Genomic DNA, 922,746 nt, shown 5'->3' with positions numbered 1-922,746 from the left:
GCCGCCGATGGATCGCTGTCGCAGATTCCTCAAAATCATTTCTACGCGCTTGAAGTCCTGCGCGTCGGAGCTTCGGCTAACCAGCGACGCTTCTTCTTTGAGCGCGTACTGGCGGGCGAACGTTTCGGCAACGCACTGGCGGAAATCGGTCAGCGCGATTTCAAGCGGCGAACGCGGCTTTTTCGCGAGGCGGGAAAATGGCTTGTTCACGGACGGAAATTTTACTGCACTGGGGCCATTTACGCACACTGGATTCCAACCTTCGTCGTTGCGAAGGAGGACGCAAAGGACGTCACTTATCTCGCCTTCATCCCGCGAAATGCACCCGGCGTGACGGTCATCGACGATTGGGACGGTTTTGGTCAGCGTGTTACTGGGAGTGGCTCGGTCGAATTCGATCGGGTTGAGATCGACCCGGAATGGATCGTCCCGTTTCAATCGTCTTTTGAGCGCCCGACGACGATCGGCCCGGTCGCGCAAATCATGCATGCGGCCATAGATCTCGGAATAGGGCAGGGTGCGTATCGAGAAATGTTGCAGTTTATTCGCGAACGGGCCCGACCCTGGCTGGATTCCAAGGTCGAGCGGGCCTCTGAAGATCCGCTGACGCTGCAAAGCGTCGGGAATGTCTGGTTGCGCCTGCGTGCTGCGGAAGGTTTGCTGAAGCGAGCCGCAGAGGCAACAGATGCGGCCCGCGCTGATATGACCGAGGATAGCGTTGCGCGCGCGTCGATTGCCGTCGCGGAAGCGAAGATACTAGCCACCAAGGCGAGCCTGCTTGCTGCCAACAAGTTGTTCGAGTTGTCGGGCACGTCGTCTACGCTTTCAAACGACAATTTCGATCGCTATTGGCGCAACGCCCGCACACATACGCTGCATGATCCGGTGCGCTGGAAATATCAGGCCATCGGCAATTATTATCTCAATGGCAAACGACCACCGCGCCACGGCGCGATCTGAACGGAATAGCGAACAAGATGGCGACCAGGAAAAAGCAGATATTGCTCAACGCGTTCAACATGAACTGTGTCGGGCACATCAATCACGGGCTATGGGCGCATCCTAGAGACCAATCCCATGGCTACAAGACGCTCGATTATTGGACATCGCTTGCAGCCACGCTCGAACGCGGGCTGTTCGATGGCATCTTTCTTGCCGACATCTTGGGCGTCTACGACGTCTACCAGGGCTCCGTCGATCTGACCCTGCGTGAATCCATTCAGTTGCCGGTCAACGATCCTTTATTGCTCGTCTCCGCGATGGCCGCCGTGACGCGGCACCTTGGATTTGGTGTCACCGTCAATGCCAGCGCCGACGCGCCGTATATTTTCGCCAGGCGAATGTCGACGCTGGATCATCTGACGGGTGGTCGCATCGGCTGGAACATTGTGACGGGCTATCTCGACAGTGCAGCGCGCGGATTGGGCCTTGAAAGCCAGATCGAGCATGACAGCCGATATGATCGCGCCGACGACTATCTTGACGTGCTCTACAAGCTCTGGGAGGGAAGCTGGGAAGACGATGCCGTATTGCTTGACAAGGAAAGGCGCATCTATGCGGATCCGTCAAAGGTGCATGCGATCGACCATCAAGGGCCGTTTTACCGCTCACAGGCCTATCACCTAGCCGAACCGTCGCCCCACCGCACGCCGGTTCTGTATCAGGCCGGAACGTCTGGCCGTGGCAGGCAGTTTGCAGCGCGCCATGCGGAATGCATCTTCATCGCCGCCCCCGACAAGAATGCGGCCCGTGCGGCCTCTCGTTCGTTGCGCGAAGCAGTTGTTGCGGCGGGCCGAAAGCCAGACGACATAAAAATCTTCCTCGGTATCACCGTCATAACCGATCGTTCCGCCACGGCGGCACGAGAAAAGCATACAGAGTATCTGCGCTATGCCAATCCGGAGGCAGGGCTTGCTCATTTTTCGGCCAGTACGGGTATCGACTTTTCGCGGTACGATCTCGATGAATCAATTGTCTATGGCAGGTCCAATGCGAGCCAGTCCGCGACCCAGATTGCTCAACAGCGCGGTTGGACAAAGCGGCAGTTGTTGCAGGAATTTGCCATGGGTGGCCGCTATCCGGTGGTCGTCGGTGATGCGGCATCAGTTGCCGACGAGCTTTCGTCTTGGATGGACGAAGGTGAAATTGATGGCTTCAATCTTACCCGTACGGTCGTGCCCGAAAGCTTCGTGGATTTTATCGATATTGTCGTGCCGGCGCTTCAGGAGCGCGGAATCTATAAAACTGGTTATGAACAGGGTTCGCTTCGGCGAAAGCTTTTCGGCAAAGGCGACAGATTGCCGGATCGTCACATAGGCGCATCCTTTCGCCACTGATGGTCGACCCGCTTCGCCAGCATCTCTCTTGCTGGACGTAGGTTTAACGGAAATGGAAATGCAACCAAATGGCACGAGCGGTCATCGACGGGACGATGATGCTTGTCGCTGAGAAATGCAGGATTGTGCCCTGTGGTATCCACCCGGCCATAGGCGGGGCTTCTAGTTCGACGCACGGATTAGATCCAATAGTCTACAAATTACATAGAATAAATATTTTCCCGACTTAAGGCATTTCGCAAGAGCATTTCCTTTTTGCCGTCGTCTCCGCAAACTCATATGGCGCGGCCTGTTGTGTGCCTTTCTTATATTGACCTCCACGTTTTCTTTCCAGGCATTCCCCACTATGGCCAATTCACACTCGTCCGAAGCTCTTCCCTCTCAGCCTGCGCTCTCCGCCATCGCTCGTATTGAATGGCAAACAATCGCTCTTGCAGTCGTGATCTATGGTGGTTTTCTAATGGTGACCTGGTGCTGGCAATCGCTGCCCGTCATCGCCGTGATTGTTTGTGGCGGCTGGCTCATTGCCTGGCAAGGTTCCCTCCAGCATGAGGTAATTCACGGTCATCCGAGCCGCCATCGCGGGATCAACGATGCCATGGGTTGGCCGCCATTGTCCCTTTGGCTACCCTATGCGATCTATAGGGAAGGGCACTTAACCCATCATCGCGACGAGTACCTCACGGATCCGATCGAAGACCCAGAATCCTCTTACTTCACGAGGGCGGCTTGGGAGCGCATGGGCCGCGTTGGAAAAACAATTGCTACCTGGAATTTGACACTACTCGGGCGTTTGACGCTCGGCCCTCTAGTCATGATCGTCAGCTTTCTCGGTCAGGAATTTTCGCTCGTGCTTAGGGGTGACCGACAACGCATGATGCTTTGGGTTCGCCACGCCGCCGGTGTGGCGGCGGTTCTGTTTTGGGTCTTATGGATCTGCGCAATGCCGCTATGGCTCTATCTTATCGGTTTTATCTATTTTGGCGCGGCGCTCACCAGACTGCGCTCATACACTGAGCATCGATATGCCGATCATCACTACGAGCGCACAGCCATCGTGGAGAACAGCCCGCTTTTCGGCTTGCTTTTCCTCTACAACAACCTGCATGTGCTGCACCACCAGTGGCCAGGCATACCTTGGTATCGCATCCCCTCCCTCTATCGCCGCTACAGGAACCAGTTGATTAGCCTCAACGGAGGTCTCGTCTATGATGGCTACCGGGACATCGCACGGCGATTTTTGTTGAAACAGCATGATAGTCCCTCTCATCCGCTACATCGGCTCGGATTCGAGCCGATTGCGGCGGTGACTGAGAGCCCTTCCGGGGGCCATAGGACAAACGCCGCAGTCATCGCAGATGGTGAGCAGATCTCTGCCTGACGGAGCAGTTTGCGCCCAAAACGATGCAATTGATTGCGTTGCCGCGTTTGTTATCGGAAGCCTGGCCGTCGGGAGGCGATTTTTAGCCTTACGGCCCTTGCGCGACACGCATCGCCTTCGTGCAATGCAATAATTCGACGCCAATCAAAATCCAAATGAGTACATCCGCTGCTGTAGGAAATGTGGCAATTTCACAACAAAAATACGCCATTCTATAATCTATAAAATTTATAGAATTACATGGCTAATAAAACGCTGTTCGATAAGCGATTTATATCTCCGGAAGCAGGCGTGGGGCCCTTCCAATAGGGAACAACGGGGTAGGGGTTCGCCACCGGCTGAACTAGCACTCTGACTTATTTGAACTGGAGTAATTATGAATATCAAGAGCCTCTTATTCGGCTCCGCTGCTGCCGTAGTGACAATTTCGGGTGCCCAAGCCGCTGACGCAATTGTAGCTGCCCAACCTGAACCGCTGGAATACGTTCGTATCTGCGATGCTTACGGAGCCGGGTATTTCTTCATTCCCGGGACGGAAACCTGCCTGAAAGTTGGCGGCTTGGTGCGCACTGAAGGCAAGTGGTACAACGCATACAATCCCGGCTCAGGCGGAAACTACGGCACCCTTTGGCATACACGCGCGCAGCTTTCGATCGATACCGCGACGGACACCGAGTATGGACCGCTCAAGACCAATACAGTCTATCGATGGGATTGGCAGGAAGGTGGTGCCACAACGACAAAGCTTCTTTGGGCCAACATTAGTCTCGATGGTTTCCTGATCGGTAAGCAGGATTCGCAATATAACCTCTTCACCGGTTATGCCGGCAACGTCATAAACGATGATGTGGTTTACGATGGGCCTTATGAGCTCAACCAGATCACCTATAATTATGATGCTGGAAATGGCTTTACAGCCGTCATCTCCCTAGAGGACAGCAATTCAGGCACGAATGCCGCATCTTATGGCGGCGCGTGGGTAACCGCGAAGGCCGACCATTATGCTCCAAATGTTGTCGCGGGCGCTGGCTACAAGGCGGGGGCTTGGCAGTTCCGGATCGTAGGCGGCTATGATTCTATCGTGGAAGAAGGCGCAATCAAAGCACGTGTCGACGCCGACTTCGGTGTATTCAAAGCATTCTTGTTGGGTGGTTGGAACACGGACGGTGACAAGCTCAACCAATATGCGGGTTCCAACTTGAACGTCTCTGCCTGCACGACCGCAGGTGTTGTTCACGGCGCAAAATGTGGTTGGGGCGATTGGGCCCTGTGGACCGGCATCACCGTTCCGATCAATGACAAACTTCAGGCCAATGCACAATTCGCCTATACGGATTCAAAAATCCTGGAAGTCACAGCCAATGTCCGCTGGAACCCTGTCAAGAACTTACTCATTCAGCCGGAAGTCACCTACACAAATTTCGACACGATCAACGACGATCAATGGGCCGGAATTTTGCGTTTCCAGCGCAGCTTCTAACGAAGTCGCTCTTGGCTGAAATTTACCAAACCTGGCCAAGGCCAGGTTTGGTTGGTTGTTTCCCAAGCCGCCTTCCTCGCACGATTATCGTGGAACAGGTCTTTCCCCGAATGTGGCCCTTTGATGAGGTGGAGTGTGTTGAAATCTGAGCTTATTTCGAGTGTTGCGATCAGCCACCCACATCTCGAATTCCATGAGGTGGAACGTATCGTGGTGACGGTTCTGGACGAAATCGTCGAGACATTGACGCATGGAGGAGGGGCGATCTTCGAGGGACCGGTGTCTTTTCTTCATTGCGGGACCGGGTCAATAAAACGCTCCCGGCATGTAGCGAAGATCGCTGACTGCTGAAGCGTCGTTGTCGAGGGCCGTTCCATTTCCAAATTCTGTCACAAATCGGAAGCTAACATGTCCAATTCATTTATCGATGCCATTAGACGGCGTCGGAGCCAATATGCTCTAGGCAAGACATTGCCGGTCTCAGCCGATACCGTCACAAATCTCGTCAAGGAAGCCGTTCGGCTATCTCCTTCCACGTTTAACTCGCAGAGTTCGCGCGTGGTCATCCTTTTCGGAGAGCAAAGCGATCAGCTCTGGGCGCTTACCAAAGAGGCGCTACGCAAAATCGTTCCAGCCGATTCGTTCGGCTCGACGGAAGCTAAAATCGATCGATTTTCGGCTGGAGCGGGGACCGTTCTATTCTTTGAAGATCAGGATACTGTCACACTGCTTCAGGAAAAATATCCGCTTTATGCTGATAATTTCCCGACCTTCTCCGAACATTCCTCAGGCATCACACAATTTGCCGTCTGGTCTGCACTGGCGGACGCCGGAATTGGCGCGAGCCTGCAACATTACAATCCGTTGATCGATGAGCAGGTGTCTGCGGCTTGGCAGTTGCCGATTTCCTGGCGGCTTCGCGCCCAGCTTCCTTTTGGCTCAAATGAAGCTCAGCCTGCAGACAAGCCCTTCATTGATGATGCCTTGCGTTTCAGAGTGTTTGGGTAAAATGTCGCCTTTGAGCACGCTCTCGGCTGTCCCTTATGCAGGAGACAGCCGGGAGAAGCTCCCGTAAACTCCCGCGACAGCGGGAGACGCACATCTCACTTCAGATAATGTATTCAGGTTCCGACAACGTCTGATCCATAGTGATGCCCGGGAGCGCGGAATGGCGTTTCCCAACCGGACGAGCTGGAACGCCGGCGACTGACGTGTAAGGTATCACCGAATTCACAACGACGCTGCCGGCCCCCACCTTGGCACCTACACCAATCTCGATGTTCCCCAGAATCTTGGCTCCCGCTCCAATGAGGGCTCCGCGGCGTACCTTCGGGTGACGATCGCCGCTTTCCTTGCCCGTGCCGCCCAAAGTTACATTCTGCAGGATAGACACGTCGTCTTCAACGACCGCAGTCTCACCAATCACCAGTCCGCTTCCGTGATCAAGCATAATACTTCTACCCATTCTCGCTCCCGGATGGATATCAACGCCAAATACCTCTGAAATTCGGCTCTGGATGTGGCGCGCCAAGTGTACCCTGTTATGGTGCCAGAGCCAGTGGGCGACGCGTTGGCCCTGAAGGGCGACGAAGCCTTTGAAATAGAGGAAGGGGATAAGAATTTCGCTGTTTGAGGGATCGCGATCCTTAACCGCAATAAGATCTGCGGCAGCGTCGGAGACAATATTGTCGTTGCTGACAAAGGCCTGTGCGATCACGGAAATAAGTTCATCGTGGTCTAGTACTACAGTTGTAAATGACCTCGTTTTCTATAGTGGGCGAGCATGGCCTGCGCCTGATGGTTTCGTCGCCAGAGAGACCAGGCGAGAATGAATCCCCGCTTTGCGGGCTTTCGCATGATCAGCCGAGCGATGAGCGTGCGGATTTCGGCGACGGTGGGGATGAGCCTGATCTTGCGCGTCAGGCAGCGATTTTCGGATTTGGACTCGTTTCGTTCGGTTTGCCGCAGGCCGAACGGCGTAGATCGGCGCCGAGCTTGGCGAGGAAGGCCGCGGCCGCCATGACGAGCGTCATGTGGCGATGCCAGCCATGCCAGGAGCGCGCCTCGCAATGGTCAAGGCCGAGATCGTCCTTGGCGCGCTGGAAGCATTCCTCGATCGTCCAGCGCAATCCTGCCGCGCCGGCCAGTTCCGCAAGCGTAGCCTCGGCGGGTGCAAAAACCAGATAGTAGCTGAGGGCGCGCGGATCCGTTCGGCTTTTGCGGATGAGGACATAGCGGGCATAGCCTTCCTCGACGACATAAGGCAGCGCAATCCGGGCCCAGTCGTAGAGACGCAATCCTTTGGCGCCTTCGCCGGCAGGACAAGCAGTCCAGGCCGCAACGGGCAGTTCCTCGGCCATCTCTTTCGGGTCCGTCTGCAGCAGCCCCTGATCGGTCAGCATTCGCAAGGTATGGTTGGAGCGCACCGCAAGCACATAAGGCTGTCGGCGCTCCTCGAGCATGCGGCGCGTCTGGTAATCGCCGCCATAGGCCGCATCGGCCAGAACCCAGGCGCACGGCACGCCGCGATCAAGCGCCTGTGCCAGCATGGCGCGCGCCATTGCTGGCTTGGTCAAGAATTCCGTCTCCTGTGGAATCCCGGCCGCCTTGCGCCGCGCCTGGTCTTTCGCCCACGCCTCCGGCAGATAGAGCCGTCGGTCGATCAGCGTCTGGCCAAAGCGGCTGGCATAGGCGACAAACACGCCGATCTGGCAGCTCTCGATCCGGCCGGCGGTGCCCGAATATTGCCGCGCCACCCCGACCGAATGGGTGCCTTTCTTCAAAAAACCGGTTTCGTCCACCACCAGCACGCCCGATCGATCGCCGAGCGCCTCCATGGCGTAATCGCAAACGATGTCACGCAACCGGTCCGCATCCCATTGCGAGCGCCCCAGCAGGGCCTGGATTCGCCACGGGCGCCCAAGGCCGGCCTGCTCGGAAAGAAGCCAGCCCGTCTTGCGCTCAATCCCCGATAAAAGCCCGTCGATAAATGCCCCGCAGCCCTCCCGCGCCTCAGAACGTCGGAACACCACGCCAAGACGCGCCTTCAGCACCGACAGTTCCCCTTCCCAGGAAATCCCCGAACCCGACCATTCCGAAACAGACATGCCGCAGCCCCTTCAAAAAACTCCTTGAAGAGAATCATGATTTGCTCCCATTTACAACTGTAGTACTAGGTCGTGATTGGCAAGTTTGAGCGCGATACGCTGCGCCAGCGCTTGGGCAAAGCTCGCATGATAAAGGACAGAGGAGTTCAGAGCGCGACTTAGCGTGGGGTCACTGTCAGAAGCTGCAACGGCTTCGCGGCACAGCGCTTTCCAAATGGTCGCTACTTGTAATGACTGGGACGGCTCGATTGAGAGTGTGCTCAAGCCGAAAAGGAGACCAGCCATTTAAATCTCGCTTCTGTAGAGCCGTGAGCTTTCAATAAAATGACCTATGTGCGTAGGACGGGCTCGATATTACCCACTGCGGCGCGAAAAAGATCTCATAGATCGTCTATTGTTGCAGAGTATTGAGAATTTATTTTCCCGATTTCTTGCTGCAGGCGGATTGCCAGATGCAGAGCCAAACACCGCTCACGAGAACTCCGCTCGTCCTTATCTTCGTCCACCTTCAGAAGCTCAACCGTATTCCTGAAACAGCGACTTGCAGATAGCGATTAATTTCTATAATTTTTGTAGATATTGCTCCAGGCAATTTGAAAAGGGAGCCTAGCCATGACGCTTCTGTCGCCACGTATCGTGAATTCGGGTAGCGAAGATGTCGATCGAATCGCGAAGATCGCGATCATTGGCAGAGGGTTTTCAGGGATCATGGCGGCGATTGCCCTGTTGAAGCGCGTCGAGGGGCCCTTTCACTTGGTGCTATTTGATCCCCGACCGAAGATCGATATTGGTGAAGCGCTAAATCAATCCTCGGCGAGTGTTTTGACAAGCCGCGTTCGCGATCTCTCTATCGATCATGACGACGCGGGTGATTTTCGCCAATGGCTGGAGGCGGAGGAGGGGTGGCTTGATCGAGTTACCTCCGATGCGGAAGATCTTGATGATTCATTCGTTCCGGGCGAAGCCTTTCGAACCTATGTCTATGATCGCTTTTCCAAAGCCTTGAAAATACGAACGGATGCCGTTGTCCAATTCCTGCCAGATAAGGTGATCTCTATTGAACAGGGTTCCGCTGGAGGATTGTCCGTGCTTACCGAGGCAGGTGAAAGTACTCGCTTCGACGCTGTTTTCCTATGCACCGGATATGGACTTCGTGAAGGGTTGGATAGCACGCTGCCCACAATTGAAGCTGATCGTGCCATCGTAATTGGTGAAGGCATACAAGCCGTTGATAAGGCCTTGGCACTTTTGGATGAAGGCAGGGCTTCACGGGTTGTCTTGATTTCGGAGTCGGGCTTTCTGCCTCAGTCGCATGCCGTTAAGGCTCAGGGATCGCTCCTGGCGGATCAAGCCATCCCACGGAGCCTTCGGGGGGCATTTCGTTTTCTACGGCGGGAGGCAATCAACGCCGGTAACCAAGGGCTCGGCTGGCAAGGTATCATGAATGGCTTTCGCCTGCAGGCTCGGGAGCTTTGGGAAGGACTAACGCCAGACGAGCGAAGACGCTTCAAACGGCACGTTCAAGCCGTTTACGAAAGTCACCGCAATCGGCTTCCACCGGAGCGCTATCAAAGATTGCACCGTGCGATTGATGAGGGGACGATCACCGTCCGCAGAGGAAAGATAGATCGGATCGCAAATAATGGTGTCCTCCTCGTGGCGCCCGTCGGCTTTGAGGTTCTTCCCGCAGACATCGTCGTAGACAGTCGCGCCCACTCGTCCGGTACCGATACTGCTCTGGTTCGCGCGATCGTTAAGACTGGCTTGGCCAAGAGTGATGAACTCGGTATCGGCGTCGTCGTCGATGAATGCGGGCAGACAACAGACGCTCCCAATACTTCTCGAGGTTTATTCGCGATGGGACCACTTGGGTTGGGCAGTGTTCCGGACGTCGACTTGGTACCTCAGATTGTCGAGCAGAGCCACCGGGCGGCAGCTTCGGTCGATGCCTGGCTCGGCGAGCGAACGCAAAAGGCCCCAGACGGGCGAGTGACGAGATGATTTAGCGATGTTCTTAGATGCCGACGGTTACGTCAGGAAACGTCACGCGGTAGGCAAAGAGCCCGTGCGATCGCCAATGCCAAGTCCTGAGGCTTTTCCCAGGCCATGGAATGTCCGGCATCAGGGATGATTTCAATATGTATCCCGTTTGAAGAGAGAACCTCAACATCCGGATCCGGCAGGGAACAGCCTCCGAAGATGATAGTTCTCACCGCGGGCAAGGCATAGAGTTGGTCACGCCAGCTCGGGTCGGTTCCAGACACGAGAGACGTTGCTTCGCGATGGACGGCATGAGGCGACGAGAGCGACAGCGAGGCGGCCCATAAGTCGTTTCCGTCCGATAGGGACTTGGAAATGAGGTCGGCGTGACCGTGGCGGACGTAATCAGCCTCGCTCATCTGCGCGATCATGCGACTGAAAGCGCCACCGCCCGGATCAAGATTGGGCTCGCCAAGAACCAGATATCGAACGGAATCGGCGAGCGTATATGCAACCGAGCTCGCAATCGCCCCGCCCATACTGTGGCCAAAGACGTCGAACGATCCGATGTCCAACGCCCGGATCAGATCTATGATCGTGCCAGTATGGTCTTCAATCGTATAGCCGAAGTCACGTGGATGGTCGCTGAAGCCTGATCCCAGCAAGTCGATCAGGATCAGCCGGCGCCCGGTCAGGGCGGGATCGGCGGCCACGCTCAGATAGTCACCCGATGAACTACAGCCAAGCCCGTGGAGGAAGATGAGCGGTGGGCCGCTTCCAGCTCTATCGTGATATCTTATGCTTCCTCGGTGAGGATCAAGCTTCAGAGACTTCATGACGATATCAATTTCGTCCCACTCCTGGCGCCGTGCGACACGCATTCTCGAAAATCCATGAGGAGAAAAGTTCCGGCAAATCCACGTCGCTGTATCCTCATTCGTCGCGGTCCCAGCCTTTACTTTCGGCGACTTTTGCGACGAGGGAGGCATAGTCGCCGCTTATCGATTCTAACTTTTTCACCAATTCAGATGTAGGCCCGCCAAGCAGGCTTATGTAGTCTTCGCCGACCTTCGCCTTCTCCCAATCATTGCCGACAAATCGCGCGACTGCCTTGCCGGACATAGAGACTTCCGGTGCCGGAGCGCCAAACGATGCAGCAGTTTGCTTTAGCCCGTCAACGAAGGTGGCATCGTCCAGGCCGCTATAGGGTTTTCCTTCGGAATTGGTGACGTTGAGAAAGATTTGCTCGTCACCGAACACCGTATAGCCCCCACCTAAGCCCTTTTTTGTCGCATCGGCCGCCTCAAAGAACTTTTGTGCGACGGAAGCGCTGAGTGTGTCCTTGGGAAACCGAACAACAGCAAAGCCAGTTTTGCCTGTTGTGTCGTCGAGGCGGGAGACGAGGACGCTATATTGGCGGAAAATGTAGCCAAGGGAGCCGGCCAAGCGATCGGCCGTGGCGTCATCAAGCTCTCCCTCGGTCTGAAGCGACGCGTTAGTTTTCAGGAGATATCCGCCGGGCGTCACTTCCGTTTCCAGCGTTGCAGGGTCGATGCCGTTGGCTGATATGATTTTGGGGACGATATCCTTCAGCACCTCGGCTGAAAACGCCACTCGATCATCATAGCTGGCATGGGCAAGCCGCGGGAGATGGAACCCCACAGACGGTGTCGCCTCATAGGACAGGAGCACCTTTTGGCCAGCTAGAGCGGTGTTCTGGAATGCGAGCGGGATGATGGCTGCTAAAACAACTGCCCTCAATGCGGTCCGCAATGAGGGGGCTCTTTTGGCGAAAAAAATGTTCTGCATACATTATCTTCCTGGTTGGCCCTACAGATGCCGGGAGCGGCGCGAAGAGATTTCATTAGAAAGCTCGGCGCATTTCGCGCGAAGTTCACTATCGGTTCCGTCGTCGTCGAAATGGTCGTCCAAGAGCAGGAGGCGGTATTCCCGAACAAGCAGCCTCGTTTCAAGATCGTCGCGTAGCGCAGAGAGGCGGAAGAAGTGGCGTAACCTTCCCATGACATCCCCTCAGATTAAGCGGCGCGACGAACGTTGCCGCCGGACGCCGACATCAATTTATGGATTGCTCGCAGCACGTCCGATGGGGAGGTAAAGTACTGACCATCAAGGTCATGCACATGAAATTTGACGGCAATGAACTTCAGCGAGCTGTTGTCTGGAATGACGATGCCGACGGGGATACCGGCATATTCGATCACCTGTCTGGTCATTGGAGTATCCGATGCAATCTAATCTGCTCTTATCGCCAGACGGCGAAGCCGTTAGGTGGCAGGCTCTATAGTCTATTAATTTAATAGACTATAGAGCGCAGAGATTTGGATGACCATTGCCATCAATGCCAAATAATCTGCAGATATCAGAAAAGAATTCTAAGATGTGCGCTGAACGGCCGGGGCCAAGAAACCTCGTATACGCGACTTGCTTAAGCCTCAACTGCCGTTGTCGGTCGCCTGTGTCGACTGGTCATTTAGAAGGAATTGAGCGCATGTAAGATAGTAATTTCGGGCCGTGGCGTTCATCTGACGCTCTCCCAGCTCCGTCAGAGCCTTGGCCTTGAGACGTTTGGCCCCGGCATTGTCGATTTCGACCGCCAGCACATGGTCGATCAGTTCAGCAGCCCATTGAAACTCGCAGGCTTCGATCGCTTCATTCACCCGGACCAGCATTTCCTCCGCGCCGCCGACGAGATCAAGCATTCTCCTCGCACGATCCACTGGCGGCAGCGGGAAGATGTTGGTGGCATTGCCGTCGAACCAACCTACATAATCTGCGTAGATACCGCGCACCGTCCAGGCGACGCCGCCATAATATTCCTGCAGGTAGGGGCTTTGAGCCAACTCCGACGATAGTCTCACCTCTTGTACCAGTTCGTCCGGCCTCTTTCCTTGTTTGATGCCCGCTAACGTCTGGTCGAGAACGGTCTTGATGCCCTCCCGATATACCGCGAGGGCCTGACGGACGTTATCCTCGCCGAGGATTGGACGCATGTGCCCTTGCACGAGGTACTTGGCATTCAGAGGGATCATTTTTTCGATGCTGGCAATCCACTTCTCAGGCGGACGCAACCGCAGCCCCCTAAGGGGCGAGAGGTTCGGATAGGACTTATAAAAATCGTCACCGGGTAAAAGGACGCCTTTGCTGGGAATCCAGACCGAGATATTCTCGGGGGACTCTCCAGGCGTGTGAATGAGTTGCATTCGGACGCCCGAGACTTCGATCGTCGCTTCTTCTCCACTGAACGTTCGGTTCGGAGAAAGGAACCCCTCGCGCGTGTGCGGCGTCGTCCGACCATATTCGAGTTGAGTGCCGGCATTGATGTACAGCTCATCAGGCAGCGTCGTACCAAAGGTATCGCCGCCGTCGCGTAGGCCCCTTCCGAATTCCGGAGTGGAATCGGCCAATATCTGATGCCCATAAATTTCAGGGGCGTCGTTCCCGGCAAAAACCCTGGCACCGCCAGAGTGGTCAGGATGATTGTGTGTGTAGACAATCGCGCAAACCGGCCGCGCCATCCGATCGCCGAATGCCTTAACGATCGCCTCCGCATCGACCAGATTGGCTGATGTGTCGACAATAATCGATCCGTTCTCGCCCTGGATCAATGTCACATTGCTAGCTGAGTAGCCTACCGGCACAAACACCCCATCGGTGACTTCGATCACATCCTTGCGGAACTCCGACGAGTTGGCGCGAAGTTGCTCACGGCCCGCAAATTCGTCGTACGCGGCTCCGGGCGCCGAAACTCCTGAAGACGAAATGAATGCCATGCCCTGACCCCCGCATCACGCCTCGATGATCGCTGCATGTTATGTCCGACTGCGGAGAGCCGCACACTTTGCCGATAGCGTCCGGCTCTGAAGTTCAGCAACATACGCTGTTCGGTTTTGCTGCAAGTCATTTTCTGGCCCGAAGTCTTCTTTCCAGCCAGATGCTGTAACGCGAGGCACCGAAGCTGATCGCGAAATAAATACAGCCGGCAAAGACGAAGCTCTCTGTATAGAAGCCCAGCCAGTTCGGATCCGTTGCGGCCATCTTTGCGGCGTTCAACAGATCGGAGATGCCGATGACGGCAAGCAGCGACGTGTTCAACAGAATGCCTATGGACAGATTGACGATTGCCGGGATGACGGTCCGCAATGCCTGGGGCAGAAGGACAAGTTGCAGCGTTTGCCAGTAGGCAAGTCCGAGCGAATAGGCGGCCTCTGTCTGGCCGGCCGGGATCGATTGGAGGCCTGCTCGAATAACCTCGGCCAGATAGGCGGAGACAAACAGCGTAATCCCGACCTGCGCTCGCAGCAGCTTGTCCGTGAGCGCATCCGCCGGCAGCGCCATCGGAACGACGAGCATCGCGACGTATAGGACGGCAATTAGCGGAACCCCGCGCAGGCACTCGATGAAGACCACCGCGAGTACACGGAAGATCCTCATCTCGGATCGACGGGCGAGCGCCAGCAGAAGGGCGATGGGAAAGGCTGTCGCCAGTCCGATCAGCGAGACCAGCAGGGTGATTGGAAGTCCGCCCCACTGGTTGGTTGGAACCTTCGGCGGCAACAGCGTGCCAGCCATCAAAAGCCAGCAGAGGGGTATCGCCAAAAACCAGAGCAGCAGAAGCCATCTGCTCCAGGACTGCGGTCTGGAGGATACGAATAGCAGAATCGCAATCCCCAGGATGACGAGCGAGGGCCGCCATTGCAGGGCGGGCGGATAAAAACCAAAAATGATGAAACGAAATTTCGCGCGGATGAAGGCCCAGCAGGCACCGGCGCCATCGACGCCGCAGTCTGGCCCCAAGCCCGTCCACACCGCGTCATTGACAGCCCAGCGCCACAGCGGCATGAACATCCATACTGCGATCGCAAGGCATGCAAGTGTCAGGAAACCATTCAGTTTGCTATCGAAAAGTCCGGTGGTGAAGCTTCGTCGACGAAGACTCGGAAGGACGATCTGCAGTTCGCTCATCGCCGCCGTTCCTCCCTTAGCATGATACGGCGGTTGTAGACGTTCATCAGCGCAGAGACCGCAAGATTGAGAGTGAGATAGGCGACGGCGATGATGGTGATCGCCTCCAGCGTCTGACCCGTAGTGTTGGCGGTGGTATTAGCGACGCTCACGAGATCGGGAAAGCCGATGGCGACGGCAAGGCTCGAATTCTTGGTGAGATCGAGATAACTCGATGTCATGAGCGGCGTGATCACCCGAAGAGCCTGCGGCAGCACGATAAGCCGCATGATGTGGCCAGGACGAAGGCCTAAAGCACGGGCGGCCTCCCACTGACCGTTGCCGACCGACTGGATGCCGCTTCTCACAATTTCGGCAATGGTGGCCGCCGAATTGAAGACGAGGCCTGTCAACAACCCTGCAAACTCCGGCGTCAGCGAGAGGCCACCGCTGACATTAAAGCCGCCCCGTGCTGGCAGCTCGGCGGATATGGAAACGCCTGTCGCCCAGCACGCAGCGCCGAAAGCCGCTACGGAAAACGCGAGGATGCGGGTCGCATAAAAACGCCGGCCGAAGAACAGTCGGCGCGTGGCGATGACCGTAACCCCGGCCGCCATAACGGCCAACGGCAACCAGATGAACGCGGAAGGTCCGTCCAAAACCAGCCGCGGAATAAAAACGCCGCGATTGGTGAGGAAAAAACTGCCGGAAAATTCGATTGCCCGACGCGGCGCCGGCAGATTGTGGAAGATCGCACTCCACAGAAAGAGCTGAAGAAGCAATGGCGTGTTACGGAATATTTCGACGTAGCCGCGCACGACGGAGGCCAGCACGAGATTGCCAGATAGACGCGCAATGCCAAGCATCACGCCGCAAACGGTCGCGATCACGCACCCGAAGAAGGCGACATTGATGGTGTTGAGCAGACCCGCCAACAGCGCGCGACCATAGGCATCTGAGGAAGAATAAGCGATAAGGCTTTCGCCGATCTCGAAATTCGCCCGTTGAGACAAGAACGCGAAGCCGAGTTTCAGGCCGAGCCTCTGCGCGGTCTCGACAACGTTATTACTGAGATGCAAGACAACGGCGAGGACGACGAAGAGGAACGCCGCTTGAGTAAGTGGCGAGGGACCAAGCCATTGACGGGCGAAGGCCCAAAAACCGGGCTTCGCAAAGCCCGGTTCGTATCTCTTCCGTGATGCGATACGCGACAGCACGAGAGGCTCAACGGAACGGCGGCGAGTAGATCAGACCGCCCTTGGTCCAGAGCTGGTTCAAGCCGCGGTCGAAATTGAGCGGCGTGCCTTTGCCGACGTTTCGCTCAAAGATCTCACCGTAATTGCCGACCGCCTTGATGATGTTGTAGGCGAATTTTGGATCCAGGCCGATTGCCTGCCCAAGCGATGGATCGACACCGAGGAAACGCTTGATGGCCGGATCTTCGCTCGTCAGGAACGTATCGACATTCTCCTTGGTGATGCCGAATTCCTCCGCTTGGATCGTGGCGTAGACGGTCCAGTTGACGATTTCGAGCCACTGATCGTCGCCTGCGCGAACGGCTGGCGCCAGCGGTTCCTTGGACAGTCGTTCTGGCAGGAGAATATAGTCGTCCGGCTTCTTGAGCTGTGTGCGCCTTGCGGCGAGATCGGTCGAGTCCTGCGTTAATGCATCGACGCGGCCGGTATCGAGGGCCTTGGTAAACTCGCTCGTCTCCTCGATCGTGATCGGCGTAAACTTCTTACCCGTCTTGCGGAAGAAATCGGCGATGTTGAGCTCGCCGGTCGTCCCGCTCTGGACGCCGATCGTCGCCCCATCGAGGTCCTCACCCTTGTTGACGCCGAGATCCTTGCGAACGAGCAGACCCTGTCCATCATAGAAGACGACCGGACCGAAGTGGAAGCCGAGCTTGAAGGCGCGGGTGATAGTTTCGGTCACGCCGGAAAGCAGGATATCGAATTCGCCCGCCTGCAGCGCCGGCAAGCGCTGCTGCGGCGAGGAATTGGTGAACTCGACCTTCTCGGGGTCATCGAAAACGGTGACGGCCAGCGCCCTGCCAAAATCAACGAAAAAGCCCTGCCAGCGGCCATTACTGTCTGGTGTAAAGAAACCCGGCGTCGTTCCGACGCCGACCTTGATCACCCCACGTTCCTTGATCTTGTCCAGTGTCTGCCCGGCTTGCGCCGCAACCGGCAGCAAGGCAGCGGCGGCAATCATCGCGGCGCCGACGGCGCCTTTCAGATGCCGCTGAATGGCGGAAATTGCTTGCATGAAATTCTCCTGAAAAATGGTGTCCCCCGCAGGCGAGCCGAGCTTGGGAGGATCAGAACTCGCCTGCGTCATCGAACGTAAACACATATAATCTATAAAATAGATAGATTATTATAAAGAAGCGCCTGTTTGGAAAACACTTTTCTCACCCGGTGTTGGCAATCGACGTTACGCCAGTAGCAGCGTTACGCAGTTCGGCTAAAAAGAGGGCATCTCGCAATGGAGACGGCGGGATGGATCCCGCCTTGGGAACTCACGCCGATTCCAGCGCTTGCGCGATGTCGGCGATGATATCGTCGGCATGTTCAATACCGATCGACAGCCTGACGTAACCAGGCGTCACGCCGGTTGCCAATTGATCTTCCGCCGAGAGCTGCGAATGCGTCGTTGTCGACGGATGGATCGCCAGCGAGCGCGCGTCGCCGATATTGGCGACATGATAGAGCAGTTGCAGGGAATCGATGAAACGACGCCCGGCCTCGCGGCCGCCCTTCACCTCGAAGCCGACCAGCGCGCCGAAGTAGCCATCGCGCAGATATTTCCGCGCTCGTTCGGCGGCGATGCCCTCTTGGAATTTCGGGAAGATGACCTTCGATACCTTGGGATGAGCCTTCAGGAATTCCGCCACCTTGATGGCGTTTTCATTGTGCTGGCGCAAGCGAAGCGGCAAGGTCTCAAGCCCCTGGATGAACTGAAACGCGTTTTGGGGGCTGATGGGAGCGCCGACGTCGCGCAGCAGCACTGCGCGGATGCGCAGGATGTATGGATGGAAATCGATCAGTGCCGCCTTGTCGATCCAACTCTTACCCTGATAACTCGGATCGGGCTCGTGCAGGGCTGGTTGCCGATCGCTCAACTCTTTCCATGGAAAATTGCCGCCATCGACGATCGCTCCGCCGATCGCGGTGCCGTGTCCGCCGATATATTTGGTGGTGGAGTAGACCACGACGGCGGCGCCATGTTCAAGCGGTCGGATGATGAGAGGTGCTGCGGTATTATCGACGATCAACGGTATGCCGAAGCGACGGCCGACCTCTGCCACCTCGGCGATGGGGAAAACTTCAAGTTTCGGGTTGGGCAAGGATTCGGCGTAGTAGGCACGTGTCTTCTCGTCGGTTGCGCGTGCAAAAGCTTCGGGATCATTGGCGTCCACGAAACGGACCTCGACCCCGAAACCTTTCAGCGTGGCCGCAAATAAAGCCCAGGTCCCGCCGTAAAGGCCGACCGCGCTGACGATATTGTCGCCGGCGCGGGCAAGATTGAGGACGGCAAAGGCAGATGCTGCCTGACCGGAGGCGAGCGCCAGGGCGGCCGCGCCTCCCTCGAGTTCGGCCAGCCGCTGCTCGAAGGCATCCTGTGTCGGGTTTGAAACGCGCGTATAGAGATGGCCGGCTGCTTCCAGCGCAAACAATTTGTCGGCACCCTCGGTGCCCGGCAACTGGAATGAAGTTGTCTGGTAGATCGGAACCGCGATCGCCCCAGTCGTTGGATCGAAGCGGAAGCTGCCACCATGAAGCGCGATGGTTTCAGGATGACGGCGCAGGCTGCGCGGACCGGAGGCGCCAGCAGCAATCGGAGCAGCTTCGGCAGTGGGAGTCGGCGGATTGTGAATCGTCATGCAGTTCGCCTTTCTGTGCTTGGTCAGATTGTTGTTCGTCTGTCCGCCTGAAGGGTCAGGCGGACTCCGCCTGCGGCTGCTGTTCCTGCAGCAGATCGGCATGATGGGCTTGTGCAACGTCGGGGTGGGATCGCAAGCGTGACTTCAGTACGTTGCGTCCGACCTCGCGGAACAGAGGATTGAGTGGGTCCTGCGTAACACCGCGCACTTCTGCGGCAAGCGCCGGCGGCAGATCGAGAACCGGGATGGTCGCGGCGAGATTGGCGCCGAGGAAGAAGGGGATGGACAGACGATCGCCACCGGCCGGCGGCGTGACGACCCGATGGATGTTGGCCTTCAGATAGCCGTTCGATGCCAGCTCCAACAGCTCGCCGATATTGACGACGAAGGTGCCGCGGATTGGCGGCGCTTCGATCCAGCCGCCACTGCCATCATCGACCTGCAGGCCGCCTACAACGTCCTGCAATAGGATGGTTACGAAACCGCCGTCCTTATGCGCCCCGACGCCCTGATCGCTTTCGGTCTGGTCTCGACCGGGATAGCGGACAATCTTGAGCAACTGGTTTGGCCCATTGCTGTAGATCGGCGAAAAGACGTCCGGTTTCTGGCCAAGGGCTTCGGAGAACGCCTGCAAGACCTTGAGTCCGACGCCCGTGACGTCATCGATCCATTTCAGCACGGCAGGACGCAATTCGGGCAGAGCGGAGGGGAACTGGTTTGGTCCGATCAGCCGTTTCCAGGGCTGATCGCCAGCCTTAAGAGCCGGCTTCTCGCGCTCGGGACCGAAATCGACTTGTTCGCGCCAATCCTGGCTTCCCCGCGTATATTCGAAGCCGGCGCGGTTGTAGCCGCGGAAATGCGGCGACCTGCGCATTTCGATTTCCAGCTTCTTGTCTTCCGGTAAAGAGAAGAAGCGACGAGCCAGTGCCGTAAGGGAGTCGATTTCCTCCTGCGGGATGCCGTGACCGGTAAGATAGAAAAAACCGATGGTGCGGGAGATTTGACGCAACTCGTCCAGCGCCTCGAGCCGTTCGGAGTGATCCGGAGCGAAGCGACGGAGGTCGATGACGGGCAAGGTCCTTATGGTTTCAGGCATAACAGGTTTCTTTGCTTGTGTTTCTGGGGGCGTCGCGCTCCGGCGCCACCTCTGGGACGAGAAGATCAGATCGAGGGATGGAATTTGACGCTAACGCTCTGGCGGCATCGCTGGCGGTTAGCTCGCCAGCGATGCGTCATGCGATGCGGGCTAGTAGTCGAAGCCGCCGCCTGGAGCTGCCGGGACCGGCGGCTTTTCCTTGGGCAGTTCGGCAATCAGAGCTTCGGTCGTCACCAGGAGACCGGCGACGGAGGCCGCATCCTGGAGAGCGGTGCGCACCACCTTGGCGGGATCGACGATGCCTTCCTCGAGGAGATCGACGTATTTTTCCGATTGTGCGTTGAAGCCAAAGGTCTGCGAAGTGCTTTCAAGCACCTTGCCGACGACGATCGAGCCTTCGACGCCGGCATTCTCGGCAATTTGGCGGATCGGTGCTTCAAGCGCCTTCAGAAGAATATGGATTCCGGCCTGAATGTCGGGATTTTCGTTCTTCAAAGCTTCGACAGCAGTCTTTGCCCTGAGAAGCGCAACGCCGCCGCCGGGTACAATACCTTCTTCGATCGCGGCGCGCGTCGCGTTCAGCGCATCATCGACGCGATCCTTCTTTTCCTTGACCTCAATCTCGGTGGAACCGCCGACGCGAATGACCGCGACACCGCCAGCGAGCTTGGCAACACGTTCCTGCAGCTTTTCGCGGTCATAATCGGAGGATGTTTCCTCGATCTGCGTCTTGATCTGCTGAACACGGGCGTCAATTTCAGCCTTTGCACCGGCGCCGTCGACGACCGTCGTGTTCTCCTTGTCAATACGGACCTTTTTCGCTCGGCCGAGCTGCTCGAGTGTCACGTTCTCGAGCTTGATGCCGATATCTTCGGAGATCACTTCGCCGCCGGTGACGATCGCGATGTCCTCCAACAGAGCCTTGCGGCGGTCGCCGAAGCCAGGCGCCTTGACGGCGGCGATCTTCAGGCCGCCGCGCAGCTTATTGACAACGAGCGTTGCCAGCGCCTCGCCTTCGACATCCTCGGCGATGATCAGGAGTGGTCTGCCGGTCTGAACCACTGCCTCCAGCAGCGGCAGCAACGGCTGAAGCGATCCGAGCTTCTTCTCGTGGATCAGGATATAGGCATCCTCGTATTCGACGATCAGTTTTTCCGCATTCGTGACGAAGTAAGGTGACAGATAACCCCGATCGAATTGCAGCCCTTCGACCACATTCAGTTCTGTTTCGAAACTTTTTGCCTCTTCGACAGTAATGACGCCTTCATTGCCGACTTTCTGGACAGCTTCGGCGATAAGCCTGCCGATTTCGCCTTCACCATTGGCTGAGATCGTTCCGACCTGTGCAACCTCATCGGAAGAGGCGACCTTGCGCGAACGTTCCTTGATGCTGCGAATGGCTTCGGCGGTGGCAAGGTCAATGCCACGCTTCAGATCTTGAGGATTCAAGCCAGCGGCGACGGCCTTTGCGCCCTCGCGAACAATGGCCTGTGCCAGCACGGTTGCCGTCGTGGTGCCGTCACCGGCAAGATCATTGGTCTTGGAGGCGACTTCGCGCAACAGCTGCGCCCCGAGATTTTCGAACTTGTCCTCAAGCTCGATTTCTTTGGCGACGGACACGCCGTCCTTGGTGATGCGGGGAGCACCGAATGATTTTTCGATAACGACATTGCGCCCCTTCGGACCCAGCGTCACCTTCACCGCGTCGGCGAGAATATCGACGCCGCGCAATAGCCGCTGGCGGGCATCGGTGGAAAATTTGACTTCTTTGGCAGCCATAAATGAGTTCCTTCCTAGAATGCTGAGTTAGGCCACAACGCCGAGGATGTCGGCTTCCTTGACGATCAGCAGATCTTCGCCGTCGATCTTGATCTCGGTGCCGGACCATTTGCCGAACAGCACACGGTCACCGGCCTTGACGTCGAGAGGCGCCAGCTTGCCGCTCTCGTCTCGCACGCCCGGACCGACGGCGACGACGGCACCCTCTTGCGGCTTTTCCTTGGCCGTGTCCGGGATGATGATCCCGCCTCTTGTCTTCTCCTCGCTCTCGACGCGTCGAATTACGACGCGATCATGCAGTGGGCGAAATGCCATTTGCGTTTCCTTCCTGAATTCCAATTCAAACTCGGTCTGGCAGCACTCTGACGACGGTGCCACTGATGATATTGTCTTGAGGAGGGGAGCGATTGGCAAAGCGTATCGCTGCGATTCGGCTACGGAGCGGAGAAGGGAATTTCAATTTTCTACTAAATTTGTAGATTAATATGTCGCGCCCCGCCCTGATGTTTTTGTTCTTCAATCAAGCAGTTGAAGTCAGGGGAGTGCTTCTGAAATCCTGTATGATCAGGAAACAAGAGTTTCATCAGGCCCCCTGTCTGACAGGAACTGCGTCGGATCGAACGCTGAGATAAGCCCTTCCAAAAAGGTAGCGTTGCCCAATTCGGGCCCGTCTATGAGGGGCTAATGGTTCGAATCTTTACAAGAGCCCGATGTTAATGATTATCGGCGCGTCACGCCTCTTCCACCTGAAGCGGTGAAGAGACGGCGCCATTGAGATCAACTCGATTCGTCTTGTCAGGAAGGCTGCAGCGATCGATTGAGCGACAAAAACAATTGCCGTTTGGCGACTTCGAAGGAGGCGGATGCCCGGTCTCGCCCCCTTGGCAGGTCGATCCTGATTTCGTCAAGGATGCGGCCCGGCCAAGGCCGCATGACGACGATCCGGTCCGCCAGCACGAGCGCGTCCTCGATGTAGTGGTGAAAAAGCTGGAAACGATAAGCGCGGACTAGCAGCTCTTGTCGCCAAGACCGCTGAAAGCAACGGCCGGAACCGCGACGAACGACGATGCTGACTTTATCCCCCGCTGGAAGATAGGGCGCGGGCCTCGATCTCATAATAGACGATGCCTACTCCGCAGCGATCGCGGTGGCGCCCAAGCGAGGCTTCACAAGAACCGAAGCCTCAGCCAGAGCTTGATTCACGCGGGCCTGGATGGCCACTGACGGCTTGCCATCGGTAAAATCGCGGCCCGACGTGTAGATTGCCGTCGGCAGGATAAAGGCCTCGAAAAATGCGAATAGGGGCCGGAGCTGGTGTTCGACGACCAGAGAGTGCCGGTCGCCGCCGCCAGTCGCGGTCAAAAGGACAGGCTTCCCGCGCAAGTCTGAGGGATCGAGGAGGTCGAAGACGTGCTTGAACAGGCCCGTATAGCTTCCCTTGTAGGTCGGCGACCCGACAACGAGGGCCTCGGCCTCGACAATCGTTCGGATCACCTTGCGTGCGGCGGGATCGAGATCGGCTACCGATCTTGCCGCCGCCAGAGATGAGCCGAGGTCCTCGACGTCGAAAACCACATGCTGCAGGCCGGCTTGCCTTCCCAGCGCTTCCGTCACGCTTTCCACGAAACGCCTGGTGCTCGAGGGCCGCGAGATATTGCCCGAGAAGCCGACGATCAGATTGTTGCTCATTCAAGTTCCTTTCAAAGATGTATTCGCGGGCGTCAGGGAGGCGGAAACGTCCGATCGCTCCCTTCAGGCCGTCTTCAGAACGGGCGCGCTCGTCGAGGTTTCCGATTGGGCGGCTTCGGCACGGTGCCATCGGTCGAAGGCAGAGCGGCCCAGGATGGAGATGGACGTATCTTCCTGCGGAGCATGCACGAGCACGGACTGGATATCCCGAAAATGACGCTCAAGGCCCACATCGGCGTTGAGCCCTGGATTGCCGATGCCGCGGACCGCGATCTGCACGGCGTCGCGGATTTGCCGACCGGCGAGCAGCCTCGCCCTGATCAGCCTTTCCGCATCGCCGGGGCTATTTTCGAGCGCGCCAAAGATGATCTGGCGGGCGCCGGAGACGAGCAAGTCGATTTCACCCGAGAGCGCCACGAAGCGCTCCGTACGAGCGATGGGATGACCGAGATTGGCCGGCACGCGTTCATGGGCAAAACGGATAAAAGCCGCCTGTGCGGCCTCGGCGGCGCCGAGATAGATTGCAGTCAAGGCCAAGGTCATCGCCGCATGCGCTCGGTTGTCCTGCTGGGCCACCGACGGATCAACGAGTTCCAGCGCGCTCTCCACCGGGATCTCGACGTCGGTAAATTCGACATCATGCGACCCTGACGCGCGCATGCCGAGACTTTTCCAGTTCTCGATCACCTTGATGCCGGGCAATCCGTTCGGCACCACGAAGGTTCCGACTCGCGCCGGCACTTCGTCCGTATGCGCCCAGACGAGGAAATGCGTAAGGCCGTAGGCGCCTGTTACAAAGCGTTTGCGGCCGGTGATCGACCAGCCGTTCGCCGTGCGGCGGGCGAGCGTCGCGGGCAGGCCGCCACGCGCCGGCGAACCCAGCTCCGGCTCGACGCGGGCGGCATTCAGCAACAGCGGCCCTTGCTTCGCTTCGCCCAGCAGCCGCCGGTAGAGATCGTCCGGCCAATGATTTTTTGCCGCCTGGCCGAGATGAGTAAAGATCGTCATGGCGCTGATCAGCGCCACCGAAGGATCCCCCCGTCCCAAGGCGGCCAGGATGTGGGCGGCATCGCTCAACCCGGTGCCCTGGCCGCCATAACGGGTGGCAACGGTGCTTTCAAGCAGCCCGCTCTCGTGCACGGCTCGAATGCCGGCCCAGGGAAACTGACCGGTCTGATCCGCATCCGGGGCGGCCTCTGCGAGAACGCGCACGGTAGCGTCTGGCACCATTGGATCATCGAACATGTCGCTCGGACTTTCTGTCTATCGGGGGCGTCACCCTCAGGAGATAGCGAATGGCTCTGGCTAAGCTTGGGAGCGGCGGTTGCGCAGTCTAGCGATGGAACCAGACTGCGCATGTCACGCAGCTGTTTTCTTCTTCGCATCTTCCCGTTCGCGAATGCCTTCCCGCACGAGCGGAAGGATGTAGCGCCCGTAATCGACCGCATCGTTATAGTTGTCATAACCGCGGATCGAGATCAGATCGGCGCCAAGATCGATGTAGTCGAGGATGGAATCTGCGATCGTGTGCGGTGAACCCACGAGTGCGGTGGTTGCGCCGCTCGCGTTGGTGGCAGTGACCGTCGGGTACCATAATGCGCGGTCGTGAACGTCGCCGCGTGCGGCAATGTCCAGAAGCCTTTGCGAACCGACATTGGCCGGCCGTGCAGCATTGACGGGTGCACGTGCCAAGCCCTGCTGCCGGTTCTCGTTCAATCGAACCAGCACCCTATGGGCTTTTGCCCATGCCAACTCATCGGTTTCGGCGACGATCGGCCGGAAGGTGACCCAGATGCGCGGGCGATCCGCGCGGCCGGCCTTTGCCGCTTCCGCGTAAATCCGTTCGATCTGCTGTTTTGTTTCAGCAAGCGGTTCGCCCCAGAGCCCAAAGATGTCGCAGAGCGAACCGCCAATGCGATAGGCGGCATCCGATGAGCCGCCGAGCGAAATCGGAATAAGCCCATTGGTCGGCCGCACCGCGCTGCGAAATTGTTTGAACTGGTAATGTTTGCCGTTGAAGTCGAAAGGTTCTGTCGAGGTCCAGACAAGACGCAGGATGCGGATGTACTCTTCCTGCCGTTCGTAGCGTTCCTCCTTGTTGAGGAAGTCGCCCTCACGCGCCTGCTCTTCGTCGCTGCCGCCGGCTATGAAGTGAACAACGACGCGGCCGCCGCTCAGCTGATCGAGGGTGGCGAGCGCTTTGGCCGCAACCGTCGGATAAACGGTGTTCGGCCTGAGCGCGACGATGATCTTGATATTCTTTGTATGCGCCAGCACCGTGGCGCCGAGCGTGAAGGGATCAAAGGAAGACGAGGAGTAGGGGATCAGCGTATAGTTGAAACCGTAGTCGTCGAGGGCGCGTGCGTATCGCTCCAGATAACGGGGATCCACCGGGGCGTCGGGAATGGGGTTCAGGTCATTCGACTCGTTGGGAAAACTGACGCTGATGAATTCCGCGGTCATGTGAGCTCCTTGAGGTTTCCAGACAGTAGGAGAAGGTTAGGTCGCCATGATCGACAGAGGAAGACAGGTCTTTCTTTTTCTACTGAATATATAGAAAATATTCCCTGCTGTCGCCGGTGGGCAGGGCCGCGCGACCCCAAGCCTGCTGCAACCTCATGGCGCCGCGGCAGGCGACCATCCGAGGATCGGAGCAACCGTCTGGGCCAGATCGGTCAATAGCCGCGCGTTTTCGGCAAGCCCGAAGGCCGGCGGCAGAAAGAGCACGAGCTCGTCTGCGGCGGCGAGCCCTGGATCATTGAATACCGCCTCGATCACCTGGTCGGGCGTGCCCTGGAAGACAGGCGAAATCAGGATGCCGGCCGGCTGGTTGGCCGGCTCGAGCGCACCTTTGGGCCGCGATGCTGCAATCCCTTTCGTGCGACGCTCGAGGTCATAGGCGGCGTATTTTTCCCGAAGCTCGGCAGTGGTGCCGACAAGGATGGAGGCTGCGACGGCCACAGGCGGCGGCTCCGTCGCCCATGTCTTGCGCCAGGTGGCACGAAAGATCTCGATGATCCGGGCCTGATACTGCCCGAACGTCTCGCCTTCGGTCTGGTCGTGCAGCACGGTTCCCGAGATGAGCCCGATACCGAGTTCGGCTGCCTGCACGGCCGAGCTCAGGCTGGCCGAACCTTGGCGAATGCGGGCACGGAGCGTCGGACTATGCGGCGTCACGCGCAGCTTGGCGCACTGCGGCGCGCCCTGGCCCGGCTCGACGACGGTGTGCAGGACGTCGCCTGCGATCGCGGAGAGGAAGCGCGTCTGGCGGCGTTTGGCCTCCGTGCGCGCGTCGGTGTCGACGGCGCCGAACACGGCATCGAATGCTCCGTTGGCGCCGGTCGAGATGGCGAGCTCCAGCCGGCCGTCGATCAGAAGGTCTGTCGTGCCTGCTGCCTCGGCGAGCAGGATGGGATCCTGGTAGCGCATCGGGATGACCGCCGATCCGAGTGTGATACGCCTCGTGTGCTGGCCGGCAGCGGCGAAAAACGGAAGCGGTGAAGACAGGTAATGGTCGAAGTGACGTTGATAGGCCCAGCCGGACTGGTAGCCCAGCTGTTCGGCGTGCTTGAACAGCGCGATCCCGTCACGTAAGCCCTGAGCCGGGCCGGCCTCGTCGTTGAACGACACTCTGGTGTTGAAACCCAGCCGCTGCTTCGGGCGGAACGATGCGGGGAGGGCGCCGGCGGGCACAGCGATGGTCATGCGATACGCTCCCCACGGAGAATGTGTCGGGGTTTTAGCTGTGGTACGTGGGGGGGACCGGCGATGCCGGACGGGATCGATTCCAGCAGCGATGCCGTATAGGGATGTTGCGGATTGTCGAAGATATCGATGACGGTTCCATGCTCAACGATGCTGCCCCGCTGCATCACCGAGACCGTGTGCGCCAGCTGACGGACAAGCGCCAGGTCATGAGATACGAACACATAGGTCAGACCCAGCCTGGCCTGGAGAGAGAGCAGCACTTCGACGATGTCGGCCTGCACGCTGACATCGAGAGCGGAGGTGGGTTCGTCCAGCACGATCACGTCGGGCTTGAGGACCAGCGACCGGGCGATTGCCACGCGCTGCCGCTGGCCGCCGGACAAGGCCCCTGGCTTGCGGTTAAGCAGGTGTTCGCCGAGTCCGACATTGGCGAGCGCCTCGCGGACTAGTGCGGCCCGCTCCTTGGGTGTTCCGATCTTGAACCGGTCGAGAGGCTCGCGCACCAGCTGCTCGACTTTCCAGGTCGGGTCGAGCGAGGTGAACGGGTTCTGGTAAACGAGCTGAAGATGCCGCCACACCGCACGCAGCGACTGGTGCGAGCGACCGGTGAGCTCTTCGCCGGCGACCGAGATGGTTCCCGTGTCGGGTTCGTCGAGCCCGAGCAGCAGCCGGATCGTCGTCGTCTTGCCCGAACCCGATTCACCGACCAGCGCATGCGTCGTGCCGGCCTGCACGGAGAAGGACACGGCGTTGACGGCAGTCAGTATCTTGCCGTCGACCGCGAAGCTCTTCGTGACGGCGCTGACCTCGATCTTCGGCGTCTTACCGGCCTCGCTCCTCAGCAAACGGAAGCCCGGATTGCGCAATCCGGCATAACGGTCGGGGTTAAGGGCTGGAACGTCGGCATGCAGCTTCTTCGCGTAGGCCGAGCTCGGCGAGGAGAAAACGGTCGCGGTGCGACCGGCCTCCTGCACGGTACCATCCTTGAGCACCACCAGCGTGTCTGCTCGCTCGGCTGCAATCGCCAAATCGTGGGTGATGAGGAGCAGGCTGATAGCCAGCTCGTGCTGCAATCGTGAGAGCAGGTCGAGAATTCGCTTCTGGATCGTGACGTCGAGCGCGGAAGTGGGCTCGTCCGCCACAAGCAGCAACGGCCGTGGGAGGACCGCAAGGCCGATCAGCACGCGCTGCAGCATGCCGCCGGACGATTGATGCGGATAGGAGTCGTAGACGCGTTGGGGATTGTCGAGCCCCACCTGGGCGAAGGTTTCCAGGATGAGCGCTTTGCGGATCGCCTTGTTGGGCTCGTCGATGAGCGCGGCCGCCTCCATCGCCTGGACACCGATCGTCCGCACGGGGTTGAGCGAGTTGCCGGGGTCCTGCGGGACGAAGCCGATTGCTCGTCCCCTGAGCGGCCGGAAACGAGACCCGGAGAGCCCCAGCACCTCCTGACCATCGAACTCGACGCGGCCTGTGGCGCCGCCGCCGTCGGGGAGCAACCGCAGTACCGCGCGGGCGATGGTCGATTTACCCGAGCCTGACTCTCCGATGAGAGCAAGGCTCTTGCCGCGGCCGAGCTTGAATCCGACGCCGGCAACGACCTGGTGCGGCCCGTAGGATACAGAGAGGTCGTCGACCCGCAGGAGGGGGACTGACCCGTGCGGTGGCGCGCTGGTCTCGGCGTGGGTGAAAGTGGCGGTCAGTCTGTCTTGCGGAGCCATCGGCTGATCCTGTTCACAGAGAGGACGGTCGCGATCGTGACGAAGGCGGGTGCGTAGACCAGCCATGGCCATTTGAGATAGTCCTTGCCGATCGAGATTAGCAGGCCCCAGTCGGAGGCCGGCGGCGGGTCGCCGTACCCGAGAAAGGCAAGGCTGGCGATCACCAGGATCGAGTCGCCGAACTGCAGCACGGCAAGCGGCAATACCGAGCGCGATGCGTTCGGCAGGACGTGGCGCCATAGGATGTGCCAGCGTGACCCGCCCAACAGAAAGGAAGATTCGACGAAGGTCGCCTGCCGCGTTTTGATGACCTCGGCGCGCATCACTCGGGCGAAAAGGGCCACAGCCGATACGCCCGTCGCGATGGCGGCGTTCGTGGTGTCGAAACCGATCGCGGTGACGACGATCACGGCAAGCAAGAATTTGGGGATTGCAAGCAACACGTCGACCAGACGGGCGAGAGTGGTGTCTACCCAGCCGCCGAAGAAGCCGGCCAGAAGACCGATGAGGCCACCTGCGACAATGCCTATGATCACAGCAATCAGTGCGCTCGCCACCGAGGAGGCCGTGCCATAGACAACGCGTGCGTAAAGATCGCGACCCAAGTGATCGGTGCCGAACCAGTGCGCCGCACTGGGGCCGAGCAGCTTCTGGGCAGGAACGCCGTTGACCGGGCTATAGCTCGTAAACAGGCTGGGGGCGAGTGACCAGGCAATCGCGAGCGTGACGACGGCGAAAGAGAGGACGACGACCGGTGGTACGCGTAGCGCAGTCAGCCGGCCGATCGCGGTGACGCGCGAGGGAGAGGAGAGGGAGGCGAGGGTCATGACGTCACCGCCTTGGAGATGTCGACGGAACCTTCGTCGGCTGTGGTTGGACGACGCCCGGGCGCGCCAAGGAGTTTTACGCGAGGGTCCAGCAGTGGGTAGGCAAGATCGGCGAGCAGGTTGACGACGACGAAGACCACGGCCGCCAGCGAGACGACCGCCTGAAGGACGGGCAGGTCCTGAGTACTCACCGACCGCTGCACCAAACTGCCGAGACCGGTGCGCCCAAAGACTGTCTCGGTGATCAGCGAGCCCCCGAGCAGCTCGCCGATCGTCAACGCGACGACGGTAACGACCGGGAGCGAAGACGGCTTCAGCAGATGCTTGACGAACAGGGGCAGCTGCCCGAGGCCGCGACCCCGCGCGACGGCGGCATATTCCTGCCTCGACTCATGATCGAGGTTGGCGATTAGCACTTCGGCGATTTGCGCGGAGATCGGGATGCCGAGAGCGATGGCTGCAAAAAGGGTCGCCCAGAAACTGTCGGGCTCGATCACGCGAAAGACCCCGAGCTGGAAGCCGAAAAGGTGAATAAGCACCAGGCCGATCACGAAGTTCGGCACCGACAGGAACAGCGACGGGAAGCCTCGCAGCAGGCCCTGGCCATACCGTTTCGGCAGAAACTGTGTGCCATAGGCGATCACCGCCGCCAGCAGTAGTGCGACGATGAGGCCTGCAGAAGCAAGAACCAGCGTCGATGGGAGCACTTCGGCGATCAGGGTTGTCACGGGGCGGTTGGTCCGCATCGACAGGCCGAGATCGCCGGTCACGAAGCCGGAAAAGGATGTCCAAAGCTGGACCGGGATCGGCTTATCCAGGCCCTGGGCGGCGATGATCTCCTTGATCTCCTCCTGCGTGAACCCGTTCTGGGGGTTGTTCAGCACGTTGGTGATCGGATCGCCGGGCAGGATGCTGACGACGACGAAGGTGAAGACATAAGCCAGCAGGATCACGACGATCGCCTGCACGAGGCGTTTTGCGGCGTAGTTCAGGTAGGCTTTGCTCATGCCTGTCACCTTCTCGCGTTGTTCGGTCGAATTGCGGATTATTTGCTCTTCGTCGCCGTGTAGTAGCTGGCATAGGCGACACCGTTGTAGACCACGCCCGTCAGCTTGGGAGACTGCGCATAGATCCGCTGAACGATCTGCGTACGCGGAATGAAGTAGCCCTGGTCGAGGACGTATTTCTGCAGTTCGTCAAGGAGCGGTTTGCGGCTTTCGATGGAGCCGGCGCTGGCGATCTTGTCGCGGAGATCGTTGAGGGTCTTGTCGCTTTCGTCGAGGGCGAACCAGTTCTCGCCATTGTTGGCGTTCGTCAGGATGCTGGCAACGGTGCCGGCGTCGATGAAGCTGCGTGTCACCTCGTAGGCCGGCACCGCCGCACCGCCGTACTTCACCTTCTGGCCGTATGTCACGACGTCATAGGCTCGGATATCGACTTTCCAGCCGATCTTGGCGAGTTGCTGGGCGATCAGTTCGTCGATCGATTTCGAGGTTGCGAGGTAGGGGTTGGAATTAAGCGTCAGCGACAGTTGCTTGCCGTCCTTCGCGCGAATTCCGTCTGCGCCCTTGATCCAGCCCGCCTCGTCGAGAAGCTTCTCGGCCTTGTCGGGACTGTAGGCCAATAGGGCGCTTTGGTCTGTGGCTCCCGGCACGTTGCTCTGGATGAAGGATGTCGCGAGCTTCCAGTCCGGTGTGTAGACGGTGTCGATGATTTCCTGGCGATTGATGCCGGCCTGAAGGGCCTGGCGCACCTTCACGTCATCGTATGGTGCGAGTTTGGTATTAATCGCCCAGCCGTTGACGAAACCGAGATAGCGGGGCGTCGCGATGGTGAAGCCGTCTGCCTTGAGAGACTCCAGCTCCTGCGGCGAGGCGTTGTAGGCGACGTCGGCCTGTCCGGATTGGACGGCGGCAACGCGCAGCGACGGCTCTGACACCAGCTTGTAAGTGATGGTATCCAGATAGGCCGGACCGGTATGACCAACCGCCGCAGGCCCCCAGTTGTAATCCTTGCGCTTGGTGAGTTTGACGAAATCGCCCTCCTTCCAGGAATCGACCACGTAAGGGCCGCTGCCGGAAGTCTTGCTCAGGTCGGCCTGCTGTGAAGCAGGCTGCGCAATGGTTTTCGGGGAAATCAGGATCGAGCCGTGATAGCCGAGCGTCGGGATAAAGCCAAGCGTCGGTTTCTTGAAGAAGACTTTGACCGTGGTCGGGTCGACCGCCTCGGCGTGGTCGTAGGTTTTGGGGAAGAGACCGATCGGGTTGATGCCTTCGCTCTTGCGCCCCGCGTACCAGATATCGAGATTGGCGACGACCGCCACCGCATCGAGCGGCGAACCATCGGAGAACGTCACACCGCTTTTCAGATGAAGCGTGAACTCGGTGGCTTCATTATTCTGCTCCCAGCGCTCGGCCAGCCAGGGGCTGACTTTGCCCTCGGCATCGACGTAGAGGAGCTTGTCGGTCACATGGCCCCAGATGTGGCCCTGGAAGCTGGAGATCGCGCTGTTGTTCGGAATCCATGTGTCGCCGAGCGAGTCGATCAGGAAGGTGATGTCCCCGCCCTCGCGCGGGCTATCGGCAGCCTGGGCCGGAGTGAGACCCTTCGTTGCGAGCAGAACGGCGGCCGCCGCCGCGGATGTCGTGATCAGCAGACTGCGCCTGGAAAGGGAGAGCAAGGTAGAGCGTTCGGCCATGAAAGGTCCCTGGGTTTAAGAGAAGATCATGGCGATAGCCTAACAGGGCGGCTTCAGGGAGAAAGACCAGTTGTTCTTTTTCTACTAAAATTATGGATTATTTTCCCGTGGTTCTCGACGGTGTTAGGATCAGCTTTTCGAGGGAATTTCGATGGCCGGATTTGTCGGGGATTTTCCGAACTTCATCGCCTCGAAAATCTGCACCGGCGGCAGTTCTCTTTCGAGGCGTTCAACCTCCACCCTGGTGATCTGTCCGGTGGAGCCCTGGGCCAATCGGGATGTCCCGACATCGCGCGTGAGAACATTCGGGTTCCCGTGCACGCACATGGCTTTCTCTGCCGTCGGGTCGTCCGGTTCGAACCATGCGCCCGTTGCGAGCTGCATCACGCCCTTTCGCACGTCCTCGCTCAACCGAGCCGCGGCAAGGCAGCTGCCTCGCGCGTTGAAAAGTCGCACGATATCGCCGTCCGTAATGCCGCGCGCGGCCGCGTCAACCGGGTTGATGCGAACCGGCTCCCGGCCCTTGATTTTGGTCGAGCGGCTGAAATCGCCGTAGTCCAGCTGGCTGTGCAGGCGCTGATGCGGCTGGTTGCAAACCAGGTGCAGCGGATAGTCGTTTTCGCCTGTTTCCATTTCTCGCCCGGGTGGATACCACAGCGGATGGCCGCCGCAGTCGTCGTAGCCAAAGTCTTCGATCGTCTGCGAGAAGATTTCGATCTTTCCCGATGGCGTATGCAGCGGAGACGCCATCGGGTCCCTGCGGAAGGCGCGCGCCGGTCCGCCATCGTCGGGCTTGAGCGGGAGGCGAAGTTCGCCTCGTTCCCAAAACGTTTCGAAAGCGGGTGCATCATGGCCGCCGGCCGCGAGCGCCTTCCGTGTGGTCTCGAACAGGAAGGCAAGCCATTCCCGGCCGGATCGGTTCTCGGTAAATTCCGCGTGTTTCCCAAGACGGCGGGCTATCGCGGCAAAAATCTCGTAATCGTCCCGGGCCTCACCGACCGGCTCGATCAGCTTCTTCATTGCGATCATGAGCTCGTCGCGGTCTGCCGCGCCGATATCGTCACGTTCGAGTGTCGTCGTTGCAGGCAGAACGATGTCCGCATGACGGGCGGTCGAGGTCCAGGCTGTCTCGTGAACGATGATCGTTTCGGGCCGTCTGAAGGCCGCCCGCAGCCTATTGATATCCTGATGATGGTGAAAGGGATTGCCACCTGCCCAATAGACGAGCCGGATGTCGGGATAACGCAACGCTTGGCCGTTGTAATGGAACTCCTCGCCCGGATTGAGGAGCATGTCGGCGATACGGGCGACGGGGATGAAGTCTGTCACGGGGTTCTTGAATTGCCCGAGCGTCGGCAGCGGCGCCGCCAATTGCTGCTTGCCGATATTGCCGAGCGCGCCGAGGGAATAGGAGAAGCCGCCGCCATCCAATCCGATCTGCCCGAGCATTGCGGCGAGCACGATCCCCATCCAGACCGGCTGCTCGCCATGATCGGCGCGCTGGAGCGAATGACTAACGGTGATCAATGTCCTCGTGGCGGCCATGGCGCGTGCCAGAGCTTTAATGACATCTGGGCCGATGCCGCAGATACCTGCAGCCCATTCGGCGCTCTTCGGCAATCCGTCGGCACGGCCGAGCAGATAATCCTCGAACCGCGCGTAGCCCACCGTATAGCGATCGAGGAATGGGCGGTCATGCAGCCCTTCACCGGCAAGCACATGCGCGAGCCCAAGCATCAGCGCCACGTCGGTTCCGGGCACGATCGGCAGCCATTCAGCGTTCAACTCAACGGGAAAATCGTCTTTTAGCGGGCTGACGAGCACGAAGCGGGCGCCGCGCGCGCTGGCGCCAGTGAGCTTCTGCCGGACGATATGCGTACTGATGCCTCCGCCGTGCACGTCCGCATTCTTGATCGCCATCCCGCCGAAGGCGACGACCAATCCACTGTTTCGCTCGATGGCATCCCAAGTGACGCTCTTGCGGTCGAACTGGTCATATGGTCCAAGGACATGTGGGATGATGACCATGGCGGCGCCGGAACTGTATGTGTTGACGGATCGCACATATCCGCCCAGCACATTCAAGAAGCGGTGAATTTGACTTTGCGCATGATGGAATCGTCCGGCACTCGACCAGCCGTAGGAACCACCGAACACGGCACGAGGCCCGAAATCGCCGTAAACGCGCTGAAGCTCTTTCGCGACGAACTCCTCCGCCTCGGGCCAGCCGACCTCCAGATAGTCGTCCGCTCCGCGTCTCTGCGCGTGACCAGGCTCGCCCTCCAGCCAGCCGCGCCGGATCGCCGGGCGCCTGATACGAGCCGGGCTATCGGCAGTCGCCGGAAGGTTGCCCAGCAATGGCGAGGGATGCGGATCGCCCGGATGCGGCCGGATTTCGAGCTTGCCTTTTTCGTATCGGCCGGAAAACGCGCCCCAATGGGAGCTGTGGGTCTTGAACGGGTTCATCTCGGGGCGTCCTCGGCGATCGATGCGTTTTCATAGGAGGCTGACCAGACCTAACTCGGCAGGGTCTTTCCCGGGTTCATGATGCCGGCGGGGTCGATCGCATTCTTGATGAGGATCATGAGATCCACGGCATCGCCGTGCTCCTGGCGCAGATAGCCGATCTTGCCCGTGCCGACGCCATGTTCGCCAGTCGATGTGCCCCCGACCGAAATTGCATACCCGACCATCGTCTTGTTGATCGCCGCAACCTCGTCCAGTTCCGCCTGGTTCGCCGGATCGACGGCGAAGACGACATGGTAGTTGCCGTCGCCGACATGGCCGAGAATGGCGGCGGGCACGCTGCAGCCGCGCAGCAGTTCCCGTGTCCTGAGAATGCAGTTGCTCAACTGGGAGACCGGAACGCACACGTCGGACGACCAGCCCTTGGCGTTCGGCCGCTGTGACACGACGGCGTAGAACGCATTGTGGCGCGCCTTCCATAGCCGGTTGCGCTCCTCGGCTGCATTTGCCCACTCGAAGTCCTTGCCGCCCTTATGCTCCACGATGGCGGCGACCATCTCGACCTGTTCCTGAACGCTTGCCGGCGAGCCATGAAACTCGAAGGCAAGCGTATCCTCGATCTTCAGGGAAAGGTTGGAATAGGCATTGACGGCCGAGATCAGGCCACGGTCCATCAACTCCATGCGGGCGACGGGAATGCCGAGCTGCACGACGGCGATCGCCGCGGCAACTGCCTGTTCGACGCTTTCGAACGAGCAGAGCGCAGCTGAAATCGTTTCGGGGATTCCGTAGAGCCTGAGCGTCACTTCGGTGATGATCCCGAGCGTGCCTTCCGAGCCGACGAAGAGCCGCGTCAGGTCATATCCGGCCGACGATTTTCGTGCTCTGCCTCCCGTCTGGATGATCTGGCCGCTCGGAAGGACGACGGTGAGCCCAAGCACGTTCTCCCGCATCGTGCCGTAGCGAACGGCATTGGTGCCCGATGCCCGGGTGGAGGCCATCCCGCCGATCGAGGCATTGGCGCCCGGATCGATCGGAAAGAACAGGCCTGTGTCGCGCAGATGGGTATTCAACTCCTCGCGCGTGACGCCCGCCTGGACTGTGCAATCGAGATCCTCGGTGCCGACGCGGATGATTTTCGACATGCGTGAGAGGTCGATCGACACACCGCCGCGCACCGCCGTCAGATGGCCTTCCAGCGAAGTCCCGGCGCCAAACGCGATGACCGGAACGCCTTCGGCTGCGCAAAGGCGGACAATTTCGGCCACCTCTTCGGTGGTCTCCGCAAAGACGACGGCATCTGGAACTGCCGGCGCATGATGGGATTCGCCGCGGCCATGCTGTTCACGCAGGATTTGCGATGTCGAAAACCGATCCCCGAAACGGCTGCTCAGCATCGCCAGCCATTCGGTCGAGACGAAGTAACGGGGCAGGGAAAGCGACATAGCAAACTCCGGAAGAATCGTCTGGAAGCCTTTGAAGGCCACCTGCCGCGCAGGTGTCGGGACGGAATCAGGCGACCAGCTTCGCACCCTTAAGATGCCGTTCGAGGAAAGGCAGGCTGTCCTGTCCCCAATAAAGCTCGTTTTCATAGCGGAAGGTCGGAAGCCCGAAGACGCCCGATGTTTTGGCCGTCTCGTAATTGGCCTTCCAGATTGCCTGCACTGCGTCGCTCTGGCCCTGCTCGTCGAGTGCCGCGCCGTCAAAGCCGGCGGCATCTGCGAGCGCCCGGCGAACCTCGGCGTTGCCGATGTCTTCGCCGCGTCCCCAGAAAGCCTGCTGAAGGGCCTGTGTCAGTCGCAGCCAGTGAGCGCCGTTTTCGATAGCAGCAATGATCATGAAGCCGGCCGGCGTCGGGTCCGAAAGGGCGGCGCGGTTTTCGAAGCTGAGCACCTTGCCGCGCACGGCGGCCCATCGCTTCAGGTCCTTCATCCAGTAAGCGCGGCGGGCCTCCGGTCGATTGCGGGAATAGATCGCACCGTTATCCTCGATGAGCGGAATGAGATAGGGGCGGATATTTGCGCCGTGTTCACGAGCCAGTTCGGCAAACGGCTCAAGACCGATGAAGGCCCATGGCGAGCCGATGCCGAAGAAGTAATCGATGGTCTTTGTCATGTTCTGCTCTTTTTTGAAGGCTTGGTTGAGTGGATCGCCGCGTCGAACACGGAAAGTGCGCAGTCGCGGGCAACGAGTACCGACTGCGGATCGCGGCCGACCGCCACGGTAGCAAGTGCCCCTTCATAGAGAAGGGAGAGATGAGCTGCTGCGTGATCCGGACGACCGCCTGTTCTCGACATGATGGCGGCGAATATGTCTTTCACCATGGCCTTGTGCGTTCGCGCCACGGACACGACGCGTTCGGAATCGCCGTGTTCGGCGACCGCAAGAGCAAAGGCGCAGCCGCGGAACTCTGGGCTGTCGGCTTTTTCGTGCAGCCGTTCGAAAATCACCTTGATCTGATCGCGTGGATCGCTCGTCGCTTCAAGGACGTCCTGCAGCGAGCGAATGACACGATCGTGGCGATCCTGGAGATAAGCGGCGACGAGGTGATCTTTGGATGGGAAGTGCCGATATAATGTCGCCTTGGCGACCTTCGTTTCTTCGATGATACGATCGATCCCGACGGCTCGGATGCCCTCTTTATAAAAAAGCGCGCCGGCCGCGACAAGGATATGATCTGATATGGCTTCTCTCATGGGGTGCTTCAGGTTGAGGGGTTTCATTGTTGCGGGATTAGCAGGCAGTTGATCACGCGGTCTCGACGAGGCCGGCGTCAATGTCTTGGCGAGATCTGTCGACAAGCGAGCGGATTGCGTCAAGCGGCATTGGGTTTGAAAAGCCGCCTTGATGCGCCAATCGGCCGGCAAGTGTTTGAACCGCCTCATTATAAGGTGTCGGAATATTATGGAGGCGACCAAGCAGAACGATTTCGCCGTTCAGAAAATCGACCTCGCTCGAGGTGCCGCGCGTAAAGCTTTGCCACGTCGATTGCTGGCCGGCCGCTATGCCGCTGTTCTGTGCTACCCGCCAACCTGAAATATCGATGGTTCGCTCAGACGGGGAAGCCAGATGGTACCCGGCAGCTTCGAGAGCCTGGCGAGCCTCATTCACCAATGCCTCGCCGATCAAACCCCGCAAATCCGCAGGTCCGTTGAACAGTTCCAGCACGTTTCGGACGTTGTGAAGGAGTTTGGCCGATTTCCAACGGCGGATATCGGCACTGGTTTCCGCAAGATATCCTGCGCGGTTCAGGTCTGCGGCAATGCGTTCGCTCGTTTCGTCATGCCCTTGCGGGAAACGCCCGACTGTGATCACACCGACCTCAGGATCGCCGCCCGCAACGACCTTGCCAATCTCCGTAAACCGTGCCGGCGTCAGGATGCTCGCCCCATAAACCCGCGCAAAGGTTCTGAGCGCAAACGCTTCCGTGGCCAAACCATTCTGGAAGGTGACGAGGGGGAGACGTGCCGCCGTTGCGTTCGCCACTTCCGATACAGGCCGCCATGACCAGAAGGCTAAGGCGCTGGACGCGTCCTGCGACTTCACCGTCAGCAAAAGGACATCGTTTGCTGTCAACTCGGGTGGATCGGCCACATCGAAGGCGTTCAGCCTGACCTGCCGCGTACCGGATGGGCGCCGGTAGCTCAAGCCGTGCTTCTTCACATGGTCGATCTGCGCGCCCCGTCCAACCAATGCATAGCCGATATCGGCAAGCTCGAACTGCGCAGCCAAGCTTGCACCGACCGCTCCCGCTCCAATGATGATATACCGGCTCATGTCCGCTTTGCCTCAGGACCTAGATTGCTTCGACCGCAACAGTCCGCATGCGCTGTCCTGCTGGATGGTGCAGGAAATCTAGATTACGGCCATGTTCCGAGAAAGACAGGTCATTCTTTTTCTACGAAATTAGTAGAAAATAGTTCGCCTATCGGGCCATTTGTGACGGAGCCGTGCTCAGCGGAGGCTCCGTCACCATAATAATCCAAAGCTCTTCATATGGTAGGAAATTGGAGCGTAATAGTCATCTCGAGTCAGCAGACTATCGTCAGACACATGCGGCAATCATATACCCCTTCCCAACACGAGCGGCGTTAGGCGGGGCAGGGTGTCGGTGCTTCCGTGTTCATAAAGCAGTTCGAGGCAATGGCGCTTCAGCCGCGAGAATTCGTGCGACGCGACGATATCGGTCGAACGCGGCCGTGGGAATGCGCTCACCTCACCCCTTTTATTACGAACGAGCCAGGCCTGATTACCGAGAAGCTTGATGCCGCTCTCCCGATCCTGCGCATAGAAGACGCGGATAACCGATCGCCTGTTGGTGAGATGGATCGAACGCATCATTTCGCCGACGCCTGTACCTCCCCCTGGATCGACCACAAGCTCGTCGATCGCAACGAGCAGAACGACTCTCTTGTGGTTGAAGACCGGGCAACCTCCAGACTCTCTGGCAGGACGGGTGCTTGACATGCATCAAGTGTGATAGCGAGTAAAGCTTGTAAACAGGCTGCGTTTCAACCTCCTAGTCGCTTCTATGGTCACCCTATCGTTTGTTCTGACGTCCAACATCATTTTGCTCTCGCCGGGTCCCACCAACACGGTTCTCGCTGCGTGCGGCGCCTCCTTCGGATTGCGACGAGCGGCCATCATGCCCCTCGCAGAAGCGATGGGGTATATCGTCGCGGTGTCAGTGTTTGTGACACTCGCGGATTCGGTTCGTGGTAATGCTGTGGCTTTTGCCACGATAAAGCTGACGGCAGCGGGCTGGCTGCTTTATTCGGCTGTCAAACTCTGGAGGATGTCGTTCTGCACGGATGCTCGGTCGGTGCGGGAAGTGTTTATTCGAGTCTTCCTGACCACGCTGGTCAATCCAAAGGCGATGCTGGTCGGTACCGTTCTCATTCCTGTAGGTGCGGTTCATCTGGAGATTTGGGTATTGACCTATGTGCTTCTTTCGACGCTTGCCGGTTTGGGATGGGTCGCATTCGGGGCAAACCTGCCGTTCGGTGTACGTCGCCACACGTACAAACTCGCATCGCTGGTATTGGGCGGATTTTCGCTGGCGGCGGTTGCGAGTGCGTTGTCGATCTGAACTTCGCGCGGCCTGAAGGCGGGGCTATTGGGGTCGAATTGCCCGAGCGAGCGAGAAAGCAGCCTCTCCATCGACGACCGGCGTTGGTGGCGCGTATGATATGAGACCGTGCAATATGTCATGCCAGCCACGTGCGCACCACGTTCTGCGCCTGTGGTCGCCGACGGTCGAAAGCTGAAATACTCAGGTTCGTCCGATCTTCGGATTCATGGAATTGTTGCGGGGTAACCGTTTTTTGGAGCCGGTAGTAGATCCGGCCGAGGAGAATGTGATGCTTGCGCTTCTCTCATTGGATGCCTATTCCAGGGGAGACCTACCGCAACTTACCTACGAAATCCAGATCAGGTCGGGACTGCTATGGTCCTGGCTAACTCCAAAGGCATGGCAGGCTTTCATTTCATGCCGCAAACGCGCACGCCACCGATTTTTCGGGCTTCTGGTTTCAAATGGACGCCATATAAATTTCAAATCGCCGTATGTTGACTTTCAATCAGTCGATGCCATAGTTTCAAATGGTCACAAGGAGCAAAACTATGGCGATATATCCAAGGCTCGCCGAGCAGCGGATTAATGACGCCATGTCGGATACGCGCGTCGTATTGATCGTCGGCCCCCGACAATCCGGCAAAACGACACTGGCCAGGAAGATGGCCAGTCCAGAGATGGAATATTATACACTCGACAATGCGACGACTCTGGAAGCAGCTCAGCAGGACCCGGTTGGTTTCGTCAGAGGAATGAACCGGGCCATTATCGACGAGATTCAGCGCGCTCCCGAGCTGCTGCTGGCAATCAAAGAAAGCGTGGATACCGACCAACGTCCGGGACGTTTCCTCCTGACGGGCTCAGCCAATCTGATGACACTACCACGCGTGGCGGACTCACTCGCAGGACGCATGGAGGTCGTTCGATTATTGCCGCTCGCTCAAAGCGAAATCAGGTCGGCGGGCGGCAGATTTTTGCTCGACGCCTTTCGCAACGATGCCAAAGCCGGTGATTCCGTCATCGGCGACGACTTGATGGCTGCAGTTCTGGCAGGTGGATATCCCGAGGCATTGGGCCGCAAAACCTCGGCCCGCAGACAAGACTGGTATGCGGATTATATCCAGGCGATCGTTCAACGCGATGTTCGCGACGTGGCACAAATCGAGCAGATCACTCAAATGCCGCGGTTGCTACGCATTCTTGCGGAGCATTCAGGTCAACTCGTGAACCATTCCGGCATTGGTGCCGCTATCGGGATGAATCACATCACAACACAAAAATACGTCGGCATATTCGAGAGTTTATTCCTCGCTCGAACCTTGCAACCTTGGTTTTCCAATAAGCTGAAACGCCTCATCAAGACACCCAAAATACATTTTCTTGATTCTGGTCTTCTCGCCTCCCTCCGGGACCTCTCTCTTGACCGGCTGCGGGCAGAGAGGGGGCAGTTTGGACCGTTGCTGGAGACTTTCGTCTTCGCCGAAATTCTTAAACTCGCGAGTGGCGGGGAAGAACGCTTTGAGTTCTCACACTTTCGCGACAAGCAGCAGAACGAAGTCGATATCGTTATCGAAGACAGAAGAGGACGTATTGTCGGCATTGAGGTAAAGGCGGCAGCTACCGTCTCGAGCGCCGATTTTTCTGGATTGCGAATTCTGGCCGAGGCCTCCGGAGAAAGATTTGTTTCCGGCTTTGTCTTGTACGACCATCAAAAGGTAGTCCCTTTCGGAGAACGTCTATACGCCGTGCCTATTTCCGCATTGTGGCGTTAGCGCTGGGACCTTGGTCCAATTACCAGACCCGTACATTCTTGAAAATTTGGCGGTTTCCAATAACGGGACTCTAGTTCGAATCCGTTCAAGGCGCTAGGTCTCTGTGCCATCGCTTAGGCGGCGAACAATGCCGATCGGATCATAGAAATCGCTATATTTTCCCAGCAGCCATTTCCTTTGCCAGTTCACCTATCACCGAACGCAACCACCTGTGGGCGGGGTCGTGGCGGTAGCGAACGTGCCAAGCCATCTCGACCGGAAAAGTTCCGAGATCGACGGGCGTCGGAAGTACCTTCAGGCGCGAATCCCCGTCGAGGCTCCGGCAGATCAGCCTCGGCAGCGTCGCGCAATAGTCCGTGACGGCGAGCATTGCAGGCACGGCAAGGAAGTGGGTGACCGAAACGGCGACCTCGCGCTTGAGGTTTTGTTGCCCCAACGCCTGGAAAAGGCCGACGCGCAGCCGGCCCGGCGGGAGCACGTTCACATGTTTGAGGCTCTCATACTGCTCTCGGGAAATGCTGTCATCAATGTCGGGATGATCCCTGCGCACCACGCAGGCGAGCCCATCGTCCATGAGATGTTGCACGACGAGATTATTGGGCGGATCGACGATCCGGCCAAGTACCATGGCGGTGGAACCGGAAACGACGCCGGTCTCGGCGAGGTCGTTGCCGAATGCCGTCATGCGCAGCTTGATACCCGGCGCGAGCTCCCGCATTTTCGCCACGAGCGCGGGCATCAGCACAAGCTCCACATAGCTATTGGGCGCAAGCGTGAACAGTCGTTCGGCCTCTGCGGGCCGAAACTCCTGCTGGTTCAAAATTAGATCGTCGAGTTGCGCCAGCGCCGCTTCAATTGTCGGAGCGATCTCCTCGGCCAGTTGCGTCGGCTTGATACCATACCGTTCTCGAATGAACAGCGGGTCGCGCAAGGTCTCGCGCAGGCGATTGAGGGAATTGGACAGCGCCGGCTGCGTAATGCCCAGTCGCGCGGCGGCACGGGTCACGCTTCGCTCCTCCATCAGAGCCAGGAAAACCGGGAGCAGGTTCAGATCGTATCTCATTAAGCTATAATTCCATCTGAATATCTAAAATCAAAGAAGTAAATTTCTAAAATATCTGGAGAGATGTCATTGTCAGATCATCGAAAGGCCGATGCGGCTGATCGAATTCCAGATCAACCGGCGACGCAGCCATCTGATGAAAGGATCCGACAATGAAAGTCCTCATGGTGCTCACCTCCCACGATACCCTTGGCAACACCGGCAGGAAGACCGGCTTTTGGCTCGAAGAGCTGGCGGCACCCTATTACGTCTTCAAGGACGCTGGCGCCGAGATCACCCTTGCCTCGCCGAAGGGCGGCCAGCCGCCGCTCGACCCGAAGAGCGACGAGCCGATGTTCCAAACCGATCTCACGCGACGCTTCAACGCCGACGACTCTGCCCGGGCGCAGCTCGCAGACACCGTGCGCCTCGACAGTGTCGACCAGAAGGATTTCGATACGGTCTTCTATCCCGGCGGCCACGGCCCCTTGTGGGATCTGGCTGAAGATCCACATTCGATCAGGCTCATCGAATCCTTTGTCGGGGCCGGCAAGCCGATCGCCCTCGTCTGTCATGCGCCGGGTGTCCTGCGCCACGTGACCAATGCCGATGGCACAGCGTTCGTTCAAGGGCGCTACGTCACGGGCTTCACCAATACCGAGGAAGCGGCTGTGGGTCTGACCGATGTGGTGCCGTTTCTGGTCGAGAACGAACTCGTCGGTCTCGGTGCGGTCTTCTCCAAGGTGAAGGACTGGGGCGTGTACACAGTGGTCGATGGTCAGCTCATCACCGGTCAGAATCCGGCTTCGTCAAGCGAGGCGGCCGAGGCACTTGTGGTTGCCCTGAGCCAGACGAAGACCGAGGCCGCCTGAGTCGGCTTGAAGATCGTGATCTGCCACGACTTGCGTCGGCGGCAGATCACCTTCGGAAAGCGGAGTTTGCCATGTCCTTCCCTGTCACGACGATATTGCTGACGGACGCTCAACAGATGATCACGAGCGCCATCGCCGCCGCCCGCGCATTAAATGTTCCCTGCTCAATTGCCATCGTCGACGCGTCGGGGCAGCTGTTGTCCTTTGCACGCCAGGACGGCGCCATGGCAGGGTCCGTGCAGCTTGCCATCGACAAGGCGTTTACTGCTCGCATCTTCAACAGCCGGACGGATGTACTCAATGCGCTGGCGCAGCCCGGTGCTGAACTTTACGGCATCCAGCATTCCCATGGTGGAAGGGTCGTAGTTTTTGGCGGAGGCATTCCCATTCGTGAGGATGGGCGGACGGTCGGTGCAATTGGCGTCAGTGGCGGGACCGTCGCTGAAGACATCGCCATTGCCGAGGCGGGTTTGACGGCCTTCCAATAATTCTCGGGAACTACGGTTGCCCTGCCGGGGAGTGACGCGCTCCCTCCCATCAACCAGATGTTCGCCTTGCTTCGGGGATTGGACACCCAGGCAACGGCGTCGTGCGTCCTGCAGATAGCCATCAAAACAGGAGAAAGCAAATGAATGCGCTGTGCGCCCTGCCCCTCGATAGCGTCAGGCCTCATCCAGGCGCCGATGCGCAAGCCGCGTCAGAGAACGAAATGGTAATATCGGCTTCACTGAAGGAGGATGACCGCAGGTCTGCTGGTTTGACCGCAGCCGTCGCCCTCACATGCGTGGTTCTGGTGGCTATCGACCTGCGGCCGGCCATCGTGTCGATCGGTCCTCTTCTTCCTTCAATTCGCGACGAGTTTGCGATTTCGAATGCGCAGGCATCGCTGCTGACAGCGATCCCCGCCGTGTTGATGGGGCTGCTCGCTTTTCCGACACCATGGCTTGCCCGCCGCTTCGGGCGCGACAAAGTAATGCTGGTGGCATTGGCAATCCTTACTATCGCCACGTTCGCGCGCGCGTTTGCCGGCAGCGTTATCTCCCTTTTCGCCACCACAGCCGCGGTGGGAGCGGGTATTGCCGTTGCGGGCGCCTTGGTCGCCGGTTTTATTAAAGGCAACTATTCACGCCACGTGGCGCTCTTCATGGGCATTTATGCCTCGGCTATCGGACTGGGCAGTACCATATCCGCGGCTGTGACCGGCCCTTTGGCAGAGATTGCCGGCGGGTGGAGGATTTGTGCGGGGGTCTTTGCCATACCTGGCTTGATCGCGATCAGCGCGTGGATGGTCATCGCGCGAGCAGAACGGCAGAAGAAGAAGGTTTTGTCTGATGCGGCTGCTCTTCGGAAAGGGAGTGCTCTCCCATTCACCAGTCCCACGGCTTGGATGGCTGCGCTCTATTTCTCGCTCAATAACTTCCTGTTCTTTGGTTTGATCGCCTGGACTGCGCCTATGTATATCGAGCACGGCATGAGTAGGGCGGATGCTTCGTTGCTCCTCGCCAGCTTCGCTGCTGCATTTATGACGGCAAACCCGCTGGCTGGTTTCATCAGCCGGAAGAACGATCGGCGCCGCGTGATTGCTCTATTCGCGTCCACGTCTCTGCTGGGCATCCTGGCGATCGCTCTCTTGCCGGCGATGCCGTATTTCTTCATTCCCATGATTGCTTTTGGCGTTGGGGGTTCCTTCACGCTGGGCATGGTCCTGCCGCTCGACCACGCGTGTGATGCAAACGAGGCGAATGCCTGGACAGCCTTCGTTCTAGGCATTGGTTATTTCGCCGGCGCCTTGGGTCCCTTCGTGCTTGGCTTGGCGCGAGATGTCACTGGCGGGTTCGTCATTCCGGTCTGGATGCTGGTCGTCGTCGCTTTCCTTAAGCTGTCACTGGCCACACTCCTTCGTCCTCGCCGCGGGTAGGCGGGAAACGACGGTGACCCAGTGTACGCTTCGGGGTTGGACCTTACTCGAGCGCATCTCAACAGCGACGGTCGACGGAGGCATCTTTGCGGCGCGTGATGACCGCACGCGGCGCAAACCTGCCGTCAATAAATCGAAGAAATAAAGGGCGACGATTCTGCTTCCATCAACTGCGCCAGATGTCGAATGCGGGGGGCTCAAGACTTTAAAGTTCAACGACGGCTTTGCACCTCCATGTCGGCGGTAGAGAGCGGCTTCGCAGCTTCCTGAAAGCAGACCTTGCTGGCGATCACTCTGGAGGTCGTGGTTGCGCAGGCAGTCGCGATTGCTCATCCTCTGTGCAAATGGCGGCAACAGGTTCAAGATCGGACATTAATCACCCGTCAGTGTACGATGCCGGCCTTGCGTAGCCCCTCCATGACGAGCTCGAAATCGGCGGGGTTCTTGAAGGGCAAGACTTTGCGACGGTATTCCAAGGAGTAGCTGGGGTTGACGTGTAGCACCTCTTGCCACATCGCGCGAGCTTCTTCGAAACGGCCGAGATGCCCGTAACAGGCGGCCAGAAGGGCGCGCGAGACATCGGTGACGGGGTTGCGGCTCACCCGCTGCAGCAACAGTTCGACGGCCTCTTTGTACCTTCCCAGTTGAAAAAAGGCCCAGGCCTGAAAGTGGAGAACGACATCCGGAAAGTACGGGTTCAGGACCCTCGCCCGATCGAAATAGGCGAGTGCCTCCTCGGATCTGCCTGAATAGAGAAGTGCCTCGCCGAGGCTGACCTGCCCTTCGGCAAAGTTCGGATTGAGGACTAACGCACGCTTGGCCTCGCTGATGGCTCCATCGTGCTGTCTCGAGTAAAGCTTGACCAGACTCAGCGCCCAGTGCGCCACGGGATCGCTGTCATCCCGCGCTACCGCCAGCGTCGCAGCCTCTTCGGCTTGCTCGATCGAGCGCTGCGGCGACGCGCTCCACCGGTTCAGGTAGTCGAGCCCGTGGGTAAGGGCGAGGAAGGCGTGTGCCGATGCGAAATTCGGGTCCAGTTCGACGGCACGTTGCAAAAGGTCGCGGGCGTCGCTGTTCGTTTGCTTCGTCAGCCGGTGCCACAGCTCCCGGCCACGCAAGAAGCAGTCATACGCCTCGGGGTGCCGGGTCTTCCCCGGCGCCAGTCTTTGCCGATCGCCATCTGTGAGGTTGACCGCCAGCGCGTCGACAATCTGCTGCGTGACATCGTCCTGAACCGCGAATATGTCGGTCAGGTCGCGATCGAACCGCTCCGCCCATAGATGCCCGCCGGTGGTCGCGTCGATGAGCTGCGCGGTGATGCGTACCCTGTTCCCCGATTTGCGTACGCTGCCCTCAAGTACATGCCGCACGCCGAGCTTCGTGCCCACCTCCTGCACATGGACGTTCTTGCCCTTGAAAGTGAACGACGAATTGCGGGCGATGACGAAGAGCTGCGACAGCTTCGATAGCGCCGTGATGATGTCTTCCGAGATGCCGTCGGCGAAGTAGTCCTGTTCGGCGTCACCGCTCATGTTGGTGAAGGGCAGGACGGCGATCGACAGCTTCGGCGACACTGCCGTCGCCGGTTGGCTCGTCGCGGTTTCCGAGGTCGCGGCTGCCTTGGTCCCGGCGCTGCCGACTTGCAGCGAATAGACCCGGATCGGCTCGGCGATGTTCTTGAGCTGCGTGCTCCCGAGATCGCTAACCGAGAGGTCGAGCCTCGCCTTGACTTGGCGATAGGCATCCTCGGACAGGCAGATCGCGCCCGCCGCAGCGACGCCCTCCAATCGCGAGGCGATGTTGACGCCGTCGCCCATCAGATCGCCATCGCTTTCCTCGACGACGTCGCCCAGATGGATACCGATCCGGAACTCGATGCGACGGTCCTGCGGCACGCCGTCATTGCGCTCCACCATGCCGTTCTGCACCTCAATGGCGCAGCGTACGGCGTCCACCACGCTGCGGAACTCGACCAGCGCACCATCGCCGGTGCGCTTCACCACCCGGCCATGGTGCACGGCGATCGTCGGATCGATGAGATCGCTACGCAGTGCCCGCAACCTCGCTAGGGTGCGGTCCTCGTCGGCGCCGGCAAGCCGGCTGTACCCAACCACATCAGCGGCCAGGATTGCAGCCAGCTTTCGGTTCTCGCTCATGGCGCCGTCTCCTCACTTCCACGATAGCAGGGAGACAGAGGGCAAGAAAGAACTTTTGGCCGCTGCTCAGAGCGATCTTGGTTGAGATCGAGTTGGCCATGGCTCATGTGGACGCGCCGACGTTGTAGCCCTGCGCAATGACTGCTCTGTCAGCCTCCCGGCCGTTCGGACGCGGTCTTTCGAAAGCCCACTCAGGGTCAGGTCACGACGATGCCCGCACCCACTCGAATGTCCGCTCATTGAAGATCCGCAGCCGGAACTTGCCAGTCCGCTTACAGCCCAAGTCTGTCATTCCATGCAGGCGAAGCCGGTGTCAGCTGCTGAGGAATTTCAGGCGGATGGCTTTTGTAACAACAGGGTGGGGCGGTTCGAGTTAGTTCAAGAGCAACCTCTGCTCCAAAGCAAGCATCATCAAAAGTTCAGCCGGGCCATCATTGGGCAATGATCCGAAATCGCCAGGAGCTAGTCTTTTCCATTCGGGTTTCTCGATGCTCCGGACCTCTGGCTGGTGGCCTCGATCGAGATTGCGATTTTGAAAGTGAATACTGCCAGACCCGGTAAGATCTTCACCGAGCGAGAGATCTCGTCGCCGCCGTCACCCGACATCACCAGCGAGGCCGATGCACTGCCAGTCGTTCTAAACGAACGATATACGAAGTCATCGCGATTTCAGGCGTGAAAGCAAACCAACCAGCCGGTGAAAACGGCGGCCGCCTGCATGATGAAATAGGTATCTTTCCCTGGGACCAGCCGCCTGCCAAGCAGGCAGGCAGGCGCTCTCGAACGGCAGCCTATTCGTCAAGATAGCGTTCGGTCAACCGCGCCCACATGGCGGCACCCGCCGTCAGACTTTCGTCGGCGAAGTCATATCTCGCGCTGTGCAGGATCGCCGAGTTGACACCGTTGCCGAGACGCAGGAAGGCGCCGGGCTTGTGCTCGAGGAAATGTGAGAAGTCTTCACTGCCCGGGATGAGGGCGCAGGTTGTCACCTTGTCGGTGCCGACCAGTTCCTCGGCAACCGTCCGGGCAAACTCGGTCTCGGCCTCAGAATTCACGACGACGGGATGGCCGTGGACGTAATCGATCTCCGCCTTGGCGCCGAAACCTTCGGCAATGGCTTCGGTCAGCTTGCGGATGCGTGCTTCCAGATGCTCGCGCACTTTGGGATCGAAGGAGCGGACGGTCATCAAGAGCTTGGCATTCTCGGGAATGACATTCGACGCCTCGCCGCTATGGATCGCGCCGACGGTCACTACGGCAGTCTGTGTCGGGTCGACGCTGCGCGACACCACGGTCTGCAAGGTGACCACAAGTTGGCAAGCAACGACGATGGGATCGATCGTCAGATGCGGGCGTGAGGCATGGCCGCCCTTGCCCGTTATCGTGATCTCGGCCGTATCGGCGGCCGCCATCAGCGGGCCGGTGCGCATCAGGAAGGTTCCCTCAGGGGCGCCGGGATGATTGTGCAGGCCGTAGATCACGTCGAAAGGGAAGCGCTCGAAGAGGCCGTCGGCGATCATGGCCGGGGCGCCGCTGACCGCGCCTGCCTCTTCGGCCGGCTGGAAGATCAGCGTCACAGTGCCGTTGAAGCGGCGGGTTCGGGCTAGATATTCGGCGGCACCGAGAAGAATGGTGGTGTGGCCGTCATGGCCGCAGGCATGCATCTTGCCCGGCACCTTGCTGGCATGGTCGAGACCGGTCTGCTCCGTTATCGGCAGGGCGTCCATGTCGGCGCGGATTGCGATACTCTTCTTGCCGCTGCCTATAGTCATGCGGGCAACGACGCCATGGCCGCCGACATTACGTGTCACCTCGTAACCCCAGGCCTCCAGCTTTTCGGCGACGAAACGCGCCGTTTCGGCCTCTTCGAAGGAAAGCTCGGGATTGGCGTGCAAATGGCGGCGGATTGCCGTCAGCTCGGCCTTGGCAGGCTCGAAATCCGAAAGGCTGGCATAGTCGTTCGTCAGGGGCATGGCGGTTCCGATCTTGCATGGGCCCGCCGCAGCGGCTGCGGCAGGCGGCTGAAGGGGAGGAGGAAGATGCCGCACTAGATGAAGCGCGACAGAAAGCTTCGGGTGCGCGGGTGTTGTGGATTGCCGAGCACATCCTTGGGCTTACCCTGCTCGACGACCTTGCCGCCGTCCATGAACACGACGCGGTCGGCCGCTTCGCGGGCAAAGCCGATCTCGTGGGTGACGACGATCATCGTCAGGCCTTGATTGGCAAGATCGCGCATGGTGGCCAGCACTTCGCCGACGAGTTCCGGGTCGAGCGCCGAGGTGGGCTCATCGAAGAGCATCAGCTTCGGCTTGATCGCCAGCGCACGGGCGATTGCCACACGCTGCTGCTGGCCGCCGGAAAGCTGGCGGGGATAGTTGTCCGCCTTGGCCGAGAGACCGACGCGTTCGAGCAGACGTTTGGCATTTTCCGTCGCTTCCTTGCGGCTTTCGCCGTGGATACCCACCGGTGCCTCGATGATGTTCTGCAGCGCCGTCATATGCGGATAGAGATTGAACTGCTGGAATACCATGCCGATCTTCCGGCGCTGAAGCGCGACGGCGTGATTGGAGAGCTGCACCAGCTTGCCCTTGCGAAAGTTGTAGCCAATCTGCTCGCCATCCACTTCGATCGATCCCTGCTTGATCGTTTCGAGGCGGTTGATACAGCGCAGGAAGGTCGACTTGCCCGAACCCGACGGCCCCAAGATGACGACAACTTCGCCTGGGGCGACGTCGAGGTCGATGCCTTTCAGAACCTCAAGCTGGTCGAAGGATTTGTGTACGTTGCGGGCGCGCACGAGCGGTTCGATGGTCGTGATCGCGTTCATTAGCTCGCCTCCTGTGCGGCAGCAAGTGCTGGTGCTGGCATGCCGGCCTCCTTTTCGGCATTGGCGGTGCCGGTGTACCGGTCACCGCGGCTGTAATAGCGCTCGACATAGCTCTGGCCTATATTCAGCACCGAGGTGATCAGCAGGTACCAGGTGACTGCGACGAGCAGCATTGGGATGACTTCGAAGGTGCGGTTGTAGATCGACTGGACCGAGTAGAGCAGGTCGGCCATGGCAATGACGCTGACGAGCGAGGTCGCCTTGATCATGCTGATCAGCTGGTTGCCGGTCGGTGGAACGATCGAGCGCATCGCCTGCGGGATGATGATGCGGCGAAGCGCCCTTGCGCGCGTCATGCCGAAGGCTTCGGCGGTCTCGAACTGGCCCTTGTCGACCGATAGCAGGCCGCCGCGGATGATCTCTGCCATATAGGCAGACTCGTTGAGTGCAAGGCCGGCAATGGCGGCGGTCATCGGGCTGATGACGGAATTGGTGTCCCAGCTGACGAAGGTCGGTCCGAAGAAGGGGATTCCGATCGACAGTGTCGGGAAGAGGGTGGAAAGATTGTACCAGAAGATCAGCTGCACCAGCAGCGGCGTGCCGCGGAAGAACCAAATGAATAGCGAGGCAAGCGAGCTTGCCAGATGGTCCTTCGACATGCGGGCGACGGCGAGCAGCAGACCGAGGACGACGCCGATGATCATTGCCACAACGGTCAGGCCAAGCGAGACGTAGAGGCCGCCGATGACGACAGGATCGAAGAAATACCGGGCGACGACGGGCCAGCCGAAATTCTCGTTTCCGGCAACCGACCAGGCGAAGTAGGCCGCGATTATCAGGACTACAACCCAGGCCCCGACACGACCGGCGGGGAAGGGCTTGTGGGCATGTGCCACATCCCGTGCCGCATCGCCGGGTGGCGATGCTGTGTTCTTGATATCAGTGCTCATTTCGGCAATGTCCCGCCGAGGTTGATGCCCGGCTCCTTGATGATATTGTTCTCGAGGCCCCACTTCTTCATGATGGCGGCATAGGTGCCATTATCCATCAGAAGCTTGACCGCGTCACGCAGCACCGGGCCGAGCGGGGAGCCCTTCGGAACGACGGCGCCCTGGTAGAGCGCTTCGAAGCCGTTCTTCTGACCGACGCCGGTGAGCTCCAACTGACCATTGGCCTGCGACACGAAATAGGTGAGCGGCGCCTGGGAGGAGAAGAAGGCATCCGAACGCTTCGAGCGGACAGCGAGAATCGAGCTCGGCTGATCGGTGAAGGACTGGACTTCAATCGGACCCTTGCCATCGGTCTTGCACTTCTCGGCCTGGACCTGGATGACCTTTTCCGCCGAGCCGCCAGCCATCACGGCGATGCGGTTGCCGCAGGCGGTGTCGAGCGAGGTGATCGTCTTCGGATTGCCCTTCTGGACCGCGAAAACCACGAACTCCTGGACCCAATCGACGAAGTCATTGGCCTCTTCGCGGCTCTTGAAATCGCCGACGGGGCCGAAGGCGAACTGGTAGCGCCCGGAATTGATGCCGGCGAGGAGGGCGGGCAGGCCACCGACCGTCTGATGCTCGATCTTGACGCCGAGCACCCGTCCGAGCGCGTCGGTCAGGTCGGCGCTGGCGCCGGTCATCTCGGTGCCGGTGACGATCTCATAGGGAGGGAAGGAACCGTTGTTGACGGAAATCATCTTGCCGGCGGTGCGGATCGCCTCCGGCAACTTGGCCTTCAGCTCCTCGTTGACCGAGAGTTTCGGCAGGCTTGCGTCTTCGGCGAAGGCGGCTCCGGAGAGCATGACGCCGGCGAGCGCAAGAGTGGCCATTTTCCTCAATTGCATGGTCATTCCCCTTTTTGATTTACGTTTTCGCGTGTTAGGCGGCGGCAGGTATCGGCTTGCCGTCGATATCGAGCGGAAACAGTTCTTCCGGCGTCATCAGCCGCGGCAGGATGCCCTGCGCGTGCAGTTCACCGGCGAAGTCGGCGATCATCTTTCGGTTGGGCGCAAAACCGCTCGCGTCCCAGCCCTGCGGCAGTTCGGCGGCGCATTTCAGCAGTTCGTCGAGCATGAAAGGCGTCGTCTCGGCGTACTTCCGCCGCTTGGAAAGCCACATGCGCTGCGATTCATCGATCAGCCGGCTGAGCTCCTCGATCACCCAAGGATGTTCGGCGGCGATGCTCGACTTGATGCCGATCAGGTGCATGCCGGGCACATACCCCACGTCGTCGAAATAGCGACGTTCGGCACCGCGGAAGTCGGATAGCAGCTGTCGGAAAGGCGATCCGCTGGCGAAATAGCCTTCAGGCATGAAGGGTGTGAAGATCGCGTCGAGCACCCCTTCCTTTAGAAGTTCGACCATCGGCCGTTCGCCGGGGACCGCTTCTATGCGGCCGGGGCGGCCGAAACCGTCGAGGCGGTCGACGATCGGATGAGCCTCGGTCAGGCGGCCGGCGTACCACATCGCATCCTCGACCTCGACGCCCTCGCGGCGGATCGCGGCGCGCGTCCAGGTGTTGCCGGAGTCGCGCCAGCCGGTGACGCCGATGCGCTTCCCGGCGAGATCGCCGAGTTCGCGAAGCTTGCTGTGCGTGGTCGTGACGATGCAGCGATGGCGGAAGCCGCGCATGATGAAGTTCGGAATGCCGGTGACGCTTTCGTCGCCGTCGATGCGAAGCTGCGTGTAGCGGCTGAAGGACATTTCCGCGGCATCATATTCCTCGCTCCTGCCGACATGCGAGATCAGCGTGCCGACACGATCGACCTTGATGTCGAGCCTCGGCGACGAGACGTCACCGAGAACCAGCGGCGTCATGTAGTCCCAGTCACGAAGGGCGAGGCGGAGCGTCAAGGGCATCGGAATTTCCCTTCAAAAAGCTTGTTTTCGAAATGGGTAAATGTTCAAATCAGATTGATCAAATGTTATTACGTTATTGAACATTAAAAAATGGCGCGAAAATGAGTGAAACTGGGGACGCAAACTGGTTTGCAGAAAAATTGAAAGATCGTACGATTCGCGGAATCGCGATCGAAACCAGTGCATTGATCCGGGCCGGAGCACTGCCTGTGGGCACGAAATTGCCGGCGATCCGTAACCTCGCCTTTGCGCTCGGAATCAGCCCGGCAACCATCTCGGAAGCTTGGAGCGAGCTGCGGCGGCAGAAAATCATCAGCGGCCGCGGCCGAAACGGCACCTGGGTGAGCGGCGACCGCTTCATCGCCAAGCCGGAGCGTCTGGCGAGCGTCGGTGACTACGGCGAGGGCGTTCTGGACCTGACGGCAGCAGTGCCGGATGTCCGGCTGCTGCCGAAACTTGCCGAGGCGATGGCCTATGGCGCGAATGCGGAGAATGTAAACAGCTACCAGCGCAGCCGCATTCTCCCCGAGCTGGAAGAAGCCGTCAGACGCTCATGGCCCTATCAGCCGGAAGCATTGCTCGCGACAAATGGCGGCTACAATGCCGTCTATACGCTGATCCATGCCCTGGTAACGCCGGGCGCTTCAGTCGCAATTGAAATGCCGACAGGCATGCGGCTTCTCGATATTCTCGAAGATCGCGGAGTCCGTATACTGCCGGTCCAGTGCGATGACGAGGGACCTGTGCCGGCGTCGCTGGAGAATGCGATGAAGTACCGGCCGGCCGCTTTCATCTTCCAGCCGCGCGTTCACTCCGTTACCGGCCAAAGCGTCAGTGCCGCGCGCATGGAAAAACTGGGCGCGATCCTCAAGGATAGCGATACGCTGGTCGTCGAGGATGACGGGGTGGCCGACATCTCGTCGGCGCCGCGCCACTCGCTCGGCACACTCTATCCCGACCGTGTCATTCATGTCCTGTCCTTCTCGAAGACGCACGGACCGGACCTCCGGCTCGCCGTATTGTCCGGTTCGCGGGCAATGATCGAACAGATCCAGTCCTACCGTGCCTTCAGCGCCGGATGGACGAGCCGCATCCTGCAATCGGCGGCGGCCTGGCTATTGCGCGATCCGGCGACGGACGAGACGCTCTTCCGGGCCCGCGACCTCTACGCCAAACGCCGGGCGGCACTGATCGATGCGCTCGCCGAGCGCGGCGTCGAGGCTGCCCATGGAGGTGGTCTTTGCGCTTGGATCCCTGTGTCCTCGGAACCGTTTGCGCTGGTCACGCTGGCGGCGAGGGGCATTGCCGTTCATCCCGGAGCGAAATTCTCGGTACTGCCGAGCAGCCATCTGCGTGTCGCGACCGCCACTCTGACCGATCGCTGCCAGGAAGTCGCCGACGGCATTGCGCTCGCCGCCGTGCAGTGATGGGGCGTTACTCGCCGGTGGAGCGGTTGCTGGCGCGTTCCATTTTGCGAGAAAGCATCGTGAGCCAGATACGATGATCTCGATCGTCGCTCCAAATGCGACGATGACGTACATCGGAAATGTCATTTGCGATGCCGCGAATAACATCCATGTCTTTTCTCAAGAGGGGAAAAAGCCAGGCCCGAGGCGACTACATAAGCAGCGCCTTTCGGGTTTAGGTCAATTTCGTTTGAGACACAGCCGTATACGGCGCCGCTGACTACAATCTGGTAACGGTCTGGCCCCGGCAAGTGACAGCTAATTGCAACTAGCGGTGCCCCAATTTCATTGTGTAGGGCAAGCCACCTCAGCCACGAAGCCGGACGTACGCTTACAGTTGCGGGCTGGCCATCCACAGTTATCGGCGCCTCCACCGTCACCAAATAGCTCGCATTGTTACAATTTGGAACGTGGCTCAAGGACCCATCCCATGCGTCTTAAAACCGTCGATGGCGGACCGGCCGACGGCGTTCTCGTCGAACCCTTTCCAGAGCGAGAGGAAGATAAGGAAGGCGAGAAGGAAAATCAGCGTCACCGGCCATTGGAACGACAGAATTCCCAAGGACAAGCCTACGGCCCAAAAATTCAAGCCGGTCATCAGCGCGTCGCGGGCAGCGAGAAGCCAAAAGAACGACGCGACAACCCACCAGAAACTCAACCAGCAGCGAGCGAAATGACGGCAACATTGCTGTCCCGTAGATCAGAACACCCAGCATCCGACCATACATACCAAAGACGAGTCCGACAGCCCCACATGTATCGGCCGCGCAGTGGGTCATGCGTACAAGGGTCATAAGTAGAAATGGAAAGTTGGCGATGAATACGATCATCACCACTGTGAATATGCTGCTGGATATCGCAAACTGCCTGCGCGTCATGAGCGGTCTCCTCGACTTGCCTGCAGCCTATGGTGAGCCGATTCAATCATCGAGAAGACAACATCTCCATATTTAGAAGGCTGGTTGCAATATCGTTCACTGAGCCGCACTGAAACGCTGCACTTCCCGCCACCCTATGTCTGCGACAGACTATGAGAGCATTGACGCGCGGGTTTGAGATAATGCATCGCATCGTTGCTCCTGCGGCCTCATCGGAATCCCGCACTTTCGGTGAGGAAGCTAGGCAGGAAAGCCGCAGACAGACCAGTCACTACTGTATATCGACAATCAAACAGCTCTCCCCAAGCGGGGCCAGACGGGGTAGGATGCCGGTGCACCTATCTTCGTGGTGTAGTTCAAAAAACCACCCGTTAAGGATCGTTTACACACCATTGCATTCAGCCGGGAAAACGCAATAAATTCAGTTGCTGCTGATGGTGATTTCAGGCAGTGATGCGCAATCAAAATATATGATTTGCAATTGCGCAACGGTGTTGAATGGCCGAAAAGCGAAATTGGATTGGGTTGGTACGCGACCTTCCGAAAAACCAATCGAAAAGTGCGGTTAGCTTAGTCTGCCCCAAGGCGGCAGATGCCGGTAGTGCCGCCGGCCAAGTTAACGTTGGCGATATGTATGTTTGTGGCAAAGGAACACCCCTTGACTACAGCCAGGCAATGCTGTGGTACCGCAAGGCGGCGGATAAAGGAAACGCGGTTGCGCAGGATCATATTGGGAATATGTATGCGCGCGGGTGGGGTGTGGCTCAGGACAAGGCCGAAGCCCTAGCCTGGTTTCGCAAAGCAGCCGATCAAGGTCTCGTAGAAGCAACGATGGTGATTGTGCGTTGTCGGGACCAGACAATAAGTTACCGAGAATTGGCGAGTGTCTTCCCTAGTGTGGCAGGCGATAGCGCTGTCCCGTTCCGAGGGAGCAGGTGACGGATGCAGTGATAGTGGCGCGGCTACGTTCCGTGCTTACGCTCTTGTGTTCGCCGGTCGGTCATCTGATCCTTAATGCAGCGTCGCAGGGCTGCCCAATTCAGGCAGCCGCGGATAGGAACGATCCGTTGCGGGGTCGCTCCTCCCTAAGAACTGTACGTGCGAGTTTCCCCGCATAGGGCTCAAGCCTCCGCTAAACCCTGTTTGACCAGAGCCGCCGGTTCCTGTGTGTCGGGAGAGTATGCGGACTCACCGCGTGGATCTGTAATTTTCGATGGCAGACCCTCCTCGCAGTGAAGTAGCTGTCCCACTTCGGATCAAACGGATTTGCGTCTGCCCGGATTTTGCAGTGGCGACGAATAGGAACGTCGGATGCAACAGAAGGGCGGCCGCGAAAGGCCGCTCTCGGTTGTTAGAACCCTTCGAGGACGACCTTGCCGATGGTCGAGCCGCTCTCGAGCTGAGCATGCGCCTTCTTCAGGTTGTCGGCATTGATCGTGCCGAGGCGCACCGTCGCCGTGGAGCGGATGCGACCGGCATCGGCGGCGGCGCCGACCTCGTCGAGAATCCGTCCCTGTTCGATCATGTCGGGCGTCTGATAGATCGAGCGGGTGAACATCAGCTCGTGATGAATCGACACTGCCTTGCGCTTGAACAGCATGATGTCGAAGCTCTTCGGGTCGTCGATTAGGCCGAAGCGGCCCTGCGGCGATATCAACTCTGCGATCTCCACCACATGCTTCTCCGTCTGGGTGGTGGAGAACACAAAGGCAGGCGCGCCGATGCCCAGATCCGCGATCTGCTGTGCCAGGGGCTTCGAATGGTCGACGACGTGATGGGCGCCCATCTTCGTCACGAACTCACGCGTCTGCGGACGCGACGCGGTGGCGATGACGGTCAGGTCGGTGAACTGCCGGGCAATCTGGATGGCGATCGAGCCGACGCCGCCGGCACCGCCAATGATCAGAATGGCGTTCGCAGCACCCGACACCGGCTTTTTCACATTCATCCGGTCGAAGAGAGCTTCCCAGGCTGTCAGCGTGGTCAGCGGCAGAGCGGCGGCGTCGGACCAGTCCAGCTTGGACGGCTTGTGGCCGACGATGCGCTCGTCGACGAGATGGAACTCCGCGTTGGTGCCCGGCCGAAGGATCGAACCCGCATACCAGACCTCGTCGCCTGGAGCGAACCTGGTGACCTCGGGGCCGACGGCGGCGACGATGCCTGCAGCGTCCCATCCGATAACCTTCCAGTCCATGCCCTCCGCCGGGGGCGTGCTGCGACGGATCTTGTAATCGACGGGGTTCACCGAAACCGCCTTCATCTCGACCAGGATATCGTGGCCTTCCGGGACCGGCTTGGCGATCTCGATGTCTACGAGGGAATCTGCCCCGTCGATGGCCGAGGGGGTCTTGTATCCGACTGCTTTCATTTTCTGTGCTCCTTGAACTGCTTTCACTTGGCGAAGTTGCGAAGCGCTTCTTCGCCAGCTTCCTGGTCCTGCGCCCAACTTCCGCCGGAGATGCCGAGGCCGCCGACGATCATGCCGTCGTCCATGATCGGGAAACCGCCGGCCGCCGCCATCACACGCGGGACGTAGCGAAGGTTCGACGCACCTCGGTCTTCAAGGAGGTCGACCCACTGCGCGGTCGAGAGGCCGAAGGAGGCTGCCGTGTAGGCCTTGTCGATGGCGATGTTGACGGCGAGGTACGAGCTGCGGTCGCTGCGCTCGAAAGCCTTGAGGTTTCCTGCAGCGTCGACGATGGCGACGACTGGTTCGAAGCCGACGCGCTCCGATGCGGCGATGGTTTCTGCGACGAGCCTTGCGGCGGCTTCCCGTGTGATCGAACGGGAGGTGAAGCTATTTTCTGACATTGGAAATTCCTTGAGGTTGCTTTCCTGGGTGGCTTCAGCGGTCCTCCAGTTGGTGGGATCGTCGAACCAGTCACCTCCATATAGCCGTACGGGCGTTCTGTTTGGATACGCACAACGCTTGCCAATAGTATCCTTCTGGATACCGTGAAGCTGATTGCAGGAAGCGGCAACTTCTCGTCTTTACGACGTAAATTCAATAGATTGCTTGCGCTAGGTGATCGTCTTTCCGATGTCGCCGCAGGCCGCGGAATACGAATCTCGCATCTTGCAGCGACGAGAAACCTGCAATAACTACAACAGTACGAACTACATGCGAAGACGCATCTAAGGATCAAAAGGATATCGTCATGGCCAAGGCTCGTCATTCCCGCTTCGACTGCAATCCCGGCTGCTCGGTCGAGGCGGCGATCAGCCTGATCGATGGCAAGTGGAAATGCGTCGTCCTCTTCCATCTTCTAGGAGGAACCATGCGGTTCAACGAGATCCGCAGGCAGGTGGCGGGTGTCACGCAGCGCACGTTGACAAACCAGTTGCGCGAGCTCGAGGACGACGGTCTGATCGAGCGCAAGGTCTACGCGCAGGTTCCGCCGAAGGTCGAATACACGATCTCGCCGCTGGGACGCAGTCTCGAGCCGATCCTTGTCGCATTGAAGGCATGGGGCGACGGGAACATCGGCAGGTTCGGGAAGCCTGTCGCGGCGAACGCTGCCTAGCTCTTCGCCAGTCCTTCAAGGCAAGGAAACCGCGTCGCGCACCAGTCTCCTTCCAGCCCGGTCATGTGCTCGCACCCCAGCGCGGCCCGACGACGAAGCCGCTTGAACGAGAGAGCTGCGAAACTAATGGGTGTTCGCGAGAGTGTCATCGGCATCGGCGCCTAGGTGCTGCGCAGCTGTCTGCGACACCGGAAACCGATGAGCCTGCCTTAGGATCGCTCGTCACGAAACTCCTCTAAGTCCTACCGAAACCGGCGGAAAATATTCTTATTATGTTTGTTTTATTTATTTTGTCTCTGTTCGTCAGCCCTTGGATAAGTTTCATCTTGCATGAGATGGGCCATGTGCTGGCCGGCCTCAGCGTGAAAATGGAGATACAGGAAATTCGTCTCGGCCGAGGGCCGATCATCTTTCGCGGCCGCTGGTCTGGGACGGAAATTATTGTCGGGCTCATCCCGCTTGGGGGCAGGGTAACCGGCGTTCCGAAGTTGCGTTACGCTAAAGCGGCGCGGCTGCTTTTCATTGCTGGCGGGCCAGTGATGGATCTGGCCTGGTTCGCCATCCTGATCGTTGCCTTACGGTTTTCGAGTGATGCAGTTGCCCTGAGGGTGGTGCTCTTTCCCGCCCTCGCATTTCAGGTCCCTATGATCTACTCCAATCTCATGCCACATTACTCCACGTTATATGGCAAGCGCATGGCGAATGACATGCTGGCCTTGTGGCAAACCGTGTGGCCGAAGGTCGATTACCTTGCAATGCACCGGCAGCTTTACCTGAATGCATTGCGACCCTATGCAGGTATTGAAGAGCCTGCGCTCAGTCGCCAGTCGGATCGGATTGCCTATCTTCTTCTCGAACTCAACAGCTTGATCCATCGTCAGCCTGAGCAGCAAATCGTTGCTCTAGAGCACGAGCTGTCCATTGCACCCTCGCGTAGTGAGCAACTCCTAATCATGGAGAGCATCTCCATGCATGTCCTCGCAAATGAAGGCCTGCGCGATAACGCGTATCTCGACCGGTTGACACAGAAAGCGCTCCTGCTTGCGCCCGAGCTTGCCACGTTGAAGGGTACTCGCGGCGCTGCGCTGGCCCGTTTCGGACGTCATGAGGAGGCCCTGGCCCTACTCGCTGAAGCCGACGACAGCAATGACACGAACCGTTGTTTGAACGCTGCTTTCCGAGGGCTTGCGCATTTCCATGCCGGTCGGAAAGATCAGGCGACTGTCGAGCTCGAGATTTCTACCGCAATCGTGCAATCGCAGAATTGGACAAACGTATTCGCCGCCCGAATTGTAGATAGCGTCATCGCCGAAATCAGCCATGTGTTGCTTGAGCCAAGGAAAAATTCGGATCGGCCAACAACGGTCCCAAACGCCTCAAACGTCACCTAAACGCCAATATTTGTTACAGCTTTGCTGCAATGGACGTCGAGAGGCGACAAAGCGAAGACCATATTGAGCCAACCGATAGCGCCAAAGACTGTTCCCTTTTCAGACGGGTCACCGCAGATGTTGAACGGCATCCCTTCAAGAGCACGGCTGCGGCCGCCCCGTAGTTGTTGGCGGCCCGGAAATTTCGCTAGCGTGTCGGCCGGAGTTGTTGCTTCGGCCGACAAGACTAAGGTCGAGGACCGCGTTCGCTATCCGGTGGCTCGATGTATCGATCCCCGAAGTCTCTCATGGACGAATGCGGATGATCGTCTTCCCGGTGCGTCGCTCGGTCGAGCTGAGAGCGGCGACGGCGCTATCGAGCGTAGAGACATTGCCGATGTTCGTCCGTAGGCGTCCGTCCCGTATCCGCTGGACGATTTCGCCCAGCTGGGCACGATCGGATTCGACGACGAAGTCGATCGCCAGACCGTCGGCGGGCCGCGTCTCGACTGGCCCAACAATGGACACCAGCGTTCCTCCTGCGCGTATCAGGCCTGCGGAACGCTTTCCAATATCGCCGCCAATGACATCGTACACCAGATCGACGCCACCCACGTCTTCGAGGACATCGTTTTCAAGATCCACAAACTCCTGCGCGCCGAACTCGAGAGCCTTGTGACGGTCGGCGGAGCGCCCGGTGCCAATGACGTAGGCACCAAAGTCGCGCGCTAACTGTGCCACAAGCGAGCCAACTGCGCCGGCGGCACCATGAACAAGGATACTCTGGCCGGGCTGGAGACGGCCGTGCTGAAACAATCCCTGCCACGCGGTCAGGCCTGAGATTGGCAAGCTCGCGCCCACCGTGAAATCGACTTCACCCGGCAGCGGCGCAAGGTTGCGCGCCTCGACAGCCACGTATTGCGCCAGGGTCCCGTCGCGATACCAGTCCGTGAGGCCGAACACCCGTTGACCTACCGACAGTCCCGTCGTGCCATAACCTAGAGCGGTGACCACCCCGGCCAGCTCATGCCCGGGGATCGACGGTGTTCGCTCGTTGCCAACGCGGTCGACCCAGGTCGAGGGCCAGGTCAGTTCGGTCGGGACGAACCCCGACGCATGAACCTCAACGATGACGTCGTTTATGGCCGCCTGCGGCTCGGGCCGCTCCACCAGCTTCATGCCGGCCGTTCCCGCGGCTTGATTAGTTGCTATGATCGCTTTCATGGGAATTATCTCCTCAGACATTTGTTGGTTCAGACTAGATTGCTTGCGGAAAGCCTTTCGATCTTGGCTGTCTCTCGCTCCGGCGATGACCTTGATTTTGAATTGGTGTGCGATGTCGATGAGACCGCCGCTCGAGTTCCGCGGAGCCGCCGCACTACAAATCGGTGATTTCTGTGACGTTCAACCGCGCGATGGTGGCGGGCGCTTCATCGTTAAAAGCGCAGTTACATCGTGCAGATCGTCTGTCGATGCGATGCCAAGGGTCAGCCATTTACCGTCGATGTATGTTTTGGCTTCATCGTAGAGCTTGACCAGTTGCGGACGCCAGACATAACGCCGCTCCTCAAACTTCTCTCGTTCTGCTCCGCCCATGACCACGACAGCCGAAAACCGCCGATATTCCGGAACCAAGGTGGTGAATGCCTTGGTTTTCTTGTAGCGCAAGGACCAACCGCGGTTCTTGCCACCGTAGAGCCAGTCCGGCTCGAAAACGGCAGGATAGAACTCGTCGATCCAATTCCGCAGTTCCGCCCAATGTCCGAATGCCTGCGGTCCGATCCATTCTCGAACTGCGCTGTCATCGGGCGGTGCTGAATTGTCGATGATCCTGTCGCCGATCTGGGGGCGCGGGTTGGTTGGTAAAGTCATCTGAAGGCCTCGTTTTCGTAGTCCGGTGGGCCGGAGGGGTTAGGATACGGCTGTGCCAAGCTTGCGGCGCAGAATGTGTCTGGCGACACCCTCCAAAGCAGGCAGCATCGCGTTAGGGTCAGCCGGCGCTCGACAGGACGGCAGGACCGCTGTGCATGACTTCAAGCTCCCTCACCACAGTAAGGTCGAGAGCGGCGAGGGCTTTCTCTCTCGCCAAGGGTGCTTGGTCCCAGTCGAGAAACGCGGTGCCCTGCAGGAGGAGAAACTGCTGGGTTTTCAGCCCGATGGAGCTGAGTGCCAGCGACAGATAGGGCGTGAGAAAGTCCGGCTGGTTGGCTCGGCCACCGCTAAAAATGCCGCCGGAGGCGACGCCGATAAACACCGGACGGTCCAGAAGCATTCCTACCTTCCCCGCCGGCGTCGACTTCATCGTGCGACCGACGCGCAGGATTTGATCGATCCAAGCTTTGAGGGCCGAGGGGATCGTGAAGTTGTGCATCGGCGTTCCGATGACAACCACATCGGCCGCTTCCACCTCCTGGACAAGCGCTTCGGAAAGATCCAGAGAACCCTTCGGTGGGGCGGCCAATGTGGCCGGCGTCGATAGCGCGACCGCATAATCAGCCACGGCGTGAGGCAAGGGTTCGGTCCCCAAATCACGCCGGCTGATGCTTGCGCCGGGCGCAACCTCGAGAAGCTTTTCGACGATTGCCGCCGACAGCTGACGGCTATGCGATTGTCGACGCGAACTGCTATCAAGATGGAGGATGTTCATGTGATCGATCCCAATGGTTTCAAGAGGTTGCGACGGGATAGGGTCAGATCGACCCGGCCGGCGGTACCGCGGGAAAATCCTTCTCGGGATCGAATACGTTGTTGAAGAAGTTCGTCAGGGAGTACATCGCCACCAGTGTGACGATCTCGATGATGTTCGCGTCGGTGTAGCCGGCATCGCGGACGGCGCTCAGATCGGCGTCGCTGACCTGCCCTCGAGTCTCTATGACTTTTTGCGCAAACTGGACGGCGGCATCTCGTTTCGGATCGTTGGCATGACCCTTCCGGGCGAGAATGATGTCATCGGCCGGCAGCTTGGCCATGTGTTCGGCGGTGAAGCTGTGAACCGTCAGGCAATAATTGCAACCGTTCACTTCGGAGACGGCGAGGCCGATGCTGTCTCGTGTCTTCACGTCAAGCGCCTTGCTCAGGGAGCCGAGCAGAATGACCCACGCGTTGAACGCGATCGGGCTCTGCGCGAAGGCCGCCATCATGTTGGGGGTGAACCCGATGCTCTTGGTGAAAGCATCGAGAGTCTGTTTCGATTCGGCCGGGACCTGTTCAGGCTTCAGGGCAATAGTTCTAGGCATCATAATCTCCGTAAGTTTCTGATTGGGTTGCGAATTATGCAAAGTCCAGGACATCGGCCACCGGCAGGCGCGGCTTCTGCGGCCAGTTGCCGGCCCGCTCCGGCCCTACGCTCAGGAGCATGACTGGGATTTCGTCTTCGGCCAGGCCGAACTCGCTGTGCACGGCTTCTGCGTCGAACCCAATCATCGGCGTCGAACCCAGACCAAGGGAGCGCGCTGCATAGATGATCGCCGCGGCGCCAAAAGTAGCAGTGCGTACCGCCTCGTCGCGCTGTCGCTGGGGTTGATCGTCATAGAGCCCGCGAGCGGGCGCTTCCCATTCCGGCACCAGATGCGCCGGCATGATGCCGGCTTCCACCACCGGCGCCAGACGGGCGGGCACGGTGCTGGCATCGGCCAACCGGCCGACGATAATGAAGGTAACGGCGGCGTCGCTGATCGCCGGCTGATTCCAGGCGATCGGACGTAACCGAGCCTTTGCCGCTGGCGTACGGACAGCGATAAACCGCCAGTTCTGCAGGTGGAACGATGTCGGCGCGGAAGTGCCGATCCGCACCAGATCGCGGATCTGATCGTCGCTCAGCGCGGCGGTGGTGTCGTAGTATTTGGCAGCGCTACGACTCAGAATGGTTTCGATGACGGCATTCGTCGGCGTCGGTTCGTTGGCTGCGTTGCTGATGTAGTTCATTGAGTGGCTCCCTCATCAAATGATTACGGAGCCCAATTTACTGACCTATTTGAGAATAACGAGACTTTATTACCTCAATATGATGCGCGAAAGGATCAAATCCCGCGTGTCTAACCTAACCCGCGCCCGTCTCGCCGCCATACGCCTGTCTGCGCCATTCCCCGGGCGTCATCCCCATTCTCTCGGCAAAGACACGTCGGAATGCCGAAACAGATTGATAGCCAACCGTTTCGGCCACAGCCTCCGTGCTGATCGCAGGCTTTTTCAACTCGTTGGCTGCCAGGCTCATGCGCAGATCAGTCAAGAGATCGAGGGCTGAACAACCCAGCCTGTCTTGAAAGTGCCGCATGAACGTAGCACGTGACATGCCGCACAAGGCCGCGAGATCAGGCAGTTTCCAAGGCTGGGCTGGGTCGGCAAGCATGGCCGCGATGGCTGGAGCCAGCCGCGGATGGGCGGCCAGCGCCAATAGACCTTCGGGGGCTCTCTCGGACTCGCTCGCGGCGCGAAGCACGAGTGTGAAAAGGGCCGAAGAAAGTGCATTGAGAACCGCGCGCCCTCCGGCTCGGTCGCCGGTCGATTCCATTCGCATCAGCCCCACCAGACTGGCTAGCTGGTTGGAAGCGGAACCGATACCGTCTTCTCCCTGGCCATCCATGGCCCGCGCCACGAGGTTTGTGGGCAGGTAGTTGCGGATCAGTCGATCATGCGGCGGTGCAATAAAAAATCGACCACACAACAGATCGAGCTGCTCACCCTGGCTGGCGTTTTCGCTCAGCATCCAACCGGCAGACCCTCGACGCTGCTGAGTGGGGATGGGTGTTTGCCCGCTACCGTCGTGCAGCACATGCGCCGCACCGTGAGGTAACAGCACGATATCTCCGCTCACCAGTTCCCTCGCTGTTCTCGTCTCCGGATTCTCGAAAACGGCTCGACCCTTGACGATGACGTGGTAGGGGATTTCGTTCGCCGCCGCGCGGCCCCAGGCCACCCGCCATGGCGCACCGTAGGCACAGCGGACCTCGAGCTGACCAGTGACCGTGATGATTTCCAGGAGATGGCTCAGCCAGTCGACTTCAGACATAGGACCTCGGGACTTAGAACGCTCAAGCGTCCTATCCTATTCGCACGATGGCTGTATCAATAGTGAATTAATGGATCGTCGCGGTAGCATATGACAGACAATCGGCATCGCCCTGCAGTATTTATGACGTAACAGAAAAATCAATATCTTGGCCCAATTTTCAGGGGCGTGACGGTTCTGATTCCTTCAAGGCGCCGCCGTTCGGCAGGGAATCGCAGAGCTGCGCCCGTTTGGCGTTCGATCCTTGACAAGCAGAGAATGTTTGTGAAGGTTGGATGGCATGAGTGAGGTGGCTGATTGGTTATCTTATACAAGTCCGATCAGTCGGAAAAATGCTGCTGAGGCAGTATTTGAGGATATTCGTTCGGCAATCACATCGGGACGGTTGGTGGTCGGGACGCGACTGCCCGCTGAGGCGCAGCTTGCCTCGCGTTATGGTGTCAGTCGCCCGATTATCCGCGAAGCGCTCCGCTCCCTTCAGACACTCGGCTTAACCCAGACTCGCACCGGCAGCGGCACCTATGTCATAACGTCGACACCCGGACCGGAGCTGCGTTACGGCGGTTATTCTGCACGTGATTTGATTGAGGCCCGCCCATTTATTGAGGTTCCCGCCGCAGGCTGGGCGGCTCTGCGGCGGACAGAGCAGCAGCTCGCACGCCTGCTTGAGCTTTGCGATGTGATGGACCACGAAGAGGATCCCTTGAAGTGGGTGAATTTGGACTCTGAATTTCACTCGATGATCGCGGAATCCTCGGGAAATGCCGTCTTCGCCAAGATCGTGACGGATGCCCGCGATGCGTTAATGCAGCAATCTGAGCTGGTCAACATGATGGCGCAGCGCCGCGTGGCCTCGAATGTCGAGCACCGCCACATCGTTGAAGCGATTGCGGCGGGATCGGAAGAAGGGGCCATCGCGGCGATGGAAGCGCATCTCGGTCAGGTGAAGCGTGCTGTGACCACGATCATTGGCGAGGATCAACCGCAGCATTGAGAGCGGCGGGCAGGTTGGCCAGCCGCTCCGGCCGTAGTGCCTCGACCAGTTGTTCGGCGGTCAGATATTCATGCTGGAGCACGATTTCTGGTATGGTGCGTCCCGTTGCCAGCGCCTCGCGGGCAACCTTGGTGGCAGCCTGATAGCCGATCAACGGATTGAGCGCCGTGGCAAGGCCGATCGATTCTTGAAGGCGCTGCGCCATGAGAGCCGGATTGGCCGTGATGCCGTCGACGCAGCGCTCGGCAAGGATATGGCAGGCTGCGGTCAGATGCATGATGCTTTCCGATAGCGAGCGCACGATGATCGGTTCGAAGGCATTGAGCTGCAACTGGCCTGCTTCCGCAGCCATGGTGACAGTGATGTCGTTGCCGATGACGGAAAAGGCCACCTGGTTGACCATTTCCGGAATGACCGGATTAACCTTGCCGGGCATGATGCTCGAACCTGCTTGCATGGCTGGCAGTGTGATCTCGCCGATGCCGGCCCGTGGTCCGGAAGACAGGAGGCGCAGGTCGTTGCAGGTCTTCGACAGCTTGACCGCGACGCGCTTCAGCACGCCGGAGAGATGGACGAAGGCGCCGGGATCCTGCGTTGCTTCGATGAGGTCGCTTGCGGTAACCAGAGGCCGGCCGGTGAGCCGGGCCAGATGGGCGCAGGCAAGCGCCGCATAGCCGAGAGGCGCATTGAGGCCTGTGCCGATGGCGGTGGCACCGAGATTGACCTCGTGCAGGAGGGCCGCCGATTCGATCAGCCGCGATCTGTCTTCGCCGAGCATGATGGCGAAGGTTCTAAATTCCTGGCCGAGCGTCATCGGTACCGCGTCCTGCAGTTGCGTGCGGCCGACTTTCAGGATGCTGTCGAATTCCTTGGCTTTCCGCTCGAAGGCTGTCTGCAATGTCTCCATTGCTGCAGCCAGGCTGTCGATGGCTTCGATCACAGCGACGTTGACGGCTGTCGGATAGGCATCATTGGTCGACTGGCTGAGATTGACGTGATCGTTCGGATGAAGGTGGGCATAATCGCCCTTGGGATGGCCGAGCAGCTCAAGCGCGCGATTAGCGATGACCTCATTGGCATTCATGTTGGTCGAGGTGCCGGCACCTCCCTGAATGACATCAACGACGAATTGTTCATGGAGCTCGCCGGCACGAATTTCGCGGCAGGCGCGCACGATGGGATCGAGCCTTTCTTTGCTGAGCAGACCCAGTTCGTGATTAGCAAGGGCAGCCGCTTCTTTGACGAAGGCCAGGCCGCGGATGAGATGCGTGTAACGCCCGATCGGCGTGCCCGTTACCTGGAAGTTTTCAACCGCTCGTGCGGTGTGCACCCCCCAATAGACATCGGCCGGAATATCCTTTTCGCCCAGTAGATCATATTCGCTTCGTGTCTTGATCACATTACCCTCCTGCAGTCGAAATCAAGCCATATCTGTCAAGCTGTAAGACAGATTGCAAAACTGTTATCGATTGCGCCCAACCGCGTCAATAAGTTTAGAGCCGGGTTGACCTGCACCAAATTCAGCGTGTAAGAGGAAAAATCTGTCATACAGCATTACAGCATGACCGGAGATCGTAAGCCGCGATCGACGGCTTGATCAAAGCGAACGGCATCCTATCGGGTGCAAAGAGCACCCCGGACCCGTCCACGGACAAACGGCTCAAGGGAGGAGCAATGTCAGTCAAAACCATCCAGAATGTGCCGGCAGATCGCCGGCCGCCGGCCAATGAGGAGCTTGGCTATCACAAGGCGCTGAAGCCGAGGCAGATCCAGATGATCGCCATTGGAGGCGCGATCGGCACCGGCCTTTTCCTCGGGGCAGGCGGGCGGCTTGCCGCAGCCGGTCCCGCTTTGATCTTCGTCTATGCGCTGTGCGGCTTCTTTGCCTTCTTGGTGCTGCGCGCGCTCGGCGAATTGATCATGCATCGCCCGAGCTCCGGCTCCTTCGTCTCCTATGCCCGCGAATTCTACGGCGAGAAGATGGCCTTTGCGGTTGGCTGGATGTATTGGCTGAACTGGGCCATGACCTCCGTTGCCGACGTGACCGCCGTCGCGCTCTACATGAACTTTTTTAAGCAATACGTTCCATGGCTCGCAGGCGTCGATCAGTGGGTCTTTGCGCTGATCGCGCTGATGGTCGTGCTTTCCATGAACCTACTGTCGGTCAAGGTTTTCGGCGAACTCGAATTCTGGTTCAGCCTCGTGAAGGTTCTCGCGCTTGCCAGCTTCCTCGTCATCGGCATCTATTTCGTCGTCTCCGGAACGCCGATTGCCGGTCATTCGGCAGGGTTCAGCATCATCGGGGATAGCGGCGGCTTCTTCCCGAACGGCATCTTGCCGGCCTTCGTCATCATACAGGGCGTGGTCTTTGCCTATGCGTCGATCGAGCTGATCGGTACGACGGCAGGCGAGACCGAGGATCCCCGTAAGGTCATGCCAGGTGCGATCCGCACTGTCGTTGCACGCCTGCTGATCTTCTATGTCGGCTCGGTTCTGCTTCTGTCGCTGCTTCTGCCCTATACGGCCTATAAGGCCGGCGAGAGCCCCTTCGTTACCTTTTTCGGGACGATCGGCATCGAAGGCGCCGACATCGTCATGAACCTCGTCGTGCTGACGGCCGTTCTGTCCTCGCTCAACGCAGGTCTCTATTCCACCGGCCGTATCCTGCATTCAATGGCGGTTTCCGGCTCGGCGCCGGCAGCGCTTGCGAAGATGAACAAGGCCGGCGTGCCTTATGGCGGCATTGCGGTAACGGCTGCCGTGACCGTCATCGGCGTGGCGCTGAACGCCGTTGTCCCGTCAGCGGCATTCGAGATTGCGCTCAATCTCTCGGCGCTCGGCATCATCTCGGCCTGGGCCGTTATCGTGTTGTGCCAATTGAAGCTTTGGAAGCTATCCAAGCGCGGTGAGATGGCACGCCCGGATTTCCGCATGTTCGGCGCACCCTATACCGGCATTTTGACCCTTGTCTTCCTCTTCGCGGTGCTAGTGCTGATGGCGCTCGACTATCCCGTCGGCACCTGGACGATCGCGTCGCTCGTCCTGATCGCGCCGGCCCTTGTCATAGGCTGGTACCTGTTGCGCGACCGCATCCAGCAACTGGCGATCGAGCGGGGCTACTCGTGACGGCAACAGGCATAAATCCGCTGGTGGCAGTCATTGCCACCGGCGGCACCATCGCAAGCGAGCGGGCCGAGAATGGCGCAAGCGCGCCGTCATTGTCGGGGGGGAGCCTACTCGCGCTTCTGCCCGATATGCCTGTCGATCTCAGGCCCATCGAGTTGATGGCGAAGGACTCGGCAAGTCTCACGCTCGCCGACATGCAGGAGATCAGCAAGAAGGTGGGTGAATTGCTAGCGGATGCAGCCGTGAGCGGCATCGTCATCCTGCATGGTACGGACGCGATGGAAGAGACGGCTTTGCTCGTCCATCTGCAGCACGGATTGAACAAGCCCGTCGTCTTCACGGGTGCGCAATTCACCGCAGATCATCCCAAAGCTGATGGGCCTGCCAATCTTGGCGCGGCCGTGGCCGCCGCGATCGATCCGGTCAATGCGGGTCGCGGCGTACTCATCTCTTTCGGCGGTCGCCTGCTGCCTGCCTGGGGGCTCTACAAACATTCCTCGGATGTTGCCGACGCTTTTCGGCAATCAAGGCCGCTCGAAAATCCGCCAAGTCCGCGTCTTGAAGCAACATTGGACAACGTGCGTGTCGACGTCGTGGCGATCTATCCGGGTTGTGACTCTGTGCATATGGATGCGAGCCTGAGGGCCGATGCTAATGGCATCATTCTTGCCGCTCTCGGTTCGGGCAATGCCAATCCGCGGCTGGTGGAAGCCGTTAGGCGCTGCGCGGGTATCGGCGTCCCCGTCGTGGTCTCCAGCCGGGTTTCGGATGGGCTGCTGCTTTCAAGCTATGGCGGCGGCGGTGGCGGTCACGATCTTGCCGGCGCCGGCGCCAGTCATTCCTCGACCCTACGGCCGGGGCAGGCGAGGATCCTGTTGGCAACTCTCGTCGCCTCCGGCGCGACGGCCGAGTTGATCGAACAAGCGTTTGCAGATTTCGCCGGCGACGCGAAGCCCTGAACGCCAGCCATGCGAGCTGGCCGGTCATTGAATAATGGGTGACCGCGCCGGTCCGTCGGATGATCTCGCTGTAGGACAGATCCGCGTCGCACCCCGCCAGACGGCGCCACAAGGAGCAGCAATCGCCGGCCGCCGCCCGAAAACCCTAGATATCCGCAAAGACGTCTGAGATGACGGCAAATTTCACGGCCTGCCACCGTCTATAGCCGAGCACTAGGTTCGCCGAAACCCAGCAGTCGCCGCTCTTCTTGGCCGTCTCCCATCCTAATAGCCCCTTGGACTGGGCGGTTGCGAGTATCCTGCCGGTATGAGTGCGGGAAATGAGATAGTCAGCGGCGGCAAGTCGTGCCGAAACAGCACCTATCCATGAGCGCTCAGCCACCTCCACGGTTGCTGGCACACGCGACATAAGGTCGTGCAATATGTTGCTGCCGGATTCCGACTTGACGAAAAGCGTGATGCTTTCGGGAGGGCTGTACCAGCCTGGGTGATGGAAGAGCCGACGCGCGATCTGCGGCTGGGCGCGAAATAATATCGTCGGATCGGCTTGGGACCGTTGATATCGATCGCCTGCATCTATGCTATCGAGCGAGCGCAGGTGTCCGTCGAGCCATTGCCGGATCAGCTGTTCCGTATGGGCGGCAGCCTGCATGGCGTTGGTGCGCCGGTCCGCATTTTCTACCGGCTCGAATAGCTTATAGTGCGCCATCTCCTTCAGATGCGCGATCGCCGTGTTGTGGCTGGCAACATGGTTCTCGGCCAAGAATTTTCTCAGGTTGGAGACCGTGACTGGCGGGCAGCTCGGATTGAGCTTGCGCTCGAAATGCATTGCCAAAGTCGCCTGACTGAGCAGCCACTTCTGCAAGTCGGCGACATAGCGCACCACTCTCGGCGCCGTGCGATGGATTGCCAGCAACTCCAATGCGGCATCGCGGAGAGCGGCTGCAAAGGAGGAATCTGCCAGCAGATCGTCGATGCTGAAAGCGCGGCACCTGTCTCGCAATTTGGCTGAATCAGCATGCATTGGCATTTTAGTGAGCGCGTATCTTTATAAAAATGCGAGGGGTATAAGAGAGGAAATTTAGAAACTATCCGGATGGATAGGCGCTGTCGGCATGTTTGGCAACTCTCTCATCCAATGGCTGAAGAAAGATACCGCCAAGCGAACTGTGGAGGCGAGCTATGCATCGTCATGATGAATGTTGGTCCGCTGGGATCCGTTAAGGCGTCGGCGGGAACCGACCGATGTCTTGCGGGTTACCTCGTCAACGAAAGGAGCCGACCATGCCGTTTCCATCACCACGATCCCAGGATTTGCAGCAGCGCTTCGAGGAATTGAAGGCGGCGGCCAGAGAAACCCTAGAAGAAGTTATCGCCTCAGCGAACGAAGTGGGGTGGGGCACTCGAGAGGTACTTGGCGCGCTGGTCGCGGCGGCTCACTCTATCGAGGACGCCAACAGTGCGGACCCGGATCCGGTGGATGATCCGTCAATTGGCGATGCGGTTCGTGAACAGATCGGGCATGGTGAACAATTCGACTGAGGAGCGACGCCGACGCCCTCGTTCTTTTAAGTAGACGCTGCCGAGCTCTTTCATGACGGGATCAGGCTACTCTGCCTCGCGGGTCAGGGCTGACCGTTTCGGCTTCAAGATCAACGCGGATGATCTCTGCCGTCTTCTCATAATGTTGCTGCAATAGCCGCTCAGCTTCAGCGGTATCTCGATCAAGCACGGCTTTCAGGATACGAGCATGCTCGTCGCTGACCTTGCGGACCCGAAAGGCCTTGCGAATTGAAAGGGCTCGATAGCGGTAAAGCCGGTCAGCAAGCTGTTCGCAAAAGCCGATCAGAGGCTTCGATCCGCAGCCGCCAATGAGAAGCGCATGAAAGGCGCGATGGAACCTTTCCCATTCCGGATTGTCTTCAAAATGTTCCGGATTGAGCGAGCGCGGAGTGCGCTCCAGCCGGTGATGCGCCACCAGAAGCGCCTCCTCCCACTCGGGCGTTGCGTTCGCCATGGATTCGCGCAGCGCCAGCCCCTCCACCCAGCAACGCGTTTTCGTCAGTTCGTGTAATTCATCCAGACTGATCGGTTTCACGAAGAAGCCGCGCTGTTCCTTTCCAATGACGAGATCCTCCGTCGTCAGGCGGTTCAGTGCCTCGCGCAATGGCGTCTGGCCGGCATCGTAATGCTCGATCAGAAAGCGCAATTGCAGCTTCCGGCCGGGCTCCAGTCGCGTTGAGAGAATATCGGCCTTTAGCCGCTCATAGATGCTGGTTGCCAATGTCGCGGGGCTTTCGGCCCCTTTCTTCAGCAGGTTGACGTTCATGGTGCTCTCTGGCTTGCAAATCGCTTTTTATATACACGATGAAGCGTCCGCGCGAAATTTATAAATTTTTGCTTTACGCAGAAAAGTTTGTACATTATGAGGGGTGCTGATGAGGGAGGATCCAATGAGCGGAGCGGAAAAGGGAGCGCCGGGCGCCTTTTCGAGTGGCTGCACCTGCCGTGGCATCGATATCCATTGCCATGTGGTGCCTGCACGTTTTCCAGCTCTGGCCAACGGTGTGACAGTTCGCGGTTGGCCATCGATGGTGGCCGCGGACGCGTGTCATGCGACTGTCGTCATCGATGACAAGCCATACCGCACGGTCAGCGATGCCTGCTGGGTTGCTGAAAGACGGCTGGAGGAGATGGACAGGACCGGCATTCGGATTCAGGCACTTTCGCCCATGCCGGAACTCTTCGGCTACTGGATCGAAACAAGCGCTGCCTGCGACCTGGTCCGACACGTCAATGATTCGATCGCCGCGATTGTTACCGAAGGAGAGGGGCGCTTTGTCGGACTTGGGGGTGTTCCCCTTCAGGATATCGATCTTGCCATCCTCGAATTGCATCGCATCGTCGGCGAACTCGGCTTTCGCGGTGTTGAGATCGGCAGCAACGTCAATGGTGTCACGATCGGCGATCCGCGTTTTCATTCATTCTTTGCGGAAGCCGAGAAGCTTGGCGCCGCCGTGTTCGTACATGCGGTGCGTCCGACCGGTATGGACAGGCTGTTTGGGCCGGCTCCGCTTCAGCAGGTGCTCGGCTACCCGACGGATCTCGGATTGGCAGCCGCATCCGTGATTACCGGCGGGCTGCTTCAGAAATTCCCGAAACTGCGGATCGCCTTTAGTCACGGCGGCGGCACGTTCGCTTTGCTGCTGCCGCGGCTGGAGCAAGGTTATTCGGCTTTCCCGGCCCTCAATGAGACCATGCCGGATAGGCCTGCGGTGCAGGCACGGCGGCTCTACGTGGACTCGCTGGTCTTCGATGCGGACATGCTGCGCCGCTTGGTTTCTATTTTCGGCGAGGAGCGCGTGCTGCTCGGCACCGACTATCCCTTTAATTTCCGAGAGAACGAGCCTGTTACTCGCATCGAGGAAGCGTTCGCGGATGCAGGTTTGCGCGAGCGCCTGACATTTGGGAATGCGCAAGCCTTCCTGGCTCTGGAGATCCTATGACCGAATTTCCTGTTACCGCTCTGCGCAGCGTGGAACTGGGTACGCCCGATCTTGCGGCGTCGGTCGATTTCTACACCCGCGTGTGGGGGCTGGATGTCGTTGCCGGGGTGGGGAACAAGGTTTTCCTAGCGGCAACGGGCGATGATTTTCATGTGCTGGAATTGAAGCAAAGCGACCGCTCGGAATTGCGCAAGATCAGCTTTCGCGTGAGTACGCCCGAAGAATTGAGATCGCTCTTCGCAAAAACAGTTACTGCAGGCTGCGCAGTCCTGCGCGAAATCGGGCCCGCCGATGCGCCCTCTGGCGGCGAGCGTTTCGTCATCCGCGAGCCACAAGGTTCGGTTCTGGAATTTGTGTACGGCGACCACCGCAAGCAAGGGCATGTGGTCCCCAATCGGCCCGGGCGGCTTGCCCATGTGAATATCAACAGCGCTCAGATCGAGGCGCTTTCGGAATTCTACCGCGATGTTCTTGGTTTCCGCTTGACCGACCGATCGAAGCTTATGGCCTTCCTGCGTTGCAACGACGACCATCATGCGGTCGTGCTGGCTGAAGCACCGGCAAATGGGCTGAATCATGTCGCCTTCCTGATGCCCGATCTCGAATCCGTCATGCGAGGCTCGGGCCGCGTCGTCGATCACGGCTATCCGATCGGCTGGGGCGTCGGCCGGCATGGGCCGGGCGACAACGTCTTCGCCTATTTTGTCGATCCGCAGGGCGTGGTGATCGAATACACCGCGGAAGTCCTGCAGGTGGATGACAGCTACCGAGCCCGAGGTCCGGAGGAATGGGTCTGGCCGCCCGGTCGGACCGACCACTGGGGCATTGCGCCTCCAAAGAGCGACGCCTGCAAGAAGGCGCAGATTTCCATCGGATTTTCCGGCGCCTAGTGCGCCCAGTAGACACTTGCAGAGGCATGCCTGTGAAGAACGACAACGATATTTCAAATCATTATGACGTGCTGGTGGTCGGGTTCGGCCCGGCTGGAGCTGTGGCTGCCGGCATGCTTGGCGCACGGGGCCATTCCACGCTCGTCGTCGATCGGCTGACCGGTATTTACGACAAGCCGCGCGCCATCGCGCTCGATCATGAAATTTTGCGCCATTTCGACAATATGGGCATTGCCGACGAAGTGCTTCCCCATATCGCACCATTCACGGCATCCCAGCACTTTGGCGCTGAAGGGCAGCTCATTCGCCGTATCGATATGGTGCCCGAGCCCTATCCGCTCGGCTATACCCCCAGCATGGTGTTTACCCAGCCTCCGGTCGAGGCCGTCTTGAGACGTCATGCAGAGAGCTTCAACTGCGTGACGATCGAGCTTGGTACGGAAATGGTCGCTCTTGAGCCGCGGTCTGATGAGGTCGTCGCAACGCTTAAGAATGCCTCCGGCGAATATCAGACGATCGCCGCAAAATACGTGATCGGCTGCGATGGTGCCTGGAGCCGCGTGCGAGAATTGTCCGGAATGAGGCTCGAAGATCTCGTTTTCGACGAGCCGTGGCTCGTCGTCGATGTGCAGGTGCATGAGGCTGCACTTGGTAACCTGCCGCAGACTTCGGCCCAGTTCTGCAATCCGGCGCGTCCGACCAGCTACATCATGGGGCCGAAGAACCACCGCCGGTGGGAAATCATGCTTCTGCCAGGCGAAGACCCACGCGAGATGGAAAAGCCGGAGAATGTCTGGCGGCTGTTGTCGCCCTGGTTGACGCCGGACGAGGGTGAGCTTTGGCGGGCCGCCGCCTATCGCTTTCATGCGCTGGTCGCCGACGAATGGCGACGGGGCAGGGTAATGATTGCCGGTGATGCCGCGCACCAGCAGCCGCCCTTCATCGGCCAAGGCATGTGCCAGGGCCTGCGCGACGTCTCCAATCTCGTCTGGCGGCTTGATCGCATCCTGAAGGGGCAATCTTCCGAAAAGCTGCTGGACACTTACACGGTCGAGCGCAAGCGGCATGTGCGGGCGCTAACCGGCAAGATCAAGGCGATCGGCCAGACGATCTGTGAACGCGACCCGGCGGCTGCCGCGGCGCGGGACGCACGCATTCTCGCAGAGGGCGGCGGTCGGCCACTGACCATTACCCGCCAGGAAATCGTACCGCCGATCGAGGATGGCCTGATCGCCATGGAAGGCACGCCGGCACGGGGATTGCTATTCCCGCAGCCGGTAATCGTCGAAGGCGCTTCTGCGCGCCTGTTGGATACCTTTACCGGACCGGAATGGCGGCTTGTTCTCGACGGCCGTCGGATCAGGGCGGGAGAGGGAGAAGCCCTGGCCGAAGCGATCGACGGGATCGTTGTGAAAGCCGTTGCGCGTCAAAACGATGATGCAGCCGATCCGTCGGCGCTTCGTGAAAAGGACGGTGTGCTTTCGGCCTGGTTCGACCGCCATGGCGCGGTCGCCGCGCTGGTGCGCCCTGATCATTATGTTTTTGGCGCCGCCAGCAACGTCGAGACGCTTCGCCAGCAGATCGCCGATCTGCGTACTCGTCTCGCCTGACAGATGCGCCCGTCAGGAATTGCAGTTTTTTGTGGGGTTCTGGGAGGAACATATGACCAAGTCAACCGCTGATACCGCCAGCAATTGGCGACCTTTTGCCGTCCTTATCCTTCTCTTTCTGTTCCAAACGCTGAACTTCTTCGACAAGCTCGTCTTCGGCCTTTCCGCCGTGTCGATCATGAAAGACCTCGGTATTTCGCCGCAGCAGTTCGGCCTGATCGGCAGCAGCTTCTTTCTCTTGTTCTCGATATCCGGCGTCCTCGTCGGCCTCTTCGTGATCGGCCGCGTCCCCGTCAAATGGATCCTCGTCATTCTTGCGGCAATCTGGTCGATCGCGCAGATCCCGATCTACTTCACCAGTTCGGTGACGGTTCTGGTCGCCTGCCGCATCCTGCTCGGCCTTGGAGAAGGACCTGGGCTGCCGACGGCATTGCATGCCTGCCACAACTGGTTCAGCCCGCAAAAGCGCAGCGTGCCGAGTGCCGTCGTGCTGCAGGGCATCAGCGTCGGCCTGCTCGCCGGCGGTCCGATCCTGACCTATGTAATCGTCAATTACGGCTGGCGTTCGGGCTTCCTCTTTTGCGGCCTGATCGGCGTCGCCTGGATCATTGCCTGGCTGCTCATCGGCGGTGAGGGACCACATGCGGTCGCCGAGAATGAAAAAGCTCGCGTTGTTGGCGAAGAGTCCCCGATTCCGGCTCGCAAGCTCTGGCTCGACCCGACCGTGATCGGCGTCATCATCATGTCGACCATGTCTTACTGGATCGTCGGCATGTCGGCCACATGGCTGCCGCCCTTCCTGCAGCAGGGTCTCGGCTATTCGCAGACTGAGACCGGTTCGATCATCTCGGCTGTCTATATCTTTCAGTCGCCGCTGTTGCTCATCGGATCATGGATCGCGCAGCGGATGCTTCAGAAGGGTGTCAGCAAGCGTACCGCCCTCGGCAGCGCCTCGGGCTATGCATTGCTCGTCAGCGGCCTGGCGCTGATCGCCTCGGTTCATGTCAGCGGCCCGCTGCAACTGGCGCTGATCGCGATTGCTTTTGCCGCTCCGAGTCTGACGACCATCTATGGCCCAATCACACTCGGTAGCGTCGCTCCCGCCGTTCAGCGCGGCCGGCTGATCGTTGTGATCTATTCGGCAAACGCTGTCTCCGCGCTCGCATCCAACGCCGTCACCGGCATGATCGTGCAGGCCGCCGGACCCGATCATGTCGCCGCCGGCTATGCAAATGCCATGCTGTTCACCGCCGCAATCCTCATCATCGGCGCAATTTCCGCCTTCGCGCTGATCTTTCCGGATCGCACCATTGAGCGCTTCGGCAAGATGACGCGCTTCACCGATCAAATGCAGCGGGTGTGAAAGCGCCCGCCGCCAAGTCTGATCCCACTACAGGAGCAAGAACCATGAGACTGTCCACCGTCAAGATCGCCGGCCGCACGACCTGGGGCGTCGTGGAGGGCGATCGCTTCCTCGATACCGGCGTGGCTCTCGCATCGCGCTATGCCGATCTCAAATCGGCTGTGGCCGCCGGTCTTGCCGGCGTTGCCGAGGCAGCCGCTTCCGCCCCTGCCACGCCGCTTAGCCAAATCGAATGGCTGCCGGTCATTCCCAATCCCGATAAGATCCTCTGCGTCGGCTTGAACTATGAAATGCATCGTCAGGAGACCGGTCGTGCGGAGGTAGAAAACCCCACTATCTTCGCTCGTTATGCCAATAGCCAGATAGGCCATCTCGCTCCGATCGTGCGCCCAAAGGTCTCGACGGAACTCGATTTCGAAGGCGAGCTGGCAGTCATTATCGGCAAGTCCGGCCGTTACATTACGCGGGATGAGGCCATGGGCTATGTCGCCGGCTATGCCTGCTACAACGATGGCAGCGTGCGCGACTTCCAGCGTCATACGCACCAGTTCACCCCGGGCAAGAACTTTCCCGACACCGGCGCCTTCGGGCCGTGGATGATGACGCCGGACGAGCTTGGCCCGCTGCCTGATCTCCGCATTCAGACCCGTCTGAACAGCGAGGTGGTTCAGGACGCGACATTTGGTCAGATGATTTTCGATATCGCCCGGCAGATTGAATATTGCTCCAGTTTCACTCGGTTGGAGCCAGGCGACGTCATTGTCAGCGGCACGCCGGGCGGCGTTGGCGCCAAGCGCCAGCCGCCGTTGTGGATGAAGCCCGGAGATGTCGTCGAGGTGGAAGTCGACAGACTTGGCATTCTGCGCAATCCGATTGTCGATGAGTTACGTTAGTTTTCGCTTACGGGTATGTGATTGCGCAATGAGGCGGCGCAGTCTGCGCCCCTTCAACTTAGTGGGATCGATTAGGATGCTTTTGGGAAGGATGCCATGAAATATTTCATTGCCATGTGCGCGCTCGGATCACTGTTCGCTTCGACGGCTTTGTCGCAGGAGCAGCCGGCGCTCTCCGCCCGCATCGCCAAAACGCTGAACGTGGACGGGCTGTCGTTCAAGGATCTCGATAGCAACGGCAAACTCGACCCTTACGAGGATTGGCGGCTGCCGGCCGCTGAGCGCGCTGCCGATCTCGTCAGGCGTATGACTCTCGAGGAGAAGGCGGGCTTGATGATGCACGGCACGGCGCCTTCCGTCGGTCCCGGAGCCGGCATGGGTGTCGGTTCCCAATATGATCTCGACCGCGCTAGCGAGATGATCGACAAGCGCAAGGTCGTCACCTTCATCACCCGATTGTCTGGCGATCCTGCTGTTCTCGCCGGAGAGAACAACAAGCTGCAGGAGATCGCCGAAGCCGGCCGTCTCGGCATTCCGGCGACGATCAGTACCGATCCTCGCAATCATTTTCAGTTCGTGCTCGGTGCGAGCGTTTCTGCCGGCGCCTTCTCGAAATGGCCCGAGACTCTTGGTTTCGCGGCCATCGGCGATGCGGCGCTTGTGCGGCGGTTCGGCGATATCGCCCGCCAGGAATATCGCGCCGTTGGTATCCAGGAGGCGCTCTCTCCCCAGATCGACCTCGCAAGCGAACCCCGCTGGCCGCGCGTCAACGGCACCTTCGGCGAGGATGCGCAGCTCGCCAAAACCATGGCGGAAGCCTATGTCGCCGGTTTTCAGAACGGCGAGACCGGCATCAACCGCGATAGCGTCGTCGCCGTTGCTAAGCACTGGGTCGGTTATGGTGCTGCAAAGGACGGTTACGACAGTCACAACGCCTATGGCCGCCGTTCCGTTTTTCCCGGCAATAATTTCGCCGAGCATCTGATCCCCTTCGAAGGAGCGTTCAAAGCCAAGGTTGCAGGCGTGATGCCCACCTATTCGATCCTCGAGGGCGTCAACCTTGACGGCAAGCCGCTGGAACCGGTCGGAGCCGGATACAGCAAGCAGCTTCTGACCGACCTGCTGCGCGGGAAATACGGTTTCGACGGCGTCATCCTCAGCGATTGGCTTATCACCAACGATTGCAAGGGCACCTGCCTGGAAGGTGAGAAGCCGGGGGTAAAGCCAACTCTGAACGAGGAAACCTTCGGCATGCCCTGGGGTGTGGAGGACTTGAGCCGTGTCGACCGGTTCGCAAAAGCCGTCAATGCCGGCGTCGATCAGTTCGGCGGCGTGACTTCCTCGGACCTTCTCGTGGAAGCGGTGAAGGATAAGAAGATCAACGAAGAGCGCATCGATCAATCCGCGACCCGGATCCTGATCCAGAAATTCGAGCAGGGCCTGTTCGAGAATCCCTATGTCGATCCGGAGACGGCACGCTCGATTGTCGGCAATCCGACATTCGCAGCGGAAGCGACTGCCGCGCAGGCCAAGGCCATGGTGTTGCTCGACAACAAGGCCAAGCTTCTGCCGGTCCTGAGCGGCAAGAAGGTGTTCCTTTATGGGGTCGATCCGAAAGTGGCAGCGGCCCGCGGCTTTACGGTCGTTGCTACGGCCCGCGAAGCTGATTTTGCGCTGGTGCGGCTGAATGCACCCTATCAACAGCCGCATATGAACTATTTCTTCGGCTCCCGTCACCAAGAGGGCGATCTTGATTTCAAGGACGGCAATGCCGATTTCGAGGCCTTCAAAAGCGCCGCCAAGGAGGTTCCGACCATTGTCACGATCTATCTGGCGCGGCCGGCGATCCTCACCGGCCTCCGTGATCGGGCCGGTGCTATCCTTGCCAATTTCGGTGCCAGCGACGAAGCCCTGTTCGATGTGATCGAGGGTAAGCAGAAGGCGCAAGGCAAGCTGCCGTTCGAACTTCCCTCATCCATGGCCGAGGTGTTGGCGCAGAAATCCGACGTTCCGCACGACACGGCCAATCCGCTGTATCCGATCGGTTTCAGCATGCAGTACTGACATAGGGCCGTCCACTTGTCTGAATGAAATCGGTCGCAAGGGTCGCCTGCATCCGTTTCCACCGTCACTACGAGAGAGGTATCTGTGCCGCGGTCGCTTCGAGGAATCGAGGCAGAGGTCTTGATTTCAGCGGGCAGCCAGCCAGGCCCTAACACCTGCAAGACTGTGGAAGTCATCCACTGCGCGCACCATGACTGAAGGCAGGGCAACCGCTGCCATTTCCGCCAGAGCACGGCCAGGCCCCAGTTCGAGGATCGCGGTCACGCCACGTTCGGCCACGGCTTCAACCATGCCTGCCCAATCGATCCTCTCGGCCAGTTGCCGTGCCAGACCTTTTCGAGCACGATGCGGATCGGTAACAAGGGTGGCACCACTGGCGGTCATGAGGCGGAGGATCGGGCGGTTCATGACCGCCGAGGCAAGAGCGCTGTCAAACTGTGCGACCGCACCGGCGAGCCGTGGTGTATGAGAGGCGACATGTACCATCATCGGGGCGGCACGCGCGGCACCTTCCTGCAGCGCCGCTGCGCAGAGCGCATCGATTGATCGTCTGTCACCGCCAACGATGAACAGGAGATCCGGGTTTACAATGGCGATTGCGCAGCCGAACCGGTTGGCTAGATGTTCCACGGCCGCCTCTGGCAAACCGCGCACATAGCCGAGCCCGTCATTTGGCCCGCCCGCTGCATCCATTGCCCGTGCCCGCTGATCGACAAGCCTGAGAGTATCCATGGGCGACCAGATGCCGGCCACTCCCCATGCCGCCATTTCGCCGACGCTGTAGCCGGCCACCACCGTTTCGCTGGGCGCGCCGGTCGGGAAAAGGGCGCGAACAATCGCAAGCGCACGCGTCACGCACAGGATCTGGCCCTCGCGGTTTGCATGTAAGGCGGCTTCGGGGGCAGTTCGGCAGAAGTCCATTGGGTCGGTCCCGAGCACGGCGGTTGCGGCCTCGAGTATGGGCTGCGCATCGGGTTCCGCTGCAAGCAGTCGGAACATCTCCCGGTTCTGATGGCCTTGGCCCGAACAGAACAGCGCGAGGGTCACAATTCCAACACCTCGGTAAACAGCGCCATGGCAAGCAGATCGGCACACCCACCCGGGCTGAGATTGCGCGCGACGAATGCCTCATGAATGGCTTTGGCATGCCATCGCCAGTTCGCTCGTCCGACCCCGCCATCCGCCAGGAAGGCGCGGGCCTTGTCGCGGGCGAAATTCAGCCCTTCAGGGCCGGCACGATAAAGCAAATTGCTGTCGTCGACCACCGCGATCAGGGCCATGCACGCATGGACCCTTGCCGCTTCCTCGTCACCCATGGCCAGACGCCGTCCTTCGGCAAGCGCCGGGCGGGCAATATCGTAGACGGACGGCATGCCGGCGGCAGCCTCGGCCCGGGCGCCGCCGACATGGTAGCGTCGTGCCACGACGCTACCATGACTGTCATGCTCCGGCGCCTTGCCGATGATATCCTGTCCCCAACGCAGCTTGATCAGGGCACCGAGCGGTGCCTGCCAATCGCACGTTGCCGCCAAGCCGGCTGCAGCCGCCAGCAGGCCAAGACCGAAGATGGCGCCGCGATGGGTATTGACCCCTCCGGTCGCACTCCGCATTGCGCTTTCCGCCTCTATACCGATTTGGCGCAGACGATCCATGCTCGCATCCATGGCGCCCGCCTCAGCAAGCGCGATGAAGAATGGTTCCAGCGTCCGAGCGCTCAGGCGCAGGAGATCAGCGTCCATGTCGGCGTGAGCGCCGTTGTCGATGTGGCTGACCAAGCCGGGCTTGGGCCAAGTTTCCACCTCCAGAACCAGCGCTCGTGCGGCATACTGTCCGATCAGCTCGGGATCGCAATGCTCGATGGCGACAGAGCGTCGTTCAGCCAACAATGGAAACGTCATGCAAAGAGCGCCTCCCGCGCAATCAGGGCCGATCCGGTATGGGATTTAACCAGTAGCTCCGGGTTTCCCGACAGCCATTCCCGCCATTGAACGGCCGTGCCGCAAGGCGTGATCAATTCCGCGTCGATACGCATCGGCGCGCGTTCGGCAACATAGTTCAGCAAAGCCGTCGCTCGCATTGCATCTGTGCTCGAGCGACACTCGACCAAAAGATCGAGATCGGAAGTATCGATCAGATAGGAAAGGCCGGTCAGGTATTGCCAAGCCAAACTCCCGAAACAGCGACACGAGGCATTTGCCTCCAACAGCGCGCCAATGGTCGGGCGCCATCGTGCCGGTGCCGCGGGCAGCACATCCCTCAGCAGAGGAGGAGGCGCTGTCCGTATCACGGCAGTCGGTGGGCAGGCGAGCGCAAGCCGTTTGCGCCCCATGCCCGGTGGAAGTGGCAGCCCCAAGGGTATGATATCTGTTGGATCGCTGCAGATTCGACGACGGAAAATTGTCGGTCGCCCCAATGTTGCCCATGCCAGCAGATCGGGCTCCATTTCCGCCTCGACTCGGCCTTGCAGCAGGCCGGGCCATGCCTCGGAGCGCACATAGGCGAGATCGTGACGGCGGAGGGCAGCGACATCAATCATGGAGCAAAGCCAGCCGTTCCACTTCGGCCGCAATCATGGCGGCCTTCGGCCGGCCGCCTCGATCGGCGCCCAATCTTGCGCGCAGATCACTTGAAGCAGGCTTGGCAAGAAGTGCTACGAGTTGAGCGTTCAAAGAAGCCGCTGGATCCCAAACCTCTGCTATGGCGCCGGTTGCAAGAAGATTATCGAGGCCGGGCGCGAAGACGGGGGTTGTCTCGGCCTTTTCCTTCAACGTAGCGAGCGGCAGCTTTGTCACTCGGGCCATGGATGGCAGGTCCATGACTTCGGGCCAGGCGGTGGGCAGGGCTACCAGCGATCCGCAGGCCAGCGCGGTGGCAATGAAGGCGCCGGCAGCGCTGCCACCGTAGAGCAGGCCGACCGTGCGATGTCCGGCACGCTCTGCCTGCCATAATGCCTTCGCCAAGTGCGCCAACGCCTCGCTGAGACCAAGGAGTTCATCACGCCGGCTCATCCGTTGGCTGCCGGAGTCAACCAGGAAGAGCAGGGGCGACCTGTCCGGCCGCCGGGCGACGGAAAGGACATGCGCGGCCACGGCTAGCGCCTCATCGACGCCGGGATAGGTCTTGTCGGCAACGCCGATCAGATCGATCCAGTTTTGTTGATCCAATCGGCCCCAGCCGGTAACAAGCCCATCCGCCTGCGTTATCTCGTAGCCGGCCGGAAAGAGTGAAGAAAGAATATCAGCGAGCTGCATCGGCACTCTCCCGATGGATATTGGCTGTGGTGAGGAAAGTCTCGATATCCCGGTCCGGTATTTCGGCGGAATGCTCAATATGCAGCCGGGCCCATATCTCGGTGGCATCACGGGCATCACCAAAACGGCGCAATCGATATTCGAGCCGCGTCTGTTCCGCTTCGAGCACCGCTTGGTCCAAGATGGCTGGCCGTTGTAGCGCGGCAATTGCACCAACCCGGAAAGCGGGGATATCGTCTTCGACGAAGACATCAACCCCGCCAATCAGGTAGCGATGCTTGCCGCCCATGGTTCGCCAGACCAAGGCTCGATCGCGGGAGTCGAATTCTTCCACGCCTTTGTTCGTCTCGATAACCTCCGGCCCGGAAACGGATAAACGCCCCTGCTCGGAGATGACGAGCGCCGAGCAGCAGCCGGCAATTAGGCTGCCGCCGCCATAGCAGCCCGCCCTGCCGCCAAGAAGACCGATGACACGCACGCCCCCGGATCGCGCCTCCAGCACGGCGCGCATGATCTCGGAGATCGCCAGCTCGCCGGCATTGGCCTCCTGGAGGCGCACGCCACCGGTGTCGAAGAGAATGACGATATCCCGCCGCATCTTGGCCGCGGCTTGCAGCAGGCCTGTCAGCTTGGCGCCGTGAACTTCGCCAATGGCGCCGCCCATGAAGCGCCCTTCCTGGGCGGCCACCAGCACGGGGTGACTGTCGATGCGGCCGGCACCGACGATGATGCCGTCGTCGAACTGCCGAGGCAAATCGAAGAGCGCAAGGTGCGGGCTTGTCTCCCGCCGCTCCGGACCCAGAAATTCGGTGAAACTGTCGGCATCGAGCAGATGCCTCAACCGGCCACGGGCAGATTCTTCGTACCAGCTTCGGCGTAGCGTGCGAGGATCCTTCATTCTGGCTTCTCCATCAGCCGCACGCCCTGGGCCAGTCGCAGCGCCACCATGTCAGGCCGTGCGCCGCCATCATTGATCGTGATGCGCAGACCGCCGGCGGCCGAGCGCGCCGCGAAATCTTCGGTGACCGCCGCCCACAACTCGGCGAAACCATGAGCCGGCGTCGCGATCTCGATGACGCATCGGTCGGGCGCTTCCCGCCGTTCAAGCAATACTTCGAGGTTACCCGAAGCGACGACGCCCACCAGAGCGACGGCGCGGGTTCCGCCGGTCTGTGTCGATTTCAATTCATAGAGCAGATTTTCCATGGTATCGGCCTCACCAATTGCGGAACCGGGTGGGCGGCCTGTAGAGGCCGCCGGAGGCAAGCATCAGATCTTTGATGGAATGGGCAGCCAGCAGACTGCGATCGGCATCCAATGGATCTATTCCAAGGTCTTCGGGACGCTGGATGACTTTGCGCTGACGCAGGTGCTCCACCATCTTGCGGTCCCGGGCGCGACCGACTTCGGTGTAGCCGGCCACGCCGCGGATCGCCTGCTCCCGTTCGTCCTTGTCACGGCACAACAGCAGATTGGCGATCCCCTCTTCCGTTACAATGTGAGTGACGTCGTCGCCGTAAACCATTACAGGAGCCAGATCGAGTTGCAGCTTGTCGGCCAAATCCAACGCGGCCAAACGCTCGACGAACATCGGCACCATGCCGTCGCCAAAGGTCTCGCCAATCTGAACAACCAGTTTACGTCCTCGACGCAGGGCAGGGGTGGCTGCGGCGGGGTCGGCTTCCCTGCCGGCACGCAACCAGGCTTCGCTCGGATGACGCCGACCTCGGGCGTCCGATCCCATATTGGGGGCGCCGCCGAAACCTGCGACCCTGCTGCCAGTCACGGTCGAACTGTTGCCGGAAAGGTCGATCTGCAAGGTCGAGCCGATGAACATGTCGCAGGCATAAAGTCCGGCGGTCTGGCAGAAGGCACGGTTGGAGCGCAAGGAGCCGTCGGGTCCCGTGAAAAAAATGTCAGGGCGAGCCTGCATATAGTTTTCCATGCCCACTTCGGACCCGAAGCAATGAATCTGCTCCACCCATCCTGCTTCGATGGCAGGGATCAGAGTTGGGTGAGGGTTCAGCGCCCAGTGCGTGCAGACCTTGCCCTTCAATCCCAGCCGTTCGCCGTATGTCGGCAGCAGCAGTTCGATGGCCGCGGTATTAAAGCCGATGCCATGATTGAGGCGACGCACGCCATAGGGCGCATATAGTCCCTTGATGGCGAGCATTGCCGTCAGGATTTGTGTTTCGGTAATGGCCGCGGGATCGCGTGTGAACAGTGGCTCCACATAGAACGGGCGCTTGGCGTCCACCACGAAATGGACCTGGTCGGCAGGAATGTCGACGCGCGGCACACGATCGACGATCTCGCCCACCTGGGCGACGACCAGTCCCTTGCCGAAGCTCGTCGCCTCGACGACCGTTGGCGTGTCTTCCGTATTCGGCCCGGTGTAGAGATTTCCGGCCTTGTCCGCGCTGACCGCGGCGATGAGGGCCACCTGTGGCGTCAGATCAATGAAGTAGCGGGCGAAGAGTTCCAGATAGGTGTGAACGGCACCCAGTTCGATCTGGCCGCCGAACATCATGCGCGCGATGCGGGCCGACTGCGGGCCGGAATAGGAAAAATCAAGCCGCCGGGCGACGCCACTTTCGAAAATGTCGAGATGCTCCGGTAAGACCACGCCCGACTGCACCATATGCAGGTCGTGTACGTTGTCGACATCGACCTTAGACAGCGCCTTGGCCAACAGGTCGGCCTGCTTCTGATTGTCGCCCTCAAGGCAAACTCGATCCCCGGGTCTCAGGATCGCTTCCAGGAAAGCTACGAGGTGCTGCGGGTCGACAAGCTTGCCGGCAGAGAAGCGCTGGCCGGCTTCTAGACGTGCCAGCCTTTCACGGCCCTTTGTGTTCCAATCTCGCATTTTCGATTGCCCTTTGTATGCGCAAGAGAGCGTTTTCGTGCGTTCACTATATATACAATTGCCAGGAACGCAATAATGTGTATTTTAATTTCGATATACGGCATCTTTGTATTCATGGGAGGAGAACAAATGTCGATCTTGTATTTCTTCGGGCACGCATATGGGGAGGATCATCCATGGTGATCTCCGGTGTCGCAATGCTTGCCCTTTGTACCCTCTTGGGGAGTATCCTCGGTGACCTCCTGGGGATGGTGCTTGGCGTAAAGGCGAATGTCGGCGGCGTCGGCATAGCCATGATCCTGCTCATCGCCACGCGGTTATGGCTGAGCAGGCGGGGTCTGTTGACGCTGCCGCTCAAACTCGGCGTCGAGTTCTGGGGCGCTCTCTATATTCCGATCGTCGTTGCCATGGCGGCTCAACAGAACGTGTTGGTGGCTGCGCGTAGCGGTCCGCTGGTGCTGATTGCCGGGATCGTGACGGTTTTCGTTTGCTTCGCGACCGTCGCGCTGATGAGCCGTCTCGGCGAGAGAGGCGAAACGATGGATGAAATCGAAGCGAGGGCCAGGGGTGAGCTTGCCACCTCCGGCAACGCGGCCTGAGGGAGGCTTTCATGGAGATCTTGAAACACGGCTTGACCGCCAACAGTCTGCTCACCGCGTTTGCGATCGTTGGATTGGTCATGTGGCTGTCGAACGCCATTTCTAAACATATCCTGTTTGGCCGCGTCCACGGCTCAGCCATTGCAATCGTTCTGGGGCTCGCGGCAGCCTTTGCCGCTGGTCTGTGGACCGGAGGCGAAAAAGGGGTTGTGGATATTCCCATCCTCAGCGGCATCGGCCTGATGGGCGGAGCCATGCTGCGCGATTTCGCCATCGTCGCCACAGCCTTTGAAGTGGACGTTGCGCAGGCGCGTAAGGCTGGTGCCGTCGGTGCACTGGCCCTTGGCCTCGGCACGCTGCTCCCGTTCATCATCGGGTCGTTGCTCGCCGTCGCTTTCGGTTACACGGATGCCGTATCCATAACGACGATCGGTGCCGGTGCCGTTACTTACATTGTGGGACCTGTGACGGGTGCCGCTCTGGGCGCAAGCTCAGCGGTGATCGCGCTGTCCATCGCGACCGGTGTTTTCAAGGCGGTCCTTGTCATGGTCGGAACCCCGATTGTCGCCAGGGCGATCGGTCTCGACAATCCCCGTAGCGCCATGGTGTTCGGTGGCCTGATGGGAACCGTCAGCGGCGTGTCGGGCGGTTTGGCGGCGACCGATCGTCGTCTCGTTCCCTATGGCGCATTGACTGCGACGTTCCATACGGGGCTGGGCTGCCTCGTCGCACCTTCGATCCTTTATCTTGCCGTACGGGCGATTGTGGGAGGCTGAAGTGGCGTGAACATGCCGGCCGGCATGCGGCTCAATGAAAGGGATTTGAGGGAGATCGAGGCGACATGGGTGCGTTTGGTGACCTAAACCATGACTTTGGGACGCAATCGCTCGATGAAGCCGCACCATGAACCTCATCCACGACTTGGGCGACAAAGATGCTGAGAGGGTGCCTATGTCGAATATTTTAGAGGCTTGATAAGGCCGCTGCGGGATCCCCCAGCGAGCCCACGGGAGGAGGAAATGATGTCGGAAAAGATTCATCCGGTGACGAAGCCGGTTCAAGCGCGCGCTTTGATCGACGCGGCGAAATATCAGAAATGGTACAAGCAAAGCGTCGAGGATCCCGACAGGTTCTGGGGCAAGCACGGCGAACGCATCGACTGGTTCAAGCCCTACACCAAGGTCAAGAACACGTCTTTCACGGGCAAGGTCTCAATCAAATGGTTCGAAGACGGACTGACCAACGTCTCCTACAATTGCATCGACCGCCACCTGAAGAAGCACGGCGATGACGTGGCCTTCATCTGGGAGGGCGACAATCCCTATATCGACAAGAAGATCACCTATAACGAGCTCTACGAGCATGTCTGCCGACTGGCGAATGTCCTGAAGAAGCAGGGCGTCAAGAAGGGCGATCGCGTCACCATCTACATGCCGATGATCCCCGAGGCCGCCTATGCGATGCTTGCCTGCGCCCGCATCGGCGCCGTGCACTCCGTCGTCTTCGGTGGTTTCTCCCCGGAGGCGCTGGCCGGCCGCATCATCGATTGCCAGTCGACCTTCGTCATTACCTGCGACGAGGGCCTGCGCGGTGGCAAGCCGGTGCCGCTCAAGGACAATACCGATACGGCGATCCACATTGCCGGCCGGCATTATGTCACCGTGGAAAAGGTGCTGGTCGTGCGCCGCACCGGCGGCAAGACCGGCTGGGCGCCGGGTCGCGACCTCTGGTATCACGAAGAGGTCGCCAAGGTGAAACCGGACTGCCCGCCGGCGAAGATGAAGGCGGAAGATCCGCTGTTCATCCTCTATACGTCGGGCTCGACCGGCAAGCCGAAGGGCGTGCTGCACACGACGGGCGGCTATCTCGTCTATGCGGCGATGACGCATGAATATGTCTTCGATTATCATCCCGGCGACATCTACTGGTGCACGGCCGATGTCGGCTGGGTGACCGGCCATTCCTATATCGTCTACGGACCGCTGGCGAATGGCGCGACCTCGCTGATGTTCGAAGGCGTGCCGAACTTCCCGGATCAGGGCCGCTTCTGGGAGGTCATCGACAAGCACAAGGTCAATATCTTCTATACCGCTCCGACGGCGATCCGCTCGCTGATGGGTGCCGGCGATCACTTCGTCAAGCGCTCGTCGCGCTCCAGCCTGCGCCTGCTCGGCACGGTCGGCGAGCCGATCAATCCGGAAGTCTGGGAATGGTACTATAACGTCGTCGGCGATGGCCGCTGCCCGATCGTCGATACCTGGTGGCAGACGGAGACCGGCGGCCACATGATCACGCCATTGCCGGGTGCGACCGACCTGAAGCCGGGTTCGGCGACGACCCCGTTCTTCGGCGTCCAGCCGCAATTGGTGGACAATGAGGGCAATCTGCTGGAAGGGGCGGCCGACGGCAATCTCGTCATCGCCGATAGCTGGCCCGGCCAGATGCGCACGGTCTACGGCGACCACGAACGCTTCATCCAGACCTATTTCTCCACCTACAAGGGCAAATATTTTACCGGCGACGGCTGCCGGCGTGACGAGGACGGCTATTATTGGATCACAGGCCGCGTCGACGACGTGCTGAACGTCTCCGGCCACCGGCTCGGCACGGCCGAAGTCGAATCGGCCCTCGTCTCGCACCAGCATGTCTCGGAAGCCGCCGTTGTCGGCTATCCACATGCGATCAAGGGGCAGGGCATCTATTGCTACGTGACGCTGATGGCGGGTCAGGAGGGTTCGGATACGTTGCGCCAGGAGCTCGTCAAACATGTTCGCGCCCAAATCGGCCCGATCGCCTCGCCCGACAAGATCCAGTTCGCCCCGGGCCTGCCGAAAACCCGCTCCGGCAAGATCATGCGCCGCATCCTGCGCAAGATCGCCGAGGACGATTTCGGCGCGCTTGGCGATGCCTCAACGCTGGCCGATCCCGCTGTTGTCGACGATCTGATTGCCAACCGGCAGAACAGGGCGGATGCGGCTTGATGCTTTATATTGATTGCTATCTGTCGGATTGGATGGTGTAAAACCGACGGGTTGACCGCCAATTCGGAAGCAAGGTTTGAAATGACAGAATTTGACGAAGCCGGGTCGATCAGCCAGCGCATCAAACTAGTGCTGATGGATGAGATATCCTCCGGTGCCATAAGACCAGGCACGGGTTTGGACGAGGCAACACTGAGTAGCCGCTTTGGCGCCTCGCGCACGCCGGTGAGGGAGGCTCTGCGTCAGTTAGAGGCGATCGGCTTGGTTGAGATTCGCCCACGACGCGGTGCAACGGTCCTGCCGCTGACTTTGCCGCGGCTCATGGAGATGTTCGAAGTGACTGCAGAGATGGAATGCATGTGCGTCCGTCTGGCAACTCATCGGATAACAGGCATGGAACGCGCGGCGCTTCGTGAAATTCACGAGGCTTCCGAGCTTGCAGCGAAGGCCGACGACTTTGAACAATATGACAAACTCAATTTATCTTTCCACGAAACGTTGTATCGCGGCGCGCATAATGAGTTTCTGTTTGATGAGTTGATACGGCTTCGTGCAAGGCTCCTGCCATTCCGCAGAACCCAGTTGCGTCAACCGAAGCGATTGGAAGCGTCATTCCTTGAACATGAAGCGATCCTGCGTGCAATGATGCGCGGTGATGCGACCGAAGCGGCGTTGATCATGCGCGAGCACATGCTGAATGCCGCCCTGGCATTGGCACGCTATATGGAAATCGGCGAGGAAGCCGAATAAAGACAATAACTAGTAAGATCGTAGGGGCCAGCTTGTCGCGAATATCGGCGAGCAGCCGCTTCCTCGCCTCCAGCAAATCTTCCAATATCACAGCATCGACTGTCATCCCTTCAAATTCCTGCCGAAAGGTGGCTTCTATGTCCGTGATGCTTGGCGCCAGCGGTTCGTGCGACGGCCGGTGTAAAGAGGTTCTCGAAGGAAAGAACTTGCATTTCGGCGAAGCCAACTCGTCTTCGACCTTTTTTCGCCGATGGTCCGGATCTCGACTGGATACACGGTTTCTCTTGCCACCGGAGAGGGGCTCGACTTTGATGACGGTTGCACCTAGCTGACTTCAAGTCTAGTTTCGTTGCCGCCGCCGGGCGCCTTCTAAAGTACCGCCCAGTTTCGATCTTGGTAATCTCGCAATATGTCTTGAACCTCCCGCGCGGAACGTCGGAGCGGCGGCAGAATTCTTTCTTCCAACTCCCCAGGTGCCATCCGGTCTCGGTGAGACGCAACGCTCATCGCAGCTACGACGCGACCGCCCCTCTCGCGAAGTGGAACGGCTATCGAGATGGTGCCGTTCTCCATCTCATCGACTGCAGTTGCGAAATCGGCCTGCCGAGCCTCGCCCAGTTTCAATTTCAGGATATCGACATCCGTAATGGAGGCAGGCCCCTGTTTACGCAGAGTGACACCGTCGAGCCTTTGGTCCAATTCGTTGAAAGGTAATGAAGCAAGCAGCATCTTGCCACTGGCCGAACAGTGGGCGGGAAGGCGATCGCCGACACCCAGCCGAGACGTATAGATCCGGCGCGTGGCGTCGCGGTTGACGAACAGGATGTCGAGCCCTTCCAGCACCGAAATAGAACAAGGTTCGTTCAACTCATCGGCAAGACGCATGATGATCGAGGACGCCGCCGTCCAGACATTCGTCCGATGAAGCACGCCCCGTCCAAGCGATAGGACCTTTGGTGTGGAAGCGTATAGACCGCGCTCCTCCTTCACGTATCCCAGGCTCTCCAATGTAAGCAATATCCTTCGGGCCGCGGCGCGGCTGACATCCATCGCGCGAGCGACCTCGGTGCATGTTGCCGGAGCATCCGTTTCGGCCAGCTTTTCCAAGCAGTTCAGGCCTCTCGCGAGGGTCTGCGCGAAGTCGCGCTTTTGAATGTCATTGTCCATGAGCATCTAATCTCACGTCCTTGATATCATGTCAATGTGCGATAATCGCACAATTGCGCGATATGTTGACAGCGTGTTTTGGATGTGAAATATGTATCGCCATCGCTTCCGAAGACGTTCGTCGATGGACGCGAAGACAGATGAGGAGGTGATCAGTCGCAGCAGTGAATAGCGGCCAGCGGTCGCTAACGTCACGCGATCTGATTAGAGGCGCCTGAAGGAGGAAATTCATGAGTACCGTTCGGTTGACGCTCGCGCAGGCGATTGTTCGTTTTCTAATCGCGCAGAGGATCGAAGATGAGGGCGATGTCCTCCCGCTCTTCGCCGGCGTCCATGCGATCTTCGGGCATGGGAATGTGACCTGCCTCGGTTCCGCTCTCGAGGAGGTGCAGAACGAACTTCCGACCTATCGCGGCCAGAACGAGCAGTCGATGGCGCTCGCGGCAGTGGCCTATGCCCGCGCCCGTCGCCGCAAGCAGATCCATGTATGCTCGGCGTCGGTTGGTCCTGGCTCCTCGAACATGGTGACGGCCGCTGGCGTCGCGATGTCCGATCGCCTTCCGGTCCTCTTTCTGTGCGGTGACAACTTCGCCTCGCGCCTTCCGGATCCGGTTCTCCAGCAGGTCGAGCATTTCCACGATATGTCGCTGACGACCAACGACGCCTTCAAGGCGGTCTCGTCATTCTTCGATCGCATCACTCGCCCGGAGCAGATCCTCAATTCCCTGCCGCAGGCAGTTGCTCTGATGCTCGATCCGGCCGCTTGTGGTCCCGCCACCATCTCGCTTGCCCAGGATGTGCAAGGAGAGGCCTTCGACTATCCGGAATCCTTTTTCGCCGAGCGTGTGCACAAGATCCCACGTTATCCGGCCGCTGATCATCAAATCGACGCTGCTGTCCGCCTGATCAAGGAAGCAAAACGGCCGTTGATCATTGCTGGAGGTGGCGTTCATTATTCTGGCGCCACTGACGAGCTCGCAGATTTCAGCGATCGCTTCGGCATCCCGGTCGCAGAGACGATCATGGGCAGATCCGCACTTCTTCATAACCATCGGCTCAACATCGCGTCGATTGGTGTCATGGGCGGAAACGCTGGAAACAATATCGGCCAGAAGGCTGATCTGGTAATCGCGATCGGCACGAGGCTGGCGGACATGATCACCGGTTCCTGGAGCGTGTTCCGAGATCCGGATGTCAAGTTCCTGTCGCTGAATGCAAACCGCTTCGATGCCAACAAGCACATGGCGCAACCCGTCGTCGGAGATGCGAAGTTGTCGCTGGAAGCCATCACAGCGAAACTCGGTGACTGGCTTGCTCCGGCCGCTTGGGCCGACGAGGCCGTCCGGGAAAAGGAAGCCTGGGACGCCATTGTTGAACAGCGCACGGGCCGGACGAACCAGGATGTCCCGAATTATCCGCAGGTCATCGGCGCGGTTCAGCGGAATGCGAAGCCGGATGATGTGATCGTATCCGCGGCCGGCGGTCTTCCAGGCGAGCTTTATTGCACTTGGAAGTCCATCGGGGTTGGGACGTTCGAATCCGAATACGGGTTTTCCTGCATGGGTTACGAGATCGCCGGAGCCTATGGCCAGAAGATCGCAAACCCTGAGCGGGAGATCATCGCCATGCTGGGTGACGGCTCCTACATGATGTTGAACTCCGACATCTATTCATCGGTTCTCACGGGCAACAAGATTATTTGCATCGTCTGCGATAACGGCGGATTCGCCGTCATCAATCGCCTGCAGACTGGAAAAGGCGGGGCGGAATTCAACAATCTTCTCGCTTCGTCGAAACATGCCGGCGAGGTCCCGCGTATCGACTTCGCCATGCACGCCCGTTCGATGGGCGCGGAATCCGAAAACGTCACGACGATCGAAGAGCTCGAGGCGGCGATCGGTCGCGCGCGCCAGAGCGATCGTACTTACGTCATCGCGCTTCGCACGCATCCGTACGAGTGGATGGACGGCGGCTCCTGGTGGGATGTCGGGATGCCGGAGGTGACAAACCGTCACTCGATCGCCACGGCGCGTGACGCACAGGAAGCTCAACGCAAGCACCAGCGCAAGGGAGTCTGACGGATGTCAGCGCCGACCACGACCCGCGTTCTCATGACGGGATCGACGGGAAACCTCGGGCACAAGGCGACGATGGCGCTCCAATCGGTGGAGGGTGTGTCGTTGACGCGCATCGGCCGAAACGGTGGTGCTGATCCCGAGGTCATCACAGCAAACCTCGAGGTCTACGACGAAGCCTGGGTTGAACACTTCAAGGGCGTCGACACAGTTCTGCATCTAGCCGCCGACCCGCGCGCCGCCGGGGATTGGGACACCGTGTCGCCTCTCAACATCGATCTTGCGCTCAATGTCTTGCGCGCAGCGCGACATGCGGCTGTCAAGCGGTTTGTCTTTGCCAGTTCCAACTGGGTACTCGGTGGATATCGCTTCGGGAAGGATCGGCTGAATTCGGCGCTGCCGCCGCGGCCCGTCAATCCATACGGCGCTTCGAAGCTCTTCGTTGAACGCTATGGCCGCATGGTCAGTGACGAGACGGGCATGGCGTTTCTGTCGCTTCGGATCGGCTATTGCCAGCCGGGCGAGAACAAGCCCGGCCCACAGATGGCATTCGGCACATGGGGCCAGCAGATGTGGCTCGGAAATCAGGACTGGGCGCAGGCTGTCGAGAAGTCGGTTACCTCCCGGTACGAAGGTTTCCACGCGATCAACATCGTCTCTCGCAACGACGGAATGCGCTGGGACCTGGAGGAGGCTGGTCGTGTCATCGGATACGCGCCGCTTGAGCGGCATCGGCCGGAATTGAGTTTCTCAGGTTGGCTGAAGGATCGGACTGCGTGTCTTCGCGAGAAGCTCGCTCCGTCCGGTTCCTCGGTGCCGCCCTTGGGAAGGCGTTGGTGAGGGAGGACTGAATTGAAGAAGATACTTGTTGTGCAGCCGCTTCGGCCAGAAGCTCTGCGCCTGTTCGACCAGCGAACCGACGTCTCGTATGAAGTCGTTGCCGATTTTTCCAGGGACAATCTCCTGAAGCACGTCGGCGATGCCGACGCCATCACTGTCCGCGATGCCCCGCTACCGGCGGATGTCCTTGCTGCGGCACCGAACCTGAAAATCGTATCGAGGCATGGCGTCGGCTACGACAACATCCCGATCGACTACTGCACCTCGCGCGGAATTCCGGTCACCGTCGTCGGCGACGTAAACGCCATCTCCGTAGCCGAACAGACTATGTTTCTCATGCTGGCCGCGGCCAAGTCCGGCGTCCAGCTCGATGCAGCCGTCCGCCGGGGGGATTTTGCCGCACGGTCGAGACTGATCGGGATAGAGTTGCGTGGACGTACGCTCCTCGTTGTGGGCTTTGGACGCATCGGACGCGAAGTGGCGAAACGTTCCGCGAGCTTCGGCATGGATATCGTCGTCTACGATCCTTATGCCAAGCGTTCCGAAGTCGAGGGTGCCACCTTCGTGGATAGCCTCGAAGATGGCTTGGCCGCAGCAGACGTCGTCACTCTTCATATTCCTCTGTCGGATACGACGCGCAATCTCATCGACGCCGACGCCCTCAGACAGTTGAAGCGCGGCGCCATCATCATCAATACCGCTCGCGGCGGGATCATCGATGAAGACGCGCTCGGCGATGCGCTGGCGGACGGACAAGTGCGGGCGGCGGGCCTGGACACCTTCGCGACGGAGCCGCTCCCCACGACCGATCGCCTGGTCTCGGAAGAGCGGGTCGTCCTCAGCCCGCACTCGGCCGCGCTCACCGAGGAATCGCTGATCGCAATGGGCGTGATGACTGCGCGCAATGCGCTTGCAGGCATCGACGGAAACCTCGATCCGCAACTGGTGGTCAATCGATCCGTTCTGAAGGTTTCCGTCGATGCGAAATAACAACATCCGCGATGTCTGGGAACGTGGCGAAGCGGTCGTGTCCGCTTGGCTCTCGATCGGAAATGCCTACACCGCAGAAATCGCAGGATGGTCGGGATACGATTGTGTCCTCGTCGACCTTCAGCACGGCATGACAGACGTTCGGACCATGATCTCGATGCTGCAGGCGATTTCGGCAACCCCGGCAACGCCGATGGTGCGTGTTCCGTCGTGCGATCCACCAGTCATCATGAAGGCATTGGACGCGGGCGTGTTTGGGATCATCTGCCCGATGATCAACAGCGCTAGGGAAGCGGAGGCCTTTGTTGCGGCGACGCGATATCCGCCTCTTGGGAACCGCAGTTTCGGTCCAGCTCGCGGGCTTCTCTACGGCGGCGCCGACTATTTCCAGCATGCTGACAGATCGATCGTTCGCTTGGGCATGATCGAAACGCTGGAGGGCTTGAATGCACTCGACGAGATCTGTGCGGTTGATGGGCTCGATGGGATTTTCGTCGGCCCGAACGACCTGGGGCTCGCCTTGGGAAAAGGCACGCTCGGCGATCCGACGGACGAAACCGTGCGGGAAGCAATCCTGCGCTGCCTTTCGGTTGCAAGAAAACACGGCAAGCATGCTGGGATCTTTTGCCCGTCGAGCGCCGTCGCAGCGCGCCGCAGCAGCGAGGGCTTCGACTTCGTCGTTCCAAACAGCGACGCAAACCTTCTGAAATCGGCTCTCAACGCGGAGGCGAGCGGAGCGAGAGTGAATGTCCGCAAATAGTGCGGGTAACTGATGGTGCACGGGATGCACCATCTCCATCGTGGGAGGAGAATGGCATGAAAAACTTTATGAAGATCGCGGTTCTTGCTGGCGCGGCACTGATTGGAGCTGCGACCAGCAGCTTCGCCGAGGAACGCATCATCATGATCAGCCACGGCCTTGCGAACGATCCGTACTGGAACATCGTCAAGAACGGTGGCGACATGGCCGCCAAGCAGATGGGCGTGAAGTTTGACTACGTGGCTCCGGAGACGTTCGACATGGTCCGCATGTCCGAGCTGATAACCTCGGCGGTCAACCAGAAGCCCGATGGGATCATCGTGACCATCCCGGATGCCGATGCACTGAAGGACGCCATCAAAACCGCCGTTGCGTCGGGCATTCCGGTGGTCTCGGTCAACTCGGGTGCAACTGTCGCAAAAAGCTTCGGCACTTTGATCCACATTGGTCAGGACGAATATCCGGCCGGCAAGCGTGTCGGCGAGAAGCTCAAGGAGCTTGGCCAGAAGAAGGCGATCTGCATCAACCACGAAGTCGGCAACACGGCCCTCGACGACCGTTGCCGCGGTGTGGCCGACGGTTTCGGAGGACCGGTCACTGTGTTGCCGACAACCAATGACTTCCAGGAAGTAAAGTCGAAGGTCACGGCAGCGCTGGCCAGCGATCCGCAGATTGATACCATCGTCGCGCTTAGCGCCGGCCAGGCCGGCGAACCCGCAGTTGATGCGGTTCAGACAACGGGCAACACCAAGGTAAAGGTCGTTTCTTTTGACCTTTCACCGGGCTTCCTGCAGGCCATCATCGATGGCAAGGCGTCGTTCGCGGTCGAACACCAGCCGTTCTTCCACGGCTACCTCAGCACGGTCCTTCTGACGAACTACATCCGCTACGGGCTGATGCCGACGAACGATCTGATCGAAAGCGGACCGAAGTTCATCACTGCCAAGGAAGCGCCACAGGTGCTCGAACTCGCCAAGAAATCAATCCGATAGCATGAGAGAAGGCATGGATGGTGTTGGAGCCGTCCATGCCTGATCGGGAGACGAAAAATGGTTGACATAACCAAGGCACCTCATGGTGCGAAAGACGAACGATTGATCCGCATTTCATTGATGGCATCGCTTATCCGGCGGCCTGAACTTGGGGCGCTCGCGGGCCTGATCTTTGTCTTCGTGTTTTTCCTCACGACCGCAAGCCCTCAGATGTTCACCCTGGCGGGCGTGATGAATTTCATGGCGCCTGCCTCACAGCTCGGTATTCTGGCCGTTGCTGCCGCTCTTCTCATGATCGGCGGCGAGTTCGACCTGTCGATCGGCTCGATGATCGCATTCAGCGGTATGATTTTCGGGACCGCGGTTGTCGCATGGGGGCTGCCGCTCAGCCTTGCAATCCTCATGACTCTTGCCGTGGCCGCCCTTCTGGGGATCACCAACGCCCAGATCGTCATGCGAACCGGACTGCCATCCTTCATCGTGACACTCGCCTTTCTGTTTGTACTGCGCGGCCTTTCCCTGGTGGGTCTGAAGTGGGCGACGGGCGGCGCAACTCAAATGCGCGGGATCAAGGACGCCGTCGCCGGCAGTCCCTTGGCGCCGATCTTCTCCGGAGACGCCTTTAAGGGGTTCTTCCAGTACCTCGCGGACAAGGACGTCATTTCCAAGTTTCCCAATGGCTCTCCGACGGTCCCCGGTGTTCCAGTTGAGCTCATCTGGTTCCTGGTCATCGCGCTGGCGGCCACCTATCTGCTCATCCGCACGGGATTCGGCAACTGGATCTTCGCTGCCGGCGGCGACGCCAATGCGGCTCGCAATTCCGGCGTTCCGGTGGCTCGCGTCAAGACCATCCTGTTCATCATGACCGCCTGCGCGGCGGCTTTGGTTGCCATTTTGACGGTTCTCGATGCTGGATCAACAGACGCGCGTCGCGGTTTCCAGAAGGAATTCGAAGCGATCATCGCCGCTGTCATCGGTGGCTGCCTTCTGACGGGCGGTTATGGCTCAGCGATCGGGGCGTTCTTCGGCTCCATCATCTTCGGTATGGTCCTCATCGGCCTCACCTACACGCAGATTGACCAGGACTGGTATCAGGTCTTCCTCGGCGGCATGCTTCTGCTTGCCGTTCTCTTCAACAACATCATCCGCAAGCGCGTAACTGGCGAGCGTTGAGGAGAAAATCTATGTTACATCGTCAAAACTCAGACACAACGACGCCCTTCATCGAGATCAGAGATTTGGTCAAACACTTTGGAGCGGTGATCGCGCTGAATGGCGTTTCATTAAGCGTACGGGCTGGAGAGGTGCTCTGCCTTTTGGGCGACAACGGCGCAGGCAAATCTACGCTGATCAAGACGTTGTCGGGTGTTCACAAACCCACCTCCGGCGAGTTCTTGGTGGACGGCGAGCCGGTTGAATTCGGCAGTCCGCGCGATGCGCTCGATGCCGGAATCGCCACGGTCTACCAGGACCTCGCAATGATCCCGCTGATGTCGGTGAGCCGGAACTTCTTCATGGGACGCGAGCCACTGAAGCGACTGGGGCCGATTTCTTGGTTCGACCGCAAGTTCGCGGATACGGTCACCCACGACGAGATGATGAAGATCGGGATCGATGTCCGCGACCCGAACCAGGCGGTCGGTACCCTGTCGGGTGGCGAACGTCAGTGCGTCGCCATCGCCCGCGCCGTGTACTTCGGTGCGAAGGTTCTCATCCTCGATGAACCCACGTCCGCACTCGGCGTTGCGCAGACGTCGATGGTCTTGAAATACATCGATGCCGTCCGGTCGAAGGGGCTGGGAGTGATCTTCATCACCCACAACGTCCGTCATGCCTACGCGGTCGGGAACCGCTTCACTGTTCTCAACCGCGGCAAGACCGTCGGCGTTTTCAAGAAGGACGAGATCGCCATCGACGAGCTGCAGAATCTGATGGCGGGCGGCAAGGAATTACAGAGCCTCTCGGACGAGCTCGGCGGAACAATCTAGTACTACTACGGAGAAGCAAAGTGACCGTTATCAAAATAGGTCTCATCGGCGCAGGCTGGATGGGACGTGCCCATGCGGCTGCCTTTGAGAATGCGACCCGGATATTCGGGACGGAGCCTGCCACCCTGAAGATCGTGGCTGTGGCGGATGTCAACGAACCTGCCGCGAAGGGATTTGCCGAGCGGTTTGGCGTCGAGCGATATACAAGCGACTGGACAAGCATCGTCAACGATCCCGAGATCGATGTCATCGACATCACGACGCCGAACGATGCTCATCCTGAGATCGCTCTCGCGGCAATCGCGGCTGGCAAGCACATGTACTGCGAAAAGCCGATGGCGAATACGGCGGCCGAGGCGCGTGCCATGCACAAAGCCGCCAAGAAGGCTGGCGTCGTCACGCTTGTCGGGTTCAACTATCTTTGCAGCCCGATCCAGGCCTACGCCCGGCAGCTTATCGAAAACGGGGATCTGGGCGAGATCTTCCATTTCCGAGGCACATTCGACAACGACTACATGGTCGATGAGAGTTTCCCGTTTACCTGGCGGACGGACGCGACTGCCGCAGGCAAGGCGGGCGCTCTCGGCGATATGGCAAGCCATGTCCTGAGCCTCGCGCATTATCTTGTCGGTGAGGTGACGGAAGTAAGTGGCGCGCGCCAGATCCTTCATGCCAAGCGCCGCGACGCAAAAGGCGCAGAGCGCACCGTCGAAAACGACGATCTTGCGCACTTCATCTGCCGCTTCAAGAATGGCGCTTCCGGCTATCTGGAAGCGAGCCGCATCGGGACGGGTCGCAAGCTTTACCTCTCATACGAAATCCAGGGCACCAAAGGCGCGCTGTTCTTCGACCAGGAGCGCATGAATGAGCTGAACTTCTACCGTCAGACCGACGATCCGGCAGAGCGAGGCTACAAGCGCGTTCTCGTGGCTCCGCAGCACCCGGACTATGCGGCCTTCTTCGGACTTCAGGGAAATCCACTCGGTTACAATGATCTGAAGATCATCGAAGCGCGTCGGCTGATCGAGTCCGTCATCTCCGGCCAGAGCTGGATCGCGGATTTCGAGTTTGGATACACCGTCGACCGCGTGGTCGAAGCGGTTCTTGTTTCGGCCGACGAAGGCCGATGGGTGAAGACTGAGGAGATTGCCTGATGACCGCCGCATACCAGCTCGCCAATGCCCCATGCTCATGGGGCATCGATTTCGCTGACCGTCCGGAGAATCCGGCATGGACGAAAGTGCTCGACGAAGCGGCGTCGGCAGGTTTCTCCGCCATCGATCTCGGGCCAGTCGGATTTTTCCCGACAGATCCCTCCCAGCTTAAGAACGAGCTTTCGAAGAGAAATCTTCGGCTCTCGGCGGGCGGTCTCTTCGATCCGCTCACGGATGCCCGCGCGTTCGATGGCATTGTCGACAAGACGAGACGCACATGCTCGATCCTCAAGGATCTCGACGCCCCCCGGCTCGTCATCATCGACTGCGTGTCCGACGAGCGCGGCAAATACGCTGGCCGCCCCAGCGACGCTCCGCGTCTTTCGTCAGAGGATTGGAAGGCCATGATCGGCCGTATCGTCGAGCTCGCGAAGATCGCGAAGAACGAGTACGGAGTTAAATCCTACCTCCATGCCCACGCGGGCTGCTACATCGAATATGAAGATGAACTCGACCGCGCCATGTCGGACCTTCCGGAGGACTTGGTTGGCCTTTGCGTCGACACCGGGCATTCCGCCTATGCCGGGATCGACCCGATCGCCCTGATCCGGCGGTATGGCAGCCGTATCGGCCACATGCACCTCAAGAACATCGACAGGGACGTTCACGCGGCGTGCGTCGCCGACAAGACCGGATTCTTCGATGCGATCGCCCGCGGCATCTTCTGCCCATTGGGCAAGGGCGTCGTCGACTTCGTCGAAGTTCGCGATGCGCTCGATGCTATCGGCTACCGTGGGATGGCCGTTGTCGAGCAAGACGTCGATCCCACCGGCGATGCGTCGCCGCTCAGCAATGCCAGGGAAAGCCACGACTACCTCGCTTCGATCGGGATGTCGTCGTCGGACAGGGGCTGAAGATGGAAGCGTCCTGCGTCGTCGATTGCAAGAACACGCTTGGCGAGGGTTGCGTTTGGGACCCTCGCGACCGAAGTGTCTACTGGACGGATATCGCCGAGAGTAGAATCTACAAGCTCGGCGCTGATGGCGCAGTGACGGTTTTTCCGCTTCCGGAGCGGGCAGGATTCATTCTGCCTCGGAAGCATTCGGGCTTTGTTCTCGGGCTCGCAACCCGTGTAGTGATCGGCGATGCGGGATTCAGGAACTTCGAGACAGTCTCCGTCATCGAGGAGGGGCTTCCGCAGACCCGCGTCAATGACGCGGCTGTCGATCCTTTCGGCGGCGTCGTGTTCGGAACGTTCGACGAGCGGGACCGCAAGCCAGCCGCTGCTCTTTATCGCTGCGCTCCGACAGGCGAGATCACGAAACTGCTCGAAGGGATCACGATCAGCAACGGGATCGCGTTCTCGCCCTCGGGGGACGTCATGTATTTCGCCGACACGGCCGAGGGAACCATTCGCCGCTTCGAGATCAGAAGTTCGGGTTGGACGAACTTGAGGGAGCTTGCTCCCCTGGCCAATCTCGACGTCGCGGATGGCCGGCCGGATGGAGCTGTGGTCGATTCCGAAGGGTCGTATTGGAGTGCCCGGGTGTGGGGCGGCTGCCTTGCGCGGATCGGTCAGGACGGTCAGGTCCAGGAGACGGTGAAACTGCCGACCAAGGGGCCGACCTGCGTGACGCTTGGTGGCAAGGACGGACGAACCCTCTACGCGACAACATTACGCGTTATGCACACCGACGATGAACTGGAGGCAGCACCCCTCGCCGGCGGGCTTTTCGCGGTCCAGGTCAAGGTCCCAGGCGTTCCCCAACGCCTTGCCGCTCTATGAATTGGTCTTTTTAAACGAAGGAATGAGACGATGAAGTTCTGTGTTTTCGGTGCCGGCCGCATGGGCGCGCAGCACATCGCGAATGTCGCGGCCAACGAGAATGCCGTGCTCGAGTATGTGGTTGATGTCGACTTGAGTCGCGCCCAAGCGCTTGCGGCTCGTTACGGTGCGAAGGCCACCGATAATCCCCGCGTGGCTTTGAACGATCCGGCCGTCGACGCGGTCATCATCGCATCCGCGACCAACACTCACGTAGACCTGATAGTCGACGCTGCAAAAGCCGGCAAAGCTGTCCTCTGCGAAAAGCCGATTGATCTCGATATCGCCCGGGTCGATTACTGCGCGCAGCAGATCAGCGGCCTCAACGTCCCGATCATGATCGGATTCCAACGGCGCTTCGACGCTACGCACATGGCCGTGAGGAAGGCCGTTGCCGGAGGAGAGGTCGGCCAGGTCGAGGTCATCACGATCGTCAGCCGCGATCCATCTCCGCCACCCGCATCCTACATCAAGGTTTCCGGCGGCCAGTTCCACGATCAGATGATCCATGACTTCGACATGGCCCTGTGGCTCGCTGAGCCGAAGGGTTCACTCGAGATATGCGCCATGGGGAGCAATCTGGTCGATCCGGCAATCGGGGAGGCGGGTGATACCGACACTGCGCAGGTTCTGATCCGGTTTGCCAACGGCGCTTTTTGCCGCATCGATTGCAGTCGTCGGGCAACCTATGGCTACGACCAGCGCGTCGAGGTCTTCGGATCAAAGGGCATGGTGACCTCTGCCAATCTGCTCAAGACGGGGATCGAGCGGTTCGGCGCCGCCGCCACGAATGCACGCGATACGCTGTTACCGGGATTCATGGAACGCTATCTGCCGACCTACGCGACGGAACTCGATTACTTCATCGACGCGGTGTCAAACGAGCGGAAGATCGAGTCCGACTTCCAGAGCGGCCGCAAGGCGGTGCTGCTCGCCGACGCTGCGCGGAAATCGCTGAAGGAAGGAACTGTCGTCCGCCTCGACTTGGACGCCTGACATTTCGATCCGGACCAGATCCGGATCTCACATGGAATTCCGTAGCAAGGAGCTTGGATTCCCATCTGCAACAGTTCGAGCGCGGTCGCGCCAGCCAACCAATTTTCTAGGAGGTTCACCCATGACCATTCGCCACCTGAAGACAGGCAAGCCTGCCGCCGATCGCGCCGAGGACGATGCGAAGGTTCGGGCAGTTGTCGAAGCTACCCTGAAGGATATCGAGGCGCGGGGCGATGCCGCTGTGCGCGAGCTTTCCGAAAAGTTCGACAAGTATTCGCCGCCTTCCTTCCTTCTTTCGACGTCTGAAATAGAGGCGGCCATCAACAAGGTCTCCACACGGGACATGGCCGATATCGAGTTCGCCCAGGCTCAGATCCGCAAGTTCGCGCAGGTTCAGCGGGATTCGATGAAGGACGTTGAGGTGGAAACGTACCCCGGCGTCATCCTCGGCCACCGCAACATCCCCGTCCAATCGGTCGGCTGCTATGTCCCGGGCGGCAAGTTCCCGATGGTCGCTTCGGCTCATATGTCCGTGCTAACTGCCTCGGTTGCCGGTGTGCCTCGTATCGTTGCTGCTGCGCCAGCCCAGAAAGGTGAACCTCATCCAGCCATCATCGCAGCGATGCATAAGGGCGGTGCGCACGAGATCTATGTTCTCGGCGGCATGCAGGCAATCGGGGCGATGGCGCTCGGAACACAGACGATCAAGCCCGTCGACATGCTGGTTGGGCCTGGGAATGCGTTCGTCGCCGAGGCGAAACGGCAGTTGTACGGTCGGGTCGGCATCGACCTTTTCGCCGGGCCGACGGAGACAATGGTGATTGCCGACGAGACTGTCGATGCCGAGATCTGCGCCACCGATCTTCTCGGGCAGGCAGAGCACGGCTACAATTCGCCTGCGGTTCTGGTCACCAACTCGGAGAAGCTCGCGCGGGGAACTCTGTCGGAGATCGATCGTATCCTGAAAATCCTGCCGACCACCGAGACCGCCTCGGCATCCTGGCGCGATTATGGCGAAATCATCGTTTGCGATACATACGAGGAGATGCTGGATGTCGCCAACGACATAGCCTCCGAGCACGTGCAAGTCATGACGGATCGCGACGACTGGTTCCTTCAGAACATGCACTCCTACGGCGCGTTGTTCCTTGGTCCGAGGACAAATGTCGCGAACGGGGACAAGGTCATTGGCACGAACCATACTCTGCCGACCAAGAAAGCTGGGCGCTATACCGGCGGTCTTTGGGTTGGGAAGTTCCTCAAGACGCACTCGTATCAGAAGGTGGTTACTGACCAGGCCGCCGCTGACATTGGCGCCTATTGCTCGCGGCTGTGCATGCTCGAGGGTTTCGTCGGCCATGCGGAGCAGGCGAATGTTCGTGTTCGACGCTATGGTGGCCGCAACGTCCCTTACGGAGCTGCAGCGGAGTAAACACTTGAACTCGAGATGGTGACCTTATGAGCATGATGCTTCCCCGAACCCCCTCGTTCCGCCTTGATGGCAAACGGGCTCTGGTTGTCGGAGCCTCGTCCGGTATCGGATTTGCGGCAGCGGTTGCGCTTGCCGAAGCTGGCGCGGCCGTTTCCCTGGCGGCCCGCCAGTCGCCGAAGCTCCAGGAAGCCGCAGATTCGATCAGCGCGGCGGGATTTGCTGCGGACGCAGTTCCGCTCGACATTACGGATGTTGGAACCCTATTGGAGACTGTCTCCGCCAGGGGGCCGTTCGATGTTCTCGTCAATAGCGCGGGTTTGGCTATTCATGGGCCTGCATTGGAAACAACGGCGCGAGATTTCGATACCGTGTTCTCGATCAACGTCAGAGGGGCTTACTTCCTCGCGCAGGCCGTCGCCAAAGGTCTCATCACGTGCGGCAAGCCCGGATCCTTGATCACGATTTCTTCCCAGATGGCGCATGTGGGCGGTGTTGACCGGGCGGTCTATAGCGCAACGAAGCACGCGGTTGAGGGTTTTACCAAATCGATGGCGATCGAATGGGCTCAGCACGGCATACGCGTCAATACAGTGTGCCCAACGTTCATTCGAACGCCGCTCACCGAGGAGACGTTCGCAAACCCGGAGCGGATCAAGTGGATCAACGAGAAGATCAAGCTCGGGAGAATTGGCAAGGTCGAGGACGTTATGGCCGCTGTTCTTTATCTGGCGTCCGATGCGTCTTCAATGGTAACCGGGACTGCGCTAATGGTCGACGGAGGCTGGACCGCAGAGTGAGAGTCGCGGTCGGAATGACGTCGTCCTCACTTCGATTCCCATCAAGAGGATAGGACCTCCTCTTTCGGCCGGCCCTAAGCGAACTTGAGTGCTGAAGTTTTGCGCCGTCCGGCGAATGACCAGCTCTCCCGCCAGGGCAACATTAGAACTCTCATCTCGCCGGTGATAATCGCCAATAGGACCCCTACCATCTACTCGTAGGGCTGCGTTTGCCGCACGCCAGCAATCGGCCCGGAAGGCAATGCAACGGCCTTGATATTCCAGGAAACGACGCACGAGATTGACTCGGCATATTGGTGTGATCGGATTTCGCGATCTACACAGCCCTCCCGCGGAATAACCGGGCTGGAGAGGGTTTGATATAGATGGAGACATCGACAGGGAGAATGTCTGATGCTCACGAAATCGCCATTCCGGTATGATGTTTTCACCGCCAATAAGCAGCCTCGATACCAGGGCGGTCCGGCGAACCTGATATGCAAAGCAGTGATCACCGAAACCCATGATGCAAAAACCTTCGTCTTCGAAGACGCTTTGAACCGCGCCTTCGACTTCAAACCCGGCCAGTATGCTTTGTGCAGGTTCGAGATCGAGGGGAAAGCCCATTACCGAGCTTACTCCGTCTCCTCTGCCCCGACGCGGCCACACAATGTCTCGATCACGGTGAAGAGAGTGCCGGGCGGCCTGGTCTCGAATTGGCTGAACGATCACGCCCGTCCCGGAATGAGGTTGGATATCATGGATATCGCGGGTGATTTCAACATCATTGACCGCCCGTTTGAAAGGCCACTCTTTCTGTCGGGCGGCTCCGGGATCACTCCAGTCATGTCCATGCTTCAGTTCCTCAACGACACGGCCGATCCGGTGGACATCGCGTTTGTCCACTTTGCGCGAACTCCGCACGACGTCATCTTCCGGGACCATCTCGATTTCGTCGCCCGACGGTTCAAGAACGTCAGCATGCACCTCGTCGTCGGCGACGATCTGAACGATGACTCCTTTTCCGGCTCAACAGGAGAAATTAGCGCCGCGCTCCTCCGCTCACTCGTTCCCGACCTCCGCGGGCGGGAAGTCTTCATGTGCGGTCCTGAAGGCTTCATGCGGGCGGCGCGCTCCATCTTTTCCGAGCTTGATGTCGTAGCCATCAACCAGGAAAGCTTCGGTGAAAGGATCGCGATTCCCGAAAACGACAAGCAGGGCGGGCAGGTCAATTTTACCCTAACAGGTGCCACCCTCGACTGCGCGGCGGGTGAAACACTGCTGGAGACGGCGATGAACGCGGGGGTCTGGATTAATAGCTCTTGTCGGCAGGGCGTCTGCGGTAGCTGCCGCGTCCGCGTGACGGAAGGTAAAGTGAGGATGGACGACCTCGGGGGCATTACGGAACAGGAGAAGGCCGAGGGGTACGCCCTGGCCTGTTGCAGTCGGCCAATCGGCGCGGTTTCGATCGAAGCGTGATCGCGGGAACCCTCCGCATTTAGAGCGTTTACTTCGTTGCAGCGAGTTGGCCGTCGCCGGCCGGGGAGCCTGCCGCGAGGATCTTCAATGCCTTCAGCAACTTGAGGTGAGTGTGCGAATGACAATTCCGCACGTGGACAGCAGAATAGATGGGATGGGAGATTATGGGCGCGTCCGATACGAGTTCAACGACGCCCTCTTTCTGCAGTTTCGAGGCCACTGAAGCGGTCACGAACGCAGTGCCGCCGCGACTTCTCAGCAGCGTTGTGAGGGCGCTGCCGTGGCCTATGGAAACGCGACTTGAGTCGAGTTCAGGCAGCATCTGCCGATGTGCTTGGTCGAACACCGGAGAATAGTTCGCTCTAATGTAGTCGGAAGTTTTGACGTCGGCGAGAGAGACTCGGCGCGTACTCACCATGAGGAAGCGTTCCTCCGCCACTTGCTCATAATGCATGTCTGGAAAATGCTGAGGAGAGTAAAGCACCGCCAGGTCCAGGCTTCCCGTCGTAAGGTCCAGGATCATTTGGTTGGAATAATCGATCTCGATATATATGGCTAACTTCGGCATCGCAGTCTGCGCCCAGTCCAGCCATTTGGTTAGGAGATCCTCGAAAATCTCGGCGTGAATACCGATGCGGATCAGGCGATCGAACTTACCCACCGCCTGGATTTCCCGTCGAGCGTCAAGCCAACGCAGCTTGACGGCCTTGGCGTGCGCTTCGAAGCGGATACCAGCCGCGGTCGGTTCGGTGCCGCTTTTGTTTCGGATGAACAGCTGCTTCTCGAGCAGTCCCTCGAGGGCTCGTATCCGGCTCGACACCGTCGACTGGGTAATGCCGAGCCTATCGGCAGTCTTGTTGAAGCTGCGCGTTTCAATCAAATCCAGAAACGTGTCGAGCAGTTCGATCTGCATGTCATCCTCAAGTGTTCGTCAGCCTTGCCACTTTGTGCCGGACATCGGCGGATAGGCAATCCGTCATCGACTTTTTCGATTAAAGTCGCCCCCCAAGGCGCGTAGCCGCGGCTGAGGGAACCATGCATCCTCAATGGGTTGCTGAAGCGATCCTCTGGAGGTGCACTGGATGTTCATAGTAGACACAGACGTTCACAATTATTGGTCCACGGCCGAAGTGCTTTTGCCGTATCTCGAACCGTATTGGCAAGATTTCCTGGTCCGCGGTGAGAAGCCGGGGCCGACGGGAAGCTTCCCGCACGGACATCGGCCATGGCTGCACCCCGAGGGCTTCTCGCGGCATGACATCAAGCCGGAGTCCGAAGAAGACAACTACTTGGTCATGAAGGAAAAACACCTCGACCATTACGGGATTGATGTCGCCATCCTGACATCCGACGAGCCGCTAGAGGCGTCGACCCTCGCCAACGCCCACTACGCGAACGCCCTTGTGAAAGCCTACAACGATTACATGATCGACTGGTGGCTTCCTAAGGACTCCAGGTTCAAGGGGTCGATCGTCATCTCGCCGACCGATCCGCACGGTGCAGCCACGGAAATCCGCCGTGTGGGCCATCACCCCGATATCGTGCAGGTGCTTGCGAGCCATGGGTCGCAACGTCCGTACGGCGATCCGTTCTACCACCCAATCTTCGAGGCCTGCGTCGAGATGGGCCTGCCCTTCGCCATTCACCTCGGAGGACAGGGCGGCGTCAACCACAACGCCATCGCGAGCGGCCCGACCTCCTTTTACTGGGAGACCCACGCACTGCTCAGCCAGCCGGCGATGACTCACGTCGCGAGCATGATCTCCAATGGCGTCTTCGAGAAATATCCCGATCTATACTTCATCGTCATCGAATGCGGCGTCTGTTGGGTGCCCTCGCTGATGTGGAGGCTCGATGCCAATTTCAAGGCGCTCAGGAAGGAGACGCCATGGCTTAAGATGCTCCCGTCGGAATACTGCCGCCGGAACATCCGATTCAGCACGCAGCCGCTCGAGCAGCCCGCCAATGTGAAGCAGCTATGGGACACGCTGGAGCAGATGGACGGCCAGAACACGCTACTCTTCGCATCCGATTACCCGCATTGGGATTTCGACGCGCCGACCAACCTGCACATTCCTCCCGCCTGGCGCGAGAAGATACTCGGCCTGAACGCGCTCGAAGTCTACAAGCGCATCAAAGCTCCGGACTCCCTCGGGAGGGCCGCATGATGTCCGGCGCGACCAACAGAGCATTCGCCTGCAGGATCGAGGATGTCGGCCCGTCAAGTCCCAAGATCGTCAAGGTTGGACAATTGAGCATCGGAATCTTCGAAATCGAAGACGGCTACGCCGCGATGCTGAACGTCTGTCCGCACCGCGCGGGTCAGCTGTGCGAGGGTCCGGTTTGCGGGACGGCCAAGTCGACCGACCGGATGGAGTTCGTCTACGACCGAGCCGGCCAGATCATCCGCTGCGCGTGGCACGGATGGGAGTTCGACATCAAGTCAGGCACGTGTCTAGTCGACGAGAAACTGCGTGCCCGGGCGTTCCCCGTCCACGTCGAGGAAGATGAGATTTACATAGAGCTGGCCCGCTGACGCGGTATCCAGCCAAGGAGATTGCAAATGGAAACAGTCAAGTTCACCCAAATGAAGGACGGCGACGCCGAAGATTACGCCTTTCTCACCGAACACGAAGTCGAGTACGCAGCCGGGACCGCCGATCGGCTGCTCTCCGCAATGACCGATCTCGACAAGTCTTTGTCGGGGTACAAGATCACCCGCTTGGGCCATTCGCTGCAGGCGGCAACCCGAGCGTGGAAGGATGGGGCCGACATCGATTGGGTCGTGTCCGCATTGCTACATGATATCGGCGACATTTTCGCGCCGTACAATCATGACGAATATGCCGCGGCGATCCTCAGGCCCTTCGTGAGGGAGCAGTGCGCTTGGGTCGTCGAGAAGCACGGGGACTTCCAGCTCCTGTACTATGGGGAGCATGTAGGGGCCAACCCGAACAAGCGAGACTCTTACCGTGACAATCAATATTTCGGCGATTGCGCGGACTTTTGCGAAAAATGGGACCAGTCGAGTTTCGATCCTGATTTCGAGACGCTGCCTCTGGAGTTCTTTGCGTCGTTGGTCCACGAGGTTTTCGCGAGAAGGAGCTACGATCCCGCCGTCCTGCGTGTCGGCGTCCGTGAACCTCTTTGCGACCCTCGCACCGCGCAGGCGAGGAAACACGCTAGCCAGGCCGCTTGACCGCGTTCCGTCCGCCCCCAGTGGCGGACGGAACGATCTCCTGTTGTTCGGATTAGCCGTCTTCTGCCCGGCAAGGTCTGCCCGTGTTCATGACCAGTGCCGGTTGAGACCGCCATGGTGCCATTCATCACGGCCACCTGCTCTTCATTGCCCTCTACGTCTACGCATAGACAACCGTGACACGGCGTTCTGGCTTCAAAATCCGAACCTGAGCCCGCAGCCTTGCCGACGCGGGCGCAAGGAGGTTGGGTCGTCTTTGAGTTTTTTGTTACTAGGATGATCCCGTTCTGCTCAACACTTTATCGACCGCCTCGGCAACGATCAGGCGTTGGTGTTCCGGCGTCCAGTATTTCTCATCCAGCAGTGCATAAACGAGAATGCCGTCGCACTGTACCAGCAAAGCGTCGGCGATCCTGCGGGCGTCTTTGAGCGAGTGGCCAAGTAGCCGTATCCACTTCACATGCTTGTCTCTCATGAAGGTATGGATGTTGCGGTGAATGGTCTGAAGTTCCGGCGAAGTTTGTGTGAGCGCCCAGAAAGCCAACCAGACAGACAACTGCCGACGCCGCGAGGGGTCGAGGGGAAGGAAGGCTTCGAGCGAAGCCGTGATCTCGTTGCGATCCAATGTCGTCGGCCAGCGAATTTCCTTCTTGGCCATATCCCAGGCATGCTCGACGGCCGCCTGTACCATCGCTGCGCGATTGGGGAAGTGATGGGTGATCAAACCGATCGTCGCGCCGGCTTTGTCCGCGACCTTGCGCATGCTCACATTCGCGACGCCTTCGTCGGCGATGACTTCACATACGGCATCGACGATCCGCTTTATCGGATCGCCGTCCTGCGGCTTTGCGTTCGTCTTTTTCTGAAGCATGGCTTGCTCGAATGTTTCTGTTGCTGATCCTTGCATAACTTCCCGGCCGTCCGCAGGCAAAGCGATAATCATTCAGTTTGCCAGTTGACCATATGCATAACGACTGTTATGCATATAAATAACAATTGTTATCTTTCAACATAACGATTGTTATCATGGCTGACAACGAAATGGTTTCGCGGAGTGATGACATGTCGAACGCTTCGAAACATCCGCTGCGGCAGTCCTACGACTATATCGTTGTGGGCGCCGGTTCCGCAGGTTGCGTGATCGCCAATCGCCTGTCGGACGATGCAAACGTTAAAGTCTTGGTGCTTGAAGCGGGCGTTCGAGACCGTAACCTTTTCATCCACATGCCTGCCGGAGTCTACAAGGTCTGGAACGACCCCAAGCTCAACTGGAACTACGCGAGCGCGCCAGAAGCCGAGATGGACGGCCGGGAAATCCCGGTTCCGCGCGGCAAGGTCCTCGGTGGCAGTTCGTCAATCAACTCAATGGTCTATCTGAGGGGGCATCCGTCCGACTATGATCGCTGGGCGAGCGAGTTCGGTTTGCCAGAATGGGATTATGCCCACTGTCTCCCCTATTTCAAGAAGGCCGAACGCAACGAACGCGGAGAGAATCCATGGCACGGGGGCTCCGGTCCACTCGGCGTCAGCAAGGGCTCCTCGGCCAGCATATTGTACGATGCATTCGTTGCTGCTGGGGACGAGGCCGGTATCGGGACCTCCGATGACCTCAATGGCTACAAGCCGGAAGGGCTGGGCCACTACGACAGCACGAAATGGAACGGCCGCCGCTGCTCCGCTGCGGTCGCCTACCTCCATCCCGCAGCCACGCGGCCGAACCTGACGATCGTCACCGAAGCGCTGGTCGAGAAAGTCGTCATCGAAGCCGGGCGCGCGAGATCGATCGTCGTCCGCCACGGCGGTGGGCAGTACGTTGTCCGCGCGGACCGTGAGATCGTCCTGAGCGGGGGAGCGATCAACTCTCCGCAATTGCTCATGCTGTCTGGCGTTGGTCCAGCTGATTCCCTTCGACGCACAGGCATCGAAGTTCATGCCGACGTCCCCGGCGTCGGCCAGAATCTCCAGGACCACATCGATTTGGTGATGCAATGGAGCTGCCCCAAGGCTGTCACTCTGAAGCACCTCGCCAATCCGCTCATCAAGGCGTTCGTCGGTGCGCGTTGGCTTCTCAACAGAAGCGGCCCGGTTGCTTCAAACATCTGGGAGGCTGGTGGGCTCGTGCGTACGGAGGGCGGCCTGCCTGCTCCGAACATACAATACCATTTCGCGCCCGTGGCCATGCGATATGTCGACAATGCAATCCGGCTCGAGCAGGGTTTCCAGATGCATGTGAGCCAGCTCAGGCAGGACGCGCGCGGTCATATCGAACTTGCAGGCACCGATCCGTCAAGGCCCCCACACATCGTCTTCAATTTCCTGCAGACTGAAAAGGATAAGCGAGAGCTCGTCGACGGCGTATTGATGGCACGCCATATCGTCAACCAATCCGTGTTCCGTGAATTTCTTGGCAAAGAGCTGCGTCCCGGCCCATCCGCGAATACCCGGCAGGACATTTTGCGTTTCGTCCAAAGCGTGAGTGAGACGGAATTCCATCCTAGCTGCTCGTGCCGGATGGGAACCGACGATCTCGCTGTGGTCGACACCGATCTCAAGGTCAGGGGTGTGGACGGACTTCGGGTCGTGGACGCGTCGGCGATGCCGAACGTGATCAGCTCGAATCTTAACGCCACAGTGATCATGATGGCCGAAAAGGCCGCCGACAGCATCCGCGGGAATCCGGCCCTCAAGCCCGAACGTCCGCTCTTCTTCTTCGACGAGAAGCACGTCGCCTGAAGCCACGAGGTCTCGGACGCGGCTACCCGTCGCTGGGCATGCCTAAGCTCAACAAAGAGGGAACTGAAATGCTGAAATATCTAATAGCCGCGGGCGTCAGCCTGCTTTCCATCGTGCCTTCCATATCCCAGGCCGCCGAGCCGGAGAGCTGCAAACAGGTGCGCTTTTCCGACGTCGGCTGGACGGACATTACCTCGACGACATCGATCTCGTCGATCATCCTGGAGGCCCTCGGCTATCAGCCGAAAAGCCTCATGCTTTCAATTCCGGTGACCTACGCCAGCCTGAAGAACAAGGAGATCGACGTTTATCTCGGTGACTGGGAGCCCGCGATGGTGCAGGATCGCAAGCCCTACATCGAGGACAAGTCCATCTTCGTTGTTGGCCCTAACCTCGAGGGCGCGAAATATACGCTCGCGGTTCCGAAGGCTGCATTTAACGCCGGAGTGAAGGACTTTGCCGACCTCCAAAACTTCTCAGACAAGTTCGATCGCAAGATTTATGGCATTGAGGCGGGAAGCACCGGCAATAACATGATCCAGTCTATGATCGAAAAGAACGAGTTCGGCCTCAAGGGGTGGGAACTGATCGAATCCTCGGAGCAAGGCATGCTCGCCCAAGTCGATCGCCAGACTAAACAGGGCGGATGGATCGTCTTCCTCGGATGGGAGCCGCATCCGATGAACACGAAATACGACATGGCCTACCTTACAGGTGGTGATGCGACCTTCGGCCCGAACTATGGTGGCGCGACAGTTTACACCAACATTCGTTCGGGTTTCATGGCGGAATGCCCCAATGCAAGCCGCTTTCTGCAGAATCTAAAGTTCTCTCTTACGATGGAGAACGAGATCATGGGCGCCATCCTCAACCAAGGTGCGGACCCCAAGGAAGCCGCCGGCGCCTGGCTAAAGGCGCACCCGGAAGTCGTGAAGCCGTGGCTCGAGGGCGTGACGACATTCGAAGGCAAGCCCGCGCTGGATGCCGTTGAGAGAGCTGTGAAGAGCTGAAGGCGATTTATGCTCGCCGGGCTCGGCACGTCATGTGCCCCGGCGAGCTGCGGCGCTCATGCGCTCTCGCCGCTAGAGCTGGCCGGGCAGGTGGCCGGTGCATTCCACTTCGTCTCGTTGGAGTGCGGATAGGGCTGCGTCGAAAGCGAGGGCGCTCGTTGATAAAAGTTTGCGCTAGGTTGAGGGTGCGGCTGACAAATCCACTGTCCGGGCTGCAGGCGGACGCTACCGCTGGAACTCGGCACACTACAAATAAGCGAGATGAACGTCAGAAAGGCTCTGCAGTTGAAGACTATTCTCGCAGTGAAAGCCTTTACGACCCGGCTGTATGAGACATGAGGACTATTGATGATCGACTATCACAAATTTTACATCGATGGCGCCTGGATTGACCCAGAAATTCCAAGTCCATCAGACGTGATCAACCCAGCGACGGAAACCGCATGGTCGCAAATATCCCTTGGCAGCAAGGCCGATGTATATCGCGCCGTGGCGGCCGCAAAAGCCGCATTTCCATCATTTTCGCTGACCACACGAGACGATCGTATTGATCTTCTTAAGAGGGTTCTAGCCGCCTACGATGAACGGTACGAAGATATCGCGCAAGCTGTTACCAACGAGTTGGGAGCGCCGATCACGTGGTCGCGAAGCGCTCAGACATGGGCGGGGCAACAACACCTGATCGCAACAATCAAAGCGCTTGAGCAGTTTCATTTTGAGGAGAGGCGCGGCTCGAGCATGGTTCTAAGGGAGCCGATCGGCGTATGTGCGTTGATCACGCCTTGGAACTGGCCGCTTAACCAGATCGTCTGTAAAGTCGCTCCGGCGCTGGCTGCGGGGTGTACTGTCGTGCTCAAGCCCAGCGAGATCGCTCCAATCAGCGGATTGATTTTCGCCGAGGTCATGCATGCCGCCGGCGTCCCGAAAGGCGTGTTCAACCTCGTGAATGGCAATGGCCCTGATGTTGGCCAAGTTATGTCAGGCCATCCTGATGTTGATATGGTGTCCTTCACCGGTTCCACCCGCGCAGGCATTATTGTGGCAAAAACGGCCGCCGAGACTGTAAAGAGGGTGGCGCAGGAATTGGGTGGCAAGTCCGCCAACATTGTCTTGCCCGACGCCGACTTGGCTGTAGCGGTGGCTGAGGGCACTAGATCCTGCTTTAGCAATACTGGTCAGTCGTGTGATGCGCCCACTCGCATGCTGGTGCCGGCAGACCGCCATGATGAAGCATTGGCGATTGCTGCGCATATTGCGAATTCGATAATCGTCGGAGATCCTAAAGATCCAGGTGTAGAAATGGGGCCGCTTGTCAGTAAATTGCAGTTCGAAAAGGTCAAGGGGCTGATCCGGATTGGCATAGATGAGGGCGCAACTCTGGCTGCCGGAGGAACGGAGAGTCCGAAGGGACTTAGTCGCGGATATTTTGTCAAGCCGACTGTCTTCGGCAACGTCCGTCCCGGGATGGCGATTGAACGAGAGGAGATCTTCGGGCCGGTCTTGTGCATAATTCCGTATCGCGATGTGGATGACGCGGTCCGAATCGCAAACGACACCGTCTATGGTCTCGCAGCATACGTGCAGGGCAGTCCGGGGTGCGCAAGGTCTGTCGCGCGCAGGCTTCGGGTAGGGCAGGTGCAGATCAACTACCCGTCGTGGGACTTGCAGGTGCCATTCGGCGGCTACAAGCAGTCGGGGAACGGCAGAGAGTATGCAGACTGGGCTATCCACGACTTTTGCGAACTAAAGGGAATTGTGGGCTACGGTGCCTAGCTAGTTTCCGTCCACAAACGACAACTTATTGATATTATTACGTGAATCTGAATTTTGCGCGGGTAAGGCCCGGCGGTTTCAGGTATACTTTGGGCTCATGCCACTGATTCCGAAGCACAATCTGCAACCGCCGGAGCCGACAATGCGCCAAGAACGCACCGTCCAAGCCAGTATATTCGATGTTTTCGCTACGCACGAGATCGGCCACGAACTGAAGGCGATGTCGCAGTGGCTGGACGAGCATCACGATCTGTTTGGCTTGGTGGGTCGGGATCTGGGTCGGCACGGTGTCAAGCCCACCGGACGGCAAGGGCTGCCGGCCGAGGCAGTGCTGCGTTGCGCATTGCTCAAGCAATACCGGCAGCTGAGCTACCAGGAACTGGCGTTCCATCTCGAGGACTCCGCATCGTTTCGGGCCTTTGCGCGTCTGCCGTGGTCATGGAGCCCGCAAAGTCAGTGCTGCAAAAGACGATCAGCGCGATCCGACCCGAGACCTGGGAAGCGATCAATCGGGCGCTGCTGTCGAGCGCTCGGCAGGCGAAGCTGGAGGACGGCACGGTCGTGCGGCTGGACAGTACAGTGACCTCAGCACTCATACACGAACCGAGCGACAGCAGCCTGCTGTGGGATGCCGTGCGGGTCATGGTGCGCCTGCTGAAGAAGGCAGATACCTTGGTCGGCGCCGGCCTGGCATGGCGCGATCATTGCCGCGCGGCCAAGAAGCGTGCCCGCAAAATCCAGTTCACACGCGGTCAGCCCAATCGGGCCCGGCTCTACCGTGAGCTGATCGCGATCGCCCGCGCGACCTTGGCATATCTGAAGCAGGCAACCGAGCGACTGGGCGTGGCGAGCAATCCGCTCGTCCAACTCTGGCAGGCCCAGGTTTGCCGCTATCGACCGCTGATCGAACGCATCATCAAACAGAGCGAGCGGCGAGTACTGGCGGGAGAGAAGCTGCCGGCGGGCGAGAAGCTGGTAAGCCTGTTCGAACCCCATGCCGATATCATCGTCAAAGGTAGCCGCGAGACCGAATACGGCCACAAGCTCAACCTGACCACCGGCAGAAGCGGCATGATCCTCGATCTCGTGATCGAGGCGGGTAATCCGCCCGACAGCGAGCGGCTGCTGCCAATGCTGGAGCGCCACATCGCCGTCTATGGACACGCGCCGCGGCAGGCGGCGGCCGACGGCGGCTTTGCCAGTCGCGGCAACCTGGCCACAGCCAAGACCTGGGGCGTTCGCGACATGGCATTCCACAAAAAAGCTGGCCTCAAGGTCGAGGACATGGTCAGAAGCAATTGGGTCTATCGCAAGCTGCGCAACTTCCGCGCCGGTATCGAAGCCGGAATATCATGCCTCAAGCGTGCCTACGGCTTGGCACGCTGCACCTGGCGGGGCCTTGACCACTTCAAGACCTACGTCTGGTCCTCCGTTGTGGCTTACAACCTCGTCCTCTTCACCCGCCTCAAACCGACCTGAACTCCGACTAGCTTTTGGAATTACGCCGTCGCTACCAATGCCGGCCTTCATGGCGTACGCCTCAGCGCCGCCAACTGTATACTGTCCAACAACAAGCGCCCATGATCCTGTCGGTCGCCCTAAACTACTCTCTCCTCCAAGCACAAGCCCTTGTAAACGCGCCGAAATACGTATGTTTGTGGACGGAAACTAGCTAGGAGCCCGTCCGGCGGGCGTTCGTCAGAAACATTTCCTCGCGCATCTGCACGAACATCGTGACCGCAGTAGATGCCGCGCCGAGACGGACGCGGTCTCCTGTGGCATCCGCCCTGCGAATACGACGATCTGCGAGGACGGCCTGCTGGCCATCATCGTCGTCGAGCCGACCGGATCCATCGGGAGCGCCTGCGCGCCCGGCGGAGTGCCAAAGGCATCAGATCGATGAGGCGTCGCGGCCCGTCAAGCGCCGAGATTATCGACGAGGTACTGGCGAAGGCGGGCGATGGCAGGCTCGTTCCAGCGGCTCTTGGAGGCATAGAAATAATAGGAATCCAGGTAGGTTTCCGTTGCTACCGCTTCCACCAGCCGGCCTTGCGCGATTTCGGGCGCGACCAGGATTTCGTTGGCAAGCGCCACGCCCTGGCCGATCGCCGCGGCTTCGATGACGATATGCGCGTAGCCCAGTTTCTGGCCGCTGAGTGTGGCAGGAGCCTTGACGCCGTTGGCGTGGAGCCATCTCACCCATGCGTCAGTGGTCTGCTCGTGAAGCAGAGGAGCCGAGAGCAGATCACGCGGTTCATTCACTGGATAGCGTTCCAAGAAGTCACGGCTTGCGACGGCGATATGCCTTGGCCGGCATAATTCGAGGGAGTTGCTGTAGGCAATGTACTCCCGCCCGTAATGGACGGCGACGTCCGCTTCGAAGCGCCGGAAATCCGGAAGATGATCGGTTGCCCGCAAGAGCACGACATTGACCCGGGCGGCTCTGTTGATCTCCTCAATTCGCGGCATTAGCCACGACTTGTTGAGGCCCGGCCCGCACCACAGCTTCAGTTGCTGGTGACCCAACGGGCGAAGCATGAACGTCGCGTTGTCGATGTGATCGAAAGCCACTGCGATACGCTCGTGATACTCTTTTCCGGCGTCGGTCAAACGCGTCTCCGCAAAGTTGCTGTCGAGCAGTTTGACTCCAAGCCAATTCTCGAGTTTGCGGACATGCCGTCCGACCACAGTGTGGTGGATCGACAGATCTTCTGCGGCCGAGCGGAGACTGCCGAGTCGGGCGACGGCGTCGAAGGCCCTCAAGGCGGTGAGCGGCGGCAAATTACGAGGCATCGAACCCACGGTTTTGTAAGGAGGCGGTGACGAAAAATATCATATGCATTTTTCGCAGTGTGGTGCATTTCATGCATTTTGGTTAGCATTTTTTGCACCTCCTCGGGACTCACGTTCGGCGCGATGGTCTTTCACATGGAAACAGCTGCAGCGTTTTCGCTTTCCACCAAGACATCAAACCAGAGGATCAACTCCCGTGAGAATCGGTTTTTACACGAACTATTCCAAGGAAACTGCCGAGTTCGCCCATGAGGTCGGCTTCACCAGTCTGCAGCTCTCCGCCTGGCCGGGTTCGGCCCTTGACGCCAACACAACAACCGACGCCCAGCTCGCGGAAATCCGCAAGGATCTCGACAGCAAGAACATCCAGATCTCGGCTCTCGGATATTATCCCAACTACCAGCATCCCGACGATCATGAACGCGAGGCGGCGCAAGCCTATCTGCCCAAGGTCATGGACCTCGCCTCTCGTCTCGACGTCGAGGTGGTGGCGACCTTTGCCGGCCAGGACCCGCGGCTCAATGTCGAGGAGAACATCCCCGCTTTTAAGGAGCTTTTCTCCCGCTATTGCGATCTCGCCGAAAAATCGAACGTGAAGATCGCCCTCGAAAATTGCCCGATGATCAACGTCGTGACGATGAGGGGCAACAACATCGCCTACAGCCCGGAAATCTGGGACGTGATCTTCGACGTCGTTCCCTCCGATCGCCTCGGCCTCGAATTCGACCCGTCGCATCTCGTCTGGCAGGGCATCGATTACTGCCAGGCGATCAAGGACTATGCGAGCAAGGTATTCCATGTTCACGCCAAGGACATGGAGATCGACCGGAAGATTCTTGCCCGGAGCGGGATCCTCGGGCGCTCGTTCGCACCGAAAAAGGGCCTCGATCGCCGGTGGTGGCGGGCGCGCGCGCCGGGCTGGGGCGAAGTCGACTGGCCGAAATTCATCAGCGCCGTCATCATCTCGGGCTACCAGGGCAATCTCGATATCGAGCACGAGGATGACGTCTTCGCGAGCATGCAGACGATCCACTCGATCAGATCGGAGGCCGACGTGGTCAGCAATTACAGCCAGGAGCGTGCTGGCCTGCGGCTCGGCTACAACACCCTCTCCAAGCTGATCGTGACGTGAGGCGGGAGGATCAGATGAGCAATTCAGCCGATCATGCTTTTCAATGGCGAGGATCTTTATGCGGCAAACTTGCAAGTCCAAGGCTGCCGGCGCTGACGCTGAAGACCGGCCCAGCGAAACGACGCACCGGACCGCTAACGTGATGGCTAGCAGCGACATCAGCGCCAGCGCGGTCAGATGCATTATAGGCACTAAGTACTTTATTCAATCCAACAGCTGAAATTTCAAATGTGACGATGGAAGTATTGGCCGTGCTATCCCGAATTAATTCCCGTTGAAATTACTTGTATATCAGGTGTAAAATTGCGGGAGAAGAAGTCGTGGCGCGGCTTCGTGGTAGTAGAAGGAGGAGATTGTCATGGCAATCGCTCTGATGAAAGGAAAACGGACGCAGGATTGGGCAAATTTAGTCCTGGCGGTATGTCTGTTCGTTTCTCCGTGGGTCTTTGGCTTCACAAGTGAGGCAATGCCAAGCTGGAACGCTTGGATTGTTGCCGTCATGCTTGGCGTGCTGGCGACCGCAGCACTTTCGGTATTCGCCGAATGGGAGGAATGGGCAAATATGGCGCTGGGTCTGTGGTCTATCGCATCGCCCTGGTTGCTGGGTTTTGCCACGAACGTGAGTGCAATGTGGACAGATGTCGTTCTTGGCGTGCTTATCTTCGCTGTATCGCTGTGGGCGGTCTGGGACGTTCATCATCCACACGCCCATGCTTAGATTACGACCGCCTTGCGTCAAATGACCGCCGCAGCGGCGTGTTGTGCAGGATCAAGGCAACCAAGATTTCGAACTGCTCCTCGGCAGCCCAACGACCGAGAGTGAACTGCTCGAATCGGCGGGCCGCAAGGTCCGATTCTCGGGCTTGTCGTGCATTTTTTTGGCTCCGGCTGCCAGACCTACCCCGATCACAATTGGCCGTCGATCAGTTTGGAGACCTCGGATGCCGGCAGAGGCCGAGAAAAGATATAGCCCTGAACCTCATGGAATCCTTCCGCATTGACGATGGCCAGTTGATCTTCTGTCTCAATGCCCTCGATGGTTGTCGTTATGCCCAAACTCTCACCGAGGCCTGCGACGGCTCTGACGATCGCAAGCGATTCCTTTCCATGCGGTAGGTCGCGAACGAAGGCTTGATCCACCTTGATCTTGTCGAAGGGAAAGCTTCTAAGATAGCCGAGCGACGAATAGCCTGTTCCGAAATCGTCCATAGCGATTTTCACTCCAAGGCTACGCAGCTCCTGGAGCAGATGGAGATTGTGTTCGCTCTCGTCCAACAGGACCGATTCCGTTATCTCCACTTGCAAACGAGCGGGAGCGAGGCCGGAAGCGGATAGGGCACCGGCCACTGCCTTGACGAGGTTCCGATGCTTGAATTGGACCGGCGATAGGTTGACGGCTATGCTGACATGCTCGGGCCATTGAGCGGCCTGCCGGCAGGCTTGAGCGAGAATCCACTCGCCCATCGGCACGATCAGCCCGGTTTCTTCGGCAATGGGAATGAACTCCGACGGCGCAATCATGCCTCTTTCCGGACTGCGCCACCGCAAAAGCGCTTCGCAGCCTGTTACGCGGCGCGATCGTAAGCTAACAAGCGGCTGGTAATGCAGTTCGAATTCGTTCCTCTCCAGCGCACCTCGGAGCGCAATCTTAATCTGCTGGTGCGCTTGCAGTTGAGCATGCATCGCCACATTGAAGCGTCTGTAAGTGCCACGACCGCTCGACTTCGCGCTATAGAGGGCGATATCCGCCGCTTTCATTAATTCATTCGCGGTCGCCCCGTCGTCGGGTGCAAAAGCAATTCCGACGCTCGCTCCAACAGTCGCGCTGACCCCTTCTACAGTAAAGGGCTCGTATAGCAATTCGATTATTCGTTGAGCGAGATGGCAAGCCCCATCTTCATCCGTTGCAGCAGGGAGTATGATGGCGAATTCGTCACCCCCCAGTCGCGCAACGATGTCTGTGGCCCTCACGCTCTGAACCAACCGGGCGGATACCTGCCGCAGTAATGAATCGCCGGCCGGATGTCCAAGCGTGTCATTGATTGCCTTGAAGCCATCGAGATCCACGCACAGTACTGCCACACATTGATTTGCGCGTCTTTCATTCAAGACGCGATCGAAGCTTTCGCGGAAGAACACCCGGTTCGCAAGCCCGGTCAGCATGTCGTGCTTTGCCATGTGAGCCATCTGTTTCTGGGCGAGGAGCTTGTCCTCCTCCGCCCGACGGCGCTCGGTTGTGTCTCGGCAGAAAATGGAAATACCGTCTTGAGTAGGAGAAGCACTTGCCTCGATCCACCGATCGAGTGACGTTAAGTAGTCCTCGAAGAAGGAGCGCGAGCGTCGGCTCATCACCTCCTGACAATGCTTAGCAAAAGTTCCTTTCCTTTCTTTCGGGAACAGTGTCCAAAAGACTTTTCCAAGCGACTCGTCCCCAATTCGCAAAAGTCTTTTGGCATTTTCATTCAAATACCGGATACGCCATTCGGGATCGAGGAGCATGACGCTGTCCATAGTGCTCTCGAGAACCGAGGAAAGCTGTTGGGCCGCAGCTTCTGCCCGTTTTTGCGCGCGGCTGATTTCCTCGCTGGCGCGCTTCGCTTCGGTGACGTCGCGCCAGATCGAAAGCATTCGCACCGGTTTTCCTTCGCGCCCCATAACCGGTGCTGCGATCACATCCATGCATCTTTCCCTGTCATCGGCATCTCGAATGGCGATCTCGAAACGGGCCGTTTCCCCCGATCTGACTTTGTCCCAACCGGTCTTCACCTTTTCTGTGTCTGAGGCTTTGCCGATGACATCCCATGTAGTTTTCGACAGCGGTGCCTCTTCAGTAAGACCGAATATCTTCCGACCAGCCATGTTCATAAGCAGCGGTCGCCCCTCGAGGTCGAGCACGCGCACGCAATCGGCGCTGCTGTCAAATATGCTCCGGATGAAGGCTTCCGATTCTTCTTGGGCGATCTCCGCGGCTCGGCGCTCCGTAATGTCGAGAACTGATCCGACATACCCCAAAAAAGTTCCATCGGCAGAAAAGCGGGGATGGCCGACATCAATCACCCATGCCCAGCTCCCATCAGCTCGCCGCAAACGGTATTCGCAGCGTACCGATGCTCTGCCCGCCTTTGCGCTGAAAAAAGCCTTCTGCACTTTCTCCAGATCTTCGGGATGGATAACATCCACCCAACCAAAGCCAAGCGCCTCGGACTCAGTTTGGCCGGTGGTCTCTAGCCAGAGGCAATTGAAGAAACTTGTGTCGCCCGATGGATCCGCCATCCAAATCATCACCGGCGCATTATCAGCGATTGTCCGAAACTGCACCTCGCTTTCGCGCAAAGCCTCAATGGCGCGCCGTCTGTCGTCGACATCCTCGAGGACACCATACCAGCGCACGATCTTGCCAAGGCCACTGCGCTTGGCGGCGGCTCGAACTCGAAACCACCGATAAGAGCCTGTCCGAGACAATAGCCTGTATTCATAATCCAGCGGGTCGCCGCTCGAAAGAGAATGGTGCCAATGCTCTACAAGCGGGCCAGCGTCCTGCGGATGCACGGCTTTTCCCCAACCACTGCCGACCGTCTCTTCTACGCTCAATCCCGTAAATTCGGTCCAGCGAGGACCCACCTCTAAAACGTTTCCCGCCGGGTCTGCAATCCAGGGAACTTGCGGATGAAGGTCGACAAGGGAGCGATAGTGATCTTCCCTGGATCGAAGGGTGTCCTCCGCCTGACGCAATTCCGTGACGTCCACTATGATGGCGACCAGAAATTTCTCCTCGGTTCCCCCCGCTGGTGGTACACGCACGCAACGTATTTTGGTCAGCAGCGTTCGTCTGGCGCCATCTGGCGTCGTCACCAACTCCTCCAGATGATGTTCCTCGCCGGTCGAAAGTACGACCTGCTCCAGGGATACAATTCTGTCGGCTTCCTCCTTGGGCAAAAAGTCATAATCGGTATGCCCCAGAAGCTCGTCGCAGTCTCTACCCAGAAGTGCGCATCCTGAGCTGTTGGCAAAAACAAACCGCGAGCGATCATCCTTTACGATCACCGGTTCGGCAATGCCGTCCATCAGATATTGGAAAAAGTCATAAGATTTCTTGGATGAGTTTTGCGGAAGCGGAGCGTTCATAACTCGATTTTTCCACCGAGCGGCAGTCAACCGACCCTGCCCGGTAGAATTCCTCCCTGGTTGTGCAACCTCGGCAAACTCTTTTCAGTCGCAATTGGTTCCAGTCACTGTCTACGATTTTTGCGACTTCAGGTCGTGAGGACTTAGGTTGGAACGCGGCCGCGCAGATGGTCTGCGGTCTCTAAACAATCGAGCCCTTTATCGGCAACAATCGGGAAAGTGTCAGAGGCAGTCGTGAGCCGTAAAGCAAATGAACACCGTCCGACGCGAAAGGCAGGCACGGATTACGGAGCGAAAGCACAAGCGCTGGACTTGATAATGCCAGTGGGAGACGCCGGGCGCGTGCAACGCGATAGAGCGCGGATCGATCGAGCGCAGCCTACCACCACACGTTGGACTGTCCAGAGCTCGACATCGTGAAACTGTATTGCCGCTCTGGCAATAAAAGCAGGCCGGCGGATCGAGGCTCAGCGAATAAGCCTCCCGATCTCTGCCATGAGGAAGGCGGTCAGCTCGGGATCTTCGGTCGGGGCGAGATCGACGGGGTGGCGACGGTTCTTGCGCCTCATGCGTGGCAGCGTCAGATCGAAATCAGGTTCGGGAACACTTGTGCGGGGTATCGGCTATCGTTTCTCGGTACGAAGGGTCGCGAACGCTTGGGGCGATTAAACTGCTTTGCGGGATAGCTCAAGTTTTTTGCGGATCTACCTTGAATTTCAAGGCATCATCTGGCGTTGTCCAGTGAATTTGGCCGAAAGCCTTTGCTCAGCAATTCATAAAGAGAGTGATCTGCCTGTGTCCTACGCTGTATCAAACCTCCTTCTCGATCTCGATGGAACGTTGGTCGATTCCCAACCGGGCATTCTCTCAAGCTGCCGGGCAGCCCTGCGGGCACTAGACCATGAAACGGACCCGGAGATGGATATTCGCTCGATCATCGGGCCGCCGATCGAGGACGTAATGCGCTACCTTCTCAGCTCATTCGGCGATGATCGCACCGCGGAAGCTGTCGAGGCCTACCGGTCTGACTACGGAACTCGTGGCCTCTTGCTATGCGAGCTCTACCCAGGGATCAGGGAAACGCTGGTCGAGCTGCATTCTCGAGGCGTCCGTCTCTTCCTGGCGACCTCAAAACGGGAAACGTTCGCTCGGCGCATTCTCGACAATCACGGACTGTCGGATCTCTTCCAAGGCATATACGGCTCGATGCCCGGAACAGGTCTGGAGCATAAGCCTGAACTGTTGGCGCATATTCTGCGGGATACGGGGCTGGACGCCCAGGACTGCCTGATGGTCGGCGATAGAAAATTCGACATCGTCGGAGCGCACGCGAACCGAATGCGCGCTGTAGGGGTTCTTTGGGGCTATGGTAGTCGGGAGGAACTTGAACTTGCCGGTACGGACGTCATCGTGGGCGCACCGGCGGAGTTGATGTCACTAGCCAGAAAGGCGGTCTCCATCTTGTGATGCATCGCGGAACAATGGGTGTCAGAATGTCTTTTGTGTTATTGGCCATGACAAGGGCTCTGCAACATGTGGGCTATCTTACTCGGAGCGATACTAGTGATCGTGGGGCTTCTTTACCTGTTTCGGGAGGCCCTTGGCGGGCGATTGAGCGAACCGTACAGGTCACTGCAAGGGAATGAAACGTTAGAGCCACAAGGCCAGGGAATCCGATTTCTCGGAGTATCGAGAAACTGGCCGGGATTATTGATCATCGCCGTCGGCGTACTTCTGCTAGTGTTCGGTGGATATCTCTAACTAAGCCACGACGCTTCGCTTGAATGCTCCACTTTCCGCGAGAGACGGCTCAGCCCGGTCGCTACTTCGGAGCCACCTTAACAACCATTTCCGTCCTCGCGCGTTGGCATCGAAAAGGACGGGCTAAGCTATGAAGTCAGAACAGTTTCTCGAACGTTGGAAATCCGAACATATCGACAGCGGCACGCAGCAGGCTGACGCGTTGAAGCTAGTCGAGGAACTTGTCGCCGATGCTGAGAATGAGGCCATTCGCCAGGAAATGCTCGCACAGGCGGCGGGCTCGTCAACTATGTCGTCGGCGCAATCCGGGAAGCGGTCGAGGAGGGGCTTCGGTAGCTGCACCGCGCTCGATGTCTCAACGCCCCGAGATGGGGCCGACGGTCGCTATTTCCGTAGACACGCTTGCCGCGAAAGGCTTCCATCTTGCTCTTGATGTCAAGATCGTTCGGAGAACACACTGGAGGGATGACGAAGTGGTTGACTATCTGCCATATATTGCGGGCGCCGCCCTGGGACTGCTGATTTCATTTATACTGTCGAACCTTCTTGCGCTTTCGGGGACTCCGCAATTGATCCTCTTTGGATTGTTGCCCGCGTTTTGCGGTGCATTGCATGAAAACATCGTTCTGCGGCATTCACGGAAGCGCTAAATAGGCTCAGCACGCGTCTCAGCCCTGCTGGTGCGGTTTGTCCTTCAGCTATGCAGTGTCGGTTCGATCGCAGGTCATTCGACGCTCATTGGGTTCGAAATCCCAGCGTCTGTCGCGTGGTCATAACGAGCAACATCGACGCAAGTGCGTCGGCAGGTACCCTATCTATGTTTCGATGCCACGGTTAGTCTTCGCGCGATTGCTTGATTTCGACGGGCGTCCGCATGATGATTTCCCGATGCGGGAACGGGATGGATACGCCAGCTTCCTTGAACGCGTCCCACAGCGCCATCAGCACCTGGCCCCTGACATTTGTCAGACCGTTTGCGGGGTCGGAGATCCAGAAGCGCAGCCGGAAATCCAGCGACGAAGCCCCAAAGCATGTAAGCCAGCATACCTGCGCCTTGTACTCGTTTGCAACGCGATCTACCGAAGAGGCAGTCGCGATCGCAATTCTAGCAACTTCATGGGGATCGCTGTCATAAGCCGTACCAAAGTCGACATCGATCCTGACGTAGTCACTGGAGAACGACCAGTTGACGACCTGTTGGGAGATAAAGTCCTCGTTGGGGATGAGGTATTCCTTACCATCACGCGTGATGACCGAGACGAACCGCGAGCGCAAATCGCGGATTGAACCGAAGGTGTCGCCGAGCGTGATCGTGTCACCTGGCTTGATAGATTTGTCGAGGAGAATGATGATGCCGGAGATGAAGTTCGATACGACCTTCTGAAGGCCGAAGCCTATTCCTACGCCAACTGCACCGGAAAAAACGGTCAACGCCGTGAGGTCGATGCCGGTCGCTGATAAGGCAATTGCGCCGGCGATCATGATCAAACCGATTTTTATGAACTTGCTGATCAGCACCTTGATCGATGGGGAAAGGTCGCCCGACCTCTGTACCCAATGGGAAAGAACGTTACCGATGAGGACCGCGATCCAAACAAGCGCGACGGCCAAGACGGCGGCTTTTAGCACAAGAAGAAGTGAAAGGCGGACAGCGCCCAGATTGACAGCCAGTCCATCGAGCGCGGAGAACACGGGATCGTCAAGCCGCAGCGCGTATAACGCGACGTAGCCCCAACTAAAGATTGCGACGATACGCGACAAAGCGGGATTACGGATAATCTTGGTCAGAACTGAGATGATGAACCACGCCGCCGTCAGCGTCAGGGCAGTCGAAACTAGCCACCGTTGCGATGGCCAGGTGTTTTGAGTCAGAATGACGTTTACAAGCCATAACCAGACCGCAAGAAAAAGCCACTTCAAGCGTCGCATAAAAGCGATGATGACGCGCAACAGGTCTGGATTACCCTTGATGCGCCTGGCTTTCGATTCCAATGCAGGTTCAGTGCGTGATGCTAAGAATGACGCTGCAACGTAACCGACGGCAATGAAGCCGAATTGGTAGAACGTCCATTCGCTCATTACGAACGTTCTGAACCACTGTTCGAATGCGTCGATTGTCTGCCTGACGTACATGGCTCCGGCCTTTAAACAGCTTCAGGCAGATAAAGGCGTCGACACGAGTTTTTGTTCAATCCACCCAACGATTTCCGGCGATCGGGCGACGGCCACCGATGACATCGAGCTTCGTTCTCGCGCTCCGTCATGCCAGATGCCATCGCCGACATCATGTAGACGCTGGAAGACGCCTTCAGACAGTCACCGATTTGTAACACCCCACGACTTTGCGCCATGCTTTTTTTGGCGTTGCCTGAGCGGCAAAGAGGAGAACGGTACTGAGCTTTCCTTGCGATGCCGCTTCCCAGAGCCAATTCATTAAGGCCGGCAAGGCCGTTCCCAAAAAGGCCCTGCGGCAAGATATATCTGACGCCAATATCGCGCGACGCGCGACCGACTATTGGCGGCGACGTGGTCCAATTGCCGGGCTGCCCGGAAAGTCCTGGGCTCAACTTGGCCGCAGCGTTTTGCCCGATATCGCTGCAATCTCGCTGTAGGTAAGCCCCTGCTGGCGCAAAGCCTGAAGTATCTCGAATATTTCCCGACGGGATTGTCTGTGGGCCAAGTGGGCACGGCGATGTTGTGCCGTAGCGCTGGCGATAGCATCTTCGGAGAGAATGGGTCTAACATGGGCGTGACCATAAACGCTCGTCTGTTCCTTGATCGCCGCCCTGAGATTTTCGACAAGATGAAAACGGTCAACCACCTGGCGGCCTGCGGAGCACCCTCTCTGGCGGCCTGTGCATGCACGCCGCAGCGATCTCGGCTAACGACCTGAATGGTGTGGTGTTCTTGCAATCATGCTTTTGCGCTCTCAACGCTGCGGTCATCCAGGACATCGCTCGGCCGGACCATTGCCGGTCTTGTCAAGGAGAGCGGAGGCGACATTCGCTTTCAGGGCCGGTCACGCGACGAAGACTGGCGCGATTACCGCCTGAATTGTCAGATGGTCTTCCAGGACCCTTATTCTTCGCTCGATCCGCGCATGACGATCCAGGCGCTTGTCGAGGAGGCGCTCAGGCTCGTGCCGGACCTCGAGGGCGATGCCAAGCGCAAGCGGGCCTTGGAAACGCTGGAGGAGGTTGGTCTTAGCAGTGACTACGCCAACCGCTACCCGCATGAACTGTCGGGCGGCCAGCGGCAACGCGTGGCGATCGCGCGGGCCATTGAGCGACGCCCTCGCTTTCTCATTGCCGACGAGCCGGTTTCAGCGCTCGACGTTACGGTCAGGGCCCAGGTGCTGGAGTTCTTCTCCAATCTGCAGAAGCGCTACGGCTTCTCCTGCCTTTTCATCAGCCACGATCTCGGTGTCGTCGAACAGGTCGCCGACCGCGTCGTCGTCATGCAAGACGGGCGCATCATCGAGGAAGGCGACCGCGACAGGATTTTCGATCACCCGAAGGAGGCCTATACGCGCCGGCTCCTCTCGGCCATTCCCGCCCTGGACCAAAACGAAAAGGGTGGTGTGATACTCAAATGGCGCCTGGAGAATTGATGTGGTCAGTCTTTCCAATTCTGCTTCGGTTGCCGAGCGGCTCGCAGAGATCTGCGACACGCAACCCTCCGTAACCCGCTTCCTGATGCGCAACCTTTTGACCGGCGAGATGATCGAACGCGGCGCCGACGAAGAAAGCCCTTCGGCAAGCACCCGAAAGACCTCGATCATGATGGCCGCGCTGAAGACGGCACAGGAGGGTCGGCTGGATCTTGACGAGCCGGTTACTTATGAAGCGCGCTTTGCCGAGGAAGTGGCAAGCGGCATGTTCCGCTATATGACCCCCGGCATCGTCATGTCCCTGCGTGACGCCCTCACCGGCATGATGGTTCTGAGCGACAATGTCTGCACCAAGATGGTGTTCGAGCGCCTGACGCTGGAGGAGGTCGACACTTATTGCAAGTCGATCGGCCTTGTCGGCACGCACCACCGGTTTCTGATCCCGCCGCTCGCCCTGTCGCCGGATCATGCGCTGAAGTCGGTGACGACCACCACGGCGCGCGACCAGGCCGTACTTCTTCAGATGATCCTCGATGCGCAGACTTCGGCGGCAGCTCAGGAAAAGCTCGGCGTCTCGGCCGCACTCTGTGCCTATGCGCTGCAGACGCTGAAGAACCAGATCCTGCGTTATGCGATCCCGTCCCGAATGCCTTTCGGCACGGTCGTCGCCCACTGGGATGGATTGCGTCATAACAATCAACGACAGATAAGAGGGTAGAACAGTGAAAAAGCTTCTTCTTGCGGGCGCGGCCCTGCTCGCATTGGCAAATGTCGCGGCAGCGCGCGATATCACCGTTGCGCAGAGTTCGGACCTACGTCCGAACTCCTTGCAAAAGCGCTCGAAGATAACGGCTTTTCGCTCCGGCGTGGCGTGGCAGGCATGGAGACGGCCTTTATCGGCGACTTCGGTGCCGGCAAGCCGGTGATTGCTTTTCTGGGTGAGTTCGATGCCCTGGCCGGCATGAGCCAGGTTGCCAATGTGGCTGAGCGCCAAGCCGTGGTCGATGGCGCGACGGGACATGGCTGCGGGCATAACCTGCTCGGCGTCGGCTCGCTGATGGCGGCGGTTGCGCTTTCCCGGCACATGAAGGCAAATAATCTCCCCGGCACCTTCCGCTATTACGGGTGCCCGGGCGAGGAGGGCGGCTCAGGCAAGACCTTCATGGTGCGGGCCGGGCTGTTCGATGATGTCGATACTGCTCTGACCTGGCATCCGGCGCCGTTCAATGGGGTGCGCTCGACCAACAATCTCGCGGTCATCGAATATTATTATCGATTCAAGGGTGTCGCTGCGCATGCGTCGAACGCGGCCCATCTCGGCCGATCGGCGCTCGATGCGGTAGAGCTGATGAATGTCGGTGTCAATTTTCTGCGCGAGCACATGCCGCAGGATTGCCGCGTGCATTATGCGATCACCGATACGGGCGGCAGGGCCGCGAATGTCGTTCTGGCAGAGGCCGAGGTACTCTATCTGATCCCTTCTCCGGAAATGCCGCAGGCTCTGGATCTTGCCAAGCGCGTCGAGAAAGTAGCGCGCGGCGCCGCCATGATGACGGAAATGGAGGTGCAGATCGTCTTCGACACGGCTTCGACCAATCTCTTGCCGAACATCACGCTCGAAACCGCCATGCACGAGAATATGATGGCGCTCGGCCCGATCGCCTTCGACGAGGCGGATCTTGCTTTTGCCAAATCCATTCAGCAAACCTTTACCGACGAGGCGATCAGGAGCGGTATCCGGCTCTATCAGATCAATGGAGGTGTCTTTTCCAATGCGAAGATCGACGCCGCTGCATCTCGGCTTGCGCGAGTTCGAGGGCCAGTCGCATTTTCGAGCTGGATCGACCGATGTCGGTGATGTCAGCTGGGTGACGCCGACGGCGCAATGCTGGACGCCGGCCTGGGCGATCGGCACCAATCCTCATACCTGGCAGGTGGTCGCCCAGGGAAAGAGCGCAGCCGCCCACAAGGCCATGGCGCATGCTGCAAAGGCGCTTGCGACGACTGGGCTCTCGCTGATGACGACGCCCGAACTTCTGACCGCGGCCAGGGCCGAATGGGCTGACAAGACCGAAGGGCAGGCGTATATCTGCCCGATACCCGACCATGTGACGCCCGGATCGGTTCACAGCGGTAACTCACGTCATTCTGTTAGCGGTGACTAACCCATACCTGTTTGCAACCCGCTTGCGACATCACATGGAAACGCACTAAGGGTAGGGAAATCGAATGCGCGGGATTGAGAAATTCCCTGCTATCGAACTCCAACGGCGTCCGAAGAGGCGAAGATGACAAGCTCCGAATGGCGGGTGGGAGTGCTGTTTTCCAGAAGCGGAATCAGCGAAATCACGGAAACCGAGCACTTTCTTGGCACCGCGCTTGCGATCGAAGAGGTCAACGCGGCCGGAGGCGTGCTTGGCAAGCCCATCGTTCCGATCGCCTATGATCCGGGCGGCGATCAAACTGCCTATCGCAATCTGGCGCGGCGCCTCCTGGCCGACGACGACGTCAATATCATCTTCGGCGCGTCGATGTCGGCCAGCCGTAAAGCCGTGCTGCCGATTGTCGAGCGGCATAACGGGCTGTTGTTTTATCCCTCGATGTACGAAGGATTCGAGTATTCGGAGAATGTGATCTACACCGGCGCCACGCTCAATCAGAACACCTTCGCGCTCGCGGAATACCTGCTCCGCAACCATGGACGCCGGATCCTCTTCGTCGGAGCGGACTATATTTATCCGCGCGAATCCAATCGGGTCATGCGGGATGTGGTGGAGGCAAAGGGCGGTGAAGTCGTCAGCGAGCGATATCTTCCTCTCCATGCCGACGAGCAAATGCTGCGTTCCGTTATTTCCGATATCGTTCGTCTCGAGCCCGATGCCATCTTCTCGACGCTCATCGGGCGGCCGGCGCAGCGTTTTTACCGCATGTATGCCGAGGCGGGAATCGATCGAAGGCGGGTTCCGATTGCCAGTCTGACCATGGCCGAGAGCGAGATTCGCGAGATTGGAGCCGACGCTTGCACCGGCCATATTCTTTCGGCGACTTATTTCCAGACGGTCGAAAACGAGGCGAACGAGCGTTTCGTAGCGGCGTTCAAAGCCCGTTTCGGCCAGGACTTCACCACGAGCGTGTGGTCGCAACCGGCCTATGCGCAGGTTCACCTGTTCGCCCGAGCGCTTGCCCGGGCCGGCTCGCTCGATACCCATCGCATTTCCGAGGAAATTCTCCTGGAAGATTTTCTTGCTCCGGAAGGTCGCATCAATTTCGACGCCGATACCCGTCATCTATGGCTGCACCCCCGCATCGGCGTGGCGCGGGCCGACGGGCTTTTCGACATTGCCTGGCAAGCGCCTGGACCGATCCGGCCGGACCCGTATCTGACGGCTTCCCGGTTCGAAGACGTTTGGCTGGAGGCCTGAGATGGCGGGACCGAGCCGGATTATTCAGGATTTGCGGCGCGCACGCGTTCTGGTTGTCCATCCGCGCGACGAGGACGGCAACTTGCTGATCGCCCATCTCAAGCGCCTTGGCTGCGAGGTTCGGGCGACCTGGCCGCTTCCGCCCGCCTTGCCTCCCGACATAGACACCGTCTTCCTGCATGTCGAGGATGTCCATGTCGAGCACGCGCTTGAGATCATCGACCTCCAGCAGACGGCGGTCATCGCCATCCTGACATATGAGAGCCCGACAGCACTCCAGGCGATCATCGACCTCAACGCCCACGGCGTTATCAGCAAACCGCTGCGGCCGCTCGGCATTCTGACGCAATTTGCGCTTGCACGCTATCGGCAAAGTTACGAAAAGCGACTCGCCGGTAAGGTGCAGAAACTCGAGGAAACGTTGAAAAGTCGCCGGCTGGTCGAAAAAGCCGTTTCGGCGCTGCGGGTCATGAATGGTCTCGACGAGGACGCGGCCTATAAGCTCTTGCGCGATCAGGCGACGTCAAAGCGTGTTCCGATGGCGACGATCGCCGAATCCATCATCGCCGCGCAGGACACCATGAAAAGCCTTGGACTGTCCATCGGCGGAAAACCTCAAATTTAAACCCTTAGCTGTATCTACGCACCTTTTGAAAAAGCCCGATAAAGCGGCTTGACGGTCCCATTCTTTCGTGCAAGCCTAAAGATAACGAGCAGGTTTGCTCAGCGGCAGGGTTGCCGCATTCACATCATGGCTATGTAGCCTCTGGTTCACGGATTGAATTCCGTGCCAGAGGTTTTTTGCGTTTGGAGACGAGATTGAGCATCAAGACCTCGACCGCGCGGACGGTAACCGTCGCAACCGTCCAGTTCGAACCGATCGTCGGTGATCGCGCCCATAACCTCGCAGCCATCGAGCGGCTGGCAAGGGCAGCGAAGGCCAAGGGCGCAGAAATCATCGTTCTGCCGGAACTGGCCGACAGCGGCTATAACTTCCGTGACGGCGACGAGGTTGCCGCATTGGCCGGCCCGGTACCCGGCGGCCCGAGCGCCGAGACGCTCTGCCGCCTTGCCGCGGAGCTTGCCCTTTATATCGTCAGCGGCGTTGCCGAGCAGGATGGCGGCCGGTTTTACAACAGCGCTCTTCTCTGCGGTCCCGAGGGATATATCGGCAAATACCGCAAGCTCCATCTGTGGAACAACGAAAACCGTCTTTTCGGAAAAGGTGATATCGGGCTGCCGGTATTTGACCTGCCCTTCGGCCGCATCGGCATCGCCATCTGCTATGACGGGTGGTTTCCGGAAACGTTTCGCGAATTGGCGCTGGCCGGCGCGGAACTGGTCTGCGTGCCCACCAACTGGGTACCGATGGCCGGGGCGGAAAGCGCTGCGGAGCCGATGGCCAATATCCTGCACAAGGCGGCCGCCCACACCAATGGCCTTTATATCGCTTGCGCCGACCGGATCGGAGTTGAGCGCGGCCAGACCTTCATCGGCCGCAGCCTTATCGTCGGCCCGCTAGGCTGGCCCGTGTCCGGTCCGGCCAGTGCCGATCGCGAGGAAATCCTCCTTGCACAAATCGATCTGTCGAGCGTCACGGAAACCCGCACGCTTAACAGCTTCAATCATCTGCTCGGCGACCGCCGAGCAGATGTCTACGGATAATATCAACCCAACTCAAGAAAGGGGAACAAAATGCAAATGAAAACCATCATCCTGACACTGGCATCCGCGGCATTCGCCACCGCAGCTTTCGCCGAGGATCCAATCAAGATCGGCGTGCCGGTGGGGCTGTCAGGCGCCAACAGCGTCGTCGCACCGTCCGTCGTCCAAGCCGCCGAACTCGCCGTCGAAGAAATCAATGCCAAAGGCGGCGTGCTCGGGCGGCCGTTGGCGCTCGAGATCGCCGACGACGCATCAGGGGCGGCCGGCGCACAAAAGGCCTTCGATTCCCTGGTCTTCCAGAAAGAGGTGAACGTCGTCATCTCCATGGAAACGAGCGCTGCACGCAATGCCGGACTGCCGATCATTTCCAAGGGTGACGTGCCGTATATCTACACGTCTTTCTACGAAGGCAAATCCTGCAACGCCAAGCTTTTCGTCGATGCCTGGGTTCCAGAACAGCAGGTGCCGCCTGTCGTCGATAATTTCATCAGCAAACAGGGCGCAAAGAAGTTCTTCCTGATCGGTTCGGATTATGCTTTCGGACGCGGCATGCTGACCTTCGCCAAAGGCTATATCGAAAAAGCCGGCGCTCAGGTCGTCGGCGAGGAATATCTGCCGATGGACGGCAGCGACTGGACTGCCATCATCTCCAAGGTCCGCTCCTCCGGTGCCGACGCCATCATTACCTCGACGGCCGGCGGCGCACCGAACGTGACCTTGACCAAGCAGTTGCGCTCCTCCGGCGTCACCCTGCCTTACGGCAATCTCGCGGTCGACGAAGGCACCGCCAAGAGCATGGGCGCGGATGCCAAGGACATCTTCCTCTCCGCCTCCTACGTCACCGGCATCGACAGCCCTGAAAACAAGGCGTTCCTCTCGGCCATGGAAAAGAAATTCGGCAAGGAACTGCGAACGCCGAACGATCTTTCCGTGCCGCAATATGAGGCGATCTACCTTTACAAAGCAGCCGTCGAGAAGGCCGGCAGCACGGATACGGCGGATGTGCTCAAGGCTCTTCCCGACGTATCCTTCACCGGTCCGCGCGGCAAGATCTCCATGAACAAGCAGCACCATGCGCCGCTGACGATGTATCTTGGCCAGGTAAAGAACGACGGCAGCGTTGCAGTCGTCGATAGCTTCAAAGACGTCGATCCTGGCGATCAGTGCCCGAACCTCTGAAATCAGCGGGGCGGGGCAGGGGCCCCGCCTCCAGCATCGGAGTTCCAGAAATGACCCTCTTTCTCGATATCGTCAGTACCGCGGCCATTCTCTTCATCGTTGCCGCCGGGCTGCTTGCGATCTTCGGCGTGCTGAAGATCATCAATTTCGCGCATGGCGCATGGCTGACCATCGGGGCTTACTGCGCCGTCGTCGTCAGCGGATTCGGCCTCAATCCATGGCTTGCCATTCCTTTCGCATTTCTGGTCGGAGCGATCCTCGGCGGCGTTGCCGAACGGTTCATCGTGCGGCCTCTTTATCGACGACCGCTCGACGCCATTCTTGCAACCTGGGGGCTAGGCATCGTCATCGGCCAACTGATCACGCTTTGGTTTGGTCGCGATGTGCAGTTCACACCGGCTCTGCTGCCCGGCACCTTCGATCTCTTCGGCATCGGCTACTCGGCCTACCGCCTTTTCGCCATTGCGGCGGCTATCGGTCTGGGTCTCGGTTTCACCTTGCTGCTCGATGGGACAAGGCTTGGTCTTTCCGCGCGGGCAGTCATCATGAACGAAACGCTGGCGCGCGGGCTCGGTATCGACACCGAAAAGGTGCGGCTCGCAACCTTCATGATCGGCACCGGCCTTGCCGCCCTTGCAGGCGTGCTGCTCGCGCCGCTGACCAGCGTCGATCCCAATATGGGCGTCGCCTGGCTGACCGGCGCCTTCATGCTGGTGATGGTCGCGGGCTCTTCTTTCGGCGCGCTTGCCGCCGCCTGTCTCATCTTCGGCGCCGCTCAGGTGCTCGTCAGCACCTATTTCAGTCCGATCCTCGGCGGCATCACCGTCGCCGTCCTCTGCGCAGTCACATTGCGCATACGTCCGAAAGGATTTGCCCGTGCCTGACAAACAGAAACTCCGGCTTGTTCTTTTGCTGGCGCTGGCGTCTGCAGCACTTCTGCTGATCGCTTTCGGACCGATGTTCCTCGGCCGCTTCAGCCTCAACGTCCTCACGCGTTCGATGATTTACGCCATGCTGGCGATCACCGTCGATTTGCTGTGGGGCTATACGGGCGTTCTCACCTTCGGGCAGGCGGCATTCTTTGGCGTCGGCGCCTATGCCACCGCCATGGTTCTCACCCATATTGGCGCAAGCCCGGCGCTTTTCGTCGTCGCCCTTGTCGCCGCCGTGCTCGTTCCGCTCCTGCTTGGTCTCGCGGTCGGCTGGCTGTCGTTCTATCACGGATCGACACCGCTCTATGCCACCGTGATCTCGCTCGTTGTGCCGATCGTCGTTACACAGCTCGTCTTTTCGGGCGGTACCTGGACCGGCTCCTCGAGCGGCCTCGTCGGTTACGAAACTCTCCCGCTCGGGCTTTCCGGCTATTTTCGCCTGTCGGGCACCTGCTTGCTGGCTTTGGCTGTTCTTGGGATCGTCTTTGTCCGGTCGGACGCCGGCCGTCTGCTCGCTGCAATCCGCGACAATGAAGCCCGCGTCGCCTATCTGGGCATGAACCCCGCCCGGACGAAAATCGTCCTGGTCGGCGTTCTTGCCGGCGTATGTGGCCTTGCGGGTTTCCTCTATGCCAATGCGTCCGGTGTCGTCGCGCCCGAGAACACCGGGTTCGTATTCGGAACCGAACTCGTCGTCTGGACGGCGCTTGGTGGTCGGGGAACAATCATCGGGCCCTTGTTCGGCGCAATCGGCATCGATTATCTGAGCGCCAGCCTGTCGGGCGATCTACCCTTCCTGTGGCAACTGATCGTCGGTGCGCTCTTCGTCGTCATGATCATCCTTTTGCCGGGCGGCCTCGCCTCCTTGGTGACGCGTTTCCTGCAGTCCGCAAACTCCAACAGCACTTTGAAGCCCTTGCCGACGCGCATCGTCGCCAAGAATGGTGGGTTGGCAGGCGGAAGCCTTCTGTCGATCCGCGGTCTCGGCAAGTCCTATGGCAGCTTATCCGTGCTGAAGGGCATCGACCTTGAAATCGGCGCCGGAGAACTCGTCAGCCTGGTCGGCCCGAACGGCGCCGGCAAGACCACTCTGATGCGTTGTCTGTCGGACGGTACCCAAGAGATCGAAGGTCAAGTGGATATCATCGGTACGAATATCGCTGGTCGTTCACCCGAACGGATCGTCGCCCTCGGTGTCGGCCGGAAATTTCAGGTCGCCAGCATCTTCGACAGCATGACCATCGGCGAATGCCTGAAGATGGCGCGTCTCAGCCGTGAGACGCCCAACCCGATGCGCTCGTCCGCCGAGATCGTGCTGCCGGCTGCTGCGGCCGAGATCCTGATGCTCACCGGCATGGCTGACATGCTGGACAAACCGGTCTCGCTACTGTCGCACGGTCAAAGGCAGGCTCTCGAGCTGGCGATGGTCGTAGCTCTGGAGCCACGCATCATTCTGCTCGACGAGCCGACTGCGGGCCTAACCAAGACCGAGCGCATGACCATCGGCGCCATCCTCAAGAAACTCACGGACGAGATGGGTTTCGCCGCCATCCTGGTGGAACACGATCTCGATTTCGTGCGTGACATATCGAGCCGCATCGTGGTTCTCCACCAAGGCAAGCTTGTTCTCGACGGCACGGTGAATGACGTGGTCAATTCCGAAACGGTTCGCACCATCTACGCAGGAGGCGCCCATGGCTGACGCGTTCAAACTCAAGCTCAGCGGCGTATCGAGCGGATATGGCGCGGTCGATGTCGTCAATGGCGTGTCGCTCGCCATCCGGCCCGGCGAGATCTTTGCCCTCATGGGCAAGAACGGCATGGGCAAAACGACGCTGCTGAAGACGATCCTCGGCTTCCTGCGTGCCGGCAAAGGTACAATCGAGGTCGATGGTGCCGTTATCATCGACAGGAAGCCTGCGGAACTAATCGCTTCCGGAATCGGCTATGCACCTCAAGAATTGCCGTTGTTTCAGGATCTCTCCATCCGTGACAATCTGCGCCTCGCGCTCAAAGGCGATCGGGATCTGGCATCCGCGCTGGAGAGGGTCTACGGCTATTTCCCGTTTCTGAAGGACCGGCTGCCCCAGAAGGCCGGCACGCTTTCGGGGGGTGAGCAGAAAATGCTGATCCTGGCGCGGGCGCTGATGCTGCGGCCAAAGCTGCTGCTGATCGACGAAATCTCCGAAGGCCTGCAGCCCTCTGTCGTACAGAACATTGCCAAAGCGCTGAGGCACGACCGTGAGCAGCGCGGCACGACCATCCTGCTGGTCGAACAGAACCTGGACTTCGCCCTTTCCGTGGCGGACCGCTGGGCCATTCTCAAACTTGGAGCGATCGAAGACGAAAGCCCCAATGGTCCAGACAGCCGCAACCGTGTCTTGCAGCATCTGAAGATCTAGGGAGCGGTTAAGTGCAGGACCGGTGGAATGCATTCATGCCCTATCCGCAGGTAGATGTTGGCCACGCATCTGCCGGCCCGCTTTCCGGCCTTCGCCTCGCAGTGAAGGACCTTTTTGACGTCGCCGGCTATCCTACGGCGGCCGGCAATGCCGCGGTGCTCGCTGCCTCCGGCATCAAGACATCGACAGCACCCCTAGTGCAAACGGTTTTGGATGCGGGAGCCCGGTTTATAGGCAAGACCAATACCGATGAACTTGCCTATTCCCTCATCGGCGGTAACATCCATTTCGGCATGCCGACCAATCCTTCCGATCCCGATATCATTCCTGGCGGCTCGTCATCGGGTTCAGCCGTCGCGGTCGCTGCAGGCCTTGCGGATATCGGCCTCGGGACGGATACCTCCGGCTCCATCCGACTGCCTGCCGCCGTCAACGGGCTCGTTGGCTGGCGGCCAACACATGGAAGCCTCGACACCGGAGCGCTGCGCCCCCTGGCACCGAGCTTCGATGTGCCCGGTTTCATGACGAGAAGCCTGGAGCCAATGGCCGCAATCATGAGTGCAGTCGGGATACCCGCAGTAGACGACAGGCCGTCGTCTGTTCTGATAGCCGCGAATATCTTTGACAGCGTCGACCAAGACGTGGCGGACCAATTGATCGCCTTTCTTCGATCGGCTGCCATCCCCGTTCGTGAAGTAGGCTCGATCAGCTCGCTCAGCTTGGACGAGCTTGCTTTGGCATTCGTCACCATTCTCCAAAAGGAAGCCTGGGAAAGCAACAAATTATTTTTCGAGCGAAGTCCGCAGTCTATCGCACCCGACATCGCCGCGCGTCTTCTGGCAGGATCTTGCCTGAGCGAGGAAGAGGTGCGGGAGGCACGCCGGGTTCGAGAGAACCTTTCGAGGGAGATCGACCGATTGCTCGGCGACGGCGTCGTTATCGCTCTTCCGACATTGGCCACGAGCCCACCAAGGCGTGATGCTACGGTGGAAAGCTTTGCTGCGTTTCGCTCCACCTGCATCAAGTTTCTCTGTCTCTCAGGCCTCAGCGGTTGCCCGCAACTGACGGTTCCAATCGTCGGTTCGGCCCAGAGCGCTTCGGTTTCTTTGGTTGGCGCAAGAACCGCCGACAGGATGCTCGTCAATGTGGCGATGCGAGTGGGTGATTGAAGAGCGGCGCTATCGAAAAGCAGTTCCCGTAGTGTTGACGGGGTTGCAAAGATTGCTCTTCATTTGCATCAGGCGCGTTCGCGGCCTTGTTAACAAAACTGGCAAAGCGATCGTGCCGAACGGAATTTCCGAGCGGCCGCACCCACAGTTCCTCAGGTGGCATCGCGAGAACTGCTTCAAGCACTGAAGGCGACGACTGCGGCAAGTTGATTGGATCATCCGGATCAGTCCGGCGAGGCTATCTTCTGGTGGAGCATCCTTGCAAATTTCGTCAGCCCATTTTGCTGAAGCGCGTCGATGAAACCTTCAACCGTTGGCGTTGTCTTGCGCAGATTAAGCCGCGCACATTTGACGCTGGAGATCAGCGCGTCGGGAAACGCAGCATGGAGTTTCGGTCAGGAAATCATCAGGCGTCTTGCTCGTCACGCCCGTGAGGGCGGAGGTCTTGTGCTGGGAAATCCTTCAGGTATCTGACCGAAGCTGCTCAGAATTTCACCTCCAAATCAAATATCCAAGCCATTGGACGCGGTACCAGCCTTATAGTCGCCCGTATAGGCAATAGATGGCGCCTCATCAGCAGAGACAACGCTCGTCGCCGCAGAAGTGGCCAAAGTGGCGGAACCCGCTGCGATTTTTAGAAAGTCCCGACGCGTGTTGCTGTTCATTGTCCCGATCTTTCGCTGTTCGATAGTGAGTTTTTGGTCGCCGCTTCGGCGATTGCCAGTTTGATACCGCTTCGCTGGGCAATCGGTAGCCTTAAGATTTGCAGAACTGTGCCGTGGAACCTGGAACGGCTCATACGACCGTTGTGGAACAGCGAGTTCTGATTCCCTATTGATTGAAGCGCTGAAGAGCGGTTCGTCTTCAATCTGGGACCTTCCAAGATCATTTCTGGGATCCGAAAAGCAATGGGAAGGGGCATTTTCTATTAGTCAATCGAAACATGCATAGTCTGACGCAAAGCCCACGGTCACGCTCAAGAACGGATCTGACTGACCGTTCTCTTGTCATCGGCTTACCAATTATCCGAGTTGGACGAACTCCTTGGCGGCAACGCCGCCACCGAATTGCTGGGCACGGCCGCCTTCAGCGATGCCGCCCAGATCGACAGCGGCGAAGCCGAGGCGCTCGATGAGCTCGGCAACAGCAGTCCGGGCCGACACGTCATCGCCCGAAACAAACAAAACGCGACGGCCGCCGGATATCGCTGGATCAGCCCCGAGCCGGGCCGCCAAGAGCGTGTTGAAGGCCTTCACGACTCTGGCACCTGAAACAGCATCGGCAACGATCTGCGTGGATAGTCGGCCCTTAAGGTCGCGCGGCGTGAAGGCGGGGAAGTCGATCGCGTTCGTCGCGTCCACCACGATGCGGCCGTCCCATTCGACACCTTTTACCGCATTGGGTACGGCGTCGAATGGGATCGCTAAAATGACAACATTAGCCTGAAGGGCTTCCGCAGCCGTCACCGGCTTCACCCGATCACCGAACTCCGTGACCAAGCCGGCCAGGCTCTCCGGACCCTTGGTGTTGGCGAGCGATACATTGATTTCTTTGGCGGCAAACCGCCGGGCGAGCGCGCTGCCGATAGCTCCCGATCCGAGAATGGCATACTTCATTAAAAGAGTCCTTTCGCAGTTCTCTATTTCCGCCTGTGGAGCTTGGCTCCGTACCGCCGGATCTTCTTTCAGAACATATCATTTGGATTGGCGCGGGGGATATTCGGGGCGACCCATGGAGCCGAATTATCCGAGCTGCCGACGAATTGCAGAACATCCCAATGTTCCACCGCTTTTCCATCGGCATCCATTCGGTAGATATCGACACCGGCGACACCGGGGTCATCAGTATCGTCATTGAAAAGATTCACGAAATTCACGTGGGTCCAGACATAGTCACCAGTCGCGATGAGACGGTGGATAACGACACGCGCGTTCGCGCGCTCATGCGTAACCTGGCCAAAATATTTCCCCAAAGCATCCGAGCCGTCGGCGATCAGCGGGTTGTGCTGGACGTAATCAGGACTGACGAACTTGGCTGTCGCTTCCGCCGATTTCTTCTGATTGATCATCAAATCATAGAGGGCCAGCACATTATCTTTGTTACGAACGGCGCGGGCATCATTGGGGTCTACGAGTACGAGCATGGATTCCTCTTTCGTTGGAAGCGAATGGCTATCGGACAAATTCAACTTAGACCGACGATTTGAAGGCGCAGGGCATCCAGCTCCGCATCGGATTTCTCACGAGCCGCGCGAAGCATCTGGTCGGCGTCGGGGCCGACCGGGGCGCGGCTCGGTGCGGGGACCTGCTCCGCCAGTTCGATCACGCGCTTGGCGGCCGAAACTGAGTCAAGGCCGCTACTCTGCATGGTGTTGAGTGTGGTGGCGAATGTGTCGAACGCCTGGCCGTACAATGCGCGCTCTTCAAGCGTCATACCGTCGGCGACGCGAGCGAGGGCGGAAGCTGTCTTCGCCGGGCCGCCGGTTCTCATATTGCCAGCAGGCGCTACTACGACATCGATGCCAAAAGACTTCAGTTCAGCGCGGTAGACTGCTGCGAACACCTCCATGGCCGCCTTCGATGCGCCAGACGGCCCGTTGAAGGGGAGCGGCACGGTAGCCGTCCAGGTGCTGACTTGAACAATGCGCCCAGGCGCCTTGCGCAACGCCGGCAGGAAGGCGTTGATGACCGACAAAGCCCCAAACACATTGACGTCGAACTCGTGCCGGATGGCGTCGAGTGACAAAAGCTCGATCGGGCCTGGAGTCAGGATCCCCGCATTGTTGATCAGGATGTCGAGCCCGGCGGCGCCGAGCGCGTCGGACACGCCGCCTGCCCAGGCTTTTACGGCCTGCTCCTTGGTCATATCACAAACTGTCAGGCTGACACGCCCATCGGAGGCGTCTTTCAGGTCATGAACCTCCGCCGGGGACATCGCCGTGCCGAAAACGATGTAGCCCTTGGCGGCAAGCCCAAGGGCAATATCGCGGCCGAGACCCCCTCCTGCTCCGGTTATCGCAACGGAACGACCGGAATGTTGCGAGGTCGATGACATCATGCGTCTCCTTTCAGAAGTCGAGGGTTCCTGACGGCTTTGCCTGCGCTGTCCGGACGATGGGTGCCACGTCGTTTCCAAGCAGCTCGATCGAGCGCTTCATCGCGGTCGTATCGAGAGATGCCGTGCTCATTTGGAAGGTGATGCGAGACACGCCGCCGAGTGCGGCGCTCGCTTTGAGCATTTTGCCGGCAACAGTTGCTGAGTCGCCGATCAAGAATGCACCTTCCGGTCCGCACATTGCCTCGAACTGCTGGCGCGTAGGGGAAGACCAGCCACGTTCACGACCGATCTTTGCCGTTAGGTGCGCCCAGCCGGGAAAGAAGGCGTCCTTGGCCTTCCCAGTGGTTTCTCCGACAAAGCCCATCGCATGGACGCCGACGGTGAGCTGTTCAGGGGGGTGGCCGGCACGCTGCCCAGCCTCGCGATAGAGATCGACCAGCGGACGGAACCTCTCAAAGCTGCCGCCAATAATCGCGACCATCAACGGAAGCCCCAGCGCGCCAGCGCGAGCAAAGGACTGCGGCGTGCCGCCGACGCCTACCCATACCGGCAACCGCTGTTGATGGGGACGCGGGAAGACACCTTGCCCATCGAGCTTGGGGCGAAAGTGCCCTTCCCACTTCAGATTGATCGTTTCGCGAAGCTTCAGCAAAAGATCGAGCTTCTCAGCGAAGAGTGCGTCATAGTTCCGAGTGTCCAGACCGAACAGGGGATAGGCCTCGCCGAACGACCCTCGGCCGACCGTGATTTCGACGCGACCTTTCGAGATCAAGTCAAGAGTCGCAAATTCTTGAAACACACGCACGGGATCAGCGGCGCTCAGCACCGTGACCGCGCTTGTGAGACGGATCTGGCCCGTGCGGGCAGCCGCAGCCGCCAAAATGATCGGCGGTGCAGAATCCAAGAATTCGGCACGGTGGTGCTCGCCGATGCCGAACACGTCGAGCCCGACGCGGTCGGCAACCTCGACCTCCTCGAGGAGATCGGCCATGCGGTCAGTTGCCGAAGGCAGCCTTCCTGTTGCCGGATCGGGCAGGATTGCCGCGAAACTGTCTATGCCAATTTCCATAAAATGTCCTTGCAAAGTCATCGGTCGGCGCGAGCGACACGCACCGGATCGGGTGGCAACGGAATGAATTCGGTCTCGCCGGCGATCTCGGGGAAGCGCCCATGGCGCCAGTCGTCCTTGGCCTGCTCGATGCGTTCCTTCGAGCTTGAGACGAAGTTCCAGTAGATGTGGCGTGGTTCGGGAAAAGGCTCGCCGCCGAGCAACATCAGATGGGCGCTGCCGCGGGCTCGCAGCACAATCTCAGCCCCCGGCTTGAAGACCACCAACTGTGCTTCGCCGAAGGCGTCCGTCTGGCCAGCAACCTCTATCTCACCAGGGAGCAAATCCGCCGCGCGACTTGATAACGATGACGCCAGGATATGCTTACAAAAGACTTTGGAGATGGACACCTCGCCAAGAACGCTACCATTGAGGGCGGGAATACTTGCCATAACCGCTCTCCTTGGTGTGAACAGCGCTCAAAATGGCCTTCAGGCGAGCAAGGCGGTAGCCTTACAAAGCAACCAACTGTGTCGCGAAAACTGGAACGGTCAGGGCGGATGGAAATCTGAAATTGGATTGAAGCAGCGCGTCTTCATCGCAGCAGCGTATCGAAGATTGAACGCTTTATACCCGAGCCCCACCCACGGGGGCACCGGTCCAAGGTCTTTCATACACGAGAGCAAGAGGACGGCCGCCGCATCCTTCGTAGGACAGGAACATCACCGACACTTTGGGATCTTGGTGAATTTCCAGGTCAGCGGGAATCAGCGCTGCCGCGTCTAGATGCTTGTGCCGCGATAAATGTCCGGAGGATCAGAGGCCCGCTACTCCCCAAACCTTACCTATCGTTCCTAAAGATGGCGTGCTAGTCTCACTACGCGCATACCATGTCTCGAAAACTGGAACGCCTGTGTTGGATTTTGAAGATCTGCAGACATTTGTCGAAGTGGCCAACGCTGGCGGCGTTTCGCCGGCTGCTCGGCGGCTAGGTGTTTCAAAGTCCATCGTCAGTAGGCGGTTGTTTCGATTGGAAGCAGAGCTGGGCGTCCAGCTTCTAGCGCGAACGACACGGGGCGCGTCCCTGACCGAAGCCGGAGTCACATTCCGAGACCATGCGGCCCGAGTTTGCGCCGAGATGGATGTTGCTCGGGAAACCATCTTGCCTGATGGCGAGTTGCGCGGGCTCCTACGGATTACAGCCCCTTTGTCATTCGGGACGACGCATTTGGCACCGGTGCTCGCCGAATTCGCTAGGCGTCACCCACTACTCTGCGTGCACACGGCTTACACTGATCGCTTCGTTGATATCATTGCCGAAGGCTTTGATTGTGCAGTGCGCGTCGGGTACCTTCCCGACTCGAACCTTGTCGCTCGGCGGATTGGCCCGATCCATGGCATGCTGGTCGCGAGCCCAGCCTACATCAAAGAACATGGAGCCCCCGAGACATCCGAAGAACTCCTGACCCACCAATTTCTTATGCAGGGAACGGAAGCTCGGCAGCTGATCGATGGAGATAAGACGATCACTATTCACCCGCAAGGCCGGTTCAAGGCAGACAATGGAATCGCGCTGGCGGCCGCGGCAGTGGCGGGACTTGGAATTGCTGCGCTTCCGGATTTCCTTGTGGAAACCTATTTGGCGTCCGGTGCCCTAACGCAAGTGATGACCCGTTATCGTTGCCCGGAGGCTGGCATATATGTGGTCCGGCCGCCTGGACAACACCCTGCGCGCAAAATCCGGGCGCTTACAGAACTGATGATCCAACATTTTGGATAATATCCAAGCTGTTGCTTGGCAGTTCGCTGTTAAGTTCGCAGCATGGCTGGGCGCCGAGCGCTTGCTTGAGAACACGCCGTTTGCGCTGCGCCGCACTTTTGTCTCAAGCAGATGAATTGGTAATAGCGTGGTGTGACTTCCTTTTACCTTCGCCACTGCAGCTCTTCATGCTCGAAGGGCGTTCCACCCTGGAAGTCATCGCTGTTTTCAAAATGGTGTCGGGCAAACGCTTTGATCGCGTCGGCAACCATGCCAGAGATCATCAGGTCGAAATGGGCCTGCACGCCGGAGCAGGCGACGATGCCATGCCGCTTAACACCACATGCGATTACCAATCGGCAACGCGGTCACCACCGATAAACTGGGCACTTCTATCCGTGTATTCGAACAGCTCAATTCGGACGTCGTTGGGATCGCGCAACCAAGCTTGATACGTGTCATCGCACGCAAGCCTCTTGTTGGTAATCTCGACCCCTTTGGATCGGATATGTTCGATGGCATCGTCCATGTCTTCCACCTCAAGGCAGAAGTGGTTGATCTGGTTATGTTCGCTGTAGCTGGTCTCGCTCTTTTCGAAAACTTCGATTGCGGTCCGTCCATTGCAGTTGACGTAGAAACCGAAGATTTTGCCGTCGCGGAGAAAACTGAACTGAGTGTCCGCGCCAAGTACGTCCCGATAAAACGCCCGGGTCTTATCGAGATCCCGGGTGAAAATGCAAACATGGGCGAGTTGTCTGAGCTTAATCATGGTGCCTCCTCGCGTCGTTACCGAAGGTGTAATTCGCCATGACTTCCCTTCGGCATTCGATATTTCATTAAATAAAAGAAGTCGATCTTTCAAGTGCTTTCGCGCCACCGTTCCAGAATGTAGGCGAATGTGTCGCCGGCAACGGCATAGACCGAAATGCGATTTAGCCTATTCCGACAGCAACTTGGCTTCGAAGCCAGCCGCACTTTCAAAATCGAAGAACTTCTGGATAGCAAGCGCGGATGCACCACGCGACCACACGTTATTCTCCCAATCCACCTCGACTGGGGGAGGTGTTTCGAAACAATATTCGTTAACCGCAGCTATCAGCGGCTCGACCAAACCGCATCCAAAGCGAATTGCTTCCCCACCGACAATGACGACGTCAGGGTCAACAAGATCGATCATCGTCACCAACCTCACGCCGATCTCATGACCCGTTTGGCCAAGATAGGCAATCGCGCGAAGATCGCCGCTGGAGGCCGCCTGCTGCAGCTCAAGCGGCGGGTGGTGGGGCTGCGTGGCTTGAATTTCCGACCACGCCTTGGTCATGGCCGGCTCGGAGAAGCGGCTTCCCCAGCTCAGCCTGTGTTCACGCGGAGCTCCCAGTGCCGTCGAATCTACAGCAAAGCCGACTTCACCGGCAGCATATCGAGCACCTCGATGGATCTGCCCATTAAAGATCAGGGCAGCGCCGACACCGGTGCCAATGATTAGCACAAGTGCCGAATTGCGACGGCGAGCATGGCCGAATAACTGCTGGGCGATTGCAAACGCGTTTACATCGTTATCCACCCAGACCGGGACGTTCAGCCGTTCTGCAAGGAGGGCAGCTATCGGAACATCCTTCCAACCGAAGCGATGCGAAATCAGGCATACCCCTCGTTCGATATCGATGAGGCCTGGCATCGCCAATCCTACGCCGATCAGTTTCTCGCGAGGTTGTCGTGCCTTGGTCAGCAAATGTTCCACCGCCTGTTGAGCGGCCTCGGTCACTCGATCGGGAACCAGGCGGGGCAGCGCGACGACATGGTTTGCGATCTGCTCAGTTGCTAGATCGGTGAGAACAGCCTCAAGCCGGTCCTCCATCAATTTCAATCCAATTGAAAGGCGCGCAGAGTAATCGATATCGAGCGGCGTAGGTTTTCTGCCACCACTGCTTTGTCCGCTTTCGCCTTCCTTGACAAAGCCCTCGTTCATCAACTCTGTCACAACGCCGGTAATAGCGGCATTGCTGAGCCCCGTGCGGCTGGCAATCTCTCCACGGCTCAGCCCGCCTTCTCGTCGCAGCAGATTGAGGACAAGGCGCCTGTTTAATGCTCGTGTCGTGCTTTGGTCGCCTTTGAGCGCCATGCGTTGCTCCATCGATACTTCTTTAACACAATGAAAAAAGTCTTGCGCTGATCCGCATCCTGCATTAGAAAGACGCTCAGGATCAATTGCCGCTTTGCTTATCACAGCGGATTGCCGTCCGGGAGGAGCTCCGGACATCGTTGTTCTGCGCGGCCTGTGCCGCAAACTTTGAAACATATTCAACCATTTGCGCCAGCAGCAAGGTGCGCGGACTCGCGCGCCGTGAAGAGCTGCGCATGGAAAGGACCATGAATGACCATCGAATGGATCTCCTCCTCACCGGAACAAGCGTGGAAATCCAATGATGTTAGCTCGGATGCAACCGGCTCATCATTGTCATTGTGGTACGACGATGTTGTCCTGGACGAGTTTCGGGGATTTGGCGGTTGCTTCAACGAACTCGGCTGGAAAGCGCTGCAACTGCTCGGGCAATCAGAGCGCCGCGAGGTGCTTGAAGCGCTTTTTTCCGAGAATGGCTGCGCCTTCAACTATTGCCGCCTCCCAATAGGAGCGAGCGACTATGCTGAAAGTTGGTACAGCCACAATGAGAGTGACGGCGATTTTGCGATGGAGACATTCTCCATTGCGCGCGATCACAAGAACCTGATCCCCTATATCGAAGCGGCACGCGCGGTACGGGGAAAGGACTTTAGCCTTTTTGCCTCGCCGTGGAGCCCGCCGACCTGGATGAAGTTTCCGAAGGCTTATAACTACGGGACGCTCATCTGGGAACCGCGATATCGCAAGGCTTATGCCGAGTATCTGGCCCGCTTCATCCAAGCTTATGAGCAGGCAGGTATCGCGATACAGGCCATTCACGTGCAGAACGAGCCCAACTCGGATCAAAAGTTCCCATCGTGCGTCTGGACGGGTGCAAAGATGCGCGACTTCATTCGCGATGATCTTGGCCCCACCTTCAAAGCCGCTGGCCTGAAGACGGATATCTGGGCGGGCACAATCGAACGCGGTGATTTCAACGGCTGGGCAGGCACGATCTTTTCCGATCCGGCAGCTGCCGCCTTTATAAGCGGCATTGGTTTTCAGTGGGCCGGCAAATGGGCGGTGCAGCGTACACGCCAGGCATTTCCAGATCTGCCGATCATCCAGACGGAAAATGAATGCGGTGACGGCTCGAACAGCTGGGAATATGCCCATTATGTGTTCGATCTCATCCAACATTACCTTTCGAACGGAGCCGAAGCCTACGTCTACTGGAACATGGTGCTGGAACCCCGCGGTACCAGCACGTGGGGCTGGCAGCAGAACTCGATGATCACGGTTGATCCCGAAACAGGCTCGGCGATCTACAATCCTGAATTTTACGTGATGAAGCATTTTAGCCGTTTTGTGAAACCGGGCGCAGCCGTTTTGAAAACTGCCGGACCACTCGCTGGCAATGCGCTGGCCTTCCAAAATATCGACGGTCGCGAGGTCTACGTCATTCAGAATGCGTCCGAAGCACCAAGGTCGATCACGGTGAGGGGCGGCCGTGAAACCGTATCTTTGAACCTTGCTCCGCTTTCCATCAACACACTGGCACTTTGAATCACAACGCGGGCACTGCTCGCTGGTCTTGAGGAGGAACCGAAATGAAACCAATTCCCACCCTGCGTATGATGGCGGCTGCGTCCGCTTTTGCCGCTCTCTTTGCGTCCACAGCCCTTGCTGACGTAACCGTCCATATCCTGCGGTCGGAAGTCCCCAACGCGGAAAAAGCATACCATCAGCAGATGGCAACAAATTTCGAAAAGTCGCACCCTGGCGTTCAAATATCTTTCGAATATATCGCCAACGAAGCCTACAAGCAGAAGCTGACAACACTTCTCCAGTCGGAGCAGAAGCCGGACCTCATTTTCAGCTTCGCGGGGGGCGTCTTGAAGCAGCAGGCGGAATCAGGCGTGCTGCAGGATATCTCCGGCTCGATCTCCGACGATGTGAAAGCCAGGATTCCAAGTGCTGGCTTTGATGCATTTACCGTCGATGGCAAGCTGTACGGCTTGCCGGTCAATGTCGCCGAGGTCGTATTCTGGTGCAATCGCGATCTTGCGCAAAAGGCAGGCGTCGATCTCAATGCCATCAAAACCTGGGATGATTTTCTCGGAGCCCTGAAGAAGGCTAAGGCGGCCGGCATCACCCCGATCGTAGTCGGAGGAAAAGACAAGTGGCCGCTGATGTTTTACTACGGCTACTTGTGGGTGCGCGAGGCCGGAAAGGCTGGTATGGCCGCGGCGATGGCCGGCAAAGGTGATGGCTTTGCCGCAGCCCCGTTCGTCAAGGCCGGCGAAGATTTCAAGAAGCTCATTGACCTGCAACCCTTCGAGCCGGGTTTTATGGACACCACGTTTGAGCAGGCGACCGGTCAATTCGGTGACGGCAAGGCTCTGTTTCATCTGATGGGTGATTGGGATTATGGGACCCAGAAGCAGAATTCGGTAAGCGGCAAGGGGATTCTGGATGAAAAGCTTGCCGCCATTCGCTTTCCAGCCGTTGTTGGCGGTGCGGGGGATCCGAGCGACACGTTCGGGGGCATCAACGGTTACGCCGTTGTCGCCGGCGCTCAACCAGAGGCCATTGAATTCGTGAAATACATGACCGAGGTCGAAAATCAGAAGGTTGCCGGTGCTCAAGGTCATTATATCCCCGTCGCCAAGGGATCCGAGGAAGGCATAACCAATCCCTACTTCCGCATGATGTCGGAAGACGTTTCGAAGTCGAAGTTCCACCAGCTCTTTCTAGACCAGGCATTTGGCTCCGATGTCGGAGCCACGGCACTCGATATCTCTGCCGATCTCGCGCAAGGCGTGACCACACCCCAGGATGCAGCAAAAGCCATGCAGGACGCCTGGTCGATGCGCTAACGCCGTTATTGCCGGGCGCCAATGGGCGCCCGGTTCGGCGACGAAAAAGGGAGGATAAAATGACTGGGCTAGCACTCAACGGAATGGGAGTGGATAGAAAAGTCGGAAGGCATATCAGCAGTCAGACGCGTGCGGTCCTTCTGATGTTGCCACCGGCGTTGATTCTGTTCACACTCTTCGTGGCATTGCCGCTTGCCGATGCTGCTTATTACAGCCTGTTCAAATGGAATGGGTTTGGCAACCCGACGGAATTCGTAGGATTTGAGAATTTCCGGCAGGCGCTCGGCCATGACGTGTTCTGGCAAGCTGTGCGCAATTCGCTGTCGGTATTGGGCGTATCCGTCGTCATCCAGCTCCCGATCGCGCTCGGACTGGCATTGCTGATCTATGAGAAAACGACATCCAATACCCTCTTCCGCCTCATTTTCTTCTTGCCATTCATTCTGGCAGAGATTGCATCCGGGTTAATTTGGAGCTTTGTTTTCGACGGCAATACCGGCGTCGCTGCATTCATTTTTAACGCATTGGGATGGCCGCCGTTTTTCATCCTCGCCGATCGTCATTGGGCTTTTGCCGCCACTCTCCTAGTGATCGTTTGGAAGTACTTCGGCTTCCATATGATGATCTATATCGCAGCTCTCCAGGCCGTACCTAAGGAGCTGCTTGAAGCGGCGCGTCTCGAAGGCGCGGGACGCTGGGCTGTCGTTCGGCACGTGCAGATTCCCATGATTGCGTCAGCAATCGGCGTATCGGTCTTCTTTTCGATTGTTGGTTCGCTACAGCTGTTCGACGTCGTCATCCCACTCACCAACGGCGGTCCATCCAACACGACCCACACCATCGTCACCTATCTCTATACCTTCGGCCTCACCCGCACCCGGATCGGTTTCGGCAGCGCCGTTGGTGTGATGCTCTTCGTCGCCGCAGTTGCAGTCTCGGCAATCTATCAACGTCTCATCAGCAAAGGCGGCCGGATATGAATCTCTTCCGCTTACTTCCTGCCTTGGGCAAAATCGTCGTCCTGCTGTTGTTCACCGGCTTTGTTCTCAGCCCTCTTACGGTCGCCGTATTTGGCGGGTTCAAGACGAACGGAGAGCTCCGCTCAAATCCCTTCGGCCTGCCGCAGCGATGGAACCTCGAGTATTATTCTGCCATGGTTGGCGATCCCTCATTCTGGCGGTATCTCGGGAATTCGCTGTTCATTTCATTGGCCACGGTTTTCCTGACGATCATCGTGGCGGCGGCAGCAGCCTATGTCTTTGCTCAAATCCGCTTTCTCGGCGCGCGAATGATGCAGTCCTATCTCCTGGCCGGGCTCGTCTTTCCGTTTGCGACCGCCATCCTGCCGCTGTTCATCAAGGTTCGGGATCTCGGACTTCTGGACAGCTATTGGGCGGTGATCCTGCCTCAAACCGCATTCGGCCTTTCGCTTTCAATCATGCTGTTCAAAACGTTCTTCGAGCAACTGCCGAAAGAACTGTTCGAGGCGGCCTATGTCGAAGGATGTGGCTACGTTCGCTTCTTCTGGCAATTCACGCTTCCGCTCTCGACGCCCATTCTGGCAACGGTCGGCGTTTTCGTTTTCGTGAGTAGCTGGAACAACTTTCTGTTGCCGCTCGTCGTCGTAAACTCTCGTGATCTCTTCACATGGCCGCTCGGCATGATGCAATTCCGGGGCGAATATCTTGCGGAATGGAACCGTACGCTCGCCTTTATCTCACTCACCATTCTGCCGGCGATCGTGTTTTTCGTCGCTGCTCAGAAATTGGAGTTGCCCCCAAAAGACCGGACATGCTCAGGTTTGAGATTGCGAGCTGATGAACTCGCGCGGCGATTGATATCCTAAAGCACTGTGCGGGTGAAGATTGTTGTAATGCTCGAACCAGAACGGCAGTTGAGCGATGACGGTTTCAGCGTCGGGGGTTGGATTCACCGAGACGTAGTCGCGCTTGAAGGTTTTGACGAACGCCTCGGCCATGCCGTTCGATTGCGGGCTTCGCACCGGTGTCGTGCAAGGTTCCATGCCGATGTCGCGGAGCAAGGATGCCGTGTCCCTGGCGATGAAGCAGGAGCCGTTGTCGGTGAGCCATTCGATGGGCTCGGATAGCATGTTGATGCGGCCGAAGCGGTTCTCGACAGCGGTGATCACGAGGTCCTGCACGTCTTCGCTCTTGATGCCCTCGGTGGTGGCGACATGGGCGATTGCCTCGCGGTCGCAGCAGTCGAGGGCGAAGGCGACGCGCACCTTCTCCTTGTTGTCGCAGCCGATCTCGAAGCCGTCGGAGCACCATCTGATGTTTGAACGCTCGACGGCGACCCGGCCGTCGTGAAGGCGATCATTGACCGCTCCGGTATGACGCACCAGCAGCAGATTGTGCAGCTTCATCACCCGGTAGACACGCTTGGCATTGGGCCACGAACGCCCCAGTTTCCGGGCATTCCGACGCAGGATGGCATGGACACGCCGATAGCCGTAGGTAGGCGTATCGGCGATGACGGCCTTGATGTCCTCCAGCAGCTCACGATCAGGTAGTGGCGGGCGTCCTCTGGCTTTGGAAGGGGAGCCTGCGGCGCGCGCGGCGATATTCGAGCGGGCGACACCCAAAGTTTCGCAGACGGTCTTCATTCCAAAATCCCCCTCGGAAGAGAGAGCGAGCGCAACAGATGTTTTTTTGGGCCACCGGCGATTTCGAGGGCTTCCTTCAGGATTTCGCTCTCCATCGTCTTCTTGCCCAACAGGCGTTGCAACTCCTTCACCTGGGCCTGAAGCGCCCGGTATTCGGAAGCCGGAACGACCTCCTCCTCGGCGGCCGTCGCCGTCAGTGCCCCTTGGGACGCCAGCTTGCGCCACGCAAACAACTGGTTCGGCTGGATACCGTGTCGACGCGCGACGATGCTCACCGTCGCGTCCGCCTCATAGGTTTCGTGGATGATCGCGAGCTTCTCTGCCGTGCTCCAACGCCGCCGACGTTCCGGCCCGGAGAGGACTTCCATCTTAAAATTGCTGCTAGTCATATTACCAACATTACTCCTACCCACTTAGCTAAGTGGTGGAGCATGTCCGGGCCTTTCGGGGGCTAATTCAGTCGCTGCTCAGAAATACATTGTCGCTGGCCTCACAGGTGGTGCGGTCAAAGGTTGAGCGGGTGCTCAAAATCTCAGGGAGGATTCAATGGCCAATGTAGAACTTGCGCACATCAACAAAACCTTTGGAGCTGTCGAGACCATTCCGGACCTCACACTCGCGATTCCCGATGGGTCGTTCACTGTCCTTGTCGGCCCGTCCGGTTGCGGCAAATCCACGTTGTTGCGAATGATCGCCGGTCTGGAGGAGCCGACAAAGGGCTCAATCACCATTGGCGGAAGGGACGTAACGCGTGAGGAGCCATCCAAACGCGGAATCTCGATGGTCTTTCAATCCTATGCGCTTTTTCCGCATATGACAGTCGAACAGAACATCGATTTTGGCCTGCGGCTCGCGAAGATGCCGGCAAAGGAGCGTGAGTCGAGGGTGGCCGCTGCTGCGGACGTGTTGCATCTCAAGCCGCTATTGAAACGCAGACCTGCGGCTCTCTCCGGCGGCCAGCGGCAACGAGTGGCGATCGGGCGATCGATCGTGCGCAATCCTGAGGTGTTCTTATTCGACGAACCTCTCTCGAATCTGGACGCTGCTTTGCGCACGCAAATGCGTGTTGAACTGGCGGACCTCCATCAGCGGCTGAAGGCAACCATGGTTTATGTGACGCATGATCAAGTCGAGGCTATGACATTGGCTGATCAAATCGTTGTCATGAATGCGGGCCGCATTGAGCAGATCGGCTCTCCGCTCGAGCTTTATAACAAGCCCCAAACCTTGTTCGTTGCCACATTTATCGGGTCCCCCAAGATGAATCTGGTCTCCGGTGATGCAGCTCGCAAAGAAGGCGCCACCACGCTCGGCATACGGCCCGAGCATCTCGCGTTAGACAATGACGGTCGGTGGACAGGAACCGTGCGTATCGCCGAACATCTCGGCAACGAGACGATCGCTTACATCCAGTCAGAGGTTGGCGAACTTATAGCCCGCTTCGCCGGTCATCGCGACTTTAAGGCAGGTGAAATCCTGCGGATGAGCCCTGACCTGCAACATCTCCATCGCTTCGATGAAGATGGCCGCCGTATGTCAGAGCAATGAGCTTCAACGACGAAAGGGTGTTCACCGCTGCGGTTCAACAGCCTTCGTGTTTCGAAGATCGATCTTTGCAATTCCGCGCCATTGGCGGGGAGGAAGGAAACCATGCCTGAAGTGTCTGTGATGCGCGTTGGAACCGTGGGTGTCGGGGATATCTCAGGACGTGCCCCGTTCATCCTCGCAAATTGGGCTGCCGGCAGCGAGACATTGCCGGACCGCGCCCGAACGGCATCACAGAAAAAAGACTTGGTTCAATACCGTCACCAGCCAAAATGAAAGTGCCGAAATCACCGCCGCCGCCGGCAGCGTGATGACCCATGCGACCACGATGTTGCCTGCGAGGCCCCACCGGACCGCTGAGACACGCTTTGCGGCGCCCACGCCGATGATCGCGCCGGTTATGGTGTGGGTGGTCGAAACCGGTATGCCGAGCCACGTGGCGCCGAAGAGGGTCAAAGCGCCGCCCGTTTCGGCACAGAAACCCTGCATCGGGTTCAGCTTGGTGATCTTCGAGCCCATCGTGTGAACGATGCGCCAGCCGCCAAACAGCGTGCCGAGAGCCATTGCCGCTTGGCATGAAAGCACGACCCAGAGCGGCACATGAAAGCTGCCGCCGAGGTATCCCTGCGAATAGAGAAGCACGGCGATGATACCCATGGTCTTCTGCGCGTCGTTGCCGCCGTGGCCGAGCGAATACAAGGACGCCGACGCGAATTGCAGGAAGCGAAACGATCGATCGACCGCGAACGGCGTCTGGCGGATGAATATCCATGTCACCGTCAGGATGAGAAGTAGCGCCAAAAGGAAGCCGATCATCGGTGACATGACGATCGCCGACGCGGTCTTTAGCAGGCCGTTCCAGACAATCGAACTTAGTCCGGTTTTGGCGAGACCCGCTCCGACCAAGCCGCCGACCAGAGCATGCGAGGAACTGGAGGGGATGCCAAATATCCAAGTGACGACGTTCCAAACGATGGCGCCAATCAAAGCTGCGAAAATCACCTGCGGTGTAACGATCGTCGGGTCGATGATGCCGGTGCCGAGCGTTTCGGCCACGTGGAGGCCAAAAAACAGGAAGGCAATGAAATTGAAGAAGGCTGCCCAGAAGACTGCGTATTGCGGCCTCAGAACCCGCGTCGATACTATTGTCGCAATCGAATTGGCCGCATCATGCAGGCCGTTGAGAAAATCGAACAGCAAGGCGACTGCGATCAGGCCGACTAGAAGCGGAAAGGCGAGGGTGGCGTCCATCAGACATTCTCGATCAAGATGCCGCTGATCTCGTTGGCGACATCCTCGAAACGGTCGACCACCTTTTCCAGCTCGCCGTAGATCTGACTGCCGATCATATACGCCATCGGATTATTAGCGCCGTGCCGTCGAAACAGATCTTTGAGCCCCCGATCGTGAAGCTCGTCGGATCGGCCCTCAACACGGGTCACCTGCTCGACGATCGCCGAAAGTCGCGGTGCGTTGGCGTTCATGCGATCAAGCAATGGGATTGCCTCACCAATAAGATTGGCGGCTTCGACGACCGTCTTGCCCATCTCCTGCATGCCGGGATCAAAGCTACTCTGCTCAAAGAGACGGATAGTCTTCACCGTCTTGTGCATCATGTCGATCGCATCATCCATGGATTGGATGAGGTCCTTGATGTCTCCGCGATCGAAAGGGGTGATGAAGCTTCGCCGCACGGCCTGCATGACCTCGCGCGTGATATTGTCCGCTTCAACCTCCAATCGAATGATCGTTTCGCATTGATGCTCGATCTCTTTTCCTGAGAGCAACCTGTCCAGGGCTTGGGCGGCTCCGACGATCGTCTTGGAATGTTGTTCGAAGAGGTCGAAAAACCGGTCTTCGCGTGGCATCAACCTTCGAAACCAACCCAGCATAAGCACCTCGCGATTTTTGGTCTGCGTAAAAGACGATGTCAGACGGCCGTCATCCGTGACAGTCGTGTGTCGTAAACATTATCTGCTTGAGGAGATAGGGCCAAATTCCGGTTTATGACAGATTTATGACGGGCGCCGGAGGGCCTCGGGTTCATTCGATCGGCACCGGTGCAGGATCGGTTTCCATTCTCTCGCACGCCATTCTGGTTGGATCAAAATACAACGGTGGGTCATGGGGACCGTCCTCGCCGGACTAGCGGTCCGTCGGGCCGCTTCGCGCCGTATACTGGCCGCGAGCAAATCTCTTTTGATAACCGGGTTCAGAGCTCGGTTCCATTTCGGGCACGACTGTTAAAGGGGGGTCGCTATTCTGTAATCGAAAAGCGTGGTGTCCGGAACCAGAAGCGTACAATTCGAACAAGGTGGAATCCGTCTGCGCCCCTGCTTTGACCCGCATTCCGTGAGACAGATCTAGCGGCGGTCGCGTGCGTGTCGCCATGGTGAATGTCGGGAATTATGCCGGACGCACAAACTGGTTGAGGTGCATCATCGCCGATATTACTTTGCCGGTGCTTGTGTGCCTTCGCACGGGCTTGTTGCCGATTGGCAAAATTCTCTGTGAAATGATGCTGGAATGGTCTTGTGTTGCCTGATTGCCGCCAACGACGACAAGGTGCTGCTCGTCTTCGAAACGTCTGAAGAAAGCTACATGGCCTAGTCCGATATCTTTCCCTGTAAATGAGCTAACGCAGGTGAAGACTGCCAGGTCGCCTTCCTGAGGTGACTCGACAGCGTCGAACGCCGGTGGCAGGAACGACTGCGACCATGCGCTTGAACTGCCTACCCCGCCATTACGGCGGATGCAGAAATTGATGAAGGCAGCGCACCATGGAACCGGATCGTTCAGCGGATGCCGCGCTGTAACCGCGAGAAATTCGGCAATGAGAGGGTTCAGTGCTGCCGGCGGCGGTCGTTGCGAGATGACTGAAGGTTTGCGCTCGTAGTAGCGGTCGATAAAACTCTGCGCGATGTCGATCGGACGCGGTCCGGTCGGCGTTAAGGCAAGGGCGTCACGAGTTTGTTCAATCTCCATGGGTGTCGGAGCGGAGCGTCGCATCCGCCGCTCTGGGATGGTGACCAGGGGCGGTGGGTATTGCAGTTGGACGATGGTCTCGCGACCAGTTTTGCCTCCAAAGGCAAGCTCGGATTTTAGGACCGGAACGGTCGCAACCATCGCCAAAAGCACTCGCCGCGTAATCATACGAGACCTCCATGGTAACGTTGGAAACGCCTTAGCTGCCAGTTGCTGTAACACGCAAAGAGGAGAACGGTTTCAATGAACCAAGCGGTGGCAACGCTCAGAGCTCATCGATCGTTCCACGCCGACGAGAGAACGATGCTAACCTTTGCGGGAAAGGTACGTCGCCAATCGCGCCTACGCGCTTGTTGTCAGAGTAGAGATCTGATCGGTATCGTAGCGGCTCCACAAGTCGGCAAGCCCGTTTGAATCGGGAAAGCCATGTACAGCGAGCTTCGCAGGCTCCTCAAAAGAATGCTCGTGTTCGGGTGGAGAGACGGTCATCAGCACGCGCCCCACTTCTTCGCGCAGTGGCTGATTGAACCAAGTGATAATCTGAAAACTCAGCTTCTCTTCAACCCCTTTAATTTTACTGTTTTCCGTTCAATTCGAACTTCTTAAAAAAGAGAAAAATAAAGAATTGAGTCGCACAGTCCTCCATCGGATTTTCCGTATAATTTGAGGGGAGGGACAATGCTTCGACTTCCTGTTGGCTCGCGCCACCGGAAGACAATCGTGGACTTCATTCACGATTCGTCCGGTGCTTACCTGATCGTCTTTGCTGTGTCGCTCCCGGTTCTGATCGGTTTGATAGGGCTCGGCACGGACTATGGGCTGTGGACCTACAAGCAACAGAAGATGCAGTCGGCAACCGACGCCGCCGCTGTAAGCGGTGCGGCTGCCTATACCACCAGCGGCGAGGGGCCGGTTGAGTCCCAGGTCAATGCGATAGCGGCGAGCTATGGGCTGGTTAATGGCCAGAATAACGTGGTGATATCGATCCATCGCCCTCCGACGCAGGGATCTTATGTTGGAAATAATTCGGCGATCGAAGTCGTCGCGCAGCAACCAATGGACGTGCTGTTCTCCGCGCTTTGGCAGCAGGCGTTTGTCGTTACAACTAGATCCGTGGCCATTGCGAATGCGGCCAGCGCCTGCGTGCTGGCGCTCGATCAGACCGCAAGTGCTGCCGCATCGGCTCAGGGTTCAACCACGGTGACACTGAATAATTGCAGCTTGGTTTCGAATTCGACAAGTCCCACGTCGGTTAGTGTCGGCGGTTCCGCGCTGATACAAGCGTTATCGGTCGGAGCTGCCGGTGGCATTAACGGCCTTAGCGGCATTAAAGCGAGCGAGGGAACGGCGACCGGAATTTGGCCTCTCACGGATCCCTATGCCGACGTTCAAATGCCGACCTACTCGGGTTGCACGACCAATGCCAAGGAAAATATCAAGGGGAAGACCACACTCGATCCCGGTGTCTATTGTGGCGATATTACCGTAAACGCTGGCGCCGTTCTCACCCTTGACCCGGGGATCTACATCCTCGATCGGGCCAATCTGAAGGTCAATGGCGGCGCGACTTTGATCGGCCACGGTGTCACGATCGTCTTCACCTCCAGCACGGGAAGCAACTACGGCACTGCGTCGATCAATGGTGGGGCGATCCTTGATCTCACGCCACCGCTGACGGGAGACACGGCCGGTATTGTCATTTTCGGCGACCGTAATATGCCCGTGGGCACGGTCTTCAGCTTTAACGGCGGTGCTACCCAGAGTTTGGCCGGATCGATCTATCTGCCAAGGGCGGCCGTTAGCTACTCAGGGGGTAACTCCGCAACAAATGCCTGCATCAAGATTATCGCAGATACGGTCACCTTCACCGGTAATTCCAACCTATCCATCGATTGCAGTGCTTATCCGACCCGCGCCATCGGCGGCGCTGCGGGCAAATTGGTCGAGTGATGCGTCATGGCTGCAAAAACAGCAATACCAACTGAAGTATCGCGCTCCGGTATGCTCATCGCCGAACGGGGGCTGGGTTCGCTCACCCGGGCAATACCGGCGTGGGTTCTAAAAAGGCTCTGTCGGGATCTGCTCAATGAGCAGCACGGCACGGTCGCCGTCGACTTGGCGATCATACTACCGGTTTTGATCGTGATGACATTCGGACTTGTCGACTATTCGTGCGCACTGCTTCAGCAGACGCAGGTGGAGATGCTGCTCAGCGAGGCCTGCAGTATGCTTTGGCTCGCGGCTTCGATAGTTCCGCCATGTCGAATGTCATTACAAGAAATACCGGCTCGGCCGTTATCTCGGCGGCGCCCGTACCCTCGAAATTTTGCGGTTGCCCCAGCAGTCAAGGCATCTCCATCACGGTGTGCTCCGATGTCTGTTCGGACGGATCGCGAGCGGGCACCTATGTGTCCGCCTCGGCCGCTGCCACCTACGTGCCGTATGTTGCGCTTCCCTTCATCCCCGCATCATTTGCACTGCAGTCAACGGCAACAGCGAGGCTTCAATGATTCGCCGTCTTGCGAGAGAGGCCGAGGGAACGAGCGCAGTCGAGTTTGCCCTGACTGCTCCCGTCTTTATCATTCTTGTATTTTCTATAGGACAATTCGGGCTTTTTCTGTGGACCCAATTGGGATTGCAACATGCCGTCGATCTCAGCGCCCGGTGCGCGAGTCTGATGCACACCACCTGTCCGGATGAAGGCTCAACCCAGGCTTACGCCGCCGGCCAGGCATATGGTCTTAATATAGATCCCAGCGTGTTTTCAGTGACTCAAGATACATGTGGGCAGAATGTTACGGCATCCTACATCTATACGATCGCGATTCCTTTGCTGCCGTCGATGCAAGTGCCGATTGCCGCAGCGTCGTGCTTCCCGACTTATTGATGAAGAATCCCATTTGGACGGCAATACCGCCGACATCTTCGCCCATCATTTCACATTCGCCTGTATGAAGCCCGGCGCGGATTTCGATTCCGAGCGGTGAAATTTCCTCGGCAATGGCGCTGTTTAACGAGACCGATACCGACACTCGTCCCTCGAGGCCTGATCAGCCTCGGCGGATCCAGAAGGCCAACCGAAATCCCGGCTGGCTCTGACGCCGCATCAAAGACAGGTCTCGCCGTTTGGGCCCATGCCGCCGCCGCCGCGGCGGTGGGGTCGCCAGCGTCATGCTGCCGGCAGCACGCTGATCGGGATGTCGTCGCTCTCGTCGCCGCGCTCGAAGGCCATTTGGTCGGCGAGCTGGCGGAGTTGGTTGAAGTCGGCTGGGCCGTCGAAGGAGATGCCGCCGAGGCGGATGGCGACGGAAAGCGGCGCGTCGTCGGCGCTGAAGGTGGCCGCGGAGACGCGCGTGCGGATGCGGGTGCCGATGTCGCGGGCGTCCTCGATCGTGGCGCCAGGCAGGAAGATGCCGAGTTCGTTGGTCGCAAGCCGCGCCACGAGATCGCCACGACGAACCGAGGACTGGATGATCGAGGCAAGCGATTGCATCACGGTGTCGGCCCATTGCGGCCCCCAGCGGCGGCCGATGTCGTCGAGCGTATCGATGATGACGGCGATGACGATGCCGCCTGCATCGGTGCCGGCATGCTTGCGCCGGTCGACAAAGTGCTCGACGGCCGCGGCAAAAGCGGTGCCGTTCAGCGTCTTCGTCACGCTATCGTAGCGCGCCGCCTGGGTGACGTTTTCCCGCATCTTGCGGATGACGCCGTTGTTGAGCTGCAAGGCAAAAAGCAGCGGAAAGGCCACAAATGCGGAAATCAATGCTGCACCGACAAATCCGACCAAAAATGGTCGATCCGGCATCAATAGGTTTAATAAAAGTAAAAGACCAACGGAACCGATGACGGCGCATAGTGCGCCGAGCGTGGCCCTCCACAGGGCTTTGGAAATGGTGGCGGAGGGATGTCGCTGTTGTCGAATCATATCGGAATTATACCCGTTCTCTAATGCTGCATCAGCTAAACAGGAGCCCGAAAAAACCGGCTTAAGAAATCCTGTAAAATTTGTTGCTTTGCACAGTTGTTTTCACAAATTAACAGTCTTCGAACGAAGATCCGGAACCGTTGTTTGCGCTTGGTGCCCGGTTTGCGACAGAACCCCAGTGCTTCATCTCGATCCATGGCCCTGGGCGTGTTTCATCTTCAACGTGTGAATCGGCATGGGGTCACGATGCCGGTAGGCACAACAAGCAACTGTTTTCGCTGCAGCGTCTGGGGTCATTACTTGATGCTTATTTACACTCGCAGGCGGTGCAGAAGGTTCTAATCCCATCAACTGCGCCAGATGGCGAATGCGGGGAGCTCAAGACTTTAAAGTTCAACGACAGCTTTGCACCTCGATGTCGGGCGTAGCGATCAGCTTCGCCGCATCCCGAAAGCAGACTATCTTTGCTGCCCACGCGGGGCGGTCTCGGCTGTGCCTGTTGCGGAAATTGGAAGGGCCCCCGGGCGACGGTCCGTTGCGTATGGCTTTATACACCTTGACGTTGGTCGCCCAGCCGTTCGTGCTTACGGCAATTGGCTGTATACTGTAACGTACTTCCGCACGATCCTTAGAATGACCGCGCCTTGGTCGGTTGTAGGCGGTTTTTGGGAATGTCCGAGTTGAAGGCGATGCGTCGGAGCGTTGGCGCAACGCAAACGGAGATGGCGAACGAGATGCGGGTCTAGTTGCGCGAGTACCGAGACATCGGGCAAAGCGTCGGCCTGCTAAGCGACAGTTATTTGCGTTTGGCCTCGTAAGCGGCCTAACCGCTTGCTCAACCGCTCGCCGGCGGCGCTTACGCGCCGTCCGCTCAACACCGACTAGCTTGGTTCGTTACGCGGCACCTTAGGACAGGCCACAAAGTTCACAGGAAGGCGGCCATGAGCAGAAGAGCCCTCGCATTACTCGTCTTGATTTGCGGAGCGGTCTCAGCCGCCGCGCAGGGTCTCTCACCGGAGGCGCTCGCCCGCCGCACCATCGAGCGACGCACGGTAGAGGCGGTGATCTGGGGGATGCCCGCCGTGAGCATGGCGGCGATCCGCGCGTCGTTGAAGCGCGATCTGGACGCGGATTTTGGGGACGTCATCTATTTCTCCAACGTCATGGAACCACGGCATGAGTTCCTGACGGCCAACAATCAGACACCCTACGTCTTGACGTTCTTCGATCTGCGGCGGGGACCCATGGTGCTGGACGTTCCGCCGGCGACTGGCAAGGTCGCGTTCTTCGGCAGCGGCATCGATTCGTGGGAGGTGCCGCTCGTGGATATCGGCCCGACCGGCGACGATGCGGGGAAAGGCGGCAAGTACCTCTTCTTGCCGCCCGGCTTCAAAGGGAAGCAACCGAGCGGCTACTTCGTCGTACGCTCGCCAACGGTATTCGTCCATTTTGCGTGACGACCCATCGCGACAAACAACGGGACTCTCCAGGACGCGGTGGCCTACAGCCAGCGGCTGAAGACCTACCCGCTGGCCGAGGCTGCGAAGCCGCACGCGAACCGCTACATCGACGCTTACCCGAAGGCGTGGAAAACGCTGCCGGCCTACGACCTGACCTATCTCCGGCTGCTCGCGGAAACGATTGATGCGGATCCGCCGCAGGACAAGGATGCCGTCATGCTGGCAATGCTCGCGACTATCGGCATCGAAAAGGGCAAGCCGTTCAACCCGCAGGGGGAACAGGCGCAGCTTCTCAAGCAAGCCGTGCGCGAGGGCGCCGCGCAGATGAACGACTATTTCCTGAACCGTGCACTCGTTCCGTTCTCGCCGGGTTGGCTCGGCCTCAGACTCGAAGGCACCTTCGGCTACACGTACTACGGGAACGGCAAGCTCGATTACGATGCGCGGGCCGGCAACTTCTACTGGGCGACATGGGCGCCGAAGCGGACCGGCGATCCGGAAAAGCTGCCCGCCTCCGCCTATCTGTTCAGCTTTCGCGACAAGTCCGAGCAGCTCTACCGCGGCGATCGGCTGTATCGCGTCCGCATGCCGGCGGATACGCCCGCGCGCGACTTCTGGTCGATCATCGCGTACGAGGTCGGCACCAACGCCTTCATTCATAACCCGCAAAACCGCGTCGGCGTGTCGTCCTACGACAAGGCAAAGCTGGCGGTGAACAAGGATGGCTCTGTCGACGTGTACATCGGGGCGAAGCCGCCTGCGGGCTTCGAGAACAACTGGGTTCCGACCGCCGGCAAGGACTTCTGGCTCGCCGCCCGATTCTACGGCCCGCTGAAACCGCTCTTCGACAAGACGTGGGTGATGGCCGACGTCGAGGAGGTCAAATGAAATCGATTCTTGTACTAATTCTGACAGCAAGTACCGCAACGGCGCAGACCGGCGGCTCGCCCAGGATGGCCACCGAGATTCCTCCGGCCATTACCATCCCCGACAGCCACGAGACGCGTCTGGGAACGCTCAAGTTCACCGACGGCTTCCCCGACGACACGACCGTCCAGAAGGTATACGACAATCTCGATTTCCAGCGCGGCGTGCAGGCCGTCCTCAACACGATGCCCGCCGCCTCGCTGGCAGCCCAGCACAGAGCGCTGCTCACATTTGGGCCTGCCAATCAGACCGTTTTGTTGTGGGAGTCGTTGGCGGACTCCAGGTTGCTCATCCTGACGGGGAACACCGAGACCGTGTACGGAGTAGCCTGGCTCGATCTAAAAAACGGTCCGGTCGTCGTCGAAAGTCCCCCCAACACCCTCGGCCTCGTGGACGACTTCTGGTTTCACTATGTCGCCGACCTGGGCAACGCCGGGCCGGACAAAGGCAAGGGCGGCAAGTTCCTGTTCCTGCCGCCGGACTACAAGGGTACGCCGCCCAAGGGCTATTACGTCTTCAAGTCGCACACCTTTGGCAATTTGCTGGCGACTCGCGCCTTTCTGGTGAACGGTGATCCGAAGCCGGCAGCCGAGAACCTTCGGAAGGTGCGCATCTATCCGCTGTCGCAGGCAACACGCCCACCGGAAACCAAACTCATCAACGTTTCGGGCAAGGCGTTCAATATGATCCACTCGATGGACTTTTCCTTCTTCGAGGAAGTCAACGACGTCGTGCAGAAAGAACCGAACGAGGCGATGGATCCGGAGACGCTAGGCCTGCTGGCCTCCATCGGCATCGAGAAGGGAAAGCCGTTCGCGCCCGATGCGCGCATGAAGAAGATCCTTACGGAAGCGGCCGCTGTCGGCCATGCCACCGCTCGCGCACTTGCCTACCGGACGCGTTTGAAAGAGTCCTATCTCTATCCAAACAGCGCTTGGTGCACACCCTTCGTGGGCGGCAGTTATCTCTTCGAACGCGATGGCGTACGACTGCTCGATGCCCGCACGTTCTTCTTCTTCTTCTTCTTCTACGCTACCGGGATCACGCCGGCGATGGCGGCCAAGATCGTCGGCGTCGGCTCCCAGTATCTCGTCGCCTTCATTGATTCGAAGGGGCAGCCATTCGACGGCGGGAAGAGTTACCGGCTGCACCTGCCGCCGAACATCCCGGTGAAGGACTTCTGGTCGCTCGTGCTGTATGACAATCAGACCCGTTCGATGCTTCAAACCGACCAGCAGTTCCCGAGCATCAGCAGCCAGAAAGGCGTCGCGGCCAACCCGGACGGCCGGTAGACGTGTACTTCGCCCCCAAGCCGCCGGCCGGCAAAGAGAGCAATTGGGTGCAGACGTGGCAGGGCAAAGGGTGGAACATCATCCTGCGGCTCTACGGGCCGTTGGAGCCCTACTTCGACAAGACGTGGCGGCCAGGCGAGATCGAGGAAATCAAATGAACAGCGTCGTCAAGCAGGTGCCGCGAGCCCGAGCGGTACTCGGTGTCCCGGCATGCTTTGCGAACGTGGCAGCCGGTTTTAGGGCTTGAGCGTCCATGATGATGCTCCGACTATTGGATAACTCGGATAACGTCGCTTCGAGGACCGTTTCACGCGGGAACTCCTAATTCGGGTCCGGAGCAGGATCGGAGTTCCGCTTTTGGCGCACAGAGCAGTCCACGCTTTTCTAGACTCGAAGGTCGGCTTGCAGCCCGACAACCCGAAAGCGGACCTTCCGCTTCCAGCCCAAGTCGGTCATTCCATGCAGGCGAAGCCGGTGTCCGTTACTGAGGGATTTCAGGCGGATGGCTTTTGTAACAACAGGGTCGGGCAGTTCGAATCCCATCGAGAGCGGCGTATCCCTTCTTGCCTTCCTGCTCGAAGTCGGAGCGGGATTTGTCGCGACCAGCGTATTTGACGATGCGAACTGTCTTTCCCGCAGCTCGCCCGTCAGATCATAAATCGAGCTGGCTTCAAGCGGCGCGGAATTGTCGTCTGCAGCGACATTCGATGACGCGACTGCGGTTTCGAAACGCCGGCGCCCCGTCGCGATTCAGAGTGCTGTTCGCAGAGCAGGCGCGGAGCTCCTCCGAGCATGCATGTTGCCTCAACAATACTCATCACCACACAAATTGAGGAACCCCCCTTAAATGCCAAGCGACATGAGCTGAAGCGATCATTTTTCGCATAGTCGACGCCCACCGGCATAGGGCTGGTAGGTACAGTCGGACGGTCGGAAGGAGCGGTAGCTGCGTGAGCAGGCGGTGACGTTGCAGGACTGCGGTGCGCCTTGGCCATCGATCACTGCTTCTGGCGACCGAGCTCCATTCGGCGCGGGTTCGGCCATCGCCTCCCGCATAAAGTCCCGCCAAATATGCGCTGGCAAGGCACCGCCTGTGACGCCATTCATTGGCGTATCGTCATCATTGCCAACCCATACGCCGGCGACGAGCGGTTCCGTGAAGCCGACGAACCAGGCATCGCGATTGTTCTGGCTGGTGCCGGTCTTGCCGGCTGCAAACGTGCCGGGATCCGCTCCACGTCCGGTGCCGCGCTCGACCACCAACTGCAGAAGCCCGAGGAGATCGGACTGGTAGGTCGAAAGATCGACGTTCGGCCTTGTTTGCGAGCCAACTCGAAACGCATTCGCCTGCCCCGCCGCCTGAAAATTGATGATGCCCCAGGGCTCAACCGGTGCCTTGCCGAGTTGGACGGCCGCGTAAGCGCTGGTGAGCTCAAGCAAGTTGACTTCGGATGTACCAAGCGCCAGAGACGGCGTATTGGCAAGCGGCGCTTTGATGCCGAGCTCTCGGGCGGCGGCAATCACTTTGTCGATCCCGACCTCTTGAGCAAGCGCCGCGCTGGCCGCATTCAGCGATCGGGCGAAGGCTTCGGCAAGTGTGACCCAGCCGCGATAGTTGCCGCCGTAATTTTCCGGCGACCAGCCGTTGATGTCGATTGGCGCATCGAGAATGCGGTCGGATAAGGTAAGCCCCGCCTTCAGGGCTGCGTAATAGACGAACAGCTTGAAGGTGGAGCCCGGCTGCCGCATCGCAGTGACGGCACGGTTGAACTGGCTTGCCTTGTAGTCACGCCCGCCGACCATGGCGATGACCGCGCCGTCCGGCGTCATCGCTACCAATGCGGCCTGCGATGCTCCGACCGCCTTTCCTTCACCATCGAGTGCTCTTTTGACCACCCTTTCGGCGATCTGCTGGAGCTGTGGTACCAAGGTGGTGCGCACCGTCGTCGAGCCCGGCGAGGAGCCGGCGATTTCGCTTGCCTGCGGCGAAATCCAGTCTGCAAACCAGCTTCCGGAGCGCGGTGTCGGCGTTGTCGGGTGCAGCTTGGCGAAGCTTGCTTTGGCTTCTTCAGCCTCCGGCGCGGTGATCTTGCCATTGGCCACCATCGCGTCGAGAACAACGGAAGTGCGTTGGCGGGCGCCGTCGAAATTGTCGATCGGATTCCATTGGCTCGGCGCCCGCAGTAAGCCCGCCAGCATCGCCGATTCCGGCAGATTGAGTGCACCGATATCCTTGTCGAAGTAGATCCGCGCAGCGGCAGGCATGCCGGTGGCGCCAGCACCGAGATAGACGCTGTTGAGATAGCGTGTCAGGATTTCCTGCTTGCCGAGTTTCCACTCCAGCCACAGGGCGATGACGACCTCCTGTATCTTTCGTTTTATTGTTCGATCGCTCTCGAGATACTGCAGCTTGATGAGCTGCTGGGTGATCGTGCTGCCGCCCTCTACCACCGACCCGGCTTGGACGTTCCGCAGGAGCGCCCTTCCGATCCCTTTGAGGTCGATGCCGAAATGATCCATGAACCGCCGATCCTCAATCGAAAGGACGGCATCGATCAGCCTCGGCGGAAATTGGTCGTATCGAGCATATGGTCCTTGATAAGGTCCCTGTCTTACCAACGGCGCGCCGTCAGCGGTTTCCAGCACGACGACGGGCTTCAACGTCCCGTCCCGGATCTCGCCCCAGGGCACATCTTTGAGTGCCCACACCAATACGCTTCCTGCAAGGATGAGGCAGGCAAGCAAGGCTAGTCCTATGGTGATTTTCCAACGGCCGGGGCGAGGCGAAGCGTTTCGGCGATAGTGCAGCGTCTTTGCAAGCAGACTGCGAATAACGCCTCCTGCTCTGACGAAAGCTGTTGCGGACCATTTGCCAAAGCTGTGTGTAGTTGATGTGGTTTCGGGTCGGATTGATGCCTTGAGTTTCGTCTTCAAATAGCGGGCGGCCGTCTTGGCCTTGGCCCCCGCCGAAATGGAGCTCGTCCGCAAATCGTGACCGAGTGCACGCAACAGATTTCGGGTTGCCTCTCTGCTTCGGCCAAAAGATCCGGCAGGCGGTCGCGCGCGCTCAGCTTCGATGGACGAGCTGGAACCTTCTGATGGCTCCGAGGGGGATGTCTCTGCCTCAGCCTTATTGGCGGCGACCTCCGAGTTTGCGGGGTGGTTAGCACCTGCGCTTGAGTCGCCGGCGTTTTCGGCTGAGGAACTGGGAGGACTCTGCATTGGTTACCGCTAGTAGGCTCTTCTTCCCGAACGTACCAAGTTTATAACGTGGATTGCTCGATGATCCATCGTAAAGCGGTTCGCGTGCATTCATTTTTTTCGCATGCCGAAATCACCCCGGTCGCGATGCGGGTGCTTGGATGGCAGCCGATAACGGGGACGTGGCCCATCTGCAGGACGCGCGGAAGACGAACTGGACGCGCTGGCGAGGCGGCTGTATCAGGAATCGCAAGGCGATGCACTTTGGATATTCGCCTACGGCTTGCTAATCTGGAAGCCTGATTTCGACGCCGCGCAGTAGCGGAAGCAGTTGATTGCCCTGGCGCTTGATCTCGGACAGGTACGGCGTGTCGGAGAGCACGAAATGCGTGATGCCGAGATCCTGATACTTGCGTAGCGAACGGGCAACGTCCGCGGCCGATCCGACCAGCCAGGTGGTGCCGGCGCCGCCGCCACCGAACTTGCCCGGCGCGGTATAGAGGTTGTCGTCAAGGACATTGCCGCGCGCGTGCAGATCGAGCAGCCGCTTCTGGCCAACCGCCACGGCCTGCCGGTGATCGTTCCAGCCGGCGCCCTTGTTCTTTACCATCTCGGAGACCTTCGCCTCGGCATCGGCCCAGGCCTGTTCCGTGGTGTCGCGAACCAGCGTGGTGATCCGCAACCCGAACTCCAGCGGCGGCAGGTCGCGACCCAGTTCATTGCTCAGCGCCCTCAGCCGCTCGATCCGCTCCCGGACGCCGTCGAGGGGTTCGCCCCAGAAAAGCTGGACATCGGCCTCGGTGGCGGACACTCGCTCGGCCGCCTCGGAGGCGCCGCCGAAATAGAGCTTGGGATGCCGCCGGTCGCCGCGGACCTCGATGCGCGGCATCGCCGTCGATCCGGTGACCTGGAAGTGCTGGCCGGCATAGGTAACATTCTCTTCCGTCCACAGTCTGCGAACCAGCCGCATGAACTCCTTGGTGCGGCCATAACGATGCGCCTGGTCGCCTTCGCTGTCGCCATAGGCGGCAAGGTCGTCCTGGCCCGACACGATGTTGACGCGCACGCGCCCGCCGGACAGATGGTCGAGTGTGGCGGCAGCGGTCGCGAAGTTTGCCGGCCGCCAATAGCCGGGGCGGATCGCGATGAGTGGCTCGAAGGTGGTGGTGCGCGCGGCAAGCGAGGCTGCGACCGTGAAGGTGTCGGGTCTGCCCCAGCCGGTGCCGATGAGCGCGCCCTTCCAGCCGTGCTCCTCCAGCGCCTTTGCGTGGGCGGTCAGTGTCTCCAGGCTGTTATGGTTCTCGACGCTGGAATCGCCGCGATGGCCGGCTTTGACGTCGTTCGGGATATACCAAAGAAATTCGGACGGTTTGCTCATGCTGTCTGCCTGCTGATCTCTATGAGATTTGGACGCCAGTTCTCAGCCGGTAGTGCTGGATTTTTGGCTCGTGAAGCTTAGGGCCAAGACGGCGAAGATCACTGTGCCTGTTCCCACCTGCTGCCAGTAGAAGTTAAGATCAGTCAGCAGCAGCCCGTTGGCGATGATGCTAAGCAGCAATACGCCGAGAACAGTTCCAGCTACGTTCGGCCGCCCCAGCGGGCTGAGCGTCGTGCCGATGAAGGTGGCACCGATCGCATTCAGGAGAAACGCATTGCCCGAGGAAGGGATGTAGACAGTGACCGTCGCCGTCAAGATCAATCCGGCAACGGCGGCTATCAGTCCGACCAGAATGAAGGTCACTGCGACATGGGTACGCGAGGCGACGCCGGAATATCGGACCACACTCGGCTGAACGCCGATCGACAGGACCACGCGGCCGAAGCGCGTACGGGCAAAAACGATCGCCGCTGTGGCAATGATTACGATGGAAACCGCCAGCGGCACTGGGAAGCCGCCAATGGTGCCATGGCCAAGGTAGCGGAACGATTCCGGCACACCCGTTGGCGGCAGATAGACCGGATTGCCGCCATTGGTCAGAAGCTGCTGGATGCTGCGGCCAATGAACAGCGTGCCGAGCGTCGCGAGGAAAGGCGATACGCCGATGCCCGAGATCAGAAGCGCGTTGAAGGCGCCGACCAGCGCGCCCGCACCCAATCCGGCGGCCGCAGCGAATACTACCGATTGGCCCGCAAGCACGAGGGACACGAAGGCGAAGCTCGCGAAATCGGCCGCCGTTCCGACCGAGAGATCAATCCCGCCCAATGAGACGGCAAAGGTCATGGCGATGGAAACGATGGCGAGAAGCGTGAAGTTATTGACCAACACACTCTGCAGGTTCGCAAGCGTCAGGAAAGTGGGCGTTGCGATGGAGAATGCTGTGAAGACGGCGACCAGCGCCAGGATCAGCCCGTAGCGTACCAGGCTGCCGGCGATAGCGCGGGGCAAGCTGGCGGCAGCGGGAGTGGAGGTCTGGAACGACATGGTCAGCTCTCCTGTTTGCGCAGTAGCGTGGTGGCGGAGACGACGATGAGAATGAGGACGCCCTGGACGCCGCTCACCAGCGTGCTCGAAATATTCAGAAGCTGGAAGCCGTTGACCAGAAATCCGACCAGCAGAGCGGAGAGCAACGTGCCCGTGACAGTCGGCACCAGCCGGCGCGAAAAGACCGAGCCAAGCAGAGCCGTTACGACCACCGGCAGCAGCATCTCGCCGGAGCCGGTCGTGCTGCCGCTGAGATAGGAAACGGAGAGGATGCCCGCTATGCCGCCGGAAATGCCGCTTGCGATGAACGCTCCCGCCAGCAATCTGCGAAGCGGCAGGCCCGCGGCGCGCGCCGCGTCCGGAAATTCACCGACGGCATAAAGACGCAAGCCAAGCGGCGTGTACTGCACGACGGCAGCCGTAATCACCGTAAAACCGAGCAGGTAATAGGCGAGAACGGGGATGCCGAGGGGATCCGACGCGGCAAGCATCGCGAGGAACGGTGTCGAGGCAGGAAGAACGGTATTCTGCGTCAGCACCAATTCGAGGCCGGCGACCACGTTCATCACGGCGAGTGTGGCGAGCAAGGGCACAATGCCGGCGACGACGACCGCAAGCGCGTTGATTGTGCCAATCAGCGCGCCAGTGAGAAGCGACGCCGCCACCGCCACCGCATCACCGTAGCCAAGTTGGGTCAGGCTGGCATAGACGGCGGCGCTCAAACCCATATTGGCCGCAAGGGAAAGGTCTATCCCGCCTTTGACGACATTGGAGCCGCCTGCAATCAGCACGATGGTCAGCCCGATAGCAAGCACGCCTGAGATCGTCGATTGCCCAAGCACGTTGCCGATATTGCCGATGCTGAGGAAATAAGGGGCCGTCAGCGAGAAGACCACCAGGATGGCCGCAAAGGCGATCAGGGATCCGTATCGCAATGCCGCGGCAGCCACGCTGCCGGCCTGACGTCGATGCGGTCCCGCAGGTTCGAAACTCATGGGCGGCGCAAGCTCTACATCAGCCGACATGGCGCAATCCCTCCGAGGATCCGGTGGATTCGGCCAGGACTTCATCCGCCGTGGTGTCAGATGATTTAAATTCTCGCACTATGCGGCCGCGGAAGAGAACCAGTATTCGATCGGTGATGCCGACGAGCTCAGGCAAATCGGAAGAAAGCACGATAATGCCGGCGCCTCGGGCGGCGAGTTCGCCGATTATGCTGTAGATTTCGACCTTCGAGCCGATATCGACGCCCACAGTTGGTTCATCGAGAAGATAGACCTCCGATTGCCGGCTCAGCCACTTGGCGATCGCGACCTTTTGCTGATTGCCGCCCGACAGCGTCCGCAACAAGGCATCCCGACTACTAGTCTTGACCTCAAGCCGTTTGATCAAGCTATCGGCTTCATCCTGTTCGCTTTTTCGATCGAGGAAACCGAAGCGGGTGAAACGCTCCAGGCTGGAAAGGCTGATGTTTTCCTTCACGCTGAGGTCGAGCGCTATCCCATGGCGGCGTCGATCTTCCGGCACAAGCGCAAAATTGTGGTCTGCGGCATGGGTCGGATTGGAGAAACGCGCCGCCCTGCCATTGACCTCGATGCTGCCGGACGCCGGGTTCTCCAGGCCGAAGAGCGTTCGGACGAGTTCTTTTGCGCCGGAACCCAGCAGGCCGGTGATACCGAGCACTTCGCCGCGCCGAAGTGTAAAGGTGATATCGCTGTATTTGCCCGGCGCGCTGAGCTGCTCGACCCTGACGATTTCATCGCCGAACGCGACCTGCCTTTTGGGAAACATCTCCTTGATGTCCCGTTCCACCATCAGCCGGGCAATCGCTGCGGCGGACGTGCTTTTGATCGGCAGGGAAGCCACATCGAGCCCGTTGCGCAGCACGGTGACATGATCGCAGAGATCCTCGATCTCGTTCAGGTAATGGGAAATGTAGAGGATGGTGACGCCTTCATCCCGAAGACGGCGGATTAACCGGAACAGGATGTCCGCCTCACGGCGAACAAGCGCCGCTGTCGGCTCATCGAAAACAAGCACTTTCGGCCGGTTCAGAAGCGCGCGAGTGATTTGCACGATCTGCTTTTCGGCAGTCGAAAGCTCACTGATCAAGGCGCCATTCGGAAGCCGAATCCCGAAATAATCGTCGAGGATTTCGGATGCACGGCGCTGCATCAGCCTGCGATCGAGGAACGGGGTTCCAGCAATCCGTGGCTCGCGACCAAGGAACAGGGTCTCCCCGACCGTGAATGTCGGCACCAGCAGGCGGTCCTGATGGATGAAGTGGATGCCGAGTTCTTCGGCAAGATGGGGTGTCAACCTGTCGACATATTCGCCCTCGATCTCGATCGTGCCCCCGTCGGGATGATGGAGACCGGCGAGCAATTTGATCAGCGTCGACTTGCCCGCGCCATTCTGGCCGACGAGACCGTGGATCGTTCCGCGCTTGACGATCAGTGACGCCCCCGCGAGTGCCTGCGCCCCGCCGAAGTGCTTGAAGATCCCCTCGAAGCGGATGATGTCATCTCGCGCCTTGACCGGCTGCGTGACCGAAATGGCCGTCATATCAATTTCTCCCGACACCGCGCCAATGGTGAGCGATCCGGGAATTGCCCGGATCGCGATTGCGTGGCGTCAGCCGATGCCGAGTTTCTTGACGACGTCTGAAACATTGTCCTTGTTGGCCAGTAAGGCCGGGACATAGGTCTCGCGCGGCAAGCTTTCTCCAGCCAGCAGTCTTGCGACGTTGCGGATCGCCGTGCGGCCGATTTCCGCCGGCTGCTGCGCTACGTCGGCGCCGGCCGGAGAGCTTTTGTCGGCGATAAGCTGCAGAACTTCCGGGCTGCCGTCGACGCCGTATGTGCGGATCTCGGTTCTGCCGGCAGCCGTCAATGCCTGGGTCGCCCCTAGCTGCGGAATGTCCCAGGCCGACCAGATTGCCTTTATCGATCCTTTTTCCGGATACTTGTTCAGGATTGCGGTGATCTGCGCAAAGGCGTCCTGAACGGTGTTGGGAATGACGTCGCGCAATTCCGGCTGAAGGATCTTTACCTTCGGGAAATATTTGACCACGTTCACCAATTGGTCATAGCGGATCGCGCAAGGCGTCACGCCATAAAAGCCATTGAAGACGACAACATTGCCTTCGCCGCCGATGTCCGAGACAAGCTGCAGGGCAAGATCCTTGCCGATGCCCCAATTGTCGGACGTGGTGTTGTTAAGCGAATTGGTAGAGCCGACATCGACTGTCAGCACGGGAATGCCGGCATCGCGCGCCTTTTTCAGCCAGGGATCGATGACGCTCAATGTGCCGAGAATCTGGACGATTGCATCCGGTTTCTGGGCGATCAGCGTCTGTAGCTGCGAGACGAGCTTGCCGTCGTTACGCCCGGCATCCACCGCGATCGGCTCGCCGCCGAGGCGCTTTACCTCGGCAATCTGTGCATTATAGGCCTGAAGATCGAAGAAGTGATCGGTGCCCGTTGCGCTGATGGCGATGCGCTTTCCCTTGAGAGAAAGTTCGCCCTCCGCAGAGGCCGGCTTTTGCCCCACAAGGGCAGCGCCGGCAATGGCGGCCCCCATCGCAGCAGACAGTTTCAACAAGTCCCGTCTTCCGAGGCCGCTTTCAGATTTTTCGATGCCCATAGGTAACCCCTAAAATAATAATGTCTATAGATTATGTGCATTAAAAGGGATGGGGAGATACGAATTTCCAAAATAAGCGGATACCGAGGAAAAGAACCTGCATCAGCACGGCGAACATGCTGCTTGAGACGCGTGAGATCAGAAATCCGAATCTCTTCGGCACCCGAACTTCACGCGGTCGAGTGGGCTCGGAGCCGCCTCGCCTGAGAACATAGTGCGGATCGGTTTTCGCTGACGATGCCTTGAAGGTCCATCGATCTTGTGAGCCGAGCAACCGAGCAGCGAGCCACATCAAAGCCTTGACGCTTGAAGCCAACCAACGAACCAATCAACGCCAATTACGCGCTGAAGGAAAAGACGTCCTCCTACGATCTGGCAGCCTTGGCAGACGTAGTCGCGATCCTGGGATCAAACGTCATGGTCGGACGCCCAGTTTCGGGGAGCACGAGGGAAATTCGCAGCAGATTGTCCCTTTCGCGGGCAATTTATCTCCGCAAAATGGGCGGTTTTCCCAAACCGAATCCAGCACCTTCGACGGTCCCTGGAACACGGCCATCACCCAAACTAGGGGCTCATCCCAATCGGCAATGAGATATTGACCAAGGCTCGTTTTCAGTTCATACCATTGAATGGTAAGGGGATTCTAATATAATGTTCGGCGACTAACTGCGACGGGGGTTCGTGTGGCAGTTATCTCAGTTCAGTGCCTGATTTGCGTTCCTCTGGTTCTATCCGTGGTGTTATTGGCAGTGGCAGAGGATAAGTTTGCGGATCACGCAAAGAAGGTGTCCAATCCGATAGCATTGCTGATCAGCATGCCTTCCAAAATGACAATTTTGGGGGGACATCGTCTATGGCTGGATCGCCTTTTGGCGTCGCGATGTGGGTCGAACGAATGCATGAGGGGTGGAAGCACGATTTGAATCGCCGGCAAAGAGCCGGCTGATCTGGGGGGACAAGACTATGAAATACCATGTCGGCTATGTTGCCGTTCTTTTGGGCGCAATGACAGCTTGCGGCCCGCTGGAGGCGGCGGATCTGACGCCACTTCTGAACCCGCAGGCACCATCGATCGAGACCCAGAGTGGATGGACTTTTACGTTTGCCCCTTATTTTTGGGGGGCGAGCATGTCCGGAGACGTGGCGCAGTTCGGCCTTCCTGAGGTTCACGTCGACGCAAGCTTCGGCGATCTCTTCGAGAACCTTGATTTTGCCATGATGGCCATTGGCGAAGCGCGCTACGACCGCTTCAGCATCTTCGGCGACATCATGTACACCAAGCTCTCCAATGACGCCCACACGCCGAGGGGCATCATCGTGAACAATGTCGAGGTTACCTCCAAGACTTTTGCGGGGCTGCTCGGCGTAGGCTACTCGGTCCTTGACGGCCCTGACGGTCATCTCGACGTCGTAGGAGGCGCCAGGCTCTGGTCCGTTGACACCAACATATCTTTCAACGGTGGGTTTCTCGACGGGATCTCCCAAGACGACAGCGCCACCTGGGTGGACGCCCTGGCCGGCGTCAAGGGCAGCTATTTCTTTACACCGAAAGTCTACCTGACGGGCTGGGGCCTTGTCGGCGGCGGCGGCGCAGATATCGATTGGGATGTCATGGCAGGGCTCGGCTACAAGTTCAACGACACCATCTCCGCCGTCGCCGGTTATCGCGCTCTCGGCGTCAATTATCGCAATGACGGCTTTATATTCGACGTGGTTCAGCAAGGACCTATTTTGGGGCTTGCGATCCGATTCTGAAATATCAATCCTCGCGGTCCGCTCCAGTCCCAGATCCATGCTTGCAGTTGATCGTCTGGTCTCGAGACGAGCATACAGTTGCGATATCGACACAAGCTTCGAATGACGGAGTTGCGCAGAACTCCGTCAGCCTTCAAGGTTCGTAACGGTGGAACCTTGCCGTTCCCCTTAAGGCTCCAAAACGGCTTCGGTGTGTTAGAAATGAACGCCGGTAACAAAAAATCCAAGCCGGTACTCACACGCCAGGAACGCTGCATATCCGCCAAGGAGGTACGAATGCGGCCCCCTTGGCGTTACAGCATGCGCACTGCGATACGTTTCACTTTCTCACTACCGGTTATTGCGCAGCAAGTGGAGATGCTGCGATTGCTTCACTGACCGGCGGCGGGTTCCACTTGCCCGTCAGCGCGTCGGGCTTGGGTGCGTAGAGCCGCATTGTCAGGTTGTACGCCCCTTTGGGTGCTGGCAACCAGTTCCATTCCTTGTCCTTGCCCGGGCTCTCGTTCTGGAAATAGAGATCGAGCGAACCGTCGGCGTTATACTTGAACGGCATCCAGCTACTGACTGCGAAGCGGTTAAGGGGATTGGCGACCTGAAATCCGTTGTCGTCATACAATGTCACAGACCAGAAGGCTTGGACTGGCGGAATTTGATCCTTGTCAAAGTGGATCGTATAGTTGTTTCTGCCGTCAAGCGGGTGGCCATTTTCGTCGGCAAGATTGAGCGGATAGATGGCGTCTTCGGGCAGGTTGGCGCCGAGGCCTTGTTGCGCAACGATAGCGCGCTTCAGGTAGTAATTGCCATAAACACCCATCGTGTCGGTATTCATCGACCAGCCATTGGCGATGCGTGCCAGCGTCTTCACCTTCCAGGTCATCAGCGCCTGAGCGTCCTGTGGCACCGTCTCGAGCGCCTTTTGGACGACCGCGTCTGCTTTGGAAAGATCGAAGCTCTTACCCGGCTCAATGCCGATCTTCTTCATTCGGGCAATTATGGGCTGATCGGTGACATGCGGCGGATGGAGCTTCAGGAGCTCGGCAGCGTAGGCGAAATAAGCTCCTGCCGAGGCGGTATCGACCTGGGTCTTGGGTGGTGTCTTCATATCCACCGACGGGTCGATTTTCACCTCCACCGGTTTTGCATCCTTTCCCCACTGCGAAAGCAATGTGACAGTGTAACCATCTTGGATCTTATGAACGGCGTCATAGTCTGGCGGTCCGTCGGTCTTTGTCCGTCCGATGACCCAGACATAGGGTGTCGGCGCATCGATCCGCTGGGTTCCTGCCGGCAGCTTGAACTCATTGAACCCTTCACGGAGATCGGGCCGCCAGCCGGGACGGGCAATCAGGAAATGGCCGACCGCAGTTCCGGTGGTCCGCCAGCCCGGTGCCGCAAACACGTCCGTCCACATGTCGAGCATGGGCAGCAAGTAGAAGCGTCCGCCGGTGTCGGGGACCGAAACCACGACCGGTTCTTTCGTCAGATCAAGCCAGGCGCTCGAATATAGAGTGTCAAAATTCGGCCGGACCACCACCTTCATGTCCGCGGGAGGGAACTCGAGGATGTTGTTGAACTGATTGGACGGGCCGCCGATCGCACCTTTTTTGGCATCGGCGTTGGTCAGTTGCTTCCGGGTGATGTCCATTGATAGCAGTGGATAGAAATACACGTACGCGTCCACGCCTATCGCATGGGCTTCCTCTTCGGTGATGGTGTTCGCATCTGCCGCGCCGATCGAAAAGGCCGTAAGGCCAATAGCGAGAAAAGCGACCGGTCTCAGTTTGCAGAACAGGTTTCTGTCGTCATTCGCCAATGCACGCATTGCGTCCTCCTGTTGTTAAGATCAGGTGAAATGCGAACGGACCTGTTGATGTATCCCCTGTGCACATAGCTCCCCAGCTACGTGACGAGTCGAATTATAAAGAGAAAACTAAACTTAGGATAGTTACTCTAATACCGGAGGCAGATAACTCATATGGGTGCAACCGACGACGGAAATCGCTGAAGGCAACCCCGGACGAAGGTCGTCAGCAGGGGCGCCAGCACCGGAATTTGCATCCAGCAAAAGACATCCAACGAAGGGTGTTAAGAAGTGCTTGATCCAACACGGGCGAAATCTCGGGCACGTCCAGGGATATCGCTGCTCGTGGGCGTCATCCTAAAAGACGACTTGAATCGGTGCGTCGGTTCGCTCGCGTTCTTCGCCGCCATTCGCAATGCAATCGACCTCCCGTGGAGCAATGGCCAAGCACAAACTCATATCAACCGTTTGAAAACGATCAAACGTGCAATGCACGGTAGAGCTGGCCCAGAGCTTCTCAGGGCACGGATGATGCCGATCAAAAATGCCGAACACCACACAAATTGAGAAAGATCACTAACGGCTAGAGATAGCGTTGACGACGACCGATGGTTTGCGCTAACGTTAGCAAAAGTGGAGATCGAAATGAGAATTTTGCGATACGAGGCGGCCGATGGGATTCACTATGGTGTCGACAGCGGCGGCGGCAGTATCGTGCGGATCGCTGGAGAGCCATTCAGCGAGATAAAAGGAACTGGAAAGGTGGACGATCTGTCCATGGTTCGCTTGCTATGCCCAGTCAACCGTCCCCGCATTTTTGGAGTGGCATACAATTATCGAGAGCATACCAACGAGTCAGGGAAAGAGCAGCCTTCACTTCCGGTTTTGTTCATGAAGCCTAGCACCGCAGCGAGCGGCAACGGAGATGGGATCGAATTCCCGCGAGACGGTGAAATCGTACATTACGAGGCTGAGCTAGTCGCGATCATTGGCAAGGGTGGTCGGCACATCAGCAAGGGCGAGGCACTAAGCCACGTCCTTGGATATACATGCGGCAACGATATCAGCGATCGCATCATACAGCGTCAGGAAAGCAAGTTCGGCTGCCTTTTGGCCGGGAAAGGATACGACACCTTTGCGCCAATGGGGCCGGCGATCGTAACCGACCTTGATCCGACAAATCTCGATGTCATTCTTCGTCAAAATGGTGCGGTGAAGCAGTCCGGAAACACCAGGGATCTAGTTTACTCAGTGGCTGACATCGTTGCTTATTTGAGCCGGTTCATGACGCTTTTGCCAGGCGATGCTATCATGACGGGCACTCCTGCCGGGGTAGGCCCCATCAGTCCGGGTGATGATCTCGAAGTAGAGATCCCCGGCATCGGCATTTTGAAGAATCCAGTTGTACTTGCCGCGCATTGAGCCATGCTTGAGAGCTTCCAAGGTGTGCATGGCAACCCGCGCACATTTCACGCGCGGCCAGCTCGCTTCAGCCGCGGTGAGGACTTCCAGAAAGCAAATTAGAACGAGACCTTTCGGGATTTGTTTAGGAAAAGAAGCGATTGATCCCGGGTGACTCGATGTTAGTAATGCAAACGTTAGCGTATAGTGGGTCAATTTTCGCGGTGGCCTTCGTTGTGGCACTTGACCAATAGTGATCTTCGATGACAACCCAAGGGTGGAGTAATGGCACGAGTTAGATATGTTCCGAATTCAGAACTGGCAGACACGCACGCGGCGCTCAATGAGCGCCTGCGGAAGGAAAGGAAGGTGCCGACAGGGAACATTTTCCTTGCACTCGCAAACGCACCAGCAATTTTGAATGACTTCCTGACCTACGCCAATGCTGTTCGTGCTTCTGACCTCAGTCCGAAGCTGAGAGAGATGGCGATCCTTACGGTAGGTTACTGCACCAACTCGGAATATGAGATCGTTCATCACCATTCGCACGGTCTGAAGGCAGGGCTCACCGAAGAGCAGTACCAAGCTATCCCTGAATTCGAGACCTCGGACTTATTCACGGAAGAGGAAAGGGCGGTGATGGCTTTCGCGAAGGACTCGACCCTGCATGTCGACGTTTCCGAGGAGGTTTGGAACGGTATCGCGAAATTCCTTTCCGAGAAGCAATTGGTCGAATTGGCAATTAATGTCGCGTGGTACAATTCCGGCGTACGGTTGATGGGCGCGTTGAAAGTAGATCTTGAGGACTCCTACAAGAAGTAGGGACCTGAGATCACCATCGAGGCCTTTACTTTGCTCTGGTCCTTAAAGCGGCCTCTCCTCAAGATCGCAGTGGCGGATGAGGGGCCGTCCGGAGAAAGAGGTGTGGTCGTATGGCGGACGGCCCCTTTTTCCCCATGGCCTTGAAACGTGGGGAAATGACGCCGTCATTGCTTCGATGGGGTCGCCGTACTGCCACGAACAATCAATTGAGGCGGAGAGATGAAGCTGTACGGCTTGCTAAGGTCAGACTTATTCTGAAGGTGATGCAAAAACCAAAGTCCGCAAGCCGTTGCCAACTCCGAAACAGGTAGCTGTACGGTGGTCAATCCTGGACCCCACCACCGGTACCCGAGCTCATCTCCGAATCCGATGACGGAAATGTCTTGGGGGATGCTTAAAGCTTGGTCCTGGAGTTCATCAATAACTCCTGAGGTGTTTTGTACCGCACCGATCACGAGCGCCGTGGGTCGATCCTTTAAGGAAAGTAGGCGACGCACGGCCTCCCGTCCGAATTCGGGCGAGGAGGGCGCGCCAAGCTCCTCACGAACGGTGATCGCTTGACCGGAGCTTTTTACGGCCTCCCGGAAACCCTGCACGCGAGCCGCGCCAGTGGGCAGTTCTTCCGTGCCGCCGATGTAAGCGATCCGTTTGTGACCTTCATTGATGATATGTTCAGTACTCTCGTAAAGTGCCCGTCGGTCATCAATCCCAAACCATTGGTCACCGAGCAGTGGTGCCTTTCGCAGCAATTGGATGTGAGGCGTCATCTTCAGGATTCGCGCAGAATCGGGATGAGGTTTTGCGCTCGGGACCAGAATGATCCCCGCAACGTTGGCGCTAGTAAGTTCCTTGATGTGACGAAGCTCATGCATTCTGTCGTCATCGGTTTCACACAAAGTCAGTTGGTAATTCGCCGAAAGAAGGCACCGCGAGAGAGCGTGTGCAATAGTCGAATAAAAGCTGTTCCTGATATCTGGAACGATCAGCCCAACGAGATTACTCTGAACCCCGCGCATCATCCGTGCAGCACGATTGGCAACGTACCCCGCTTGAGCTGCAGCTTCATTCACCTTTCGCTTCATCTCGGCGCTGATACGTCGATCGTCGGCAAGAGCGCGACCGACGGTTGAGGGTGAAACTTGCAGTATGGCGGCGATGTCTTTAATTGTTACCATTGTGTTTGGCTCGAATGATCACTTTCGCCAACGATAGCATTGGCGTCGCAGTTGTCAAACTCCGAGATCGCAGACGTTTCCGCTCAATTGAACTAATCTAATTTTCGCCCCGGATACTTAAACTCGGTATCGAGTTGCGATTCTAAACTAGTAGATTTCTCATAGATTTGATCTCACTTTATGGGATTTTTTTCGTCCCGCTTCGATGCGCCCGCAGCGAAGAGGCAGCGAATTAGCCTCTTGAACGCCGTTGACACGGAGGCTTCGCTGTGGGATGAATATCCATGCTAACGTTAGCGCAATCGGGAGGAGGCATAACGTATGGATGTTCTGGTGTTCCCGGAGTCGACCATCGTGTCCACAGAAGGACGTGGATCCCGATGACTCTTGCTCTTTTCTTGCAATCCGCTGTCGGTGGCGTCTTGCTGGGTGGGATCTATGGCCTGCTGGCGATGGGCCTCAGCCTGAGCTGGGGGCTGTTGAAGCTTGTGAACCTCAGCCATTTCGCGCTGGCGTTCCTTGGCGCTTACCTGACCTACCAGCTCGGGACCGTCTATGGCATCCCGGCATATTTGAGCGCTCTTCTGATCGCGCCGCTTTTCTTCGCGCTCGGAGTTGCGTTGCACAGCTTGTTCGTGCGTTTCAAGGTGAAGGAATTCGCCTCTCTCTTGGTGACGTTCGGCGTCACGATCCTGATCGAGTCGCTGATCCAATGGATCTGGTCGGCTGACTTCCTTCGCTATGAAACACCCTATGCCCAGAGCACCATCCGGCTCGGACCGATCTTCGTGCCCGTATTGGATCTTTCAGCGTTTGTCTGTGCAGGGGTGCTTGCCACAATGGCCTGGTACGCGTTGAACAAGACCATGCTCGGCAAGGCCCTGCGTGCCGCTGCCCATGACGCCCCCGTAGCGTCGGCTTTTGGAATCAATTCCACCCGCGTGTCATACATTCTAGCCGGCTTTTGCTCAGCTACGGCCGGCATCGCGGGTGTCTTCATTGCCCTGATTGGAACTTTGGCTCCATCTCAAATCGAGGCCTGGATTGGGGTCGTATTTGCCGTCGCCATCATTGGAGGATTGGGCAGCCCCATCGGCGCGCTGGGTGCCGGTATGCTGATTGGCGTGGCCGAGAGCCTTACCATGTCCGTCGTCAATCCCGCTTGGGCGCCGCTCGTCGCATTCAGCGTGCTCATCGTCATCCTCTTGCGCAAACCGGTGATTTGACCATGAAAAAGCTTCTAATCACAGCGCTGGGCGCGGCGATTTTGGCCTCGCTGCCTTACTTGGGAATGGCGGATTACTACCTGTCCTACCTGTACATTATCTTCTTCTGGGTCGTGCTGGCAACGAGCTGGGGCATCCTGAGCGGTTACACGGGCTACTGGAGTTTTGGCCACGCCGCATTTTTCGGGATTGGCGTCTACACAACGGCCACGCTGGCGACGCAGTTGTCATGGTCCTTCGTCGCGACGATACCTGCTGCGGCACTGCTTGCGGCCGCAATTGCCGTGCTGATTGGCTTGGTTGTCTTTCGCTCCGGAGCTTTGCGCGGCGAGTTCTTCGCGCTGCTGACGCTGTCGGTAACGTTTGTCATCGCGGCCATTGTGTCGAACACCGCGCTGGACTCGGGCACGGGCGTATTCCTCTCAGGGATCGAAATCCCGATGATCGGCGTGACGGCGTCTGGCTCCCTCTACATGTTCGGGCTTATCGCGGCTCTTGCTGCGCTGGCGACGTCCTACTTCATCTTTCACAGCAAATTCGGTCAGGGCTTGCTTGCAATCCACGACGATGAAGACGTCGCAGAGGTGAAAGGCGTTCCGACGTTTCGCTATAAGCTGATGTCGTTTGCCGTCTCGTCGGCACTTGCCGGCGGAATGGGTGCGATCCACGCCGTATATGTAGGCTACGTCACGGTTGGCGAGACGTTTGCGGTGACCGTTCCTCTCTATGTCGTGCTCATGAGCATTCTCGGCGGCGCTCGCCATTGGGCTGGACCTGCGATCGGCGCGGTCATCATCACCGTGCTGCAGAGCGCTATCGTCAGCGGCGCCCATGCGGAATTCGGCCGTGCGGGCGTGGCTCTTGCGCTGATAGCTGTAATCCTGGTGCTGCCGTCTGGCATCGTCCCCAGCCTTATTCGCAGGTTCGCCGCCAATCGCAGCGAAACTGGAGCATCGGAGGCAGCCGCTCAGGCTGCTATTGAGCTCCCGCCTTCAACCGCGTCAGATTCCGGTTCGGTGCTTCTGAAGTGCGAAGATGTCACGAAATCCTTTGGCGGTATCCGTGCCTTGACCGGCGTCACCCTGGACGTCCAGCGGGGTGAAATCCTGGCCCTGGTTGGGCCAAATGGTTCCGGCAAGTCCACACTGATCAACATGATCAGCGGCCACTACACCATGACCTCCGGTAAGATCACACTGGAAGGCGAGGAGATTTCCGGTCGATCACCGCATCTGATCGCGCAACAGGGCGTGGCGCGAACTTACCAGATCCCGCGCCTGTTCGATAATCTGACCGTCCTCGAAAACATTCGGCTCTGCGCGAAATTTGGCAGCGCGGATCGCATGGGCGTGGCTGCGGTCGACGCAGTCACCAGGGAAGCGCTCGCCTTCACTGGCCTGGCTGACAAGGCCAACGTGCTTCCCGAGGCCTTGAACCTGCATGATAGAAAGTTTGTCGAATTCGCCAGAGCGCTGGCCGCAAAACCACGCCTGCTCCTGCTTGATGAGGTGCTTTGTGGCTTGAACCCAGCCGAGGTCGACCACGCCGTCGAAATGATCAAGCGCATCAAGGCTGGCGGTACGACGATCATCTTCGTTGAACACCTCATGCGTGCGGTTGTCGCGCTGGCGGACCGTGTCGCGGTGCTGGATCAAGGCAAAGTTCTGGCGCTTGGGCATCCAAGCGAAACGATGAGAGATCCAGCAGTGGTCAGCGCATATCTGGGAGGCAGTTATGCTGCTTGAGGTCGATAAGATCGAGGTTGGCTACGGAGATGCGATCGCTCTGTGGGACCTGTCTATCAGTGTAAGGCCAGGCGAGATCGTTTCCGTCGTCGGCCCGAACGGAGCAGGGAAGAGCACGCTGGTAAATGCCATCGCCGGAATTCTTCGGCCGCACAAGGGAAAGATCGTTATCGAGGGTAACGACGTTTCCAAAGTGCCCAGCCATCGGGTCTGCGACTACGGCATAGCAGTCGTCCCGGAAGGGCGCCGTCTCTTCACCGCGATGACGGTCCTCGACAACCTGTTGCTCGGTGCGTACCGCTCGATCGCTCGGGCTGTTCGCGATGCTACGCTCGCTGAGGTGTTTCAGCTTTTCCCTGTTCTGAAAGAGCGCCAGGATTCATTGGCGGGCTCCTTGTCGGGTGGGCAGCAGCAAATGGTTGCGATCGGCCGTGGCCTGATGGCCAAGCCGCGCGTGCTGCTCATGGACGAGCCGTCGCTCGGGCTGTCGCCTTTGATCGTCGGGGAAATGTTCAAAATCATCCAGATGATCAATGAGCGAGGCGTAGCCGTGCTGCTTGTCGAGCAGAACGTGAACAAGGCGCTTGAAATTGCCCATCAGGCCTACGTGATCGAGCAAGGTCGCGTGACGGCATCCGGAGCGCCTGAGGTTCTCATCAATGATTCAAGCATCAGGGAGGCGTATCTTGGTATCTGAAAATTCGAGCGGGGGAGTTCCCGTGCATGTTCGACGCGTCGTGACGGAGCATTGCAGTCAGGGTGTTGCCAGGTTCGCCCAAGACGACGCCGTTCCGCGTACGGACATATTCAGAACGATCCCTGGATTGGTGTCGCGGATGATCTGGTCGACATCGACTTCCACGGCCGTCCCATTTAACGGACACGATCCAACTCCGCTGGTGGCAAGCTTCGTTCCTGAGCCCGGCGAAACGCGTTTTTTAGTGCTAACGTTCCCGCCAGATGCCGTTTTTATGTCTCGGATTTCGATGGCCCGGCGGCCAGGGCGGGAATCTGGCGGTCAGCCCAGGTTTGGCCGAACGATTCCAGCCGGATGGCAAACATCAAACTCCCACCGTCGATTATGGCATCGTTCTCGACGGAGAAATCTGGATGGAACTCGACGATGGCAATGAGACCCGCTTGGGTCAGTTCGACACCTTCGTGCAGAACGGAACGCGTCACGCCTGGCGAAATAAAAGCGACAAACCGGCAAGCATCGCCGTGGTGCTGGTTGGCGCAAGAACCCCCGAAACAACGGATTACGATGACGGCCTGTGAGCCTCAATGATCCAAAATCTCAATCTGACTTTGTGGACAACTGAACATGACCAACACCGAAATCAGAAAAGTGCAGGGCCGTCGCGTCTGGGATTCCCGTGGCAGGCCCACCGTTGAGGTAGAGATCGAGCTGGCGTCCGGCGCGATCGGCAGGGCCATCGCACCTGCCGGCGCATCGACCGGCACCGGCGAAGCTCTAGACCTTCGTGACGGCGGCAGCGCCCTTGCTGGCTTGGGCATCAATAAGGCCTTGGCAGCCGTCAACGGTGAAATCGCCAGGTTGCTGGTTGGCCGAGATGCCAAAGATCAAGCCGAACTGGACCGTGCAATCATCGAGCTGGATGGCACCCCAAACCGGAGCAGATTGGGTGGAAATGCGTCGGTAGCAACGTCGATGGCGCTGCTTCACGCGGCAGCGGCAGCGGCCGATCAACCGATCTGGCGGTATCTCGCGGGCTCCGACACGGGAATTACCATGCCACTCCCGGAAATCCAGATTTTCGGAGGCGGAGCGCATGCAGCGCGCCGGGTAGACGTCCAGGATTTCATGATCATGTGCCCTGCTGCCTCGACTTTCTCGGAGGCTTTGGAGTGGACTGCTGAAGTCTACCGCGCGGCAGGCGACATCATGAAACGTACCGGCAAGCTCCAGGGCGTGGCGGACGAGGGAGGCTACTGGCCTGCCTTTACCAGCAATGAAGAGGCTCTTGATGCCTTGGTGCGTTCGATCGAGGCTGCCGGTCTGAAGCCAGGCGGCCAAGTTGCGATATCACTGGACATAGCGGCCTCCGAATTCGGTCGCGGCGGCAAGTATTCGCTGGCACTGGAAGATCGGCAGCTCGATACGGCCGAGATGATCGATATGCTTGGTGGCTGGTTGAAGGCCTATCCAATCGTCTCCATCGAGGATCCGCTCGCCGAGGACGATCCGGATGGGTTCAAGGAATTTACCGCGCGCTACGGCTCCAGATGCCAGATCATCGGCGACGACCTCTTCGTGACGAACGCTGCGCGGGTAACCGAAGCGATCAAGGATAAAAGCGCCAATGCGGTTCTGATCAAGCCGAACCAGGCGGGCACGATCACAGAGACGTTCGATGCGCTCTCCGTTGCCAAGAAGGCGGGTTTTCGGACGATCGTTTCGGCCAGATCCGGTGAGACGGAAGATGTGACGATCGCCCATCTGTCGGTCGGCTGGGATGCCAAGCAGCTCAAGGTCGGATCGTTCTCCCGTTCCGAACGGATGGCCAAGTGGAACGAGGTTCTCCGGATCGAGGAGGCCCTCGGAAAAGAGGCTTCGTTCGCCGGATGGTCGGCGCTGGACTTGGCTGAAAAGCCAGCCGCGGCTGCCGCTGTAGGTTAGAATTTCGATGGGCCGGCTGCGGGTCTCGCTCAAAAACAGGCGTTGACAAAAGATCCGGCCCTTTTATGCTAACGTTAGCAAAATGAATGAGGATGAGATGCTTCCGGCTGTTAATTTGAAACCTCCCTTCAACATCACGCGCTTCAGCCATGTCGTGCTTGAGGTCAATGATGTGGAGCGCAGCCGAGATTTCTATGTCAATGTCGGCGGCCTGGTCGAAACAGAATTCGCGGACGGTGTTTCCTACCTTCGCGGATTGTCCGAGGCCTGCCATCACAGTCTTGTCCTGGCACCTACCGGCGGGAAGCCGGCGTGCAGGCGGATCGGTTACCGGGTGTTCCTGGAGGAGGATCTCGACAAGGCCAAGGTCTTTTTTGAAGAGAAGGGGCTTCCGACGGAATGGGTCGAAGTTCGAAATCAAGGACGGACCCTGCTTGTCAGCGATCCGTCGGGCGCCCGCATCGAGCTTTGCTCCAGCATGAGCGTCCATCCCCGCAAATTTCTCGAGGTGCATGAGCATCGTGGCGCGCGAGCCCAGGGCCTCGACCATTGCCAGGTCATGGTTGCCGATCCGCTGGGTCTAAGTGCATTCTACGGCGAACTCGGCTTCCGGACTTCGGAATATATTGCGGCAGGCGACACTCTCATTGCGAACTTCCTGTATCGCAAAGGTGTCTGCCTCGACCTGGCGTTGGTGCCTGGCATCGGCCCGCAACTGCATCATTTTGCTTATACGGTTCCGGAAAGCAGCGACATCTTCGCCGTGTGCGACTTTGCCAGCCGTTATGGATATGGAGACAGCGTTGAGCGCGGGCCCGGGCGCCATGGTCCTTCGGGAGTCCTGTTCGTCTATCTGCGCGATCCCGATGGACATCGGGTGGAGTTCTTCAACAATCACTACACCACGATAGACGCGGAATTGGAGCCCATTCGTTGGGACGCGGCGTCCCTTAGCACCAATGTGCATTGGGGGATGCCGGCCGTCTCGAAGTGGTTCTTCGAGGCCAGCGAATTTACGGGAGTACCGTTAGAGCACCCCGAGAAAATGCCGAACCCCATGACGCTGGAACGCTACGCAGGAGAGCTGGCGAAGAGGTGAACCTGCCACCAGCGGCAGGAAACTGACGCGCTGACGAAAGTCATGAGCGCGATGACATGCTGGAGGCACTTGGGAGGAAAAGATGAGTGCGAATTCCACTATACTGAACAGACGAGCATTTCTCGGGTCTGCCGCCGCCGTGGCTGCCTTCAGCGCGATGCCGAGGGCTTTTGCCCAAGAGGGGCCGATCCGCGTTGGCGGAACGCTGCCGTTGACGGGTCCGCTTGCGGGCGTAGGCGCAATCCATAAACTCGCGGCAGAGGTTTTCGTTGAACAGACCAACGCCAAAGGCGGTATTCTGGGACGAAAGGTGGAGTTTGTCCTTCTCGACGACCAATCGGTTCCCGCCAATGCTCGAACGCTCTATGAGCGCCTTGTGACGGCCGACAAGGTCGACCTCCTGATGGGCCCCTATGGCACGTCCTCGATTATCGCAGCAATGGGCGTTGCCGCTCGATTCAAGAAGATGCTTGTTCAGAGCAGCCTTGGCGACCCGAGTCTCGCACCGTATCCGCTGCAGTTCCCGTCTCTTCCGATCGGGGCCGAACCGCAACTGACGGACACCGAGGTCGTTCTCGATGCCTATGCGAGCCTGCCGACCCCTCCCAAGACGATCGCGTTTGTCACCAGCAAATTTCCGTCGGCTCTGACGATTGCCAAGGGCGGCCAGCAAGTCGCTGAGAAGCGTGGCATCAAGAACGTGCTGGATCTTGAATACGAGTTCGGCACGAAGGACTTCGGCGCAATCGCCAACCGCATCAAGGCGGCTGATCCGGACCTGCTGTGGTCCGGTGCGATCGGAATGGAGGCCGTGCAGCTTCTCGATGCAATGAGCCGGATCGATTACCAGCCAAAGAACCAGTTCTACCTGTTCCCGGCACCCGGCCCGACAGCAGCTCACCCTAAAGCGAATGGCTTGACCTCGCTGACCTGGTTTGAAGAGCACGAGCCGTTCCTCAAGTATGACGGCGCTCAGGATTTCGTAAGCGCATATGACAGCAAGGCGAAGGCGGCGGGTTTCCCGTATCCGCGCACCGAGTATCAGGCCGCCGTGGAATATGCTGCGTGGCAAATCCTTGCAGCGGCAGCAGAAGGTGCAGGGAAGTTGGACGACGCCGCGATGGCTGCGTGGTTGCGCTCGAATACCGTCAAGACGGTCGTCGGGCCAAGGACTTTCGACGGCAAGTTCAATGCCGGAAAGCCATCGACGAAGCTCAAGCAAATTCAAGGAAAGGATTGGGTGACTGTCTGGCCTGCGGACTTCCGACCGGCTGGGAAGGAGTTCCTGACCCCCTGACGAATGCCGCCCGGCACTCCCGCCCACCTGTCTGAAACTGAAAAAATGCATTCGGTCGGGCATGGTCCGACCGATGTCCCTATGGAGGAGTTAATGGTTAAAACTATGATCGCCGCTCGGCTGCATGCTCTGCATCAGCCGATGTCGCTGGATGAGATTCCGGTTCCCACGCCCCGGCCCAACGACGTCCTGGTGCAGGTCAGGGCTTGCGGTATCGTGCCCAACATGGCCAACGTCATCAATAATTGGCCAACCTGGTTTCCCCACCAGCCACTACCGAAGTTTCCGGCAGTGTTTGGCCTGGATCCAGCCGGGGTCGTCGCCGAAGTCGGCGAGGCGGTCACCAATGTCAAAATTGGCGATCGTGTCTATGTCAGCCCCCTCAGATCCTGCGGTTCTTGCAAGGCGTGCCGGTCAGGCAATCGCAGCCAATGCCGCTACTACACCTTGAATGGGTACTTCAGCACCAGCCGCGATGGCCAAAGAATTTTTGATCTTTATCCGTACGGCGGCTTCAGCCAGTACATGACTGCCCCGGAATATTCCCTCGTATGCCTGCCGGATAATCTCAGCTTCGAACAGGCCGGTCGCTTCGGCTACCTCGGTACATCATATGGCGCCCTGAAGAACGCACAGGCCGGACCCGGCCAGGTTTGCCTCATCGATGGGATTACCGGTACACTCGGCGTCGCGGCCACCAAGCTCGGTCTTGCAATGGGCCTCTCCAAAATTCTGGGCACCGGCAGAAACAAAGAATTGATGGACCGCATAAAGGCCATCGCTCCCGACCGCATCGACACAATCATGCTCGGCGAAGGCTCGACTGGAGAATGGGCAAAGGCTCAAACTGGCGGCGAGGGAGTGGACTTCGTTATCAGTGCGCTGGGTGCGAGAGCCCCCGCCGCGACCGTGGTCGACTCCATGCGCGGGGTTCGCCGAGGCGGCCGTGTGGTTGTCGTTGGCGGCGTCGCGGAAGATGTTCCCGTCGACGTGAAGTGGCTGATGGACGAGCAGGTTCAGCTCATCGGCTCCAACTGGTTCAGCGCTGCCCAGGGGCAGGAAATGGCCGACATGGTCCGCACCGGTGCGCTCGACCTCTCGTATCTCGAGCACAAGATCTATCCGCTCGAGCGGGTGAACGAAGCCATCTCCGGCATCGGCGAACGCGATGGCGGCTTCAGCAACTACGTGGTCGTTCCTCCGGTCCCCGCCGCTTATCAATAACAATCACCGGCGCCGGCTATCACCGACGCCTCCCTCACGCGAAAAGAGAGAACATGTCCAAGAAAGATATCGCGGTCTTGGTTGGAAGCCTTCGTCAGGCTTCGATCAACCTGAAGTTCGCCCGTGCAATGCAGAAAGTGGCGCCCGGCGGGCTGAACCTGGAGATCGTACCGATCGGCGATCTTCCGCTCTACAATCAAGACTTGGAGACGGAGACGCCGCCGGTGGAGTGGACGTCCTTCCGCGAACGCATCAAGGCTTGCGATGGCGCAATCTTCGTAACGCCCGAGTACAATCGATCCGTACCAGCGGCATTGAAGAATGCGATCGAAGTCGGTTCTCGGCCGTTCGGGAAGAGTGTGTGGGATCACAAGCCCGGTGCCGTGACCGGGGCTTCCCCAGGTCTCATAGGAGGTGCGGCAGCGGCGCTTCAACTCCGCGTAATTCTCACCAACATCAACGTTCCTACGCTGCCGCAGCCGGAAGTTTATCTTAGCACCGCAGACAAGCTGGTGGGGGATAGCGGCGAATTCTTAAACGAAGGAACTCAGAAGTTCATCGAAAGTTTTCTCGATGCGTTCGAGGTATGGGTCGCTCGGTTCATGTAAGCAGAGGCGCCCGCACATCAAGCAAATATTCGTTCCCCGCCTGCCATCGCTCCCAAAAAGGGGCGATGGCTTTTCTTTAACAGCCAGTTACAGAACTGACCGCTTCCGCCGCGATGCAGGTCCGAAATCCAACAAATCTTGGAAGAAAATTTCGCTGTCACGATGGCAGGCGTTCGTCGCGTTGACGCAAGCTGCGCCAGCCAGATAGTGCATTATCTGGCGTTAGGAAAACCAAGCTTGCGCGATTTCAGCCAGTTTCCTGCGCGGCGAAGCGATCAACGGGACGGCGACTTTGCGCACGAGCATTCGTTGGCTTTCCTCTGTCACGTATTCGACCGGCGATTTACCATCGACACGAGCGAGAAAGAGGGCAGGTAAAAGGCTCGATGTCCGGGCTTCGACAGCTTCCCGATCTTCCCAATCTACCTCATTGAGGTACGCAGAAGTCAGCGCCTCGAAGGACGCCGCAAGCTCAGGTGCTGCATTCTCTACAATGAGCTTCTTCAACAGTAAGTGATTCAGGCAGAAAGCCAAATCGAAGGCCGGATCGCCGAACCACGCGCATTCTGCATCCAGGAAGACGGGGCCGATCTTGCCCAAGAGAATGTTTTTGGGGCTTACATCCCCATGAACGAGTGCGTGCCTTGTATTAGCGGTACGGTCGACCAATTCTGATAGACGATCGGAGATGAATGGGTGTTTGGCCGCGGTAGCGACCAGATAAGGCTCAAGCCGCAGGGCGTAAAAGTTGCGAGTTGAATCGAACTGTTCGGGTAGCCCGGGCATACGCGCACTCACCGAATGAATCTGCCCGATCCGTCGACCGATAATTTCCGCGGCCTTCAGATCAACGCGCCCCTGAAGAAGCTCTGCTTTCCATAGTGGATATTCGTCGCCAGGGAGAAATTCCATCGCAAACACGCCCGACGATGGGTCATGGGCGAGCGGCTTGGGAACAGCGGATGGGAAATGTTTGGCTACGAAGGAGATCCAGTTCCATTCGTACTCATTTCTCGATACCGGGGCTTGCCAGTCGGTAGCGACTTTTAGCTTGGGAAGGGCCCGTTTTACGCAGAGGGCCCGCCCGGGCAGCTCAACTCGATAGATATCAGAAGAGACGCCGCCCGTCAGAGGCTTGTATATTGCTTCCTCTGAAGGTTCTTTTAGCCCGCTCTTCTGTAAAAACACATCGAAAATGGTCATCTCAGATACAGACATGAATTGAGTGTCCTGTGCGATCTAGCGGCGGGGCGTGTTGCGGGGCTGTTCAGGCATTTCTCCAGAGAGAACCCTGTCGACTTCCTCCGCGGCGCGGCGGCGTAACTCGATGAGCGATGCGTCGGAAGAAAAAGCGACGTGCGGGGTGATCATCGCCCCAGGGTGATTGATCAATTCTTGCGGAACGCGCGGTTCATCTTCCAAAACGTCAAGGCCGACGCCGCTCAGGATGCCGGATTCCAGTCCATGGATCACGGCCGCAGTGTCGACAACCCCGCCTCGGCTGACGTTGATCAACAAGCTGCCTCGACGCATTTTCGAAACTGCGTCCCGATCGATCAGGTGGTGGGTCGATGCGGAAAGCGGCGCATGAACCACGACGATGTCGCTGTTGCCAAGAAGGGCTTCAAAATCGACCAGCTCGACATTATCAGGGAGGTTGGATGCAAAGGGATCGTGCGCCAATACTTTGCAGCCTAGCGCTTGCATCTTCGCTGCGGTTGCTCGGCCAATCCGGCCAAATCCCACGATGCCGCAGGTTAGTTCTGACAGTCGACGAAGGTTGGCGGAGGCGGGGTCCCAATGACCGCTACGAACCTCACGATCGAAATGGATCAGGCCACGGGCCCAAGCGATGGCAAAGCCGACCGCGTGATCCGAAACCTCCGCGACACAATAGTCCGGAACGTTCGTCACCCAAATGCCGCGCTCCGAGGCCGCGTCGACAGCGATGTTATCCAGTCCAACGCCCAGACGAGCAACAATCTTGAGATTTGGAGATGCCGCGATCGCGGTCTCGCTGACCTGGGCCCAGCAGGTCAAAATGGCATCCGGCAGATGCTGGACCGCCAACGCATCAATTTCGGCGGCCGAGGATGGTTTTGCGGGTCCGCTCACGAGGGTAAATCCGGCTCGCTCAATGACCTCCCGTTCCACATTGTCATCCGGCCATGCGTAGTCGGTCAGCAACACGGTGCGCGTCATGAAAGATCCTCCTGTTTGTGCGAACGTTAGCGCAAACCTTTTATCTGAGTCAAGGAAAATTGGTGATCAATCGGGGCCTGAAACCCACTGTTTCGGGGCGCGGCAGTATTTGCGGTGATGCGGCGCTTCTGCCTGCACTCCGACGCGATGGCCTGATGCGCCCAGCGTCGCCGCATCGGTAGCTCGACGCTGCGATTATTAGTTTTATGCTAACGTTAGCATAAATTGCGGAACGCACGATCCTTTATGTGTTATGCAAACTTTAAGGGTCAATTGACAGGATCGACCTGATCTGTCCGAACAATCTATTTACCACGATAGTCATAAAATCCCCGACCTGCCTTACGTCCAAGCCAGCCGGCTTCAACATATCTCACGAGGAGAGGACAAGGCCGGTACTTCGGGTCTGCCAAACCTTCGTGCAGCACTCGCATGATCGCAAGGCACGTATCGAGACCTATGAAATCGGCCAATTGCAACGGTCCCATGGGGTGGTTAGCGCCAAGTCTTACCCCTGTATCAATGGCTTCAATGCTTCCGACACCCTCGTAAAGCGCAAAAATGGCCTCGTTGATCATCGGCAAGATTATTCGATTCACAATAAACGCGGGGGAATCTTCTGAGGTCGTCACCTGTTTGCCGAGCTGAGCGGCGAAGCTTTTGGCCGCCTCGTATGTTTGTTGCGACGTGGCCATTCCTCTTACCAGCTCAACGAGCTTCATCACCGGAACCGGGTTCATAAAGTGAATGCCCATGAAACGGTCTGGCCGGTCCGTCGATTTTGCAAGACGAGTGATCGAAAGAGATGAGGTATTGGTGGTGAGGATCGCCTCGGGCTTCAGGATCGGACATAGCCCTTCAAAAATATTTTTCTTAATATTCTCGTTTTCTGTCGCTGCCTCTACCACGAGATCACAGTTGCCCAAGTCACCGATGGAGTCCGAACCGCTGAACGTTCCCTCCAGACGCCGATCTTCACCAACCTTTCGACTCAGCGAATGGCGAACTTTCTCTATACCCTCGCAGACGCGCTCGTTCGAGACATCGTAAAGCCGTACGCTAAGCCCAGCTTGGAGGGAGACTTGGGCAATGCCGAGCCCCATCTGTCCGGCGCCGATGATGCCGACCGACCGGATTGGAATTGGACCTTGATCGTTCATGATATTGCTTGCTCAAACTGTGGTAGGATTTCGAAGAGATCGGCGACGAGGCCGTAGTCGGCGATCTGGAAGATCGGGGCCTCTTCGTCCTTGTTGATGGCGACGATGACCTTCGAGTCCTTCATGCCGGCGAGATGCTGGATGGCCCCGGAAATGCCGCAGGCGATATAAAGCTGCGGTGCCACCACCTTGCCGGTCTGGCCGACCTGCCAGTCGTTCGGGGCATAGCCGGCATCGACGGCAGCGCGGGATGCGCCGACGGCCGCACCGAGCTTGTCGGCAACCGGAAGAATGACTTCCTTAAACTTTTCCGCCGAACCGAGGGCGCGGCCACCGGAGATGATGATCTTCGCGGAGGTGAGTTCCGGACGATCCGAGGTCGACAGCGCATCGGCAACGAAGCTGGAAAGATTGGGATCGGCCGTAACCGAGTCGCTTTTCACAATAACGGCCGATCCCTCTTCGCCTGAGGCGGCGAAAGAAGAGGTACGAATGGTGATCACCCTCTTGGCATCAGTCGACTGCACCGTCTGGATGGCATTGCCGGCATAGATCGGTCGCTTGAACATATAGGGCGAAAGAACCTCGATGATCTCAGAGACCTGGGCGACATCGAGCAGGGCGGCAACCCGCGGCATGACGTTCTTGCCGACGGAAGTGGCCGCCGCAACGATGGTGTGATAACTCGCCGCCAGCGACACGATCAGATCGGCAAGCGGTTCGGCGAGATTGTTGGCAAGCGCGTCACTTTCGGCCAGCAGCACCTTGGAGACGCCGGCAAGCTTGGCTGCCTGCTCGGCAGCCGGCCTCGCGTCCTTGCCGGCGACAAGCACATGGACTTCGCCGCCGATCTGTGTCGCCGCCGTGAGCGCCTTGGCGGTCTGGTCGGAAAGGTGGTTGCTGTCATGATCAGCCAGAAGAAGAATGGCCATGGGTCTTATCCTTTACATTTGCTGAGTCCATGCTCTTGACCGAAAACCGGTACCCACTTTTCGGGAGCATGAACGGCCTCAGAGCACGCCGGCTTCGGTCTTGAGTTTTTCGACCAGCTCGGCCACCGACTTGACCTTGACGCCCGCCTTGCGGCCCGACGGTTCCTCGGTCTTCAGCACCTTCAGACGCGGCTCGGTGGAGACGCCGAAGTCGGCAGGTGCCTTCTTGTCGAGTGGCTTCTTCTTTGCCTTCATGATGTTCGGCAGCGAGGCATAACGCGGCTCGTTGAGGCGCAGGTCCGTGGTGACCACCGCCGGCAGCTTGACCTCGATCGTCTGCAGGCCGCCATCGACTTCGCGGGTGACAGTCGCCTTGCCGTCCCCGATCTCGATCTTCGAGGCAAACGTCGCCTGCGCCGAGCCCAAGAGGGCCGCCAGCATCTGGCCGGTCTGGTTCGAGTCATCATCGATCGCCTGCTTGCCGACGATGATCAGGCCTGGCTGTTCGGCATCGGCGACCCCTTTCAGGATCTTCGCCACTGCCAGCGGCTCGACTTGATCGTCGGTCTCGACCAGGATGGCACGATCCGCCCCCATGGCGAGCGCCGTCCGCAGCGTCTCCTCGGCCTTGGCCGGGCCGATCGATACCACCACCACCTCTTCGGCCTTGCCGGCTTCCTTCAGGCGCAGCGCTTCCTCGACCGAGATCTCGTCGAACGGGTTCATCGACATCTTCACATTCGCAAGCTCGACACCCGTGCCATCCGCCTTCACACGGATCTTCACGTTGTAATCAACCACCCGCTTCACCGGGACGAGAATCTTCATGGAAACCTTCCTTCAACATGATCGCCAAGACCGATTTCGGCCAGGATCTCTGCAGTGTGCTCACCCAACCGGGGCGAGCGGCGGGACGGGTTGAACGAGGCCCCCGAAAATCTGATCGGCGTCCGCAAGCCCGGCACACCATCGAGTTCGACGAGCATTTGGCGATGATGGAACTGCTCGTCGGCAAACAAGTCGCCAACCGTATTGATCGGCCCCGCCGGCACGGTGGCTTTTTCGAGTGCTTCTAAAAGACTGTCTCGGGTCCACAAAGCCGTCTTCGCGGCCAACGTTTGTTCAAGAACAAGCCGGTTCTGGACACGTTGAGCGTTTGTCGCGAACGCCTCGCTGACAGGCAGCTCAGGCATGGCCAACACCTGACACAAACGGGAAAATTGGCCGTCGTTTCCGCAGGCGACGATGATATAGCCATCAGCAACGGGAAAGGTCTGATACGGCGCAATATTCGGATGGGCATTGCCCATGCGCTTCGGCGTAACTCCCGAAGCCAGGAAATTCATGCTTTGGTTGGCCAACACCGCAGCCATGCAGTCGAAAAGCGCCATGTCGATGTGCTGGCCGCAACCGCTGTTTTCGCGTGCTCTCAGAGCGGCTTGAATAGCAATGACGCCGTAAAGGCCTGTGAAGATATCGGCGAACGCGACACCCACTTTTTGCGGCGACCCATCGGGCTCTCCCGTCAAATCCATGATGCCGCTCATGCCTTGGATCATGAAGTCATAGCCTGGCCGGTGCGCATATGGGCCAGTTTGGCCGAAGCCGGTCACGGAGCAATAGATCAAGCGCGGATGTGTCGGTTGGAGGCTCTGGTAGTCGAGGGCGAACTTCTTCACCCCCCCGACCTTGAAGTTCTCAATGACTATATCAGCGGAGGCGATCAGCGCCCGGACGGCTCTCATGTCATCGCTTGAGTTGAAATCTGCGATCATCGATCTTTTGCCGCGATTGCACGCGTGAAAATAGGCGGCCGAGCGCTTGCCTTCGCCTTCGTCGATGTACGGCGGACCCCAATGACGGGTGTCGTCACCGTCCGGACTTTCGATTTTGATGACATCGGCCCCCAGTTCTGCCAGCGTTTGGCCGATCCACGGACCTGCCAGGATGCGAGCAAGTTCCACAACCTTCAGTCCGGCGAGGGGTGCTTGCGACATTATATGTCCTCGATGATGGGGATCAGAAGAAGGCTTGAATGCCGGTCTGAGCGCGGCCGAGGATGAGAGCATGGACATCATGTGTCCCCTCGTACGTATTGACGGTCTCAAGGTTCTGCGCATGACGCATGACATGATACTCGATCTGAATGCCGTTGCCGCCGTGCATGTCGCGGGCTTGCCGAGCGATATCGAGGGCCTTGCCGCAATTGTTACGCTTGACGATGGAAATCATTTCCGGCGCCATCTTATGATCGTCGAGGAGCCGTCCGACACGCAGCGATGCCTGAAGCCCGAGTGCGATCTCCGTTTGCATATCGGCGAGCTTCTTCTGATAGAGCTGCATACCTGCAAGCGGCTTGCCAAACTGCTTGCGATCAAGGCCGTATTGCACGGTGCGAATCCAGCAGTCCTCCGCCGCACCCATGACGCCCCATGAGATGCCATATCGCGCTCGATTAAGGCACCCGAAGGGGCCTTTGAGGCCTGAGACATTCGGAAGCAGTGCGTCCTCGGTGACCTCGACGCCGTCCATGACGATCTCGCCGGTGATCGAGGCACGCAGGCTCAGTTTGCCGCCGATCTTCGGAGCCGAAAGGCCCTTCATGCCTTTTTCGAGCACGAAGCCGCGGATCTCATTGTTATGGGCTTCGGATTTCGCCCACACGACGAAAACATCGGCGATTGGCGAATTGGAAATCCACATTTTCGCACCGCGAAGACGATAGCCGCCTTCGATCTTTTCCGCACGAGTCTTCATGCTGCCCGGGTCCGATCCCGCATCCGGCTCCGTCAGGCCGAAGCAGCCAATCAAGTCGCCGGAAACAAGGCCCGGAAGGTATTTCTTTTTCTGATCGCTCGAGCCGTAGGCAAAGATTGGATATATGACCAGTGAGGACTGCACGCTCATCATAGAGCGGTATCCGGAATCGATGCGTTCGACCTCACGGGCAACGAGGCCGTATGCCACATAACTCGCATTCGCGGCGCCGTATTCCTCTGGCAATGTTATTCCAAGAAGCCCGGCTCGACCCATGAGGCGAAACAGCTCTGGATCCGTAACTTCATCAAGATAGGCCTCCTGAATGCGAGGCAGCAATTCTATTTTGGCGAAAGCCGCTGCTGTGTCGCGGATCATCCGCTCGTCTTCCGCAAGCTGTTCATCAAGAAGAAAAGGGTCGTTCCAGGCGAACGTCATCGTCGTATCTCACATTTGGACTTCCTCTAGAATGTCAGCAAATTTGCGCAGTGAGAAACGATGTTTACTCATCGAGGTATGAGGTATAGTTATAGCTGATGGATCCGCTACAACGTCGTCTGCTGCCCTCGACAACCGCTCTGGCGGCATTCGATTCCGTCGTCCGCCTCGGAAGCTTTTCCGCCGCCGCCGTTGAGCTGACGTTGACTCAGGCGGCGATAAGCCGCCAGATTCTGACACTCGAGGAGCGGCTTAACACGACGCTCTTCATACGCGGCGGGCGCGGCGTGGCGTTGACGCCTCAAGGCGTCGTCTACCACAAATCGATTCAAGAGGCTCTTGCGTTGATCCGAACCGCCTCGTTGCACGCTATAACGGGCTCGCCATCGGCAACGCTGAACCTTGCCATTCTACCGACGTTCGGAACGCGGTGGCTTCTACCTCGCATTCCAAATTTCGTTTCTGAGCATCCCGAAGTGACACTCAATTTTGCAACGCGTATCGGAGTCTTTGATTTCGCAAGCGAAGGCATTGACGCGGCGATCCACATCGGCGGCGATGACTGGCCGAACGGCGAGTGTACGTTTCTTATGGAAGAGATCGTCGCACCGGTTTGCAGCCCTGCGTTTTTGAAAGACAGTGCAATTGCCTCGGAGCAGGATCTTCTACGCTTACCGCTTCTCCAAATGCGCTCGAGACCCCTTGCTTGGGAAGACTGGTTTTCGAGCCTGGGAATTGAAGGCAAGCCGCTAGCAAATATGGGTTTCGAGCAATTTCTCGGTGTTGCTCAAGCTTGCATCGCGGGTCTCGGCGTAGCCTTGATGCCTCTTTTTCTCATCAAACCTGAATTGGACAGCGGGCAACTCATTGTTGCCTCACATCATCGGGTGCGAAGCAGAAGCAATTACTATCTTGTGTCACCGGAAGGGCTGGAGCCTCCCAAGCCTGTCAAAGCATTTCGAGAATGGCTTCTGCGAGAGACAGCGGAATTCCGTGAATTGGAATCGGCTTCATTGCCTAGCCAATAGTGACATTGCCCGAACCAAATGGACTCCGTCGACCGGAGGGGGAGCACTCGGCCTACACAAGTGGATGGACCGCACGGCGGTAGCTTGCCGTCGTTCTGTCCTTGCCGCGCCAGGGGAGCGTCCGAAGCAAACGACCAAGGTTATAGATTTGCACTTTTTAAGCCTGTCTATCCATGTAGGAAATTCCGGCGAGTCTCGAAGACTTTTGCGATGGCATCGACGACGACGCCCTTCAGAGCGCTGCGAGGCGAACGTCATGGCTTATGCAAACACCGAGTCCTGTAACCCTCGGCGCAAATATCGTCACCGCTCGAACGGCTCGCCGAGTGAGGCGACGCCGTTGAGCTTCAGTAGGCGGCGATCTGCCGAGATGATGCCGAGGACGATGATCGTCACGAGATAGGGCAGGCATGCCAGCAGTTGTGAGGGAACGGCAAGCCCGCTTGCCTGGGCGGCAAGACCCATCAGCGATACCGCGCCAAACAGGCAGGCGCCTAAGAAAATCCTTGATGTCAGCCAGGTGCCAAAGACAACAAGAGCAATGGCAATCCAGCCACGACCGGCGATCATGCCGTCCGCCCAGAGCGGTGTGTAGATCGTCGCGGCGTAGGCACCGGCAAAGCCTGCCATCATGCCGCCGAACGCAACTGCGGCGAAACGGATCGCGACGATGGGATAGCCGATAGCATGGGCGGCTTTCGGATTTTCACCGACAGCGCGCAGGACCAGGCCAATCTTGCCGTAGGCAAACAGCGCCCAGATGCCTAAGGTCAAGACAAGGGAGATCCACACGACGATATCCTGATTGAAGAGCCCGCCGACGACGGGGATCTCCGAAAGCCCGGGGATCGCGATCTTCGGCAGCGTGGTGACGGTCAGGCTTTCATAGCTTTTGCCAAACAGTGCCGAGAGGCCCTGACCGAGAATCCCGAGCGCAAGACCGGCCGCGACCTGGTTTGCGTTAAACCCCAGAATGATACCGGCAAAAATCATCGAGAGGAGAGCGCTTCCGAGACCGGCCGCGAGGAAAGCCAGAAAATGACCGCCCCCGTGATAAACGACAATGAACGCGATGACGGCACCGAGCGCCATCAAACCCTCGACGCCGAGATTGAGGACGCCGGCGCGCTCGACGACAAGCTCACCTAAAGCCGCCAGCAGAAACGGGGTTGCGGCCGCCAGCATGCCCGCGAGAATGAACTCGACAGCGCTCATGATGCGCTCCGGGCGGACACGGGGCGCCATACGATGCGATAGCGCACGAAAGCCACGGCGACGAGATAGATGAGGAGCAGGCTGCCCTGGAAGACGCGGACGGCTGCGATGGGTAGATTGGCGGAAACCATGGCATTGTCGCCGCCAATGTAGAGCGCGGCCATGACGATCGAGGAAATAACGATGCCGATCGGATTGAGGCCGCCAAGATAGGCAACGATGATGGCCGCGTAGCCATACCCCGTCGAGATGGAGCGCTGCAACTGACCAAGGGGGCCGGCAACTTCGGCAGCGCCCGCAAGACCGGCCGCCGCACCGCCGATGATCAGCGAGAGCCAAATTGCCCAACTTTCCTTGAAGCCGGCATAACTCGCCGCCCGGGGAGCCAGTCCGCCAACCTGCAATTTGTATCCGGCGAAGCTTTTCTGCATGAAGATCCATGCCGCGATCGATAGGCCGACCGCGAGGAGAAGCGAGACATTGACGCGCGTCCCCTCGAACAGGATCGGAACCATGGCATCGTACTGGAACATGACCGACTGAGGAAAATTGAAACCGTTCGGATCTTTCCATGGCCCGAGAAGCAGGTAATTGAGCAATTGTGCGGCGACGAAGCTTAGCATCAGAGAGACGAGAATTTCGTTGGCATTGAGCCTGACGCGCCAGAAGGCGGTGAGGGAGGCCCATACCGCACCCCCGATGGTGCCGAGCAGCAGCATTGCCGGCCAGATCCATTGGCCCGTTGCCTGCGGCATCCAGATGGGTACGGCGGAGGCGAAGATTGCGCCGAGAATGAATTGACCCTCGGCACCAATGTTGAAGACCTTCGCCCGAAAGCCGATCGCCAGACCCTGTGCGATGAGAAGCAGTGGGCCGGTTTTCAGCAACACTTCGGAGAATGATGCCCAGGAGAAAAATGGCTCGATCAACATGGCATAGATCACCGCTGCCGGCTCGCGACCCATGGCGACATAGAGGCCCAAATTAAGAGCGATAGTGACGATGAGGGCGATCGGCGGCGCAAGCAACTTCGCGGTGAACGAGGCCCGTTCCCGGCGAACGAAGGAGGGCAGGGCGGCAGAGAAGGAACTGCTCATGCGGATAGCTTTTCCCGTTGGGGCTGTGGGCCGATCATGTATCGACCGATCTCTTCCGGTTTTGTATCGCGTGTGACGAGCGGCGGGCTCAGCGTGCCATGATACAGGACCTGGATGAAGTCGCTGAGCTCGAACAATTCCTCGAGCTCTTCGGATATGACGAGAATAGCCATGCCTTGATTGCGCAGCTCGATCAGCCGCTTACGAATGGCAGAGGCCGCGCCGACGTCGACGCCCCAGGTTGGCTGTGCAAGAAAGAGCAGTTTCGGCGCCAGCATGATTTCGCGTCCGACGATGAACTTCTGCAGGTTTCCGCCGGAAAGTGAGCCGGCTTCCGCATCCGGGCCTGGCGTGCGCACGTCATAACCCCGGATGCACTCGTTTGTGAAGGCGGTGGCCCTGGCGCTGTTGAGGAGACCATGTCTCACGAGCCTCAAGGGATGAGCTGTCAGCAGGCTGTTGAGCATTAGCGACATCTCGGGAACTGCGCCGTGACCGAGCCGGTCTTCCGGGACGAAGGCAAAGCCCAGTTTTCGACGGCTGGCGGCGTCGAGGCTACCCACATCCCGTCCCATCATGAAGATCTGGTCGCGCTTGTCCCGCGGCAGGGTCGTTTCCCCCGAAATCAGCGCGGCAAGTTCCTTTTGTCCATTGCCGGAAATACCGGCAATGCCGAGAATCTCGCCGCTGCGCACGCTCAGGCTGACAGCGGAGAGCGGCACTGCGAAAGGATCGCCTGGCCGGTAGTCGAGGCCAATGATTTCCAGGCGCTTTTCGCCCTCGGCCATCGGCAATGCGGCCATCGGCTCCGGCATATCGCGGCCGATCATCATGCGGGCGAGATCATGGGCGTCGTGCTCGCGCGGATCCACATGTCCGGTCACGCGCCCGCCGCGCAGGATAGTGGCACGGTCGCACAGGGACTGGATCTCCTCCAGCTTGTGCGAGATGAAGAGGACCGACACGCCGCCGTCGCGAAGTCGGCGCAGCGTGTCGAACAGCTTCTCGACGGCTTGCGGCGGTAGGACAGACGTCGGCTCGTCGAGGATCAGCAGTTTCGGATCGGTCAACAAGCATCGGATGATTTCCACCCGTTGCCGCTCGCCGACCGACAACTCATGCACGTGGGCCAGCGGATCGACTTCAAGTCCGAATTCATCCCCCAATGTGCGGATGCGCTTCGCAAGTTCGACCGTTCGGCCTGACACGATCAGGCGGATGTTTTCGACAACCGTGAGATTCTCGAAGAGCGAGAAATGCTGAAAGACCATCCCGATGCCGGTGCGCCTCGCCTCCGCGGGGGAGGCAAGGCTGAGGGGCTGTCCATGCCAGGCAACAGTCCCGTCGTCCGGTTGTTCGACGCCGTAGATCAACTTCATCAGGGTCGATTTGCCGGCGCCGTTCTCTCCAAGGATGGCATGGATCGAGCCGGGGACTACGTCCAGATCGATATGCTGGTTGGCATGGGTCTGGCCGTAGCTTTTGGAGATGCCGCGCAGCGACAGCAGCGGGATGGTCATGGTTGACTTACTTCGGCAAAGGCGTCTTCACACCTTTGACATGCCAGTCCATCGCGACGATCTGGGCATCCGTCAAGGTTGTGCCCGAGGCCGCTCCTTCGCTGCCGTCTGCCTTGGCGATCGGACCGGCGAACGGCGAAAAGCCGCCGCTGGCGATCTTCGCTTCAATCTCCCTGATCTTCGCCATGGTGTCGGCCGGGATCGCCGGGCTCCAGTCGACGACTTCGACGACCTTGTCGGCGACGCCGAGGAACGCGTTGGCACCTTTGAAGGTACCGGCGAGATGGGCATCGACCGATGCCTTGAAGAAGGGTGACCAGTCCGTGGAGATGCAGCCGAGATAGGTTTTCGGCGCATATTTCTTCATCGAGGAGTTCAGATTGAAGGCGTAGACACCCGCTTGCTCGCAGGCGGAAATGACCGAGGGCGTATCCTGGGCATTCGAGAATATCACGTCGCAGCCCTGCGAGATCAATGCCTTGGCTGCTTCCTGCTCCTTGGCCGGATCGAACCAGGAATTGACCCAAACGACCGATACCTCGATGTCCGGCTTCACGGCCTGCGCTCCGAGCGTGAAAGCGTTGATGGAGGTGATCAATTCGGGAATGGCAAAGGCGGAAACAGAACCAAGCTTGCCCGTCTTGGAGACAGCGGCCGCCGCCATTCCAAGCAAATAGGTCCCCTGAAAATACTTAGCGGCGAAGGGCGAGAAATTCGGTGCGACCTGGAAGCCGGAGGCATGCAGGACGGTAACCTTGGGGTTGCGGCGGGCAATCTGAAGCGCGCCGTTCTGATAGCCGAACGAGCCGGCGATCAGGAAGTGATTTCCGTCGGCGACCGTCTTGTTCATGATGCGGTCGGCATCCGGGCCTTCCGCGATGTTCTCAATCACGGTCACCTTGACCTTGTCGCCATAGGCGGCCTTGATCGGATCAAGGCCGGCAGCCAGCGCATGCCCCCAGCCGACATCGCCGATCGGCGAGGGCACGACGAGCGTGATGCCGAGCGGTTCGTCGGCGGCAAAGGCGGAGCGACCGGTGAAGGCCGTTGCGAGGCCTGCGATAGCCGCGCTCTTCATCAATGTTCTGCGGGTCAGATTCTTCTGCATCCCAGTTCCCCTTTTTGGTTTTTCAGAATTCTACTGTTGCAAGTGTTGCCTCGGCGGCCGCAAACAGGGCGGCCTCATCCAGTCCGGTGAATTCACCGCCCTGCCAGACAATGCGTCCGTTGATCATGGTCATATCCGTCGGCATGCCGATCCCGACCTTGGCAATGAGGCTCAGCGGGTCATGCCGCGTCCCGACATAGTCCATCCGTCGCGTATCGATTGCGAAAAGGTCGGCCGCCATGCCCGGGGCAAGACGCCCGATATCCGTGCGCCCCAGCAGGCTCGCGCCTCCGCCTGTCGCATACTGGAGAAAATCAAGCGGGGCGGGGACGGCATGCTGACGCGTCGAGGCCGTCAAGCACTGCAGCATGTAGGCGGAATGAACGCAATGCATCAGGTTCGAGTTGTCGTTCGATGCCGCTCCGTCGCAACCAAGACCGATACGTAGTCCGAAGGCCTGCATCGCCGGGATGTCGGTCACTTCGGCGCCGACCAGGTAGACCGGCTCGGGGCAATGGGAGACGCCCGTGCCGCTCGCTGCCATTTTGCGTAATTCGTCGTGCGTCAGTTCCCAGCAATGAGCATAGAATGTGTCGGGGCCGGCAAAACCCAATTCGGCGCAGTAGTCGACCGTGCGCATTCCATGCCGCGCTTTGATGACGGGGCTTTCGCCCTCGCCGACATGCGTGTGCAACTGCACGCCGCGATCTCGCGCCAGCGCGACCGACTCGACGAAGGTTTCGCGATAGCAATTGACTGGCTGGCAGGGGGCGACCACCACCTGGCGCATGCTGAAGGGGCTGGCATCGTGATAGCTATCGATCAGCCGCGCGCAATCGGAGATGAATTCATCGGTGGTTTCGAGCATGGCATCCGGGATCGTCGACCCCTCGGATTTCGGCAGGGTATTGCCGCCGCGGCCTGCGTGAAAGCGCATGCCCAGAAGTTCGGCCGCCTCGAACTGACGATCGATCAGGCGCTTTCCCGCATGGCGGGGAAAGCAATATTGATGGTCGAATGCGGTGGTGCACCCATGCTTGATCATCTCGGCCATTGCAGTGACCGAAGCGTGATAGAAGCAGTCCTCCGTCAGTCGAGAGAAGATCGGATAGATCCGGTCGAGCCATTCGATGACGGAAAGCTTCGTCCAGTCGAGGTCGGCCCGATTGCGCACGAAGCACTGAAAGAAGTGGTGATGGGTGTTGACGAGCCCCGGATAGACGAACCAGCCGGACGCGTCCTGGACGATGGTGCCCTCGGGCAAGGCGTTCAGCGACAGGTTCTCCCCGATCGCCTGGATCGCTGGACCCCTGGTGAGCAGGTCGACATTCCGGCGCACGCTCGGCCCGTTGCCCTCGTCAATGATAACAGCCGCACAATTCTTCAGAAGATAGCCGGTCATTCCATCACTTCTCCCCAGCCGGATGCGGATCGAGTTTCAGCTCGTGCAGGCGGTGAATGCCGGGCATTTCGATGAAACCGGGCAGGCTGCGGATGGCGCGCAACCAGAGCCGGATCAAGGGATAGGGATCGAGCGAGACGCCGCCGTCGGGTGCAAGCGCCACATAGGGAAAGCAGGCGATGTCTGCGATCGTCGGCTGGCTTGCCGCAAGGAACCGCATGCCGCGCTCGCCCTGTTCGAAGAGGCCAGCCTCCAGCTCGCGCAGGGCCGCAATCCCCTGAGCCTGCAATGCCTTGATATCTCCCGGTCGCAGAAGGATTTCGTGGAGCCGCGCGCCTCCAAGGTTTGCGGTCAGGCGATGCGAAAAGGAGAGCCATTGCTGCACGTGCGCCGTCTCCTGCGGCGAACTATGGCCCAGCCATTCCGGCGCACCACTGGCAGCGAGATAGGCGAGCATTGCTGTGGACTCGGTGAGCACAAGATCGCCATCCTCGAGGATTGGGATGGACCCCGCCGGATTGAGCGCCAGAAGCTCCGGTCCGCGATGCTCCGCACCGGGATGGAAATCGACTGGCCGGATTTCGAGCTTGGTGCCCAAGAGTGCGGCCATCAGCCGTACCTTGTAACAGCTTGGCGATAAAATATAGTCGTAGAGCTTCATTGTGCGACCAACTGTGCGCCGTAGGTATAGTTATGGCGCTTGAGCCATCGCCTATAGGCGACCGAGGTGAGGTCGGCCCTTGTCGGAATTTCCATGCCCGGATCAAGCGGAAGAAGCGTGGGTATCTGGTTTTCGAGGATCGAGCGATCCTGCAGGAAGATCGTCTGCTGAAAGTGGATGAGATCGGTCATCGGTGTATCGTCGTCGAAGAGAGCCATCCATGGCCATACGTCGCAAAGGTCTTCCGCAAGAGGCTGCACGAACAAGGTAATGACGTCCCATTCGCTCGGTCGCGGAGGACACGTCTTGTAGAGCACCGAACAGGTCGGTGCCGGTACGCGATACATATATTCGGTCGTAATGCCGCCGGACGCCGATTTTGCCGCCTGCGGCTGGTAGAACTTCACCTGCGTTGCCCAGACTTCATCCTCACTCTCGCGGATCTCGACCTTGTAATTTTCGACCTCCGTATGCGGTTCCGCACCGAGAATGTCGGTGTGGACGAAGGGAAAATGCGCGATGTCGAGAAAGTTCTCGACGGCACGAAGCGGTGAACAGCGCACGCGGACCACACCGACATCGACGAAGCGGCGGCCTGGCTGATCGGCTTCCGGAATGGCGAATAGCTCCTTGTCCGGCTTTCCGAGGGAGGACCAGACATGGCCATACCGGACGCGGACGGGAAGGGAGCGTCCATTGTCGGTCACCACCCGCGCATTCCCGTCGCGATCGCGCGCGACTTCGATCGCCTCGCCCATCAGACAGGTCTTGCTTCCCTTTTCGCTGAGCTGGCTGAAAAGGCCGACCGGATACCATTCGTCGATCATCGCGCCGCCTGTCATTCCGCACCCTCCCTTTGGCGTTCTTCCGCCCGGCGGCGGAGAGATTCGGCAATACGGGAAGCCGTCAGACGGTTTGTCGGGCTGCGGTCCTGTTCGATCATGAGATGAAGGAGCGTATGCTTACCCTGGGGCGCGAGCAGCAGCACGATCCAGGGGAAATCAGGCAGGTGGATCAGCCCGTTTGCGTCGGTCTTTGCTCCTGCTACGATCTCGATTGCCGCAACATCCGCTTCCATTGTTAGCGAGCGCAACGGTATGAGCTTGTCGAAGCGTGGGGGCTGTGTCGCCGGTTGTCCGGCGGCTATCCATAAAATACCGCCCGATTCTTCGACCCGCTGGACAGCGACACGGATGGTTTCCGGAGGGACCAGATCGGGATGAGCCGGAATGCGAATGCATCCGCCAGACGGGGAATAGCTCCATCCATGATAAATGCAGGACAGCGCCTCACCACGGACAAAACCATGCGACAATCGCATTCCGCGATGTGGACAGCGATCCGCGGATGCGGTTACGCGGCCCGACTGGCTGCGCCATAGGGCAATTGGGCCGGCCGCTGTCCAGGCCGGTATGACCGTTCCTGGTGGCAGATCAGAGGAAAGGGCAACTGGCGCCCAAGATCCGGCCCCATCAAATGGCATAGCCTTAACTCTCTCAATTTTACCAATGACTTAGCGCCACCGGTCATAGGCAGGCGCCGATCCCTGCATCCCCTCAGCCCTCGGAAGCTTGCATAAATAATTCGCATTGGCAACATTGATTAAATAAAAGGCAGAAAATCAGGGATTGCTAAGACGCGATATTTCGGGGCGCTCAATGACTCTGCGCTGGATCTCCTCGACCCAGACGTCGAAAGGACCGAGTGAACAGCCCATTTCCAGCATATCGATCAATTCCACGGGGCCGGCAACCTCAAGCTCGATCCTATCTGCGCCAAAATGGAAGAATGTCTGCGAAAGTCCAAGCTTATTGGCGTGGCGTTGGATCCACGGGACGAATGAGGTCAAGTTGACGTCGCCAAGGATGGTCATGTGTTCTCGAAACTCACCCTGTCGTGGCATCTGCAAATGGCCCTTGCTTGATATCAGGCTGGTAGAATAGCTGCTTGAAGAGTTTGCGAAAAGAGGAACGTCTGGCGCGTTCGAGGCATGACCTCGTCAACCGTCGGGCTGCGCGCCAGCTCGTATCCTTTCAAGGTGGACTGCAGCAAATATGGCGACAGACGGTCAAGGATCTCCCGTGTGAGCCTCTCGCAAGCGAGCACCATGTCTGGCTGCGCAGCGGCCGCCAATCGCCCAGGTCCTGGCGATCAGGCCTCTGAGAACGAGCTGCGCTGCCATTGACAGAAGTTTTCGAATTCCGCCCCTCCTTGCTCACACTGTCGGGCCGGAGGCGCGGATATAATTGCGCCAGCCGCCGAACTCGGTAATCTCACGACCGCCGGTGACGGCATGAGCCTCGCAGAGAAAACCGGTGACGGAACTGCCGTCATTGAGCGTGACTTTGCCGACGCCAAGTGGCGCCGGAATGTTCTGGACGAAACGGGCGAATGCCGCAGGTGGCAAGGCCCAGACTTCGACCTCCACGCCGTTACCCGTAAAGCCGGGATCGCGCAGCAGCCCCGGCTTGGGCGGGATCGTGCCGGGGAGGGCAAAGAGCCGGTAGCTGCCGTCCGTCCGTCCGCTCCTCAATTTATATCCGCCCGGTCGCGTCAGCTCGTGGTTCAGAGGCATATCCGTCAGATGCGCGCCGACCACCACGATCGGCACGAAGTCGTCGGCCGAAGGCGCTACGCGGCTTGCCTCCGGCAGCGCGGCTTTGCGGTCCTTGCCCATTCCGGTATCCAGCGCTCGATGCATGGCATCGGCGAAGGGGGCCAGCGCATCGTCGGTGAAGGCGGGTCCCACCAGCATCACACCTGCGGGCAGATGGCCGTCGGCGTCAAATCCGGCGGGAACGGCAATCGCCGCGCAATCGAGCAGGTTGGCGAAGTTGGTATAGCGGCCAAAGTGGCTGTTCCTGACGATCGGGTCCGCTTGCATCTCTTCGACCGTGTAAGTGGTGGGGGACGTCGGCAGCATCAGGAAATCCACCTTCTCCCATTCGGCCTTGGTTTTCTGCCGCAATGCTTCCAGCTTGTACCGGCCTTCGAAGGCGTCGACTGCGTCGTAGGCTTTTGCCCCTTCGATGATGGCGCGCACCGTCGGATCGAAGTCGTCGCCATTCGTCGCCAGGAACTCCTTGACCGCCGCCAGCCGCTCGGCGACCCAGGGGCCGTTATAGAGCAGTTCGGCCGCTTGCCGGAAAGGAGCGTAGTCGAAGGGCACGATCACAGCGCCCAGCGATCGCGCCCGTTCGATGGCGGCGTCATAAAGCGCCTCCACATCCTTGTTGCCGTAGAACTCCCGTTCCGCAGCGTCGAGAACGCCGATACGCGGGCGTGTCGACGGCAAGCTTGCTGGGGCGGCTTGCCGCGAGAACGGATCGCGGGCGTCGTAGCCTTCCATGATCTTGCGGATGGCAATGCCGTCGCCCACAGTCGCGGCAAAGATAGTGACGACGTCGACGCTGCGGCAGGCGGGCACCACGCCGACATTGGGCACTAGCCCCGGCGTTGGTTTGATGCCGACAAGATTGTTGAACGCCGCCGGCACGCGCCCCGAACCGGCGGTGTCGGTGCCGAGCGAAAAGCTTGCGAGACCTGCCGCGACGGCAACGGCCGAGCCTGAGCTGGAGCCGCCGGAGACGTAGTTGCGATCAAACACCGAGCGCGGTGCGCCATGCGGCGAGCGCGTGCCGTTCAGTCCGGTCGCGAACTGATCGAGATTGGTCTTGCCGATCACGATGGCGCCGGCAGCCCTCAATCGCGCGACTGTCGTCGCATCCGCCTGCGGGTGATAGGCGAAGGCCGGGCAGGCGGCCGTTGTCGGCAAGCCCGCTACGTCGATATTGTCCTTGACCGCGAAGGGAATGCCCCAGAGCGGCAGGCTGTTGGATTCTGGCGCACGCGCCACCAGTTCACGGGCCGCAGCTCGCAAGTCGTCCTCGGGCGTCATCGTGATGAAGATGGCCGGATCGTCCGATGCCCTGCATCTTGCGATGATCTCTTCCATTAGCTGGAGCGGCGACAGGCCGGCCGCATAAGCGTGCCTCAGCGAAGCAAGATCGAGAATGGTGGGAAGCATCAGATTTCCTCCAGAATGACCAGCACATCGCCGGCTTTGACATTGCGCCCAGGGCCGGCGCGCAGATCGCGGACGCGTCCGGCGGCATGTGCGGTTACGTTGATTTCCATCTTCATCGATTCGATGATTGCCAATGTGTCGCCGGCAGCCACTGGCTGGCCTTCTTCGACCAGTATCTTCCAGACGTTGCCGGGCACGGCGCTTTCTATCCCGAAGCAACCCTCCGGTATGTCGCCGTCGAGGCCGGCGCCTGCGCCTTCCTCGACGGTGAAGCTGTCGAGACCGAGTTCCTTCCACCGTTGCCGTTCCGCTTCGAAAGCCGCCTGCTGCCCTGATTTGAAGGCGCCTATCGCGGCGACTTCGCGGGCAAGCCCGGCTTCATAGGCGGCATAGGAGAATTCGGTCTCCTCTATCCTGACCGGATAACCCCCGTGTGGGAAGGCGGCGCGGGCTTCTGTCAGCTCTTTGTGACTGACGGGGAAGAAGCGGATCTGATCGAAGAAGTCGAGCAGCCATGGCTTGTCCTTGGCGAAGACCGCAGTCTGCCGCCAACTGTTCCAGACCTGGATGGTGCGGCCGAAAAGCTGGTAGCCACCAGGCCCCTCCATGCCGTAGATGCACATATAGGCGCCGCCGATGCCGACGGCGTTTTCCGGTGTCCAGGTACGAGCTGGATTGTATTTCGTCGTCACCAGCCGATGGCGCGGGTCGACCGGGGTTGCGACCGGCGCGCCGAGATAGACATCGCCGAGGCCGAGCACCAGATAGCTGGCATTGAAGACGACGTCGCGCACCGCCTGTTCATCCGGCAGGCCGTTGATACGACGGATGAACTCGATATTGGAAGGGCACCAGGGCGCGTTCGGGCGCACCAGTTCCTGATATTTGCGCATGGCAAGCTCGGCATCCGGATCGTTCCAGGACAGCGGCAGGTGCACGATGCGGCTGGGGACCTTGATATCCTGCGCGGCCGGCAAGCCCGCCTCGATCTCGGTGAGCAGGCCGAGCAGGCGTTTGCGGGTCAAGGTCGTGCCATCGTAATGGATCTGCAGCGAGCGGATGCCGGGCGTCAGATCGATGATGCCCGGCAGGCGAGCCTGGACGATCGCCTGCATCAAAAGCTGCACACGCAGACGCAGCGCGATATCAAGCGTCATCGCCCCATATTCGACCAGCAGATTGTCGTCGCCCTGGCGGCGATAGACGACGGGCACGGGTCTTTCTTGGCTCTGGCCGACGATCCCCGACCCTGCTGCATTGCCGAGGCGCTGCAGCCTCGGACCGGCGATGGGGTCTTCGGCACGTTCAGCAGGACGAAATCGGATTTTATCACCGGGCTTGAACTGGCCCATCTTCCATTGCTCGTCGCGAGCGATGACGGCGGGGCAGACGAACCCACCGAGGCTCGGACCATCGGGGCCGAGAATGATCGGCATGTCGCCGGTAAAGTCGATCGCGCCGATCGCATAGGCATTGTCATGCAGGTTGGAGGGATGAAGGCCGGCTTCACCACCGTCGCTGCGTGCCCATTTTGGCGCAGGACCGATCAGGCGCACGCCGGTGCGGGCGCTGTTGAAGTGCACCTCGTATTCGGTCGAGAACAACGTCTCGATATCGCTTTCGAGAAAGAAGTCGGGCGCACCGTGCGGGCCGTAGAGGACACCGACCTCCCAGGCTCGGGTCAAAGGGGCGGGCCGGCCTGCCGCCGTCGTTTGCTGCTGTGGCGTGCGTGCCAGCCTCAGAACATGGCCGGTCTGGAGCGTGCCGGTGGCATGGCCCCCGAACCGTCCGAGACCGAAGGTCGCCCTGGAACCGAGCATGACCGGCGCGGAAAAGCCGCCGGCAACGGCGAGGTAAGACCGCTGGCCCGGCCCCTCTATCGCACCAACGGCCAGTGTCTGCCCCGCCCTCGCACTGACGGCTTCGCCATGTGGCAGCAGTACGCCGTCGAGGGTCATCGGCATGTAGGCGCCTGCGAGCGCGATCGTAATGTCGGAAAAGATTTTAAGCACCGGCCCGGAAACAGTAAGTTCCAGCGCCGCGGTTTCGTCAGCATTGCCGACGAGCCTGTTTGCATGACGAAACGAGCGCTCGTCCATCGGGCCGCTCGGCGGCACGCCGACATGCCAGAGGCCGAGCCGGCCGGGCAGTTCCTGAATGCTCGACTGCGCACCCGGCGCCAGCACCTCGATCACATCGGGCACGAAAGGAAAGTCCCTGAGCGCCGTCGTCGCCACGTCGCCGCTCGCCAGCAGCTTGGATCCTGCTATGGCCTGGAGATATTGCAGATTGGTCTCGATGCCGGAGATGGAGCTTTCCGCCAGCGCGCGCTTCAGCTTCTCGATCGCGGCCGGCCGGTCCTCGGCTGCCACGATCACCTTGGCAAGCATCGGATCGTAGAAAGGGGTGACTTCGGTGCCCGTCTCAATCCAGCCGTCGACGCGCGTGCCCGCCGGAAAGACGACCTCCGTCAGCAGGCCGGCGCTCGGCCGGAAGCCGGCATGCGGCATCTCGGCGTAGAGGCGCGCTTCGATCGCCACGCCTTTAGGGACGAGGATTTCGCTGCCGGAAATGACATCCTCGCCGGCGGCTTGACGGATCATCCATTCGACAAGATCGATGCCGTAGACGGCTTCCGTAACCGGGTGCTCGACCTGCAGGCGGGTATTGACCTCGAGGAAATAGAATTCCTCGCGGGCAGGATCATAGATGAACTCCACGGTTCCGGCGGACTGGTAGCGCGCGGAAGAGCCCAGCGCCATGGCCGCGGCATGCAGGCGCTCGCGTATCTCAGGCGAAAGACCGGGAGCGGGCGTCTCCTCAATCACCTTCTGATTCCGGCGCTGCAACGAGCAATCGCGTTCGCCGAGCGCGATCACGCGGCCCTTGCCGTCGCCGAAGATCTGGACTTCGACGTGCCGTGCCTTCGATACGAAGCGTTCGAGATAGACGCGCGCATCGCCGAAACTGGCCTTGGCCGTGCGCTGCACGCTTTCGAAGGCGGCCTTAAGACTATCGGCATCCTCACAAAGCTGCATGCCGATGCCGCCGCCGCCGGCCGTCGATTTCAGCATGACCGGATATCCGATCTCAACCGCCGCAGCGAGCGCTGCGTCGCCCGTCTCGACGAGACCGCTGCCCGGTAGCAGCGGTACGCCGCTTGCGCGCGCCAATTCGCGGGCCGTGTGCTTGAGCCCGAAGGCGGCGATATTATCCGGCGTCGGGCCGATGAAGGCGATGCCCTCCTGCGCCAGCCGCTTGGCAAAGCCGATGTTTTCCGAAAGGAAACCGTAGCCGGGATGCACGGCTTCTGCGCCGGTAGCCTTGCAAGCCGCAATGACGGCGTCGACATCGAGATAGCTTTCGGCGGCCGGCGCCGGACCGAGCCTGACGGCCTCGTCGGCCATCAGCGATGCCTTGGCGAAGCGATCGGCGTCCGAATAGACGACGACGGAGGCGATGCCCATGCGCCTCAGCGTCCGGATGATCCGGACAGCGATTTCGCCGCGATTGGCGATCAATATCTTCCTGAACATCTCAAGCCTCACCGTCCCAGACGAGGACGCGGATCGGCGTCGGATCGAAGCCGTTGCAGGGATTGTTGATTTGCGGGCAATTGGAAATGACGATCAGCACGTCCATCTCGGCCTTGAGCTCAACATAATCGCCCGGTGCGGAGATGCCGTCGACGATGGTCATCTCGCCGGTCGGCTCGATCGGCACATTCATGAAGAAGTTGATGTTGGGCACGACGTCGCGCTTGCCCATGCCATGTTTTGCGACCTCCAGAACGAAATTGTCCCGGCAGGCATGGAGATATCTGGTGCCGTGGCCGAAGCGCACCGTGTTGCTCTCGCAGGAGCATGCGCCGGCTGAAGTGTCGTGACGTCCGCAACTGTCGGCCGTCATCCTCAACATGACGCGACCCTCGTTGGACATAATCTCGGTGCCCGTTGTGATATAGGCCGCACCCTGCTCGCGCATGGTGTCCTGGCTGGAATAGCGTTCGGAATGATCTTCTGCGTTGTAGAACATCGTGTCGATCGCCTGCTGGCCATAGCTATCCTCGATGCGCAATGTCTGGCCTTTCCGAACCACCGTCGAGAACGGCGCTTCTGCGGCAATGAAGTGATCCTGCACGGCGTTCTTGAGCGTGCGGAACGGAGCGGTCTGGATAAAGTCGGTCATGATAGTCTCTCCACTGCTCACAGGTCGGCGGATGCGTTGTTCTCGAAGCCGCGTACTGCCTCTGCGGTGGCTGTGAGGCACAGGTCGTCGGAGCTGGTGGGCCGGACAGCCAGCCGCGTCACGGTCACCGGCTTCGGTGCGTATGTCGGGCTTGGATCGAGCGGATGCGGGCAATTGGAAAAGCCGACAATCATGTCCATCTCGGCGCGCAGCTCAACATAGTCACCGTCATGCGGCAGCTCCGACTGCCATGCGAACTTGCCGTCCACATCAACGCGAACGGGAGCAAAGAGCGCGAGCACGGCGGGAATGTCGCGCTTGTCCAATCCGGCCTTGGTCGCAAGCTTGATGAAATTGTCGCGGCTGTTGCGGGTGCCTTCGCCGTATTTCGCCAGGTTTGAGGCGGCAGTCGAGCTGCCCATCAGGCAATCATGTGCGCCGGAAGAATCCTCGGTGACGGAGAACATCACGCGTCCCATGTCGGAGAAGATCACCCGGCCTTTCGAAAGGGCGGTGGTCCATTGCATCTTCACCGTATCGGGCAGATTCAGCCGCTCGCTCGTATCGGCCGCATTCCAGGCGGCGAGCGAGATGGTCGAGAAGCCCTGTTCCTGGGCAATGTGTAGCGTCTCGCCGTGCTTGACGCGTGTCGACCAGTACCAGCCGCTGGGTATGACTTCCTGATGGACGATCAAAGCCGCATCGATCGGCGGGGCGGGTAGGGGGCTCGGTGTCGGCAAGGCCTTGGGTGCGAATTCCAGACCCTTTCTCTGATGTTCTTCATAACGGGCGCGGTTGGCGGCGATTTCTTCCGGCGAACGTCTGACGTGCTGCATGGCTAGATGTCTCCCGACGGTGCCAGGTCGTCCCGGCGGTGCCCCTTTGAAGCGATCGGGCCGTCCCGGTCGGAGCTGAAGATCGAGGCTGCGCCGGCAGTACGCGGCGGCCAGATGGAAATGTCCTTGGTAATCGTCGCGCCGTAGCGCTCCTTCTCTTCCGGCCGGTCGCGGCGGCGCTCGAAGGCGACTACCCTTGTGGCAAGCGTGAAGGCTTCGCGCATGTCATGCGTGACCATAACGACGGTCATCTGTGTTTCGTGCCAAAGCCGTTTCATCAGCGTGTGGATCTCGGCGCGGATACCAGGGTCGAGCGCGCCGAAAGGCTCGTCGAGCAATAGCACTTTGGGGCGCATGATGAGCGCCTGCGCCAGCGCCAGGCGCTGCTGCATGCCGCCGGAAAGCTGGGCCGGATACTTGTTTTCGGCGCCGGCAAGGCCGACCTCCGCGAGGAGTTGCCGCGCCTCGTCGATTGCGTTGCGCCGCGCCGCGCCGAAAAGCCTGGCCTTGTAGCGCGAGCCGGCAAGCTCCTTGCCGAGCAGCACGTTGTTGAGTGCGGTCAAATGCGGAAAGACCGAGTAGCGCTGGAAGACCACGCCACGGTCGGCGTCGGGCTCGCTAGGCAGCGGCGCGCCATCGAGAGAGATCGTGCCTCTGGTGGGCTGTTCCTGTCCCAAAAGCATGCGCAGGAAAGTCGACTTACCGCAGCCGGAGGGACCGACGAGTGCGACGAAGGCGCGGGAGGCGACCATTAGTGACACATCCTCGAGCACGATCTGGTCCCCGTATTCCTTCCAGACCTTTTCTATCCTGAGTTCGCTCATGCCTGCTTCTCCAGTTCGGACCAGGGGAAGACGGTGATGCGGAGGCAATCGAGAAGATAATTCATGAGCACGGCGAGTAGTGTGATCCAGACGACGTAGGGAAAGATCACATCCATCGACAGATATCGGCGAACGAGGAAAATGCGGTAGCCAAGGCCGGAATCGGAGGAGATCGCCTCGGCGGCAATCAGGAACAGCCAGGCCGGCCCAAGCTGGAGCCTCAGGCAAGTGATCAGCCGCGGCAGGATCTGCGGCAGCACGACGCGAAGCGCGATCTGCCAGGAGGAGCCGCCGAGCGTCTCAGCCTTGACGATCTGCTCCCGTGGCAATTCCAGCGCCTTCAGCGCCAGGTCGCGGATCATCGTCGGTGCAACGCCGATCACGATAAGGGCGATCTTGGAGGTCTCGCCAAGGCCCATGACGATGAACAGTATCGGCAGCAACGCGAGCGGCGGCACCATCGAAATGACTGCGACGAAGGGCGACAGCAAAGCCCTGAGATAGGGCAGCATGCCGATGAGCATGCCGATGCAAAGCGCGATTGCCGTGGATATGCCGAGGCCCGACAGGAGCCGTATCAGGCTCGCCCAGGTGTCCGACCACAGCAGGTATTCTCCCGTGCGCGGATCGGCGATGAAGGCCATACGGTTGATGGCGTCGGCAAAGCCGGCAAGATTGGGCAGCAACTTGTCATTGGCGTTTTCGGCAAGCCGTGCGGCTGAACCGACGGCATAAGCGACGATCAGCAGTAAAAAGGGCAACAGCGTCAAGGCAAGCTGCGCACCCCGGCTAGGCCTGGTATTGATCCAACGCATGAAAGGCTCCGCGGATGAAGGGATCTGGCGGCGCGCCGGCGCCGCCAGTGAAGGTATCGCTCAGAGCGAACCGTCGGCGGCCGCCTTCATATAGGTCTCCGTGAAGCGCAACTTGACGTTCGTACTGTCGCCGAGAAACTTGCCATCGGGCATTTCGATGCCGATGACGTCAGCCGAAGGCGCTCCATTGCCGAGCAGACCCTTCTGGAACAGGAAGCCGCGCACCAGATCCATCGTCTTCGGCAGGTTCGGCGAGGTGGTGAAGGCAACCGCGTCGGCAGGCTTATCGAAGAGCTTGGTTGCGGCGAGCTGCGCCTCGAAACCCTTCAGGTCTGTGCCCGATGCGGCCCCCATCGCCTCGCGGGCAGCCTTGCCTTCCGGTGTGTCTGCCCTCAGCAGCGCCGCCGTTTCATACCATATGCCGGCCAACGCCTTACCGAAATTCGGATTGTCCTTCAGGATGTTGCTGTTGGCGGCCATCAGGTCGATGATCTCGCCCGGCACCTGCGAGCTGTCGAAGACCTTCTTGGCGGAAGGCTCCTCGAGAATGGTCGAGACCAGCGGGTTCCAGGTGACGACGGCGGAGACATCCGGCGTCTTGTAGGCCGCAACCATATCGGCGTCGGAGGTGTTAACCACCTTCACGTCGCGTTCGGTAAGCTTGATGCTGTCGAGCGCGCGGGCGAGCAGATAATGCGAAACCGAATACTGAACCAGATTGACGTTCTGGCCCTTGAGGTCTGCGAGGCTTGCCTTGTCCTTGAGAATGACGGCGTCATTGCCATTCGAAAAGTCACCAACGATAACGGCTGTCGTGTCGACGCCGCCGGCTGCCGGGATCGAGAGGCCGTCCATGTTGGTCAGCGTCACGGCATCGAAGGCGCCGGCCGTATACTGGTTCATCGACTCGACGTAATCGTTGAACTGGGTGACTTCGATGTTGATGCCGTATTTGTCGGCCCATTTCTTGACGATACCGTGATCGGCGGCATAACCCCAGGGCATCCAGCCGACATAGATGGACCAGGCGACCTTGAAACTGGTTTTCGGCGCGGCGCTTGCGGCAGAGCCAAGCCCGAAAGCCAGCGATACCGAAAGAGCCGTTACGGAAAGGATCTTCGAAAAAGTCTGCATAGAAATTCCCCTTTTGCTTTTTTTCAAAAAGGGATCGGCAAAGACCATCGCGCCGCCAATCCCTTGGCTTACGAGGTCTCCCGGGCTTTTATCCCGCCGTGCATCCGGTGGGATTTCTCCCCCAGCCGGTGGTGGCTCTCGGACCAGCACGCTCCGAAGAGGAGCGCCGGAACCCTAGCCACCAACTCTGCGGATAAAGAAGCAAGGTCCATGCCACTCCCAAATATGCATGATAGACGCGGTCCGAAGCATGATCGCGAATGGCAGCTACGTCATTCAATGCCGCTATTTTGATCATGCTGCCCAGAATTTCTGCCGGCGTTCCCACTGAAGATACTTCTTCATCGCCAGGGTAGGCGGCTGTGCCGGCATGCCCGCGCTTTCGAGCGGGGAGTCCTTCTTCGCCAATAGATAGGCCTGGATCGTTCACCTCGGCGCTGCCGCCGTTGCGATAGAAATCGTGCAGGGCGGCCTCGAAAGCTGGCCGTGCTTTCATGCCGTTTCCTCTCCGAGTATTTTCACTGGCCGGTCCCACTGAATAAGCACGACACAGCCGGTATCGCTCCAGACCGAATGTTCTGTGCCGGGGGCATTGACGATGTAACTGCCGCGGCCGTAGTCGCCGGCCTCGTCGGACTGCACCCCATCGAGAACGAAAATGGTTTCCAGCCCCTCATGGCGATGGCGGGGAACGGACGCGCCGGCTTCGTATTTCAGGAGCGCCACGCCCGGTTGGTCGCCTTCGAAGGGGCGAATCCAATGGATTGTCACCTCTTCACGGAACGGCCCGAATTCCAGATCCTTCCAGCCGCCTGATGTGAGCAGTTCGCGGGTCGTTTCAGGCATGGGCGATGCTTTCCAGGATATCGTCGACACGAGCCGTCCAGCCGACGATGGCGCCCTGGGCGCGGATCATGGCAATGGCGGCGGCCTTGAATTCGGGGAAGTAGCTTTCCGTCGCCTCCTCGGCGAGCAGGCATTCATAGCCGCGGTCGTTTGCCTCGCGCATCGTCGTCTGCACGCAGACTTCTGTCGTTACACCCGCAAAGACGAGCTGCTTGATACCCTTCTCATGCAGGACATCGCCAAGTTTCGTGGCGTAAAAGGCGCCCTTGCCGGGTTTTTCAATGACGACCTCGCCCTTGATCGGCGCAAGCTCCGGTAGGATCGCCGTGCCAGGCTCACCGGAGATGAGGATGCGACCCATGGGACCCTTGTCGCCGATCCTAAGCATCGGATTGCCGCGGTCGCGTTTTGCCGGCGGCAGGTCGGAGAGATCGCGCTTGTGGCATTCCATAGTGTGGATGACCGGCAGGCCGGCGTTGCGGAAGCCCTGGATGAGGCGTTTGACATCGGGGACGATTCTGACGATGCGACTGACATCATTGCCAAGGCTAGCACCAAAGCCACCGGGTTCGGCGAAGTCGCGCTGCATGTCGATGACGATAAGGGCAAGCTGGTCGTGTTTCACCGGAAAGGCGAAGGGTTCTGCCTTGATCTCCGCCATCAGTGATGCCCCGCCATATGCGCGCCGATCACACCGATATCCGCCGAACGCGCCGGTGTCTCGTAAACCAGCTTGCCTTCGGAAATCACCACGATGCGGTCCGACATTTCGAGCAGCTCGTCGAGATCTTCGGACAGCAGCAAAACGGCCGTACCGGAATTGCGCGCCTTCATGATGCGGGCACGGATCTCGGCGACAGCGGAGAAATCGAGGCCGAAACAGGGGTTCGAGACGATGAGCAGGTCCACCTTGCCCGTCAGCTCGCGGGCGAGTACCGCGCGCTGCACATTGCCGCCTGAAAGCGCTGCAATCGGTGAGGAGGCGGATGCCGTTTTCACCTTGAAGTCGGAGATCAGCGCGCTGGCGCGCTTCTTCATCTTGCCCTTGTTCAGCCAGATCGCATCCTTGCCGTCCGCTTTCAGATCGAATGTGCGGAAAGCGAGGTTTTCGCTAACGGTCATACGAGGGGCGCACGCGTTCTGCAGCGGTTCTTCGGGGATGAAACGAACATTGTTCTTGCGTGTCTCGGGGCGGGTTGCGCCATAAGCCTCGCTGTTGACGCTCACATGGCCGCTATCCGTCGGCCGCTGTCCGGCGAGGATTTCCGTCAGCTCTTTCTGGCCGTTTCCGGATATGCCGGCGATGCCGACGATCTCGCCCGAGCGCACCAGGAGCTTATCGATCTCGATGCTCTTGAGACCGGAGCGGTCCGGTGCCTTGACCTGCTCGATCGTCAGCACTGGCTTGGCGTTTTCTGAAACGGGAACGCGTGTATCGAGTTCGGCAAGCTTGACGTCGCCAATCATCATCGCCGCCATGTCAGCGGTGGAGAGTTCACCGACCTTGCCGGCGCCGACCAGCTTACCACGCCGCAGGATCGAGACAGCATCGGCGAACTTCGTGACCTCATGAAACTTGTGCGAAATCATCAGCACGGTCAGTTCACCGCGCTCGGTCATACCGCGCACGAGGCCAAGCATCTCGTCGGCTTCGGCCGGCGTCAGCACCGACGTTGGCTCATCCAGCACCAGGAAGGAGCGGCCGAGATAGAGCTGTTTGACGATCTCCAGCTTCTGCTTTTCGCCGGCGGCAAGCTCGCTCACCGGTCGATCAAGCTGGATCTTGAACGGCATGCGCTCCATGAAGGTGGCCAGATCCTTCCGCTCTTTCGCCCAGTTGATGATACCAGGCACTTGCGCGCGGCTGATGACGAGGTTTTCAGCCCCCGTCAGCGAGGGGACCAGCGTAAAGTGCTGGTAGACCATGCCGAGACCGTAGGTAGCGGCGTCTTTGGGCGAGGTGATTGCCACTTCGCGGCCGTCGACGGAAAGCGACCCCGACGTGGCGTGATAGAAGCCCATGATGCATTTGACGAGCGTCGACTTGCCGGCACCGTTTTCGCCGAGCAGCGCATGGAAGCTGCCGGCAGGCACCTTGATCGAGACACGGTCAAGGGCGGTGAAACTGCCGAAGCACATCGTCATGTCGATCGTGTCGATGCCGACGGCCTTGCCAGCTCTCGGAAGGGGCGTATCGCGGACCGTGCTCATGGCAAAGCCTCGATCAGCGTCTTAGAATTGGAGACAGAACCGAAGACGCCGCCCTGCATCTTCACCATCTTGATGGCGGCGAGGTGATTGCCGTAGTCGGTCGCGCCGCAGCAGTCTTCCAATAGCAGGCATTCGAACCCGCGATCGTTGGCCTCGCGCATCGTGGTGGACACGCAGACGTCAGTGGTGATGCCAGTCAGGATGATATTGTCGATGCGCTTCTGGTTGAGGATCAGTTCCAGATCGGTGGCGCAGAAGGAGCCCTTGCCGGGCTTGTCAATGATGGTCTCGCCCGCAAGGGGATAAAGTTCGGGAATGATGTCCCAGCCGGGTTCGCCGCGCACGAGGATGCGCCCACAAGGTCCGGGATCGCCGATGCCGGCATTGATGCGACGCGAGCGCCAGCGCTTGTTGGCCGGAAGGTCCGCAAGGTCGGGCCGATGACCTTCACGGGTGTGGATGATGTGGTAGCCCTTGGCGCGCATGTCCGCCAGCACCGTCTTGATTGGCTCGATAGGCGCCTGGACCAGTGACAGATCATAACCCATGTGATCGACATAGCCGCCCTTGCCGCAGAAATCAGTCTGCATGTCGATGATGATGAGGGCGGTGTTGTCCGGCCGGAGCGCGCCATTATAGGGCCAGGGATAGGGGTCGGCGTCGACATAGGTCGGCTTCCCGGGGATGACGGCTGTTGCCAGACTGTTCATGGATGATCTCTCCTATTTGGTGAGCGAGAGTGCACCCGGCGCACCGGCGAGCGAGCGCGTGGGCGACGAGGTAATGATCATGATGACGAGCGTGAGCACGTAAGGGGCGGCATAGAAAAGATAATAGCCTTCGGTCACTCCGACCGACTGCAACGCCGGGCCGAGCGCCCCAGCGCCGCCGAAGAGCAATGCTGCGAGGAAGCAGCCGATCGGATTCCACCGCGCAAAGATGACGAGCGCCACGGCCATCAAGCCTTGGCCGGAGGAGATGCGTTCGTTCCACGAGCCTGGATAGTAGAGCGAGAGATAGGCGCCGCCGATCGCCGCCAGCGAGCCGCCGACGGCGGTGGCCATCAGGCGCACGCGATCCGGATTGACGCCCATGGCGCGTGCAGCATCCGTGCTATCGCCGACGACACGCAAAATGAGGCCGACACGTGTATTCTTGAACGCCCACCGGAGGGCGAAGGCGAGCATCGCGCCGAGGATGAACAGCACGTTGATACTCAGCGCCGCTTGGATCTGCGGCAGGCTGGACCAGAATCCGAACGGAATTGCCGGCAGGTGTGGCGCCGCCGGCTGGATGAACGGTTTTCCGAGGAAGAAGGCGAGGCCCAGGCCAAACTGCATCATGGCGATGCCGATCGCGATATCGTTGACCTTCGGCCATTTGCAGATCCAGCCATGCACGGCGCCGAAGATTGCGCCGGTCGCCATTGCAGCGAGTACGCCGAGCCAGGGGGAGCCGCTCATGACGGCGACAGCGTAAGCGGTCATGGCACCGAAGACGAGCGTGCCTTCAAGGCCGAGATTGATGCGGCCCGAACGCTCGGTGATCGTCTCGCCGAGGCTGACGAAGATGAAGGGCGTCGAGACGCGGATCGCGCCGGCGAAGATGGCGAGGGGCACTCCCCAGAGGCCGATTGCGGTGTCGTCCATCATTCGCTCCTTTTCCAGAGGTCGGGATTGAAGATCTTGAAGCGGCCGTAAAAGGTCTCGCAGAAGAGGATGACGATGAAGAGCGTGCCCTGCAGCACCAGCACCGTGGCATCCGGCAGGCCCATGCGGCGCTGGATGAGGCCGCCCGCGGCATTGATGCCGCCAAGCAGGATCGCGACCGGGATAATGGCCAGCGGATTGTGCCGAGCGAGGAAGGCAACCAGAATGCCGGTGTAGCCGTAGCCAGCGGCAAGCGACGCGTTGGCGCTGCCCTGCACGGCTGTGACCTCGATCATGCCGGCAAGCCCGGCGAAACTGCCGGCGATCGCCGTGAAGCCGGCAATCAGCCGGCCGACCGGCAGGCCCTGGATCTGCGCGGCGCGGACATTGCCACCGGCGATGCGGGCCGCAAAGCCGTAGCTCGTCACCTCGATCAATACCCATGAAACGATGCAGGCGACGACGCCAATGACGAGACCCCAATGCACGTCCATGCCCGGGATATGGCCAAGCATGTAGTCTTGCGGCAACGGCTTGGTCGAGGGCTTGTTGAGGCTTGCAGGATCACGCAGCGGCCCTTCGACGAATTGGTTCATCAGGGCGATGGCGATATAGGAAAGCAGCAGCGACGAGATGGTCTCATTGACGCCGCGGTAATGGCGCAGGAAGCCGGCGAGGCCGATCCAGACGCCGCCAACCAGCATCGCAGCGATCGCCATGAGAATGAAGGTCAGGAAGACCGGTGCCGAGCCGACGAGTGGCAGAGCCATCGCCGCGGCGGCTACGCCGCCCAGAACGACCGCCCCCTCTCCGCCGATGATAACGAGGCCGAGACGGGCAGGTAGGGCGACGCAGAGTGCCGTCAGGAGAAGGGGTGCGGCACGGCTGAGGCTGTTCTGCACGGAAAACCAACTGCCGAAGCCGCCGGTGTACATGAGTTGGAAGAGCATTGCGGGCGATTTGCCGATCGCCAGGATGAAGAGGGAGAAGAGCGCAAGACCGATCACGATAGCCGCAAGGCCGATGACAATCGGCTCGGCCCGCCGCGCGATCCATTCAAGGGTTGGGCGCAGCGAAGCCGGTTTTTCGGAAGCGACTGATATTGCGGGATCGTTGGCCTGGACAGTCATGGCGCTTCTCCCTTTGCGGTTTACGCCGTGGACCCGACGACGCCTTCGACCAGGTAATTCATGCTTTCAAGCTCGATCGCGTCTTCGGCGTAGCTCTTGTCGGCGGTCACGACTATGTTGCCCTTGTTGTCCTTCAGCGGCCCCTTGAAGACCGAGAACCCACCCTTCATCATCTCAGCATGCGTGGCCTCGAAGGCCTTGCGGCCCGCCTCGGAAACGCCTGGGCCGAGTGCGCTCATCTTTACGAAGCCGTCCTTCAGGCCGCCGCGTACGAAGTTGCCGAGCTTTTCGCCTGCCTGCGCCTTCTTGACGAAATTGCTGTAGACGTTGCCCCAGGCCCATTCGGCACCGGTGAGATATTTTTCAGGAGCAAGCGGGCTCTGGTTGGCGTGGTAGCCGCAAATGAAGGCGCCGCGGCCACTGGCCGTCTCGACCACCACTTTGGGGCTGTCGACGTGGCAAGTGATGACGTCGGCGCCCTGATCGATCAGTGCGTTGGTCGCTTCGGCCTCCTTGACCGCGAGCGACCATTCTCCGGTGAAGATCACCTGGCAGGTGATGGTGGGATCCACGGACCGAGCCCCAAGCAGGAAGGCATTGATGTTTTGCAGGACCTGCGGGATCGGCTTGGCGGCAACGAAGCCGATTTTCTTGCTCTTCGTTGCATGGCCAGCTGCGATGCCGTTCAGATACTGACCTTGGAAGATATAGCCGAAATAGGAACCCGTATTGGCCGGATGCTTGCCCTCCTGCCAGAGGCCGCCGCAGTGGCGGAACTGGACATCGGGGTATTTGGCGGCCATGGCCAGCATGTGGGGGTCGAAATAGCCGAAGGAGGTTGGGAAAAGCAGGGTCGCGCCATCGAGATTGATCATCGATTCCATCGTCTTCTGGACGTCGACCGTCTCGGGCACGTTCTCTTCTTCGACAACTGTGATGCCCGGCAGCGCTTTGACGGCGGCTGCGCCCTCGGCATGCGACTGGTTATAGCCATAGTCATCCTTCGGGCCGACATAGATGAAGCCGACGGTGAGGGCTGTCTGCGCAAGGGCCTGGGAGGAGAAAAAGCCGGGTGCTGTGCCGACGAAGAGGGTGGTGGTGGAAGCCTGAAGGAAACGGCGGCGGTTCATGGAAAGGAGTCTGGTCATCGGAATGCTCCCCGTGCGGCGGTTTTGCCGGTTCAACTGATTGCAGAAAAGTGTATGCAATGCCCGTGCCCAGATTTTATTGCGTTGATTTTACATAAAAATTTCCGGGTTGTTTAGGGAAGATGTTAAAGTGTATGCAATTTTAATCTCAATCAGGCCAAAGATTGTGCATAGCCTATAAAATAGCCGTATAATCATATGAGCAATAGCGATTGAGTGCACGCTGGCTTGGATTCGCGCGATATATTATTCAATATAAACAATATAATATTGCCCAGTGTTTGACTTTGATCAGCCGGCGCTACATGTGTATGCAACACGCAACAAAACAGAATCGATCCTTGAAACAGGTCAGACGCAGAGAGATCATCCGGGCAGGAACGACCGTCGAACAGATGGTGCGGGCAATAGCCGACATGATCGTGACCGGGCAGATGCTACCGGGCGAGAAGCTTGACGAAATTTCGCTGGCCGCCCGTTTCGAAGTATCGCGCACGCCGGTGCGCGAGGCGCTGCGCGAACTCGGGGCAATGGGGCTTGTCGAACGCGAGCCGAACCGCAGCGCCCTCGTTACCAATGTGACCGAGACCTATCTGCATTCTATGTTCGAGGCGATGGCGGAGCTTGAGGCAATCTGCGCGCGGCTTGCGGCCGAGCGAATGACAGTCGACGAACGGCGCATGCTGGAAATCGAGCATCACGCTTCCGCACGCCTTGTGCATCTGGGTGCGGAGGAAGACTATGCCGCCCATAATACCGAGTTTCATACTCGGCTCTATCGCGGCGCGCACAACGAACACATCTACGAACTGGTCACGCAAAGCCGAGCGCGGCTTGCACCGTTCCGTCGCGCGCAGTTTCGGTTACCCGGCCGGTTGGCGAAATCCTATGACGAGCACGACGTAATCGTGACGGCGATCATGCGAGCGGATGGCGCCGGCGCTGCGCAGGCCGCATATTCCCATGTGGAAATTGTCAGCGACGTTAGCGCGGTCTTTGCCAAAGCAAGTGAAAACTAGCTATGCGCTAGTGGCATCCTGATTTGTCCTTTTCACATCCAATCCGGTTCATCGTCACGAATACGGGCGGATAGCTGTAGTCATGCTTTTTCTTGTCTGTCGCGGCATCGACTAAGGCGACTGCCACCATTGTTACAAGACCGTTGTTGCTTGCTGCCGCCATGCGGTCATGGGATGTTTCGTCGAAAGGCTGAGCGCTTGCATAGCCGGTCCTGTAGCCCGGGGCTTGGCAGTGGACGGAAACCGGGCGTGAGGCGTAGCCGTAGTCAGGCACTCTAATTTCTGCGGGAGTCTTCACAGAGGCACGATACCCCTCGCTATCCAACGCGCAGTCGATGCCTTCCAATTCGGTTCTGGTGGAAAATTGTGCGTCCTTCTTCCGGACATCCTCGTAGGTTCGTACCGTAACAATCTTCTGGCCTTTGAGCGCCGGGATGTCTTGACCGGCAGCGCGCTGTGGTGACAGCACATCGCCGTACTGTACGCCTTTCGCGGTCGGTGTGGCCACAACGCTCATCGCGATAGGCTTTGCAGTTTGGCACCCTGCCAATGCCGCAACGGTGACTACGGAAATGGCGCAAGAACGGATTTTTGCTTTCATCATACAGCCTAAAAATTGGAGGAGGCGGTGGTTCAAGTGACGCGCCTCGCTGGCAAATGGATAAGACTCATATCGTGGCTGACGGCTTCGCTTGTGCCATGCATGGCGGCTATCAACCTCTGATTATCCCGATAAATCAAAAGCACTACCAACCAATAAACAGAATGTGGTGCATTTTGCGCAAAGCAGCGCATTGCGCTCGAGCCGACCTCCGGGCTCGATGTTTGCGGGTTCCGAGAAGGCGGAATGAGGCTATTGATTGGTGCGTAAGCACCTCAAAAGCCTGGAAAATTCCAGTTCGCTGTAGTCGCCCGGAGGCCCAGGAGCAACAGGATCAGAGTTCCCCAGCACAGGACCGCCCAAGACGAGGGCGCCACGTCGTTTTGTGAGTCTCAATCCAGTCATCAGCGTATCGAAAAGACCGCCACGCATGATCCGTAGCCACAGCTCTTCCTAATACGATGACATGGCCGTTACTTCGGGACCTCGGTGGCCTGCTGCTTGAGCTGGACCGACCGCAGCGCCGCCACCGCTGCGCTGCCCTCGGCTTTTTCTTCGCCGCCGACCTGCACGGTCGGCTGGGCGAACTCGATCCCGTTCGATCGGAACGCATCGCGGATCATCGTATAGGCCCGACGGCGCACGGCGGACTGATGGCCGGGCACGGTACTGAATGCGAAGCTGAGCTCGATCCCGAATTCGCCGATCTGCTCGACGCCTTTCATCTTCACCGGCTCTATGATGAATGGGGCAAGCTCAGGATCTTCTTTCATCTCTGCGCCAATGGCTTTTACCAGCTTTTTCACCATGGCGATGTCGGTGTCGAATGCAACACGCAGCATGAACTTGTCGATCACCCAGTCCCGGCTCATGTTCTGCACCGCACCTAGCGCCCCGAAGGGCACGGTAAAGATCGGCCCGCGGTGATGGCGCAGGCGTACCGAACGAAGGCTGAAGGATTCGACAGTGCCCTTGTAACTACCGCTCTGGATGTATTCGCCGACGCGGAATGCGTCGTCGAGCATGTAGAAGATGCCGCTGATGACATCCTTCACAAGCGTCTGCGAGCCGAAGCCGAGGGCGACGCCGAAGATGCCCGCGCCTGCAATGAGGGGGCCGATCTGAACTCCCAGTTCGGCGAGCACGGTCAGTGCCGTCGCGGCGAGCACGAAGACGGCCAGCGCATTGCGGAAGATCGGAAGCAGCGTGGCGATGCGGTGCTCGCTCGCGGCTTCGCCGCCATGCGCGGAAGGATCGGCGGAGAAAGTTTGCAGCTTGCTGTCGATGAAAGCCTTGGCGATATGCCAAACGAGATCGGCAACGAGAAGAACGACGGCGCTCTTCAGTAGGCCGTAGGTAATGGCGCTCAAGGTGGGATCCTGATGCGCCAGCGAATCCGGATTGAGGTGCCACACCATTGCAAGCCATGCGACGGCGATCGCGATGACGACGGCCCGGCTACCCCTGGCAGCGATAACGGCCTTGAGATCTTTCCGGTTGTCTCCCATTGCACGCTCGACGGCGCGCCCGACGAGGCGAAGCAGGGGCGGCAGGATCATGGCAAAGATCCCGAGCCAGGCAAGACCCTTGAAGTTCAGCAGCCAAAGCAGCCAGACGGCAAACAGGCAGAGCGATAGCGCAAGTTTTCGCGAACGCGACGATGAATTGCGGGTCCAGACGGCTTCCAGGGCGAGCGCGAACAGGAAGATCGAGAAGCAAAAGGAAATCGCCTGGTTGACAGGTGGCGGGACGCCGAGTGGAGGCCCAAGGGTTGCGGTCGCTATTGCAAAGAAAAGCAGGCCTGCGAACACCTTGATTCGCCGACGCAGGCCTATGTCCGGGGTTGCAAGCGCCACTGCCGCCGAGAGGCAACGATAGGCCACGAAAGCGATGAGATAGGTCAACAGCACGATGCGCACGAGAGGCGGCCAGTCGACCACGAAGAAAACGATCGCCATGGCTGCGGTAAAAACGGCAATCGGCAGGAATTCCGCGGCGACCGGAGACGACGAGGCGCGATGCGACCATTGTCGCCGGAATACGGCTTCGACCGCCGCGCCGAGCAGTACGAGCCCTCCCAGCAGCACGACGATCGGAGCATATCCGTGGTCGATTGCATCGGCCCGCCCTCGGCGCATGGCCGCGGCGATTTCACCGGGAATCGTCGGTATGGCGGCGACAATGCCACCGTACCGCGAGCGCGCTCGCTTGTCCCAGTCGGCAAGCGCAGAAGCATCCTGCTCCGCAGCCGGCCCGGCTGCGGAGCCGGCCTTGCGGCTGTCAAGCCAGGCTTTGACGTCGGGATCTTGCAGCAAGCGGACGAGTTCATCGACCTTGGCATCCGAGGTTTGCTGCTGGGCATGCGCCATGGGTGCGAGGAGAAGCAGGCCGAGAATGAAGACCGTGGCGACGGCAAGATATGCAGGCTTCATGGAATGCTCCTCTGTCGGTCCTCAAATGGAGCATACAAGTTCCCTACAGGGGAGTACGTTACGGTAAACTCGGCGTAACAACTATCGTGCAGGGTATTTACGGTCCTTGTTACGGTAACGTACTTCCTGAAAGTGGGCGCCGGATCATACTCCTGAAAAAGGTGCCGGCGGGAGTCTGAATGGTCTGATGGACAAGGGGAGCGGCAACGAAAGAGCCCCGGTAGGTACGCGGGAACGCGGCATGTGGCGGTTGATGTTGAAGCTGCCGTCAATTCGCGGCCGCCTTCAGATTCTTGCCACGAAGCCCTCTTCGCTTGGAAATCTGTTCGAAGCCTATGACGACGCGTGCTCCACGCTGGACCGGCTTCGTAGCGAATCCACCGGCGACCGCTCGCCCATGATCGAAGAGTACACGGACATCTGCGCGGAAATTGAATCCGAAGTCATACAATATTGCCTCGAACGCGGTTCGAGCGTGCCGAAATAACCCGCGAACTCGCGTTAAAATCAATCACGTTTTGGTTTTGTTAGAGACTCATATTGCAACCGTTTGTTTTCTGAGCGATAAATTCGTCTGTTCTACTTTAGCTGGACCAATGTGTGCGGGGGCCGCCATGGACGCTGAAGAACACGACACGAGGGCTTGCGAAGTTTCCGAAGCAGACGCCAGAGCCGAGCTCGACAGGCTGCTCTCCGACCCAAGGTTTCATGCGACGGATCGGGCGAAGGCAATTCTCGGATATATTGCCGAGCAGGGATTAAGCGGGCGTGCGGAAGGGGTCAAAGCCTATTCCATAGCAATCGATGTGCTTGGACGCACCAGCAGTTTCGATGCCTCCCTCGATCCTATCGTCCGTATCGAGGTTAGCCGGCTTCGTACTGCGCTCAGCCAGTATTACGAAGCATACGGCTCGCCGCGCGGAATCATGATCGACCTGCCAAAGGGGCGCTATGTCACGATTTTTTCCGCATCATCCTTGCCGGAATATGAGATCGGCGGTGAAGCGGCAGAGGCCGAAACAGCGAGGAGGGAGCTGGAGGAATACATCGGGCCCCTCCAAACTTCGCGTTCGAAACGTTCTCCGGTTGCAGGGTGGCAGGCATGGGCAGCGATTGCGGCAGTCCTTGGCATGGGGACGGCGCTCATGTGGGGAATGTCTGAGATTGCTCCGGCAATCACTGTCCGCCCGGCGGTCTCGGTCGAGATGGTAGCTGCCGACGCCGCATGGAGCGGAGAGGCAAACGCGACGCGTGAGATGCTGCTGACCGCCCTGACCCAGTTTCGGACGCTGACTGTCACAGAGGCTTTGCCCCCGGACAGACTGCAGTTTGCGGCCCACCGTTCTTCCGACGCAAACGCCTATCGGATCGAGATGAAGTATTATGGCGACGGGAACGATAGAAGCATCTGGTGGCAGATAGCGAACCTCGCTACCGGCGAAGTGCTTCGGTCCGGGGTCGAAAGGGAGGATACGGCAGGCAAGAGCCCCGCGGCCGTTAGCATGAATCTCGCGGCGTCTCTAGCCCGAAGGTTTGCCTCGAGCGATAGCGTGATCAATAACGCGGAGACCTATGGAAGCGCTGCGAGTTCGCTTGGAAACGCCTGCGTGCTCCGCGCAGAGCGCGCGCTCGAGGACCGAGACTCCGCGGTGATTGCGAGATCGATGAACTGTCTGGAGCGGACAATAGCGAAAAGTCCGGACGATGCAGATGCCGGCGCAACGCTCGCAAGGGCGCTGCTGACAGGAGAAGAAGGTGTGATCGACCAGGCGACGCTCGCCAGATCCTATAAGCTCGCAAGCCGCTCCGTATCGCTTGCGCCGCGTTCCGACCGGGCGCAAGTCGCCCTGATGATGACGCAGTTTGCCGCGGGCTGGAACACGACAGCAATAGACACAGGCAACAGGGCGATGTCCCTCAATCCGAACAATCCGGATGTTGGCGCAACGCTCGCCACGGTTCTTTTTGCCTCCGGCTATTTCGACGCAGGCGTCTCGCTGGCACGGGATGCCGGGCGCAATGTCGACACCGTGCCAGGCGATGCGGTTATCGTTCTCGCTCTCGACGCCTATCGCAGGTCCGACTGGTCCGAGGCCTCGTTGCTGGCCGAGCAGGTGCATCGCGGCGACTATGTGCTGAAGGTGCTGAGGATCGCCGCACTGGCTCAGCTCGGATCGAGCCAGGCTGCCCCGCGGCTCGCAGCCATGCAGAATCAGGATCCGGATTTCATTCGCCTGTTTCATCAAAGAATGGAGCAGAGACATTATCACCCGTCCATTACTGCAAAGCTCAAGGACGGCCTGACGAAGGCCGGTGCGGACTTCAAAGCCGCCGACCGGCTTGCCAGCGCATCCTAGAGGCGGGGGATGTCGGAGAAAGGCCGCCTGTCGGCAGTGGCTCTTACTATTCCGGCGGCTTCTCACGCCGCCGACCTGTTGCCTGCCATGGCTCCGCGATTGCCGGTTACAGAGCGCTTGGCGTCAACTACAGCAATGGCAGCCTCACCGAGGATATCGTGGAGCACGGCCCGATGGTGGGTGCGGTATTCCACTTCTGACCGGGGGAGGGCAGGCAGGCCCGGCCCCCGGCTTGCCGCCATCAGCCCTGACTATTCGAAAGCGAAGATCTTCTTCCAGTCATTCTTCATGTCAACGACCAGCCAGTTGCGGCGTCCGGCTTCGTCGAGCGCCTTGTCCAGCTTCCCAAACGCGGACTGGCGGTCGTAGGCATATTCGCGATCGCCGTCCGTATGGTGGATCAGCATCGCAAAGCCCGGGCTCTTCGCCGCGGTCGTCCACCGCATCATCTCGTAATCGCCGTCGGAATTGCCTGCAACGAAGATCGGCTTGCGCCCGATGAACTTGTTGATACCGGCAGGCTTGCCAGGGCCGTCGTCGATGAAGTCGATCTCCGGCAGACGCTTCAGGACAGGTACGTCGTCGACGATATCGAATTCGGTGGTGATCGTGCTTCCCACCACCTGTTCCGGCGGGATGCCATAGGCCTTTTCCGTAATCGGCCGCATGAACTCCACGCCGCCGCCGGAGACGATGTAGGTCTTGAAGCCGTTGGCGCGCAGATAGTCGAGCAGTTCGCGCATCGGCAGATACGTCATCTCGGTATACGGCTTGCCTGTTTTCGGATGTTTCGCCGTTGCGAACCAGTCCGTGACGATCGAGGCGAACTGGTCGGTCGTCATTCCGGCATGCGTTGCCATGCCGAGTTCGACGATGCCCTTCTCGCCGCTCTTTGCGATCCCTTTCAGGTCGCCGGCAAGGATGGATTTGAACGGTTCTTTCTCCTTCCATTCCGGGTGTTGCGGCGCCAATGTCTTCACCCGGTCCAGCATGAAGCCGAGTTGGACGTAATAGGGCTGTTCGGCCCAGAGCGTACCGTCATTGTCGAAGACGGCGATGCGATCTTCAGGCGCGACGTAGCCTTCGCCGCCATCCGTCACCGTTGCCTTGACGAAGGCCATGATGCGGCTCTTCGCGGCCGTGTCGTTCCATGACGGCAGCGACTCCTGCGAGAAGGCGGGACTGACGAAGCCCGCCGCCAGCGTAAACACGGCAACAATCAGCGAGGCGAGGATCGTTTCGGTGTTCCGGATCGGTCTCATCGGATATCTCCTGTCACGCGGTCGTTCTTTTCACGCAGCGGAAGCCGACATGGCTTGTGGACGTATCCTCCGGCTCGGCATGGCGGGCGGCGGGGCGATAACGACGGCAATAGTTGGGCGCACAAAGATGCGAGCCGCCCTTCAGCACCCTCCGAGGGATGCGGATCTGCGGTTGCATGGGGTCGTAGCTCGCGTCTGCCGGTCCGCCGCGGGGATTGCTCGGGATGCAGCAGGATTTGGCGGCAGGTTCGGTGTGCCGCGCTGACCAATAATCGGAGGTCCACTCCCATACATTGCCGATCATGTCGTAAAGGCCGTAGCCGTTCGGGGGGAAAGAGCGCACGGGCGAGGTCCGTTCTTTTCCCGCGGGCTTGGTGCTGAGCGTCGGAAATGTTCCCTGCCACGTATTGGCCATCGGGCGACCGTCGGGCATGAGTTCATCCCCCCAGGCGAATTCGGCGTCGTCCAGGCCACCGCGGGCGGCAAGTTCCCACTCCGCCTCGGTCGGCAAATCGAGGCCTGCCCAGTCCGCATAGGCCTTGGCATCACACCAGGCGATATGGACAACAGGATGGTCCAGCTTCCCACGCAGGTCACTCAGTCCGCCGAGCGGACGGCGCCAGTTCGCGCCGAACTTGAATTTCCACCACTGCGTTATGTCCGGGCCAGCAACATTCTTCGGCTGGAAGAAGACGAGCGATCCTGCCTTCAGCATTTCGGGGCGTGCGCCCGGATAGTCTTTGGGATCGGGAGCCTTCTCGGCGAAAGTCACGTAGCCGGTGGCGTCGACGAATGCCACGAACTTCCGGTTCGTCACCGGCGTTTCCTCGATCCAGAAGCCGTCGACCCTTACCGGATGGGTAGGGGCCTCCTCCGGATAGTGGTTGTCCGATCCCATCGTGAAGGTCCTGCCGGGGATCCAGACCATGCCCTCGGGGCCGCCGTCCGCTGTCCGCTCGTTTTCGAATGCCAAAGCCATCCTTGCCTCCGAAATTGAAAGAACAGCTTTGCCTTCGATGCGGCTGTTCGGAAGTACGTTACGGTAAATGCCCGGCGGCAAATGTTACCACCGGCGTAAATTTACGGAAGTGGGCGAAGCCGCGCCTGGATTGAGCGGTGGCAGGGCACCGCCCCGCAAGCTGCCTGGAGCAGGTTTTGCGATGTGCGACCTGCGAACAGCATCCGCCAACGCCTGCCGGTCGAATGGAGCGCCATCGGTTCCGGAACCGAAGAGGGCTTTTTCTATGGCCTCTATCTGCGATCCCAAGTCGGGATCGGACGAGGCGGTCATCCATGTCGAAATCGAGGAATAGCCGACCACTCGTGTCCAGCGCATCAAAGCCTGATAGACGGCACTCTCTTCATCACCGGCGATTGAGTTCATCAGCCGCTTGAATTCCACGTGTTCCGAGTTTGGGCGCGGGCGACGCCAGGCTCGCATTCCGTTTGAAAACCGTGGCAGGAAGCGCCGACCCGCCCATAGGACGGCAACGCAAAGAGCGCAGCCCGAGGCCAGTGCCGCGGCCGTCAAGGTTCGGGAACGGCTCGGCGCCGTCTCCTGCCGAAGCTCGGGCGCGATGATGTCGGACGATGCCGGTGCATCGATGACGGTGACGGCCACAGTCGGCAACGTGGTGGTCCTGGCCTGATGCGCGTCGACATCGAACCATGGATAGGAAACCGCGGGGATGCGGAAGGTGCCGGCCTTGTCCGCCGTGTAGACGATGGTCTCTATGCGCCTGCTTCCCGTCGTATTTCCGCTCACGATGTTATCCGCGATCTGCGGTGGCTTTTGATATTGCCTGAGACCGGCAGCCTCGCCGATGACGACCTGCGGTATCATCATGGCCTGTGTATCCTCGCCGAAGACGGTCACAGTCCGCACGATCGCATCACCGACCTTAAGCTGTGAGGGATTCCGGTCGAAGGACTGGGTGAGCGCAATCTGCCTGGCGGCAAAGGCCGGTGTCTGTTGTCCGGATGCCGAACCGATGACATTGAAGCCGATGGAGGGGAGTTGCACCGTTCCCTTGACCCGTCTCCCGTCTTCCGAATAGCCGAGCTCGATCGGCACCGACGGCAGGGTGAACGTTCCCAATACCTCCGGAACGACGGCATAGGTCCTGCGAATTCCGGAATATTGAACGCCATCGATGGTCTGCAGCAGATTTTGCGGGCGCTCGTTCGCGAGCGTGACGACGGCGTTGGGAAGGTCGAACAGCGGGAACTGCGGAGGCGAGGTAAAGAAATCCGGAACGAAGACGTCGACGATGACGTGCACCTGCTGGCCAGGCACAATCTGGCCGTCGTCATCGACGCTTGCACGAGCGAAAGGTTCCGCCGCCAAGCAGGAAGTGGCGGCCAACAGAGAGAGGGCAAGGCCCATGGCTGCCGATCTCATGGCGTCTTTTCCCGCGTTTCGAGGGAGAACTTCCGTGCCATGAGATCCGCCGGGCTCACCTGGATATTCTTCATCCACATCTCCGACGTCTGTTCGGCGATGTCGATCCTTCCTTGCTTGCCCTGTTTGCCCTTGTCGTCGAATTGCACCTGATCGGGTTTCTCGTTCGGCTCCCCTTGCTCGTCCTGTTCCTCCTCCTGTTTCGCCTTTAGCAGCGCTTCGGCAATTGCGAGATTCGCCTGCGCGTCCGGCCAGCCCTTTCGCCCATCCAGCGCCCTCTTGTAAGCAGCGACCGCCTCGTCGAACCGTTCCAGGTGAAGCAGCGCGTTTCCTTGATCATACCAGCTCTCCGCAGTGTCGACGGCGGCGAAGGCGTCGACGGCTTCCGCGTATTTGCCGGCGCGATAGAGCGCGGTGCCCTTCCACATCGGATCGAGAAAATGCGCCGATGCCGCTGCATAATCGCTGCGCTCGTAGGCAAGCCGGCCCTGCTGGTCTGATGTCAACCACATGTCCGCGAGGCTGCCGGCATCGACCTCGGTGGGCATCACCATTCTCCCAGCAAGAACGATGCCGGCAAAGCGTACGACCCAGCCGCGCCGGAACGATGCCGCGTAGAGAATGACGAGGGGGATGACCGCCCACCATCCCATATCGCGCCAGCGATCGCCTTCCTTAGCCTGCTTCTGTTCGAAATTCGTCCGGATGCGCTGCATTATCCAGCGCACGTCCGTGTCGTCGTCGGTGATTGTCGCGACCTCCGTGCCCGTCTGCGTATGCAGGCGCTTCAGACCCTCGACATCGAGTTTGGCGAAGATGCGTCCGCCGCCCGCATCCGTCTCGAAGCCGCCGTCCGGTGTCTTGACGGGACCGCCTGCCGCCGTGCCGACGCCGAGTACGACAATGCTGCGGCCCGCTCCGCGTTTGAAAGCTTCAAATGCTCTCTGCTCGATACCGTCTGTCATGAACAGGATCGTGCCGGTCGTCTCCTCCTTCGAGAGGAGCTCTTCGGCAAGCTGGAGCGGCCTAGTCGAATCCTTGCCGGGGACGGGCATGATGCGCGTCGCCAGGGCATCCGTGTAGGTTTCGGTGAGAGAGGCGTCCTCTGTGAAAGGAAGGACGAGATGCGCCGTTCCCGCATAAGCGACGACAGCCGTCCTCGCACCTTGCCGCTCCGCGATGACATCCCTGATTTTCAGCTTGGTGCGCTCAAGCCGCGAAGGCGTAACGTCGATCGCATTCATCGTCACCGACAGGTCGACGGCGATGACGAGCGGCGCCGTATTTTCGACGAACGGTGGAACCTCCCGCTCCCAGGTTGGTCCTGATGTCGCGATCGCTGCTGCCGCCATCGCGGCGGCAAGGAGCCAGGAAGGCCGAAACCGGGAGCCGCCCCTTCCCTTGATGACGAGGCTGTCGAGCAGGTGCGGCGCGATGATCCCTTTCCATCGGTTGCGGGCATCGCCGGAGCGGGAGGACAGCCAGAGCAACGCGACCGGAAGCGCAAGCGCCAGCAGCCACCATGGACGCAGGAAATGGAAGTCCTCGATCATGCCGCCACCTCTCTATGCAGGAGGCTGCGGATGCCGCACAGTCCATAATAGACCACGATGAGCGCGATTGATGCACCAAGAGGCCAATAGAAGAGTTCTATGCGCGGTTGCCAGGAAAGCGTCTTCTGGTTCACCGGCGTAATCCGGTCGAGCACGTCGTAGATGGCAGCGAGCGCGGTTTGATCTTCGCCAAAGAAGTAGCGCCCACCGGTGCCTGTGGCGATCTTTCGGAGCATTTCTGTATCGAGCTTGTCCTCGCCGGTCGCGGCCGGATCACCGATTCCGACGGTATGAACAACGATCCCCTTGGTCTTGGCGATTCCGGCAGCCTTGGCAGGCGGCATCTTGCTGGCGGTGTCGTTGCCGTCGGTCAGCAGTATCAATTCCTTCTCCGGAACGGTCGTCTTTTCGAACATCTTGATCGCCAGCCCGATGGCGTCGCCGAGCGACGTGCGGGGACCTGCGATGCCCGGCACGATCTCGGCGATCATCGTCTGCAAGGTGGCATGGTCCATGGTAAAGGGGACCAACGGATATGGCGCATCGCCGAAGGCGACGAGGCCGATCCTGTCGCCGGGTCGCTTCGATACGAAATCGGAGACGACCTTCTTAACGGCATCGACGCGTGCCTCAGTGCTTCCGTCCGCGGCGCGGAAATCCTTCGTATCCATCGACTGCGATAGGTCGAGTGCGAGCATGATGTCTCGCTGCGGCTCGACCTTCTCGATCGGCGGCTCGACGAATTGCGGACGCGCGAGGGCGAGCAGCATCAGGCACCAAGCGAGCGTCTCGACGATCAACTGTAGCCAAGTCCGGCGCGGGATGACCGAACCTTCCGTCGGACGGATGCCGGCGGCGTCTGCAACCTGCTCGAAGAAGGGGATGCGAACGGCCTCCGACGTTTGCCGATGCGCTGGAAGAAGCCACCAGACGAACAGCGGCACGGGAAGAAGAAACAGCAGCCATGGATGGTCAAGCTGATACATGATGGTGTCCGATCCAGCTTCGTGCGGCCGGGACCGCTTGGTCGACGACATCCGGCGGCGGCTCTGCATTGCCGTGGTATTCAAGATCGTCGAGCAGTCTTTCCAGGGCGGTACTCGCTTTCTCGTCGCCATGTTCGCTCAGGAAGCGAACCCAGGCCGCGCCGGCGATCTCTGCCACGGCCGGCCGGCCCCAGCCGGCCAGCATGACGCGCTTCAGAAGGGCGGCGAGTTCGCGCAGCCCGTCTCCTCGCGCGACCGGATCGCGGATTTTCTCTTCAATCTCGGCGAGTTGGGCGAGCGCCTCGCGTCGATAGGCGTTTGCGCGATAGGCCTTCAGCCAGCGCAGAAAGACGACCAAGAGAACGACAAGGAGAATTGCCGCCAATACGGCCCATCCCCAGGTCTGCGGCATCCACGAGACCGGCGGTGGCACGGCGATGTCCCTGAGGGATCGCAGGGCGATCTCGGTCATCGGATCGGTCGTCGGAGTGGCTGGTCCCATGGTCATCGCCTCCGTTGCCGCCAGGCGGATTGCTCCAGCAGGCGGCGGAGCTGCGGCGCGGTTTCTTCCGCGGTTGAAATCGGCAGCATTGGAAGGCCAAGCTCTCGTTGCCAGGACCGCAGTTCCCGGCCGCGCTCACGTGCGAAGCGATCGATCGCTTGCCGGACGTCGCCTTGTCTGAGTATCAGTTCTGCCTGAAGACTGCCGCCGCTGATCACGATGTTGCCCGATTGCGGCAACTGCAGAAGGAAGGGATCGTAAACGAGGAGGCAGATCACGTCGTTATGTGCCGAGAGGCGCAGCAGCGTGTTGCGTGTCGCCCCCGTATGACCATCGAAGTCGCTGATGAAGACGACGAGATGATCATGATGAGCGATGTTCGCGACGCGGGCAGCAACGGCGTCGAGCGCGGCGAGACCGGGCGTTCCGGCATAGGCAGCGCTCAACCCTGTATTCTGGCGGGCAATCCTGTCGGCAAGGCCCATGACGGCTTCCCGGCTGCGGTGCGGCCTGAGCTCGACAATCTCGCTGTCGTTGAACACGAAGCCGCCGACCCGGTCGCCGGAGCCGAGAATCCGCCAGGCGCAGAGCATGGCCGCCTCCGCTGCGGTCACCGATTTCATCGACCGTCGGCTGCCGAAGAACATGTTGATGCGCTGGTCGACGACGATCAGCGCTGGCCGTTCCTTCTCTTCCGTGTAGACGCGGACTGCCGGCCTGCTGGTGCGTGCCGTGACCCGCCAGTCGATTGTGCGGATGTCGTCCCCCGGCAGATAGTCGCGCAGTTCCTCAAAACTCAGGCCCCGGCCACGCATCGACGAGCGCATCCGGCCGGAAAGTTGACGATGGCTCCGCGCCTTTTGGACGAAGGTCAGGTCGCGAGCCTGGCGCTCGAGAGCGACGAGCTGCTCGGTGCTGACATGGACGCCTGTGCTGCCTTCGTTGCGAGCCATGGCCGTTCCTCATGAAACCGCCACGAGTTCGACGATGCGGTCGATGACCTGATCTGGCGCGGTGTTGGAGGCATGAGCCTCGTAGGAGAGGATCAGGCGATGGCGGAAAACGTCGCTGACAACAGCCTTGACGTCGTCGGGGATGACATAGTCGCGACCCCTCAGCCAGGCATAGGAGCGGGAAACTTTGTCGAGACCGATGACGCCGCGCGGGCTGACACCGACCTGCAGCAATTTGGCGAGGTCCTTGTCATATCTGTCGGGGTATCGCGTGGCGAAGACCAAAGCGACGATGTATTTCTCGATGGGATCGGAGACGGCAACCGCTCCTATCTCCTTGCGTGCCTCGAATATTGCTTGCGGATCAAGCCTTTGCTGCGGCGTGGGCTTGCCCTCTCCATGCGCTTCGTTTTCCTCATCGCGATTGAGCCGCATGATTGCTCCTTCGGATGTTTCGTTGGGATAGCCGACCTCCACATGCATCAGGAAGCGGTCGAGCTGCGCTTCGGGCAGGGGATAGGTACCCTCCTGCTCGATCGGATTCTGCGTCGCCATCACCATGAAAAGCGCGGGCAGAGGATAGCTCTTGCCCCCGACGGTTACCTGCCGCTCCTCCATCGCTTCCAGCAAGGCCGACTGCACCTTTGCGGGCGCGCGATTAATCTCGTCGGCGAGGATCAGGCTGGCGAAAATCGGTCCCTGCTGAAACTTGAACTCGCCCCTGCCGCCCTCGCTGAAATAGATCTCCGAGCCGGTGATATCGGCCGGCAGCAGGTCCGGTGTGAACTGGATGCGCGAGAGCTCGGCGTCGAGATTCCTCGCCAGGCTCTTGATGGCGCGCGTCTTCGCCAACCCCGGCAGGCCCTCGACCAGAAGATGGCCATTGGCGAGCAGCCCAAGGAGAAGCCGCTCGACCATCGCCTCCTGGCCGATGATCGACCGGCCAATCCGTGCGCTCAGCGCGATAATGTCGTCACGTGCGGTCATGCTCGTCCCGTCCATATTGGAAGCGGGCGAGGCCTTCAGGCCACGCCCGTCGATGGGGTTCGCCGAACTACTTGGCTGTCGCCGGACTTTGTTCCAGCGATTTCATCAGTGCGTCGATCATCTGGTCCACGCTGAAGCTGGCCGGCCGCTGGCTGGGCGGATACTCGCGGAAAGTTTGCAGGAATGGAGCCACCCGCCAGACGCCATACTGCACGAGATAGGCATTCTTGGCGTACCAGTCATAATACTGGTCGGAAACGATATCCGCCCGCTCATAAGGGTCCATTCGAAGATTGAAGGTTTTCGGAGCGCGAAGGCATGTGAACGGATTGGCCCAAACCTGAAAACCGCCCGGCTGACGCTGTTCGCAGAAGACGAGCTTCCAGTCGCCGAAGCGATAGGCGACAAGCTGGCCGTCGTCATCGAAGTAGAAGAATTCGGTACGGGCCGATTTCGGCTGTTGCCCTGTCAGATATGGAAGCTGATTATAGCCGTCGAGATGGACCTTGAACTGGTTGCCGCTAATCGCCGTTCCCTTGAGAAGGCGGTCCTTGATGTCGGGGTCGCCGGCAGCCGCGAGCAACGTCGGGAACCAGTCAAGTCCGGATACCATCTCATTGGATGTTTCACCCGCCTTTACATGGCCGGGCCAACGGATGATCGCGGGTACCCGGAAAGCGCCTTCCCAGTTTGTATCCTTTTCACTTCGGAACGGCGTCGTTGCGGCATCCGGCCATGACCATTGGTTCGGGCCGTTGTCGGTCGTGTATAGCACGATCGTATTGTCGGCGATGTTGAGATCGTCCAGTGCTTTCAGCAGTTTGCCGACGTCGCCGTCGTGCTCGATCATACCGTCGGCATAGTCGTTGCCGGGCATGCCGCTTTGGCCCTGCATGGATTGCCGGACGTGGGTGAAAGCATGCATTCGGGTCGTGTTCATCCAGGTGAAGAAGGGCTTACCCTCCTTTGCCTTCCTTTGCATGAAATCGATGGCGGCGGCCGTCGTTTCGTCATCGACCGTCTCCATGCGTTTCCGGTTCAAAGCGCCAGTGTCTTCGATCTTGCCGTCCGATGACGCCTTGAGAACGCCGCGCGGAGAGTTCGTGCGGACGAATTCCTGGTCATCTTTCGGATAGTAGGGCCGTTCCGGCTCCTCCTCGGCATTGAGATGGTAAAGATTGCCATAGAACTCGTCGAACCCGTGGTTGGTCGGCAGGAATTCGTCCCGATCGCCGAGATGGTTCTTGCCGAACTGGCCCGTTGCATAGCCGAGCGGCTTCAGGGCTTGCGCGATCGTGATGTCGCGGGGCTGGAGGCCGACCGTTGCGCCCGGGATACCAACCTTGCAAAGGCCGGTGCGCAGGCAGACCTGACCGGTGATGAAGGTCGAGCGCCCTGCCGTGCAACTGTTTTCGGCGTAGTAGTCCGTAAACATCGTCCCTTCCTTGGCAAGGCGGTCGATGTTCGGCGTCCGGTAGCCCATGACGCCAAAGGAATAGGCGCTGATGTTCGTCTGGCCGATATCGTCGCCGAAGATGACGAGAATGTTCGGCTTCGAGCCGGCATTGTCTGTTGCCGGCGTTGTTGCAGACGGTGCAGCCTGCTGTGCATGGACCGGGAATGACGCAAGCGAAATTGCGCCGAGCGTCATAGCGAGAGCCGCGGTGGCACCGAGGAGGCGTCGAGAGAAGGCCGTGTTCATCACGTCCTCCTCGCCATGTCGTGGTCGTTCAACATTACGGTCTCCTTTGGTCGGGCAGTGTCTGGCGCTGCCGAAACTGGATGTCGTATTCGACCACGCCACACTTCTCCCGATAAGGTTCCCGTGGAAGTACGTTACGGTAAACGCGGACGTTGCGGACGTAACAGAAGACGTAAATCGGGATGGGCTACTGGGTCAGCGGCTGCGATTTTGGATTGGTCTTGAGCGCATCGTCGACGTCGGCCGCCTGTTGCTCGGCCGCCGTCAGCGACGACGATGAATCGATCCGCGCCATCGAGCGGGAGGTGGATCTTGGCATTCGCTTCTTATAGGCGCTATCTTGCCACTATCTCGTGGCCGTGCGAGCGGCAGCGATCAAACCATCCAGCCAGTCTTGGTGGCCGTTGATCATGGGGTTGGGCTTGGTCTTTGCCAGATCTTCGGCAGGCTTGCCCTTTTGTGTCTCCTGGGTGAGAACGCGAACCCGCCCGCCCGCCAGTTCCTCGATCAGCCACGCGTGATGGACGTCGAGACGGGTCTCGCCTTCACCAGCCCAGCCATGCCAGGCGACACGACCCGGCTTTCCTTTCGTTGGAGGCACGTATTCGACGACCTCAGCTTCGACGGGAAATCCAAAGGTCTCAAAATAAAAGCGCACGCCTTCTTCCAGTTCCGGCCCTTTGCCGTCGTAGAAGCGGACATTCGCGGAATTGGGATAGTAGCTTGGCCAGAGCGTGGCTTGACTGAGCTGTGGCCAGACATCAGCAACCTGAAGATCGGCGGCGATGACCTCGTTGGAGGAGAAGTTTTCAGTGAAGCCTGGAAGGTAGCCTTCCGGCCATTGAATTGCATTCATCATTCGGAAATTCCTCATACTGCAGCCTGCTGGAGGTCGTGCTCGTTTCGTATTGCTCCGTAATGCCAAATATGCAGACATAAGGGAAATTGGCATTCATGATGATGGATATAAGAATGCGAGATAACAGATCCCTGGACCTCAATCTCCTCAAGGCGCTTGACGCCCTATTGGACGAACGCAGTGTTACTCGCGCCGCCGAACGGCTCGGCCTTACTCAGCCTGCGGTCAGCGGTATGCTCACGAGAATGCGAGTGAGCTTCGATGATCCGCTCTTTGTCCGAACCCAGCGCGGGGTTGTGCCGACGCTGAGAGCGATGGAACTCGCTGGGCCGGTTAAACAAGTCCTGGGCGACGTAGAAGCATTGCTTCAGCCGCCGACATTCGATCCTGCTACGGCGGAGTTCACAATGTCTATCGCGGCGACAGACTACGCGCTGCATGCTGTTGTCCTCCCTTTCCTGCCGAAGCTAAGGGCAGTCTCCTCAGGTGTACGCGTGGCCGTGCGGCCCTTGGAGCACGATAGGGCACAGATGCAGTTCGAGCGTGGCGATCTCGATCTGGCGCTCGTGACGCCGGAAACTGCGCCGCCGGACCTGCATGCGCGCCATCTCTTCGACGAGACCTACGTGTGCGCCATGCGCGAGGGACATCCAGACGCTTGTGGGCCGATCGATCTCGACCGGTTTTGCGCACTGGACCACGCGCTCGTATCTTATTCCGGCGAGCGCTTCTGGGGCGTCACCGACGACGCTTTGGCTTCCCTTGGCCGCCGACGGCGGGTCGCGCTTTCCGTAACTAGCTTCCTTATCCTTGCCGAAATCTTACGCAGTACAGACCTGATCGCCGTTGTTCCTCGACGTCTTGTTGAAGGCGTCGAGGGAATTTTGGTGAAGGAGTCGCCAGTCAGCATTCCTGGATTTTCGAAGATCGCGGTTTGGCACGAACGAACGCATAGCGATCTGCGCCATCGGTGGATCCGCTCGATGATATTCGAGACGCTTGCGGTCACCTGACCGATCTGACGTGCGGGGCTCACGTATGATTTGCTGAGTGTCGGCTGACAAGATTCCGGCAGGCGCGGACCGTCAACGCCATGACGGTAAGTGTCGTGCCCGCGATGCCACTGCCGGGAAAGGCACTGGCGTCGGTGACGATGACATTGGGAACATCCCAAAGCTGGTTGTAAGGGTTCAGCACCGAACTCCCCCGGTCGCTCCCCATCCGCGCTCCGCCGGTTTCATGGATTGCTGCTCCCATGCACATAGTCTTGCGGAACCATTTTCGGAACATGAAGCGGCTGAACGGATCGGCGTCGGGGAAGGCGCCGCGTCCCATTTCCATGAGGCCGGTGGGGGAGCCGATGAACTCGAGATCGCCGCCGACGCTTCGCACCATGTCGATGAGCACCTCTTCCTGCTGGCGGAGAAGCGCGTGCTCTTCTTGGCCCATGAGGCAGCGGATATGGGGAACGGGGATCCCCCAGGCATCTTTGCGTCGCGCGTTGAGGGTAATGCGATTGTCCGCGTAGGGCAGCATGCGACCAAAGCCAAAGAATGCCAGCCGCGACGGCTTGTCATCGGGCGTCGGCGTCCGGCCGATGCTGCCCTGGTAGTCGAAATCGCCGCGACCGGCATCGCCGGTTCCAAAGCGCGGCACGAAGATGCCGCCCGAGGGATTGTAGAAAGGATCGGTCGGGGCGGAATCGTCGGTCGCCCATCCTTTTGCCTTGCCGAAGGAGCCGAAGGCAAGGCATGGCAACTGATCCATGAAATAACGCCCGAGCGCGCCAGAGCTGTTGCCCAGTCCCTCTGGGTGCCTGGCGGATGCCGAATTCAAAAGCAGCCGCACGCTTTCGATCGGCGAAGCCGACAGCACCACGAGGGCAGCATGCACGGTCTCGACCTTGCCGGTGACGCGATCGATGAACTCGGCACCGGTTGCCCGGGTGCCTCGCTCGTCCGTCGCGATGCGGCGGACGATCGCATCGTGGCGGATGGTCAGCCGCCCGGTCGCGAGCGCCTCCCTCAAGGGTTTCGGCGTACGCTCTGCGTCCGGCGCGATATAGCGCCAGGACACGACATGCCGCTGCGGCCAGCGACCTTCCACTTCGCTCTTGAAGATTTGTTCGGCCGGTGTGAGTTTTGCCGGGCGCGCATAGATGCCGTCCGGCAGCGTCTCTACACCATCGGGATTGCCGTAGAGCCCAAGGCCGGCTTCAATCTCCTCGTAGTAAGGCACGAGATCGTCATAGCTGACCGGCCAGTCCACGCCTTTACCTGTTCGCGACTGGATCTTGAAGTCGTCATCCGTCCAGCGCAGCAGCACGCGACCGAAACTGTGCAGGCGACCGCCGCCCTGCCTGCCGCGGATCCAGAGGAACGGCGCATCCTTTGGCGTGGTGTAAGGGTTCTTTCGGTCATTGACGAAGAAATGGCTGAAACGCTCGGTGAAGAAGGCGGCGCGCCTGGATGGGCTGACCCTTTATCGTCGCGCGTGCGCGCTCCCATATGTTGATGCTGCTGGCCGGCAGTTTCTTGCGAGTCGGATCAAAATCCTTCTGGCTTACTGCGGGACCAGCTTCGAGCAAAAGCACTGAAAGCCCCTGAGCGGTCAATTCTTTGGCGGCGAAGGAGCCGGCGGCGCCGGAACCGATCACCAGCGCGTCGTAGACAGTCTGAGACATGGGTAGCTTCCGTATGAGGTGAAAGTGGCTTTAGAGGCGGGCGCCATCGGCGTCGAAGAGGGAGGCTTTGGCGATATCGAGCCCTGGGTTGATCGTCGTGCCCGGCTGAAGTGCGGCATCCCCCATGATGCGGTAGGAGAGACTTTGTCCCGCCCAGTCGAACCACAGCACGGTGTCTGCTCCCATTGGCTCGACGACCGAGACGATGCCGGAAATAGCGGGCCAACCGCTTGCAGCGCCGTCCGGCGCGATGTGTTCCGGCCGGATGCCGAGCGTAGCAGGACCTGACTTGACGGGTGCCAAAAATGGATAGCCGCTCAGGCCGATGGTGAGGCCGTTGCTTTCAAAGACCGGGGTCTGGGTCTTGATGGCGATCTCGCCCTTGATGAAGTTCATCGCCGGTGCGCCGATGAAACCGGCAACGAAAAGGTTTGCGGGGCGATGGTAGATCTCGGATGGGCTGGCAAGCTGCTGGATTACACCGTCCTTCATGATGGCGATGCGGTCGGCCAGGGTCAGCGCTTCGACCTGGTCATGCGTCACATAGATCATCGTGTTGCCCAGGCTCTGATGCAGCTTTTTGATCTCGACGCGCAATTCGTTGCGTAGCTTGGCATCGAGATTGGAAAGCGGCTCATCGAATAGGAAGACGTTGACCTCGCGCACCAGGGCGCGGCCGATTGCGACGCGCTGGCGCTGGCCGCCAGACAGTTCCGAAGGGCGGCGATCGAGCAGTGTGTCGAGATGGAGAAGCGAAGCGGTTCGGGCAATGCGCGCCTCGATCTCGGCGTTGGGAAGGCCCGCCACGCGCAAGCCGAAGGACAGGTTCTTGCGCACCGACATGCGCGGGTAGAGGGCATAGGATTGGAACACCATGCCGATGCCGCGGTCCTTCGGTTCGGCCCAGGTGACGTTCTTGTCCGATATCCAGATTTCGCCATCGCTGATGTCCTGAAGACCCGCGATGGAGTTGAGCAGCGTCGACTTTCCGCAGCCGGACGGACCCAGAAGCACAAGAAACTCGCGCGGAGCAATGTCGATGGAGAGCTTCTCGATGACAGTATGGTCGCCATAGGCAATCTTGAGGTCTTTTACGGATACGGCAGGCTGCATGGCGTTATCCCTTGACGGCGCCGGCGGCGACACCACGCAGGAACCAGCGGCCGGAGAAGAAATAGATGGCGAGTGGAACGACGGCGGTCAGGATGGTGGCCGCCATATTCACGTTGTAGGCGCGCTCGCCCATTGTGGTGTTGACGATGTTGTTGAGCTGCACGGTCATCGGCAGATTGTCCCGCCCGGCAAAGACCAGGCCGATCAGGAAGTCGTTCCAGATGCCGGTGAACTGGAAGATGGAGGCGACGACGACCATCGGTACCGACATGGGCAGCATGATCTCGACGAAGATCCGCCAGAAACCGGCGCCGTCGACGCGGGCGGCCTTGCAGAGCTCTTCGGGGATGGCGACGAAATAATTGCGAAATAGCAACGTCACCAAGGGCAGACCGAAAATGACATGAACCAGGACGACGCCTGCCACCGAGTTATAAAGGCTCAGATTGGCAAGCAGGCGCACCAGCGGATAAAGAAAGATCTGATAGGGGATGAGGCCGCCGGCCATCAGAAGTCCGAAGAGCAGGCCCGATCCCCTCGGTCGCCAGAAGGACAGGGCATAACCGTTGATCGCACCGATGAAGACGGAAATCGCCACGGCCGGTACGGTGATCTTCACCGAATTCCAGAATCCGATGCGCACGCCAAGGCATTGCGTGCCCATGCAGGCTCCAGACCACGCTGTCTTCCATGCATCGAAAGTGACCGCGCTGGGCCAGGCGAAGATACGGCCCTGACGGATTTCCTCCATCGTTTTCAAGGAGGTGACGAGCATCGTGTAGAGCGGCAACAGGAAAAACAGCGCCGAAAGGATCAGGAAGGCATAGAGCCCGATCTGGCCGGCTGTCAGTCGCGAAGGTTTCGGGCCGCGGGCGTGAAGGGCTGCCATCAACGCGCTCCCCTTCTTCTGGCGCGCATGGCAAGCGCATAGCGAAACGGTGCAACGGCGATGATGACGGAGAGCACCAGGACCGTGGCTCCCGCGCTCGCCAGTCCGAGGTTCTGGCGTTCGAACAGATTGTCCATAATGAATTTTGCAGGCACTTCCGTCGAATAGCCGGGTCCGCCGCCGGTCTGCGCCACGATCAGATCATAGGTCTTGATCACGCCCATGGAGAGCAGCATGCCCGATGCCGCAAGCGCCGGCCCAAGCTGCGGCAGGATGATGGAGAGATAGATGCGCCAGATCGGTATTCCGTCGATCTGGGCCGCTTTCCATTGCTCTTCGCCGATGCCGCGCATGCCGGAGAGCGCGATGACCATGACAAGGCCAGCCCCCTGCCAGACACCGGCGAAGACGACGGTATAGATCGCCATGTCACGATTGACGATCCAGTCGAAGACGAAGCCTTGCCAGCCAAACGCCCGGACGGTGGCCTGAATGCCGAGGGTCGGGTTCAGCATCCACTGCCAGATGAGGCCCGTGACCACGAAGGACATGGCATAGGGATAGAGGAATATGGTGCGGAACATGCTTTCGAAGCGGACCTTGCGGTCAAGGGCGGCTGCCAGCACGAAGCCGAGGGCGAGGCAGCCTGCGACATAGAGCGCGCCGAAGATCAGCACATTTTCCAATGAGGCGAGCCAGCGCGAATTCTTAAACAGCCTGGTATATTGGGCAAAGCCGACATAGTTGGACGACGGGAAGATCGTCGAATCCGTGAAGGACAGCCGCACCGACCAGACCATGGTGCCGATATAGACGAAAATCGCGGCGATCCATGTCGGCAGGAGCGCACAGGTCGCAGCAAGGGAACGTCTGCGCTTGGCTTGCATCGGCAAACTCTCTCAACAAATTCTCTCAAAAGGAATAGGCAGAGCCGACCGGCGTCCCTGCCGGTCGGCGCCTGACGAGGCCCTATTCGAAGATCGCGAAGAATTTCTCGGCGCCGGAGGCGCTATCTTCCGAAGGGTTGGTCCAGAACTCGTCCACAAAGTCGTTGAGTGCGCCGGCTTGCTGCGGGGAGAGGATCAGAGCCTGGTCCGGCACGATCTTGCCCGCGCTCATCAATTCCAGTCCTTTCTGCGCGCATATATCGAGCTTCGACTTATCGACGTCGGTGCGCATCGGCACGGAACCCTTCTTGAGCGAGAATTCGACCTGGATGGCAGGATCCATGGCGACCTCCGCGAGCAGTGTCTGGCCCTTCTGTGAAGCCGCATCGGCGATCTTCGGGAATGAGAAGGAATCGGCGACATAGACCATCCCCGGCGATTGCGGGGCGAGCATGCAGCCATAGTCCTTGCCGAGCGCCTTGCCGGCGGCAACAAATTCGCCCTTGGCCCAATCGCCCATGAACTGCACGCCGGCCTTTCCGGTGATGACCATGGCGGTAGCGTCGTTCCAGTTGCGCCCTGCGGCACCTTCATCGACATAGGCACGCAGCTTGCCGAGAATATCGAGCGTCTTTTTCACGCCTTCTGTCGATGCCTCGCCCTTGTCCTTGTCGACATAGATCTTCAGGAAGCCGTCGATGCCGACCTGTGTCAGCAGGATCATGTTGAAGACCTTGGATTCCTGCCAGGATTGGCCGCCCCAGGCGACCGGCTGTACGCCGGCGGCCTTGAGCTTGTCGAGAGCCGCGAAGAATTCGTCCCAGCTCTTGGGCTCTTCGCTCACGCCGGCCTTGGCGAAGGTCTCCTTGGAATAAAATACCCAGCTTTCGCCATGGGCGCCGGTGGGCGCAAGATAGACCTGGCCGTTGTATGAAATGAGGTCGGCGATCGATTTCGGCAGGACATCCGCCCATTTTCCGGCTTTCGCGATGCCATCGATGGGGCTCAGAAGGCCCTGACTGACGAAGTCCGCATTGGCGAGACCGAGCACGGTCTGCTTGGCGGCCGGCGGATCGCCAGCGACCAAGCGGTTCTGAAACGCTGCATCGGCCGCGCCGAAACCGGCAATGGACGAATCCTTCCAGATCCCGCCGCGTTTTTCAAACTCCTGTTTAATGACGTCCAGAGCTGCCGCTTCTCCGCCGGAGGTCCAGGAGGTCATCACCTCGGCTTTCGGCTTGTCTTCGGCACGGGCCGAGGAAATGGCTGCCGAGAGCACGGCGGCTCCCACCAGTAGGAGCTTCATTGTATTTTTCATCGTTCCACCTCTTCAAGAAAGCCCTCTTGGCGGGGCTTTTGGTTTTCGGGTCATGAAAATCAGCGATAGGTCGGCAAAAGCGCCTGCCGCACGAGCTTGAGCCCATTTGCGATGTCGGCGACCGGATCCGGTGCGGCATCGAGCTCGAGAATGGCCCAGCCCTCATAGCCGCGGTCTCGCAACAGCCTGATCCAGCCCGGCCAATCGACGCGGCCGAGTCCGAAGCCGCAGAAATAGGGGTGATGGCGATCATGGATGTGCTCGTCGATCGGGGTATCGGCCGGCATAGGTCCGAGTGCATCCTTCCAGTGGGCGATGATCATGCGCTCGTGATGACGCTCGACGACCTGCAGCGGGTCCGAGCCGGCGACGATGATATGGGCTGTGTCCGGGCACATATGCACGTAAGCCGGGTCTGTCAGCAGCATCAGCAGATCGACATCGCGGGAAGCAGCGAAGATCGAGTGCGCCTCGGTGTGAAGGGCCAGCCGCACGCCCTTCGCATAAAGAACTGCGCCAAGGCGATTGAGGAAATCGGCAATCTTGCGCGCCTGCTCGAAATCGAAGAACCGCACCGGCTGGGCGCCGAGCGTCTGACGCAGCGGCGCGCCGATGACCATGATATCGCTGCCGCAGGCTTTGAGGAATTCAGCGTATTTCTCCGCCTTTTCGATGATGGCAGCCTGTGCGTTCGCCTCCGTAAAATCGCCCGCCGCTTCCAGCTCTGCGAAAAAGCCGCTCGCCAGTGTCAGTCCGCGCCTGGAAAGCTCGGCGGCGAAAGCCTCCACCGAGCCGTAGGTCTTCGTCGCGTCCTGCCAGTTGAACGGCGAAAAGGTCAACTCCACGCCGCTAACGCCGGAAGCCTGCACGGCATCAAGGATCTTGTCCCAAAAAACGCGGGGTTCGCTTCGGGAGAGTGCAATGATGCTGTCATAGTCCTTCACGCCCCAGAAACCGGGGTGGAAAAAGGTGACGAGATCGACGCCAAAGCGAAGCCGTTCGGTTGAGGTCATGACGCTATCCGTTCTCCGGGCATGGGGGATCGGTTGTGGAGTTGAGGTCCACAACGAATAATCCATAATGATTTCAATGCGCTGTCATTGGCAATCGTTTGCCATGCCCAGATAGTAGACAAGTCGTTTTTTTATGCAAGCGGTTTTTGGCAATCGTTTGCTATATGGCTGCGATTACCGTAGCATCCGGCGCAGCAGGCATCGGGAAGGAAGAAAAAATTGAAAAAAAACAAAGATATGCCGGTGGAGGAGCAATCAGGGCCTTTAATGGCGGATGTCGCGCGGCTGGCTGGAGTGGCAATTTCCACGGTCAGCCGCGCACTTGCCAATCCCGGGCGCGTCAACGAGAAGACTCGCGTCAAGATCGATGCGGCCGCCAAGCAACTGGGCTACACGCCGAATGCTATGGCCCGCGGCCTCAGGGTCGGCAAATCCAGCACCATCATGATCATCCTTCCCGGATCACTCTATTACGGTGTTTCCCAAGTCATTCCCCAAGTTCTGCAAAGCATCAACAAGGCCTTGCTGCAGAATGGCTACAATCTGATGATCGCCAATCTGGGCCGCGATGCGGAATCGGAAAGGCATATTCTCAACCTGGCCTTCGGCGGCACCATTCGCGGCGCCATCATCCTGTCGTCGAAACTGCCTGAGGTCGATGGACGCTCCTTAGCCAATGCGGGCTTGCCGATCGTCTCCATGTTGCTCGACATGAGCGACGCCGGGGTGCCGAGTGTCGTGACGAATGATCGTGAGGCGGTACGGGACGTGACAACCGAGCTGATCAGACTGGGCCATAAACGGTTTCTCTATATCGCCGGTCCGGAGGGCAATTATCACGACGTTGAACGTTATGGCGGCGTGATCGAAGCCTTGCGCGATGCCGAGCTTTCTGAGGAGGCGGTGTCGCGATCCGGCGGTAACCTCGACTACCAGGAAGGCTTCAAGATCGGCATTCAGGCGGCGGCCGACTTCGCGCGGCTGACGGACAAGCCGACAGCGGTGATTGCGACAAGCGATGACATGGCGATTTCTTTCATCAGTCGCATACAGCACACGGGGTTGCGAATTCCCGAGGATCTGTCGGTGGTTTCTTTCGATGGCGCACCGGTATGCGAGTTTTGCTTTCCGCCGCTCTCGACGATCGAACAGCCATTCGAGGAGATGGGACAGGTTGCCGTGGCGCGCCTGCTTGATGCCATCGGACAGGAAAAGAAGGAGCGGGACAGGCGTGTTGTCATCCGCAGCAGGCTGATCCCGCGCGAGAGTATGGCTCCGCCAAAGAGCTGCATCGGAAAATAACGCATTGCGCTTTGTTGGTGAGAAACTGCCGCTCTACTTTACTGATTGAGCGAGCAGGGCATGATCTTCGTGCCGGCCTTCAGACAGCTAGTTTCCTTGGCGCGAAATCGCTCATCGCGCCGCTAAAGGGCTTCGGCAGCGGCGAGGCATAGGAGCCGCGTTTGCTGGTGGAGAGGCCGAGCGACACCAGTGCTTCCGCCTGTTTCACCGCCGCCGCGACGCCGTCGATCACCGGGACGCCGTAGATCGCCTGCAACTCGTGCGCAAGATCAGTCATGCCGGCGCAGCCGAGCACGATCGCCTCCGCCCCGTCTTCTTCCAGCGCTCGTTCGATTTCCGCTCGCAACTTGCCGATCGCCCCGGATGCGGCATGTTCGAGTTCCAGCACGGCGATATCGGAAGCACGCACCTTCGCCCGACCGCCCATGCCGTAGCGTTGAACGAGATTGTCGATCAGGACACGTGAACGCTCCAGCGTTGTCACGACCGTGAAGCGCTGGGCGAGAAAGCCAGCGGTCGCGACGGCGGACTCGCAAAGCCCCAGAACGGGGACATCGCAAAACGACCGGGCGGCCTCGAGGCCGGTATCATCGAAACAGGCGATGATTGCCGCATCATAGCCTATCGTCAGTCGTTCCTTGAGTTCGCTCAACAGGCCGGGAACGGCGAGCGCGCCGTCATAATATCCCTCGATAGAAGCTGGTCCCATCCGTGACGTGGCGGCAATGATGTCCGTTCCAGACGCAGCGACGGCGCGGGCGGCAATCGCAGCCTTTTCGGTCATCGACGCGCTGGTATTCGGATTGATGAGCAATAAACGCATGATCTCAGCTTTTCTTGGCCTGCCGGCGGCCGAGCATGGCCATGATGCCGAGCGCCACGAGAATGATGGTGAAGGAAAAGAGGGTGGTCACAGTTCCCAACGCATAAAGCACGGGCGTGGTGACGTTGGTGGTCATGCCGTAGATTTCGAGCGGCAGCGTGTTGTAGGTGCCGGATGTCATCAGGCTGCGCGCGAACTCGTCATAGGACAGCGTAAAGCCGAATAGGCCGACGCCGATCAGGCTCGGGGTGATCATCGGCAGCACGACATGGCGGAAGGTCTGCCATGAGGTCGCCCCGAGATCGCGCGCAGCCTCCTCGTAAGCCGGTGAAAAGCGGTTGAAGACGGCGAACATGATCAGCACGCCGAAGGGCAGCGTCCAGGTCAGATGCGCGCCGAAGCCCGAGGAATACCAGGCCGGAGCAAGACCGCCCTGCTGGAAAACGACGCCGATGCCGAGCGAGATGATGATCGACGGAACCACCAGGCTGGCGACCGTCGCGTAGAACAGCAATGATGATCCACGAAAGCGGCGGCGGAAGGCCAGGCCTGCCAGCAGCGACACGACGACGGTGACGATCATCACCATCAGCCCGAGCATGAGGGATCGGCGGAACGAGGCGCCGAAATCGCCGACCGCCTGCTTCTCGAACAGATTCGCAAACCAATGCAGAGAGACACCGTTCAGCGGAAAGGTCAGGCCGCCATCCGGTCCCTGGAAGGAAAGGATAAGGATCGCCGAGAGGGGGCCATAGAGAAACAGCACGAAGACAAGGAAAAAGATCGCCAGGACATAGAATTCCAGGCTGCGCTTTTCGCGGTTCATCTCAAAGCTCCTTGCGGATATCGACGACGCGCAGGATGGCGGAGACCATCAGCAGGACGAGGACCAGCAGTACGACGGCATTCGCTGCCGCGGCTGGGTATTGCAGAAGCGACATCTGGTTTTTCATCATCAGCGCGATAGAGGCGCTCTGGCCGCCGGACATGACCTGCACGGTCGAAAAATCGGCCATGACCAACGTTACGACGAAGATCGTGCCGATCGCCATGCCGGGCTTGGCAAGGGGGATCACCACGTTCCAGAGGATTTGCCAGCCGCTGGCGCCGGCATCGCGCGCCGCTTCGAACAGCGAGCGGTCGATGCGCATCAGCGTGTTGAAGATCGGCGTCACCATGAACAGCGTATAGAGATGCACCATGGCGAGCACGACGGCGAAATCGGAATAGAGCAGCCATTCGATCGGCTTCGGTATGAGGCCCATCTGGATCAGGGTCGAATTAACGAGGCCATTGCGTCCGAGCACCGGGATCCAGGAGATCATGCGAATGATGTTCGATGTCATGAAAGGCACTGTGCAGACGAGGAAAAGCACCATCTGCGTCGATGTGCGGCGGATGTGGAAGGCGAGGAAATAGGCAACCCAGAAGCCGATCACCAGCGTCAATACCCAGACGATGGCGGTGAATTTCAGCGTATTGAGATAGGTCTTCCAGGTGACCCAAGAACCGAGCGTATCGGTGTAATTCGTGGTCAGGAAGGCGGGATAGAGACCGGCGAAATCATAGTCCCAGAAGCTGACGACACCGATCATCGCGATCGGCAGCAGGAAGAAGAAACCCAGGATCAGAAAGAGCGGCGCTGCCTGCAGATAGGAGACGAGCCATAGCGGCACGCCGAAATGGCCACCTGCTTTCCGTGGTGCCTGATCTGTTTCTGAGGAGGCGATCGTCGCCATGTCCCGGTCTCTCCGTTAGCGGCTTCCTCCCCCCGCTTGCGGGGAGAGGATTTGATTTGGGGGTGGTGCTTAGGCGGCGATAAACTCGTTCCAGCGGCGGACCATGTAGCGGTCTTCGTCCATCACCGAGTTCCAGCAGGCGACCGCGCCCATGCGGGCTTCGAACGAGCCGCCGTCGCGAACGGCGCCGGCCTTCTCCATGACCTTGCCTTCCGGAGACAGGATATCGCCCTGCGCCGGCTTGCCTTCGATCCAGTAGCCCCATTCGTCGGCCGACATGAATTGCTTGGCCGTTTCCATGCAGGCCGAGTAGTAGCCCTGGCGATTGAGGTAGCCGCCGACCCAGCCGGAGGTGTACCAGTTGATGTATTCGTAAGCGGCGTCGAGCTGCGCGCCTTTCAGATGCGAGGCGAGGCCAAGGCCGCCGCCCCAGGCGCGATAGCCTTCCTTGAGCGGCTGGAAGGTGCAGGCGATCCCCTTGGAGCGCACAGCAGCAACGGCCGGCGACCACATCGACTGGATGACGACTTCGCCCGACGCCATCAGGTTGACGCTTTCGTCGAATGACTTCCAGAAGGCGCGGAACTGGCCGTCACCCTTGGTCTTGATCAGGAAGTCGATCGTCTTGTCGATCTCCGCCTTCGTCATGTTGCCCTTGTCGGCATATTTGATCTTGCCGGCGGCTTCCATGATCATCGCGGCATCCATGATACCGATCGACGGGATATTGAGGATCGCGGTCTTGCCCTTGAAAGTGGGATCGAGAATGTCGGCCCAGCTTGTGATCGGACGACCGGTCAGGTCCGGACGGATGCCGAGCGTGTCGGCGTTGTAGATGGTCGGAACCATCGTCATCCACTGCGTCGGCTCCTTGGCGAATTTCTTGGAGCCTTGCGCTTCGACGAAGCCGACCGTGTGTGGCGCCGTGCCCTGGGCGATGACGCTGTCCGACTTCAGCTTGCCGTTGATGAACAGCGGCACGATCTTGTCGTAATATTTGAGCTTCTTGACGTCCATCGGCTGCAGAACGCCGGTTGGGAAGACCTTCTTGGCGATCCAGTATTCGATGTCGGCAATGTCATAGCTGTCAGGTTGGGTGACGGCGCGCTGGGCGGCGGCGTCGGAGTCGGTTGCCGTCATTTCCAGTGTGATGCCGAGATCGGCCTTGCACTTTTCGGCAATGGCATTGATGTTCGAAACGCCGGTGCCGAACTGGCGAAGCGTGATGTTCGATTGCGCCCAGATGGTCGGAAAGCCGGTGATGAGGCCGGAGCCGGCGATCGCGCCGGCGGCGGCAGCGCCGGTCTTCAAAAGCGAGCGGCGGGAAATTCCTTTGGCCGCCTTAGTGGTCTTCGTTTCAGTCGTCATGTCAGTTCCCCTGTTGTGATGCTTGGAATTCATGCGGAAACCCGGCCAAGGAGGACGACGTCCTCCGGAGCCCAGCTCAGAGACACCGCATCGCCGACCGATACGGGTTTGGCGAAGTAATCGCCGTCGCTCGCGATGACCGTGAAGTCGTCGCTGCCCGCGCCGTTGACGGTGATTTTCACCGACGCGCCGCGATATTCGATGTTGGAGACGATGCCGTTGAAGCCGAGGGTTTTTTCGGAAGCCACTTGCAGGCGCACGCGGTCTGTGCGGATGCCGATATCGATGGCCTCGCCCACGTCCCTACCGGTTCCTGACACAGAAAAACTCTGCCCCTCGGGCACTGTCATCGTCAGCACGCCGTTTTCGCTGGATGCCACCCGGCCGGAAAGCACGTTATGGTCTCCCATGAAGCGGGCGACGAAGGCTGTCGCAGGACGCTCGAAGACTTGACGGGGCGTGGCCGCCTGCTCGATCCGGCCATCGTTCATGATGACGATGATATCGGCGAGCGCCATGGCCTCCTCCTGGCTGTGCGTCACATGCACGAAGGTAATCCCGAGCGTCTTCTGCAGCTTCTTTAACTCGGCGCGCATGCGGATCTTCAGGAACGGATCGAGCGCCGAGAGCGGCTCATCGAGCAGCAGGGCTTCCGGATCGGTAATCAGCGCGCGGGCGAGGGCCACGCGTTGCTGCTGCCCGCCGGAAAGCTGCGCCGGACGCCGTGTGGCATAGGCCTCCATCTGCATCAGCTTCAGCATCTCAAGCGCCTTGGCCCGACGCTCGTCCTTGTCCACGCCCTTCATCTTCAGGCTGAAGGCGACATTGTCGATGAGATCGAGATGCGGAAAGAGCGCATAGGACTGGAACATCATGGCCGTGCCGCGCTTGGCTGGCGGGAAGTCGGTGACGACGGTGTTTCCGAGGCGGATATCGCCCGACGAAATGCTTTCGTGCCCGGCGATCATGCGAAGGGTCGACGTCTTGCCGCAGCCCGATGGACCGAGAAAACAGCAATAAGAACCGGCAGGAATCTTCAGACTGATGGCATGCACGGCTGTCGTGCTGCCATAGATCTTCGAAACGGATACTATATCGATCTCTGCCGCTTTCGACATCATGCCTTCCTCTGTTTAAAAGAGACAATGCACGAGCCATGCCAATTTCGGTGCATTGCAGCAAACTATTGATAACAATCGAAGTTTTTGGAATTCTTAGATTGAATGGATATCATCGGTAATTCGACGAGTGCACATCAAATAGGCTTTCGTACACAAAATAATCACATGATTGTATACAATTTGGCGTCGTAACTGCACTCAAATCTATTGGATTTTTGCGACGAACCTGGGTATGTTCAGGGAAAATCAGGTCGTATTTCATGAAGCCAACTGCGGGCGCCCTCCAAGCCGCCGACGATTCAGCCGAAACAAGCACGCAGCAGATCCGCGACGCCATTCGCGACGCGATCGTTGAAAGACGCCTTGCTCCTGGCGCGAAGCTTTCCGAGGCAGATGTCGGCAATCTCTTCAATGTCAGCCGCACGCTGGCGCGTGCCGCCTTGCAGGCGCTTTCCTATGAAGGGCTTGTCAGTGTCGAGAAAAATCGCGGCGCTTTTGTCGCCTATCCGTCCCCGGAGGAGGCACGGCAGATCTTCGCCGCACGCCGGCTCGTCGAGCCAGGCATCCTGCTTGAGGCGGCAGCCAGGATATCGCCGGCGGACATCCAGCATCTGCGGCAGCTTCTATTGCTGGAAGGCAGGCTGGTCGAAGAGCACGGATCGGCCGCCCGCCGCGCGGAGATCAAGGCCTCAGGCGATTTTCATCTGGCAATCGCGGTGATATCAGGCAACGCCATCATGCAGCGCTTCATGGAGGAACTCGTCGCTCGCTCCTCGCTGGTGATCGCGCTCTACGGCCAGTCGACAGCCTCGAGCTGCGGCCATCATGAACACGGCGAAATCGTCGATGCCCTTGAGCAGAAGGATTCGGACAGGGCCTGCCGCCTTATGCTGCAGCACATCGCCCATATCGAGACCGATCTCGACATGCGTGAACGCAAGGGCTTCAATCTGAAAGAAGCATTCGACATCTGAGGGCCGTGGCGTTCAGATCGCGAGCAGGCGCTTGAGAGGTTGCCGGACCTCTTAAGACGATTGCGCTTCCAATTCCATATGTCATTCAGTTCCCTGGTCGCGCTCTGGCCTCAATTCTTCAGCACATCCGCTATCCCTGATGCTTTGGGTTTGAGAAAATTCTTCCGATAAGCCGCCACTGAAAATAGGAATTCAATCCACTTTGCTTCGAAGATTAGAACATCTTCGCCTATCAAAAATCTACTAAATATATAGGGTAAATTATCTAATTAACCGGACAGATCATCATCATGAACATCCTCGCGCTGAGTGGCAATGTCAAAAGACCATCCAGGACGGCGTCCTTGGTGAACGTCGCCGCCAATCGGCTGCGGCAGCGCGTTGGTGGCGATGTGCAGTCCATCGAGCTTGTCGACGCGGCCCCCGTGCTCTTTCGGGCGCTTAGAGCGGATCAACTCGATACCGAAGGCAAGGCGATCATCGCCGCGGTGGAAGGCGCCGATATCATAATTGTTGGATCGCCCGTCTATCGCGCGTCCTACAGCGGCGCGCTGAAGCATCTCTTTGATCTCGTCGATTATCGAGCACTCGCGGGCAAACGGGTCATTCTCGCCGCAACCGGCGGGACACTGTTGCATGGCCTGATGCTTGAGCACCAATTGCGGCCGCTCTTCGGTTTCTTCAATGCGCTGACCGTCCCGACCGCAATCTATGCGCTTGAGGCCGACTTCGCCGATCACGAACTCACGAATCCCGCCGTCCTCGAGCGCATCGATCGAGCCGTCGAAGAGGTCGCGACAATCACGCCAGCGCTCGACATCGGAGCGATCGCCGCCCCGGGAAAACACAGCGGATTGGCAGCCTAGCCCATAGAACGAAATTCAAGAGGGAGCTTTACATGACTTTTTCCAATGCCGCGAACGATCCGGTCAAATTTGCCTATTGGGTGCCGAATGTTTCGGGAGGCCTGGTGATTTCGAATATCGAACAGCGTACGAGTTGGACGATCGAATACAACAGGAAGCTTGCGCAGATCGCCGAAGCGAGCGGTTTCGAATATGCCTTGAGCCAGATCCGTTTCACGGCAGGTTATGGAGCGGAGTTTCAGCATGAGTCCGTCTCGTTTAGTCACGCCCTGCTTGAATCGACCACGACATTGAAGGTGATCGCGGCGATCCTGCCCGGTCCTTGGAATCCGGCCCTTGCCGCCAAGCAGATTGCGACCATCAATCACCTGACCAACGGGCGCGTCGCGGTCAATATCGTGAGCGGCTGGTTCCGCGGCGAATTCGCCGCCATTGGCGAGCATTGGCTCGATCATGACGAGCGCTATCGTCGCTCGGAGGAGTTCATCCGTGCACTTCGCGGCATCTGGACCGAGGACAATTTCACCTTCCGCGGCGATTTCTATCGCTTCAACAATTATTCGCTGAAGCCGAAGCCGATCGACCCGCAGCCGGAGATTTTCCAGGGCGGCTCCTCCCGTGCCGCTCGCGACATGGCGGCCCGGGTGTCTGACTGGTATTTCACCAACGGCAATACGCCGGCCGAGATCCGCAAGCAGGTTGACGACATCCAATCGAAGGCCAAGGAGAATGGCCATTCCGTGCGGATCGGGGTGAACGCCTTCGCAATCGTGCGCGAAACGGAGGAAGAAGCCAAGGCAGTGCTTGCCGAGATCATCGAGAAGGCCAATCCCGAGGCGGTCAATGCTTTCGGGCATGAAGTTAAGAACGCCGGCAAGGCGTCGCCGGAAGGCGAAGGAAACTGGGCGAAATCCTCTTTCGAAGACCTCGTTCAATATAATGATGGCTTCCGCTCGAACCTCATCGGCACGCCACGGCAGGTTGCCGAGCGGGTTGTGGCGCTGAAGCAGGCGGGTGCGGATCTGATCCTGCTGGGCTTCCTGCATTTCCAGGAGGAGGTCGAGTATTTCGGCAAGCATGTGATCCCGCTGGTTCGTGAGCTCGAAGAGGCTGCTAGTACCCAGCCAGTGGCGGCCGAATAGGCTCGCTGCAGCAAAATACCTCGTAAGTGAAACATGATGGGTGCGTGGGCCGATTGGTCCACGCCAACGGGATTGGCGTGCCATGTTCAAGCCGCGCCCGAGCCGAATGGAGGACACTGAATGCCTGCCGCGACCTATTCCCTTGACGTGCTGGATCCTGGTACGCTGCGGGGCTCCGGCGACCAGATTGCTCGCGCGTTGCCACCGGGCAAGACCGGCGGCATCCCGCAGCATGACGAAGAGACCCATGCTCTCTCTTTGCATGGCATCAGCCTGTCATTTGGTGGGGTCGCTGCCTTGGTCGATGTAGGCCTTTCTGTTGAGCCGGGGGAGATCCGGGCGATTATCGGTCCAAATGGCGCAGGCAAGAGTTCGCTGATCAACATCATCAGCGGTGTCTATCGCTCGAACGAGGGCCATGTTCGTATCGGCTCCAACACCTATCGCCATGTGCCGACGGAACTGCTGGCATCGCTTGGCATTGCCCGCACGTTCCAGAACCTCGCCTTGTTCAAGGGCTTGAGTGTCACTGATAACGTCATCGCCGGTCGAGCCTATACCGTGCGCTCGACCTTTGCCGAACAGATCCTCGGGCTTGGCCGCGCGCGCCGCGAAGAGGCGGATGCACGCGAGCGGGCGGCCCGTATTCTCGAGTTCCTGCATCTGGGCCAGGTCAGTCATCGTCTCGTAGGCACGCTGCCCTACGGACTGCAAAAACGCGTCGAGCTCGCCCGCGCCCTGGTGGCGGAACCGAAGATCCTGCTTCTAGACGAGCCTATGGCGGGGATGACGGCGAGCGAAAAGAACGACATGGCCGACTTCATCCGGTCTGCCCGAGATCGGTATGACACGACGGTGATCCTCATCGAACACGATATCGGCGTGGTCATGCAGCTTTCCGACCGGATCGCGGTCCTCGATTACGGCCGCAAGATCGCCGACGGCAGTCCGGGCGAAATTCGTGCCGACAAGCGCGTCATCGACGCCTATCTCGGCGTCGTTGCGGAAAACGAGGATGGGGAGGGCATCTGATGGCAGATTTCGACTGGCCGTTTCTGATCGAAGTGCTGGTTGGCGGCTTGCTCTCGGGCGTTATGTATTCGCTCGTCGCCATCGGTTTCGTGCTGATCTACAAGACGTCGGGCGTGCTCAATTTCGCTCAAGGGGCAATGTTGCTGTTTGCCGCGCTGACCTTTGTCAGCCTTCTTGAGCGTGGCGTTCCCTTTGCCTTGGCGCTCGTCATTACATTCGCTGTCATGGTGCTGATCGGCATTGCCATCGAGCGTACCGTGCTGCGACCATTGACCAACAAGCCGCCGATTACGCTTTTCATGGCGACGCTCGGGCTCTCCTATATCATCGAGGGGGCGGCTCAACTCATCTGGGGCACGCAGGTCCACGGTCTGGAGCTCGGGATCGAGGATGTTCCCTTCGACATCGGCGGCGTGTTCATCAGCCAGTTCGATCTTTTTGCGGCGGCGGTCGCTGCCGCGATGGTGGCGGCGCTGTCCGCCTTCTTCCGCTACACCCGAATTGGGCTGGCATTCCGGGCTGTAGCGGACGATCAGTTCGCCGCGCTTGCTGTCGGGCTGAAACTGCCCTGGATTTGGGCAACGGTCTGGGCGGCTGCCGGTGTCGTAGCACTGGTGGCTGGCCTGCTATGGGGCGCGCGGCTCGGCGTGCAGTTCTCTCTGTCGCTGGTGGTGCTGAAAGCGCTGCCCGTCCTCGTTCTCGGCGGCTTTGATTCCATTTTGGGTGCGATCGTCGGCGGTCTGCTGATCGGCGCGACCGAGAAGCTCGCGGAAGTTTATATCGGCGAATATTTCGGCGGCGGCATCGAAGGCTGGATTGCCTATGTCGCAGCACTCGCCTTCCTGCTCATCCGCCCCTCCGGCCTGTTTGGGCAAAAGCTCGTGGAAAGGGTTTGATATGGCTGTCGTCACCGTCGATCTTCATCCCACATGGCTCTTCAGCCGCTGGCTGACACCGATTGCCATCCTTGCCAGCGCGTACCTCGTGGTTCCCTTTGTCGGTTCGACCTATTTGTTCGAGGCGATCCTTTTGCCGTTCCTGGCGCTCAGCCTTGCCGGCCTCGGGCTGAATCTGCTTACCGGCTATGCAGGCCAGGTCTCGCTCGGAAGCGCCGCCTTCATGGCCGTCGGTGCCTTTGCTGCTTACAATTTCAATCTGCGCGTCGATGGCCTGCCTTTGATCATCAGCATCCTGCTGGCCGGCCTTCTGGCGGCGGTGATCGGTATCGTCTTCGGCTTGCCTAGCCTCAGATTGAAGGGCTTTTATCTTGCTGTGTCGACGCTGGCTGCGCAGTTCTTCGTGCAGTGGGCTCTCACCAAATTTAGCTGGTTTTCCAACGACTCTGCCTCCGGGGTCATCGATGCGCCGCCTCTGACGCTTGCGGGCGTGGAATTTACAGGCCCGGTAGGTCGCTATCTCTTTTCACTTACGATCGTGGTGGTGCTGACCTTCCTGGCGCATCGGCTGACGACCTCTCAAACCGGCCGCAACTTCATCGCCGTTCGGGATAATGAGACAGCGGCGCGCATCATCGGTGTGCCCGTGCTGGGAACCAAGTTGCTGGCCTTTGCTATCTCCTCTTTCATCATCGCCGTTGCGGGAGCGCTTTGGGCCTTTGCCTATCTGAGGACCGTCGAGCCGGCCGGCTTTAACCTCGACCGATCGTTCCAGATCCTTTTCATCATCATCATCGGCGGCCTTGCCTCGACGCGGGGCGCCTTTCTCGGCGCCGCTCTGATCGTCGCCTTCCCGCTCGTGCTATCCCGACTGGGCTCGTTCCTGCTCGGCGATGTCTTCGATTCCGGCGTGCTCGACATGAGCCAGCGCATCGTGCTCGGCGCCTTGATCATTCTGTTTCTGATCCTCGAACCGGACGGGCTTTCCTCGCTCTGGGGCAAGATCCGAAGGCGGTTGGGCTCTGCCATCGACAGGCCGGCCTGACCAAGCTGGGCACAAGCTCCGCAAACATCAAACCCATCGCTCATTCAACCCAGTTCCGGCCATCACACCGGACAATACCCGGAGTGTATCCAAACATGACCATGCTTGCGAAATTGAAGGCCGCTGTCATTGCGGCTGGACTGGCCGTCTCGGCCGCGGTACCGGCCGCCCATGCCGATGAACAATATTTCCCGCTGCAAAGCTATCGCGTCGGGCCCTATGCGGCCGGCGGCACGGGTTTCTTCGGCGGTTTCATCGATTACCTGAACCTCATCAACACGCGGGATGGCGGCGTCAACGGCGTCAAGCTCACCTGGTCGGAAGCGGAAACGCAATACGAGGTTGAACGCGGCGTCGAGGCCTACGAGCGTCTCAAGAGCAATCCGAATATTGCCGCCTGGAACCCGCTTTCCGTCGGTATCGCCTATGCCATGATCGACCGCATCACGCAGGACAAGGTGCCGTTGATCACCATCAACCATGGTCGCACGGATTCCACTGATGGCCGCGTTTTCCCCTATGTCTTTCCGCTGTTGCTCAATCCCTATAGCGAGACCTCGGGCATCGTGAACTACATCGCCTCGAAGCTCGGCGGTCTCGACAAGCTGAAGGGCAAGAAGATCGTCGTGCTCTATCACGGCTCGCCCTACGGCAAGGAAACGATCCCGATCTATGAACTCTTGTCGCAGAAATATGGCTTCGAACTGCAGCAGATCGAAGTGCCGCATCCGGGCAACGAGCAACAGGCACAATGGCTGACGATCCGCCGCGCCAAGCCGGATTACGTCGTGCTGCGCGGCTGGGGTGTCATGAACCCGGTCGCCCTGAAAACCGCGGCCAAGACCGGCTTTCCTGCCGACCATATCATCGGCAACGTCTGGTCTAACTCGGAAGAGGACGTGATCCCGGCAGGCGACGCCGCGAAGGGATATACCGCCATCACGACCCAAGCCTCCGGCACGGAATATCCGATCGTCCAGGAGATCGTGAAGACGCTCTATGACAATGGCAAGGGCAATCTGGAAGACAAGAAGCGCATCGGCTCCGTCTACCACAATCTCGGTATCGTCAACGGTATCCTGAACGTCGAGGCGATCCGTATTGCCCAGGAAAAGTTCGGACATCGGACTCTGACGGGCGACGAGGTCCGCTGGGGCTTCGAGCACCTGCAGCTTGATCCGGCTCGAGTCGAGGCGCTCGGCGCCAAGGGCCTGTTCCATTCCATCAACGTCACCTGGGACAATCACGAAGGCAACGGCTACGTGACCTTTCAGCAGTGGGACGGCAAGAAGTGGAACGTCGTCTCCGATTGGATTGCGCCGGACTGGGCCCTGTTGAGGCCGATTATCGAGAAATCCTCGGAAGCCTACGCCAAGGAAAGAGGCATCAAGTTGCGCACGTCTGAAGACGCACAGGCCGTGACGAACTGAGCCCGGTGGCTGGGCATCGGCAGCACGGTAATGCCGCTTTCTGCCGATGCCCCGCTCGCACACGAAACCACACTGAGATTGGGTGGACCATGGCTGGAAAAGACGTTCTGCTGAGCGTGGACGGGATCAAAGCGACCTACAATGGAGCAATCACGGCGCTTCACGGTGTCAGCTTCACATTGCGCCGCGGCGAGATTCTGGCGCTGCTGGGTGCCAATGGCGCCGGCAAGACGACGACGCTCAAGGCGATTTCGAATCTGCTTCCGGCCGAGCGCGGCGAGATTACCGCTGGAGGCGTCTTATACGATGGCCGTGACGTTACAACGGCAACGCCGGCCGAATTGGTGCGCGCCGGTCTCGCGCAGGTCCTCGAGGGCCGGCATTGCTTCCGCAATTTGACCATCGAGGAAAATCTCATTTCCGGCGGTCTCGGACGGAGCAGCTCGCGCGCTGAGATCGCCGCCGATCTGGAGAGAATCTACGCAATTTTTCCCCGGCTGAAGGAGAAGCGCCGCGCATTGGCCGGCCTTGCTTCAGGCGGTGAACAGCAAATGACGGCGATCGGCCGTGCATTGATGTCACGTCCAAAGCTTTTGGTGCTCGACGAGCCGTCCATGGGGCTGGCGCCGATCGTCGTGCAGGACATTTTCCGGATGCTGCGGCGGCTGAATGTTGAAAGCGGCCTTTCCATGCTCGTTGCCGAACAGAATTCGGCGATCGCTCTGCGTTATGCCGACCGCGCGACAGTTCTCGAAAACGGCACCGCCGTTCTTTCGGGAGATGCAGCCGAGTTGCGCGGGCGCGACGACGTCAAAGCATTTTATCTCGGTCAGAAATCGACACCCGCACCCACACCCGCCGCAACAAACCTCCCACCGGCCTGATCGGCCGCCATCCTCAACAAGGAGAAACCATCATGACGCTCTCACAGGTCAACACCGAAAATGCCGTCAAGGCCGTACCGGCGGTTCCTCGCCCGGCCGAGCCTGCCCATGTCATCAAGGACGATGCCGAGGCAATCGCCGTTGCCCGCCGGCTTGCGACCGAATTCGTGAAGGACTCGGCCAAGCGCGACCGCGAACGCATTTGGCCCGTCGCCGAGCTGGATGCCTTTTCGCAAAGCGGCCTATGGTCCATCAATGTGCCAAAAGCCTTCGGCGGGCCGGAGGTTTCGTACGCAACGCTCGCAAAGGTCATCGAGATCATATCGGCAGCGGATTCCTCGATCGGCCAGATCGCCCAGAACCATCTGGGCGTCGTTGCTGCCATCCGGACCGTATCGGATCCCGCCCAACAGAAACTTCTGTTTGCCGAGGTGCTGAAGGGCACCCGCTTCGGCAACGCTTTTTCGGAATTCGGTTCCAAACGAGCGGTCGATTTCGAGACGCGCTTCACCGATGCCGGCGACCACGTCGTCGTCAACGGGCGCAAGTTCTACTCCTCTGGCGCGCTGCTCGCGCATCTGGTGCCGATTGTCGCGCTCGATGACGAGGGGCGGGCCTGGTATGCGATTGCCGAGCGCGATGCGCCAGGGCTGACTGTCATCGATGACTGGTCCTCGTTCGGGCAGCGAACGACGCTCTCCGGTACGGTGCTTCTCGACAACGTCAAGGTGCCGAAGACCCATCTCGTGCCCGGATACAAGGGCTATGAAGTGCCGACCGCCGATGGCGCCATATTCCAGATCATCCAGGTTGCCGTCGACACGGGTATCGCACAGGCCGCCATTGACGAGACGGTCGCCTTCGTGCGCACCAAGAGCCGGGCATGGGTGGATAGCGGCCAGGATCATGCCTGGGAGGATCCCTATACAATCCAGGCCGTCGGCGACCTGACGCTGCGCCTGCATGCCGCGCAAGCGCTTCTGGAAAAAGCCGGCTATGCAATCGACCGCGCCGTGCTGAACCCCAATGCGGAGACGGTCGCCGAAGCGCAGATCGTAACGGCTGAGGCCAAGATCCTGTCGACCGAAATCGCAATTGCGGCGACCAATAAGCTGTTTGAACTGGCAGGCACCCGCTCAACGCTTGCCGAGCACAATCTCGATCGCCATTGGCGAAATGCGCGCACCCATACGCTCCATGACCCTGTGCGCTGGAAATACGCCATTCTCGGAAGGTATTTCCTGAATGGCGAAAAGCCCCCGCTGCATGCGTGGAGTTGACGATCCCAAGAGGTCTCCCGCGTCGTAGCGGTGTGGGAGACCTCAAGGCTCGTGGTAAAGCAAGCCTGAAACAAATACGGCGGCCTCTGCCAAACACATGGCGGAGGCGCTGACGAATATGCCAATATGACCTGCACCATCAACTAGGAGCATCAACTACGGAGACTTCAAGAACAACGGAGACGTCCAAATTCGAGATTGATCCCGCTGACGCGCCGTCAGGAACAGCGGGTGTTCTCGTCCCGGATCGAGTTCAAGTTTGTGCAACGAAATCTCGCCCGCGAGATCTCTTGGTAGCGGTTGGTCTGTAACCCTTTCCACGATCAGACGCAGCTCGACGCCCAGCAGATCGAGTGTGATCGAGCCCTTTGCAATCAGATTTTTCCCACTGACTTCCAGCCTTGCTTCGGGGGCATGCACATGTGGTGGTGGCTGAAGCGGGTCGCCGATCTTGCTGTAGCCGTGGAGTTTGGCGTCGATGGTAATGTGAGCGTCGCTTAGGTCCGAAAGCGTGAACTCAATTCCGTCGATATCGCCGTGCGTTGCCGTTCTAAAGCCGAGCTTGCCGAGGCCGGTGCGCCACACGCTCTGTTCAGGATGGTCAAAGCCGACCCCATACAGATCAAGGAGCGCCGCGCCAGTCACGGCGACATCGCCGCTCCAATAAGCTGCCCGATAGCGATCCTTGATGCGGGCGCCACCGAAGCGGATACGGACGTTGCGTTCGCTGAGGCCGGCCTCTGCATGCAGATCGCGGCTCCACACGAGGCGATCGCCATCATAGAGTTGAACCTCTTCCCAGCCGGCATGGCCGAGCAGACGGTAGGAGAGCGGCTCGTCAGGTTCAGCGTTGAACGCCTCGCCCATGAAATGCTTTCCCTGGGACAGAACAGCGAAACTCCGCTCGCCTGTCGTGGCGAAGGTGCGCCGTGCCCTGAGTGCGCTGCCGACGCCGGCCCTGTCGAAACGGTCTGCGATGACGCCCGTCAACCCGCCGCGCGAACCGAAAGTTCCGGTTGCCGGCGCGCCGCCGCCGCATCGGCCTTGGTGCTCGTCGCTCGCGGCCGAGGCGCCGACCCTGTATCCGCGTGCGAGCGCCTCGGTGTAGAGCCAGTGAAATTGCCCCCAGGCGGAACCGATCTCGATGAGCCTTTCCAGCTCCGGATGGTTCCAATCCAGAATACAGCGCCGGCCGCCCACATGCGGGATCAGCAAATGGCCCTCCGGATCGTCCTCATAGGCGGCATGGAGCCGGTCTACTGGCCACACGCCGGGTCGGATCGTTCCGGCCGTCGTCTCATTCCATTCGAAAGAGCGGAGGGACTGCCCTTTTTCATCAAAGGGGAAGCGCGGCTTGCCATCACGAAGGAAGACGACGTTGCGGTCGCCGCCGGCTGCAGAGTTGCCGCACCATTCTGTTCCCGGATAGCAGACGAAGCGGCCGGGCTCGTTGAGGCCATGGATAATTTCCACGGCCTTGTTCCAATTCGCTTCGGTGATGTTGAAGTCGTTGACGGTGTAGCCCACTACGTCAAGCCCGGCGATGTCTCGTCCGTAGGTGAGATTGTAAGTCGCGTCGTTGGTTCCGACAGTGTCGTCGGAGTGAACGTGCAGATCCGCGTAGAGAGGACGCAATGCGCCTTCTTCACTCTGGACATAGGCGATGGCCGCTGCGACAAAGGGTTCGCCGTCGAGCCATGCTTCCAGTTTCCACTCGCCGGCTTCGGTGAAGGAAAGCCCGGAAATCCGCGCGAATGTCCAGTCCTCCGCGGCTAGCGCGATCGGCTCTGTGCGTTGGGTCGCGTCTGGAGCGGTGATCACGAGCGTGCCCCGCAAATTGCGATCGCGGCAGGTGTTTCCCCATATGTCGTCGACGCGCACAATCGCATCGAAGGATTGGCCGAGGCCAACAAGGCGCGGCGCAATGACCTGAAGGGCGTGGGGCTGGCCGGCCAGGATTTCAAGCTTGCAGTCGCCCGGCACTTCGGCGAATTTCGAGCTGCCCAGCGGATCTATGAACAGCCGGAATCGGAAGGCCTTTTCCACGAACGTCTGCACTCGCGTACCGGCGCCGCCCTGTCGTCGATCTCCAAGGCGGATGACGATCCTGTCGCCGGGATTGATGTAGCCATCGACGACATCGACGATAACGGCCTTCTGGAAAGGACGCTCGTGTCCCTTCTGATCGAAACGCACCTTCAGCGCCTGCACAGTTGCCGGACTCTGGCCAGGAGCCAGTGGCCCGGCGTGATATTCGGCGGAAACGTAGTTGGCGCCAGTCGGGTCCGTTGTCTGAAACAGTGCCCAATCGGAATAGAACTTGAAGGCGAGCTTCAGCCATGCCCCATCGGCAAGACCGACAGCGCCGACTTCATAGACGAGTTCCAGTTCGGTCCACTCGCCCGCGGTCAGCGTCTGTCTTTGACAGGTGAGACGGCCGAGGAAGGGGAGGGTGTCGAAATAGGCGGCAAGGCCCGTCGGGGAATGGGCCGCGGCCCCGGACGCCTTGTGCTGCAAAGTCTCTATCATGGGAGAAGTCCGTTATTGTCCGCGCCAGCCTTCGTAGCTGCGCTCTATCCGTCGAAATACGAGGCTCTCCATGAGCCACGCTATGAGTCCGATCAGCGCGATGCCGAGAAGCACCTGCGCCGAATTGCCGACCTGCCCGCCCATCGCGACCATCCAGCCGATCCCTTGGGAGGCGCCGATCATCTCGGCGGCGACGAGCGCGCGCCATGCCTGCGCAAAGCCGATGCGCAATGCGGCGATCAGGAAGGGGAGGGAGGCAGGCAAATACACGTGGGCCAGCAGTTGAAACCGTTTGGCACCCAGAATGCGGGCTGCGCGTATCTCCCCACCGCCGATGGAAAGCACGCCCTCCTGGATCGTCAAAGCCATCGGAAAAGCCGACGCTATGAAAATGACAACGGCGATCGAGAGATAGCCGAGGCCGAAGAAGATCAGGGAGAGCGGCGCCCAGGCAATCGGAGGGATCGCCATGAACAGACCGAGCAAAGGCTGGGCGAACTCCCGGAACGGCCGCCAAAGTCCGGCGGACACCCCTATGAGCAGGGCCGCCAGGATAGCCGCGCCGAAGCCGCCGAACTCACGCAACAAACTGGCCAGAAACTGGCGGCTGAGCTCGCCGGACTGGATCCAGCGCAATCCCTCGGCTGCCACCTCCCAGGGCTGTGGCAGCACGTAAGACGGAACCCTGCTGGCGGCGAGGCACCACACGGCAAGCAGGAAGGGAAGCGCTGCCCAGCGCCAGGACGGCTGCGGAAAACGCCGCCGCGCTGTCAATTTCTTCATCGATCGGATCTCACCGCTGAGCGGCCGCTTTCGCGGCAAAACTGTCGTCAATGATGTCATCGACGTTCAACGGCTTATTGAGAATGCCGAGGTTAACGGAGTAATCGATGAGGCGCTGGATGAAGGCGCGGTCGGACAGCTCGATTTCAGCGGACCAGCCAAGGCGTTTCCTGGCTTCCGCAACGATCGCTTCCGGCGGAACCACGCTTCCGTCCGCGGCCTTCACGGATTCCAGCTTGAAACTCCGGGCGATGATCCGGTTGGCCTCCTCGGGGTTCTCCCGGAGAAATGCGATGGCCTTGGCATTGGCCCGCAGCAATTTGACGAGGTCGTCCGGCCGCTCCTTCAACGTTTTTGCAGGTGCTGCCACGACATACCATGGATAGCCCGGCAGGGCGCCATTCACGTCGAATACGACCCGACCAGCGCCGCGAAGCACAGACTGACTGATGAATGGCTCCCATGAAAAGGCTGCATCCACCACGCCTGTATCAAGCGCGGAGTTCATGTTGCCCACGGGCATCTGCGATAATTGGAGGTCGGTGTCCGGATTGAGGCCGGCAGTCTCCTTCAGGACGAAGCCGCGCAGCAGCACGTCCATGCCGCTTCCTCTGTTGACGCCAGCGAGTTTCTTGCCTTTGAGGTCTGAGAGCGATTGAATGGAGCCATCCGCCTTCGCGATCAAGGCTGCCTGACCATAGTTCACTTTGGCGATGATCTTCGCTTCGAGCCCGCGCGCGGCCCATTGATAGACCGGCGGGGCGCCGATATAGGCCACGTCGATTTCCCCTCCCGCCACGGCCTGCTGAATGACGGGGCCGTCGCCAAAACCCTTGAGCTCGACGTTCAATCCCTCTTCCCGAAAGTAGCCTTTCTCCTCGGCGATGAGGGCCGGCGCATTCGCCATGGCTTGGACCCAGCCGATGCGAAGCGGCGAAGGTTCCTGCGCACCAGCGGGCCAGGCAGCAGCAAGCGCGAGAAGAGCTGCAGGTAGAATGCGTTTCATCGGATGGTTCCCTTCAGGTAACGCGTTGATTGCTGATCATGACGGCGGCGATTTGCTCGGCGAGCCGTTCGCGCAGTTGCGCAAACAAAGGATTGGCTCGCGTGCCTCGCTGATCGCGGGGACGCGGCAAATCGATTGTCACTTCTGCCGTGATGCCGGTCGGAGGCAGACCGAGGACCAGGACGCGATCCGCCAGATAGATCGCTTCGTCGATGTCATGCGTGATGAACAGCACGGTCTGGCCCAAGCTCGACCAGATGCGGAGCAGTTCGTCATTGAGGGAAGAGCGCGTCATGGCGTCGAGTGCTGCGAACGGTTCATCCATGAGCAGAAGGCGCGGCTCAAGTGCCAGCGAGCGCGCAAGCGCGACGCGCTGACGCTGGCCGCCCGACAATCGGTGAGGCGGTTCGTCCGCATGTTCTCCCAGGCCGACAAGCCGCAGAAAATGCAGGGCGACGGCCTTTTGCTCCTGTGGCGATCCCTTACGATTCATACGAAGGCCAAAGCGGACATTTTCCAGGGCGCTCAGCCAGGGGAAAAGATTGGGTGACTGGAACACATATCCGAGTGCGGGATGCTCCGGCACAACCGGCGCCCTGTCTATGGTGATATGACCCGCTTGTGGGCGCAGGAAGCCGGACAATAGATTGAGCAATGTCGACTTGCCGCAGCCCGAAGGACCGAGGATCGCGACAAATTCTCCCGGACGGGCTTCCAGGGAAAACCGTTCGAATATACTGCGTCGGCTTTCGGGATAGGCGAAACCCATGCCATTCACCGAAAAGGTCGCGCCGCGTGAAAGCTGCCGTGCTGGGGAAACAAATGCCATATCGCGTTCGAATAATCCGACGTTGGAATTGCCCCAGTTTTTAATACATTATAATACAAGTTATCAACGCGGAGCCTTCCCTTGTCCGGCGGCAAAGGAGAACGGTATTCCAAAGCTGCAAGAGTCCGTGGTCTTTTTAACCTCGATGGAAAATAGATGAGCCTGATACGCAACAATCCGGTGGCAATGTATCTCCAGATCGCCGATCGCCTTCGTCGCGAGATCGCCGAAGGGGCATATGAGCCCTCGGGGCGACTGCCATCGGAATCGCAGATCATGGTGCGCTTCGACGTCAGCCGCGTCACCGTCCGCCTCGCGCTTGAGCAGCTCGATAAGGACGGGCTGATCGAGCGTAGGAAAGGCAAGGGCACGTTCGTCGCCGGCAAGCAGGTCCGCCATCAGATCGATACCCTGCGCAGCTTTCACGAGTCACTGAAAGTGCAGGGCTTCGATGCCACGATGCGGATCGTCGAACTGACCGCGATTGAAACGCCGTCGGCGTTTGTCTCGTTGTTAGGAGCAAAATGCGCGCTGTTGGAGCGCCTTCACATGGTAGATGACGAGCCCATAGCCTTAGGCCGAAGCCTCATGCCCGCCGTCATGGCCGAGCTGGATCTGGAAACGGCCGAACAACGACCGACCTATGCCCTCCTCAAAGACAAAGCGGGCGCCGATATTGGCTCCGCCGAGATAGCGATCGGCGCGCGCGCTGTCCCATCTCGAATATCGTCCTTGATCGGCGTTGCCGCAAATGCGGTCTTGCTTGTCCTCGAACGAACCTCTTATTTCGATCATGGTGCCTGCGCTGAGTGGTCGGAATTTTTCATCCGGCCAGAGCGATACAAATTTGTCCTCGGCAATCGAATGTCCGCTTAAATCGAGCACTTCAAGCTGTTTCAGCATCGCTGATCTTGGGATCACGGTTCGTGTTCCTCAAGAGCGCTCATCTATGGCTTTCGCTTGTTAGTGCAGCGGAATGATCGAAGCGGAAGCCAAATCCCTGCAAGGCTTGCATCTAAGTGGATGCTTGAACTGAATGCTGTCAGGAGGCGCCCGGTTGGCGATGGGCAAAGTCGTCGCAACGCTGCCAAGCGTGCGTTCTGTGAGCGCAGACTGCACTGCGCTCACGAAAGGCATAGATTAATAGCGGCACGCTGATGCCAGCGCGCATCATGTGTTGCTATTTCGACAGATCGGCCGTCGCCGCCAGAATCACTTTTGCTACTTCCGCAGGCTGCGATAGTTGCGGCGTGTGTCCTGCCGGCAAGCTCACGACATGGGCCGAGATTTTCTTTGCCATCGCTTTCTGGAGATCCGGCTGAATCATGCGGTCCTGCTCGCTGACGATGTACCATGAAGGCTTCGTCTTCCAGGCAGCATCGCTTACTTTCTCCTCGAAATTCTTGCCGCGTACAGGACCTTGCGTGGCCGCCATCAGCCGTGTTTCATCCGCCGGAAGATCCTGGGCTAGGTGCTGTGCGACCCCTTCGAGGCTGAGTGTCAGGAAACCCTCTTTATCCGCAATGATGTGGGCGAAACCCGAGGGAACCGGATAGTCCTTGGACAAATCCGCAACCGATTGACCTTCTGAGGGAGCGAACGCGGCGACATAAACCAGCGATTTGACATGCTCGTGCTGGCCAGCCTCCGTGATGACGACGCCGCCCCAGGAATGACCCACCAGAACGACCGGACCGGTCTGCGTGTCCAGCGCGCGCCGTGTGGCTGCTACATCATCTGCCAGCGACGTAAGCGGGTTCTGCACCGAAACAACCTTGAGCCCTTCTTTTTGGAGGAGTGGAATGACTTTGTTCCATGCCGATCCGTCGGCAAAAGCGCCGTGCACAAGCATAACGACAGGCTTTTCGATCTCGGACGCACTGGTGGGTGCTGCGTTTGAGGCCAGCGCAGTGCTGCCCATGACGGCGGCTACAACTGCTTTTTTCGCGAATGATGACATCAAGTGCTCCTTTGAATTGGGCCTACCGCAGGCTTTGCGGAAGGCAACCGCGATCAGATGGAAGGCACTTGTACATATGAAAATACTGGGAATAAATGTTCGAACAGGATCATGATAACAAACGATGAGTTTCAAATGGACAGACTGGCTTGCATGCAGGTTTTTGTGAAAGCCGTCGAAGCAGGTTCAATTTCGGCTGCCGCCGCGGAACTCGGTATGTCATCCCAATTGGCAGGCAAGCAACTAAGGGCGCTGGAGCAGGATTTCGGCATCAAGCTGTTGAACCGCACCACGCGTAGACAAAGCCTCACCGACAGTGGCCGCATATTCTACGATCATGCCAAGAACATCATGGCGGAGATGGAGGCAGCCGAGGCGCTGATTGCTGAAACCCGCTCAATCCCGCGAGGACGACTTCGCGTCAGTGCACCGATCACTTTCGGCAGTCACGCGCTCGCGCCTGAAATACCGGAATATTTGAAGCGGCACCTGGAAGTGTCATTGGACCTTAGCCTGACCAACCGCACCGTAGACCTTGTGGAGGAGGGTTTCGATGTTGTCTTCCGGACTGGAGAGCTCCCGGACAGCCGACTGCTGACGAGAGGGCTGGCGCCTCTTCGTTTGGTTTTGTGTGCCGCACCCTCCTATCTGAAGTCGGCCGAAAAACTGACCAAGCCCGAAGAGCTGCAACAGCACGAATGCCTGGTGTTTTCGCACACATCACTTAGAACGCAATGGGCGTTCGAGGGACCGGGTGGCGTCATATCCGTCCCGATCGCTGGCAGGTTTTCGACCGACAGCGGCGAAGCGCTACGCGCCGCTGCCGTTGCCGGTATGGGGGTACTACTGCAGCCGCACGAGCTGGTGGTCGAAGAAATCCGGGACGGGCGCCTGGTGAGGCTCTTGCCAGAGTACGAACCGCCTGCCCGCCCGTTGCATGTGCTTTATGCACCTGACAGGCGGATGACGCCGAAGCTGCGAAGCTTTCTGGATTTTGCCGTTCGGAAGTTCGGTCTGCAGTAGCCGAGCGGGCAAGAGCGCTGATTGCGCTCATCCGGAATTTCGCTAACGGGTGCTGTCGTCGCGTTTCTCACCGATGCTACGAAAATCGGTCGACACGCACCATCAAGAATAGGGCCCCTATGTCGAACAGGCCCTATCCGCAGGCCAAAGGGTGTATATCACAAACGACATTATCATGTTCTAATTCAATGGTCGGACGTGCCTCCGACGATTGAAATCAAGCACTTCATGGCAACTGGCCCCTATCCCTAACCGGATAGGGGCTTTTTGTGTGGGACAAGGGCCAGGTTCCACAGGAGTTACCGAACAGGAAGCACTCCAGAGGCTGATGCAATCACCCGACCGAGTTCGAACAACGCTAGCCGATTTGATTTTATGGCGCTTGCAAGATAGAGGGCTCACACAAGTTTGGCCGCCCATGCTACGAGCGTGACGGCAACTGACACAGTTAACAAGGCAACCCGGCGGGCAGACATGAGCGACCAGAACGATGAATACATCTACGACGAAGTGAGCGGCGAATGGCGGCCGGCTTCGGAGATCGCCGCGGAGGCCGCGAAAGCTGCGGAGGTCCGCGACGCATCCGGCAATGTGCTGGCCGATGGGGACTCCGTGGTTCTGATCAAGGATCTCAAGGTAAAGGGAGCCGGCCAGACGCTCAAGCAAGGGACGGTCATCAGGTCGATCCGGCTCACCGACAACCCGGAAGAGATCGACTGCCGGCATGACGCGATCAAGGGGTTAGTCCTGCGCACCGAGTTCGTGCGCAAGCGGTGATCGGAGAAATTAGCGTTCAGGCATCTGCTGGTGATGCGCCGATTGCAGCTTAACCTTGGTACGTGGCTTCAAACGGCATCAACACTAGGCGCTCCCAGCAGATCGATGACTTCCTAATAGCGGCCGCGAAACTCCAGGCTCGATGACGGGAGTCCCGCATTCCCGACCAAGGTTGTTTCGGGACTCCCGGCCGTCGCATGGGAGCCCCGCTTCAGCACGTACAGTAGATCGCCGGCTGCGTGCTTAAACCAGAGCAAACCTCCTAGCTTCAGAAATGAGAGATTAATATCCACTGAGGCGTGTGCCGTTTCGGATCGCGGCTGTGCAGGCCGCCCATGGGCATGTGGCACTTGGGCTTCAATGATGCGACCGAAGCAGCACCATCGCCGGGCCTGCCAGAGCAGCGGCCGCGATCATAAGTGAAATTCCCACCTTGAGTACCTTTATCCGGCGTGTTCTGACGCCGCTCCAATCATACGCCAATTCATCCCCCAAGTGCTGGTCTGTGTAATGTGACCTAGCGGCCTCCCAACGTATGGCAAGGGGACGGAAATAGCCGTCCCCTTGAAAGGGACGCAAACGAACGAAGAGGTCCTGCCTCGTGGCAGTGAGGCAGGACCAGAGCACCGTTATGGCTCATGCTGCGCGTACAATTTACCGGGTGGGCGTTTGGTTCGCGCGAGGTTTGGTACCACCGCTAGATGAAACCAAACTGAAGACAGATCGCGGCATGGCTGGCTCTTCACGCGGCCGTATCCCTCTTAAGAAAGAAAACCTCATGGATCGAGCGAAATTCTTCGCCTTCATGCGCTCAACCGTATCCTCGCTGGATGTTGTGCAGGAATTGCTATGAGGGCATGATCGCTGCTTTGATAAAGCATGTTTTGCGGCAGACGAAAACGCCCGCAACCGTCGTAAATGCCGGTGAGGATGTGAACATGGAAATCGATGCTGATTTATTCTGAAAAATAGCAGCGGGAGGAGGGCCCAATGACGACTATCCATCAGATGCAGTATCGCGAACGGCTGAGATCCGCAAAGGAGGCCGTCGCTCTGATCCCGTCCGGCGCGAAGGTGGCGATGCCGATAGCTGCCGGTCAGCCGCCTGCCATTCTTGCGGCATTGGCCGAGCGAGCTCGGGCCGGAGCCGTCGACAATGTGCGGCTCCACTATCTTCTTTGTACTGGCGTTGCGGGAACCAGTGTCTTCGATTTCGACCTCTGCCATCGGATCATTCCGATCAGTTACTTTCACGGAGGCGTGGAGCGTGCGCTCGACAAGAGGCGATCGGCGGAAGCATTGCCGGCTGTCGACCTGGTGCCCTGCCATTTCAGCCAGGTGCCGCGCTCTCTGGTGGAGCACGTCGGAGTAGATACCCTGATTGCAATAGTCGCGCCGATGGATGCGGATGGCAATTTCAGCCTCGGCGCAAGTACCGACTATGCGCTCACAGTATCGCGAAAGCCAGGAATTCGGCTGATCCTCGAAGTCAATGCCAAGATGCCCTATGTGCGAGGCGATTGCATGATCCCCGTATCGGCCGTCACGGCGGTGGTCGAAAATGACGTCGGTCTGCCGATCCTGCCGGCCGCTCCGAGCAATGAAGTGGACGATGCCATCGGTGCGATCGTTGCAGGCCTGGTGGAAGACGGCGATTGCCTGCAAATGGGTATCGGCGCCTTGCCGGATGCGGTGTGTTCGCGGCTTTCGCAACATCGCCACCTTGGCATCCATACGGAAATGATGACGGTGGGGCTTGCCAATCTGGTCAAGGGGGGCGTGGTCGACAATAGCCGCAAGCAGACACATGTCGGGCGGTCGATCTTCACCTTTGCGCTGGGAGATCAGTCGCTTTACGACTTCCTGCACAACAATCCGGACATTGAAGCCCATCCTGTCGACTATGTGAACAATCCTTTCGTCATTTCTCGGAACGACCGGGCTGTGTCAGTCAACGCGACGCTGCAGATCGATCTGAATGGGGCATGCAATTCGGAATTCATGAACGGCAGGCAGTTCAGTGCATCCGGCGGTCAGGTCGATTTCGTGCGTGGCGCCTATGCTTCGCGGGGAGGGCGGTCAATCATCGCCTGTCATTCCACCGCGGCGAAGGGCACGCTCTCGCGCATTGTTCCGGCACTGACCGGGCCGGTGACGACATCGCGCAACGACACGCATATCGTCGTCACGGAATATGGATGGACGAACCTCAAGGGCAAGTCCGTGGCCGAGCGAGCAAGGGCACTGATTGCGCTGGCCCACCCGGATTTCCGCGAGGAGCTGGATCGGGCAGCCCATGGGGCGGGGTTTTATGCTGATACCGTGTTGAATTCACGAACTTCAGACACCCACCGTTGAGACGAGAAGGCCGTTCTCTGCAGCACGTATGATGACGCCCGTACCGCACCTCAAAACTCTAAAGCGAGCACAACCCGAGCTATGTCGGGTCGTGTTTCGTCTGTGACTACCTACTTCTGTATCCCGCTGCGATGCCGAAACTAGGGGGCAGCCAGTCCCGCATCAAAACTCCTCCCAATCGGCCTTGCGAGCAACCGCCGTGTTGCCGGAGAAGGTATTGGCTAGCTTACGGCCGAGTGCCCGTGCCGGCGACGCAACTGGTTTCGCTGTCCCAACAACCAGACGCGGCGCCATCGCTGCTCCGAGCTTGAACTGTGCAATGAGATCGCGAAGCGTTCTGACTTGGTCTGCCAGGCCGTTGGTGGCAGCAGTCGATTCCTCCACCATTGCCGCATTCTGTTGCGTGGCCTGATCCATCTGGTTCACAGCGATGCTGACTTCGGAAAGACCCGTCGACTGCTCCCGCGCGGCAGTCGAGATGGAATACACATGCTCGTTCACCTTGACGACCTGACTTTCAATCGCTGCGAGCGCCGAGCCCGTCGCTGTGACAAGCTTTACGCCAGAGCTGACCTCCTCGCCGGAGCGATTGATGAGCGTCTTGATGTCCTTGGCGGCATTTGCCGATCGCTGTGCCAGTTCGCGGACTTCCTGAGCAACGACAGCGAAGCCCTTGCCAGCGTCCCCGGCACGGGCGGCCTCAACGCCGGCATTTAGTGCAAGCAGGTTTGTCTGGAAGGCGATCTCATCAATGACATTGGTGATTTGACCAATCTCGCCTGAGGCTTGCTCGATCCTGCCCATCGCCGCAACGGCTTCCTTGACGACGGAACTTGATTGCTCCGTGCTCTTGCGTGCTTCGTCGACCATATGGCTGGCTTCCGACGCCCGGGCGGTGGAATTCTTCACGGCAACGGTGATTTCCTCGAGTGCAGAGGATGTTTCTTCGAGCGAGGCCGCCTGTTGCTCGGTGCGCTTGGACAGGCTGTCAGATGCGGTCCGCATCTCTCCGGCGTTGCTGTTGATCGTTTCGATTGCGCGGGATACCTCGCCAAGTATGGAGCGCAAATTGATCATCGTTGCGTTGACGTTGTCCTTCAGTTCGCCAAATGCTCCCTGGAAATCTCCGCTCATCGTTTCGGTCAGATCTCCTTCTGCAAGGGCTGCAATAACCCGGCGGGTCTCGGCAATGCCACTGTCGACGGAGGCCACCAGTTCGTTGACGCCCGCCGCAAAATGGTCGAGGTCTGGATTGTCATAAGTCTTCGTGATCCGCTGCGTGAAATCGCCCGCAACAGCGGCGGACACAACTGCAGCGATACTCGTCTGCAGATCGGCGCTCTTGGCCTGCAACGCGGCTTCCTGGGCGTTCAAATCTCGAACCTTGATCCCATTCTGCTTGAACACCTGGATCGCGTGCGCCATCGCGCCGATTTCGTCGTGACGGTTGGCGTAGGGAACTCCTGCGTCGAGATTTCCCGCGGCGAGCTCGCTCATGCTGTTGGTCAAAACGTTGATTGGGCGTGCAATCGCCTTTGAACCGTACAGGGCGGAGACGATCAGTGTGACAATCGCCAGCAATCCGATTCCAAGATTGAGCAGCAGGATCAGTGTTGCACCCGCTTTCGCGTCGTCGTCAGCCTGGCTCGCCGCTTTTTTTGCCGCCTCAACACCTTCGTCGAATAGTTTCGCTGCCTGATCGGAGATGGGCAGAAGTTTTGCCTGGATCTCCGCTGTTTTGGCTTGGATGGCGGGGGAGGCATCTTGGCTCTGTAATTTCGTCTTCATGACATCGACGAGTTCGGCTGTCATGGCAAAGAAATTTTCACTCAGGGATTTGAGCGTCTGCACTCGGTCCCGATCAGTGGGTAGCTTTACCTCGGCTGACGCTTGATCGAGATAGTTGATCACCGAATGATGGCGCGCTGCCAAATAGTCCACGGCCTTAGCTAGTTTCCGTCCACAAACATACGTATTTCGGCGCGTTTACAAGGGCTTGTGCTTGGAGGAGAGAGTAGTTTAGGGCGACCGACAGGATCATGGGCGCTTGTTGTTGGACAGTATACAGTTGGCGGCGCTGAGGCGTACGCCATGAAGGCCGGCATTGGTAGCGACGGCGTAATTCCAAAAGCTAGTCGGAGTTCAGGTCGGTTTGAGGCGGGTGAAGAGGACGAGGTTGTAAGCCACAACGGAGGACCAGACGTAGGTCTTGAAGTGGTCAAGGCCCCGCCAGGTGCAGCGTGCCAAGCCGTAGGCACGCTTGAGGCATGATATTCCGGCTTCGATACCGGCGCGGAAGTTGCGCAGCTTGCGATAGACCCAATTGCTTCTGACCATGTCCTCGACCTTGAGGCCAGCTTTTTTGTGGAATGCCATGTCGCGAACGCCCCAGGTCTTGGCTGTGGCCAGGTTGCCGCGACTGGCAAAGCCGCCGTCGGCCGCCGCCTGCCGCGGCGCGTGTCCATAGACGGCGATGTGGCGCTCCAGCATTGGCAGCAGCCGCTCGCTGTCGGGCGGATTACCCGCCTCGATCACGAGATCGAGGATCATGCCGCTTCTGCCGGTGGTCAGGTTGAGCTTGTGGCCGTATTCGGTCTCGCGGCTACCTTTGACGATGATATCGGCATGGGGTTCGAACAGGCTTACCAGCTTCTCGCCCGCCGGCAGCTTCTCTCCCGCCAGTACTCGCCGCTCGCTCTGTTTGATGATGCGTTCGATCAGCGGTCGATAGCGGCAAACCTGGGCCTGCCAGAGTTGGACGAGCGGATTGCTCGCCACGCCCAGTCGCTCGGTTGCCTGCTTCAGATATGCCAAGGTCGCGCGGGCGATCGCGATCAGCTCACGGTAGAGCCGGGCCCGATTGGGCTGACCGCGTGTGAACTGGATTTTGCGGGCACGCTTCTTGGCCGCGCGGCAATGATCGCGCCATGCCAGGCCGGCGCCGACCAAGGTATCTGCCTTCTTCAGCAGGCGCACCATGACCCGCACGGCATCCCACAGCAGGCTGCTGTCGCTCGGTTCGTGTATGAGTGCTGAGGTCACTGTACTGTCCAGCCGCACGACCGTGCCGTCCTCCAGCTTCGCCTGCCGAGCGCTCGACAGCAGCGCCCGATTGATCGCTTCCCAGGTCTCGGGTCGGATCGCGCTGATCGTCTTTTGCAGCACTGACTTTTGCGGGCTCCATGACCACGGCAGACGCGCAAAGGCCCGAAACGATGCGGAGTCCTCGAGATGGAACGCCAGTTCCTGGTAGCTCAGCTGCCGGTATTGCTTGAGCAATGCGCAACGCAGCACTGCCTCGGCCGGCAGCCCTTGCCGTCCGGTGGGCTTGACACCGTGCCGACCCAGATCCCGACCCACCAAGCCAAACAGATCGTGATGCTCGTCCAGCCACTGCGACATCGCCTTCAGTTCGTGGCCGATCTCGTGCGTAGCGAAAACATCGAATATACTGGCTTGGACGGTGCGTTCTTGGCGCATTGTCGGCTCCGGCGGTTGCAGATTGTGCTTCGGAATCAGTGGCATGAGCCCAAAGTATACCTGAAACCGCCGGGCCTTACCCGCGCAAAATTCAGATTCACGTAATAATATCAATAAGTTGTCGTTTGTGGACGGAAACTAGCTAGGTCTTCCGGTGACGAGGCCAATCGGAGATCGCGAACGCCGATCTGCATTCCACGCAGCGACGCTTTCGCATCAACCAAATTGCGGGAAACAATAAGTTGATCCTTCAGAAGCGCCGAGCGTTCGCCGATCATCTGGCCACCATACAAGACGACGAGAAGCATGGTCGCGACCATGAGAATGCCGATTGCGGAAAGCACCGCTAATTTTGTGCCAATACGGGATGAAATAGCCGACAGCATTTGTAATCACTCAAATGATCTGCAAGTTACCATCATAGGACCGGCAGAAGCGAAAATTGCGCGCAGCGTCATGCAATGCGTCAACGAATATTGCGCGAATATCAGAGATTTAGGTCGCGCTCAGGCTGTCATGAAGCTGTCATAAAGGTAAAAAAGTGCCTTCAATCGGAGGCAATTCGGGCGCTTTTTCGTAAAATGGATAGTCATTGCGCGGATCAGACTGGTGATAGTCAAGTCGGGAGAAAACAGCGACTGACAAAGGCTGATGTCTCGCTTAAGGGAAGCGGGCCTTACCAGTGCATGAAGCTCGTCCAATGCCTCTTCAATATACAACGTCTGAGCCACGATCTTCACCGAAGAGGTACAGACAAACGTCGCACGAAAGCCACGGGCCGTCATTTCACTGAGCGATGGGACCAAAACTGCAGCTACATCTCACTTGTTCTTGAGCATGAGTGCGCTGGTCAAATCGCCGAGTGGCTTCTGCTTATGGGCGGCGATAGCAGCGTCGCGCACGGTGATGCCGTGCAGCGTCGGGAGCTCGAAGCGGCGCGTGACGAAACGCAGGATCGAGGTCGTGTCCATGGGCGTGTGATCAACATAGCCGTGCCGCGCGTAGGGCGAGACGATAATTGCTGGAATGCGCGAACCCGGTCCCCAACGGTCGCCCTTAGGCGGTGCCACGTGATCCCACAGGCCGCCATTTTCGTCATAGGTGACAACGACCAGCATATGCGGCCATTGCGGGCTCTTTTCAAGATGCCCAATCAGATCGGCGATATGGGCGTCGCCAGCCTCAATATCGGCATAGCCAGAATGCTCATTAAGGTTGCCTTGCGGCTTATAGAAAGAGACTTGCGGCAGCGTGCCGGCATCGATCGCTTTGATGAACTCAGCGCCGGCCAAGCCGCCATCCCTCAGATGCTCGGTCCTGGCTGCGGTGCCGGGAGCGAAATTGGCATAATAGTTGAAAGGTTGGTGGTGATATTGAAGATTCGGCACTGGCTCCTTGTTGCCGTGGTCGAGCACATCCTGCCAAGCCCCGCCATACCAAGCCCAGGTCACGTGCTTGAGACTGAGCATATCGCCGATGGTTGGCTCAGTCTGTGGCGGCAATGTCGTTGGCTTGTTCGGGTCTGCCAATGCTTTGTCGCCATCCGGCGCGGGACCGTTACCGCTCGGCTGATAGGGCGGCTGCATGGTGTTGACGGCGTAGAAATCGGGCGTGAGATTGCCGTCGCCGACGAATTTCGGAATGCCGTCGATCGCCGATTTTGGCGAATTGGCGGCGGCCTTAAGCGTCACCCCGTCCGGCTCGACCACTGCGATCGAAGGCTTGGCGGTACTGGTGTCGGCGTTGGCATAATAGGGTGCACAAGCGCAAATCAGCCATTGATGGTTGAAGAAGGAGCCGCCGAAAGCGCCCATGAAGAAATTATCGGCCAGCACATATTTCTGGGCCACCTTCCACATCGCCGTCTTCGAGCCGTCCCACGAGCTCATCGCCAGCGCGCCTGAATCGGCATAGGCGACGAATTTGTCGTTGCGTCCGCCGTCGATCTGCATCTGGTTCTGATAGTAACGGTGCCAGAGGTCGCGCGTGATCGTATTCGAGGTGAGGTTGAAGCCCTTGGGATCGTCCGCGCGGAATGGCCGATTGGGGAGATGCTCGGTCTCCGCTTGGGTCACTGGTGGTGTCACGCCTTTGGCGGTGAGACCCTCCCAGATCGGCGGCAGCTCACGGAAAGGCTTGCCGTTGCGATCGCGCTGGATGCGTGCGCTTGCCGGCGCCTTCGAAACCCCGTTAGCCCCTGGGAAGCTGCCATAGAGATTGTCGAAGCTGCGATTTTCCGCGTAGATCACGACCACGGTGTCGATCAGCTTCAGATCACTGGCGGAATTCCGCGCAGGTCCCGCCTTTGCGCCAGAGGCGCCGGCGACGGCAGGGGCAAAAGCCGTCACAGAAAGACTTAACGCGCAGACGGCCGCGGCAGTGATCGATTTCATTTGAACTGATCTCCCCTGGTTCGGGTGGGCGTGCCTCACCTGACGCGGCAGCTTATCCGGGGCAGAAGCTAACGCAAGTCCTAATTGAAATGATTCTAAAACCCAGCTATCGATTTTGAGGTGGAGACCTGAGATTGCAGTGAAGGGACGCGAGCACAGCGATGCAATCCAAACCGCGTACAAGACAGTGGGTGGGGATCTGTGCTGCCGCTTCATTGTTGCTCATGATGACCTCGGTCCACACAGGCCAAGCTTTGTCGCGGGCCGATGTGCGGCTGAAAACACAGGCCTTGTATGCACTCGGCAAAACCCTCTTCTTCGATCCCTCCCTGTCAGCGTCAAGCAAAATGGCCTGCTCCTCCTGCCACGACCCAAGCCACGCCTTTGGGCCGAATAATGACCTGGCGGTGCAGCTTGGCGGTGGCGACTTGCATCAGGCCGGGCTGCGGGCGGTGCCCTCGCTCAAATATCTGCAGGTGGTGCCGCCCTTCACCGAGCATTTTTTTGAATCCGAGGACGAAGCCGACGAAAGCATCGACAACGGGCCGACGGGTGGTCTGACCTGGGACGGCCGGGTCGATCGCGGCTGGGAGCAAGCCAGGATTCCCCTGCTTTCTGATTTCGAGATGGGCAATAAAGGCGAAGCGGAGGTCGCCGGCCGCGTGCTCGCGGCGGGCTACGCCAAGGCAATCACCGATATTGCCGGCTCAAAGGCCGTCGATGATCCGGCGATCGTCTTTCGCACCTCGGTTAAGGCACTGGAAGTCTTTCAGCAGGACTATCGGACCTTCTATCCCTATTCGAGCAAATATGACGCAGTACTGGCCGGCAAGGCTCAGCTCACGCCACAGGAGGCAAGGGGGCTGGACCTGTTCAATGCAGCCGAGAAGGGCAATTGTGCTTCCTGTCATGTCAGTCAGCGCGGAAATGATGGCACGCCGCCGCAGTTCACCGATTATGGGTTGATCGCCATCGGCGTGCCCCGTAATCGCGATATTCCTGCGAACAAGGATCCGGCGTTCTACGATCTTGGCCTATGCGGTCCCTTGCGCACCGATTTCATTGGACGCGAGGATTATTGCGGGCTCTTTCGCACACCAACGCTGCGCAACGTCGCTCTTCGCAAGACCTTCTTCCACAATGGCGACGTTCATTCTTTGCGGGACGCCGTACGCTTCTACGTGGAACGTGAGACCCATCCGGAGCGCTGGTATCCCCGCAAACCCGACGGGAGCGTCGATAAATACGATGATCTGCCGGAGGCGGCAAAAGCCAACATAAACACCGACCCACCTTTCGACCGCAAGGCAGGCGACGAGCCCGCGCTTTCGCCCGCCGAAATCGACGATGTCGTATCTTTCCTCGGAACACTCACCGACGGCTACGAACCGTTGGAGTGAGGACGTGAGCGGTCGTGTTTTGCTCGATGCCGCTTGCTGGGCAGATCGAGCAGACGGGCGACGGTCTCGGCGCCTTTGCCAGAAACCGCCATCTTGCCGGTATCGCTTATTTGGAGTTCAGTTCCGTTTGAGAAGCTGAGGGACCAGCCGTCATCGGTGGCTATGCGGCGCCTGTCCGTTAGTTCGATACCGGCCGCAGAGATCAGCGCGATCGCCTTTTCGACGTCCATGATCATCACTCACGCAAGAACATCCTGAACATTTGTACTAAGGGTCCTGACGGCTCGCAAGTGTCGAGCGCCGAACCCCACGACGATCGCAGGTAAGACCTGGAAGAACGACGGAATCTGAGGCGGGATCGCTAGTGAAAGGTTCCAGGAAGAGGGCGATCGTCTGCCAGCGTTTGCATTGCGCGGATCAGGCCAAAGGCACGGTCGATAATCTCGGCGCTTGACGGATTGTCGAACATCGCGAGTTCCTCGCGCATCACCGTGAGCATCCAGTTGATCTCAAGGAGCGTCAACACGGTGTTTGAATCGGTATCGGCCGCGACGGTGTAGATAAGATCCGTAATTGTCGTCGTCAGGAAGTCGATGCAATTCAGCCGCTCGGTCACATTCAACAGTGAAAATGGGATCGATGATGTCTTGTCGTCCGTCAGCATCAGCGGTTCCTCCAGAAGAAACACAAGGCGCATCACGCCTCATGGTCCTTCATGAGACGCAGTTCGGCTTCGCGCCAACCGAGCAATGACGTTAATAGATCAAACTGCGCTCCGTCGCGAGTGAAGCTTTTGTAAGATTACGATCAGCCTATTTGCCGGCAGCAAGCTGCTCCGTCGTCAGCAAATCGGCATGGTGGGCGAGGGCGACGTCGGGATGTGAACGCAAGCGGCTCTTCAACTGATTGATACCGACCTCCCGAAAAATGGGGTTGAGCGGATCGACCGAGACGCCTCGCTCGGCAAGCTTCAAATCATCTGGAAGATCGATGACCGGAATTGTCGCGTCGGGTCGCGAGCCGAGGAAGAATGCCACCGAGAAGCGTTCGACGCCCGCCGGCGGCGCAACGACGTCATGCACATCCGCGCGCACGAAACCGTTCGTCGCCAGTTCGAGCAGTTCCCCGGTGTTGATCACGAAGGTGCCGGGAACCGGTGGAGCATCGATCCAAAGATCGTCCTCCGTGCGCACGCGCAAGCCCGGAACCGTGTCCTGAAGCAATACGGTCACGAAGCCGCCGTCCTTGTGGGCGCCGACGCCCTGGTCCGTCTCGGCAGCGTCGCGACCGGGATAGCGGATGATTTTCAAAAGTTGTGAAGGCTGCGGTTGATAGATCTCCGCAAAGACGTTTTCAGATTGGCCGAGAGCCACCGCAATCGCCTTGAGAATATCGATACCGATCCGCGTGACCTCCGCCTGGTAGGCAAGCAACAACGGTTTGAGTTCCGGCAGCGCTTCCGGCCACTGGTTTGGCCCCTGCAAACGCCGCCAGGCTGGCGTGTCCGGACCGATCTCGAAGGGGCTGCTTTCAGTGTTGATGTCGAGCTGCTCTCGCCAATCCTGTTGGCCACGAGTGCGTTCCTGCCCAGCACGGTTATAGCCGCGGAAGTGCGGCGACTTCACCATTTCGATCTTGAGCTTTTCTTCCAGCGGCAGCGCGAAAAAACGTTTCGCGGTCGCCACCACATCGCGGATCAAGTCCGGATCGACGCCGTGGTTCTGCAGGTAGAAGAAGCCATGGTCGTGGAGGACGCCGCGCAGCTCCGCAACGAAAGCCTGGCGATCCTCCGAGGTGCCGTAGAAGCGGGAGAGATCGAGTGTCGGCAGTGCGGTCTCGTTTGGTAACTGTGCGACGGTCATGGTTTATCTTCACTATCCTCAAAGGCAGGGCAGGGCGGGCAAGCCAAAACGCGGCAAACTCAGCGGCCAGCACTAACGGGGACGCTAGAGGACGCAATCAGCCGCGGCAAACAAGATCATCTTAAAGATGGAACACTGCTTGGAACGATTTTGCTGTCCGCGTGCCAAGCCTCGGCAAACGCAAACTTCATCAATGGAGAGCCGTCCTGCCCGGAACGTGCGGCTTCTCAGTTGGACACAGCTTCGCAAAGGGGAATGGGGCGCGGTGGCGGCGCTGGATGATCTTGCTTGTATTGGGCGATGATTGGCTCGAGCTTCTCCTTCGGCCAGAACTGTGGCGCGCCGATCTCGCTGAGGCATGAGGCGTTCCAGTAAGAACCGTTTTTGGCCGGCGATTGGCCAGATGCTATGGCACGCGCAACGGCACTGATGTCACGGGCCTCCGGATAGATATAAAGGGTCGTCGGGTTATCCTTGACCATCGACAGCACTTGCGCGGCATCTTCCGGCGACCAACTGGTACAGCCATCGCTGCGGCCGCCCGCATAGGTGACCAGTTTGCCGAATGGGACGTACCCCTGACGATTTGCGTAGGGGCTTTCCGGCTTTTTCTGCATGCATATCCCCGAGACGAGCGCCGCGGCGTGTCCACCGATGGCACGCTGCCTGGCGTTTGCAGTGTCGCCGATGCCATCGAACTGCACGAACGAGCGCGTCAGAACTGCATCCTGATTGGGAGAGGCACGATAATAGCCTTTGAAGGTCGTCTTGATCTCATTTGTCAGATATGCGCCACCGGCCGTCAGATTGGAATCCATTGCGTTGCCGAAGTTTTTTGCACACTCCCGCCCATTGGAAAAGTTGGCGACCCCTTGCAGATTGCGGCCACCACCATGCCCTGACGATATCACGCGGAATGACCGGGATGCTTCGCAGATCATGTAGAACCGGCCGCCTGTCGTTCCGCCGGTACGATCGTTAGGACGCGTGGCGTCCATCGCGAAATAGCATGTGTTTCTCACACGTCCCTCTGCAACCTTTTCCAGATAAAGTGCCCGAGCCCGTTCCAGCACGACTGGTGCAATCTGCCCGCTCCCTTCGCCAACATATCCCGCCAGCCAGCCTGGAATGGCCGATGCATTGCTCGAGGCAAATGCCGGGCCCGCACCGCAGAGCGATGCCACCACGGCAGCGAAGCCGAGGCGCTTGAAAATGCTAAATCTTGGGAGCATGCGGGTGTCTCCCCGAGACGTCGAGACGATCATCTGTGTGATGTCGCTCGCGGTTTCGGAATCAAAGTGGCGAAAGGTTCTAATAGCTTACCATTGTGCTTGAGCAATCGTTAACACTGCATTTCCAATTTCGTCGCTGCTGCGGTGAGCGAAACCACTTGCCGGATAGCCGCGCAACTCGGGCGAATACTGTGGACGATGGACCTGGTATTCTGGCCGGCCCACCCGGCGGTGAGCACATGGGAGCACGAGCGTTCCATCAGCTCAAAAGTTGACATTTCAATTTTCGTGAAACGCGGATGCCGCCATCACCGCTGCTGAAGAGCGATTTTCCACGCCGAGCTTAATATAGATTTGTTCCAGATGCTTGTTCACGGTTCTGGCGGAAAGACCCAGTATCTCTCCGATATCCTTGTTGGCTTTTCCTTTGGCAATCCAAAGCAACACTTCAGATTCTCGTTGCGTGAGCTTGAAACGTTGCCGCAGGATCTCGTTGTCAGGCACTTGTTTCGTAGCGGTCAATCGAAATAGGTACTCGTCGGTTCCGATCGTGCCCAAAAACGAAAGTTGCAGCGCCGCTTCTCCTTTGATTTTCACGGCGAATGTCGTGTCGTAAACAGCTCCGGCATTTTCACGTGCCACGATGAAATCGGCAATCGGTGCGGCTAGGCTGTTCAAGCCTTCATCGGTGCCGGACGCGGCATTGACAAGACGAGTTGCCTGCGGGGTCGACCAAAGAACGGAGCCATCGCGGCGAACCGCCATCAAATGTCTTCCAGCGACGTCCAGTGCCACCCGAGAACTCTGGGCGGAGCGTGCATTGCGCAGGTGTACGCGGATGCGGGCGCGCAGTTCATCGACATTGATCGGCTTGGTGAGATAGTCGACACCGCCGGATTCCAGCGCATGCACAACATGCTCGGTTTCGGTCAATCCGGTCATGAAGACGACGGGAATCTGGGCGATGCCCGCATTGGCCTTCAGCCGGCGGCAGGTCTCGAAACCATCCATCGACGGCATGACGGCATCCAGAAGGATGAGATCGGGTGTGATGCGCTCGACGATATTGAGCGCCGCCGATCCGGAGGTGGCGATCAGCACGGAGAAGCCGGATTGCTCGAGCGCATCTGTCAGGAAACCGAGAGCTTCCGGCGAATCGTCCACCAGCAAGACTATGTCGCGGGGAAGTGCGGGCTCAGTCAATCTGTTCTACCTTTTCAGTGTCGAAGGTGCGCAGCACATTCAGGAAGCCGTCAAGATCGAAAGCCTGGACATGAATGCGCATGGCGTCGGTAAAGGGTTTGTTTTCATCAAGCTTGGCGAGATCGGCAAGCTTTGCCTCGATGCCCCTGATATAGCCTATTTCGCCGAGCCGCATCAGTTCGCGTACATGCTCCAGCCCCGGGCTTATCAAGGGCGCTGGCGGCCTCAGTGCGACCGGGGCGGAGGCGTCGGCATAAATCCATTTCAAGCCGAGATGGAGCGCCAGCTTGTCGCGAAGCTGGCGGATATCGACCGGCTTGCCGATGGCATCATTATGGCTGTCGTCGCTGTCCTTGGCAGCGGCGCGGTCGCCGATATTGGCCGACAGCATCAGGATCGGCGCCATCTGGCCGTTCTCCCTCAGCCGCGAGACCAGTTGCCAGCCGTTCATGCCGGGCATGGAGATGTCGACCAGGAAAAGATCCGGTTTGATGCCCTCGATCAAGGTCAGGCAGTCCGGCCCGCCGGTGGCCGTCAGCACGATGAAATCGAGCGGCGACAACACTTCGCGCATCAGCTCGCGATGATCCTCATTGTCGTCGACGACGACGATGGTACGGCGCGGCCCTTCGTAACTGACGATCCGCTGTTCCTGCGCCGGCGGCTTCATCGGCCGGATCACCGCCGACAGCATCAGGCGCACCTTGAAAGCCGAACCCTTGTCCTTTTCGCTGGAAACGGAGATTTCGCCGCCGAGCGTATTGGTGAGCAGCCGGGTAATGGTCAGTCCAAGGCCGAGGCCCGGCATGGGGCGGACGCTGTCGGCCTCGCCACGCTGGAAGGGCTCGTAAATGCGGGTGAGATCCTTCTCGGCGATGCCGCGCCCGGTGTCGGCGATCGTGAAACTCGCGACCTGGCTGCGATAGCCGACCTCGAAGCGCACACTGCCCGCATCGGTGAACTTGATGGCGTTGGAGAGCAGGTTGACGAGAATCTGCCGCAGCCGCTTTTCGTCGGTGCGGACATAATCGGGCAGGGCGGCGGAACGTTCATGGATGAAGACAAGACCCTTGGCCTGCGCCTGCGGGCGGAACATGTCGACGATCTGGTCGAGAAAGTCCTGGATGTTGATCTCGTTGGAATAAACCTGCAGCCGGCCGGCCTCGATCTTGGAAATGTCGAGTAGCCCGTCGATCAGACCGGAGAGATGCTCCGCGCTGCGGCGGATGACCTTCAACGAGGATTGCCGGGGCGCGGGAATGGTCTCGTCATGCTCGAGGATCTGGGCATAGCCCAGTACCGCGTTGAGCGGCGTGCGCAATTCGTGGCTCAAGCCGACGACGTAGCGGCTCTTGGCGCGGTTGGCGGCTTCGGCCGCCTCCTTGGCGCTCTGCAAAGCCGCATCCGTCTTCTTGTGCGCGGCGATTTCCTTGAGCAGCAACGTATTTTGGCGCGAGGATTCCTCCTCGGCGACGACGCGGCTGTCGTGGGCGAGCACATAGAACCAGCAGACGACGCCAGCAATGACGGCAAAGACGAAGAAGACGATCAGGATGGTGCGGTCGACCACTTGCGCCGTCTCGGGCGAGGCGGAGCCGACCTGATGCGCGATCATTGCCAGGATGGCGCCCACGGCCGTCAACGCCACCGCGACTGCAATGCCGTAGCGGCCGAGACGGGTGGCGAGCTTGGCGACGACGGTCTCCGGCAACAGGGTCTTGGCGACCGTGCCGATCTGCGTGTTAAGCCGCGCCTTCGGTTTGCACATGTCGTGGCAGCGGCTGTCCAGCGAGCAACAGAGCGAGCAGATCGGCGCGGCATAGGCCGGGCACCAGGCCATGTCCTCCGGCTCGAAAGGATGTTCGCAGACCGAGCAGGTGATGGTGGCGAGGTTCTTCCAGCTTTGGCGCGGCTTGCGGGCGAGATAGAATTTTCCCTTGGTCGCCCAGGCGAGTGTGGGCGAGGCGATGAGGGCAATGACCAAGGTGATATAGGGGGCGAGCGAGGCGGCGATAGTGCCAAGCGCGCCAAAATGGGCGATGAGGGCAATCGCCGCCGAGAGCGCCATGGCCCCCAGGCCGACGGGATTGATGTCGTAGAGATGGGCGCGCTTGAACTCGATGCCGGGAGGGGCAAGACCGAGCGGCTTGTTGATGAAGAGATCGGCGGAGATCGTGCAGAGCCACGCCATGGCGATGATGGAGAAGATGCCGAGGGTTTCCTCCAGCAGCCTGTAGATCCCAAGTTCCATCAGCAGCAGGGCAATGGCAACGTTGAAGACCAACCAGATGACGCGGCCGGGATGGCTATGGGTCAGCCGCGAAAAGAAATTCGACCAGGCAAGCGAGCCGGCATAGGCATTCATCACATTGATCTTGAGCTGCGAGACCACGACAAAAGCGGCCATCAACAGCAGTGCGGCGTTGTGCCAGGGAATCATGTAGCCGAAGGCGGTGAGATACATCTGCGCCGGATCGGCGGCGCGATCGGCCGGCACGCCGGAACTTAGCGTCAGCACGACGAGGAAGGAGCCGGCCAGCAGCTTCAGCGCGCCGATGAGTACCCAGCCGGGACCGGCGAGAAAGATCACCAGATGATGCCGCCATTTGCGGCGGCCTTCCGGCGGCAGGAAGCGCAGAAAGTCGGCCTGTTCGCCGATCTGTGACATCAGCGCCAGGATGACGGCGGAAGCAGCGCCGAATTCCACCAGATCGAAGGGAGCGGCCGTTCCCGATGCCTCGGACGCGTGATGTATACCGGCGAACGCCCGCCAGAGGTCGAATTTCCCCCAATCGGAAAAGGCGATGAAGACGAAGGGCAGGATGTTGAGGACGATCCAGAACGGCTGGGTCAGGAGCTGGAACCGGCTGATCAGACGGACGCCGTGCGTCACCAGCGGGATCACCATGACGGCGCTGACGATATAGCCGACCCACAGGGGTATGCCGAGTGTCAGCTCCAGCGCCCCCGACATGATGGATGCCTCGATGGCGAACAGCATGAAGGTGAAGCCGGCATAGATCAGCGAGGTGATCGTCGAGCCGATATAGCCGAAGCTCGCGCCGCGGGTCAGGAGATCGATATCGACCCCGTGTCGGATGGCATAGCGGCTGATCGGCAGGCCGATCGCCAGCATGACGATACTAGCGACGATGATGGCATAGAAGGCGTTGGTCGTGCCGTAGGAGAGTGTTGTGGCGCCGCCGATTGCCTCCAGCGCCAGGAAGGAGATGGCGCCGATTGCCGTCTGCGAAATGCGCTGCGAGGAAAATTGCCTGGCGCTTTTGGCGGTGAAGCGCAGCGCATAGTCTTCCAACGTCTGGTTTGCCACCCAGCGGTTATATTCGCGTCTCACCGGAATGATGCGTTGCCGCGCCGCCATGCCCACCCTTCAGCAGTCTTCAAATCTAACCGACGTCGTAACACGGAATGCAGCGGCCCTTAAGTGCGTGGACTGCGGATATACTGCACATTTCGCCCCGTCTCCTACGTCATATTACGTATGTGGAATCCCCTGGCGCTGCCGGATAGTCGCGGCAGGCAACGGTTAATCTTTGTTTACGAACTGTTGCGGGCAGACAAAAAGAGGGGAACTACGCATGAAACTGAAGACTCTTGTCTCCGGCGCGCTTCTGGGCGCCATCATGTCGACGACCGCATTCCACGGAGCTTTTGCCGCCGACGACACCATTAAGGTCGGCGTTCTCCATTCGCTTTCGGGCACCATGGCGATTTCGGAAACGACGCTGAAGGATGCCATGCTGATGCTCATCGACGAGCAGAACAAGAAGGGCGGCGTTCTCGGCAAGAAGCTGGAGCCGGTCGTCGTCGATCCGGCATCCGACTGGCCGCTGTTTGCCGAAAAGGCACGCGAGTTGATCCAGAAGGACAAGGTCTCGGCCGTGTTCGGCTGCTGGACCTCGGTGTCGCGCAAGTCGGTCCTGCCGGTCTTCAAGGAACTGGATTCGATCCTGTTCTACCCCGTGCAGTTCGAGGGTGAAGAGTCCGAGCGCAACGTGTTCTACACCGGCGCAGCGCCGAACCAGCAGGCGATCCCCGCTGTCGATTATCTGATGCAGAATGAAGGCGTGCAGCGCTGGGTTCTGGAAGGCACCGACTACGTCTATCCGCGCACGACCAACAAAATCCTTGAAGCCTATCTGAAGTCCAAGGGCGTCAAGGCCGAAGACATCATCATCAACTACACGCCGTTCGGCTTCTCCGACTGGCAGACGGAAGTCTCCAAGATCAAGGCCTTCGGTTCGGCCGGCAAGAAGACCGCCGTCGTCTCCACCATCAATGGCGACGCCAATGTTCCCTTCTACAAGGAGCTCGGCAACCAGGGCGTCAAGGCGGAAGACATTCCGGTCGTCGCTTTCTCCGTCGGCGAAGAGGAACTTGCCGGCGTCGACACCAAGCCGCTGGTTGGCCATCTCGCCGCCTGGAACTATTTCCAGTCCGTCGACACGCCCGCCAATGCCGAATTCATCAAGGAATGGCATGCCTATACCAAGAACGACAAGCGCGTCACCAACGACCCGATGGAAGCCGCCTATATCGGCTTCAACATGTGGGTGAAGGCCGTCGAAAAGGCCGGTACGACCGATCCGGACAAGGTGATCGACGCACTCGTCGGCGTTTCCGTTCCAAACCTTACCGGCGGCTACGCCACCATGATGCCGAACCATTACATCACCAAGCCCGTGCTGATCGGCGAAGTGCAGGAAAACGGCCAGTTCGACGTCGTTTCGCAAACCCCCGCAGTGGTCGGCAAGGAATGGTCGGATTACCTGCCTGACAGCAAGGACCTGATCTCGGATTGGCGCATGCCGATGAACTGCGGCAACTTCAACGTTTCCACCGGCAAGTGCGGCGGCAAGGGTTCCTGAGTTCCGCCCGATATCGAGGCGGCGATAAGCCGCCTCGAATAATTCCTTGACGTCGCATGATCCCGAAAACCGCTTCGCACTTTTCGGGATCATGCGCGCAGATCGTCGCGGGCAGGCTCCTCTGCCCGCGACAGCATGAGGGGACGTGCGATGTTCGACAAATTCATTTACCGCAAGGCTTTGGCGTTTGCCGCCGGCTTTTGCCTGATGCTGGTGCTGGCGGCGACCGCGCTGCGCGCCGAGGAGGATGCGCATAGCCTCATCAATGCGCTAGGTCCGGCAAACTTCCAGCAGGCCGACGAGATCGTGAAGAACCTGGCCAAGACCGGCGATCCCAAGGTAGTCCCGGCGCTGCAAGCCTTTTCGGACGGCGATCTCTATGTCCGCAAATCCGACAATCAAGTCTTCATCGCCAAATCTTTCGGTGATGGCATGGCCTTGGTCGATCCGTTGACCGGGCAGGCGGCCGGCCAGGAAGCCAAGGGCAATCTCAGCAAGATCAAGATCAACAACAATCTTCGTCGCTCGGTCCGTGCGGCGCTCGGCGGCCTGACGCTGATGAGCCCGGATCGCGGCGTCAGATTGGAGGCGGCTCAATCTGTGCTGAAATCGCCGAGCGCGGATTCGCTGGACGCGTTGGAAGCAGCGTTGCAGGGCGAAAAGGATGGCGAAATCCGCGGCGTGCTCGAGAGGGCGCGCGCGGTTGCCGTGCTAAGCTCCGATCGTTCGCCGGAGCAGAAGAAGGCAGCGATCGAGACGATCAGGAACGAAGGCGGCCGCGATGCGATCGGGGTTCTCTCCTCGGTTTCCGTGGACGACAGCCTGAGGCCCGATATCGCGGCTGCTATAGCCAGCATCCAAAGCCAATTGGCGATCTGGGATGCGGTGCAGAACGTCTGGTACGGCCTGTCGCTCGGCTCGGTGCTTCTGCTTGCCGCCATCGGGCTTGCCATCACCTTCGGCGTCATGGGCATCATCAACATGGCACATGGCGAGATGGTGATGCTGGGCGCCTATTCCACCTTCATGGTGCAGAGCGTTATCCGCAGCTCTTATCCGGAACTCTTCGACTGGTCGCTGGCGATCGCCTTGCCGGTCGCGTTCCTGGTCACCGGCGCCGTCGGCCTCGTCATCGAGCGCGGCGTCATTCGTTTCCTCTATGGCCGGCCGCTGGAAACGCTGCTCGCCACCTGGGGCATCTCGCTGATCCTGCAACAGGCGGTGCGTTCGATCTTCGGGCCGACCAATCAGGAAGTCGGCAATCCCTCCTGGATGTCTGGTTCCTTCGATCTCGGTTATCTCTCGATCACCTGGAACCGCCTCTGGATCATCGTTTTCGCGCTTGGCGCCTTCGTCGCCCTGCTGTTGCTGCTGAAGCGCTCGGCCTTCGGCTTGCAGATGCGGGCGGTGACGCAGAATCGGCGCATGGCGTCCTCCATGGGCATTCGGACGCCCTGGGTCGATGCATTCACCTTTGCCCTGGGGTCGGGCATTGCGGGGATGGCAGGCGTTGCGCTCTCGCAGATCGACAACGTCTCGCCAAACCTTGGCCAGAGCTACATCATCGACAGTTTCATGGTTGTCGTTTTCGGCGGCGTCGGCAATCTCTGGGGAACGCTGGTCGGTGCCTTCTCGCTCGGCATCCTCAACAAATTCCTCGAACCCTATGCGGGGGCGGTGCTCGGCAAGATCCTGGTTCTTGTCCTCATCATTCTTTTTATCCAGAAACGTCCGCGCGGGCTCTTCGCCCTCAAGGGAAGGGCGGTGGAAGCATGATCACGGCCTTTATCCTTCGTTCGCTCGATCGGCGTATCAGCATCGCCATCGCGATCCTGCTGGCCGTCGCGGTGCTCGTGCCGCTGTCGAACCTGGCTCTGCCGGAAAGCAGTCCGCTGCATGTGCCGACCTACCTGATGTCGCTGTTCGGCAAATATCTGACCTACGCGCTGCTCGCCTTGGCGCTCGACCTCGTCTGGGGCTATTGCGGCATTCTCTCGCTCGGTCACGGCGCCTTCTTTGCGCTCGGCGGCTACGCGATGGGCATGTATCTGATGCGGCAGATCGGCTCGCGCGGCACCTATGGCAATCCCATCCTGCCGGATTTCATGGTTTTCCTGAATTGGAAGGAATTGCCCTGGTTCTGGTACGGCTTCGATCATTTCTGGTTTGCGATGATCATGGTGCTGGCGGCCCCTGGTCTGCTCGCCTTCGTCTTCGGCTGGTTCGCCTTCCGCTCCCGCGTCAACGGGGTCTATCTGTCGATCATCACGCAGGCGATGACCTATGCGCTGCTGCTCGCCTTCTTCCGAAACGACATGGGTTTCGGTGGCAATAACGGCCTGACCGATTTCAAGGATATTCTCGGTTTCAACATCCAGGCCGACGGCACCCGCGCCGTGCTCTTTGCCGCCACCGCGTTGTTTCTGGCGCTGGCGCTGATGCTGTCATCGGCCATCGTGCGCTCGAAGTTCGGCAAGGTACTGGTCGGCGTGCGCGATGCGGAAAGCCGGACGCGCTTCTTGGGTTACCGCGTTGAGCACATGAAGCTTTTCGTCTTTGTGGTATCGGCGATGATGGCCGGCGTTGCCGGCGCACTCTATGTGCCGCAGATCGGCATCATCAACCCCGGCGAATTCGCGCCTGCCAATTCGATCGAAGTGGTCATCTGGACGGCGGTCGGCGGCCGGGCGACGCTGATCGGCCCGATTATCGGCGCCATCCTCGTCAATGGCGGCAAGACGGTTTTCACCGGTCTGTTTCCCGATTTCTGGCTCTTTGCTCTCGGTGGCCTCTTCGTCGCGGTGACGCTGTTCCTGCCCAAGGGCATCGTCGGCACGATAGCGCAGCATATCGGTAGTGGTCGCAAACCGGTGAGCCCGAAGCCTGAAGCAGACGAAGATGAAGCCGAAGCCGGCAAGACGACGATCCAGGCGGCGGAGTGAGACCATGATCCCGGACATCAAGCCCAACAGCATGCTTTATCTCAACAACGTCTCGGTCGCCTTCGACGGCTTCAAGGCGCTTAATTCCCTGTCGATCGTCATCGAGCCAGGAGAGCTTCGCGCCATCATCGGCCCGAACGGCGCCGGCAAGACGACGATGATGGACATCATCACCGGCAAGACGCGGCCCGACCAGGGCGAGGTGTTCTTCAACGGCCAGATCGATCTGACCAAGAAGGACGAGGCCGATATCGCCCAGCTCGGCATCGGCCGCAAATTCCAGAAGCCGACCGTCTTCGAAAGCCATACCGTTTGGGACAATCTCGAACTGGCGCTCAACCGCAAGCGTGGCGTTTTCTCGACGCTCTTCTACCGCTTGACGCCTGAAGACCGCGCCCGCATCCACGAAATCCTCGACACGGTGCGCCTCTCCCACCGGCGCGACGAGTTGGCCGCCAATCTTTCGCATGGGCAGAAGCAGTGGCTGGAGATCGGCATGCTGCTCGCCCAGGACCCGAAGCTGCTTTTGGTCGACGAACCTGTGGCCGGCATGACCGACGCTGAGACGGCCGAGACGGCCGTGCTGCTAAAGGAGATCGCCAAGACACGTTCGGTCGTGGTGGTCGAGCATGACATGGGCTTCATCCGCGATCTTGGCGTCAAGGTGACGTGCCTGGCGGAAGGTTCGGTGCTGGCCGAAGGCTCGATCGATTTCGTCAGCAACGATCCGAAGGTGATCGAAAATTATTTGGGGCGATGAGATGCTGACAGTCGAAAACGCAAATCTGCATTATGGCGCCGCTCAGGCGCTGCGCGGCATCTCGATCAAGGCGGAGATGGGCAAGATCACCTGTGTGCTCGGGCGCAACGGCGTCGGCAAGAGTTCGCTGCTGCGCGCCGTCACAGGGCAACACTCCTTGAGCGGGGGCACGATTAATTTCAATGACATTACGCTGAACGGTATGGCCCCTTTCGCTCGCGCCAAGCTCGGTATCGGCTATGTGCCGCAGGGGCGGGAAATCTTTCCGCTACTGACGGTCAAGGAAAATCTGGAAACAGGTTATGCGCCGATCGCCCGCAAGGACCGCTTCGTTCCTGAAGAGATTTTTACGCTCTTTCCGGTGTTAAAATCGATGCTTTCCAGGCGCGGCGGCGATCTCTCCGGCGGCCAGCAACAGCAGCTAGCGATCGGCCGAGCGTTGGTGACGCGGCCTAAGATCCTCGTCCTTGACGAGCCGACGGAAGGAATCCAGCCCTCAATCATCAAGGATATTGGCCGAGCGATCAAATATCTGCGCGACTCGACCGGGATGGCAATTCTGCTAGTCGAGCAATATCTTGATTTCTGTCGGGAGCTTGCGGATTACGTTTATATCATGAACCGTGGCGAAATTGTCCACGAGGGGCAGGCGGAAACGCTTGAGACGCCGGAAGCCCGACGCCATCTGACCGTTTGACGAGCTGGAAGGAGCAACACGCTCCCAATTGGCATCATCGTCATGGCTCTCAAAGCCGAGCAATTCGTCTCAGTTCGTCTGCCGTCGTTGTAGGAAAGCCGAAGAATTCAAGATAGGCCGGTATCTGCTCAAACAACATGTCCGTCCCGACCTGATACCGGCATCCTTTCTCGCGTGCCGCGGCCAGAAACGGCGTGATCTCCTCCTTCATCACCACTTCGCCGACGAATGTGGAGGGGGCTAGCCGCGTCACATCCAGCGGCAGAGGGTCGTCCTTGCGCATCCCCAGCGGTGTGGCGTTGATGACGATATCGAAGCCATCAGGTTTGTTTGAGCCTGTCGTGACTTGGGTTGCCGGGTAGTAGGTGTTGAGGCGGGTTTTCAGGCCATCAAGGGACTCCTTGTTGTCGTCGTGGAGGGCGAGGTGGGCGAGGTCGGCGCTGGCGAGCGACGCCGCGATGGCAGAACCGACGCCGCCGGCGCCGATAATGAGGGCTTTGGCGCCTGATATCGTCTGGCCCTTGCGTTTTAGCCCGCGCACGAAGCCCTCGCCATCGAACATGTCGCCGATCAGTTTGCCGTTGGAGCCGAGTTTCACGGCGTTGCAGGAGCCGGCCACGCGGGCGTTGGTGGAGATTTCGTCCAGGAGCGCCATGGTAGCAATCTTATGGGGCATGGTGATGAGGGCGCCTTGGACGTTTGACAGGCGGAAGATCAGCTTCAGGAAATCGGGGTAATCCGCCGGCTTGCAGCCCATGGGCACGACGACGGCGTCGATGCCCTGTTCCTCGAAAAAGGGATTATAGATCAGCGGCGCCTTGAAGCTTTCCGTCGGGTAGCCGAGATGAGCGATCAGCCGCGTGGTTCCGCTAATCATGGGCATGACTTCTCGTTTGACCAGGGAACACAGTCTTTCCGGAGCGGGCGGATTGCTTGATAGCCTCGACGACGCGCAGTGTCGCAAGCCCCTCATGGCCGCTGACGAGCGGCGTGGCGCTGTCTTCAATGATATCGCAGAAATGCTGGAGCTGCAGGGTCAGGGGGTCGGCCGGCATCACGGCAAGACGCTCTTCGCCAAGCGGCTCGCGCCAGTCGGGACGCAGCGCGTTGCGCCAGAGTGCAAGCTGCGGGATCGAAAGCGAGGCCTCCGTGCCGCCGATTTGGTAGCAGAACTGGTCCTGCTGCGGAAAGCCGGAGTTTTCGCCCGCCGTCATCTCCCAGCTCCAGGGTGAGACGACGGCATCGGAGGCGGTAAGTGTTGCGAGAACGCCGCTCTCAAAACGCAGGAGCACGACGACGGTGTCTTCCACCGAATGACCCCTTGCGGCATTGGATTCCACCGCATGCACGCTTTCCACTTCGCCGAAGAGATAGCGGAAGAGATCGACGTCATGGATGAGGTTGATGAAGGTCGGCCCGGCGCCTAGCTCTCGGCGCCATTTCACATTGAAGTAATCGTCGGGTTTGGCGACCCAGAAGCTGCCGTGAACAGCGCGGATCTGCCCGAGTCGGCCACTGTCGATGATGCGTTTGGCTTGCCTAATCAAAGGGTTATGACGGCGGTGATGGCCGACGAGAATGGGTACGCCGGCCCGCTCGGCGAGGCTGACGAGGCCGGCGGCCGCCTCGCTATCGTCAGCGATTGGCTTTTCGATGAGAACAGGAATGCCCGAGGTAATCACCTCAGTGGCGTTTGCGACGTGAAGTTGGTTCGGCGTTGCGACGATGACGCCATCGGGGCGACGCCCTTTTTCCAGCGCTTCGGCAAGGCTTGCAAACCAGGTGATGCCGTTGGTCCGCGCCTCGTCACGGGCGGCGGGCGAGGGGTCGATGACGGCGGCGAGTGCCGTGCGCGGCTCTGACAACACGCCCTCGATATGGCGCCGGCCAATCAGCCCGGCGCCAACTACGGCAATTTCGAGCGGGCGTGTGCACGACGAATCTAGCATGAAAGCTTCCTTTCGACCCTAGTTGCGCAGGATTTCGCCGAGGAATTTGCGGGTGCGCTCATGGTGGGGATTGGTGAAGAATTCGGCGGGGGAGGCCTCCTCGACGATCGCGCCGCTCGCCATGAAGATCACCCGGTTGGCAACCTGGCGGGCAAAGCCCATTTCATGCGTCACGCAAATCATCGTCATGCCTTCTTCGGCGAGGCTGATCATCGTATCGAGCACTTCCTTGACCATCTCGGGATCGAGTGCCGAGGTCGGCTCGTCGAAGAGCATCACCTTGGGCCGCATGCAGAGCGCGCGCGCAATTGCCACGCGCTGCTGCTGTCCGCCTGACAGCTGCATGGGATATTTGGCTGCCTGTTCGGAGATTTTGACGCGGGCCAGCAGGCTGCGCGCCCGCTCTTCCGCCTCAGACTTCGAAACGCCAAGCGCGCGCATCGGCGCCAGCATGCAGTTTTGCAGAACCGTCAGATGCGGGAAGAGGTTGAACTGCTGGAAGACCATGCCGACCTCGCGCCTGATCGCATCGATCGCCTTCGCCTGATTGCCGAGCAGGATGCCGCCGACATGGATCTCGCCCTTCTCATAGGTCTCGAGATGGTTGATGCAGCGGATCAGGGTCGATTTTCCACTGCCGGAGGGGCCGCAGAGCACGATGCGCTCGCTCCTGCGCACCTCGATGTTGATATCGTGGAGAGCCTGGAAGGCGCCGTACCATTTTTCCACATGGCGCATGGTGATCATGGTTTCGCCGGTGATTGTGTTCGGGACGGGGGCTGTTGCTGTCGTCATGGTCTGGTTTCCATCGATCTCTGTGGCCGTGTCATCGCGCGTGGGCGGCGTTGAAGCGCCGCTCCAGGCGCGCGCCGAGGATCGTCAGCGGACAGCACATCAGGAAATAAAGGGCGCCGACGATGCCGAAGACGGTCAGCGGCTGGAAGATCTGGTTGGAGATGATGTTGCCGGCGCGCGTCAGTTCCGTGAAGCCGACGATGGAGGCGAGCGACGTGCCCTTGATGAGCTGCACCAGGAAGCCGATCGTCGCCGGCAGCGAGATGCGGATTGCCTGCGGCAGAATCACATCCTTCATGCGCGAGACATATTTCAGGCTGAGCGCCTTTGCCGCTTCCGTCTGGCCGCGCGGCACGGCCGCGATCGAGCCGCGCCAGATCTCACCGAGATAGGCACTGGCATGCAGCGTCAGGCCGATTGCCACCGCTTCCCAGGCATCGAGCTTGAGGCCGATGAGCGCCAGCCCGTAATAGGTGACGAAGAGTTGCATCAGGAGCGGAGTGCCCTGAAAGACAGCAATGTAGGTCGCCGTCGCCCGCTCCAAAAGCGGTATGCCCGAGGTGCGCGCCAGTGCCACGCCGAGGCCCGCGATGCAGCCGCAGACGAAGCCGACGGCCGAGAGAAGCACGGTCCATTTCAGGCCGATCAGAAGGAAGATGAATTCTTCGCTGCCCATGGTGCCCTCAATTGACCGGATAGGTGAAATAGCGGGCTGAGAAAAGCGCAAAGAGGCGCATCATCAGCCAGGAAATGACGAGGTAGAAGACCGTGATGGTGAAATAGACCTCGAAGCTGCGGAAGCTGTCGGATTCGATGCGCTGTGCCACCGAGGTGAGCTCATAAGCCGAGATCGCCGAGACGATGCTGGTCGATAGCGTCAGGAGCACGAACTGACTGGTCAGCGAGGGGTAGATCGCCCTCAGCGCCGGCTTCAGGATGACCAGTCGGAAGACCTGGACCTTGTGCAGGCCGAGCGCCAGGCCCGCTTCCATCTGCCCCTTGGGAATGGATTGCACGCCGCCTCTGATGATCTCGATTGCATAGGCGCCGCCATTGATGCCGAGCGCGATGATCGCCGTCGGCGTCGGGTCGAGGCGGATGCCGATCAGCGGCAGGGCGAAAAACAGGAAGAAGATCTGCACCAGGAAGGGCGTGTTGCGGATAAGCTCCACGAAGCCGATCACCAGCCAGCGCACCGGTTTGATCGGCGAATCCCTCAGCGCCACGCCGCCGATACCGATGATGACGGCGAGAATCATGCCAGATGGCAAGCAGGAATGTGCCGAGACAGCCGAGCAGCAGGCTCGGCAGGCCATCGATGACGGGCGTGAAATCCAGGTGATAGTTCATGTTTTCGCTGCCCCCACCATGCCGGCCATCGCCTCTATGGCAAGCTCGTAACCGCGGGCGCCAAAGCCGATCATGATGGCGGTGGCGATGCGCGAGACGAGGGATTTGTGGTAGATTTCCTCGCGGGCATGGACATTGGAAATATGCAGCTCGATCTTCGGCGGCTCGAAGGTTTTCAGCGCATCGAGCAGCGCGATCGAGGTGAACGTATAGGCGGCGGGATTGATGATGATGCCGCAGGCCTCTTTCCGGGCCTGATGCACGCTTTCTACCAGCTCGCCTTCGAAATTCGTTTGGCGGAAATCGATCGTAAAGCCGAGGCTGTCGGCTTTGGCGAGACACATCCGCCTGATGTCTGCGAGTGTCGTCGAGCCATAAATATGCGGCTCGCGCTCGCCCAGCAGGTTGAGGTTCGGTCCGTTGAGGACGAAGATGGTTCTGGTCATATGCACCTCACCCAGGGTAGGCTAGTTTCGTGGTCTTGGGCAAAAAGGTGGTGTGGACGGGCATTGCAATGCCCGCCTTATTGCTTGGATTGCCAGGAGCGTGTTGCTCAGTTCGCCGCGAACGGAATACCGTCGAGGCTTTTCGGGAATTCCGGAACTGGCACCTTCATCCACTTGTCGTAGATCTTCTTCAAGTCGCCATCGGCCTTGATCTTGTCGATGAATGTATTGAGCGCGGCGTTGATTTCTTTTTCGCCCAGACGCGTGCAGGCGCCGTTATAGAGCTTCTGGAACTCCAGCTTGTTTTCGAATTCGCCGGGGCGGGCCTTTTCCACCCGGTCCATGTAGAAGATGTTGCCGCCGAGGGCATCGACCTGGCCGGAAACAAGTGCCTGGACGCTGGCCGCATCGCCGTCAAAGCGGCGGATGGTGGCGGAAGTCGGCGCATTCTTGGTGACCTGCGTGTCCTGCGCCGCACCCTTGGCAACGGATATCGTCAGGTTCGCCATGTCTTCGTTGGTCTTGATCGACTTGTTCTTCGGGCCGATCAGAACGATGGCATTGGCATTGTAAGGCTGGCTGAACTGGACGGCCTTGGCGCGGTCCGGCAGCATGGCCATGGTCGCAAACAGCACGTCGACGCGGCCGCTTGTCAGCGCCGGGATGCGGTTATTGACTTCGAGCGGAACGAATTCGACTTCGACGCCGAGTTCCTTGGCGAAGAGCGCACCCATATCGGCATCAAACCCATCCTGCTTTCCGGCGCTGGTGACGAAGCCCCATGGCGGGTTATCGCCCTGGATGCCGACGATCAGCTTGCCACGGGCCTTGATTTCTTCGGGCGTGACGGCGGCAGCGGGGTTTGCAAGCCCGATGGCGGCCACGAGAGCGGCGGCGCCCAGCATGGCGCCACGCCGCGTCAGCAAAGACTTCAGCATAAAATCCTCCCTCTTAGGCGGTCGTCGAAAGCGACCTCACAGTCATCCTCTCCCGACTGTTCCCAATAATGTTTGCCAGAGAAGAACCCACAAATCAACATAGTTTTTAGAAATCATATGAGACTTTTGATTTGGTCAATTGAATTGAAATCCTCACGACATTCGCCATAATGCCCATCATAAGGGCCGATGATTTTGTCCGTGCGGCCCAACGAGGAGGATTTGCGAGCCATGAAGACCTCGATTGCGACTGTCACGATCTCAGGCGAGTTGCCGGAAAAACTGGAAGCGATTGCGCGCGCCGGCTTCGACGGCGTGGAGATTTTCGAAAATGATTTCCTGGCCTTTGACGGCAGCCCCGCCGATGTCGGCAGAATGGCGCGGGATCTCGGCCTGACGATTACGCTCTTTCAGCCCTTCCGCGATTTCGAGGGCATGCCGGATACCTTGCGCGGGCGCACGTTCGACCGCGCCGAGCGCAAGTTCGACATCATGCAGGAGCTCGGCACCGACATGGTGCTCGTCTGTTCCAATGTCTCGCAGGCAGCCCTTGGCGGCATCGACCGGGCCGCCGCCGACTTTCATGAGCTGGGAGAGCGGGCGGCAAAACGTGGGCTGAAAGTGGGCTACGAGGCGCTCGCCTGGGGGCGCTTTGTCAACGACCACCGCGATGCCTGGGAGATCGTGCGCCGCGCCAACCACCAGAATGTCGGGCTGATTCTCGACAGTTTCCACTCGCTGTCGCGCAGGATCGACATCAACTCCATCCGCTCGATCCCCAAGGAAAAGATCTTCATCGTGCAGCTTGCCGATGCACCGCTGATCGATATGGAACTGCTCTACTGGAGCAGGCATTTCCGCAACATGCCGGGCGAGGGTGATCTTCCCGTTACCGAATTCACCGAGGCGGTGGCCTCCACCGGCTATGACGGCTTCTTCTCGCTGGAGATCTTCAACGACCAGTTCCGCGGCGGCTCGACGCGGGCGATCGCCGCCGATGGCCATCGCTCACTGATCTACCTGGCCGACCAAATCCGCCGGAAGGTGGAGACGCCTGTCGGCATCGAGATGCCTGCGCGTGCGGCTGTCAAAGGCATCGGCTTCATCGAGTTTGCGACCGATGACGAGGAGGCCGTGGAGCTCGTCGGCATCCTCAAAGCGCTCGGCTTCCGCAAGGTGGCGGTGCATCGTTCCAAGAAGGTGACGCTCTTCCAGCAGGGCGAGATCCGTATCCTCGTCAATGTCGATCCCGCCGGATTTGCCAATGCCGCCTATGCCGTTCATGGCACGTTTGCCTACGCGATGGCGCTTATCGTCGATGATGCCGGGCAGGCCTATGCCCGCGCCTTGGCGCTCGATGCCGAACCCTTCGCCCAGGCCGTCGCAGAGGGCGAGCTGCAACTGCCGGCGATCCGCGGTGTCGGCGGTGGACTTATCTATCTCATCGATGAGAAGAGCCCGCTCGGGCGATTCTCGGAGATCGATTTTGAATCTGTGAATGAAGAAGGGACCACCACGGACGCCGGCCTGCGGCAGATCGATCATATCGCCCAGACCGTCGCCTATGACGAGATGCTGACCTGGCTGCTCTTCTACACCTCGATCTTCGAGACCCGCAAAACCCCCATGGTCGATATCATCGATCCCTCCGGCGTGGTGCGCAGCCAGGCAATCGAAAACCAGTCGGGCAGCTTGCGCATAACCATGAACGGCGCTGAAAACCGCCGCACACTCGCCGGCCACTTCATTGCCGAAAAATTCGGCTCCGGGATCCAGCATCTGGCTTTCTCGACGGATGATATCTTTTCAACCGCCGAACGCTTGCGCGCCAATGGCTTCAAGCCCCTGCCGATCTCACCCAATTACTACGACGACGTCGAAGCCCGCTTCGGGTTGGAGCCGGAGCTCACCGAACGGCTGAAGGAAGAAAACATTCTCTATGACCGCGATGATGAGGGGGAGTATTTCCAGCTCTATAGCGGCACCTATGGCGAGGGATTCTTCTTCGAGGTGGTGCAACGTCGTGCTTACCGCGGTTATGGGGCACCAAATGCGATTTTCAGGATTGCGGCGCTGAAGAAGCAGATGCGGCCCGAGGGGGTTCCGAAGGATGCGATGTGACCTCAGCCGATCCGGCCGCTGGTCAACACGTGCTCCACACCACTCTGGATATGCCTACGAATGATCGCTCTTGCGCCCTCTACATCACGCTTCAGTGCAAGCTCGAATAGCAGTTTGTGATCGTCGACCACCGCCTTGCCGCGAAAGCTCTGCGCCAGCATGTGATACCGCTGGAAGCGGTCGAAGACGGACGAAAGTGTCGCCATCAGCGTCGCCGAATTGCAGGCCGAGACGATCGCCTGATGGAATTCCCAGTCGTAGCGCACCCAGTCGATGGTGCGCGAAGCATCACCCGCCAGCAGCTTGCGTTCGGCCGCCGCGAGCTTGTGATGGGCGGCGACGATCCGGCCTTCCCATTCCAATGTGCCGGACGCGAAGGATAGCCCGATCGCATGTGTCTCGAGCAAGGTGCGGAGATCGGCAAGCTCCTCCAGCTCTTTGCGCGACGCCTGGCTCACCTCGAAGCCACGCTGCCCCTCGGCAAGTACGAGATTCTCCATGGCAAGGCGGCTGAGAATCTCGCGCAGGGAGGAGACGCTGATCGAATAATGCTCCTTGGCTTGTTCCAGCTTGATCTTGGTCCCAGGCGCCAACGCCCCGGAAATGATGTCCTGCCGGATCTGCCGGAAGACAACATCGCTGATGGTCTCCCAGGCTTCGGCCGTGGCCTTGAGCATCGGTTTGTCTATGTTGCGCGGCGCAGCCATTGTTATTTCGTCAGTCTGGCAGATGAGGAGAGCAGGCCCTTGCCGAGCGCATGCTCGACGCCCGCTTGGATATGGCGCTGAAGGATCGTCTTGGCCGTCTTGCTGTCGCGCCTGAGCGCTGCGTCCAATAGCTGTTTGTGCTCCTCTTCGGCAACGCCGCCGCGATAGGAGAGCGCAACCATCTGATAGCGCAGATATTTGTCGAAGACGGAGGAATGCGTTTCCATCAACAGCCGCGAGCCGCAAGCGGCTATCAGCGCCTGGTGGAATTCCCAGTCATAACGTTTCCAGTCTTCGGCCCGGGCTGTATCGCCAGAGGCCATCATCGCTTCCATGCGCGCCAGCTTGTAATGGGCCGACACGAGCTGCGCCTCCCATTCCACATCGCCCTGTTCGAAGGATTGCTCCAGCGCATGTTCCTCGAGCAAAAGCCGAAGTGCGGCAATCTCCCTGAGATCGGCAACGGAGACCCCCGCCACCTCGAAGCCCCGCTGACCCTCCGCGACGACGAGACCCTCCGAGGTCAACCGGTTGAGGATTTCCCGGAGCGTGCTGACGCTAGTCCCATAAGCACCTCTGAGATTTTCCAGTTTCAGCTTTTGCCCCGGCGAAAGCCGTCCGAAGATGATATCGGCACGAATCTGCCTGTAACTGCTCTCGGCGACGGTTTCCTCGATATCTTCTTGCCGCATGGGTCTCTCCGAGATTTTAGAATTCGTCCTATATAAGGAGAAGACTATGGCGAATTCAATTGCAAAATGACTGCGGCGAGGGGTCGGCCGGCCGCTCTCGATCCATAGTGCGGGCCGGGCAGATCGGCGGGAAATGGCCCTCAACACGAAAAAACCCGGCATGGAAGCAGTTGCGGAATGGTTCCAACAGGTTTACTTTAGATTTCACTAATGGCGCAACGTGGGGTATGGTTGGCCTAGACTGGAATGCTCGCCTAAGATGTGATGACGATCAAGGTTTTGAAACCGCTGCCTGACATCGGCGTCAGACAGGCGGCCAAGCTCAAGTTCGATCATCACGAAGGCGGCGTTCCTGTCATTAACGCTGAAGGGCAGGGCTCATCAGTGAGGGCGATCTGATCCGAAGGTGGAATTTTTTCAATCGGGCGTTGGGTTAATGGCCAGCATGGCACTTGGCTCCGATGATACAGGCGCCGCCTTCGGCTCATCCTCTGTCGCGCCCCGCTTACGCTTGGTAAGTTGCAGAAATATCTCTGAAATCAAACGGGATGGGGGCAATTCGAAATGGTATGGGTGATGGAGGCGATGTCGTTCGGCAGTTCCCTGCCCATTCGCCAGGGAAGATCCAATTCCTTAAGCCGGCTAAGAGTCGTGGGAAATGAGGTGACGGGTATGCTCTAACGGCATGTACGCGGCGAACAATGATTGGCCGCTAAAGCCGGCAGCGCCCACTATTCCATGGAGAGCCTGGAGAGAATCGACGACATTTTCCACATATGGAAAGCAGCAAGAGCGATGATCGTAGAGTAGTGAGACTGCATTCGCTTGCGTGACAGTAACTGGAGAGATTCTGCATTGCCATTTTGATGGGAGGCTCAGATGACTTCACTTGAAACCGCAGTGAGAAACGAGAAATTTTCAGGCAAGTCCCAGGTAGAAAGTGCGCTATCAGCCGAGGAACTCCGCTTGATGGACGCCTACTGGCGGGCGTCGAACTATCTGTCTGTCGGGCAGATCTATTTGCTCGACAATCCGTTGCTCAAAGAGCCGCTGAAGCGGGAGCATATCAAGCCGCGTCTGCTCGGCCATTGGGGGACGTCGCCCGGCCTGAACATGCTCTACGTGCATCTGAACCGTGTGATCAAGCGCGACGACCTCAATATGATCTATGTGATCGGGCCTGGCCATGGCGGACCGTCGCTCGTCGCACATGCCTATCTGGAAGGGACTTACAGCGAAGTCTATCCGAATATCGGGCAGGACGCGGAGGGCATGCAGCGGCTGTTCAAGCAGTTCAGTTTTCCTGGCGGCATTCCGAGCCACGTCGCTCCGGAAACGCCTGGAAGCATCCATGAAGGGGGTGAGCTGGGCTATGCCCTGAGCCACGCCTACGGCGCAGCCTTCGACAACCCGGATCTTATCGTCACTTGCGTCGTCGGGGATGGAGAGGCGGAGACAGGGCCGCTCGCCACGGGATGGCATGGCAACAAGTTCCTCAATCCCGCGCGTGACGGATGCGTGCTGCCGATCCTGCATCTCAACGGCTACAAAATCGCCAATCCGTGCTTCCTCGCCCGCATTCCAGAGCAGGAACTGCGGAAATTCTTCGAGGGGATGGGTTATGCCCCCCTCTTCGTTGAAGGGCATGAGCCCGACCAGGTCCAGCAGCAACTGGCCGCAGCCATGGACACGGCAGTCGCGGAGATCAAGAGGATCTGGGCGGACGCTAGAGGGAAAGGGAATGTCAGCCGTCCGGCTTGGCCCATGATCGTCTTCCGCACCCCCAAGGGGTGGACTTGCCCAAGCGAAATCGACGGCAAGAAATGCGAAGACTATTGGCGGTCGCACCAGGTTCCGATGGGCGACATGAACAAGCCGGAGCACATCCAGATCCTTCAACACTGGATGAAAACCTACAAGCCTGAAGAACTCTTCGATGAGAATGGCAAGTTGCGCACCGAATTTGCCTCCTTGGCACCATCGGGTCATCGCCGGATGAGCGACAACCCGCATGCAAACGGCGGTCTGCTGCTGCGCGATTTGAAGATGCCGGACTTCCGCAGCTACGCCGTCTCGGTGCCCAGCCCCGGATCGGTAACGACTGAATCCGCTCGCGTCATGGGTAAGTTTCTGCGGGATATCATGAAGCTGAATATGGACAGCAAGAACTTCCGGCTGTTCAGCCCTGACGAGAACAACTCCAACCGCTGGCAGGACGTGCTGGAGGTCACCGACCGCTGCTACATGGCGGAGATTTATCCGGAGGACGATCACCTGTCGCCCGATGGCCGTGTGATGGAGGTGTTGAGCGAACATCAGTGCCAAGGCTGGCTGGAAGGTTATCTGCTGACGGGACGCCACGGCTTCTTCTCTTGCTACGAGGCCTTCATCCACATCATCGACTCGATGTTCAATCAGCATGCCAAGTGGCTGAAGGTGTGCAACCACATTCCCTGGCGACGGCCAATCGGCTCGCTGAACTACTTCCTGAGTTCGCACGTCTGGCGGCAGGACCACAACGGCTTCAGCCACCAGGATCCCGGTTTCATCGATCACGTTGTCAACAAGAAGGCCGAGGTCATCCGCGTCTATCTGCCGCCGGATGCAAACACGCTGCTTTCCGTCACCGATCATTGCCTGCGCAGCCGCAACTACGTGAACGTCGTCGTGGCTGGCAAGCAACCGGCTCCGCAATGGCTGACAATGGATCAGGCGATCAAGCACTGCGCCGAAGGTGTCGGTATTTGGGAGTGGGCCAGCAACGATCGGGGATCGGAGCCCGACGTCGTGATGGCATGCTGCGGCGACGTGCCGACGCTGGAAACGCTTGCGGCAGTCCAACTGATCCGTGAGCATATCCCCGAGTTGAAAGTGCGCGTCGTCAACGTCGTCAATCTCATGAAGTTGCAGCCTTCGAACGAGCACCCGCATGGGCTTCCCGATCGCGATTTCGATGCGCTTTTCACCAAGAATAAGCCGATCATTTTCGCGTTCCATGGATATCCCTGGCTGATTCATCGCCTGACCTACCGGCGCACCAACCACGACAATCTGCATGTTCGAGGATACAAAGAGGAGGGAACGACGACGACACCGTTCGACATGGTCGTTCTTAACCAGCTCGACCGCTTCCATCTGGTCGAGGACGTCATCGATCGGCTGCCGCAACTCGGCGCTCGCGCGGCCTACTTCAAGCAGGCGATCCGCGAGAAGCTGATTGAGCACCGGCAGTACATCGAGGAGCATGGCGATGACATGCCTCAGATCAGCGGCTGGAAATGGGGCGTCAAGAGTATGGAGCAGGTGAAGGGAACGACGTCCACGGAAGGCGACAATACTTAAATGGCGATAAGCCGATGACCGTTAAACAAGGAGGCGGACATATGTTGCGGTTGACCGCAAATGACATAGCTGCAGGCCGACCAGTCGTCCGCCTTCCGAGTTTGTTTTGGTGATGGGTCGGTCATGTCGGAATTGTTGTCAACCGATGCCGATCTGAACCGAATGCCGACCAATGAGGATCTCGGTCGCCTTCAGTTCACGACGTTGCTTTATTATCTCCAATGCACCAACCCAGACAACGGGCTGGTGCGCGACAAGACACAAGCGGGCGCGCCGGCAAGCATCGCCGCTGTCGGCATGGGGCTTGCCACTATTCCGGTCGTGGTCGAGCGCGGCGTCGTTATTCGCGAGTTCGCCGCCAAGATCGCTCGGCGGCGACTGGAATTTCTGATGCATTGCCACCAGGGGCCGGAACCTGATGCCTCGGGCTACAAGGGCTTCTTCTATCATTTCCTCGACATCGAAACTGGGCGGCGGGTCTGGCAATGCGAATTGTCGACGATCGACTCGACCTTTCTGTTTGCCGGCGCTTTGACCGTCGCCACCTATTTTGATGGGGACTCGGAAGATGAGGTGAAGGTCAGGCAACTCGCCACGGCGCTTTACGAGCGGGCGGATTGGAACTGGGCGTGCGACCACGGCGCGACGCTGACCCATGGCTGGCGACCGGAAAACGGTTTCATTCCCTATCGCTGGCGCGGCTATGACGAAGGCTTGCTTCTCTACATCCTCGGACTTGGCTCGCCGACCCATCCGCTACCGCAGGAAAGCTATGCGGCTTACACGGAAAGCTACGAGTGGCGAAACATCTTCGGGCGCGAATTGCTTTATTCCGGTCCTCTCTTCACGCATCAGCTTTCGCATATGTGGATCGATTTCCGAGACATTCGCGATGAATTCATGCGGGAGCATGACAGCGATTATTTCCAAAACAGTCGGCAAGCCACCTTCGTACAGCAGGAATATGCGATCCGGAATCCCTTGGGGTTCGAGGGATATGGCGAGCACTGCTGGGGATTCACCGCAAGCGACGGCCCCGGCTGGCTGACCAGGGATATTGGTGGCCAGCGCCGCGAATTCTTCGACTATGTCGCGCGTGGCGCACCCTTCGGACCGGACGATGGTACCGTCTCGCCCTGGGTCGTCGTTGCGTCCCTGCCGTTTGCGCCTGAGATCGTCATTCCAACCGTCCGCAATTTCGCTGCCCTGAAGCTGGGGATGACGCGGCTCTATGGTTTCAAGCCATCTTTCAATCAGACGTTCAAGGATGAGAACAGCCCAACGGGGTGGTGGACCAGCCCTTACCATTTTGGGATCGATCAGGGTCCGGTGGCGCTGATGATCGAGAACTATAGAACCGGTTTCCTCTGGAAACTGACGCGCAATTGCGAGCCAGTCGTCCGCGGACTGAGGAGGGCGGGATTTGCCGGCGCGTGGCTGTGATGGAGAGCCTGCGAAGAGAGCACTGACGGTTACCGTTGCGGCGCCAAACCTGTTGCGGGGATGTACGGCCAGGCGACTATCTTAGACCCAATCATTGATAGTCGGAGCCCCATTTTTCGCTTCCGCGGGCCTTGCTCAGTACTGTCCCTGAGTTGTCTCAGCCTTTGTGCGGAGCTATATTAGAAACGGCGAATTTGTGGCTTGGATTTCTACGTCGGAGGCGGAGTGATGCTGGTCAGAGACGTGATGAAGGTAAGAATTATCAAGGTCTCGCCGGACAATAGCGTCAAGCAGGCCGCAGAGCTGATGCTCGCCAATCGTGTCAGCGGCATCCCGGTTATCGACGATGAGGGCCAATTGGTTGGCCTAATCACAGAGGGCGATCTGCTGCGGAGATCCGAGCTAGGTCATCGAACCATGGCCGACGAGTCGTTGTCCCCGGAGGAAAAGGCCAGGACATACATCAAGAGCAATGCCTGGAAGGTTGCCGATGTGATGAGCCGCAATCCGGTGTCCATCGGGGAGGACACGCCGCTTGCACGCGTCGCTAACCTGATGGAGGAGCACGGCATCAAGCGCCTTCCAGTGACGAGAGCGGGCGCCGTCGTCGGCATTGTGAGCCGCGCCGATCTTCTCCAGGCGATTATCTTCGCCAAGCCCGATGAAACGGCGCCTGGTGATGAAGCGATCCGTCGCAGCATCCTCATCCGCCTCAATGAGAATACCGGTCTCGAAGGACAGGATCTGACGGTGACCGTGGCAAACGGCGTGGTACATTTGTGGGGAAATGTCTCGACGGAGGAATGCCGGAAGGCGGCGCGCGTCGCTGCCGAGAGTGTCCGGGGCGTTGCTGGCGTTGTGGATCATTTTCCGAAGCACGAAAGCTAGAGAATCAGAAGAGGGCCTCGGACCTTTGGAGACCCTGGCAACCAGAGTGCCAGAGCCGCTCACACAGGCGGGCCCTCGTGAATGCGGGAACCAATTACAACTGTTGGAGTGTCTGCCAGGGCACGGCAAGGGGGGTAGCATGAGCAGCGAGAAGGCGGCTGTTCAGCCGCAGGATTTCAAGTCACTTTCCTCTCTGCATCTTCCAGAACAATATGGTTGCGGGCCGATCCAATTCAGGGGAAGCCATGACGGGCTCTATGAGCGTCATTTGTTGTTCGACAATGTTATCGCTCCCGAGAATGCGGGAAACCGTGAGCGATATGAGGCGATTGCCCGATCCGTCAGGGATGTGCTGTCGCAGCGCTGGCAACGGACGGAACAGACCTACAGCATGGAGAACCCGAAGCGGGTCTATTATCTGTCGATGGAGTTCCTGATCGGGCGATCTCTCAGCAACAATATCCTCAATCTCCGCCTTGATCCGCTCGCCAGCCGTTTTTTCGATCACGAGCACATAGACGAACTGGCCATTCTTGCCGAGGAGCCCGATGCGGGGCTGGGCAACGGCGGGCTGGGGCGGCTCGCCGCCTGCTTCCTGGATTCGATGGCAACGATGCAACTGCCGGCGATGGGATATGGGCTGCGCTACGAGTACGGGATTTTCAAACAGATGATCGTCGATGGCTGGCAACGCGAGCAGCCGGACAACTGGCTGCGCCGGCCGGATCCCTGGGAGGTCGCTCGCCCGCAGGAAGCCGTGGAAATCAAACTCGGCTGCTCCTTCGAGGTCCGCGGCGGGAATTTACGGGTCGCAGTCGGGAGACCGTCCCACCTGATCGGCATACCCTACGACCGCCCGATCATCGGCTACGGCGGCAGGACCATAAATACGCTGCGGCTTTGGGCGGCTGCAACACCGGAGAGCTTCGATTTCCAGACCTTCGGCGCCGGTGAGTTCGTCAGCGCGCTGGCACAGCGACTAACGGCCGAGACAGTCACCCGGGTTCTTTACCCCGACGATTCGACGAGCATGGGACAGGGCCTGCGGTTCGTTCAGGAATATTTCCTGGTCGCATGTTCCCTTGCCGACCTCGTCCGGCGATTTCGCTCAAATAATACCGATTGGCATTTTCTGCCCGACAAGGTGGCGATCCAGCTCAACGACACGCATCCGAGCATGGCAGTTGCGGAACTGATGCGCATCCTGCTCGATGACGCGGATCTCAGTTGGGATGACGCATGGGATCTGACCAGGGCTTGCCTTGCCTACACCAATCACACGCTTCTGCCCGAGGCGCTGGAGAAATGGCCGCTGCGGTGGTTCGAATTGATGTTGCCGCGTCACCTTGAGATCATTCTGGAGATTGATCGTCGCTTCCGGGAGGAGATCCTCACCCTCTTTCCCGATGACCAGGACCGGATCGAGCGGGCGAGCCTGATCGAGCATGGTGGCGAACGTCTGGTGCGCATGGCCCATCTTGCCATCGTCGGCTCGCACAGCACCAATGGGGTAGCCGAGATCCATTCAAGATTGCTGCGCGAAACCACCGTCAAGGACCTCGCGGAGATATTCCCGCGCCGGTTCAACAATAAGACGAATGGCGTGACACCCCGACGCTGGCTGCTCATGTCCAACCCGGAGCTTGCCGGTTGCATAAGCGGTGCCATCGGCGAGGGATGGATCACCAACCTCAGCGAGCTGGAAAGGTTAAAACCGCTTGTCGCTGACGACAGCTTTGTCGATCAGGTCCGGGAAGCCAAGCGTATGGCAAAACACCGCTTTGCCGGATGGCTGAAGTCAAGCGCCGGCATCGTCGTCGATCCCAGCGCGATCTTTGACAGCCAGGTCAAACGCATTCACGAATACAAGCGGCAATTATTGAACGCATTGAGGATCGTCGCGCTCTACAACCGGATCCGCGAAGATCCCGGCCTGGATATGACGCCGCGTACCTTCTTCTTTTCCGGCAAAGCCGCGCCCGCCTACAACGTGGCGAAGCTGATAATCAAATTTCTCAATAACCTCGCCGGCACGATAGATGCCGATCCTCAAGTGCGCGGGCGCCTTAAGGTCGTCTTCCTGCCCGACTACTGCGTCTCGGTGGCAGAGCGCCTCATCCCCGCCAGTGACGTCTCCAACCAGATCTCGACGGCCGGATATGAAGCGAGCGGTACCAGCAACATGAAGTTCATGATGAATGGCGCGCTGACGATCGGCACTCGTGATGGCGCCACGATCGAAATGGCCGAGGCAGCCGGCGAGAAAAATTTTTTCCTGTTCGGCCTGACGGCTGACGAAGTCGCGGGGAGCCGCGGCTGGTACAGCCCACATTGGCATTACGACAACGAACCCGAAACCCGTGCGGTGCTGGACCTGATCCTATCAGGTCATTTCTGCCGTCATGAACCTGGGGTCGTGGATGCGCTACGCAATATCCTCCTGACGAGCGGCGATGTCTTCAGACATCTGGCGGACCTCACCTCATATCTGGAAGCGGACCAGAGTTTGCAGTCTCTCTACGGCGATCCTCGTGCATGGACTCGTAAAGCGCTGCTCAACATCGCAAGCTCCGGAAAGTTCTCAAGCGACCGCACGATCGCCGAGTATGCGGCCGAAATCTGGGACGCGAGACCCTGTCCCGTTCCTTGACTTGTGGTGGGTGGCGACTTCGAACAGCCTATGCGGAGCGGTTGATGCCATGGACACTATCCTCGTCGTGAATGCCGGTTCCTCCAGCCTGAAGTTCGAGGTCTTCGCCGCGGCGGATACGCTTGCACGGCGGATCAAGGGGAGGATGGAAGGGATCGGCACCGCGCCGCGCCTGACCATCAAGGGCGCCGGCGGCGATCGGCTGGCGGACGAAGATTACCCACGCGATACCGTTCCCGACTTGCCGGCGGCGATGCGTCTGGTGGGGGAATGGCTGCGGGAGCATCATGAGGGGCGGCTGATCACCGTCGGTCACCGTGTCGTCCATGGCGGTCCAGACCACATGCGTCCAGCGCGCATCGACGAAAACCTGTTGCGGGAACTGGAGCGGTACACGTCGCTTGCGCCGCTGCATCAGCCAAACAATCTTGCGCCCATCCGCATCCTGCTGGAGCACCAACCGCAGCTAGCTCAAGTCGCTTGTTTCGATACCGCCTTCCATCGCGGCCATGATCCGATGGCCGACCACTATGCCATTCCGGCGCATTATTTCGACGAGGGTGTCCGGCGCTACGGTTTTCACGGGCTGTCCTACGAATATGTGGCCGGAAAGCTGGCCGAGGTCGCGCCGGACGTTAGCGGCAGACGGGTCATCGTTGCCCATCTCGGAAGCGGCGCCTCCATGTGCGCGCTCAACCGCGGGCGAAGCGTCGAGTGCACATTCGGGTTCACCGCCCTCGATGGATTGCCGATGGGTACGCGATGCGGGCAGATCGATCCCGGCGTACTCCTTTATCTGCTCCAGCAATACGGCATGACGGCAGTGCAATTGCAGGACCTTCTCTATAAGGAATCTGGCCTCAAGGGACTTTCCGGCATCAGCAACGACGTGCGCGATCTGCTTGCCAGCAGCGACGCCGGTGCGACGCTGGCCCTCGACCATTTCGTGCATCGCATCGGCCTTAACGCCGGCTTGCTGGCGGCGGCGTTGGGTGGGCTGGACGCCTTCGTCTTCACGGCTGGCGTCGGGGAAAATTCGCCAGTGATGCGCGCGCGGATTGCCGAAAAGCTAGGCTGGCTTGGAGCGTTGCTCGACCCTGAGCGAAACGATGCCGGCGAGTTGCTGGTATCAAGTGAGGACAGCAAGGTCGCAGTCTATGTCGTGCCGACCGACGAGGAATTGATGATTGCACGGCACACGTTGGCGCTGATCAAGGCTTGATAGGCGGGCTGTTCGCCGAGACCTGTAATGCTTCCGGAAGTCTCAGCCACTGCGGACTTCGCGCGTACTCCCCGGATCGCGAGCGCCGTTCTCCGTCAAGACGCTTTCGCAGGCCATAAATTCTCTCCAGCGCAAAACGGGGGCGAACATGAATAACCAGCATATTCCGCTCAAGGTGACGGCAACAAGGTTCGTCCGTGCGGTCAAAATCTTCATGACATCGGATGTGGGCGGAAGAGCCAAGTTTCTTCTTTTCGCTCTCGTCGCTCTCTTCGGCGGCATCAGTGCTTTGAACGTCGTCAATAGCTTCGTCGGTCGGCATTTCATGACCGCCATCGCCGAAAGGCAGACGGCCGAATTCATTCGCCAGGCCATCCTGTATACCATGGCTTTCGCGGCATCGACCATCGTCTCGGTGATCGCCAGGTTCTCGGAAGAGCGGCTGGCCTTGCTCTGGCGGGAATTCCTGACGCGCCGCGCTGTTGGTATTTATATGAGCGGAGGGACGTTTTACCGCGTCGGGATTCGGGGCAAGCTCGCCCATCCTGACCAGCGGATTGCCGATGACATCAACGCCTTCACGATCACGACCCTTTCTTTCGTATTGATGCTACTGAACAGCCTTTTGACCGTCCTGACCTTTTCAGGCGTACTTTGGCTCATCAGTCCGCTGCTATTCATCGCGGCTGTCGTATACGCAGCCACAGGATCTTACCTGACGATTCTACTAGGCCGCCCGCTGATCAGTCTGAGCTACGATCAGCTCGATCGCGAGGCTGCGTTCCGGTCCAGCTTAATCCGCGTGCGCGAAAACGCGGAATCGATCATGCTTGGCGGAGGAGAGCAAAGGCACGCCAATCTCTTGCTGAGGCGTTTCGATGAACTTGCCATGAACTTCAGGCGCATAATCGTCATCAACCGCAATGTCGGTTTCTTCACGACGGGCTACAACTGGATGACTCAGATCATTCCGATCCTCATCATAGCCCCGGTATTTATCCGCGGAGACATGGAGTTCGGCGTCATTACCCAGTCTGCCGCCGCCTTTGCGATGCTTGTCGGTGCGTTTTCATTTATCGTCAGCCAATTCAAATCGATTTCCAATTTCGCGGTAGTCGTGGCGCGCATCAGCTCCCTCATTGAGGCGATCGAAGATGCTAGTCAGCCAACGAAAACCAACCTGGAAATCGTTGAGCACGATGGTCATCTTGCCTATGACCACGTTACGCTCACCTCGGCGACGGGCCATGCGCTACTCAAGGATCTTTCGGCGACCTTCCCTGCGGACGCCCGTGTGGTCGTAGTGGGAGACGACAATGCGGCGGCCACCGCGCTGTTTCGCGCAACTGCCGGGATTGGCATATCCGGAGAGGGGCGCATCATTCGTCCCGCACGCGATCAGTTGCGTTTTCTCGCCCAACGCACTCATCTTGCTCCCGGAACTCTGCGGCAGATACTTGTGCCATCGGGGCGGTCGAGCGACGTGACGGATGAGCAGATCCTTTCTCTCCTCAAACGGTTGGGATTTGCACCCGTTCTGGAAACCGACGATCTCGATAAGGAGGACGACTGGTCGACCCGGTTGTCGCCACGCGACCAACAGATTGTGGCAATTGCAGGGGTCCTTATCGCAGCTCCCTCCCATGTCTTTTTTGAAAATGCAGACGTGATCTTCGGTCACGACCTGCTGCGCGACATCCTTACACTCCTTGCCGAGCGAAAGATTGCCTGCGTAAACCTGGCGGAAGCGGATATCCAGCGGGAGGCATATGATGCTGTGTTAGAGTGTCATGCAGACGGATCCTGGAATTGGATCGACCAACGAGGACGCTCGTGACCGCAAAGCGGCTGTCGCTTGGCACTTAAACGGGTCTTCCTTAAACATTCCCATTAATATCGACATTGGCCCGGAGCCGACAGGATAACGCGCGCCTTATGCCGCGCTCATGAAGATCCTCGTTTGCCATATCCGGCCTCAATACCCAAAATGCAACATTGTCGGACCGTCGCTCATCAGGAATTTTACCACTCGGAGGAGTGCCAATGATCAGGCATCACATTGCGACGGGCCTTGCCATCAACATCATACCCATGGCCGTAATCCGCAATTCCATTCTCATTGCCGAGATCTGAACGACATCGTCGTGTCCGGAGATTGACCGCATACCGTGCCGATCGGCGACGTTTCCTTGCCTGGACGAAGGGGCGGCACCGATGTCCAGCAGGCATTACGGGCATATTCCTCGATTGTCGGGATATTGCCGCGGCAGCCATCGACCCTATGCGCACCGATGGCTTCGACGTAGCCGCTGTCCACGAAGTTACCGCGGCCTTTGAGAAATCAGTGCATTTGGGAAGAGCCCCTCTGGCGATCACTGGATCGGCCGGTGCGGCAGCCCCATCCCTGAGACAAGCCGCAGCATGGGAAATGTGTATCGTAAGCTAAAGGAGGAGACAATGTTACTAGAGAGGGAAGCAGCCGTTGCAGGCGTGACCATCGGGGAGGAGACATCCACCGCGTTCAAAAGACGCTTCATGATGAGGATGATAGCCGTTCTCACGGGCGGAATGCTCCTCGACGGTTACATCCTCGGGGTCATCGGCCCTGTAACCACTGTGATGAAGCAAGATATGGGTATGTCGACGGCCGACATGGGGCTGATCGCATCCGCTGCGCTGTTCGGGATATTGATCGGCTCGCCGCTCGGCGGATGGGCTGGCGACAAGTTCGGCCGAAAGCCGCTCTTCATGATCGACATGGCGCTGTTCGTACTCGCATCGGCGATGCAGTTCTTCATCAATTCGGTTGAGATGTTGTTTGTGGTGCGGCTGCTGATGGGCGTTGCCATAGGTGCTGAGTACTCGGTCGGCTGGCCGCTGATGTCGGAGTTTGCGCCCGCCCGACTGCGGGGGCGGCTGATGGGCGTCACGATCCTCGCCTGGTATGGCGGATTCATGATCGGGTACACGGCGGGCTACATTCTGAACCTGCCGACACCGCTGCCGTGGCGTTTCATCATCGGAACGAGCACGCTTATCGCGGTCGTCTTGTTCGTCGCCCGGCTCGGCCTGCCGGAGTCGCCGCGCTGGTTGTGGAGCAAGGGCCGCAAGAATGAGGCCCGCGCCATCGCGCGCAAATATCTGGAGAGCGCCGGGGATATGGCGGACATGGAGAACGAAGAGGTTCGTCATGGCCAGTTCTCGGAACTCTTCTCCGCGAAGTACTGGCGAATGACTGCTTTCGTTTCGTGGTTCTGGTTCTGCAACGTCCTGCCATATTTCGCGATCGCGACCTTCGCAGACAATGTGTTGGAGCACTACGGCCTCAACGGCGGGCTCGCCGGTGGTGTGGGACTGTCGATGGTTGCTGTGATCGGGGTCGCCGTCACGGTGGCGCTGATCGACAAGGCCGGTCGCCGCTTGTTCACAGTCCCGCCGCAGTGGATCACGATGGTCGTCTTCCTCGTCATTGGCCTGTGGTCGAGCGCGCCTCCAGCCGTGGTATTGGGCCTCTTCCTCGTCTTCTCGTTCCTGAATGCGATGAATGGCACGCTGACAAGTATCTATCCCGGCGAGGTGTTCCCCACCGAGGTTCGTGGCGTCGGCACCGGTTTTGCCGCCGCTGTCAGCCGGATCGGCGCGGGTATGGGTACGTTCCTGTTGCCGATAGGCGTGGAGAAATTCGGGGTTTCGGCGGCCATGCTGGTCGCGGCGGGTGTCGTCTTCAGCGGCGCGCTGGTGTCTCAATTGTGGGCGCCTGAGACAAGAGGGAAAAGCCTTAGTGAAACGGCCGCGGGGTATTCGCACTAGCTGGCAGATTGTTTTGGCAAGTGTTCAAAGCCGTTAGTGGCTATTGCGTGATAGGCTTCTGTGTGAGGTGGAGTGTCGCATCCCACTCTCACACAGAAAGTCTCAATAGCCCAAGATCGGTGCTGAATCGCAATTCGGATGCCTCGCGACATAGTTCTTCTGTCGCGACTATGAAATGTCGCAGCGGCCTTTGCGTGTCGGAAAAGACATGCGACTTTGTTATCGACGATCCCTCTGACGACGATGTTATTGGATGCTAATCAAACGCCGTTACCTTCCCTCCCTCGGTTCGTTCGCCACTTTCGAAGTTGCGGCGAAGCATCTCAGCTTTACCCTCGCCGGGAACGAGCTCAACGTGACCCAGGCCGCTATTAGCCAGCAGATCCGTGGCCTCGAAAAATCGCTGGGCGTTACCTTGTTCATCCGCAAGCACAACAGCCTCGAACTGACATTCGATGGCCAACGACTCTTGACTGCCGTCAGCGGCGGGCTGGACAAGATTTGCGATGCGATCAACGATATCAACGCTCCGTCTGATCTTCCCATGATCACCTGTTCGGGTACCAATGCGGCGATCGCGTTCTGGCTGAAATCCCTTGTGGACAGGTTCCGTTCCGAGCGGCCTGACGTGAGATTCGTGCTTCTGGCCTCGGACGAGGACGACACATTGAGGAACTTCGACGAGGTCGATCTTTCCCTGATTTGTGGAAATGAACGCTGCGAGGTCGGGGAAAATCTCCGCTACCTCTTTCCGGATATTGTTCAACCGGTATGCAGTCCGGATTATCTCGAACGCCACGGGCCCTTTCCCGACCCCCTAAGCCTGGGGCACGCCGATTTGCTGGACCTGCATCGCAAGCACTGGACTTCTGATGCCATCGGCTGGCATCCAGTCACTTGGGACGATTGGTTTCGGGCGAACGGTCTCGATGTGCCGCACTTATCGCCCATCATGATCAGCAACAATTATCCGCTTCTCGTGAACGCAGCGATCAAGGGCGAGGGAATCGTTCTGGGGTGGCATCATCTCGTACGATCGCTGCTGGACGAAGGCGCGCTCCGCACATTGTTCGATGCCCCTCTTCGCGTCGATCGGGGATATTATTTGAAGGTGAACCGAGCATCCCTGGACAAGCCGCATGTGCAGGAATTCATCGATTTCGTTCTGACGGATCTTGCTGCTTCAGAACAAGGACACCAGCCTCGCGGAGTGGCGATGGGAGATATCCTCTGAGCTGGTTTGTCAACGCGATCCACCTCATCAAGACGGGCGTCGCGTCCGTCGAGGATTTCGATAAGGCGATGTGGCTGGACCTGGATTGCGGTGGGTAGCGAAGGGGCCGACGATGTTGTTCCACCTTGGAGCCGGTGAAGGGGGCTATCTTTTGCGAAAGGTACACCGAACGCTTTAATCGCAGGTGGGACGATCTCGGCGTCCTTCATCTTGGCCCGCCGCAGCGGACATTTAGGAATGGAAGCGACGATTTAGGCGGCCGCAGATATGGCCATCGAACGCTCTCTGAATGAATGGCCTGTTCCGCCGTCCCGCTGGTTTGTCTCTGACGAGGTGGTGTTCCCGGTATGCTCGCCCACTTATTTGTCGAACCATGCTCCCGTTACCGCTGTGGCGGATTTGTCCGATCACCACCTCCTTCACTCCTTCGATCCGCATCGCAAGCGGCTCAGTTGGGGAGAATGGTTCAACCTCGTGGGGGCGGGATCGGTAGATGCAGCACCAAACATGGTGCTGAATGACTATCAATTGGTCATGCAGGGAGCCCTATCGGGGGAGGGGATTGCCCTTGGATGGAATTTCTCCGCCCAGCTCTTGCTTCAAAACAAGCTTCTGGTGAGGCCGTTAGACGTTTCGGTGAAGACGGGAGGCGCCTTCTTTCTGGTGGCCAACGAGCGTCGAACCGAACAGGATAAGCTCAACATCCTAGTGGAATGGTTTCTCTCGCAGACGGCGGACCTGCGCTAAGGCGATCGGTTTTTCAACCGGTCTCATTGCACATACCCGGGTACCACGGCAGAGGTTTCGTCGCGGTAGGGCAGGCGGATTTGGAAGCGGTGTTCGCCGCTCTGGATGGGCCAGAAGACAGGCCGGTCGGGGTCGGTGACGGCGAAGGGCTGGCCGTCGACATACCAGACGATTTGCGGCACATGCGGCTGGACATCGGCCTTCAGAGGCAGACGGTCGAAGGCGGCGGGCTGTTCCGGATTGCGCCAAATCTGACTGTTGCGCGCAGGTGTTGATATGGCGAGATGGATCTGCGGGTTGGAGGCATCGGCACCGGCGAGTGAATAGCTCTGGCTCCTCCCGGCTGCTGCACTGATCGGCAAAGACTTGAGGTTGGCGTCCGGACGAAACGATAGCGCAGCCACCTTTGGCATCTCATCAGGCTTAAGCCATTCCACCAGCGTCTGGCTGCAGGTGTTGTCATTTGACTGTCCATTGACGACGCAAACCTCCATCGGTTTGCGGTCCGGCGGCGTCGGAAAGCGCGCATCGGCGATGTCTCCGGGCTTGTTGCCATGAACCCGGTCGATGATCGCGTGCACGAGGCGGGCGGCACTTCCGGCGCCGGTCATCCGGCTCATGGTGCCGGCATCACCGCGGCCGATCCAGACGCCGACGATGACTTTTTCGGAATAGGCCATGGCCCAGGCATCGCGGTAGCCTTGGGAGGTGCCGGTCTTGATCGCGACGGGGAAAGGATATTCCAGCGTGCCATAGCGGTGGAAGCTCGGCAGCCGGGCCTGCGGATCGGAGAGGAAGGACGTGATCAACCGGGCCGTATCGAGCGAAATGATCCGTATGGATTGAGCTTGCGGCTGCTCGCGCGCCCAGCGCAGATCCTGCAATTGGCCGTCATTGGCCAGCGCGCCATAGGCCCGCATCAGCCTGTCCAGGCGTGTCGGCAGGGAGCCGATCGCCATCGACAGGCCGAAATGATCGGCTGGGGTTTCCAGGTCGTGCAGGCCGAGATCACGCAAAAAGCGGAATGTCGTCTCAAGACCGATGCTGCGCAGCAGATTGGTGGCGGGCACATTGCGCGAATTGGCCAGTGCCTGGCGCGGCAGCATTGGCCCAAGGAATTCGCGGTCGGCATCGCCGATGCCCGACGCGCCTTCCGGCAAATCGAGCAACATGTTGGTCGGCTTCAGCACGCCGCGTTCGAAGGCCAGCGCATAAATGAACGGCTTGAGTGTCGAGCCGGGCGATCGCTGTGTCCGCGTGTAGTCGAACGCGCCGGCATGCCTGCCGTAATAACTACCAGAACCCACCTGGGCAAGGACCTCGCCCGTTTGACGCGACACCACCATGACGCCGACTTGCTGCGCGCCTGCGGAGCGCCATCCATCGAGATATTGGCGTGCGAGAGCGGTAACGTCTGTCTGCAGCGCAAGGTCGATGGTCGTGTGGATCAGCGGCGTATTTGCGGAGGCTGCTGCTACCTGGCCGTTCTCGATGAGGTCGTGATAGCGCAATATGAGATGCAGAGCATCCGGGCGGCGCGGCAGGTCGGGCATGCGCATGTCAGCGAGCTGGCGATGGGCGATTTCTGCCTCGTCGGCATTGATGATCTTCTGCTGCGCCAGCGTGTTCAGCATTTGGTGGCCGCGCTGAATCGCCCGGCGCAAGCCTTCCGGCCGCAGCGGGTTCATCCGGGTCGGTGATTGCGGGATGGCTGATAGCAGTGCGATCTCAGCCCAGGAAAGATCGGCCACCGGCTTGTCGAAATAGAGCCGTGCCGCATGGGCGATGCCGTGGCTGCCATTGCCGTAGGGTGCCAGCCGTAAGTATTGCGCCAGCATCGCCTCGCGGCCGTAGCGCAGGGTCAGCAACACACCGGTGCCGGCCTCGAGGATCTTGTGCATGAAGGTGCGCGATTCCGGCCGCTGCATCCGCGCCACTTGCATGGCAATGGTCGAGGCGCCCGAGCGGCGTCCCATGCCCTCAAGATTTTGCCAGGCGGCGCGGCCGATGGCATAGGGATCGGCACCAGCATGCTCGTAGAACCGCCTGTCCTCGAGTGCAAGCGTTGCCTTCACGACGCGGTCAGGCAGTTGCTCCAACGGCCAATAGCCATAATCGATGCGCCCGCTCTCCTTGTCGGCATGGCCGATCTGGGCGAGGAACGCGCCGCCGCGATCATAAAGTATCGGTGTCGGGGCGGGTGCATCCAGGTGAGCGCGCTGATTGATGAGACAGGCAAAGACCGAGGCACCAGCTGCGAGGATCAGCAGGGGGAAAAGAACGAGCTTCGATCGGCGGCTTCCCAAAAATGTCATTGCCTGGTTGCCTGGCTCCTCGCTTGATATCCGTCCTACTTGGGGCGGCTTACTTCGCCACCACGATCTGCACGGCTGCGCTCATCCCCTGCACACCCTTCTGGTACATGGTTTCGGCGAAGGCCTGCGGCTGCGTATACGAGCCGGCGATCAAGGCGCGCGTCCGGTAGGCAAAGGTATAGTTACCCTTCGGAAGTCTGTCGGAAGCGCAGAATACTTGGTCGTCGCCATAGGAAACCCAATCGGTCGGCAAGGTCGACGCTATTGCCGGCGTGGCTTCTGCCGGGGCGGTGGCGATATTGGGGTTCAGAGGATCGAGCCCCGCCGCTAGCGGCAGAGTGAGAGCCACATGGGTCCGATCTTCGGATACGATCAGTTCGACCCTCTCTTCCAGGACATCGCCGACCTTGAGCTGGATGGCACCGTTGGCATCGGGGGCCAGCTTTTCCAGCGGTGCGTTGCCTGCGGGGACGCGGTAGAGCGTGCGCGTAAGGGCAAAGCCCTGGCTCTGGGCCTGCGCCTTATAGCCGGCTTCGGCCGACAGATAACTGGTTTCCACCAGCGCGAGGGCAGATGTAGACCCGGTGTTGCTGATGGTGATTGCGCCCGGATCCAGCGTGACCTGACGCAGCACGGGTGTATTGGCGTCCAGCGTCAGCGTTTGGACGCTGCCGTTCTGACTAAGCGTCAACGGCAACGGCGTCGTCGGCCGTTGCCAAGCGGTTGAAAGTGCTCGGATTGCCGCCGAAGTGGCGTTGGTCGAGCCCCAGCCGTCACCTTCGCCCAATCGCAACAGGGCGGTTTTCAAGGCGGGATAGCGCGGATCCGTTTCCGAGGTCAAAGCCGCCGCGCGCACCATTTCGGCCAGGCTGCGGGTTTCCGAAGGCAGGATAATGGGATTGCCCCCATCCTGTGCCTGCCCATTGTAAACCAACTGGCCATCGCGAGAGAGGATGCGTACGCGCGACCACATGGCGTCGGCCAAACCGCCGACAAGGCGTGGGTCGGCATCCGGCACGGCGGCGGCCGCCGTCGTCATTCGGGCAACGCTGACATTCGGCATCAGGGCAGCCGAACGGGCCAGTTCCGCCGTATAGGCAGGGTCGAGCTTGCCGCCTTCGGCGAGCGCCGTCAGAGCCTCGACCTGTTCGCGAATCTCGTCGCCGGTGAGCAGATGCGGATAATCCGAGCGCAGCGATAGTTTCAGCACGCTCGCGAGGCGGTCGGTCAGCGCCTTGTCGGTGGGCTCGCCTGCCTTCTCGGCTGCGACCAGGAACGAATAGGCCCAGGCTGTCAGCGAGACATTGCCCTTGCTGTGCGGCCAGAAGCCTACAAGGCCATCGGCATCGACCGCCTGGCTGATGGCCAACACCGTGTTGTGCACGTCGCCGTCGATGCGCTTGTCAAGCTTCGCCGCCGCCAGAATGGGTTCGAAACTTTTGAAGGTCACGCCGGAGGAGGCCAAGGAGATCCGTTGTTCGGTGGAGCCGTAAGGGGATTCCACCAGAGTGTTGAGCCCGGCGACCAGCTTGACCAATGCCGGATCGGAAGCGAGCGTGATCGCGCGCTGAAACGATCCGGGGCGGACGTTTTCCTGCGGCGTCGACAGCGTCTTCGAACCGCCGGCCGGGATTTCGACGATCTCGTAATGCTTGATCGGCACGCGGTCGAATTTCAACGGCAGCGCAATTTCGACGGCATCCCGGGCATGATCGGCCACGCGCTCGACTCCGAAACGCAGCCGTACGTCGTCCTTGCCGGGCCTTGGCTCCGGCACCGATGCGAGAACGCCGATATGAGCCGGCTTGTTCTGTTCCCAGTTAAATGAGAAATCCTTATTGCCCTCCAATGTCAGTCCATCGGAAACGATGGATGCCGCGCCAGCGCCGCCACCGCCCTCGACGACACGGGCAATGACGCCTGCTTCGAATTGGTCTCCATACCGGAGGAAGCGGGGCAGTGCGGGTTGGGCCACTATTTCCTGCCGGATCAGCATCTCGCCCGTACCGTAGCCGAAGCGGTCGGGACCGCTGACGGCCTTGGCGCGCAGCTTGAAGACGGTCAGTGAGTCCGGCAGCTTCACCTTGATCTTGGCGGTGCCATCCGGACCGACCTTTACGTCGGGAAGATAGATCGGCACCGGCGTAAAATTCTTGCGGACGGAAATATTGTTGTCCGTGCCCCAGTCTTCGCGCTCGTCGCCGCCCGGCACTTCGTCCAGAGGAATGATGCCAAAGGCCATATTGCGGGTATCGCGCAGCGCCATGGTGGATTGGCGCTTGACGATGAAATTCGGCAGCGGGTCCAGCGGTTGTTCGGTTGCAAGCGACAGCACGGCTTGGTCGACCATCCAGAAGGTGGCATCGCCAGCGATCGGCTGGCCCGTGTCGTCGGCCAGATGCAGCGTGACCTCCACTTCATCGCCGGGGCGGGCCTTCTTTGGATAATCCATGGTAACGGTGACGGTGTTCTTCACCGGCTTCACCGTCACCGTCTTCGTCGCGGCGATCGTCACAGGCTTGCCCTGGTCGAAGGGTGCGTTCGGCGAGGGGATGCTGGTCTCCAGCCGGCCGCGCATGATGAGAAAGTGCACGGGAATTTCCGGCATATATTCCTTGCGGACGGGCAGCGCATAATGGCCGTATCCATCGGCGATATCGACCCAGTCATAGCGGAACTTTCCCTCGGGCTCTTCGACGACGGCTAGGGCGCGCGCTGTCTGGAAGGGGGATTGGATCAGCAGGTTGGCGGTTTCGCCGGGAATGTAGCTGTCCTTGTCCGTGGTGACGACCGCGGTGCGAGCGGGCGCCTGAGCCCAGGTGACCGGCGTGGTGCCGCCGACGAAGAAGTCGACGCTGACCTGCTGGCGGCGACCGATACGGTCGCTGGCTTCGAGCTGAATGATATAGACGCCCGCATCCTTCGCCTCGAGCGCCAGGGTCTGGATGTCCTTCGTGCTGGTGATCTTGCGCTCCAGGACGGTCTCATCCATTTCCTGCGTGACGTATTTCGCCGAGCCCTGGCTGAAGTCGCTCGCCTGCAGCGTCGACGTCCAGTTGCGATGGATCAGGCGCGCCGTCATCTCCAGCCCGGCGACGGGATCGCCATTGCCATCGACAGCAAGAATCTCAGGCTCGATGGCACCGGGCTTTGGCACATAGCGTGGCACCTTGAGACCAAGCACGAAGGGCGGGACGGCATAGACGTTGGTGATGCTGCGGACCTGCAGATCGTCGTCGCCGGTAACGGTCGCCTCAATCATGTAGCGGCGCGGTTGGGCCGTAGGCTCGATCGTCGTGTCGAAGCTGATGCGCGAGGCACCGCCGGCATCCGTGCTGCCATCTCGCTCAAGCGCCGGCGAGGATTTGAATTCATCGCCGCCGGAATAGCGGGAATCCGTCGAAAACAGGAAGCCTTCATGGCCCGGCGGCGTCCAATTGTAAGGATACTGCACGGCTCGCCAGCGAATGGGGCGATCTGCCAGCAGACCGCCGGCAAAATAACGCGCGATCAGGTCAACGTTGAAGGAGGAATCGAGCGGCACCGTTTGCGGATTGTTGAGCACGACTTCAAACGTCGGCAGGCGATAGGCTTCCTTCTTGAAGGAGATACTGCCGCATTGGGTCATGTTGTCAGCCGCGTCATCGGCACTATCGGCGGTCTGCGCAGAATCGGCTTGAGCGTCGTCTGCCTGACCATCATCTGCGTTGCTGTCGCTTGGTTGATCGTCTGCATTTTCGTCGTCATTACCGGATTTTTGCTCCGGTTGCGCCTGGTCCGTGGCCTGCGCCGTGTCACTCGGTTCGAAGTGCACTTTGTAGTCACCGGTCGCCGGCGTCTCGGCGTCGAATTTGTGGTAGAAGTCACCGAAGGCGTCCAGCTTTACGGGTACGCGCCATTCCTGCTTGTCGGGGCCGGTGATCACGATCTGCCCGCCTTGTGTCGGCAGCGTCAGGTGGCCGCCGAGATAGCTGCGGACATATCCCTTGATATGAACCGGTTCCTCTGGTCGGTAGATCGGCCGCTCTGTGAAGACGTGGCATAGGGTGCGGGCCTGCTCGGCGCGATTTTCCTCTGGATTGGTGGTCCAATCCAGCCAGGAGGTCGACGGCTTGGTCCAATTATCCTGGGCATATTGGGCTGGCGCGTTATCGGGGTCGATGACGAGAGTATCGAGCCCCTTCGTCACGATGACACGCCGGATCTTAGCCTCGGCGCGCTGCTGCAGCTCCCAGGAGAAGAAGCCTTGCGCGTCCGTCGTGCCGGTTGCGAGTGTGACGAACTTGCCGTCTCTCAAGCCGTCGAGCCGAATTTGTGCGCCGTCGATCGGATTGCCCTTGGCAAGAGAGGTGACGGCAAAGCGAACCCGGTCCTGCTCCTCGACCGCACTCAAGGTCAGGTCGGTGACCTGCACGCGAAGCCAATGGCGGGTCTGACTGTCTACCGCGCGCAGGCCGACGAGATAAGTCCCGGGTTGGTCCGCTCCGGCAATCCTGGCAAAAGAGGATTTCAGATCCAGGCCGAATTTGGTGTCGACGCCGCCTCTGTGAATCGGCAAGTCCATGAATTGGGAAATAGCGGGCGAACCCAGGGCCTTGACGCGTGCCTGGATCGCGTCGGCTGAGATCTCATCGCTTTCAGCCCATTTCTGCGGCTCCTTGCCAGGCAAGGGTGGTGCTTCGTCGTCGTTCGTATCGAGGCCGGCTTGCGGGAAAGGCCAAAAATCGCGGGATAGCGGATCAATCGCATGGATGCGCACATCGGCCCTGTCATAGCCGCGCCCGCGCAACGGCACGAGTTGCGGGCCAAAGCGCTCGACCACGCCCTGCGACGCGTCCCAGACAAGCGAGGCCTGTTCCGGCGCGAAGGCGAATTTCCGGCTGAAGCCGGTAGCCAGCGGTCTGCCACGGTCGTCGGTCAGGGCACCGGCGGCTACATCGAGGGTATAGATCTTGTCTGTAAGAAAGCGGCCATGGATATAAAGACGCCCGTTGCTTGCATCTGCCGTCAGATCGTCCACGGGCGGAGAAATGCGCAGCGAGTCCCGCACAGACAATTGTTCGCCAGCCACTGGATTGCTGGAAAATCGGAAGATCAACCCACGAGCTTCGCCCGATCGCGTGGCCGGTGCCGCATCGGCATCGTCGACGGGGTTGCCATTATCATCGACTGCACCGCCGGAATCGCTGACGGTGGCGTTGGACGTGCAGCGCATGATGCCATCGCTTGTGGTGGCGTCGAAGCCTCGCCCGCAATCGGAGCTGATCATGGTGAAGGGCACGGCGGTGCGCACACGCAGCTCAAAGGTCTGATCGCTGAAATCTGGCGTATCGGCAAGCTTCAGCCGCAGAATGGCGACGCGGCCATCGGGCACGCTCGCATGCAGCTTCACCATGTAGGATTGCTGGTCGCTGCGGCTGTTGCGTTCAAGCGGCTGGATATCGAAATCCTGCGCTCCCAGCATCAAACCGCCTTCGTCGCCAATGCCTGGCGCCGGCCGCAGTTCTATCGACAGAAGGCGGCTCAGCGCCGCCACATCGACGGGTTCGGCAAAGGTCAACGTGATCTGGTCAAGCTCGTTGACGGGATCACCGGCCGCGGCCGGGACAGTGGATACCGGTACCGGCAGCAGCGGTATCAATTCCGTCTCGGTACCAGCGTCCTTCTCGTGACCCAGCATTTTGATCTTGACGCGTGCGAGAGGCTGCCATTTGTCGGCGGGCCTGAATTGCAGGGCGCGCGGGCCGAGCCATTGCCAGGCACCGGCGGCCGCCGGTTCCATCGTCACAAAACGTTCGGGCGAGTCTTCCGGGCCACCGGTTGCGGGGCCGGTGTCCGTGGGAAAGAAGATCGTTACCGGATCATAGGCGCGAAGGAACTTCTCCGGCACAATCTTGACGCCGTCGGCGCGTTGCAGAACATCCAGCGTCGGCGAATTAGCGCTTTGCTGCGCGTGGCTGCTTGAGATCAGCGTTGAAGACGCAAGGGCAAGGGCAATGAGAAATACAATCTTTTTCATTGGTTTTTCACTTCAATCCCGTGGGCTTCAAACCGGCGCGCTGCAGATAATCATTGATAATTTCAGGCGGCGGACCTGCTGGCGGTGGTGACAATCCAACCACCGAGGGCCTGACGACGAGAGTCGGTGCGTCGGCCGGTGCACGCGCTTCCAGGAGGTAATAGCCTGCCGCTAGCTGCTTGAGCTGATTGACGCCTTCGCCGAGCACCTGGCCTTTGGCATCCAGCAGGTGGCCGATGGCAAGGTCCGGATCGGAACGCAGGCCGACGCCGATATTGCCGCTATTCTTGACCTCGAAGCCAAACAAGGCCGTCGCACCCGGCGCTAGCACCACCGGGGCTCCGACGCCGTCATTCACCGGGACGACCGGTGTTGCCGTCATATCCAGACTGCCCGACAAGGGGCCTTCGTGCGTGGAATAGAGCGTCAGGACCGCCTCGCCCGCCGCGAGATAGCGGTGGAATTCGGCTCCCGTCGGAAAAAGCTGCAAGTCTCGGTGACCATTTTGCTCCAATCCGACAATGACAGGGGCGTCGGTGCTGACATCAAGCACGATCGGCTGATCCGGATCGAGGCGGAAGGCCATGGCCTCGCCCTCGAGCGTTACGCTCTGCGGCGGGGTCGTCGTTTTTGGCTCGGGCTTCGGCCAGGGCGACTTGCCGCCACGCTCCAGCCACAGGGCCACAAGTCCGGCATTGTGATCGACGATCAACTGGCCGGGACCGGACACCGGGATGTGGTCGCCACGTAAGACCCGACCGTCGGCCCCGACGAAGGTGGCCGCGCCGCCGGAGACGTTCAGGACATCTCCCTTCATGGCATCAACCGCGATTTCTTCCGATCCGACCGTTCCGAAGAAGCGGCGCTTGATCTGATCGTTGCCGAGGGTAACGGCCTGCCCTGGCGACAGGCTGACGCGTGCGGAGGCTGCATCATTCGTCAGGTTGATCAGCCAGATCTCTTCGGCCGACGTCGCGATGCTGCGCGACAGGGGCGCTGCACCGGACCAGACGTTCAACAACTGAGTGGTCGAAGGGGCAGAAACAACGGCGATCCCAGGCGCCAGGTCGAGCGTGAGCCGTTTCACCCCATTCGTCAGCTTCACCGGCCGCGCGCTAAGGGCTGGAATGGTCGCCGTATAGGTGCCATTTAGCTGCACCACCTCGAGTTCCGCCGCATCGATTGGCCTAAGCCGCATCTGCAGGCTTTCGTCGCTTGCCGCGTTCCAGACACGCAGATCCCGGTTATCGGCGAGGGCGACAGCGCTGTTGAGGCTGACACCCATACCGCGTCCGGCCGTCAGTCCCGGCTGTCCAAAGGCCGAATCCGCGCGCCACAATCTTACTTTGCCTGGCATCGGAGATGTGGCGGGAACAACCGCCTGATCTCCCGGCGCAAGTGTCAGCGCGATCTCGGCATTGGTCTGTGCAGGGCTGACCTGCACATGTCCTGCTGCGCGCGAGACTAGCCATAGACGATCCGACTGCGGAGCAAACAATCCTGACGTGGCTGCCGTAAGCGGGCGATCGGCGCTTGCGCCCACAAGCAAATCCGCAGTGGCGCCGAGGTCTAGAAGGCCTGCCGATGGTGCATGCGCGAGTCCGACGTTCAGCGAAAGCCCAAGGCCGTCGATGGTGGTGGGCTCCAGAGAGACATCGCCGGGCTCATGCATATCGCGGGCGATACTGCGCGCGGCGATCTTGATGGGTGCGGTTCCGCCATCAAGGGTCCAGACCGATGCGCGCCATTGTGCTTCTTTCTCGGATGCAGGCCAGGCGATAACGGGCGAGCGGCCACGGGCAAAGGCTTGTGGCTTCCAATTGCCGTCGCCGTCCCGCTTTTCGACGGAGAGAACAAGGTCGCTGGTGGATTGAGCCGCCACCAGCGCCAGTTGGTCCTTTCCATTGGCCGGCAGGGGAAATATAAAGACGGAAGCGCCTGTGACTTCGGCTGTGCCATTCTCGGCAAGCGCTGGCTGTAGCTGCTCCTGCGGCAGGGCGAATTGAACCTCGATGTCCAAGGCATTGGCCTGATCGTCGCCTGCTGCCTCTTGGCCATCGCCGTTGGAGTCTGCTTCCGAATTGTCGGAATTGTCATCCGATTGGTTGCCCGTGCCCGCGGCTGCTGCTTGATCGAGGGCGAGTGTATAGGATCCGGCCGGTAGACGGGTCGACAGCGCGATGTTCCAGTCATCACTGCGCCCAGTCAGCCGCTCCAGGACGGTGCCATGTTCATCCTTCAGCACGCCCTTGATTTCGCTGCGGCCGAACGTACCGAGGCTGACGACACGGTCCGTCCCGACATTGAAGGAAAGCTCGGCGGGAAGGTTGGTGAAGCGCGCCTCGCCGGGCTGGAGGTCCTTGGTGTTCAGGGAAATCTGGTAATCCAATCGGTCATCGTGAGCGAGGCTCATGAGATCGATCCGATAATGTCCGGCCTTCAACTTGCCGGTGAACCGCGGAGCGGCGACAAAGCGAGCGATCTGCTCCTTATCGTCGCGAAACAGGGTGCCGATCATGCCTTCGGTCAGATCGATGCTGATATCCGCATCGGCAAGGAGATCGAAAGTCCAGCTATCGGGAACCCGCGCGTCGCTCTTGCCCTGGGGCTCGCGCCATTGAAATGCCTGGGGCTGATTGAAGGCTAGCGGGTGTGGTCCGTGGCCCTGTAGCTGCGGCGGGTCGATCACGGGCCTCAACCGCGCGACAAACCGCGTGTCGACGTCGCGCGGCAAGATCACGAGGCGGTAGTGCCCGGGCGTAAAATCCTGACTAAGGCTGGAGAGCGGGCCTGGCGGGGTGAGTGGCCAGCCCTCCTCATCCTCCAGACGAGCGGTGAGATCGCCGCCAAGGGAATAGAGATCAAGCTGATACGATCCTGCGCTCGCGATCTCGATCGGCACGATGGCGCCGCGCCCGCCGGAGAGGATTCCGCGGCTGGTGCCGTCGGCGACCAGGGTTGCGGCCGTCAAAAGCGAAGCCGGGGTAACGGCAATGCCAAGATGCCCGGAAGAATTCTGTGCGGAAACATCGACCTGATAGGTTCCTGCGCGCAGATAGGTTTGCAGTAGCGCGTTGTGGCCATCGCCATTATCGGACGCTTCCCCCAGCCCCGGCAGGAATGAGGTGCCGAGACGCAGTGACGTCTGCAAACGGCCGAGGGTTTCGACGCGATAAAGTCCCCCTTCCGTAACATCCAGCCGGTAGGTTTTCTGCGCGTTTTCGGCGAGATCGAGAAACAGGCGTTGACCGGCAATCAGCGGAGATGCGGGTGCTGGCGGCACGCTCTTCCGCGCCGCAGAGGCATCAGCCTGCCAGGTGACGACTATGGACCGGGCAGCGGCCGGAGCAGGGAAGCGCAGCGTCAACGTCCGGCCTTTTGCATCTACCCGTTGGTTGCTGGTAGCAAAAGCGACCGGCGTATTGTGCATGTCGACGGCGGCAATGGTTCCGCCGGCGGGCACATGGACGTCGATACGCAAATCCGCTGGTGATGCCGGTCGCGACAGGGCATTCGCATCATCGGAGGCGCTGCCTTTCACCTGCGGCACGGGCGCTGGGATATTCGAATTGGGCTGGTTCTGCAGGGGCTGCGGCTGAGCAGAAGCATCTGTGGGCTGCCAAAGCGCCAGTGGCCGCGCCCGCAGGTCCGCGGGCAGGGCAACGGCACGAGGCCCGGTCAGTAGGCCGGGCGCGGCATTGGTGATGATCTCATAGCGCGTGGCCTTTTCGGCTTCCCGGATGCCAAACGAAATAGTCGTGCGAGCCGGGGCGGCGGGTTGTGGCGGCGGCGCAAGGCCCGGCGTGCCGAAAGTAAGGTCGACGATGCCGGTTGCATCATTGTCGGGCAGCAGCCGCAGCAGATAGTAGCCGGCGTTTAGATCGAAACGATCGGGATTGCGGCCATCGGCGCGCGGGGCATTGCCAACCAGAATCGGGCTGATGTCGGCATGCACGGCAACGCCCGAGGTGCGGATCCCGATCTGGCCTGCTTGTGTCATCTCGAACAGCAGCGAGGTCGGCCCGCGTAAATTGAAGCGCCGCCGCCAAGCCTGACCGGGACCCAGATGAGGCGTGTCAGACGCCACGATGGTGGCTTTGCCGCTGGCATCCTGGCGCAAGAGCAGAGCCGTGGCCGGAATTTCATCGCCGCCTTCGCCAGCAACGTCGAGACTGATGAGATTGGGTACCGAGCCGTCAAATTGGGTCTGGCTGCTGAACCGAAGTCCCCGGACCTGGAAATGCTGGCCTTCATAACCGGAGACTTCGACAATGCTCGGCTGGCCGTCCGTCGATAGCGAAAGCGTGGCGGTCGGTTCACGATTCGATTTGCCGATTGCAGCACTTTGAAAGCTAGTCGCCGTGCTGGAAATCCGACCGGCCCGGAGCACCGCCGGCGCCGATTGCGGCAGCTCGAGACGGAAGGTATCGAGATCCGCCGGAGCGTCAAAGCGAACCGATCCAAAAGCCCCGATGACGCCTTCGGCAATCCCTCCGGCCAGCGACAACTGCATGCCGGTGCGGATATGGAATGGCTCAGCCATGTCCGAGTTGGTCCAGACAAGCTTCTGGCCGCCATAGGCCGTCACGAGGTAATGCCCGGGCTCGACCGTTCCCGTCAGCGTTGCCCGGGTCATGGGGAGACCCGGCTTCAGTTCAAAGATCGACATTTTCGGCGAGAGATCGACAATGTCGGTGCCGTTTCGCCACAAGCGCAGATCCTGAAGCGAGCGTCCGACCGCTTCTATATCGACGCGCCCGGATTCGGGAATGTCGATCCAGTAGGATCTTTGTTGCAGGTCGCTTAGATCGGCATGGATGGGGGTGACGGAGGTCAAAGCGGCGTCAGGCTGTTCAAGCTCCTGGTAGGCTTGTGCGGTAAGCTTGGCTTCGCCAGCGGCTCCCTTGGCTCCGAACACACGAATCTTATAGATGCCTTTGTCGAGCAGCGCATCGATCCGGCCGTCGCTGACGCCAGGTGCGCCCATGCGGTCCCCTGGTCCTGCGATCATATCGACAAGCTGGAGTGCCACACCGGACGTGCTCTGTGTGCGGATGGTGATATGGCCGGGCGTGTCGACGGTCAGCAAGGTGCTGCCATCGTGATCGGCAGGCAATTGATCCAACGCCAAATGCGGCTGCGATACGGGCCGGGGCAGGGCTTTTGTCGGCGCTGGTTGAGATGCCGCGGCAGCCGATGGCGCGGGTGTATCTTGTGTCGCCGCCGACTGTGTCGCTAGCGCTGTTGATGCAGCAGGTTCGACGCCCTGGGTAGATTCGGGAGGCTGCTGGCTTGGAGGAGCGCTCGTAGCCTTCAGCGCCGCAAGACGTGTCTGATAGCTTGTTGCCAGGCATGTCGACAGCCGGACCGGGTCGGTGTCCACACAGGATTTATTACGGTCCGCCAACCAGCGGCGCTGTTGCTGGCGCAGGTCGTTCAGTTTTGTCGGGTCTCCGCTCAGATCCATCAGCGCCTGACGATAGGCGGCCGCCAAGGCGGTATCCTGAGCAACTAGGGCTGGAGAAGCACAAATCGCCTTTTCGATAACGGTCTGTGCCTTGCTGCAATCAAAAGATTGCGCGTGGCAGACCGTCGAAAAAAGACCACAACCGAGACCAACAAGCACATGAAGGCGGGAGACGAAAGTCATGAACAACTCGTTTCTTAGGTGGCCAGCACGTTAGTCAATATGAACTATCGTTGATCAAGACAAGAGCGCCACAGCGGATGCATCAAGCTGAGAACCGCCAACGAACTAAATGTTTGATGGCGGGACTGCGATACCCTTTCCGGCTGCCCCGAAGGCGGATAATGCAAGTGGATCCGTGCGCGCTGCGGACCGGCATTCATGGCCAAAGTTGATCAATTCAACCTCTTGGCCCCTGACCGGTTTCCGGTCCCCCTGGCATCTCCGGAGTTACTGAGAAAGCGAGGGGCGCAAAGGCTTCCGGTCTCCATTCATCCAAGCTTTTGGATTAGGTACATTGCAAGGAGGGCGATGAACGGCATAAAGGGCCTGAAGTTAAATTCTCCCTTTGGCGGTGCGGCTTTCCTGATCGCCGCCGCCTGTTCAGCGCGCCGTGCCAGTTGTTCAGCCCGTCGTGCCAGACCTCGTTTACCGAGTTCATGCTGAGGACGCTGTTCCGCCCATATTTGCGAAAGACGCCATTTGAACCCATCCGCCCACTCGCGCCCAATAACCGCATAGACCTTGCGATCGTTGGCACTCCAACCGAATTCTTCATCATATGCGAGGATCAATTCTCGATCCCGCCGATGGACGGGTACATGGGGGAACCATGAGGTGCGTTCGCAATACTGTGTAATGTTGCAAAAGCTCTCGATGATCGCTGGCTCCAATAGCTCGCGCATCTGCGTCGGAAGCTCGCCGATCCGCAAAAGGAAATTGTTCCAGCCATCGAGATCGACATAGACGCTGGACATATTGTGCAGTTTTCCCAATTGGGTCTTGAGCGCCGCAAGATCGACCGTAGATGACGGCCCGCCGGGGAGGGCTTGTTCCGCCTCGATGTCATCCGTACGCTCGTCGAGCGGGGGCGGCAAAATTTTGGCGGTAACCGGGGGTCTGTCAGGCGTCGAAGCCGCAAGTATTGCTGTCGGATATGGGAGCGGTTCGACAGGTGCGAACTCGTCATGCTTCGTTCGATGCTGAGCTGTTTCGGCAAGGACAAGCGCACGGTCTCGGGCTTCGACGAGAGTCTGGAACCCGGTGGGATCCTCATCTGGTCTGATTGTCTTCAGCTTCTTGGCGTAGGCTCGACGGATAGCGGACATGTCCGCCCCCGGTTCGAGCTCAAGAACTGACCAGGGATAGCCTGTCATGGTCATTGGAATCCGCGCCCTTCAAAAGCGTCCAAGCGTTGGGAAAAGCTTTTGCGCTCCGCGTCGCCTCGCGTCCGGCTCTGGTCGAGGTCGTGTACGAACTGCAGAAGAAGCTGACGGATGAGTTCACGCGTCTCTCCGAGATGCTCGGCATACAAGCGCTCCGCTCGTGAAATCAGTGCTTGATTTGGAAGTTGGTCGCGCGGGTGAAGCTTGATCTCGGCAAGAGCGGCAAAACGCCGATCGAGCTCTGCTTCCGAAAGGCCCACATCATTGTGGAAGACCGCTCTGGCGGTCGCGCAGGTGCTGATAACCTTTGCCTCTACCTCCAAAGCACCGTTAACGTCGTAGGTGAAACGAGTTTCAATTCCCTCTGCGCCGGCCTTGTTTGGGGGCACGGTGACCTCGACCTCGCCCAAGTAGACGTTTTCGTTTGGCCGGAGGTTTTCGCCCTGATAAACTTTCAGACTGACTTGGGTCTGGTTATCGTTGACGGTCGAAAAGAAGCCAGCGCGCGACACCGGAACGACCGAGTTTCGCTGAATCAAGGGCTGCATCATCCCACGGGATCTGTCGGACAGGTCGACAACCGCAACGCCCAGAGTGTGAGGCGACACATCGGTCATAACGACGTCTTCGAGCGCAGTCGCCCGGCTTACCAAGCCTGCCTGAATCGCGCTTCCCAGCGCGACTGTCTTGTCTGGATCGATATTGACGAGGGGAAGCGCCCAAACAGGCGAGCCACAAGCGAACGCACCATCGGCATGCGTGTCGCCCCACCAACGAGAATGATGGCATCGAGCTCTGAAACCGAAACACGTGCGTCCGCGATTGCACGCTCCAATGGAGTGCGCAATCGCCGCAAAAGTGGGGCGGCCGACAGCTCGAATTCATCGCGGCCTATGCTGCCTTCGACTAGTTCGCCGTGGATCTTGAGAGAATAAGTGCCGGCAAGAGCGGATCCGAGGTCGATTTTTAGCTGCTCGCAGCTTCGTTTCAACGAGCTTCTTTCACTGGCGCTTAGCCGATCCATGTCCAAGGAATGAATACGAAGAATTTCTCTTTGGAGGACTTCCGTAAAGTCGTCACCGCCAAGTGCGGTATCGCCGGTTGTCGCCCGAACCTCCATCACCCCATCATATTTGTCGAGGACGGAGACGTCGAAGGTTCCGCCACCGAGATCGAAGACTAGAAACTTCCCTTCCGAAACCTCTGAGAAACCATAGGCAAGGGCTGCAGCCGTCGGTTCGTTGATGATCCGGCGCACCTTAAGACCGGCCAATCTGCCGGCAGCGATCGTCGCTTTGCGCTGATGTTCGTTGAAATAAGCTGGAACGGAAATGACCACCTCGGAAACTTCTTCTTTGAAGAAGGCTTCCGCATCCGCCTTCAATGACCTGAGCACGAAGGCGGACACTTCCTCTGGCCGCAAGGACAGATCGCCGAGCATGATGGCGTGGTTTGTGCCCATGAATCGCTTGAAGGAGGATATTGTCCGTTCTGGGTGGGTGATCAGGCGATCTTTCGCGGCCTTTCCGACCAACACAGCGCCATCTTCGCCCAAACCAACGACCGAAGGTGTCAGCATTTCCCCATGGATATTTGGAGCTAGTTTCGGTTCATCGCTGTCGAAGGCTGCGATAAGGGAGTTGGTCGTGCCGAGATCAATACCGTAGATCATGTGTGGTTCATTTCAAGGAAGGCGTGGTTTCGGGCCGCCGATTTTCCGACCACTTCGACCGTGGCAGCCGCATGGCACCTCTACTAAAGATCAGAAGAATATGCCAGAAATAGTTGCATTCGTGTTGAATGGTTTGTTAGTTGCTACAACTTTCGCTAAGCGGCGCGACTGCTCTCATCGCTGCCGGTTTCCATCCTGATCGCCATGACTGCAACAGCGCTAATGGATGTCCGAGTTCGGCTGGCAGGGGTGAAAGTCATTTCTTAATCTCCTGTCGGCCGCCACTCCTTTGTAGCGCCAAAACTTTTCTGCGAGCGCTTTCAGCTCTGCGGTCGCCAGGTCGCCGATTCATCGGCGGGAAATTGGAGCCTGGGTCATCTTCATCGCGAAGCATCGTGTCGTCTCGGAATAGAAGAAGCGGGGGGCCAAGTTATGCCGTAAACGACCGTGCTCCGGTGCCAGCGCGCCTAAGACCGTGGTAAGATGCTTAGCTCTCTGTATCGAAGGGGTGGGCAGAGAAATGGAGAGGCGTCTCGCCGCGATACTTTCCGCTGACGTCGTTGGCTACAGTCGCCTCATGGGAGTGGATGAGGGCGGTACGCTTGAGCGGTTGAAGGCATGCCGTCGGGACCTCATCGATTCCGCCATCAAAGAGCACCATGGCCGGATCATCAAGCTGATGGGCGACGGCGCGCTGGTCGAATTTGCTAGTGTTGTGGACGCGGTTCAATGCGCGGCCGTAATCCAGCGGAGTATGTCCAGCAGAGACCAGGGAGTTTCCGAGGAACAGCGCATTCGGTTTCGCATCGGGGTCAATCTCGGCGACATCATTGTCGAAGGCGATGACATCTATGGCGACGGCGTCAACATAGCCGCCCGCCTGCAAGGCATTGCCGAACCTGGCGGAATTTTCATATCCGGCGCCGCATTCGACCAAGTCGCACACAAGGTCGATGTCGGCTTTTCGGCGCTCGGCGAGCATCGGCTGAAGAACATAGCGGATCGGGTTCGCGTCTACCGCGTTCTGCTTGACCCAGTCCACACTGGCAAGGTCGTCTTTGCCCCTCGGGCAAAGTCGCGAGGTATGGCGCTGTTGGCTCTCGCAGCGCTATTGATCGCAACCACCGCGGCTGTCGTCGCATGGCAATGGCTTTACAAGCAACGCCCATCGATCGCAGTGCTGCCCTTTGCCAACTTGAGTGACCAAACCCAGGATTATTTCGCCGATGGTATTACCGACAACCTGATTACCGATCTCACCAGGCTGTCGAAACTTGACGTCATCTCCCAGAATTCCGTCTTTGCCTACAAGGGTAAGCCCCACGTTCTGGCAGACATACGCCGTGATCTCGGCGTGCGCTTTGTCGTGGAGGGCAGCGTGCAGCGAATTGGCGACCTGATGCGCGTCAACGCACAGCTGATCGATACTAACAGCGGCGACCATCTGTGGGCCAATCGGTTTGACCGCAGCGGGGCGGACGTGTTTGCCGTGCAGGACTCGATGAGCCGCCAGATCGCCAATGCACTCGGTCTGAAGCTGACGTCGTCCGAGGCAGAGCGAATTGCGCGTCCGCCGACCGCCAATCTCGAGGCATATGATTATTATCTGCGTGCCGAGCAGGCGGCCCGTACCGGACGTCGTTCCCTGATGCTGGAGGCATTGGCGCTGTTTGACAAGGCTGAGGCACTGGACAGCGGCTTTGCCGAAGCCTTCGCGTCCGATGCGCACGCGACGGCCTATGTCTGGCGAAGCGCGTATGATGACGTCCTCCAGAGCGCCCTGGCGCGAAAAAGGGCCTATGACAAGGCAAGTCGCGCTCTTGCCCTCGATCCTGAACTACCGTCGCCTTATGCGGTCCTCGCCATCATGCAGGTCGTGGACCGACGTTACGAGCAGGCGATCGCCTCGGCGCAGAAGGCCGTGTCGCTCGGCCCAGCCGATGCCGAAGCCCATATGGCGGTCGCATATGTTCAAATGATCTCGGGCAATCACGCCGACGCCGCTGCGGCCGTCGAGAAGGCGCTCAGGTTCGATCCGAACCTCTCCGCCATCGATCGATACACGGCTGGCATGATTTTTTATCTGCAGCGCGATTACGAGAGGGCGATAGACAATTTCAAACGCGCGGGCTACGGCTCTCAAGGCAACGGCGAGTTCGTTACACCACTCGCCATGGCCTATGTCCGTGTCGGTCGCATTGATGAGGCTCGAGCGACTGTCGCCGAAGCCGAACGTCTTCTCGGGGGGCGCGACAGCATCGCGGCCTGGCGGCTCGGCAATGCCCATTTCAGGGAAGAGGATTTGGCATTTATCCTGGACGCGCTGCGCGAGGCCGGGCTGCCGGAATGGCCGTTCGGCTTCCAGGGCGACGAGCAATATCGGTTGAAGGGTCCCGAGATCGCGGCCGCCGTCATGGGCAAACTTCTGCGGGGAAAGACCGAGCCGTCCGAGAGCCCTGCGCTCATGCAAGTCCAATTGGACGGCAAGGCCGCATTCCGCTCCGCATCCCAGATGATGACCGAGAAGGTTTCTGTCAAAGGGGACCTGCTTTGCGAGCAAAGTGAAAACGCGTTTGGCCGACCCGATTGCGGCCCGGTCTATAGACACGCAAACCCGGCCGACGAAACCAGCTATGCTTACGTGAATTCGACCAAGGTCTTCTATTTTTCGCCTGCCCAATAGAGCCTTTTTAGTGGTCAGTGATACTGATCCAGTTCGAGATCGGCCGCGACCTTCGGCCATTTGGCATCGGCCTTGGTCACAGTGTCCGCCGGATGCGCGGCAAACTCCTCCGCATACGCCTGGTCATACATCAGGTAAAGCTTGCCTTCGACAATCTTGAAGGCTTCTGGATCGATGTTGACCGTGACGGACCCGCTGCTTACCTCGCCCGCGCAATAGCCGCCGTATTGAGGCGCGTATTTAAGCGGTTCGCTCATAAACATCTCGCGATGTTTGGCACTGGCGAAATGCCACGGCGTCCCCATCCATTCGTAGGAGATTTTTTCCGAGCCTTTCGTCGCTTTGCCTTCGGTAAAGTAGGCGACCGTGTCGTATCCCATGATGGCGACACCGCCGAAGTACCCCGTGTTTACCGAGTCGTCGGCCATGGCTGGCGATCCACCGACAATGTCTGCGACAGCCAGACCGATCATTGCCAAAGAGCGACCAATGCATTGTGCCCCGTTTCCAAAGTGCATCTGCGCCTCCTGTTTATTCATGGATTTCCATGCACTTAGCGTAATTCTCCTCGCCGAGAACGCTGGCCGGAGGACATGCCACGCCATGCCGCTTGAACAGACGGACGATATCGACATTGCCTTTCCACATGGCCCTCGTGATCGGCGCGTAGCCGTGAACCTCGGCGTGGGTGACGTCAGCCCCCTTCGCAAGCAAAAACTCCGCGAGGAGGACGTGGTTCTCTTCGCCCGCAACCATGAGCGGCGTAACACCCGCTTTGTTGGACGCATCCTCGAGAATTGCTCCGTGCTCCAGGAGCAGCTTGCTGATGGGTACGCTACCCGAAAATGCCGCGGCATGAAGGGGTGTAAAGCCGCCTGCATTCCTTGCCATGACATCGGCATTTCTGCCTATCAACAGCTCGGCTACGGCAAGCTGATTTTCGAGCGCGGCGTTGATGAGTGGTGTCGCCTGGTCGTGAGTGCGGCTGTTGACATCGGCGCCCGAAGCCAAAAACTGTTCCACGGCAACGGTGTTTCCCGCTGAAACGGCATCGAACAAGGGATCGCCCGCGGCCCCCATTGTCGCTGCAAAAAACAACGCTACCGATGTAAGAAACCGGCGCATAGCTTTCACCCTAAAGTTTGTGACAGAATAGCACGCCGTCGGGGCTTAGGCTACCTTGCAGCGCTGTCGGCTGTAGCAGCGAGCGCACAGACGACGTTTCTTCAGGGAGCAATAGAAGAAGGAATTTCCGCCAAGCGCGCGCTTGTGCATGGTTGCGGTTGCCTGCGCAAGGCTGTCCATTTTACGATCTACAGTCCAAATTGCGCAACAAGTTGTGTTTGCCGCAATCGGCGATGTACTTTGTTAAGGACTCTGTACTCAAACTGCATTGCGCCTATTCATCTTCTTTCCTGATCGATGAATTCGCTGAGCCTTCAACTCCGCTCGAATGAATTGTGCGGTTCTTCCCGATGAAAGTTCGACCGGATGTATGACACCTCCTGTCCCTTTGCCGGCAGGAGGATCCATGTGATGCTGCTATCTCTCTCCCATAACTGGCAGGCGGATGGTTCGTTTGCGGATAGCGATGCAGTTGCTCAGCCCGGCGCGATTGCCCGCGTGGACGAGTCTAGCCGGCACGAGAAGCAGAGGCTTGAAGATGCGCTTGAATTCGCGGAAACGATCATCGCCGCCATCCCTGATATTCTGTTTGAGATGGACCGAAACGGACGGTATCTCCAGATATGGACAAAGCATCCGGAACTTCTGGCTGCGACCAAACAACAACTGCTGGGCAAAACGGTAAACGACGTCCTCCCGCCTGAAGACGCGGCGGCTGCGTTGCGCGCCATCCGCGAGGCCGACGAGAAAGGCGCCAGCGATTGTCACGTCATTCGCATCGTCCAACAGAACGGCGAGTCCCGATGGTTCGAGCATCATGTTGCAAAGAAAGCGGGCAGTGAAACATCCTCCCAAACGTTTCTTGTTCTGTCACGGGATGTTACCGAACGGAAACTGGGAGAGCATATTCTAGATGAAGCGCGAACACGCCTCCTCACGGTACTTCAGACTATACCCGACATGGTATGGTTGAAGGATATCGAGGGCGCCTATCTCCTTTGCAATCACGCCTATGAGCGTCTGATCGGCAAGTCGGAGTCCGAAATTGTTGGCAAAACGGATCTAGACCTGTTTGACGCCGACGTCGCACGCCTTTTCCGCGAAAGGGAGCTGGAAGCGATCCGTGCCGGAGGCGTCGTGATCAATGAGAAATGGGTCACACACCACGACAGTGGACAACGCATACTTCTGGAAACACGAAAGGTCCCAATCGTTGGCGCCGAGGGAAAGACAACGGGTGTTCTCGGCGTGGCCCGCGACATTACCGAGTTGAACGCCTCCCGCGAAAAAATTCATCGGATGGCCTTCTACGATTCGCTTACGGACTTGCCCAACCGGGAACTGTTCTTTGGGCGGTTGCGGCAAGCGATGGCAGATGCTGAGTCCCATCGCCAAGTTGTAGGCGTCATGATGATGGACATCGACCATTTCAAAGCCGTAAACGACACGATGGGACATCCCGTCGGCGACGAACTGCTTTGTCAGGCGGCCAGACGCTTCCAGGCAAGCGTGCGCAGCGCCGACACCGTGGCCCGTCTCAGCGGCGATGAATTCGCCATCCTCTTGCCAGACATCCGGCACGCGGACGATTTGCGCGATATCGCCACCAAGATGCTCAAAACATTCGACGAACCCTTCCTGCTCGACGGCAGGGAAGTCTTCGTCTCATGCAGCATCGGGATCGCGCTCCATCCCGAGCACAGCACTGATGCAAACGATCTCGTCAAATATGCCGATTCCGCAATGTATTTGGCAAAGCGTCTTGGGCGGGGAGGCTTCCAATTTTATTCGAGGCAACTGACAGCAGACGCGCAACACCGCCTGATGCTGGAATCGGAATTGCGCCGGGCCATCGAGCGCTGCGAACTGGAAGTGTACTACCAACCCAAGGTACTCGTCGAAAACGGCAGGATAGTTGGCTCGGAGGCTCTCCTGCGATGGCATCACGGAAAGATGGGCATGGTTCCTCCGGCTGAGTTCATTCCGATTGCCGAGGACACTGGATTAATCGCGGATTTGGGCCGATGGGTATTTCGCGAAGCCTGTCGAACCGCGGCAGAATTGAACGCCGACACCCCAGCGTCTCACAAAATGGCGATCAATGTCTCATCCAGGCAGTTCCAGCGATCTGATCTGCTGGAGATGGTAACCCAGATTCTCGATGAAACCGCCTGCCGCCCTGAGTGGATCGAGATTGAGATCACGGAAAGCCTTCTGCTGGATCAACAATACGAGACACTGGCCACTCTTTGTGCCCTTCGGACGATGGGAATCTCAATTGCCATCGATGATTTCGGTACCGGCTATTCGGCGTTGAATTATTTGGCTCGCTTTCCCATCGACACCCTGAAAATCGATCGATCATTCATCAGCAGTGGAGACAAGCGCAGCGCAGAGCTGGTCAAGGCCATTCTCTCGATCGCCCGTTGCCTTGGGCAAAACGTCGTGGCGGAAGGTGTCGAGACGGTCGAACAGGCGGCGTTCCTAAGGGCTAACGGATGCGACGCGGCACAAGGGTTCTTGTACAGCAAGCCCGTGCCAAAAGCCGAATTCGTGAAGCTGCCGCAGTTCTTGAAGGTCTGATCGGGATTGATGCCAAATGGACGTCGTTCGGTCTGAAGGGCGCGTTTCATGCGCGCTATTGTTTAGTGCCGGCTTCGAAATTTCGTCATCGCGGCCATGGTAGGACGAGATGATGGAGCATCGCTGAGACGTCCCCATTTCAACGGCTTGAAGCTGATTGCCGTCGCCGTGGCCGCGTAGGATCAGGAGACGCGGCATCGATTCCCGCGCCTGACAGTCATTCCCAAATCGAACCGCCGCTTTCCCATTTGCCCCCAACGTGGTGAAAGCGGCGGCTCGACTGCCCCATTGGAACTATGCCTCTGGGGCGTCTCTACCAAATCAGATTTGATCAAGGGCACATTGATGAGGATCAAGGTATTCGCTATCGCCTGATCTACATTTTGGAAAATTGTGCATAAGCGGACGTGCCAAGGAATACGGCTGACATGACGTGCTCTGTGCTTGTCTGCCGCTCGAGATGTTTGGCGGATCTCTGGGACACAGCGATCCATTGGGCCGGAAACTGGTCTTGGCGGCAGCATGTCCAGGATTGCCACGTCGCCCTTTTTTAGCAAGAATTGATCTGACGTTCGGTGGGAGGAGCCCAATGTACGAGCATTCTGCGCATGCGGATCAGGTTTATGCATCCGCGCAGTCTGTTGCTGCAAGTTCTACGATCGTCGCCTCCTGGCGGCGCTGCATGACCATGCATCGATTGGCACCGGAGGAAAAGCGGTTGCCTGTTCGTCTGAGCGACCAGGAATTTCGAACGGCATGTCAACAGTCGGAAAGGCTGCTGGTGGAAGCGGCTGATGAACTCGGTCGGCTCTTCTCGACAGTCGGAAAGGCTGGCTGCTGCCTGCTTCTGACCGATCGTGACGGCATTGCGCTGGAGCGGCGCGGCACGGCAGGCGACGATAAGGAGTTCCAGAATCTCGGCCTCTGGACCGGCTCGGTGTGGACCGAGGCGAGCATCGGCACGAACGGCATCGGCACGGCGCTTGCCGACGATCGGGCTGTGGCGATCGTCCGGGATCAGCACTTTTTCTGCTCCAATATCAATCTGAGCTGTACCACGGCGCCTATCCGCGACCATCGCGGCCAGATGGCCGGCGCGCTGGACGTTTCAACATGCCGCGAGGATGTCAACGAGGTGACGCTGGCTATCATCTCCCAGACGGTTCGCGAGGCGGCCATGCGTATCGAACTCGGTCTTTTCCGCAGCGCCTTTGCTGGAGCTCGTTTCGTTTTGGTTCCGACCGATAGCGGTTCGACCTCGGCGCTTCTCGCCGTCGATCGGAACGATATGGTGCTTGGTGCGACGAGAGCCGCACGCGTGGCGTTGAAGCTCGACGACCAACGCATTTCCGCTGGCGTTCCAGCCACCGATGCATTGCGGGAAAAGCATCCGGACGATGGAAAAGCTCTTCGGGAGGCTGAACGTGCCGCTCTTCTCAGGGCACTGTCACGCGCCAATGGCAACGTGACGCAAGCCGCGCTCGCCCTTGGCATGAACCGTGCCACTCTTCATCGCAAGATGAGGAAGCTGGGTCTGCATTGACCGATCGAAAGTGTCGCAGAGTTGCGACACTGTGCACTGCAGTATGGACCACGCACCCTGTCGTCCGACGATAAAGACGCGCAGATTTCTCCCATCGGGTTTGCAGCCCGGAATTGTCGACCAAGGGAGGATGACATGCTGCATCAGAAAATCGTCGAATCTCCATTCAAGCTCAAATATGGGAATTACATTGGCGGCGAATGGCGCGAGCCGATCGGCGGCAGATATTTCGACAACATCACGCCGGTGACCGGCGGCAAGATCTGCGAGATTCCACGTTCGGACGAGAACGACATCAACGTGGCTCTGGACGCCGCCCACGCGGCCAAGGACAATTGGGCCAAGACATCAGCCGCTGAGCGCTCGAACATTCTGATGAAGATCGCCCAGCGGATGGAAGATAAACTCGAAACGCTCGCCCAGGCGGAGACGTGGGACAACGGCAAACCCATTCGCGAAACAATGGCCGCCGATATTCCACTCGCGATCGACCATTTCCGCTATTTCGGCTCTTGCATTCGCGCTCAGGAAGGCTCGATCGGCGAGATCGACCAAGATACCGTCGCCTATCATTTCCATGAGCCGCTCGGCGTCGTCGGCCAGATTATCCCGTGGAACTTCCCGATCCTCATGGCCGCCTGGAAGCTGGCGCCTGCCCTTGCGGCCGGCAATTGCGTCGTTATCAAGCCCGCCGAACAGACGCCCGCTTCGCTGCTCGTCTGGGCGGAAATCGTCGGGGATTTGCTGCCGCCCGGCGTGCTTAATATCGTCAACGGCTTCGGCCTGGAGGCCGGCAAGCCGCTCGCGACCAGCCCGCGTATCGCCAAGATTGCTTTCACCGGCGAAACGTCGACCGGTCGGCTGATCATGCAATATGCCAGCCAGAACCTGATACCCGTCACGCTCGAACTCGGCGGCAAGTCGCCGAACATCTTCTTTGCCGACGTGATGGCGGAAGATGACGATTTCCTGGACAAGGCGCTCGAAGGGTTCGCCATGTTCGCGCTGAACCAGGGTGAAGTTTGCACCTGCCCCAGCAGGGCGTTGGTCCAGGAATCCATTTACGATCGTTTCATGGAAAAGGCCGTGAAGCGGGTCGAGCAGATCAGGCAGGGCAACCCGCTCGATTCCGCTACGATGATCGGTGCCCAGGCTTCCAGCGAGCAGATGGAGAAGATCCTTTCCTATCTCGATATCGGGAGGCAGGAAGGAGCCGAAGTGCTAACGGGCGGCGGCCGCAATGATCTCGGTGGTGAGCTTTCAAGCGGCTACTACATCAAGCCGACGATCTTCAAGGGTCATAACAAGATGCGCATCTTCCAGGAGGAGATCTTCGGTCCGGTCGTATCTGTGACCACCTTCAAGGACGAGAAGGAGGCGCTGGAAATCGCCAATGACACGCTCTACGGCCTCGGTGCCGGCGTTTGGACCCGCGACGGCAACCGCGCTTATCGCTTCGGGCGTGAAATCCGCGCCGGCCGCGTCTGGACGAATTGCTATCATGCCTATCCGGCCCATGCGGCCTTCGGCGGGTACAAGCAGTCCGGCATCGGTCGTGAGACGCATAAGATGATGCTCGATCACTACCAGCAGACTAAGAACATGCTGGTGAGCTACAGCCCGAAGGCGCTTGGCTTCTTCTGATCTCCTCTCAAGTGCTATCTATATGCAAGGGCTTCCGGCTGTTGGCTGGAAGCCCTTAGCCAGCTTGCAATGAGGGAAAGTCTTGGGTGACGAGAAGGGTCAAGCCACGGCCGCGCGTTTCCTACCGGCTAAAGTGGATAGGGAAGTTGGGTCAGGTCAAATTCGTCGCTGCCGTCGATATAGGAATCAAAGCCGCATTCGGCCGCAAGCCTGGCAGAATCAAGGATGGCGATCGTCTGACCATCGACCCTGATCCCCGCCTTTTCGAGACCGGACAGAGCACGGGAAAAGGATTCGCGGGTAACGCCGAGTTCGGAGGCGATCAGGGTCTTCTCATAAGGAAGGACGGCCTTGTCGGGCGTTCCCTGCCGTGCCGATAAGGCGAGTAGGTAGCAGCCAATGCGTTGGGTGGAAGACCTCAGCTTTAGATTCTTGATCTGCCGCACCATTCGGCGGAACTGATGAGCAAGGCTTCCGATCACGGCATGCGCAAGCAACGGTTCACGCGCCACGGCTATGCGGAATGTTCCTGCATGGATTAGCAGAAAACGCGAGAGTTCCGGCACACGCGCCTGCATGAGGTAGGGCGCGCCTGTCACGACGGCAGCGGGAATGAGGAGCCCCGGCTCGCGCACCGCTTCGATCAATACCTCGCGTCCCTCCCGCGACTGGCCAAACAACTGGACCGACCCCGAAAGAAGCGCGATCTGGAAGTTTGGTATGTCACCCTGCTCAAAAAGCACGGTGCCTGGCGCCACGCTATGCTGTACCGAATTGCCAAGCAGCTCCTTTCGTGTTGCGTCGGGCAGCGACTGAAACAATGGCAGTTCTTCCAGCATGCCCCGGAACGATGCGCCGTACTCTCCTTTTCTCATCGATCTCCGTCCCACCGGCAACGGTCCGCGATTCTTAGAACAGAACGGGACCCGTGCGCTCACCTTCCGCGGCCGCCCAACGCGGCTCACATCAAAACAGTATGTGATAAAAATCACGCCGATGATTGATGTGGATCAAGGAGTGCAACTGACTGTGTTGCCATCCTGCTGTCGATAGCTCCCAACCGCGCCAGGCGCGAACTTTCATCGAGGGCAGCCCATGACACAGGAAACGGCACGACCCAAGGCCGGTCAAATTTTGGGAATGAGCACAGCCGCGTTCACGGCCTGCTTTGCGGTGTGGACGATCTTCTCGATCATCGGCATCCGCATCCGACAGGAACTCGGACTAAGCGAAACTCAATTCGGGCTTCTGGTCGGCACGCCCATCCTCACCGGCGCGCTGATCCGCGTCCTGCTTGGCATTTGGACCGATCTTTACGGCGGCAGGCTCGTCTTCACCGCAACTATGCTCGCCGGTGCGGCCGCGACTTTCCTGCTATCTTACGCGCACACTTACCCGCAGATGCTGGTGGCCGCGCTTGGGATTGGCATCGCAGGCGGCTCCTTCGCCGTCGGTGTTGCCTATGTGTCGCGCTGGTATCCGCCCGAAAAACAGGGAACCGCACTCGGCATTTTCGGCGCCGGCAATGTCGGCGCGGCCGTCACCAAGTTCCTTGCTCCCTTCGTCCTCGTCGCCTTCGGTTGGCAGGCGGTCGCGCAGATTTGGGCTGCCGGACTTGCCGTCATGGCTATTCTGTTCTGGCTGACCACCAAGGATGATCCGGTAACCGTCGAGCGACGTCGCTCCGGCATCCGGCCGACGAGCGCCTGGCTCGAACTCGAACCGCTCAAGAATGTGCAGATCTGGCGCTTCGGACTTTACTATTTCTTTGTGTTCGGTGCGTTCGTCGCACTGGCACTCTGGCTGCCGCAATACCTGATCAAGGTCTATGGCCTTAATATCGAGACGGCAGGCATGATCGCTGCCTTCTTCTCGGTGCCGGCGAGCCTGTTGCGCGCCTATGGCGGTCATCTGTCGGATACCTATGGCGCGCGCCGCGTCCTCTATTGGACTTTCCTTGTCTGTACAGCGGCGACTTTCATACTCTCCTATCCGCCGACCGACTATGTGGTCCACGGCGCAAACGGTACGACCTCATTCCATCTTGAAATGGGCCTTGGCGGCTTCGTCGTCACGATCTTCGTGCTCGGCTTCTTCATGGCGCTCGGCAAGGCAGCCGTCTACAAGCACATTCCAGCCTACTATCCGAACCATGTCGGCTCGGTCGGGGGCCTCGTAGGTATGATCGGGGGCCTCGGCGGCTTTTTCCTGCCGATCCTCTTCGGCGTGCTGCTCGATTTGACGGGTCTGTGGACGAGCTGCTTCATGGCGCTCTTCATGCTTGTCGGCGGTGCGCTCGTCTGGATGCATCTTGCGATCCGTCAAATGGAGCGCGGTGCTGCCGGCGTGCCCCTCTCTCGGTTGCCGCCGTTCCCGGAAATGCAGGGACTGCCTGAACCAGTGGTTCAGACCCGTCCGAGCAAGGCGGTGCTGACCGACTGGCGCCCCGAAGATCCGGTGTTCTGGCAGAAGATCGGCCGGGCAGTCGCTCGCCGAAATCTCTTGCTGTCAATCCCGGCGCTGCTTCTCTCCTTTGCCGTCTGGCAAGTTTGGTCGGTCGTGGTCGCCAAGCTACCGCTCGCGGGTTTCACCTTCAGCGCCGACCAACTCTTCTGGCTCGCCGCATTGCCGGGCCTGTCGGGTGCTACGCTGCGGATCTTCTACTCGTTCATGGTGCCGATCTTCGGCGGCAGGCTCTGGACGACGCTCACTACCTGGTCACTCATCATCCCGGCGGTGGGCATCGGTTACGCCGTGCAGCATCCCGAAACGCCTTATGTCGTATTCCTGATCCTGGCCTTGCTTTGCGGGTTCGGCGGCGGCAATTTCGCCTCTTCCATGGCCAATATCTCCTTCTTCTTCCCGAAATCGGAGAAGGGCAACGCGCTTGCGCTCAATGCCGGACTTGGCAATCTTGGTGTCAGCGTCGTGCAGTTCGCCGTGCCGCTTGTCATTGCAGTAGGTCTCTTCGGGCCGCTCGGCGGTACACCTCAAATGGCAGCCAGCACAGCCGGAGTTGCGCCGCTCTGGCTGCAGAATGCCGGTTTCTTCTTTGTGCCCTTCATCGTGCTGTCGGCTTGCGCCTCCTGGTTCGGCATGAATGACATCGCCTCGGCCAAGGCCTCGTTCGCAGAGCAGGCAATCATCTTCCAGCGGAAACACAACTGGATCATGTGCTGGCTCTACACCGGTACGTTCGGCTCCTTCATCGGCTATTCCGCGGGCTTCCCGTTGTTGTCGAAGATGTTGTTTCCGGAGATCAATGCGTTGCAGTTCGCCTTTCTCGGACCGCTGGTCGGCGCGCTGTCGCGCTCAGCTACCGGCTGGCTTGCCGATCGCTATGGCGGCGCGCGCGTCACCTTCTGGGTCTTCGCGTTGATGATGGCCGGTGTTGCGGGCGTGCTGTGGTTCACGGGCATGAGAGATCAGCCCGGCGCCTTCTGGGGCTTCTTTGCCAGCTTCCTCGTCCTTTTCTTCGCCACTGGCGTCGGCAATGCCTCCACCTTCCAGATGATACCGGCGATCAGCGCCAGGGAGATGGAGCGGCTGATGCCCGGTGCCGACGCCGAGATGCGTCGTCGTCAAGGGGAGAAGGAGGCGGCCGCCATCACCGGCTTCACCTCGGCGATTGCCGCTTTCGGAGCCTTCTTCATTCCGAAGAGCTTTGGCACCTCGATCGCGTTGACCGGCAGCGCCGAGACAGCGCTCTGGGCCTTTCTCGTCTTCTACGTGAGCTGCCTTGTCCTTACCTGGGTCGTCTACACCCGCAAGGGCGGCCTTCTTCATGACATCGAGCGGCGCAAGCGCCGCACCGCCGGCCAAGCCGCCGCGGCCGAATAACAGGGAGAAATATATGTCGCACTTCCTCGACCGTCTGACCTTCTTTCGCAAGAATGTTGGTCAGTTCTCCAACGGGCATGGGATCGTCACCAGCGAGGACCGCTCCTGGGAGGATGGCTACCGCAAGCGTTGGCAGCACGACAAGATCGTCCGTTCTACCCATGGGGTGAATTGCACGGGTTCCTGTTCATGGAAGATCTATGTCAAGGGCGGGATCGTCACCTGGGAGACCCAGCAGACGGACTATCCGCGCACGCGACCCGACCTGCCGAACCACGAGCCGCGGGGCTGTGCCCGCGGTGCCTCCTATAGCTGGTATCTCTACTCCGGTGCGCGGGTGAAATATCCGATGATCCGCGGCCGGCTACTGAAGCTTTGGCGCAGGGCACGGAAAACCATGTCGCCGGTCGCTGCATGGGCTTCGATCGTGGAAGACGCAGAAAAGCGAAAGTCCTACATCTCGATCCGCGGCCATGGCGGCTTTGTGCGAGCCACCTGGGATGAGGTCAACGAGATCATCGCCGCCGCCAATGCCTACACGATCAAGGCGCACGGCCCCGACCGCATCATCGGTTTCTCGCCGATTCCCGCCATGTCGATGGTTTCCTATGCAGCCGGGTCACGTTATCTGTCGCTGCTCGGCGGCGTCTGCATGTCCTTCTATGACTGGTATTGCGATCTGCCGCCAGCAAGCCCGCAGACCTGGGGCGAGCAAACGGATGTGCCGGAATCGGCCGACTGGTACAATGCCGGCTTCATCATCGTCTGGGGCTCGAACGTACCACAGACCCGCACGCCGGACGCCCATTTCTACACCGAGGTCCGCTACAAGGGCACCAAGAGCGCTGTCGTGAGCCCCGACTATGCCGAGGCGACCAAGTTTGGCGATATTTGGCTCAATCCGAAGCAGGGAACGGATGCCGCGCTGGCGCTTGCCATGGGCCATGTCATTCTGCGCGAATACCATCTCGATCGTTCGGTTCCCTATTTCGACGATTACACGCGGCGCTACACCGACATGCCGTTCCTGGTGCGTCTTGCCGAGCAGAACGGCAAGCTAGTGCCTGAGCGCCTGCTTCGCGCCTCGGAGCTGAAAGGCGCGCTCGGAGAGACCAACAATCCGGAATGGAAGACGGTTGCCATCGACGAGAATACGGGTGATCTGGTCGCTCCGCTCGGTTCCGTCGGCTACCGCTGGGGCGAACAGGCGAAATGGAACCTTGAGGAGAAGGATGGCCACGGTCGCGATATCCGCCTCAAGCTCACGCTTGCAGGGGACGGAGCGGAAATCAGGGCGGTCGATTTCCCCTATTTCGGGGGACGTGCCACCGAACATTTCGTTGCGACTGCACATGACGAAATCCTGACCCGCAACGTTCCGGTCCGTACCATCGCCGGTGTGGATGGCGAGCCGGTGACGGTCGCGACCGCGTATGACCTCATGATGGCAAATTACGGTCTCGACCGCGGCTTCGGCGGCGCCAACGTTGCTCGCAGCTATGACGAGGACATGCCGTTTACGCCGGCCTGGGCGGAACGTGTCACCGGGGTGAAGCGTGATGCGATCATTACCGTTGCGCGCGAGTTTGCCACCAATGCCGAAAAGACCAACGGTCGCTCGATGGTGATCCTCGGCGCTGGCGTCAATCATTGGTACCATATGGACATGACCTACCGGGGGATCATCAATCTCCTGGTGTTCTGCGGCGCCATAGGCCAGTCGGGCGGCGGTTGGTCGCATTATGTGGGGCAGGAGAAGCTGCGCCCACAGACCGGCTGGACGCCACTGGCCTTCGCGCTCGACTGGAACCGGCCGCCCCGCCATATGAACTCTACCTCCTTCTTCTACGCGCACACGGATCAATGGCGTTACGAGACACTGACGGCGGAGGAGATCCTGTCGCCGACGGCACCGGAAGGCGACTGGAGCAGAAGCTTCATCGACTATAACGTCAAGGCTGAGCGTATGGGCTGGCTGCCGTCGGCGCCTCAGCTCAAGCAAAATCCGCTCGACATCGCCGCAAAGGCGAAAGCCGCGGGGCTGGCGCCAAGGGATTATGTCGCCGGCGCACTCAAGTCCGGCGAGCTGGAACTATCCTGCCACGACCCCGACGACCCCGCGAACTGGCCGCGAAACATGTTCGTCTGGCGCTCGAACCTGCTTGGCTCCTCCGGTAAGGGGCACGAATATTTCCTGAAGCACCTGCTTGGAACCGAAAACGGCGTCATGGGCAAGGACCTCGGGACGGAAGGCGCGGTGCGCAACAAGGAGGTCGTCTGGCACGACGAGGCGCCGCGCGGCAAGCTCGACCTGCTGGTGACGCTCGATTTTCGCATGTCAACCACCTGCGTCTATTCGGATATCGTCTTGCCGACCGCCACCTGGTACGAAAAGAACGATCTCAATACATCCGACATGCATCCCTTTATCCATCCGCTGTCGGCGGCGGTTGATCCGGCGTGGGAAGCTCGTTCCGACTGGGAAATTTACAGGGGCCTCGCCAAAACCTTCTCACGGGTTGCATCGGAGGTGCTCGGCATCGAACAGGACGTCGTCCTCACACCGATCCAGCATGACAGTGCCGGCGAGATGGCCCAGGCCTTCGATGTGAAGGACTGGAAGCATGGCGAGATCGAAGCCATTCCAGGCCGCACGATGCCGTCCGTCGCCGTCGTCGAGCGCGACTATCCCAATATCTATGCACGATACACGGCGCTCGGGCCGCTGATGACATCCGTCGGCAATGGCGGCAAGGGCATCAACTGGCAGACGCAACACGAGGTCGAAGCGCTTGGGGCACTCAACGGCGTGCATTCGGAGGGTGCGGCAAAGGGCCTGCCGAAAATCGAGAGCGACATTGATGCGGCTGAGGTCATCCTGATGCTCGCACCGGAGACCAACGGGGAGGTGGCGGTGAAGGCCTGGGATGCCCTGTCTGCGGCAACCGGCCGCGACCATGCCCATCTCGCCGTTCCCAAGGAAGACGAAAAGATCCGCTTCCGCGATATCCAGGCGCAGCCGCGCAAGATCATTTCATCGCCCACATGGTCGGGCATCGAGAGCGAGAAGGTCTGCTACAATGCCGGCTACACCAATGTTCATGAGCTGATCCCCTGGCGCACGCTTACCGGCCGTCAGCAGCTCTATCAGGATCACCTCTGGATGCGGGCCTTCGGCGAAGGTTTCGTCACCTGGAAGCCGCCGATCGACCTGAAGACGATCGCGGCCGTCAAGGACCGCCGACCGAACGGAAACAAGGAAATTGTCCTCAATTTCCTGACGCCGCATCAGAAATGGGGCATTCACTCCACCTATACCGACAACCTGCTGATGCTGACCCTCAATCGCGGCGGGCCGGTCGTGTGGATTTCCGAACTGGACGCGAAGTCTGCGGGTATCATCGACAACGACTGGGTGGAAGTGTTCAACACAAACGGGGCGCTGACTGCGCGCGCCGTTGTCTCCCAGCGCATCAAGCAGGGCATGATGCTGATGTATCATGCGCAGGAAAAGATCATAAACACGCCCGGCTCGCAGATGACCGGCAATCGCGGCGGCATCCATAATTCGGTGACGCGCGCGGTGCTGAAGCCCACCCACATGATCGGCGGCTATGCCCAACTCGCCTACGGCTTCAACTACTATGGAACCGTGGGCGCCAACCGCGACGAATTCATCGTTGTGCGCAAAATGTCCAATATCGACTGGCTTGAGGGGCCGCTGCATTCAACCAAGGCGCCGAAGGAGGCCGCAGAATGAAGATCCGTGCACAAATCGCGATGGTGCTGAACCTCGACAAATGCATTGGTTGCCACACCTGTTCCGTCACCTGCAAGAACGTCTGGACCAGCCGCGAAGGCGTCGAATACGCCTGGTTCAACAATGTCGAGACCAAGCCCGGCGTCGGCTATCCCCGTGAATGGGAAAACCAGGAGAAGTGGAACGGCGGCTGGCGGCGCAAGCGGAACGGCAAGATCGAGCCGAAGATCGGCGCGAAATGGCGCATCTTGGCCAATATATTCGCCAATCCGGATCTGCCCGAAATCGACGACTACTACGAGCCCTTCACCTTCGACTACGAACACCTGCACACGGCGAAGGAATCGAAGGCCTTTCCTACAGCCCGGCCACGGTCGCTCGTGTCCGGAGAGCGCATCGAGAAGATCGAATGGGGTCCGAACTGGGAAGAAATTCTTGGTGGCGAGTTCGAAAAGCGTTCTAAGGACGTGAACTTCGAAGGGGTCCAGAAGGATATCTACGGGCAGTTCGAAAATACCTTCATGATGTATCTGCCGCGGCTTTGCGAGCACTGCCTCAACCCGGCTTGCGCGGCCGTTTGTCCGTCGGGTGCCATCTACAAGCGCGAAGAGGATGGCATCGTTCTGATCGATCAGGATAAGTGCCGCGGCTGGCGCATGTGCGTTTCCGGCTGCCCTTATAAGAAGATCTATTACAACTGGTCGTCCGGCAAATCGGAGAAGTGCATCTTTTGCTATCCACGTATCGAGGCAGGCCAGCCGACCGTTTGTTCAGAGACTTGCGTGGGCCGCATCCGCTATCTCGGCGTCCTTCTTTATGATGCCGACCGCATTGAGCAGGCGGCCAGCGTTCCCGACGAAAAGGACCTCTATCAGGCACAGCTCGACCTGTTCCTGGATCCGAAGGACCCGAAGGTGATCGCGCAAGCGCGCGCCGACGGCGTGCCGGAGACCTGGATCGAGGCGGCCCGCACGTCGCCGATCTGGAAGATGGCGATGGACTGGAAAGTCGCGTTCCCGCTGCACCCGGAATACCGCACGCTGCCAATGGTATGGTACGTGCCGCCGCTTTCTCCGATCCAGTCGGCTGCTGCCTCCGGCAAGATGGGCCTCGACGGTGACATGCCGGATGTGCGGAGCCTCCGCATCCCGCTGCAATATCTCGCCAACCTCTTGACCGCGGGCAACGAGGAACCCGTGGCGCTGGCTCTCGAGCGCATGCTTGCCATGAGGTCCTATATGCGAGCCAAGTCCATCGACGGCCGTATCGATGAACGCATTGCCGAGAAGGTTGCGCTTACCGGAGCCGACATTGAGGACATGTACCGGATCATGGCGATCGCCAACTATGAGGATCGCTTTGTCATCCCGACCGCGCGCCGCGAATGGAGCGAAGACGCCTATGACCTGCGCGGTTCCTGCGGCTTCTCCTTCGGCAACGGCTGCTCCGGCGGCACGAGCGAAACCAATCTCTTCGGCACCAAGCAGACGAAGAAGGCATCGAACCCGATGGAGATCGCATGATGGCCGAAGAACATGGAATTCTCACTTTGCGGGCGCTTTCCGCTCTTCTAACCTATCCGACAGAGGAGCTTTGCGCGGCGGTGTCAGAGATCGAAGGCGTGATCGTCTCCGAAGGGCTCCTGCCGGCCCCCGCTGCAAAATCGCTTCGGCCGCTTCTCGACGACCTTGTCTCGCTCGATCTTTTTGAGTTGCAGGAGCGCTATGTCGAACTCTTCGACAGAACGCGCCGCCTCTCGCTGCATCTTTTCGAGCATGTGCATGGCGAGAGCAGGGATCGGGGTCAGGCTATGGTCGATCTCGCCTCGCTTTATGAGAAAGGCGGGCTGGAACTCGCCGCCAACGAACTGCCGGACTATCTCCCGCTGTTCTTGGAATATCTGTCGACGAGACCACGCAAAGAGGCGCTGAATCTTCTTGCCGAGACCGCCAACATTCTGGGAGCGCTCGAAGAACGCCTTTTGTCCCGGAATTCTCCATATGCTGCCGTTCTGACCGCGATCCGTGTGATGGCGGGTGCATCTGCCGAAATCTCCAACGCCGATGCCGGCGAAGCATTGGTTGGTGATCTCGCCGCGCTCGACTCGGAATGGGAGGAGACGGCTGTCACCTTTGGCCCTGGAAGCGGTGGAATGGATAGCTGTTCCAGCGAACGGCTTCAGACCCGTCTCCGTGCAGCACGTCGCGACGTGCGCGCCAATGCCCGTTGAAGGAGGAACGATGATGTCCGAGACCATCAATTCCGTGTTTTTCGGTTGGTATCCGTACCTTTGCCTCACCGTGTTCCTGCTCGGTAGCCTGATCCGTTTCGACCGCGAACAATATAGCTGGAAGACAGGCTCCTCTCAGTTGCTTCGTCGCAGCCAGTTGCGGTGGGGCTCGAACCTGTTTCACGTCGGCATACTGGTGATCTTCTTCGGTCACGCCGGCGGATTGCTCACGCCGATTGCCGTCTTCGATGCGCTCGGTATCGCTCACAGCTTCAAGCAGGGGCTCGCGATCGTCGTCGGTGGCATCGCCGGCATCGCCTGCTTTGTCGGGATATCCCTTCTAGCCCATCGCCGGTTCTTCGATCCGCGCATCCGCGCCACTTCGAGCTTCGGCGACATGGCGATCCTGCTCATTCTGTGGCTGCAACTGACGCTCGGCCTCTCCACGATTTTTGTGTCCCTCGGCCATATGGACGGTCATGAAATGGTGAAGTTCATGAATTGGGTGCAAGGCATCCTGACGTTACAGCCGTCTTCGGCCGCTTACGTTGCGGACGCGCATCCGATCTTCAAGATGCATCTGTTGCTGGGCATGACGATCTTTCTGCTGTTTCCCTTTACCCGGCTGGTCCATGTCTGGAGCGCACCGGTCTGGTATCTCGGCCGCCCAGGGTATCAGGTCGTGCGCAGCCGTTTCACGCGTGAGCGGCATCCGGCCCGTTCCTACAGACATCCGGCGGAGTGACAAACATGGTTTCTATCGTCATCGATCGCACGGCAGCGCGCGCCCATGAGGGCCATAACCATCGGCATGAGCATGTGTCTGCATCGGCCCGCAATGGATCGTCCGAACCTCTCACCATGCCGCCGGTGAGCGTCAACGGCGTTTCGATTTCCCGTAAGGACATCGCCGCGGAGACGCAGAATTTTCCTGCTGTCAATCCGGGCGCTGCCTGGTATGCGGCAACGCGGGCGCTCGTCATCCGTCAGTTGCTGATGCAGGGAGCAAGTCGCCTCGGCATGACCGCCGAACCGCAAAGAGACGCGGACGGACGGGTGGAGACCGAAGAGGATGCATTGCTGCGCGCGCTCGTCGAACGCGAAGTGGAAACTCCGAAGGCGGACGATGAAATGCTGGCTCGCTTCTATGAGAACAACCGCAAACGCTTTGTCACGCCGCCGCTCTACGAGGCGGATCATATCCTGATTGCCGCAAGAAGAGAGGATGGCGCGACTTTTGGTGAAGCCCGTGAGAGGGCTGCCTCGCTTGCTGCCGTTCTGGCGGAGCAGCCGGAGCGCTTTGCTGCCCTCGCCAGGGATTGTTCCGACTGCCCATCAAGGGAAGTCGGCGGCAGCCTCGGCCAGATCAGCCCCGGGGAAACGACACCGGAATTCGAGGCAGCGCTAGCCGGGCTTACCCCAGGGGAGATATCGGCCCCGGTTGAGACGCGCTACGGTGTCCATCTCATCCGACTGGTGAGGAGGATCGAGGGCAGGCGTCTGCCATTCGAGGCGGTCAGGGATCGGATTGCCCGCTATCTGGAGGAGCATGTACAATTCTGTTTCATAACGCCCATCTTTCTATGTTGTTGAAGGGAATAAGCTTTCCTGATCTGGATGCGATCCTGTGGGGTGTCGGGGGTTCTGCCGGGCGCGATCGAGGATCTGACGTGCTTGTGAGGTCGCGAGTTTTGAACGGCTGAAGATCCATGGGCCATCGGGTAGCGGATGAGCCCCCTCAATATCGCCAGCCTCGGCCGCCAGACGCAGCGTCTTTGGCGTTATCCCGAGTAACTTCGCCGCACCGCCCAGATTAAGCCATGGCTCGACCCCGTCGATCTGCGGACGGAAGACCGGAATCTTGCGATATGACCTCAGCGCGGTGACCCGCTCCCGTGTCCAGCGATTGCCATTGCCAGTTGTCAGTCCGTTGCGATTGAGGACACCGGCAATCACATCATCATTGGCGAGCAAGACGAGCTGTCTCACAGCGTCGACAATGTCGTCAGGGGTCGCGTTTCTTTGGCCACGGCGTCGCTTCGGCAGGCGCAGCTCGGTGTGGACGCCTCCAACCCAATGAATGACGAGGACGATCTCAGAAGTTCCATCATCGAGATCGGCGACCACTTCATTGATGAGCGTGCGCACGATGCGCTTCTTCAGCCTTGCATCGGTTGTCGGCGCCGTCCAGACGGTGCGAAGGTTTCCCGCAAGCGCGGTTACCTGTGATGCGGACATGGGGAACGGCTGAGGCGTAACTGTCCGATGTTTGGCAATCCTGGTCTCGATCTCGCCGACGCGTGCGAGTGTCCTATTCCAGCGCGCTTCGAGCTCTGACGTTACAAGTCTGTTCTCCGGATCGGCCGCGTCATATTGCCGGAATGCCCGGTCGGCTACATAGCGTGCTGCCTCGAGGTCGCGTAGCAGGGCATCCTGAACCTGATCGCGTTGGCTGGCCATATTGCGTTCCGCCTCAACGGCGGCCGCAATGGCTCCTGGTTCGACTACGCCGAGCAGCGCCTCCTCGATCGCATCATCGACCCGCAGACCGCCGAAGGCGATGCAACGTGGTTCGCCATTATCGAGTAGACCACGCCAACAGGAATAGCGCGGAATGTTATGCTTGTTTCCGGTGTACCGGACGGTCAGCTTTCGACCGCATCTCTTGCAACGGAAAAGGCCGGCAAGCAGAGCGTCGCCGTGCTTCGGCGCCCCGTGATGGCGGCTGGCTGGCACATTGTCGCTTACCATCTTGCGGATCTCCTCCGCCCGTTCCCAACTGACGTAACCTTCATGTGCATCCGGGATCAGCGCCAGCCATTCATCACGCGCCTTGCGACGAATTCCCGACCGGCCATCGTATCGGGGCACGGAGCGACTCTTACCATAAGCGTAAGCGCCTCCGTAGATCGGGTTCGCAATCATCCGGTGGATGGTGGCATAATTTGGCCTGCGCCAGATGACGTCACCATTGGTATACCTGACCGGCAGGTCCAGCCCCTGCTCGAGGAACCATAGCAGAGCCTGCCGCGCACTGCCGAGTTCGGCAACCTTGTCGAAGACGAGTGCGATGGCTTCCTGGATGCGTCGGTCGGGATCCTTCTCGATCCTGTCACCGGTCTTCACGAAGCCGGCCGGAACAGTGACCACGAGCTCACCGCGGCGAGCCTTCTCATAGCGGGCGGAAAGGGAACGCTGACGCAAGAGATCGAGCTCATACTCGTTGAGGCTGCCCTTCAAACCCAAGAGCAGGCGGTCGTTGCCCTGGCGGGGCGCATAAACTGCTTCCTGGTCGACCAGGACGGTATCGACAACGCGGCACATCTCGATGAGTTGCTGCCAATCGCGGCTGTTCCGGGCGAAACGCGATACCTCACGCGCGGCCACGGCGCCAACCTTGCCAAGGCAGACTTCCGCCACCATCCGATCAAATCCAGCGCGGGTCACGCCGCCGGCGGCCGAACGACCAAGGTCGTCATCCACCGTCTCTATTTGTGACCATCCAAGCGCTGCCAGACGGTCGCGCATGGCGTACTGGAGGGCGCTGCTCTCTCGATTATGCAGAACCTGGTGAGCCGAGGACTGCCGAACATAGAGGATGGCCTTCCGCTCCAGATGATGCGGCCCGATCTTCTCATGCATCATGATCGGCCTCCTTCTGTTGGGAGGCATGTCCGCACTTTGCGTGATCGACGAACAGCCGCACGATGAGCACCGTCAACGCTTGGCGGGTCTCCTCCGGCAACTCCGGCCATTGCGGCGTCCCTGCCGTTTTCCCCCGCTGCGGGGCCGAGAACAGATCGAACTGGCATGTCATGGGCTGGCGAGGCATGAACATCTCTCCGACTCGTTTCGTGAGAGACCAATGCTGCGCCCATTACCGAAGATTGCGATGAGACATCAGCGTCCTTCAGCAATCTTGCCAAAATATGCAGGCTTGCGAGATCGACGTGCGGAACCGGCAGGCTGCGCCAACAACCACTCACTGATCGGTCGAACATCCACGACGGGACCTCAAGAAGTCGACCAGAAGAAGAACCAGAAAGGCTGCAGCGGAAAACATGCGTCCCTTTGGACACCGCCTCATGCACGTGAACGAGCCGCCCGGACCAGGGATGCCACGGATACAAAAGCTCGCGAACCTCGGTCCCGTGGGTGTTCTGTCGTCGTGTTGTACTCCGACAGGCGACCGCACAGTATATTTCGCTGCTCATCGGGCGCGCCGATATCCGCGGGATTGCTCTTGAAGGTGCCACAACACCCTTGGTGCAGTGAGGAAAAAGCATGTTCGGAACACTTATTGCCTCGCTCGACAACCCCCAAACCGCGGCGACGGTCATTGAGACGCTCGGGATGGAGGGCCTCGCAGATCGGCTCAAAGAGGCGGCCAGTTTGGAAGCAGTGGAACCGGCGGCCTATCTCGCCATGGTCGTCCGTTCTTTCATGGAGACGGCGTCCGACGATCATTTTGTTCAATTGATCGGCATCATGAACCGCGCCGAGGATCCGGGTCTTTCAGCCCTTCGCACCATTCTCGAAAAGGCTTTGCCCGGGGCGGCGCCATGACCGCGTGTTTTGCGACCAACACCTTATCCTGCCCACTGACCGATCTTTTCGGTCGCCGGATCACCTATCTCCGGCTGTCTGCGACCGACCGCTGCGACCTGCGCTGCGTCTATTGCATGGCCGAGAACATGACCTTCCTGCCGCGCAGGGATCTGCTGACGCTAGAGGAAATGGATCGTTTGGCTTCGGCCTTTGTCGCCCGCGGTGTTTCGAAGATCCGCATCACAGGCGGCGAACCCTTGGTGCGTAAGGATATCATGACATTGTTCGAAGCGCTGTCGCGCCATCTGACGACAGGAGCGCTCAAGGAACTGACACTTACGACGAACGGAACGCTGCTTGCCAAGCATGCCGAAGCTTTGTCGCGCGCGGGCGTTCGGCGTGTGAATGTCTCCCTGGACACACTTGACGCGACGCGCTTTCGAGAGATCACGCGGCGAGGAAGCTTTGGTGTGGTGATGGACGGATTGCAGGCGGCACAGGACGCGGGCCTTGCCGTCAAGCTGAATGCCGTTGCGCTCAAAGGCATCACGGAAGGCGAGATCCATGACTTGATAGCCTTCGCTCACGGTCGCGGCATGGACCTGACGCTGATCGAGACCATGCCGCTTGGGGATGTTGGCGCGGACCGGATCGATCAATATTTGCCGCTGACCGATCTTAGGCGGCTGATCGAGACGCGCTGGACGCTCACCGACATACGCGAACGTACCGGCGGGCCGGCGCGTTACGTCCGTGTGGCCGAGACTGGCGGACGGATCGGCTTCATTACGCCGATGAGTCATTCCTTCTGCGAGACCTGCAATCGCGTACGCGTCAGCGCGACCGGCGTGCTCTATACCTGCCTCGGCCAGGAGGACAAGATTGATCTGCGTCCAGCGTTGCGCGGGTTCGAATCTGACCAGGCGCTGCACACGGCAATCGACGCAGCCATCAGGGCGAAGCCGCGAGGCCACGATTTCAGAATTGATCGCCGCGGAACGCCGACGCTTGCCCGTCATATGTCCGCGCTTGGAGGCTGATCCATGGTGCGCATTGGCATCCTCACCGTATCCGACCGAGCAAGCCGCGGCGAATATGACGATCTCGGGGGCCCGGCGATCCGGCATTGGCTGAATCGGGCGATCACATCGCCGTGGATAGCCATTTCGAAGATAATCCCCGACGGTTTCGAAAGCGTCCGCGAGGCGCTGATCGAATTCTGCGATCAAGAGCGGACCGATCTTATCCTGACGACCGGCGGAACCGGTCCGTCTGCACGGGATGAGACGCCGGAAGCCTTTCGCGCCGTGATCACAAAGGAGTTGCCGGGCTTCGGCGAGGTCATGCGACGGGCGAGTTTCCAGAGCGTGCCTACGGCAATTCTCTCTCGACAGTCGGCCGGCATACGCGGCAGCACCCTGATCATCAATCTGCCGGGAAAACCGTCATCGATCGGCCTTTGCCTGGACACAGTGTTTCCGGCGGTGCCCTATTGTCTTGATTTGATCGGCGCCGGCCGCATCGAAACTGACCCGGCAATCGTTGCGACCTTTCGTCCTTCGTAAGCGCCCAGTTTACGAAGGCCAGCGCCTTACATGAAAATCGACAGCGGGTCGGCGCCAAAAAGGAAGCGATGGCCCCAGAGAAGCAGCCAAATGGTGAGGGCGGCCGCCGCTATCGCGCCAATCAGCATCGGCGCGTCGACACTCAACCTATTCCCGCGGGCAAGACCGCCGAAGGGCACGATAGAAGTCTGAGCCGCAAAATTGTTCCATGTCGTTCCCAAGCGACGCCTGGCACGCATCTCCGCCATCGGAATGCTGCCGAGCGAAAAGAACGCGAATCCTCCAAAAAGCAGGAGGGAGCGCAAGTCGCCATTCGCGGCCAGATGACCGACTGCCCAAAGCGCGAATCCCCAAAGGACCGGGTGGCGTGTTATGCGAACGATCGCTCCGGGTTGTCCCGCTGTGCGCATGGATACCGACAATGGGTTGCGGCTCAGAAGCCCGCCGAGGACCAGGAACAACCCGACTGGAGCCAGAACAAATGTCACTCCGGCATGCCAGGGTTGAAAGTCCCAGAGCGGGATATAGTCCAAAGCCAGTGCGGCGCGGAATACCCATATCAATGCCGCGATCGATGCCGCGGAATAGACAAGCAAATAGGCCGGCCGGCCTATTTGCTGGACAATGCTCCCGCGGATGGCCGGAATGGCGGGGATCGAGTGAAAGGTGACGAAAGCCACGAAGGCGGTTATGAATTCATGCATTTTTCGGTCCAGAAACTGGCGTTCAATCGCGGTTCAACTGCGCGCCCGATCGGCAAGATTGAGCAACTTTTGGGGATCGCAGATCGTCAACTTCTGCCGGCCGCCTTCCACGATGCCTCTCGCCTCCCATGCGCTCAAGATTCTGGAGACCGTGTGCAATGTGGTGCCAGTCATTTCCGCAATATCCTGCCGCGAGATTGGAAAATCGATACGGATACCTGTGTCCACCTGCTTGCCTGCCTGTCTTGACAGTCTCAGGACCGCATGCGCAACGCGCCTCTCGACTTCTTCCGTCGACATTTCCCGGATACGGGTGTGAGCTTCCTCCAACCGCTGCCCGATGGTCTGCATCGCAGTAACGGCGAGACGGGGATTCTGCTCCACGAACCGTGACCACATCTCCGTGGGCCACGCCAGAGTGAGGCTTTCGGCCGCCGCTATGGCGGTGCCGGGATAGTCGGCGCGCTGGAGCGCCATCGCAAAACCGAACAAATCGCCCGGATGGACCATCCGAACGATAATCTGCTGGCCGTCGGGAGTGACCTGGGTCACTTTGAGCCGCCCATGGAGAAGGAGAAAGAAAGACTTGGCCGGGGCGCCTTGTTCAAATACAGCGTCGCCCGGCATGACGCGACGCGAAACGGCATGCTCCAGCATTGCGTTCAGGTCGCTGTCCAACATACGATCGAACAAGGGTAGAGACTTCAGTACTGTCGGGTCGATTTTCACCAGGAATGGGCCTCTGTTATTGGCGGCTCCGAATGCGTGATGAAGCAGGCCGCAAAGCGTGAACATCCAGCCCCGCTTCCGCATGCCGTCATCGGGGTCCGGTTGACGGACAAGTCGGAAAGGCGGCTGGCCGGATTATTCGTCATGCTTGATCCCTTGACGTCGACAGTGCCCCTCGACCGCCGACGATACAATAAAAGATCCGTGCCGATCCTCTTTGACATGGCGCAAATTCAGCATTGGGACAGCCAAAGTCCTGGGACACGATCCTTGCGTATTCGCAACGACGGTCGCTGTGAGCTCCCTTATGGCTGAATGGCCAATTCGGAGATATCGCTTATGCAACAGCATCCTCACGCCACATCCGGGGAACATATTGTTCGCGGATTGTCGCGCTCGCGGCCCGTTCTCTTTTCCTATGGTTTCCGCCCGTTCTTTCTTGCGGCGGCCGTCTGGGCGATCATCAGCATCGATTTGTGGGTCCTGTTTCTTTCGAGGGGCCTGCCTATCGCCGAAGAATACGGAGCAATCTACTGGCATGCGCACGAAATGCTCTTCGGCTTCGCGTCTGCAATTCTCGCAGGCTTCCTCCTAACTGCGATCCCGAACTGGACCGGCCGCTTGCCCATTTCGGGCCGGCCGCTCATGGCTTTGTTCGCAATATGGCTCGCGGGCCGTGCGGCGTTGCTGCTTATCGATTGGATCGGCGCAATTCCCGCCGTGTCTGCCGACAGCATATTCTTGCCGGTCCTGCTCGTGCTTTGCGCGCGGGAGGTCATAGCCGGCAGGAAATGGAAAGATCTGAAGGTTATCGCAGGCCTGGCGGCTCTTTCCGTCGCCAACATCTGCTTTCACCTTCAAGTCTTGAAGGGCGTCACACCTGACATTGCCATTCGGTTTGGCCTAGCTGCCTATGTTTTGCTAGTGACGATCATTGGCGGGCGCATTCTTCCGAGCTTCACGCGCAACTGGCTGAACCGGTCCGGCCGCACGGATTTTCCCGCGCCCTACGATAGCTTCGATGCGGTCTCGATCGCCGCAGGCATGCTGGCCTTGGTGTCTTGGACACTCGCACCGACGACGGTGGCGACGGGCCTGCTCGCTGCCAGTACGGCAATCCTGAATGCGGTACGCCTCGCGCGCTGGCGGGCATGGACGACTTGGCGAGATCCAATGCTTGTGGTCCTGCATATTGCTTATCTGTTCGTTCCGATTGGGTTTGCCGCAATTGCCGCTGGTGCCGTAGGCCTGGAGCAGATCGCGATCCTCCACATTTTGGCGATCGGCGTCGTCAGCCTCATGATGCTGGCGGTCATGACCCGTGCCAGTCGTGGCCACACCGGAAGGAAGCTGAAGGCCAGTTTGACCACCACCGTGTCCTACACAATCCTTGTGACGGTTGCGGTCGTGCGGCCGCTCGCCGAATTGATGCCGCCTTATGCCGACGTAATATTGATGCTTGCTGCGGCGGGGTGGACTGCTGCATTCGGGTTGTTCGCGGTCGAACATGCCCCGTTTCTTTGCAAGGAAAGAAAACCCCTCCGGTGAAAAAGGCGAGCCGGGCCACGCGCCCGGCTCCAGTCTGGCGAAGGCGATCAAGTTCACGAACCCGGTCACCGGCACTGTTCCTCGCGACAAAAATGCCCGTTCAGATTTCCGCGCAGCTTGATGCCGGTAAGCGGTCGATGACTGCTTTGCCGATCATGTCAGGCGACCATGGCGGTTCGTGGACAAGGTCTATCTCCACTTTGCCGATGCTTTCGATCGCCTGCAGTCGCTCCCTCACGGCGTCGATGATGAAGGCGGAGGCGGGGCAGGCCCTTGTCGTCGTCGTCATGACGATCCGCACGGTGCCAATCGGCAGGATCTCGATGAGGTATATCAATCCCAACTCGACGATGTCGATGCCGATCTCCGGATCTTCTATGCCGCGAAGGCACTGCACAACAGCCGGAATGGTGATCGTTCCCGCCTGGCTCATGCGGCCGCCTCCGAAGGATTGAAGCGGATCATGATGCGAAAAACGCTTCCGGTCGAATCGAAATTCCCAACCCATTCATGGCCGCGCAATTTCAATTCGTTGAAGAGAAAAACCGGCTCACGGCTAAGAAGTGCAAATAGCACCTCGCCCGCTTTCATCGTCTCCAGCCGAGCGAGTATCCGCTCCATCGGCTCCGGCGGCGTGAGATCGGTAAGATCCATGTTCCAGACCGGGTCCGGCCAGATATCGGCCGAGGCCGGCGATGCATCCGCTTGCGTTTCGCTGGACGATGCCGTTTCCGGAGTGAAAACGATTTCCCAATCGTCGTCATCAATCTGTCTGCTCGTGTGGATGTAGCCTCGCTGCTTGAGCTGTCTGATGAGGGGCAGCGGCTCGAAAATTGCGAGCAGACGAAGGCCTTCGTCCGGCTCAAGCGATGCGATGGTGTCCATTATGAGCTGGAACGGCAACCCTCCTTCCCTCAGGATTTGGCGGACATCGAGTTCACGAAGCGGCATCATTCGCGTTACCTCTCTGGATTTGTTTTGCGACCAAAAGCGCTGGTTGACGAAAGGGTGCAGTCTTTGCGGAGCCATCGATATTTAAGAGGGCACGCGCATGGAACAGCTCGAACGCCAAGGCTGCCGTGCAGAAAGCCTGCAAGGCAGCCGCGGCACGGAAGCCGCTATCGGAACTTCCTGCGATCGCGACCCCGGCCAGGATCACTCCGAGATAGAAGAGGGCGAGCCAGACAGCCGCGTGGCGTTCTCTGACCAGCTCGCTCAAGCGCGGTGTCGGCCGACGGCCGAGCAGCGGCCCGAAGGCTTCGATCCAAGTCAGGAAGGGGACGACGATCTTGAGCAATTGCGCCAGACCGAGCCCTGTCAGCCAACCGAACGCAAAAACGTAGATCAGCGCGATACGCACGTTTGGGCCGAGGCCAAGCGGGATCGAGACGACGAAGGCCAGAGCCGATGCGGCCAATAGCGCAAATGCCGGAATCGACCCCAGTGTGTTCAGTTCCGGAATTTTGCGTCGCCGGCGCCGGTACATTGCAGTCACGTCGACGAGATATGCCGTAAGGGTTATGGCGAAGGTGATCGCGGCTGCGAGCATAAGCGGCTGAACCAACCCGGAGCCTGCGGTCGAAAGGACCAGGGCAAGGCAGAGGATGGCGAGGGCCGATGCGCCGCTGTTTCGCACGAGGCCGGATTTTCCAGTATCGGGCGACAGCAGGAACATCGGAAGAAGCTTGTAGCTCACTCCGATAGCGGCGAAAGTCATCCAACCTGCCAGGCCGAAGCTCATATGCAGCGGAACCGCATCCAGAACCAATTCGACCAAGTAGCGGGTCTGCGTCGCGCCGGAGATCACCAGCGCGAAGATCGCGCCCAGCGTAACGGTCGCGGCGAGACAGACAATCGCCATCATGACAAACGGGGATGCCGTATGAACGCTTCGGCCCCGCCAGAGTCCTATGAACAGTACCATGGCGATGGCGAGGAACGCGCTCGCCAGCATGGACACGGCGGCCACCATCAATGTCCCCGCGAACGGCCATTCGCGTTCTATCGCTTCAAAGCCGAAAGAAAGGGTTGCTAAGCCGATAATCAGCGCCAAGAGGCATACGAGGTTCAATCTTTCGGTCGGCAGGCCCAATCCTGTGAGAACCGGTGAAAACTGCAGCAAAGCTCCGATCATCAAAAGACCGAACCAACCGATGGTCACGAAATGGACGATGATGAGCACCCGGGGCTCGCCAATATCGACGGACGGCTGCCACCAGCCCGCTGCAAGCATCATTTGCGCCAGCAGTAAACACAGGAGCGCAGCGGCGAAATACGACATCGTCCATCGAGACAGAGTTGCACCGGGGACCAGCATCGCAGACGCCCGCCTTCAATGCTCACCGCAGCAGCAATCGCATCCGGTATCCAGGCGTGATATCTCAATACGCCAATTTTTCGGGCCCTGTTCGAGATACTCCCAAGCGAACTTTCCAGGGTAGCCCGCCTCAAGCTGATAGTGGAGCGGGCGAGGATCGTGATCGCTCTTAATACGCAGCAAGCCGCCGGGGGGAAGGCTTCGAAGGACACGGAAAATGCGTGCATGTCCTTCACCGGATGTGAGGATGCGCACGTCACCGGCAGGCGTTTCTGCGAACTCAATTGCTCCTTCATTCATGGAATCAATCCTTCGGCTGCGTGACTTCGAGGTCCTGGGATGACTGCAGCCTTGGCCACCAGATGCTCGGAACTTAAGGCCGGCGCGTTCAGAACACTTTGACCAGGAGCAAATAACCCCCCCGTTTCTCTGGATGGTCGCGCGCTCCGTCATTGACATAGGACAAGGACAAGACCGTTTGCCGCCGCCAGAACCTCTCAAGGATTCAATGAGGGCATTATTCATGTTCAATCGTCTGGTCGCGAAATATGGTGAGGCGCGATTGCCCCGCTACACAAGCTATCCGACAGCGCCTGCCTTCTCCTCAATGGTCGGGCCTGATGCATATGCGGAAGCATTGGCAAAGCTTGCCGAGGACGATCCTGTTTCGCTCTATTTGCATGTGCCATTCTGCCGCGCGATGTGCTGGTATTGCGGCTGTCATACGACCATCACGAGGCAGGATCGTCCCATCGTCGACTATCTGGATGTGATGGACCAGGAGATAGAGCTTGTTGGCTTTGCCGCGCGTCATCCGACACAGGTCAAGAACGTGCATTTTGGTGGTGGGACGCCGACAATTATGAAGCCGGACGAGTTCCGGGCCCTCATGAAGAAACTCAGAAGCGTGTTTGATTTCCGGGATGATAGCAGCGTTGCGGTCGAGATCGATCCTCGGACGCTTTCGGCGGCGATGGTGGAGGCGTTGGGCGAGAGCGGTGTCGACCGTGCCAGCCTCGGTGTCCAAAGCTTCGACCCCGTCGTGCAGGCGGCCATCAATCGCAGGCAAACCCCGGAACAAACAGAGGAGGCGATCCTTTTGTTGCGGGGCGCGGGGGTCGGCAGTATCAATTTCGACCTGATCTATGGACTACCGCATCAGACAGTAAAATCCTGCGTCGAAACCGTCCGGACGGCGATCCGGATGCGGCCAGAACGTTTCGCGGTGTTCGGCTATGCTCATGTTCCAGCCTTTAAGAAGCATCAGCGGCTGATCGATGACGCAGCGCTTCCCCGCGCCGAAGAAAGAAATGCCCAGGCGGAAGCAATCGCATCGGAACTCGTGGCGGCAGGCTATGTCCGCATCGGGCTTGATCACTTTGCGCTGCCGGATGACGATCTTTCGATTGCCGCATCGCAAGGCAGCATGCGGAGAAATTTCCAAGGCTACACCACCGATACCTGCGATACGTTGATAGGCCTCGGGGCGTCCGCCATCGGAAAATTGCCGATGGGATATGTCCAGAACCAGGTTCCCATTGGCAGCTATGCCGATCGCATCAGTGCGGGTATTCTGGCAACCGTCAAAGGCTATCGGCTCACCGACGAGGACAGGTTGCGCGCGCGTAATCGAACGGCTCATGTGCGATTTTGCCGTCGATTTGGTCCGCGTTGCGGAAGGGTCGGGCTTCGATGCCGCTCTTCTGTTGGATGGCAATGAGAGACTGCTGGAACTTGCGGCGGACGGCGTTGTCACCATTGATGGCGGCAAAGTTACGGTTTGCCAGGAGTCGCGATTCATGGTCAGGGCTGTTGCCGCGGCCTTCGACGCTTATCTCGGCGCATCTGGACGCACGCATTGCAAGGCTGCTTGAGGAACAAGGGAGAGCCTGCGTCTGACCATGGCTATCAAGTAACGCCAAACAAACGAAAAGCGGCCGAATTCGGCCGCTTTCGTTTGCGAGTTTGCACCAGCCGAGCGCTATTGGGTGATTTGCCCCAGGTCGGCATCGAGGCGCTTGCGCACCAGGTTCGGAACCTTCGCGGTCTTGATGACCTCAAGATTGGTCGGGTTATCGCCAACCTGAACGAGCGCCACCATGCCCATGCCGGCATGAGGCGTGCATTTCACCACATAGAAGCCCGGAATGTCGAATTTTGCCTGATATTCCTCGCTCGCCTTGGATTTGAATTCGGCGGCACCGTCTGGGATCAGGCCCTTGAATGTTTCGACATTGTGACTCTTGTCGGTGGGAACGAAGGTGATGGTGTCGCCGGGCGCGATTTTCACAAAGCCCGGCTCGAACACCATGGCACCATCAGCACCTTTGTTGAGCATTTGAATTTGGTGGTCCGCCGCCAAGAGTGGCGCAACCGAAGTGGCTAGCGCCACCGCTGCGACGACCAGACCGATTTTGAAACGCATTCCATATCTCCTTTACCGACAGCCTCATTAGCCGTCAGTTCGGTTTTATGGGCCGGCGGGCGGACCTTCTTTGAGGTTGATCAAATTGCCGCGAGCATTCTCTGTATGGCAGGGAGTGGTCTTGCCGAGCGGTGTTTTTGCAACAACGCGCCCGGCAATGAGGAATCCGCGGTGTTTGTTGACCTAGATCAAGGATCGGTCGCCGCGCACGTGGGACCTGTCGCTCAAAGTGCGAGAAAGATGACCTTCCTAAGTGCGGTCATCTGCGCTCTGGGGACGACGACATGAATTACACCGCTGAAACCATGCTGGTCGCGGTCGGCGCTTTTCTGGCATTGGTGGGTGCCGGCGCCGCTCATGATCAGCTTTTTGCCGCCCATATGTGGGTGTTATTCTTCTGTCTTCTGGCAGGTACGATCCTGCTGGTTCGCCGCGTCGACTTTTCGCCGGAGGCGTCTCGTATCAGAAGCGAGCCAACGCCCTATTTCGACGAAGTCATTCGATATGGGCTTATCGCCACCGTCTTCTGGGGTGTTGTCGGTTTTCTGGTGGGCGTGGTCATCGCTCTCCAGCTTGCCTATCCGGATCTGAACTTTGCGCCATACCTGAACTTCGGTCGTCTGCGCCCAGTGCACACCTCTGCCGTCATCTTCGCCTTCGGCGGCAATGGGTTGATAATGACCTCCTTCTACGTCGTCCAGCGCACCTGCCGAGCCCGGCTCTTCGGCGGCAATCTCGGTTGGTTCGTGTTCTGGGGATATCAACTCTTTATCGTCATGGCCGCGACCGGCTATGTTCTCGGGATCACACAGGCCCGCGAATATGCCGAGCCCGAATGGTATGTCGACATCTGGCTCACCATTGTCTGGGTCGCCTATCTTGTCACCTTTCTAGGAACGATCCTGAAGCGCAAGGAGCCGCACATCTATGTGGCGAACTGGTTCTATCTGGGCTTCATCGTCACCATCGCCATGCTGCACGTCGTCAACAATCTGGCGATGCCGGTCTCTTTCCTTGGCTCGAAGAGCTATTCGCTGTTTTCGGGCGTGCAGGATGCTCTGACACAATGGTGGTACGGCCACAACGCCGTCGGCTTTTTCCTGACCGCCGGCTTCCTTGGCATGATGTACTATTTCGTGCCGAAGCAAGCGAACCGCCCAGTCTATTCCTACCGCCTGTCGATCATCCATTTCTGGGCCCTGATCTTCATGTACATTTGGGCTGGCCCACATCACCTGCATTACACGGCATTGCCCGACTGGGCGCAGACGCTGGGCATGGTCTTCTCGGTGATGCTGTGGATGCCTTCCTGGGGCGGCATGATCAACGGCCTGATGACGCTTTCGGGCGCTTGGGACAAGATCCGCACCGACCCGATCATCCGCATGATGATCGTCGCGATCGCCTTCTATGGCATGTCGACCTTCGAAGGCCCGATGATGTCGGTCAAGACGGTCAACTCGCTTAGTCACTATACCGAATGGACCATCGGTCACGTTCATTCCGGCGCGCTCGGCTGGGTCGGCATGATCACGTTCGGCGCCATCTACTACCTGACGCCAAAGCTCTGGGGACGTGAGCGGCTTTACAGCCTCCGCATGGTCAACTGGCATTTCTGGCTCGCCACGCTGGGCATCGTTATCTACGCGGCGGTGCTGTGGGTCGCCGGCATTCAACAAGGCCTGATGTGGCGTGAATACAATAGTCAGGGCTTCCTCGTCTATTCCTTCGCAGAGACCGTGGCTGCGATGTTCCCCTACTACCTTCTGCGCGCCGTCGGCGGTGCTCTCTATCTGGCAGGGGGAGTGATCATGGCCTGGAACGTCGCAATGACCATCCGGGGGCGCCAGCGCGACGAAGCCGCGATCCCGAGCGCATTCATTGCCCAGGCTGCCGAGTGAGGTAAAGCAAGATGTCTATCCTAGAGAAACACCAGATCCTCGAGAAAAATGCCACCCTGCTGCTCGTCGGGTCGCTGTTGGTGGTCAGCATTGGCGGCATCGTCGAAATCGCGCCGCTGTTCTATCTCCAGAACACGATCGAGAAGGTGGAAGGCATGCGCCCATATACGCCTCTCGAGCTGGCAGGGCGCAATATCTACATCCGCGAAGGCTGCTACCTCTGCCATAGCCAGATGATCCGCCCGTTCCGGGACGAAGTGGAGCGTTACGGCCATTATTCGCTCGCCGCAGAGTCCATGTATGACCATCCGTTCCAGTGGGGCTCGAAGCGCACGGGACCGGACCTGGCGCGTGTCGGCGGTCGCTATTCCAACGAATGGCACGTCCAGCATCTGTCCAACCCGCGCGAGGTCGTGCCGGAGTCGATCATGCCCACTTATGCCTTCCTCAAAGAGAGGGACGTCACTGTTAAGGATATCGGCATGGATCTCAAGGCTAACGAGGATGTCGGCGTGCCCTATAGCAAAGACATGCTGGCGAATGCGGAAGCCGACATGCGGGCGCAAGCCGATCCGAACGCAAATACGACCGATCTGCTGGCGCGATATCCGAAAGCGAAGGTTGGCGATTTCGACGGCGACCCCACCAGGCTGACCGAGATGGACGCGCTCGTCGCGTATCTGCAGATGCTCGGAACACTGGTCGATTTCTCGACCTATGACGATGCCACCGGTTATCGCTGAGGTGCCTCCATGGAAACATATACTGCAATGCGTCACTTCGCCGACAGTTGGGGGCTCCTCGCAATGGCCTTGTTTTTCGTAGGGGCTATCGCCTTCACGCTCCGGCCAGGTAGCAAAAAGATCGCCAACGAAGCCGCTGACATACCTCTGAAGGATGATTGAGATGTCGGACAAACATATAGACGAACTCAGCGGCGTCGAAACAACGGGCCATGAATGGGACGGCATCCGTGAACTCAATAATCCCATGCCGCGATGGTGGGTGTGGACATTCTACGTCACGATCCTCTGGGCCATCGGCTATGCCATCGCCTATCCCTCCATACCCCTGATCAGGGATACCACCAAAGGACTGCTCGGCTTTTCGAGCCGGGCCGAACTGCAGCAGCAGGTGGAAGAGGCCAAGGTCGCACAAACTCGGTTTCACGATCTCATCGCCGCGAAAACCGTCAGAGAAATCGATGCCGATCCGACGCTGCGCGAGTTTGCCATCGCTGGCGGCGCCTCTGCCTTCAAGGTCAACTGCGCGCCGTGTCATGGCTCCGGTGCCACCGGCGCTCCGGGATTTCCCAATCTGAACGATGACGACTGGCTCTGGGGTGGCGACCTCGAAGCGATCCAACAGACCGTCTCGCATGGCATCCGCTTCGATGCCGACCCCGAGACGCATTCGTCGGAAATGCCTGCCTTCGGCGATATGCTCGATCATACGCAAATTCGGCAGGTTGCCGCCTACGTCTGGGGACTGACGAACACGCCTTCCGATCTGGCGCTGGCGAAGGCTGGAAGGCAGGTATTCCTCGACAATTGCGCTGCTTGCCACGGCGAGGACGCCAAGGGCAAGCAGGAGATGGGAGCGCCGGATCTCGCCGATGCGATCTGGTTAAAGGGGCGGGGAGAGGATGCGATCATCCGCCAGGTGACCGCGCCGAAACATGGCGTGATGCCGGCTTGGTCGGCCCGGCTGGGCGAAACCACCGTGAAGGAGCTGTCCGTGTTTGTTCATTCGCTGGGCGGTGGAAAATAGGAGGAATGAAATGACTGCCCACGACCAAAATCCCCTTCTCCGCTTGTACGGCAACCCCCGAGCCATCGTTCATACGCGGGTTGCCGCGCGGGCACATCCGCTCCCTTCCTCGCGGGAGGAAGACAGCCTGGAGAAGCTCGGCAATTCCATGGCCAGTTTGATTTCGCTCAAAGATCACAATACCGCGAGCCGTTAGCATTCAAAGGTAGAGGACGTTCCCTACGGGCTCCCCCGTAGTTCCTCTGAGCCACGTCCCTCCGGGGCGTGGCTCTCATTTTTTGACCGAGCCCGAAGACCGGGCGGCCGTTCCTTGACCTACGTCAAGGACGTTTGGTCGGCCGAATGCGAGATGAGGATCATCAAAAGGACACCGAGCGATGAACCTCTACACAGCTCCAGACCCGCGGGACGCTCATGTCGAACGGCTCGATGCCGAGGCGGTCAATGCACGGCGCAATCGTCAGCCACTCTATGCTGCACGAAAGAAAGTGTTTCCAAAGCGGGCGCAGGGTCGGTTCCGGCGATTCAAATGGATCGTGATGCTGATCACGCTCGGCATCTACTATCTTTCTCCCTGGATTCGCTGGGACCGAGGCCCATATGCGCCCGACCAGGCGATTCTCATCGACTTGGCCTCTCGTCGCTTCTTCTTCTTTTTCATCGAGATATGGCCCCAGGAGTTCTTCTATGTGGCCGGTCTGCTTGTCATGGCCGGCTTTGGCCTGTTTCTGGTAACCTCGGCGGTGGGACGGGCATGGTGTGGTTATGCCTGTCCGCAGACGGTCTGGGTCGATCTCTTCCTTGTCGTGGAACGCGCGATCGAAGGTGATCGCAACGCGCGCATGAAACTCGATGCTGGTCCCTGGACGCCGGACAAGGTTGCGAAGCGGGTCGCCAAACACAGCATATGGGTCCTTATCGGCGTCCTCACCGGCGGCGTATGGATCTTCTATTTCGCGGATGCGCCATCCCTGGCCGTTGCCCTAATCAAGGGCCAAGCGCCGGCGGTCGCCTATGCCACGGTCGCCATTCTCACCTCGACCACTTACGTTCTTGGTGGGCTGATGAGGGAACAGGTCTGCACCTACACGTGTCCGTGGCCCCGCATCCAGGGCGCTATGCTGGACGAAAATTCCCTGGTCGTCACCTACAACGACTGGCGCGGTGAGCCTCGCTCCCGTCACGCCAAAAAAGCTCAGGCAGCAGGCCAGCCGGTCGGCGATTGCGTCGATTGCAATGCCTGTGTGGCGGTCTGTCCGATGGGCATAGACATCCGCGATGGTCAGCAGATGGAGTGCATCACCTGCGCCCTATGTATCGACGCCTGCGACGGCGTGATGGACAAACTCGATAAGCCGCGCGGCCTGATCTCCTATGCGACGCTGAGCGAGTACGCCGCCAACATGAGCCTGGCGACCAACGGCGGCACGGTCGCCGTGCAGCCGAACCTCGTGCGAAACCCTGACGGCAGCTTCATCGAGGGCATTCGGCACTTCAATTGGCGGGTGATCTTCAGGCCGCGCGTCCTTTTTATGCCGCTGTATGGGCAGCGGTCGGGGTGGCGATGCTCGTGCATCTGGCGCTCAGGGAGCGGCTGGAGCTGAACGTGCTCCACGATCGCAATCCGCAATATGTGCTGGAATCGGATGGATCAATCCGCAACGGTTATACGCTTCGCGTCCTCAACATGGTCCCGGCGCCGAGGAAAATCGATATCCGACTGGAGGGCGCAGTAGGAGCGACGATGAAGATCCCCGAACTCTCGAAGGAGGAAGGCCGGCACTTCACTGTCGATGCGGATCCGGACGCGGCCACCTCGCTTAAAGTGTTCGTAACGCAACAGGCCAAGGCGGAGACAATCAAGGAATTCCTGTTCGTCATAGAGGACGAAAATCACGCGGATCGGGCGACGTACCGGGCCGCCTTCAACGCACCGGGAGCGCCGAAATGAGAAGCCAAGTTACCACCGGACGTCCCTTCACCGGCCGCCATATGCTGGTCGTCATTGTTGCGTTCTTCACCGTCGTGATCGGAGTGAATGTGACGATGGCGGTTCTCGCGTCCACGAGTTGGAGCGGCCTTGTGGTGGAGAATACCTATGTCGCAAGCCAGGAATTCAACAGCAAGGCCGCCGCAATGCGCGCTATGGCTGGCAGCGGCATTTCCGGCGATCTGTCCCTGCGCGGCAATGTCATTCACTACGATATTCACAATCGGGACGGGTTGCCGGCGGTGGTCGACGACGTGACGCTGACGTTCAGAAGACCCGTGGGCGACCGAGAGGACTTTGCGCTTGCACTGACCAAGACGAGCGAAGGCCATTTCGAAGCCAAACATCGCATTGAGGGAGGCGACTGGATCGTGGAAACCATCTCGCGCAGAGACGGTGTCACGGTAATGCATGAGGCCAGGCGCATCGACACGGCGGAGTTTGGACAATGACCTGCTGCACCATGGACGCGGAAAGCGTCATGACAATGAGCAAGTGCTGCGCCAGTACCGAGGAGATCGTCCTGGCCAGCCATCCGCTGGGGGAGGGCCTTCGCCAACTGGACCTCAGCGTTCCCGATATGCACTGTGGCGCTTGCATCTCGACCATCGAACGGTCTTTGCGCAGGTTACCCTATGTGAAGGGCGCGCGAGTCAACCTGACCGCTCGGCGGGTCAGTTGCACCTATGTCGAGCGCATTGATAATGCTGTCATCGATCCGTCGGGTATTCTTTCCGCGATCACCGAAGCCGGCTATCGGGCGCATATTTTCACTCCCGCCGCGTCCCAGACGGATAGCCTGCGCAATCAATTGCTCCTGGCCGTTGGTGTCTGCGGCTTTGCCGCAGCGAATATCATGCTGCTCTCGGTATCAGTCTGGTCCGGCGCAGATGCGGCGACGCGAGACCTGTTTCACTGGATTTCCGCGATGATTGCTGCGCCGGCCCTTATCTACGGCGGCCGTTTCTTTTTTCGCTCGGCGTGGAATGCCTTGAAGCACGGGCGGACCAACATGGATGTTCCCATTTCTCTCGCCGTCACGCTCTCCTATGCCGTATCATTATGGGAGACGATCCATCACGGAGAGCACGCCTGGTTCGATGCCTCCGTTTCGCTGCTATTCTTCCTGCTGATCGGTCGCGCGCTCGACCATATCATGCGCGAGAAAGCGCGAGCCGCGGTCAATGGCCTTGCGAGGCTCGCACCCCGCGGTGCCTTGTTGATAACGGCCGACGGCAGCAGGCGATATATTTCGGTAGAGGACATAGGCATTGGCGACCATATCTTTATCGCCGCCGGCGAGCGCGTCCCCGCCGATGGCGTCGTGATCGCCGGCACGAGCGAACTCGATCTCTCCATTGTCACAGGCGAGAGCGTGCCGGTCGCAGTCGCGAATGGCACGGAGGTTCGGTCTGGTTCGATGAACCTCATGGCCTCGTTGACCATTCGCGTCACGAAGACCGCGGAGAACTCTCTGCTCGCCGAGATTATCGGCCTCATGGAAGCTGCCGAAGGGGGCAGGGCGCGCTATCGCAGGATCGCGGACCGAGCTGCAAGCCTTTACTCACCGGCCGTCCACCTGCTTGCGCTGGTTTCGTTTCTTGCCTGGGGTTTCGTCGGTGGGGATTGGAAGCATGCGATGCTGGTCGCGGTTGCCGTGCTCATCATCACCTGCCCGTGCGCGCTTGGTCTTGCCGTACCGGTCGTCCAGGTCGCCGCCGCCGGCAAACTGTTTCGCAGCGGCATCATGATCAAGGATGGTTCTGCTCTGGAACGTCTAGCCGAGGTCGATGCCGTCGTGTTCGATAAGACCGGCACTTTGACGATGGGCCAGCCATGTCTCATCGAGATGGTGGGCGCGGGGCCGGAGGAAAGGGCGATTGCGGCCGGTCTTGCCGCGCATTCCCGGCATCCACTCTCCCAGGCGTTGTTGCGTAGTGCTGGCAACAATGTCCGCCGGTTCGACAGCGTCGCGGAGATTCCGGGAGCGGGCCTCGAGGCCGAGGCCGCCGACGGGCTTTATCGGCTCGGCAACATGCAGTTCGCTTGCGCCGCCCCGCTTCGTGAAAAAGGACCAAATGAGTCCCTTTCCGAGGTTATACTGTCGAGGAACAGGGTAGAGCTGGCGCGCTTCTACTTTGAAGACACTCTTCGTCCCGGAGCCGCCGCGGCCATTCGCCAGCTCAGTCTTGCGGGGCTGCATACAATGATCCTGTCTGGCGACCGGCGAGCAGTCGTCGAATCGACAGCGCGGCTATTGCATATGGATCGCTGGATTGCGGAATTGGATCCGAAGCAGAAAGTCGAAGAGTGCGCACGCTTAAACGAGGCGGGCAACAAGGTCATGATGGTTGGCGACGGTATCAATGATGCGCCGGCACTTACGGCGGCGCATGTGTCGATGGCTCCCGCAACCGCCTCCGACATTGGCCGACAAGCGGCAGACCTCGTTTTCCTGAAGGACCGCCTCGACGCGGTTCCGGAGGCGATCTGCGTCGCGCGGCGTACGGCTGCTCTGATCCGCCAGAACTTCGCCCTTGCCATCGGTTACAATGTGCTGGCTGTTCCGATCGCCATCGCGGGCTATGCGACGCCGCTTATCGCCGCTGTCGCCATGTCCACGTCTTCGCTGATCGTCGTGACGAATGCATTGCGCCTGAATGGCTGGAATTGGCAGACAGAGCGTACCGGCAAATTCACCACCCCTGCGGGAGCTTCCATATCATGAATATGCTGATCTACCTGATCCCGCTGGCATTGTTCATGGGGACGCTCGGCCTGGGAGGCTTTCTGTGGTCGCTGAAGACCGGGCAGTATGATGATCTGGAGGGGGCATCGTGGCGCATTCTGTTTGATGACGACGATGCACGTCCAAGCGGTGGCAAGGAAAACGTAGATCAAGGTTGATCACGGCCGAAGTCGGCGGGCCGAGAAGCTGCCTTATGGTCCAAGATCTTTATCCCTTCATCGAATTGTCGTTTCAGCGGATGATTTTCTGCGCATTGATCCATCACAGAAGCGGTTTCGGCTCGATCCGCCCAAATCTTGACACCGATCAAAGCACGTCTCCCGCGTCGGCTTAAGCTTGCTCAATTCGACAACGAAATGAGGTGGGGGACATGACCTTCAACATCATACAGCGCATCGCTGGCGCGTCTTCAACGGCGTCAGGCGCTCGATGCGAGGAGGAACGCAAAGCTGGCCTTTTGCTGCGCATTGACGGCAGGAGCCGCCAGCAATCGCGAATGAGCTGTGAAACCAGCGGTTCCACCGTGAAGTCGAAACAGGCGTCCCGTCTGAAGGAAGTCTTGGAGATGAACACGCGCTATGAGATTGGTCCTCTTCAGGCAAACCAAATCGAACGCGCTTATCTCGTCGTGCAGGCGGTTATGCCGGGTCTTGCATGGGACCGCTGGCGCGCGGCGGTCGGAACCGTCTTTGAGCGTCAGCGCTTCACAGTGGCGACTGGTCCGAACGATTGTGTCCGCGCCGTTTGCCTTGCCCGCGTATTCGAGCATCCGATTGCCGGCCGACTGTTCGATATTCCAATCTTTGTCGTCATCAGTCCACTGGACGAGGAAAGGATCGCGCGGGAGCTTTTCTCCCTGATGAAAGGGCGGGCGATTGGCGCCGGCTGCAGTCACATGCGGTTTTGGACGCTCAACGATGAGGTCTGGGAGCGGCTTGCCGACGAGGGCTTCCGCAACCGCTGGGATCACGGGCTCGTCTATCGGCTTGAATCAGAGTCCATCAATCCGGCCTGGCGGTGAGGAAGGCAGCCTTGGGCCACGTATGGCCGAGAAACAGTCCAGCAAATGCTTCTGCTATTGCTTGTTACAGACTGTTACTTAAGTGCACCGTATTTCACACCCATGGCATCCTGGCGTCACCTGCGGCGATCAATTGTTCTCCCCGACAACACGGAGGGACGATCATGTTGCGGGCAGACAATATTCATTACGCTAAGGAATTCACCAACCCGGCTCTGCGGGACGCCGAACCGAACTGTCTGCAGGCTCTGTTTAGCAAGCAGCCAACCGAACATCTCGCCGCCGGTCAGTCGCTGTTCTTCGAGGGCGATGTCGCCAAGCACTTGTTCGAAGTCGTCGAGGGTAGCCTGCGCATCTTCAAGATCATCTCTGACGGTCGTCGGGTCATCACCGGTTTCCTGCATGCGGGCGACATCGTCGGCGTGTCGTTGCGGAACCACTATCTCTACAGCGCCGAAGCCATTGGCGATACCAAGGTGCGTCGCTTCTCTCGCAAGGCCTTCGAAGCCGAGGTCAGCAATTCGCAGGATCTGAGGCCCGAAGTCTTTGCCCGCCTTTGCGACGAGATGGCGGCTGCCCAGGATCAGATGGTCCTGCTGTCGTGCAAGAATGCCGAGGAGCGGGTGTGCACATTCGTGCTGAAGCAGCTCCGCCGCAAACCGGATCACAATCGATCCAATGCGATCGTCGAATTACCAATGACGCGGCTCGACATCGCAGACTATCTCGGCCTGACGATCGAGACCGTTTCACGGACGATGACCAAGCTGGCGAACAAGGGAATACTGGTCTCCGCGGGTCGGCATTGCGTGCGTATCATGAAATATGGGATGCTCGTTCAACTCTCCGGGGATGACGACGAGTGTGATGGCGACGAACGCGGTCTGATCGCTTACGCCGGAGGCCAACGCCACTGAATTTCGAATGATGAAAGCGCAATGAACGACAAATCGAAGACCCGAGTGACAACTGAACTGGAGCTCGACGAGATTGCTCGTCTGCTCGACGGAGCCAACCTCATCATTCACGGTTTTGACGGCGTTGTCAGCCGCTGGACCGGCGGTTGCGAAACGCTCTATGGGTGGTCAAGGGACGAGGCACTTGGTCAGGTCGTTCACACGCTTTTGGCAACACAGTTTCCAAAGCCTTTGGATGAGATCCGCGAGGAAGTCCGAAGGCAGGGGGCATGGCAGGGCGAGGTGGTGCATCGTCACCGGGATGGACGAATCATTTTCGTCGCCACGCGCTGGACGCTCATCACCCCTGCTTTCGATACCAGGCCGGTCATCATCCAGACCAACAACGATGTTACCGAGATGAAACAAATTCAGGACGATCTTGCAGAAAGGGAAGCGCATCTGCGCTCGATCCTCGATACCGTGCCTGAATCGATGATCGTCATCGATGACGTCGGCACGATCTCCTCGTTTAGCGCCGCCTCTGAAAGATTGTTCGGCTACACGGCTGACGAAGTTTGCGGCCGGAATGTCAAAATCTTGATGCCGCAGCCCGATCGTGACGCACATGACAGTTACCTTTCCCGCTACATGACGACTGGAGAGCGGCGCATCATTGGCTATGGCCGCGTCGTGACGGGGCAGCGCAAGGACGGCTCCCTTTTCCCAATGGAGCTCTCCGTCGGCGAGGCCACCGCAAAGGGCAAGCGCATTTTCACCGGCTTCATCCGCGACCTGACGAGCCGCCATAAGATCGAGGACGAGCTGCGCCAGTCGCAGAAGATGGAGGCGATCGGCCAGTTGACCGGCGGACTGGCGCATGACTTCAACAATCTGCTGACCGTCATCAGTGGCAATCTCGAAATGATCGAGGGCAAGCTTAAGGACGAGAAGCTGCGGCCGCTGCTGCGTGAAGCGCAGGACGCGGCCGATGATGGCGCCAAGCTCACAGGCCAATTGCTCGCCTTTGGCCGGCGCCAGCCGCTAAACCCGAAGCTCGTCGATGTCGGCCAACTTGTGTCGAGCTTTTCCGATCTGCCGCGCAGGACGCTTGGCGAGGCTATCGAATTCCGCACCATCGTCAGCGGTGCGGCGAACGAAGCGCTGGTCGATGGATCGCAGTTGCAGAATGCATTGCTCAATCTGGTCCTGAACGCCAGGGACGCCATGTCGCGTGGCGGCAAGCTCTCGATCGAAATCTCGCGCATCAAACTGGATGCCGATTACGCACAGATGTATCCGCAGGTGCGCACCGGTGAGTATGTCCTGATTTCCGTGACCGATACGGGCCTTGGCATGACATCCGAGGTCAAGCAACGGGCCTTTGAGCCCTTCTTTACCACGAAGAGCGTCGGCTCCGGCACCGGTCTGGGCCTGAGCATGGTCTATGGTTTTGCCAAGCAGTCCGGTGGCCATGTCCAGCTTTATAGCGAGATCGGACAAGGCACGAGTGTGCGCGTCTTTCTTCCCGCGGCACACAAGACGGCCGATAACGCCAGCGAGAAGGGCGTGGAGGAGCGGCTCCAATCTGACATTCCCGGTGGCTTCGAGAAGATTTTGGTGGTGGAGGATGATCCGCGGGTGAGGCGCGTTGCCGTCTCTAGGCTCAACGATGCTGGCTACCAGGTGGTTGAAGCATCCAACGGGAACGAGGCATTGACCAGGCTCGAGGAAAATCCCGATGTCGCGCTGCTTTTCACCGATATCGTCATGCCAGGCGGCATGACCGGCGATGAGCTGGCTAACCATGTGCGGACATTGAAACCAGGCATAAGGATCCTCTTCACATCCGGTTATGCCGAGCCGACGATCGCTGGCCGCGAGCTCGCGCAATCGGGAAGCTGGCTGAAAAAGCCCTATACTGCACGCGAGCTGGCAACGCGTCTGCGAGAGCTTCTGGATTAAGTCTGGCCATCGACGGCAAGCGTCACTTTATGCGGGGAGTACCGGCGAGTGTTTCATGCACATTCCGGCCGTATTGACGTGCCGTCGATCACAGCCGCGCGGTGAAGATGTAACCAACGCCCCGGATCGATTTGATCAATTTTGGATGTTTGGGGTCGTCTTCGATCTTTTTCCGTAATCTGACAATCTGTGCATCGATCGTGCGGTCGAAGGCTTCGAGATTTCTGCCGCGAGTGAGATCCATGAGAAGCTCCCGGCGAAGAACGCGGCCGGCATGGCGCACGAGAACGGCCAGCATGTCGAACTCGCCTGTCGTCAACTCGACTTCGCCACCGTCGGCGGCAAAAAGCTGGCGACGATCGAAATTGAGCTGCCAACCGTCGAAGCGAATGATCTCCTCCTGCCTCGCCTCTGCCAGCGTAGCCGCTGGCTGGCGTCTGCGAAGGATGGACTTCATGCGAGCATGCACTTCGCGCAAATGAAACGGCTTGGCGATATAGTCATCCGCACCCATTTCCAGACCAACGATCCGATCGACGACATCGTCGCGGCCCGTCAGCATGATGATCGGCACATCGGACTGCATGCGGATTTCTCTGGCAAGCAACAGACCATCTTCGCCTCCCGGCAGTATCAGGTCCAGCAGTATGATATCGAAGCTCGCCTGCTTCATCTGGAGACGCATTTCACCGCCGTCCGAGACGGCGGTGACCTGGTATCCCTCATCTTCGAAATAACGCGTCAACATCTGGCGGATTCTTGTGTCGTCGTCGACGATCAGAACATGTTCGCGCCGCGGTTGATCGGAAGCCATTCAAAATGCCCTGGGAAATGCGGGTGGTGCCTGTGACAATTCGCGAAGAAAATCATCCATGTTTAGCACGCGCTGCATCCGTGTGTCACTCGCTGACTGCGTCTCTTCCTCAATGAAGAACAATTACAATGGGCAAGATATTGCCGGCTGGAGTGTCGCCAACCGGCTTGCGCGCCGTTGCTACACTGTCTCGATTGCCCGTTCGACGCAGTACGCTCGACTGATCTTTGCGACCTCGTGGCGCGAGCCAAAAATCACCGGAACCCGCTGATGCAGCGAGGTTGGTTCAATGTCGAGGATGGCGGTCTTTCCGGCAATGGCAGAGCCGCCTGCCGCTTCGACCAGAAAGCCAATTGGATTTGCCTCATAAAGTAGACGCAGACGGCCGCCGGAGGCTGGCTTGTTTCGATCGGCGGGATAGAGGAAGATTCCGCCGCGGTTGAAGATGCGATGGGTATCGGCGACCATCGAACCGATCCAGCGCATATTATAGCCGGGGGTTTCGATCGACCCGTCGACATATTCGGTAATGACGTCATCCCAAGACGGACGACGTGCAGCGTTGATCGCAAACTCCTTGGTTTCCGGGGCGATCTTGGCATCCGCGGTTGTCATCACATACACGCCGCGTTCGTCGAGCGTGAAGATCTGTACGCCATTTCCAATCGCAAGGACCAGATTGGTTTGCGGTCCGTACGCGGCATATCCTGCAGCGAGCTGACAGCGGCCGTTTTTCAAAATCTCAGCCGGAGAGCTTGCCTCGATGATGGAAAAGATCGTTCCGACCGTTACGTTGACATCGAGGTTGGACGATCCATCGAGCGGGTCGAAGATCATCGCATATTCGCCATTGGGATGAATGAGCACTTCGGCGTCGAGTTCTTCCGATACCGCGAAAGCAACTGCCGGCGATTTACGGCATGCATCGAGCATGATCTCGTTGGAAAGTATATCGAGCGGCTTCTGCGTCTCGCCTTGGACGTTGATTGCGTCGGTTGCGCCCGTTAGACCTGATAATGACGAGCTTCTAAGCTTGTCTGAAATCTGCCGGGTAGCCTCGGCAATGTTGCGCAGGACGACGACCATGTCCTCGTTCAACAATGTTCCCCTATGACCATCGAGATAGCCTTCGAATGTCGTCATCAATGTCTTTCTCCTGCGGGATTGGTATCGGAATTCACACGATTCTTAGCGGGCACTCTCAGGCTTACGGACGTTCCAAAAGGCCTGCACGGATGTGCTAAGCCTTCGAGGACGTTCGAACGCTGACTTGAGATGCTCAACTCGTGACGGAAATGGTTTCAACTGAATAGCAGCGCGCCTACCAGGCAGTGCGAGCGGTGCTAAGCGCATACGAAAGGCACGACGAAACGTGTGCGGCGAGGGGATTGATCGTGATGACGCAATTTCCAGGAGAGAACAGTTTATGCGCGTTAAGGTGCTTCAGCAGCTCATCGACAGTGCGTTTGTCAGTAAGCGGAAATGAAATCGTCATTGCGCGTTTCCTACGACGGATAGAATGGCGTGAGGCAGTTAGGAGTGATTTTCTTTGCGCTGCAACAAAAAATTTTGAATGCACAAATTAAAATCGATTAGTTTTGCATGTTGATTTTTTAAAATCGATTTAAAGGCGTGCGATCGAATTTCAGTCTCGAGGCGCGCCATGGCCCATGCAGCAAACCTATGTCGTTCCCTGTGTCCTTCATAGCTTCGCCACCTTGTACGCAAGGCACGCTAAAGCTTGATGATGGATCAATATCCCCACTGCCTGGAGCATAATCCGGCCGGAGTGAAACACGCTCTAGAACGATGGAGGTATGATGACCACTGCATCACCGATTATCTGTAACGGCACGCCGAAATCGGGCACGCATGCGCTTTTGCAGGCGGTCGAGGCCATCGGGTTTGAAAAATATGCGTTCGTGCGCGCCCTGCGTAAGGACCAGCCCTGTTATGCCCGTCGGATAAATTACAACGAAGAATCGATCTTCCTGTCGCCACAGGCGAAGAGAAACTTCGACGATTACGTCAAGAATGCCCCCAAGATTCACGGATATAACGACGTCTCCAGGCTCCTGCATGGCGCTCCATCCCGTATCGTTGTCCATGGCCATGTGTGCTGGAACAAACGTGTGCTGCTCCGCGGTATGACGACGGTGACGATCATCCGCAATCCGCGCGACAATTTCCTGAGTTGGGTGCGCTGGTTTGGCCCCAATGCCTCCCGCGAATTCTTCTCGACCTATGCATCGTTCATTTCCTGGCGAAAAGATAACCTGTTCATCTACGAACGCCTGTGGGAGCCGGATCATATCATCGCGCTAGGAAAGACTCTCGGCCGCGCCGTCACGTCGCATCAGGTAGAAGAGATCGTTCTCAAATCGCACGGCAAGTCGCTGACATGGACTAACAAACCCAGCGATCACCAGTCTGCCTGGAGCAGCGATCTGGCCAGTTTCTGGCGCGCGAATCGCGGCGAGCGGCTCGATGCCGCCTACGAACAGATCGCATCCGAATGGAACGCCAACCGCTTCCATTGAGGAAGTGTCTTTCGGCACTTAGTCCCGTTCTTCCTCAGCTTGTGTGGTGATCGAGGATCGCGGACCGACAGCCGCTCGCGTTCTGAGCAGTTCAGCTCAGCAACGTGGGCACCGCGAATATCAGCGTTGCGCGGGCGATCAGGGCCGATATTCTTCCCTGCCGCCCGGCATTCTTAGGTCATGAGCTGACGCGCAATGCTGCGGCATTCCTGCCCGAGGACTTGATGTCGATTGTGCTGGACCAAAGCCCGAAACTGCAGGTTCGTTTGGCCGTGAACCTCATCCTGCGGCATTTCGAGCTGCACCATACGAGTAGCCTTCATCTCCGCTGGATACGGACGTTCCCATCCATTTCGATGGGCCGGAGAACATCTCAAGTTCTCTTCCATTCTGATCGATCCATCGAGGCTGATTGCGCCGGACGATGAGAGACCGGATCGCTTTTCCAGTGCGGGTCCGAATGACACCCGATGGAAAGCAGCGCGTCAAATCCCTTCTACGCGGGCTAACTTTCTGCACATTCATTGATTTGCCGCCTCACTTGCCGACACGATCAGCGGCCAAAGGTCAAGCAACGGTTCCCCGCCTAATTCAAACCGAAACTCATCCGAGCGCGTGATGAGGCTGGTTTATTGACATGCGATCTGGCCTCAGCTATCAATTCTTACATAAAGTAAGAATTGCATTGCCGGGGAGGATGGAATTGTGAGGCTTGCGAGGAGTCGGCAGGAGACGCGCGCCGCGGTCTTGAATTATATCTGGAGGAAAAAAGGTAGCTTCCGCACCGATATTGCCGACAAGACCGGGCTGACAGAGGCTAGCGTATCCCGCATTGTGTCCGAACTGCGCGCGGAGGGCGTGCTCATCGAAAAGCGGCAGCCCGCAGAATATCCAGGCGGGCCGAGCGCTATCCTTACATTAAGCAAGAATCGTTATCTCGGCGCGCTCGAGGTGTCGAGCAACCGGGTCCATGCTGGTATCGCCACCCTTGATGGAGATCTTGTTTTCTCGGAACGCTTCGACCTGAAGGACGGCGCCTCGGCGGGGGCGGTGTCTCAGGCTATCGCGGCGGCAGTCGGCGCCTTGGCCGACTCTGCCGAACGTTCCCGGCTGCAACTGGACTTCGTCGGTGTTTCCGTTCCCGGTTACGACGCGCGCCGGGCCATAAATCCCATCGTAATGCTCGATCCTTCCGAGACGCTTGCGCGGCTCAACGCAAGTTTTCTCAGCGTGCCTGTCGAGATTGCCAATTCGATTGTCGCGCGAGCGATAAACCAACGGCTGACGCTCGGAACCAACGGTTCGAGCGACGACTACCTCTATGTGTTCGTCGGCCATGGCGTGGCGGCCGCCATTGTCAGCGAGTTCTGGGGCAATGGCGACGTCACGACCTGCGAGATCGGGCACATGGTCATGGACCCCAAGGGGCCTCAATGTCGCTGCGGTCACTTCGGATGTCTCGAGGCCTATTTGTCGACGAGCGCGATCGCGCCGCGGCTGAAGATCGACGAGGTGGAACTCCTCGCGCTGGGTGACGCCTGGCCACAGAGGGTTCCCATCAGTGAGAAGACCAGCACGGATGTCCATTCCCGGCTTTTCAGGCTCGGCATGGCCATCGGCAACGCTCTCAACATGGTCGGAACACAACGTGTCTTCCTGGGAGGATGGCCCGCAAATCTCGGCGACGCCGGACGGGCGTCGATCTTGGCTGGCATTGATTGCTGCCTTCTTGGCGGCGCCGGTTCCATCGCGCTCAATTTCGTCCAATCCGAACTCGGACGAGAGCCTGCGGCGGCGCTGTCGCTCGCCACATTCGGTTACCTGAAGCGCGGAGCCCAACCTACTCAGGAAGAAAATGTCCTGATGCACGCGCCCAAGGCGCAAGCCTGAAAGTTTAGTCTTACCTGTGGGAGGAACCACCATGAAATGCCTGAAACTGACCGGAGCGCTTCTGGCTCTGGCGATGACCCTTGCCTGCGGAACGGCGCTCGCCGCCGATGTCCTGCGCATCAAGCCGTCCGGCGACGTCAAAGCGCTCGATCCGCATCTCGGTTCGGACTCCATGGCGCGAAACTATGGCTACATGGTCTACGACACGCTGTTTGCCATGGATGCATCGCTCGCCATCAAGCCGCAGATGGTCGATACCTGGTCGAAATCCGACGACGGAAAGACCTATAAATTCACGCTTCGGGACGGTCTCAAGTTCAGCGACGGAACGCCGGTGACCTCCAAAGATGTCATTGCCTCCCTCAAGCGCTGGAGCGTGAACGACAGCCTCGGCCAGCAGCTCAACGCCAAGGGCGCCAGTTGGGCCGCTCAGGACGATCGCACCTTCACGCTCACCCTATCGGAAAGCTGGGGTCTCGTGCTCGATGCGTTGGGCAAGGCCGGGGCGCCCGTGCCCTTCATCATGCCCGCGCGCATTGCCGATGCCACGCCTCCGAACGAAGCGGTCAAGGATCATACTGGTTCTGGACCGTTCGTTTTCCTCGGCGATGAATGGGTTCCGGGTGCAAAGCTGGCATTCGCGAAGAACCCCTTCTACAAGCCGCGCAGCGAAGAGGCGAGCGGTCTCGCCGGCGGCAAAGTCGCCAAGGTCGACCGTATCGAATGGACGATTATCCCTGATCAGCAGACCGCACTCGATGCCCTGCGCAAGGGCGAGATAGATATCGACGAGGATCTGTCCGCCGATCTCATCCCGCTTGCCAAGGAAGCCGAAGGTGTAGCCGTGGCAAACCAGGACGATATCGGCGTCGCCCAGCAAATCCGCCTGAACACGATCCAGCCGCCGTTCAACAATCCTCTCCTGCGCAAGGCCTTGCTGACGGCGGTCAACGGCGACGATTTCCTTGCAGCGGTCATCACGGATCCCTCGCTCGGCAAATCGTGCCAATCCTTCTACTCTTGCTCCTCACCCTATGCCACCAAAGCCGGCTTCCCGACGCCGGACATCGAAAAGGCCCGCGCGCTGGTGGCGCAAAGCGGTTACGACGGCACGCCCGCCGTGCTTCTGGACGCGACCGAAAACGCCAACATCCATGCCTTCGTCACCGTCACCGATCAGCTCCTGAAGGACATCGGCATCAAAACGCGCGTCGACGCCATGGATTGGGCGACCGTAACCAGCCGCCGGCAGAGCAAGGAACCGGTCGACAAGGGCGGTTGGTCGATCTTCATTTCCGGCCCGGGTGGTCTCGACTTCTTGGAGCCTGTGGGGCACCTGGGTCTGCGCTCGAACTGCGAGAAGGCCTGGTTCGGCTGGCCCTGCGATGAGCAGATCGAAACCATGCGCACCCAGTTTGCGGGCCTGACCGACCTGGCGCAACGCAAGGCGCTGGCCGAGAAGATCCAGCTCCGCGCTGTCGAGACCGTGCCCTACGTTCCGATCGGCACGCAATACCAGATCCGCGCCTATCGCAGCAACCTGACCGGCATCCTGACGCCGCCGGCTCCGGTCTATTGGAATATCGCACGCAAGTAGTCCGAAGCGGCGGGTGCCCAAACGGGCGCCCGCCGATCGCGGGGACGATTATCGCGTCTGGCTGCGGCCGATTGCGATGTGCGGTGAACAGGACCGATGCAAAACCGGTTCCCCGTCATGGCTGTGAGGAAAGTCAATGTTCAGTTTTGCCATCAAGCGCGTGCTGTCGACCATACCGGTCATGCTGTTCGTCGCCTTCTTCGTCTTCAGCCTGCTTTACCTGGCGCCGGGCGATCCTGCCGCGTTGATTGCCGGCGACCAGGCATCGCCAGCAGAGATCGCGCGTATCCGCGACAGTCTCGGGCTGGACGAACCGATGCTGTGGCGGTTTTTGGAATGGATCGGGCATGTTCTTAGGGGAAACCTGGGAGTCTCGATCTTCTCGCAACTGCCCGTCTCGACGCTCATTGCTCAGCGGTTGGAACCGACCTTGTCGCTGATGGGGCTCACGCTCATCATCTCGGTCACGATCGCGGTGCCGCTCGGCGTGCTTGCGGCGGCATGGCAGGGGACTTGGGTCGATCGCCTGGTCATGGCCATTGCTGTGTTCGGCTTTTCCGTGCCGGTTTTTGTCATCGGCTATCTGCTGAGCTATGTCTTTGCGATCCGCCTCGATCTGCTGCCAGTGCAGGGCTATTCGCCCCTTGCCGACGGCGTCCTGTCTTTCCTTCGAAATCTTATCCTGCCGGCGATGGCGCTGTCCTGCGTCTATATCGCCCTGATCGCGCGCATCACGCGGACGTCGATGATCGATGTGCTCTCGCAGGACTATATCCGCACGGCGCGCGCCAAGGGTCTTGGCGCCGCCCCGGTCCTCTTCCTGCACGCCCTCAAGAATGCGTCTGTGCCCGTCGTAACCGTAATCGGTCTCGGCATTGCCATGCTGATCGGCGGGGCCGTGGTGACCGAGACAGTCTTCGCCATCCCTGGGGTCGGTCGCTTGGTGGTCGATGCGATCCTGCGGCGCGACTATCCGGTCATCCAAGGCGTCGTGCTGCTGTTCAGCATGGGCTACGTGCTGATCAATCTCGGGATCGATCTTCTCTACACGCTGCTTGATCCGAGGGTGCGCTACTGATGAGCACGAATATCCAACACACCGAGCATCTGCCGGATCTATTTCCGACGCCGAAGCAATATGGGCGCTGGCGCACGCTGCTGCACAAGCATCCGACGATCGTCATCGGCGGCGGGCTCCTTCTGCTTCTTGTCGCCATCGCTGTCCTGGCGCCGCTGCTCGGAACCATCGATCCCGGATTTGTCTCACCGATCAAGCGCAACCGCGAGCCGTCGCTGATCTACTGGTTCGGTACCGACACGCTGGGCCGCGATCTCTATTCCCGCGTTCTCTACGGAGCGAGAGTCTCGTTGCTGGTCGGATTCTGCGTTGCCATTTGCGCATCATTCCTTGGGCTTGCGACCGGTCTTGTTGCCGGCGCTTATCGGCAGCTCGATTCCGTTCTGATGCGGATCATGGACGGACTGATGTCGATCCCGCCCATCCTGCTCGCCATCGCACTGATGGCGGCGCTCGGCGGTTCGGTCGTCAACGTCGTCATCGCGATCACGATTGCGGAATTTCCGCGTATGAGTCGGCTGGCGCGCGGCCTGGTGCTTTCCATACGCGAACAGCCTTTTGTCGATGGCGCAATTGCGTCGGGCTGTTCGATGCCGCGGATCGTCCTCTGGCACATTCTTCCCAACACGCTCGGACCGGTCATGGTTCAGGCCACCTATATCTGCTCTGCCGCCATGATCACGGAGGCGGCCCTGTCCTTCATCGGCGCCGGCACGCCGCCTTCGGTTCCGAGCTGGGGCGGCATCATGAACGAAGGCCGGATGCTCTGGCAGCTCAAGCCCTACATCATTTTGTTTCCGGCGGCATTTCTGTCGATCACGGTGCTCGCGGTGAACCTGCTCGGTGACGGCCTTCGCGATGCTCTCGATCCGCGTGCGGCCAATAGGACGTGACCATGGATAGTCAAACGCCAATTCTCGAAGTTCGAAATCTCAGAACGCATTTTCGCGGCGATGATGGCGGCGCTGTTCGAGCCGTCGAAGACGTCTCCTTTTCGCTTAATTCCGGCGAGACCCTGGCGATCGTCGGGGAATCCGGATCGGGCAAGTCGGTGACGTCGCTCTCCATCATGCGGCTGCTTCCCGCCCGAAACGCCAGAAATGCCGGCCATATCGATTTCATGGGCCGCGACCTGCTGTCGCTCGATGAAAAGGAGATGCGCCGCATACGCGGCAACGATATCGGCATGATCTTTCAGGAGCCGATGACTTCGCTCAATCCGGTGCTGACGATCGGCCGGCAGATCATGGAAACGCTCATCCTGCACCAGGGCCTGTCAAAACGGGCGGCGCGGGAACGCGCCGTCGAAATGTTGAAACTGGTGGATATTCCGGCGCCTGAACGTCGGATCGACGAATATCCGCACCAGCTTTCCGGCGGCATGCGCCAGCGCGTGATGATCGCCATGGCCCTCGCATGCCAGCCTGGCCTCCTGATCGCCGACGAACCGACAACGGCGCTGGACGTGACGATCCAGGCTCAGGTTCTCGATCTGATGCGCGGGCTGCAGAAGAAGACCGGAACGGCCATCATTCTGATCACCCACGATCTCGGCGTGGTGGCGGAAATGGCCGACCGGATCATCGTGATGTATGCGGGACGAACGGTCGAAGAGGCGGCTACTTCCGAGTTGTTCCAGAACCCGCTGCATCCCTATACGCAAGGGCTTCTCGCCACCATACCGCAATTGGGTTCCTCGCTTCGTGACGACGCCCCGCAGCGCCTGCAGGAGATACCCGGCCAGGTGCCGAGCCTGCGCAAACGTCTCGCCGGCTGCGCCTTTGCCGAGCGCTGTCCGCTGGCTGCGGAGCAATGTCGAATGGAGGTGCCGGTGTTCGAGGCCAAACGGCCGGCCCATAAGGTGGCTTGTCACAAGGTACAAGGAGGAAACCAGGCATGATCGGCGGACCGCCGCTTCTGGAATTGCGCTCGCTGCGCAAGCATTATCCGATCGCGCCCAATTTTTGGGGCCGGCCTACCTCGACCATCCATGCTATGGACGATGTCAGCCTGATGCTGAGGGCCGGGGAAACACTCTCTGTCGTCGGTGAGAGCGGATGCGGCAAATCCACGCTCGGCAAGACCGTAGTGCGGCTGCATGAGCCGACGAGCGGTGAGATCCTGCTGAATGGAGAAAGGGTCGATGCGATTTCCGGCCAAGCCCTGAAAACATTCCGCTCGAAGGTGCAGATCATCTTTCAGGACCCGTTTTCAAGCCTGAACCCGCGCCATACCGTCGGGGCGACGCTTGCCGAACCGATCATGAATTTCGCGGTCGCGACAACCAAGGCGGAGATCGACGAACGGATTGCCACGTTGCTGGATATGGTCGGCTTGCCCAAGGACGCCGCGCAGCGCTATCCGCACCAGTTCTCGGGCGGGCAACGTCAGCGTATCGCCATCGCCCGGGCTCTCGCCGCAAACCCTCAACTGATCGTCTGCGATGAAGCGGTCTCCGCGCTCGACGTGTCGGTGAAGGCGCAGATCGTCAACCTGCTCCAGGATATCCAGCGCAAGACCGGACTGTCGCTGCTTTTCATCAGTCACGATCTCGCCATCGTGGAGCATCTGACGCATCGGGTTGCCGTGATGTACCTGGGCAAGGTGGTGGAAGAGGGAGAGCGCAAGGCGATCTTCGGTTCCCCACAGCATCCCTACACCCAGGCCCTCCTGTCGGCCGTTCCAGTCGTTGCCGCTGCGGACAAACGACAGCGCATCTTGTTGCGCGGCGACATTCCAAGCCCGGTCAAGCCACCCTCGGGATGCCGTTTCCACACCCGCTGCCCCTTTGCGACGGAGCGTTGCCGCAGCGAGGTCCCCGAACTCCGGTCGGTTGGAAGGGATCACCGGGTCGCCTGTCATTTCGATTTTCCAGCGAGCCCGGCAAGCCAGCATGCCACAGTCTGATCTTCATACTTCCACTGCGAGCGACGCAGCAGATATCGCGTTGCCCCAAGGCAAGCTGCGGGGGCGCACCGATGGGCGCGTCAATCGATTTTTGGCAATACCCTATGCGTCGCCTCCGATTGGAGCCCGTCGCTGGCGTCCGCCGGAGGCACCGGAGCACTGGGACGGTATACGTGATGCCGCCGCATTCGCGCCAGTGGCGCCGCAATCCCGGGATAAGGGTTTCTTTCCAGGTGATCCGGCCGCCATGCCGGCGCGACCCATGGACGAGGATTGCCTATACCTCAACGTTTTCGCGCCAAGCGGACCCGGCCCGTTCCCGGTTCTCGTCTGGCTGCACGGCGGGTCGCAGCTCATCGGCGGAACCTCCCGGCCGATCTACGACGGCACGAGCTTCGCACGCAACGGCATCGTCTGCGTCACTGTCGGTCACCGATTGGGGCTGCTGGGCCTGCTGGACACGGAATCCCTGTTCGGCGGAGATTATGCCGATACCGTCAATCCCATGCTGCGGGATCAGTTGGCCGCTCTGCGCTGGGTGCAGTCCAATATCGCATTCTTCGGCGGGGATCCTCAGCGCGTGACGCTCGGCGGAGAATCTGCCGGTGCGAAAAACGTCTGCGTGCTGACCGCTACGCCAGCCGCGAAGGGGCTGTTTCATGCGGCGATCTCGATGTCGGGGGGCGCAGATACCGTGTTTACCCGTGAAGAGGCGGCCAGTTTCGTCGAGGAAACGGCGCAGACGGACAGTCCATGGATCGATGCTCCCTGGGAGAGAATTCTGACGATGCAGGAGGCGGTGCTGGCGCAAGCTCGGAGACGTTTTCCGCTCAGGCCGGTTTATGGCAATTCGCTTCTTCCCTCGGCTCCTATCGCGGCGGTCGAGGGCGGGCAGGCGATATCCGTCCCAATGCTGTTGGGAACCTGCCGGGACGAGTGCTATCCGATGGTTGCGGATCAGGAGCCCAACCAGCCATGGGCGGGTAGCATGCTCGCCCATCTTTCCAGGGAGCGGATGGCAAAGATAGATGCGGATCTCGCGCGGCTCATGCCAAGTCTCGATTGGCGTCGAAGACGATTGGTTCTGCTGACGGCTGAAGAGTATGAATTGCCTTCGTTGCGCCTGGCCCGGCGTCGCGCCGCGGACGGCGCACCAACCTGGGTCTACCGATATGAGCGCCCTGATCGTCAAGGCCCCTTCGCCGGTTATGCCCCGCATCTCTCCGACTTGGCAGCCGCCTGGGGCATTTCGACAGAAGCGGACGGCGATTTCCACCGCATCGTCTGTGACTTCATTAAGAAGCATGAAGTTCCCTGGGAGGCCTTCAACGAGCGTAATCGTCTCGCGTTCATCGGCGATGGAATAGAATGCGATAGCCACCCGGATCGCGACATCCACGCCTTGTTCGAAGATTGGAACTGAAGCCGGCCCATCGCGGAGCCGATTGATCGCAAAGCATGGTCAAACAGGAGAAACAGATGAATTCGACATCTCTGCTCGGTGATTTGTTTGCGGCAATTGCCGATCGCGGCCGACGTTTGCTGTCCCTCGGCAGCTATGACGAGCAAGCCGATCCGATGGCAGCTCTCGGCGATCTCTGCGATATCCTGCTTTCAGGCCGGGGCGAAGCCTCCGGTATGGCGCTGGCGAGAGACATACTCGATCGCTGGCGCGCGCTCGATGAGCCATCCAGGCTTGCCTTCTCCCTGCTGCTTTTGTCGCGCTTCGGCCCCGATGCCAATCGGCTTGATCGCGCCATCGAGGCCTACCGGTCGAACCCCAGCGCCCAATCCGCCGTCGAACTGAACGCGGCTTCCGAACCGCGAAGGCAGGAGCTGATACGGCGGCTCAATCTCTCGCCGGATGGCACCGCGACGCTGGTCGACATGCGCCGGCAGCTCCTGGCCCAGAAGGTGCAATATCCTGAGCTGGAGGCGCTGGACGCAGATTTCGCGCATTTGCTTGGCTCGTGGTTCAATCGCGGCTTTCTGGAGCTTCGCGCCATCAACTGGTCGACGCCGGCCGATATTCTCGAGAAGATCATCCGCTACGAAGCCGTTCATGAGATCCGGGGGTGGGATGATCTGCGCCGGCGGCTTGCGCCCACGGACCGGCGTTGCTTCGCCTTCTTCCACCCGCGCCTGCCTGATGAACCGCTGATCTTTGTCGAGGTTGCGCTGACACGCGCCATTCCGAGCGCAATTGACGATCTCCTGCGCGAGGATCGCCTCCATATCCCGGCCGCCGAGGCGACGACGGCGGTGTTTTATTCGATCTCGAATTGCCAGGAAGGCTTGCGTGGCATCTCCTTCGGCAATTTCCTGATCAAACAGGTGGTGGAGGATCTCCGCCACGAGTTTCCGAAGCTCGATACCTTCGTCACCCTCTCTCCCGTTCCAGGCTTTGCCGCATGGCTGGACGCCGAACGGCGGTCCGACCGGCTCGCGGTCCTCGACGCTGGCGATCGCGCTGCCCTTGCCGCGCTCGATACGCTCGGTGAGGGGGATCCCTTAGAGCTTCTGAAGACGCTGCAGCCAATCTTTGGCCGAGCCGCCGCATTCTATTTCCTCAAGGCCCGCGATCGGAGCGGGCGGGTCATCGATCCCGTTGCACGCTTTCATCTCGGCAACGGCGCCCGGTTGGAACGGATCAATTTTCTGGCGGACCGCTCTCCCCAGGCCCTCAAGCGCGGGCTGGGACTGATGGTGAATTACCTTTACAAACAGGACGATATCGAAGCGAACCACGAGAATTTCGTCAATCTGGGCGAGGTTGCCGCGAGTTCGGCCGTCAAGCGCCTGCTGACGGCGGAGCATGCACGTCGTCCGATCTTTCCGGCAGGCGAAAGCAGCGAGCCCGTCCGTTTGCCCGCCTCCAGCCAATCCCGCCTAAAGGAGACTTCCACGTGAGCAACCATCTTTTTGACGCCATCGCCAGGAATGCGAAGCCGGATGCGGCCTTCATCGAGACATCAGATGGAAAGGTCTGGCGCTACTGCGATGTGATCGAGCAGTCGGGGCGCCTCGCTGCAACCCTGGTGGCGATGGGCGTCAAGCCGGATGACCGGGTTGCCGTGCAGGTCGAAAAGAGCCCGGAGGCCTTGCTTCTTTATCTCGCCTGCCTCAGGGCCGGTGCCGTCTATCTTCCTCTCAACACCGCCTATACGTTTGCCGAGCTCGATTATTTCATCGGCGATGCCGAACCCCGGCTGGTCGTCGTGTCTCCGAAAACCCGCGAGGGGCTGGGACCCGTTGTCGCCCGATACGGCGCACGTCTCGAAACGCTCGACGAGTCGGGAGGCGGATCGCTGATGGCGGCGCTGGCGGACGGTCCGGCCGAATTCATCGACGTTGCACGCGGTCCCGACGACCTCGCGGCGATCCTCTACACATCGGGCACGACTGGCCGCTCGAAGGGTGCCATGCTGACCCACGACAATCTCTTGTCGAATGCGGTGACGCTGCGCGATCATTGGCGTTTCGAAAGCGGCGACAGGCTGATCCATGCGCTGCCGATCTTCCATACCCATGGCCTCTTCGTGGCATCGAATGTCACCCTGCTCGCCGGTGCCTCGATGTATTTGCTGCCCAAATTCGACGCGGACGAGGTATTGCGGCTGATGCCCCGAGCGACGGTTCTGATGGGTGTCCCGACCTTCTATGTCCGGCTGATGCAGCATCCCGGCCTGAACGCCGAGGTGACCTCGGGGATGCGGCTGTTTATCTCGGGCTCAGCGCCGTTGCTTGCCGAGACGCACAGGTTGTTTTCCGAAAGGACGGGCCATGCGATCCTCGAGCGCTACGGCATGACCGAGACCAACATGAACACCTCGAACCCCTATGACGGGGAGCGCGTGGCTGGCACCGTGGGCTTTCTTCTCCCCGGCGTTTCCCTGCGCGTCACGCAGCCGGAAACGGGGGCGCCGCTTGCGGATGGCGACACGGGCATGATCGAAGTGAAGGGGCCGAACGTCTTCAAGGGCTACTGGCGCATGCCCGAAAAAACCAAAGCCGAGTTTCGCGACGACGGCTTTTTCATCACCGGCGATCTCGGCAAGATCGACGAGCGCGGCTATGTGCACATCGTCGGCCGGGGCAAGGATCTCGTCATCTCCGGTGGATACAACATCTATCCGAAGGAGATCGAGAGCGAGATCGATCAGTTGCCCGGCATAGTCGAGAGCGCCGTCATCGGCGTGCCGCATCCCGATCTCGGAGAAGGCCTGACCGCAGTCGTCGTGCGAGAGCCGGGCGCGGCGATCGACGAGACGGCGGTGCTGGAAGGGCTGCGGGATCGTCTTGCACGATACAAGCAGCCCAAACGCATCATCATCGTCGATGAGCTGCCGCGCAACACCATGGGCAAGGTACAAAAGAACGTGCTGCGCGATGCTTACTCGGGACTTTTTCAAGCCTAAAGCCGGAGTTTTTGCCAGTGGCAGGGGGCACATTGACAGAGATTATCCAGATCACGCTAGAGCCGACATCACTCACAACTGGTGAAGTTGCTCAATGGATTACTGACAAAAAGCCGAATAATTTCTATCGACCCCTCAGTACCGATCGTCGTGGCCTGTTTTCATTCGGTGTCCATGGAACGGCCGATTTGGTCGGCTGGACCGTATCAAGTTCGGCGGATCGCGCCTTTTCCGTTACAGTCGAAAACGACGACTTCATGTTTTTTGTCGAACGTGAAACCTGTTACGAACTGGCAACGGGCGGGATACGTCACGCGATCACGCCCACGACCGGGTTACTGACGATGGCTGATCGATATTCTGGGGTCAGCATCCAAGCGGGCAGCATTGCAGAAGGATTTTGCATTACCCGAGCGTCGGTGCTGTCTGCATTTATCCGAACTTTCGACCGTCCGCTGCCCAGCGACTTCGAATTCGCACCCATGCAGGATCTGACCACCGGACCAGCACAACATCTTTTCAAACTAATGCGCATCTTCAGAGACGAGGTTTGCGCCAATCGAAATATCGGCGTTTCCCCAATCGCTCTTGCAAGCTTTCAGGAGATGTTTGGCCTGCTGATGGTGCAGAATTTGCGCCACACATCTTCTCATGTCAGGTCGCCAGTGCAGACAATTGCTCCACGGCAGGTTCGGCGAGCCCTGGAGTTTGCCAAAGCGCATATCGCTATGCCCATCACGATATCGGATATGGCAGAAGCGGCAGGTGTCAGCGTTCGCACGCTGCAGTTTAATTTTCACCGCTTCTTGAACAAGTCACCGATGACCTATTTGAGGCAGTTGCGTCTCGATGGTGCGCGTCATGACCTGTTGACTGCCGTCCCATCCTCGACCGTCAACGAAATTGCACTCCGTTGGGGCTTTACGCACCGCGGTCGTTTCTCTCAGGAATATCGTGCCGCTTTCGGCGTTCCGCCAAGTGCAGATCTGGGACGTAAGTTCAGAGCCTGATCAAAAGTGTTGCAATGGCGGAAGCGCAACGGTTGCCCTGTCACCGCCGCGTGGCGGGCAATGACAGGGCGATCGCGGCCACGGGTGGCATGGTTGCGACGGCGACAGGGCGAAGCAGTCAAGTGCAGCGGTGAGCAGCCACCTCCCACCGAAGGCCTTCTGTGAAAGTCGGCGCCACTTTCATGTCACTGACTGCGAGTGAACACCCCGAGATTGACGAGTTGAACGCGTCTGTTGTTGGAAGCCTCGGTGTTGGATCCTTCGATCGGGAAAGCCTCGCCGACGCCGACGGCGTAAAGTCGTTGAGGGTCGACGGCGAATGTGGTTGCCAATGCTTCCTTTATCGCGACGGCGCGTTGCTGACTAAGATCGAGATTGTGCTTTTCGTCCCCGGTCGAGCTCGCATGACCAATCACGAGGAACTTGTAGGCCCAAAGATTTGGATGGTGTAGCGCATCCGCGATCATACCGAGTGTCCGGTAGGATTTCGGCTGGATAGCGACCGAGTCATTCTCGAAATTGATCTCCACGACCATCTGCGGAAGCCTGGCAATCTTGCTCCAGTTGGGCAGTGCCGACATCTCCTTGCCCGCGCCGGTGATGGCCTCCTGGCGCAACAGTTCGATGTCGATGGCCGGGGCGTTCGCCTTGAGTTTACCCAGGCCCGAAATGATCCGTTGTTGGGACACCTGCTGGGCGAAGGCGAAGCTTGCCGGCAGGACGCCGATGGCAACGAGAACTGCGAATGTCTTAAAGGAACGCGGTAACATCGTCTTACCTCCACCCTGCATCGGTAATCGCCTGGTTGCACTTATCGCTCACCCGCTTTTGCCCTTTGTTGAGGCAGGCGAGTATATATCCGTCGCCCTTGACGCCTTTGCAGCGCATGGCGATGTCGCCTCTACAGACTTGGCTATAGGCGCTCTGCGCCTGCTCGCGTTGAGTGATCGATTGAACGACGCTGGCGACGGAGGTCTTGCAGCTTGGCGATATCTTTGCCTCGTTCTGCGCGAGGCAGTCCGCGATCCGCCCGCCGCCAAGGTTCAGGCCCTTGCAGAATTTGCCGATATCGGCTCCGCAATCGTCCGCAAGCTTCGTAACCGCATCCGCATAGCTGATGGTTTCCGCCTGCAGTAGCCCGCCATAAGAAACACAAGCAAGCATGACAGCCGCGAAAAGATTGCCTCTCCTCGACATTCTTCGCCCCCTCTGAGTTTGGCACGCCGGGGTCGGCGTACAGACGCCGCCAACCTGCCTGAAACCTCAGACGCCAGGAAGTATGTTACGGTATCGCTGATCGGGACACGTCTGCATTGAGGCGAGCGGCAGATTTGCACGCAGCACAGTCTCGTGATGTTCGGCTTGCCAAATCGCTCGGCTGACCCGGGTGCTCGCCTTCGCGTGGCGAGAAAATGTGTAAAATACCGTAAAATACGGTTTTGATGATTTCTCTTCGTTTTTGGTCGGTAGAAGTGTCCCGTGTCGGATGAGGGCGCTAGCAGAGTTGCTACTAAGATCCGCAGCAGTGCGGGCCTGCCGCACTTGGTTGCCAATGCGGCTCATCGCGGCGAGTTGTCTGGCGGGCGCCTGCTTCGAAGTGCGCGCCAGATCGACGGAGCAGCTATCAGGAACGTTATGAAAGCAGCCAGCATAACGAGTGCAATACCCGTCTGCAGGAGCTCGAAGCGCAGCGTGTCGCGGGATACGAAATGCCCCGCTATCATTCCGGCTACGGCCAGCGGAAGGCGAACGAAAATTGGCATCTCCATCGTCTGTTCCCCCCATAAGAACCGCCAATGCGGGCGTACCGAAGAAGTATAACACGTAATCCGGGTCTTCCTTCCCGGGGATTTTTCAGGGATGGGAGGCCTTGTGCTTGAGAGATTGGCTGGGCGATGTGCGCCGTCCGGCATCGTCGCAATGCAGAGCTGCACGTGGACCACGCAATCCACGATCCTCGACGGACGTCTCTTTTCTTGGGTCATGCAATTGGGGCGCCCTTTCGCAAGGGCGCGCTGCACCGGAGATTTAATCCCGTTGGTTTCAGCGGGTGGAGAGCGGCGGCGGTGGTGGTGGGGTGGTTGAGCCGGCGGCGAGTGAGCGCTGGACCATCACGGTGTCGGCCCAGCGGCCATAGCGATAGGCAACTGCCGGCAAAAGGCCGACGCGAGCGAAGCCGAACCGTTCATGCAGCGCGAGCGAGGCGGCGTTATCGGCGTCGATATAGCCGATCATCTGCCGGAAGCCGGCCGCAGCGCAGGCGTCGATCAACCCGCGCATGAGCAGGCTCCCGACGCCCTGGCCGACATGGTCGTGATGCACATAGATCGAATGCTTGACGGTGTAACGATAGGCCGGGCGTTTGCGGAAAAGTACCACGTAGGCATAGCCGACGACCTTCTCGCCCTCGAGCGCAACGACGTGCGGGAAGCGGCGGTCTTTCAAATTCTTGCGCCGTTCCCGCAGATCGTCCGGTTGCGGTGTGTCGCTATCGTCCACCCCAACCTCGATGCCGCGGCGAATATGGCGGCGATAGATCGCCAACATGGCATCGACGTCGGTCTCCCGGGATGGGCGAATGACGATTATTTTCTCCTGCTTCATGACTGAACCTAAGCCTATTCCGCGACGACGTAGGTGTAGAGCCGGATGCGGCCGGATGCATCAATCTCGCGATAGACCCCCTGAATCTCCACCTCGAAGCCGGGGAAGGTGTTGAAGCAGGTTTCAAACATCTTGAGATAGTCGATCATGGGCTTTGCCTGTTCCGTCAGGCGCTCGCCCGGTACGATGGTCGCGATACCCGGAGGGTAGACGACGAAGGGTGTCGTCGCGATACGGCCGGCTATGGCGTCGATTGGCAGATATTCCACATCGTTGCGAACCAGGCAGCGTGCCGCATCATGGGGCGACATGGCCATCGGGGGTAGGTGGTCAGCAGAAAACTGCTTTGTCTGAAGCGCGCTGACATCGGCCTGGCGGAAGAAGTTGTGCATTTCTGCGCAGAGATCGCGCAGGCGCACGCCGGCATAGCGGCCCGGCCGGCGTCGATAGAATTCCGGAATTACCTCCTCCAGCAGAGCATTGTCGTCATGGAGTTTCTTGAAGGCGACGAGACCGCTGATCAAGGTGCCGGCCTTGCTGGCCTCCACGCCAGGGGTGAGCAGGAAGAGCAGCGAATTGAGGTCGTTCTTTTCGGCGACGATGCGGTTTTCGCGCAGATATTGCGCGACCACCGGTGCCGGTATGCCGTGCTCGGTGTATTTTCCGCTCACCCGGTCGAAGCCGGGGGTCAGCAGGGTGAGCTTGTTCGGATCGGTCATGGCAAAGCCCGGCTCCATTGCGGAAAAACCGTGCCATGCCGCGTCGGGCGTCAGATGCCAGAAGGCGGGATTGGTGGCGAGCTGGTCGGTAGAGACGCTTTCCCACGGCACTTCATGCACCGCTCCATGGCTCGATACATCCGGGATCGCCACCCGGTCCGGCACGAAGGGCTCGAAGAACCAGCGGCGCTCGGGGCGATGCTCCTTCTCCTCGAACTCGCGTCGTACTGCGCGGATCTTCTTACGCAGCTCGATGCCGAGGCGGATCGTATCGTCCCACAGCACTTCGCCCGAGCGGCCCTTCATCATCTGCGCGCCCACGTCGAGCGAGGCAAACAGCGGATAGAAGGGCGAGGTCGAGGCGTGCTGCATGAAGCTTTCGTTGAAGCGACGGTGCTCCACGCGGCGCTTCTGGCCGGTAATATGCCGGTCCTTCATGTGGATCTGAGAGGCCTGCGAGAAGCTTGCGAGCTGCTTGTGGGTGGATTGCGTGGCGATGATGCCGGGCGCGTCCGGGCCAAGATCGGAAAGGCCCATGGCAAAGCGTCCGGCATAGAGCGGATGAAACTTCATGAAGCCCGCCCACGCCTCGTCGAAGAGGATGTAGTCGCACAAATGGCCGATGCGCTTGAGGATCATCTCGGCATTGTGAATGGTACCGTCATAGGTGCACTGTTCCACGACAGCAACGCGGAATGGGCGCGGCTTCTTATAAGCCTCCGGGTCTTTCACCAGCGGGTGCGTGCGGATGCGCTCGCGCAGGGCGTCCTCGTCCATGACCGCGAAATCGATGGGACCGATCAAGCCATAGAGGTTGCGTATGGTCGGCATGTAAACCGGAATGCCGCCCGAGATCATCAAGGCGCCGTGATGGGCGGCCTTGTGGTTGTTGCGATCGAACAGCACGAGATCGCCATCGGTGACGAGTGCGGAGAGCGCGACCTTGTTGGACGTGGAGGTGCCGTTCAGGACGAAATAGGTCTTCTCGGCGCCGAAGATTTTGGCTGCTTCCTTTTGTGCAGCGAGCGCCGGTCCTTCGTGAGTCAGCAGGTCGCCGAGGTCGAGCACGGAATTGTCGAGATCGTCGCGAAACACCGCTTCGCCGAGATGCTCCATGAAGACCCGCCCGATCGGGCTGCGGCTGTAGAAGATGCCGCCATTGTGCCCGGGGCAGGTCCAAAGGTGATTGCCTTCCTCGGCATAATCGACCAGTGCACCGAAGAACGGCGTCTTCAGCGTCTCGGCATATTGCTTGAGCCGGCTGATGAGGCTCTTGGCGATGAAGGCGGGCGTTTCTTCCGATAGGAAGACATAGCCATCGATGAAATCGAGGACCTCTACCGGCACATCCTCGAAGCGCTTACGGCGGATCAGCAGGATGATGGGGAATTCCAGGCCGCGCCGGCGCATTAGGTTGATGAGGGAGGCCGTTTTGCCCTCGAGCCCCTTTTTGCCCCAGTCGACTAGCATGCAGCCGATGGCGGCGTCCGTCTGTACGGCGATCTCCGCATCTTCGAGGTTTCGTGCGCGCACCACCTCAAAGCCGGAGCCTTGGATCTCCTCGATGATCTGGTTGTAGCGGGCGCCCTCCAGGTCATCGCTGTCGAAAGCCGGCGTTGCGAACAGAAAGTTGAAACGTCTGAAATAATCCATTTGGGTACCCGCTCCTGATCTGGGACGAGATGTCGACGCATTTCATGACAAGGATGTGACAGGCTGTCGGATGTTCGAAACACTTGCACAGAATGGCATTTTTGCCATGCGTCTCTTCTCTTCTCTTCCTGAATTTCTCCGTGCAAATCGATCGTCGGCGACTGTCCGATGCGATAAGCTCCTTTCGAGTGAACGGCCGCTTCTGAAACATAGTTCTGGCAACAAACCACCTGGCTAATGGTTCCGATTCCTTTCAAGGCGAGCAGATATCCTGTTGCATTTTCGGTCAGCCGCCGAGACTTTCATCGGCATATGCGTTTGCTGCTGGCTTTGTGATTGTCAGGAGCTTGGCTGGAAACCACATGCTGCCGGCAGGTGTAGCTTTGCCCGTGGCAGAGGGATTTTGGCTACAGACCCCGATATTTGAACAACCACCAGCCGTCCACGTGCTTCCTTCGTTGGCAGCAAAATCTTAAGCGTTGCGACAGCATGTCCGGACTCCAGCTTGACGACATTCCCCTGCGCAATTTACGGCTGGATAGCAATCTGCTTTGAAAGGTGTCGGGTCGATGTCGGCTGTACGTGCGTTTGGAAGATTATCCGATGAGGCAGCGCGGCGCGAACTCGACCGCCTGGCCGCTCTCGATCGGCTGGACATATTAGACACGCCTAGAGACGAGGGGTTCGAACGGCTGGCTCGCCTCATCAAGCAGGTGTTCACAGTCGATATTGGCATCGTCTCGTTCATCGACGCCCACCGTCAGTGGTACAAGGCCTGTTTAGGATTGCCGGCAGACGAGGTGCCCAGGGAAGACACCTTCTGCCGCTACGTCGTGGACTGCGAACAGCCGATCGTCGTGCCCGATGCGAGCCGCGATCCCCGGTTTGCGTCCAATCCTGCCGTGACGGGAGAAGCGCATATCCGGTTTTACGCCGGCGTTCCTCTTAAGACCCGTGATGGTCATACCGTGGGAACCGTCTGCGCCATCGACCGTCAGCCGCGGTCATTTGGAAACAAGGATCTGGCGATCCTGGAAGAGATTGCGGGCGTCGCAATTGATCGCGCCGAGTTGCTGCAGTCGGCGGCCATCGACGTCCTAACGGGGGCGCTGACTCGTCGCGCTTTCAACGAGGAGGCCAGCCGTCTGCTTTCCCTTGCGGCTCGCCATCATCATGACGTGGCGTGTATCGTGCTCGATGTCGACCACTTCAAAAGGATCAACGACACCTATGGCCACGCGGCGGGCGACGAGGTGCTCAAGTCGGTGATCAAGACGTGCCGAGAGCAGCTCCGAGCTGACGATCTGCTTGGGCGTTTGGGTGGTGAAGAATTTGCAATTCTCCTTCCGCATATTGACCAGGCTGCTGCGCTTAAGGTGGCTGAAAAGCTTCGCAGCGCGCTCAATGCAGTTCCGGCCCAACTTGCAGAAAACACGGTGCAGGTTACCGCGAGTTTTGGCGTGACCGCGATGTCGATCATCGCGAAGGACATCGATACGCTTCTCGCCCAAGCTGACGCTGCTATGTATCACGCCAAGCAGGCCGGTCGTAATCGCTGCGAATCATTCGCCGCTCGCTCCGGGTCGCACCAAAGTGCGCGGCGTCGGGTGCTTAAAGCCGGCGTAATCATTTTCAACGAAAGGCACTCGAGCTTCGATTGCACGATCCGTTCTCTCGGACCTGATGGTGCGAACCTCGTCGTGTCGACTGCTTTGGGCATCCCATCGGAGTTCGTGTTGAGCATCCCGGGAGAGGGATTCGAAACCACGTGCCGGATAGTCGCGCAAGACCGTCAGCATCTGGATGTGATGTTCCGGTAGGCTCACATCCAAACAACAAATACCTCGCTTTCCGACCGCGGCCTGCCGCTGATGACGGGATGTAATTCTGGCGCGGCGCGCTTTCAGAGGCCCTTTAGAAACCCAGTTCCGACGATGTTTGCCGTCAGCAGGCGAGGCCCTGGCGCTGGCAACAAACCTTCTCCTGGCTGTTTGAGAGCCACGATGGCGATCGAAGGGTACAGTGCCCACCGATGATCGGCGCGAAGGTTTCTTAGCAAGGATTAAGTTTTATCTTGATCGATGGGTGGTGCAAAGCTTCATCCTCTTATAGTTTCACTTAAGGCAATGGAGGTTGCTGGAGGAGGATCCTATGAGTGAAAGAGCCCTGGGCTTTTTGTTGGCTGCAGAAATGTCTGCTCTTTTCTGGGCTGCAGTATTTGTCGTGGTGTTTTCAAACTCATAACTGTGGCATGCGATGCGTGCCAAATATCATCGGTAATAGCTCTGCGAGCGGCTGCATTCGGTAACTGCGCTCGGGATCGGAAAGCCGATGATCGCGCTTTGCGACAAGCTCTTGGATTTGCATGCAGACACAACAGTGTGGGTATGTGGAAGTAGCAAGCGTGTGCACCCAAACCGCCCCCGACATGGGCCCCCAAGACACACTCCCGCGCACATGTGAGATTTCCGCTCTCGGGTTCAGTCCGCCACAAAATCGCCCCCCAATGGACAGCAGATCACCCCGATATCATCACGGGATACCCTTCTCGAGGCCACATTGTGACTTGATCGTTGCTCGATCCCGCCCACAGCGAAAGCAAGGCAATGCAACATAATGCCGCTTTCGCCGCATGATCTGAGAGGAGCGAACATGCACACTCGTTATACCAAGACCCTATCGTTGACTGCCGCGGTTTTCAGCCTGACGTTGCTCGGCCAACCAGCGTTCTCGCAGGTAATGGCCCAGCAGCAGCCAGCGACTCAGCAACAGCCGGCGGCTCAAGGACAGACTGGTGACAATGGCGCAGCCGCAGCCGTCAGCGATCAAAAAATCGAAGCATTTGCGGTCGCCTATCTCCAGGTCGATAAAGTGAGGCAGGAATATTCGGCCAAGATAGGAGCAACGCCCGATGTAACGGCAAAGCAGAAGCTGCAAACCGAAGCCAGCGAGCACATGGTTAAGGCTGTGGAAGGTTCCCCGGGCATTTCGCTAGAGGAATATAAGGCGATTTTGACAGCCGCTCAGAACGATCCGACACTCGCTAAGAGAGTTCAGGACAAGTTTCCGAAATCCGCTCCGGCGCAGCAGTAAGCTGAGTGGAGAACTGCACTGCGCACCTTAAGACAATGCGGTAGCGGCGAATAACCGTAGGCGATCCCCACTTTTGGTCAGGTGGAATGGACGATCACATCGTTAGTTCTGCCGCGCCAGCTACCGCGACCGCGCGTGAAGCAAGTATCCCCTAAACGTTGGTATAGCTACGGTTAGACCTCAGTCGCGTAGCCTTCGTAGTTGGGCACGAGTAAACCTCTGTCGAACAATGAAAAGCGTTACGGTCGGTGGCATCGATGCCGACCATAATGCAACGGAGGTTCGAAGGTGGAGCGAGCCGTTCGCATTCACAAGTATGGTCCGGCCGAGGTGCTCAGCTTCGAACCCATCGAGGTTCCGCTGCCGGGACCTGGCGAGGCGCTGATCCGCCACACGGCGATCGGGCTCAATTTCGTCGAGGTCTATTTTCGGCGCGGCACGTTCAAGGTGCCGGCGCTTCCGGCTACGCTCGGCAATGAAGGCGCAGGGATCGTCGAAGCCATCGGCCCCGGCGTTACTGGTGTACAAATCGGCGACCGTGTCGTCTATGCCGACGGCCCGCTCGGCGCCTATGCAACGGTCCGCCTCTACCCCGCCGATCAGCTTGTGCGCATTCCCGACGCGATCAGTGACAGACAGGCCGCGGCCTCTTTTTTGCGCGGCACAACGGCGCGCATGCTCTTGAAGGAGGTAGCGCCACTCAAAGCTGGCGATACGGTGCTTTTCCATGCCGCGGCCGGCGGAGTCGGCCTGTTATTCACGCAATGGGCGCGTTCGCTCGGCATTCGCGTTATCGGCACCGTGTCCCATGAGAGGAAGGCGGAAGCCGCACGACGCGCCGGCTGCATCGAGGTGATCAACTATGCCACGGAGGATTTCGTCGAGCGTGTCCGAGACATCACGTCCGGCGAGGGCGTCGCGGCCGTGTTTGACGCCGTTGGCTGCGACACCGCGCTCAAATCGCTGGCAACGCTGAAGCCGCGTGGCGTGCTGGCGCTTTTCGGCGAGGCATCCGGCAGCCCGCCTGACATCAATCCGTCCCTGCTGGCGCCGAAATCGCTATACGTCACCTGGCCGATTCGGCCTGTCTATATGGCGACGCCTGCGCAGCGACAGGCCAGCGCAACCGACCTGTTCGATGCGATCGGCGGCGGTATCCTTGATGTCGGACCAAACCAGATCTTCGCTCTCGACGACATCGTTGCGGCCCATCGGGAACTCGAAAGCCGCAAGATCGTCGGCGCCGCCGTCATAACACCGTAAGCCGTTCGCGTCGCTGCGGTCCGCTACAGCCATCCAGGCGGACGCGGAGCCCGCGTTTGTAGGCGCGCTCAATGCCAAGGACAAACTAATCGCCGTCACGGACCAATTGCAGGCGGGAGCTGCAAAAGCGCCACCTGGCAAGGCGGCGGTGCCGGATGATCTTTTCCTGGATCACAGGCGCCATCAAAAGTTCTTCTGACCCCATCGTTCGGCCCATCGTGTACGGAAGAGATCAGCCGAACGCGGTCCTCATAAGTATGGATCCGCGAAGAGGCACTCCGAAATACCGAGTACTCTGATGGACCTGTCGAAAATAAAGACGCTGATCGATTTTGTCGGACGATCGAACATTTCCGAGCTGACGGTAACGGAAAAGGACGTCACGGTACGGATCTTTCGGTCACCGGATCAGACGGCCTCCGCCGCTCCGGAGCAGGTCCTCGATAAATCAGTGGCTGGTTCGGCCGTATCGAGCGGCGATGTTTCGGCAAATGCATCGGCCTCAACCATTACCGTGAAGGCGCCTCTCTTTGGCGTGCTGCATCGCGCACCGGCGCCGGGGGAGGAGCGTTTCGTCAGGGTTGGCGACACGGTGCAGGAGGGACAGATCCTTTTCATCATCGAAGCAATGAAGGTCTTCAACAAGATCGTCGCGCCGCATGCCGGTCGCATTTTGCGCCTGACCGACGTCGATGGCGGTGAAGTCGAAACGGGCGATGTGCTGGCGGAGATTGCGTGATGGCGGAGCCGCTTGATAAAGCTTTGGCGGAACGGCGTTTCGATACGGTTCTCATCGCCAATCGAGGTGAGATTGCCGCGCGGATTCAGCACGCTTGCCGCGAACTCGGTCTGAAGACGGTCGCGATCTGCTCCGAAGCGGACAGGCAGGCATCCTATGGCAAGACGGCCGACAGCTTTCTGTGCATCGGTCCCTCGAACGCGGCCCGGAGTTATCTCAATCAGGATGCAATCCTCCTTGCCGCGCATCTGACCGGGGCCGGCGCGATCCATCCCGGTTACGGATTTCTGTCGGAAAACGCTGCTTTCTCTGACGCTGTTGAAAAGGCCGGCCTTGTCTTCATTGGGCCCGAGGCTTCCTCGATTGCGACCATGGGCGACAAGATATCGGCAAAACGGGCGATGATCGCCGCCGGTGTGCCCTGCGTGCCCGGCCCTGATACGTCGCTTCCGGACGATCTGGCGTCCATCGAGCGCATCGCGCAGGAAATCGGCTATCCCGTGATCATAAAGGCCGCGGGCGGTGGGGGCGGAAGAGGGATGCGGGTGGTTCCCGAGGCCGACGGGCTGCACGAGGCCATCGCTCTGACGCGCGAGGAAGCCCGGCAGGCTTTCGGCTCCCCGGCGCTCTACATGGAGAAGTTTCTCGAACATCCACGGCACATCGAGATTCAGGTGCTGTGCGATACCCACGGCAATGCCATCTGGCTTGGACATCGCGATTGTTCCATGCAGCGTCGGCATCAAAAGGTCGTGGAAGAGGCGCCGGCACCCGGGATTTCATCAGAGGCGATCAAGGCGGTGGGCACGGTCTGCGTCGAAGCCTGCCGGCAGATCCGCTATCGTGGTGTCGGAACCTTCGAATTCCTCTACGAGAATGGCTCGTTCTATTTCATCGAAATGAACACGCGTCTGCAGGTCGAGCATCCGGTCACTGAGATGACCAGCGGGATCGATATTGCGCAGGCACAGATACAAGTCGCTCAAGGTGTTCCCCTGGAAACCAGCCAGGATGATGTGACCTGTACCGGCCATTCCTTCGAATGCCGCATCAATGCCGAGGATCCCGACAGTTTCCTGCCTTCGGTGGGGACTATCACCGATCTTGCCCTTCCTGAAGGGCCGGGCATCCGGGTCGATACCCACATCCATGCCGGCTATCGGGTCTCGCCCTATTACGACTCGCTTATTGCGAAGCTGATCGTCCATGCGCCCACGCGAACGGAAGCGATGGCAAGAATGCGCGAGGCCCTTGCCGTCACGCGGATAGAAGGGATTTCCACCAACCTGCCATTGTTGCGCGCATTGTTTGAGGATGAAAGCTTCGCCCGCGGCGAGACGGATATCCACTATCTGGAGCAATGGCTCCAGCATCGGAGGGCGGCATGAGCGCGATCGACTTCAGCGATCCGGCGACCATAGCAGTCCTGGCCGATGCCTTGACGGCCGCGGGAGTCGGCGGAATTGAAATCTCGAGACCTGGCGGAAATCTGCGTCTCGTGATTTCGGCAGTGGGTGGCGTTCAAGTCAGCACGACAGGAAATGCACGGCCGGGCTTGGCCGTGATACCGGCGGTCACCGTCAAAGCGCCGATGGCAGGTCGCTTCTGCCCTTCATACCCTTCGGCCCCCATCGAAATCGAGCATCGTCCGCGCACTGTTTCAGAGCAGGACGTTATCGGCTTCATCCGCATAGGTTCCGTCCTGCTTCTTATTCCCGCGGGCCGGTCCGGTTTGCTGAGCAAACGACTGACGGAGCCCGATGCCCTGGTCGGTTTCGGTGATCCCCTGTTCGAGATCGAGCCACACTCATGATTGCCAATTCGAACATCCTTGCGCAACGTCGCGAAATCATCCCTGCCGTCAAAGGCCAGGCGCGGGTTTCCTCTATCGGAGCTCGATCTTTCCTGCTCGAAGCGCCGGGTGAATTTGACCTTCCCGCCCAGCGATGGATCTGGGGCCTGTCGCAAACGGTGATCGGCTGGACCGATATCGCGGAAGTGATCCCCGGCATGACCAATCTCCTGGCGATCTTCAAGGCGACGCCCGAGGATCCCGAAATCATTGCAAGCCGGCTTCTCGAGGCATGGAACAATGCTGAGAGCCTCGACCTGGCGGGGAAGATCATCGAAGTCCCCGTCCACTACGGCGGCGCTTATGCGATCGATCTTCCGGCTATCTGCGACTTCAGCGGATTGAGCGACCGCGAGGTGGTGCGTATTCACTATGAAGCCGATTACCGTGTTTTCGCCTTGGGAAGTGCCCCGGGTTTCGCCTACCTGCACGGCCTTGATCCGCGCATTTATATGCCTCGCAAGACCATTCCGTCGCTGAGGATGGAAAAGGGCAGCGTGACGATCGGAGGAATGCAGACCGGCGTTGCGATGCTGACCGGTCCGAACGGGTGGAACTCCCTCGGCCATGCGGAATTGCAGATGTTCGATCCGACCTCCGCGACGCCGGCCCTTATGGCGCCCGGGGATACCGTGCGCTTTCTGCCGGCAAGGATCGAGCTATGATCCAGATCATCGAAACCGGTTCATTCAACACCGTCCAGGACCTTGGCCGCCCCGGCTATCGTGACATCGGGGTCTCGGCCAGCGGCGCGATGGATCCGCTTGCGGTGAAGATCGGCAACGTCCTCATTGGCAATGACGAGGGCGCGGCGGCGATCGAGGTTCAGACCTTTCCGTTCAAACTGCGGTTCGAGACCGATAGCGTCTTTGCCGTCACAGGTGCGGACGGCCATCCGACGCTGGATGGTCGGGAACTGCTTCCATGGTGTACTCACGTCGCCGAGCCGGGTCAGATCCTGGAGCTGAGGCAGCCGCCCAAATTGGCCCGCGCCTATATCGTGTTCGGCGGAGGGCTGGACGTGCCCGTTCTCATGGGCTCGCGCAGCACCGCGTTGCGCGGAGGATTTGGCGGCAATGCCGGTCGATCACTCGCTAGGGGCGACAAGATCGGATTTGCCACGGTTTCGGATGCACTCCCTCTGCCACCAAGCGGCATCGCCGCCGTCGAGCCGGCCGTGGCGTTGCGCGATGTCTTCCCGGCTGTGATCGACGGTGTGCTGCCGATCCGGGCGATAGTGGCTGGCGAGCATGAGCTCTTTGCCTCCGACGGCGATGCCTTCTGGGGCCAGACCTGGAGGATATCATCCAGCAGCGACCGCACCGGCTACCGCCTGTCCGGCGAACCGATCAAGCCGTCAGCGACAGTCGAGATGCGCTCTTACGGCATCGTGCCCGGCGTGATCCAGGTCCCGCCCGGTGGCGAGCCGATCATCCAAATGAGCGACGCCAACACCGCGGGTGGCTATCCCAAGATCGCGGGCGTCATCGAATGCGATCTGTGGCGTCTCGGGCAAGCCCGTATCGGAAGCCGGTTGCGGTTCGTTCGCTCGACGCATGCCGAGGCACGCGCAGTTGAGCAAGCCGTTGCCCGCTATGTCGCGGATGTCAGGCGGACCTCGCAGATGGTCAAGCGCGCTTTGAAGGCGATGGCCTGACGGCAAGTGAATGGGTCAAAAGGAGGAAGCTGTGAAGATCGATCTGAATTCTGACATGGGCGAAGGTTTCGGTCCTTATCGGCTATGCGATGACGAAGCGATGATGAAGATCGTCTCGTCCGCCAACATTGCCTGCGGCTTTCATGGCGGTGACCCGGATACGATGGCGCGCATGGTGCGTCTCGCAAAGGAAAACGGCGTGGGGATCGGCGCGCATCCGGGTCTGCCGGATCGATCCGGTTTCGGCCGGCGCGAGATGCCGTTTCAGCCGGACGAACTGCGGCAGCAGATGCTTTATCAGCTCGGCGCTCTGATCGCGATCGCCAAGAGCCAAGGCATGAGGGTCAGTCATTTCAGCTTTCACGCGGCCATGGGCAATATGGTCAATCGCGATCCAGCGCTCGCCGATCTGATGATGGATGCCATTTTCACCGTCGATCCTCGCCTGGTGATATTCGTCACGGCCGGCAGCGAAATCGAGAAGGCGGCAAAACGCGCGAAACTCAGGACGCTGGCGCTGTTTCTGGCCGACCGTGCCTATGACGCCAGCGGCGCGCTTGTTGCCCGCGGTCTGCCGGGCGCCCTCGTCAAGGATGAGGCTTCTGTTCGGGCGCGAGTGCGTCGTTTTCTGACCGATGGCACCGTCGAGGCCATCGACGGTACCACCATCGCCATGCCGGCCCGGTCGATCCTTGTGCATAGCGATACGCCCGGCTCCCTGGAGCTTGCCCGCATTGTCCGCAGCGAAATCGAGGCTTCCGGCGCCACGCTCGCGCCTGCGGCCGAACTTGCTTCCTGACTGCCTAAAGCATGTCGCGCAAAAGTGTGCAGCGGTCTTGCGACAACGACATGCGCAAAAACAAGAGCTTAAAGCGCAAGGAGCGAATCCCAGAGATCGTGACGTGCTTTAAGGCAACCAATTTTCCCATCTCAGCGAAAGATCACGCCGATGTCTTCCATAGCCGATCGCCTCAAAAACGTCTCCATCTCCGCATCCGCCGCCATGACCCAGCGCGCCAGGGAACTCGCCGCCAAGGGCATCAAGGTTGTCAGTCTCTCGTCCGGCGAGCCGGACTTTCCAACGCCCGCTCATGCGATCGAGGCAGCGCACGCCGCAGCGTTGAACGGCGAGACGAAATATCCGCCGATGGATGGCACGCCGGCACTGAAGGCTGCGATCAGCAGAAAGTTCAAGCGCGACAACAATCTCGATTATGATGCCAGCCAGATCGTCGTGTCCGGCGGCGGCAAGCAGGTGATCTTCAATGCGATGCTCGCCACCTGCAATCCCGGCGACGAGGTCGTTATTCCCACTCCGTCCTGGGTCAGCTACGCCGACATCGTCAAGTTTGCCGGCGGCGTGCCCGTGGCAGTGCCTTGCTCCGAGCAGGCGGGGTTCAAGCTGCGTCCCGAGGATCTGGAGGCCGCGATCACGCCGCGTACGAAATGGCTTATCCTGAACTTCCCGAACAATCCGACAGGTGCCGCCTGCTCGCGCGCCGAAATGGCCGCGATTGCTGACGTCATGCTGCGCCATCCGCACGTCTGGATCCTGACCGACGATATCTACGAGCACCTGGTCTATGACGGCTTTGAATTCTGCACGATCGCCGATGCCGAACCCAGGCTTTACGACCGTGTCCTGACGATGAACGGAGTTTCGAAAGCCTATGCCATGACCGGCTGGCGGTTGGGATATTGCGCCAGCGGATCGAAGGAGCTGATCGCGGCGATCAGCAACGTCAACGGCCAGAACAGCGGCGGGATCGCCACCGTCTCGCAGGCTGCCGCGATCGCAGCGCTCGACGGTCCCCAGGATCTCCTCAAGGAACGGGCGGCCATCTACAGGGAAAGACGCGATTTCGTTCTCAATCAACTGTCGAAGGTCGAAGGGCTGCGTTGCCACAAGCCCGAGGGTGCCTTCTACCTCTATCCCAACATGTCAGCCCTGATAGGCAAGACGACCAAGGGCGGACGCAAGATCGAGACTGATGTCGATTTCGTCATGGCGCTCGTGGAGGAGCATCACGTCGCGACAGTGCAGGGTGCCGCCTATGGCATGAGCCCTTATTTCCGCATCTCCTATGCGACAAGCATGGAAATGCTTGGCGAGGGCTGCGCGCGTATCGCCCAGTTCTGCCGCGATATGCACTGACACCGGATCGTGCCCACCGGCCCGGTTTCCGGGTCGGTGGGCGCGAGGCCCGTTGCCAAATCTAGAGTTTTAGCCGTTCGGTCAGTTCGACAAGGATATCCTTGACGGCGAATGCCGGCTCCGACAGTGAACTCTGATCGGACGTGCAAAGCGACAGCGTTTCCTCGATGCGGGGCGAGACGAGCCGGCAGACAAGAGGCTCGCTCGATTCCGACACGATGCGGTCAGCGATCGCCTTCGGCATGATGGTCGCGCCAAGCCCGCTGCCAACCGCGCGCCCCAGGGTTCGCACGATTTCCACTTCGGCCACGACCTTGAGGTTGATCCGGCTGCGCGTGAAGGCGGCATCGATGGCCCGACGCACGAAATTATAAGCCGGCGGCAACAGCATCGGCATTCCGTCCAGTGCGCTGACCGGCAGGGGCTTCGGGTCTGAATCGATCGCGAAATTGCGATGGGCGACGAAATAGAATTCCTCCCTGAGGATCGGTTCGAACCGTACGCCCTTGATCGGCCCGATGCCGTGGATCAGCGCCATTTCCAGCCGGCCGTTCATGATCATCTGGCTGTAGGTCTGGCCGACGCTCTCGGTCAGATGAAGCAGAATGCCGGGGTGCCGCTTTCTCGTTTCCGCCAGCAGCTCGACCGAGAGCGTGGCAGCGCTGCTGAAAGGCACGAGGCCGATGGAAACGCGTCCCGCAAGCGAATTGCCGGCGGCTGCCGCATCCGTCTGTGCCTGTTCCATCTGACGGAGAATGATCTGCGCATGCCGGTAGACCGCATGTCCGGCATCGGTCATGCTGACGCCCTGCTGGCTTCGGATCAGCAGTTTCTGCCCGAAATGCTCCTCGAGCGCCGCCAACTGCTGGCTCAGCGCCGGCTGGGCGAGGTGCAGGATATCGGCGGCCCGCGTAATGCTGCCGCTGTCAACGATGGCGATGAAGGATTTGAAACGTCTGATATCCATGGCATTGGGTACTATTCTGTCTTCCGGGGCATGTTTGCAGACGCGCATCTGTTTTGCAACGCGCGTCGATGCGGGAAGGCCATGTAGGCTCCGGCAAAAAGGCGCAATTACCCGCGGCAACAGCCCGCTCGCTTGCGGCCGGTCGATCTCCATAAAAGTTGCTTATTACTCCAAAAATAATCGGTCTTAGGCAAGGAGTTGAAGCTCCGCTAATGTCTGCGGCAACAACAAGGGGATCAGAATGCCATTCTCTGATTACAAGACCGCGTTGGTCACCGGCGCCTCCTCCGGTATCGGCGCTGCAGTGGTGGAGCGGTTTCGCCGCGAGAACATCGAAGTGCATGCGATTGCCCGCAGCGCTGGTCCATTGACGGAACTGGCAGAACGTACGGGATGTATCGCTCACGTCATCGATGTGACGGATCGTGCGGCCATCGCCGATCTTGCGAACCGCGTTCAGTTCGATATTCTGGTCAACAATGCCGGCGTTGACCGGCCGAAGAAATTCCTCCAGGCGGACGAAGAGGACATTGATCTCCTCATCGACGTCAATCTCCGCGCCGTCCTGCATATTTGCCGCCTGATCGTGCCCGGAATGGTGGCTCGCGACCGCGGGCATGTCATCAACATCTCCTCGATTGCCGGCAACTATAATTTCGGCGGCAACTCCACCTATCACGCCGTCAAGGCAGGCGTCGCCATGCTGTCGAACCAACTGCGTATCGACGCATTCGGCAAGCGCGTCCGCGTGACCGAAATCTGCCCCGGCCGCGTCGCGACCGATATTTTCAACCACGTGCACGGCAGTGATCCCAGCGTGCGCGAACGCTTCATCGATGGGTTCGAGCTGCCGCAGGCCGCCGATATCGCTGACGCAATCGCCTTTGCGATCGCCGCGCCGGTCGCGGTTAATATCGGCCATATGGAGATCACCCCGACATTGCAGGTGATGGGCGGCCTTCAGACGGCCAAGCCTCAGCCCCATGACGCGGAAGGTGCGAAGCCGTGAGCGGGTTCGATCTTTCGGCGATCCTCAGCAATCCGGACTATCAGGCGATGCTCCTGCAGGGCATCGAGATGACTTTCGTCATCTACATCGGCTCCTGGCTGCTTGCCATGACACTCGCCATCCTGCTGTTTGCGCTTCGGATGTCGCCGCTTCGCGTCGGTGATCCCATCGTAAAGGCCTACGTTTCCTATCACCGCAATGTGCCTACACTCGTGCAACTGATGCTGTGGTATTTCGGGATCTATTCGTTGATGCCGCAGGGCATCACGGATTGGCTCGCCAACCACAATGCCGAAGCCATTTTCGCGGTGATCGGGCTGGGATTGTGTCAGGCTGCCTATTTCAGCGAGGACTTGCGTTCCGGCCTACGCTCCGTCAGCCCTGGGCAGATGGAAGCAGCCAAGGCGCTCGGGCACGGCTATCTTTCCGCAATGCGTTTCGTGATCATGCCCCAGGGGCTGCGCAATGCGCTGCCGCCGCTGATCAATCATAGTGTATCCCTCTTCAAGAACAGCAGTCTCGCCATCGTTGTCGGTGCGTCGGAGCTTACGCATGCGGTGAAGGAAATCGACAATGTCAGCTTCCGCACCTTTGAGATCTATTTGATCGGCACCGTGATCTATCTGTTCTTCTCCCTGATCATCATGGCCCTGGGCGCATTTCTTTCCATGCGGTCCGATCCGATGCGGAGGGCGCGCGCGTGATCCAGGACGTTATCAACATCATCCATGACTATTGGCTTTTGTTGCTGATCGGCCAGTATCCCAATGGCCCGCTGGGCGGCCTTGCGAATACGCTCATTCTCTCGGCGCTCGCCATCGCGCTCGCATTCCCCGTCAGCATCCTGCTAGCCATGGCTCGCCTTTCCAAATGGGCGGTCCTCCGGTGGCCGGTGACGGGCCTGGTCTACATCACACGCGGCGTTCCGCTGCTGATGCTGATCCTTTGGTCCTATTTCCTCGTTCCGCTCTGGACTGGCGCGGACGTGCCGAGTTTCCTGATCATGCTGGTAACGCTGGTGATCTATGAGGGGGCGTTCTTGAGCGAGGTCGTGCGGGCCGGCATCGTTTCACTCGGTCAAGGGCAAATGGATGCCGCCAGGGCTCTCGGCCATAGCTATATCGGCGCGATGCGCTTCGTGATCCTGCCGCAGGCGCTCTACAATATGATCCCGAGCATGATCTCGACCTTCGTCTCGACGATCAAGGATACGACGCTTGGTTACGTCATCAATGTACCGGACCTGACCTTTGCTGCGAGCCAGGTGAACAACCAACTGCTCTCGCAGCCTTTCCAGGTCTTCTTCATTCTCGCCGTGGCCTACTATCTGCTCTGCTGGAGCCTGACCCACATTGCCAACACGGTTGAAAGGCGAATTGCCCGCAGGCGTGCAGGGCCAAGCAAAGTTCGCCTTCGCACCGACGTCCTTCCCCTCAAGACATTTACGGAGCAGCTATGAGCATCCCAGTTTCCGGGCCGCAGGACGCTCAGGAGATACGTCTTCATGAGGTCTGCAAGAATTATGGTCATTATCCGGTGTTGAAGAACATCAACGCCGCCGTCAGCCGCGGCGAGGTGGTCGTCATTTGCGGGCCGTCCGGTTCCGGCAAATCCACCCTGATCCGCACGATCAACAGGCTGGAAGAGATCAATAGCGGTTCGATCAGTTTTGAGGGAAAGAATATTCATGCCCCGATGGGCGGTGCCGAACTCAACCGGCTGCGTAGCCAGATCGGTTTCGTTTTTCAGAATTTCAACCTGTTTCCCCATCTGTCCGTCATCGACAACGTTTCCATGTCGCCAATCCGCGTCAAGGGCGTGCCGGCGAACGTAGCGCGCGACAAGGCCATTTCGCTGCTTGATCGAGTGGGCCTTGCCGACAAGGCAAATGCCTATCCCGGCCAGCTTTCAGGCGGTCAGCAGCAGCGCGTGGCAATCGCCCGCGCGCTCGCGATGGAGCCGCCCGTCATGCTCTTTGACGAACCAACGAGCGCGCTCGATCCGGAGATGGTGGGCGAAGTGCTCAGCGTCATGAAAAGCCTGGCGGCCGAGGGGATGACCATGCTCTGCGTCACCCACGAAATGGGCTTCGCCCGCGATGTGGCGGACCGGATCTGGTTCATCGACGCAGGCGAGATCCTGGAAACCGCTCCTCCGGAGGAATTCTTCAAAAATCCTCGCCATCCCCGAGCGCAGCGCTTTCTTTCCGATCTGCGCCACTAAGCATCTGAAATCAATAATAAGGAGAACAGCAATGAACTGGAAATACCTCACCGTAACGCTGGCACTCACGGGCACCGCTGTCGCCATGCCGGCCAAGGCCGACCAACTCGACACGATCATGTCAGCCAAGACGCTGCGCTGCGCGACCTATGCGGATGTTCCGCCGTTTTCCTCGCCTGATCCAAAGACCCGCGAAATGGCGGGATTCGACGTCGATCTGTGCAAGGCGATCGCGAATGAACTTGGCGTAAAGGCCGAGATCAAGCCGATTTCGGTCGAGGCGCGTGTCCCGGAAGTCAAGCTTGGCCGGGTCGACATCACGGTCGCCAACCTTGCCTATACGCTGAGCCGCGCGGAGCAGATCCAATTCAGCGATCCCTACTATGTCGCCAAGGAAATGCTCATTGTTCCCGCCGATGACGCCGGCAAGAAGAAGGCCGATTACGAGGGCCAGCGTCTCGCCTCGACCAAGGGCTCGACGTCGGAGCTGGCGATCAAACTCAACAAATCCGACCCGCTGACCTTTCAAGATACGGGCTCTGCCTACCTTGCCGTTCAGCAGGGGAAGGCGCGCGGCATGGTCGCGAACACCATGACGACGACGCTGCTTGTCAATCAATCGAAGACCAAGGGCAAGCAGATGCGCATGATCGACGAGCCCATGCTGCTGGAGCCGGTCGGTATCGGTATGCAGAAGGATCAGCCTGCGCTGACCGCAAAGGTCAATGCAATCCTGCACAAGCTGGATGACTCCGGCGAGATCAACAAGATCTGGGAAAAGTGGCTTGGTCCGAACACGGAATACAAGATGACCCGCAACGAGAAGGTCGTACCGATCACCGAATTGAAGTTCGACCCGATCCCCTGACGCCGCATCTTCGCGCCTAGTCAATTCTCCATCCGAAAATCCTTGTTGATTGCCGGCGGCGGTATGCCTGCCGCCGGCCTAAACCATGAGAAGTTTCCATGACCCACATCAAAGATATCGCCGAGCGACCGAGCACCGCAGACATCGAAGCGCTCGCCAAATTCTCGCCCGCAACGATCCATGAAGCCCAGGGTCGCCGCGGCGCGCTCTCCTCGCGTCTGAAGCCCGTGGACTATCGCATGAAGCTTTGCGGTCCGGCGTTCACGGTGAAGTGCGCGCCGCGCGACAACATCATGCTGCAGCTTGCGATCAACTACGCCAAACCGGGCGACATCATCGTCGTGTCTGCGGGAGAATACGAGGAAGCGGGCTCCTTCGGCGATGTTCTGGCCAATGCTTGCCTTGCCAAGGGCATCGGCGGCTTGGTGACCGATACAGGCGTGCGCGATACGCTTCAATTGAGGGAACTCGGGTTTCCGGTCTTCTCACTCAGCGTCTGCATCAAAGGCACGGTCAAGGAGACGCTCGCTGCGGTCAACGATCCGATCATCGTCGGCGGAGAGATCATCAATCCTGGTGATATCATCGTCGGCGACGCGGATGGTCTTGTCGTCGTTCGCAGAGAGGAAGCGCGGGAGGTCGCGCGGCTTTCGCAGGCGCGTGACGATGCCGAAGCGGGCTACATCGAAGCCTATAGGCAAGGCAAATCGGTCATCGAAGTCAGCAAGCTTGAGCCGGTGCTGAAAGTCAAGGGCCTCATCGTCGATATCTGACCAGTTATTTCCCGATCAGGCCGCCTAGCTGCCATTCGAAACCTAGTGTCCTGCCTCATCCATCGCAAAGGCGACTTGCAGTTCCATCTGAACCGCATGCATGAAGCGGCTCGCTTGGCGCGATATAGCCTCCTCGGTCATACCTTGCCGTTCGAGCGCAGCGGCAAGCGCCGCCATCTCCGACCGCCAGAAACGGTTAGCTTCCTCGCCATGAAGGCGCTGGAGAGCTTCTGCGCACCGTTTGACTTCGGCTACGCGCCGATCGGCAGGAAACTGTACAACCGTCATGCTGTCTTCGTCCTTGTAAGTCGAATCACCTCAGAATGACGCAGCATTGCCGCCGGACCTTCATAAATGGTGAACTGGCCGTTTTGGCCCGCTTTTTGCGATCTGCAATGGCAGCTCGTCCGGCAGTGGCATTGCGTCTCATCAACGGAACAAGGGGCAACTGGATCTGTAGCTGGTCCAATTGTTGCATTCCTAAATGGCCCTATAGACGCGCCCGTACCGCCGTCGCGTTGTGGAACATTCCTATGCAACCGGAGTTCATATGTATGGCTTAGTGCTGCCAAGCCTCTCATGCGTCGTGATGTGGTCTGATGGCGGCGCTCGCCGCGCCTCCGGGAGGCATTACGATGGCCCAGCCTATGATCACCCACAATCCTCACAGCACGGCAAGCATTGCCGGCCACCCTGTCCACGCAATGCTGATTCCATTCCCGATCGCCTTCTTCGTCGCGACCTTCGTTTGCGACCTCGTCTTTTGGCGAACCGGCAATGCAGCCTGGGCCACCGGCTCGCTCTGGCTGCTCGGGGCCGGCCTGATCATGGCCGCCCTGGCCGCTGTTGCCGGACTCACCGACGTCCTTGGCGACGCCCAGATCCGTAACCTTCAGGACTTATGGTTTCACGCCGGCGGCAACGTCCTTGTCGTCCTGATCGAGCTTTACAACTGGTACTCGCGATATGCCCATGCAGAGGCGGCGGTGGTGCCGGTTGGCCTCGTCCTGTCGCTGATCGTTGTCCTCATCCTCCTGTTCACGGGTTGGAAGGGCTGGGGAATGGTCTATCGGCACCATGTCGGCGTCGCGGATGAATCGGACGAAATGCGCTGAATACTGTCAGCGTGATTGTAGTCGGCCCCGCTTGCTGCAAAAGAATCCGGTCGGCGGACTGGAGAAGGTCCTGTAAACCAACGCAGGTCCTCCGTTGCACTTGTTGCCGCGTTGCACTGGGCCTGCCAATCGCGCCTACGCGCTTGTTGTCAGAGTAGAGATCTGATCGGTATCGTAGCGGCTCCGCAAGTCGGCAAGCGCGCTTGGATCGGGAGAGCCGCGTGCAGCGAGCTTCGCAAGCTCTTCGAAATAATGCTCGTGTCCGGGCGGAGAGACGGTCATCAGCACGCGCGCCGGCTTTTCGCTGACATTGGTGATGTTATGCGGCACGCCCGCTGGAATGAACAGGTAGGTACCCGGGGTAGCGCGGATCGTTTTTTCGCCGACGTGCCAGAGGCATTCGCCGTCGAGCATGTAGAAGGTTTCCTCCTGCACGCGATGGATATGCCGGCCGGTGGCAAACCCGGCTGGGATCGTCCAGTCGAACATGCTCGTGTGTCTCGTATCCTCGCCGGTGACGAGAAACACCATGGGATGGCCACGCAGCATGACCCCCTTGTTCTCGTCAGGCATGCGGATGACAGGGGCGGCGCTCATCTTATCCTCCATTGGCTCGGTGCTGCTTCCGCAAGCACCCACCCAGAATGCCACCGCCCTGTCGGACAGTCCTGAAGCCGTTCCGAAATTGTTGCGAAAAGATCGCAAACGGTATCTTCTTCAGGAATGGTTACAAGCCTCACGTTTGGCCCATTTCGCCTCGACGCCGATGCCGGGATCCTGTTCCACGGCGACAAGCCGACGCCGCTCGGTCAGCGGGCGGTTGCGTTGCTTGCGCTGCTCTTGGAGCGGTCGGGTTCACCGGTTTCGAAGGAAGCGCTAATCGAGACTGCATGGCCCGGGCTCGCCATAGAGGACAGCAACCTGACGGTCCAGATCGCGGCGGTGCGGCGGGTTCTCGAAAACCTTAGCGGTGGCGGATGCTGGATAGAGACGCTGCCACGACGCGGCTATCGTTATGTCGGACCGGCGGTCGCAGTTGATGGTCCTGATTCGGCAGCCGCGGTCTTGGCTACGACAACGCCGACATTGCCAGACAAGCCTTCGATCGCGGTTTTACCGTTCTCCAACCTGAGCGGCGATCCTGAACAGGATTATTTCACTGACGGGATGGTTGACGACATCATCACCGGCCTGGCGCGCATCAATTGGCTGCTCGTCATCGCGCGTAACTCGACCTTCATCTACAAGGGTCGCGCGGTGGACGTGAAGCAGGTCGCCCACGAGCTCGGTGTCCGCTACGTGCTCGAAGGCAGCGTGCGGAAAGCCGGTGGCAGCGTACGCGTGACCGGCCAGATGATCGATGCATCGACCGGCGCTCACGTATGGACTCAGCGGTACGACCGCTGCTCTACCGATATTTTTGCGCTTCAGGACGAGATCGCCCTATCGGCTGTCGGTGCAATCGCACCCAGCCTGCGGCGTGCCGAAATCGATAGGGTGAAGCGCAAGCGTCCCGACAGCCTCGATGCATATGATCTTGTGCTGCGGGCGCAGCTCGACGTGGATTCCGGCATGCCGGACCGGGTTGCGCGAGCGCTGGTGATGCTCGATCGTGCCATCGAACTCGATCCGGGTTATGCGCTGGCGCATGGCAATGCCGCGATGTGCCATCATTGCCTCTTCCTGCGCGCCGGCCTGCAGGAAGCCAACCGTGCCGCTTCCATCCGCCATGCTCGCTCAGCGATCCTCCACGGGCAGGATGATGCATCCGCCCTGACCCTTGCGGGTTTTTCCATTGGCATGGATGGACATGACCGGAAAGCTGCTTTCACCGCACTGGAAGCCGCACTCGCCATCAGCCCGTCATCTGCCCTGACCTATATCTTGGGAAGCGTCATTCTCGGATGGGGCGGAGAAGCAGAGCGGGCCATCGAGTGGAGCGAGCGGGGCATGCGGCTGAGCCCATTTGACTCATGGGCTTTTGCCGCATTCGATGCGCAAGCGATGAGTCATTTGCTGCTTGGCCGCTATGATGAAGCCTGTCGCGCAGCCTACAAGTCTGTTCAGGCCAATCCCGCACACAGCATCACCCATGTGCAATTGGCTGCCGCCCTGGCCAAGCTCGGCCGGCTGGAAGAAGCGAGGGCAGCCGCTGCGCGGGTGCTTGAGCTGCATCCAACGTTTCACTTCGGCCGCCAGTTTGCGGGCGTCGACTGTGCGCCGGCGCTCGCGCAATGCCTTGGTGATGCGCTACGTGCTGCCGGCCTGCCGGAGTAGCGCGCATCGACCCTGCCGGCGCCTTCGACGGGGTCCATGATTCGAATCCCGGCAAGAACAGATATTCGACGCCTAAAAGTAATTGGTAATAATAGAAGCGGGATATGTTTCCAGATAATCGAAGATCAGCTTCGCGCAGAACTTACTGTCCTGAGCTCGAGTAAGAATGTAATCAGCTTGTTCTACGTGGCTTTGGCTATAGCGGCAGAGCCGCGATAGTTGCGCTCACCACCTTCAATCAAGTGATAGCAGTCAAGATAGCGCGCAGCATCTTGAGTTATCGGCAGTCGTTTTGTACCGGTCCAACACATCGCCGGGGGCAGGCCTGCGTTTTGCATGAAGAGACGACTGTATGCCGGATCAACCGCACGTCTGCGCAGTGACTGTGAACAGACCAAAAATGGTCAACAAATTGTTAGTCATGAGGCTTGCGCGCCGCGATATTAACTGCTTCAGAGGAAATAAATAAGAATCTACTTTGCAAGTAGATGTGATTTCGTCTACCTAGTGGATGAATAAGCCTGGAAGTATATTAGCAAAGTACTGTTTTTGGGGAAGGGTACTATTTTGGTTTATAGAAAACGATTGATTGGGGCGATCGGCATTTCGGTAGCCATTAGTTCTTTATTGAGCGGCGCTGCTTACGCTACGACATTGCAGCAGGCAATTGACAAGACAATGAAGACCAACCCGCAGATCATGGAGGCTGCCCAGAATAGGGAGGCAACCGAGTTCCAACTGCGGCAGGCAAGGGGGCTTTATCTGCCGTCAGTCGATCTGGAGTCGGGTTATGGTCGCCGTAGACTTTCGGATGTCACGTCGGGAGCCCTGACGCGTAGCACGGATTACCTAAATCCGGCCGACGTCAGCTTGACGATTACGCAGACGTTGTTTGACGGCGGCGACCGCAAGGCACAGAAAGATAAGCAGGCGGCTCGTGTCGACAGCGCATCCTTTCGCGTCCAGCAGCGCTCGGAAGCCTTAGCGCTTGAAGTGACCCAGGATTATCTCGAATATATGCTGCAGACGGAAATTGTCGCGGCCGCGGAAAAGAACGTCGCCTTCCACAAGCAGATGGTCGGTAACATCGAGGATAGCATTAAGGGCGGGGCCCTTACCGATGCCGATCGTTATCAGGGCCGCGAGCGCCTGCAGGCGGCAAATGCCCGTCTTCAGGAAGCCAAGCAGGAACTGGATGCGACGAAGATCCGCTACCTTCAGGTCGTCGGCGAACCGATCAGCAATGCCCAGCGTCCGGCCTCCGTGTCGCATTACCTGCCGAAGACGCTGGATGATGCTGTCTTCATCGCCCAAAAGAACAATCCGCAGATTTCCTCGGGCAAAGCTGACGTGAATGCCGCGGACGCCGATGTCCGCGGTTCCAAGTCTGCCTTCCTGCCGAAGCTGGACCTTGTCGGCAGCGCCCGTATCGGTGACGATGTGGACGGCAACAAGGGCAACACCAACGACGTCCAGGTCGGTGTCGTCGCCAAGTGGAACCTCTATCACGGCGGCATCGATACCGCCCATCAGCAGGAACTGGTCCGTCGCGCAGCCGAACAGCGTTATGCGCTGAGTGAAACATATCGCGAGGTCGATCAGTCTGTTCGTTCCGCTTGGAGCGAGCGTACCAATCAGGCCCAGCTCGCGCGTATCCTGGACGGGCAGGAAAAGACAAACGCCCAGCTCGTAACGTCCTATCGTGAGCAGTTCAAGGTCGGTCAGCGCTCACTGCTCGATCTGTTGGATGCCCAGAACACCCGCTTCAACACCGAGGTTTTGGCCAAGACGGCTGACGTCGCCTCGCTCTTTGCCGAATACAAGATCCTTGCCGCATCGGGCAGTTTATTGTCGACGATGAAGCTGAAGCCGGTCGATCAGGCAACGCCTTATGCCCGTGATCAGTTCAGCGTGTCGTCGAACACGGCTGATCCCGGCTATACCAAATACGACTCGCATCAGAAGCCCGGCCTGCCGATGGATCTGCTCGAGCCGATTCGCTAATCGTCGCGATCCGGATTGGATAATACTCCATGTTGAACGTGGCACCTGAGGTGTCTGCGAGCGTACCGCTGCAGACGTTTAAATCGGCATTTAAATCGGTCGCTGCGTTCTACGGTCGCCCGAGCTCCGACACAGTGCTGTTTTCAGGCGTTCCGGACGAGGTTCTGGAGGCCATGGAGCAGGACGACGTCGAGCGACTGTCAGAACGCGTCGGCCTGCAGGTGCTGCAGCACAAGGAGCGCGATTGCCGGCTGGGTAATTTCGACTGTCCCGCCATCGTCACCTTTGCTGGTGGCGGTGTGCTTCCATTGCTTGAAATCGCCGAAAATGGCTCCTACGTCATCGATATCGCGCCAACAGCGGGGACGCCGCTCCACCTGACGCGGGATGAGCTTGCGGCGCTCAATCCGCAGGTCGCCTTTGCCTTCACGCTCTACTATCAGAATGCTTCGGAAGAAGCGCGCGTCGGTCATGCGATGGAGATAGAGAAGCGGCATTGGCTGGCAACGACGCTGGTGCCCTACTGGCGCACCTATACTCGCGTCATGCTGGCGGCGCTGTTTATCAACATCATCGCGCTGGCCTCGCCGCTCTTCACCATGAATGTCTATGACCGCGTGCTGCCAAACAAGGCGTTCCCAACGCTTTGGGTGCTGACGATCGGCATTTCCCTGGCCTATCTGTTCGATTTCCTGCTGAAGACGGCCCGCGCGGCGCTGATCGACTATGCCGGCCGCAAGGCGGACCTGCGCCTTTCGCAACTGATCTTCGACAAGATCCTGAATTCGACGCTAGCCTCTCGCCCGATGTCGACAGGCGAATATGCCAACCGCGTGACGCAATATGAATTCGTACGAGAATTCTTCACCTCGAACACGATCGGTGTGCTGATCGACAGCCTCTTCGTCATCATTTTCCTCATCGTCATCTATATGATCGCCGACTGGCTGGTGGTTATTCCGGCTGTCGCTTTCGTTCTGTCTGTCGTGATCGGCCTTGTGGCCCAGGCGCAGATTGGCAAGCGCATGGCGGCTGCGACGAACGAGGCATCACGTCGCCAGTCCATGCTTGTCGAGACGATTTCGACGATCGAGACATTGAAGAGCCTTCGAGCCGAGGCGACGATGCTACGCCGCTGGCAGGAGCTGACGAAATATTCGAGCCGCACCAGCGAGGACATCAAGCACATCTCGTCGAACGCCATTAACTTGACGATGTTGCTGCAACAAATGGTTAGCGTGTTCATCGTCGTGGCGGGCACCTATGAATTCGCCGATGGAAAAATTGCCATGGGCGCGATCGTCGCCACCGTCATGCTGGCGAGCCGTGCCGGCGCGCCTTTCGGACAGATCGCCATGACACTGGCGCGTTTCCGCCAAGCCACCATGTCGCTGCGCATTCTCGACAAGATCATGGAACAGCCTGATGATCGACCGTCGACGGTTGGCTTCGTCAACCGGCAGATCCGCAGTGGCGGATTCAGCTTCCAGAACGTCTCTTTCCAATATCCGGGTTCCGATCAGGCGGTCATCAATCAGTTGTCCTTCACGGTCACGCCCGGGGAGAAGATCGGGATTATCGGCCGCATAGGTTCGGGCAAGACGACGCTCGGCCGGCTGCTCGACGGGCTTTTCCAGCCTACCAGCGGCCGCGTGCTGATCGATGGTGTCGATATCCGCCAGTATCACATGGCAGAGGTGCGCGCCGCCGTGGCTGTCGCCGGCCAGTCATCTGACCTGTTCTCCGGCACAGTGAAAGAAAACCTGCTGCTCGGCAGGGCCGATGCCAGCGACGAGGAGTTGCTGGCCGTCTCGCGGATGACCGGTGTCGAGGAGTTCGTCGCCGTTCACCCGCGCGGTTTCGACATGCCCGTCGGCGAGCGCGGCGCGAACCTTTCGAATGGCCAGAAGCAGGCATTGACCATCGCCCGCCTGCTCCTGACCCGGCCGAAGATCGTTTTCCTCGACGAGCCCTCGGGGGCCATGGATCTGGCGAGCGAACGGCACCTGATCAACAAGCTGACAAATGCGTTCGGCCCGGAAACGACGGTGATGGTGGCAACCCATCGCCACAGCATGTTGGAGCTGGTCGACCGGCTGATCGTCATCGACAAGGGCCGCATCATTGCCGATGGACCAAAGCACGCCGTCATCGAGGCGATGCAGCGCAAGGCGGTGTCCTGATGCGTAGTCATCGCCACAATATCCACGACAATCCTCCGCTTTTTGCCCGGCTGATCCTCGGTATCTGCGCCTTGATGATTGCCGCTTTCATCGCCTGGGCGGCCTTGGCCGACATTGATGAGATCGCACGGGGCGAGGGGAAGGTGATACCGGTATCGAAGACGCAGATCGTACAGTCATCCGAGCCGGGCATCGTCCAGCAGATCAATGTCAATCTTGGCCAGATCGTCCATAAGGGCGATCTTCTCGTCCAGCTCGACAATACCACGACACAATCGACGCTTGGTGAGTCGGTGGCCAAGGCCCGCGCTCTCGGTGCCAAGGTCGAGCGCCTCGCCTTGGAGGAGGCCGGCACCTACGACGCACAATTCGTCTGTCCGGCCGATATTCTGGCCACCGCCAAGGACGTCTGCGATAACGAGGAAAAGCTCTTCGAGGCGGATCGTGCCGCCTATCAGAACAAGCTTAATGTTCTCGATCAGCGTTTGAAGCAGCATCAGAACGAGCTGGACGAGGCCCACGCCAACATAGACCGCCTGACGCAGAATATTGTCGGCGCCCAGAAGCAGTATGATCTGCTGAAGCCGCTCGGCGAGAAGAAGCTCGTCGCCGAAACTGAAATCCTGAAGGTCCAGCGAGACCTGGTCGACCTGCAGGGTCAGCTTAAAGTCTATGTCGAAAGTCTGGATCGCCTGCAGGCAGCCGTCAAGGAAGCGAATTTGCAGGTCAACGACCTTGGGTTGCAGTTGCGTCAGCAGGCATTGACCGACAAGGGGCAGGCGTTGTCGGAGCTGTCCGTCGTCGACGAGACGATCCGTGGGGCTTCCGACCGGGTCAAGCATACCGATATCCGTTCCCCGGTCGACGGCATCGTCAATACGCTGGAGGTCAACACGATCGGCGCCTATGTCGACGCCGGCAAAGTCATCGCCGGCGTCGTGCCGACAGCCGACAATCTGCTGATCGAGGCGAAGATTTCACCGCGCGACGTTGCCTTCGTGCGCCTCGGCCAGCCGGCGGTCATCAAGATCTCGGCCTACGATTTCTCGATCTTCGGCGCGCTGGATGGTGCGGTCGTCAACGTCTCCGCCGACAGCCTTGTCGATAAGGACAAGAACGAAACCTATTACCTCGTGCGCATCAAGACCGACAAGTCGGAGCTGGAGCGCGACGGCAAGCGCTATCCGATCATCCCCGGCATGGTGGCTTCGGCCGAGATCATGACCGGCCGCAAGGCGATCCTTGCCTATTTGATGAAGCCGATCAACAAGGCGCGCTCCGAAGCGCTGACAGAACGGTGAGGGCGGCGATGCGCAAAGGAGCCGGAAAGGACGAAGTCACGACGATGGCCCGCAGCGAAGCCTTGCCATCCGTCGATGGTGACGAACTGGAGCCGCGTTTCCGCGCCGTGACTGGCGGCGGCGAGCGTCGCGGCATCCGCTTGGAGCGGATCTATTGGGACGGCCTCGGACGGATGTCCGAAGCCGGCGGCATCAGCATCGGCGACCTCGTTTACCACACGGCGACCGACATGCCGGAAACGGGCAATCTCGCCTCGCTGTTGCGTGTGCTGAGCTTCAAATGGGCGCTGAGCCGTCTGGACGCCATCGAGGATGTTGCGTCGCTAACCAATCTCAACGCAGTCCTTCAGGCGTCGCCGACGCCGGCAGTGGTGTTGACGCGGGAGCGTGGGATCAAGCTCTTCAACGATGCCTTCCTGAAAATGCTGCGCCACCGCCTGCCTTTGATTGATGACGTCCAGCAGACGGCGCGCACCCTGCGCTTTTCCATCGACACCCAGGTCGAGGAAGTATTCTCCGTCCTATCGAGCAATCGCGGCAAGACGCTGAATACAGGCTTCAAGATCGGCCTCGGCTCGCAATCGCTGACGGGCCAGATCAATCTGGCACTGGCACCGACGCACGAGGCCCCGATGCTGATGGGCTATATTTCCGTTTATTGAGAAGTCGTCACGTTCGTTGAGCGCGGCATTCGCCGCGGAACGTCGAAAAGGCGAGCCCGATCAGTGGATCTCGCCTTCGCCAGGGGCCACCTTGGCGAGCGGCATTGCGGCGACAACCGCTTTCGCATGAGGATCGCGGGAGCCGTGCAGATAGCCGCGGCCGGCGACGATCGAATAGAGCGGCAGATATTCTGCAATGCGCCTGTCGGACAAAACTTCATCGCGCATGTTGTCGAGGATGAAATAATTGCCGTTGACCGAGACCGAGAGGACGGCGTGGTAGAAATGCCGCTGCTGGTCAAAGAGGATGACCAGCGCCATTTGGTCGAGATCGACGCCTGCATTGTAGAGGGCGGCCATCTTTAATATGGCAAAGTCCTCGCAGTCGCCCTGCTGGTGCGACAGGGCCTCGCTCGGCTTCGCCCAGTAGTCCGTCACATGATAGGTATCCATGTCGCTGGCGTAGCGGATGGCATGGTTGACGGTGAAATTGATGGTGTTGATCTTGTCGCGGATCGAGGCGCCGGCAGCCTTTGTCTCGGCAGCCGCGACGGCAGCTGCGGCTGTATCGCATCCACCAGCGCTGCAACCGAGCGCTTTGCCGGAACGGATCTCGGCGAGCGGGCCGGCAAACTTGTCGAGCGCCGCAAGATGCTTGAAGGGGATGGCGACTGTTCCGAACACCGAGTCGCCCATTGGGGTGTTGGTCGGCTGTGCGGGACGTGCCGGCTCGAGCACAGCTTCATCATTATGCGGAAGACCTGCGGGCTCGACGGCGAGGCTCTGGCTCAGCGCGGCAAGGTCGAGGCCCTCAATCGCCTTTGCTGTGTTTGCGGCGGTCGGCGCAAAGAGATTGATGACCGTGTCGAACAGCGGATCCGAAAGCAGGTTGACGACCGGGCGGACGGTATCGCTGGTCGCCGCCAGGCAGGTGGTTGATGACGACAGACCAAAGGCAAGGGAAGCTGCAGCAATCGCTGCAAGTATAACTTTATTGTTCTTGCGTTCCATTGGCGCATTATTCTCCCTGGTTGAGAGAATAATGCGCGATACCTCTGAATATGGCGTTCGGAAGCGTAGATAATCTAAGTATAAATTAAGCGATCAAATAAGTATAAAATTCAACCGGGTTTGGTGGGAAACCATTAAGGATGACGTCGGCATGCGCACCAAAATGATCCAGCATGACGCTGCAACTGATAACACAGCGTGGCGCGATAGCGTGCTTCAATGCGCACCGCGCTCGATGCGATTGCTCTACTTCAGAACGACTGAGTGGGCTGCGCGGCGACCTTCAGCTTGCCGCCGTCGATCGTATTGATCACCATTTTGCGCTCTACCATGCCGGCGGCATTGAAGCGGAACAGCCCGGTCGTGCCGCGGAAGCCGACCTTGTTCATCAGGTTGGCGGTGGTGATGGCTTGCGGGCCCTGGGAACGGATGAGGCCGGAGGCGATCGCCATAGCGTCGTAGCCATAGGCGCCGGAGGTTGTCAGCGGATGGTTGAAGTGGCGCTGGTAGCGCTCGGCAATTAGCCCGCTGCTTTGCGTGTCGTCCGTCGCGACAAATGCACCAGCCACAGCCGACACGGCATAGATTGATTGGGGCCATCTGTTGGTGCCCACCACCGCCTGAGCGGGAATGGCGGCGCTGCGCACGGCACTCGCTACTGCGCCGATTTCCGGCGTGTTACCGAGAATGACCACGATCTCGGCCGACTGGATAAGCGGCCGGTTCTTGGTAAGGATATCCGCGGCCTGATCGCTTGTGTTGTAACGGCCAAGGCCCATGAAAGTGTTGCCGCTGTTCCAGATGGCGTTGCTCAACCTGGTGCTGTCGGATGGAGAAAAATCCGCAGGCACCAGCGCCGACACCTTCTTGTGACCTCCGGGACCGGCCGCCTTGACGCCCTCGGTCGCGCTATCGATTTCGTCCGAGGCGAGGTTGAAGACATCGCCACCGGTCGAGGCCATAGCACTCGCAAGGTTAAGCAGTGGCGGGCGTTGGGCGGGGGAAATAGCGGCAATGGCAGCGGTCTCGGCCGGCGGCAGATAGCTGACGATCAGCGCGGCATTACGACCCTTGGCCGCGGCAACCTGCGCCGCGATTCCTGCAGGGCCCTGGCCGACATCTTTTACACGCAGCCGAATTTGATTGTTGCCGAGCTCGCCGACGCCAAGCACTGCCCCGTCACGCACGTCGCGAGCCGGACCTTCGTAGAGACCTGCCGCGCCTTTGCGCATCAGCAACGTAATTTCCGTGCCGCTGTCGCCGCCGTAGGTTTCATCGATGGCGGTGGACGGCATTTTTATGTCGTCGTTCTTGCTGTTGCTGCTCAGGCCAGCACCGTTCATCTGGCATCCGGCGAGGCTGGCGCAGAGGACGAGAACGGCACCGCCCGTGGGGCGCCGGTGCTGTCTGCGCCGCAGCCAATCAGTCAAAAGGCTCAACGAAAGGCTGATCGCAAACGGCACAACTCACTCCCCCGATTCCCGAACGCAGGCTGCGACAGCCTATGGCGGCGCATTTGCACACAGCGGCTGACGGAAAGTCAAGCGGTATACTTAAGGAGTTGTTTGGTTGTTGAGTTAACCATGGGTAAATATATCTGCGGTCGTGCATAACCGGCTATATCTGTGAGGTTAACGAAGTATTGCAATCACCCCGCTCTCGTAATTGATTGCCGTCAAATTACGAGACACCGGGAGTTAGACTTATGGAAGATTCGCGCATTTCGACGGTAGACCACGAAGCGGTTTCGAACCATTTCGTATCGGGCGACCGGAACGAGGGCCTTGCAGCCGATATCAATGCGTCTCGGCCGCTGCCGTTGTCGCAGAATGCTGATGTCGCCGCGTTCGAAGTGGCGCAGGCCGCCGAGCAGCAGGCGAACGGCAAGACGGCGCGCGTCGCCGCCAACGAGCCGCAAAGCACCGACACCCATCAGCCGATCCAAATCGTGCCGGACAATGGCAACATCGTCCACCTGCCGGCGAACACCTCGATCGACGACATTCACGTCGAGGGGCGCAACCTCGTTCTCATCCAGGCCGACGGCACGCGCATCGTCATCATCAACGGTGCGCTGCACGTCCCGACCTTCCTGATCGGCGAAGTCACGCTGCCACAGCAGGCCGTTGTCGCTGCACTACAGCAGCAGGGCATCAACGTCGCTGAAGGTCCCGACGGTTCGGTTCATGCTGGCAATAACACGGATTCCGGCCACCAGTTCACCGACAACCAGGCCCCGAATGCCCGCACGCCGCTGAACCTGATTGGTCTCCTCGGTCCTGGCGACATAGGTGGCAACGGTAACGGCGGCAATCTGTCTGGCACCCAGACTCGCGTTCCCTTTATCCTTCAGCAGGCGACCGAAACGGCCTCGCTGACTGAACGCGGCAGCAGCACCGGCGCCTTCCTCACGACAAGCAGCACCGGCCGCTTCGGCTTCGGCGGCAACAATGCCTCGATCACCACCGTCACGCTGGTCGGCGAGACAGAAATCACCAGCAGCGGTACGCAGCAGCTATCGGGCCTGACCTCCGGCGGCGTTCCCGTTGTCGTCACCCAGAACGGCCAGACCGTCACCGGCGTCGCGAATGGCGTCACTGTCTTCACGCTGGTATTCAACGCCTCGACCGGCGCGTACACCTTCACCCAGCTCGCTGCCCTCGACCATCCCCGCGGCGCCAATTCGGCCAGCGATGTGCTTGAACTACAATTTCGGTACACGGTCTCCGACACGAGCGGCCATACGGTTTCGGCTGTCGCGACCGTCGATATCACGGACAGCGTGCCGGTTGCGGCCGTTGGTACGGCGGGTTCGGTTACAGAAGCAGCTCTGTCTGCCGGCAACGCGGCCCTGACCCATGACACCGGCGCCGCGACGGCCACTGGTTCACTTAACATCTCCTGGGGCGCTGACGGCGGCAACACCGACAAGGGCGGCCTCGGCGATCGCTCGGTCGCTTTCACCAATGCCACGGTTTCGGCGACGGGTGAGGACAATGGCGCGCTGAGCTCGCATGGTCTGGCCGTTCATACGGCGATTTTGGCCGATGGCACGCTGGTCGGCTACACCGGTGAGACCGCTCCGACGGCAACCTCTGCATCCAACGTCGTCTTCTACGCGACGGTATCGGATACCGACAACGGCCACTACAACTTCACCCTGGTTCAGTCGCTCGACGACGCCAAGGGCTCGGACGCGATCACGCTGACCTTCGGCTATACGGCAACCGATTCCGACGGCGATACCGCCGCGAACACCTTCACCATCACCGTCGCTGACGACAAGCCAGTTGCTTCCACCGGCGACGCAGGCTCGGTCACCGAAGGCGCGCTGGCGAGCGGCAACGAAAACCCGCATGTCGAAACCGATGCCATCACCACCGGCTCGCTCAACATCTCCTGGGGTGCCGATAACGCCAACACCAACAACGGCGGCGCCGGCGACCGGTCGGTTGCCTTCACCGATGCCTCGGTCACGACACAGGGCCAGGACGGCGAAGCGCTGAGTTCGCATGGTCTGGCCGTTCATACCGCGCTCTTGGCCGACGGCACACTGGTCGGCTATACCGGCGAGGCCGCTCCGACGGCGGTCATGGATGCCAAGGGCGGGGTCGGCTCGAACATCGTCTTCTACGCGACGGTCTCGGACACCGACAACGGCCACTATAACTTCACCCTGGTGCAGTCGCTCGATGATGCCAAGGGTTCGGACGCGATCACGCTGACCTTCGGCTACACGGCAACTGATTCCGATGGCGATACCGCCGCAAACACCTTCACCATCACCGTTGCCGACGACAAGCCTGTCGCCTCCACCGGCGACGCAGGCTCGGTCACCGAAGGCGCGCTGACGAGCGGCAACGAGAACCCGCATGTCGAGACCGATGCCATCACCACTGGCTCGCTCAACATCTCCTGGGGTGCTGACAACGCCAACACCAACAACGGCGGCGCCGGCGACCGGTCTGTCGCCTTCACCGATGCCTCGGTTGCGGCGACGGGCCAGGACGGCGAAGCGCTGAGCTCGCATGGTCTGGCCGTACATACAGTACTGCTGGCCGATGGCACGCTGGTTGGCTACACCGGCGAGACTGCTCCAACGGCCGTGACGAATGGCGAGGGCGGGGTTGGCTTGAACATCGTCTTCTATGCGACGGTCTCGGACACCGACAACGGCCACTACAACTTCACCCTGGTGCAGTCGCTCGATGACGCCAAGGGTTCGGACGCGATCACGCTGACCTTCGGCTATACGGCAACCGATTCTGACGGCGATACCGCCGCGAACACCTTCACCATCACCGTCGCCGATGACAAGCCAGTTGCTTCCACCGGCGACGCAGGCTCCGTCACCGAAGGCGCTCTGACGAGCGGCAACGAGAACCCGCATGTCGAGACCGATGCCATCACCACTGGCTCGCTCAACATCTCCTGGGGTGCTGATAACGCCAACACCAACAACGGCGGCGCCGGTGACCGCTCGGTCGCCTTCACCGATGCCTCGGTCACGACGCAGGGCCAGGATGGCGAAGCGCTGAGCTCGCATGGTCTTGCGGTTCATACAGTACTGCTGGCCGATGGCACGCTGGTTGGCTACACCGGCGAGACTGCTCCAACGGCCGTGACGAATGGCGAGGGCGGGGTTGGCTCGAACATCGTCTTCTATGCGACGGTCTCGGACACCGACAACGGCCACTATAACTTCACCCTGGTGCAGTCGCTCGACGACGCCAAGGGTTCGGACGCGATCACGCTGACCTTCGGCTATACGGCAACCGATTCCGACGGCGACACCGCCACGAACAGCTTCACCATCACCGTCGCCGATGACAAGCCTGTCGTAGCGACTGGCGATGCAGGCTCCGTCACCGAAGGCGCTCTGGCGAGCGGCAACGAAAACCCGCATGTCGAGACCGATGCCATCACCACCGGCTCGCTCAACATCTCCTGGGGTGCCGATAACGCCAACACCAACAACGGCGGCGCCGGCGACCGGTCGGTTGCCTTCACCGATGCCTCGGTCACGACACAGGGCCAGGACGGCGAAGCGCTGAGTTCGCATGGTCTGGCCGTTCATACCGCGCTCTTGGCCGACGGCACACTGGTCGGCTATACCGGCGAGGCCGCTCCGACGGCGGTCATGGATGCCAAGGGCGGGGTCGGCTCGAACATCGTCTTCTACGCGACGGTCTCGGACACCGACAACGGCCACTATAACTTCACCCTGGTGCAGTCGCTCGATGATGCCAAGGGTTCGGACGCGATCACGCTGACCTTCGGCTATACGGCAACCGATTCTGATGGCGATACCGCCGCAAACACCTTCACCATCACCGTCGCTGACGACAAGCCTGTCGCTGCGACTGGCGATGCAGGCTCGGTTACCGAAGGCGCGCTGACGAGCGGTAACGAGAACCCGCATGTCGAGACTGACGCCATCACCACCGGCTCGCTCAACATCTCCTGGGGTGCCGACAACGCCAACACGAACAACGGCGGCGCCGGCGACCGGTCTGTCGCCTTCACCGATGCCTCGGTCACGACACAGGGCCAGGATGGCGAAGCGCTGAGTTCGCATGGTCTGGCCGTTCATACGGTACTGCTGGCTGACGGCACGCTGGTCGGTTACAGCGGCGAGACCGCTCCGACGGCAACCTCCGCATCCAACGTCGTCTTCTACGCGACGGTCTCGGACACCGACAACGGCCACTACAACTTCACCCTGGTGCAGTCGCTCGATGACGCCAAGGGTTCGGACGCGATCACGCTGACCTTCGGCTATACGGCAACCGATTCCGACGGCGATACCGCCACAAACACCTTCACCATCACCGTCGCAGATGACAAGCCGGTCGCTCACGCGGTTGACAACACGGCCTCGCCGCTCAACGACGATGCGCAGATCGGTGGAAACCTGGATGCCAACGACGCCAACACGCATAGCGTCTCGGGCGCTGCCGGCGCCCTGTTCAGCGCTGGCGCCGACGGTTCTGCAAGCGTCTCGATCGATCAGTCCAGCCTTCCGGCTCTGAAGACGATCTATGTCGACGCCAACGGTTTCGCGCAGCAAGAAGATGTTACTTGGGGCAAGCCGACGGTTTCCGACGGTGCGACAACCTGGGTTGCTTCCAGCGCCAATCACGACACCGTCGCCACGCTGACCATCAATGCCGATGGCTCCTACACGTTCAGCACCAGCGCGCCGCTCGTCCACCCGACCTCCGGCACGACGGAAGAAAGCTTGTCGCTGACCTTCACCTTCACGGTGACCGATGGCGACAATGATACATCGACCGGCTCGCTGACTCTGCATGTTACGGATGACGTACCGCTGGCAAATACCGTCACTGTGACCAGCGTGACGCTGAACGACGACGCGCTGAAGGGCGGAAATCCCGACACGGTTGGCGTAACCGATACCGACACGGTCAGCGGCACGAGCGGCACGCTCTTTTCGGGCGGCGCCGATGGCGTCCATCAGGTGACGCTCGGAGCGACGACGGATTTCAGCGCCATCTATACCGGCAAGGACGGCTTTGCCCATGTCGAGTCGGTCGTTTGGGGCAGCCCGACGACGGCGGCGGGCGGCGAGACGATCTGGATCGCGACGGGCAAGGACAGCGGCCAGACGGTCGCGACCCTCACGATCGGCACGGATGGTTCCTACAGCTTCACGCTCAGTGCGCCGGTCGTCCATGCGGCCGCGGAAAATACGCAGGATCTGACCTTCAACTTCACCGTCACCGATGGTGACAGCGATACGGCCAGCGGCTCGCTGACGGTCACAGTCAAGGACGACGCACCAATCGCCTATAAGGTCGATGCCACCTCGACGCCGCTCAACGACGACGCGCAGGCACATGGCAACCTGGATGGCGCCGCCGACGCGAAGACGATCAATGGCGACGCAGGAGCTCTGTTCTCCGCCGGTGCCGATGGCGTCAAGGGCGTGTCGATGGACAGCCTGCCGACACTGAAGGCGATCTACCTCGACAGCCACGGCATCGGCCATCAGGAAGCCGTGTCCTGGACGTCGTCTGCGGCGAACGGTGTGACGACCTGGACGGCAACCGGCGCCTCCAGCCATGCTACCGTTGCAGTTCTGACGATCAATTCGGACGGTTCCTACAGCTTCACCGCGGATGCGCCGCTTGTTCATTCGACGTCGTCGACGACCGAAGACAGCCTGACGCTGAATTTCGGCTTCACGGTCACGGATGGCGACGGCGATACAGCGAAGGGCTCGCTGGCGATTGCCATCACGGACGACGTCCCGGTTGCTTCCGGCACGACCGTTGCTGTCAAGGCCGACGAGGGCGACATTTACAATCTCCTGTCGCATGGCAACAGCGCGCTCGATGGCACGCATGACGGATCGTCTTCGCAGCCGGCACTGTTCGGTTTCGGCTTTGCGGCCACGGTATCCGGCTCCGTTGCTTCCACCGTTTCCTTCGGTGCTGACGGCGCAGCGGTCGGTGGCGGCTTCAGCTTCACCGCCAATGCGGCGTCGACGCTTACCGCTCTGCATCTGACTTCGGGTGGCGAAGCGCTCTCCTATGCCGTCGTCAACAACGTGGTCGTCGGCTATATCGATAATGACCACCACAGCGGCTACAACCCGGTCCTCGACCGCCCGGTCCTGTCATTGTCGCTGTCTGGCAACGGCAGCTTCACCTTCCAGCAGTACGATCAGCTCGACAACGTCGCTGGTCCCGGCAACGACCTGCGCTCAGGCAATAGCTCGATCTCGGCCATCGACTTCGGTTCCGTCATCCAGGCGACCGACGGCGACGGCGACAGCGTGACGCTGACCGGCGCTTTGAAAGTCACGATCGTCGACGACGTGCCGAAGGTCGATCTTGCCCTCACTGGCTCGATCACGATCGACGAGAGCGGCAGCGGCGACAACGACGTCAACGCCAGCAATGCGGTCAAGAGCCTGTTTGCCGGCATCACTGGCGGCAACGATCCCGATATGTCGACGGTCTACGCTCAGCACAACGTCGTCTCGCCGGCGGTCTCGATGGGTGCCGACGATGCGTCGGGTACGACGAGCAGCCTGACGCTTCATATCGACAATGCCGACTCTGGCTTGCAGACGACTGCTGGTCAGGCGATCACGCTCTCGCAGCTCGCCAACGGCACGGTTGTTGGCAAGATCGCCGACGGCGAGATCGCCTTTGCGATCCGCCTCGACAACAGCGGCAAGGTCAGCATCGCCCAGTACATGTCGCTCGCCAACCCGAATACATCGAAGTCGGACGGCGATACGGTCGATCTCACCGGCAAGCTCTCGGCGGTGCTGAGCGCGACCGATAGCGACGGTGACACCGTCGCCAAGTCCGTTTCCATCGGCAGCAGCATTCGTTTCGATGATGACGGCCCGTCGATCGGCGGTGCCGTATCGGCAAAGACACTTGCCGAGCATGACCTTCTGACGAATTCGGGTTCGCTGTCGCCCTCCGGCATCAGCACTGGTGCGGTTGCGCTCAATCTCGCCTTCGGCGCTGACGGCCCGGCCGCCCATGCTGCTACCTTCGTAGCGGGTTCGAACGGCAGCTATTTCACCGCAAGCTACAGCAATAATCAGACGCTTGATGCGACCAAGCTCAGCTCCGGCGGCCATGCGCTATCCTACTCGCTCAGCGGCGACGGCATGACGCTCATCGCCTACACCGGCAGCAATGCCGCCGACCAGTCGAGCTGGGTCTTCAAGGTTGTCCTGTCCCAGGACAGCGGCCACGCCAGCGGCGCCTACAACTTCACGCTTTACAAGTCGCTCGACGACGTCAACGGTCAAACCAACCTCTCGGATATCAAGCTGACCTTCCAGGTTGCCGGACATGACGGCGACGGCGACACCACGAGCGGCACGCAGAGCTTCTCGGTCGATTTGATCGACGATGTGCCGACGCTGGTTGATCATGCCTCGGTTTCCGCGACCGTCTCGGAGACGGCGATCAATGCTCCTTTGGTGACGACGGGATCTTACACCGTCGATTTCGACACGGTGAATCCTGCGGCTGCCAAACTGACGGTCAGCGAGGGCAGCGTCAGCGACGGCCATGTGGAATCGTCGTCCAAGGGGGGCGATATCGTGCTCGTATCCAACACGGGGACGACCTTTGTCCTCGCCCAGATGGATATAGGTGTGTTTGACCACAAAGGCGCGTCGTCCAAGACCGTCACCATCATCGGCACCGATGCCAATGGCAACACCTATTCGGTGACGACTACCGGTACGACCTTCTCGGCCGCCGGCACGGCGCTCGAAGGCAAGCAACTGACGTCGCTCGAGATCGATCCGCATGACAACTCGCTGACAGTCACGGTCGATAACATCCATGTCACCGACACGACCACGACGCCCACAAGCAATCCTGCTGAGACAACGCTAGATCTGACCTCGCTCGTTCACGCCAGCGCCGACAGCCCGTTGACCTGGTCGGTGAACACGGTTGCCGCTGGAACGTCTTCCGGGAACCTGACGGGCGGTACCGGGCTGACCTACAACGGCACGGCCATCACGCTCGCCAGCACGGATGGACACACGATCACCGGCTCGGCCGGAGGCGTCACGGTCTTCACGTTGACTGTCGATCCTGCGAGCGGCCACGCCACGTTCGACCTTTACCATGCGATCGACGGCGGCAAAACGCTGCCGCTCGACTTCTCGAAATATGTGACGGCGACGGATTTCGATGGCGATTCCGTAACCCTGGGCAGCGGCTCCGTCACCATCGTCGTGCAGTCGGCCACGGACAGCCTTCCGACAATCAATTCGGCCGGCCTGGTATCAAGCGTCAGCGAAAGCGGCTTGCCGGGTGGTACGGGGGCGGCTGGCGTCGCCAACGTCCATTCCGGTAGCATCGCAATCACCGCAGGCGATGCACCTTCGACGGTGACAATCGCAGGCCATACGTTCAACGTCGGCGCCACAATCGCCAATGGCGATACCAATGCCACCATTCATGGTGCCTACGGAACGCTGCACATCCTCAGCGTCACTACGACGGCCATCAACTATACCTATACGCTGACCAGCACCACGAGCGGGGCGAGCAACCACGACGCCTTCTCCGTCACAGTCAGCGACGCGCCGATTGACGGTGAAAGCCAGACTGCAACCCTGACCTTCAACATTACCGATGATAAGCCGATAGCAAGCACCATTCTGGTCGGATCGATGCATGAGAACGACAGCAGCGCGACCTTCGCGCTGGCTTCCGGAACCATCGCCTTCGGCGCCGACGGAGCGGCCCAGAGCGGGGCAATCCATGTCGACAGCGTCAGCGCCAATGGAGATCTCGCCGGGTCGACGCTGAGCACGTCCATGGTCACGATTGACGCCGGTCATGTGACTGTTGCGCCGGGCAGCGCACTGGATGCCCTGCCGCTTGGCCACTCTTCGATACTCTCGATCGGTTATACCGTCACCGACGGCGACGGCAGCAAAACCAGCGGCACCTTCACCATCAGGGTCGACGGCGTCAACCATGCGCCGACCACGGCGGACGGAAGCGTCTCCACCGGCGAACATGCGGCCTACTATTTCTCGTCGAAGGATTTCGCCTTCAGCGATAGCATCGACGGCAACACCCTGAAATCCGTCACCATCACCAGCCTTCCGACGGGTGGGACGCTTTATCTTGGCGGGACAGCCGTCACGGTCGGCCAGCACATCGCAGAGAGCGCGCTTTCAACGCTTCACTTCACGCCTTCGTCAGACTTTGCCGGCGCGACCGAAACCGCGAACTTCGGCTTCACGGTGCAGGATAATGGCGGCACGGCCAATGGCGGCGCGGATACGTCAACCGCCCATACGATGACAGTTACCGTGAACGCCGTTGACGACGGCACGGCGACGGTCTCGATTGCCGATCAGACGACGCATACAGGTAAAGCGGTCGTCGCAGGCGATACGCTGAACGCGGCGATCGCAACAGACGACCCGGATCACGGGCAGTCCGGTCTGACCTATGCGTGGAGCTGGGCGGACGATCAGTCCCATACGGTTCTCGGAACCGCATCGTCCTACACGGTGACGAGTGCCGATGTCGGGCATTCGTTGATCTTGACGGTGAGCTATACGGATGGCCAGGGCTTCAGCGATGTCGCGACGCAGACGACGTCCGCTGTCATCGCGCCGACGATCTTCACTCCGACGGTTGATACAACGCCACTGTCGGAGGCCAATCTTTCGGGCGGCTCCAACCCGCAGCCTTCTGAACTGACAGCCACGGGCAGCATTGCTCTGGGTACCCTGGATAATCCGCATATCACCAGCGTCGCGGGTGCCGACGGCACGCCGGTAAGCGTCGATCAAACGGCTCCGGACAGCCAGACGACGACGATCCACGGTTCCTACGGTGATCTCGTAATCGACGCGAACGGCGCATATACCTACACGCTGCTACATGCTGGCTCGAACGCATCGGGAGATACGGATCAGTTCACCTATACGGTGACGGACATGAACGGCAAAACGGCTCAGGAGACCCTGACGTTCAATATCGCCGACGACGCGCCGACGCTGACCGGTACAGGGATTTCCGCAACCGTCTCCGACGATGGTGTGGTGACGGCCGCCGAACACTCCGCAACGACGACGGCGGAACTGACCTCACTCGTTAACTCTGGTGCTGACAGCCCGTTGAGCTGGTCGGCGAACGGCGTCGCAGCCGGTACCTCTTCCAGCACGCTGACAGGTGGGACCGCGTTGACGTACAACGGTGCGGCCATCACCCTCGACAGCACGGATGGGCACACCATCACCGGCTCGGCGGGCGGCGTTACGGTCTTCACGTTGACCGTCGACACCAACGGCCATGCCACATTCGTGCTTGACCACACAATCGACGGTGCCAAGGACCAGACGCTCGACTTCTCGCAATACGTGAAGGCCACGGATTCCGATGGTGACTCGGTGACGCTCGGCACCGGCGCCTTCACCATCGCTGTGGACCATGTCAATCACGCGGCAGAGATCGGCGGCGCCGATAGCGGCGCCGTCACGGAAGACCTCAGCGTTTCCGCCGACGGCTATCTACAGGCAAGCGGCACGCTGACGATCGACGATGCGGATCGGGGCGAAAGCAAAATCCAGGCGGCGACCATAAACGCTGACGGCACGCATCTTGGTACGCTGACGATCGGTGAGGACGGTAGCTGGACCTACAAGGTCGATAACAGCCTGTCAGCCGTGCAGAATCTGGGTGTGAACCAGAGCACGACCGACAGGTTCACGGTCTCCTCGGTTGACGGAACGACCCATGACATCGTCGTGACGATCAACGGCACCAATGACGCGCCGACGATCTCGATCGCCGGCGGCGACAGCGCCAGCGGTGCCGTGACAGAGGCCGGCATTGGCATTGCTGACGACAGCACTCATAACACGGTTTCCGGCCATCTGACCGGGGCGGATATCGACAGCCCGACACTGACGTGGTCGGTGGTTGCGGACAGCGGCCAGACTGCCAATGGGAGTGAGTCGGTCACCGGCACTTACGGTACGCTGAGCGTCGGCGCGGACGGCACCTGGACCTATGCCCTGGATCAGTCGAAGGCCGATTCGCTGAATACTTCAGATCATCCGCAGGAGAGCTTCACGGTTCAATTGAGCGACAACCAAGGCGGCATCACGACGCAGACGGTCGTGGTGACGGTCAACGGCACGAACGACGCGCCGACGATCTCGATCGGCAGCGGCGACAGCGCCAGCGGTGCCGTGACTGAAGCCGGTGTTGGTGTTGCTGACGATAGTGCTCACAACACGGTTTTCGGCCATCTGACCGGGGCTGATGTCGACAACACGTCCCTGACGTGGTCGGTGGTTGCCGGCAGCGGCCAGACTGTCAATGGTGGGTCGGTCACTGGCACTTACGGCACGCTGAGTGTCGGTACGGACGGTACCTGGACTTACACTTTGGATCAATCGAAGGCCAATTCGCTAACGGCTTCGGATCATCCGCAGGAAAGCTTCACGGTTCAGTTGAGCGACGGCCAAGGCGGCGTCACGACACAGACCGTCGTGGTGACGGTTAACGGCACGAACGATGCGCCGACGATCTCGATCGCCAATGGCGACAGCGCCAGCGGTGCCGTGACTGAAGCCGGTGTTGGTGTTGCTGACGATAGTGCTCACAACACGGTTTCCGGCCACCTGACCGAGGCTGATGTCGACAGCTCGTCGTTGACGTGGTCGGTGGTTGCCGGCGGCAGCCAGACTGCCAATGGGAACGGGTCGGTTACGGGCGCTTACGGCACGCTGAGCGTCGGTGTGAATGGCACCTGGACCTATGCCCTGGATCAGTCGAAGGCAGATCCGTTGACGGCTTCGGATCATCCGCAGGAAAGCTTCACGGTTCAGTTGAGCGATGGCCAAGGTGGCGTCACGACGCAGACGGTCGTTGTGACGGTCAATGGTACCAACGACGCAGCCTCGATCTCTGGCACGGCGACCGGTTCGGTCACCGAGGACGGCCAGTTGACGGCAAACGGTGTGCTGACCACCGCCGATGTCGACAATGGCCAGAACCATTTCCAGACGCCGACATCGCTGACCGGCACCTACGGCACGTTCACCTTCAATGCGACGACCGGTGTTTGGGGCTACACGCTCAACAATTCTGCATCGAATGTTCAGGCATTGAACGGCGGGCAGGCAGTTACGGATAAGCTGACTGTAACGTCCGCAGACGGGACGGCTTCACAGGATATCGTGGTGACCATCCACGGCACCAACGAGTCGGTATCGGCACCGAGCATCAGCCGTGTCACCGACAATGTCGGGTCGATCCAAGGCAACCTGGCTGACGGTGCGGTTACGGATGACACCAATCTTGGGATCCGTGTCAGCCTGACCGGAACCGGTGCTGTCAGCGGTGATACGGTGCAGCTATATAACGGCACGACCGCACTCGGCTCGGCGGTCACGCTGACGGCGACCAACATCAGCAATGGATATGTCGACATTACCACGCCGACGCTGACGAACGGATCGACTTATAACTTCCGTGCCTCGCTCACGGATGCGGGCACCACCAGCCCGCTGTCGACGAGCGGCGCCTATGATATCAAGATCGATACGACGGCGCCGACAGTCGCCATAACGCAAAGTAGCTCCGGCGGAACGAACGTCCTCACCTTCACCTTTAGTGAGGCGGTGTCAGGGTTTAACGTGTCAGACATCGTGGGCAGTGGCAATTATACGCTCTACAACTTCATGCATGTTGGCCTGAACGGTTCCGGACAGGACGTCTACACGGTGAATTACACCGCCGGCAATAACGGTTGGAAGTCTGTGTGGGTTGCAGGAAGTAGCTATACGGACCTGGCCGGCAATTCCGGAGCGGACGGCTTCTTAACCGCTTTCAAGCCCGCCGGCACCTCCGGCGAGGCCATCAACCTTGCACTCGCAGATCCGTCAGATCATGTCGGCGCGGTCACGTTGACCGTTGCTGGCCTTCCCGCCGGCTGGGTGCTCAGCGAAGGCACGCATAATGCCGATGGCACCTGGTCCGTGGTGACGAACAATCCGTCGTCGCTGACGGTCACCTCGCCCGATGGCGTCACCGGCGCACTGGTTCTTCAGGTCACCGAGACCTGGACCAATGCGGACGGCACGACCGGCACGGCCTATGTGTCCGACAACATCGAAGCCTATGCCAAGGGCGCGCCGATTTTTGCCTGGTCGGGCGACGATACGCTCACGGCATCGAGTGGCAACGACACGCTGGTCTTCGCGAATACCATCGGCACCGACGTCGTGCACAACTTCGATACGGCGCATGACAAGATCGATCTGGTCGGTTTCGCAGGCTTCTCAAGCTTTGCGGACGTTCAGGCCCATCTGTCGAGCGACGCGTCGGGCAATGCCGTCATCACGCTCGGCGATGGCGAGACCATTACCTTGGCAGGCGTTAGCGCCGCGGCGCTCACGGCAGACGACTTCCTCTTCAACGAGACCGTGGTGACGCACAATACCGGCGACATGGTGCTTAGCGACGGTGCGCTGATGCCATTCAGCGGCACGCTCGACAACACCGGCAGCATCCATCTCTCTTCGACCGGCAGCGAAACGGCCTTCGAAATCGTGCAGCACGGCCTCACGCTGACCGGCGGCGGCACGGTGACGCTGTCCGACGATGCGGCCAACGTCATCTTCGGCAGCGGTGACGCCGTCACGCTGACCAACGTTGACAACACCATCTCCGGTGCAGGCCAACTTGGCGACGGTCACCTGACGCTGGTCAACGAAGGCACGATCATTGCCGACGGCAGCCACGCGCTCGTCATCGACACGGGTGTCAACGCTGTGAGCAACACCGGCACGCTGGAGGCGACCGGGACCGGCGGCCTCGACATACACAGCAGCGTCATCAATGATGGCGTGTTGTGGGCGAATGGCGGCAACATTAATCTCGAGAGCAATGTCAGCGGCAGCGGCACGGCGCTGTTGTCGGGCCACGCTGGCCTCGAAATCGGCGGCTCGTTCAGCCAGGCGATTACGTTGAGCACGGATGCCCAGGCTACGATCACCATCGACCACGCGGCCGCCTTCACCGGCACGATCGCCGGCCTCGACGGCAATGACACGCTGCGGTTCGGCGACATCTCCGCCGCGACCGCCAGCTTCTCCTATGCGGAAAACGCGGCGAAAACTGGTGGTGTGCTGACCGTCACCGATGGTACCCACACCGCCAGCATCGGTCTCACCGGCGACTACTCGGCCGGCGACTTCTCGCTCGGCCACGACGGCGACTATGCCGAGATCGACTTCGGCCACCTCTACGGCACCGAAGGCAACGACACGCTGACGAGCGGTGGCGGTTACACCATGACCGGCGGCGCCGGGGCGGATACTTTCGTGCTCGATGCCCAGGCTCTGCACAATCTCAACATGGCTGACGTCATCACCGACTTCAGCCCGAAGGGAGAGGGCGATAAGCTGGATGTTTCGAACCTGCTGAACGCGCTGGTCGGCGAACATCCGGGCATGACCGAGGCGAGTGCTGTCGCGTCGATGACGGCAGCGGTCGACACCGCAACCAATTCGACGAAGATCAGCATCAACACCGGCTCGGAAACCCATGTGGTCGCCACGTTGCAGAACTATGCGCCGACAGGCCACGATGCCGTCCACGTGCTGTTCAACAACCACGAAGAGCAGCTTGCAACGCATACGCAAACCGCCGGCGCCTGAGGCCTTTCCGTCGGCATAGAAATCTCGAAGCGGCGCGTCTCGGACGCGCCGTTTTTATGAAAGCCACAGCGATGTGTCGATCGGGAAGTGTCGCCTTAACGGTCGGTACCGATCGGAATGATACCGCGCGGGCGAAGGATGGTTGTGGATTGCTCAACCGGGTTTTGTCACTCGCCATGTATCGAAACTTCGCCACATGGCGGCGCGAGGTCTTAAATCCCTGACCCGTCGAGCTGCTCAACGTCGTCACCTTCCCAGGGGGAGGGCATCGAGGTGCGCTGGAGATTGGCCGAGGGCATCGGCATCCAGCACTTCAATTCCGGCTCGGCATATTCAACGATGCGGCCGGGCGAGGAATCAGAGGCGCGCCAGCCTTCCGCACCGAACTGATCGCCATTCGACCAATATGCGAGATCAACCTCTGCGGCCCCCTGTTCGGACGGGCGGATCGTGACGAGGATCCGGCTGCCGTCTTTCGGTGCGCTTGCCATGTGGCGCCAGCGGTCTGGCTCATCCATCTTTTTCCTCCTGCCTTGCTGCCGGCTACAAGTGTCGCTTCGCCATCGAAAACGGTCAACCCAAACTTTGCACAAGCCATCCTCTATCGATTGATCGTCCGTGCCTCCGCATCTGCGTGTCGTGCCTGCTCTATAAGGGGCTTCACATGGTCTTCAGCCCACAGCGCCAGTTCACGCAGGACCGGGACCAAGGTTTGGCCGAAGGGCGTGATCGAATATTCGACTTTGGGCGGCACCTGCGGATAAATCGTGCGCGTGATGATGTGATCGGCCTCAAGCTCGCGCAACTGCGTCGTGAGCATCCGCTGCGTCAGTCCCGGCAGCAGGCGTCCGAGTTCACCGAATCGTTTCGGCCCGTCCAGGACATGAAAAATCAGAATAGCCTTCCATTTGCCGCCAACGATGTCGAGTGCTGCTTCGACCGGGCAGTTGGCATAGACCTGATGACGTTGCTTGCGCATGATGTTCCACAATTTGGCGATTTGGGACAATAGCTGCGCTATTTGTGCGTACTGTCCAAGGACACGGAAATCCTATTAATGGACGGCTCTCCCGCAACCGGGAAATTTCAAAGGAGAGCAGATGTCACAGTCTCATGCCGTCGTCGAGTTGGAAAAAGCCGCAATGGCGCGGTGGTGCAATGGGGATCCCGATGGGTTCCTTGAACTGTCATCCCGCAATGTCACCTATTTCGATCCCTTCATTCCACGCCGCATCGACGGGCTCGATAATCTGCGCGCCCACTATGATACCATTCGAGGCAAGATATTTGCCTCGCGGTACGAATTCCTCGATGTGCGCGTAGAGGCGGTCGGCGACGTTGCGATTTTGACCTATCATTTCCACTCGTGGGCCGGCACGGAGCGGGCGATGCGCTGGAACTGCACGGAGGTCTTCCGGCACGAGCCGCAGGGGTGGAAAATCATTCAGACGCATTGGTCGTTTCAGGGAACGCAATGAGCCTATAGGCAGGATGCAAAACGGGCCGGGATGACCGGCCCGTTCACAATCAGTCCTGCTCGAGCGGCGCCGGCACCGCGGCCGGCGGTGCCTGTCGTCCAAGCCGGTCGGCGACCAGCATCGACAGCATCATTTCCACCAGACCATTGGTGGCACCCTTCTCGCCGGAGCCACCGCCGACCTGGATCTGCGGCACGAGCGGCAGCTTGCCGTTCTCGATCGCCTCGGCGAAGCGCATGAGCACCTGCGAGTTGAGCTGATAGTCCGGCCCGCCGAAGGCCGCGACCTTTTTCTCGGTGGCTTCGGCTTCCGCCAGGCCGACGGCGCGCACCTTCTCTGCATCGGCAAAACCGGTCGCCTTGATACGTTCGGCATCGGCAAGCGCGATGGCCTTGATCCGGTCGGCCTCACCGAGACCGGCGAGGCGCACCTTCTCGGCCTCTGCCTTGGCCGTGACCTGAATGGTTTCTGCCTGCTGGCGGGTGCGGGCGAGCTGCGCTTTACCCTCGTTCTCGCTGATCTCGATGGTGAGTGCTGATGTCGTGATCTTGGCCTGCTGTTCGGCGAGCGCTTCCTTCTCGCGCAATGTGCGCTCCTGGATTGCAGCCGCTTCCTGCAATTTATAGGTCTCGACCTTTTCAACGGCGATCTGGCGCTCGCGCAGTTGGATCAGGATCTGCTCTATGCTGTTCTGGCCATTGTTGGCGCGCGGCGTGCCGATCAGAACTTCCTGCAGTTCGAGGCTGTAGGAGGCAAACTTCTCGCGCATTTCATCACCGGATTTGCGCTGGATTTCGCTGCGTTCCTGCAGCAATTGGATCAACGTCTTGGTCTGGGCGATATTCTTGAAATAGGCCGAGACCATCGGATCGAGCGTCTGTTCGACCAGCCGTTTGATGTCCCCGAAACGCTGCACGACGAGGGGCGCCTTCATATAGTCGATATGCACGACGACCGAGAGCGGCAGCACGGGTTCGAACGCATCCTTGGTGATCAGCGACACTTCGGAGAGATTCTCGTCCAGCCTATGCTCGCCGAACTGTTCCCTGGACCATTTGAGCACGAAGTTGGTGGTCGGCACGATGACGATATTGCCGGCATAGGTGTTGAATGCATATTTGCCCGGCAGAAGCGGCGTTGACCAAACGCCGCGTGCGCCCGTCTCGACCAGTTCGCCATGGCGATAGGACTGGCCGGAAATATCCGCGCCTCGCCGGCCGGTATAGGAGACGACGACACCCACTGTGCCAACATCGATGATCGTCTTCTCGACGAGTTCGACCGTTGCGAAGATGCGGTTGAGGAAGTAACTGCCGTCGGCAAGCACCTGCAATTGGCGGCCGCGATAACCGCCGGCATTGAGAAACTTCTCCGGGTCCTGGAAATTGTTGTGAAAATTCGGATCCTTCGGGTCGTTGGCAACGGTCGGCGCGATGATCTCGCCATCCGGCAGCGCCGGACCGTCGTGAATAGTGACGATGCCGATCAGGTCCTCGGCGTCGTGGATGACGACGGGCACAAATCCATCCCGTTCGGTGATCAGCGTGGACATATCCGCAAACAGCTTTTGTTCGGACGAGCTCAGGTTTACGGCGTGGGTCGATTGCGCCGTCAGCACGATGAACTGCGCGAGATTGATGGCATACGTGCCTTCGCGCAGGATCTTGCGCTGCGGACCCTTCTGGCCGCCCTTGAGGAGAAAGCCGCGCACGTCCTGGAAGTCATCGGCTTCGATATTCGAGGCGAGCGTCTGGGTCGGCGGCAACGACTTGCCGTCACGCGCGAAGACATAGCCGATCTGGCCTTGTGGAATGGTCACGAGATTGGCGCGATGCATCGAATACTGGAACGGCATGAAAAAATGCAGGCCGCCGCGCACGACTTCCGGCTGGAACCCGGCTTCGCCGTTGAGCGCAATGAAGCCATTCTTGACGGAGCCCCGAAAACTCCACAGCTTTTCGAGGATGCCGAGCCTGTCGTTGGGGATATAGCGGACCAGGCCGCTCCACCGGAACAGGATTGTCAGCACGATGACCGCGACGGCGATTTCGATCGCCATCCATTCCATCGGGCTGAGATATTGTAAGGATTCCATCTCTTCTCTCCTATGGGCGCACGGGTTCGTCCATCCGACGGCCGCCCGGTTGGTGTTGGTTATTAAGACGGGGAGATTGCGCGCGCCTTTACGCTCGACGCATTAAGGGCGTGTCGAACGCTTGGGCTGCTCATTTGTCTGGGAAAATGACCGCGCGTCCCGAGTCCCCACTGAGGGACGGCGTGGTCGTGAGTGATCTCACATCGGTGTTGCCTTGATAGACATAACGATAGAGGACGTAAGGATTGCGCCTATAGGTTTAAAGACGATCGATACGGAAATCGGATAAGTCCTTTCAAGGATTTCGGTATTTCGAGCATTCAATTCTACTGAATTAGACCGTTTCGGTTGATTGTTTCGGCAGACGTTTCCTCTGTCCCGGCTAGGCGACGGTGAGGAACATATAAAAATCGACGGGAAATCTCATGCTGAAGGTCTGGATGCACGGAAAATCGATGGCATCCCTGCGGCTGGAAGGATACCTAGCACCTGGCGAGCTTGCTGCAGTCCCGTCAGAAGCGACCATTTCAGCGGATGTCTGCCAGGCGCGACCGGGATGACCCGCAAGCTTCGGATGGCCCGCTTTGAACATCTACTGTCGGAGTCTGTCGCACGGCACATCGAAAACATTGCTAGACCCGGCCTGATACAGTCAATTTCAATGTCGTTAGAAACGAAGAGGGGTGAAAATGTCAGCGTTTCCCGAAAAAGCGAGGGTAGTCATCGTTGGTCTCGGAGGTATCGTTGGTGCGTCGATCGCGCATCATCTGATCGAACGCGGTTGGGACAACATCGTCGGCATCGATAAGTCGGGCATTCCTACTGACATCGGATCCACGGCGCATGCCTCGGATTTTTGCTACACCACCAGCCATGACTATCTCTCGGTCTGGACAACCCAGTACTCCATCGATTTCTTCGAAAAGCTCGGCCACTATGCTCGCATCGGCGGTCTCGAAGTCGCTCGCACCGGCGATGACGTTTGGATGGAAGAAATCAAGCGCAAGGTAACCTCGGCCAAGTCTTTTGGCACGCGCGCCCATCTCGTGACGCCCTCAGAGATCAAGAAGATGTTCCCGCTGATCGAGGAAGATCAGGTCATGGGCGGCATGTTCGATCCGGATGCCGGCCTCGTCGTTCCACGCTCGCAAACCGTAGCCGGCAAGTTGGTCGATGCCGCTGAGAAATCCGGTAAGCTTCAGGTGTTCGGCAATACGCCGGCCAAGTCACTGATTGTCGAAGGTGGCCGCATCAAGGGCGTCGTAACCCATCGCGGCACTATCATGGCTGACCATGTCGTTGTCTGCGCTGGCCTATGGGGTCGCCTGATCGCCGAAATGGTTGGCGAAGATCTGCCGGTCATGCCCGTCGACCACCCGCTGACGTTCTTCGGCCCCTACAATGAATTTGAAGGCACGGGCAAGGAAATCGGCTATCCGCTGCTGCGCGACCAGGGCAACTCCGCCTATATGCGCGACACCGGCGACCCGAAGACCACCGAGGGCGGTCAGATCGAGTGGGGATATTACGAGAAGGACAATCCGCGCATGTGCCATCCGCGCGAATTGCTCGAAAAGCACGAGGCGCGCCTCTCGCCCTCGCAGCGCGACCTGGACATGGAACAGATTCTCGAGCCGCTCGAGCGCGCGATGGAACTGACACCGATCCTCGGCGAGCTCGGCTATAATGAAGGCCACTCCTTCAACGGTCTCCTGCAGGTATCCGCCGCTGGCGGCCCGTCGTGTGGCGAGAGCCAGAAGGTGCGCGGCCTCTGGTACTGCGTCGCCATCTGGGTCAAGGACGGTCCCGGATACGGCAAGTTGATTGCCGACTGGATGACCGATGGTCGCACCGAGATCGACCACGCCAGCATCGACTATTCGCGCTTCTACCCGCACCAGCTTGAAGAGAAATTTATCGAAGGCCGCTGCTACGAGGCCGCGCAGAAGATCTATTTCCCAGCGGTCCATACGCGCGAACCCTATGCTTCGGGCCGCAACGTCAAGCGCTCGCCTTTCTACGAGCGCGAAAAGCAGCTCGGCGGCTATTTCATGGAGCTGGGTGGCTGGGAGCGTGCTCACGGCTATGCCGCCAACGAACACCTGCTGGAGAAATACGGCGACCGCGTTCCGGTTCGCGAAAACGAATGGGACAATCGCCACTTCTGGCGCGTCTCCAATGCCGAACATCTGGCGATGAGCGAGGATTGCGGCATCGTCAACCTCAGCCACTTCTACATGTTCGATGTTGAAGGACCTGACCATGTCGAACTCATGGAATGGGTCTGTGCCGCAAAGATCGGCGGCGATGCCAATATCGGCAAGGGCATCTATACCCACTTCCTCGACGACGAGGGCATGGTGCGCGCCGACTTGACGGTCATTCGCATGGCCGATCGCTGCAGAGTGATCGATGGAGCGGACGCCGGCCCGCGCGATTTCCACTACATAAAGCGCATTGCCGAGGATAAGGGCTTCAACGTCACCGTCACCGACGTTTCCGAGAAATTCGTCACCATCGGTCTCTGGGGTCCGAACGCCCGCGCCACGCTGAAGAAGGTCGTTGCCGATCCGGCAGGACTCGATCCCGAAAACTTCGCCTTTGCAGCGATCAAGCCGATCGTGATCGCCGGCAAGTCGGTCACGGCTTTCCGTATCTCTTATGTCGGCGAGCAGGGCTGGGAACTGCACATGGCGTACGAGGATGGCCTTGCGGTCTGGGATGCGCTGCGCGCAACGGGCGTCATGGCCTTCGGCGTCGAAACATATGCCAACTCGCGCCGCATGGAGAAAAGCCTGCGCCTGCAGAACGCAGACCTGTTGACCCAGTACAACCTGCTCGAATGCGACCTCGCGCGCCCAAAGGTTAAGGAAGCTGACTTCCGCGGCAAGGCGAAACATCTGGAGTACAAGGCACGCGACCATCAGCCGGCCATGCTCTGCACCCTCGTCATGACCGACAATGTCGACAGCAAGGGTGTCGCCCGCTATCCGCTCGGCAACCTCCCGGTCGTGGATCCGGAAACCGGCGAGGTGCTGGTGGACGAACTCGGCCGCCGCTCCTACACGACCTCGATCGCCTTTGGCCCAACCATCGGCAAGAATATCGCGCTCGCCTACCTGCCATGGAGCTATTGCCAGGAAGGTCGCAAGCTTAATATCGAATATTTTGCCGAGACCTATCCGGTCGAGGTGGTTGGCATCGGTTACAAGCCGATCTACGACCCTGAAAGCCTCAAGCCGAAGAGCTAAGTCGAAGCGCTTGATCTAAGAGGTCATTGAAGCAATTGCCTGACGCTGCCACATCTCGGCGGCGCCGGGCAAAGAATGCCTTGGTGCCGGGCTCGCCCCGATTGTCCGGCTCGGGCGGTGCTGCACCGTGACATCGGTGCGGATCGCGACACCAGCGAACTGCCCCAGGTAATCGCGGATACCCAGTTCCGTTCCCATCCCTTCAAGATGGACAGCATCCACCATTGCTAGTGGAGCCATATCCGGTCTGTCGGCATCCGACGGAGCTCAAAGACCGGCGTCAACATTTCTAAACATATCTGAACACACAGCAACGCGATCAGGCGCTATCGCTGGTTCAAGTGACATCTTTCGCCCGCCCATTTTTTCACGAGAGAGATAATCTTGAAACTTGCTTCCAAAGCTTCGCTCGCATTCATCCTTATTGGGTCGGCGCTTGCCGGCTGTACGACGGCGGATCCGCTGGTTTATTCCGGATTGGCGTCAGCGCCGAATTTGCAGCCCAACCCCAGCGACCCGAGTGGGCGCGTTCCCTTCCGCTATCGGGGCAATGCCGATTGGAAGCAGTATGACAAGGCAATTATCGATCCGGTGACAGTCTATCGAGCCCAGGACAACCAGTTCATCGACACGAGCGAGCAGGACAAAGGCGAGTTGGCCAACTACATGCAGACCCGCTTCACCGAACAGCTCAGAACCCGCTTCGGCATCGTCAATACGCCGATGCCGGGAACCTTGCGGATTCACCTGACGCTTACCGGCGCAAAGAAGACGACGCCGGTCCTTGGACCGTTCTCGCATCTTGATGTCGGAGGTAACGTCTACAACGTGGTCCAGGCTGCCCGTGACAAGGAGGGATCGATGACCGGCTCGGTTTCATATGCGGTCGAGATCTACGACGCCCCGAGCAATCGTTTGCTTTCCGCCTTTGTCGCCAAGCAGTTTCCCGGCGCGATGAACGTGGGCGCGAGCTTCGGCGCCCTCAAGGCCTCGAAAGTCTCGATCGACAAGGGGGCTGAGGCACTTTTAGCGCAGTTTCAATAGAACCAAATCCCTTATCTGCCGTTCAATGCCCGGTCGGAACACGTCTTAAGGGCTAAGTGTGCCCCCGAGACCGTTCCGGTCAGCCGCGGAGTGCGGCGGCGGGCGGCTGACGGTAAGCGAGGATAGCGGGTACGGACGCGATCGATGCCGCAAACGCCAGCAGCGCCGCCGCGAAGCCGATATCTTCGCGAAGGAATCCGACCGGCATGACGACGCCGCTACCCCCCGCCACGACCTCAGAAATTACCGCAGCCGCTGCATAGCCGATGCCGAAGCCCATGGCGACACCGATGGCCACCAGCGCGAACAGCTCCAACCAGACGATCGCAAACAGCGCGCCGCGCGGGGCGCCGAAAGCCCTGAGCGCGCCGATCTGGCGCCGCCTCTGCCCGACATGCATGACCGTCACCAGCAGCAGCGCCGCCGCCGCCAGGACCTGCGACCCTACAGCGATCGCAAACAGCACCTGTTTCGCATCGCCAAGCGTCGCATAGAGCCGGGTCAGGACCTCGGCGGGGAACACAGCCAGCGTTGCGCCGGCGCGGTATTGCTGCCTGAGTTTATAGGCATCGGCTATGGTCTTCGGCTTCACCAGAATTGCCGGCAGGCCGGGAACCTCATCATCCCACGTTTCATTCAACGGCGCATCCGGATCGATGGCATGATGCTCGTGCTCATCATGCGCTTCGGCGGGGTCTTCGTGATCGTCGTGATGGCCCATGCCGTGGATATGCCAGACCGCCTGGATCGGGACCAGTATGGCTCGATCCCAGGCCGTTCCGGTAGGTTTCAGGCGGCCGGTTACATGGTAGGCGAGTTCGGAGTGGGTATGTCCCCCTTCCTGCGCCGAGCCGTGCATCGGCTTGATTTCATCGCCCTGTTTGAGGGCAACGCCTGCGCCAATCACCGCCTCGCCTTCCTTTGCGAAAATTTTTCCCTCCGCCAGTTCCCCGGCGAGATTATGCACCAGCGCCGTCGTCGTGCCGACGATCGGATTGCCCATGAACGAATCCCCGAAGCCGATCGGGGCCGCCCAGGCGACGCGGGGATCGGCAGCGAGTGTTGTCAGCAGCCCGCCATCCATCAATGGCAACGGCGCGGCCTGAAGGAAGACCGAGGAGAGCACGAGCTGGTTCTCGCTGCCGGCTGCGCCGATCACCAGATCGAATTTATCGGCGGCCCGTGCGCTGCCGAGCCTGAGCGCCCGTTCCTGCAGCGTAACCGTCACCCCGAGCGCCACGGCCAAGGCCACGATCAGAACGAGCACGGCCGAGCCGAGCCAGAATCTGCGGAGATCGGCCAGGATGAAACGGATCATGCTGCGTCTTCCATCGACCGGGTATCGTTGGCGATGCGCCCGAGGTTGAAGGTGATCTTGCGCTGGAGCTTGTCGGTCAGCCGCTCATCGTGTGAGACGACGATCAGTGTGCTCTTTTCCTGATCGGCGAGTTCCAGCAGCAGGCTGCCGACGGCTTCGCCGCTGTCGACATCGAGGCTGGCGGTAGGCTCGTCGGCGACAATAACGCCGGGTTTTTGCAGCAGCGCCCGGGCAACGGCAACGCGCTGCATCTCGCCGCGCGACATGGTCTCGATCCTTTGCCTGGGCTGTTTCAGACCTGCCCGCTTCAACAAATCATGTGCCCGTTCGACAATCTCGGCGGATGCCGAGCGGGCAAGCCTTGCCGGCAGCAAGATGTTTTCGATCGCCGACAGGCCGGGAAACAGATGAAAATCCTGCATAACCAGGCCGACATTGGCGCCACGCCAGCGGTCCCGGCCACCTTCGGAGAGCTTGGCTATGTTCGTGCCGCTCCAGTCGATGCGGCCCTGGCGTGCCCGTTCGAGCCCGGTGATAACGTTGACGAAGGTGCTCTTGCCGGATCCGGAGGCGCCGGTGACGGCCACGCGACCGCCGGCCGGAATCTGCAGTCGCTCGATCGTCAGCACCGGCGCGGCGAGCCCAGGAAAAGTAATGGAGATATCGGCGAGTTCAAGCGACAGCATCTTGTTCAGGCAACCCAATAGTTCGCGTCGCGCAATCTAAGCCGGCTTAAGAATCCGGTTTCCGGGTCCGTCCAGGAGCCGACTTCGAGCGTGCCGGCGACGGCTATCAGCGTGCCGGGTTGCACGAAGGTCTGCGCTTCCGAGAGATAGATGACGACAATATTGTCCGGCCAGTCGGCATCGGTCGAGCAGAAGGGGCAGATCGACATCGGGATTTCGGTCAGCACGAAAAATTTCGCTTCTGCCTTCAGCGGCGGCGCCATGAAGCCGCGCATCTGGATCTGTTGTCCGTTCATAGACTTAACCTTGTCGGAAAATTCGAGGCCGAGCGCGCTGACCTTGCCGTAGAGATCGCCGAAGGAGAGTTCGCTGGGCGAGGCGTGGCTGGGGCCCGCGGTCATGACCCATGGCGACAGGCCGATCATCGCAAGCAGGCTGCGGCGACTGACAACGGAACCGGAAAGAATGTTGCCCACCGCGCACCTCCTCGGAAATGGCCTCCGGGCGGCCAATGCCGCCCGGAGGTTTCTGGCAAATTACATAGTCTCTGCGCCGAGCGCAAAGGTATCGGCGAGAACGCGGTAGACGTCGCTCTCTTCCATGTAGCCCTTAAATTCTTCCGAACCAGGACCGGTTGCCTGCAGCACGACGTCGTCGACGGCATGAACGGCTGTATCGGCATTGCGCGGCAGATTGCCTTCGCGAAGCACGGCGCCGGGAACGTCCTTGTACGCGCTGTTGGCGACGTATTCCTTCTTCTCGTTTTGAATTGCCGGCTCGAACGGGCCGTCCATCTTCGGACGGAAGGTTTCGTAATAGTCCGGATAGTTGTTGGCGAAGATGGCGAGGCGGCGGCTCACGTCGACCTTGTCAGGGAAACCGTCGCCGTCCTTGTCCTCATAGTTCGGGAAGCCGGCATCGGCGTAGACGCCCACCTTCTCACGCATGTCCGTGCCCGGCTTTTCGTCATCGACCGTGCCGATGACCGAAACGCCATGCGTATGGTCGCCGGTGACGACGATCAGCGTATCGGGATGCGTCTTGGCGAATTCGCGCGCCATGCCGACAACCTGGTCGAACTCGATGGTTTCGAAGACCGAGCGCTCCCAGTCCATCGTGTGAGCCTGCTTGTCGATCGAGGCGCCCTCGATCATCAGGAAGAAGCCGTCCGGATTCTTGGAAAGCTGATCAAGCGCGACCTTGGCCATGTCCTTGAGGCCGGGCTGGTTCGGGAATTTGCCGACCGTGCCCTTCTTGAGGAATTCCCGGTCCAGCGTCACGTCCATGTTGCCGGTGTGGAAGAGGCCAAGGATCTTGCCGGTATTGGTGCCAGCGGCGGCTGTCAGCTCGGACTTATCGGTCGCCAGCGCGTAGCCATCGTCCTTGAAGGTCTTGACCAGGTCCTTGTCGTCCTTGCGCTTGGAGCCCGGGACGTCCTTCGGCAGGAAATAGGCCGAGCCGCCACCGAGGATAACATCCGGCTTGGTGTTGAGGAACATGGCGGCAATTTCAGCCTTGTCGCCGCGCTTGCGCGTATGGGAAATGACGGCGGCCGGTGTGGCATCTTCGATTTCGGCAGTGGAAACGACGCCGATCGATTTCTTGGTCAGGCGGCGCACCGCTTCAGCGATGTTTTCGACACGCGGGTCGTCCAGCGAGTCCGGCGTGCGGTCGGCATAGACGCCAAGCGCATTGATCGCGGTCTTGTGGCCGGTCATGTAAGCCGACATGGTGTTGGCGCTGTCGGTGGCGATCGCATTGGTGGACGATGTGCCGATGAATGCCATGTGATCGAGGTCGTCCATGAAGAGGCGTCCGTTCGCCTTGCCCTCGGTCATGCCTTTGGACATCAGGCGGGCAGCGGTGCGATGGCCGACGGAGAGGCCGTCGCCGAGCAGGAAGATGACGTTCTTGGCCTTCGGGGTCGCGGAGGTGCCGAACACGTCCCAGGTGACGGCTTTCGTCTGGCCGCCGGCGCTGACTTCTACCTTATAGGTGCCTGCCTTGCCGATCTTGGCGGAGCGCAGAATAACGGCAGAGCCGAGGCTCTTGTCGTCCTTGCCCTTCTCGTCGGCCACGAAATTGAAATCGGCGCCGAGAACGGACTTGGCATCCTGGCCGTTGATGGTGATCTTCACGTCTTCCTTCTTGATGGCGCCGTCGAACTCGACCTTGAAGTCGAAAGGCGAGCCGACCAGGATCGTTGCACGATCGAGCGGATAGACGGTGGCTGCGTGGGAAACGCCGGCCAGCATGGTGGCGGCGGCAAGAGCGATTAGAGTTTTACGCATGGGAATCCTCGCGCGTTTGTGAAGTCACGTTACGGTGTCGTGATTAGCGGGCGATCGTGACACACGAATGACAGGCAGAAGGTAAGTGGTTGGACTTGCAGCGATATCAGTCTCGTCGCATCGGTGTCGCCTAAAGCATCTGCATGGAAAACCGCCATTCCAGGATACTTTCCCGAAATCGTCAACTATTTCAGCGAAGTAGTCATGTCTCCGACGTTGCCGGGTCGCTAGTAGCGGTTGTCCGTCGGCTTGCCTGACCGGTTTATTCATCGCTCCGATCGCTCGTAGCGCTCGTATTTAAGCCAGCACTTGACATCGGAAGCGTTAAGGTCGAAGCCGCACTTGGCCGCGCATGCGCGGCCGTTTTTGCGAGGATTCGGGGAATGAAGACTAAGACAGCCGTGGCCAACGCCGGAAACCTGATCATGACCGGCGTCGTGCTGATGCTGCTCGGCGATCTGCTCTTTGCGTTGAACGATGCGATGGGCAAGTGGCTGGTCTCGAGTTTTGCCGTCGGTCAGGTGCTGGTGATCCGTTCGTTCGGAGCTTTTGTCGTGCTCGGACCGATGATTGTGAGACAAGGGCCGATGGCCTTGTTCCGCGTCGAGCAGAAAGGCCTCCAGTTCATGCGGGTGGCCATGGCGACTGGCGATGTCGGCCTGTTCTACGCTGCCGTCGCCTATCTGCCGCTCGCAGATGTGATGACCTTCTATATGGCCGGGCCGATCTATGTTGCGGCGCTCTCGCATTTCTTTCTTGGGGAAAAGATCGGCTGGCGCCGTTGGCTGGCCGTTCTGGTCGGCTTCGCCGGCGTCGTCATCGCGCTGCGTCCGTCCACGGCGATGCTGTCGCTTCCGTCGCTTTTCGGTCTCGCGGGCAGCTTAGCCTTTGCACTGACGCTGGTGATGAGCCGCTATCTGCGCTCGACCAGCGACACGACACTCGTGACCTGGCAGACGATCGCCGCCCTTGCCACCGGCATCGTCTTGAGCATCGGCCACTGGCGGCCGGCGACGCCCATCGATTGGCTCGGCATGCTGCTGCTCGGTATCGTAGCCTCTTGCGCGCATCTGCTCATCACGCGCTCGTTGAAGCTCGCACCGGCATCGCTGCTCGCGCCGCTGCAATATACGCTGCTGCTCTGGGCGATCGTGCTGGGCTACATCTTCTTCAACGATATTCCCGATATGCAGATCATTATCGGCGCCGCGATCATCGTCTTTGCCGGCCTCTTCATCTTCCACCGGAAGAACCTGAAGGAAACGGTCCCGACCGAGGCCGTCCCGCCCGACGGCCATTGAAGGTTATGCCGGCTCATATTAGCGTGAGGCCATCGGTTTGATGCCGCTCGACTATGAGACCGCATGATTGGGCGCTGCTGATTCAGGTCAAATAGCCTGCAGCGTATGGTTCCTGGTCATCGATAACGTGAGTTGAGACCCCCGTAATATAGGCACGGCCTTCAACGCTTGGAATGACTGCGGGTATGCCGGCGTCCAGGGTTACATGACGCTCGATCCGTCCTTTGAATATGGAACCGATCAAGCTCTCGTGGCTGAAAACATCGCCGATCTGCTGCTCTCCGCGTGCTGCCCGGAGCGCCACGCGTGCCGATGTGCCGGTGCCGCACGGTGAGCGATCAATGATTTTGGGGGTCGCGATGACAACTGCGCGCGCGTCGGCGCCCTTCATAGGCGCGCCGCACCACATCGTGTGATGCGCCCCCCGTATGCTCGGATTGTCTGGGTGGACGACATCGATGACGCTGGGAAGTAGCTTGACAAGGACCTGCGCCATTCTTCGCAACTCTTCGGGGGAATAATCCGCACAATCTCCAAAATTCCGCTGGCTCTCGACTATGGGATAAAAATTTCCACCATAGGCGATGTCAAAGACGATGAGGCCGAGATCCGGATGGTTCAATTCGACGCCTTGGGCAAGAACGAAGGAGGGTACGTTGCTGAAACGAACCCCGCTGACTTTCTCACCCGTCTTTTCATATCTGGCCTCAACGACTCCGGCAGGCGTGTCCAGGCGGACAAGGCCGGGTGTCGCCGGTTCAATCAATCCCTTTTCGATGATGAAAGTAACCAACCCGATCGTCGCGTGACCGCACATTGGCAGGCACCCTGAGGTCTCCAGGTAGAGCACGCCGGCGTCGCAATCGCTTCGGGTGGACGGAACCAGCATCGCTCCCGACATCATTTCGTGGCCCCTGGGCTCACACATCAGGCCAGTGCGAATCCAATCGTGGCGGGCGATGAAATCCAGTCGTCTCTCGCTTTGCGTCGCGCCTACAAGATCTGGCTGTCCAGAAGTTATTAGCCGCACGGGCATGCCAGCCGTGTGACCTTCAATGCAATCGAACGTGTAAATGGTCATGTTGGTCACTTCAGTTTAGGGCGTTCAGTTACGCCTCTGATAGCATATTTTGCAGATTGTCGGTCAAATGTCGACATAAATATTGCTTCAAATGTGACCTGCCTCTTCGTGAAATGTCGATTGACATTTTGTTATTGTCGACATTAGATCGACGGATTCTAGATTTGATAAGTGGTTCAGGAGCCCACGCATGAATGAGAAAATCGGCGCCAGAGCACCACTCGCGGTAGTAACGGGCGGAGCAAGCGGGATTGGAGAGGCGACGGTTCGGAAATTTGCCGCGGCCGGCTGGAGAACAATTATCGCTGACATCAATGCTGATCGCGGCAGGAAAATCGCGGACGAATTAACGTTGCAAAACTGCGATTCTCGGTTCGTCTATCTCGATGTTACGGATGAAATGGCCGTCGAAAATTTTTCAGAATCGGTATTTTCCCAAGACGGTGCTGTGGAGGCACTCATCAACTCAGGTGGCATCTTGCAAAATGCGACCCGATTGACGTCCATGCGCGTCGAAGATTTTGACAAGATAATCGGCGTCAACCTTCGCGGAAGCGTTTTGACCGGCAGAGCCTTCGGAAAGAGAATGGCTGAGGCTGGACGCGGCGTGATTATCAACATGTGTTCGCTGACAACCTTTCAGGCTCATCCGCAACCTGCATATGCGATGAGCAAGGCTGCGCTAAGGACATTGACGGAAGTGATGGCTGCCGAATTGGGACCTCAAGGGGTTCGGGTGAATGCCGTAGCGCCCGGTTATACTTTGACGCCGGCGATGCAGGATCGCATCGAGAAAGGAGAGCGCGATCCGTCAAAGGTCGTGTCCAAGTCTGCGCTTCGGAGATTCGTGGAGCCAAGCGAAATAGGCGAAGTAATTTATTTCCTGTGTTCACCCGCTGCAGCCGCGATCACCGGCGTGGTGTTACCGGTAGACTGTGGCTGGCTAGTTTACTCCGTCTACAGCAGCGCGGCCGCGCAGCCGCAATAGGTTGTATGTCGGGAGCCTCAGATGGTTTCATTCGGGTCCAGGCACGCATTGCTGAAACGAGGGCGGGTTCGGATGCGGCGCTCGCCCTGAGACTCTCGGGAGCGCGCGTCGACACGACGCGACCACCGCCTCGGGCTGTGCCCGCCGTACCGCGAAGTTTTGTCAGGCCGTCCCGCCCGGCACGAGATCGAATCCGACATCGACCGTTTGGGGAGGAGCATCCTCCAGAAGGAGTTCCGCGGCCCGCCTTCCTATATCCACACGCCGCGTGAGAATGCTGGCGATGGGCTGCGGGGTGTGGCGGCAGATATCGAGAGCGTTGAAGCCGATGATCGCGAGCCGGTCGGGCACGGGAATTCCCGCGGCCAGGCAATGGAAGTAGCCCCCAAGCGCCATGTCGTCATTGGAGAAATACACGGCCTCAACGTCTGGGGATCGGCTTAAAACACTCGCCAATCCCGCTTTTCCCAGGCTGACGGAGGAAGGAGTATTGCGGATTTCCCGATCTCTCAGCGCGAGCCCTGCCTGGCTGAGTTGATCGACAAACCCTGCGAAGCGTTTTGCGCTGCGGGTGTCGCGTTCCATGTCGTGTCCGACATAAGCGATGCGTGTATAGCCTTTTTCAATGAGATGGGTGGCAGTCGCCTTGCCGGCCGATCGATGCGAGAATCCGACAGCGATATCTAGCGGTTCTCCATCGATATCCAGCAGTTCCAGAACACGGCAGCCCGCGGTGCGAAGCAGCTTTCGCGTTCCCTCGGTATGCTCCAGGCCGACAAGCATGACCGCTTCCGGTCGCCACGCCAGAACGGCCGCGACAAGCGCCTCTTCCCGTAGCGGATCATATTCGGTAACGGCGAACACGGCCTGCTTCTGCCGCGTCTCAAGCGCCCGGGTAACGCCGCTCAAGACGTCGGCGAAGACGATATTCGAGAGAGAGGGCACGATGATCGCCACCAGGGGAGTGCCCGTCGATGCCAAGGCTCCCGCGATTCTATTGGGGACATAGCCAAGTTTGTCGACCGCCGCCATGACGCGGGCGCGCGTTTTCTCGGAAAAGGACCCATGATTGCGCAGCACACGCGAGACCGTGCTTTCGCCGACGCCGGCCGCGTCAGCAACCTCGGCCAGTGTGATCGGCGTGTTTTTCAGATCCATTTCCTTCCCCCAGCTCGAGATTCTCGCGAAATGTTCCTTCGAGTGCCTCGCGGGTTTCGGCTTGTCAATCAAGACTTTGGAAAGCGCGTCGCACTCTGAAAAGCGGCCTTTGCAAGCATATTAGAAAAGCACTCCTTTGTTCAATGGCAGCGCTGCCAAAAACTGCTTGGCAGCGCTGCCAAAATTGTTTATAGGAAATGGCAGCGCTGCCAATTTGGGCGCGGGAGGCGGGACTACCCGTATTTTATCGGAGGAGGAGAGCAATGACGGTGCTGGATCAGGCATCGGCCGCCCGTGCGGGCGCGTCCGAAGCGGTAGAAAATATCGCTTACAAGAAAGTTTTCTGGAGAATTATGCCCTTGCTGATGTTCTGCTACGTGGTCGCTTATCTCGACCGCGTCAATGTCGGCTTCGCCAAATTGCAGATGTCCAGCGAGCTGGGTCTTTCGGAAGCGGCCTACGGTGCCGGTGCCGGCATTTTCTTCATTGGCTACTTCCTTTTCGAAGTGCCCAGCAATCTGCTCATGAACAGGGTCGGCGCGCGGATATGGATCGCCCGCGTCATGATCACCTGGGGCATCATTTCGGCCGCCTTCGCATTCACGAGCTCGGAGAGGATGTTCTACATTCTGCGTTTCCTGCTTGGTCTGGCGGAAGCCGGCTTTTTTCCGGGGATCATTCTTTATCTGGCATCCTGGTATCCGTCCCATCGGCGCGCCAAGATCATTGCGACGTTCATGTCTGCCATCCCAGTTTCCGCCATTTTCGGAAACCCGCTTTCGGGCTGGATCATGGACAGCCTTCACACCTTCAACGGCATGTCCGGATGGCAATGGATGTTCATGATTGAGGCCATCCCCGCTGTGCTGCTCGGCTTTGTCGTCCTTTGCTATCTCGACAACCGTATTGAAGATGCGAAATGGCTGGATCAAAAGGAGAAAGATGTTCTGTTCGCCAACATGGAGGCTGAGAACCGGATCAAGACAGCGAGTCCCAGCAGCCTCGGTGCGACCCTGCGCGACGGTCGGGTATGGCTGATGAGCCTCATCTATTTCTGCTTCGTGCTCGGTCAATACGGCCTGAACTTTTGGATGCCGACGCTCGTCAAGGCTTCCGGGGTTGTCGGCAATTTCAACGTCGGCCTGGTCTCGGCAATCCCCTACATCTGCACATTCATCACTATGCTTGTTCTCGGACGCTCGTCCGATCACTTCCGCGAACGCCGTTGGCATCTCGTCGTCCCTGCCATGATCGCCAGCATCGGCTTCATCGCCGCAACCGCCGCATCGAGTACCGGGGTCGCCATCGCGGCGCTCTCGCTGGCTGCTGCCGGCGCGATCACCTGCGCACCGCTATTCTGGTCCCTGCCGACTGCCTTTCTGGCCGGCACGGGTGCCGCAGCCGGCATCGCGTGGATCAATTCGGTCGGCAATCTTGCGGGCTTCCTGGGACCGTTCATAATCGGTTATCTCAAGGACGCCACAGGCAGTAACTCTATTGGTATGTATTTTCTGGCGGCGGCATTGATCGTCGGTTGCATCGCAACACTTTCCGTGCCGGCAAAGACGGTAAACCGCTGAATGAGTGCCTCCCCGACATCAGGCGCCGGGGAGGCCAACCGCTGTATCATTTAAGGATCATCATATGACAACCCTTCAGGAAAACGCGGAAACGCCCCAGGTGGCGGCCGTCATTGGTCTTGGCGCCATGGGCATGGGCATGGCTCTCTCGCTCAAGAAGGCCGGCTTCGATGTGATCGGTGTCGATATTTCCGCGGATGCCGTTTCTCGCTTCGTGCAGGCAGGCGGCCGCTCCGCTTCCAGCATCGCAGAAGCTGCGAAAGAAGCCGACATCGTCGTTTCGGTGGTCGTCAACGCGGCGCAGACGGAAAGCGTCTTGTTCGGTGCGGGCGGCATTGCCGGTGTCATGCGTCCCGGTTCCGTATTTATCTCGTCCGCAACCATGGATCCCGCGGTGGCTGGCAGGCTTTCCGCGCAGCTCGAGGCAAGGGCCGTTCACTATCTCGACGCCCCCATTTCGGGTGGAGCGGCGCGCGCCGCCAGCGGCGAGCTGACGGTTATGGCCTCGGGGACAAAGGCTGCCTTCAGCGCCGCGCGCCGTGCGCTCGATGCCATGGCCGCTAAGGTCTATGAGCTCGGTGAAACCGCTGGCGCTGGCGCTGCCTTCAAGATGATCAACCAGTTGCTCGCCGGTGTTCACATCGCCGCCGCCTGTGAGGCGATCTCGCTCGCCGCGAAACTGGGGCTCGACCTCGACAAGGTCTATGAGGTGATTACCGCATCCGCCGGCAATTCGTGGATGTTCGAAAACCGCATCCCCCATGTGCTCGCCGGCGACTACACGCCCCTCAGCGCCATCGATATTTTCGTCAAGGATCTTGGTATCATCCAGGACATGGCGCGGTCCGAACGCTATCCGGTGCCGCTCAGTGCCGCGGCGTTGCAAATGTACCTTGCGGCTTCCGGCGCCGGCATGGGACGCGACGACGATTCGTCGCTCGCACGCCTTTATGCGCAATTGTCCGGCGCCTCGCTTCCGGAAATGACGAGGTGAGCCATGCCAACCTTCGCCGCCAATCTGACGATGATGTTCAACGAATGGTCGTTCCTTGACCGTTTCGACGCTGCCGCCGAGGCCGGGTTTTCGGCTGTCGAGTACCTGTTTCCCTATGACTTCAAGCCCGAGGACATCCAGGAACGGCTTGTCCGCAACGGCTTAACCCAGGCACTTTTCAACATGCCTCCGGGTGATTGGGCCGCCGGCGCGCGCGGGCTGGCATCGCTGCCGGACCGCTTCGGCGATGTGGACGAGGGCGTGACCCGCGCGCTCGTCTATGCCGAAGCCACTGGCGTCAAGAAGATTCACCTGATGGCCGGCCTCGCCGACCGCAGCGATCCACAAGCTCAGGTCAGCTATCGTCGTGCGGTGGAGCATGCTGCTCATCGACTGGCCGAAAAAGGCATCGATCTTCTGCTGGAACCCATCAATGGGCGCAATATGCCCGGCTATTTCCTCAATGATTTCCATACGGCTGCGCAGATGATCGATGAATTCGGCCTCACCAATGTGAAGCTGCAGTTTGACATCTACCATTGCCAGATCATTCATGGCGACGTGACGACACGCCTGCGGAAGCTGATGCCAATCAGCGGGCACGTGCAGATCGCCAGCGTGCCGTCGCGTCAGGAGCCGGACGGCGAAGAGCTTAACTATCCATTCCTGTTTTCCGAGCTCGATCGGCTCGGCTACACGGGCTATGTCGGCTGCGAGTATCATCCTCGCGGTCGAACGACGGACGGTTTGGGCTGGTTCGAACCTTATAAGCGGGGATGAGCGATGGGTATTCTTCTTGGCGTCATAGCCGACGACTTCACCGGGGCAACCGATATCGCCAGCATTCTCGTACGCGAGGGAATGCGGACGGTGATGTCGATCGGCGTTCCCGCGCCGGCATTCGATGTTCTTGACGCGGATGCCGTCGTCGTTGCGCTAAAATCCCGGACCGCTCCCGTCTCGGAAGCTGTCGCGCAATCGCTCGGTGCCCTTCAGTGGCTGCGGACACACGGCGCCGAGCAGATTTTCTTTAAATACTGCTCGACATTCGACTCCACCGCCCAGGGCAATATCGGTCCCGTCGCGGATGCCTTGAGCGACGCGCTTGATGCGAAGATCGCGGTAGTCTGTCCTGCCTTCCCGAAGAACGGGCGGACGGTGTTCAACGGGCATCTTTTCGTCGGCCGCCAGCTATTGCAGGATTCGCCGATGAAGGACCATCCGTTGACGCCGATGCGCCGTTCCGACCTCGTCGCGCTGATGGCGGAACAGTCGGCCCACGATGTTGGTCTCGTTCCTCATGAGGTCGTCTCCGCGGGCGATGCCGCGATTGCGGAAGTTTTTGCCGGTCTCACAGAGACTGGACAACGCTACGCCGTTACGGACGCGATCCATGACGAGCATCTCCGGTCCATCGGACGCGCCGTGCGCGGTCACAAGCTCGTAACCGGCGGCTCGGCGCTCGCCATGGGCCTGCCAGCCAATTTCGGCATTTCGCCGCGCAAGCCGGTCGAACGCGCCTCTGGATCCTCGACGCCGCCACGAGCGGCAATCCTCGCCGGCAGTTGCTCCGCCGCCACGCGTCAGCAGCTTGCCAGGGCTAGGGCACTTTGGCCGAGCCGCAGGATCGACCTGGACGCCATAGCCGAAATGCATCCCGTCGTAGAGCAGGCCCTTTCCTGGGCGAAAAGCCAGCCTGCCGACCGGCCGGTCGTGATCTACGGATCTGCCGATCCCGATGAGGTGGAGGCAAACCAGGTGAAATACGGGCGCGAGCAGGCCGGCGCCATGATGGAGCATACACTGGCCGCCATCGCGGAAGGACTTGTGGCGGATGGCGTCAGCCGGTTGCTGGTGGCAGGAGGAGAGACTTCCGGAGCGGTGATTTCGGCGCTCAAAATACAGGGACTTTCCATCGGTGCTGAAATCGCGCCCGGAGTGCCATGGACGACGACGCTTTCCGATCAGCCCTTGCAGGTGGCGCTCAAAAGCGGCAATTTCGGCGGCCCGGATTTTTTTGAACGCGCCTTGGATATTCCCGCATGAGCGAAACAAAAATTCGCGACCAGATCGCCGGCTATGCAAAATCGCTTTTCGATCGCGGCCTGACTGCTGGATCGACCGGAAACATCAGCGTCCGCATTGACGATGGATGGCTGATGACCCCAACCGGATCGTCCATGGGAACGATCGATCCATCGCGCATCGCCAAGTTGGATGATACGGGGCTGCACGTTTCCGGTGACGCTCCCACCAAGGAAGCGTTTCTCCATCGCGTCATGTACGACAAGCGGCCGCGTGCGAGAGCTGTCGTCCATCTGCATTCGACCCATTCTGTCGCGGTTAGCTGTCTCTGCGGGATTGACCATGACGATGTGCTTCCGCCGCTTACGGCCTATTACGTCATGCGCGTCGGACGTCTGCCTCTCGTCCCGTATTATCCGCCCGGCGACGAGGCCCTGGCCAAGGCGGTTGCGGAGCGGATTTCCGATAGCCATGCAGTGCTGCTCGCCAACCACGGCCCGGTTGTTGCCGGCGCCGATCTTTCCGAGGCGGTCTATTCCGCCGAGGAACTTGAGGAAACCGCCAAACTGTTCCTGCTGCTACGCGGTGAGAAAACCAGACCGTTGAGTTGCGACGAGACGACCGAACTGCAACGGCGCTTCCCCGCCAAGTGCTGATGCTCGGCGAGAACTCGGGATCGGCAGAGGCTTAGCGGATCGTCTCCTGGCTGGCTTATGCCGATCGCTAGCTCAACGGCACATACGCGTAAGTCTTGTCGCCGTTATCGCGAACATGGCCAAGCCCAGGAAAGGGGAGGTGCGCGCCCCCGATCATGCACCGGCTTTTCGCTGTGTCGTCGAAGACGCGCCAGTGCTCCTGTTCGGCCTGGGTCCGGTCGACATCATATCCGATCGTGACGGTCGGATCGACGAACTGAACTGCGGCGACATGGACGATATCGCCCCACAGGAGCAGCTTCTCCCCCTTACTTTCTATCTCGAACATCGTGTGTCCGGGGGTATGCCCATAGGCGGGTTGCGCTCGAATTCCCGGGATCAGATCGGTACTACCCTCGAAAGTCTTCAGCTTGCCAGCTTTCATATAAGGGGACAGCGAAGCCATGGTCGCCTGGAAGAAGCGCTTCGCCTCGGCGGGAGCGGCGCGCATTTCTTCTTCGCTCAGCCAGTAATCTGCGTCGCGCTTATCGGCGCGGATAATCGCATTCGGGAAAGCGCGTTCCTTTCCGGACATCAGGCCACCGATGTGATCTGTATGCATGTGGGTGAGATAGACTTCATCCACTTGTTCTGGCCTGTAGCCAGCCGAGCGTAGATTGCCGAGCAATTTGCCGGTGTGCGGCCCCAATAGAGTGCCCGCGCCCGCATCGATCAAAACCAGTTTGTCGCCGGTATTCACAAGAAAGGAATTGTGGGAGGTCTCGACCTGCTCGCCGAGAAAGTCGCTTTTCAAGGCTTCGGCTATCCGCGCGGAGTTCCCTTGCAACAATTTCATCGCTGCAAGGGGGAGCTTGCCGTCGGACAGCACCGTTACCTCGTAGTCGCCAACCATCAAGCGATAGAAGTCGGGTGCTTCGCTCGCAACTATCGGCGCGGCAGCAAACAAGGGGCCAGGCACGGCGCACCCAATGCACATGCACGACGCGATAAGAAGGGAACGGCGGGTAAGGTTGATCGGTCTGTTCTCAGTCATCGCTGGCTTCCTTTGGCTGTCGATTGCGGACCGTGCGGTGGGACATGCGAATGCACGACGAAGTCAAATCTTCATTGCGCCCGCCTAGCGGTGCACCGGACGAAGGTTTGCACGGCGCCTTCATACCGGTCTAATTCAGAGTTTGAGGGGATCATCATCATTGAGATGAATGATGGTCGGGGTGGGGGCGGGTTTGATCTGGACCCGCAACAACTACGCTCGTCGCAAGGCTGCGCGCGTATCCTGCCTAGCCGATCATCGGCAAGAGCTCACTGACCGACTTCTTGGCATCACCATAGAACATGCGGGTGTTCTCCTTGAAGAACAGCGGGTTCTCGATGCCGGAATAACCGGTGCCCTGACCGCGCTTGGAGACGAAGACCTGCTTGGCCTTCCAGACTTCGAGCACCGGCATGCCGGATATCGGCGAATTCGGATCTTCCTGCGCCGCCGGGTTGACGATGTCGTTCGAGCCAATGACGATGACGACGTCGGTATTGGGGAAGTCGTCGTTGATCTCGTCCATTTCCAGCACGATGTCGTAGGGAACCTTCGCTTCGGCAAGCAGCACGTTCATGTGGCCGGGCAGACGGCCGGCCACCGGATGGATGGCGAAGCGGACGGTCTTGCCGGCAGCCCGCAGCTTGCGGGTCAGTTCCGAGACCGACTGCTGCGCCTGGGCCACCGCCATGCCGTAGCCCGGCACGATCACGATGCTGTCGGCCTCGTCCAAGGCGGCCGCGACGCCCTCGGCACTAATGGCGATCTGCTCGCCGATGATCTCCATCTGCGCGCCGGTGCTCGCGCCGAAGCCGCCGAGGATGACCGAGACGAAGGAGCGGTTCATCGCCTTGCACATGATGTAGGAGAGGATCGCACCAGAGGAGCCGACCAGGGCGCCGGTGACGATCAGGAGGTCGTTGCCAAGCGTGAAGCCGATCGCGGCTGCCGCCCAGCCGGAATAGGAGTTCAGCATCGAGACGACGACCGGCATGTCGGCGCCGCCAATGCCCATGATCAGGTGATAGCCGATGAAGAAGGCAAGTGCCGTCATCAGGAGAAGCGTCCAGACACCGGCGCCGTTGAAGTACATCAGCAGCAGGATCAGCGAGGCGATCGCGGCGCTCGCGTTGAGAACGTGCCCGCCCGGCAGCTTCCTGGCCTTGCCGTCCAATTTGCCGGCAAGCTTGCCGAAGGCGACGACCGAGCCGGTGAAGGTGACCGCACCGATGAAGACGCCGAGGAAGACCTCGACCTTCATGATCGACAGTTCCACCATGTCCTTGTGGGCCAATATGCCGGCAAATCCGGTGAGGGCTGCGCGGGAAGCCTCGTCGAGAGAAGCGACATGGGCCGCTTCGAGATGGGCATTGAAGCCGATGAACACGGCGGCAAGGCCGACGAAGGAATGCAGCGCCGCAACGAGCTGCGGCATTTCCGTCATCTGCACCCGGCTCGCCACATAATGGCCGAGCACTGCGCCGCCGGCGATCATCAGCGCGATGATGAACCAATTGCCGACGGTCTTGTCGATCATGGGGCCGAAGATCGTGGCAACTACGGCAAGGGCCATGCCGACAATGCCGTACCAGACGGCGCGCTTGGCGCTTTCCTGGCCGGACAGGCCGCCGAGCGAGAGGATGAAGAGAACCGCTGCCGCAACATAGGCGGCCGATACAATACCGATGGTCATTGTGAAGATCCCTGCCGCTTAAGACTTCTGGAACATGGCGAGCATGCGCCGGGTGACGAGGAAGCCGCCGACGATGTTGATGGTGGCGATCAGCACCGACAGCGCCGCCAGCGTCACCACCAGCCCGTTGCCCGAGCCGATCTGCAACAGTGCGCCGAGGATGACGATGCCGGAGACGGCGTTGGTCACCGCCATCAGCGGCGTGTGCAGCGAATGGCTGACGTTCCAGATCACCTGGAAGCCGACGAAACAGGCGAGCACGAAGACGACAAAATGGCTCATGAAGCTCGACGGCGCATAGGCGCCGACCAGCAGCAGAAGTGCGGTGCCGATGACGAGCAGGATGCCCTGGTTCTTGGTCTGCGCCTTGAAGGCGGCCAGTTCCCGGGCCCGCTTTTCCTCCGGCGTCGGCTCCTTCACCTTTTCCTTCGGCTTGGCGGCGGCGATCGCCTGCACCTTCGGCGGTGGCGGCGGATAGGTGATTGCGCCATCCTTGGTGACGGTCGCACCGCGGATGACGTCATCGTCCATGTTGTGGACGATCACCCCGTCTTTGCCCGGCGTCAGATCCGTCAGCATGTGGCGGATATTGGTGGCATAAAGCGTCGAGGCCTGCGCCGCCATGCGGCTCGGGAAATCGGTGTAGCCGATGACGATCACGCCATTGTCGGAGACGATGCGCTCGTCGGGGACCGTCAAATCGCAATTGCCGCCACGTTCGGCGGCCAAGTCGATCACGACCGAGCCCGGTTTCATCGCCGCCACCATATCGGCAAGCCACAGCTTCGGCGCATCGCGGCCGGGGATCAGGGCGGTGGTGATGACGATGTCGATCTGAGGCGCCAGTTCCCGGAACTTGGCAAGTTGCTTCTCGCGGAACTCCGGCGAGGACGGTGCGGCATAACCGCCGGTCGCAGCACCATCCTGCTGTTCTTCGCCGAAGTCGAGGAAGACGAATTCCGCCCCCATGGATTCGATCTGCTCGGCCACTTCCGGGCGCACGTCGAAGGCATAGGTGATGGCGCCGAGCGAGGTTGCCGTGCCGATCGCCGCAAGCCCTGCGACACCGGCGCCGATCACCAAGACCTTGGCCGGCGGCACCTTGCCGGCGGCCGTCACCTGACCGGTGAAGAAGCGGCCAAAATTATTGCCGGCCTCGATCACCGCACGATAGCCGGCAATATTGGCCATCGACGACAGGGCATCCATCTTCTGGGCTCGGCTGATGCGCGGCACCATGTCCATGGCGATGACGGTCGCTCCGCTGGACCTGGCCTGGTCGAGAAGGTCCTTGTTCTGTGCCGGGTAGAAGAAGGAGATCAGCGTCTTGCCCGGTGCCAGCCGCGCCACCTCTGCGGCTTCGGGCGGCCGGACCTTGGCAATGACGTCGGATGTCTCGTAGAGCAAAGCCGCGCTGTCGACCACCGTGACACCCACGCCACGATACGCCTCGTCCGAAAATCCGGCCTGCCTCCCAGCACCGGTTTCGATCACGCACTCGTAACCGAGTTTCTGTAGCTGAAGAGCGGCCTCTGGTGTCATTGCAACGCGCGCTTCTCCTGCGGCTCTTTCCTTAACTGCTCCGATCTTCATCGTATCTTATCCCCCGACGATCGCGCCGCGCCGCCTTCAGCCTGCTCTTCCGATCACCGCCATGAAATCGCATTGAACCAGCGAAGGTCCTTCCACCGACAAGGGCTGAGAGTGTCGAGCCGGTCGGGTTTCGGGGTCTGGAAACATGCGCACCCATTCCTCATTGAGTGGTCCCCGATTATTGCGATCGCGCAGATAGACCGTCATCTTGATGATGTCCTCGGTGCTGCCGCCGGCCGCCTCGACGATCGTCTTCATATTTGCGAACACATGGGCGCACTGGGATGTGAGGTCCTCCGGCATGACATGTGTTTCGGGATCTACGCCGTGGATCGCACCCGATACGACCAGGTTCCCGATCCGACACGCGTTGGGGACAGGGAACTTGTGTGCTAGACGTTCGACGGTGACGCTCTTGCGGTGGCTTGTGGCGGAGCTTCCCTGCACCACATCGGTCGGATTGGTCATTGGCGATTGAGACATGTGTTTCTCCTGTCATCTCACTTCAGCGCTCCATCGGGCGCCGAGGGTGCATGGTCTCTGGCAGCGCACGTAGTTATTTTGGCGCATCCGCGGGGTTTGCGTAGTTTGTGCCGCTCGGCCCATATCCTGTGATCGCGACGAGGGCTGGCTCGTCTCGCGTTTCCCCGAAATGGTTGGCATTGGCGGGTTCGGTGTAGATGCCTCCCGCCGGAAGCGCATTGAGCTTGGTTTCATCGTAGGTATTGCCAAACCCAACGTAGAAGGTGCCCGACAAGACGGTCACGAAGCGGGAATCGGGATGCGATAGCGGCATGATGCGCTTGTGTGGTTCGAGGCGCAGCAGAACCGTGTAAAGTCCTGCTTTCGTCGGATCGCCATAAAGCATCTCAGCGCTCTGGCCGGAGACCTGGGACACACCGACCGTCTTCGAGGCGCTCTGAGTAATCGAAAGTTGCTGGGGCGTCGCAACCATGATTTGCATTGGTCCGCCTGCGGCTTGCGCTTGGGCGATGCTCCCCTGTGACGCCAAGGTCATGGCAAGAACCAGGTGCGGGAAAGTCGATTTCATGGGTCTCTCCTTGGTCGAGAAAGAAGCTCCACGGAAGCATCCTGGCTCCGCCGTGGAGGGTTGCGATTTGGTCGGCATCCCAAACTCATGCGCTCGGCAAACCGATGGTTGTTTCGTGTCTCGGGGCGCAGGCCCCGAGGTCCTATGTCGTCTCTATGGATCGCATATCGCGTGCCGTCGGGTTCCAACGGTCCCTGTGGGGTCAGGGGCTACCCGCAGCGGTTTGTTCCCTCGTTGCGGCGGACTGGTCGTCCTCATCCGCCGTTGGACCGAGGCCCGGCACAAGATTGATGCCTTTCGTTTCAGGAAGCAGCAGCGTTGCCACGATCGCGATGCTGTAGCCGAGCAACGCGATCAGCCCGATGGCCTCTGCCAAGGTGATCCACTGTGCCAGAATGCCGATGCAGGAGACTGCGACCGCACCGGCCGCCTTGCCGAAGTTATAGGCGAAGCTTTGACCGCTGCCGCGCACCGCTGTCGGGAAGAGTTCGGTAAAGAAGGGACCCAGCGCTGCGTAGTTGCCGATCGTGAAGAAGCCGAATGGCACACCCATCAGAATGAGTCCCCAGCCCGACAGCGGCAGGAACATATAGGCAATGGTCACCACCCATGAGCTGACCAGAAACAACTGGAATGTCCGTCGCCGTCCGAGCACGTCGGACAGGTATGCGCTTGCCAGGAAACCGAAGAACGAACCGCCGGTAACCAGAAATACGTAGTAGCCTGAGGCGCTTGGCGAGAGGTGACGGACCGTCTTCATGAACGTCGGCAGCCAGTTGACAATTGCTCCGCCCACGCCGACGACGCCGAAGGCCAGCAGCGAAGCAAGGATCGTCACCTGCAGCATGCCAGGGTGGAAGATCGCGCTGAGGCCCGGGTCGCGGCCGGTGGCCTTTATCGCAGCTCGGGTCTGCTGATAGAGTTCCGGCTCCTCGATCGTTCGGCGCAGATGCAGAACCAGAAGTCCGGGCAGCACGCCAATCATCAGCAGGGTCCGCCATGCATATTCCGCCGGTACGTAGGCCAGAACGATGCTGGCCAATATCGCCGCGGCACTCCAGCCGACGCCAAAACCACTTTGAACGCTGCCCACCGCCTTGCCGCGGTGGATAGGCCGGATGATCTCGCCCATCAGCACGGCACCAGCGGCCCACTCACCGCCGAAGCCCAGCCCTTGCAGCACCCGCACGACGATGAGCTGTTCGAAGTTTTGCGTGAAGCCGGCGATGAGAGTGAACACCGAGAACCATAAAATGGTGAACTGCATGACGCGGACGCGACCGAAGCGGTCTGCCAGATAACCGCATGCCCAGCCACCCACGGCGGCTGAGAGGAGTGTCGCTGTGGCGAGATAGCCCGCTTGCGCCGTCGTCAATCCCCATGCTGCGATCAGCACCGGAAGTACGAAGCTGAACAGTTGCGCATCCATCGCGTCCACTGCCCACCCCGCAAAGCATCCCCAGAACGTATTTCGCTCTCTATTTGTTAGCTCGCGATACCAGCCAAACATTTGGTCTCCTCCCAATGTTGATTTTTCGCACTCAGCCGGTCACACAACGAGCGGCGTCAGTCCTCCATCCATCGTCAACGACGCGCCGGTCACGTAGGATGCTCGAACGCTGGCGAGATAAAGCGCGGCATCGGCCACCTCCTCTGGGGTGGCATAGCGCCCAAGCGGTATGCGCTGCTGGTTTTGACGCAGCAGCTCCTCCGGCGGCTTTCCGGTGGCGCGCGATTCCGCGTCCAGCGACATTTGCACCCGATCGGTCATCGTGGCCCCGGGATTGATGACGTTGACGCGTATGCCCGCGTGTCCCCAAGCTGCAGCCAGACCGGCCGAGGCCAGCATCAGCGCCGCGTTCGCAGCGCCGCCAGGAATATGGATCGGCGAGGCGATCTTGCCGCCAGTGCCGATAATGTTGACGATCGCACCCGCGCGCCGCGACACCATGCGCGGCAAGACATAGTCCATGACGTTCATGTAGGTGAAGAACTTCGCATCCATCGCGATGCGCCACTTGTCCGGCGTCAGTTCGCTCGGGGGTACGCGCACGGCGCCACCGGCGGAATTGACCAGCACAGCAATCGGTCCGACCTGCTCCTCAACCGCAATGACTGCACGCTCGGCTGCGGTGCCATCCGACAGGTCCGCGGCGAAGGGTGTGACGTCGATGCCGTCGGCCGCAAGTGCTGCCCGGGCGGCGGCCAGATTATTCGCACCGCGCGATATGATAGCCACGCGGGCGCCTTCCGTGGCGAAGGCCCGGGCGCAGGCAAGACCGATGCCTTTGCTGCCGCCCGTGATCAAAACGACTTTCCCGTCCAGCTCGAGGTTCATTGCGCATTCTCCTGTTTCAGCACATCCGGATTGTGGATGTTGATCGGCGCGCCTTGGGCAAAGGCGACGATCTGGTCAAAGGCATTGCCATAGGCATATTCGTAGTTGTCGCGCTCGACATAGCCGAGATGGGGCGTGCACAAGGCGTTTGGTAGCATCAGCAAGGGGTCGCTCGGGTCGGTCAAAGGTTCGTGCTCAAACACGTCGACTGCCGCCTTTCCGGGGCGACCGTTGCGCAAGGCTGCGACAAGAGCCCCAGGCTTGATCAGCTCCGCTCTGCTCGTGTTCACCAGCAGGGCTGTCGGCTTCATCAGGGCAAGGTCGTCGGCGTCGATCAAGCTGGCAGTCTCGGCATTCAGGCGCAGGTGCAGGCTGAGCACGTCCGATTGCTCGAACAGGACCTGCTTGCTTGCTGCGATTGGAAAGCCTTCTTGTCGCGCCCGGTCCAGAGACCCCTGGCGCCCCCAGATCAGCAAGTCCATGCCGAAGGCGACGCCGATCCGCGCCACCATCGCGCCAAGCCGGCCAAAGCCATAGATTCCGAGTGTGCGACCTCGCAGTCCGAGTCCGACGGTCGTCTGCCATGACCCTTCCCGAAGCGCGGCGCTTTCAAGCGGAATGTTGCGCATCGCCGAGAGGATCAGGCCCCAGGTGAACTCCACCGTTGGATATGAAGGCCGTTGCGTTAGAGCCGAGGAGACCAGAACGCCGTGCCGCGTGCATGCGGCGAGATCGATGTGCGGCACATGGCCATTCTGGCTGATCAGCCTGAGGTTCGGCAGTCGGCTGACCAGCGCTTCGTCCACCTTGGTCCGTTCGCGCAGCAGCACGAGTACGTCGGCATTGGCAAGTCGCTCTGCCAACATGTTCACGTCGGCTACCGCATCGTTCCAAATCGTCACCTCATGGCCTTGAAGTTTGCTGAAGCAGTCGAGCGTACGAACGACATCCTGATAGTCGTCGAGGATAGCCACACGCAGTCTGGGGGTGAGATTAGCCATTATAGTCACTCTCTGCTCGGCAAGTCGGCAACTGCGGTCCCTGCATCGATTGCACCGCATTTTTCGTGCTCGAAGGCAGCCTTCGCCAGCGCCCGCTCCAGCACCTCGGCCGCGCGCGCAATCGGGATGAAGCAGACGCCGGTCTCATCGGCGACGACGATATCGCCGGGCGAGACGCGAATGCCGGCGATCTGGATATCGCCATTGATTTCCACCGTCTCGATGCGCCATTTGCCCGTAACCGGGGTGATCTCGGTGGCCCAGAGTGGATATTCCACACGACGGGAATGGCCGACGTCACGGATGCCACCGAAGACGATGGCGCCGGCTTCGCCCTGCCGTTTGCCGGTCTGCGCCGAAATGCCGCCCATGTTGGATATGCCGGCAACACCATCGATGACGACGACGTCACCAGGCAGCGCCAGATTGTGAGCCTCGAACTCCGCCATGCGGTTCACATGGTTGCGGGCAGTTTCGTAGACGTGGTCGCGTTGCATGATATTGCGCACGGTCAGGGCCGGCCCGACGATGCTTGCGTTCGGCAGGGTCGGCTTGAGAACCGATGCTCCGATAGCGCCGGTGATGCCCAGCTCGTCCATGACGTCGGCGACCACGCTCGTCGCATCGGGGATGCGTTTGAACTTCTCGATGAGGCCATGCGGCGGACGTGGCGCCCGCATCAGACGAATACGATCGGGGCTGATCTTACCGGTCAGCTTCGGCAACAGGTCTCCGGCAGGAGCATCATTCATGAGATAAATCCTCGCAGTATATTGCGCAGTTGTCTGTCGCAGCCTTATCTCCGATGCAGGACATCATCGTTCTGGCTCTTGTCGATACAGTTGCCCAAAAGGTTTGAATCGTCCAATTTAGATTTAGAGGGCACGATTATCATCGTGGTGAATAACATGCGGCTTGATCTCAACCTGCTGGTGGTTATTGAAGCGATTATGCTGGAGCGGAACGTGACGCGAGCCGCAGCCAGTCTGTCGATGAGCCAGCCAGCAGTCAGCAACGCGCTTCGGCGCGCCCGAAAATTGACGCACGACCAACTTTTCCTAAAAGTTGCGGACGGCGTTCAGCCAACGTCACGGATGCTCGCCATTTGGCCCGAGCTTCACCGTTCGCTCGCGGTCATCAGAGCCTCAATCGCACCGGAGCAATTCGACCCGCGCTCGGACCCGACCAGCTTCCGAATTGCCGTTACGGATAGCCTTGCCGAGGAAGCGGTCTGCGGCATTGCGCTGAAGTTGCGGGCAATGTCACCCTATGCCCGCTTGGCATTTTCTTTCCATACCAATGCGAGCTCTCTTGAGGGGATAGAGCGTGGCACGCTGGACTGCGCCGTCGGTATGTTTCCGTCGCTCCCACGAGACATCCATGTTCAGGGGCTTCGGACAGATCACTACATGTGCGTAATGCGGCGAGGACATGCATTAGAGGGAGAGATGGACCTTGATCAGTTCGTCGCAGCTTCGCATGTGCAGGTGACGCCATCGGGGATGGATTTGGGCGTGATCGATGGCTGGCTGAGCCTGCATGGTCGTACAAGGACAATCGTCGTCGTCGTCAACCATTTTGTCGATGCGCTGCGCATTGTCGCGGGAAGCGACCTGATGACCTGTGTGCCCAGCGGATTCATCAACGGACATGGCCGATCGCTCGTCTCCCAGCATGGATTGGTCGTTCGTCATCTTCCTTTCGAGGCCGAGAAGCTGGTCTATAAGCTCGTGTGGCATGAACGCGTTCACACCCATCCCGCTCACCAATGGTTCCGCTCGCTTGTTGCCGGTATTTGCGGAAACGTCGGAGCGGATAATGCCGGCTGAGGCTGTGGTCATACATTCAATGCGGAGTTTTTCCATCGGGTAGCCGCCAACGACCGTTTTTCATCCGTGAAAAATACCCTGCAGATTTGGCTGTTTGCCACTCGGGCCGCTGCCCCTATCTCCACCCGCAACGGCAAACGATCGCGGAGGATGACATGCTGACTGAACCCGACAATGCTACCACAATGGTTCTCTGGAATGGCCGCGAGATTCCGCGCCTCGGCATGGGATGCTGGGCAATCGGCGGGCCGTTTTATGCCGGCGACGTGCCACTTGGCTGGGGCGAAGTCGATGACGATGAATCGATCCGCGCTATCGAGCGGGCGGTGGATCTTGGCATTCGGTTCTTCGATACCGCCTCGAATTATGGGGCTGGCCATTCCGAAGAGGTGTTAGGTCGGGCGATTGGCAATCGAGGCGATATCGTCATCGCGACCAAATTCGGTTCCGCGACGGACGAGAAGACCAAACAAGCGATCGGCGCTTTCGCCGACCCGGCCTTCATCCGGCAGTCCGCCGAGACGTCCTTGCGCCGGCTGCGCCGCGATCGTTTGGACCTGTTGCAGTTCCATCTCAACGATTTTCCGCTCGAAGCGTCGGACGAGGTATTTGAAACGCTGGAAACGCTCAAGGACGAAGGCAAGATCGACGCTTTCGGCTGGAGCACGGACCATCCGGATCGTGCCGCACGTCATCTGCATCGCGCAGGATTCGTGTCGATCCAGCATACGATGAATGTTTTCGAGCCGGCTTCGGCGATGATCGATATCATCGAGCGCAATGGCCTGATTTCCATCAACCGCGGTCCGCTCGCCATGGGGTTGCTCAGCGGCAAGTTCACGCCTGACAAAACGGTCGGCGAGAAGGATGTGCGTGGCGCAAGCCTCGGCTGGATGATCTACTTCAAGGACGGCAAGATCGCTCCTGAATTTGCCGCCCGTCTGGAAGCGGTCCGCGGTCTGCTGACCGAAGACGGCCGCACGCTGACGCAGGGTGCGCTTGCGTGGCTATGGGCGCGCTCGTCGCGCACGCTGCCAATTCCCGGTTTTCGCACGGTGGCCCAGGTCGAGGAAAATGCCGGTGCCCTCGCGAAGGGACCGTTGCAGCCAGATGTAATGGCGAAAATCGATAAAGCGCTGGCTGGCCTCTAGCCCGGTCATGCCGCGACAAGGTCCTGCTTTCATCCCGCGCTGGCGGATCGATCGTCCGCTGAACCATCTGCGTGAATTCGATCACGGCCGCCGAGCTTTGCCATATAAAGTGCCCGGTCCGCGCGGGCATATAGGCTGAGGGCTGTGTCACCCGGCTGCGCGCACGCTATGCCTGCCGAAAATGTGTATTGAAATTCTGGATGCTCCGGCAGCGGTCTGGCTTTGCGAACGGAAACGAGCATCCGTTCGACGATCAAATGTGCCTGGCCGATGGGAGTGGCTGGAAGCGTGAGCACGAATTCCTCCCCGCCGATGCGTCCGAAGCAATCGGTGCGCCGAACGAGGCTATGAACCCGCTTTGCGAAGTCTCTGAGCACCAAGTCGCCAATCTGATGGCCGAATTGGTCGTTGATGCTTTTGAAGCGGTCGATATCGAGGACGCAGAGGCAGCCGGACGATGGCTCGGCGTCCTTTCGTGGCAGCAACATGTCTTCGACACGGGCGGTGATGAAGCGGCGATTGGCAATACCGGTCAGTTCATCGGTATAGGAGGCCTTTATTGCCAGATCCCGGTCCTGCCGGACCGTGCGTGTCTTTGCCTTCAAACCCGTCACATCGCTGGCGACACACAGCATCCACCCATCTTTTTGAACCATCTCCGTCATCCAAAGCCAACGACCGTCGACGAGATCGGTTTCAAAAGCTCGGTAGCCGATCTTCCCGCGGCGGGATTGGGTGGAAATCAACCATTCTTCAAAGTCTGCAGCGTGGATGACAGTGCCGCGTTTCGCATGGAAATTCCGCCGCATCAGATCTGGCCACAACGGCGTCTCATCGGGCTCTATGAAAAAGGCTGTCCGAAACGCCTTGTTCGCGTAGCGCAATCGGTCGAATTCATCATAGGCAGCTACGAGAACAGGGGCGCTCTCGAATAGTTCAAACAGTCGGCTGATGTCATTATCCATGGGATCGACTTTGACAATCCTCGTGCGTGTTTTCATGAAGCCGGACGGTTGGAAGCGCCTCAGGGTCTATTTGTCGCCGAACGATGATCAGGTCAAGCTTAAGTAACGTCGACAGGTGTCAGAACGCTCGGTTCGCGCATGCATTCTCCCATGATGTGGTTTTTCGTTGGTTGTCACACGACCATCACGACCGGCGCCAGGCGTGGTGAAGCATCGGCGGCATGCGCGGCCCGCTATCTTGGCTCTCCATTCATGCATCGCCGGATGAAGTTTCCCGCATGTGTGATTGCCTGCCGTCCTGCTTCGAGCTGTGCGTTCCATAGCGGCCATGCGTGGATCATGCGCGGCCAGATCTCGAGTGTCATCTCGACATCGGCTTCGCCCGCCGCCGCTGCAAATCTTGTGGCATCGGCAAGCAGGCTTTCATCCGATCCGACCTGAATGAGGAGCGGCGGCAATCCCCTCAGATCGGCATAGAGCGGCGAAACGCCAGGATCCCTGCGGTCCACATGCGGGGGCACGTAGGCCTCGGCGAGCTCAAGCAAATAGTCTTTGTGAATGAGCGGATCGATCGCATCCTTCGTGGCAAGCGTCGTGCCGGACATGGTCAGATCAGTCCAAGGCGAAATCAGCCAGCCACATGCCGGCAAGGCTTCACCGGCAGCGCGCAGTGTATTGATCAGCGAGACGGTCAGGCCGCCGCCGGCGCTATCGCCGCCAACGGCGATATGTTCGGCATCTATGCCCTGTCCGCGCAGAAAGCGCCAGGCGGCGATGGCATCGTCGAGAGCCGCGGGAAACGGATTTTCCGGCGCAAGGCGATAGCCGACGGCGAGCGTCCGCGCGCCCGCCTCGCGTCCAGCTTCGGTTACCAAACGGCGATGGCTGACGATCGAGCCCGAGCAATAGCCGCCCCCGTGGAAGAACATGAGCACATGAGCGGCATTGCTGCCCGGCGCCAATGACCATTCCGCGGAGAAGCCGTTCAGTTCGACCTCTTCCAGTTCGATATCGTCGGCAATCGGCCAGGCGGCACCGACTTCCTCGATTCTATGCCGGCGCTCCGCCCATCCGACGGGGCGGGGCCTGGAATTTAATAGGGCTCGAATAGCATCGATTTCGCGGTGGTCCGTCATCTTGATCTCCGTATGGGCCCGGATCGGATCATTGCTGGATTTCAGTCGATGCAAATGTGATTGCGGCAGCCGGACGCTATTTCGTCGGGCCGTTCCGTCCCTTTGGGACGTTCTTTGAGAATGCCGTCTAAGCTTCGTTGGTCCCAGTCACAGAATAGATTCGCGTTTGCGCCGTTGCAAGAACGTCGCGGGCAGTAATCGCTGATTGAGTCATCGCGACGTTATTATCCCGCCTCTGTAAGTCCTTTACTCTTCGTACGGCAAAATTCGATCAACTGCTGCGAGGTCATTGGTCGTGCTAGCGCGTAACCTTGCAACAGATGGCAACCAAGATCTTTCAGGATCTTCGCATGCTCCATGGTCTCCACGCCTTCGGCAACGATGTCGATGTTTTGCGATCGGCCGATTTCGATAATTGAGGAGACCAGACGGCGTTGGGATGGAGACGTGACAATCGGCTTGATAATTTCCCGATCGATCTTAAGCCTTCGTGGTTCAAATCTAAGCAGGCTGACGATGCTGGCATGTCCGGTGCCGAAATCGTCGATCTCGATTTCGATCCCAAGCTCTTTGACAGCGGGAATGATCTCATTGAGAACAGGTTGAAGATCATCGAAGGAGATTGTCTCAAGCAGCTCGAAACACAGGCGACCTCTCGCCAAGGGAAGTGCGGAAAGCTCGGCAAGCAGATTTGGCTGCGCCAGTCGACGCGCTGAAATATTGACTGAGACACGCGGGATGTCCATCCCAAGGCTGTCCCATCTTGTAAGCTCGAACAGGGCCTTTTGCAGGATCAGCCTGTCCATGTCGCCGCTGCGCCCCAGCCTTTCCGCGACGTCAAGAAATTTGTCCGGGGTGAGCAGACCTTTTCGCGGGTGATCCCAGCGGGCGAGTGTCTCGACGCCGACGATATCCAATGTGTCTGCGTTAAACTGCGGTTGGAAGAATGCGACCAGTTCATCGCGATCGAGCGCATGATTGAATTCGTCTGCCAGTTCTTTCGAATGGATTGTGGCGCTACGAAGCTCTTCGGTGAAAATGGCGGCCCGGCCGCGGCCGGTCTTCTTCGCCTCGTACAGAGCCAAATCGGCATTGAGAAGCAATTGACTGAGGTCCCGCCGGCGCACAGCAGGTTCAGTCTCCCAGGCGACGCCAACGCTTGCACCGACCACACACTCCGCCCCATCAATGGAGAGGGGCTGCTCGAGCGTATCGACAATCTGTTGCGCCAATGCGTTTGCCTTAGGCTCGGGATCGGTGCTCCAGCTAGCGAAGATGAACTCATCTCCACCGATCCGAGCCGCGACGTCGTTCGGGCCGGTCAAATTGGCAAGGCGCGAAGCCGTTGCCTGCAGCACCGTGTCACCTCCGGCATGACCTTTCGTGTCGTTGATCTCCTTAAATCGATCCAGGTCGATATGAATGAGGATCAGACAATCTTCCGGACCGGGCCTCGTCGGCTGCGAGATCATCTGGTCGATAAATCGCCTGTTAGGAAGCCCTGTGAGGGCGTCATGCAACGACAGGTATTCCAGCCTTTGCCGTGCTCGAACAAGCTTTTTCTTGTGAAGGCGAAGCTTTTCAATGGTTTTTTGGCGTGATTTGGTCAGAAAGCCGACCCAGATGATCGGTGCAACGACACAGAATGCCAACAAGCTCGCATAGAGCTCAAAAGTGGCAATCCCGCTATTTTGACCCCATCCGTGCTTGGGCACCGCGGCGAGGGTCCATCGGCCATACGTCATATCAACGAATGTCACGACCGGTTGCTTCGAAAAAGTGTCCAAGCTGCCGAGAAAAACTTGTTTGGGCAAGTTCGGCTCCGGTACGGTGCTGATGGCAATCTCAAGGTCGGTCGATTCAAGGCCGCTATCTTGGTAAAGCCTCGGAATATCTACGATTCCAGAAAGAAGACCCCAAAAGATCTGGCTTGTTCCGTCATTGATATAAACTGGGCACCTGACTATGAAAGCAGTCCCGCCCTGGACGAGCTCAACAGGTCCGGTCAGAACGATATTGTGGGTGTTGCGCGCCAGCATCGCGCCATCGCGTTGCTTTTCATTCTTTCGGTAGTCGAGGCCGATGGCCTTTTCGTTTCCTTTTTCCGGATAAACCCACTTCACCACCATGCCAGGCGCCGCGGCGAAGCTTCGCAATTGTGAATCGGGCTGCAAGATTTCGGCAGCAAGTTTGGAAAAGGCGGTTTGGTCCATCGTTGGATTGACTGCGACACCAGCCGCCAGGCCTTGCAGCAGCTTCACATTGCTATTGAGGTTTGTCTGAAGCCGGGATGAAATGGTGGCAATCTCGCCGGCAACAATGGAGCGTTCATCGGCCAGCGATCGTTCCCGCCGCCAGTTCGTTGCAACACAGACGACGATGACTGCAATAGTTGCCGCAAATATTGCCGGAGCAAATGCGCCAGTATGGCCTATTACAGAGTTCGCGAAGCCGCGCAGTATCTTTGGATTTCTTCGAAACTTCATCAGGTTGCCGGTATAGAGGACACGCCTGTACCCTGACACAGTTTCTTTAAAGCAACACTAAACCGGCTAGGGCAAAGAATTTTACCCTCCACACGAGGTCTTTTGCCGGGTGATGACGGCATCCTGCAGCGCATGAGATCACGTGACTTTGAAGTAAGGTCGTTCGCTTGAAGTTGCCGAGGCTCGCAAGTGCCGCGTATCTTACCGGAGTGATTAATCCATTCGAGGGCTGTTTGATATGTCGGTAATGTTGAATCGCCGGAATGTCTGCTTAGGTCTATCTGCCTTAGCGATCGGTACCTTCAAATCCAGCGTCGTCTTTGCTCAAGAGAAGGAAAATGTGAATAGCGGCTCGGCCGCCTATTTGTATTTCTCCCAGCCGATTGATGAAAAGTCTACACTCGATCTTACGAGCGGAATCATAAATCTGAGATCAAAAGGTTACAGTACAATATACCTGATGATAAATTCCATGGGTGGAAATATCGCTTCGGGCATCGCCCTATACCACATACTGTCTTCCATGGACGTTCAAATTAATACGTATGCAATTGCCAATGTTGAATCGGCGGCAGTTCTTTTATTCCTGGCTGGGAAAGAAAGAATTGCAAATAAAGAATCTCTTTTTGCATTTCACTCCGGCCAAGAAACCTTCAGCAGCGAAAAACTGACCGCCGATCAAATCAATGAGGGATATAACGCCCTTGCAATCGATGATGATCGAATGAAGGAAATATTCGAGGGGCGGCTTTCAATCAGCGACAAGCAATATGCCGACCTCCTGAGCCCGAAACTTCGATTTGTAAGGGCACCTGAGGCATTAAATATGGGCCTGGCAACACGGATCGGCGAGGTGAGCATACAACCGCATGATGGGCTGTTTTTTGTTCAATCCTCCGGCGGCAAGTAGTCTTGGTGAAATGCCTCTTTGGCCGGGTGGCGTTCGTATGGGAGCTACCTGAGCGAGACAATGCTCCGCATAAACAGAGGCGAATTCTCAGCATCCTGGAAGCCGTCTACGGCAAGTTCAAATCTCTTGATCGGAGCAATGCATGCGCCTTTTCAAGTCCACGCTCCTGGCCACGTTCTGCTTGATGGCTACGTTCGCCCAGGCTGCCGGTCTTCGCTTCATCAGCGTGCCGGTTGAGCCCGGCCTTCCGATGCTACAAGCAGCCGTCTGGTCTCCTTGCGCCGAAGAGGCGGGCGAGGTGAAATTTCGCATGACGACGCTGCCGGCCACGGAGAACTGTGCCGTGTCCGGCGAAAAACTGCCATTGATCGTGATCTCGCATGGCTATGGAGGATCCTTCGTCAGCCACCATGACACAGCCGAGATGCTCGCAGATGGTGGGTTCGTTGTCGTTGCGCTCAACCATCCAGTCGACGCGGGAGCCGGCGGCGATATGAGCCGTGCCGACACTCTTGCCCCGTTCGCGGAGCGTCCGGCCGACATCACGCGATTGATCGACTACATGCTCACCGCATGGCCCGATCATTCGAAACTCGACCCCGAAAATATAGGGTTCTTTGGCTTCTCGAGAGGTGGCTATACAGGCTTGGTTGTTGCAGGCGGCACTCCCGATCTTCGAAAGGCTCTTGCGCTCTGCCCGGAGAATTCTCCGAAGCCCAGTTGCGCACAACTGCAGAAAAACGAGATGCCGACACAATCATTCGCGCATGACCCTCGCGTGAAGGCCCTTGTCATTGCCGATCCGGCTTTCGGTCCATTGTTCGGCCCAGACGGCTTAGAGAACGTGAAAACCCCGATTCAACTTTGGGCGTCGGAACACAGCGGAGAAGACAGAACTGGCGGTGAAGTGTCGTTTGACTTTGTTTCGGCTATCGATCGCGATCTGCCGGCCAAGCCCGACTACCATATCGTACAAGGTGCCGGTCATTTTGCCTTCCTTACGCCCTGCACGCCGGATTTGGCTAAGAAGCGTCCGGACATATGCGGCGACAGACCCGGGTTCGACCGAGTGGCCTTTCACAAGGAGTTCAATTCCGCGGTGTTGGCGTTCTTCCGGAGGCACTTGGAGCACTAACCGGCCGATCTGATGGCCGAATTGGTCGTTGATGCTCTTGAAGCAGTTCTGGCCAGAAGTGGGGCGTCCGCTGCAGCAAAGACGCCTCTTCGTATCTAAATCGGGTCCGCGCAGACATTGGAGCGGTAGATGTCGGTCATCCCCAGCCACTGCATGGTTCTCGTTTCGGGTGCTTTGTTCAAGGTGATATCCGTGACCACCGCAGCACTGTCCGCCCCGTTCTCGAAGACGCCGGCAATGCGTTCCACGGTCAGCCCGCCGATCGCCACCAGCGGTATGCTGCCGATGCGCGCCTTCCATTCGCCGATGCGGTCGAGACCCTGCGGCGCCCAGGCCATGGCCTTGAGAATGGTGGGGTAGATCGGACCGAGCGCGATATAGTCCGGACGCGCCGCCAGCGCGATCGCCAGCTCCGCCTCGTCATGCGTCGAAAGTCCCAGTTTCAAGCCTGCCTCGCGGATGGCGCCAAGATCGGCCACCGCCAGATCCTCCTGGCCGAGATGGATGAAATCGCAGCCTTCCTCGATGGCAAGTTGCCAGTAGTCATTGATGATCAACTGGCATGCGTGGGCAGCGCAGACCGCCTTTGCCTGGCGGATGTCTGCCCGTATCTCGGCCAGAGTGCGATCCTTGATGCGCAGTTGCACCAGTTTGACACCCAGTGGCACCAGCCTTTCGATCCATGCGGCACTGTCAACGATCAGGTAGAATGGATCGAGCTTCATGCGAAAACCGCCTTTCCGATTACGGGTGTCGAAGGCACTGCCATGTCGCGCGGCTCCAGCATACCGGCACCGAACGCCTGCCTGCCGGCGTCGATCGCCTTGGCGAAGGCTTCCGCCATTGCGGCAGGGTCGCCGGCGCCGGCAACCGCGGTGTTCAGCAGTACGGCATCGAAGCCGAGCTCCATGACAACAGCAGCATGCGAAGGTCGGCCGATACCGGCGTCCACGATCAACGGCACGTCGGGAAAATGTGCCCGCAGAGATCGAAGTGCGGAAAGATTGAGCGGTCCTGCCGCAGAACCAATCGGCGCGCACCAGGGCATCAGCACCCGGCATCCGGCTTCGAGCAGACGTTCGGCGACGACCAGATCGTCCGTCGTATAGGGAAAGACCTCGAAACCCTCACCGATCAGAATGCGCGCCGCCTCGACGAGTGCAAAGACATCCGGCTGCAGCGTATCGTGGTTGCCGATCACCTCCAGCTTGATCCAGTTGGTTCGAAACACTTCGCGGGCCATCTTGGCGGTCAGCACCGCCTCCGATACGCCATGGCAGCCGGCCGTGTTGGGAAGAACGCGAACGTCGAGCGCGCGGATCATGTCGAAGAATGCGCCACCGTTGCGACCGCCGACCGCTTCGCGGCGCAACGATACGGTGACGATCTCGGTCCCTGATCGCTTGACCGCTTCGGCGAGGACTGCTGGCGAGGGATAGCGCGCGGTGCCGAGAAGAAGTCGCGACCCGATTTGGCTTCCGTAGAGATCGAGCATGGTCAGCCTCCTTGCATGGGTGTCAGGATCTCGATCCTGTCGTTGTCGACCAGAATATGTCCGTCGCGATCCTCGCGATGAACGAGTTCGCCGTTGACGGCGGTTGCCAGCCAGTCGCCTTCGTAGTCGAGGGCGGCCAAAAGCTGCGAAAGCGTCGTGGCGGCGATCGTCTGCGCTTCGCCATTAATGATCAGGTGCATTGGAAACTCCTTTGCGTCGTCCGTTCGGAAAAGACGAGATCGGCGGCTTCTGCCGCCATTGTCGGCGCCAGCAGAAAACCGTGGCGATAAAGACCGTTGAGGTATGTGACCTTGCCTTCCCGCATTACTCGCGGAAAATTGTCGGGGAGGGCAGGGCGGATGCCGGCGCCGGTTTCGACGATAGTGGCATCCGCAAAGGCTGGATGCAGCGCATAGGCTGCGTTCAGCAGTTCCATCATCGAGCGCGCAGTGATCGGGCCGTCGAATTCGGTCTCGATCATCGTCGCGCCGACCATAAACAGGCCCTTGCCGCGGGGGACGATATACACGGGAAAGCGCGGATGCAGCAGGCGAACGGGCCGGGCGAGCGTAACCTCCTCTGTATGCAGATAGAGCATTTCGCCACGCACGCCGCGCAGATTGCGACTTTGCCCGATGCGGGCAGCACCGGTGCAATCAACGATATCGGAGAAATCGTCTTCGCTCACATCTTCGTCGGTAAAGACGACGCCCTCTGCCGACAACAGCTCTTTCAACGCGCGCAGCGCCTGGCGAGGATCCAGATGAGCTTCACGCTGAAAGAACAGGCCATGTCTGAAGCGAGTGGCGAGAGTGGGTTCGAGTGCAGCAATGTCGTCCTCTTCCACCCATTGATAGCAGGTCGTGCGGCTGGCAAATCGCCTCAGCTCTCCATGGTCGCGGGTCGATGCGACGACCAGCGTTCCGTTGCGGACGACCTTGCCCGGCAGAATCGCTTCCCACCGGTCGGCGGCATCGAGGCCGCGTTTAAGCACGGTCTCAGCGGCGCTTTCGCGCTCGCACCAAGGCGCGAGCATGCCGCCGGCGAGCCAGGAAGCAGCGCGAGCGAAGTTTGGGTGCGGGTCGAAAACGATCACTTTCGCACCACGGGCGTGCAATTCGCGTGCGACCGTGAGGCCGGCGACGCCGGCCCCCTTCACAAGGACACGCATGTCAGTCTGCCTTATGGGCTGGGGTGTCGATCGGCATATAGAGATCGCCGCCCTCACGGTATTTCGCCGCCATCGCGTCCAGCCCCTCCTTCTGCGCTTCGGCGCGGATATCGTGCGAAATCCGCATGGAGCAGAATTTCGGGCCGCACATCGAGCAGAAATGCGCAACCTTGTGGGCTTCCTTTGGCAAGGTTTCGTCATGGAAGCTGCGGGCGGTGTCAGGATCGAGCGACAGGTTGAACTGGTCTTCCCAACGGAACTCGAAGCGGGCGCGCGACAATGCATCGTCGCGCACCTGCGCGGCCGGGTGCCCCTTGGCAAGGTCGGCAGCATGGGCGGCGATCTTGTAGGTGATGACACCTGTTTTGACGTCATTGCGATCGGGCAGGCCGAGATGTTCCTTCGGGGTGACGTAGCAGAGCATGGCCGTGCCGAACCAGCCAATCATGGCAGCGCCGATGCCCGAGGTGATATGATCGTAGCCCGGCGCGATATCGGTCGTCAGCGGCCCGAGCGTATAGAAAGGCGCCTCGCCACAAACGGCGAGCTGCTTGTCCATGTTTTCCTTGATCTTGTGCATCGGCACGTGACCGGGGCCCTCGATCATCACCTGGCAATCCTTCGCCCAGGCGATCTTCGTTAGCTCGCCGAGCGTTTCGAGTTCGGCAAATTGCGCCGCGTCGTTGGCATCGGCGATCGAGCCGGGGCGCAGGCCGTCGCCGAGCGAGAAGGAGACGTCATAGGCGCGGCAGATATCGCAGATTTCCTCGAAATGTTCGTAGAGGAAGCTCTCGCGATGATGGTGAAGACACCACTTGGCCATGATCGAGCCGCCGCGCGAGACGATGCCGGTCACGCGATTGACGGTGAGTGGGATGTAATGCAGCCGTACGCCGGCATGGATAGTGAAATAATCGACGCCCTGTTCGGCCTGCTCGATCAGCGTATCGCGATAGATTTCCCAGGTGAGGTCTTCGGCGATGCCGCCGACCTTTTCCAGCGCCTGATACAGCGGCACCGTGCCGATCGGCAGCGGCGAATTGCGGATGATCCATTCTCGGATATTGTGGATGTTGCGGCCGGTCGAAAGGTCCATGACGGTATCGGCGCCCCATCGGGCAGCCCAGACCATCTTCTCGACTTCCTCCGCCATCGATGACGTGACGGCGGAGTTGCCGATATTGGCGTTGATCTTCACCAGAAAATTCCGGCCGATGATCATCGGTTCGCTTTCGGGGTGATTGATGTTGGCCGGGATGATCGCCCTGCCGGCGGCGACTTCCTGGCGGACGAATTCCGGTGTGACATGATCCGGAATATGAGCGCCGAAGCTCTCGCCGTCGCGAATCAGTGCTTCGGCGTTGGCCTTGCGGCCGAGGTTTTCGCGAATGGCGATGAACTCCATCTCCGGCGTAATGATACCGGCCCGTGCATAGGCGAGCTGGGTGACGGCTTTACCATCCCTGGCACGTAGCGGCCGGCGTCGCCCTGGGAATTCCGGCGTGAGCCGTTCGCCGCTGACAAAGCCGTTGTCCTCGGGGCGGACATGGCGGCCCACATAGGATTCGACATCGCCGCGGGCGAGCACCCAGTCACGGCGCAGTTGGGGCAGGCCCTGCTCGATGCGGATCTCGGCGCCCTCTATCGTGTAGGGACCGGAGGAATCATAGACGACGACAGGCGGCTCGCCTGCGGTCGGATGGACGCTGATCTCGCGCATCGGTACGCGGATATCGCTATGGATATCTCCAGAAATATGGATCTTCCGCGATGCCGGCATCGGGCCAGTCGTGACGGTCGGGGTAAGATTCTTTGCGGCAATGGTCATGGTTTGAGGCTCCAAATTGCAGTTGGAGACCCAGTCAATCAGCCGGAATGATGGAAAGACGCCGGCACGGATTCCACGCATGAATCCAAAGCCTTCGAGCGCTTGCACCGTCCCTACGCCAGTATGAACTGGATCAGGTTCAACGGGTCACTGCGCCCACAATCGGCAAAGCCGTATTGTTCAGCAGTATCTCAGCCCCTTGCCGGGACCCCCCTGGTGAATGTCGGTGATCGTAAAGGGCCGCTGCTAATGATGTCAAGCTCGCTCTCGTTGCGGCTCAGACGTCGAGCGATATCTCTGTCCCGAGCCTGGCTGATGAAAGATGTCCCTATTGGCGGTTACAGGAGGAAATTGGCTTGACTGATTTGCTCAACCATTCTTAATAAACTGATCTGCTGGACCAACCAGTGGACCGGAGGGTGTGATGGACGAAAGTCCGATCTTAACCGAGGTGCCGAATATCGCGCGTGGTCTCGCCCGCCGGACGGCGCGTGACGTTATCGCTCAGAAGCTGATGGTCCTGATAGCAACCAACATGTTGCGGCCGGGCGACGAGTTGCCGGGCGAGCGCGAACTGGCAAGCGTTCTCCATGTCAGCCGCGAAACGGTGCGCGGCGCCATCCAGACCCTGGCCGCGCAGGGTATCATCGCGGTTTCGCATGGCAGCCGCAGCCGCATTTGCAAGGTCGACCTCAGCCACATCACGGTGACGATCGCCTCTCCCAACGCAATCGACAGCTACGATCTGGAGTCGGTTCACGCGGCCCGTCTCCATGTCGAGCTCAAGGTCGTCGGGGATGCTGCCGAACGGATCGACGATGCGACGCTGGCAAAGTTGCAGGCTCTTCTGGAGGCGCAGCGGCTTGGCGGAGACGATGTGATGCGTTTCCTCATTTGCGACCGCGAATTCCACGTTGCGATCTATCGCGCCGGTGGAAACCCGCTGCTCGCCGACTTTGTCACTGACCTATACACCTACATGATGAATTACCGCCGCAACGCCATGTCCAAGCCGGGCGCTATCGAAGCGAGCTACGACGATCATCTATCGATCTACGAGGCTCTCGCACGGCATGACCGCGATGCCGTCGTCGACGCGTTCCGGCATCATCTGACGCGTATTTACGAAACGACCAAGGTTCTGCTGGCGACCGGCAATACCGGCAATACGGTTTGAGCCGCTGAGCATGAGGAGATCTGGCTGATATGCATGTGATGGTTATCGGGGCGGCTGGCATGATCGGCCGCAAGCTGGTGGAGAAGATTGGTCTGCAGGCAGATGTGCTTGGCCGCGGGATCGACAGGTTGACGCTTGTCGACGTTGTTCCGCCGCCGGTTCCGGCCGCGCTTGTATCCGTTTCCACGGCGATGACGGCCGATCTTTCTGATCCCGCGAGTGCCACCAAGCTTTCCGGCTTGCGGCCGGATATGATCTTTCATCTGGCGGCGATCGTATCCGGCGAGGCCGAGGCGGATTTCGATAAGGGCTACCACACCAATCTCGATGGCACGCGCTCGCTCTTCGAGGCCATCCGGCACGAGGGGCTGAAGGAGCCCTATAACCCCCGCGTCATCTTTGCCTCGTCGATCGCTGTTTTCGGCCAACCCTTTCCGGAGAAGATCGGCGATGATTTCTTCACGACCCCCCTGACGAGCTACGGTACGCAGAAGGCGATCTGCGAACTGCTGCTTGCCGATTATTCGAGGCGCGGCATCTTCGACGGCATCGGCATTCGCCTTCCGACAATCTGCATCCGCCCCGGCAAGCCCAACAAGGCCGCCTCCGGCTTCTTCTCGAACATTCTGCGCGAGCCTCTTGTCAATCAGGAAGCCGTGCTGCCGGTGGACGAGAATGTCCGACACTGGTTTGCCAGCCCACGCTCCGCGGTCGGCTTCTTCATCCATGCCGCACGCATCGACAGCAGCGAGATCGGACCGCGCCGAAATCTCACCATGCCCGGGCTGTCCGCACTTGTCGGCGAGGAGATCGAGGCTCTGCGCCGCGTCGCCGGCGAAAAGGCTGTCAAACTCATCCGCCGTGAGATCGACCCCACAATCCGCTCGATTGTTTCCGGATGGGCGACGGATTTCGATGCGCGGCGGGCAACGGCGCTCGGCTTCAGGGCGGAAACCAATTTCGATGAGATCATAAGGATCCACATCGATGATGAACTTGGAGGGAAAATCTGAGATGGCGCAGCCCGCAATCGCACCAAAAACCCAGATCGCCCTTGTCACCGGCGGAGGTACCGGCATCGGCCGCAGCATCGCCAAAGCGCTGAGCGCTGAAGGTTATACCGTTGTCCTCACCGGGCGCCGTCATGATGTGCTGGAAAAGGCAGCCAGCGAACTCGCCGCCGAGACTGGCGGCACGATGCGGGCGATTGTCTGCGATATCGGGGCTCCTGAACAGGTCGCTGACCTCTTCGGCAAGATCAAATCCGAATTCGGCCGGCTCGATCTTCTCGTCAACAATGCCGGCAGCGGTGCGCCTGCGATACCGCTCGAAGAGCTCACCTTCGACCAGTGGAACGGCGTGGTCGCGGCCAACCTCACCGGCGCGTTTCTTTGCACGCAGCAGGCTTTCAAACTGATGAAGTCGCAGGTGCCTCACGGCGGCCGCATCATCAACAACGGGTCGATTTCGGCGACAACGCCCCGGCCAAATTCCGCCCCCTATACCGCGACCAAGCATGCGATCACCGGCCTTACGAAATCGACCGCGCTCGACGGACGCCCATTCGATATCGCTTGCGGCCAGATCGATATCGGCAATGCCGCAACGGACATGACCGCGAGGATGAGTTCCGGTGTGCTGCAGGCGAACGGAGAAATTGCCACCGAACCGACGATTTCCGCCGAGCATGTCGCTCGCGCGGTCGTCTACATGGCAAGCCTTCCGCTGGAGGCAAACGTCCTGACCATGACCGTGATGGCGACAAAGATGCCGCTCGTCGGAAGGGGATAGGACGTCGAAATTGAATTGGTTGGCGTTCTGGCGGTGAATGTCTCGGAGGAGGAGATGACCGGCAGGGCCAAGGAAGTGACAAGTTCTGGGAGGGACTTTTATGGCAGGTGTCGAGTTTGTCGATGTCAGGAAATCATTCGGGGCGTTCCCGGTTATCAAGGGCGTGAATATCGAGATTGCCGACGGGGAGTTCGTGATCCTGGTCGGACCGTCGGGATGCGGAAAATCCACGCTTCTGAGAATGCTTGCCGGCCTCGAGAACATTTCCGCCGGCGAGATCCGTATCGGCAATCGTGCCGTCAACGGTGTAGCGCCGGGTGACCGCGACATAGCCATGGTCTTTCAGAATTATGCGCTCTATCCGCATATGTCGGTGGCGCAGAACATGGCTTTCTCGCTGATGCTTAAGCGCGCGCCGAAAGCCGACATGGATATGCGTGTCAAGAAGGCTGCGGAAATCCTGGGCCTTACCAAACTTCTCGACCGCTATCCCCGCCAGCTTTCCGGCGGCCAGCGCCAGCGTGTCGCCATGGGCCGGGCGATCGTGCGCGATCCGCAGGTCTTCCTTTTCGACGAACCGCTTTCTAACCTCGATGCCAAGCTCCGGGTCGCCATGCGCGCGGAGATCAAGGAGCTTCATCAACGTCTCGGCACCACGACCGTTTACGTCACGCATGATCAGATCGAGGCCATGACGATGGCCGATAAGATCGTCGTCATGCATGACGGCGTCGTCGAGCAGGTGGGAAAGCCGCTGGATCTCTACGACACGCCTGCCAATCTTTTCGTCGCGGGCTTCATCGGTTCGCCGGCGATGAACATGATCAAAGGCCGCCTCGATGCGGAGAATGGCAGCCGGTTCATCGCGTCGGACGGAACTGTCCTGCCGGTGGCAAATCCGCCCGCTGGCGCAAAGGGCCGGGATCTCGTCTATGGGCTGCGTCCGGAATACATCGCGCTCGACGCCAACGGTCTGCCGGCGGAAATCATCGTGATCGAGCCGACCGGGTATGAAACGCAGATGACCGTCAGGTTTGGCGGCAGTGATGTCAACTGCATCTTCCGGGAACGGATCAATGCCCGACCCGGCGATACGCTGCGCGTTTCCATCGACGCGCCGCATGTCCATCTATTCGACGCCGAAAGCGGTCGGAGATTGACGATCTGATACCGCTTCGGCGGGAAGCAGGAAAAAGAGGAGTTTTCCTGCTCGCCCGTCGGTGCGGAAATATCCGGCAAGGTCGGAGGTGATGGTCGTCGTCCACCACACGGGAAGGTGGGCGCCGGGGGGATTTGCTCCCGTTTTCAAAGGAGGAGTATCATGACATTCAAGAGACGTGACTTTCTTGCCGCATCCGCGGCCGCGGCCGGCATCGCTGGCCTTGCGCCGCTCGGCATTCGCCCATCTTTCGCCCAGACCGAACCCAGCTACACGCCCGAAAAGGGCGCAAGTCTCAGGCTTCTTCGTTGGACACCCTTCGTCAAGGGCGACGAGGATGCCTGGCTTGCCAATACCAAGAAGTTCACGGAGGCAACGGGCGTCGAGGTTCGTGTCGACAAAGAAAGCTGGGAAGACATCCGACCGAAGGCCGCTGTCGCCGCCAATGTCGGTTCCGGTCCCGACATGGTGATGTGCTGGTTCGACGATGCTCATCAGTATCCTGACAAACTCGTCGACCTGACCGAACTCGGCAACTATCTCGGCAATAAATACGGCGGCTGGTATGACGGCGTGCGCGGTTACGCAACCCGCGGCGACAAGTTCATCGCCATGCCGTTGACGGCGATCGGCAATGCCGTCGTTTATCGCGACAGCTACGTAAAGGCGGCGGGCTTCAGCGAATTCCCCAAGGATACCGCGGGGTTCCTGGAGCTTTGCAAGGCAATGAAGGCGAAAGGCACGCCGGCCGGCTTCCCGCACGGCAAGGCCGTCGGCGATGGCAACAATTATGCCCATTGGCTGCTTTGGAGCCATGGCGGCAAGATGGTGGACGAAGGCGGCAAGGTGACTATCAACAGCCCTGAAACGCTGGCGGCCATCCACTATGCGATGGATCTCTATGCGACCTTCATTCCCGGTACGGAAAGCTGGCAGGACATCAACAACAACCGCGCCTTCCTTGCCGGGCAGGTATCGCTGATCGCAAACGGCGTATCGGTCTATTATGCGGCGAAGAAGGACCCGAAGCTCGCCGAGATCGCCGCCGATATCAGAACCACAAACTTCCCGATCGGCCCGGTCGGCAAGAGCGTCGAGCTGCACCAAACAAGCTCGTTGGTTCTGTTCAGCCATACCAAATATCCGGAAGCCGCCAAGGCCTATATCAAGTTCATGATGGAAGGCGATCAGATGAACGCCTGGATCCAAGGGTCGAGCGCCTATTGCTGCCAACCCTTGAAGGCCTTTGCCAACAACCCCGTCTGGACTGCCGATCCGGTCCACGCACCCTATGCCCGCGCCTCGGAAACGCTGCGCCCGAACGGCTATGCCGGTCCTCTGGGCTATGCTTCGGCAGGTGTGATGGCCGATTACGTGCTCGTCGACATGTTCGCCGCCGCCGTAACCGGCCAGATGTCGCCGGAGGATGCGATGAAAGAGGCCGAGCGCCGGGCGAACCGCTACTACAAGGTTTGATCCTTCGCGAAGATCTGCAGCGTGCCGGCAACGGCATGCTGCGACTGTCCATCAGGAGATAATATCATGTCGACTGTGCCATCCGGGGATATCACGCGCAGCCCGATCAGATCGCTCATGCAAAACAACAATATGCTCGGCGTCCTCTTCATGTTGCCGGCGGCCATCTTTCTGATTTGTTTTCTTACCTATCCGCTGGGGCTCGGCGTCTGGCTCGGTTTCACGGACACGCGGATCGGGCGTGCCGGGAGTTTCATCGGACTGGAGAATTATCAATTCCTGGCCCATGACTCCGTCTTCTGGCTGACGGTCTTCAATACCTTGCTCTACACCTTCGTTGCTTCCGTCCTGAAATTCGTGCTCGGCCTTTGGCTGGCGCTGCTTCTCAATCAGCATCTGCCATTCAAGTCGTTTTTCCGGGCGATCGTGCTGCTGCCCTGGGTCGTTCCAACGGTGCTGTCAGGATTGGCATTCTGGTGGATCTACGATTCCCAATTTTCCATTCTCTCATGGTCTCTGGTGAAGATCGGCCTGATCCATGGCCCGATCAATTTCCTCGGCGATCCGACCAATGCGCGCATCTCGGTCATCGTCGCCAATGTCTGGCGCGGTATCCCTTTCGTGGCGATTTCCCTGCTTGCCGGTCTGCAGACCATTCCCGCTTCGCTGCAGGAGGCGGCATCTTTGGATGGGGCCACGAGTTGGCAGCGCTTCCGTTACGTAACGCTGCCGATGCTGACGCCGATCATCGCGGTGGTGATGACGTTTTCGGTACTGTTCACCTTCACGGATTTCCAGCTCATCTATGTGCTGACCAAGGGCGGGCCGGTCAACGCGACGCATCTGATGGCGACGCTTTCCTTCCAGCGCGGCATCCCCGGAGGGCAGCTCGGCGAGGGGGCGGCAATCGCGGTTGCCATGATTCCCTTCCTGCTTGCCGCCATCATGTTCAGCTTCTTTGGTCTGCAGCGCCGCAAATGGCAGCAAGGCGGACAGGACTGAGATCGGGAGAACCTCATGAACACCAAAGCCAACACCGCCAATCCGGTACTCACCGATAATGTCGAAGGCATGGGCTATCTCAACCGCCTGCCTCGGCGCATCGTCATGCTTTATCTGCCGATGGCGGTCTTCGTCTTCGTGCTTCTGTTTCCCTTCTACTGGATGGCGATCACGGCCATCAAGCCGAACGCACAGTTGACCGACTACAATAACTACAGCCCCTTCTGGGTGGTGGAGCCGACACTCGATCACATCAAGTACCTGTTCTTCGAAACGTCGTATCCGGGCTGGCTGTGGAACACGATATTGGTGGCGGTCGGATCGACTGCGCTGTCGCTCTTAGCCTCAATCTTTGGCGCCTATGCAATCGAGCGTGTGCGCTTTACCGGCTCGCGTTCGATCGGCTTGCTGATCTTCCTGGCCTACCTTGTTCCGCCTTCGATCCTCTTCATTCCTTTGGCCTTTATTGTCTTCAAGCTCGGGATCTATGATTCCAGGCTGGCGCTCATCTTCACCTACCCGACGTTCCTTATCCCGTTTTGCACCTGGCTCTTGATGGGCTATTTCAGATCGATACCCTTCGAACTGGAAGAAAGTGCGCTGGTCGATGGCGCCAGCCGCTGGCAGATCCTTGTCAAAATTATCCTCCCGCTGGCGGTGCCTGGGCTGATATCGGCCGGAATCTTCGCCTTCACCCTCTCCTGGAACGAATTCATCTACGCGCTCACCTTCATCCAATCCTCGGAAAACAAGACAATCCCCGTGGGTGTTCTGACGGAATTGGTGCGCGGCGATGTCTTCGAGTGGGGCTCGCTCATGGCCGGCGCTCTATTCGGTTCATTGCCGGTCGTCATTCTCTACTCCTTCTTCGTCGACTACTACGTTTCGTCCATGACTGGCGCCGTGAAAGAATGATGAGCGAGAGGGCTGTCTCCTCCGCGATAGCCAATTTGGATTGGGCCTGCACGAAGCCGGCAAGAGATAGAGGGCGGCACTGACCGGGCGCCGTCCCGATAGAGCGCGTCGGGCTACGTGTATGCCGTTTTAATCGGGTTGGGGTGGAGAGGTCGTTTCTCCCTCCGACAGCTCGCAAGCGAGCAGGATTGGATGGTCGAGGCCAGGCGTAGGCTGCTTGTTCAACAGGACCGCGACCGCCGCTGCCGCCATCTTCTGAATCGGCTGTTTGACCGTTGTCAGGCGCGGCGTTGTCATGCTGGAGAGCGGGATGCCGTCGAAGCCTACGATGGAAAGGGCTGCGGGTATCGGGATTCCCAAATCATGTGCCGCTCTCATGCAGCCGATCGCCTGCTGATCCGAGCTTGCAAAGATGGCGGTCGGGCGCTCGTAGCGCGCTCGTGCAAGCAGGTAGTTTCCTGCTGATCGACCGCTTTCATAGTCGAAAGCCGCCTCGGCTATGAGCGATGATCCCTGTATTTGCTTGCCATCATCGGACTGGCCCATTGCGTCAAGGTAGCCCTTGAGGCGATCATTGGCTGGTACGGAGTGTTTGGGCCCCGAAATGAAGCCGATGCGGCGATGGCCGAGCTTCAGAAGATGTTCGACGCCGAGACGGACTCCATGGCGGTGATCGGAGGCGATGCCGGAATATCCTGGCATAAGGCGGTCGACGACGACGATCGGCAATCCCTTCGGCAGCTTGATCGTGTGGAAATCGATGCTGGGAACGAGGATGATGCCATCCACCTTCCGGCTCATCAGTTGCCCGATGCGGTCTGCCTCCTTGGCCGCGTGGTCAAAGGAGGTCATGACAATGATGTTATAGCCATGACCCGCCGCCGCTTGTTCGGCGGATTGCACAAGTTCCGAGAAGAAGGGGTTGGTCAGGTCCGGAATAACGATGCCGATGAGGCGGCTGACCTTGCTGCGCATGCTTCTTGCAGACGGGTCGGGCATATAGCCGAGTTCTTCGATGATGCGCCTGACACGCGCTCTCAATTCATCCGTCACGGAGGGGTGATCGTTCAAAACCCTTGAAACGGTTCCGGTGGAAACTCCCGCGAGCTTGGCAACGTCTCGAATTCCGACCTTTGACATAACAGAAGCACATGTTCCTTCATCTTCGCCTTCCGAACACCGAAAGGCGCCCGATCCGGGCTTCCAGCTAATGGTCTCTATCGTCTCAGTCAAAGGGCACATCTCAATTTTGTGCCGCTTAAGCTCCATAGCATAAGGTTGATATGCACTCAATGGAAACGGTTCATTGAGGCGCATGTACGCAAGCAACAATTATTTCAAATTTCAACCGGTTTAGGCTCTATGTCGCCGTCTTGACAACACTTATGGCCATTGCTACCCAATAGATGTTGGAAACGGTTCATTGCCGCTGGCAACTCAGATGGAGCTGAGCCCAGAAGGTGGGGAGGAAAGAAAATGTCCAATTCTATTAAGCGTGATTCCGTCATGATGAGTGCGTCGCGGCGTGCAGCATTGAAGCTCGGCTTGGCCGGTACCGTGATGCTCGCGCTGTCGTGCGGCATGTCGCCCGCTTTTGCGGCCAGCAAGCCCAAGGTGGGCCTGATCATGAAGTCTCTGTCCAATGAGTTCTTCAAGCAGATGAAGGCCGGCGCCGACAAATATGCCGCGGAGAACAAAGACAAGTTTGACTTCAAGGCCGTGGGTATGAAGGACGAGCGTGACTTCGCCGCGCAGGTCGATGCCGTCGAAAACTTCGTGACGCAGAAATACGACATCATTGTCGTTGCTCCGGCCGATTCAAAGGCGATGGCTACCCCCATTGCGAAGGCCGTGAAGGCCGGCGTGAAGGTCATCAACATTGACGTGCCGCTCGACGCCGACGCCAAGAAGGCAGCCGGCATCGACCTCGCGTTCTTCGGTCCGGACAACCGGGAAGGTGCCAAGCTTGCTGGCGATGCGCTCGCCAAGGACCTCGGGCCTGGTGCGAAGGTCGTTATCCTCGAGGGCAACCCCGAGGCCGACAACGCCAAGGAGCGCAAGGAAGGCTTCATGGACTCCGTCAATGGCGGCAAGCTTCAGCTTCTCGACAGCAAGACTGCCCATTGGGAGACGGAAGAAGCCAATACCGTCATGACGAACTTCCTGACGAAGTATAAGGATATTCAGGGCGTCATGGCGGCCAACGACTCCATGGCTCTCGGCGTCGTCAAGGCTCTCGATGCGACCGGTCAGAGCGGCAAGATCAAGGTTGTCGGCTTCGACAACATCCCGCCGGTACAGCCGCTGATCAAGGACGGCAAGATGCTTGCCACCGTCGAGCAGTATGGTGCGCAGATGGCGGTCATGGGCATCGACTATGGTCTGCGTGAACTTGCCGGCGAAAAATTCACCGGCTGGGTCAAGACGGATGTCAAGCTCATCACCGCTAAGGATCTCAAATAATTGAGATTGCCTGCGGGGCTACAAGAAGCGCCGGCCACTGGCCGGCGCTGACCGCTACCAGCCGATTTGCGCGTTGATCGCCGAGGCGGCGCTTCCGCACCTCTGAGTGCGTCGCGCAGAGGCTGGCCATCTCGAATTCGAAATAGACCATGAGGTGGACGTGTCAGACGCACCAGATGACTACATCCTGAAGCTCGAAGGGATAGGCAAGCGTTTCCCGGGCGTCGTGGCGCTCAAGGATGTTTCCCTGCGGGTTGGCCACGGCAAGGGCCACGTTCTTCTTGGCGAGAATGGCGCCGGAAAATCCACCCTGATCAATCTGCTCGGGGGCGTCTTCAGGCCGGACGATGGCCACATCTCCTTTGACGGTAAACCCTATCACCCGGCCTCTCCGCTGGAGGCATTCAAAGCGGGCATCCGGGTGATCCACCAGGAACTGCACCCCCTTTCCAATCTCACCGTCGCCGAAAATCTGCTTTTCGAGCATCTTCCCCGCCGATACGGTCTGGTCAATTACAAGGAAATGAATCGTAGGGCCGCCGAGCTCCTGGCCGACGTCGGCCTCGATGTCGCCCCTACGACCCTGGCCAACCGTCTCAGCGTTGCGCAGCTCCAGCTTCTCGAGATCGCCAAGGCGCTTTGCTACGAAAGCAAGCTTCTGGTCCTTGACGAACCGACGGCAACCCTGACCTCCAAGGAGGTCGATCGCCTGTTCGAAATTCTGAAGCGGCTGAGAGGTCGCGGCGTTACGACGCTTTACATCTCCCACAGGCTCGAGGAGATCTTCGAGGTCGGCGACGACGTGACGGTGCTGCGCGATGGCCAGCATGTGATAACCCGTCCGCTTGCAGGATTGACCATCCCGAATATTGTCGAACTCATGGTCGGCCGCACGATTGCGGATCATGGCGTCTTTCGCAAGGACAGCGTGGTGTCCGGCGAGGCGCTTGGCGTTTCCGGTCTGAAAGTGACGCGACATAGTCCGGAACTGTCCTTCTCCGTCGGCAAGGGCGAAATCGTCGGCATTGCCGGCCTTGTCGGCAGCGGGCGCACCGAAGCCGTCCGGGCGCTATTCGGCGCCGACGTCAAAGCCGCCGGCGAGATCCGCATCGATGGCGAGCTGGTCTCGATCCATTCGCCCAGGCAAGCGGTTGCCGCGGGCCTGTGCCTGGCGACTGAAGACCGCAAGATGCAAGGCTTGATGCTCGACATGAGCTGCGCGCAAAACACCACCATAACGGACCCAGCCAAGATCTCCCGCAAGGGATTGATCCTGCGCAAGGTCGAGGACGAGCATTCGCAGCGTCTCGTGCGCGAGCTTCGCATCAAGACCCCATCGATCCGCCAGGCGGTCAGGACGTTTTCCGGCGGCAATCAGCAGAAGGTGGTCATTGCCAAATGGCTTTTCCGTGGCCCCAAGGTACTGATTTTCGATGAGCCGACCCGGGGGATCGATGTGGGCGCGAAAGTCGAAATATATGAGCTTCTTTGGAAACTCGCCGCCGAGGGCAAGGGTATTCTGGTGGTCTCCTCCGATTTGCCGGAACTCATGGGTATCTGCCACCGCATCATCGTTTTGTCGAACGGGAAGATAGCCGGGGAAATAGCGCGGGAACAATTTGAAGAGAGCAGCATCCTCTCACTCGCTTACAAGGAGTACAGCCGTGTCCGGGAACGTTGAAAACAAGACCGATATGAAAGAGAGCCGTTTTTGGGACAGCCTCATTCGGATTTCGATGAAGGAAGCCGGCGTTGCGATCGCCCTTGTTCTGATCCTGGCGTTTTTCTCGGCGACGGCACCCTATTTCGCGACGCCGGAAAACTTCCTCAAGATCTTCGTTCAGATCGCCATCAACACCGTGCTTGCCTCGGGCATGACCTTCGTCATCCTCGTTGGCGGCATCGATCTTTCCGTCGGCTCGTTGCTTGCCCTTTGCACGGTCATCGGCGCGACGATCATGATCGATCCACGGTTTTCCCCATGGCAGGCGATTGTTCTGGCTTCGATCGCATCCATGGGAACCGGAGCCGTCCTTGGCGCGATCAACGGCTGGGTATGCGAGAAGTGGAAGCTTCCGTCCTTCATCGTGACGCTCGGCATGCTCAATGTCGCCAGCGGCTTGGCGCGCGTTGTCAGCGATAACTCCACCATTACAGGCCTGCCGCAGCCTTTCGTCGATTTCGGAAATCTGATCTTCTGGGGCATATTCCCGTCGATCTTCTTGATTGCGATCGTTGTGGTCCTCATCGGCTGGTTCGTGCTGCGCTATACGATCTTCGGGCGCTTCGTCTTTGCTATCGGCACCAACGAAGAGGCCGTCCGACTGTCGGGGCATGAGCCGAAAAGATACAAGATTGCGGTGTTCACGATTTCGGGGTTCACCGCCGGCATTGCGGCCATGGTCTATCTGCTGCGCCTCAACGTCGGCAGCCCGGTTGCAGGCATCGGCTATGAATTGAATGCCATCGCCGCAGTCATCATCGGCGGCACCAGCCTCTCGGGCGGCAAGGGATCGATCGTCGGAACGCTGGTTGGTGCCTGCATTTTGCAGGTGCTGTCGACGGGATTGCAGCTATTGGGCGCTGACGACAACATCAAGCCGATCGTCATCGGTGCGGTCATTGTGCTTGCCGTTATCCTGGATAGCTATCGCGGCCGTTTGATGCGGATATTGGAAACGCGATAATCGATCGCAACGCTCGGCGGATCTAAAGCAATCCTTAGGCGACATGGTCGAGGGGTAGCTGGTCGGTCCCTTGTGGCATTTGCGGGCAGATGAGATTTGCTAGCATGTTCCGCGCCTCGTCCGGCGCAACATGATGAGGCAAGTGCCCCACGCCTTCCAGCACTTTGATGAACGCCGCAGGGTGCTTGCGGCGTAACCAGTCTATGTGCAATGCCGGGTGGATGATCGCATCCGACAGGCCGAAGAGCACGTGGATGATGAGATGGGGCGGCAGGCTCGGTAAGAGCTGCATATCGCGGTTGAATGCCCGCAACTCGTCGGCCATGGTTTGTACCGCGAGTGGATTGACGAGGTGGCTGGCGGGTAAGCCGTCGAGGCGAGATGGGACTGTGTTCGGAAACGAAGATGCCCTCAAGCCTTGGCCGACGAAGAAGGTTGCCCAACGGCTGATGACGTGCTGACGCACCAGGCCGCCCACCAAGGGAGCCGAGGCAGCCCTTAAGATGAGCATCGCCTTCGGCGGTACCGGGCTGCAACAGGGTGATATGAGGAAAAGCTTGCTTATGAGATCGGGCCTTCGCGCAGCCAAGTGCAGCGCAGGCGCGCTGCCAATCGAATGAGCAACGATGGTCAGGCCGGTAAAACCAGCGCAATCGAGGAAACGCTCAAGCCAGAATGATTGGCCGATCGGGCCACATTCAGACGCTGGTATGGGTGTACTGAGACCATATCCCGGGCGGTCAGGGGCTATCACGCGAAACTCGCTATCCTCGAAAGGCAATAGCAATTCTTCGGCAATGCTGCCGCAGCCGTGAAGAAGGATCACCGGTTCCTTGTCGCGCACGCCCTTTTCGAGAAAATGAACCCGTCCATCGCCGATGGACCATATTGTGCCGACCTTGGGCGGGATGGGCTGCTTCCCTGACATGGCCAAAGAAACGCGCCTGCTTGCGCAAAGTTCCAAAGACAAGACGCGCCAGCATTGCCGCGCGATCGACGCAAGACGTTGGAGCCGCCACAGTGGGAACCAACTCCCTGTCGCGTCGTTCCCGTCCTGTAGGAAGCAATAGGAGGAAACAATGTTTTCCGCAGACAATATTCGCGAGCATATGGAAGTATTAGCCGCCGATGGTGTGCATGTCGGGACCGTCGACGAACTGGATGGCGACACCGGTATCAAGTTGACCAAGCGCGACTCCGATGACGGCAAGCACCACCTCATTCCGCTGAATTGGGTCGATCATGTCGACGCTCACGTTCATCTCTCGAAGAATGCAGACGACGTCCGCAGTGAGTGGTCGACGCTCAATTAAAGATGATCAGCCGCGACCTTTGGGTCGCGGCCTGCCGCAGAAGGACACGTGGGGCTGCTGCGGCACCGACGCTCCCGCCATTTCGTACATCAATGAATGCGGCTAGTGGTGCTTAAAGTGCTGAACTTCGCGCTCGTGCTTCTCGGCTGCCTCGCGTGACTTGAACGTGCCGAGATTTTTGCGTTTGTGGGTCTTCGGATCGACCTTGCGCGAGTAGAGACGATACTCGCCGGACTTCAGCTTGCGGATCATGACAGCCTCCTATGTGAGGCCATAACCCCTACCGGCCAATGTCGGTTCCCCGATTGATCCGAATATCGTCGCAGCTCTCGACACCTATGCCTTCGCACCGCCAGCCGGATTCAGGAGAATCTCGAGCGACACTGGCCGCAGACCTTGCGCGTCCACGCCGACGTCGTACTGTCGGGGAAGCGGTCTGAGCTTTCCGTGGGAGTGACCGTGGAGATTGATCGATTTCTTGCTCATCTTATTCCAGGTTCGAAAAGGATAGTGACAGAGGATCAGCAGGTGGTCGTCCAGGGTGATCTCGCTGTAGTGCTGAACGCTCTCCCAACCGCTTGCTTTAGTCGTAGCGTCCTGGTCGTTGTTCCCGATGACGAGATGCTTGCGGCCATTCAGCATTGAGAGAAGCTGATCACAATCCCCGCCGCGTGATGACATGAAGTCGCCAAGGTGCCAGACATCGTCCCCGGTTCCGACGATCTCGTTCCAGTTGTCGATCAGGGCGACGTCATGGAATGCCATATCGGGGAAGGGGCGCCGGTCGATCCTTAGGACGCGCGGATCGGCAAAATGGGTATCGCTTGTGAAATAGATCATTCGGCCAAAATGGCGGAGTTCGAGAGGAAACCAAGAGCTCTTTCGTGATTTGTATATTCGAGGCGGGATTGAGCAGTTCTTCAGGCAGACCGTCACGCCATCTCGGCGAGGACTTCCAAAGGGTAGTTCTTGGATCATGCACATGGACGAAGAAACGAACGACAAATCCGCGACCCCACGCGTGGGTGCAACGACTAACTTGCCGCACGATCGAATGACGGTGCAGCGATTTCGGGAGGCGTTCCCTCGTGCGCGCTGGAGCGACAGTCTGAATGCATGGTTTGTGCCTGGCCGTACGGCTCAGAGGCGCATCAGCCGCTGGTTGGCCGAGATGGAGGCGGAAGCCGACACATTCGCGGACGAAAAGGGCAGGGACGCCTTCGCATTCGATCCGATCGAAAGTCGCTATCTCGAAGCGGCGCCAGCGTCCTTCCAAATCCGAACGCCGTATTCGCGGACCGTCATCAACGAGATCCGCGAAATCCCCTATGCCCGCTGGGACGCGGATCGGCGCCTCTGGACCGTGCCGTACCGCTCATTCGGCGAACTCCGGCAGCACTGGCCGGCGATCGAGACTGCTGCCAAGCGCAGCGAGCCGGACGTAAGGCGAGCGCGGCGGGAGACAATCAGGGGAACCGAGGAGGACGAGGCATCCAAGGCACGAACAAGGGAGCGTCGCAGGAAGCGATATCCCGTCCCCTCCGATGATTGCCCGCCCTTCGAAAACGCAGTCGGAACGCATGTCGGGGTCGTCTTCTTCACCGGCACGGACGGAGAACTGGCGGACCCGGCGACAATTAACGCGTACTATTTTCCCGCCGAAGGCAGGGAATACGTCTGGGTCTCCTGGCGGCAAGGCGGGCTGGAAGAATTGGTGACAACCTGGCCGACACGAACGCCACCGGGCAAAGACGACCTAGACCGGGGCTGGTGGTTACCGACGCTGGAGGAATTGCGAGTCGCCCGACGCGACGCCAAATCCCGATGGCGGGCCAAACAGCGCCGGAACAAGGACAATTCCTTTTGAGGAGTTTCAAAGCTTGGCGCAGAACGCCGTTGCTTCTAACGACGCCTGAAAGTCTTCACGGCGCGATGGGATAAAATCAGAAAGACGGCGATCCATACGACCGGATAGACTGGCAGCAATGCTAGATAAAGCCCGTTCTCGAAGATCGCGGCTTCGAATGTTTTCTTCGCCAACCAATAAGTCGGAACTCCGGTTGCGATGAGGATTGCCAGACCAAAGAGTGCTGGCTTCAAATAATGCGCGTACATTCCACTGTCCCCCCGGACAGCTTTCAAGCTTGCATCGAAAACTCGAAGATGTCGAGAGGCAGGGCAAGGCGTCCTGGTCGACGCCGTGCGGCAGATCGTTGAGGGTCGGACAATTCCTCCCAACATGTCTTATTTTATTTCTAACTAATGTAGGTTTCGCTATCGTTCGGCAATTCCATAGGAGGAGTTGGATGCAATACGTCGAGCCAAAGAAGGTAAGTCACAACACCGCGACGCGCGTATGGTCAGTCAAGGATTTTTGCAAACGGCACAGGCTGTGCAGCAAAGAGGAAACTCGACTTCTCCAGCTTTTTGGGCAGTTCGCGACGGCTAGCGAATTGCGATACAACACAACGCGCAGGCCGAAATGGCGTTGATTTGCGGAGGCGTGAGCGGCAGGCGGTTTTCCTCGGCTATGGGCGTCTGCCAAACAAAGCCCGCCACCCATGTGGGTGGCGGGCAACTTTTCCAGCAGGTCGCTCCGAGAACTAAGCCGAAAAGAGCGACGTTCAGTCTAATGACAGGGGCTTAGCGTACTTGATCAGAAAACGTCACTCCCGGTTTCCGGTTCCACGCCAATTCTTGAAATTGGGATGGGCCGAAAATACATCATTTCCAGTTGGTAACATGCGTTGGATGGGAGGAAAGGAATGATCAGCAGGTATCTCAGCAAGCGTGATTTGGCTCTCGATTCAATAGACTTGGACATTTGTCAGCGCGCTTTTGATGCCATTCTGCTCAAAAGGAATATTACGCGCGAAAGTGAAGAAGGCGAGGAAGTGGCAGCGATGATTATCGAGCTCTTCCGAGAAGGGATCCATGACGAAGATCAGCTCGTCGCTCTCGTCGGTATTAACGACAGCCATCGTCCGCTCAGTGGCGATAAATTCGCGTCTTGATGGAACAAATTGAGCGCAACTCTATTTGAGGAATTGGTTGGGAAGTTCCCCCACTTTCCAACTGGCCTCCAAAGCCAGCCCGTCGCTGGTAGTGTCCCCGCCGGCGACGGGTTCTTGATCGATCCAAACTATAATGTCCCGAACTGGCGCGGCTTGTTCCATAGCCATATGGACGAAGCCAATCGGCCAAGTGCAAGATTAGTCTGTGCTGATCTACTATCACCAGCTATGGAAAGCGTACGTATTAATCTTTTCAGACATGGCTGGGCTTCGCTCGCGTTGAGATGCCCCGGCCTTCGTTCGCACCCCAGCAATGCTCCATGGTTCAGGGATTTATGCAGGAGCTATAGCAAAGCGGTGATGCATCGCGATCGTCTGCGGCTAGCTCGGGCCGATGCCCATCAATTGGGACAATACGAGGAAATCTGCGACGATCTGGAGAAAGAAGTCCACGTCTATCTCAGCTTGTTGAATCCGCAGTCGTAGGCGTCAAATCGCCTCGAAATGGCGGCGGATCATCCCGTCTCTGGAATTGCCTCGGCGCCTATACGGTCGTGAGAATCCGGACATCGCCTTTGCGATCAATAACGTCGACCACGACATGGCGGCCGGAGCGGCGTAAGGCGACATCCGCCGAGCCGGAACCGATCTGCAGGTGCCGCAAAATGACTTCATCAAGAAACGTGGGAAGCTGCGGCTCATGGAAGCTGATCGGGCGCGCCATCCCCGGCAAATTACTTTTTGCCGATATTTCCAGATCGTTCGGCAGCCTTCAGCCCGTCATTCTGCAAATCCGCTTCGTCGGCAAGAATGGCGGCGGCTTCGCTGAGCAAAACGTCTTTGGCGTTCCTGCGGGCATTTTCAATGGCAAGATCAGCGCTCAGGCTGCGCTCGTTGGCTTCCAGGCCATCGTCGTTACCGGTATCCACGCCATCATTGATTTGCTCGCTCGCCTTGCGACGACTTGCCTGAGCAGCCAGCTCTTTGCGACGTTCGGATTCATTGAGGGAGACAACCTGTTTCTCACGCTGCGCCTTCAGTTCTATAACATCTGTTACGAAGCGTTGGAAATCCGGATCGTTCTGCACCCGAGCATCGTGGCGGCTTTGCAGTTGCGGCAGCAATGCCTTTATATCGCCGGCAGGCGCATATTTCGCTGGCTTGACCTGCGTCCAGGGCAGGGCATTGTCAAAACTCGCCTCACCAAAGGTCTTGGGGTCCGAAAGGCCCGGCAAGCTGATGTCGGGCACCACGCCGCGTAGCTGTGTCGTGCCGCCATTGACACGGAAAAACTGGGCAACCGTCAATTTCAACTCACCGAATTTCGGCTTGCTGGTGTGCGCCACCTGATCAAGATTGACCACAGTTTGCACCGTGCCCTTACCAAAGCTGGGTTCTCCGACAATCACGCCGCGACCATAATCCTGTATCGCTGCGGCAAAAATTTCGGAGGCCGAGGCCGAGCCACGGTTGATCAACACGCCAACCGGACCTGTCCATGCGGGCGCGGGAAAATCATCGCTTTCCACGTTCACATCACCGCCGGCATCGCGTTGCTGAACGACCGGACCTTTGCCGACAAACAGGCCCGTCAAATCGATTGCCTCGGACAACGAACCACCACCGTTATTGCGCAAGTCAACGAGAACGCCGTCGACATTGTCTTGCTTCAGTTCAGCGAGAAGCTTGGCGACGTCGCGGCATGCGCTTCTATAATCCTTGTCGCCTTTTCGCCGCGCTTCGAAGTCTTCGTAGAAGGCGGGCAGGGTAATCACCCCGATCTTGCGAGTGGCATCGTCATCCTTTACCGAAAGGATCGTCTTCTTGGCGGCCTGTTTGTCGAGGCTGATCTTATCGCGCACCAGGCTGATGACGTGGTGCTTGGCATCCGGGCCTGCCTCCGCCGGCAAGATGTCGAGGCGCACAGTGGAACCCTTTGCGCCGCGGATCATCTGCACGATTTCGTCGAGGCGTGTACCGACCACTTCCTTTATCGGGCCATCCTCGCCTTGACCGACACCGATGATGCGATCCCCGACGGCAAGCTTGCCGGACAATTGTGCCGGGCCTCCAGCCACTAGCTCGCGGATCGTCGTGTAGTCGTCCCGTTCTTGCAGCACCGCCCCGATACCAACCAGCGAAAGCTTCATTGAAATATCGAATTCAGCCGAAGCGCTCGCGCCGAAATAGTCGGTATGCGGGTCGATCGATGTCGTATAGGCGTCCATGAACGTCTGGAAAACATCGTCGCTCTTGTACTTGTAGGCGCGCTCGAGGGAGTTTTCATAGCGTTTATCGAGCGTGTCGCGAATGCTGGCGTCGTCTTTGCCTGCCAGTTTCAAGCGTAGCCAGTCGCTCTTGACGCGTTTGCGCCACAAGTCATTGCTTTCCGCTTCGGATTGCGGCCAGGGCTCCTTGTCGCGGACCAGCGGATAGTCTTCCTGCACGGTGAAGTCGAGCTTCTGGTTGAGCAGGCTGCGCGCATAACTCATGCGATCGACCACCCGCTGCTCATAAGTGTTGAAGATCGAAAATGGGATCTTCAAGTCCTCATGGTTGATGGCATCGTCAATCTTGGCGCCGTCAGCCATGAACCTGTCGATATCTGACTGCAGGAAAAGGACACGATCCGGGTCCAGGGATTTGATAAACCGATTCATGATCGTGCCCGATAAGGCGTCATCCAGCGGAACGGGCCTATAGTGGAAGCGCGTGAGAAATTGCGCGCTCAGATGAGCGGCTTGCGCTTGTTGCTGTAGCGGCGTCAAAACTGGTGGTGAGCCGGTTTCCAGAGCATATGCCGAGGGAGCAATTGCCAGGAACGCACAGAAGAAACCGCATTGTAGACGCATCAAGCTTCGATCCAATTCACATCGTTTGAGTCTTTAATGTGCGATGTTCGTGGAACAATTATGGTCTTTTGGCAACTAAACGAACGCGTTCTATCTGAATGTGGGTTTTACAAGTCCCGACCACAGATTCCGGCAGGGCGGATTTAGATCGATTTTTGTGGGCACCGATCTGACAATTTGCGCCTCTTCATTGAAGCGTTCGCATTTGACATGTGTCGACGAGCAAACACCAATGGCGAAGTTTTGATATAAGCTGTCGGGTAGTCAGGGCATCACCTTGGTGTTGTCGCGATATCTTGCTCCCAACAGGGGAGAAAGATCGTCGTGACAGAAAATCTATCCATCGACGGGCACGTTCATTTCTTCACAGCCTCCGATCTTGCGGCTGTGGAGGGGCAGCTCCCTTATTCGCTGCCGTCACCCCATTCGCTATCCGACTATCTTGCCGACCTGGCGAGCGCCGGTATTTTCCCGAAATTTCTGAACAACGTGCATCTCAGCATTTTGCCGGATTCGTCTAATGTCTTCGCGTCGTTCGATGAGCTGGCGGCGCTCAAGGCGAAGTGGCCGGAACGACACGGAGACGTCCGGCTAGTCGGGACGATCAAGGCCGACCCGGCCTACGCTACTATCGAACGGCTATCCCGTCCTGATGTTTTCGGGATCAGGATCGTTCTTCACGATGCTCCGCCGGAAAGCATATCGGATCGCGCCTATCGCAGCGATGATTGGGTCGCGCTCATTGGCAGGCTCCGGGCGCAACAACACGTCCACATCTACGCCAAAGAGGCGGAGACGAACCTGCGAGTGCTGCGCCAAATGCCGGAGACAATCCGCGTCGTCATCGATCACCTCGGCTCATGCCATGCCGAGCGCGGTGCTGACGAGCCCAGCTATCACGCCTTGCTTGAGGAGGCCAAGCGCAGGGGAAACGTGTGGTTCAAGGGGCCTGGATACCGGACTTCGACCAATATCGATGATGTCGTTCCTTTCGTGTCGGCAATCATCGCGACCGTCGGAGCGAACCGCGTTCTGCTCTCGGCCAGCGACGCTCCGCACGTTGGGGCGGGCAGCCAAGGCCACAGTTTTACAAGCCACTTCGATTCTGTGTCGGCGCTCAAATTCTCGGAGACGCTCGCTTCGGCGGTGAGTGCCGCCACTGACATACCTGTCTTTCGGCTGCTGAACGCTGCGGCGAACGACCTTTTCCCTTGTCCAGAAGAAAGTGAAACCATGACGGACATCATCGTCGAAAACATCACATTTCCCGTTGCGTACAATGACGCGACGATCAATCTGGCCGGCAGCGTGTTTCAGCCGGCTTCACCGGACAGGAGCCTGCCGCCGGTGGTTTTCAACTCCGGTTTTACGGGCGGCGTTTCGATGTATGGCCAGCTTTTTGGCCGGGCCTTGGCCGAGCGCGGCTATCGGGTGATGACCTATGATGTCGCGGGGTTCTTCACCAACAGGGATGTGCGGAATACTGCGAAGAAAGACGGTATCACCGTAACGAATGTCAGCCTTGTCGATCAGACGGCCGAGGTCCTGGCTGCCGTGCGGTGGGCGAGGGAAAACTTCGGTTCAATGCCCGTCGTCGCGTCCTGGGCGATGGGTTCGGTCGTCAGCCTTGCGGCAGTCGTTGAACTGGCCAAGCAGGGCAAGGAGCAGATCGCGTTTTGGGTGCCGATGAACTACACCAGCATTGCGGCCCTTCAGGATCTTCGGGCGGACAAGTCGGGTGCGGACGCTGCGATCAAGAGGCTGGCGGACGATGCGGCGATCCCGCCGTTCGACACCGGAACCGAGGCGACCAAACTCGGCTATTACCCGCTCGATACCGACACGCAGGAATATGTCGATCGCCAGCTCGGCGGATACACCGAGATTGGCGGCGTCGACCGTTGGCCGGGTTGCAGTCATGTGACGGCGAAGTCCTATAAGGAGTATGTAGGCTTCGACCCTGAGAAGAGCCTCAATGGCGCCAGCGGCTTTCCGCCGGCACTCATCGTGCATGGCGCTCAGAACACTCTACACATGCCTGAAGAGTCGAGCCGCCTACAGAAGCTCTATCCCGGCCGCGCAGGTGACGAGCCGCTTATCATCGAGGGCATGATGCACGGCCAGCAGAACCAGACCGACAATCCCATCTTCCACCAGCTCATCAAGGACATTGACCAGGCGATCCGTTCTGCCTGACACTGGATGAATTGGCGGGGGAGAAGGCATCCGGCGGGAATGATGCAGCAGGGTATCGATGAAGGACGTCCGATACGCGTCGGATTGCTACTTCTTCCGCAGTTTTCCATGATGGCGCTCGCATCGGCGAGCGAACCACTCCGCGCAGCGAACAGGTTAGCCAGTCGCAAGCTATATGACTGGTGCCTCCTCTCGGAGGAAGGCGGTATAATTACGTCGAGCAGCGGCTTTGAAACGCGCACTATCTCGATCAGCGAGACCCCGCAGCTCGATAGATTGTTCGTTGTCGCCAGCCTCGATATCGAAAGCAAGCGACCAAAACCGGTCCTGCAATTCCTGCGGAAACTTGCGGTAAATGGGATGCCCATCGGCGCGTTGAGTACGGGCACATTCATACTTGCGCGGGCAGGGTTGCTGACCGGCAAGCGGTGTACCCTTCATTGGGAATCCCTTCCGCAGTTTGCCGAAGAGTTTCCAGACATCGAAGTCACCCGCGAGCTTTATGTCCGGGACGGGAACCGCTGGACCTGCGCGGGCGGTACCGCCGCAATCGATCTGATGCTAGCTCAGATATCGGGTGACCACGGAGCTCAGCTCGCCGCCGACACGGCCGAGCAGTTTCTGCACACCCGTATCAGAGGGCCGGAAGAGCAACAGAGGATGGCGATCCAATGGCGCTACGATATACACGACGCCCGCCTTGCAGCCGCGATCGACATCATGGAGCAGAACGTCGAATATATCGTTCCGATCAATGACATCGCGAAAAGAAGCAACCTTTCCGGTCGGCAGTTGGAGCGCTTGTGGCATCAGCACTTCGAAATGACGCCGCAGCGCTTCTATCTCAATATTCGGCTGAACGAGGCTCGCCGGCTGGTCAAAGAGAGTTCTGAGACGATTGCAGCAATTGCGCTTCGCTGTGGTTTCGTGTCGGCATCGCACCTCGGCAGCGCCTACCGTCGCCTGTTCGGACATAGCCCCAGCGAAGAGCGTCGGAAATCGATGGCAGATATTCGTTTTTCCTCAGACCAAGGTCTTGGTTCCTTATAGGACTTATGTCTGAAGCCGAAAATCTTTAGTCCGAATGCCATAGATTATGCCTGGTGCTGCGCCAGCTTTTTCCGGCGATGGAAGCGGCGGGGGTATCCCACCGCCTTCGTCAGGCATGGAGAAGCTGGATGAACATGAACGGCGTCCTCAAAAACGGCGTCCTCGCCCCGGTGCTTGCTACAGGTTCCGTCGGCGGCGTCACTGGATTTGCTGACACCGTTGTCAGGGGCAGCATTGATTGTGGCAAGTGAGCGAAGTGCCACCGTTGCGGTGGTAGTGCCAATGTTCAATGCCGAACGAACGATCGGCGCGACCTTGGCCAGTATCTGTCGGCAGACCCATGAGGCGCTGGACATCATCATTGTCGATGACGGTTCGTCGGACAGTTCGGCGTCGATCGCGGCCGCTTATGCGAAGCAGGATCGGCGGATCCGGATCATCCATCAGTCCAACAGCGGCGTCGCGGCAGCACGCAACAATGGTGCGGCTGCGACCGACGCGGAGTTTCTGGCCTTTGTCGATGCGGACGATCTATGGGCGCCGTCGAAGATCGGGCTTCAGCGGGAGGCGCTTGAGAGGGGCGGCTCGTCGGCCGGATTGGCCTACTGCTGGTTCGCGCTCATCGACGAGGATAGCCGCGTGTTCTCGCTCTACAATCGGCCGACCGCCGAAGGAAATGTGCTCCAGCACATGTGCAGAAAGAATTTCGTCGGCAATGGCAGCTCGATGCTCATGCGTCGTTCCGCGTTCGAAAAGGCAGGCGGATTCGACCCCTCGCTGAGGGCGCGCAAGGCTCAAGGCTGCGAGGACCTGCTGATGTGCCTCAGAGTTGCGGAGAATTACGAATTTCGCGTGGTGCCGCAACATCTTGTGGGCTACCGCATGACTAACACGAACATGTCGAGCGATGTCATGCAGATGCTTCGTTCGTGCGAAATCGTTTTGGATGAATTTCGCGAGAAATATCCTGGGTATGGCACCGACCTAGACGCTCATCTGGCCGACATGATCCATTGGCTCGCAGTGAGGGGGTTCGTCGGCGGGCGATTTTTCGATGGCTGTGATCTGTTGAAGAGATTCTTGGTGTTAGAACCACGCCTGGCGATTTCGAGCATGCCGAACATGCTGAATGTGTATTGTCGAGCTAGGCTGGTTCCCCACTGGATCAAGGCTCGGCTGAAGCGCTTGCGAAGCCAGAACGGGAAGTTTCGCCCTCTCTATATGGAAACGATCCGATGATGGTCGTCGCGCCATTCTTCACGAGCTTGCGACGGCTTTTCCGTCTGGCAGCGGCACCTGCCTGGGCTGGACCGACCATCGTGGGGCTTGGGCTGGCCGCGGCGGTCCTCGAGGGTGCCGGTCTTTTCCTTTTCATTCCTCTCATTCAGAGCCTCGGCGCTTTGGCGCCGCAGCCGGGCAGATGGCAGGCGATTTTCGGCCAACTGCTGGCGTCCATTCCCGAACACCATTTGACGGCGTTCCTGGTCGCAGTTCTGTGCGTCACCATCCTCCTCAAAAATGTGGTCCATTTCATCAACACCTGGGTGACCCGGTATGTGGACGGTCTGGTCGCGCATCAATTGCGAGCGAGGGTCTTCGACCAGACGATAAGTTCATGCATCGACTACAGGGTCGAGAACAAGCGTTCAGACATCATCACGACGATTGCCAACAACACCTGGAAGGTCAGTCAGGGGCTGAGCCTTGCCTATCGATTGATGATCTGTTTCTGCACGTTCGTCGTTTTTGTTCTGCTGATGCTCCTGATTTCCGTCCGGCTGACGTTTTTCTCGATGATGTTTCTGCTTTTCGGCGCGATGGCCATTCGCCTGGCGACGCGCCGCGCCGACGAGACCGGCAAGGCCGTTGTCGAAGAGAACAAGCAGTTCGGCCTCAGGATGTGGGAAAGCATCAACGCGCTGCAATTGATCCGCGCTTTCGCCCAGGAAGACTATGAACGCAAGCGCTTCCTGCAGACGTCAGACACGGTGCGGCGACGTCTCCTGAAACTCGACATGCTATGGGCTACTCCTGCACCGGTCTCGGAAATATCGATCACGATGCTGATTGGCGCTCTCGTTCTTATAGCTCAGTCGACAGACGTCGGCATTGCCGCCTTGGCCGCCTTTCTATCGCTGCTCTACCGTCTTCAAGGTCCGACCCGGGAATTGTTGCAGTCGAAGATCGCATTGGATGGTCTTGCCGGCAGCATCGACGACGTCGACGATTTTCTGCGCAGGACGGAGAAACCCTTTCTCGCCCACGGGCTTCTACCGGCAGCAGCGCTCAACAAGGCCGTCGAGTTCCGGAACGTCTCCTTCCGCTACGATCCCGACCAGCCGCTGGCCCTGCAGGGCATCTCCTTCAGCGTTCCCGCAGGCAAAACCACGGCGATCGTCGGAGAGTCGGGTGCAGGCAAATCGACGGTCATGGCTCTGCTTTTTCGTTTCATGGATCCCACGTCCGGTGAGGTCGTCGCGGATGGGGTGCGCCTTCCAGAATTCGAACTCCGCAGTTGGCGAAGGCGCCTGTCGCTCATGTCGCAGGAAGTCCATCTCTTCAACGACACGATCGCGGCCAATATTGCCTATGGCGACCTTGAGGCCGGCAGGGCGGAGATACGCAAGGCGGCCGAGATTGCCAAGGCGGACGATTTCATCCGATTGCTTCCGGACGGCTACGAGACGCGCATCGGCGACCAGGGGATGCGTCTGTCGGGTGGACAAAGGCAGCGCATCGCGCTCGCCCGGACAATGCTTCGCAATCCCGATATTCTGCTGCTGGACGAGGCCACGAACGCGCTCGATGTCGAGACCGAACAGGCGTTTCAGCTCGCCCTCGATGAATACTCGCATAACCGCACCGTTGTCGTGATCGCTCACCGGCTTTCGACCATTCAGGCCGCCGACCAGATCATCGTGATGTCGAAGGGTCGCGTAATCGAGACTGGCTCGCCGGCAGAGCTCTTCAAACGAGGCGGCCATTTTTCCCGGCTCCACGAGTTTCAACATGGCCGTGCCGCCACAATGGAAATTAATCGATGAGCTACAAGCTTACTGACATCGAACTGTCGGAACCCTTGGCGCCGATCGAGCTCTCGACCGAGCAGAACGGGGTCGGCCTCATCGCCCGATGGCAGGGACGATTGATTGGGTTCGAAATGATCGAACTATCGGCCGGATCGGTGATGACGGTCGAAAGGCTGAAAGCGCTTGCCGACGAGCGCTTTGCCGGGCGCATCGTCGTTGCAAAGCTGGAAGAGGAGCTGAGAGAACGGCAGCCGGTGGAGGAACCGGCGCTGCCGAGCCTCAGCATTGCGATCTGTACCAAGGATCGCGCGCAGCGTCTTTCCCGGCTGCTAAGCTCGCTCGATCGGGTTCGAGGCGACCATTCCTTCCAATTCGTCGAAATCGTCGTGGTCGACAATGCTTCGGTGGATGCGGCTACACGCGAGGCCGTCGCGGGTTTCAGGGATGTCCGTTATGTTTTCGAACCGAAGGCGGGACTGGATTTTGCCCGTAACGCGGCCCTTCATGCGGCCAGGGGCGATATCATCGCCTATCTGGATGACGACGTCGTGGTGGACCGCAACTGGCTCGCAGGTCTTGCCAAGGCCTGTCGTGAGAATCCTGGCGTCGGCGGTTTCACGGGCCTGGTGCTGCCATATCGCCTCGACACCGAGGCGCAGATCTTTTTCGAACGACGAGGAGGGTTTGGCCGCGGCTTTGCTCGAAGGGAGTTTCACAGAACCCGTTTCGACAATCCACTCCATCCCGTCGGGTCCGGCACTCTCGGTGCCGGCTGCAATATGGCCTTCGATCGCGCGCTGCTGATCCAGCTTGGCAGCTTCGATGAAGCGCTTGATACGGGAGCGCCGCTGCCTGGCGGCGGCGATCTCGACATTTTTTACCGCGTGCTGCGTTCGGGCCGCCCCATGATCTATGAGCCGCAATACGCGGTCTATCACGAGCATCGCGAAACCATTCCGCAGCTCAGGCGACAATACTGGACGTGGGGCCTCGGCATGATGGCATTTCTCGTCAAAAGCTATCGCACCGACGATGAAATGCGCGCGCAGCATCGCGCCCTAGTCCGTTGGTGGTTCTACGATCAGTTGAAGGCGCTTGCTCGCGCCGCAAGACGATTTCGCGGCCACGAGCTGCGTTTCGGCATGGCAGAGCTGTGGGGCGGAATCTACGGCCTTGCGGGCGAATACGACCGCTCGCGCGCACGCATCCAGGCGATCCGGGAGCGCAACCCATGATGAAAGAGCGTTTTGAGGTTCGGCATATCGATCTTGCTGTCGCCAATGCCCCCGCAGAGAATGGGCCAGCATTGTCCATCTTCTGGTGGAACGACCTGCCGCTTGGAACACGGGCATCCTTGCAAGACGAACTGCCTTACGGAATCCCCCAGTTGCGCCAACTCACCGCCGAATATGCAGCCGCGCAACTGGAAGCGCGCAGCATCAGTCTTGGCGCACCGCTGCGCGCCACCTACGAAGGATGGCCCAAACGCGCACTCTCGTTTGAGGCCGCGCTGAAAGCGGAAGTTCTGATCGAAAGCCTCGATAAGTTCGCAACCGCGTCTTCCGCTTCGGCGCATGACATCTCCGTGGTGATCTGCACGCGTGATCGCGGTCCGGCGCTGGCTGACTGCCTTCGCAGCGTGGCAGTACAGCGCAGCGCCCCGGGGGAAATTATCGTCGTCGACAATTCCAGCAACGGAAATGCCAAGGGCGTGTGCGGAGAGTTCCCTGGCGTTCGTTATGTCCATGAGCCGCAGGCTGGCTTGAGCCGTGCCAGAAACGCGGGAATTCGTGCAAGCCGGCTGAATATCGTCGCCTTCACCGACGACGATGTCGAAGTCCATCCTGGCTGGACCGCAGAGATCGCGCGCGCCTTTGCGGACCGGGATGTGGATGCGCTCACGGGTCTCGTGCTGCCGGCGCGCCTCGACACACCAGCGCAACGCTGCTTTCAGTTCACCATGGGCGGCTTCGGGACCACTTTCGTGCCGCTCACCTTCGACAGACGTTTCTTTGAAGAGACGCGGCCGAGCGGGGCGCATGTGTGGAAGATGGGCGCGGGAGCCAATATGGCCTTTCAACGATCCGTATTCGAGCGGGTCGGTCTGTTCGACCAACGCCTCGGCGCGGGAGCCGCGGGGTGCTCCGAAGATTCAGAACTCTGGTACCGGCTTCTGGCGACCGGCGGGGCGTGCCTCTACGAACCGCGGGCCGTCGTCTTCCATCACCATCGAAGCGACTGGCCGGGCCTCAAGCGGCAGATGAGCGCCTACATGAAAGGCCATGTGGCGGCGCTTGTCGTGCAATACGACAATTTCGGCGATCGTGGAAACATCGTGCGCATCTGCAAGCAACTGCCGGTCTACTTCCTGAAGACCTTTGTGAAAACGCTTTTCGAGGGTCAGCCGGGCAGGCTCGGAATTTTGGCCTCGGAAATACGGGGATGGTTGGCCGGGCTGCCGTTTCTTCTACGCTTCGGTTGGAGAAGGCGGCGGATACCAATGCGCGTAGCCGCTGGCGATGCGAAGGGAATAGCAAAATGATCAAGAAGGCGCCGCTTGGCCGGTTCCTGTCTGGGAACCCTTATCCGAATGGTCTGACGGATGGCCTCTTCTATCGGGAGAAGATGCGCGCCATCCATCGTGTCGCCCCGACCGAAACCGGCGGCTTCGGACGGGTGTTGGAAATCGGCGGCGGTCGCAGCGGCCTTGCCAGCATTCTCTACCCGGAAGCAGAGATCGTCACGCTCGACATCGACCCGGAACTGGGCGAGCACCAGCCCTCGTGGGCGAGATCGACCTTCATTTGCGGCAATGCCTGTTCGCTACCCTTCGCCGACGGCAGCTTTGATATCGTCACCTTGTTCGACGTGTTGGAGCATATCAGGGACGATCGCCTCGCCGCACATGAGGCGTTGCGGGTAGTGCGGCCGGGCGGATATGTCCTCATCTCCACTCCTGAAGCCAAATGGCACTATCCCTATTTCGGAGCCATGAAACGCCATTGCCCGCATGAGAGCGAGTTGATGCGTGAATGGGGACATGTCAGGCGTGGGTATAAGGACCCGGAACTCACAGCTCTTTTCGACAGGCCGCCGGAACGGCGTGCCACGTTCATCAATCCCGCGACGGCGTTCTTCCATGACGTCTCGTTTTCGCACCTCGGACGCCGCCGCCGCAAAGTTCTTTATGCGCTCGCGGCTCCTGTAACGGCCATTGGTTATCTGATGCATCGGCCCTCCACGCGGGGTACCGAGACAGCATTCGCCTGGCGCAAATGACCGGTCATCGGACGCCGCGGGTGATCGCCCTCTTTCCTTGGGGTGACGTGATCGAGGAATTTCTCGAGCCGATTGGGCTCGAACTCCAGGATTTCATCGAGCGGATGACGGGAGGTTGGCTGTTCGGCTATGCCGCCGCGCTGAGCTCGGTGGGCCACAAGCCCATCATTGTCTGCGCATCCGAGCGGGTGAGCAGAATTGAATGCTACGTGCATTCCAGCACAGGCACGCCTATCTGGGTCGCCCCGGCAAGGCGGTCCCGCCAGGGCCATTCTCCCGCCGCCTCTAGCCTGCGGCGCTGGGCCGCGACGCCGCTCGCAGCCTTCCGCGAGATACTCATCCGCTCCCGATGCAATGTGCTGCTTGCCCAGGAATATGAATATATTCGCTTTGATGCGCTTGCATGGCTGGCGCGCCGCATGAAGGTCCCTTTCTACGCCAGCTTCCAGGGCGGAGATCGTACGCTGTCCTGGATCGAGGCCGTTGCGCGGCAGCTTTCCCTACGCGCGTGCTCCGGCCTCATCGTCGCTTCCTCCGGGGAACGCGACCGCCTCGCCAAGGCCTATCCGCGCATTGCGCTCGACATCGCGAATATCCCGAATCCGCTGGATACCGGGGAATGGCGGGCGATGAACCGCATGGAGGCGCGAGCAAGCCTTGGCTTGCCGCAGGATGGTTTCATCGTCTTCAATCACGGGCGCATTGATATCCGCCGCAAGGGGCTCGATATTCTCCTGAAGGCTTGGGCGCGCTTTGCCGACAATTCAACTGGCGAGCTGGTGATCATCGGTTCGGGCCAGGACAGCGAGGCGTTTGCAAAGCTCCTTGGCGAAAGCGGCCAGTCAAATGTGCAATGGCTTTCCAGCTATACGACCGACCGGCCCTTGATCCGACGCTGGCTTTCGGCCGCGGATGCCTATGTCACGGCCTCGCGCATCGAAGGCATGCCAGTCGCGCCATTGGAGGCAATGGCCTGCGGCCTTCCTGTCGTCGCCACGGACGCGCAGGGTTTGCCGGACATTCTGGCCGATGGAGAGGCTTCCGGCGGCCTGATGGTGGGGCAGGAGCGGCCGGAGGAAATTGCGCAGGCCCTGGCGAGATTGAAAGATGATAGAGCGCTTCGAGCACAACTCGGCACGGCGGCCAGGAAACGGGTTACAGAAAAATTCTCGATCGAGGCGGTCGGTGCCGCTCTCGATGATTTTCTGACAAAGCCCCGAAGGTAAGGGTCACACCCGACTGCGATACCAGGCGAGCGCCGTCTCTATGATGGTGTCGATATCGGAATGCCTGGGCACCCATCCAAGCACCCGCTCGGCCTTGCCGGCCGCGGCGACGAGCGCCGGTGGGTCACCGGCTCTGCGTGGGCCATAGGCAACGGGAAGTTGATGTCCGGATACGCGGCCGACGGCGTCGACCAGTTCCTTCACCGTCGTTCCGGTGCCCGTGCCGAGGTTGTAGACATGCACACCTCGGTCCCGCAATAGCTTTTCACCCCCAAGGACATGGGCATGCGCCAGATCACTGACGTGGATGTAGTCGCGGATGGCGGTGCCGTCCCGTGTGTCGAAATCGGTGCCGTTGATGGTAAAGGTCCGACCCGGTTTGATCGCCGCCTCTATGGCGAGCGGAACGACATGTGTCTCAGGTTCGTGCCGTTCGCCGATCTCGCCATCAGGGTCGCAGCCGGCTGCATTGAAATATCGCAGCATCACCGCATTAAGGCCGCGGGCACGCGAAAAATCCTCCACCATCCGCTCGATCATGAATTTCGACCACCCATAGGGATTGATCGGCCACTGCGGATGCTCTTCGTCGATCGGGGTGCGCACCGGAATGCCGTAGGAAGCGCAGGTACTTGAAAAGATCAGCCTGTCGATCCCGGCCTTGAGCATCTCCTCGATGAGCACCAACGTCCCAAAAGTGTTGTTCCGGTAGTAGAGTTCAGGCAATTCGACGGATTCGCCGACGTAAGCATAGGCGGCGAAATGCGCCACCACATCCGGTCGGTACTGGCGCAGTGCTGCCGCCATTGTCTCGGCGTCTGCTATATCGCCCTCGACGAGCGGTCCCCATTTGACCGCTTCACGCCAGCCGCGGGAGAGATTGTCGTAGGTTACCACCGACCAGCCCGCCTCGGCGAAAGCCTTGCAGCAATGCGATCCGATATAACCGGCTCCGCCTGTGACTAGGACAGTGCTCATTCCGCGGCGACCTGCTGTGAGCGGTCCGACGAAAGCAGGTCGTCAAAATAGGCGATCGTTTTGGCAAGCCCGCCCCGCAACTGGACCTTCGGCTTCCAGCCAAGCTCGCGCATGGCGAAGCCAATGTCCGGCTGCCGCTGCCTGGGATCGTCGGCAGGCAAGGGCAAGTATTTTATCGTCGATCGGCTTCCAGTCAGTTCTATGACGAGATTGGCAAGCTCCAGCATCGTAAATTCCGCCGGATTGCCAAGATTGATCGGGCCTGTGATCTCGTCCTTCGTCCCCATCAGACGAACCAGGCCGTCAATGAGGTCGTCGACGTAGCAGAACGAGCGTGTCTGCTGGCCATTGCCATAAACGGTTATCGGCTTGTTCTGCAGCGCCTGCACGACGAAGTTGGAAACGACACGACCGTCATCGGGGTGCATCCTTGGGCCATATGTGTTGAAGATGCGCGCCACCTTGATCCGGAGCTGGTGCTGTCGCCAGTAATCGAAAAACAGGGTCTCGGCGCAGCGTTTGCCCTCGTCGTAGCAAGAGCGCGGTCCTATCGGGTTCACCCGGCCCCAATAATCCTCCTGTTGCGGATGGATCTCGGGATCGCCATAGACTTCCGAGGTGGAGGCCTGGAGGATCTTTGCGCCGACCCGCTTGGCGAGGCCCAGCATGTTGATCGCGCCATGGACGCTGGTCTTCGTCGTCTGCACCGGATCGAACTGGTAGTGAACCGGACTTGCCGGGCAGGCGAGGTTGTAAATCTCATCGACCTCTATGTAGAGGGGAAAGGTAACGTCGTGGCGGATGATCTCGAAAGACCTGTCGTCAAGCAGGTGCGCGACGGTACTTTTGCGTCCCGTAAAGAAATTATCGACGCAAATAACTTCATGTTTTTCCTGCAAAAGCCGTTCACACAGGAACGATCCGAGGAAGCCTGCACCACCAGTCACTAGGATTCGCTTCGTTTGCATGGCCGATTATCTCGCAGCTAGTTCGGTGACGTTGCCGCCGGCGGAAACCATGGCAAGCACCAGGGCGACGATGCTGTTCTTGAGGACGTCGTTCATGTTCTCGACCCTTCTCCAACGCTTTACGAAGGCGGTCGGATTGCCCGCCGCTTCCATCGCCGGGGAGACGTGGCGCAGCGGTAGGTATAATCTATGGCGTTAGGACCAAAGATTGTTGTCTTTGGACGAAGGTCCTATAATGAACCGGACGTTAGTCTGAGGCAGAGCGAAGTTTCTCAAGCCGTGGCGTTGCCGTTTTGGTCGGCTCAATATCCCTGTACCGGCAGCGGCGCGTCCGGATTGCGCTGGAACCACTCGATATCGCGGGCCACCTGGTCAAGCTGATCCTGGACATCGCGCTGATTGCGGCGGGTATCGTGAAGCTGGTCTTCCAGGTCCTCGATCTGTCGACGCAAATCCGAACTGTCCTGATCCTTTGCCTCCCTGAGTTTCCTTGAAAGGGCGTCTATGTTGGATTCCTTGAATCTTTGGTCGTCCTGCATGGAGCTCAGTTGCGATTGCAGCGAGTGCTGCCGGTTGCCCAGCCCGTAGCCCCGCAGGAATCCCGCTGCAGTCGCCGGCGGGCAGACATTGGCATAGGCGCTGCCGGCCTGTCCGCTCGCAAGCCCGCTCATCGGCGTGCAGTAACGGACGAGGCCTGTCTGATAACCCTGATACCAGATCGTCTGGTCGGGCACGATCTTGGCCCTCTCGCAGGATTTGGCGTGAGCGGCGAAGCGCTGTTGCGGATCATATCCCGCCGCCCCATCGGTCTCACCGATGACCCGCCAGTCGGCGGCAATACATTCCTCCTTGGAAAGAGTATTGCAGGAAACCAGAAAAAGGCTGCAGCCGATGGCTGCAAGTAAAAGTAATAAGCGAAACATAGTGATCCATTAGGGCTAAAATAATGGAGCACATCGTAACTGCGAAAATCCCACCTGTCACCGCAGCCATGGCTGAAATCTGGCAATTTTGTGGTTTTTACATGTCAAAACTACAGCGGCCATCTCCTACAGACAGTCAGGTCGAATAGGAGGAGGTCGCCGCTATTCTGAATCAGCCTGCGCAGCGCTATCTGAATGGTAATCTTGCCGTGTTGCGGGGGGACTATTCGGCCGATTGAGCAAAGGTCGGCCGAAGATTGCGGTAGCTCGCTCCCGGATGCGGCGCAACGAGCCGTGGCCCGCTACCGCCGAGTTTTTCGCGCAACGTTCCCTGCCGATAATCGGTCTTGTAGACGCCGCGCCTTTGCAGCTCCGGCACCAGCAGATCCACGGCGTCCTCGAAGCTTTCCGGCGTTACGGCATAGGCGAGGTTGAAACCGTCAACGTCGGTATCCTCGATCCATTCCTGCATGAGATCCGCGACCGTTGCAGGCGACCCGACGAACACCGGCCCGAAGCCGCCGACACCGACCCAATCGGCCATTTCTCGGACCGTCCATTCCTTACTCGGATCGATCGTCGTGAAGGTCTCGACGGCCGATTGGACGGCATTGGTATGGCGGTGACGCAGCACTTCGTCCGGGCCGAACTGGCCGAAATCGATGCCGGTCCAACCCGAGATCAGCGTCAGCGCGCCTTCGAAAGACGCATAGCTTCGGTATTCGTTGAATTTGCGCTGGGCTTCCGCATCCGTCTCGCCGAGGACGACGGTCTGCAGATTGAAGGCAAGTATGTCCCTCGGATTTCGGCCAAGTCGTTCCGCCGCCTGACGGACATTTGCGACATAGCGCTTCAGCACGGCCTTGGAGGGAGCGGCGACGAAAATGCATTCGGCATGCGCCCCGGCGAAATCCTTGCCGCGGCTGGAGGCGCCAGCCTGATAGAGCACCGGCGTTCTCTGCGGCGACGGCTCGCTCAGGTGAATGCCGGGAACATTGAAATACTTTCCGGAGTGACGGATCGGATGCACTTTTTCCGGATGGGTGAAGATGCCCTTTTCGCGGTCGCGCACGACCGCATCGTCTTCCCAGCTACCTTCCCAGAGCTTGTAGCAGACCTCGAGGTATTCTTCAGCGAGATCGTAGCGATCGTCGTGGTTCGTCTGTGCCGGCTGCCCGATGTTGAGCGCGCCGCTGTTCAAATAGGAGGTCACGATATTCCAGCCGACGCGTCCCTTGGTCAGGTGGTCGAGTGTCGAGAGCCGGCGCGCGAACGTGTAGGGATGCTCGAAGGAGAGCGAGGCCGTCAGCCCGAAGCCGAGATGTTCGGTCTCGTAAGCCATGGTTGGAATGAGCTGCAGCGGATCGTTGACCGGCACCTGCGCCGAATGGCGAAGCGCGGCATCGACGTTTCCATTCAGCACGTCATAGACGCCGAGCACGTCGGCTATAAACAGGCCATCGAATTTGCCGCGCTCCAGCGTCTTTGCCAGATGTACCCAGTAATCGAGATCCTTGTATGTCCAGGACCTGTCCCGCGGGTGCCTCCAAAGCCCTGGCGACTGATGTCCGACGCAATTCATATCGAAGGCGTTCAGCCTGATTTCTCGGGTCATATTGATTCTCCTCGGATTTAAGGATTGCTGCGGCCGAGGCCGTAAGTCAGCGCCAAGGCTCCTACGAGCACGGCACCTTTGATGAAATCCTGCGTGTAATAGGGTGCGTTCAGCATGGTGAGGCCGTTCAGAAGCACGCCGACGAAGACGGCGCCGACGATCGTCCCGAGTACGTTGGGACGGCGCAGATTGAGGACGGCAAAGCCGATCAAGGCTGCCGCAACCGAATCCATCAGCAGCGATCCGCCGGAGGAGACGTCACCGCGGCCGACGCGGGCGGCAATGATGATGCCGCCGAGGGACGCCAGCGTGCTGGAGATGACATAGGCAAGGGTCTTCAGCCTCACGGTCGAGGCGCCTGCCAGCCGGGTCGCGATCTCGTTGCCGCCGGTCGCAAACAGTAGGCGGCCGATGCGCGTACGCTCGGTGAGGACGAAGAGGCCGATCGCGACGGCCAGCGTCAGTACGACGGACACGGGCACCGTGCCCGCAATGCTGTAACGGCCGATCGTCAGGAAGGCGGGATCATAGGCGCCGGTCGCTTTGGAGCCATCTGGAAGAATGAGCCCGGCGGAGATCGATCGGCCGGCCGTTGGTATAAGTTGCAGACCGGACAGCAGAAACATCATTGCAAGCGTCGCCAGCAGATCCGGAACGCGAAGGCGAACGATGAGAATGGCGTTGAGGAGGCCGATGATGGCGCCGAAGGCAAGCACCAGCGGCACTGTTGCGAAGGCATTGAGATGCCAGACGATCATTGCGTAGCTCGCCGCCATCACGCTCGACGCGGCCACAGCGCCGATCGACAGATCGAAACCGCCGACGGCAAGCGTCACGGTCACCCCGGCGCCGAGGATTGCAACCACGGAGACCGCCTGCAGGATGCTCATCAGATTGCCGATATTGATAAAGGCAGGCTCGGCGACGGCAAAGCCGATGAGCATCGCCGCAAGAAGGATGAAGACAGCACCGGCCCGCAGGAACGCGCCGATTGCGCTGAGGTTAAAGCTGTCGTTTCCCGGCTGGCGCGTCGCGACCTTGGCTGGTGTGTCATTGTCGATCGTCGTCATGCTGAAATTCCTTGAATGACGGTATTGGCGGCCGCGCTGCCGGAAGCTGGCCGCAACGTGTGGCGGTCCATAACGAGGATCCTGTCGGCCACTTCGTAAGCCTCCTCGGGATCGGATGTTGCGATCAGCGTTGCACGATCCGTGCGGGATCGTATTGCCGCGATGATGTCGCGACGGGCGCCGACATCGACACCCTGGAAAGGCTCATCGAGCAGAAGCAATCGGCTGGGCTCGGCTTCCCATCGTGCGATGACCGTCTTTTGCTGATTTCCGTCGGAAAGCGTCCAGACGGAGGCGAGGGGGCCAGCTGCCTTGATGCCGAGGCGACGGATTGCCTGCTCGGCCTCATATTCCTCGCGGCCGCCGAGCAGCAAACCATGCGGATACCATCTGGCGAGATGCGGCAGGCTGATGGTCGCGGCCAGGGAGTTGCCGGGCCAGGCCGGAGGCATGAGCGAAGAACGGTGGCGATCTTCTGCGGCCATGGCAATGCCGGCAGCGATCGCATCCGCCGGCGACCTTGGAAGGCGCGGCTTGCCGTCGAGAAACATTTCACCGCCCGCCAGTCGTCCAACGCCAAAGATCGCAGAGAGCAACCGGCTCTTTCCGGCGCCGAGCACGCCGGTAATGGCGACGACTTCACCTTGGCGAAGCGTCAGATCGAAGGGTTCGCTCGTCGGAAGGAGCTGCGCGTCACGTAGCCCGAAGACGATTGGGCCCGTCATCTCTCTGGCATCCGCCTGTGCGACATCCAGCTTCCGGCCGATCATGGTTTCGATTGCGGCAGAAGAATCGATTGGTCGAGCGAAGGCACCGACCACGCGACCGCCCCGCATGACCACTGCGCGATCGGCTATGGCTTCGATATCGGCGGTGCGGTGCGAAATGTAGAGGATGGCGAGCCCTTCGCTGCGGAGCCGCAAGAGGATATCGAAGAGCCGCCGGCTTTCCTGGAGAGACAGGCTCGCCGTCGGTTCATCCAGGATCAGCAGTTCGGCGCGGTGGGCGAGTGCGCGCGCGATCGCCACGAGCTGGCGGTCTGCAGCCGAGAGATCGCCGAAGTCGCGATCGAGGGGAAGAGAGATGTCGGCGGCGTCGAGCATCGCCTGGGCATCGCGACGAACGCTGCGCCGCGAGACGAAGAAGCGGGTGCCTCGATCGGCAAATCGGTTGAGCATGAGCGCGTCGGCGACGGTCAACCCCGGCGCTCCGATCAGATCCGTGGATTGATGCACCGTGACGATGCCGGCGCGCGCGGCATCCGACGGGCTGCGCGGCTTAAAGGCCTGACCGCTGAAATTGATCGCCCCGCCATCGGCTGCGATCACGCCGGAGAGGATCTTCACCAGCGTTGATTTGCCCGCGCCATTTGCGCCCATCAGTGCGACGATCTCGCCGCGTTCGATCGCCAATCCGGCGCCGGCAAGAGCACGCGTTGCGCCGAAGCTATGCGTTAGATTTTCGATTGTCAGCAGGGGCATCAGACGGCATTCCGGTGAGTTTGGAAGCCTTGATACTGCTCAGCCGAGCCTCGAATCTCCAGGCAAGGCTTTGCTGCCGCGGTCAGCCGAAGGAAACAAAGAATCTAGCAATTTCGCCAAAATCAGATGATTTAATCTACTAAATTTATAGGCTTTATATCTAATAAATTTGCGTCGCTGGAGCTGCCGACCCGTGAGACGACGCATTTGATTGATCAAGAGGATCGCGACAATGAAACCCCTCGCACAGCTCGCTCTGTCTGCCGCTGCCATTCCATTCCTGTTTACGCAAGCTGCTGTTGCCGGAGGCATTGCCGGCGCGCCTGCTCCCTTCGACAAGGGCGGCGTCAAGGTTGCGCTGATCAGCTACATATCGGCAGGCGACTTTTTCCAGGCCTATCAGGCCGGTGCCGAAGCGCAGGCAAAGTCTCTCGACATCGACCTGCGTGTCTTCCCGGGACGGCAGGATGCTGCCGAACAGCGTGAGCAGATTTTGCAGGCCATCAATCTCGGTGTGTCCGGCATCGTCATCGACCATGGTTTGCCGGAATCGCTTGGCGACGTCGTGCAGCAGGCGCTCGACAAGGGCATCAAGGTTGTCGCATTCGACGTCAATCTCAACAATCCGAAAATCCCGCAGGTCGAGCAGAGCGACCACGAGATTGCCGACCTCGCCCTGAAACAGGCCGTCAAGGACAACGGCACCAAGTTCAATGCCGGTTATGTCTATGTCGCGGGCTTTGCACCGCTCGATCGCCGCAACGAGATCTGGGACAAGTTCAAGGCCGAGAATGCGGGCGTCGTTGAAAAGGCCCGTTTCGGCAATGTCAGCGATACGACCGCAACGTCCACGGCCGACCAGGCAAAGGCCGCGCTGACGGCCAATCCGGATATCAGCGTCGTCTTTGCGCCCTACGATGAATTTGCCCGCGGGGTAAAGCTTGCCGCTTCCGACCTCGGCATTGCCGGCAAATTGAAGATTTATTCGGCTGATGTATCGACCGCCGATATCCAGGAGATCACCGCGGATGGCAGCCCCTGGGTGGCGACGGTCGCGACCAATCCGGCCGTGGTCGGAGCGGTCTCAGTCCGTGTCGCGGCGCTGCAGATCGCCGGGCAGGATGTTCCTCACCAGATCTCGGTCAAGCCGGCGCTCCTGACCCAGGAGTCTCTGCGGGCAGCCGGCGTCAAGACGATCGAGGAGCTCGCGCAGAAAATCCCCGCTTTCAGCACTAGCGACGCGGCAACCGCAAGCTGGATCCCGGCCAAGCTTTTCTAGGCTCGGCCAGATCGATCTTCCGGTGACGATCGCACGACCGTCACCGGTCTTGTTTCATAGAACGGGAGTTCTCTATCCATGAGCCAGTCCAACGTCCTTTTCGCGACCAATCCGGGCACGACACGCAAGGACCTTTTCGCCAGTGCCATTGAGATATCTGCGGATCTTTCCAAGCGCGCCGCTGAACTCGATCGCGAGGGCCGACCTCCTCTTGCTGAGATTATCAAACTCAAGAAGGCCGGATTGCTGAACGCGCTGCATTCGCGGGAGATCGGCGGCGGCGGGCTGGACTGGGTCGATGGCCTGCGCTTGGTGCGCATACTTGCCAGGGGCGAAAGCTCCATCGGGCAGCTCCTGGGCTATCATTTCGTCAACAGCCAGTACATTTACTGGGCGCTTGATCCCGTGCGCGCCGAGGCGCTCGGCGAAGAGACGGTCGCGGAAAACCTTTATTGGGGAGCCGCCGTCAATCCGCGCGATCCGGGGTTGGTTCTAACACGGCGCGGTAGTGGCTATGTCCTGAACGGGCGGAAAACTTTTTCGACGGCCGCCCACGTCTCCGATTACATCAATGCAAACGCCGCATTGAACGACAAGGTCGTCGGCTTCACCATCCGTACCAACCGGCCGGGCTATATCGCCAATGACGACTGGGACAATTTCGGCCAGCGCCTTTCGGACAGCGGTAGCGTCGATTTCCGCGACTTCCCTGTCTATGCCGAGGATTTTGTCGGCCAGCCAGTCGCGCCGGATGCGGCACCCCCGGTGCTTTCGACCTTCAATACGCCTCTGATCCAGTTGGTCTTCGTCAATTTCTATCTCGGTACAGCCGAAGGGGCATTGCAGGCAGCGCTCGACTATGTGCGCGCGACGACGCGGCCCTGGGTCACGTCAGGCGTCGAGCACGCCGCCGACGATCCCTATATTCTCGAACGTGTCGGAGAATTCACAGCTTCGCTAAAGGCTGCAGCGGCCTTGGCGGACAGTGCTGCCGCAGCCGTTCAAACGGAGCTTGCAAAGGGGCATTCCGTCACCGCCCGCGAACGCGGCGCGGCGGCGGCCGAAGCCTATGCTGCCAAGGTCCACGCGACCAATGTCTCGCTCGACATCACGTCTCGCGTCTTTGAGCTGACAGGCGCGCGCTCAACTGCCGACAAATACCGGTTCGACCGCTTTTGGCGCAATGTGCGCACCCATACGCTTCATGACCCGGTCTTCTACAAAGCCAAGGAAGTCGGCGAATTCGTCTTGAACGACAAGATTCCGGACGTCAGCCTCTATAGCTGATCGGCGGCTCAGCCCTCAACGAAAGCCCCATGCCTAAAGGTAGGCATGGGGCTTTCGCTTGCCCGGGGAGGAATTAGAGAGCACCGTTTTTGGGCGGCAGGACGCCGTTCAGATAATAGTTGCCGACCACATGGTATTTCCAGCGCACGGGATCGTGGAGCGTATGCGTGCGGGCGTTGCGCCAGTGGCGATCGAGATTGAGGCCCGATTGCACGGATGAGGTGCCGGCGAGTTCGAAGAGGGTATTGGAAGCCTCGATGGCGATCTCCGTCGTCAACACCTTTGCTGCGGCAACGGCGATCGTCGCCTCGACGACCCTCTCTTCAGTCGTTTCGATCTGGGCAGCATCGACCTTGGTACCGGCGCGTTCGACCTGTGCGGCGGCGGCCTCGAGCTTGATCGCGATCTGGCCGACCTTCGCGATCGTCAGTGGATCGTCCGACGCTTTGTCCACGCCGCTATCCATCCAGGGGCGGGACTTGGTGCGCACGAAGCTGATCGTCTCGGCGAAGGCGGCCCGCGCAAGACCGAGATCGACGCCGGCATGGATGATCTGGCCGACCGAGCCGATCGTCGTCGGACGTTCGAACCCCTTGTGATGGCGCACGACCGCGTCGGCACTGACGTAAACATTATTGAGAACAGTCGTGCCGCTGCCCGTCGTGCGTTGACCGAAGCCGTCCCAATCATCGATGATTTCTATGCCTTCCGTCCCCTTCGGCACGAAAGCCATGACTAACCTGTCATCCGCATCAAGCGCGAAAACTGTGATCCAATCGGCAAAAAGCACTCCGGTCGAATAATATTTTCTCCCGTTCAAGCGGTAGCCGGAGCCGTCACCCACTATCCGGGTATTGTAGTGACCAACCGTTTTCGTTCCGCGCTCCGACAGCGCATTGCCGAAGCGGTCGCCGGCGAGCGCGCGGCCAAAGAAAAAGCGCTTCTGCTCTTCGGTTCCGTCCGTTCGCAGCGCCTCCAGAATGTAGAAATGGTTTTGAGGAATCTGGCCGATGGAGCCGTCAGCCTCGGCGATGATCGCCGTCACCTCCGCGAGCACCGAATTCGACACGTCCAGCCCCCCATATTCGGCGGGCACGGCAATTGCGAGAAGCCCCGACTGTGACAGTTGATCGAGCTCGTCGAAAGGCAGAATGCGATCAGCATCCCGCCGGGCGGCGCTCGCGGCGAACCGACCGGCGAGTGTGCGGGCCGCCGCAATCGCCTCTTCGTCGCTCTCCAATCGAGTGGGCACAAGCCGGGTAGGCGCTATGCGTCCCGTTATTACGGTCATGGGGGCCTCCTTGAAATAACGGGTAATAGGTGCGCGAAGTCAGCGCATTTCTTAAGGCGGTAATTTCTATAGTTTTAATGCAATTTGGAAAGTCTTGCTCCGGCGGCCCGTGCTCGACACGTTGAACGGCGCAATGGAGCACGATGGGGCAGGCTATCGAGATCGCGCGGACCTTCTTGCGATCCGTGCGTCCCTTGGCAGGACGTTGAGAAAGCATCAAGCTTCGCGCGCCTGGTTCCGCTCGCGGCATGCCGTTGCTTCGATTGCACTCACCTGAACCATCTTCTTCCGCGATTTGCAGATAAAATAGAACACTAATTCTATGTATTAAGCGTGAAGCTTCATACCCTCGGCAAATCTTGCATAGAGGGTCTGACATGAGCATTACGAAAAGGTTTGGGGTCGCAAGGCTGCTGGGCGCGCACTCGCTTATTCTGGAGACATTCCGATGAGTTCTGCTCCCGAAAAGGTCAACGTTCTGTGGTTTTTGCCGACCCATGGCGATAGCCGCTATCTCGGCACCTCGTTCGGCGGGCGCAACGTGGATCTCGCCTATTTGAAGCAGGTGGCCCAAGCAGCGGATTCGCTTGGATATTACGGTGTGCTGATCCCGACCGGCAAAAGCTGCGAGGATAGTTGGGTGGTTGCCTCAGCGCTGGCGCCGCTGACGGAGAAGCTGCGCTATCTGATTGCCGTGAGGCCAGGTCTGCTTTCGCCGACGCTTGCCGCGCGTATGACGGCGACGCTCGACCGGATCTCGGAGGGCCGGCTTCTGATCAATGTCGTCACCGGTGGCGATCCCGTCGAGAACAAAGGCGATGGCATCCACTATGCGCATAGCGAGCGTTACGAGATCACGGAGGAATTTCTCCACATATACAAGGCGCTGCTGCGTGGCGAGACGGTGAACCATAAGGGAAAGCATTTCGACATCGAAAACGGTTCGGTGCTCTATCCTTCGTATCAGACGCCGCACCCGCCGCTTTATTTCGGTGGCTCTTCCGGCATCGGGCAGGAAATCGCCGCCCGCACTATCGACAAGTACCTGACATGGGGAGAGCCGCCGGAAGAGGTGGCGAAGAAAATCGCCGAGGTGCGAGCGCTGGCGGACAGGGAGGGCCGAGAGGTTACTTTCGGTATCCGGCTGCACGTTATCGTGCGTGAGACGGCCGCAGCGGCATGGCAGGCGGCTGAAGACCTCATTCAATTTCTGGACGACGAGACGATCGCCAAGGCACAGAAAGTGTTCGAGCGAATGGATTCCGTCGGCCAAAACCGCATGAGCCGCTTGCATGGCGGTCAGCGAGACAAGCTCGAGGTCAGTCCAAATCTATGGGCAGGTGTCGGCCTGGTCAGAGGCGGCGCAGGCACCGCGCTCGTCGGCGACCCGGATCAGATAAAGCAGCGGATGGAAGAATACCGCGAGATCGGCATCGATACCTTCATCATGTCGGGCTATCCGCATCTGGAGGAGGCCTATCGCTTCGGCGAACTGGTTCTGCCTCATCTGCCACTTGCCCATCCCGTCAAGGCCGCAAGTTCATTGGTCAATACCGGTCCATTTGGCGAGACCATCGCCGGTGATCACAAGCCGGCATTCAAAAGGCAGTAAGGCGGGACGGGAAGAGGTCGTAGAACTGCGGTTGGACGAACCGCCGGCCGAGTCCGAAACTGCATCGGACCTCGCTCGCCGGCGGCCGCCAAAATGCTTGTGGTCGCCCATGAAGTCAGTGGATGTCACACAACCGAATATTGAGCTTCGAGGAAAAATGTCTATTTTTCCGTGCTGAAAAATGTGGGCGCAAAGTCGAACCCCAGGATTTTGCGAGGCTTCCGCTTCGCCCTTGCTTTGCGGATGCCTACGCAACCACTCGGAGTTTCAGGCTGACAATGATCACATCCCCGACGATACAGCTTCCCCAGAGAGCTCTCATGCTTGCTCAGGGCGTGATTTCAACGCCGAAAATCAGCTACTTCTCGTTGCTGATAGTGATCGGCCTGACCGTTTTCATGGCGGTTTATGAAGTGCCGGGCATCCTGAGGGATTGGGTGATCAATCAAAATCCCGTCATGCTTGATAGCGGGGATATTCGCGACGGAAAATGCTCGACCCAAAAGGGCTTCTTCACCACCTGCTCGGCTCATCTCAACTATACGTACAATGCTCAGACCTATGACAAGGATGTAGAGATCATGTTTGTCGACCTCCATGTCGGTGATTATGAAACGAATCTCGTCATTTCCGGGGACCACCCGGATTTGGCGACCCTTAGCCTCGGCATTGATATGCTCTGGAACCGAATCATAACGCTTGTCGTTTTCGTTACTGTTCTCGGCGGTGCCTCCATCACCATAATTTTTCAGATCTTGCGCGCCATGCGTGTCCGCGGGCAACTGCGCCATCCCGCTCAACTCGTGCCGGTCCCGGTGGAAATCACGGCATTCGATCGGCGGCGCGAGCGATTGGCGGTGACTTATGCGGACAAGATAGCCGGCCGAAAGACCGGACGAACGGCACAGACACAATTCGAGCCCGGGCAGGAACCTCTGCTCATCGGCGAAAAGGGCGGCAAGGCCGTGGCACTCGCCGTGTGGCATGGAGGCACGGCTCTACCGGTGCTTCTCGATGAGCGTCTGGAGCGAATTGACATGGCGACGGAAGAGCGAGCAACAGCCCTTGCGCCGCTGGTTGCCGAACTCGGCGGGCGCCCACCGCAGCTCCTCGCGCAGAGAAAGAAAGGGCCGACCATCTGGGCGCGGCTCGCCAGATTCTTCCTCGTCGTGCTGCTGATCGTCGGCTGCGTTTTTGGCTATTGGCTCTGGTATGTGACCAGCGCGGATTCGCAGTTCACTTCGCCTGCCATGGATATCAACAATATGATGCCGGCTCCCCTTAACCTATGGGGCTGCGATCAGCTCAAGAAGCGTTTCGGCGATCAACGGGCGCCTTTCGGATGCACCGCTTCAGACTACACGAGCTGGAAGTGATGGATTGAATTCTACCTGACGCGGGCTCCCTAAGAGCTCGCGTTTATCTCGGCATGATGTCCACTCGCCGCCAGTCGAGCACGACAAACGGACATCCAAAGGGCGGCTCTAGCCGTCTACTTGGCAAATGAGGTTTGTGGGTCGACGCCTAGTCAGAATTATCCATTTTTTTCGTGCCATATCCATATTGCGCAACAAGGGCGGTGCGGGATGGCATGCACAGCATTCTATTAAACTTTTCAAGGGTTAATGCACCTGCAGCACCGACCCTCGGATATCCGGACGCTGAGCGCTGCAGTCTCCGCTCGAATGAGTCGCGCGGCTCTCCCAATGAGAACTGACCGGATGGATGGCAGTTCTCGTTGCAGCCACGAGGATCTCCATGAAGCTGCCCTTACTTTCGCGCAATGCCTCCCATGTCGAGTGGCAGCCGGAGGGCGCCCTCACGGCAGCCAAGTCGGTGGATCCGACGAGCCTCCTTCCGACCGACATGCCGAAAATCGCCGAGACCGCCCCGCGCGACAAACGCCACTCCTCGTTGGAGGGATATATCCGCTCCATCGGCCGGCACTATGTCGCCGCTGTGATTGTCATGACGATGCTGATCGGTGCGACGTATCAGACCGTCGAGATCGCACTCGATCGCCATTCGCTGCAGCAGGATATCAGCTATCTTACTGGGCGCCAGTTCATCCGCTTTCAGCAGCTTGCCAATCAGACGCGCGCCGTTATGAGCGCCTCGATCAACCCGGATATGCCTGAATACATCATCGAGCCGATGGTTGAGGACGTTCGAAAGGCAATCGGCGACATCCGCGCCATGAGCGGACAGCTAAACGAGTTGCATGATAGGTTGGAACGGAATCTTCTGGAGAGGCTCAATCCACGCGATGTCGCATCGGAAAAGATGCGGGTCGAACTTGCCGGGCGACTGGAGGATTTTCTCGAACGGGCCGACAGGGTCGTGTCGACAAAATTGGAAGACAGGCGTCAGCGCTATTCCTTCTGGGGGCCGATCGACTTTGCGGCGTCTTCAGATAGCTTCCTCATGCGTCGGTTCAGCGAGTTGATCGACAGTTCGCATGATCGCAGCGATGGAAGCATAGACCATGCGCGCCTGATCAGCGCGGTGCTCCTTGCCCTGACAGCCACGGCGCTCATTCTGGCGACTGCCGTCCTCTTTATGCCGCTTCTGAAGAAGCTTCGCAACGAGCACCGGCGAACCATGGATTTCGAGACCAGGTTAACCCATCAAGCCCACACCGATGCGCTTACCAGTCTCAACAACCGCTCTTCCTTCAACGAAGCGCTGAACCAGTCTTTTGTGTCGCTCGCCCAAACCGGTACGGGCTTTTCGATGCTGCTGGTCGACCTCGATCATTTCAAGGGAGTCAACGACAGTTCGGGACATCCGGCGGGCGATGCGGTGCTGCGCCATGTCGCTCACACGCTTAAAGGAACCTTTCGTTCCACCGATATCGTGGCGCGGCTTGGTGGCGACGAGTTTGCCATTCTGCTCCCCGGGCTTTCCGATCTTACGCCGCTGGAAGCGCTCGCCAAGCGCGCGGTCGCAGCGATTGCAACGGAATTTCGTTTCGACGGTCGGGTTCTACCGGTCTCAGCCAGCATAGGCGGAGCGGTTGTACCGACGCATGCCGCAGAGGAAGCAACGCTGATGCGCGTTGCCGATCTGGCGCTTTATGCCGCCAAAGCCAAGCGCAATACCGCAGTGATCTTCGACGAAGCATCCCTTGCGCAACGTCTTGAGGAGAACCAACTAGCGGCCGCCCTGGCCTTCGCGGCTGACCGCAACGAATTCGTGGTCCATTATCAGCAGAAAGTGAATCTCGAATCCGGAGAACACCTGGGCTTCGAGGCGCTGGTGCGCTGGCATCATCCTCGGCTCGGCATCCTCCCGCCGGGGCGCTTTCTGCCGCTCATGGAGGGATCCCATTTCATCAGCAGCATGACGCGTTGCGTGGTCAATATAGTCGCACAGGACCTCAAGGCATGGAAGATTGCCGGGCTGCGTCCTGGATCAGTGGCCGTCAACCTTCCGGAGGTCCTGCTGGTCGGTGGCGACGGCTATGATCTCATTGCTGCAGCGATCAAAGCCAATGAGCTTGAATGGCCCGATTTTGCCGTCGAAGTGACGGAGGATGTGTTCCTCAATCGTGGCTCCAGCCAGATATTGGAGACGATCACTCGCTTTCGAAAACGAGGCATGTCGGTGTCTCTGGATGATTTCGGCACCGGCTTCGCGTCACTCGTGCATTTACGTGACTTTCCATTTGATGAACTGAAAATCGACCGCAGTTTCGTTGCCCATCTCGGCAGCGATGTCCGATCGGAGCAGATCGTGCGGGCGATGATCGATCTTGCCCGCAGTCTCGGCAAGCGCTGTGTCGCGGAAGGCATCGAAACCGAAACGCAGCGCGATTTCCTTTTGCGCGCCGGCTGCGAGGTCGGTCAGGGCTATCTGTTTGCCAAGCCCGAACCCGCCTCGGCGGCGGTTGACCGCCTGACTGCCGCTGACCGGGGCACGCCCATCGCACCGCTGCGCAAGCGGCGGATCGTAGCGTAACTTTCAAAAGGACTTCCGCATTTGGCGGATCGAACGACACTTATCGATGACGGAACAGCAGATGAATAGAACGATGCGGGCATGGCTTGCGGTTGCTTTGATGGTCACAGGCACTTCGATGCCAGCGTTTGCCGGCGAGGGAATGTCGGTGGACGTCGTGCATTTCTGGATATCGAAAAGTGAATCTGCAGCGCTCGATGTGTTTCGAAAAGCTTGGACGGCGTCTGGCAATCAGTGGGCTGACATGCCTGCCCAGAACAAGGTCGCCGTCCAGCGCGTTGTCAGCGATCGGATCGCCAATGGCTATCCGCCGGCGGTGATGCAATGGAACGCGAATATCGGATCGCGCGAACTGCCCGAGATGGGAATCGTGCAGGATATCGACGACGTTGCGCAGGCAGATCACTGGCGGGACATCATTCCCGCGACGGTCCTTGAGCGGATATCGTACCAAGGAAAAGTGTACTTCGCGCCGACCAATATTCATGCGGAAAACTGGCTATGGACAAGCAGAAAGATATTCAATGACGCCGGCTTGAGTGTGCCGGCATCCTGGGATGATATTTTCGCCATCGCCGAAAAGATCAAAGCCGCCGGACATGTTGCGATTGCACTCGGCGGTTCACGGTGGGAAGTGTCCCTCATTTTCAATGACATGATCTATCAGAAGTTCGGACCGGAGGGATATGCACGCCTTATGAGTGGTGACGCGGCCTTGGTCCAGGATCCGCGTATGGTCGAGGCACTGGAAATGCTTGCGCGGTTGTCGCAGTATGTAGAACCGTTCGCCACGCGAAAAGACAAGACCTGGGCAGATGCCACGGCAGCGGTTGGCGCCGGTCAAGCTGGCATGCAGTTCATGGGCGACTGGGCGAAAGGCGAACTTATCGCACGGGGCTATGCGGTCGATAATGACTTCGACTGCACGCTCGTTCCCGGCACCTCAATTGCGTATTTCATGGTCATTGATGCCTTCGCCTTTCCGCTGACGAACCGCGATGGCACGGCAGATGCGCAAAAGGCGTTTGCACGCATGATCCTTGATCGAGACAATCAAGTCGCTTTCAGCCGGATCAAGGGATCTCTTCCGGTTCGCACCGATGTCGATCCGACAGGTCTCGATCGCTGCGGTCAGCTTGGATTGCAAATGATCCGGGCAAAGAAGGGCGAGGTCAGCGCCCAGTCGCAAGCAATGCCGAGCCAGATGTCGGAAGGCTGGATTGGCGTGGTCGGCGACTTCTTTAACAACAAGAACATGTCTCCCAACGAGGCGCAGAAGCGGCTGTATGATATCATGATGCAGCGATAAGCCGGGAGGATACGGAAGCGCCTGGCTTCTATGATCTCACAAAACGGTCTCGAATAGCGGGATCAAGGCCGCACCGATTGCGCCGGGGGCATCGATGACCTGCGCCACGGCAAGCCTGGGGACGTCGCGCAATACGCCATGCCGAGGCAGATTGTTGAATTCCGTCCGTTCGATGAGCATTCTCGCCAGCGAATGCGGGAGTTCACCGCCAAGGACGATCAAGGCTGGGTCGAAGACCGCGCAGATCGCGTTGATGGCGCGATTGTGGGCCGGGGCGACGCGGTCGACCCATTCCGCAACGCCGTCCCAATCCATCAACCGATCGTTTTTCAGATCCCTCAGCGTCAAATCCAACCGCCCTTTAGCGCGCAGATGTTCAAGCAACAGGCTGAGTGCAGGGCGCTCTTCGTAGTCCGGACGGTTGAAGAGAACGGAAAATTCGCCGGCGTTACCGAAACTGCCGCGAAACGGCATGCCGCCGGAAACGAGGCCGCCGCCGTAGCCATGCAGATGGGCGATGTAAGCGAAATCTGCTGTATTGCGGCCGACTCCGAAAATTGCTTCGGCTAAAGCGGCGGTTCTGGCGACATTGTCGGCCCAGACCGGCAAGCCGAGTTGCTCTCCAAGCACAGGCGCCAGGTCGATCAATGACCAGTGAGCAAGCGGTAAAGGACAATTGAAGGCCGTGTCCAGCATACGATGGCCTGCGACCGCCAGACCGACACCGAGGACGTTCCGCCGTTTGGCGCCACGGCGGGCAAGAAGCTCTTCGACCGCCGCTTCGATCCGCCCCATCTCCGCGGACAGCGACGATCCGGCCTGCGCGATCTCCATGTGTTCCAGGGGCTCTCCGAAACCCATGAGGCAGAGGCCGATCGTGCCGACATTCACCGAGATGCCGAGGGTCAAGCACCAGTCCCTGCAAAGAGTGAGCTCCGGGCTCGGCGGTCCGGGACGCCGAGTCTCCGATGGAGAAAAGACAATCATCCCTCGATCGTGAAGCCGCGAAACAATCCTATGCAACGATTGCTGGGTCAGATCGAGCGGCTCGGTCAGATCGGAACGCTCTATCCCGGGAGACTTCCAGATTAGTCGCAACAGATCTCGTTCGTTGCGTGACGCAACACGTGCTGGTTGAGCATCCCGCAAAAAATGTGCAGCCACATGGTTTAGAGGAACGTACTTCATTTTCGCATCATTTTGATTTACACTGCAAGTGTGAAACCTGCCGAGGGAAATGCTCTGCTTCTGTCAAACCGAGGATTGACCCCGTATTTGTAGGTCCTGCTTACCTCATCAAGGTCGGCCAAACCAGCCGAGATGAGGGCATTTTGCGGGACGAGGGGGACTATTTCCGGGTGTGGCAGGAGAGGGCGCTTGGCCGGCGGGTTGTGGAAAGGAGAAAGAATCGAGCTGCATGGTATGGTTGAGATCTGAAAATCCAGCGCGCCCCCGCGAGCGTGATTATGGCTTTACGCCGACGCATGAAGGCAGTGACTTCGAATCGATGGTGCAAGCCTTTACGACAGGTTATGGAGTCTTTGACGCGAAGCCGCTGGGCAATGATCGGGCCTTTTCCTGGGCGGCGGATCTGAGAAGAAGTGGAACGCTGACAGCGCTTCATTCGATCTACCGGACTCCCTGGGAAGTTCGAACGCTCGATGAAACTCCCCAACATCTTGCCTTCAATATTCCGCACACCGGATCCTTTCGAGTGAACGTCGGAAAGAGGACGGTCGAAGGTGGACCCGGTCGTATTCTCATGATCAACAACCATGAGGCTGGTGAGCGTGTCGTCCAAGGCGATCCGCACTGCTCGGACGTTCTTTTTCTGGATTGGAAAGTGGTGAGCCGAACGCTTGCATCGCTTGTCGAAGCGCCGATGCTCGAGTCGCTCGACCTCGACCCCGTTCTGGACCTCACAACGCCGGCGGGCAGGCTTATTGGCAACACGGCGCAAACAATCGTGCAGGGCATGCGCAATGGCGGCCCGCTTCTATCCTCGCCCCTTGCCGTGTCGACGATAAGCGAAACGCTCGCGCTTCTTGTGATCCGATTTGCCCAGCATCGTCTTTCCGGGCATTTGGAAAACAAGAAAGTGCATGGGATCGCACCTTGGCATGTCCGACGCGCTATCGATTATATGCACGCCAACATCGCCGAGCCCTTCACCATGTCGACGGTCGCGGATGAGGTCGGCGTTTCACTTCGCACGCTGCAAATGGGCTTCAAGGCCTTCCGGGGAACCTCGCCGGGCAATTATCTGCGCACAATCAGGCTGCAAGCCGCTCGCAACCAGCTACAAGATCCCCTAAACGAGCAGTCGGTTCACGAGGTTTGTACGACATGGGGCTTCTTCCATCCGGGCAGGTTTTCCGCAGTTTACCGCAGCGTTTTTGGGGAAAGCCCGAGAGATACACGCTTACGAGCCGCGGTTAACTTCTCTGAGGCCGCACAGGTTTTAGGTGCGCAGACGTGAGGCTACGACATGCCGCTCGATGATTTCGATACAGGCAGTTTGGGCCTTGTGAGGCGTCATCGAGGGTGTTGAGACAACGGAAGAATTGGCCGCACTTAAGGATCTGGGTGGTCACATAGTACAAGGTTATTTCTATTCGCCACCGGTGGGAGAATCCGATATTCGAGAATTTCTGACGAGTAGATGGCGAAAGAAACAACCTGAGTTTGTCTGAATGAATGCAACATCCCTGACTACTTGCATTGCAGTGGCAGCACTGCTGTTCGCCCATGACCGCGCCATTGCCGGATCGGAAAATTGGCATTGGTCACAGGATCCCGCCAGTCACTGCAAATTCGTGATCCCAACCTCCTTGACGATCGGGCCTACCTTTTGGACGGGCGCCTGCGTTGACGGCAAGGCCTCCGGGGCCGGCATGTTGCGGCGTCGGGACGGTGATCGCATTGGACCGGCATTCTTCGGGCAGATGCGAGACGGAGTTCCCGAGCTCGGTGTTGTCGACCTCGGCGACGGATATCGCGCTGGAAAGTTCAGCGGTGACGACATCGGCGACCAAACCGATCTTGAGCCTCAGGTGAGAATCGACGCATTTCGGATCGCGGCTGACGCCGCGCGGCGGGTCAGCTCCAAATACGCCGCGGAGAAGAATTCCGCTTCCGCAAAACACTACGAAGCCATTGCAAAGACGCTCGACCTTCAGATCGAATGACACGGTTCTTCTGAAGTCGCGGGAGGCGTTCGCGCCGCTCGCTCGCAACTCGCTGCCCTTATGCTAGCGCCTTGAAATAGTCGACCTTGGACGGCGAAAGACGGGGCCGACGTCTGATGATGTCGGCCGCCTTCTCGGCGATCATGAAGGTCGTCGCGTTGATGTTTGCGCTCGGGATTGAGGGAATGATCGACGCATCGACGATCCGAACGTTGTCGGTTCCGATCAGACGCAGATCGAGATCGACCACCGATCGTGGATCGTCCGCCCGTCCCATGCGCGCGGTTCCGCAGGGGTGATAGGAACTTGACGCGTCGGCCCGGATGAACGCTTGCAATTCCTCATCGCTTCGGCAGGCCTCGCCAGGCGCGTCTTCGCGAATGCGGAAGGGAGCGAATGCGGGCTGCGCCAGAATTTCGCGACTGAGCTTGAGGCCTTGCAGCATCTCGAGGCGATCGCGATCGGTTGCGAGATAGTTCGGATCGATGAGCGGCGAATCTGCCAGATTGGACGAACGCAGACGCAGCGATCCCCGGCTTTCCGGACGCATGGGACCGACGCCGAGCCGATATCCGCCTTTCCGGGAATCGGGAATCCAGTTCGGCCCGAAGAAGACAGGGAAAAAGTGAATCTGGAGGTTCGGATGCGTGACCGTCGGCTCGCTGCGAAGGAACGCTCCGACATGGCACTGATTGACCGAGGCGACGCCCTTCTTCAATGCGAACCACTGCATACCTACTGTGACCATCTTGTCGAGCCGGAGGTACTGGTTAAGGCTGTATTTGAGGTCGCATTCAACCTGAATGTGGGTTTCGATATGATCATGCAGATTTTGCCCGAGGCTCGGAGAGTTCAGGCGAACGTCGATGCCGAGTCGCCTCAGATCGTCGGCGGGACCGACCCCTGACAGCATCAGGATTTGCGGGCTTCCGAATGTCCCTGCGCTGACGATCACCTCCTGTGAAACATGCACATCCGAGATCTGACCGTTGCGTCTGATCCGGACGCCGGTTGCCCGCGATCCTTGGAAAAGGATTTGCAGAACCTGGCAATCCGTTCGGACGTGCAGGTTCTTTCTGGAGGGCTGCGAATGAAGGTAGGATTCCGACGAGCTGGACCGGACGCCCTGGCTGACGCTGATGTCGAACCGGCCCACACCTTCCTGTCGGAATCCGTTGAAGTCCGAGACCTCCTCGTAGCCCGCCTGACGGCCAGCATCCAGAAACGCTTTGTTGAGCTCGCCGAGTTCCTTCTGCTGCTTGATCTTGACGTTGCCTTGCGAGGACCGGAACGGTTCCGTTCCCGCGTCCAGGCGCTCCACGCGCTTGAAGTAAGGAAGGCAATCGGCAAAGGACCAGCCATCGCAGCCGTCGTGTTCAGCCCAGTCGTCGAAGTCCTTGGGATTGCCGCGCAGAAAAACCATGCCGTTGATCGAAGACGAACCACCCAGAACGCGGCCTCGCGGCTGATCGATTTCGCGGTTGTTCAGGTGTGGTTGCGGAACGGTCTTGAACCAGTAATTATATTTGCTCGTCGGCTTGAACGCCGAGCGCAGTCCTGCGGGCATCCGGATGATCCAGTTGCGGTCTGTCGGGCCGGCTTCCAGCAGAAGAACCGATGCGGTTCCGTCTTCGCTGAGACGATTGGCAAGCACGCATCCGGCAGTTCCCGCGCCGATAATGATATAGTCGTACCCCTTGGACGGCGATGCTATCACGGTCAATCTTCCTTCCCTCTATCAGCTATGCCGTCTTCCGGCGTGTTTGCCCGTGCTCTGTGCCGCCTCATCAGGGTCAGCATCGTAGATGCCTCAGCCGGTGCGGCTGCAGCAGCAGGTCTTTCAAAACCGTCATTCTTCGGGAATTCCCGTCAGTACCAGCCGTCAGCCATCGAGGCTTTGCGTCTCGCCATGAAGTCGCAAAGGGCCTCGTCAACGGCGACATCGAGCGGCGGCGCCTCGTAGGCTTCGAGCGTTCGTTTCCATTGGCGATTGGCGCGGGTAGCGATGTCTGTCGATCCGCCTTCCTCGCTCCATTTCTCGAAGGGTTCGTTGTCCGAAAGCGTCGAATCCCAAAAGGCGGTCTGGTAGTTCCGCATCGTATGGGCCGAACCCAGGAAATGACTGCCGGGGCCGACCTCTTCGAAGGCATCGAAGGCAAGCGTATTGTCGTCGACCGTGACGCCTGCGAGATAGGAATGCAGCGCGCCGCACAGGTCGGTATCCATCACGAACTTCTCGTAGGACATGGCGAGAAGCCCGTCTAGGAAGCCGGCTGAATGCAGGATGAAGTTCGCCCCGCAATGGATCGCGGACAGCATGGACATCAGGCCTTCCTGCATGGCTTGGCCGTCAGGCAATTTGGAATTGGTGAAATTGCCTGCGCAGCGCAGGGGCAGTTTCAATCGTCTTGCAAGCTGACCGACTACCATGGAGCCGATCGCGGGTTCCGGCGTGCCGAAGGTGGGAGATCCTGAGCGCAGCGACATGGAGGAAAGGAAGTTTCCGAAGATGACCGGAGCGCCCTTGCGTTCAAGCTGTGTGAGCGCGCAGCCCGCCAGCGTCTCGGCATAGGATTGGGCAATCGCTCCCGCATTGGTGACGGGGCCCATCGCGCCGCCAAGGATGAAGGGCACGATGACGGCTGCCTGATTGGCGCGGGCATAGGCCCGCAGTGATTTCGTCATCGTGCCGTCCCAGACCAGCGGAGAGTTGACGTTGACATTGCCGAGGATGACGCAGTTCTGGTCGACAAAGTCGGCGCCGAAGAGAATGCGCGTCATTTCGATCGAATCTTCGGCTCGCTCTTCTGCCGTGACGGAACCCATGAAGGGGCGGTCGGAATATTTGATGTGGCTATAGACCATGTCGAGATGGCGCTTGTTGACAGGCACGTCGACCGGCTCGCAGATCGTTCCGCCGGAATGGTGCAGCCAGGGGCTCGCCTGGGCGAGCTTGATGAAGTTGCGGAAGTCCTCGATCGTGCCGTAGCGACGGCCCTTGTCGAGATCCATGACGAAGGGCGAGCCGTAGGCGGGCGAGAATACGACCTTGTCGCTCCCGATCTGGACGCTGTTGGCGGGATTGCGGGCGTGCTGCGTGAATTCATGCGGAGCCGAAGCGACGATCTCGCGCAGCATGCCGGGTTCGAATTTGACGCGGACGCCATCGACATCAGCTCCAGCCCGCTTCCAGTGATCGATTGCTGCCGGATCGTCACGGAATTCGATACCGATCTCCGCGAGGATACGATCCGCCGTCCGTTCGATCTTCTGGAGATTTTCCTCCGAAAGGATGTCGTAGGCCGGAATATTGCGAACGATATAGGGAACGCCGTGCGGGTTCGAGCCGCCGTCGCGCCGCGCGGATCGACCGCTGCGTCCGCGTCTGCCGGCCTTTTCGTCGATTGCTGCCTCGGTCATATCCGCCTCCATAATCCGAATAGAGGCTAGGTCGACTTCGATGTTCTGTAACGCTGGAAAAAACTTAGTCTTTGTATAAACTGAGCTTATGGAAACCTTTAGAAGGCTTTTGCCATCAGCCTCGGCGCTGATCATCTTCGAGGCTGCCGGGCGGCACCAGAATTTCAGCCGGGCCGCCGCAGAACTCGGCATGACCCAGGCGGCCGTGTCGTTTGCCGTCAGGAAACTTGAGGATCAGCTTGGCGTGCCTCTTTTTCATCGCGGGCATCGCAATGTCGAACTGACCGACATAGGCGAGCGCTTCCACGCGGATGTCACCGTGGGACTATCGCGCATACAGAAATCGGCGGAAGACATTCGAACGAAAGGACGTGAATCGAACGTCACGCTGGCGGCGTCGACCGCCTTCGGTTCCATGTGGATGCTGCCGCGCCTGGCGCGTTTGCGGGCCGACCTTCCGGATATCGACCTGCGTATCCAGACCAGCATGCGCGACCTTGATTTGGATGAGGAGCCGATCCCGCTCGGCGTGCGCGGTGGTGACCCGGCAAACTGGCCGCGTTATCACTCCGCCATGCTCGCCGCAGAGATCGTCTTTCCCGTTGCCAGTCCCGGCTTCGTCGAAAAACGCGGACGTCCGGAGCGTCCGGAAGACCTCTTGTCGCTGCCATTGATTCATCTCGAAGAGCCGGTCAGAGCCGCCTGCGACTGGTCCGAATGGTTCGCGAGCGCGGGCGTGCGATACTCTGCCCAGCCTCGGCGACTGGCAATCAACGACTACGTACTCGTCATGCAGGCTGTTCTGGCTGGCGAAGGCGTGGCGCTTGGATGGCAGCACCTGATCGAAGAGCAGCTTGCCTCAGGAGCATTGGTCGCCGTTGGCGGACATGTCCTGAACACCAATCTGGCGTTTCATGTCGTTTGGCCGAAATCGCGGGAACTGAACACCCCGGCGCGGCGAGTACGTGACTGGCTGGTCGAGGAGGGAAGACGCAGCCGCGAGGAAAGCAGGGCGCGTCCCGGTCCGCAATAGCGACGGCCACTGGCGCAAAAGCTGACCTTCGCTAAGAAGTGTGGCGCTCGCCTCGGTCGAGTGATCGAGGCAAGCCAAAGGCGTCAGCGATCTTGGAGGCTTACCTCATCTTACGCTGCCAGGACTCCATTCTTCTTGGCAGTCCAGGTTGCGATATAGTCCATCAATGCGGGTGACAGGCAATCGTAAGGTTCGAGCCCAAGGTCTTTGAGGCTCGTGCGGACCTCATCCATTTTGCTGGGATCGAAACCACTTTCGATGATCGAGGACACGAAGGCGGCGAAGCCGGGCTCCGACCAGCCGCTCTCCTCGAAGCGCTCCGGATGGATGAACGAAAGGCCTTTGAAGGGATGGTCGCGTTCCACGGGACCATACATGTGGACACCGCACTTCTGGCATGCATGTCGCTGGATAAGGGCGTTCGGGTCGACGACAGCGAGTTTGTCGCCATTTTCCTGAATCTCAACGGTCTCGGTAGGAGCCACCGCAACGATCGAAAAATTCGCGCCAGTTGGTTTCCAGCATTTCGTGCACCCACAGGCATGATTGTGGGCGATATCACCCTTTATCCTGATGCGGACGGGATTTGTGGTGCACTCGCAGACCAATGTGCCTCCCGAAAACGATGAGCCGCTTTTGCGAAGACCGCCATCCACATGGGGATGTATTCCGATGCTTGCCATCAGTGCTTCCTCCTAAATTGCCGGACCCCATGCCCGGCTTCCTGAACATCGAGGCGGCGGATCAAGGAATGAGCCGATCCGCGGGCCACTTCAAATGGTCTTTCATGAATGTCGAGATGAAGCCGCAGGAGTGGCCATAACCCTCCTGCGTGCACAGGGTCGGCCCGACAACCCGCGCCGGCGCGCGATCGCTCCAGTCGCGGTCAGGGATTTGCCCCCAACCGCTCGACCGTTACCGATGGGAATGTGCCGATCTCCCGACTACAATTCGACGGCGTAGTAGGTGAAGCCGCCCTCGTCCTTGCCGACGCCGGAAATCGCCTCGTTGATTTTCTCGATCGGCCAAACCATCGGCGACATGACCGACAGATCGATGATCCCCGCTTCGACCATGGCGGCGATCTCCATCCCTTCGGCCGCCGTGAACCAGACCGAGCCGATCAATTCCATTTGCTCGTCCATCCACCATTTGACGTCCACGGGGAGCTCGCCGGAGGTGCCACCGATGTTCACGATGCGGCCCCCGCGCTTGACGCCACCCATCGCATCCAACATGGATTCGAGCGGCGCTTTCGCCCCAAGCGTGTCGAGCATCAGATCGGCGCCGCTGCCGTTGGTCTGTTTCTTGACGAAGGCTCCGGAGGATCCATTGGCATTGGAAAACGTCACGATCCTGTCGGGTGCGATCGCCCTCAGCCTCTCGAGCAGCTTCTCGCCTCTGGCGACGGCATAGATTTTGGCAACTCCCATCGCCAGAGCGAACAGTGTTGCGCCGAGGCCCAAGGTTCCGGTTGCGCCGTTGATGATCAGCGTTTTGCCCATCAGAGGGCCGCACTTTTTCAACGCTGCGTAGGACGTTCCGAGGTAGCCCATACGGGACCCCTGCACGAAACTCATATTGTCGGGAATTTTGACGATCTGCGCCTGGGGAGCGAGCATGTATTCGCCGAAGCCGCCATACGGATAGCGTGCGAACATTTCCAAGCTATTGGGATTATAGCCAAAATAGCCGCCGAGCGTCCAATATTCGCAAGCTTGCGGCTTTCCCGACGAGCAATGATGGCAAGCCCCGCAGAAGCGCCCCGGATTAACATATACGCGATCGCCTGGCTTAACGCTGACGACCTGCGGACCTACCTCATGGACGATCCCGCTGGGATCGAGGCCGTGAATTGCGGGGCGCGGCGGCAGCGGCATTTGCGGATACCACGTCTCCCAATTCGCCAGGACGTTCCCAAGGTTCGGCACCATTCCGCAAGCCTTTACCCGGACAACAACATCGCTTCCGATCGCGACGGGGCGCTCGACCTCGTCGATGCTCATCGGTTGGCCTACCGCATGCAGCCGCGCAGCACGCATCGTATTCATAACCATCCTCCCATTCTCAAAAAATGCATCGTATTGACATTCGATATAGATTGTGAATACCGTTTGGTATCCGAAAAGGCAAGCGAAGAAAGCCACAATTTTTCTCGCAGCCAAGGAAAATGGAGACGCCAGGGCGTCCAAGGAGGAGCAAATGCATATCGATCTAGTTGAGTGGCTCCGCCTCCTTTGCGGCATCTGGTTCTTGCCTCACCTGATCGGAAAGGGACTGCATTACGAGAAGGCGTCCGGGACTTTCGAGAATGCCGGTTTCCGTCCCGCCAAGCTGTTCGTTGGCTTCACGATGGTGATGGAAGCCGTCGCCGCGATCGGTCTCGTTTTTTCGATCTACCCGCGCATGGCTGCGGCGGTGGGCGCAGTCGTTATGCTGGGCGCTGCCTATGCAGTTGTGAAAATCAATGGCCCGAATTGGCGCTGGCAGAAGATGGGGCCGGAATATCCGATCTTCTGGGCGCTCATTTGTTTGCTATTGGCTATTGTATGATCATTGCATTTTGAGGTACGCCTCAGTTTCTAGATACTGTAGGAACAGGAATCGCGATGGCACGGCTGACACGTGAACAGAGTCAGGCTAGGACGAAGGAAAAGCTCCTCGAGTCTGCTTACGAAGTTATGGCCCGGTTTGGTTACGCGGGAGCGTCGATTGAGCGCATCGCGGAAGAGGCCGGATATTCGAAGGGCGCTTTCTATTCGAACTTCACCAACAAGGAAGACATCTTCCTCCAGCTCCTCGCCGGAAATGCAGGCGGGGACGTGGTCGAACTCACCGATCTTCTTGGGAAATACGACGACCCGATGCAATTGATCGACGTGCTGGCAAATTGGGCCAACAACCGCGGAGATGATCGCAAGTGGGGTATGCTCGCAATCGAGCTTTTGAGAATGGCCCAGCACGACAAGACGCTTGGCGATCGTCACATCAAGCTTTTCCGCGATCAGTGGGAAGGCGTGGGTGAAATCCTGATACGCAAACTCGATCTCACGATGCGGTCGCCTGCAACCCCATTCTACGTCGGCGGTATCGTCCTTGAGCTGACCTATGGCGGTATTTCGAGCTTCCTGAAGGATGGCGCGCCGGGTGACATGGTGCGGATCGTCCTCGGGGCGATGTACCGCTCTTCGCAGGAAGCGAAATCGATCTCAGGCGTAAACTAAGCCACGCGGCCTCTTCTCAGTTTTAGGCGGTTCCATCGCGCGTCCCGTCCGAACGCCCTCAAGGCATTCGGGCAGGACGCGGTGTGCTCTTACACTTCCCCTGGCCGGCCAACCAATTCTCCGACTTGACAGCAAAAATTTCGAAGACTATTTTGAATTCGAAAACTGTATGGTATGTGAAGTCTATATGGTATCTTGGTCAAAATGACCACGCCGTTGAGGAGCGGCGGTCAAGGGAGGGGAAAATGAATCAACCTGCATCCACCATGGCCTGAGGGCGTTCGCGGACGTCGCAACGCGCGCTAGATCGCGTGCGATCTTCGTTTCACTCGGTAATAATCGGAAAAGCTCAAATGCTAGGGTTCGGCAACTCCCCACAGGAGATCATGGCCGCGTCTGTGCTTGCCTTCATTGCAGGTGCGGCGGTGGTTTCGGCTTTCATGCGATGGCGGAAAGCCATATTGGCCACCGACCTTCTGATGCCGGTTTCGTTTCTGGCTGCCTATTGGTTCGTCTACAACAAGATACCCGAATTCCCTCCCGTCGGTGCCGTCAACAAGATTTTCTTTATCGCTCTATTGGGCACCTTTGTCGGCATTGTCCTGGAATTCAGCGGGCTGCAGCGTCTCGGAAAGATACTCGTATTGCTCCAACCTATCGCGGCAGCCCTCTATATCGGCCAGCCGATCCTGGGCGCAGCGCCGTTGGAGGCTCTGTTCGCGGCGATTGCGGGCTTAGCCGTCATGGCGTTCGTTCTCTTCGGGAATGGAGAAGCTAGCGATGACGATGTCAGGCGGGGCGGCGGTGTTGCGGTGCTTGCATTGGGCTTTGCCCCCATCGCCTTGCTTGGCGCGTCGTCTTCCACTTTTCAGCTTTGCCTCCTTTATGCAGCCGCCTCCTTCGGAGTTCTGGTTCTGCATGTGACCAAGCCCGCCTTTCGCTTCGGGCCTGTATCCTATCTGGGAGGTCTTGGAGGGCTGCTATCGGTCGCAGACACCGTCGTCCTGGTTACCCGCAAGACCGATTTGGTTGCTCTTGCTGTGCTTGCCTTGTCTGTCGTGCTCCCGCCGCTCGTTTCGGAACGCGTATGCCGTCGGATCGGCATTTCAAAGCCCTTTGCCCGTCTCGTTGTCTACATCACGTTCGCCGTCGCGCCGGCCGTATTGGCGGCACTGGTGGCGTTCCTGAACTACGGCACGGATTTCCCTGTTTAACTGAGGAGGAAGATGGAAATGAAAAAACGACTTGCAGCACTCTTGCTTTCAGCGCCGCTGCTGACGCTGGCGGGAAACCCCGCATGGGCAACGAAGTTCGACATTGATCCCGTACATTCCGGGATAGCATTCTATATCGACCATCTGGGCTTTTCCCGCGTTATCGGCGTGGCAAAGGAGTTTTCCGGAGCCTTCGATTTCGATTCCGCGAAACCGGATGCCAGCAGTCTCGCCGTCAAGGTAAGCGTTGCGGGAATATCAACCAACAACAAGCAGCGCGACGGCGACATCCAGGGGGCCGATTGGTTCAATGCTACGGAGTTTCCGGAAATCACATTCGTCGGCAAAGAATTCAAGAAAACGACCGATACGACAGGCCAAATTGTCGGAGATCTCACCATCGCGGGTGTGACGAAGCCCGCAACCCTGGATGTGACGTTCAACAAGGAAGGCCAGAATCCTTGGGACAAGAGCCATGTCGTAGGCTTCAGCGCAACGACGAAAGTGAAGCGAAGCGATTTTGGGATGAAGGCTGCACTTGGCATGATCGGCGATGAGGTCGATCTGGTGATCCAAGTTGAAGGCCGTGAGCATCAGGGCTAAGTAAGCTCCGAGATCTCAGATTATTCAGACATGCAGGGCACCGTCGGCTGAAATCGACGGTGCTTTTTCATGACATGGAGAAAGCCGTGATCAGCCCGCAAAATGAGCCGACCAACCGTCGAATTCCAGATACTTTTTAGTATGCAAATTCTTTTTGGTATGTTAAATGCGATTTGTCTGGGACCGCAGCAACGTGCCCTATAGCTGCCTTCAGAACAAACGAGGAGGATATTAATCATGGACGTACGCGCCGCCGTAGCCGTTGCCGCCGGTAAACCGCTGGAAGTCATGACCGTTCAGCTCGAAGGCCCGAAGGCCGGCGAGGTGCTGATCGAGGTCAAGGCGACCGGCATCTGCCATACCGACGATTTCACCCTGTCGGGCGCCGATCCGGAGGGCCTGTTTCCGGCGATCCTCGGCCATGAGGGCGCCGGCATCGTCGTCGATGTCGGCCCGGGGGTGACCTCGGTCAGGAAGGGCGATCACGTCATTCCGCTTTATACGCCCGAATGCCGCGAATGTTATTCCTGCCTCAGCCGCAAGACCAATCTCTGCACCGCGATCCGCGCCACGCAAGGCCAAGGCCTGATGCCGGACGGCACCTCGCGCTTTTCGATCGGCAAGGACAAGATCCATCACTATATGGGCTGCTCGACCTTCGCCAATTTCACCGTGCTGCCGGAGATTGCCGTTGCCAAGGTCAATCCCGACGCTCCCTTCGACAAGATCTGCTATATCGGCTGCGGGGTGACCACCGGCATCGGTGCGGTCATCAACACCGCCAAGGTGGAGATCGGCTCGACGGCGATCGTCTTCGGTCTCGGCGGCATCGGCCTCAACGTCCTGCAGGGCCTGAAGCTTGCCGGCGCCGACATGATCATCGGTGTCGACATCAACAACGACCGCAAGGCCTGGGGCGAGAAATTCGGTATGACGCATTTCGTCAATCCGAAGGAGGTCGGCGACGACATCGTGCCTTATCTCGTCAACCTGACGAAGCGCAATGGCGACCTCATCGGCGGGGCCGACTATACTTTCGACTGCACCGGCAACACCAAGGTGATGCGCCAGGCGCTGGAATCGTCGCATCGCGGCTGGGGCAAGTCGGTCATCATCGGCGTTGCCGGCGCCGGCCAGGAAATCTCGACCCGTCCGTTCCAGCTCGTCACCGGCCGCAACTGGATGGGCACGGCCTTCGGCGGCGCGCGTGGCCGCACCGACGTGCCGAAGATCGTCGACTGGTACATGCAGGGCAAGATCCAGATCGACCCGATGATCACCCACACCATGCCGCTCGAGGACATCAACAAGGGCTTCGACATGATGCACAAGGGCGAAAGCATCCGCGGCGTCGTGGTCTATTAAAACGGTTGCAAAGTAAAAATCGATTTAAGAAGTCCTGAGTGCGACAAAAACCTGCAAATTTACGCCTCCGTGCACTAGACAAAATGGGTTCGGTTTGCTCGTTTTCGCCACCCATTTGGTCTTTTCACCATCGACGGGGATTGGGATAGAGGAGCCGGCTACGCCGGAAGTTCAGCAATGATGAAATTTGGATCTCCCAGGGAAACGGCCCCTGGAGAGTTGAGGGTAGCTCTGACACCAGAGGCCGCTCTTCAGTTGCAGAAACTCGGTTACGAGTGCGTGATCGAAGCCGGCGCTGGAAAAGCGGCCGGATTTTCGGACGAGGCCTATCGTGGCGTGGGTGTCACGGTGGTCGACAGCGCGGCTTTGCTCTACGAGACATCCGACGTCATAGCCAAGGTCCGTCCGCCCGAAGCCGCAGAGGTTGATCGGCTGGCACCGGGTAAGACGCTGATCTCCTTCTTCTACCCGGCACAGAACAAGGACCTTCTCGACCAGGCCAGGTCCAGCGGAGCGACCGTCATCGCCATGGACATGGTGCCGCGCATCAGCCGAGCCCAGAAGATGGATGCCCTGTCGTCGATGGCCAATATTGCCGGCTATCGTGCGGTGATCGAGGCCGGCAATAATTTTGGCCGCTTCTTCACCGGTCAGGTGACGGCCGCCGGCAAGGTGCCGCCGGCCAAGGTCTTGGTGATCGGCGCCGGTGTCGCAGGGCTTGCGGCGATCGGCACGGCAACCTCGCTCGGCGCCATCACCTATGCCTTCGACGTGCGCCCGGAAGTGGCCGAGCAGATCGAATCCATGGGGGCGGAATTCGTCTTCCTCGACTTCGGCGAAGAACAGCAGGATGGTGCTGCGACCGGCGGTTATGCCGCACCGTCCTCGCCGGAGTTCCGCGAGAAGCAACTTGCCAAGTTCCGGGAACTGGCGCCTCAGATCGACATCGTCATCACCACCGCCCTGATCCCCGGCCGCGATGCGCCGAAGCTGTGGCTTGCCGATATGGTGGCGGCGATGAAACCGGGCTCGGTCGTGATCGACTTGGCCGCCGAACGTGGCGGCAATTGCGATTTGACGGTCCCCGACGAGCGCATCGTCTCCGACAATGGCGTGATCGTCATCGGCTACACCGATTTCCCGAGCCGCATGGCGGCGCAGGCCTCGACGCTTTATGCCACCAATATCCGCCACATGCTGACGGATCTGACGCCGGGCAAAGACGGGGTGATCGTCCACAACATGGACGATGACGTCATCCGCGGTGCGACCGTCACCAAGGATGGCGCAATCACCTATCCGCCGCCACCGCCGAAGGTGCAGGCGATCGCCGCCGCCAAGCCGAAGGAAAAGGTGAAGGAGCCGACGCCGGAGGAAAAGCGGGCCCGGGAACTGGCCGCCTTCAAGGCGCAGACCAAGAACCAGGGCATCCTGCTCGTCATCGGCACCGCACTTCTGCTGCTGGTCGGCGCCTATGCGCCGTCGAGCTTCATGAGCCATTTTGTCGTCTTCGTGCTCGCCTGTTTCGTCGGCTTCCAGGTGATCTGGAACGTCAGCCATTCGCTGCACACGCCGCTGATGGCGGTGACCAACGCCGTCTCCGGCATCGTCATCCTCGGCGCACTGTTGCAGATCGGCTCGGGCAACGGGCTGGTGGTGACGCTGGCGGCGCTGTCGGTGCTGATCGCCACCATCAACATCGTCGGCGGCTTCCTCGTCACCCGGCGCATGCTCGCCATGTTCCAGAAGTCTTAAGCGGCAGGGATCTTCACAATGACCATCGGTATTGTATCGGCCGCCTATGTTGCGGCAGCGGTTCTCTTCATCCTCTCGCTCGGCGGCCTGTCCGGCCAGGAAAGCGCCAAGCGCGCCGTCTGGTACGGCATTGTCGGCATGGCCCTTGCCGTAGTTGCCACGATCTTCGGCCCCATGATCGACAAGACCGTCGGCAATTGGTTCATCATCGCGCTGATGATCGCCGGCGGCGCAGTGCTCGGCCATTATGTGGCGAGCCGGGTGCAGATGACGGAAATGCCGCAGCTCGTTGCGGCGCTGCATTCCTTCGTCGGCCTTGCCGCCGTGTTCATCGGCTTCAATGCCCATCTCGAAGCGGCCCATGTCGCTTCTCTCGACGAGGCTTCCCGCGCAGCCCTCACCGGATTTGCCGGCATATTGGCCCACAAGGACATGGTGGAACTGTCGATCATGAAGGTCGAGGTCTTCCTCGGCGTCTTCATCGGTGCGGTCACCTTCACCGGCTCGGTCGTCGCCTTCGGCAAGCTTGCCGGCAAATTGGACGGCAAGGCCAGGAAGCTGCCGGGCGGGCACGTTCTCAACGCGAGCGCCGCGATCGCCTCGCTGATCCTGCTGCTGATGTACTTCAACGGCGCCGGTGTCTGGACGCTTCTCCTGATGACGGCACTTGCCTTCTTCATCGGCTATCACCTGATCATGGGCATTGGCGGCGCCGACATGCCGGTCGTCGTCTCGATGCTGAACTCCTATTCCGGCTGGGCGGCAGCCGCGATCGGCTTCACGCTTGGCAACGACCTCCTGATCGTCACCGGCGCCCTGGTCGGCTCCTCTGGTGCGATCCTCTCCTACATCATGTGCAAGGCGATGAACCGCTCCTTCGTCTCGGTCATCCTCGGCGGCTTCGGCGCGAGCACCGGCGCGCAGATGGAGATCATCGGCGAGCAGATCGCCATTAGTGCCGAGGGCGTCGCGGCCGCCTTGGACGAGGCCGACAGCATCGTGATCGTGCCGGGCTACGGCATGGCGGTGGCCCAGGCGCAGCAGTCGGTCTCGGAACTGACCCGCAAGCTGCGGGCTGCCGGCAAGACCGTCCGCTTCGCCATCCATCCGGTGGCCGGCCGTCTGCCCGGCCACATGAACGTGCTGCTTGCCGAAGCGAAGGTTCCCTACGACATCGTGCTGGAAATGGACGAGATCAACGACGACTTCCCCAATACCGACGTCGTCATCGTCATTGGCTCGAACGACATCGTCAACCCGGCGGCGCAGGAAGATCCGAATTCGCCGATATCCGGCATGCCGGTGCTCGAAGTCTGGAAGGCCAAGCAGGTCTTCGTCTCCAAGCGTGGTCAGGGCACCGGTTATTCCGGCATCGAGAACCCGCTGTTCTTCAAGGAGAACACCCGCATGTTCTACGGTGATGCGAAGAAATCGGTCAGCGAGCTCTTGCCGATGATCGGCTAGGCAGGATACGCGCGCAGCCGTGCGACGAGCGGAGTTGTTGCAGGCCTCCCACCGCGAAAGCGGCTCTATCTGCACCAGCCTTACGGCAACAAAATGCGTCGGGATTTACACGGCCACTATTTACGGTCGTGTTCTCCCGGCGAACCTATGAAGAACCGTCACCCAACAGCCTTGTGCAGCGGGCGGCTGCAGCGCAACAATTGCTGTAATGGAAAGACCGCAATCCTAAGCCTCCAACGCGGGCCCGTGGTACTCTCTGGGTGGAAGACTATGCGGCAATAATGTCGACGTGGCCAGCCGAAATCGAGGGTTAGTTTCAGTGCTCAGCCATGGCAGAGATAATAGCAATGCGGCTTGACGAGATCGCAACAACGACCGCGTCAAGCCGCCAACATTACTCCTCCCGCTGGCCGAGTTCGGATCTGTCGGCCTTTGAGATAAGCCTGTAGGAAGGGAGCCGGGTCGCCCCGACAGGGTGCATCCTTGCGGCGACTATTCCTCCGGAGCAATCCTCACGACGATGCCATCCAAAGCCTGGTCAAAAGGAATTTGACAGGAGAGGCGGGAATTGTGCTCGCGATAATCCGACCCCTCCAGCAATTCGCTTTCATCTATCGAGGCATCCGGGAGTTGCCCCTCGACCGGGAGGCCCTCCACATAGACATGACAGGTGGCGCAGGACAGGCAGCCACCGCACATCGCGAGAAGTTCGTCAAAACCGGCATTCCGAATGTTTTCCATGAGAGACATGCCGATGCGCCCCTCGAAGTGATGAAGTTCGCCATCGCGTGTGCGCAGTGAGATCGTAGCCATTGATTTTCCCGTGTTCCGATTGAGAAACCTCGGACCGTCAGTTGGTATCGAGGGTCAATTCCTTGAGTTGTTTAGAGATATCAGCCAATCGGTCGCTGCTGAGCTTGGCCGCGTGTTCGACGAGTTTCCGCCCCTGGACGTAATCTCGCGGCGAATTCACGCAATCCAATGCGATCACCGCTCCGTTCTTTAGATAAACCAGGCTGAAGCTGCGGCTTGCCGGCTCGCCTCGTAGGACGACGGCGTCGTAGCCGACATTGAGGCCGACCGTCTGGAGCTTCAGGTCATATTGGTTCGACCAGAACCAAGGCAGCGCATCATAGGCTTTATAGTCGCCGCAAATGGCTTTCGCGGCTGTCGTCGCCTGGTCGGTGGCGTTCTGTACGGACTCGATCCTAATGCCCGCACCATTGATGAGTTTTGCGCAATCACCGACGCAATATATGTGGGGTAGCGACGTGCGGCAGTGTTCGTCGACATCCACTCCGTTGCTGCCTTCGGCTCCCGCAGCCAGAAGCGGGGCGGCAGACGGAACGATCCCGATGCCCACCACGACGATGTCGGCTTCAATTGCTTGGCCGGATTCCAGAAGCAGGCCACTCACATGGCTGTCATGCCCGACAATGGCTTTGACGCCGCTATTCAGGCGGATATCTACCCCGTGGTCCCGGTGTTCGCGCTCATAGAAGCGGGATATGGGTTCTCCGGCCACTCGGGCGAGGACCCGGTCAAGGGCTTCGACAAGAACGACGTCCTTGCCGAGCTCCCGAAACACGGCCGCCGCTTCGAGGCCCACATAGCCGCCGCCGATGATTGCGACCTTTCTGACATCTGAAAGAACGTTCAGGAGTGCGTCGCAATCAGCCTTCGAGCGGATATAGAAGATGCCGGGCAACTCGCTGCCTGGGCAGGAAAGTTTTCGCGGCTCTCCGCCTGCGGCCCAGACGAGGCTACCATATGAATAGCGTGCGCCATTTTCCAGGGTAACCGTCTTTGCGATTGGATCGACCGCGACGACGCGCGCGCTCAGCAGAAGTTCCACATTGCGAGAACTCCAGAAATCCTGCGGTCTCAGATGCATCCTCTCGAATGTCTTCTTCCCGGCGAGATACTCCTTCGACAATGACGGTCGGTCGTACGGCACCTCTGGTTCGGCACCGATGAGGGCTATGCTTCCTTCGAACCCGGCTTGACGAAGCGCTGCCGCGGTTTGGCAACCGCCGTGCCCCGCGCCGACAATGATGCAATCGAAGGTGCCTGTGAGGGCGTCCTGTGTCATGGCGTCACTCTCTTTCCGCGCCGATCAGAACGAAGCACATGGTAGCGGGCTTGCCGCTTTTGTTGCGCCATGCGTGCCGCGTGCCGCACTGGACGACAATGTCGCCTTGTTTCAGGAGGGTCTCCGCACCGTCATCGAGTTCGAGCCAGACTTCTCCATCGAGAACGATGTCATAGTCGATAGTGTTCGTGGTGTGCATGCCCGGCGCGTCCGCCTCGAACGCCTGGATCAGCCCGGGGATATGTACCGCCTGCTCCTCGAACGCGGCCGCGGGATCGATGGTAGCGAAGACCGAATCCGGTGGGAAAACCACGATCATGAGCTTCGTCTCGCCCGGTTCGGGCGTGATCAGAATTTTCGGAGGCGCCTGTTCGGCATGGTCCTGCGGCAGGCTTGGCCTTGCCGGCGTGGCGTAGACGACAGATGTCAGGTGACCGGGTACGGAGTCGTATCTATGGGCATTGGGTGTCGGACCGTCGCTGATGAAAACCGACTTGCCGTCTTTAAGGCCCGTGACCACCCGACGCGGGATGCGGATGTCTGCTCCCTTATTCATAGGTCAGGCCTTTCGCTTTCAACTGGGGACGCATGTTGTTGATGTCGAGGCTCAATTGGCCGGACTCGTAAAGCGCCCGCTTTTCGTCCTCCATCTGCTGCCGTTTAAGGGCTTTCTGAAGGACCGCTTCCGCCTCGGTGCGTTTGACCACGCACACGCCGTCGTCGTCCGCGATGATCACGTCGCCCGGCTCGATCGCTGCGCCGGCACACACGATCGGAACCTGTACGTTCGCCAGGGTCTCCTTCACCGTGCCTTGGGCTGAGATCGCCTTGGCCCAGACTGGAAACTTCATCGCCCGGAGATCGGCAATGTCGCGTACGCCGGCATCGATGACCAGGCCGAGGATTCCGCGCGCCTTGCATGAGGTGGCGAGCAAATCGCCGAAGTATCCGTCGGTGCACGGGGAGGTCGGCGCGACCACCAGTATGTCGCCGGGCTGGGCCATTTCGAGGGCGACGTGGATCATCCAGTTGTCACCGGGCGGAACTTCACATGTCAGGGCCGTCCCGCCGATGCGTGCGCCCTCGATTACGGGCCGCAGATGCGAAGCCAGGAGGCCCTTCCGGCCTTGCGCTTCATGGACCGTGGCGACGCCAAGTTTGCCCAAGGCCTCGCAAACCGCGCGGTCGGTCCGCGGCGTCTTTGTAACTACTCTCACCAGAATCCTCCCGGGCGTGTCCCTCGTTGGCGCGGACATGCCTCTTTAGATACCAAATAGTATGCAAATTCTAAATAGAATGTCAATCCGAACCCGCGAGTTCTGCGCGGGTTTGGGCCCGCTTTTGGCTAGGAAGCCGATGCTTCCAGGAAGCTGGAATCGAAGGCGGTCGCCGACGTCGATCGGGCGGTTTCGTCAAGCAGGTTGGCGCGGATCATGAGGTCGACGGTGGTGTCCCACGCCTCCCGTGGTATCGAAAGATCGCCGGGCCACATTCCCATGTCGCGCATGTAGCGGAAGCCCTGCAGCGCAAGGCCCGCGTCGTCCTTGGTCGTGATCCGCTGGAAAATCGGAAGCGTGATGTCCTCGCGGCCGGGATCGTTGGTGATCGCATGGGCTTCGCGCAGTGCACGGAGGAAGCGGACCACGAGGTCGCGGTTTGTCTCCAGCCAGGCAGTGCGTCCGATGACCGCCGCGAAGACGATTTGTGGGATGATTTCATTGATCTCGCCGATGAGATTGAAGCCTTCTCTTTCGGCGAGGAAATTCCAGGGTGCTGGTTGCGGGGCACAGTCGATTTCACCGGATTGAAGCGCCTCCCAGCGTTTCGTGTGAATGCCCGCGAGTGCGAACTCGTAGTCGCCGGGATAGCGCAGTCCTCCCCTGGACAGGAGCATCTGCGTGTAGATCGCGGTGCCTTCGGTCAGCGAAGACGTCCCGACCTTCTTGCCCCGGAGGTCCTGGATAGAGTTGATGGAGGGCTGGGCCACGAGGGACATCGGCAATCTGTTCGAGTTCGAGGCGATCACCCGGAGTGCGCCGCCTTGCACGAAGTTTGAAACGGCTCCTTCCGGAGGCGTGATTGCGAGGTTGGCCTCGCCGTCCAACACGGCACTGGTGGCCTTGTCGACGGTTCCCATCTTCATATACTCGATCGACAGCCCGTGCCTGGCGAAAATACCGTGTTCTTCCGCCACAAAAACCGGTAGCCAGTTGAAGCCTTGCGCTCCGCCGGCCAGGCTGAGTTTCTGGGTTGAGGTCATTTGAAATCTCCCTATGGATTTCGGGCTGTTCACAGGCCGCGGTCTTGGAGTCGTTTATCCAGCAGCGGGTACACACGCCGCGCATTTGCTTCGAAGACCGCTCGTCTCTCATCTTCCTGAAGGTCGAGCTGGTCGATGTATCGCTTGGTGTCATCGAAGGGATGACCGGTCTCGGGATCGATTGCCTTGACCGCACCGAGCAGCTCCGAGCCGAAAAGGATGTTCTTCGTGTCGACGACGCGGAAAAGCGTATCGATGCCCGCCTGGTGGTAGACGCAGGTGTCGAAAAACAGGTTGTTCATGAGGTGCGTGTCCAAGCCCGGCTTTTCGAGCATGATGGATAGACCGCGATACCGGCCCCAATGGTAGGGCGCTGCCCCGCCGCCATGCGGTATGATCAGCTTGAGGTCGGGGTGACGCTCGAAGAGGTCTCCCTGGATAAGCTGCATGAAAACCGCGGTGTCGGCGTTGATATAATGCGCCCCGGTCGTATGCAGGCAGCGTTCGCAGGACCCGGAGACGTGGATCATGGCGGGTACCTGAAGGTCCACCATCGCATCCCAAAGCGGATCCCACCAGGTATCGTAGATCGGCGGCGCGCTCCAGCGCCCCCCTGAGGGATCGGGATTGAGGTTGCAGCCGACGAAGCCATTGTCGACGCAGCGCGCAAGTTCCTCGATGACCGCTGAAAGATCGCCGTCTACGGTTTGTGGAAGCTGGCAGACCGCGGCGAAGTTATCGGGGAACATGTCGACGATCCGACCGATATTGTCGTTCGAAACGCGCGCCCATTCTTTCGCGACCGGCAGGTTCGGCAGATGGTGCCCCATGCCGGAGGCGCGCGGGCTAAGTAGCGTGACATGCGAGCCGCGCTCACGCTGGATCTTGAGCTGATTGGTCTCGATGATGTCGTGAAGCTGTTTGTCGGGGATGCCCGGATAGACCGGGCGATCCGATGATGTGCCTTCCGCGAAAGCGACCTGGGCCTTGCGGAAGGCGTGGTGCTCTGGCGGCTCTGTAGTGAAGTGGCCGTGGCAGTCTATGATGAGTGTCATCACGCGTTCCATTTCGCGGGGAGGTCGGAAATACCGCGGAATCGCCAGCCTTTGCCTTTGATTTCGCGCGATCCGTCAAGCCGAAGTTCGGGCAACTGACGGAAGACTTCCGCAAGTGCGATCTCGCCCATGGCCCTTGACAGAAAATGTCCCGAACAGAAGTGCGGACGGAAGCCGAACGAGAGGTGCTGCTTCTTCTTGCGGAACATGTCGAACTTGTCGGCATCCTCGAAGCGGGTCTCGTCACGGTTGGCGGAGCCCATAACGATCGCGACCGACGCTCCCTGAGGAATGACCGTCCCTGCGATCTCGAAATCCTCCCGGGCGATGCGCGGCGTCACGCCGATCGGAGCGATCCATCGCAATCCCTCATCGAAAGCGCGCATGGCGTTTTCCTGCGGCTGCTCCGCCATGACTTTCGCCTGTTCGGGATTCGAAAGAAGACCGGCGCAGGCATTCGCTGCCGCGTGACCGGGTTCCTGAAGGCCGCCAAGGATAATGACGCGCATGGTCGGCGAAATCTCGTCCCAACTGCGCGCTTCGCCTTTCGGCATGCCGCCATACATCACATGGCTGAGGAGGGAGTTGTTGGGCTTCGACAGGCAGACTTGGTAAAGGTCGCCCATTTGCTTGTCGATATCGGCAAGAGCGTCGTCCAGTCGCTTCCACACCGCCGCGTCGTTGCTGACATTCTGCAGGCCAAGAGCCATCGCGTGGAACCACTCGACGAGGGTTTCGTTCGGCGTTTCCGTGAGGCCGATAACGTCGCCGATGCACCGCACGGAGATCGGCTCGAACAATTCGGCCGTCAGGTTCGCCTCTCCCTTGGCTTTGATCGCGTCGACGTAACGCTGCACCACGGGGCGCGTCAGACCTTCGACAAACGACCGGACACGCTCCTGCGTGAGGTTTTCGTCGATGCCCTGACGAAGGCATTGGTGCTCCTCGCCGGACATGGTCAGTACGTTCGGCATGCCCATGACGCGCGCCTCCGGGCGGTCCGCCGATCCGGAAGGGCCGAAGATCTTGTCCTGACCGCCGATCGTGCGGCAGTCGTCAAATCGGGTGATGAAGTATTCCTTCGTCCCCTCGAAGAAGGCCACTGGCTCTTCAGCGCGCAGTCTCGCGTAAACCGGATACGGATCTCGATACAGATTCTCGCCCGTCAGTTCGGTGTTGTTTCCTGTCATGGATGTCCTCCCCATCGCCCCGTCAGCGAGGCATTCGATCACCTTGCCGCCACCCAACTCCAACCCGATGGCAGGCAACTCTGAGGCCGTTCCGTGGCAAGCCAATCCAGATGCGATTGATGCTTGACATACCGAAACGTCTTCGGATACTTATTGGTATCCAAAGCGGGGATGGCTGTCAATCATAGAAATGGACAGGCCGTCTGGGAGACCGCTCAGGGAGGGAGGAAATAGTGGAAATGAGCAGCATTGCGGACGCTCGTCTCGTGCTTGAGGCGCGAGGCGTTTCAGTGCACTTCGGCGGTATCAAGGCGCTCACCGACGTTTCGGTCTCGGTGCGTTCGGGCGAGATCTGCGGCCTGATCGGACCGAATGGCGCGGGCAAAAGCACCTTTCTCAACGCGATCACTCGTCTCGTGGCCTACGACAGCGGCACCATTGTTTTGAATGGGACGCCAATCGAAGGCTCGAGGGTTCGGGACATGATCGGCCTCGGCGTCGCCCGAACGTTCCAGAACCTCGGCATCTATGCCTCCATGACGGTTCTGGAAAATGTCATGCTCGGTGCCCACCATGAACTCGGGGGCAAGTTCGCACGGGCGATCCTGACGCCTTTGCGATCGCGAGCCGATGAGCGGGCGGTGCGCGAGAGGTCGATGGCCATCCTCGAAGAGATGGGAATGGCCGATATGGCTGCTCGGAAAGCTGGTGCGCTTCCCTATCCGCTGCAAAAGCGGATGGAGATTGCCCGCGCCCTCGCGTCAGACCCCAAGATATTGCTTCTCGACGAACCGGCGGGAGGGTTGACGCATGGCGAAGTCAACGAGTTCGGCACTCTGCTGGACGAAGTAAGAAAGAGCCGCAATCTCTCGATCCTCCTCATTGAACACCACATGGGACTGGTGATGGGGCTGTGCGATCGGATCGTTGTTTTCCATCTCGGCCGTAATCTCGCCGAAGGCACTCCGGGTGAAATCAAGTCGAACGACGCGGTTGTCTCCGCTTATCTGGGGAGGGCGGCATGACGCTTCTCGACATTAAAGACCTCTCGGCTTTCTACGGAAAAACGCAAGCGCTCTTCGACTGTTCGTTCGCGGTCGAAGAGGGCGAGTTCGTGGCACTTCTCGGGTCGAACGGAGCTGGAAAGACCACTCTGTTGCGCGCCATTTCCGGCCTCCTGCCGTTCAAGGGTTCCATATTCTACGCGGGAAGGTCGCTGGAGTGGATCGCAGCTCAAAAGCGGCTCGGCCTCGGCATCGCCCAGATCCCGCAGGGCCGAGGCACCTTCTCGGAATTCACGGTGGACGAAAACCTTCAGCTCGGCGCCACCATCATCTCCAGCCGGTCTCAGATCAGGCAAGACAAGGAGCGTTGGTATGAAACCTTTCCGCGGCTGCGCGAAAGGCGCGACCAGTTAGCCGGAAACTTAAGCGGTGGCGAGCAGCAGATGCTCGCGGTCGCCCGTGCGCTCATGTCCCGTCCGAAACTCCTGATGTGCGATGAACCATCGCTCGGCCTGGCGCCGTCGATTACGCAGGAGATCCTGGCGATATTCAAGACGCTGCACCGCGACCACGGAATGACGCTGCTGGTGGTCGAGCAGAACGTCGATATCACCCTGCAATACGCGGATAAGGCCTTCGTCATCGAGGCGGGGCAGATCGTCGCCGGCGGCGCCGCGAGCGACCTCATCAACAATGAGGACATCAAGAAATCATATCTGGGGGTCGCCTGATGAGTCTCTTCTTTCAGCTCGTCGTCAGCGGGCTAACAACGGGTGCCATCTACGCGGCACTGGCGCTCGCGCTCGTACTCATTTTCCGGGCGACGAATGTCGTGAATTTCGGCCAAGGCGAAATGGCGACATTCTCCGCTTACGTCGCGTGGCAGTTGATGCAGTGGGGCGTTCCGCTGTGGCTGGCCGTGCTCGCGAGCCTGGCGGTCGCATTCTGCATCGGCATCGCGACATTCCGCCTCGTGATCAGGCCATTGATGAGCGCGCCCGTGGAGGCGGTTGTCGTGGTCACGCTTGGAATATTCGTGCTCTTCCAGGCCATGTGCATGTGGATCTGGGGAGCCGAACAACTCTCGTTCCCAAGCCTGTTTCCCGATGGCGGCTTCAGTCTCGGGGAGGTTCGCGTGCTCGCGTCCGCAGTCGGCACGCTGGCGATCCTGATCTGCATCGCGGCCGCCATCGGTTTCATCTTTCGCTTCACGAGACTTGGGTTGTCCATGCGTGCGGCGGCTTTCGACCGGGCGCGCAGCGTACTCGTCGGCGTCGACGTCGAGCGCATGCTGATGCTGGGATGGGGTTTTGCCGCGGTCATCGGGGCTTTTGCGGCGATCCTGATTGCGCCGCGTCTCTTCCTCAGCCCGACAATGATGGCGCCGATTTTGTTTTACGGCCTCGCCGCCGCGACTCTCGGCGGATGGGATAGTCCCCTCGGCGCAATTGTCGGCGGTCTGGCGGTCGGCGTCGCCGAAAGCCTCGGCGCGAGCTACCTCCCTTTCATCGGCGCTGACATGCGCATCGCAGTGCCCATCGTCCTCACGTTGGCCATCCTGCTTGTAAAGCCCGTCGGCCTGTTCGGTTCCTACAAGGTGACAAAACTATGAGTGACGGATTCCGCCGGGCCGCGGTCAAGTTCGGTCTGTTCGCATTTCTCGCAATACTGATTCCGTTTGTCGCCCCGGACTACGCGCACCAGCAGATATGCGTTGCGATCGCTTATGCAATCGCAATTCTTGGACTGAATCTCCTGATGGGATTTGCGGGGCAAATCTGCCTCGCGCAGGGCGCTCTCTTCGGCGTCGGCGCGTATGTGACCGCGATCCTGAATGCGACCTACGGCGTACCTCCGCTCGTCACTCTTCCTGTTTCGGCTGCAGTGACGGTTTTGGTCGGGCTAGCGATCGGCCTCCCGGCGCTGAGACTTCAGGGCCTGCAGTTGGCAATTGTCACCTTCGGCATTGCCGCTGCCTTCCCTCAGCTTGTGTTGAAAATGGGGAGCCTCACCGGCGGGGTTTCGGGCCTTCCGATCGACGCTCCGGAAGCGCCGGAATGGCTTCCCCTCAGCCCGGAGCTATGGCTCTACGTTATTTGCCTGGGATGCGCGGGGATCGGTGCTCTTCTGGTTTCGTTGATGCTTTTCGGCGATGTCGGACGGGCGCTGCGGGCCCAGCGTGACAATGCGCAGATCGCGGAAGCCCTCGGTGTGAACCTGACACGCACGCGATTGTGGGCATTCGCGGGAAGCTCGGCACTCGCGGGCATGGGCGGCGGCGTGTTCGCCATAGTCACCGGTTTTGTCAGCCCGGAGTCGTTCCTGGCGATCCTGTCCATCAACATCGTGATCGGTAGCATCGTCGGCGGGGTGACGAGCATCGTCGGGGCATTTCTCGGCGGGCTGTTCATGGTCTTCGTTCCGACGTGGGCGTCCGACATCAACCTCAGCCTCGGCAACCTGATTTATGGCCTCGCGCTAATCCTGATCATGATGGTCGCGCGCAACGGCGTTACTGGCTTCATCGAAAAATGGCTTTCGATGATTTTTCGGAAAACAGCGGGCTGAGGAGGCCTGCCACCGAACAATGGGAGGAACTGATATGAGATTTGTCTCCAAGCTGAAGGGCTGCACAATGCAGTTGGCCGTGGCCGCGCTGCTCGTTGCGACCCACGCCAGCGCAGCCGAGACCACGCCGGGGGTAACCGACGACTCGGTGAAGATCGGCGTTACCGGCCCCCTGACCGGGCCGGTTGCTGTTGTCGGCGGCGTCGCGGAAGGCATACGCGCCCGCATCGAACAGGCCAACGCCGAAGGCGGCGTTAAGATGGGCGACGGAAAAACGCGCAAAATCGACCTGGTTATCGAAGACGACTCGCTTGATCCCCAGCGCACGCTGGCCAACGTCCGTAAAATGGTCGAACAGGAAAAGGTATTCGCCTTGGTGGGCACCGCCGCAACGCCAAATAACCTTGCGATCGGCCGCTACATCACCCAGAAGAAAATCCCGAATATCTTCATGTATTCGGGGGTGATTGCCTTGAATGCTCCGAAGTGGGAGGTCGGCTTCGTCCCGTCCTTCTCCACTGAGGCGGACTCGTTTGCCGAATATCTGAAGGCGCATAAGCCCGAAGCGAAGGTCGCCATTCTCTATCTAAACACCGAGACCGGCCAGACCTTCATGAAGGCGTTCGACCGTTCAATCGAGGGCTCCCACATCAAGGTATTGGACCGACAGCCTGTCACCTCCCAAGATCCAACCGTTGAAACTCAGCTCTCGACGCTGAAAGCGTCCGGTGCTGACACCCTCGTCATCATCGCAGCACCCCGCCAGGGCGGCGAGGCGATCCGCTTTCAATCCGAAAGCGGCTGGAAGCCTTTGACCCTGGTGACGAACCTTTCGTCGGCTTATCCGGTTCTCCAGTCGGTCGGACTGGACAATGCCAAGGGCATCATTACGTCGGACTACCTCAAGCCCATCATCAGCGACAAGCCGTCGGGCGACGAGGGCGTTGATCGTTATCTTTCCGCCATCTCCGCGGCCAAGGTAAACTTCAATTTCGCAAACACGATTGGTCAGACCGGCTACGCCATCGGCGATTCCCTGATCCAGGCGCTTGAGAAGCTCAAGAGCCCGACGCGCGAGGAACTGATGAAGGTCGTGCAGAATATGGACGGCTGGAAAAATCCCCTTCTCCTGAACGGCATTACCATGACCACCAAGGAAGGCAGCGACATTTTCCCGACCGAAGCGCTGCAGCTCTATCAGTTCGACGGCCAGAAGTACGTGCCGCTCGGCGACGTCATGCATTTTGAGGGCAAGACGAAGGAGTGATGCAGCAATGAGGACGCCGGACCGCTGTCGCTGGCGTTCTCAATCCCGATTCAGCTTGCGGGAAGCAGTTTCCAAAAAAAGAATAATATAATTATAAAATGCAATTGTGCATTCCTTCAAACGTGGCTAGTCTCTCATCGGAGGATGAAGGGCTGACCGTCGGCGCCGAGACCATTTGGGAGAGGTGGAGGCCTGCCGGCACCCTGAGGCCGAGGCTCGTTTGGTGTCCGTTTCTGTGTCGCGTCATCGGGCGCACAGACGGTCACTCAAGCGATTTATTGCACTAAGGAGGAGGAATTCATGCGTTCAGCAGGTCTCTATTTTTCGACCGCAGCTATCTGCGTGGCAATTGCGACGGGAGCCATGGGCACAACAGCCAAAGCTGCCGAGAAGATTTCAATCATGGTGGGTGGGTATGAAAAGCAGATCTACCTGCCCGCCAAGCTCACCGAAGCCCTCGGCTATTTCAAGGACGAAGGGCTCGATGTCGAACTGCTGAATGAGTCGGCTGGAGTTGATGCGGAAAATCAGCTACTTGCGGGCGCCGTTCAGGGTGTTATCGGCTCTTACGACCATTGCGTGGATTTGCAATCCAAGGGCAAGTTCGTCGAGTCGGTCGTCCAATTGCAGCAGGTTCCCGGCGAAGTAGAGCTAGTTTCGACGAAACATCCGGAAATCAAATCGCCTGCCGACTTCAAAGGAAAGGCACTCGGGGTAACCGGCCTCGGCTCATCCACCAATTTTCTGACGCTTTACATGGCATCGAAGGCTGGATTGAAGACAGGCGATGTGACGACTGTTCCGGTCGGTGCAGGCTCGACCTTCATCGCAGCCATGCAGCAGGACCAGATCCAGGCTGGAATGACCACCGAGCCGACCGTATCACGGCTGCTGAAGACAAACGAAGCCAAGGTGCTGGTGGACCTTCGCACCGTCGAATCGACACGAGCGGCGCTCGGCGGAGTTTATCCATTTGCTTCGCTGTACATGGAAAGTTCCTGGGTCGACTCGCACAAGGAGGAAGTCCAGAAATTGGTCAACGCCTTTGTAAAAACAATGCGATACATCGACACGCACTCTGCCGCGGAGATCGCTGATAAGATGCCGAAGGATTTCTATGTCGGCGACAAGGACGGCTATGTCAAAGCGCTTGAGGTAAGCAAGGGCATGTTCACACCTGACGGAATGATGCCCAAGGGAGGCCCGGAAACCGTCCTGACGGTTCTCTCGGAATTCTCCAAGAACGTCAAAGGCAAGCAGATCGATCTTTCGAAGACCTACACGACCGAATTCGTCAAGAACGCCAGGTAGGCAGGCTTGGTTCGGATATCGACGGGGCTGTCTTGATGTTTCATGCGGTGATAGAAAAACCGCAAGAGAAGCAATGAATCGGAAGCCATGGCGAGAAGCAGCCTCACATCGCAGATCAGCGGCAATATCATCGAGTTCGTGAAAGCGAACGGAATGCGCGAGGGCCAGCATCTGCCTCTTCAGATGCTGGCCGATGCATTCCGCGTCTCGCGCGCGCCGATCATGAGCGCGCTTCGGAGCCTGGAGGGCCGTGGCATCGTCCGTGCCGAGCCGAATCGAGGCTACTTTCTGGCGGTTGACGGCGAGAGCCTGGATGCCGGCAGGCCGGAGAGTCCCAAAGACAGCGATGGTGACGAAGCCATCTATTTCCGGATCGCCGAGGATCGCTTTTCCGGCAAGCTCGAGGAGCGCGTCAGCGAAAGCGAGATGATGCGCCATTACGATCTGCCGCGAAGCCGTTTGCTTAAGATCCTGCATCGGATTGCGGATGAGGGTTGGGTCGAGCGGCTGCCCGGCAACGGTTGGTCCTTCCGGCAAACCTTGACGTCTAGGCAGAGCTATCAGGATGGCTACACGTTCCGTGCCGTCATCGAGCAGCAGGCCATGCTGCTGCCAAGCTTCGAGCCAGATCCTGAAGGGTTCAGACGCGCGCGTCAGATCCAGACGGAACTTGGCCAGGGTGGGTATGAAACCTGGTCGCGCGCTGAGATTTTCAAGGCGAACAACGAGTTTCACGAGATGCTCGTCGCTTGCTCGCACAACGAATTCTTTCTCGATGCGATCAGGCGCATAAACCGCCTGCGCCGGCTGATCGAATATCATATCACGATCGACAGAAGCCGGCTGCCGAGACAGACGACCGAGCATCTGCATATCCTCGACCTGATCGAAGACGGTCGCCGCAACGAGGCGGCGGCATTCCTTTATACCCACATCATGGGTGCGAGCCGCATCAAGACGCCTCAGGTCTGATCTAGATCCTTGAGAAGGATGCAGACCGGGCTACCGACGGTAAGGACGCTCGACGGCGGCGACAGTGTGCCGGAGCTTTTGTCGAGGCCGATGGCGACCACCGTATCGGTGTCCTCGTTAGCGGCAAGTAGGACATCGCCTTCGCAAAGAAGCGTGAAAAAGCGTGGCGTCTTTCCGGCCGTCGTCCATGAGCCGACGGATGTCATGCGCCCATCCTCTCCAATCGCAAAACCCGCAATCGTGTCGCTGCCGCGATTGGACGCATAGACGAAGCGGCCATCGGCAGAAACCGCAATCTCGGCGCCGCGGCTGTTGCCGGTGAAGCAGTCAGCAAGCGACGAAAGGATCTGGAATGGTGCGATGCCTCCCGTCGCCGGATCGAAGCGATACGCGGCCACGCTGCAGTCCAGCTCGTTGATGACGTAGGCGAGGCGGCCTTCGGGGTGAAAGGCAATATGGCGTGGGCCGGCGCCTTCGCGGGTCTCGCAGGATGCCACCTTGATCAACGTGCCGGAGGCGCGGTCCAGACGATAGACGAATATCGCATCCAGGCCCTTATCCGGCACCACGATCCATTTTCCCGACGGGTCGAACTGGACCTGATGGGGCTTGGCGAAGGGTTGCTCGACGCGGTGAGGCCCAAGCTTTCCTTCGATCACGGTCAGGCTCTCGACCGGGCCAAGCCGTCCGTCATCCAGGCGCCGGAGCACGGCGAGCGAGGAGGTCACATGGTTCGCGACGATCCGAAACTGGTTCGAGTGGTCGAACGAGAGATGGACGGGGTTGCGGCCCTCGGTCGATTGCTCGTTCAGGAAGGACAGGTGGCCAGAAGATGGGTCGATGGAGAAAGCGCTCACGCGGTCGGAATCGCCGTGAACGGTGTAGAGGAAACGGCCTGTCCGATCGAAGGCGAAGAAGGAGGGGTTTTCCATCTCCACCAATTGCCGATGCTCCCAGCTCAGATCCTGCCCGAGCCGGTAGACGTTCAGACCGTTGCCACGCGCGTTGCGGGCCTTCGTCGTGCGTGCACCGATATAGGCGATCCTCACCTTTTCCCCGTCCATACCAGAAATCCTCGCGCGAATTGATGTGCTTACCATCAATATCGCTATTTACACTTCACGGCAATTGCATTTTATAATCATATTGTGTAAATAAGCTCGCATGTGCTCGGACATGCCCGGGTATCACCATCACTGCTTCTGGGAGGTAGCAATGACCGATGCTGCGACAAGCGGACTAGAAAAGGCCACGATGCGAAAGGTCTTCTGGAGGATCGTCCCCTATACGTTTCTGCTCTACATCATCTCGTATCTGGATCGCGCGAACCTCGGTTACGCGGCACTGCAGATGAACAAGGATCTGGCGCTGTCTGCCGAAGCCTTCGGCTTTGCCGGCGGTATCTTCTTCATCGGCTATTTCCTCTTCGAAGTGCCGAGCAACATCGCCTTGCAGAGATACGGATCGCGTATCTGGATTTCACGCATTCTGCTGACCTGGGGTGCGGTCGCGGTGCTGACCGGCTTCGCTCAAAGCGCCATGCAGCTTTATATCCTGCGCTTTCTTCTGGGCGTTGCCGAAGCCGGCTTCTTCCCAGGCATTATCATCTATCTGACCTACTGGTTCCGCTCGAAAGAGCAGGCGACGACTGTGGCATTCTTCACCGCCGCCATTCCCGTTTCCTATCTTATGGGCGCGCCGCTTAGCACCTGGATCATGGACAATGTCAGCGGCTTCGGTCTTTCTGGTTGGCGATGGATGCTGATCCTTGAAGGCGTCCCTGCAGTTGCCGCCGGCATCTTCAACTATTTCTACATGACGGACCGCCCCGAAAAGGCGAAATGGCTGACCGAGGAGGAGCGGGACTGGCTGACGAAAGCGCTTACCGCCGATCATGCCAATCGCAAGAACGTCAAACATCTTGGTCTCTGGCAGGCGATCTCGAACCCGAAAGTGCTGTTCCTGTCCGCCATCTATTTCATCTATCAGGTCGGCAATCTCGGTATTGGCCTGTGGATGCCACAGATCATCCAGAGCTTCGGTGGCAATCTCAGCCATTTCCAGATCGGCCTCGTCGCCATGGTCCCCTATGCCGTCGCTACCATCGCCATGGTGTTGTGGTCGCGGAGCTCGGATCGCACCGGCGAGCGCCAGAAGCATACGGCGGCCCCGCTGCTGATTGCAGGCATCGCATTGGCGGCGACGGGGCTAACCCACGATCCCTATATTGCTATCGCGCTGATCTCCGTGGCGCTCGCCGGAATCTATGCCTTCAAGTCGCCGTTCTGGTCGCTGCCCGGCCTGTTCCTGACCCGATCGACCGCCGCGGTCTCGATTGCCGCCATCAATTCCATCGGCAATCTCGGCGGCTTCGTCGGCCCATACGCAATGGGTGCAGCCAAGACATGGACAGGCAGCGCCCTCGGCGGGCTCATGTTCCTCGCGGCACTTCTGTTGCTGTCCTTCCTGATGACCTGGTTCATGCGTGTCTCCAATGCGGAGACCGCAGAGGGCGTGGGGCCGTCTGGGCAATTCAATATCGCGCGGGCCAGATCGCCCAAATCGTGAAGCAGGGTTTCAGAGCATGAGCATGACGACGGTCGGCAAATTCGCCGTAGATGGCGTCCGGTACGATATCATTGACCTGCCGAAGGAGGCCGGTCCGAAGCTCGAGCGGATGCCCTATATCCATCGCATCCTGCTGGAAAACGTGCTCCGGACAGGGGGAGATGACGCCGCGCGCGCCAAATCGGCGATCATTGCCTGGCTCGATGAGGGCAGGAGCGAGGTGGAAATCCCGTTCTTGCCGAACCGTGTCCTCATGCATGACACGACCTGCGGGCCGGCACTGGTGGATATTGCGGGCATGCGGTCCGCATTGGCGGAGGCCGGCGGTAATCCGGCCCTGCTCAATCCCGTGGTGCCAGTCGATGTCTCGACCGATCATTCGGTTGCCGTCGATGCGTTCGGAAGCTCGGCTTCGCTCGAGCGCAACATGCAGCGCGAATATGAGCGCAATGCCGAGCGCTATAGCTTCATGAAATGGGCGACCAACACCCTCACCGGCTTCCGGGTCCATCCGCCCGGCACCGGTATCATGCACACCCTCAATCTGGAGCGGCTCGCAACGGTCGTGACCCACCAGCAGAAAGACGGCAGGCGCTGGGCCATGCCGGATACCTTAATCGGAACGGACAGTCATACTCCGATGATCAATGGTATCGGCGTGCTTGCCTGGGGTGTCGGCGGCCTGGAGGCCGAAAGCGTCTTCTTCGGCATGCCGGTGACGCTCCGTGTGCCGGATGTCGTCGGCGTACGCCTGATCGGCGGCCTGCGGGAGGGCGTGCTTGCGACCGATCTCGCGCTGGTCGTCACCCATCTGCTGCGTCAGATCGACCTTCAGGACAAGTTCGTCGAGTTCTATGGGCCGGGCGTGTCGACGTTGACGGCGGGCGACCGCACAGTCGTTGCAAACATGACGCCGGAATTCGGCGGCAATAGCGGCTATTTTCCGATCGACGGCCATACGATTCAATATCTGAGGGCGACCGGACGCAGTGAGGATCACGCCGATTTCGTCGAGCACTATGCCAAGCGCGTGGGGCTCTGGTTCGATCCATCCTCGGAGCCTCGATATACATCCACCCTTGAAATCGATCTCTCCAGCGTCGAACCGAGCCTTGCGGGTCCCCGGCGTCCGCAGGATCGCATTCCCGTCAGCGAAACGGCGCCGGCCATTGCCGGCATGAAGAAGCCGTCGGCCGATGTCGAAGGGCAGCCGAACAGCGGCGCCGTCGCGATTGCCGCGATCACGAGCTGCACCAACACCTCCGATCCGCGCCTGCTCGCCGCCGCCGGGCTCCTTGCGCGCAAGGCGCGCGCCTACGGACTGCGTCCGCCTCATTGGGTGAAGACATCGCTGGCGCCGGGATCCCCGACCGCCGAGCGCTATCTTCAGCGAGCCGGCCTGCTTGAAGATCTCGAAGCCGTGGGTTTCGGGATCGTCGGCTACGGCTGCACGACATGTATCGGCAATTCCGGTCCCCTGACAGAGCCCATCGCAAAGGCCATGGCAGAGCGCGATATTCTGCCCGTAGCTGTGCTTTCCGGAAACAGGAATTTCCCCGGCCGCGTGCATCCTCAGCTCGAAGCAGGCTTCCTCGCTTCCCCACCGATGGTCGTCGCCTTTGCGCTGGCCGGCACCGTCGAGCTCAATATACTGACGGATCCGATCGGCTACTCCCGTGAAGGGACACCGGTGACGCTTTCGATGGTGTGGCCAAAGGCGTCCGAGATCGATGCGGCCGTGGCGCAGGCCTCTGACATCGGTGACTTCGCCCCCGCCTACGAGAAGGCCGAGGCCAGCAAGGCATGGCGAGACCTCGATGCGCCGACCACGATTATCTTTCCCTGGGATGAGAAATCGACCTACATCCGCCGGCCGCCTTTTGCGAGCTTCGGCAAGGGCACGTTGCTGGGTAACTATCAGGCCCATCCTATTCTGGTCGTCGGCGACGACATAACGACCGACCATATCTCCCCCGCCGGCGCTGTTGAGGCGAAGAGCGACGCGGGGCGCTATCTCATCGAGAGGGGAGAGAACCCGGCGGACCTCAACGTGTTCTCGTCGCGTCGCGGCAATTGGCAAGCCATGATCCGCGGCCTGTTCACGAACAAGACGGTCAGCAACTTGATCGGAGCGGATATTCCGCCCGGATCGACCATTCATGCCCCTTCGGGTGAGATCTTGTCTCTCTGGGCCGCCGCGCAGCGCTATGCTGCGGAAGATCGATCGGTCGTGGTCGTTGCGGGCGAGCGATACGGTATGGGATCGTCGCGCGATTGGGCTGCGAAGGGTGTTTCACTGCTGGGGGTAAGGGCGGTTCTCGCCTTGAGCTTCGAGCGTATCCATAGATGGAACCTGATTGGAATGGGCATCCTGCCGCTTCGATTGCCGGAGGCTTTTGGCCCTGCCGAGCTGGCGTTTGCGGCGGAAGATCTGGTGGAGATCTCTGCCGATCCAACGCGCCTTGAGCCACGTTGCGAGGTCGGCGTTGTCGTGAAGCGATCGACAGGACAAAAAATAAGCCTCTCGGCAACCGCCGCGATCGAGACCAACGCTGAGGTCGATATTCTCCGGTCAGGGGGCATTCTCCCTCTTATTCTGCGCAATGCGATGCAGACCGGAGCAATGTCGCGATTGCTCTAATAAGCGTTCATTCGGGAAACAGGCCGAAACCGGGCTGAGAGAGAAGTTATCTCAGTTTGCGGCTAATGCGGCAGTTTGAGCTTGGGCTACCATGCAGTTCGCGTGGATGAGAGCCAACGTCACTGGGACAACGAAAAGCAGGTGGCTGGGAGCTTTCCAAGCCTCCGCGGTCTTTTCGCATTATCCATTTCATGTCCCTGTTATCCCATTTGCGCAGCTAAGCTTTAAGTTGCATCAAATGCAAAACTTTTTATTAATCGTTACAGAACGTTAGTTGGACAGGGCCGACGAAATCCCACCTTCGAAGGAAAGGTAGTCTCGAAAGCCGGACGCCTATACCGCGGTCGAATGAAGTCGATCACGCTTTCTAAAATTCAGCAGGGGATATGACGTTTTCCTGTTTCTACTATGGAGGAACTGGAACAATGACGACGAGTATCTTTTCGCGAATTAGCACCAAACTGACTATGCTTTCCGGCGTCGGCATTTTCTTGGTCGCGGTCATGCTGGTCACGGCTTGGCAAAGTGGCCAACTCGTTAAAGAACGCGCCGCTTATCAAAGGGATCAGTTGATCATTTCGCGGGATCTGGTTGACGCAAAGGCATCGTTGCGTGGAATGCAAGTCGATGTGCGCGATTTGCGCCTTGCGACCTCGACGGATGAAGCTGCCAGCGCCGTCGAACATATCGGCACCCACAAGGCGTCCCTCGTGAAATATTTGGATGACGCGCTTGGCGGGTTGCGGCTGCAGGTCAACAGAGATCGGATTGCGGCAATCAAGGCAGCGGTCGATACTTTGTTTTCAACGACCAATGAAATGGCAAAGGTCATCGCGGCCGAACTACAGGTCAAAACGACCGACCCCGCGCTTGAGGCTAAGGAAAGGGAAGTTCAGGCTAAGCTGCTGTCAATAGCGACCGAGGGGTCTAACCTTCTCGACGAAGGGGTGGACTCGGCGAAGACGATGGCGACACGGGCCGAGGAGGATGCAACCGAAACGGCAGCCTTAGCTCTACGCCTCAATCTCGGCATCGGGGCGCTGGCTGTTGTTGTGCTGATCGGCGCTGTCATGTTCGGTGCTCGGGTGATCGCAAGGCCGATTGGCCAGATTACCGAAAGCATGAGCGTTCTTGCCGAGGGCAATCTTGATACGAATGTCCCCTTCGCCGCCCGGCACGACGAAATTGGTGAGATGGCCCGTGCCGTCGAGGTATTCAAGCAGAATGGCATCAAGGTGCGGGAGATGAACGCCCAGGAGGCGGCGCTCCAGGCGAAAAGCGCCGACCTGCAATCGAGCATCGGCGAAGTCGTATCGGCGGCGGTGGCCGGTGACTTCACGCAGCGCATCACCAAAGACTACGACAACGCCGACCTCAACCGCTTCGCGGCGCAGGTCAACGAACTGGTCGCCTCCGTTGATCGTGGTGTTGCCGAGACCCGCCGCGTCATCGCGGCGCTTGCCGACGGGGATATCCGGGAGAACATGCGCGGAGAGTTCCAGGGCGCTTTCGGAGAGCTTCAGTCCAACGTCAACGCGACCATGGACAACCTTCGCTCCGTACTCGGCGAGGTTCGTGCCGCCATCGATACGATCAATGGCGGTGCCGGCGAAATGCGCCTGGCGTCGGGGGATCTTTCCAAGCGCACCGAGCAGCAGGCCGCCGCGCTGGAGGAAACCTCCTCGGCTCTGGAAGAAATCACCGTCGCCGTGAAAAGCTCGACCGAACGCGCAGTTGAGGCCAGTCATATGGTGGACGAGGCGCGCAGGAGCACCGAGCAGTCAAGCGCTGTCGTCAAGCAAGCAGTCTCTGCGATGGGACGGATTGAGCAGGCCTCGGGCGAGATCAGCCAGATCATCAACGTCATCGACGAGATCGCTTTCCAGACGAATCTCCTAGCACTCAACGCCGGTGTTGAAGCCGCGCGTGCCGGCGAGGCCGGCAAGGGTTTTGCCGTCGTCGCCCAGGAAGTGCGGGAACTGGCACAACGCTCGGCCAATGCGGCAAAGGACATTAAGGGGCTGATCAACCGCTCCGGCGATGAGGTCACCTCGGGTGTCAAATTGGTGACAGCTACGGGGGATGCCCTTGGCCTGATCCAGGGGCATGTCGCCAAGATCAACGAGCATGTGCACTCGATCGCCACGGCCGCGAAGGAACAATCGACGGGCCTTCATGAGGTCAGCACCGCCGTCAACGCGATGGATCAGGTGACACAGCAGAACGCCGCCATGGTGGAGGAATCGACCGCCGCCACCGGCCGCCTCGCCGAGGAGGCTGCCAGCCTTGCCCGGCTGATCGCTCGCTTCAAGCTCGACATGGGTCAAGCGGCGCCACGCGCCGTCACCGCCGAAAGCCGACCGGTGCCTTCGCCGGCGCGCGCACTCAAGCAGAAGCTGACAGGTGCCTTTCGTGGACAAGCCACGGCGGCAGCAGCCGTTGCTGGGTGGGAGGAGTTTTGACGGAAGCGTCAGCGGCTGCCCGCAAGTAGCGGTCAGCCCTCCGAACTGGCTGGGATGAATGAGTGGGCCGCGAGGCCCACTTTTCTATATCAAGACAGGGAAAGCCTGCGACGGACGATCGCGGTGTGGAAGTTCGTCCCATGGATCAGACCGTCGTCGCAGAAGTCGTAGCGAGGATTGTGCAGCGGTGCAGAATCCCCGTTGCCGAGGAAGACGAACACGCCGGGCGCATGCTTCAAAAAGTGCGCGAAGTCCTCGCTTCCCGTCATCGGCTCCGGTGCCACGCGAACGTTTTTCTCCGGGAGAAAACTGTGAGCGGCGGCGAAAGTCTCCTCGACCAGATCGGGATCGTTGAGGAGCGGAACGAATTCCCGGGTATAGGTCACTTCGGCCGAGACGTTATAGGCGAGAGCGGTTCCCTGCGCGATTATGCGCATCTGCTTCTCGATTTCGGCGCTGACCTCCGAACGGAAGCTTCGTGCGTCACCCAGGATCCTGGCCTCTCCCGGCAGCGCGTTTCGGGTTCCGTCGGTGATGAGTTCGGTGACGGAAACCACGGAGGTATCCGTAGGGCTGAGGCGGCGCGAGACGATCGTCTGCAGGTTCGTGACGATGGCGCAGGCCGCGACGAGAACCTCGTTACCCCAGTGGGGACGCGCGGCATGGCCGCCGATCCCGGTTAGCTTGATCTCGAAATTGTCCTCGGCCGACATGATTGCGCCGGGCCGGGTTTCGAACGTGCCGACGGGCAGGCCTGGCATATTATGAATGCCGTAGATCTCTTCGAAGGGGAAGCGCTCCATCAATCCGTCTCCGAGCATGGCGAGTGCGCCGCGGCCCCATTCCTCGGCGGGCTGAAAGATGAAGCGGACGGTTCCGTCGAAGCCACCGTCCTCGGCGAGCAGCTTGGCGGCTCCTCGAAGCATGGTGGTGTGGCCGTCATGGCCGCAAGCGTGCATGATTCCCGGGTTCGACGACCTGTAGGGAAGATCGCCCTGTTCGGGAATTCGCAGCGCGTCCATATCGGCACGCAGCGCGACCGAGCGGTTGCCGGATCCGCGCTTCAGCGTGCCCACGACACCCGTTCCTCCGACGCCTTCCGCCACATCATCGAGGCCGAACTCGCGCAGCTTGGCTGCAATGAAGGCCGAAGTGCGCTTCTCCTCGAATCCGAACTCGGGGTGGGCGTGCAGGTCGCGTCGCCACGCCGTCATTTCTTTCTTCAATGCATCGATGTCGATAGCCATTTCAGAGTCCTCCGCCCGCAATTTGCTTTACAACGTCGAGAAGCATGTTGGCTCCAGCGACAAGATCCTCGTCCGGTGTCTTTTCCTTGGGATTATGGCTGATGCCGCCAAGGCTCGGCACGAAGATCATGGCCGAGGGAGCAATCCGGGCGATCATTTGCGCGTCATGGCCTGCGCCCGAGGTCATGCGGCGGACCGTGTGTCCGCGCTCGGTTGCTGCTTTCTCGATCAGCTCGACGATCTTGCCGTCGAACGTCACCGGCTGAAAGCGGGCGAGGCGCTCGACCTCGACAGACACGCCTTCCTCCTTCGCCACCTGCGCAAGGTAGGCTTCAAGGGCTGCTTCCTCTTGCTTGAGCCGATCCTCGTCCGGATCGCGAAGATCCACCGTGAATGTCGCGCGGGACGGGATGACGTTGATCGCATTCGGCTCGAAGCTCATGCAGCCGACCGTCGCTACCATCGGAGTGTTCGAATTCTTGGCCCGCTCGCGCAGGAACGTGATGACCAGCGCGGCGGCATGTCCGGCATCGCGGCGCATGGAGATAGGCGTCGTTCCCGCGTGGTTCGCGTCGCCGCTGATGGTCACCCGCTGCCAGGAAATGCCCTGCAGGTTCTCGACGGCTCCGATCTGGATGCCTTCGCGCTCGAGAACCGGACCTTGTTCGATATGCAGCTCGATATAGGCATGCGGCCGGATGAAGCCTGGTTCATGCTCTCCGTCGTAGCCGATGCGCCGCAGCTCCTCGCCAAGCTTCGTGCCGTCTGTTCCGACCGTTGCAAGAGCCGTGTCGACATCGAGGCCGCCCGCATAGACAAGCGACCCCATCATGTCGGGGGCGTAGCGAACGCCTTCCTCGTTGGTGAAAGCGGCGACCACGATCGGGCGCGACGGCTGGAAGCCCGCCGCGATAAGCGTTTCGATCACCTCGAGACCCGATAGAACGCCATAACATCCGTCATAGATGCCCGCGTTGATGACGGTATCGATGTGCGATCCGAGCATGAGCGGTGGCTCGTCGGAAACGGCAGTGGGCTTCCAGATACCGAATATGTTGCCGATGCGGTCGATGGCGACGTCCAATCCAGCCTGCTCGATCCACGAGACGAACTTGTCGCGTCCAAGCTTTTCTGTATCCGAAGCTGCGAGACGGACTAGCCGGCCGTCACCGCCACGACCGATGTCGCCGAGTTCCATGATTCGGTCGAGCAGCCGTTCGGAGTTGACGGAAATCTCGCTCATCAGGCCACCTTTTCCTTTCTTGCGCTTTGGCCGGCGTTCTTCGCTGCAATGTCTGCCGGCGTTGCGCCGACAAACTTCTCGTAGAGAACGGGATCGGTCGCGCCCTCGGTGTTGATGAGGAAGACGCGGGACTGCGCATCAAGGCCGATCTTCGCCCGCAGTTCCTTGTCGGCAGCAAGCTTCAAAAGGCCGGCGAGGCCAACGCCGCCGCTCTCGCCGGCAACGACCGCCGGGTCTGATCCCCTAGGGTTTGCAAAAAGCTTCATCGCATCGATCGCGTCGGGGTCGTCAACCGTCATAAATGCATCCGCAGCATGCGACAGGATCCGCCATGCCACCAGCGACGGCTCGTAGCACTCCAGCATCGCCATCACGGTGGCTTCGCCATGATCGACCTTGACCAAATGTCCGGCGCGGGCTGTCTCGAAGATGCAGGCTGCGCGGGAGGGATCGACGACGACGAAGAAGGGGCGATTGTCGCCAAAAAGGACGGAGAAGTGGCCAGCAACCGTAGCGGCGATGCCGCCCACGCCTGCCTGCACAAAAGCATGGGTCGGCGGCTCCGGCATATGGCGGAGCGCCTCGGTCAGCAGCGCGGTGTAGCCCTGCATGACGAAGCCTGGAATGCGCTCGTAGCCGGGCCATGACGTGTCGGAGACTGTGATCCAGTTGTTTTCCTCCGCCACGCGGGCGGCTTCCCGGACGGAGTCATCATAGTTGCCGTCGACGCGGACCATGTCTGCGCCGAAACGGGCGATTGCGTCGATGCGCTCCTTGCTGACGCCCGAATGAACGAAGATCGAGCATTTGGCGCCAACGAGCTGCGCGCCCATGGCGACGGAACGCCCATGGTTGCCGTCCGTCGCGCAGGCGACCGTCATTTTCGATGCGATGGATCTCACATCGTCGCTGTGAAGCTCCGCCACACCGACTTCGCGGCCGAGACGCTGCGAAGCTTCCTCCAGTACAAGCTTAATCACGGCATAGGAACCGCCGAGTGCTTTGAAGCTGCCGAGGCCGAGGCGATGGCCTTCATCCTTTACCAGGATCGAACCGATCCCAATCTCGTGTGCAAGGTCCGGCAGCGAGACCAGAGGAGTTGGCTTGTAGTCTTCGCGATGATGCAGGAAGTGCTCGACCGTCTTGGCGGCTTCGACCCCCAGAATCTCGGCGTCGACGGTTTCGAGCGGCTTGCGATAGTCGGCGTGTTTGTTCAGGAGCAGCATCGGGACGTCCTTTCGAAATTAATCCTGACCTGATAATTACTTCATTGCCGGCGAGAAATGCGCTGTATTTTAATGCCTGCTATGAAACATTCGCTCGTTTAGTCGGTCGATTTGGCCTAATTTCGAGCCGATTGGAAAATGTACTCCTCGCAAAGGAAATACGGATGACTGACAAGCATTCTGCAGAAGCCGTGGAGCTCGACCGTTTCGACCTCGCCATCCTGCAGATTCTTCAGAAGGACAACAAAACGCCGCAGCGCTCGATCGCAGAGGCAATCGGCCTATCGGCTCCGGCCGTGCAGCGCCGCATCAAGCGTATGGAGGAGATGGGCACGATCGTTGCCAATGTCGCTGTCGTCGAGCCGTCGCATGTGCGCCACGAGATTACAGTCTTCGTCGAGGTGGAGATGCACAACGAGTTCGCCGCCACGCATGACGCAACGAGGAAATCCTTCGCGGAAGCCCCGGAAGTTCAGCAGTGCTACTATGTGACAGGCGAGGTGGATTTCATTCTTCTCGTGATCGTCAGGACGATGGCCGATTACGACGCCCTGACGAGGCGGTTGTTCTTCGCCAACAAGAACGTGAAGCGGTTTCGCAGCTTTGTCACCATGGACAGGGTGAAGGTCGGATTGAACATTGCTCTGGATCCCAAACGCGACCGGAGCTAGCGGATGCGCCTCTCGGCATTTCGCAGGCTAGGGCAAGCCGCGTTGATCTTCAGTTGGTGTGCAGCAACGGGCGCTATGAAACGCGTCGAGGTAGCCTACCGTAATTTACCAACAATCCTGCGTATCTTACTACGAGGCTTGGTTCGCCTGTCCTATGATCCTTCGAACAGCGGAGGGTCACGTCATGACTGGTGAGGAAAAATCTGAATCCCATCCTTCGATGATCAGTGCGGAAGAATTACGCAAGCGCGCGCTTGAGCTGCAACTCGTGGAGATGCAGCGCGACGAGAAGATCAGAGCGCGTGAGGCCGAAAAACATGCCGAGTTCGTCGAGAGCTTCTTTCAGAAACATGTCAGCGAGAAGGAGCGGGAGGTCATTCGCCGCGTGGTGATGAAGGCCGTCGCCGACGGGAAGGTCGAAGCATTGATCTACAGCTTCCCTTCCGACTTCTGCACCGATAGCGGTCGCGCCATCAACAGCAACCGCTCCGATTGGCCTTCGACTCTCCAGGGAAAAGCCAAGGAACTCTACGACCTCTTCAATGAAGTTGCTCGTCCTCAGGGCTACGGCCTCACCGCCGCAGTCATCAATTTTCCGGGCGGCGTGCCTGGCGACATCGGCTTTTTCCTGAATTGGGAGGCGCCGGTCGTCTGATCCCCTATAGAATTGGCGACCGACATGTCCGGCTCCAGCAGTGGTTGGAGCGCAGCAGCGACGGCTGAATTTACCGACGAAGTTCCAGGCGCAACGCCGAGAATATCGGCAATGGGGGCGGCGCATGAGGACAAGAGAGATCGAGCGAAGGTTTCTTGTCCGAAACGATGATTGGCGACGCAAAGCTGTGGCTGCAGGTGAATTGCGCCAGGGCTATCTTCTGTGCGATGCCCACAAGTCGCTTCGTATACGCCTGGTGGATGGCCGGGCGGCTTTCCTGACCGTGAAGTTCAAACGGCAGGGTATCGTCCGCGATGAGTTCGAATATGCCATTCCGCTCCTGGAAGCGGAAGAATTGCTTGAACGCGCAATCGGCGCCGTGATTGAGAAATCTCGCTATAGGGTTCCCGCCGGCAAATTCACCTGGGAAATCGACGTCTTCCACGGCGCGCATTCCGGCCTGACGATTGCCGAGATCGAGTTGTTCAGCGAGACGGATCGGCCGGTGCTGCCGCGCTGGCTGGGACCCGAGATCACAGGGGACGCCCGATATTCCAACCGGACCCTGGCGACAATGATTTTGGATCGGTCGGCACAGCTTCGCCTCTTCGGCGCCAAGAGTGCCATGATCACAGACGAGGTTTCAGACTCTATTCGCCGGCTATCGTCCAATTATGGTCCGGATTGAACTCTTTGATGGACGCGGCAATCTCTGCCGTATTCTCGCCGAGGTCGCGTTCGTAGATCACGCTCTGGTCGCTAATCATGAATGTCTGCACGCCCGTTTCACGATACTTTACTGGCCAGGCGATGAGCGCAAAGCCGTCGGTCATGTTGCCGTTGACGATGTAGCTATGCCGGCCACCGAAGACGTTCGGGCCTTGGCCGGTCAGGATACGATAGCGGTAGCCGAAATAGCCTTCGCCCTTCAGCGCCTTTCCGAATGCCGCATTTTCGATCAAAGCGCTGGCCGGGCTTGCGTCCTCGTCCGTCTCGGCCACCCAGTAAAGGCCGTTCTTCCGTCCCTGGTCGCTGATCAGCACCTGGGCGTATTCGTAGACGCCGTCACCATCCCTGTCTTCGCTGGCGTAAATGCGCTGGGCCATGACATAATCATGCATCGTCTGGATGGTCTGCAACTCGTTTTCGCCGATGCGCCGATTGAGGATTTCTTCCAGACCCGCTTTCGTGTCGAATGCCCATTTGCCATCCTCGCGTTTCACCAGAGGAAACGGCAGCGGCCAGAGCTTGTCTCCGATCGCGATGATCTTGCGGTCCCAGATGTCCTGCACGGCCACTTGCCTGGCCGCGCCTTCCTTGATGAGGCCGAGGGCGGCCATGGCTTCTTCGCTCGCCTTCAGCTTGGCGGCATCGAGCCCCAGCAACTTTGCCAGACCGTCGACATCGTTGGACGTCAGCACCGTCTTGAGGCGATCGATAGCCTCCGACGACTGATCGAATTCAGCCGACTTCTCATGTGAGGCAAAACCCGCGAGCCTTTGCCGGTCCTGCGCCTCGCCGACTTGCCAGCTTGATAAGGAAACGACCGAGGCCACAAACATCAATATGGGCAACTGCATTCTGCGCGTCGTTCTCATCGCCTGCCTCCCCAAAAAATATCGCGTCTATCTCCGGCCTCTACCGCCGCCGCCTCTGCCGCCACCGCCTCTGCCGCCACCATGCGGCATTGGACGTCCACCGCCGCGATGCATTGATCTGGGAGGCGGTCGGTGTGCCGCTCCCATGCTTTGACGGCCACGTTGGGACGCCATCATCTCCCGACGGCCGGACGAGACGTTGCCAAGGGCCGAAGGCTGGCGTCCCCTGTTGTCGGGTCTTGAAGCCAGCTTCTGCTGGCCCGAGCGAGCTGCGGCTGCCTTCGTACCTCGATTTGCGCCCGTCGCCGCCTTTGGAGACCGGGGCTCGGCCCGCGCGACATTCGCGGGCCGGTTGGCACCTTGGGCAGTCCGGGCGGTCGGCTTCTGTTTCAATCCTTGCGCCGTATCTCTGCGGACATCGGCCGCACGATTGACTCGATCAGCCGCAGAACCGCTGCGTTCCCGATTGAGGTTCTCCGCCCGGCTGCGCAAATCGTTGCCACCTTCGGACCGGAGATTGTTTCCAATGGCGGACCGATCCATCTTCGCGAGCTGGTCCTTGCCGATGCTTAGTTTGCTGCGATCGACATTCTTCCAATCGACATCATTCCATTTGACCTTGCCGTTGAAATTGCGGTTGTTGAAGCAATTGTTGCAGTCGATATCGACGTCACCGCGCCAATTGCCGCCCCATACGCCCCAATCGTTCCAGTTGACGGCCGCAGCCCACGCTACGCCCGTAATCGCGGCTGCGAAAAAGGTTGCTCCCGGGTAGTAGTAGCTGGGATAGGAGTCCGAGTAGTAGCCAATCGGTTCGGAAGCGTAGCCGGGCTCATAGAGCATTTCCGGCGCATACTGGGGAACGTAGATCTTCTCCGGATTGGTTGGCTGGATAATGACATTGTCGTTTTCGGTAACGACGGTAATCTTGTCATCGCTCTTGATGATCTTTTTTGCGACCGCTTCGTCGCGCAGCTGCTGGATGGCGATCAGAACATCCTTTTGCTGGTTCGTCAGGGCATTTCCGAACGCCTGGGTCCACTCCAGATCATCACTCATCATCTTGACGACTTCCGGATAGTTCAGCAGCGAAATGACGCTGCCGTCCCAGTCGCTCTTGGGCTTTAGATCCGCATTCTTTTTCTTCGCCTCCAGGAAGCGTTGGGCTTCGACGATCTGAAGCGGGAAAAGCGATGCTGCCGAGATGGCCGCGACAAGCTCGTCCGGATAGAGAGCGATGCGTGCGACGAGCACTTCCAGCTCGTCATCGGAAAGTAGCGCGGGCGCATTTTCTGCTGCTTGCGCCGGTGGGGCGCTGCTCGCGGATGTTTGTGAGTAGGCGGGAAATTGTGCCTGAATCGCTAGAAGCGACACCGCTGACAATCCAAAGACGAGCTCTCGAAGTTTCATCCCCATAGCGATCTCTCCCCATAGCGATCTGCGGGACATGCCGCTTTTCTGATACTGCTTTTCGCTCTGAAGCTCCGTCCCGATCAGCGCTGCAGGCCGTATCGAGAGGAGCGGGCTTTCCCCCAAAATAAGGCCCCTTGCAGAGCCCAACTGCCTGCAACTGCTTGCATCGCGCTCGACGCCGCTTCCATCGGTCCGACGTTCGGTCGCAACCATAATATTGCAGTCGATTACATTAGGTATGTATAATACAAGAAGTTACGCAGCACGGGTCAGCCGGGCATCGAGGGTTGCACGTCGCGCAGTGCGGACAGCACCGCACTGGACGAGATTGAGCAGTCGGAAGAGCGACATTCCTTTTAGAGAACAATGGCGAAGGCGCCGGCCGGATTGGTTGTTGAGTCACATTGCGTCAATAACGGTAGGTATGAGCTTACTTTCGCTCCGGCAATGGCTGCTGCGCAGGCCCGCGCTCACGTGCGAGCGTGCTGCCGCAGCTATATCTCATCGAGCAAAGTGCGGCTCGTTATTTCTGAACGGCACCTCTTTCGAACCGGCGGCGCGAATTTGCTTTTCCAGTAGCGGCATCAATTCTTCGATCGCCTCGGACGGATGGCGTTCGTATCGGCTTCGATGCGGCACGCGGATGTTACGCGATGCTACACGCGCTGTGACGGCAGCCGCGTTAAAATCCTGTCTGTTTATCAAGAAGAGGACGTTGGCCGAGCTATGCCTTCGCCAAGCATCGATCAAGCGTTTGGACGCATATGAGGCGGGCTCAGCTTTTTCGATTGGCGTCCTTTGTGGGCGGGAGTTGTAAGATGGCCGTCAGTTTTCATCTGCCCATATTGCGAGGCTTGGGCGGCTTTCAATCCGATTGGCTGCGCAGCGACATCCCCGCCGGCCTGTCGATCGCCGCGGTCGGCTTGCCCAGCGCCATTGCCTATCCCGCCATTGCCGGGCTCCCGCCTGAAACTGGAATTTATGCCAGCATTGTAGCCCCGATTGCCTACGCGCTCTTCGGGCCGTCGCGATTATTGGTGGTCGGGCCTGACGCTGCGACGATGACGGTGCTTGCCGCTGCTATGGGCGTGGTGGTCTCTTCCATGCCCGCAGGCGCTCCGGTGGATCGAGTGGCGATTGCCGCTGCCCTCGCTTTGGGCGTTGGGTGCTTCTGCTTTGCTGCGCGGTTATTGCGCCTTGGTGTTTTGGCGAGCTTTCTCTCTCGGCCGATCCTCGTTGGTTTCTTCGCCGGCGTGTCGCTGTCCATCCTTGTCGGCCAGATCAATCGATTCACGGGCGTGCGCATCGAATCGGACGGTCTGCTGGCGCCGATTGCCGAGATACTTCGCAAAAGCGCATCCATCCATTGGCCCTCGCTGTTGTTCGGGCTCGCGATGTTCTGCCTGCTGTGGATCGTCAAAGCGACGCAATCCCGTATTCCAGGGCCTGTGCTCGTCGTTGTGATATCCTGTCTCCTGTCCGCCATCTTCGATTTTCAGGGGAGAGGAATCGCCGTGATCGGCGACATTCCTCGCGGGCTTCCGTCGATCAGCTTTCCGTCAATTTTACAAATGCCGCTTGATAAGATCGCCCTGGGATCGGCTGCGGTTTTCCTCGTCAGTTTCGGCGCAGGCATTGTGGCTGCCCGGAGTTTCGGAGCGCGCACGGGCGAAGAGGTCGATGCCAATCAGGAATTGATCGGCCTGGGCGCTGCAAACATCGCTCCTGGCTTGTTTGGGTCTTTCCCGATCAGCGTTTCGGACTCGAGAACGGCAATCAATCTTTCGGTGGGCGGCCGCTCGCAGGCTGCCGGTCTGGTGTCCGCGGCGACGCTGATTGCGGCTCTTGTCTTCCTGCACAGCGCATTGCGCATTCTGCCAATCCCTGCTCTTGCGGCCATCCTCGCGACCGCTGCGATCGGTCTTATCGACGTTCATGAGCTGAAGAGGATCTGGCAGATCAGCAGAATGGAGTTCGTCTTCGCGCTGATCGCCATGTGGGGCGCCATCAGTTTCGGTGTCTTGAATGGCGTCGTCGTCGCCATCGTTGCGACGCTGATCTATCTCCTGCGCAAGACGATGTTTCCCCATGACGCGCTTCTCGGGCGCATCCCCGGCCGGGATGGCTTTTACGATATGCGGCGGTTTCCCGATGCCACGGGGATCCAGGGCACGGCGATATGCCGGATCCAGGGCAGCGTCTTGTTCTACAATGCGGATTACGTTCGCACGCGATTGCGTGACATCGCCAGGAATCTCACGCCGGACACGCGGCATTTCGTGCTCGATGCCGGCGCAATAGTCCATCTCGACAGCACGGGCGCTGCTGCGCTCGACGCGGTTCAAGCGGCCTTGCAGGAGCAGGGCGTCGTCTTCTGCGTGGCGGAGTTGAACGCCGAGGCCAAGGCGCTGCTGCAACGCGCGGGTGTTGTCGACCGCATCGGTGTGACGAGTTTCTTTGATGACAAAGAGGATGCCATCCGGTCGTTCCGCCTTCAGGAAGTGTGACGCAGGCAAGAGCGGGACTGAGCATCACAGATATCGCAACTCAGGGAGGGAAGTCATGAACAAGATGTATGATCCCAATCGCGAAGGGGAAGCGGATAGCGGTGGAAAGAAGAAAAAGCGCACCAAGGATTATGAGAAGGAAATCGCGAAACTGCAGGTCGAACTGGCGCATCTGCAGGCTTGGGTCAAAAATTCTGGCGCTCGCATCGTGATCATCTTCGAGGGTCGCGATGCCGCCGGCAAGGGCGGCACGATCAAGCGCCTCACGGAGCGCGTCAGTCCGCGGGTGTTTCGCGTGGTTGCCCTGCCGGCACCCAATGACCGTGAAAAATCACAGATCTATATGCAGCGCTACATTGCTCATCTCCCGGCCGCGGGCGAAGTCGTCATCTTCGATCGTAGCTGGTATAACCGCCCTGGCGTCGATCGTGTCATGGGTTTCTCCACGGAAAAGAAGGCCCGTCGTTTCCTTGAACTCGCTCCGCGTTTCGAGGCTGCCATCGTCGAAAGCGGCGTAATTCTGCTGAAGTATTTCCTGACCGTTAGCGAACATGAGCAGGAGCGTCGCTTCAGGAGGCGGATCGACGATCCGGTGCGGCAATGGAAGCTAAGTCCGATGGACTTGGAATCCTACCGCCGCTGGTGGGACTACACACGGGCCTATGACGAAATGATCAGAATGACGGATACGCAGCATGCGCCCTGGTGGATCGTGCCTTCGGACGACAAGAAGAAGGCGCGCATCAATTGCATCTCGCATATTCTGAAATCGATCCCCTATGAACGGGTGAAGTTCGAGAAACCTGAACTGGGCAAACGGCAGAAGCGGCCTTCGGACTATGTCGAGGACGACGGCGTCCGCCATATCGTGCCGGACCTTGTCTGGTAAGCTGTAGAATCCGCCGGGGCTTTGTGCCATGCAATCGATCTCAGCACCGCCCGTACAGGAAGTTGCGGCAGACACCGGCAGCGTCCGGTCGAGCTCGAATTCCGCTGACGCGCGCATAAGCGAGTTTATCCGAGTCGGTGTCGTCGGTCTTTTTGCCTATTGGTCCTTTACGATCGTCGCTCCCTTCATCTTGATCTTCGCCTGGGCGGCGATCCTGGCGGTGGCCCTTTTTCCTCTCTTTGAACTGTTAAGGAGATTGCTTGGCCGCCGCGGCATTGCCGCGGCAGTCCTGATCGTCGTCGCGTGCCTCGCGATCGTGATCGCGCCCCTTGCGGCCATCTTGTTCAGCTTCGCCGACGGTACGCGCGCGCTTCTGACCGGCCTGAAAGAAGGGACTGTTGTCTTGCCTTCGGCGCCTCAGAGCATAAGGGCCTGGCCATATGTCGGGGAGCGCGCCTTTGAGATTTGGAACTACGCCATCGCCAACTTTACGGTGATGCTAAAGCAGTTCCAGGAGCCGATAAAGGCAGCTGCAGGCGTCATTCTGGAGAGAACGGCGGCTCTTGGAGGCGGCGTGCTCAGTTTCATTGCATCCGTGTTGCTGTGCGGCTGCTTCCTGGTTGCAAGACAGCAACTGGTGATGTCGGTGAACCTTGTCGTTGCTCGGATCGCCGGCAACAGAGGAACCGATTTCGTTCGTCTGGCAAGTATGACTGTCCGCAATGTTTCCCGTGGTATCATCGGCATCGCATTGCTGCAAACGCTGCTCTGCGGGCTTATCTTTTTTCTCTTCGACGTTCCGGCAAAAGGCGCTCTGACCTTCGTAGTCTTCGTATTCTGCATCATCCAGATCGGACCAGGTATCGTGCTGCTGCCCCTGGTCATTTGGGCCTGGTTCACCTGGCCATTCCCGGATGCTTTGCTGTTCACGCTTCTCGCAGTGCCGGTCACCGTTCTCGACAATATTTTAAAGCCGATTTTGATCTCGCGCGGTCTATCCACGCCGATGCCCCTGATCTTGCTTGGCGTTATTGGAGGAGCTTTGGCGCACGGTTTGGTAGGCTTGTTTCTCGGCCCGGTGGTTCTTGGCGTTTTCTATGATCTGTTCGTGGCCTGGACGAGCCCCACCCTTCCTGCCGGTGACAATTCTCCCGAAACCTCGCAAGAGGTGGCTGTTTCCTGACCGTAAGCTGAGCCTTCCTGCCGCCAAGTTGCCCACCCGTATCATACGGGCGAAGGAAGGCACCATCGCGTAAGTTACTACCAATGCCAGAGCTGCCGCCTATGATCCGATGGCCGCTTCGGAGCGATGGTCCGAACGGAGGCTGCCGGCGTGCGATCAGGTGCACCGTTCGATTGGAAAAATGCATGCTTAGAAGGTCTCTGGTTGTTCTGCTTTCAGTCCTTTCGGGATGCGGTCATCCGAGCGGCGTAATGGCGCCGGTGACGCTTTCGGCATCGGCACCGCCTACTGCGAAGGTGGACATGCTCGTCGCAACTACCCGCCAGCCCTCCGGCGATCCGGCCACGCTGTTCAATGGCGAGCGCAGTCCGAAGCCCTATTTGACGGAGGTAGCGGTCTCGATCCCGCCCAAACGCCAGCCTGGCACCGTGCAGTGGCCGCATCGGCTGCCGCCCAATCCAGCAACCGACTTCGCCGTCATCCGCGTGAAGCAATTGGAGACGGTCGCGGAGGGTCGAGCATGGTTCCGTCAGCACGTCGTCGGCGGACACGCGCTCGTTTTCATTCATGGCTTCAACAACAAATACGAGGATTCCGTCTTCCGGCTGGCCCAGATCGTCCATGACAGCGGAATGCAAGCGACGCCGGTCCTCTTCACATGGCCCTCCAGGGCTCAACTCATCGCCTATCAATATGACAAGGAAAGCACCAATTATTCACGAACCGCGCTTGAGCAGGCGCTTCACACGCTCGCTGCGGATCCGGATGTAAAGGACATCACCATTCTCGCCCACTCGATGGGAACGTGGCTCGCCATGGAGTCCCTCCGGCAGATGGGCATCCGCGATGGCCATGTGAACCCTAAGATCCACAATGTTATTCTCGCATCGCCGGATATCGACATCCAAGTCTTCGCCAAACAGTATGTGGAGATGGGGGCGCCGAGGCCGAAGTTCACCATCTTCGTGTCTCAGGACGATAAAGCGCTCGCGGTGTCGAGCTTTATCACGGGAAGGGTCTCCCGCTTGGGTGCGATCAACCCGACGGAAGAGCCCTATCGAACGAAACTCGAAAAGGCGGGAATTACGGCAATCGACCTGACAAAGGTCAAATCCGATGACGCACTGAACCACGGCAAGTTCGCGGAAAGTCCGGAAATAGTCCAGCTCATCGGCAAAAGGCTGATGACCGGTCAGCCGCTTACGGATTCGAACGTAACGCTCGGGCAGGGCATCACGGCTGTCGTCGGCGGTACGGTATCGAATATCGGCACGGTTGCCGCCGCGGCTGTTGCTGCTCCTGCTACCATAGTCGAGCAGCCGTTGCGGCCAAGGAGGAAGCAGCCGGCTCCCGAAGGTACGCTCCAAGGTGATCTCCAACCGCAGCAGCTAGTGAAATAACCCGCCGCCCGATGCCGTTGGCTGAATGCCCGCTGCGGAGCAATTCTCATGATTTCCGAACCAATTCATGGGCTGCATCGGTTCAATCTGGTGATGCGCTAAGACTTGGGGCGCCCTGGCTGCGGCCGTAAGATCACAAGTTTCGAATTGCGAATTGCATCGCGAATTTCACCGGAAAGAGCATCGACGAGTCCGGCGTATTCCTGGCGCCGCGCTTCCCGGACATTGTCGGGGAGATCGTCCACCCGCGTCAGCGTTTCGACGGCGGCTGCAAGGTCCTCGCACATGCTGCGAAAAGTTTCGTCTACGCTAAAGAGCTGTTGTACCCGCGCGACCTCATGAGGAAAGCGCACCTCGACAATTTGGAGCGCGGACAAATGCGTTGAACTATTTTTTCCCGATATCATCCCCGCCCCGCTCGTCATGATCACGTCAAGCAGATTGAGACATTATATTGCCACTACCTTAATTAGAGGCGTAATATACATGAACATACAAGGGCGATAAGACGACCGCTACGGTCGCAGGGGGACACCATGCAGAGCGCTTGGGCAAGCGGTGGAGACGACACGTCGTCTCCTGAGATGTGGGAGATCCGAGAGCAGCTTCAGCGAATCCTTTCAAGTGAAGAGTTCCTGGCACCGGAGCGGGGCCGCAGGTTTTTGGAATATGTCGTTGAAGAGACGCTGGGCGGACGGGCTGATTATCTCAAGGCTTACACGATTGCACAGGAGGTTTTTGCCCGGGATGCATCGTTTGATGCTCAGAACGATCCGGTCGTCAGAATAGAAGCCGGCCGGATTCGTCGCGGCCTCGAACGCTACTATCTGGTTGCCGGGTGGGCCGACCGGATCATCATCACCATACCGAAAGGTGCCTATATACCTTGTTTCCGGTATGCGACTGCTGCTGACAGGCTGGCCGATCGGCCCGATTCCGACAATGTCCTGGAGACCCCGGCCGAAGTGCAGAAGCCGGTGATCGTGGCCGATCGCGCGGATAGGGCACCTCCGCCCGTGTGGCTGTGGTATGCGATTTCCGCGGCGATAGTCCTGACGACGTTCGTCGCCATTATCCCGCCGTTGAGCACTTTTTTCTTTTCATCGCACAGGGCTCAAAATGCCGCTCCGGCTGCGGCGGGAGGAGGTGTTCCCAAAGTTCTCGTCGAACCGTTCGAAGAAATTTCAAAGGAGGGTGGATCCGCCGACATCGCCCGGGGGCTCACGGACGAAGTCATTGGCGAGCTTGCGAAATTCAAGGAAATTGCCGTCATTGCAAAGGAGCCGCTTTCCAGCCCGGACATACGGGTGGAAGAACCGCGCTTTGCGCTGCAGGGCGGCATACGCGTCGACGGAAACAAGCTTCGGCTTACGGCCAGACTTGTCCGCCGCTCCGATGGATCGGTGACCTGGGCGAACAATTACGACAGGGACCTTCGAGTGCAGGATATACTTGAGGTCGAAGCCGATATCGCACGGCGCGTCGCGACGGCTGTCGCCCAGCCTTACGGCCTGATCTACCAGGCCGACGCCGCACGTTTAGCCCAATCTCCGCCCGACGACTGGGATGCCTATGCATGCACCTTGTCCTATTACAGCTATCGGATCGATCTGAACCCGCAAAACCATGCCGCCGTGCAGGACTGTCTCAAGCGCACGACCGAGCGTCTTCCGGCTTATGCAACCTCGTGGGCATTGCTCTCTCTGACCTATCTGGACGAGATTCGCTTCCAATACCGGCTGGACATGCCGCAATCACCACATCCGTTGACGCTTGCTCTTGAAACCGCCAAGCGTGCGGTGGAAATCGATCCTCAGAATGCTCGGGCGTTGCAGGCATTGATGCTCGCGAACTTCTTCAACGGCGATGTCGACGCCGCATTGAGGGAGGGAGCCGCCGCCTATGCGATCAATCCGAACGACACGGAAGTTGCCGGAGAATATGGATTCAGGCTCGCCTTCTCAGGAAAATGGGAAACGGGTTGCGAACTGATGTCGAGTGCCATCAGCAGAAACCCAGGCCCGATTGGATATTATGAAGTGGGCATGGCACTTTGCGCCTATATGCGGCGGGACTATCAGGCGGCCGAGCTTTGGGCACGTATGGCAGATCTCAAATATAATCCGATGCACCATCTCGTGCTGCTCGCGATCCTTGGCGCGGAGGGCAAGCTCGACGAAGCCAGCCGAGAACAGGACTGGCTCAAATCGAATGCGCCCGCACTCCTGACCAATATTCGTAGGGAAGTCGCAATACGGCTGCAGCGCCCATCGGACCAAGAGCATTTCCTTTCAGGATTAAGATCGGCCGGCGTCACGGTTACCCCCTGAAATCAAGGTTTTGCTGAAAACTCTGCGGCTTGGCTAATAGACGATACGTGATGCTACAGGCGTTTGAGGTCTGGCGGCGTTACTATCTCCTCCTCGATGACGGCCGGTCGGCTCGGTCACAGGCCGAAAAGGAGGAACCGTGTTTCTCGACTATTTTGCACTTGGGGTGCTGATTTTCATGGTGGTCACTCTCTTCTATGCGGTGATCGCGATTCACGACATTCCGCATCTGATCGCCAAGGCTCGCAACCACCCTCACCAGGATGCCATCCATGTTGCCGGTTGGGTGAGCCTGTTCACCCTGCACGCGATTTGGCCGTTTCTCTTCATTTGGGCGACCCTCTACCGGGAGGACCGCGGTTGGGGAATTCGACCCGATGGCAAGCTTTCGCGCGAAGCCGAAGCAAATGCCGAAATCGCACGTCTTCATGCCCGGATCGCTGAGCTCGAAGCGCAACCGTCGTCGGAGAGGGAGAAAGCCTGATGGATCTGCTCCTGATACTCACTTATGCCGCGATCTGCTTTACGATCTTTAAGGTGTTCCGGATTCCGGTAAACCAATGGACACTCTCGACAGCGGTCCTGGGCGGCATCTTTTTGATCGGGGCTCTGCTGCTCATCATGAGCTACAATCATCCCTATTCCGGGGACGGGCGCATCTATTTCACTTCGGCGCCGGTCATTCCCGTCGTCGGCGGGCAGGTCGTGGAAGTCCCGGTCGAGCCGAACAAGCCGCTGAAGAAGGGCGATGTGCTCTTCCGCATTGATCCGCGACCCTACCAGTTTGTCGTCGATCAGAAGAAAGCAGCGCTTGCCGAGGCGAAGCAGACGGTCCTTCAATTGAAGGCTGCTCTCGACGCCGCCAATGCCGGAGTCGTCGGAGCGGAAGCCTCGCGAGATCGTGCGTTGCAGGCATTCGAGAAATTCCAGAACTCAAATGAGAACGCGAAATCCAGCGGCCGGGGTGCCGTCTATTCCGAACTGGAGGTCGAAAACCGGCGTGGTATCTATCTGACCGCCGAAGCCGCCGCAGATACGGCACGTGCCCAGGCTGTCCAGGCAAAACTCGCCTATGAATCCGAGATCAATGGTACGAACCCAACCGTCGCCCGGTTGACGGCGGAACTGGGCAATGCGGAATACGAGCTTGACCAGACGACGGTGCGTGCGCCGAGCGATGGCTATGTGACCCAGGTCTTCCTTCGCCCCGGCATGATGGCCAACCCGTTGCCATTGCGTCCGGTGATGGTGTTCATCAACAGTGAGGACCGAATGCTCGCCGCAGCGTTCATCCAGAATTCGCTACAGCGCGTGAGTGTGGGCGACGACGCCGAAGTCGCTTTCAAGGCGGTTCCTGGCAAAATTTTCAAGGCACGCGTCGAAGAAGTCATCGACGTCATGGCCCAGGGACAGCTTCAGCCTAGCGGAGCGCTAATCGATCCGCAGTCGCCGGAGCGTACCGCACCGGGACAGACGCTGGCGCGTATCGAACTGCTCGAAAATACGGACAAATATCAATTGCCGGGAGGCGTCGTTGCGGAGGTTGCGGTTTATACCGAGCACTGGCATCACGTCGCCGTCCTCCGAAAGGTCCTTCTGCGCATGAGCAGTTGGATGAACTACGTCTTCCTGGAGCACTGAACGGCGAGGCAATCGCGCAGGACGTAGGAAGAGGCAGAACCGGCGATGGAGATGGAGGGCTGCGCGCATGAGCAGCCCTGCCGCATGAGCGGTTTTGCTGCGCCCTTGATATGAGATCGCCGCGCTTCGATGTGCGATGCCCTAAATTCTTCGGCAGGAATTGCCCGGAACGAATTTCGGCGTCAGCACAAAATCCTGTGCCGGCTCGACGGCGCCTTCCGGGTTGGTGATGCGGTGCATGAGGCGGCGGGCGATGATGCCGCCGAGCGCCAGTGTGTCCTGAACCACCATGGTAATGCGCGGAGTGATGACCGAGCTCCATTGCACATTGTCGATCATCGCGAGCGAAATGTCTTCCGGACAGCGGAACCCCAGCTCCTGCATGGCCTGTAATGCCGAAAGCGCCACGGTGTTGTTGGCGCCGAGGATTGCGGTGGGCCGCTCGGGCTGGATCAGCAGGCGCATGGCCGCTTCGTAGCCGGCGGTGCGCGTGAACTGCCCGTCGACGACGAAATTCGGGTTCACCTCAACGCCGGCATTGGCCATGGTCTCGGCAAAGCCGCGATAACGCTCCGTCGCCGTGTGCATATGGCTCGGGCCGGTGATGAAGGCGATGCGCTTGTGGCCGAGTTGAAGAAGATGCTCTGTCAGCATTGCGCCGGCGAGGTAATTGTCGGACCCGACGAAATCGCGCTCGATCCCGGCAACCTTCTGGTCGAAGCAGACGATCGGCACGTTCAGGCCTGCGATGAAATCGATATAGTTCTGGTCATAACCTGACGGCGCAAGCGCCAGGCCGGCGGTCTTAAGGCCGATCAGGTGCTCGACCATCGCCCTCTCGCGATCCGTCTTGCCGGAGGAATCGGTGACGACGACGAAATGCTCGTGGTCGAGCGCATAGTTTTCCAGCTCGCGCCGGATATCCCCGAAAAACGGGTTGCCGACATTGCCGACGACGAAACCGATCATGCGGCTGCGTCCGCGCGCAAGGCTTTGGGCAAGCGGGTCGGCAACGAAGCCGACCGCGGCAATCGCCTGGCGAATTTTCTCCAGCGTTTTCTGGCTGACACGCGCCGGGTTGCTGAGCGCCAGCGACACCGTCGAGACGGATACGTCGGCGAGTTTGGCGACATCGCGAATTGTGGCCATGAATTTTTCGAACCGTTTCTATCGCCTTTTGCTTTCCGATCGAAGGTACTTCCATCGATGAATCGCTGTCACAAATCTAACATTTGTCGGCCATGAAGCAATATGCAGAAAGAGATTTCAACAGCGCGCTTGACATGTAGGGCAGGAGGGTCAATGATTAAATCGAACCGGTTCGATTAAGCCGTAACACTTGGGAGGATAGTGTGACCGACGCAGCGATCAGTAGCGGCCGTGATGTGGCCGATGGCAAAGCATGGTTTGGACACGACCGCTTCGGCATGTTCATTCACTTCGGGCTGTACGCCCTCGGCGCACGGCATGAATGGCTGAAGAACCGCGAGGAGTTCACCACCGAGGCCTATCAGAAGTATTTCGACAACTTCGATCCCGACCTCTACGACGCCCGCGAATGGGCGCGTCGCGCGCGCCAAGCCGGCATGAAATATGTCGTCCTGACCGCCAAGCATCACGAGGGTTTTTGCCTGTGGGATAGCAAGGTCACCGACTACAAGGTCACCAACACGCCCTATGGCAAGGACCTGATCGGCCCTTATGTCGAAGCGCTTCGCGCCGAGGGGCTGAAGGTCGGCTTCTATTATTCGCTGCTCGACTGGCATCATCCGGATTTCCCCATCGATGGGCATCACCCGCAGCGCAACCATCCCGACGCCGCCAAGCTCAATGAGGGCCGCGACGTCAAGCGTTATGCCAAGTACATGCGCGATCAGGTGACCGAACTTTTGACGAACTTCGGCAAGATCGACGTGATCTGGTTCGATTTCAGCTATCCCCGCCGCGTGTACAAGGGGCTGCCCGGCAAGGGCCGCGCCGATTGGGAGAGCGAAGACCTCATGAAGCTGGTGCGCCAACTACAGCCCGATATCATCGTCGGCGACCGCCTCGATCTTCCGCGCGACGCAGATCACATGCCCGACCTGGTGACGCCGGAACAATATACGCCGCGTATCGCTCCGACGGTTGCCGGATTGCCGGTGCGCTGGGAAGCCTGCCACACCTTCAGCGGCTCCTGGGGCTATTATCGCGATGAGACGAGCTGGAAGGATGCCGGTCAGCTCATCAACATCCTGGTCGATACGGTTTCGCTCGGCGGCAATCTTCTGATGAATGTCGGCCCGACCGGCCGCGGCACTTTCGATGCCCGCGCCATCAAGGCGCTCGACACCTATGGCGAATGGATGCGGTTGAACGGTCGTGCGATCTACGGCGCCGGCCCCTCTACTTACAAGGCTCCGAGCGGCTGCCGCTTCACCCAGAAGGGCAATCGGCTCTATCTGCATATCCAGACCTGGCCGTTCCGCCACATTCATATCGAAGGGCTGGGGCGTAAGGTCAAATATGCGCAGTTCCTGCATGACGCCAGCGAACTCCATTGGCTCGATCCGGATGCCGATGTCGATTCCAATATTGGCGTCGCCGTTGGCGAGGGCGTACTGAGCCTGGAGCTGCCGGTGCTCAAGCCGGATGTCGTCACGCCGGTCATCGAACTGATCCTCAAGGACTGAAGGAGATAGCGAAACCCAGCCGCCCGGTGCCGTCATGAGCCGCGAAGCCGAACTCATTGCCGCGATGACCCCCTTGATCGCCGATCTGGCCGAAGACGGCAATGGCGCTGTCGCGCTCGCCGGGTCGCGCGGCAAGGGGTGGTCGGATGCGCAATCGGATTTCGACTTCCGGGTCTATGCCGATGCCTATCGCGGACCGGAGGTTCGGCAAACCGAGGCATGGAGGCGTTTTGAGGCCGCTCTGCAAAGCTGGCAGGCCGAGGGTATCCGCATGGATGGGGTCTGGATGCGCCGTTACGCAGGCGTGCAGCGCGATCTGGAATCCTGGCTTGCCGGCATGCCCGTGCCCAAAACCTTCGAATGGACGATCTGGGGCTATCACCTGCCGACAGATCTCGCCAGCCAGCAGATCATCGCCGATCCGCGCGGTCTGTTGACCGGCTGGAAGCGGCAATTGGCGGAGTATCCGGAAGCACTCAGGGCCTCCGTCCTCAGCCAGTACATGGATATTCTGCGCTACTGGGCCAGGGATTATCACTATGAGAGCAAGGTCGCTCGCCGCGATCTCGTCTTTCTCGTGGGGCTGACGGGCAAGCTTGCCAACGCCATTCTGCAGACGGTCTTTGCCCTCAACCGGGTCTATTTCCCGGGTGACGGCTGGAATCTGCCCATGGCAGCCGAACTCGAGCGGCTGCCCCCTGACTTCCTGCAGCGGATGACCGCCATTCTGGAGCCGGGACAAGGTTCGGACCCCTGGCGGCGCCAACGAACGGAACTGATCGGCCTGATCGCCGACCTGGAGGTTATGATCGCGGCCTGAACGAGCCGCAAGACCAAGCCGGAGGGGAGCGTCCGGAGTGTGATCAGCGTCACTGCAACCAAAGTCATTATGGAGGAGGAACCATCATGAAACGTTCATTGATCTTTGCCGCCGCCCTTGCGGCGAGTTCACTACCTGGCATCGGCGCTAAGGCGCAGGATGCTCCCGTGACCCTTACCTGGCAGATGTGGGGCGAGCCCAACGATGCGCAGCTCTGGCAGCAACTGGCCGATCTCGTCACCCAGCAATATCCCAATATCAAGGTCCAGCTACAGCTTTCAGGATGGACGGATTATTGGACGCGCCTGCCGGTTCTGACGGCATCGGGCCAGGTCGCCGATATAGTCTCGATGCAGTCTATGCGTATGCCCAATTTCTATTCGATCCTCACGCCGCTCGACGACTACGTGAAGAACAGCGATGTGAAGGTGGCGGATTTCGAGACATCGATCATGTCCGGGCTTTCCCATGACGGCAAGCTCTACGCGCTGCCCTACGACGTCGGCCCCTGGATGGTCTTCTACAATCGCGATAAGTTTGCCGCCGCCGGCTTGAAGGAGCCTGCCAAGGACTGGACCTTCGATGACTTCAAGGCGGATGCCAAGACGCTGACGAAGGACGGAACCTATGGTTACGGCACCCAAGGCTTCGATTTTATTGCCGGCCCCGTCGCCCTCGGTGCGGAATACTTCAATTCCGACAATGAATTCGACCTCACCAATGCCGGCTTTGTCGATGCCTTCAGCAAATATGCCGATCTCACCGCCAAGGACAAACTCTCGCCAGTCTTCGCCTCGGCAGCCGATGCCTCTGCAGCAAGCGGCCGTTTCGCCTCTGGCAATGTCGCCATGTATATCGACGGTCCCTGGACGCTGATTACCGCGCAGGCCAACGTCAAATTCAAGATCGGCATCGCGCCGCTGCCACGCGGAAGCGGCCCGTCGCGCTTCATCACGGCCGGCTCGGGCTGGGGCATTTCCGCCACCAGCCAGCACAAGGATGCGGCTTTCAAGGCGCTGCAGGTGCTGAGCGGTCCGAAGGCGGCCGAGATCCTCGGCTCGGCCGGGCGCGCGCTGCCGGCCCGTCTTGCGCAGCAGACCGCCTGGTATGACGGCGCGGCCAAAAATGTCAGCGGCACCCGCGACACGCTGCAATATATGTTCGCCCACACCACGCCGTTCCGTATCAACGAGAAATGGAACCAGTTCGAGAATCTGGTGATGCAATATGTGCCGCTGGCGCTGACGGGAGACTCGAAGCCCGAGGGTGTGCTGAGCGACATTCAGAGCCAGCTTCCCTAGCCCCCAAGGGATCTGGCCTGCCTGCGGCCGGGCCTACCAGCTCGACCGCAGCGCCCTTGCCGGAAAGGAGAGGCCCATGATGCTGGGCAAACACACCGACATGATCGCAAGACCAAGGCCACGCTCGCGCAAATGGTTCAGAGGCGAGGGATGGACGGCCTTGTTCTTTCTGCTGCCGGGCCTGATCGGCATCGTGCTATTCCTCGTCCTGCCGATCCTTGCTTCGATCGCGCTCAGCTTTACCAACTGGCAATTGCTCGGTACGCCGCGTTTCGTCGGCATTTCCAATTACACGCGCCTGTTTACGACGGATCCGCAATTCTGGACGGTCATGCGCAACACCATCTTCTTCACGGTCGAATATCTGGTGCTGAATATCGTCATTTCGCTCGGGCTGGCGACGTGGATTTCGAGCCTGAAGATCGGACAGCGCTGGTTCCGGGTAATCTTCTTCCTTCCGACCTTCACCCCGCTCATCGCGGTCGCCATGGTCTGGATGCTGATTTTCACCAGCGGCGGCCTTTTCGACAGCCTGATGGCTGCGTTGTCATTGCCGTTTTCAGGCGTCCTCAACGATCGCACGCTCGCCATGCAGGCTGTGGTGCTCACATCGATCTGGGCTGGCGTCGGCTACAATACGGTTCTCTTCAACGCCGCTCTCGACATGGTGCCGGCGACCTATCTGGAAGCGGCGCGGATCGACGGCGCCACGGCCTGGGATCGCTTCTGGAAAATCCGCCTGCCGCTGATCTCTCCGACCTTGTTCTTCGGCACGGTGATGACGGCGATTACGTCGCTGCAGGTCTTCGACCAGATTTTCGTCATGACGAAAGGCGGGCCGGGATCGTCGACCGCAACGCTCGGCTACGCCATCTACCAGCGCGGCTTTCAGAATTTCCAGATGGGCTATGCCTCGGCAATCGCCTGGGTGATGTTCGCGCTGATCATGGCGCTGACCGCCCTGCAATTCTGGTTCCAGCGCAAATGGGTGCATTATGACGCTTAAGTCCAAAGCCAGAGCGCGCCGGAAGCTGGTGCTCGATATCATCAATCACGCTGCTCTTACGCTCGTGGCGATCGCCTTCCTGTTTCCCTTTTTCTGGATGGTCTCGAATGCGGTGCGCTCGAATGCTGAAGTGACGGCGATACCGGTGCGCATCCTGCCCGAGGTCTTCGAATGGGGTAATTTCGCTGCAGCCTGGACCAGGCTGCCCTTCGGCCGCTTCTTTCTCAACAGCGCCGTCATCGCCGTCTGCGTGACTGTTATCACCGTCGTCGTCTCCTGCCTTTCCGGCTACGCTTTTGCGCGGCTGAAGTTCAGAGGGCGTGAAACCTTGCTGCTGGGCTATATCGGCACGCTGATGGTGCCGCCGCTGATGCTGATCATTCCCCTGTTTCTGATCGTCAACAAGCTGGGCCTGGTCAACACTTTCCCCGGCGTGATCCTGCCGATCTCCTTCGGCACCTTCGGCGCATTCCTGATGCGGCAGTTCTTCCTCTCCATTCCCATGGAGCTGGAGGAAGCCGCAAGGATCGACGGCGCGTCGCGCCTGCGTATCCTCATCAGCATCATCGTGCCCCTGTCGATGCCGGCGATCGGGCTGCTGTCACTGTTCACCTTCATCGGGCAGTGGAACAATTTCCTCTGGCCCCTGATCGTCATGACCGGTGCCGACAATGCCACGCTGCCAGTCGGTCTCACCCTGTTCCAGACGCAGCAGGGCACGCAATGGAACTATCTGATGGCGGGCGCCGCCCTTTCCATGCTTCCCGGGATCTTCCTCGCGATCATCCTGCAGAAGCTCATTTACAACAGCATCGCACTCAATGCGGGCATGGGCGGGCGTTGACGCACCGGCCGACATTATCGGGAGAGATCCATGGCAAAACTGACCATTCGCAACGCCATCAAACGCTACGGCGCGCTTGAAGTGCTGCATGGCGTCTCCGTCGCCGCGCAGGACGGGGAATTCGTCGTTCTGGTCGGCCCCTCGGGCTGCGGCAAATCCACTTTGCTGCGCATGATCGCCGGGCTTGAAAGCATCAGCGACGGTGAGATCGAAATCGGCGACCGCATCGTCAACGATCTCGAACCCAATGAGCGCGATATCGCCATGGTGTTCCAGTCCTACGCGCTCTATCCGCATATGACCGTGCGCGACAACATGGCCTTTTCGCTGAAGCTCGCGCGCCGCAGCAGGCAGGAGATCGAGCAGAAGGTGAGTGATGCCGCCGCGATCCTCGACCTTGCCGCACTCCTCGATCGCTATCCCCGGCAATTGTCCGGCGGGCAGCGCCAGCGCGTGGCAATGGGGCGCGCCATCGTCCGCAACCCGGCGGTCTTCCTCTTCGACGAGCCGCTTTCCAATCTCGATGCGAAACTGCGCGTGCAGATGCGCACGGAGATCAAGACGCTGCACCAGCGGCTCGGCACCACCATGGTCTATGTGACGCATGACCAAATGGAGGCCATGACCATGGCCGACCGCATCGTCGTCATGCGTGGCGGGCATATCGAGCAGATCGGCTCGCCGCTCGAAATCTACGATGCACCGGCCAACAGCTTCGTCGCCGGTTTTATCGGATCGCCATCGATGAACTTCATAGACGGCCTCGTTGTCGAACGGGGCGGAGCCATGGAATTGCAGGCCGCGGAAAATCTGCATTGGCCGCTGCCGGAAAGCGCCCGCCGCCATCTCGGTCGATCCGTCCAGCTCGGCATACGGCCGGAACACATCGCCGTCGATGCAGATGGCGTGCAGGCCAAGGTGATCATCATCGAACCGACCGGCTCCGACACGCATCTGCAATTGCAAGCCGGGGCGCATTCCATCGCTGCCGCCGTGAGGGATCGCCCTCCCGTAGCCACAGGCCAGGCGATCCAGCTCAAAATCGACACCGCAAAGGCGCACCTGTTCGACCCATCGAGCGGCGAACGGCTTGGTTAAAGGATGGCTATGGCTTAGTAATCGCAAATGGGGTGCAAGCCCTCCCCAAGTCTCAAAACTTGCGCTTCATCCGGTCACGCGGCGAGATTCTCGAAGTATATTTAGGGTTGGCGATGCGGGCATCATCCGTGTCGCGGGTCTCCAAATCGTCCAGTATGGGGCAGCCCGGACGATCGTCCCCGGTGCACTTCGTAGCCAGCTCCTCAAGAGTTGCGGCCATCTGCTCCAGTTCCTGGATTTTAAGCCGAAGCTCGGCGATGTGCGCAAGCGCAATCCGTTTGACATCGGCACTTTGCCGTTCGCGGTTGACCCACAGATCTAGAAGCGTCTGAATTTCCGCAACCGGAAAGCCGACATCCCGCGCGCGGCGGATGAAGCGCAACACGTGGACATCATCCTCCGAATAGTCGCGATAACCTGAAGCCGTACGATCGGCCGCCTGAATGAGGCCGGTTTGTTCGTAATAGCGGATCATCTTGGCCGATACGCCCGATGCCTTCGCCGCCTGTCCGATATTCATGAGTTTTCTCCTGCGTAGGGTAGCCGGTCCCGTGCGGGACCGGCTGTACCTGGTTTATCAATTGGCGACCCTGAACCGGCGGAGCCTCAGCGCATTGCCGAGCACGAAGACGCTCGAAAGGGCCATGGCACCCGCCGCGAAGACCGGCGAGAGCAGGATACCGAAGGCCGGGTAGAGGGCACCCGCGGCGACCGGGATCAGGGCCGTATTGTAGGCAAAGGCCCAGAACAGATTCTGACGAATGTTGCCGATCGTCGCCTTGGAAAGCGCAATGGCGTTCGGCACGCCCTGCAGGCTGCCCGACATCAGGACCACATCCGCGGCCTCGATGGCGATATCCGTGCCCGTGCCGATGGCGAGACCCACATCCGCTTCGGCAAGCGCCGGGGCGTCGTTGATGCCGTCACCGACGAAGGCGACCTTGCCATACTGGCTCTTGAGGCCGCTGATCGCGTCGACCTTACCATCCGGCAGCACTTCGGCTACGACCGCGTCGATGCCCAACCGCGCCGCAACGGCGTTCGCAGTGCGGGCATTGTCGCCGGTAATCATCGCGACCTTGAGGCCGAGATCGTGCAGGGCCTTAATCGCCGCAGGCGTCGTGTCCTTGATCCGGTCCGCCACGGCGACAATCGCCGCGAGCTTGCCGTCGATCGCGGCATAGAGGGGTGACTTGCCCTCTTTGCCGAGGTGTTCGGCGACCGAGGCGAAACCGGCGACGTCATAGCCAAGTTCGGCCATGTACCGGTCGGCGCCGATTTGGACTAGCTTGCCGTCGACTTTCGCCTGCACGCCGAAACCGGTAACCGATTCAAAATCCGACACGGATGACAGCGAGAGACCTTCCCCGGTGGCGGCGTCGACGATCGCACGGGCGATCGGGTGCTCGGACTTGGCCTCGACGGCGGCGATGAGGCTGAGGACGATCGGCCTGTCAAACCCGGTGGCCAGGTCCAGATCCGTCAGCGTCGGTTTGCCCTCTGTCAGGGTGCCGGTCTTGTCGACGGCGACGACCTTGGCGTCCTTCAGCAGTTGCAATGCCTCGCCCTTGCGGAACAATACGCCGAGCTCTGCGCCTCGGCCGGTGCCCACCATGATCGAAGTCGGCGTCGCCAGACCCATGGCGCAGGGGCACGCGATGATCAGAACCGCCACGGCGTTGACGAGCGCAAAGGTAAGGGCGGGCGAGGGGCCGAAGTAGAGCCATGCCACGAAGGTAATTGCGGCCACAGCCATGACGGCCGGCACGAACCACATGGTTACCTTATCGACCAGAGCCTGGATGGGCAGCTTGGAGGCTTGCGCTTCTTCGACCATGCGAATGATTTGCGATAGCACGGTGTCGCCACCGACGGCCGTCGCACGGAACGCAAATACACCTTTCTGGTTCACCGTGCCGCCGACAACCGCGCTGCCTGTGGTTTTCGATGCCGGGATCGGTTCGCCCGTAATCATCGACTCGTCGACATAGCTGTTTCCTTCAACCACTTCTCCATCGACGGGAACACGTTCGCCGGGCCTGACTTCGACGATATCACCGGCGACAACCGAGCCGATCGGCAGATCGACAGCCTTGCCATCCCGGCGAACACGGGCGCTTCTGACCTGAAGGTCGACCAGGCGCTTGATCGCCTCGGAGGTGCGTCCTTTGGCGCGGGCCTCCAGCAGGCGGCCGAGCAGGATGAGCGTTACGATGACACCGGCGGCTTCGAAATAGACGTTGATCGTGCCAGGGGGGAGGAAACCGGGCGCGAAGGTTGCGACCAGCGAATAGCCATAGGCCGCGAGCGAGCCGATGGCGACCAATGAGTTCATGTCTGGGGCAAGCCGCCCAAGTGCCGGAAGTCCCTTATGATAGAAGCGGATGCCGGGGAGAAAGAGGACGAGCGTCGTCAACGCGAACTGGATGTACCAACTCCACTGCATGCCGATCGTTGATTCGATGAGGCTGTGAACGCGCGGGATGAAATGCGATCCCATCTCCATAAGAAAGACCGGCGCCGTAAGCACGGCGGCTATGGTAAAGTCGTGGCTGAGCTCGCGCCGTTCGGCGTCCTTCTTCTCGGCGCGCTCGGCGTTTTCGTCCTCTCGGTCGGCACCGACAAGCTTCGCCTCGTAGCCGGCGTTTTCGACCGCCGCGATCAGGGTTGCCGCATCCGCCGATCCTTTGACCGTAGCACGCTCGGTCGCAAGGTTGACGGCGGCCTCGCTGACGCCTGGAACAGCCTTCAAGGCGCGTTCGACGCTGCCCACGCAGGATGCGCAGGTCATGCCTTCGATCGAAAGCTCGATGGAACTGGCCGCAGGCGCGAAATTCCCAGGCACGGAATAGCCGACGTTTTCGACAGCCTGGACGAGTTTCGCGCGGTCCATGGCTGCGTGCGCCGTTATGCTCGCCTTTTCGGTGGCGAGATTGACGGATACGGAATCGACGCCGGGCACCTCCTTTAGGGCGCGTTCGACGCTGCCCACACAGGATGCGCACGTCATGCCGTCGATAGGCAGAGATATGACCGTCGATAAATCCGTTGGCCGGACTGAACTATTCATGGGAGGTCCTTTCACGCTCCGGAATTTGAATGTGAAGGGAAGGTGGGGCTTCCAACCATGGGAAGGTCAATAGCATTTTTTTCGTCAAACAGCACTTGACCTTACCATGGTTGGAAACTCCACTTTGAGTGCCGTGAGATCAAAACCAAGGAGAATTCTCATGGAACTCAGAATCGAAAACATGACCTGCGGCGGCTGCGCAAGGTCCGTTACCAAGGCAATCCAGTCCGTCGATCCCGACGCCAAGATCGAGACCAATCCCGATGCACGCACGGTCAAGATCGAGACGACCGCCTCTCAGCCGGCACTTCAGCAGATTCTCGAAAAGGCCGGCTATCCGGCAACTGCGAGCTGATCAGGGAGCAAGATCATGAATAAGCTCACCCCGATCTTCATCGCCGGTGCGATCGCTATCAGCGCGGGCCTGGCGATCGCGCAGAGCCAGTTGAAGACGAACGACGCAACATCTGCGGATCATTCCATGCCGGGAATGGACATGTCTGGCGCGGAGACTACCTCATCCAGTGCCTCGTCCACCCAAGCATATGCGGCCGCAAACGACCGCATGCACAAGGACATGATGATCGAGTACAGCGGCGATGCCGACACCGACTTCATGCGCGGCATGATCCCGCATCATCAGGGCGCGATCGATATGGCCAAGGTTGCGCTGCAATACGGCAGAGATCCCGAAGTCCGCAAACTCGCCGAAGATGTGATCAATGCTCAGGAAGACGAGATTGCCACGATGAAGAAATGGCTCGCCGAACACGGCAAATGATGACTGGAGGGCGGCTTATCGAAGCTGCCTTCGGCTCAGAAACAAGAAACGCGATATTGCGGTGAGCGGCCTTATGGGTGAATCGCTCCCAAACGACCAAAAGGAAGCAATCGATGTACCGACGTACTTTTCTGACGGGCCTGGCAGGCCTTGCGATTTCCGGGCCTGCCGCGGCCCAGATGATGCACGACATGGGCAACATGACCGGACACGACGCTCACAACATGATGCCTATGGCCGGCAACAAACTTGTTTTGCCGGAAGGGCAGCCTCTGCGCGAGTTGCCGCGCCTGATGAACCAGGCCAGCGAGGCCGGCCTGTTCAAGGCGAGGCTTGCCGCAGAGCCGGGCCTCGTTCGTTTCGCCGAGGGGCTCGATACGCCCGTGCTGCTCTATAATGGCGGAAATCCCGTGATCGAGGCGCACGAGGGCGACCGGATCGAGATCAACTTCAAGAACGGCATTCCCGGCGAACCGACGACGGTTCATTGGCATGGGATGCCGGTGCCGGCCGATCAGGATGGCAGTCCCATGGAGCCAGTCGTTTCGGGCAGCGAGCGCATCTATGCTTTCGATCTGCCGGAAGGCAGCGCCGCATCCTATTGGTTTCATCCCCATCCGCACGGCCTTACCGCCGCTCAGGTCTATCGCGGCCTCGCGGGCATCTTCCTCGTGAAACCGAAGAGCGATCCGATCCCTGCCGAATATGGCGATACGGTTCTGATGTTCACCGATCTTCGGATTGCCGAAGACGGAAGCATGCCGGCGAGCAACATGATGGACCTGATGAACGGGCGTGTCGGCGACCATGTGCTGGTCAATGGCCAGAAAAACCCAGCCCTGGCCGTGGCGAAAGGCGAGAAGCGCCGCCTGCGTCTGTTTAACGCGACAAACGCGCGGTTCTTCCGGCTGAAGTTCGAGAATGCCGCCATGGTGCTCGTCGGAACGGATGGTGGCCTTATCGAGGCTCCCGTCGCCGTCGACGAACTGCTGCTTGCGCCCGCCGAGCGTGTCGAGCTGATCGTCTCCTTTGACAAGCCGGGAACGGCAAGGCTCACCACGCTCGACTATGAGCGCGGCTGGATGGGGCCGGGTAAGCCCGAGGAGGCCGGCATGACCTTGCTGACGGCAAATATTTCGGAGAAACCGGCGCCCGCCATGCCCCCGGTTCCGGTGAAGCTGCGCACCATTGAATCCCTCGCAAAGCCGACGGTCACGCGTCGCTTGGTGCTGACGGAATCCATGAAGGGCATGGAGATGGAGTTCCTGATCAACGGCGCTACCTTCGACATGACTCGCGTCGACGAAGTCTCGAAGGTCGGGCAGGTCGAACTCTGGGAAATCGTCAACCAGGCGGACATGGATCACCCATTCCATGTGCATGGGACGCAGTTCCAGATTGCCGAGCACGAAAAGGACGGCCAGGTCACCAAGCCATCATACCGGGCCTGGAAGGATACCGTGAACGTCGTAGCCGGCGAGACCGTACGCATCCTGTTGCGACAGAATTTGCCGGGGCCGCGCATGTATCACTGCCACATCCTCGAGCACGAGGATCTCGGCATGATGGGCACGGTCGATGTTCAGGCCTGAGCACCCCTTCGTCAATCGAAACGCGGAGGGAAAAGAGACGTTATCTTCCCTTCGCCTTCGATGAGCAATGCTCATGGCAACGTGAAAACATACCATTTCTGCTCATGAAGCTTATCCGCTACTCCTGAGGCCGATGTGGGCGCACCTCTCTGTTTTAACTAGGGGATCGGGCTTGCCGTCACATCGGATCAACCCAAATTCACGGAGAACCTTCAAATGCTCGAGTGGGGAAAATACCGGCAGGAACTGTCGTTGCGCGTTGCTGAACTTGGCCAGCTATCGCCGGCTACGCTCGAGGGTGTCCGCACCCTCGGCGGCGCTGGCCAGAAGACCGGCCGGCTGGATGCCAAGACCCGCGAGCTGATCGCGCTTGCCGTGGCGGTGACGACGCGCTGCGATGGCTGCATCGCCAGCCATACTGCCGAAGCCGCAAAAGTGGGCGCAACGCGCGAGGAAATCGCTGAGGCACTCGGCGTGGCGATTGCCCTGAACGCAGGCGCGGCTTTGGTTTACTCGTCGCGCGTTCTGGATGCTTTCGACACCGTCGGCGGCTGATCACGATACGAACGGAAGGCAGAGGAGGGCAAGATACTGTCCTTCTCCGCAACTCAACCATCGAGGAGGTCAATGCGCATTCAGAGCCGCGGCAGCTCGCGAGCTCCGACGATGCCTAATGACCCAGGATCTGACTGAGGAACGCGCGCGTGCGTTCCGATTGCGGCGCGCTGAAGAATGCTTTCGGTTCGTTCTGCTCCACGATCTGACCCTGATCCATGAAGATCACCCTGTTAGCCACGGCCTGCGCAAACCCCATTTCATGGGTGACGCAGAGCATGGTCATGCCCTCTTCGGCGAGCGCGATCATCGTATCGAGCACTTCCTTGATCATTTCGGGATCGAGGGCCGAGGTCGGTTCATCGAACAGCATGACGCGCGGCTTCATGCAGAGCGATCGTGCGATCGCAACACGCTGCTGCTGACCGCCTGAGAGCTGGCCGGGATATTTATGCGCCTGATCCGGAATCCTGACCTTCTCAAGGAAGTGCATGGCGAGTTCCCTGGCTTCCTTTTGCGGCATCTTGCGGACCCAGATCGGGGCGAGGGTGCAGTTCTGAAGGATGGTCAGATGCGGAAAGAGATTGAAGTGCTGGAACACCATTCCGACTTCGCGGCGGACCTCCTCGATCTTCTTCAGGTCGTTGGTCAACTCGATGCCGTCGACGACGATCTTGCCGGCCTGATGCTCCTCAAGCCTGTTGATGCAGCGGATCATGGTCGATTTGCCGGAGCCGGACGGGCCGCAAATGACGATCCGCTCGCCGCGCTGAACGGTGAGATTGATGTCGCGCAGGGCGTGAAACTCGCCATACCACTTGTTCATGGCCGTAATTTCGATGGCGACGTCTGCAAGACCGATCCGGCCGTCCTGGGGGAAAGCTCGTTGCGTAACAATGCTTGTCATGCGCATTTCTCCTAACGATGGTCCGTCTTCAGCCGGCGCTCGAGATACATCGAGTAGCGCGACATGCTGAAGCAGAAGACGAAAAACACGGCGCCGATGAAGATGAAGAGTTCCCAGTAAATCCCCTGCCAGTTCGTGTTGGCGCGAATGGCTGCGGCAAGGGCGATCGGATCGAGAAGACCGATGAACATGACGAGCGTCGTGTCCTTGAAGAGACCGATGAAGGAATTCACGATGCCAGGAATGGAAATCTTGAGCGCTTGCGGCAGGATGATGAGCCGTTGAGACTTCCAGTAATCGAGCCCGAGTGCTTCCGCGGCTTCGTATTGCCCACGCGGCAGGGCCGCCAAACCACCACGAATGACCTCGGCCATGTAGGCGCTCGCAAAGAGCGTCACCATGATGACGACGCGCAGAATGAGGTCGAAGTCGGTGCCGGGCGGCAGGAAGTAGTTCAGGAGCAGCGAAGCCGTGAACAGCAGCGTGATAAGCGGCACGCCGCGGATGAATTCGATGAACATGACGCTCAGCATATGGATGAGCGGCAGCTTGGAACGACGGCCAAGCGCGAGCAGAATGCCGAGCGGCAGCGACAATGCAATTCCCGTCACGCCGATGATGATCGAGAGCAGGAACCCACCCACGTCACGCGATGCGACAGTATCGAGAACGACCGGAACGAGACCGTTTACGTCTGATGTGACGGGTTGGACGGCGTAGATCCACCAAAGGGTCGCGGCGAGGATGGCGATGCTGACACCAAGCCCTCGACCGATACGTGCCGTCAGCATGAACAGCCCAGCGGCGACGGCAAAGCCGAGGTAGACGGAGACCGGAAACCATAGGCTTCCGCCCCAGATCAGCCAATAGGCGATGCCTGGATAGACGGCGCTGAACCAGAGCGCACGCGCCGGCACAGCGCGGAACAGGACCGGCGCCAATGCCACGAATAGCAGCCCGAAAGCCAAAACCGGCTGCCAATAGAGATTGGACGGGTAGAAGCCGAACAGAAGCTGCGGCCAGCGGTCACGGATGACGCCCCAGCATGCACCGGGCGCTCCACCCAGGAGTTGCCGGCATTCGGCAAGCGAGTCGGCTTTCCAGATGGAATTGCCAAGCCAAGGTGCGATGGCCACGGTGAGCCACACAACCGTCATCACCGACGCGACCGTCAGAAATGTGCTGAGCCAGCCGTTGAACAGGTTCTTTCTCGCCCATCGCATCGGGCCGTTTTGGCCGACGGGTCTGGCCGAGGGGGAAACCAAGTCCTGGCGCACCCAGGAGACGTTGTGCATGTTCATCTTAACGCTCCTTCAGCCTGACGCGGTCGTTGTAGATGTTCATGACGCCGGAGATGATCAGGCTGATGCCGACGTAGATCAGCATCATCAGCAGCATGCCCTCGAGCTCGCGGCCGGTCTGGTTGATCGTGATGCCGCCGAGCGTCGAACGAAGATCCATGTAGCCGACGGCAAGGCCCAGCGACGTGTTCTTGGTGATGTTGAGATATTGCGAGATCAGCGGTGGCACGATGACCCGCAAGGCCTGCGGCAGGATCACCAGACGCATCGTGCGACCTGACGAAAGCCCGAGCGCATGAGCGGCTTCCGTCTGCCCTCGGGAAATCGCAAGGATGCCGGAGCGGACGATCTCGGCAATGAAGGCGCCGGTATAGACGCTGAGCCCGATCCAGAGCGCGATGAACGAATTGCGCAGTTGCAGACCGCCCGTGAAGTTCAGCCCCTTCAAGCCGGGATAGTCGAAATGGAAGCCGAGCGTATAGAGCAGGGCGATCATCGGCACTGTGCAAACAATCAAGCTCTTCCACCAGGTCGCCGGTCGCCGGCCGGTCGCGCTTTGGAGCCGTTGCGCGTGCTTGATCAGCCCTCGGCGGACGAGAAGCGAAAATGCGAGCACGCCGAAGATCGCCACGGAATTGAGGTCGAGCACGCTAAGGCCAATATTGACCTGGCCCAGGCTGAGGGTAAATTCGGGCACCGGCAGGTAGATGCCGCGGTTCGTGATGGCGACGCTGTCCCAGAGTATCATGGAGGCCGTCGGGTTTTCGCCGCGGAAAGCGTTCGGCGCCGGCATGGCCTCCGACATGACCGCCGCCACCACGATGATCCAAAGCAGGGCGGGCACGTTGCGGAAGCTCTCGACATAGGCGGTCATCAAGCGGGCGACGATCCAGTTGTCGGAAAGCCTCAGAACGCCCGCCAGCACGCCAAGGATCGTTGCGGTCACGCAGGCGAGCGCGGCAACGATCACCGTGTTGAGCAGTCCGACCACGGCGGCGCGGGCATGGGTGCTGGTGCTCGAATAGTCGATGGCGTGAGGTGAGATGTCGTAACCGGCCGTGGCCCACAGGAAGCCGAAGGAGAAGTCCTTTCCGAGGGCGGCAAGGTTGCGGATCGTATTGTCGACCAGCCAGGCAGCCGCAAGGACAAGCATGATGAATGCGAGAACCTGGATCGTGCGGGCTCGGTAGCGGGTGTCGTTAAAGAGCATGCTCAGGTGAAACGGCTCGCGGCTAGCGTCGCTTTTCATTGCCATGAGTGATCTCCCTGAAGGTTCGCTGCGCGACCTTCGGCGCACAATGAGTGCGGTGTGGGCAAACGAGGACGGCGAAAACGAATGGCGCGGGCCGAGCCCGCGCCATAAGACGTTTTCAGCGGAACGGCAGCGGGTACATCAGGCCGCCCTGGTTCCACAGAGCGTTCTGGCCGCGGGACAAACCGATTGGCGTCTTTTCGCCAATGTTCTTGGCAAAGATTTCCCCGTAATTGCCTTCGGCGGCGATCGCACGCTTCGCCCAGGCGGCATCCAGGCCCAATTGTTGGCCGAGATCGCCTTCCTTGCCCAGCAGGCGATTGATTTCCGGATTATCCGTGCCGGTGGAGAGCTTCTCGACATTCTCGGCCGTGACGCCGAGTTCTTCGGCTTCGATCAGTGCGTTCAGTGTCCACCGCGCGACATCGGCCCATTGATCATCGCCTTGGCGCACCAGCGGGGCCAAAGGCTCTTTCGAGATGACGTCCGGAAGAATGATATGGTCCTGCGGGTTCTTGAAGCTGGAACGCGTGGACGCAAGGTCTGAACCATCGCTCGTGTAGACGTCGCAGGCACCCGCCAAGTACTTCTGCGCGATATCAGCATTGTTCTCGACCGGCACTGGCTCGTACGTCATGCCATTTTTGCGAAAATACTCGGCGAGGTTAAGCTCGGTCGTGGTGCCGGTCTGAATGCAGATCGTTGCGCCGTTCAGATCCTTGGCGCTCTTGGCGCCGAGCGTCTTCGGTACCATGAAGCCCTGACCGTCATAGAAGTTTATGCCGGCGAAGGTGAACTTCAGGTCCACGTCGCGGGAAAACGTCCAGGTCGTGGTGCGGGACAAGATATCGATTTCGCCGGAGGCGAGTGCCGTAAAGCGCGTTTGGCCTGTCGTCGGAACGAAGTTTACCGCCTTGGGGTCTTTTAGGACCGCGGCTGCAATGGCACGGCAATAGGCGACGTCCATGCCTTGCCAAACGCCGGATGCATCCGGCGCGGAGAAACCGGCCTGACCGCCGGTCACGCCGCAGTTCAGCTTGCCGCGCGCCTGAACGTCGGCCATCGTGCCGGCCGAAGCGGTACCGGCCGTCAGCGTTGCCGCGGCAATCGCGGCAAGGGCAATCATTATTTTCATTTCGCATTCTCCCAGTTTGTGATCCGGCAGCTGGCTTTTTGCCGATTTCTCCGCTGCTAAGATCGGTTGAGTTCCCAATTTTTTCGTCGTCATCGGCATGGCCGAAGACGATCGTCATTTCCGCGTGAATCCGATGATGGCTTGGCCCTCAAAGTGCGGCGACGGCGGCGGTGATGCGCCGGATCGATTCATCGACGATTGCGCGTGGGCAGCCGAGATTGACGCGCATGAATCCATGCCCCTCGATGCCGAACTTCTGGCCCTTGTCGAGCCAGACGCGCGCCTTGGTCAGCATGAATTTATTGAGGGCGTCGGCATCCATTCCGAGGCCGCGGCAATCCATCCAGGCCAAGTAAAGAGAATCCGTCGGAAGGACGTTCAGGCGCGGATCCGCTTGGTGGATCGCGGTAGAAAAATGCGCGTGATTTGCTCTGAGATAGGCCAGCATATCCTCAAGCCATGGCTCGCCATGCGCATAGGCGGCCTCGGCCGCAACCATCCCCAGCACGTTGACCAGTTCGAAGACATTGCGCTCATACTGGCGGCACAGTTCGTCGCGGAGCCTCTTGTTCGGGACGAAAGCATTGGCGCTCTGGAGACCCGGCAGGTTGAACGTCTTGCTCGGCGCGGTGCAGGTGATGCTGTTTTGCGCGAACGCTTCGCCGAGCGAGGCGAACGGGATGTGTCTCTTGGCCGGGTTGAGGATCAGATCCTCGTGGATCTCGTCGGAGATGACCAGGACATCGTTGCGAGCGCAGATTTCGCCCATCGTCCGCAGCTCGTCCTCCGACCAGACGTTGCCGGTCGGGTTATGCGGGTGGCTGAGGATGAAAATCTTCGTATTGCCGCGGATCGCCGCTTCGAAAGTCTTCTCGTTGAACCGATAGCCATCGCCGGTGAATTCGAGCGGTGCATAGGCGAGGTGCCGGCCATTCAAAAGGACGTCGTTGTGAAAATGCGCGTAGACCGGCGGTTGGATCAGGATGCTGTCTCCTGGCGCCGAAAAAGCCTGAACGGCCGTCTTCAGCGTGGTGATGATGCCGGACGTCTGGAGGATCCATTCCTTCGCGACGTCCCAACCGAAACGCCGCTGCTGCCAACCGATCACAGCGTCGACATAGGAAGTGGTTCCCCCGCCGGGATAGCCGAAGACGCCATGATCGACCGCCGCGTGAAGCGCGTCGATGACGGCTTGCGGCGCCTTGAAGTCTGTGTCGGCCACCCACATCGGCAGGGGATCGGCCGCAGCTTCGTCGGGCGTCAACAGCTTGCCTGCATAGGCCCATTTCATGGAGTTGCTGTTCTTGCGATCAATGACCTCATCAAAAATCGATGATGTCTGCGCATAATCTGCAGGGGGATGTTGCGCAGTTGCCAGCTTCGTCACAGCGGTTTCCTTTCGTCTCGGCTGCCTCGTTGAGGCCTGATTGACGAAAAGGTAGCCGCATTGCATTATGAGCGGAAATGGTATGATTTCATCTACTCATGAGTTGTTATCATAATGATCGATCGTCAGCACCTTGCGATTCTGAGAGAAGTCAGCCGCCGTGGTAGCGTCACTGCGGCCGCCGAAAAGCTGAACGTCACCCAGTCGGCTCTGAGCCATACGATCGCCAAGTTCGAAGAACGGCACGGCATCAAGATCTGGATGAAGACTGGCCGGGGCCTGCGCTTGACGCAGACGGGCGAATATCTGCTGAGCATCGCCGAACGTATCCTGCCTCAGATGGAGCATGCGGAACGGGTGCTCACCGATTTCGCGGTGGGAAGGAGGGGAGCGCTTCGTGTCGGCATGGAATGCCACCCCTGCCAGCGATGGCTCACGAGAATAGCGACGCCCTATCTGACGACGTGGCCCGACGTAGATTTCGACGTGCGCACCGCCTTTCGTTTCGATGGCGTTGAGGCGCTCCTCGGTTATGAGATCGACCTGCTGATAACGCCGGACCCCGTGGAAGCGCCGGAGTTGCGTTTTACGCCTGTGTTTGATTACGAACTGGTCCTGATGGTGCACGAGACGCATCCTCTTGCCAGCCGCACTTGTGTGCAGCCGCAAGACCTGCTGGATGAAGAGCTGATCACGGTTCCCGTCACTCTTGAGCGCCTGGACATCTACACCCAATTTCTTGTTCCGGCGCACTGCCGGCCTCGCCAGCATCGCACCGCCGAAACCATCGACTTGATGCTGCAACTCGTCTGCGCGGGCAGGGGCGTGACGGTTCTTCCGGATTGGCTGCTGCATGAGGATGCGTCCGGATTGCCCATCCGTGCGCTCCGTCTGGGAGACGCCGGCATTCGGAAGAGCATCAATCTGGGCGTACGGCGCGGCGAGGAAACCACTTCCTACATCGACGGTTTCCTGAAGCTCGCTCTGGAGATGGGGCGCTCAGCTTTGTCGTGATCAATTGCCAAGCGCCTTCTTTATGGCCCATGCAAAGCCCGGCCTGGCGGAGCCGATATGGTCCTTGCCAGGGATCACGGTCGAGGATATTCGCAGACCGCTGTAGCCGCGCGAGCGAAGACGCTCTTCAAACTTGTGCATGCCGGCGACCATGTCGCGGCTTTTTTCTCTATGAGCGGAGTCGTAACCACCGGTTTCCAGACTGCCGACATAAAGGAGCGCCTCGGCATTGAGTTGGTGATGCCCTTCAGCGTAACCGGCTTCAAGGTCAAAGATCGCTTCGTCCGCGAACCAGAAAGACGGGCTTCCCAGGATGTAGGTCTGAAACAGCGAGGGTTCGGTTAGAAGGATGCGCGCACCCAATAACCCTCCATAGGAATGCCCCCAGAAAATGCGCCGGTTGGATGCGACCCGGTAGTGGTCTTGGAGATATGGCAGGACGACATCGCCAAGATACCGCTGATAGGCGGCTGCGCCGCCATAGAGCTTTCCGCTGCTCGGAAGGGCGACCGGTGTATAATCGCGGCGCCGGCTATCCTCAAGGTTCTCGCCAAGGGCGTAGGAGAGGCCAACGATAACGGCTTGGTCAATGGCATTGCTGTTTGCGAGCGCTCGGGCGTCGCAACTTAAGGTCGGAAAAGCCCGGCCGCCATCGGCGATGATCACCAGAGGATAGGTCTTTCCCGAACTCTCGGAATAATCCGCAGGCAGGCTGACATAGATCTCGTAACGGCGGCGCGAAACAGGATCCGGCAATTGCACCGTCAGATGATCGCTTTTCGAACAAAGCGATTTGGTTTCAGAGGCTGAAGAAGGCAATGAAACCGACATTGCCGTCACGAGCACTAGCAAAAGGACAAGGGCAGCTCGGATATGCATCAGTCGGCCGAGACAAAGCTGATGGCTACACCGAAGGCGTTCTCGGGCTTCACGACAACGCAATCGCCGACCATACTGAATGCGATGCCCGCTTCCGATAGCAGAGCTTGCTGTCGCGCCAAATCTGGAACGGCGACCGTATAGCCCGTGAAGCCGCTGTCGCTTCCACTCTTCTCCGCGACGAGTTTGCCATTTTTCGCCAGCTCATAAGCCACCTGAGTGTGGTCGGGCCTGTTCGGCTGGACATCTGTGAAGTCTGCCAGGAAGCCGGCATGATCTATAGGATCCGCGCTCGCCAGCGTGACCGTCAGGATGTTTGTCGCGCCGTTCGGGTGCTTCTGAAAATCCGAATTCCAGAAGTTCTCAGGAAAATGCTGCTGGCAAACGAAGAAGGAAGCGTTTGGAAGCTTAGGGTCCATGGCAAAGGCCAGCGTGAAGGCGACATGCGTCTCGCTGCCATCTGGACGGCGCCCCTTGCGTTCGAAAAAGAACGGTTCGAATTCGCCAATCTTCCTTTGCGAAAACGCCGCCGCGTCCGCCTTTGCGTCCGGGCTGTCGAGCACCAACATCGCAAAGCCTTCGCGCTTCCTGAGGTAATCCCGCACGAAAGCGCCGAAGCTGAAGCGCCGAGGTTCATGCGGCGGTATCGCTTCGGGGGCGTCGCCCACCGTAATCAGCTCGATGAAGGAAGAGCCGAACTGGACAAGCCGGTTTTCGGTGCCCCAGGGATGGCGATTGCGGGCTCCAACCTTGAATCCGAGGCGCGCATAAAACTCCGCTGCGGCCTCAAGATCATGAACCGCGAGTACAATGTGATCGATACGGCGTCTGGAAGCGGACATTGCACTCAACCTTTCATCTGCTTTTTGTCAGCCTCGCCGCACGCCAAACCAGCGGAACGAGGATGAAGGCCACCGCGGGCAGCACTAGCCAATTGATAGTGCTCCAGCCAGAGCTATGCAGCAGTGATCCCGAAAAGAATGAGGCGCAAGCGACTGTGCCGAAGACCATGAAGTCATTTGCGCCCTGCGCCTTGCCGCGTTCGGACGGAGAATGGCAACCGGCAACCATGGCGGTGGCGCCGATGAAGCCGAAGTTCCAACCGATCCCCAAAAGCACCAGTGACCCCCAGAAGTGCGCGACATCGAGGCCGCTCAGTGCAATGAGCGCCGAAGCGCCGATCAGGAGGAGACCCACTGCGGCGACACGCTCCTTGCCAAAGCGCGCCATCAGCCGGCCGGTAACGAAGCTTGGTCCAAACATCGACAGAACGTGCCATTGAATGCCGAGCGCTGCGGAATCGACGGAATGGCCGTGGCCAACCATGGCCATCGGTGCGGCCGTCATGACAAAGGTCATCAGCGCATAGGATACGACGCCGGTTGCGACCGCCAGGAGATAGCGCGGCGAACACAGGATTTGAGACAGTGGCCGGCAATCTGCCATTTCTGTCGATCCCGCCTTGGGTGTCTCAGGGCGGCGAAGTGCCAGCAGGATCGGAAGGGCGAGCATCGCCAGTGCCGCTTGACTGAGGAAGCTGCCGGCAAAAGAATGCCCCGGAAGCGCCTCGCGCGTCCAAATGACTAGCTGTGGTCCGATCACCGCCGCAATCAATCCGCCGACCATCACGCGGGAGATCGCCTTGTCGCGCGCTGCGCCAATCAGGCCGTCGGTCGCTGCGAAGCGGTAGCTCTGTACATAGGCCGAATAGAAGCCAGCCATGAACGTGCCGATGCAGAAGACGATAAAGCTCGCGTTGAGGATGCCGATGGTGGCGACAAGGCCCGCTGTCATGCCGATCGTTGCACCGAGAAGATAGCCGGTTCGACGCCCGAACCGCCGCATGATGGCGGATGCCGGCAACGTCCCGAGAGCAAGCCCCAGATTGAACATGCTGACCGGCAATGTGGCAGCGGTAGGATTGGATGCTAGTTGTTGCCCGACAAGTCCGCCCAAGGAGATTATGATGGGGGAACTCGCCCCTCCGAGAGATTGGGCAGCCGTCAGCACCCAGACATTCCGGGAAGCGATATTCTGCTGTTCCGACAAACCGGTCGTGTCGCGGAACGTCCGATCGACGATTCCCATGGGCAAGGGTCCTTTCAATTTCTATTTGTCGCGAGCTTATTGATAAGGTCGGTGGCCGCGCGAGTGGATGCCTCCACTGCGCCAGCCAGATAACCGGCTTCTACCGAGCTGGCCTCGCTCCCGGCCAGCACAAGCCGATCTTTCCACGGGCCGGTGATCCAGCCTTCATCCGGGGCGTGCGGATGCCCGGCGGAAAACCAGTCGGCGGATGTTGCCGTCAACGGATCGGCGGCCCAGTCCTTGTAGAGCGTGGCCCGCGGCTGGGCAGCTTCCGGCCCGAAGATGCGAGCGAACTGCTGGACGCAGGTCCTAGTCAGCGCTTCCTCACCTATCGCCGCGCGTTGCTCCGCACCCATTCCAACGAAGCCGAACAGCGCCGCGCTGCCGGTGGACGTCGTCGCATCATGGATCTCCGCCAGTGGCCCGACCATGCTCTGCGCGGTCCCCGAAAAGCCTGCCTCCCGCCAGAAGGGACGATCATAGACGGCAAAGAATTTTGCATGCGGCGCCATCCAGGTAGGGGTTTGGCGCCATAACTGGATTGTCGCGGGTTCTTGGGGCGGCTCGAACCGGACGGACGATTCCAGGATACGCGGCGGTAGGGCCGCTATGACCTGTGACGCCCGCAATTTCTCCTTCTGTCCGTCTGCGAACCGGATCGACAGCTTCACTCCGGCATCCGTCAGGCGCATCTTGGTGATCTGCGCTCCGCACCGCAGCCGCGCTTCCGGCAAGTCTTTCGCCAGTGCCCGGACCAGCGCGGCGGACCCTCCGACAAGCCGCATGGTTTCGGATTCCTGATCTAGTCCGCGATAGCGCTTTGCCGATTCCCGCGACATCCGCTCGAAGACGATATCGCCATCACTATTCTGCACGAAAGTTGGCAGATCGAGCTCTGCGACGAGTGCGGCGATCGCAGGCTGCATCCGCGGCCAAAACCAGGAGGGCCCAAGGTCGAAGCCGTCTGCGTCAGGCTGGCCTGACTCGTTGACGGTCTGGATCCGGCCGCCGAGTGTTGTTCTTGCCTCAAGGAGCAGGAATTCGATCCCTGCCGCATGCAACAGGCGCGCCGCATTCAGCCCCGCCAAACCTCCGCCGATAATCGCAACCTCTGTGTTCATCTGTCTCTTTTCCGGGAAGTTGGTCCCAGCGGCGCTTGCGTCGTTCAAGGCGGCGAATATGCCAATATGGGAGTGGCAAGTGGTCCGCTAGGTCAAGGGCAGGCGGCCGGCGGGACGAATTCGTTGATCCGCGCGGCCATACCATGGGGCCCATCAAATCAGAAATGACGTTGCGTCATGTATCGATGAACTGCGCTCATAATGCTGAGATTCGACGTACCTCAAGCAGATGGCGCTGGCTCACGCGCGGATTAAGAGTCCTTCCCGCTGGTTTCAGTCGGGCATCGGCAACACGTCGGGGTGCTGGAGAGGGGCATCCTTGATCCAAATCTGCGCACCCTCCGGCCCCGTCATTGCTTCAAGTGGCTCGCCTGCAGGCAAGCGACCCCAGCTCTGTAGCTCCAGTAGCTCGCCCCGAACTGTAAGGCTGCCCGAAAGCACGAAGAATTCGAGGCCGCGGCGATTTTCAACCGCTATGGCGAAATCTGGCTGCCAGTTCTCAAGCGAAACCTGTTCTTTTTCGTCTTCGAAAAGGACACGTGCTGTTTCGGCCCCGTCGCGCAACGACGCCGCTTCGCCCTCGCCAGGCTGGCGGACGATTTGCACGTCGTCGCCCTTCCGGAACTGCCAAAGGCGCACGAAGATCGTGCAGCCCTCTTCCGATGCGGGCACATGCGAGGTGCCGGGCGGATTGCGGAAATAGCTTCCCGCCGGATAATCCCCATGCTCGTCCTGAAAGGTCCCCTCGAGCACGAGTATTTCCTCGCCGCCGGCATGGACGTGGCGCGGAAAGGCGCTACCCGGCGCGTAGCGCACGATCGAGGTTGCCCGGGCGACTTCGCCGCCGACGCGATAAAGCATCCGCCGATCCACGCCGACGGCAGGACTCGGCTTCCAATCGAGCCCGGCCGCGTGGACGATGACCGGTTTCGTCAGGTCTTCATTGATGCGCATTGGACTGGTCTCCCATCGTCAGGACGATCCGGAACTTCACGTCGCCGGATCTCATTCTTTGAACGGCTTCCGCAGCTTGTTCCAGCGGCATAGTCTCGATCATCGGTCGCACTCCCGCCAGGACGCTGAAATCCAGCGTCTTCTCATTCTCGAACGGCGTACCCGTCATCGAGCCGATGAGGCCGCGCTCGCCGCCGACCAGGTATCGCGTCGATACAGCTAGCGGATCCTTGCCAACGCCGAGCACGACAAGGCGACCTTCCGGTGCAAGTGCGGGCATCAGCGCCGTGACCGCCGCCGGATTGCCAGTCGTCGTCAGGATCGCTTTCGCGCCGCCCATCTCGTTGAGAGCGTCGGCGGCGTTTTCCCTATTCGTATCAATGTAGCGATGGGCACCAAGGTTCATCGCATCTGTGGCAATATCGTCGCCGCGCCCGACCGCCACGACGCGAAAACCCATCCTGCGGGCATATTGCAGCGCCATGTGGCCGAGGCCGCCAATTCCGAGAATGGCGACGGTATCGCCAGCCTCGGCGCCCGATTTCTTCAGCGCGTTGAATGTGGCAAGCCCCGCGCACAGAATGGGAGCGGCCTCCTCGGACGACAGTTCGTCCGGAATGGAGACAAGCCCGGTCGCCCGCACGATCATCATTTCCGCATAGCCGCCATCGCTGGAGGCGCCGACCACGGTCTGGTTGCGGCAGAGATTGAAGCGGCCACGACGGCACTCGCGGCACTCGTTGCAATGGCCGCCGAGACGGCCGACGCCGACGCGCTGTCCCACCTTCCAGATCGAGGGCGTATTCGGACCAACAGCGGCAATACGGCCGATCACCTCATGGCCGGGAACACGGGGCGGCTGCAATGTGGGATCAGCATTGTCGATGTCGCTGGCATCGGCACCGCAGATGCCGCAGGCTTCGATGGCGATCAGGACTTCGCCCGCCTTGGGTACAGGGGTTTGCCGCTCCACCAGTTCAAGACCGTGTTGCGCGGTAATCTGCATCGTCCGATAAGTTGCCTTCATGACTTCCGCTCCTTTATGCGTTGGACATTGTCGGGATCGCTGTTTGCGGACCCGATCTGTTGATCAGGCTGATAGCGGCACGTTCCCCGGCTTCGACGGCGCCAGCCAGATAGCCGGGGTCGTGAACTGCGGTTTCGCTGCCCGCCAAGGTGATCCGATCGCTCCAATTATTGTCGGTCCATTCTCGACGGCGGCCGTCGGGATGGCCGGTCGCCATCTGGTCCAGGGAGGTGGCCGTCAGAGGATCTTCGGCCCAGTCCTTGTAGAGCGTTGCCGTCGGCCTCAATGCATCCGGTCCAAACAATTGCCCGAGCTGGGCGATCGAAGCGTCGGTGATGGCGTCGCGACCGACTTCTCTTCTGTAGTGTGCCGGAACGCCGACGAAGCCGAAGAGGGCTGCTTTCCCCGACGCGGTGGTGGCGTCATGGATCTCGACGAGTGGACCGGCCATGCTCCGCGCCGCGCCGGAAAATCTGGCCGATCGCCAGAAGGGGGCCTCATAGAGAGCGAAGAACTTCGCGTGTGGCGCCATCCAGGTCGGCGTCTCGCGCCAAAGCTTCTGAAGCAATGCACCCGGCGCCGGATCGAATTCGACCGTCTCGGCCAGCAAACGCGGCGGTAGCGCGAAGATGACATGGCCGGCAGTGATTTCCTCGACCGCATCGTTCGCACCAACAAGGTACATAGTAACGCCCCCGTCTGTTCGCTGGACTCGGGTCACTTTGGTTCCGAGACGTATGCTTTCCGGCGGCAAACGCGCTGCCAGCGCAGAAATGATCGAACCACTGCCGCCCACCAACCGCATGGACGGTGGGTCTTGCCGGAGCGTGCGATAGTGCTCGGTCGCCGTCTCCCGCGAACGCTGAAACACCGTCGCGCCATGGCTGTGCTGGGCAAAGAACTCAAGGCCCAATTCGTGTGCGAACCGGCTGATGGCGGGATGCACATCCGGCCAGAACCAGGATGGGCCAAGATCAAATCCATCGCCCGAAGTTTTGTTGTCGGGATCTGTCGTCAGAATACGCCCGCCCATACGATCCCGCGCCTCGATCAAGCCGAAACCGATGCCCGCGCGATGGAGGCGGTAGGCGGCCGTCAGGCCGGCGAGCCCGCCGCCGACGATCAGAATGGAATTTGAAAAGGAAGATGTCATTGGAGCGGCCTAAGGGTCGGCGTTCCGGCCCTCCTGTTACGGGTGGCTCAAGCCACGACGTAGATGCGGATCTCCTACGCGGCGGCCAGAAGCGGTTTGAGCCATTTGATGCCCCTGAAAAGCCGCCCTGACAAATGAGAGTTTCTTGCGCCCGACAAAGGAAATCTTTGTCGTGCTTGCGGGGAACCGATCGGGAGAAGACTTATCCCTGTCGGGATCGGATCGTGGATGCTTCCTCGATCAGCCAACTACGAAACGCCTGCAACTTCGGCAGCGAAGCGTATTCCGAACGGTAGACCACGTAGTAGGCTAGCTTTGAAGGCACGCTTACCCCGGGAAACAGGCGCTGGAGCCGCCCGGCGGCCAGATCGTCATACGCCAGAATACTGCGCGCCAGCGCGACACCATGTCCCTCGATCGCGGCCTGAAGGACGGCGGCGGAATTATCGATCCTCATGCCTCTCTGCGGTTGGCTCTCGGGGACACCGGCCGCCCGCAGCCAGATGTCCCAGGTGACGAAGCCGATTGCCGGATCGACCGAGAGGTCATGGATGAGCGTGGTTCGCATGAGATCGGGCGGTGCGGTCAAATTTCCCCTGTCGCAGAAACTGGGTGAGCAGACCGGAAAGACCTCCTCATCCATCAGTTTCTCCGCAATCAGTCCCGGCCAGTTCCCGTCGCCATATCGGACACCCACGTCGATGCCATGTGCCTTGTAGTCGACGAGTTTCAGGCTCGTCTCAAGGCGGATATCGGTGTCCGGCGATCTGGCCTGGAAGCGGTCGATACGCGGAAGCAGCCACTTGGCGGCGAAGGCCGGACTGACTGTGACGTTGAGGATGCCGCTGGTCGCGGAGTCCCGAAGCCGTTCCAGGCCAATCCCGAGGCGATCGAGTCCGGCGCGGATATCCGGAAGCGCGCGCTCGGCGCTTTCGGTCAAGGTCAATCTGGTTTTCCCGGTAGCGCTGCGATGAAACAGCGGAGCTCCCAGCCAGTCCTCGAGCCCGCGCACCATTTGCCCGACGGCCGCCGCGGTCACGTTGAGTTCTTCCGCGGCGCCGGAAAAGCTGCCGTGACGTGCACTGGCTTCGAAAGCCCGCAGCGCATTCAGATAAACCGGTGATTTCTTGTTCAAGGGACTTTCTCTTGCGCGGATTGCGGACGACCGATCGCCTAAAGATATTAAGCAACGTCTCCGTTTTGCGCTATCCGCCTCGCCGTCCTTGTACGCCGGGTTGCGGTCGCGGCGAGGGGAACGAGGCGACAAGCCTCGATCACCCTCGCGTAGCGTCGGCCTCAGACGACGCCGCCGAGGCAGACATATTTGATTTCGGTGAACTCCTCGATGCCGTAGCGCGATCCCTCGCGGCCGAGACCGGAGAGTTTGACGCCGCCGAAAGGCGCTTCGGCTGTCGAGATCAGGCCGGTATTGACGCCGACCATGCCGTATTCGAGCGCTTCTGCGATGCGGAAGACGCGGGCGAGGTCCTTGGCATAGAAATAGGAGGCAAGACCGAATTCGGTGTCGTTGGCCTGGGCAATGACATCGGCCTCGTCCTTGAAGCGGAAGAGCGGAGCCACGGGTCCGAAGGTCTCTTCCTTCGCGACAGCCATCGCCGGCGTGACGTCGGCAAGCACGGTTGCCTCATAGAAGCGTCCGCCGAGCGGATGGCGATGACCGCCGGCAACGACGCGGCCGCCCTTGGAAAGCGCATCGGCGACATGCTCCTCGACCTTGGCAAGGGCTGCTTCGTCGATCAGCGGGCCGAGATTGATGCCTTCGTCGAAACCATTGCCGGTCTTCAGTGCGCCGACGGCCTTGGAGAGCTTCTCAGCGAACGCGTCATAGACACCGTCCTGCACATAGAGACGGTTGGCACAGACGCAGGTCTGGCCATTGTTGCGGAACTTGGCGATCAACGCACCTTCGACGGCGGCATCGAGATCGGCATCGTCAAACACGATGAAGGGCGCATTGCCGCCGAGCTCCAGGCCGAGTTTCTTGATAGTCGGCGCGCTCTGCCTGTAGAGCTCGGCGCCGACTTCCGTCGAGCCGGTGAAGGTCAGCTTGCGCACGACCGGGCTTGCGGTCATCTCGCCGCCGATGGCGCGGGCCGAGCCGGTCAATACACTGAACAAGCCCTTGGGAAGACCGGCGCGTTCGGCAAGGACCGCAATCGCGATCGCCGAAAACGGCGTCTGCGAGGCCGGCTTCAACACCATGGCGCAGCCGGCGGCAAAGGCAGGACCGGCCTTGCGGGTGATCATCGCATTCGGGAAGTTCCAGGGAGTGATCGCCGCAACCACGCCGATCGGCTGCTTCATCACCAGAATGCGCTTGTCTTTCTGGTGGCCGGGAATGATGTCGCCATAGACGCGACGGGCTTCTTCGGCAAACCATTCGATGAAGCTGGCGCCATAGGCGATCTCGCCCTTGGCCTCGGGGAGCGGCTTGCCCTGTTCGGCCGTCAGGATGCGGCCGAGATCATCCTGGTTTTCCATCATCAGCTCGAACCAGCGCTTGAGGATGCTGGAGCGTTCCTTGGCGGTGCGGGCGGCCCATTCCTTCTGGGCAGCTTCGGCCGCGGCAATCGCCTTTTTGGTCTCGGCAGCGCCCAGATTGGGAACGCGGCCGATGATCTCACCGGTCGCCGGATTGTCGACCTTGATTGCGTTGTCCCCTGCCTCGATCCAGTCGCCGCCGACCAATGCGGCCTGCCGGAATAATGTTGCGTCTTTCAAATGCATGACGGCCTCCTCGCGGATCCTTAAGGTCCTGATATCACATGCCAGCCTTGTTATCGGGACAGCTTCATATGGCGATTGACGTCCTTATAAAGCAGGTAGCGGAATTTCCCCGGCCCTCCAGCATAGCAGGCCTGAGGGCAGAAGGCGCGTAGCCACATGAAATCGCCAGCCTCGACTTCGACCCAATCCTGGTTCAGCCGATAAACCGCTTTGCCCTCGAGTACATAGAGACCATGCTCCATTACATGGGTTTCCGCAAACGGGATGACGGCGCCAGGTTCGAAGGTAACGATCGTGACGTGCATGTCATGGCGCAGGTCTAGTGGATCGACGAAGCGGGTGGTTGCCCATTTCCCGTCCGTCCCAGGCATTGGCGTTGGTGCAATTTCCTGCTCATTGATGAAAATTGGCTCTGGCGCGTCCAGGCCCGGAACGGTCTCATAGGCCTTGCGAATCCAGTGGAATCGCGTGGCGACCGATCCATGATTGCGAAGTTGCCAACCGCTCGAGGGTGGCAAGAAGGCGTAGCCGCCGGGATGGAGCACATGAACGTCTCCCCCCAACTCGATCGTCACCTCTCCTTCCAAAACGAAGATCACTCCTTCGGCGTGCGGATCCGATTCCGGCGTCTCACTGCCGCCGCCTGGGGCGACCTCCATGATGTACTGCGAGAAGGTTTCCGCGAAGCCGGAGAGCGGGCGGGAGAGCACCCAAAGGCGTGTTCCTTCCCAGAAAGGCAAATAGCTCGTGACGATGTCCATCATCACACCCTTGGGGATCACAGCATAGGCTTCGGTAAAGACCGCGCGGCCGGTCAGAAGGTCAGTCTGCGCCGGAGAGCCGCCTTTCGGCGCGAAATAGGTCGGTTTTGTCATTTTGCACTCCGCGAAATGTGGCGCCTATGATCTTCGCCTGATCGAGGGCGTCAGGATGTGGCGAACATGATATCGGTTTGCCTATATCCGGCGGGCTTGTCCAGTCGCCGATGGTTCTGCGGCAAACTTTCCTACCCGTTTATCATGATGGCGCGTCGATCTCTCCTGGATGCTCAAAGCGTCTCAGACGCAGCGGCTGGACCGGAAAGGGGGATGGTCTCCGATGAGCCGAAAATCTCGATCTAACTTCGAAAATTAATGCCCGCATAAGGGGATAAAATGGGTGGAACAAGTTGAAATAGAAACAACTTAAAGGAATAGTGGCGGCCACGGTCAAAGTCGGGGCCGGAACGTCGAATTCTAAAATATCTGTTTTTGCCCGTCGTTGAAATCTCATCCGAGAGCGATGCGCGCTAGGCATACTTTGAGAAAAGGTTCGGAATGAAAAAGCTTATGATTCTGGTGGCTATCACTGTGGCGACTCTTTCTGCGTCCGCCAGCGCCGGACCGGTCACTACCAAGGGCGGGTATGAATATGATCGAAATCAACTGAGCGATGCCACTGTTCTCAACTGGAACATCCAGGCATGCAGCCACGGTGGCATCAACCCGGACGCGCAACAGAAACTTGCGAAACTGATGGGCGTTTCAGAGGCCAATGTCCGTCTTGAGTTCTGTCGCCGCGTCCTCACCGCTTACGCGAAGGGAGCCATCCCCTACGAGGATTACGTTCAATTTGTCCAGGGTCACCTCATGGCTCCAAGCATCATGAAGGCCTTGAGGATCGCCGGTTCGGCCCCGCTGAAGCCGCAGAGCCATGGACAAGGCGACATAGTTCTTCCGGTTTCAGCGAAAATGGACTCTGGCGAGACGTTCAAAGGCTCCACGATAGCCTCGCGCGAAGGCGGACGTTTCTCGGTTCAATCGTCGCGCCATTCTGTGAAATGTTCCGGCACCTACGATCCCAAGGATCGGCGCCCGACAGTCACTCTTCCGGTCAAATGCTCGGACGGTCGCACAGGCCAGGCCGAGGTCACGAGAGCGCCGGACCTCATGTCCGGATGGGGGAAGGTGAAACTGTCCGACGGAAGCGCCGGTCGACTGGTCGTTGGGTCAGTTCGCAAGCAGCCGTAACAGGCAGCTAAAGCGCCCACGGGCCTTCGGGCTGCTGTCTCTGTCGCGAAATTAAACGCCAGCCCCGATCGGGGCTGGCGATCCCGGTGCCGCGTTCTTCCATGAGAACCACGCAATCGATGACCGCGCCTCGCGCAAGCTTCGGATCAGGTGCCACTGCTACGGATACTTGTAAGAAACATCCTAGCGAGTAGCGCGGGCACCATGAAATTAAAAGCAGTCAGCTAGTTCGCAGTTGCGTTTATTCCTGCGCCTCTGCCAGCGTCGCAGCCCACTATCCGAAAGCCGCTGTGGCGGCTTGATTGGGCGGACAAGCAAGGCGTGATCAAGCTAACATTTGGAACGCTCGTTTATGACTTCAATCATTTCCTCTCTGTCCGCCAGTGCAATCCGGTCTCTCTCCACCGCCACGATCGCTGCTCTGACCACAGACGACGTCGCGGCGATGGGTACTAGCCAAATCAACGCGCTTACCTCAACGCAGATCGCCGTGTTGAGTACGGAAGACATTGCTGTTCTCTCGACGAAACAAATGAAGGCCATCTCGCCGAGCGCCATTGTGGGCTTGGGGCTGGATCAACTGGCGGTTCTTTCATCGGTCCAAATTGGAGGCCTCTCCACGGTCGAAGTGAGGGCGCTGACCACCACTCAGGTCGCAGGGCTGTCGACGACGCAGATCAGTTCATTGACGACGACGCAGATCGCCGCTCTCTCTGCGACAGAGGTCGGCGCCCTTTCGACGGAGGATATCGCAGCGCTGTCGAGCAGCCAAATCGGGGCCATCAGCTCGTCCTCTTTGTCAAAGCTCTCCACCGATAATGTCGCGTTGCTCAGCACCGGCACGATCGCCGCCTTGAAGACGGCGCAGATCGCGGCACTGACATCCAGCCAGATCGCTGCGCTCACGACCAAGCAGATCGACGTTTTGAGTTCTACACAGATCGGCGCCTTGAGTCTGAAGCAGGTTGCGGCTCTAAGCACCGAGGCTGTGGCCGCACTGTCGACCGAACAAATCGCTTCACTGAAGTCTGCCTCGATTGCGGGTCTGACTACCAGTGAGATTGCGGCGCTGTCGACGACGCAGATCGCTGCATTGACGACGACGCAGATCGCGGCTCTCTCTGCCACAGAGGTCAGTGCCCTTTCGACCGAGGATATCGCGACACTGTCGAGCAGCCAGATCGGCGCCATCAGCTCCGTCGCCCTCTCGAAGCTTTCCACCGATAATGTCGCATTGCTCACCACCAGCACGATCGCCGCGTTGAAGACGGCGCAGATCGCCGCCCTGACGTCCAGCCAGATCGCTGCGCTTACGACCAATCAGGTCGACGTTTTGAGTTCGACGCAGATCGGCGCTTTGAGCTTGAAGCAGGTTGCATCTCTGAGCACCGCCGCCGTTGCTGCACTCTCCACCACGCAAATTGCCGCGCTGAAGACTGCTGCGATCGTGGGTCTGACCACCAGTGAGATCGCGGCGCTGTCGACAACGCAGATCGCTGCACTCTCCACCACGCAGATCGCAGCTCTCTCTGCGACAGAGGTCGGCGCCCTTTCCTCGGCGGATATTGCGGCGCTGTCGAGCAGCCAGATCGGGGCAATCAGCTCGTCCGCGCTGTCGAAGCTCACGACGAGTAATGTCGCGTTGCTCACCACCAGCGCGATTGCCGCTTTGAAGACGGCACAGATCGCGGCGTTGACCTCCAGCCAGATCGCTGCGCTCACAACCAGTCAGATCGACGTTTTGAGTTCCACACAGATGGGCGCCTTGAGTCTGAGGCAGGTCGCGTCTCTGAGCACTGTCGCCGTGGCTGCGCTGTCGACCACGCAAATCGCTTCACTGAAGTCAGCCTCCATCGCGGCCCTGACCACCAGTCAGATCGCGGCGCTGTCGACAACACAGATCGGCGCGTTGACGACGACGCAGATCGCGGCTCTCTCTGCCACAGAGGCCAGTGCTCTTTCGTCTGCGGATATTGCAGCGCTGTCGAGCAGCCAAATCGGAGCCCTCAGCTCCGTCGCTCTGTCGAAACTCTCTACCAGTAATGTCGCATTGCTCACCACCAGCACGATCGCTGGTTTGAAGACGGCCCAGATCGCTGCGCTGACATCGAGCCAGATCGCGGCGCTTACGACCGGTCAGGTCGAGGTTTTGAGTTCGACACAGATCGGCGCCTTGAGCCTTAAGCAGGTTGCATCTCTGAGCACCGAGGCTGTGGCCGCGCTCTCGACCACGCAAATTGCCGCGCTGAAGACCGCCTCGATCGCGGGGCTGACCACCGATGAGATTGCCGCGCTATCGACGACACAGATCGGTGCGTTGACGACGACGCAGATTGCCGCTCTCTCTGCCGCTGAGGTTGGTGCCCTTTCGACCGAGGATATCGCGGCGCTGTCGAGCAGCCAAATTGGAGCCCTCAGCTCGGTCGCTCTGTCGAAGCTCTCCACCGATAATGTCGCGTTGCTCACCACCAGCACGATCGCCGCCTTGAAGACGGCGCAGATCGCGGCTCTGACATCCAGCCAGATTGCTGCGCTCACGACCCAGCAGATCGACGTCTTGAGTTCGACGCAGATGGGCGCCTTAAGTCTGAAGCAGGTTGCGGCTCTGAGCACCGTCGCCGTGGCCGCACTCTCCACAACGCAGATTGCCGCGCTGGCGTCAGCCTCGATCGCGGCTCTGACCACCAGTCAGGTCGCGGTGCTATCGACAGCGCAGATCGGTGCATTGTCGAGTACGCAGATCGCCGCCCTGACCTCGGCGGAGATCGGTGCTCTGTCGTCGACGGATATCGAGGCGTTGTCGACCGAGCAAATCGAAGCCATCAGCACCCGAGGCATAAAAGGACTATCAACCTCTGATATTTCCGTGCTCTCCAGCGAGCAGCTATACGCTATCACGACAACCCAGGCACAGGCATTGGACTCTGAGCAAATTGCGGCGATCATTGCGGCCTATGCTGCTTATAGCTGACTATGACGTCTGTGATTGCTGAAACGTTGCGGTTTCCGCGAAATGATGACGAGGGACGGCGGCACTTCTTCGAATAGTTTTCAATCTGGAAGGCTATTTCGGCTGAAAGCCACCTGAGCGTCCCATTGCCATCAGCATTCCTGCTCGTGGAATAGAGAAGCGGCTCTACCTTGTGGGGCAAGGTAGAGCCGGGAGACCGCATAACGGCTCACTGAGCGCGCCCAAGCGTCGGGGAAACTTGTCCGCTTGCTAATTTTATACTACTCAAGGCTGAATATCCAGCTAAACCTAAGCGCGCCGACCGGTTTTAACAGCAACTGTTCCCGATATCTCAAGGACGCTGATCCACGTCGTCCGGTTAGGATGTTTGAATGACGGCTTTTGTCCGGCCACCGCAGGTTCCAGCTCCGGGTAATGTCTGTGGTGCCCGGAGAAAACCCGCCGCTGGCAGGGGCGCTACCAACGACGGGCTCGGCTTGGAGACAGTTGGTCAGTGCGCGCGCCTGCCAACTGACGGTTCAACATCCGCAGGGGCGAATTGTTCCATCGCCGCGTGAATTTGTCGCCGCTTGCGGTCGGATCATAGAGCAAGACGAGCTGATTCTGGTCGTTGCGCAGCGAGTTTCAGCGCAGGAGCGCCCTTGTCAGCCGGTGGATATGCTCTGCTCCGATGCCGCAGCAGCCGCCGATCATGGTCGCACCAGCTTCTGCCCATGAGCAGGCGAAGCGCGAATAGGTGTCGCTGGTCATATCCTCGCGGGTATCATGGAGGCCCTCATTGGCCGCCGAATCACCTTGTTCGCCTTCAAAAGCATTGGCATAGACGCCGATCTCGAGCGCAGAGCCTTTATCTTTGAACACGCGAGCCGCTGTTTCGACCGCCGCCTGCATCACTTCCGGCTTGCTGCAGTTGAACAAGAGAGCCTTCGCGCCGGACGAGACCGCCCAGATCGCCGCATCTTCCACCCGTTCGCCGGAGCGCAGCTTCGGTTCGCCGCCTTTGACCTGTGCCTCGTCATCGGCCAGCGTGAACGAGATCCAGAATGGCTTCCCCGTTGCGGCAACCGCGGTGCGTACGGCTTCTCCCTCGGCGATCAGGCTGAGGGTCTCGCCAAGCCATACGTCCACATAGGGCGCTAGATTTTCAACCAGCACCTTGAGATAGTCCTGCACCCGCGAAGGATCGAAGTTCTGCGGCTCATAGGAGCCAAAGATCGGCGGCAGCGAACCGGCAACCAGAATTTTCCGATCGCTGATGGCATCGGCGGCTTCGCGCGCCAATTGGCCCGAGAGCCTGATCAGCGACGCACCGTCCTTCTGAAACCGTTCCTCGCCGATGTGAAAGGGTACCAGGGCATAGCTGTTGGTGGTGACGACATCAGAGCCGGCAGCGATGAATTCCTCATGGACCTTTCGAATGATGTCCGGGGAATTGATCAGCGCCAATGCCGACCATTCCGGCTGCTTCAGTTCGGCCCCGAGGCGCAGGAGTTCGCGGCTCATGCCGCCGTCGAGAATATGAAGTTTGCTCATGGGTAGGGTCTCCGTAAATGCGTCGGGTCTGCGCAAAGGCATGACCTTCCTGCGTGCTAACGCCGCACCGGCACCTGCGCCTCCAAGTGGCGGAAGGCTCGTGCGATAATGGCGGTGAGAATGAGATAGAAGACGGTAACGACGATCAGCGGCTCGTAGACCAGCAGCGTGTCCTGACGCACCTTGCTGGCGACAGCGTAGAGATCCATCACCGTGACGGTGAAGGCGAGTGGTGTCGCCTTGAGCTGCATGACGATTTCGCCGCCGATCGTCGGCAAGGCGATGCGAATGGCGCGCGGCAGCCAGATGCGCCGGGTCAGCGTGAAGGGTCGCATCCCAAATGCACGGCCTGCTTCCAACTCCCCCTTCGGCACTGCGAGCAGTGCACCTCGCAACACCTCCGCCTCGTAGGCAGCATAGTTCAGCGTAAAGCTCAGGGCGGCAAAGAAGAAGCCCTCGCGCAAGATCGGCCAGAACAGGCTCTGACGGATACCGGGGATCATCGGCAGTAGCGAACCGACGCCGTAATAGAGAAGCCAGAGCTGGATGAGCAGAGGCGTGCCGCGGAAGAAGGTGCAGTAGCTTCGGGCGAGAAGTTGCGTCAGCGGACCGCCGCTCACCTGCGCAAAGGCAAGGCCGATAGCGATAATGAAGCCGAAGACGACCGAGATCACCAGCAGCGCCACCGTCTGCGCAGCGCCCGTCAAGAGAAGCGGCCAATAGGAGGCTATCCATGAGAAGGTCATGCCGTTCGCTCCTCAGGCAGGTTTCGGCTGACCGCGCCGCACATGGCGCTCGATCAGATTGAAGACGACATTGGAGGCGAGCGTGAGGGCGAGATAGAGAAAGGCGGAGGCCAGGAAGAAGATGAAATAATGCTTGGTGCTCGCGCCGGCGAGGCGCGTGGCGAGCGCCAGTTCCTGATAGCCGACGACGGCGACCAGCGCGCTGTCCTTGGTGATCGAGTTCCACAGATTGGCAAGGCCCGGCAGTGCATTCGGCAAGAGTGCCGGCAGGATGACGCGGCGGAAACGCAGCATCGGCCCCATGCCGAAGGCCTTCGCTGCGTCGATCTGACCGGCGGGGATTGCGAGGATCGCGCCGCGCAGCACTTCCGTCATGTAGGCGCCCTGCACGATGCCGAGCACGACGACGGCGACGACGAAGCCGTTCACTTCGATCGCAGGCAGATTGAGCGCAGCCAAGAGCCGGTTCAGGCCATCCATTCCGGCATAATAGAGCCCCACGATCAGAATCAATTCCGGAATGGCGCGGACCGCTGTCGTATAAAGATTGAGCAACAGGCCGAGCGGCCTGTTGCCGGAAAGCTTGCCAAGCGCGCCTCCGACCCCGAGCAGGAGGCCGATTATAAACGCGCCGGCGGAGATGGCGATCGTGGAGGCCGCACCCACGAGCAGCACACCACCCCACCCGGGCGGATAGGGAGAGAGCAGGTCGAAGATACCTTGTGGAGCGGCCGCCATCGTCGAGATCGCTTACTTTGCGCCGTAGATGTCGAAGTCGAAATACTTCTTGGTGATTTCGTCGTACTTGCCGCTGGCACGGATCGCGGCGATCGCGGCATTGAGCTTGGCTTTCAGGTCGGTATCTTCCTTACGCAAACCACCGGAAACGCCCGCTCCGAGAATTTCCTTGTCGTCGGCGACGTCGCCCATCTTGGCGCAGCAATCCTTGCCGGCATCACTCTTCAGGAAGGCATCAAGAGCCAGCGAATCGCCGAAAACATAATCGATGCGGCCGGCGGCGAGATCCTGGAATGCCTCGTCCAGGGTCTGATAGGTTTTCTGATCCGCGACTTTGGCAAAGTACTTATTGAAGTAGTCGGACTGAATGGTCGAAACCTGAATGCCGATGGTCTTGCCCTTCACATCGTCGGCGGTTGCGCCGGGCTTCTGGTCTTTCGGGCCGATCAGGGTGCTTGGCGTGTTGTAATATTTATCGGTGAAGTCGATGATTTTCGAGCGTTCCACGGTGTTCGACATCGACGACCAGATCACGTCGAACTTCTTGCTCTGCAGGGCTGGAATGAGGCCATCCCAGGAGAGTTCGACGATCGAGCATTTTTCCTTCATCTGATCGCAGACGGCATTCATCAGGTCGATTTCCCAGCCTTGCCACTGGCCGGAGGCATCCTTGGCGAAGAAGGGCGGATAGGATTCGTTCATAATGCCGAAACGAACGTCGGCCTGAGCCGTAAAGGCAGAAACGGCAAGCATGGCGCCGGCAAGAAGCAGGGGCAGTTTCATTCTTTGGATTCTCCTAATGTTGTTGTTTGTGAAAGCGGGGAGGGATCAGTGGCTGAGTGCGCCGGTGAATTCCCGGCAGCGGGCACTCAAGGGGGCATCGAAGATCTGCCGCGGCGGACCCTCTTCTTCGACCCGTCCTTGATGCAGAAAGAGAACATGACTGGAGACGTCACGGGCAAAGCGCATCTCATGGGTGACGAGCAGCATGGTTCGGCCCTCTTCCGCGAGGTCGCGGATGACCTTCAGCACCTCGCCGACCAGCTCGGGATCGAGTGCCGACGTCGGCTCGTCGAACAGCATGACAGCGGGATCGACACAAAGCGCCCGGGCAATGGCGGCTCGCTGCTGCTGGCCGCCGGAAAGGAAGGCGGGGTAAGCGTGGCGCTTTTCGTAAAGTCCGACTTTTTCGAGCAGGGCTTCCGCCTTTTCGATGGCCTCGCGGCGGGCAACGCCCATGACATGGACCGGCGCTTCGATGATGTTTTCGAGTACGGTTCGGTGTGCCCAGAGATTGAAGCTTTGGAAGACCATGCCGAGACCGGTGCGCAGCCGCTCAACTTGCCGCCAGTTCGTCGGCTGCACCTGGCCGCCGCGGCTGCGCTTTAAAGCGATTTCCTCGCCGTTCACGACGATGCGGCCGCGATCCGGTATTTCCAGCAAATTGATGCAGCGCAGAAAGGTGCTCTTTCCGGAGCCTGACGAACCGATGATCGAAATCACATCGCCTTTTTTGGCTTTCGTCGAAACGCCTTTGAGGACTTCATGGGGACCAAAGCTCTTGTGAAGATCATCCACATGAAGGGCTTGGAGAGGCGGTTCTGTCATACGCGGTTCCGAGTAAAAATAATTTGCGGAGAATATCGCGTATATGTGCCGTTTTTGCGCGCAAATTCTGATTGATTTGCATAATATATGCAGAAATTTGTTTCATATGCATCAAATGTGACAGAATGCCGGTATTGCCGGGCAATTCACGACCACGGTCTGGGGGTAGGATGGAAAAACTGGATCGCTTTGATCGCGATATTCTCGATATCATCCAGCGCAATTGCCAGCTAACGGCAGAAACCATCGCCGAAAGGGTGGGGCTTTCGACCTCGGCCGTGCAACGGCGCCTGAAACGCCTGCGCGAGGAGGGGATCATCAAAGCGGAAGTCGCCGTGGTTGACCGCAAGGCGACCGGCACCCCCATGGTATTCATCACCGGGATGGAAATCGAGCGGGATAATTACGATGCGCTTGCGAAGTTCCGCCTTTGGGCGGAGAAGCAGGATCACATCCAACAGGTCTATTATGTCACGGGCGCAGTTGATCTCATTGCCATCATCACGGCTCGGGACGTCGAACACTATGACGACATCGCTGCGCTGATCATGGCAGAAAACCCGCAGATCCGACGCATGCATACCAATGTAGTCTTGCGAGACGTCAAGCTCGGTCTGGTCGTCCCACTGGCGACCGGCGACGATGACAACAAATAGAATCGCAGATGCCGTCACCGACGGACCTCTCACGAATTCTATCGCCGTGGCGCAACTTGTGATAATTGCAGGCAACTCCGCAAAGGAACTTTCGGATGCAGTAGTCATTCCCCTTCCAGCTCACATGAGCCGAAAAGGAAAGGAGAATGCTATGAATACGAAACTCATCGTTTCAGCAGCGGCCGCCTTCGGCCTTCTCGCTGGTTCAGCCTTTGCGCAGTCCTCGATGGTCACTGGGGCCGCGGGTGGCGCGGTTACCGGAGCAGTTGTCGGTGGCCCGGTGGGTGCGGCAGTCGGTGGTGTTGCGGGCGCTATTGTCGGTACCGCCATCGATCCGCCGCCACAGAAGGTTGTCACCTATGTGCAAGAGCAGCCGATGCCTCCGGCTGAAGCCGTAGTACAAGAAAGAGTCGTCGTCGGTCAGCCGCTCCCCGAGACCGTTGTCGTAACGCCGGTTCCGGATAACCCGACTTACGCCTATGCCGTCGTCAACCATCAGCGTGTCATCATCCAGCCGAAAACGCGCAAGGTTGTCAAAATTCTCGATTAATCCTACCGGAAGGGCCTCTGCCGGAGGTCCTTCCTCTGCCGGCTCGCGCATAGATGCCGGACGCTTTTACCCAATTCCCTCATCGACCAGATTCTCGGCGCTTAGTCCGCCATGTCCCGGCGGCTAGGGCAGGCGAAAGTTGGTGCCTCCTGCTATTTGTAAGCTTGCGCTTATGCCTGAGGGCTGTGACGCCCCTTATTGGTGACCGCTTGTTTTCCGAAAAGTTCAGCGCTTGGCGCCTGCGCCGGTCGTGGCAGCATTCATTCCTGACAACCCATGGAGGCAGTATCGGCGACGCTTTTGCAGCCCAGAGAAATCATTTTGTGCAATAACTTGACGGAAAAATGATAATATCGCCTTACAATATGGGCGCTATTGATAAGTATTGTAAGTACAATATCTATAATTATACGTACAGTGCGTATGTTTCTGAATATTTCTACCGGCATATTTGGCATTATATATTCAGTTATTCTTAATTTACTGATGCATTTCTGCATCTATGACAGGTTTATGTCAGCGTATTCCCATGGATTTATCAAAATATTGTGTTGGCTACGGAGCTTCTCTGGCTATCGTGCGCCCGGAAGTTCACGAACTTTCGATTCAAAGGGAACAGCCGGATGAATGAACGTAACGGATAATCTCCGGGTCGTTCCGATCAGGCACACAGATTGGAGACAAAATGAACATCAAGAGCCTTCTTCTCGGCTCCGCTGCTGCGCTTGCAGCAGTTTCCGGCGCTCACGCGGCTGACGCTGTCGTCGCTGCTGAACCGGAGCCGCTCGAATACGTTCGCATCTGCGACGCATACGGCGCTGGCTACTTCTTCATTCCGGGCACCGAAACCTGCCTCAAGATCGGCGGCAAGGTTCGTACCGAAGGTGAATGGTACGACGCTTACAACCCGAACAACGTTCGTGGCACGCTCTGGCACACCCGCGCCGAGCTGCAGCTTCAGACGGCTACCGACACCGAATACGGTCCGCTGAAGACCAACACGGAACTGCGTTGGGATTGGCAGGAAGGCGGCTCCACGAGCACCAACTTCCTCCACGGCAGCATCAGCCTCGGTGGTTTCACCATCGGTAAGGAAGACTCGCAGTTCAACGTATTCACCGGTTACGCCGGCGACGTCATCAACGACGACGTGGTCTATGACGGTCCGTACGAACTCAACCAGATCACCTACAACTACGACGCCGGCAACGGCTTCACGGCTGTGATCTCGGTGGAAGACACCAATTCCGGCGTTGGCGCAACCGGCTCCAACGGCGAAGACAGCTCGGATCACTACGCTCCGGACGTCGTTGCCGGTGCTGGCTACAAGGCTGGCGCATGGTCCTTCAAGGTCGTCGGTGGTTATGACTCCATCGTCGAAGAAGGCGCTATCAAGGCTCGTGTCGATGCCGACTTCGGCGTCTTCTCTGCCTTCGTCATGGGCGGCTGGAACACCGACGGCGACAAGCTGAACAAGTACGCTGGCGCGAACGGTGGCGGCGACGCTTCCGGTATCGGCTGGGGCGACTGGGCAGTTTGGGGCGGCGCAAGCGTTCCGATCAACGAAAAGCTGAAGTGGAACTTCCAGGTCGCTTATACCGACTCGAAGATCTTCTCCGCTACGACGAACCTGAAGTTCAACCCGGTTAAGAACCTGCTCATCGAGCCGGAAGTCACCTACACCAACTGGGATTCGATCAACGAAGATCAGTGGGCTGGTATCCTCCGCTTCGAGCGTAGCTTCTAATCTGATCTGAATTTGACCTCCGATCAGAAAAGGGAGAAGGCCCGGTTTCCCTCCGGGCCTTTTTCTGTTCTGCACGTAAGTACTTCCGCAGCGCGCAACTGCGCTAGATCATGCGCTTTAATGGTGTCTGCTGTCCTCAAGGGCGCAGGCGCCCATTGTCATCCTTGACAATCCAGCCACCAAAAATCTCAACGCTCAGTTAGATAATTGTCTCACTGTTGCGTGAAGTGGCATTCTCGCCCCTGACAAAACATCGTTACCTCTGCTAGGTGCTACAGCCTATCGACGCCATATCGATTGTACGTCCCTGTCAAATATCAGGAGTTTGAGCATGACCGGTTCTTCCGACTACACGCCGCCGAAAATCTGGACTTGGAACAAGGCGAATGGAGGCCAGTTCGCGAATATCAACCGTCCGATCGCTGGACCGACCCACGACAAGGATCTGCCGGTCGGCCGCCATCCTCTTCAGCTTTATTCGCTCGCAACGCCGAACGGTGTGAAAGTCACGATCATGCTGGAAGAGCTGCTGGCGCTCGGCCACAGCGGCGCGGAATATGACGCCTGGCTGATCAAGATCGGCGAGGGTGATCAATTCGGAAGCGGCTTCGTGGGGGTCAATCCCAATTCAAAAATTCCGGCCCTGGTGGATCGCAGCGGCCCGACGCCGATTCGCGTCTTCGAGTCCGGTTCCATCCTGACCTATCTCGCCGAAAAATTCGGCGCCTTCCTGCCGACCGACCCCGCCGTGCGCGCCGAATGTTTTTCATGGCTGTTCTGGCAGATGGGAAGCGCACCCTATCTCGGCGGCGGCTTCGGCCACTTCTACGCCTACGCGCCGACGAAGATCGAATATGCGATCGACCGCTTTGCCATGGAGGTGAAGCGCCAGCTCGACGTGCTGGATCGCCGCCTTGCCGAAAGCGAATATCTCAGCGGTAAGGAATACACGATCGCCGACATGGCCGTTTGGCCCTGGTATGGCGGTCTGGTCAAGGGCTGGCAATACGGTGCGGCCGAGTTCCTTCAGGTCGAGGACTACAAGAATGTCCAGCGTTGGGCCGATGCAATCTTCGAACGGCCGGCAGTCAAACGCGGGCGGATGATCAACCGGGTATCCGGTGAGCCCTCAAGCCAACTGCATGAGCGCCATGACGCCAGCGATTTTGAAACCAAGACGCAGGACAAGCTCGCAATCGCGAGCTGAACAATTCCTTTGCTATCAAAGCTGGGCGCTATTGCGCCCGGCTTAGCCGCTAAGGTTATCAGCCTTCGGTGAGCCTTTTGCTGCGCCTCGACAAGAGATGTTCCGATGATAAAAGGCATCGGTGATATCATGCGTCGAAGTGTGACGAAGAAGAGGGTTCATGCGGCACTCCCGGTCAGATGTGCAAGGGCGCGCGCGCGTCGGACCTAACGTGCCGGCGGCATCTAAGAAGGTGGGCCTTCGCTCGACTGAGATCGCCGACCGGAATTTCCGCGTCATCCTCGAAGCCATTCGCCGCTACGGTCCGTTGACGAGGCTCGAGCTGGGACAGCGGACCGGACTGAGCGGGCCGGGCATCACCAATATATTGCGCCGGCTGAGCGATGACGGCCTCATCACATCCAGGCGGCGCAGGGATGCGGCTAAGGGGGCTTCGTCCACGGAATTTGCACTCAATCCGGATGGCGCCTTCTCGATCGGCGTCCGGCTGGGCGGGGCCTGCCCGGAAGCCGTGCTGATCGACCTCAGCGGCCAGATCCGAGAGCGGACGCAGCTCGACCAGACGATCGAGCTGCCGGCCAGCCTTGAAAGGGCGGCACGCGATCTTCTTGCCGGCAAAACGGCGGCGCCTCGCGTGCTTGGCATAGGCATTGCCGCCCCATCGGCGGAGGAGGTCAGCCTTGAGCAGATAGCGCTTGATTCGCGGCCGCTCCGCGTCCTGGTCGAGCGCGATTGCGTGGCGGCGGTGCTTGCCGAGCGCACCATCGGCGCACCGATGCCCGAGGGCGGCCTGGTGATGATCATCATCGACCATACGGTGGAGGCGGCGCTTCTCGTGCGCGGCGTGCCCTTTGCCGGCGTGCATGGCCGGGCGGGCAGCATCGGTGCGATGCGGACAGGTCCGGACCATGTGCGGCTCGACAGCATCGTTGGTCTGCATGCACTACAGGCCTGCCTGTCGGCGGAGGAGTTCGCGGCGCTTCTGGCCGGAAAGGAATTGCCGATGTCGACTTCCGTTTTGGATTGGGTGAAAAATGCTGCCGGTCATCTGCTCGACGCCATTGTCGCGACGGCAGGGTTCCTCGCCCCGGGCGCAATTCTTATCGGCGGTGATCTGCCGCGCGGCATTATCGAGGCACTGATCCATCAGATGTCGATCGAGCGCCGCAATACGACCATTCGCCCATTCATTACGCCATGGATCTCGCCCATCAGGCCGGCAAGCTTTGACGGCGGCGGGATTGCCATCGGCGCTGCGCTGCTGCCCTTCTTCGACGCTCTGTTGCCATCGCCATCGGCGGGATAAACGGGGTGCCCGGCCGGTTTTTGACTGGGCACGTCGCTGGTTATGCGACCTGTTCGTCCCTATGGCTGAGATCGGAGGCGAGCGCCTTATCGAGCACCTTTTGGATATTGGCGGCGCGGCGGAAGGAGGGCTCCTGCGTCTTGCCAGCCCTCACGGCCTGGACAAAGCGCTGATAATTAGTTTCCACCGGGTCGAACGGGATATCGCGCCATGTGGCGGTATGGACGTCGTCGCCGAGGCAGGCGCGGAGGGTCGATTTGCCCGTGTCATAGATCATTTCGATCGAGCCTGTCTCGCCATAGACACGCAATCTCAACTGATCGAGCTGGCCCGCCGCCGTGCGGGTTGCCTGAATCGTCCCGATTGCGCCTGACGTGAAGTCGACATTCATGGTGAAGCTGTCATTGGCATCGAGATCATATTCGTCGATCTTGTCGCCCGGCGCCTTGGTGAAGGTCTTCAGCCGGCCGAAGACATGCGCGACGTCGAGCCCAGAGCCGTAAGAGGTGAAATCGACGATGTGGATGCCGATGTCGCCCAGCGCGCCGTTGGAGCCGTGTTTCTTGCTCAGGCGCCACAGCCACTTGCTTTCCGTCTTCCAATCGCCCCAGGCCTTGCCGACCAGCCAACTCTGCAGATGCGACGCCTCGACATGGCGCACGGCGCCGATCTCGCCGGCAAGCACCATCTGCCGGCCTTTCTGCAGGGCAGGCGAGTTGCGATAGGTGAAATTCACCATGCCGACCTTGCCTGATTTCTCCATCGCTTCCGCCATCTCCATTGCCTTGATGGCATCGGTCGCGAGCGGCTTTTCGCAGAAGACATGCTTGCCGGCCGCAATCGCCTGCATGGTGGTGGGATGATGGACGCGGTCCGGAGTGACATTGGCGACTGCATCAAACTCCCCCCAGGCAAGCGCTTCCTCGAGAGAGCCGAAATGATTGGGTATGCCATGCAGGCTGCAGAAGGCCGCCAGCCGCTCGGGCACGATGTCGACGCCGCCGACAACGCTCACGCCCTCGATCGCCTTGAAACTCGAAGCATGTTTATCGGCCATTCCGCCGGTGCCGAGAATAAGTAAGCGCATATTACCCTCCCATAGGATCATCTCTCCGTGACCGAGCATTTAAGCTCGAACCCACAGATGATTGCGGCAAAACAATTTCTACTTCGCCGTTCAGAAGTTGATGACGTGACGCTTGAACAATGTCGCCGGGCGCTATGTCTTCGCAAAGATCGCCATTTTCCGCTCCTCCTAGTTCCGGCTTGACATCAAAACAAAGTAACTTAATCTAATCAATGCAGCACGGAAATGAGGATAGGTCAACAGGTCAAACCTGCTGTATTCGCCAAAATGGGGGAGGAGACCCATCATGATGAAGTCAATTGTCAGCGCCCTGGCGCTGAGCACGATGCTATTTGCAGTGCAGTCCGGCTATGCCCAGGAGTTGGCGACAAAAGACAGGATCGGGTTGGAGAATGCTCCGAAGTCTTTGGTTGTCCGCCTGACGAATGACAGTCCGAACAATGCCGATCCGAAGATTGCCGATGGCTACAAGCAATTGTTCGTGGACTTCATCAAGAAATATCCGGACTGGAAGCTGCAGATGCAGTTCATGTCTGCCGATATCGGCACCGAACAGGCGAAAATGCTCGAACAGGCAAAGGCCGGCAATGCGCCGGATTGTGCGGCGGTCGACTCCTTCGTGCTATCGCAATTCATGATCAACCATGTGCTTGCCGACTTCTCACCCTATTTCAGCAAGGACGAAATTGCCGATCTCTTCCCCTTCATTCGCAATGGCATAACCGACAAGGACGGAACCATCCGTGCCTGGTGGTGGGATACGGACTTGCGCGTTCTCTATCGCAACAAGTCGATCGTTCCCGACGCGCCGCAGACCTGGGACGATCTGAAGAAAGCCGCCCTTGCCTCCAAGGATCAGGGCATGGAAGGCGTTCTCTTCAATGCCTCCCGCTATGAAGGCTCTACCTTCGACTGGCTGGCGAATTACTGGGCTCTTGGTGGCAAGCTGGTGGACGACAGCGGCAAGCCGGTCTTCGGCGAAGGCGACAACAAGGAAAAGTTCCTGAAAGCGCTGACCTATTATAAGGACCTTGTCGATACCGGCGCGGCGCCGAAGCGCGTCACGACGATCGGCAATTATGACGACCTGAACGCCGCGGCTGCAGCCGGCACCACCGCCCTGTTCATCGGCGGCAATTGGCAATATGCCCAGTTGAAGACGACCCTCGACGAAGACGAGTTCAACAAATGGACCTTCTCGCCGATCCCGGGTCCGACGGCGGACAAGCGCTCGACCGGCACCGGAGGCTGGACGATCGCCTCCTTCAGCAAGGACAAGGAAAAGGTCGAGATGTGCGCCAATCTGGCGCGCGAGGTCTATATGGGGCCGGGCAACGCTTTGCAGCAGCAATTGCCGACGCGCAAATCGCTGTTCGACAAATATCCGGTCTTTGCAACCGATGCGAACAAGACGTTCGCGGCCGCGCTCGCCAACGGCCAGGCCCGACCGGGCGCGCCGATCTATCCCGAAATCTCCAATCAGATTCAGATCATGATGGGCGACGTCCTGTCCGGCACCAAGTCGCCGGAAGATGCCTTGAACGCTGCGTTCAATGCGACGATGGAGGCCTATAAGCGTCTTTAGAGCACCGCATGCTCAATTGAGTGCGCAACGATCGCCCTACTCTTTTGATTCCGGAGCATCTCGGTCGCCTGTAGGGTGAACCACCGCGAAAGCCGGATGCTCCAGCCGAAAGATGATCGGGGGCGGCGCTCCAACATCGGTAGCGCCGCCAACGTCCATTTGAAACATTTGGACAGAGAGAGCAGATGAGCCCAATTGCAATGGAGGTCCCAACAGGCCGAAAACGCGGGTTCTTTCCGCGTGATTTTGCCGGCGCGCCGCTTCCATGGATCATGCCTGTCATCCTGGTCATCGGCGTATTCTACCTTTACCCGGTGCTCGACGTTTTCCGGCTGTCGCTGACCAACGCGACGTTGATCGGCGAGAATTCGAGCTACACGCTGGATTCAATCAAGAACGCAATCAACTCACCGCAACTGCCCGATATTCTGTGGGCGACGCTGATCTTCGTCGGCGGCAGCGTGGTCGGCCAGCAGATCCTCGGCCTGGCGGTTGCGGTTGTCGTCATTCGCGGCGAAAAACGCGGATTGTTCGGCACGACCATCCTGCGCACGACCGCGCTCGTCGCCTGGGTCGTACCCGGCATTGCCGGCGGCATCATCTGGCAGATGCTGTTCAGCGAAGCGCCTTATGGCGCCCTTAACAGTATCCTGCGCATGATGCACATTCCGCCGGTGGCCTGGCTCTCCGATCCGGCGATCGCGCCCTGGTCGGCGCTGCTCTCCAATGTCTGGCGCGGCACGGCCTTCTCGATGGTGGTGATGTATGCGGCGCTGAAGGCAGTCGATCCGTCGCTGTACGAGGCGGCAGAAGTAGATGGCGCAACCTCAACACAGCAATTGATCTTCATAACCCTGCCGCAACTGCGTGCCGCGATCCTCGTCAACATGATCCTGATCACCATCATGACGCTCAATACCTTCGACGCGATCATCACGTTGACGGGTGGCGGGCCTGGCCGGGCGACCGAGGTCATATCGCTCTACGTCTTCAACATCGTCTTCCGCAATTACGATCTTTCAGGCGGCAGTGTGCTGTCGGTGCTGATGCTGTTCATCAGCCTCGGGCTCGCCTTCGTTTACGCCTCGTTCCTGCCGAAGGAGGAAGAAACATGAGTATGAGAACAGGCAGCCGCTGGGGCGATGTCGTCAGCTATATCTTCATGCTGATCATGTTCGTGTTTTTCGCGGGGCCATTATCCTATCTGCTATCGCTTGCCCTGCGCGGTCGGCGGGAGATCTATCTCGGCGTTGCCCGCTATATCCCGAAGAACCCGACCATCGACAATTTTGTCTCGGTGCTCACCAACAGCTACTTCCCGATCTACCTTTGGAATGGCCTGAAGCTCGCGTCGCTGAGCGGCCTCGGCGTCCTGATCGTCGCTTTGCCGGCGGCCTACGCGTTTTCGCGCTTTCATTTTCGCGGCAAGGGCCTCTCGATGATGGGGCTTCTGCTGTTCCAGATGATTTCACCGCTGGTGATCATGGTGCCGCTCTACCGCTACATGAACAAGCTTGGCTTGCTCGACACTCATTTCGCCGTGGTCATGGTCTATATCGCGCTCGGCGTGCCGCTGGCGACGTGGCTGCTGAAGAGCGCCGTGGATGGCATTCCGAGGAGCCTTGACGAGGCCGCGATGATCGACGGCTGCAATCGCTTTTCGGTGTTCTGGCGCATCATCCTTCCGCTCTCGGGGCCGGGCATCGCTTCGGTGTTCATCATCACGGTGATTGCCGGCTGGTCGCAATTCCTGGTGCCGTTCCTCCTGCTGACCCAGAACAACTTGATGCCGATCGGCGTCGGCATCTTCAACTTCAAAGGCATGCAGACGGACTCCTCCGTGCAATTGCTAGCGGCTGCCTGCCTGATCTCGGTGGTTCCCGCCATCGTCGCTTTCCTCTCCCTGCAGCGGCTGATCCTCGGCGCGATGACCAGCGGAGCCGTGAAAGGATGATGTTACGGGCAAGGAGAATTGCGTGTACGAGGCAGGCGAGAGATAGCGCGAGGCTGCTTTGACGATGCGACAATTCGACGATGCCCATAATTTCTTTGACCTGACCGGCGCCAATGTCGAGGATGCCGGCGAACACAACCGCGCCGTCATCCTGCGCTGCATTCATCGGCAGGCGCCGATCTCCCGGGCTGAGATTGCCCGGCAGACCGGATTCACGAAGCCGGCGATCGCGCGCATCGTCGACCGGCTGCTGGATGAAGGTCTGGTGATAGAGGCACGCCGCCGCCATGGGCTGCGCGGGCAGCCGGCAATCGAGCTCGAGATCAATCCCGACGCCTGTTTCTCGATCGGCGTGAATATCGACCGCGATCATCTGACCATTCTTGCGGTCGATGCGGTCGGAAACGTCAGGGGGAGGGTGCATCATGAGAAGCGCTTCATTCTTCCGGCCGAGTTTGTCGAGCTGACGGCGGATGCCATCTCGCATTTCCAGCGCAGCAAGCTCGTCGACGACGCCCGCATCGCCGGCATCGGCCTTGCCGTTCCCGATTGGCTCGGCGAAATTCCTGTGCTGGGCCGACCGGACGATTATGCGCAATGGACGACTTTCGATGTCCGCAAAGCGATCGAAGCCATCACCGATCACCCGATCTTCATCGACAACGAAGCCAATGCCGCGGCAATGGCGGAGCTGGACTACGGACTTGGCGCCGAAAGCCGCAGTTTCTTCTATATCGCCATCAACGCCTGCCCCGGTGGCGGGCTTGTGCTCGACGGGATCGGCCATCGCGGCGCCATGGGATTGAGCGGCGAAATCGGCTGGCTGCCGATCGCCGATCCGAATGATCCGAAGGGGGCGAAAGTGCAGCCTCTCGGCGAGATCTTCTCGCTGTTCTTCCTTTATGACCACCTTGCCAAGCACGGCATAGAGGTCAGCAGGCCGCAGGATTTGTTGGCGCTCGATGCACGCGGACGCAAGCTGGTTTCGTCTTGGCTGAAGCAGATGAGCGTTCACCTTGCCGAAGCGGTGATCCATATCGGCCTGATCGTCGATCCCGATGCGGTGATCGTCGGCGGACGCCTGCCGGTGCGCATGACCGACGAGCTTCTGCGCTATGTGAACGAACATCTGCAGACCTCGGACCCGAACTTGCCTTCCATTCATCGCGCCTCGCTGACGGAGGATGCGGCTGCCCTCGGCGGCGCGGCGATGCCGACGGCGGCGGCCTTGATGCTCGGTTCGGCCAATCCGCAACAGCGTACGCGCTCGCCTCTGCAAATCATGGACCGCCTGCACGCCACATGAAGAGATCCTAATGTCATTCGATTTGAAGTGGGAGGAATTCAGTGAAGATCGGCTTTTACACATCGACATTCAACGATCGCCCTTTTGAGGAGGTTGCCGATTTCGCGAAAGAGGCAGGATTCGATGCGATCGAGATCGACGTCCGCGGCCATATCAAGACGCCGGATCGTGTCGCCGACGTCGTAACCGTCGCCAGGGATCGCGGCCTGTTCGTCGCCTCGATCACCTTGACTGGCAATCAGCTAGACGCCGACATAGGCCACCGGGCCGAATTGCGCCGCAGCACTCTGGAATTCGCCCATGCGGTCGGCGAGGCGAAAGTGCCGATCTTCGTCATTTTTCCTGGCCGCAACGACGATGCGAGCGAGGAGGAGAATTACGACAATTTCGCAGACCATGCGAACGCGCTGATTGAGGCGACGGAGGCGAGCGGTCTGACATTTGCGATCGAGAACTGGCCCGGCCCGAAGGATAATTTCATCGGCACCACGCCCCATGGATGGCAGCAGCTTTTCGAAAAAATCAGGAGCCCGCGCTTCGGCTTGGAATTCGATCCATCGCATCTGCTACGCATCGGTGTTGATCCTTTCGCAGCCCTTGCCGGCGTCAGGGATCGGATCGCCGTCCTGCACGCAAAAGATACCGCCATCGACCCCGAGCGGCAGCAGGCCGTCGGCTATCATGGCAAGGGCTGGTGGCAATATAAGCTGCCCGGCAAGGGCATGCTCGATTGGGACAAGTTCCTGCGCCAGGCAATGTCCTATGGCTTCGACGGCACGCTCTCGATCGAGCATGAGGATGCTGCTTATGGTTGGCCGGGCAAGGATCTTTCCGCTCGCAAGGAAGGCGAGCGGCTTGGCTTGAGCTTCCTGCGCAATGCGCTGAAATCGATCTGAAGCTGCGCCCAGGGAAGGGGAGGAAGCAATGGCGAATGTATCGGTCAACAATGCGCGCAAGGATTACGGCGCCTTCAAAGCCATCAAGGGCGTTTCGATGGAGATTGAGAACGGCGAATTCGTCGTTCTGGTCGGCCCATCCGGCTGCGGCAAGTCCACGCTGCTTCGAATGATTGCCGGCCTCGAAGGCATCACGTCGGGAGCGATCCAGATCGGGACGCATGTCGTCAACGACTTACCGCCAAAGGATCGCGACATCGCGATGGTCTTCCAGAATTACGCGCTCTATCCGCACATGACGGTAGCGCAGAACATGGGCTTTTCCCTGCGGCTGAAGCGCATGCCGCGGCCGGACATCAAGACGAGGGTCGATCGGGCGGCGCGCATTCTTGGCCTGGAGAGCCTGCTTGAACGCTATCCGAAACAGCTCTCCGGCGGCCAGCGCCAGCGTGTCGCCATGGGTCGCGCCATCGTGCGCGATCCGGCGGTGTTCCTCTTCGACGAGCCATTGTCGAACCTCGACGCGAAGCTGCGCGTCCAGATGCGTTCGGAAATCAAGGAACTGCATCAACGCCTGAAGACGACGACGATCTACGTGACGCACGATCAGATCGAGGCGATGACCATGGCCGACAAGATTGTCGTCATGAAGGACGGCAAGATCGAGCAGATGGGCTCACCGCTCGATCTCTACGATCAGCCGAGCAATCTCTTTGTCGCCGGCTTCATCGGCTCCCCGGCGATGAACTTTATCAAGGGCACGATGACGCAGGAGGGTTTTCGGACGGCCGACGGAATCCTGCTGCCGACGCTCAAAAAACCCGAAAATGCCGTCACCTACGGCATCCGCCCGGAAAACATCCATCTCGATCCCCAGGGCATCGACATCAGCATCGTCGTGCTGGAGCCTACCGGATCGGAAACGCTGATCATTGCCAAACTGGGCGAACAGACCATCACCTGCGTTTTCCGCGAACGTATTCGTGCCAGGCCGGGAGAGACATTGCGGGTTTCGCCCGACATGTCAGCAATCCATCTCTTCGACGATGCCGGTGTGAACATAGGCCACAGTCGCGTCCGATGATCTGGCCTGTGCAGGCGGAAGTTTGAGGCAATGCTGCCTGCACGAGAGGCTGCGCCTATGGTGCTGATGTCGAAGATTCTGCCCGGCTTCACCGGCGGATAACGCCGACCTTTGCGAGCACCTCGTTGGGGATCGCGTAACGTTGTATGATGTCGCGACCGTTTCGCAGGCCGCAGATTTCGCGCTGGATGAAGAAGGCCCACACGGCGTCGGAAGCCTTGTTGATAAGGTTCTCGCGGTCCGCGTCGCTGTGGCGGGTTGCGTCCCATGCCCGCAACTCCGCAAGCGCGGACTCTACCTTCAGGCCGTTGCGACCAAGAGAAGCGGCGCGTTCGGACATGAGTTCGTATTCGAGAACATTGAAGCCGCCACTCGAATTGAACTGCCTCAGAGATTGCGGCGGACGAAGGCTCATGGATGGGTATCCTTTTGCTCTGCGATGATGTTAACCGATCATGTCCGGGAGATCGATAGGCCAGGCTTGTATGGTTCACCGGTGCTATGTCGTGGCAGGTATGCCGCAATCGCATATCGACTATTCAAATGTCGTAAGTGTGCAGGCAAAATTTGGCCCGCAGTTTCAAATTTGCGAAGCGTTTCGATCAATAATCGCGATCCGGCCATCGCGCCAAGCGCGATTCCCCATCTTTATCGTCTAAAAAATATGCGGCCGTCTTAAAGATATGCGCTCATTGCAATGGTGTATTGACCGAACGGCTCTGTTAACCGGCGAGGGCGAGTCTTATATTTCAATCATCGAAAACACGGCGGCGCCCGGATGGCAGCCGCTTTTCCAAACCCGCAGAAAGGGGATGAACATGAACGTAGCGCATTCCTTCAACAACTGGCGCAAGTATCGCCGGACCGTATCGGAACTCGGTCGCATGTCGAACCGCAGGCTCAACGATCTCGGTATCGAGCGCTCGGACATCCAGCGCATCGCTCGCGAAGCACTCGCACGGTAATATTGAATTCTCGCACGGTGACAGTGCGATGTTTGAACGCCCGCTCTCATACAGCGGGCGTTTTGCTTTATAAGGATGGCCGTATTCTCATTAGACCGGCTGGCCGAAAAGTTGGAAATATCCCCAGGCGGCAACGAAAATCGCAATCACGACGAGGATGACAAGCAACTTGCGTAGACCGGGGCGCGGTGTCTTGGGCGGCTTAGGTCTTCGAAATTTGATGACATTGTCGTTCATTTGACCTCGGCTATCGGGCATTATCCAAGCTTCTCTTTCGCTCCAAATCCATGGGTCCATAGATAGAACTGTAAGGCACCCAAGAGCAACCCATTGCGAAACCGAACGCGATGGCGGTAGCGGCTCCGCTTGTCAGGTAGCACGTATCTTTCCGCGTAAAGTCGCGCCTCACAGTGCGTGGGTTCGTCAGAAATGTCACGTTTTCTGAGAAAAGCCAGGGATTTCAGTACCCCAATTCGATCTTAACCGAGAAAGCGGACCACTTGGCGCCTAAAAAGAGTCACAGCGAGGTTTGGCGCTCAGAGCAAAAGGCACTAAAAAACCCGCCGAAGCGGGTTTGAAGAGCTGGGATTGTACCGACTATGAGCTAATTGAAGCCGAGATCTGACTTTCGATAAATGCGCTCGACACCTCCGAAATCGAAGACTGGCTTGATGCCAGAAACCCGGCGCTCTGTCGTTTCCCAGCGTGACTTAGACCCTGCCAATCTGCGGAACGAGATGTGATGGAGCAGAAAAGTCCGGATGGATGCCATCGAATAGGCAGTGTGCACCGCTCCCTGATCCGTGTATTCGAGCGCCTTCAGCACGCCAAGTTCACCAAGTGAACGGACCGTGTCGGCAGACACTGCCATCCGATTAAGGGTGGCAAAGCAGGAATAGTGATGGTCGGGTACTATAACTTTAGGGGCTAGCCGAGCGACCTCGCGTGGGTCGACGACAAAGTGTAAAACGGTGGTCGCTTCGTGACCCTCCTTCTTGATCCCCAATGTAAGATCGCCTTTTAGTGCGTGTACAATCATTCCAGCGATGGTCATGAAGTGCGCGCACTTTGAGAGGGGGACCGTCGCGTCTCTATCACCGCTCGTTCGAGCAAGTTCCTCCAGGCGGCCGATGAGCGTTTCGATCTGCATGGAAGAGTAGTGGCTTCTCGCGCGGGGATGGCTTGTTAGCTTTGTTACCGTGAGGAGGCCTGCTTCCCGCAACCGATCGATGGTCGGTTCGGATACGCCCAGACGCTCCTGCACGTAGATTTTCGATACAGAATCTTTCAGCCGCGCCGCAAACTCGTCCATCTGCTTCACATCGATCAAAGTCCGAACGCCACTGCCTAGTGCGATTTCGCCTTGGACACCGGCAGCTTTAAGCTTTCTGCAAATTATTTCTCTGGGAATGCCGTGCTGTGCGGCAGCGCTACGAGTGCTGTGGAACCGTCCAAAGCCTTTTTGGCCAAGAAAGTCGTTTTCGGGACCAATCTTTTGAGCACGGACAGCGTGATCACGGACGAAAGACACGATTGGCGCAAACTCAGGATCGTCAACACGATATTTCAGGTAACTATACAAAGGCCCATAGAGCCGTACTCCAACGCTGTTGTTGTTCCATTTGATGCCTCGCTCATCGATAGTGTCGAGCCACCGGCGCAAGCCGGAATAGCCAGATTGGAGGATTTCGAACCCATGTTGGACTGGCTCTCTCGAAGCCGCCGTAAGGATATGGTGACGGCCGCCATAGGGCCGTTTTAGCTCCGTCGCTCCGACGATTTCACATATCGCGAGTGCGCCATAGTAAGGCAAATCGTCCAGTACCTCATTATGAACGGCTTGCCCATTTAATCGGTCTGAGAAGTATCGATCTGATCCCGTTGATGGAACAGCTGCTGCGTTGTTGGCGGCATCGACTACCTCCTTCCAATTATCCGCTAGCGCGCCAGTGAAATCGGGGCACCTATAGTTGTGGTATGCTGTGGAACTTGTTGCAATCGCAATGTCATGTTTCGGACATACCGTCAGAACGGGATTTAGCCATGCCGCACGACAATGCAGCCGCGCAAACTTGTTCGAGCCATAGGTGTTTACGTCCTCAATTACGCAATGGGGGCAATATCGCGCTGCTTTTCGATACATCACCTTTGGGTCGACGGTCTGCCCGAGGAAGCTGAGCAGTCTGCTGGGCTGAAAGCGATATGAATGCGCAGCAAGGACCCTAGGATCGTTTCCGCTGATCTTTGCGAGGCGGGTCACTGCCAACTCAAACCCCTTGTTCCTCCAAACCCGTGTCCCCGTGTGCCGCATGAAATCCACCAATGGAACGCCACGAAAGCGCGCATAGCGGGACACAAAGTCCGGCAATGATTCAGAATCTTCAATGATGAGAGTATGAGCCATATCAATTCCCGCGTTTCCGTCCTGTTGTTTTTGAGGTGAATTTTGCCGCCGTCTCGGCAGACTTCAGCAAGGCGCGCGCAAGAAGGTCGCCCAAAGAGTTATCGGGAACAATGTTTCGCCAGTTCTCCGACACGAACACGTTCGCCGGGGGGCGGCAGCCGCTCGCAAGAGCATAAGTGGCCGCGAAGTGACCGAGACCAACGGAATCCGATTTAGTTCGAAGAGCATGTTCGCATGCACCTCGCACGAGTTGGATCGTGGACCCGAAGGCGCCATTGCAGGCATGCATAAGGCGATGGATGAACTCCTCGGAATCAAGGCCGTTGGCGGCAAGACCTGCGTCCTCTGTGACAATCTTCAGGACGATCTTCCTGACGATCGCTCCGTCCGCCGGATACGCCATCGGCCGTAACTCAACGAGATTGCTTCGCTCCTTCAGTTGTCTGTCGGTGTCCGAGAACTGATGGACGAACTGCGCCAAAGCAGGTACACCGCTTAGTACTACAGTTGTAAATGGGAGCAAATCATGATTCTCTTCAAGGAGTTTTTTGAAGGGGCTGCGGCATGTCTGTTTCGGAATGGTCGGGTTCGGGGATTTCCTGGGAAGGGGAACTGTCGGTGCTGAAGGCGCGTCTTGGCGTGGTGTTCCGACGTTCTGAGGCGCGGGAGGGCTGCGGGGCATTTATCGACGGGCTTTTATCGGGGATTGAGCGCAAGACGGGCTGGCTTCTTTCCGAGCAGGCCGGCCTTGGGCGCCCGTGGCGAATCCAGGCCCTGCTGGGGCGCTCGCAATGGGATGCGGACCGGTTGCGTGACATCGTTTGCGATTACGCCATGGAGGCGCTCGGCGATCGATCGGGCGTGCTGGTGGTGGACGAAACCGGTTTTTGAAGAAAGGCACCCATTCGGTCGGGGTGGCGCGGCAATATTCGGGCACCGCCGGCCGGATCGAGAGCTGCCAGATCGGCGTGTTTGTCGCCTATGCCAGCCGCTTTGGCCAGACGCTGATCGACCGACGGCTCTATCTGCCGGAGGCGTGGGCGAAAGACCAGGCGCGGCGCAAGGCGGCCGGGATTCCACAGGAGACGGAATTCTTGACCAAGCCAGCAATGGCGCGCGCCATGCTGGCACAGGCGCTTGATCGCGGCGTGCCGTGCGCCTGGGTTCTGGCCGATGCGGCCTATGGCGGCGATTACCAGACGCGCCGCATGCTCGAGGAGCGCCGACAGCCTTATGTGCTTGCGGTGCGCTCCAACCATACCTTGCGAATGCTGACCGATCAGGGGCTGCTGCAGACGGACCCGAAAGAGATGGCCGAGGAACTGCCCGTTGCGGCCTGGACTGCTTGTCCTGCCGGCGAAGGCGCCAAAGGATTGCGTCTCTACGACTGGGCCCGGATTGCGCTGCCTTATGTCGTCGAGGAAGGCTATGCCCGCTATGTCCTCATCCGCAAAAGCCGAACGGATCCGCGCGCCCTCAGCTACTATCTGGTTTTTGCACCCGCCGAGGCTACGCTTGCGGAACTGGCCGGCGCGGCAGGATTGCGCTGGACGATCGAGGAATGCTTCCAGCGCGCCAAGGACGATCTCGGCCTTGACCATTGCGAGGCGCGCTCCTGGCATGGCTGGCATCGCCACATGACGCTCGTCATGGCGGCCGCGGCCTTCCTCGCCAAGCTCGGCGCCGATCTACGCCGTTCGGCCTGCGGCAAACCGAACGAAACGAGTCCAAATCCGAAAATCGCTGCCTGACGCGCAAGATCAGGCTCATCCCCACCGTCGCCGAAATCCGCACGCTCATCGCTCGGCTGATCATGCGAAAGCCCGCAAAGCGGGGATTCATTCTCGCCTGGTCTCTCTGGCGACGAAACCATCAGGCGCAGGCCATGCTCGCCCACTATAGAAAACGAGGTCATTTACAACTGTAGTATTAGGATGAGATGCAATGGCCAACCTTCGATCTGCACCAGGCTCTTCAGAACGTCCGCAACGTTTTGAATCTCCTTGGTAGTATTACCGCGCAGTACATGTTGCATTTCATCGATCCAGAGGAAGAGCACGCGATTTTCTCGCAACTGTTCCTTCCATAGATCGAACAACTCCTGTTCCGTGATCCGCGCGGTGGTGATCGGATAGTTCAGTGCCGCAAGGCCTGATCGGGCCAATCCCTTGAGTGTCAAAGGCTTTGGTGGCTCGAAGAAGACGAAGGGGCGTACCTTCGTGCCATCGGCTGCAACACGGGGTGCGAACTGCGGGCGCTTCGCGATATGTCGTTCGACCGCCGTGGTCTTCCCGCTTCCGCTTTCACCTACAATGAAAATCGCGCGGCGTTTGGCGGCTTTGCCAAACAGTGCAGATGCCACGTTTTCGAGCAGGCTGTCGAAGGCCAAGTCAAGAAGCGCGTCACGAGGAGTGCCGATATAGGCCGCGTTCATGCGGCCCAGGATTTCGACGCGGCGCTGCCGTTCCGCATCAAGGCTGTCGAACACAGCCTGGGCGGCCTCGCGAAAGTATTCGGGGTAATTGCTGGTAGACAAGGTGGTTACTCCTTACAGATTTTCGAAAAAGATGCCGTCGTCGGCATCGTCCGGCTTGATGATTGCGAACGCGGAATCGTCCTCGGGGAGGTGCACCTCCTCACGCTCGGGCAACACATCCTCACTTGCGAAGATGTGATCAAAGGCCTCGACCCCGACGTCGAGGGGATTGTGTGGAATTGCGAGCGCCACCAGCTCGCGGACCGGATCGTTGAGATCGTCGACGATCGCGGTCTTGAAGTATTCGCGCTCGATCTGATCGTAATTGGCGGCTACGAGCCTATCGACACCCAGACCGGCTGAAAGGGCGGCGGTCGTCCCGGCCGCGCGTACGTCGCGGACGCCTGCCAGCAACGTAGATAGCTTTGCCTTGGTGTTTGCGTTGTTGTTCTCGTTCCAGTCCTTTCGGGCAGCCACCCATTCGAAGATGGTAGTGCCAACGGGAATGCCAATGACTGCCTTCGCTTCGACCCATTCGTTCCCCTTCTTGAAAAAGATAGAACTTAGATCCAGGCGACTAACGCGAATTTTGACCTTTGGTGCTGGAGCGTGCGGAATAGCTTGCTGCTCGAAACGCAGCCGTTGCAGATCCGTGTGGTCGTAGTGGATTCCCGTGGATGCGACACCCTTGTCAGTGATGGTCCGCTCAAGCTCGGTGCCGAAGATCTTGCAACGATCGCCCGGATCAATCGGCGGCAAAATTGAGCAGTCGCGTGAAAGACGACGCCATGCGTTGGCGGGCGTTTCGTACCCTAACCCCCAATGTGGGGTATTGTGATAGATGTCGATGATTGCCCGCACGAAGACGCGATTGAATTCGTCCAGGTTCATGGACGCATAACTGTGCGGATCCGTTTTGCCTTTTTCGAGGATGTTGGCAAAGGTGCGGCCCTCGAAGTAATGCATGAATCGGAGTTCACAGGTCCGGAAGAAGGATTCGATCGTTCCGCGCGCTGCTGGCTTTCCGCTTGGCGGAAACACCTGCGTGCAACGGAGCGCTGCGACGCCCGCGCGGAAGTCGCTGCTGGTGAACGCGGCACCAGCATCCGTAGAAATCGTTTCCGGTGTGAGCCCGTATTCCCAGAGATCGCCAGCGCCGACGACCGACGAAATTAGTGTCTTGTCGGAGACAACCATTTCCAGGGCCGCGAGCGAAGACCGAGAGGAGGGGGCATGGCGACTGAAGTGCATGGCCAGGATACACTTGGTCGCGCGGTCAATTGCGACGGTGAGCCAGACTCGAGCACGACTTACTGCCTCGCGTTCTTTCTCAGAGAGCAACTGCCATACGCGGAGGTGGGTGAGGAGAACTGCAAGGTTGACCTTCCACTCGTCCATCTCGACGATTTGGCCAGGACGCTCGATCATTAGGCCGCCGTGGACGATCGCATATTTCCGCCGCGCATACTCCTCGCCGTGACGTTTCGCCATCAGGTAATACGCGCCCATTTCCTTGATGAGCTTCTCGAAGCATTTTCGCGATGGTTTATGATGAAGTCGCTGACCGGTACCGGAGCGTTCCTCGTTCACTTCATCGATCCGAGCTACCAGCGATAGGTAGCATTCGCGCATCGACGGACGCTTGCGGTCAGCATAAAGGCAGGAATATTCGAGCCAGAGCTTAAGGTCGTCCGGATGGCAGAGCGTGCGCGATTTCGGGCCGGTCTTGAGACTTACGAGAGCGAGCGGATCGCAATTGCTTTCGATGTAAACATCGTGGAGCCGGCGGAAGTGTCGTGGGCTGGGAAGTTTGTATGATACCTCCTTTCCACCGTTCGCCTCGCTCCACCGCTCTACCACGACGGATTTCAGGATGGGCAGGAGAAACTTCAGGCATTTCACGCCCAGGCTAACCTTGCGCTGCTTGAAGCCTTTTGCCTGAAGAACCGGGTGCTTCTTCCCAATCTCCTCGAAACGAATATATTCTTGGATCAGGCTTTCCAGCCATAGCCCCTTCTGAACCTTGTGGTCGGCGAAGTCGGAGATTTTCAGGTTTCCATACTTCAGCGCAAAGACCGAGTTTTCGAGGCTGTGGTAATCGCGATCGACCTTGATGCGGCGTTCGGCCGTCATCAGATAGATCTGCTCATGTGAAAAGCGTTCGTGGAGCCCGTTGGCGTCCTTCAGGACGGTGCCGTCCGTGTTCTGGTTGACGACCGTCATGTGACGGTTGTCGTCGATGGTGATCCGATCATTCTGACCGTAGTGATAGATCGGAATGGACCTACGGAAGCCATTCGTGGGGGAGACGAGCTGGTTCATGGCATGACCTCGCTAGTTTTTGCCAGAGACAAGAAGTGAGACATCGGTGATGCGACCCGGTTCAAGTGGGCGCAGAAGACCCTCGTCGATGAGGTTCCAGATTGCCGTGCGGCGATGGCCAGGGATGGGAGCCCCGCGAAGCAGATCCCAGAAGCGGACGGCGCCTGTGATGCTGGCTACAAGCGCGCGCGCCGCGAGGTACTCGTCTTCATTGTATTTCTCACGGGATACGAGGATCCAACCTGCATTGGCATCATCGTCGTCGTTTGCGAACGACTCCGTGACGACGCTGATGGAGTCGGCATACTCGGGAATGCCCATCCGCTTGATTTGCCGTAGAATGCGCAAGGTGCCGAGCCTTACAAGTTTTTCAAACGGTTTGGCAGCGATCGCTACGCGCTTGCCATTCGGACGCCGGACCCAGTAATCGAACGTATGTTTGTGCCGCTGGCCATCGGCGCCGACGTATTCAACTGTCGGCCACTGCTCTCGCAGTTCCTTGACATCAGGAGATGCGCGAAAGATGCGCCCAGCCTTTTGCTCAACGGAGCTCTCGAAATACATCATGCGTTCGCCGTCGAGGTTCGGCTGATTGCCACGGTAGTTGAGCGGCGATTTCGGAGATGGCTTGCGGTTGCCAAGCGACGGAAGTACCGGCCCATAGCGGGGAGGCAGCGTCGGATTCGCCCAGACGGTCGTTTCCGGAACACTGAAGTCCACCTCGACGCCGTTTCGGCGATTAAGCATATGTTGCTTGATGAAGTGTTCGGGGCGCATTCGGAACTCCATTTTGCGCTTGTAAGACATGGGTGTCCGTTCGCGGACACGACTGCGCCCGCGTGGGAATATCGAAGGACTGGGACGTCAGAGGTTCAGACGGCCTGCGGGTAGCGTCAGGTCAGAGACCTTCAGCGATAGCCCTGTATGCTTTTCATGCCTGAAGCTCCTATTCGTACGCATAGCTTAGCCGTTGCCTTTGGCGGCACCAAAAGCTCGGGCAATTCGAAGGGAAGCTCCTGTCGGGATTTATTTGGGCCGAAGCGACTCTATGAGCTCCGATATGGCAGGGATCACGAGCGAGCGCCCGCCATCTACGAAGAGGTACTCGCTACGCGCTCGAACTTCCAAATGGGTTCGGAAGCCTGGTCCTTGCGCAACGACATGTGCGGAAAGCCCGTCCGCTCGGATGCACCAACGGAGGGAATTGTTGAGTTGCTAGTCGCAGCATGTTCTGCCATGGTGTTGATACCGACCTTTGTTGTCTGGCTTCTACATGGCTCAAAAATTCGATGACCACAGCCCCTTCACGTGGAAAATGCCGCTTCGAACCATGTCTAGATGCGCAGATTCTCAGCTAATAGCTAAAGAAGAACTGCCAATATCCGGCGACCTATCGCCTGCAATGCAGAGAACAGGACGTCGGTTATTGTTCTGACGATCGGGTCATTTTTCATGATGGTCATAGCAAGCCTCCGGCTGAGTGATCAGCTTCATGATCGACAGCGGGAGAGGGGCGGATTTCAATATCGCCCATGGGGCGGCCAACTAAGCCTGCCGTTCGATACCTCCCGCGATTAACGGGATATTCGTACCTCTGACACGTCAACGCCCTCCGAGCGCTTGCAACGCGCAAGAAGGTGCACCATTCCGGGACGTTTACCAAGAATTTTAATAGATTTCCTAATTTATGGTTAACAGACGCCGCTTTGCGACGAGCGAGCCGACTACGGTAGTTCCTTGCATGCAATCTCCTCAATGTTCGGACATCGCTCGAACAAGGAGACCGCCAATGTCCACGATGCGCGAAAGCTTTAAGGACCGAGTAGAGGCCAAGCGCGCGAAAGACGCGGAGGATTACCTCGCTCCACGGCTCAAGGAGCTTGAGGCACTCGCTCCAGTACTTCGGGCAAGGGGATTGGAGATGGACGTGTACGATATTAGCAATTGTACCGTTATCCGTTTCATCGACCGACACCAGGGACGGGAAAGCCCCGTGACCGTCGGCTTTCCAACCAGAACAGCTGCAAGATCAAAGGAGGCCAGATGGGCTCGGGCCGAAATGGATATTTGGAAGGCCAGGCCGATTTACTTCGGCGACAATGACTGGCTTTGCCTGGAAAACTCTGGCGACAGCTTAAGAATCGAACTCGAAGGCCTGTCGCTGCAATCGATAATCGATGGTCTCGCGGAGAAGATTGTCGAAACGCCTATTCCTGAAAACGTGCCTCAGCAATGTCGCAGCGAGAACGTTGAGTTCGCGAAAGCCTACAAGATCATCAAGGAAGTGACGTCGACTAAATTCGGCGCGCACATTGCGGCCCAACGAGATGCCAACGGCGTCGAAAGCTTCGCATTCAGAGACCGCGAAAAGCGCCAATATAGGATGGAATTCGGGAAGACAGCGAAGCTCTACGTCGACGACATGGAGGTCGGTGAAGCGCCTGTGCGTTCAACCTGGGAAATCGGAGCCTTGATTGCTAAGCATTACGGGCTCGAATATTCCCCGAGCCTGAAGCGTCGATTTTAACAACGGCTTCGGCCCGCTTTCGTTCGGCCGCCCTTCTCATGCTTGCTCCAATGCGTTCGAGTTGCTCGACGCTCGAATTGTCGGGATGGTCGTCATCGTCGCCATCGTCCGGGTAGTATCGATCTTTATCGCTAAGTTCGAAGCTGGCGTAATATTCTTCCGCGATGGCGCGGTTTCGCTCCCTCAGACGTTGGCGCGACTCTTCCGCCTTTTGTCGGCGAGGATCATTGGGAAATTTCACCGTTCTGTTCGGCGCTGCTTTCGCCACTGGTTTTCGAACCTGGTCTTTCATTGCCTCGTGAAGACCGATTTCTTCACCGGAAAGAACAGCATGGATCCGATGACCAATCATTCTTGCAAGCACTGGCGGGAATGCATTCCCTACCAAACGCGCCTGTGCCTTCAAGCCCGCATCGGGTGCCAACTCCCAATCGTCGGGAATGCCCTGTAGTCGCTTGAGCAGAGATATGGTGATCGGCACCAAAAGCTTTTCGATATCGGTTTCCGTTATTTCGCCGGGGCGTGGGGGACTTGGTCTCAAGTCGTTGAACGAAATCCCTTGTGCTTCCCACTGCTCCAATATTGCGGTTGTTTGGATAGGCCAGTTCACAACAGTGGGCGTGTGTTTGGACTTATGTTCGCCAAGCCAGGCGTTCGCCCAGCGATCGTACTGCTTCTGTGCCTCGTCGCTGAATTCCTCGCCGTCCGGCTTGCGCCAGGGCGAGCCTGACAAATAGGGGAACAGAACATCTGCGACCGTCTCGAGTGTTGCCCGCGAGAGTCCGTCGATCGGGGTGGGCACATCGAAGGCAGCAAAATCGCTGCTCTTTGCAAAACCGTAGGTAATGACGCGTGCGCGGCGCTGCGGAAGCCCCCAGTCCTGCGCGTCGATTACAAACGTGCTGACAGAGTAGCCGAGATCCTTCAACTGGCTGTAGTTTCCGAGCCGCATTTTGATGTGGTCATCGTCATTTAAGCCAGTCACATTCTCAAAAAAGAATGCGCGTGGTCGCACGGCACCGACAATCTCGATGGCCTCGTTGAACAGATTGCGCTTGTCCAATTCGCCTTCCCGCAATCCCGCTTCGGAAAAGGGCTGGCAGGGCACGCCGCCCGAGACTAGGTCAACCTTGCCATTGTACTTCGCAAACTCTTCCTCGATATTGCAGGTCTTCAGGTTCAGGCGGCTGACGTTCCAGTCCGGTCGATTGGCTTTCAGCGTCTGGCTTGCGCGCAATCCATTGTCTACGAGTAGCATCGGCTCGAAGCCCGAAGCGCACAAGCCGATTGCTTCACCACCAGCACCCGCGCACAATTCGATAGTCTGAAGCGTCTTCACCGGCCTGACACTAAATCGGGCAAGTTGGTTGCCGTGAGCTTTGTTTCTGGAAAGGAAGGTCGTAACCGTGCTGGGGCTGATTTCGCATCCGAGCTTCAGGATGCCGTCTTCCATGTAAAAATCACCGTCGGCAAGATCGTCCAAAGCATAGAAGCAGGCTGACTTCACACCGCTCTCGAAATCGTCGATGAGCAGAGTGGCGATATCTTCCTCGGTCCCGTAAGGCCCCGGAAAGAGCGTCGTGAACAAATCACACGCGTTTCGGGCATCTTGCATGATCCACAAGACGTCCGGGCCATCCGGTTCTAGACCCTCGTGCCTTTCGGAAGAGGTGCGCTGATTGCAAATGTTGACGTATTCCCTCAGGCGCTCATGAAGGCGGCCAACGACATCTTCCAGCTCCTTTATCGGCAACTTTCCTTGTTGCCGGACGGCCCGATCGACCATTCTTTTGCGAAGCTTGAAGTTTTCCTTCCAGTCGGTGGCCGCCCGATTTGCCAATTTCGTCGAGATTTGCCGAATTGCTGCGGCATCAATGACTTGACCATCCTTAATCCGCAGCAGGGCTTCTCTTTGTGTCTTGTCACCCGCCCGGGTTAGCGCTTTCAACGTTTCAAAAGGAACGAGGCGAAGCCGGACTGTTGTCTGAGCGTCCTCCGACATTATTTTGTGCGACTGAGCGACCGAAATTTGGTCGTGGTCGAGCCCGCATTCCTCATGCAGCCAGGTGTCGATATGGTGCGCTGGGATCCCGCTCTCAGCTCTAAAAGCTTCCGCGAGCTCGAACATGTCGAACATCGCTCTCGTCATTCGGGCGCGGGCGCGCAAAATTTCCTTCTTCGCCTTGGTCAGTTTTTCGCCGTCGATTTGGCTGAACCATGCGTTGTAGCGATCGCGCGCTGATGCGCTGCGTTCTTCTACAGGCTGATCGAGAACTTCAATCGACACGGGAGCACCAAGATGAGGTTGTATTTTCGACCTAGCAAACTGGAATTGCTGTCCCGATAAGGGATTCAATAAAAATTTAGCTAGTTTGCCTTTGGTAAATCCGTCGGGCGTCAAAGACTTCTCTGGCGCGCTCAACTGATATTTTCCAATCCAATGCCATGCACTCCTCAACTTTACCCGCAAGAGACATCCATTCGTCCCAGTCGCCGACAACGTACAGTCGCCGTTGGGCGCGCGTAACCGCAACGTTGAGGAGGTTCGGCCTCTCCTGTACCCAGTTCATGCCCGATTCCTTCTTTCCTCCTAGCACGAGCACAACAGTTTCAGCTTCTTGGCCTTGAAACGAATGGACGGTTCCGATTGATTTGGAGCACCAGTGATCGATGTCTGCCCCCTCGAAGTTCGGGTAGAGTTCAGCAATGGCATCGCGCAGCCGTTTCTTGACGCTGATTTTGATATGCCGAAAAGGTGCAATCACAAAGAGTTTCGGCAATGCCAGATCTCTTGCTCTACTGTTAAACACGATGCAGGCGTTCACAATATCCGCGACAATGTCTGTCTCGGCCCTACGAGAATTATCTGTGATGGGCTCCGACAGTGCACGTGGCACATCAATCCAAGCGCTATCGTGGATAAGCAACCGAGCGCTTTCGCTATCGGGATTGTTGAGTGTCCGTTCCTTTTGTTCCTTGTCCCGGCCAAGGAACATCTTGCCTTCGTAGGATAGCTTGTTTGAAATCGAGAACATGGGATCGACGCAGCGTCTGTGGACCAGCAACGGACTTCCAACCCAGCGTCCGTTGAGTTCTGTTCCGAAAGGGTTCCGAGCGTCAGCAAGCGACTGTAACGACGAGTTTGTCACAAGAAAGCTATCCGCTACGTTGAAGGTGGCGGCAACCGCTTTATCCACCTGTTGATTGAGCGTCACTACCGGGTCCAATTGCTGAGGATCGCCGACGATCAATGCGCGCTTGGCTCGTGAGAGGGCTACAATGGCCCTCGGCGTTGTAGCCTGCCCGGCCTCATCGATGATGAGCCAGGGTATCGACCCGCGCGGCAGCGTTCCGAACAGCCTCTCGAACGAATGGAAGGTAGTGGAAACTACGGGAACCAGAAGGCTAAAGGTTGCCCACAGATCCTTCGCGAACTCGACAGTGCGCGGCCCCCCCTTGTTATCCAACAAGGCAAGGAAATGGTTTAGGTTCTTGAGGAAGGGGGCACGATTTGCAGCAATGAAGCTTTCGTGCAGGGCCAGAGCCTTGACGAAGAGAATAGCTCTGGCTCGTTCAAGCGATTTTGACGTTCCCGGCAGTCTCTCATGGCGATCATGCTCGTGGGCCTGATTGAAATCTGCGGCTGAATAGGCGTCACCCAATTCTTCGCGCAGCACACTCAAATCGACGTCAGCATTCGAGAATTGGAATGACGGAGATTGGGGCTTCGTCCACCTTCGCCACCGAAAGGCGTTGGAGACTTGTTCTTGTAGACTTCGTGGTGAACCTTTTTGCCAATCAGAGGAAATCCTCTCGAACTGTTCTTGTTTCTTCAAGATTTCATCGAGTTCATGAAGCGCGTTCTTAAACTCTGCCCGAGCCTTTTCATAATCAGTTGTCTCTAACTTTCGAATTTCCTTCTCAGCCTTCGACATTGCTGTTTTGAACTTCTTCATTTTTTCGCTGTTGCCGAGCGCAGCGGAAATAGTACCCCATACCTGTGTCTTGCTATTACCCATAAGATGCTGGGCGATCGCTTCCAGGTGACGGATCGCTTGGAAGCTGTCCCCAAGCTCTGAACGTTCCGGAAGTTTGAGGGTTATGTTTTCCAACGCCGCATTGTTGGAGCTCGCTACCACCACAGAGAAATCATGAAGTGCTTCTGGCAGGCCGAAGTAATCGTCATCGGCGATCGTGAATTCAACACCGTTCGCAAGGATCTTTGCGCGCTGTACGATGATCTCCGCTATGACGTCTTTAATAAGCGTGGTTTTTCCCGTGCCCGGAGGGCCATTGATGGAGAACAGCCCGGAGTCACCGAGCACATCAAATGCCTTGTTCACGGAGACTTGCTGCATAACGCTCAGCGAATAGTCGGATGGCCATCGACCAGCGGGGTATTTCGCAGGCGCGAGGGTCGAGAGGATTTGACCCGTGTTCATGCAATCCACCCTCGGTTGAACACGATCGGAAAGCAGGATATCAGCTACGCCGCAGGGCCGCCCGGCAGCGAGGTCGGCTACAAGGCTTTCAAGTGGTTTAACAAACGGGTTCGCCATTACACTAGAGCGGCTGTTTCGTCTTTTCGGAGTATGGCCTTTTGATACTTCAATCGCCTCCAGCTCCTTAGCTGGGAGCTGCCTCTGTTCAATCATTCGGCTGAGGACAACAAAACGGGGCGCCTTCACCACCAACTGTTCATCCAGGTGAAGATATCGAAGGCACTCCTTTGACAGCTTATCAGCGAGTTCGAACGCAGCATCTGGACCGTTATCTCGCATTACCTCCTCAAACCAAGCGGCTGCGCGCGTCGAATATTCGTTTTTGTCAGTGATGTGATCTGAAAGCGCGTTGGCCAATACCTGCGGGAATTCAGATAGCTCCAAAGTACCCAGAAGAGGCACGCCGTCGTCGTCGACACCAAATGCTCCAAGAAAGGTAAAGCGGTCGTCGACGTTCAACGCCGTTTCACCATCGTCCTTCCTTAGACGAAGGACATTTCTGTAGGCGCTTTTCGTCGGAATGAGCCCGAATTGCACGGTGTGTTCATAATGATTGCCATGGCTATCGTTCATCGGCCAAGGAGCGCGATCCACGACGTGCGTCGAAACGAAATCGTCGCCAACGTCGTTGTGCCGCTCGGCCGCATTGAAATCGTATTTCTCGACGAAATGCCAATATCGGAGGATGTCATTAGGATCGTGTGATGGTACACGGCGACCAATTTGATTGGGGTTAGGTCGAAGGCCGCTAGTCTTCATCTCTGTTGTTCCTTGCAATCGATAGCCTGAAAATCGGTAAAAAGCTGGGGACCGACGATGGCTGAACCTGGGACTGAATTTTCGTGGAATGGCACTGATTACGTGGTTGATCAAAACGGGCGCGTTTCACGCGAAGTTCTCGTCGAGAACCGTTTTCTCCCCTACCTTGGCGACTTTGGAGACGATGAGGAGAGAATTGGGGCCTTGATAAGCCCCAATCTGTTGCTCGACGACATGGATTGGAGCGTGATCGATATACATTATGAGATTCTGGAATACGGGGACGAGACCTCGAAAGTCCTGGTTAGTGGCGATCCCTCGTATGTAGTTTGGAAGCTTGAGATGGAGACCCCCACTTTTTGGGCGGGAACACCTTGGGCGCGGTGAGCCAAATGCATGCGAATATCTCTATGACGATACAAAACTATGGACAAAGATAATGCACGCGAATTAAGGTTGCGCTTACAACCTTGACGAATAATTTGTTACCGGATGACCAAGACATTTACCCCTTGGTCAGGGAACGTCTTTGTCAGCACGCCACTGCCGAGCAACCGTTACTCGGGCTTCGGTCGGCGGAACCACCGAATTTTTTGTTGTACAGATCGAAGAGATTCTTGTTGCCAGAAATTGAATAGAGCGATCTGCGCCCTTTTGCCTTTCTATTATTTGGTGCAAGCGCCGGGCGAAGATGAAGCTCTGGGGATCGGCTTTATCCCATCCAAATCCGACCGCCGATCAATGCGAGCGTCTGCGAGCCGGGATAACTTCAACCCGGTTGGAACTCTGCGGGATAAATGCGAGTATCAATGTCCAAGAGCCATCGTCGTCGCTTTTTGGCGTGGCCCAACAGCTTGGTCAAATTTGGGACCGACCGTCGGAGGTACAACGCAACATCTGAAAGACTTCGACGACTCGATGGCGGCTAGCCTGTCGTCGAGAACATCGCGGTCTCCATCGAGCCGTTGGTCGGCGCCCGTCATCACTGGGACCGAGGCAGCTCAGGCTCTAATGTGCAGGCCATGCTCTTTCGAGTGAAGCCGCCCAATGATCTCATTTTCTAACAGCTCTCCGCCTCCTTCCACCAGATGCGGTGCTATTGCTCCGTAGACGGTGTCATAAGATCGAACATCCATTTTCCGGACAAATCCGGCTCGGCGGTCGATTGTCCGTTCCCGTGCATCATTGGTTGAGTTGGCGGTGCGGCTCTGCAGGTTTTGATTGGTTGCCCAGCAGGACAGTCGCCAGCAGCAACGAAATCGTATGCAGAGTCTTGATCGGTCAGCAATCCGATCTTCATGGCTTCGTCCGCTGAGATCATTCGAAGTTTATCAGGCGGCGCGCTCATCATCATGTCCACGATCGACTGATCGACACCCATCTTCTTGAAGTAGTCAGCATATTTATTACGAGTTGCTTCTGACAAATCGGGGGTTCTTCGCTCGCTCAACGGTTTGCTGTTGATGACGTAGCGATCGACGACATGCCGTTTTCCGTGGATGGTTTTGTATATAAACTCATCCTGGGTCAAAATTTCATCTTGCACCTGGACAATCTGGTGGACGCCGAGATAGCCGTATGGACTGAGCATCCGTCGTATTCCACCTGCCAATATGAATGGGCATGCCGAATAGCAAACACCTTGCGTCGGACCGACCCTACCGTTCCATTCTGATGTCGCAGCAGATATCGAGTTGCATTTCGCCTCTGGGTCCGAGCAATGCCAAGTATGACCGACCGCCACAGACAGGTGAGCAGCCCGTATCATTTCTCCCATTTTAAGCGCCGCTGTGACACTTCCACCAGGAGAATCGAGGACTATAGGCAGCTTTCGATTCCCCAAACTGTCTAAGACAGCGCGAAGATCGGAATCGGAGTTTTTGCCGATCCAACCCTCAACCGAAATCCAGTCAGCCGCGCCATGCATAACGATAATACGCATCGGTGGCTCTTCAGCTTCGGCAACACTTCCGACGAAACAGGCAAAAAAGGCCGTGACGGCGAGCGCGCTCAGCAAGCTGTTTCCTGTTCTGATGCAAATAGACCTAATGACAGACATAGTCAGCGCCCCACAACCGCAGCAATCAATGCACGGCACGAGCGCTCAATCAAGAGGAACTTTCCCGACGTGAGGCTGATGCAGCTCGAAATGTGACGCCGGACAACGCTCCCACAGACGTTCGATAATAGCTGTAGTTCCGGTCATCATTGACCAGAACTCATGCGCCCAATCCCGCCGGCCGAGGGGCATGATCCTACATCTCCATGATCGGTCCTGCAGTTTTAGCCAGGCATCGCAGCAGTAATCGACGATGACCTCGCGGTTAGAGAGCCAGTTTTCACGTATGAACCGCCAGATGTTTTCGACGCGGTTAGGGTCGGGTGATTTCGGCGGCAAGGGCCGAATGGTGATGTTCTCAGGGACGGCTAACGCGTTGGACATGTGCCAACTTGCCTGATCCATGATCAGGATAGCGTGCGGCCACGTTGGTTAGGGCGAAACCAACGTGGCCCCTCTTTGCAAGCTCGCAATTTCCGGTTCTCATATACGTATTCATCTTGAGAACCATCCCCAATGACATCGTCACCACCGCTCGTTAAGCTTCTGAAAGCGTGTCTTTCCCAGCTCGAAAGCAATATCTCTCCATTGCCAGCAGGAATGCTTTTAAGAGCAGGACCGTTCGGGTTTGATCTAGTCGAAGCATCCTCATTCAATGGGCGCGACGTCGCAATTTCGATTCCGGCCGGATTGCGGGCCGACCACTTGCATCAATTCATGTTTGGTTTGAGACGGGAGGCTGTTCCGGCTCAAACGGTTCAGCTGTTTGAGCTTGTGACACGTTCTATCGACGGATCGGGCAGGTCAGAAATAGATATGCTGACCGAGAAATTAGAAAAAGCCCTTTTAGCCCATGCCCGCGAGATTACTGATGATCGCGCGAAAGTTCACGCCGAATATCTGCGGCTCGCAGAACTCGACGTCAAATGGCTGCTCAGCGAGTTGCACGATCGGGACTTCAACGGAGACATAGACAGTTTGGACCATGTCCTCTGCTGGAAAGAGGGGGAATTTCGCCTTAATCCGGCGGAGGAGCGGCTTCGAGCAAAATGGCAGATCCCGTTGCCTGCCCAATACACCCGGTTACAGCTGGCCGCCGATATCGAGTCCTACAGACATTCATTGATGGAAATAGCATGGTTCTGTCGTGGAGGTCCCGTGCCAACCGATCTATCGTTTATCAGATGCATCCGCAGCGAGGCAAAGCCTGTCACGTTTCTCTCCAAGGAAGAGGCGGAGCACGAAGCTGGGCGACAGATAGATAAGTTTGTGAAGTGGCTCGCATACAACGATGAATCCAAATTTGTCTACGATCTCGAGATCTCGGCGTTTGGCATCATGGCTTGGTCACCCGACGATTACCTGCCGTCAGCGCAGCATGGCCGCCATGTGATATCGTGCGGGCGGACAAATCCGCTGATGCCGCTGCAGTTTGCGGCCGTGGTTGTAGACTGCCACGAAAGCCTTGGCGAGCTGTTGGCCCACTACCTCCGCGGCGGCACCGGGATGTTCGCCGAAGAAGTTGCTGTCGCGTTTTCCCGCTTCGCAGAGATCTATGTGCAGAGCCCTGAGGACGAGATATGCCGCTCGACGATCTCATATCCATACGGACAAAGATGGGCGGATTTCCGTTAGCCAGATCGCTGCTTTTGACGATTAACTGCTGACACAGGGAGTTGACGTGGCTTGTCCTTTGCCGCAACCCACCGAGGCAATCTCCATCTGGTCGCTCTCTGGGACAGACAGTTCGACATCCTAATTTGCTAAAGAGCCTGCGGACAGGTTGATGGGCTAGGCGTCCGAAGGCCTAAGTAGTATTAATCTTGCAAAAATCGGAGGGGTCGATTAGTTTCGCACCATGGCTTTGCCACGGGGTTATTGCTATTACGCTAACCGCATTTGAGGGACCTTCGGGTCCCTTAAGTGTTTTTAGGGTCGTTGCGATGATGAATTCATCGTCATCGAGATGGGTAGCTTCCACTTTTGCCGATCTGGTCATTGTCTTCTTCCTGCGCTTCCAGCCATCGGCGGCCTTGCCGTCTTAAGATTTTAGACTTATTTTCTATCCGTCACGGGCCGCCGCACGACCCCTCCGGGGGTGTGTAAAAGGGCGGCTCTTCACGTTTAAGATGGCTCTAATTCGCCTCACGCGCCTCTCCCGAGCAACGGGTTGGGCACCTTCGCTCAAAAGGGCTGATGCTCAAAATTGCCTTTCCCGTCCCGCCACATTGACATCAATGTCTCAGCCGCTTTTGCCTGTGACATTGGCTGTGTTGGGCAGATTTATCGGAGTTGAATTCGGACCTGGTATTCCGCAAGCGGTTGAAAATGGCCCTCGATCAACCGGTCCTCCCTCGACCTCTCCCGTTCGCTCGTAGACAACTCTCAATTTCCGAACGAGAGATCATGCATATTTGTGAATGTATATTTGGCAGCTTTCTCCACCGGGATATCAAAAGCGGTCCGACTGACCGGGCTCTCACTTTTGAAGATCGAGTGCCAAGTCAGGCATACTGTCCGTAGTCGAGACGTTCCATTCGCGCGTGCCATTGCCCATCGAGGGGATTGTATATCCCTATAAGCGGGTAGACGGAGTTGATCAGGAGAAAGTCTTTCGTATCCAAAGTGGCGATGGGGAGCCTGTGCGCCAAAGAAACCGCTGCAATATGAAGGTCTTGCCCACCTTTAATTTTCTTACAGTCCACGCGGGGGACAGCCAGATTTCGCAAAAGCGGGTCGCTGCTAAGGCTGGCCATTATGTCGGTAACGGCCGTGGTCGTGGGCAAAATAGGAATGCCGCTTTTCAGTAGTTGCGAATACCATTCGCTCAATCTGATCGCCTTGGTGGGATTAGTGGAGAGAAGCTGAACTATGCCGAGCTGGAGTTCGAAAAGCGACGCCACGGAGATGTACAGGTTGACCGCGGTGCGGAGAAATCGAACAATCTCCTCCCGAGGAGAAGGGCGGCTTGTTTCGCTTAGAACGCTTGTATCAAGCAAGAAGGACGCGGCCATCGCGGTTCTCTAGCGCGAAAATAATTTGGCGAAAACTAACTGTTAGTTATTGCTAATGTATTAACGCGCCACCGACAGTCAGTCCAACATGTATCGCCGGGGTGCGCCTTGCCTCCAAATAGATGCTGCATTCATTGCCGGAAGGGGTTAAAGGAATTCTTGTAGAGCGCAGTTCCGGATGGCCATGGCGCAGAAAGAAATTCTTGTCGTGAATTCATGTGACGGGGAGCTTGATCGCTTCCTCGAGCGGCTGCGCGCCGCTGGCGAAATCACTGTCGTGCATCGCGGCGAACAGTTTGTTGTGGAATTAAGGCAAGACCAGATAACGCAGGCTGCGAGAGAATTCCTTTCGAAGGGGGGGCCGAGCACAGAGTGACAACCGCCTACCAACCGATATCCCAAGGGCGCGGTTTTCCATGAAAGATCACCACGCGGGCGTCGGGCGGAATTGAGCCGTTTCCACTTTCATCGTCATGGAGCGCTTGGCGCACATGGGACTTCCAGGAGACAATCTGGCCAGGCAATAAGTTCTGCCATCTGCTGGCGCGCTCAAGCCAGAAGTGCTCCAGAAAGGCCTGGTCGCCGCCTTTGTGATAGATGTCCATCCAGTGCTGTGGCTGCTCGATCCATTCGGCCCAGATCTGCTCCCGAACTGCTTCCGGCAGATACATGATCGATGATTGCAAGCCCTCTGGACGATAGATGTCGCGCATTAGAGCAAGCTGTTTGACGGATGCGATATCGGCAAGGCTTCCGACAATCGAGGTGTCGAGATCCATAAAGAGAATGTCACCGGATATCCCCGGCCGAAAAAGCTCCATCTTCGACCACCACCCCGGCCAGTCATACATCAACGGTAGAGTCCGGACGTTGTCGGCTTCAATATCGGAAAGGCACCAAAAATCAGCATTGGGCAGATGATGCATCACCTGAGTACGCAATCTTAGTACGTGGCCGGCCCTGTATTCGCCGCCGGATCGCAGGACGCAAAAAACAGAAATCACCTTCTACCAGCCTCGATTGATAAATCTGCATCGCCGAAGAAGATTCGCCGATTGGTAGAGGATATGGGATCATTATTGCAGGAGTCATCGGACGCGTCGAAATTTTGGTGCCCTGTCGATGATAGGACACAATCATGTCGATCTCGGTTGAAAAGAGCTTCGCGAAGTCTCTAAATCCCGATTGCCAGCCGTCTTACAGACGGTCCCGGCTGAGGAATGGGGGGCAAGGCCATCGGAGGTGCGAGCGATCTTTGGCCGGTCGCTTGGAGCTCTGAGTTCCTCTTTCTACGGAATGAGTTGCTAATACCCTGGTCTGAGGAAGTGGCGTTGTCTTTTTCACACTCCAACCCGCTTTATATTTCCCAAACGATCTACAGCAACGTAAACGTGAATTTTTTTTTCCAAACAGTTTTAAAGTACGCGCGATTGCAAAATGATTGGGGAATCGATTAGCATGTTAAAAAATATAATAATTTCATTGGGACTGTCGTTGATCAGCTGTTGCTTGAGCGCAGTTGTGGCGGACGCGGCAGTGCATATTCCGAGTGGATGCAAGCAGAAGGTTTTTCTGACGATTTCCGGCAAAATTGGTAGAACGACGAACGGCGCCCAAAATGCTTATGAGATGTCGGAGCGCGAATTTCTCGCTTTGCCGGCGTCCACAGTGACGACATCCACGCCCTGGACTCCCAAAAGCGATTTCGCCGGTCCTCTGCTGAGCAAGGTGCTGGGCGAAGTTCATTCGAAAGGAAAGAGGCTACGTCTTGTTGCGCTCGATAATTTTAGCGTAGAGGTGGATGCGGACTATTTGGAAAAATACGGCACCGTCCTTGCAACCAGCAAAGACGGGGTTCGCTTGACTATCAGAGATTTTGGACCGGTCTTTGTCATGTATCCTCGCGACAGCTTCAGAAAGGAATTAGACACTCCAGCGGCAGCATCATATCTCGTATGGCAGCTATGCGGGATCGAGGTGGAATGAAGTTATTCCATCTCGCATGGTTTAGCATTCCCGCAGCCATCGTGGCGATATGCGTTGGCGTCGTCGTGTATAATTGGACCGCCATAAAGGCAGAATATGTCCTTTGGGATTCCTCCGACAGTAGGAATCCATCATATTTCTACTGGCCGACCGCGCAGGTGCTAAGGGAGCTTGAGGTCGTCCGATTGGATTTGGAGGCCATTGCCGACGGATCTGCTGTCGACCGGGATGCGCTTTCGTTTCACATCGATGTCCTGATATCCGGTATTGATATTATTGTAAGGCCTTCTGAGCTGAATGACGGTTATAAGAAGCTGCCCGGCTTCTCGGAAGACGGTGCCGCTCTAGCCAAGTTCGCAACGGACGTTTTGCCGACAATTAAATCCGATGTCTCGTCGGCCGATGCCCAGAAGCTATTGCCCAAACTGGAAGACATGTCTGATGAATTGGACAGGATTTCCAAATCTGCCTGGGACCAGGATAGTGATTTCAAGGAGAAATCCTTCGAAACTATCCAGGCTGGCCACGTAATAATCCTCCTGATTGCGGGACTATTGGTGTGTGCGATCCTGTCCTTCGTTGTGATTTCAATATGTTACTGGTGGGCTATCGCGGCGAGAACGCGCGCAATAGCCACTGCAGAAGCCGCCGTTGCGGACAAGATCAGCTTCCTCGCTATGGTCAGCCACGAACTCAGAACGCCGCTACAGGTCATTGTCTCGGCTTTGGACATCCTGGAACGTCCTCAAGACGTCAGGACCAGGAATGAATTGACCGCGCGCATCCGTCGGGCGGCTAACAGTCTCGCTGTCCAGCTTCGCGATATGCTGACGCTGGCCCGAGCGCAAATGGGATATATCGAGCTGCAGCCTGGCGTGTTTGAGGCGGGGGAACTGGTTCGAGAGGTGGTCGAGAATTATCACGCAATGGCGACAGCCAAGCATCTGGACCTACGGCAGATGGGTCCAGATGAAGCCGTTTTCGTGGTGGCCGATGGCGAGCGTATCGCGCAACTTCTGCATAACCTGATTTCCAATGCCGTGAAATATACGTCGTCAGGTTACGTCCAGGTCGATCTCACGCCATTTGATGAGAAGGCCGGCGAATTGATCATACGCGTGACCGACACCGGACCAGGCCTGCCGCCGAGGATACTTGAAAGTAGCGCCGATGCGAGGGGACTTCTCAGCCTTGGCAGCGGACGTGGCATTGGTTTGTCGGTCGTCCAAACTTTAATACGGCAGCTCGGTGCGCGCATGACCGTCAGCAGGCCGCACGACGGCGGTAGCATCTTTGAACTTGCGATACCCGCAGTCCTGGCTGAGGGGCCCTCGCACCGGGCGAACGATGTTCAGAAGCGGGTTCTTGTTGTTGACGATCATCCTGACCTTCTGAAAGGATTTTCGGTTGTCCTCGAAGAGCTCGGCTTCGTGACTGACATTGCATCCTCCGGTATGGCGGCACTGAACTTTGTGGTTGCACACACCTATTCGGTGATCTTCATTGATCTCGATATGCCGGCCATGACGGGACCGGAGCTGGCAGCGCAAATCCGCAAGATGAATCTGCGCCAGAAGCCAAAGCTCGTTGCAATGTCGGCGGCCAGTCAGGGCCCGAAGTACGACGTATCGCTTTTTGATACCGTGCTGAGCAAGCCGATACGCCTGCATCAGCTACGGACGATTATACAGTTTTGAAACTGGCGTTCAAAGCAGCGATAAGAATTGGCATGCTCGCCGGTTTCGTAAAGAACTTCAAATTGTGGCGCGCCAGAGCTGCGGCGATATTCTCTTCATCGGCATTGCCACTCCTGATCTGCCCAGTCAGGATAATGATCGGGCAAAGCGCATTGCGTGCACGAATATTCTCAACCAGCTCCAGTGCGGTCTGGCGCCGCGCATCGCGCTCTATGATCCAGTCAAGGACATACGCGTCGAAGTCGGTCTGAGCATATAAGACTTGAGGGTCGTTGAAGGCGACGGCCTCAAGGCCTGCCGTCTCCATGTACTGTACTATGGTATGCGCTGTATCGGCGTGGTCGTCGAGAATGGCGACCCGACGCCGAGAAGGTGTCGGCTCTATTACCAAGCGGGTAACGGCGTGCGCGGGTATTATCGATCTCGTGTCTGCGGGCACAACACGCCAGGAACCATCGATCTCGGTTGCGATGAGTGTTCCTGGAGAAACCTGTCCGACGAGATTTCCTAGTCGGATGCGGCAGGGCACGATATGGTTGTTGATGACAATGGACGCATCGAGCAATGCGTCCGACTTGTCGAACGTGACGAGCTCTTCCAACCTCTCGCCGAAATGCTCGGCGACACGTTTCAATTCTTCGAGTGACCAGGAGGCGTTCGTTGTCAGCCGGCGATTTCCGGCGGAATAGGAAAGGCCGAGAATTTCGGAGACCGTGACCGCAAAACGATACTTTGGTATGCCGTGTCGCGTCAGAAGCGCCGCGATGCATTGTGCGGCCAACCCGGCTTCTCCATCCGCAATATCTGAGCGTAATTCGATCATTCCGTGAATATCTTCGCCCAATTCGCTCGCAATTGTGCCATTCCTTCTTGTGAAAGCTCAGAATACGCGTCATTAAATGACTCATGCATGTGTGATGTGGTCATACTGGAAACGCAGGCCCCCGTCTAGCTTGTGTTCGTGCTGCGGAACTCAAGCGAGCGATCTATCGGGAAAGGAAGAGTTGTGAGTGGCTCAGGAATAATGCGTACCCCATCGTCGGAAAACGGTGCGATAGGTCGGAACTACGCTTACATTCTAATAGGCGGTTTCTTTTTTCCATTGATGATTGCGGCGCATATAATAGCTCGGAAAAAACGGGTTAGCACAGACGAAATTGGTGCTAGTCACTATCAGCTTCAATTGAGAACAACGTCAATTGCGCTCATTGCGACCGTGGTTATTCTTTTTGTCGGCGTGGCAATGATACTTGGCATACAGCACGCCTCACCGTTGCAACAAGCTGAAGAGAGGATTTATGTTATCAATCTCATTAACGCAAGTTGGTTATTTTTCTTATGGGTCGCCGCTAGGTGTATTCGGGGTCTATATCTCGCAGGTGCGGCAAAGAAGATTCAGAACCCCAAAACCTTTTGGATTTGGCCGTGATTGCTCTTTTGGAAAGAACGGTTGAGGAAAGCACCAATCCCCTCAACCAATTGTAAAATGTCTGACCAAAGAAATCTTGTTCTGAGGACATTTGCGGCCTTAGCTGTCATTGTTATATGCGCGGTTTTCGCGTTTACGCCAATTTTGCGAGATGGGCCACCATCATACCCACTTCCGGATTTGCTCGAAGCAAAAAGATATTTAGATACCATTCCGGACAGCTCGCTGATTAGGCTCACCCCAGACAATCAACCCGTTTCACGGTTCGCGAGCACCCAAAAGATCGGTGAGCGCGTTCTAGACGCGCTCAGTCACGCAAGGCAGGCTAGGTACCGCCCAACGTGGGGTTTGGCTGATATAGAGATTATTGTTGTTCCGGACTTTCTTAGGATGAACCTGAACGACAGGAAGTCGTCTCTTAAAAAATTTGGCTTGCGAAAAGAAACGGTTGCCGACGTCCTGGCGATGGAAGCTTCGTCCGATGGATGTGCGGCTCATCGGTATCAGGACAATGGATGGTCCAATGGAGGTTTTATTTTGGTTGATCCCGCAGTTCGTGCAATGACTGCGGAGGAAGCTGCGAGATGTGCGATAGCTGGATTTGACTATCTTTTAGGCGTACCAATCTCGAGCGGCACTTTTGCGCTAAAAAGCTTCCCAAATCCAGCAACTGGTGCCCTCATCTTAGATTACGTGAAGTTGTGCGCATATAATGGGGAATCGGATGTATCTCCGAAAATCCGTTCAAGATTCGGCGTTACGAATTACCCAGCGCTAAGGTGTGTTCGGCGCAATATCGACGTCGCTATTGACCTTTCAAAGAAGACGATTCCGGGAAGCTAGGCAAGTCAGTGCGCTTAGATCGTTCGTTAAGCGAACATCTGGGATAACATGTGCTTTCCCTTAAATGGCGCAGCAATTGATTGGATGCCGATAGTTTTTTCTTCTTTTGATTGTCTTATTTTGTTTTCCAGATTGCGGTTGTGCGATTCACGCGTATATAGGTACAGAACACGCGCATTGTGAGCGCTTTCTGATGTCGATGCAGTCTGTGGTAACTTTTGGGCTTCTCGCAACGACGGCTGAATGCGACTTCTAAAGCGAGAAACATGCTGGGCGCTATGTGAAGTACCCAAGTTGGATGCTCAGGAGTCGGGATACGTTCGATGAAGCGTAGCTTCTCGATGATTAGAATTACTTGGAGATAAGGTCGCCGGGCGACCTACGAGAGGGGCTATGACTGATTACACGAGAGGCTATATTGGCTGGTATCCATCACCGGATGGAAAGAATTACGGCTACGGCACCGTCACGTATAAGGGCCAAGTGTATGATGTAACTGTTGTGGGTTTCGGGACGCCAAGTTATGTTGGTCTCGATTCGTATGTTCAGTACAATGGGCCCCCGGATGGTATGGCGGGATGGGGGATTGGCGTCCAAGCAGCCTTAGGCTTGGGGCTTGGACTTTCGTTCGGATCAAGTGGTGCTGTCGCCAGTGGTGAATTTGGTGTGGGCTTTGCCTTGTCTTATTCTCAAACCACTGTTACCAAGCTGCCACTTGGTACTCCTCAGCCGGATGAACCCTCTCTCCTAAGTGATAAAGTCGGTGCAGATACTGCTAAGGCTTCGCCTCTGGACAGTCCTAAGGCACCACCAAGTTCCAATATCGCCAGCGTAGAGGAACTTAACCCACTTCAAAATTCCCCATACTTTTCAGGTTCCGGCATACCATCATGGTCGTGGATGTCCGGGCAAACCTACTTAAATCCTCAGTTTGCTTATAGCGCTTCGGCGGTTCAGCAGAAACTTTTGGACGACCTTCCCGATTATACCGGATTCGCCACTCCAAAAGAGCAAATTAGCCCGGACGACTTCCCAAGTTCATCATTCGGAATTGGCAGTTTTTCCGGGATTGGCGCGCATGATGCTAGCGATGGATCTGGTTCTGGCTACTTCGGCGCACCTTCCGAAAATGAAAGCCCCTTTAGCGGGTATTCCTCCCCACATGTCGACCTAACTGCACCCGACGAGCTCGGAGGAGTTCCCTTCAATGGCAGTTATACCACGCCAGTTGCCGACTTTGGATATTTAGGCGGCGTGGCGACGCCGGACAACAGCTACAAGGTACCAAATTACTATAATAATATTGATCCCGCTTCCTACGATACAGCTGGCTACTTTCCCGAGATTCCCACGGCTCCGGCTTTACCCGCGCCACCCACACCCGTGCAGCCGCAATACGCCCCGCTGCCATATTACGGGCCGACACCGGAAGCACGCCCGAGCAACTTTTCCATTGCGGTAAGCCAATTCGGCCCTACCCTTGGCACATTTGCCGTTGGCGCTTTGCCCACCATGGCGGCGGCGGCAGTTGGATTTGTCTCGGGGGTATTTGGGCTTCTCGGCGCATTTGTGGACGCGTTTAGCGACGATAGCGATGACGAAGACGATGATGAGGATTCTGACGAACCCGTTCTGCTTGACTTGTCCGGGAAGGGATTGAGTGTCAGCACGCTTGCGACGTCATCGCAGTTCGTTAATGTGAACGGCGATGGTTATCAACATCGCATTGCCTGGGCGGGCAATGGGAGCGGTGTATTGGTGTTCGATGCTGATGGTGATGGCAAGATCAGCAACTCCAAGGAATTTGAGTTTACGCAGTGGGATCCGGCTGCGACGGGTGACCTCGACGCAATCAAGAATGTCTTCGACACGAATGGCAATGGCAAGCTCGATGCCGGCGATGCGCAATGGTCGAAGTTCAATGTCATGGTTAATGGCCAGCTCGTGTCGTTGGCCTCGCTTGGGATAACTTCGATCGATCTGACACCAAAGGGCAGTGGCCAGACTTTCAGCGACGGATCAGCCATCACTGGGACGACGACCTATACGAAGTCCGACGGCTCGACTGGAACGGTGGGCGACGCCGTTCTAGCCAGCGACACCAGCGGTTACATCGTGAAGTCGACTATTGTAACCAATGCCGATCAGTCTAAGACAAACACGATCCAAGCCTATAATGCCGATGGTAGCTTGGCCTTCCAGGAGCTCGTGACCACAAGCGCGGATGGTAACAGCGTAACGACCAAATTCGACGACGATGGCAATGGCACCTACGATCGCTCGCAGACGGATGTGACGACTTTTGCTTCTGGCGTTCGCACACGCGTTGTGTCGGACTTTAATGCGGATAGTTCGCTTGTCGACCGCACGACAACCGTCACCAGTGCTGATCTTAGAACTGTCACAACGACACTTGACCAAGACGGCGATGGCGCCGTTGATCAGAGCCAGACTTTCGTGACGAATGCAGACGGCTCCTCCACGACGACAACCCAGGAGTTCAGCACTTCGGGAGCGCTTGTTCAGCAGAAGCTAGTTCAGTCGAGTGCCGATGGCCTGACGAAGACGACTAAGACCGACGCCAATGGTGACGGGACTTATGAGGCTGTTACTAGCGAAGTGACGGTCGTTGCAACAGATGGCTCTCGTACGAAGACGGTGCAGAACAGCAGCGCTAATGGCACCCTTCTTTCAAAGGAAACGACAACAACCAGCGCCGATGGTCGCACAAGGACCATTGCCAGCGATGTCGATGGCAATGGAACGCTGGATCAGCAGGAACTGACCCAGCGGACAGTCGCCGCCAATGGCGACATCACCACGGTAATCACGACCAGCAATGGCGATAACACTCTTCGTGGTAAGGTCACCACGGTAGCAGCGGCGAATGGGCTGTCGACCACGGTGTCCACAGATCTTACCGGCGACAGTGTGGCCGATCGTATCCATTCCGATGTTACGACGGTTGCTGCCGATGGCACACGCACTCAGACCGTGCAGGACACAAGTGCTAGCGGCGTGCTGCTATCGAAGAGTGTCACGGTCACGAGCGCCGACGGCAAGAGCAAGAACATTTCGGTCGACAGCAATGGCGATGGAGCCGCCAATACCACCACCGTCATCACAGTCTCGAGCGATGGAACGATCACCGAGACCGATAGCACACTCAATCCGAATGGATCGCTTGTCACTAAGGTGCTGACAACGACGAGTGCCGACGGTCTGTCGAAGACGATGAGCACTGATGCCAACGGAGACGGTGTATACGACGCTGTGACGACGGATGTGATCACAGCCGGCACCGGCGGTGCGCGCGTCGAAACGGCAACAACCAAGAGCGCGAACGCCACGATCATCGCCAAGACGGTGACGACGACGTCGGCCGACAGCTTGACTCAGACAACGCAGACGGACGTCAACGGCGACGGAACGTTCGATCAGACGGTTAACGACGTAATCGTCTTGAGTGCCGGCGTTCGCACCGAAACTGAGACAGCTAAAAGCAGCAACGGTACCCTATTGAATCAGACGGTGACCACGGTCAGCGCCGACCGCAAGACAACCTCGGTAACCAAGGACGTCGACGGTGACGGTCATGTCGACAGCACCTCAACCCAGATTATCGCGACCGACGGCAGCCAGACCACGACAACGACTATTACGAGTGCCGACGGCGCGCTTCATGGCAAGAACACGGTAACCGTCAGCGCCGATGGCCTGACCACCACTACGGTCAAGGACGCGAATGGCGACGGCACGATTGATTTAACCACAGTTGATCAGACGGTCATCAACACCGATGGCAGCCGCACCGAAACAGTGTCCGACAAGAGCAACACCGGGGTCTTGCTCGACAAGGTAACGACGATAACCTCCGGAAACGGCCTGACGATAACGGGCCAAAAGGATGTCAACGGCGACGGCGTCATCGACGCCAAAACCGTTGCTGCGACCGCGCTCAACAGCGATGGATCGAAGACAACCACGACTTCGGATTATGCTGGCACCTCGTTGATTGACCAGACGAAGGTAACGACCGGCGCCAATGGTCTGGTGACGAAGACCGACTATGACTACGACGGCAACGCCGCGGTTGATCGCACCGAAACCGTCACCAAGACCTTGAATGCCGACGGCTCGACCACGCTGGTCGATGCCACTACCACGGTGAGCGGCACGCTTCTGTCGAAGACGATCAACACGGCGACCTCCGATGGCAAAACCGTTACAAGCCAGGTCGATCTCGATGGCGACGGCAAGATCGATGTGAAGACTACGGCCGTTATCGATGTCACCGGCCTGACGACCAAGACTGTCGAGGCCTACAAGGCCGGCACGGCGACGCTCGCCAGCCGTGCGATCACGGCGACCTCCGCCAACGGCCTGTCGGTCACGACCAAATCTGATCTGGACGGCGATGGTACCTTCGAGCAACTCCTCAGTGATATCACGACGGTGAACGCCGACGGCTCCCGCACGGAGGCCTTCGCGCGGTCGACGAATACGGTGCCGGTTGAACTGACAAGCGTCACGACATCCGCCAGCGGGTTGAGCAAGACGACGGTGGTTTCGGATGATGTAGCCGGCATCACGGCGCGCAACGAGATGTATCGTCTCTATCATGCGGTTTTGGGTCGTGATCCGGACGCTGGTGGCATATCCGATCTCGCCATGGCGTTTAACGCGGGCACTACAGCGGTTCAGATTGCTGGTGTATTGCTCAATTCCGCCGAGTACGCGCAAAGAATTGGCACACCCGACAATACGCAGTTCGTGACAATGCTCTATCAAAATGCATTGGGACGGGCGCCGGAGGCAGCAGGTCTCAATGGCTGGGTTGCCACGCTCAATGCTGGAACCGCGCGCGGGTCCGTTGCCCAGCAAATTGCCGATTCTGCCGAAGGACAAGCGCATATGGCGGCTGGCGCCCAGGCTTGGGCACTCAACAATCCGGCTGTCGTGCTCTCCCCCGTCCGGACCACCACGGATGTCACAACGCTCAACGCCGACGGATCGACGACCGAGGTGGTCACCAATACCGGGCTTGTTGCGAACAAGACAACTACCACGACAAGCGCCGACGGCAAGACGGTTACGGTCACCTATGACATCGATGGCAATGGCGTCGTGGATCAGAAGTCCGTGACCACGAAGAACGCCGATGGCAGCGTCATGCAGACGCTGTCTGATCTGACCTCGGCGGGCGCTACCGCGCATACCAAAACAATCATCACCAGCGCCGATGGTCTTACGCAGACGGTCAGCTACGACGCGGATGGCAACGGCGTTGCCAACAAGAGCGTAACCGATGTCACGACGCTGAATGCCAACGGCAGCAAGACGACGACGGAAAAGACCTACACGGTTAACAGCAGTGGTACCTTGGTCCTGAGCGCCGTCACGCAGACCGATACGTCAGCCGACGCGCTGACCGTCACTACGAAGTGGGACCAGACCGGTTCCGGGACCTTCACCAAAAGCCGGACCGATGTGACGGTTCTCAATGCCGACGGATCACGCACCGAGACCGTCAGCTATTTTACAGGCACGGCGCTCACCGGCCGCTATCTGACCACGACCAGCGCCAACGGTCTGTCGGTCACGACGCAATCGGATCTGACGGGCGCGGGCACCTATGGCCAGACCTCAACCGATGTCACGGCAATCAACGCCGACGGCACCAAGATGCGCACCGTGTCCAGCACCAAGGCCGACGGTTCGCTGCTCTCCAAGTTCGTCACTACCACGAACGCCAATGGGGAGATCGTATCCACCAACGAGCAACGCACGGGATTGGCGACACAGACCGTCAGCGATACGATGGAGGTGCTTGCCGATGGCGCAACCCGCGAGACGGTCGCGACCACCGACGCCTCAGGTAAGCTGCTCGATAAGACGATTACACTGACCAGCGCCGACAAACACACTGTGACGATCGACCGCGATGCCAATGGCGATGGTGTTATCGATCAGCATCAGCAGTCGGTGACGGCCGACACGGGTGTCGTTATCTTGAGCGTGACGGACTACAAGGCCGCTGGAGTCAAGGCGGATGGTTCGGTCAGCACGACAACGGCGAATGGCCTGCAGACCACGATTAACTGGGATCTCGATGGCAACGGCACGAATGATCGCCAGAGGGTAGCAATAGACACGAACAATGCCGACGGTAGCAAAACGACTGTCATCTCCGACACGAATCTGATGACCGGCAAGCTGGCGACGAAGACGACGATCCAGCAATCGTCTGACGGTATGGTGCGCACGACCTCCAAGGATGTCGACGGCGACGGTACGGTCGACCAGGTGGAAACACTGACAGCCGACACGACAGGCGCCACCGTCTCGATTGCGACGAACAACGCCACGGCGCAGAAAGCGGACTATCTTCTGGCTGGCAAGGTCTACTGGAAACAGGCAATTGCTGCCAAGGTGGAAACCGACGGTTCCGCAGATGGCCATACGAAGACGGTCAAATATGACTATGACGGCAATGGGACTTATGAGGTCGTCATGCAGTCACAGCTTCAGGTCGATGGCTCCACGGTCGCTACAGTAACCGAGACCAATACCAGCGGTGCCGTTGTCGCCAAGGGCACGATCACGACCACCGCGGACGGCCTGATCACCGTGCTCAGCAAGGATTCCAACAACGACGGCGTCATCGATCACACGGAAACGTCGGTTACCCACAATGACGGGTCGATCACCCTGACCAAGGTCGACCTTAATGCAAGCGGTGCGGTCACCCAGACCGCCGTTGATACTGTTTCGGCTGTAGGCGGCTTGACACTGCGTGTGATCAACGATGGCCCAGTCAACGCGCAGCCTTGGGCACGGATAGAGCAATCCTTCAATGCCGCCGGGCAATTGACAACACAGGAACAATATAATGACGACGGGTCGCGCGACGAGGCCGTATTTGACACAACCAATTCACAGCCATGGTCGCAGGTGACGCATCACTTCGATGCAGTCGGCCGACTGACCCACGAGGTCGACTACATGGATGACGGAACCAGCGGCGTCAACGACTGGGACGTCGCAAACACTCAAGGGTGGTCGCGCTACGTTCAGATATTCAACGGAGCCGGCCAGCGTACCGAGGCCGAACAGGACAACGATGACGGCACCAAATCGATCAGCTGGTTTTACACTCCGACGGCCGCGCAGCAGCACATCGACTACTACAATGCGGCGGGGCAGCGCACAAATACAATCGATTTCGACGTAACCAACTCGCAATCGTGGAGCCGGATTGATAACAATATTGACGCACCAAGCGGTCAGGTCGGCTCCCAAACGATCTACTGGGACAATGGTACCCGAGCCGTGAATTTTTGGGATTTGGCAAACACGCAAGGGTGGTCAACGATCAATCAGGCGTTCAACACTGCCGGACAGATGACCAACCAGAACGTCAACAACGATGACGGAAGCAAGGTCCTATACGCGTATGACGTGGCCAACTCGCAAGGCTGGTCCTATATCGCGGATGTTTATGTACCGAGCGGTCAGTTGATCGCCGACAACGTCTATAGCGATACGCCAGGTTCAATTACGGCGACGAATTACGACGTATACGGCAATCAACCCTGGACGCGGTTGGTTCAAAACATCATCAACAACGTTGAGCGCACTGCTACGACCTACAACGACGATGGCAGCTACACGAACTACCAATACAACGCCTCGCACGTGCTGACCGGGTGGCAGCGCTATGCCTATGTGAGCGGCGGCGGCGGTGGCGGTAGCACTGGTTGGAAAATGGTCGATCAATGGCCGACCCCAACCTCCAGCCACAACCCGGTTCTTTTGGATCTCGACGGCGACGGTCACGTCGATCTACGGCCGCTCGATATTAACGCGCTTGCCACGGGTTCCTCCGTCACCTTCGACTGGAACGCCGACGGCGCACGCGATGGAACAGCGTGGGTCGGGCCGCAGGACGGGTTCCTGGCGATCGATCTCGGGGAAGACGGTCAGGCTGGCCCGGATGGCGTGATCGACCAGGCGAAGGAACTCTCTTTCTCGATGTGGGCAAGCGACGATCAGGTTGCGGCCAACGGTGGATCGGTGTCGGACCTCGACGGCCTTCGTCTCGTGTTTGACAGCAACCACGACAACGTTCTCGATGCCAACGACGATCGCTGGAGTGAGTTCCGCGTCTGGCGGGATGCCAACCAGAATGGTGTTGCCGATGACGGCGAGCTGCTGACCATGTCGGATGCCGGGATCAAGCTGATCAATCTTCTGCCGACCACCGACGGAAGCCAGTCGTTCTCCGACGGATCGGCGATCACCGGCACGAGCTCGTATCAGACCACTGATGGCACGTCTCGCTATCTCGTCGGCGATGCGACACTCGCCTACCAGGCGGCAATTTCACAGCAGAACGCCGCCTGAGGATACACCATCCGTTGTCGAGATGCCGAGCCTTCAACAGCTCGGCATCTTCTCCTGTATTGCGTGAGCTCTCTTCATAATGGACGACACCACCCTCGCTGAGCCTGAGCAGGCTCCGGCAGATGCAGCACAGCCCCCGGACAGCGGCCTTGCGGCGATTACGGCGATCGCTGGCTATTATCGCATTGCTTCCAATCCCAATATCCTGGCACGCGATCTGGCTCTTTCGTCCGCGGCTGGGCGGAGCGATCTCCTGCGCGCCGCTAAACTGGTCGGTCTGAAGGCAAAGCATGTCGAGATCCACACCGACGCACGCCTCGGGACACTGCCGACGCCCGCCATCGTCTGTCTGACCGACGGCCGCTTTGGTGTCTTCGGTGGAGCGACGCCCGACGGGTCCTATCGGATCATCGATCCCGTCGACTTTTCCAGCCGCAATCTCGGATCACACGAGGTGTTGGCGGAGACGGCTGGCCATTTCATCCTGCTGCAGCGGCGCTTGGGAGGGCCAGGATCTGCGCGCGGCAATTTTGGATTCCGCTGGTTTCTGCCGTCGATCTGGCGCTATCGCCATGCCTTCGGCCATGTCCTGCTGGCCTCACTGATCGGGCAGATCTTCGCGCTGGTGACGCCACTGTTCTTTCAAGTGGTGGTCGACAAGGTCCTTGCCCATCGCAGCTATTCGACTTTGATCGTGCTGGTCGTCGGCTTGGCCACGGTTGGATTGTCCGACGTCGTCCTGCAATATCTTCGAACCTATGCACTGTCGCATACGACCAACCGCATCGATGTCGAACTCGGCCGCCGCTTGTTCCGGCATCTGTTGAACCTGCCGCTCTCCTATTTCGAGACGCGGGCGACCGGCCAGACGATCGCGCGTGTCCGTGAGCTGGAAACGATCCGCAACTTCCTGACCGGGCAGGGGCTGTTCTCCGGCCTCGACCTGATCTTCACCGTCGTCTTCATCTTCGTCCTGTTTTCCTACTCGTCCAAGCTTGCCTGGATTGTCATTGCCTCGATCCCCTTCTACCTGGCGATCGGCTTCCTGGTGCGGCCATTCCTGAAGGAGAAGATCGACGAGAAGTTTGAGCGCGGCGCCTACAGCCAGCAGCTTCTCGTCGAGACAGTCGTCGGCGTGCAGACCTTGAAGGCAGCCGCCGTCGAGCCGGTGGTTTCGGCACAATGGGAGGAGCGGCTCGCCGGATACGTCCAGTCGTCGTTCGGAACAACGATGCTGGCCGCCAAAGGCCAGAACGCCATCCAATACGTCAACAAGATCACCTCGGCGGCACTCTTGTTGTTCGGCGCCCAGGCGGTCATCAATGGCGAGCTGACGGTCGGCGGATTGGTGGCCTTCAACATGATCGCCGGACAGGTCTCGCAGCCGATTCTGCGCCTGTCGCAGCTCTGGCAGGATTTCCAGCAGGTGCAGGTCTCGGTGGCAAGACTCGCTGACATCCTCAACGCACCGCCGGAGCCGCGTCCGGAAGTCTCCGTCAGCCTGCCGAAGCCAAGAGGGGCAATCGCCTTCAAGGGCGTGAACTTCCGTTATTCCGCCGACGGCCAGGATGTTCTGAAAGACATCACCTTTGCGGTGCGGCCGGGGGAGGTAATCGGCATCGTCGGCCCGTCTGGATCCGGCAAGTCGACGCTCACCAAGCTTGTCCAGCGCTTCTATATCCCCAATCGCGGTCAGGTCTTCGTCGACGGCCAGGACATCGCCCAGGTTGATCCTGCCTGGCTGCGCTCGAATATCGGTGTCGTTTTGCAGGAAAACATGCTGTTCAATCGGACGATCCACGACAACATCTGTCTGGTGAATCCTTCGATGTCGCGGGCAGCGGCGATGCAGATGGCGCGGCTATCGGGTGCTGACGAGTTCATCGCCAAGCTGCCGAAGGGCTACGACACCTTGATCGAGGAACGCGGCGCCAATCTGTCCGGAGGCCAGCGGCAGCGGCTGGCGATCGCGCGGGCGCTGGCGACCAATCCTCCCATCCTCATCCTCGATGAGGCGACCAGCGCACTCGATTATGAAAGCGAACGGATCATCCTTGCCAATATGCGCGAGATCGTCAAAGGCAGGACGGTGATCATCATCGCCCATCGCCTGGCGACCGTCCGGCATTGCGACCGCATCATCGGCATGAAGGATGGCCGTATTGTCGAGGAGGGTAATCACGATAGCCTGCTGAATCGGCCGAATGGTCTCTACGCCCATCTCTGGCAATTGCAGACGGGGCTCAACCAGGTATGAACCGGGTCATCAAGCCCCCTAAGCGCCCGAGAAGGCCACGCCGCACCAGGATCGAAAACGAGTTCCTGCCGGCGGCGCTGGAGATTCTGGAGACGCCGGCCTCTCCGATCCGCACGGCCTTCATCTGGTTCGTCGCCGCGGTGGTCAGCAGCACCTTGCTTTGGAGTTACATCGGCACCTTTGACATCGTCTCGACGGCGCAAGGGAAACTGCAGCCGACGGGCCGCGTCAAGGTCATCCAGTCGTTGGAAGTCGGCAAGACACGGTCCATCCCTGTGGTCAACGGCTCGAAGGTGAAAGCGGGCGACGTCGTCGTGTACCTCGACGACACCGAGCTGAAATCCGACGAAGAGGCGATATCGGTCAATCTGCAGGCCTATCGCGGCGAAATGGTCCGCCGCACGGCAGTGCTGGCAACCGTCGAGCACTGGCAAGAGCAGGGCATCTGGACGAGCGAGAAGCAGATCCCCGATGCGCCGCTCGCCTTCGCGTCCGATGCGCCCGCAAGCATCAGCGAGCGGGAGCAATCGATCTTCAGGGCCGACCTTTCGCAGCTTGCCGCAAATCTGATCAACATTGGCGCGCAGCGCGCGCAAGCCCAGGCAACCGTCGCCAGGCTCAGACAGACGATCGTCGCGCAGCAGACATTGGTCGACACGCTCAACGAGCGCGTCGCCATCCGCGCGTCGTTGGTGGATCAGGAAGCGGGCTCTAAAGCCGGCCTGATCGACGCCAAGGAGGTCAGCCAGAAGGAAGAGGCGACGCTTGCTGAGGAGACCGGCCAGCTTGAAGAGGCCAAGGCATCCCTGGCTGTCACGACCAGCGATGCTCAAAAGACCTTGCACAGCTTCATTGCCGACAATGTCGAGAAGGCCGGCGCGGCGTCACGACAGGCCGATGAACTCGAGCGGCAGCTCATTAAGGCACGCAAGCGGCGCGAATCCATGACAATCACCACACCGATCGATGGCACCATCCAATCGTCCTCGATAAACACGGTTGGTCAGGTGGTGACGACTGGCGTCGATCTCATGCGCATCGTGCCTGACACGTCGACGCTCGAGGTCGAGGCCTATATCCCGAACAGCGACATCGGCTTCGTCTCGGTCCAACAGGAGGCTGTCGTCAAGATCGAAGCCTTCCCGTTCACCCGCTACGGCGTGATCCGCGGTCATGTCACGGCGGTCGCAAGAGATGCTATCCCCGAACCCGATGCCAATCAGCTCGAGGGCGACCCCGCCAAGCAGTTGCAGGCGACCGTGCCGACCACGAATGTGCAGCGCGTGCAGAACCTCGTCTTTCCGGTGACCGTCCGGCTTGACGCAAGCACCATGAGCGTCGAAGGCGATCTCGTGCCGCTCTCACCCGGCATGGCAGCAATGGCCGAGATCAAGACCGGCAAGCGCCGCATACTCGAATATCTGTTCTCGCCCATTGTCGAGGTCACCTCGCAGGCGATGCAGGAGCGATAGAACGCTTTTGAGGAGGTATATCACCGACCATACATAACCAGGACACAATCTCGCTTGAGAGCTTCTCTGCGGACCCACAAGTGCGGCGAAAAATGGAGTTTGCCTACGATAAGGGTAGGCTCCTGTGGCTTGTTTTTTTGGCGCAGGTCATCGCCGTCGCTATTGCCGGTGGTCCCCTTCTACCCGATAGGCCTGGGCATCCGCACCTCAGTGCTATTTTCTGTTGGCCACTTGCAGCGCTTATCAGCCTTCTAGGGCTCGTCCTGCTCGTCAAGGCTGCTCGGGGCAAACCAGGTCTCATCGCATCGCCGGACGGGATCTACATCGAAACCCATTCCGACGAAACGATCCCGTGGCGATCCGTTCGTGACATCCGCAGATATCAACGCAAACGTGCCGATCAACTCTATGTCGATCTGGATCCGATTGCGGCACGAACCTTGACGAGGCGCGGGCTTATGCGCTGGCTGCCCAGAGCTTTACAAGGGCGAGCTACCCCGGCTGTCGTTTCTTTGAAGCTGCTTCGAGCTGATCCGAATTGGGTATACGCTCAATGCCTTGAATTTCTTGCCAAAAATCGCGAACAGCAGGCGCTGACGGGTGGAGGTGTAACTTCCCCGCCGGAAGACCATGCGGCGCCGGTCTTTGACCTGAAAGGACGCCCGTTCTTCACCTACGCCCTTATCGGCGTTCTGGTCGGCATCTACGTTGCTGAGCTAAAGTTCGGCGTTGTGCCGGAAAAACAATATGCGCCAAGCACCCAAACACTGTTGGTCCTCGGCGGGACGTTTCGTCAACGGGTTCTACAATATGATGAGTGGTGGCGGTTGGTGACGGCTTCCTTGTTGCACGGCAACATCCTCCATCTCGCATTCAATTGCTTTGCCTTGTGGCGCGCCGGAATCTTGCTTGAGCGATTGATCGGCTGGCGCTGGTTTGCCGCGCTCTTTTGCCTGAGCGCAATCGGAGGGTCTACGGCATCGCTTCTGATGAACCCTGCAAACATGGTCGGTGTCGGAGCATCCGGCGGCATCATCGGCTTGTTTGCTGCCGTGATCGTCGCAAGCTTCCATTTTCCGGCGGGTCCGCTTCCAGAAATTTTGCGGATGGGCGCTGTACAGATCCTCGTACCCTCCATTCTTCCCCTTGTCGGCCAGACTGCTGATGGCATGCATATCGATTATGCGGCCCATCTTGGCGGAGCACTCGCCGGGGGCATTGTTTCGCTCGGGCTGCTCAAGGTTTGGCCAACCAACCAACCTCATCCACGCTTCAGTGTCGTGGCACTCATCAGCAGCGTTGCATTTGCAACGATTGCTGTTGGGTCGATCTGGCCTGTCAGTCAGCTGCGTGCTGGATACCTTGGGGACCCTTTCGTGCAATATTTTCAGGGGCAGTATCAACGGGCAGCAGACGATTTCGTAGCAAGGATTAAACTGAACCCGGACGCTACGCCATATTACCATCTCTGGCGCTTCCTTGCGCAAACACGGGGTAATGACAGCCAAGCAGCATCGGATCTCCGCATGGCGGCCGGCAAGCTGGATCAAAGCAAGTGGCCCTATCCGGTCTATAAGCTTTTCCTTGGAGAATTGACGCCGGAAGAAGTCACCGCAAAGGCCACAAACAACGACAGTCTTTGTGAAGCTATATTCTACGTTGGCGAATGGCACCTGCTGCGTGGGGAGAGTGCCGAGGCTATTCCAAAGTTCAACGCGGCCCTGCTCTCATGTCCGAAAACATTCATGGAGTATGAGGGTGCGCAAGGTGAACTACTGCAACTTAGCCGACATTGAGAGCATGTGCGGATTTAATGACGGGGTTCTTTGATCTCGACAGCAGCATCAACGAACTTATCGAACTCCACTGCGTCGAAAGGGTAATATTGATAGTTGCCCGGCGCGCGGGCGGCTAGCACCATAGACGCCACCGCTGTCGCGTTTAATGCGTAAGGACAAGAGGCAACTGCCAGGTTTGAGATGCTGTTTTCATTTTATGCAACCAGTGGTACACAAGTCTAGTGGGAAGCAGAATCTGGACTTCGTGGACTGATGAATGAGTCAATAAAAGCAAAGGCGATACGCTGGTTTGCCAGAACCGCTGTGATTCTGCTGCTAGTTTGGATTTTATTTTCAATCCTATCCCTCCTCGCTACAGGGTTGGCTATGGGTTTGTGCCATCGGCGGATTGGGTTTCTGCCACGAGTTCGTTTCGGATTTCCGCTGGTCTCGCCTCAGCGGTGCTGTTGCTCTGGTCTGTTCTAAGGGGTCTGGACAACATCCAAGGCGAACTCAAAAAGATCGGTGCGGTTTTGATTTCGCCTTTCATGGGTTACTTCGTCGGGAGCACTCCCGTCGTCATCGGTGTTCCGATGATCGTCACCGCATTCGCAGGTCATCACGTCGAGCTGACCTACCACATTGAGCAAGCTGATGGGGGAAGCCGCAGAGGATGCAGTTCGCCGGTGGACCTGCAGGGCCTACCTTTCATGTTCAAAAGCCTTTGCGGTGTCTCCAATGATCTCAGGAAGGCCTTGAAACCTGGCATGAAGATTATCGCAGAAGGCCGAGGCTCCGGCTTAGGCCTCTATGCCAGCAATTTTCATCGGATTGACCAATAAACCAGTCCGATCTCCGGATCTTGGATTGGAGCTCTCCCAGGTGCAAGTTATCTCCCCAGGTTCAGCCGACGCGCATTTCGGAGATCGAATACCGAGCCTGGACGGATGACAGCGTCACGCCTCGACTTCGATAGCTGCAGGACAATGCGATGTCTATCAACTGACAGAACCTAAGATCGATGATCAAGCTACCTCAGCTTAATCCGTCGGATTTCCTCGCATGAGTTTGGATATCCGCCATAATCAAGCGCCCGCTTTTGAGAAGCAAGTAGAACTGGTTTTCTCAGGTCATGGATGTGGGAGAGGAAAACCGTGCCGCTCCGACAGCGCGGCAAGGATCTTTTCTTTCTCCGAGATGAAGACGCGTCCGTCGTAGGTTCCTGTTTGATGGAGCGAGTTCGCTCCTTGCGCCAGCACCAACAAGGGTAAGGACTGGTTCTGCTCTCCAATAAGCGCGATGACGCTTTGTCTCGGCCTTGGCCATTCGATACGCTCGACATCAAGCTGCGGTGCCAAATCTGGAAACGATGCGAGAACCCCCTCTAAGAGGGCACAGTGCCAGCAATAAAATTGCTGGCCCGGATAAGCCGGATCCTCAAAGCCGGGGCGTAGTAAGAACAGCTTGTCACAGTTGGTCATTTCGTGTTCCTTCCAATATGAGTGCTTCGTAGAGCGCACCCTTGCAATTTTCTGTGCGCGGTGGCTTCTCGAATGTTCAGCCATTATCCGCGAACCCGCATAATAGTCTGTCGGCTGGTCGCGAATTTCTAGGCGATCGCTGAAACACTTATTCCCGTCGCCAGATCGTCGCGCACATCCTGCTTTTGTTTGTTGCTGAGTGTCGAGGGGCGGCCGAGGACTTCCCTTCCGACTTGGCTCAGTCGGCTCGAAGCTGCGAATTTTGCGACTCTAAGAACGGATCACGGGCGCGGCGTTGCTCGCACCAGCAGCGATCCGCTTTCGGATTTCGTCATCATCGACATTCTTCTCCCGGCCCTTGTAGACGTCACTTTCGTCCGTCACCCTGGGCGTACCCAAATGTTAGTAACGGATATAGTCTCCCGTAACGGACCCTGTGGGGAGATCAGCCATGGTCGCTGGTTACCGCAGTCAATGGATGTCCCGCCGTCAACACATGCAGTCGCACATAGAGCGCCTCCATGCAATTTGTGATATGCAGAATTTTGTCGCGCTGCTGTTCCAGGGCGGTATTAGTCGTAGTCTCGATAGAGGCGTGCAACAAGCAATTCGAGTTAGCGGATGTTCGTTCGTGAACACGGGGTGGGGCGTCTTGGTCATCTCAGATGCATCTTTAATTTCAACAATTGATAGGTCATCCCGACCGCATGCCGCAGGGAGCGATGCTCATTCGGCGTAGGCGTTGTCTTCGGACCCGTCGAACATGTGGTCGAGATTGAGGAAGCAGACCATGCCGTGTTCGAGGGGGATGATTCCCTGCACGAAAGCGGGATCAAATGCGGCGCCGAAATCCGGCACGGGCTGGATGCGGTCTGCACTGATCGACAGGATATCCGAGACCTGATCAACCACCAGGCCGATGACGCCTTGCCCCACTTCGACAACGACAATGGCGCTACGGCTGGTGTCGACAGCGCTTGGGATGCCGAGCTTTGCCGCAAGGTCGATGACCGGGATAACGGAACCGCGTAGGTTCATGACCCCGAGGACATGTGGCGGCGCGTGGGGCAGCGGCGTTGCCGCCGCCCAGCCCCGGATTTCCCGGATCGAGGTGGTCCTGATACAGAACTGCCGGTCACCCAGATGAAAGGCGATGATCTCCAGCGTCGCAGTTGAAGGATGATTGCCCTGATGGTCCGCATCAGACATCAGAATTCCTCCCACTGCTCTGCGACCGCTGTGGAAGTTGCGCGACCACCAAAGGCGCTCGCAAGTTTCTGGCCGAATGTGCGGGCCGGTGAAGCGACTGGCTTGCTGTTGGAGGTAGCCGCACGCACGACCTGACGCGGCACGGAAGCTGCCCCATCCAATTTGAACCGGGCGACGAGGTCACGCAACTTAGCCGCCTCCTGCGCCATCTGGCTGGTGCTCGCGGTGGATTCCTCCACCATCGCGGCGTTCTGCTGAGTTACTTGGTCCATCTGATTGATGGCGGTGTTGACTTCGGACAGCCCGGTCGATTGCTCTCTCGCAGCGGTCGCGATCGAGTTGACATGTTCATTGATTCTCACGACATGCCCCTGAATCAACGTCAGCGCCTCTCCGGTCGCCGTGACGAGTTTGACACCCGAGTTGACTTCCTCGCTGGAACGATTGATGAGCCCCTTAATGTCCTTCGCCGCGTTGGCTGAGCGCTGCGCCAGTTCGCGCACTTCCTGGGCGACGACCGCAAAACCCTTGCCGGCCTCACCGGCCCGGGCAGCTTCGACCCCGGCGTTAAGAGCCAGAAGATTCGTTTGGAAGGCGATCTCATCGATGACATTGATGATCTGGCCAATCTCGCCCGAAGCCTGTTCGATCCGCCCCATCGCTGCAACTGCGTCCCTGACGACGGCACTCGACTGTTCGGTGCTGCGGCGCGCCTCGTCGACCATGTGACTTGCTTCCAGAGCCCGTTCCGTCGAGCTCTTCACCGCAACTGTGATCTCTTCCAGAGCTGAGGAAGTCTCCTCCAGCGAAGCGGCCTGTTGCTCAGTACGCTTCGACAGCTCGGCTGCCCCATGGCTGATCTCGCGCGAACTGCCATCCATCGTCGATGTCGAATGAGAGATCGCAGCAAGGGTCTCGCCCAATTCCCGCACGGAGGCGTTGAAATCAAGCCGCAGCGGCTCGAAATCAGGAGTAAGCGTCTCGGTGAGTTGGAATGCCAAGTCGCCTGAGGCCAAGCGTTTCAAACCACCGGCAAGACTGGAAGTCGCCTTGCGGACCTCGGCGGCTTCATTCTCCGCCTTTTGCAGTCTCGCGGCGCCGTCCGCTTCCGCTATACGGCGGCGTTGTTCCGCCTCAAGCTCGAGCTGAGTATTCGAAATTGCCGTTTGCCGGAATACTTCAACGGCTTGCGCCATGCCACCAATCTCGTCCTGGCGATGGCGATCGGGCACGTCGTGGCTCGTGTTGCCGCCGCTCAGGAAATTCATATAGGCGGTCATCCGGCTCAGCGGTTTGATCACTCGGCGCGAGGTCAGCACCATAGCGAAAACTGCGACGCAACCGGCAATGCCGAGCGCACCGTAGGTTAGGGTCAAACTTGCAGCGATTGTGGCGCCTGTCGTGTCCAGGTTCGCCTTATTATCAACCACGTTCTTGTCGACGTCTTGCTGAATCGCGTCGCCCGCCTTGTCATAAGCTACCTTGCCGTCGCTAAGAAGCAAAGCAGTGGCTTCTGCGCTCTTGCCGCTATCCTCTAGCCCCTTTGCGCGCTGCCAGATTTGCTGGTACACAGCGTTGGCAGTGACAAATTGTTGATAAATCGCCCTCTCGCTATCGCTTGTAACAGCCGGCTCATAAGCTTTCTGATCTTTAGTGATTTCTGACTCTGTTTCCCTGATATCGGCAAGGATCACCTGTTGCTTTTCGGCATCGGCCAGCAAATAGGCTTGGTGCTCGACGCGCAGGTCGCCGTAATCGGCATTCAATTGACCAAGCGCAAGTACGGAAGGGACTGTGTCGTCAGCGATTGAACGGCTTGCCTCACCGATCACAGCGAGACTGCGTGCGGAGATCAGACCCTGTCCGATGGAGACGGCTGCAATACCGCCAAAAAGGGCAAAGAGCGTCAATTTAATTGTAAGTCGCATTTGTGGATGCCTTTTTGAAATTGTAAAGTAATAGAAATGCTCGCTGAACGTGCCAGACGGAAATCCGCCGGAGATGGTTAAGGGGCCCTTAAGATTTACTTTGTTGTTTTGGGACTTGTGGATTTGGTACGTTCTTCGGATATACCAACACAATTTGGATATTTGCTCAGCTTCTCAATACGGCAACTTTAATTAGAGTGCCGGTCAATGTTGAAACTTGTCTCAGGAGGCGACCTTTTCATTCTCATCGGGATTGTCAAAAAAGCTGACAGTGCATCGCCCGGATGGATCGACAGAAGGTAAGCGCGTTTTTCCATGCGCATTGACGGCTGCGGCACCGCTGAAGCGCACTCGTACCGGGAGAGGTATGCGGCTCTGTCAGGCCGCAGAGGTTTTGGAGACCGGTGGCAAAATCCGCGAGGAGTTGATTGTTGCAAACTGGCCGGATCTCTTCCGTTGTGCGGCTACGATGGCCGCCGGTAAAAATGAAACCGAGCCAGTTGCTCCGAACTCGCATCCTATCCCCGGAGAACGATCTGGCAGTTGCGTGGCGGGAGGTTGGCCGCGTCGAGCGGACACCCTTTATCATAGATCCTCGATACGGACACGCAGCGGCGTGCCGAGATCGGCCTCAACAAAGGCGAGGGTCCGCCGGAACTATTGGCGCATATCTCTCCGCTGGGTTGAGCACATATATTACTGACCCGCGAATATCTCTGGCCGAAGGGAGCAAAGGCTTAGAGTGTCATTTCGCCCCCAGCCGGAACCGACCCCTTTTATCGGATAGACATGCGGTAGCTGTGCTCTATCATCCGTCCCCTAAGGTTAAGATCGATCGTGCCAAATCTATCGACGTAGCCCAGCCCAGGGCGAGTATTCCCTGCCCGGCGACGTTGCCCGGGTTATGGCTGTAGTGAGCTACGGCCATTTCCTCTCCCTTCGTATAAGTGGCAGGGCCTTGCAGCAGAGAGACAATCGACTTGCCTCGGGCATTCAGCAATCCGGCTTCGCCTGCCAATCCGATTTCAACCAATTTGGCTTCTGTCTCTTTGAAGGTTGACGGCGTCGTCTTTTGAAAATGTTCAAGCACGGCCTTAATTTCTTCGTCGGTGAAATTGGCATGCTCCCTGGAATCATCCTCTCAAAAACAGGCAATCCGTAAACACTCTGTATGGGACCAGGGATATATCCACGTGATCAAAACGGGATGTCCGTGCGTTGCAGCGTTGTCGGCGACGTCGCCAATGAACGGCGCGACGATGAGAGACACGGCCCGCCGCCACCGCCGCTTGAAGAGGTTCAAGATAACAAGGGCGGGCCAAGCGATAACGCTGGTGAGGGTGGGGAGCAACAATAAGAGGTCGCCAGTCAAATACAGGTCGTATGCCAGGCTGAGCCCCATGACGATCTCGATATAAAGGAGAAGGAAAAAGCCCGAGAGCGCATACGAGATTTTGAAGCGTGTTGTTCTTCCATGGCAATGGAGGCTGTGCCGCCACGCGTGCGCACTTGGTCGCTCCTTTTTTCAAGCTCGGCGCTCAGGTTATCGTTGCAGACTACCGTGGATATGGCGGCAATCCCGGAGACCCTACAGAGACCGGCTTGATGCACGACGCGAGAGCATTTTTGAAATTTGCCGTCGACCATTCTGAGCTGCCACTGATCATTATCGGCCATTCGCTTGGCGGCAATATCGCGATCAAACTTGTTGCCGAGAAAAGCGATAGCATCGCTGGCCTCATAACGGTGGGAACGGTGGCTTCTGTCGCTGCGTTGGTCCTCCCAGTTATTCGACGCTTTATATCGGACAAGTTCCAGGCAATTGAAAAAGCGAGCGAAATCATGATTCCCTGGACGATTGCGCACGATGTAGGTGACCCAACGGTCTCGCTGATGAACTCCATCGTGCTGAGCCAAGCGAATCTTGCAAACAGTCAGATGAAGCTGATAACGCTAAACAATCGAGCACATAATTTCGCTTCCAATGATATAAGCAGCATCTTGCTCGATCATATCGCCAGCTTACATATCGCCGCCTCAGGTGGAAATTCAGGTGCTGTTGAGCTGTCGTTGCCAAACTAATTTAGAAGCGTGAAATCGTGCCGACGTAAATCGACGTGAGTGCCTAATTGCATCAACGTTCAAATAGCCATCGCGCAGATTTTATCTCGCAAAGGTAAGTCTGACACAAGGAGTAGATTCTACAAACGGTTGTAAGAAAGCAATTCTACCGCCTTCTCGATCGTTGGAGACACGTCATGCAGATTTCCGGAAATAACTGCATATCCCAATCATACAGCACGTCCTCGTCGTCAAAATCGAAGTCTGGCGAGCTGTCATCACAGGACCTATTCAACCTCGCTGACTACAATGACAGCAGCAATACGATATTCCAAAATCTGCTGAAAGATCCATCAGTTCAGGAGGATGTCTCATTAAACGACGATGGAACTTACAGCTTCAAAATAAATGGACGCGGCCCTCTCAACGTTCATCAACAGATAGCATATTCATTGATCCAGGAGCAGAACGGTGTTCGCTCCAACGACCCGGGGGCAATGACACCTTACTCGGTGAATGACCTGGAAAAGTTCAGACAGCTCACCGGATATAACCTCATCCAAGCTGCCGGCGGCTACACCGTTGTGGATGATAACGGCGACGAGCCAGCTGCGGGGGATGTACCGATGGTCACTGCGGCGTGGAACGCTTTTGACCTCGCCAAGTCAGGTGAAGATTATGAAGGGGAGCAAGGTGATCTAACGGCGGACGATTTGAAAGATGCAGTCGAAGGCTTGCAAAGCGGCGCGGCTCAACGGGGGGACAGCGCTGAAGCTGACCTGTTAAACACCTTGCTAGGAACGATAAATACGACGTTCCCAAGCGCATCGGATGACAATGATGTCCTTGGCTTGACGTAAGCGCAGTGGGGATACCGGATCCAGATAGAAAACCACCACCACCCAGCACAGTGCCGCTTAGCTCATGCTTATTGGGCGAGACCTGAGCCTCGGCTTTGTTAGGTCAGCCGTCCGGTTCGGTGCTTCCGCCAAGGCCTGCAGCAATCGATAGGGCCACGAGATGAGGGATGTTCCGGGCTCGAAAGCTAGACTTCAGGTGATCGATCCGATGTTCGATTGTTCGATGCGATAGGTTTAATTCAGATCCTATTTCCCTTGTGGACTTGCCTTCCGTCAACAGTTGCAGAATGCCGAGATCGACGTGATCGAAGCTCTGGTCCCTCGAAGCTACTGGCAACAAGAAATGTATGTCGAGCAGTCCGATGCACCATTCGCTTCGGGCTGACGAATTCTTTTGCGGAAGAACTATCCGATCATAGCTGATGATCGTGTCGAGGATTGTCGCTACCACACGCCTCATCATGGGACGCTGGCGCTGCACTGCCCCAACGTAAGCAGGGATCATAGTTTCCCGGAGATATCGGGTGTCGGGAAACTCCGAAAACGAGCGCGACTGCTGCAATGAACCGATGTCAGTCAATGCGGTGGGCAGACGATAGGCCTGGATGACGTCGATGCGGAAGTCCAAAGGATTTGTTGGGCGCACGTCTACGACGACCAGAACCATATTGGGTCGCAGCAAGTCCGAAATAGGACAATAGATATCCTTCGGACTAGGAATTCCATCTGGGCTGGAAATCCACAAATCCATCATCGAACGGGATATCTGCTTAAAGGTCGCCTGCGGCCTCATTGCGGCAATCCGGCAACGTGGACGGCGATGCATCCTCTTTCAAGAGGCAGAAACGAACGGTTTTGTCACGACGCGTGAAGCCCTTTTTGTTCTATGCGTAAGTCCTTGCCATTGTTTTCGACAATGATTTCTCAGCGCTCCCTGGCATCTGCTCCGCGAAACCGTTCGTTTCTGTCAAGCCGTCGAGCAGCGCGGAGACGCATGGAAGGATTCAAAGGCGCGATGGCAAGGATTGGGTATGCAAGGGTATCGACCGTCGACCAGCATCTCGACTTGCAGAGGGATGCGCTTCGGGCGGCCGGATGCATCCGAATCCTCGAAGATCATGGCGTTCCGGGCACGGATAGAAGACGCAGTGGACTGGACAAGGCACTCAAGTCCTTGGGAAAGGGTGACACGCTCGTCGTCTGGAGGATTGACCGTCTCGGCAGGTCGCTCAGCCATCTGCTCGCGGTCGTCGAACGGCTGCGGCTTCGAGGAATTGAGTTTCGGTCTCTGACGGAAAACATCGATACGTCTTCCGCTGGCGGAAAACTGGTATTCCACATCTTGGGAGCGCTCGCGGAATTTGAGAAATCACTGATCCGCGAACGTACCATTGCAGGTCTTGAAGCCGCGAGGGCTCGGGGAAAGCAGCCGGGGCGGCGGCGGGCGCTGACCGACGCCCAATGCGAGGAAATCCTTGCCGCTATAGGCACGGGGACCGCTGTCCGGGATATCGCCAGTCGGTACAACGTTCATCCCAGAACCGTTGCCAGAGGAGTGGAGCGCCTGGGACGAGGATGCAGGAACCCGGCTACTGGAACAGGCTGAGGATGGTCTGTGGTTCGGAATTTGCAATCTGCAGACTTTGAATCGCAAGCTGCTGCTGTGTTTGCAGGGCCTTCGATCGAGACGAAACCTCTTCCATGTCGGCATCTACAAGTCGGCCGACGCCCGTGTCGATCGCGTCTCCGAGCTTCGAAGCGAAGTCCTGTTGCATCGAGATTCGCGTCTCGGCAGAGCCCAGCTTCGCAGTCCATTTTACCACATCGGACAATGCCGCTTCAGTGACGGAAATCATGTCGTCAATATCGTCCGATGACGTATCCGCCGACACCTTGATTTCGGTACCTAAGGTTGGATCCGGGTTGCCAAGCGTGTGCAGGATCACCCAGTTCGTGCCAGTCGCAAGCTTCTGAGAGTAGCCAACATTGGTGAGTATTCCCATACCACCTGTGGCGGCTCCTCCGGTGTCGTCCACCAAGGGATACATTTGCGCCGTACCGCCGAGGTTAGCATCGATTGCATCTAGCACCTTCACCGTTCCCACCGAAAAATCGTCACCGTTTCTGACGATATAGCCGGGCACAGTTCGATCTTTAACGAAGCCAGTCCAGTTGTCGTCGGTCATGGCGAGCCAGTTCTGACCGTTAAAGCTGGCGGAATATGCGACAGATCGCATTTGGCTTTGAAGCTGCGACAGTTCAGTATTGATCTTGTCCCTGTCCGCGCCCGGTTCCTTCGCCAGAACCAGCTTTGCCTTGAATTCCGACATGAGGTTCACCACGCTGGACATGCCTTCATACGTTACGTCGACCATGGCTGCGCCGAGGCCTAAGGCGTCTCGGGCGGCGGACAGAGCCTTGCTGTCGGAACGCATGGTGGTCGCGATCGACCAGTAGGCTGCGTTGTCGGCGGCTATGTTGACTCTTAAGCCCGACGAGACCTCGGTCTGGCTCCTGTCCATCTGACCGTCAATCGTTCGTAGCGTGGCGAGAGCCGCCGTTGCCGATATGTTTGTCCGTATGCTCGTCATGATCGGCCGCTGAATGGGTCTGTTGAAGTTGGCGTCCTCATGAGCCCGACGCGGTTACTCCGCAGATCGAACATGGTCGTTCAGCGTTAACGGAGGCACCAAAACCCAAGGGGGAAACTACCCTAAAACCGAGCAAATCACGCTACGTCCTTGTGGCGATAGCGGCAGTGATGATCCGTCTTGACTCCTGGCAAATATAGAACATAATAGGAACATCTTGGCTGCGGGCGTTTCGCCTCCCGTGAAAGATATCGGAAAAATCAAATCGAATTGATCCCGTGGTGACGCGGGAAGGGGAGATGTTTGCCTAATGGGTGCGGAACTAGCCGAAGTGGACGAACCGGAATTCGATCCAGTCGATATGGCACTCGCTTTTTGTGGCGGTGACGCTCGCACTACGATCGGGGCGCTGCTGCAAGAGCTGCAATTTGTCCGTGGCCAGTTGGCCTTAACGGAGGCCGGAATGAGCGTCGGCTTTACCCGAGGGTGGAAGCCGAGTTTTGAAGGAGAAGCCCGATGATTGATGAGGTAACCCCTAAACAGGGAGAGCTGACAATAAGCCGCGAAGAGGTGATGTCGCTCTATGAATTCGTGCATCACATTTCCGGCGATTGCTACGACGAATTTGGCGAAAGAGGTCGCCGCAGCAAATCGTCGGATTTAATGCGGAAACTCAACGAAATGCAGAGGCTCCTGGAAAGGTTGGTGGACTATCCAGAGGTGCCACAGGGTATGTATTGGACGCCGTATGGAGAAGTACAGGCTGACGATGTGAATCCGATATTGCTTCAGGAAATCGGCAAGCGGGGAACTCGCCTTTACATGGGCTCTCTTTTCGATCTCGCATCCTGTGCGCCGATCGGCTCGATCCAGATCGCCGTCGATCATGATGTCAACGAGGCATGCGGCGTGTTCTTCTTTCCTCGCGGCTTCGAGATGGAAGTCGTCGGGCCGGAGTGGCTCGCCGCATCGGCGGATATGGATGACACGATCCAAAGCTTCGTCGATGCGCTACCAGGCATGAAGTCGATACAGCAGATGTCGACGGACATCGGAGCTCGATCCGACGATCAAGCTTGAGACGCATCAATGTCCGAGACCCATCCACCGAGCCGCCCGTATTTCCGAAACCTGGTCGCGACGCTTTCCTCATACGACATGGGTTCAATCTTCGTCAGCATCACGTGCGAATGGTGCCGCACCGCTCACCTGTATGTCCCGGAGGATTTAATCAAACTGTGCGGCGACATCACGGTCTTCGAGATCGCGAGCAAGTTCAGATGTTCCGAATGCAAGCGGAAGGACTACCTGACGGCTGATCTCCGTTGCATGCTGCCCCAAGACCAGATTGGGCTGAAAGTCCGGCGTCTGATCGATATCAAGCAGGTGCGCAAGCCGATTTGGCAAGATGTGACACTTTAGGGGGCCGCTTGGTCAAGAGGACTTGGAAGCAGACGCGCAAATGGGTCAATATCTGTCGTCCCCATCAGGTCATCGTTCGCGTTGAGGACCTAACGTTCCGCGAACTTGCGCCGCTGCATGCGATCGCAGCCGAAATTGATCCCACCCACCGAACACTGCACGCTCGCTATTGCGACGAAAGCTACCAGGTGATTTGTTTTGATGAGCGGGAGAAAGCGCTCGATTTCCGTACGCGTGCGCGCGGAGAGATCGTCCATCCCGAGGAGTTTGGGAAGTTCGGCATCTGGACGCCAGCGGAGGTCAGAATGTGCAATCTCTACAATATTACGACCAACCAGGAAGCCATCCGACAATTCACCAGAGCGATGATCGACAGCATCGGCAATCTTGAGCCGACACTCGATGTCTATCCCGACCGCATAGGACCGATCGTCCGCAACACGGCGGCTGGTCGAGAGCTGGCGATGGCAAGGTGGGGGCTGCCAAGTTCACAACATGCGCTCATGCAGGCAGCCAAGAAACGCGCCGACAAGCTACAGGCAAAAGGCATACCGTTTGATTTCGCGCAACTCTTGAGGATGGAACCGGATGGCGGAACCACCAACGTCCGGCGCGTCGACAGCAAGCACTGGACACGCTGGCTTGGCACAGAAAACCGATGTGTCGTACCCTTCACGCGCTTTGCCGAACCGGATTACCGAACCCGTGCAGAGGGAGGCCGCGTTGCCAATGCATGGTTTGCAGGTAGTGAGGAGGAGCCGCTTATGTTCTTCGCGGGCATATGGGTGCCGCAATGGCGATCGGTCCGCAAGATCAAGGAGGGAGAAATCAGCGCCGACCTCTTCGGCTTCCTGACGACGGACCCGAATGAAGTTGTCGGCGCGGTCCACGAAAAGGCGATGCCCGCGATCTTGCGGGACATAGAAGAAATCGAGCTTTGGATGACAGCGTCGTGGGAAGAGGCGAGGGTGCTGCAACGCCCAATTGTTAACGACGAGCTGGTCGAACTGCCTGCAACTCAAGCGGCCGTTTTAGGAGTCGAAAATGTCTGAACGTCTGGACGAACTGACTGATCTGATAAGGGACCTTTATGCCTGTTTCAGGAACTGTTCATAGGCCAACTGCTCGCCCGCGTCGGCATCATCCAGCTTTCGCGAGCGATCTGAAAGAAGGGGCAGATCTCCTGAGGCTGGGGCCCGATTGCGATTGCAACAGAGCAATTGCCGTCTTCTTCGGCAGGACCAAGCGTCAATGTTGAAACGGAGGCAAGTTTTTCAAAACTTCTCGTTGCGCGTTTTTTGCGCGTTATGGATTATTGATGCGCGTCATGGATACAATGTTCGGAGGCGCCTCAAAAAGGTGACTGGTATCTGGGGAACGCGCGAACTATCGTCAACCTAGAAATTCATTTCAGCCAATGCAACTTTACTTATTGAAGTCGATTAAACATTCTGTTGGGGAGTGGCGTAATTGTACCTCATTTTTAATTGGAATTTTACCAATCCATCTACCAGCGACGTCCGATGTTATTGTGGGCATTGTGGTTTAGAGACACCTAAAACCGATCGATTTCTGCCACAACAGTATTCCCAATCGGCCGACTTTTCATGCCCGTTTTCCATCCGGGGATAAAGTTGATGCCACTATTGCCCGCAGGGCGTGGACGGGGAGCGTCGGCCAATGACGCTCTCGGAGACTGCGCATCTGGAAAATTCAATCTGTCGTCACTTGTTCGCTCTTCGACCCTAAACGCGTTGCCCATAGCGCGCGACGTTAGGTGGCGAGCGTAAATCCATGCGCGGGTTTATAGTCACGATCTTTCTGTTTCTGCTCGTGGCGTTTCTGGCCCTCTTCGCCTTCATTTTCTCAAGAGACGTTGTTACTGAAAGAATGTAAGCACATGAAAAGGCTCTCCAAATTATTTATAGTCGCTGTCTTAATACTTGCGGCGGTTGCGGGCCATCTCTTTATCCAAAGCAACGCCGCGATCGTGGATGAATTTAACTATCGCATCGAAACTACATTCGAGGAGAATGGAGCGACTATCACTGCTTCTGATGTCATCCGTATTATCCAGCGGAGTGACTTCGTCTGTCCCGGCGCCTGCAGCATAGTGACAGCGGTTAGAGGCCAGGCAACTCCGGTTAAGTTCTCCAACGGAAAGTACGTATTCGTTCTTCTCGGTACTGCCGATCATTCCTTCAGAGCGGGAAACATGCCGTATCAAGCGCTTAGGCCTCTTCCACCAAATCGGAAGATAAGCGAGCTTCCGCATCATCCTGTGAATGTGCCTCCGGAGTACGTTCCTACGATCATCTATCTCACTGACATGGCGGATCCCGAGAGCGCGGTTATCGCCGACCGGGACAATCTTCAAACTCTGATCGGAGCAAACGTGCGCCTGGTGAACGTTTCGGTGCAACTGACAGACGAAGCTGTTTCAACGGGGATCGATCAACTGCTCCCCTGGGTCAAAAAGCAGGAGGAAGTGCAAAAATCGAACGAAAATATATCAACATCGCATGGTCTTTATCCAGAAACGGACAACAAAGCGAAGCCATTGCAATCCGATTATCCACGGTTTCTTGAAAGGAATGACTGGTAATGGACGCAGATTTAATGGATGCCATTCTTGCAATGAATGCGTATGACGCGAGCAAGGTGAATGGAGTTATTACAGGAAATGTAATTGGAAATTGGACAAATATCCACGAAGACTCAAATACGTCGTTTAATTACTTTGCAGTTGAATATCAGAACGGCAGCAATTACACAATTTCCTACCGAGGTACTACAGCCCTCAGCGGCGGAAGCCTTCTTAACTTCTTGCACGGCGACATTTGGAACGGATACGGAACTGGGGCTGGAACGGCGAGTTCGAATGACTCACAGTTGGCCATAAAACTATATCAGTCAGTGCTTGCCGCTGCGGGTGATCCGTCGAAAATTACTCTTACCGGTCACTCAATGGGTGGCGGTCTTGCCGGGCTGGTCGGGGACCTATATGGCGCGAAGGCCGTTGTCTTTGATAACATGGCTTTTGAGGCTGCCGCAAATGCGGCATATTCGGTGTCACTGCCCGCTCAGGGCTACGATGCTGCTGTTGCGAGCCTTGTCTATGGGACCTCTACGCCAACACCTCCAAGCGAAGCCAACATAAAGGGCTACTATACAGACGGCGAGTTTCTATATTATCTTGATCGCTCACAACAGAATCTTCAAGAGACAGTACTGGAACCACAGACGGATTCCGGCGGCCTTAGTGGCTTGCAATTGCATAGCATGGCGTTGGCAACGATGCTGCTTTATGCGAGCGACAACGGCCTTACCAAATGGGCCGGAGTTGCCCCTTACTTAATTCCTGAACTATGGAATGACACTGTGGCATCTGCCGCTGGTGTCGATCAATATAAGAACGTCTCTAACACGTCCTCTGCGGACGCTTTAAAGGAAATGATCGCCTACTCGGCAATCGACGAAGGGACCATGCCGTTCGGCGATGTCGCAATCAAAGCCTTTTTTGACGACGCAGGCGATCTCTCCGATCTTGTTTCTGCCAATAGCGATCCCAGTGCTGATGGCGCGATTTACAGAGATTTTTCCGACATTGCGGTGCAATACGCTGGCCAACTCGCTGCGGCCAAATCCACTGACGCAGCACTTGCCCTGGGTGTGGTGGATAATGATTCCAATGTGGTCAGCATCGATCTCTCGCCCGGCGTATGGTCGACCAGCCAAACGGAAACTCCCGTCGCACCAAACATTGTGGGAGCTGGAAACGCTGTCATCGACGCGATCATGAGTTTTGTCGGGACCTCGACCCCTGCTGAGTCTAATCAGGACGGTTTCACCAGCCTCTTTAGGGCTGCCGGAGGCAATCTGATTTCCGGCATAACCGAGATCAAGGTAGGCACAGCAGGTGGCGTTACACTGGATGGCACCAACTCGGCGTTGACCTATTCCGGCAATGCGGGGGGAGCCCTTTTGATCGGCGCAGCCAATGGCAACGCAACGTTCATCGGAGGGGGAGGCACCAATATCATGATTGGCCAAGCCTCAGACACGTTTGACATAGCAGCGGGCAATAACATCGTCCTGGAACAAAACGGCGGCACAGTGACGCTTGATTCTTCGACCATCTCGGACACCGCCAATTCCACCACGTGGAATATGGTGGAAGGGAAACTCGACAGTGCCGAAAACTTCGTATTCAACTCGGCGGACCTTGCGCCGCTGACGATCGTCTACGGTGCTAGCGGTTCCGACAGCTTTGATTTCGAAGCTGGGACTGACAAGAATGTCGGCGTTTTCCTTCTTCAAATGAGCGATATCGACCAGACCAACTTCTTGTCGCTCGATCCCGAGAAGATTAGCGCCTATCTCGACGCGCACCTGGTGAACCCATGGGGTTCAGGTTTTGGTGGCCAATTTGACGATGAGATTGTCATTATCAACCCGACAGCTACCGATGTCCTCAAATACAACGGCCAAATTATCAGCGACCCGACTAAATATGTTTCGATGACGGATACGGGGCAGGCGCACTACGCTGACTATAATCCCAATATGACCGGCGGCACGATCCGGCGCGTTGATCCAAATAACCATCTGAAGATGGTCGGGGATGCAAATGCTAGCACCGGGATCAAGGCGGTGTTTACCGATGCAATTGAGAAGGACAACTTTACGTACCAATATTACGGGCTTCAGTCAGCAGGCAATGATGCTAGCCTGAGCGAGTATGATCCGGCATATGATCCGGATACGGAAGACTACATGCCTCCTGAAACGAGATTGACCCTCACGGCAATGACGGCACAAGATAGTTCCGAGGACTATGACCGTGAGTCATGGGACAACAAGACGGGGACCGTGACGACCCACTACACGGTTGCTGACGGAAGCCTGTCGCTTATTGGCTTCAACGCTGGTGATTTCGGGATTAACTTCTCCAACAACTCATCTCAGGTTGAAGAACAGCGGCATGATGAGCTATTCGCGGTGTCGGAATGGTCGACGGCGACAGTCGGCACATCGCACGGAATGCCAACGATCGAAGGTATTGAACCGGCCTCACTCGGGGCCAGCCTTTCATCCTCCGACGAGACCTGGCAGTCATCCTATAACATTGTCGGCAATTCAAGCCTTCTTACCGACTATAATAGGCCGACATTGACGGCCTCCGACTTTATGCAGGCAGCCTGACAACGTGGAATGCGGGAACCGGCGTGAAAGCGCCGGTTCTGCTTCCTACACCCCTTGGACGTCATGAAAGACATATCCCCTGCGCCGCCCCCCACAGTGGGTGCTCTTGACAGCGGACTAGCCGCACTTTGCGCTATTGCCGCCTACTACCGCATCGTTGCGGACCCCATTCAGCTTTCGCAAGAACTTGCTTTGGGCGAAAAACCGGCGGCAGAATCCGAACTCCTCCGCGCCGCAAACATTGCGGGCTTGAAAGCCCGTCTGATTCACACGCAAAGCGCAAAAAGATTGCGGTCGATTCCCGTGCCTGCGGTCGTGAAGCTCAAGGGCGGTCACTTCAACCTCTTTGGCGGAATCACTCCAACCGGGGATTACCGCTTGGTCGATCCGGTAAGCCGAAATGCAAGAGAGATTTCCATCGAAGCTTTGCTGGCAGAGATCGAGCCAAGCATAATTCTAGTGCAGCGCCGCTTTGGAGGCGAAGGAATTGATCCGAAGGCATTTGGGTTCAGGTGGTTCGTCCCATCGATCTGGCGCTACCGTAAGCCGCTCGCCCATGTCCTGCTCGCGTCGCTTTTCATTCAACTATTTGCCTTGGTGACGCCCTTGTTCTTTCAGGCGATCGTCGACAAGGTCGTCGTCCACAAGGGATACTCTACGCTTGCGGTGCTTGCTGGAGGGCTTGTCGTCCTCGGCTTGTTCGATGTTGGATTGCAATACCTGCGAAGCTACGCTTTGTCCCATACCGCCAACCGCATCGATGTCGAACTGGGACAGCGGCTCTTTCGTCATCTCCTCCGGCTGCCTTTAGGCTACTTCGAGATTCGCTCTGCCGGTCAGACAGTTGCGCGCGTTCGAGAATTGGAGACGATCCGCTCGTTTATCACGGGACAGGCTCTTTTCTCGGCCCTCGACCTGTTTTTCGCGCTCATCTTCATTGCCGTGCTTTTGGCCTACTCCTGGAAGCTCACCCTTATCGTTGTGGCTGCAATCCCCCTTTACCTCTTGATTACACTGCTAATCAGGCCAGTCCTGCGGGACAAGATTAAGACGAAGTTCAATCGTGGGGCTGAAAGCCAGCAGTTTCTGGTGGAAACGATAGTTGGCATCCAGACGCTGAAAGCAGCCGCTGTCGAACCCGCAATGCAGGTTCAATGGGAGGAGAAACTTGCAGCGTATGTGAAGACATCATTTAGCGCTTCGATGTTCGCTTCCGGCGGCCAGAACACGATCCAATATGTCAATAAGCTGGTCACCGCTGGCACATTGTTTTTCGGCGCAAGGGCGGTGATGGATGGAGATCTCACTGTCGGAGGCCTTATTGCCTTCAACATGATCACCGGTCAGGTCATGCAGCCTGTTTTGCGGCTCTCGCAGCTCTGGCAAGACTTCCAGCAAGTCCAAGTTTCCGTCGAACGGCTTGGCGACATTCTCAATACAGCGGTTGAGCGCGTTGTATCAGCCAACGCCAGCAATCTTCCGCCTCCGAGAGGCGCCATCGAATTTCGCAACGTTGGATTCCGTTATCGACCAGGTGCGCCGGAGGTCCTGAAATCGATTTCCCTAGCCATACGGCCTGGGGAGGTCATTGGCATCGTCGGTCCGTCGGGCTCAGGAAAATCGACGCTGACGAAACTAATCCAGCGCCTTTATCTTCCAGAAGATGGTCAGATCCTGGTCGACCGAGCTGATATCTCACAGGTCGATCCTGCCTGGTTGCGGCGGAATATCGGCGTTGTCTTGCAGGAGAACCTGCTCTTCAATCGCACAATTCATGACAATATCGCGCTTGCAAACCCGACCATGCCGCGCGCCCTGGTGATGCAAGTCGCGCAGCTGGCGGGCGCCGACGAATTCATAGACAAGCTGCCAAATGGATACGACACGGTCATCGAGGAGCGTGGTGCCAACCTTTCTGGCGGGCAGCGTCAGAGACTGGCAATTGCGCGTGCCCTGGCGACCAACCCACCCATATTGATCCTTGATGAAGCAACCAGCGCACTCGACTACGAAAGCGAGCGCGTCATTCACCGCAACATGAGGAAGATCGTGCAGGGCAGGACTGTGATTATTATCGCTCACCGGCTTGCTGCTGTTCGGCCATGCAATCGCATCGTCAGCATGGCCGATGGGCGCATAGTGGAAGTCGGTTCACATGATGAACTCGTTCGCCGACCAAAAGGTCTCTATGCGCATCTCTGGGCATTGCAGACCGATCAGTTCCGGGAGGAACCGGCGTGAACGAGGTCGTCTCACCGAAAACCGTGAAGCGAGCTGCGAAGCTGCGTATTCAACGGCATCGATCCGACAACGCCTTTCTACCTGCGGCTCTTGAAATCATCGAAACGCCCGCGTCACCGGTTCAGATGATGTTGATAGTTCTGATCTGTCTGTTTGTAGCCGCTGCTCTTGTGTTCGGCTATTTTGGGAAAATCGACATTTTCGCGATAGCGACGGGAAAAATTAGGCCAGCGGGTCAGGTCAAGGTCATCCAACCACTCGAAACCGGCCGAATTCGCTCAATGAATGTTGCCAATGGCAGCCGCGTTCGCGCGAGCGATGTGCTGGTGCAACTGGATGCAACGGCTGCCATCGCTGATGTCGATGCCCTGTCGGCTAGCTTGGCCTCCTATCGCGCCGAAATACTTCGTCGAAATGCCGCAGTAGTCGCAGCTGAGTCAGAGGATATCCATCTTCTGCCCGTTGTAGCGTGGCCCAAGGATATTCCAGATGTGATCCGCATTCGGGAAGATCGCGTTCTCCAAGACGATTTGCGCAACTTGCGAGCTGAGGTCCAGAGTTTGCAGTCTCAAAAGATGGAAAGGCTCGCGGAACTCGAAAAACTTCAGGCCACCACCCAAGCCGAGGCCGAGCTGATCCAAACGTTGCAGGAGAGAGTGGATCTGCACAATACTTTGATCGCAAGCAACACAGGGACCAAGGCGACACTAATCGATGCCTTGCAGAGTCTGCAGGACGAAAAAGCGACATTTGCGTCCGACCATGGGCAGCTCAACCAAATCGTGGCGTCTTTCGATACGATCGAGACAGAAAAGGCAAAAACACGCGAAGCCTTTATCAGCGACAACGCTCAAAAACTAGCGGACGCCGAACGGCAAGCCGATGACAAGACGCAACAGTTGGTCAAGGCGCAGGCCACGATCGAACATATGACGCTCACCAGCCCCATCGACGGTGTTGTTCAGGCGCTGTCGGTTACCACGGTTGGACAGGTCGTCACGACCGGGCAACAATTGATGCGGATTGTGCCTGACAATGCTCCGCTGGAGATTGAAGCTTACGCAGAGAACAAAGATATCGGATTTCTCCTAGAAGGGCAGGAGGCGATCATCAAGGTCGAGTCATTCCCTTTCACGCGCTACGGAACGATTGATGGGGTGGTCAACCGCGTCGCACGCGATTCAATCCCCAGCTCGGATGCGCAAATTTCAGAAAATGATCCGACGCAGCTGGCAAAGTCGAGTACGAACATCACTCCGATCGGGCAGACCCAAAATCTTGTCTATCCAGTCATTGTTGCTCCATTGCGAAACAGCATCAGCGCCGACGGTCAACAAGTCCCCTTGACGCCAGGCATGACCGTGACTGTCGAGATCAAAACTGGCAAACGCCGCTTGCTCGAATACCTTTTCTCGCCACTTGTTGAGGTTGAATCAGAAGCCATGCGTGAACGGTGATATCTACGAAGAGTTGACCGATGACAGTTGCGTATTGAACGCCGCTCCCACAACGGTCGCGCATAGCCTGAAATGCCACGTACTATTCGATTCGAACGCGGGCTTGTTTGAAAGGGCGTCGGCGCATGAAATGGCTACCGAAATTACTTATAGTAGTGGGCTTAATCCCTGCTGCGATCGCGGGCCTCGCGGTGTGGCAAAGAATCGCCGCCACTGAAGATGAATTCAGCTATCGCGTTGAGGCAACCTTCGACGAGAATGGGAAGCCGGTCGTCGGTTCTAATGTCGTGCACATTTCCGTACGCCGCAACATCCCCTGTGTTGGGATATGCGGATACACCATTTCGGTTCAAGGCCAGGCAATTCCCGTCAAGTTCTCCAACGGAAAATATGTCTTTGCTCTACTTGGCGTGGCCGACCACTCTTTTCGAGCTGGAAAGATGCCGTTTCAAGCGTTTACGACTCGGTCGCCATACACGAAAATAAGCGAACTTCCCCGTGAGCCTTTGAACGTGCCGCCGGAGTACGTTCCTACAATCATCTACTTCGCCGATATGGCGGATCCCGAGAGCGCCGTCATCGCGAACCAGGACAATCTTCAAACTTTGGTGGGGGAGAATGTGCACCTGATGAACGTATCGGTGAAACTTACTGACGACCCAGTTTCAACTGGGATCGATATATTGCTTCCCTGGGTCAAAAAGCAGGAGGTCGTACAGAAGTCGAACGAAAATATATCGACATCGCATTCTTTCTATCCAGAAACGAACAATAAATCGAAGCCATTGAAAGCCGACTATCCACGGTTTCTAGAAAGGAATGACTGGTAATGAACGGAGGTCTCGTAGGTGACACCCTTACCTGAAGTCAAAGGCAAGTTCTCAAGCTAACAGCACTGCAAGCAATGCATACCGCCGCAGGATCACCTCTCCGGCAAGCGATTGCAGTGTGGCGCTGTCGTAGACACCGGCCGCCACGACCACCACCAAATCTAATCCCAGGTCGTTGCGGGCAGCCTAGAAACTTGGACACGCGACAGTTTCCGAGATTTATAGACTTCTTCGAAGATCACCAAGTACCAGCGAGTGAATTGCCGACAAGCGGAACGATCTTAGTGTTGCTCTGCTGATCTCGAACCGTGATGGAACTCTGCATTTGCTTCGGAGACTTTCGAAACCAGTTTGCGGCAACGGTGGCAAGGTCTCCGATCATCGGATGCTTGCGCCAGTCTGCAAATCGTTGGCTCATCGCGTCGGGCTCGAAGCGATAGAAAAAATCACCGGATTGACCGAGATCGTTGATAGACGGAGCCATTGATGAAAGCGGACGCTGAAACATCCTTGAAGGCACTCCCAGACCCTGCGCACTTTCGGGAAAGGCCGGAGCCATGAAGTCGATTGCCCAGCCGTCCGCTTCCACCCAGCAATGAAAGTTTTCACCAGCACCGGAGACGTAACCGTCTTCGCGATGATCTGCGAAAAGGATGCGTTTTCCTTCAAAGTTGTAAGCGGCGAGACCACCCTTCGGCGTCGCCGCGACCTTGAAATGATGTTGGAGAATGAAGGCCCCGAACGTGCTGAAATACATGGAAGCCGTGGCCGGATTGGCGTTTTCGTTGATCAGCAGGCTATTGATGACCCTGTAGATCCGATAATAGTCGCTCTGCTTGATCAACATTTTTCGTTAGCCCCAATTCGATAGATCGGGCATGTACTAGGCGAGGGGAGCGGCATTGTAAACGCTGCCTCACTCCCCCAACTTTTCAGAAACAGATATTTCGCCAAACGGTCCGACCGGCAGCCCTAGCTCAAAAGGCACTTGACAATAAGTAGGTTTGTTCTTTATTTGTTCCTGCTATGACAAACATTGGCCACCTCATACGCTTTCGCGAACACATATGACCCACCACCGAGTGGGCATGTATTCTCGTTTATCGTATCGGAGTGGCAAAAATGGGCGAACTGCTGTCCCATCGCGCGGAACCCCGCGCTTTTCTTCCATTAGGTTTGAATACCGTCCGATCAGTCGGTCCGCTCGCGTTCAAAAGTGAGCTGGCTCGTGACTACGCATGTCTCCTTGACCTCGACGACGCGGTTCAAACCTGGGCCTGCAGCCCGATTTTCCGTAACGCGGATTGCGAACAATTCACCGCCGACTTCGAGGTCAATTATGGCGCCTCCATCGAGATCGTCACAATCGAGAATCCCGGTCAGCGGCTCCCCAGTTGGCTGCCGCAGCGGATCCACGGTCTCGGGAATCGTTATCGCCGCGTTGATCGGTCTGCGATCCCGCCGGTGCGTTTGCGGAATGCCAAAGACCTCTTGCAATACGCCAGGGTCACCGTGTCGCTTTCTGATCGAGTTCGTCTTTTGTCTACACTCGACGAGCAAGGAAGCTTGAGTCTGGCCGATTGCCAATCAATCTACATGACGGCCAGGGCTGTGCCTGTGGTTGCAAGCCTTTTCCTTCATCGGTTCATCGTCTTTGACGACATAGACGAGCACCTGCTCGGGCCGGACAGCCGCGTCCGGCGCCGCTGATCTTCATATCCAAAAATCGAAACCCTGTTGAAGCCTCCGATGAAAGGTAGGTTCGTGATGACTCGCAAGCAGGACGTTTTACGCGCGGCCATGAAGTCCGCAGAAACCTTCGCTAATTACTGCGCAATCCAGAAAGCACTCAGGTCACACCGCAAGGCGAATCCTTGGCTTCATGGAATGACAATTCTCAAGGTCCCGCAGGGACAGTCAGCCGAGCCTTATCGAGAGGCTGCCGAGGCCGTGCTCTTTGGAGGCAAGAAACCGGCCTATAACGAAAAGGAGCGGCGCGTAATTGTCGACGATGACAGCTCAGCGTTTCACAAGGGCTTGGATAGCGACGACGTACGTTCATTCGGATATGTCTTGGTTGTGGTCGTCCACGACTTCAAAATTCCGCCCGAATGGCAACTGGCCGCGTCCTTCATTGGGGATATCGAGAAGCTGACCGTCCGACAGGTGCGTTGCGCGCTGCTGAATTGCTGCGATGTTGTCGCGGCCGACACGCAGATTGCCGAGGCTCTCGACATCGGTGCAGATTTGATGTGGAGGGCCGTCGCGCGAGGCCGAAGCTTCAGCGAGAGTCTCAGGCGATTGAGGTCCCTTGGAACCTCAGAGTCCGCGCCCGCAAAGCGAAAGTCGCAGCCGGATCAGAGAGGGCTGGAGGACATGGCCGGGTACGGCCAAGCGGCTGAATGGGGCATGCAGCTCGCGGAAGACTTGAGAGATTGGCAGGCTGGCAAGATCGGGTGGTGCGACGTCGATCGCGGCGTCCTGCTTGAAGGCAAGCCGGGAACAGGAAAGACCACCTTCGCTCGCGCCCTCGCGACGACAGCGAATGCACATCTCGTCACGGCATCTCTGGCCGCCTGGCAGCGGCGTGGGCATTTGGGCGACCTGTTGAAGGCCATGCACCGCGATTTTGAGCAGGCGAAAAGCAAGTCACCCACTATCCTGTTCATCGACGAGATCGACGCGTTTGGCGATCGGGAAAAGCTTGACGACGATAACCGCGACTACAGCATCCAGGTCGTGAACGCGCTTTTGGAAGAAATCGATGGTTCCGATGAACACGAGGGTCTGATTATCGTTGGCGCTTGCAACAACGCGAGCCGAATTGATTCTGCGCTACGTCGCCCTGGTCGCCTCGATCGCTTCATCCAAATCCCGCTGCCTGGCCCGACCGAGCGGTTGCTTATTTTGTCGCAGTATTTGGACCAAGCATTGACGCAAAGTCAGTTGGCCCCGGTGTCGGACCTATCGGAGGGAATGTCAGGTGCTCACTTGGAACAGCTGGCACGAGACGCGCGCCGATTTGCCAGGCGTAGCGGCCGTGCTGTGTCAGTCGATGACGTCCTTGCACACCTGCCACCGCGTGTGATCATTCCGCGCGAACATCGCCGTGCGATGGCTGTGCATGAGATCGGTCACAGCCTAGTAGGCCTTAGACTGGGAGCTGGAAAATTTGTTGGGGTCAAGATTGCCGACTGGTTTAACCCCGGCGATCGAGTGATCGAGCTGGGTGGGGCGCATTTCAAACAATCAGTGCTTCAGCGGCGTGACCTCGACTACTTTGAACGGGAGAACGCAATGCTCCTCGGAGGAATCGCTGCGGAAATCGTGATCCTCGGCGGTCACTGTGACGGTGGCGGCTTGATCGTCGGTTCGGATTTGCAGAGAGCGACAGATCGGTTGACCGAGATGGAGGCGGCGACCGGACTGGGGCACAGACTGACGTTCTCAGCGGCAGCAGATGCCGACGAGGCCGATCGAGTACGGCGCTTCTACCCTCGATTGGCGGAGGCGGTTGAGGCGGGTCTGCGGCGACAGCTCGAACGCGCCAAAGCCATCATCGTCGAGGAGCGCGTTCTATTCGACGCCATGTGCGACGCCTTGGTCGAAAAAGGTCGGCTCGACGCGCAACAAGTCGGCGAAATGGTTGCTGCTCATGCAGTATCGTTTCAGACCGTCCCAGTTGTATTGGAGCCCGACAGCTATTCCGGCATAGCCGCTCAATAGCGGCACTTGCGGACTATTAGACGCCCGCTCAATCAGCCGCCCGTTTGGCGGCAATCACCAATCAGAAGCCATTGGGTGTACCATGCCGACGCGAGATCAAGTTCGCGCGCGATTGACTGCGGGTTTCGGCAAAGTCCGGACAGGGTTTCCGGTAATCTCCGGACAAAGTTTTCAGTAATTCCCGGACAGTGATTCCGCTAAATCCCGGACAGTTTCCGGCGGCGGTTTGAGGGTTGGTTCGAGCAGCGCCGTTTTGACCATTAGGCTTCTCACGACAACGTTGAGAGGGGCCGATGCCGAGACGGAAGCAAGCAAGACGAACGACCGTGAGGGATATCCGGACAATTCTGCGCCTGACCCATGAAGAGGGTCTTTCGGTGCGCGAGATTGCCGAGCGGCTGAAGATCGGCAAGAGCTCGGTATCGACCTATTTGCTGCGAGCTCGGGAAGCCGGGCTTTCGTGGCCCTTGCCGATCGGCTCGGACGAGGATGCAAAACTGGAGCGGCGGCTGTTCGGCCGCGCCGGTCGACCACCGCGGGATCTCAGTGAGCCGGACTGGGCGCTGGTGGTTCGGGAGCTGAAGCGCAAAGGCGTGACGCTGACGCTTCTATGGCAGGAATACCGCGCCAGTCATCCCGATGGCTACGGCTTCACGTGGTTTTGCGAGAAGGTCGCCACCTTTCGGCAGCGCGCGAGTGTAGCGTTCCGCAATCGGCACGCGGCGGGCGCCGTGATGCAGACCGACTATGCCGGGCCGACGGTGCCGGTGATTGATCCGGCGACCGGCATCATTCATCCAGCCCAGATCTTTGTCGCGGTGCTGGGCGCCTCCAACCTGACCTTCGCCCATGCCAGCTTTAGCCAGCAGTTGCCGGACTGGATCGACGGCCAAGTGCGTGCTCTGACCTTCTATGGTGGGGTCACCAAGGCAATCGTGTGCGACAACCTCAAATCAGGGGTGGCCAAGGCCCTTTGGTTCGAACCGACGTTGACTGCGACGTTCGCCGCCATGGCGGAGCATTACGACACCACGATTCTGCCGACCCGCAGCAGGAAACCGCGTGACAAGGAGCAGACATCACGATGCACCTTGTTGGGTTTGTTGAGCGTCAATTAGCCGGGGCTGACGGCTACCATAGCGACCGCCGACGCCTTTTGCGAGTCTGACGTTGCCCGGTGGCTCATAGAGGTACCGGTGGTTGGTAGCGTAGCGGTGGCGCTTTAGAACACCAGCGCGTCCGAGTTGGTGGACGGTTGTGGCGCTGACGCCAAGTTGACGAGCCACTTCCTCGCCGGTGAGCATGCCGCTCTCGCGCAACCGTTCGAACCGGGTCTTCAAGCCGTAGGCTCGACGAACGATCATGACCTTCTTCAACGTAAAAGGCTCACCGCGCCAATTGCGATGCCCGAGTGCGTTGAGACGGCTGGCAATCTGCTGGTCGTTGTCGGTCTCCAGCAGTTCGTTGATCAACGCTACGACCGCTTCCGGGGTCTTGCGGATCACGGCCATGGGCCGAGGACGAGCGACTGCCAGACTTTGCGTGTGACCTCCGCGCCAGCGTATGTGCATGTTGATCTGCTCGTCGACTAGCAGTGTCACGTCTTCGATGAGGAGACCAAGCATGCGTTTACGTTCGACTGCGCTTGTACGTTCGTTGTTCCAGACGCGAGGAAAATCGGCGGCCAGCGCTCGGATCCGTTCCTGTGCAGCGCCGTCCAGCAATGACTGGTCTGTCTCGTTTTGACGCTCATGTTCGCGCTGAAGCGCATCGAGGTCGCGTAGCTTGCCGTTCCAGTCCGCTTCGAGTGCGTCGGCAACCAAGCGGTTGTCAGGATCGACCTTCAGATAGCGGCGGCGTGCGAGTTCAGCCTCATACCGGGCGCGCTGCAACTGCTTGTCGCGTAGCGAGGCGGCTTGCTCGACACGTTGTGAGATCTCCTGCTGCACCGCCAGCGCGACCTCTATCGCCGTCGGTGCCATTGCTTCGAGCAGCAATGCGCTGACCGCTTCATCGATCGCAGGCCCTCTTGCCCATTGGCAGGTCTTTCCAGCGTGACGAACGACGGCCTCGTTGCAGACGTAATAGGGACGAAGCTTGTCCTCGAACTGTTCATAGTGGACCCGCATGCGGGCGCCGCATCGACCGCACAAAACTCGGCCTTGCAACAAGCCACTGCCCTGGCGAGGCATACGACCCCGCAGGCCCGGAGAAAAACCGACTGCATTTTGTTCCAGGCTTGTTTGATTACGCTCGAACTCATCCCACGAGATATAGCCTTCGTGGGCCTGGGGGATGAGCACCGGCCAGTCGGCCCTCGGCATCTTCTGCTGTACGGACTTGAGCTTGGCGTTGTAGACAGTGCGTGTGCGTCCGTACGCGAAAGCGCCAGCGTATCGGGGATTGTGCAAAATCTGAAGCAGACGGGAGTGGTCGATCTCGCTCCAAAGGACATCGCCCTTGCCGATGCCGCGCCGGATGCGCCGAGGAAACAGGATCTTCTCGCTGCGCAGGCGGCGCACGACCGCGCAGGCTGATCCCGCCTCCCGGAAGGTATCGAACAGCATGCGCACCGTGTCCTGGATCTGGCGATCCGGATCGAGCACCACGCGCGTATCAGGCGTGTAAACCAGTCCGATCGGCAACGGTAACTCGAGCTCGCCACGACGCGCTTTATTAAGAATGCCGCCTTGCAGTCGAGACTTCAGGATGTGGAGTTCGGCCTCACTCATCGTGCCCTTCAGGCCGAGCAACATACGATCGTTGAACGACGCCGCGTCGTAAACGCCATCTTCATCCATGATGAGCGTGCGCGACATGGCGGCCAATTCCAGAAGGCGATGCCAGTCAGCATTGTTGCGAGCCAGGCGAGATACTTCCAGTCCCAGCACGATCCCTGCATGGCCCATTGCGACTTCGCTCACCAGGCGCTGGAAGCCGTCGCGGTCCTGCGACTGCGCGCCGGAAAGGCCGAGGTCGTTGTCGATGACGTGGACGCGCTCAATGGGCCAACCCAGCGCCACCGCGCGGTCCCGCAATGCATATTGCCGCTTCGTGCTCTCGGTGTTCTCGAACACCTGACGAAGGGAGGACTGGCGGACGTAGAGAAATGCATCGCGCCGCAGGTGATCGGCACTAATCTTCATGGCGTTATCAGTAGACATGGCTTCCTCCTGTCTCTGCTGCCAGCACCATATTGGCGAGCATGTGCACGAGCTGGCGATCGTGCGCGACCACTGAAGTTGTCTTGGGCCGAGGCGCCGACTGCTGTCGCGCTATCGTGGACTGCTCTGGCGTGATCAGCACTGCCAGGCCGCGCCACAGTCCGTGAAAGACGATGGCGCCCATCCGCCTCGCGCAAGCCGTGCCGCAAACAACATCGGCACGGAGCGCCTCGTAAATCTCCTTACCGTTCGCCGGCATGGAGATTGCGCGCGTCGGCCCGTCATCGTTTTTTTTTACGCGCCACCGCGCGTTCGATACTGCGAGGATGGACGCTGATGCCCAGTCTCGAATGCACCAGTTCCGCCAGCGAACGGGCCTGCAGTTCACCGTTCGCATCGAGATGCTCCTCGACGAGACGCATGACCTCGCCGGTAAGCTTGTGGGCTGACTTCGGCCCGCGAGTGCGCGGCAAGAGGCCGGCAATGCCGTCGCGCTCGAACGCGGCCTCCGCTTGATAGTAGGTCTGCCGAGACAGCCCGAAAAGCGCGGCCGCATCGGCTTTGTTGGTGCCGTCTTGGCGGGCGTGACGAAGCATCTCGTACTTCACTTGCACGAGATCGAGCGGATCGAAGAAACCTGCTTCTCGGAACCAGGGGGCGCGGACGCCCTCGGGTCTGGGGTTGAGAGCGCCCATCTGGCGCAGGCGATCGGGCTTGCTTTCTTTGGTCATAGGCGCCTCCTGAGTGTAACGTAAAATATGCCGCCATCGACTTGCGTGTCAATTGAATTATATCGAGCCCGTAGCCGAAACATTTGCATTATCATGACACTTCACATAAGAAGGACGTCGCAAACATCGCGGGAGCGGCATAATTATCTTGACATTCGCGGCGTAATTTACTTGACGCATCGTCACTCTCCATGGCGACGCTTGATGTGAGCAATCAATGAAGCCAGCGCCGACAGATCGTCTGGGCGCGAGAAGGATCGTCCTGCGGCTATCTGGCGGAATGCGTCGATCTCATCGACATCGGTCCACGAGGCCGGCAGCGAACGCAACCGTCCTTGAGCGTCGTAGAACATGACGCGATCTTCGCCCCAGTTCTGCTTGCGCGTCGCCAGGACGAAACGCCGGCCGCGCCACGGATGAAAGGGATGCGTTACTTCAAACTCTATGCGTGCTTGTCCATCAACACGAACTGCAGTCCTGGACTTGAAGGAAAGGCCGGGTCGAAGGAGCGGTATTGATTGTTGAGCGTTGGATCCTGGCTCGGCTCCGGAACCGTACCTTCTTCTCGCTTGCCGCCCTCAACACGGCGATTGCCGATTTGCTCGAAGACCTGAACAACCGGCCGATGCGCCATGTCGGCAAAAGCCGCCGCGAACTGTTTGAGGAGATCGAGCGGCCAACCTTGAAGCCCCTGCCGGTGATGCCGTTCGAATATGCGGAATGGAAGTCGGCGAAGGTTCATCCGGACTATCATGTCGAGGTCGACAAGACCTTCTACTCGGTGCCGCATCGGTTGATCGGATGCACCCTGCAGGTGCGGCTCACCCACCGGGTGGTCGAGATCTTCCACGATCATCAGCGTGTCGCCAGCCATGTTCGCCGCTCCCAGCGTTCCGGCCACGTCACTGTCAACGACCATATGCCGAAGGCGCACCAGCGCTATGCCAACACCACGCCAGCCAATCTGATCGGCCGTGCGACCCAGATCGGCCCCAATGCCGCCATCCTGGTCGAACGCATGATGCGCGACAGGCCCCATCCGGAACAGGGATACCGCTCGGCCATGGGCATTCTGTCGCTGGCGCCGCGCTATGGATCGCAGCGCCTCGATGCGGCCTGTGAGCGGGCGCTCACCATCAATGCAATCACCTATTCCTCCGTCGCCTCCATCCTCAAATCCGGCCTCGACCGGGAAAGACCGCAGGCTGAACACGCGGCCGCCACGCCTGCGCATACCAATATCCGTGGCCGATCCTACTATCAGTGAAGGAAGCAAGAATGCTGACAAACCCCACCCTCGACCAGATGCAGGCCCTCGGGCTCACCGGCATGGCCGCCGCCTGGCGCGAATTGACCGAGCAGTCCAGCACCAATGAACTTAGCCGCGATGAGTGGCTCGGCCTGATGCTCGATCGCGAAGTTACCCTGCGTGCCGACAAGCGCATCCGCAACCGGCTCGCCTCCGCCAAGCTGCGCTTCGCCCAGGCCTGCATTGAAGATATCGACTTCGCCGCTGCCCGTGGTCTCGACCGGCGCAACACCATGGCGCTGGCCCAAGGACAATGGCTCACCGCCCATGAGGGACTGATCATCACCGGCCACACCGGCACCGGCAAATCATGGTTGGCCTGTGCCTTCGGCAGGCAAGCGGCAAGGCTCGGTCACTCCGTGCTCTACGTGCGCGTGCCGCGTATGTTTGAGGATCTCGCCCTTGCTCGCCTCGATGGCTCTTTTCCCCGCCTCATCGACAAGCTCACCCGCGTCCAGCTCCTCATCCTTGACGATTTTGGAACCCATACGCTCTCCGATCAGCAGCGCTTCCACCTCTTCGAAATCGTCGAGGAACGCTATCAGAGAAAGTCCACCCTGATCACAGCCCAAGTCCCCGTGGCAAGCTGGCATGACCTAATTGCCGACAGCACGGTTGCCGACGCCATACTCGACCGCATCGTGCACAATGCCCATCGCATCACGCTGCGGGGCGAGAGTATGCGAAAGCAAAAAAGCGCGCCCCTCTTGACGGGTGCCGAAAACGGCGAAATCAATCAGCCCTGACAGAAACCAGGCTGCCGAGGACCAACCTCGTCAAACTGTCCGGACTTTAGTGAAACTGCTGTCCGGGAATTGGCGGAAATCCTGTCCACCTTTTGCGAAGCGCGCAATTGACCATTCGCGTGCAAAACCGGCTCCAATTCCACTGGGATTGCCACTTTCACGTATACGGGTTGATGCGCAATTGTGTGATGCCTGTCATCGTACGAGGCATCTTGCGGCGTAGGACAAGACGTCTTCTTGACCAGGATATCGAACGGGTTGTTGAATGGCTGCACGATGCCGTCTTTCATGAGGCCTATTGGCTGCAGAAAGTTGACGAGGCAAACAGACCCAAGAAAATTATGAAATGCGCTTCGATCGAACAGCTGCTTGTCGAAGTCGCGAAGACAGAACGGCAATCAGGCCGGAAATACGGCCCACCGGCTGCGTGTTCGGGCGAAGAGTGCATTGCGCAACTCGATGACGGTTACACCATTGTGAGGCTGATCACGGCGGAAGCGCTTGATTGGGAAGGCCTCCGAATGGACCACTGCCTGGGCTGTGGGCGATACGATTACTGTCTGCAGAGCCCAGGCCGCGCCTTCCTGTCCCTGCGCGACCGTTTTGGAAGGCCGCATATCACTATGTCAGTGGTGAACCGGCGATACATTATCAACATGGAAGGAAAGGGAAATCGGCCGCCAATCGATCGATATTTCAACATTCTCGCTCCCTTCTTTTCGCGCGAGGGCTACAAACTAGGTTTGGCGGCGTTCGAACTGGGACGCGTACTCGACGAGGACGGTGTCTGGCACAAGCTCGGCGAGCTCCCACCAGACCTCCGCGTTTCAGGCAGGTTGAACCTGGGTCACACCGCTCTACGGAGCCTGCCACCGGGACTGTACGTGAGCGGTTGTTTGCTCATCGGCTCCAGTCTAATTGCGGAAATCGGCGAGGGGCTGGATGTAGGCGGCCTTATTATCGGCAATGCGCCTTTGGCTGCCTTTCCACCAAATACGCGAATTCGAGGAAACCTCGACCTTCGCGGCACCCAAGTCTCTCATCTGTCAAACGGCTTGTGCGTGGACCGCCACCTTCTGATCTGCGGGACATCAATTTCCAAGCTGCCAGACATCATGAGTGTGGGCGGTAGGATCAATCTGAGTAACTCTGGCATCTGTCAGTACCGGCGCAATACTCCTCAATAGTGCCGTTTGAATCTTCCCCAGTTTGAGGTGCCGCCGGTCTTCCGGGGCGCGCCCCGGAAGACCGGCGGCACGTCATCGCCAATACTCTTTCCGATGGTCGGAAAGGGGATTTTGGTGATCAAGCTGAGGGAGACGATGATGATCCTGGATTTACATCGACAAGGTCTGTCGGTGTCGGCGATCGCCAGGCAGACTGGCATAGATCGCAAGACGGTTCGCAAATATATCGAGCGTGGACTGGAGGCTCCCGCCTATGGTCCGAGAAAGCCACGAGCGACGGTGATTGATCCGTTCGCCGCTTATCTTCGCGAGCGGGTAAAGACCTATCCAGGTCTGACGGGCAGTCGACTGCTTCGCGAGATTAAGCAGCGCGGCTACACCGGCGGCTATACGGCCGTGACGGATTTTCTGCGGGACATTAGACCTGCAACCACCCAAGGGTTTGAGGTCCGTTTCGAGACGCCGCCCGGTGAGCAGGCACAGGTCGACTTCGCCCAGTTTCATGTCGTTTTCACCGACGAGCCGACGACGCCGAGGATCGTCTGGCTGTTTTCCATGGTGCTCGGACATAGCCGTCTCATTTGGGCGCGGTTCGTCATGCACCAGAATCTGCCGACGGTGCTGCGTTGCCATGTCTCGGCTTTCGAAGCCATCGGCGGCGTGCCACAGGAGATCCTCTATGATCGGATGAAGACGGCGGTCATCGGCGAAGGCCCGTCGGAAGGCATCGTCTATAATCGAGCGCTTGTCGACCTGGCCCGCCATTACGGCTTTCACCCGAAGGCTTGCCAGCCCTATCGTGCAAAGACGAAGGGTAAGGTCGAGAGGCCATTCCGCTATATCCGTGAAGACTTCTTCCTGGCGCGAACCTTCCGCAATCTCGATGATATGAACGTCCAGCTCCGACATTGGCTGGACACCGTCGCCAATCCAAGGGTTCACGCCACGACGCTCAGAGTGGTCAATGAAGCCTTCGCCGAGGAACGCTCGCATCTTCGGCCGCTACCATTGGCTCCCTTCCGCTCCGTTCTCAAGCTGGAGCGCCGCATCTCCCGTGACGGTATGGTCAGCGTTGGCGGCAATGCCTACAGCGTCCCGGATGCGACCCGAAGCAGGTTGGTCGAAGTTCATTCTCTTGCTGACGAGGTCCGTATCTTTGAGAACGGAACGCTGATCGCTGTCCATCCTGTTCTGGAGGGTCGAAAGCAACGGCGCGTGCAAGCTGATCATCGGCGGGGAACGACACTACATCGCCCGTGGTCAAAGCCAGACGATGCGGGCATTTGCCTGCAGGGCGCGGGTGACAAGGTTCTGCAACGATCCCTTGCCTTTTACGATGCCGTTGGCAAAGCCCTGGCACGGGAGAACCGCCCATGAGTGCCGCTCTCGATGCCATGCCGTCGATGATTGATCGCATTCGCCATGATTTGTCGGCTTAAAGATGCCACGTGCGCTCGAAGCGCTCGACCATGTCGTACGCCGCCTGGAGCACGGTGAACTGTCGGCACTGGAGGCAATCGACATCCTTTTGTCGGAAGAGCTGACACTGCGCGAGAACAGCCGCATCAAAACCGCGCTGCGGATGGGCAGGCTTGCCACCATCAAAACCCTGGCCGGTTTTGACTTCACCTTCCAGCCCTCCCTCGACAGGGACCGCATCTTCACGCTTGCCCAGCTCGGCTTCGTCGAGCGCAACGAAGCCGTTCATTTCCTCGGACCACCAGGAACAGGCAAAAGCCATCTGGCAACCGCACTCGGCGTCGAAGCCGTCAAGGCCGGAAAGAGCGTCTACTTCACAACGCTCGCCGATCTAATCGCCGCACTTGCGCGGGCCGAGCGTGAAGGGAGATTACAAGAACGCATCCGCTTCTTCTGCCGACCAAGTCTCCTGATCGTTGACGAGATCGGATATTTGCCTGTTGTCACCGGCGGCGGCAATTTGTTCTTCCAGCTCGTCAACGCCCGCTATGAACGCGGTGCCATGATCCTCACCTCAAACCGAGGATTTGCCGAATGGGGAGACGTCTTCGGAGATCCGGTCGTCGCTACCGCATTGCTCGACCGGCTATTGCACCACGCTGTCGTCATCCAGATCGAAGGCTCGAGCTACCGTCTCCGCCAACATGCCGAACTCATGCCGGAGCACGTCCGCTCAAAAGCCCTTATCACTCCGCCCGCTTTCGCGCCGCCACCAAAACCGCGCGGCAGGCCACCGAAAAATGGCCATCTCTCCTTGTCGTCCACGTCGGCATAAGTGGGGAATTTTACTTCGGCGCATTTGGGGATTTTTCAGTCGGCATTGACAGGCATCAACTCTTTGCCAGATTGCATCCCAGATGATCAGGTCATCATCACGAACAATCGAAAGATGTCGGCGGGTGAGTTCAGAGGGAAAATGCGACCCCAATTGTAGCCTGTAGCTGCCGCGATTGAGGCATAGCGTCTGAACCGTTAATCTGTTCGCGTTCTTATCACATCATTGCACGGGTCAGCCACGTATCTTAAGACTGCGATCGGATGTGTCGAGGGCCGATCGCGAGATGGCAAGTATAAACCGGTCATCATAGCCGTAGGATCGCGCCCGTTAGACGTGCTGGGAACAGGCATCGATGAACTGTCAGGTCAACGGAACGATAGTCACCTCACAAACAGAGTCACGGGCACCTCGACGATATTTGCGGCACCCGGGAGACGAGCCGCCACCGCTCAACGACATGGACAGTGGCGGCCTAAGCGGGAGGTTACGGCTGGTGGCCGAGTCTCACGACCATATTGGGGTGACGCTCACTCAAGGCCTTCAACGCGAGCAGGCTCTTCCGTTCCTTTACCCGGTCGAATGTGAAGGTTCCAGGTTCCACACCATGCTCCCACCCCCAGCGTGTGTGGCAGGCATCGCCTGTCAACAGAACCGGACCTTCAGGAGTGCGGGCCACAAATGACATATGGCCGGCCGTATGTCCGGGGGTTAGGATTGTGAAGAGTGACTCGTCACCGAAAACATCGATCACACCCTCGAATGTCCCGTCGGGGTCCTTGGTAAATTGAAGCTCCTGGATCGCGGGCCTGCCTTCAAAGAACCGGTTTTCCATGCCCTGGACGAAAACATTGGTAAATTGCTTGGTATTGGCCTCGCCAAAGCCCGTGTAAAACGGGATATCCGTGGGAATATCTGGCATGCCGGAGATATGATCGAGATGAAGATGCGTCATCAAGATGCCTTGGAGCGGTACGCCTTTTGACCTCACCGCCGCCGAAGGTTCGACCCGAACTTTCATCTTGTCGAGTTTCGCGAAGTTTCGGACCATCCATCCGACCCCAACCGACTTGGGATCTTGGACAAAGCGTTTCGAAACACCGGTATCGATCATAAAACATCCGCGGACTGGATGCCGCAGCAGATGCAAGTAGATCTGGATCGGCTCCTCGCGATCCTTGAGCCCTGCCTGGATAGCCTTGGGGTCCTTCAGATTGAGGAGGCCCGACAGATTGGCTACCCAGTCCGCGCTGGCGATCGTCTCTATTTCAATTGGCCCGGGCTTGTCGATCAAAGCCTCCATGGCTGACGAACTAATCGGCCTTCCTAGTTTCGCTGCCATTGTTTGATGCGTAGTCTGCATAAAGCACGCGATACACATATCAGTCTCCAGTTGTTGGTGTACGGTCCCGACGTGAACCGCATTAATGCTGGAGCGGCGGGAGGTAATGCTATATATACGAAGGATCATTCAGTTTTTGGATTCGCTTATGGAAAACGCCACGCTTTTGCCACTAACCCCCCGGAAATCACCGCGTCAGGAGAGGGCGATCGCCACCGTCGACGCGATTTTCGAGGCAACCATTCAGGTTCTGTTGAGCGATGGTCTGATCCGTTTGAACACGACGCGCGTTGCGCGCCGAGCCGGCGTTTCGGTTGGCACTCTCTATCAATATTATCCGAACAAGCAGGCGTTGCTCTTTGCGGTGCTGGAGCGACATCTCGTGGTGCTAGCAGGCGCAATTGAAAGAGCATGCGACGAAAACCTCAACGCCAGGGCTGAGGAGCTCGCCGAGGCTGTGGTGAAGGCTTATCTTCAGGCGCAGATAGCGCAGGCGGAGCTCTCTCCGGCCCTTTATCGCATCGCCTTGGAACTTGATGCCCGCGCTTTGATCGACATAGCGACTCGGCGAAGTGTGACAGCAATCGGAGCTGCGCTGTCGAGTGCGAGCGATGTACAGTTTGGCGATCCGCATCTGGTCGCTCAAACCCTGACTGCGGCGCTTTACGGAACGGTTCCGGCCTTCTGTCACAGGGTATTGGCCCCCGCCGATGGTAGGGAAGCTGAAAAACAGCTCACAATCATGTTTCGCTCTTATCTCGCCGCGCACCAGAGCGGAGTTTCAGGAAGCTAAATGGCGATGCTGAAGGCATCGTGCGGCGAGATGCGACCATCGCAATCCCATGGTCGGCTGCGGAGAGGTGCTGAGCCACCATTTCTGCCCAATTGTCAGGCCCGCTCGCCTACTCCTCAAGAGGTCGCCCGCATGTTCTTTCGCATAGGCGGCTTCCTTTGCCATTATCTTCCAGGCCGGAAGGGGACAGAGGCAGATTTCTCTGGTCCGGTGCGTCTAAGATAGGAAGCTGAAATCGGAGGGCAAGTTGGATGAGTGTGGTGGCTGATACGGTGAACGCGAGCGCAGGCGAGGACGCATGGAAGAGCGTTCGTGATCAATACCCAGCACAGGAACCGCTTCTGAACCTGAACAATGCAGCTGTCAGCCCTCCGCCGCTTGCGGTCGAGCAAACCGTGATCGACGCTTATCGCTTCATAAGCCGCAATCCGGATTACAATATGTGGAGCAAGCTCGACACAGCTTTGCCAAGCATAAAGCACGAGTTGGCTGAATTGATTGATTGTTCGCCTGACGAGATCGCCCTCAACCGGAATTCATCGGAGGGTCTTTCGACAGCGATTTTCGGGATACCACTCGAGAAAGGCGACCAGGTGATTATCTCGGACTGGGATTACCCGAGCGTCCGGGAGGGATGGTTTCAGCGGTCTCAGCGTGAGGGCATCGAGGTCGTCAATTGCGCCTTCGATCTGCTCGATCACGATGATGACGTTGTCGAAGCCTATGTCCAGGCAATGACCCCGCGCAGCCGCGTGTTGCAGCTGACACATATATACCACTGGAACGGGCGGGTTCTCCCCATAAAGCGCCTCTGCGACATCGCGCGTGAGCGAAATATCGTTACCATCGTCGACGGCGCCCAGACATTCGCCCAGATGCCGGTCAGCTTTCGCGAACTGGGCTGCGACTTCTTCATCACCAGCCTCCATAAATGGCTGGGAGCGCCGGTCGGAAACGGGATGCTCATCGTCAACCTGCGACGGATTGACCGAACTTGGCCCCTGCTTGCGCCTTTCGACAAACCCGCCATCGGCATAGACAAATTCGATCACTGGAACCTCGGCACTTATAACTCGGCGATTCAGAGTGGAATTGCACCCGCTATCCAGCTCCATAAGGAGATCGGAGCGGGCAAAATGCACGCGAGGCTACGCGAGCTCAGCCGATATTGGATCGACCTTGCTCGCAACATTACCGGCTTCCGCCTTCATACCCCGATCGACGCGAACGAGTTGGGTGGGATAAGCCTGTTTTCCATCGACGGCATGGACATGCGAAGGCTTGAGAGCGACCTCCGCGAGAAGTATCGCGTCCATGTGAAATATCGGAAGGTCATGGATATCGAGGGGCTACGGGTTTCCCCGCACGTTTATATGATGAAGAGCGATCTGGACATTTTCGTTAGCGCGCTACGCGATGCCTTAGCCACTTCGGCAGTCCAACCCGCTCTGTAGACAGGGGCATTGCACCGCCATCAACAGCGATCGACCTTGTTTTACAGATGGCGGCTTCGCCTCGACGTTGATAATCATCAAGGACCACCTGTGCCGGAGCGCCCGTGGCCGTTGGAGCATCTCTGCAACGTTCGTTAGCGCAACTGATCGAAATCGCTGACGACTCGACGAGTCTTACATTATCAAGAGATAACTTTCTCCAGCGTCGCTGTCACTCTGCGCGCTCGCCCGTGTAAGCGTTCCACATGCAATCCTGCATACGCGACAGCATTCGTCATGCGCACAATAGATCACGCAGGTAGTGCGACCTCGCGATCCTTGTAATTCAGCGAACCGAATATCCCGATTCCGCACTCAAGTGTAGGAAGGAAAAGAGAGCACGCTCCCGTTAACTAATTGGAAGGTTCAGCTTTGATTTACATGAAAAAGAAACGCGGAGACTTATTTTATGTTAAGACTTTTAAACCGCAAAGACAAAACAAATGGCAATGTCATTGATGAACTCGTCGCTATAAAGGAGCGCACGGCGTTGATGGAAGAGGTCTGCGGTATTGGCCTTTGGCATGCGACGAGCAGGGTCGATGATCATCAAGCAGGCGACAACCCCGTTATTTGGTCGTCTGAGGTACGCCGTCTGGTCGGGGCAGTTACGCAAGCGGAATTTCCCAACCGGCTCGAATCCTTTTCAGAACGCATTCACCCTGAAGATATATCACGCGTGTTCGGGGATTATGCTGATAACTTGGCTCATCCGACCGGCGACGGGAGGTTTCGCACAACCTACCGGCTAAGAATGAAAGACGGAAGTTATCGATGGTTCCGCAATACCGGCGGCAGCCGTGTACTTTCTGGCGGACAAACGATTGTGAGTTGCGGCTCACTAGCCGATGTGCACGAAGAAGTTATTGCCGCACAGGCTGCCGAGCGCATAGCTAACGAGGACCGACAGACGATTGAAACGATCGGTCAGGCCCTTGCGGCGCTTGCCGCCGGTGACCTCACTTTCAGAATTACGGATCTGCCACTGAAGACCGGAAGACTGAAACAAGACTTTAACGATATGGCAGCGAAGTTGGAAGCAAGTATCCGCCAGATTTCAGTAGCCGTCGAGGAGGTGATTACCGAAACCGGAATTTTGAACCGTTCGGCGGCGGAGTTGCGGAGCCGTGCAGAGCAACAGGCCAGCGCCATCGAGGAGACTTCGGCCGCTCTACAGGAATTGACCGCGACAGTGAAGGGTTCGGCCGAGAGTGCCGCCGAGATGGTCGACATCACTGCCGACGCCAAGACATGGGCGGAGCAGTCCTCCGGCGTTGTGAAGGAGGCGATCGATGCGATGGCGGCAATCAGGGGGGCTTCCGACCAGATCGGTCAGATTATTGGGGTGATTGACGAAATCGCCTTCCAAACCAACCTTCTCGCGCTCAATGCTGGTGTCGAAGCGGCTCGTGCGGGCGAGGCAGGCAAAGGTTTCGCCGTCGTTGCGCAGGAGGTGCGCGAATTGGCCCAGAGATCCGCGAGGGCTGCAAAGGAAATCAAGTCGCTGGTGAACAATTCATCGCATCAGGTCGCAAGAGGCGTGTCACTCGTAGGCGAGACAGGCTCGGCACTGACAACGATTGCCAGCCGGATTAGCGAAATTTCGACACACAGCACCACCTTCGCCGTCTCATCCCAGGAGCAATCGATAGGAATTTTGGAGATCGGCGATGCGGTTAACAATGTGGACCAGATTACGCAAAAGAACGCCGAAATGGCCGAGAAAACCGACGGTGCGACACGAACGATGATGGCTCAAATGAGCGGTCTTCGTCGCTTGGTCGCACATTTCCAAATTTCTCACGAACGCAACGGCCGCACTGACAGAAGGGCCGCATGAACAGCGAACGGCTTCTATCGACGCATGGATAGCTAGTGCGGAAGCCGGATATCGCCTCCTACAATTGGGATTAAGCAGTATTTCTCTACCTGGAAACCTGCTGCAACATTCAGACGTAATTCGGAACATTGACTGCGAGAATTCCCAATCGAACCCGAAGCAGTCTGACTTGACGCTGCGGGCCTCTTTCATCCCATAGAGTAAATAAAAATGATTCATCTCAAGACGCCTGGAATCGCAGCTCGTTTGGCCATCGGCTTTGGCTTTTTGCTGCTTTCGATGGTCACCTTGACCATCTATGCGACTAAACAGGTTGAGCAAGTCAACCAAGGTCTTTCCGCAATCAATGATGTCAATAGTGTAAAACAGCGATATGCCATTAACTTTCGCGGAAGTGTTCATGATCGCGCCATTGCTGTACGCGACGTAACTCTGATTACTTCTCCGAGTGAACGGGAAGAAGCAATCGCGAGGATTGCGAGACTGTCCGAAACATACACGGAAAATGAACGGCGAATGGCCGAGATGGTCGCGTCTCCGGCCGGGGCCACAGATCAGGAAAGAAGCATCCTGACGGAGATTGCAGGGATACAGTCGAAGACGAACCCCCTGGTCGCAGAGATTATCGCCTTCCAAGAACGCGGAGATAGTGAAGAAGCGCGGAAGGTTCTACTGGAGCAGGCGCGACCTCTATTCGTCTCCTGGCTTGCAGCCATCAACAAGTTCATCGATTATCAGGAAGCGTTGAATAAGGCCACAGGAAACGATGTCCGTAAAACAACAAGCGGTTTCAGATCCGTGGCATTTGGGGCTCTTGGGATTGCGGGACTTCTTTCAATTGGTACAGCCGCTATTGCCGCGCGCTCGATCGTAGCGCCCATATCAAAACTCCAAGCATCATTGAATGCCATGGCCAACGGAAATCTCGATGGTGATCCCCGCCTGGAAACACGTAGCGATGAAATTGGGAAATTGGCGCGTGCGGTTGCGGGTGTGCGGGATGCAATTTCCGCCAAGGCCGCGCGTGAATCAGACGCCGAGGCCAAGAGGGCAATTGTTGAGCGGCAGAGACTAGAGGATGAATCAAGGGAACGTACTTCACTTGCGGACCAAACATACAGCGCTGTTGAACGACTGGGGAACGCTCTTCAAGCCCTGGCGATTGGAGATCTCACTTACCGGCTCAACGAGCCGTTCATCCCCATGCTCGACAAACTGAGGCTGGATTTCAATGCCGCGGCTGAAAAGCTTCGCGAGGCGATGCATAAGGTGGCAGTGAACGCAAACGCAATCGCTGCAGGAGCGCAGGAAATCCGAACAGCATCAGACGATCTTTCAAGGCGAACCGAACAACAGGCCGCGTCTGTCGAGGAAACTGCAGCCGCTCTGGAAGAAATTACCACAACAGTAGCGGACTCCAGCAGCCGCGCCCATGAGGCGGGTCAGCTTGTTCGCAAGACGAAAGACCACGCTGAGCGGTCCGGAGGTGTTGTTCGGGATGCCGTTAAAGCCATGGACAAGATCGAAGCCTCTGCCGTCGAGATTGGCAACATCATTGGCGTTATCGATGAGATCGCCTTTCAGACGAACCTCCTGGCTCTAAACGCAGGTGTCGAGGCAGCGCGCGCTGGTGAGGCAGGCAAGGGCTTCGCTGTTGTTGCCCAGGAAGTGCGAGAACTGGCGCAGCGATCCGCCAAGGCTGCAAAAGAAATCAAGGCGCTGATCAACAACTCGAACCATCATGTGAAAAACGGCGTAAGTCTCGTCGGTGAAACAGGCAAGGCTTTGCAAGAAATCGTGGCGCAGGTCCAGTTTGTCGACGGCAACGTTGGTGCCATCGTTCAGGCGTCGAAAGAACAGGCGACCGGTCTTAAGGAAATCAACACTGCAGTGAACACAATGGACCAGGGAACACAGCAAAACGCCGCCATGGTTGAGCAAGCCGCAGCCGTGGCGCATGGCCTGGCTAAGGAGGCAGACGAGTTGTTCCGTCTTCTTCACCAGTTTGCCATCGGAAACGAAATCTCACAGAAGCCGGTGCTCGTTGAAGAGGCACGGCCCGTGGCTTCTCCCGCACGAGCACTGGGCAATCGAGTTGCGCGGGCATTTGGTGGAACAGCGGCAGTTGCAACTGAATGGAGCGAGTTTTGATGAATAACCAAGACGCTTTTCCCACGATCCCCCCTGCAAAGGGTGAGTTTGATTCTGCCTCATGGCCGATGCCCGAACTGGAGAAACTGCGACATGAAATTTTTCTTCTCACCAATGAACTTGAGGCGATGAGCGCTCAAATCCATCGGTCATTGCATGGGCGACCGAGACTTGTCCAAATCCAGAAATTGGTGGAATAGCCGTTCGAACCGTTCGGCTGAATCTTTAGCCGAACGGTTCGAACTAAATCAGCCCGACATTTCGGTGATCTTTCGTCGCATGCCACGCCTTCACGTGGTCATAGATCATCGCCCGAAGGGCGAAATATTCGTTTTCTCGTTTGGGAAGGGCTTTCGCCATAGTGGGCTTTGTAGACGGCAGAAAATCGCCCAAAGTGAACAAATCCCCATTTCAGACAAATCATCTGGATGGTCTGGTGACTATCGGCATTAAGAAGATCTTCTCGTGCAGCCCGAAGTCGCAGCAACTGGAGATAGGCATTGGGCGTGGTCTCCTTGAAGGCGCGAAATCCAATCTCAAGTGTTCTCACGGATACACCGACTGCTTCAGCAATTGTCGGCATTGTGATCGGCAAATCGATGTTTGCGTACATGAAATCAATCGCCCGGCGGACATGCCAAGGAACAATTGCTGATGGCTTCTTCTCGAGAAGAAAAGTCAATCGGTGAGGCACCAGACGCACCACCAAATCGGTCAATGCCTGCATTATCCGAGCCATAGCCAAGGGACATTGCGTCAGTGGACCGTTATTACGGATGCTAACAATCATGAACTCCGCGAGATTCGCAATTGCCCCCCCGGCCGGCGTTGCAACATCGAGCTGCGCGAGCAACTCGAGGGATCGCTTCGGGGCCAGATCAAAAGTTTCGGCGATTGTCTTGTGGACGATCCTCCAATCAAGAAGAAGTTCATCGATAAGGCTCGACTGGCCATGAAACTTTACGAGATCTGCTTCCAGGCTGTTGTAGATCAGCATGCTCGTGGGGTTGGCGTCGGCCATTGAAGAACCATGCTGCACTCCCATCCCGCCGCGCCGGGGAAAGACGATCGATAAGTATTCGCTGGTATTCTCTGTTGTATTAACCTGAAACTGAAACGGATGCTCATGATATCCTGTGATGAGGGTTGCTGGCTCACATGTCGCGATATCAATGCTCCAGCGAAAGTCTGAATGTCTGTCGACAGGTTCTGCATTGAAGGAGCCAAAGGCGCCAGTAAGGGCTTCAACCATTCCATCGAATGATGAGCCTTGGGAGTTAAGAGCAAACCGCTTGCTGTTTTCCGGCATGCACATTCCTATATTGGTCGGTCGCCGCATTCAGCGTATGTTTTGGGGTCGCGTTCTTGTCCACAGTGGCCTTGACCTGCCCATCGACACACCGCCGGCGCATGCCGCCTGAGCCTGACCGGCTCAGGCACAACCTTCATTTCCAGCTATTATTTTGTTCAGCCATGCCATCATGGGCGAAAGTAACTATCGACGTTGTGAGCTGCATGCGCCGGGAAGGAGAATGACGATGCCATTTCACCGTGGTTGCACGCGGCGAATGGGCCGAATGAAGCTCCGGATCCAGCGCGAAAATCTGCCGAGACAAAGTCAACAGCCACCTTTAGCCAACTGTGATCAACCGCAAGAATCTCCGTAAAGGGATCAGATCATTTAGGGATTTAATTACGTCCTGGAGCCGCGGAGATGCTCGAGCAGGTGTGCGACCTGGTCGCGGCGAACCCAAGCAACAACAAGGCAAAGCGCGAACAAAACAAGAGCCGGCGCCGGTGATGTATGCAACCGGAACAAGTGCGCCATTGTAGCCCCAAACATCGTGGCGGCCAGCCACAGGGCGCCGAGAGCGCTCACACGCGGTGCCAATAAAGCAATCGCGCCGATAATCTCCACGATTGCCGTGACGTATCGGAAAGCCTGGCCGAGACCTATTTGCTGAAAATCATCAACCATCATCTGCACCGAGGCCAATTTTGCTCCTGCGGCGGCAAAAAATGCGAGAGTCAATAAAATCTGAAGGATCCAGGCGGTGATATTGGAGCCTCGGTTCGAGGCCGGGTAGTTCGAAATTTGGGTCATGACTTACTTCCAGTTAGATGGTATGAATCTCTGTCCAAGGCAAAATAACTGACCGAGATGAACATGCAAGAAGGCAAAATTTCTGTACTAAGTCAGACCGATATGACCATTGGGGATATTCCGCATCATCCAGCGGAATGCGCGGGCATTAACGAAGTGCTTGCGCGCGTCGGCGATAAGTGGAGTGTGCTTGTCGTCATGTTGTTGCGTGATGGGCCACGGCGGTTTAGCCAACTCAAGCGCGGCGTGACTGGTATTTCCCAACATATGCTTACGCTTACTCTACGAGGATTGGAGCGGGACGGTCTCGTTACCCGAACCGTATTTCCAACGATTCCTCCGCGTGTCGACTATGAATTGACGCCCCTCGGACACTCTTTGCGCGCACCCGTCGAGGCTTTAGGAAAGTGGGCCATGGCTCATCAGTCCGCCATCAAAGCCGCCCAGCTTGCGTTCGATACAAAAAAGAGCGCCTGAATTTGAAGGTAATTCTGTGACCGGCGCCGCCATTCTCCTGTTTTTTGCTAAGCGCTCTTTTAAAACTGACCCCGTATAGGGACTGTCGGACTTCTCCCCCGAAGATCGGGTGAGATGACTCACTTTCGGCCTAGTTTGAAAGCGGCGCGCGCAGCCTGCACACGGCGCTTGTCCGCACCACCGCAGGGTTCCTAGAGGATTCGGCTCTCCGACGGCCCGTCCCCCACGGGAAAGCGACTCTCGCGTGCGGACGGGGCGCATCGTGCGACTGGTCGCCACCTTGTTCACGCCGGCGCGCTGTATGTCTCGGCTGAACTGGCAGGAACTGACCACAGATGGCGATGTCGTAGGCTGGAGACAATTGCCGCACACTACTTCCGTAGTCCGATATCGATGAACCTGTCTGTATTTTTGGGACTCCGGGTTGTTCGATGAGCTCTTGGGCGACCTGGCCGGCGTAATCTGCGCCAGCGAGTGGGGAGGTTGCCCGCGCAGTAGGCCGCAACGACGGTGTGACTAGGCGGATTTCCGAACGACAAGCCTTCCCGGAAACGTCAGTGTCTCAGGCTCTCTTCTTCCGGTCACCATCGACACGATGGCGCCAACCATTTCGTCTTTCGGCTGCTCGTATGTCGTCAGCCCGTATGCGAATGCGCCTCCCAACTCGTAATTGTCGAACCCCACCACGGCGAGATCTTCAGGGATTCGCAGATCGTAGCTGCCGCGCAATTCGTCCATCGCGCCGATCGCCAGAATGTCATTCTCGCACATAAGCACGTCGATCCGCTGGCCCGGATCGCTCTCACGAATATATCTTCGGACGGTGTCAGCTCCCGATGCCGCGCTGTACCGATCTGCGGCGATATCGACGATTTCCGTCACGCCTTTCTGCCTCCAGAACTCCGTGAAGAAATGCCGTCTTTTCAGAGCGGTGGAAAGAGCGCGCGCTCCAGCCATAAAGCCCGGACGTCGGTAACCCTTGTCATAGAGATAGTCGACCATTTCCTTCAGGGCCTGTTCCGCATCGCACACGACAGCAGGAACACCGTCGATCTGGCTGTCCCTCGCCAGGACGAACATGGGCGCGGTTCCGCGGCCGAGGCGCCGATCGTTCAACGTCTCGTCGCGGAAGGCGGTCCCGAACAGGATGACGGCATCGACCTGCCTCTGGCTAGCGTTGAGCAGGGCGTTGATATGGTCGAAATGGCTGTTGATGTTGACCAGCATCGCGACGAAGCCTTCTGCCTGAAGCTGCTCGGTCAGCGTTTCAAGAAAAGGCAGCTTCTGCGGGTTTGCGAAGTCGTCGACAAACACGGCGACTTGATGCGTCGAATTTGTGGCTAGGCTGCGCGCAAGGAGATTGGGCGCGTAGTTCAAGTGTTCGGCGGCCTCGAGAACTCGGCGCTTGCTCTCCTCGGTGATGGATGCGCCGGGCGTGAACGCACGTATGACCGTCCACTTCGATACCCCTGCGGCTTCCGCCACCTGTTTCGCCGTTGCCCGCTTGCGCATTACGCCTCCCCGAGAAGATGGAACAAACATTCCAATTTGCATTTTGGATGAAATGATTGCTTGCTTTTAACTCATTTCGTCATATGATGCACCTGATTGCACCCGGTAGCAAATGCAAATGAACCCGGTAGCATTCGTTTTCGCCATCCTGGGAGTGGATCGGCTTGGAGGAGAGAGAAATGAAGTCATTTATCAAGAAGCTTGCTTCGTGCGCCTTCGCTGTCGGTATTGCAGCGTCTTGGTCGGTCGGTGTGAAGGCGGAGGAAAAGCCAAGCATCATCGCCGTCACGCATGGACAGGCATCCGACCCATTCTGGTCGATTGTCAAGAACGGCATGATGCAGGCTGCAAAGGACAGCAATGTCCACGTCGACTACCGCGCCCCGGAAACCTTCGATATGGTTGCCATGGCGCAGCTTATCGAAGCCGCCGTCAATCAGCACCCGGCGGGCATCGTCATCTCCAATCCTGATCCGGATGCGCTCGGTCCGGCGATCGAGAAGGCGGTTGCGGCCGGCATTCCGGTCATCTCTATGAACTCGGGCATCTCTGCCGCCGAAAAGCTCGGCATTAAACTGCACGTCGGCCAGGACGAGACCCCCGCGGGCATCAAGGTCGGTGCGAAGCTGAAGTCGCTCGGCTTGAAGCATGTCCTCTGCGTCAACCAGGAAGTCGGCAACGCCGCGCTCGACCAGCGCTGCTCAGGTACCGAGAAGGGCTTCGAGGGCGGCAAGGTCACGGTGCTGCCCACTTCGGCTGACCCGGCAGAAATCGAGTCCAAGATTCAGGCGGCCCTGACCTCGGATCCGTCGATCGACGTCGTCCTCGGCCTATCTGCGCCGCTCGTTGGCGAACGCGCGGTTGCCGTCGTCGAGAAGATGGGCATCGGCGGCAAAGTTAAGGTTGCCTCCTACGACCTATCGGCCGGCTTCCTCAAGGCAGTCGCGGATGGCAAGGCGCTGTTCGCCGTCGACCAGCAGCCATACCTCCAGGGCTATCTGCCCGTGACCTTCCTCGCGCTCTACGCTCGCTACGGCACCATCCCTGCTGGCAATGTCGCCTCGGGTCCGAGCTTCGTCGAGAAGGACACCGCCGCGTCGGTCATCGAGAAATCCTCCCAGGGTATCCGCTAAGCGGACCCGCAGCAGCTCCCGCACATGCGGGAGCTGCCCTCCATCGCTGCCTTCCGATCCCGACATGGTTGATCGGAACGTGACGGCGCGCGCAAACGAAATATTTTTGAGGTAGGACCATGACGCTGGCCAACGAACAGAACGGGACTACGACCCGATCCGACGAGAGGCTGAAGAAGGTTTCGACCATGACCGCGCTGCTGCGGCGTCCGGAACTCGGCGCTGTCGCCGGATTGGTTCTCGTCACGATATTCTTTCTCTTCACCGCCAACCCCGCCATGTTCACGCTTGCGGGCGTGGTCAACTTCATGGCCCCGGCCGCACAGCTCGGAATCCTTGCGATCGGCGCGGCGCTGCTGATGATCGGCGGCGAGTTCGACCTGTCGATCGGCTCCATGGTGGCATTCGCGGGACTTGTGTTCGGCACGGCTCTGGTCGTCCTTCATCTTCCGCTCAGCGTGGCAATCGTAATCGCACTGGCATTCGCGGCGGTCATCGGCACGATCAATGCCCAGCTTACGATGCATACCGGCCTGCCGTCCTTCATCGTAACTCTGGCGTTCCTCTTCATCCTGCGCGGTCTGACACTTGTCGGCCTGAAATGGGCCAGCGGCGGCGCGACGCAGCTTCGCGGCATGAAGGAAGCTGCCGCCGGCAGTCCGCTTGCGCCCATCTTCTCCGGCGATGCATTCACCGGACTTTTCTCCTGGCTGGGGAGCCGTGGCATCATCGAGACCTTCCCCAGTGGCGCTCCCAAGGTTCCCGGAATCCCCGTTGAAATCCTGTGGTTCATCTTCATCGCTCTGCTTGCCACGTGGGTGTTGTTGCGAACGCGCTTTGGTAACTGGATTTTCGCTTCCGGAGGAGACCCGCGCGCAGCGCGCAAGTCGGGCGTGCCAGTCGCCCGCGTGAAGACGACCCTCTTCATCGTAACTGCTATGTGCGCGACCCTGGTCGCGATCCTAACCGTCCTCGATGCCGGCTCGACCGACGCCCGCCGCGGCTTCCAGAAGGAGTTCGAGGCGATCATCGCGGCGGTGATTGGCGGATGTCTCCTGACGGGCGGCTATGGTTCGGCGATTGGAGCATTCTTCGGCTCCATCGTCTTCGGCATGGTGCTGATCGGGCTCACCTATACCTCGATAGACCAGGATTGGTATCTCGTCTTCCTCGGCGGCATGCTCTTGACCGCGGTCATCTTCAACAATGTCATCCGCAAACGCGTCACGGGAGAACGCTGATGAGCACGTCTCAGACGCCCATCGTCGAAGTCAGGAACCTCGTCAAGCATTTCGGCTCCGTCATTGCCCTCAACGGGGTATCCATGAGTGTGTACCGGAACGAGGTTCTATGCCTGCTCGGCGACAATGGTGCGGGCAAATCGACCCTGATCAATACGCTGGCAGGCGTGCACAGGCCGACCTCGGGTGATTTCCTAGTCGATGGCCAGCCCCGGTCGTTCTCCGGCCCACGCGACGCACTCGATGCCGGTATTGCCACGGTCTATCAGGACCTTGCGATGATCCCGCTGATGTCCGTGACACGCAATTTCTTCATGGGTCGGGAACCCTTGATTGGCTTCGGCCCCTTCAAGCGCATGGACATGGTAGAGGCCGACAATGTGACGCGCGACGAGATGCACAAGATCGGCATTGACGTTCGCGACCCGCAGCAGGCCGTTGGCACATTATCGGGCGGTGAACGGCAATGTGTGGCGATCGCCCGCGCGGTCTATTTCGGCGCCAAGGTGTTGATCCTCGACGAGCCAACATCCGCGCTCGGCGTCGCACAGACGTCGATGGTGCTGAAGTATATCAACCAAGTCCGAGCCAAGGGGCTTGGCGTGATTTTCATCACCCACAACGTTCGCCACGCCTATGCCGTTGGCAACCGCTTCACGGTGCTCAACCGCGGCAAGACGCTCGGAACCTATGCCAAGAACGACATCGGTATCGACGAACTGCAGAACCTGATGGCCGGCGGCAAGGAACTGCAGTCAATCTCCGAGGAGTTGGGCGGAACCATCTGAGAAGGCTTCTGCGGAATGCGAATTCGGTTCGGCGCATCCGCGCCGCGCCACGGATAGTCATACCCAAAATCAGGGAAAAACACCCAATGAATGCTCAAAGCACTTCACCCTTCCAATTGGCGGCCTGCGCCGAGATGCTGTGGCGGGACAAGCCAATCGAATGGCGGGCCTCTCGGCTCAAGGAAATGGGCTTCGGTGTGGGCCTGTGGAACTGGCCGGAACACGATATCAGCAAGCTGGAGGCGACGGGCGCGACCTTCACGATCATGAACGGCTACCTCACTGGCCGCCTGACCGACGACGAAGGTGCGAATGAACTTCTGAGAACTGCGCGCGAGACCGCGCAGGTCGGCAAGCGCCTCGGCGTCCAGAGACTGAACCTTCATGGAACTGGGCTCGGAGATCGCGGCCTTCCGGTTCAGCCGATCGAGGTTGTCACAGGCGCTATGTGGCTGAAGGCGCGCGACACTCTTCGTCGAATTGTCGACATGGCCGAAGAAGAGGGCGTCGTCTTTACGCTCGAGAACCTGAACCTGCCGGTCGACCACCCCGGCGTACCTTTCGGACGCGCCGAGGACACGCTGGCGCTGGTCTCCAGCATCAACCATCCCCGGCTTCGCCTGAACCTCGATCTCTACCACGCGCAGATCGGCGAGGGGAACCTGATCGAGCTTTGCCGCAAATGCCTGCCGTGGATCGGGGAGATTCAGGTCGCCGACGTACCAGGCCGCTGCGAGCCGGGCACGGGTGAGGTCAATTGGAATGGCGTTGCCAAGGCGTTGAAGGCGATGGGCTACTCCGGCCCGATCGGCATGGAAGCTTGGGCTGCCGGCGATCCCGACGCCGCGCTCGATGCGTTCCGCTCCGCATTCACACTCTGAATCCAAACTTTTGAGGACGAAAACCATGCCTAAGATCAAACCTGTAAACGTCGGCCTCATCGGCGCCGGCCGTATCGGCTCCTTCCACGGCGAAACCGTCGCGCGGCGGCTGGTCGACGCCGAACTCGTTGCCATCGCGGATCCTGCGCCGGGTGCAGCAGGCAAGCTCGCCGAGAACCTCGGCGTTGATGCCGCCTACACCGATGTCGCCGAACTCCTTGCCCACCCCGGCCTCGACGCCGTGATCATCGCGACGCCCGCCCGGTTCCATACCAATGTCCTTGTTAAGGCTGCCGAAGCCGGCAAGGCGATTTTCTGCGAGAAGCCGATGGCGCTCACGCTCGAAGACGCCGATCGCGCCATCGCTGCAGCCCGCTCTGCAGGCGTTCCGCTTCAGGTCGGCTTCAATCGCCGCTGGGATCAGGCTTTCGCAGAAGGCCGTGCCGCCATCGACGCCGGCAAGATCGGGGCGCCGCAACTCATTCGATCCTTGACACGCGATCCCGGTCCGTTCGGCGCGGATCCCGATCGCATTCCCCTTTGGACCATCTTCTACGAGACGCTCATCCACGACTTCGACACCCTGCTCTGGCTGAACGTTGGGGCTAGGCCCGTCGAGGTCTTTGCGATGGCGGACGCGCTTGTCCGGCCGGATGCCAAGGAGAACGGTTTCCTCGATACCGCCGTCGTGAACATCCGCTTCGACAATGGCTCCGTCGCCGTCGCGGAGGCGAACTTCTCAGCTCTCTATGGCTACGACATTCGGGGCGAGGTCTTCGGGTCGGGTGGCATGGTAACAATGGGCGATGTCCGCCGCTCAAGCATGACGCTCTTCGACAAGGACGGCGTGTCCAACGATACCTGGCGGCGCGATACCGATCATTTCGTTCATGGCTACACGGCCCAACTCGCGTCCTTCGTCAATTCAGTACGAACCGGCGAGCTCAGGGATGCTCCCAGTGGCGTCGACGCTCGCAATGCGCTGGCCATCGCGCTGGCCTGCATTGAGTCCGTCTCAAAGAAACAATCGGTCGTTCTGAGATGAAAGCGTGGTGCGCCGCATACCGGCGCACCATAATTCCTACGGGAGAATTCTCATGAGCACGCATCAGACGTTAACGAAGCCAAGAAGTGTCAGTGAGCTAAAGGGCATGATCGTTGCCGCAGGTCTGCGACTGCCCGAGCAACAGGAACGCGTTGCACGGACCGCGCTTGCCCGCCCGGACATTGTGGCGTTCGGGACCATAAGCTCTCTTGCAAGCGAGTGCGTCGTGTCGCCATCGACAGTCATGCGCGTAGCGAGCGCCCTTGGCTTCGATAACTTCAAAGAGTTCAAGCTGCTGTTTCAGCAGCATCTGCGATCAATTGCGGCAAACAACGGTCCGTTTTGATCAAACGCAAACATGCCGATCTCGCTATTGGCGCGGCACGATCACGGAGGAAGCATGAACAGCATTGATTTTCTACCGGCAGGCGTGAGGCTCGCAGTCAGCCCGCTCTCTTGGACGAACGATGTTCTTGAAGATCTAGGTGCGGAGATCTCATTGGAGTCCTGCCTCGCCGATGCGGCTGGCGTCGGCTACCAGGGCGTTGAGCTTGGCAGAAAGTTTCCGCGTGAGGCGAGCGTGCTGCGTCCCCTGTTAAAGGGTTTTGATCTCGCACTTGCGTCCGGCTGGTATTCCGGCGAACTTGCAGAGCGGAGCATCGACGACGAAGTGAGCGCTGTCGCAGGTCATGCAAGCCTGCTGCGGGCTATGGATTGCAACGTGATGGTCTATGGAGAGGTCGCGATGATGGCGCCGGGAGCGCCCCTCGACATTCCGATGTCTGAGCGGGTGATCATGACTCAAGACGATGTTGCCGCTTATGCATCCCGACTGACGGAGTTTTCGAGACGCATTGCCGGCAAGTATGGGCTGCAACTGGCCTACCATCATCATTTGATGATGGTTGCGCAAACTTTTGACGAGGTCTCTCGGCTCTTCGACAAGACTGGACCTGAGGTTGGCCTTCTTCTGGATACCGGACATTCCGCTGCCGGTGGATTTGACTATGGTCGCCTGATCGACCGCTTCGGCGACCGCATCGTGCACATCCATTTGAAGGACGTGCGCGGCGCAGTGATGGATGTCGTCCGCGAGTTCGATCTCAGCTTCAATGCAGGGGTGCGCGCGGGAATGTTCACCGTTCCAGGCGATGGGATAGTGGATTTTGCTCCTGCTGGCGCGTTCGTGCGAAATGGCGGCTATCAGGGATGGCTCGTGGTGGAGGCGGAGCAGGATCCGGCCAATGCACCTCCGAAAGCCGCCGTCACGCTGGCGATGTCACATCTATCAACGGTCTTTGCAAATCACTCGATGTGACCGCCAGCAACGGTGTTCCTAACGGATTGAGGACAACGATTGGAGGTGGGAGGGCAGTTCAATACAAACCAGTATGCCGACGCGGTACGGCAGCGAGCGGCAGAGATTGGCTTTGAAGTACCGATGGCGGGCTTCGGACCCGCCGTTTATCTTATTTTCGAGGACCACTTCCTGCAGAGCGACCCTTCCACGTGTTTCACAGCGACGTTGCCGGGCAGGGCAGCGTGGAATTAAGATAGCGGAAAAATTGCGGCCAGAATATTATCCAATCCTTACGACTATTTTTCCAATCTGGTCGTTTGAGTCCATGAAGCGATGAGCTTCGTCGATCTGGTCCAATGCGAAAACCTTAGCGATCTGCGGCCTCAGGGTGCCGTCGCTCAGATGCTTAAAAATGTACTCCTTCGCCTTTTGCAACGCCTCAGGCTCGCGGAAAAGTTCGGGAAATGCCCAGCCTCGAAGCGTGAGGGCTTTCGACATAGTCGACCAAACCGGAAAAGGGGTCGGCCGTTGGTCTAACAGACCGTAGGCGAAATAGATCCCCTGGCAGGCGGCGACCTGAGCCAGCGCCTCGATGCCGCTTCCGAGAACGGGATCGAAAATGATCCGGGCGCCCCTGCCATCGGTGATTTCCGTGGCGCGTTTAACGACGTCCTCGTCGTCGCTGACGATCACATGTTCATAGCCAAGAGACAGAAGATCAGCTTTCTTCTTCGCAGTCCGCGTAATGCCGATGGCTGTACCGCCCTCGGCCTTCACAACCTCCATCGCTGCAATCGCGGTGCTGCTGCTTGCTGCCGGAAGCATGACGAAATCGCCGTGAGCAACATTCGCAATGTGCACCAAGGCGCCATAGGCAGTGAGGTACTGCATCCAGATGGAGGCACCCTGTTCCGGCGTGAGATGATCGGGATACGTGCCGAGCGCGGTGACGGGCACGACAGCGACTTCGCCGTAGACACCATAGCTACTGAAGCTGAAATTGGGGATGGTGTTAAATACCTTCCCAATCAGGCTCTCGTCCACACCTGGGCCGACGGCTTCAACCACGCCAGAGGCTTCATAGCCGAGCTTTGACGGAAACTGAGGCTGAATAATGTAATGTCCCTGGCGAAAAAGCGCTTCCGCGCGATTCAACGCGAATGCCTTGATGCGGAGGCGCACTTCATCCGGTCCGGGATTGGGGATCGGCATGGCTTCGACCTGGAGAACCTCGGGGCCTCCGAGCTTATGGAATTGTACGATTTTTGCTGTTTTAGACACGAGCTTCTCCCGACGGGCTGCACGTCGTAAAGTCACGACACTTTTGAGTGATTATGAGGTTCTATTCAAGCGCGAGAGGCCGCTGACAATCAGCGGCCTCTCGCGCTAGCCAGTTCACCAAGGCAGTGCACCCTGTGCATTCGAGAAGGTGCCCGTGGGGCTGTCCGTTCCAAGCAGAGCGATCCGCACCGGCTCGCGCGCTGCGTCCTCGACCGATCCGCCATATTCGCTCATGTCGGTGGCGGTATGACCCGGGCAAACAGCGTGAACCTTGATGTTGGTGCCTTCGAGCTCGATCGCGAGCGCTTGCGTGACCGCATTTAGGGCGCTCTTCGAGGCCGTGTATGTGCTGGTGTACTGGCGAAGCATGTTCGAATGATCGCTATTCAGTGCCAGGGAACCGGTCGCGCTGGATATGTTGATGATCTTTGCCGCCGGCGCCTCGCGAAGAAGCGGCAGCATCGCTTGTGTGACCGCGACGACGCCAAAAACGTTCGTGGCGAATACGGTCCGGAGTTCGTCCAGATCAACGACAGCCAAACGCGTTTCCGCCATGATTTGGGCATTGCTCCGTCCCGGATCACCACCATGTCCGACACCTGCGTTGTTCACGAGAACATCGAGACGGCCATAGGTCACGCGGATTCGCTTCGCCGCCTGGGCGATCGAGGCTTCATCAGTCACATCAAGCTGAACGGTTTGCGCATCAGGTCCGACGCTTTGGACAACGTTCTCGCCGGCTTCAAATCGTCGCGAACCGACAAGCACAGTGAAGCCTTGCTGCGCGAGGTCTTTTGCGATTTGCAGGCCGATCCCTTTGTTTGCTCCGCTGACGAGCGCGACTGGTTTGTTATGCATGTCTATTCTCCATGTGGACTTGGCAAGGACGATCGTTCATGTGATATATGGAACGGTCGTCCGCTTGGGGGTATACGGAATCATGTTCCGTTTATCAAGGGGTAAAAATTGTCTGAGGATACGAAATCGTCTAATGATGCTGGGGAACAGGTAGCGGGTAGGCGCCGGCGAGCCGACGCACGACGCAACATTGGTTCGCTTATTCAAACAGCATCGGAGGTGTTTGCCGAGGCTGGACTCGACGTGCCCATACGCGAAATCGCTGACAGGGCAGGGGTCGGCGTCGGCACGCTTTATCGCCATTTTCCGACGCGTTCCGATCTTGTTGTCTCGGTCTTCCGCAAAGAAGTTGATGAGTCCGTTGAGGCAGCGAAGACGCTGGTCGCTGAAAACCCACCGGGCGAGGCGCTTGAGCTATGGGTCAAGCGCTATGTTGATTTCATAACCGCACATCGTGGGCTGGCGTCCGCCTTTAATTCAGGCGATCCCGCAATGGAGGGGCTGCCCGCATATTTTTTGGAGCGACTTGGCCCCTTGGTTCAAAAGCTGTTGGATGCAGCGGCGACCAACGGCCAAATACGAGCTGGGGTGAAGGCGAGCGAACTCTTGCACGGCGCCGGGATGTTGTGCGTGCCTCCGAGCTGCGGTGGGCAGATTGATCCACAGCGTATGGTGGGCTTATTCATGGACGGGTTGCGCTATGGGGCGACCACTGTCGGTGACAAACTAGACCGGAATTCTGCACGAAAGTAACCTGATCTCCCCCACAACGGCTCAGCCATGTTGAGGATGACCGCAAACCTGCGAAGAGACAGGCAGCAGAATATCCAATTACTGTAACTCTATCCAGTTTATACACGCAAAGCTCGCCGTCGGTACCGAGATATCATCTTGTTAATCTTCATACTTCAGGTGTAAGTGCCAGACGACACATTGCACTGATGGCCCCCTGCCACCCTACTATGACCGCCGCAGTTGACGTCGAACTCCCGCCCGAATGATTCGCGGTGGCTATCCCGAAAACCTGAAGTGAACGATTGGATCGTGTTAAGCGCGCCCGAGACGATGACAACGCGCGAAACCCAGGTACTCAAACGGGTTGGGCCGGGAAATACTGGCATCTTAAAAGTCGAACGGCAATCCAGGAAGAGAAAACTAATGTTATCCTTCAACAACATCAAAATCTTAAGTAAAATCGCTCTCGTATTTGCTTTGCTATTGGCAATCAGCACGGTCGTCAACATCATCAGCTTTACCTCGATGACCACCCAGGAAAAGGCAGCGGACTGGACGGACCACACCCATGCGGTACTCGGGACAGTCAGCAACATCGTGGCCGCCATGGTCGATCAGGAAACTGGCATGCGTGGTTACCTGCTGTCTGGGGACGAAAAATTCCTGGCCCCACAGAAAGCGGGTGCGAAAGCTTATGCGGAGAATATTGCGGAGGTCCGCAACCTCACCTCCGATAATCCAGCCCAGCAGAAGCGGCTTGATGAGTTGGCAACACTTGTTGAGGGCTGGACAAACGATGTCGTCGTCCAGGAAATGAAACTAATGACCTCTAAGGATACCGCGCAACAGGCACGTGACTTGGAAGTGGCGGGGGTCGGCAAGAAATGGATGGACCAGATTCGTACCAAGGCGGCCGAGATCGGCGGCGTCGAACAGCAGCTTCTGAGTGCGCGCTCCGCCGCAGCGTCTGATTCAGCGGCAACGGCCCGTTTCGCGATCATTGCCGGTGCCCTCATCATGATCGCTTCGGGCCTCTTGATGCTGTTTGTGCTGAACAGAGGCATGATCCGTCCAATTGCTGCGATGACTGCTGTAATGGGCAGGCTTGCCCAAGGCGACACGTCAATTTCCGTAGTGGGAGCAAAGCGCAAGGATGAGATCGGCGCGATGGCGAATGCGGTCGAAGTATTCCGCCAGGCCGCAATGAATAATCGTGAACTAGAGGCCGAAGCAGCGGCAACGCGTGGGCGCCAGGCCAAGGAGCAAGAGGCGATCAACCGAATCAAGGAAACCGAAGCGGGCCAATTGGCCTTCGCCACCCAGAACATCGGAGTCGGCTTGAAGCGGCTCGCCTCGGGTGATCTCGCGTTCCAACTCGACCAAGAATTCGCCCCAGCATTTGAGCCCCTGCGTCAGGACTTCAATCAGTCCGTCCGTCAACTTGCGACAGCGCTCTCGGAAATCGCCCACTCGATTTCCTCGATGGATAACGGCACACGCGAGATCGCTGCCGGAGCAGAGGACCTTTCGAGACGAACCGAACAGCAAGCTTCGTCGCTAGAACAAACTGCCGCCGCGTTGGACGAGATTACCACGAATGTGGCGAACTCAACAAAGCGTACAGAGGAGGCCCGCGTCGTAGCCAGTCAGGCAAACCAGTCGGCGGTGAGGTCTGTGGACGTCGTCAGTCACGCTGAGCGAGCCATGAGGAAGATTGAGGAGTCGTCCCAGGAGATCTCTAATATCATCGGAGTCATTGACGAGATCGCTTTCCAAACCAACCTGCTAGCACTTAATGCTGGCGTCGAAGCGGCGCGTGCAGGTGATGCCGGCAAAGGTTTCGCGGTCGTTGCACAGGAAGTACGTGAACTGGCACAGCGTTCAGCCCAAGCCGCCAAGGAGATCAAAGAACTCATCCACAACTCCTCGAGCGAGGTTGAGAATGGCGTGAGGTTGGTGCGCGACACCGGCGAGGCGCTGAAAACGATCAGCGGCTTCATCGTCGAGATCAACGGCCATATGGAATCGATCGCGATCTCAGCCAGGGAGCAGTCGACGGGGCTGGGCGAGGTCAATGCGGCCGTCAACTCGATGGACCAGACGACCCAGCAGAATGCGGCGATGGTGGAGCAGTCTACCGCTGCCTCCAATACGTTGGCTCAAGAGGCGGCCAAGCTGCGCAACCTTGTAAGTCAATTTACGCTCTCCAGCGCGCGACCCGTTCTGCCTCGCGCCGCCGCCCGGGACAGTCGGCCGGTCGCCTCACCCGCCCGTGCACTTACCCGTAGGCTTGCCGGTGCATTCGGCGGTGTTGCCGCAGCCGCTTCGGCTGCCAATGAATGGGAAGAATTCTGATGTACGGCATGGTCGAGAGCGCAAAGTTGGAAATCATCGCCTGCCATCTCGGTGATCAGCAGCTTTGCATCAATAACACCTCGACCAGGGAAATTCGGAGATGGGCAGCGGCGTCGCCGCTGCCCCAGGTATCGCCACATGTCCTCAGCGTGCGTTCCGTTATCCCGTTCATCGATTTCGCCGCAAAGCTGAGCGTGTTCGCTTCGGTCTGCGTCGACCGCAGTGCGATGGCTGCCTGACTGCAACTTACGATGTTACTCGGCCTTTCAGGTTAGAATAGATATCTCATAGGGAGCTCATGATGCAAATAGTCAACTTACCGTCTTGCGAGCCGATCAACGGCTGCCCCAACGTCCCAACGTCCATATCTCCCACATTTGGCGATATCCAAATCACGGAGATACTCGAGCACGAGCGGCAGAAATTGCTGATTGTCGCCAACTATCTGGAAGCGATGTATGTACAGATGCTCGCGCAGGCTGCAAACAAGCCACTGATAAAAGTCGTAGCGGATTAAAAGCGCGTTTTGGGCAAAGCTGATTTGGTGCAAAGTTGGAGAACACTTGCGATCCGCAAATTGCCAAACTTGCACCGCATCGGAATGCGGGAATCCAATCGGCTGAGCGGCTCTTTCGACATGCGCGCCCCGCAATTGCTACGACGCTAAAACTCATCGCATTGCATTTCGGCGACCAGCAATTTTGCATCACGCCTCCTAGTCCGGGAACTCAAGAATAACTGTGCGTGAGACAAATGAAAAACCTAAGAAGGGGGACAGGCTTCGGCTTGTCATAAATTGATCTCATGAGTGTGAAAACCGCCAATACATCTCGTCCGGCCCTCAAACGATGGGACGTTCCGTCCGCCAAGGCATTTGATGAGACGCAGCATGCCGATATTTTGATTCAGGCTATTGCCGACGATAGAACCGATCAGATTCTATACCGATCGGCAACCAGTTTGGCTTATTGGTCATACGACCTCGCTACGGGTGACCTCTGGTGGTCTGCCGAATTCGATCGGTTTTTCAACCAATTGCCAGAGCGAGTTGATCGACAGCACGTACGGGCCGCTGTAAGCGCAGCGCTGGCGCCTTGGCTGCAAAAAATCGCTTTCCGCTCCCTCGAAGCGCACGGTGATCAGTGGCAAGAGCTAAAACTACAGATTCGAATGCCCGACATTTTCGGCAAAATCATTCAATTTCAATGCCACAAGGGCGGTCACCGTTGCCACTTGGGGATTCTAACAGGTATCGCATGTGAATACGAATTAGACAGCGTAGATCAGCGCGAGCGGCTGTTCCGCGAAGCATTCGAAAATGGCCCGTTTGGTGCTGCACTTATCGGTTCAGATGGTCTTTATCTAAAAGTGAATGAGGCATTTGCGAGATTACTGGGCTATACTCGTGAGGAGCTTTCGGGACGGTACGCCCATGAGATCACCCCCGCGGGCGACATTAGTCTCGATCGAGAGGCCATGCGGGCCCTTTTGCTAGCGGGCAACGGACGGACGACAATCTCTAAGGAATACTTCCATCGCGACGGGCATCTAATTGATACTCGGGTCGAGATAGCGATCATTTCGGGAGATCTTACACGACCCGACGAAACTCTGTGCTTGCTCGCTTTTGTGCAGGACCTTACGGAGCTCCGAAACGCGCAGGCCGAGTTATCTACGTCTCAGATTCGTTCCGAACTCGCGCTTGAAAGTACCGGAATCGGCATATGGGAATGGAACAGCAACCAAAATGGGGCATTCTACTCACCACGCACCTGCGAAATCCTCGACGTCGAGTTGAAGGAACTTTTCTCTGACGAAAGCTTGCTTGCCAGCATCCATCCAGACGATATCAAGGATTATGTTGAGAGCCGGATGCAACATACGAACGGCGATACTCCTCTGCATAGAGCTGAAATCCGTATTCGACAACGAAATGGATCATACAAGTGGGTCGAGGATATTGGCAAGATCCTCGAACGCGATGAACAGGGTCGGCCGCTCCGGGTGGTGGGAACGCTCCTAGATATTCATGACCGCAAGGCCATGGAGGAAACACTGAAGCGGCAATCCTGCGAAATCGCTTCTCTCGTGGAACACTCCCCTGATGGTATGATTCGTTATGATTGCGAACTTCGCCGACTGCATGCCAATCCTGCGATGCGCCGCTTTCTGAGGGGAATTGATCCAAAGGATGTCATCGGTCTCCCTGCGACCGAAGACGATATCACAGGGATTCCCACTGACTATCTTGACACGCTGCGATCGGTCCTGAGGACCGGCCAAGAAGCCGACCTGGAGACGAGTTATATATCCTCGTCCGGATCACACAATTGGTTGCATGCCCACTTTACACCGGAAATCAATGCCGATGGCAAGGTGTCGACCGTTCTCGTAGTGATGCGCGATATTACAGAAGCCGTTTCGCACCGGGAGGACATAGAGAAGCTTGCGTATCGCGATTCCCTTACCGGACTTCCCAACAGGGCCTGGTTCAATCGCGTCTTTGAAACCACACTTGCTGATGCTGAAGCCAAGAATGTGCAATTCGCGTTGGTCATACTGGATCTCGACAATTTCAAGGACGTGAACGATACACTAGGCCATGCGGCAGGCGATCAGCTCCTGTGCGAGGTCGCCCAGCGTCTCTCTGTCGAGCTGCGGCAATCCGATACTTTTGCCCGTCTTGGCGGCGACGAATTCGCGATCTTTCTGCAGAACGTGGGACACCGGCAAAATGTATCGGAAATCACCAACCGGCTGTTGGCGGCGATTGCCCGCCCTTTCCATATGGAAGGTCGCGATATGCTAGTATCGGGCAGTCTGGGGATAGCCTGCTATCCCGACGATGGCGCCTCCCCTCGCGATCTCTTTGCACACGCAGACGCCGCCCTGTATGAGGCGAAGGCGCGAGGCCGCAACAATTTTCAATATTACGATGAAGCGCTTACCGCCCGAGCGAGGCTACGAGTGAACCTTGGTAACGCCTCGCACAGCGCTTGCACCAACAAAGAGCTGGAACTCTATTACCAGCCGAAGGTGGACCTCTCGTCCGGCGAGATTATTGGTGCCGAGGCATTACTGCGCTGGCGACATCCTGAGCTTGGACTTCTGATGCCCGATTCCTTCATCCCCATCGCTGAGGAAAATGGAACCATCGTTGAGATTGGGGATTGGGTTATTCGAACAGCCGCGCAAACGGCTGTCGACTGGAACTCCAAGCGTGTGAAGCCCTTGAAAATTGCCGTTAACCTTTCGCCCCGGCAGTTCAAGCAGAACGATCTCGCGAAACAGATCGAAATTGCCTTAACGCAGACTAGTTGCCGAGCAGAATGGTTGGAATGTGAAATCACCGAAAGCTTGCTGCTCAACGACGAGTCCGGTGTTCAAACGACGCTGCAAAAACTGCGAGCGATGGGGCTGAGCGTAGCTATTGACGATTTTGGAACCGGCCATTCGGCTCTTGCTTACCTCAGTCGTTTTCCGATCGACGTTCTGAAGATTGACCGTTCCTTCATCGCTCAAATGGGGAAGAATGATCGTGGCACCGAACTGGTAAAGGCTTTCACGTCGATCGCCGATGCGCTTGGAATGACCACCGTCGCCGAAGGCATCGAGACAAACGAGCAAGCCGCCAGTCTGAATGGCTTTGGCTGTAAAATCGGCCAAGGTTATCTTTTTGGAAAGCCAGTTGCTTTGCATGACTTTGCCAAACATTTTTGAGGATAATTCGGACGGTTAATCCACGGCCTTGGCCTGGCAAGTTTGGGCATGAAGTTCGAAACATCTCACCGGACTATCTCGGGCAGTTCGCGAGATGATGTGTGCGGTAAAGCGTTCATAACGAACTTCGTTTTCCACTTGTAGATGCCGGCATCGGTGACGCCATTCATCAGCGAAAGCCGAAGGTCAAGCCAACGCTGGAAACGATATCGCGGGCAAACAAGCGACGATTAAGGATGAGATGCGCTGTCGAGCATGCCTCCGCCAGGCAAAAGGACAAGATGAAGCTCTTCATCCGAACCATTCGAATCATCAGGGCGACGGTAAGGATCGGCATGGCCAACCTCTCTATAACATACTCCGCTATGTCTTCCACGAAGGACGCTATGCCGCCGTATGATGCCGGCTATCCCGAAAGGGCGGTGACACCACGATCGGCATGAAATCGGAGGTGAAAGCAGCCAACAGCCATTAGTCTGCGCCGCCGATCACCAATTCAGCGGTAATTCGAGGTCTCCAGCTAACGTTCGAGCTCTTGTAGCCCCACGGCGTGAGGCGGGCGCGTCCCTGACGGGGCCGAGGCTGGTTCGTTCCGACTTCAGGCCATTGTCTTTCAGCCATTCGTCATTGGTCTTCGAGGGGCAGGCGCTGCCGGCTCCGACAGTCGAGGCAGGATTGTCCTTGGTCACGACATTGCTGAGTTGAGCTCCGTCATGGGCGGCCGCACTCGCCACCGACCCTCACCCGAATGAACCCATGCGCCGTGTCGATGCCGGCATGGTTATTGTCACCGAACGTCGGAACAGGGAGTCCTGTTTGTTCGGACAATATCTACACAGAGTCCCGACCGATACGCCCACCCGGTTCAGGGTGCGCGTGGTGTTCAGTGGATAAGCCTATCCCTCAAACAAGAACCTGAACGGTTGCTTCGAAAATCGACTCGACGCTGGCGAGCGCCGGCTCCTGATGCGTTGTTTTCCAAGGGCTTAGCGGCGGTGGAGAGCCGTTTTTCCAAAAGCGAATCCAAAAACAGATTAATCCTTCGTATATAGAGCATTCTCTCCTGCCGTTCGAGCGCTGATGCGGTGCAGACCGGAACCATTAAGAACTCGAGACCAATGTGAATCTGAGATTACGAATATACGTGTTCCGTTCCCTCGCTTTCGGTAGCCTTGCGCTTTCTGATGCTGCATTCTTAGCATTTTACAACTTTTCGCAGACAACCCATCAAACGGTGCCAGTCGGCAATAATAATCTGAACAACCTAAGGATGATTCAGGCAGGACTCAAGGGTCGCCAGATAGGTGCCATTTGACAGGAATCCTAATTGCGAACTTGAATGAAGCTGCGCTCAACGCGGCGGAAATTGTGCAGTGGTTGTCGGCGAAAAAGGGCTGCGAGGCATACAGGCCCGTCAGTAGTGATTGTCGCGCGCTCTTTTCGTTCAGCGTGCATACGATCGATGGTTTTGGCGGCTGGTCCGGGTCAAGTTCCGCAGCCCGGGAGTTTTTGGTCGATATCGAAAGCGACGATTTCATGTTCTTCGTCGAGCACGGAACATATTATCAGCTATCGATCGGCGGTGCACGGCACCTCGTTACGCCGAGCTGGGGGCTGGTGACATCGGCGGATCGCTATTCCGGCGTCTCTATCGGTAGTGCGTCCGTCGCCGAGGGATTCTGCGTGCCGCGTTCGGTGATCGTTGATGCGCTCGTCAAAACATATGAACGGTCGGTTCCCACGAGATTCGAGTTTGAGCCGCTGCAAAACATGACCTCCGGGCCCGCAGTACAATTGCTTAATCTCATCAGGTTCTTCAAGGAAAACACATCGGACAGTACTAATCTCGCCATGTCGCCGATCGCGCTCGCCAGCTTCAAGGAAATGTTCAGTCTGTTGATGGTGCAAAACCTCCGTCACTCGCTGTCCGAGATCGATCTTCCGGTCCATGCTATAACGCCGCGCCAGATCAAGCGCGCTGCAGATTTCGCCAGGGCGCATTTTGCTATGCCAATAACGGTTTCGGATATGGCGGCCGCCGCCGGCGTGAGTACGGGCGCACTCCACCTGAATTTCCGTCGATTCCTGAACATCACGCCTATGGGCTACCTTCAGCAACTGCGGCTCGAAGGCGTGCGCCGGGACTTGATCGAGGCATCACCGTCATCATCAATCGCCGAGATCGCGCGACGTTGGGGCTTCGTCCATCTCGGCCGGTTTTCCCATAAATACCGCATTGCATTCGGTGTGCTGCCATCCGTCGATTTGGCCCGGCAACCCTGAACACCTCCTATAGGCCTATTCGACGCATCCTCTTTGTTGGCTTTTCTTCCGGGTGGCAGTGCGAATGCGAGGAGCCAGAATGTCGAGGTTGCACCCCAATGTACGATCGCGGCCTCCGGGGCTGGAGATTAGGCTTCTATCGCAATTGGCCAAAGCGCCTGCATCGGCCCGATCTCGGGAGGAGTGCGACGCACTGGTCACTCCGGAGAGCGAGGATGGAAAGGCAGCGGATGCGCTCGGTTGGGAGTAACGGGCGAAGCTACGCTCGGGCCCTAGAGTTTGAGCCTTCGACTGCGGGCTCTATCGAGATCGACCAGGCAACATCGCGCTCTTCAGCGGTTCGCGGCTTCCGCGCCGCCGGTTACCAAATTCAGCGGAAACTTGAGGGCTCCAATTGCCAATCTAATAGGGAAACTGTCGCTATAGGCTCTATTAAACTCGGACTAGTCTGCTGTTTCCAATCTCAGCTGTCCATGCCAATTATATTGAGTAGTCATAAGCTTGTGCCGCTCTCCGAATATGTCCGACTTTGTCACATAACTGAAAAGCTTCTGACCTAACGAGAGTCGAGTGTGGCCGTCGATCAGGAGTGATGAGATAATGTTGGAGCGCGTTGGCAGCGGATCGGATAAGATTGAAGCCTTGGTCGTGGACACTGGCCAGAAAGACGTGACCGATCGTTCCGCATTGGCGAAAACCATCGACGTAAGCGAAATACGCAGGATTGCTCCGACAGGCGGCGGACAGGTGGTCTTTGTCGGGTCTACGTCGACCAAAAGCGGCGGCTCCGCGATACTAGCCGATGCTAATGCAAGCACGACCGAAACCGGTGCGGCTGGCGATCTCAAGATCGATCTTGACGGCTTGAAGAAGGTTGCGGCTTCCGAGTTCGGCAGCACCGTCCCCAACAACGTCACCCATCTGTTCAACCCGACGATCGAGGCGATGACCAACCAGTTTTACGGGTCGGACAGCGTCGAGGTCCGCGACAAGTTCAAGGCCGACATCAAGGCGCTTCTTGGTCCGCTGCTCGACAAGATCGCTTCGGGAGAAGTCGGGCAGGCTGACCTTGGCGGTCTTCTGGAACGTTTGACGTCGCAATTGACGGCTCCCGGTGGCAAGGAGGTCTGGGGCTATCGTCACTCCGTGCAGACGGCCCTCGAAGGGCTGGTCATGGGCGCCAGCCTCGTTTCGAAGATGCCGGCCAATGCCGAGTGGGACACAAGTGTTTCGCCGCTGCCTTCCAGCAATCTCGCCAGCTATTCGTTCAACGACGTCATGGCGGCGATCATGATCGCCACCGGAGAAGCGGGCAAGGGGATCGCGGCCAATAGCTCCGAAGACAGCCGCTTCTTCGCAGGCAGCGGTGGCGATGCCTGGATCGCCGAGCGCATGTTCGGCACCAAGGACAATGACTGGAGCAAGACGATACAAAGTCTCGACCTAACTTATATCGATAGCGAATATCTGACATCGAGCCTTAAGAAGATGGGGTCCATCATGTCGGATGTTATCGACCCGGTCGTGGAGCGCCCGATAGAGGAGAGTGACGTCCTGGAAAGCAACGTACTGCGCGACTATGCGCCGTCGACCGCCTATGAACCAACGCTGCAGAAGCTCGACGAACTCAAATACAGCATTCTCGGCGACGCCGTGAAGAACATGGACCGGAACTTCGTCGCACCCGACAATATGGATCACCTCGATCAGCTGACGCCGGAGCAGAAAGCGGCGCTGCTCTACGATCTTCTCGAGATCAAGCAGCAGTACAACGGCTATATGAACCAGTATGGCGACAGCGTGCCCGACGGCGAGCGCGTCGGCGACGACCTCGACGCGCGGATCGAAAAACTGACGGCCGATCCTGCGACACAGCAGTATCTCTCCGATACCTTCGCGAGCGGCATGAAGGAATATCTACAGCGCCCGGAGAATTCCGATCTGCTCACCAATATCGAAGACGCCTATCTGATCGATATCGGCGGCGGCAAGGCGATCGACAAGGCGCTGAGCGCCGGCAAGAGCTTCGATGGTGCCCTGAAGGATTATTATTCCGAGCTCAACACGCTCGTCGATCTTCTGCCTCAGGATTATATCGACGCGCATATCGGCGCCGCGAACGTCACCTTCGCCAACATCATCAAGGAACATTATATCGGTGACGGCCAAGGCATCGATCTCGAGCCGTTGCTGTCGGGCTCGGAAGGCGCGACGAACGACGCCATCAGCCAATTGGCAAACAAGTTCGCCCAGGATTTTATCAGCAAAAACGGCCCGGCGGATGGCGGCGAAAAGTTGAAGCAGAACCTGGCGCAGGACATAGCGCGCGACGTCGACGGCGTTCTGCGCATGGTGCGCGGCGGAATGAAACTTGACGATGCACTTGCCTCCTTCAAGGATTCCCTCGATCTGCCACGCCAGACCCGCACGCCCTCGGGTATCGATGCCGAGGTGTACAAGGCCGGCCTCGTCCATGCCGTCCAGATGCTCAGCATGTCGAGCGTGCTGGTGGCGCGTGGCCTCGGCGTCGGCGGCAAGTGGACGTCGACCGATATCGCGGCTGCTGTCGGCTCGGCGACGCAAATCGTCGGCATGACGATGGAAGGGCTAGGCAAGAACCTTGATGTTGCCGGCAAGCCCTTCAGCGCCTTCAGCAATGAGACCGGCAGCTGGGGCAAGGGCATCTTCATGAGCTTCTCGCCCAAGACGATGGAAGCGGCAGGCAAGATCCTCGGCGCCGCCGGCGGGCTCGCCATGGCAGGCCTCGGCTTCTACTCTGCATCGCGGTCACTTAAGGCTGGCGACCGCGCCAAGGGCGCGCTCGAAATCATCGGCGGGGTTGCCGGCACCGGCAACGCGCTCATCGGCTTCTCCGAGGCGATGCTCTATCTGACCAACGCCATGTCCCGCGCCTTCTCCGGGCTCGGAACAGTAGCGCCGGAAGCGGTCACGATCTTCAGCAACGCCGCAAAAGCCGGTCTCGCCGCAGCCGGACTGGTCACCGGCCTGGTTGCCTCCGCCGTCGGACTGGCGCTTGGTCTGTGGGATATGGCCAACGGCGTAAAGAAGCTCGATGAGATGGAAAAGAAGCTGAACGAGAAGCTGGAGCGGTATATGGGCGAGTCTGTGCATCTCGAGTTCCGGCCGGATCCATCGTTCATCTGGTGAAGAAAGATCGCGGCCTCAGTTGCCGATGACGGGGCCCGCCTTCGAGTAGCGCCGAATGCTTGCCTCAAGATTAAATGCAAGTGACCGTTGAAACAGAAGCTTCTCTTTCGAGAGGAATTTCTATCCGTAGCGTGGAAAGCGCGGAAAGTTCAGCGCTCGTCATATCGGCTACTCGCTCGCATATCTTTCCGTCACCCATCGTTCCAGGTACGTGAAGCCTTAGCCGGAGCAACCACTTCCAACTGAACGAGAAATCCGAGTCACCCATCCAATTCGCGAAGGAAGCCGATAGAGGTCAGTCGAACTCTGCATCTCAAACTTGAATTATTTTTCAAAGGCCGTTCATATGGTGAATGTGAGGTAAACGACGTCGATCCGCAAAAGCGGACAAGAAGATCAAAGGGAACGCATGTCATCGATCGCACCAGCATCCTCGAAATCCGATGGGATTTCGTTTCTCCGGCTAAATGTCGACTCCAATTCGAGCTCCGAAAATTCCTCAGGCCAGACCACGAGCACCACGGTCAAGAAGGCATCGCCTTTTACCTCTGACGGAACGGCGACGACAGGCTCGACGATTTTCCCGTTGACATCTGCGCAGACGACCAGCTCGAAGTTCGTTTCGCTGGCCGGTACATCGAATGGCGCTTCCAGCCCTACCGCGCCGATCCAGCCGGTCATCGATCTCCTGTTCAATTCCGACTTCATGAGCGAGATCAACCAGGGCTTCATGGAAGGATTGAAGGACAAGGATAAGTCTTTCGGAAGCATCGACGGCGTCAAAAACCCTCAGAACTATACCGCCGAGCAGAAACTGATCATGTATCTCGATCTGCTTCAGACCAAGGCGACCTTCGGCAAATATAAGGACAGCCTCGGCGACAACCAGCGCGGCATCTATAACGACCAGGAGATCGTGAAGGATCTCGACAAGTCGATCGCCATTCTCGGCTCGGATCCCGACGTCAACTCGCTGATGACCGAGAAAACACTGAAGGCCTTCAAGCTGATCTTTTCGGGTTATCGCGTTGCACCGGCCGATACCAATAAGGATCCCTCAGAGATCATCAACGACACGATCACGCGCGATGAGAAGATAAAAGACCTGCGCGGGAAGGTCGAGGATGCCTTCGAGCGCGACATCGTCAATGGCGGCCTGCTGAACGACGGGCTCAAATCCGGCAAGGACACGGCAACGATCCTCAAGGAATATAATTCCGCGCTCGGCTTCTATTCCATGGTGCTTCCCGACGATTTCGTGAAGCAACGCTCGGCGATCGCCGACAAGGCCTATGCCGAGTTCTTTGACAAGAACGTGCTGCCGACGATCTCCGATCCGACGACGGCGCTCGATGGCCTGATCCGGATGGGACTGGCCGGCGACAAGAGCGAGCGGGAGCTGAAGGGGCTCGGCTCCATCTTGCCGGTTGTGGATTCCGACCAGTTGCTCGGACTCGACGGCAGCCTGTTTCCGGATCTCAAGATCGACCTCGAGGGATTGAAGAAGGTTGCGGCTTCCGAGTTCGGCAGGGTGGTGCCCAACAATATCACCCACCTGTTCAACCCGACCATCCAGGCGATGGCCAACCAGTTTTACGGGGGAGACAGCGCGGAGGTAGGTGATCAGTTCAAGGCCGACGTCAAGGCGCTTCTCGGCCCGCTGCTCGACAAGGTCGGTGCCGGAGAAATCGGCATCGGCGATCTCGCCGGCAACCTCGAGCGCCTGACGTCGCAGTTGGCAGCACCCGGCGGCAAGGAAGTCTGGGGCTACCGCCATGCGGTGCAGACCGCGCTGGAAGGGCTCGTCATGAGCGCCAGCCTCGTCTCGAAGATGCCGGCCAATCCGGAATGGAACAAGAGCATCTCGCCGCTGCCCTCCAGCAATCTCGCCAGTTATTCGTTCAACGACGTCATGGCGATGATCATGATCGGCACCGGCTTGGCCGGCAAGGGGATCGCCGCCAACGGCTCAGGCGACGGACGCTTCTTTGCAGGCAGCGGCGGCGACGCCTGGATCGCCGAGCGCATGTTCGCCACCAAGGACAATGGCTGGAGCAAGACCATCCAAAGTCTCGATCTGCCCTATATCGACAGCGAATATCTGACATCCAGCCTGAAGGACATGGGACTTTCCATGTCGGGCCTGATGAAGACGCTGATGCCCGGCGCGGATGTGATCGATCCGATCATCGTCGACAGCAAGACCGCCGAGGATGCGATCAAGAAGATCATCGCCCCGAGCCTCGATGCACTGGCGGAAACCCTGTTCAAGGGCAATGCCGAGGCCATGGCGCAATACAAGACCAATTTCACGGCGATCTTCACCGCGCTTTGGGCGACGATGCGTCCGAGCGGCAGCGTCGAGACGATCAAGACCGAGCTTACCAAATTGATCGACAAGACCGCCATTTTGGCGCCGGCAGGAGTCGATCCAGCCAAATACAAGGCGGCCCTGTCCTCCGGCGTGATGTCGGTGCTCACGGCTTCTCGTTCCATCTATGCGGGTCTCAACATGACGAACCCGACCTGGGACAGCATCGGCGTCGTCGTTCTACATGCCCTTGGCGCTCTCGCCCATATGGGCAGTGCGCTCGGCTCGGCGATCAAAGCTTCGAATTTTTCGCTACTGGACGGGATTGGTTCGCTCGCCGGCGTTTCCGACGAACTGGCAGGGGCGCAGCGCAGCGTCCTCTCCGCCTTCTTCAAGAATGCTGGGACGACGGTCGGCGCCGTCGCCGGCGTCGCCTGGTTGCCAGTGGAATATTATCAGTTCCTGCAAGGGCTTACGAGCGGCACGGGCGACCCGGTTGACCTCATCTTCATGGGCACCGGGGTCTCGGCCGATACGATTGGCGCGATCGAAGGCCTGACAGGCGTTGCCAACATGCTGGTGAATTCCACCTTCCTCGGACGCACAGGCGCGACGGTTGCCCTGGTCTCCGGCGGCTTCTCCTTCGCCTTTGCGGTGGCTAGCGCGGTATCCTGGGCAACCTGGTCGGGCTTCACCATCTACCAGAGCATCAAGCAGGAGAAGGCCTTCCACAAGCAGACCGACATGATGAACGACATGCTCAAGCGCACCGTCAACGATACGGTCGGCATCTACGCCAAAACAGGTCCGATCATCGGCGCCAAGGGCGGCGTCAATCCGGCGCCGCGCGACCCGGAACAGCGCGAGCTCTCGCCTGAGAACTGGGATGCGATCACCGCAGATGTCGAGAAGCGCCGCGGTATGGTGGTCGGCTGACCCAGGCCGCTTTCTGAATATTCAAAAGCCCGGTCGGTGGTCACCGATCCGGGCCTTTGTCGTCTCTTGCCTGCCTCATTCTGCAAGCTCTTAGCGTTCGATCGCACGTCGTGCGGTCTCGCCATCGGTGCTGAGGAGTCGCGCTCGCTTCTGCGCAATAGTTCAAGTATAACGTGAAGCCTATTTTGGATATTTGATGCGCTTTTCGTATAAAAGCATTACATCATAATATAATATCTAATAAAACTGTCAAAACATACTCTAAATGGCAAAAATTAACCATTTGTTAAGTTTATATAATTGACCTGGCGTTTTTTTCTCCATATCAAAACACGCATTCATTTTGATAACTCCCCGATGGAAGTGCTCATATGGCCGTAGATGCAGTGAATTCCGACCTGAACCTAACGCCCGCAAACCCCGTCTCCGTGGAGCTGACGACAGACAAGACAGGCACCACCGGCAGTACGACGAAAAAGGTCGATCCCAACAGCGAGAACGAGGTTCTCTCCGCCGCCGTGGACGCGTTTCTGCCGAGCATGATCTCCAACACCTTGATGCTGAACAATTCGATTTTCAATTTCGCCAAGGAGGCGATCGACGAAGGCAGCGACGAGTAGCGTTCCCGTTCATCGTTTGCAGTTGACGTGTACCGAGTTGAGGAATTGCAATGAGTGGAGAAGAATTTTCCGGCCGCGCCTTCACGCCGCCGGTCGATGGGATTTCGACCGGCAATATCCTGAAGACCTCGGCGATCGTGGCGGAGCGGATCGGCCCGCAGCCGACGGATTTCGCAGGCGTCCGGCCAACCGAACTCACATCCGTTCCGAACGCGCAGAGCCGCAAGATCGCGCCTCAATCCGACGCCGTTCCCCCGTCCTATTCGCCGGAAATCAATACAAATCCCTCCGGCATTCTCGACCGGCTGTCGGCATTCTTCATATCCGTTTCCGCAACCGGCCAGCCTGAGACGCCACTGGTGCGATTTGCCACCGACAAGGGTCACGGCGGCTCGAAGATCGAGGACATAACCGCATCGATCGACCGGCTGGAGAAATCGCAGCAATTCGCGACCGGCACGACGCTTCTGTCGTCGCTCACTCAGTCGGTGATGTCGTCCTCCAAGCGGCTGACGCAGGGCCAATAAGCATCATGACCGTATCGGCCCGTTTGATAGCGCGCAAGGTCCTTCCGAAGACCACGATGCTCGCCCTTTGCCTGTTCCTCGCCGCCTGCAGCCAGGACGTGCTGACCGGCCTCGACCAGCGCGATGCGCTGGACGCCCAGGTGCTGCTCGAACGCGCCGGGATCTCCGTCACGATGAAAGGCGAAAAGGGCGGGACATATGCGATCACCGCCGATTCTGCCGATCATGCCCGGGCGATAGAGCTGCTCGCAGGCGCCGGCCTGCCGCGTCAGTCGTTCGGAAATGTCGCCCAACTCTTTCCCGGCAACGGCTTCCTCGTGACACCTTACGAGCAGAAAGCCCGGATGAGCTACGCCATTGAGCAGCAGCTCGCCGAAACCCTTTCGGGGCTCGACGGTGTCGCTTCGGCGCGTGTCCATGTGGTGCTGCCGGAGGAGAATGGCCGCGGGCTCATCAAGGAGAGGGCGAGGGCAGCCGCCGTGCTGCAATACCGCCCCGGCGCCAATCTCGCCGAGATTGACATGAAAAGTCGGTCGGTTCTGGTCAACAGTATCCGTGATCTCTCCTATGAGGATGTCTCGGTGGTGGTCAGCCCCTGGTCGGAGGTCGGCGCGCAACCGGCCCCGACAGCGACGGCAGCGCCTGCCCCGGCGACAACCGTGGCGCTCGCACCTGCTGCAGCGCCGCTCTCGACGGCGCAAAGCGCCCTCTCGGCTTTCATGGTGCCTAATCTCGGCGTGATGGGTGCAATCATCCTCGCCATCGGGGCATGCCTGCTGCTGCTATTGCCGCAGCGGAAGGAGCGCTGAGCATGCGCACGCGCCGTTCCGATGGCGAGGCGATCTCGAATGCAGCGAAGGTCCGCAAGGCAGCGCTGCTTTCCGCGGATATCGCGTCGGCCGCCCGATGGGGTGAAATCCGGCCGCTCCTTGATGGGAAGCTTTTGTCGCCCCGACTGCATTGGCGGCTTTTCACTGAGATCGCGGAAGCCCATGGCGATCCCAGGACATTTTCGGATGGCGCCTGCCGCCTGATTTCCATGACCGAAGCCGCGCGCGCAAAGGCAGCGCGCCAGGCAGGCCTCGCCTATCATCTCGCAGCCTTCTGTCCCGGGGTCGATCGCCCGTCCCTTGCGAAGCTCAGAACAGCCTTCGGTGAGGAGGCGGTCGCATTCGCTCTCGGTCACGCACATCTTTCAATAGCGACGAGCCCGCTGGATTTACTGAGCGAACTGGCAAGTCATGTCGTCGTGGCCGATGGCTGGTCCATGCTCGCGGTTCTAGCGGACGAATACGGGATCTCTGCAGCCTGGCGGTCCGCAGGCTGGCGCGATATGGCCGAAAACGGTTCGGCTTCCCTGCTGAAAGGTCCGGCTCTCGCCCTGGCGGCGGCGGCCGTCGACGATGTCGCATCCATACAGGAAAACGGTAGACGATGAGTTCGGTCTTCGCACGCCATGACCGCATCATTCCGGCGGAGAGCTTTGGCCAGATCACGGAGGCGGCGCAAATTCTTGAGGCTGCCCGCCAGGAGGTCGCCCAATCGCAGGGCACACTCGCGGCCGCCGGCGAGCAGGCCGCCCGGGACGGTTACCGCGACGGTTTCGAACAGGGCTTACGCGACGCGGTCGCCCGGCTTGCCGTCTCGCTCGGAAAAGCCGAACAAGAGATTTCCAATCTCGACGGCTGGATTGAGGCCGTAGTTCTGAAATCGATTGGATTGATCCTGGGGTCGATGGAGGCCGACGAGCGCACGAGGCGATTGATCCACCACGCCATATCTGAGACGGCCGAGGCCCAGGAGATTGGCCTGCATGTCGCCCCCGAGGATGCGGCCATGATGGCCCAGGCGATTTCGGGTCTCGATGGCCGCATTGGCATCGAGGCGGATCCGCTGATGGTTCCCGGCGAGATCGTCATGGAGACCTCGGCGGGGCGGAGCCAGATTGGCCTGAAAGATCAGCTCGCCACCGTGGTCGAGGTTCTCATCCATGGTTGACGCGTTGGTTCGCATGGAGCGGGCGCTCCAAGAGACGGAAGCGCGACGGCACAGCGGTCGCGTGAAAAGCGTTTCCGGCCTGCTCGTCCGGGCAATCATCCCATCGGTACGGATCGGCGAGCTTTGTGAACTGCACGAGCCGGGCAGGGGGCGCATCGGCCTTGCCGATGTCGTCGGTATCGACGGTGAGACGACGCTTCTTTCACTTCACGGCGAAACTCGCGGCATTTCGCTGCGCACCGAAATCGTCCCGACCGGCCGGGAGCCCACAATCTCCGTCGGCGATTTCCTGCTTGGCGCAATCGTCGATGCGCATGGGAACATTCTGCGTCCTTCCGCCAATCCTGCCGGCAATGGCGCGCGCTTCCAGCAGCCGCTCTACGCTCAGCCGGTCAATCCCTTGTCGCGCCGTCCCATCCGGCAGTTATTCGCCTCGGGAATTGCCGCATTGGACGGACTGCTGACCTGCGGGCAGGGCCAGCGCATCGGTATTTTCGGTGCGCCTGGCGCCGGCAAGTCGACGCTGGTTTCCGAGATCATCGCCAACGGCGCTGCCGATGTGATCGTCTGCGCCCTGGTCGGCGAGCGCGGCCGCGAAGTCGGCGAATTCGTGGCCGACATCATGCCCGAAGGTGCGCCATCAAATGTTGCGCTGGTCGTCGCGACCTCGGATCGGCCCGCACTGGAGCGCTTTAAGGCTGTCATGACGGCGACGGCGATCGCCGAGCATTTTCGCGAGCAGGGAAAACATGTGCTGCTCCTCATCGACAGCGTCACCCGCATGGCGCGCGCCTTGCGTGAGGTAGGGCTTGCCGCGGGTGAACCGCCGGTGCGGCGCGGCTTTCCACCCTCCGTATTCGCGGTTCTGCCGCAAATTTTCGAGCGCGCCGGAAACAGCGCTAATGGCACGATGACGGCTTTCTACACGGTGCTTGTCGAAGGCGGAGAGCAGGACGATCCGATCGCCGAAGAAACCAGGTCGCTGCTGGATGGCCATATCGTCCTCTCCGACAAAATCGCCAGGGCCGGAAATTTTCCGGCGATCGATGTGCTTGCCAGCCGAAGTCGGACGATGAGCGCGGTGGTGAGCGAGAGCCATCGCCAGGCAGCCGACAGGCTACGCTCCCTGCTCGCTCTCTATGAAGAAGTGGAACTGCTGATCCGCGTCGGGGAATATCGTGAAGGGCGCGATGCCGCCGTCGACGAGGCTATCGCCAAACACGGACTCATCCAGCGGTTCCTGTTTAACGGACAGGGGAAGCCGCAGCCGTTCGGCGCGATCGTCGAAGCGCTCGAGGATCTTGTCCGATGAATATCGCAGCGCCCGCATGGCCCCGCTCATCGATGGCCGAGAGCTTCTTTTCCCGTTCCGACACGATGAGGCGCGCCGCCTGGCAAATCCCCGTCGGAGACCACGCACTTTCCATTCGTCCCCTCTCCCCTGAGATCGCAGCCGGGCGGATCGCCGATCCGGTCGGCATTCTCTGCCGCGTCGGCGAGCGGTACCACATGCTGGTTGCTTCGGCAGGAGCATTGCGGTTACTGGCCGAAAGGCTTGAACCGCTGCTCCTCTGGGAAAAGCTGTCGCCGTATGAAAAGGCGGCCGTGGTCGAACACCAATTCGCCGAGGCCTTCGAGGCAATCGAGAACAAGATCGGCATCAGCCTTTCGCTGCTCGAAATCGGCGCCGAGCCGCAGCCGGATGTCAGCGGCAATTTCGGCTTCGAAATCGGCTGGAACGGCATGAGCCTGCCCTTGAACGGTCGCTTCAACGAGGCTTTTCTTAGCGGGCTGGTCGGCTGGGCGAGCCGCCTGCCGCGCCGCACGCTCAATGCCCTGACGACGACCGTCAGCATCCGGCGCGGTTATGCCGTCCTGTCGGTCGCTGAGATCAAATCCCTGCGATTGGGGGACGGCATCGTCATCGATGGGGGAGCGCCGGAGACCGTGATCGCGATCACGGGTGAACGTTACCTTGCAACCTGCATGCGATCGGACAAAGGCACGGTCCTCACTGAGCCGCTTCTGTCGACGCCAACCGGACCAATGAGGCATTTCATGACGAATGAAACCGTCGATCAGGAATTGCAGGGCGAGCCGCGTCCGTCGCCTGTCGACAGCATCCCGATCAAGCTCGTCTTCGATGCAGGACGGCTGGAGCTTCCGCTTCGCACACTCGAGACGATCGGCGAAGGCTACGTGTTCAATCTCGACAGGCCATTGTCGGATGCCGTCGATATCATCGCCCAGGGCCGTGTCATCGGACGGGGTGAAATCATCTCCGTGGATGGATTGAGCGCCGTTCGCGTCACGGCGCTGCACGACTGATGGAACAGACCTTTCCTCTTGCGCAGAGCCTCGTGGCGATGGCGGCGATCTCGATGCTGCCGGTCATTGCCGTGATCGCAACCTCCTTCACCAAGATTTCGGTCGTCCTGCTGATCGTGCGCAATGCGATCGGCATCCAGCAGACTCCGCCGAATCTCCTAATTTTCGCTATCGCCATCGTGCTCTCGGCCTTCGTGATGAACCCGGTGCTGCAGAGCAGCTGGCAGTTGCTGCTTGCCCATAGCGGCGATTTCGCCACGATCGGCGGCATGGCGGACGGCATGGTCAAGGTGACGGCACCGCTGAAGGATTTCATGCTGAAATTTTCCGATGCCGAGGTCCGCGACTTCTTCGTGCAGGCCTCGCAGAAGATCTGGGCAAACGCGCCGGTTACCCCCATTGCCTCCGACGACATCACAGTGCTGACGCCGAGCTTCCTCGTTTCGGAACTGACGCGGGCATTCGAAATCGGATTTCTGATCTATCTGCCCTTCCTGATGATCGACTTCGCCGTCTCCGCCATTCTGGTCGCGCTCGGTATGCAGATGATGTCGCCGACCGTCGTTTCCACACCGCTCAAGCTGCTGCTCTTCGTCTCGATCGACGGCTGGCGGCGATTGCTGGAAGGTCTGGTTCTGTCCTATGCGCAGTGACCACACCCTCTCAAAAACGCTGAAAGCATCGGTTCGGGCATCAGCCGAGTCCGCAAGAAAGGCTTACGCTCATGGGTGAAGATCAGGTTGCCGCCGAAATCGGCATGTCCGTGATGGCGACGTTTGCCTTGGCCGGACCCATTCTTGGCCTGGCGGCGCTTCTCGGCCTCATCATCGCAATTTTCCAGGCGGCGACGCAGATCCAGGAACAGACCATCGCGCAGATCGTCAAGATCTTCGTGATCTCCATCACCCTGCTACTGTTCGGCCGGGTGCTGGCAACCCCGCTGATCGAACATTCCGTCCATATCCTCAATGACTTTCCGACCATGGTTCAGTGAGGCGGCGCGGATGGGGTCGGGTCATCTTCCGCTCGTCGGTATCGAGGTCGCAGCACCGGCCGCGGCTATGCTCGGCGCCGCCCGCGCGCTCGGGATCCTACTTATCTTTCCGATCTTCTCGCTGTTCAGCATCGTCGGCATCCTGCGTTTCGGGCTCGCAATCGGCCTTTCGGCGCCCTCCGTCGCCTTCGCCTATTCGGTGCTGGCTCTGGGTGATACGTCCTGGTTCGATCTCGCCGCGCTTTCGATCAAGGAGCTCTGCTTCGGCGCGCTCGTCGGCATGGGGCTCGGCATTCCCTTCTGGGCAGCCCAGGCTGCAGGCGACATGACCGATGTCTATCGTGGTGCCAATGCCGCCAATCTCTTCGACCAGATCAACGCGCTGGAAACCGCGCCGCTCGGTTCGTTGATGATGTCGATCGCTCTGGTGATCTTCGTCAGCGCCGGCGGCATCATCGATCTCGTTGCGATCTTCTACAAGTCGTTCGAGTTCTGGCCGCTCTTCAAGCCCACACCCGTCATGCCCGACGATCCGCTCGACATGGTCCTTGGCGTTTTCGGGCGGCTCTTCAAGGCGGCCGGCTTGCTCGCCGCCCCGTTCATGATTGTCACCTGCGCGCTCGAATTGTCATTGGCATTCGTCGGACGTTCGTCCAAACAATTCCCGCTGAACGACAGCCTGCCGGCCATCAAAAACTTCGCGGTCGCGGTCGTTCTTGTCATCTATACGGCCTTTATCTCCAACTATTTCCACGGTCTCTGGATCAATGGATTCAACGAGGTGAAAGCCATGCTGGAGGCGGGTAATGGCCAAAAGTGACGATACCGAGGAGAAAACCCTGCCGCCGAGCCGGGTAAAGCTCGACCGGCTTCGGCGCGAAGGCCAAGTTCCACGCTCAAAGGAAATCCCGGTCGCGATCTCCGTCCTCGCCATCGCGGTCTACGTCACCTGGCGATTGGAAGGTATCCTCGGGTGTTTCGCCCGCAGTTTCGATTCTGGCCTGCAGTCCATCAAGAGAGCGGATCTCAGCGATGCCGTCGGCGTGGGCTTGAGCGAAACGGGCGTGGCTCTGCTCGATCTGATCTGGCTGCCGCTGGCGATGGGTCTCGCGGCGACCATCGTGGTCTCGATCCTCGATGCACATGGCTTTCCCGTATCGTTCAAGCACATGAGCTTCGATTTCACCCGGCTCAATCCGTTTGACGGCATTAAGAAGCTTTTTTCCCTGTCGAGCATCGCGGAGTTCATCAAAGGGCTTGCCAAGTTTGCCCTGCTCGCCGCCGCCGGCAGCGGCGCAATCCTTTATTTCCTCAACAGCATCTTCTGGGCGCCGCTTTGCGGAGAGGCATGCTCGCTATCCACCGCAGCCCATCTTCTCGGCTCGATCCTTATCGTTGCCGCAGGCATCATGGTGGCGGCGGCGTTTTTCGATATCCGCATTTCGCGCGCGCTGTTCAGGCATGAGCATCGCATGACCAAGACCGAGGCGCGGCGGGAATACAAGGACACCCAGGGAGATCCGAAGCTGAAATCGGCGCGCAGGCAGATCGGCGCGGAAATGCGCGGCAGCCCGCCGCGCAAGGAACGGCCGGGCCGGCGATAAAAGCCGGCATTTGCCGAAATGCGACGGCGCGGTTTCAGCGTGCTTGAACCGGAAGGCGCTGATGATGGATCGAGCCGATCTCTCCGATCGTTTCGATCGCTATGTCTCTGTCGATTTCTTCCACCGCCACTACCGGAATGCGGCAGCTATGGCGGAGCAACAGCGTCTGGGTAAACAGGCGCAACTCGCCCGGCACGATGATGACGGGATCGTGTCCCCTCTCATTGGCGTCCTCCAGGGCCTGTCTCGTTTTCTCGGCAAGTAGGCGTAGTCTTTCGCCTATCTCGATCTTCTCGGTCGCTCCGCCTGCCTCATAGGACCGGACGACATGATCCCATTCGGCGGGAAGGACGAGCGCCGGCAACAATCCCCGCCGGTCGAGAAGCCCGAACGCAATCTGCTTGACCAGCGCGGCACGCGCCTTTTCGGCCAGGGCATCCGGCTCATTATCAACGCCGGCGTGCAGCATCACTTCCAGAAGTCCGCGCGGCTGGGAAAGCGTCACGCCGGATTCCAGCAGGCGCCTGACGACCGCGACCGTCAGCATCAGCGGTACCTGGATGGCGACATCGATCGCCAGTTTGCCGAGACGCGGTTCGAGGCTGCCCAGCCACTGCGCGGCATCGTCGACGCTGAAAAGCGCGCCGATGTGGCGGCGGACGATGCGCACGATGTCGTCGGCGATCTGTTCAACCGTTCGTTCAGGACCGCAGCTGACGAGGCCGGCAGGCACGTTTTCGACCTGGAGATGGATGAGATTCTCGGCCATACGGGGATCGGCGTTGAACGTCGGCACCGTCACGGAGACGCCGACCGCGCGGGCCGCCATGCGGATACGACCGTCCAGCATCTCGCCGAGTCTCATTGCTTCGAGCCGCGTAAGCGTTTCCATGGAGACGGTTGCAACGACGGGATCGCCATATTTCGTTCTGTCGAGCGGATAGGAATTGGCGCTTTCCGTCGCATTCGTCGATCCGGCAGCGGGCTGGCCTGCGCGCCGCCGATGAACCACGAAGGCAAGGACCGCCAGACCCACGCCGATCGCGCCGAGCACGCTGGTCGGGAATCCGGGAACGAAGCCGGCGCATATCGTCAGCGCTGCCGCAATCGCCAATGCGCGGGGCTCCCGGAAGAGTTCGCGGCCGATATCGCTGCCGAGGCTGCCGTTGCCGTCATCGGAAACACGGGTCACGACGATGCCGGCGGCTACAGCCATCAGAATGGAGGGGATCTGCGAGACGAGACCATCGCCGATCGACAGCAGCGTATAGAGATGGGCGGCTTCGGCAAAGCTCAGGCCCTTCTGGAAAATGCCGATCGCGAGACCACCGATGAGATTGACTGCGACGATCACCAGTCCGGCAACCGCATCGCCCTTCACGAACCGCATGGCGCCATCCATGGCGCCGAAAAACTGGCTCTCCTGCTCCAGGCGCGCCCGGCGTTTCTGCGCGGCTTCCGTGCTGATGTGGCCGTTACGCAGGTCGCTGTCGATGGCGAGCTGCTTACCCGGCATGGCGTCGAGCGTGAAACGCGCGCCGACTTCGGCGATGCGCTCAGCGCCCTTCGTCACCACGATGAACTGCACCAGCGCCACGATCAGGAAAATGATCAGGCCGACGACGACGTTTCCCGAGACGACGAAATCGCCGAAGGCCATGATGATCTCGCCGGCATCGGCATCCGCAAGCACGAGCCGCGTCGAAGAAATCGTCAAGGCCAGGCGGAAGAGCGTGCCGATCAGGATGACAGCGGGAAAGGTCGAAATTTCGAGAACGCTCTTCAGATAGGTCGTGGTGATCAGCACGACGAAGGCGAAGGCAAGATTGAAGGCGATCAGCACATCCAGAACAACGGTCGGAAGCGGCAGCACCATCATTGTGACGACGGAAGCGAAGAACACCGCAAGCAGCATGTCCGTGCGCTGCGCAAGCATGGTGATGGCGGACGACCTTGCCTTCATGATCGGGCTTCCGATGCCATTTGCTACTCTTGTGTGCTGCTGGAAATTTCGGCGAGCCTGGGCGCGGAATTCCCGGCGGGGGCGAAGTAGACCGTATCGTTCTCGCTATCACGGGAAACGAGCAACTGGTCGCTGCGGATCTCCTTTATTCGCCAGCCGCTGGGCACCGTATCGCCTTCCTCGTAGCGCTGGCCATCCGTGCCGATGATGAACCTGACGGGCGTATAGCCGGCGGCGGCGACGAAGCCGTCGAGACCGGAGGAGACGGCGGTCAGATCGACGATGGAGACGGAACTGCGCCGGCTCATCGAGGCGATGATGCCGCGCAGTTTGGCCTTGTCGGGCAGGCTGAGAGCAGGCGATTCTTCGCCAATGCGAATTTCGGCGGGAGTGTCGACCACGCTCAAATTCTCGGGAAGCTGGGCCATGCGGATCGCCTGACGGATTTCGGCGGCGACCGCAGCCGATGACGGCTCGGGTTCGGGTGCTGCCGGAGCCTTGACGAGTGGGATCTGTTGAGCCGGCGCATCGTCGTCGTGAAGGCCGGCAAATAAAAGGATCGCCGCCAGCGCAAGAAGGCCGGCAGCGGCGATCCGACGCGGAGCGAACCGCACGCGTTCGGCGCCGAGACCTTCGAGCTCACATGTCGTGCCGTCGAAGGAAATGGTCTGGTTTTTCTTAAGGGTGACCGTCTGATCACGTTCAATGGAGCGGCGGTCGACCGCGAGACCATCCCGCAATGCCGTGAGCGACACCACGTAGGAGCCACGGGAACCCTTCAGGCCTATGGCAAAGGCGGGTTCTGGCCTGTCGCCGAGGATGATCATGTCGCAATCGGCGCTGCCGCCGACAACATGCTGCTCCGTCGTCAACGGCAGAATGGCGCTGCGCCCGGCGCGTGTGATGCGCAAAGCCGGTGCGGGACTGCCCGACACGGCGTTGCCCGCAGCTACATTGCCGGGGGCTCCTTTGAGTGTCGGCGAGGAGGGATCTGAATCTATAGCCATCTGTTCCCGAACCGTCCGTCGAGCGGCTTTGTTTTCTTCGAGAGCGGGGAGGCGAGACGGGCGAACCCGTCTCGCCATTGCGTTCAATCAGCCCGGACCGATCTTCTTGATGGCGTTCGCCACACCATTGATCTTGGTGATCTCGGTTGCAACCTGCAGGCTCTGCGCCGTTGCTTCGTTCTGAGCGGACTTGAAGGCCGAAATTGCGGAGCTGACGCCCGCGTCGAGTGTAGAAGTACTAGTGCTAGTAGCCATGTCTTGAACTCCTTGCATGGTTTTGGCGGCGAGAACCTTGCAGAATTCAAAATGGATTTCAATAGGTTATGTTAAAAAGTTATTAATTCGCAATAAGGACGGAAATTTCGTGATACGGATATGCGCCGTCACACAGTTGTATTCTCAGCGCCCCGCCATTTGGGACACTACATCAGATAATTATTAATGATTTCGATTTCGTATTCCATGCCTTCCTTCTGTCGTGTTATTGGCGAGGGAGATCCGGATCGAGAGGTAAACTCAGATGTTTGTGCGTTTTGTTTACATGGCCGCTATCGGACTGCTTGCGGCTTTTCCTTTATCCGCCAAGGCCGGCGATCGGGAGGTGCGCCTCGATGTGGTATCGCTGCCGCTCGGCGATGTCGTCCAGACGATTTCCTTCATGTCCGGCATTCCGGTCACGACAGTCGGGACGCTGACCGGCAAGGTCGAACACTGGTCTGTTCGGGAAAACGGAGCCAAGGCCTTCGTGAAGCTCGGAGACGCTAGCAATCTCTTCGTGGCCTATGATGGCAGCCACGTCATCATCGCGCCGAAGCAGGAGGTCTCCACCGTTGTCCTCGATCGCAGCGGTCGCAGGTGGAAAACCGAGCAAAATGCCATACGCGCGCTGTTCCCAGTCCTGCCCGACGATGCGTTGCGTGAAGATGCGGCCAGCGGATTGGTGCTCGTGCGCGGCCCGGGCGTGTTCATCAAGGCCGTCGAAGACGTGCTGAGCCGACAGCACGCCGACAGCATCAAGGTTATCAAGGGCGGCAAGCTGGAAATCCTGACACCGAGCGACGGCGCCTGAGAAGCAACTATGAAGGCGTCGAAGGCTCTCAGGCTGTTGCTGGAGATACGCAACCTCCGGACGGATAATCTCTCGCGCAGCCTCTCCAAGGCGCGCGCCGATGCCGAACGGGCAAGAGAGGAAGAGGTGGGAGCCTCTGAGGCGCATGACATCGCGGCAAGCCGGGCCGCAGGCAATCCCATCATAGATGAATTGCGCAAGGACGGTTTTGTTTCCGCCGCTGAGCTTCATAACGCCCTGATGCGCCAATCCGTATTGCGCGGCCATGAAGCGGATGCAGGCGTACTGCTCGAGCAACACAAACTCGCCCGGTTCGCTGCTCAGGAACGAGCAGATGAAGCCGCCGCCGATTTTTACCATGCGCAAAAGGCGGTCGTGCGCGCCGAAATTTCACTGGAAGTGGCGTATAAACTGACGACGAAACCTGGGTTCGACGGAAATTAATGATGTTAGCCATGAACCGCTTGCGGTTGAAACGAGCCCTCGAACTTGATGTCGTGTATTAATTCTTCCGGCAGCGGCGAAGTGCTAGAAAGTATGCCGACGTGTTTAAGGTAATGACCACCATTGCATGGTAGAAAAGGCTTGCCGGATCGACAGGGCATGAAGCCTCGCCATTCGAAATCCTGATCTTATACGGAGGATTTGTAATAGGCTGATCCTTGATGCTGGCGGTTCCCTACGTACCGGCTGCTCCGATGTAAACGATCTATGTCGCCGCTCTCTCACTTTGCAGAGCATGCGCTTTCTATAAGTCGATGACAAAGTCCGGACGGAAACCGCTGGTTTCTCGGTCACGCATCATCCCTCGCGGATGGCACACCACTCGCGTATCGCCGAACATATAGTCGCGGAACTTATGAATGTGGCCGTGAATCCAGAGCGACGGCCTGCAACGTGTGATCAGATCGGATAGATCGCTGGCGAACGCCGCGTTGCTGACTTGACCAAGGAAGGTTGGGTCCATGGACTGCATGAGCGGTGCGTGATGCGTCAGGACAATTGTGCGACCTTCGAACGGCTTCATCAGCCCGTTCTCGATGTAAGATCGGCTCTCATGGTGGCGAGCAAGGATTTCTTGGATGGTGATCAAGCCAGTTCAATGCTTGAGCCGAAATAGTCGTGGTTGCCGAGGACCACGACAACTGGCTTGTGCGGTTCGATCTCACGTCGTAGATAAGTGACGCTATCCGAAATATTCTCCGCGATGTCACCAGCGCAAATGCATACGTCGGCGTCTTGCGGAATGCGCACCGGTTCTCTCCACCGAGACTCCATCTGTTGCCAATGAATGTCGCTGATGATCCAAGCTCGCATCTGGCGTTCCTTTGAGAATGCGCAAATGTCTTACTGTCGGGCACTCATCGAAACACCAGCCCAGCCCTTGCAGCAGCTTCCCCGGAAAGGGGAGTATCAAGCATGTACCAACGCGAAAGCGTGCGGACAAAACGGCGTTTTTCGCTGACATAGAAGATCTCGCTTGTCCGACCGAGATGACCATCACGGATGTTCGGATGCCCGCTCATTCGTCCGTCCAGGCACGGGATAGTCCGAACGTCGATGGCAGGATAGCTCAAGGCAGAGAATTCCTTTGGCGTGAACTCGCCATTTTTGTTCCAGACGGTCTGCAAATCGAAGGCCAGCGACTGAATTCGCGGAAGAATTTCTTGCAGCTGTTTGCTGACCCAAGGATTCATCGATCTTCCCATTCCGATGGTTGCAAACTGGGAACTACGGTGAGTCCATTGGGGAATCACCTGCGGATCTTTGCTTCTGAGCTTTGGCGCTGTAATGCGTGGTCTCCAACAGAAGGAGATTGCGGAGCTTGCTGGTGTGCACCCGAAAGCCGTTGCAAGCCTGGAGATGGGACAACTTGCTCACGTGAGCGCAGAAGTCAGCAACAAAATTATTCGAGCACTCGAAGACAAAGGTCTCGAATTCACTCCAGCGACATTGTCGTACGGGGCAGGGGTCCGATAGAAATCGTCCGCAGGAAATCCGAACCAGCGTCGGTCAGCTGAGAATGAATAGCGATCCGTCTGGTCTGCGGCGAATGGACCAGCGCCGGGCCGAGGGACGAGCATGCGTTTGATGACGACTTAGCTTCGCCGCCAGATAAGTTTGAGCCGCCTGTTGCCGAAAACTCCTCAGAACTTCTGGCGACGTTGGGGAGTATAAAGACCTTCTTTCTTGCACGCGGACGTTCAATCCTGGGGAGTCGCTCTGGATTCTGATGCATCTGGGCGATCGATATGGTTTGGTACGAACGAGGCAATCATGTGTCGTAGATTTTCAGTCGCAAGAGCGGTTCTGGAAAGAAAAAGAAAAATCGCAGCGGGACACTATTGGCAACCAGAGACATGGACCGATTGGCGGCTACATTTCGTAGCTGGAGAGTTTGACGGTAAAACAATATGCGTACGCGCTGTAAGGTCTCACGAGCAGAAGCCAAACGATGTTCTTATGCTTGTTTGGCGTGTCGAGTTGCCACGACTTCAGCGAAGCCTGGCGCGAGGCATCCGCGAGGCAAACCGCATATTGTGCTCATGCGCTCCCTCGTTTGCGAACGCGTCTTTGCCAACGCCACCTGACAGTTTGATAGCTGAGCTAGCGGGGGATCTTTTCGATCTGAGCAGGCTGCGGCCAGCGCAAGCTTATCGGATTATCGAGCGATGTCACGAAGGCTGTCGTAGTGGGGCTGGGTGCCTTCATTGAGAAAACCCAGAAGCTCATGCTCAAATTGCTCTCCGAGTACGGTCGTGTGACCATAGCGAAAGCGGTGTTGAATAAGCCCTCCATATCTCTTGAGCATTAGAGGATGGGTGCGCGCCTTCCTGTCTTCGTAATCGTCCGTCGTCATGCCCATCGTCTCAATTGCAACTGTTCGCTCTTCACCGCGCCGAGCGAAGGTTACGACAAAATCGGGCTTGCAGCGGCCGATAGCACTATCCTCTAAAACCACCTCGACATCGAAAAGTGGTTTGCAAATCGAGATGCGAAAAATCGGATGATCCTTTTGAAGGCGTTTTAAAATTTCCAGGGTTTGACGCTCCAGATCGCTGTCGACCGGCATCCAGTCGTCATGTTTGTAGCAGGGTTGCATAAAGCTCCTGAGACCGAGCACCTTTGGTGCGGAGATATTTGGGAATGCATATCCCAAAATCGTTATGTACGGTGACCTCAAGGTAGATCTTGCCATCCCACCGAATACATGTGGCCTCGTGTTAATGAATGGCCCTTCCTTCCAACCTCTAATAACGAGCTCGAAAATATCATTTCTTCGTCTATAGCCATCTGCAACGCCGCACAGGAAACCCTGTGGTCGCGTGCCATCGGACCAATTAGCTGGTTCTGCGATAAATGCTTTCAATGAGCTGCTGTGGTTGATGCCCCGGACGTAGCCATCTTCACTATTGTCAATGGTGACCAGACGTCGTTTGAGCTTCAATTGTGTTGATAAGGGCAACGTTTGTGCCGCTTTCCAAGCTCGCACAGGGTGGGGAGTCTCGTCCTCGTGAAAAGGCGCTATGTTGAGCTCAGCGGCTTCCAGAAGGCGAAAGAGAACTGAAGATATCTTGGGGAGATTCAGACTGTTGCCGCCTCCGTCCTGATTGGATTCGCGATAGCTGGCCTCGCGACGCACGACATAGGGTCCGAAAACAGCTAGCGTGTCCTCTGTTGGTCTACGAGTAACGGGAAGCACTTCGCGCGCGCCAACTCGCTCTGCTTCTCTATTGGCAAAAACGCAATCCCGGTGATGTGCAAGGTTTTTGTCAGTGGGCTGCAAACGTTTCATCGTCGAGGGTCTTGCAGCCGACAAATAGGGATATTTTCTTCCCAGGACGTGACAGTCGCAACGAAGAAAATATTCATCCGTCTTCATTCTCTCGAATACATCTTCCGCCTCGCCGATCTCGTACTCTTCCATCGGTTCCAACGAAGTATAATATTTCTTAATATTGCTAGTTACTGTTGCGGATAGTTCCTCGACGATCTTCCGACTATCCCTAGCTACCAGAACAAGTGTCATGACTGTCTCCCGCGTTGACTGGGGCTACAGCTATCGGCAATCGGTCACAAAATGGTTTACCGAATGAATCTAGTCCCGTCCAAGGGAAGTCGCGCCTTTCGGTGAAAGCTCGATCTGGGACAGTCCCGTGAGCAAAAGCAGCGTTCTGCAAATTGATCGCCATAGCGCAATCGGATGGTTTAATCCACGGAATGCAGATTTGATCGCCAACTAGGTCTCTAAGCGTCGGGTTCGCGAATCGCTTGGCGTTCCATGCCATCGCCGCCGAATGCCTTCCGACCCGAGTATGGACCAGCACCGGGCGGAGATCCGGCCCACCATGTATCGGGGAAACTGTCACATGATTCATTATTTCCTAAACTGCTCTGATGGACGGCGATCTGCAGCGTCGTAACGCCGTTCTCGCTCATCATCGACTACAATAGTTTTCACGGGTGTAGCTCCCACGTCGACGGCCCTGACGATCGCGAAGTCGGTTCCAGTCGATGCAAATTTTGACCGGAGCTCAGCGATGTCGTCACAGAATTTGGTCTCCGCCTTCACGTCGTGCGCCGTGTCATGCGGAGAGGCCGTGCTCGTGAACGCAACGGCACGCATCTGGAGAGCTGCTTGCGGATTACCGCCAAGTTCAATTCCGGTGTTGGAATCCATTGTCCGCTTGAGAACGATGCGGCCGTTCTCGACCCATGCAGTTTCCATCCCTTCTTTGATCTCGTACCCGAGCTCGGCTAACCCCGATAGAAGCGTCCTCCGCCGATCAAATTCGGCCTTGGCCTTTCGCAGGTCCTCCAATAGCGAAGACGAGGAATCGATCATGACTTTGAGTTTACTGACTGGAGGATTGCCGATCTCGAGGCCGTCGATCTCTTCGAGCCGCTGGGCCGCAGCCTTGTTATTCAACAACGCGAGTTGTGCCCTCAAGGAGGCTAGCTCGGTCATTAAGCCGAACCGCTCCTTGGCATCGCGTTTGGCGGTCGCCACATCTATGGTTAGACTATCGATCAGCAGGGATTGCCTTGATGGGAGCTCGTCGGCTAGCGACTGCACCGGTTCTTCGAATGCAGATGCCGTGTGAGGATCAAGAGCTTTCAATTCGTCGAGCTGACGTTCTAAAGCCGAAAGCTTCGGATCGCTCTCTTTCATCTGGTGCTGCAACCAAGCTGCGAAAGAAGTCCGTTCCTCGTTTTGTGAGAGCGCGGATGCGAGTTCTAATTGGCGCTTTGATGGCTCCGAGGAAGCTTGCGACTGCGAAAACGATCCTACGGCCTTCGAGATCGCCGTTTCGATTTCCTGGAGCGAATAGCGGCCGGGGTCCGAAAGCTCTGCAGGTATCGGCATTTGCCTTTCCCGGAGCATTCGGGATACAGTTGCAGCCGTCGCGCGAAGCCGTTTTTCTTTCGTCCGTTTGGATGCCTTGGCGTCCGCTGCCTGCTGTAGACGATCCTCTACGTCAGAAGCCAAAAACGCGATTTCCGCAGGCACGCGCTTTTGTAGATCCGCAAACTTGTCAGCCGCGAGGAGCTGCTCCATCGCTGCAATCCGTGCTTGCACGGCGGAAATATCGACGTCGGTTATGGCGTCGTTTCGCTTGCCGACCCGCTCCCACTGTCCCGCTGCCGCTTTGAGCGCCGCTATATGACCTCGGCAAATATCGATCAATTCCTCGCGGGTGACGATCTTGACGACCTTCGGCCCACTCATTCGGCCGCCTCCTTGTACAGTGCAGCTTCGACGGCGCTCCGAAGACGCTGGCGCTCTTCTTCGGGGTTGTGGTACCAGCCGTGCGAAGAGACACGGTGGATATTGGGGATGGATCTCTTAAGGACACTGGGTCGCCAGATTTCGCGGGCACGGGCATTATCGAGAATCTTGTGACGCGGGGCATCGCATTCGATCCCCAGCCCGTAGAGCCCCGTTCGCGGATCCTCGATAGCAAAATCAAGTCCGAACGCGCTGCCGTCGTTGACGCGATGGGGCTCGACACCCAATTCGGAAAGGTACTCGAACACCGAGTTCGCGAAACCGTCGAGGGAATCTTCGCCGCGATATTGCGCGGCTGATCGCTCGGTTACCAAGCGATCGAGGAGCATTCGCCCGGTTGCGAAGTCGCCGTCAGACATTGTCCTTGCGTATTCGAGATACCCTTGGAGGTAGTCTCGCGGAACGGTCGGCTTGCGGCGGCTGGATAGCATGTCCGACACAAGCTCGATCGGCATGGACGTTACCATGATGACCTTCGCGCGGGCGCGGGTAACGGCGACGTTCAAACGGCGTTCGCCGCCCTTTTGTCCCAGGACGCCGAAATTCCTGCGGAAGCTGCCCTGCGCGTTGCGGCCGAAGGTCGAGGAGAAGATGATTACGTCGCGTTCGTCACCCTGAACGTTTTCAACGTTCTTCACGAAGAAGCCCACGTCTTCCCCGCCTTCCACACGGTCGCGCTCGCGAGCAAGCGTCGTCCTGAACTGTTCGTCCCGTTGTGCCCTGGCTTCAAGGACTTCATCAATCAGGTCGGCTTGCTTGCGATTGAAGGTTACGACGCCTACAGTGGGCTTGCGGCCGTCGGCGTTCCAAAGATCGGCCAACACGTCAACGACCTTCTCGGCTTCAATTTCGTTCTTCTGGTCCGCATAGACGCCATCTACGCGGATCACCTCTATCGGTCTAGCTCGGCGGATCTCGTCATCCGGATGACGAACCGGGACGCTCAGACGATTTGCATAGAAGGAAGCGTTAGAGAAGCCGATTAGTTCGCGGTAGGCAGAGCGGTAGTGGATTTGCAACGTCGTAGTAGGCATCACGGACTTCGCAAGCTGTAAAAGATCGGGGCAATCCTTAATCTCGCGACGGTTCCATGTGTCGTTGTAGGTTTCGCGCTCTACTTCCGTTGCATCCTCGTCCAGGTCTTCGCCGTCAAACACGTCGGCTTCATCGTTTTCGACCTTACTGGAGAAGAAGGCCGTCGGAGGCATCTGCTTTTCGTCGCCGCTGACGATGGCGATCTTGCCACGAAACAGGGTGGGCAATGCGTATTCGACGGGCATCTGTGACGCTTCGTCGTAGATGACGATATCGAACATGCCCTTTCGCAGCGGCAACACGCGGCTTGCGACATCCGGATTCATCAGCCAGACAGGTCGAAGTTCCATCAGCCCCAAATCGGGACCCTTTTCGAGGAATTCTCGTAAGCGCTGGGCTCTCTGTCCCCTGAGCCTCGTGATCGGTTCCCACTCGCGCTCGGATGCGATTTTTGATCCGTCAACGCCGTAAGCCAGCATCTGTTTGTTCGCTCGTTGCATCGCGCGTTCGTTGTCAGCGACCGTGCGGATCTTCGATTGCAATTCGGGCGTATCGTAGAGGAGCTGCGGGAAGTCGCTTTCAAGCTTCGCCTTCCAAGCCAATCGGGCTTCGCGGTTGACGATCTTCCTGACCTCGTCCTCGAGTTTTTGCGGCGGGATCGACTGCAAGTCGTTCCCCTTGGTGCGAAGCACCGCGAAGATCTCCATGGCTTCGGTGGGGAGGGCATTCAGTCGGATGCGGAAACGCTGGAAAGGTTCTAGGGTCGCAAGCGCATCGAATATCGCACCGATCGCCGTATCATTACCCTTGTCATCGTCGATGGCCCGCAATCTTGCCTCGACCCAGCCGGGTTCGAACCATTGTTCCGCGTTCGACAACGAGGCGCGGCTGAATTGCTTGGCTTCGTGGCGTTCGAACGCTTGGTCGGCGCTGTCACGTAGCTGCTCGTATTGGGCCAGCGTGGCTTTGGCAACGACCTCTGCCATGGCATCGGCCGATGGAAACGCGAATGCCGCATCGGCAAGCGCCTGTGTCTTTTCGAGGGCCGCATGGCGGTCGTCGGCCACGCGTATGAGCGTGTCCCAGGCCATCTCTCGGTTAACGAGGTTGTCGTCGTCCAATCCCTCAAGCGTCGCCATGAGAGCATCACGGAGCGGCCGCAATTGCAATTCCCATTCACCAGCCCTCAGCAGATCCGCCGGAGTTGTTCCTTCGAGACCTAACTCAGCCTTCCGAGCTTTGAGCCGCTTGGCTCGAAGCCAGCGGAACGGGTTCAGCTTTCCAAGTCCCGTCGGTTGTGTCGTAACGGCTCGCGCCAGTTCGACATCGGCCTGAAGGGCGCTGTCATCCAGCACGATCATCTGGCGACGGACGTTGTCAGCCGGAGAGCTGCCGTTCAACGAGCGCAAATGGCGAGCGACTTCGGAAAGTTCGTTCGCGATTTCAAGCGCTTTGCTTCCTGTACCAGCCCGCCGCCCGCAGAAGCGGAGCCATCGAGCCAAGTCAAGTCTCTCCCGATCTTCCAGATGCCGGAACTCTGCGTCGTTCCGATCGAACCACAGACGATACGGTTCGGGGTCGTTCATTGGGAGCGCGTGATCGGTCTTGGTGAGAACGGCGAGGCATTCGGTCTCGCGGTCGACAAAGGCTATGAAATCTCCATGGAACGCACACCTATTCGCTTCATCCGGATTGAAGATCTTGAGCGACGCCAATGCATTGCCCTCGAACTTCGACGGCAACCAGAAACGCGCCTGCGGAGCGCAAGCTTCGGCCAGAGCCGCGACCGCTCCCGGCTCCAATCGTCCCAAAAGCCGGCGCAACGCCGGGACATCCAACGGAACTCCCGAAGCTTCGAGCTCGATCAGTTCGCCAAGCAGTTCGCGGTACGATAACCCGGTGGTTTCGTCGATACGATGGAGCGCCTCATGATGGACATTGAGATCCTTTTCGATGGCCTCGATGCGCATGGCGAGGTTTTGGCGGTCCCTCCGCCAGCCCTGTGCTCCGGCCGCGCCGTGCTGCGCAGCCAACTGGTCACGGATGGCGGTAATGATTGGCTCGCGATCGCGATTGGTATCCGTGATCATAAAGATGCGATCTTCGAGGCCCTCGGCTTCCAGACGCTTCTTGACGACCTCGAGCGCAGCCTGCTTCTGGCATACGACAAGGAGGCTCTTCTTTCGCCCGATGGCGTCGGCGACCATGTTGACGATTGTCTGGCTCTTTCCCGTTCCGGGCGGTCCTTGGATGACAAGACCCGGGGCGTTTCTCGCCTCCAGCACCGCAGCCTCCTGCGACGGATCGCTGGCGACGGTGAAGTAGCGATCGAGTTCCGGAATTTTTGCGACCTCCGGCGCCTTGGGTTCGACCTCCGTGACCTTCAGAGCGGTTTCGAGCCCGCTGTCGCCCAGTTGCTTGCCCTTTAAGGCCCGCAGGTCTTCGACGATGGCTTGCCCCATGTAGGCGAGATGGAAGAAAACTCCGGCGCAGACGATCTTAGGCCGACCGATATCGACTGCGGTGTCTTTCCCAGGGAGCGGCCCGAGCTGGCGAACACCGAGTTCGGCCAACCCGCCGAAGCCGTCAACTACGTCGGCGGCAGTAAGGGTCGACCGACCGAGCAGATCGTTCGCTGCTTCCTGCCAGCGTCGCGCTGCATCAATGCCGAACATGCCTTCGAATGCGGGATTGAGGCGCACTTCCTCACGGTCTCGATCAAACCCGATCGACGCGTGTCCACGGTTTCCTACCTCGGGAATAATCTTGATTGGCCATAGGAGAATCGGCGCAATTCGGGTCCGTGTCCGGTCTTCACGATGTAGCAGGAAAGGAAAGCCGAGATACATTCCGTCGATGCCCGTATCCCGCTTGTACAAAGTGGAGTGGGCATGGAGGCTCCGCATCCGGCGCTCAAGCGTATCCGATACACCGATTGCAGCGGGATCAAGCATCTGTGTCTGGTCGGTTCGAGCAAGGATGTGGTCAAGAAGGGCAGGGGCCGGACGGCGCTCCGTGCCCAGTTCCGTGACGTCCACACGTGGCGTCGTTTTGCCGATCGTCATTTTAGTTAGAGGGCCGCGAAGGATGCTTCCCGAGATCTTCTTCGAGAAATACTCAAGCAACGTAGATACATATGCCTGCTTCGGCGGCTCCAGCCAATGTTCGCTGGGTACCGAAAGCAGGACCAGCGATCGGTCGAGACTTATCCTGCGATCCAGACGGAATTGGTCCGCCCATTCGTCGACCCGCTCAATGCCGCTGCGTGAAAAGCCGTTGAGGCGGTCGTCGATCATTGCATGGAGATCGCGCCGCGAGTGCTGTAGGAATTGCCGAGCATCTTCACGATCGAAAAAATGCACCCCGGCGCGATCAGCCGTTTTGGCCGCTTCATCGAGGATTTCGTCAACCGACCGGAATTGGCTTACTTCTGCCGACAGAAGGAGAATGAAGTCTTCTTCCGTTGTTTGACGTCTTTCGATCAGGGAGTTGAGTCCGGGATGATCAGTGTCTGGGAAGATGCGTCTCCGTTCAGCCCAGAGCGCCGCCAACCTGGCTTTTGAGGTCGACAGCAGATGGATTTGCAGGTCTTCCTCGTTTAACTGAATCGAAAACTGCTTTGCCTTCTCCCGGACCGAAAGCCCTCGCTGCTTCATTCTCTGAAGCCACTCTTCTACACCCAGTCGGTGCAAAAACTCGGTCGCGGGACCAAAAATCAGCTCTGTGCCTTCCACCGGATGGTCGAGCAACCATCCGGGGGTGACGATATTCCCCCTGACGATGAGCGGCATGGAGGGATGCAGGATTTTCAACGCAAGCGAAAGCTTTAGGTCGTCCATCAAGCCTTCTGTGTGGGAAAGGCGACGGATGGCCGCCTGCGTCACGGTATCGACACCTGCGTCTTCGACCCATGCTGCGACACTCCCTCGGGAGACCTGGTTTCGGGCCTCGTCCCAGTTCCCCGGCTCCGCTGCCGCCAATGCGTAGCCGGATGGCTTGCGGAATTCCCTTCCTCCCAGAGAAATGGCAGCCCGGCCGTCGAGCTCCACTGTTTGTTGTTGCGTGTCTGATACCGGGACGTCTTCACCGTCGTACCAAGCCCTGACCTCGCGCCACTGCCAGCGGTCACGGTGGTCCCGTGTCAGCAATCCTCGCAGCAAAGTCGCGATCGTCGGTGGAATATCAGCTGGAATCTCAACGCCGTTTGTAATGATGTGGATCAGCAGGGCATGTGAATTAACACCCTCGAAGCATTTTCCGGCGGTGGCGATCTCGAGGACAATCATGCCCAAACTCCACCAGTCGGAAGCTGCCGAAACCCCTCCCGCAATAGCTTCCGGAGCCATGTAACGTGTGGTTTCCAAGGGGGCGACGATGTCCAGATCGTAGTCTGAAAGTCGGGCTGATCCGAAACCGCTGATCACGAGATCCAGCGGTTCCGCCGTTCGGATCAGGATGTTGGATGGGCGAATGTCACGGTGGCGCAAGCCTGCTTGCGAGAACGAGCCGAGTGCCTTCCCGATCTCGAATGTGATGGTCCGCAAGACCTGCGGGTCAGCTGAATTCGATGCGAGATGCTCAAGTGTCCCGCCGGTGATCTCTTCGCTGATTTCGTATGCCCGGTCGTTCCATCGGCCGATCTCGAAAATTTCGGGCAGGTGATCGAGCGGCATATTGCGGATTGCGTCGTAGACGGCGGTGTCCGGTTCCGCTCCGTCCGCATAAAGTGTCAGGACGCCCTTTTGTCCGCTAACTGGGTTCGTCGCGATAAACCGCTCGCGGACGGCGCTCGACGAAGTGATCCGTGATTCAACGGTCCACCCGCTTATTTCGGTCGGAACCGACGCCGAAACCGGATTCGTGTCGATAGCAGAGTCCGAGACAACAGCGACAGGGGCGGGGCTGTCTATTTCGATCTCCGCCCCACAAGTCAGGCAAAGAAGATCGCCCTCTTCTATGGGATGGCCGTTCGGGCAGGTCCAAGCATATGCTACCGGAGCACCTGAAGTCGGAACTGATGACCCAACGTTGATAGGTTGGTCGCTGCTCATTCCCGGCTCACGAATTGCCACCGACGTCAGGTCCCAATTGCAGGTCTTTCCATCGGCAACGACATTTTCGCAGAAGAATTCACTCAGCGGCCGCTCGGTATTGCAGTTTGGACAAAGTCTAATCATGGGGCTTGCCTCGACGTGCTCCGCTTGTGGAGCGGTCTTGCGTGGTGAGAACGGTGTGGTGTTGATTCGACAGATGCCGCGACAGCTTTTCGAAGTCTCTCCGTGCAGGGATACCCGCCATCCAGACTGTGCCGTCGGCATCCATCATCAGATCGAATTTCTTCTCGCCGGGCTGGATGGCGCGCTCATACGCGGCGAAGCGCGTTTCGCCAAGTGGGGTCAGCCGATGAAGTCTCTGGTTATCGCTGCCTCTCAGGACTTTCGTCTGGGTAGCGTCGATGAGGTATGGATCGGAGATCAGCGCGTCTACCAGGCCATTCATCCTCTCAAGATAAGGCATGAGCTTTTCAATCGGGTAGCCGGAAAACACCAGGATGTCCGCTTCAGAGCGACGTCGAAAAGCTTGCAAGAGTTCGGTCAGCGCATCTGGTTGATCAAAAGGCTCGCCACCCGAAACGGTCAAGCCTTCGCCAGCGGGCAGCCATCGATCGATTGCATCAATGATGGCCTCCACGTCCGTTGGATCCCGGCCTGCGGCCCAGGTGTCGGCTGAAATGCAGCCAGGACATCGTATCGAACATCCCTGGAACCAGATGCCGATACGGTTGCCCGGGCCAAGGGTCGTGATCGGGAAATGTAACCGTGACAGTGCGATCGAGGTCATGATGTCGGTTTCTCGGTGATCTCCAGCGCGATCATCGGTTCAATCTGTATCGCGTTAACGACGAAGGCACCTTCCGTCTTGCCGGAGTCAAAGAGCGCCCGTGACAGCGGGTTGGCAAGGTAAGCTTCGACCTTATTCCGGATGCCGCGGCCACCGTTTGAAAGGTCCGTTAGACATTGTTCGCGAAGATCGGCTTCGGCGAATGCCGAAAGCGAGACGTCGTATCCAATTGATCGCGTCTGATCGAGCAGTCCCCGGACGATCTGGGCAAAAATCTGCTCGGCGATGGGTCTGCGGATGAAGTCGAAGACGATGACGTTTTCGCCCATGCGATTTAGGATTTCGGGGCGATTCAAGACGAGCTTAAAGTGCTGATCGATCTCCTCGCGTACCTTTGCCTCTACGTCCGCATAGTCATCGCTCGGTTTCACATTCGCAATTCTGGCTCCTGAGGTATCAGTCCGATAAATCCCGAGGTTCGAAGTAAACAGGATAATCGCTTCGGAGAAATATACGCGATCTCCACGACCGGATGTCAGAACGCCGTCGTCGAGAATTTGCAGAAACTTGTCGAGGATCCGTGGATGAGCTTTCTCGATCTCGTCGAAGAGCACGACGCTGAAGGGCTTTTCCCGGATCGCGTTCGTAAGTTCGCCGCCTGCATCGTAGCCGACGTAGCCGGGAGGCGCTCCTATCAGCCGCTGGTCAGCGTGTTCAGCGCTGAACTCCGACATGTCGAAACGAATGTAGGCGGCCTCGTCACCGAATAGGAGGCTCGTGATCGTTTTCGCCAGCTCGGTCTTCCCGACGCCTGTCGGTCCGGCAAGAAAGGCGACGCCTCGAGGCCGTCCATTCGAGGACGACCTGCCAACGCCCATCACTGCTCGCTTGATAATATCAAGCATGTGGACGACAGCGTGGCGCTGACCTTTGACTCGCAAGCGGATGAAGTCTTCGCCTCCCGCGATCCGGGCACGATCGATCCTACGCCAAGGGTCATCGGTGACACCGACCTTGTAGCGGCGGATAGCGTCTCCGATCTGCCGAACGGACAGACTGTCGTTCCGGCCCAGCTGAGCTATCGCGTTCATGTCCGACAGCAGCAGCCCGTCCGTCAGACTCACGAAGGTATCGGCGGCCTTGTCAAAATCCTCAGAGGAGGCCTCACGGGCGTCCGGCAGTCCGCGAAGAATGTTTGGAGCGATGGATTTGCGGATAAGGTTGTCAGGGGTCGCGATCGGGATATGCCGGATTTTGGGATTTTCGACCATGAACCAATCGGGTAAGTCGGATTCCTTATCTGCGATCCAGATCACGGTGTTATAGAACGGCCTTCGATTTTCGCCCGACGGTCTTGTTCTCGCATTCGACGAGCAGATTTGTGCCCGGGCAAACAAAGCCTGTTCTGCCGCCAGGAGAGCGTCGCTTCGATTGACCAGCCTCGATGCAAAGTCGACAATGAGTGCAACTGGCTCGCCCTTGGCTTCGACGAAAGCTGGAAAGGCCGCCGTTAGGCTTTCCAGTCCGAGGCCTCCAACCGGTTGGTTCTCGATCCCCAATCTTCCCAGTACCGTGGCCGCATCGACGCCCGGGACCGCAGCGGCAAGGCTGAAGCCCAACATCGGCGTGAATACGACGACGTCCCTATAGCCTTGGGCACGTAATTCGCTATCGAGACAGTGCATGAGGGGGATAGCGGCGACTATCCCCGGCTGCAATTCGTATGCCTGTAGATCGCGTACGTTCCCAGTAAGAACGAGTTGGCTTTTAAGCGACAAAAACCGAGAAAGGTCTCGCAGCCAACGGGATTTCGATATTGCGGTGTCGATCACTGTGCCCTCCGTCGCAGACCTTATAAGACGTGCCTGCAGTTGAATAGGTGCCATTAAAGCACAATCATCCCTTTTTAAACGGGTACGGTTTGAACTGCGTTTCCAATAGGCGCCCCTGGATAACCCCCTCATCCTAAAATTATCCCCGAGGACCGGAACCGTGCCCCCGCCCGCAGTTAATTAAAGCGGAAATCTTGGGTTGACGCTGATATCTGCGTTTCCGCTGAAGGCTTTATCCAGGAGGCTGACATTCTGTTGTCGAATTTGAAGTTCGTCCTCCAGGCGCAAAAATCTTGGAATGTGGGCTTCGAAACTCCCCGCAGCGCACCGGCATTCGAGGACAAGGAAAGCTGCGTGATACGGCAAAATTTGAATTAACTTGGAGCAATGGCCCGACATCCGCCGCGAGCGCTTACCCCTTGATTTTTGGCCCCCAAACCTCGATATCGGGTGCAAACCGAGACCAATTCGAATGACGGGAAACGCGATGAGCGACCAGGCAAAAGACGAACGCACGTCCGAAGATATGGTAGGCACCGGGGCTTCCGGCGAGCGTGCGGAAGTTGGCGGCGGCGGCAATCACGAAGCGCTTGAGCGGCTGCTGAAGGAAAACGAGGAACTGAAGGACCGCGCGCTGCGGGTCGCGGCCGAAATGGAAAATTTGCGGCGGCGCACCACGCGCGACGTGCATGATGCGCGCACTTACGCGGTGGCCAATTTCGCACTCGACATGCTGTCGGTGTCGGACAATCTGCGCCGCGCGCTCGATGCCATTCTGGCCGAGGCCAAGGCCTGCGGTGATGCCGGCTTCAAGGCGCTGATCGAGGGCGTCGATCTCACCGAGCGCGCCATGCTTTTGGCGCTGGGACGGCACGGCGTGAAGAAGCTTGTGCCGGAGGGTGAGAAGTTTGACCCGAACTTTCACCAGGCGATGTTCGAGGTGCCTAGCCCGGAGGTTCCGGCTGGCACCGTCGTCCAGGTGGTGCAGCCAGGTTATACCATCGGCGATCGGGTGCTGCGGCCGGCCATGGTCGGTGTCGCCAAGGGTGGGCCGGAGGCAGGCGCCGCGTCGAAGGTCGAGCCAGGCCCGGTGAACGAGCAGGCCGAGAAGGTGCTTGATAGTGAATAGGGAAGCTGGCTACCAACCGCACAGTTTCGTGGTATTCACGATGCGGTTGTGACGATCTAACGGCTTTGGATTGAACTATTACGCCCTCTGAATGGCGTCGGGTGAAAAGGGAGCGCAGGGCAGATGTCGGCTTGGAAAGACGTATGCCCCAAAACGGTTTGCGTCGCCTGCGCGAAGCTTGGTTTTCGGTCACTATCGTGCCTTCAAATGCTTGCAATTAACCCGCCGTCGATCCTGCCGATCATTGCGAGAAGAGCAACGATATCAGCTGGTGAAGGAAGACGGCGCGCGCAAGAGCATGGCCGCTTTCGCCCTCGTTGAGATGTAATGCGATTCTCGCCTGGTTCTGTTGCAAACTTCCTGGTTGCAGGTGGCATGGGATTGATTCAGGGTTTCGCGCGACAACATCTCACCTGATCAAAGTGAGGAATATTCTCTGCGCTTACGAAACGAGAGCGGGGTTTGCAACGCTCCTCTTCGGCTTTTCCGCAGTGCGAACTCTCCTTGTTCCGCCTCACGCGAAATACTCCACTATCGCTGTCCATCGAGACTATCGCATTCGCTGACGCCTGATCACGGCTTCAGCCTGACGTTGAAGAAATACGAGGGCGACGGTGGAGTAGCGATATCCAAATTCCGCGAACAATGTAAGATATACGCATGGAAGAGAGAATCGAGACGGCATTTTTCTCTAGGATCTAGAAGAAGTGCACAAAGGGTTAACCTTCTTCGATACGTTATCGTCATCACTATTTTTATGCAATTAAGTGATGGTGGTTTTTGAGCTCGGATTTTTCATATTCACTTAGTCGGCTCTTTAAACTCCTTCGCCATCTGCGAAACGATAGAGGCGGCAACGTCGCCATCGTCACTGCCCTCGCCATGGTGCCCATGCTCCTCGCTGTCGGAGCGAGTTTCGACTATATCCGGGCCTACAATGTCAGGCAGAGCATGCAGAGCAATCTTGACGCGGCCTTGATCGCCGCCGTCAAACAGATCGACACCGAAGACACCGACGCTCTCAAGGAAAAGGTTTCTGACTGGTTCCATGCGCAGGTGGAAAGCAGCTATACGCTTGGCGACATCGAAATCGATACGAGCAACCATCGCATAACGGCGACGGCAAGCGGCACCGTTCCGACGACCTTGATGCAGCTCGCGAATATCACTACCGTTCCCGTCAGCGTAGCAAGTGCCGTCAAAGGGCCGGCCACGTCCTATCTCAACGTGTACGTCGTCATCGACAAATCCCCTTCGATGCTTCTGGCGGCAACGACTGCAGGTCAGCAGACCATGTATTCTGGCATCAGATGCCAGTTCGCCTGCCACACGGGCGACGAACACACAGTCAGCGGCACGTATTATGCCAACAACTACGCCTATAGTATCGCAAAGAAAATAAAGCTGCGCGCCGACGTCGCCGTGGACGCCGTCGGTGAAGTGCTCGATATGATCGACGAATCCGACAGCAATCATACACGTATCAAAGTCGGACTATATAGCTTGGGGGACACAACCACGGAAGTTCTGGCTCCGACCCTGGATACCACGACTGCGCGCAAACGCCTGTCCGATGACAGTTACGGCCTCACAAGCGCGACGTCGACGACTTATACTTATTTTGACGTCGCCTTGACGGCGCTGAAGAAGTTGGTCGGTACCGGTGGGGACGGCACCTCCTTGGCCAAACCGCTCAAACTGGTTCTCCTGCTGACGGATGGCGTGCAATCACAGCGCGGATGGGTGGTTAAGGGCTCAAGCACGTTGAAAAAGGTGGCGCCGCTAAATCCGGACTGGTGCGGCTACGTCAAAAACCAGTCCGCGACCATGGCGGTTCTTTACACCGAATATCTGCCGATCACCACGGACTGGGGTTACAATGCCACCGTCGGCGCGACCATGGCGAGCGCCAATTGGAAGAGCAACTGGGGCGGCACCATGGATAGCGGCGTATCGACCAGCATCACGAGACGCGACTACATCCCCTATGCGCTTGCCGACTGCGCATCCTCCAAGAGCCTGTTCATTTCTGCCTCGTCGTCAGCAGACATCACGACAGGTTTGTCAGCGCTCTTTACGCAATATCTCTCATCCGTTCGGCTGACCCAATGAAGCAAGCGAAAAACCGTTTGCACTCCTGCGCCGCTTCCTCGCCGATCGCCACGGCGTCGCCGCGATCGAATTCGCGATCTTCTACCTGGCAGGTGACACAAAACGTTCGCAGACAAGCTCTCATTGTGCCAAGCCCACCGCATCGTCGACGACGAGCTTGCCAGTACGCTAAGGTCAAATAATAAGGTACGCAATCGTTTTGCGCACCGGCTGATGTTTGACGTTTCCAGGCGATGTCAAAAATCACTCTTCTCTCAGAATTCTCGCCGAATCGCCAAGTAACGGACGTTTCTGGTGACGGACTCACGAACCTCCGCTTCACCGTGGCTATGTTTTTGGAATTCGAGCGCATCTACGACCCAAAGCTCGCCGAACTCAGCAAGGAATAGGGGTTTCATCGCGGCAACTTGTTGGAACTTGCAGTTTCCATGTTCAGCAGCGATCCCCATAGCTGCCAGTCAAACTCACGTTTGCACGCGCCTCCGAGGAATTCATCGGTTCGACGGACATAAATGTTTGAATCCGACCCCCAGGCTGTATCCGAACAGATTTATCGCTGTGCCACGGCGGCTCAATCTGAACTTGGCCCGCATTGCATATCAATGCGGATTGCAAGGGGCTAAACTGCTCCGCACTTATTCCGACGGAATATCGGAGACTTCTTTAGAAAACGTCATAGCGACCACTTCTCCGTGTAGGTGGCGTTGAAAAATTCCCGAATCGCCTGTAATCAGGAGCAGTTGCTTTCGGATACGCACCTTTATGTCCTTCCTCTTTTGCAAAGCTGATCATCACCTCGAGGTCATAGACCGCGCCTCGATGACCTTTCGCTCCGAACACAGTTTCCTGCTTGAAGCGACCGTGCCGAGCCGCTTCTTCCATCACGATTACTTTTGGACTGGTTCGGGCGCCGAACGCGAGACACTTCCCGAAGTTGTCTCTGAAATCGACAATTGGGGCTTCCCGCAGCACAGGATTCATGGTCCCCTTATTGTAGAGGGAAACGCGCGAATCCTTGTAGTCGATCTAGGAAGAACGCTTAGACCTTGTGAGCAGACGACAGTGCATTTTCGTCACAGGATGAAAGATTTGAGAGGCACGTTCAAACCGATGCTTCAGGTGCGCCCGTCGTCGCAAGTGCGCGGGGAGATCACGTTGAAGCTAACGGTGCCAAACTGGCGTGGCCTCGAGGTGAACTTCCGTCAATTCACACACGATACGGAAAAGATACTTGTCTCGAGCAAGGTTGAACCGAAAGAATTGGACGACGGCCGGCTTGAGTTCGAGGCAATAATCGTTAACCCGAATAGTGGAAACTTCGGGCACAAGCTTGAATGGACCCACTATGAAACGTAGACAAAGTGTGAAGTCCGCACTAGCTAGTTTCCGTCCACAAACATACGTATTTCGGCGCGTTTACAAGGGCTTGTGCTTGGAGGAGAGAGTAGTTTAGGGCGACCGACAGGATCATGGGCGCTTGTTGTTGGACAGTATACAGTTGGCGGCGCTGAGGCGTACGCCATGAAGGCCGGCATTGGTAGCGACGGCGTAATTCCAAAAGCTAGTCGGAGTTCAGGTCGGTTTGAGGCGGGTGAAGAGGACGAGGTTGTAAGCCACAACGGAGGACCAGACGTAGGTCTTGAAGTGGTCAAGGCCCCGCCAGGTGCAGCGTGCCAAGCCGTAGGCACGCTTGAGGCATGATATTCCGGCTTCGATACCGGCGCGGAAGTTGCGCAGCTTGCGATAGACCCAATTGCTTCTGACCATGTCCTCGACCTTGAGGCCAGCTTTTTTGTGGAATGCCATGTCGCGAACGCCCCAGGTCTTGGCTGTGGCCAGGTTGCCGCGACTGGCAAAGCCGCCGTCGGCCGCCGCCTGCCGCGGCGCGTGTCCATAGACGGCGATGTGGCGCTCCAGCATTGGCAGCAGCCGCTCGCTGTCGGGCGGATTACCCGCCTCGATCACGAGATCGAGGATCATGCCGCTTCTGCCGGTGGTCAGGTTGAGCTTGTGGCCGTATTCGGTCTCGCGGCTACCTTTGACGATGATATCGGCATGGGGTTCGAACAGGCTTACCAGCTTCTCGCCCGCCGGCAGCTTCTCTCCCGCCAGTACTCGCCGCTCGCTCTGTTTGATGATGCGTTCGATCAGCGGTCGATAGCGGCAAACCTGGGCCTGCCAGAGTTGGACGAGCGGATTGCTCGCCACGCCCAGTCGCTCGGTTGCCTGCTTCAGATATGCCAAGGTCGCGCGGGCGATCGCGATCAGCTCACGGTAGAGCCGGGCCCGATTGGGCTGACCGCGTGTGAACTGGATTTTGCGGGCACGCTTCTTGGCCGCGCGGCAATGATCGCGCCATGCCAGGCCGGCGCCGACCAAGGTATCTGCCTTCTTCAGCAGGCGCACCATGACCCGCACGGCATCCCACAGCAGGCTGCTGTCGCTCGGTTCGTGTATGAGTGCTGAGGTCACTGTACTGTCCAGCCGCACGACCGTGCCGTCCTCCAGCTTCGCCTGCCGAGCGCTCGACAGCAGCGCCCGATTGATCGCTTCCCAGGTCTCGGGTCGGATCGCGCTGATCGTCTTTTGCAGCACTGACTTTTGCGGGCTCCATGACCACGGCAGACGCGCAAAGGCCCGAAACGATGCGGAGTCCTCGAGATGGAACGCCAGTTCCTGGTAGCTCAGCTGCCGGTATTGCTTGAGCAATGCGCAACGCAGCACTGCCTCGGCCGGCAGCCCTTGCCGTCCGGTGGGCTTGACACCGTGCCGACCCAGATCCCGACCCACCAAGCCAAACAGATCGTGATGCTCGTCCAGCCACTGCGACATCGCCTTCAGTTCGTGGCCGATCTCGTGCGTAGCGAAAACATCGAATATACTGGCTTGGACGGTGCGTTCTTGGCGCATTGTCGGCTCCGGCGGTTGCAGATTGTGCTTCGGAATCAGTGGCATGAGCCCAAAGTATACCTGAAACCGCCGGGCCTTACCCGCGCAAAATTCAGATTCACGTAATAATATCAATAAGTTGTCGTTTGTGGACGGAAACTAGCTAGTTTCCGTCCACAAACATACGTATTTCGGCGCGTTTACAAGGGCTTGTGCTTGGAGGAGAGAGTAGTTTAGGGCGACCGACAGGATCATGGGCGCTTGTTGTTGGACAGTATACAGTTGGCGGCGCTGAGGCGTACGCCATGAAGGCCGGCATTGGTAGCGACGGCGTAATTCCAAAAGCTAGTCGGAGTTCAGGTCGGTTTGAGGCGGGTGAAGAGGACGAGGTTGTAAGCCACAACGGAGGACCAGACGTAGGTCTTGAAGTGGTCAAGGCCCCGCCAGGTGCAGCGTGCCAAGCCGTAGGCACGCTTGAGGCATGATATTCCGGCTTCGATACCGGCGCGGAAGTTGCGCAGCTTGCGATAGACCCAATTGCTTCTGACCATGTCCTCGACCTTGAGGCCAGCTTTTTTGTGGAATGCCATGTCGCGAACGCCCCAGGTCTTGGCTGTGGCCAGGTTGCCGCGACTGGCAAAGCCGCCGTCGGCCGCCGCCTGCCGCGGCGCGTGTCCATAGACGGCGATGTGGCGCTCCAGCATTGGCAGCAGCCGCTCGCTGTCGGGCGGATTACCCGCCTCGATCACGAGATCGAGGATCATGCCGCTTCTGCCGGTGGTCAGGTTGAGCTTGTGGCCGTATTCGGTCTCGCGGCTACCTTTGACGATGATATCGGCATGGGGTTCGAACAGGCTTACCAGCTTCTCGCCCGCCGGCAGCTTCTCTCCCGCCAGTACTCGCCGCTCGCTCTGTTTGATGATGCGTTCGATCAGCGGTCGATAGCGGCAAACCTGGGCCTGCCAGAGTTGGACGAGCGGATTGCTCGCCACGCCCAGTCGCTCGGTTGCCTGCTTCAGATATGCCAAGGTCGCGCGGGCGATCGCGATCAGCTCACGGTAGAGCCGGGCCCGATTGGGCTGACCGCGTGTGAACTGGATTTTGCGGGCACGCTTCTTGGCCGCGCGGCAATGATCGCGCCATGCCAGGCCGGCGCCGACCAAGGTATCTGCCTTCTTCAGCAGGCGCACCATGACCCGCACGGCATCCCACAGCAGGCTGCTGTCGCTCGGTTCGTGTATGAGTGCTGAGGTCACTGTACTGTCCAGCCGCACGACCGTGCCGTCCTCCAGCTTCGCCTGCCGAGCGCTCGACAGCAGCGCCCGATTGATCGCTTCCCAGGTCTCGGGTCGGATCGCGCTGATCGTCTTTTGCAGCACTGACTTTTGCGGGCTCCATGACCACGGCAGACGCGCAAAGGCCCGAAACGATGCGGAGTCCTCGAGATGGAACGCCAGTTCCTGGTAGCTCAGCTGCCGGTATTGCTTGAGCAATGCGCAACGCAGCACTGCCTCGGCCGGCAGCCCTTGCCGTCCGGTGGGCTTGACACCGTGCCGACCCAGATCCCGACCCACCAAGCCAAACAGATCGTGATGCTCGTCCAGCCACTGCGACATCGCCTTCAGTTCGTGGCCGATCTCGTGCGTAGCGAAAACATCGAATATACTGGCTTGGACGGTGCGTTCTTGGCGCATTGTCGGCTCCGGCGGTTGCAGATTGTGCTTCGGAATCAGTGGCATGAGCCCAAAGTATACCTGAAACCGCCGGGCCTTACCCGCGCAAAATTCAGATTCACGTAATAATATCAATAAGTTGTCGTTTGTGGACGGAAACTAGCTAGTAGTAGAAGGACGAAAAGGGAGCAGGAAGATGGGCGTCGACACGTAACACGATCTACCCATGAAAAATCAGCAGGTGCGAGAAGGGCAACCGCGTTCTTCTCGCACCTTGTGAGCCTTCTCGGATCCGAGCCGGACGTCTACTGTGTAGCAGTGGCCCACATGGTCCCGAATACAGTCCTGTTCGTTCCCGAAGCACTTGACAAGCTGATGAACGTAAGTGCCGTGCTGGCGAAGCCGAAATCGGTCGAACGAGCCGAGTACGACGAGATCGCTGCAAGGTTTCCAACGCCGACTCTTTCTCGTGAATGGGCGGCTGATCCCGCCGCCGTCGTAAGTGAACTGAAAAAGCTGGGCCTTTCACGCAAGCCGGTAGTCCTAGTCGACATCGGCGGCTACTTTGCCCCCTCGATAAACGAGATCGCCAGACTCTTCGATGGTAAGATATTTGGCGTGATGGAAGGCACCGAAAACGGCGTCCAGAAGTATGAAGCGCACTTGCCCATTTCCGTACCTGTCATCACTGTCGCCAGAAGTCCGCTAAAACTACCGGAGGACCACCTCGTCGCCTCAAGCGTCGTATTCTCGATCGAGGCAGTTCTCCGCGGCCAAGCCGAAATTCTGCAGACCCGAACGGCCGCCGTAATCGGCTACGGCCGCGTTGGGCGATCGGTCGCAAGCATCCTCCGAAGCAGAGGAATCAACACGGTCGTTTACGATTCCGATCCCATCAAACTCGCCGAGGCTGCCGCACGCGGCTTCCAGGCCAATACAAGGCTGGACCAGGCGATTGGGCAGGCATCTCTCGTCGTCTGCGCCACCGGGAACAAGTCGCTGGACCTGAGGGGGTTCGGCATGCTGCAATCGGGATGCGTAGTGGCCAGCGTCACCTCGGCGGACGACGAGTTCGACCTAGGCAGCCTTTCGCGAGGCTATCGCAGGATAGAGATTGAGAAGAATTACATTCGCTACGAAGAGAACCGAGAGAGCGGGCGCCACTTCTTCCTAATCGCCGACGGCAATGCCGCAAATTTCATCCATGGCGCCGTCATCGGTCCCGCCATTCAGCTTATCGAAGGCGAAAAGCTCTACGCCATTAAAAAGTTGATCGAAGGCGAGGTTCCCCTCGCAGAGGAAAGCCTTGCCGAACTCGATAAAAAGTCCCGTGGCGAGGTTGCAGAAATCTGGATCGAGCACTTCCTGTAAACGCAGGGAATGCTTGAGACGGCTGACTACTCGCACCAAAGGATTCGACCTTCTCGAACGCAGAAATGAAAATGGCATCCCGTCTTCCGCCAGACCGACGGATGCGGCGATAGTTGCCGGCCTCGTTGACGCTGATCTCCCTGCGCGGACCCCGCCGACGGTAACCAATCGCCAGAGCGCGATGAGCAATTTGCGTGCGAGCGCCACGATCATCGTCGTCTTGCCGGCACCTTGTGCCGCTCGTGCCTGGTACCATCGCGTTAATTCGCAATTTCCTTGGAATCTTAGGAAGCGCCACGCCAACTGCATCAGCCCGCGTCGCACCCGGGCATTGCCTGCTTTCCCCAACCCCTTCTCGCGTCGTTTCGATCCGCTCTCGTCGGGGGAGTCTGTCAAGCCAGCATAACGCGCCACCGCCCGCCGGTCTCTGAGCTTATCATTAGCGCTCTCGATGCATTTTATTCGAAAAAGAAGCGAGTCGCGACCAAATACTGACCTGATGTGGTGGACGGCCTCCGCTCCCGGCATCAGGTCAGGCCTGTTGCCATACGTTTTGCGAGATACCCTGACGCGAAGAGAGAAGGTTGAATAAATCGACAATTTTCGCGTTCTGTCTGCGACGGAGATCATAAATGCTTATAAACGGTGCCCATAAGTGGCTGCTTTCGGGGCCCAGGCGAAAATAACTCCAAATGATATTCGGTCTCCTGCGCTGCAGCGTTGCCGATCCCTGTGAACAGCACGGATGCCCGGTTCCGCTGCCGGAGGCCTTTCATCGGAGACTAGCCGCCCTCATGGATTGGCAAACCTTGCTGGTCCGTCGTACCTAAAATATCGATCCAGCCAAGCTGGTTGCGACAGATCGTCCACAAGACAGCATCGATCTCGATCTGTGCGGTCCTGCCCTCTGCGGAGACAAGCCTGACCGCGACTGCGCTTCTCCATTTATTGCGGATACAGCCAATTCCTATGTTGGCTCGGGTTCATCGCCCAGTTCAAGCAGGAGGTCGTGGACGCTCTGTATCTCAGGTGCGAGATCATCCATCGAGATCAGGCTTTCCTTGGGAAGTCGTACGATCCTCGGGCATCGAACCCTTGGCAATTTCTCGCGGCGACTCTCGGACGTTTCAAAATCGCAACTTAGATCGGCCAATTCAACCCGTGCCTCTTCGAAGTCGTCGGTCGAATATGCGTGATGAATGATGGAAAGCAAGATCGTGATCGTGTGATCATCCAGCCTTTCCCTTCTCGGAAAGGGAAACTGGAAAATTGGCGTCTCGTTTTTCACCAGATAGAGGTCCAGACCGATTGCCGCCGTTCTCTTCAGGCCAAGAGGCAGATTTCGCGGCGGATGATCGTAGGCCAGATACTGCAGGGGACGAACCAAGTCGAAAAGCGTCAGGGCGGCATCAACGTTGATGTCCTCGTCCACGCCATTACAGGCAATCCGTATGTGCTTTTCCAGCGATTTACGATCTACGGACGGAGACAGATCGAGACCGCGCGTCGCTCCATAGATTGAGGGTATAGCGTTGCGGAAATGGCGATAGCTGGGAAACTTTCCTCCGCCGACAGCGCGATGGAGATACTTCCGAAGCCATTCTTTGCGGGAAGGCCGGGAAACAGTGACAGCTTGCGCAAGATCGATGAACTGAATGCGATTGAGAAGGCCAACAGCCTTGCGCTTCATTTTCCCCAAAGAACACCTCTAAGCGGCCTGCAGACCCTCAAAATAAGAGGAAATCAGATTATTTTTGATTCGCATCCCGACGTTAACATGGGATTTGGCGGCCTCTATAGTCCGCGACCACGGCGTACCCGGTTGATGGGTCATATTCACAAGGGCAAAGCTGGGAATTTCCAAATACTTATAAAGATGCCGTTCTATGGTTGCCACCGCGGCATTGTCCACCAACTTTGGAAATGGCGAGGTGAGGCGTTTCACCGGGTCCAACTTCTGCGAAAGTTCAGTGATTGGCTGGTCTCCGAATCCCTTGAAGGCGTCATATACAGACCGCTGTACTGGTCCAAAATCCCAAGCCTCGAATTCGGATCTGATGAGTGGTTGGCGATGTTCGAGGAGATGATGACCGTGCAAAAAATAGAGAATTTTCTGTACGTCGATCTGCGTGACCTCCAACTGTTCCGCCCATGCTCGGTGAAGTATTTCGTTGGCAATCAGCCGCGCGTCAAACATGTGTTCTGCCCATTCTCCAGCCCTAGCAGGGTACAAGCCGGGGTTTAAAGTGATCTTAACGGCGGCAACGCCCAGGAAACTTTGGAGTTTATTGCCACGCCGGTCGGAGCGCAAGCTTCCGACAACCGCGGGCGTTTATGAGGGTAGAAAAGACCATGCTGGCATCACCACCCTCGCGGTCGCCTCGTCCTCGGCGGCGTCGATCGCCGCGCCGATTGACGGCATCGGGACGCGAAGCGACCGGCAGCTTTTTCTTTCGAAAAAAACGACAACGGTCCCTCGAATTGGAGCGCATTGTGTCTGGAAATGACCCCTGTCGGACGCTGGGGGTGATCCAGCCGATACGACGGTCTAACAAATTCAGGCCTAACCTAACGTCGCTTCTTGGGGCCCGGCCAGGGCAGATCACCGTCAAGCTCACGCAGGCCGTAGGTCTGTTCTTCCCACTGCTTGCGCTCAAGACGCACGGGCGGAGCATCGTCCTCCTCGCACCACAGTAGCGTCATCGTCTGATCCCATTGACTGACATACAGGACGTCTTCGAAGAGACCGCCATCGCGGTCCCAGTCTTCGAACCATTCATCGGCCTCGGCTTCTTCGGGTCCTGACGGCCTCTCGCCCGCTCGTGCGCGCGCGCTGTAGGAACCCTCAGGCAGGAGCGATCCGGGCCTGATCCAGCCCTTGGCCTGACGCAGACTTGCCGAGCGGGCGCTGTAGCGAACCTTGCCGCCTTCGGAAACGACGAACGCACAGAGATTTTTCGAGAAGGTTGCAAAACGCGAGCCGGTCGCAAGAAGCGAGGCGTCGAAATCATCGGCCAGAGTGCCGACGGCCGCCATGCCCATTTCCGCCGTGTCAACCTGCGGCTTGAAGAGCTTATAAGGCAGGAGTAGCTCGGCGGCGAAAATGTCGCAGAAAACCTCGCCTTGGGGTCGCTTGCTGAAACTCCAGCTTGGCTGGCTGTGATCGGGAGCGATGTCTAGAACCGCGTGGGCGATCTCGTGGCAGACGGTAAACCGCTGACGTCTGCCATTCTGATTGCAGTTCACGCAGATATTGTACTTTCCCTTAGGCGTCTTGAACGACCAGCCATCTTCGCCGTCGTTCAAGGCTTCCTTTTTGATCCTGCCGCCAATTGCTGCCGCGTAAGTCTCGACCGAGACCGGCTGTGCAGGAGGGCCGCATTTGCTGATAAACGCCCGTGCTTCCGAAACAACTGACAGCTCATCCATCATCGTCATCCATCATCATGCGCCTGATACGCGCGAGTGAGGTTGCGTAATCCGCCCGCGCGCCGCGATTCACAACGGTGGACAGCATCTGCAGCTCATCGGCGCTGATGCTTTGGTCCTTACGGACAAATTCCAGGATATTCGGATCGATGTTCGTCTGGCGCGCGAGTTGGTGCAGAATGTCGCGATCGCGCTCTGAGGCTGACAGCGCCTTTGCAAGCTTTTCCAGAACGTCTTCCGACGGGGCTTCCTTAACGCCCGTTTCAAGTCGGTAAATGTAGGCGTGATCGACCTCGCAGCGCTGGCCGAGATCCCTTAGGCTCAGCTTTTTTTCTTCCCTCAGGCCTTTCAACCACACGCCCAAAGCTGTTTCCGGCATTCGCACTCCTTGACAAATTCTATGTGATACCCCATTGTTGTCTGCGTGGACAACGGGCTCTGATCTTCATGAACTAGACCAGGGCCTTTTTAGGGCCCTATCTGTTGTCTGGTCGGACACCAAGATGCCACCGGCCGGGGCGAAACGCAAGCACCGCCAGAGGCGGGAAAGGACATGAACCATGCTGGACATTGCCGCGGCGCACATCGTGCGCATCCATATCAACCGTGTGGCGATCGAGTCACCCAACCCGACGACGGGCGAAGCGCTCTATGCGCTTGCTGAAATCCCGAAGCGCGAAAAGCTCTACCGCGAGATCGCTGGCGACGAGGAAGACGAGGCTATTTCGCACGATGAGACGCTGATCTATCTGACCCAGAATCAGCATTTCTATAGTCAGAAGGTCTTCGACATTCTGGTTAATGGCGATGACCACGAGATCGACACCGAAGAGATCACATACGCCCGCGTGGTCGATCTCTATCTCGGGCAGGGCGGCAAGCCCTCAAACGAGTATCTTGTTAAATACTCCCACGGTCCGGTTGAGAATCCAAGTGGCACGCTCGCACCCGGTCAGAAAGTGAAGGTGAAAGATGGAATGCGCTTTCGGGTTGCCGGAACTGGTGAATCATAATCCCTTCCTTAGGGATCTGGATGAGACCGGATATCTGATCGACTTTGTCGGCGGGTATCTCGTGATCTACGGCCTGCCTTATCTCGATGGCCAAGGCGGGCTTCGGTATGGTGACTGGGCGAGCCCGCTCGACCTAGACGGGGCGGTCATCGGTCCGCCTACGAAAAATCATCAGGCATGGTGGCGGGGCGTCAGGCCGCACGACCAGCAGGGGCGCGCGCTTCGACTTGGCGGCGGCGACGGTGCCGTCACCGTGACGCCGGATTTGATCACGACGAGCTCGTTTTCGTACAAGCTGATGGATGATCAAGGCGTGCTGCGTCCGTACCAGTCGTTCGAGGAAAAGGTGCGGACCTACATCGATACGATCACGACGCCGGCAATCAATGCCTATCCGAACGCAACGCCCTTGCGCGCCATCGCCGTCAAGGCCGCTGCCCAGGGTTCGCCATTGCGCTTTCCCGACACCATGTCCGCGCGCTATCATCTTAATGATCTTTCGGCGCTCTTGCGCGGCAAGAAAGTTGCTATCGTCGGCCTTGGGGGAACAGGCGCCTTCATTCTCGATTCCGTAGCACGTACCCATCTCGAGCAGATCGCACTGTTCGATGATGACAAGGTCCATCTCCATACGATCTTCCGATGGCCGGGTTTTATTTCCGGCGCCATCGGCAAGCTTAAGGTCGAGGCACTGGCCACACATTATGATCAATGGCATGCAGGCATTGTGCCGGTCGCCGAACGCATAACCGCCGACAATGTCATGCGCCTCCGCGAATTCGATTTCGTTTTCGTCTCGGTCGATGAGGGGTCCGCGCGCCTGCTTATCGTGGATTGGTTAAGTGCGAATGACATTCCCTTCGTCGATTGCGGCATGGGCCTGAACCGCTCGGCCGTCGGGCTCAGTGGCTTTGTGCGCATCACGGGCACCGACCGAGAAGCCTTCGACAACAATCGGGGCACGGTGCGTCTGCCGGTCGAGAACGCGAAAGCTGACGAATACCGCAAGCAGGCGCAGATTCCTGAACTCAATGCGCTGAATGCCAACATGGCCGTGATCCGGTTCAAGCAACATTTCGGACTGCTAGACCGAGAGAGTCCTGCGACTGCCACGATCTTTGATACCGTGACGTTCGAAATGGACCGGGCAGGGGAACCTAGATGAGATTTCGCTATGAAGCTGTCGAACGCATGCCCAAGCCTTTGATGCCAGGCGTCGTCTATCACAGCGAGGAGTTCGAGATCGGGGCCTTGCTGTGCGCTTGCGGCTGCGGTCATCGTGTCTCGTTGCTCGTGCCCGACAGCCACCAGGTCACGGAACAAGGCGGTATGGCGACGGTGCGCCCTTCGATCGCCGTCTGCGATGCGCCCTGCAATTCGCATTACTTCATTACGGCAGGAGAGGTTGAATGGCTGCGCGCCTTCGATCCCGCCATGTCGACAGCGGTGATGCGCGAGCAGATCGCACGTCACGCGCAGAGCGATCCCAGGCGTCTATCCTTCGTGCAGCGTATACTGGCTGCACTGAGCCGCGTCTGGACCTGGCTCACTTCCTTTGGGCCGCCGCGGTAGCCCTCGCAACAGGCAGGCCGAGATCAGCCTGCCTGTTGTGCTCGTGTCGGATGGCGCAGACAGAGGAGGCACGCCATGAGGCGCGATTGCCTCGGTCTGCAGTCATTGCATACGCGACGAGCGGATTGATGAGGCCTGACCTCTCGATACCCGAATAAGGGACATCGACATTGGGGCGGATCGCGGATGATCATGCCGTAGCGGATAAAGTCCGGCTCCAGCGCGATGCAGCCATGACGGAGGTCTGCCCGAAGCCGACGTTTCCACGCCTATTCGCCTCTTAAGCATCGATCAAGCTGTCCACTAGGCGCTCCTCGTCACCCATTTCATCTCGTCGGCTGAGACCGCGCGGTCAATTTATTTCCGTCAGGATCGCGAAGATATGCGACGAATGACCCGTTTGGACGCTCCGCAGGCGTGCTCTCGATCGCAGTGCCACCGTGCGCGGTACCGGCGGCATGCCACGCGAGAACATGGTCGGGGCTCGCGGCGCCTATACCAATAGTCCCGCCGTTAGCCGCGGTGGCCGGCTTGCCGTCGATCGGTTTCGTGATCATCAGCCGACCGCCCTCGTGGGCATAGATCAGCCTGCCTCTCGCATCCATCTCGCCGGGATCGCCCCCCAATGCAGCAAATGTGGCGTCGTAGAAGTTTCTGGCTCGCTCCAAATCGTTGCTGCCAATCATGACGTGAGTAAACATGCTTCATCTCCAGTAAAGTCCCAATGGTCCCGTCTAGGCTAACCTAGCCATGGGTAAGTCGCAAAACTCCCAACTAACGTCGCACTTGTTTTCCGGACTTTTGCACATCGCAGAATAGGACGCTTGGCGCCGGCCGCAATGTCCAGTGTTGGCGCTAAAGCGACTCGGATGGAGCCCGCCTGCGCCGAGACGCACGGCCCGCTGAGTGCGGAGCTGCACATCGTCAAATTTCTGTCCGGCATCACCGAGTCAACGTGCAAGGTCGTCAGCTCTGTGGTCTGGTTCGCGCCGAACGTCGCAAGGACGTGGCCAGGCAAATCCGCAGTAGTGAAATTTTCGGGGAAAGTTTCTTGGAAAGTTTCCTGAGATGTTTCTAGTAAATTGAAGGAAAGATTTTATAGCGCTAAAGAGGATCTCCACCAGGAGGTTCAAGTCCATGATTCCGGCTATCGTTCTCAAGCGCGTCCGCGAAGGCGCGGGCATCAAGCAGTCCGTTCTCGCCGAGAGATTGGGGGTGAGCGCGAGCGTCGTCTCAAAACTTGAGAAAAGCGAACATGCCGACGAGACGATGGCACGGCGTTACCTGGAGGCGGTCAACACGGAGGATGCGCGCGCCGTCCTTGCCTATTACGCGTTGCCGTGGACGATCACCAACCGTCCATCTTTCCAGCATCCTGACCGTGACGCCCTCTGGGAGGCCGAGCAGGCGTTGCAAAAACTCGAGGAATTCGAACGCAGTGAAGAGTACGACACTCTGCTTTCGGTCCCGCTGAGCCAGATCCGCAGTAATCTCGAAATCTCCGCTGAATTCGTGGGCGAACTTGATCATTCGCTTGCTTTCGTCGGTGCGGTGGGGGTCGGCAAGACTACCGCCCTATCGCTCCTGACGGACCTGACGATCGTAGGGAAGACGGGGCAGCCGCAACCGGTGTTCCCGGCCACGGGTGGTCGTACCACCACGAGCGAAGTGCAGATCAGGAAAGCTCCGGCATATGGAATCGCTGTCGAGCCGATGTCGTCTGACGAGGTCCGTCTCCTGTTGGTCGAGATGGTTCAGGCAATTGCCGAAGGCAAGGGTGGTGTCTCGAGCGAACTGGATCGCGCCATACGTAATATGTCAGATCTTAAGAAGTCGCGAGACCCAAAGGACATCAAGGCTCTTCTGGATCCGGTCAAGGACATGCTGGAGGCCGCCCTTGGTAACCAGGACGATGTCACCGAAGAAATCTTCAACCGGATGAAGCTCAGCGAGCGCACGGAAACGCAGCTGATCATGTCCGAAACTAACGAGGACGGCCTTCGCTGGCTTTCGGAAAACATCACGAAGATCAACTTCGGACAACATCCCCGATTCTCGTTGCCTCAGCGCGTCGTGGTATTCGTGCCGCCGGGCGTCGTGCGGCCGTCAAAATACGACCTGTCGATCATCGACACCAAGGGCATCCATGTCACGACAGAGCGCGCCGATCTGCAGCAGCTCTACAATGATCCGAGAACTTTGACTGTCCTTTGCAGCACCTTCAACGACGCTCCCGGTTCGGATCCGCTGAAGCTCATGAAGAGCATGGTCGAGCTAGGGTCCGATGCCATCGAACGCCAGCGCGTGATGATCCTTGTGCTGCCACGCGGCGACGAGGCATTGAAGGTCGTGGACGATAGCGGTGAACCCGCCGACTCTGTGGAGCAGGGCTATGCTTTGCGTCTCGCGCAGGTCGATAACAGTTTGGCAGAAGCTGGCGTCGGCCATGTTCCGACGGTCTTCTTCAACGCGATGGACGGCTCGGCGCAATATGCATGGCAGGAAATCGAAGGCCGTGTGGGTGCCCTGAGAGCCCACCAGGTCGAACGCCTACAAAGATTCGTCGCCCTTTCGCATGACCTCGTATCCAACGCCGACGCCGCCCGCATCCAGCAGGCACGCGTGGCGATCGAGGCCGAAGTGCAGTCAGCGGTTAAATCCTACCGTCAGCTGCCGAAAAGCGTCCGGCCATCCCATCAGACGCTTATCGAACAGATCAAGTCGGGCCATCCGAGTTCGATCGCGGCTGCGATCACGCGAAGGGGTTCTTGGTTGCATTTCGAAATCCACCACTTCGTCGGTGCCGGGGTTCGCGCGGACGCCAATCGCCGTTCCAGCGACTATGTGATGAAAATCACGGGGCGTCTTGAGAGCCTGCAGGAGAAGTTCAAGCCGATTCCCGAAATGACCGGCCTTCTCGAGACGCTGGTCGAGGATCTCCGTGACTGGCGTCAGGAATTCCTTCAGCGCGCTCAAACGATCGGTCGAAACACATTTAAGCCATATCTGGATGCATCTGCGGAATTCTGGTCCAACCTCGAGGCCCGCTACGGCGGTGGCCGCGGATACCGCGAAGATATCGCCGACATGGTTCAGGCCTGGTTCGAGGAAACGCCGAAGCTCTCGGAGGCCCGCGACAAGGTCGATGCGCGCCTTGCTGACGCATGGGCGGAATTGGTCTTGAACCGCTTGCTGGAGGCGACCCGCGTAGCGAACGAGTAATCGCGAGTTCCAGACACGATGGGTTCGGGATGGAGTGCATTTCATTGCGATATCGACGCCCAGTTGTTAAGTCCCGCGTGGGAAAGGTTGCCGGATCCTACACGGTACTAACCTTGATCAACTTGGCGCTGCCGACAATGATCGTAACGCCTTCGACCTTCACTGCCTTGACCGTTGGCATCCTGCAGACGAAAACTCACCAGCTCTTTGTTCGGCAGAACCCCGACGCCTTCCTGAAGGTTCTGATAAGGTTGGTGAAGAGAGCATGCAGATGTCCGAGCGCTGGTCGCAGCAGTCAGGCCTTTTGGGAGCTACCTCGGCAAACAGAGGTTCAGGGAGCATCCAATTTGGAGTGCGATTTACCCCTCGCTGGAGGACACTCATTCGTGGTCGTGACGAAGAGATTGGGAGGGCCGCTCTGGACGGGTAGGCCCATTTTCGCGGCGAAATTGTCGCATCGGATGGATTTTGACGTGGGAAACCAAAAAAGGGCCCGGTAGGGCCCTTGAACATTAGAGAGCGAGCTGCTTCTCAACCTGGGAACGGATGCGCTTGTCCAGCTCTTCCGTCCACGGCCGTTTGGCGCGCTTGGCCGCTGCCTTAGCGTGTTCGCTATACATTTCTACCAAGGTCTCGATGGCACTCGCGCGCTTTTCCCTTGCGGAGGTAAGAACCTCGCTTCGGAGAGATTTTGAAATCAAAGCCGACATATCGTGACCCTTTCTCTGCTCAATCATACGTACGCGACGATTCCGAGCCCTATCCCCTTTTCAACTAGAGCATTTGGACTCGAATGCGTCAAGCGGTAGGGATGCTACCCACGTAAGGTTAACACCCTGTGCCCAAACGCCTTCGTCTGCAGTCGGTTCCTTAAACTTTTTTGGCATTTTGTCAATTGGCCCCGGGCGACGCCGTTGCAACTTTATCGATAGTCAGTTAGGCGTCCACTAAATTGTTTTCAAGGACTGTTGCTGCATGCCTGAAATTCGTGAACTGAAAGTCGGTCTGGCAATCCAACACATGTTGCCCGAAGGGACCTACCCTTTCTTCGATCTGGGTGAAGGCGCCGTACCGGGCCAAACTTCCGATCTGACGTTCCGCGAACATTGGGGCGCACCACCGGTTTGGCCCACTGATCTCTTCGCTGTAACGGCGCATCTGATCTATACCTCTGGGTTGCTGACCTATTTCGAACCGGACCCAGATCATTCCGACAAGACGGGAGCCTATCCGCCTTGCTTTTCCATCAGCAAGGAGGAGCGTGACGAGTGCTTGGCAGCCGGGGCAATTTGGGCGGTCAAAAAGTCCGTGCCGGGGCTTGCTACCACGCTCTGGAAGGTCCTGGTCAAGGCCCACAAGCAGACCTTGCGGGCGTCGCTCAACACGAGACGGGGCAGTACAGCGCCTGCCTGGTGGGCCGCGGCGGTCAAGCTGATCTTAATTGCTGACGAGGCATGCGTGGGCCTGGGCGCGCGTGCCTCCGCCGAGCATCCCGACCGCTGGATGATCGATCAGTTCGAGATCTTCAACGCGGCGCCGTTCTCCGGCAAGACGCTACCCGGTTCAACGGCATATCGAGCCGGGAGACAGAGGGCTACGTTCGGCGTCTTTTCGGACCCGGACGTCGGGTGCGTCCAGCCGAAAAGCCGCATTTCGTCCGTGGGATGCAATTTGCGAAACCTCACTCGCAACGCGGCCTACATCCCTCACGTGGGGAGTGTCCGTTGCCATTGGCAGCAGCCGATCGCTCAGAAAGTCGGCGAGGAGGCTGATGATCTCGATGTCCTGATCGTCCCGCTGCCCTTCGAAATGAAGGACAAATGGATCGTTCAGGACAGCAGTTCCAAGCCAGAGCCAACGAAGCGTCCTAAGTGGGGCAACTTCGAGATCAAGCAGGGCTGGCTCGAGGATGAGAAAGGTCTCATCGATCTTATCCTCGGCGAATTCAGGAAGGCAATGGCCGCTCTCAAAACAAGAAGGACTGCCGGCGCACTGAACGGCGTTGTTTTCCCCGAATATGCTCTTACCGAACCGCTGTTCAACAAGATCTGCACGTACCTTAAGAGGGAGGAGCCAGGTCTCGAGTTCGCGATCAGTGGTAGCAGCAGCAACTGCGAAGGCGAGACGGGAAATTTCGTTCTGACCGCGATGTGGCCCGTGGACAAGAGCATCAACGCTCCGGTCGATGACCGCTTCTTGCTGACGAGCAGGCGCAAGCATCACCGATGGAAGCTCTCCCCCTCTCAGATCAAGACCTATGATCTCGATAACATTCTCCCGAGCTCGAAGGATGGCAGTTCGTGGTGGGAGCGACACACCATCGCGCAGCGCGAAATCCACTTCTTTCATTTCAGAAAGACATCCGTCCTTACCTCGATGATCTGTGAGGACCTCGCGCGCAGTGACCCGTGTCATGATATCCTGAGAGCGATCGGCCCCAACCTCCTTTTCGCACTTCTGATGGATGGCCCGCAGACCGCGAACCGCTGGCCCGCGCGCTACGCCGCAACGCTAGCGGATGATCCCGGCACCTCCGTCCTGACCGTGACGTCGATGGGATTGATGGATCGAACCAACAAGGCGAAGATCTATAGCGAGCCCTCCTTTACCGTCGCAATGTGGCGCGATGAAACCGGCGTTACACAACCGTTAGAGCTGGACGAGGGAAGCAAATCAATACTGTTGACCCTCAAGCCGTATGCAGTTGTCGATCAGACAATCGACGGCCGAGCCAACACCCAGTCGTGGTCGTGGCGTTATGAACAGTGTATTAGCTTGTAGTCATCGCAGCTACCTCCGAGGGCTGGGGAACGTATTTGACGACGTAGAAGTGACGAGAAATTGTTGATATGCCGAGGATGTCCTTAAAAGATGCTGAAAAATCCGGCCCAGCCGGTAGCATACGCTCCTTCCTTTCGGTTGCTCGTACGGCTGGATTCTCAACTGTCAGCAGACGGTTGGTTAAAGGTTACTTGAGGTAGCGGTAATTAGAAATCCGCCGCATATTCGTTGGAAAAACTCGCGGACGGTGCAGCGTCGGAGCTGTGACCACTATCGAGTGAAGCACAGTGCCTCATGAGCTTTGTCACTTCATGGGGCCTGAGCATCGGCGCTCATGCGCTTCCTTCGGCCTCGCGTCCTCGTCGAGCATTCGGACTGGAAGATATGCGTTTGTGTCAAGCCATTCCTGGATGATGTAGCGGATCATGTCGTTGCGGGTTTTGCCGAGTTCGTCAGCTATGCTGTTATCCGCGTCGTCTATCGCCGGATCCAGGGTGATTGATCCGGTATTGCGCAGCATGATCGCTGATCGGCGAAGGAGGATCTGGAGGTCCGCACGTGAGATATCGCCAATGCGATTGGCGGCATCTTCTAGCACGGAGGCGTGATCGCGTGTCGTCATCTGAATTTTCCTCTCCATTCTGCTAGCGCGCCGTGAACGGAATGGGAACATATGAGTCGAGGTGATGTTTCTGTCGGTGCGTTACCTTAGAAGGTAATTTTCCGGCCGTCGGTAAGGGACCCCTGTTAAATACGATCCCGTGCGGTAGGAGCAATCCGACGAGGACTTCGGCCCATACCGTCGGCAACGATCGGAGGAAGGCAGCCGTGCAACCCGGAACCCATCAGCCTCCTCAAGCCGTGAGGTCGCGTTCTAGCCGCTGTTGGTCACTTACGTTGGCTGCCGGTGAAAGCAAGTTTTGTCGGCTGATAAAAATATTTGAATGCCGACTACAAGCTGCGCCCAATCGGTTCCCGCTCGGCAACGAGGACGCGAAGCTAAACTTAGTCTGCATCGCATAGCTCGGTCGCCCCGCACTGCGGGATCGAACAATAACTATGCGAATTGAAATAACTGACAATTTGTCTGCAAAAGAATTCCAGCGCAAAATCGATGCGTTCTGCCAACTACGCTTGTTTGCATTTCCGACTGCAGACGACGCAACCGACACAGCGAAAACTGCGCCGGGCTGACAATTCTTTCAAGCTCCACACAACTTCGAAGTTTGAACGTTCGATGCCTTTCGAAAACCAAGGATTCGATCGTCAATCCATGTGGACAGGTCGGTGGAGTTCGATTAATGAAGCCTTCACAATCTTCGGTAGTTTGCATGACTTACGCCAATACAAGCGACTCGTTCACTTCTTTTCGCCAAGAGTTCCATCCTCCCAAACCGCCGCGTGCTGGCCTCGTCAAGAACGAGGGCGAGGTCATTCAGATGACTTATATCGATGGCCTGGAACTTTGGACAGCTGGTACCGTTGCAGCTCCTGCGGCGCAACCCGTGCTGCCGATGATAGTCAAAGCCATGGAGTCAGACAAGCGGCTCTGGGCAATCCGCGAAACGGACGTCGTTCACGCCCACGAGTTCTGCGACTTTGGAAAGACGTTGGAGACCGGAGTTATAAAACACACCAATTTGACAGGTGGAGCTCCTGCATACTGCGCGGGTGAATTGCTATTTGTCGACGACGCCACCATAGTGGTGAACGGTTGTTCTGGCAGGTACGGACCTACGAGCGAAGCTGAAATGGTCGCAGCGGCAAAATCGTTCAGAGATTCGGGCTATAATGTCTGGACGCAGGGTTTCGACGAAGAGGTCGGTAGACCGGTTCCGTTCTTTACGTTAGACCCCGTATGGGTGGGTTAGTTTATATGTCTGTTGAGATGAACGATATTTTTGGCAAGGAAGCTCATGGGACCTCTCCGGAGGATTTTGCGGCGAACAGCTCGAACGTATATGTCCGGAGCCAGGTTCAGATCGCATTAGCGACTCCGGAAGCCAAGGGCAGAAGGCTGTCTGCACTCGAGGCGTTTCGTGCTTATGGTCTCGACACGCTGCGCGCAGTTGCTTACGAAGGATACGCCCCACTCGTCATATCGAAGAACGAGCCAGCGAACACGTTAAAGCGCCGACGTATCGAGCTTGGACTCGAAATCAAGGACGTCGCAAAGGCTAGCGGCCTTGATCCGGAGGTTATCAAGAACATCGAGACCGGTGGTAAGTCCTCCAAGATACGCGAGATCGAACGTCTGTCGGTTTGTCTGGCACTAGATGAACGCATAGTTGGGTACGTTCGGAACGCTGGGGACCCAGACCTTGGTGTTCGCCTACGCGAATTGAAGGCCGACAGAGATACGGTTCGTTTCGATCCCTCATCAGTTCTGAAACTGGCTGAAGCGGGATGGATAATTGCCCGCCATAATGAACTCGCGGCGATGCTCAAGATTGACGTACATCCAATCGTCTCCAAGGGGTTGTTACGGACGTCCGATTATCGATTTCGCACGGCGGAGCGTGGCTATGAACTCGCCAGCAAAACGCGCCATGTTCTGGGTCTGTCGTCCAATGAGCCTATCGCCAGCGTCCGAGATCTCATCGAAAGAGAACTCGGCATTCCGTTGGTTCAGGACAAGCTGAGTACACGATTTGCTGGCGCAACGATTGCAAACGGCGAAGTGCGCGGCATTGTCGTCAACGAAGAGGGCCAGAATGAGAAAGCGACGGTCCGTCGCATGACGCTCGCACATGAAATAGGCCATTTAGTTGGTGATCCGGACGAACACCTCAACAGGCTACGTGTAGATACGTATGACACGCTTGGTGGCAATCCACAGTCTGTCACAGACCCGGTCGAACGTCGGGCGAACGGCTTCGCTGTCGCCTTCCTAGCGCCGCCCTCTGCGGTCAGGGAGATAGCAGATAAGTTCGGGGACGCGACTCGATCCGTTGATGCCATAGTGAATACATATGGGATCAGCAAAACCGCCGCGTCGAACCACCTTGAGAACATTACCGGTTTGAAGATCTCGACGTACGATCTGCGCTATATCAAGGAAACCACGGACTGGACTCCTGGCGAGAACCTTACGTTGGACTACTTTTCGATCGCCGACACTCCTCTAAGAAAGAGAGGGAGATTTGCGTCCCTCGTCGTGAAGGCGCAACGCGCCGGCCACATTAGTGAGGACACCGCGGCTGGATGGCTTGGAACCAGCGTTGACAGATACAAGGCCGGCAGCGAGGGCATCCTCGCCCTCCAGGACTGACAATCCGGCCCGGAAAGCGTAGCAGCTGGCATGCATTCGGGAGTGACCTCGCGCCGCGACCTCTTCGTGAAGCCGAGGATGCACTTGGCACTGATGAAGACAGGCTGCGGCAGAAGCGTGTTCTGAACGCCATCGAGGGCCTCATAGGTCGGACGTGTCTGCGGACGAATTCTGTGATTGCCAGAGAACACGTTTGTTCGCTCCTTCGTCGATTACAATCTGCCATTTGCTGAAACCTGCCCCACCGCTTGGCGACAGATTGTCGTGGAGGGTAACTGAAGTCGCCAATGCTGGGCTCTATGAATTGGACATGTTTGGTGGTCTAGGAGTCGTTTCACTGATTCTGCTTCTGCTCACCGCAGCTCTTGCCCGTGTTCGAATCTAAGCTGCCGGCATAAAAAGGATGGTGGTGCTCCGTGGACTGCCGATCTACGACCGCAGTTTCGACTTTACGCGCGTCTCCGCCACGCCTGTCTAAAATTGGGAATTTCAAAGCCGAAATGTCCCGATGCCACGTTCTGCCTTAAAGGGAGCTGGTAGGCTCGAGTGGGGGCGAGCGATGTACCGGACTTGGTTGGGGTCTTTGAACGGAGGCTAGACGATGCCAGCACTTGGATCGCAAATGAGGCGGCAGGCGACCTCGTATCCGCGGCCCATGCTGGCGCCGTCGATGCATACCCCAATGGGATGCATCGGGTTATCACCGAGCTGTTTCTGTGGGAATTGATTAGAGAGGATGACGAGAACTTCTCAGGTTGTAAGAGATCGCACCTTGCGGCCAATACAGCAAAGTATTTTACGCGTTTAGCAATTTAATGGGAATTCGGCAGTCCAAAGCACAGGTTTCAGGAAATATATGTCTCGTCGACTTTATTGGATACAAGTCCCTGTCTAAGCCGCGCCGGATAAGCTCCTCAACCGAAACCAATAGGTTCGGCCGTCGGCTCTCAACATTCACCTCTGAATACGTTAGTGCGGCACACGGAACAAAATCAAAACCGAGGCGCTTTGCTGCTTCCAGTCTATGGTGACCGTCCATGACAATTCGAAAATGTTTTTCGACTGCGATCAGCCGTGTCCAATCTCCAGAGGTAGAAATTGATTCCATGACTTCTCGGACCCTATCATCGCAATGTTCCTCGGTTGGATGAAGAGCCTCGACCGGAAACAACGCAATCGGCCCATGCCAGCGGATAGGAAGACCTTTCTTCATGTGTTCTAATACCTTTAACTTGACCAACAATTGGAACGAGAGACACTCTGTCGTGTTGGAGAAACGCCTACGACCGTAACGGGGCACATTTCGGCAAAGTCTGGCAATAGAGTTCCTCAGCCGGATCGTAAGCGGTCCCGACTGGAAGGTTCAGCAAGATGGTATGTACTCGAGCGCGCTCGTGAGCGCAGTCTCAGGTCAATGGCTGGCCGCTTTCGCGAATGCTGGCATGCACGCCCCAACGATTAAGAAGGCGCCCGCAAGGGTCCACTCCGAGGGCACTTCAGAGAAAAAAATATAACCAAGAACCAAAGCCCATATCAGCCCTGTATAGTCCAGCAGACCTAGTCTACTTACGCGCGAGTTCGAATATGCCCACGCTAAACAGATGAATCCCGCCGTTCCAAATACGCCGACGCAGGCAATGAGCTTGTAGTGCCAGATCGATACCGGCTGCCAAGCCATTACCATTGAGGGTGCCGCCAGAACGGCGCCGATGACACTGGGTAGCAGCACCAGAGTAGGCAAGGAATCCTTGCTGCTGTGCCCTCGGGTAATGACCATGGAAAGCGCGTATAATGCCGCTGTCGCGATCGCCGCCCCAAAGCCAAGCGGATCAAACTTGTGCTCCACGCCTGCGCTTTGGCCGCGCACAATTAAGAAGACGCCAGCCAACCCGACCAACATTGCTAGCAGAGTCCCTTTAGTCAAAGGCTCCTTCAGGAAAACCCATCCCCATAACGCCAAGAAAAGGGGGGAAAGAAAAGTCAGTGTAATTGCATCGACCAAGGGGAGACGGGACACTGCTAAAAAGAAACACGCACCCGCGATCAGGTTTGCGATTGATCTCGGAACACTCCGGAGAATTGCTTCACGAGTTGGCCATTCACGACTTGCAAAGACATAGAACGCAGTGGCAGTGATCGCGACTGCGCAATAGCGCATCCCCGTCGATTGCGCCAGCGGATAGGTGCTTGCGATCACCTTCATCATAGCGTCGAGTACGGAAAAAAAAGCAACACCGACGGCTGCTATCAAAACAGGCCGAACTGAAGTATCCGAACGCACCATGCACCTCGAGAAAATGAACGTTTCGTGTTTTACGAGAAAACGAAAAAACATCAACCACAAATAAATCCACTTGTCAGCAGCCTTGTGTGGCCGTGCCTCGCTGCAAGCGGGCATTCCAAGTTTTGAACCAGAAATAATGTCGGCTTACCGCTTTGCGCTTGTCATATTCGCCTCCGAAAGCACGCGCCAGCCTGCGTTGATGCTGCGCCAATTGATCGCATCTGGCGCAACAAAAATAAATAATCAATGAGTAGTTGTTACCACGAAGCGGGAGCCAAATTGTCGACGCGCATCACCGATTCTTGATCGTATTCCTTGCAGAACCAGCTCCTGAGCTCTTCGATCTTTTCGTCGCTGTCCGGTTCGCGCTCGTAGACGACGTGTAGGACCTTGGAATCCTCGTCGTAGAGAGTACCCGAGGCTGCGAGATACTGACCGCGTCCGCTGGTAACTGTAAGGCCCTTGGGAAAGAAAGGTGTGACCTTTTCTTTGATGAATCTTTGCCACTGATCTTCGCTCACCGGAGGAGCCTCGCGCCGGTCCAGGCCGAAATAGAGGGTAACGTTGAGCATTTCCTTGGAATTCTTCATACTTGGCTCCACTATATTTGGATTTTTATGAGAGAGGTTGTCAGTTTTCAGGATCCGTTTTACGGAGAACGAATGTTCGTGATCCAGATTAGCTTTTTGAGAGTTCCGTTGTTTTCTAGGTCATCTGCTTTTCCTGTTCGATATCCTGTCCGTTAATACGGTTGAGTATCGCTTCGCCAAGCATGTGCCCGTTCTTATGATCGAGTCCTAAAAACAAGTCGGGCTCAATCAATTCGGCCTCCAGAAGCGCCCATTCGTTGTTTTGGTTAAGGACCAGGTCTATTCTCGCGTACAGCAACGATGTCCCGATCGTTTCGAGAATTTTTGTTGCAGTACTGATTGCGCTTTGGTCGGGCTCGTGGTGTGTTAGGCGCCCTCCGAACTCTGGCTGAACACGAAAATCACCGGCCACCGGCGTCTTTCGCAAGCCGTGACTATACTGGCCGCTGATGAAAATCAGGGAGATCTCCCCCTCCGTTTCGATAGAGCGGAGATATGGTTGGACGATGCAGGAGCCTTCCGGTGGATCGCTGATCAACTGCCCTGCCTCCCAAATAGAGGTCTTATAGGCCGTCGCCGATACGGTGGGCTTGAGAACAACCCGGTCGACGTCGAAATACGAAAGTGACTCTCTCAGCCTAGAAGTTGATATTTCGTCGAAATAAAGTGAAGGAACAACCGGCGCACCTTTTTCGGCGAGAGTTTTCAAATAGCTTTTGTCTGAGTTCCACTGCAATACATCTGGTGGATTGTGAACCGGAATCTGATGCCTTTGCCAATCCTTGCAGGTATCCAACCATTGTTCGTGTGCTCTCTGATAGCCCCAGGCGAGTAGAGGCAAAACCAACTGCGGTCGATGTGGCACCATGCGAAGGTCGCGTGTCCAGGCAGCATGCGATACCTCTATGCCGAAGTGCTGCAAGCTGGTCGTCAACTGCTCTAAAATATCTCTCCAACGTCCATTGTACATTTGATCTGCTGGATCTGGCGATAAGACAAGAATATTGGTTCCGCGCATGAGATTGCCGTTCGCAAAAGAGTTAAGCTTGAGGGCCGGTGGTTTCCTGGGGAATCTCAAGGATCGAATGAGCCACCTTGTGTGCGTCCATAAACAGACGCGAGGGTGCTCCTGCCGATGAGACGTAGTGATTGTAGTAGCAAGAGCCTTCAGCGAGAGGACCAAGCACCCATATGCCTTCTGTTCGCAGACCGGCACGCGACAGGGGACGGAAACTCGGGTCCAGGTCGACCCCGTCGGCACCTCGAAGATTTGTTTTCGGACGAATAAGTCCAAGATCCTTGAGTTTTTGCAGTAGCTTACTGTCGGTATCAATCAAACCCGCGCTTTGGACATACCCGGAAACTCGCCAGCATTTCGCTGCGGCGGACGGTTTGTCCGCTGGATGTACGAACGTCAGAACCCCTGCCTCGCATAGTGCAAGAAGTTCTTCATGGCGCTCTTTTTGAGGTCCGGCGACGAGCCTATTGATGATATTGTGCCACTCGCTATAGAACTGCCGATGGGACACTTCGTTCAGGCCCTCAAAATCCACTGCGTCACGCAGCTCGTCACGCAGATCACGCCACACTTCCGCGGCGGCCTTGACAGGGGATTCCAAACCCAAGGCGGCTTCGCAAAGGTCTGTTCGAATTTCATGGCAGATCCAGCCATGATAGTTTTGCTCTGTCACTTGGTCAGGCAGCACTTTGCGAAGAAGCGTTCGGAGTTCAATAAAGCCGCATCTTTCTTCAAACACCCTGAGCAAGCTCTCAAAGTCTTCCACTCCGGTTTTCAGGTTGGACCCCGCGGCCCGTAGTTGGTGGAGTAGATCCAACCTCTTCGTACCATCCGAATCGCCGTACAGAACCGAGACTGCTGCAGCTCGCATTTCAAGCTTCATGAGCGGAAGAATATCCAGGTCGAAATCCAGCCGCCCGCCATTTACCCGGCATCGCAAATCGGCAAGCCGCGATCTCGTGAGGACAACCGCCTGATGACGGCGGAAACGCATAAGTCCGTCGGGACGCGCCCGAAACGGAAGGCCGTTGCGGGATTGAAGGTAAATAGCTGGTTCATGGCCCGAAGGCCGGTAGCGAGCTCCTTCCACATGTTGCTCGAACGAACCGCCTCTACCGACTGTCATCGCCGCTAGGACATCCATCGCCCCGAGGCCGAGCGCATCGATAAGTACTGCGTCGCCTGCCCCTACAACGTCCAGACTATTCGGCAAGGGATAGATCTTCTCCACACGCCCGCTTTTTTCCGCTGCAAGCCGTCCGGTGTGCCCGACAGTCAGAACCAGCCGTTCCACAGCCACGCAAGTCCCTGCGCCGGTTTTCAGCACAAAGAGGTTCGATCCCTCTGTTTCAAGTTCCGTTACCTCCTCGCGGTGCACGTTGACGGCTACATGTGGCGGGGCAGCGGAAGCGATTTCTTGGAACGCCTCTGCCAGATAAGAGCCGAGGAGTCTGCGCGGAAGAAAGTCTTCAGCGGCAACGGACCGATCACCCGTTGTAGGTTGGCTTGTCTCAGTTGAGACTGATAAGTTCTTTGCCTGACACCAGGCCAGAAAACTCGGACCTGTTCTTTCGCATGCATCCGGCAGATCGCCTAGGGCGGCTTTGTCGGGAAAAACTCCGAGCTGGCCGGCGACCGTGTTCAGCAGGAGATAATCCGGCTGATCTGGAGCATGTACACCCGTTCCTGGAAGGCGCGGATCAAAAATGTCGATGATAATGGGCTGATTGCGCCTGAGCTCAGCGATACTCAGAATGCGTTCAAAAATGGAAAGTCCTCGGGGGCCGCAGCCGACAATCCCAATGCGCAGGCTTGAGGTCACCATCTGTGTGTCTCCCCGAAAAACGTGGGTATTGCAATGGCCTGACCTGTTTCAATGGCCATGGAAAGGAGCAGCTTGCCCAAAGCAAGATCGAGGATCCCCATTCCAAATGGTGAGTAAATCAACGGTTTGTCGTGAGACAAGCTTATTTCTCCCCGGATCAGTGACGCCAGGTTCCCTGTGATGAAGTCGCGGTTTTGGTACTTCTTTTCCGCAAGATGCGGCGAGGTGTTTGCCTTCAAGCAATGCTCGAAATCGTCGAAGAAGTTGTAGCTTGCGGCGATAGTCTCCGGGCTAAGATCCCGAAGCGAGATGTTCAGGACGATCTGTCCGGGTCTAAACACGCCATTGCCGGTGACATATGGCGTGCTCGCATTTGTGGCAAAGACCACCATGTCCGCGGCGACAGCTTCTCGAAGCGGGACCACCCGAACATCTTGGAAACCGTTCTGGCATGCGAACGCGGCCATGGCTTCTGCCGAAGCCGGGTTAAGGTCATGCACATCAACTCCGGATGGCTGCCAGCCATCGGCTGCAAATGTCTCCAGGATGTTGCGAGCAATAACCCCGCCCCCTACGAAGGATAGCCGGGATACCTCCCTGCGTTGCCCATTGAGCCATCTGGCGCCCAAAACAGCCGAGGCAGCCGTACGCACCGCGCTTATCAACGCGCCCTCCAATACGGCTAATGGATAACCGGTCTTAGGGTCATTGAGGATAAGTACGGCGGACGCGCGAGGAATGCCGGATTTGATGTTATCCGGATAGCTGGCAATCCACTTTATGCCAACCGCATCCTGGCCACCTTTCCGTGAAGCTATAGCGGCTGGTAACGCGATGATCCGGTTCGCGGGTTCGTGCGGAAATTGCAGGAAATAGCTATCCGGATTGATCGTCTCCCCCCTGAGGTGAGTCAGATAGGTGTTTTCGACAATATCAATCGTTTGCCCACGCAGATCGGCCAGTAGATTTTTAGCCACCATGCCGGGAACGACATGGAACAAGGGTATGGCTGTTTGAACGTTCATCATGTCTATCCGGTTGCCTAGAGGGGAGTTGTTTGGAGCGCGGTATTGCCGAAGCGTTCCAGGACCCAGTCATCGGAATAGATCGTGTCGAGATACCTCTCTCCCATGTCCGGCGATATCGCGACGACGACATCGTCGGAACGAATCTTGTCTGCGTAAGCCGATACTCCGGCAACGACTGTGCCAGTGGAGCCGCCAAGAAGAACCCCATAGCTTTGTGCCAGCCAGCGGCACATCCTGACGGCTTGCGCCTCTGGTATCGACAGGAAGGCGTGGATACCTTCAGGATTGAAGAGTTCCGGCTTTCGGCTCGTTCCGAGTCCGGGAATATGACGGGATCCGCCGGCTCCCCCAAAGGTGACTGATCCGACACTGTCTACCGCAATGATCTTTGTCTCCGGGCGATGCTGAGAAAAAAAGGCACTGCACCCCATCAGCGTCCCGGTCGTACCGGCGCCAATAAACAAGTAGTCGATATGAGGAAACTTTTCGGCGATTGCCTTTGCCGTCGTCTCGTAATGAGCGGAGGAATTGGCGGGATTCTTGTACTGATTTAACCAAATATAATCCGAATTCTCCGCAACAAGCTGTTCGATCAGACGTATCCGGGAAGACAAGTAGCCGCCATTCTCGTCTCTTTGATCAACGGTAATTATTTCGGCGCCGAGCGCCGAAATAAGTTTTCTGTTCTGAATGGAGATATTCGGATCGACGACACAAACAAATCGGTATCTTCGTTCTGCGCATACCATTGCGAGGGCCGCGCCGAGATTACCCGAAGACGATTCGATCAATCGGCTATTGGCCGAAATCAAGTTGCGACGCTCAAGATCCGAAATAAGCGAAAGCGCAGTTTTGAGCTTGATGGACCCGGCTGGATTGAGACCTTCTATCTTAAGTAACAGACGTGAAGCGAAGACGTCTGTTACTTCCAGATATGCATCTTCCCTGATAAGTTGTTGAAACAATTTCCGTACCCCTAATGACACAAGAAGTCGAAGCTTACACCAACAACTTAGGTAACGTAGAGAAATTTCTCATTTGAAGCCTCCGTATATACTTTAAATTACTATGAATGCCGCATGGTGATTGAATATAGCGGGTATTTTGTCGCTGGAGATTTCATATTTTTTGCTAAAAGAAGCAACAAATATCAGTTACGCTACGCGCAAATATTTTGAGAATTTGAGCGCAGCGTAATCGCTGCTTTTGTGGAAAATTCGGCGATTTTGTCATTTAAGCAAATGGCGCAGAATAATTTTTCGTCTTTTTGCAAGAAGATTTGAGTATTTCTGATATTTGTTATTATGTGAACGATAGTATCGTCATGCGTGTCTTTGCTTTTTTTGTTGTTCTGAGAGAGCGTAAATGAGGTCGACGACGATTTTCTTTATATTTGGCGGGTGAAGCCGAATACTCATAACTTGCTGCAGCTCATGGCTAGTGATTTTATTCTCCTTGTGCCAATTCATGTCGCCACGCCCAAGCAGCAACCAGTCAAGTGAAACATCCAAGCACTCAGCCAAAGAGCAAGCACTTTGAAGTGAAATTTGTCCGCCGTTTTGCCACCTGGATATTGCAGCCACTGACACGTCCAATTTCGCTGCGAGAGCATGAGTTTTCTGGAAGTTTCGCTTCGTCATAGCTTGTTTAATTCGCCGGCCTCTTTTCGGGTCGTGCGTCATGCGGTCAACTCCATGTTGATTGGGGTGACCGCGAAAATCTCCCTTAGCTTGTGTAAATCAAGACGATGGTGCTTACGCGTGCATAAAACTTCCTGTAATAGTTGAGCTCGTAGGCCTGATGTGGGGAACAACATCTACAGGAGACGCCTAGAGACGCATTTGTGAATTAGCCCCCGAAAGGCCCGGACATGCTCCCCCACTTAGTTAAGTGGGTAGGAGTAATGTTGGTAATATGACTAGCAGCAATTTTAAGATGGTCCTCTCCGGGCCGGAACGTTGACGGCGCTGAAGCACGGCAGAGAAGCTGGCGATCATCCACGAGACGTTCCAAGCCTGTTGGGCAAGAAGGCGATGGAGAGCGAAATCCTCAAGGAAGCGCTCGAAATCGCCGGTGGCCCAAAAAAATCCATTGCGCTCGCTCTCTCTTCCGAGGGGGGGGATGAAGACCGTCTACGAAACTTTGGGTGTCGCCCGCTCGAATATCGCCGCGCGTGCCGCAGGCTACCTTCCAGAGGACGCCCACCACTACCGGATCGCGAGCTGGTGAAGGTCATCAAGGCCATTATCGCCCACATGCCCACGTACGGCTATCAGCGTGTCCATGCCATCCTGCGCCGGAATGCCCGGAAGGACGGGGCATTCGTGGCCTAATTGGATGCTAAACTTAAGTTGTGTGCTGGCCCTGTTTGGGTTTGCCGCCGCTATTTCGGTATTCATCTGATCCCGAGGGCCGGAGGCGATCTCGCCATCGCTTTGGAAGGTTTTCGCCAGCCCCGTGCTCGTACCGATTTGGTTCGTAGTCACAATGGGTATTGTGAGGTAGCTGCCAATCGATTCATCATAGATTGACCCATCTTTCAGGCAGATTAGTTCATCTGCGCATGCTCTGTCGATAGCCCATTTGTCGCCGCATGTCTCGGTACCGGGCGGGCGGAACTGGCACAAAATTGCCAAGGTAATGGGGCGAGCGCCTTATCCTGACTCGAAGAAACAAACGCCGAAACCCAATTCGCCCTGCTAGTGGCGAGCCGGTCCTGGCAACGCCCAACTACGTTGCGGCAAACACGAAGAGCATCTTCGCCAAATTGACGGACAGAACGTGCGCTTAACCGACCGCAGGAATGCGATCTTGCGGTCGGTTGGACAATAGTTCTTCTACTTACAGCCCTTGGCCTTCATGGTGTTCTGGATGGAGATGACCTTACCTTTTTCCACCGAAATGAGGCCTTCTTTGTCGGCCCCCGTGAGGCTCGACACCGGAACGCCCACAAGGAATACACCAAAGGCATCGCCATTTGCCGCATTGTTCTGGTCCTTGGATAGGGCTGTGAGCTTGCCCTGTTCCGTCGACAGCTCGCGAATGAGCCCTGGGCAATCAAGATTGGAATAGGCCGCCATTGGTATTTCGGTCGGCACAATGGCATCAGGACGTTTTGCGCACGCTGCCAGTGGCAGGAGTGCGATGACTGCAAATATCTTAAATTTCATGAATTTCCCCAGCGTTAGGCATCCCATTGCTATCAGCAACTCATGCGCACCAGGAGCGAGTTCAAAAATCAACCACAAGAATTTTTTTGCATTATCGGCTCTGAGTGAATCAAGCAGTCCCAACGAAGCGCTGGCTGAACATCGCCTCACGCTTTCATCATCAGGAGGCGATGTTCCTTGCTACTCGTCCTGGGTCTCCTGCATGTCGGAGACATCGACACCATGCGGTGTCGAACCACCATTCCGGGCTTGTTCCCGATCTCGATGCCGTCCTTGTAGAACTCGGTGCAGTTCCCGCTGATACCGCCATCGGCCCAAGCGCATTCGTCGTCCGGAACGACGGGGAACCTGTCGCGATAATGAGGTGTCCAGTCTTCCAGACGGTCAGGATGGATCGTGACATAGTCGGGCACGAGGCCAAGCGTCCCCAGAACTCGATCCAGAAATCGATGACGTCGCCGACAGTCATCCCTCGAAACGAGAAAAGACCAAGCATCGTGAGGTGGAGGAAATGCGTTCCGTCCCCGATTTCGTCGAGATCGCCCATTCCCAGGCAAGCCTGGGAGTTCGCAACGGTGCCAATGTAGGTGGGATCGGAGAAGAGGGACTTATATCGCTGCATTCCTGCGCTGCAGAAGAGCGTGGTGTTATCGTGCGACCGTACCTGTCCGGTCTCCCATTACATTTCCTATCGTGAACTGCTTCGCCAAATTTTTCGATACTCTTCTGGCAATCGAAAAACTGTCCACGCGCCAACAACATTCGCGCGATTATCTAAGCTGTTGTGCTGCGGCGCCATGGCGGCCCATCTATTGCCGCAATGTCTCAGCAAAAGCGCAGCCTCTTGCAGGTGCGGCCTGCAAGAGAAGTCAGGACCGGTAATGAGAGCGTCCGTCTACGAGGGACGAGCCCCCTCTCGCGAGCCGGTCCTGATCACGGTTCGGCAAGGTTTGGCATCGATCAAGCTGCCTGACCAGAACTACGGAATGAGCTTACATTCAGCTAGCGTTCTCTTTTTGGTGCTGCCTGCCTGGCGACGCGGGATCGATCTTCCCGACTGCGGCTAGCAAAATCAATTAGATCGATCCCTGCAGATAGGAGTTCTGAAGGCAGCCATGAAAATCCGTAACGCCGACAATAGCTCTCGACCGCCCTCGAGATCTTAGAGCAGCTTAGATTATGCGCAAACTCCGCACGCATTTTGAGAGTAAAAATCTGATAAGCAGCCAACGGATTCATGGTGCCGTCAGCTCTGCCCTTGTCCATTCTTTCTTCGATGTCCCATTCGACTTGTAGCTCTTCCGTGCTCAGTCGATCGTGCAGTTCAATCAGGAATGATCGATTACGCCTTGCGAGTTTCAGAAAAAGTGAGATATCGCCACCTATAGTCGGCTCAGGACTCCAATCGTCTTGCATATTCAAATCGCGAAATTGCGGATCGATAACTTCCAGCAGTTCGCCTGTGAGTTGGGCTAGGGCAGTGGCCTCTTGGATGGAGATCCCAAGGTCTGTGTCAATTCGCCTTCTAAGTGGGTGGATGGTCATTAGTGCTTTCACCGGGTTGACACATCGATGGTCAATCGAGATTTCTCATGGCGCAAGTGGAAAATATTTAATCGTGCACGTGGCACGAATCCTTCGACGTTGATGCGTTGCTGTTGGGATCCCAGAAGTTCTGGAGACAATTGTATTGGGTGACGCGCTGCTAAAGCGCTTTCTGCCGAATTCGTCCGCGATGCTTGAGGGCATCTTCTAAATCACCATCAAAATGGCCGAGGCCGAATTCTGGAGCATTTGCACGGTTCGCCGCAAAGTGATCTGGAGATCTGCACGTGAGATATATCGCGCCGATACGATTAATGGCATTTTTCAAATGCGGCGGCGTGGGGCTTCACTCGCCTGCGTTGGCATAGCCCCCCTGAGAACTGACCGCTAAAATTGTGATCACCGCGGAACGGACTCCGTAAACTTTGGCCGCTATTCGTCATTAAAGAACTGACCATTGGTGGCAAATGAATACGATAGCGTTTTTTGGAGATCCACATGGCGACTTCTCACCAGTTCGCCGACTGGTTAAATCCGCACCACCGCGCCACGCACTTTTCCTTGGGGACTTCGACCTAGAGCGTCCACTCGACGAAGAGCTGCGGGATCTGACGCAATCTGGCGCGGAAGTACACTTTATCCACGGCAATCACGACGCCGATCGAGAAGAATGGCACGATTACGTTTTCCACTCGTCCTTAACATCTCAAAACATTGCTAGCCGGGTTGTCTCGATTGACGGCATTAGAATCGCCGGATTGGGGGGCGTATTCCACGCCGATATTTGGCACCCGCGAGACGGTACCGGTGACCCAAAATTCACTTCACGGACAGACTATCTTGATCTGAACCGACGGAAGGCTTGGCGCAATGGTCTTCCACTTCGGCATCGCTCGACAATCTTTCCGGAAGACTTCAACGCGCTCGCCGGATTGGAGGCTGACATTCTCATATCGCACGAAGCACCGTCATGTCACCGCTATGGACATTTCGAAATTGACGACCTTGCAGAAGTTCTAGGCGCCAAAGTGATTTTTCACGGGCATCAGCATGAAGATTATCGGGCGACGCTGCCGAACGGAATTAAGGTGATCGGCCTCGCTAAGGCTGCCGTATTAATGACGACAGTTGAAGAACTTTTGAATGGGGGCTGTGCATGATCCGAACAACAGGTGGCAGAGAAGTAGCAGCGATGTCGGGTATCTCTATGCAGATGCAACAGCGCGTTTCCAGTTCGATGCCCGATGGAACTTTTGTCGCATTACAGACGCACTTCCATAGCTCCCTTAGAGGGCAGTACGACAATCGCGTAGATGCCAGCACTTGGATCGCGGATGAGGCGGCGGGTGACCTCGTATTTGCGGCCCATGCTGGCGATACCCCAATGGGATACATCGAGTTATCACCGAGCTGTTTCTCGGGGAATTGATAAGAGAATGCTTCCGCGCGCATCCCGACAATTGGCGATGCAGAGGAAGCCAGTCGCGTGACAAGTGGATTTATCTTCGTAGTTAGGATTACATCGAAAGCTTTTCGAAGCTCCTGCCGCGGGGAGGACTCGGTCGAGCTCCTTCGATGAGACGAAAGCTGTTGTTTCCTCTGCTTCCCATCCACGCCATTACGGTGGTTTGGGACCGCGCGCCACATGTTGGGTGATTGGGCCGACCTCTAGCGCGGGCACCTCTTGCCAGAACAAGCCGCGAGAGCCGGCTCCTCTTCGGATCGCATAAGTTTTCATGGGGGTAGTGCATTTGGTTCTCGTTCATGGCCCCGGAGAGCGGCAATCGGCAGGGAGCTATCGAGGGAACTGCTCATGGTCCGCGATGTTCAAGCTGCTCACATTCTCAAGCAGACGGATCCGTATTAATTAGCACCGCGATTTCACTCAGTTGCAATTCGTGGTGACCCTGCTTCGATAGCGATATAGCAGATTCGCCAATCGGTTCTCGGCAACTGAATGGATCAACGCCAATCGGAAATTCGGGTCAGAACTTTGTGATAATCGAGACCTGAAAACATCTCGTCCAATCTTAGCCTTTCATCGCCTTCCGGCCGTTTCTGTCATAATCGTGGCGGAAGCTAGAATTTGACTATCTGCTCGGCGGGTTTCGTTAAGGCGTGGATCCTTATAACGGCGGCTTCATTGGACTTTCATCGCTGGAGTTTTCATGAGCATTCTTATGCGAGGTGCTACCCTTGGCATCGTATTAGTATCGACTCTCACGGTCGCCGCCGGCGCATGCGCCATGACCCGTCAGGATCTGGAAAAGATCCTTGAAGGGCCTGATCAAGTCCAAGGGTTGCTTGATAAGGGGCAGGGTGCGGTCGAGGGGTTCCAAATTATCTTCGGGTACTCGAATATCTGGAATTTCTGCTCGAAGGACAACGCTACGCGTATGTGGAATAATGCAGCCGAAAACTACGAGCCCGTCCAATGTTGCACAATCTGGCATATCGCCGCTCCTCATGTTGCTGCAGTTAAGGTCATGTTGCCTTGGCTGTCCGATCTGGAGGAGATGTCTTCGAAGAAGGGCTTCGAAACTCAGACGAAAATGGCGTCGTACGTCGCAGACAAAATCATCTCGGAGCAAAGCGAGAATCTATCGAAGGCCCTGAAGAAGACTGCGGATGATAGCCTTACCGCGGCAGTGCACTCCTGCCAGCGAGCGATGCACCACTAGGAACACAGCAGGTCAATGGGTATCGAAAGGCGGAAGAAGGCGACGGCGTTTTCCGCCTTCATTGAAAAACAATATTGATCTTCGTGCACCGGGCTCCGACGTTCCCCGGAGGGCGTCCGGCCACTCACGAGATGCGAAGCGCGCTGTACGTGGTGTTTCGACCAGCAGCGGTCAGACGCGCAATAGTCTAGGTTGCAGATTCGACTGAAGCAGAACTACTTTGAGAAAAGAGACGGCGCGGGCACCAGGCGATCGGCGAGGAGTTGCCCTTCGACTCGTCGTAGAACATGGTCAGCAAAAATCGCAATCTAGTTGCCTGTTTTGAAGATGTTCCACACCAAAGCGGCGAATAGCAACCATCGATGTTGCGGAATCAACACGCCTCGCCGAAAACGAGCGCGAATTGCTGCGCTGCGCCGACTACTTCCTGATGCAGATATTTAGAAATCTGCTATTCACCGGCCAAGCTGATGATCAGCCGCACAGAGTATTGAGTGCTGTTTCAAGAATTTGATCACCCATCCAAGGCGCAGGAGGCCGTCCTGCCTGCTTGGAATTATTGTTTCAGGAAGATTTGCATGACGTTTTCGGCTTTGGCTAAGGCATTTTCCGTCAAAACCCTTGCATCCGCGCTCCTCGTTTCATCGGCGTTGTATGCATCATCCGGCATCGCCCAAGAACAGTCGGCAGCGCCCGCGAATCCTGACGCCCAGCAGAAGCCCGCCGAGGCTGCAAGTAACTCGCAGCCGCCGGCTCCGCAGGCGCGCGTTCAGAAGTTCGATGACTGGTATTATCGCTGTATCGACGGCAAGGCTGCCGATGGTTCGGCGGCCGCGCATTGCGAAGTGGCGCAGATCGCCACGGTCAAGCAGGGTGACCAGGACGTCAATATCCTGACACTGGCGATCGCCAAGGCGACGGACGAGCCGGCAACACCGAACAAGAAGGCAGCAAAGCAGCCGGCAGGCGATCTCGTGCTGACGGCGCTCGTGCCGCTCAACATGTACATCCCTGCGGGCCTTGGCATTGATGCTGCTGATAAGCCCGTCGTGCAGCTCGCCTACCGCAACTGCAATCAGGCCGGCTGCTGGTCGCAGCAGAAACTGGACGGCAAGATGGTTGCGGCGCTGACCAAGGCTTCCGATGGCACCGGCCACGTACAGATGATGAATGGCCAGAAGGTCAACATCAAGTTCTCGCTGAAGGGATTGCCGGCGGCGCTCGATGCGTTGCAGAACGCCGCTTCCAACTGATCGGGTAGACGCACTTATGAAGGCAACCCGGCGACCCGCTTCCGCTCGGTATAGTCTCGCTTTGACCGCCTACGCTCTGCTGGCAACGAGTCTTGCCGTTTCGCCGGCGATGGCCCAGGCGCCCAATGACGACTTTGCACGGCGGCAGGCGCAGCAGGCTGAGCAGCAGCGCCTCAAGGCACTTGGCGAGATGACGCCAAAACCATCTGCGGTCGAAGCCCAGCAGCCGCCGGCGGCTGGTGGCAAGAAGGCCGGTCCCTGTTTCCAAATCACCCATGTCGAGGTCGAAGGTGTCAAGCAGTTTCCGGCGAGCGCCATCGACAAGGTCACTGCGCCCTATACAAATCGCTGCGTCGGCGTCAGTGAGATCAACGGGCTGCTGCGCGACCTGACGCATCTCTATCTCGATAAGGGGTTCGTGAGCTCGCGCGTCTACGTGCCAGCGCAGGATATTGCCGGAACGAAGGTGCTGCGGCTGGTCGCTGTCGAAGGCACGCTTGCCGACATCTACATCAACGGCAAGCCGGCGCCCGGCTCCGGCGTGATTGCCACGGCCTTTCCCGGCATGAAAGGCGAGATCACCAATCTGCGCGACATCGAGCAGGGTCTCGACCAGATCAACCGTCTGACCTCCAACAATGCCAAGACGGCCATGCTGCCGGGCAAGGCGGATGGAACCTCGATCCTCAATATCGAGAACAAGCCGGATCATCCCTGGCTTCTCTCGGTCGGCAACAGCAATCTCGGCGAGGAACAGACGGGATATTCAAAGAGCTCGGCCTCGGTCGGCTATGACAACCTCTTCGGCATCAACGATCAGTGGAGCTTTGGCTACGAGCGAACCGGGCCGGATTATCCATGGCGGGACGATGGCCAGGGTAGGAGCAACAGCTATTCCGGCAATGCCAGCGTGCCCTATGGCGACTGGACGTTTTCGGTCAACGGCTCGTGGTACGAATACAATAGCTCCGTGCCTGGGAATTTCGGCACGCTGCAGACATCGGGCGATTCCAAGCAGCTCGGCGTCGGTGCGGACCGGGTCATCTTCCGCGACAAGGATTCGATCACGACCTTCAACAGCGGCCTGACCTACAAGGAAACCAACAATTTCTTGCTCGGCAGCAAGATCGAGGTTGGCAGCCGCAAATATACGGTCGGCGATCTCGGCATCTCGCATTCGCGCCGCATGCTCGGCGGCCTCTGGGTCTTCGACCTTTCCTACAGCCAGGGACTGAACCTCTTCGACGCCGTCGGCCCAGGTGATGTCGGAGCCGGCGACGCCGATCCGCGCTTCTCGAAGTTCACTGGTACGATTACCGCGACGAAGCCCATCGAAGTGGCTGGTCAGCACCTTGAGATCGATTCGCTCGTAACCGGCCAATATTCCCCCGACAACCTGTTCGGCGCGGAGCAGATCTCGGTCGGCGGCTATTCCACCGTGCGCGGCACGAGAGAGACCATGCTGTTCGGCAATAACGGTTTCTTTGTCCGCAACGACCTCGTCTGGCGTACGCAGCCTTTCGCCGGCAATGGCGAACTTGCGAAGATCCTCGGAGAGTTCCGGCCCTATGTCGGCCTCGACTACGGGCGCATCGCCTCGCAGGCCCGCTATCACATCGAGGGCGGCGACATGTTCGGCTGGACGGTGGGAGCCAAGCTCGCCGGCGGCCACGTCAATTTCGATATCGGTTATTCGGATGTTTTTGGTGGCACAGTCGACCGGCACGACGCCGGTCTTCTGTTCGCCAGCACTTCGGTGAGGTGGTGATCATGAGCAATCAAATCAGCATGTCGGCAAAACCTGCGTTTTCGGTCGCCGCTTTGCGGCATTTGGATCGGATCGTCCGGCAATCGCTCGCTCTCATGCTGAGCAGCCTGCTTGTCTTCCAGCCAATGCTGGCGAATGCCCAGTCCGTCTCTGCCAGTACCACAGCACCAACGGCCAATCAGCCGGGCGTCGGAGCTGCACCGAACGGCGTGCCGCTGATCGACATCGTTACGCCGAACAGCACGGGCCTGTCTCATAACAAATTTTCGGACTTTAACGTCGGCACGCCGGGCCTGATCCTGAACAATTTCAACGGCGAGGTCGGCACTTCGAACCTCGGCGGCGTCACCCCCGGCAACCCCAACCTGAAGACCTCAGGGCCGGCCTCAGTCATTTTGAATGAAGTAACCGGCGGCAACCGCTCGGCGCTGAACGGCCCCGCAGAAGTGTTCGGTAGTCGCGCCGATGTCATCATCGCCAATCCCAACGGGATTAGCTGCTCGGGTTGCGGTTTCATCAATACGCCGCATGCGACGCTGACCACGGGTGTGCCGAATATCGGTGCCGACGGAAGCCTGACCGGTTTCACCGTCAATGGTGGCGATGTCACCTTCGAAGGGACTGGCGGCAATTTTGCCTCCGCTCCCGGTTCCGTCGACCTGTTCGATGTCGTTGCGCGCAACATCCACGTCAACGCGCCGATCTATGGCAAAACCATCCGACTGACGGGCGGTGCGAGCCAATACAACTATGCGACCGGCGAGGCGACGGCGCTGACCGCATCCTCCGGCACACCGGAATATGCGATCGATGGCACCGCGCTTGGCGCGATGCAGGCTGGCCGTATCAAGATCGTCGTCACCGAGAAGGGCGCCGGCGTTAACATGAGCGGCGACATGGCCGCCAATGCCGGCGAACTGTCTCTATCGGCCGACGGCAAGATCTCGATTGGCAATGCGTCGGCGAGCCAGGGTGTCAGCATCACCTCGAAGCAGAAGGTGACGGCGGCCAAGGTTAAGTCGCAGCAGAAGGTTGCAGTCCAGGCCGACCAAGGCATCACGCTGCAGTCGGTCGCCGCCGATAGCGATATCGTTCTGTCGAGCGGTGCTGGCCTTCTCAGCGTCTCCGGCGATGTCAACAGCGGCACGATCGTACAAATGACCTCGGATGGCGGCATTGCCGCTGGCAGCGTCACGGCGGGTAGTGGTGCCGCTACGCTTTCGGCCACCTCCGGGGATGTGACGATTACAGGCGCCGCCAATAGCACCGGTGACCTCAATCTGACGGCGACGGCCGGTTCGATCTCCGCCGCTTCGCTGCTGAGCAATAGCAACATCGCGTTGAATGCCGGTCTCGACATTGCCGTTTCAGGCAACGTGCTGGCGCAAGGCAATGTCACCGCCACTGGCCGCGCGGTGTCCACGGGCTTGGTCGTCGCGGGTATCGATGTTGCCGCTACCAGCGCCGATCCGAGCGGCAATGTGGTGCTCGGCTCGGCCGGCGACCTCAGCCTGACGGCGGCAGGTGGCAATATCACCACGGGCAATCTGCTGTCGGCCGGTGCTCTCACGAGCGCGGCGACAGGCAACATGACGGCTGGAAGCATCCAGTCTACCGCCGATCTGACGGTGACGGCTGCATCGCTTGCGGCCAGTGATGTCACCTCGCATGGGGCACTCACCATCAATGCCGGCACGAATGTGGCTGGCCAGATTCTCGGTGCGGGCAATGTCCTGATCTCGGGAGCGGCGATCCAGGCGGATACCATCGTCTCTGGCGTCGACTTCGCAGCAACCGCCGCCAATGGCGGTAGTCTGGCGCTGGGTTCGTCCGGCGATATGACCCTTCAGGCCTCGGGCAGCCTGTCGGCCAATACGCTGCTCGCGGCTGGTACCATCAGCGCCACCGCAGCCGACCTCAGCGTCGGCGATGTGACCGGCCATCAAGCCATCGCGCTCTCCGGCAGTTCGAGCCTGACAGCAACCGGCCAGATCCTCGGAGCGGGCAACGTCTCGCTTACGGGCGGCACGGTTACGGCCAATGAGATTGTCGGTGGTCTCGACTTTGCGGCAACCGAAGCCAATGGCGGCAATATCACGCTTGGCTCGGCTGGTGATCTGACGCTGCAGGCCTCTGGCAATCTCACGGCCAATGCCCTGATTGCAGCCGGCAGCATTACCGCCACCGCCGCAGATCTCAGTCTTGGCAGCGTCACCGGCCACACGACTATCGCCCTTACCGGCAGCTCCAGCCTGACAGCGACCGGTCAGATCCTTGGTGCCAGCAGCATCAACCTTTCAGGCGGCACGGTCACGACCGGTGAGGTGGTGACCGGCGTTGATTTTGCCACAATGGCGCAATCCTCGAGCGGCGCTATCGTCATCGGCTCGGCTGGTGAGCTGACCATCAACGCCACGAGTGCAACGACAGGGCCACTGCTGATCGCTGGCGATCTCGACGTGACAGGTGGTTCGTTCACAGCCTCGGACGTTACGGGTCACGGCGATGTGACGGTCAATGCTGCTGCGACCATAACCGGTACGCTTCTTGCCGCCGGCAATGTCGATATCACCGGCGCAAGCATTACCGCAGACACACTCGTCTCCGGCGTCGACTTCACCGCCACCAGTGCCGATCCGAGCGGCAGCGTTGTGCTTGGCTCGACCGGCGCGCTGACGCTCAACGCGACGGCCGGCAATATCAATGCCGCCAGCCTGCTTTCGGCCGAAGATGTCACGGCGACTGCAAGCGGCAGCATCGGCAATAGCGTTGCAACAAACGCGGTCGCGCACCAGAACCTGACGATGACGGCGGGTGGGGCGCTTAACCTCGCTGGTCAATCCATGGCTGCAGGCAATGTTACCTTGCAGGGCCAGTCGATCTCAGCCGCAAGCCTGGTGTCTGGTGTCGATTTCACCGCCACCAGTGCATCGACGAGCGGGGCGCTGATGCTCGCGCAGGGCAGCAGCCAATCCGGCACCATGACGCTCACCGCGACGAATGGCGATGTCGCCGCCAGCAATGCGCTGCTATCCGGTGGCGATCTGTCGGTCACGGCAAGCGGCGGCATCAGCTACGCGTTACTGCAGAGCCTTGCCAACGCCTCGCTGACCGCTCCGGGCAGCATCAGCTATACCAACAACAGCAATGTCACCGGCAATCTGAAGATCGATACCGGCACGATCGATCTTTCCGGGACGCGCGGCGCCAATCTTGCTGTCGGCGGCACCCTGGCCGTCACGGCGACATCCGCGAACCTGGCCGGAAGCAGCCTGGTCCTTGGCGGCTTGACGCTCGATCTTAGTGGTCAGGCCGATCTGACCGGGGCTGAGGTGAATACGGTCACGAATGCCGGTGGCTCCGGCGATATCGCGATTGCCGCAGGCGGTCTGAGCACAAGCAGTGCCACCACGCTGCTTGCCGCCCATGACCTGACGCTGACCCTGTCAGCGCAATCGCCTGCGATTGTCGCGACGACGCTCTCCAACAGCGGGCAGATTGCCGCCGCAAACAACCTGACCATCAATACCAGCGGCGATCTCACCAATACGGCGACTGGTCTTCTCTATGCCGGGAACGACGCGTCCCTGCTGGTCGCCGGAACGCTGACCAACAACCAGGGCGCCATTCTCGCCGGCAATGACCTGACGATCGCGGGCAGCACACTCAGCCAACGCAACGGCGTGACGACCAACATCTCCGGCCTGATCCAGGCTGGCGGCGACATGTCGATCCTGACATCCAATCTGACCAACCAGCGGCTGACCACGCCGACCTGGACGACGGGCGTACTCGTCTCGTCCGGTTCCGTTGTCGGTACCTTCGTCCTTAATCCGGCCGTCGCTGGCCAGCCCTTCGCCTATCTGGAATCGACCGACCAGAATATGTTCCAGCTTTACGCGGGGATCGATCCGGGACTGTTTTCCGACTACCAGCCGCTGCTCTGGTCTCAAGCGACCCTTGCAGACGGCACGAGCTATCACGCCTGGACCTGGATCTCCGGCAACGGACCGACAGAAGTTGGGCCGATTTATAATTGGATCCTGGCAAGAGTGCCGAAGGATGCCAACGGCAATCCTGTCCTCGATCCGAACAATCCATCCCGATACTTCATTGTCGACGAAGTCATCAATGGCGGTTCGGACGCCAGCACGACCTACACCTGGGACGGCAGCGCCAATATCAGCCAGTCGGTCTACGAGGACCAGTTCACCAGTGCGTTGAGCCCAGAAGCGGTGATCCGCGCCGGCGGCAACCTCACCGTCGACGCCACCAATCTCACCAATTCCTATAGCCGGATCGAAGCGGGCGGCAATGCGACGCTCACCGGATCGACGCTCACCAACCAGGGCGTCGTCCTTAACCGCACCACGACGCTGACCTGTACTGCCCAGGGTGCCTGCACGGCCTTTAATGCTGATGGCACGGCCGATCCGTCGCGCAATATCGCCAATGGCACGTCGATCGTCTCGGGAACGCAGGCGATCGGCGGCGCGGCCGGTACCCTCAAGGCGGCCGGCGCATTGACCCTCAACTTTGGCACGGTCAACAACTCGTCTCTCGGTACGACGAGTGGTGGCGCGGCCGTCAGTGCGGCGTCGACGTCAAGCAATCCACTGTCGGCCCTGAGCGGCATGACCGCTGGCGGTGCTCTGTTCACGGTCAACAGTGCGCTCTCCAGCGTCGCCGGCAATAGTTCACTGACCACAAGCGGCGGCTTGACCGCCGCACTTGGCAATCTCACCCAGATCTCCGCCGCGAACGTGGCTCAACTCGCGGCACTCGCCAAGCCGCAGTCGGGCGGTGTCGGCGGCACCATTCCTGGCCAAGCCTTCATCTTCGAAACCCGCGCGGCCTTTCTTGATGTCTCGAAGTTCTACGGCTCGGCCTATTTCCTGAACCGCGCCGGTTATGATCCCGAGACGAACATTCCGTTCCTCGGCGATGCCTATTTCGACAACCAGTTGGTCGACACCCAACTGCGGCAACTGGTCGGCGACGGGCTCGGAAACGGCTCCTTCATTCCCGGCAACAGCGCCATCGAGCAGATGAAGTCGTTGCTGGACAACGGTGCTGCTTACGCAGAAGCCAACGGCCTTGCCTTCGGCCAGGGATTGACGCCCGAACAGGCAGCCAATCTGAAGCAGTCGATGGTCATCTACCAGACGCAGACCATCAACGGCGTGCAGGTGATGGCCCCGGTCGTCTATCTCTCGGCCGCCGATCGCGCCAAGGCGGGAACGTCGGCCGGTGCCATGATCGCTGGCAACACGGTCGACCTCAATGCCACTGATGTCAACAATTCCGGCGCGGTCGCAGCCGCCGGCGGTCTTAATGTCGCCGCCAGCACGATCAAGTCGACCGGCACCTTCTATGCTGGCGGCAACCTGAACCTCACCGCCTCGAACGGCATCACGCTCGCCGCCCAGACGATGACCATTGGCGGTCAGAACGTCGTCAACCCGAATGCCGGCGTGTCGGCCGGTGGCAATGTCGTGCTCGCCACCAATGGCAGCGATCTCAATCTCCAGGGTGCCAGCGTCAAGGCGGGCGGCGCGGCCCAACTGTCGGGCAAGAATGTCAACCTCAGTGCGGTCAAGGTCGACAATGGCGGCCAGCAGAATGCGACTGGCACCCGCATCACCGCCGGTGGCAATCTCAGCATCACCGCCAACAACGATGTCAATGTCATCGGCTCTTCCGCTAAGGCCGGCGGCGATCTCAACCTCACGGCCACGAATGGTGCGGTCAATGTCGTTTCGACCGATGTCGCCCGCCGCACCAATGACGGCTACACCAAGACCGCCGAAACCGACCAGCAGGCTTCCCAGCTAACAGCCGGTGGCAATCTGCAGATCACTGCCAACACCGGCATCCTGATCTCGGGCTCGGATCTCTCAGCCAAGGGCGACGTCGGCCTGACCGCGAACGGCGACATCAACGTCACCACGTCGCAGAACCAGTCGAACTCGACCTTCGGTAAAAACTCCTCGTCAGAACTGACGCGTAACGGCTCGACCATTTCGGCTGGCGGTGATCTGGTCGCCAAGTCCAAGAACGACATCAACGTCATCGGTTCAACCATGGCGGCCGACGGCACGCTCGGTCTACAGGCTGGTAAAAACGTCACCATCGCCGAAGCGACCGATAGCGCTACCCTCGACATCAAAAGCTCCAGCAAGAAGAGTGGCTTCCTCGGCTCGACCAAGGAGAATGCCTCCGGCCATCTGGAAACCACGACCGCCGTTGGCTCATCCGTTTCCGGCAAGGACGGTGTAACGATTATCTCCGGCGGCGACACCACGGTCTCGGCCTCCAAGGTGGCCGCAGGTGATGCCACGCATATATCCGATCTTACTGTCCAGACTGGTGGCAATCTGATCGTCACCGCCGGCAAGGATACAGAGACCGAGAGCGACAGATCCAAGCGCAAGGGTTTCCTGCGCAGCGGCAGCTCAAGCTATGACGCCTACAATGAGACGACAGTCGGCTCGCAGCTCTCCGCTTCCGGCGATGTCAACCTCGACGCGGGCAAGGCAGCGGTCATCGTCGGCTCCAAGGCCAATGCCGATGGTTCCCTCAACGTCTCCGGCGAGAGCGTCTCGATCATCGGCGCGCAGGAGAACCACAAATCTGATTCCCAGCGCAAGGATTCGGGCCTGTTCGTCGGCTCCGGTGGCGGCTTCATCTCGCTCTATGGCAAGAACGAGAAAGACGGAAAGCAATCCTCTACGGACAATGTCGGCTCCGAACTCAGCGCCGGCGAAGACGTCAACCTGACGGCCCGCAAGACCAACCTGAACATCATGGGCTCGTCGGTGAGCGCCGATCAGGACATCAACCTGTCGGCTGCGCAAGACGTTAACGTGACGCCGGGTGCAGAAAGCTCGTCGGAATCGCAGACGCAGAAGAAGTCCGGCTTCGGTCTCGCCCTCTCCGCAGGCGGTGGCGGTTTCGCGATCGGGATTGGTGCGCAGTCGACGAAGGACAGCAAGGCCCAGCAGTCCGACACGAATGCCATGTCGACGCTGACTGCCGGTCGCGATCTCAACATCTCGGCCGGTCATGATGTCAATCTGCAGGCGACGAGCGCCTCCGCCGAGCGGGATGTCAATCTCTTTGCCAAGAACGACATCAATCTGCTGTCGGCCAATGATGTCACCAACTACCAGGAGGCGCACGAGAAAACCTTTGCTGGCGTGACACTCACCGTGTCGAGCCAGGTCGGCGCGGCCGCTCAGAGCATCATGAACTCGGCCGAACGCCTTTCGGACAGTGGCGGCGTTAATGCCGTCACCAACACCGCCATCGCTGGGCTTGGTTTCTATCAGGCTTATAAGGACCTGAAGGCTGTCTCGGAAAATCTTGACGCCGGCAAAGGGCTTTCTTTCAACATTGGCATCAATGCCGGTGTCAATCATCAAGAAAGCAGTTGGTCCTCGTCGTCTTCCACCCCGGTGGTTACCGACATTCGCGCCGGCCGCTCCATCTCCATGGAAGCCGAGAATGGTTCCATCACCAGCGATGGCACGCAGATCCTGGCCGGCTACGACAAGAACGGCATACCTACCGTCTCCGGCGATCCGCTGACGGGCGACATCTTGCTGTCAGCAACAAATGGGGACATCAATCTCAATGCTGCCACAGGCACGTCGGATTCCACAAGTTCCAATTCCTCCTGGAGTGCTGGCGTTGGGGTCAACTTCGGTTGCTCTACAGCCTCCAAGAATTGCAGCACCAGCGTCGGCGCCAGCGCCTCGTATGGCGAAGGTGGGTCTGAAACCACAGACGTCACTCACACCAACACGCATGTCAACGGCACCGGTGATGTCACCATCGTCGCTAATGATTTGGCGCTGAAGGGGGCGACGGTCACCGGCAACTCGGTCACTGCCGACGTTAAGAACCTGACGATCGAAAGCCTCGTGGATACGCAGAAGGCCAAGGCTGATCAGACGGACATCTCCGGGCAGATCGGCTTTGGAAACACCGGTATCTCCGGCACGCTGCAGGAGGCCAAGGGTGATGCTGTTCTCGTCTCAGAGCAGTCCGGTATTCACGCCGGCACCGGCGGCCTCGATATCAACGTCGGCGGTCAGACCTCGCTTGTTGGTGGACTGATTACCAGTGAGGCGACGGCAGACAAGAATTTCTTCTCCACCGGCACGTTGACGGTTGCAGATATCGATACGCATTCGACATGGAAGGCTGACAGCTATGGCGGCGGGATCGGCACTGGCGGGCTCACCATCGCTCCGCCAGTCAAAGCCGGAGAGAGCGAGACCGGCGAGGCCTATTCGGCCATCGGTGGCAATATCGGTATCACTATCACCGATCCCGCGCATCAGGTCCAGGATATCTCGACGATCCGTCGCGATACGACCAATACCAATACGTCGCTGCCCGGCCTGCCGGATTTGCAGAACATCCTGCGCCAACAGTACAAAACGCAGGCGGATCTACAGGAAGCAGAGAAGACGATGGCTGGCTTGGCCGGCGACATCGCAAGTGAGCTATACAAGCGGGCCGCTGAGAACGGCGACGAATCTGGGAAAGACTATTGGAAGGAAGGTGGGGCCGGTCGTGTGCTTTTGCATGCGATCGGCGCCGGCATCCTCGGTGGCGTCAATGGCTGGGAAGGGGCCCTCAAGGGCGCGGCTGGTGCTGCGACCTCGGCGCTGCTGACGCCTGTGATTGCGGACCTCGTCAAGGGTATGCTCAAGGGAACAAGCCTTGAGGGAACTGAGGAGGGTAAGCAACTCGCGGCATTGCTTGGTGAAAGCTTGTCGGCAGCCGTAGCTGGCGCAGTCGGCGGAGGAGAGGGCGCTTCATACGGCTCAGCTCAGTATCAATATAACTATCTGACGCATGAGCAGCTTGATGAAGCCAACAAGGAACGCGGAGAACTTCTCACGCAGATTGCTGATTGCAAAGCCGCCCTTAACAATGGCTGCTCGGGCCAAGTCCTTGCTCAACTTGAGGGCAATCTAGAAGTTAGCACGGCTTATTACAGGCAGCTTTCGGATGAGAACAATGCGGCTCTTGTAAGCGCGTGTGCTGCCTCCTTCACGAGTGCGGCCTGCGTCTCAGGTCGTCAGGAATTGCAGAATGCAGTGGATGAGGAAAGCGGACTTCAAGCTCACGTGCTTGGCACAGGCGCTATCAATACACCGGATGCCCTGCTGCTTGGCGTCCTCAGTGACGTAGCGGCTGGTCGCGGCAGCCCTGATCAGATCAGCGCCCAGTATCAGAAAGCGCTGGCTACACATCAGACGATAATAAATGGCGTTGCCGCCCTATCCGTGCTTGTGGCGGCTGGCGTAACCATTGGCCCAGAAGTTTACGCCTACTGCGCGGCGAATAGCGCGGCATGCGCCAATGCCGTTACCGAACTAGTGGATTGCACCGTTACCGTGGCCTGCACGAGTACGGCTGGAGGTGTTCTTTCCCTCGGTGCCGCAACGAAACTTGCGGGCGACCTTGAGCAATCGGCCACCCTTGCGGCAAAAGCGGCCGGTACACGCACGATTATTGCATCTGACGGCTCCACAGTGGTTGTACCCGCTGGATATAGGGCACTAACTTCTGCAGGTGCTGTGGCCAACGACGTCGGCGGGCTGCCTACGGGATTTGTTCGCGTTGTCGACGATGCCGGCAATATTGTCATCGTGGGACCAAACGGCACAATTTACGCAAACGCGGCCCTGGCCGAAAGAGCAGCCGTCACCGGCAACCGAGTAGAGTTTGATGATCTAGCTAAATTTCGCTCAGAGCTTGGACTGCCGCCGGCAGGCTCAGCCGCTGACAAGAGTACTTTGGCTGTAATCGAGATCAATGGGCAGAAAATTTACGGCATCAACGCGCATGGTCAGCCGGTGACAGGGGTTAATGCGATTTCGTCAACACACGCAGAAATTGACGCTCTCAATCAAATTAAGCAGCGGGGTATTGACGTCTCCGGGCAAAATCTGACGCTATATGTCGATAGAGCGCCATGCGCAGCCTGCGGAACAAACGGTGGAATTCGGTCGATGGTCGAGCAACTAGGACTGAAACAGCTTAACGTCGTCAGCCCCGGTGGCACGATGACAATAACCCCAAGGTAAATCATGCGATTAACTGCTGACATGAGAGACGGCGTTCACAATCTGGATGTTGAGATATTGGACGCGAATGTGAACGAGGCGTTGGATTGGCTTTCAAAGCTTAACGGAAAGCAGCACACTTTGCTGAACCTTGAGCGTGAGGATGGATGGCAGGTTATGGTAGGAGGTGGACCCATCCACTACGTTGTTACGTTGGGGAACGGTGATGATAATTTGACGCTTGAAAATCCGGTCGGAAACCAGTCGACGATCGTTGAACTGTGTGCTGGAGGGCAATACGGGGAGTATTCTGAAACTATTTGCGTGGGCCAAGAACGGGCAGTCAATGCAGTTTCGCTCTTTTTTCAGGGACGAGAGCGGGAAGAACAATGGGGTTAGCGACGCCTTTTGTTGTAATTCGTTATTCAGCTCGATCGTCGGTCGAGGGCCGGCTAGGGCTCTAAGGTATACTTTAGTTGAGAAAGAACCCAAGATGCGTTTAAAGGCTTTTGCCGCTTGGTGCACTATTGGCTTGTTGGCAGGTTGCGCCGGCGCCCCAGACCCCGCCAAGGTCGCTGCGGAGCAACATGAAGGATCTTCACAGATTTTGGCAAACAAGAACAAGAAGGGCTCACTCCTTCTTGTCCGAATGGTGGATTCGCCGCTGTTGGGCGACGTGGATTGTAGCGGTTACATCACTTTGCGCAGGGTCAATGTTGGAAAACCAGACGAGACGGAGCCGCCTGTATCTATCGGTTCCGCAGTCGCGTATCGTTTGCAAAACCCAAACAAACTGGTACTCGGCCAGTTGTTCTCTGCGACCGCGCAGAAATATGCACGATGGTTCGTACCCGTTGCCCCTGGTCGCTACGCCATCACCTACGCGAATTGCAGCTATGGAAATGTCACCATTGAAGCGGGAGGTGACCAGGATGGACTCTTCGGCAGAACATTCAGCTATGTCCACCCATTTGGGGGTGATGGCGCCATCACGATTGGCGAGGGGAAGATTGTTGACGCTGGGTACATCCGACTTGAAGGAACGCGTAGCGACCCGCGCGTCGTGGGATCGGAAGCAACGCCGGCCGAGCGTGACCTTATGAAGAGCGTCATGCCGGATGTCTATCCTTCGATTACTTTCACGAAATTCGGCCTCTAGCTTCCCCCTGACTCTATCGAGTTTCCTGCGTGACCGCTTAGATCGACATCCGCCGTAGATTGTCGGTGGAACGGCCCATTTGCCTTGGTGGAGGCTTATAGTGATGGCGCGTCAATGGCGGAACGACAGCATTACCTTTAATCGCGGAAAGCTCGCCTAATGGTAACTTCGGCAGCGGTGGATATCGGCGGACAGGATGGAATCAGACCGCGTTGCATACTTTCGACATCAGTAAGCAATGTTCGATCGGAGCGCGCGCTGCCCGGTTTGTCCTTCGATCGATCTCGTTTGAGAAGGCAAAGCATAGACCGCCGGCTCTCGTCAAACTCGGTCGACATTACCGCGAATTCCGATTCTGATAGACCGAGGAATTTTTCGCAGTTTGCGGTAATGCACGTCTTGAACGGCTTGCTTAAGAAGGCCTCGACCGCCGCTCTATCTGTCGAATAGATGGGATCGTCTTTTATAATGTCGTGGAACGCTTTGAGATCACCACGCAATATCCACGGAGCGAGATTGAAGCCGCGAGCTGCAAACAAAAGGCCCCAGCTAAAGTATCCAAGCTTCAGTACGGTCGTTTCGCAGGAGGTGCGTTCCCGATCATGGAATTGATTGCAGTCTTGAATCCTTGCTGCGCGAAATATCTTCGGAATTTGCAAAGTTTCTTTCGCATCGGACGCATGTGCATCCAATGCCACGGTGAAAAGCGAGATCGATAAGGCCGTGGCGACGATTCTTGTCATGAAGGCAGCCGGGGAACGCGTGGCTGGCGACAAGGCTTTACCGGCATCGCGCTTTCTCCCATGTCGGATATTCGTTACCGGGATTGACAGCATAGCTATCTAATCACTCCCCATTGCCGCAAGAGCTTCTGGAATGTCGAAGCGATTGTCGAATTAAACCTTATGGAAGGCTTTTTCAGTAAAAACTGCCCTGCAATCTGTTTGTCTTTTAGGGTGACTGTGCCCTTGCAAACGTCAGATGAAGCGACAACTCCCTTCGAACATGCTCGATAGCTGGGTTACGAAAAAGGAGAAGGCGCGGGCCGATGGCGCCGATGACCTTCCTCTGATCGAATATGCAGATTTCACCGATTACAAGCTGATCATCGAACGCAAGGACAACTGGACGCAGGTTTTCAAGCCGATCTTCGGAAGGCAGGAGGATATCAGAGAATCCCTCCAGCGGCTTTTTCCGGTTCGCATCGCGACCATGCACGCCCGCTTTCTAACTCTGGACGATGATTTGCTTCTGAGGACGGAGACGAACCGGGTCCTCAAGCGAATGCGCCTATAGGACCATTGGAACAGCCGCGGCCTGCGTTGTTTCTGGTCTTCCGCGCGGAAAGATGCGGTCAGCCACTGGGGTGCTGTTCCCAGAACTTGTCGGATTATTTCTGTTATCGATTGCTCGTGATCAACACGGGGCAATCACCCGGATCATCGCTGTGCCGGAGAAACTACAAGATCTGCCCCCGGATTAAACATGGGCGGATTCACCAAACGTGCGAGCTCCAGTCGATCTCTTAAGGAATTGAGTGCTGAGCGCCACTTCAAACCGTCGGTCTTTTGAATCGGCAAACACGGTGCATCGTCTTCCAATCACCGAATTTCCTGTTCTCGCGGCAATTTCGTATTCGTGACATTTCTAATGGCACAAGTTGCCTCCTAATTCCGGTCCCAGCGCCATTTGTTACGGACCCATCCACACAGGCGTGCATAGGTCCGTCAGAAAAGTCACTTTTTCTCAAAAAAGCCAGTGATTTCAGTACTCCAATTCGATCTTAACCGCAAAAACGGACCACTTGGCGCCTAAAATGAGTCACAGCGAGGTTTGGTGCCTAGAACAAAAGGCACTAAAAAACCCGCCGAAGCGGGTTTAAAGAGCCAGGTTCGTACGGAGGATAAGCTAATTGAAGCCGAGGTCCGCCTTTCGATAAATGCGCTCGACACCACCGAAATCGAAGGCGGGCTTGATGCCAGAAACCCGGCGCTCTGTCGTTTCCCAGCTTGACTTAGACCCTGCCAATCTGCGGAACGAGATGTGATGGAGCAGAAAAGTCCGGACGGATGCCATCGAATAGGCAGTCTGCACCGCTCCCTGATCCGTGTATTCGAGCGCCTTCAACACCCCAAGTTCACCAAGTGAACGGACCGTGTCGGCCGACGCTGCCATCCGATTGAGGGTGGCAAAGCTGGAATAGTGATGGTCGGGTACTATAACTTTAGGGGCTAGCCGAGCGACCTCACGTGGGTCGACGAGAAAGTGTAAAACGGTGGTCGCTTCGTGACCCTCCTTCTTGATTCCCAATGTAAGATCGCCTTTTAGTGCGTGTACAATTATTCCAGCGATGGTCATGAAGTGCGCGCACTTTGAGAGGGGGACCATCGCGTCTCTATCACCGCTCGTTCGAGCAAGTTCCTCCAGGCGGCCGATGAGCGTTTCGATCTGCATGGAAGAGTAGTGGCTTCTCGCGCGGGGATGGCTTGTTAACTTTGTTGCCGTGAGGAGGCCTGCTTCCCGCAACCGATCGATGGTCGGTTCGGATACGCCCAGACGCTCCTGCACGTAGATTTTCGATACAGAATCTTTCAGCCGCGCCGCAAATTTGTCCATCTGCTTCACATCGATCAAAGTCCGAACGCCACTGCCTAGTGCGATTTCGCCTTGGACACCGGCAGCTTTAAGCTTTCTGCAAATTATTTCTCTGGGAATACCGTGCTGTGCGGCAGCGCTACGAGTGCTGTGGAACCGTCCAAAGCCTTTTTGGCCAAGAAAGTCGTTTTCGGGACCAATCTTTTGAGCACGGACAGCGTGATCACGGACGAAAGACACGATGGCCGCAAACTCAGGATCGCCAACGCGATACTTCAGGTAACTATACAAAGGGCCATAGAGCCGTACTCCAACGCTGTTGTTGTTCCATTTGATGCCTCGCTGATCAATGGTGTCGAGCCACCGGCGCAAGCCTGAATAGCCAGATTGGAGGATTTCGAACCCAAGTTGGACTGGCTCTCTCGAAGCGGCCGTAAGGATATGGTGACGGCCGCCATAGGGCCGTTTTAGCTCCGTCGCTCCGACGATTTCACATATCGCGAGTGCGCCATAGTAAGGCAAATCGTCCAGTACCTCATCATGAACGGCTTGCCCATTTAATCGGTCTGAGAAGTATCGATCTGATCCCGTTGATGGAACAGCTGCTGCGTTGTTGGCGGCATCGACTACCTCCTTCCAATTATCCGCTAGCGCGCCAGTGAAATCGGGGCACCTATAGTTGTGGTATGCTGTGGAACTTGTGGCAATCGCAATGTCATGTTTCGGACATACCGTCAGAACGGGATTTAACCATGCCGCACGACAGTGCAGCCGCGCAAACTTGTTCGAGCCATAGGTGTTTACGTCCTCAATCACGCAATGGGGGCAATATCGCGCTGCTTTTCGATACATCACCTTTGGGTCGACGGTCTGCCCGAGGAAGCTGAGCAGTCTGCTGGGCTGAAAGCGATATGAATGCGCAGCAAGGACCCTAGGATCGTTTCCGCTGATCTTTGCGAGGCGGGTCACTGCCAACTCAAACCCCTTGTTCCTCCAAACCCGTGTCCCCGTGTGCCGCATGAAATCCACCAATGGAACGCCACGAAAGCGCGCATAGCGGGACACAAAGTCCGGCAGTGATTCAGAATCTTCAATGATGAGAGTGTGAGCCATATCAATTCCCGCGTTTCCGTCCTGTTGTTTTTGAGGTGGATTTTGCCGCCGCCTCGGCAGACTTCAGCAAGGCGCGCGCAAGAAGGTCGCCCAAAGAGTTATCGGGAACGATGTTTCGCCAGTTCTCCGACACGAACACGTTCGCCGGGGGGCGGCAGCCGCTCGCAAGAGCATAAGTGGCCGCGAAGTGACCGAGACCAACGGAATCCGATTTAGTTCGAAGAGCATGTTCGCATGCACCTCGCACGAGTTGGATCGTGGACCCGAAGGCGCCATTGCAGGCATGCATAAGGCGATGGATGAACTCCTCGGAATCAAGGCCGTTGGCGGCAAGACCTGCGTCCTCTGTGACAATCTTCAGGACGATCTTCCTGACGATCGCGCCGTCCGCCGGATACGCCATCGGCCGTAACTCAACGAGATTGCTTCGCTCCTTGAGTTGCCTGTCGGTGTCAGAGAACTGATGGACGAACTGCGCCAAAGCAGGTACACCGCTCAAGATGAGGGCCAACCTTCGATCTGCACCAGGCTCTTCAGAACGTCCGCAACGTTTTGAATCTCCTTTGTAGTGTTACCGCGCAGTACATGTTGCATTTCATCGATCCAGAGGAAGAGCACGCGATTTTCTCGCAACTGTTCCTTCCATAGATCGAACAACTCCTGTTCCGTGATCCGAGTGGTGGTGATCGGATAGTTCAGTGCCGCAAGGCCTGATCGGGCCAACCCTTTGAGCGTCAAAGGCTTTGGTGGCTCGAAGAAGACGAAGGGGCGTACCTTCGTGCCATCGGCTGCAACGCGGGGTGCGAACTGCGGGCGCTTCGCGATATGTCGTTCGACCGCCGTGGTCTTCCCGCTTCCGCTTTCGCCTACAATGAAAATCGCGCGGCGTTTGGCGGCTTTGCCAAACAGTGCAGATGCCACGTTTTCGAGCAGGCCGTCGAAGGCCAAGTCAAGAAGTGCGTCACGAGGAGTGCCAATATAGGCCGCGTTCATGCGGCCCAGGATTTCGACGCGGCGCTGCCGTTCCGCATCAAGGCTGTCGAACACAGCCTGGGCGGCCTCGCGAAAGTATTCGGGGTAATTGCTGGTAGACAAGGTGGTTACTCCTTACAGATCTTCGAAAAAGATGCCGTCGTCGGCATCGTCTGGCTTGATGATTGCGAACGCGGAATCGTCCTCGGTGGGATGCACCTCCTCCCGCTCGGGCAACACATCTTCACTGGCGAAGATGTGATCAAAGGCCTCGACCCCGACGTCGAGTGGATTGTGTGGGATTGCGAGCGCCACCAACTCGCGGACCGGATCGTTGAGATCGTCGACGATCGAAGTCTTGAAGTATTCGCGCTCGATCTGATCGTAGTTGGCGGCTACGAGCCTATCGACGCCCAGACCGGCTGAAAGGGCGGCGGTCGTCCCGGCCGCGCGTACGTCGCGGACGGCTGCCAACAAAGTCGACAGTTTTGCCTTGGTGTTTGCGTTGTTGTTCTCGTTCCAGTCCTTGCGGGCAGCCACCCATTCGAAGATGGTAGTGCCAACGGGAATGCCAATGACTGCCTTCGCTTCGACCCATTCGTTCCCCTTCTTGAAAAAGATAGAACTTAGATCCAGGCGACTAACGCGAATTTTGACCTTTGGTGCTGGAGCGTGCGGAATAGCTTGCTGCTCGAAACGCAGCCGTTGCAGATCCGTGTGGTCGTAGTGGATTCCCGTGGATGCGACACCCTTGTCAGTGATGGTCCGCTCAAGCTCGGTGCCGAAGATCTTGCAACGATCGCCCGGATCAATCGGCGGCAAAATTGAGCAGTCGCGTGAAAGACGACGCCATGCGTTGGCGGGCGTTTCGTACCCTAACCCCCAATGTGGGGTATTGTGATAGATGTCGATGATTGCCCGCACGAAGACGCGATTGAATTCGTCCAGGTTCATGGACGCATAACTGTGCGGATCCGTTTTGCCTTTTTCGAGGATGTTGGCAAAGGTGCGGCCCTCGAAGTAATGCATGAATCGGAGTTCACAGGTCCGGAAGAAGGATTCGATCGTTCCGCGCGCTGCTGGCTTTCCGCTTGGCGGAAACACCTGCGTGCAACGGAGCGCTGCGACGCCCGCGCGGAAGTCGCTGCTGGTGAACGCGGCACCAGCATCCGTAGAAATCGTTTCCGGTGTGAGCCCGTATTCCCAGAGATCGCCAGCGCCGACGACCGACGAAATTAGTGTCTTGTCGGAGACAACCATTTCCAGGGCCGCGAGCGAAGACCGAGAGGAGGGCATGGCGACTGAAGTGCATGGCCAGGATACACTTGGTCGCGCGGTCAATTGCGACGGTGAGCCAGACTCGAGCACGACTTACTGCCTCGCGTTCTTTCTCAGAGAGCAACTGCCATACGCGGAGGTGGGTGAGGAGAACTGCAAGGTTGACCTTCCACTCGTCCATCTCGACGATTTGGCCAGGACGCTCGATCATTAGGCCGCCGTGGACGATCGCATATTTCCGCCGCGCATACTCCTCGCCGTGACGTTTCGCCATCAGGTAATACGCGCCCATTTCCTTGATGAGCTTCTCGAAGCATTTTCGCGATGGTTTATGATGAAGTCGCTGACCGGTACCGGAGCGTTCCTCGTTCACTTCATCGATCCGAGCTACCAGCGATAGGTAGCATTCGCGCATCGACGGACGCTTGCGGTCAGCATAAAGGCAGGAATATTCGAGCCAGAGCTTAAGGTCGTCCGGATGGCAGAGCGTGCGCGATTTCGGGCCGGTCTTGAGACTTACGAGAGCGAGCGGATCGCAATTGCTTTCGATGTAAACATCGTGGAGCCGGCGGAAGTGTCGTGGGCTGGGAAGTTTGTATGATACCTCCTTTCCACCGTTCGCCTCGCTCCACCGCTCTACCACGACGGATTTCAGGATGGGCAGGAGAAACTTCAGGCATTTCACGCCCAGGCTAACCTTGCGCTGCTTGAAGCCTTTTGCCTGAAGAACCGGGTGCTTCTTCCCAATCTCCTCGAAACGAATATATTCTTGGATCAGGCTTTCCAGCCATAGCCCCTTCTGAACCTTGTGGTCGGCGAAGTCGGAGATTTTCAGGTTTCCATACTTCAGCGCAAAGACCGAGTTTTCGAGGCTGTGGTAATCGCGATCGACCTTGATGCGGCGTTCGGCCGTCATCAGATAGATCTGCTCATGTGAAAAGCGTTCGTGGAGCCCGTTGGCGTCCTTCAGGACGGTGCCGTCCGTGTTCTGGTTGACGACCGTCATGTGACGGTTGTCGTCGATGGTGATCCGATCATTCTGACCGTAGTGATAGATCGGAATGGACCTACGGAAGCCATTCGTGGGGAGACGAGCTGGTTCATGGCATGACCTCGCTAGTTTTTGCCAGAGACAAGAAGTGAGACATCGGTGATGCGACCCGGTTCAAGTGGGCGCAGAAGACCCTCGTCGATGAGGTTCCAGATTGCCGTGCGGCGATGGCCAGGGATGGGAGCCCCGCGAAGCAGATCCCAGAAGCGGACGGCGCCTGTGATGCTGGCTACAAGCGCGCGCGCCGCGAGGTACTCGTCTTCATTGTATTTCTCACGGGATACGAGGATCCAACCTGCATTGGCATCATCGTCGTCGTTTGCGAACGACTCCGTGACGACGCTGATGGAGTCGGCATACTCGGGAATGCCCATCCGCTTGATTTGCCGTAGAATGCGCAAGGTGCCGAGCCTTACAAGTTTTTCAAACGGTTTGGCAGCGATCGCTACGCGCTTGCCATTCGGACGCCGGACCCAGTAATCGAACGTATGTTTGTGCCGCTGGCCATCGGCGCCGACGTATTCAACTGTCGGCCACTGCTCTCGCAGTTCCTTGACATCAGGAGATGCGCGAAAGATGCGCCCAGCCTTTTGCTCAACGGAGCTCTCGAAATACATCATGCGTTCGCCGTCGAGGTTCGGCTGATTGCCACGGTAGTTGAGCGGCGATTTCGGAGATGGCTTGCGGTTGCCAAGCGACGGAAGTACCGGCCCATAGCGGGGAGGCAGCGTCGGATTCGCCCAGACGGTCGTTTCCGGAACACTGAAGTCCACCTCGACGCCGTTTCGGCGATTAAGCATATGTTGCTTGATGAAGTGTTCGGGGCGCATTCGGAACTCCATTTTGCGCTTGTAAGACATGGGTGTCCGTTCGCGGACACGACTGCGCCCGCGTGGGAATATCGAAGGACTGGGACGTCAGAGGTTCAGACGGCCTGCGGGTAGCGTCAGGTCAGAGACCTTCAGCGATAGCCCTGTATGCTTTTCATGCCTGAAGCTCCTATTCGTACGCATAGCTTAGCCGTTGCCTTTGGCGGCACCAAAAGCTCGGGCAATTCGAAGGGAAGCTCCTGTCGGGATTTATTTGGGCCGAAGCGACTCTATGAGCTCCGATATGGCAGGGATCACGAGCGAGCGCCCGCCATCTACGAAGAGGTACTCGCTACGCGCTCCGAACTTCCAAATGGGTTCGGAAGCCTGGTCCTTGCGCAACGACATGTGCGGAAAGCCCGTCCGCTCGGATGCACCAACGGAGGGAATTGTTGAGTTGCTAGTCGCAGCATGTTCTGCCATGGTGTTGATACCGACCTTTGTTGTCTGGCTTCTACATGGCTCAAAAATTCGATGACCACAGCCCCTTCACGTGGAAAATGCCGCTTCGAACCATGTCTAGATGCGCAGATTCTCAGCTAATAGCTAAAGAAGAACTGCCAATATCCGGCGACCTATCGCCTGCAATGCAGAGAACAGGACGTCGGTTATTGTTCTGACGATCGGGTCATTTTTCATGATGGTCATAGCAAGCCTCCGGCTGAGTGATCAGCTTCATGATCGACAGCGGGAGAGGGGCGGATTTCAATATCGCCCATGGGGCGGCCAACTAAGCCTGCCGTTCGATACCTCCCGCGATTAACGGGATATTCGTACCTCTGACACGTCAACGCCCTCCGAGCGCTTGCAACGCGCAAGAAGGTGCACCATTCCGGGACGTTTACCAAGAATTTTAATAGATTTCCTAATTTATGGTTAACAGACGCCGCTTTGCGACGAGCGAGCCGACTACGGTAGTTCCTTGCATGCAATCTCCTCAATGTTCGGACATCGCTCGAACAAGGAGACCGCCAATGTCCACGATGCGCGAAAGCTTTAAGGACCGAGTAGAGGCCAAGCGCGCGAAAGACGCGGAGGATTACCTCGCTCCACGGCTCAAGGAGCTTGAGGCACTCGCTCCAGTACTTCGGGCAAGGGGATTGGAGATGGACGTGTACGATATTAGCAATTGTACCGTTATCCGTTTCATCGACCGACACCAGGGACGGGAAAGCCCCGTGACCGTCGGCTTTCCAACCAGAACAGCTGCAAGATCAAAGGAGGCCAGATGGGCTCGGGCCGAAATGGATATTTGGAAGGCCAGGCCGATTTACTTCGGCGACAATGACTGGCTTTGCCTGGAAAACTCTGGCGACAGCTTAAGAATCGAACTCGAAGGCCTGTCGCTGCAATCGATAATCGATGGTCTCGCGGAGAAGATTGTCGAAACGCCTATTCCTGAAAACGTGCCTCAGCAATGTCGCAGCGAGAACGTTGAGTTCGCGAAAGCCTACAAGATCATCAAGGAAGTGACGTCGACTAAATTCGGCGCGCACATTGCGGCCCAACGAGATGCCAACGGCGTCGAAAGCTTCGCATTCAGAGACCGCGAAAAGCGCCAATATAGGATGGAATTCGGGAAGACAGCGAAGCTCTACGTCGACGACATGGAGGTCGGTGAAGCGCCTGTGCGTTCAACCTGGGAAATCGGAGCCTTGATTGCTAAGCATTACGGGCTCGAATATTCCCCGAGCCTGAAGCGTCGATTTTAACAACGGCTTCGGCCCGCTTTCGTTCGGCCGCCCTTCTCATGCTTGCTCCAATGCGTTCGAGTTGCTCGACGCTCGAATTGTCGGGATGGTCGTCATCGTCGCCATCGTCCGGGTAGTATCGATCTTTATCGCTAAGTTCGAAGCTGGCGTAATATTCTTCCGCGATGGCGCGGTTTCGCTCCCTCAGACGTTGGCGCGACTCTTCCGCCTTTTGTCGGCGAGGATCATTGGGAAATTTCACCGTTCTGTTCGGCGCTGCTTTCGCCACTGGTTTTCGAACCTGGTCTTTCATTGCCTCGTGAAGACCGATTTCTTCACCGGAAAGAACAGCATGGATCCGATGACCAATCATTCTTGCAAGCACTGGCGGGAATGCATTCCCTACCAAACGCGCCTGTGCCTTCAAGCCCGCATCGGGTGCCAACTCCCAATCGTCGGGAATGCCCTGTAGTCGCTTGAGCAGAGATATGGTGATCGGCACCAAAAGCTTTTCGATATCGGTTTCCGTTATTTCGCCGGGGCGTGGGGGACTTGGTCTCAAGTCGTTGAACGAAATCCCTTGTGCTTCCCACTGCTCCAATATTGCGGTTGTTTGGATAGGCCAGTTCACAACAGTGGGCGTGTGTTTGGACTTATGTTCGCCAAGCCAGGCGTTCGCCCAGCGATCGTACTGCTTCTGTGCCTCGTCGCTGAATTCCTCGCCGTCCGGCTTGCGCCAGGGCGAGCCTGACAAATAGGGGAACAGAACATCTGCGACCGTCTCGAGTGTTGCCCGCGAGAGTCCGTCGATCGGGGTGGGCACATCGAAGGCAGCAAACTGCTCTTTGCAAAACCGTAGGTAATGACGCGTGCGCGGCGCTGCGGAAGCCCCCAGTCCTGCGCGTCGATTACAAACGTGCTGACAGAGTAGCCGAGATCCTTCAACTGGCTGTAGTTTCCGAGCCGCATTTTGATGTGGTCATCGTCATTTAAGCCAGTCACATTCTCAAAAAAGAATGCGCGTGGTCGCACGGCACCGACAATCTCGATGGCCTCGTTGAACAGATTGCGCTTGTCCAATTCGCCTTCCCGCAATCCCGCTTCGGAAAAGGGCTGGCAGGGCACGCCGCCCGAGACTAGGTCAACCTTGCCATTGTACTTCGCAAACTCTTCCTCGATATTGCAGGTCTTCAGGTTCAGGCGGCTGACGTTCCAGTCCGGTCGATTGGCTTTCAGCGTCTGGCTTGCGCGCAATCCATTGTCTACGAGTAGCATCGGCTCGAAGCCCGAAGCGCACAAGCCGATTGCTTCACCACCAGCACCCGCGCACAATTCGATAGTCTGAAGCGTCTTCACCGGCCTGACACTAAATCGGGCAAGTTGGTTGCCGTGAGCTTTGTTTCTGGAAAGGAAGGTCGTAACCGTGCTGGGGCTGATTTCGCATCCGAGCTTCAGGATGCCGTCTTCCATGTAAAAATCACCGTCGGCAAGATCGTCCAAAGCATAGAAGCAGGCTGACTTCACACCGCTCTCGAAATCGTCGATGAGCAGAGTGCCGATATCTTCCTCGGCCCCGTAAGGCCCCGGAAAGAGCATTGTGAACAAATCACACGCGTCTCGGGCGTCTTGCATAATCCACAAGACGTCCGGGCCATCGCCCTCGAGTCCCTCCTGCCTTTCGGCGGAAGTACGCTGATTGCAAATGAAAACGTATTCCCTCAGGCGTTCATGAAGGCGGCCAACCACATCTTCCAGCTCTCTGATCGGCAACTTTCCCTGTTGGCGGACGGCCCGATCGACTATCCTCTTGCGAAGCTTGAAGTTTTCCTTCCAGTCGGTGGCCGCCCGATTTGCCAATTTCGTCGAGATTTGCCGAATTGCTGCGGCATCAACGACTTGACCGTCCTTAATCCTCAGCAGCGCTTCTCTTTGTGTCTTGTCACCTGCCCGGGTTAGCGCCTTCAACGTTTCAAAAGGAACGAGGCGGAGGCGGACTGTTTCCCGAGCGTCCTCCGACATTTTTTTGTGCGACTGAGCGACCGAAATTTGGTCGTGGTCGAGCCCGCATTCCTCATGCAGCCAGGTGTCGATATGGTTGGCCGGGATCCCGCTCTCAGCTCTAAAGGCTTCCGCGAGTTCGAACATGTCGAACATCGCTCTCGTCATTCGGGCGCGAGCTCGCAAGATTTCCTTCTTCGCCTTGGTTAGTGTTTCGCCATCGATTTCGTTGAACCACGCATTGTAGCGATCGCGCGCTGATGGGCTGCGTTCTTCTACAGGCTGATCGAGAACTTCAATCGACACGGGAGCACCAAGATGAGGTTGTATCTTTGACCTAGCAAACTGCAATTGCTGTCCCGATAAGGGATTCGATAAAATTTTAGCTTTTGCTCTTCGGTAGTGGTCTGGAGCGTTTCCCAAACCCACACGATTAAGATATGCTCGCAGAAGTGGTTATTCGAGTTTCGAGATTTTCATACGAGCGTTGAAGAAGTCTGGCTAGATCTCCGTGTGACACATTGAAGAGGACCTGACATGCGCGCACTCGCCTCCATATTCGCATTGCTTTTGATGATGTTGCCTGCACATGCATTCGCCTGGGGAGCCAAAGGGCACCAGGCCGTCGGTGCGATTGCTGACTCAAATCTCAATCCGCACGCCAGGGCAATGGTTGCATCCTTGATCGGGACGAGTTTGGAGCAGGCCGGGCCGTGGCTTGACTGCGTCAAGGATGTCAAGGGCTCGAAAGATTCACTGCACTACGTGAAGGACCAGCGTTACGCCGACGGTTGCTCGGTTTTTTGGACTGCTGATGCCGAGAAGCAAATGGTCGCGTTCGCCGAAAAGAATTGGGACAACTGCACGCCCTGGTGCGACGGAAACCCATGCCACGATCAATACCATTTCGCTGACGTCGATATCTCATCCGCAAACCCGGCCTATAAAGTTGGCGAGCCGGGAACCAACGATCACGACGTAGTCCATGCGATTGACGCGGCGATTACGGTCCTCCAGGGAAACCGCGCGTCTAAACCATTCGCCGATAGCATGGATCAACGCGAAGCTTTGTTGATGCTCGCGCATCTCGTTGGGGATCTTCACCAGCCATTGCATGTGGGCGCTATCTACCTTGACGGTGACGGGCACGAAACGCCCGCGACGTCTGGCGACGATGCCGATCCAGCGTTCACACGAGGAGGGAACTTTATGTTCGTCGCAACAAAGAACCTTCATTCGATCTGGGACAACGTTTCGGACGCAACGATCGCTAACGCAAAAGCCGTACCTGCCTCCGCCGTTGCGCCAACGCCAGGATCGTTCACGGACTGGGCGGCCACATGGGCTTCGCAAACGATTGATGCCGCCAAAGAAAATTTGGAAGTCTTGAAAGTCGAGCCAGAAACCGGACCGCACCATTGGCCGGTCGATGCAAAAGCGAGCCCGTATGCTCAACAAATTGCAGATATTCAGGCTCGGCAGTTGGCTTCGGGAGGGCATCATTTCGCCGAACTGATCAACGCAATTTGGCCCTGATCGGCGAGGCCGCTTAACAGCGCTGTCGAGTTTGCCAAATAAAGTTGTTGATGATTTAGCAGAAGCTCGCGCATCTGTTGTATTCTTACGGCCTGCAAGAGGAAGATCAATTCTGTATCGACAAGGAGTGAAGTTGGCCTGCGGCAGCTATGGCGATCCGCTATGGAGGCGATAGAGCGCTATGCAATTCACAATCGCGACGGCGGCAACTACTCGGCGATACATGGGGATTGGGTAATTGAGAAGTCGCATAGACTACCGTTAGGCCGCTGAGATGATTTTCGGAAGCTTCAGAAATTGGTTCACGCGTACGGCAGCAAGGCTACCCTTTTCGGCCGATTTCGATATCGGTTCCGATGTTCCGATCCGGACAGCATCGCAAGATCTCTTGCGACGCAGCAAGTTTGCCGAACGCATCGCCGACATACTCAGTCAACTCAATCTCGACGAGGGCAGGGTGTTTGCCATTCGCGGAGCATGGGGAACAGGCAAATCGTCTTTGAAAAACCTTGTCATCGAGCAGCTGGCTGCGCGAGAGTCTGGTGCTCGCTGGATGGATTTCAATCCATGGCAATGGGGCGACGGAGATGCCATATCGAAGGCTCTCTTTAAGCAAATAGCCGACGAACTTGGCGGGCCGCTGTCGTCGGAGGCTGGAAGGCGCGCGTCAATCTTCCGAAAGTATGGCGCGATCCTCACAGGCTCAGGCCCTTCGATTAAGAAAATTGGCGCCGACCAAACTTCAATATCGCTCTTCCTCGCGAATGCTTCCGTAATTGCCGTCGCAACGTCGCTCGGTTTGAAGCTACCCTCTGTCGCCAAGATCGCAGGAGCCTTGGCGACTGCCAGCATCGTTGTTCCGATCGTCGGACACGTGATTGCCTACTTCGGTAAAGACAGATGGTCTGAGCCGCTGGATAAAATTCGCATCGCGCTCGAAAAGAGCTTACGAGGTTTGGATCGGCCGCTGGTCATCTTCGTAGATGACATTGATCGTTTGGAACCCGATCAGATCCGGGTTTTAATTCGCCAAATTAAGGTGAACGCGAATCTCCCCAACATTGTCTTTGTGCTGCTCTTTCAGCCCAGTATCGTTGAAAGCGCATTGGACCCAATCGCAAATAGCCAGGGGCGAGACTTCCTGAAGAAGATCGTTCAAGCAAACTTTGACCTTCCCGCACTATCGAAATCGTCGGTTCACGAGATAGTCACTACCGATCTCAGCCGGATAGCGTCCCCACATGCGACACCGAAGAACGGATTTGAGCAGGTGAGATGGGGCAACGCCCTTCTCGGAACGATCCTGCCCTTCGTTGAAAACCTGCGGGATGCCCGGCGGTTTTTGTCATCAGTGGCAATTCACTTGCCGCTGCATGTCGGGAAGAATGAGCTTGAGGTCAATGTTATTGACTTCCTGGCGTTGGATGCAATTCAGGTTTTCGAACCTGATTTGTACGCGGCTCTCTTCAATCAGCAGGAATTGCTTCTTCAATCCGGGCGCTTCCGGGGCGATCGGGAAGACGATGCTCATCGAACTCAGCTTATCGAGCTTGTCAACAGAGCAAGTGAAGCCAATCGATCAACGATCGAGGCCGCGTTTAAGCTTCTTTTCCCCAAAACAGAATGGGCGTTCGGCGGAAGGCATCTTGGTGACGCCTGGCACAAGAGCTGGTCAGACGCCAAGCGTGTCTGTAGCGAGAGATTTTTCGCGCGGTACTTTGAGCTGCAGCTCGGGGCTGACGAGATATCGGAAAATGAGTTTGTGGATATCCTGTCCGCATCGACAGATGCTGAACTATTGCAAAATGCACTCGCGAGTGTCGAACAACGTGGACTCTCGGTCTCTCTTGCAGGTCGGTTGGACGACGGAGTTGAGAAGCTTCCGGTTGAAAACGCGGGCGTCCTGCTTCCGGCGATGTTTGCGTTTGCTCAGAAATTCGTCGCCGAACGTGAAGATCCGTTCAGTTCGCCTTGGGTAAGAGCGTGGCGCGCTATAAGCTGGTATATCGATAGGATTCCTCCAGAAACGCGCGGAGCGGAGACTCTCAACGCGTTGCGCATGACTGGTGCCTTGTCGGTCGCATCGGTGATAATTCATCTCAACGATCCTGCCGACCAGGAAGAAGGCTCTCGGATTGATCCGAAGCTCGACGAGAACACTGTTAGATTGATGAAGGAGGAATGGCTCCGTCAAATTGTCGAGAAATCGACTGATATTGCTGCCTTTTTGGATGAGCCGGATCTCGCGTCTCTTCTCTACCGCTGGCGAGACTATACTGGAAGCGTAGATGCTCCGAAATCTTGGGTTGCGTCCGCGATCGAAACCGATGAAGGCTTCGCTCAGTTGGTCGCGAGGCTAATGTCGATCGGCACAGTTCACTCTGCGGGTGACCTCGTGTCATCGCGGGTCGAGCAATTTGATATCAAGATGCTTGAGAGTTTCATCAGTGTAGACGAAATCAGACGGAGATTGCCTCTCGACGACCGCGAGCGACTGACGCTCGAGCAACAACATGCCTTGGAGGTGTTGAAAAGATCGATCGAGTCCGGCGAGCGAGGGAGGACTCAGGCACTTTGATCGCAAGGGATACTCGATAGGAAATGTTCTGCGGCGATCGGAGGGCCAACGACATCTGCCATTAGTTCAAGGCTTTCTTCTGGATGAAATTTCACCTTCGGCGCGGTGACTGCGAGATAAGTAGATTCTCGCAGTCCCCGTATTGTAAAGTGACCGCTATTGAGTGTTTCAGGATCGGTGCCTGCCGTTGCGACGGCGCCAGCAAGTTGAAAACACACATCGTCGCCAGGTTCCATCCGTTGCGTGTAAAAAGGGGAGAGACGAACAAAGCAGTCGGCCCTTTTTGTGATGCTGTTTACCCTTCGGCGATAAGCTACCTCAAATCTTTTTGGTTGAAGTCTCGGTTGTATTACCCAGAGCGCGCTTTCCTCTCGCCAATCGCGCAGCATTTGATCGACCGCTTCTCTCCATGCAGATGCACCAACGTCTGAAGAAATTACAACAGCTTTTGATCCAGTCGTTTCGGCGAATAAGCCGCATTTCTTTAAAACGAAATGCTGACCTTCTGCCTGGGCGCGAAGCATAGGCTCATACTGCGTCGGCGAGAACAGCGACGTTGGGCATAATGCCGCCTTCAAAGTAGGGGAGGTTCTATCGGAGGTAGTCGCCGCCGCCAAAAGGAGTTTGTCCGCGAACGGCAGCATCGATCCAACGTATGGCGTTGCGGTGGGTTTCATTATGGCGTTAGCAAAGTCAACTTCTTGCGCCCGGCCTTCTCCAAAGCTTCCGAGCAGATCGAAATCGATACGCAAGATGTCGAATTCCATGCCAGTTGCCCGATCTCGAACGGTGCCCGTCCGAGCGTCAACTTCGAGTTCCTCTAAATGCCGAACTACCCATTTCAATCCTGCTTGTCGTGAAAGCTCATTGCAGAAAAATGTCTCCTCGGAGAAATACTCGCGTCGCCAACTGGTACCAGTCACTGTTGCACCAAAGATCGGTGCGCTTTCGCCTACGATCGTGCGGGCAGCATCAGTATAGGACTCGACAAGCTTACCTCCCAACAATCTGCGTTGGCTACCGATAAGTGACCTAGAATATCGAGAAACACCCTCCGCCACGCCACGATCGAGCCTGCTATCAACGTTGAACTCAACGATCTTGACATCACCGGAAGAGGTGACAACTAGATCAGGTCGGAAGCAGAAAGGAGTACCAGCAGTATTGGACAATTCGCGCCTCCAAAGGTCGCGAACATCGGCGGGCACCCCTCGCAAAAGCGGAATAGACGCAGGCTTTCCGTCGAGACAATCGCGAATAACGCCCCGGCAAAATTGTGCAAACTCCGCTATAACGCTTGGGAGGGCGGACTCTACGTAGCGAGCAGAGTCCTCGTCCAGAGCGAGTGTATTTAGGGGCAACGACCAAGAAGCACGGCCACGTCGCCCGTCGCCATAGACCAACTGATTTCGCAAGATAAATGCTTCCATGGCGGCCACGACGGTCGTGGCAGCGATGTCGCCCTTTTTGCGCAGTTTTCGCCTACGTACCGTAACCGACCCATCTTCCGCCTCCTTAAGGCGGAAGCCAATGCGCTTTAGGCGGCGTCGAGCTCGCCGAAGAGATCGCAACGTCGCGACTACACGTTCTCCTCCGGCAACACGAGATGTGTCACGCACCTTTTGGTAGAAAATGGCGATACGGCGCAGCCGATTCTGCTCGGCAGCGTGAGAGCCTGCTACATCCATTGGCTTGCCTTACAGTCGCTCGCGGGTTTCCAATACGAGGTTATTCCCAACGGCCTTCAGTCTTGTTGGCTTGAACAGCTCCGGAGCGGTTGCCGCTTCGACGATGCTACGCACGTCCGCCGTCGGAATTTCCCGACGCCACGCCACATTCCAATTCGGATGCGACGGATCCGGCTCGACATATAAATTCTCGAGCAAAGCCTCTACATCAGGTGCAGCAATTTCGGCGACCGGATACCAATTGTCGTAATCGACCGGAAATATGCGTTGAACGTCTCGCGGTGTAAGACGAATCTTCTCGTGGTCTTCTCCATCGAAGTGCGGAATATTGAGCTTTAGGCCTCGAATAGTTCCACAACCGACATTCATCGCCAGTGGATAGCCACGCGTTTCCAATCGCCCATTTGACCATCGGAGAAATAAACGATCGTTGCCGAGAAACCGACACGTCTCGCTAATGGATCCCAAAAGACGCGTCGTTTTGCCCGCACCTGAAGGACCCACGGCGAGGCAAGCGCCACCATCCGCCCGCAACCATCCCGCTCCGTGGCACTGCATCCATCCCTGCGCACGCGCGTGATCCAGAAGGAATGCCTCAACTAAATCCGCGAGGACATGAGGTTTATCGCTCGCTCCCAAAATTACAGTCTTGGCAAGGTCAGTGGCGACAACACAACCGTCTAAGATATAGATGCCGGTATTGTCGCACTCCTCAACCACGACAGCATCGCGGTTTTGTGTCTCCGCTTTGAAAATCCGGCCATCGATGTACCGTTTATCACCACTGGAGCCGCCTCGATGTCTAGCTCGTAGAGGCTCGTCCGGTATGTCTGTCAATTCGCCACAGAGATGTACAAATCGATGACTGGCCGTCTCCGAGCTGGCTACAATAGAACCCGCAAACTCATCCTCCAACCGGATGAGTACATTTGGAGCCTGTACCGAGAATTCTAAAGGAACCCCCCAAATCGAAAGGGTGGTGGTGTGGAGCGACATAACCATTGTCTCCGGAGCTCTTGTTAGATTGATAGTGCGAAGCTTCTGGGAGCTCTCTAGCAGTCATGCTGAGTTACCAGAGAGAAACCTAGACGTATTTGTCTGCCTCGAACAGCATTCCATAACGCATGCCGACCGTGCTCAGCCTAGCTTTCACGTCACCCGAATAGAAGTTTGTGCTAATCTCGTCAGCGAAGAAGCGACCCGTCTCAGTCGGCCTTATATGACCGTCAGTGATCTCTAGCAAAGAAAGAGACACCATTCTGTCTATCTCTGCACCAAAGTTATCCTGCGGCTCTACCTCAAACTTATTGGCAAATCCTTGAATTGGAACGCCAGCGTTGGTATGCATCCCCTGAACCATTGCCTTGCATTGAAGATCAAGCGGAGTTAGACGCTTTCCAATCCAGATTGGCAATTTCCCCGCCGAAATTGCATCTCGATATTCATTCAATGATTTGGTATTCCAATAAAAGGTGTCATTGATAAAGCCATACGCTCCGCAGCCCAAGCTGAGTAGTTGATTGTGTCCAACGCCACGTTTAAGCTCAACCTGTCGCTGTAGCTTCTTCTCTCCTCGGGCGTATTTGTGACTCGATGAGCGGATAAAGCCAGCATCATCCATCACTATTCCGTGGGCAAGCTGCATCTTGAGACCCTCTTCATACGAGGGGTAGAGATCTGCTTGTAATTTTGAGATTGCCTTCAGCGGATGTTGACGCAGCCTATAATTGCTAATTGAATGCACGCCAGCGCTCTCTAGACGGTACAATGTATCAATCCACGATGCAAGATTTTGGCCTGGCAGCGCGTAAATCACATCCACGTTAAGGTTATTTACGCCAGCTTCGAACAATATCTCCATTGCTCTCATTGTCTGATCGGCACCATGCCTCCTGCCCATTATCTTGAGGACATCGTCATCGAGCGATTCTACGCCAAGGTTGAAACGATTAATTCCAGAATCAATAAACATACGAACCTTGTCAGGGTCGGCGACAAGCGTTTCTGGAGCACATTCTAATGTTATTTCCGCTTCCTCGGACATCTTACAGCGTCGAATGGTCTCGAGAATGTGGGATAACTCATCACGGTTCAGCGTAGATGGTGTCCCCCCACCAAAGTGCACAGTTTGTATAAATGGGGAACCACCATCTTGATCAAGGATCATAGACAATTCGCGACGTATATATTCTGGGTAGTCACTTCGCAAAATTGGAGCGCGATCGCTATCTACGACTTTAGCGAAGTAACAATAGCTGCAGATACCGGTGCAATATGGAATATGGACGTATAGATTGATAGGTCCGTTCAATCCTCCGAATCGAGATTTTTGAAACAGTTCTGATTGGTCTATTGGATCTAGTGTTCTCACCGGCGGATAGGAGTAAATGAAGGCATAATCCTGTTTCTTATGGAATCCTTCAGCTTCGAGTCCCTGCCAATCCCATTTCGAAAACGTTTCTTCCACACGATTTAGAACATCTGCGATGTAGCTGTTTTGCTCGTATAATGATTCTGGTTGAGTAAGTTTAAGCGTCGCGAGGCGCTCAATGCGTTCCTTGTATGCCATGACGTACCTTTCGCACCGCACTAAGGGTGACGTTAGTTGTTAACAAAGATGAAATTGCTAATGAGGTCAGTCGTTGCAAAGTGCGAGGGAATAGTTCTTCCCGCGCTTGTAGATCGTTGCCTTCCACTCGATAGGGGCTTCATAGGCGCCCAACTGGCCTTTTAGCCAATCGGCAGAGGAACTTTCCCACATGTAAGGCCGCTCACGTTGCATTTCGACGATCGCATTATCGCGATTTTCGTAACGGGCAAGGAAGTCAAGCGTTTCAAACGGCAACACCCCTGCAAACCCAATGCCATAGCTCTTTACCCGCTCTGATATGCGGTTTAGCCGTCCTTCAATGGTCGCGGGCTCATCTCGCGTACCATCCAGAAGCTCGAAGTCCCAGAAGCCATTCTTGAATTCAAGCAAACGCACGCCGCTCTTTTCCGGCTCACGGGCCATTGGGCTATCCGGCGGGAGATAAAAGGGATTAAGTCGGACAGAATGGAGGTAAGGCGCGACCCGATCAATAAACTCCAGCGTCTGCTCGATATCCTCCTCCACCTCTCCCGGGAAACCTATGAGAAAATTGACGTGGTTCCAAATCCCCGCGTCGGATGCGTTCTTGAGGGTTTCCTCGATGATAGGGATTTTATAGTCCTTTCGCATCAAGTCAGAAAGCCGTTGAGACCCTGTCTCAACTCCATAACGCAGCAGGCGACAACCGACTCTCCGGAGATCAGCAAAATCGGAGGGAGCGGCGAAGTCGGGGCGCATGTAGCTGAACCAGGATACATCCTCCTTGTTTTCGAGACTTGGCGACAACGCCTTGACGAAGCGCCTCATGTACGAAAGTGTTGGGTTGATCTCATTGGTCATAAAGTTCAGTTGCTTTACGCCCAAGCTTAGCAGGTCAGACATCGCTTCGGCCACACCCTCCGGTGCGCCCAGCTTAACGTTGCTACCGGCACTTACTCGACAAAATGTACACTTATACGGACATTGTTTGTCCCAGACATACAGATGCGCCCGCCTTACAGAGTCCGTCGCGCCCATGAGCTTAGATGCGTAGCGATCGTAGCCGTACCAATTGCAGTCGGGATACTCAGGGGTAGGCGCACGAGTCAATGCCGCTTTTCGCCGACCGACGGCAACGGTATCACCATTCCAGCTGAGTGCGTTAATAGGCAGCGAGTCGCCGCGGTGCCATTCTACAATCGACTCATATCCATCGCTTGTAACGATCGTTAAACGAGTATCTCGAATGATTTCGAGGACCTTTTGAGCGGTCGAGTCGGTCCAAAACTGTCCACCCAAAATGACTCGCGAGCCAGCGCATAGTGCCTTTTTTACAAGAATCATCGTACTGGCGAGTTGCTCGTATCCCATGGTAGAGATGCCTATCGGCTCGCCCGGGTTATATTCGGCGATATCAAGCAGATCGCAAGCAAACTCTTCAAGCTCTGCCGACCAACCATCCTCCCCGATGATACGGTAGGGATGCAATATATCACGATTAGTCGGCCAAAATCCTTGCAACTGGTCACGTAGCCAGGCTTCAATTTCCAAATCTATGACCCTTGCCACCACTCCCTCTTTCCGAAGGCTTGCTGCGAGAAGCGCAGGCGCAACCGGCGGATAAGGCAACATTCTCTTCCCCGATGGAGCATAATATAGCTTCATGTTGTCTCTCCAACTTTAATTACAGCTCGGCGCGAGCTGAAGTGCTATCGCCCCCAAGCACTTCAGATCCAAAGATGCGATATTAGAACTTCTGCGTTTGATGCGATGACGTCGAATGGGACGCTGAGATCAAGTGATCCTGTCAGCCCGTCTCGCAGAACTTTATTGTCTAGCTGCCAAAGTCGGCCCCAGCTACCAGTATGGAAATCAATATCTAGCCCTTGTGGAAGGAAGTCGGAGTCCAGTTCCACAAGAGGATGGGCTAGTATGTCGACGTATGACCTGTCGCGCATACGCAATTCAGCCACCCATCGATCGTATTGTGTCTGTGTTGCGCAGACTAATCTCGTTCGATCATTGGCTTCATCGTATTCAATTCGGTCATCGTTTATCGCTGGACAGATCTTCAGGTCTCCAGCGTAAGCGACTGCGGAGCTGATGTTGTCTTTCTCGAGTACATTGATCCTATTGCCCAGCTTCCAATTAATTGGCTGCATACCATGCAGCTCCTTTAGGCGCTGGCTGCGCTTTCCTAGTGTTACGCAGCTCGAGTACGGAACGAGCCCAAGGTTCGCCACCAGTTGCATCCGTGCCTGTTCTATTTTAGCGCCAACCCCCCGACCGCGCGCGGCCGTTGCGACCAGCAGATTTGACAAAATTGCAAATTTTCCAGTTGCCTCGACACTGCCAAAGCCAATTAGCGCTCCGCTGAAATCGAAATCGAGAAAACGGTAGCGCGAATTGTCAAATAGCTTCCACATGAAGTGGTAATTATAGTAGTTTTCCCTGAACAGGTTCTCGATTTGCCGGGTAAGCCATTCTTCGGCCTCTTGCCCAGGCAAGAGAACTGAGAGGCCGCAATCGAGTGAGAGAGGGGCAGCTAGTGATTCTGCAGCAATAGACATACTCTTCGCGCATTTCCTTGGGAGCGCTCACGCACGCAAGGCGACCCCAAAACGCCTTTGCCGGTGATTGCAATGTGAAAGTACAAATGCAATCACTACCGGCAATCCGTGACACTTTTATGTAGGCGTGTATTAAATGTTATGTCGTGTATTGATTGCATATATCACGCTGACTACTGCCACGATAGAGTATATAATGCTCCCGAAAGGCGCGTTGGCGCGATTCCCCATGCGAAGTATCGACGGACATATGCCGTGTGTTACGTGTTTACGCCAATCTGTTGTTGAAAACGAAGCTCGCGTAAGAGTGGTAGACTCCGCACGGCTTACGCGACCATCAAAGTAGCTGGAACGCGCAAGTGGGATTGCTACATTAATATCCATCCCAACTCGTCAAGACTGCCGCGCCGGAACCCGCCTAATTTGAAATCCGACCTTGCTCTGCTCGAAACCAACGTTCGTATAAAACCGAAGTGTTGCGGTCTCCTTCGATCCAGTAAGTAGCATAACCTTGTAGCAATTATGCCGCCAGGCTGCTTCAATCGCGTGTTCCAAGACTTGCCGACCAAAGCCACGGCACCGATATTCAACATCTGTGATTACGTTCTCGATAAGCGCGTAAGGCGTCCCACCCCGGGTTAGATTTGGCACAACGACTAAAGTGCAGGTGCTGGCCAAAGCTGCGCCTAGCTTTGCAATGAATATTGCGCTTCCCGAATAGCATGAGAATTCCCGCAAGATTCGAGATGAGTTTTCCAAACTCATTTCTGGTCCGTCCGGATGAAGTTGAGCGTAAAGTCTGATGAGGTCGGGCAAATCTTGGTCTGTTGCTTTTTGGATTATGAGCTGCTCAGTCATGATCAGGAGGTCCCTTTGGAGGAGATATGCAATACCTGCGGGTGCGAAGATGATCAGATATCAACCTCCGCGAAATTGTCCAATGGAGACTTCGCCTCTTATTGCACGTCGAAACCAGCAGCAGCAAATCCGTCGAGCAAGGCTCGATGTTCGCCAATTTGACGAATTGATATATTCTCGTTCGGCCTATGCGCTCGATTGTCGGCTCGACCGCCGGGTAGCACCCAAACTGTATCAAACTTCGTAGCTGACATGCCTATGGGATTTGAAAAAGGTGCGATTGGTCGCCGTTTAATGCTATCGGATCCAATGACCGGCGGGAAATACTGCCGTATTTGCGGTTTATATTTCTTCAGGAATTTTTGGATTTGCTCCTGCTCTTCTATGAACCTCAAGTCGAATCCCAGCAATACTTGTTCAAGCGTAAGGGAGCGTATCGGGTCACCTCCATGGATTCGGGTCAGATTAAAATGCTGCCCTTTCATTAGGGTCTGCATGTCACCCAACTGAGTAATGATTTCGGTATGAGAGACTCTCCCGGGATGAAGTGGTTCTTGTCCGGTCTCAAGCACGACACTTCCGTCAATTTGGCCCCTGAGACCACCGAAGATCTGACCGGTCTCCTCTGCCGAACCGTCTACAATAATCAGACGACGCACCTTATTCAGGGCCAGGAAATTGCCAGCTTGTGTCCCTTCACATTCCTCCGCTCCGTCAATGATCATGTTTACGGGTGCTTGGGCAAAGGAATGTAGCCCGTTTAGCAATTGGAACTTCGCATCGGAAACGCCGCGTCCGAAGAGGCGATCTTTCACTTGTGTCAATGCAAAGGGCGGCGTGGACCATGCTTGTTCGTCTCCTACCGGCTTCGTATCAATATGCATATAGATCCACAAATCTGATGTCTGGTGAAGACGTGTCCAGAATTGATCATGGCGTGTGAATCCCCAGGGGGTAAGGAACTCACTAATATGCTCGATGGCGGTTGAAGATAATGGGCTTGTGCTATCAATTCGGACCAGTTGATCGAGTTCGAGCAAAAACTGATCGAAACTCGGATGGCAGTGAGAAAAGTTCATTTACAAGAGTTCCGTCATTTTCGTTGAGGATATGTCACTTCTTTCAATTAGGGGGGCACGCCGCATCACATAACTGTCATGTTGCGCGACTAATAACCAAATCTATGATTGTAAGAAGCTTATGTAACTCGTCATGCATACATCCTACATGTGAAAAAATCATCACAACCCGCTGAGGAAGTACGTCTGAATGCGCGCCGATGGTCACGTGCCGGTTTAAGAACGGCAGCGAGTTATAACGTGTAAATTCGCCATAGATGAAAGTATATCTGACTGTAATTTCGACATATCGCTCCGAATTGCGCTCGTTATTTTCTTCGCTGAAAGGGTGGGCGTCGCGTTACTTTGGTATAGGTGAACGATAAATCGGAAAATCTCAAGTTGAAACTTTCGCTGGCGGTTCGCGGCATATTGCTGAACGATTCGCATTTCAATCAAGGTTGCTCAGAAAGATACAGTATGGAAGACGGCATACCCACCGACAGTGTTAACGAACATGACGTTGCGCCGATATTCTCATCTGCAGAAGGCGCAAGAAATTGGGCTCGGATCAGTGGCAAAATGCCGAGAGCAATTGCTGGTATGGCAATGGGTTCAAGCGTTTTGTTTCGGCACACCTACATTAATGACATGCACGCTTTTTGCTTGTGGAGCGGCTGCCCTTTAGGCGGAGTAACGATTGCAACGGCGCTCGTTGGGACGATTGAAGAGATGTGCAAGGCGCAAGGCACGTACATCAATGAATCACGGTGAATAAAAGCCGCTATCGTTCGTTTCCATTACTTTCAGATGACAGATCTCTCGGGTTAAACCATGTATAAGTCAAGCAGCTTTGATATAAATTCAACCATTCTTGCAACCGGCCTATTTTTGGCCACCAATGGCGAAACGCGCGATATCAGTAGCAAAATATTGGATGGCGCGGTTGGCGAACCGAGATCGATACCACTCAACAGTGCCGAAGTTTATGCCTCGCAGAGAAAGCTTATACCTTACCTTCTATATGCACACGCCGGTGGCTTATTACCGCTCTCATTAGAAGACGAGCGCTATTTCCGAAGATGCAATGAAGTTTTTCAAATCCGCGCGAATTTGTTTGAGAGATGCCTTGTAGATATCTCTGGCTCAATGAAACAGGGTGGAATAGACCCCGTCCTTTTCAAGGGGGATGATCTCCGCCAGCATTATCCCGATCCTTGGACACGACCCTCGGCAGATTCCGACATACTTGTTCATCCAAAAGAGCTCGTAGGCGCTTCGGAAGCTCTTATCTCTGCTGGATATAAACATGGTGTCATCAAAGCGGGACGAGCCTTCAGTGAAGATGGCAAATTGAGGATTTACGATGCTAACCCGCACAGCGCTCGGTGGGTGCACGAGAGCCATCATCAAATCCATGCATTCTATCGCGAATTCAATTGCCCAGAGCTCGTTCCATATATCGATATCCTGAAAGGTGGAACGAAATATGAATTCGTCACCGCGAATGAAGTCCGTATTGCGCATATAGTCGACCTTCATTTCAATCTCGCTTATGGCATGGAGCCGTCGGATTATTTCCACCATTTCCGTTCATTGAACATTGGCGGAACCAGCATGAGTGCATTGGCTCCCGAGATGTCGATCTGCTTTTACGCTGGAAGAGCTTATTATGACGCGCTGATTAGCAACGTCGATTCTGTATATGATTTGATCGATGCGGCGATTTACTATTATAAGTATTATCATGATTTGGACTGGGACTGGATCGGATACTATTGTGATCGGTATGCTGCGTGGGCACCACTTTATTATTTTGGTGAATTCGTGGCCCGCTTTATGCAAAGGCCCATGCCAAATGTCTTGATGGAGAAGTTAGCTGAGTCAATGTTGAGCAATAGACAGTTCGATCTAGGGCCGTTTATTCCAAAATCACTTGGTTACCTGCCATTTGGTAGTCGCGACAGCACGATTTTCGCCTAGTCAGGAGGACAGACATTGAAAGTGCGGTCTTCCGGAAAGGAATCTGTTCGTCAGCAACCAAGGCGTCACGCGGCAGCGGCCAAAAGTCCGTTGCGACCAATTGTGTGGGCAGCTATATCTCAGATAAGAGGACAAATATGCCTATTTTTGCTGGCGATGGGAGCTGGCGTCGCCGCAAAATTGCTCCTGCCTGTGCAGATTAAGAAGCTTAGTGACGTTGCGGGTGTGAATGCCTCGAACTTTGAAGTTGTGTCGAGCCTCGGCACAATCTTTTTGTCGATATTCATTTCGCAAGTGGTTCTGTTTAGGGCCGCAAATCTGCTTTCGACCACTATCTCATGCAAGTTTGCGGAAATCGTTCAGAGTTTAGTAATTCGAGGCGCTCTTTTTTCTCGCCGATATTTATCCACATCCAATGCTGAGCTCGAACAAGCCATGCATGGTATCGGCGAGATGAGTATCCTGATCGGCCAATTTTTCTGCTGGCAGATCTGTGAAACTGCCGCTTTAACAATTTTGTCTGCGGCGATCTTGTTTTCATATAGTCCGTGGTTCGGGTTTATATTCGCCGCATGGGCGTGCGCCGAGGTGTTAATCACCTTGAAAGAAGCCCCAGTTTTGGCGAGAACTGGTACTCGCGTGGCGGATGCTAGAGTTTCAAAGGCAAGTCTATTTGCACAGATTTTGTCGAACAGATTTATAATTTTGTCGACGGGGAACAGTGGCTTCGAAACTAGGCGTTATGAGAAAAGAGCCTCCATGGAAACGCGTCGTCGTCTGAGCGTGGAGGCACGCATGAATGCCTTGAAGATTGGAAAGGGTATCCTCTTTGCAACTGCAACCACGGCATCAATGTTGCTAAGCATGCGCGAGGTGCGCGCGGGTAATATGCAGGTAACTGATCTTATCGTAGTATCCGGCGTGGTCTACATGTTCTTTGACAAGCTATGGACGATGACCTACGGCTTGGGAGTTTTCCAGACAAATTGGTCTTCGCTTAAGCGGTCCGTCGAACTTTTTCATGATAAGTCTGATAAAGCTTTCGAAAATAAGTTAGCGTCGTCGTTGCAACCGGACAGATCAATTCGGCCCGGTAAAGTTGCGGTGAGTAAAATCCAATTCTCTTATCCAAATAAACCGGACATACTCAAAGACGTATCGTTCGAGCTGGAGGCGGGGAGCTTGACGGCTATCGTGGGAAGTTCCGGTGCAGGGAAGTCTACCTTGGCCGCCATATTGGCCGGTATAATGGTTCCGACAGGAGGAACGATAAGGATCTGTGAAAGAGAACGGGTGTATGGTCCGATTTCTGATCTCTTAGAAAATCTCCTCTACTGCCCCCAACAGGGTGAGCTATTTCGGAGGAGCTGCTTTTCCAATGCGACGTACGGTGTTTCACGGTCGGTTCATGGAGATCTTTCGCGATATGCTCAGGCTTTGGGCGTTAGCCATCTGTTAGAAGAGCCGGGTCGACTAGGAAGACAGTTCAATTTGTCGGGTGGTCAAAAGAGTCGTTTGATCTTCGCCAGGGCTGCGGCGCTGGCTAGCCACCGAGCGTTGGTGATCTTGGATGAGCCGGACGCCGCTTTGGATGAAAATAGCTTGAAGGATATGGCGATGACACTGCAGTGGTTACGAGGAAAGGCCACGATTGTGGTCGTTACCCATCGCTTACAGAAATATGTCGATTTCGATCAAACCATCACGGTTGATGGCGCTCAATATGGCCGGGCAGCACGGGTAACAGTTAGTCGGTCTCCCGCGCGAAGCGACGAATATGAGCATAGCTAGTTTCCGTCCACAAACGACAACTTATTGATATTATTACGTGAATCTGAATTTTGCGCGGGTAAGGCCCGGCGGTTTCAGGTATACTTTGGGCTCATGCCACTGATTCCGAAGCACAATCTGCAACCGCCGGAGCCGACAATGCGCCAAGAACGCACCGTCCAAGCCAGTATATTCGATGTTTTCGCTACGCACGAGATCGGCCACGAACTGAAGGCGATGTCGCAGTGGCTGGACGAGCATCACGATCTGTTTGGCTTGGTGGGTCGGGATCTGGGTCGGCACGGTGTCAAGCCCACCGGACGGCAAGGGCTGCCGGCCGAGGCAGTGCTGCGTTGCGCATTGCTCAAGCAATACCGGCAGCTGAGCTACCAGGAACTGGCGTTCCATCTCGAGGACTCCGCATCGTTTCGGGCCTTTGCGCGTCTGCCGTGGTCATGGAGCCCGCAAAAGTCAGTGCTGCAAAAGACGATCAGCGCGATCCGACCCGAGACCTGGGAAGCGATCAATCGGGCGCTGCTGTCGAGCGCTCGGCAGGCGAAGCTGGAGGACGGCACGGTCGTGCGGCTGGACAGTACAGTGACCTCAGCACTCATACACGAACCGAGCGACAGCAGCCTGCTGTGGGATGCCGTGCGGGTCATGGTGCGCCTGCTGAAGAAGGCAGATACCTTGGTCGGCGCCGGCCTGGCATGGCGCGATCATTGCCGCGCGGCCAAGAAGCGTGCCCGCAAAATCCAGTTCACACGCGGTCAGCCCAATCGGGCCCGGCTCTACCGTGAGCTGATCGCGATCGCCCGCGCGACCTTGGCATATCTGAAGCAGGCAACCGAGCGACTGGGCGTGGCGAGCAATCCGCTCGTCCAACTCTGGCAGGCCCAGGTTTGCCGCTATCGACCGCTGATCGAACGCATCATCAAACAGAGCGAGCGGCGAGTACTGGCGGGAGAGAAGCTGCCGGCGGGCGAGAAGCTGGTAAGCCTGTTCGAACCCCATGCCGATATCATCGTCAAAGGTAGCCGCGAGACCGAATACGGCCACAAGCTCAACCTGACCACCGGCAGAAGCGGCATGATCCTCGATCTCGTGATCGAGGCGGGTAATCCGCCCGACAGCGAGCGGCTGCTGCCAATGCTGGAGCGCCACATCGCCGTCTATGGACACGCGCCGCGGCAGGCGGCGGCCGACGGCGGCTTTGCCAGTCGCGGCAACCTGGCCACAGCCAAGACCTGGGGCGTTCGCGACATGGCATTCCACAAAAAAGCTGGCCTCAAGGTCGAGGACATGGTCAGAAGCAATTGGGTCTATCGCAAGCTGCGCAACTTCCGCGCCGGTATCGAAGCCGGAATATCATGCCTCAAGCGTGCCTACGGCTTGGCACGCTGCACCTGGCGGGGCCTTGACCACTTCAAGACCTACGTCTGGTCCTCCGTTGTGGCTTACAACCTCGTCCTCTTCACCCGCCTCAAACCGACCTGAACTCCGACTAGCTTTTGGAATTACGCCGTCGCTACCAATGCCGGCCTTCATGGCGTACGCCTCAGCGCCGCCAACTGTATACTGTCCAACAACAAGCGCCCATGATCCTGTCGGTCGCCCTAAACTACTCTCTCCTCCAAGCACAAGCCCTTGTAAACGCGCCGAAATACGTATGTTTGTGGACGGAAACTAGCTAGGAAAAGCGGGGAGTTCCAATGAGACTGACCCACGGCGCCACGGTGGAGTAGCGCAAGCGACCTGTTGAAATCGCCTAGCTTTTAGCCTTCGTCGCGCTTGCTCGATATTGCGCGACAAGGACTTGTGCTGTGATCAGGGTTGCTTAGCGTTGATAACGCTCCTCGATAATCTTGAAGAGGTGGATATGCCGCTGGTTCGATAGCGTATGCAAATCCGGGATCATCATTGTCACCCTCAGATTGATCGATGTCCTGGCAGCATAACTCCCGTCATCTCGCTCCAGGTTTTAAAATTTAAAAAAGACAAATGCGTTAGATTGTGCAATCGTTCACGCTGTTCAACCTGAAGGCAATTATCAGATGTCAACTGATGGCATTCAATTGCATTCAATAACCGCCGACGCCGCCGCTAGAGCCAACAGCTTTGCGTGTAGCGGGAATCGGCTTCAGCTTGGCATTGGGCTCGCTCTCTCAGGAGGCGGCTTTAGAGCGATGCTCTTCCACGCAGGAGCGCTCTTACGTTTGAACGAATTGGGTCTGCTTTCGAAAGCGCAATGTATCGCAAGCGTATCTGGAGGGTCTCTAGCTGCCGGAATACTTGCCACCCAATGGGCGCTCTACGGAAATCCAGACGGGATGGGGGTGCTGCCGAGCTTCCGTGAGATATTCCTTCCGAAGGTGCTGACTTTCGCCCAAAGTCATCTCGACGTGATGGATATAGCTGCGGGCATTCTGCCTTTCACGACCGCCGCCATTCAAATATCGCGAAGTTACGAACAGCTACTCTTCGGAAATCTCACTCTCAGAGATTTACCTTCTTCGCCCGAATTTGTCTTTTGCTCCACAAATCTTTCGACTGGCGTCCTTTTCAGATTCACACGAAAATACGCTGGTGATTACATATTGGGTTATATTCCGGACCCACAAATAAAACTTTCAACGGCTGTAGCCGCATCCGCCGCCTTTCCGCCATTTCTTTCTCCCGTTGTACTTGATGTGACGGAATCTGATTTCGAGGATTGGCCCGACGACGTAGAGCAAATAGGCGTAGATGTGGCTGCCTTTAGAAGACGCATCGTCCTTTGCGACGGTGGTGTCTACGACAATCATGGCATAGAGCCAATCGCAAAGCGATTTACAACGAACTTCGTTAGCGACGGAGGTGCTCCGTTCGCACGCGTCCCAATCGAGCATGTGGACTGGTTAAGCCAATTGCGGCGGATCGCAGACGTTGAGGATAGCCAGGTACGGGCATTGCGCCGCAGGGCACTGATCGAAAGTTTCAGGGTTGGAAATGCTGTAGTAGAAAACGGCACCATATCAGTTGAGCAACTCGATCGAGGTGCGCGTCTCGGCGCATACTGGGGAATAGATACAGACCAGAGCAAAATTGGTCTGTCGGACGGATTGTTGGTTGACCCAGTCGTCGCGTCTTCGCTCGCCGCAGTCTCGACTCGACTTTCCAATCCCGGGGATGACATCGCAAAAGGATTGGTGAACTGGGGGTACGCAATAGCGGACCGCAGTATTCGTGCTCACTACAAGGGGCCTCAGATAACAAACGGACCACCGCCAGCGTTCCCAATCTAAATTTCGAAGGCACTTCTGACAGCGGGTTTCATTCGTTGCGAGGAGAAGGGAATGGCACCGCGAAAGATCATGATCATCAGACATGCAGAACGTCCTGGGGAGAATAGTACCGATCTCGGTGTCGACCTGAGTGGAACACAGGACGACAGTTCGTTGATCGTCAGAGGGTGGCAACGGGCGGGCGCCCTTGTTCGCTTCTTCGCCCCCGAGGTGAAGGACGAACCTACCGAGATAGAACAACCGACGGCACTATTTGCCGCCCGGCCGACCGAAAAGCACCCGAGTAACAGAACGGCGCTCACACTCCAGCCGCTGTCCCAGCTATTGAACATCAATATCAACACCGAATATAGGTGCGGCGACGAAACCACACTCGCCGCTGCCGTTCAGAAGGAAACCGGCGTTGTTCTGATCGCTTGGGAGCACAATGCAATTCCAATTATTCTGGAGGGCTTGATTGCACTCACGAACCACGCCCCGAAATGGCCGGACGATCGGTTTGACATGGTCTATGTGCTGAAATTCGAACCTCAGCCAACCCTTATCCAAATACCTCAGAATCTGCTTCCAGGAGATCAATCAACCACATTCTAGCTTAGGAGTAGTTCCACATGCCCCACGAGCGCAGAAAGCCTGAGAATGCGCAACGCACCTATGGCGTACTTGTTGGCAGTGTCAAAGACGGGAAGCTAAAACCTTCAGGATCGTCGCCTCACTATGAGATCTGGATCTCTGCGTCGAACGCAGACTTTCGTGTCGCGGTGAACGTTCAGTCGGTGGACGGTAGCGAAGTGCTCGTACATTATGACCCCAAATTTATTGACCGGAGTGAGCATGGGATAGCGACGCTAGCAGAGGGCGGTGCTGGTTTTACTGCTCTTCCCACAGGTCCTTCTGGCAAGGGCTTGGATTACTGCCGGGACGAGCTTTTTCCGCTTGTTGACATGACGCCAATCCCCGCAGCCGGTGCGCATGTCTCACTATCAAATATGCTGGATGGACAAATCGAACGGGCGAAGGTTGATGCCAGAGCAGTGGCTGTCGTCTTCGGCGAGTATTTTCAGGATCAAGGACGTGATGAGACGTTCGGCTTTAGCCCGGAACGGGGTGTCCACGACATTCACTTCATGCAGGGCAACTCCGGCAGTTTCGCCGATGACAATCGCGTACGGGGCGATGGCGGTCTCTTTATAAGGTACGGGAGCGGCGAAACGATCGCACTATTTACACGATTTAGCGTTCAGGCCACGAAGACCGATGATCAGACCGGCGCTCCGGTCGGTTGATCAGCTCAATAAATTTAAAATCTTCTTCCAATCTAGCCAAATGCGGAGGGGCAGAAATGGCTATCTCGAAAAGGAAGGCATGGTGCAATAACGAAGTAGCTTATATCACCTGGGAAATCGATGAACGCATCGATGGCCTTCTTGGGTTTATGATTGTTCGACTACACCAAGATGGCGAAAAAAGACTCTTACCTACGTGGGTCGCCTTCAAGGGGCAGTCAAACCCAAAATGGCAGCCGCAGGATACAAGCGTCTGGCCGGTCCAGAAATTCGAGTGGCGAGACCTCACCCTCCGGAGAAGTCGAGATAAAACGTCTGCCCGGGCTCCATTCACCTGCCGATATCAGATTTGGCCCGTTGGCCTGCAGGCTGAAGGTCGGAAATCAGTTGCGGCTTGGAGGACGGAAAATCCCGACGTGTTTTCGAGTTTCAATCGAGAGAATTTTACGGGACAGGACGTACCGCTGTATCTCTGTGGTGATCCGGCCGAGACAAATGACGTAACCCCCAGGCTCGATTTCAAGGACTTCAAGGTCGCATTTACAAATGGGATACTTTCGACGCAGAACCTTCGGCAACAACTAAACACGCCGGAGGGAAAAGCGCCGAATGCCGCGCTGTTACGGGATCAACATACAAAGGTGCCAGGGGATAACATCCGACAGTTTCTGAGTGGCGATGTTCTGCCGACAATCACCGGATTTTTCGATAACTTCGCGGCCGATGATCAGGCCTATGCTGCGCTGTATGAGCTGACAGACGAAGAACTCATCGGAAAATTGACGGGTCTCGGACACCGGCTGCACTTGATCCTCTCTACCGCAGGCGATGCGACAAAAACAAATCCGGCCTGGGATACGGAGAACCATAAGGCTCGTGAAACATTGCATGGAACTGCCGGTGAAATGATCGACCGGCTCTTCAATACGACAAGTCGCATTGGTCATAATAAATTCGTTGTGCAAGTTGGAGCTGACGGAAAGGCGAAAGCTGTTCTGACCGGTAGCACGAACTTTACCGATACCGGACTTTGTACGCAGTCAAATAACGCCATCATCTCGACCTCCGCAGATTTAGCGAACGCCTACTTGGAATACTGGCAAAGATTGAAGGCAGACACCGCGACGTTTCCAACGCAGAAAGACACATCGCTGCCAAATCATAACGTGCAGCAACATGCGCTCAGAGATGCAAATAGCCACGCCTACTTGGCGCCTGATGTCCTCGCTCCGACGTCTGTTCGTTTATGGTGTTCGCCTAACACCGCCGCCACCAGCAAGACCAAAACATCACCAACTCCAGCAGATTTGACGGACGTCTTCGCGCTGATGCGTGCGGCCAAGCAGGCAATCCTTTTTCTAACTTTCATGCCATCGCCAGAAGGTAGCCAGAGCATTGTCGAGATGGCAGTTGAGCTTGGAAAAGAAGACAGCGACTTGCTGGTTCTCGGTGCGATTAGCAGTCCTTTAGCAATGCCAAATTATGTACCATCGACGCCTGGCGGACCGAAGCTGCCCGCACCTGCTGTTTTTTCTCCCGAGGGCGCCCCCAAGGTTCTCACCATTCGGGCTGCGGCTATTGGCGCACACTACGGCGACTTCGAGCCTGAACTGTTATCTGCGGGGTTCGCTATAATACACGACAAAATCGTTGTCATTGATCCGTTTTCAGCGAATTGCGCCGTTATAACAGGCAGCCATAACCTTGGGTTTAAGGCATCTTTGTTGATTTGCACTGAGAAGTGACCCGGCATTACCGGATATTGTCATCGAGAATTGACCCATGTTTTGAACCTTGCTCCGCGTGTTTTCAGCGGGAGCTATGGAGTGATCGACATGGCGTTATTGAGCGTGATCCGACGCTGGCATTTTAGAGAGCATTTATCGATCCGGGAGATATGCCGCAGGACTGGCCTGTCCCGGAATACCATTCGCAAGTACCTGCGGTTGGGTGGCGTCGAGCCGAAGTTCAAGGTTCCGGAGCGGCCGAGCAAGCTTGACCCTTTTGCCGACCGGCTATCGGCCTGGCTGAAGACGGAGGCCAACAAATCCCGCAAGCAGAAGCGGACCCTTAAACAACTCCATGCCGACCTGCTGAGCTTGGGCTACGAGGGTTCCTATTGCCGTGTCGCCGCTTTCGCTCGAGAGTGGAGAGCCGATCGACAGAAAGAGCTTCAGACGTCGGGACGCGGAACATTCGTGCCTTTGGCATTCGAGCCCGGTGAAGCATTCCAGTTCGACTGGTCGGAAGACTGGGCGATCATCGGCAATGAGCGCACCAAGCTACAGGTTGCCCATACGAAGCTGAGCTATTCCAGGGCCTTTTTCGTCCGCGCCTATCTCCTGCAGACACACGAGATGCTGTTCGACGCCCACAATCACGCATTCCGCGTCTTCGGTGGCATTCCCCGGCGCGGCATCTACGACAACATGAAGACGGCGATCGACAAGGTCGGCCGCGGTAAGGAGCGCGACGTGAATGTTCGCTTCCTGGCGATGGCCAGCCACTATCTGTTCGAACCGGAGTTCTGCAATCCGGCGTCCGGTTGGGAAAAGGGTCAGGTCGAGAAGAACGTCCAGGACGCTCGTCATCGGCTATGGCAACCCATGCCACGCTTTCCATCTCTGGAGGCCCTCAACGAGTGGCTAGAGCAACGCTGCAAAGAGTTTTGGGCACAGACGTCTCACGGCCAGATGCGCGGCACCATCGCCGATATCTGGGCGGAGGAAGCACGGGCTCTTATGCCGGTTTCCCGTCCGTTCGATGGTTTTGTCGAATACACCAAGCGGGTCTCTCCCACCTGCCTCGTGCATCTGGAGCGCAACCGCTACAGCGTTCCGGCATCCTTCGCCAATCGACCGGTGAGCCTGCGGGTCTATCCGGATCGTGTCGTTGTCGCCGCCGAAGGCCTGATCATCTGCGAGCACCAGCGCATTATCGACCGCTCCCATGATCGGCCGGGACAGACGGTTTATGACTGGCGGCACTATCTCGCGGTCGTGCAACGCAAACCCGGCGCTCTCCGCAACGGTGCTCCATTCACCGAGCTTCCCGAGGCCTTCAAAGCCTTGCAACAACACCTGCTCAAGAAACCTGGCGGAGACCGCGAGATGGTCGATATCCTGGCGCTCGTCCTGCAGCACGATGAACAGGCCGTGCTATCGGCCGTCGACATGGCGCTGAAGTCCGGCGTTCCGACCAAGACGCATGTGTTGAACCTGCTGCATCGCCTCGTCGATGGCAAATCCTTCACTCCGCCGACGATAGATGCGCCCCAGGCACTGACACTCACCAATGAACCAAAGGCCAACGTCGAACGCTACGACACCCTGAGAAAGACGGAGATTCGCCATGCGTCATAACCCAGCAAGCGGCGCGATCGTGATCATGCTGCGGCAATTGAAGATGCACGGTATGGCCCAAGCCGTCGGTGAACTGACCGAACAGGGAGCGCCGGCGTTCGAGGCCGCCATTCCGATCCTGTCGCAGCTCCTCAAAGCGGAGACGGCGGAACGGGAGGTGCGATCGACAGCCTATCAGCTCAAGACGGCACGCTTTCCCGCTTACCGTGATCTGAACGGCTTCGACTTCGCAAGCAGCGAGATCAACGAGGCGCTCGTGCGTCAGCTTCATCGCTGCGACTTCCTCGACGAGGCCAACAACATCGTCCTGGTCGGCGGGCCCGGCACAGGCAAAACGCATGTCGCCACGGCAATCGGTGTTCAAGCCATCGAGCATCATCATAAGCGGGTTCGCTTCTTCTCGACCGTCGAACTGGTCAACGCTCTCGAGCAGGAGAAAGCTCAAGGACGGTCCGGTCAGATCGCCAACCGGCTCATACACTCCGATCTCGTTATCCTTGACGAACTCGGATACCTGCCGTTCAGCGCATCAGGCGGTGCATTGCTCTTCCATCTGCTGAGCAAACTATACGAGCGGACCAGCGTCATCATCACCACCAACCTGAGCTTCAGCGAATGGGCCAGCGTCTTCGGCGACGCCAAGATGACCACCGCGTTGCTCGACCGGCTTACCCATCACTGCCACATCCTCGAAACCGGAAACGACAGCTTCCGGTTCAAGAACAGCTCAGCGCATGAACCCAAAATAGCAAAGGAGAAAAGTAGGAACTTGACCACCACCACCGACCCGAAACATACCTAAGAGGCGGGTCAATTCTCGGCGCAAATGCCGGGTCACTTCTCAGTGCAAATCAACAGCATCTTATGCAAATGACGACAATTTGCTCATTATTCAGGGGGATCAAGATCTCGCGCAGGCCTATGCGGTCCACGTTCTGGATGTTTTCGAACACTACAGGTTCAGAGCTGTCCAAGAACAACGCGAGCGGGACCGACTTGCTGCTGGCGGCCCAGCGATCGATCCGCAGGCTCCCGAAGGCGGTTTCTTGAACACTGATGACAAGTGGCAGGACGACTACTTGTCTGGTGCGCGAGACAAAGGCATGCAACGATTTTTGTAGGCAAGCAAACAACAGCGTCCCGTGCGACCGCTAGGGGGACTTCAGCGTATGCGATGACAGTTGATTCGCGTTGGGCTGAATGCGCACCATTCCCGACGTTTTCTTCACAGATCAACGCGGCCAAACCGCTCCTCATTGAGTTGCCGAAAACTTGGACGCATCGAAAGTTGTAATAGCCGAGGACGGTAGCTTAAATTCCGTTGCCGTTGTGGTGCTTCCCCCATCGAGACTTCGCATTGTACGCCAACCAGTCTTGCCGAACCCTGAAGATGTCTCGGTAACACCGATACTTTTCTGGTAAGTTTGTAGCGTTGACTTTGCGCCCTCGCCAACGATTGTGTAGTCAGAATCTGCCTTCAAAGTAATTAGTCTTTCTGGATCCAGCTTCTGGACTTTGGCTATGCCATTTAGCGTTGCTTGCACCGAAAGAGAAGCAAACACATCCGCATCGCGAGTATTCCCGGCTTTCCTCAATTGTGCGGCAATTTCGCTACTGGCGATGGCCACGGAACCGTAGTTGCCCTGCGTGATCGCGGTTTGAAAGCTCGATGCAAGCCGTTGTCCGTCGGTGGTCGAAGACGCTTGGCCCAAGGCGGCTACCCAAACAGATGACTTTGTCAACTGTTCAAGGTCGATCGTTGAAGCAAATCCCGTAGGAATGAAATCATTGAAGAGGACCTGCGGTTCGCTGCACTGATGGGTCGAGCTCACATCACGTGTATGTGTTCCCCACATTGCAGCTGCCTTATAGGATACGCTGAAGTCGCACTTCGCTTCGGTCAGGTCTAAGACGCCAATTCCGGGGCGCTCACCGTCGATCTCCTCCCAGGGCCCATTGTCGATGCGACGCCAGACCCGGGCTGCGACCTTCTTGCCGCCAGTCTCTGGCGTCGATTGGGTAATTATCTCAACTTTCTCGGCACTGTACGCTATCGTGGAAAAGCAAGCCACCACACCAATCGTTGCTAGTGCGCTAAAGTTCTTCAACTTCGACATTGTGCGTCTTCCCCTCAATCGTCAGCCTGAGCGTCGACTTGTTAGCGGGCGGTGCCTTTCGCCGTCCGAAGATGAGACCTAGAAGCTCAAGAAATATCCATAGTCCGATCGTACTGATCAGCACGATAATACCCAACGAAAGGAGTGCAATGTAGTTTTCGAACACAAACGCAAGAAGTTTATTCGATATGTCACGCCACGAATTCCAATCGATGGGTTTATCTTCGATCAGAAGTATTTCTAAATCCGGCTGCGTTTGTTTCACTGGGTCATAGTCTACATTGTAAACTAGTCTAATCGCATCTGTCGCCCCCGAAATCCCAATCCTATAACCGGCTTCACCTCGCGGCGGAAGCAACGCCGGAAAGACGACTGAGTTATCGGATATCATCTGAGGATTAGTGGCGAGAACGACGTTGCCTGCTGCAATGTATTGAGCTTCCTTCTGGACAGAAGGGAGCTTCACGAGACAACTCGACTCAGCTGCTGGGGTCTGACAACTCAATACGAAGCCGCCGACATTGACCGACCCGGTGAGCGATTTATTCTCGAGAAGTATCGTCTTTGTTGCGACCGCGCCGTCACGCCCATCTTCGATGTGGTATTCAATGATCCGGAGCTTCGAAGCGTTCTCCACGGCGGAATTAAACATCCATCCAGCGCCAGTTAGCATTAGTACTAAAAGGTAAGGTGCACTCGAATCCTTGAAGATGTTGGCCATGCGCATCGCCCCTCCAAAAGCATCTGCGACCACAATCAAAGTCTAATGATGAACCGCTTCGGCGTGTGTCGCGAAAAAATGATGCCCAGGAACAGGGAGCCCGCAATTTTCAACATCATTCACCCCTCCCGGCAACTCTCGGCCGATCGGCCGCGTCAATTTGCGACGAACATTCCGTCCCTCTCGACAATCTGACCCGCCGCAACGGCGTCATCGATGGCTAGTTCCAAGACCGACCTGAGCTGGGAACTGGTCGACAGGAAACCAAATATCCTAGCCACGGCGAGCACTAGTTGATCCTTGGATGCCCCGAAATTTTCCTTCAGAACGGCAATGGCTGCCGCCGCGATCTCAGTAGGAGGCAGCGCTTCCGGACGACGCACACTTAGGGAAGCGTCGGAACGGTCTCGGATCACGATTTCCTTGTTCGCCACCGTGTAGAAGCCATCGTTCCCAGCGATGGAGCCGGATCGTACTGCTGCGGACAGACCAGCTTCGACTGCGTCTCGGATGCGATTTCCGGCTCGTGCCAGGCCCCATGCAGAACGGATGCGGACAACGACTTCGCTGTTATGGATTGGACATTCAGCAGCGACTACGGAGGTAACATAGCGGGCCATTTCACCGACACTTACCTCGTGAGGCTCGCAGTCCCGTCGAACGGCGATCTTGGCTTCTTCGTAAGGTACAGAAATTGGTTTCCGTTCGGGTGCCGCATGTGCCGTTACTAAGGTGACATCGTCCTGCTCCTCAACGGTGAAGTGCAGGGGAACCGCCTGCTTCGGTCGAGCAAGATCTTCATCGCGGGCACGCCATTCACCCTTCGCCGACTCGATTGCAGCAACGACTTTGTTGAGCTCGTCTTGCGGACGCAGATACCAATCTGTCGACCAGATCCTATGGATGATCCATCCATGGCTTTCGAGAACATTCTGCCTCAACCGATCGCGATCTCTTGCAGATCGCGACGAATGGTATTGATAGCCATCGCACTCGATGCCGAGCACGAACCGGCCTGGCTTTTCAGCGTCGGAAATCGCGAGATCCACGAAAAAGCCCGCTGATCCAATCTGGTTTTTGACATCGTAGCCCAGACTCCGGAGCCGATCGCCAACCTGCTCTTCGAATACAGAGTCTGCGTCATTGCCCGTCGCTTCGGCGATCCCAAACTTTCCGGTTTGAGCGAAGGTCAGGAAGAGTTTGAACGCTACGACGCCCCGGCTCCTTACGCGCTCAAGGTCGATGTCATCGCCGGTAATCGAAGAGAATACTTCGCAGCGCAATTTAGCTCGCGAGATCAAAACGTTAAGACGCCGCTCACCACCATCGCTATTCAGCGGGCCAAAGCTCATTGACATGTAGCCTTGCTGGGTCCGGCCATAGCCAACCGAGATGAAAATCACGTCCCGCTCGTCACCCTGGATGTTCTCCAGGTTCTTCACGAAGAACGGCTCAGTCGAGGCTTTATTGAAGAAATCTTCGACGTCAGGATTCTGTCGTCGCAGGAGTTCGAGCTCTTTCAAAACGGCTTGCCGCTGAGCAACGCTGAATGTTGCAACGCCAAGCGATTGGCCCGGATTCGATCTTGCGTGGGCAATGACTGCTTCGGCAACCGTCCGTGCCTCGATCGGGTTCGTCCGAGTGTTACCCCGATCGTAATGGGCATTCGGCAGATAGTTGAACCGCAGGCCCATGCCTGCGATTGCATCGTAGGGGCTGGGGACAATAAACAGGCGGTTGTCGTAGAATTCTCGGTTGGAAACCGCGATGAGGGATTGGTGCTTGCTTCGATAGTGCCACCGCAACATTCGGTCGGGCATGCCCTTGGCGAGACAGAGATCGAGAATGGATTCCGCGTCGCGAGCTCGTAGCGTGACATCCTCCGCATCCTCATCAGCCTCATTAATGTCGGTGGTCAGTTTGGCGAAGAAGCGGGTAGGGGGAAGCTGTCGCTCGTCGCCGACGATCACGACCTGCTTGGCACGCGCGATGGCGCCCAGTGCGTCGACGGGCTCGACCTGTGAAGCCTCGTCGATCACCAGAAGATCGAAAGCCACCGCGCCCGGCTTCAGGAACTGAGCCACCGAAAGTGGGCTCATCATGAAAATCGGTTTGATCTGCTGGATCGCCGGTCCCGCGCGTTCCAAAAGCATACGGATGGGCAGATGATTTTTCTTCTTCGCTAGTTCCGCGTTCAGCACTCCCAATGGCCCGATTCCGGCGTTCCCACGTGGCAATTCTTCAGCATGTCTGGTCACGATCTTTTCGCGCGTCAGGCTAACACGTGCGGCCTCCAGCTCTCGAAACTTTCCGACCGTACGACTGTGCAGATCGCCGTCGAACCGCTTGAGTTCGGGCATCTTCTCGAAGAAGGCGTTGCGAATTGCCTGGTAGTAGGCACGTTCCATGGATGGCCTGAGCGACGCAGCATCAAGGCGACCCGCCGTCGTTGCTACGACTATTTCCTGCAGACCCAGGGACGAGGCATGGCGACATCTATCGACGAAGGAAATCCACTTCGTAATGCTTTCGACGTTCGCATGCCAGGCATCGACCTTTGCACGAATTGCTTCGAGTGGCGTTCTCGCCAGCTCATTGCTCCCAATCGCGTGAAGCTCGTTGAGATCGATAAATTGGACCAATTCTCCCCACTGCCGAACCACTTCACGACAGTGAACGTCGAGAGCAAGCAGGCTGTCTTTGAGAACAGCAATATCGGAAACCTTGGCAATCCTGGTTCTGGATTCGGCATCCAGCACCGGGCGGTATTGCATGTCCCACGAGACGATCCGTGATAGCTTGGACCAATCTGACGCTTCGCCTATCCAGTCGTTTCCAAACACTGATTTTCCAAGTTCGCTATGCGCAGCAATGGCCTTCCGCCGCTTCTGTCCAGCCATGAGGAGATCAATGGCGTCCAACCGGGCTTTCTGCCCTTTGGGTAGATCGGCCTTCATATACGATCGAAGAACGGAAAGCTGGCTCCGGTAGCCTCCATTCAGGAAGCGGAATAGGGAGGCTCCGTGTGCAGCAATTGCAGATCGCGTCTCCGCGAGGTTCGCGTCCCATGCGGATTCCGAGAAAGTGGCATCGATCTTGCCAACCATCTCACGCAGTTTTTGCCCCTCGTTGACGAGTTCCGCAACCGTTGCCGGATCATCCCAGTTGGCATTGATCATTTTCGATCGATCGCCAGGGAAGGTGACAGCCGCCTCGCTGATCTTCATCAGCAAACCGATATCATCCAAGGTGCTGGGGGATTTGAGTTCAAGAATTGCACGGGTAGTTTCGCAGGCTTCCATCAAAGCCCCGAGTTCATCGTGCAAAGCCCCAACATCCTTCGACAGTCGGTCGATGTCCTCAGGCATTAGCGCGTCGCGCTGCACACCGTACCAGGGGTGATAAGGCGGTGCTCCGATCGTTCTCAGACGATCGGCAAGCTCGTCACAACAATCTACGCGCTTCAGAAAATCAGCGGGCGTCCAGGTATGCGGGTCCTTCAGATTGGAGCCTTCGATCCCTTGATCTCGCGTTCGCATAAGATGACCGATGAGGGCAAACGGAGTCAGGCCGCTCGGATCCTGCCGAATATGCATCAGGTCGGCGTGGCCGTTCAAAGTCGCCTGGATGTCCTTTAGCCGCTCAATCACGGTGGCGTCAGACTTCGGCTGCCGAGTAACTAGTTCCTTAGTTTTTCTCAGCTCTTCCAGTACGCCTTTTTTGTTCGCTTTATTGGAGTGCAGTTCAAAAGCGAGAGCGCCGAGACCGGAGTCGCGAAGACGCCGGTGCACGACCTCAAGAGCGGCCATTTTCTCCGCCACAAACAGTACGCGCCTTCCTTCTGCGGCAGCTGAAGCGATGATATTGGTAATTGTCTGGCTTTTGCCTGTACCTGGAGGTCCCTTAACGACCAGATGATGGCCACGTGTGGCTTCTTCGATGACGATGGATTGGGAAGAATCTGCGTCGACGACATGCGATATACGCTCAGGTGTAATCTCCTCATCAATACGACCAGTTTCCGGAACAATAGGATCGCGGTAAGGAAAGCCGTCGCGCAACAGACCGGCAACGACCGGATGCTCATCGAGCTTGTCGCCACTTGGCCAATTCTCGGGATCAAGGTCCCGATACATCAGGAACTTCGAGAAGGAAAAGAAACCTAGCACTATGGCGTCGGCCATCACGTTCCAACGTGATTTCGCTGAGATGGCCTCGGAGACAACCTGCAGATACTTCTCGACATTCAGATCATCATCTTCGGGAAGGTCAGGAAGCTTGATGCCAAATTCCCCGTTGAGTTTCTCTTGCAAAGAAAGGTTGGTTGACGGCGCTTCGCCACGCCCCTTGAGGGTAAAGCGCTCAGACGCGGATGTTCGTTCGAGCTTGACCGGCAGCAGAATTAGCGGAGCGTTTCGCTCGACATCCGACTTGTCATCTTCGAACCAACGCAAAAGCCCGATAGCCAAATAGAGAATGTTGACACCCTGTTCCTCTTCCAGCGTGCGGCTATCGTACCAAATGTCGAAGAGCCGCTTCTGCAGCCCCTCTGATGTCAGTCTAGTTTGGAGGCGGCTATCCGTGTGTCGGCGCGCGATGCCCTTTTCGTCGAGGTCTTGGTCATCCGGCTGCGGGATACCTCCAACCATGTCGTCGCCATCGAGGCCAAGTTCTTTCTTTTCTTCTTCTGTAAGCTTGACGCCAGGCAAGAACGTCATGCCGCGCCCTTCGGACAACATCCTGCAAACCTCGACCGATTTTTCGTCGACGATTTCCACGATCCTGTTGTTTTTTGAACGGAGGGGTAAGTGGATCAGCCGGTTTCGCGTGCCGAGATCGAGAAGATTCTTCCGATCCGCCAAAAGCTGATCGCGAAGCGTGTTTCCAGTCGCCAAAGTATCCATGATAGCCCCTCAACAATAGAAGGGAGAATATCGGCAGGCGGCTATCATGCAACCGATACGTTTTGAAGAGACTTAGAAATCCCCATTTAGGTTGATTGGCGCCGCAGGCCGGGATGGTGGGTCTGCTGGTCGCACAGCTGGCTAGCTGTATTTGGAACGATATCTTTCGTCCGGGGCCAGCCAGTTTTCGATGAAATCCAGAGGATCCACGCTTCCCATCACTGCCCGTGCAAGCGTCAGCCGCTCTTCCACGCGCTGGCGGCGCTCTTCATCAACGCCTCTCAGTCGCTCCTCTGCATCGGCGAAAAAGCGTTCGATGATCATTGCCTTGCCCCATTTCTCGATGACCTCAGCAAGCTGATTTCGACTGTCGGTTTGAGCTTGAGCGACCTTGCGGGCATCCTCGCGTCGTTCGTAACGTTCCCACTCCTCCTCCCTCTCTTTCTTTCTTTTGGCTGCCGCCTCATCTTCGGCTGTCATAAGGCGTTGCAGATTGTTTTTTGACGATTGCAAGGTCTCGATGATTTTTGGGATCATCTTGTTAAGCGACTCGAGCTGCGTCTCCTGCCAGCTAAGGGTCCAGTCGACGCCCTTCTTTGGAGAGTAGGCAATGACCCGAAAGCGGCCGGAGGGTATATCCTGCTCCGTTGTCCAGGAGTGCGTCAGTTGCCAGGGCTTGGCTGATTGGACAAGCCTGCTGTCCTCACGATGGTAATCGCCGTTGAGGTATCGCATCGTCACCCTCTCCGTCATTTCGGTGAGAGCCAGTCCTATCGGCACGATGTCGATGTAGAATATCGTCGGCCGGTCCGGTCCCCAGATCCTACCTGTATGATAGCGCCCGTATTTTCTGTCTTTGTGCTCGACCTCCTGTTCTTTGATTGGAATGCGATGTAGTTCGTCGCTGGGTGGGGCGATGTGCACCCGATACCCCTCTCGGTCCACTGCGAGATAAAGATCGTTGGCGACCGAGAGCGCACGAGGTAGGCCAGCTTCTGATGATATCAGGTCGGGCAGGATTCTCTTGTATGGCCGCAGAAACTCCCCTTCTTTTACATCCCGTGTCTTCCGCAATTGCTCTTCCACACCAGAGAGCAATGGATGATGTTCCATGCGGAGGGCTTTTTTACGGCCCTGGTCTTACGGGCACGGCTATCTTCAGGCACTCTCGTTTGCTGAGGCTTCGGGCTCGATGGGTTTATTTCAATGGTTTCGTCGGATGCTTCTGGCAGCAGTGGCAGCTCTGCGGCCAGCCCGAGTGATTTACGTGTCCAGTAGCCAGATCCGGGGTACGGAATCTGATGTTGTCTGCAGACTGCTGCCAATGCCGTGCCGGAAATGCCAAATTCCGGCGCGAGCTTACTCAGCGGTAAGCCACAGACGCGCTCGTAAAGCTGAAGACGTGTCACTTTCATGGTGAAGAATCCCGATCTCAACGCCGGTTGATATCACACTGTCCCCATGGCTATTGGGTAAATCTCCTTGTATTTATGGTTGTGGTCCCCAATATTGGCATCGGGTACCATCTAGCGACAGTTGTGAGATAACGTGAAATGCCTCAGTGGTTGCGTCAAATATCAACATTCATATGGGGCGAACCTATCAAAGAACGCGGCGATACCGATCTGGAGAGTGTTTGGGAGGCAGCGGCGGCGGCGGAAGCAATCATTCGCCAACGCGAGCAATATCTGAGAGAAGGCGGCGTCAAGAAAAACGCAACCGCAGACGTTCTGAAAGGAATTCAACTGAACGTGGCTGACCTTCGCAACGGGGCCATCGACGATGCGATTCACAGTATGGCATTGGCTTACACACAGTTGGAGCCTCTTCTCGACGCTGATGACAAGAATGATCCGTTGCGAGAAGCGTGCAGACTTCTGGATCAGGCGGTAGGCGAGCTGTTCTGAACCAAATTACTCAGCGCGGAAAATTTGGCGGGCTACGACTGGGTAAGGGCGCTGATGGATCGTGCCGGTTTAAGTATTTACAGATTAATATTGATGTCGATCTGCCTCATAAGTCTGACGATTTGGCTGGAAGCTATTGGAATTTTAGGAATTTTGCTTTTGGCGTGCCTGCCGGGCTTGCTCAACGAACAATTGAAGGAGCAGTTTGGATCGCAAAAGGGAATGTATTTTGTCCCATCGCGCTTTGTGATGCCCTGTCGATTATTCCGTTTCATTTGGAACGGCTTTAGGTCGAAACACGACTAGATGCCAATCCACACGCATATGCCCGTTGTGTCATCATCTTTGCCGCCCTTCTTTCTGCTGCATGGGGTGGTGACGGCATGAGCATGAAGACCTTGGCTGGGTATTCGATGTGCAAAGTTGCATGGCCCTGGTCCCGGCAGGGTCGTTCCAAGGGTGATTGTTGAGCGCTAATGTAAAGGACCATATAATGCCGGAGGATGAAGAAGCGCTCAGCATGTCGCGCATTATGTTGAGAGTGGGGACGCTTTTCGCAGTTGTTGCGCTCGCCTCTTATATCTTTTGGGAAATGTTTAGCGAGGGCGCGGCTCTGAGTCGACTCTCGGCCACGGCTGAGATTTATCACTATACGGAGACATGTGATGCTGACGGCAATCCGATTGCCACCGGACAACCAAACTGCGTCGATCTCAATCGCTACGTGTTCGTCCATGCCCCTATCAATCGGGCCTTTCGAAGGGCGTGTTCAGGGAAACCGGCGGAAATGCTATCCTTTGAGGAAGGCAGGGTGTCGAGATCAGAAATAAACATCGTCCAGAAGTTGTTGGAGTTCCGAGCGCGAAATGGCGAGAGTTCCCCATGTTAGTCCTGAGGAGAGCCATTTCATTTGAACCCGCCTATCAAATGAACCCGGACCAGATGGGGCCAATCGTCCGCAACACAGCCGACGGCCGCAAGCAGCTTGCGCATGCGCGGTGGGGATTGAATTACTTCAATAGCTGCGCAAGTGGTAGTCGCTTGAAAAAAGGGACCTTTGCGACACCGCCCGCCAGGCTTCAGGGATTCAGTTCCAGCGAAGTTCAGGACATCGCAGATCGCTTGTTTGAACGGGTCAAATCAGAATGAAATTTTCGCCTACGGTGGCCTGCGCCCTGATATCAATCGTCCTCGCTGCGGGAAGCGCTTACGCGTGCGCAGTCCCGAAACCATTTTTTTCCGAGTTGTTCGAGGCTGACGCCATCATTCGGGGAACCTTGACCGACTACGAAGTCTCAAAACCCGGCGATGAAGCGCGGTTGACAATTGAAAATCCGGAGACCTTGAAGGGCAACGTTCAGAATGGGCCGTTGCCGCTTCATTGGAAGCGAAAGGAACTTCCTGATCAATGGGAGGGGTCTCATGACGTCATCGTTGCGCTCAAGCTGAAACCGTCGGCCGATGGTGAAGAATATGAAGTGATGAACGGATGCGGAGTCCAAGCGATTTATGAGACTGACAAATACCGAGAGCTGGTAATGGATATCATACGCAGAAGCGCTCGTTGACCAGTGTTATCGCTCGCCTCAGCGGCACCGTAGCTGTGATGTCGGTCCTATTGTCTAAAGTTGCTCCCCAACAGCAACCGGCTGATTGGCCGAGACATCCTAGTTGAGTTGTCATCCAGGAAATGACACAGCTCAAAATAGACACGCAGCCGCTGGGGAATCTTATGTACTACGACCCGCATTACCCTACAATTTTTCCTCCCCTCGAGCTGGGCGGCATTACAATTGCGTCGAAAGAGCCTTCTTCTCTAACAAGCCATTCCAGCTGCGCGACGAACTTGAGTTTCATCGCGTGATAGTTTTGAGCGATACCGGCGTCCTCGCAGATTGCACCGGATCGAATAGATTGAAAATACTGAAGAAAGCCGAGATTGGGCCATTTGGCCAGGTAAAGAAGTTCCGTGGCGAGATCGGGCCCAATTTGCAAAGAATCTTTTGGCATTCGATTTTTCTAAGGATGTTTTTTCGAAATCAGTTTGCTTACGCCACGTCGTCCAGGCAATTAACCTTAGGCGAGTTGCCGCCGATCGTCGAGCTGCGGTACGAGATTCCACCATGATCGCGTCGATCCCTGCTGCTTCATCTTCGAAGAAGGAATGCCCTGCTTCTCCCAGCCGGTAGCCGTTCGCGCGCGATCTGGACATATGATTACGACCTCGAAACCGGAGCGGCGACCAACAAACGCAAGTTCTGCGAGTTTGGTCCAGAGGACGGCCTGCCGGACGGAGCAACGGTGGATGCCGATGGCTGTGTCTGGAGCACGGGTGTTTATAAGAGCAAAATCCATCGCTTCGATCCAGCGGGGAAACTGATGCAGTCGATCGATATGCCCGTTGTCTGCGTGACGTCGGTTAGGTTTGGTGGACCAAAATTCGATCGCCTCTATGCGACCTCCATGGTGCGCGCTCCGGTTCCAGGCGTTGTCGAGACCGGCCCGCTTGCAGGCTCTCTTTTTGTTATCGACGGACTCGGTATCAAGGGCCTGCCGTAGTATCGATACGGCGGCTGACGATCCTATGGGATACCCACATTCGCCATATTCCAAAGAAGATCACCGGCCGTGATCTACCAGATGCGATGGTATGCGTGGAGGGACGTTTGGTGGCACTCCCAAGGAAGTGAAGTACACAAGCTCTGAGTTGCAGAGCTTTGAATTCGCTTGAGCGAAATACTTGTGAATTACTCGGATTAGAATATGAAATCTGCACGGGAATCGTAATTCTGCAACTTGACCGCGCTTTTGATCTCGGCAATGCTCCATTGTCTTTTGGAGGCAAGTATGTGGGCGGACAGCGAAAGTAAAATCGACTATCTGAACTATTCAGAAGTGTCGGAAATGGTTTGCGACATGGTCACCGACGATGCCATGTTGCCAATCTCACTCGGAATTTACGGGACCTGGGGTGTCGGAAAATCAAGCATTCTCCAGCTGATCGCCGCGCAACTTAATAGCGATAGGCGCAATCTCATTGTCCCATTCGATGCCTGGCTTTACCAGGACTTCGAAGAGGCCAAAGCCGCCCTCATGACGGTGATCGCCAAGACGGTCTACGACAACGTCCCGGAGGGGTTCAAGGAGAAAGCCGCAGGTCTATATAGGCGCGTCAACAAACTGAAAGCATTGGGTCTCATTGCGGATGTCGGGGCGTTCCTAGCAGGCGTGCCCACGCTGGGGATGTTCTCCAAGGCTGCTGATGCTGCTAGCGATGCCTGGGACGGGACCTCCGACGAGGAGGACGTCGAGACGCTGAAGGGCGCGGTAGCCGAGGCGGGAAAACGCACCTCTGGCCTTCTTAAACCCAAGGAAAAGCGAAACGCGCCGGAGGAGATCGTCGCGTTCCGGAAGGAATTCGGCGAGCTCCTGAAATCGGTTGACCGACGCTTGATCGTTTTCGTTGACAACCTGGACCGATGCCTTCCACCAAACGCCATATCGACCCTTGAGGCGATGCGGCTCTTTCTATTCTTACCTAATACGGCATTCATCGTCGCCGCCGACGAGGACATGATCCGACTGGCCGTTGCCAAGCACTTTAAAGACCCGGGTGATCGCCACATCACCGACTATCTGGACAAGCTAATTCAAGTCCCCCTTCGCGTTCCCAAGCTCGGTCTGCAGGAAGTGCGAGCGTACCTGTTCATGTTGGCGGCCGCCAAGTCAGAGATTGACGCAGACAAAGTCGAGGATCTCCGGAAATTTCTTATCGAGAAGTTACGGCGCAGCTGGTCCGATGAACCGCCGTTTGACGTCAAACAAGCACTAGCCAAACTTGCTGTTCCCGACGGCCACGAGCTGCGAAATTCGCTGGAGACGATGGATAGGCTGGCGGGCATCCTTGCGCATTCCATGCAGGTGAATGGAAATCCCCGCATCGTTAAACGCATGCTGAACGTTATCCGGATGAGGGCCTCCGTGGCGAGGCGCAGGGGTATGGCGCTCGACGAGTCCATCATAGCAAAACTCGCGCTTTTCGAGAGATGTACGAGCGAAGACGCAATCAGGACACTGAACGCAATGGTTCAGTCCGCCCCCGATGGGAAGCCGAGGGCGCTTGTGCAATTCGAAGCCGTTACAGATCGTGTTCAGACGGAAGTCCTACCCAAGGATTGGCAGAAGCACGCAGAATTCATTTCTGATTGGCTCAAGCTCCACCCGCCCCTCGGCGGCATTGACCTGCGCCCGGCTGTCTATCTGTCCAGAGAAACAATCCCGGTTCGGGTGGCTATCAATCGGATGAGTGAAAAGACGCGAAACGCCATCGAGGTGCTCCTGAAGACAGCGACGTTGAGTTCGAGGGCGTCTAAGGCGGCTGTTGAGGAAATCGATGTTTCCGAAGTCGGAGAGGCAATCAATGAAATCATCGCGGTGATGAAGCGAAATCCTGATTGGGACAAGGCGCGCGACGATTTCCGTGGAGCACATTTGCTCGCGCAACGTCACGAAGATGCGCACCGAAAGCTAGTTGCGTTTGTCGAGACGCTTCCCAAGGTGCCGAGATGGATGACGGCGCTGATGAAGGACGATGGTGCGGGGAAGAAAAGCTGATGGGAACCTCATCGTCATCAAAGGGATCGGGTTCCAAGCAGCCGATGGTGCCACCTTGGGCCGACGACCAGCCTGGCACCCCAGTTCCGGCAGGGCCGCCCAAGCGCTTCCAGGCGTTCCGAACATCGTTCGGCAAATACCTCAAAAGTGGTGACCGTGACGATCTCAAGCGGTCGCTTGGGCACTACGCAAGAACGGCAACCGGGGGCAGCGGCGTTGGACCTCGACGGTTCGGCTCCGTCTACAATTCGGGTGGTGACTTCTACGAAGTCCTCAAATCCCTTGGCGGAGATGGCGGGAACGCCGCCGAACGAGGTCTTTCAAGAGACTCCCTTGCCGGTCAGCCGCTTGATGTCGTCTGCCAGCGATTGGCGGAAATGCTTGCCCCTGAGAACGGTGATGCGGACCGTATTCGCGAGGCGATCGACGAAGCAATGCTCGAGGTCCTCGGCGAGGGGGATTTCGACCCCGATAGCTTGGACGACGAAACTGTAGCCCGCATCATGGGCGAGTACCTGTCGCAGACGGTATTCCAGGAAATCGTCGAAGAGGTTGGCGGTTCGTGGGCCAATGCTCCCGACGAAAAGCGGACTTCGGCAGCGGAAGCCGAGCTACTCGAGGTTATCCGCGTCATTGTCGACAAAAACCTGGCTCCCAAGCTGACAGACGGTAAGGCTATCACCAAGTCCGACGTCCTCCGCTTCATGCGAGAGACCGTTGTCGAAGTCTGGAGAGAGTGGGAGTCGTTCGATGAGTAAGTTGGTTTTTCATATCGACGAGAGCAGAATTCCAGCGGCAGACGAGGAGGGAACGTCACATGTATTCCTCTACGGGCCGCGTCCTATTCGGAGCGGCTCAGGCTCCATCGGGCGTCGGCTGGAACTGGCCGTCGAACGGCTGGGCGTAGTCATCAGCCCTGCGGCGTTTGATTTCCTTTCTATTGCGTTGGCCGTTGTGGCAGCCGACACTTTCGTCAACCGGGAGGCGTTCTCTGGGAATGGCTGGACCCGCGATCTCGATCTGGACATCCCATTGGCCCGGCCCTCAGTCTGGCAAAAGGTGAGGGCAGAGCTCGAACACAGCCTGAACTTTCTCAGTGGGGACAAATGGACCCTGAACTTCGTTGCCGATGGCGCTGAGCCTCCGACGAAGGAGGCCGTCCTGAGACGCTATCGCTCGCATATCGCCGTTGGCTCTGCAGACTGCGTGTGCCTTTTCTCAGGTGGGCTGGACAGTCTGATAGGAGCACGCAAGCTCATCGAGGAGGGACGTTCGCCGCTCCTTGTCAGCCATTCCTATCGCGGCGATAAGAGCTATCAGAATTACCTTGTCCCAAGACTTGGGAAGAAACTGCCGTGGTTCGCGGCAAATGCCAACCCCGTTTTCAGCGGTGACTATCTCAGCGACACGACGATGCGAACCCGCAGCCTCGGTTTCCTCGCGTTCGGCGTGGTCGCTGCGAACGCCATCCTGGCCACGAAACCCTCTCGCGCGCCGATAGACCTGGTTATTCCGGAGAATGGGTTCATCGCTCTGAACGCCCCGCTCACGAGACGGCGCATTGGCTCGCACAGCACCAGGACGACGCACCCGCACTTCTTGTCAGGAATACAGTCGGTTCTGGATAAGGTCGGCCTCAGCGTGAATATCACTAACCCGTACCGCCACTTGACCAAAGGCGAGATGTTGTTGAGCATATTGCCGAACGAAGAAATGGCGCGAGCTGCTGTCGCTACCGTTTCCTGTGGGAAATGGAAGCGAAAAAGCCAGCAGTGCGGCCATTGCGTTCCCTGCCTTATCCGCCGCGCGTCATTTGCGAAAGCCGGAGTAAACGACACGACCTCGTATCAGTATCCCGATTTGGGAAAACTATGGGATCGCCCCGACATCCGTGACGACGTGATGGCCATGCTCGTCGCGTCTGACCGGGAAAACCGGGACCCAAAGCAGCGCGCGATCGCAAGTGGACCGCTGCCTTTCGAACCTATAGAACGGGCCAACTGGTTCGACGTCCACAAACGCGGCCTGCACGAAGTAGCAGCTTATCTGAAGGACCAAGGGTTCCACGTTTGATTGATTTTCACTGCCATCTGGATCTGTTTCCATCGCCAGAGCGGACCGCCGAGGACATCGAGCGGGCAGGGACCTATTTGCTCTCCGTTACGAACACTCCAAAGGCATTCCCCAAGACGGCCCAGATAGCCAAGGGGAGGAAGCGTATCCGGACAGCACTGGGGCTGCATCCTCAGTTGGTAAAAGAGCGCCATGCCGAAGTCGCTCTGTTCAGACGCCTGCTAGGCGAAACCCGCTATGTGGGAGAGGTTGGGATCGACGGAGGCGACGACTGCGCTCCGTTCCTCGATCTTCAGAAAGATGTTTTCGACGCATTGCTGGATGCGTGCTCGGCAGTCGGCGGACGCGTCCTGTCAATCCACAGTCGACATGCCAGCGGCGAGGTAATCGAAGCCTTGATAAAACACCGTGCAGCGGGCGTGCCCATCCTACATTGGTATTCTGGCTCCCTATCGTACGTCGACAAGGCGGTGGAGATAGGGACTTGGTTCTCTGTCGGACTGCCGATGCTGAGAAGTCGCCGCGCAGCATCCCTCATCAAACGTCTCCCGCGCGATCGGGTTTTAACGGAAACGGATGCGCCTTTCGTATCTACGCCGGGGACGAACTATCCGGTCGCGGCCGTTTCTGAAACTGAAATTGAATTGGCAAGACACTGGGATTGCGACGTCATCGACGCGCGCAGGCAGTTGCACGCGAACCTAAGCGTCCTTGTCGAAAAAGCGTCGCACTTTCCGATGGTTGGCAGGGCAAGCTAACGGGTTCGGCAAACCTTGAGAACATCAGCGCATTCCTAAAAAGCCTATCTTTCATCAAGAGATGTGCGAACGACTGTCAACCCGACAATCGCTGGTTCTGTCAAGCCGGACAACGCTGTAGAGATCAGCTTCAAAATGAATGGCACTGGCCCTCTCAACGTTCATCAACAGATTGCATATTCATTGATCCAGGAGCAGAACGGTGTTCGCTCCAACGACCCGGGGGCAATGACACCTTACTCGGTGAATGACCTGGAAAAGTTCAGACAGCTCACCGGATATAACCTCATCCAAGCTGCTGGCGGCTACACCGTTGTAGATGATAACGGCGACGAGCCAGCTGCCGGGGATGTACCGATGGTCACTGCGGCGTGGAACGCTTTTGACCTCGCCAAGTTAGGTGAAGATTATGATGGGGAACAAGGTGATCTAACCGTGGACGATTTGAAAGACGCAGTCGAAGGCTTACAAAGCGGCGCGGCTCAACGGGGGGACAGCGCTGAATCTGACCTGTTAAACACCTTGCTAGGAACGATAAACACGAAGTTCTCAAGCACATCGGATGGCAATGATGTCCTTGGCTTGACGTAAGCGCAGTGGGGATACCGGATCCAGATAGAAAGCCACCACCCAGCACAGTGCCGCTTAGCTCATGCTTATTGGGCGAGACCTGAGCCTCGGCTTTGTTAGGTCAGCCGTCCGGTTCGGTGCTTCCGCCAAGGCCTGCAGCAATCGATAGGGCCACGAGATGAGGGATGTTCCGGGCTCGGAAGCTAGACTTCAGGTGATCGATCCGATGTTCGATTGTTCGATGCGATAGGTTTAATTCAGATCCTATTTCCCTTGTGGACTTGCCTTCCGTCAACAGTTGCAGAATGCCGAGGCCGACATGATCGAGGCTCTGGTCTCTCGAAGTTGCTGGCAACAAAAAATGTACGTCGAGCAATCCGATGCACCATTCGCTTCGTGCCGAGGAATTCTTCTGCGGAAGAACTATCCGATCATAGTTGATGATCGTGTCGAGGATTCTCGCTACCACACGCCTCATCATGGGACGCTGGCGCTGCACTGCCCCAACGTAAGCAGGGATCATAATTTCCCGGAGATACCTGGCGTCGGGAAAATCCGAAAACGAGCGCGACTGCTGCATTGAACAGATGTCAGGCAATCCGCTCGGCAGACAATAGCCGTGGATAATGTCGATGCGGAAGTCCAACGGATTTGTTGGGCGCACGTCTACGACGACCAGAACCATATTGGGTCGCAGCAAGTCCGAAAAAGGATCATAGATATCCTTCGGACTAGGAATTCCATCTGGACTGGAAATCCACAAATCCATCAGCGAACGGGATATCTGCTTAAAAGTCGCCTGCGGTCTCATTGCCGATTCCGATGAAGCCGCCCCTTTGTTCCGAGATGATTGCGCCCCTTGATTCCGGGATGATCTCGCCCCTTTTTAGTGGGGTCTGCAGGCGATGATTGTTGTCAGTTCATTTAGGCAGGGTGTCAAGCTTTTCGGGGCAGGTTTCGGCGTAGGCTATCGCCGCTCAATTCGATGCGATGAGCGTTGTGAACGAGGCGATCCAGTATGGCATCGGCGTAAGTCGGGTCTCCTATGACGCCATGCCATGCCGATACGGGAAGTTGGCTGGTGATGATGGTTGATCGGCGGCCGTAGCGATCTTCGAGGATTTCGAGGAGGTCGTGCCGGGCTTGTTCGTTGAGCGGTTCGAGGCCCCAGTCATCTAGGATCAGGACTTGAACATGGCCCAAAGTCCGCTGCAGCCGGGCATACCTGCCATCGCCCCGAGCGAGCGCAAGCTGGGCAAATAGCCTTGGGACACGCTGATAGAGAACGGAGCGATCGTCTCGGCAAGCCTTGTGGCCGAGAGCGCAGGCTAACCAGCTTTTTCCGACACCCGAGGGTCCGCAAATGGCCAGATTGTCATGAGCGTTGATCCAGTCGCCGCCGAGCAGCTTCATGAAGAGCGCGCGATCAAGGCCGCGCTCGCTGCGATAGTCGACATCTTCCGGGGTGGCCTGGTGGCGAAGCTTGGCAAACCTGAGGCGTGCGGCAAGCTTACGATCGTAGCGGGAACTCCACTCCCGTTCGAGCAGCAGTCCTAGCCACTCGGCGTGCGAGAGATGTTCGGCTTCGCCGTTGGTGACGAGCTCCCCGAAGGCCTTTGCCATGCCGGCCAGGCCCATGGAATTGAGTTTATCGAGTGTTGGATGCGCAAGCATTCTTCGTTCTCCTTAGTGGTAATAGCGAGGTCCGCGGATGTTTTCGTGATGGATCGGTTCATGCGAAGCCGGTCCATTGGTGGAAGCCGTTCGATCAAGATGATTGTCGAGGATGGAGCGCACCGAACCGTAGGTCCGGGCCCCGATCTCCAGTGCACGGCTGCAAGCAGCGTTCACTCTGTCGCGGCCAAAGCTTTTGTTCAGGCGGATAATTCCCATGCAGGCTCGAAAGCCCTGCTCCGGGTGCGGCCTGTCGGCGAGGATCTTCTCGCACAGCAACGCCACCTCCGGCCCGATGGAAGAGGCCTCGCGTTGAATGCGTTCGATCGTCCAGTCGGCAAAGCGGCGATGGGCTGAGGGCATGTGATCGGGAATCGTCGTGTGTTTGCCATTGCCGCTGGAGCGGCGATGGGCGGCTATTCGCTCGCCTTTGTGGAAGATCTCGATCGTATTGGCGGTGATGCGCGCCTCGACCTGCTCGCGAGCGAAGCGATAGGGAACGGAGTAATAGTGCCGCTCGATCTCGACGTGGTAATCCAGCCCGGCACGCCGGATACGCCATTCCGCAAAGACATAGCGTTCCACAGGCAATGGCCTTAAAGCGGGCCGGTCGAGCTCTTCGAACAATTGGCGGCGCGTGACGCCAACCCGGCGCAGGACACGCCTGTCGTTCAAATCATATAGCAAGTCGGCAATCGCCGCATTGACCTCGGCCAGGCTGTGGAAGGTGCGGTGGCGAAGGCGGCCCAGCAGCCAGCGCTCGACGATACGAACCGCAGCCTCTACTTTCGCCTTGTCGCGAGGACGGCGTGGCCGCGTCGGCAGGACGGCGCTGCCATAGTGGGTTGCCATCGCACAATAGGTCCGATTGACTTGGGGATCGAAGTGGCACGCCTTGATGATCGCCACCTTGGCATTGTCGGGAACCAGCAAGGCTGGCGCACCGCCGAAGAACTCCAGCGCCTGGATATGGCATTCGATCCAGTCGGGAAGCGTCTCGCTCCACCGGGCATGTGCATATGAAAGGCTCGACGCGCCCAGAACCGCCACGAACAGATGGGCTTGTCGGGTCTTGCCGGACAACCGATCGACAATCACCGTGACCGTGTCGCCGGCATAATCGACGAACAGCTTGTCGCCGGCCATATGATCCTGCCGCATCGTCACCGGCAGCTTCAGAGCCCAGCCCCGGTAGAGGTCGCAGTAGCGACTATAGCGATAACCATCCGGATGACGGCTGATGTATTCGTCCCAGAGGATCTGCAGCGTCATATGCTTGCGCTTCAGCTCGCGATGGACCTGTGCCCACTCCGGCTCAGGAGCGCGACGGTGCCCAATCTTCGTCCCGGCCGCCTTGTAAAGCGTTGCCTCCAGGACTGTATCGTTGACGTCGTCGCCGAGAGGCCACGACAGCCCGGCTACCGCCGCACGCCGTAGCGTCTCGCGCACCGTCGAGGGCGCAGTTCCAACCCGCACCGCAATCGACTTGTGCCCAAGTCCTTGCTCAAAACGATATCTCAGTATCTCGCGGACACGCCGCATCTCCAATCTCTCCGCTGGCATCCCGTTCCTTCCTCGTCAACGTCGAAGGAAGAAACTTCACACCTGCAGACCCACCCTTGCCAGACGCCTCCAAGGGGGCGGCATCATCTCGGAACAAGGGGGCGACTATTTCTCGGAATTGGGGGGCGACATCATTTCGGAATCAGGGGGCGGATTGCCTCGGAATTTGCAGTCTCATTGCCGCAATCCGGCAAAGCGGACGGCGATGCATCCTCTTTCAAGAGGCAGAAACGAACGGTTTTGTCACGACGCGTGAAGCCCTTTTTGTTCTATGCGTAAGTCCTTGCCATTGTTTTCGACAATGATTTCTCAGCGCTCCCTGATATCTGCTCCGCGAAACCGTTCGTTTCTGTCAAGCCGTCGAGCAGCGCGGAGACGCATGGAAGGATTCAAAGGCGCGATGGCAAGGATTGGATATGCAAGGGTATCGACCGCCGACCAGCATCTCGACCTACAGAGAGATGCGCTTCGGGCGGCTGGGTGCATCCGAATCCTCGAAGATCATGGCGTTCCAGGCACGGATAGAAGACGCAGTGGACTGGACAAGGCCCTTAAATCCTTGGGAAAGGGCGACACGCTTGTCGTCTGGAGGATTGACCGTCTCGGCAGATCGCTCAGCCATCTGCTCGCGGTGATCGAACGACTGCGGCTTCGAGGAATTGAGTTTCGGTCTCTGACGGAGAACATCGACACATCTTCCGCCGGTGGCAAATTAGTTTTCCATATCCTGGGGGCGCTCGCGGAGTTTGAGAAATCCTTGATCCGCGAACGCACCATCGCCGGTCTTGAAGCCGCGAGGGCTCGGGGAAAGCAGCCGGGGAGGCGGCGGGTGCTGACGGACGCCCAATGCGAGGAAATTCGCGATGCTCTAGGCGCTGGGACAGCCGTCCGGGATATCGCCAGTCGATACAACGTTCATCCGAGGACCGTTGCCAGAGGAGTGGAACGCCTTGGACGATGATGCAGGAACCCGGTTACTGGAACAGGCTGAGAATGGTCTGCGGTTCCGAATTCGCAATCTGCAAACTCTGAATCGCAAGCTGCTGCTGTGTTTGCAGGGCCTTCGTTCGAGACGAGGCATCTTCCATGTCGGCATCTACAAGCCGACCGACGCCACTGTCAATCGCGTCGCCGAGCTTCGAAGCGAAGTCCTGTTGCATCGAGATCCGCGTCTCGGCAGAGCCCAGTTTCGCAGTCCATTTCACGACATCGGACAATGCCGCTTCGGTCACGGAAATCATATCGTCGATATCGTCCGACGTCGTATCCGCCGACACCTTGATTTCGGTACCCAAGGTTGGATCGGGGTTACCCAGCGTGTGCAGGATCACCCAGTTCGTGCCAGTCCCAAGCTCCTGAGAGTAACCAACATTGGTCAATATTCCCATGCCACCCGTGGCGGCTCCTCCGGTGTCGTCCACCAAGGGATACATTTGCGCCGTACCACCGAGGTTGGCATTTATCGCATCAAGCACTTTCACCGTACCGACCGAAAAACCATCGCCGTTTCGGACGATGTAGCCCGGCACAGTTCGATCTGTAACGAAGCCAGTCCAGTTGTCGTCCGTCATGGCAAGCCAATTCTGGCCGTTAAAACTGGCGGAGTATGCGACAGATCGCATCTGGCTCTGAAGCTGCGATAGTTCGGTATTGATCTCGTCCCTGTCCGCGCCAGGTTCCTTCGACAGAACCAGCTTTGCTTTGAATTCCGACATGAGGTTCACCACGCTCGACATGCCTTCATAGGTCACGTCGACCATGGCTGCGCCGAGGCCTAGGGCATCCCGAGCAGCGGACAGGGCCTTGCTGTCGGAACGCATGGTTGTCGCGATCGACCAGTAGGCTGCATTGTCTGCGGCCGTGTTGACTCTCAAGCCGGACGAGACCTCGCTCTGGCTCCTGTCCATCTGACCGTCGATCGTTCGCAGCGTGGCGAGAGCCGCCGTTGCCGATATGTTTGTCCGTATGCTCGTCATGATCGGGCCGCTGAAATGGGTCAGTTGATGTCGGCGTCCTCATGAGCCCGGCGCGGTTACCCCGCAGATCGAACATGGTCGTTCAGCGTTAATGGAGACACCAAAATCTCAGGGGGAAACTACCCTAAAACGGGGCATATGACCCTCCGGCATCTCAGGGAGACAAGAGCCGTGATGGTGCGTCTCGTAAAGATCTCCGCGCTTGACGTCGAGTCCGTTGAATCTGAATAACGGAGCGCCTGCGTCTATCGTGACAACGCCTCTGCTACGATGATAGCGCGGCCATCGTTGCTGACAGTTCATCGAAAAATCTGTGCCACCTTTGGAGCCTTCCACAACAAAACCCTTCTGACATCCATAGCTCCGCGACAAATCTGCTGCCGAATAAATGGATGCGACAGATTGAGCAAAGAACCTGTTCCGTATTGCTCTTCGTAAGCTAGGTATTCCCGAAGGCGATCCCTGAATGAATTATATTCGTTGCGCTGCTCTTCGCTTGCGATGCTATTGAAGAACGGCTCATAACGAGCAATCTGCCTTTGCATATTTGCAATCGACCCGCATTCTTCCGAAAAGCGGAGCACTTTGAGCAGCTCATCGATGAGTTCATTGTCGGATTGCTCCACAAGAAAGAGGGGCGGCAGTCGCGTTTCGATTTTTCCGGTATCAACGGTCATGTCCGGCCTCCGAGGGTTCACCAAAGATTCTCCTGTCGGCCGGAATCGCCTGCAAGCTAATTTTTCGAGGGAGATTGTCGGCCACAGCTCAAAATTGAGATGAGATATTAAGTCCTCCGCAACTTGGCATGGAGTAGGCCTTCCGTATTTTCTTTCGGAGGCAAAGATTTGGCTGAAGTTATTCCTTTCCCGTTCGGCACCGTGACGCTCTATTTAGTTCGGTTCCCTAACGGCGATTTTTGGCCCACGGCGTTTTTCACTCTTGAGCAAGCCAGCGGTTGGGCTGCCGTCGTAGAGGAAAATTGGGAAATCAACTCAACAGAATACGTTGCTGTTTATCCAGGAAAAGCGCCGTGTCCTCCGGGCTACCTGATTTTGGTATTGTGTCGTGGGAAGCAGATTCTCGGATTCCTTGTTATGTCACCTCGCGGCTTACTGCCGGTCCTCCAGGCGAATTTACCTCTGGCCCTGAGCGCCGCTGATGAAGATTTCAACAAAGGGCTTGCGCCATCCTCCGAGCTGCCTGGAATGGAGCCCTTCTAACGTCGATAACGCCACGATAAATTTCCTGGTGAACTAAGGGCGACGGCTTGGGCAGGCCTCGATGCTCTCAATGTGTATTCCCTGATCACAGAGGCCATTCCAAACTGAGGCCGGAAGAGCGCAAAATATGCCCGTCGACTGAAACAAAGAAAATCGCGGGCAGTTCCCTACAAGAAGAGGAAACTGGAGCATGACCGGACACCCAGGTTTAGTCGTCTTTCGAGGATCACCAAGCGCCAACCAGGGAATTGCCAACAAGCGGCACGATCTGGGATTTTCCCTGTTGATCTCGAACCGTGATCGAACTCTGTATTTGCTTCGGAGACTTTCGAAACCAGTTTGCGGAAACGGTTGCAAGGTCTCCGATCATCGGATGCTTGCGCCAGTCTGCAAATCGTCGGCTCATTGCGTCGGGCTCAAAGCGATAGAAAAAATCGCCGGACTGGCTGAGATCGTTGATGGATGGCGCCATTGATGAAAGCGGCCGCTGAAACATTTTCGGAGGTACCGCGAGACCCGCTACGCTCTCGGAGAACGCCGGAGCCATGAAGTCGATTGCCCAACCGTCCGCTTCGACCCAGCAATGAAAGGTTTCCCCGGCGCCGGAGACGTAGCCATCTTCGCGATGATCCGCGAAAAGGATGCGATTTCCTTCAAAATTGTAAGCGGCGAGGCCACCCTTCGGCGTCGCCGCGACCTTGAAATGATGTTGGAGAATAAAGGCCCCGAACGTGCTGAAATACATGGAAGCCGTGGCCGGATTGGCGTTTTCGTTGATCAGCAAGCTATTGATGACCTTGTAGATCCGATGATAGTCGCTCTGCTTGATCAACATTTTTCGTTAGCCCCCATCGATAGTTCGGGCATGTACTAGGCGAGGGGAGCGGCATTGTAAACGCTGTCTCACTCCCCCAACTTTTCAGAGCCAGACATTCTGCCAAACGGTCCGACCGGCAGCCCTAGCTCAAAAGGCACTTGACAATAAGTGGGTTTGTTCTGTATTTGTTCCATCCATGACAAACCTTAGCCGCCTCATACGCTTTCGCGAAAACATATGACCCACCACTGAGTGGTCATGTATTCGTGTTTATCGTATCGGAGTGGCAAACATGGGCGAATTGCTGTCCCATCGCGCGGAAGTCCGCACTTTTCTTCCATCAGGTTTGAATACCGTCCGATCAGCCGGTTCACTCGCGTTCAAAAGTGAGCTGGCTCGTGACTACGCGTGTCTCCTTGACGTAGACGACCAGCTTGGAAGCTGGATTTGCGGCCCGGTCGTCCGCGACGCGGAAGGAGAGCAATTCATCGCCGACTTCGAAGTCAATTATGGCACCTCCATCGAGATCGTCACGATCGAGGATGCCAGTCAGCGGCTCCCTACTTGGCTGCCGCAGCGGATCCACGATCTCGGGCATCGTTATCGCCACGTTGATCGGTCTGCGATCCCGCCGGTGCGTTTGCAAAACGCCAAAGACCTCCTGCAATACGCCAGGGTTACCGTGTCGCTTTCTGATCGAGTTCGATTGTTGTCCGCGCTCGACGAACAAGGAAGCTTGAGCCTGGCCGATTGCCAGTCAATCAACATGACAGGAAGGGCTGTGCCCGTAGTCGCAAGCCTTTTCCTCCATCGGTTCATTGTCTTCGACGACATAGACGAGCTTCCGCTCGGGCCGGACAGCCGCGTTCGGCGCCGCTGATCTTCGTATCCAAAAATCGAAACCCTGTTGAAGCCTCCGATGAAAGGTAGGTTCGTGATGACTCGCAAGCAGGACGTTTTACGCGCGGCCATGAAGTCCGCAGAAAGCTTCGCTTATTACTGCGCAATCCAGAAAGCACTCAGGTTACATCGCAAGACTAACCCGTGGCTTTATGGAATTACAATTCTCAAGGCCCCACTGGGACAATCAGCCGAGCCTTATCGAGAGGCCGCCGAGGCCGTGCTCTTTGCGGGCAGGAGACCGGCTTATAACGAAAAGGAGCGGCGCGTAATTGTCGACGACGACAACTCGGCGTTTCACAAGGGCTTGGATAGCGACGACGTACGTTCATTCGGGTATGTCTTGGTTGTGGTCGTCCACGACTTCAAAATTCCGCCCGAGTGGCAACTGGCTGCGTCCTTCATCGGCGACATCGAGAAGCTTACAGTCCGGCAGGTGCGGAGCGCGCTGCTGAATTGCTACGATGTTGTCGCGGCCGACGCACAGATTGCCGAGGCCCTCAATATCGGTGCAGATTTGATGTGGAGGGCCGTCGCACGAGGACGAAGCTTCAGCGAGAGTCTCAGGCGATTGAGGTCGCTTGGAGCCGCAGAGCCCGCGCCCGCAAATCGAAAGTCGCAGCCGAATGAGAGGTGTCTGGAGGACATGGCCGGGTACGGCCAAGCGGCTGAATGGGGCATGCAGCTCGCGGAAGACTTGAGAGATTGGCAGGCTGGCAAGATCGGGTGGTGCGACGTCGATCGCGGCGTCCTGCTTGAAGGCAAGCCGGGAACAGGAAAGACCACCTTCGCTCGCGCTCTTGCCACGACAGCGAATGCACATCTCGTTACGGCATCTCTGGCCGCCTGGCAGCGACGTGGGCATCTGGGCGACCTGTTGAAGGCTATGCACCGCGATTTTGAGCAGGCGAAAAGCAAGTCACCCACTATCCTGTTCATCGACGAGATCGACGCGTTTGGCGACCGGGAAAAGCTTGACGACGCTAACCGCGACTACAGCATCCAGGTCGTGAACGCGCTTTTGGAAGAAATCGATGGTTCCGATGAACACGAGGGTCTGATTATCGTTGGCGCTTGCAACAACGCGAGCCGAATTGATCCTGCGCTACGTCGCCCTGGTCGCCTCGATCGCTTCATCCAAATCCCGCTGCCAGGCCCGACCGAGCGGTTGCTTATCTTGTCACAGTATTTGGACCTAGCATTGACGCAAAGTCAGTTGGCCCCGGTGTCGGACCTATCGGAGGGAATGTCAGGTGCTCACTTGGAACAGCTGGCACGAGACGCGCGCCGGTCTGCCAGACGTAGCGGCCGTCCTGTGTCAGTCGATGACGTCCTTGCACATCTGCCACCGCGTGTGATCATTCCCCGTGAACATCGCCTTGCCATGGCTGTGCATGAGATCGGCCACAGCCTGGTAGGCCTTAAACTGGGAGCTGGAAAATTTGTCGGGGTCAAAATTGCCGACTGGTTTAACCCCGGCGATCGAGTGATCGAGCTGGGTGGGGCGCATTTCAAACAATCGGTGCTTCAGCGACGTGATCGCGACTACTTTGAACGGGAGAACGCAATGCTCCTCGGAGGAATCGCTGCGGAAATCGTGATCCTCGGCGGTCACTGTGACGGTGGCGGCTTGATTGTCGGTTCGGATTTGCAGAGAGCAACAGATCGGTTGACCGAGATGGAGGCGGCGACCGGACTAGGGCACAGGCTGACGTTCTCAGCGGCAGCAGATGCCGATGAGGCCGATCGAGTACGACGCTTCTACCCTCGATTGGCGGAGGCGGTTGAGGCGGGTCTGCTGCGACAGCTCGAACGCGCCAAAGCCATTATCGTCGAGGAGCGCGTTCTATTCGACGCTTTGTGCGACGCCTTGGTCGAAAGAGGTCGGCTCGACGCACAACAAGTCGGCGAAATGGTTGCTGCTCATGCCGTGTCGTTTCAGACCGTGCCAGTTGCCTTGGAGCCCGACAGCTATTCCGGCATAGCCGCTCAATAGCGGCGCTTGCGGACTATTAGATGTCCGCTCAACCAGCCGCCGGTTTGGCGGCAATCACCAATCAGAAGCCATTGGGTGTACCATGCCGACGCGAGATCAAGTTCGCGCGCGATTGACCATTCGCGTGCAAAACCGGCTCCAATTCTACTGGGATTGCCACTTTCACGTATATGGGTTGATGCGCAATTGTGTGATGCCTGTCATCGTACGAGGTATCTTGCGGCGTAGGACAAGACGTCTTCTTGACCAGGATATCGAACGGGTTGTTGAGTGGCTGCACGATGCCGTCTTTCATGAGGCCTATTGGCTGCAGAAAGTTGACGAGGCAAACAGACCCAAGAAAATTATGAAATGCGCTTCGATCGAACATCTGCTTGTCGAAATCGCGAAGACAGAACGGCAATCAGGCCGGAAACTCGGCCCCCTGGCTGCGTGTTCGGGCGAAGAGTGCATCGCGCAACTCGATGACGGTTACACTATTGTGAGGCTGACCACAGCGGAAGCACTTGATTGGGAAGGCCTTCGAATGGACCACTGCCTGGGCTGTGGGCGATACGATTACTGTCTTCAGAGCCCAGGCCGCGCCTTCCTGTCCCTGCGCGACCGCTTTGGAAGACCGCATGTCACCATGTCAGTGGTGAACGGGAAATACGTTGTCGCTATGCAAGGAAAGGGAAATCGGCCGCCCATCGATCGATATTTCAACATTCTCGCTCCCTTCTTTTCGCGCGAGGGCTACAAACTAGGTTTGGCGGCGTTCGAGCTAGGACGCGTCCTCGACGAAGACGGTGTCTGGCACAAGCTCGGCGAGCTTCCACCAAACCTCCGCGTTCCAGGAAGGTTGAACCTTGGTTACACCGCACTTCGGAGCCTGCCACCGGGGCTGTACGTGAGTGGTTGCTTGCTCATCGGCTCCAGCTTAATCGCGGAAATCGGCGAGGGGTTGGATGTAGGCGGCCTTACCATCGGAGATGCGCCTTTGGCTGCCTTGCCACCGAATTCGCGAATTCGAGGAAACCTCGACCTTCGCGGCACTCAAGTCTCTCACCTGTCAAACGGCTTGTGCGTGGACCGCGACGTTCTGATCGGTGGGCCATCAATTTCCAAGCTTCCGGACATCATGAGTGTGAGCGGTAGGATCAATCTGAGCAACTCCGCCATCAACTCTTTGCCAGATTGCATCCCAGGTGATCAGGTCATCATCACGAACGATCGAACGATGTCGGCGCGAGAGTTCAGAGAGAAAATTCGCGCCTGATTGCGATTGCTGCGTTCGAGGAACAAGCGGTGTAATGTCATTGTGCCCGCCCCAGAGAGTTGCCCGTCGCCATCATATGCCGACTTGGCCACGTGAAGCGCACTCTACAAAACACTAATGATTACCTACTCTTTGTCATTGTCGGCTGGGAACGCGCCCGGTGTGGTGTGGGATATCAGGGGCGGCTCCAATCACTTTCCATCAATTAGGTTCCGATTAAGTCTGCATCGATACCGCCATCAGCCAAGCATCTGTGATACATCGCAAATGCAATCTGGCTATCGGGCATAAATTTTCCGCTTGAAGAACTAGGGACATTCGACGAACGAGTAGCGCTGGCCCCGACTTTGAGGCCCTAATGCCCACCAGGGCGGCGCGTTGGAGATTGTTTCTCGTTGAGCTTCTGTTCTCTTGGGAGAGCTGAACGGTCATCCGGCGGCCGCGCTCTTGCGGCAATTGTTTCTTTCTCCCGAACATTCAATCTGGAAATGTGCGGCCCGGATCACCGAAGAGCCATTCGAATAAACGACTCGCCCGTCGGAGGGAATTGACGGCAGCATTTTATTGGTCATTCTTGGTTGTAGATTCTCTTATGGCGACATCAATGAATAAAACAACCGATCCCTCCTCGGCGAAATCGAAAACAGAAGTCGCGTATAGTAAGTTCAAGGTAATGTGCGCCCGCTGGATTTCTTTGATCGCTTGCTTTATTGGAGCCTCGATTTGGCTCGCAATCGCTTTGGGAGTCGCGATGCCCGATAAGTGGTTTACGTCCAATTTTTCAGACGTGAGCCTGGAGTTTTTGAGTGACCGCCATTACCTCCTGATTGCGTTCCTCCTTTTTGTCGATCTCGGAATTGACATCGTTGTACTGGGACACGAGCCCCTTGCAAGAACGATGATGACAAAAATGGGGTTTCTGAGCCTTTTTTTGGTGGTTGCCGCGATGGTCATTCCGGCCGCAGCGGGCATCGATGATGCCCATTTCCTTAACGAACGTCATGTGTTAGTGTTCGAGATCGAAATTATCTTGTTAGTGGCCTTCAAGTTTCTTATGTACAAGGCCTCTCATCCACGATTAGGGAACCATCAGGTTCAGCAAAAGTTAACCGCCGTACGGGTAGAAACGCTGAATACCGAGGGATAAAAATGGTCACTTTGGTTGCAGTTTTGATCATGCTGGTTGCCTGGGGAGCCCTGGCGCTCTATGCGCGGCTACGAATGAAAGCAATCGAGGAAGCCCGTCGCGCGACGGACGGCCGGGTCGTCAAGGCGCGTTCAGCACACGCTTCTCGTGCAAACAAAAAAATAAGCGAAGATCACGACGTTTTCGTGCCGTATGCATTGGAGACCGAGGAAGGCGTCATCGATACCACCGCCAAGTACATTGGTATTGTTGCCGGAAAATCGTGCGAAAAATACGGTATCCGAGACGGTTCGATTTTCTTGGGCGACGTCATCGAGGGAAACCTCGAAATTAATGCAGGCGACTTCGTAGTTGTGAACGGAGAAGCGGACCAATCGAACGTAGGTGAACGAATTCGCAGGGTTGAGCGAGTAAACGACGCCACTGTTGAATTCGTTGATCACCGGTCCCGCCCGAAGGATGAGGTAATTGCCAAGATTACCCATATCTTGGCAGCGGCGTGAGCGTCGATCCAGATCGCTGTTGCGATTCCAATCATGAGTGGGCGGTAGGAACAATCTCGCGGGCTCTGCCATCAGCACTTTACCGAGTTGCATCCCAGATGATCAGGTCATCATCTCGAACGATCGAACGATGTCGGCGCGAGAGTTCAGGACCCACCAAAAATAACGTGCTTACAGCGAGTTGTCCGACGCCATTGTTGGCGGCCAAACCGACGAACATAGGACTTGCGCCATAGACAATGCATTTGGGTCGAAGCCCTTATGACACGCGGTTCAGTTTGAATTGCTTTTCTGTCGTACGACCGAGGCAATCAGTGATATTGCCGAAGCCCATTGCAATCCCGACGCTCTTATCCATCGCGCGATCATAATCTGCTTCCCATTGTCGGGTGTCGACATCGTGCGTGCGCACCATGTGGCAATCGAGTTCCACGGGAGAACCTAAAACGACCGTAAGTTGGTCGTCGGCAGTGGTGATCGAGATGACCGGGCGCTTGACGAGTGAATAGAAGACGAAGCTGGCGAGCGAAACCGTCGCGTAATAGATAACCTCCTCGATAAGCGGAGTAACACCTTCAAGCTGACCGAACGCACACGTTAAGGATTCGCACTTAATCGTGTCGCAGAACACTTCGATATCGCTTTTTCGGCCAAGTACTTCCTGAAGCGCAACCTGAAAGTTGGAGTTGCTAATCCTGGTTAATTCTCCACAGATTTTGGCGAGCTTCTCCCAATATCGAGGATTCTCGATCTTTTCCTCAAAAGCGCCTGCCAGAATCTTGGATCCTCTTGCCCAAATCTGAACGTCGAGATCGCCCTTAGCCATCCACGTGCGACAAATGGCGTAGTTTTCGATTTCGCTGATAGGTGCCGCCTTCTCTGGGTCGATTTTGGCGGTGAACTGCATGCCCGTTTGGGGCGACCAGAGGATGTCGAAAAAGGGAGCGGCAAAGCGCAGCCGTCCGAGGCATTCTGCATAGCGGGCCAGACCAGAGGAGTAAACCTCAGCGGACATAATGACAGGGGGGCTGCCGTTGCTGTCGCGAAATCGGAGTTCAACTATCTCTTGAGCGATCGGCTCGAATTGGACTGTACCGCGACTAGTCGTAATCAGTGGTTGCGAGGCAGGAATTCCGAACCGTGACGGCGTGAACGATAGCGCATCGACTTTGAGACCGTTATCGAGGCCAAGAAATGCTCGCACAATCTCCTCCTCGGTGTGCTCGCTGAAGGTGATAGTCCCGGTACCGGTACCATGCTCAAACCCCAAACTCTTATAGAGTCGAACTTTCTGAGCACTGTAGTCATCGCCAATTGCCGCGACTGTTTCCTCCATCCACTCCAACAGGTCATTGGTGTGATCGTCAGCCATGCAAAATGTCATCGTCATCTTCGAGTGGTTCAGCGGCCGCCCGATTGACTCCGCCTGCCTCACTGACCGCAGGCTTTCGGTCATCAACGCTTTCCAAATATGGATGGCGTAGATGCGCCTAAGACCGTTCGCCGGAGCATGAAAAAGGACTACAAACCACGGACTTTTGTGTTGGGCGGCTTTCAGAGCATTCGACAAAATGATCTGAGTTTTCGCTGTCCGGCCCCCTGTCGCTTTCGTTTGGACATACGCATGTCTCGCAACTTCTTGAGCGTCGGCGGGACCATTGCTTTCCCTCGTCGGGAACTCAACAAGGTGGTCCCAACCGGACTCGTCTTCGGTGACATCTTGGCAAAGCACCCCGGCATCGGCGCAAAGCTGGCCGAAGGAATGCTCACCGCTGCGTCCGATTCTCGGTCGCCTTTTGGGTTGGGATTTCATTGCTGAAACTCGCGTGGCGGTAGATATTGCTTTCTGCAAAATGGGTAGCACCAAACCGAACCTGCAGAAACTCGCGCCGCTCGAAAGTAACAGCTTATATTAATCGACGGCGCGAAATTATATCTAGTTCATAGGTCGGAAATCAGTATCAGCTCGATGTGCCGTGAACCAATCATGCTCAAAGGTATCTGCGGATGTCCTTGCTCGCATCGCAAACCATACATCAATCTATCGATGCGCGATTGCCCCTCCGGACTGCCAGATCTCATCAAAAAAGCCACCTGCCGCAGTAATGGTCGAAGTGCAACGGTCTATCTGTAATCTATAATTGCATTTCGCTTTGAAGGTGTTAGCGTCAAGGTATCGTACACTCGCATCACGAGAACCACCTTGGCCAAGATTAATCGCAACGAAATATTCGACAAAAACCTAAACTTCTTGATTGGCTCCGGTGCATCTTACGGTCTTCTTCCGACGCTTGCTCTGAAAATCAAAGATTCCACTAGTGGAGAGGCGCACACGATAGAAACCCTTGCTACAAAGTTCGAGAGTGCGCCAAACATCAAGGCATTGGTGTTCTCCTGGTATGCGAAAAACGTAATAAGTCCAGCGGCGGCATTCTCTGTCTACGATCCCGATGGATTTACCGACCCTCAAGGCGCGGTTCTCGATAATTACGAGAAATTCCTGAGAACACTGCTTTCCTTTCTTGCAAAGAAAGGGGAACACAATCGCGCGAATGTCTTCACTACGAACTACGACGGTCTAATTGCGCATGTATCGGAAGTCATGCAGCGAAACGGCCAGCCAGACTTCATATTAAATGATGGAGGTTCCGGCTTCATCAAACGCAGCCTCTCCGCGCGGAACTTCAATCGATACATAAGAGATCAAGGCGCGTTCGATCGGCACAGCAAAAGCGTGCCCCAGATCAACCTTCTTCAACTGCATGGGTCCGTCTACTGGTACAAGGATAGTCCCGACAACATCGAGATTTCCTACGATTTGCAGCGGTCGATCGAACGAATGGCTGCGGTTCCCAACATCGGCAGCAGTGAATTCGAAGCACTGATCGATGAACCCGGTAAGAACGACGAAGATATTATACCTGACAAATTTTCTGTTTCTAAAGAGGCGATCGAGCAGTTCTGGGCACACTATGATCGACTCCCCATCGTCAATCCAACTAAATGGAAATTTTACGAAACTGTGTTTGAGGAGCATTATTATCAAATATTGCGTCTGTTGAGCTATGAGCTTGAAAAGACAAATACAATATTCATTACTTTCGGCTTTTCCTTCGCCGACGAACATATTTTGAATCTCGTCAAACGTTCTCTATCTAATCCAACTCTCAAGGTATTTGCTTGCTGCTTCGACGACGCTGAACGGAATTTATTCCTCAAGAAGTTCGAAGGCTTTGCAAACGTCGAGTTGGTCAGCGTAGATGGAAAATTGGATTTCGAGGCATTCAACGATCAAGTGTTTTCGGCCGAAAATCTTTAGAAGAGACCAGCTCATGACGATTGTTGTAGGGTCTGTAATTGCGGTCGTGGGCATTGAGGTCACAATACGCGCCTATGAAAATTCGAACGTGGAGACTCATTTCTTCAAAGGACAGCGCTTTAAAGGCGTTTCTATTCGCGAATTCATTGCGATCGAGCACGGGTTCCGAGACGTCGTATGTATAATCGAGGGCGAATACCTGGATGAGCGCAATTCGGAATACGATGGGATGCAGCAGACGTATGTCCGGAAGCTGAAGGCCAGACCTGTTGGCTACTTCGACGGCGAGCAATTTAAAGAGGGTATCAAATTCCTTCCCAAGATCGAAGACCAAGCTCGGCTCCTCTCAGAAGAGGAAATCGCGCGGATATTTGAGAGTAAGTCTGCAAAAGACTTTGTAATTGGATCGCTTTTGAAAGAAGGCATCGAAATTTCTCTACCTTGGGAGCGGGTATTTAACGCACACCTTGGCATATTTGGAAATACTGGCAGTGGGAAGTCAAATACACTGGCGAAGATATACACGGTATTGTTTGAAAATAAGCTGCATAGTATTGGAGGTAAGAGTAAATTTATCTTTTTGGATTTCAACGGCGAGTACACATCGAATCAATTCGCAGACGAAAACAAAAAGACCGTCATAAAGCTTTCAACCAAGGCGAACGCCGGGGCGAAATTTCACCTTCTCGATGATGAGTTTTGGGACGCCGAGACGCTAGGAATCCTGTTTCAGGCAACTCCCAACACTCAGAAGCCCTTTCTAAAGCGGGTTGTCTCAGGTCGGGCCAAGTTCCGGACGGTTCAAGATAGCTTGAAACGCTTCGTAGCAGCCACCTTTAAGAACGTCTTGCGTTCGAAGGAGCCCAAGCCCGAGGCATTGGAACTTCTGAAGTCCCTCGCCAGAAATCTCGGTATCACTGGAAGCATTGCCGATGCGCTCAACATGGTTTCTTTGCGCAAGGGCCAAAATATCGATTCATTTCATGTACTCCTGGCGGACGGCGCATGGAAGTTTCTAAGCAATGATGATGCATTTTATAAGGAGGCCTTTGGCGACCCTATTGACGCGCTGCCATCGATAAATGCGGCTGGGTTCCAAGAACTCCTGGTTAGAGCGGACCTGCAGATAATTCGCGACGTTTTACATGGCTCGGCGCAGTATGATCATATCCATCCTCTGCTGCGTCGTATTGAGGCCATGAAGGATGATCTCGCAAAGGTCCTGGAGGTTTCAACGGTCTTGCCGCCACGTAAGACGATAACCGTCATCTCGCTTCGTGATACTAAGCAGGAAATTAAAAAAATCCTTCCGATCTTGATCGCGAAGCATATTTACGAGGAGCATAAAGCGAAGGTTCAGTCGCCACCGGACTCAACGGTCCATCTAGTCATTGATGAAGCGCACAATATCTTGTCACGAGAATCATCACGAGAGGCGGAAAGCTGGAAAGATTATCGCCTCGAATTGTTCGAGGAGATAATCAAGGAAGGCCGAAAGTTCGGCATGTTCATCACGCTCGCAAGTCAGCGTCCAGCAGATATATCACCAACGATTATATCGCAGTTGCACAACTTCTTCATTCATCGACTGGTGAATGATCGGGACCTGCAACTTCTTGAAAATACCATTTCGACGCTCGACAACATCTCTCGTGCGCAAATACCAAGCCTCCCACAGGGGGCTTGCGTCGTCACGGGTTCGAGTTTTGATATTCCCATGTTGGTTCAAGTCGGCAAACTTGCTGACAACCAGCGTCCCGATAGTCGTGACGTGGATTTGGAAGCACTGTGGGCTGGTGTTGACCACAGCGTCGGTTCCTCGGATTGCGAACCAAGGCCGTTTCGTCCGCAAACATAGGTGGTAAGATTGGGATCGTTTATTCGCGTGGCTCGCCCGGGATATTCCCGGAGCTTGGACAAGTTCACGGTAATTGGCCACATTAGGATCTCGCCTCATTTTCCCTAGCGCCCTCGATTGGACGGGGCAGGCGTCGAAACGATACCCTCGACTGTCTGACTGAAGAAGCAAGCTGCGGCGCTGGGTTCGTTCAGTCGTCCCGGTCTTGGATCGGACCACCACGGCTCAAAAGTTTCCGTGCTTCATCTGAAACTTGAAGAGGCTGTAATTCGATGAGGAATTCTTCTTTATCTAATTGAACAACAAGCTTTTTCGATGCGCGCAGCCGCTCGATGAAGGAGCGCAGAACTGCGTCCTCCTTGTCAATTACAAGGAATTCCTTAGCGATCCGGCGGGTCAAGATGTCTTCCAAGCCTCTGTGAGTTGACGTTAGTGCGTGGATCCAGGGAGTCAACTTACAACTCTGATGTTCGAAGGCCCTTGAGGAGCTTTGCGGTAAAACGATCTCGACAATTAAGGAAATATTAATGATCGGCTCGCAGTTTTTCATCGCCTACTAATGGAGGCGATCGATGAGGCGAAGCTTTCTAGTCGATACCTGCGTGATTTCTGAGACCCGGTTCCAAGAGCCTGACCCAGGAGTAAGGGACTTCCTGGCGGCGAACGAATTCTTCATTCCGGCTGTTGTGCTGATCGAAATTCAGCAAGGTATAATGGAGCTATGTGCTACCAACCCCTCAAAGGCGGTTGCGCTATCCGCGTGGTATCAGCAACTCTTCTCCGCCGAGTTGCCCATCTTGCCACTGGGGAGGGAAGTTGCAGAGGTGTTGGGGACGCTGGTCAGCGACAAACGGCTTCAGAATCTCTGCATCGCAAATCCCCGAAAAAAGCGACCGCGATTGGGCCTCGACTTGCACATCGCAGCTTTTGCTCTGGCTTACAGGCTGCCTATCGCAACCCACAATATCGCAGATTTCTGCGCCGTGAATGCGTGCTATCCGCTCCCTGGAATTTACAGCCCAAGAGAAGATCGATGGTATGCGGCGATGGAGCCGCTACAGTATCCGGAAGGCAACTCGGAAGAACTGACTGGCGTCGGGCATGGGTTGGTACAGTCCTCCCGATAAAGAAGCGGTTCCGGAGGTGTCTGCTGTTTTGATATCATGCGCGATATCCGAAAGTGTAAACCTTTAGTCTGCCGAACCGCGTTGGCCTTCATTCCAGCGGGGTCAGATAAGCCGGTGTTGGATCTGATATGCCGCAAGCAGACACTCTGTCGTCAGGGCGAGTTGTCGTCGGTGGCATCTCTTGGCTTGGCCTTCGGCCTCCGTGGCGAGCGGGCTTTTGGTGATCTTGGATGGCGAGAGGTGAAAATCTCTGAAAACTCGGAAAGCAAGAGTCCGTTTTCATTGGAACCCTTTCCCTCATCAACCACATTTGTCGTCTCTGTCACTGGGGCTCTTACATGGTCGCCTTTAAGTCGGTTAGACGGGTGGTCGCTTGGGTGATCCGGTGCTGGTCAGGCAATTGAGGGGAGTTGCTGGGGCCTAGCGGGGCAAACCAAATCATCAGCTTGTCACTCCTTTGCGTTCCGCTTATGTTCCGGTGGTGGAAGGCAATGAGGTGTGACGAGGGAGAAAACTGCCAATGTCAGGCGCGTTGGATGCTGAGGCGGTAAGCTATTCGCCCCGAGTGGCAACGTTTCGTGCATCGATGATTGCGCAAATTCCAAGAGCACCGCGTAACAGGGTATCTTTGGCATTGCTGCAATCTATGCCGACAAGGGAGCTAATCTTTCGGTTCGTAACGTGGCGTATGCGGTTGGTGACAGCTAAGCCTCGAACGGTCACGCTATGGGCGGGCGGCGTGACACAAGCGCAACTTCAAGACCTATTGCCAGAGCTTCAACCTCTTTTAGAAGGAGTTGAGCGTGGTGAGGACCTTACGCCATACCTATCCAATCTCGTTGAAAATAAAGGGGTTATTCTTCCGGGAGCAAATCCGTCTGACAAAGGCAAAGACCTAGATTCGATACTTATCCGAAACGGTCTTCACCATTTTCATGTAGGGGCAGCAGGGCCTGGAAATCGCGTAGAGCGCAGCAATCGGCTCATCTTTGCTGAAGTATTGGAGGCCGAGTTCAGAATCGTTGCCATTTCCGACCATGGGGCCTTCGTTCAGGGCTCGCCTGAACAGCAAAGATTTTTTTCGATAAGCCGTAGCTACGTTGAAAAGGATATGGCTCCCGATAGCTTCTATATGATGAATCCCGTGATGTCGTCCGGTCACAGTATGGTCGTCACCATGTTTGGTCTTCAGTGCGAGAAGGAAATTGAGAGGCTTGACCCACTGCTGGACGACGCAGAATTTGTTGATAGCCTTTATAACGGACAGCCCATTTTTAGGGGGGATACGCAAATATTTCGCCCCCGAAACCCGAAATTCTCTTGGCATTTTGATAATCTAAAACTCGGGATTCTGGACAGGAAAACTAAAGTTTTCTTTTGCATATTTCCATTCTTTGACCGCTAGCCAACGGGCACCGTGCCAATCTAGTGAGATTGTACTCGGATGCTTAAAAGGATGCCCTGAGCCTCAAGCAGCGAGGTGAAGAGCCGCATGGCCTCCTCAACGCTACTGCACGATAATACCATATGGCTGCTGACCTCGCCATCGAGCTGGATTCCGAGCATCACCTGACTGCGACACTGCGGATAAAATCAATGGCTGCCTACGAGTAAGACCACCCAGGCAGCCGGTTAAATTCAAGAATCCCTATATTTGTCGTGCATGACCCTGATATTGCCCATCGATCTGTCGTTCGAACAAAACGCCCTCCTGATCGTGAAGGACGGCAGCGAGGTCACCGTTTAGAGCCAGCTGAAAGCGACCAATCTCGGTAGCATCCGGCCGATGTGCCAGATGTGCATGAATGGTGATTGTGTAGTCGCCTGGCTTGAATTCAAAATCGTCCTCTAACACCGACATGACGAAATGGTGATTGGCCGCCATCCCTGTCTTGCTCACGTAGACCCCGCTGCCGGGGGTAAGTTTGTCCGTCTCGCCGTAGCCCCAGAAACTGAACATACGTTCCATCCCATCAAAACGGAGCTTAGCATGCATGCCTTCTACGATCTGCCCGCGCGCCGATGTACTGTAAAGCAGTGTGCGCAAGAAAACTTTCGGCGTCGTCTTGGGGACCTGATCAAAGCCGAAAAAGATGATGGTCGGCGTTGTCATCGCAATCTGACCGCGCTGCAGCTGCGTAATCCACAGCGTGATGAGGGATACCACCAACGAAACCAGTGAAATCCCGATGCCGACTATTGCCATCTGTTTCTGTCCGCGTGATTCTACTTGAAGTTACAATACGCTAACGAAGAGACACGCGTCGACCATGAAAGGTATCTGGACATGCTGATCCGCGCCAAGGACATGCTGATGCGGCTAACTGGGTTTTCAACGCCGATATTCTGGGTTTCGTGGAGCCCGCCGTCTTCCGATCGGGACGCAGTTCGCAAGTTCCTCGCCTTTCTGGAGGATCGACGGGCCTTATTCAATCCGATGTCGGCGGAGGTCGAGGACCATGTCGTAGCATCTATTCACACAATCCGAGAGGAGTGCGTGAAAGCGGTCGGAGCTGTCAACGACAAGGCACCTGCTGCCGAACATATTCGGGCAATCGGTGCAGCCTGCCGCCGATTTCTCGATGAGCCATATCCGACATTCGACGACATCATGGAAAGGCAGCGTGATCCCTATTTCGAAAGAGAACAGCGTCATGGCCGACTACGTCACGGCACTCATCCGGCAGCGTTCTTTACTGCTCTAGGCGAATTCAGAGCTTTTGTGGGGATGCGCGTGGCAGCGCTATCGAGTGCCTACGATATTGATATACGTGGTGATCTTACCGGGATCGTGCCGCCAACGCTCGCTGATGCTGAAATTTAGCATTGAGGTACAAACTTCAAGACGGCATCCTATGCCGCCATTACTAAGGTGCTCGATGAAAGTTTTTTGGTCTTGGCAGTCCGACACTCCTGGAAAGACCGGACGGCACTTTGTCCGGCAGGCACTGGAAGACGCTGTTGCGCGCCTCAACACACCCAAAAACATAGAGGAGCCCTTGGAGCGCGAGGTCGAGCTTGATCATGATCGAAAAAACGTGCCTGGCAGTCCCGATTTGGCGGCACTGATTTTCGGCAAAATCGAGAGTTCCGATGTGGTTGTCGCCGATGTCACTCCAGTCGTAACCATTGAAAGGACACCAACGAAAGAGGACAAAAGATCGGAAAAGGGAATAATGAATCCCAACGTTGCCGTCGAACTCGGCTATGCACTGCGCGCACTGAAAAGCGAAGACGTGTTGATGGTGCTCAATGTACATTATGGCGATCGACATTCGCTTCCGTTCGATCTGACGCATAAAGTTGGCCCGATCATGTACGACCTCCCTCCGGACGCTGATGCTTCTACGATCAAAACAGAGCAAAAGAAGTTGGCGCAACGCTTCTACGAGAGCCTGAGGCCATATCTCAAGAAGCCGGTTGCGACACCCGAACGCCCTCTATTTCAAGCGGCTGATCCTACCTTCACAAAGGCAATTTATTTTGGGATGGCTGAGCCGATAGCGCAAAATCCGAATGGCCCTGACCTCTTTGCAGGATTTGCTGCCACTGGGCGTGGTCTCTTTCTGCGGGTTATCCCCGTGTACGCTCAGGATCATGAATATTCCACATCGGAGATTC

General features: G+C 58.2%; 752 protein-coding genes, 31 pseudogenes and 2 riboswitches (2 of these 785 cut by a window edge). Of the genes and pseudogenes, 412 read left to right on the top strand and 371 right to left on the bottom strand.

Annotated elements, in window-relative coordinates; translation table 11 throughout:
* The 5 genes from QA648_RS31225 to QA648_RS31205 form a co-directional block, all read left to right on the top strand.
* Nucleotides 1-960, top strand: partial view of an SfnB family sulfur acquisition oxidoreductase gene (locus tag QA648_RS31225; RefSeq protein WP_283052823.1) — the 3' portion only. It extends 279 nt beyond the left edge of the window; the window shows 960 of its 1,239 coding nt (coding positions 280-1,239); the start codon falls outside the window, past its left edge; its stop codon occupies nucleotides 958-960.
* 17 nt (nucleotides 961-977) lie between these two features.
* Complete coding sequence (locus tag QA648_RS31220; RefSeq protein ID WP_283052821.1) at nucleotides 978-2,336, top strand: LLM class flavin-dependent oxidoreductase; 1,359 nt, start codon at nucleotides 978-980, stop codon at nucleotides 2,334-2,336.
* A gap of 346 nt (nucleotides 2,337-2,682) precedes the next feature.
* Nucleotides 2,683-3,717 (top strand): fatty acid desaturase, encoded by a 1,035-nt coding sequence (locus QA648_RS31215; protein WP_283052820.1) that lies wholly within the window; start codon nucleotides 2,683-2,685, stop codon nucleotides 3,715-3,717.
* A 376-nt stretch (nucleotides 3,718-4,093) separates the two neighbouring features.
* The gene (locus QA648_RS31210) at nucleotides 4,094-5,197 is read left to right on the top strand and encodes a porin (protein WP_283052818.1); all 1,104 of its coding nucleotides are present in this window, start codon (nucleotides 4,094-4,096) and stop codon (nucleotides 5,195-5,197) included.
* Between the two features lie 408 nt (nucleotides 5,198-5,605).
* Complete coding sequence (locus QA648_RS31205; RefSeq protein WP_283052816.1) at nucleotides 5,606-6,205, top strand: nitroreductase family protein; 600 nt, start codon at nucleotides 5,606-5,608, stop codon at nucleotides 6,203-6,205.
* 100 nt (nucleotides 6,206-6,305) lie between these two features.
* Here QA648_RS31205 and cysE read toward each other — a convergent pair.
* From cysE to QA648_RS31190, 3 genes and pseudogenes are all read right to left on the bottom strand, one after another.
* Nucleotides 6,306-6,938, bottom strand: a pseudogene (cysE, locus tag QA648_RS31200) (serine O-acetyltransferase); the annotation flags it as partial.
* 178 nt (nucleotides 6,939-7,116) lie between these two features.
* The gene (locus QA648_RS31195) at nucleotides 7,117-8,304 is read right to left on the bottom strand and encodes an IS701 family transposase (protein WP_283052815.1); all 1,188 of its coding nucleotides are present in this window, start codon (nucleotides 8,302-8,304) and stop codon (nucleotides 7,117-7,119) included.
* A gap of 51 nt (nucleotides 8,305-8,355) precedes the next feature.
* A complete protein-coding gene (locus QA648_RS31190; RefSeq protein ID WP_283052814.1) occupies nucleotides 8,356-8,589 on the bottom strand; it encodes a hypothetical protein in 234 nt (77 codons plus the stop codon).
* A gap of 327 nt (nucleotides 8,590-8,916) precedes the next feature.
* Here QA648_RS31190 and QA648_RS31185 point away from each other — a divergent pair, with 327 nt between their 5' ends.
* A complete protein-coding gene (locus QA648_RS31185) occupies nucleotides 8,917-10,305 on the top strand; it encodes an FAD/NAD(P)-binding protein (protein WP_283052813.1) in 1,389 nt (462 codons plus the stop codon).
* 32 nt (nucleotides 10,306-10,337) lie between these two features.
* On the opposite strand, the gene QA648_RS31180 is transcribed toward QA648_RS31185, so the two are convergent.
* From QA648_RS31180 to QA648_RS31055, 26 genes and pseudogenes are all read right to left on the bottom strand, one after another.
* On the bottom strand, nucleotides 10,338-11,165 hold the full coding sequence (locus QA648_RS31180; protein WP_283052812.1) for an alpha/beta hydrolase: 828 nt from the start codon (nucleotides 11,163-11,165) through the stop codon (nucleotides 10,338-10,340).
* Between the two features lie 52 nt (nucleotides 11,166-11,217).
* A complete protein-coding gene (locus QA648_RS31175) occupies nucleotides 11,218-12,093 on the bottom strand; it encodes a hypothetical protein (RefSeq protein WP_283052811.1) in 876 nt (291 codons plus the stop codon).
* A gap of 227 nt (nucleotides 12,094-12,320) precedes the next feature.
* Nucleotides 12,321-12,518 carry a hypothetical protein gene (locus QA648_RS31170; protein ID WP_283052810.1) on the bottom strand — a complete coding sequence of 66 codons (198 nt, stop codon included), beginning with the start codon at nucleotides 12,516-12,518 and terminating at the stop codon, nucleotides 12,321-12,323.
* A 219-nt stretch (nucleotides 12,519-12,737) separates the two neighbouring features.
* Nucleotides 12,738-14,075, bottom strand: coding sequence for an alkyl/aryl-sulfatase (locus QA648_RS31165; RefSeq protein WP_283052809.1), 1,338 nt, complete (start codon nucleotides 14,073-14,075; stop codon nucleotides 12,738-12,740).
* 127 nt (nucleotides 14,076-14,202) lie between these two features.
* Nucleotides 14,203-15,267, bottom strand: coding sequence for an amino acid ABC transporter permease (locus QA648_RS31160; protein ID WP_283052808.1), 1,065 nt, complete (start codon nucleotides 15,265-15,267; stop codon nucleotides 14,203-14,205).
* Nucleotides 15,264-16,463: an ABC transporter permease subunit gene (locus QA648_RS31155; RefSeq protein ID WP_283052807.1), complete on the bottom strand. Its 1,200-nt coding sequence runs from the start codon at nucleotides 16,461-16,463 to the stop codon at nucleotides 15,264-15,266. The genes QA648_RS31160 and QA648_RS31155 overlap by 4 nt, the downstream gene beginning before the upstream one ends.
* 7 nt (nucleotides 16,464-16,470) lie before the next feature.
* Complete coding sequence (locus QA648_RS31150; protein ID WP_283052806.1) at nucleotides 16,471-17,514, bottom strand: amino acid ABC transporter substrate-binding protein; 1,044 nt, start codon at nucleotides 17,512-17,514, stop codon at nucleotides 16,471-16,473.
* A gap of 253 nt (nucleotides 17,515-17,767) precedes the next feature.
* Entirely contained in the window at nucleotides 17,768-19,132 is a 1,365-nt protein-coding gene (locus QA648_RS31145; protein ID WP_283052805.1) for a PLP-dependent transferase, read from the bottom strand.
* Nucleotides 19,133-19,187: 55 nt separating this feature from the next.
* Nucleotides 19,188-20,228, bottom strand: coding sequence for an isopenicillin N synthase family oxygenase (locus QA648_RS31140; protein WP_283052803.1), 1,041 nt, complete (start codon nucleotides 20,226-20,228; stop codon nucleotides 19,188-19,190).
* A gap of 150 nt (nucleotides 20,229-20,378) precedes the next feature.
* The gene (gene groL, locus QA648_RS31135) at nucleotides 20,379-22,007 is read right to left on the bottom strand and encodes a chaperonin GroEL (RefSeq protein WP_283052801.1); all 1,629 of its coding nucleotides are present in this window, start codon (nucleotides 22,005-22,007) and stop codon (nucleotides 20,379-20,381) included.
* Between the two features lie 27 nt (nucleotides 22,008-22,034).
* A complete protein-coding gene (gene groES, locus QA648_RS31130) occupies nucleotides 22,035-22,322 on the bottom strand; it encodes a co-chaperone GroES (protein WP_283052800.1) in 288 nt (95 codons plus the stop codon).
* A 480-nt stretch (nucleotides 22,323-22,802) separates the two neighbouring features.
* Nucleotides 22,803-23,123 carry a hypothetical protein gene (locus tag QA648_RS31125; RefSeq protein ID WP_283052798.1) on the bottom strand — a complete coding sequence of 107 codons (321 nt, stop codon included), beginning with the start codon at nucleotides 23,121-23,123 and terminating at the stop codon, nucleotides 22,803-22,805.
* A gap of 12 nt (nucleotides 23,124-23,135) precedes the next feature.
* A complete protein-coding gene (gene msuE, locus QA648_RS31120; protein ID WP_283052796.1) occupies nucleotides 23,136-23,696 on the bottom strand; it encodes an FMN reductase in 561 nt (186 codons plus the stop codon).
* Between the two features lie 63 nt (nucleotides 23,697-23,759).
* Complete coding sequence (locus tag QA648_RS31115) at nucleotides 23,760-24,941, bottom strand: acyl-CoA dehydrogenase family protein (protein ID WP_283052794.1); 1,182 nt, start codon at nucleotides 24,939-24,941, stop codon at nucleotides 23,760-23,762.
* Between the two features lie 114 nt (nucleotides 24,942-25,055).
* Nucleotides 25,056-26,159: an LLM class flavin-dependent oxidoreductase gene (locus tag QA648_RS31110; protein ID WP_283052792.1), complete on the bottom strand. Its 1,104-nt coding sequence runs from the start codon at nucleotides 26,157-26,159 to the stop codon at nucleotides 25,056-25,058.
* A 153-nt stretch (nucleotides 26,160-26,312) separates the two neighbouring features.
* Nucleotides 26,313-27,401, bottom strand: coding sequence for an LLM class flavin-dependent oxidoreductase (locus QA648_RS31105; protein WP_283052790.1), 1,089 nt, complete (start codon nucleotides 27,399-27,401; stop codon nucleotides 26,313-26,315).
* Entirely contained in the window at nucleotides 27,398-29,125 is a 1,728-nt protein-coding gene (locus tag QA648_RS31100; protein WP_283052788.1) for an ABC transporter ATP-binding protein, read from the bottom strand. Before QA648_RS31100 ends, QA648_RS31105 begins: the two co-directional genes overlap by 4 nt.
* Nucleotides 29,104-29,952: an ABC transporter permease gene (locus tag QA648_RS31095; protein ID WP_283052786.1), complete on the bottom strand. Its 849-nt coding sequence runs from the start codon at nucleotides 29,950-29,952 to the stop codon at nucleotides 29,104-29,106. Before QA648_RS31095 ends, QA648_RS31100 begins: the two co-directional genes overlap by 22 nt.
* The gene (locus QA648_RS31090) at nucleotides 29,949-30,959 is read right to left on the bottom strand and encodes an ABC transporter permease (protein ID WP_283052785.1); all 1,011 of its coding nucleotides are present in this window, start codon (nucleotides 30,957-30,959) and stop codon (nucleotides 29,949-29,951) included. Before QA648_RS31090 ends, QA648_RS31095 begins: the two co-directional genes overlap by 4 nt.
* A 38-nt stretch (nucleotides 30,960-30,997) precedes the next feature.
* Nucleotides 30,998-32,650, bottom strand: a complete 1,653-nt coding sequence (locus tag QA648_RS31085; protein ID WP_283052783.1) for an ABC transporter substrate-binding protein — start codon at nucleotides 32,648-32,650, stop codon at nucleotides 30,998-31,000.
* 129 nt (nucleotides 32,651-32,779) lie between these two features.
* The gene (locus QA648_RS31080) at nucleotides 32,780-35,116 is read right to left on the bottom strand and encodes a molybdopterin-dependent oxidoreductase (RefSeq protein ID WP_283052781.1); all 2,337 of its coding nucleotides are present in this window, start codon (nucleotides 35,114-35,116) and stop codon (nucleotides 32,780-32,782) included.
* 50 nt (nucleotides 35,117-35,166) lie between these two features.
* A complete protein-coding gene (locus tag QA648_RS31075) occupies nucleotides 35,167-36,513 on the bottom strand; it encodes an FAD-linked oxidase C-terminal domain-containing protein (protein WP_283054317.1) in 1,347 nt (448 codons plus the stop codon).
* A gap of 115 nt (nucleotides 36,514-36,628) precedes the next feature.
* On the bottom strand, nucleotides 36,629-37,231 hold the full coding sequence (locus QA648_RS31070) for a DsbA family protein (RefSeq protein ID WP_283052779.1): 603 nt from the start codon (nucleotides 37,229-37,231) through the stop codon (nucleotides 36,629-36,631).
* Nucleotides 37,228-37,812, bottom strand: a complete 585-nt coding sequence (locus QA648_RS31065) for a TetR/AcrR family transcriptional regulator (RefSeq protein WP_283052777.1) — start codon at nucleotides 37,810-37,812, stop codon at nucleotides 37,228-37,230. The genes QA648_RS31070 and QA648_RS31065 overlap by 4 nt, the downstream gene beginning before the upstream one ends.
* Before the next feature lie 52 nt (nucleotides 37,813-37,864).
* The gene (locus QA648_RS31060; RefSeq protein WP_283052775.1) at nucleotides 37,865-38,893 is read right to left on the bottom strand and encodes a 2-dehydropantoate 2-reductase N-terminal domain-containing protein; all 1,029 of its coding nucleotides are present in this window, start codon (nucleotides 38,891-38,893) and stop codon (nucleotides 37,865-37,867) included.
* Between the two features lie 285 nt (nucleotides 38,894-39,178).
* A pseudogene (locus tag QA648_RS31055) lies at nucleotides 39,179-39,322 on the bottom strand (ABC transporter ATP-binding protein); the annotation flags it as partial.
* Nucleotides 39,323-39,761: 439 nt separating this feature from the next.
* Here QA648_RS31055 and QA648_RS31050 point away from each other — a divergent pair.
* Together QA648_RS31050 and QA648_RS31045 are read left to right on the top strand one after the other, a co-directional pair.
* On the top strand, nucleotides 39,762-40,205 hold the full coding sequence (locus QA648_RS31050; protein WP_283052773.1) for a threonine transporter: 444 nt from the start codon (nucleotides 39,762-39,764) through the stop codon (nucleotides 40,203-40,205).
* 533 nt (nucleotides 40,206-40,738) lie between these two features.
* Complete coding sequence (locus QA648_RS31045) at nucleotides 40,739-41,962, top strand: ATP-binding protein (protein WP_283052772.1); 1,224 nt, start codon at nucleotides 40,739-40,741, stop codon at nucleotides 41,960-41,962.
* Nucleotides 41,963-42,113: 151 nt separating this feature from the next.
* On the opposite strand, the gene QA648_RS31040 is transcribed toward QA648_RS31045, so the two are convergent.
* A complete protein-coding gene (locus tag QA648_RS31040) occupies nucleotides 42,114-43,025 on the bottom strand; it encodes a LysR family transcriptional regulator (RefSeq protein WP_283052771.1) in 912 nt (303 codons plus the stop codon).
* Nucleotides 43,026-43,177: 152 nt separating this feature from the next.
* On the opposite strand from QA648_RS31040, the gene QA648_RS31035 reads away from it, so the two are divergent.
* The 3 genes from QA648_RS31035 to QA648_RS31025 all read left to right on the top strand — a co-directional run bounded on the left by QA648_RS31035 (nucleotide 43,178) and on the right by QA648_RS31025 (nucleotide 45,794).
* Entirely contained in the window at nucleotides 43,178-43,876 is a 699-nt protein-coding gene (locus QA648_RS31035; RefSeq protein WP_260304476.1) for a type 1 glutamine amidotransferase domain-containing protein, read from the top strand.
* A gap of 71 nt (nucleotides 43,877-43,947) precedes the next feature.
* Nucleotides 43,948-44,364, top strand: coding sequence for a heme-binding protein (locus QA648_RS31030; RefSeq protein ID WP_260304475.1), 417 nt, complete (start codon nucleotides 43,948-43,950; stop codon nucleotides 44,362-44,364).
* Nucleotides 44,365-44,504: 140 nt separating this feature from the next.
* A complete protein-coding gene (locus QA648_RS31025) occupies nucleotides 44,505-45,794 on the top strand; it encodes an MFS transporter (protein ID WP_260304473.1) in 1,290 nt (429 codons plus the stop codon).
* A 383-nt stretch (nucleotides 45,795-46,177) separates the two neighbouring features.
* Here QA648_RS31025 and QA648_RS31020 read toward each other — a convergent pair whose 3' ends face one another.
* From QA648_RS31020 to QA648_RS30995, 6 genes are all read right to left on the bottom strand, one after another.
* Nucleotides 46,178-47,950 (bottom strand): adenylate/guanylate cyclase domain-containing protein, encoded by a 1,773-nt coding sequence (locus tag QA648_RS31020; protein ID WP_283052768.1) that lies wholly within the window; start codon nucleotides 47,948-47,950, stop codon nucleotides 46,178-46,180.
* Between the two features lie 791 nt (nucleotides 47,951-48,741).
* On the bottom strand, nucleotides 48,742-49,923 hold the full coding sequence (locus QA648_RS31015) for a M20 aminoacylase family protein (RefSeq protein WP_283052766.1): 1,182 nt from the start codon (nucleotides 49,921-49,923) through the stop codon (nucleotides 48,742-48,744).
* A 74-nt stretch (nucleotides 49,924-49,997) separates the two neighbouring features.
* A complete protein-coding gene (locus QA648_RS31010; protein WP_260304470.1) occupies nucleotides 49,998-50,777 on the bottom strand; it encodes an amino acid ABC transporter ATP-binding protein in 780 nt (259 codons plus the stop codon).
* The gene (locus tag QA648_RS31005) at nucleotides 50,777-51,727 is read right to left on the bottom strand and encodes an amino acid ABC transporter permease (protein ID WP_260304469.1); all 951 of its coding nucleotides are present in this window, start codon (nucleotides 51,725-51,727) and stop codon (nucleotides 50,777-50,779) included. Before QA648_RS31005 ends, QA648_RS31010 begins: the two co-directional genes overlap by 1 nt.
* Complete coding sequence (locus QA648_RS31000) at nucleotides 51,724-52,614, bottom strand: ABC transporter substrate-binding protein (protein WP_260304468.1); 891 nt, start codon at nucleotides 52,612-52,614, stop codon at nucleotides 51,724-51,726. Before QA648_RS31000 ends, QA648_RS31005 begins: the two co-directional genes overlap by 4 nt.
* 34 nt (nucleotides 52,615-52,648) lie before the next feature.
* On the bottom strand, nucleotides 52,649-53,629 hold the full coding sequence (locus tag QA648_RS30995; protein WP_283052764.1) for a nitrate ABC transporter substrate-binding protein: 981 nt from the start codon (nucleotides 53,627-53,629) through the stop codon (nucleotides 52,649-52,651).
* A gap of 101 nt (nucleotides 53,630-53,730) precedes the next feature.
* Between QA648_RS30995 and QA648_RS30990 the strand changes: the two genes are divergently transcribed.
* Nucleotides 53,731-55,056, top strand: coding sequence for a PLP-dependent aminotransferase family protein (locus QA648_RS30990; RefSeq protein ID WP_260304466.1), 1,326 nt, complete (start codon nucleotides 53,731-53,733; stop codon nucleotides 55,054-55,056).
* A gap of 7 nt (nucleotides 55,057-55,063) precedes the next feature.
* Here the strand turns inward: QA648_RS30990 and QA648_RS30985 are convergent, their stop codons facing one another.
* Both QA648_RS30985 and QA648_RS30980 read right to left on the bottom strand, forming a co-directional pair.
* The gene (locus tag QA648_RS30985) at nucleotides 55,064-55,207 is read right to left on the bottom strand and encodes a hypothetical protein (protein ID WP_283052762.1); all 144 of its coding nucleotides are present in this window, start codon (nucleotides 55,205-55,207) and stop codon (nucleotides 55,064-55,066) included.
* A 303-nt stretch (nucleotides 55,208-55,510) separates the two neighbouring features.
* Nucleotides 55,511-55,693 (bottom strand): hypothetical protein, encoded by a 183-nt coding sequence (locus tag QA648_RS30980; RefSeq protein ID WP_260304465.1) that lies wholly within the window; start codon nucleotides 55,691-55,693, stop codon nucleotides 55,511-55,513.
* A 218-nt stretch (nucleotides 55,694-55,911) separates the two neighbouring features.
* Here QA648_RS30980 and QA648_RS30975 point away from each other — a divergent pair, with 218 nt between their 5' ends.
* The gene (locus QA648_RS30975; RefSeq protein ID WP_260304464.1) at nucleotides 55,912-56,049 is read left to right on the top strand and encodes a hypothetical protein; all 138 of its coding nucleotides are present in this window, start codon (nucleotides 55,912-55,914) and stop codon (nucleotides 56,047-56,049) included.
* 1,275 nt (nucleotides 56,050-57,324) lie between these two features.
* On the opposite strand, the gene QA648_RS30970 is transcribed toward QA648_RS30975, so the two are convergent.
* Both QA648_RS30970 and QA648_RS30965 read right to left on the bottom strand, forming a co-directional pair.
* Nucleotides 57,325-58,341, bottom strand: coding sequence for a zinc-binding alcohol dehydrogenase family protein (locus tag QA648_RS30970; protein WP_283052759.1), 1,017 nt, complete (start codon nucleotides 58,339-58,341; stop codon nucleotides 57,325-57,327).
* A 23-nt stretch (nucleotides 58,342-58,364) separates the two neighbouring features.
* Complete coding sequence (locus QA648_RS30965) at nucleotides 58,365-58,784, bottom strand: heme-binding protein (RefSeq protein ID WP_283052757.1); 420 nt, start codon at nucleotides 58,782-58,784, stop codon at nucleotides 58,365-58,367.
* A 347-nt stretch (nucleotides 58,785-59,131) separates the two neighbouring features.
* On the opposite strand from QA648_RS30965, the gene QA648_RS30960 reads away from it, so the two are divergent.
* Entirely contained in the window at nucleotides 59,132-59,497 is a 366-nt protein-coding gene (locus QA648_RS30960; protein WP_260304461.1) for a helix-turn-helix domain-containing protein, read from the top strand.
* A gap of 272 nt (nucleotides 59,498-59,769) precedes the next feature.
* Nucleotides 59,770-60,888, top strand: a complete 1,119-nt coding sequence (locus QA648_RS30955) for a site-2 protease family protein (protein ID WP_260304460.1) — start codon at nucleotides 59,770-59,772, stop codon at nucleotides 60,886-60,888.
* Nucleotides 60,889-61,173: 285 nt separating this feature from the next.
* On the opposite strand, the gene QA648_RS30950 is transcribed toward QA648_RS30955, so the two are convergent.
* From QA648_RS30950 to QA648_RS30925, 6 genes are all read right to left on the bottom strand, one after another.
* Nucleotides 61,174-62,091, bottom strand: a complete 918-nt coding sequence (locus tag QA648_RS30950) for an NADP-dependent oxidoreductase (protein WP_283052755.1) — start codon at nucleotides 62,089-62,091, stop codon at nucleotides 61,174-61,176.
* 180 nt (nucleotides 62,092-62,271) lie between these two features.
* The gene (locus QA648_RS30945) at nucleotides 62,272-62,739 is read right to left on the bottom strand and encodes a DUF3788 domain-containing protein (protein WP_283052754.1); all 468 of its coding nucleotides are present in this window, start codon (nucleotides 62,737-62,739) and stop codon (nucleotides 62,272-62,274) included.
* Between the two features lie 118 nt (nucleotides 62,740-62,857).
* Complete coding sequence (locus QA648_RS30940; protein WP_283052753.1) at nucleotides 62,858-63,514, bottom strand: NAD(P)H-dependent oxidoreductase; 657 nt, start codon at nucleotides 63,512-63,514, stop codon at nucleotides 62,858-62,860.
* Nucleotides 63,515-63,557: 43 nt separating this feature from the next.
* On the bottom strand, nucleotides 63,558-64,103 hold the full coding sequence (locus QA648_RS30935; RefSeq protein WP_283052752.1) for a peroxidase-related enzyme: 546 nt from the start codon (nucleotides 64,101-64,103) through the stop codon (nucleotides 63,558-63,560).
* Between the two features lie 34 nt (nucleotides 64,104-64,137).
* Nucleotides 64,138-64,791 carry a nitroreductase family protein gene (locus QA648_RS30930; protein WP_260304455.1) on the bottom strand — a complete coding sequence of 218 codons (654 nt, stop codon included), beginning with the start codon at nucleotides 64,789-64,791 and terminating at the stop codon, nucleotides 64,138-64,140.
* 115 nt (nucleotides 64,792-64,906) lie between these two features.
* Complete coding sequence (locus QA648_RS30925) at nucleotides 64,907-65,875, bottom strand: AraC family transcriptional regulator (RefSeq protein WP_260304453.1); 969 nt, start codon at nucleotides 65,873-65,875, stop codon at nucleotides 64,907-64,909.
* Between the two features lie 280 nt (nucleotides 65,876-66,155).
* On the opposite strand from QA648_RS30925, the gene QA648_RS30920 reads away from it, so the two are divergent.
* Nucleotides 66,156-66,869 (top strand): FadR/GntR family transcriptional regulator, encoded by a 714-nt coding sequence (locus QA648_RS30920; protein WP_260304452.1) that lies wholly within the window; start codon nucleotides 66,156-66,158, stop codon nucleotides 66,867-66,869.
* Here the strand turns inward: QA648_RS30920 and QA648_RS30915 are convergent.
* The gene (locus QA648_RS30915; RefSeq protein WP_260304450.1) at nucleotides 66,841-68,268 is read right to left on the bottom strand and encodes an aspartate ammonia-lyase; all 1,428 of its coding nucleotides are present in this window, start codon (nucleotides 68,266-68,268) and stop codon (nucleotides 66,841-66,843) included. The genes QA648_RS30920 and QA648_RS30915 overlap by 29 nt on opposite strands.
* A gap of 275 nt (nucleotides 68,269-68,543) precedes the next feature.
* Between QA648_RS30915 and QA648_RS30910 the strand changes: the two genes are divergently transcribed.
* Together QA648_RS30910 and QA648_RS30905 are read left to right on the top strand one after the other, a co-directional pair.
* Entirely contained in the window at nucleotides 68,544-69,995 is a 1,452-nt protein-coding gene (locus tag QA648_RS30910; RefSeq protein WP_260304449.1) for an amino acid permease, read from the top strand.
* Nucleotides 69,992-70,954, top strand: coding sequence for an asparaginase domain-containing protein (locus QA648_RS30905; protein WP_260304448.1), 963 nt, complete (start codon nucleotides 69,992-69,994; stop codon nucleotides 70,952-70,954). The genes QA648_RS30910 and QA648_RS30905 overlap by 4 nt, the downstream gene beginning before the upstream one ends.
* 145 nt (nucleotides 70,955-71,099) lie before the next feature.
* On the opposite strand, the gene QA648_RS30900 is transcribed toward QA648_RS30905, so the two are convergent.
* A complete protein-coding gene (locus QA648_RS30900; RefSeq protein WP_283052749.1) occupies nucleotides 71,100-71,978 on the bottom strand; it encodes a hypothetical protein in 879 nt (292 codons plus the stop codon).
* A gap of 260 nt (nucleotides 71,979-72,238) precedes the next feature.
* On the opposite strand from QA648_RS30900, the gene QA648_RS30895 reads away from it, so the two are divergent.
* The gene (locus QA648_RS30895) at nucleotides 72,239-72,496 is read left to right on the top strand and encodes a hypothetical protein (RefSeq protein WP_283052748.1); all 258 of its coding nucleotides are present in this window, start codon (nucleotides 72,239-72,241) and stop codon (nucleotides 72,494-72,496) included.
* A gap of 61 nt (nucleotides 72,497-72,557) precedes the next feature.
* Here QA648_RS30895 and QA648_RS30890 read toward each other — a convergent pair whose 3' ends face one another.
* Complete coding sequence (locus QA648_RS30890) at nucleotides 72,558-73,283, bottom strand: GntR family transcriptional regulator (RefSeq protein ID WP_283052747.1); 726 nt, start codon at nucleotides 73,281-73,283, stop codon at nucleotides 72,558-72,560.
* Between the two features lie 124 nt (nucleotides 73,284-73,407).
* On the opposite strand from QA648_RS30890, the gene QA648_RS30885 reads away from it, so the two are divergent.
* From QA648_RS30885 to QA648_RS30860, 6 genes are all read left to right on the top strand, one after another.
* A complete protein-coding gene (locus tag QA648_RS30885) occupies nucleotides 73,408-74,460 on the top strand; it encodes an amidohydrolase family protein (RefSeq protein WP_283052745.1) in 1,053 nt (350 codons plus the stop codon).
* Complete coding sequence (locus QA648_RS30880) at nucleotides 74,457-75,350, top strand: VOC family protein (protein WP_283052743.1); 894 nt, start codon at nucleotides 74,457-74,459, stop codon at nucleotides 75,348-75,350. The genes QA648_RS30885 and QA648_RS30880 overlap by 4 nt, the downstream gene beginning before the upstream one ends.
* Nucleotides 75,351-75,463: 113 nt before the next feature.
* On the top strand, nucleotides 75,464-76,960 hold the full coding sequence (locus QA648_RS30875; RefSeq protein WP_283054316.1) for a bifunctional 3-(3-hydroxy-phenyl)propionate/3-hydroxycinnamic acid hydroxylase: 1,497 nt from the start codon (nucleotides 75,464-75,466) through the stop codon (nucleotides 76,958-76,960).
* A gap of 52 nt (nucleotides 76,961-77,012) precedes the next feature.
* The gene (locus QA648_RS30870; protein ID WP_104827758.1) at nucleotides 77,013-78,323 is read left to right on the top strand and encodes an MFS transporter; all 1,311 of its coding nucleotides are present in this window, start codon (nucleotides 77,013-77,015) and stop codon (nucleotides 78,321-78,323) included.
* Nucleotides 78,324-78,367: 44 nt separating this feature from the next.
* Nucleotides 78,368-79,216, top strand: a complete 849-nt coding sequence (locus QA648_RS30865) for a fumarylacetoacetate hydrolase family protein (RefSeq protein ID WP_283052740.1) — start codon at nucleotides 78,368-78,370, stop codon at nucleotides 79,214-79,216.
* A gap of 96 nt (nucleotides 79,217-79,312) precedes the next feature.
* Nucleotides 79,313-81,280, top strand: a complete 1,968-nt coding sequence (locus tag QA648_RS30860; protein WP_283052739.1) for a glycoside hydrolase family 3 N-terminal domain-containing protein — start codon at nucleotides 79,313-79,315, stop codon at nucleotides 81,278-81,280.
* 126 nt (nucleotides 81,281-81,406) lie between these two features.
* Here the strand turns inward: QA648_RS30860 and QA648_RS30855 are convergent, their stop codons facing one another.
* From QA648_RS30855 to mdcA, 7 genes are read right to left on the bottom strand one after another with little or no spacing between them, the layout of a single operon-like run.
* Entirely contained in the window at nucleotides 81,407-82,279 is an 873-nt protein-coding gene (locus QA648_RS30855; RefSeq protein ID WP_283052737.1) for an acyltransferase domain-containing protein, read from the bottom strand.
* 44 nt (nucleotides 82,280-82,323) lie between these two features.
* The gene (mdcB, locus tag QA648_RS30850) at nucleotides 82,324-83,178 is read right to left on the bottom strand and encodes a triphosphoribosyl-dephospho-CoA synthase MdcB (RefSeq protein ID WP_283052736.1); all 855 of its coding nucleotides are present in this window, start codon (nucleotides 83,176-83,178) and stop codon (nucleotides 82,324-82,326) included.
* Nucleotides 83,175-83,816, bottom strand: a complete 642-nt coding sequence (mdcG, locus tag QA648_RS30845) for a malonate decarboxylase holo-[acyl-carrier-protein] synthase (protein ID WP_283052735.1) — start codon at nucleotides 83,814-83,816, stop codon at nucleotides 83,175-83,177. The genes mdcB and mdcG overlap by 4 nt, the downstream gene beginning before the upstream one ends.
* On the bottom strand, nucleotides 83,809-84,531 hold the full coding sequence (locus tag QA648_RS30840) for a biotin-independent malonate decarboxylase subunit gamma (protein ID WP_283052733.1): 723 nt from the start codon (nucleotides 84,529-84,531) through the stop codon (nucleotides 83,809-83,811). The genes mdcG and QA648_RS30840 overlap by 8 nt, the downstream gene beginning before the upstream one ends.
* Nucleotides 84,518-85,429, bottom strand: a complete 912-nt coding sequence (locus tag QA648_RS30835; protein ID WP_283052731.1) for a biotin-independent malonate decarboxylase subunit beta — start codon at nucleotides 85,427-85,429, stop codon at nucleotides 84,518-84,520. Before QA648_RS30835 ends, QA648_RS30840 begins: the two co-directional genes overlap by 14 nt.
* Nucleotides 85,426-85,737, bottom strand: coding sequence for a malonate decarboxylase acyl carrier protein (gene mdcC, locus QA648_RS30830; protein ID WP_283052729.1), 312 nt, complete (start codon nucleotides 85,735-85,737; stop codon nucleotides 85,426-85,428). Before mdcC ends, QA648_RS30835 begins: the two co-directional genes overlap by 4 nt.
* A 10-nt stretch (nucleotides 85,738-85,747) precedes the next feature.
* Nucleotides 85,748-87,397, bottom strand: a complete 1,650-nt coding sequence (gene mdcA / locus QA648_RS30825) for a malonate decarboxylase subunit alpha (RefSeq protein ID WP_283052728.1) — start codon at nucleotides 87,395-87,397, stop codon at nucleotides 85,748-85,750.
* A 176-nt stretch (nucleotides 87,398-87,573) separates the two neighbouring features.
* On the opposite strand from mdcA, the gene madL reads away from it, so the two are divergent.
* The 4 genes from madL (at nucleotide 87,574) to QA648_RS30805 (ending at nucleotide 91,727) form a co-directional block, all read left to right on the top strand.
* The gene (madL, locus tag QA648_RS30820; protein WP_104827748.1) at nucleotides 87,574-87,996 is read left to right on the top strand and encodes a malonate transporter subunit MadL; all 423 of its coding nucleotides are present in this window, start codon (nucleotides 87,574-87,576) and stop codon (nucleotides 87,994-87,996) included.
* 11 nt (nucleotides 87,997-88,007) lie between these two features.
* On the top strand, nucleotides 88,008-88,772 hold the full coding sequence (madM, locus tag QA648_RS30815; protein WP_104827747.1) for a malonate transporter subunit MadM: 765 nt from the start codon (nucleotides 88,008-88,010) through the stop codon (nucleotides 88,770-88,772).
* 246 nt (nucleotides 88,773-89,018) lie between these two features.
* Entirely contained in the window at nucleotides 89,019-90,977 is a 1,959-nt protein-coding gene (gene acs / locus QA648_RS30810; RefSeq protein WP_283054315.1) for an acetate--CoA ligase, read from the top strand.
* Nucleotides 90,978-91,058: 81 nt separating this feature from the next.
* Nucleotides 91,059-91,727, top strand: a complete 669-nt coding sequence (locus tag QA648_RS30805) for a GntR family transcriptional regulator (protein ID WP_283052727.1) — start codon at nucleotides 91,059-91,061, stop codon at nucleotides 91,725-91,727.
* Between the two features lie 369 nt (nucleotides 91,728-92,096).
* Here the strand turns inward: QA648_RS30805 and QA648_RS30800 are convergent, their stop codons facing one another.
* Nucleotides 92,097-92,900, bottom strand: coding sequence for an IclR family transcriptional regulator C-terminal domain-containing protein (locus tag QA648_RS30800; protein ID WP_283052725.1), 804 nt, complete (start codon nucleotides 92,898-92,900; stop codon nucleotides 92,097-92,099).
* Nucleotides 92,901-93,124: 224 nt separating this feature from the next.
* On the opposite strand from QA648_RS30800, the gene iolD reads away from it, so the two are divergent.
* The 14 genes from iolD (at nucleotide 93,125) to QA648_RS30730 (ending at nucleotide 108,201) form a co-directional block, all read left to right on the top strand.
* A complete protein-coding gene (gene iolD / locus QA648_RS30795) occupies nucleotides 93,125-94,972 on the top strand; it encodes a 3D-(3,5/4)-trihydroxycyclohexane-1,2-dione acylhydrolase (decyclizing) (protein ID WP_104827743.1) in 1,848 nt (615 codons plus the stop codon).
* A gap of 3 nt (nucleotides 94,973-94,975) precedes the next feature.
* Nucleotides 94,976-95,809: an NAD(P)-dependent oxidoreductase gene (locus QA648_RS30790; RefSeq protein WP_104827742.1), complete on the top strand. Its 834-nt coding sequence runs from the start codon at nucleotides 94,976-94,978 to the stop codon at nucleotides 95,807-95,809.
* 12 nt (nucleotides 95,810-95,821) lie between these two features.
* Nucleotides 95,822-96,799, top strand: coding sequence for a hydroxyacid dehydrogenase (locus QA648_RS30785; RefSeq protein ID WP_104827741.1), 978 nt, complete (start codon nucleotides 95,822-95,824; stop codon nucleotides 96,797-96,799).
* Nucleotides 96,789-97,559, top strand: coding sequence for an aldolase/citrate lyase family protein (locus tag QA648_RS30780; RefSeq protein ID WP_283052721.1), 771 nt, complete (start codon nucleotides 96,789-96,791; stop codon nucleotides 97,557-97,559). The genes QA648_RS30785 and QA648_RS30780 overlap by 11 nt, the downstream gene beginning before the upstream one ends.
* Before the next feature lie 56 nt (nucleotides 97,560-97,615).
* Nucleotides 97,616-98,551, top strand: a complete 936-nt coding sequence (locus QA648_RS30775) for a sugar ABC transporter substrate-binding protein (RefSeq protein WP_104827739.1) — start codon at nucleotides 97,616-97,618, stop codon at nucleotides 98,549-98,551.
* Between the two features lie 57 nt (nucleotides 98,552-98,608).
* Nucleotides 98,609-99,724, top strand: coding sequence for an ABC transporter permease (locus QA648_RS30770; protein WP_104827738.1), 1,116 nt, complete (start codon nucleotides 98,609-98,611; stop codon nucleotides 99,722-99,724).
* Nucleotides 99,725-99,735: 11 nt separating this feature from the next.
* Nucleotides 99,736-100,539, top strand: a complete 804-nt coding sequence (locus tag QA648_RS30765) for an ATP-binding cassette domain-containing protein (protein ID WP_104827737.1) — start codon at nucleotides 99,736-99,738, stop codon at nucleotides 100,537-100,539.
* Nucleotides 100,540-100,559: 20 nt separating this feature from the next.
* On the top strand, nucleotides 100,560-101,693 hold the full coding sequence (locus QA648_RS30760; protein WP_283052717.1) for a Gfo/Idh/MocA family oxidoreductase: 1,134 nt from the start codon (nucleotides 100,560-100,562) through the stop codon (nucleotides 101,691-101,693).
* Entirely contained in the window at nucleotides 101,693-102,607 is a 915-nt protein-coding gene (locus QA648_RS30755; protein WP_283052716.1) for a TIM barrel protein, read from the top strand. The genes QA648_RS30760 and QA648_RS30755 overlap by 1 nt, the downstream gene beginning before the upstream one ends.
* Before the next feature lie 2 nt (nucleotides 102,608-102,609).
* Complete coding sequence (locus tag QA648_RS30750) at nucleotides 102,610-103,479, top strand: SMP-30/gluconolactonase/LRE family protein (RefSeq protein WP_104827734.1); 870 nt, start codon at nucleotides 102,610-102,612, stop codon at nucleotides 103,477-103,479.
* A gap of 30 nt (nucleotides 103,480-103,509) precedes the next feature.
* Nucleotides 103,510-104,514 (top strand): inositol 2-dehydrogenase, encoded by a 1,005-nt coding sequence (iolG, locus tag QA648_RS30745; RefSeq protein WP_283052714.1) that lies wholly within the window; start codon nucleotides 103,510-103,512, stop codon nucleotides 104,512-104,514.
* Between the two features lie 121 nt (nucleotides 104,515-104,635).
* A complete protein-coding gene (gene hisD, locus QA648_RS30740) occupies nucleotides 104,636-105,946 on the top strand; it encodes a histidinol dehydrogenase (RefSeq protein WP_283052712.1) in 1,311 nt (436 codons plus the stop codon).
* 32 nt (nucleotides 105,947-105,978) lie between these two features.
* The gene (locus QA648_RS30735) at nucleotides 105,979-106,743 is read left to right on the top strand and encodes an SDR family oxidoreductase (protein ID WP_283054314.1); all 765 of its coding nucleotides are present in this window, start codon (nucleotides 105,979-105,981) and stop codon (nucleotides 106,741-106,743) included.
* A gap of 393 nt (nucleotides 106,744-107,136) precedes the next feature.
* The gene (locus QA648_RS30730) at nucleotides 107,137-108,201 is read left to right on the top strand and encodes a hybrid-cluster NAD(P)-dependent oxidoreductase (protein WP_283052710.1); all 1,065 of its coding nucleotides are present in this window, start codon (nucleotides 107,137-107,139) and stop codon (nucleotides 108,199-108,201) included.
* Between the two features lie 28 nt (nucleotides 108,202-108,229).
* On the opposite strand, the gene QA648_RS30725 is transcribed toward QA648_RS30730, so the two are convergent.
* Complete coding sequence (locus QA648_RS30725; protein ID WP_283052708.1) at nucleotides 108,230-109,114, bottom strand: LysR family transcriptional regulator; 885 nt, start codon at nucleotides 109,112-109,114, stop codon at nucleotides 108,230-108,232.
* Nucleotides 109,115-109,283: 169 nt separating this feature from the next.
* On the opposite strand from QA648_RS30725, the gene QA648_RS30720 reads away from it, so the two are divergent.
* From QA648_RS30720 to QA648_RS30710, 3 genes are read left to right on the top strand one after another with little or no spacing between them, the layout of a single operon-like run.
* The gene (locus tag QA648_RS30720) at nucleotides 109,284-110,369 is read left to right on the top strand and encodes an amidohydrolase family protein (RefSeq protein WP_104827729.1); all 1,086 of its coding nucleotides are present in this window, start codon (nucleotides 109,284-109,286) and stop codon (nucleotides 110,367-110,369) included.
* The gene (locus QA648_RS30715; protein WP_283052706.1) at nucleotides 110,366-110,737 is read left to right on the top strand and encodes a Rieske (2Fe-2S) protein; all 372 of its coding nucleotides are present in this window, start codon (nucleotides 110,366-110,368) and stop codon (nucleotides 110,735-110,737) included. Before QA648_RS30720 ends, QA648_RS30715 begins: the two co-directional genes overlap by 4 nt.
* Nucleotides 110,738-110,764: 27 nt before the next feature.
* Nucleotides 110,765-111,400, top strand: a complete 636-nt coding sequence (locus QA648_RS30710) for an HD domain-containing protein (protein WP_104827727.1) — start codon at nucleotides 110,765-110,767, stop codon at nucleotides 111,398-111,400.
* Between the two features lie 271 nt (nucleotides 111,401-111,671).
* Here the strand turns inward: QA648_RS30710 and QA648_RS30705 are convergent, their stop codons facing one another.
* Nucleotides 111,672-112,271 carry a TetR family transcriptional regulator C-terminal domain-containing protein gene (locus tag QA648_RS30705; protein WP_158704615.1) on the bottom strand — a complete coding sequence of 200 codons (600 nt, stop codon included), beginning with the start codon at nucleotides 112,269-112,271 and terminating at the stop codon, nucleotides 111,672-111,674.
* A gap of 191 nt (nucleotides 112,272-112,462) precedes the next feature.
* Here QA648_RS30705 and QA648_RS30700 point away from each other — a divergent pair, with 191 nt between their 5' ends.
* From QA648_RS30700 to QA648_RS30685, 4 genes and pseudogenes are all read left to right on the top strand, one after another.
* Nucleotides 112,463-114,133: a choline dehydrogenase gene (locus tag QA648_RS30700; RefSeq protein WP_283052703.1), complete on the top strand. Its 1,671-nt coding sequence runs from the start codon at nucleotides 112,463-112,465 to the stop codon at nucleotides 114,131-114,133.
* 68 nt (nucleotides 114,134-114,201) lie between these two features.
* Nucleotides 114,202-115,143 carry a choline ABC transporter substrate-binding protein gene (locus QA648_RS30695; protein ID WP_104827724.1) on the top strand — a complete coding sequence of 314 codons (942 nt, stop codon included), beginning with the start codon at nucleotides 114,202-114,204 and terminating at the stop codon, nucleotides 115,141-115,143.
* A 348-nt stretch (nucleotides 115,144-115,491) separates the two neighbouring features.
* Nucleotides 115,492-116,916 carry an aldehyde dehydrogenase family protein gene (locus QA648_RS30690; protein WP_283052701.1) on the top strand — a complete coding sequence of 475 codons (1,425 nt, stop codon included), beginning with the start codon at nucleotides 115,492-115,494 and terminating at the stop codon, nucleotides 116,914-116,916.
* A 142-nt stretch (nucleotides 116,917-117,058) separates the two neighbouring features.
* Nucleotides 117,059-118,395 (top strand): annotated as a pseudogene (locus tag QA648_RS30685) (ISNCY family transposase).
* A gap of 438 nt (nucleotides 118,396-118,833) precedes the next feature.
* Here QA648_RS30685 and QA648_RS30680 read toward each other — a convergent pair.
* Nucleotides 118,834-119,709, bottom strand: a complete 876-nt coding sequence (locus QA648_RS30680) for a LysR substrate-binding domain-containing protein (protein ID WP_283052699.1) — start codon at nucleotides 119,707-119,709, stop codon at nucleotides 118,834-118,836.
* A 196-nt stretch (nucleotides 119,710-119,905) separates the two neighbouring features.
* Between QA648_RS30680 and QA648_RS30675 the strand changes: the two genes are divergently transcribed.
* Nucleotides 119,906-120,841 (top strand): sugar phosphate isomerase/epimerase, encoded by a 936-nt coding sequence (locus QA648_RS30675; protein ID WP_158704614.1) that lies wholly within the window; start codon nucleotides 119,906-119,908, stop codon nucleotides 120,839-120,841.
* Nucleotides 120,842-121,199: 358 nt separating this feature from the next.
* The gene (locus tag QA648_RS30670) at nucleotides 121,200-121,559 is read left to right on the top strand and encodes an SPW repeat protein (RefSeq protein WP_104827720.1); all 360 of its coding nucleotides are present in this window, start codon (nucleotides 121,200-121,202) and stop codon (nucleotides 121,557-121,559) included.
* Nucleotides 121,560-121,747: 188 nt separating this feature from the next.
* On the opposite strand, the gene QA648_RS30665 is transcribed toward QA648_RS30670, so the two are convergent.
* Nucleotides 121,748-124,966 (bottom strand): PAS domain S-box protein, encoded by a 3,219-nt coding sequence (locus QA648_RS30665; RefSeq protein ID WP_283052696.1) that lies wholly within the window; start codon nucleotides 124,964-124,966, stop codon nucleotides 121,748-121,750.
* 795 nt (nucleotides 124,967-125,761) lie between these two features.
* On the opposite strand from QA648_RS30665, the gene QA648_RS30660 reads away from it, so the two are divergent.
* The 3 genes from QA648_RS30660 (at nucleotide 125,762) to QA648_RS30650 (ending at nucleotide 127,377) form a co-directional block, all read left to right on the top strand.
* On the top strand, nucleotides 125,762-126,433 hold the full coding sequence (locus QA648_RS30660; protein WP_104827996.1) for an HAD hydrolase-like protein: 672 nt from the start codon (nucleotides 125,762-125,764) through the stop codon (nucleotides 126,431-126,433).
* A 66-nt stretch (nucleotides 126,434-126,499) separates the two neighbouring features.
* Complete coding sequence (locus tag QA648_RS30655) at nucleotides 126,500-126,727, top strand: hypothetical protein (protein ID WP_104827718.1); 228 nt, start codon at nucleotides 126,500-126,502, stop codon at nucleotides 126,725-126,727.
* Between the two features lie 350 nt (nucleotides 126,728-127,077).
* The gene (locus QA648_RS30650; protein ID WP_104827717.1) at nucleotides 127,078-127,377 is read left to right on the top strand and encodes a hypothetical protein; all 300 of its coding nucleotides are present in this window, start codon (nucleotides 127,078-127,080) and stop codon (nucleotides 127,375-127,377) included.
* 184 nt (nucleotides 127,378-127,561) lie between these two features.
* Here QA648_RS30650 and QA648_RS30645 read toward each other — a convergent pair whose 3' ends face one another.
* Both QA648_RS30645 and QA648_RS30640 read right to left on the bottom strand, forming a co-directional pair.
* Nucleotides 127,562-128,860, bottom strand: a complete 1,299-nt coding sequence (locus tag QA648_RS30645; RefSeq protein WP_283052694.1) for a mechanosensitive ion channel domain-containing protein — start codon at nucleotides 128,858-128,860, stop codon at nucleotides 127,562-127,564.
* Between the two features lie 451 nt (nucleotides 128,861-129,311).
* Nucleotides 129,312-129,718: pseudogene (locus QA648_RS30640) on the bottom strand (transposase); the annotation flags it as partial.
* On the opposite strand from QA648_RS30640, the pseudogene QA648_RS30635 reads away from it, so the two are divergent.
* From QA648_RS30635 to QA648_RS30580, 12 genes and pseudogenes are all read left to right on the top strand, one after another.
* Nucleotides 129,675-130,337, top strand: a pseudogene (locus QA648_RS30635) (ATP-binding cassette domain-containing protein); the annotation flags it as partial. The pseudogenes QA648_RS30640 and QA648_RS30635 sit on opposite strands and share 44 nt — an antisense overlap.
* Nucleotide 130,338: 1 nt before the next feature.
* Nucleotides 130,339-131,010, top strand: a pseudogene (locus QA648_RS30630) (serine hydrolase); the annotation flags it as partial.
* Between the two features lie 141 nt (nucleotides 131,011-131,151).
* Nucleotides 131,152-132,502 (top strand): annotated as a pseudogene (locus tag QA648_RS30625) (M20 family metallopeptidase); the annotation flags it as partial.
* A gap of 123 nt (nucleotides 132,503-132,625) precedes the next feature.
* Nucleotides 132,626-133,759, top strand: a complete 1,134-nt coding sequence (locus QA648_RS30620) for a transporter substrate-binding domain-containing protein (protein ID WP_104827714.1) — start codon at nucleotides 132,626-132,628, stop codon at nucleotides 133,757-133,759.
* Between the two features lies 1 nt (nucleotide 133,760).
* The gene (locus QA648_RS30615) at nucleotides 133,761-134,384 is read left to right on the top strand and encodes an ANTAR domain-containing protein (RefSeq protein ID WP_283052691.1); all 624 of its coding nucleotides are present in this window, start codon (nucleotides 133,761-133,763) and stop codon (nucleotides 134,382-134,384) included.
* 194 nt (nucleotides 134,385-134,578) lie between these two features.
* The gene (locus QA648_RS30610; RefSeq protein WP_283052689.1) at nucleotides 134,579-135,424 is read left to right on the top strand and encodes a nitrilase family protein; all 846 of its coding nucleotides are present in this window, start codon (nucleotides 134,579-134,581) and stop codon (nucleotides 135,422-135,424) included.
* Nucleotides 135,425-135,454: 30 nt separating this feature from the next.
* Complete coding sequence (locus QA648_RS30605; RefSeq protein WP_104827711.1) at nucleotides 135,455-136,603, top strand: substrate-binding protein; 1,149 nt, start codon at nucleotides 135,455-135,457, stop codon at nucleotides 136,601-136,603.
* Between the two features lie 50 nt (nucleotides 136,604-136,653).
* Entirely contained in the window at nucleotides 136,654-137,487 is an 834-nt protein-coding gene (locus QA648_RS30600; protein ID WP_260304433.1) for a branched-chain amino acid ABC transporter permease, read from the top strand.
* On the top strand, nucleotides 137,480-139,237 hold the full coding sequence (locus tag QA648_RS30595) for an ATP-binding cassette domain-containing protein (protein ID WP_245464133.1): 1,758 nt from the start codon (nucleotides 137,480-137,482) through the stop codon (nucleotides 139,235-139,237). Before QA648_RS30600 ends, QA648_RS30595 begins: the two co-directional genes overlap by 8 nt.
* Nucleotides 139,230-139,937, top strand: coding sequence for an ABC transporter ATP-binding protein (locus tag QA648_RS30590; protein ID WP_104827708.1), 708 nt, complete (start codon nucleotides 139,230-139,232; stop codon nucleotides 139,935-139,937). Before QA648_RS30595 ends, QA648_RS30590 begins: the two co-directional genes overlap by 8 nt.
* Before the next feature lie 11 nt (nucleotides 139,938-139,948).
* A complete protein-coding gene (locus QA648_RS30585) occupies nucleotides 139,949-141,106 on the top strand; it encodes an amidase family protein (RefSeq protein ID WP_104827707.1) in 1,158 nt (385 codons plus the stop codon).
* A 76-nt stretch (nucleotides 141,107-141,182) separates the two neighbouring features.
* Nucleotides 141,183-141,293: pseudogene (locus QA648_RS30580) on the top strand (restriction endonuclease); the annotation flags it as partial.
* A 316-nt stretch (nucleotides 141,294-141,609) separates the two neighbouring features.
* Here QA648_RS30580 and QA648_RS30575 read toward each other — a convergent pair.
* The 6 genes and pseudogenes from QA648_RS30575 to QA648_RS30550 form a co-directional block, all read right to left on the bottom strand.
* Nucleotides 141,610-141,771: a hypothetical protein gene (locus QA648_RS30575; protein ID WP_283052686.1), complete on the bottom strand. Its 162-nt coding sequence runs from the start codon at nucleotides 141,769-141,771 to the stop codon at nucleotides 141,610-141,612.
* Between the two features lie 357 nt (nucleotides 141,772-142,128).
* A complete protein-coding gene (locus QA648_RS30570) occupies nucleotides 142,129-142,722 on the bottom strand; it encodes an NADPH-dependent F420 reductase (RefSeq protein ID WP_283052684.1) in 594 nt (197 codons plus the stop codon).
* Nucleotides 142,723-142,790: 68 nt separating this feature from the next.
* A complete protein-coding gene (locus QA648_RS30565; protein WP_104827995.1) occupies nucleotides 142,791-143,249 on the bottom strand; it encodes a nuclear transport factor 2 family protein in 459 nt (152 codons plus the stop codon).
* 41 nt (nucleotides 143,250-143,290) lie between these two features.
* Nucleotides 143,291-144,163 (bottom strand): SDR family NAD(P)-dependent oxidoreductase, encoded by an 873-nt coding sequence (locus QA648_RS30560; RefSeq protein ID WP_245464132.1) that lies wholly within the window; start codon nucleotides 144,161-144,163, stop codon nucleotides 143,291-143,293.
* A 10-nt stretch (nucleotides 144,164-144,173) separates the two neighbouring features.
* Nucleotides 144,174-145,232 (bottom strand): LLM class flavin-dependent oxidoreductase, encoded by a 1,059-nt coding sequence (locus tag QA648_RS30555; protein ID WP_283052680.1) that lies wholly within the window; start codon nucleotides 145,230-145,232, stop codon nucleotides 144,174-144,176.
* A gap of 17 nt (nucleotides 145,233-145,249) precedes the next feature.
* Nucleotides 145,250-145,567: pseudogene (locus tag QA648_RS30550) on the bottom strand (pirin-like C-terminal cupin domain-containing protein); the annotation flags it as partial.
* Between the two features lie 560 nt (nucleotides 145,568-146,127).
* Here QA648_RS30550 and QA648_RS30545 point away from each other — a divergent pair.
* Nucleotides 146,128-146,991, top strand: a complete 864-nt coding sequence (locus QA648_RS30545; protein ID WP_104827702.1) for a LysR family transcriptional regulator — start codon at nucleotides 146,128-146,130, stop codon at nucleotides 146,989-146,991.
* A gap of 328 nt (nucleotides 146,992-147,319) precedes the next feature.
* Here QA648_RS30545 and QA648_RS30540 read toward each other — a convergent pair whose 3' ends face one another.
* Nucleotides 147,320-147,739 carry a VOC family protein gene (locus tag QA648_RS30540; RefSeq protein ID WP_283052678.1) on the bottom strand — a complete coding sequence of 140 codons (420 nt, stop codon included), beginning with the start codon at nucleotides 147,737-147,739 and terminating at the stop codon, nucleotides 147,320-147,322.
* Nucleotides 147,740-147,907: 168 nt separating this feature from the next.
* Nucleotides 147,908-149,092 carry an ROK family transcriptional regulator gene (locus QA648_RS30535; protein ID WP_158704613.1) on the bottom strand — a complete coding sequence of 395 codons (1,185 nt, stop codon included), beginning with the start codon at nucleotides 149,090-149,092 and terminating at the stop codon, nucleotides 147,908-147,910.
* Nucleotides 149,093-149,344: 252 nt separating this feature from the next.
* Here QA648_RS30535 and QA648_RS30530 point away from each other — a divergent pair, with 252 nt between their 5' ends.
* The 4 genes from QA648_RS30530 to QA648_RS30515 are packed head-to-tail and all read left to right on the top strand — an operon-like array spanning nucleotide 149,345 to nucleotide 153,796.
* Nucleotides 149,345-150,637 (top strand): glycoside hydrolase family 30 beta sandwich domain-containing protein, encoded by a 1,293-nt coding sequence (locus QA648_RS30530; RefSeq protein WP_283052676.1) that lies wholly within the window; start codon nucleotides 149,345-149,347, stop codon nucleotides 150,635-150,637.
* A 44-nt stretch (nucleotides 150,638-150,681) separates the two neighbouring features.
* On the top strand, nucleotides 150,682-151,950 hold the full coding sequence (locus QA648_RS30525; RefSeq protein WP_104827697.1) for an extracellular solute-binding protein: 1,269 nt from the start codon (nucleotides 150,682-150,684) through the stop codon (nucleotides 151,948-151,950).
* A gap of 8 nt (nucleotides 151,951-151,958) precedes the next feature.
* On the top strand, nucleotides 151,959-152,930 hold the full coding sequence (locus QA648_RS30520; protein WP_283052674.1) for a sugar ABC transporter permease: 972 nt from the start codon (nucleotides 151,959-151,961) through the stop codon (nucleotides 152,928-152,930).
* On the top strand, nucleotides 152,927-153,796 hold the full coding sequence (locus QA648_RS30515; protein ID WP_283052672.1) for a carbohydrate ABC transporter permease: 870 nt from the start codon (nucleotides 152,927-152,929) through the stop codon (nucleotides 153,794-153,796). Before QA648_RS30520 ends, QA648_RS30515 begins: the two co-directional genes overlap by 4 nt.
* Here the strand turns inward: QA648_RS30515 and QA648_RS30510 are convergent.
* Nucleotides 153,746-154,965, bottom strand: a protein-coding gene (locus QA648_RS30510) for an IS3 family transposase (RefSeq protein WP_283047253.1) whose coding sequence is annotated in 2 segments (ribosomal slippage) — nucleotides 153,746-154,629 and nucleotides 154,629-154,965 — 1,221 coding nt in all. Because the reading frame shifts where the segments join, the coding sequence is not laid out codon by codon here. The two genes, QA648_RS30515 and QA648_RS30510, sit on opposite strands and share 51 nt — an antisense overlap.
* A 157-nt stretch (nucleotides 154,966-155,122) precedes the next feature.
* On the opposite strand from QA648_RS30510, the gene QA648_RS30505 reads away from it, so the two are divergent.
* Nucleotides 155,123-156,124, top strand: a complete 1,002-nt coding sequence (locus QA648_RS30505; protein WP_283052671.1) for an ABC transporter ATP-binding protein — start codon at nucleotides 155,123-155,125, stop codon at nucleotides 156,122-156,124.
* 228 nt (nucleotides 156,125-156,352) lie between these two features.
* On the opposite strand, the gene QA648_RS30500 is transcribed toward QA648_RS30505, so the two are convergent.
* The 3 genes from QA648_RS30500 to QA648_RS30490 all read right to left on the bottom strand — a co-directional run bounded on the left by QA648_RS30500 (nucleotide 156,353) and on the right by QA648_RS30490 (nucleotide 159,274).
* Nucleotides 156,353-157,372, bottom strand: a complete 1,020-nt coding sequence (locus QA648_RS30500) for an inorganic phosphate transporter (RefSeq protein ID WP_283052670.1) — start codon at nucleotides 157,370-157,372, stop codon at nucleotides 156,353-156,355.
* Nucleotides 157,372-158,013, bottom strand: a complete 642-nt coding sequence (locus tag QA648_RS30495; protein ID WP_283052668.1) for a DUF47 domain-containing protein — start codon at nucleotides 158,011-158,013, stop codon at nucleotides 157,372-157,374. Before QA648_RS30495 ends, QA648_RS30500 begins: the two co-directional genes overlap by 1 nt.
* A gap of 514 nt (nucleotides 158,014-158,527) precedes the next feature.
* Entirely contained in the window at nucleotides 158,528-159,274 is a 747-nt protein-coding gene (locus QA648_RS30490) for a CHAP domain-containing protein (RefSeq protein WP_283052667.1), read from the bottom strand.
* Nucleotides 159,275-159,826: 552 nt separating this feature from the next.
* Here QA648_RS30490 and QA648_RS30480 point away from each other — a divergent pair.
* On the top strand, nucleotides 159,827-161,056 hold the full coding sequence (locus tag QA648_RS30480; protein WP_283052665.1) for a pilus assembly protein TadG-related protein: 1,230 nt from the start codon (nucleotides 159,827-159,829) through the stop codon (nucleotides 161,054-161,056).
* 556 nt (nucleotides 161,057-161,612) lie between these two features.
* The gene (locus QA648_RS30475) at nucleotides 161,613-161,993 is read left to right on the top strand and encodes a TadE family protein (protein WP_283052664.1); all 381 of its coding nucleotides are present in this window, start codon (nucleotides 161,613-161,615) and stop codon (nucleotides 161,991-161,993) included.
* A 7-nt stretch (nucleotides 161,994-162,000) separates the two neighbouring features.
* Here QA648_RS30475 and QA648_RS30470 read toward each other — a convergent pair.
* Nucleotides 162,001-162,111, bottom strand: a pseudogene (locus tag QA648_RS30470) (adenylate/guanylate cyclase domain-containing protein); the annotation flags it as partial.
* Nucleotides 162,112-162,275: 164 nt separating this feature from the next.
* Nucleotides 162,276-162,896, bottom strand: coding sequence for a diguanylate cyclase (locus QA648_RS30465; RefSeq protein ID WP_245464130.1), 621 nt, complete (start codon nucleotides 162,894-162,896; stop codon nucleotides 162,276-162,278).
* A 1,079-nt stretch (nucleotides 162,897-163,975) separates the two neighbouring features.
* On the opposite strand from QA648_RS30465, the gene QA648_RS30460 reads away from it, so the two are divergent.
* The 4 genes and pseudogenes from QA648_RS30460 to QA648_RS37075 all read left to right on the top strand — a co-directional run.
* A complete protein-coding gene (locus tag QA648_RS30460; RefSeq protein ID WP_283052663.1) occupies nucleotides 163,976-164,491 on the top strand; it encodes a DUF1254 domain-containing protein in 516 nt (171 codons plus the stop codon).
* Nucleotides 164,492-164,530: 39 nt separating this feature from the next.
* Nucleotides 164,531-165,382 (top strand): DUF1214 domain-containing protein, encoded by an 852-nt coding sequence (locus tag QA648_RS30455; protein WP_283052662.1) that lies wholly within the window; start codon nucleotides 164,531-164,533, stop codon nucleotides 165,380-165,382.
* Complete coding sequence (locus QA648_RS30450; protein ID WP_349254309.1) at nucleotides 165,379-166,713, top strand: DUF1254 domain-containing protein; 1,335 nt, start codon at nucleotides 165,379-165,381, stop codon at nucleotides 166,711-166,713. Before QA648_RS30455 ends, QA648_RS30450 begins: the two co-directional genes overlap by 4 nt.
* Nucleotides 166,707-166,871: pseudogene (locus QA648_RS37075) on the top strand (DUF1214 domain-containing protein); the annotation flags it as partial. The gene QA648_RS30450 and the pseudogene QA648_RS37075, both read left to right, overlap by 7 nt.
* Nucleotides 166,872-167,586: 715 nt before the next feature.
* Here the strand turns inward: QA648_RS37075 and QA648_RS30445 are convergent.
* The 7 genes and pseudogenes from QA648_RS30445 to QA648_RS30410 all read right to left on the bottom strand — a co-directional run.
* Complete coding sequence (locus tag QA648_RS30445) at nucleotides 167,587-169,935, bottom strand: PBP1A family penicillin-binding protein (RefSeq protein ID WP_283052661.1); 2,349 nt, start codon at nucleotides 169,933-169,935, stop codon at nucleotides 167,587-167,589.
* Between the two features lie 265 nt (nucleotides 169,936-170,200).
* Nucleotides 170,201-171,292: an LLM class flavin-dependent oxidoreductase gene (locus tag QA648_RS30435; RefSeq protein WP_283052660.1), complete on the bottom strand. Its 1,092-nt coding sequence runs from the start codon at nucleotides 171,290-171,292 to the stop codon at nucleotides 170,201-170,203.
* Between the two features lie 42 nt (nucleotides 171,293-171,334).
* Nucleotides 171,335-172,336 carry an ABC transporter permease gene (locus QA648_RS30430; protein ID WP_283052659.1) on the bottom strand — a complete coding sequence of 334 codons (1,002 nt, stop codon included), beginning with the start codon at nucleotides 172,334-172,336 and terminating at the stop codon, nucleotides 171,335-171,337.
* Nucleotides 172,337-172,338: 2 nt separating this feature from the next.
* Nucleotides 172,339-173,361 carry an ABC transporter permease gene (locus QA648_RS30425; protein WP_283052658.1) on the bottom strand — a complete coding sequence of 341 codons (1,023 nt, stop codon included), beginning with the start codon at nucleotides 173,359-173,361 and terminating at the stop codon, nucleotides 172,339-172,341.
* The gene (locus QA648_RS30420; RefSeq protein ID WP_283052657.1) at nucleotides 173,351-174,901 is read right to left on the bottom strand and encodes a sugar ABC transporter ATP-binding protein; all 1,551 of its coding nucleotides are present in this window, start codon (nucleotides 174,899-174,901) and stop codon (nucleotides 173,351-173,353) included. The genes QA648_RS30425 and QA648_RS30420 overlap by 11 nt, the downstream gene beginning before the upstream one ends.
* Before the next feature lie 69 nt (nucleotides 174,902-174,970).
* Nucleotides 174,971-175,981, bottom strand: a complete 1,011-nt coding sequence (locus QA648_RS30415) for a sugar ABC transporter substrate-binding protein (RefSeq protein WP_283052656.1) — start codon at nucleotides 175,979-175,981, stop codon at nucleotides 174,971-174,973.
* A gap of 171 nt (nucleotides 175,982-176,152) precedes the next feature.
* A pseudogene (locus QA648_RS30410) lies at nucleotides 176,153-176,289 on the bottom strand (IS3 family transposase); the annotation flags it as partial.
* Between the two features lie 655 nt (nucleotides 176,290-176,944).
* Here QA648_RS30410 and QA648_RS30405 point away from each other — a divergent pair.
* Complete coding sequence (locus tag QA648_RS30405; RefSeq protein WP_104827679.1) at nucleotides 176,945-177,736, top strand: hypothetical protein; 792 nt, start codon at nucleotides 176,945-176,947, stop codon at nucleotides 177,734-177,736.
* A 337-nt stretch (nucleotides 177,737-178,073) separates the two neighbouring features.
* Here the strand turns inward: QA648_RS30405 and QA648_RS30400 are convergent, their stop codons facing one another.
* Nucleotides 178,074-179,558, bottom strand: coding sequence for a DUF1254 domain-containing protein (locus QA648_RS30400; protein ID WP_283052654.1), 1,485 nt, complete (start codon nucleotides 179,556-179,558; stop codon nucleotides 178,074-178,076).
* Between the two features lie 356 nt (nucleotides 179,559-179,914).
* On the opposite strand from QA648_RS30400, the pseudogene QA648_RS30395 reads away from it, so the two are divergent.
* The 3 genes and pseudogenes from QA648_RS30395 to QA648_RS30385 form a co-directional block, all read left to right on the top strand.
* Nucleotides 179,915-180,104, top strand: a pseudogene (locus tag QA648_RS30395) (ISL3 family transposase); the annotation flags it as partial.
* A 78-nt stretch (nucleotides 180,105-180,182) separates the two neighbouring features.
* Entirely contained in the window at nucleotides 180,183-180,959 is a 777-nt protein-coding gene (locus tag QA648_RS30390; protein WP_283052652.1) for a fumarylacetoacetate hydrolase family protein, read from the top strand.
* Nucleotides 180,960-181,223: 264 nt separating this feature from the next.
* Nucleotides 181,224-181,760: a carboxymuconolactone decarboxylase family protein gene (locus QA648_RS30385; RefSeq protein WP_283052651.1), complete on the top strand. Its 537-nt coding sequence runs from the start codon at nucleotides 181,224-181,226 to the stop codon at nucleotides 181,758-181,760.
* A 164-nt stretch (nucleotides 181,761-181,924) separates the two neighbouring features.
* Here QA648_RS30385 and QA648_RS30380 read toward each other — a convergent pair whose 3' ends face one another.
* Entirely contained in the window at nucleotides 181,925-182,935 is a 1,011-nt protein-coding gene (locus QA648_RS30380; RefSeq protein ID WP_104827674.1) for a LacI family DNA-binding transcriptional regulator, read from the bottom strand.
* Nucleotides 182,936-183,315: 380 nt separating this feature from the next.
* On the opposite strand from QA648_RS30380, the gene QA648_RS30375 reads away from it, so the two are divergent.
* From QA648_RS30375 to QA648_RS30335, 9 genes are all read left to right on the top strand, one after another.
* Nucleotides 183,316-184,161 carry a branched-chain amino acid ABC transporter permease gene (locus QA648_RS30375; RefSeq protein ID WP_199773634.1) on the top strand — a complete coding sequence of 282 codons (846 nt, stop codon included), beginning with the start codon at nucleotides 183,316-183,318 and terminating at the stop codon, nucleotides 184,159-184,161.
* Nucleotides 184,162-184,163: 2 nt separating this feature from the next.
* Nucleotides 184,164-185,906 carry a branched-chain amino acid ABC transporter ATP-binding protein/permease gene (locus tag QA648_RS30370; RefSeq protein WP_283052649.1) on the top strand — a complete coding sequence of 581 codons (1,743 nt, stop codon included), beginning with the start codon at nucleotides 184,164-184,166 and terminating at the stop codon, nucleotides 185,904-185,906.
* On the top strand, nucleotides 185,896-186,603 hold the full coding sequence (locus QA648_RS30365) for an ABC transporter ATP-binding protein (RefSeq protein ID WP_283052648.1): 708 nt from the start codon (nucleotides 185,896-185,898) through the stop codon (nucleotides 186,601-186,603). The genes QA648_RS30370 and QA648_RS30365 overlap by 11 nt, the downstream gene beginning before the upstream one ends.
* Nucleotides 186,604-186,935: 332 nt before the next feature.
* Nucleotides 186,936-187,184, top strand: coding sequence for a cupin domain-containing protein (locus tag QA648_RS30360; protein WP_283052646.1), 249 nt, complete (start codon nucleotides 186,936-186,938; stop codon nucleotides 187,182-187,184).
* Nucleotides 187,185-187,230: 46 nt separating this feature from the next.
* Nucleotides 187,231-188,547 (top strand): phosphopyruvate hydratase, encoded by a 1,317-nt coding sequence (eno, locus tag QA648_RS30355; RefSeq protein ID WP_283052644.1) that lies wholly within the window; start codon nucleotides 187,231-187,233, stop codon nucleotides 188,545-188,547.
* Between the two features lie 97 nt (nucleotides 188,548-188,644).
* On the top strand, nucleotides 188,645-189,646 hold the full coding sequence (locus QA648_RS30350; RefSeq protein WP_283054313.1) for a VOC family protein: 1,002 nt from the start codon (nucleotides 188,645-188,647) through the stop codon (nucleotides 189,644-189,646).
* An 82-nt stretch (nucleotides 189,647-189,728) separates the two neighbouring features.
* Nucleotides 189,729-190,943: an amino acid ABC transporter substrate-binding protein gene (locus tag QA648_RS30345; protein ID WP_199773633.1), complete on the top strand. Its 1,215-nt coding sequence runs from the start codon at nucleotides 189,729-189,731 to the stop codon at nucleotides 190,941-190,943.
* A 93-nt stretch (nucleotides 190,944-191,036) separates the two neighbouring features.
* Entirely contained in the window at nucleotides 191,037-192,167 is a 1,131-nt protein-coding gene (locus QA648_RS30340; RefSeq protein ID WP_283052642.1) for an alcohol dehydrogenase catalytic domain-containing protein, read from the top strand.
* Between the two features lie 53 nt (nucleotides 192,168-192,220).
* Nucleotides 192,221-192,775 carry an NAD(P)H-dependent oxidoreductase gene (locus QA648_RS30335; protein ID WP_283052640.1) on the top strand — a complete coding sequence of 185 codons (555 nt, stop codon included), beginning with the start codon at nucleotides 192,221-192,223 and terminating at the stop codon, nucleotides 192,773-192,775.
* A 222-nt stretch (nucleotides 192,776-192,997) separates the two neighbouring features.
* Here QA648_RS30335 and QA648_RS30330 read toward each other — a convergent pair whose 3' ends face one another.
* From QA648_RS30330 to QA648_RS30300, 7 genes are all read right to left on the bottom strand, one after another.
* Entirely contained in the window at nucleotides 192,998-193,993 is a 996-nt protein-coding gene (locus tag QA648_RS30330) for an aminoglycoside phosphotransferase family protein (RefSeq protein WP_283052639.1), read from the bottom strand.
* Nucleotides 193,994-194,014: 21 nt separating this feature from the next.
* Nucleotides 194,015-194,977, bottom strand: a complete 963-nt coding sequence (locus QA648_RS30325; RefSeq protein ID WP_283052638.1) for a C-terminal binding protein — start codon at nucleotides 194,975-194,977, stop codon at nucleotides 194,015-194,017.
* Between the two features lie 305 nt (nucleotides 194,978-195,282).
* Nucleotides 195,283-196,137 carry a 3-hydroxybutyryl-CoA dehydrogenase gene (locus tag QA648_RS30320; RefSeq protein WP_283052637.1) on the bottom strand — a complete coding sequence of 285 codons (855 nt, stop codon included), beginning with the start codon at nucleotides 196,135-196,137 and terminating at the stop codon, nucleotides 195,283-195,285.
* A complete protein-coding gene (locus tag QA648_RS30315; protein ID WP_283052635.1) occupies nucleotides 196,134-197,069 on the bottom strand; it encodes an electron transfer flavoprotein subunit alpha/FixB family protein in 936 nt (311 codons plus the stop codon). The genes QA648_RS30320 and QA648_RS30315 overlap by 4 nt, the downstream gene beginning before the upstream one ends.
* A 78-nt stretch (nucleotides 197,070-197,147) precedes the next feature.
* Entirely contained in the window at nucleotides 197,148-197,897 is a 750-nt protein-coding gene (locus QA648_RS30310; protein ID WP_283052633.1) for an electron transfer flavoprotein subunit beta/FixA family protein, read from the bottom strand.
* Nucleotides 197,894-199,066 (bottom strand): CaiB/BaiF CoA-transferase family protein, encoded by a 1,173-nt coding sequence (locus QA648_RS30305; RefSeq protein ID WP_283052631.1) that lies wholly within the window; start codon nucleotides 199,064-199,066, stop codon nucleotides 197,894-197,896. The genes QA648_RS30310 and QA648_RS30305 overlap by 4 nt, the downstream gene beginning before the upstream one ends.
* A gap of 22 nt (nucleotides 199,067-199,088) precedes the next feature.
* A complete protein-coding gene (locus tag QA648_RS30300) occupies nucleotides 199,089-200,264 on the bottom strand; it encodes an acyl-CoA dehydrogenase (RefSeq protein WP_104827661.1) in 1,176 nt (391 codons plus the stop codon).
* A 98-nt stretch (nucleotides 200,265-200,362) separates the two neighbouring features.
* On the opposite strand from QA648_RS30300, the gene QA648_RS30295 reads away from it, so the two are divergent.
* Nucleotides 200,363-201,292, top strand: coding sequence for a LysR family transcriptional regulator (locus tag QA648_RS30295; RefSeq protein WP_283052629.1), 930 nt, complete (start codon nucleotides 200,363-200,365; stop codon nucleotides 201,290-201,292).
* Nucleotides 201,293-201,595: 303 nt separating this feature from the next.
* Here QA648_RS30295 and QA648_RS30290 read toward each other — a convergent pair whose 3' ends face one another.
* The 23 genes from QA648_RS30290 to QA648_RS30180 form a co-directional block, all read right to left on the bottom strand.
* Complete coding sequence (locus QA648_RS30290) at nucleotides 201,596-202,507, bottom strand: ABC transporter permease (protein WP_104827659.1); 912 nt, start codon at nucleotides 202,505-202,507, stop codon at nucleotides 201,596-201,598.
* Nucleotides 202,504-203,604 (bottom strand): ABC transporter permease, encoded by a 1,101-nt coding sequence (locus QA648_RS30285; RefSeq protein ID WP_283052626.1) that lies wholly within the window; start codon nucleotides 203,602-203,604, stop codon nucleotides 202,504-202,506. Before QA648_RS30285 ends, QA648_RS30290 begins: the two co-directional genes overlap by 4 nt.
* Nucleotides 203,601-205,124, bottom strand: a complete 1,524-nt coding sequence (locus QA648_RS30280; protein ID WP_283052624.1) for an ABC transporter ATP-binding protein — start codon at nucleotides 205,122-205,124, stop codon at nucleotides 203,601-203,603. Before QA648_RS30280 ends, QA648_RS30285 begins: the two co-directional genes overlap by 4 nt.
* Nucleotides 205,125-205,131: 7 nt before the next feature.
* Entirely contained in the window at nucleotides 205,132-206,232 is a 1,101-nt protein-coding gene (locus QA648_RS30275) for a BMP family ABC transporter substrate-binding protein (protein ID WP_283052622.1), read from the bottom strand.
* Between the two features lie 22 nt (nucleotides 206,233-206,254).
* Nucleotides 206,255-207,634, bottom strand: a complete 1,380-nt coding sequence (locus QA648_RS30270; protein ID WP_283052621.1) for an amidohydrolase — start codon at nucleotides 207,632-207,634, stop codon at nucleotides 206,255-206,257.
* A 4-nt stretch (nucleotides 207,635-207,638) separates the two neighbouring features.
* Nucleotides 207,639-208,295 (bottom strand): glutathione S-transferase family protein, encoded by a 657-nt coding sequence (locus QA648_RS30265; protein WP_283052619.1) that lies wholly within the window; start codon nucleotides 208,293-208,295, stop codon nucleotides 207,639-207,641.
* Entirely contained in the window at nucleotides 208,292-209,137 is an 846-nt protein-coding gene (locus QA648_RS30260; protein ID WP_283052618.1) for an aromatic ring-hydroxylating dioxygenase subunit alpha, read from the bottom strand. The genes QA648_RS30265 and QA648_RS30260 overlap by 4 nt, the downstream gene beginning before the upstream one ends.
* Nucleotides 209,134-209,778 carry a Rieske (2Fe-2S) protein gene (locus QA648_RS30255; RefSeq protein ID WP_283052617.1) on the bottom strand — a complete coding sequence of 215 codons (645 nt, stop codon included), beginning with the start codon at nucleotides 209,776-209,778 and terminating at the stop codon, nucleotides 209,134-209,136. The genes QA648_RS30260 and QA648_RS30255 overlap by 4 nt, the downstream gene beginning before the upstream one ends.
* A gap of 138 nt (nucleotides 209,779-209,916) precedes the next feature.
* Nucleotides 209,917-210,168, bottom strand: coding sequence for an acylphosphatase (locus QA648_RS30250; RefSeq protein WP_283052616.1), 252 nt, complete (start codon nucleotides 210,166-210,168; stop codon nucleotides 209,917-209,919).
* Nucleotides 210,169-210,510: 342 nt separating this feature from the next.
* Nucleotides 210,511-212,322 (bottom strand): allophanate hydrolase, encoded by a 1,812-nt coding sequence (atzF, locus tag QA648_RS30245; RefSeq protein ID WP_283052614.1) that lies wholly within the window; start codon nucleotides 212,320-212,322, stop codon nucleotides 210,511-210,513.
* Nucleotides 212,322-215,858, bottom strand: coding sequence for an urea carboxylase (gene uca / locus QA648_RS30240; protein WP_283052613.1), 3,537 nt, complete (start codon nucleotides 215,856-215,858; stop codon nucleotides 212,322-212,324). Before uca ends, atzF begins: the two co-directional genes overlap by 1 nt.
* Before the next feature lies 1 nt (nucleotide 215,859).
* On the bottom strand, nucleotides 215,860-216,510 hold the full coding sequence (locus QA648_RS30235; RefSeq protein ID WP_283052611.1) for an urea amidolyase associated protein UAAP2: 651 nt from the start codon (nucleotides 216,508-216,510) through the stop codon (nucleotides 215,860-215,862).
* 17 nt (nucleotides 216,511-216,527) lie between these two features.
* Nucleotides 216,528-217,346 (bottom strand): urea amidolyase associated protein UAAP1, encoded by an 819-nt coding sequence (locus QA648_RS30230; protein ID WP_283052609.1) that lies wholly within the window; start codon nucleotides 217,344-217,346, stop codon nucleotides 216,528-216,530.
* 2 nt (nucleotides 217,347-217,348) lie between these two features.
* Nucleotides 217,349-218,170 (bottom strand): ABC transporter ATP-binding protein, encoded by an 822-nt coding sequence (locus QA648_RS30225; protein WP_283052608.1) that lies wholly within the window; start codon nucleotides 218,168-218,170, stop codon nucleotides 217,349-217,351.
* Nucleotides 218,167-218,985, bottom strand: a complete 819-nt coding sequence (locus QA648_RS30220; protein WP_283052606.1) for an ABC transporter permease — start codon at nucleotides 218,983-218,985, stop codon at nucleotides 218,167-218,169. The genes QA648_RS30225 and QA648_RS30220 overlap by 4 nt, the downstream gene beginning before the upstream one ends.
* A 60-nt stretch (nucleotides 218,986-219,045) precedes the next feature.
* On the bottom strand, nucleotides 219,046-220,119 hold the full coding sequence (locus QA648_RS30215; protein ID WP_283052605.1) for a putative urea ABC transporter substrate-binding protein: 1,074 nt from the start codon (nucleotides 220,117-220,119) through the stop codon (nucleotides 219,046-219,048).
* Nucleotides 220,120-220,194: 75 nt separating this feature from the next.
* Nucleotides 220,195-220,308, bottom strand: a riboswitch (guanidine-I (ykkC/yxkD leader).
* Between the two features lie 303 nt (nucleotides 220,309-220,611).
* Entirely contained in the window at nucleotides 220,612-220,965 is a 354-nt protein-coding gene (locus QA648_RS30210; protein WP_104827642.1) for a cupin domain-containing protein, read from the bottom strand.
* Nucleotides 220,958-221,626 (bottom strand): isochorismatase family cysteine hydrolase, encoded by a 669-nt coding sequence (locus QA648_RS30205; RefSeq protein ID WP_283052603.1) that lies wholly within the window; start codon nucleotides 221,624-221,626, stop codon nucleotides 220,958-220,960. The genes QA648_RS30210 and QA648_RS30205 overlap by 8 nt, the downstream gene beginning before the upstream one ends.
* Entirely contained in the window at nucleotides 221,626-223,176 is a 1,551-nt protein-coding gene (locus QA648_RS30200) for an ABC transporter ATP-binding protein (RefSeq protein ID WP_104827640.1), read from the bottom strand. Before QA648_RS30200 ends, QA648_RS30205 begins: the two co-directional genes overlap by 1 nt.
* On the bottom strand, nucleotides 223,173-223,886 hold the full coding sequence (locus tag QA648_RS30195; protein WP_283052601.1) for an isochorismatase family cysteine hydrolase: 714 nt from the start codon (nucleotides 223,884-223,886) through the stop codon (nucleotides 223,173-223,175). Before QA648_RS30195 ends, QA648_RS30200 begins: the two co-directional genes overlap by 4 nt.
* Before the next feature lie 12 nt (nucleotides 223,887-223,898).
* Nucleotides 223,899-224,825, bottom strand: coding sequence for an ABC transporter permease (locus QA648_RS30190; RefSeq protein WP_283054312.1), 927 nt, complete (start codon nucleotides 224,823-224,825; stop codon nucleotides 223,899-223,901).
* Entirely contained in the window at nucleotides 224,825-225,955 is a 1,131-nt protein-coding gene (locus QA648_RS30185) for an ABC transporter permease (RefSeq protein WP_104827638.1), read from the bottom strand. Before QA648_RS30185 ends, QA648_RS30190 begins: the two co-directional genes overlap by 1 nt.
* A 20-nt stretch (nucleotides 225,956-225,975) precedes the next feature.
* Nucleotides 225,976-227,103: a BMP family ABC transporter substrate-binding protein gene (locus QA648_RS30180; protein ID WP_104827637.1), complete on the bottom strand. Its 1,128-nt coding sequence runs from the start codon at nucleotides 227,101-227,103 to the stop codon at nucleotides 225,976-225,978.
* Nucleotides 227,104-227,414: 311 nt separating this feature from the next.
* Between QA648_RS30180 and QA648_RS30175 the strand changes: the two genes are divergently transcribed.
* Nucleotides 227,415-228,122 carry a GntR family transcriptional regulator gene (locus tag QA648_RS30175; protein WP_283052598.1) on the top strand — a complete coding sequence of 236 codons (708 nt, stop codon included), beginning with the start codon at nucleotides 227,415-227,417 and terminating at the stop codon, nucleotides 228,120-228,122.
* A gap of 7 nt (nucleotides 228,123-228,129) precedes the next feature.
* Here the strand turns inward: QA648_RS30175 and QA648_RS30170 are convergent, their stop codons facing one another.
* Both QA648_RS30170 and QA648_RS30165 read right to left on the bottom strand, forming a co-directional pair.
* Nucleotides 228,130-228,759, bottom strand: coding sequence for a hypothetical protein (locus QA648_RS30170; protein WP_283052596.1), 630 nt, complete (start codon nucleotides 228,757-228,759; stop codon nucleotides 228,130-228,132).
* 437 nt (nucleotides 228,760-229,196) lie between these two features.
* Nucleotides 229,197-231,155, bottom strand: a complete 1,959-nt coding sequence (locus tag QA648_RS30165) for a mechanosensitive ion channel family protein (RefSeq protein ID WP_283052594.1) — start codon at nucleotides 231,153-231,155, stop codon at nucleotides 229,197-229,199.
* 187 nt (nucleotides 231,156-231,342) lie between these two features.
* On the opposite strand from QA648_RS30165, the gene QA648_RS30160 reads away from it, so the two are divergent.
* Both QA648_RS30160 and QA648_RS30155 read left to right on the top strand, forming a co-directional pair.
* A complete protein-coding gene (locus QA648_RS30160; RefSeq protein WP_283052593.1) occupies nucleotides 231,343-231,642 on the top strand; it encodes a hypothetical protein in 300 nt (99 codons plus the stop codon).
* Between the two features lie 127 nt (nucleotides 231,643-231,769).
* The gene (locus tag QA648_RS30155) at nucleotides 231,770-233,512 is read left to right on the top strand and encodes a hypothetical protein (RefSeq protein ID WP_283052591.1); all 1,743 of its coding nucleotides are present in this window, start codon (nucleotides 231,770-231,772) and stop codon (nucleotides 233,510-233,512) included.
* A gap of 251 nt (nucleotides 233,513-233,763) precedes the next feature.
* On the opposite strand, the gene QA648_RS30150 is transcribed toward QA648_RS30155, so the two are convergent.
* The 11 genes from QA648_RS30150 to QA648_RS30100 all read right to left on the bottom strand — a co-directional run bounded on the left by QA648_RS30150 (nucleotide 233,764) and on the right by QA648_RS30100 (nucleotide 244,714).
* A complete protein-coding gene (locus QA648_RS30150; RefSeq protein WP_283052589.1) occupies nucleotides 233,764-234,774 on the bottom strand; it encodes an HAD family hydrolase in 1,011 nt (336 codons plus the stop codon).
* Nucleotides 234,775-234,787: 13 nt separating this feature from the next.
* Nucleotides 234,788-235,753, bottom strand: coding sequence for a formylglycine-generating enzyme family protein (locus QA648_RS30145; RefSeq protein ID WP_283052588.1), 966 nt, complete (start codon nucleotides 235,751-235,753; stop codon nucleotides 234,788-234,790).
* An 84-nt stretch (nucleotides 235,754-235,837) separates the two neighbouring features.
* Nucleotides 235,838-237,175: a BatD family protein gene (locus QA648_RS30140; protein ID WP_283052587.1), complete on the bottom strand. Its 1,338-nt coding sequence runs from the start codon at nucleotides 237,173-237,175 to the stop codon at nucleotides 235,838-235,840.
* Nucleotides 237,172-238,728, bottom strand: a complete 1,557-nt coding sequence (locus tag QA648_RS30135; RefSeq protein WP_283052585.1) for a VWA domain-containing protein — start codon at nucleotides 238,726-238,728, stop codon at nucleotides 237,172-237,174. Before QA648_RS30135 ends, QA648_RS30140 begins: the two co-directional genes overlap by 4 nt.
* Complete coding sequence (locus tag QA648_RS30130; RefSeq protein ID WP_283052584.1) at nucleotides 238,725-239,714, bottom strand: VWA domain-containing protein; 990 nt, start codon at nucleotides 239,712-239,714, stop codon at nucleotides 238,725-238,727. Before QA648_RS30130 ends, QA648_RS30135 begins: the two co-directional genes overlap by 4 nt.
* Nucleotides 239,701-240,216, bottom strand: a complete 516-nt coding sequence (locus QA648_RS30125; protein WP_104827626.1) for a DUF4381 domain-containing protein — start codon at nucleotides 240,214-240,216, stop codon at nucleotides 239,701-239,703. The genes QA648_RS30130 and QA648_RS30125 overlap by 14 nt, the downstream gene beginning before the upstream one ends.
* A 2-nt stretch (nucleotides 240,217-240,218) precedes the next feature.
* The gene (locus tag QA648_RS30120; RefSeq protein WP_283052581.1) at nucleotides 240,219-241,169 is read right to left on the bottom strand and encodes a DUF58 domain-containing protein; all 951 of its coding nucleotides are present in this window, start codon (nucleotides 241,167-241,169) and stop codon (nucleotides 240,219-240,221) included.
* A 9-nt stretch (nucleotides 241,170-241,178) separates the two neighbouring features.
* Nucleotides 241,179-242,156: a MoxR family ATPase gene (locus QA648_RS30115; protein ID WP_283052580.1), complete on the bottom strand. Its 978-nt coding sequence runs from the start codon at nucleotides 242,154-242,156 to the stop codon at nucleotides 241,179-241,181.
* 67 nt (nucleotides 242,157-242,223) lie between these two features.
* Nucleotides 242,224-243,858, bottom strand: coding sequence for an arylsulfatase (locus QA648_RS30110; RefSeq protein ID WP_283052578.1), 1,635 nt, complete (start codon nucleotides 243,856-243,858; stop codon nucleotides 242,224-242,226).
* A gap of 187 nt (nucleotides 243,859-244,045) precedes the next feature.
* The gene (locus QA648_RS30105) at nucleotides 244,046-244,177 is read right to left on the bottom strand and encodes a hypothetical protein (protein ID WP_283052576.1); all 132 of its coding nucleotides are present in this window, start codon (nucleotides 244,175-244,177) and stop codon (nucleotides 244,046-244,048) included.
* Nucleotides 244,178-244,204: 27 nt separating this feature from the next.
* On the bottom strand, nucleotides 244,205-244,714 hold the full coding sequence (locus tag QA648_RS30100; protein ID WP_283054311.1) for an SRPBCC domain-containing protein: 510 nt from the start codon (nucleotides 244,712-244,714) through the stop codon (nucleotides 244,205-244,207).
* A 116-nt stretch (nucleotides 244,715-244,830) separates the two neighbouring features.
* On the opposite strand from QA648_RS30100, the gene QA648_RS30095 reads away from it, so the two are divergent.
* Nucleotides 244,831-245,730, top strand: coding sequence for a LysR family transcriptional regulator (locus QA648_RS30095; protein ID WP_283052574.1), 900 nt, complete (start codon nucleotides 244,831-244,833; stop codon nucleotides 245,728-245,730).
* A 19-nt stretch (nucleotides 245,731-245,749) separates the two neighbouring features.
* Here QA648_RS30095 and QA648_RS30090 read toward each other — a convergent pair.
* From QA648_RS30090 to QA648_RS30065, 6 genes and pseudogenes are all read right to left on the bottom strand, one after another.
* Nucleotides 245,750-247,400, bottom strand: a pseudogene (locus QA648_RS30090) (GMC family oxidoreductase).
* Between the two features lie 30 nt (nucleotides 247,401-247,430).
* Nucleotides 247,431-248,513, bottom strand: a complete 1,083-nt coding sequence (locus QA648_RS30085; protein ID WP_283052573.1) for an ATP-binding cassette domain-containing protein — start codon at nucleotides 248,511-248,513, stop codon at nucleotides 247,431-247,433.
* Nucleotides 248,514-248,517: 4 nt separating this feature from the next.
* Nucleotides 248,518-249,402: a carbohydrate ABC transporter permease gene (locus tag QA648_RS30080; RefSeq protein WP_283052572.1), complete on the bottom strand. Its 885-nt coding sequence runs from the start codon at nucleotides 249,400-249,402 to the stop codon at nucleotides 248,518-248,520.
* A complete protein-coding gene (locus QA648_RS30075; RefSeq protein WP_283052571.1) occupies nucleotides 249,402-250,289 on the bottom strand; it encodes a sugar ABC transporter permease in 888 nt (295 codons plus the stop codon). Before QA648_RS30075 ends, QA648_RS30080 begins: the two co-directional genes overlap by 1 nt.
* Before the next feature lie 82 nt (nucleotides 250,290-250,371).
* Complete coding sequence (locus QA648_RS30070; protein WP_283052569.1) at nucleotides 250,372-251,607, bottom strand: ABC transporter substrate-binding protein; 1,236 nt, start codon at nucleotides 251,605-251,607, stop codon at nucleotides 250,372-250,374.
* Between the two features lie 59 nt (nucleotides 251,608-251,666).
* The gene (locus tag QA648_RS30065; RefSeq protein ID WP_104827618.1) at nucleotides 251,667-252,620 is read right to left on the bottom strand and encodes a sugar phosphate isomerase/epimerase; all 954 of its coding nucleotides are present in this window, start codon (nucleotides 252,618-252,620) and stop codon (nucleotides 251,667-251,669) included.
* Nucleotides 252,621-252,839: 219 nt separating this feature from the next.
* Here QA648_RS30065 and QA648_RS30060 point away from each other — a divergent pair, with 219 nt between their 5' ends.
* A complete protein-coding gene (locus QA648_RS30060; RefSeq protein WP_104827617.1) occupies nucleotides 252,840-253,922 on the top strand; it encodes a LacI family DNA-binding transcriptional regulator in 1,083 nt (360 codons plus the stop codon).
* 79 nt (nucleotides 253,923-254,001) lie between these two features.
* On the opposite strand, the gene QA648_RS30055 is transcribed toward QA648_RS30060, so the two are convergent.
* The 5 genes from QA648_RS30055 to QA648_RS30035 form a co-directional block, all read right to left on the bottom strand.
* On the bottom strand, nucleotides 254,002-254,745 hold the full coding sequence (locus QA648_RS30055) for an aspartate/glutamate racemase family protein (protein ID WP_104827616.1): 744 nt from the start codon (nucleotides 254,743-254,745) through the stop codon (nucleotides 254,002-254,004).
* Nucleotides 254,746-254,749: 4 nt separating this feature from the next.
* Entirely contained in the window at nucleotides 254,750-255,571 is an 822-nt protein-coding gene (locus QA648_RS30050) for an ABC transporter permease (RefSeq protein WP_104827615.1), read from the bottom strand.
* A gap of 1 nt (nucleotide 255,572) precedes the next feature.
* Nucleotides 255,573-256,484 carry an ABC transporter permease gene (locus QA648_RS30045; protein ID WP_104827614.1) on the bottom strand — a complete coding sequence of 304 codons (912 nt, stop codon included), beginning with the start codon at nucleotides 256,482-256,484 and terminating at the stop codon, nucleotides 255,573-255,575.
* Nucleotides 256,485-256,553: 69 nt separating this feature from the next.
* Nucleotides 256,554-257,852, bottom strand: coding sequence for a PotD/PotF family extracellular solute-binding protein (locus QA648_RS30040; RefSeq protein WP_283052567.1), 1,299 nt, complete (start codon nucleotides 257,850-257,852; stop codon nucleotides 256,554-256,556).
* Between the two features lie 29 nt (nucleotides 257,853-257,881).
* Nucleotides 257,882-258,970, bottom strand: a complete 1,089-nt coding sequence (locus tag QA648_RS30035; protein ID WP_104827612.1) for an ABC transporter ATP-binding protein — start codon at nucleotides 258,968-258,970, stop codon at nucleotides 257,882-257,884.
* Nucleotides 258,971-259,233: 263 nt separating this feature from the next.
* Here QA648_RS30035 and QA648_RS30030 point away from each other — a divergent pair, with 263 nt between their 5' ends.
* From QA648_RS30030 to QA648_RS29990, 9 genes are all read left to right on the top strand, one after another.
* Nucleotides 259,234-259,947 carry a GntR family transcriptional regulator gene (locus QA648_RS30030; protein ID WP_104827611.1) on the top strand — a complete coding sequence of 238 codons (714 nt, stop codon included), beginning with the start codon at nucleotides 259,234-259,236 and terminating at the stop codon, nucleotides 259,945-259,947.
* Between the two features lie 290 nt (nucleotides 259,948-260,237).
* The gene (gene msuE, locus QA648_RS30025; RefSeq protein ID WP_104827610.1) at nucleotides 260,238-260,813 is read left to right on the top strand and encodes an FMN reductase; all 576 of its coding nucleotides are present in this window, start codon (nucleotides 260,238-260,240) and stop codon (nucleotides 260,811-260,813) included.
* 32 nt (nucleotides 260,814-260,845) lie between these two features.
* Nucleotides 260,846-261,955: a dimethylsulfone monooxygenase SfnG gene (sfnG, locus tag QA648_RS30020; RefSeq protein WP_260304414.1), complete on the top strand. Its 1,110-nt coding sequence runs from the start codon at nucleotides 260,846-260,848 to the stop codon at nucleotides 261,953-261,955.
* A 120-nt stretch (nucleotides 261,956-262,075) separates the two neighbouring features.
* On the top strand, nucleotides 262,076-262,987 hold the full coding sequence (locus QA648_RS30015; protein ID WP_283052565.1) for an ABC transporter ATP-binding protein: 912 nt from the start codon (nucleotides 262,076-262,078) through the stop codon (nucleotides 262,985-262,987).
* The gene (locus tag QA648_RS30010; RefSeq protein ID WP_104827607.1) at nucleotides 262,987-263,883 is read left to right on the top strand and encodes a branched-chain amino acid ABC transporter permease; all 897 of its coding nucleotides are present in this window, start codon (nucleotides 262,987-262,989) and stop codon (nucleotides 263,881-263,883) included. Before QA648_RS30015 ends, QA648_RS30010 begins: the two co-directional genes overlap by 1 nt.
* 1 nt (nucleotide 263,884) lies before the next feature.
* A complete protein-coding gene (locus tag QA648_RS30005; RefSeq protein WP_104827606.1) occupies nucleotides 263,885-264,928 on the top strand; it encodes a branched-chain amino acid ABC transporter permease in 1,044 nt (347 codons plus the stop codon).
* Between the two features lie 95 nt (nucleotides 264,929-265,023).
* The gene (locus QA648_RS30000; RefSeq protein WP_104827605.1) at nucleotides 265,024-266,358 is read left to right on the top strand and encodes an ABC transporter substrate-binding protein; all 1,335 of its coding nucleotides are present in this window, start codon (nucleotides 265,024-265,026) and stop codon (nucleotides 266,356-266,358) included.
* An 89-nt stretch (nucleotides 266,359-266,447) separates the two neighbouring features.
* Entirely contained in the window at nucleotides 266,448-267,242 is a 795-nt protein-coding gene (locus QA648_RS29995) for an ABC transporter ATP-binding protein (protein ID WP_104827604.1), read from the top strand.
* A 32-nt stretch (nucleotides 267,243-267,274) separates the two neighbouring features.
* Nucleotides 267,275-268,522: an SfnB family sulfur acquisition oxidoreductase gene (locus QA648_RS29990; protein WP_104827603.1), complete on the top strand. Its 1,248-nt coding sequence runs from the start codon at nucleotides 267,275-267,277 to the stop codon at nucleotides 268,520-268,522.
* Nucleotides 268,523-268,678: 156 nt separating this feature from the next.
* Here QA648_RS29990 and QA648_RS29985 read toward each other — a convergent pair whose 3' ends face one another.
* The 4 genes from QA648_RS29985 to QA648_RS29970 are packed head-to-tail and all read right to left on the bottom strand — an operon-like array spanning nucleotide 268,679 to nucleotide 273,669.
* Nucleotides 268,679-271,051, bottom strand: a complete 2,373-nt coding sequence (locus tag QA648_RS29985) for a hypothetical protein (RefSeq protein WP_283052560.1) — start codon at nucleotides 271,049-271,051, stop codon at nucleotides 268,679-268,681.
* 12 nt (nucleotides 271,052-271,063) lie between these two features.
* Nucleotides 271,064-271,834 (bottom strand): ABC transporter permease, encoded by a 771-nt coding sequence (locus QA648_RS29980; protein ID WP_283052559.1) that lies wholly within the window; start codon nucleotides 271,832-271,834, stop codon nucleotides 271,064-271,066.
* A 10-nt stretch (nucleotides 271,835-271,844) separates the two neighbouring features.
* Nucleotides 271,845-272,840, bottom strand: a complete 996-nt coding sequence (locus QA648_RS29975) for an ABC transporter substrate-binding protein (protein WP_283052557.1) — start codon at nucleotides 272,838-272,840, stop codon at nucleotides 271,845-271,847.
* 13 nt (nucleotides 272,841-272,853) lie between these two features.
* Nucleotides 272,854-273,669 carry an ABC transporter ATP-binding protein gene (locus QA648_RS29970; RefSeq protein ID WP_283052556.1) on the bottom strand — a complete coding sequence of 272 codons (816 nt, stop codon included), beginning with the start codon at nucleotides 273,667-273,669 and terminating at the stop codon, nucleotides 272,854-272,856.
* A gap of 156 nt (nucleotides 273,670-273,825) precedes the next feature.
* On the opposite strand from QA648_RS29970, the gene QA648_RS29965 reads away from it, so the two are divergent.
* Complete coding sequence (locus QA648_RS29965) at nucleotides 273,826-274,545, top strand: GntR family transcriptional regulator (RefSeq protein WP_104827599.1); 720 nt, start codon at nucleotides 273,826-273,828, stop codon at nucleotides 274,543-274,545.
* A gap of 304 nt (nucleotides 274,546-274,849) precedes the next feature.
* Here QA648_RS29965 and QA648_RS29960 read toward each other — a convergent pair whose 3' ends face one another.
* Complete coding sequence (locus QA648_RS29960; protein ID WP_283052553.1) at nucleotides 274,850-275,629, bottom strand: alpha/beta hydrolase; 780 nt, start codon at nucleotides 275,627-275,629, stop codon at nucleotides 274,850-274,852.
* Nucleotides 275,630-275,764: 135 nt separating this feature from the next.
* Here QA648_RS29960 and QA648_RS29955 point away from each other — a divergent pair, with 135 nt between their 5' ends.
* The 3 genes from QA648_RS29955 to QA648_RS29945 all read left to right on the top strand — a co-directional run bounded on the left by QA648_RS29955 (nucleotide 275,765) and on the right by QA648_RS29945 (nucleotide 279,787).
* Entirely contained in the window at nucleotides 275,765-276,652 is an 888-nt protein-coding gene (locus QA648_RS29955; protein WP_104827984.1) for a LysR family transcriptional regulator, read from the top strand.
* A gap of 474 nt (nucleotides 276,653-277,126) precedes the next feature.
* Complete coding sequence (locus QA648_RS29950; RefSeq protein ID WP_283052551.1) at nucleotides 277,127-277,429, top strand: alkylphosphonate utilization protein; 303 nt, start codon at nucleotides 277,127-277,129, stop codon at nucleotides 277,427-277,429.
* A 990-nt stretch (nucleotides 277,430-278,419) separates the two neighbouring features.
* Nucleotides 278,420-279,787 (top strand): acetyl-CoA hydrolase/transferase C-terminal domain-containing protein, encoded by a 1,368-nt coding sequence (locus QA648_RS29945; RefSeq protein WP_283052549.1) that lies wholly within the window; start codon nucleotides 278,420-278,422, stop codon nucleotides 279,785-279,787.
* Between the two features lie 162 nt (nucleotides 279,788-279,949).
* On the opposite strand, the gene QA648_RS29940 is transcribed toward QA648_RS29945, so the two are convergent.
* The 4 genes from QA648_RS29940 to QA648_RS29925 form a co-directional block, all read right to left on the bottom strand.
* Nucleotides 279,950-281,728 (bottom strand): methyl-accepting chemotaxis protein, encoded by a 1,779-nt coding sequence (locus QA648_RS29940; protein ID WP_283052546.1) that lies wholly within the window; start codon nucleotides 281,726-281,728, stop codon nucleotides 279,950-279,952.
* Between the two features lie 201 nt (nucleotides 281,729-281,929).
* On the bottom strand, nucleotides 281,930-283,267 hold the full coding sequence (locus QA648_RS29935) for an ISNCY family transposase (protein ID WP_283046984.1): 1,338 nt from the start codon (nucleotides 283,265-283,267) through the stop codon (nucleotides 281,930-281,932).
* Between the two features lie 110 nt (nucleotides 283,268-283,377).
* Nucleotides 283,378-283,653, bottom strand: a complete 276-nt coding sequence (locus tag QA648_RS29930; RefSeq protein WP_283052544.1) for a hypothetical protein — start codon at nucleotides 283,651-283,653, stop codon at nucleotides 283,378-283,380.
* 435 nt (nucleotides 283,654-284,088) lie between these two features.
* Nucleotides 284,089-285,660 (bottom strand): acid phosphatase, encoded by a 1,572-nt coding sequence (locus QA648_RS29925; RefSeq protein ID WP_104827593.1) that lies wholly within the window; start codon nucleotides 285,658-285,660, stop codon nucleotides 284,089-284,091.
* Nucleotides 285,661-285,884: 224 nt separating this feature from the next.
* On the opposite strand from QA648_RS29925, the gene QA648_RS29920 reads away from it, so the two are divergent.
* Entirely contained in the window at nucleotides 285,885-287,060 is a 1,176-nt protein-coding gene (locus tag QA648_RS29920) for a cytochrome c peroxidase (protein ID WP_245464212.1), read from the top strand.
* Here QA648_RS29920 and QA648_RS29915 read toward each other — a convergent pair.
* The 6 genes from QA648_RS29915 to QA648_RS29890 all read right to left on the bottom strand — a co-directional run bounded on the left by QA648_RS29915 (nucleotide 287,042) and on the right by QA648_RS29890 (nucleotide 294,739).
* Complete coding sequence (locus QA648_RS29915; protein ID WP_104827983.1) at nucleotides 287,042-287,290, bottom strand: hypothetical protein; 249 nt, start codon at nucleotides 287,288-287,290, stop codon at nucleotides 287,042-287,044. The two genes, QA648_RS29920 and QA648_RS29915, sit on opposite strands and share 19 nt — an antisense overlap.
* A gap of 131 nt (nucleotides 287,291-287,421) precedes the next feature.
* Nucleotides 287,422-287,757: a hypothetical protein gene (locus QA648_RS29910; RefSeq protein ID WP_104827591.1), complete on the bottom strand. Its 336-nt coding sequence runs from the start codon at nucleotides 287,755-287,757 to the stop codon at nucleotides 287,422-287,424.
* 115 nt (nucleotides 287,758-287,872) lie between these two features.
* Nucleotides 287,873-288,922, bottom strand: a complete 1,050-nt coding sequence (locus QA648_RS29905) for a 2-oxoglutarate and iron-dependent oxygenase domain-containing protein (RefSeq protein ID WP_260304411.1) — start codon at nucleotides 288,920-288,922, stop codon at nucleotides 287,873-287,875.
* A 227-nt stretch (nucleotides 288,923-289,149) separates the two neighbouring features.
* Nucleotides 289,150-290,154, bottom strand: a complete 1,005-nt coding sequence (locus tag QA648_RS29900; RefSeq protein ID WP_260304409.1) for a murein L,D-transpeptidase catalytic domain family protein — start codon at nucleotides 290,152-290,154, stop codon at nucleotides 289,150-289,152.
* Between the two features lie 279 nt (nucleotides 290,155-290,433).
* Nucleotides 290,434-291,357, bottom strand: coding sequence for a response regulator transcription factor (locus QA648_RS29895; protein ID WP_104827588.1), 924 nt, complete (start codon nucleotides 291,355-291,357; stop codon nucleotides 290,434-290,436).
* Nucleotides 291,350-294,739: an ATP-binding protein gene (locus QA648_RS29890; RefSeq protein ID WP_104827587.1), complete on the bottom strand. Its 3,390-nt coding sequence runs from the start codon at nucleotides 294,737-294,739 to the stop codon at nucleotides 291,350-291,352. Before QA648_RS29890 ends, QA648_RS29895 begins: the two co-directional genes overlap by 8 nt.
* 217 nt (nucleotides 294,740-294,956) lie before the next feature.
* Here QA648_RS29890 and urtA point away from each other — a divergent pair, with 217 nt between their 5' ends.
* The 5 genes and pseudogenes from urtA to urtE all read left to right on the top strand — a co-directional run bounded on the left by urtA (nucleotide 294,957) and on the right by urtE (nucleotide 300,645).
* A complete protein-coding gene (gene urtA / locus QA648_RS29885) occupies nucleotides 294,957-296,246 on the top strand; it encodes an urea ABC transporter substrate-binding protein (protein ID WP_260304408.1) in 1,290 nt (429 codons plus the stop codon).
* 150 nt (nucleotides 296,247-296,396) lie between these two features.
* Nucleotides 296,397-298,022, top strand: a complete 1,626-nt coding sequence (urtB, locus tag QA648_RS29880) for an urea ABC transporter permease subunit UrtB (protein WP_104827585.1) — start codon at nucleotides 296,397-296,399, stop codon at nucleotides 298,020-298,022.
* A pseudogene (urtC, locus tag QA648_RS29875) lies at nucleotides 298,019-299,083 on the top strand (urea ABC transporter permease subunit UrtC); the annotation flags it as partial. The gene urtB and the pseudogene urtC, both read left to right, overlap by 4 nt.
* 109 nt (nucleotides 299,084-299,192) lie before the next feature.
* Complete coding sequence (gene urtD, locus QA648_RS29870; RefSeq protein ID WP_104827583.1) at nucleotides 299,193-299,948, top strand: urea ABC transporter ATP-binding protein UrtD; 756 nt, start codon at nucleotides 299,193-299,195, stop codon at nucleotides 299,946-299,948.
* Nucleotide 299,949: 1 nt separating this feature from the next.
* Entirely contained in the window at nucleotides 299,950-300,645 is a 696-nt protein-coding gene (gene urtE, locus QA648_RS29865) for an urea ABC transporter ATP-binding subunit UrtE (protein ID WP_104827582.1), read from the top strand.
* Nucleotides 300,646-300,694: 49 nt separating this feature from the next.
* Here the strand turns inward: urtE and QA648_RS29860 are convergent, their stop codons facing one another.
* From QA648_RS29860 to QA648_RS29830, 7 genes and pseudogenes are all read right to left on the bottom strand, one after another.
* A complete protein-coding gene (locus QA648_RS29860) occupies nucleotides 300,695-301,522 on the bottom strand; it encodes a shikimate dehydrogenase (RefSeq protein WP_104827982.1) in 828 nt (275 codons plus the stop codon).
* Nucleotides 301,515-302,594, bottom strand: a complete 1,080-nt coding sequence (locus QA648_RS29855; protein WP_104827581.1) for a Gfo/Idh/MocA family oxidoreductase — start codon at nucleotides 302,592-302,594, stop codon at nucleotides 301,515-301,517. Before QA648_RS29855 ends, QA648_RS29860 begins: the two co-directional genes overlap by 8 nt.
* An 18-nt stretch (nucleotides 302,595-302,612) precedes the next feature.
* Complete coding sequence (locus QA648_RS29850) at nucleotides 302,613-303,341, bottom strand: amino acid ABC transporter ATP-binding protein (protein ID WP_104827981.1); 729 nt, start codon at nucleotides 303,339-303,341, stop codon at nucleotides 302,613-302,615.
* A gap of 79 nt (nucleotides 303,342-303,420) precedes the next feature.
* Entirely contained in the window at nucleotides 303,421-304,065 is a 645-nt protein-coding gene (locus tag QA648_RS29845; RefSeq protein WP_104827580.1) for an amino acid ABC transporter permease, read from the bottom strand.
* A gap of 7 nt (nucleotides 304,066-304,072) precedes the next feature.
* A pseudogene (locus tag QA648_RS29840) lies at nucleotides 304,073-304,739 on the bottom strand (amino acid ABC transporter permease).
* Complete coding sequence (locus QA648_RS29835; protein ID WP_283052539.1) at nucleotides 304,736-305,185, bottom strand: type II 3-dehydroquinate dehydratase; 450 nt, start codon at nucleotides 305,183-305,185, stop codon at nucleotides 304,736-304,738. Before QA648_RS29835 ends, QA648_RS29840 begins: the two are co-directional and overlap by 4 nt.
* Nucleotides 305,186-305,292: 107 nt before the next feature.
* On the bottom strand, nucleotides 305,293-306,123 hold the full coding sequence (locus QA648_RS29830) for a transporter substrate-binding domain-containing protein (protein ID WP_283052538.1): 831 nt from the start codon (nucleotides 306,121-306,123) through the stop codon (nucleotides 305,293-305,295).
* A 231-nt stretch (nucleotides 306,124-306,354) separates the two neighbouring features.
* On the opposite strand from QA648_RS29830, the gene QA648_RS29825 reads away from it, so the two are divergent.
* Complete coding sequence (locus tag QA648_RS29825; protein ID WP_283052536.1) at nucleotides 306,355-308,244, top strand: sugar phosphate isomerase/epimerase and 4-hydroxyphenylpyruvate domain-containing protein; 1,890 nt, start codon at nucleotides 306,355-306,357, stop codon at nucleotides 308,242-308,244.
* Nucleotides 308,245-308,246: 2 nt separating this feature from the next.
* Here the strand turns inward: QA648_RS29825 and QA648_RS29820 are convergent, their stop codons facing one another.
* Nucleotides 308,247-308,951 carry a GntR family transcriptional regulator gene (locus tag QA648_RS29820; protein WP_283052534.1) on the bottom strand — a complete coding sequence of 235 codons (705 nt, stop codon included), beginning with the start codon at nucleotides 308,949-308,951 and terminating at the stop codon, nucleotides 308,247-308,249.
* A gap of 2 nt (nucleotides 308,952-308,953) precedes the next feature.
* Entirely contained in the window at nucleotides 308,954-309,643 is a 690-nt protein-coding gene (locus QA648_RS29815; RefSeq protein ID WP_104827575.1) for a GntR family transcriptional regulator, read from the bottom strand.
* A gap of 264 nt (nucleotides 309,644-309,907) precedes the next feature.
* On the opposite strand from QA648_RS29815, the gene QA648_RS29810 reads away from it, so the two are divergent.
* From QA648_RS29810 to QA648_RS29760, 11 genes and pseudogenes are all read left to right on the top strand, one after another.
* Nucleotides 309,908-310,042 carry a hypothetical protein gene (locus tag QA648_RS29810; protein ID WP_283052530.1) on the top strand — a complete coding sequence of 45 codons (135 nt, stop codon included), beginning with the start codon at nucleotides 309,908-309,910 and terminating at the stop codon, nucleotides 310,040-310,042.
* 480 nt (nucleotides 310,043-310,522) lie between these two features.
* Nucleotides 310,523-312,985, top strand: a complete 2,463-nt coding sequence (locus tag QA648_RS29805; RefSeq protein ID WP_283052528.1) for a phosphoketolase family protein — start codon at nucleotides 310,523-310,525, stop codon at nucleotides 312,983-312,985.
* 123 nt (nucleotides 312,986-313,108) lie between these two features.
* On the top strand, nucleotides 313,109-314,428 hold the full coding sequence (locus QA648_RS29800; RefSeq protein WP_283052527.1) for a glucoamylase family protein: 1,320 nt from the start codon (nucleotides 313,109-313,111) through the stop codon (nucleotides 314,426-314,428).
* 228 nt (nucleotides 314,429-314,656) lie between these two features.
* Nucleotides 314,657-315,316, top strand: coding sequence for a CBS domain-containing protein (locus QA648_RS29795; protein ID WP_283052525.1), 660 nt, complete (start codon nucleotides 314,657-314,659; stop codon nucleotides 315,314-315,316).
* A 139-nt stretch (nucleotides 315,317-315,455) separates the two neighbouring features.
* Complete coding sequence (locus QA648_RS29790; RefSeq protein ID WP_283052523.1) at nucleotides 315,456-317,966, top strand: glycogen/starch/alpha-glucan phosphorylase; 2,511 nt, start codon at nucleotides 315,456-315,458, stop codon at nucleotides 317,964-317,966.
* A gap of 49 nt (nucleotides 317,967-318,015) precedes the next feature.
* Nucleotides 318,016-319,188: an acetate/propionate family kinase gene (locus QA648_RS29785; RefSeq protein WP_283052521.1), complete on the top strand. Its 1,173-nt coding sequence runs from the start codon at nucleotides 318,016-318,018 to the stop codon at nucleotides 319,186-319,188.
* A 148-nt stretch (nucleotides 319,189-319,336) separates the two neighbouring features.
* Nucleotides 319,337-321,025: an SbmA/BacA-like family transporter gene (locus tag QA648_RS29780; protein ID WP_283052520.1), complete on the top strand. Its 1,689-nt coding sequence runs from the start codon at nucleotides 319,337-319,339 to the stop codon at nucleotides 321,023-321,025.
* Nucleotides 321,026-321,645: 620 nt separating this feature from the next.
* Nucleotides 321,646-322,998, top strand: a complete 1,353-nt coding sequence (locus QA648_RS29775) for an MFS transporter (protein WP_283054310.1) — start codon at nucleotides 321,646-321,648, stop codon at nucleotides 322,996-322,998.
* Nucleotides 322,999-323,251: 253 nt separating this feature from the next.
* Nucleotides 323,252-324,232: a LysR substrate-binding domain-containing protein gene (locus QA648_RS29770; RefSeq protein ID WP_283052519.1), complete on the top strand. Its 981-nt coding sequence runs from the start codon at nucleotides 323,252-323,254 to the stop codon at nucleotides 324,230-324,232.
* A 14-nt stretch (nucleotides 324,233-324,246) separates the two neighbouring features.
* Nucleotides 324,247-324,444, top strand: a pseudogene (locus QA648_RS29765) (3-hydroxyacyl-CoA dehydrogenase family protein); the annotation flags it as partial.
* 55 nt (nucleotides 324,445-324,499) lie between these two features.
* Entirely contained in the window at nucleotides 324,500-324,979 is a 480-nt protein-coding gene (locus QA648_RS29760) for a LysR substrate-binding domain-containing protein (RefSeq protein WP_283052518.1), read from the top strand.
* A gap of 23 nt (nucleotides 324,980-325,002) precedes the next feature.
* On the opposite strand, the gene QA648_RS29755 is transcribed toward QA648_RS29760, so the two are convergent.
* The 5 genes and pseudogenes from QA648_RS29755 to QA648_RS29735 all read right to left on the bottom strand — a co-directional run bounded on the left by QA648_RS29755 (nucleotide 325,003) and on the right by QA648_RS29735 (nucleotide 341,837).
* On the bottom strand, nucleotides 325,003-327,294 hold the full coding sequence (locus tag QA648_RS29755; protein WP_283052517.1) for a transglycosylase domain-containing protein: 2,292 nt from the start codon (nucleotides 327,292-327,294) through the stop codon (nucleotides 325,003-325,005).
* A 49-nt stretch (nucleotides 327,295-327,343) separates the two neighbouring features.
* Complete coding sequence (locus QA648_RS29750; protein WP_283052515.1) at nucleotides 327,344-333,313, bottom strand: MG2 domain-containing protein; 5,970 nt, start codon at nucleotides 333,311-333,313, stop codon at nucleotides 327,344-327,346.
* 7 nt (nucleotides 333,314-333,320) lie between these two features.
* Complete coding sequence (locus QA648_RS29745) at nucleotides 333,321-338,963, bottom strand: lysozyme inhibitor LprI family protein (RefSeq protein WP_283052513.1); 5,643 nt, start codon at nucleotides 338,961-338,963, stop codon at nucleotides 333,321-333,323.
* 308 nt (nucleotides 338,964-339,271) lie between these two features.
* Nucleotides 339,272-340,162 (bottom strand): hypothetical protein, encoded by an 891-nt coding sequence (locus QA648_RS29740; protein ID WP_283052511.1) that lies wholly within the window; start codon nucleotides 340,160-340,162, stop codon nucleotides 339,272-339,274.
* Nucleotides 340,159-341,837 (bottom strand): annotated as a pseudogene (locus QA648_RS29735) (molecular chaperone HscC). The gene QA648_RS29740 and the pseudogene QA648_RS29735 overlap by 4 nt, the downstream one beginning before the upstream one ends.
* A gap of 520 nt (nucleotides 341,838-342,357) precedes the next feature.
* Between QA648_RS29735 and QA648_RS29730 the strand changes: the two are divergent.
* The gene (locus tag QA648_RS29730) at nucleotides 342,358-344,520 is read left to right on the top strand and encodes an adenylate/guanylate cyclase domain-containing protein (protein ID WP_104827562.1); all 2,163 of its coding nucleotides are present in this window, start codon (nucleotides 342,358-342,360) and stop codon (nucleotides 344,518-344,520) included.
* Nucleotides 344,521-344,534: 14 nt separating this feature from the next.
* On the opposite strand, the gene QA648_RS29725 is transcribed toward QA648_RS29730, so the two are convergent.
* Together QA648_RS29725 and QA648_RS29720 are read right to left on the bottom strand one after the other, a co-directional pair.
* The gene (locus tag QA648_RS29725) at nucleotides 344,535-344,993 is read right to left on the bottom strand and encodes a YHS domain-containing (seleno)protein (protein ID WP_199773670.1); all 459 of its coding nucleotides are present in this window, start codon (nucleotides 344,991-344,993) and stop codon (nucleotides 344,535-344,537) included.
* A gap of 58 nt (nucleotides 344,994-345,051) precedes the next feature.
* The gene (locus QA648_RS29720) at nucleotides 345,052-345,645 is read right to left on the bottom strand and encodes an ankyrin repeat domain-containing protein (protein WP_283052508.1); all 594 of its coding nucleotides are present in this window, start codon (nucleotides 345,643-345,645) and stop codon (nucleotides 345,052-345,054) included.
* Nucleotides 345,646-346,056: 411 nt separating this feature from the next.
* Here QA648_RS29720 and QA648_RS29715 point away from each other — a divergent pair, with 411 nt between their 5' ends.
* The 3 genes from QA648_RS29715 (at nucleotide 346,057) to adh (ending at nucleotide 351,415) form a co-directional block, all read left to right on the top strand.
* On the top strand, nucleotides 346,057-348,228 hold the full coding sequence (locus QA648_RS29715; RefSeq protein ID WP_283052506.1) for a bifunctional diguanylate cyclase/phosphodiesterase: 2,172 nt from the start codon (nucleotides 346,057-346,059) through the stop codon (nucleotides 348,226-348,228).
* A 589-nt stretch (nucleotides 348,229-348,817) separates the two neighbouring features.
* Complete coding sequence (locus QA648_RS29710; protein WP_283052504.1) at nucleotides 348,818-349,771, top strand: helix-turn-helix domain-containing protein; 954 nt, start codon at nucleotides 348,818-348,820, stop codon at nucleotides 349,769-349,771.
* Between the two features lie 135 nt (nucleotides 349,772-349,906).
* On the top strand, nucleotides 349,907-351,415 hold the full coding sequence (gene adh / locus QA648_RS29705; RefSeq protein WP_283052503.1) for an aldehyde dehydrogenase: 1,509 nt from the start codon (nucleotides 349,907-349,909) through the stop codon (nucleotides 351,413-351,415).
* A gap of 128 nt (nucleotides 351,416-351,543) precedes the next feature.
* On the opposite strand, the gene QA648_RS29700 is transcribed toward adh, so the two are convergent.
* A complete protein-coding gene (locus tag QA648_RS29700; RefSeq protein WP_283052501.1) occupies nucleotides 351,544-352,290 on the bottom strand; it encodes a helix-turn-helix domain-containing protein in 747 nt (248 codons plus the stop codon).
* Nucleotides 352,291-352,510: 220 nt separating this feature from the next.
* On the opposite strand from QA648_RS29700, the gene QA648_RS29695 reads away from it, so the two are divergent.
* The 6 genes from QA648_RS29695 to QA648_RS29670 are packed head-to-tail and all read left to right on the top strand — an operon-like array spanning nucleotide 352,511 to nucleotide 362,838.
* Entirely contained in the window at nucleotides 352,511-355,255 is a 2,745-nt protein-coding gene (locus QA648_RS29695) for an MFS transporter (protein WP_283052499.1), read from the top strand.
* Nucleotides 355,256-355,268: 13 nt separating this feature from the next.
* Nucleotides 355,269-359,015, top strand: a complete 3,747-nt coding sequence (locus QA648_RS29690) for a nitrate reductase subunit alpha (RefSeq protein WP_283052498.1) — start codon at nucleotides 355,269-355,271, stop codon at nucleotides 359,013-359,015.
* Nucleotides 359,012-360,538, top strand: coding sequence for a nitrate reductase subunit beta (narH, locus tag QA648_RS29685; RefSeq protein WP_283052497.1), 1,527 nt, complete (start codon nucleotides 359,012-359,014; stop codon nucleotides 360,536-360,538). The genes QA648_RS29690 and narH overlap by 4 nt, the downstream gene beginning before the upstream one ends.
* A complete protein-coding gene (narJ, locus tag QA648_RS29680; protein ID WP_349254308.1) occupies nucleotides 360,535-361,245 on the top strand; it encodes a nitrate reductase molybdenum cofactor assembly chaperone in 711 nt (236 codons plus the stop codon). The genes narH and narJ overlap by 4 nt, the downstream gene beginning before the upstream one ends.
* A 13-nt stretch (nucleotides 361,246-361,258) precedes the next feature.
* The gene (gene narI, locus QA648_RS29675) at nucleotides 361,259-361,990 is read left to right on the top strand and encodes a respiratory nitrate reductase subunit gamma (RefSeq protein ID WP_283054308.1); all 732 of its coding nucleotides are present in this window, start codon (nucleotides 361,259-361,261) and stop codon (nucleotides 361,988-361,990) included.
* A 5-nt stretch (nucleotides 361,991-361,995) separates the two neighbouring features.
* The gene (locus tag QA648_RS29670) at nucleotides 361,996-362,838 is read left to right on the top strand and encodes a peptidylprolyl isomerase (protein WP_283052496.1); all 843 of its coding nucleotides are present in this window, start codon (nucleotides 361,996-361,998) and stop codon (nucleotides 362,836-362,838) included.
* On the opposite strand, the gene QA648_RS29665 is transcribed toward QA648_RS29670, so the two are convergent.
* A complete protein-coding gene (locus QA648_RS29665; RefSeq protein ID WP_283052495.1) occupies nucleotides 362,827-364,890 on the bottom strand; it encodes a recombinase family protein in 2,064 nt (687 codons plus the stop codon). The genes QA648_RS29670 and QA648_RS29665 overlap by 12 nt on opposite strands.
* Entirely contained in the window at nucleotides 364,880-365,077 is a 198-nt protein-coding gene (locus QA648_RS29660) for a hypothetical protein (RefSeq protein ID WP_182306133.1), read from the bottom strand. Before QA648_RS29660 ends, QA648_RS29665 begins: the two co-directional genes overlap by 11 nt.
* Before the next feature lie 452 nt (nucleotides 365,078-365,529).
* Here QA648_RS29660 and QA648_RS29655 point away from each other — a divergent pair, with 452 nt between their 5' ends.
* The 3 genes from QA648_RS29655 to mog are packed head-to-tail and all read left to right on the top strand — an operon-like array spanning nucleotide 365,530 to nucleotide 367,358.
* Entirely contained in the window at nucleotides 365,530-365,811 is a 282-nt protein-coding gene (locus QA648_RS29655; protein ID WP_283052494.1) for a hypothetical protein, read from the top strand.
* Entirely contained in the window at nucleotides 365,808-366,833 is a 1,026-nt protein-coding gene (moaA, locus tag QA648_RS29650) for a GTP 3',8-cyclase MoaA (protein WP_283052493.1), read from the top strand. The genes QA648_RS29655 and moaA overlap by 4 nt, the downstream gene beginning before the upstream one ends.
* Before the next feature lie 6 nt (nucleotides 366,834-366,839).
* Complete coding sequence (mog, locus tag QA648_RS29645) at nucleotides 366,840-367,358, top strand: molybdopterin adenylyltransferase (RefSeq protein WP_283054307.1); 519 nt, start codon at nucleotides 366,840-366,842, stop codon at nucleotides 367,356-367,358.
* A gap of 26 nt (nucleotides 367,359-367,384) precedes the next feature.
* Here the strand turns inward: mog and QA648_RS29640 are convergent, their stop codons facing one another.
* Both QA648_RS29640 and QA648_RS29635 read right to left on the bottom strand, forming a co-directional pair.
* On the bottom strand, nucleotides 367,385-368,062 hold the full coding sequence (locus QA648_RS29640; RefSeq protein ID WP_104827549.1) for an NnrU family protein: 678 nt from the start codon (nucleotides 368,060-368,062) through the stop codon (nucleotides 367,385-367,387).
* Nucleotides 368,063-368,095: 33 nt separating this feature from the next.
* Nucleotides 368,096-368,791: a Crp/Fnr family transcriptional regulator gene (locus QA648_RS29635; protein WP_199773632.1), complete on the bottom strand. Its 696-nt coding sequence runs from the start codon at nucleotides 368,789-368,791 to the stop codon at nucleotides 368,096-368,098.
* Between the two features lie 339 nt (nucleotides 368,792-369,130).
* Between QA648_RS29635 and QA648_RS29630 the strand changes: the two genes are divergently transcribed.
* Nucleotides 369,131-370,339 (top strand): NnrS family protein, encoded by a 1,209-nt coding sequence (locus tag QA648_RS29630; protein WP_283052492.1) that lies wholly within the window; start codon nucleotides 369,131-369,133, stop codon nucleotides 370,337-370,339.
* A gap of 100 nt (nucleotides 370,340-370,439) precedes the next feature.
* Here the strand turns inward: QA648_RS29630 and QA648_RS29625 are convergent, their stop codons facing one another.
* From QA648_RS29625 to QA648_RS29610, 4 genes are read right to left on the bottom strand one after another with little or no spacing between them, the layout of a single operon-like run.
* On the bottom strand, nucleotides 370,440-370,772 hold the full coding sequence (locus QA648_RS29625) for a metal-sulfur cluster assembly factor (RefSeq protein ID WP_283052491.1): 333 nt from the start codon (nucleotides 370,770-370,772) through the stop codon (nucleotides 370,440-370,442).
* Complete coding sequence (locus tag QA648_RS29620) at nucleotides 370,769-371,293, bottom strand: DUF2249 domain-containing protein (RefSeq protein WP_283052490.1); 525 nt, start codon at nucleotides 371,291-371,293, stop codon at nucleotides 370,769-370,771. The genes QA648_RS29625 and QA648_RS29620 overlap by 4 nt, the downstream gene beginning before the upstream one ends.
* Entirely contained in the window at nucleotides 371,277-372,620 is a 1,344-nt protein-coding gene (locus tag QA648_RS29615; protein WP_283052489.1) for a hypothetical protein, read from the bottom strand. Before QA648_RS29615 ends, QA648_RS29620 begins: the two co-directional genes overlap by 17 nt.
* A gap of 51 nt (nucleotides 372,621-372,671) precedes the next feature.
* Entirely contained in the window at nucleotides 372,672-372,956 is a 285-nt protein-coding gene (locus tag QA648_RS29610) for a DUF2249 domain-containing protein (RefSeq protein ID WP_104827544.1), read from the bottom strand.
* A gap of 223 nt (nucleotides 372,957-373,179) precedes the next feature.
* On the opposite strand from QA648_RS29610, the pseudogene hemN reads away from it, so the two are divergent.
* Nucleotides 373,180-374,530, top strand: a pseudogene (gene hemN, locus QA648_RS29605) (oxygen-independent coproporphyrinogen III oxidase).
* Between the two features lie 107 nt (nucleotides 374,531-374,637).
* Here hemN and QA648_RS29600 read toward each other — a convergent pair.
* Complete coding sequence (locus QA648_RS29600) at nucleotides 374,638-375,081, bottom strand: pseudoazurin (RefSeq protein ID WP_283052488.1); 444 nt, start codon at nucleotides 375,079-375,081, stop codon at nucleotides 374,638-374,640.
* Nucleotides 375,082-375,365: 284 nt separating this feature from the next.
* On the opposite strand from QA648_RS29600, the gene ccoN reads away from it, so the two are divergent.
* From ccoN to QA648_RS29540, 12 genes and pseudogenes are all read left to right on the top strand, one after another.
* On the top strand, nucleotides 375,366-376,982 hold the full coding sequence (gene ccoN / locus QA648_RS29595; RefSeq protein ID WP_260304403.1) for a cytochrome-c oxidase, cbb3-type subunit I: 1,617 nt from the start codon (nucleotides 375,366-375,368) through the stop codon (nucleotides 376,980-376,982).
* 11 nt (nucleotides 376,983-376,993) lie between these two features.
* The gene (gene ccoO, locus QA648_RS29590; RefSeq protein WP_104827540.1) at nucleotides 376,994-377,725 is read left to right on the top strand and encodes a cytochrome-c oxidase, cbb3-type subunit II; all 732 of its coding nucleotides are present in this window, start codon (nucleotides 376,994-376,996) and stop codon (nucleotides 377,723-377,725) included.
* A gap of 9 nt (nucleotides 377,726-377,734) precedes the next feature.
* Nucleotides 377,735-377,887 (top strand): cbb3-type cytochrome c oxidase subunit 3, encoded by a 153-nt coding sequence (locus QA648_RS29585; protein WP_104827539.1) that lies wholly within the window; start codon nucleotides 377,735-377,737, stop codon nucleotides 377,885-377,887.
* Between the two features lies 1 nt (nucleotide 377,888).
* Complete coding sequence (ccoP, locus tag QA648_RS29580) at nucleotides 377,889-378,752, top strand: cytochrome-c oxidase, cbb3-type subunit III (protein ID WP_283052486.1); 864 nt, start codon at nucleotides 377,889-377,891, stop codon at nucleotides 378,750-378,752.
* 10 nt (nucleotides 378,753-378,762) lie between these two features.
* Nucleotides 378,763-378,948, top strand: a complete 186-nt coding sequence (locus tag QA648_RS29575) for a hypothetical protein (RefSeq protein ID WP_283052484.1) — start codon at nucleotides 378,763-378,765, stop codon at nucleotides 378,946-378,948.
* A 181-nt stretch (nucleotides 378,949-379,129) separates the two neighbouring features.
* Nucleotides 379,130-380,703: pseudogene (gene ccoG, locus QA648_RS29570) on the top strand (cytochrome c oxidase accessory protein CcoG).
* The gene (locus QA648_RS29565; RefSeq protein ID WP_283052483.1) at nucleotides 380,700-381,194 is read left to right on the top strand and encodes a FixH family protein; all 495 of its coding nucleotides are present in this window, start codon (nucleotides 380,700-380,702) and stop codon (nucleotides 381,192-381,194) included. The pseudogene ccoG and the gene QA648_RS29565 overlap by 4 nt, the downstream one beginning before the upstream one ends.
* Nucleotides 381,191-383,470, top strand: coding sequence for a cation-translocating P-type ATPase (locus QA648_RS29560; protein ID WP_283052481.1), 2,280 nt, complete (start codon nucleotides 381,191-381,193; stop codon nucleotides 383,468-383,470). The genes QA648_RS29565 and QA648_RS29560 overlap by 4 nt, the downstream gene beginning before the upstream one ends.
* Complete coding sequence (gene ccoS, locus QA648_RS29555) at nucleotides 383,467-383,649, top strand: cbb3-type cytochrome oxidase assembly protein CcoS (RefSeq protein ID WP_283052479.1); 183 nt, start codon at nucleotides 383,467-383,469, stop codon at nucleotides 383,647-383,649. The genes QA648_RS29560 and ccoS overlap by 4 nt, the downstream gene beginning before the upstream one ends.
* A gap of 212 nt (nucleotides 383,650-383,861) precedes the next feature.
* Nucleotides 383,862-384,512, top strand: a complete 651-nt coding sequence (locus QA648_RS29550; protein WP_283052478.1) for a hypothetical protein — start codon at nucleotides 383,862-383,864, stop codon at nucleotides 384,510-384,512.
* Nucleotides 384,513-384,676: 164 nt separating this feature from the next.
* Nucleotides 384,677-385,429: a cyclic nucleotide-binding domain-containing protein gene (locus QA648_RS29545; protein ID WP_283052477.1), complete on the top strand. Its 753-nt coding sequence runs from the start codon at nucleotides 384,677-384,679 to the stop codon at nucleotides 385,427-385,429.
* Between the two features lie 21 nt (nucleotides 385,430-385,450).
* Complete coding sequence (locus QA648_RS29540) at nucleotides 385,451-387,373, top strand: PAS domain-containing sensor histidine kinase (RefSeq protein ID WP_283052475.1); 1,923 nt, start codon at nucleotides 385,451-385,453, stop codon at nucleotides 387,371-387,373.
* 88 nt (nucleotides 387,374-387,461) lie between these two features.
* On the opposite strand, the gene QA648_RS29535 is transcribed toward QA648_RS29540, so the two are convergent.
* Together QA648_RS29535 and QA648_RS29530 are read right to left on the bottom strand one after the other, a co-directional pair.
* Nucleotides 387,462-388,187: a response regulator gene (locus QA648_RS29535; protein ID WP_283052474.1), complete on the bottom strand. Its 726-nt coding sequence runs from the start codon at nucleotides 388,185-388,187 to the stop codon at nucleotides 387,462-387,464.
* A 180-nt stretch (nucleotides 388,188-388,367) separates the two neighbouring features.
* A complete protein-coding gene (locus QA648_RS29530) occupies nucleotides 388,368-389,330 on the bottom strand; it encodes a class 1 fructose-bisphosphatase (protein ID WP_283052473.1) in 963 nt (320 codons plus the stop codon).
* A 737-nt stretch (nucleotides 389,331-390,067) separates the two neighbouring features.
* Here QA648_RS29530 and QA648_RS29525 point away from each other — a divergent pair.
* From QA648_RS29525 to QA648_RS29475, 11 genes are all read left to right on the top strand, one after another.
* Complete coding sequence (locus tag QA648_RS29525) at nucleotides 390,068-390,727, top strand: hypothetical protein (protein WP_283052472.1); 660 nt, start codon at nucleotides 390,068-390,070, stop codon at nucleotides 390,725-390,727.
* A 747-nt stretch (nucleotides 390,728-391,474) separates the two neighbouring features.
* A complete protein-coding gene (locus QA648_RS29520) occupies nucleotides 391,475-392,617 on the top strand; it encodes an ROK family transcriptional regulator (protein WP_283052471.1) in 1,143 nt (380 codons plus the stop codon).
* A 31-nt stretch (nucleotides 392,618-392,648) separates the two neighbouring features.
* Complete coding sequence (locus tag QA648_RS29515; protein ID WP_104827525.1) at nucleotides 392,649-394,214, top strand: ABC transporter substrate-binding protein; 1,566 nt, start codon at nucleotides 392,649-392,651, stop codon at nucleotides 394,212-394,214.
* A gap of 136 nt (nucleotides 394,215-394,350) precedes the next feature.
* Nucleotides 394,351-395,292 carry an ABC transporter permease gene (locus QA648_RS29510; protein WP_104827524.1) on the top strand — a complete coding sequence of 314 codons (942 nt, stop codon included), beginning with the start codon at nucleotides 394,351-394,353 and terminating at the stop codon, nucleotides 395,290-395,292.
* Nucleotides 395,292-396,185, top strand: a complete 894-nt coding sequence (locus QA648_RS29505; protein ID WP_283052469.1) for an ABC transporter permease — start codon at nucleotides 395,292-395,294, stop codon at nucleotides 396,183-396,185. The genes QA648_RS29510 and QA648_RS29505 overlap by 1 nt, the downstream gene beginning before the upstream one ends.
* A 2-nt stretch (nucleotides 396,186-396,187) precedes the next feature.
* The gene (locus tag QA648_RS29500; RefSeq protein ID WP_283052468.1) at nucleotides 396,188-397,192 is read left to right on the top strand and encodes an ABC transporter ATP-binding protein; all 1,005 of its coding nucleotides are present in this window, start codon (nucleotides 396,188-396,190) and stop codon (nucleotides 397,190-397,192) included.
* Nucleotides 397,189-398,199: a dipeptide ABC transporter ATP-binding protein gene (locus QA648_RS29495; protein WP_283052466.1), complete on the top strand. Its 1,011-nt coding sequence runs from the start codon at nucleotides 397,189-397,191 to the stop codon at nucleotides 398,197-398,199. Before QA648_RS29500 ends, QA648_RS29495 begins: the two co-directional genes overlap by 4 nt.
* A complete protein-coding gene (locus QA648_RS29490) occupies nucleotides 398,186-399,622 on the top strand; it encodes a carboxylesterase family protein (protein ID WP_283052465.1) in 1,437 nt (478 codons plus the stop codon). The genes QA648_RS29495 and QA648_RS29490 overlap by 14 nt, the downstream gene beginning before the upstream one ends.
* A gap of 56 nt (nucleotides 399,623-399,678) precedes the next feature.
* Complete coding sequence (locus QA648_RS29485; protein WP_283052464.1) at nucleotides 399,679-401,109, top strand: malonyl-CoA decarboxylase; 1,431 nt, start codon at nucleotides 399,679-399,681, stop codon at nucleotides 401,107-401,109.
* A complete protein-coding gene (locus tag QA648_RS29480; protein WP_283052463.1) occupies nucleotides 401,106-402,617 on the top strand; it encodes a malonyl-CoA synthase in 1,512 nt (503 codons plus the stop codon). Before QA648_RS29485 ends, QA648_RS29480 begins: the two co-directional genes overlap by 4 nt.
* Before the next feature lie 32 nt (nucleotides 402,618-402,649).
* The gene (locus QA648_RS29475; RefSeq protein WP_283052462.1) at nucleotides 402,650-403,627 is read left to right on the top strand and encodes a helix-turn-helix transcriptional regulator; all 978 of its coding nucleotides are present in this window, start codon (nucleotides 402,650-402,652) and stop codon (nucleotides 403,625-403,627) included.
* Between the two features lie 185 nt (nucleotides 403,628-403,812).
* On the opposite strand, the gene QA648_RS29470 is transcribed toward QA648_RS29475, so the two are convergent.
* The 4 genes from QA648_RS29470 to QA648_RS29455 all read right to left on the bottom strand — a co-directional run bounded on the left by QA648_RS29470 (nucleotide 403,813) and on the right by QA648_RS29455 (nucleotide 408,603).
* The gene (locus QA648_RS29470; RefSeq protein WP_283052460.1) at nucleotides 403,813-404,397 is read right to left on the bottom strand and encodes an OmpA family protein; all 585 of its coding nucleotides are present in this window, start codon (nucleotides 404,395-404,397) and stop codon (nucleotides 403,813-403,815) included.
* 4 nt (nucleotides 404,398-404,401) lie between these two features.
* Nucleotides 404,402-404,824, bottom strand: coding sequence for a hypothetical protein (locus QA648_RS29465; protein ID WP_104827516.1), 423 nt, complete (start codon nucleotides 404,822-404,824; stop codon nucleotides 404,402-404,404).
* Nucleotides 404,825-405,670: 846 nt separating this feature from the next.
* Nucleotides 405,671-406,231: a GNAT family N-acetyltransferase gene (locus QA648_RS29460; RefSeq protein ID WP_104827514.1), complete on the bottom strand. Its 561-nt coding sequence runs from the start codon at nucleotides 406,229-406,231 to the stop codon at nucleotides 405,671-405,673.
* Between the two features lie 14 nt (nucleotides 406,232-406,245).
* Nucleotides 406,246-408,603: an Orn/Lys/Arg decarboxylase N-terminal domain-containing protein gene (locus QA648_RS29455; protein ID WP_283052456.1), complete on the bottom strand. Its 2,358-nt coding sequence runs from the start codon at nucleotides 408,601-408,603 to the stop codon at nucleotides 406,246-406,248.
* Between the two features lie 569 nt (nucleotides 408,604-409,172).
* Here QA648_RS29455 and QA648_RS29450 point away from each other — a divergent pair.
* The 10 genes from QA648_RS29450 to QA648_RS29405 all read left to right on the top strand — a co-directional run bounded on the left by QA648_RS29450 (nucleotide 409,173) and on the right by QA648_RS29405 (nucleotide 419,362).
* Nucleotides 409,173-410,423, top strand: coding sequence for a sensor domain-containing diguanylate cyclase (locus QA648_RS29450; RefSeq protein ID WP_283054306.1), 1,251 nt, complete (start codon nucleotides 409,173-409,175; stop codon nucleotides 410,421-410,423).
* An 832-nt stretch (nucleotides 410,424-411,255) separates the two neighbouring features.
* Entirely contained in the window at nucleotides 411,256-411,696 is a 441-nt protein-coding gene (locus tag QA648_RS29445; RefSeq protein WP_260304400.1) for a DUF4168 domain-containing protein, read from the top strand.
* Between the two features lie 288 nt (nucleotides 411,697-411,984).
* Complete coding sequence (locus tag QA648_RS29440) at nucleotides 411,985-412,959, top strand: quinone oxidoreductase (RefSeq protein WP_283052454.1); 975 nt, start codon at nucleotides 411,985-411,987, stop codon at nucleotides 412,957-412,959.
* Between the two features lie 298 nt (nucleotides 412,960-413,257).
* Nucleotides 413,258-413,698 carry an acetyl-CoA carboxylase biotin carboxyl carrier protein subunit gene (locus tag QA648_RS29435; protein ID WP_283052452.1) on the top strand — a complete coding sequence of 147 codons (441 nt, stop codon included), beginning with the start codon at nucleotides 413,258-413,260 and terminating at the stop codon, nucleotides 413,696-413,698.
* Complete coding sequence (gene accC / locus QA648_RS29430) at nucleotides 413,698-415,086, top strand: acetyl-CoA carboxylase biotin carboxylase subunit (protein ID WP_283052451.1); 1,389 nt, start codon at nucleotides 413,698-413,700, stop codon at nucleotides 415,084-415,086. The genes QA648_RS29435 and accC overlap by 1 nt, the downstream gene beginning before the upstream one ends.
* Entirely contained in the window at nucleotides 415,083-415,511 is a 429-nt protein-coding gene (locus QA648_RS29425; protein WP_283052449.1) for an acetyl-CoA carboxylase, read from the top strand. The genes accC and QA648_RS29425 overlap by 4 nt, the downstream gene beginning before the upstream one ends.
* Entirely contained in the window at nucleotides 415,508-416,215 is a 708-nt protein-coding gene (pxpB, locus tag QA648_RS29420; protein WP_283052448.1) for a 5-oxoprolinase subunit PxpB, read from the top strand. The genes QA648_RS29425 and pxpB overlap by 4 nt, the downstream gene beginning before the upstream one ends.
* A complete protein-coding gene (locus QA648_RS29415; protein ID WP_283052446.1) occupies nucleotides 416,212-417,207 on the top strand; it encodes a biotin-dependent carboxyltransferase family protein in 996 nt (331 codons plus the stop codon). The genes pxpB and QA648_RS29415 overlap by 4 nt, the downstream gene beginning before the upstream one ends.
* A gap of 31 nt (nucleotides 417,208-417,238) precedes the next feature.
* Entirely contained in the window at nucleotides 417,239-418,006 is a 768-nt protein-coding gene (locus QA648_RS29410; RefSeq protein WP_104827970.1) for a 5-oxoprolinase subunit PxpA, read from the top strand.
* 150 nt (nucleotides 418,007-418,156) lie between these two features.
* Nucleotides 418,157-419,362: a pyridoxal phosphate-dependent aminotransferase gene (locus QA648_RS29405; protein ID WP_283052445.1), complete on the top strand. Its 1,206-nt coding sequence runs from the start codon at nucleotides 418,157-418,159 to the stop codon at nucleotides 419,360-419,362.
* Nucleotides 419,363-419,423: 61 nt separating this feature from the next.
* On the opposite strand, the gene nac is transcribed toward QA648_RS29405, so the two are convergent.
* Nucleotides 419,424-420,329, bottom strand: coding sequence for a nitrogen assimilation transcriptional regulator NAC (nac, locus tag QA648_RS29400; protein WP_104827504.1), 906 nt, complete (start codon nucleotides 420,327-420,329; stop codon nucleotides 419,424-419,426).
* A 241-nt stretch (nucleotides 420,330-420,570) separates the two neighbouring features.
* Here nac and QA648_RS29395 point away from each other — a divergent pair, with 241 nt between their 5' ends.
* The 6 genes from QA648_RS29395 to QA648_RS29370 all read left to right on the top strand — a co-directional run bounded on the left by QA648_RS29395 (nucleotide 420,571) and on the right by QA648_RS29370 (nucleotide 425,202).
* On the top strand, nucleotides 420,571-421,338 hold the full coding sequence (locus QA648_RS29395; RefSeq protein ID WP_104827503.1) for an SDR family oxidoreductase: 768 nt from the start codon (nucleotides 420,571-420,573) through the stop codon (nucleotides 421,336-421,338).
* A complete protein-coding gene (locus QA648_RS29390; protein ID WP_104827502.1) occupies nucleotides 421,335-422,042 on the top strand; it encodes an amino acid ABC transporter permease in 708 nt (235 codons plus the stop codon). The genes QA648_RS29395 and QA648_RS29390 overlap by 4 nt, the downstream gene beginning before the upstream one ends.
* Nucleotides 422,039-422,797, top strand: coding sequence for an amino acid ABC transporter permease (locus QA648_RS29385; RefSeq protein WP_283052442.1), 759 nt, complete (start codon nucleotides 422,039-422,041; stop codon nucleotides 422,795-422,797). Before QA648_RS29390 ends, QA648_RS29385 begins: the two co-directional genes overlap by 4 nt.
* Nucleotides 422,794-423,561: an amino acid ABC transporter ATP-binding protein gene (locus QA648_RS29380; protein WP_104827500.1), complete on the top strand. Its 768-nt coding sequence runs from the start codon at nucleotides 422,794-422,796 to the stop codon at nucleotides 423,559-423,561. The genes QA648_RS29385 and QA648_RS29380 overlap by 4 nt, the downstream gene beginning before the upstream one ends.
* Nucleotides 423,562-423,592: 31 nt before the next feature.
* Nucleotides 423,593-424,429: an ABC transporter substrate-binding protein gene (locus QA648_RS29375; protein WP_104827499.1), complete on the top strand. Its 837-nt coding sequence runs from the start codon at nucleotides 423,593-423,595 to the stop codon at nucleotides 424,427-424,429.
* A gap of 98 nt (nucleotides 424,430-424,527) precedes the next feature.
* Complete coding sequence (locus tag QA648_RS29370; protein ID WP_283052441.1) at nucleotides 424,528-425,202, top strand: 4-carboxy-4-hydroxy-2-oxoadipate aldolase/oxaloacetate decarboxylase; 675 nt, start codon at nucleotides 424,528-424,530, stop codon at nucleotides 425,200-425,202.
* Nucleotides 425,203-425,244: 42 nt separating this feature from the next.
* Here the strand turns inward: QA648_RS29370 and QA648_RS29365 are convergent, their stop codons facing one another.
* Nucleotides 425,245-425,490, bottom strand: a complete 246-nt coding sequence (locus QA648_RS29365; RefSeq protein WP_104827497.1) for a DUF6074 family protein — start codon at nucleotides 425,488-425,490, stop codon at nucleotides 425,245-425,247.
* A 347-nt stretch (nucleotides 425,491-425,837) separates the two neighbouring features.
* On the opposite strand from QA648_RS29365, the gene QA648_RS29360 reads away from it, so the two are divergent.
* Nucleotides 425,838-426,317 carry a DUF2231 domain-containing protein gene (locus QA648_RS29360; RefSeq protein WP_283052440.1) on the top strand — a complete coding sequence of 160 codons (480 nt, stop codon included), beginning with the start codon at nucleotides 425,838-425,840 and terminating at the stop codon, nucleotides 426,315-426,317.
* 135 nt (nucleotides 426,318-426,452) lie between these two features.
* Here the strand turns inward: QA648_RS29360 and QA648_RS29355 are convergent, their stop codons facing one another.
* On the bottom strand, nucleotides 426,453-426,914 hold the full coding sequence (locus tag QA648_RS29355) for a cupin domain-containing protein (RefSeq protein WP_283052438.1): 462 nt from the start codon (nucleotides 426,912-426,914) through the stop codon (nucleotides 426,453-426,455).
* Nucleotides 426,915-427,040: 126 nt separating this feature from the next.
* On the opposite strand from QA648_RS29355, the gene QA648_RS29350 reads away from it, so the two are divergent.
* The 5 genes from QA648_RS29350 to QA648_RS29330 all read left to right on the top strand — a co-directional run bounded on the left by QA648_RS29350 (nucleotide 427,041) and on the right by QA648_RS29330 (nucleotide 434,744).
* Nucleotides 427,041-428,594: a winged helix-turn-helix domain-containing protein gene (locus QA648_RS29350; protein ID WP_283052436.1), complete on the top strand. Its 1,554-nt coding sequence runs from the start codon at nucleotides 427,041-427,043 to the stop codon at nucleotides 428,592-428,594.
* 678 nt (nucleotides 428,595-429,272) lie between these two features.
* Nucleotides 429,273-430,598, top strand: a complete 1,326-nt coding sequence (locus QA648_RS29345) for a TolC family outer membrane protein (RefSeq protein WP_245464118.1) — start codon at nucleotides 429,273-429,275, stop codon at nucleotides 430,596-430,598.
* A 29-nt stretch (nucleotides 430,599-430,627) separates the two neighbouring features.
* Nucleotides 430,628-432,781, top strand: a complete 2,154-nt coding sequence (locus QA648_RS29340) for a type I secretion system permease/ATPase (RefSeq protein WP_283052433.1) — start codon at nucleotides 430,628-430,630, stop codon at nucleotides 432,779-432,781.
* Nucleotides 432,781-434,082 (top strand): HlyD family type I secretion periplasmic adaptor subunit, encoded by a 1,302-nt coding sequence (locus QA648_RS29335; RefSeq protein WP_283052431.1) that lies wholly within the window; start codon nucleotides 432,781-432,783, stop codon nucleotides 434,080-434,082. Before QA648_RS29340 ends, QA648_RS29335 begins: the two co-directional genes overlap by 1 nt.
* Nucleotides 434,083-434,090: 8 nt before the next feature.
* Nucleotides 434,091-434,744: a ribbon-helix-helix domain-containing protein gene (locus QA648_RS29330; protein ID WP_104827492.1), complete on the top strand. Its 654-nt coding sequence runs from the start codon at nucleotides 434,091-434,093 to the stop codon at nucleotides 434,742-434,744.
* Between the two features lie 60 nt (nucleotides 434,745-434,804).
* Here QA648_RS29330 and QA648_RS29325 read toward each other — a convergent pair whose 3' ends face one another.
* Together QA648_RS29325 and QA648_RS29320 are read right to left on the bottom strand one after the other, a co-directional pair.
* Nucleotides 434,805-435,755 carry a transglutaminase-like cysteine peptidase gene (locus QA648_RS29325; RefSeq protein ID WP_104827491.1) on the bottom strand — a complete coding sequence of 317 codons (951 nt, stop codon included), beginning with the start codon at nucleotides 435,753-435,755 and terminating at the stop codon, nucleotides 434,805-434,807.
* Nucleotides 435,756-436,006: 251 nt separating this feature from the next.
* Complete coding sequence (locus QA648_RS29320; protein ID WP_283052429.1) at nucleotides 436,007-437,218, bottom strand: hypothetical protein; 1,212 nt, start codon at nucleotides 437,216-437,218, stop codon at nucleotides 436,007-436,009.
* A gap of 242 nt (nucleotides 437,219-437,460) precedes the next feature.
* Between QA648_RS29320 and QA648_RS29315 the strand changes: the two genes are divergently transcribed.
* Nucleotides 437,461-451,962, top strand: a complete 14,502-nt coding sequence (locus QA648_RS29315; RefSeq protein WP_283052428.1) for a VCBS domain-containing protein — start codon at nucleotides 437,461-437,463, stop codon at nucleotides 451,960-451,962.
* A 212-nt stretch (nucleotides 451,963-452,174) separates the two neighbouring features.
* On the opposite strand, the gene QA648_RS29310 is transcribed toward QA648_RS29315, so the two are convergent.
* Together QA648_RS29310 and QA648_RS29305 are read right to left on the bottom strand one after the other, a co-directional pair.
* On the bottom strand, nucleotides 452,175-452,480 hold the full coding sequence (locus QA648_RS29310) for a hypothetical protein (protein ID WP_283052427.1): 306 nt from the start codon (nucleotides 452,478-452,480) through the stop codon (nucleotides 452,175-452,177).
* Nucleotides 452,481-452,563: 83 nt separating this feature from the next.
* Nucleotides 452,564-452,941, bottom strand: coding sequence for a helix-turn-helix domain-containing protein (locus tag QA648_RS29305; protein WP_283054305.1), 378 nt, complete (start codon nucleotides 452,939-452,941; stop codon nucleotides 452,564-452,566).
* A gap of 121 nt (nucleotides 452,942-453,062) precedes the next feature.
* On the opposite strand from QA648_RS29305, the gene QA648_RS29300 reads away from it, so the two are divergent.
* On the top strand, nucleotides 453,063-453,440 hold the full coding sequence (locus QA648_RS29300) for a nuclear transport factor 2 family protein (RefSeq protein ID WP_283052426.1): 378 nt from the start codon (nucleotides 453,063-453,065) through the stop codon (nucleotides 453,438-453,440).
* A gap of 49 nt (nucleotides 453,441-453,489) precedes the next feature.
* On the opposite strand, the gene QA648_RS29295 is transcribed toward QA648_RS29300, so the two are convergent.
* Nucleotides 453,490-455,535: a flotillin family protein gene (locus tag QA648_RS29295; RefSeq protein ID WP_283052425.1), complete on the bottom strand. Its 2,046-nt coding sequence runs from the start codon at nucleotides 455,533-455,535 to the stop codon at nucleotides 453,490-453,492.
* Nucleotides 455,536-456,224: 689 nt separating this feature from the next.
* Here QA648_RS29295 and QA648_RS29290 point away from each other — a divergent pair.
* The gene (locus tag QA648_RS29290; RefSeq protein WP_283052424.1) at nucleotides 456,225-458,786 is read left to right on the top strand and encodes an FAD-dependent oxidoreductase; all 2,562 of its coding nucleotides are present in this window, start codon (nucleotides 456,225-456,227) and stop codon (nucleotides 458,784-458,786) included.
* A 384-nt stretch (nucleotides 458,787-459,170) separates the two neighbouring features.
* Nucleotides 459,171-459,830, top strand: coding sequence for a DUF3313 domain-containing protein (locus tag QA648_RS29285; protein WP_283052422.1), 660 nt, complete (start codon nucleotides 459,171-459,173; stop codon nucleotides 459,828-459,830).
* 79 nt (nucleotides 459,831-459,909) lie between these two features.
* Here QA648_RS29285 and QA648_RS29280 read toward each other — a convergent pair whose 3' ends face one another.
* From QA648_RS29280 to QA648_RS29265, 4 genes are all read right to left on the bottom strand, one after another.
* On the bottom strand, nucleotides 459,910-461,148 hold the full coding sequence (locus QA648_RS29280) for an ABC transporter permease (protein ID WP_283052420.1): 1,239 nt from the start codon (nucleotides 461,146-461,148) through the stop codon (nucleotides 459,910-459,912).
* Nucleotides 461,145-461,834: an ATP-binding cassette domain-containing protein gene (locus QA648_RS29275; protein ID WP_283052419.1), complete on the bottom strand. Its 690-nt coding sequence runs from the start codon at nucleotides 461,832-461,834 to the stop codon at nucleotides 461,145-461,147. The genes QA648_RS29280 and QA648_RS29275 overlap by 4 nt, the downstream gene beginning before the upstream one ends.
* A gap of 5 nt (nucleotides 461,835-461,839) precedes the next feature.
* The gene (locus QA648_RS29270) at nucleotides 461,840-462,259 is read right to left on the bottom strand and encodes a hypothetical protein (RefSeq protein WP_283054304.1); all 420 of its coding nucleotides are present in this window, start codon (nucleotides 462,257-462,259) and stop codon (nucleotides 461,840-461,842) included.
* A gap of 111 nt (nucleotides 462,260-462,370) precedes the next feature.
* Nucleotides 462,371-464,125 carry an alkaline phosphatase gene (locus tag QA648_RS29265; RefSeq protein WP_104827481.1) on the bottom strand — a complete coding sequence of 585 codons (1,755 nt, stop codon included), beginning with the start codon at nucleotides 464,123-464,125 and terminating at the stop codon, nucleotides 462,371-462,373.
* A 383-nt stretch (nucleotides 464,126-464,508) separates the two neighbouring features.
* On the opposite strand from QA648_RS29265, the gene QA648_RS29260 reads away from it, so the two are divergent.
* On the top strand, nucleotides 464,509-465,426 hold the full coding sequence (locus QA648_RS29260; protein ID WP_283052417.1) for a DMT family transporter: 918 nt from the start codon (nucleotides 464,509-464,511) through the stop codon (nucleotides 465,424-465,426).
* Nucleotides 465,427-465,508: 82 nt separating this feature from the next.
* On the opposite strand, the gene QA648_RS29255 is transcribed toward QA648_RS29260, so the two are convergent.
* Entirely contained in the window at nucleotides 465,509-466,507 is a 999-nt protein-coding gene (locus QA648_RS29255; protein ID WP_283052416.1) for a 4-hydroxyproline epimerase, read from the bottom strand.
* A 190-nt stretch (nucleotides 466,508-466,697) separates the two neighbouring features.
* Here QA648_RS29255 and QA648_RS29250 point away from each other — a divergent pair, with 190 nt between their 5' ends.
* Nucleotides 466,698-467,495 carry an SDR family oxidoreductase gene (locus QA648_RS29250; protein ID WP_283052414.1) on the top strand — a complete coding sequence of 266 codons (798 nt, stop codon included), beginning with the start codon at nucleotides 466,698-466,700 and terminating at the stop codon, nucleotides 467,493-467,495.
* A 162-nt stretch (nucleotides 467,496-467,657) separates the two neighbouring features.
* Here the strand turns inward: QA648_RS29250 and QA648_RS29245 are convergent, their stop codons facing one another.
* On the bottom strand, nucleotides 467,658-468,653 hold the full coding sequence (locus QA648_RS29245; RefSeq protein WP_283052412.1) for a LacI family DNA-binding transcriptional regulator: 996 nt from the start codon (nucleotides 468,651-468,653) through the stop codon (nucleotides 467,658-467,660).
* A 263-nt stretch (nucleotides 468,654-468,916) separates the two neighbouring features.
* On the opposite strand from QA648_RS29245, the gene QA648_RS29240 reads away from it, so the two are divergent.
* The 5 genes from QA648_RS29240 to otnC all read left to right on the top strand — a co-directional run bounded on the left by QA648_RS29240 (nucleotide 468,917) and on the right by otnC (nucleotide 473,908).
* Complete coding sequence (locus QA648_RS29240; RefSeq protein ID WP_104827476.1) at nucleotides 468,917-470,233, top strand: MFS transporter; 1,317 nt, start codon at nucleotides 468,917-468,919, stop codon at nucleotides 470,231-470,233.
* A gap of 64 nt (nucleotides 470,234-470,297) precedes the next feature.
* Nucleotides 470,298-471,227: an L-threonate dehydrogenase gene (gene ltnD / locus QA648_RS29235; protein ID WP_283052409.1), complete on the top strand. Its 930-nt coding sequence runs from the start codon at nucleotides 470,298-470,300 to the stop codon at nucleotides 471,225-471,227.
* Nucleotides 471,228-471,230: 3 nt separating this feature from the next.
* Nucleotides 471,231-472,007 (top strand): 2-oxo-tetronate isomerase, encoded by a 777-nt coding sequence (otnI, locus tag QA648_RS29230; RefSeq protein ID WP_283052408.1) that lies wholly within the window; start codon nucleotides 471,231-471,233, stop codon nucleotides 472,005-472,007.
* Between the two features lie 3 nt (nucleotides 472,008-472,010).
* Nucleotides 472,011-473,273 (top strand): 3-oxo-tetronate kinase, encoded by a 1,263-nt coding sequence (gene otnK / locus QA648_RS29225; RefSeq protein WP_283052407.1) that lies wholly within the window; start codon nucleotides 472,011-472,013, stop codon nucleotides 473,271-473,273.
* Nucleotides 473,270-473,908, top strand: a complete 639-nt coding sequence (otnC, locus tag QA648_RS29220) for a 3-oxo-tetronate 4-phosphate decarboxylase (RefSeq protein ID WP_283052406.1) — start codon at nucleotides 473,270-473,272, stop codon at nucleotides 473,906-473,908. The genes otnK and otnC overlap by 4 nt, the downstream gene beginning before the upstream one ends.
* Nucleotides 473,909-473,975: 67 nt before the next feature.
* Here the strand turns inward: otnC and QA648_RS29215 are convergent, their stop codons facing one another.
* The 9 genes from QA648_RS29215 to QA648_RS29175 all read right to left on the bottom strand — a co-directional run bounded on the left by QA648_RS29215 (nucleotide 473,976) and on the right by QA648_RS29175 (nucleotide 483,369).
* Nucleotides 473,976-474,941 (bottom strand): MBL fold metallo-hydrolase, encoded by a 966-nt coding sequence (locus tag QA648_RS29215; RefSeq protein WP_283052405.1) that lies wholly within the window; start codon nucleotides 474,939-474,941, stop codon nucleotides 473,976-473,978.
* A gap of 247 nt (nucleotides 474,942-475,188) precedes the next feature.
* Entirely contained in the window at nucleotides 475,189-476,634 is a 1,446-nt protein-coding gene (locus QA648_RS29210) for an NAD(P)(+) transhydrogenase (Re/Si-specific) subunit beta (protein WP_283052289.1), read from the bottom strand.
* Nucleotides 476,635-476,652: 18 nt separating this feature from the next.
* Entirely contained in the window at nucleotides 476,653-478,227 is a 1,575-nt protein-coding gene (locus tag QA648_RS29205; protein WP_283052403.1) for a Re/Si-specific NAD(P)(+) transhydrogenase subunit alpha, read from the bottom strand.
* Nucleotides 478,228-478,263: 36 nt separating this feature from the next.
* Complete coding sequence (locus QA648_RS29200; protein WP_283052402.1) at nucleotides 478,264-478,710, bottom strand: RidA family protein; 447 nt, start codon at nucleotides 478,708-478,710, stop codon at nucleotides 478,264-478,266.
* A 73-nt stretch (nucleotides 478,711-478,783) separates the two neighbouring features.
* A complete protein-coding gene (locus QA648_RS29195; RefSeq protein WP_283052400.1) occupies nucleotides 478,784-479,278 on the bottom strand; it encodes a cupin domain-containing protein in 495 nt (164 codons plus the stop codon).
* Nucleotides 479,279-479,480: 202 nt separating this feature from the next.
* The gene (locus tag QA648_RS29190) at nucleotides 479,481-480,788 is read right to left on the bottom strand and encodes an MFS transporter (protein ID WP_283052398.1); all 1,308 of its coding nucleotides are present in this window, start codon (nucleotides 480,786-480,788) and stop codon (nucleotides 479,481-479,483) included.
* A 39-nt stretch (nucleotides 480,789-480,827) separates the two neighbouring features.
* Complete coding sequence (locus QA648_RS29185; RefSeq protein WP_283052397.1) at nucleotides 480,828-481,616, bottom strand: SDR family oxidoreductase; 789 nt, start codon at nucleotides 481,614-481,616, stop codon at nucleotides 480,828-480,830.
* On the bottom strand, nucleotides 481,613-482,617 hold the full coding sequence (locus QA648_RS29180; RefSeq protein ID WP_283052395.1) for a D-2-hydroxyacid dehydrogenase family protein: 1,005 nt from the start codon (nucleotides 482,615-482,617) through the stop codon (nucleotides 481,613-481,615). The genes QA648_RS29185 and QA648_RS29180 overlap by 4 nt, the downstream gene beginning before the upstream one ends.
* Nucleotides 482,618-482,622: 5 nt before the next feature.
* Complete coding sequence (locus QA648_RS29175) at nucleotides 482,623-483,369, bottom strand: RraA family protein (protein WP_283052393.1); 747 nt, start codon at nucleotides 483,367-483,369, stop codon at nucleotides 482,623-482,625.
* Between the two features lie 90 nt (nucleotides 483,370-483,459).
* On the opposite strand from QA648_RS29175, the gene QA648_RS29170 reads away from it, so the two are divergent.
* Together QA648_RS29170 and QA648_RS29165 are read left to right on the top strand one after the other, a co-directional pair.
* Nucleotides 483,460-484,446, top strand: a complete 987-nt coding sequence (locus QA648_RS29170) for a LysR family transcriptional regulator (protein ID WP_283052391.1) — start codon at nucleotides 483,460-483,462, stop codon at nucleotides 484,444-484,446.
* A gap of 155 nt (nucleotides 484,447-484,601) precedes the next feature.
* Nucleotides 484,602-485,597, top strand: coding sequence for an aldo/keto reductase (locus QA648_RS29165; RefSeq protein WP_283052389.1), 996 nt, complete (start codon nucleotides 484,602-484,604; stop codon nucleotides 485,595-485,597).
* Between the two features lie 29 nt (nucleotides 485,598-485,626).
* On the opposite strand, the gene QA648_RS29160 is transcribed toward QA648_RS29165, so the two are convergent.
* The 3 genes from QA648_RS29160 to QA648_RS29150 form a co-directional block, all read right to left on the bottom strand.
* Nucleotides 485,627-486,562: a sensor domain-containing diguanylate cyclase gene (locus tag QA648_RS29160; RefSeq protein WP_283052387.1), complete on the bottom strand. Its 936-nt coding sequence runs from the start codon at nucleotides 486,560-486,562 to the stop codon at nucleotides 485,627-485,629.
* A 233-nt stretch (nucleotides 486,563-486,795) separates the two neighbouring features.
* The gene (locus QA648_RS29155; protein ID WP_283052385.1) at nucleotides 486,796-487,698 is read right to left on the bottom strand and encodes an alpha/beta hydrolase; all 903 of its coding nucleotides are present in this window, start codon (nucleotides 487,696-487,698) and stop codon (nucleotides 486,796-486,798) included.
* Between the two features lie 224 nt (nucleotides 487,699-487,922).
* Nucleotides 487,923-490,184, bottom strand: coding sequence for a bifunctional diguanylate cyclase/phosphodiesterase (locus tag QA648_RS29150; protein WP_283052383.1), 2,262 nt, complete (start codon nucleotides 490,182-490,184; stop codon nucleotides 487,923-487,925).
* Between the two features lie 238 nt (nucleotides 490,185-490,422).
* Here QA648_RS29150 and QA648_RS29145 point away from each other — a divergent pair, with 238 nt between their 5' ends.
* Nucleotides 490,423-491,094: an ATP-dependent Clp protease proteolytic subunit gene (locus QA648_RS29145; protein ID WP_283052382.1), complete on the top strand. Its 672-nt coding sequence runs from the start codon at nucleotides 490,423-490,425 to the stop codon at nucleotides 491,092-491,094.
* 142 nt (nucleotides 491,095-491,236) lie between these two features.
* Nucleotides 491,237-492,229 (top strand): CocE/NonD family hydrolase, encoded by a 993-nt coding sequence (locus QA648_RS29140; RefSeq protein ID WP_283052381.1) that lies wholly within the window; start codon nucleotides 491,237-491,239, stop codon nucleotides 492,227-492,229.
* Between the two features lie 95 nt (nucleotides 492,230-492,324).
* Here the strand turns inward: QA648_RS29140 and QA648_RS29135 are convergent, their stop codons facing one another.
* Genes QA648_RS29135 through thiC form a run of 5 tightly spaced genes read right to left on the bottom strand, consistent with a single transcriptional unit; the run spans nucleotide 492,325 to nucleotide 496,723 of the window.
* Nucleotides 492,325-492,954 (bottom strand): thiamine phosphate synthase, encoded by a 630-nt coding sequence (locus QA648_RS29135; protein ID WP_283052379.1) that lies wholly within the window; start codon nucleotides 492,952-492,954, stop codon nucleotides 492,325-492,327.
* Complete coding sequence (locus QA648_RS29130) at nucleotides 492,951-493,724, bottom strand: thiazole synthase (RefSeq protein WP_283052377.1); 774 nt, start codon at nucleotides 493,722-493,724, stop codon at nucleotides 492,951-492,953. The genes QA648_RS29135 and QA648_RS29130 overlap by 4 nt, the downstream gene beginning before the upstream one ends.
* 2 nt (nucleotides 493,725-493,726) lie before the next feature.
* Nucleotides 493,727-493,924: a sulfur carrier protein ThiS gene (gene thiS / locus QA648_RS29125; protein WP_283052375.1), complete on the bottom strand. Its 198-nt coding sequence runs from the start codon at nucleotides 493,922-493,924 to the stop codon at nucleotides 493,727-493,729.
* Complete coding sequence (gene thiO / locus QA648_RS29120) at nucleotides 493,915-494,895, bottom strand: glycine oxidase ThiO (protein ID WP_283052373.1); 981 nt, start codon at nucleotides 494,893-494,895, stop codon at nucleotides 493,915-493,917. The genes thiS and thiO overlap by 10 nt, the downstream gene beginning before the upstream one ends.
* A 1-nt stretch (nucleotide 494,896) precedes the next feature.
* Entirely contained in the window at nucleotides 494,897-496,723 is a 1,827-nt protein-coding gene (gene thiC / locus QA648_RS29115; RefSeq protein WP_283052371.1) for a phosphomethylpyrimidine synthase ThiC, read from the bottom strand.
* 92 nt (nucleotides 496,724-496,815) lie between these two features.
* A riboswitch (TPP riboswitch) is annotated at nucleotides 496,816-496,948 on the bottom strand.
* Nucleotides 496,949-497,147: 199 nt separating this feature from the next.
* On the opposite strand from thiC, the gene QA648_RS29110 reads away from it, so the two are divergent.
* From QA648_RS29110 to QA648_RS29080, 7 genes are all read left to right on the top strand, one after another.
* A complete protein-coding gene (locus QA648_RS29110; RefSeq protein WP_283052369.1) occupies nucleotides 497,148-497,900 on the top strand; it encodes a FadR/GntR family transcriptional regulator in 753 nt (250 codons plus the stop codon).
* 29 nt (nucleotides 497,901-497,929) lie between these two features.
* A complete protein-coding gene (gene denD, locus QA648_RS29105) occupies nucleotides 497,930-498,913 on the top strand; it encodes a D-erythronate dehydrogenase (RefSeq protein ID WP_283052367.1) in 984 nt (327 codons plus the stop codon).
* Nucleotide 498,914: 1 nt separating this feature from the next.
* The gene (locus QA648_RS29100) at nucleotides 498,915-499,691 is read left to right on the top strand and encodes an SDR family oxidoreductase (protein ID WP_104827450.1); all 777 of its coding nucleotides are present in this window, start codon (nucleotides 498,915-498,917) and stop codon (nucleotides 499,689-499,691) included.
* A gap of 100 nt (nucleotides 499,692-499,791) precedes the next feature.
* Nucleotides 499,792-500,859 carry a sn-glycerol-3-phosphate ABC transporter ATP-binding protein UgpC gene (ugpC, locus tag QA648_RS29095; protein WP_104827449.1) on the top strand — a complete coding sequence of 356 codons (1,068 nt, stop codon included), beginning with the start codon at nucleotides 499,792-499,794 and terminating at the stop codon, nucleotides 500,857-500,859.
* 153 nt (nucleotides 500,860-501,012) lie between these two features.
* Nucleotides 501,013-502,326, top strand: coding sequence for an ABC transporter substrate-binding protein (locus QA648_RS29090; RefSeq protein ID WP_283052365.1), 1,314 nt, complete (start codon nucleotides 501,013-501,015; stop codon nucleotides 502,324-502,326).
* 66 nt (nucleotides 502,327-502,392) lie between these two features.
* Nucleotides 502,393-503,328 carry a sugar ABC transporter permease gene (locus QA648_RS29085; protein WP_283052364.1) on the top strand — a complete coding sequence of 312 codons (936 nt, stop codon included), beginning with the start codon at nucleotides 502,393-502,395 and terminating at the stop codon, nucleotides 503,326-503,328.
* A gap of 15 nt (nucleotides 503,329-503,343) precedes the next feature.
* Nucleotides 503,344-504,243 (top strand): carbohydrate ABC transporter permease, encoded by a 900-nt coding sequence (locus QA648_RS29080; protein ID WP_168843882.1) that lies wholly within the window; start codon nucleotides 503,344-503,346, stop codon nucleotides 504,241-504,243.
* Between the two features lie 129 nt (nucleotides 504,244-504,372).
* Here QA648_RS29080 and QA648_RS29075 read toward each other — a convergent pair whose 3' ends face one another.
* Nucleotides 504,373-505,383: a LacI family DNA-binding transcriptional regulator gene (locus QA648_RS29075; RefSeq protein WP_104827445.1), complete on the bottom strand. Its 1,011-nt coding sequence runs from the start codon at nucleotides 505,381-505,383 to the stop codon at nucleotides 504,373-504,375.
* A 336-nt stretch (nucleotides 505,384-505,719) separates the two neighbouring features.
* On the opposite strand from QA648_RS29075, the gene QA648_RS29070 reads away from it, so the two are divergent.
* The 3 genes from QA648_RS29070 to QA648_RS29060 all read left to right on the top strand — a co-directional run bounded on the left by QA648_RS29070 (nucleotide 505,720) and on the right by QA648_RS29060 (nucleotide 509,393).
* Nucleotides 505,720-506,706, top strand: coding sequence for a sugar ABC transporter substrate-binding protein (locus QA648_RS29070; protein WP_283052359.1), 987 nt, complete (start codon nucleotides 505,720-505,722; stop codon nucleotides 506,704-506,706).
* Nucleotides 506,707-506,866: 160 nt separating this feature from the next.
* Complete coding sequence (locus QA648_RS29065) at nucleotides 506,867-508,387, top strand: sugar ABC transporter ATP-binding protein (RefSeq protein WP_283052357.1); 1,521 nt, start codon at nucleotides 506,867-506,869, stop codon at nucleotides 508,385-508,387.
* Complete coding sequence (locus tag QA648_RS29060) at nucleotides 508,371-509,393, top strand: ABC transporter permease (RefSeq protein ID WP_283052355.1); 1,023 nt, start codon at nucleotides 508,371-508,373, stop codon at nucleotides 509,391-509,393. The genes QA648_RS29065 and QA648_RS29060 overlap by 17 nt, the downstream gene beginning before the upstream one ends.
* A gap of 34 nt (nucleotides 509,394-509,427) precedes the next feature.
* Here the strand turns inward: QA648_RS29060 and QA648_RS29055 are convergent, their stop codons facing one another.
* A complete protein-coding gene (locus QA648_RS29055; protein WP_283054303.1) occupies nucleotides 509,428-510,321 on the bottom strand; it encodes an alpha/beta hydrolase in 894 nt (297 codons plus the stop codon).
* Between the two features lie 151 nt (nucleotides 510,322-510,472).
* On the opposite strand from QA648_RS29055, the gene QA648_RS29050 reads away from it, so the two are divergent.
* Entirely contained in the window at nucleotides 510,473-510,706 is a 234-nt protein-coding gene (locus QA648_RS29050; protein WP_283052353.1) for a DUF2171 domain-containing protein, read from the top strand.
* 102 nt (nucleotides 510,707-510,808) lie between these two features.
* Here QA648_RS29050 and QA648_RS29045 read toward each other — a convergent pair whose 3' ends face one another.
* Both QA648_RS29045 and QA648_RS29040 read right to left on the bottom strand, forming a co-directional pair.
* Nucleotides 510,809-510,958: a hypothetical protein gene (locus tag QA648_RS29045; RefSeq protein WP_283052351.1), complete on the bottom strand. Its 150-nt coding sequence runs from the start codon at nucleotides 510,956-510,958 to the stop codon at nucleotides 510,809-510,811.
* Between the two features lie 84 nt (nucleotides 510,959-511,042).
* Nucleotides 511,043-511,546 carry a metallophosphoesterase family protein gene (locus tag QA648_RS29040; protein ID WP_104827440.1) on the bottom strand — a complete coding sequence of 168 codons (504 nt, stop codon included), beginning with the start codon at nucleotides 511,544-511,546 and terminating at the stop codon, nucleotides 511,043-511,045.
* Nucleotides 511,547-511,688: 142 nt separating this feature from the next.
* On the opposite strand from QA648_RS29040, the gene QA648_RS29035 reads away from it, so the two are divergent.
* Nucleotides 511,689-512,573 carry a hypothetical protein gene (locus QA648_RS29035; RefSeq protein WP_283052349.1) on the top strand — a complete coding sequence of 295 codons (885 nt, stop codon included), beginning with the start codon at nucleotides 511,689-511,691 and terminating at the stop codon, nucleotides 512,571-512,573.
* A 35-nt stretch (nucleotides 512,574-512,608) separates the two neighbouring features.
* Here QA648_RS29035 and QA648_RS29030 read toward each other — a convergent pair whose 3' ends face one another.
* Entirely contained in the window at nucleotides 512,609-512,821 is a 213-nt protein-coding gene (locus QA648_RS29030) for a hypothetical protein (RefSeq protein ID WP_104827438.1), read from the bottom strand.
* A 191-nt stretch (nucleotides 512,822-513,012) separates the two neighbouring features.
* Here QA648_RS29030 and QA648_RS29025 point away from each other — a divergent pair, with 191 nt between their 5' ends.
* Nucleotides 513,013-513,198, top strand: coding sequence for a hypothetical protein (locus tag QA648_RS29025; RefSeq protein WP_104827437.1), 186 nt, complete (start codon nucleotides 513,013-513,015; stop codon nucleotides 513,196-513,198).
* 273 nt (nucleotides 513,199-513,471) lie between these two features.
* The gene (locus QA648_RS29020; protein WP_283052346.1) at nucleotides 513,472-513,720 is read left to right on the top strand and encodes a hypothetical protein; all 249 of its coding nucleotides are present in this window, start codon (nucleotides 513,472-513,474) and stop codon (nucleotides 513,718-513,720) included.
* A 544-nt stretch (nucleotides 513,721-514,264) separates the two neighbouring features.
* On the opposite strand, the gene QA648_RS29015 is transcribed toward QA648_RS29020, so the two are convergent.
* Nucleotides 514,265-514,444, bottom strand: a complete 180-nt coding sequence (locus QA648_RS29015) for a hypothetical protein (RefSeq protein WP_283054341.1) — start codon at nucleotides 514,442-514,444, stop codon at nucleotides 514,265-514,267.
* Between the two features lie 10 nt (nucleotides 514,445-514,454).
* The gene (locus QA648_RS29010; RefSeq protein ID WP_283054302.1) at nucleotides 514,455-516,572 is read right to left on the bottom strand and encodes a carboxy terminal-processing peptidase; all 2,118 of its coding nucleotides are present in this window, start codon (nucleotides 516,570-516,572) and stop codon (nucleotides 514,455-514,457) included.
* 324 nt (nucleotides 516,573-516,896) lie between these two features.
* Between QA648_RS29010 and QA648_RS29005 the strand changes: the two genes are divergently transcribed.
* From QA648_RS29005 to QA648_RS28965, 9 genes are all read left to right on the top strand, one after another.
* Complete coding sequence (locus QA648_RS29005) at nucleotides 516,897-518,768, top strand: amidohydrolase family protein (protein WP_283052345.1); 1,872 nt, start codon at nucleotides 516,897-516,899, stop codon at nucleotides 518,766-518,768.
* Nucleotides 518,769-518,774: 6 nt separating this feature from the next.
* Nucleotides 518,775-519,818 carry a GlxA family transcriptional regulator gene (locus QA648_RS29000; RefSeq protein WP_349254307.1) on the top strand — a complete coding sequence of 348 codons (1,044 nt, stop codon included), beginning with the start codon at nucleotides 518,775-518,777 and terminating at the stop codon, nucleotides 519,816-519,818.
* A gap of 128 nt (nucleotides 519,819-519,946) precedes the next feature.
* Nucleotides 519,947-520,069, top strand: a complete 123-nt coding sequence (locus tag QA648_RS28995) for a hypothetical protein (protein WP_260304382.1) — start codon at nucleotides 519,947-519,949, stop codon at nucleotides 520,067-520,069.
* A gap of 31 nt (nucleotides 520,070-520,100) precedes the next feature.
* Complete coding sequence (locus QA648_RS28990) at nucleotides 520,101-521,057, top strand: glycosyltransferase family A protein (protein ID WP_283052343.1); 957 nt, start codon at nucleotides 520,101-520,103, stop codon at nucleotides 521,055-521,057.
* Nucleotides 521,054-522,862 carry an ABC transporter ATP-binding protein gene (locus tag QA648_RS28985; RefSeq protein WP_283052341.1) on the top strand — a complete coding sequence of 603 codons (1,809 nt, stop codon included), beginning with the start codon at nucleotides 521,054-521,056 and terminating at the stop codon, nucleotides 522,860-522,862. Before QA648_RS28990 ends, QA648_RS28985 begins: the two co-directional genes overlap by 4 nt.
* On the top strand, nucleotides 522,859-524,082 hold the full coding sequence (locus QA648_RS28980) for a glycosyltransferase (protein ID WP_283052339.1): 1,224 nt from the start codon (nucleotides 522,859-522,861) through the stop codon (nucleotides 524,080-524,082). Before QA648_RS28985 ends, QA648_RS28980 begins: the two co-directional genes overlap by 4 nt.
* Nucleotides 524,079-525,389, top strand: coding sequence for a glycosyltransferase (locus QA648_RS28975; RefSeq protein WP_283052337.1), 1,311 nt, complete (start codon nucleotides 524,079-524,081; stop codon nucleotides 525,387-525,389). Before QA648_RS28980 ends, QA648_RS28975 begins: the two co-directional genes overlap by 4 nt.
* A complete protein-coding gene (locus tag QA648_RS28970) occupies nucleotides 525,386-526,126 on the top strand; it encodes a class I SAM-dependent methyltransferase (protein ID WP_283052335.1) in 741 nt (246 codons plus the stop codon). Before QA648_RS28975 ends, QA648_RS28970 begins: the two co-directional genes overlap by 4 nt.
* Nucleotides 526,123-527,352: a glycosyltransferase family 4 protein gene (locus QA648_RS28965; RefSeq protein ID WP_283052333.1), complete on the top strand. Its 1,230-nt coding sequence runs from the start codon at nucleotides 526,123-526,125 to the stop codon at nucleotides 527,350-527,352. Before QA648_RS28970 ends, QA648_RS28965 begins: the two co-directional genes overlap by 4 nt.
* Before the next feature lie 3 nt (nucleotides 527,353-527,355).
* Here QA648_RS28965 and galE read toward each other — a convergent pair whose 3' ends face one another.
* The 6 genes from galE to QA648_RS28935 all read right to left on the bottom strand — a co-directional run bounded on the left by galE (nucleotide 527,356) and on the right by QA648_RS28935 (nucleotide 534,387).
* Entirely contained in the window at nucleotides 527,356-528,330 is a 975-nt protein-coding gene (galE, locus tag QA648_RS28960) for a UDP-glucose 4-epimerase GalE (RefSeq protein ID WP_283052331.1), read from the bottom strand.
* Entirely contained in the window at nucleotides 528,327-529,298 is a 972-nt protein-coding gene (locus tag QA648_RS28955; RefSeq protein ID WP_283052329.1) for a UDP-glucuronic acid decarboxylase family protein, read from the bottom strand. Before QA648_RS28955 ends, galE begins: the two co-directional genes overlap by 4 nt.
* 302 nt (nucleotides 529,299-529,600) lie before the next feature.
* Nucleotides 529,601-530,221 carry a DUF2799 domain-containing protein gene (locus QA648_RS28950; RefSeq protein ID WP_283052327.1) on the bottom strand — a complete coding sequence of 207 codons (621 nt, stop codon included), beginning with the start codon at nucleotides 530,219-530,221 and terminating at the stop codon, nucleotides 529,601-529,603.
* A gap of 223 nt (nucleotides 530,222-530,444) precedes the next feature.
* Nucleotides 530,445-531,836, bottom strand: coding sequence for an LLM class flavin-dependent oxidoreductase (locus QA648_RS28945; RefSeq protein ID WP_283052325.1), 1,392 nt, complete (start codon nucleotides 531,834-531,836; stop codon nucleotides 530,445-530,447).
* Between the two features lie 17 nt (nucleotides 531,837-531,853).
* Nucleotides 531,854-532,906 carry an ABC transporter permease gene (locus tag QA648_RS28940; protein WP_283052323.1) on the bottom strand — a complete coding sequence of 351 codons (1,053 nt, stop codon included), beginning with the start codon at nucleotides 532,904-532,906 and terminating at the stop codon, nucleotides 531,854-531,856.
* Nucleotides 532,903-534,387 carry a sugar ABC transporter ATP-binding protein gene (locus QA648_RS28935; RefSeq protein WP_283052321.1) on the bottom strand — a complete coding sequence of 495 codons (1,485 nt, stop codon included), beginning with the start codon at nucleotides 534,385-534,387 and terminating at the stop codon, nucleotides 532,903-532,905. The genes QA648_RS28940 and QA648_RS28935 overlap by 4 nt, the downstream gene beginning before the upstream one ends.
* Before the next feature lie 232 nt (nucleotides 534,388-534,619).
* Between QA648_RS28935 and QA648_RS28930 the strand changes: the two genes are divergently transcribed.
* Together QA648_RS28930 and QA648_RS28925 are read left to right on the top strand one after the other, a co-directional pair.
* The gene (locus tag QA648_RS28930) at nucleotides 534,620-535,666 is read left to right on the top strand and encodes a substrate-binding domain-containing protein (RefSeq protein ID WP_283052319.1); all 1,047 of its coding nucleotides are present in this window, start codon (nucleotides 534,620-534,622) and stop codon (nucleotides 535,664-535,666) included.
* A 78-nt stretch (nucleotides 535,667-535,744) separates the two neighbouring features.
* Entirely contained in the window at nucleotides 535,745-536,953 is a 1,209-nt protein-coding gene (locus QA648_RS28925) for an acyl-CoA dehydrogenase family protein (RefSeq protein WP_283052317.1), read from the top strand.
* A gap of 73 nt (nucleotides 536,954-537,026) precedes the next feature.
* Here QA648_RS28925 and QA648_RS28920 read toward each other — a convergent pair whose 3' ends face one another.
* Nucleotides 537,027-538,244 (bottom strand): SfnB family sulfur acquisition oxidoreductase, encoded by a 1,218-nt coding sequence (locus QA648_RS28920; protein WP_283052315.1) that lies wholly within the window; start codon nucleotides 538,242-538,244, stop codon nucleotides 537,027-537,029.
* A gap of 448 nt (nucleotides 538,245-538,692) precedes the next feature.
* On the opposite strand from QA648_RS28920, the gene ssuD reads away from it, so the two are divergent.
* The 4 genes from ssuD (at nucleotide 538,693) to QA648_RS28900 (ending at nucleotide 545,125) form a co-directional block, all read left to right on the top strand.
* The gene (gene ssuD / locus QA648_RS28915; protein ID WP_260304369.1) at nucleotides 538,693-539,856 is read left to right on the top strand and encodes an FMNH2-dependent alkanesulfonate monooxygenase; all 1,164 of its coding nucleotides are present in this window, start codon (nucleotides 538,693-538,695) and stop codon (nucleotides 539,854-539,856) included.
* 320 nt (nucleotides 539,857-540,176) lie between these two features.
* Nucleotides 540,177-541,232: a hypothetical protein gene (locus QA648_RS28910; protein WP_283052312.1), complete on the top strand. Its 1,056-nt coding sequence runs from the start codon at nucleotides 540,177-540,179 to the stop codon at nucleotides 541,230-541,232.
* Nucleotides 541,233-541,722: 490 nt separating this feature from the next.
* Entirely contained in the window at nucleotides 541,723-543,816 is a 2,094-nt protein-coding gene (locus QA648_RS28905) for an EAL domain-containing protein (RefSeq protein WP_283054300.1), read from the top strand.
* A gap of 100 nt (nucleotides 543,817-543,916) precedes the next feature.
* Entirely contained in the window at nucleotides 543,917-545,125 is a 1,209-nt protein-coding gene (locus QA648_RS28900; protein WP_283054299.1) for an ABC transporter substrate-binding protein, read from the top strand.
* 36 nt (nucleotides 545,126-545,161) lie between these two features.
* On the opposite strand, the gene QA648_RS28895 is transcribed toward QA648_RS28900, so the two are convergent.
* Entirely contained in the window at nucleotides 545,162-546,313 is a 1,152-nt protein-coding gene (locus tag QA648_RS28895; protein WP_283052310.1) for an ROK family transcriptional regulator, read from the bottom strand.
* A 229-nt stretch (nucleotides 546,314-546,542) separates the two neighbouring features.
* On the opposite strand from QA648_RS28895, the gene QA648_RS28890 reads away from it, so the two are divergent.
* Entirely contained in the window at nucleotides 546,543-547,604 is a 1,062-nt protein-coding gene (locus QA648_RS28890) for an AraC family transcriptional regulator (RefSeq protein WP_283052308.1), read from the top strand.
* A 214-nt stretch (nucleotides 547,605-547,818) separates the two neighbouring features.
* Nucleotides 547,819-548,313 (top strand): hypothetical protein, encoded by a 495-nt coding sequence (locus tag QA648_RS28885; RefSeq protein ID WP_283052306.1) that lies wholly within the window; start codon nucleotides 547,819-547,821, stop codon nucleotides 548,311-548,313.
* A 58-nt stretch (nucleotides 548,314-548,371) separates the two neighbouring features.
* On the opposite strand, the gene QA648_RS28880 is transcribed toward QA648_RS28885, so the two are convergent.
* Nucleotides 548,372-550,030 (bottom strand): choline dehydrogenase, encoded by a 1,659-nt coding sequence (locus QA648_RS28880; RefSeq protein WP_283054298.1) that lies wholly within the window; start codon nucleotides 550,028-550,030, stop codon nucleotides 548,372-548,374.
* 152 nt (nucleotides 550,031-550,182) lie between these two features.
* A complete protein-coding gene (locus QA648_RS28875; protein ID WP_283052303.1) occupies nucleotides 550,183-551,733 on the bottom strand; it encodes a trimethylamine methyltransferase family protein in 1,551 nt (516 codons plus the stop codon).
* An 88-nt stretch (nucleotides 551,734-551,821) separates the two neighbouring features.
* On the opposite strand from QA648_RS28875, the gene QA648_RS28870 reads away from it, so the two are divergent.
* The gene (locus QA648_RS28870) at nucleotides 551,822-552,766 is read left to right on the top strand and encodes a LysR substrate-binding domain-containing protein (protein ID WP_283052301.1); all 945 of its coding nucleotides are present in this window, start codon (nucleotides 551,822-551,824) and stop codon (nucleotides 552,764-552,766) included.
* A 110-nt stretch (nucleotides 552,767-552,876) separates the two neighbouring features.
* Here the strand turns inward: QA648_RS28870 and gfa are convergent, their stop codons facing one another.
* Both gfa and QA648_RS28860 read right to left on the bottom strand, forming a co-directional pair.
* Nucleotides 552,877-553,449 (bottom strand): S-(hydroxymethyl)glutathione synthase, encoded by a 573-nt coding sequence (gene gfa / locus QA648_RS28865; protein ID WP_283052300.1) that lies wholly within the window; start codon nucleotides 553,447-553,449, stop codon nucleotides 552,877-552,879.
* A 261-nt stretch (nucleotides 553,450-553,710) separates the two neighbouring features.
* The gene (locus tag QA648_RS28860) at nucleotides 553,711-554,817 is read right to left on the bottom strand and encodes an alcohol dehydrogenase catalytic domain-containing protein (protein ID WP_283052299.1); all 1,107 of its coding nucleotides are present in this window, start codon (nucleotides 554,815-554,817) and stop codon (nucleotides 553,711-553,713) included.
* 151 nt (nucleotides 554,818-554,968) lie between these two features.
* Between QA648_RS28860 and QA648_RS28855 the strand changes: the two genes are divergently transcribed.
* The 7 genes from QA648_RS28855 to QA648_RS28825 all read left to right on the top strand — a co-directional run bounded on the left by QA648_RS28855 (nucleotide 554,969) and on the right by QA648_RS28825 (nucleotide 562,391).
* Complete coding sequence (locus tag QA648_RS28855) at nucleotides 554,969-555,319, top strand: DoxX family protein (protein ID WP_283052297.1); 351 nt, start codon at nucleotides 554,969-554,971, stop codon at nucleotides 555,317-555,319.
* Between the two features lie 56 nt (nucleotides 555,320-555,375).
* Entirely contained in the window at nucleotides 555,376-555,990 is a 615-nt protein-coding gene (locus QA648_RS28850) for a TetR/AcrR family transcriptional regulator (RefSeq protein ID WP_283052295.1), read from the top strand.
* A 386-nt stretch (nucleotides 555,991-556,376) separates the two neighbouring features.
* Nucleotides 556,377-557,204, top strand: a complete 828-nt coding sequence (locus tag QA648_RS28845; protein WP_283052294.1) for a hypothetical protein — start codon at nucleotides 556,377-556,379, stop codon at nucleotides 557,202-557,204.
* Nucleotides 557,205-557,222: 18 nt separating this feature from the next.
* Nucleotides 557,223-557,807 carry a YceI family protein gene (locus QA648_RS28840; RefSeq protein ID WP_104827956.1) on the top strand — a complete coding sequence of 195 codons (585 nt, stop codon included), beginning with the start codon at nucleotides 557,223-557,225 and terminating at the stop codon, nucleotides 557,805-557,807.
* Between the two features lie 237 nt (nucleotides 557,808-558,044).
* Nucleotides 558,045-559,172, top strand: coding sequence for an S-(hydroxymethyl)glutathione dehydrogenase/class III alcohol dehydrogenase (locus QA648_RS28835; RefSeq protein ID WP_283052291.1), 1,128 nt, complete (start codon nucleotides 558,045-558,047; stop codon nucleotides 559,170-559,172).
* 180 nt (nucleotides 559,173-559,352) lie between these two features.
* A complete protein-coding gene (locus QA648_RS28830) occupies nucleotides 559,353-560,927 on the top strand; it encodes a Re/Si-specific NAD(P)(+) transhydrogenase subunit alpha (protein WP_283054297.1) in 1,575 nt (524 codons plus the stop codon).
* A gap of 18 nt (nucleotides 560,928-560,945) precedes the next feature.
* Nucleotides 560,946-562,391 (top strand): NAD(P)(+) transhydrogenase (Re/Si-specific) subunit beta, encoded by a 1,446-nt coding sequence (locus QA648_RS28825; RefSeq protein WP_283052289.1) that lies wholly within the window; start codon nucleotides 560,946-560,948, stop codon nucleotides 562,389-562,391.
* Between the two features lie 492 nt (nucleotides 562,392-562,883).
* Here the strand turns inward: QA648_RS28825 and QA648_RS28820 are convergent, their stop codons facing one another.
* The 7 genes from QA648_RS28820 to QA648_RS28790 all read right to left on the bottom strand — a co-directional run bounded on the left by QA648_RS28820 (nucleotide 562,884) and on the right by QA648_RS28790 (nucleotide 568,988).
* Entirely contained in the window at nucleotides 562,884-563,204 is a 321-nt protein-coding gene (locus QA648_RS28820) for a 2Fe-2S iron-sulfur cluster-binding protein (RefSeq protein WP_260304355.1), read from the bottom strand.
* Between the two features lie 37 nt (nucleotides 563,205-563,241).
* Nucleotides 563,242-564,483, bottom strand: a complete 1,242-nt coding sequence (locus QA648_RS28815; RefSeq protein WP_283052287.1) for an FAD-dependent oxidoreductase — start codon at nucleotides 564,481-564,483, stop codon at nucleotides 563,242-563,244.
* Nucleotides 564,484-564,487: 4 nt separating this feature from the next.
* Complete coding sequence (locus QA648_RS28810; protein WP_283052285.1) at nucleotides 564,488-565,039, bottom strand: cupin domain-containing protein; 552 nt, start codon at nucleotides 565,037-565,039, stop codon at nucleotides 564,488-564,490.
* Nucleotides 565,032-565,739, bottom strand: coding sequence for a 4-carboxy-4-hydroxy-2-oxoadipate aldolase/oxaloacetate decarboxylase (locus tag QA648_RS28805; protein ID WP_283052284.1), 708 nt, complete (start codon nucleotides 565,737-565,739; stop codon nucleotides 565,032-565,034). The genes QA648_RS28810 and QA648_RS28805 overlap by 8 nt, the downstream gene beginning before the upstream one ends.
* 89 nt (nucleotides 565,740-565,828) lie before the next feature.
* Nucleotides 565,829-566,743, bottom strand: coding sequence for an ABC transporter substrate-binding protein (locus tag QA648_RS28800; RefSeq protein ID WP_283052283.1), 915 nt, complete (start codon nucleotides 566,741-566,743; stop codon nucleotides 565,829-565,831).
* Nucleotides 566,744-566,772: 29 nt separating this feature from the next.
* A complete protein-coding gene (locus QA648_RS28795; protein WP_260304350.1) occupies nucleotides 566,773-567,798 on the bottom strand; it encodes an amidohydrolase family protein in 1,026 nt (341 codons plus the stop codon).
* Nucleotides 567,798-568,988: a cytochrome P450 gene (locus tag QA648_RS28790; RefSeq protein WP_283052282.1), complete on the bottom strand. Its 1,191-nt coding sequence runs from the start codon at nucleotides 568,986-568,988 to the stop codon at nucleotides 567,798-567,800. The genes QA648_RS28795 and QA648_RS28790 overlap by 1 nt, the downstream gene beginning before the upstream one ends.
* Before the next feature lie 239 nt (nucleotides 568,989-569,227).
* Here QA648_RS28790 and QA648_RS28785 point away from each other — a divergent pair, with 239 nt between their 5' ends.
* The 7 genes from QA648_RS28785 (at nucleotide 569,228) to QA648_RS28755 (ending at nucleotide 576,110) form a co-directional block, all read left to right on the top strand.
* Nucleotides 569,228-570,013, top strand: a complete 786-nt coding sequence (locus QA648_RS28785) for an ABC transporter ATP-binding protein (RefSeq protein ID WP_283052281.1) — start codon at nucleotides 569,228-569,230, stop codon at nucleotides 570,011-570,013.
* Complete coding sequence (locus tag QA648_RS28780; RefSeq protein ID WP_283052280.1) at nucleotides 570,010-570,723, top strand: ABC transporter ATP-binding protein; 714 nt, start codon at nucleotides 570,010-570,012, stop codon at nucleotides 570,721-570,723. Before QA648_RS28785 ends, QA648_RS28780 begins: the two co-directional genes overlap by 4 nt.
* Nucleotides 570,723-571,604, top strand: coding sequence for a branched-chain amino acid ABC transporter permease (locus QA648_RS28775; protein WP_283052279.1), 882 nt, complete (start codon nucleotides 570,723-570,725; stop codon nucleotides 571,602-571,604). Before QA648_RS28780 ends, QA648_RS28775 begins: the two co-directional genes overlap by 1 nt.
* Nucleotides 571,601-572,560: a branched-chain amino acid ABC transporter permease gene (locus QA648_RS28770; RefSeq protein ID WP_283052278.1), complete on the top strand. Its 960-nt coding sequence runs from the start codon at nucleotides 571,601-571,603 to the stop codon at nucleotides 572,558-572,560. The genes QA648_RS28775 and QA648_RS28770 overlap by 4 nt, the downstream gene beginning before the upstream one ends.
* A 34-nt stretch (nucleotides 572,561-572,594) precedes the next feature.
* Nucleotides 572,595-573,827: an ABC transporter substrate-binding protein gene (locus QA648_RS28765; RefSeq protein WP_283052277.1), complete on the top strand. Its 1,233-nt coding sequence runs from the start codon at nucleotides 572,595-572,597 to the stop codon at nucleotides 573,825-573,827.
* A 300-nt stretch (nucleotides 573,828-574,127) separates the two neighbouring features.
* Nucleotides 574,128-575,138 (top strand): ABC transporter substrate-binding protein, encoded by a 1,011-nt coding sequence (locus QA648_RS28760; protein WP_260304343.1) that lies wholly within the window; start codon nucleotides 574,128-574,130, stop codon nucleotides 575,136-575,138.
* A gap of 87 nt (nucleotides 575,139-575,225) precedes the next feature.
* Nucleotides 575,226-576,110, top strand: coding sequence for a GntR family transcriptional regulator (locus tag QA648_RS28755; protein ID WP_283052276.1), 885 nt, complete (start codon nucleotides 575,226-575,228; stop codon nucleotides 576,108-576,110).
* On the opposite strand, the gene QA648_RS28750 is transcribed toward QA648_RS28755, so the two are convergent.
* Complete coding sequence (locus tag QA648_RS28750; protein WP_283052275.1) at nucleotides 576,101-577,174, bottom strand: lactonase family protein; 1,074 nt, start codon at nucleotides 577,172-577,174, stop codon at nucleotides 576,101-576,103. The genes QA648_RS28755 and QA648_RS28750 overlap by 10 nt on opposite strands.
* Before the next feature lie 151 nt (nucleotides 577,175-577,325).
* Here QA648_RS28750 and QA648_RS28745 point away from each other — a divergent pair, with 151 nt between their 5' ends.
* The 3 genes from QA648_RS28745 to QA648_RS28735 all read left to right on the top strand — a co-directional run bounded on the left by QA648_RS28745 (nucleotide 577,326) and on the right by QA648_RS28735 (nucleotide 583,781).
* The gene (locus QA648_RS28745) at nucleotides 577,326-578,678 is read left to right on the top strand and encodes an MFS transporter (RefSeq protein ID WP_283052274.1); all 1,353 of its coding nucleotides are present in this window, start codon (nucleotides 577,326-577,328) and stop codon (nucleotides 578,676-578,678) included.
* A gap of 22 nt (nucleotides 578,679-578,700) precedes the next feature.
* Entirely contained in the window at nucleotides 578,701-581,319 is a 2,619-nt protein-coding gene (gene acnA, locus QA648_RS28740) for an aconitate hydratase AcnA (protein ID WP_283054296.1), read from the top strand.
* A gap of 425 nt (nucleotides 581,320-581,744) precedes the next feature.
* Entirely contained in the window at nucleotides 581,745-583,781 is a 2,037-nt protein-coding gene (locus QA648_RS28735; protein ID WP_283052273.1) for a methyl-accepting chemotaxis protein, read from the top strand.
* 89 nt (nucleotides 583,782-583,870) lie between these two features.
* Here QA648_RS28735 and QA648_RS28730 read toward each other — a convergent pair whose 3' ends face one another.
* Genes QA648_RS28730 through QA648_RS28720 form a run of 3 tightly spaced genes read right to left on the bottom strand, consistent with a single transcriptional unit; the run spans nucleotide 583,871 to nucleotide 587,497 of the window.
* Nucleotides 583,871-585,028 carry a M20 aminoacylase family protein gene (locus QA648_RS28730; protein WP_283052272.1) on the bottom strand — a complete coding sequence of 386 codons (1,158 nt, stop codon included), beginning with the start codon at nucleotides 585,026-585,028 and terminating at the stop codon, nucleotides 583,871-583,873.
* Nucleotide 585,029: 1 nt separating this feature from the next.
* Nucleotides 585,030-586,271 carry a Zn-dependent hydrolase gene (locus QA648_RS28725; RefSeq protein WP_283052271.1) on the bottom strand — a complete coding sequence of 414 codons (1,242 nt, stop codon included), beginning with the start codon at nucleotides 586,269-586,271 and terminating at the stop codon, nucleotides 585,030-585,032.
* Entirely contained in the window at nucleotides 586,271-587,497 is a 1,227-nt protein-coding gene (locus QA648_RS28720) for a diaminopropionate ammonia-lyase (protein ID WP_283052270.1), read from the bottom strand. Before QA648_RS28720 ends, QA648_RS28725 begins: the two co-directional genes overlap by 1 nt.
* A gap of 164 nt (nucleotides 587,498-587,661) precedes the next feature.
* Between QA648_RS28720 and QA648_RS28715 the strand changes: the two genes are divergently transcribed.
* The 3 genes from QA648_RS28715 to QA648_RS28705 all read left to right on the top strand — a co-directional run bounded on the left by QA648_RS28715 (nucleotide 587,662) and on the right by QA648_RS28705 (nucleotide 589,511).
* Complete coding sequence (locus tag QA648_RS28715; RefSeq protein ID WP_260304335.1) at nucleotides 587,662-588,168, top strand: Lrp/AsnC family transcriptional regulator; 507 nt, start codon at nucleotides 587,662-587,664, stop codon at nucleotides 588,166-588,168.
* A gap of 184 nt (nucleotides 588,169-588,352) precedes the next feature.
* The gene (locus QA648_RS28710; RefSeq protein WP_104827384.1) at nucleotides 588,353-588,823 is read left to right on the top strand and encodes a hypothetical protein; all 471 of its coding nucleotides are present in this window, start codon (nucleotides 588,353-588,355) and stop codon (nucleotides 588,821-588,823) included.
* 124 nt (nucleotides 588,824-588,947) lie between these two features.
* Nucleotides 588,948-589,511, top strand: a complete 564-nt coding sequence (locus QA648_RS28705; protein ID WP_283052269.1) for a CYTH domain-containing protein — start codon at nucleotides 588,948-588,950, stop codon at nucleotides 589,509-589,511.
* Here the strand turns inward: QA648_RS28705 and QA648_RS28700 are convergent.
* Together QA648_RS28700 and QA648_RS28695 are read right to left on the bottom strand one after the other, a co-directional pair.
* A complete protein-coding gene (locus QA648_RS28700; RefSeq protein WP_283052268.1) occupies nucleotides 589,474-590,421 on the bottom strand; it encodes a DUF2950 family protein in 948 nt (315 codons plus the stop codon). The genes QA648_RS28705 and QA648_RS28700 overlap by 38 nt on opposite strands.
* 27 nt (nucleotides 590,422-590,448) lie before the next feature.
* Complete coding sequence (locus tag QA648_RS28695; RefSeq protein WP_283052267.1) at nucleotides 590,449-591,870, bottom strand: DUF3300 domain-containing protein; 1,422 nt, start codon at nucleotides 591,868-591,870, stop codon at nucleotides 590,449-590,451.
* A gap of 782 nt (nucleotides 591,871-592,652) precedes the next feature.
* On the opposite strand from QA648_RS28695, the gene QA648_RS28690 reads away from it, so the two are divergent.
* From QA648_RS28690 to QA648_RS28675, 4 genes are all read left to right on the top strand, one after another.
* Complete coding sequence (locus QA648_RS28690; RefSeq protein ID WP_283052266.1) at nucleotides 592,653-594,341, top strand: SulP family inorganic anion transporter; 1,689 nt, start codon at nucleotides 592,653-592,655, stop codon at nucleotides 594,339-594,341.
* A gap of 55 nt (nucleotides 594,342-594,396) precedes the next feature.
* Nucleotides 594,397-595,230, top strand: coding sequence for a polyphosphate kinase 2 (gene ppk2 / locus QA648_RS28685; RefSeq protein ID WP_260304330.1), 834 nt, complete (start codon nucleotides 594,397-594,399; stop codon nucleotides 595,228-595,230).
* A 190-nt stretch (nucleotides 595,231-595,420) separates the two neighbouring features.
* Nucleotides 595,421-596,413 (top strand): AI-2E family transporter, encoded by a 993-nt coding sequence (locus QA648_RS28680; protein ID WP_283052265.1) that lies wholly within the window; start codon nucleotides 595,421-595,423, stop codon nucleotides 596,411-596,413.
* A gap of 185 nt (nucleotides 596,414-596,598) precedes the next feature.
* The gene (locus tag QA648_RS28675; RefSeq protein WP_283052264.1) at nucleotides 596,599-597,813 is read left to right on the top strand and encodes an alpha/beta hydrolase; all 1,215 of its coding nucleotides are present in this window, start codon (nucleotides 596,599-596,601) and stop codon (nucleotides 597,811-597,813) included.
* Nucleotides 597,814-597,911: 98 nt separating this feature from the next.
* Here the strand turns inward: QA648_RS28675 and QA648_RS28670 are convergent, their stop codons facing one another.
* On the bottom strand, nucleotides 597,912-598,220 hold the full coding sequence (locus tag QA648_RS28670) for a hypothetical protein (RefSeq protein ID WP_260305258.1): 309 nt from the start codon (nucleotides 598,218-598,220) through the stop codon (nucleotides 597,912-597,914).
* Between the two features lie 129 nt (nucleotides 598,221-598,349).
* On the opposite strand from QA648_RS28670, the gene QA648_RS28665 reads away from it, so the two are divergent.
* The 3 genes from QA648_RS28665 to QA648_RS28655 all read left to right on the top strand — a co-directional run bounded on the left by QA648_RS28665 (nucleotide 598,350) and on the right by QA648_RS28655 (nucleotide 601,784).
* On the top strand, nucleotides 598,350-600,143 hold the full coding sequence (locus QA648_RS28665; RefSeq protein ID WP_283052263.1) for a hypothetical protein: 1,794 nt from the start codon (nucleotides 598,350-598,352) through the stop codon (nucleotides 600,141-600,143).
* Nucleotides 600,144-600,282: 139 nt separating this feature from the next.
* A complete protein-coding gene (locus QA648_RS28660) occupies nucleotides 600,283-600,627 on the top strand; it encodes a DUF3302 domain-containing protein (protein WP_260304326.1) in 345 nt (114 codons plus the stop codon).
* The gene (locus QA648_RS28655; RefSeq protein WP_260304325.1) at nucleotides 600,627-601,784 is read left to right on the top strand and encodes an HlyD family secretion protein; all 1,158 of its coding nucleotides are present in this window, start codon (nucleotides 600,627-600,629) and stop codon (nucleotides 601,782-601,784) included. The genes QA648_RS28660 and QA648_RS28655 overlap by 1 nt, the downstream gene beginning before the upstream one ends.
* Before the next feature lie 141 nt (nucleotides 601,785-601,925).
* Here QA648_RS28655 and QA648_RS28650 read toward each other — a convergent pair whose 3' ends face one another.
* Nucleotides 601,926-602,933, bottom strand: coding sequence for a LacI family DNA-binding transcriptional regulator (locus tag QA648_RS28650; RefSeq protein ID WP_283052262.1), 1,008 nt, complete (start codon nucleotides 602,931-602,933; stop codon nucleotides 601,926-601,928).
* 278 nt (nucleotides 602,934-603,211) lie between these two features.
* Here QA648_RS28650 and QA648_RS28645 point away from each other — a divergent pair, with 278 nt between their 5' ends.
* The 6 genes from QA648_RS28645 to ugpC (QA648_RS28620) all read left to right on the top strand — a co-directional run bounded on the left by QA648_RS28645 (nucleotide 603,212) and on the right by ugpC (QA648_RS28620) (nucleotide 609,525).
* Complete coding sequence (locus tag QA648_RS28645; protein WP_283054295.1) at nucleotides 603,212-604,456, top strand: alpha-L-fucosidase; 1,245 nt, start codon at nucleotides 603,212-603,214, stop codon at nucleotides 604,454-604,456.
* Between the two features lie 34 nt (nucleotides 604,457-604,490).
* Entirely contained in the window at nucleotides 604,491-605,276 is a 786-nt protein-coding gene (locus QA648_RS28640; protein ID WP_104827371.1) for a DUF4037 domain-containing protein, read from the top strand.
* An 86-nt stretch (nucleotides 605,277-605,362) separates the two neighbouring features.
* A complete protein-coding gene (locus QA648_RS28635; protein ID WP_260304323.1) occupies nucleotides 605,363-606,577 on the top strand; it encodes a sugar ABC transporter substrate-binding protein in 1,215 nt (404 codons plus the stop codon).
* 79 nt (nucleotides 606,578-606,656) lie between these two features.
* Complete coding sequence (locus QA648_RS28630; RefSeq protein ID WP_104827951.1) at nucleotides 606,657-607,583, top strand: sugar ABC transporter permease; 927 nt, start codon at nucleotides 606,657-606,659, stop codon at nucleotides 607,581-607,583.
* A complete protein-coding gene (locus QA648_RS28625; RefSeq protein ID WP_283052261.1) occupies nucleotides 607,573-608,427 on the top strand; it encodes a carbohydrate ABC transporter permease in 855 nt (284 codons plus the stop codon). Before QA648_RS28630 ends, QA648_RS28625 begins: the two co-directional genes overlap by 11 nt.
* Before the next feature lie 30 nt (nucleotides 608,428-608,457).
* Nucleotides 608,458-609,525 carry a sn-glycerol-3-phosphate ABC transporter ATP-binding protein UgpC gene (gene ugpC / locus QA648_RS28620; RefSeq protein WP_283052260.1) on the top strand — a complete coding sequence of 356 codons (1,068 nt, stop codon included), beginning with the start codon at nucleotides 608,458-608,460 and terminating at the stop codon, nucleotides 609,523-609,525.
* Between the two features lie 52 nt (nucleotides 609,526-609,577).
* Here ugpC (QA648_RS28620) and cueR read toward each other — a convergent pair whose 3' ends face one another.
* A complete protein-coding gene (gene cueR / locus QA648_RS28615; RefSeq protein WP_104827365.1) occupies nucleotides 609,578-610,045 on the bottom strand; it encodes a Cu(I)-responsive transcriptional regulator in 468 nt (155 codons plus the stop codon).
* A 57-nt stretch (nucleotides 610,046-610,102) separates the two neighbouring features.
* A complete protein-coding gene (locus QA648_RS28610; protein WP_283052259.1) occupies nucleotides 610,103-612,595 on the bottom strand; it encodes a heavy metal translocating P-type ATPase in 2,493 nt (830 codons plus the stop codon).
* A 160-nt stretch (nucleotides 612,596-612,755) separates the two neighbouring features.
* Between QA648_RS28610 and QA648_RS28605 the strand changes: the two genes are divergently transcribed.
* From QA648_RS28605 to QA648_RS28590, 4 genes are all read left to right on the top strand, one after another.
* A complete protein-coding gene (locus tag QA648_RS28605; protein WP_260304319.1) occupies nucleotides 612,756-612,950 on the top strand; it encodes a heavy-metal-associated domain-containing protein in 195 nt (64 codons plus the stop codon).
* 15 nt (nucleotides 612,951-612,965) lie between these two features.
* The gene (locus QA648_RS28600; RefSeq protein ID WP_260304318.1) at nucleotides 612,966-613,376 is read left to right on the top strand and encodes a DUF305 domain-containing protein; all 411 of its coding nucleotides are present in this window, start codon (nucleotides 612,966-612,968) and stop codon (nucleotides 613,374-613,376) included.
* Nucleotides 613,377-613,489: 113 nt separating this feature from the next.
* Nucleotides 613,490-614,968: a multicopper oxidase family protein gene (locus tag QA648_RS28595; RefSeq protein ID WP_283052258.1), complete on the top strand. Its 1,479-nt coding sequence runs from the start codon at nucleotides 613,490-613,492 to the stop codon at nucleotides 614,966-614,968.
* Between the two features lie 216 nt (nucleotides 614,969-615,184).
* Complete coding sequence (locus tag QA648_RS28590) at nucleotides 615,185-615,523, top strand: carboxymuconolactone decarboxylase family protein (protein ID WP_283052256.1); 339 nt, start codon at nucleotides 615,185-615,187, stop codon at nucleotides 615,521-615,523.
* A 115-nt stretch (nucleotides 615,524-615,638) separates the two neighbouring features.
* Here QA648_RS28590 and QA648_RS28585 read toward each other — a convergent pair whose 3' ends face one another.
* The 5 genes from QA648_RS28585 to QA648_RS28565 form a co-directional block, all read right to left on the bottom strand.
* Nucleotides 615,639-616,430 (bottom strand): amino acid ABC transporter ATP-binding protein, encoded by a 792-nt coding sequence (locus tag QA648_RS28585; protein WP_283052254.1) that lies wholly within the window; start codon nucleotides 616,428-616,430, stop codon nucleotides 615,639-615,641.
* Nucleotides 616,431-616,441: 11 nt separating this feature from the next.
* Entirely contained in the window at nucleotides 616,442-617,731 is a 1,290-nt protein-coding gene (locus QA648_RS28580) for an amino acid ABC transporter permease (protein ID WP_283052253.1), read from the bottom strand.
* 1 nt (nucleotide 617,732) lies between these two features.
* Nucleotides 617,733-618,986, bottom strand: coding sequence for an ABC transporter permease subunit (locus QA648_RS28575; RefSeq protein ID WP_283052251.1), 1,254 nt, complete (start codon nucleotides 618,984-618,986; stop codon nucleotides 617,733-617,735).
* 115 nt (nucleotides 618,987-619,101) lie between these two features.
* Nucleotides 619,102-620,118 (bottom strand): amino acid ABC transporter substrate-binding protein, encoded by a 1,017-nt coding sequence (locus QA648_RS28570; protein ID WP_283052249.1) that lies wholly within the window; start codon nucleotides 620,116-620,118, stop codon nucleotides 619,102-619,104.
* Nucleotides 620,119-620,266: 148 nt separating this feature from the next.
* Entirely contained in the window at nucleotides 620,267-621,505 is a 1,239-nt protein-coding gene (locus QA648_RS28565; RefSeq protein WP_283052247.1) for a MalY/PatB family protein, read from the bottom strand.
* 114 nt (nucleotides 621,506-621,619) lie between these two features.
* On the opposite strand from QA648_RS28565, the gene QA648_RS28560 reads away from it, so the two are divergent.
* A complete protein-coding gene (locus tag QA648_RS28560) occupies nucleotides 621,620-622,519 on the top strand; it encodes a LysR family transcriptional regulator (RefSeq protein ID WP_283052246.1) in 900 nt (299 codons plus the stop codon).
* Here the strand turns inward: QA648_RS28560 and QA648_RS28555 are convergent, their stop codons facing one another.
* The 10 genes from QA648_RS28555 to QA648_RS28510 all read right to left on the bottom strand — a co-directional run bounded on the left by QA648_RS28555 (nucleotide 622,520) and on the right by QA648_RS28510 (nucleotide 633,364).
* Nucleotides 622,520-623,275 carry an alpha/beta hydrolase-fold protein gene (locus QA648_RS28555; protein ID WP_283052244.1) on the bottom strand — a complete coding sequence of 252 codons (756 nt, stop codon included), beginning with the start codon at nucleotides 623,273-623,275 and terminating at the stop codon, nucleotides 622,520-622,522. It abuts the gene before it with no gap.
* Nucleotides 623,276-623,397: 122 nt separating this feature from the next.
* The gene (locus QA648_RS28550) at nucleotides 623,398-624,240 is read right to left on the bottom strand and encodes a VOC family protein (RefSeq protein ID WP_283052241.1); all 843 of its coding nucleotides are present in this window, start codon (nucleotides 624,238-624,240) and stop codon (nucleotides 623,398-623,400) included.
* Nucleotides 624,241-624,253: 13 nt separating this feature from the next.
* The gene (locus QA648_RS28545) at nucleotides 624,254-625,486 is read right to left on the bottom strand and encodes an MFS transporter (protein ID WP_283052240.1); all 1,233 of its coding nucleotides are present in this window, start codon (nucleotides 625,484-625,486) and stop codon (nucleotides 624,254-624,256) included.
* Nucleotides 625,487-625,500: 14 nt separating this feature from the next.
* Nucleotides 625,501-626,607 (bottom strand): FAD-dependent oxidoreductase, encoded by a 1,107-nt coding sequence (locus QA648_RS28540; protein WP_283052238.1) that lies wholly within the window; start codon nucleotides 626,605-626,607, stop codon nucleotides 625,501-625,503.
* A gap of 273 nt (nucleotides 626,608-626,880) precedes the next feature.
* Nucleotides 626,881-627,561, bottom strand: coding sequence for a cupin domain-containing protein (locus tag QA648_RS28535; protein WP_283052236.1), 681 nt, complete (start codon nucleotides 627,559-627,561; stop codon nucleotides 626,881-626,883).
* Nucleotides 627,548-628,588 carry an alcohol dehydrogenase gene (locus QA648_RS28530; RefSeq protein WP_283052235.1) on the bottom strand — a complete coding sequence of 347 codons (1,041 nt, stop codon included), beginning with the start codon at nucleotides 628,586-628,588 and terminating at the stop codon, nucleotides 627,548-627,550. Before QA648_RS28530 ends, QA648_RS28535 begins: the two co-directional genes overlap by 14 nt.
* A gap of 13 nt (nucleotides 628,589-628,601) precedes the next feature.
* Entirely contained in the window at nucleotides 628,602-629,741 is a 1,140-nt protein-coding gene (locus QA648_RS28525; protein ID WP_283052234.1) for an FAD-dependent oxidoreductase, read from the bottom strand.
* A 202-nt stretch (nucleotides 629,742-629,943) separates the two neighbouring features.
* Nucleotides 629,944-630,876, bottom strand: coding sequence for a transcriptional regulator GcvA (gcvA, locus tag QA648_RS28520; RefSeq protein WP_283052232.1), 933 nt, complete (start codon nucleotides 630,874-630,876; stop codon nucleotides 629,944-629,946).
* Between the two features lie 161 nt (nucleotides 630,877-631,037).
* On the bottom strand, nucleotides 631,038-632,489 hold the full coding sequence (gene gabD / locus QA648_RS28515; protein ID WP_283052230.1) for an NADP-dependent succinate-semialdehyde dehydrogenase: 1,452 nt from the start codon (nucleotides 632,487-632,489) through the stop codon (nucleotides 631,038-631,040).
* Nucleotides 632,490-632,539: 50 nt separating this feature from the next.
* Nucleotides 632,540-633,364 (bottom strand): bifunctional allantoicase/(S)-ureidoglycine aminohydrolase, encoded by an 825-nt coding sequence (locus tag QA648_RS28510; protein ID WP_283052228.1) that lies wholly within the window; start codon nucleotides 633,362-633,364, stop codon nucleotides 632,540-632,542.
* Between the two features lie 441 nt (nucleotides 633,365-633,805).
* On the opposite strand from QA648_RS28510, the gene QA648_RS28505 reads away from it, so the two are divergent.
* Together QA648_RS28505 and QA648_RS28500 are read left to right on the top strand one after the other, a co-directional pair.
* Nucleotides 633,806-634,498, top strand: coding sequence for a hypothetical protein (locus QA648_RS28505; RefSeq protein ID WP_104827345.1), 693 nt, complete (start codon nucleotides 633,806-633,808; stop codon nucleotides 634,496-634,498).
* 352 nt (nucleotides 634,499-634,850) lie between these two features.
* Nucleotides 634,851-637,469 carry a hypothetical protein gene (locus QA648_RS28500; protein ID WP_283052225.1) on the top strand — a complete coding sequence of 873 codons (2,619 nt, stop codon included), beginning with the start codon at nucleotides 634,851-634,853 and terminating at the stop codon, nucleotides 637,467-637,469.
* Nucleotides 637,470-638,093: 624 nt separating this feature from the next.
* On the opposite strand, the gene QA648_RS28495 is transcribed toward QA648_RS28500, so the two are convergent.
* From QA648_RS28495 to QA648_RS28475, 5 genes are read right to left on the bottom strand one after another with little or no spacing between them, the layout of a single operon-like run.
* Nucleotides 638,094-639,002 carry a homocysteine S-methyltransferase family protein gene (locus tag QA648_RS28495; protein ID WP_283052224.1) on the bottom strand — a complete coding sequence of 303 codons (909 nt, stop codon included), beginning with the start codon at nucleotides 639,000-639,002 and terminating at the stop codon, nucleotides 638,094-638,096.
* 56 nt (nucleotides 639,003-639,058) lie between these two features.
* Nucleotides 639,059-639,748, bottom strand: a complete 690-nt coding sequence (locus QA648_RS28490; RefSeq protein WP_283052222.1) for an ABC transporter permease — start codon at nucleotides 639,746-639,748, stop codon at nucleotides 639,059-639,061.
* A gap of 12 nt (nucleotides 639,749-639,760) precedes the next feature.
* On the bottom strand, nucleotides 639,761-640,486 hold the full coding sequence (locus QA648_RS28485; RefSeq protein WP_283052220.1) for an ABC transporter permease subunit: 726 nt from the start codon (nucleotides 640,484-640,486) through the stop codon (nucleotides 639,761-639,763).
* 12 nt (nucleotides 640,487-640,498) lie between these two features.
* Nucleotides 640,499-641,269 carry a transporter substrate-binding domain-containing protein gene (locus tag QA648_RS28480; protein ID WP_283052218.1) on the bottom strand — a complete coding sequence of 257 codons (771 nt, stop codon included), beginning with the start codon at nucleotides 641,267-641,269 and terminating at the stop codon, nucleotides 640,499-640,501.
* Between the two features lie 45 nt (nucleotides 641,270-641,314).
* Nucleotides 641,315-642,094 (bottom strand): ATP-binding cassette domain-containing protein, encoded by a 780-nt coding sequence (locus tag QA648_RS28475; RefSeq protein ID WP_283052216.1) that lies wholly within the window; start codon nucleotides 642,092-642,094, stop codon nucleotides 641,315-641,317.
* Between the two features lie 170 nt (nucleotides 642,095-642,264).
* Here QA648_RS28475 and QA648_RS28470 point away from each other — a divergent pair, with 170 nt between their 5' ends.
* From QA648_RS28470 to QA648_RS28450, 5 genes are all read left to right on the top strand, one after another.
* The gene (locus tag QA648_RS28470) at nucleotides 642,265-642,750 is read left to right on the top strand and encodes an Lrp/AsnC family transcriptional regulator (protein WP_260304294.1); all 486 of its coding nucleotides are present in this window, start codon (nucleotides 642,265-642,267) and stop codon (nucleotides 642,748-642,750) included.
* A gap of 151 nt (nucleotides 642,751-642,901) precedes the next feature.
* A complete protein-coding gene (locus QA648_RS28465; protein WP_283052215.1) occupies nucleotides 642,902-643,300 on the top strand; it encodes a DUF1236 domain-containing protein in 399 nt (132 codons plus the stop codon).
* Nucleotides 643,301-643,985: 685 nt separating this feature from the next.
* Entirely contained in the window at nucleotides 643,986-645,047 is a 1,062-nt protein-coding gene (locus QA648_RS28460; RefSeq protein ID WP_260304292.1) for a porin, read from the top strand.
* A gap of 331 nt (nucleotides 645,048-645,378) precedes the next feature.
* Nucleotides 645,379-646,254: a glutathione-dependent disulfide-bond oxidoreductase gene (yghU, locus tag QA648_RS28455; protein WP_283052213.1), complete on the top strand. Its 876-nt coding sequence runs from the start codon at nucleotides 645,379-645,381 to the stop codon at nucleotides 646,252-646,254.
* A 211-nt stretch (nucleotides 646,255-646,465) separates the two neighbouring features.
* A complete protein-coding gene (locus QA648_RS28450; RefSeq protein WP_283052212.1) occupies nucleotides 646,466-647,560 on the top strand; it encodes an ROK family transcriptional regulator in 1,095 nt (364 codons plus the stop codon).
* Between the two features lie 40 nt (nucleotides 647,561-647,600).
* On the opposite strand, the gene QA648_RS28445 is transcribed toward QA648_RS28450, so the two are convergent.
* Nucleotides 647,601-648,647: a Gfo/Idh/MocA family oxidoreductase gene (locus QA648_RS28445; RefSeq protein ID WP_283052211.1), complete on the bottom strand. Its 1,047-nt coding sequence runs from the start codon at nucleotides 648,645-648,647 to the stop codon at nucleotides 647,601-647,603.
* Nucleotides 648,648-648,933: 286 nt separating this feature from the next.
* Between QA648_RS28445 and QA648_RS28440 the strand changes: the two genes are divergently transcribed.
* The 6 genes from QA648_RS28440 (at nucleotide 648,934) to ugpC (QA648_RS28415) (ending at nucleotide 655,472) form a co-directional block, all read left to right on the top strand.
* Nucleotides 648,934-650,232, top strand: coding sequence for an extracellular solute-binding protein (locus QA648_RS28440; protein WP_283052210.1), 1,299 nt, complete (start codon nucleotides 648,934-648,936; stop codon nucleotides 650,230-650,232).
* A 185-nt stretch (nucleotides 650,233-650,417) separates the two neighbouring features.
* A complete protein-coding gene (locus tag QA648_RS28435) occupies nucleotides 650,418-651,347 on the top strand; it encodes a sugar ABC transporter permease (protein ID WP_283052208.1) in 930 nt (309 codons plus the stop codon).
* Nucleotides 651,344-652,186, top strand: coding sequence for a carbohydrate ABC transporter permease (locus QA648_RS28430; protein ID WP_260304285.1), 843 nt, complete (start codon nucleotides 651,344-651,346; stop codon nucleotides 652,184-652,186). The genes QA648_RS28435 and QA648_RS28430 overlap by 4 nt, the downstream gene beginning before the upstream one ends.
* A 64-nt stretch (nucleotides 652,187-652,250) precedes the next feature.
* The gene (locus QA648_RS28425; protein ID WP_283054294.1) at nucleotides 652,251-653,492 is read left to right on the top strand and encodes an ROK family transcriptional regulator; all 1,242 of its coding nucleotides are present in this window, start codon (nucleotides 652,251-652,253) and stop codon (nucleotides 653,490-653,492) included.
* Between the two features lie 41 nt (nucleotides 653,493-653,533).
* On the top strand, nucleotides 653,534-654,388 hold the full coding sequence (locus QA648_RS28420) for a sugar phosphate isomerase/epimerase (protein WP_283052206.1): 855 nt from the start codon (nucleotides 653,534-653,536) through the stop codon (nucleotides 654,386-654,388).
* 28 nt (nucleotides 654,389-654,416) lie between these two features.
* Nucleotides 654,417-655,472, top strand: a complete 1,056-nt coding sequence (gene ugpC, locus QA648_RS28415) for a sn-glycerol-3-phosphate ABC transporter ATP-binding protein UgpC (RefSeq protein WP_283052204.1) — start codon at nucleotides 654,417-654,419, stop codon at nucleotides 655,470-655,472.
* Between the two features lie 88 nt (nucleotides 655,473-655,560).
* On the opposite strand, the gene QA648_RS28410 is transcribed toward ugpC (QA648_RS28415), so the two are convergent.
* A complete protein-coding gene (locus QA648_RS28410) occupies nucleotides 655,561-655,887 on the bottom strand; it encodes a DUF6665 family protein (protein WP_283052202.1) in 327 nt (108 codons plus the stop codon).
* A gap of 403 nt (nucleotides 655,888-656,290) precedes the next feature.
* Here QA648_RS28410 and QA648_RS28405 point away from each other — a divergent pair, with 403 nt between their 5' ends.
* Entirely contained in the window at nucleotides 656,291-656,437 is a 147-nt protein-coding gene (locus QA648_RS28405; RefSeq protein ID WP_260304281.1) for a DUF1127 domain-containing protein, read from the top strand.
* Nucleotides 656,438-656,527: 90 nt separating this feature from the next.
* Here QA648_RS28405 and QA648_RS28400 read toward each other — a convergent pair whose 3' ends face one another.
* From QA648_RS28400 to QA648_RS28390, 3 genes are all read right to left on the bottom strand, one after another.
* Nucleotides 656,528-656,674, bottom strand: a complete 147-nt coding sequence (locus QA648_RS28400) for a hypothetical protein (protein ID WP_260304280.1) — start codon at nucleotides 656,672-656,674, stop codon at nucleotides 656,528-656,530.
* Between the two features lie 367 nt (nucleotides 656,675-657,041).
* Nucleotides 657,042-658,841 (bottom strand): TniQ family protein, encoded by a 1,800-nt coding sequence (locus QA648_RS28395; protein WP_283052200.1) that lies wholly within the window; start codon nucleotides 658,839-658,841, stop codon nucleotides 657,042-657,044.
* A 1-nt stretch (nucleotide 658,842) separates the two neighbouring features.
* Nucleotides 658,843-659,322, bottom strand: a complete 480-nt coding sequence (locus QA648_RS28390; RefSeq protein WP_283052199.1) for a hypothetical protein — start codon at nucleotides 659,320-659,322, stop codon at nucleotides 658,843-658,845.
* An 83-nt stretch (nucleotides 659,323-659,405) separates the two neighbouring features.
* Between QA648_RS28390 and QA648_RS28385 the strand changes: the two genes are divergently transcribed.
* Together QA648_RS28385 and QA648_RS28380 are read left to right on the top strand one after the other, a co-directional pair.
* Nucleotides 659,406-659,732 (top strand): transposase, encoded by a 327-nt coding sequence (locus QA648_RS28385; protein ID WP_283052197.1) that lies wholly within the window; start codon nucleotides 659,406-659,408, stop codon nucleotides 659,730-659,732.
* The gene (locus QA648_RS28380) at nucleotides 659,729-660,592 is read left to right on the top strand and encodes an IS701 family transposase (RefSeq protein WP_283052195.1); all 864 of its coding nucleotides are present in this window, start codon (nucleotides 659,729-659,731) and stop codon (nucleotides 660,590-660,592) included. The genes QA648_RS28385 and QA648_RS28380 overlap by 4 nt, the downstream gene beginning before the upstream one ends.
* Nucleotides 660,593-660,756: 164 nt before the next feature.
* Here QA648_RS28380 and QA648_RS28375 read toward each other — a convergent pair whose 3' ends face one another.
* The 3 genes from QA648_RS28375 to QA648_RS28365 are packed head-to-tail and all read right to left on the bottom strand — an operon-like array spanning nucleotide 660,757 to nucleotide 664,416.
* Nucleotides 660,757-661,377, bottom strand: a complete 621-nt coding sequence (locus tag QA648_RS28375; RefSeq protein ID WP_283052192.1) for a TniB family NTP-binding protein — start codon at nucleotides 661,375-661,377, stop codon at nucleotides 660,757-660,759.
* Between the two features lie 12 nt (nucleotides 661,378-661,389).
* Nucleotides 661,390-663,639 (bottom strand): integrase, encoded by a 2,250-nt coding sequence (locus QA648_RS28370; RefSeq protein ID WP_283052191.1) that lies wholly within the window; start codon nucleotides 663,637-663,639, stop codon nucleotides 661,390-661,392.
* Between the two features lie 12 nt (nucleotides 663,640-663,651).
* Complete coding sequence (locus QA648_RS28365) at nucleotides 663,652-664,416, bottom strand: hypothetical protein (RefSeq protein ID WP_283051960.1); 765 nt, start codon at nucleotides 664,414-664,416, stop codon at nucleotides 663,652-663,654.
* Between the two features lie 1,012 nt (nucleotides 664,417-665,428).
* Between QA648_RS28365 and QA648_RS28360 the strand changes: the two genes are divergently transcribed.
* Nucleotides 665,429-666,166, top strand: a complete 738-nt coding sequence (locus QA648_RS28360) for a hypothetical protein (protein ID WP_283051958.1) — start codon at nucleotides 665,429-665,431, stop codon at nucleotides 666,164-666,166.
* Here the strand turns inward: QA648_RS28360 and dcm (QA648_RS28355) are convergent.
* Together dcm (QA648_RS28355) and QA648_RS28350 are read right to left on the bottom strand one after the other, a co-directional pair.
* Nucleotides 666,117-668,588: a DNA (cytosine-5-)-methyltransferase gene (dcm, locus tag QA648_RS28355; RefSeq protein WP_283052190.1), complete on the bottom strand. Its 2,472-nt coding sequence runs from the start codon at nucleotides 668,586-668,588 to the stop codon at nucleotides 666,117-666,119. The genes QA648_RS28360 and dcm (QA648_RS28355) overlap by 50 nt on opposite strands.
* Nucleotides 668,530-671,427: an ATP-binding protein gene (locus QA648_RS28350; protein ID WP_283052189.1), complete on the bottom strand. Its 2,898-nt coding sequence runs from the start codon at nucleotides 671,425-671,427 to the stop codon at nucleotides 668,530-668,532. The genes dcm (QA648_RS28355) and QA648_RS28350 overlap by 59 nt, the downstream gene beginning before the upstream one ends.
* Nucleotides 671,428-671,484: 57 nt before the next feature.
* Between QA648_RS28350 and QA648_RS28345 the strand changes: the two genes are divergently transcribed.
* Nucleotides 671,485-671,814, top strand: coding sequence for a hypothetical protein (locus tag QA648_RS28345; protein WP_283052187.1), 330 nt, complete (start codon nucleotides 671,485-671,487; stop codon nucleotides 671,812-671,814).
* Between the two features lie 709 nt (nucleotides 671,815-672,523).
* Here QA648_RS28345 and QA648_RS28340 read toward each other — a convergent pair.
* Nucleotides 672,524-673,444 carry a hypothetical protein gene (locus QA648_RS28340; protein WP_283052185.1) on the bottom strand — a complete coding sequence of 307 codons (921 nt, stop codon included), beginning with the start codon at nucleotides 673,442-673,444 and terminating at the stop codon, nucleotides 672,524-672,526.
* A 198-nt stretch (nucleotides 673,445-673,642) separates the two neighbouring features.
* Nucleotides 673,643-673,906, bottom strand: a pseudogene (locus QA648_RS28335) (transposase); the annotation flags it as partial.
* A 96-nt stretch (nucleotides 673,907-674,002) separates the two neighbouring features.
* Here QA648_RS28335 and QA648_RS28330 point away from each other — a divergent pair.
* Entirely contained in the window at nucleotides 674,003-675,121 is a 1,119-nt protein-coding gene (locus QA648_RS28330; protein WP_283052183.1) for a hypothetical protein, read from the top strand.
* Nucleotides 675,122-675,990: 869 nt separating this feature from the next.
* Here QA648_RS28330 and QA648_RS28325 read toward each other — a convergent pair.
* Nucleotides 675,991-676,500, bottom strand: a complete 510-nt coding sequence (locus QA648_RS28325) for a PIN domain-containing protein (protein WP_283052181.1) — start codon at nucleotides 676,498-676,500, stop codon at nucleotides 675,991-675,993.
* 178 nt (nucleotides 676,501-676,678) lie between these two features.
* Here QA648_RS28325 and QA648_RS28320 point away from each other — a divergent pair, with 178 nt between their 5' ends.
* Nucleotides 676,679-676,876, top strand: a complete 198-nt coding sequence (locus QA648_RS28320; protein WP_283052180.1) for a hypothetical protein — start codon at nucleotides 676,679-676,681, stop codon at nucleotides 676,874-676,876.
* Nucleotides 676,877-676,883: 7 nt separating this feature from the next.
* Here QA648_RS28320 and QA648_RS28315 read toward each other — a convergent pair whose 3' ends face one another.
* Nucleotides 676,884-677,351, bottom strand: coding sequence for a hypothetical protein (locus QA648_RS28315; RefSeq protein WP_283052178.1), 468 nt, complete (start codon nucleotides 677,349-677,351; stop codon nucleotides 676,884-676,886).
* A 607-nt stretch (nucleotides 677,352-677,958) separates the two neighbouring features.
* Between QA648_RS28315 and QA648_RS28310 the strand changes: the two genes are divergently transcribed.
* Together QA648_RS28310 and QA648_RS28305 are read left to right on the top strand one after the other, a co-directional pair.
* Complete coding sequence (locus tag QA648_RS28310) at nucleotides 677,959-678,486, top strand: hypothetical protein (RefSeq protein WP_283052176.1); 528 nt, start codon at nucleotides 677,959-677,961, stop codon at nucleotides 678,484-678,486.
* A complete protein-coding gene (locus tag QA648_RS28305; RefSeq protein WP_283052175.1) occupies nucleotides 678,483-680,183 on the top strand; it encodes an ATP-binding protein in 1,701 nt (566 codons plus the stop codon). The genes QA648_RS28310 and QA648_RS28305 overlap by 4 nt, the downstream gene beginning before the upstream one ends.
* On the opposite strand, the gene QA648_RS28300 is transcribed toward QA648_RS28305, so the two are convergent.
* A complete protein-coding gene (locus QA648_RS28300; RefSeq protein ID WP_283052173.1) occupies nucleotides 680,170-681,027 on the bottom strand; it encodes a helix-turn-helix domain-containing protein in 858 nt (285 codons plus the stop codon). The two genes, QA648_RS28305 and QA648_RS28300, sit on opposite strands and share 14 nt — an antisense overlap.
* A gap of 162 nt (nucleotides 681,028-681,189) precedes the next feature.
* On the opposite strand from QA648_RS28300, the gene QA648_RS28295 reads away from it, so the two are divergent.
* The 7 genes from QA648_RS28295 to QA648_RS28265 all read left to right on the top strand — a co-directional run bounded on the left by QA648_RS28295 (nucleotide 681,190) and on the right by QA648_RS28265 (nucleotide 697,210).
* Nucleotides 681,190-681,612 (top strand): hypothetical protein, encoded by a 423-nt coding sequence (locus QA648_RS28295; RefSeq protein WP_283052171.1) that lies wholly within the window; start codon nucleotides 681,190-681,192, stop codon nucleotides 681,610-681,612.
* A 390-nt stretch (nucleotides 681,613-682,002) separates the two neighbouring features.
* Complete coding sequence (locus QA648_RS28290; RefSeq protein WP_283052169.1) at nucleotides 682,003-682,455, top strand: hypothetical protein; 453 nt, start codon at nucleotides 682,003-682,005, stop codon at nucleotides 682,453-682,455.
* 1,254 nt (nucleotides 682,456-683,709) lie between these two features.
* Complete coding sequence (locus QA648_RS28285; RefSeq protein ID WP_283052168.1) at nucleotides 683,710-690,861, top strand: DUF4214 domain-containing protein; 7,152 nt, start codon at nucleotides 683,710-683,712, stop codon at nucleotides 690,859-690,861.
* Between the two features lie 79 nt (nucleotides 690,862-690,940).
* On the top strand, nucleotides 690,941-693,118 hold the full coding sequence (locus QA648_RS28280; RefSeq protein ID WP_283052166.1) for a type I secretion system permease/ATPase: 2,178 nt from the start codon (nucleotides 690,941-690,943) through the stop codon (nucleotides 693,116-693,118).
* On the top strand, nucleotides 693,115-694,590 hold the full coding sequence (locus QA648_RS28275; protein ID WP_283052164.1) for an HlyD family type I secretion periplasmic adaptor subunit: 1,476 nt from the start codon (nucleotides 693,115-693,117) through the stop codon (nucleotides 694,588-694,590). Before QA648_RS28280 ends, QA648_RS28275 begins: the two co-directional genes overlap by 4 nt.
* 92 nt (nucleotides 694,591-694,682) lie before the next feature.
* Nucleotides 694,683-696,386 (top strand): rhomboid family intramembrane serine protease, encoded by a 1,704-nt coding sequence (locus QA648_RS28270; protein WP_283052163.1) that lies wholly within the window; start codon nucleotides 694,683-694,685, stop codon nucleotides 696,384-696,386.
* A gap of 323 nt (nucleotides 696,387-696,709) precedes the next feature.
* On the top strand, nucleotides 696,710-697,210 hold the full coding sequence (locus QA648_RS28265) for a hypothetical protein (protein ID WP_283052161.1): 501 nt from the start codon (nucleotides 696,710-696,712) through the stop codon (nucleotides 697,208-697,210).
* 288 nt (nucleotides 697,211-697,498) lie between these two features.
* On the opposite strand, the gene QA648_RS28260 is transcribed toward QA648_RS28265, so the two are convergent.
* The 4 genes and pseudogenes from QA648_RS28260 to QA648_RS28250 form a co-directional block, all read right to left on the bottom strand.
* Nucleotides 697,499-697,849: a DUF3088 domain-containing protein gene (locus QA648_RS28260; RefSeq protein WP_283052159.1), complete on the bottom strand. Its 351-nt coding sequence runs from the start codon at nucleotides 697,847-697,849 to the stop codon at nucleotides 697,499-697,501.
* 291 nt (nucleotides 697,850-698,140) lie between these two features.
* Nucleotides 698,141-698,215 (bottom strand): annotated as a pseudogene (locus QA648_RS37070) (recombinase family protein); the annotation flags it as partial.
* A 360-nt stretch (nucleotides 698,216-698,575) separates the two neighbouring features.
* Nucleotides 698,576-699,058 carry a chemotaxis protein CheW gene (locus QA648_RS28255; RefSeq protein WP_283052157.1) on the bottom strand — a complete coding sequence of 161 codons (483 nt, stop codon included), beginning with the start codon at nucleotides 699,056-699,058 and terminating at the stop codon, nucleotides 698,576-698,578.
* Complete coding sequence (locus QA648_RS28250) at nucleotides 699,058-701,139, bottom strand: HAMP domain-containing methyl-accepting chemotaxis protein (RefSeq protein ID WP_283052155.1); 2,082 nt, start codon at nucleotides 701,137-701,139, stop codon at nucleotides 699,058-699,060. Before QA648_RS28250 ends, QA648_RS28255 begins: the two co-directional genes overlap by 1 nt.
* A 250-nt stretch (nucleotides 701,140-701,389) precedes the next feature.
* On the opposite strand from QA648_RS28250, the pseudogene QA648_RS28245 reads away from it, so the two are divergent.
* Nucleotides 701,390-701,673 (top strand): annotated as a pseudogene (locus QA648_RS28245) (Tn3 family transposase); the annotation flags it as partial.
* Nucleotides 701,674-701,794: 121 nt separating this feature from the next.
* Here QA648_RS28245 and QA648_RS28240 read toward each other — a convergent pair.
* Nucleotides 701,795-702,076 (bottom strand): hypothetical protein, encoded by a 282-nt coding sequence (locus QA648_RS28240; protein ID WP_283052153.1) that lies wholly within the window; start codon nucleotides 702,074-702,076, stop codon nucleotides 701,795-701,797.
* Between the two features lie 371 nt (nucleotides 702,077-702,447).
* On the opposite strand from QA648_RS28240, the gene QA648_RS28235 reads away from it, so the two are divergent.
* Complete coding sequence (locus tag QA648_RS28235; protein WP_283052151.1) at nucleotides 702,448-703,068, top strand: alpha/beta fold hydrolase; 621 nt, start codon at nucleotides 702,448-702,450, stop codon at nucleotides 703,066-703,068.
* 176 nt (nucleotides 703,069-703,244) lie between these two features.
* Nucleotides 703,245-703,907 carry a hypothetical protein gene (locus QA648_RS28230; RefSeq protein WP_283052149.1) on the top strand — a complete coding sequence of 221 codons (663 nt, stop codon included), beginning with the start codon at nucleotides 703,245-703,247 and terminating at the stop codon, nucleotides 703,905-703,907.
* Between the two features lie 103 nt (nucleotides 703,908-704,010).
* Here the strand turns inward: QA648_RS28230 and QA648_RS28225 are convergent, their stop codons facing one another.
* A complete protein-coding gene (locus QA648_RS28225) occupies nucleotides 704,011-704,700 on the bottom strand; it encodes a helix-turn-helix transcriptional regulator (RefSeq protein WP_283052148.1) in 690 nt (229 codons plus the stop codon).
* Between the two features lie 201 nt (nucleotides 704,701-704,901).
* Here QA648_RS28225 and QA648_RS28220 point away from each other — a divergent pair, with 201 nt between their 5' ends.
* Nucleotides 704,902-705,513, top strand: a complete 612-nt coding sequence (locus QA648_RS28220) for a recombinase family protein (protein WP_283052147.1) — start codon at nucleotides 704,902-704,904, stop codon at nucleotides 705,511-705,513.
* On the opposite strand, the gene QA648_RS28215 is transcribed toward QA648_RS28220, so the two are convergent.
* Nucleotides 705,497-706,429, bottom strand: a complete 933-nt coding sequence (locus tag QA648_RS28215) for a flagellin (protein ID WP_283052146.1) — start codon at nucleotides 706,427-706,429, stop codon at nucleotides 705,497-705,499. The two genes, QA648_RS28220 and QA648_RS28215, sit on opposite strands and share 17 nt — an antisense overlap.
* Nucleotides 706,430-706,808: 379 nt before the next feature.
* On the opposite strand from QA648_RS28215, the gene QA648_RS28210 reads away from it, so the two are divergent.
* The 9 genes from QA648_RS28210 to QA648_RS28170 all read left to right on the top strand — a co-directional run bounded on the left by QA648_RS28210 (nucleotide 706,809) and on the right by QA648_RS28170 (nucleotide 717,653).
* Nucleotides 706,809-707,018 carry a dehydrogenase gene (locus tag QA648_RS28210; protein WP_283052144.1) on the top strand — a complete coding sequence of 70 codons (210 nt, stop codon included), beginning with the start codon at nucleotides 706,809-706,811 and terminating at the stop codon, nucleotides 707,016-707,018.
* Nucleotides 707,015-707,578 carry a hypothetical protein gene (locus QA648_RS28205; RefSeq protein WP_283052143.1) on the top strand — a complete coding sequence of 188 codons (564 nt, stop codon included), beginning with the start codon at nucleotides 707,015-707,017 and terminating at the stop codon, nucleotides 707,576-707,578. The genes QA648_RS28210 and QA648_RS28205 overlap by 4 nt, the downstream gene beginning before the upstream one ends.
* A gap of 9 nt (nucleotides 707,579-707,587) precedes the next feature.
* Nucleotides 707,588-707,920, top strand: coding sequence for a hypothetical protein (locus QA648_RS28200; protein WP_283052141.1), 333 nt, complete (start codon nucleotides 707,588-707,590; stop codon nucleotides 707,918-707,920).
* Nucleotides 707,921-707,928: 8 nt separating this feature from the next.
* Nucleotides 707,929-708,972, top strand: a complete 1,044-nt coding sequence (locus QA648_RS28195) for an SOS response-associated peptidase family protein (RefSeq protein ID WP_349254306.1) — start codon at nucleotides 707,929-707,931, stop codon at nucleotides 708,970-708,972.
* Nucleotides 708,973-709,820: 848 nt separating this feature from the next.
* Complete coding sequence (locus QA648_RS28190; protein ID WP_283052139.1) at nucleotides 709,821-710,525, top strand: hypothetical protein; 705 nt, start codon at nucleotides 709,821-709,823, stop codon at nucleotides 710,523-710,525.
* Nucleotides 710,525-713,125, top strand: a complete 2,601-nt coding sequence (locus QA648_RS28185) for a hypothetical protein (RefSeq protein ID WP_283052138.1) — start codon at nucleotides 710,525-710,527, stop codon at nucleotides 713,123-713,125. The genes QA648_RS28190 and QA648_RS28185 overlap by 1 nt, the downstream gene beginning before the upstream one ends.
* A gap of 63 nt (nucleotides 713,126-713,188) precedes the next feature.
* Nucleotides 713,189-715,366 carry a type I secretion system permease/ATPase gene (locus QA648_RS28180; protein WP_283054292.1) on the top strand — a complete coding sequence of 726 codons (2,178 nt, stop codon included), beginning with the start codon at nucleotides 713,189-713,191 and terminating at the stop codon, nucleotides 715,364-715,366.
* Complete coding sequence (locus QA648_RS28175) at nucleotides 715,363-716,823, top strand: HlyD family type I secretion periplasmic adaptor subunit (RefSeq protein ID WP_283052136.1); 1,461 nt, start codon at nucleotides 715,363-715,365, stop codon at nucleotides 716,821-716,823. The genes QA648_RS28180 and QA648_RS28175 overlap by 4 nt, the downstream gene beginning before the upstream one ends.
* A gap of 125 nt (nucleotides 716,824-716,948) precedes the next feature.
* Nucleotides 716,949-717,653, top strand: a complete 705-nt coding sequence (locus QA648_RS28170) for a hypothetical protein (protein WP_283052134.1) — start codon at nucleotides 716,949-716,951, stop codon at nucleotides 717,651-717,653.
* 238 nt (nucleotides 717,654-717,891) lie between these two features.
* On the opposite strand, the gene QA648_RS28165 is transcribed toward QA648_RS28170, so the two are convergent.
* Nucleotides 717,892-718,500: a DUF2026 family protein gene (locus QA648_RS28165; protein ID WP_283052132.1), complete on the bottom strand. Its 609-nt coding sequence runs from the start codon at nucleotides 718,498-718,500 to the stop codon at nucleotides 717,892-717,894.
* A 275-nt stretch (nucleotides 718,501-718,775) separates the two neighbouring features.
* Between QA648_RS28165 and QA648_RS28160 the strand changes: the two genes are divergently transcribed.
* From QA648_RS28160 to istA (QA648_RS28150), 3 genes and pseudogenes are all read left to right on the top strand, one after another.
* Nucleotides 718,776-719,363, top strand: a complete 588-nt coding sequence (locus tag QA648_RS28160) for a hypothetical protein (RefSeq protein WP_283052130.1) — start codon at nucleotides 718,776-718,778, stop codon at nucleotides 719,361-719,363.
* Nucleotides 719,364-719,420: 57 nt separating this feature from the next.
* Nucleotides 719,421-721,379: an AAA family ATPase gene (locus QA648_RS28155; RefSeq protein WP_283052129.1), complete on the top strand. Its 1,959-nt coding sequence runs from the start codon at nucleotides 719,421-719,423 to the stop codon at nucleotides 721,377-721,379.
* 293 nt (nucleotides 721,380-721,672) lie between these two features.
* Nucleotides 721,673-722,449, top strand: a pseudogene (gene istA / locus QA648_RS28150) (IS21 family transposase); the annotation flags it as partial.
* Between the two features lie 9 nt (nucleotides 722,450-722,458).
* On the opposite strand, the gene QA648_RS28145 reads toward istA (QA648_RS28150), so the two are convergent.
* The 4 genes from QA648_RS28145 to QA648_RS28130 form a co-directional block, all read right to left on the bottom strand.
* A complete protein-coding gene (locus tag QA648_RS28145; protein ID WP_283052127.1) occupies nucleotides 722,459-724,543 on the bottom strand; it encodes a recombinase family protein in 2,085 nt (694 codons plus the stop codon).
* Nucleotides 724,533-724,802: a hypothetical protein gene (locus QA648_RS28140; RefSeq protein ID WP_283052125.1), complete on the bottom strand. Its 270-nt coding sequence runs from the start codon at nucleotides 724,800-724,802 to the stop codon at nucleotides 724,533-724,535. The genes QA648_RS28145 and QA648_RS28140 overlap by 11 nt, the downstream gene beginning before the upstream one ends.
* A gap of 22 nt (nucleotides 724,803-724,824) precedes the next feature.
* Nucleotides 724,825-725,274 carry a helix-turn-helix domain-containing protein gene (locus tag QA648_RS28135; protein WP_283052123.1) on the bottom strand — a complete coding sequence of 150 codons (450 nt, stop codon included), beginning with the start codon at nucleotides 725,272-725,274 and terminating at the stop codon, nucleotides 724,825-724,827.
* Nucleotides 725,275-725,456: 182 nt separating this feature from the next.
* Nucleotides 725,457-725,666: a DUF5372 family protein gene (locus QA648_RS28130; protein WP_283054291.1), complete on the bottom strand. Its 210-nt coding sequence runs from the start codon at nucleotides 725,664-725,666 to the stop codon at nucleotides 725,457-725,459.
* A gap of 98 nt (nucleotides 725,667-725,764) precedes the next feature.
* On the opposite strand from QA648_RS28130, the pseudogene QA648_RS28125 reads away from it, so the two are divergent.
* The 5 genes and pseudogenes from QA648_RS28125 to istB (QA648_RS28105) all read left to right on the top strand — a co-directional run.
* Nucleotides 725,765-726,541: pseudogene (locus QA648_RS28125) on the top strand (IS21 family transposase); the annotation flags it as partial.
* Between the two features lie 11 nt (nucleotides 726,542-726,552).
* Nucleotides 726,553-727,329 carry an IS21-like element ISRsp2 family helper ATPase IstB gene (istB, locus tag QA648_RS28120; RefSeq protein ID WP_283052121.1) on the top strand — a complete coding sequence of 259 codons (777 nt, stop codon included), beginning with the start codon at nucleotides 726,553-726,555 and terminating at the stop codon, nucleotides 727,327-727,329.
* Between the two features lie 107 nt (nucleotides 727,330-727,436).
* Nucleotides 727,437-728,516, top strand: coding sequence for a hypothetical protein (locus QA648_RS28115; RefSeq protein ID WP_283052119.1), 1,080 nt, complete (start codon nucleotides 727,437-727,439; stop codon nucleotides 728,514-728,516).
* A gap of 114 nt (nucleotides 728,517-728,630) precedes the next feature.
* Nucleotides 728,631-729,893: an IS21 family transposase gene (gene istA, locus QA648_RS28110; protein WP_283052117.1), complete on the top strand. Its 1,263-nt coding sequence runs from the start codon at nucleotides 728,631-728,633 to the stop codon at nucleotides 729,891-729,893.
* A pseudogene (gene istB, locus QA648_RS28105) lies at nucleotides 729,890-730,770 on the top strand (IS21-like element helper ATPase IstB). Before istA (QA648_RS28110) ends, istB (QA648_RS28105) begins: the two are co-directional and overlap by 4 nt.
* Nucleotides 730,771-731,257: 487 nt before the next feature.
* On the opposite strand, the gene QA648_RS28100 reads toward istB (QA648_RS28105), so the two are convergent.
* On the bottom strand, nucleotides 731,258-732,073 hold the full coding sequence (locus QA648_RS28100) for an MBL fold metallo-hydrolase (protein ID WP_283054290.1): 816 nt from the start codon (nucleotides 732,071-732,073) through the stop codon (nucleotides 731,258-731,260).
* A 124-nt stretch (nucleotides 732,074-732,197) separates the two neighbouring features.
* Here QA648_RS28100 and QA648_RS28095 point away from each other — a divergent pair, with 124 nt between their 5' ends.
* From QA648_RS28095 to QA648_RS28080, 4 genes are all read left to right on the top strand, one after another.
* Nucleotides 732,198-732,905: a TetR/AcrR family transcriptional regulator gene (locus QA648_RS28095; protein ID WP_283052115.1), complete on the top strand. Its 708-nt coding sequence runs from the start codon at nucleotides 732,198-732,200 to the stop codon at nucleotides 732,903-732,905.
* Between the two features lie 251 nt (nucleotides 732,906-733,156).
* Complete coding sequence (locus tag QA648_RS28090) at nucleotides 733,157-734,359, top strand: aminotransferase class V-fold PLP-dependent enzyme (RefSeq protein ID WP_283052114.1); 1,203 nt, start codon at nucleotides 733,157-733,159, stop codon at nucleotides 734,357-734,359.
* A 448-nt stretch (nucleotides 734,360-734,807) separates the two neighbouring features.
* A complete protein-coding gene (locus QA648_RS28085) occupies nucleotides 734,808-736,238 on the top strand; it encodes a PAS domain-containing methyl-accepting chemotaxis protein (protein ID WP_283052112.1) in 1,431 nt (476 codons plus the stop codon).
* Between the two features lie 210 nt (nucleotides 736,239-736,448).
* Nucleotides 736,449-738,389, top strand: coding sequence for a methyl-accepting chemotaxis protein (locus QA648_RS28080; protein ID WP_283052110.1), 1,941 nt, complete (start codon nucleotides 736,449-736,451; stop codon nucleotides 738,387-738,389).
* A 298-nt stretch (nucleotides 738,390-738,687) separates the two neighbouring features.
* Here QA648_RS28080 and QA648_RS28075 read toward each other — a convergent pair whose 3' ends face one another.
* Together QA648_RS28075 and QA648_RS28070 are read right to left on the bottom strand one after the other, a co-directional pair.
* The gene (locus tag QA648_RS28075; protein WP_283052108.1) at nucleotides 738,688-739,698 is read right to left on the bottom strand and encodes a helix-turn-helix transcriptional regulator; all 1,011 of its coding nucleotides are present in this window, start codon (nucleotides 739,696-739,698) and stop codon (nucleotides 738,688-738,690) included.
* A 384-nt stretch (nucleotides 739,699-740,082) separates the two neighbouring features.
* Complete coding sequence (locus QA648_RS28070; RefSeq protein WP_283052106.1) at nucleotides 740,083-740,493, bottom strand: DoxX family protein; 411 nt, start codon at nucleotides 740,491-740,493, stop codon at nucleotides 740,083-740,085.
* Between the two features lie 102 nt (nucleotides 740,494-740,595).
* Here QA648_RS28070 and QA648_RS28065 point away from each other — a divergent pair, with 102 nt between their 5' ends.
* Complete coding sequence (locus QA648_RS28065; RefSeq protein ID WP_283054289.1) at nucleotides 740,596-740,970, top strand: helix-turn-helix domain-containing protein; 375 nt, start codon at nucleotides 740,596-740,598, stop codon at nucleotides 740,968-740,970.
* 516 nt (nucleotides 740,971-741,486) lie between these two features.
* Here the strand turns inward: QA648_RS28065 and QA648_RS28060 are convergent.
* Nucleotides 741,487-742,482 (bottom strand): LacI family DNA-binding transcriptional regulator, encoded by a 996-nt coding sequence (locus tag QA648_RS28060; RefSeq protein ID WP_283052104.1) that lies wholly within the window; start codon nucleotides 742,480-742,482, stop codon nucleotides 741,487-741,489.
* 179 nt (nucleotides 742,483-742,661) lie between these two features.
* Between QA648_RS28060 and QA648_RS28055 the strand changes: the two genes are divergently transcribed.
* The 7 genes from QA648_RS28055 to iolE all read left to right on the top strand — a co-directional run bounded on the left by QA648_RS28055 (nucleotide 742,662) and on the right by iolE (nucleotide 748,888).
* Entirely contained in the window at nucleotides 742,662-743,615 is a 954-nt protein-coding gene (locus QA648_RS28055; protein WP_283052103.1) for a sugar ABC transporter substrate-binding protein, read from the top strand.
* A 119-nt stretch (nucleotides 743,616-743,734) separates the two neighbouring features.
* Nucleotides 743,735-744,856: an ABC transporter permease gene (locus QA648_RS28050; RefSeq protein WP_283052101.1), complete on the top strand. Its 1,122-nt coding sequence runs from the start codon at nucleotides 743,735-743,737 to the stop codon at nucleotides 744,854-744,856.
* Nucleotides 744,856-745,644: an ATP-binding cassette domain-containing protein gene (locus QA648_RS28045; protein WP_283052100.1), complete on the top strand. Its 789-nt coding sequence runs from the start codon at nucleotides 744,856-744,858 to the stop codon at nucleotides 745,642-745,644. The genes QA648_RS28050 and QA648_RS28045 overlap by 1 nt, the downstream gene beginning before the upstream one ends.
* 86 nt (nucleotides 745,645-745,730) lie before the next feature.
* Nucleotides 745,731-746,525, top strand: coding sequence for a hydroxypyruvate isomerase family protein (locus tag QA648_RS28040; protein ID WP_283052099.1), 795 nt, complete (start codon nucleotides 745,731-745,733; stop codon nucleotides 746,523-746,525).
* Nucleotides 746,526-746,550: 25 nt separating this feature from the next.
* Nucleotides 746,551-747,570 carry a Gfo/Idh/MocA family oxidoreductase gene (locus QA648_RS28035; RefSeq protein WP_283052097.1) on the top strand — a complete coding sequence of 340 codons (1,020 nt, stop codon included), beginning with the start codon at nucleotides 746,551-746,553 and terminating at the stop codon, nucleotides 747,568-747,570.
* Nucleotides 747,571-747,622: 52 nt separating this feature from the next.
* Entirely contained in the window at nucleotides 747,623-747,916 is a 294-nt protein-coding gene (locus QA648_RS28030) for a MurR/RpiR family transcriptional regulator (protein WP_283052096.1), read from the top strand.
* Nucleotides 747,917-747,970: 54 nt separating this feature from the next.
* Nucleotides 747,971-748,888: a myo-inosose-2 dehydratase gene (gene iolE, locus QA648_RS28025; protein ID WP_283052095.1), complete on the top strand. Its 918-nt coding sequence runs from the start codon at nucleotides 747,971-747,973 to the stop codon at nucleotides 748,886-748,888.
* 261 nt (nucleotides 748,889-749,149) lie between these two features.
* Here iolE and QA648_RS28020 read toward each other — a convergent pair whose 3' ends face one another.
* Nucleotides 749,150-750,082, bottom strand: coding sequence for a zinc-dependent alcohol dehydrogenase family protein (locus QA648_RS28020; RefSeq protein WP_283052093.1), 933 nt, complete (start codon nucleotides 750,080-750,082; stop codon nucleotides 749,150-749,152).
* Nucleotides 750,083-750,265: 183 nt separating this feature from the next.
* On the bottom strand, nucleotides 750,266-751,009 hold the full coding sequence (locus tag QA648_RS28015) for an SDR family NAD(P)-dependent oxidoreductase (protein ID WP_283052091.1): 744 nt from the start codon (nucleotides 751,007-751,009) through the stop codon (nucleotides 750,266-750,268).
* Between the two features lie 108 nt (nucleotides 751,010-751,117).
* On the opposite strand from QA648_RS28015, the gene QA648_RS28010 reads away from it, so the two are divergent.
* From QA648_RS28010 to QA648_RS27990, 5 genes are all read left to right on the top strand, one after another.
* Complete coding sequence (locus tag QA648_RS28010) at nucleotides 751,118-751,762, top strand: TetR/AcrR family transcriptional regulator (RefSeq protein WP_283052090.1); 645 nt, start codon at nucleotides 751,118-751,120, stop codon at nucleotides 751,760-751,762.
* A gap of 405 nt (nucleotides 751,763-752,167) precedes the next feature.
* Entirely contained in the window at nucleotides 752,168-754,099 is a 1,932-nt protein-coding gene (locus tag QA648_RS28005) for a methyl-accepting chemotaxis protein (RefSeq protein WP_283054288.1), read from the top strand.
* A complete protein-coding gene (locus QA648_RS28000; RefSeq protein ID WP_283052089.1) occupies nucleotides 754,099-754,338 on the top strand; it encodes a chemotaxis protein CheW in 240 nt (79 codons plus the stop codon). The genes QA648_RS28005 and QA648_RS28000 overlap by 1 nt, the downstream gene beginning before the upstream one ends.
* Nucleotides 754,339-754,397: 59 nt before the next feature.
* Nucleotides 754,398-754,616, top strand: coding sequence for a hypothetical protein (locus QA648_RS27995; protein WP_283052087.1), 219 nt, complete (start codon nucleotides 754,398-754,400; stop codon nucleotides 754,614-754,616).
* 287 nt (nucleotides 754,617-754,903) lie between these two features.
* Complete coding sequence (locus tag QA648_RS27990) at nucleotides 754,904-757,819, top strand: EAL domain-containing protein (RefSeq protein ID WP_283052085.1); 2,916 nt, start codon at nucleotides 754,904-754,906, stop codon at nucleotides 757,817-757,819.
* A 488-nt stretch (nucleotides 757,820-758,307) separates the two neighbouring features.
* Here the strand turns inward: QA648_RS27990 and QA648_RS27985 are convergent, their stop codons facing one another.
* A complete protein-coding gene (locus QA648_RS27985; protein ID WP_283052084.1) occupies nucleotides 758,308-758,553 on the bottom strand; it encodes a hypothetical protein in 246 nt (81 codons plus the stop codon).
* A gap of 577 nt (nucleotides 758,554-759,130) precedes the next feature.
* Between QA648_RS27985 and QA648_RS27980 the strand changes: the two genes are divergently transcribed.
* Both QA648_RS27980 and QA648_RS27975 read left to right on the top strand, forming a co-directional pair.
* Nucleotides 759,131-760,102, top strand: coding sequence for a helix-turn-helix transcriptional regulator (locus tag QA648_RS27980; RefSeq protein WP_283052082.1), 972 nt, complete (start codon nucleotides 759,131-759,133; stop codon nucleotides 760,100-760,102).
* A 600-nt stretch (nucleotides 760,103-760,702) separates the two neighbouring features.
* Nucleotides 760,703-763,270: a hypothetical protein gene (locus tag QA648_RS27975; RefSeq protein ID WP_283052081.1), complete on the top strand. Its 2,568-nt coding sequence runs from the start codon at nucleotides 760,703-760,705 to the stop codon at nucleotides 763,268-763,270.
* Between the two features lie 396 nt (nucleotides 763,271-763,666).
* On the opposite strand, the gene QA648_RS27970 is transcribed toward QA648_RS27975, so the two are convergent.
* Nucleotides 763,667-763,951, bottom strand: a complete 285-nt coding sequence (locus tag QA648_RS27970; protein WP_283052080.1) for a hypothetical protein — start codon at nucleotides 763,949-763,951, stop codon at nucleotides 763,667-763,669.
* A gap of 25 nt (nucleotides 763,952-763,976) precedes the next feature.
* On the opposite strand from QA648_RS27970, the gene QA648_RS27965 reads away from it, so the two are divergent.
* The 12 genes from QA648_RS27965 (at nucleotide 763,977) to QA648_RS27910 (ending at nucleotide 774,588) form a co-directional block, all read left to right on the top strand.
* Nucleotides 763,977-766,517, top strand: a complete 2,541-nt coding sequence (locus tag QA648_RS27965) for a hypothetical protein (RefSeq protein WP_283052079.1) — start codon at nucleotides 763,977-763,979, stop codon at nucleotides 766,515-766,517.
* Between the two features lie 371 nt (nucleotides 766,518-766,888).
* The gene (locus QA648_RS27960; RefSeq protein WP_283052077.1) at nucleotides 766,889-767,137 is read left to right on the top strand and encodes a hypothetical protein; all 249 of its coding nucleotides are present in this window, start codon (nucleotides 766,889-766,891) and stop codon (nucleotides 767,135-767,137) included.
* Nucleotides 767,138-767,187: 50 nt separating this feature from the next.
* The gene (locus QA648_RS27955; protein ID WP_283052075.1) at nucleotides 767,188-767,664 is read left to right on the top strand and encodes a hypothetical protein; all 477 of its coding nucleotides are present in this window, start codon (nucleotides 767,188-767,190) and stop codon (nucleotides 767,662-767,664) included.
* 5 nt (nucleotides 767,665-767,669) lie between these two features.
* Complete coding sequence (gene sctJ, locus QA648_RS27950; protein WP_283052073.1) at nucleotides 767,670-768,473, top strand: type III secretion inner membrane ring lipoprotein SctJ; 804 nt, start codon at nucleotides 767,670-767,672, stop codon at nucleotides 768,471-768,473.
* A 2-nt stretch (nucleotides 768,474-768,475) separates the two neighbouring features.
* Nucleotides 768,476-769,102, top strand: coding sequence for a hypothetical protein (locus QA648_RS27945; RefSeq protein WP_283052071.1), 627 nt, complete (start codon nucleotides 768,476-768,478; stop codon nucleotides 769,100-769,102).
* On the top strand, nucleotides 769,099-769,662 hold the full coding sequence (gene sctL, locus QA648_RS27940) for a type III secretion system stator protein SctL (RefSeq protein ID WP_283052070.1): 564 nt from the start codon (nucleotides 769,099-769,101) through the stop codon (nucleotides 769,660-769,662). The genes QA648_RS27945 and sctL overlap by 4 nt, the downstream gene beginning before the upstream one ends.
* Nucleotides 769,655-770,974, top strand: coding sequence for a FliI/YscN family ATPase (locus tag QA648_RS27935; protein WP_283052069.1), 1,320 nt, complete (start codon nucleotides 769,655-769,657; stop codon nucleotides 770,972-770,974). Before sctL ends, QA648_RS27935 begins: the two co-directional genes overlap by 8 nt.
* Entirely contained in the window at nucleotides 770,971-771,990 is a 1,020-nt protein-coding gene (sctQ, locus tag QA648_RS27930) for a type III secretion system cytoplasmic ring protein SctQ (RefSeq protein ID WP_283052068.1), read from the top strand. Before QA648_RS27935 ends, sctQ begins: the two co-directional genes overlap by 4 nt.
* Nucleotides 771,990-772,643 (top strand): type III secretion system export apparatus subunit SctR, encoded by a 654-nt coding sequence (gene sctR / locus QA648_RS27925; protein WP_283052067.1) that lies wholly within the window; start codon nucleotides 771,990-771,992, stop codon nucleotides 772,641-772,643. Before sctQ ends, sctR begins: the two co-directional genes overlap by 1 nt.
* A gap of 71 nt (nucleotides 772,644-772,714) precedes the next feature.
* Nucleotides 772,715-772,984 (top strand): flagellar biosynthetic protein FliQ, encoded by a 270-nt coding sequence (locus tag QA648_RS27920; RefSeq protein ID WP_004672590.1) that lies wholly within the window; start codon nucleotides 772,715-772,717, stop codon nucleotides 772,982-772,984.
* A gap of 10 nt (nucleotides 772,985-772,994) precedes the next feature.
* A complete protein-coding gene (locus QA648_RS27915; RefSeq protein WP_283052049.1) occupies nucleotides 772,995-773,804 on the top strand; it encodes a flagellar biosynthetic protein FliR in 810 nt (269 codons plus the stop codon).
* On the top strand, nucleotides 773,791-774,588 hold the full coding sequence (locus QA648_RS27910) for an EscU/YscU/HrcU family type III secretion system export apparatus switch protein (RefSeq protein WP_283052047.1): 798 nt from the start codon (nucleotides 773,791-773,793) through the stop codon (nucleotides 774,586-774,588). The genes QA648_RS27915 and QA648_RS27910 overlap by 14 nt, the downstream gene beginning before the upstream one ends.
* Before the next feature lie 34 nt (nucleotides 774,589-774,622).
* Here the strand turns inward: QA648_RS27910 and QA648_RS27905 are convergent, their stop codons facing one another.
* The 3 genes from QA648_RS27905 to QA648_RS27895 all read right to left on the bottom strand — a co-directional run bounded on the left by QA648_RS27905 (nucleotide 774,623) and on the right by QA648_RS27895 (nucleotide 777,813).
* A complete protein-coding gene (locus QA648_RS27905) occupies nucleotides 774,623-776,551 on the bottom strand; it encodes a flagellar biosynthesis protein FlhA (RefSeq protein ID WP_283052045.1) in 1,929 nt (642 codons plus the stop codon).
* A 23-nt stretch (nucleotides 776,552-776,574) separates the two neighbouring features.
* Complete coding sequence (locus QA648_RS27900; protein ID WP_283052043.1) at nucleotides 776,575-777,558, bottom strand: hypothetical protein; 984 nt, start codon at nucleotides 777,556-777,558, stop codon at nucleotides 776,575-776,577.
* Between the two features lie 87 nt (nucleotides 777,559-777,645).
* Complete coding sequence (locus tag QA648_RS27895; RefSeq protein WP_283052041.1) at nucleotides 777,646-777,813, bottom strand: hypothetical protein; 168 nt, start codon at nucleotides 777,811-777,813, stop codon at nucleotides 777,646-777,648.
* 265 nt (nucleotides 777,814-778,078) lie between these two features.
* Between QA648_RS27895 and QA648_RS27890 the strand changes: the two genes are divergently transcribed.
* Complete coding sequence (locus QA648_RS27890) at nucleotides 778,079-778,627, top strand: hypothetical protein (RefSeq protein ID WP_283052040.1); 549 nt, start codon at nucleotides 778,079-778,081, stop codon at nucleotides 778,625-778,627.
* 9 nt (nucleotides 778,628-778,636) lie between these two features.
* Entirely contained in the window at nucleotides 778,637-779,071 is a 435-nt protein-coding gene (locus tag QA648_RS27885; RefSeq protein WP_283052038.1) for a hypothetical protein, read from the top strand.
* Nucleotides 779,072-779,375: 304 nt separating this feature from the next.
* Here the strand turns inward: QA648_RS27885 and QA648_RS27880 are convergent, their stop codons facing one another.
* The 8 genes from QA648_RS27880 to QA648_RS27845 form a co-directional block, all read right to left on the bottom strand.
* On the bottom strand, nucleotides 779,376-779,720 hold the full coding sequence (locus QA648_RS27880) for a hypothetical protein (RefSeq protein WP_283052036.1): 345 nt from the start codon (nucleotides 779,718-779,720) through the stop codon (nucleotides 779,376-779,378).
* Nucleotides 779,717-779,944, bottom strand: a complete 228-nt coding sequence (locus QA648_RS27875; protein WP_283052034.1) for a metallophosphoesterase family protein — start codon at nucleotides 779,942-779,944, stop codon at nucleotides 779,717-779,719. The genes QA648_RS27880 and QA648_RS27875 overlap by 4 nt, the downstream gene beginning before the upstream one ends.
* Nucleotides 779,945-779,988: 44 nt before the next feature.
* Nucleotides 779,989-780,324, bottom strand: coding sequence for a hypothetical protein (locus QA648_RS27870; RefSeq protein ID WP_283052032.1), 336 nt, complete (start codon nucleotides 780,322-780,324; stop codon nucleotides 779,989-779,991).
* 965 nt (nucleotides 780,325-781,289) lie between these two features.
* The gene (locus QA648_RS27865; protein ID WP_283052030.1) at nucleotides 781,290-782,657 is read right to left on the bottom strand and encodes a hypothetical protein; all 1,368 of its coding nucleotides are present in this window, start codon (nucleotides 782,655-782,657) and stop codon (nucleotides 781,290-781,292) included.
* Nucleotides 782,658-783,005: 348 nt separating this feature from the next.
* The gene (locus tag QA648_RS27860; protein ID WP_283052029.1) at nucleotides 783,006-784,358 is read right to left on the bottom strand and encodes a hypothetical protein; all 1,353 of its coding nucleotides are present in this window, start codon (nucleotides 784,356-784,358) and stop codon (nucleotides 783,006-783,008) included.
* Nucleotides 784,355-790,630: an AAA domain-containing protein gene (locus QA648_RS27855; RefSeq protein ID WP_283052028.1), complete on the bottom strand. Its 6,276-nt coding sequence runs from the start codon at nucleotides 790,628-790,630 to the stop codon at nucleotides 784,355-784,357. Before QA648_RS27855 ends, QA648_RS27860 begins: the two co-directional genes overlap by 4 nt.
* Nucleotides 790,623-791,294: a 4Fe-4S single cluster domain-containing protein gene (locus QA648_RS27850; protein ID WP_283052027.1), complete on the bottom strand. Its 672-nt coding sequence runs from the start codon at nucleotides 791,292-791,294 to the stop codon at nucleotides 790,623-790,625. The genes QA648_RS27855 and QA648_RS27850 overlap by 8 nt, the downstream gene beginning before the upstream one ends.
* A complete protein-coding gene (locus QA648_RS27845; protein ID WP_283052025.1) occupies nucleotides 791,291-793,126 on the bottom strand; it encodes an AAA family ATPase in 1,836 nt (611 codons plus the stop codon). The genes QA648_RS27850 and QA648_RS27845 overlap by 4 nt, the downstream gene beginning before the upstream one ends.
* A 487-nt stretch (nucleotides 793,127-793,613) precedes the next feature.
* Between QA648_RS27845 and grpE the strand changes: the two genes are divergently transcribed.
* From grpE to QA648_RS27830, 3 genes are all read left to right on the top strand, one after another.
* Nucleotides 793,614-794,255, top strand: coding sequence for a nucleotide exchange factor GrpE (gene grpE, locus QA648_RS27840; RefSeq protein ID WP_283052023.1), 642 nt, complete (start codon nucleotides 793,614-793,616; stop codon nucleotides 794,253-794,255).
* A 780-nt stretch (nucleotides 794,256-795,035) separates the two neighbouring features.
* The gene (locus QA648_RS27835) at nucleotides 795,036-796,367 is read left to right on the top strand and encodes a TadE/TadG family type IV pilus assembly protein (RefSeq protein WP_283052022.1); all 1,332 of its coding nucleotides are present in this window, start codon (nucleotides 795,036-795,038) and stop codon (nucleotides 796,365-796,367) included.
* A gap of 762 nt (nucleotides 796,368-797,129) precedes the next feature.
* Nucleotides 797,130-797,723 (top strand): hypothetical protein, encoded by a 594-nt coding sequence (locus QA648_RS27830; protein WP_283052020.1) that lies wholly within the window; start codon nucleotides 797,130-797,132, stop codon nucleotides 797,721-797,723.
* Between the two features lie 216 nt (nucleotides 797,724-797,939).
* Here the strand turns inward: QA648_RS27830 and QA648_RS27825 are convergent, their stop codons facing one another.
* Both QA648_RS27825 and QA648_RS27820 read right to left on the bottom strand, forming a co-directional pair.
* A complete protein-coding gene (locus QA648_RS27825) occupies nucleotides 797,940-799,277 on the bottom strand; it encodes an ISNCY family transposase (protein ID WP_283046984.1) in 1,338 nt (445 codons plus the stop codon).
* 335 nt (nucleotides 799,278-799,612) lie between these two features.
* Entirely contained in the window at nucleotides 799,613-800,950 is a 1,338-nt protein-coding gene (locus tag QA648_RS27820) for an ISNCY family transposase (protein ID WP_283046984.1), read from the bottom strand.
* Between the two features lie 306 nt (nucleotides 800,951-801,256).
* Between QA648_RS27820 and QA648_RS27815 the strand changes: the two genes are divergently transcribed.
* On the top strand, nucleotides 801,257-802,300 hold the full coding sequence (locus QA648_RS27815) for an NAD(P)-dependent oxidoreductase (RefSeq protein ID WP_283052018.1): 1,044 nt from the start codon (nucleotides 801,257-801,259) through the stop codon (nucleotides 802,298-802,300).
* Nucleotides 802,301-802,326: 26 nt separating this feature from the next.
* Here the strand turns inward: QA648_RS27815 and QA648_RS27810 are convergent.
* The 6 genes and pseudogenes from QA648_RS27810 to QA648_RS27785 all read right to left on the bottom strand — a co-directional run.
* Nucleotides 802,327-802,413: pseudogene (locus QA648_RS27810) on the bottom strand (DUF6527 family protein); the annotation flags it as partial.
* A gap of 223 nt (nucleotides 802,414-802,636) precedes the next feature.
* Nucleotides 802,637-802,828, bottom strand: a pseudogene (locus QA648_RS27805) (hypothetical protein); the annotation flags it as partial.
* Between the two features lie 439 nt (nucleotides 802,829-803,267).
* The gene (locus QA648_RS27800; RefSeq protein WP_283052016.1) at nucleotides 803,268-803,990 is read right to left on the bottom strand and encodes a hypothetical protein; all 723 of its coding nucleotides are present in this window, start codon (nucleotides 803,988-803,990) and stop codon (nucleotides 803,268-803,270) included.
* An 18-nt stretch (nucleotides 803,991-804,008) separates the two neighbouring features.
* A complete protein-coding gene (locus QA648_RS27795; protein WP_283052015.1) occupies nucleotides 804,009-804,497 on the bottom strand; it encodes a type II toxin-antitoxin system antitoxin SocA domain-containing protein in 489 nt (162 codons plus the stop codon).
* A 371-nt stretch (nucleotides 804,498-804,868) separates the two neighbouring features.
* Nucleotides 804,869-805,738 carry an ImmA/IrrE family metallo-endopeptidase gene (locus tag QA648_RS27790; RefSeq protein ID WP_283052014.1) on the bottom strand — a complete coding sequence of 290 codons (870 nt, stop codon included), beginning with the start codon at nucleotides 805,736-805,738 and terminating at the stop codon, nucleotides 804,869-804,871.
* On the bottom strand, nucleotides 805,722-806,108 hold the full coding sequence (locus QA648_RS27785; RefSeq protein WP_283052012.1) for a helix-turn-helix transcriptional regulator: 387 nt from the start codon (nucleotides 806,106-806,108) through the stop codon (nucleotides 805,722-805,724). The genes QA648_RS27790 and QA648_RS27785 overlap by 17 nt, the downstream gene beginning before the upstream one ends.
* A gap of 181 nt (nucleotides 806,109-806,289) precedes the next feature.
* Here QA648_RS27785 and QA648_RS27780 point away from each other — a divergent pair, with 181 nt between their 5' ends.
* The 3 genes from QA648_RS27780 to QA648_RS27770 are packed head-to-tail and all read left to right on the top strand — an operon-like array spanning nucleotide 806,290 to nucleotide 808,314.
* Complete coding sequence (locus tag QA648_RS27780; RefSeq protein ID WP_283052010.1) at nucleotides 806,290-806,742, top strand: multiubiquitin domain-containing protein; 453 nt, start codon at nucleotides 806,290-806,292, stop codon at nucleotides 806,740-806,742.
* Nucleotides 806,702-807,907, top strand: a complete 1,206-nt coding sequence (locus QA648_RS27775) for a ThiF family adenylyltransferase (RefSeq protein ID WP_283052009.1) — start codon at nucleotides 806,702-806,704, stop codon at nucleotides 807,905-807,907. Before QA648_RS27780 ends, QA648_RS27775 begins: the two co-directional genes overlap by 41 nt.
* Nucleotides 807,904-808,314 (top strand): DUF6527 family protein, encoded by a 411-nt coding sequence (locus QA648_RS27770; protein ID WP_283052007.1) that lies wholly within the window; start codon nucleotides 807,904-807,906, stop codon nucleotides 808,312-808,314. The genes QA648_RS27775 and QA648_RS27770 overlap by 4 nt, the downstream gene beginning before the upstream one ends.
* Before the next feature lie 326 nt (nucleotides 808,315-808,640).
* Here QA648_RS27770 and QA648_RS27765 read toward each other — a convergent pair whose 3' ends face one another.
* On the bottom strand, nucleotides 808,641-809,015 hold the full coding sequence (locus QA648_RS27765) for a VOC family protein (RefSeq protein ID WP_283052006.1): 375 nt from the start codon (nucleotides 809,013-809,015) through the stop codon (nucleotides 808,641-808,643).
* A gap of 436 nt (nucleotides 809,016-809,451) precedes the next feature.
* Here QA648_RS27765 and QA648_RS27760 point away from each other — a divergent pair, with 436 nt between their 5' ends.
* Both QA648_RS27760 and QA648_RS27755 read left to right on the top strand, forming a co-directional pair.
* A complete protein-coding gene (locus tag QA648_RS27760; RefSeq protein WP_283052004.1) occupies nucleotides 809,452-811,536 on the top strand; it encodes a helix-turn-helix transcriptional regulator in 2,085 nt (694 codons plus the stop codon).
* 975 nt (nucleotides 811,537-812,511) lie between these two features.
* The gene (locus tag QA648_RS27755) at nucleotides 812,512-814,317 is read left to right on the top strand and encodes a hypothetical protein (RefSeq protein WP_283052002.1); all 1,806 of its coding nucleotides are present in this window, start codon (nucleotides 812,512-812,514) and stop codon (nucleotides 814,315-814,317) included.
* Nucleotides 814,318-814,621: 304 nt separating this feature from the next.
* Here QA648_RS27755 and QA648_RS27750 read toward each other — a convergent pair whose 3' ends face one another.
* Nucleotides 814,622-814,939, bottom strand: a complete 318-nt coding sequence (locus QA648_RS27750) for a CopG family transcriptional regulator (RefSeq protein WP_283052000.1) — start codon at nucleotides 814,937-814,939, stop codon at nucleotides 814,622-814,624.
* A 709-nt stretch (nucleotides 814,940-815,648) separates the two neighbouring features.
* Between QA648_RS27750 and QA648_RS27745 the strand changes: the two genes are divergently transcribed.
* Both QA648_RS27745 and QA648_RS27740 read left to right on the top strand, forming a co-directional pair.
* Nucleotides 815,649-816,188 carry a hypothetical protein gene (locus QA648_RS27745; protein ID WP_283051998.1) on the top strand — a complete coding sequence of 180 codons (540 nt, stop codon included), beginning with the start codon at nucleotides 815,649-815,651 and terminating at the stop codon, nucleotides 816,186-816,188.
* 5 nt (nucleotides 816,189-816,193) lie between these two features.
* Nucleotides 816,194-817,588 (top strand): XRE family transcriptional regulator, encoded by a 1,395-nt coding sequence (locus tag QA648_RS27740; RefSeq protein ID WP_283051997.1) that lies wholly within the window; start codon nucleotides 816,194-816,196, stop codon nucleotides 817,586-817,588.
* Nucleotides 817,589-818,384: 796 nt separating this feature from the next.
* Here the strand turns inward: QA648_RS27740 and QA648_RS37065 are convergent.
* The 8 genes from QA648_RS37065 to QA648_RS27705 form a co-directional block, all read right to left on the bottom strand.
* Complete coding sequence (locus tag QA648_RS37065) at nucleotides 818,385-818,696, bottom strand: hypothetical protein (protein ID WP_349254327.1); 312 nt, start codon at nucleotides 818,694-818,696, stop codon at nucleotides 818,385-818,387.
* A 303-nt stretch (nucleotides 818,697-818,999) separates the two neighbouring features.
* Nucleotides 819,000-819,923, bottom strand: a complete 924-nt coding sequence (locus QA648_RS27735; RefSeq protein ID WP_283054287.1) for a DMT family transporter — start codon at nucleotides 819,921-819,923, stop codon at nucleotides 819,000-819,002.
* A 206-nt stretch (nucleotides 819,924-820,129) separates the two neighbouring features.
* Complete coding sequence (locus QA648_RS27730) at nucleotides 820,130-820,462, bottom strand: DUF3574 domain-containing protein (protein ID WP_283051995.1); 333 nt, start codon at nucleotides 820,460-820,462, stop codon at nucleotides 820,130-820,132.
* Nucleotides 820,463-820,577: 115 nt separating this feature from the next.
* The gene (locus QA648_RS27725; protein WP_283051994.1) at nucleotides 820,578-821,480 is read right to left on the bottom strand and encodes a hypothetical protein; all 903 of its coding nucleotides are present in this window, start codon (nucleotides 821,478-821,480) and stop codon (nucleotides 820,578-820,580) included.
* Between the two features lie 22 nt (nucleotides 821,481-821,502).
* Entirely contained in the window at nucleotides 821,503-823,305 is a 1,803-nt protein-coding gene (locus tag QA648_RS27720) for an FAD/NAD(P)-binding protein (RefSeq protein ID WP_283051992.1), read from the bottom strand.
* Nucleotides 823,299-824,333 carry a 2,3-diaminopropionate biosynthesis protein SbnB gene (gene sbnB / locus QA648_RS27715; protein ID WP_283051991.1) on the bottom strand — a complete coding sequence of 345 codons (1,035 nt, stop codon included), beginning with the start codon at nucleotides 824,331-824,333 and terminating at the stop codon, nucleotides 823,299-823,301. The genes QA648_RS27720 and sbnB overlap by 7 nt, the downstream gene beginning before the upstream one ends.
* Before the next feature lie 14 nt (nucleotides 824,334-824,347).
* On the bottom strand, nucleotides 824,348-825,298 hold the full coding sequence (gene sbnA, locus QA648_RS27710; protein WP_283051990.1) for a 2,3-diaminopropionate biosynthesis protein SbnA: 951 nt from the start codon (nucleotides 825,296-825,298) through the stop codon (nucleotides 824,348-824,350).
* A 357-nt stretch (nucleotides 825,299-825,655) separates the two neighbouring features.
* Entirely contained in the window at nucleotides 825,656-826,015 is a 360-nt protein-coding gene (locus QA648_RS27705; protein ID WP_283051988.1) for a helix-turn-helix transcriptional regulator, read from the bottom strand.
* Between the two features lie 232 nt (nucleotides 826,016-826,247).
* Between QA648_RS27705 and QA648_RS27700 the strand changes: the two are divergent.
* Nucleotides 826,248-826,645: pseudogene (locus QA648_RS27700) on the top strand (IS3 family transposase); the annotation flags it as partial.
* Nucleotides 826,646-827,170: 525 nt separating this feature from the next.
* Here the strand turns inward: QA648_RS27700 and QA648_RS27695 are convergent.
* From QA648_RS27695 to QA648_RS27685, 3 genes and pseudogenes are all read right to left on the bottom strand, one after another.
* Nucleotides 827,171-827,503, bottom strand: coding sequence for a hypothetical protein (locus tag QA648_RS27695; RefSeq protein ID WP_283054286.1), 333 nt, complete (start codon nucleotides 827,501-827,503; stop codon nucleotides 827,171-827,173).
* A 251-nt stretch (nucleotides 827,504-827,754) separates the two neighbouring features.
* Nucleotides 827,755-828,167: pseudogene (locus tag QA648_RS27690) on the bottom strand (alanine--tRNA ligase-related protein); the annotation flags it as partial.
* 338 nt (nucleotides 828,168-828,505) lie between these two features.
* Entirely contained in the window at nucleotides 828,506-829,048 is a 543-nt protein-coding gene (locus QA648_RS27685) for a hypothetical protein (RefSeq protein WP_283051987.1), read from the bottom strand.
* 467 nt (nucleotides 829,049-829,515) lie between these two features.
* Between QA648_RS27685 and QA648_RS27680 the strand changes: the two genes are divergently transcribed.
* From QA648_RS27680 to QA648_RS27650, 7 genes are all read left to right on the top strand, one after another.
* Entirely contained in the window at nucleotides 829,516-830,208 is a 693-nt protein-coding gene (locus QA648_RS27680) for a metallophosphoesterase (protein ID WP_283051986.1), read from the top strand.
* Between the two features lie 1,008 nt (nucleotides 830,209-831,216).
* The gene (locus QA648_RS27675; RefSeq protein WP_283051985.1) at nucleotides 831,217-831,729 is read left to right on the top strand and encodes a hypothetical protein; all 513 of its coding nucleotides are present in this window, start codon (nucleotides 831,217-831,219) and stop codon (nucleotides 831,727-831,729) included.
* 578 nt (nucleotides 831,730-832,307) lie between these two features.
* Nucleotides 832,308-832,982 carry an invasion associated locus B family protein gene (locus tag QA648_RS27670; protein ID WP_283051983.1) on the top strand — a complete coding sequence of 225 codons (675 nt, stop codon included), beginning with the start codon at nucleotides 832,308-832,310 and terminating at the stop codon, nucleotides 832,980-832,982.
* Nucleotides 832,983-832,998: 16 nt separating this feature from the next.
* Nucleotides 832,999-834,750, top strand: a complete 1,752-nt coding sequence (locus QA648_RS27665; protein ID WP_283051980.1) for a ShlB/FhaC/HecB family hemolysin secretion/activation protein — start codon at nucleotides 832,999-833,001, stop codon at nucleotides 834,748-834,750.
* Between the two features lie 2 nt (nucleotides 834,751-834,752).
* On the top strand, nucleotides 834,753-844,856 hold the full coding sequence (locus tag QA648_RS27660) for a hemagglutinin repeat-containing protein (RefSeq protein ID WP_283051979.1): 10,104 nt from the start codon (nucleotides 834,753-834,755) through the stop codon (nucleotides 844,854-844,856).
* A gap of 3 nt (nucleotides 844,857-844,859) precedes the next feature.
* On the top strand, nucleotides 844,860-845,234 hold the full coding sequence (locus tag QA648_RS27655; RefSeq protein ID WP_283051977.1) for a hypothetical protein: 375 nt from the start codon (nucleotides 844,860-844,862) through the stop codon (nucleotides 845,232-845,234).
* 94 nt (nucleotides 845,235-845,328) lie between these two features.
* Nucleotides 845,329-845,994, top strand: coding sequence for a hypothetical protein (locus QA648_RS27650; RefSeq protein ID WP_283051976.1), 666 nt, complete (start codon nucleotides 845,329-845,331; stop codon nucleotides 845,992-845,994).
* Nucleotides 845,995-846,131: 137 nt separating this feature from the next.
* Here QA648_RS27650 and QA648_RS27645 read toward each other — a convergent pair whose 3' ends face one another.
* Nucleotides 846,132-846,737 carry a hypothetical protein gene (locus tag QA648_RS27645; RefSeq protein WP_283051974.1) on the bottom strand — a complete coding sequence of 202 codons (606 nt, stop codon included), beginning with the start codon at nucleotides 846,735-846,737 and terminating at the stop codon, nucleotides 846,132-846,134.
* 238 nt (nucleotides 846,738-846,975) lie between these two features.
* Here QA648_RS27645 and QA648_RS27640 point away from each other — a divergent pair, with 238 nt between their 5' ends.
* Nucleotides 846,976-847,290 carry a hypothetical protein gene (locus tag QA648_RS27640; protein ID WP_283051972.1) on the top strand — a complete coding sequence of 105 codons (315 nt, stop codon included), beginning with the start codon at nucleotides 846,976-846,978 and terminating at the stop codon, nucleotides 847,288-847,290.
* Between the two features lie 612 nt (nucleotides 847,291-847,902).
* On the opposite strand, the gene QA648_RS27635 is transcribed toward QA648_RS27640, so the two are convergent.
* From QA648_RS27635 to QA648_RS27610, 6 genes are all read right to left on the bottom strand, one after another.
* Nucleotides 847,903-849,702 carry a TniQ family protein gene (locus tag QA648_RS27635; protein ID WP_283051970.1) on the bottom strand — a complete coding sequence of 600 codons (1,800 nt, stop codon included), beginning with the start codon at nucleotides 849,700-849,702 and terminating at the stop codon, nucleotides 847,903-847,905.
* Nucleotide 849,703: 1 nt separating this feature from the next.
* Nucleotides 849,704-850,201, bottom strand: coding sequence for a hypothetical protein (locus QA648_RS27630; RefSeq protein WP_283051967.1), 498 nt, complete (start codon nucleotides 850,199-850,201; stop codon nucleotides 849,704-849,706).
* Entirely contained in the window at nucleotides 850,198-850,797 is a 600-nt protein-coding gene (locus QA648_RS27625) for a TniB family NTP-binding protein (RefSeq protein ID WP_283051965.1), read from the bottom strand. Before QA648_RS27625 ends, QA648_RS27630 begins: the two co-directional genes overlap by 4 nt.
* 12 nt (nucleotides 850,798-850,809) lie before the next feature.
* The gene (locus QA648_RS27620; RefSeq protein ID WP_283051963.1) at nucleotides 850,810-851,703 is read right to left on the bottom strand and encodes a hypothetical protein; all 894 of its coding nucleotides are present in this window, start codon (nucleotides 851,701-851,703) and stop codon (nucleotides 850,810-850,812) included.
* Nucleotides 851,704-851,713: 10 nt separating this feature from the next.
* Nucleotides 851,714-852,958, bottom strand: a complete 1,245-nt coding sequence (locus QA648_RS27615; protein ID WP_283051961.1) for a hypothetical protein — start codon at nucleotides 852,956-852,958, stop codon at nucleotides 851,714-851,716.
* A gap of 110 nt (nucleotides 852,959-853,068) precedes the next feature.
* The gene (locus QA648_RS27610) at nucleotides 853,069-853,833 is read right to left on the bottom strand and encodes a hypothetical protein (protein WP_283051960.1); all 765 of its coding nucleotides are present in this window, start codon (nucleotides 853,831-853,833) and stop codon (nucleotides 853,069-853,071) included.
* 1,013 nt (nucleotides 853,834-854,846) lie between these two features.
* Here QA648_RS27610 and QA648_RS27605 point away from each other — a divergent pair.
* The gene (locus QA648_RS27605; RefSeq protein WP_283051958.1) at nucleotides 854,847-855,584 is read left to right on the top strand and encodes a hypothetical protein; all 738 of its coding nucleotides are present in this window, start codon (nucleotides 854,847-854,849) and stop codon (nucleotides 855,582-855,584) included.
* On the opposite strand, the gene QA648_RS27600 is transcribed toward QA648_RS27605, so the two are convergent.
* Together QA648_RS27600 and dcm (QA648_RS37060) are read right to left on the bottom strand one after the other, a co-directional pair.
* A complete protein-coding gene (locus QA648_RS27600) occupies nucleotides 855,535-856,164 on the bottom strand; it encodes a DNA cytosine methyltransferase (protein WP_349254305.1) in 630 nt (209 codons plus the stop codon). The two genes, QA648_RS27605 and QA648_RS27600, sit on opposite strands and share 50 nt — an antisense overlap.
* 26 nt (nucleotides 856,165-856,190) lie before the next feature.
* The gene (gene dcm / locus QA648_RS37060) at nucleotides 856,191-857,867 is read right to left on the bottom strand and encodes a DNA (cytosine-5-)-methyltransferase (protein ID WP_349254304.1); all 1,677 of its coding nucleotides are present in this window, start codon (nucleotides 857,865-857,867) and stop codon (nucleotides 856,191-856,193) included.
* A gap of 231 nt (nucleotides 857,868-858,098) precedes the next feature.
* Between dcm (QA648_RS37060) and QA648_RS27590 the strand changes: the two genes are divergently transcribed.
* Nucleotides 858,099-859,097, top strand: a complete 999-nt coding sequence (locus QA648_RS27590) for a S1/P1 nuclease (protein WP_283051954.1) — start codon at nucleotides 858,099-858,101, stop codon at nucleotides 859,095-859,097.
* Nucleotides 859,098-859,371: 274 nt separating this feature from the next.
* Nucleotides 859,372-861,675, top strand: coding sequence for a P-loop NTPase fold protein (locus QA648_RS27585; RefSeq protein WP_283051952.1), 2,304 nt, complete (start codon nucleotides 859,372-859,374; stop codon nucleotides 861,673-861,675).
* Here QA648_RS27585 and QA648_RS27580 read toward each other — a convergent pair.
* The 7 genes from QA648_RS27580 to QA648_RS27550 all read right to left on the bottom strand — a co-directional run bounded on the left by QA648_RS27580 (nucleotide 861,663) and on the right by QA648_RS27550 (nucleotide 870,439).
* Entirely contained in the window at nucleotides 861,663-863,363 is a 1,701-nt protein-coding gene (locus tag QA648_RS27580) for a hypothetical protein (protein ID WP_283051950.1), read from the bottom strand. The genes QA648_RS27585 and QA648_RS27580 overlap by 13 nt on opposite strands.
* A 9-nt stretch (nucleotides 863,364-863,372) precedes the next feature.
* Entirely contained in the window at nucleotides 863,373-864,359 is a 987-nt protein-coding gene (locus QA648_RS27575; protein WP_283051948.1) for a hypothetical protein, read from the bottom strand.
* An 88-nt stretch (nucleotides 864,360-864,447) separates the two neighbouring features.
* Nucleotides 864,448-865,932 (bottom strand): coproporphyrinogen-III oxidase family protein, encoded by a 1,485-nt coding sequence (locus QA648_RS27570; RefSeq protein ID WP_283051946.1) that lies wholly within the window; start codon nucleotides 865,930-865,932, stop codon nucleotides 864,448-864,450.
* 66 nt (nucleotides 865,933-865,998) lie between these two features.
* A complete protein-coding gene (locus QA648_RS27565; protein ID WP_283051944.1) occupies nucleotides 865,999-867,597 on the bottom strand; it encodes a radical SAM protein in 1,599 nt (532 codons plus the stop codon).
* Between the two features lie 62 nt (nucleotides 867,598-867,659).
* Nucleotides 867,660-868,502 (bottom strand): GNAT family N-acetyltransferase, encoded by an 843-nt coding sequence (locus tag QA648_RS27560; protein ID WP_283051943.1) that lies wholly within the window; start codon nucleotides 868,500-868,502, stop codon nucleotides 867,660-867,662.
* 393 nt (nucleotides 868,503-868,895) lie between these two features.
* Nucleotides 868,896-869,360: a GNAT family N-acetyltransferase gene (locus QA648_RS27555; protein ID WP_283051942.1), complete on the bottom strand. Its 465-nt coding sequence runs from the start codon at nucleotides 869,358-869,360 to the stop codon at nucleotides 868,896-868,898.
* A 98-nt stretch (nucleotides 869,361-869,458) separates the two neighbouring features.
* The gene (locus tag QA648_RS27550) at nucleotides 869,459-870,439 is read right to left on the bottom strand and encodes a M20/M25/M40 family metallo-hydrolase (RefSeq protein ID WP_283051940.1); all 981 of its coding nucleotides are present in this window, start codon (nucleotides 870,437-870,439) and stop codon (nucleotides 869,459-869,461) included.
* A gap of 381 nt (nucleotides 870,440-870,820) precedes the next feature.
* On the opposite strand from QA648_RS27550, the gene QA648_RS27545 reads away from it, so the two are divergent.
* The 10 genes from QA648_RS27545 (at nucleotide 870,821) to istB (QA648_RS27500) (ending at nucleotide 882,905) form a co-directional block, all read left to right on the top strand.
* The gene (locus QA648_RS27545; protein WP_283051938.1) at nucleotides 870,821-871,192 is read left to right on the top strand and encodes a hypothetical protein; all 372 of its coding nucleotides are present in this window, start codon (nucleotides 870,821-870,823) and stop codon (nucleotides 871,190-871,192) included.
* Nucleotides 871,193-871,252: 60 nt separating this feature from the next.
* Nucleotides 871,253-872,401, top strand: coding sequence for a nucleotidyltransferase family protein (locus QA648_RS27540; RefSeq protein WP_283051936.1), 1,149 nt, complete (start codon nucleotides 871,253-871,255; stop codon nucleotides 872,399-872,401).
* 21 nt (nucleotides 872,402-872,422) lie between these two features.
* A complete protein-coding gene (locus tag QA648_RS27535; RefSeq protein WP_283054285.1) occupies nucleotides 872,423-874,192 on the top strand; it encodes an ABC transporter ATP-binding protein in 1,770 nt (589 codons plus the stop codon).
* A gap of 138 nt (nucleotides 874,193-874,330) precedes the next feature.
* Nucleotides 874,331-875,668 carry an ISNCY family transposase gene (locus tag QA648_RS27530; RefSeq protein WP_283046984.1) on the top strand — a complete coding sequence of 446 codons (1,338 nt, stop codon included), beginning with the start codon at nucleotides 874,331-874,333 and terminating at the stop codon, nucleotides 875,666-875,668.
* Between the two features lie 719 nt (nucleotides 875,669-876,387).
* Nucleotides 876,388-877,455 carry a patatin-like phospholipase family protein gene (locus QA648_RS27525; protein ID WP_283051934.1) on the top strand — a complete coding sequence of 356 codons (1,068 nt, stop codon included), beginning with the start codon at nucleotides 876,388-876,390 and terminating at the stop codon, nucleotides 877,453-877,455.
* A 51-nt stretch (nucleotides 877,456-877,506) separates the two neighbouring features.
* Nucleotides 877,507-878,049: a histidine phosphatase family protein gene (locus QA648_RS27520; protein ID WP_283051932.1), complete on the top strand. Its 543-nt coding sequence runs from the start codon at nucleotides 877,507-877,509 to the stop codon at nucleotides 878,047-878,049.
* A 17-nt stretch (nucleotides 878,050-878,066) separates the two neighbouring features.
* Complete coding sequence (locus QA648_RS27515) at nucleotides 878,067-878,741, top strand: DUF2278 family protein (RefSeq protein WP_283051930.1); 675 nt, start codon at nucleotides 878,067-878,069, stop codon at nucleotides 878,739-878,741.
* Between the two features lie 56 nt (nucleotides 878,742-878,797).
* Nucleotides 878,798-880,486: a hypothetical protein gene (locus tag QA648_RS27510; RefSeq protein ID WP_283051928.1), complete on the top strand. Its 1,689-nt coding sequence runs from the start codon at nucleotides 878,798-878,800 to the stop codon at nucleotides 880,484-880,486.
* Between the two features lie 90 nt (nucleotides 880,487-880,576).
* A complete protein-coding gene (gene istA, locus QA648_RS27505) occupies nucleotides 880,577-882,103 on the top strand; it encodes an IS21 family transposase (protein ID WP_283051926.1) in 1,527 nt (508 codons plus the stop codon).
* Complete coding sequence (gene istB / locus QA648_RS27500) at nucleotides 882,093-882,905, top strand: IS21-like element helper ATPase IstB (RefSeq protein ID WP_283051923.1); 813 nt, start codon at nucleotides 882,093-882,095, stop codon at nucleotides 882,903-882,905. The genes istA (QA648_RS27505) and istB (QA648_RS27500) overlap by 11 nt, the downstream gene beginning before the upstream one ends.
* Nucleotides 882,906-883,356: 451 nt before the next feature.
* Here istB (QA648_RS27500) and QA648_RS27495 read toward each other — a convergent pair whose 3' ends face one another.
* From QA648_RS27495 to QA648_RS27480, 4 genes are all read right to left on the bottom strand, one after another.
* Nucleotides 883,357-884,220 (bottom strand): hypothetical protein, encoded by an 864-nt coding sequence (locus QA648_RS27495; RefSeq protein ID WP_283051922.1) that lies wholly within the window; start codon nucleotides 884,218-884,220, stop codon nucleotides 883,357-883,359.
* Nucleotides 884,198-884,941 carry a hypothetical protein gene (locus QA648_RS27490; protein ID WP_283051920.1) on the bottom strand — a complete coding sequence of 248 codons (744 nt, stop codon included), beginning with the start codon at nucleotides 884,939-884,941 and terminating at the stop codon, nucleotides 884,198-884,200. The genes QA648_RS27495 and QA648_RS27490 overlap by 23 nt, the downstream gene beginning before the upstream one ends.
* 155 nt (nucleotides 884,942-885,096) lie before the next feature.
* Nucleotides 885,097-889,845, bottom strand: coding sequence for a DUF3320 domain-containing protein (locus QA648_RS27485; RefSeq protein ID WP_283051918.1), 4,749 nt, complete (start codon nucleotides 889,843-889,845; stop codon nucleotides 885,097-885,099).
* A 141-nt stretch (nucleotides 889,846-889,986) separates the two neighbouring features.
* On the bottom strand, nucleotides 889,987-890,958 hold the full coding sequence (locus QA648_RS27480; protein ID WP_283051917.1) for a hypothetical protein: 972 nt from the start codon (nucleotides 890,956-890,958) through the stop codon (nucleotides 889,987-889,989).
* Nucleotides 890,959-891,398: 440 nt separating this feature from the next.
* On the opposite strand from QA648_RS27480, the gene QA648_RS27475 reads away from it, so the two are divergent.
* The 3 genes and pseudogenes from QA648_RS27475 (at nucleotide 891,399) to QA648_RS27465 (ending at nucleotide 893,320) form a co-directional block, all read left to right on the top strand.
* Nucleotides 891,399-891,752, top strand: coding sequence for a hypothetical protein (locus QA648_RS27475; RefSeq protein ID WP_283051915.1), 354 nt, complete (start codon nucleotides 891,399-891,401; stop codon nucleotides 891,750-891,752).
* A 903-nt stretch (nucleotides 891,753-892,655) separates the two neighbouring features.
* Nucleotides 892,656-892,760: pseudogene (locus tag QA648_RS27470) on the top strand (SOS response-associated peptidase); the annotation flags it as partial.
* Nucleotides 892,761-892,897: 137 nt separating this feature from the next.
* The gene (locus QA648_RS27465; RefSeq protein ID WP_283051913.1) at nucleotides 892,898-893,320 is read left to right on the top strand and encodes a hypothetical protein; all 423 of its coding nucleotides are present in this window, start codon (nucleotides 892,898-892,900) and stop codon (nucleotides 893,318-893,320) included.
* Nucleotides 893,321-893,501: 181 nt separating this feature from the next.
* On the opposite strand, the gene QA648_RS27460 is transcribed toward QA648_RS27465, so the two are convergent.
* Nucleotides 893,502-893,762, bottom strand: coding sequence for a hypothetical protein (locus QA648_RS27460; RefSeq protein ID WP_283051911.1), 261 nt, complete (start codon nucleotides 893,760-893,762; stop codon nucleotides 893,502-893,504).
* Nucleotides 893,763-893,891: 129 nt separating this feature from the next.
* Between QA648_RS27460 and QA648_RS27455 the strand changes: the two genes are divergently transcribed.
* The 6 genes from QA648_RS27455 to QA648_RS27430 all read left to right on the top strand — a co-directional run bounded on the left by QA648_RS27455 (nucleotide 893,892) and on the right by QA648_RS27430 (nucleotide 899,788).
* Entirely contained in the window at nucleotides 893,892-894,311 is a 420-nt protein-coding gene (locus QA648_RS27455) for an SMP-30/gluconolactonase/LRE family protein (protein WP_349254326.1), read from the top strand.
* A 288-nt stretch (nucleotides 894,312-894,599) separates the two neighbouring features.
* Nucleotides 894,600-896,366 carry a P-loop NTPase fold protein gene (locus tag QA648_RS27450; protein ID WP_283051910.1) on the top strand — a complete coding sequence of 589 codons (1,767 nt, stop codon included), beginning with the start codon at nucleotides 894,600-894,602 and terminating at the stop codon, nucleotides 896,364-896,366.
* Nucleotides 896,366-897,124: a hypothetical protein gene (locus QA648_RS27445; protein WP_283051909.1), complete on the top strand. Its 759-nt coding sequence runs from the start codon at nucleotides 896,366-896,368 to the stop codon at nucleotides 897,122-897,124. Before QA648_RS27450 ends, QA648_RS27445 begins: the two co-directional genes overlap by 1 nt.
* The gene (qatC, locus tag QA648_RS27440; RefSeq protein ID WP_283051908.1) at nucleotides 897,117-898,439 is read left to right on the top strand and encodes a Qat anti-phage system QueC-like protein QatC; all 1,323 of its coding nucleotides are present in this window, start codon (nucleotides 897,117-897,119) and stop codon (nucleotides 898,437-898,439) included. Before QA648_RS27445 ends, qatC begins: the two co-directional genes overlap by 8 nt.
* On the top strand, nucleotides 898,436-899,197 hold the full coding sequence (qatD, locus tag QA648_RS27435) for a Qat anti-phage system TatD family nuclease QatD (protein WP_283051907.1): 762 nt from the start codon (nucleotides 898,436-898,438) through the stop codon (nucleotides 899,195-899,197). The genes qatC and qatD overlap by 4 nt, the downstream gene beginning before the upstream one ends.
* Before the next feature lie 135 nt (nucleotides 899,198-899,332).
* Nucleotides 899,333-899,788, top strand: coding sequence for a hypothetical protein (locus QA648_RS27430; RefSeq protein WP_283051905.1), 456 nt, complete (start codon nucleotides 899,333-899,335; stop codon nucleotides 899,786-899,788).
* 100 nt (nucleotides 899,789-899,888) lie between these two features.
* Here QA648_RS27430 and QA648_RS27425 read toward each other — a convergent pair whose 3' ends face one another.
* From QA648_RS27425 to istA (QA648_RS27415), 3 genes are all read right to left on the bottom strand, one after another.
* On the bottom strand, nucleotides 899,889-900,578 hold the full coding sequence (locus QA648_RS27425) for a helix-turn-helix transcriptional regulator (protein WP_283051904.1): 690 nt from the start codon (nucleotides 900,576-900,578) through the stop codon (nucleotides 899,889-899,891).
* A 125-nt stretch (nucleotides 900,579-900,703) separates the two neighbouring features.
* Nucleotides 900,704-901,441, bottom strand: coding sequence for an IS21-like element helper ATPase IstB (gene istB / locus QA648_RS27420; protein WP_104825865.1), 738 nt, complete (start codon nucleotides 901,439-901,441; stop codon nucleotides 900,704-900,706).
* Between the two features lie 12 nt (nucleotides 901,442-901,453).
* The gene (istA, locus tag QA648_RS27415) at nucleotides 901,454-902,983 is read right to left on the bottom strand and encodes an IS21 family transposase (RefSeq protein ID WP_283047244.1); all 1,530 of its coding nucleotides are present in this window, start codon (nucleotides 902,981-902,983) and stop codon (nucleotides 901,454-901,456) included.
* A gap of 400 nt (nucleotides 902,984-903,383) precedes the next feature.
* Here istA (QA648_RS27415) and QA648_RS27410 point away from each other — a divergent pair, with 400 nt between their 5' ends.
* Nucleotides 903,384-903,965 (top strand): recombinase family protein, encoded by a 582-nt coding sequence (locus QA648_RS27410; protein ID WP_283051902.1) that lies wholly within the window; start codon nucleotides 903,384-903,386, stop codon nucleotides 903,963-903,965.
* A gap of 13 nt (nucleotides 903,966-903,978) precedes the next feature.
* Here the strand turns inward: QA648_RS27410 and QA648_RS27405 are convergent, their stop codons facing one another.
* Both QA648_RS27405 and QA648_RS27400 read right to left on the bottom strand, forming a co-directional pair.
* Nucleotides 903,979-904,980, bottom strand: a complete 1,002-nt coding sequence (locus QA648_RS27405; protein WP_283051901.1) for a flagellin — start codon at nucleotides 904,978-904,980, stop codon at nucleotides 903,979-903,981.
* Between the two features lie 299 nt (nucleotides 904,981-905,279).
* A complete protein-coding gene (locus tag QA648_RS27400; RefSeq protein WP_283051900.1) occupies nucleotides 905,280-905,657 on the bottom strand; it encodes a hypothetical protein in 378 nt (125 codons plus the stop codon).
* 168 nt (nucleotides 905,658-905,825) lie between these two features.
* On the opposite strand from QA648_RS27400, the gene QA648_RS27395 reads away from it, so the two are divergent.
* Complete coding sequence (locus QA648_RS27395; RefSeq protein WP_283051899.1) at nucleotides 905,826-906,200, top strand: hypothetical protein; 375 nt, start codon at nucleotides 905,826-905,828, stop codon at nucleotides 906,198-906,200.
* Between the two features lie 226 nt (nucleotides 906,201-906,426).
* Here the strand turns inward: QA648_RS27395 and QA648_RS27390 are convergent, their stop codons facing one another.
* On the bottom strand, nucleotides 906,427-907,035 hold the full coding sequence (locus tag QA648_RS27390; protein WP_283051898.1) for a DUF2026 family protein: 609 nt from the start codon (nucleotides 907,033-907,035) through the stop codon (nucleotides 906,427-906,429).
* 274 nt (nucleotides 907,036-907,309) lie between these two features.
* Here QA648_RS27390 and QA648_RS27385 point away from each other — a divergent pair, with 274 nt between their 5' ends.
* The 5 genes from QA648_RS27385 (at nucleotide 907,310) to QA648_RS27365 (ending at nucleotide 912,821) form a co-directional block, all read left to right on the top strand.
* Nucleotides 907,310-907,897, top strand: coding sequence for a hypothetical protein (locus QA648_RS27385; protein WP_283051897.1), 588 nt, complete (start codon nucleotides 907,310-907,312; stop codon nucleotides 907,895-907,897).
* Between the two features lie 57 nt (nucleotides 907,898-907,954).
* Nucleotides 907,955-909,913, top strand: coding sequence for an AAA family ATPase (locus QA648_RS27380; protein WP_283051896.1), 1,959 nt, complete (start codon nucleotides 907,955-907,957; stop codon nucleotides 909,911-909,913).
* Nucleotides 909,914-909,995: 82 nt separating this feature from the next.
* A complete protein-coding gene (locus QA648_RS27375) occupies nucleotides 909,996-911,171 on the top strand; it encodes a hypothetical protein (protein WP_283051895.1) in 1,176 nt (391 codons plus the stop codon).
* 604 nt (nucleotides 911,172-911,775) lie between these two features.
* Nucleotides 911,776-912,318: a hypothetical protein gene (locus QA648_RS27370; protein ID WP_283051894.1), complete on the top strand. Its 543-nt coding sequence runs from the start codon at nucleotides 911,776-911,778 to the stop codon at nucleotides 912,316-912,318.
* A gap of 2 nt (nucleotides 912,319-912,320) precedes the next feature.
* The gene (locus QA648_RS27365; RefSeq protein ID WP_283051893.1) at nucleotides 912,321-912,821 is read left to right on the top strand and encodes a hypothetical protein; all 501 of its coding nucleotides are present in this window, start codon (nucleotides 912,321-912,323) and stop codon (nucleotides 912,819-912,821) included.
* A gap of 259 nt (nucleotides 912,822-913,080) precedes the next feature.
* On the opposite strand, the gene QA648_RS27360 is transcribed toward QA648_RS27365, so the two are convergent.
* A complete protein-coding gene (locus QA648_RS27360; RefSeq protein WP_283051892.1) occupies nucleotides 913,081-914,634 on the bottom strand; it encodes a hypothetical protein in 1,554 nt (517 codons plus the stop codon).
* A gap of 390 nt (nucleotides 914,635-915,024) precedes the next feature.
* On the opposite strand from QA648_RS27360, the gene QA648_RS27355 reads away from it, so the two are divergent.
* Both QA648_RS27355 and QA648_RS27350 read left to right on the top strand, forming a co-directional pair.
* Complete coding sequence (locus QA648_RS27355) at nucleotides 915,025-916,140, top strand: SIR2 family protein (RefSeq protein WP_283051891.1); 1,116 nt, start codon at nucleotides 915,025-915,027, stop codon at nucleotides 916,138-916,140.
* A 13-nt stretch (nucleotides 916,141-916,153) separates the two neighbouring features.
* Nucleotides 916,154-917,998 (top strand): ATP-binding protein, encoded by a 1,845-nt coding sequence (locus QA648_RS27350; RefSeq protein ID WP_283051890.1) that lies wholly within the window; start codon nucleotides 916,154-916,156, stop codon nucleotides 917,996-917,998.
* 190 nt (nucleotides 917,999-918,188) lie between these two features.
* On the opposite strand, the gene QA648_RS27345 is transcribed toward QA648_RS27350, so the two are convergent.
* Nucleotides 918,189-918,398, bottom strand: coding sequence for a hypothetical protein (locus QA648_RS27345; protein WP_283051889.1), 210 nt, complete (start codon nucleotides 918,396-918,398; stop codon nucleotides 918,189-918,191).
* Nucleotides 918,399-918,570: 172 nt separating this feature from the next.
* Here QA648_RS27345 and QA648_RS27340 point away from each other — a divergent pair, with 172 nt between their 5' ends.
* Nucleotides 918,571-919,125: a PIN domain-containing protein gene (locus QA648_RS27340; protein ID WP_283051887.1), complete on the top strand. Its 555-nt coding sequence runs from the start codon at nucleotides 918,571-918,573 to the stop codon at nucleotides 919,123-919,125.
* Nucleotides 919,126-919,645: 520 nt separating this feature from the next.
* Nucleotides 919,646-920,530 (top strand): hypothetical protein, encoded by an 885-nt coding sequence (locus tag QA648_RS27335; RefSeq protein ID WP_283051885.1) that lies wholly within the window; start codon nucleotides 919,646-919,648, stop codon nucleotides 920,528-920,530.
* Between the two features lie 243 nt (nucleotides 920,531-920,773).
* On the opposite strand, the gene QA648_RS27330 is transcribed toward QA648_RS27335, so the two are convergent.
* The gene (locus tag QA648_RS27330; RefSeq protein ID WP_283051884.1) at nucleotides 920,774-921,331 is read right to left on the bottom strand and encodes a hypothetical protein; all 558 of its coding nucleotides are present in this window, start codon (nucleotides 921,329-921,331) and stop codon (nucleotides 920,774-920,776) included.
* Between the two features lie 81 nt (nucleotides 921,332-921,412).
* On the opposite strand from QA648_RS27330, the gene QA648_RS27325 reads away from it, so the two are divergent.
* Both QA648_RS27325 and QA648_RS27320 read left to right on the top strand, forming a co-directional pair.
* Complete coding sequence (locus QA648_RS27325; protein WP_283051882.1) at nucleotides 921,413-921,949, top strand: DUF6650 family protein; 537 nt, start codon at nucleotides 921,413-921,415, stop codon at nucleotides 921,947-921,949.
* A gap of 55 nt (nucleotides 921,950-922,004) precedes the next feature.
* Nucleotides 922,005-922,746: the 5' portion of a hypothetical protein gene (locus QA648_RS27320; RefSeq protein ID WP_283051880.1), read on the top strand. The gene runs 524 nt beyond the window's last position; only the first 742 of its 1,266 coding nucleotides appear in the window; its start codon is at nucleotides 922,005-922,007; its stop codon lies off the right edge, out of view.

The sequence above is a fragment of the Rhizobium sp. CB3171 genome, assembly GCF_029714265.1.
Lineage (GTDB): Bacteria > Pseudomonadota > Alphaproteobacteria > Rhizobiales > Rhizobiaceae > Rhizobium.
Note: the sequence above shows the minus strand (reverse complement) of the source record. Positions and strands in the feature narration are given on the sequence as shown.

Coding starts and splice junctions, on each gene's coding strand:
- QA648_RS31220 (WP_283052821.1), top strand. CDS start 978: ATGGCGACCAGGAAAAAGCAGATATTGCTCAACGCGTTCAACATGAAC.
- QA648_RS31215 (WP_283052820.1), top strand. CDS start 2,683: ATGGCCAATTCACACTCGTCCGAAGCTCTTCCCTCTCAGCCTGCGCTC.
- QA648_RS31210 (WP_283052818.1), top strand. CDS start 4,094: ATGAATATCAAGAGCCTCTTATTCGGCTCCGCTGCTGCCGTAGTGACA.
- QA648_RS31205 (WP_283052816.1), top strand. CDS start 5,606: ATGTCCAATTCATTTATCGATGCCATTAGACGGCGTCGGAGCCAATAT.
- QA648_RS31195 (WP_283052815.1), bottom strand. CDS start 8,304: ATGTCTGTTTCGGAATGGTCGGGTTCGGGGATTTCCTGGGAAGGGGAA.
- QA648_RS31190 (WP_283052814.1), bottom strand. CDS start 8,589: ATGGCTGGTCTCCTTTTCGGCTTGAGCACACTCTCAATCGAGCCGTCC.
- QA648_RS31185 (WP_283052813.1), top strand. CDS start 8,917: ATGACGCTTCTGTCGCCACGTATCGTGAATTCGGGTAGCGAAGATGTC.
- QA648_RS31180 (WP_283052812.1), bottom strand. CDS start 11,165: ATGCGTGTCGCACGGCGCCAGGAGTGGGACGAAATTGATATCGTCATG.
- QA648_RS31175 (WP_283052811.1), bottom strand. CDS start 12,093: ATGCAGAACATTTTTTTCGCCAAAAGAGCCCCCTCATTGCGGACCGCA.
- QA648_RS31170 (WP_283052810.1), bottom strand. CDS start 12,518: ATGACCAGACAGGTGATCGAATATGCCGGTATCCCCGTCGGCATCGTC.
- QA648_RS31165 (WP_283052809.1), bottom strand. CDS start 14,075: ATGGCATTCATTTCGTCTTCAGGAGTTTCGGCGCCCGGAGCCGCGTAC.
- QA648_RS31160 (WP_283052808.1), bottom strand. CDS start 15,267: ATGAGCGAACTGCAGATCGTCCTTCCGAGTCTTCGTCGACGAAGCTTC.
- QA648_RS31150 (WP_283052806.1), bottom strand. CDS start 17,514: ATGCAAGCAATTTCCGCCATTCAGCGGCATCTGAAAGGCGCCGTCGGC.
- QA648_RS31145 (WP_283052805.1), bottom strand. CDS start 19,132: ATGACGATTCACAATCCGCCGACTCCCACTGCCGAAGCTGCTCCGATT.
- QA648_RS31140 (WP_283052803.1), bottom strand. CDS start 20,228: ATGCCTGAAACCATAAGGACCTTGCCCGTCATCGACCTCCGTCGCTTC.
- groL (WP_283052801.1), bottom strand. CDS start 22,007: ATGGCTGCCAAAGAAGTCAAATTTTCCACCGATGCCCGCCAGCGGCTA.
- groES (WP_283052800.1), bottom strand. CDS start 22,322: ATGGCATTTCGCCCACTGCATGATCGCGTCGTAATTCGACGCGTCGAG.
- QA648_RS31125 (WP_283052798.1), bottom strand. CDS start 23,123: ATGAGATCGAGGCCCGCGCCCTATCTTCCAGCGGGGGATAAAGTCAGC.
- msuE (WP_283052796.1), bottom strand. CDS start 23,696: ATGAGCAACAATCTGATCGTCGGCTTCTCGGGCAATATCTCGCGGCCC.
- QA648_RS31115 (WP_283052794.1), bottom strand. CDS start 24,941: ATGTTCGATGATCCAATGGTGCCAGACGCTACCGTGCGCGTTCTCGCA.
- QA648_RS31110 (WP_283052792.1), bottom strand. CDS start 26,159: ATGACCGCGGAATTCATCAGCGTCAGTTTTCCCAACGAGTCGAATGAC.
- QA648_RS31105 (WP_283052790.1), bottom strand. CDS start 27,401: ATGACCATCGCTGTGCCCGCCGGCGCCCTCCCCGCATCGTTCCGCCCG.
- QA648_RS31100 (WP_283052788.1), bottom strand. CDS start 29,125: ATGGCTCCGCAAGACAGACTGACCGCCACTTTCACCCACGCCGAGACC.
- QA648_RS31095 (WP_283052786.1), bottom strand. CDS start 29,952: ATGACCCTCGCCTCCCTCTCCTCTCCCTCGCGCGTCACCGCGATCGGC.
- QA648_RS31090 (WP_283052785.1), bottom strand. CDS start 30,959: ATGAGCAAAGCCTACCTGAACTACGCCGCAAAACGCCTCGTGCAGGCG.
- QA648_RS31085 (WP_283052783.1), bottom strand. CDS start 32,650: ATGGCCGAACGCTCTACCTTGCTCTCCCTTTCCAGGCGCAGTCTGCTG.
- QA648_RS31080 (WP_283052781.1), bottom strand. CDS start 35,116: ATGAACCCGTTCAAGACCCACAGCTCCCATTGGGGCGCGTTTTCCGGC.
- QA648_RS31075 (WP_283054317.1), bottom strand. CDS start 36,513: ATGCTGAGCAGCCGTTTCGGGGATCGGTTTTCGACATCGCAAATCCTG.
- QA648_RS31070 (WP_283052779.1), bottom strand. CDS start 37,231: ATGACAAAGACCATCGATTACTTCTTCGGCATCGGCTCGCCATGGGCC.
- QA648_RS31065 (WP_283052777.1), bottom strand. CDS start 37,812: ATGAGAGAAGCCATATCAGATCATATCCTTGTCGCGGCCGGCGCGCTT.
- QA648_RS31060 (WP_283052775.1), bottom strand. CDS start 38,893: ATGAGCCGGTATATCATCATTGGAGCGGGAGCGGTCGGTGCAAGCTTG.
- QA648_RS31050 (WP_283052773.1), top strand. CDS start 39,762: ATGCCCCTCGCAGAAGCGATGGGGTATATCGTCGCGGTGTCAGTGTTT.
- QA648_RS31045 (WP_283052772.1), top strand. CDS start 40,739: ATGGCGATATATCCAAGGCTCGCCGAGCAGCGGATTAATGACGCCATG.
- QA648_RS31040 (WP_283052771.1), bottom strand. CDS start 43,025: ATGAGATACGATCTGAACCTGCTCCCGGTTTTCCTGGCTCTGATGGAG.
- QA648_RS31035 (WP_260304476.1), top strand. CDS start 43,178: ATGAAAGTCCTCATGGTGCTCACCTCCCACGATACCCTTGGCAACACC.
- QA648_RS31030 (WP_260304475.1), top strand. CDS start 43,948: ATGTCCTTCCCTGTCACGACGATATTGCTGACGGACGCTCAACAGATG.
- QA648_RS31025 (WP_260304473.1), top strand. CDS start 44,505: ATGAATGCGCTGTGCGCCCTGCCCCTCGATAGCGTCAGGCCTCATCCA.
- QA648_RS31020 (WP_283052768.1), bottom strand. CDS start 47,950: ATGAGCGAGAACCGAAAGCTGGCTGCAATCCTGGCCGCTGATGTGGTT.
- QA648_RS31015 (WP_283052766.1), bottom strand. CDS start 49,923: ATGCCCCTGACGAACGACTATGCCAGCCTTTCGGATTTCGAGCCTGCC.
- QA648_RS31010 (WP_260304470.1), bottom strand. CDS start 50,777: ATGAACGCGATCACGACCATCGAACCGCTCGTGCGCGCCCGCAACGTA.
- QA648_RS31005 (WP_260304469.1), bottom strand. CDS start 51,727: ATGAGCACTGATATCAAGAACACAGCATCGCCACCCGGCGATGCGGCA.
- QA648_RS31000 (WP_260304468.1), bottom strand. CDS start 52,614: ATGCAATTGAGGAAAATGGCCACTCTTGCGCTCGCCGGCGTCATGCTC.
- QA648_RS30995 (WP_283052764.1), bottom strand. CDS start 53,629: ATGCCCTTGACGCTCCGCCTCGCCCTTCGTGACTGGGACTACATGACG.
- QA648_RS30990 (WP_260304466.1), top strand. CDS start 53,731: ATGAGTGAAACTGGGGACGCAAACTGGTTTGCAGAAAAATTGAAAGAT.
- QA648_RS30985 (WP_283052762.1), bottom strand. CDS start 55,207: ATGGATGTTATTCGCGGCATCGCAAATGACATTTCCGATGTACGTCAT.
- QA648_RS30980 (WP_260304465.1), bottom strand. CDS start 55,693: ATGACCGGCTTGAATTTTTGGGCCGTAGGCTTGTCCTTGGGAATTCTG.
- QA648_RS30975 (WP_260304464.1), top strand. CDS start 55,912: ATGAATACGATCATCACCACTGTGAATATGCTGCTGGATATCGCAAAC.
- QA648_RS30970 (WP_283052759.1), bottom strand. CDS start 58,341: ATGAAAGCAGTCGGATACAAGACCCCCTCGGCCATCGACGGGGCAGAT.
- QA648_RS30965 (WP_283052757.1), bottom strand. CDS start 58,784: ATGTCAGAAAATAGCTTCACCTCCCGTTCGATCACACGGGAAGCCGCC.
- QA648_RS30960 (WP_260304461.1), top strand. CDS start 59,132: ATGGCCAAGGCTCGTCATTCCCGCTTCGACTGCAATCCCGGCTGCTCG.
- QA648_RS30955 (WP_260304460.1), top strand. CDS start 59,770: ATGTTTGTTTTATTTATTTTGTCTCTGTTCGTCAGCCCTTGGATAAGT.
- QA648_RS30950 (WP_283052755.1), bottom strand. CDS start 62,091: ATGAAAGCGATCATAGCAACTAATCAAGCCGCGGGAACGGCCGGCATG.
- QA648_RS30945 (WP_283052754.1), bottom strand. CDS start 62,739: ATGACTTTACCAACCAACCCGCGCCCCCAGATCGGCGACAGGATCATC.
- QA648_RS30940 (WP_283052753.1), bottom strand. CDS start 63,514: ATGAACATCCTCCATCTTGATAGCAGTTCGCGTCGACAATCGCATAGC.
- QA648_RS30935 (WP_283052752.1), bottom strand. CDS start 64,103: ATGCCTAGAACTATTGCCCTGAAGCCTGAACAGGTCCCGGCCGAATCG.
- QA648_RS30930 (WP_260304455.1), bottom strand. CDS start 64,791: ATGAACTACATCAGCAACGCAGCCAACGAACCGACGCCGACGAATGCC.
- QA648_RS30925 (WP_260304453.1), bottom strand. CDS start 65,875: ATGTCTGAAGTCGACTGGCTGAGCCATCTCCTGGAAATCATCACGGTC.
- QA648_RS30920 (WP_260304452.1), top strand. CDS start 66,156: ATGAGTGAGGTGGCTGATTGGTTATCTTATACAAGTCCGATCAGTCGG.
- QA648_RS30910 (WP_260304449.1), top strand. CDS start 68,544: ATGTCAGTCAAAACCATCCAGAATGTGCCGGCAGATCGCCGGCCGCCG.
- QA648_RS30900 (WP_283052749.1), bottom strand. CDS start 71,978: ATGCATGCTGATTCAGCCAAATTGCGAGACAGGTGCCGCGCTTTCAGC.
- QA648_RS30895 (WP_283052748.1), top strand. CDS start 72,239: ATGCCGTTTCCATCACCACGATCCCAGGATTTGCAGCAGCGCTTCGAG.
- QA648_RS30890 (WP_283052747.1), bottom strand. CDS start 73,283: ATGAACGTCAACCTGCTGAAGAAAGGGGCCGAAAGCCCCGCGACATTG.
- QA648_RS30885 (WP_283052745.1), top strand. CDS start 73,408: ATGAGCGGAGCGGAAAAGGGAGCGCCGGGCGCCTTTTCGAGTGGCTGC.
- QA648_RS30880 (WP_283052743.1), top strand. CDS start 74,457: ATGACCGAATTTCCTGTTACCGCTCTGCGCAGCGTGGAACTGGGTACG.
- QA648_RS30875 (WP_283054316.1), top strand. CDS start 75,464: ATGCTTGGCGCACGGGGCCATTCCACGCTCGTCGTCGATCGGCTGACC.
- QA648_RS30870 (WP_104827758.1), top strand. CDS start 77,013: ATGACCAAGTCAACCGCTGATACCGCCAGCAATTGGCGACCTTTTGCC.
- QA648_RS30865 (WP_283052740.1), top strand. CDS start 78,368: ATGAGACTGTCCACCGTCAAGATCGCCGGCCGCACGACCTGGGGCGTC.
- QA648_RS30860 (WP_283052739.1), top strand. CDS start 79,313: ATGAAATATTTCATTGCCATGTGCGCGCTCGGATCACTGTTCGCTTCG.
- QA648_RS30855 (WP_283052737.1), bottom strand. CDS start 82,279: ATGTTCCGACTGCTTGCAGCGGAACCCGATGCGCAGCCCATACTCGAG.
- mdcB (WP_283052736.1), bottom strand. CDS start 83,178: ATGACGTTTCCATTGTTGGCTGAACGACGCTCTGTCGCCATCGAGCAT.
- mdcG (WP_283052735.1), bottom strand. CDS start 83,816: ATGATTGATGTCGCTGCCCTCCGCCGTCACGATCTCGCCTATGTGCGC.
- QA648_RS30840 (WP_283052733.1), bottom strand. CDS start 84,531: ATGCAGCTCGCTGATATTCTTTCTTCACTCTTTCCGGCCGGCTACGAG.
- QA648_RS30835 (WP_283052731.1), bottom strand. CDS start 85,429: ATGAAGGATCCTCGCACGCTACGCCGAAGCTGGTACGAAGAATCTGCC.
- mdcC (WP_283052729.1), bottom strand. CDS start 85,737: ATGGAAAATCTGCTCTATGAATTGAAATCGACACAGACCGGCGGAACC.
- mdcA (WP_283052728.1), bottom strand. CDS start 87,397: ATGCGAGATTGGAACACAAAGGGCCGTGAAAGGCTGGCACGTCTAGAA.
- madL (WP_104827748.1), top strand. CDS start 87,574: ATGGTGATCTCCGGTGTCGCAATGCTTGCCCTTTGTACCCTCTTGGGG.
- madM (WP_104827747.1), top strand. CDS start 88,008: ATGGAGATCTTGAAACACGGCTTGACCGCCAACAGTCTGCTCACCGCG.
- acs (WP_283054315.1), top strand. CDS start 89,019: ATGTCGGAAAAGATTCATCCGGTGACGAAGCCGGTTCAAGCGCGCGCT.
- QA648_RS30805 (WP_283052727.1), top strand. CDS start 91,059: ATGACAGAATTTGACGAAGCCGGGTCGATCAGCCAGCGCATCAAACTA.
- QA648_RS30800 (WP_283052725.1), bottom strand. CDS start 92,900: ATGCTCATGGACAATGACATTCAAAAGCGCGACTTCGCGCAGACCCTC.
- iolD (WP_104827743.1), top strand. CDS start 93,125: ATGAGTACCGTTCGGTTGACGCTCGCGCAGGCGATTGTTCGTTTTCTA.
- QA648_RS30790 (WP_104827742.1), top strand. CDS start 94,976: ATGTCAGCGCCGACCACGACCCGCGTTCTCATGACGGGATCGACGGGA.
- QA648_RS30780 (WP_283052721.1), top strand. CDS start 96,789: ATGCGAAATAACAACATCCGCGATGTCTGGGAACGTGGCGAAGCGGTC.
- QA648_RS30775 (WP_104827739.1), top strand. CDS start 97,616: ATGAAAAACTTTATGAAGATCGCGGTTCTTGCTGGCGCGGCACTGATT.
- QA648_RS30770 (WP_104827738.1), top strand. CDS start 98,609: ATGGTTGACATAACCAAGGCACCTCATGGTGCGAAAGACGAACGATTG.
- QA648_RS30765 (WP_104827737.1), top strand. CDS start 99,736: ATGTTACATCGTCAAAACTCAGACACAACGACGCCCTTCATCGAGATC.
- QA648_RS30755 (WP_283052716.1), top strand. CDS start 101,693: ATGACCGCCGCATACCAGCTCGCCAATGCCCCATGCTCATGGGGCATC.
- QA648_RS30750 (WP_104827734.1), top strand. CDS start 102,610: ATGGAAGCGTCCTGCGTCGTCGATTGCAAGAACACGCTTGGCGAGGGT.
- iolG (WP_283052714.1), top strand. CDS start 103,510: ATGAAGTTCTGTGTTTTCGGTGCCGGCCGCATGGGCGCGCAGCACATC.
- hisD (WP_283052712.1), top strand. CDS start 104,636: ATGACCATTCGCCACCTGAAGACAGGCAAGCCTGCCGCCGATCGCGCC.
- QA648_RS30735 (WP_283054314.1), top strand. CDS start 105,979: ATGATGCTTCCCCGAACCCCCTCGTTCCGCCTTGATGGCAAACGGGCT.
- QA648_RS30730 (WP_283052710.1), top strand. CDS start 107,137: ATGCTCACGAAATCGCCATTCCGGTATGATGTTTTCACCGCCAATAAG.
- QA648_RS30725 (WP_283052708.1), bottom strand. CDS start 109,114: ATGCAGATCGAACTGCTCGACACGTTTCTGGATTTGATTGAAACGCGC.
- QA648_RS30720 (WP_104827729.1), top strand. CDS start 109,284: ATGTTCATAGTAGACACAGACGTTCACAATTATTGGTCCACGGCCGAA.
- QA648_RS30715 (WP_283052706.1), top strand. CDS start 110,366: ATGATGTCCGGCGCGACCAACAGAGCATTCGCCTGCAGGATCGAGGAT.
- QA648_RS30710 (WP_104827727.1), top strand. CDS start 110,765: ATGGAAACAGTCAAGTTCACCCAAATGAAGGACGGCGACGCCGAAGAT.
- QA648_RS30705 (WP_158704615.1), bottom strand. CDS start 112,271: ATGCTTCAGAAAAAGACGAACGCAAAGCCGCAGGACGGCGATCCGATA.
- QA648_RS30700 (WP_283052703.1), top strand. CDS start 112,463: ATGTCGAACGCTTCGAAACATCCGCTGCGGCAGTCCTACGACTATATC.
- QA648_RS30695 (WP_104827724.1), top strand. CDS start 114,202: ATGCTGAAATATCTAATAGCCGCGGGCGTCAGCCTGCTTTCCATCGTG.
- QA648_RS30690 (WP_283052701.1), top strand. CDS start 115,492: ATGATCGACTATCACAAATTTTACATCGATGGCGCCTGGATTGACCCA.
- QA648_RS30680 (WP_283052699.1), bottom strand. CDS start 119,709: ATGCCTCGTAATTTGCCGCCGCTCACCGCCTTGAGGGCCTTCGACGCC.
- QA648_RS30670 (WP_104827720.1), top strand. CDS start 121,200: ATGGCAATCGCTCTGATGAAAGGAAAACGGACGCAGGATTGGGCAAAT.
- QA648_RS30665 (WP_283052696.1), bottom strand. CDS start 124,966: ATGAACGCTCCGCTTCCGCAAAACTCATCCAAGAAATCTTATGACTTT.
- QA648_RS30655 (WP_104827718.1), top strand. CDS start 126,500: ATGTGGGCTATCTTACTCGGAGCGATACTAGTGATCGTGGGGCTTCTT.
- QA648_RS30650 (WP_104827717.1), top strand. CDS start 127,078: ATGTCTCAACGCCCCGAGATGGGGCCGACGGTCGCTATTTCCGTAGAC.
- QA648_RS30645 (WP_283052694.1), bottom strand. CDS start 128,860: ATGTACGTCAGGCAGACAATCGACGCATTCGAACAGTGGTTCAGAACG.
- QA648_RS30620 (WP_104827714.1), top strand. CDS start 132,626: ATGACAAGCTCCGAATGGCGGGTGGGAGTGCTGTTTTCCAGAAGCGGA.
- QA648_RS30615 (WP_283052691.1), top strand. CDS start 133,761: ATGGCGGGACCGAGCCGGATTATTCAGGATTTGCGGCGCGCACGCGTT.
- QA648_RS30605 (WP_104827711.1), top strand. CDS start 135,455: ATGCAAATGAAAACCATCATCCTGACACTGGCATCCGCGGCATTCGCC.
- QA648_RS30600 (WP_260304433.1), top strand. CDS start 136,654: ATGACCCTCTTTCTCGATATCGTCAGTACCGCGGCCATTCTCTTCATC.
- QA648_RS30590 (WP_104827708.1), top strand. CDS start 139,230: ATGGCTGACGCGTTCAAACTCAAGCTCAGCGGCGTATCGAGCGGATAT.
- QA648_RS30575 (WP_283052686.1), bottom strand. CDS start 141,771: ATGAACAGCAACACGCGTCGGGACTTTCTAAAAATCGCAGCGGGTTCC.
- QA648_RS30570 (WP_283052684.1), bottom strand. CDS start 142,722: ATGAAGTATGCCATTCTCGGATCGGGAGCTATCGGCAGCGCGCTCGCC.
- QA648_RS30565 (WP_104827995.1), bottom strand. CDS start 143,249: ATGCTCGTACTCGTAGACCCCAATGATGCCCGCGCCGTTCGTAACAAA.
- QA648_RS30560 (WP_245464132.1), bottom strand. CDS start 144,163: ATGATGTCATCGACCTCGCAACATTCCGGTCGTTCCGTTGCGATAACC.
- QA648_RS30555 (WP_283052680.1), bottom strand. CDS start 145,232: ATGGAAATTGGCATAGACAGTTTCGCGGCAATCCTGCCCGATCCGGCA.
- QA648_RS30540 (WP_283052678.1), bottom strand. CDS start 147,739: ATGATTAAGCTCAGACAACTCGCCCATGTTTGCATTTTCACCCGGGAT.
- QA648_RS30535 (WP_158704613.1), bottom strand. CDS start 149,092: ATGGCGCTCAAAGGCGACCAAAGCACGACACGAGCATTAAACAGGCGC.
- QA648_RS30530 (WP_283052676.1), top strand. CDS start 149,345: ATGACCATCGAATGGATCTCCTCCTCACCGGAACAAGCGTGGAAATCC.
- QA648_RS30525 (WP_104827697.1), top strand. CDS start 150,682: ATGAAACCAATTCCCACCCTGCGTATGATGGCGGCTGCGTCCGCTTTT.
- QA648_RS30515 (WP_283052672.1), top strand. CDS start 152,927: ATGAATCTCTTCCGCTTACTTCCTGCCTTGGGCAAAATCGTCGTCCTG.
- QA648_RS30505 (WP_283052671.1), top strand. CDS start 155,123: ATGGCCAATGTAGAACTTGCGCACATCAACAAAACCTTTGGAGCTGTC.
- QA648_RS30500 (WP_283052670.1), bottom strand. CDS start 157,372: ATGGACGCCACCCTCGCCTTTCCGCTTCTAGTCGGCCTGATCGCAGTC.
- QA648_RS30495 (WP_283052668.1), bottom strand. CDS start 158,013: ATGCTGGGTTGGTTTCGAAGGTTGATGCCACGCGAAGACCGGTTTTTC.
- QA648_RS30490 (WP_283052667.1), bottom strand. CDS start 159,274: ATGATTACGCGGCGAGTGCTTTTGGCGATGGTTGCGACCGTTCCGGTC.
- QA648_RS30475 (WP_283052664.1), top strand. CDS start 161,613: ATGATTCGCCGTCTTGCGAGAGAGGCCGAGGGAACGAGCGCAGTCGAG.
- QA648_RS30460 (WP_283052663.1), top strand. CDS start 163,976: ATGAGCAGAAGAGCCCTCGCATTACTCGTCTTGATTTGCGGAGCGGTC.
- QA648_RS30450 (WP_349254309.1), top strand. CDS start 165,379: ATGAAATCGATTCTTGTACTAATTCTGACAGCAAGTACCGCAACGGCG.
- QA648_RS30445 (WP_283052661.1), bottom strand. CDS start 169,935: ATGCAGAGTCCTCCCAGTTCCTCAGCCGAAAACGCCGGCGACTCAAGC.
- QA648_RS30435 (WP_283052660.1), bottom strand. CDS start 171,292: ATGAGCAAACCGTCCGAATTTCTTTGGTATATCCCGAACGACGTCAAA.
- QA648_RS30430 (WP_283052659.1), bottom strand. CDS start 172,336: ATGTCGTTCCAGACCTCCACTCCCGCTGCCGCCAGCTTGCCCCGCGCT.
- QA648_RS30425 (WP_283052658.1), bottom strand. CDS start 173,361: ATGTCGGCTGATGTAGAGCTTGCGCCGCCCATGAGTTTCGAACCTGCG.
- QA648_RS30420 (WP_283052657.1), bottom strand. CDS start 174,901: ATGACGGCCATTTCGGTCACGCAGCCGGTCAAGGCGCGAGATGACATC.
- QA648_RS30415 (WP_283052656.1), bottom strand. CDS start 175,981: ATGGGCATCGAAAAATCTGAAAGCGGCCTCGGAAGACGGGACTTGTTG.
- QA648_RS30405 (WP_104827679.1), top strand. CDS start 176,945: ATGAAATACCATGTCGGCTATGTTGCCGTTCTTTTGGGCGCAATGACA.
- QA648_RS30400 (WP_283052654.1), bottom strand. CDS start 179,558: ATGCGTGCATTGGCGAATGACGACAGAAACCTGTTCTGCAAACTGAGA.
- QA648_RS30390 (WP_283052652.1), top strand. CDS start 180,183: ATGAGAATTTTGCGATACGAGGCGGCCGATGGGATTCACTATGGTGTC.
- QA648_RS30385 (WP_283052651.1), top strand. CDS start 181,224: ATGGCACGAGTTAGATATGTTCCGAATTCAGAACTGGCAGACACGCAC.
- QA648_RS30380 (WP_104827674.1), bottom strand. CDS start 182,935: ATGGTAACAATTAAAGACATCGCCGCCATACTGCAAGTTTCACCCTCA.
- QA648_RS30375 (WP_199773634.1), top strand. CDS start 183,316: ATGACTCTTGCTCTTTTCTTGCAATCCGCTGTCGGTGGCGTCTTGCTG.
- QA648_RS30370 (WP_283052649.1), top strand. CDS start 184,164: ATGAAAAAGCTTCTAATCACAGCGCTGGGCGCGGCGATTTTGGCCTCG.
- QA648_RS30365 (WP_283052648.1), top strand. CDS start 185,896: ATGCTGCTTGAGGTCGATAAGATCGAGGTTGGCTACGGAGATGCGATC.
- eno (WP_283052644.1), top strand. CDS start 187,231: ATGACCAACACCGAAATCAGAAAAGTGCAGGGCCGTCGCGTCTGGGAT.
- QA648_RS30350 (WP_283054313.1), top strand. CDS start 188,645: ATGCTTCCGGCTGTTAATTTGAAACCTCCCTTCAACATCACGCGCTTC.
- QA648_RS30345 (WP_199773633.1), top strand. CDS start 189,729: ATGAGTGCGAATTCCACTATACTGAACAGACGAGCATTTCTCGGGTCT.
- QA648_RS30340 (WP_283052642.1), top strand. CDS start 191,037: ATGGTTAAAACTATGATCGCCGCTCGGCTGCATGCTCTGCATCAGCCG.
- QA648_RS30335 (WP_283052640.1), top strand. CDS start 192,221: ATGTCCAAGAAAGATATCGCGGTCTTGGTTGGAAGCCTTCGTCAGGCT.
- QA648_RS30330 (WP_283052639.1), bottom strand. CDS start 193,993: ATGTCTGTATCTGAGATGACCATTTTCGATGTGTTTTTACAGAAGAGC.
- QA648_RS30325 (WP_283052638.1), bottom strand. CDS start 194,977: ATGACGCGCACCGTGTTGCTGACCGACTACGCATGGCCGGATGACAAT.
- QA648_RS30320 (WP_283052637.1), bottom strand. CDS start 196,137: ATGAACGATCAAGGTCCAATTCCAATCCGGTCGGTCGGCATCATCGGC.
- QA648_RS30315 (WP_283052635.1), bottom strand. CDS start 197,069: ATGGCCATTCTTCTTCTGGCTGATCATGACAGCAACCACCTTTCCGAC.
- QA648_RS30310 (WP_283052633.1), bottom strand. CDS start 197,897: ATGAAGATTCTCGTCCCGGTGAAGCGGGTGGTTGATTACAACGTGAAG.
- QA648_RS30305 (WP_283052631.1), bottom strand. CDS start 199,066: ATGTCGCAAGCACCCCTCGCCGGACTGAAGGTTGTGGAACTTGCTCGC.
- QA648_RS30300 (WP_104827661.1), bottom strand. CDS start 200,264: ATGACGTTCGCCTGGAACGACCCTTTTCTTCTTGATGAACAGCTTGCG.
- QA648_RS30295 (WP_283052629.1), top strand. CDS start 200,363: ATGGATCCGCTACAACGTCGTCTGCTGCCCTCGACAACCGCTCTGGCG.
- QA648_RS30290 (WP_104827659.1), bottom strand. CDS start 202,507: ATGAGCGCTGTCGAGTTCATTCTCGCGGGCATGCTGGCGGCCGCAACC.
- QA648_RS30285 (WP_283052626.1), bottom strand. CDS start 203,604: ATGAGCAGTTCCTTCTCTGCCGCCCTGCCCTCCTTCGTTCGCCGGGAA.
- QA648_RS30280 (WP_283052624.1), bottom strand. CDS start 205,124: ATGACCATCCCGCTGCTGTCGCTGCGCGGCATCTCCAAAAGCTACGGC.
- QA648_RS30275 (WP_283052622.1), bottom strand. CDS start 206,232: ATGCAGAAGAATCTGACCCGCAGAACATTGATGAAGAGCGCGGCTATC.
- QA648_RS30270 (WP_283052621.1), bottom strand. CDS start 207,634: ATGACCGGCTATCTTCTGAAGAATTGTGCGGCTGTTATCATTGACGAG.
- QA648_RS30265 (WP_283052619.1), bottom strand. CDS start 208,295: ATGAAGCTCTACGACTATATTTTATCGCCAAGCTGTTACAAGGTACGG.
- QA648_RS30260 (WP_283052618.1), bottom strand. CDS start 209,137: ATGACAGGCGGCGCGATGATCGACGAATGGTATCCGGTCGGCCTTTTC.
- QA648_RS30255 (WP_283052617.1), bottom strand. CDS start 209,778: ATGCCATTTGATGGGGCCGGATCTTGGGCGCCAGTTGCCCTTTCCTCT.
- QA648_RS30250 (WP_283052616.1), bottom strand. CDS start 210,168: ATGACCATCCTTGGCGACGTCAACTTGACCTCATTCGTCCCGTGGATC.
- atzF (WP_283052614.1), bottom strand. CDS start 212,322: ATGCTTCCCACCATTCTCGATCTTGCTTCGCTGAGGCACGCTTATGCG.
- uca (WP_283052613.1), bottom strand. CDS start 215,858: ATGTTCAGGAAGATATTGATCGCCAATCGCGGCGAAATCGCTGTCCGG.
- QA648_RS30235 (WP_283052611.1), bottom strand. CDS start 216,510: ATGACCGACTTTATCCAGACCGCTCCGTTCCGCACGCTCAAGAACGCC.
- QA648_RS30230 (WP_283052609.1), bottom strand. CDS start 217,346: ATGCAGCACGTCAGACGTTCGCCGGAAGAAATCGCCGCCAACCGCGCC.
- QA648_RS30225 (WP_283052608.1), bottom strand. CDS start 218,170: ATGAGCGAACTCAGGATAGAAAAGGTCTGGAAGGAATACGGGGACCAG.
- QA648_RS30220 (WP_283052606.1), bottom strand. CDS start 218,985: ATGCGTTGGATCAATACCAGGCCTAGCCGGGGTGCGCAGCTTGCCTTG.
- QA648_RS30215 (WP_283052605.1), bottom strand. CDS start 220,119: ATGCAGACTTTTTCGAAGATCCTTTCCGTAACGGCTCTTTCGGTATCG.
- QA648_RS30210 (WP_104827642.1), bottom strand. CDS start 220,965: ATGCCTGAAACGACCCGCGAACTGCTCACATCAGGCGGCTGGAAGGAT.
- QA648_RS30205 (WP_283052603.1), bottom strand. CDS start 221,626: ATGGCGGAGATCAAGGCAGAACCCTTCGCCTTTCCGGTGAAACACGAC.
- QA648_RS30200 (WP_104827640.1), bottom strand. CDS start 223,176: ATGAGCACGGTCCGCGATACGCCCCTTCCGAGAGCTGGCAAGGCCGTC.
- QA648_RS30195 (WP_283052601.1), bottom strand. CDS start 223,886: ATGAACAGTCTGGCAACAGCCGTCATCCCCGGGAAGCCGACCTATGTC.
- QA648_RS30190 (WP_283054312.1), bottom strand. CDS start 224,825: ATGGACGACACCGCAATCGGCCTCTGGGGAGTGCCCCTCGCCATCTTC.
- QA648_RS30185 (WP_104827638.1), bottom strand. CDS start 225,955: ATGACTGTCCAGGCCAACGATCCCGCAATATCAGTCGCTTCCGAAAAA.
- QA648_RS30180 (WP_104827637.1), bottom strand. CDS start 227,103: ATGACCAGACTCCTTTCCATGAACCGCCGCCGTTTCCTTCAGGCTTCC.
- QA648_RS30175 (WP_283052598.1), top strand. CDS start 227,415: ATGCAACACGCAACAAAACAGAATCGATCCTTGAAACAGGTCAGACGC.
- QA648_RS30165 (WP_283052594.1), bottom strand. CDS start 231,155: ATGAAGCCTGCATATCTTGCCGTCGCCACGGTCTTCATTCTCGGCCTG.
- QA648_RS30160 (WP_283052593.1), top strand. CDS start 231,343: ATGGACAAGGGGAGCGGCAACGAAAGAGCCCCGGTAGGTACGCGGGAA.
- QA648_RS30155 (WP_283052591.1), top strand. CDS start 231,770: ATGGACGCTGAAGAACACGACACGAGGGCTTGCGAAGTTTCCGAAGCA.
- QA648_RS30150 (WP_283052589.1), bottom strand. CDS start 234,774: ATGAGACCGATCCGGAACACCGAAACGATCCTCGCCTCGCTGATTGTT.
- QA648_RS30145 (WP_283052588.1), bottom strand. CDS start 235,753: ATGGCTTTGGCATTCGAAAACGAGCGGACAGCGGACGGCGGCCCCGAG.
- QA648_RS30140 (WP_283052587.1), bottom strand. CDS start 237,175: ATGAGATCGGCAGCCATGGGCCTTGCCCTCTCTCTGTTGGCCGCCACT.
- QA648_RS30135 (WP_283052585.1), bottom strand. CDS start 238,728: ATGATCGAGGACTTCCATTTCCTGCGTCCATGGTGGCTGCTGGCGCTT.
- QA648_RS30130 (WP_283052584.1), bottom strand. CDS start 239,714: ATGTATCAGCTTGACCATCCATGGCTGCTGTTTCTTCTTCCCGTGCCG.
- QA648_RS30125 (WP_104827626.1), bottom strand. CDS start 240,216: ATGGGACCAGCCACTCCGACGACCGATCCGATGACCGAGATCGCCCTG.
- QA648_RS30120 (WP_283052581.1), bottom strand. CDS start 241,169: ATGGCTCGCAACGAAGGCAGCACAGGCGTCCATGTCAGCACCGAGCAG.
- QA648_RS30115 (WP_283052580.1), bottom strand. CDS start 242,156: ATGACCGCACGTGACGACATTATCGCGCTGAGCGCACGGATTGGCCGG.
- QA648_RS30110 (WP_283052578.1), bottom strand. CDS start 243,858: ATGAACACGGCCTTCTCTCGACGCCTCCTCGGTGCCACCGCGGCTCTC.
- QA648_RS30105 (WP_283052576.1), bottom strand. CDS start 244,177: ATGCCAAGATCCACCTCCCGCTCGATGGCGCGGATCGATTCATCGTCG.
- QA648_RS30100 (WP_283054311.1), bottom strand. CDS start 244,714: ATGAATGCAATTCAATGGCCGGAAGGCTACCTTCCAGGCTTCACTGAA.
- QA648_RS30095 (WP_283052574.1), top strand. CDS start 244,831: ATGCGAGATAACAGATCCCTGGACCTCAATCTCCTCAAGGCGCTTGAC.
- QA648_RS30085 (WP_283052573.1), bottom strand. CDS start 248,513: ATGCAGCCTGCCGTATCCGTAAAAGACCTCAAGATTGCCTATGGCGAC.
- QA648_RS30080 (WP_283052572.1), bottom strand. CDS start 249,402: ATGGCAGCCCTTCACGCCCGCGGCCCGAAACCTTCGCGACTGACAGCC.
- QA648_RS30075 (WP_283052571.1), bottom strand. CDS start 250,289: ATGCAAGCCAAGCGCAGACGTTCCCTTGCTGCGACCTGTGCGCTCCTG.
- QA648_RS30070 (WP_283052569.1), bottom strand. CDS start 251,607: ATGAAAAATACAATGAAGCTCCTACTGGTGGGAGCCGCCGTGCTCTCG.
- QA648_RS30065 (WP_104827618.1), bottom strand. CDS start 252,620: ATGACCTCAACCGAACGGCTTCGCTTTGGCGTCGATCTCGTCACCTTT.
- QA648_RS30055 (WP_104827616.1), bottom strand. CDS start 254,745: ATGCGTTTATTGCTCATCAATCCGAATACCAGCGCGTCGATGACCGAA.
- QA648_RS30050 (WP_104827615.1), bottom strand. CDS start 255,571: ATGAACCGCGAAAAGCGCAGCCTGGAATTCTATGTCCTGGCGATCTTT.
- QA648_RS30045 (WP_104827614.1), bottom strand. CDS start 256,484: ATGGCGACGATCGCCTCCTCAGAAACAGATCAGGCACCACGGAAAGCA.
- QA648_RS30040 (WP_283052567.1), bottom strand. CDS start 257,852: ATGACGACTGAAACGAAGACCACTAAGGCGGCCAAAGGAATTTCCCGC.
- QA648_RS30035 (WP_104827612.1), bottom strand. CDS start 258,970: ATGTCGAAAGCGGCAGAGATCGATATAGTATCCGTTTCGAAGATCTAT.
- QA648_RS30030 (WP_104827611.1), top strand. CDS start 259,234: ATGAAGCCAACTGCGGGCGCCCTCCAAGCCGCCGACGATTCAGCCGAA.
- msuE (WP_104827610.1), top strand. CDS start 260,238: ATGAACATCCTCGCGCTGAGTGGCAATGTCAAAAGACCATCCAGGACG.
- sfnG (WP_260304414.1), top strand. CDS start 260,846: ATGACTTTTTCCAATGCCGCGAACGATCCGGTCAAATTTGCCTATTGG.
- QA648_RS30015 (WP_283052565.1), top strand. CDS start 262,076: ATGCCTGCCGCGACCTATTCCCTTGACGTGCTGGATCCTGGTACGCTG.
- QA648_RS30010 (WP_104827607.1), top strand. CDS start 262,987: ATGGCAGATTTCGACTGGCCGTTTCTGATCGAAGTGCTGGTTGGCGGC.
- QA648_RS30005 (WP_104827606.1), top strand. CDS start 263,885: ATGGCTGTCGTCACCGTCGATCTTCATCCCACATGGCTCTTCAGCCGC.
- QA648_RS30000 (WP_104827605.1), top strand. CDS start 265,024: ATGACCATGCTTGCGAAATTGAAGGCCGCTGTCATTGCGGCTGGACTG.
- QA648_RS29995 (WP_104827604.1), top strand. CDS start 266,448: ATGGCTGGAAAAGACGTTCTGCTGAGCGTGGACGGGATCAAAGCGACC.
- QA648_RS29990 (WP_104827603.1), top strand. CDS start 267,275: ATGACGCTCTCACAGGTCAACACCGAAAATGCCGTCAAGGCCGTACCG.
- QA648_RS29985 (WP_283052560.1), bottom strand. CDS start 271,051: ATGATAGAGACTTTGCAGCACAAGGCGTCCGGGGCCGCGGCCCATTCC.
- QA648_RS29980 (WP_283052559.1), bottom strand. CDS start 271,834: ATGAAGAAATTGACAGCGCGGCGGCGTTTTCCGCAGCCGTCCTGGCGC.
- QA648_RS29975 (WP_283052557.1), bottom strand. CDS start 272,840: ATGAAACGCATTCTACCTGCAGCTCTTCTCGCGCTTGCTGCTGCCTGG.
- QA648_RS29970 (WP_283052556.1), bottom strand. CDS start 273,669: ATGGCATTTGTTTCCCCAGCACGGCAGCTTTCACGCGGCGCGACCTTT.
- QA648_RS29965 (WP_104827599.1), top strand. CDS start 273,826: ATGAGCCTGATACGCAACAATCCGGTGGCAATGTATCTCCAGATCGCC.
- QA648_RS29960 (WP_283052553.1), bottom strand. CDS start 275,629: ATGTCATCATTCGCGAAAAAAGCAGTTGTAGCCGCCGTCATGGGCAGC.
- QA648_RS29955 (WP_104827984.1), top strand. CDS start 275,765: ATGGACAGACTGGCTTGCATGCAGGTTTTTGTGAAAGCCGTCGAAGCA.
- QA648_RS29950 (WP_283052551.1), top strand. CDS start 277,127: ATGAGCGACCAGAACGATGAATACATCTACGACGAAGTGAGCGGCGAA.
- QA648_RS29945 (WP_283052549.1), top strand. CDS start 278,420: ATGACGACTATCCATCAGATGCAGTATCGCGAACGGCTGAGATCCGCA.
- QA648_RS29935 (WP_283046984.1), bottom strand. CDS start 283,267: ATGCGCCAAGAACGCACCGTCCAAGCCAGTATATTCGATGTTTTCGCT.
- QA648_RS29930 (WP_283052544.1), bottom strand. CDS start 283,653: ATGCTGTCGGCTATTTCATCCCGTATTGGCACAAAATTAGCGGTGCTT.
- QA648_RS29925 (WP_104827593.1), bottom strand. CDS start 285,660: ATGAAATCGATCACTGCCGCGGCCGTCTGCGCGTTAAGTCTTTCTGTG.
- QA648_RS29920 (WP_245464212.1), top strand. CDS start 285,885: ATGATGACCTCGGTCCACACAGGCCAAGCTTTGTCGCGGGCCGATGTG.
- QA648_RS29915 (WP_104827983.1), bottom strand. CDS start 287,290: ATGGACGTCGAAAAGGCGATCGCGCTGATCTCTGCGGCCGGTATCGAA.
- QA648_RS29910 (WP_104827591.1), bottom strand. CDS start 287,757: ATGCGCCTTGTGTTTCTTCTGGAGGAACCGCTGATGCTGACGGACGAC.
- QA648_RS29905 (WP_260304411.1), bottom strand. CDS start 288,922: ATGACCGTCGCACAGTTACCAAACGAGACCGCACTGCCGACACTCGAT.
- QA648_RS29900 (WP_260304409.1), bottom strand. CDS start 290,154: ATGCTCCCAAGATTTAGCATTTTCAAGCGCCTCGGCTTCGCTGCCGTG.
- QA648_RS29890 (WP_104827587.1), bottom strand. CDS start 294,739: ATGGCGGCGCGGCAACGCATCATTCCGGTGAGACGCGAATATAACCGC.
- urtA (WP_260304408.1), top strand. CDS start 294,957: ATGAAACTGAAGACTCTTGTCTCCGGCGCGCTTCTGGGCGCCATCATG.
- urtB (WP_104827585.1), top strand. CDS start 296,397: ATGTTCGACAAATTCATTTACCGCAAGGCTTTGGCGTTTGCCGCCGGC.
- urtD (WP_104827583.1), top strand. CDS start 299,193: ATGATCCCGGACATCAAGCCCAACAGCATGCTTTATCTCAACAACGTC.
- urtE (WP_104827582.1), top strand. CDS start 299,950: ATGCTGACAGTCGAAAACGCAAATCTGCATTATGGCGCCGCTCAGGCG.
- QA648_RS29860 (WP_104827982.1), bottom strand. CDS start 301,522: ATGATTAGCGGAACCACGCGGCTGATCGCTCATCTCGGCTACCCGACG.
- QA648_RS29855 (WP_104827581.1), bottom strand. CDS start 302,594: ATGCTAGATTCGTCGTGCACACGCCCGCTCGAAATTGCCGTAGTTGGC.
- QA648_RS29850 (WP_104827981.1), bottom strand. CDS start 303,341: ATGATCACCATGCGCCATGTGGAAAAATGGTACGGCGCCTTCCAGGCT.
- QA648_RS29845 (WP_104827580.1), bottom strand. CDS start 304,065: ATGGGCAGCGAAGAATTCATCTTCCTTCTGATCGGCCTGAAATGGACC.
- QA648_RS29835 (WP_283052539.1), bottom strand. CDS start 305,185: ATGACCAGAACCATCTTCGTCCTCAACGGACCGAACCTCAACCTGCTG.
- QA648_RS29830 (WP_283052538.1), bottom strand. CDS start 306,123: ATGCTGAAGTCTTTGCTGACGCGGCGTGGCGCCATGCTGGGCGCCGCC.
- QA648_RS29825 (WP_283052536.1), top strand. CDS start 306,355: ATGAAGACCTCGATTGCGACTGTCACGATCTCAGGCGAGTTGCCGGAA.
- QA648_RS29820 (WP_283052534.1), bottom strand. CDS start 308,951: ATGGCTGCGCCGCGCAACATAGACAAACCGATGCTCAAGGCCACGGCC.
- QA648_RS29815 (WP_104827575.1), bottom strand. CDS start 309,643: ATGCGGCAAGAAGATATCGAGGAAACCGTCGCCGAGAGCAGTTACAGG.
- QA648_RS29810 (WP_283052530.1), top strand. CDS start 309,908: ATGACGATCAAGGTTTTGAAACCGCTGCCTGACATCGGCGTCAGACAG.
- QA648_RS29805 (WP_283052528.1), top strand. CDS start 310,523: ATGACTTCACTTGAAACCGCAGTGAGAAACGAGAAATTTTCAGGCAAG.
- QA648_RS29800 (WP_283052527.1), top strand. CDS start 313,109: ATGTCGGAATTGTTGTCAACCGATGCCGATCTGAACCGAATGCCGACC.
- QA648_RS29795 (WP_283052525.1), top strand. CDS start 314,657: ATGCTGGTCAGAGACGTGATGAAGGTAAGAATTATCAAGGTCTCGCCG.
- QA648_RS29790 (WP_283052523.1), top strand. CDS start 315,456: ATGAGCAGCGAGAAGGCGGCTGTTCAGCCGCAGGATTTCAAGTCACTT.
- QA648_RS29785 (WP_283052521.1), top strand. CDS start 318,016: ATGGACACTATCCTCGTCGTGAATGCCGGTTCCTCCAGCCTGAAGTTC.
- QA648_RS29780 (WP_283052520.1), top strand. CDS start 319,337: ATGAATAACCAGCATATTCCGCTCAAGGTGACGGCAACAAGGTTCGTC.
- QA648_RS29775 (WP_283054310.1), top strand. CDS start 321,646: ATGTTACTAGAGAGGGAAGCAGCCGTTGCAGGCGTGACCATCGGGGAG.
- QA648_RS29770 (WP_283052519.1), top strand. CDS start 323,252: ATGCTAATCAAACGCCGTTACCTTCCCTCCCTCGGTTCGTTCGCCACT.
- QA648_RS29760 (WP_283052518.1), top strand. CDS start 324,500: ATGGCCATCGAACGCTCTCTGAATGAATGGCCTGTTCCGCCGTCCCGC.
- QA648_RS29755 (WP_283052517.1), bottom strand. CDS start 327,294: ATGACATTTTTGGGAAGCCGCCGATCGAAGCTCGTTCTTTTCCCCCTG.
- QA648_RS29750 (WP_283052515.1), bottom strand. CDS start 333,313: ATGAAAAAGATTGTATTTCTCATTGCCCTTGCCCTTGCGTCTTCAACG.
- QA648_RS29745 (WP_283052513.1), bottom strand. CDS start 338,963: ATGACTTTCGTCTCCCGCCTTCATGTGCTTGTTGGTCTCGGTTGTGGT.
- QA648_RS29740 (WP_283052511.1), bottom strand. CDS start 340,162: ATGACCATGACAGGCTATCCCTGGTCAGTTCTTGAGCTCGAACCGGGG.
- QA648_RS29730 (WP_104827562.1), top strand. CDS start 342,358: ATGGAGAGGCGTCTCGCCGCGATACTTTCCGCTGACGTCGTTGGCTAC.
- QA648_RS29725 (WP_199773670.1), bottom strand. CDS start 344,993: ATGATCGGTCTGGCTGTCGCAGACATTGTCGGTGGATCGCCAGCCATG.
- QA648_RS29720 (WP_283052508.1), bottom strand. CDS start 345,645: ATGCGCCGGTTTCTTACATCGGTAGCGTTGTTTTTTGCAGCGACAATG.
- QA648_RS29715 (WP_283052506.1), top strand. CDS start 346,057: ATGCTGCTATCTCTCTCCCATAACTGGCAGGCGGATGGTTCGTTTGCG.
- QA648_RS29710 (WP_283052504.1), top strand. CDS start 348,818: ATGTACGAGCATTCTGCGCATGCGGATCAGGTTTATGCATCCGCGCAG.
- adh (WP_283052503.1), top strand. CDS start 349,907: ATGCTGCATCAGAAAATCGTCGAATCTCCATTCAAGCTCAAATATGGG.
- QA648_RS29700 (WP_283052501.1), bottom strand. CDS start 352,290: ATGAGAAAAGGAGAGTACGGCGCATCGTTCCGGGGCATGCTGGAAGAA.
- QA648_RS29695 (WP_283052499.1), top strand. CDS start 352,511: ATGACACAGGAAACGGCACGACCCAAGGCCGGTCAAATTTTGGGAATG.
- QA648_RS29690 (WP_283052498.1), top strand. CDS start 355,269: ATGTCGCACTTCCTCGACCGTCTGACCTTCTTTCGCAAGAATGTTGGT.
- narH (WP_283052497.1), top strand. CDS start 359,012: ATGAAGATCCGTGCACAAATCGCGATGGTGCTGAACCTCGACAAATGC.
- narJ (WP_349254308.1), top strand. CDS start 360,535: ATGATGGCCGAAGAACATGGAATTCTCACTTTGCGGGCGCTTTCCGCT.
- narI (WP_283054308.1), top strand. CDS start 361,259: ATGTCCGAGACCATCAATTCCGTGTTTTTCGGTTGGTATCCGTACCTT.
- QA648_RS29670 (WP_283052496.1), top strand. CDS start 361,996: ATGGTTTCTATCGTCATCGATCGCACGGCAGCGCGCGCCCATGAGGGC.
- QA648_RS29665 (WP_283052495.1), bottom strand. CDS start 364,890: ATGATGCATGAGAAGATCGGGCCGCATCATCTGGAGCGGAAGGCCATC.
- QA648_RS29660 (WP_182306133.1), bottom strand. CDS start 365,077: ATGCCTCGCCAGCCCATGACATGCCAGTTCGATCTGTTCTCGGCCCCG.
- QA648_RS29655 (WP_283052494.1), top strand. CDS start 365,530: ATGTTCGGAACACTTATTGCCTCGCTCGACAACCCCCAAACCGCGGCG.
- moaA (WP_283052493.1), top strand. CDS start 365,808: ATGACCGCGTGTTTTGCGACCAACACCTTATCCTGCCCACTGACCGAT.
- QA648_RS29640 (WP_104827549.1), bottom strand. CDS start 368,062: ATGCATGAATTCATAACCGCCTTCGTGGCTTTCGTCACCTTTCACTCG.
- QA648_RS29630 (WP_283052492.1), top strand. CDS start 369,131: ATGCAACAGCATCCTCACGCCACATCCGGGGAACATATTGTTCGCGGA.
- QA648_RS29625 (WP_283052491.1), bottom strand. CDS start 370,772: ATGAGCCAGGCGGGAACGATCACCATTCCGGCTGTTGTGCAGTGCCTT.
- QA648_RS29620 (WP_283052490.1), bottom strand. CDS start 371,293: ATGATGCCGCTTCGTGAACTCGATGTCCGCCAAATCCTGAGGGAAGGA.
- QA648_RS29615 (WP_283052489.1), bottom strand. CDS start 372,620: ATGTCGTATTTCGCCGCTGCGCTCCTGTGTTTACTGCTGGCGCAAATG.
- QA648_RS29610 (WP_104827544.1), bottom strand. CDS start 372,956: ATGAATGAAGGAGCAATTGAGTTCGCAGAAACGCCTGCCGGTGACGTG.
- QA648_RS29600 (WP_283052488.1), bottom strand. CDS start 375,081: ATGCGTTTCAAAATCGGTCTGGTCGTCGCAGCGGTGGCGCTAGCCACT.
- ccoN (WP_260304403.1), top strand. CDS start 375,366: ATGAATTACACCGCTGAAACCATGCTGGTCGCGGTCGGCGCTTTTCTG.
- ccoO (WP_104827540.1), top strand. CDS start 376,994: ATGTCTATCCTAGAGAAACACCAGATCCTCGAGAAAAATGCCACCCTG.
- QA648_RS29585 (WP_104827539.1), top strand. CDS start 377,735: ATGGAAACATATACTGCAATGCGTCACTTCGCCGACAGTTGGGGGCTC.
- ccoP (WP_283052486.1), top strand. CDS start 377,889: ATGTCGGACAAACATATAGACGAACTCAGCGGCGTCGAAACAACGGGC.
- QA648_RS29575 (WP_283052484.1), top strand. CDS start 378,763: ATGACTGCCCACGACCAAAATCCCCTTCTCCGCTTGTACGGCAACCCC.
- QA648_RS29565 (WP_283052483.1), top strand. CDS start 380,700: ATGAGAAGCCAAGTTACCACCGGACGTCCCTTCACCGGCCGCCATATG.
- QA648_RS29560 (WP_283052481.1), top strand. CDS start 381,191: ATGACCTGCTGCACCATGGACGCGGAAAGCGTCATGACAATGAGCAAG.
- ccoS (WP_283052479.1), top strand. CDS start 383,467: ATGAATATGCTGATCTACCTGATCCCGCTGGCATTGTTCATGGGGACG.
- QA648_RS29550 (WP_283052478.1), top strand. CDS start 383,862: ATGACCTTCAACATCATACAGCGCATCGCTGGCGCGTCTTCAACGGCG.
- QA648_RS29545 (WP_283052477.1), top strand. CDS start 384,677: ATGTTGCGGGCAGACAATATTCATTACGCTAAGGAATTCACCAACCCG.
- QA648_RS29540 (WP_283052475.1), top strand. CDS start 385,451: ATGAACGACAAATCGAAGACCCGAGTGACAACTGAACTGGAGCTCGAC.
- QA648_RS29535 (WP_283052474.1), bottom strand. CDS start 388,187: ATGGCTTCCGATCAACCGCGGCGCGAACATGTTCTGATCGTCGACGAC.
- QA648_RS29530 (WP_283052473.1), bottom strand. CDS start 389,330: ATGACGACATTCGAAGGCTATCTCGATGGTCATAGGGGAACATTGTTG.
- QA648_RS29515 (WP_104827525.1), top strand. CDS start 392,649: ATGAAATGCCTGAAACTGACCGGAGCGCTTCTGGCTCTGGCGATGACC.
- QA648_RS29510 (WP_104827524.1), top strand. CDS start 394,351: ATGTTCAGTTTTGCCATCAAGCGCGTGCTGTCGACCATACCGGTCATG.
- QA648_RS29505 (WP_283052469.1), top strand. CDS start 395,292: ATGAGCACGAATATCCAACACACCGAGCATCTGCCGGATCTATTTCCG.
- QA648_RS29500 (WP_283052468.1), top strand. CDS start 396,188: ATGGATAGTCAAACGCCAATTCTCGAAGTTCGAAATCTCAGAACGCAT.
- QA648_RS29495 (WP_283052466.1), top strand. CDS start 397,189: ATGATCGGCGGACCGCCGCTTCTGGAATTGCGCTCGCTGCGCAAGCAT.
- QA648_RS29490 (WP_283052465.1), top strand. CDS start 398,186: ATGCCACAGTCTGATCTTCATACTTCCACTGCGAGCGACGCAGCAGAT.
- QA648_RS29485 (WP_283052464.1), top strand. CDS start 399,679: ATGAATTCGACATCTCTGCTCGGTGATTTGTTTGCGGCAATTGCCGAT.
- QA648_RS29470 (WP_283052460.1), bottom strand. CDS start 404,397: ATGTTACCGCGTTCCTTTAAGACATTCGCAGTTCTCGTTGCCATCGGC.
- QA648_RS29465 (WP_104827516.1), bottom strand. CDS start 404,824: ATGTCGAGGAGAGGCAATCTTTTCGCGGCTGTCATGCTTGCTTGTGTT.
- QA648_RS29460 (WP_104827514.1), bottom strand. CDS start 406,231: ATGAAGCAGGAGAAAATAATCGTCATTCGCCCATCCCGGGAGACCGAC.
- QA648_RS29455 (WP_283052456.1), bottom strand. CDS start 408,603: ATGGATTATTTCAGACGTTTCAACTTTCTGTTCGCAACGCCGGCTTTC.
- QA648_RS29450 (WP_283054306.1), top strand. CDS start 409,173: ATGTCGGCTGTACGTGCGTTTGGAAGATTATCCGATGAGGCAGCGCGG.
- QA648_RS29445 (WP_260304400.1), top strand. CDS start 411,256: ATGCACACTCGTTATACCAAGACCCTATCGTTGACTGCCGCGGTTTTC.
- QA648_RS29435 (WP_283052452.1), top strand. CDS start 413,258: ATGGACCTGTCGAAAATAAAGACGCTGATCGATTTTGTCGGACGATCG.
- accC (WP_283052451.1), top strand. CDS start 413,698: ATGGCGGAGCCGCTTGATAAAGCTTTGGCGGAACGGCGTTTCGATACG.
- QA648_RS29425 (WP_283052449.1), top strand. CDS start 415,083: ATGAGCGCGATCGACTTCAGCGATCCGGCGACCATAGCAGTCCTGGCC.
- pxpB (WP_283052448.1), top strand. CDS start 415,508: ATGATTGCCAATTCGAACATCCTTGCGCAACGTCGCGAAATCATCCCT.
- QA648_RS29415 (WP_283052446.1), top strand. CDS start 416,212: ATGATCCAGATCATCGAAACCGGTTCATTCAACACCGTCCAGGACCTT.
- QA648_RS29405 (WP_283052445.1), top strand. CDS start 418,157: ATGTCTTCCATAGCCGATCGCCTCAAAAACGTCTCCATCTCCGCATCC.
- nac (WP_104827504.1), bottom strand. CDS start 420,329: ATGGATATCAGACGTTTCAAATCCTTCATCGCCATCGTTGACAGCGGC.
- QA648_RS29395 (WP_104827503.1), top strand. CDS start 420,571: ATGCCATTCTCTGATTACAAGACCGCGTTGGTCACCGGCGCCTCCTCC.
- QA648_RS29380 (WP_104827500.1), top strand. CDS start 422,794: ATGAGCATCCCAGTTTCCGGGCCGCAGGACGCTCAGGAGATACGTCTT.
- QA648_RS29375 (WP_104827499.1), top strand. CDS start 423,593: ATGAACTGGAAATACCTCACCGTAACGCTGGCACTCACGGGCACCGCT.
- QA648_RS29370 (WP_283052441.1), top strand. CDS start 424,528: ATGACCCACATCAAAGATATCGCCGAGCGACCGAGCACCGCAGACATC.
- QA648_RS29365 (WP_104827497.1), bottom strand. CDS start 425,490: ATGACGGTTGTACAGTTTCCTGCCGATCGGCGCGTAGCCGAAGTCAAA.
- QA648_RS29360 (WP_283052440.1), top strand. CDS start 425,838: ATGGCCCAGCCTATGATCACCCACAATCCTCACAGCACGGCAAGCATT.
- QA648_RS29355 (WP_283052438.1), bottom strand. CDS start 426,914: ATGAGCGCCGCCCCTGTCATCCGCATGCCTGACGAGAACAAGGGGGTC.
- QA648_RS29350 (WP_283052436.1), top strand. CDS start 427,041: ATGGTTACAAGCCTCACGTTTGGCCCATTTCGCCTCGACGCCGATGCC.
- QA648_RS29345 (WP_245464118.1), top strand. CDS start 429,273: ATGAAGACCAACCCGCAGATCATGGAGGCTGCCCAGAATAGGGAGGCA.
- QA648_RS29340 (WP_283052433.1), top strand. CDS start 430,628: ATGTTGAACGTGGCACCTGAGGTGTCTGCGAGCGTACCGCTGCAGACG.
- QA648_RS29335 (WP_283052431.1), top strand. CDS start 432,781: ATGCGTAGTCATCGCCACAATATCCACGACAATCCTCCGCTTTTTGCC.
- QA648_RS29330 (WP_104827492.1), top strand. CDS start 434,091: ATGCGCAAAGGAGCCGGAAAGGACGAAGTCACGACGATGGCCCGCAGC.
- QA648_RS29325 (WP_104827491.1), bottom strand. CDS start 435,755: ATGGAACGCAAGAACAATAAAGTTATACTTGCAGCGATTGCTGCAGCT.
- QA648_RS29315 (WP_283052428.1), top strand. CDS start 437,461: ATGGAAGATTCGCGCATTTCGACGGTAGACCACGAAGCGGTTTCGAAC.
- QA648_RS29310 (WP_283052427.1), bottom strand. CDS start 452,480: ATGGATGAGCCAGACCGCTGGCGCCACATGGCAAGCGCACCGAAAGAC.
- QA648_RS29305 (WP_283054305.1), bottom strand. CDS start 452,941: ATGCGCAAGCAACGTCATCAGGTCTATGCCAACTGCCCGGTCGAAGCA.
- QA648_RS29300 (WP_283052426.1), top strand. CDS start 453,063: ATGTCACAGTCTCATGCCGTCGTCGAGTTGGAAAAAGCCGCAATGGCG.
- QA648_RS29295 (WP_283052425.1), bottom strand. CDS start 455,535: ATGGAATCCTTACAATATCTCAGCCCGATGGAATGGATGGCGATCGAA.
- QA648_RS29290 (WP_283052424.1), top strand. CDS start 456,225: ATGTCAGCGTTTCCCGAAAAAGCGAGGGTAGTCATCGTTGGTCTCGGA.
- QA648_RS29280 (WP_283052420.1), bottom strand. CDS start 461,148: ATGATCCGTTTCATCCTGGCCGATCTCCGCAGATTCTGGCTCGGCTCG.
- QA648_RS29275 (WP_283052419.1), bottom strand. CDS start 461,834: ATGCTGTCGCTTGAACTCGCCGATATCTCCATTACTTTTCCTGGGCTC.
- QA648_RS29270 (WP_283054304.1), bottom strand. CDS start 462,259: ATGATCGGCCTGTCGCCATGGGTCATGACCGCGGGCCCCAGCCACGCC.
- QA648_RS29265 (WP_104827481.1), bottom strand. CDS start 464,125: ATGCGTAAAACTCTAATCGCTCTTGCCGCCGCCACCATGCTGGCCGGC.
- QA648_RS29260 (WP_283052417.1), top strand. CDS start 464,509: ATGAAGACTAAGACAGCCGTGGCCAACGCCGGAAACCTGATCATGACC.
- QA648_RS29255 (WP_283052416.1), bottom strand. CDS start 466,507: ATGACCATTTACACGTTCGATTGCATTGAAGGTCACACGGCTGGCATG.
- QA648_RS29250 (WP_283052414.1), top strand. CDS start 466,698: ATGAATGAGAAAATCGGCGCCAGAGCACCACTCGCGGTAGTAACGGGC.
- QA648_RS29245 (WP_283052412.1), bottom strand. CDS start 468,653: ATGGATCTGAAAAACACGCCGATCACACTGGCCGAGGTTGCTGACGCG.
- QA648_RS29240 (WP_104827476.1), top strand. CDS start 468,917: ATGACGGTGCTGGATCAGGCATCGGCCGCCCGTGCGGGCGCGTCCGAA.
- ltnD (WP_283052409.1), top strand. CDS start 470,298: ATGACAACCCTTCAGGAAAACGCGGAAACGCCCCAGGTGGCGGCCGTC.
- otnI (WP_283052408.1), top strand. CDS start 471,231: ATGCCAACCTTCGCCGCCAATCTGACGATGATGTTCAACGAATGGTCG.
- otnK (WP_283052407.1), top strand. CDS start 472,011: ATGGGTATTCTTCTTGGCGTCATAGCCGACGACTTCACCGGGGCAACC.
- otnC (WP_283052406.1), top strand. CDS start 473,270: ATGAGCGAAACAAAAATTCGCGACCAGATCGCCGGCTATGCAAAATCG.
- QA648_RS29215 (WP_283052405.1), bottom strand. CDS start 474,941: ATGACTGAGAACAGACCGATCAACCTTACCCGCCGTTCCCTTCTTATC.
- QA648_RS29210 (WP_283052289.1), bottom strand. CDS start 476,634: ATGACCATCGGTATTGTATCGGCCGCCTATGTTGCGGCAGCGGTTCTC.
- QA648_RS29205 (WP_283052403.1), bottom strand. CDS start 478,227: ATGAAGATCGGAGCAGTTAAGGAAAGAGCCGCAGGAGAAGCGCGCGTT.
- QA648_RS29200 (WP_283052402.1), bottom strand. CDS start 478,710: ATGTCTCAATCGCCAATGACCAATCCGACCGATGTGGTGCAGGGAAGC.
- QA648_RS29195 (WP_283052400.1), bottom strand. CDS start 479,278: ATGAAATCGACTTTCCCGCACCTGGTTCTTGCCATGACCTTGGCGTCA.
- QA648_RS29190 (WP_283052398.1), bottom strand. CDS start 480,788: ATGTTTGGCTGGTATCGCGAGCTAACAAATAGAGAGCGAAATACGTTC.
- QA648_RS29185 (WP_283052397.1), bottom strand. CDS start 481,616: ATGAACCTCGAGCTGGACGGGAAAGTCGTTTTGATCACGGGCGGCAGC.
- QA648_RS29180 (WP_283052395.1), bottom strand. CDS start 482,617: ATGGCTAATCTCACCCCCAGACTGCGTGTGGCTATCCTCGACGACTAT.
- QA648_RS29175 (WP_283052393.1), bottom strand. CDS start 483,369: ATGAATGATGCTCCTGCCGGAGACCTGTTGCCGAAGCTGACCGGTAAG.
- QA648_RS29165 (WP_283052389.1), top strand. CDS start 484,602: ATGCTGACTGAACCCGACAATGCTACCACAATGGTTCTCTGGAATGGC.
- QA648_RS29160 (WP_283052387.1), bottom strand. CDS start 486,562: ATGGATAATGACATCAGCCGACTGTTTGAACTATTCGAGAGCGCCCCT.
- QA648_RS29155 (WP_283052385.1), bottom strand. CDS start 487,698: ATGACGGACCACCGCGAAATCGATGCTATTCGAGCCCTATTAAATTCC.
- QA648_RS29150 (WP_283052383.1), bottom strand. CDS start 490,184: ATGAAGTTTCGAAGAAATCCAAAGATACTGCGCGGCTTCGCGAACTCT.
- QA648_RS29145 (WP_283052382.1), top strand. CDS start 490,423: ATGTCGGTAATGTTGAATCGCCGGAATGTCTGCTTAGGTCTATCTGCC.
- QA648_RS29140 (WP_283052381.1), top strand. CDS start 491,237: ATGCGCCTTTTCAAGTCCACGCTCCTGGCCACGTTCTGCTTGATGGCT.
- QA648_RS29135 (WP_283052379.1), bottom strand. CDS start 492,954: ATGAAGCTCGATCCATTCTACCTGATCGTTGACAGTGCCGCATGGATC.
- QA648_RS29130 (WP_283052377.1), bottom strand. CDS start 493,724: ATGCTCGATCTCTACGGAAGCCAAATCGGGTCGCGACTTCTTCTCGGC.
- thiS (WP_283052375.1), bottom strand. CDS start 493,924: ATGCACCTGATCATTAATGGCGAAGCGCAGACGATCGCCGCCACGACG.
- thiO (WP_283052373.1), bottom strand. CDS start 494,895: ATGCGTGTCCTTGTGAAGGGGGCCGGCGTCGCCGGCCTCACGGTCGCA.
- thiC (WP_283052371.1), bottom strand. CDS start 496,723: ATGACCATTGCCGCAAAGAATCTTACCCCGACCGTCACGACTGGCCCG.
- QA648_RS29110 (WP_283052369.1), top strand. CDS start 497,148: ATGGACGAAAGTCCGATCTTAACCGAGGTGCCGAATATCGCGCGTGGT.
- denD (WP_283052367.1), top strand. CDS start 497,930: ATGCATGTGATGGTTATCGGGGCGGCTGGCATGATCGGCCGCAAGCTG.
- QA648_RS29100 (WP_104827450.1), top strand. CDS start 498,915: ATGGCGCAGCCCGCAATCGCACCAAAAACCCAGATCGCCCTTGTCACC.
- ugpC (WP_104827449.1), top strand. CDS start 499,792: ATGGCAGGTGTCGAGTTTGTCGATGTCAGGAAATCATTCGGGGCGTTC.
- QA648_RS29090 (WP_283052365.1), top strand. CDS start 501,013: ATGACATTCAAGAGACGTGACTTTCTTGCCGCATCCGCGGCCGCGGCC.
- QA648_RS29085 (WP_283052364.1), top strand. CDS start 502,393: ATGTCGACTGTGCCATCCGGGGATATCACGCGCAGCCCGATCAGATCG.
- QA648_RS29080 (WP_168843882.1), top strand. CDS start 503,344: ATGAACACCAAAGCCAACACCGCCAATCCGGTACTCACCGATAATGTC.
- QA648_RS29075 (WP_104827445.1), bottom strand. CDS start 505,383: ATGTCAAAGGTCGGAATTCGAGACGTTGCCAAGCTCGCGGGAGTTTCC.
- QA648_RS29070 (WP_283052359.1), top strand. CDS start 505,720: ATGTCCAATTCTATTAAGCGTGATTCCGTCATGATGAGTGCGTCGCGG.
- QA648_RS29055 (WP_283054303.1), bottom strand. CDS start 510,321: ATGTCAGGGAAGCAGCCCATCCCGCCCAAGGTCGGCACAATATGGTCC.
- QA648_RS29050 (WP_283052353.1), top strand. CDS start 510,473: ATGTTTTCCGCAGACAATATTCGCGAGCATATGGAAGTATTAGCCGCC.
- QA648_RS29045 (WP_283052351.1), bottom strand. CDS start 510,958: ATGATCCGCAAGCTGAAGTCCGGCGAGTATCGTCTCTACTCGCGCAAG.
- QA648_RS29040 (WP_104827440.1), bottom strand. CDS start 511,546: ATGATCTATTTCACAAGCGATACCCATTTTGCCGATCCGCGCGTCCTA.
- QA648_RS29035 (WP_283052349.1), top strand. CDS start 511,689: ATGGACGAAGAAACGAACGACAAATCCGCGACCCCACGCGTGGGTGCA.
- QA648_RS29030 (WP_104827438.1), bottom strand. CDS start 512,821: ATGTACGCGCATTATTTGAAGCCAGCACTCTTTGGTCTGGCAATCCTC.
- QA648_RS29025 (WP_104827437.1), top strand. CDS start 513,013: ATGCAATACGTCGAGCCAAAGAAGGTAAGTCACAACACCGCGACGCGC.
- QA648_RS29020 (WP_283052346.1), top strand. CDS start 513,472: ATGATCAGCAGGTATCTCAGCAAGCGTGATTTGGCTCTCGATTCAATA.
- QA648_RS29015 (WP_283054341.1), bottom strand. CDS start 514,444: ATGGCGCGCCCGATCAGCTTCCATGAGCCGCAGCTTCCCACGTTTCTT.
- QA648_RS29010 (WP_283054302.1), bottom strand. CDS start 516,572: ATGCGTCTACAATGCGGTTTCTTCTGTGCGTTCCTGGCAATTGCTCCC.
- QA648_RS29000 (WP_349254307.1), top strand. CDS start 518,775: ATGAATTGGCGGGGGAGAAGGCATCCGGCGGGAATGATGCAGCAGGGT.
- QA648_RS28995 (WP_260304382.1), top strand. CDS start 519,947: ATGAACATGAACGGCGTCCTCAAAAACGGCGTCCTCGCCCCGGTGCTT.
- QA648_RS28990 (WP_283052343.1), top strand. CDS start 520,101: ATGTTCAATGCCGAACGAACGATCGGCGCGACCTTGGCCAGTATCTGT.
- QA648_RS28985 (WP_283052341.1), top strand. CDS start 521,054: ATGATGGTCGTCGCGCCATTCTTCACGAGCTTGCGACGGCTTTTCCGT.
- QA648_RS28980 (WP_283052339.1), top strand. CDS start 522,859: ATGAGCTACAAGCTTACTGACATCGAACTGTCGGAACCCTTGGCGCCG.
- QA648_RS28975 (WP_283052337.1), top strand. CDS start 524,079: ATGATGAAAGAGCGTTTTGAGGTTCGGCATATCGATCTTGCTGTCGCC.
- QA648_RS28970 (WP_283052335.1), top strand. CDS start 525,386: ATGATCAAGAAGGCGCCGCTTGGCCGGTTCCTGTCTGGGAACCCTTAT.
- QA648_RS28965 (WP_283052333.1), top strand. CDS start 526,123: ATGACCGGTCATCGGACGCCGCGGGTGATCGCCCTCTTTCCTTGGGGT.
- galE (WP_283052331.1), bottom strand. CDS start 528,330: ATGAGCACTGTCCTAGTCACAGGCGGAGCCGGTTATATCGGATCGCAT.
- QA648_RS28955 (WP_283052329.1), bottom strand. CDS start 529,298: ATGCAAACGAAGCGAATCCTAGTGACTGGTGGTGCAGGCTTCCTCGGA.
- QA648_RS28950 (WP_283052327.1), bottom strand. CDS start 530,221: ATGTTTCGCTTATTACTTTTACTTGCAGCCATCGGCTGCAGCCTTTTT.
- QA648_RS28945 (WP_283052325.1), bottom strand. CDS start 531,836: ATGACCCGAGAAATCAGGCTGAACGCCTTCGATATGAATTGCGTCGGA.
- QA648_RS28940 (WP_283052323.1), bottom strand. CDS start 532,906: ATGACGACGATCGACAATGACACACCAGCCAAGGTCGCGACGCGCCAG.
- QA648_RS28935 (WP_283052321.1), bottom strand. CDS start 534,387: ATGCCCCTGCTGACAATCGAAAATCTAACGCATAGCTTCGGCGCAACG.
- QA648_RS28930 (WP_283052319.1), top strand. CDS start 534,620: ATGAAACCCCTCGCACAGCTCGCTCTGTCTGCCGCTGCCATTCCATTC.
- QA648_RS28925 (WP_283052317.1), top strand. CDS start 535,745: ATGAGCCAGTCCAACGTCCTTTTCGCGACCAATCCGGGCACGACACGC.
- QA648_RS28920 (WP_283052315.1), bottom strand. CDS start 538,244: ATGACCGTAATAACGGGACGCATAGCGCCTACCCGGCTTGTGCCCACT.
- ssuD (WP_260304369.1), top strand. CDS start 538,693: ATGAGTTCTGCTCCCGAAAAGGTCAACGTTCTGTGGTTTTTGCCGACC.
- QA648_RS28910 (WP_283052312.1), top strand. CDS start 540,177: ATGCTTGCTCAGGGCGTGATTTCAACGCCGAAAATCAGCTACTTCTCG.
- QA648_RS28905 (WP_283054300.1), top strand. CDS start 541,723: ATGCCGAAAATCGCCGAGACCGCCCCGCGCGACAAACGCCACTCCTCG.
- QA648_RS28900 (WP_283054299.1), top strand. CDS start 543,917: ATGGTCACAGGCACTTCGATGCCAGCGTTTGCCGGCGAGGGAATGTCG.
- QA648_RS28895 (WP_283052310.1), bottom strand. CDS start 546,313: ATGAAGTACGTTCCTCTAAACCATGTGGCTGCACATTTTTTGCGGGAT.
- QA648_RS28890 (WP_283052308.1), top strand. CDS start 546,543: ATGGTATGGTTGAGATCTGAAAATCCAGCGCGCCCCCGCGAGCGTGAT.
- QA648_RS28885 (WP_283052306.1), top strand. CDS start 547,819: ATGAATGCAACATCCCTGACTACTTGCATTGCAGTGGCAGCACTGCTG.
- QA648_RS28875 (WP_283052303.1), bottom strand. CDS start 551,733: ATGACCGAGGCAGCAATCGACGAAAAGGCCGGCAGACGCGGACGCAGC.
- QA648_RS28870 (WP_283052301.1), top strand. CDS start 551,822: ATGGAAACCTTTAGAAGGCTTTTGCCATCAGCCTCGGCGCTGATCATC.
- gfa (WP_283052300.1), bottom strand. CDS start 553,449: ATGGCAAGCATCGGAATACATCCCCATGTGGATGGCGGTCTTCGCAAA.
- QA648_RS28860 (WP_283052299.1), bottom strand. CDS start 554,817: ATGAATACGATGCGTGCTGCGCGGCTGCATGCGGTAGGCCAACCGATG.
- QA648_RS28855 (WP_283052297.1), top strand. CDS start 554,969: ATGCATATCGATCTAGTTGAGTGGCTCCGCCTCCTTTGCGGCATCTGG.
- QA648_RS28850 (WP_283052295.1), top strand. CDS start 555,376: ATGGCACGGCTGACACGTGAACAGAGTCAGGCTAGGACGAAGGAAAAG.
- QA648_RS28845 (WP_283052294.1), top strand. CDS start 556,377: ATGGCCGCGTCTGTGCTTGCCTTCATTGCAGGTGCGGCGGTGGTTTCG.
- QA648_RS28840 (WP_104827956.1), top strand. CDS start 557,223: ATGAAAAAACGACTTGCAGCACTCTTGCTTTCAGCGCCGCTGCTGACG.
- QA648_RS28835 (WP_283052291.1), top strand. CDS start 558,045: ATGGACGTACGCGCCGCCGTAGCCGTTGCCGCCGGTAAACCGCTGGAA.
- QA648_RS28830 (WP_283054297.1), top strand. CDS start 559,353: ATGAAATTTGGATCTCCCAGGGAAACGGCCCCTGGAGAGTTGAGGGTA.
- QA648_RS28825 (WP_283052289.1), top strand. CDS start 560,946: ATGACCATCGGTATTGTATCGGCCGCCTATGTTGCGGCAGCGGTTCTC.
- QA648_RS28820 (WP_260304355.1), bottom strand. CDS start 563,204: ATGGCTACGATCTCACTGCGCACACGCGATGGCGAACTTCATCACTTC.
- QA648_RS28815 (WP_283052287.1), bottom strand. CDS start 564,483: ATGACACAGGACGCCCTCACAGGCACCTTCGATTGCATCATTGTCGGC.
- QA648_RS28810 (WP_283052285.1), bottom strand. CDS start 565,039: ATGAATAAGGGAGCAGACATCCGCATCCCGCGTCGGGTGGTCACGGGC.
- QA648_RS28805 (WP_283052284.1), bottom strand. CDS start 565,739: ATGTCCGCGCCAACGAGGGACACGCCCGGGAGGATTCTGGTGAGAGTA.
- QA648_RS28800 (WP_283052283.1), bottom strand. CDS start 566,743: ATGACCTCAACCCAGAAACTCAGCCTGGCCGGCGGAGCGCAAGGCTTC.
- QA648_RS28795 (WP_260304350.1), bottom strand. CDS start 567,798: ATGACACTCATCATAGACTGCCACGGCCACTTCACTACAGAGCCGCCA.
- QA648_RS28790 (WP_283052282.1), bottom strand. CDS start 568,988: ATGACAGGAAACAACACCGAACTGACGGGCGAGAATCTGTATCGAGAT.
- QA648_RS28785 (WP_283052281.1), top strand. CDS start 569,228: ATGAGCAGCATTGCGGACGCTCGTCTCGTGCTTGAGGCGCGAGGCGTT.
- QA648_RS28780 (WP_283052280.1), top strand. CDS start 570,010: ATGACGCTTCTCGACATTAAAGACCTCTCGGCTTTCTACGGAAAAACG.
- QA648_RS28775 (WP_283052279.1), top strand. CDS start 570,723: ATGAGTCTCTTCTTTCAGCTCGTCGTCAGCGGGCTAACAACGGGTGCC.
- QA648_RS28770 (WP_283052278.1), top strand. CDS start 571,601: ATGAGTGACGGATTCCGCCGGGCCGCGGTCAAGTTCGGTCTGTTCGCA.
- QA648_RS28765 (WP_283052277.1), top strand. CDS start 572,595: ATGAGATTTGTCTCCAAGCTGAAGGGCTGCACAATGCAGTTGGCCGTG.
- QA648_RS28760 (WP_260304343.1), top strand. CDS start 574,128: ATGCGTTCAGCAGGTCTCTATTTTTCGACCGCAGCTATCTGCGTGGCA.
- QA648_RS28755 (WP_283052276.1), top strand. CDS start 575,226: ATGGCGAGAAGCAGCCTCACATCGCAGATCAGCGGCAATATCATCGAG.
- QA648_RS28750 (WP_283052275.1), bottom strand. CDS start 577,174: ATGGACGGGGAAAAGGTGAGGATCGCCTATATCGGTGCACGCACGACG.
- QA648_RS28745 (WP_283052274.1), top strand. CDS start 577,326: ATGACCGATGCTGCGACAAGCGGACTAGAAAAGGCCACGATGCGAAAG.
- acnA (WP_283054296.1), top strand. CDS start 578,701: ATGACGACGGTCGGCAAATTCGCCGTAGATGGCGTCCGGTACGATATC.
- QA648_RS28735 (WP_283052273.1), top strand. CDS start 581,745: ATGACGACGAGTATCTTTTCGCGAATTAGCACCAAACTGACTATGCTT.
- QA648_RS28730 (WP_283052272.1), bottom strand. CDS start 585,028: ATGGCTATCGACATCGATGCATTGAAGAAAGAAATGACGGCGTGGCGA.
- QA648_RS28725 (WP_283052271.1), bottom strand. CDS start 586,271: ATGAGCGAGATTTCCGTCAACTCCGAACGGCTGCTCGACCGAATCATG.
- QA648_RS28720 (WP_283052270.1), bottom strand. CDS start 587,497: ATGCTGCTCCTGAACAAACACGCCGACTATCGCAAGCCGCTCGAAACC.
- QA648_RS28715 (WP_260304335.1), top strand. CDS start 587,662: ATGACTGACAAGCATTCTGCAGAAGCCGTGGAGCTCGACCGTTTCGAC.
- QA648_RS28710 (WP_104827384.1), top strand. CDS start 588,353: ATGACTGGTGAGGAAAAATCTGAATCCCATCCTTCGATGATCAGTGCG.
- QA648_RS28705 (WP_283052269.1), top strand. CDS start 588,948: ATGAGGACAAGAGAGATCGAGCGAAGGTTTCTTGTCCGAAACGATGAT.
- QA648_RS28700 (WP_283052268.1), bottom strand. CDS start 590,421: ATGAGAACGACGCGCAGAATGCAGTTGCCCATATTGATGTTTGTGGCC.
- QA648_RS28695 (WP_283052267.1), bottom strand. CDS start 591,870: ATGTCCCGCAGATCGCTATGGGGAGAGATCGCTATGGGGATGAAACTT.
- QA648_RS28690 (WP_283052266.1), top strand. CDS start 592,653: ATGGCCGTCAGTTTTCATCTGCCCATATTGCGAGGCTTGGGCGGCTTT.
- ppk2 (WP_260304330.1), top strand. CDS start 594,397: ATGAACAAGATGTATGATCCCAATCGCGAAGGGGAAGCGGATAGCGGT.
- QA648_RS28675 (WP_283052264.1), top strand. CDS start 596,599: ATGCTTAGAAGGTCTCTGGTTGTTCTGCTTTCAGTCCTTTCGGGATGC.
- QA648_RS28670 (WP_260305258.1), bottom strand. CDS start 598,220: ATGATATCGGGAAAAAATAGTTCAACGCATTTGTCCGCGCTCCAAATT.
- QA648_RS28665 (WP_283052263.1), top strand. CDS start 598,350: ATGCAGAGCGCTTGGGCAAGCGGTGGAGACGACACGTCGTCTCCTGAG.
- QA648_RS28655 (WP_260304325.1), top strand. CDS start 600,627: ATGGATCTGCTCCTGATACTCACTTATGCCGCGATCTGCTTTACGATC.
- QA648_RS28650 (WP_283052262.1), bottom strand. CDS start 602,933: ATGGCCACAATTCGCGATGTCGCCAAACTCGCCGACGTATCCGTCTCG.
- QA648_RS28645 (WP_283054295.1), top strand. CDS start 603,212: ATGTTCATTCACTTCGGGCTGTACGCCCTCGGCGCACGGCATGAATGG.
- QA648_RS28640 (WP_104827371.1), top strand. CDS start 604,491: ATGAGCCGCGAAGCCGAACTCATTGCCGCGATGACCCCCTTGATCGCC.
- QA648_RS28635 (WP_260304323.1), top strand. CDS start 605,363: ATGAAACGTTCATTGATCTTTGCCGCCGCCCTTGCGGCGAGTTCACTA.
- QA648_RS28630 (WP_104827951.1), top strand. CDS start 606,657: ATGCTGGGCAAACACACCGACATGATCGCAAGACCAAGGCCACGCTCG.
- QA648_RS28625 (WP_283052261.1), top strand. CDS start 607,573: ATGACGCTTAAGTCCAAAGCCAGAGCGCGCCGGAAGCTGGTGCTCGAT.
- ugpC (WP_283052260.1), top strand. CDS start 608,458: ATGGCAAAACTGACCATTCGCAACGCCATCAAACGCTACGGCGCGCTT.
- cueR (WP_104827365.1), bottom strand. CDS start 610,045: ATGAATATCGGACAGGCGGCGAAGGCATCGGGCGTATCGGCCAAGATG.
- QA648_RS28610 (WP_283052259.1), bottom strand. CDS start 612,595: ATGAATAGTTCAGTCCGGCCAACGGATTTATCGACGGTCATATCTCTG.
- QA648_RS28605 (WP_260304319.1), top strand. CDS start 612,756: ATGGAACTCAGAATCGAAAACATGACCTGCGGCGGCTGCGCAAGGTCC.
- QA648_RS28600 (WP_260304318.1), top strand. CDS start 612,966: ATGAATAAGCTCACCCCGATCTTCATCGCCGGTGCGATCGCTATCAGC.
- QA648_RS28595 (WP_283052258.1), top strand. CDS start 613,490: ATGTACCGACGTACTTTTCTGACGGGCCTGGCAGGCCTTGCGATTTCC.
- QA648_RS28590 (WP_283052256.1), top strand. CDS start 615,185: ATGCTCGAGTGGGGAAAATACCGGCAGGAACTGTCGTTGCGCGTTGCT.
- QA648_RS28585 (WP_283052254.1), bottom strand. CDS start 616,430: ATGACAAGCATTGTTACGCAACGAGCTTTCCCCCAGGACGGCCGGATC.
- QA648_RS28580 (WP_283052253.1), bottom strand. CDS start 617,731: ATGAACATGCACAACGTCTCCTGGGTGCGCCAGGACTTGGTTTCCCCC.
- QA648_RS28575 (WP_283052251.1), bottom strand. CDS start 618,986: ATGGCAATGAAAAGCGACGCTAGCCGCGAGCCGTTTCACCTGAGCATG.
- QA648_RS28570 (WP_283052249.1), bottom strand. CDS start 620,118: ATGAAAATAATGATTGCCCTTGCCGCGATTGCCGCGGCAACGCTGACG.
- QA648_RS28560 (WP_283052246.1), top strand. CDS start 621,620: ATGATCGATCGTCAGCACCTTGCGATTCTGAGAGAAGTCAGCCGCCGT.
- QA648_RS28550 (WP_283052241.1), bottom strand. CDS start 624,240: ATGTCCGCTTCCAGACGCCGTATCGATCACATTGTACTCGCGGTTCAT.
- QA648_RS28545 (WP_283052240.1), bottom strand. CDS start 625,486: ATGGGAATCGTCGATCGGACGTTCCGCGACACGACCGGTTTGTCGGAA.
- QA648_RS28540 (WP_283052238.1), bottom strand. CDS start 626,607: ATGAACACAGAGGTTGCGATTATCGGCGGAGGTTTGGCGGGGCTGAAT.
- QA648_RS28535 (WP_283052236.1), bottom strand. CDS start 627,561: ATGCGCATCAATGAAGACCTGACGAAACCGGTCATCGTCCACGCGGCC.
- QA648_RS28530 (WP_283052235.1), bottom strand. CDS start 628,588: ATGAAGGCAACTTATCGGACGATGCAGATTACCGCGCAACACGGTCTT.
- QA648_RS28525 (WP_283052234.1), bottom strand. CDS start 629,741: ATGACATCTTCCTTTTCAAATTCCATTCTGATCGTCGGCGGCGGGCTC.
- gabD (WP_283052230.1), bottom strand. CDS start 632,489: ATGCATTTGAAAGACGCAACATTATTCCGGCAGGCCGCATTGGTCGGC.
- QA648_RS28510 (WP_283052228.1), bottom strand. CDS start 633,364: ATGACAAAACCGACCTATTTCGCGCCGAAAGGCGGCTCTCCGGCGCAG.
- QA648_RS28505 (WP_104827345.1), top strand. CDS start 633,806: ATGAAAAAGCTTATGATTCTGGTGGCTATCACTGTGGCGACTCTTTCT.
- QA648_RS28500 (WP_283052225.1), top strand. CDS start 634,851: ATGACTTCAATCATTTCCTCTCTGTCCGCCAGTGCAATCCGGTCTCTC.
- QA648_RS28495 (WP_283052224.1), bottom strand. CDS start 639,002: ATGAGCAAACTTCATATTCTCGACGGCGGCATGAGCCGCGAACTCCTG.
- QA648_RS28490 (WP_283052222.1), bottom strand. CDS start 639,748: ATGACCTTCTCATGGATAGCCTCCTATTGGCCGCTTCTCTTGACGGGC.
- QA648_RS28485 (WP_283052220.1), bottom strand. CDS start 640,486: ATGGCGGCCGCTCCACAAGGTATCTTCGACCTGCTCTCTCCCTATCCG.
- QA648_RS28480 (WP_283052218.1), bottom strand. CDS start 641,269: ATGAAACTGCCCCTGCTTCTTGCCGGCGCCATGCTTGCCGTTTCTGCC.
- QA648_RS28475 (WP_283052216.1), bottom strand. CDS start 642,094: ATGACAGAACCGCCTCTCCAAGCCCTTCATGTGGATGATCTTCACAAG.
- QA648_RS28470 (WP_260304294.1), top strand. CDS start 642,265: ATGGAAAAACTGGATCGCTTTGATCGCGATATTCTCGATATCATCCAG.
- QA648_RS28465 (WP_283052215.1), top strand. CDS start 642,902: ATGAATACGAAACTCATCGTTTCAGCAGCGGCCGCCTTCGGCCTTCTC.
- QA648_RS28460 (WP_260304292.1), top strand. CDS start 643,986: ATGAACATCAAGAGCCTTCTTCTCGGCTCCGCTGCTGCGCTTGCAGCA.
- yghU (WP_283052213.1), top strand. CDS start 645,379: ATGACCGGTTCTTCCGACTACACGCCGCCGAAAATCTGGACTTGGAAC.
- QA648_RS28445 (WP_283052211.1), bottom strand. CDS start 648,647: ATGCGCTTACTTATTCTCGGCACCGGCGGAATGGCCGATAAACATGCT.
- QA648_RS28440 (WP_283052210.1), top strand. CDS start 648,934: ATGATGAAGTCAATTGTCAGCGCCCTGGCGCTGAGCACGATGCTATTT.
- QA648_RS28435 (WP_283052208.1), top strand. CDS start 650,418: ATGAGCCCAATTGCAATGGAGGTCCCAACAGGCCGAAAACGCGGGTTC.
- QA648_RS28430 (WP_260304285.1), top strand. CDS start 651,344: ATGAGTATGAGAACAGGCAGCCGCTGGGGCGATGTCGTCAGCTATATC.
- QA648_RS28425 (WP_283054294.1), top strand. CDS start 652,251: ATGCGACAATTCGACGATGCCCATAATTTCTTTGACCTGACCGGCGCC.
- ugpC (WP_283052204.1), top strand. CDS start 654,417: ATGGCGAATGTATCGGTCAACAATGCGCGCAAGGATTACGGCGCCTTC.
- QA648_RS28410 (WP_283052202.1), bottom strand. CDS start 655,887: ATGAGCCTTCGTCCGCCGCAATCTCTGAGGCAGTTCAATTCGAGTGGC.
- QA648_RS28405 (WP_260304281.1), top strand. CDS start 656,291: ATGAACGTAGCGCATTCCTTCAACAACTGGCGCAAGTATCGCCGGACC.
- QA648_RS28400 (WP_260304280.1), bottom strand. CDS start 656,674: ATGAACGACAATGTCATCAAATTTCGAAGACCTAAGCCGCCCAAGACA.
- QA648_RS28395 (WP_283052200.1), bottom strand. CDS start 658,841: ATGGCTCATACTCTCATCATTGAAGATTCTGAATCATTGCCGGACTTT.
- QA648_RS28385 (WP_283052197.1), top strand. CDS start 659,406: ATGTCTGTTTCGGAATGGTCGGGTTCGGGGATTTCCTGGGAAGGGGAA.
- QA648_RS28370 (WP_283052191.1), bottom strand. CDS start 663,639: ATGAACCAGCTCGTCTCCCCCACGAATGGCTTCCGTAGGTCCATTCCG.
- QA648_RS28365 (WP_283051960.1), bottom strand. CDS start 664,416: ATGCGCCCCGAACACTTCATCAAGCAACATATGCTTAATCGCCGAAAC.
- QA648_RS28360 (WP_283051958.1), top strand. CDS start 665,429: ATGTCCACGATGCGCGAAAGCTTTAAGGACCGAGTAGAGGCCAAGCGC.
- QA648_RS28350 (WP_283052189.1), bottom strand. CDS start 671,427: ATGAAGACTAGCGGCCTTCGACCTAACCCCAATCAAATTGGTCGCCGT.
- QA648_RS28345 (WP_283052187.1), top strand. CDS start 671,485: ATGGCTGAACCTGGGACTGAATTTTCGTGGAATGGCACTGATTACGTG.
- QA648_RS28330 (WP_283052183.1), top strand. CDS start 674,003: ATGACATCGTCACCACCGCTCGTTAAGCTTCTGAAAGCGTGTCTTTCC.
- QA648_RS28325 (WP_283052181.1), bottom strand. CDS start 676,500: ATGGCCGCGTCCTTCTTGCTTGATACAAGCGTTCTAAGCGAAACAAGC.
- QA648_RS28320 (WP_283052180.1), top strand. CDS start 676,679: ATGGCCATGGCGCAGAAAGAAATTCTTGTCGTGAATTCATGTGACGGG.
- QA648_RS28315 (WP_283052178.1), bottom strand. CDS start 677,351: ATGTATGACTGGCCGGGGTGGTGGTCGAAGATGGAGCTTTTTCGGCCG.
- QA648_RS28310 (WP_283052176.1), top strand. CDS start 677,959: ATGTTAAAAAATATAATAATTTCATTGGGACTGTCGTTGATCAGCTGT.
- QA648_RS28305 (WP_283052175.1), top strand. CDS start 678,483: ATGAAGTTATTCCATCTCGCATGGTTTAGCATTCCCGCAGCCATCGTG.
- QA648_RS28290 (WP_283052169.1), top strand. CDS start 682,003: ATGAACCTGAACGACAGGAAGTCGTCTCTTAAAAAATTTGGCTTGCGA.
- QA648_RS28280 (WP_283052166.1), top strand. CDS start 690,941: ATGGACGACACCACCCTCGCTGAGCCTGAGCAGGCTCCGGCAGATGCA.
- QA648_RS28275 (WP_283052164.1), top strand. CDS start 693,115: ATGAACCGGGTCATCAAGCCCCCTAAGCGCCCGAGAAGGCCACGCCGC.
- QA648_RS28270 (WP_283052163.1), top strand. CDS start 694,683: ATGGAGTTTGCCTACGATAAGGGTAGGCTCCTGTGGCTTGTTTTTTTG.
- QA648_RS28260 (WP_283052159.1), bottom strand. CDS start 697,849: ATGACCAACTGTGACAAGCTGTTCTTACTACGCCCCGGCTTTGAGGAT.
- QA648_RS28255 (WP_283052157.1), bottom strand. CDS start 699,058: ATGTCTGATGCGGACCATCAGGGCAATCATCCTTCAACTGCGACGCTG.
- QA648_RS28230 (WP_283052149.1), top strand. CDS start 703,245: ATGCAGATTTCCGGAAATAACTGCATATCCCAATCATACAGCACGTCC.
- QA648_RS28225 (WP_283052148.1), bottom strand. CDS start 704,700: ATGAGGCCGCAGGCGACCTTTAAGCAGATATCCCGTTCGATGATGGAT.
- QA648_RS28220 (WP_283052147.1), top strand. CDS start 704,902: ATGGAAGGATTCAAAGGCGCGATGGCAAGGATTGGGTATGCAAGGGTA.
- QA648_RS28215 (WP_283052146.1), bottom strand. CDS start 706,429: ATGGACAGGAGCCAGACCGAGGTCTCGTCGGGCTTAAGAGTCAACATA.
- QA648_RS28210 (WP_283052144.1), top strand. CDS start 706,809: ATGGGTGCGGAACTAGCCGAAGTGGACGAACCGGAATTCGATCCAGTC.
- QA648_RS28205 (WP_283052143.1), top strand. CDS start 707,015: ATGATTGATGAGGTAACCCCTAAACAGGGAGAGCTGACAATAAGCCGC.
- QA648_RS28200 (WP_283052141.1), top strand. CDS start 707,588: ATGTCCGAGACCCATCCACCGAGCCGCCCGTATTTCCGAAACCTGGTC.
- QA648_RS28190 (WP_283052139.1), top strand. CDS start 709,821: ATGAAAAGGCTCTCCAAATTATTTATAGTCGCTGTCTTAATACTTGCG.
- QA648_RS28185 (WP_283052138.1), top strand. CDS start 710,525: ATGGACGCAGATTTAATGGATGCCATTCTTGCAATGAATGCGTATGAC.
- QA648_RS28180 (WP_283054292.1), top strand. CDS start 713,189: ATGAAAGACATATCCCCTGCGCCGCCCCCCACAGTGGGTGCTCTTGAC.
- QA648_RS28170 (WP_283052134.1), top strand. CDS start 716,949: ATGAAATGGCTACCGAAATTACTTATAGTAGTGGGCTTAATCCCTGCT.
- QA648_RS28165 (WP_283052132.1), bottom strand. CDS start 718,500: ATGTTGATCAAGCAGAGCGACTATTATCGGATCTACAGGGTCATCAAT.
- QA648_RS28160 (WP_283052130.1), top strand. CDS start 718,776: ATGGGCGAACTGCTGTCCCATCGCGCGGAACCCCGCGCTTTTCTTCCA.
- QA648_RS28155 (WP_283052129.1), top strand. CDS start 719,421: ATGACTCGCAAGCAGGACGTTTTACGCGCGGCCATGAAGTCCGCAGAA.
- QA648_RS28145 (WP_283052127.1), bottom strand. CDS start 724,543: ATGTCTACTGATAACGCCATGAAGATTAGTGCCGATCACCTGCGGCGC.
- QA648_RS28140 (WP_283052125.1), bottom strand. CDS start 724,802: ATGCCGGCGAACGGTAAGGAGATTTACGAGGCGCTCCGTGCCGATGTT.
- QA648_RS28135 (WP_283052123.1), bottom strand. CDS start 725,274: ATGACCAAAGAAAGCAAGCCCGATCGCCTGCGCCAGATGGGCGCTCTC.
- istB (WP_283052121.1), top strand. CDS start 726,553: ATGCTGACAAACCCCACCCTCGACCAGATGCAGGCCCTCGGGCTCACC.
- QA648_RS28100 (WP_283054290.1), bottom strand. CDS start 732,073: ATGGAGGCTTTGATCGACAAGCCCGGGCCAATTGAAATAGAGACGATC.
- QA648_RS28095 (WP_283052115.1), top strand. CDS start 732,198: ATGCTGGAGCGGCGGGAGGTAATGCTATATATACGAAGGATCATTCAG.
- QA648_RS28090 (WP_283052114.1), top strand. CDS start 733,157: ATGAGTGTGGTGGCTGATACGGTGAACGCGAGCGCAGGCGAGGACGCA.
- QA648_RS28085 (WP_283052112.1), top strand. CDS start 734,808: ATGTTAAGACTTTTAAACCGCAAAGACAAAACAAATGGCAATGTCATT.
- QA648_RS28080 (WP_283052110.1), top strand. CDS start 736,449: ATGATTCATCTCAAGACGCCTGGAATCGCAGCTCGTTTGGCCATCGGC.
- QA648_RS28075 (WP_283052108.1), bottom strand. CDS start 739,698: ATGCCGGAAAACAGCAAGCGGTTTGCTCTTAACTCCCAAGGCTCATCA.
- QA648_RS28070 (WP_283052106.1), bottom strand. CDS start 740,493: ATGACCCAAATTTCGAACTACCCGGCCTCGAACCGAGGCTCCAATATC.
- QA648_RS28065 (WP_283054289.1), top strand. CDS start 740,596: ATGACCATTGGGGATATTCCGCATCATCCAGCGGAATGCGCGGGCATT.
- QA648_RS28060 (WP_283052104.1), bottom strand. CDS start 742,482: ATGCGCAAGCGGGCAACGGCGAAACAGGTGGCGGAAGCCGCAGGGGTA.
- QA648_RS28055 (WP_283052103.1), top strand. CDS start 742,662: ATGAAGTCATTTATCAAGAAGCTTGCTTCGTGCGCCTTCGCTGTCGGT.
- QA648_RS28050 (WP_283052101.1), top strand. CDS start 743,735: ATGACGCTGGCCAACGAACAGAACGGGACTACGACCCGATCCGACGAG.
- QA648_RS28045 (WP_283052100.1), top strand. CDS start 744,856: ATGAGCACGTCTCAGACGCCCATCGTCGAAGTCAGGAACCTCGTCAAG.
- QA648_RS28040 (WP_283052099.1), top strand. CDS start 745,731: ATGAATGCTCAAAGCACTTCACCCTTCCAATTGGCGGCCTGCGCCGAG.
- QA648_RS28035 (WP_283052097.1), top strand. CDS start 746,551: ATGCCTAAGATCAAACCTGTAAACGTCGGCCTCATCGGCGCCGGCCGT.
- QA648_RS28030 (WP_283052096.1), top strand. CDS start 747,623: ATGAGCACGCATCAGACGTTAACGAAGCCAAGAAGTGTCAGTGAGCTA.
- iolE (WP_283052095.1), top strand. CDS start 747,971: ATGAACAGCATTGATTTTCTACCGGCAGGCGTGAGGCTCGCAGTCAGC.
- QA648_RS28020 (WP_283052093.1), bottom strand. CDS start 750,082: ATGCCGATCCCCAATCCCGGACCGGATGAAGTGCGCCTCCGCATCAAG.
- QA648_RS28015 (WP_283052091.1), bottom strand. CDS start 751,009: ATGCATAACAAACCAGTCGCGCTCGTCAGCGGAGCAAACAAAGGGATC.
- QA648_RS28005 (WP_283054288.1), top strand. CDS start 752,168: ATGTTATCCTTCAACAACATCAAAATCTTAAGTAAAATCGCTCTCGTA.
- QA648_RS28000 (WP_283052089.1), top strand. CDS start 754,099: ATGTACGGCATGGTCGAGAGCGCAAAGTTGGAAATCATCGCCTGCCAT.
- QA648_RS27995 (WP_283052087.1), top strand. CDS start 754,398: ATGATGCAAATAGTCAACTTACCGTCTTGCGAGCCGATCAACGGCTGC.
- QA648_RS27990 (WP_283052085.1), top strand. CDS start 754,904: ATGAGTGTGAAAACCGCCAATACATCTCGTCCGGCCCTCAAACGATGG.
- QA648_RS27975 (WP_283052081.1), top strand. CDS start 760,703: ATGTTGGAGCGCGTTGGCAGCGGATCGGATAAGATTGAAGCCTTGGTC.
- QA648_RS27970 (WP_283052080.1), bottom strand. CDS start 763,951: ATGACCGGCTGGATCGGCGCGGTAGGGCTGGAAGCGCCATTCGATGTA.
- QA648_RS27965 (WP_283052079.1), top strand. CDS start 763,977: ATGAGCGAGATCAACCAGGGCTTCATGGAAGGATTGAAGGACAAGGAT.
- QA648_RS27960 (WP_283052077.1), top strand. CDS start 766,889: ATGGCCGTAGATGCAGTGAATTCCGACCTGAACCTAACGCCCGCAAAC.
- QA648_RS27955 (WP_283052075.1), top strand. CDS start 767,188: ATGAGTGGAGAAGAATTTTCCGGCCGCGCCTTCACGCCGCCGGTCGAT.
- sctJ (WP_283052073.1), top strand. CDS start 767,670: ATGACCGTATCGGCCCGTTTGATAGCGCGCAAGGTCCTTCCGAAGACC.
- QA648_RS27945 (WP_283052071.1), top strand. CDS start 768,476: ATGCGCACGCGCCGTTCCGATGGCGAGGCGATCTCGAATGCAGCGAAG.
- sctL (WP_283052070.1), top strand. CDS start 769,099: ATGAGTTCGGTCTTCGCACGCCATGACCGCATCATTCCGGCGGAGAGC.
- QA648_RS27935 (WP_283052069.1), top strand. CDS start 769,655: ATGGTTGACGCGTTGGTTCGCATGGAGCGGGCGCTCCAAGAGACGGAA.
- sctQ (WP_283052068.1), top strand. CDS start 770,971: ATGAATATCGCAGCGCCCGCATGGCCCCGCTCATCGATGGCCGAGAGC.
- sctR (WP_283052067.1), top strand. CDS start 771,990: ATGGAACAGACCTTTCCTCTTGCGCAGAGCCTCGTGGCGATGGCGGCG.
- QA648_RS27920 (WP_004672590.1), top strand. CDS start 772,715: ATGGGTGAAGATCAGGTTGCCGCCGAAATCGGCATGTCCGTGATGGCG.
- QA648_RS27915 (WP_283052049.1), top strand. CDS start 772,995: ATGGGGTCGGGTCATCTTCCGCTCGTCGGTATCGAGGTCGCAGCACCG.
- QA648_RS27910 (WP_283052047.1), top strand. CDS start 773,791: ATGGCCAAAAGTGACGATACCGAGGAGAAAACCCTGCCGCCGAGCCGG.
- QA648_RS27905 (WP_283052045.1), bottom strand. CDS start 776,551: ATGAAGGCAAGGTCGTCCGCCATCACCATGCTTGCGCAGCGCACGGAC.
- QA648_RS27900 (WP_283052043.1), bottom strand. CDS start 777,558: ATGGCTATAGATTCAGATCCCTCCTCGCCGACACTCAAAGGAGCCCCC.
- QA648_RS27895 (WP_283052041.1), bottom strand. CDS start 777,813: ATGGCTACTAGCACTAGTACTTCTACACTCGACGCGGGCGTCAGCTCC.
- QA648_RS27890 (WP_283052040.1), top strand. CDS start 778,079: ATGTTTGTGCGTTTTGTTTACATGGCCGCTATCGGACTGCTTGCGGCT.
- QA648_RS27885 (WP_283052038.1), top strand. CDS start 778,637: ATGAAGGCGTCGAAGGCTCTCAGGCTGTTGCTGGAGATACGCAACCTC.
- QA648_RS27875 (WP_283052034.1), bottom strand. CDS start 779,944: ATGCGAGCTTGGATCATCAGCGACATTCATTGGCAACAGATGGAGTCT.
- QA648_RS27870 (WP_283052032.1), bottom strand. CDS start 780,324: ATGAATCCTTGGGTCAGCAAACAGCTGCAAGAAATTCTTCCGCGAATT.
- QA648_RS27865 (WP_283052030.1), bottom strand. CDS start 782,657: ATGACACTTGTTCTGGTAGCTAGGGATAGTCGGAAGATCGTCGAGGAA.
- QA648_RS27860 (WP_283052029.1), bottom strand. CDS start 784,358: ATGAGTGGGCCGAAGGTCGTCAAGATCGTCACCCGCGAGGAATTGATC.
- QA648_RS27855 (WP_283052028.1), bottom strand. CDS start 790,630: ATGATTAGACTTTGTCCAAACTGCAATACCGAGCGGCCGCTGAGTGAA.
- QA648_RS27850 (WP_283052027.1), bottom strand. CDS start 791,294: ATGACCTCGATCGCACTGTCACGGTTACATTTCCCGATCACGACCCTT.
- grpE (WP_283052023.1), top strand. CDS start 793,614: ATGAGCGACCAGGCAAAAGACGAACGCACGTCCGAAGATATGGTAGGC.
- QA648_RS27830 (WP_283052020.1), top strand. CDS start 797,130: ATGTCCTTCCTCTTTTGCAAAGCTGATCATCACCTCGAGGTCATAGAC.
- QA648_RS27825 (WP_283046984.1), bottom strand. CDS start 799,277: ATGCGCCAAGAACGCACCGTCCAAGCCAGTATATTCGATGTTTTCGCT.
- QA648_RS27820 (WP_283046984.1), bottom strand. CDS start 800,950: ATGCGCCAAGAACGCACCGTCCAAGCCAGTATATTCGATGTTTTCGCT.
- QA648_RS27815 (WP_283052018.1), top strand. CDS start 801,257: ATGGTCCCGAATACAGTCCTGTTCGTTCCCGAAGCACTTGACAAGCTG.
- QA648_RS27800 (WP_283052016.1), bottom strand. CDS start 803,990: ATGAAGCGCAAGGCTGTTGGCCTTCTCAATCGCATTCAGTTCATCGAT.
- QA648_RS27795 (WP_283052015.1), bottom strand. CDS start 804,497: ATGTTTGACGCGCGGCTGATTGCCAACGAAATACTTCACCGAGCATGG.
- QA648_RS27790 (WP_283052014.1), bottom strand. CDS start 805,738: ATGACGATGATGGATGAGCTGTCAGTTGTTTCGGAAGCACGGGCGTTT.
- QA648_RS27785 (WP_283052012.1), bottom strand. CDS start 806,108: ATGCCGGAAACAGCTTTGGGCGTGTGGTTGAAAGGCCTGAGGGAAGAA.
- QA648_RS27780 (WP_283052010.1), top strand. CDS start 806,290: ATGCTGGACATTGCCGCGGCGCACATCGTGCGCATCCATATCAACCGT.
- QA648_RS27775 (WP_283052009.1), top strand. CDS start 806,702: ATGGAATGCGCTTTCGGGTTGCCGGAACTGGTGAATCATAATCCCTTC.
- QA648_RS27770 (WP_283052007.1), top strand. CDS start 807,904: ATGAGATTTCGCTATGAAGCTGTCGAACGCATGCCCAAGCCTTTGATG.
- QA648_RS27765 (WP_283052006.1), bottom strand. CDS start 809,015: ATGTTTACTCACGTCATGATTGGCAGCAACGATTTGGAGCGAGCCAGA.
- QA648_RS27760 (WP_283052004.1), top strand. CDS start 809,452: ATGATTCCGGCTATCGTTCTCAAGCGCGTCCGCGAAGGCGCGGGCATC.
- QA648_RS27755 (WP_283052002.1), top strand. CDS start 812,512: ATGCCTGAAATTCGTGAACTGAAAGTCGGTCTGGCAATCCAACACATG.
- QA648_RS27750 (WP_283052000.1), bottom strand. CDS start 814,939: ATGACGACACGCGATCACGCCTCCGTGCTAGAAGATGCCGCCAATCGC.
- QA648_RS27745 (WP_283051998.1), top strand. CDS start 815,649: ATGACTTACGCCAATACAAGCGACTCGTTCACTTCTTTTCGCCAAGAG.
- QA648_RS27740 (WP_283051997.1), top strand. CDS start 816,194: ATGTCTGTTGAGATGAACGATATTTTTGGCAAGGAAGCTCATGGGACC.
- QA648_RS37065 (WP_349254327.1), bottom strand. CDS start 818,696: ATGGAATCAATTTCTACCTCTGGAGATTGGACACGGCTGATCGCAGTC.
- QA648_RS27735 (WP_283054287.1), bottom strand. CDS start 819,923: ATGTTTTTTCGTTTTCTCGTAAAACACGAAACGTTCATTTTCTCGAGG.
- QA648_RS27730 (WP_283051995.1), bottom strand. CDS start 820,462: ATGAAGAATTCCAAGGAAATGCTCAACGTTACCCTCTATTTCGGCCTG.
- QA648_RS27725 (WP_283051994.1), bottom strand. CDS start 821,480: ATGCGCGGAACCAATATTCTTGTCTTATCGCCAGATCCAGCAGATCAA.
- QA648_RS27720 (WP_283051992.1), bottom strand. CDS start 823,305: ATGGTGACCTCAAGCCTGCGCATTGGGATTGTCGGCTGCGGCCCCCGA.
- sbnB (WP_283051991.1), bottom strand. CDS start 824,333: ATGATGAACGTTCAAACAGCCATACCCTTGTTCCATGTCGTTCCCGGC.
- QA648_RS27705 (WP_283051988.1), bottom strand. CDS start 826,015: ATGACGCACGACCCGAAAAGAGGCCGGCGAATTAAACAAGCTATGACG.
- QA648_RS27695 (WP_283054286.1), bottom strand. CDS start 827,503: ATGAAATTTAAGATATTTGCAGTCATCGCACTCCTGCCACTGGCAGCG.
- QA648_RS27685 (WP_283051987.1), bottom strand. CDS start 829,048: ATGACCATCCACCCACTTAGAAGGCGAATTGACACAGACCTTGGGATC.
- QA648_RS27680 (WP_283051986.1), top strand. CDS start 829,516: ATGAATACGATAGCGTTTTTTGGAGATCCACATGGCGACTTCTCACCA.
- QA648_RS27675 (WP_283051985.1), top strand. CDS start 831,217: ATGAGCATTCTTATGCGAGGTGCTACCCTTGGCATCGTATTAGTATCG.
- QA648_RS27670 (WP_283051983.1), top strand. CDS start 832,308: ATGACGTTTTCGGCTTTGGCTAAGGCATTTTCCGTCAAAACCCTTGCA.
- QA648_RS27665 (WP_283051980.1), top strand. CDS start 832,999: ATGAAGGCAACCCGGCGACCCGCTTCCGCTCGGTATAGTCTCGCTTTG.
- QA648_RS27660 (WP_283051979.1), top strand. CDS start 834,753: ATGAGCAATCAAATCAGCATGTCGGCAAAACCTGCGTTTTCGGTCGCC.
- QA648_RS27655 (WP_283051977.1), top strand. CDS start 844,860: ATGCGATTAACTGCTGACATGAGAGACGGCGTTCACAATCTGGATGTT.
- QA648_RS27650 (WP_283051976.1), top strand. CDS start 845,329: ATGCGTTTAAAGGCTTTTGCCGCTTGGTGCACTATTGGCTTGTTGGCA.
- QA648_RS27645 (WP_283051974.1), bottom strand. CDS start 846,737: ATGACAAGAATCGTCGCCACGGCCTTATCGATCTCGCTTTTCACCGTG.
- QA648_RS27640 (WP_283051972.1), top strand. CDS start 846,976: ATGAAGCGACAACTCCCTTCGAACATGCTCGATAGCTGGGTTACGAAA.
- QA648_RS27635 (WP_283051970.1), bottom strand. CDS start 849,702: ATGGCTCACACTCTCATCATTGAAGATTCTGAATCACTGCCGGACTTT.
- QA648_RS27620 (WP_283051963.1), bottom strand. CDS start 851,703: ATGCATTACTTCGAGGGCCGCACCTTTGCCAACATCCTCGAAAAAGGC.
- QA648_RS27615 (WP_283051961.1), bottom strand. CDS start 852,958: ATGACGGTCGTCAACCAGAACACGGACGGCACCGTCCTGAAGGACGCC.
- QA648_RS27610 (WP_283051960.1), bottom strand. CDS start 853,833: ATGCGCCCCGAACACTTCATCAAGCAACATATGCTTAATCGCCGAAAC.
- QA648_RS27605 (WP_283051958.1), top strand. CDS start 854,847: ATGTCCACGATGCGCGAAAGCTTTAAGGACCGAGTAGAGGCCAAGCGC.
- QA648_RS27590 (WP_283051954.1), top strand. CDS start 858,099: ATGCGCGCACTCGCCTCCATATTCGCATTGCTTTTGATGATGTTGCCT.
- QA648_RS27585 (WP_283051952.1), top strand. CDS start 859,372: ATGATTTTCGGAAGCTTCAGAAATTGGTTCACGCGTACGGCAGCAAGG.
- QA648_RS27580 (WP_283051950.1), bottom strand. CDS start 863,363: ATGGATGTAGCAGGCTCTCACGCTGCCGAGCAGAATCGGCTGCGCCGT.
- QA648_RS27575 (WP_283051948.1), bottom strand. CDS start 864,359: ATGTCGCTCCACACCACCACCCTTTCGATTTGGGGGGTTCCTTTAGAA.
- QA648_RS27570 (WP_283051946.1), bottom strand. CDS start 865,932: ATGGCATACAAGGAACGCATTGAGCGCCTCGCGACGCTTAAACTTACT.
- QA648_RS27565 (WP_283051944.1), bottom strand. CDS start 867,597: ATGAAGCTATATTATGCTCCATCGGGGAAGAGAATGTTGCCTTATCCG.
- QA648_RS27560 (WP_283051943.1), bottom strand. CDS start 868,502: ATGTCTATTGCTGCAGAATCACTAGCTGCCCCTCTCTCACTCGATTGC.
- QA648_RS27555 (WP_283051942.1), bottom strand. CDS start 869,360: ATGACTGAGCAGCTCATAATCCAAAAAGCAACAGACCAAGATTTGCCC.
- QA648_RS27550 (WP_283051940.1), bottom strand. CDS start 870,439: ATGAACTTTTCTCACTGCCATCCGAGTTTCGATCAGTTTTTGCTCGAA.
- QA648_RS27540 (WP_283051936.1), top strand. CDS start 871,253: ATGTATAAGTCAAGCAGCTTTGATATAAATTCAACCATTCTTGCAACC.
- QA648_RS27530 (WP_283046984.1), top strand. CDS start 874,331: ATGCGCCAAGAACGCACCGTCCAAGCCAGTATATTCGATGTTTTCGCT.
- QA648_RS27520 (WP_283051932.1), top strand. CDS start 877,507: ATGGCACCGCGAAAGATCATGATCATCAGACATGCAGAACGTCCTGGG.
- QA648_RS27515 (WP_283051930.1), top strand. CDS start 878,067: ATGCCCCACGAGCGCAGAAAGCCTGAGAATGCGCAACGCACCTATGGC.
- QA648_RS27510 (WP_283051928.1), top strand. CDS start 878,798: ATGGCTATCTCGAAAAGGAAGGCATGGTGCAATAACGAAGTAGCTTAT.
- istA (WP_283051926.1), top strand. CDS start 880,577: ATGGCGTTATTGAGCGTGATCCGACGCTGGCATTTTAGAGAGCATTTA.
- istB (WP_283051923.1), top strand. CDS start 882,093: ATGCGTCATAACCCAGCAAGCGGCGCGATCGTGATCATGCTGCGGCAA.
- QA648_RS27495 (WP_283051922.1), bottom strand. CDS start 884,220: ATGTCGAAGTTGAAGAACTTTAGCGCACTAGCAACGATTGGTGTGGTG.
- QA648_RS27490 (WP_283051920.1), bottom strand. CDS start 884,941: ATGGCCAACATCTTCAAGGATTCGAGTGCACCTTACCTTTTAGTACTA.
- QA648_RS27485 (WP_283051918.1), bottom strand. CDS start 889,845: ATGGATACTTTGGCGACTGGAAACACGCTTCGCGATCAGCTTTTGGCG.
- QA648_RS27480 (WP_283051917.1), bottom strand. CDS start 890,958: ATGGAACATCATCCATTGCTCTCTGGTGTGGAAGAGCAATTGCGGAAG.
- QA648_RS27475 (WP_283051915.1), top strand. CDS start 891,399: ATGCCTCAGTGGTTGCGTCAAATATCAACATTCATATGGGGCGAACCT.
- QA648_RS27465 (WP_283051913.1), top strand. CDS start 892,898: ATGAAATTTTCGCCTACGGTGGCCTGCGCCCTGATATCAATCGTCCTC.
- QA648_RS27460 (WP_283051911.1), bottom strand. CDS start 893,762: ATGCCAAAAGATTCTTTGCAAATTGGGCCCGATCTCGCCACGGAACTT.
- QA648_RS27450 (WP_283051910.1), top strand. CDS start 894,600: ATGTGGGCGGACAGCGAAAGTAAAATCGACTATCTGAACTATTCAGAA.
- QA648_RS27445 (WP_283051909.1), top strand. CDS start 896,366: ATGGGAACCTCATCGTCATCAAAGGGATCGGGTTCCAAGCAGCCGATG.
- qatC (WP_283051908.1), top strand. CDS start 897,117: ATGAGTAAGTTGGTTTTTCATATCGACGAGAGCAGAATTCCAGCGGCA.
- QA648_RS27430 (WP_283051905.1), top strand. CDS start 899,333: ATGAATGGCACTGGCCCTCTCAACGTTCATCAACAGATTGCATATTCA.
- QA648_RS27425 (WP_283051904.1), bottom strand. CDS start 900,578: ATGAGACCGCAGGCGACTTTTAAGCAGATATCCCGTTCGCTGATGGAT.
- istB (WP_104825865.1), bottom strand. CDS start 901,441: ATGCTTGCGCATCCAACACTCGATAAACTCAATTCCATGGGCCTGGCC.
- istA (WP_283047244.1), bottom strand. CDS start 902,983: ATGCGGCGTGTCCGCGAGATACTGAGATATCGTTTTGAGCAAGGACTT.
- QA648_RS27410 (WP_283051902.1), top strand. CDS start 903,384: ATGGAAGGATTCAAAGGCGCGATGGCAAGGATTGGATATGCAAGGGTA.
- QA648_RS27405 (WP_283051901.1), bottom strand. CDS start 904,980: ATGACGAGCATACGGACAAACATATCGGCAACGGCGGCTCTCGCCACG.
- QA648_RS27400 (WP_283051900.1), bottom strand. CDS start 905,657: ATGACCGTTGATACCGGAAAAATCGAAACGCGACTGCCGCCCCTCTTT.
- QA648_RS27390 (WP_283051898.1), bottom strand. CDS start 907,035: ATGTTGATCAAGCAGAGCGACTATCATCGGATCTACAAGGTCATCAAT.
- QA648_RS27385 (WP_283051897.1), top strand. CDS start 907,310: ATGGGCGAATTGCTGTCCCATCGCGCGGAAGTCCGCACTTTTCTTCCA.
- QA648_RS27380 (WP_283051896.1), top strand. CDS start 907,955: ATGACTCGCAAGCAGGACGTTTTACGCGCGGCCATGAAGTCCGCAGAA.
- QA648_RS27375 (WP_283051895.1), top strand. CDS start 909,996: ATGCCGACGCGAGATCAAGTTCGCGCGCGATTGACCATTCGCGTGCAA.
- QA648_RS27370 (WP_283051894.1), top strand. CDS start 911,776: ATGAATAAAACAACCGATCCCTCCTCGGCGAAATCGAAAACAGAAGTC.
- QA648_RS27365 (WP_283051893.1), top strand. CDS start 912,321: ATGGTCACTTTGGTTGCAGTTTTGATCATGCTGGTTGCCTGGGGAGCC.
- QA648_RS27360 (WP_283051892.1), bottom strand. CDS start 914,634: ATGAAATCCCAACCCAAAAGGCGACCGAGAATCGGACGCAGCGGTGAG.
- QA648_RS27350 (WP_283051890.1), top strand. CDS start 916,154: ATGACGATTGTTGTAGGGTCTGTAATTGCGGTCGTGGGCATTGAGGTC.
- QA648_RS27340 (WP_283051887.1), top strand. CDS start 918,571: ATGAGGCGAAGCTTTCTAGTCGATACCTGCGTGATTTCTGAGACCCGG.
- QA648_RS27335 (WP_283051885.1), top strand. CDS start 919,646: ATGTCAGGCGCGTTGGATGCTGAGGCGGTAAGCTATTCGCCCCGAGTG.
- QA648_RS27330 (WP_283051884.1), bottom strand. CDS start 921,331: ATGGCAATAGTCGGCATCGGGATTTCACTGGTTTCGTTGGTGGTATCC.
- QA648_RS27325 (WP_283051882.1), top strand. CDS start 921,413: ATGCTGATCCGCGCCAAGGACATGCTGATGCGGCTAACTGGGTTTTCA.